Origin of the sequence: Salmonirosea aquatica (assembly GCF_009296315.1) — a bacterium.
Classification (GTDB): domain Bacteria; phylum Bacteroidota; class Bacteroidia; order Cytophagales; family Spirosomataceae; genus Salmonirosea; species Salmonirosea aquatica.
Genome location: NZ_WHLY01000002.1, coordinates 3,176,201 through 3,937,500, shown reverse-complemented (window position 1 = coordinate 3,937,500; position 761,300 = coordinate 3,176,201). Strand labels below are relative to the sequence as shown.

General features: G+C 51.4%; 579 protein-coding genes, 4 tRNA genes, 15 pseudogenes and 1 riboswitch (1 of these 599 cut by a window edge). Of the genes and pseudogenes, 287 read left to right on the top strand and 311 right to left on the bottom strand.

Translation table 11 applies throughout. The features are described 5' to 3' along the window. Positions 1 to 1,138 carry the beginning of a ribonucleoside-diphosphate reductase subunit alpha gene (locus tag GBK04_RS17395; protein WP_152766201.1) on the bottom strand. 1,322 nt of this gene lie to the left of the window's left edge, so 1,138 of the gene's 2,460 nt are visible here — the first part of the coding sequence; its start codon is at positions 1,136 to 1,138; the stop codon falls past the left edge of the window. A 628-nt stretch (positions 1,139 to 1,766) separates the two neighbouring features. Here GBK04_RS17395 and GBK04_RS17390 point away from each other — a divergent pair. The 6 genes from GBK04_RS17390 (at position 1,767) to hemC (ending at position 7,052) form a co-directional block, all read left to right on the top strand. After that, positions 1,767 to 2,012, top strand: a complete 246-nt coding sequence (locus GBK04_RS17390) for a type B 50S ribosomal protein L31 (RefSeq protein ID WP_152761823.1) — start codon at positions 1,767 to 1,769, stop codon at positions 2,010 to 2,012. A 170-nt stretch (positions 2,013 to 2,182) separates the two neighbouring features. Continuing rightward, positions 2,183 to 3,382 carry a putative sugar nucleotidyl transferase gene (locus GBK04_RS17385; RefSeq protein ID WP_152761821.1) on the top strand — a complete coding sequence of 400 codons (1,200 nt, stop codon included), beginning with the start codon at positions 2,183 to 2,185 and terminating at the stop codon, positions 3,380 to 3,382. Positions 3,383 to 3,442: 60 nt separating this feature from the next. Then, positions 3,443 to 4,570, top strand: a complete 1,128-nt coding sequence (locus GBK04_RS17380) for a DNA polymerase III subunit (protein WP_152761819.1) — start codon at positions 3,443 to 3,445, stop codon at positions 4,568 to 4,570. Next, a complete protein-coding gene (locus tag GBK04_RS17375) occupies positions 4,567 to 4,995 on the top strand; it encodes an ATP-dependent zinc protease family protein (RefSeq protein ID WP_152761817.1) in 429 nt (142 codons plus the stop codon). Before GBK04_RS17380 ends, GBK04_RS17375 begins: the two co-directional genes overlap by 4 nt. A 113-nt stretch (positions 4,996 to 5,108) precedes the next feature. Beyond that, entirely contained in the window at positions 5,109 to 6,011 is a 903-nt protein-coding gene (gene rimK / locus GBK04_RS17370) for a 30S ribosomal protein S6--L-glutamate ligase (RefSeq protein ID WP_152761815.1), read from the top strand. Positions 6,012 to 6,113: 102 nt separating this feature from the next. Beyond that, positions 6,114 to 7,052 (top strand): hydroxymethylbilane synthase, encoded by a 939-nt coding sequence (gene hemC, locus GBK04_RS17365; protein ID WP_152761813.1) that lies wholly within the window; start codon positions 6,114 to 6,116, stop codon positions 7,050 to 7,052. 20 nt (positions 7,053 to 7,072) lie between these two features. Here hemC and GBK04_RS17360 read toward each other — a convergent pair whose 3' ends face one another. Beyond that, the gene (locus tag GBK04_RS17360; RefSeq protein ID WP_152761811.1) at positions 7,073 to 7,582 is read right to left on the bottom strand and encodes a cupin domain-containing protein; all 510 of its coding nucleotides are present in this window, start codon (positions 7,580 to 7,582) and stop codon (positions 7,073 to 7,075) included. Positions 7,583 to 7,762: 180 nt separating this feature from the next. Here GBK04_RS17360 and GBK04_RS17355 point away from each other — a divergent pair, with 180 nt between their 5' ends. Then, on the top strand, positions 7,763 to 8,110 hold the full coding sequence (locus GBK04_RS17355; protein WP_152761809.1) for a Spy/CpxP family protein refolding chaperone: 348 nt from the start codon (positions 7,763 to 7,765) through the stop codon (positions 8,108 to 8,110). Between the two features lie 70 nt (positions 8,111 to 8,180). Here GBK04_RS17355 and GBK04_RS17350 read toward each other — a convergent pair whose 3' ends face one another. Next, the gene (locus GBK04_RS17350; protein WP_152761807.1) at positions 8,181 to 9,248 is read right to left on the bottom strand and encodes a branched-chain amino acid aminotransferase; all 1,068 of its coding nucleotides are present in this window, start codon (positions 9,246 to 9,248) and stop codon (positions 8,181 to 8,183) included. Positions 9,249 to 9,559: 311 nt separating this feature from the next. Between GBK04_RS17350 and ypfJ the strand changes: the two genes are divergently transcribed. Then, positions 9,560 to 10,408, top strand: a complete 849-nt coding sequence (ypfJ, locus tag GBK04_RS17345) for a KPN_02809 family neutral zinc metallopeptidase (RefSeq protein WP_152761805.1) — start codon at positions 9,560 to 9,562, stop codon at positions 10,406 to 10,408. A 27-nt stretch (positions 10,409 to 10,435) separates the two neighbouring features. Then, the gene (locus tag GBK04_RS17340) at positions 10,436 to 13,375 is read left to right on the top strand and encodes a DEAD/DEAH box helicase (protein WP_152761803.1); all 2,940 of its coding nucleotides are present in this window, start codon (positions 10,436 to 10,438) and stop codon (positions 13,373 to 13,375) included. 225 nt (positions 13,376 to 13,600) lie between these two features. Here the strand turns inward: GBK04_RS17340 and GBK04_RS17335 are convergent, their stop codons facing one another. From GBK04_RS17335 to GBK04_RS17285, 11 genes are all read right to left on the bottom strand, one after another. Then, positions 13,601 to 14,218, bottom strand: coding sequence for a Uma2 family endonuclease (locus GBK04_RS17335; RefSeq protein WP_152761801.1), 618 nt, complete (start codon positions 14,216 to 14,218; stop codon positions 13,601 to 13,603). Positions 14,219 to 14,393: 175 nt separating this feature from the next. Beyond that, positions 14,394 to 15,065, bottom strand: coding sequence for a YceI family protein (locus GBK04_RS17330; RefSeq protein WP_373331070.1), 672 nt, complete (start codon positions 15,063 to 15,065; stop codon positions 14,394 to 14,396). 299 nt (positions 15,066 to 15,364) lie between these two features. Beyond that, positions 15,365 to 17,470, bottom strand: a complete 2,106-nt coding sequence (locus tag GBK04_RS17325) for a sensor histidine kinase (protein ID WP_152761797.1) — start codon at positions 17,468 to 17,470, stop codon at positions 15,365 to 15,367. A gap of 2 nt (positions 17,471 to 17,472) precedes the next feature. Further along, complete coding sequence (locus GBK04_RS17320) at positions 17,473 to 18,687, bottom strand: hypothetical protein (protein WP_152761795.1); 1,215 nt, start codon at positions 18,685 to 18,687, stop codon at positions 17,473 to 17,475. Between the two features lie 3 nt (positions 18,688 to 18,690). Then, on the bottom strand, positions 18,691 to 19,806 hold the full coding sequence (locus tag GBK04_RS17315; protein WP_152761794.1) for a hypothetical protein: 1,116 nt from the start codon (positions 19,804 to 19,806) through the stop codon (positions 18,691 to 18,693). Positions 19,807 to 20,272: 466 nt separating this feature from the next. Then, positions 20,273 to 20,737: a nuclear transport factor 2 family protein gene (locus tag GBK04_RS17310; protein ID WP_152761792.1), complete on the bottom strand. Its 465-nt coding sequence runs from the start codon at positions 20,735 to 20,737 to the stop codon at positions 20,273 to 20,275. A gap of 30 nt (positions 20,738 to 20,767) precedes the next feature. Continuing rightward, positions 20,768 to 22,426: a sodium/sugar symporter gene (locus GBK04_RS17305; RefSeq protein WP_152761790.1), complete on the bottom strand. Its 1,659-nt coding sequence runs from the start codon at positions 22,424 to 22,426 to the stop codon at positions 20,768 to 20,770. Positions 22,427 to 22,590: 164 nt separating this feature from the next. After that, positions 22,591 to 23,142, bottom strand: a complete 552-nt coding sequence (locus GBK04_RS17300; RefSeq protein ID WP_373331069.1) for a fasciclin domain-containing protein — start codon at positions 23,140 to 23,142, stop codon at positions 22,591 to 22,593. Positions 23,143 to 23,383: 241 nt separating this feature from the next. After that, positions 23,384 to 24,145, bottom strand: a complete 762-nt coding sequence (locus GBK04_RS17295; protein WP_152761786.1) for an SDR family NAD(P)-dependent oxidoreductase — start codon at positions 24,143 to 24,145, stop codon at positions 23,384 to 23,386. 91 nt (positions 24,146 to 24,236) lie between these two features. Further along, the gene (locus GBK04_RS17290; RefSeq protein WP_152761784.1) at positions 24,237 to 24,629 is read right to left on the bottom strand and encodes a helix-turn-helix domain-containing protein; all 393 of its coding nucleotides are present in this window, start codon (positions 24,627 to 24,629) and stop codon (positions 24,237 to 24,239) included. A 113-nt stretch (positions 24,630 to 24,742) separates the two neighbouring features. Continuing rightward, positions 24,743 to 25,687: a hypothetical protein gene (locus GBK04_RS17285; RefSeq protein WP_152761782.1), complete on the bottom strand. Its 945-nt coding sequence runs from the start codon at positions 25,685 to 25,687 to the stop codon at positions 24,743 to 24,745. Positions 25,688 to 25,870: 183 nt separating this feature from the next. Between GBK04_RS17285 and GBK04_RS17280 the strand changes: the two genes are divergently transcribed. The 3 genes from GBK04_RS17280 (at position 25,871) to GBK04_RS17270 (ending at position 31,146) form a co-directional block, all read left to right on the top strand. Further along, the gene (locus GBK04_RS17280; RefSeq protein WP_152766199.1) at positions 25,871 to 27,961 is read left to right on the top strand and encodes a prolyl oligopeptidase family serine peptidase; all 2,091 of its coding nucleotides are present in this window, start codon (positions 25,871 to 25,873) and stop codon (positions 27,959 to 27,961) included. Positions 27,962 to 28,007: 46 nt separating this feature from the next. Next, a complete protein-coding gene (locus tag GBK04_RS17275) occupies positions 28,008 to 28,922 on the top strand; it encodes a bestrophin family protein (RefSeq protein ID WP_152761780.1) in 915 nt (304 codons plus the stop codon). Positions 28,923 to 29,088: 166 nt separating this feature from the next. Further along, on the top strand, positions 29,089 to 31,146 hold the full coding sequence (locus GBK04_RS17270) for a M13 family metallopeptidase (RefSeq protein WP_152761778.1): 2,058 nt from the start codon (positions 29,089 to 29,091) through the stop codon (positions 31,144 to 31,146). Positions 31,147 to 31,313: 167 nt separating this feature from the next. Here GBK04_RS17270 and GBK04_RS17265 read toward each other — a convergent pair whose 3' ends face one another. Both GBK04_RS17265 and GBK04_RS17260 read right to left on the bottom strand, forming a co-directional pair. Beyond that, the gene (locus tag GBK04_RS17265; RefSeq protein ID WP_152761776.1) at positions 31,314 to 31,883 is read right to left on the bottom strand and encodes a DUF2911 domain-containing protein; all 570 of its coding nucleotides are present in this window, start codon (positions 31,881 to 31,883) and stop codon (positions 31,314 to 31,316) included. 112 nt (positions 31,884 to 31,995) lie between these two features. Beyond that, positions 31,996 to 33,243, bottom strand: coding sequence for an MFS transporter (locus GBK04_RS17260; protein WP_373331464.1), 1,248 nt, complete (start codon positions 33,241 to 33,243; stop codon positions 31,996 to 31,998). 165 nt (positions 33,244 to 33,408) lie between these two features. Between GBK04_RS17260 and GBK04_RS17255 the strand changes: the two genes are divergently transcribed. Together GBK04_RS17255 and GBK04_RS17250 are read left to right on the top strand one after the other, a co-directional pair. Then, a complete protein-coding gene (locus GBK04_RS17255; protein ID WP_152761774.1) occupies positions 33,409 to 34,065 on the top strand; it encodes a DUF433 domain-containing protein in 657 nt (218 codons plus the stop codon). A 22-nt stretch (positions 34,066 to 34,087) separates the two neighbouring features. Beyond that, positions 34,088 to 34,294 (top strand): YwbE family protein, encoded by a 207-nt coding sequence (locus GBK04_RS17250; protein ID WP_152761772.1) that lies wholly within the window; start codon positions 34,088 to 34,090, stop codon positions 34,292 to 34,294. Positions 34,295 to 34,322: 28 nt separating this feature from the next. Here GBK04_RS17250 and GBK04_RS17245 read toward each other — a convergent pair whose 3' ends face one another. From GBK04_RS17245 to GBK04_RS17230, 5 genes are read right to left on the bottom strand one after another with little or no spacing between them, the layout of a single operon-like run. After that, positions 34,323 to 34,658, bottom strand: coding sequence for a HepT-like ribonuclease domain-containing protein (locus GBK04_RS17245; protein ID WP_152761770.1), 336 nt, complete (start codon positions 34,656 to 34,658; stop codon positions 34,323 to 34,325). Next, the gene (locus GBK04_RS17240) at positions 34,627 to 34,962 is read right to left on the bottom strand and encodes a nucleotidyltransferase family protein (RefSeq protein WP_152761768.1); all 336 of its coding nucleotides are present in this window, start codon (positions 34,960 to 34,962) and stop codon (positions 34,627 to 34,629) included. Before GBK04_RS17240 ends, GBK04_RS17245 begins: the two co-directional genes overlap by 32 nt. Before the next feature lie 55 nt (positions 34,963 to 35,017). Continuing rightward, positions 35,018 to 37,063 carry a M1 family aminopeptidase gene (locus GBK04_RS17235; protein WP_373331068.1) on the bottom strand — a complete coding sequence of 682 codons (2,046 nt, stop codon included), beginning with the start codon at positions 37,061 to 37,063 and terminating at the stop codon, positions 35,018 to 35,020. Beyond that, entirely contained in the window at positions 37,042 to 37,626 is a 585-nt protein-coding gene (locus GBK04_RS30730; RefSeq protein WP_373331067.1) for a gluzincin family metallopeptidase, read from the bottom strand. Before GBK04_RS30730 ends, GBK04_RS17235 begins: the two co-directional genes overlap by 22 nt. A gap of 30 nt (positions 37,627 to 37,656) precedes the next feature. Then, positions 37,657 to 38,925, bottom strand: coding sequence for a cation:proton antiporter (locus GBK04_RS17230; RefSeq protein WP_373331066.1), 1,269 nt, complete (start codon positions 38,923 to 38,925; stop codon positions 37,657 to 37,659). A 308-nt stretch (positions 38,926 to 39,233) separates the two neighbouring features. On the opposite strand from GBK04_RS17230, the gene GBK04_RS17225 reads away from it, so the two are divergent. After that, positions 39,234 to 40,553: a DUF6600 domain-containing protein gene (locus GBK04_RS17225; protein WP_152761764.1), complete on the top strand. Its 1,320-nt coding sequence runs from the start codon at positions 39,234 to 39,236 to the stop codon at positions 40,551 to 40,553. A gap of 102 nt (positions 40,554 to 40,655) precedes the next feature. Here GBK04_RS17225 and GBK04_RS17220 read toward each other — a convergent pair whose 3' ends face one another. From GBK04_RS17220 to GBK04_RS17210, 3 genes are all read right to left on the bottom strand, one after another. Next, on the bottom strand, positions 40,656 to 41,339 hold the full coding sequence (locus GBK04_RS17220) for an MCP four helix bundle domain-containing protein (protein ID WP_152761762.1): 684 nt from the start codon (positions 41,337 to 41,339) through the stop codon (positions 40,656 to 40,658). Between the two features lie 57 nt (positions 41,340 to 41,396). Further along, positions 41,397 to 41,867: a GAF domain-containing protein gene (locus GBK04_RS17215; RefSeq protein WP_152761760.1), complete on the bottom strand. Its 471-nt coding sequence runs from the start codon at positions 41,865 to 41,867 to the stop codon at positions 41,397 to 41,399. Between the two features lie 131 nt (positions 41,868 to 41,998). Then, complete coding sequence (locus GBK04_RS17210; RefSeq protein ID WP_152761758.1) at positions 41,999 to 43,282, bottom strand: amidohydrolase family protein; 1,284 nt, start codon at positions 43,280 to 43,282, stop codon at positions 41,999 to 42,001. 276 nt (positions 43,283 to 43,558) lie between these two features. On the opposite strand from GBK04_RS17210, the gene GBK04_RS17205 reads away from it, so the two are divergent. Further along, entirely contained in the window at positions 43,559 to 44,080 is a 522-nt protein-coding gene (locus GBK04_RS17205; protein ID WP_152761756.1) for a C40 family peptidase, read from the top strand. Between the two features lie 16 nt (positions 44,081 to 44,096). Here GBK04_RS17205 and GBK04_RS17200 read toward each other — a convergent pair whose 3' ends face one another. Then, positions 44,097 to 45,062: a hypothetical protein gene (locus GBK04_RS17200; RefSeq protein ID WP_152761754.1), complete on the bottom strand. Its 966-nt coding sequence runs from the start codon at positions 45,060 to 45,062 to the stop codon at positions 44,097 to 44,099. Between the two features lie 31 nt (positions 45,063 to 45,093). Continuing rightward, positions 45,094 to 46,656, bottom strand: coding sequence for a serine hydrolase (locus tag GBK04_RS17195; protein WP_152761752.1), 1,563 nt, complete (start codon positions 46,654 to 46,656; stop codon positions 45,094 to 45,096). 123 nt (positions 46,657 to 46,779) lie between these two features. On the opposite strand from GBK04_RS17195, the gene GBK04_RS17190 reads away from it, so the two are divergent. Further along, positions 46,780 to 47,331 (top strand): hypothetical protein, encoded by a 552-nt coding sequence (locus tag GBK04_RS17190; RefSeq protein WP_152761750.1) that lies wholly within the window; start codon positions 46,780 to 46,782, stop codon positions 47,329 to 47,331. 128 nt (positions 47,332 to 47,459) lie between these two features. Next, the gene (locus GBK04_RS17185; RefSeq protein ID WP_152761748.1) at positions 47,460 to 48,608 is read left to right on the top strand and encodes an alpha/beta hydrolase family protein; all 1,149 of its coding nucleotides are present in this window, start codon (positions 47,460 to 47,462) and stop codon (positions 48,606 to 48,608) included. Between the two features lies 1 nt (position 48,609). Here GBK04_RS17185 and GBK04_RS17180 read toward each other — a convergent pair whose 3' ends face one another. Then, a complete protein-coding gene (locus GBK04_RS17180) occupies positions 48,610 to 49,461 on the bottom strand; it encodes a DUF4349 domain-containing protein (protein WP_152761747.1) in 852 nt (283 codons plus the stop codon). Positions 49,462 to 49,595: 134 nt separating this feature from the next. Continuing rightward, positions 49,596 to 50,066, bottom strand: a complete 471-nt coding sequence (locus tag GBK04_RS17175) for a lipocalin family protein (RefSeq protein WP_152761745.1) — start codon at positions 50,064 to 50,066, stop codon at positions 49,596 to 49,598. Between the two features lie 159 nt (positions 50,067 to 50,225). On the opposite strand from GBK04_RS17175, the gene GBK04_RS17170 reads away from it, so the two are divergent. From GBK04_RS17170 to GBK04_RS17160, 3 genes are read left to right on the top strand one after another with little or no spacing between them, the layout of a single operon-like run. Beyond that, positions 50,226 to 52,742, top strand: coding sequence for a glycosyl hydrolase (locus tag GBK04_RS17170; protein WP_152761743.1), 2,517 nt, complete (start codon positions 50,226 to 50,228; stop codon positions 52,740 to 52,742). A 46-nt stretch (positions 52,743 to 52,788) separates the two neighbouring features. Beyond that, positions 52,789 to 53,688: a GIY-YIG nuclease family protein gene (locus GBK04_RS17165; protein WP_152761742.1), complete on the top strand. Its 900-nt coding sequence runs from the start codon at positions 52,789 to 52,791 to the stop codon at positions 53,686 to 53,688. Continuing rightward, positions 53,685 to 54,218: a GNAT family N-acetyltransferase gene (locus tag GBK04_RS17160; protein WP_152761740.1), complete on the top strand. Its 534-nt coding sequence runs from the start codon at positions 53,685 to 53,687 to the stop codon at positions 54,216 to 54,218. Before GBK04_RS17165 ends, GBK04_RS17160 begins: the two co-directional genes overlap by 4 nt. A gap of 62 nt (positions 54,219 to 54,280) precedes the next feature. Here GBK04_RS17160 and GBK04_RS17155 read toward each other — a convergent pair. Further along, positions 54,281 to 54,353: transfer RNA gene (locus GBK04_RS17155), tRNA-Thr, on the bottom strand. Between the two features lie 404 nt (positions 54,354 to 54,757). On the opposite strand from GBK04_RS17155, the gene thrA reads away from it, so the two are divergent. The 5 genes from thrA to GBK04_RS17130 all read left to right on the top strand — a co-directional run bounded on the left by thrA (position 54,758) and on the right by GBK04_RS17130 (position 60,822). After that, positions 54,758 to 57,214 carry a bifunctional aspartate kinase/homoserine dehydrogenase I gene (thrA, locus tag GBK04_RS17150; RefSeq protein ID WP_152761738.1) on the top strand — a complete coding sequence of 819 codons (2,457 nt, stop codon included), beginning with the start codon at positions 54,758 to 54,760 and terminating at the stop codon, positions 57,212 to 57,214. A 121-nt stretch (positions 57,215 to 57,335) separates the two neighbouring features. Then, on the top strand, positions 57,336 to 58,274 hold the full coding sequence (locus GBK04_RS17145; protein ID WP_152761736.1) for a homoserine kinase: 939 nt from the start codon (positions 57,336 to 57,338) through the stop codon (positions 58,272 to 58,274). A gap of 131 nt (positions 58,275 to 58,405) precedes the next feature. Then, a complete protein-coding gene (locus tag GBK04_RS17140) occupies positions 58,406 to 58,732 on the top strand; it encodes a HesB/IscA family protein (RefSeq protein ID WP_152766195.1) in 327 nt (108 codons plus the stop codon). A 262-nt stretch (positions 58,733 to 58,994) separates the two neighbouring features. Then, positions 58,995 to 59,900, top strand: a complete 906-nt coding sequence (locus GBK04_RS17135) for a nucleotidyltransferase family protein (RefSeq protein WP_152761734.1) — start codon at positions 58,995 to 58,997, stop codon at positions 59,898 to 59,900. Positions 59,901 to 59,910: 10 nt separating this feature from the next. Beyond that, positions 59,911 to 60,822 (top strand): DNA-3-methyladenine glycosylase family protein, encoded by a 912-nt coding sequence (locus GBK04_RS17130; RefSeq protein WP_373331065.1) that lies wholly within the window; start codon positions 59,911 to 59,913, stop codon positions 60,820 to 60,822. On the opposite strand, the gene GBK04_RS17125 is transcribed toward GBK04_RS17130, so the two are convergent. Continuing rightward, the gene (locus tag GBK04_RS17125; protein ID WP_152761732.1) at positions 60,819 to 61,178 is read right to left on the bottom strand and encodes a DUF6249 domain-containing protein; all 360 of its coding nucleotides are present in this window, start codon (positions 61,176 to 61,178) and stop codon (positions 60,819 to 60,821) included. The two genes, GBK04_RS17130 and GBK04_RS17125, sit on opposite strands and share 4 nt — an antisense overlap. A 141-nt stretch (positions 61,179 to 61,319) precedes the next feature. Here GBK04_RS17125 and GBK04_RS17120 point away from each other — a divergent pair, with 141 nt between their 5' ends. After that, positions 61,320 to 61,883, top strand: coding sequence for an RNA polymerase sigma factor (locus GBK04_RS17120; RefSeq protein ID WP_152761730.1), 564 nt, complete (start codon positions 61,320 to 61,322; stop codon positions 61,881 to 61,883). Between the two features lie 14 nt (positions 61,884 to 61,897). Beyond that, positions 61,898 to 62,320: a hypothetical protein gene (locus GBK04_RS17115; protein WP_152761728.1), complete on the top strand. Its 423-nt coding sequence runs from the start codon at positions 61,898 to 61,900 to the stop codon at positions 62,318 to 62,320. Positions 62,321 to 62,341: 21 nt separating this feature from the next. On the opposite strand, the gene GBK04_RS17110 is transcribed toward GBK04_RS17115, so the two are convergent. Next, complete coding sequence (locus tag GBK04_RS17110; RefSeq protein ID WP_152761726.1) at positions 62,342 to 63,019, bottom strand: SGNH/GDSL hydrolase family protein; 678 nt, start codon at positions 63,017 to 63,019, stop codon at positions 62,342 to 62,344. 327 nt (positions 63,020 to 63,346) lie between these two features. Between GBK04_RS17110 and GBK04_RS17105 the strand changes: the two genes are divergently transcribed. Continuing rightward, positions 63,347 to 65,617 (top strand): PAS domain-containing sensor histidine kinase, encoded by a 2,271-nt coding sequence (locus tag GBK04_RS17105; RefSeq protein WP_152761724.1) that lies wholly within the window; start codon positions 63,347 to 63,349, stop codon positions 65,615 to 65,617. 32 nt (positions 65,618 to 65,649) lie between these two features. Here GBK04_RS17105 and GBK04_RS17100 read toward each other — a convergent pair. From GBK04_RS17100 to GBK04_RS17085, 4 genes and pseudogenes are all read right to left on the bottom strand, one after another. Beyond that, a pseudogene (locus tag GBK04_RS17100) lies at positions 65,650 to 66,447 on the bottom strand (ABC transporter ATP-binding protein); the annotation flags it as partial. 73 nt (positions 66,448 to 66,520) lie between these two features. Continuing rightward, a complete protein-coding gene (gene modB, locus GBK04_RS17095; RefSeq protein WP_152761721.1) occupies positions 66,521 to 67,192 on the bottom strand; it encodes a molybdate ABC transporter permease subunit in 672 nt (223 codons plus the stop codon). Positions 67,193 to 67,317: 125 nt separating this feature from the next. Further along, positions 67,318 to 68,085, bottom strand: a complete 768-nt coding sequence (gene modA / locus GBK04_RS17090) for a molybdate ABC transporter substrate-binding protein (protein WP_152761719.1) — start codon at positions 68,083 to 68,085, stop codon at positions 67,318 to 67,320. Between the two features lie 76 nt (positions 68,086 to 68,161). Next, positions 68,162 to 69,250: an FAD-dependent oxidoreductase gene (locus GBK04_RS17085; RefSeq protein ID WP_373331064.1), complete on the bottom strand. Its 1,089-nt coding sequence runs from the start codon at positions 69,248 to 69,250 to the stop codon at positions 68,162 to 68,164. Positions 69,251 to 69,475: 225 nt separating this feature from the next. On the opposite strand from GBK04_RS17085, the gene GBK04_RS17080 reads away from it, so the two are divergent. The 3 genes from GBK04_RS17080 (at position 69,476) to GBK04_RS17070 (ending at position 71,772) form a co-directional block, all read left to right on the top strand. Further along, positions 69,476 to 69,952, top strand: a complete 477-nt coding sequence (locus GBK04_RS17080) for a Rid family hydrolase (RefSeq protein WP_152761717.1) — start codon at positions 69,476 to 69,478, stop codon at positions 69,950 to 69,952. A 112-nt stretch (positions 69,953 to 70,064) separates the two neighbouring features. Continuing rightward, positions 70,065 to 70,394: a DMT family protein gene (locus tag GBK04_RS17075; RefSeq protein WP_152761715.1), complete on the top strand. Its 330-nt coding sequence runs from the start codon at positions 70,065 to 70,067 to the stop codon at positions 70,392 to 70,394. A 100-nt stretch (positions 70,395 to 70,494) separates the two neighbouring features. After that, positions 70,495 to 71,772: an MFS transporter gene (locus GBK04_RS17070; RefSeq protein WP_152761713.1), complete on the top strand. Its 1,278-nt coding sequence runs from the start codon at positions 70,495 to 70,497 to the stop codon at positions 71,770 to 71,772. A gap of 89 nt (positions 71,773 to 71,861) precedes the next feature. Here GBK04_RS17070 and GBK04_RS17065 read toward each other — a convergent pair whose 3' ends face one another. Both GBK04_RS17065 and GBK04_RS17060 read right to left on the bottom strand, forming a co-directional pair. After that, the gene (locus tag GBK04_RS17065; RefSeq protein WP_373331063.1) at positions 71,862 to 72,341 is read right to left on the bottom strand and encodes a vitamin K epoxide reductase family protein; all 480 of its coding nucleotides are present in this window, start codon (positions 72,339 to 72,341) and stop codon (positions 71,862 to 71,864) included. An 89-nt stretch (positions 72,342 to 72,430) separates the two neighbouring features. After that, a complete protein-coding gene (locus GBK04_RS17060; RefSeq protein ID WP_152761711.1) occupies positions 72,431 to 74,644 on the bottom strand; it encodes a T9SS type A sorting domain-containing protein in 2,214 nt (737 codons plus the stop codon). Positions 74,645 to 74,794: 150 nt separating this feature from the next. Between GBK04_RS17060 and GBK04_RS17055 the strand changes: the two genes are divergently transcribed. Next, on the top strand, positions 74,795 to 76,096 hold the full coding sequence (locus tag GBK04_RS17055) for a UDP-N-acetylmuramoyl-tripeptide--D-alanyl-D-alanine ligase (RefSeq protein WP_152766191.1): 1,302 nt from the start codon (positions 74,795 to 74,797) through the stop codon (positions 76,094 to 76,096). An 81-nt stretch (positions 76,097 to 76,177) separates the two neighbouring features. Next, positions 76,178 to 76,477: a hypothetical protein gene (locus GBK04_RS17050; RefSeq protein ID WP_152761709.1), complete on the top strand. Its 300-nt coding sequence runs from the start codon at positions 76,178 to 76,180 to the stop codon at positions 76,475 to 76,477. 72 nt (positions 76,478 to 76,549) lie between these two features. Here GBK04_RS17050 and metK read toward each other — a convergent pair whose 3' ends face one another. The 4 genes and pseudogenes from metK to GBK04_RS17030 form a co-directional block, all read right to left on the bottom strand. Beyond that, positions 76,550 to 77,830 (bottom strand): methionine adenosyltransferase, encoded by a 1,281-nt coding sequence (metK, locus tag GBK04_RS17045; RefSeq protein WP_152761707.1) that lies wholly within the window; start codon positions 77,828 to 77,830, stop codon positions 76,550 to 76,552. A 433-nt stretch (positions 77,831 to 78,263) separates the two neighbouring features. Then, the gene (locus tag GBK04_RS17040) at positions 78,264 to 79,421 is read right to left on the bottom strand and encodes a lycopene cyclase family protein (protein ID WP_152761705.1); all 1,158 of its coding nucleotides are present in this window, start codon (positions 79,419 to 79,421) and stop codon (positions 78,264 to 78,266) included. A 150-nt stretch (positions 79,422 to 79,571) separates the two neighbouring features. Then, positions 79,572 to 80,449 (bottom strand): annotated as a pseudogene (gene lipA, locus GBK04_RS17035) (lipoyl synthase). Between the two features lie 132 nt (positions 80,450 to 80,581). Next, positions 80,582 to 81,340: a hypothetical protein gene (locus GBK04_RS17030; RefSeq protein WP_152761703.1), complete on the bottom strand. Its 759-nt coding sequence runs from the start codon at positions 81,338 to 81,340 to the stop codon at positions 80,582 to 80,584. Positions 81,341 to 81,469: 129 nt separating this feature from the next. Between GBK04_RS17030 and GBK04_RS17025 the strand changes: the two genes are divergently transcribed. Beyond that, positions 81,470 to 81,898 (top strand): OsmC family protein, encoded by a 429-nt coding sequence (locus GBK04_RS17025; RefSeq protein ID WP_152761701.1) that lies wholly within the window; start codon positions 81,470 to 81,472, stop codon positions 81,896 to 81,898. A 61-nt stretch (positions 81,899 to 81,959) separates the two neighbouring features. Here GBK04_RS17025 and ytxJ read toward each other — a convergent pair whose 3' ends face one another. Continuing rightward, entirely contained in the window at positions 81,960 to 82,313 is a 354-nt protein-coding gene (gene ytxJ, locus GBK04_RS17020) for a bacillithiol system redox-active protein YtxJ (protein ID WP_152761700.1), read from the bottom strand. A 194-nt stretch (positions 82,314 to 82,507) separates the two neighbouring features. Beyond that, positions 82,508 to 82,840: a phosphoribosylpyrophosphate synthetase gene (locus tag GBK04_RS17015; protein ID WP_152761698.1), complete on the bottom strand. Its 333-nt coding sequence runs from the start codon at positions 82,838 to 82,840 to the stop codon at positions 82,508 to 82,510. A 69-nt stretch (positions 82,841 to 82,909) separates the two neighbouring features. On the opposite strand from GBK04_RS17015, the gene GBK04_RS17010 reads away from it, so the two are divergent. After that, positions 82,910 to 84,193 (top strand): 3-deoxy-D-manno-octulosonic acid transferase, encoded by a 1,284-nt coding sequence (locus tag GBK04_RS17010; RefSeq protein WP_373331062.1) that lies wholly within the window; start codon positions 82,910 to 82,912, stop codon positions 84,191 to 84,193. Between the two features lie 24 nt (positions 84,194 to 84,217). Here GBK04_RS17010 and GBK04_RS17005 read toward each other — a convergent pair whose 3' ends face one another. Further along, positions 84,218 to 85,405 (bottom strand): ROK family protein, encoded by a 1,188-nt coding sequence (locus tag GBK04_RS17005; RefSeq protein WP_152761696.1) that lies wholly within the window; start codon positions 85,403 to 85,405, stop codon positions 84,218 to 84,220. A 270-nt stretch (positions 85,406 to 85,675) separates the two neighbouring features. Here GBK04_RS17005 and rsgA point away from each other — a divergent pair, with 270 nt between their 5' ends. Then, positions 85,676 to 86,605: a ribosome small subunit-dependent GTPase A gene (rsgA, locus tag GBK04_RS17000; RefSeq protein WP_373331061.1), complete on the top strand. Its 930-nt coding sequence runs from the start codon at positions 85,676 to 85,678 to the stop codon at positions 86,603 to 86,605. Between the two features lie 109 nt (positions 86,606 to 86,714). After that, on the top strand, positions 86,715 to 87,128 hold the full coding sequence (mce, locus tag GBK04_RS16995; protein ID WP_152761694.1) for a methylmalonyl-CoA epimerase: 414 nt from the start codon (positions 86,715 to 86,717) through the stop codon (positions 87,126 to 87,128). Positions 87,129 to 87,161: 33 nt separating this feature from the next. Here mce and tamL read toward each other — a convergent pair whose 3' ends face one another. The 3 genes from tamL to GBK04_RS16980 form a co-directional block, all read right to left on the bottom strand. Next, positions 87,162 to 89,510: a translocation and assembly module lipoprotein TamL gene (gene tamL / locus GBK04_RS16990; protein ID WP_152761692.1), complete on the bottom strand. Its 2,349-nt coding sequence runs from the start codon at positions 89,508 to 89,510 to the stop codon at positions 87,162 to 87,164. Next, positions 89,507 to 94,483, bottom strand: a complete 4,977-nt coding sequence (locus tag GBK04_RS16985) for a translocation/assembly module TamB domain-containing protein (protein WP_152761690.1) — start codon at positions 94,481 to 94,483, stop codon at positions 89,507 to 89,509. Before GBK04_RS16985 ends, tamL begins: the two co-directional genes overlap by 4 nt. 190 nt (positions 94,484 to 94,673) lie before the next feature. Then, the gene (locus GBK04_RS16980) at positions 94,674 to 95,405 is read right to left on the bottom strand and encodes a hypothetical protein (protein WP_152761688.1); all 732 of its coding nucleotides are present in this window, start codon (positions 95,403 to 95,405) and stop codon (positions 94,674 to 94,676) included. 238 nt (positions 95,406 to 95,643) lie between these two features. Here GBK04_RS16980 and GBK04_RS16975 point away from each other — a divergent pair, with 238 nt between their 5' ends. Continuing rightward, complete coding sequence (locus tag GBK04_RS16975; protein WP_152761686.1) at positions 95,644 to 97,017, top strand: cystathionine beta-synthase; 1,374 nt, start codon at positions 95,644 to 95,646, stop codon at positions 97,015 to 97,017. A 147-nt stretch (positions 97,018 to 97,164) separates the two neighbouring features. Here GBK04_RS16975 and GBK04_RS16970 read toward each other — a convergent pair whose 3' ends face one another. Beyond that, positions 97,165 to 99,585, bottom strand: coding sequence for a TonB-dependent receptor (locus tag GBK04_RS16970; RefSeq protein ID WP_373331060.1), 2,421 nt, complete (start codon positions 99,583 to 99,585; stop codon positions 97,165 to 97,167). Between the two features lie 319 nt (positions 99,586 to 99,904). Between GBK04_RS16970 and msrB the strand changes: the two genes are divergently transcribed. After that, positions 99,905 to 100,348, top strand: a complete 444-nt coding sequence (gene msrB, locus GBK04_RS16965) for a peptide-methionine (R)-S-oxide reductase MsrB (RefSeq protein ID WP_152761684.1) — start codon at positions 99,905 to 99,907, stop codon at positions 100,346 to 100,348. 121 nt (positions 100,349 to 100,469) lie between these two features. Here msrB and GBK04_RS16960 read toward each other — a convergent pair whose 3' ends face one another. The 3 genes from GBK04_RS16960 to GBK04_RS16950 all read right to left on the bottom strand — a co-directional run bounded on the left by GBK04_RS16960 (position 100,470) and on the right by GBK04_RS16950 (position 105,371). Further along, positions 100,470 to 101,708: a M43 family zinc metalloprotease gene (locus tag GBK04_RS16960; protein WP_152761682.1), complete on the bottom strand. Its 1,239-nt coding sequence runs from the start codon at positions 101,706 to 101,708 to the stop codon at positions 100,470 to 100,472. A gap of 191 nt (positions 101,709 to 101,899) precedes the next feature. Continuing rightward, a complete protein-coding gene (locus GBK04_RS16955; RefSeq protein WP_373331059.1) occupies positions 101,900 to 103,489 on the bottom strand; it encodes an amino acid permease in 1,590 nt (529 codons plus the stop codon). A 457-nt stretch (positions 103,490 to 103,946) separates the two neighbouring features. Continuing rightward, entirely contained in the window at positions 103,947 to 105,371 is a 1,425-nt protein-coding gene (locus GBK04_RS16950) for a hypothetical protein (protein ID WP_152761681.1), read from the bottom strand. 306 nt (positions 105,372 to 105,677) lie between these two features. On the opposite strand from GBK04_RS16950, the gene uvrA (GBK04_RS16945) reads away from it, so the two are divergent. The 3 genes from uvrA (GBK04_RS16945) (at position 105,678) to GBK04_RS16935 (ending at position 110,403) form a co-directional block, all read left to right on the top strand. Continuing rightward, complete coding sequence (gene uvrA, locus GBK04_RS16945) at positions 105,678 to 108,518, top strand: excinuclease ABC subunit UvrA (RefSeq protein ID WP_152761679.1); 2,841 nt, start codon at positions 105,678 to 105,680, stop codon at positions 108,516 to 108,518. A gap of 93 nt (positions 108,519 to 108,611) precedes the next feature. Then, entirely contained in the window at positions 108,612 to 109,940 is a 1,329-nt protein-coding gene (locus GBK04_RS16940) for a hypothetical protein (protein ID WP_152761677.1), read from the top strand. 112 nt (positions 109,941 to 110,052) lie between these two features. Further along, a complete protein-coding gene (locus GBK04_RS16935; protein ID WP_152761675.1) occupies positions 110,053 to 110,403 on the top strand; it encodes a helix-turn-helix domain-containing protein in 351 nt (116 codons plus the stop codon). A 33-nt stretch (positions 110,404 to 110,436) separates the two neighbouring features. Here the strand turns inward: GBK04_RS16935 and GBK04_RS16930 are convergent, their stop codons facing one another. The 4 genes from GBK04_RS16930 to GBK04_RS16915 form a co-directional block, all read right to left on the bottom strand. After that, positions 110,437 to 110,670 (bottom strand): DUF433 domain-containing protein, encoded by a 234-nt coding sequence (locus tag GBK04_RS16930; protein ID WP_152761673.1) that lies wholly within the window; start codon positions 110,668 to 110,670, stop codon positions 110,437 to 110,439. A 168-nt stretch (positions 110,671 to 110,838) separates the two neighbouring features. Further along, a complete protein-coding gene (locus GBK04_RS16925; RefSeq protein WP_152761671.1) occupies positions 110,839 to 112,026 on the bottom strand; it encodes a class I SAM-dependent methyltransferase in 1,188 nt (395 codons plus the stop codon). A gap of 123 nt (positions 112,027 to 112,149) precedes the next feature. Beyond that, positions 112,150 to 112,923 (bottom strand): LytR/AlgR family response regulator transcription factor, encoded by a 774-nt coding sequence (locus tag GBK04_RS16920; RefSeq protein WP_152761669.1) that lies wholly within the window; start codon positions 112,921 to 112,923, stop codon positions 112,150 to 112,152. Beyond that, on the bottom strand, positions 112,920 to 113,993 hold the full coding sequence (locus GBK04_RS16915; RefSeq protein ID WP_152761667.1) for a sensor histidine kinase: 1,074 nt from the start codon (positions 113,991 to 113,993) through the stop codon (positions 112,920 to 112,922). The genes GBK04_RS16920 and GBK04_RS16915 overlap by 4 nt, the downstream gene beginning before the upstream one ends. Positions 113,994 to 114,363: 370 nt before the next feature. Between GBK04_RS16915 and GBK04_RS16910 the strand changes: the two genes are divergently transcribed. Next, positions 114,364 to 116,928 carry a TonB-dependent receptor gene (locus GBK04_RS16910; RefSeq protein ID WP_152761665.1) on the top strand — a complete coding sequence of 855 codons (2,565 nt, stop codon included), beginning with the start codon at positions 114,364 to 114,366 and terminating at the stop codon, positions 116,926 to 116,928. A gap of 145 nt (positions 116,929 to 117,073) precedes the next feature. Beyond that, a complete protein-coding gene (locus tag GBK04_RS16905) occupies positions 117,074 to 118,360 on the top strand; it encodes a hypothetical protein (RefSeq protein WP_152761663.1) in 1,287 nt (428 codons plus the stop codon). 107 nt (positions 118,361 to 118,467) lie between these two features. On the opposite strand, the gene GBK04_RS16900 is transcribed toward GBK04_RS16905, so the two are convergent. The 6 genes from GBK04_RS16900 to GBK04_RS16875 all read right to left on the bottom strand — a co-directional run bounded on the left by GBK04_RS16900 (position 118,468) and on the right by GBK04_RS16875 (position 126,872). Then, positions 118,468 to 119,505 (bottom strand): DUF4249 domain-containing protein, encoded by a 1,038-nt coding sequence (locus tag GBK04_RS16900; RefSeq protein ID WP_373331463.1) that lies wholly within the window; start codon positions 119,503 to 119,505, stop codon positions 118,468 to 118,470. A gap of 189 nt (positions 119,506 to 119,694) precedes the next feature. Beyond that, positions 119,695 to 120,735 (bottom strand): hypothetical protein, encoded by a 1,041-nt coding sequence (locus GBK04_RS16895; protein ID WP_152761659.1) that lies wholly within the window; start codon positions 120,733 to 120,735, stop codon positions 119,695 to 119,697. Next, positions 120,678 to 122,099, bottom strand: a complete 1,422-nt coding sequence (locus GBK04_RS16890) for a hypothetical protein (protein ID WP_152761657.1) — start codon at positions 122,097 to 122,099, stop codon at positions 120,678 to 120,680. The genes GBK04_RS16895 and GBK04_RS16890 overlap by 58 nt, the downstream gene beginning before the upstream one ends. Positions 122,100 to 122,180: 81 nt before the next feature. Continuing rightward, positions 122,181 to 123,269, bottom strand: coding sequence for a DUF4249 domain-containing protein (locus GBK04_RS16885; protein WP_373331462.1), 1,089 nt, complete (start codon positions 123,267 to 123,269; stop codon positions 122,181 to 122,183). 115 nt (positions 123,270 to 123,384) lie between these two features. Continuing rightward, on the bottom strand, positions 123,385 to 126,138 hold the full coding sequence (locus GBK04_RS16880) for a TonB-dependent receptor (RefSeq protein WP_152761653.1): 2,754 nt from the start codon (positions 126,136 to 126,138) through the stop codon (positions 123,385 to 123,387). Next, on the bottom strand, positions 126,135 to 126,872 hold the full coding sequence (locus GBK04_RS16875) for a hypothetical protein (RefSeq protein WP_152761651.1): 738 nt from the start codon (positions 126,870 to 126,872) through the stop codon (positions 126,135 to 126,137). The genes GBK04_RS16880 and GBK04_RS16875 overlap by 4 nt, the downstream gene beginning before the upstream one ends. Before the next feature lie 239 nt (positions 126,873 to 127,111). Between GBK04_RS16875 and GBK04_RS16870 the strand changes: the two genes are divergently transcribed. After that, positions 127,112 to 127,339 (top strand): hypothetical protein, encoded by a 228-nt coding sequence (locus tag GBK04_RS16870; protein ID WP_152761649.1) that lies wholly within the window; start codon positions 127,112 to 127,114, stop codon positions 127,337 to 127,339. 82 nt (positions 127,340 to 127,421) lie between these two features. Here GBK04_RS16870 and GBK04_RS16865 read toward each other — a convergent pair. The 4 genes from GBK04_RS16865 to GBK04_RS16850 form a co-directional block, all read right to left on the bottom strand. Continuing rightward, a tRNA-Asn gene (locus tag GBK04_RS16865) sits at positions 127,422 to 127,495 on the bottom strand. 131 nt (positions 127,496 to 127,626) lie between these two features. Then, complete coding sequence (locus GBK04_RS16860; RefSeq protein ID WP_152761647.1) at positions 127,627 to 127,908, bottom strand: hypothetical protein; 282 nt, start codon at positions 127,906 to 127,908, stop codon at positions 127,627 to 127,629. Positions 127,909 to 127,963: 55 nt separating this feature from the next. Next, a complete protein-coding gene (gene rsmG / locus GBK04_RS16855) occupies positions 127,964 to 128,596 on the bottom strand; it encodes a 16S rRNA (guanine(527)-N(7))-methyltransferase RsmG (RefSeq protein WP_152761645.1) in 633 nt (210 codons plus the stop codon). 148 nt (positions 128,597 to 128,744) lie between these two features. Then, complete coding sequence (locus GBK04_RS16850) at positions 128,745 to 129,944, bottom strand: glycosyltransferase (RefSeq protein ID WP_152761643.1); 1,200 nt, start codon at positions 129,942 to 129,944, stop codon at positions 128,745 to 128,747. 46 nt (positions 129,945 to 129,990) lie between these two features. On the opposite strand from GBK04_RS16850, the gene tgt reads away from it, so the two are divergent. The 19 genes from tgt (at position 129,991) to GBK04_RS16760 (ending at position 149,907) form a co-directional block, all read left to right on the top strand. Beyond that, the gene (tgt, locus tag GBK04_RS16845; protein WP_152761641.1) at positions 129,991 to 131,124 is read left to right on the top strand and encodes a tRNA guanosine(34) transglycosylase Tgt; all 1,134 of its coding nucleotides are present in this window, start codon (positions 129,991 to 129,993) and stop codon (positions 131,122 to 131,124) included. A 201-nt stretch (positions 131,125 to 131,325) separates the two neighbouring features. Beyond that, the gene (locus tag GBK04_RS16840) at positions 131,326 to 132,807 is read left to right on the top strand and encodes an OmpA family protein (protein ID WP_152761639.1); all 1,482 of its coding nucleotides are present in this window, start codon (positions 131,326 to 131,328) and stop codon (positions 132,805 to 132,807) included. Between the two features lie 208 nt (positions 132,808 to 133,015). Further along, complete coding sequence (locus GBK04_RS30725) at positions 133,016 to 133,312, top strand: NAD(P)-binding protein (protein WP_373331058.1); 297 nt, start codon at positions 133,016 to 133,018, stop codon at positions 133,310 to 133,312. Then, positions 133,309 to 134,136, top strand: coding sequence for a UDP-galactopyranose/dTDP-fucopyranose mutase family protein (locus GBK04_RS16835; protein ID WP_373331057.1), 828 nt, complete (start codon positions 133,309 to 133,311; stop codon positions 134,134 to 134,136). The genes GBK04_RS30725 and GBK04_RS16835 overlap by 4 nt, the downstream gene beginning before the upstream one ends. Continuing rightward, positions 134,133 to 134,888, top strand: a complete 756-nt coding sequence (locus GBK04_RS16830) for a polysaccharide biosynthesis/export family protein (RefSeq protein ID WP_152761637.1) — start codon at positions 134,133 to 134,135, stop codon at positions 134,886 to 134,888. The genes GBK04_RS16835 and GBK04_RS16830 overlap by 4 nt, the downstream gene beginning before the upstream one ends. Beyond that, positions 134,889 to 135,650, top strand: a complete 762-nt coding sequence (locus GBK04_RS16825) for a tyrosine-protein phosphatase (protein WP_152761635.1) — start codon at positions 134,889 to 134,891, stop codon at positions 135,648 to 135,650. Beyond that, entirely contained in the window at positions 135,631 to 138,075 is a 2,445-nt protein-coding gene (locus GBK04_RS16820) for a GumC family protein (protein WP_152761633.1), read from the top strand. Before GBK04_RS16825 ends, GBK04_RS16820 begins: the two co-directional genes overlap by 20 nt. Positions 138,076 to 138,143: 68 nt before the next feature. Beyond that, positions 138,144 to 139,016, top strand: coding sequence for an N-acetylneuraminate synthase family protein (locus tag GBK04_RS16815; RefSeq protein WP_152761631.1), 873 nt, complete (start codon positions 138,144 to 138,146; stop codon positions 139,014 to 139,016). Further along, positions 139,013 to 139,744 carry an acylneuraminate cytidylyltransferase family protein gene (locus tag GBK04_RS16810; protein WP_152761629.1) on the top strand — a complete coding sequence of 244 codons (732 nt, stop codon included), beginning with the start codon at positions 139,013 to 139,015 and terminating at the stop codon, positions 139,742 to 139,744. Before GBK04_RS16815 ends, GBK04_RS16810 begins: the two co-directional genes overlap by 4 nt. Continuing rightward, on the top strand, positions 139,741 to 140,706 hold the full coding sequence (locus GBK04_RS16805) for a Gfo/Idh/MocA family protein (protein ID WP_152761627.1): 966 nt from the start codon (positions 139,741 to 139,743) through the stop codon (positions 140,704 to 140,706). The genes GBK04_RS16810 and GBK04_RS16805 overlap by 4 nt, the downstream gene beginning before the upstream one ends. Positions 140,707 to 140,728: 22 nt before the next feature. Beyond that, positions 140,729 to 141,568, top strand: a complete 840-nt coding sequence (locus GBK04_RS16800) for an SDR family oxidoreductase (RefSeq protein WP_152761624.1) — start codon at positions 140,729 to 140,731, stop codon at positions 141,566 to 141,568. Continuing rightward, positions 141,562 to 142,041, top strand: coding sequence for a 3-deoxy-D-glycero-D-galacto-nonulopyranosonate 9-phosphatase (locus GBK04_RS16795; protein WP_152766183.1), 480 nt, complete (start codon positions 141,562 to 141,564; stop codon positions 142,039 to 142,041). Before GBK04_RS16800 ends, GBK04_RS16795 begins: the two co-directional genes overlap by 7 nt. A gap of 1 nt (position 142,042) precedes the next feature. Continuing rightward, a complete protein-coding gene (locus GBK04_RS16790; protein WP_152761622.1) occupies positions 142,043 to 143,803 on the top strand; it encodes a hypothetical protein in 1,761 nt (586 codons plus the stop codon). Beyond that, entirely contained in the window at positions 143,800 to 144,651 is an 852-nt protein-coding gene (locus tag GBK04_RS16785) for an ABC transporter permease (protein WP_152761620.1), read from the top strand. Before GBK04_RS16790 ends, GBK04_RS16785 begins: the two co-directional genes overlap by 4 nt. Positions 144,652 to 144,688: 37 nt before the next feature. Continuing rightward, on the top strand, positions 144,689 to 145,966 hold the full coding sequence (locus tag GBK04_RS16780; RefSeq protein ID WP_152761618.1) for an ABC transporter ATP-binding protein: 1,278 nt from the start codon (positions 144,689 to 144,691) through the stop codon (positions 145,964 to 145,966). Positions 145,967 to 145,991: 25 nt separating this feature from the next. Beyond that, positions 145,992 to 146,744, top strand: coding sequence for a DUF268 domain-containing protein (locus tag GBK04_RS16775; RefSeq protein WP_152761616.1), 753 nt, complete (start codon positions 145,992 to 145,994; stop codon positions 146,742 to 146,744). Further along, entirely contained in the window at positions 146,719 to 147,630 is a 912-nt protein-coding gene (locus GBK04_RS16770) for an alpha-1,2-fucosyltransferase (protein WP_152761614.1), read from the top strand. The genes GBK04_RS16775 and GBK04_RS16770 overlap by 26 nt, the downstream gene beginning before the upstream one ends. A 193-nt stretch (positions 147,631 to 147,823) precedes the next feature. Next, positions 147,824 to 148,270, top strand: a complete 447-nt coding sequence (locus tag GBK04_RS16765) for a sulfatase-like hydrolase/transferase (protein WP_373331056.1) — start codon at positions 147,824 to 147,826, stop codon at positions 148,268 to 148,270. Positions 148,271 to 148,713: 443 nt separating this feature from the next. Continuing rightward, a complete protein-coding gene (locus tag GBK04_RS16760) occupies positions 148,714 to 149,907 on the top strand; it encodes a hypothetical protein (RefSeq protein WP_152761610.1) in 1,194 nt (397 codons plus the stop codon). A 97-nt stretch (positions 149,908 to 150,004) separates the two neighbouring features. On the opposite strand, the gene GBK04_RS16755 is transcribed toward GBK04_RS16760, so the two are convergent. The 7 genes from GBK04_RS16755 to GBK04_RS16725 form a co-directional block, all read right to left on the bottom strand. After that, the gene (locus GBK04_RS16755; protein WP_152761608.1) at positions 150,005 to 150,742 is read right to left on the bottom strand and encodes a hypothetical protein; all 738 of its coding nucleotides are present in this window, start codon (positions 150,740 to 150,742) and stop codon (positions 150,005 to 150,007) included. A gap of 20 nt (positions 150,743 to 150,762) precedes the next feature. Then, positions 150,763 to 152,037, bottom strand: coding sequence for an acyltransferase family protein (locus GBK04_RS16750; protein ID WP_152761606.1), 1,275 nt, complete (start codon positions 152,035 to 152,037; stop codon positions 150,763 to 150,765). Between the two features lie 54 nt (positions 152,038 to 152,091). After that, a complete protein-coding gene (locus GBK04_RS16745) occupies positions 152,092 to 152,805 on the bottom strand; it encodes a response regulator transcription factor (protein ID WP_152761604.1) in 714 nt (237 codons plus the stop codon). Then, positions 152,777 to 154,456 (bottom strand): sensor histidine kinase, encoded by a 1,680-nt coding sequence (locus GBK04_RS16740; protein WP_152761602.1) that lies wholly within the window; start codon positions 154,454 to 154,456, stop codon positions 152,777 to 152,779. Before GBK04_RS16740 ends, GBK04_RS16745 begins: the two co-directional genes overlap by 29 nt. Positions 154,457 to 154,503: 47 nt before the next feature. Then, positions 154,504 to 155,238: a GLPGLI family protein gene (locus tag GBK04_RS16735; RefSeq protein ID WP_152761600.1), complete on the bottom strand. Its 735-nt coding sequence runs from the start codon at positions 155,236 to 155,238 to the stop codon at positions 154,504 to 154,506. A gap of 67 nt (positions 155,239 to 155,305) precedes the next feature. Next, a complete protein-coding gene (locus GBK04_RS16730; protein ID WP_152761598.1) occupies positions 155,306 to 156,325 on the bottom strand; it encodes an outer membrane beta-barrel protein in 1,020 nt (339 codons plus the stop codon). Then, positions 156,322 to 158,115 carry a carboxypeptidase regulatory-like domain-containing protein gene (locus GBK04_RS16725; protein ID WP_152761596.1) on the bottom strand — a complete coding sequence of 598 codons (1,794 nt, stop codon included), beginning with the start codon at positions 158,113 to 158,115 and terminating at the stop codon, positions 156,322 to 156,324. Before GBK04_RS16725 ends, GBK04_RS16730 begins: the two co-directional genes overlap by 4 nt. Positions 158,116 to 158,406: 291 nt before the next feature. Here GBK04_RS16725 and GBK04_RS16720 point away from each other — a divergent pair, with 291 nt between their 5' ends. After that, positions 158,407 to 159,321, top strand: a complete 915-nt coding sequence (locus GBK04_RS16720; RefSeq protein ID WP_152761594.1) for an NADP-dependent oxidoreductase — start codon at positions 158,407 to 158,409, stop codon at positions 159,319 to 159,321. A 16-nt stretch (positions 159,322 to 159,337) separates the two neighbouring features. Here the strand turns inward: GBK04_RS16720 and GBK04_RS16715 are convergent, their stop codons facing one another. Both GBK04_RS16715 and GBK04_RS16710 read right to left on the bottom strand, forming a co-directional pair. Continuing rightward, the gene (locus GBK04_RS16715) at positions 159,338 to 160,567 is read right to left on the bottom strand and encodes an S-adenosylmethionine:tRNA ribosyltransferase-isomerase (protein WP_152761592.1); all 1,230 of its coding nucleotides are present in this window, start codon (positions 160,565 to 160,567) and stop codon (positions 159,338 to 159,340) included. 12 nt (positions 160,568 to 160,579) lie between these two features. Then, positions 160,580 to 161,014, bottom strand: a complete 435-nt coding sequence (locus tag GBK04_RS16710; RefSeq protein WP_373331055.1) for a hypothetical protein — start codon at positions 161,012 to 161,014, stop codon at positions 160,580 to 160,582. A 313-nt stretch (positions 161,015 to 161,327) separates the two neighbouring features. On the opposite strand from GBK04_RS16710, the gene GBK04_RS16705 reads away from it, so the two are divergent. The 3 genes from GBK04_RS16705 to GBK04_RS16695 all read left to right on the top strand — a co-directional run bounded on the left by GBK04_RS16705 (position 161,328) and on the right by GBK04_RS16695 (position 162,731). Next, positions 161,328 to 161,876 (top strand): cob(I)yrinic acid a,c-diamide adenosyltransferase, encoded by a 549-nt coding sequence (locus GBK04_RS16705; RefSeq protein WP_152761590.1) that lies wholly within the window; start codon positions 161,328 to 161,330, stop codon positions 161,874 to 161,876. A gap of 106 nt (positions 161,877 to 161,982) precedes the next feature. Beyond that, the gene (locus GBK04_RS16700; protein ID WP_152761588.1) at positions 161,983 to 162,195 is read left to right on the top strand and encodes a PLDc N-terminal domain-containing protein; all 213 of its coding nucleotides are present in this window, start codon (positions 161,983 to 161,985) and stop codon (positions 162,193 to 162,195) included. 53 nt (positions 162,196 to 162,248) lie between these two features. Continuing rightward, on the top strand, positions 162,249 to 162,731 hold the full coding sequence (locus tag GBK04_RS16695) for a YehS family protein (protein ID WP_152761586.1): 483 nt from the start codon (positions 162,249 to 162,251) through the stop codon (positions 162,729 to 162,731). Positions 162,732 to 162,789: 58 nt separating this feature from the next. Here GBK04_RS16695 and GBK04_RS16690 read toward each other — a convergent pair whose 3' ends face one another. After that, positions 162,790 to 165,600 (bottom strand): M16 family metallopeptidase, encoded by a 2,811-nt coding sequence (locus GBK04_RS16690; protein WP_152761584.1) that lies wholly within the window; start codon positions 165,598 to 165,600, stop codon positions 162,790 to 162,792. A gap of 81 nt (positions 165,601 to 165,681) precedes the next feature. Beyond that, positions 165,682 to 167,904 (bottom strand): FUSC family protein, encoded by a 2,223-nt coding sequence (locus GBK04_RS16685; RefSeq protein WP_152761582.1) that lies wholly within the window; start codon positions 167,902 to 167,904, stop codon positions 165,682 to 165,684. 224 nt (positions 167,905 to 168,128) lie between these two features. Here GBK04_RS16685 and GBK04_RS16680 point away from each other — a divergent pair, with 224 nt between their 5' ends. The 3 genes from GBK04_RS16680 (at position 168,129) to GBK04_RS16670 (ending at position 171,916) form a co-directional block, all read left to right on the top strand. Further along, positions 168,129 to 169,553 carry an alpha-L-fucosidase gene (locus tag GBK04_RS16680; RefSeq protein WP_152761580.1) on the top strand — a complete coding sequence of 475 codons (1,425 nt, stop codon included), beginning with the start codon at positions 168,129 to 168,131 and terminating at the stop codon, positions 169,551 to 169,553. Between the two features lie 86 nt (positions 169,554 to 169,639). Continuing rightward, on the top strand, positions 169,640 to 171,103 hold the full coding sequence (locus tag GBK04_RS16675; protein ID WP_152761578.1) for an alpha-L-fucosidase: 1,464 nt from the start codon (positions 169,640 to 169,642) through the stop codon (positions 171,101 to 171,103). Between the two features lie 72 nt (positions 171,104 to 171,175). Then, positions 171,176 to 171,916: a DUF3800 domain-containing protein gene (locus GBK04_RS16670; protein WP_152761576.1), complete on the top strand. Its 741-nt coding sequence runs from the start codon at positions 171,176 to 171,178 to the stop codon at positions 171,914 to 171,916. A gap of 213 nt (positions 171,917 to 172,129) precedes the next feature. On the opposite strand, the gene GBK04_RS16665 is transcribed toward GBK04_RS16670, so the two are convergent. Further along, entirely contained in the window at positions 172,130 to 173,176 is a 1,047-nt protein-coding gene (locus GBK04_RS16665; RefSeq protein ID WP_152761574.1) for a 2Fe-2S iron-sulfur cluster-binding protein, read from the bottom strand. 133 nt (positions 173,177 to 173,309) lie between these two features. On the opposite strand from GBK04_RS16665, the gene GBK04_RS16660 reads away from it, so the two are divergent. The 11 genes from GBK04_RS16660 (at position 173,310) to GBK04_RS16610 (ending at position 188,401) form a co-directional block, all read left to right on the top strand. Continuing rightward, complete coding sequence (locus tag GBK04_RS16660) at positions 173,310 to 173,900, top strand: RNA polymerase sigma-70 factor (protein ID WP_373331054.1); 591 nt, start codon at positions 173,310 to 173,312, stop codon at positions 173,898 to 173,900. 100 nt (positions 173,901 to 174,000) lie between these two features. Continuing rightward, positions 174,001 to 175,023, top strand: coding sequence for a FecR family protein (locus GBK04_RS16655; RefSeq protein ID WP_152761571.1), 1,023 nt, complete (start codon positions 174,001 to 174,003; stop codon positions 175,021 to 175,023). A gap of 240 nt (positions 175,024 to 175,263) precedes the next feature. Then, on the top strand, positions 175,264 to 178,578 hold the full coding sequence (locus tag GBK04_RS16650) for a TonB-dependent receptor (RefSeq protein WP_373331053.1): 3,315 nt from the start codon (positions 175,264 to 175,266) through the stop codon (positions 178,576 to 178,578). Between the two features lie 32 nt (positions 178,579 to 178,610). After that, the gene (locus tag GBK04_RS16645; RefSeq protein ID WP_152761568.1) at positions 178,611 to 180,134 is read left to right on the top strand and encodes a RagB/SusD family nutrient uptake outer membrane protein; all 1,524 of its coding nucleotides are present in this window, start codon (positions 178,611 to 178,613) and stop codon (positions 180,132 to 180,134) included. A 262-nt stretch (positions 180,135 to 180,396) separates the two neighbouring features. Then, positions 180,397 to 181,341: a sugar phosphate isomerase/epimerase family protein gene (locus GBK04_RS16640; RefSeq protein WP_152761566.1), complete on the top strand. Its 945-nt coding sequence runs from the start codon at positions 180,397 to 180,399 to the stop codon at positions 181,339 to 181,341. A 107-nt stretch (positions 181,342 to 181,448) separates the two neighbouring features. Next, a complete protein-coding gene (locus GBK04_RS16635) occupies positions 181,449 to 182,855 on the top strand; it encodes a BNR-4 repeat-containing protein (RefSeq protein WP_152761564.1) in 1,407 nt (468 codons plus the stop codon). Positions 182,856 to 183,141: 286 nt separating this feature from the next. Next, positions 183,142 to 183,810: a hypothetical protein gene (locus tag GBK04_RS16630; protein ID WP_152761562.1), complete on the top strand. Its 669-nt coding sequence runs from the start codon at positions 183,142 to 183,144 to the stop codon at positions 183,808 to 183,810. Between the two features lie 381 nt (positions 183,811 to 184,191). Further along, positions 184,192 to 184,977 carry a helix-turn-helix domain-containing protein gene (locus tag GBK04_RS16625; protein WP_152761560.1) on the top strand — a complete coding sequence of 262 codons (786 nt, stop codon included), beginning with the start codon at positions 184,192 to 184,194 and terminating at the stop codon, positions 184,975 to 184,977. Between the two features lie 91 nt (positions 184,978 to 185,068). Continuing rightward, positions 185,069 to 185,545: a YybH family protein gene (locus GBK04_RS16620; RefSeq protein WP_373331052.1), complete on the top strand. Its 477-nt coding sequence runs from the start codon at positions 185,069 to 185,071 to the stop codon at positions 185,543 to 185,545. Positions 185,546 to 185,974: 429 nt separating this feature from the next. After that, positions 185,975 to 186,817 (top strand): endonuclease/exonuclease/phosphatase family protein, encoded by an 843-nt coding sequence (locus GBK04_RS16615; protein ID WP_152761556.1) that lies wholly within the window; start codon positions 185,975 to 185,977, stop codon positions 186,815 to 186,817. A gap of 102 nt (positions 186,818 to 186,919) precedes the next feature. Continuing rightward, positions 186,920 to 188,401: a xylulokinase gene (locus GBK04_RS16610; protein WP_152761554.1), complete on the top strand. Its 1,482-nt coding sequence runs from the start codon at positions 186,920 to 186,922 to the stop codon at positions 188,399 to 188,401. A gap of 212 nt (positions 188,402 to 188,613) precedes the next feature. Here GBK04_RS16610 and GBK04_RS16605 read toward each other — a convergent pair whose 3' ends face one another. Beyond that, positions 188,614 to 189,222: a hypothetical protein gene (locus GBK04_RS16605; RefSeq protein WP_373331051.1), complete on the bottom strand. Its 609-nt coding sequence runs from the start codon at positions 189,220 to 189,222 to the stop codon at positions 188,614 to 188,616. A gap of 102 nt (positions 189,223 to 189,324) precedes the next feature. Here GBK04_RS16605 and prfA point away from each other — a divergent pair, with 102 nt between their 5' ends. Beyond that, the gene (prfA, locus tag GBK04_RS16600; RefSeq protein ID WP_152761552.1) at positions 189,325 to 190,398 is read left to right on the top strand and encodes a peptide chain release factor 1; all 1,074 of its coding nucleotides are present in this window, start codon (positions 189,325 to 189,327) and stop codon (positions 190,396 to 190,398) included. Positions 190,399 to 190,739: 341 nt separating this feature from the next. Here prfA and GBK04_RS16595 read toward each other — a convergent pair whose 3' ends face one another. From GBK04_RS16595 to GBK04_RS16575, 6 genes are all read right to left on the bottom strand, one after another. Further along, positions 190,740 to 191,519 carry a response regulator gene (locus tag GBK04_RS16595; protein WP_152761550.1) on the bottom strand — a complete coding sequence of 260 codons (780 nt, stop codon included), beginning with the start codon at positions 191,517 to 191,519 and terminating at the stop codon, positions 190,740 to 190,742. A 95-nt stretch (positions 191,520 to 191,614) separates the two neighbouring features. Next, positions 191,615 to 193,411, bottom strand: coding sequence for a tetratricopeptide repeat-containing sensor histidine kinase (locus tag GBK04_RS16590; protein ID WP_152761548.1), 1,797 nt, complete (start codon positions 193,409 to 193,411; stop codon positions 191,615 to 191,617). Between the two features lie 106 nt (positions 193,412 to 193,517). Next, positions 193,518 to 194,084, bottom strand: a complete 567-nt coding sequence (locus GBK04_RS16585; RefSeq protein WP_152761546.1) for a thioredoxin family protein — start codon at positions 194,082 to 194,084, stop codon at positions 193,518 to 193,520. A gap of 225 nt (positions 194,085 to 194,309) precedes the next feature. After that, positions 194,310 to 196,358, bottom strand: coding sequence for a hypothetical protein (locus GBK04_RS30720; RefSeq protein WP_373331050.1), 2,049 nt, complete (start codon positions 196,356 to 196,358; stop codon positions 194,310 to 194,312). 2 nt (positions 196,359 to 196,360) lie between these two features. Continuing rightward, positions 196,361 to 197,482: a WD40/YVTN/BNR-like repeat-containing protein gene (locus GBK04_RS30715; RefSeq protein WP_373331049.1), complete on the bottom strand. Its 1,122-nt coding sequence runs from the start codon at positions 197,480 to 197,482 to the stop codon at positions 196,361 to 196,363. A gap of 133 nt (positions 197,483 to 197,615) precedes the next feature. Further along, positions 197,616 to 198,542: a bifunctional helix-turn-helix transcriptional regulator/GNAT family N-acetyltransferase gene (locus GBK04_RS16575; RefSeq protein WP_373331048.1), complete on the bottom strand. Its 927-nt coding sequence runs from the start codon at positions 198,540 to 198,542 to the stop codon at positions 197,616 to 197,618. Positions 198,543 to 198,703: 161 nt separating this feature from the next. Here GBK04_RS16575 and GBK04_RS16570 point away from each other — a divergent pair, with 161 nt between their 5' ends. Then, positions 198,704 to 199,078 (top strand): glyoxalase superfamily protein, encoded by a 375-nt coding sequence (locus GBK04_RS16570; protein ID WP_152761542.1) that lies wholly within the window; start codon positions 198,704 to 198,706, stop codon positions 199,076 to 199,078. Between the two features lie 9 nt (positions 199,079 to 199,087). Here the strand turns inward: GBK04_RS16570 and GBK04_RS16565 are convergent, their stop codons facing one another. Then, a complete protein-coding gene (locus GBK04_RS16565) occupies positions 199,088 to 200,302 on the bottom strand; it encodes a TlpA family protein disulfide reductase (protein ID WP_373331047.1) in 1,215 nt (404 codons plus the stop codon). A 366-nt stretch (positions 200,303 to 200,668) separates the two neighbouring features. Then, positions 200,669 to 201,577, bottom strand: coding sequence for a DMT family transporter (locus GBK04_RS16560; protein ID WP_373331046.1), 909 nt, complete (start codon positions 201,575 to 201,577; stop codon positions 200,669 to 200,671). A gap of 165 nt (positions 201,578 to 201,742) precedes the next feature. Further along, positions 201,743 to 201,954, top strand: a riboswitch (cobalamin riboswitch). A 122-nt stretch (positions 201,955 to 202,076) separates the two neighbouring features. On the opposite strand from GBK04_RS16560, the gene GBK04_RS16555 reads away from it, so the two are divergent. Together GBK04_RS16555 and GBK04_RS16550 are read left to right on the top strand one after the other, a co-directional pair. Continuing rightward, entirely contained in the window at positions 202,077 to 203,954 is a 1,878-nt protein-coding gene (locus GBK04_RS16555) for a TonB-dependent receptor plug domain-containing protein (RefSeq protein ID WP_373331045.1), read from the top strand. Continuing rightward, the gene (locus tag GBK04_RS16550; RefSeq protein WP_152761536.1) at positions 203,951 to 205,036 is read left to right on the top strand and encodes a YncE family protein; all 1,086 of its coding nucleotides are present in this window, start codon (positions 203,951 to 203,953) and stop codon (positions 205,034 to 205,036) included. The genes GBK04_RS16555 and GBK04_RS16550 overlap by 4 nt, the downstream gene beginning before the upstream one ends. Before the next feature lie 134 nt (positions 205,037 to 205,170). Here the strand turns inward: GBK04_RS16550 and GBK04_RS16545 are convergent, their stop codons facing one another. The 4 genes from GBK04_RS16545 to GBK04_RS16530 form a co-directional block, all read right to left on the bottom strand. Further along, complete coding sequence (locus GBK04_RS16545; RefSeq protein ID WP_152761534.1) at positions 205,171 to 205,905, bottom strand: tetratricopeptide repeat protein; 735 nt, start codon at positions 205,903 to 205,905, stop codon at positions 205,171 to 205,173. 77 nt (positions 205,906 to 205,982) lie between these two features. Then, on the bottom strand, positions 205,983 to 207,314 hold the full coding sequence (locus GBK04_RS16540; protein WP_152761532.1) for a DEAD/DEAH box helicase: 1,332 nt from the start codon (positions 207,312 to 207,314) through the stop codon (positions 205,983 to 205,985). A 110-nt stretch (positions 207,315 to 207,424) separates the two neighbouring features. Beyond that, positions 207,425 to 207,649, bottom strand: a complete 225-nt coding sequence (locus GBK04_RS16535; protein ID WP_152761530.1) for a helix-turn-helix domain-containing protein — start codon at positions 207,647 to 207,649, stop codon at positions 207,425 to 207,427. Positions 207,650 to 207,651: 2 nt separating this feature from the next. Continuing rightward, on the bottom strand, positions 207,652 to 208,170 hold the full coding sequence (locus GBK04_RS16530) for a DUF2975 domain-containing protein (RefSeq protein WP_152761528.1): 519 nt from the start codon (positions 208,168 to 208,170) through the stop codon (positions 207,652 to 207,654). A gap of 238 nt (positions 208,171 to 208,408) precedes the next feature. Here GBK04_RS16530 and GBK04_RS16525 point away from each other — a divergent pair, with 238 nt between their 5' ends. The 3 genes from GBK04_RS16525 to GBK04_RS16515 all read left to right on the top strand — a co-directional run bounded on the left by GBK04_RS16525 (position 208,409) and on the right by GBK04_RS16515 (position 211,133). After that, positions 208,409 to 208,903 (top strand): RNA polymerase sigma factor, encoded by a 495-nt coding sequence (locus GBK04_RS16525; RefSeq protein ID WP_152761526.1) that lies wholly within the window; start codon positions 208,409 to 208,411, stop codon positions 208,901 to 208,903. A 12-nt stretch (positions 208,904 to 208,915) separates the two neighbouring features. Next, positions 208,916 to 209,518, top strand: coding sequence for a hypothetical protein (locus GBK04_RS16520; RefSeq protein ID WP_152761524.1), 603 nt, complete (start codon positions 208,916 to 208,918; stop codon positions 209,516 to 209,518). A 61-nt stretch (positions 209,519 to 209,579) separates the two neighbouring features. Next, positions 209,580 to 211,133 carry a serine hydrolase domain-containing protein gene (locus tag GBK04_RS16515; RefSeq protein WP_373331044.1) on the top strand — a complete coding sequence of 518 codons (1,554 nt, stop codon included), beginning with the start codon at positions 209,580 to 209,582 and terminating at the stop codon, positions 211,131 to 211,133. A gap of 9 nt (positions 211,134 to 211,142) precedes the next feature. Here the strand turns inward: GBK04_RS16515 and GBK04_RS16510 are convergent, their stop codons facing one another. Further along, the gene (locus GBK04_RS16510; RefSeq protein WP_373331043.1) at positions 211,143 to 213,440 is read right to left on the bottom strand and encodes a glycosyl hydrolase family 95 catalytic domain-containing protein; all 2,298 of its coding nucleotides are present in this window, start codon (positions 213,438 to 213,440) and stop codon (positions 211,143 to 211,145) included. 186 nt (positions 213,441 to 213,626) lie between these two features. Between GBK04_RS16510 and GBK04_RS16505 the strand changes: the two genes are divergently transcribed. Next, a complete protein-coding gene (locus tag GBK04_RS16505; RefSeq protein WP_152761520.1) occupies positions 213,627 to 215,054 on the top strand; it encodes an L-serine ammonia-lyase in 1,428 nt (475 codons plus the stop codon). 58 nt (positions 215,055 to 215,112) lie between these two features. Continuing rightward, positions 215,113 to 215,460 carry a TfoX/Sxy family protein gene (locus GBK04_RS16500; RefSeq protein ID WP_152761518.1) on the top strand — a complete coding sequence of 116 codons (348 nt, stop codon included), beginning with the start codon at positions 215,113 to 215,115 and terminating at the stop codon, positions 215,458 to 215,460. A 127-nt stretch (positions 215,461 to 215,587) separates the two neighbouring features. Here GBK04_RS16500 and GBK04_RS16495 read toward each other — a convergent pair whose 3' ends face one another. The 10 genes from GBK04_RS16495 to pdhA form a co-directional block, all read right to left on the bottom strand. Beyond that, on the bottom strand, positions 215,588 to 217,981 hold the full coding sequence (locus GBK04_RS16495; protein ID WP_152761516.1) for a penicillin acylase family protein: 2,394 nt from the start codon (positions 217,979 to 217,981) through the stop codon (positions 215,588 to 215,590). Positions 217,982 to 218,021: 40 nt separating this feature from the next. Further along, complete coding sequence (locus tag GBK04_RS16490; protein WP_152761514.1) at positions 218,022 to 219,137, bottom strand: glycosyltransferase; 1,116 nt, start codon at positions 219,135 to 219,137, stop codon at positions 218,022 to 218,024. A 26-nt stretch (positions 219,138 to 219,163) separates the two neighbouring features. Further along, positions 219,164 to 220,174 (bottom strand): glycosyltransferase family 2 protein, encoded by a 1,011-nt coding sequence (locus GBK04_RS16485; RefSeq protein WP_152761512.1) that lies wholly within the window; start codon positions 220,172 to 220,174, stop codon positions 219,164 to 219,166. An 89-nt stretch (positions 220,175 to 220,263) separates the two neighbouring features. After that, entirely contained in the window at positions 220,264 to 221,124 is an 861-nt protein-coding gene (locus tag GBK04_RS16480; RefSeq protein WP_152761510.1) for a ThuA domain-containing protein, read from the bottom strand. Positions 221,125 to 221,237: 113 nt separating this feature from the next. Then, entirely contained in the window at positions 221,238 to 222,512 is a 1,275-nt protein-coding gene (serS, locus tag GBK04_RS16475) for a serine--tRNA ligase (protein WP_152761508.1), read from the bottom strand. Between the two features lie 36 nt (positions 222,513 to 222,548). Further along, on the bottom strand, positions 222,549 to 223,907 hold the full coding sequence (locus GBK04_RS16470; protein ID WP_152761506.1) for an aspartate kinase: 1,359 nt from the start codon (positions 223,905 to 223,907) through the stop codon (positions 222,549 to 222,551). Positions 223,908 to 224,023: 116 nt separating this feature from the next. Beyond that, positions 224,024 to 224,278, bottom strand: a complete 255-nt coding sequence (locus GBK04_RS16465) for a CBU_0592 family membrane protein (protein ID WP_152761504.1) — start codon at positions 224,276 to 224,278, stop codon at positions 224,024 to 224,026. Between the two features lie 12 nt (positions 224,279 to 224,290). Next, complete coding sequence (gene ribH / locus GBK04_RS16460) at positions 224,291 to 224,770, bottom strand: 6,7-dimethyl-8-ribityllumazine synthase (protein ID WP_152761502.1); 480 nt, start codon at positions 224,768 to 224,770, stop codon at positions 224,291 to 224,293. Positions 224,771 to 224,911: 141 nt separating this feature from the next. Beyond that, on the bottom strand, positions 224,912 to 225,613 hold the full coding sequence (locus GBK04_RS16455) for a tetratricopeptide repeat protein (RefSeq protein WP_152761500.1): 702 nt from the start codon (positions 225,611 to 225,613) through the stop codon (positions 224,912 to 224,914). Positions 225,614 to 225,837: 224 nt separating this feature from the next. After that, on the bottom strand, positions 225,838 to 226,893 hold the full coding sequence (pdhA, locus tag GBK04_RS16450; RefSeq protein ID WP_152761498.1) for a pyruvate dehydrogenase (acetyl-transferring) E1 component subunit alpha: 1,056 nt from the start codon (positions 226,891 to 226,893) through the stop codon (positions 225,838 to 225,840). 176 nt (positions 226,894 to 227,069) lie between these two features. On the opposite strand from pdhA, the gene recF reads away from it, so the two are divergent. The 4 genes from recF (at position 227,070) to GBK04_RS16430 (ending at position 231,706) form a co-directional block, all read left to right on the top strand. Beyond that, positions 227,070 to 228,158, top strand: a complete 1,089-nt coding sequence (gene recF, locus GBK04_RS16445) for a DNA replication/repair protein RecF (protein WP_152761496.1) — start codon at positions 227,070 to 227,072, stop codon at positions 228,156 to 228,158. 210 nt (positions 228,159 to 228,368) lie between these two features. Then, positions 228,369 to 228,737 (top strand): BlaI/MecI/CopY family transcriptional regulator, encoded by a 369-nt coding sequence (locus GBK04_RS16440; protein ID WP_373331461.1) that lies wholly within the window; start codon positions 228,369 to 228,371, stop codon positions 228,735 to 228,737. Positions 228,738 to 228,739: 2 nt separating this feature from the next. Further along, the gene (locus tag GBK04_RS16435; protein ID WP_152761492.1) at positions 228,740 to 230,692 is read left to right on the top strand and encodes a M56 family metallopeptidase; all 1,953 of its coding nucleotides are present in this window, start codon (positions 228,740 to 228,742) and stop codon (positions 230,690 to 230,692) included. Between the two features lie 255 nt (positions 230,693 to 230,947). Then, complete coding sequence (locus tag GBK04_RS16430) at positions 230,948 to 231,706, top strand: hypothetical protein (protein WP_152761490.1); 759 nt, start codon at positions 230,948 to 230,950, stop codon at positions 231,704 to 231,706. Positions 231,707 to 231,732: 26 nt separating this feature from the next. Here GBK04_RS16430 and GBK04_RS16425 read toward each other — a convergent pair whose 3' ends face one another. The 3 genes from GBK04_RS16425 to GBK04_RS16415 all read right to left on the bottom strand — a co-directional run bounded on the left by GBK04_RS16425 (position 231,733) and on the right by GBK04_RS16415 (position 234,754). Then, positions 231,733 to 232,827, bottom strand: a complete 1,095-nt coding sequence (locus tag GBK04_RS16425) for a 2Fe-2S iron-sulfur cluster-binding protein (protein ID WP_152761488.1) — start codon at positions 232,825 to 232,827, stop codon at positions 231,733 to 231,735. A gap of 226 nt (positions 232,828 to 233,053) precedes the next feature. After that, positions 233,054 to 234,271 carry a pyridoxal phosphate-dependent aminotransferase gene (locus GBK04_RS16420; protein WP_152761486.1) on the bottom strand — a complete coding sequence of 406 codons (1,218 nt, stop codon included), beginning with the start codon at positions 234,269 to 234,271 and terminating at the stop codon, positions 233,054 to 233,056. Positions 234,272 to 234,412: 141 nt separating this feature from the next. Next, a complete protein-coding gene (locus tag GBK04_RS16415) occupies positions 234,413 to 234,754 on the bottom strand; it encodes an avidin-fold protein (protein ID WP_152761484.1) in 342 nt (113 codons plus the stop codon). 196 nt (positions 234,755 to 234,950) lie between these two features. Between GBK04_RS16415 and GBK04_RS16410 the strand changes: the two genes are divergently transcribed. Then, positions 234,951 to 235,613, top strand: a complete 663-nt coding sequence (locus tag GBK04_RS16410) for a transposase (protein ID WP_152761482.1) — start codon at positions 234,951 to 234,953, stop codon at positions 235,611 to 235,613. 54 nt (positions 235,614 to 235,667) lie between these two features. Here GBK04_RS16410 and GBK04_RS16405 read toward each other — a convergent pair whose 3' ends face one another. Beyond that, positions 235,668 to 236,891 carry an NADP-dependent isocitrate dehydrogenase gene (locus GBK04_RS16405; RefSeq protein ID WP_152761480.1) on the bottom strand — a complete coding sequence of 408 codons (1,224 nt, stop codon included), beginning with the start codon at positions 236,889 to 236,891 and terminating at the stop codon, positions 235,668 to 235,670. Positions 236,892 to 237,123: 232 nt separating this feature from the next. Here GBK04_RS16405 and GBK04_RS16400 point away from each other — a divergent pair, with 232 nt between their 5' ends. Beyond that, on the top strand, positions 237,124 to 238,818 hold the full coding sequence (locus tag GBK04_RS16400; protein WP_152761478.1) for an amidohydrolase: 1,695 nt from the start codon (positions 237,124 to 237,126) through the stop codon (positions 238,816 to 238,818). A gap of 53 nt (positions 238,819 to 238,871) precedes the next feature. Here the strand turns inward: GBK04_RS16400 and GBK04_RS16395 are convergent, their stop codons facing one another. Beyond that, complete coding sequence (locus GBK04_RS16395; RefSeq protein WP_152761476.1) at positions 238,872 to 239,621, bottom strand: DUF6503 family protein; 750 nt, start codon at positions 239,619 to 239,621, stop codon at positions 238,872 to 238,874. 138 nt (positions 239,622 to 239,759) lie between these two features. On the opposite strand from GBK04_RS16395, the gene GBK04_RS16390 reads away from it, so the two are divergent. Then, positions 239,760 to 242,147: a glycoside hydrolase family 95 protein gene (locus GBK04_RS16390; protein ID WP_373331042.1), complete on the top strand. Its 2,388-nt coding sequence runs from the start codon at positions 239,760 to 239,762 to the stop codon at positions 242,145 to 242,147. A gap of 345 nt (positions 242,148 to 242,492) precedes the next feature. Here the strand turns inward: GBK04_RS16390 and GBK04_RS16380 are convergent, their stop codons facing one another. After that, a complete protein-coding gene (locus GBK04_RS16380) occupies positions 242,493 to 242,711 on the bottom strand; it encodes a hypothetical protein (protein WP_152761472.1) in 219 nt (72 codons plus the stop codon). Positions 242,712 to 242,786: 75 nt separating this feature from the next. Here GBK04_RS16380 and GBK04_RS16375 point away from each other — a divergent pair, with 75 nt between their 5' ends. From GBK04_RS16375 to GBK04_RS16365, 3 genes are all read left to right on the top strand, one after another. After that, entirely contained in the window at positions 242,787 to 243,545 is a 759-nt protein-coding gene (locus GBK04_RS16375) for an HpcH/HpaI aldolase family protein (RefSeq protein ID WP_152761471.1), read from the top strand. A 52-nt stretch (positions 243,546 to 243,597) separates the two neighbouring features. Then, on the top strand, positions 243,598 to 244,914 hold the full coding sequence (locus tag GBK04_RS16370; RefSeq protein WP_373331041.1) for a M16 family metallopeptidase: 1,317 nt from the start codon (positions 243,598 to 243,600) through the stop codon (positions 244,912 to 244,914). Positions 244,915 to 244,986: 72 nt separating this feature from the next. Beyond that, positions 244,987 to 246,363, top strand: a complete 1,377-nt coding sequence (locus GBK04_RS16365) for a M16 family metallopeptidase (RefSeq protein ID WP_152761467.1) — start codon at positions 244,987 to 244,989, stop codon at positions 246,361 to 246,363. 100 nt (positions 246,364 to 246,463) lie between these two features. On the opposite strand, the gene GBK04_RS16360 is transcribed toward GBK04_RS16365, so the two are convergent. From GBK04_RS16360 to ilvD, 15 genes and pseudogenes are all read right to left on the bottom strand, one after another. After that, on the bottom strand, positions 246,464 to 246,937 hold the full coding sequence (locus GBK04_RS16360) for a hypothetical protein (RefSeq protein ID WP_152761465.1): 474 nt from the start codon (positions 246,935 to 246,937) through the stop codon (positions 246,464 to 246,466). A 92-nt stretch (positions 246,938 to 247,029) separates the two neighbouring features. Beyond that, entirely contained in the window at positions 247,030 to 248,184 is a 1,155-nt protein-coding gene (locus GBK04_RS16355) for a 2-isopropylmalate synthase (RefSeq protein ID WP_152761463.1), read from the bottom strand. A gap of 311 nt (positions 248,185 to 248,495) precedes the next feature. Further along, positions 248,496 to 249,566 (bottom strand): 3-isopropylmalate dehydrogenase, encoded by a 1,071-nt coding sequence (gene leuB, locus GBK04_RS16350; protein WP_152761461.1) that lies wholly within the window; start codon positions 249,564 to 249,566, stop codon positions 248,496 to 248,498. 94 nt (positions 249,567 to 249,660) lie between these two features. Next, positions 249,661 to 251,223, bottom strand: coding sequence for a hydroxymethylglutaryl-CoA lyase-like TIM-barrel protein (locus tag GBK04_RS16345; RefSeq protein ID WP_373331040.1), 1,563 nt, complete (start codon positions 251,221 to 251,223; stop codon positions 249,661 to 249,663). 93 nt (positions 251,224 to 251,316) lie between these two features. Next, positions 251,317 to 251,913, bottom strand: a complete 597-nt coding sequence (gene leuD, locus GBK04_RS16340; RefSeq protein WP_152761459.1) for a 3-isopropylmalate dehydratase small subunit — start codon at positions 251,911 to 251,913, stop codon at positions 251,317 to 251,319. Positions 251,914 to 251,944: 31 nt separating this feature from the next. Next, entirely contained in the window at positions 251,945 to 253,339 is a 1,395-nt protein-coding gene (gene leuC / locus GBK04_RS16335) for a 3-isopropylmalate dehydratase large subunit (RefSeq protein WP_152761457.1), read from the bottom strand. Further along, the gene (locus GBK04_RS16330; protein WP_152761455.1) at positions 253,332 to 253,694 is read right to left on the bottom strand and encodes a HepT-like ribonuclease domain-containing protein; all 363 of its coding nucleotides are present in this window, start codon (positions 253,692 to 253,694) and stop codon (positions 253,332 to 253,334) included. The genes leuC and GBK04_RS16330 overlap by 8 nt, the downstream gene beginning before the upstream one ends. Further along, positions 253,675 to 254,001, bottom strand: coding sequence for a nucleotidyltransferase family protein (locus GBK04_RS16325; RefSeq protein WP_152761453.1), 327 nt, complete (start codon positions 253,999 to 254,001; stop codon positions 253,675 to 253,677). Before GBK04_RS16325 ends, GBK04_RS16330 begins: the two co-directional genes overlap by 20 nt. Before the next feature lie 87 nt (positions 254,002 to 254,088). Continuing rightward, a complete protein-coding gene (locus GBK04_RS16320; RefSeq protein ID WP_152761451.1) occupies positions 254,089 to 254,943 on the bottom strand; it encodes an AraC family transcriptional regulator in 855 nt (284 codons plus the stop codon). Between the two features lie 61 nt (positions 254,944 to 255,004). Then, positions 255,005 to 256,276 (bottom strand): threonine ammonia-lyase IlvA, encoded by a 1,272-nt coding sequence (ilvA, locus tag GBK04_RS16315; protein WP_152761449.1) that lies wholly within the window; start codon positions 256,274 to 256,276, stop codon positions 255,005 to 255,007. Positions 256,277 to 256,360: 84 nt separating this feature from the next. Beyond that, entirely contained in the window at positions 256,361 to 257,407 is a 1,047-nt protein-coding gene (gene ilvC / locus GBK04_RS16310) for a ketol-acid reductoisomerase (RefSeq protein WP_152761447.1), read from the bottom strand. A gap of 63 nt (positions 257,408 to 257,470) precedes the next feature. Beyond that, complete coding sequence (locus tag GBK04_RS16305) at positions 257,471 to 258,187, bottom strand: class I SAM-dependent methyltransferase (RefSeq protein ID WP_373331039.1); 717 nt, start codon at positions 258,185 to 258,187, stop codon at positions 257,471 to 257,473. 217 nt (positions 258,188 to 258,404) lie between these two features. Further along, positions 258,405 to 258,938 carry an acetolactate synthase small subunit gene (gene ilvN, locus GBK04_RS16300; protein ID WP_152761443.1) on the bottom strand — a complete coding sequence of 178 codons (534 nt, stop codon included), beginning with the start codon at positions 258,936 to 258,938 and terminating at the stop codon, positions 258,405 to 258,407. 95 nt (positions 258,939 to 259,033) lie between these two features. Continuing rightward, the gene (gene ilvB / locus GBK04_RS16295) at positions 259,034 to 260,770 is read right to left on the bottom strand and encodes a biosynthetic-type acetolactate synthase large subunit (RefSeq protein WP_373331460.1); all 1,737 of its coding nucleotides are present in this window, start codon (positions 260,768 to 260,770) and stop codon (positions 259,034 to 259,036) included. 55 nt (positions 260,771 to 260,825) lie between these two features. Continuing rightward, positions 260,826 to 262,522, bottom strand: a pseudogene (ilvD, locus tag GBK04_RS16290) (dihydroxy-acid dehydratase). Positions 262,523 to 262,888: 366 nt separating this feature from the next. On the opposite strand from ilvD, the gene murQ reads away from it, so the two are divergent. After that, positions 262,889 to 263,701 (top strand): N-acetylmuramic acid 6-phosphate etherase, encoded by an 813-nt coding sequence (gene murQ, locus GBK04_RS16285; protein WP_152761439.1) that lies wholly within the window; start codon positions 262,889 to 262,891, stop codon positions 263,699 to 263,701. 77 nt (positions 263,702 to 263,778) lie between these two features. Then, the gene (locus tag GBK04_RS16280; RefSeq protein WP_152761437.1) at positions 263,779 to 264,810 is read left to right on the top strand and encodes a quinone oxidoreductase family protein; all 1,032 of its coding nucleotides are present in this window, start codon (positions 263,779 to 263,781) and stop codon (positions 264,808 to 264,810) included. Between the two features lie 127 nt (positions 264,811 to 264,937). Here GBK04_RS16280 and GBK04_RS16275 read toward each other — a convergent pair whose 3' ends face one another. The 4 genes and pseudogenes from GBK04_RS16275 to GBK04_RS16260 all read right to left on the bottom strand — a co-directional run bounded on the left by GBK04_RS16275 (position 264,938) and on the right by GBK04_RS16260 (position 268,474). After that, positions 264,938 to 265,237, bottom strand: coding sequence for a Dabb family protein (locus GBK04_RS16275; RefSeq protein ID WP_152761436.1), 300 nt, complete (start codon positions 265,235 to 265,237; stop codon positions 264,938 to 264,940). Between the two features lie 50 nt (positions 265,238 to 265,287). After that, positions 265,288 to 266,007 carry an SGNH/GDSL hydrolase family protein gene (locus GBK04_RS16270; RefSeq protein ID WP_373331038.1) on the bottom strand — a complete coding sequence of 240 codons (720 nt, stop codon included), beginning with the start codon at positions 266,005 to 266,007 and terminating at the stop codon, positions 265,288 to 265,290. Then, positions 266,004 to 267,037: pseudogene (locus tag GBK04_RS16265) on the bottom strand (sensor histidine kinase). The gene GBK04_RS16270 and the pseudogene GBK04_RS16265 overlap by 4 nt, the downstream one beginning before the upstream one ends. Before the next feature lie 159 nt (positions 267,038 to 267,196). Beyond that, positions 267,197 to 268,474: a Glu/Leu/Phe/Val family dehydrogenase gene (locus tag GBK04_RS16260; protein ID WP_373331037.1), complete on the bottom strand. Its 1,278-nt coding sequence runs from the start codon at positions 268,472 to 268,474 to the stop codon at positions 267,197 to 267,199. A gap of 342 nt (positions 268,475 to 268,816) precedes the next feature. Here GBK04_RS16260 and GBK04_RS16255 point away from each other — a divergent pair, with 342 nt between their 5' ends. Further along, positions 268,817 to 269,206 (top strand): TraR/DksA family transcriptional regulator, encoded by a 390-nt coding sequence (locus tag GBK04_RS16255; RefSeq protein ID WP_152761434.1) that lies wholly within the window; start codon positions 268,817 to 268,819, stop codon positions 269,204 to 269,206. 224 nt (positions 269,207 to 269,430) lie between these two features. On the opposite strand, the gene GBK04_RS16250 is transcribed toward GBK04_RS16255, so the two are convergent. The 10 genes from GBK04_RS16250 to GBK04_RS16205 all read right to left on the bottom strand — a co-directional run bounded on the left by GBK04_RS16250 (position 269,431) and on the right by GBK04_RS16205 (position 278,438). After that, positions 269,431 to 269,787 carry a bleomycin resistance protein gene (locus GBK04_RS16250; RefSeq protein ID WP_152761432.1) on the bottom strand — a complete coding sequence of 119 codons (357 nt, stop codon included), beginning with the start codon at positions 269,785 to 269,787 and terminating at the stop codon, positions 269,431 to 269,433. Positions 269,788 to 269,833: 46 nt separating this feature from the next. Beyond that, on the bottom strand, positions 269,834 to 270,481 hold the full coding sequence (locus GBK04_RS16245; protein WP_152761430.1) for a hypothetical protein: 648 nt from the start codon (positions 270,479 to 270,481) through the stop codon (positions 269,834 to 269,836). A gap of 58 nt (positions 270,482 to 270,539) precedes the next feature. Further along, entirely contained in the window at positions 270,540 to 271,121 is a 582-nt protein-coding gene (locus GBK04_RS16240) for a Crp/Fnr family transcriptional regulator (protein WP_152761428.1), read from the bottom strand. Between the two features lie 55 nt (positions 271,122 to 271,176). After that, complete coding sequence (locus GBK04_RS16235) at positions 271,177 to 272,172, bottom strand: FAD:protein FMN transferase (protein WP_152761426.1); 996 nt, start codon at positions 272,170 to 272,172, stop codon at positions 271,177 to 271,179. Then, a complete protein-coding gene (gene nqrF, locus GBK04_RS16230) occupies positions 272,169 to 273,473 on the bottom strand; it encodes an NADH:ubiquinone reductase (Na(+)-transporting) subunit F (protein WP_152761424.1) in 1,305 nt (434 codons plus the stop codon). Before nqrF ends, GBK04_RS16235 begins: the two co-directional genes overlap by 4 nt. Before the next feature lie 93 nt (positions 273,474 to 273,566). Beyond that, complete coding sequence (nqrE, locus tag GBK04_RS16225; RefSeq protein WP_152761422.1) at positions 273,567 to 274,181, bottom strand: NADH:ubiquinone reductase (Na(+)-transporting) subunit E; 615 nt, start codon at positions 274,179 to 274,181, stop codon at positions 273,567 to 273,569. 177 nt (positions 274,182 to 274,358) lie between these two features. Continuing rightward, complete coding sequence (locus GBK04_RS16220; protein WP_152761420.1) at positions 274,359 to 275,042, bottom strand: NADH:ubiquinone reductase (Na(+)-transporting) subunit D; 684 nt, start codon at positions 275,040 to 275,042, stop codon at positions 274,359 to 274,361. A 70-nt stretch (positions 275,043 to 275,112) separates the two neighbouring features. Continuing rightward, the gene (nqrC, locus tag GBK04_RS16215) at positions 275,113 to 275,832 is read right to left on the bottom strand and encodes an NADH:ubiquinone reductase (Na(+)-transporting) subunit C (RefSeq protein WP_373331036.1); all 720 of its coding nucleotides are present in this window, start codon (positions 275,830 to 275,832) and stop codon (positions 275,113 to 275,115) included. After that, the gene (locus GBK04_RS16210; RefSeq protein ID WP_373331459.1) at positions 275,825 to 276,880 is read right to left on the bottom strand and encodes an NADH:ubiquinone reductase (Na(+)-transporting) subunit B; all 1,056 of its coding nucleotides are present in this window, start codon (positions 276,878 to 276,880) and stop codon (positions 275,825 to 275,827) included. The genes nqrC and GBK04_RS16210 overlap by 8 nt, the downstream gene beginning before the upstream one ends. A gap of 193 nt (positions 276,881 to 277,073) precedes the next feature. After that, positions 277,074 to 278,438 carry a Na(+)-translocating NADH-quinone reductase subunit A gene (locus GBK04_RS16205; RefSeq protein WP_152761418.1) on the bottom strand — a complete coding sequence of 455 codons (1,365 nt, stop codon included), beginning with the start codon at positions 278,436 to 278,438 and terminating at the stop codon, positions 277,074 to 277,076. A gap of 369 nt (positions 278,439 to 278,807) precedes the next feature. On the opposite strand from GBK04_RS16205, the gene GBK04_RS16200 reads away from it, so the two are divergent. The 25 genes from GBK04_RS16200 to GBK04_RS16090 all read left to right on the top strand — a co-directional run bounded on the left by GBK04_RS16200 (position 278,808) and on the right by GBK04_RS16090 (position 320,285). Next, on the top strand, positions 278,808 to 279,218 hold the full coding sequence (locus GBK04_RS16200) for a hypothetical protein (RefSeq protein WP_373331035.1): 411 nt from the start codon (positions 278,808 to 278,810) through the stop codon (positions 279,216 to 279,218). Beyond that, complete coding sequence (locus GBK04_RS16195; protein ID WP_152761416.1) at positions 279,215 to 279,700, top strand: hypothetical protein; 486 nt, start codon at positions 279,215 to 279,217, stop codon at positions 279,698 to 279,700. Before GBK04_RS16200 ends, GBK04_RS16195 begins: the two co-directional genes overlap by 4 nt. Positions 279,701 to 279,734: 34 nt before the next feature. Beyond that, positions 279,735 to 280,637 carry a winged helix-turn-helix domain-containing protein gene (locus GBK04_RS16190; protein ID WP_152761414.1) on the top strand — a complete coding sequence of 301 codons (903 nt, stop codon included), beginning with the start codon at positions 279,735 to 279,737 and terminating at the stop codon, positions 280,635 to 280,637. 390 nt (positions 280,638 to 281,027) lie between these two features. Next, positions 281,028 to 283,460: an ABC transporter permease gene (locus GBK04_RS16185; protein ID WP_152761412.1), complete on the top strand. Its 2,433-nt coding sequence runs from the start codon at positions 281,028 to 281,030 to the stop codon at positions 283,458 to 283,460. Positions 283,461 to 283,520: 60 nt separating this feature from the next. Beyond that, complete coding sequence (locus GBK04_RS16180; RefSeq protein ID WP_152761410.1) at positions 283,521 to 285,902, top strand: ABC transporter permease; 2,382 nt, start codon at positions 283,521 to 283,523, stop codon at positions 285,900 to 285,902. Between the two features lie 31 nt (positions 285,903 to 285,933). After that, positions 285,934 to 288,324 carry an ABC transporter permease gene (locus GBK04_RS16175; RefSeq protein ID WP_152761408.1) on the top strand — a complete coding sequence of 797 codons (2,391 nt, stop codon included), beginning with the start codon at positions 285,934 to 285,936 and terminating at the stop codon, positions 288,322 to 288,324. A gap of 43 nt (positions 288,325 to 288,367) precedes the next feature. Then, a complete protein-coding gene (locus GBK04_RS16170) occupies positions 288,368 to 290,761 on the top strand; it encodes an ABC transporter permease (protein ID WP_152761407.1) in 2,394 nt (797 codons plus the stop codon). A gap of 267 nt (positions 290,762 to 291,028) precedes the next feature. Then, the gene (locus tag GBK04_RS30710; RefSeq protein ID WP_373331034.1) at positions 291,029 to 291,193 is read left to right on the top strand and encodes a hypothetical protein; all 165 of its coding nucleotides are present in this window, start codon (positions 291,029 to 291,031) and stop codon (positions 291,191 to 291,193) included. Positions 291,194 to 291,325: 132 nt separating this feature from the next. Next, positions 291,326 to 291,844 (top strand): hypothetical protein, encoded by a 519-nt coding sequence (locus tag GBK04_RS16165; protein ID WP_152761405.1) that lies wholly within the window; start codon positions 291,326 to 291,328, stop codon positions 291,842 to 291,844. 51 nt (positions 291,845 to 291,895) lie between these two features. Continuing rightward, on the top strand, positions 291,896 to 294,310 hold the full coding sequence (locus tag GBK04_RS16160) for an ABC transporter permease (RefSeq protein ID WP_152761403.1): 2,415 nt from the start codon (positions 291,896 to 291,898) through the stop codon (positions 294,308 to 294,310). Between the two features lie 81 nt (positions 294,311 to 294,391). Then, positions 294,392 to 296,770 carry an ABC transporter permease gene (locus tag GBK04_RS16155; protein ID WP_152761400.1) on the top strand — a complete coding sequence of 793 codons (2,379 nt, stop codon included), beginning with the start codon at positions 294,392 to 294,394 and terminating at the stop codon, positions 296,768 to 296,770. A 60-nt stretch (positions 296,771 to 296,830) separates the two neighbouring features. Further along, positions 296,831 to 299,206 (top strand): ABC transporter permease, encoded by a 2,376-nt coding sequence (locus tag GBK04_RS16150; RefSeq protein WP_152761398.1) that lies wholly within the window; start codon positions 296,831 to 296,833, stop codon positions 299,204 to 299,206. A gap of 191 nt (positions 299,207 to 299,397) precedes the next feature. Continuing rightward, positions 299,398 to 301,905: a DUF5916 domain-containing protein gene (locus GBK04_RS16145; RefSeq protein WP_152761396.1), complete on the top strand. Its 2,508-nt coding sequence runs from the start codon at positions 299,398 to 299,400 to the stop codon at positions 301,903 to 301,905. A 312-nt stretch (positions 301,906 to 302,217) separates the two neighbouring features. Continuing rightward, positions 302,218 to 302,826 carry an RNA polymerase sigma factor gene (locus tag GBK04_RS16140; protein ID WP_152761394.1) on the top strand — a complete coding sequence of 203 codons (609 nt, stop codon included), beginning with the start codon at positions 302,218 to 302,220 and terminating at the stop codon, positions 302,824 to 302,826. 128 nt (positions 302,827 to 302,954) lie between these two features. Continuing rightward, positions 302,955 to 304,058 (top strand): FecR family protein, encoded by a 1,104-nt coding sequence (locus tag GBK04_RS16135; protein WP_152761392.1) that lies wholly within the window; start codon positions 302,955 to 302,957, stop codon positions 304,056 to 304,058. Between the two features lie 213 nt (positions 304,059 to 304,271). Continuing rightward, entirely contained in the window at positions 304,272 to 307,442 is a 3,171-nt protein-coding gene (locus GBK04_RS16130; RefSeq protein WP_373331033.1) for a SusC/RagA family TonB-linked outer membrane protein, read from the top strand. After that, positions 307,442 to 307,603 carry a hypothetical protein gene (locus GBK04_RS30705; RefSeq protein ID WP_373331032.1) on the top strand — a complete coding sequence of 54 codons (162 nt, stop codon included), beginning with the start codon at positions 307,442 to 307,444 and terminating at the stop codon, positions 307,601 to 307,603. Before GBK04_RS16130 ends, GBK04_RS30705 begins: the two co-directional genes overlap by 1 nt. Positions 307,604 to 307,621: 18 nt before the next feature. After that, a complete protein-coding gene (locus GBK04_RS16125) occupies positions 307,622 to 309,481 on the top strand; it encodes a RagB/SusD family nutrient uptake outer membrane protein (RefSeq protein WP_152761390.1) in 1,860 nt (619 codons plus the stop codon). An 82-nt stretch (positions 309,482 to 309,563) separates the two neighbouring features. Then, entirely contained in the window at positions 309,564 to 311,936 is a 2,373-nt protein-coding gene (locus GBK04_RS16120; protein WP_152761388.1) for a GH92 family glycosyl hydrolase, read from the top strand. A 6-nt stretch (positions 311,937 to 311,942) separates the two neighbouring features. Next, the gene (locus GBK04_RS16115) at positions 311,943 to 313,655 is read left to right on the top strand and encodes a hypothetical protein (RefSeq protein ID WP_152761386.1); all 1,713 of its coding nucleotides are present in this window, start codon (positions 311,943 to 311,945) and stop codon (positions 313,653 to 313,655) included. A 56-nt stretch (positions 313,656 to 313,711) separates the two neighbouring features. Then, positions 313,712 to 314,458 carry a DUF1961 family protein gene (locus GBK04_RS16110; RefSeq protein WP_152761384.1) on the top strand — a complete coding sequence of 249 codons (747 nt, stop codon included), beginning with the start codon at positions 313,712 to 313,714 and terminating at the stop codon, positions 314,456 to 314,458. Positions 314,459 to 314,676: 218 nt separating this feature from the next. Beyond that, a complete protein-coding gene (locus GBK04_RS16105; protein ID WP_152761382.1) occupies positions 314,677 to 315,777 on the top strand; it encodes a DUF4962 domain-containing protein in 1,101 nt (366 codons plus the stop codon). Continuing rightward, complete coding sequence (locus GBK04_RS16100; RefSeq protein WP_152761380.1) at positions 315,774 to 317,201, top strand: DUF4962 domain-containing protein; 1,428 nt, start codon at positions 315,774 to 315,776, stop codon at positions 317,199 to 317,201. The genes GBK04_RS16105 and GBK04_RS16100 overlap by 4 nt, the downstream gene beginning before the upstream one ends. A gap of 5 nt (positions 317,202 to 317,206) precedes the next feature. Further along, entirely contained in the window at positions 317,207 to 318,643 is a 1,437-nt protein-coding gene (locus GBK04_RS16095; RefSeq protein ID WP_373331031.1) for a sulfatase, read from the top strand. Positions 318,644 to 318,761: 118 nt separating this feature from the next. Next, positions 318,762 to 320,285: a sulfatase family protein gene (locus tag GBK04_RS16090; protein WP_152761376.1), complete on the top strand. Its 1,524-nt coding sequence runs from the start codon at positions 318,762 to 318,764 to the stop codon at positions 320,283 to 320,285. A gap of 47 nt (positions 320,286 to 320,332) precedes the next feature. Here the strand turns inward: GBK04_RS16090 and GBK04_RS16085 are convergent, their stop codons facing one another. Continuing rightward, positions 320,333 to 320,701, bottom strand: a complete 369-nt coding sequence (locus tag GBK04_RS16085; protein ID WP_152761374.1) for an MmcQ/YjbR family DNA-binding protein — start codon at positions 320,699 to 320,701, stop codon at positions 320,333 to 320,335. 61 nt (positions 320,702 to 320,762) lie between these two features. Between GBK04_RS16085 and GBK04_RS16080 the strand changes: the two genes are divergently transcribed. After that, entirely contained in the window at positions 320,763 to 321,914 is a 1,152-nt protein-coding gene (locus GBK04_RS16080) for an ATP-binding protein (RefSeq protein WP_152761372.1), read from the top strand. Positions 321,915 to 321,957: 43 nt separating this feature from the next. On the opposite strand, the gene GBK04_RS16075 is transcribed toward GBK04_RS16080, so the two are convergent. Beyond that, positions 321,958 to 322,512: a cupin domain-containing protein gene (locus GBK04_RS16075; RefSeq protein WP_152761370.1), complete on the bottom strand. Its 555-nt coding sequence runs from the start codon at positions 322,510 to 322,512 to the stop codon at positions 321,958 to 321,960. Between the two features lie 187 nt (positions 322,513 to 322,699). After that, a complete protein-coding gene (locus GBK04_RS16070; protein ID WP_152761368.1) occupies positions 322,700 to 325,072 on the bottom strand; it encodes an ABC transporter permease in 2,373 nt (790 codons plus the stop codon). 42 nt (positions 325,073 to 325,114) lie between these two features. Here GBK04_RS16070 and GBK04_RS16065 point away from each other — a divergent pair, with 42 nt between their 5' ends. Then, entirely contained in the window at positions 325,115 to 325,312 is a 198-nt protein-coding gene (locus GBK04_RS16065) for a DUF8507 family protein (protein WP_152761366.1), read from the top strand. Continuing rightward, positions 325,305 to 325,733: a putative toxin-antitoxin system toxin component, PIN family gene (locus tag GBK04_RS16060; RefSeq protein ID WP_152761364.1), complete on the top strand. Its 429-nt coding sequence runs from the start codon at positions 325,305 to 325,307 to the stop codon at positions 325,731 to 325,733. The genes GBK04_RS16065 and GBK04_RS16060 overlap by 8 nt, the downstream gene beginning before the upstream one ends. Here GBK04_RS16060 and GBK04_RS16055 read toward each other — a convergent pair. The 8 genes from GBK04_RS16055 to GBK04_RS16020 all read right to left on the bottom strand — a co-directional run bounded on the left by GBK04_RS16055 (position 325,719) and on the right by GBK04_RS16020 (position 345,596). Then, on the bottom strand, positions 325,719 to 328,175 hold the full coding sequence (locus GBK04_RS16055) for an ABC transporter permease (protein ID WP_152761362.1): 2,457 nt from the start codon (positions 328,173 to 328,175) through the stop codon (positions 325,719 to 325,721). The two genes, GBK04_RS16060 and GBK04_RS16055, sit on opposite strands and share 15 nt — an antisense overlap. A gap of 74 nt (positions 328,176 to 328,249) precedes the next feature. Then, the gene (locus tag GBK04_RS16050) at positions 328,250 to 330,685 is read right to left on the bottom strand and encodes an ABC transporter permease (protein WP_152761360.1); all 2,436 of its coding nucleotides are present in this window, start codon (positions 330,683 to 330,685) and stop codon (positions 328,250 to 328,252) included. Between the two features lie 20 nt (positions 330,686 to 330,705). After that, entirely contained in the window at positions 330,706 to 333,150 is a 2,445-nt protein-coding gene (locus GBK04_RS16045) for an ABC transporter permease (RefSeq protein ID WP_152761358.1), read from the bottom strand. Between the two features lie 21 nt (positions 333,151 to 333,171). Next, positions 333,172 to 335,574, bottom strand: a complete 2,403-nt coding sequence (locus GBK04_RS16040; protein ID WP_152761356.1) for an ABC transporter permease — start codon at positions 335,572 to 335,574, stop codon at positions 333,172 to 333,174. Positions 335,575 to 335,630: 56 nt separating this feature from the next. After that, positions 335,631 to 338,003, bottom strand: coding sequence for an ABC transporter permease (locus tag GBK04_RS16035; protein WP_152761354.1), 2,373 nt, complete (start codon positions 338,001 to 338,003; stop codon positions 335,631 to 335,633). A 67-nt stretch (positions 338,004 to 338,070) separates the two neighbouring features. Then, positions 338,071 to 340,503, bottom strand: a complete 2,433-nt coding sequence (locus tag GBK04_RS16030; RefSeq protein ID WP_152761352.1) for an ABC transporter permease — start codon at positions 340,501 to 340,503, stop codon at positions 338,071 to 338,073. A 122-nt stretch (positions 340,504 to 340,625) separates the two neighbouring features. Next, positions 340,626 to 343,007 (bottom strand): ABC transporter permease, encoded by a 2,382-nt coding sequence (locus GBK04_RS16025; RefSeq protein WP_152761350.1) that lies wholly within the window; start codon positions 343,005 to 343,007, stop codon positions 340,626 to 340,628. A 111-nt stretch (positions 343,008 to 343,118) separates the two neighbouring features. Beyond that, positions 343,119 to 345,596 carry an ABC transporter permease gene (locus GBK04_RS16020; protein WP_152761348.1) on the bottom strand — a complete coding sequence of 826 codons (2,478 nt, stop codon included), beginning with the start codon at positions 345,594 to 345,596 and terminating at the stop codon, positions 343,119 to 343,121. A 219-nt stretch (positions 345,597 to 345,815) separates the two neighbouring features. Between GBK04_RS16020 and GBK04_RS16015 the strand changes: the two genes are divergently transcribed. The 8 genes from GBK04_RS16015 (at position 345,816) to GBK04_RS15980 (ending at position 352,751) form a co-directional block, all read left to right on the top strand. Further along, positions 345,816 to 346,670 carry a LytR/AlgR family response regulator transcription factor gene (locus GBK04_RS16015; protein ID WP_152761346.1) on the top strand — a complete coding sequence of 285 codons (855 nt, stop codon included), beginning with the start codon at positions 345,816 to 345,818 and terminating at the stop codon, positions 346,668 to 346,670. A gap of 179 nt (positions 346,671 to 346,849) precedes the next feature. Beyond that, on the top strand, positions 346,850 to 347,437 hold the full coding sequence (locus tag GBK04_RS16010; protein WP_152761344.1) for a hypothetical protein: 588 nt from the start codon (positions 346,850 to 346,852) through the stop codon (positions 347,435 to 347,437). 24 nt (positions 347,438 to 347,461) lie between these two features. Beyond that, entirely contained in the window at positions 347,462 to 348,604 is a 1,143-nt protein-coding gene (locus GBK04_RS16005) for a serine hydrolase domain-containing protein (protein WP_152761342.1), read from the top strand. 166 nt (positions 348,605 to 348,770) lie between these two features. Beyond that, on the top strand, positions 348,771 to 349,817 hold the full coding sequence (locus GBK04_RS16000; protein ID WP_373331030.1) for an SGNH/GDSL hydrolase family protein: 1,047 nt from the start codon (positions 348,771 to 348,773) through the stop codon (positions 349,815 to 349,817). Positions 349,818 to 349,918: 101 nt separating this feature from the next. Beyond that, positions 349,919 to 350,827 carry an alpha/beta hydrolase gene (locus GBK04_RS15995; protein ID WP_152761340.1) on the top strand — a complete coding sequence of 303 codons (909 nt, stop codon included), beginning with the start codon at positions 349,919 to 349,921 and terminating at the stop codon, positions 350,825 to 350,827. Positions 350,828 to 350,972: 145 nt separating this feature from the next. Further along, complete coding sequence (locus GBK04_RS15990; protein ID WP_373331029.1) at positions 350,973 to 351,392, top strand: hypothetical protein; 420 nt, start codon at positions 350,973 to 350,975, stop codon at positions 351,390 to 351,392. Between the two features lie 46 nt (positions 351,393 to 351,438). Next, positions 351,439 to 352,011 (top strand): putative glycolipid-binding domain-containing protein, encoded by a 573-nt coding sequence (locus tag GBK04_RS15985; protein WP_152761336.1) that lies wholly within the window; start codon positions 351,439 to 351,441, stop codon positions 352,009 to 352,011. A 146-nt stretch (positions 352,012 to 352,157) separates the two neighbouring features. Then, a complete protein-coding gene (locus GBK04_RS15980; protein ID WP_152761334.1) occupies positions 352,158 to 352,751 on the top strand; it encodes a dihydrofolate reductase family protein in 594 nt (197 codons plus the stop codon). A 439-nt stretch (positions 352,752 to 353,190) separates the two neighbouring features. Here the strand turns inward: GBK04_RS15980 and GBK04_RS15975 are convergent. Next, positions 353,191 to 354,077, bottom strand: a pseudogene (locus GBK04_RS15975) (dienelactone hydrolase family protein). Between the two features lie 479 nt (positions 354,078 to 354,556). Between GBK04_RS15975 and GBK04_RS15970 the strand changes: the two are divergent. Continuing rightward, positions 354,557 to 355,579 (top strand): phytanoyl-CoA dioxygenase family protein, encoded by a 1,023-nt coding sequence (locus GBK04_RS15970; protein WP_152761332.1) that lies wholly within the window; start codon positions 354,557 to 354,559, stop codon positions 355,577 to 355,579. 2 nt (positions 355,580 to 355,581) lie between these two features. Here GBK04_RS15970 and GBK04_RS15965 read toward each other — a convergent pair whose 3' ends face one another. Together GBK04_RS15965 and GBK04_RS15960 are read right to left on the bottom strand one after the other, a co-directional pair. After that, positions 355,582 to 358,440 (bottom strand): PVC-type heme-binding CxxCH protein, encoded by a 2,859-nt coding sequence (locus GBK04_RS15965; RefSeq protein ID WP_152761330.1) that lies wholly within the window; start codon positions 358,438 to 358,440, stop codon positions 355,582 to 355,584. Between the two features lie 32 nt (positions 358,441 to 358,472). Beyond that, the gene (locus tag GBK04_RS15960; protein ID WP_373331028.1) at positions 358,473 to 359,330 is read right to left on the bottom strand and encodes a sugar phosphate isomerase/epimerase family protein; all 858 of its coding nucleotides are present in this window, start codon (positions 359,328 to 359,330) and stop codon (positions 358,473 to 358,475) included. 198 nt (positions 359,331 to 359,528) lie between these two features. On the opposite strand from GBK04_RS15960, the gene GBK04_RS15955 reads away from it, so the two are divergent. The 7 genes from GBK04_RS15955 to GBK04_RS15925 all read left to right on the top strand — a co-directional run bounded on the left by GBK04_RS15955 (position 359,529) and on the right by GBK04_RS15925 (position 368,751). Beyond that, positions 359,529 to 360,413, top strand: coding sequence for an alpha/beta fold hydrolase (locus GBK04_RS15955; protein WP_152761328.1), 885 nt, complete (start codon positions 359,529 to 359,531; stop codon positions 360,411 to 360,413). Positions 360,414 to 360,457: 44 nt separating this feature from the next. Continuing rightward, positions 360,458 to 360,970 carry a hypothetical protein gene (locus tag GBK04_RS15950; protein WP_152761327.1) on the top strand — a complete coding sequence of 171 codons (513 nt, stop codon included), beginning with the start codon at positions 360,458 to 360,460 and terminating at the stop codon, positions 360,968 to 360,970. A gap of 321 nt (positions 360,971 to 361,291) precedes the next feature. Further along, positions 361,292 to 363,814: a hypothetical protein gene (locus GBK04_RS15945; protein WP_152761325.1), complete on the top strand. Its 2,523-nt coding sequence runs from the start codon at positions 361,292 to 361,294 to the stop codon at positions 363,812 to 363,814. A 34-nt stretch (positions 363,815 to 363,848) separates the two neighbouring features. After that, positions 363,849 to 364,187 carry a hypothetical protein gene (locus GBK04_RS15940; protein WP_152761323.1) on the top strand — a complete coding sequence of 113 codons (339 nt, stop codon included), beginning with the start codon at positions 363,849 to 363,851 and terminating at the stop codon, positions 364,185 to 364,187. 302 nt (positions 364,188 to 364,489) lie between these two features. Continuing rightward, complete coding sequence (cmoA, locus tag GBK04_RS15935) at positions 364,490 to 365,236, top strand: carboxy-S-adenosyl-L-methionine synthase CmoA (protein ID WP_152761321.1); 747 nt, start codon at positions 364,490 to 364,492, stop codon at positions 365,234 to 365,236. Then, positions 365,233 to 365,961: a methyltransferase family protein gene (locus GBK04_RS15930; RefSeq protein WP_373331027.1), complete on the top strand. Its 729-nt coding sequence runs from the start codon at positions 365,233 to 365,235 to the stop codon at positions 365,959 to 365,961. Before cmoA ends, GBK04_RS15930 begins: the two co-directional genes overlap by 4 nt. Positions 365,962 to 366,234: 273 nt before the next feature. Continuing rightward, positions 366,235 to 368,751: a DUF5686 and carboxypeptidase-like regulatory domain-containing protein gene (locus tag GBK04_RS15925; protein ID WP_152761319.1), complete on the top strand. Its 2,517-nt coding sequence runs from the start codon at positions 366,235 to 366,237 to the stop codon at positions 368,749 to 368,751. Positions 368,752 to 368,838: 87 nt separating this feature from the next. On the opposite strand, the gene GBK04_RS15920 is transcribed toward GBK04_RS15925, so the two are convergent. From GBK04_RS15920 to GBK04_RS15890, 7 genes and pseudogenes are all read right to left on the bottom strand, one after another. Continuing rightward, a complete protein-coding gene (locus GBK04_RS15920; RefSeq protein WP_152761317.1) occupies positions 368,839 to 370,347 on the bottom strand; it encodes a DUF1501 domain-containing protein in 1,509 nt (502 codons plus the stop codon). A gap of 7 nt (positions 370,348 to 370,354) precedes the next feature. Further along, on the bottom strand, positions 370,355 to 373,579 hold the full coding sequence (locus GBK04_RS15915; protein ID WP_152761315.1) for a DUF1553 domain-containing protein: 3,225 nt from the start codon (positions 373,577 to 373,579) through the stop codon (positions 370,355 to 370,357). A gap of 69 nt (positions 373,580 to 373,648) precedes the next feature. Next, the gene (locus GBK04_RS15910) at positions 373,649 to 373,951 is read right to left on the bottom strand and encodes a hypothetical protein (RefSeq protein ID WP_152761313.1); all 303 of its coding nucleotides are present in this window, start codon (positions 373,949 to 373,951) and stop codon (positions 373,649 to 373,651) included. A 278-nt stretch (positions 373,952 to 374,229) separates the two neighbouring features. Next, the gene (locus GBK04_RS15905) at positions 374,230 to 374,976 is read right to left on the bottom strand and encodes an SDR family NAD(P)-dependent oxidoreductase (protein ID WP_152761312.1); all 747 of its coding nucleotides are present in this window, start codon (positions 374,974 to 374,976) and stop codon (positions 374,230 to 374,232) included. An 83-nt stretch (positions 374,977 to 375,059) separates the two neighbouring features. Then, complete coding sequence (locus tag GBK04_RS15900) at positions 375,060 to 377,150, bottom strand: PKD domain-containing protein (protein ID WP_152761310.1); 2,091 nt, start codon at positions 377,148 to 377,150, stop codon at positions 375,060 to 375,062. 12 nt (positions 377,151 to 377,162) lie between these two features. Then, a complete protein-coding gene (locus GBK04_RS15895; protein ID WP_152761308.1) occupies positions 377,163 to 377,543 on the bottom strand; it encodes a hypothetical protein in 381 nt (126 codons plus the stop codon). A gap of 55 nt (positions 377,544 to 377,598) precedes the next feature. Next, positions 377,599 to 381,062, bottom strand: a pseudogene (locus GBK04_RS15890) (ThuA domain-containing protein). Between the two features lie 233 nt (positions 381,063 to 381,295). Here GBK04_RS15890 and GBK04_RS15885 point away from each other — a divergent pair. Next, complete coding sequence (locus tag GBK04_RS15885) at positions 381,296 to 382,021, top strand: NrtR DNA-binding winged helix domain-containing protein (protein WP_152766155.1); 726 nt, start codon at positions 381,296 to 381,298, stop codon at positions 382,019 to 382,021. Positions 382,022 to 382,051: 30 nt separating this feature from the next. Here GBK04_RS15885 and GBK04_RS15880 read toward each other — a convergent pair whose 3' ends face one another. From GBK04_RS15880 to GBK04_RS15850, 8 genes are all read right to left on the bottom strand, one after another. Continuing rightward, complete coding sequence (locus GBK04_RS15880) at positions 382,052 to 384,469, bottom strand: ABC transporter permease (protein ID WP_152761306.1); 2,418 nt, start codon at positions 384,467 to 384,469, stop codon at positions 382,052 to 382,054. Positions 384,470 to 384,498: 29 nt separating this feature from the next. Then, on the bottom strand, positions 384,499 to 386,244 hold the full coding sequence (locus GBK04_RS15875; RefSeq protein ID WP_373331026.1) for an FtsX-like permease family protein: 1,746 nt from the start codon (positions 386,242 to 386,244) through the stop codon (positions 384,499 to 384,501). Further along, complete coding sequence (locus GBK04_RS30700; RefSeq protein ID WP_373331025.1) at positions 386,241 to 386,885, bottom strand: ABC transporter permease; 645 nt, start codon at positions 386,883 to 386,885, stop codon at positions 386,241 to 386,243. Before GBK04_RS30700 ends, GBK04_RS15875 begins: the two co-directional genes overlap by 4 nt. A gap of 121 nt (positions 386,886 to 387,006) precedes the next feature. Continuing rightward, the gene (locus tag GBK04_RS15870; protein WP_152761304.1) at positions 387,007 to 387,294 is read right to left on the bottom strand and encodes a hypothetical protein; all 288 of its coding nucleotides are present in this window, start codon (positions 387,292 to 387,294) and stop codon (positions 387,007 to 387,009) included. 97 nt (positions 387,295 to 387,391) lie between these two features. Beyond that, a complete protein-coding gene (locus GBK04_RS15865; protein ID WP_152761302.1) occupies positions 387,392 to 389,833 on the bottom strand; it encodes an ABC transporter permease in 2,442 nt (813 codons plus the stop codon). 311 nt (positions 389,834 to 390,144) lie between these two features. Next, entirely contained in the window at positions 390,145 to 392,508 is a 2,364-nt protein-coding gene (locus tag GBK04_RS15860) for an ABC transporter permease (RefSeq protein ID WP_152761300.1), read from the bottom strand. 45 nt (positions 392,509 to 392,553) lie between these two features. Continuing rightward, on the bottom strand, positions 392,554 to 395,004 hold the full coding sequence (locus GBK04_RS15855) for an ABC transporter permease (RefSeq protein ID WP_152761298.1): 2,451 nt from the start codon (positions 395,002 to 395,004) through the stop codon (positions 392,554 to 392,556). Positions 395,005 to 395,049: 45 nt separating this feature from the next. Further along, the gene (locus GBK04_RS15850) at positions 395,050 to 397,404 is read right to left on the bottom strand and encodes an ABC transporter permease (RefSeq protein WP_152761296.1); all 2,355 of its coding nucleotides are present in this window, start codon (positions 397,402 to 397,404) and stop codon (positions 395,050 to 395,052) included. A gap of 45 nt (positions 397,405 to 397,449) precedes the next feature. Here GBK04_RS15850 and GBK04_RS15845 point away from each other — a divergent pair, with 45 nt between their 5' ends. Then, a complete protein-coding gene (locus tag GBK04_RS15845) occupies positions 397,450 to 397,944 on the top strand; it encodes a Uma2 family endonuclease (protein ID WP_373331024.1) in 495 nt (164 codons plus the stop codon). Positions 397,945 to 397,969: 25 nt separating this feature from the next. Here GBK04_RS15845 and GBK04_RS15840 read toward each other — a convergent pair whose 3' ends face one another. From GBK04_RS15840 to GBK04_RS15780, 14 genes are all read right to left on the bottom strand, one after another. Then, on the bottom strand, positions 397,970 to 400,375 hold the full coding sequence (locus GBK04_RS15840) for an ABC transporter permease (protein WP_152761292.1): 2,406 nt from the start codon (positions 400,373 to 400,375) through the stop codon (positions 397,970 to 397,972). 129 nt (positions 400,376 to 400,504) lie between these two features. Then, positions 400,505 to 402,934 carry an ABC transporter permease gene (locus GBK04_RS15835; RefSeq protein ID WP_152761290.1) on the bottom strand — a complete coding sequence of 810 codons (2,430 nt, stop codon included), beginning with the start codon at positions 402,932 to 402,934 and terminating at the stop codon, positions 400,505 to 400,507. Positions 402,935 to 403,014: 80 nt separating this feature from the next. Next, entirely contained in the window at positions 403,015 to 405,447 is a 2,433-nt protein-coding gene (locus GBK04_RS15830) for an ABC transporter permease (RefSeq protein WP_152761288.1), read from the bottom strand. A gap of 75 nt (positions 405,448 to 405,522) precedes the next feature. Next, complete coding sequence (locus GBK04_RS15825) at positions 405,523 to 407,904, bottom strand: ABC transporter permease (RefSeq protein WP_152761286.1); 2,382 nt, start codon at positions 407,902 to 407,904, stop codon at positions 405,523 to 405,525. A 60-nt stretch (positions 407,905 to 407,964) separates the two neighbouring features. Further along, positions 407,965 to 410,394 (bottom strand): ABC transporter permease, encoded by a 2,430-nt coding sequence (locus GBK04_RS15820; protein WP_152761284.1) that lies wholly within the window; start codon positions 410,392 to 410,394, stop codon positions 407,965 to 407,967. Positions 410,395 to 410,436: 42 nt separating this feature from the next. Further along, complete coding sequence (locus tag GBK04_RS30695) at positions 410,437 to 411,282, bottom strand: ABC transporter permease (RefSeq protein WP_373331023.1); 846 nt, start codon at positions 411,280 to 411,282, stop codon at positions 410,437 to 410,439. Next, positions 411,279 to 412,832: an ABC transporter permease gene (locus GBK04_RS30690; protein ID WP_373331022.1), complete on the bottom strand. Its 1,554-nt coding sequence runs from the start codon at positions 412,830 to 412,832 to the stop codon at positions 411,279 to 411,281. The genes GBK04_RS30695 and GBK04_RS30690 overlap by 4 nt, the downstream gene beginning before the upstream one ends. A 23-nt stretch (positions 412,833 to 412,855) precedes the next feature. Next, the gene (locus tag GBK04_RS15810) at positions 412,856 to 415,306 is read right to left on the bottom strand and encodes an ABC transporter permease (protein WP_152761282.1); all 2,451 of its coding nucleotides are present in this window, start codon (positions 415,304 to 415,306) and stop codon (positions 412,856 to 412,858) included. Positions 415,307 to 415,531: 225 nt separating this feature from the next. Then, a complete protein-coding gene (locus tag GBK04_RS15805; protein WP_152761280.1) occupies positions 415,532 to 417,919 on the bottom strand; it encodes an ABC transporter permease in 2,388 nt (795 codons plus the stop codon). A 59-nt stretch (positions 417,920 to 417,978) separates the two neighbouring features. After that, on the bottom strand, positions 417,979 to 420,381 hold the full coding sequence (locus tag GBK04_RS15800) for an ABC transporter permease (RefSeq protein ID WP_152761278.1): 2,403 nt from the start codon (positions 420,379 to 420,381) through the stop codon (positions 417,979 to 417,981). 56 nt (positions 420,382 to 420,437) lie between these two features. Further along, the gene (locus GBK04_RS15795) at positions 420,438 to 422,810 is read right to left on the bottom strand and encodes an ABC transporter permease (RefSeq protein WP_152761276.1); all 2,373 of its coding nucleotides are present in this window, start codon (positions 422,808 to 422,810) and stop codon (positions 420,438 to 420,440) included. Positions 422,811 to 422,840: 30 nt separating this feature from the next. Then, on the bottom strand, positions 422,841 to 423,215 hold the full coding sequence (locus tag GBK04_RS15790) for a hypothetical protein (RefSeq protein WP_152761274.1): 375 nt from the start codon (positions 423,213 to 423,215) through the stop codon (positions 422,841 to 422,843). Between the two features lie 16 nt (positions 423,216 to 423,231). Beyond that, positions 423,232 to 425,682, bottom strand: a complete 2,451-nt coding sequence (locus GBK04_RS15785; RefSeq protein WP_152761272.1) for an ABC transporter permease — start codon at positions 425,680 to 425,682, stop codon at positions 423,232 to 423,234. 131 nt (positions 425,683 to 425,813) lie between these two features. Then, on the bottom strand, positions 425,814 to 428,216 hold the full coding sequence (locus GBK04_RS15780; RefSeq protein ID WP_152761270.1) for an ABC transporter permease: 2,403 nt from the start codon (positions 428,214 to 428,216) through the stop codon (positions 425,814 to 425,816). 362 nt (positions 428,217 to 428,578) lie between these two features. Here GBK04_RS15780 and GBK04_RS15775 point away from each other — a divergent pair, with 362 nt between their 5' ends. From GBK04_RS15775 to GBK04_RS15750, 6 genes are all read left to right on the top strand, one after another. Then, on the top strand, positions 428,579 to 429,334 hold the full coding sequence (locus GBK04_RS15775; protein WP_152761268.1) for a hypothetical protein: 756 nt from the start codon (positions 428,579 to 428,581) through the stop codon (positions 429,332 to 429,334). A gap of 30 nt (positions 429,335 to 429,364) precedes the next feature. Beyond that, complete coding sequence (locus tag GBK04_RS15770) at positions 429,365 to 430,132, top strand: hypothetical protein (RefSeq protein WP_152761266.1); 768 nt, start codon at positions 429,365 to 429,367, stop codon at positions 430,130 to 430,132. A gap of 102 nt (positions 430,133 to 430,234) precedes the next feature. Then, a complete protein-coding gene (locus GBK04_RS15765; protein ID WP_152761264.1) occupies positions 430,235 to 431,089 on the top strand; it encodes a hypothetical protein in 855 nt (284 codons plus the stop codon). A 64-nt stretch (positions 431,090 to 431,153) separates the two neighbouring features. Continuing rightward, entirely contained in the window at positions 431,154 to 431,738 is a 585-nt protein-coding gene (locus tag GBK04_RS15760) for an RNA polymerase sigma factor (protein WP_152761262.1), read from the top strand. Next, positions 431,725 to 432,954 (top strand): hypothetical protein, encoded by a 1,230-nt coding sequence (locus tag GBK04_RS15755; RefSeq protein WP_152761260.1) that lies wholly within the window; start codon positions 431,725 to 431,727, stop codon positions 432,952 to 432,954. The genes GBK04_RS15760 and GBK04_RS15755 overlap by 14 nt, the downstream gene beginning before the upstream one ends. 36 nt (positions 432,955 to 432,990) lie before the next feature. Then, positions 432,991 to 434,196 (top strand): hypothetical protein, encoded by a 1,206-nt coding sequence (locus GBK04_RS15750; protein ID WP_152761258.1) that lies wholly within the window; start codon positions 432,991 to 432,993, stop codon positions 434,194 to 434,196. Positions 434,197 to 434,264: 68 nt separating this feature from the next. Here GBK04_RS15750 and GBK04_RS30685 read toward each other — a convergent pair whose 3' ends face one another. Next, a complete protein-coding gene (locus GBK04_RS30685) occupies positions 434,265 to 435,431 on the bottom strand; it encodes an ABC transporter permease (protein WP_373331021.1) in 1,167 nt (388 codons plus the stop codon). 17 nt (positions 435,432 to 435,448) lie between these two features. Further along, entirely contained in the window at positions 435,449 to 436,672 is a 1,224-nt protein-coding gene (locus tag GBK04_RS30680; RefSeq protein ID WP_373331020.1) for an ABC transporter permease, read from the bottom strand. Between the two features lie 213 nt (positions 436,673 to 436,885). Between GBK04_RS30680 and GBK04_RS15740 the strand changes: the two genes are divergently transcribed. Further along, a complete protein-coding gene (locus GBK04_RS15740) occupies positions 436,886 to 437,260 on the top strand; it encodes a Crp/Fnr family transcriptional regulator (RefSeq protein WP_373331019.1) in 375 nt (124 codons plus the stop codon). Positions 437,261 to 437,318: 58 nt separating this feature from the next. Here the strand turns inward: GBK04_RS15740 and GBK04_RS15735 are convergent, their stop codons facing one another. The 5 genes from GBK04_RS15735 to GBK04_RS15715 form a co-directional block, all read right to left on the bottom strand. Then, complete coding sequence (locus GBK04_RS15735) at positions 437,319 to 439,733, bottom strand: ABC transporter permease (protein WP_152761254.1); 2,415 nt, start codon at positions 439,731 to 439,733, stop codon at positions 437,319 to 437,321. A gap of 13 nt (positions 439,734 to 439,746) precedes the next feature. Next, a complete protein-coding gene (locus tag GBK04_RS15730) occupies positions 439,747 to 442,179 on the bottom strand; it encodes an ABC transporter permease (RefSeq protein WP_152761252.1) in 2,433 nt (810 codons plus the stop codon). 225 nt (positions 442,180 to 442,404) lie between these two features. Further along, positions 442,405 to 443,823: a hypothetical protein gene (locus GBK04_RS15725; protein ID WP_152761250.1), complete on the bottom strand. Its 1,419-nt coding sequence runs from the start codon at positions 443,821 to 443,823 to the stop codon at positions 442,405 to 442,407. Positions 443,824 to 443,861: 38 nt separating this feature from the next. Next, positions 443,862 to 444,527 carry a hypothetical protein gene (locus tag GBK04_RS15720; RefSeq protein WP_152761248.1) on the bottom strand — a complete coding sequence of 222 codons (666 nt, stop codon included), beginning with the start codon at positions 444,525 to 444,527 and terminating at the stop codon, positions 443,862 to 443,864. A 148-nt stretch (positions 444,528 to 444,675) separates the two neighbouring features. Beyond that, complete coding sequence (locus GBK04_RS15715; RefSeq protein ID WP_152761246.1) at positions 444,676 to 445,332, bottom strand: hypothetical protein; 657 nt, start codon at positions 445,330 to 445,332, stop codon at positions 444,676 to 444,678. A 258-nt stretch (positions 445,333 to 445,590) separates the two neighbouring features. Here GBK04_RS15715 and GBK04_RS15710 point away from each other — a divergent pair, with 258 nt between their 5' ends. Then, entirely contained in the window at positions 445,591 to 446,910 is a 1,320-nt protein-coding gene (locus GBK04_RS15710; protein ID WP_152761244.1) for a hypothetical protein, read from the top strand. 106 nt (positions 446,911 to 447,016) lie between these two features. On the opposite strand, the gene GBK04_RS15705 is transcribed toward GBK04_RS15710, so the two are convergent. Then, positions 447,017 to 449,449 (bottom strand): TonB-dependent receptor, encoded by a 2,433-nt coding sequence (locus tag GBK04_RS15705; protein ID WP_152761242.1) that lies wholly within the window; start codon positions 449,447 to 449,449, stop codon positions 447,017 to 447,019. Positions 449,450 to 449,603: 154 nt separating this feature from the next. Then, positions 449,604 to 449,948: a DUF6249 domain-containing protein gene (locus GBK04_RS15700; RefSeq protein WP_373331018.1), complete on the bottom strand. Its 345-nt coding sequence runs from the start codon at positions 449,946 to 449,948 to the stop codon at positions 449,604 to 449,606. A gap of 157 nt (positions 449,949 to 450,105) precedes the next feature. Between GBK04_RS15700 and GBK04_RS15695 the strand changes: the two genes are divergently transcribed. Both GBK04_RS15695 and GBK04_RS15690 read left to right on the top strand, forming a co-directional pair. After that, positions 450,106 to 450,648, top strand: coding sequence for an RNA polymerase sigma factor (locus tag GBK04_RS15695; RefSeq protein ID WP_152761240.1), 543 nt, complete (start codon positions 450,106 to 450,108; stop codon positions 450,646 to 450,648). Between the two features lie 33 nt (positions 450,649 to 450,681). Next, entirely contained in the window at positions 450,682 to 451,182 is a 501-nt protein-coding gene (locus GBK04_RS15690) for a hypothetical protein (protein ID WP_152761238.1), read from the top strand. Positions 451,183 to 451,202: 20 nt separating this feature from the next. Here the strand turns inward: GBK04_RS15690 and GBK04_RS15685 are convergent, their stop codons facing one another. The 4 genes from GBK04_RS15685 to GBK04_RS15670 form a co-directional block, all read right to left on the bottom strand. Then, a complete protein-coding gene (locus GBK04_RS15685; protein ID WP_152761236.1) occupies positions 451,203 to 453,629 on the bottom strand; it encodes an ABC transporter permease in 2,427 nt (808 codons plus the stop codon). A gap of 44 nt (positions 453,630 to 453,673) precedes the next feature. Beyond that, complete coding sequence (locus GBK04_RS15680) at positions 453,674 to 456,016, bottom strand: ABC transporter permease (protein WP_373331017.1); 2,343 nt, start codon at positions 456,014 to 456,016, stop codon at positions 453,674 to 453,676. A gap of 193 nt (positions 456,017 to 456,209) precedes the next feature. Next, the gene (locus tag GBK04_RS15675; protein WP_152761232.1) at positions 456,210 to 456,887 is read right to left on the bottom strand and encodes an ABC transporter ATP-binding protein; all 678 of its coding nucleotides are present in this window, start codon (positions 456,885 to 456,887) and stop codon (positions 456,210 to 456,212) included. Positions 456,888 to 456,975: 88 nt separating this feature from the next. Next, positions 456,976 to 458,223, bottom strand: coding sequence for an efflux RND transporter periplasmic adaptor subunit (locus GBK04_RS15670; RefSeq protein ID WP_152766152.1), 1,248 nt, complete (start codon positions 458,221 to 458,223; stop codon positions 456,976 to 456,978). A 468-nt stretch (positions 458,224 to 458,691) separates the two neighbouring features. On the opposite strand from GBK04_RS15670, the gene GBK04_RS15665 reads away from it, so the two are divergent. From GBK04_RS15665 to GBK04_RS15640, 6 genes are all read left to right on the top strand, one after another. Beyond that, positions 458,692 to 460,038, top strand: a complete 1,347-nt coding sequence (locus GBK04_RS15665; RefSeq protein ID WP_152761230.1) for a sigma-54-dependent transcriptional regulator — start codon at positions 458,692 to 458,694, stop codon at positions 460,036 to 460,038. A 125-nt stretch (positions 460,039 to 460,163) separates the two neighbouring features. Continuing rightward, a complete protein-coding gene (locus GBK04_RS15660; RefSeq protein WP_152761228.1) occupies positions 460,164 to 461,498 on the top strand; it encodes a sensor histidine kinase in 1,335 nt (444 codons plus the stop codon). A 55-nt stretch (positions 461,499 to 461,553) separates the two neighbouring features. After that, positions 461,554 to 461,778, top strand: a complete 225-nt coding sequence (locus GBK04_RS15655; RefSeq protein ID WP_152761227.1) for a hypothetical protein — start codon at positions 461,554 to 461,556, stop codon at positions 461,776 to 461,778. Next, positions 461,757 to 462,149 carry a type II toxin-antitoxin system VapC family toxin gene (locus tag GBK04_RS15650; protein ID WP_152761226.1) on the top strand — a complete coding sequence of 131 codons (393 nt, stop codon included), beginning with the start codon at positions 461,757 to 461,759 and terminating at the stop codon, positions 462,147 to 462,149. The genes GBK04_RS15655 and GBK04_RS15650 overlap by 22 nt, the downstream gene beginning before the upstream one ends. A 67-nt stretch (positions 462,150 to 462,216) precedes the next feature. Then, positions 462,217 to 462,630 carry a hypothetical protein gene (locus GBK04_RS15645; RefSeq protein ID WP_152761225.1) on the top strand — a complete coding sequence of 138 codons (414 nt, stop codon included), beginning with the start codon at positions 462,217 to 462,219 and terminating at the stop codon, positions 462,628 to 462,630. Between the two features lie 12 nt (positions 462,631 to 462,642). Further along, positions 462,643 to 463,095, top strand: a complete 453-nt coding sequence (locus GBK04_RS15640; protein ID WP_152761223.1) for a hypothetical protein — start codon at positions 462,643 to 462,645, stop codon at positions 463,093 to 463,095. 36 nt (positions 463,096 to 463,131) lie between these two features. On the opposite strand, the gene GBK04_RS15635 is transcribed toward GBK04_RS15640, so the two are convergent. Further along, positions 463,132 to 464,490: a M28 family metallopeptidase gene (locus tag GBK04_RS15635; RefSeq protein ID WP_152761221.1), complete on the bottom strand. Its 1,359-nt coding sequence runs from the start codon at positions 464,488 to 464,490 to the stop codon at positions 463,132 to 463,134. A 322-nt stretch (positions 464,491 to 464,812) separates the two neighbouring features. On the opposite strand from GBK04_RS15635, the gene GBK04_RS15630 reads away from it, so the two are divergent. From GBK04_RS15630 to GBK04_RS15620, 3 genes are all read left to right on the top strand, one after another. After that, on the top strand, positions 464,813 to 465,664 hold the full coding sequence (locus tag GBK04_RS15630; RefSeq protein WP_373331016.1) for a TraB/GumN family protein: 852 nt from the start codon (positions 464,813 to 464,815) through the stop codon (positions 465,662 to 465,664). Positions 465,665 to 465,801: 137 nt separating this feature from the next. Continuing rightward, complete coding sequence (locus tag GBK04_RS15625) at positions 465,802 to 467,226, top strand: Glu/Leu/Phe/Val family dehydrogenase (RefSeq protein ID WP_152761217.1); 1,425 nt, start codon at positions 465,802 to 465,804, stop codon at positions 467,224 to 467,226. 79 nt (positions 467,227 to 467,305) lie between these two features. After that, entirely contained in the window at positions 467,306 to 467,920 is a 615-nt protein-coding gene (locus GBK04_RS15620; RefSeq protein ID WP_152761215.1) for a DUF2721 domain-containing protein, read from the top strand. A 76-nt stretch (positions 467,921 to 467,996) separates the two neighbouring features. Here GBK04_RS15620 and GBK04_RS15615 read toward each other — a convergent pair whose 3' ends face one another. The 3 genes from GBK04_RS15615 to GBK04_RS15605 are packed head-to-tail and all read right to left on the bottom strand — an operon-like array spanning position 467,997 to position 472,563. Further along, entirely contained in the window at positions 467,997 to 469,994 is a 1,998-nt protein-coding gene (locus GBK04_RS15615; protein WP_152761213.1) for a plastocyanin/azurin family copper-binding protein, read from the bottom strand. A gap of 38 nt (positions 469,995 to 470,032) precedes the next feature. Continuing rightward, entirely contained in the window at positions 470,033 to 471,751 is a 1,719-nt protein-coding gene (locus GBK04_RS15610) for a PA14 domain-containing protein (protein ID WP_152761211.1), read from the bottom strand. Between the two features lie 38 nt (positions 471,752 to 471,789). Continuing rightward, positions 471,790 to 472,563 carry an NIPSNAP family protein gene (locus tag GBK04_RS15605; protein WP_152761209.1) on the bottom strand — a complete coding sequence of 258 codons (774 nt, stop codon included), beginning with the start codon at positions 472,561 to 472,563 and terminating at the stop codon, positions 471,790 to 471,792. Positions 472,564 to 473,147: 584 nt separating this feature from the next. On the opposite strand from GBK04_RS15605, the gene GBK04_RS15600 reads away from it, so the two are divergent. Next, a complete protein-coding gene (locus GBK04_RS15600) occupies positions 473,148 to 473,381 on the top strand; it encodes an acyl carrier protein (protein WP_152761207.1) in 234 nt (77 codons plus the stop codon). Between the two features lie 52 nt (positions 473,382 to 473,433). Here the strand turns inward: GBK04_RS15600 and GBK04_RS15595 are convergent, their stop codons facing one another. Further along, positions 473,434 to 473,892, bottom strand: coding sequence for a Rid family detoxifying hydrolase (locus tag GBK04_RS15595; RefSeq protein WP_152761205.1), 459 nt, complete (start codon positions 473,890 to 473,892; stop codon positions 473,434 to 473,436). Positions 473,893 to 474,091: 199 nt separating this feature from the next. Here GBK04_RS15595 and gcvT point away from each other — a divergent pair, with 199 nt between their 5' ends. The 8 genes from gcvT to GBK04_RS15555 all read left to right on the top strand — a co-directional run bounded on the left by gcvT (position 474,092) and on the right by GBK04_RS15555 (position 482,122). After that, on the top strand, positions 474,092 to 475,168 hold the full coding sequence (gcvT, locus tag GBK04_RS15590) for a glycine cleavage system aminomethyltransferase GcvT (RefSeq protein WP_152761203.1): 1,077 nt from the start codon (positions 474,092 to 474,094) through the stop codon (positions 475,166 to 475,168). Between the two features lie 128 nt (positions 475,169 to 475,296). After that, entirely contained in the window at positions 475,297 to 476,007 is a 711-nt protein-coding gene (locus tag GBK04_RS15585; protein ID WP_152761201.1) for a 2-phosphosulfolactate phosphatase, read from the top strand. Between the two features lie 129 nt (positions 476,008 to 476,136). Further along, positions 476,137 to 478,023, top strand: a complete 1,887-nt coding sequence (locus tag GBK04_RS15580) for a hypothetical protein (protein ID WP_152761199.1) — start codon at positions 476,137 to 476,139, stop codon at positions 478,021 to 478,023. A 66-nt stretch (positions 478,024 to 478,089) separates the two neighbouring features. After that, positions 478,090 to 478,656 carry a Crp/Fnr family transcriptional regulator gene (locus GBK04_RS15575; protein ID WP_152761197.1) on the top strand — a complete coding sequence of 189 codons (567 nt, stop codon included), beginning with the start codon at positions 478,090 to 478,092 and terminating at the stop codon, positions 478,654 to 478,656. A 9-nt stretch (positions 478,657 to 478,665) separates the two neighbouring features. Further along, on the top strand, positions 478,666 to 479,088 hold the full coding sequence (locus tag GBK04_RS15570; RefSeq protein ID WP_152761195.1) for a secondary thiamine-phosphate synthase enzyme YjbQ: 423 nt from the start codon (positions 478,666 to 478,668) through the stop codon (positions 479,086 to 479,088). Continuing rightward, on the top strand, positions 479,085 to 480,902 hold the full coding sequence (locus tag GBK04_RS15565; RefSeq protein ID WP_152761193.1) for a PorZ beta-propeller-like domain-containing protein: 1,818 nt from the start codon (positions 479,085 to 479,087) through the stop codon (positions 480,900 to 480,902). The genes GBK04_RS15570 and GBK04_RS15565 overlap by 4 nt, the downstream gene beginning before the upstream one ends. 114 nt (positions 480,903 to 481,016) lie before the next feature. Next, complete coding sequence (locus tag GBK04_RS15560) at positions 481,017 to 481,640, top strand: uridine kinase family protein (protein ID WP_152761191.1); 624 nt, start codon at positions 481,017 to 481,019, stop codon at positions 481,638 to 481,640. Between the two features lie 98 nt (positions 481,641 to 481,738). Beyond that, positions 481,739 to 482,122, top strand: a complete 384-nt coding sequence (locus GBK04_RS15555) for a hypothetical protein (protein ID WP_373331015.1) — start codon at positions 481,739 to 481,741, stop codon at positions 482,120 to 482,122. 88 nt (positions 482,123 to 482,210) lie between these two features. Here GBK04_RS15555 and GBK04_RS15550 read toward each other — a convergent pair whose 3' ends face one another. Then, entirely contained in the window at positions 482,211 to 483,014 is an 804-nt protein-coding gene (locus tag GBK04_RS15550; protein ID WP_152761189.1) for a DUF2490 domain-containing protein, read from the bottom strand. 307 nt (positions 483,015 to 483,321) lie between these two features. Between GBK04_RS15550 and GBK04_RS15545 the strand changes: the two genes are divergently transcribed. Beyond that, entirely contained in the window at positions 483,322 to 484,542 is a 1,221-nt protein-coding gene (locus tag GBK04_RS15545; protein WP_152761187.1) for a putative porin, read from the top strand. A 21-nt stretch (positions 484,543 to 484,563) separates the two neighbouring features. On the opposite strand, the gene moaA is transcribed toward GBK04_RS15545, so the two are convergent. The 5 genes from moaA to GBK04_RS15520 form a co-directional block, all read right to left on the bottom strand. Further along, complete coding sequence (gene moaA / locus GBK04_RS15540) at positions 484,564 to 485,541, bottom strand: GTP 3',8-cyclase MoaA (RefSeq protein ID WP_373331458.1); 978 nt, start codon at positions 485,539 to 485,541, stop codon at positions 484,564 to 484,566. 89 nt (positions 485,542 to 485,630) lie between these two features. Then, a complete protein-coding gene (gene moaCB, locus GBK04_RS15535; RefSeq protein WP_373331457.1) occupies positions 485,631 to 486,647 on the bottom strand; it encodes a bifunctional molybdenum cofactor biosynthesis protein MoaC/MoaB in 1,017 nt (338 codons plus the stop codon). A gap of 66 nt (positions 486,648 to 486,713) precedes the next feature. Next, positions 486,714 to 487,145 carry a molybdenum cofactor biosynthesis protein MoaE gene (locus GBK04_RS15530; RefSeq protein ID WP_152761183.1) on the bottom strand — a complete coding sequence of 144 codons (432 nt, stop codon included), beginning with the start codon at positions 487,143 to 487,145 and terminating at the stop codon, positions 486,714 to 486,716. A 53-nt stretch (positions 487,146 to 487,198) separates the two neighbouring features. Then, positions 487,199 to 487,438: a MoaD/ThiS family protein gene (locus GBK04_RS15525; protein ID WP_152761181.1), complete on the bottom strand. Its 240-nt coding sequence runs from the start codon at positions 487,436 to 487,438 to the stop codon at positions 487,199 to 487,201. A gap of 10 nt (positions 487,439 to 487,448) precedes the next feature. Further along, the gene (locus GBK04_RS15520; protein WP_152761179.1) at positions 487,449 to 488,681 is read right to left on the bottom strand and encodes a molybdopterin molybdotransferase MoeA; all 1,233 of its coding nucleotides are present in this window, start codon (positions 488,679 to 488,681) and stop codon (positions 487,449 to 487,451) included. Positions 488,682 to 488,795: 114 nt separating this feature from the next. Between GBK04_RS15520 and moeB the strand changes: the two genes are divergently transcribed. From moeB to GBK04_RS15505, 3 genes are all read left to right on the top strand, one after another. Next, positions 488,796 to 489,884: a molybdopterin-synthase adenylyltransferase MoeB gene (gene moeB, locus GBK04_RS15515; protein ID WP_152761177.1), complete on the top strand. Its 1,089-nt coding sequence runs from the start codon at positions 488,796 to 488,798 to the stop codon at positions 489,882 to 489,884. A 93-nt stretch (positions 489,885 to 489,977) separates the two neighbouring features. Next, the gene (locus GBK04_RS15510; protein WP_152761175.1) at positions 489,978 to 491,096 is read left to right on the top strand and encodes an XdhC family protein; all 1,119 of its coding nucleotides are present in this window, start codon (positions 489,978 to 489,980) and stop codon (positions 491,094 to 491,096) included. Between the two features lie 463 nt (positions 491,097 to 491,559). Continuing rightward, complete coding sequence (locus GBK04_RS15505; RefSeq protein ID WP_152761173.1) at positions 491,560 to 492,354, top strand: lytic transglycosylase domain-containing protein; 795 nt, start codon at positions 491,560 to 491,562, stop codon at positions 492,352 to 492,354. 96 nt (positions 492,355 to 492,450) lie between these two features. Here GBK04_RS15505 and GBK04_RS15500 read toward each other — a convergent pair whose 3' ends face one another. Beyond that, positions 492,451 to 495,633 (bottom strand): S41 family peptidase, encoded by a 3,183-nt coding sequence (locus GBK04_RS15500; protein WP_152761171.1) that lies wholly within the window; start codon positions 495,631 to 495,633, stop codon positions 492,451 to 492,453. 92 nt (positions 495,634 to 495,725) lie between these two features. Between GBK04_RS15500 and GBK04_RS15495 the strand changes: the two are divergent. The 3 genes and pseudogenes from GBK04_RS15495 to GBK04_RS15485 all read left to right on the top strand — a co-directional run bounded on the left by GBK04_RS15495 (position 495,726) and on the right by GBK04_RS15485 (position 498,373). Beyond that, positions 495,726 to 496,195, top strand: a pseudogene (locus GBK04_RS15495) (peptidylprolyl isomerase). 124 nt (positions 496,196 to 496,319) lie between these two features. Further along, on the top strand, positions 496,320 to 496,913 hold the full coding sequence (locus GBK04_RS15490; RefSeq protein ID WP_152761169.1) for a Uma2 family endonuclease: 594 nt from the start codon (positions 496,320 to 496,322) through the stop codon (positions 496,911 to 496,913). Positions 496,914 to 497,059: 146 nt separating this feature from the next. Continuing rightward, complete coding sequence (locus tag GBK04_RS15485; RefSeq protein ID WP_152761167.1) at positions 497,060 to 498,373, top strand: Fic family protein; 1,314 nt, start codon at positions 497,060 to 497,062, stop codon at positions 498,371 to 498,373. Between the two features lie 25 nt (positions 498,374 to 498,398). On the opposite strand, the gene GBK04_RS15480 is transcribed toward GBK04_RS15485, so the two are convergent. Further along, positions 498,399 to 499,721 carry an Nramp family divalent metal transporter gene (locus tag GBK04_RS15480; RefSeq protein ID WP_152761165.1) on the bottom strand — a complete coding sequence of 441 codons (1,323 nt, stop codon included), beginning with the start codon at positions 499,719 to 499,721 and terminating at the stop codon, positions 498,399 to 498,401. A 160-nt stretch (positions 499,722 to 499,881) separates the two neighbouring features. On the opposite strand from GBK04_RS15480, the gene GBK04_RS15475 reads away from it, so the two are divergent. Beyond that, positions 499,882 to 499,954: transfer RNA gene (locus tag GBK04_RS15475), tRNA-Gly, on the top strand. Positions 499,955 to 500,068: 114 nt separating this feature from the next. Here the strand turns inward: GBK04_RS15475 and GBK04_RS15470 are convergent. The 4 genes and pseudogenes from GBK04_RS15470 to GBK04_RS15460 all read right to left on the bottom strand — a co-directional run bounded on the left by GBK04_RS15470 (position 500,069) and on the right by GBK04_RS15460 (position 503,711). Continuing rightward, a complete protein-coding gene (locus tag GBK04_RS15470) occupies positions 500,069 to 501,340 on the bottom strand; it encodes an MptA/MptB family glycosyltransferase (RefSeq protein ID WP_152761163.1) in 1,272 nt (423 codons plus the stop codon). A 55-nt stretch (positions 501,341 to 501,395) separates the two neighbouring features. Next, positions 501,396 to 502,397, bottom strand: a complete 1,002-nt coding sequence (locus tag GBK04_RS15465; RefSeq protein WP_373331014.1) for a glycosyltransferase family 2 protein — start codon at positions 502,395 to 502,397, stop codon at positions 501,396 to 501,398. 20 nt (positions 502,398 to 502,417) lie between these two features. Next, on the bottom strand, positions 502,418 to 502,885 hold the full coding sequence (locus GBK04_RS30675; protein WP_373331013.1) for a glycosyltransferase: 468 nt from the start codon (positions 502,883 to 502,885) through the stop codon (positions 502,418 to 502,420). A gap of 146 nt (positions 502,886 to 503,031) precedes the next feature. Then, positions 503,032 to 503,711, bottom strand: a pseudogene (locus GBK04_RS15460) (glycosyltransferase family 2 protein). A 172-nt stretch (positions 503,712 to 503,883) separates the two neighbouring features. Between GBK04_RS15460 and GBK04_RS15455 the strand changes: the two are divergent. Beyond that, a complete protein-coding gene (locus GBK04_RS15455) occupies positions 503,884 to 504,687 on the top strand; it encodes a Rossmann-like and DUF2520 domain-containing protein (RefSeq protein ID WP_152761161.1) in 804 nt (267 codons plus the stop codon). Positions 504,688 to 504,725: 38 nt separating this feature from the next. On the opposite strand, the gene GBK04_RS15450 is transcribed toward GBK04_RS15455, so the two are convergent. Continuing rightward, the gene (locus GBK04_RS15450) at positions 504,726 to 505,943 is read right to left on the bottom strand and encodes an AGE family epimerase/isomerase (RefSeq protein WP_152761159.1); all 1,218 of its coding nucleotides are present in this window, start codon (positions 505,941 to 505,943) and stop codon (positions 504,726 to 504,728) included. A 92-nt stretch (positions 505,944 to 506,035) separates the two neighbouring features. Between GBK04_RS15450 and GBK04_RS15445 the strand changes: the two genes are divergently transcribed. Together GBK04_RS15445 and GBK04_RS15440 are read left to right on the top strand one after the other, a co-directional pair. Beyond that, the gene (locus GBK04_RS15445; RefSeq protein WP_152761157.1) at positions 506,036 to 506,572 is read left to right on the top strand and encodes a KdsC family phosphatase; all 537 of its coding nucleotides are present in this window, start codon (positions 506,036 to 506,038) and stop codon (positions 506,570 to 506,572) included. Between the two features lie 91 nt (positions 506,573 to 506,663). Further along, positions 506,664 to 507,911, top strand: a complete 1,248-nt coding sequence (locus GBK04_RS15440; RefSeq protein ID WP_152761155.1) for a metallophosphoesterase family protein — start codon at positions 506,664 to 506,666, stop codon at positions 507,909 to 507,911. Positions 507,912 to 508,051: 140 nt separating this feature from the next. Here the strand turns inward: GBK04_RS15440 and GBK04_RS15435 are convergent. After that, positions 508,052 to 511,100, bottom strand: a pseudogene (locus GBK04_RS15435) (carboxypeptidase-like regulatory domain-containing protein). A 483-nt stretch (positions 511,101 to 511,583) separates the two neighbouring features. On the opposite strand from GBK04_RS15435, the gene GBK04_RS15430 reads away from it, so the two are divergent. Beyond that, positions 511,584 to 512,651: a mannose-1-phosphate guanylyltransferase gene (locus GBK04_RS15430; RefSeq protein WP_152761153.1), complete on the top strand. Its 1,068-nt coding sequence runs from the start codon at positions 511,584 to 511,586 to the stop codon at positions 512,649 to 512,651. Here the strand turns inward: GBK04_RS15430 and thiL are convergent. Both thiL and GBK04_RS15420 read right to left on the bottom strand, forming a co-directional pair. Next, a complete protein-coding gene (gene thiL / locus GBK04_RS15425) occupies positions 512,648 to 513,676 on the bottom strand; it encodes a thiamine-phosphate kinase (protein ID WP_152761151.1) in 1,029 nt (342 codons plus the stop codon). The two genes, GBK04_RS15430 and thiL, sit on opposite strands and share 4 nt — an antisense overlap. 146 nt (positions 513,677 to 513,822) lie before the next feature. Then, a complete protein-coding gene (locus tag GBK04_RS15420) occupies positions 513,823 to 514,269 on the bottom strand; it encodes a hypothetical protein (protein ID WP_152761150.1) in 447 nt (148 codons plus the stop codon). A 161-nt stretch (positions 514,270 to 514,430) separates the two neighbouring features. On the opposite strand from GBK04_RS15420, the gene GBK04_RS15415 reads away from it, so the two are divergent. Both GBK04_RS15415 and GBK04_RS15410 read left to right on the top strand, forming a co-directional pair. Then, a complete protein-coding gene (locus GBK04_RS15415) occupies positions 514,431 to 514,661 on the top strand; it encodes a cytochrome b5 domain-containing protein (RefSeq protein ID WP_152761148.1) in 231 nt (76 codons plus the stop codon). Position 514,662: 1 nt separating this feature from the next. Further along, positions 514,663 to 515,511: an N-acetylglucosamine kinase gene (locus GBK04_RS15410; RefSeq protein ID WP_152761146.1), complete on the top strand. Its 849-nt coding sequence runs from the start codon at positions 514,663 to 514,665 to the stop codon at positions 515,509 to 515,511. Between the two features lie 18 nt (positions 515,512 to 515,529). Here the strand turns inward: GBK04_RS15410 and GBK04_RS15405 are convergent, their stop codons facing one another. Together GBK04_RS15405 and GBK04_RS15400 are read right to left on the bottom strand one after the other, a co-directional pair. Next, the gene (locus GBK04_RS15405) at positions 515,530 to 520,848 is read right to left on the bottom strand and encodes a putative Ig domain-containing protein (RefSeq protein WP_373331456.1); all 5,319 of its coding nucleotides are present in this window, start codon (positions 520,846 to 520,848) and stop codon (positions 515,530 to 515,532) included. Beyond that, positions 520,788 to 523,238, bottom strand: coding sequence for a putative Ig domain-containing protein (locus tag GBK04_RS15400; protein WP_152761142.1), 2,451 nt, complete (start codon positions 523,236 to 523,238; stop codon positions 520,788 to 520,790). Before GBK04_RS15400 ends, GBK04_RS15405 begins: the two co-directional genes overlap by 61 nt. 189 nt (positions 523,239 to 523,427) lie before the next feature. Between GBK04_RS15400 and GBK04_RS15395 the strand changes: the two genes are divergently transcribed. The 4 genes from GBK04_RS15395 to GBK04_RS15380 all read left to right on the top strand — a co-directional run bounded on the left by GBK04_RS15395 (position 523,428) and on the right by GBK04_RS15380 (position 526,635). Continuing rightward, positions 523,428 to 524,552, top strand: a complete 1,125-nt coding sequence (locus GBK04_RS15395) for an acyltransferase family protein (protein ID WP_373331012.1) — start codon at positions 523,428 to 523,430, stop codon at positions 524,550 to 524,552. A 59-nt stretch (positions 524,553 to 524,611) separates the two neighbouring features. Beyond that, positions 524,612 to 525,598 carry an SGNH/GDSL hydrolase family protein gene (locus GBK04_RS15390; RefSeq protein WP_152761138.1) on the top strand — a complete coding sequence of 329 codons (987 nt, stop codon included), beginning with the start codon at positions 524,612 to 524,614 and terminating at the stop codon, positions 525,596 to 525,598. A gap of 100 nt (positions 525,599 to 525,698) precedes the next feature. Then, a tRNA-Pro gene (locus tag GBK04_RS15385) sits at positions 525,699 to 525,772 on the top strand. Positions 525,773 to 526,302: 530 nt separating this feature from the next. Next, positions 526,303 to 526,635, top strand: a complete 333-nt coding sequence (locus tag GBK04_RS15380) for a hypothetical protein (RefSeq protein WP_152761136.1) — start codon at positions 526,303 to 526,305, stop codon at positions 526,633 to 526,635. Between the two features lie 79 nt (positions 526,636 to 526,714). On the opposite strand, the gene GBK04_RS15375 is transcribed toward GBK04_RS15380, so the two are convergent. From GBK04_RS15375 to folK, 3 genes are all read right to left on the bottom strand, one after another. Next, positions 526,715 to 527,899 carry an AIR synthase related protein gene (locus GBK04_RS15375; RefSeq protein ID WP_373331011.1) on the bottom strand — a complete coding sequence of 395 codons (1,185 nt, stop codon included), beginning with the start codon at positions 527,897 to 527,899 and terminating at the stop codon, positions 526,715 to 526,717. A gap of 80 nt (positions 527,900 to 527,979) precedes the next feature. After that, the gene (locus GBK04_RS15370) at positions 527,980 to 528,960 is read right to left on the bottom strand and encodes a Gfo/Idh/MocA family protein (RefSeq protein ID WP_373331010.1); all 981 of its coding nucleotides are present in this window, start codon (positions 528,958 to 528,960) and stop codon (positions 527,980 to 527,982) included. A 55-nt stretch (positions 528,961 to 529,015) separates the two neighbouring features. Beyond that, complete coding sequence (gene folK / locus GBK04_RS15365) at positions 529,016 to 529,510, bottom strand: 2-amino-4-hydroxy-6-hydroxymethyldihydropteridine diphosphokinase (RefSeq protein ID WP_152761132.1); 495 nt, start codon at positions 529,508 to 529,510, stop codon at positions 529,016 to 529,018. 249 nt (positions 529,511 to 529,759) lie between these two features. Here folK and recQ point away from each other — a divergent pair, with 249 nt between their 5' ends. The 3 genes and pseudogenes from recQ to GBK04_RS31555 all read left to right on the top strand — a co-directional run bounded on the left by recQ (position 529,760) and on the right by GBK04_RS31555 (position 534,036). Then, positions 529,760 to 531,904, top strand: coding sequence for a DNA helicase RecQ (recQ, locus tag GBK04_RS15360; protein ID WP_152761130.1), 2,145 nt, complete (start codon positions 529,760 to 529,762; stop codon positions 531,902 to 531,904). An 84-nt stretch (positions 531,905 to 531,988) separates the two neighbouring features. After that, a pseudogene (locus GBK04_RS31560) lies at positions 531,989 to 533,239 on the top strand (FAD-dependent oxidoreductase); the annotation flags it as partial. 116 nt (positions 533,240 to 533,355) lie between these two features. Further along, positions 533,356 to 534,036, top strand: a complete 681-nt coding sequence (locus tag GBK04_RS31555) for an FAD-dependent oxidoreductase (RefSeq protein WP_444544418.1) — start codon at positions 533,356 to 533,358, stop codon at positions 534,034 to 534,036. Here the strand turns inward: GBK04_RS31555 and GBK04_RS15350 are convergent. Then, entirely contained in the window at positions 534,016 to 534,444 is a 429-nt protein-coding gene (locus GBK04_RS15350) for a group III truncated hemoglobin (RefSeq protein WP_373331009.1), read from the bottom strand. The two genes, GBK04_RS31555 and GBK04_RS15350, sit on opposite strands and share 21 nt — an antisense overlap. A 172-nt stretch (positions 534,445 to 534,616) precedes the next feature. Between GBK04_RS15350 and argB the strand changes: the two genes are divergently transcribed. From argB to GBK04_RS15320, 6 genes are all read left to right on the top strand, one after another. Beyond that, a complete protein-coding gene (gene argB / locus GBK04_RS15345; protein WP_152761128.1) occupies positions 534,617 to 535,396 on the top strand; it encodes an acetylglutamate kinase in 780 nt (259 codons plus the stop codon). A 188-nt stretch (positions 535,397 to 535,584) separates the two neighbouring features. Beyond that, positions 535,585 to 536,928, top strand: a complete 1,344-nt coding sequence (locus GBK04_RS15340) for a cytochrome c (protein ID WP_152761126.1) — start codon at positions 535,585 to 535,587, stop codon at positions 536,926 to 536,928. A gap of 75 nt (positions 536,929 to 537,003) precedes the next feature. After that, on the top strand, positions 537,004 to 540,423 hold the full coding sequence (locus tag GBK04_RS15335; protein ID WP_152761124.1) for a CRTAC1 family protein: 3,420 nt from the start codon (positions 537,004 to 537,006) through the stop codon (positions 540,421 to 540,423). A 3-nt stretch (positions 540,424 to 540,426) separates the two neighbouring features. Then, positions 540,427 to 541,743: a vanadium-dependent haloperoxidase gene (locus GBK04_RS15330; RefSeq protein WP_152761123.1), complete on the top strand. Its 1,317-nt coding sequence runs from the start codon at positions 540,427 to 540,429 to the stop codon at positions 541,741 to 541,743. A gap of 315 nt (positions 541,744 to 542,058) precedes the next feature. Further along, positions 542,059 to 545,376, top strand: coding sequence for a SusC/RagA family TonB-linked outer membrane protein (locus GBK04_RS15325; protein WP_373331008.1), 3,318 nt, complete (start codon positions 542,059 to 542,061; stop codon positions 545,374 to 545,376). Between the two features lie 39 nt (positions 545,377 to 545,415). Continuing rightward, entirely contained in the window at positions 545,416 to 547,116 is a 1,701-nt protein-coding gene (locus GBK04_RS15320; protein ID WP_152761121.1) for a SusD/RagB family nutrient-binding outer membrane lipoprotein, read from the top strand. 140 nt (positions 547,117 to 547,256) lie between these two features. Here GBK04_RS15320 and GBK04_RS15315 read toward each other — a convergent pair whose 3' ends face one another. The 3 genes from GBK04_RS15315 to GBK04_RS15305 form a co-directional block, all read right to left on the bottom strand. After that, complete coding sequence (locus tag GBK04_RS15315) at positions 547,257 to 548,786, bottom strand: FG-GAP repeat domain-containing protein (protein ID WP_152761119.1); 1,530 nt, start codon at positions 548,784 to 548,786, stop codon at positions 547,257 to 547,259. Then, entirely contained in the window at positions 548,783 to 550,120 is a 1,338-nt protein-coding gene (argH, locus tag GBK04_RS15310) for an argininosuccinate lyase (protein WP_152761117.1), read from the bottom strand. The genes GBK04_RS15315 and argH overlap by 4 nt, the downstream gene beginning before the upstream one ends. Before the next feature lie 90 nt (positions 550,121 to 550,210). Continuing rightward, positions 550,211 to 550,720 carry a DUF421 domain-containing protein gene (locus GBK04_RS15305; RefSeq protein WP_152761115.1) on the bottom strand — a complete coding sequence of 170 codons (510 nt, stop codon included), beginning with the start codon at positions 550,718 to 550,720 and terminating at the stop codon, positions 550,211 to 550,213. A 618-nt stretch (positions 550,721 to 551,338) separates the two neighbouring features. Here GBK04_RS15305 and GBK04_RS15300 point away from each other — a divergent pair. Continuing rightward, positions 551,339 to 551,761: a DsrE family protein gene (locus tag GBK04_RS15300; protein ID WP_373331007.1), complete on the top strand. Its 423-nt coding sequence runs from the start codon at positions 551,339 to 551,341 to the stop codon at positions 551,759 to 551,761. A gap of 36 nt (positions 551,762 to 551,797) precedes the next feature. Then, positions 551,798 to 552,703: a DUF1338 domain-containing protein gene (locus GBK04_RS15295; RefSeq protein WP_152761111.1), complete on the top strand. Its 906-nt coding sequence runs from the start codon at positions 551,798 to 551,800 to the stop codon at positions 552,701 to 552,703. A gap of 24 nt (positions 552,704 to 552,727) precedes the next feature. On the opposite strand, the gene GBK04_RS15290 is transcribed toward GBK04_RS15295, so the two are convergent. After that, positions 552,728 to 554,674: an SGNH/GDSL hydrolase family protein gene (locus tag GBK04_RS15290; protein WP_152761109.1), complete on the bottom strand. Its 1,947-nt coding sequence runs from the start codon at positions 554,672 to 554,674 to the stop codon at positions 552,728 to 552,730. 28 nt (positions 554,675 to 554,702) lie between these two features. Next, a complete protein-coding gene (locus GBK04_RS15285; RefSeq protein WP_152761107.1) occupies positions 554,703 to 555,824 on the bottom strand; it encodes a Fic family protein in 1,122 nt (373 codons plus the stop codon). 168 nt (positions 555,825 to 555,992) lie between these two features. Here GBK04_RS15285 and GBK04_RS15280 point away from each other — a divergent pair, with 168 nt between their 5' ends. Together GBK04_RS15280 and GBK04_RS15275 are read left to right on the top strand one after the other, a co-directional pair. Next, on the top strand, positions 555,993 to 557,354 hold the full coding sequence (locus GBK04_RS15280) for a M24 family metallopeptidase (protein WP_152761105.1): 1,362 nt from the start codon (positions 555,993 to 555,995) through the stop codon (positions 557,352 to 557,354). 57 nt (positions 557,355 to 557,411) lie between these two features. Continuing rightward, complete coding sequence (locus GBK04_RS15275) at positions 557,412 to 558,476, top strand: hypothetical protein (protein ID WP_373331006.1); 1,065 nt, start codon at positions 557,412 to 557,414, stop codon at positions 558,474 to 558,476. A 186-nt stretch (positions 558,477 to 558,662) separates the two neighbouring features. Here the strand turns inward: GBK04_RS15275 and GBK04_RS15270 are convergent, their stop codons facing one another. From GBK04_RS15270 to katG, 4 genes are all read right to left on the bottom strand, one after another. Continuing rightward, a complete protein-coding gene (locus GBK04_RS15270; RefSeq protein WP_152761103.1) occupies positions 558,663 to 559,592 on the bottom strand; it encodes a 5'-nucleotidase in 930 nt (309 codons plus the stop codon). A 146-nt stretch (positions 559,593 to 559,738) separates the two neighbouring features. After that, a complete protein-coding gene (locus GBK04_RS30670; RefSeq protein ID WP_373331005.1) occupies positions 559,739 to 559,942 on the bottom strand; it encodes a PDDEXK nuclease domain-containing protein in 204 nt (67 codons plus the stop codon). Next, on the bottom strand, positions 559,923 to 560,723 hold the full coding sequence (locus GBK04_RS15265; RefSeq protein ID WP_373331004.1) for a PDDEXK nuclease domain-containing protein: 801 nt from the start codon (positions 560,721 to 560,723) through the stop codon (positions 559,923 to 559,925). The genes GBK04_RS30670 and GBK04_RS15265 overlap by 20 nt, the downstream gene beginning before the upstream one ends. Before the next feature lie 239 nt (positions 560,724 to 560,962). Further along, on the bottom strand, positions 560,963 to 563,227 hold the full coding sequence (katG, locus tag GBK04_RS15260) for a catalase/peroxidase HPI (protein WP_152761101.1): 2,265 nt from the start codon (positions 563,225 to 563,227) through the stop codon (positions 560,963 to 560,965). A gap of 347 nt (positions 563,228 to 563,574) precedes the next feature. Between katG and GBK04_RS15255 the strand changes: the two genes are divergently transcribed. Both GBK04_RS15255 and GBK04_RS15250 read left to right on the top strand, forming a co-directional pair. Beyond that, a complete protein-coding gene (locus GBK04_RS15255; RefSeq protein WP_152761099.1) occupies positions 563,575 to 565,137 on the top strand; it encodes a hypothetical protein in 1,563 nt (520 codons plus the stop codon). Positions 565,138 to 565,218: 81 nt separating this feature from the next. Continuing rightward, entirely contained in the window at positions 565,219 to 567,465 is a 2,247-nt protein-coding gene (locus GBK04_RS15250) for an alpha-L-rhamnosidase-related protein (RefSeq protein WP_152761097.1), read from the top strand. Positions 567,466 to 567,518: 53 nt separating this feature from the next. On the opposite strand, the gene GBK04_RS15245 is transcribed toward GBK04_RS15250, so the two are convergent. Further along, a complete protein-coding gene (locus tag GBK04_RS15245; protein WP_152761095.1) occupies positions 567,519 to 568,214 on the bottom strand; it encodes a DUF3592 domain-containing protein in 696 nt (231 codons plus the stop codon). 251 nt (positions 568,215 to 568,465) lie between these two features. Between GBK04_RS15245 and GBK04_RS15240 the strand changes: the two genes are divergently transcribed. Beyond that, complete coding sequence (locus GBK04_RS15240) at positions 568,466 to 569,740, top strand: Gfo/Idh/MocA family oxidoreductase (protein WP_152761093.1); 1,275 nt, start codon at positions 568,466 to 568,468, stop codon at positions 569,738 to 569,740. Positions 569,741 to 569,816: 76 nt separating this feature from the next. Further along, positions 569,817 to 573,254, top strand: a complete 3,438-nt coding sequence (locus GBK04_RS15235; RefSeq protein WP_152761091.1) for a 3-keto-alpha-glucoside-1,2-lyase-like domain-containing protein — start codon at positions 569,817 to 569,819, stop codon at positions 573,252 to 573,254. Positions 573,255 to 573,314: 60 nt separating this feature from the next. On the opposite strand, the gene GBK04_RS15230 is transcribed toward GBK04_RS15235, so the two are convergent. The 5 genes from GBK04_RS15230 to GBK04_RS15210 form a co-directional block, all read right to left on the bottom strand. Beyond that, positions 573,315 to 574,193: an NAD(P)-dependent oxidoreductase gene (locus GBK04_RS15230; RefSeq protein WP_152761088.1), complete on the bottom strand. Its 879-nt coding sequence runs from the start codon at positions 574,191 to 574,193 to the stop codon at positions 573,315 to 573,317. Positions 574,194 to 574,252: 59 nt separating this feature from the next. Next, positions 574,253 to 575,866: an acyl-CoA carboxylase subunit beta gene (locus tag GBK04_RS15225; RefSeq protein WP_152761086.1), complete on the bottom strand. Its 1,614-nt coding sequence runs from the start codon at positions 575,864 to 575,866 to the stop codon at positions 574,253 to 574,255. Between the two features lie 117 nt (positions 575,867 to 575,983). Beyond that, positions 575,984 to 576,589 carry a Uma2 family endonuclease gene (locus GBK04_RS15220; protein ID WP_152761084.1) on the bottom strand — a complete coding sequence of 202 codons (606 nt, stop codon included), beginning with the start codon at positions 576,587 to 576,589 and terminating at the stop codon, positions 575,984 to 575,986. A gap of 128 nt (positions 576,590 to 576,717) precedes the next feature. Beyond that, positions 576,718 to 577,719, bottom strand: coding sequence for an MlaD family protein (locus GBK04_RS15215; protein WP_152761082.1), 1,002 nt, complete (start codon positions 577,717 to 577,719; stop codon positions 576,718 to 576,720). Between the two features lie 50 nt (positions 577,720 to 577,769). Further along, positions 577,770 to 578,570 carry an N-acetylmuramoyl-L-alanine amidase family protein gene (locus tag GBK04_RS15210; RefSeq protein ID WP_152761081.1) on the bottom strand — a complete coding sequence of 267 codons (801 nt, stop codon included), beginning with the start codon at positions 578,568 to 578,570 and terminating at the stop codon, positions 577,770 to 577,772. Positions 578,571 to 578,649: 79 nt separating this feature from the next. Here GBK04_RS15210 and GBK04_RS15205 point away from each other — a divergent pair, with 79 nt between their 5' ends. Next, entirely contained in the window at positions 578,650 to 581,523 is a 2,874-nt protein-coding gene (locus GBK04_RS15205; protein ID WP_152761078.1) for a putative LPS assembly protein LptD, read from the top strand. Between the two features lie 176 nt (positions 581,524 to 581,699). On the opposite strand, the gene GBK04_RS15200 is transcribed toward GBK04_RS15205, so the two are convergent. Then, entirely contained in the window at positions 581,700 to 583,319 is a 1,620-nt protein-coding gene (locus GBK04_RS15200) for a sodium:solute symporter family transporter (protein WP_152761077.1), read from the bottom strand. Positions 583,320 to 583,424: 105 nt separating this feature from the next. Further along, positions 583,425 to 584,222 (bottom strand): hypothetical protein, encoded by a 798-nt coding sequence (locus GBK04_RS15195; RefSeq protein ID WP_152761076.1) that lies wholly within the window; start codon positions 584,220 to 584,222, stop codon positions 583,425 to 583,427. A gap of 150 nt (positions 584,223 to 584,372) precedes the next feature. On the opposite strand from GBK04_RS15195, the gene GBK04_RS15190 reads away from it, so the two are divergent. Beyond that, on the top strand, positions 584,373 to 585,338 hold the full coding sequence (locus GBK04_RS15190) for an NAD(P)/FAD-dependent oxidoreductase (protein ID WP_152761075.1): 966 nt from the start codon (positions 584,373 to 584,375) through the stop codon (positions 585,336 to 585,338). Between the two features lie 6 nt (positions 585,339 to 585,344). Here the strand turns inward: GBK04_RS15190 and GBK04_RS15185 are convergent, their stop codons facing one another. Next, a complete protein-coding gene (locus GBK04_RS15185; RefSeq protein WP_152761074.1) occupies positions 585,345 to 586,469 on the bottom strand; it encodes a PepSY-associated TM helix domain-containing protein in 1,125 nt (374 codons plus the stop codon). A gap of 137 nt (positions 586,470 to 586,606) precedes the next feature. Beyond that, a complete protein-coding gene (locus GBK04_RS15180; RefSeq protein ID WP_152761073.1) occupies positions 586,607 to 588,592 on the bottom strand; it encodes a glycoside hydrolase family 97 protein in 1,986 nt (661 codons plus the stop codon). A gap of 134 nt (positions 588,593 to 588,726) precedes the next feature. Between GBK04_RS15180 and GBK04_RS30665 the strand changes: the two genes are divergently transcribed. Next, entirely contained in the window at positions 588,727 to 588,894 is a 168-nt protein-coding gene (locus GBK04_RS30665; protein WP_373331003.1) for a hypothetical protein, read from the top strand. After that, entirely contained in the window at positions 588,872 to 589,378 is a 507-nt protein-coding gene (locus tag GBK04_RS15175) for a DUF6169 family protein (RefSeq protein ID WP_152761072.1), read from the top strand. The genes GBK04_RS30665 and GBK04_RS15175 overlap by 23 nt, the downstream gene beginning before the upstream one ends. 46 nt (positions 589,379 to 589,424) lie before the next feature. On the opposite strand, the gene GBK04_RS15170 is transcribed toward GBK04_RS15175, so the two are convergent. The 5 genes from GBK04_RS15170 to GBK04_RS15150 all read right to left on the bottom strand — a co-directional run bounded on the left by GBK04_RS15170 (position 589,425) and on the right by GBK04_RS15150 (position 595,262). Next, positions 589,425 to 592,286, bottom strand: a complete 2,862-nt coding sequence (locus GBK04_RS15170; protein ID WP_373331002.1) for a TIR domain-containing protein — start codon at positions 592,284 to 592,286, stop codon at positions 589,425 to 589,427. 71 nt (positions 592,287 to 592,357) lie between these two features. Further along, positions 592,358 to 593,095, bottom strand: coding sequence for a formylglycine-generating enzyme family protein (locus tag GBK04_RS15165; protein ID WP_152761069.1), 738 nt, complete (start codon positions 593,093 to 593,095; stop codon positions 592,358 to 592,360). A 222-nt stretch (positions 593,096 to 593,317) separates the two neighbouring features. Continuing rightward, positions 593,318 to 593,830 carry a GNAT family N-acetyltransferase gene (locus GBK04_RS15160; RefSeq protein ID WP_152761067.1) on the bottom strand — a complete coding sequence of 171 codons (513 nt, stop codon included), beginning with the start codon at positions 593,828 to 593,830 and terminating at the stop codon, positions 593,318 to 593,320. Positions 593,831 to 593,904: 74 nt separating this feature from the next. Continuing rightward, on the bottom strand, positions 593,905 to 594,627 hold the full coding sequence (locus GBK04_RS15155; protein WP_152761065.1) for a lysophospholipid acyltransferase family protein: 723 nt from the start codon (positions 594,625 to 594,627) through the stop codon (positions 593,905 to 593,907). A gap of 5 nt (positions 594,628 to 594,632) precedes the next feature. Further along, entirely contained in the window at positions 594,633 to 595,262 is a 630-nt protein-coding gene (locus tag GBK04_RS15150; RefSeq protein ID WP_152761063.1) for an ABC transporter ATP-binding protein, read from the bottom strand. 160 nt (positions 595,263 to 595,422) lie between these two features. Here GBK04_RS15150 and GBK04_RS15145 point away from each other — a divergent pair, with 160 nt between their 5' ends. The 6 genes from GBK04_RS15145 (at position 595,423) to GBK04_RS15120 (ending at position 602,267) form a co-directional block, all read left to right on the top strand. Beyond that, the gene (locus GBK04_RS15145; protein WP_152761061.1) at positions 595,423 to 596,580 is read left to right on the top strand and encodes a C40 family peptidase; all 1,158 of its coding nucleotides are present in this window, start codon (positions 595,423 to 595,425) and stop codon (positions 596,578 to 596,580) included. 195 nt (positions 596,581 to 596,775) lie between these two features. Then, positions 596,776 to 597,795: a DUF6089 family protein gene (locus tag GBK04_RS15140; RefSeq protein ID WP_373331001.1), complete on the top strand. Its 1,020-nt coding sequence runs from the start codon at positions 596,776 to 596,778 to the stop codon at positions 597,793 to 597,795. Continuing rightward, positions 597,777 to 598,535, top strand: coding sequence for a type IX secretion system protein PorG (porG, locus tag GBK04_RS15135; protein WP_373331000.1), 759 nt, complete (start codon positions 597,777 to 597,779; stop codon positions 598,533 to 598,535). The genes GBK04_RS15140 and porG overlap by 19 nt, the downstream gene beginning before the upstream one ends. Before the next feature lie 16 nt (positions 598,536 to 598,551). Then, positions 598,552 to 599,097 carry a DUF2911 domain-containing protein gene (locus tag GBK04_RS15130; protein ID WP_152761057.1) on the top strand — a complete coding sequence of 182 codons (546 nt, stop codon included), beginning with the start codon at positions 598,552 to 598,554 and terminating at the stop codon, positions 599,095 to 599,097. Between the two features lie 46 nt (positions 599,098 to 599,143). Beyond that, positions 599,144 to 600,055, top strand: a complete 912-nt coding sequence (locus GBK04_RS15125) for a trypsin-like peptidase domain-containing protein (RefSeq protein ID WP_152761055.1) — start codon at positions 599,144 to 599,146, stop codon at positions 600,053 to 600,055. A gap of 103 nt (positions 600,056 to 600,158) precedes the next feature. Then, positions 600,159 to 602,267, top strand: a complete 2,109-nt coding sequence (locus tag GBK04_RS15120; protein ID WP_373330999.1) for a protein-disulfide reductase DsbD family protein — start codon at positions 600,159 to 600,161, stop codon at positions 602,265 to 602,267. An 86-nt stretch (positions 602,268 to 602,353) separates the two neighbouring features. Here the strand turns inward: GBK04_RS15120 and GBK04_RS15115 are convergent, their stop codons facing one another. From GBK04_RS15115 to GBK04_RS15105, 3 genes are all read right to left on the bottom strand, one after another. After that, complete coding sequence (locus GBK04_RS15115; RefSeq protein WP_152761053.1) at positions 602,354 to 603,823, bottom strand: M48 family metalloprotease; 1,470 nt, start codon at positions 603,821 to 603,823, stop codon at positions 602,354 to 602,356. 106 nt (positions 603,824 to 603,929) lie between these two features. Further along, entirely contained in the window at positions 603,930 to 605,159 is a 1,230-nt protein-coding gene (locus GBK04_RS15110) for a serine hydrolase domain-containing protein (protein ID WP_152761051.1), read from the bottom strand. A 90-nt stretch (positions 605,160 to 605,249) separates the two neighbouring features. Next, positions 605,250 to 605,939: a porin family protein gene (locus GBK04_RS15105; RefSeq protein ID WP_373330998.1), complete on the bottom strand. Its 690-nt coding sequence runs from the start codon at positions 605,937 to 605,939 to the stop codon at positions 605,250 to 605,252. A gap of 231 nt (positions 605,940 to 606,170) precedes the next feature. Here GBK04_RS15105 and GBK04_RS15100 point away from each other — a divergent pair, with 231 nt between their 5' ends. Beyond that, the gene (locus GBK04_RS15100) at positions 606,171 to 607,001 is read left to right on the top strand and encodes a lysophospholipid acyltransferase family protein (protein WP_152761047.1); all 831 of its coding nucleotides are present in this window, start codon (positions 606,171 to 606,173) and stop codon (positions 606,999 to 607,001) included. A gap of 153 nt (positions 607,002 to 607,154) precedes the next feature. After that, positions 607,155 to 609,506, top strand: coding sequence for a transglycosylase domain-containing protein (locus GBK04_RS15095; protein WP_373330997.1), 2,352 nt, complete (start codon positions 607,155 to 607,157; stop codon positions 609,504 to 609,506). Positions 609,507 to 609,593: 87 nt separating this feature from the next. Here GBK04_RS15095 and GBK04_RS15090 read toward each other — a convergent pair whose 3' ends face one another. Then, the gene (locus tag GBK04_RS15090) at positions 609,594 to 610,787 is read right to left on the bottom strand and encodes a MutS-related protein (RefSeq protein ID WP_373330996.1); all 1,194 of its coding nucleotides are present in this window, start codon (positions 610,785 to 610,787) and stop codon (positions 609,594 to 609,596) included. Positions 610,788 to 611,157: 370 nt separating this feature from the next. On the opposite strand from GBK04_RS15090, the gene GBK04_RS15085 reads away from it, so the two are divergent. From GBK04_RS15085 to GBK04_RS15070, 4 genes and pseudogenes are all read left to right on the top strand, one after another. Next, positions 611,158 to 611,619, top strand: coding sequence for a (2Fe-2S)-binding protein (locus GBK04_RS15085; RefSeq protein ID WP_152761043.1), 462 nt, complete (start codon positions 611,158 to 611,160; stop codon positions 611,617 to 611,619). A 3-nt stretch (positions 611,620 to 611,622) separates the two neighbouring features. After that, positions 611,623 to 613,775 (top strand): annotated as a pseudogene (locus tag GBK04_RS15080) (molybdopterin cofactor-binding domain-containing protein). Further along, positions 613,738 to 614,073: a DUF8507 family protein gene (locus tag GBK04_RS31600; protein WP_505952487.1), complete on the top strand. Its 336-nt coding sequence runs from the start codon at positions 613,738 to 613,740 to the stop codon at positions 614,071 to 614,073. Before GBK04_RS15080 ends, GBK04_RS31600 begins: the two are co-directional and overlap by 38 nt. 273 nt (positions 614,074 to 614,346) lie before the next feature. Continuing rightward, positions 614,347 to 614,853 carry a GNAT family N-acetyltransferase gene (locus GBK04_RS15070; protein ID WP_152761038.1) on the top strand — a complete coding sequence of 169 codons (507 nt, stop codon included), beginning with the start codon at positions 614,347 to 614,349 and terminating at the stop codon, positions 614,851 to 614,853. A 62-nt stretch (positions 614,854 to 614,915) separates the two neighbouring features. On the opposite strand, the gene GBK04_RS15065 is transcribed toward GBK04_RS15070, so the two are convergent. Then, positions 614,916 to 615,890 (bottom strand): GlxA family transcriptional regulator, encoded by a 975-nt coding sequence (locus GBK04_RS15065; RefSeq protein WP_152761036.1) that lies wholly within the window; start codon positions 615,888 to 615,890, stop codon positions 614,916 to 614,918. Between the two features lie 131 nt (positions 615,891 to 616,021). Between GBK04_RS15065 and GBK04_RS15060 the strand changes: the two genes are divergently transcribed. From GBK04_RS15060 to GBK04_RS15040, 5 genes are all read left to right on the top strand, one after another. After that, a complete protein-coding gene (locus GBK04_RS15060; RefSeq protein ID WP_152761034.1) occupies positions 616,022 to 616,477 on the top strand; it encodes an SRPBCC family protein in 456 nt (151 codons plus the stop codon). Between the two features lie 17 nt (positions 616,478 to 616,494). Further along, entirely contained in the window at positions 616,495 to 617,112 is a 618-nt protein-coding gene (locus GBK04_RS15055; RefSeq protein ID WP_373330995.1) for an SRPBCC family protein, read from the top strand. 297 nt (positions 617,113 to 617,409) lie between these two features. Then, positions 617,410 to 618,390 carry an NAD(P)H-quinone oxidoreductase gene (locus GBK04_RS15050; protein WP_152761032.1) on the top strand — a complete coding sequence of 327 codons (981 nt, stop codon included), beginning with the start codon at positions 617,410 to 617,412 and terminating at the stop codon, positions 618,388 to 618,390. Positions 618,391 to 618,509: 119 nt separating this feature from the next. Beyond that, on the top strand, positions 618,510 to 619,697 hold the full coding sequence (locus tag GBK04_RS15045) for a M20 metallopeptidase family protein (protein WP_152761030.1): 1,188 nt from the start codon (positions 618,510 to 618,512) through the stop codon (positions 619,695 to 619,697). 1 nt (position 619,698) lies between these two features. Next, positions 619,699 to 620,589 carry a peptidase associated/transthyretin-like domain-containing protein gene (locus GBK04_RS15040; protein ID WP_152761028.1) on the top strand — a complete coding sequence of 297 codons (891 nt, stop codon included), beginning with the start codon at positions 619,699 to 619,701 and terminating at the stop codon, positions 620,587 to 620,589. A gap of 16 nt (positions 620,590 to 620,605) precedes the next feature. Here GBK04_RS15040 and GBK04_RS15035 read toward each other — a convergent pair whose 3' ends face one another. From GBK04_RS15035 to GBK04_RS15025, 3 genes are all read right to left on the bottom strand, one after another. Then, complete coding sequence (locus tag GBK04_RS15035; protein ID WP_152761026.1) at positions 620,606 to 623,623, bottom strand: S8 family peptidase; 3,018 nt, start codon at positions 623,621 to 623,623, stop codon at positions 620,606 to 620,608. 220 nt (positions 623,624 to 623,843) lie between these two features. Then, positions 623,844 to 624,632: a polyprenol monophosphomannose synthase gene (locus tag GBK04_RS15030; RefSeq protein WP_373330994.1), complete on the bottom strand. Its 789-nt coding sequence runs from the start codon at positions 624,630 to 624,632 to the stop codon at positions 623,844 to 623,846. 39 nt (positions 624,633 to 624,671) lie between these two features. Continuing rightward, positions 624,672 to 625,037: a DUF4296 domain-containing protein gene (locus GBK04_RS15025; protein WP_152761022.1), complete on the bottom strand. Its 366-nt coding sequence runs from the start codon at positions 625,035 to 625,037 to the stop codon at positions 624,672 to 624,674. Positions 625,038 to 625,171: 134 nt separating this feature from the next. On the opposite strand from GBK04_RS15025, the gene GBK04_RS15020 reads away from it, so the two are divergent. From GBK04_RS15020 to rnhB, 4 genes are all read left to right on the top strand, one after another. Next, positions 625,172 to 626,059 carry a DUF58 domain-containing protein gene (locus GBK04_RS15020; RefSeq protein ID WP_152761020.1) on the top strand — a complete coding sequence of 296 codons (888 nt, stop codon included), beginning with the start codon at positions 625,172 to 625,174 and terminating at the stop codon, positions 626,057 to 626,059. A 118-nt stretch (positions 626,060 to 626,177) separates the two neighbouring features. After that, complete coding sequence (locus tag GBK04_RS15015; RefSeq protein ID WP_152761018.1) at positions 626,178 to 627,131, top strand: hypothetical protein; 954 nt, start codon at positions 626,178 to 626,180, stop codon at positions 627,129 to 627,131. Positions 627,132 to 627,135: 4 nt separating this feature from the next. Next, on the top strand, positions 627,136 to 628,155 hold the full coding sequence (locus tag GBK04_RS15010) for a vWA domain-containing protein (protein WP_152761016.1): 1,020 nt from the start codon (positions 627,136 to 627,138) through the stop codon (positions 628,153 to 628,155). Continuing rightward, complete coding sequence (gene rnhB, locus GBK04_RS15005; protein ID WP_152761014.1) at positions 628,155 to 628,733, top strand: ribonuclease HII; 579 nt, start codon at positions 628,155 to 628,157, stop codon at positions 628,731 to 628,733. Before GBK04_RS15010 ends, rnhB begins: the two co-directional genes overlap by 1 nt. A gap of 3 nt (positions 628,734 to 628,736) precedes the next feature. On the opposite strand, the gene GBK04_RS15000 is transcribed toward rnhB, so the two are convergent. The 6 genes from GBK04_RS15000 to rpmH form a co-directional block, all read right to left on the bottom strand. Next, positions 628,737 to 629,210, bottom strand: coding sequence for a DUF1440 domain-containing protein (locus tag GBK04_RS15000; RefSeq protein ID WP_152761012.1), 474 nt, complete (start codon positions 629,208 to 629,210; stop codon positions 628,737 to 628,739). 169 nt (positions 629,211 to 629,379) lie between these two features. Further along, positions 629,380 to 629,892 (bottom strand): DUF2480 family protein, encoded by a 513-nt coding sequence (locus GBK04_RS14995; protein ID WP_152761010.1) that lies wholly within the window; start codon positions 629,890 to 629,892, stop codon positions 629,380 to 629,382. 64 nt (positions 629,893 to 629,956) lie between these two features. After that, positions 629,957 to 630,646 carry a tRNA (adenosine(37)-N6)-threonylcarbamoyltransferase complex dimerization subunit type 1 TsaB gene (tsaB, locus tag GBK04_RS14990; protein ID WP_152761008.1) on the bottom strand — a complete coding sequence of 230 codons (690 nt, stop codon included), beginning with the start codon at positions 630,644 to 630,646 and terminating at the stop codon, positions 629,957 to 629,959. Between the two features lie 48 nt (positions 630,647 to 630,694). Further along, positions 630,695 to 632,350, bottom strand: coding sequence for a S41 family peptidase (locus tag GBK04_RS14985; protein ID WP_152761006.1), 1,656 nt, complete (start codon positions 632,348 to 632,350; stop codon positions 630,695 to 630,697). Positions 632,351 to 632,387: 37 nt separating this feature from the next. Then, the gene (locus GBK04_RS14980; protein WP_152761004.1) at positions 632,388 to 632,837 is read right to left on the bottom strand and encodes a ribonuclease P protein component; all 450 of its coding nucleotides are present in this window, start codon (positions 632,835 to 632,837) and stop codon (positions 632,388 to 632,390) included. An 81-nt stretch (positions 632,838 to 632,918) separates the two neighbouring features. Further along, positions 632,919 to 633,077 (bottom strand): 50S ribosomal protein L34, encoded by a 159-nt coding sequence (gene rpmH, locus GBK04_RS14975; RefSeq protein WP_152761002.1) that lies wholly within the window; start codon positions 633,075 to 633,077, stop codon positions 632,919 to 632,921. A 321-nt stretch (positions 633,078 to 633,398) separates the two neighbouring features. On the opposite strand from rpmH, the gene GBK04_RS14970 reads away from it, so the two are divergent. The 5 genes from GBK04_RS14970 (at position 633,399) to GBK04_RS14950 (ending at position 639,922) form a co-directional block, all read left to right on the top strand. Further along, positions 633,399 to 634,112 (top strand): alpha/beta hydrolase, encoded by a 714-nt coding sequence (locus GBK04_RS14970; RefSeq protein ID WP_152761000.1) that lies wholly within the window; start codon positions 633,399 to 633,401, stop codon positions 634,110 to 634,112. Between the two features lie 180 nt (positions 634,113 to 634,292). Next, positions 634,293 to 637,157: an excinuclease ABC subunit UvrA gene (gene uvrA / locus GBK04_RS14965; protein WP_152760998.1), complete on the top strand. Its 2,865-nt coding sequence runs from the start codon at positions 634,293 to 634,295 to the stop codon at positions 637,155 to 637,157. Between the two features lie 112 nt (positions 637,158 to 637,269). Further along, positions 637,270 to 638,106, top strand: coding sequence for a fumarylacetoacetate hydrolase family protein (locus GBK04_RS14960; RefSeq protein WP_152760996.1), 837 nt, complete (start codon positions 637,270 to 637,272; stop codon positions 638,104 to 638,106). A gap of 114 nt (positions 638,107 to 638,220) precedes the next feature. Continuing rightward, positions 638,221 to 638,439 carry a DUF433 domain-containing protein gene (locus tag GBK04_RS14955; protein ID WP_152760994.1) on the top strand — a complete coding sequence of 73 codons (219 nt, stop codon included), beginning with the start codon at positions 638,221 to 638,223 and terminating at the stop codon, positions 638,437 to 638,439. A 34-nt stretch (positions 638,440 to 638,473) separates the two neighbouring features. After that, positions 638,474 to 639,922: an ATP-binding protein gene (locus GBK04_RS14950; RefSeq protein WP_373330993.1), complete on the top strand. Its 1,449-nt coding sequence runs from the start codon at positions 638,474 to 638,476 to the stop codon at positions 639,920 to 639,922. A 175-nt stretch (positions 639,923 to 640,097) separates the two neighbouring features. Here the strand turns inward: GBK04_RS14950 and nagB are convergent, their stop codons facing one another. Then, positions 640,098 to 642,047, bottom strand: a complete 1,950-nt coding sequence (gene nagB, locus GBK04_RS14945) for a glucosamine-6-phosphate deaminase (protein WP_152766121.1) — start codon at positions 642,045 to 642,047, stop codon at positions 640,098 to 640,100. A 359-nt stretch (positions 642,048 to 642,406) separates the two neighbouring features. On the opposite strand from nagB, the pseudogene glyA reads away from it, so the two are divergent. Continuing rightward, positions 642,407 to 643,695, top strand: a pseudogene (gene glyA, locus GBK04_RS14940) (serine hydroxymethyltransferase). Between the two features lie 146 nt (positions 643,696 to 643,841). Then, positions 643,842 to 644,741 (top strand): twin-arginine translocase subunit TatC, encoded by a 900-nt coding sequence (gene tatC, locus GBK04_RS14935; protein WP_152760992.1) that lies wholly within the window; start codon positions 643,842 to 643,844, stop codon positions 644,739 to 644,741. Positions 644,742 to 644,785: 44 nt separating this feature from the next. Here tatC and GBK04_RS14930 read toward each other — a convergent pair whose 3' ends face one another. The 3 genes and pseudogenes from GBK04_RS14930 to GBK04_RS14920 form a co-directional block, all read right to left on the bottom strand. After that, on the bottom strand, positions 644,786 to 645,853 hold the full coding sequence (locus tag GBK04_RS14930) for an aminotransferase class I/II-fold pyridoxal phosphate-dependent enzyme (protein ID WP_152760990.1): 1,068 nt from the start codon (positions 645,851 to 645,853) through the stop codon (positions 644,786 to 644,788). Between the two features lie 3 nt (positions 645,854 to 645,856). Further along, positions 645,857 to 646,870, bottom strand: coding sequence for a dipeptide epimerase (locus GBK04_RS14925; RefSeq protein WP_152760988.1), 1,014 nt, complete (start codon positions 646,868 to 646,870; stop codon positions 645,857 to 645,859). 98 nt (positions 646,871 to 646,968) lie between these two features. Next, positions 646,969 to 647,843: pseudogene (locus GBK04_RS14920) on the bottom strand (NAD kinase). Between the two features lie 312 nt (positions 647,844 to 648,155). Between GBK04_RS14920 and GBK04_RS14915 the strand changes: the two are divergent. Next, on the top strand, positions 648,156 to 649,271 hold the full coding sequence (locus GBK04_RS14915) for an alkene reductase (protein WP_152760986.1): 1,116 nt from the start codon (positions 648,156 to 648,158) through the stop codon (positions 649,269 to 649,271). A gap of 83 nt (positions 649,272 to 649,354) precedes the next feature. On the opposite strand, the gene GBK04_RS14910 is transcribed toward GBK04_RS14915, so the two are convergent. The 4 genes from GBK04_RS14910 to GBK04_RS14895 all read right to left on the bottom strand — a co-directional run bounded on the left by GBK04_RS14910 (position 649,355) and on the right by GBK04_RS14895 (position 653,427). Then, a complete protein-coding gene (locus tag GBK04_RS14910) occupies positions 649,355 to 650,698 on the bottom strand; it encodes a Gfo/Idh/MocA family protein (protein WP_152760984.1) in 1,344 nt (447 codons plus the stop codon). A gap of 118 nt (positions 650,699 to 650,816) precedes the next feature. Further along, entirely contained in the window at positions 650,817 to 651,698 is an 882-nt protein-coding gene (locus GBK04_RS14905) for a sugar phosphate isomerase/epimerase family protein (protein ID WP_152760982.1), read from the bottom strand. A 155-nt stretch (positions 651,699 to 651,853) separates the two neighbouring features. Further along, the gene (locus GBK04_RS14900) at positions 651,854 to 652,525 is read right to left on the bottom strand and encodes a CBS domain-containing protein (protein ID WP_152760980.1); all 672 of its coding nucleotides are present in this window, start codon (positions 652,523 to 652,525) and stop codon (positions 651,854 to 651,856) included. Between the two features lie 128 nt (positions 652,526 to 652,653). After that, entirely contained in the window at positions 652,654 to 653,427 is a 774-nt protein-coding gene (locus tag GBK04_RS14895) for an alpha/beta fold hydrolase (protein WP_152760978.1), read from the bottom strand. Positions 653,428 to 653,685: 258 nt separating this feature from the next. Between GBK04_RS14895 and GBK04_RS14890 the strand changes: the two genes are divergently transcribed. After that, positions 653,686 to 654,933, top strand: a complete 1,248-nt coding sequence (locus tag GBK04_RS14890; RefSeq protein ID WP_152760976.1) for an NAD(P)/FAD-dependent oxidoreductase — start codon at positions 653,686 to 653,688, stop codon at positions 654,931 to 654,933. Positions 654,934 to 654,936: 3 nt separating this feature from the next. Here GBK04_RS14890 and GBK04_RS14885 read toward each other — a convergent pair whose 3' ends face one another. The 9 genes from GBK04_RS14885 to GBK04_RS14845 all read right to left on the bottom strand — a co-directional run bounded on the left by GBK04_RS14885 (position 654,937) and on the right by GBK04_RS14845 (position 664,144). Continuing rightward, the gene (locus GBK04_RS14885) at positions 654,937 to 655,263 is read right to left on the bottom strand and encodes a LytR/AlgR family response regulator transcription factor (protein WP_152760974.1); all 327 of its coding nucleotides are present in this window, start codon (positions 655,261 to 655,263) and stop codon (positions 654,937 to 654,939) included. A gap of 179 nt (positions 655,264 to 655,442) precedes the next feature. Then, positions 655,443 to 657,575, bottom strand: coding sequence for a 3-hydroxyacyl-CoA dehydrogenase NAD-binding domain-containing protein (locus GBK04_RS14880; RefSeq protein ID WP_152760972.1), 2,133 nt, complete (start codon positions 657,573 to 657,575; stop codon positions 655,443 to 655,445). Between the two features lie 19 nt (positions 657,576 to 657,594). After that, a complete protein-coding gene (locus tag GBK04_RS14875) occupies positions 657,595 to 657,978 on the bottom strand; it encodes a hypothetical protein (protein ID WP_152760970.1) in 384 nt (127 codons plus the stop codon). Positions 657,979 to 658,128: 150 nt separating this feature from the next. Continuing rightward, positions 658,129 to 659,337 (bottom strand): acetyl-CoA C-acetyltransferase, encoded by a 1,209-nt coding sequence (locus tag GBK04_RS14870; protein ID WP_152760968.1) that lies wholly within the window; start codon positions 659,335 to 659,337, stop codon positions 658,129 to 658,131. A 113-nt stretch (positions 659,338 to 659,450) separates the two neighbouring features. Further along, positions 659,451 to 661,409, bottom strand: a complete 1,959-nt coding sequence (locus GBK04_RS14865) for a polysaccharide biosynthesis protein (protein WP_152760966.1) — start codon at positions 661,407 to 661,409, stop codon at positions 659,451 to 659,453. Positions 661,410 to 661,644: 235 nt separating this feature from the next. After that, complete coding sequence (locus tag GBK04_RS14860; protein ID WP_152760964.1) at positions 661,645 to 662,562, bottom strand: TIGR01777 family oxidoreductase; 918 nt, start codon at positions 662,560 to 662,562, stop codon at positions 661,645 to 661,647. An 87-nt stretch (positions 662,563 to 662,649) separates the two neighbouring features. Continuing rightward, on the bottom strand, positions 662,650 to 663,543 hold the full coding sequence (locus tag GBK04_RS14855) for an alpha/beta hydrolase (RefSeq protein WP_373330992.1): 894 nt from the start codon (positions 663,541 to 663,543) through the stop codon (positions 662,650 to 662,652). 51 nt (positions 663,544 to 663,594) lie between these two features. Further along, positions 663,595 to 663,933: a type II toxin-antitoxin system RelE/ParE family toxin gene (locus tag GBK04_RS14850; protein ID WP_152760960.1), complete on the bottom strand. Its 339-nt coding sequence runs from the start codon at positions 663,931 to 663,933 to the stop codon at positions 663,595 to 663,597. Further along, complete coding sequence (locus GBK04_RS14845) at positions 663,923 to 664,144, bottom strand: hypothetical protein (protein WP_152760958.1); 222 nt, start codon at positions 664,142 to 664,144, stop codon at positions 663,923 to 663,925. Before GBK04_RS14845 ends, GBK04_RS14850 begins: the two co-directional genes overlap by 11 nt. Positions 664,145 to 664,251: 107 nt before the next feature. On the opposite strand from GBK04_RS14845, the gene uvrB reads away from it, so the two are divergent. The 8 genes and pseudogenes from uvrB (at position 664,252) to GBK04_RS14805 (ending at position 672,793) form a co-directional block, all read left to right on the top strand. Beyond that, positions 664,252 to 666,276 (top strand): excinuclease ABC subunit UvrB, encoded by a 2,025-nt coding sequence (gene uvrB / locus GBK04_RS14840; RefSeq protein WP_152760956.1) that lies wholly within the window; start codon positions 664,252 to 664,254, stop codon positions 666,274 to 666,276. Positions 666,277 to 666,353: 77 nt separating this feature from the next. After that, the gene (locus GBK04_RS14835) at positions 666,354 to 666,578 is read left to right on the top strand and encodes a DUF433 domain-containing protein (protein ID WP_152760954.1); all 225 of its coding nucleotides are present in this window, start codon (positions 666,354 to 666,356) and stop codon (positions 666,576 to 666,578) included. A gap of 73 nt (positions 666,579 to 666,651) precedes the next feature. Continuing rightward, on the top strand, positions 666,652 to 667,857 hold the full coding sequence (locus GBK04_RS14830) for an esterase/lipase family protein (protein WP_152760952.1): 1,206 nt from the start codon (positions 666,652 to 666,654) through the stop codon (positions 667,855 to 667,857). A 190-nt stretch (positions 667,858 to 668,047) separates the two neighbouring features. Next, positions 668,048 to 668,332, top strand: coding sequence for a nucleotidyltransferase family protein (locus GBK04_RS14825; protein WP_152760950.1), 285 nt, complete (start codon positions 668,048 to 668,050; stop codon positions 668,330 to 668,332). A gap of 97 nt (positions 668,333 to 668,429) precedes the next feature. Then, positions 668,430 to 669,166, top strand: a pseudogene (locus GBK04_RS14820) (3-keto-disaccharide hydrolase). A 170-nt stretch (positions 669,167 to 669,336) separates the two neighbouring features. Then, positions 669,337 to 670,131 carry an SDR family NAD(P)-dependent oxidoreductase gene (locus tag GBK04_RS14815; RefSeq protein ID WP_152760948.1) on the top strand — a complete coding sequence of 265 codons (795 nt, stop codon included), beginning with the start codon at positions 669,337 to 669,339 and terminating at the stop codon, positions 670,129 to 670,131. Positions 670,132 to 670,329: 198 nt separating this feature from the next. Further along, the gene (locus GBK04_RS14810; protein WP_152760946.1) at positions 670,330 to 670,980 is read left to right on the top strand and encodes a hypothetical protein; all 651 of its coding nucleotides are present in this window, start codon (positions 670,330 to 670,332) and stop codon (positions 670,978 to 670,980) included. Positions 670,981 to 671,197: 217 nt separating this feature from the next. Continuing rightward, positions 671,198 to 672,793 carry an arylsulfatase gene (locus GBK04_RS14805; RefSeq protein ID WP_152760945.1) on the top strand — a complete coding sequence of 532 codons (1,596 nt, stop codon included), beginning with the start codon at positions 671,198 to 671,200 and terminating at the stop codon, positions 672,791 to 672,793. A 13-nt stretch (positions 672,794 to 672,806) separates the two neighbouring features. Here GBK04_RS14805 and GBK04_RS14800 read toward each other — a convergent pair whose 3' ends face one another. Continuing rightward, positions 672,807 to 673,487: a hypothetical protein gene (locus GBK04_RS14800; RefSeq protein ID WP_152760943.1), complete on the bottom strand. Its 681-nt coding sequence runs from the start codon at positions 673,485 to 673,487 to the stop codon at positions 672,807 to 672,809. An 88-nt stretch (positions 673,488 to 673,575) separates the two neighbouring features. Here GBK04_RS14800 and GBK04_RS14795 point away from each other — a divergent pair, with 88 nt between their 5' ends. From GBK04_RS14795 to GBK04_RS14785, 3 genes are all read left to right on the top strand, one after another. After that, positions 673,576 to 674,085 (top strand): GNAT family N-acetyltransferase, encoded by a 510-nt coding sequence (locus GBK04_RS14795; RefSeq protein ID WP_152760941.1) that lies wholly within the window; start codon positions 673,576 to 673,578, stop codon positions 674,083 to 674,085. Continuing rightward, positions 674,082 to 674,504, top strand: coding sequence for an alternative ribosome rescue aminoacyl-tRNA hydrolase ArfB (gene arfB / locus GBK04_RS14790; protein WP_152760939.1), 423 nt, complete (start codon positions 674,082 to 674,084; stop codon positions 674,502 to 674,504). The genes GBK04_RS14795 and arfB overlap by 4 nt, the downstream gene beginning before the upstream one ends. 69 nt (positions 674,505 to 674,573) lie before the next feature. Next, entirely contained in the window at positions 674,574 to 675,842 is a 1,269-nt protein-coding gene (locus GBK04_RS14785) for an MFS transporter (RefSeq protein ID WP_152760937.1), read from the top strand. Positions 675,843 to 675,871: 29 nt separating this feature from the next. Here GBK04_RS14785 and GBK04_RS14780 read toward each other — a convergent pair whose 3' ends face one another. The 4 genes from GBK04_RS14780 to GBK04_RS14765 all read right to left on the bottom strand — a co-directional run bounded on the left by GBK04_RS14780 (position 675,872) and on the right by GBK04_RS14765 (position 680,292). Beyond that, positions 675,872 to 676,195 (bottom strand): type II toxin-antitoxin system PemK/MazF family toxin, encoded by a 324-nt coding sequence (locus tag GBK04_RS14780; protein ID WP_152760935.1) that lies wholly within the window; start codon positions 676,193 to 676,195, stop codon positions 675,872 to 675,874. Then, positions 676,186 to 676,431 carry an AbrB/MazE/SpoVT family DNA-binding domain-containing protein gene (locus GBK04_RS14775; RefSeq protein WP_152760933.1) on the bottom strand — a complete coding sequence of 82 codons (246 nt, stop codon included), beginning with the start codon at positions 676,429 to 676,431 and terminating at the stop codon, positions 676,186 to 676,188. The genes GBK04_RS14780 and GBK04_RS14775 overlap by 10 nt, the downstream gene beginning before the upstream one ends. Positions 676,432 to 676,541: 110 nt before the next feature. Continuing rightward, positions 676,542 to 679,475, bottom strand: a complete 2,934-nt coding sequence (locus GBK04_RS14770; RefSeq protein ID WP_152760931.1) for an FAD-binding and (Fe-S)-binding domain-containing protein — start codon at positions 679,473 to 679,475, stop codon at positions 676,542 to 676,544. A gap of 67 nt (positions 679,476 to 679,542) precedes the next feature. Then, the gene (locus GBK04_RS14765; protein ID WP_152760929.1) at positions 679,543 to 680,292 is read right to left on the bottom strand and encodes a DeoR/GlpR family DNA-binding transcription regulator; all 750 of its coding nucleotides are present in this window, start codon (positions 680,290 to 680,292) and stop codon (positions 679,543 to 679,545) included. Positions 680,293 to 680,589: 297 nt separating this feature from the next. Here GBK04_RS14765 and GBK04_RS14760 point away from each other — a divergent pair, with 297 nt between their 5' ends. From GBK04_RS14760 to GBK04_RS14745, 5 genes are all read left to right on the top strand, one after another. Next, on the top strand, positions 680,590 to 683,631 hold the full coding sequence (locus GBK04_RS14760; protein WP_152760927.1) for a SusC/RagA family TonB-linked outer membrane protein: 3,042 nt from the start codon (positions 680,590 to 680,592) through the stop codon (positions 683,629 to 683,631). Between the two features lie 44 nt (positions 683,632 to 683,675). Next, the gene (locus GBK04_RS30660; RefSeq protein WP_373330991.1) at positions 683,676 to 684,500 is read left to right on the top strand and encodes a RagB/SusD family nutrient uptake outer membrane protein; all 825 of its coding nucleotides are present in this window, start codon (positions 683,676 to 683,678) and stop codon (positions 684,498 to 684,500) included. Between the two features lie 2 nt (positions 684,501 to 684,502). Then, complete coding sequence (locus tag GBK04_RS30655; protein ID WP_373330990.1) at positions 684,503 to 685,144, top strand: RagB/SusD family nutrient uptake outer membrane protein; 642 nt, start codon at positions 684,503 to 684,505, stop codon at positions 685,142 to 685,144. A 199-nt stretch (positions 685,145 to 685,343) separates the two neighbouring features. After that, entirely contained in the window at positions 685,344 to 688,685 is a 3,342-nt protein-coding gene (locus tag GBK04_RS14750) for a VCBS repeat-containing protein (protein WP_152760925.1), read from the top strand. A 125-nt stretch (positions 688,686 to 688,810) separates the two neighbouring features. Further along, complete coding sequence (locus tag GBK04_RS14745) at positions 688,811 to 692,203, top strand: VCBS repeat-containing protein (RefSeq protein ID WP_152760923.1); 3,393 nt, start codon at positions 688,811 to 688,813, stop codon at positions 692,201 to 692,203. A gap of 9 nt (positions 692,204 to 692,212) precedes the next feature. On the opposite strand, the gene GBK04_RS14740 is transcribed toward GBK04_RS14745, so the two are convergent. The 3 genes from GBK04_RS14740 to purH all read right to left on the bottom strand — a co-directional run bounded on the left by GBK04_RS14740 (position 692,213) and on the right by purH (position 695,748). Beyond that, positions 692,213 to 692,665: a DUF3299 domain-containing protein gene (locus GBK04_RS14740; RefSeq protein WP_152760921.1), complete on the bottom strand. Its 453-nt coding sequence runs from the start codon at positions 692,663 to 692,665 to the stop codon at positions 692,213 to 692,215. Between the two features lie 116 nt (positions 692,666 to 692,781). Next, entirely contained in the window at positions 692,782 to 694,026 is a 1,245-nt protein-coding gene (locus GBK04_RS14735) for an ABC transporter permease (RefSeq protein WP_152760919.1), read from the bottom strand. A 186-nt stretch (positions 694,027 to 694,212) separates the two neighbouring features. Further along, positions 694,213 to 695,748 (bottom strand): bifunctional phosphoribosylaminoimidazolecarboxamide formyltransferase/IMP cyclohydrolase, encoded by a 1,536-nt coding sequence (gene purH / locus GBK04_RS14730; protein WP_152760917.1) that lies wholly within the window; start codon positions 695,746 to 695,748, stop codon positions 694,213 to 694,215. Positions 695,749 to 695,932: 184 nt separating this feature from the next. Between purH and GBK04_RS14725 the strand changes: the two genes are divergently transcribed. After that, positions 695,933 to 697,321: a cytochrome P450 gene (locus GBK04_RS14725; RefSeq protein WP_152760915.1), complete on the top strand. Its 1,389-nt coding sequence runs from the start codon at positions 695,933 to 695,935 to the stop codon at positions 697,319 to 697,321. Positions 697,322 to 697,407: 86 nt separating this feature from the next. Here the strand turns inward: GBK04_RS14725 and mnmH are convergent, their stop codons facing one another. Both mnmH and GBK04_RS14715 read right to left on the bottom strand, forming a co-directional pair. Beyond that, on the bottom strand, positions 697,408 to 698,430 hold the full coding sequence (gene mnmH, locus GBK04_RS14720) for a tRNA 2-selenouridine(34) synthase MnmH (protein WP_152760913.1): 1,023 nt from the start codon (positions 698,428 to 698,430) through the stop codon (positions 697,408 to 697,410). Between the two features lie 120 nt (positions 698,431 to 698,550). Then, positions 698,551 to 699,273 (bottom strand): pyridoxine 5'-phosphate synthase, encoded by a 723-nt coding sequence (locus GBK04_RS14715; protein WP_152760911.1) that lies wholly within the window; start codon positions 699,271 to 699,273, stop codon positions 698,551 to 698,553. A 172-nt stretch (positions 699,274 to 699,445) separates the two neighbouring features. On the opposite strand from GBK04_RS14715, the gene GBK04_RS14710 reads away from it, so the two are divergent. The 7 genes from GBK04_RS14710 to nadB all read left to right on the top strand — a co-directional run bounded on the left by GBK04_RS14710 (position 699,446) and on the right by nadB (position 706,483). Next, on the top strand, positions 699,446 to 699,898 hold the full coding sequence (locus GBK04_RS14710) for a GatB/YqeY domain-containing protein (RefSeq protein ID WP_152760909.1): 453 nt from the start codon (positions 699,446 to 699,448) through the stop codon (positions 699,896 to 699,898). A gap of 70 nt (positions 699,899 to 699,968) precedes the next feature. Continuing rightward, positions 699,969 to 700,502 (top strand): CvpA family protein, encoded by a 534-nt coding sequence (locus GBK04_RS14705; RefSeq protein ID WP_373330989.1) that lies wholly within the window; start codon positions 699,969 to 699,971, stop codon positions 700,500 to 700,502. 12 nt (positions 700,503 to 700,514) lie between these two features. Further along, the gene (gene rlmN / locus GBK04_RS14700; RefSeq protein ID WP_152760907.1) at positions 700,515 to 701,555 is read left to right on the top strand and encodes a dual-specificity RNA methyltransferase RlmN; all 1,041 of its coding nucleotides are present in this window, start codon (positions 700,515 to 700,517) and stop codon (positions 701,553 to 701,555) included. 107 nt (positions 701,556 to 701,662) lie between these two features. After that, positions 701,663 to 703,084, top strand: a complete 1,422-nt coding sequence (locus GBK04_RS14695; protein WP_152760905.1) for an inorganic phosphate transporter — start codon at positions 701,663 to 701,665, stop codon at positions 703,082 to 703,084. Positions 703,085 to 703,251: 167 nt separating this feature from the next. Beyond that, positions 703,252 to 704,247 carry a quinolinate synthase NadA gene (gene nadA / locus GBK04_RS14690; protein WP_152760903.1) on the top strand — a complete coding sequence of 332 codons (996 nt, stop codon included), beginning with the start codon at positions 703,252 to 703,254 and terminating at the stop codon, positions 704,245 to 704,247. Positions 704,248 to 704,321: 74 nt separating this feature from the next. Continuing rightward, the gene (locus GBK04_RS14685) at positions 704,322 to 704,765 is read left to right on the top strand and encodes a hypothetical protein (RefSeq protein ID WP_152760901.1); all 444 of its coding nucleotides are present in this window, start codon (positions 704,322 to 704,324) and stop codon (positions 704,763 to 704,765) included. A gap of 110 nt (positions 704,766 to 704,875) precedes the next feature. Next, a complete protein-coding gene (gene nadB / locus GBK04_RS14680; protein WP_152760899.1) occupies positions 704,876 to 706,483 on the top strand; it encodes an L-aspartate oxidase in 1,608 nt (535 codons plus the stop codon). Positions 706,484 to 706,543: 60 nt separating this feature from the next. Here nadB and GBK04_RS14675 read toward each other — a convergent pair whose 3' ends face one another. The 7 genes from GBK04_RS14675 to GBK04_RS14645 form a co-directional block, all read right to left on the bottom strand. Next, positions 706,544 to 707,905, bottom strand: a complete 1,362-nt coding sequence (locus tag GBK04_RS14675) for a vanadium-dependent haloperoxidase (protein ID WP_152760897.1) — start codon at positions 707,903 to 707,905, stop codon at positions 706,544 to 706,546. Between the two features lie 167 nt (positions 707,906 to 708,072). Beyond that, entirely contained in the window at positions 708,073 to 708,612 is a 540-nt protein-coding gene (locus GBK04_RS14670; RefSeq protein WP_152760895.1) for a hypothetical protein, read from the bottom strand. A 98-nt stretch (positions 708,613 to 708,710) separates the two neighbouring features. Continuing rightward, complete coding sequence (locus tag GBK04_RS14665) at positions 708,711 to 709,664, bottom strand: N-acetylornithine carbamoyltransferase (protein ID WP_152760893.1); 954 nt, start codon at positions 709,662 to 709,664, stop codon at positions 708,711 to 708,713. Positions 709,665 to 709,723: 59 nt separating this feature from the next. Continuing rightward, positions 709,724 to 710,860: an aspartate aminotransferase family protein gene (locus GBK04_RS14660; protein WP_152760891.1), complete on the bottom strand. Its 1,137-nt coding sequence runs from the start codon at positions 710,858 to 710,860 to the stop codon at positions 709,724 to 709,726. A 91-nt stretch (positions 710,861 to 710,951) separates the two neighbouring features. Continuing rightward, a complete protein-coding gene (gene argC, locus GBK04_RS14655; RefSeq protein ID WP_152760889.1) occupies positions 710,952 to 711,938 on the bottom strand; it encodes an N-acetyl-gamma-glutamyl-phosphate reductase in 987 nt (328 codons plus the stop codon). Next, positions 711,935 to 713,143, bottom strand: a complete 1,209-nt coding sequence (gene argG, locus GBK04_RS14650) for an argininosuccinate synthase (RefSeq protein WP_152760887.1) — start codon at positions 713,141 to 713,143, stop codon at positions 711,935 to 711,937. The genes argC and argG overlap by 4 nt, the downstream gene beginning before the upstream one ends. Positions 713,144 to 713,355: 212 nt before the next feature. Beyond that, positions 713,356 to 714,054, bottom strand: coding sequence for a GNAT family N-acetyltransferase (locus tag GBK04_RS14645; RefSeq protein WP_152760885.1), 699 nt, complete (start codon positions 714,052 to 714,054; stop codon positions 713,356 to 713,358). Between the two features lie 487 nt (positions 714,055 to 714,541). On the opposite strand from GBK04_RS14645, the gene aat reads away from it, so the two are divergent. The 4 genes and pseudogenes from aat (at position 714,542) to GBK04_RS14625 (ending at position 718,872) form a co-directional block, all read left to right on the top strand. Then, a complete protein-coding gene (gene aat, locus GBK04_RS14640; RefSeq protein ID WP_152760883.1) occupies positions 714,542 to 715,165 on the top strand; it encodes a leucyl/phenylalanyl-tRNA--protein transferase in 624 nt (207 codons plus the stop codon). A gap of 200 nt (positions 715,166 to 715,365) precedes the next feature. Next, a complete protein-coding gene (gene proB / locus GBK04_RS14635) occupies positions 715,366 to 716,403 on the top strand; it encodes a glutamate 5-kinase (RefSeq protein WP_152760881.1) in 1,038 nt (345 codons plus the stop codon). 57 nt (positions 716,404 to 716,460) lie between these two features. After that, positions 716,461 to 717,735, top strand: coding sequence for a glutamate-5-semialdehyde dehydrogenase (locus tag GBK04_RS14630; protein WP_152766117.1), 1,275 nt, complete (start codon positions 716,461 to 716,463; stop codon positions 717,733 to 717,735). 52 nt (positions 717,736 to 717,787) lie between these two features. Next, positions 717,788 to 718,872: pseudogene (locus GBK04_RS14625) on the top strand (M20 family metallo-hydrolase). Position 718,873: 1 nt separating this feature from the next. Here the strand turns inward: GBK04_RS14625 and GBK04_RS14620 are convergent. Together GBK04_RS14620 and GBK04_RS14615 are read right to left on the bottom strand one after the other, a co-directional pair. Next, the gene (locus tag GBK04_RS14620; RefSeq protein WP_152760879.1) at positions 718,874 to 719,722 is read right to left on the bottom strand and encodes a PorV/PorQ family protein; all 849 of its coding nucleotides are present in this window, start codon (positions 719,720 to 719,722) and stop codon (positions 718,874 to 718,876) included. 4 nt (positions 719,723 to 719,726) lie between these two features. Continuing rightward, complete coding sequence (locus GBK04_RS14615; protein WP_152760877.1) at positions 719,727 to 720,866, bottom strand: DUF8457 domain-containing protein; 1,140 nt, start codon at positions 720,864 to 720,866, stop codon at positions 719,727 to 719,729. Between the two features lie 105 nt (positions 720,867 to 720,971). Here GBK04_RS14615 and GBK04_RS14610 point away from each other — a divergent pair, with 105 nt between their 5' ends. Then, on the top strand, positions 720,972 to 721,571 hold the full coding sequence (locus tag GBK04_RS14610; RefSeq protein ID WP_152760875.1) for a thymidine kinase: 600 nt from the start codon (positions 720,972 to 720,974) through the stop codon (positions 721,569 to 721,571). A gap of 3 nt (positions 721,572 to 721,574) precedes the next feature. On the opposite strand, the gene GBK04_RS14605 is transcribed toward GBK04_RS14610, so the two are convergent. The 3 genes from GBK04_RS14605 to GBK04_RS14595 all read right to left on the bottom strand — a co-directional run bounded on the left by GBK04_RS14605 (position 721,575) and on the right by GBK04_RS14595 (position 725,634). Further along, on the bottom strand, positions 721,575 to 722,018 hold the full coding sequence (locus GBK04_RS14605) for a hypothetical protein (RefSeq protein ID WP_152760873.1): 444 nt from the start codon (positions 722,016 to 722,018) through the stop codon (positions 721,575 to 721,577). Positions 722,019 to 722,221: 203 nt separating this feature from the next. Continuing rightward, positions 722,222 to 724,399: a S9 family peptidase gene (locus GBK04_RS14600; RefSeq protein ID WP_152760871.1), complete on the bottom strand. Its 2,178-nt coding sequence runs from the start codon at positions 724,397 to 724,399 to the stop codon at positions 722,222 to 722,224. A 140-nt stretch (positions 724,400 to 724,539) separates the two neighbouring features. Next, complete coding sequence (locus GBK04_RS14595) at positions 724,540 to 725,634, bottom strand: chorismate mutase (protein WP_152760869.1); 1,095 nt, start codon at positions 725,632 to 725,634, stop codon at positions 724,540 to 724,542. Between the two features lie 260 nt (positions 725,635 to 725,894). On the opposite strand from GBK04_RS14595, the gene GBK04_RS14590 reads away from it, so the two are divergent. Both GBK04_RS14590 and GBK04_RS14585 read left to right on the top strand, forming a co-directional pair. Continuing rightward, a complete protein-coding gene (locus GBK04_RS14590) occupies positions 725,895 to 727,088 on the top strand; it encodes a proline dehydrogenase family protein (protein WP_373331455.1) in 1,194 nt (397 codons plus the stop codon). Between the two features lie 106 nt (positions 727,089 to 727,194). After that, positions 727,195 to 727,983 carry a lipoprotein signal peptidase gene (locus tag GBK04_RS14585; protein WP_152760867.1) on the top strand — a complete coding sequence of 263 codons (789 nt, stop codon included), beginning with the start codon at positions 727,195 to 727,197 and terminating at the stop codon, positions 727,981 to 727,983. Between the two features lie 63 nt (positions 727,984 to 728,046). Here GBK04_RS14585 and GBK04_RS14580 read toward each other — a convergent pair whose 3' ends face one another. From GBK04_RS14580 to GBK04_RS14535, 11 genes are all read right to left on the bottom strand, one after another. Then, positions 728,047 to 729,138, bottom strand: a complete 1,092-nt coding sequence (locus GBK04_RS14580) for a hypothetical protein (protein ID WP_373330988.1) — start codon at positions 729,136 to 729,138, stop codon at positions 728,047 to 728,049. 92 nt (positions 729,139 to 729,230) lie between these two features. Further along, on the bottom strand, positions 729,231 to 729,638 hold the full coding sequence (locus GBK04_RS30650) for a hypothetical protein (protein ID WP_373330987.1): 408 nt from the start codon (positions 729,636 to 729,638) through the stop codon (positions 729,231 to 729,233). A gap of 303 nt (positions 729,639 to 729,941) precedes the next feature. After that, on the bottom strand, positions 729,942 to 730,556 hold the full coding sequence (locus tag GBK04_RS14575) for an OmpH/Skp family outer membrane protein (RefSeq protein ID WP_152760865.1): 615 nt from the start codon (positions 730,554 to 730,556) through the stop codon (positions 729,942 to 729,944). A 56-nt stretch (positions 730,557 to 730,612) separates the two neighbouring features. Beyond that, positions 730,613 to 731,233 carry an OmpH/Skp family outer membrane protein gene (locus GBK04_RS14570; RefSeq protein ID WP_373330986.1) on the bottom strand — a complete coding sequence of 207 codons (621 nt, stop codon included), beginning with the start codon at positions 731,231 to 731,233 and terminating at the stop codon, positions 730,613 to 730,615. A 10-nt stretch (positions 731,234 to 731,243) separates the two neighbouring features. Next, positions 731,244 to 731,846 carry an OmpH/Skp family outer membrane protein gene (locus GBK04_RS14565; protein WP_152760863.1) on the bottom strand — a complete coding sequence of 201 codons (603 nt, stop codon included), beginning with the start codon at positions 731,844 to 731,846 and terminating at the stop codon, positions 731,244 to 731,246. 49 nt (positions 731,847 to 731,895) lie between these two features. Further along, positions 731,896 to 734,490 carry an outer membrane protein assembly factor BamA gene (bamA, locus tag GBK04_RS14560; protein WP_373330985.1) on the bottom strand — a complete coding sequence of 865 codons (2,595 nt, stop codon included), beginning with the start codon at positions 734,488 to 734,490 and terminating at the stop codon, positions 731,896 to 731,898. Positions 734,491 to 734,506: 16 nt separating this feature from the next. After that, the gene (uppS, locus tag GBK04_RS14555) at positions 734,507 to 735,253 is read right to left on the bottom strand and encodes an undecaprenyl pyrophosphate synthase (protein WP_152760859.1); all 747 of its coding nucleotides are present in this window, start codon (positions 735,251 to 735,253) and stop codon (positions 734,507 to 734,509) included. A 197-nt stretch (positions 735,254 to 735,450) separates the two neighbouring features. Further along, positions 735,451 to 736,230, bottom strand: a complete 780-nt coding sequence (locus GBK04_RS14550) for a LytR/AlgR family response regulator transcription factor (RefSeq protein WP_152760857.1) — start codon at positions 736,228 to 736,230, stop codon at positions 735,451 to 735,453. 12 nt (positions 736,231 to 736,242) lie between these two features. Further along, positions 736,243 to 737,712, bottom strand: coding sequence for a histidine kinase (locus GBK04_RS14545; protein ID WP_152760855.1), 1,470 nt, complete (start codon positions 737,710 to 737,712; stop codon positions 736,243 to 736,245). Between the two features lie 35 nt (positions 737,713 to 737,747). Then, a complete protein-coding gene (locus GBK04_RS14540) occupies positions 737,748 to 738,404 on the bottom strand; it encodes a hypothetical protein (RefSeq protein ID WP_152760853.1) in 657 nt (218 codons plus the stop codon). 133 nt (positions 738,405 to 738,537) lie between these two features. Continuing rightward, positions 738,538 to 740,700, bottom strand: a complete 2,163-nt coding sequence (locus tag GBK04_RS14535) for a TonB-dependent receptor (RefSeq protein WP_152760851.1) — start codon at positions 740,698 to 740,700, stop codon at positions 738,538 to 738,540. A 367-nt stretch (positions 740,701 to 741,067) separates the two neighbouring features. On the opposite strand from GBK04_RS14535, the gene GBK04_RS14530 reads away from it, so the two are divergent. The 5 genes from GBK04_RS14530 to GBK04_RS14510 all read left to right on the top strand — a co-directional run bounded on the left by GBK04_RS14530 (position 741,068) and on the right by GBK04_RS14510 (position 747,416). Then, positions 741,068 to 744,049, top strand: coding sequence for a SusC/RagA family TonB-linked outer membrane protein (locus tag GBK04_RS14530; protein WP_152760849.1), 2,982 nt, complete (start codon positions 741,068 to 741,070; stop codon positions 744,047 to 744,049). Between the two features lie 12 nt (positions 744,050 to 744,061). After that, positions 744,062 to 745,747, top strand: a complete 1,686-nt coding sequence (locus GBK04_RS14525; RefSeq protein ID WP_152760847.1) for a RagB/SusD family nutrient uptake outer membrane protein — start codon at positions 744,062 to 744,064, stop codon at positions 745,745 to 745,747. 170 nt (positions 745,748 to 745,917) lie between these two features. Continuing rightward, the gene (locus GBK04_RS14520; RefSeq protein WP_152760845.1) at positions 745,918 to 746,154 is read left to right on the top strand and encodes an antitoxin; all 237 of its coding nucleotides are present in this window, start codon (positions 745,918 to 745,920) and stop codon (positions 746,152 to 746,154) included. Further along, entirely contained in the window at positions 746,154 to 746,552 is a 399-nt protein-coding gene (gene vapC / locus GBK04_RS14515; protein WP_152760843.1) for a type II toxin-antitoxin system tRNA(fMet)-specific endonuclease VapC, read from the top strand. Before GBK04_RS14520 ends, vapC begins: the two co-directional genes overlap by 1 nt. A 24-nt stretch (positions 746,553 to 746,576) precedes the next feature. After that, positions 746,577 to 747,416: a 1,4-dihydroxy-2-naphthoyl-CoA synthase gene (locus GBK04_RS14510; protein ID WP_152760841.1), complete on the top strand. Its 840-nt coding sequence runs from the start codon at positions 746,577 to 746,579 to the stop codon at positions 747,414 to 747,416. A gap of 39 nt (positions 747,417 to 747,455) precedes the next feature. Here GBK04_RS14510 and deoC read toward each other — a convergent pair whose 3' ends face one another. Both deoC and GBK04_RS14500 read right to left on the bottom strand, forming a co-directional pair. Beyond that, a complete protein-coding gene (gene deoC / locus GBK04_RS14505) occupies positions 747,456 to 748,214 on the bottom strand; it encodes a deoxyribose-phosphate aldolase (protein WP_152760839.1) in 759 nt (252 codons plus the stop codon). A 101-nt stretch (positions 748,215 to 748,315) separates the two neighbouring features. Beyond that, a complete protein-coding gene (locus tag GBK04_RS14500; protein ID WP_152760837.1) occupies positions 748,316 to 749,023 on the bottom strand; it encodes a GntR family transcriptional regulator in 708 nt (235 codons plus the stop codon). A gap of 282 nt (positions 749,024 to 749,305) precedes the next feature. On the opposite strand from GBK04_RS14500, the gene GBK04_RS14495 reads away from it, so the two are divergent. The 3 genes from GBK04_RS14495 to GBK04_RS14485 all read left to right on the top strand — a co-directional run bounded on the left by GBK04_RS14495 (position 749,306) and on the right by GBK04_RS14485 (position 757,467). Then, on the top strand, positions 749,306 to 752,407 hold the full coding sequence (locus tag GBK04_RS14495) for a SusC/RagA family TonB-linked outer membrane protein (RefSeq protein WP_152760835.1): 3,102 nt from the start codon (positions 749,306 to 749,308) through the stop codon (positions 752,405 to 752,407). 28 nt (positions 752,408 to 752,435) lie between these two features. After that, a complete protein-coding gene (locus tag GBK04_RS14490; RefSeq protein ID WP_152760833.1) occupies positions 752,436 to 753,977 on the top strand; it encodes a RagB/SusD family nutrient uptake outer membrane protein in 1,542 nt (513 codons plus the stop codon). A 115-nt stretch (positions 753,978 to 754,092) separates the two neighbouring features. Continuing rightward, entirely contained in the window at positions 754,093 to 757,467 is a 3,375-nt protein-coding gene (locus tag GBK04_RS14485) for a VCBS repeat-containing protein (RefSeq protein ID WP_152760831.1), read from the top strand. On the opposite strand, the gene GBK04_RS14480 is transcribed toward GBK04_RS14485, so the two are convergent. Then, a complete protein-coding gene (locus GBK04_RS14480; protein WP_152760829.1) occupies positions 757,464 to 760,490 on the bottom strand; it encodes a ligand-binding sensor domain-containing protein in 3,027 nt (1,008 codons plus the stop codon). The two genes, GBK04_RS14485 and GBK04_RS14480, sit on opposite strands and share 4 nt — an antisense overlap. Positions 760,491 to 760,596: 106 nt before the next feature. After that, the gene (locus GBK04_RS14475) at positions 760,597 to 761,175 is read right to left on the bottom strand and encodes a 3-keto-disaccharide hydrolase (protein WP_152766112.1); all 579 of its coding nucleotides are present in this window, start codon (positions 761,173 to 761,175) and stop codon (positions 760,597 to 760,599) included. Positions 761,176 to 761,300: the final 125 nt, after the last annotated feature.

The following is a 761,300-nucleotide window of genomic DNA, read 5'->3' as shown; positions in this document are numbered from 1 at the left end:
CTTTTCCCTCACGCTCGTACTGCTCATACAGTTTTTCGAATTCCTCGCTATGGGTATCCGAAAGGCCAGGGCACTCATGTGGACAGAACAGCGACCAGGTGTCATTCTCCTCGACGCGCTTCATGAACAGATCAGGAATCCACATGGCATAGAATAGATCGCGCGCGCGTTGCTCTTCTTTGCCATGGTTCTTTTTGAGATCCAGGAAGTCGAAAATGTCGGCATGCCAGGGCTCCATATAAATGGCAAAAGATCCCTTACGCTTTCCACCTCCCTGATCTACGTAGCGGGCCGTGTCGTTGAATACACGAAGCATGGGTACAATGCCGTTGGAGGTACCATTGGTACCTTTAATGTAGCTACCCGTGGCACGGACATCATGAATGCTAAGGCCAATGCCACCCGCCGATTGCGAAATGAGCGCGCACTGCTTCAGGGTATCATAGATACCATTGATGCTATCCTCTTTCATTGTAAGCAGGAAGCAGGACGACATCTGCGGCTTGGGGGTACCTGCGTTAAATAAGGTAGGAGTAGCGTGGGTAAACCATTTTTCTGAGAGCAGATTGTAGGTTTCTACCGCGGCCTGCACGTCTTCCTGATGAATACCGATGGCTACCCGCATCAGCATGTGCTGAGGACGCTCGGCGATTTTTCCGTCTAGTTTCAGCAAGTAAGATTTCTCAAGAGTCTTGTAGCCAAAATAGTCGTAGCCGTAGTCGCGATCATAGATAATGGTCGAGTCGAGCAGAGCGGCATTGCGGCGGATGACATCGTACACCTCTTTGGATATCAGGGAAGCATTTTCACCCGTTTTAGGATCTTCGTAGACATACAGCCGCTTCATGGTGGCCGAAAACGACTTCAGAGTGTTCTTATGCAGATTGGAAATGGCTACCCGGGCCGCCAGAATAGCGTAGTCGGGATGCTTGGTAGTCATAGAGGCAGCCGTTTCGGCGGCCAGATTGTCCAGTTCAGCGGTTGTGACACCGTCGTAGATACCTGATACGACTTTCTTAGCTACCTCAATAGGCTGAATGTAGTTGGGATCGAGGCCGTAGCTCAGTTTTTCGATCCGGGCGGTGATTTTATCGAACTTTACGGACTCTCTCCGGCCGTCGCGCTTGATTACGTACATGGGCATGGGCTGCTTGTTTTATTGTTTAACGTTTTGGTTTTAGTACTGCGGTGGATGGGTAGTCGGGGAGGGTATTTTTGGTCAAAAATTTCCTGAAATAAGGGCTTTAGGCTGACAAAAACAACCTTCTTTTTTGCAGCGCTTTCAGCAGCCTATAAAAAATCTAATCCACTCGAATGTTACTGAATTGTTAAGATTCTTATTTCAAGAGTGTTATCTAAACGTGTCAGTTTTGAACTCTATCAGAATAATACTACAAATTTCTTTTCAGAAATAAACAGCATGTAGAAAACTAATAATCAATTAGTTATAATACCTATCTTATTAAGAATTCCCCATTGAAAAGCAAGTATTTTGTTAAATAATTAGCCAACGGAATGTCCCGGTTATTGCTTCGAAGACCTAGACAGACTTGTAGCCGGCCTAGCCACCGATTGTCTTATTACTACAAAATGCAGACCATTGGAGCCTATATGCAGAAAGCATAACATTGAGGCAGCAGGTCAAGGATAGGTACAAGCGAAATTATGAAAAATAACCATCTGAGTTTGGGAGATTCAGAATTAACTGCGTATTTTTGCAGTCCTTTTTGAAAAGCACGTAAACAACGTATTACTACCATATACCGATGAAAAAAGAGATTCATCCCAATTACAGAGAAGTGGTTTTCTGGGATCTTTCCAGCGACGACAAGTTTATAACCCGCTCTACTATTCAGACCAGTGAGACTATCGAGTGGGAAGATGGCAAGCAATATCCTGTCTATAAAGTGGAAGTTTCCTCCAAGTCACACCCTTTCTATACCGGAAAGAACGTACTGGTCGACACCGCCGGACGCGTGGACAAGTTCCGGAAGCGCTACGGAAGCAAATAATCCGCCCAAGGGTCGAAGGTTTAGCAATCAGGGCGTGCGCACCACATTTTGTGCTGCGATTGCCTTTGAGCAAACAAGGTAAGGCAGTTTCTTTGTCAGCAAAGGGACTGCCTTGTTTTTTGTGTGCTTCAAGAAAATAGCCGAAATTTGGCCGGAACATCAATCAGAGTATGTCTTCTGTCATTTTATTCGACGACCCTTCTGTTCGGGCGCAACTCTTGCCTTTTACCTTTACCCGACCGGTTGCGGAGATTCGTTGCGGAATCATGACCCTGGCCGAGAAATGGGAACAGTGGCTCACGTCTACTCCCTCCTACCTGACCCAAAGGTATCTGCAGCCACGCTACCCCCGGGCAGCTTCCGATGCGTACCTGTACATCGATGGCAGTCTCTGTCCCAATCAGGAACTGGTAGAGGCTTTGCTCGGACTTCCGACTGAGGCAGTACTCCGCAGCGCGAAGGACCGAAAAATACTGGCGGTACATACAACCTCGGCTAACTGGGTACCTGACGCCGATACGGAGTCGCTCACAGAGTATATTTTTGTGAGCGATTATCTTTCCATCCAACAGCTATGGGATATCTACGCCGAGAATGGAGCGCAAATCGTTGCTGATTACGACCGACTTACTGCGAATCGTAGGTCTGCTCCAATCGCAGACTCTTTCACTGTGTGCTACGCGGCCGAAAACATTTTCATAGAAGAAGGCGCTACCGTCCGGGCCGCTATTCTGAATGCCGAGGGCGGGCCCATTTATATCGGCCGGCAGGCCACAGTGAGCGAAGGGGCAACCATTCAGGGACCCTTTGCCATGGGTGAAGGGGCCGTGGTAGCACAGGGCGCTAAAATACGCCCCAATACTACGCTGGGCCCTTATTGTAAGGTAGGCGGAGAGGTAAACAATTCGGTACTATTTGGATATAGTAACAAGGCCCACGATGGGTACCTGGGCAACTCGGTGCTTGGCGAATGGTGTAATCTTGGCGCTAATACGAACAACTCCAACCTGAAGAACGACTACAGCCACGTAAAACTGTACAACTACGCTACTCAGCAACTGGAAGATACGGGCCTGACTTTCTGCGGACTTTTCATGGGTGACTACACCAAAGCAGGCATCAGCACTATGTTCAACACGGGTACGGTGGTGGGCGTCAATGTCAATGTCTTTGGCGCGGGCTTCCAGCCCAAGCATATTCCTTCCTTCACGTGGGGTGGCCAGGCGGATGGGTTTACTCCCTACCGCTTTGAAAAGGCAGTAGCCGTAATTCGAGAGACTATGGGTAGGCGACAGATCAATTTCGACAAGGAACAAGAAAACGTGCTGAGGGCTGTTTTTGAAGAGGGCGCACAGCGAATGGGTACCTAAGCTACAGCTTGATTCCACGCATTGCGGTGTTCCGGCATTCACTTTTTCACTGATTCACAATTGCTTTTTAACGAAATACCCGGCTTAGAAGAAGTAAAAACCACGCTGCGGCGGTCAGTCCGGCAGAGCCATGTAGCCCATGCCCTGCTATTCGACGGCCCGTGCGGAGGTGGCGGGCTGGCATTGGCGCTGGCGTTCGCCACCTATGTTAACTGCGAAAATCGCCAGGAACTGGACGCTTGCGGAGTATGTGCTTCGTGCGTGAAGATGAAAAAGCTCGTGCATCCGGATCTGCACAGTATTTTTCCATTACCGCGCTCACCCAAGGAAGGCGAAGATCTACTGGGCGAACTTACCCCCGTCTGGCGCGAATTTCTCCAAGAGCGATCTTATCGGACGCTACAGGAATGGTTGGTTTTTGTTAAAGCCACACAGAATCAGCAGGGGATTATCCCCATCCGGGAAGCGCGGGCCATCATTGGCAAGTTATCGCTCAAATCCTTTGAAGCCGAATACAAAATCATGATCGTGTGGCAGCCAGAATTATTAAATATACAGGCTGCCAACGCCCTGCTGAAAATTCTGGAAGAACCGCCCCAGAAGACGCTGTTCCTTCTCGTAACGGAGGAGTCCGACCGACTACTCACTACCATTCTTTCCCGCACCCAACGGCTGGCCGTACCTGCCTTTACAGATCAGGACGTCCGGGAATATTTACAGAACCATCACACTTTGGACGAAAGCCGGGCCCGGCGAATTGCCTACCTTTGTGATGGCAACCTGGCGGAAGCGAGCCGTTTGCTAGGAGATGATCAAGACGACCGTACCGAATGGTTTGCCGAATGGATGCGTTTCTGTTTCAGGCAGGATTTGATCGAGTTGGTCAAGCTGGCCGATACATTCGATGCCATGAGCAAGGACCGGCAAAAAGGTACCTTTGATTACGCCCTGCGCGTGTTCCGCGACATGCTGGTGTGGATGCAGGGGGCAGGCGAGCTGCTGAGGATCCCGGAAGATGAGCTTACTTTCGTGCAAAGATTTTCCAAAGCTATTCCGCCCGACTCGCTGGAAAGCATGATCCACGAAATCAATCAAGCCTACTACCATACCGAGCGAAATGTGCGGGCTAAAATGGTATTTCTCGATGTATCCCTCAGTATGGCCCGGCTATTTCAGAAACGCACATGAAAAAAACAGTTCCCCTGGTACCCCCCGAAAAAAAAATCATCGGAGCCACTACCACAGTCAACTTTCCTGAGCTGGACTGGCACGGGGTACCTGCCCGTGTGGACACAGGCGCGGCTACTTCGGCTTTCCACTGCTCACGGGTAAAACTCGTGGAGAAAGAGGGAAAAACGTTTCTCAGCTTCTGCCTGGACATGAAAAAAGAAAGTCCGAAGAAAGACATTCTGGTACGTGATTTTAAGGAAATCACCGTTAAAAATTCCTTCGGAAATTCAGAACGGCGGTATGTGATCAAAACTGTTGTTGAAGTAGCAGGCCGTAAAGTCAGCACCCAACTTTCGCTGGCCGATCGGTACAAGATGAGTTTCCCGGTACTGCTGGGCCGGCGTCTCCTGAAAGGACGGTTTGTCGTGGACGTATCGCTGTAGGTACCCCCAATCAGTCCGTATTTTAATACCACTCTTAAACAATCTACTACCAGTAAATCAACTTTAACATACGAAAGCCAGCGGCTGACCGCCCTTGGCCAAAAACCGATTTTATGAAAATAGCCGTCTTATCCGCCGACCCGACCCTATACTCGACGCAACGGTTGGTGGAAGCCATTGAGCAGCGTGGGCACGAGGCCGTGGTGATCAACCACACCCAGTGCTTCCTGCTGATCGAAGGCGAAGTACCTACCATTCGTTATAAGGGAAAAGCCATCACGGGCATCGACGCCATCATCCCCCGCATTGGCACGTCGGTGACTGCTTTCGGCTGTGCGGTGGTACGGCAGTTTGAACTTATGAAAGTATTCACAACCGTGAAATCCCAGGCCATCGGTCGCTCCCGCGACAAGCTGCGCAGTATGCAGATTCTGGCCAAAGCGGGGGTACATATCCCCAAGACGGTTTTTGCTAAAAATCCATCTCAGGTCAATGAGTTGATCAAAATCGTAAACGGGCCGCCCGTCATCATCAAATTGCTGGAAGGTACCCAGGGGGTAGGTGTCGTATTGGCCGAAACGACCAAAGCCGCCAAATCGACCATCGAAGCATTTTTTGGTCTGAAAGCCAATTTTTTGATTCAGGAATTCGTCGCAGAATCGAAGGGAGCGGATATCCGGGCGTTTGTAGTTGGCAACAAAGTGGTGGCCGCCATGCGTCGGCAGGGAGCCGAAGGCGACTTCCGTTCCAACCTGCACCGGGGCGGCGAAGGGCTGCCCATTACGCTTACGGCCGAAGAAGAACACGCAGCCCTGGCCGCAGCCCGCGCGCTGGGGGTACGGGTAGCGGGGGTTGACATGCTACAGTCCAACCGGGGACCGTTAATTATGGAGGTCAACTCGTCGCCGGGATTGCAGGGGATTGAAGCTACCACTAACATCGACATAGCGTCGCTCATTATCACCTACCTGGAAGAAAAAATCAAGGCCGACGAAGGTGATACGGTGGGCGTTTGATTCGTTGAAACCGGGTCGCCGGTGTGAGGGAGAGTGAAAGTTGATTCATAGTCAGTAAATAAACAGCAGCAAAAAGACATTAGCTGACAGCCTAATAAAAAAATGCACATCAAAATAGGTACCCGAGGGAGCAAACTGGCCTTGTGGCAGGCCTACTACGTAGAAAAATTATTGCAAGCTGGTGGGCTTTCTACCGAGATTATTATCATCGAAACCAAAGGTGATAAGATTCTGGACCGGGCTTTGTCAAAAATCGGCAGCAAGGGCGTTTTTACTGAAGAACTGGAAGAGCAACTGCGCAGCGGCGGCATCGATGTGGCGGTACACAGCGCCAAAGATTTGCAGTCCGATCTGGGTGAAGCCTTTGAAATTCTGGCCTTTACCGAACGCGAGCGGGTCAATGATGTATTGATCAGCCATAACACATCCCTCTCGCTAAGTCAGGAACAACCTTTTGTGATCGGTACCTCTTCGACCCGGCGGATTGCGTTACTCAGGCATTTCTATCCCCATCTGAAAACGGTAGACATGCGCGGAAATCTACAGACCCGTCTGCGCAAGCTGGAAGAGGGTCACTGCGACGCTCTGCTACTCGCCTACGCGGGGGTACATCGCATGGAGTACGATGATAAAATTGCGGAATTTCTCTCACTGGATGAGTTCACTCCGGCAGTAGGACAGGGCAGTGTGGCCATTGAGTGTGCCGTTTCACTGGATCCGGCTAAAAAGGAAATCATCGGCTCGCTGCTCAACCATGTAGAGACGGCCCTATGCCTGCGCACAGAGCGCGCTTTCCTCAACCGGCTGCAGGGAGGATGCAGCGTACCCGTATTTGGCCTCGCTACCCTGGTGGACGGAAAAATCAACATGATGGGCGGCGTAGTAAGCCTAGACGGCAGCGAGATGATCCGCCGATTGGTGCGTGAAGGTACCCCCAGGCATCCCGAACGTGTGGGCGTAGAACTGGCGGAGGAGCTGCTGGCCGCAGGCGCCGACCGGATTTTGGCTGAAATAAAAGCCCAGCAACCGAAGGTACCCTAACCTCAGCCCCTTCTATTTTCTTACCTTCCAAAATCATCCTGTACCCGCACGATGTCTTCTTCATCGGAGGGATTGGATTTATCGGTGTGCTGCCAGATTTCGGCTACTACCCCGAAGCCCTCGGTACCTACCAGACGGTGCCGTTCGCCGCATTGCAAATTTACGATATCGCCAATAGCCAGGGTTTGTACGTCCGTTTGTTCATCGGTGTCCGAAATGACTACTCCTGCCACTCCACCAATCAGCTTCCATATTTCAGCCCGACGGTGGTGGTACTGCCACGACAGACGCTGATTGGGCGCCACTACAAGAATCTTGGGGCTTAGTTTGTCGTACCCGGCAAAATCTTCGAGGGACAAATGCGGAAAAAATTCGGCGATAAACTGCGGAGCCTGACTTTCATCCAGGACAAAAAATCCGCCCCAGGGACGAGCGTGATCAGTACTGACTACGGTGAAGCCTTTTTCGTCCAGAAATTGCTGGACACTGGAAAATACATCGGATCGATCGGTCGAGACAGAGAGCTTCATAAAAAATGGCTTGGAAGGGGGTGGTTACTTGTTTGGGCAAAAATAGCCAACTAAATCATTTATCAGTCGGGTTGCAGGAAAATCATGCATTTAAAAATCAATTTCCTCAGTAAACCTTTCCCGCCGGAGCGCATCCAATGGCCTCAATACGTTCTTATCAATTACCTAACAAACGATCCCATGAAAAAGACAATTGGAATGATGGTACTCATGATGACGCTCTGTACTCTTTCTTTTGCCCAGAAACAACATGACAACTCCGAAAAACGGATGGAAACCCGCATGAAGCACATGAAAAAAGAGCTGAACCTGACCGACGAACAGGCCGCGCGGGTAAGCAAACTGATGCAGGAGCAAAGCAAGAAACAGCGGGCTCTGGCTGAAGAAATGAAGGCCAATCGGAAACAGTCCAAAGCGGAGCTGAAGAGCATCCTGACGCAGGAGCAATACATTCAGTTGCTGGAAAAGCAAGCGCAGCGGAATACAAAAACACGCCATCATCGGGTACGCCGGGCTGTACATGGATAATAAAAGAAGCCGGGGCTTTCAAATGGAAGCCCCGGCTCTTTTTATCAATACCTATTTCCTATTCTGAAACCTACACTTTCAGCGTCCAGCCAAAAATATCTTCTTCCTTGCCCGTACGGATATCCGTCAGGTAGCGGCTTACCCGCGCTACAAATGAATCGTCTTTCACCGCCGGGAGTTCATAATCGATTCCCTCGTAGCCGATTACCGCAAAAGGCGACACGACCACCGCAGTACCCGCGCCAAAGGCTGCTTCCAGGCGGCCTTCTTTCAGTGCCTGAATGACTTCCTTGATATCTACTTTGCGTTCCTCAACGACCATACCCCAGTGACGGGCAATCTCAACGATGCTTTTGCGGGTGATTCCGTTGAGAATCGTGTCGTTCACCGCAGGCGTCACCAGCTTGCCATCCATTACGAACATGACATTCATGGTACCTGATTCTTCTACGAATGTATGCTCTCTGGCATCGGTCCAGATCAACTGATCGTATCCCTGCTGCTGGGCCAGTTTGGTAGGGTACAGCGACGCGGCATAATTGCCCGCGCATTTGGCTGCACCTACTCCTCCTTCCGCCGCGCGGATGTACTGGGTTTCCACTTTAACTTTGGGCGGGTTGGCGTAGTACTTACCTACCGGGCAAGTGAATATGACAAAGTAATACGTATCAGAAGGACGTACCCCCAGGTAGGCATCGGTTGCGAACATATAGGGACGCACATATAAAGAGGTACCCGGCTGTGAAGGTACCCAATCGGCGTCCAGACGCAACAGTTCAGTCAGGCCGCTCATAAAAAGCTCTTCGGGAATGGTAGCCATGCACATCCGCTCAGCAGAATGGTTCATCCGCTTCCAGTTGTCAGTCGGACGGAACAACAGTACCTCACCCTCTTCGTTTTTGTAGGCTTTCATGCCTTCAAAAATCGCTTGTCCGTAGTGTAGGGCCGCCGTGACGGGGCTCAGCGACAAATCGCCGTACGGTACGATGCGGGCATCCTGCCACTCGCCGTCGCGGTACTCGGCAATAAACATGTGGTCGGAGATGTTCCGGCCGAAAACAAGGTTGTTAAAATCAACCTCCTGCAAGCGCGACTTCGTCGTCGGCTGAATGTCAATCTGTAAGGTATCGGCTGTCATGGTCTAGAAAAATTGTATGGGAGCGCAATTTAAATATTATTCATTATTTATTGTAAAATTTTCTTAGTACAACAATTAAATTATATTTACCCGCAGGCCGCTTCCATTAAGACGCGGCAATACTATTGATTTTTTTAAACCTAATTCATAAAAATAGGCCAATCGGGAATGATTTTTATAAAGTAAGGGCTGTACTTCATTCTGCGTACTTTGCAACGCAGAACCAGTAGAATTGGCTTTCTTTGAAATTTAAATAATACCTTAGTTCAGGTTTTTACAGGTAGTAAGTAACTCTAAAATCTCGACTCATTATGCGCTGGCAGGATTTACGAAGAAGTAGCAATGTAGATGACCGCCGCGGCATGTCCGGCGGTGGTAAGGTAGCCCTGGGCGGCATTGGAGCCGTCATCGTAGTAGTCCTTGGCCTTTTGACGGGACAGGACCCGGGAGAAATCCTTTCCAACCTACAAGGTACCCAGTCCGAACAGCAAGCCGGCGAACGTCCGGCGGGTCCGCGTCCTGACGACAAGATGGCCGATTTTGTGACGGCCGTTTTGGGTAGCACGGAAGATGTTTGGGGAAAAATCTATGCCGATAATGGTGCCCAATATCAGAATCCAAGCTTACAGATATTTGACAATGTTTCGCAAAGCGCATGCGGGGGCGCCTCGGCCGCGATGGGGCCCTTCTATTGCCCAGCCGATCAGCAAGTCTACATCGATCTGGAATTCTGCGACCAGTTGCGGGAACGTTTTCATGCGCCGGGCGAATTTGCGGTAGCTTATGTGGTAGCCCACGAGGTAGGTCATCACGTCCAAAATCTGATGGGCATTACCGACCAGGTACAGCAGCAACGCCGGCGGCTGAGCGAAACCGACTATAACAAGCTTTCGGTCCAACTGGAATTGCAGGCCGATTTTCTGGCGGGCGTGTGGGCCAACCGTGCCGATGAAATGCAGAATATTCTGGAACCCGGTGATATTGAAGCTGCCCTCACCGCGGCCAATGCCATCGGTGACGACAAGCTACAGAAACAATCGCAGGGCTACGTGGTACCCGATGCGTTTACGCATGGTACCTCCCAGCAACGGATGTACTGGTTCAAGAAAGGCTACCAGACCGGCGATCTGAATCAGGGACGAATCGAGGATATTCGGTAATTTCAGGCCTGGAATGTCCAAGTCTGCATGAACGAAGAGCACCTACCCTACCTGCCTTTCCGAAAATCCAATCCGCTCGACGGCCCGCTCCAAACCGGCCATGAAGCGCTACTGGCGAAGTACCTCGACGCCAAAAATCAGGCAAATTCTGACAATCCTTTTGTCAAGAGAATCGTCGTCGTCGGCAAGCACAGGTACTACGATCTTTTCAACGCGCAGTTGCTGGAAAGTCCGCTCGGCCCTGCCGGAGAACTACGCGGACCGTTCACGCCCATCAATCCGATGAACCTGGTGTGGACTACCCAACGCCCGGACGAGTTGAAATTTTACGCTGCCATCGCTCGTTTTCAGGGGGTTTATGACAAATCCCTGACCGATGCCGAAGGCCTTCGGGCGCTGATTGACAATCCGTTTCATTATGAATTTTACGTCCACGACAGTGGCGTTTCGGACAAAATAACGCCCCGGTCCCTGACGCCGATCCAACTGAGTAAACCTGAACTGGATTTCAAAATACATGTCAGTCTGGGCGAAACGCACTACCACGTACACAGCGAGCTGAAAGTCCAGGGTACCTTTTGCCCGATTTCCCGGCTTGTTATCCGCTTCGATCACTTTCTAATGTTGGATGATCAATGGTACCTGTGCCCGTCGGCGGAGATATTGGAAGCGGTAGAATACTTCAAGAAGCACAATAATTCCATCATTCTTACCCAAGACGACTTCCTTCAATTTCAGCAGGAAGTTTTGGCGGGGATGGAAACACACGTGACCGTAAAGCACACCTACCTCAAACCCGCCACCAAAGCGCAGCGGCGAAAAGCAGGCTTTGAGGTACCCCCGGAAAAACTGGTGTACCTGTCAGACCTGGGCAATTACGTGCTGATCAATCCGGTAATGAAATACGGCGAAGCAGAAATTCCTGTGCTGAGCAAGCGGCAAATCTATGCACTGGATAAGGCCGGCAATCCCTTCGGCATCGACCGCGACGCCCGGGCTGAGGATGAATTCGTGTCGTTGATTGTCCGACAGCATCCTGATTTCCCGGAACAGCTGGAGAATCCATTATTATACTTTTACCTGCACAAAAGCCGCTTTCTGGATGAGGAGTGGTTTCTGGATGTATTTGAGGAATGGGCTTTTCATGACATTACTGTCCTCGGCTTCAACGACCTGAAAGGAAATAAACTCAACGCTCACAAAGCTAAGGTCAATATTCAGGTCATTAGCGGCCTCAACTGGTTCAATGCGCTGATTGATGTGAAGTTTGGCAAGAAAAAAGCCTCGCTCAAACAACTACACAGGTCGGTCAAGAATAAGAATAAATTTGTGCAATTGGACGATGGTACCCTGGGCATAATCCCGGAAGAATGGCTGCACAAACTGGCCGACTACTTCAGTACCGGCGAGGTGGTGGACGAAGTAATCCAGATTTCCAAGATCAACTACCGCACTATTTCAGAATTGTACGATGCCTCCATGCTGGACGAAGCGGTACGGACAGAGGTACACCTGTATCAATCCTGCCTATCTGATTTTGAATCCATTACGCCCGCGCCTATTCCCGACGGACTACGGGCTACCCTGCGCCCTTACCAGCGGCAGGGGCTAAACTGGCTCAATTTCCTGAATGATTTCGGTTTTGGTGGTTGCCTCGCCGACGATATGGGCCTGGGCAAAACCGTACAGATTCTCGCCTTCATCCTGCTCCAACGCGAAAAAGTCGAGAAGAATACTAACCTGCTGGTGGTACCTACCTCGCTGATTCACAACTGGCAGGCTGAAATCGAAAAATTTGCGCCCAGTATTCGGGTACACGTGCTGCACGGGCCGAACCGCGCCCGCACGGCGGCCCGTTTTGACGACCACGAACTGATCATCACGACCTATGGTACCCTGCTGTCGGATATTATCTTTCTGAAAAAGTACCGGTTCAATTATATTTTCCTGGACGAGTCGCAGAATATCAAGAATATTTCCTCGCAGCGCTACAAGGCCGCCCGGCTGTTACAGGCCCGCAACCGGATCGCGATTTCAGGTACCCCCATCGAGAACAATACCTTCGATGTCTACGCGCAGCTGTCGTTTGCCTGTCCAGGTTTGCTGGGTACCCGCGCCTATTTCCGGCATACCTACGCCATTCCCATCGATCGTTTCAAGGAAAAGCGGACGGCGGAACGTCTACAAACGGTCATCAGTCCTTTTGTGCTGCGGCGTACCAAAAAAGAGGTAGCCCATGAGCTGCCTGAAAAAACCGAGGTGATTCTGTACTGCGAAATGGGCACCGAGCAGCGCAAGCTGTACGACTCCTATGAGCGGGAATTTCGTGACTATATTTCTTCGAATATGGAGGAGGAAATTCAGAAAAATGGCATGCACGTACTGCGGGGCATCACCAAACTCCGGCAAATCTGTAATTCGCCGCTGTTGATCGAAGATGAAAAGCTGTACGGCGACACCTCCATCAAAATAGATATGCTCATGGAGAAGCTGCGCGCCATTACGCCTAACCATAAGGTACTGGTGTTTTCGCAGTTTGTGTCCATGCTCGACCTCATCAAAAAGGAGCTTCACCGAGAGCATATCGCCTACGCCTACCTGACGGGAGGTACCCGCAACCGCCCCGAAGTAATCCGGCAGTTTCAGGAAGAGGAAGGTACTCGCGTCTTTTTGATCAGCCTAAAAGCGGGCGGCACCGGCCTCAACCTCACCGCCGCCGACTACGTGTTTTTAGTAGATCCCTGGTGGAACCCAGCCGTCGAAAACCAGGCCATCGACCGCAGCTACCGAATCGGTCAGCAAAAAAACGTCATCGCCGTGCGGCTGATTTGTCCCGATACGGTCGAGGAAAAAATTATGGTGATGCAGCAGAATAAGGCCAAGTTGGCCGGTGATTTGATTACGGAAGGGGATGGCTTTTTCCGGTCGTTGGGGAAGGAAGGGTTGTTGGGGCTGGTTGGAGGATAGTTGGGTGCCTTGTCAAGTCAAAGACTTTAAATATGGCAAACCACCAGTTTACTATTATTGATGGATGAATTAACTTATAAAGTACCGACCAGCGGGTTAATACCTCCGTAGAAATAATATTGTTTGTATATATGAATCCAGTAGGGGTAACAGCTAAACCAAACAACGAGTCATCTTTACGGCTTTATTCATCTACCAATAACTTCTGATTCTGCAAGTAGGCAATTATGCAAACGTCGACCCTTTTTCTACCAAATATTTTCCCACATTGAAAGTAATCCCTTCCAGAATTTCAACCTCTTTGTGCCAATCTTTTACTTGCCAGTCAGCTTGCGGGGTAGCCACGGTCACTTTTTTGGTTTTGGTCGTGATCCAAATTACCTTTTCGACCCCAAAATCGAGTAGTTTTTGGGTTTTGGTGAAAAGGTAGGTATCAGCCTCCATATCAAGTGGGTCGGCAGCGATGTCAACTTCGATCACTACCTTGGGCGGTACAGTCACATACTGCTCATTGATCGCGGAAATAGGTAGTGTTTCGTTGGTAAAAATGAGAATATCGCCCGCTAAATTATTCCGCTTGTCAAGGTGTAAACCCGATTCACTGGATAAGATGGTAAACTTTCCTTCATCCAATCGCGTGAAAAGTAGTCTTTGCAGGTAGGCGATGATTAAAGATTGTATACCGCTCGACCCCATGATTTCAGCAAAAGTTTTGGTACCTGACATAACTTCCCGGTAGTCCTTGTAGTGGATAGGCTGACCGTCGAGGTGTTCGTAGATCAGATAGGAGGGTACCTCCGCACGCGGTTTTGTGGTTCCAGTTTTGGATCGGGTCGCTAACATATCGCAATGTTTTCGGGTAAGACCAAATATAACATCTCTCCTGAATATTTCCGAGTGAAATACTTATCGTTTTAATGGCGACCACCCGGATTTGAAATCGAGTTCAGAATAAAAGGAAAAGCCCGGCTGCGCGCAGCCGGGCTTTCACAAGTAAAAGGTACCTCTACTTTCCCCATCAAATAGAAGCTTTATTAGCCACAATTTTCAGATCCAGCAGAAATGTATCTTCGATGATTTTGTCAGCGGCGGTGCCGATGATCGCGGCCCGGTACTTGATGTCATAATCCAGACGATTGACCATAAAATTGGCGGTTGCCTGAACGGCATCACCTGAAATAGTTACCACTGACGGAAAAGTCTGGGGCTTGGTGGTACCTTTGATCGTCAGATCGCCACCGATGGTATAGTTAGGCTCTCCAGCTTTGGCACCCTTAATGGGTTTGGCACTGGTGATTTTAAAAGTGGAGGTAGGGAATTTCTCCACCGAGAAAAAGTCTTCGGACCGCAAGTGATTAACCAACCGCTCATTGAAAGGATTGGATTCTCCCTTGTCTACATCCCGCAGCGATTTCATGTCGGCCACGAAGGTACCCCCCGTAAGTTTGCTTCCATCCACATTGAGCTGGCCATTGGCCATCTTGACAATCCCGATATGCTCACCGCCCACTTTCTTTGATTTCCAGCGTATCGAACTCTGGCTGGCATCCACCGCAAAGGTTGTGGCTTTGGTCACACCCGGGGCAAGGGTGAATTGTGCCTGGCTTTCGGCCTGGTCGGGAGCAGCATAAAATCCGCCGGTCAGGAGAAGGGCCGCCATCGCAGCGCCGATTAAAGTGTTGTTGTGCATTCGGGTACGGTTTGATTGATTGGAATTGAAAATTATTTTCTGAGTTATGTTGTGGCGGTGTTGCTGCCAACGACGGACAATGCTACAACAGGAAAATTCGATCCGCAAACCAAATCGACAATCGGCAAACATTATTCGACCGATTACTGATCCGGGTAGATAAGCAAGAAGTCAGATTGAAGGCCGTGCTGTACGGAAGGTGTAGGAATTTTCGCTAGTCAGAATGACAATCGTCTAGCCGCAAGGCCTTTTCTGCTTTGTAATTAAAAGAGCTGTCCGCTTATTTGTCCTTATTCCGTTCACTCAGCCAATGGAAGTACAATCACAAAGGTAGTACCTACCCCCTCGGTACTTTTCACTTCGATCGTCCCGCCGTGGCCTTTGGTGATAATATCATAACTCAGGGAAAGCCCCAGGCCGGTACCTTCACCCGGAGGCTTGGTCGTGAAAAATGGCTGGAAGATTTTAGCCCTCACTTCTTCGGCCATACCTGTACCGTTGTCCCGAATGCGGATAGATGCGCTTTCGCCCGTGCCACGACTACTGCTCACCCACAACGCAGGTGTGTAATCAGGATCAGACATTTGCTGCCGCTGCGCTAGTGAATAGAGGGCATTGCTGTACAGGTTCAACAGTACCCTGCCTATTTCGGAGCTCACCATGTTGATCTTGCCCAGCTCAGGATCGAATTCCGTATGGAGTTCGCATTGAAAATCGCTGTTTTTAGCCCGGATGCTCTGATAAGCCAGTCGCAGAAACTCGTCGGCCAGGGCATTCAGGTTGGTAAGCGTTTTATCGCCAGGAACCGTGCGGGCATGATCGAGCATGCCTTTTACAATGGCATCGGCCCGGCGTCCGTGGTGGTTGATTTTCTGCTCATTTTCGGTCAGGTCGTTGATGATCGCCCGGGCTTCCGACAGGTTTTCTTTTTCCAGTTCTTCAGTGAGTTCCCCGAATAATTCCAGGTTCACTTCCGAATAGTTGTTGACGAAGTTCAGCGGATTCTGAATTTCGTGGGCAATGCCTGCCGTAAGCTCACCCAGGCTGGCCAATTTTTCATTTTGCACGAGCTGTGCCTGAGTATTTTTGAGATGGTCGAGTGATTGCTGGAGTTGCACGGATTTGTGTTCAATCGCTTTGGTACGTTCGGCTACTTCCCGTTCCAGGGTTTCATTTTGGACCAGTAAAATGCGCTCGTTTTCTCGGGTTTTCTCCAGTAGCATTTGCTGGGCATCGGTCTTGGCTTTTTCGATATCCTGTCGTTCCCATTCAAACCGCCTGGATAACAGGTAGGCCAGGAAAAGTACTTCCAGGAAAATACCGATCGATACATGCGTTAGTTCGAAAAGGTAGGTGGGGCTACCTACCTGGATGTAGAACGCCTCGACAAAAATCAACAGCACAAAAAAGGTATACGAGAAAGCGTAATAATAGCCCGATCGGTTGCCCTTCCGGCCCGTTTGAATTCCCAGATATAATATGAAACCCAAATTAAAAAGCGAATGGATCGAATTTAAGGGTACTTCTACCATCAGGGGCAGGTACATGGACCATACGATGTACGAAACACAATAAGCCAATATTACTAGCGAAAATCGATACAGTCTGGGGGTGTATTTTTTAACTTCCAGAAACCGAATACCAAACCAGAAGGTAACAGCCGTACTGATGTTCGGAACCAACAGGAACCAATACAGCAGATCTATTTCGGGATAGAGGTAGAGAATGAACCCCTCCATGACACAGGCCACATCGAGGATGTAGAAAACAACGACGAAGACATAATGGAGGTAAATAGACCGACGCAGGGATAGGAAAAGGAACAGGTTGTTGATAATCACAAACAACAACACCCCAAAGTACATCCCGTACACGATAATCTGCTTATTGGATTTTACTTCAAAAGCCTGTTCCTTCCAGATGGACAAGGGCACGGGCTGGGAATAGGACACATACCGGAGGTAAACCGGCGTGGGGTAGGTAGGTAAGGTAAAAATCTGATAAAAATGCTTTACCCTTTTTTTATACAAATTGACCTGGTACCCTGATTTTTGAACATGCCATTTCCCTGACGGCTCCCGATAATACAGGTCGGCGACGGGCAGGTAGGGTTGGGCTACTTCCAGCAATAGGGTCTCCTGGGTTCGATTATCCACGTTGAACCGAACCCAGTGCACCGATTCGCTAAACCCAAAATTTAGAATGTCTTTGGTCGACCGGGTAAAGCGGGAAGCCAGCGAGTCTGAACTGACCTGGTCGATAGTCAGGACACCTTCTGGGTCTTCGTAATAAGATACCTGACGACCAATTCCGACAGACTCTTTGGTGCCGTCCCATACAATGGGCTGAGATTTTACCACAGAAAATCCAAGCACCAACGCCCACAGGATTATCCATTTTCTCATAATCAGTTGGTGTAGATTTCTAATGGCTCCGCTCGTACTTCCGAGTACTCATCGTGGGCAAATTGGGTGGGAATATTAAGTAAAAAGGCGCACAAAATCCACCAAACGGCGCAATAGGCCCCAAAGGGCAGATAGCCCAAGTACCCAACTAACGGCATTTCAAAGACGTGAAATTTAGTAATATAGGGAATGCTGTATACCCAGTGGGCGGGGGTGTACGCAGTGATGTTGGCCGGATCCAGGGGGTCGTGAATAGCGTTGAAGTAATTCCAGCATTCGAGCAAAAACCCGTAGATGACGTAGCAAAGCGAGTATTTCAGGAAAGGCGACCAGTTGCCGTCTTTTATGGGGGTGAGGGGCGTCCAGATGCCCAGGTTTTCGAGTACTACCGTGAAAACAATCAGGGGGGAAATCCAGAGAACGCCAAACATCACCTCGGGAAAAAAACTAATGGAGAACAGGCCCGTCAGCGCCACAATCAGGATGATGTTGCGGGTTCGTCGGGAGGTAGCTATTTTCGGCCCCTGGTCGTAGCGATGCCTGAAGGCGGGAAAGGTATTCATCAGGTTGTAAATCTCGAATACGGCGGGCATCAACCCAGAGGCGCCGATGATCGCATAAACCCCGAATTCGTCCTCAGGAACGATGTCGGCCTTGGGATAAAACCAGTTGTCGTCCACAAAAAAGTTGAGGTACTCGAACAGCAGCCAGCCTACGGTAGCCGCCGCTCCTATGCCAATTACTTCGTGTGGTGACTTGCTCAACAGGGAGTTTCGATTAGCTCGGATGTAGACCCAGCCATCCAGCATGAGAGTAAATCCCCAGAAGAGCGGGATGTAGGCCCAATTCAACAGCCATTTTGGCTCTTGAAACTTTCCGCAGGTCATAAATAACGTCAATCCCCAGACAACCAGCCCCACCCAAAACCAAATCGGGAGGGGTATTTTGGCGGAGGGTTGGGTGGGCGTAAATTTTACTTTTTTAAAACCATAGACCCGAGGGAACGCATACAGCACGACCACCGCTAGGAAAAAGGCGGCAGCCATAGAAAATGCCAGTACACTAAACCCGGCCTTGTCAGGGGCAGACAGGGCCGGAAAGTTGAAATAGTCTTTGGAAAAATTGCCCTCGTATTTTATCCAGGCACCTATGTAGGGCAAAAACAGCACCCCCAACACCGAGAGGAGTACGTAGTAAATTTGTTTTAGAGGTTTCATAGTTCAGGCAAGTCGAGGGTGAGATTCTTGTTTGATAAGGCCTTTCAGAGCATTCAGGTAAATCCGCAATAGCAAATCAAGTTTTAAAACCTCTGGAAATCCATTGAAAAAGATGCGGATCATCAGTAGTATACTTTTCAGGTTTTCTACCGTGAGGCTGAATACCTGAAAACACACATCGTTTCTAAGTTGCTTGTAGTAATAGGCAAGCCACTGCGCTTCATTGGCAAATTTGTCGCCATCCCAGCCCTTAAGGCCTACCGCCTGGCAGTAGATCGAAAAACGGTTTTGCCTGAATGTGCTACCTTTTTGGTCCGACATGTAATAATCTTTTAGAATTTCCGTCACGCGCTGACCATTGGCCGAGGATATGGCGTAATGCCGGGCAATCACGTAGGTATCTATATTCCCCAGCATATCGGAGCCAGGGGTTTCAAGGTCGATAGACTGTTGCTCTGCATGGCTACCGATGGGCTTGGAGTCATTTTTCAGATATTTGAACAGAAAGTCTCCGGACGAACTACCGATGTCACCCAGCCAGGTAGCTACATCGATGTTGGCATCCACATGAGGAACCAATCCATTCAGAAAGGACAGGAAAGAAGGTAACGGGCTAACGACCTGAGGAAAATTGGCGGCATCCAACCCCGCCAGGATATGGGCTACATCACAATAAAACCCATCGGGTAGCACTACCTCCTGATGGTCATTTTTGTAGATATCCGGCACCTTCCCCACCCGACTACTGCCGTACACGCGATCGTCCGCCCGGTAGGTGATGACCCTATGCCTGGGCTGATATTCGTTGTCCTTGTACCTTGGGATAGGCTTTGCATGCTTTATTGGTACATTGACATCGGCCGGATCGTCCACTACGGTTACCTGATAGCGGGTCTCGATGTGCGCGCGGGCGCGTACCAACTGGGTGTTCCAACCCCATTGGTCATAGAATATTTTTCGCAAGCGGGTGATCATCAGCACAGTGTTGTGCTGCTCTCCGGGATAGTAGTCTTCTTCTTCCTTGAGTAAATCCAGAAATTGGGTGAGCGTTAGTACATCTTGTGGGGCATGATTTGGTTCGGGAGACGTGACCAGGATTGGTTGGTACAATTTGTCCATTCGAGAGAGGTTTATAATTCAGTTGGGTTTACTCTGTTTTTCCTGATGGCAATTGGCCTTGACTCTCCCTCTGCCTGGCAATGTCCGTCACGTCAAATACCTGGATTTCAGGCAAATCAGCAGCAACTTTCATACAAACAAAGCTGCTGCTGCATTGGTATTCCTTGTATACGTTTCCAGAATGTTGGATGAATTACTTTACTTCCACCTTAGGCGGGACAGGTACCTACCCAGCTTGGGAGTGAAGATTGGAAAGAGACAGGAAATATAATTTCCTGTCAAAAGGTAGCCAAAAAGCAGGATACCTCCAACAAATGAACAATACAATCCAATACTGCTAAAAAATTGAATAAGAAGGATTTCTTAAAAACAGCCCAAAAAAGCGGCTGTATACGGGTTACTTAAAAACATACTCAGAATCAACCCCTTAGCGGCTTCATGCGTGCGGGATGACCGGGTTTGCAGTTTAAGGTACCTCACACCCTTCCTTCTCGATGGTATATGATAAGGCAGCGATGCGCCAACCCTCGTTAGTTTTGAGCAGTGTAAACACATCCACGCCGCAGTGCGAGAAGGTACCATTGACCCACAGATTGTAGGGAGCCCACACCTGGGCCATATTACCCTGTACCCGCACGTCCACGCCGTGGTCTTTCATCTCTTCTTTCACCACGGTACCGGGCCGAAAGGTAGCGGCAAAAGGTGATCGACTGGCGGTAACGGTCTGCCCGTCTTTTTCACGTACTGTATAGATCATGGCATGGGGTAAAAACAGACTACGAAAAGCCGCCGTATCTCCTTTTCCAATGGCATCCAGCAGATCTTGCGCTACCTGCAGCACTTCATTTTTGGAATCCTGCGCGTGAGCAGGCGAGGCTAAGGTACCTAAGCCGATGGCCAGGGGGATGATCCAACGTATTGCTTTTTTCATGTCATAATCGGTTTCCTGTCGTCTCTCATCTTACCACCAAATCCAATATATCAGACAAAACAACGCCACAACGCCCGCTGCGCCGTAGCGGAATGAGGGCGTAACCGAAAACCATTCGCGCTTGGATATAAAGGCTTTGGGACTGTCTTTACCGCCCGACTGCGCCAAACTGATGGCAATGTGCACCAGCGAACAAATCCAGAACACCACACCCATGCGGTTCAGGAAAGGAAAAGCCGGAAACTGATATTCGATGAAAGCTGACAAAGCTACGCTGAGAATGGCTGCCGTGAGAGCACCGTTGGCGGTGGCTTTTTTCCAGAAGAAACCCAGTAGGAAAATACTCAGGATACCTGGCGAGATATAGCCTGTGTACACCTGAATGTACTCGAATGCCTGCCCAAAGTTGCGCAGCAAAGGGCTCACCACCAGAGCAATTACAAAAGATACCACGATGGCGACGCGGCCGGTCCAGACGGTTTGTTTTTCGGACATACCGGGTTGGAAAAACTTCTTGTGGATGTCGAGCATATAAATCGTGGAAATACTGTTGGCTTTTCCGGCCAGGCTCGCCACGATGGCGGCAGTAAGCGCGGCGAAGGCCAGGCCTTTCAGGCCGGTAGGTAATAGGTTCAGAAGTACCGGGTAGGCATTGTCGGGTTTGACGATATTATTGTCGGTAATGCCGCCAATGATGGCGGGATCAGCATTCTCCTGGAATAACACGTAGGCAGCCAGACCGGGCAGTACCACGATCAGAGGCATGAACATTTTGAGCACCGAGGCGAACAGCAACCCGCTGCGGGCGGTTTTAAGATCGGCACCCAAAGCGCGCTGCGTGATGTACTGGTTGCAGCCGAAGTAGTTGAGGTTATTGACAAACTGTCCGCCGATGATGAACATCATCACGCCCGGCAATTGATTGTAAGCGTCGATGAAGCCGCCGCGCCCATCGTGGACACTGTACTCACCGGGCTTGAAAATCATGTGGAGATGGCTATCAGCTTTCTGAGCAATCATGCTTAATCCTTCAAAAACGCCCGCTCCCGTCCCGACCCGTTCTGAAAGTAAGCCGAGCGCGAGGTAAGTGGTAGCCAACCCTCCGAAAATAAGGCACACGACCTGAATGACATCCGTATAGCCGATCACTTTCATGCCCCCCAGCGTGATGACGATGGCGAACATCACCAAAAAGGTAGCGCAGGGCATGAAGCCAAATCCTGTCATCTTTTCCAGGCTCAACGCTCCCAGATAGATGATGGACGTCATATTGACGAAGATGTATAGGAACAGCCAGAATACCGCCATGATCGTGGCCAGCCGCGTGTCGTAGCGTTGCGACAAGAATTGCGGCATGGTAAAAATATTGTTCTTGAGGTACATGGGCAGAAAGTACACCGCCACGATCAGTAACGAAACCGCCCCAAGCAACTCATAGACCGAAATGGCGATTCCCAACTGAAAAGCCTGCCCACTCATACCGATGAACTGCTCAGCCGAAATATTGGAAGCGATGATGGACGCCCCGATGGCCCACCAGGTCAGCGAACCTTCGGCCAGGAAAAAATCTTTAGCGCTGTCGCCGTTCTGTTTGCCCTTGTGGGTGTACACCCAGTAGCCATAGGATGCCACAATGATGAAATAAACCAGAAAAATACCGTAATCGAGGGTCTGTAAACCGAGCGTCATAGAAGGTGGGTTGGTTAGGCTTTACGTATAAAGCAGCAGAGGTACCCTGGCTAATGCTTTCCCGGAAAAATAGGTACCTACTTTTCTGCTATACACCTCTGAAAAAAACAAAGGCCGACGCTTCCGCGCCGGCCTTTTCAACTTCACTTTCCTCAACCCAGTATTTACTCAGGCATTGCCACCGTATCGATTACGTGGATCACGCCATTGCTCTGGTACACATCCTTGATGGTCACAGTAGAGGTACCCCCCTTTTCGTCCATCAACATCAGTTTCTTTCCTTTCATCATGGCGGTCAGCGTGCCACCTTCTACCGTCGTGAAGGTAGCCTTACCGTTGCCTTCTTTGATGGCCGCCGCAATAGCGTTTGAATCCATCATACCCGATACCACGTGGTAGGTAAGGATTTTGGTAAGGGTGGCTTTGTTTTCGGGTTTCACCAGGGTTTCAACCGTACCGGCAGGCAGTTTTTCAAAGGCGGCATTGGTGGGCGCAAAGACCGTGAACGGTCCTTTGCCCTGCAGTGTTTCCACCAGTCCGGCGGCTTTCACCGCCGCTACCAGCGTGGTGTGATCCTTGGAATTAACGGCATTTTCAATGATGTTCTTGTTGGGATACATGGCGGCTCCACCTACATTTACCGTTTTCATGTTGCCCTGGGCGAAAGAAACGTTGGCGACAAAGATCGCGGCAATAACAAATGCTAATTTTTTCATAGTCAATTTCAGATTAATAATAGATTTGGTTTTTAGTATTGGTAAGTATGGTTCCACTTACGCCATCTTCTCTGGCCCGGATTGTATCTTAAATGAATATATTATTTACAAATAATTAAATGATTGACTATAAGATATTTACAACAAAAATATCTTATAAATAAAATACAGTAACCAAAAAAGCGGGGTACCCTACAGGGTACCCCACCAATTGGAATGAAAAAATGAGGCTGGGAACTGCCTATAGATTCATGCCCCCTGACACCTCTATACGCTGGGCGTTGATCCACCGGGCGTCGTCGGAACACAAGAAGGCAACTACGCCGCCGATGTCTTCAGGTACCCCCACCCGGCCCAGCGCAGTGACTGAGGCGATCTGGGCATTCAGCTGGGCGTTGTCGCGCACCCTACCGCCGCCAAAATCCGTTTCGATCGCCCCCGGGGCTACGATATTGGACCGAATGCCTCTTTCGCCCAGTTCCTTAGCCTGGTAGCGGGTCAGTGTTTCCATCGCACTTTTCATGGCACCATAGGCCGAAGAGCCGGGATTGGAGAAACGGGCCAAACCCGAAGATATGTTGATGATTCCTCCCCCATCGGCCAGCGTGGGCAACAGCTTTTGCGTCAGGAAAAACGGTCCCTTGAAATGAATATTCATGAGCATGTCAAACTGCTCTTCGGTCGTCGCCGCATAAGGAACATACAGCCCGACCCCGGCGTTGTTGACCAGAAAATCGATTTTACTGGCCCCGAATACCGTTTGGAGGGCTTGACCGACCTGCTCTATAAAAACCTCAAAACTACCTATATCCCCCACATCCAAAGGCAGGGCGGCGGCTTTTTGCCCGGTCGCTTCTATTTCCTGTACTACGGCTTCGGCTTCGTCTTTTTTACTGTGGTAGGTCAGCAGCACATCATGCCCTTTCTGAGCGATTCGCAAGGCCATGTCTTTTCCCAGCCCCCGGCTTCCGCCCGTGACCAATACTAGTTTGCTTTTTGTCATTACTACACGTGTTTAGTTTGTCAATGACACAAAGGTAGGTCGGTTGCCAGGGGTAGATATGGTGAGTAGCGCAGTTTAAATGGTGAGTAGTTCAGTTTTCGGCGTACTGTTTCATCAAATATTCCTCCCGGTATTGGCTGGGGGTTTGCCCGGCAAACCGCTTGAAAAACTTGGTAAAGTTGGACGGATCGTAGGTTAGCAGCGCGGCGATAGCCGCAATCGTCATCTCGTTTTGTTCCAGGAGCGCCTTGGCCACGTCGAGGATTTTTCTTTCAAAGAAATAGCAGGGCGATTTTCCGGTAGTCAGCTTGATGGTATTGCTCAAATGCCGGGGATGGATGTTCATGATGTCTGCCACATCCCGAATTTCAAACATGCGGTCGGTTCGGTTTTCGACGATGTCCAGTAAATGTTTGTCTATTTCTTTCAGAAAATCCGCCGTGATTTCGTGTTGCCGGGCGGCTATTTTTTTAGGTAAATTCATCGCGATCTTGGGTTAAAACCAACCATTGTGGTTAGGCGCGTCCAATCAGGACCTAACTATCCTAACACGAAAATCGGCAAACGGTTTCCCTAGGTACCCTGCTCGCTCTGGGGCTACTTTTTCTTTTTTTTCTGTCCGAACAATACCACAAAATCCACGTAAGGAATGGCGATGAAACCAACACCCGAAGCCGTAGGGACCAGCAGCGCCAGATCGACCGACATTTTCTCTCCGAAAAAGCGAAGACCACCCGATAGAACGGCACCCGTGTCACTGTTCTGGCTGGGAATGACAATCCAGTTTTCGGTTACGAAGCCCAGCTTGCGCCCTACCCGCGTCATGTAGCTCAGGTTGATCACCGGGCTAGACCCTATGTCGCTGTCCGAAAAGCCCCAGCCCAATCCTACGGAGCCATTTCGTTCGGCGTCGCCGAAGGTAAGGGTACCGTACCCAATCCCGGCCAGATCGGTTCCAAACCCATTTTTGCGGCTCACACCCGTTTGAGGGTCATATTCATAGCGCCGGTTAAAGACACCGATAGCGATCACGCCGAGACTGAATGTAACGTTGGATTGGGAGGGAAAACTGATTTTGGGCGTCAGGAAAACGACCTGCCAGTCGCGGAAAGTGGGATTCAGTACAAAGCCGCCGCCCATCGTGAAGTGGTCGGTTACCCCTACCGATACAGAATTGACAAAAACATAGGCGTTCTGATAATAACCCTCCCTTCGGCTCAATGGCAGTGCCGACGGAGCAAAGAAGTAGCGGGTACTGTGGGGATTGGGAAACCAGTATTGACCATTCCGGTAAAATCCATCCATGTTCTTTTCAACACGTTCGATCTTATCCGTTGTTACGGTCATTTCGCCCAAATTATCCGTCCTGATCCGTACACCTACCGGCGATTCCGAAAGCAGCAGTCCTCGCAGCTGCGTACCATCTTTCAGAAAAATGGTAGCATTGACCGGCTTAAAGGCGGTGGAATCGGCGTCCTGAGCCTGAGCAGAATAAGAAATTGTCCCGAAGAGAAGCAGGAAGAGAAAGAGTTGTGTTTTCATAGCGTGGTTTTGTTTGATAATAAATATAGGAGCAAAATAAGAAGAATGACACTATTTCAAACAATCAGGCTAAAAGCACGCACCCTTTGTACAATTCCCGGCCATTGTTTGTCATACAAACCAAGTGTACATTTGCTCATCACTTCAAATCCTGGCAAAAAGATGGATTATAAACTACTCGGCATGACCTTATTGACCGCCACACTGCTCCATCCCGACGGATCGGCGCAGACTATGACGTACCCCACCACCAAAAAAATAGACCACGTCGATACCTACCACGGTACCCAGGTACCTGACCCGTACCGCTGGCTCGAAGATGACCGCTCGGACGAAACGGCCGCCTGGGTGAAAGCCGAGAATGAAGTGACATTCGGTTATCTGAACAAAATTCCCTTCAAGCAAAAGATCTTCGACGATCTGGAAAAAGCCTACAACTACCCCAAGTACTCGGCGCCCCGCAAGAAAGGCGAGTACTTTTATTTCTATAAAAACGACGGGTTGCAAAATCAGTCGGTACTTTATAGACAAAAAGGGCTGCAAGGTACCCCCGAAGTGGTGCTCGATCCCAACAAACTCTCGGCCGACGGTACTACGCGATTGACGGTTTTCAGCTTGTCCAAAGACGGGAACTACGCGGTGTGTGGTTTTTCGCAGGGTGGCTCCGACTGGCAGGAGTACCAGGTAATGGATATGAAAACCCTGAAAATGATGCCCGATAAGCTGGAATGGGTGAAAGTCTCGGGCGCGGCCTGGCAGGGCGACGGCTTTTATTACAGTCGCTACCCCAAGCCCGAAGGCAGTGCGCTGGCCGCCAAAAATGAAAACCATCAGGTTTTTTACCATCAGGTAGGTACCCCTCAGAGCGACGACAAGCTGATCTACGAAGACCCCGCCAATCCGCAGCGGTTTCATACCGTCAGCACCACTGAAGACGAGCAATACGCCGCCCTCTACCTCAGCGACCGGGGCAAAGGCCTGGATGGCAACGGCCTATGGGTGATGAAAAAGGGGGAGGGTACCTTCACGCCCATTAAGGAAGAAATCACGGATTTTTCCTACGGGATTGTCGAAAACGTGGACGGCGGTTTCCTGATCGAAACCAACGAAAACGCGCCCAACGGCAAAGTGATGAAGTACCTTTCCCAACCCAAAACCTGGCAACCCTTCCTATCCGAAAAGCCTGAGCCGCTGCTCAATGCAGGTACCTCCGGCGGCAAACTCTTTGCGCTCTACTCCAAGGACGTGACCACGCGAGCGTATGTGTATGACATGAACGGTAAGCTGGAAAACGAAGTGAAGCTACCGGGCTTGGGTTCGGCGGGTGGCTTTGGGGGTGAGAAGGACGACCCATTTGTGTTTTATACCTACACCTCGTTCAATTATCCGCCCACGATCTTCCGTTACGACATCGCTACGAAGAAAAGTACCGTCTTCCGCGAGCCGGAGGTGAGCTTCAAACCCACTGATTACGAAACGAAGCAGGTATTCTACCCCAGTAAGGACGGCACCAAAATTCCGGCTTTTATCGTCTACAAAAAAGGCCTGAAACGGGATGGTACCAACCCGACGATTCTGTACGGCTACGGTGGGTTCAACATCAGCCTCGATCCGTCGTTCAGCGCGACGCGCATTCCATTTCTGGATCAGGGCGGGATTTTCGTGCAGGCCAATCTGCGCGGTGGCAGCGAGTACGGGGAGGCATGGCACGAACAGGGTATGAAGCTAAACAAGCAGAATGTGTTCGACGATTTTATTGCGGCGGCGGAGTACCTTATTAAAGAAAAGTACACCTCGCCCGAGTACCTGGCCGTGCAGGGTGGTTCTAACGGCGGGCTGCTGGTGGGCGCGGTCATCAACCAGCGGCCCGAGCTATTCAAGGTAGCCCTGCCCGCTGTAGGCGTGATGGACATGCTGCGTTTCCACAAATTTACCATCGGCTGGAACTGGATCGCTGATTACGGCAGCAGCGACAACGCCGACGAGTTTGCGTACCAGTATAAGTACTCGCCGCTCCACAATATTAAAGAAGGCGGCAAGTACCCCGCCACGCTCATCACTACCGCCGACCACGACGATCGCGTGGTACCCGCGCATTCGTTCAAATACGCCGCTACCTTACAGGAAAAAGCGGGAGCGTCGTCTACCAATCCATTATTGATCCGCATCGAAACTAACTCGGGCCACGGCGCCAGCAATACCAAGAAGGCCCTGGAAACCACGGCGGATTTGTACGCTTTTATGTTTAAAAATATGGGGCTGGTGTGGAAGTGACGCAATCCGGGCAGTATTACAGAAGAATAGGAGCAACGATAATCTTATGCTAATCTCAAAAAATGTAAGGATAGGCCGGATCATATCGGGAACGGGGCGTTATGCTATGTTCGATTTATTGATTTGTGTAGTGGCGTTTTTCCTTAACGAATATGTAGTAAGCCAGTACTTTGCATTTCCGGCGGTCATCCCTACCATCCTGGGTACCGCCCTTGCCTTTTTTGTCGGTTTTAACAACAATCAGTCCTACGACCGCTGGTGGGAAGCCCGGAAGATTTGGGGTGCGATCGTGAATGACTCCCGAACCTGGGCGCGCCAGGTCATTCACTACACCACGGCCTCAGAAAGTTTGTCCGAGCAGGAACTCCTTAATTTGAGGCATACCGCGGTTAAGCGGCACATTGCCTTCCTGTATGCTTTGAAGAAAAACTTGCGGAAATCAGACGTAAAAGAACATGGCAGGTACATTTCGCCAGAAGAGTTTGCCGAAGTGGAAAAAGCCGCAAACGTTCACAATGCTATACTTTCGTACCAATCCACGTTCATAGAAGACCTGTATCAAAGGGGAGCTATCGATGGTTTCCGATTCATGGAAATGAACCGGATGATTGTTAATTTTTGCGATGAAATGGGAAAATCCGAGCGCATCGCCAACACGGTGTTTCCCACGACTTACAACTACTACACCCGTTCTTTTATCTGGATTTTCATTATCAGTACTACCATGGTAACCGCCAATGCCATCGGCTATTGGTCTATTTTGTTCGGGGCGTTGGTTGGGTATGTTTTCCTTACTACCCATTCGGTAGGTCAGGCGCTGGTCAATCCATTCGAGCCACTACCCACCGGGGTACCGCTGGATCAGATCACCCGAACCATCGAGATCAATCTGCTGCAAATGCTGGGAGAAACCGATATTCCGGAACCTGTTCAAATAATCGACGGAGACTATATCCTCTGACCAGGTGTACTCTCGGCCCTATATTCTCAATTTCGCGCGAAAAAGCATGCTGTGATCCGTTCCAACAAGCTCAGCCATAACAAACATGGGGCACAGGCCGTTTAGATTATCCAAAAACATGCTATCATTGCACTAACAACAGTTACTGTATTAACTTAATCGAATAATGACCTGTAAAACAAAAGCCTTTCTACTCCTACTTGTTGGAATTGGATTTTTATCCACGGATTCCTTTGCTCAAAAGAAAGAAGTAAAACCCCTCACGCCCGAGAAGTTCATCGATCCCGCCAACATGGATCTGTCGGCCAAGCCGGGGGACGATTTTTATACTTACGCCAGCGGCAACTGGATCAAGAACAACCCTGTGCCGGCAAAAGAAACGCGCTGGGGTAGTTTCAACGTACTCCGCGACTTCAACATCGAGGCCGTACGCGGGCTGCTGGATGACGCCGCCACCAATAAAAACGCCCCGGCCGGTTCGGTGGAACGGCGGGTGAGCGATTTTTATAAGTCGGCGATGGACAGCGCCGCCATCGAAAAGCTGGGCTACACGCCCATCAAGGCTGACCTGCAAAAACTGAATGGCATCAACAGCAAGCAAGCCGCTATCGAGCAAATTGCCAAAGCCCGTACGATGGGCATGGGCAGCCCATTCTATGGCTTCTATGTAGGTCAGGATCGGAAGAACGTGGAGGTAATGGTACCCCAATTCTCGCAGGGAGGTACCACCCTACCCGACCGCGACTATTACCTGAAAGACGACGCCCGCAGTCAGAAAATACGGGCGGGTTACCGTGATTATATCGTAAAGCTATTCACGCTCACAGGTACCCCCGAAGCGCAGGCCAAATCCAACGCCGATGCGATCATGAAGTTGGAAACCGAACTGGCCCGGGCGCAGATGCCCCGCGTGGAGATGCGTGACCCGCAGAAGACCTACAACAAACTGTCGGTAGCCGAATTTTCTAAAAGTACCCCCCATTTCGACTGGCAGAAGATCATGCCCATGATGATGGTGAAGGGCGAGGATACCGTGCTGGTGAACAATCCGAAGTTTTTTGTGAAAGCCGATTCGCTCTTCAATGCTACGTCACTGCCCGATCTGAAGACCTACCTGACTTGGAATCTACTCAAATCGTCGGCCTCCTACCTGAGTTCTGATTTTGTGGATGCCAATTTTGCCTTCAACCAGGTACTGACCGGACAAAAGATACAGACGCCCCGCTGGCAACGGATGTCGCAACTGACCGACCGCACCATTGGTGAATTGCTGGGGCAGCTTTACGTGAAAAAGTACTTTACGCCCGCCGCCAAGCAGCGCATGGACGAGTTGATCAAGAATCTGGTGAAAGCCTACGAACAGCGCATCAAAGGGCTGGAATGGATGAGCGACGAAACCAAGGAAAAGGCCCTGGCCAAGCTCCACAACTTTACGCCCAAAATCGGCTACCCCGAGAAATGGCAGACCTATGAAGGCTTCGATATCAAGCCCACGACTTTCTACGCCAATGTGAAGAACGGCGATGCGTGGGACTATAAGGATATGGTAAACAAGCTGGGTAAGCCTGTTGATAAAACGCTGTGGGGCATGACGCCACCTACCGTGAACGCCTACTACAATCCCGTGCAGAACGAGATCGTGTTCCCCGCAGGAATTTTGCAATTCCCCTTCTTTGATCCCAACGCCGACGACGCGGTGAATTACGGCGGCATTGGCGCGGTGATCGGGCACGAGATTTCGCATGGTTTCGACGACAGCGGCAGTCAGTATGACAAGGATGGGTACCTCCGCAACTGGTGGACCGAGAACGATCGTAAGAAGTTCGTAAGCCTGGCCGACCGCCTCGTGGAGCAGTATAATAATTACACGGTACTTGACACCCTGCACGTCAACGGCCGCTTGACTCTGGGCGAGAACATTGGCGACCTGGGCGGGCTCAACGCCGCCTACACGGCCTTCAAAATGACTCCACAAGGAAAATCGAACGAGAAAATCGACGGCTTCACGCCCGACCAGCGCTTCTTTCTGGCCTGGGCGCAGGTATGGCGTACCAATATCCTGCCCGAAGCCGCTGCCCAGCAGGTACTGGTCGATCCGCACTCGCCCGGCGAGTGGCGCACCATCGGTCCGCTTATCAATATGGATGCCTGGTATCAGGCCTTCAACGTGAAGCCCGGCGACAAGCTATACGTCGCGCCGGAGAAGCGGATTTATTTGTGGTAATTCTTAGCTATTGGCTAATAGGTGTTGGTCGATAGCCTTTTTTGTAAGCAATTATCCAATAAAGCAACAGTTCCGGATTTAGAGCAAAGGGCAGCGTGGGCTTTGGCCCTTGCTGCCCTTTGCTCTAAAGGAAAACTATTGGCCAACCGCTAACGGCCATAGGCTTTTTAGAACTCCATAGGTACCTCCACCATAACATTGCCCCAGGCCATGCGCATGAGTACTTCTTTGCCATCGCCTTTGGCAAACTGGATCGCAAAATTCTCGACGGGTTCAGATATCTCCTTAAGAGGTGCGTTCACGCGTAATACATCGTATTTCGGGTCATAGCTGTACGCGCCCCATTGGTCCACATCGCTACTTAGAATAACGGTAAAATCCTGTTCGTTGGCTTGGCCCAGCAGGGCGTAGGTACCTGCTTTCACCTTCTTGCCCATGATCGTGGCATCTTCGTAGAACTTAATTTCAGAAGCCTCGTTAGCCCCTACACGCCACACTTTGCCGGTCGGAACGAGATCTCCCAATGCACGGCCCTTCAAAGCCGGGCGACTGTAAATGACGCGTACCTTGGCGGTTTCGCCCTTGATTTTGTCGGGTGCAAACTTACGATCGTGCGCGTAGTCGTCGGGGTAGTAGGCCATATCCATCGGGCTTTTGTCAAGGCCCCGGAAAGTTTGGGCCTGCACACTGGCGGTCAGAAGCACACAGAAGAAAAGGAGGAGTCCAGTTGTTTTCATGGTTATTTGGGTTTGTATATACGTTTACCGAAAATGGTCTTGCAAAATAGTGTGATAAAGTGAGATTTCAGGAAAATCAATGGAAAACCTTGGTCTGTTAACAGGCAACTTCTCAGCTTAGCCTCACCCCAAACAGATCCCGCGACCGGACATAAATCCACGAAACCACTCCCACCGTGACTACCCCACCCAGCAGCACCGAAGGTACCGTACCCAATAGTTTGGCACCCACGCCCGACTCGAAGGCCCCCAGCTCGTTGGATGAGCTCACAAAAATACCGTTAACCGCCGCCACACGACCCCGCATTTCGTCGGGCGGATAGATTTGCAGGATCGTTTGCCGGATGATGACGCTGACGCTATCGCACGAACCCGTCATGAACAGGGCAAAGCACGACAGCCAGAAATATTCCGACAAAGCAAATAGAATTGTGAAGATTCCAAAGCCCGCTACAGCCACCAGCATGTTGCGCCAGGCCGTGTGGGTGGGTGGATAGTACGCCATAAAAAACATCGTGAGCAGGGCGCCCACCGAAGGTGCGGCCCGCAGCAGCCCCAGCCCCTCGGGTCCTACGTGCAGAATGTCCTCGGCAAAAACGGGGAGAATAGCCACGACGCCCCCGAACAGCACTGAAAACAAATCGAGCGAAATGGCGTAAAAGACAATGCGGGTCTTGAACACAAAGCTTAGTCCCTCGCGCAGATTCTGCCAGATGGTACCAGGGTTGGTGGCTACCGGGATGGGCTTTTTGTCAATCATGGAGATCAAAAACAGGCAAACCACGAAGCAGCCGATTACGACCAGCAGTGTGTGGGTCAAGCCGATCAGGACGTACAGAAAACCCGCAATGCCCGGTCCCATGACCGAACCCGCCTGCCAGAACGAGCTACTCCACGTAGACGAATTGTGATAAATCGCCCGGGGCACCAGAAAAGGCTTCAATGACGAGGAAGACGGCGAATAAAAGCCTTTGGCCGCCCCAATCAGAAAAAAAACTGAATAGATCAGCGCCAGGCGACCGCGCAAAGTATAGTAATCAAAAAAGCCGGGCTGGAAAATCAAATAGAGGATGAAAGAAGCCAGAATAATGATCACCAGGCTGATACGAAGCACATTACGCTTATCGTAGCGGTCAGCGACGTACCCCCCGAACAGCGACACCAATACAAAGGGTACCACCTCGGCGAGGCCGATCAGTCCCAACGATAGCGGGTCGTGGGTGAGTTTGTACAATTCATAGCCCACGATGACCTCCTGAATCAGAAATCCTACCGTAAACAGGAAACTATTAGCGATAAAATACCGGAATTCATAGTAGCGCAGCGCGGCGTAAGGATCGTTGGGGTTGGGGTAGCCAATAGGTAAATGAAGATCGGTGTTTCTTAGTTTATCCCTAAAGGCATCTACTGCCCTGCCTACAAAGGTAAAGTCAAGGAATGGGATTTTCGTGAAAACTTTCGCTGGGCCATCGCTGGCTTGGCGTCCCCTCAATCCCTATCTTTACGATTACTAAAAACCGACTGTGTGAAAGCGAACAAGAATTCCAGACGACCAAACACGACCTATTCGGTCGAAGACATCGCCATTATTCTGGACCTACCCGAGGCTCAGGTTAAACAATGGATGCGGGAGTATAAAAAGGGCCAACTGGGTACAGGTGAGTCGGAAGGCGAACCCGATCTGGCGGCTGATTTTCATACGCTCATCGAGTTCTACACCTTTTACCAGTTGCGTGCGCAGGGTGTTTGGCCTTCCAAAATTAACAATGCGCGGGAAATTTTGGCCGATATGCTACATACGAATTATCCATTCGCCACGGCCAGCATCCTTACCGATGGAAAGAGTGTGTTCTATAACGCCGAGCTGGGCGAATTGATCAAAGCGGACCAGACGCTGCAACTGACGATTCAGCAGGTTGTGGAGCCTTTCTGCAAGCGCATTGAGTTCGGCGATGACTCCCTAGCCGCCAAACTTTACCCGCAGGGTCGCGAATCGGCCATTCAGATTGACCCTACCCGGCAGTCGGGCCGACCGGTGGTAGGTGACACAGAGGTACTGTCGCAGGCGGTGTTCGAGCTTTTCCTGCACGGCAATTCAATCTCCACGGTAGCTGAGCGCTTCAACATTACCACCAAGGAAGTGGAGGACGTGATTGTTTTTTACGAAAAGCAATCGGCCTGATACCTACCCATAACCTTACCACATGACTGAACGAACAGGGACTGAACGTAAAAATATCCATCCCGGACTGGAAGTTTCCATCGTCCTGAAACAGGATCAGCGCAGTGGTACCCTGACCGAAGGCGTGGTGAAAGACATCCTGACCAAATCACCTTTCCACCCGCACGGTATCAAGGTACGGCTGGAAACGGGCGAAGTAGGTCGCGTGAAAGTCATTCATGCAGAGTGAGGTACCGGCATCAACTTGAAACGATTTATTATTCAGCCAGTCTCTGTTCGATCTCTGCTTTAAGAATAGGCAAATGTCTTTTGACAATTGTCCAAACGATTGAATCATCGATGTTGTCGTAGGAGTGAATAAGCCGGTTCCTGAAATTCACCACCTGACGCGTGTGACTGAGTTCGACACCCGAATTTTCTCTCCGAAATTGGTTTACGGCTTCTCCAATGATTCCAAGCTGTCGCTCAACGGCACTTTTGGTTTTTAAATCAATCTGATAATCAGCAAAATTGGAAATATCGCTGATAAATTCGTCGATTAACTCTATCGCAAGTAGAATGTCAGCCAGGTACTTTCTTCCCCTTTCGTTCATAAATTAATCGTTTATTCTTCTCGATACTCTGTTGGAGTATGGGGTTTTTCAGGGGTTGCTCGGTTAGTAAATCAACTTTTCGAGAAAACAGTACTTCTAAATCATCCCACAAGTTCATCAGCTTTTCGCCCTTTTCGAGAGGGGGCATGGGCTCGAGTTCAACCCATAAGTCCACATCGCTTTTCTCATGATCGAAATGATCGGTATTGATCGAGCCAAAGGAATACAGCTTGTGGACACTATATTTTTCACAGAGGCGAGTTAATTCATCAAAATGCAGCTTAATTTCGGAAGGTAGTTCCATTTTACAAAAATCATGATTCCTTATTACCTAACACAAGATACGTGTTTTTCGTCAATCAGTTTACAATCCGCTCAGCCCGGAACAGGTTATCCGCCGCCTGCAGCAGCTTGGCTTTCAGGCGTGGGTTGTAGTCGGGATGCTGCTCCAGAAAATCGCGTACGACACGTTCTGCTTCCGGAGACTGGTACGAACCCAGCGTCGCGTTCAGCCAGGCCGACGGGAAAAAGATGTCGCCCGTACGCTGAATTTCCTCGAGCAAATCCAAACTTTCCCGCAGATACCTTTGCGAGGTAGCCGCCCGCAGCGGATGGTGAAGGTACCCTAGCGCCGCCGCTACCCACGCCTCCCGGTCGCGGTTTTTTTCCTCTTTCAGCGAAGCAAAAAAAGCATCACGTACCCCTACCTCCGCCGACAGCGCAGGTACCATAAAGCGCAGTCGTTTCTGGCGGTCGGGATTTTTGATCCGGGTCAATTGCTGTTCCAGAAGATCAGGTACGGGATAATCGCGCACGGCCAAAGCCAACGCCAATGACGTGTAGTCATCCTCAGTAAGCGTGACTCCAGTAGGCGCTTTTTGATCCTTCCAGATTTCGTAAAGCTGTTCCTGAGCTGATGTTCCCAGCGCGATGTTTTGGTACAGTTTGAACACAACTTTCTTTTTATTGGCATCCGAAATCTGATGCATGGTTTCCCAGATTTTCCCTTCCAGATATTCGCTCCATTCGGCGCGCCTGGTGGGAGAGAAAAACTGCCAGTAGATCGTAGAAAGCTGGTCAGTGATCAGATCGAGGTTCAGTTCCTCCGTCTCTTTTCCCAGCATTTTTACCAGCAGGTCGGCCAGCAAAGCGGGAGTAATCCCTGACTTCTTATTCAGCATATTCTCGTACAAACTGATATAGGCCGAAGCCCGCATCAGTGGACTCGATAAATCAGGTACCTTTCTCAATAAATCCTGATCCACAGGAAATAAGCCATAGCCCTGTCCCGACGAATTGAACAAAATATTCTTCGGCATGGGGGTACCCTCGACTTCCGCCAGTACTACCGTATCGGCATTCATATTCACGGTTATTTCCTCCGTATGGTCTTCGTAAAGCAGGGCAATTTCAAAATATTGCGGCCAAACGCGCTCCGTGCCGTCTTCTCCTTCCTGGGTTATGGTGAGTTTTTTAATTTTGTCGTCCTCAATTTTAATGTTATAACTAAATTCAGGTCGTCCCGTTTCGTTTACCCACACGCGGTTCCAGGCCGCCAGGTCGGCGGGCGTATGTGGGTCCAGAATGGCGATCAGCTCGGGCCAGGTGGCATTGCCGTAAGCGTATTTTTTCAAATACTCCCGCAACCCCTCGCGCAAGGCTTCGGGACCCATAAGGCGTTCAAGCTGGCGCATCATGATGGGCGCCTTGTGGTAAATGATAGGCCCGTACATGGTACCCGCCTGATTGAGGTTTTCGAGCGGCTGACCAATGGCGTTTGGCCCTTCGGTGCGGTCCACGCCGTAAGCCGCCGGGTAGTGTGAAAGCAAGAATTCCAGTTCGAAATTACTTTCGGGCTGGGTAGCTTTGGCTACCTTATCCGCCATAAAATTGGCGAATACCTCCTTCATCCAGACGTAGTTGAACCAGCGCATCGTCACCAGATCGCCAAACCACATATGGGCCGTTTCGTGCGAGAGCAGCTTGGTGCGGCCCAACTTTTGGTTCCGGGTAGCGCCTTTGTCCAGAAACAAACTCGCCGCCTTGTACTGAATGGCCCCCGCGTGCTCCATGCCCCCGTACTGGAAATCGGGAATGGCGGCGAAATCGAACTTCTGAAAGGGGTACCTGATCTGGGTGTACTCCTCCATAAAAGCCAGCGCCTGGGCGTGCGTGTCGAAAATGGGATCGAGGCTGAGGCGGATTTTGGACGTATCCGTTTCGCGGTGATATAGGGTCATTTCCCGTCCATTTCGGGTTTGCGCTACTTGCTCAAATTTTCCGGCTACGAACGAGAAGAGGTAGGTAGGGAGCAGGTCAGTGGGCTTGAAACGGTAGGTGCGGGAATTCAGAATCTGTTTTTTTACACTATCCGGCAGCGCACTCAGGGGGGATACACTTTCCAACCTCCCCTTTCATCCAGCGGGGCATTGCTTACCGCCTTCCACTCTGCCGGAACAGTTAATTCCAGTTGAAAGGTTGCTTTCAAATCGGGTTGGTCGAAGCAGGGAAAAATCGTCCGGGCGCGGTCGGGTACGAGCAGGGTATAAAGGTACTCCTCGTTGCGGTTCAGGGACAGATTTCCGGCGATGAATTCTAACTCCACCGTGTTTTTTCCCGCTTTCAGGTAGGTAGGTGCAATCAGAATGTGCTCTTTCTCAAACACAATAGGTACCTCTGCCTGATTTACAAAAATCCGCTTGATATGATCGCGCTGTTCCTTAAAATCGAGAGAAAGTGCGGTGGAGTTTTTCTTCCAGACAAACGAGATGCTTTCCCGGGCGGCAATGTCAGCCTCCTTTTTTTCCGGAATTGTGAATTCTAGCTGGTAGGCAATGTTGGTGAGTACTTGCCGGCGGTGACGCGCCAGTTGTTCAGAAACGCCTTCTACCAGAATGACGGGTTGGGTTGGCATTTGTCGGCAGGAGGTGTAAATCAGGATCAGAAAAAGGATAGGGATTTTTTTCAAGAGAATACAGATAAGGTTATGTTTTGCAATTTACGGTTCCCCGGTAGGCAAATCAACCTCTGCGGCGGGCGCCTGCGAAAACTTTTTCCCAATCTTATCCATGCTTAAAGCCGCCGTCGATCCGTGAACCAGTAATGAGATTAACACCGTGAAAGCCGTTAGTGCCCAGATTTCTTTGGTATAGGCAAAATCCGTCTTGCTCAGGGCAAAGGAAAGATAGAAAAACGATCCGATGCCCTTGATGCCAAAAAAAGAGATGGTCCAGCGCTGCAGGCGGTGCAAATCCGTGCCGAGCAGGGCCAGGTACCCCGTCAATGGCCTGACCAACAATACGAATACAAAACCCAGCACGACCATCTGTCCCGAGAGCGCGCCCAGCACCCCGCTGACCAGGCTACCACCAAAGAGGATGAGCACGATAGCCACCAGGATACGTTCGATCTGGTCAGTAAACGAATGGAGTTGCTTATGGAACTCGTGCTTCATTTCAAAGTTACGCAGCGTGACTGCCCCGACGAACACCGCCAGGAAGCCATAGGCATGAATCATTTCGGTGAAAGCGTAAATGACCAATGTGGCCGCTAAGGCCACAAAGCCGTTGTTCATCTCGAGAATGTTCTTTTGCTCCGACTTCCGAAACAGTACATAGGCCAATCCCCGTCCCAGCAGAAACCCCACCAGCGCACCTACCACAATCCGGTACGTCAAGTCAAACAGTACCCATTCGGTTAGGCTACCCTCATTCGTGAGGCTGATCTGTGCCACCGTAATCGCCAGCCAGGTGAAAGGAAACGCCAGACCGTCGTTGAGGCCTGCCTCGGCGGTAAGGGCGAACCGAACGTCGTCACGGGTATTCTCATGGGGTGGCCCTACCTGTACGTCTGCCGCCAGCACCGGGTCGGTGGGCGCCAGCACCGCCGCCAGAAGTAACGAAGAAGCGGGGTCAAAACCCAGGTAGTACCACGCCAAAAAAGCCATGGTACCTATGCTCAGCAGCATGGTGAAGCTAATTAGCCGGAAAGGAAGGCTCCAGTTCTTGACCGAGAAGGGACGGTCGATTTTCAGGCCCGACCCCATGAGTGAAATGATCACCACCAGTTCGGTAAGGTGAACGGTGTAGGCCTGCTTGCGGATGGGATCGGGCAGCGGCAGACTGTCGCCAAAAATGTAAAGAATCGCCCCGAACAGGACATAGATCAGTGAATACGAAATTTTGATTTTCTTGGAAATCCGGGGCATCCAGGCCATGCCCAGGGAAGCCACGCCAATAATCATTAATACAATCAGATAGGTGTCCATGCAAAGCATACAAAGTAGACCTGACAATCGGTAAAGAATCGTTCCTGTTGCTTTCTGGGGCAGATTATTCAATAGTCTGAAAATTATATAAGAAGCCGATAGGGGTAAGTGCTTTGTAGACTGTCTGATAGGTAAGCGGAATATCTGAGATAGGGATTGAATCTTTTGCCGACTTATCTTGTATACTTTTCAGGCCATGTTAGCGTTTTTCTGCTAAAAGCAAATAATCATCCGCTTTTAAACCTTTTTTATTCCAGCTTGTCCAATAACCGGCATCCAGTTCCCACGCATTCAAAAATTATATAGCCATGAAAAAATCACGCTTCCTTTATCTGTTCGCCTTCTTTGCGCTGAGCTCCTGGCTGGGTAATCCTGCCTCGGCTCAGCCGGGCGTGTCGGTATCTTTCCAAACTTTTTATAACGAGCTTTCGCCCTATGGGCGATGGACTTCCCACCCGCAGTACGGTTCCATCTGGACACCCTACAATGTCGATCGTGACTTCCAGCCCTACGCTACCAACGGGCAATGGATGATGACCGAATACGGCAACACCTGGGTGTCGGACTACGACTGGGGCTGGGCACCTTTCCACTACGGACGCTGGTTCTACGACGATTACTACGGCTGGGCCTGGGTACCTGACTACGAGTGGGGCCCCGCCTGGGTCGACTGGCGCTCGGGCGGCGGGTACTATGGCTGGGCACCGCTGTGGCCCGGTGTGCGGGTTGGGGTTTCGTTCAATATCCCCTTCAATTTCTGGGTTTTTGTACCCCAGCGCTATGTCTATCGCCCCCGGGTATTTGGCTTCTGCGTGTACGGCAACCGCTACCGGAACGTATACAATCAAACCACAATCATTAACAATTACTACCGCAACGACAACCGGGTGTATGCCTACGGACCACGCCGCAGCGAAATCGAGCAGGTGACCCGAGGCAGTGTGCCGGTGTATCGCGCCGACGAGATACGCGGCAGCCGCTATGCATCGAACCGCCAAAGCAACGACGGCTCCTACCGTGCCAATGGCAACAGCGAAAGCGGGCTTTACCGCCAGGATCGCGATAATAGTACGAGTACCTCGAACCGCAGTTCGCGACAATCCGCTGAAGCGGATAACGGAGGTACCTCCAATCGTACCTACGATGCGGGCACTTCCAGCCGGAGTCGGGGTAGCTATGAAGCAGCCAGTCCATCGGCCAGTTCCAGAAGCTATGAAAGTCCCGCCTCTTCATCCAGCCGCACCTATGAATCGGGAGAGCCATCAAGCCGTGCCCGGAGCAGTACTTCGTCACCCAGCTCGAGCCCTTACAGCGCTCCCGAAACGCGGTCAAGTGTAGAAAGCTCATCAAGTCGTGGCCGGAGTAGCGCTTCATCACCGAGTTCGAGCCCTTACAGCGCACCTGAAGCACGGTCGAGTAGCTCGTCGAGCCGTTCCCGTAGCATGGAGCAGGCACCGTCCCGCAGCAGTAGCAGGGAGTACTCACAGCCGAGCCGGAGTAGCAGCAGTCCTCGGATGGAAGCTCCGGCATCCCGGAGCCGCAGTTCAGAAGCCTCGCCACGCTCCAATTCGAGCAGCAGCAGAAGTAGCAGTTCATCCTCGTCCAACCGAAGCCGAGGGCCACGCTGATGACGAAAGTCTTATAAACCCACCTAACAAATCGAATTAGCAAATAATGCAGAAACTCCGGTCAGATTGGCCGGAGTTTCTTGTATTAGGGGGTACCTTTAATTAATTCAAATGGAATGGCTCCGATTTGCTATGGATCATTTTCGAGCTTCGGATCAGACCCAGTACCATCAGTCCAATCACAATCACCATCACGATCTGGATGGTGGACAGGAATACAAATTGCAGAACATCCCGGTGAGATTTTCGTAATAACTCCTTACCCACCGACGACTGAATCTGAGTGAGCTCCCGAAGTCGGGTCATTGTTTTCTGAAACAATACATTGCCCTGGTTTGCATGCAGGGCGAGGCCCGCCGACGGGTTGCCAGCTTTTCCCAGACTCACGATTTTCTGTTCCATCCGGGCATACTCGCTATGCCGGCTCTGGAAGGCCCGAAGGCTGACCAATTCATTTTTGACCAGATACGTTTTTTTAAATTCCCCCACCAGCGAATCGATCCGCTGGTTATGGGCGTGCAGCTGGCTGCTGACATTCTCCCAAGAATTTTCTTCCCGCGCCATAAACTGCTTTTCCATTAGCAACCGCTTTTGGTACAGGCTTTCCGTCAGATAGACAATGTCGGTGGTTGGAATCAGCCGATCGGCGTAAAGGGATGAAAAGGATTTGTCGATTCCTTCGATATTGCTTCGCGAAAGCAGAACGCTCACCAATACCAACACCATGATGCAACCGAGCAGGAGCGCGGCCTTCATTTTTTGCTGAATGACAAAAGTCCATTTCATAAAAAAGAATTACTCAAACGGACTTCCGGATGCCTGCCCAGGACCGTTTTGGTGGGATTACTGACTAAGAAGGCGGCTGATTTCTTGCCCAAGCTGCATCAAAGCGCTGATTTCGGTTTCGCTGAAGTCGTACGGAACGGGTTTGGCAATACCCAGGACGCCATACAATTCACCATCCAGGAGCATCGGTGCGGCGAGCGACCCTTCTACTTTGGTTTCCTTCGCCGACGGACGGGCCACCCCCGACTCGTCGGTCTGTAGATTGCACATTTCCACAGCTTCCCGGCGTTCGGCTGCAATGCCCGCCATGCCTTTGCCAATGGGAATCTGGGACATTTTGGGCAGTAAAAATTCGGGAATGCCCTGTTGCGCCCGTAGCATTAGCAGCTGGGTTTCTTGATCTAGGGTATGGATGGTGCCCGTGGTACAATCAAAAGCAGCGATGGTATCGGTGAGAATTTGCTGCCAATCGAGCGACGCAGCATCGGAGGGCAGGGCGTCTATAATGGATTCGGTTTGGGTAGCCATAGGTAGGTAATAGATTAATGATTCTGGATGTTAATTAAACTTCACGAATATCTACAAAAGTAACGGTCATCTTCTGCTGTCCGTATAGAAAAACGGGTTTGTAGTTTCAAAGAAGCCTCTACAAACCGAACCTACGGCTTGTCTGCTACTTTTTCTCCCCCGATATACACACTTTCCATTTTTCGTACGTTCCGGATGTCGACCAGCGGATCGGCATCCAGCACCAGGAAGTCAGCCCAATGGCCGGGCGACAAGGTACCTACATCTTTTAACCCCAGGTACTCGGCCGCATTTTTGCTGGCCGACACGATGATTTGCATCGGTGTGAGTCCTGCATCGGCCATCATCGTCATTTCCAGATGCTCAAAGTACCCCATGAAACGGGTCGGGATACCACTGTCGGTCCCGAATACGATGGGTACCCCGGCGTCGCTGAGGGTTTTCAAATTCGCCATTGCGGTAGGTAGCTGCTGCTTGTAGGTTTTGGCGCTCTTGCTGTTGCGCACCTGCGCCTGTCGGGCGGGGTCGAGCAGAGGCTGGATGGTCGTTTGGTCATACGCCCGCAGGAAGAAGGGATCGGTAAAAAAATCGGCCGTATCACCGTACACGTAGGTCGAAAGCTCGCGGGTAAAGGTAGGGCAGTAAGGTACCTTTTTCTCCTGAATTGATTTTATGAAAGCGCTATCCACGGGTAGGTCGCGGACGCTGTGGGCCAGCAGGTCGGTACCCGCGTCGAGTAGCTTTTTGGCGTCGTCGAGGTAGTACATGTGGGTGGCGATTTTGTAGCCCAGCTCATGCGAACGTTTGATTACCGCGCGGTATACTTCTTTGGTCATTTTGGGCGAAGTACCCAGGTTGTCATCCACCCGGATCTTCATGAAATCTACACCCATCGCGTGATTTTTGTCAATCACCTCCAGCGCCTCAGCGGGTGTATTGCCCGTAATTACCTCTCCGGCAATGAACATGCGGGCCCGTTGAGTCGCGGTGGTATCATTCACCGCCCGGAGGGGCACAGCGGCTTCTCTATCTCCACCCAGGCTCACGACGGTCGTGATGCCATAACGCGCGTACAACGCCAGATTGTCCTTGATCGTTTGGGCCGAATAATGCCCTCCCTCGATCCCCTGCACGTCGCCAACGTGACCGTGAGCATTGATAATACCAGGAATTATGGTTTTACCGGTCACGTCGTGACGAATCGCATGGGTTGGAATCGTAACATTCTGCTGGGTACCTACCGCCACTACCTTTCCATTTTGCAAGAGCAAAACACCATCGGGAATGGGGGTACCTCCGCTCCCATCGATGATCGTGGCGCCAGTGAAGGCCTGGTAGCCATCCGCTGAGCGCTGCTGGCTTTTGCAGGCCAGGGTACATAGGAAAAACAGGGGGAGAAATCGGAGCAGATGCATAGATGAATTGGACAAAAGGTACCTGAATCTGAAGCCTTGGTTTTGCTAGTGATAAAAGCCGGTTTGCCGCATTTCTAACGCTTATTTTCCCAAAGTGATTACTACAGATACGGATGAAAAAGCCGCCCTCTGGCCCATGGATCGACCGGGCAGCGGAACGTAACGCACCAGTATAGGGTTAGGAATAAGGAACATAGCCGAAAATCCGTGCCTGGCAGGCACGCTAAATTTTCTACTTATTCGCATCCGGCCTCGGCTGGACTAAACCTGAGAATCATGAAATATATCCTTTCAATCATAGGCCTGGGGCTACTGCTGACGGTAATCCATCAGGCCCGCCAAAACTTTACGACTCTGGACCCCCAGCCCTTTGAGACCTCCTTGGTTGCTGATCGAGGAACTCATACGATGGGCCAGGAACTGGTCGAATACGCTAAGTTATTTTATGGGGTACCTTACCGCTACGGATCGAGCGATCCCGAAAAAGGTTTTGATTGCTCCGGTTTTATCAGCCACGTCTACACGCATTTTGGCATCGAGGTACCCCGCTCTTCGGTCAACTTCACCGATGTAGGTACCCCCGTCGAGGTAGACAGTGCCGCTCCCGGCGATCTGGTGCTTTTTACGGGTACCGATCCCGAAAGTGGTACCGTAGGGCATATTGGCATTGTGGTCAAAAACGATCGTGACGGCTTGGAGTTCATTCATTCTACTTCCGGCAAGCAATACTCCGTGACGGTTACGCCCTTGGAAGGGTACTATGAAACCCGCTTTGTGAAGGTAATTCGGGTGATTTAGGACAAGTTTTTCTGGCTTAATTGGTCGGAATTTTCAGGGGAAGGTGTTTTTCATGATCAAATGTTTCGTAACGGTATTTGACAGAAAAATAATCTTTGTTTTTGCGTAAAGCAGAATCAATCGCAAAGGTATTTTTACTGTACCAACTGTCCTGCTGCATGGCGGAAACCGAAACATCTAACCCGCTCTTTTCAAAAAATTTGATCACATCGCCCGTATAATGCCGCTCTTCTGTTAAGCGATTTAGCACATCATACCGATACCAAATGGTTTCGGCTCCACCGGGCACAAAACCTCCTGGACGTTTATAGTCAAACCAAGTCAAAGCTAGTTTTCCGGTCGAATCATAGGCAAAGCGCTGGGAGAAATGATACACCGTATCAGGTGGGTAGGAAGGTACCTTCGTGATGTACAACCGATAGTGACGCCCGAGACGTCGAGTGCTATTCTTTTCCCAGCGGTCAACATCTGCTACGGTTGATGAATCTATATATTCAAAACCCCTCTCTTGTTTTGTTATCATGGTATCACCTTCGGTTGTATAATCGAGATAGCGTTTATAATAGTTTTCTTTGGGGTTCTTATCGCTATAGCTGCTGCTGTAGGTATGCGATTCAACTATCACACGATCTTTGGAATCATACGTCCTGCGCAGAGTGTCAACATCAATCCAGCCAAAGGGAGAGCTGTCACTATGGTAGTACCTAATCGTCCTGGTATTTTTCTCTCCTTCATAGCGATTCAGGGTCTTCACGCTGGTGCGGCCAAAGCGAAATACTTCCAGCGGACGATCCTGGTTATCGAAAAAAGCCGTTTCGACATGCTTCTCATTCATCCATTTTGTGCGGATGTAGGCAATTTGTGAATCGGGCGTTTCTACGCGTGGAATACCGGGATCGAGAGAATAATCTTTGGAGGAATGAGACGAGCAACCTGCCAACAATGCCAGGGTACCCAAACCTACCAAAAGTCTGCTTTTCATGGTGTGTTTTTAAAATCCGTTACAAAAGCTTCTACTGCACCTTCTTCGCGTTCAATTCATAAAACCAGAAATCATCATTGGGTACATCGAACTCGATGCCCGTTACCTTTTGGTTGTTGTCGGTCGTGAACTTGACGGTGCCAAATGAAAACCACGGGCGGGGCGTTTTCCACTCCATCTTGAAGGTATCGTAATGCCAGTGCGACAGCTTGGAGTTGAGCGTAGGGCTGTGTTCAAACTCAATTTCCAGCGCGCCGTTAACTTGCTTTACCGTCATGTCGCCGTACACATCGGTATGGTAGGTACCCTCGTAAGTACTCAAGGGTAGGCTGGGTTTGGTGTTCAAAAGGCGGCTGGCTTTCCGCTCGGCGATCCGGGTATCGCTGGCGTAGTTCTGATTGGTGCGGTCCAGGTCTTTCTGCGACCAGTCGGTTTCGGGGCGACCCAGAAACGCATCGAACGTGTAGTGCGCCAAGGCGTTGATGGGTGCTTTCAGGCCGTTAGTCAATACAACTACGCCCAGTTTCTGGTCGGGCAGCATGCTCACGGAGCTGATCATGCCGTCGTAGCCGCCCGTGTGGGACACTTTCAGGTGGCCCTGATAATCGCGCAATCCCCAGCCGAGGCCGTAACCCGAAAAAGCAGTACCCAGGTCATTGGGTTTGGTGCGATCCACGCCAAAACTGTTGTGCACCGTCCAGACCATATTCCGGGTACTGGCTGTAAGTAAGGTATCCTTTCCGTTGATACCATTATTGAGGTTAAAAATCATCCATTTGGTCAGATCATCCACGCAGGAAAACAACCCGCCCGTGGACGCAATTTCCTCCCAGCTGGTGTAGGGAATAGGTACATTGACCTTATTATCGGCCAGGGCGTGAGGCGTAGCCGCATTGCCCATTTTGGCCACCTGATCGGTATTGACCACGGTACGAGTCATACCCAGCGGGTCGAGGATGCGTTCTTTCACGTTCTGGTACCACGACTTGCCCGTGACGGTTTTGATGATTTCGCCCGCCGTAATAAACATCACATTGGAGTAGCCATAGCCCGCCCGAAATTCGTAGCCGGGAGGTAGGTACCTGACCCGCCGGATGATTTCTTCGGAGGTCAAGTCAGAATTATACCAAATAATATCGCCACTGAAGGTACCCAACCCCACGCGATGACTCAGAATATCGCGGATGGTGGCGTTCTCACCGGCATAAGTGTCGTACAGGGCAAAGTAGGGCAGGTACTTGCGCACTTTGTCGTCCCAGTTAAGCTTGCCTTCCTGCACCAGCATCCCGATGAGCGCCGAAGTAAAAGCCTTGGAATTGGACGCGATGGCGTACATCGTTTTGTCGTCCACCGGCGTCGAGGTACCCTGCTTGGCAACGCCGTACCCTTTCTCAAATACGACCTTGCCGTCTTTCACGATACCCACGGACATACCGGGTACCCCCCAGGTTTTTTGGGCCTTGGCAAAGTAGGCGTCAAGTTTTTTAAAATCGACCGATACCGGCTGCTGCGCGAAAGAATGGGTCGGCAGAATACAGACAATGACAAGACAGTAAATCAGGCTTTTTAGGAAAATGGATCGAGGAGTCTGCATGAGTGTTTTTTGAATAATTGCTATGGTAGTGACAGAAAAGTAAAGATGCTGGTTTGGAAGTCAATATAAAATAAAAATCGCTGAACTGAGCGTTATGGGAGAAGCACTTATCCGCACCGGCCTATGTTCCCAAAAGTGTTCATTTTGCTCTGCGCATTCTTTATGGCTACCCCCGGGCTGGCCCAAACCCGCTACACACCCGTAATTCGGGCGTATAGTTTTGAAGCTTTTGGGGCCAGTCCGGGAGTTCAGTTTGCCCTGGAAACGCCATTTCGCTACCGAAAAAGTTCATTTTTAAATATTCACGCCGGACTTGGTCTGTATGAGCAAGCGGCAAGTGTCAGCACGGCGCAGCATGCCTATTCTCTGGGTACCGGCTTGACGTACTGTTATTTGTTGAATCGCCGAAAAACAAGCTGTGATCCCCGACCTGAACAGCATCGGTGGGAATACTACCTCGAAACCGGTCTGGCGGGTACCCTATTTCCAGACCGCTACAGGCTACCCGATCGAAATAACCGGGTAGTTACGGTCGCCGCCCAACTGTTGGCGGGGCTACGTATCCACTATGTAGGCACCCGAAAAGTTCAAACCATCAAATTAAGGTACAGCCCTTTTCTGGCATCGGGTTTTCCACCCTGGGCCGGGATTGCTTACGGAATTGGATTGTGGTAGCATGCTGGAAACAAATATTTCGAGGGTAAAATTGGCCCGGAAAGAGTATTACTGCATCTAATTGGCCTTATGGAATTACCTGATTCTCGTCCAGCGTTTGTCCTTGTTTCCTTATTCTTTTATTGACCATGAAGCGTACTTCTACCCTTATATTCCTACTCCTTGGCTTTTTCGACAACCCGCTGTTTGCCCAGGTAGAACTTTGCCAGGGCGCCTACTTTACCGAAGCGCAGGGAAAGGAGTTTTTGAAGAACAATGAGGTTAAAACCCTAGCGGAATGGAAAAGTCGGGCGGACAAAATCCGGGCCAATATCCTGGAAGGAATGGACCTGTATCCGCTACCTGCTAAACCTACTTCCAAGCCCATCGTCCACAGTCGGCGGATCATGAATGGCTATACCGTGGAAAACATCGCCTTTGAAAGTATGCCGGGCATCTTTGTAACGGGCAATCTGTATCGCCCCACCGCTAAGCTGGCCTCCTACGCGGCCATCCTGTGCCCACATGGCCACGGCACCGACCCGCGCCTGGCCGAATACACCCAGATCCGCTCGGCGATGCTGGCGCGGATGGGGGCGATCGTGCTTACGACGGATATGATCGGCTACGGTGAATCCAAGCAGAGCGAACACAAAATCCCCAAAGCACTCAAACTCCAAACCATCAACAATATGCGAGCGCTGGACTTCCTGCTGGCGCAGCCGGGCGTCGATCCCGAGCGCGTGGGTGTCACGGGCGAGTCGGGCGGGGGTACCCAAACTTTTGTGCTCACGGCCCTCGACGAGCGTGTGAAGGTAGCCGTACCCTGCGTGATGGTGTCGGCGCATTTCTTCGGGGGTTGTACCTGCGAAAGCGGGATGCCGATTCATAAGAAGGGCGAGTTCCAGACCAATAACGTCGAGATAGCGGCTCTGGCCGCGCCGCGCCCGATGCTACTCATTTCTGACGGGGGCGACTGGACAGCCAACGTACCCAACGTGGAGTTTCCGCATATCCAGAAAATATATGCGCTGTACGATCAGAAAAACCGGGTGGAGAACGCTCATTTTGCCGACGAAAAGCACGATTACGGCCCCTCCAAGCGCAAGGCCATGTACCCTTTTATGGCCCGGTACCTGAAGCTGGATTTGACCAAAGTCACCGACAAGACCGGCACCATTGACGAGAGTCTGGTGAAGGCGCTTCCCCGTTCCGACCTGGAAGTTTTCAACGCCGCGCATCCGCGTCCGGCCTCGGCTGTGATGGGCGATGCCGCCGTGATGGGACTTTTGGAATAAATTACGCTTTGGCGACTTTTCTCCGTCGGTATCGCAGCAGCAGGAAAATAAAACCTGCTATAAGCAGCCAAAACGGCCACAGGCTTACCACCGCCACCAGAAATTCCAGCAGGTTGTTCCAGCCATCGGCCAGCCCTATCCCTAACTTTCCTAAAAAACCGAGTGAAGCGGGAGGCGTTTCGTAGTAAATAATCGTCAGCGTACTGAATGCGACCCGGTCTTTGAGGTACCTCAGCCGTCCTTCGATGGATTCAATGTCGGTGCGCAGGGTACCCATCTCGCGCTCGATGGCCAGCATTTCTTCTACCTTGGTGGCTTTTTGCAGGAGTTGCTGGTAGCGGGCTTCCAGTTCTTTTTTGGTTTTAATACGGGACTCTACATCCACGTACTCGGCCGTCACATCCTCGGCGCTGATATCCTTACTGCGCAGATTATCCACCTGGGTAGAGATGACAGTAAGAAATTCTTCAAATTTATCGGCCGGGATTTGAACTGTAGTACGGTATTCAATCTGATAATTCTGATCATTACTGCTTTCCAATACAATGAAACCTTTATATTCTGCCACGGATTTGGCAATGTAGGCCTGGGTTTCTTTGGCATCTTTCGTATCAAAACGGATTGTTCCATTCTTGATGATCTTTCGTTCCGTGGGTACCTTGGTTTCAGCAGGCTGCTGTAAATCCCTATCGGCTTCCTGTTCAGGGCTAATTAGCATTTCTTGAACCTTGGGGGGTGGAATCTGCATCAAATCGACTTGCGCCATTACTTCCTGATGATCCTGCTGCTCCTGGTTGCAGGAACAACCTAGGCCGCAGAGAACTGCAATGAGTATTCGAACGGTTGTTTTCATGATTTCTGAAATGATGAAGTGAAACAAATGAGAATCCTATGAAATCCTTGACAATATACAAGAATCTTTCATATAGATTCACAAATCAGCGCAGTGGTTGAAACAGATTGAAAATAAATTTTCCTGCACATCCTTTACTTCTGCGCAATGGCCTTCATCCGGGAAAGCAGGCCCAGTTCTGAAAGCTTTTCTTGAATCTCCTGCCGTACTTTTTCACTCAATTGCCCGTTGCGGGCCATCACATCGTAGCCCTCAGGGGTAAAAAGGGTTTTCTCAAAATGAATGATGGCCCAAGTACCCGCCGGATCGAGGTAAACGATATCCCATTTGCTTTTCAGCAAAGCCAGCAGACCATCGCCCCGCCATACAAACGACTCGTGACCGGCCCCGACAGGTACATCGAACCCGTTGATGCTTTTCGCTTTGTTATTTTTCAAATACCTTACTTCGTCTTTCAAACCCACCACCCCCTTTCTGCGCCTGATGGTGTAGGTGAAGGTTGGGTACTGCTTATCGCCTTTGAGCCACATCGGGAAGTCCGAAAAGTGAATGTACCAGGTACCTTCCAGGGCTTGGAGGTTCAGCGGAGAGTCAGATTGCGTCATGGGAATCGGTAATTTTAGGAGTGAAAGTACTGGCTGGATGCATCGGAGAAAGTCCATTCTGTCCTGTACCCGAAGCAATAGTATTATAAAAAAATCGGATAACAACCGTAGTATTGGTCGTCCTGCTTCTTACATACTGAAACAAGTACCCTATATCCCATGAAAAAACTACTTCTACTACTCCTTCTGTTGGCCGGTGTAGCCCATGCCCAAACTCCCTCCACGGCCAAACCCTGGACTTTCTGGTGGTGGATGGGCAGCGCCGCCAACGAGCGCGACATCACGGCCCAACTGGAAGGCTTTAAAAAAGCCGGACTGGGTGGTGTGCACATCAGCCCCATTTACGGGGTAAAAGGCTACGAGAAAGAGTTTGTGCCGTTCTTGTCCAAAGAATGGCTCCACTTGCTGGACTATACCGTGCTGGAAGGTAAGCGGCTGGGCTTGGGCGTGGACATGACCACGGGTACGGGCTGGCCCTTCGGTGGCCCTACCGTCACGCCCGAGATGGCCGCCAAAGCCATGACCGTGAAAGATGGGCAAATACAGGTAGCCCCTACCCGGCAAAAGGTAAAGCGCGCTGCGCCGGGCGGCGAGGGCTTTGTGCTCGACCCGTTTCACCCCACGGCTATGGGTACCTACCTGATGTGGTTCGACACGACGCTGAATACCATTGCCGACCGTCCGCGCGGCATGTACAACGACTCCTACGAAGCTTACGGAGCCAACTGGACCACCAACTTTCGGGAAGAATTCCGCAAGCGCCGGGGTTATGACCTGATGGACCAGCTGACTCTTCTGCAAGATACCACCGCCAACGTACCCGCTCAACTGGTACGCATCGACTACCTGCAAACCCTATCAGAACTACTGCGAGAGCGCTACACCCGGCCATGGACGCAGTGGAGCAAGAAGAACGGCTACGAAACCCGTTACCAGGCGCACGGCTCGCCCGGCAACCTGCTCGATCTGTACGACGAAGCCAGCATCCCCGAAACCGAGTCGTTCGGCACCAGCCGCTTTCCCATTCCCGGCCTGCGCATCGATCCTGATTATTCGATCCAGCAATTCGGCACGCCCAATCCGCTGGCGATGAAGTTTGCCTCGTCGGCGGCGCATTTTTCGGGCAAACCGCTGGTGAGTTCCGAAACAGGTACTTGGCTCGCCAATCACTTTAAAGTTTCGCTGTCGCAGGTAAAGCCGCAGATTGACGAATTATTTACGGCGGGTATCAACCATATTTTTTACCACGGTACCACCTACTCGCCACCCGCCGAGTCGTATCCGGGCTGGCTGTTTTATGCCTCCACTAATTTTGGTCCTACCTCGCACTTTGCCGAGCATTTTCCATTGCTGAACCGCTACGTGGAAAACTCGCAGAAACTCCTCCAAAACAGCCGTCCCGACAACGACATACTGGTGTACTTTCCCATCCATGACCTGTGGGCCGAACCGGGGCATTCGGGTGGAGGCATTCATTTGCTGGAAGTCCATCACGTCGATCGCTGGCTCCTCAAGCTACCCTTCGGCCAACTGAGCGAAAAGCTATGGCAGCGAGGCTATACCTTCGATTTTGTATCGGACGACCAGCTTACCCGCTTGAAAGTAGATAAAAATGGCGGTCTGAATTCGGGTAGTAGTACCTACAAAACCATCCTGATTCCGGCCAGTACCTACCTGCCTGCGGCAACCTTGGCGGAATTGCAACGACTAGCTAAGGCCGGAGCCAAAATCATTTTTGAGCAAAAGGTACCCTCGCAGGTAGCAGGCTTTGCCAACCACGCCCAGCGGCAGGCTGAATTTACCAAATCAGTGGACCAGCTTACGAAAAACAAAACCGTTACCGTAGCTTCCGACTGGGAAGGTACCCTGGCCGCGAACGGCGTCCGGCCCGAAGCCATGGCGGCCCAAGGACTGACCTTTATCCGAAAAACGTACGAGAATAAACCGCTATACTTTGTGGCGAATGTGGGAGATCAGTTTAGTTCCGGCTGGCTCACCACCGAGCGGGGCAGGTACTTCCAGCGCTATGATCCGATGACGGGCGAAGGTACCCCATTACCCACGCGACAACAAAATGGTAAGACGGAACTGTTCTTATCCCTGCTCCCCGGTCAATCCTGTTTTCTGAAATCGGTGGAAAAACCATCGACTGACGCAGTGGCCCATACGCCTACCCAGTCGCTACCGATCACAGGTACCTGGGATGTGACGTTCCTGAAAGGTATGCCTTCTCTACCCGAAAAGACGTCGGTGGCTACCCTGCAATCCTGGACTACCTTCTCCGATTCAGCGAGTTACTTTTCGGGAAAAGCCCGCTACTCGCTGTCGTTTGAGGTACCTGCCGAAGTAGCTTCCCGGAAAGAGTTGATCCTCGATCTGGGCGATGTACGGGAAGTGGCTTCGGTCACCATCAACGGAAAGCCTATCGGTGTAGCGTGGAGCATTCCGTTCCAGCTTAAGGTACCCCCAGGTACCTTGCAGCCCGAAAAAAACACGCTGGAAGTGGAGGTAACCAACCTGTCGGCCAACTACATGCGGCTCCGCGATGCGCAGGCTCCGGAATGGAAGAAGTTTTACGACGCCAATATCGTGGATATTACTTACAAGAAGCTCGATATCAGCAAGTGGGAGCCGATGCCTTCGGGACTGCTGGGGCCCGTGCGGCTCATGTACTAGCAGAACTACTTATCTCAAAAAATATCCTTCACCTACTTTTGAACAAATGAAATTCGGGAAGACAATCAAAATATTTCTCATAGACGGCGATCCTAACGGCCGCATGACATGCGAGCTATCTAATTGGACAGGAAAAGCTTACAAGATTCCCAGAATAAAAGTAAAGGATTGCGTTGATCGGCCCGATTTGATTAATACAGGCATTTATTTGCTTTTGGGTAGAGATGATGAAGGATATGAAAGAGTATATATTGGAGAAGCGGAAAACATTTTAAAGCGCCTAAATCAACATATTACTCAGAAAGACTTCTGGAATGAAGCAATCGTTTTTGTGAGCAAGGATGACAATCTGAACAAGGCCCACATAAAGTACCTGGAGAATAGGCTCTTTGAAATAGCTCATATTGCGAAAAGATATAAAATCGAGAATACCGTAACGCCTACCCAGTCTTCGATTTCAGAGTCTGATCGCGCCGAGATGGAAGAGTTTCTAGAGAATATCAAACTCCTGATTAATACCCTGGGACACAAAGTTTTTGAAGAAAAGCGGGAATACAAATCGAGGTTAAAGACTCTACAGGATATTTTTAATATAAATGCATCCAGGGGTGCCAATGCCCAGGGAGAGCCTACATCTGAGGGATTCGTCGTGTTTAAGGGTTCAAAAATTGCTACTACCACGGTTGCTTCCTTTCCGCCATACATGAGCAAGCTTAGACAACGCCTTGTTGATGAGGGCATTATTCAAATGAATGGAGGTGATTTGATATTAGTAGATGACTATATTTTCAATAGCGCATCCACAGCAGCTGCCCTTGTTATGGGCCGGAGTGCGAATGGGCTTGTGGAATGGAAATTACCCGGTGGAAAGACTTTAAAAAGTTATGAATCAGAAGACAAACTACTCACTTCAAATACAGTTTCAATAGAGACCTACGAACAATGACAACCTACTACTACCCCGAAGGTCTCGAAACCGACCGGCTCATTACCCGCTACCTTACCGAAGCTGATGTGCTGCTGTGGACCGAATTTTTCAAAGATCCGGAAGCCATTGAATTCTTTCCTGTCTACAAAAACATGACCCACGAAGCCAGCGCCATTGAGTGGATCGGGAGACAAACCACGCGCTACGTCAACCAACAGTACGGCATGCAAGCCTTGATCGAAAAGAAGACGGGTTCTCTGATCGGACAATGTGGGTTACTGGCCAAGGAAATCGACGGCATTCCTGAGCTTGAGGTAGGGTACAGTATCCTCAAAAAATACTGGGGCCGGGGCTATGCTGCCGAAGCTGCCCGGCTTTTCATCGACTACGCTTTCCAAAATAATTTGGTAGAATCGGTCATTTCCACGATCTCGCCCGGTAATATGAAATCCATCCGGGTTGCCGAAAAAAACGGGCTGGTGTTTGAGAAAATTTCCCCCTGGCAGGATATGCAGCTCTGCGTATACAGAGTATGGAAGCCGCTTTGAAAAAGTAATGAAACGAAACAAGCCCGCCGGATAATGATCCTCAGCGGGCTTGTTTTGTGATGAGCCTCCTACAAGACTTGAACTTGCGACCTACGCATTACGAATGCGTCGCTCTACCAGCTGAGCTAAGGAGGCGTATGTTTTTCCACCTGCACACTACGAATCCACCGCTCTATCGTGCGACGAACCGCAGCTGAGCTAAGGAGGAGTATGTTGTTTCCCCACCCTACGCATCACGAATGCGCCCCTCTATCGTGCGACGAACCGCAGCGCAGCTAAGGCGGCGGATGGGGTGCAAATATACGAATCAAAAAATTATTCAAAATAAAATCTTCGGCCAAATTGAGAGTACCCTGCGCACAATCACGCCAATTTTTAGGCTAAAGCCACGCAGCCGGAACGCCTTTTACTATATTTGCGCAATTTAAAGAAGAGTCGAGAGCGAAAGGCTGGTCATAGTTCAACGTACGAAGTACCCAATAATCGTATTTCCTGAAGCCTTCAACTTTCTTATCCGGTATTCCATATTTTCCTAATTGATGAAAGTTCTTAAGTTCGGCGGCACGTCGGTAGGTTCGGTTGACAGTATTAAGCAGGTCATCCAAATCCTGGAAAAAAGCATTTCAAAGGGCGAGCGCACCGCGGTGGTGTTCTCGGCCATGGGCGGAGCCACCAACCGACTGATCGAGATTGGCCGCATGGCTGCTGCGGGAAACCAGGAGTACTTTGAACTGCTGAAAGTGGTCGAAGAAAGGCACTTTGCCACCATTCGCGGGCTCATCAATGTCAAGCAGCAAAGCAGTACGTTTGCGGCCATCAAAGGTCTGTTCAACGAACTGGAAGACATCCTAAGGGGCGTGTCGCTGATTCGGGAACTGACCGACCGTACCCTGGACCTGATCATGAGTTTCGGCGAGCGGCTGTCAACCGTAATCATCACCGAAGCCCTCAAAAACAGGAATCTAAAGGCGGAATTCTGCGATGCGCGGCAGCTGGTACGTACCAACGCCCACTTTGGGATGGCCGAGGTAGACTTTCCGGTCACTAACCGGCTGATCCTCGAACACTTCGCCAAAACCTCCGCCTTGCAATGCATCACGGGTTTTATTGGCGCCACGCCCGAGGGCATCACCACGACGCTGGGGCGCGGCGGCTCGGACTACACGGCCTCCATTTTCGGAGCAGCCCTCGATGCGCAGGTGATCGAAATATGGTCGGATGTGGACGGTATGATGACTGCCGATCCGCGCAAGGTACCCAATGCGTTTACGATACCATCCATTTCGTACGCTGAGGCCATGGAACTGTCGCACTTTGGGGCCAAGGTTATTTACCCGCCCAGCCTTCAGCCTGCTTTTGCCAAAAGCATTCCGCTGAAAGTACTGAACACCTTCAACACCGATTTTGAGGGTACCCTCGTCAGCCGCGCCGCCAATTCCAAGGAATATGCTATTACGGGCATCTCATCCATCGACGACATGGCGCTGGTCAATATCCAGGGTAGCGGTATGATCGGTGTGGCGGGTATTTCGGCCCGGCTTTTCACGACTTTATCGGATAATAACATCAGCGTGATCCTCATCTCGCAGGCTTCGTCGGAACATTCGATCTGCTTCACCATCGACCCGCGCAACGCCGAACGCGCGCAGGTGGTTCTGGAAAAGGCCTTCGAGACCGAAATGGCTATGGGGGATATCGATAGTATCACCATTGAAAAAAACGTTTCGATCATCGCCATTGTGGGCGAGGGCATGCGGAAAAGCTCCGGGGTATCGGGCCGTTTGTTTTCAGTGTTGGGCAAAAACGGGATCAATATCATTGCCACGGCGCAGGGCTCCTCGGAGTTGAATATTTCGGTGGTTATTTCCAAGAATGACCTTTCCAAAGCCCTTAATGCCATTCACGGTGTTTTTTTTCTATCGGAAACCCGTTCACTGAATCTTTTCATCGTGGGCGTGGGTCTTATTGGGGGTACCCTACTGGAACAGGTGCGCAGCCAATCGGCCTTCTTGAGCGGAGAAAGGCTTTTGAAACTGAATATTGTCGGGCTTTCCAACACCCGGAAAATGTTGCTGGAACCCAGTGGCATCGCCCCCGACCACTGGCGCGACGAGTTGGATGCCCACGGGGTCAAAACCAGTATTCCGGCTTTTGTGCAGCGTATTATCGAGCTCAACCTACCTAACAGCGTATTTGTGGACTGTACCTCCGATAAGGATATCGTCAGGCACTATGGTACCTTGCTGGATGCCAGTATCTCGGTCGTGACGCCCAACAAGGTAGCCAATTCGGGCCGCTACGCCGAGTACCAGCGGCTTCAGCGTACCGCCTTACAGCGCGGCGTGAAGTTTCTTTATGAAACCAATGTAGGGGCGGGTCTACCCATCATCAACACAATTCAGGGCTTGATGGACAGCGGTGATAAATTCATCAAAATCGAGGCAATTCTGTCGGGTACCCTTTCGTATATCTTCAACACGTTCGGTCCGCAGGTACGCTTTGCCGATGTAGTGCGCGAAGCCAAGGCCAAGGGATACACCGAACCCGATCCACGCGACGACCTCAGCGGTACCGATGTGGCTCGCAAAATCCTGATCCTGGCGCGGGAGGTGGGGGTACCTATGGAGCCGGAAGAAGTGAAAATCACGCCGCTGTTGCCGGAAAACTGCTTGCAGGCTCCTACGGTCGAAGCGTTCTTTGCCGAACTGGAAAGCTCCAATGATTATTTCGAAAACCTGCTCAACGAAGCAGAGGCCCAACAGGGCGTACTGCGCTACATCGCCACGCTGGACAACAACCACGCTACAGTACAGCTTCGGGTGGTCGATGCCAGGCATCCGTTTTATAATCTCTCGGGCAGCGACAATATCGTATCGTTCACAACCGAACGGTATAAGGACCGGCCCCTGGTAGTAAAAGGCCCCGGAGCTGGTGCCGAAGTGACCGCCTCGGGCGTCTTTGCAGACATTATGAGTATTAGTAGTTATTTGGGATGAAGAAGTGGCAGAGTGGCAAAGGCATAGAGTGGCTTTTGCTTGATGAGCCAGGCGTTCTCACCCTCACTATTTTTTTACCACTTTGTACCTCAGTGCCTCTCTAGCTTTGCCACTTAAAAACATGAACTACATAAAAGCCTTCGCCCCCGCTACTGTCGCCAATGTGGCCTGCGGATTTGACATTTTCGGTTTCGCCGTGGACGAGCCGGGCGACGTGGTTGAGATCTACCGCCGCGACGAGCCGGGCATTGTGATCGCCGACATCACGGGCGACGAAGGCCGCCTGCCCCGTGACCCGCTCCGCAACGCCGTGACGGTCGTCATGCTGCGTTTGCTGGATCATCTCAAAATATTCGATTTCGGGTGTGAGGTAATTTTGCACAAGAATATGCCCCTGGGCAGTGGCATGGGCTCCAGCGCAGCCAGTGCGGTAGCGGGGATTTTCGCCCTTAACGAATTACTCGGCCAGCCGCTGACGCGCCAGCAATTGCTACCCTTTGCTATGGAAGGTGAGCGCATCGCCTGCGGGTCGGCTCACGCCGACAATGTAGGGCCTTCGCTCATGGGTGGTTTTCTGGTGATTCGCAGCTACCAGCCGCTGGATGTATTCCGCATTACAGTACCGGAGAATCTCTACTGTACCCTGGTCAATCCCGACATTGAGGTCAATACCAAGGACGCGCGCTTCATTCTGCGCAATGAGGTTTCTTTAAAAAATGCGATTTCACAAATGGGCAACGTCGCCGGTCTCATCGCTGGACTCATGCAGGAAGATTACGACCTGATCAGCCGCTCCATGGTGGACGTCATTGTGGAGCCCATCCGGGCCATTCTGATACCCGAATTCAACGAAGTGAAGCAGGCCGCCATCGCGCAGGGGGCGCTCGGTTGTAGTATTTCGGGAGCAGGGCCATCGATGTTCACCCTGAGCAAGGGCCGCGAAACTGCCGAGCGTGTAGGGAAAGCCATGCAGCAGAAATTTGCCGAAGCCGAAATCGACAGCAAAATATACGTGTCGGCCATCAATCGCGACGGGCCCAGGGTACTAGCTACCGCTTAAAAACGTAGCGAATCTTGTTTGATGACAAAGAGAACAGGCATATTCCGAACCGAAAACGATCACCCTGCTGGAGGATGAACTTTCCTTTTCCCAAAAAAGTTATTACTATTGAATCCCAATTGATGAAAAATATGGTAACGGTAACCGATAAAGCCAAAGAACGAATAGAAACACTGCGCCTTGAAGAAGGCCGCACCGATGAAAACCACATCCGCGTGGGTGTGGAAGGCGGCGGCTGCTCGGGCCTGATGTATAACCTCGAATTTGACACCAACACCCAACCTACGGATATGGTCTTTGAAGACAAGGGTATCCGGATTGTGGTGGATAAAAAAAGCATTCTGTACCTGGCAGGTACGGTGCTGGATTTCAGCGACGGACTCAATGGAAAAGGCTTTCAGTTCGTGAATCCCAACGCCACGCGTACCTGCGGATGCGGGGAGAGCTTCGCGGTATGATTTTGAAAGATAAGTTTTGATTAAGTGTGAATGATTAAAGCGTCGCGAGCTTCCACGCGGCGCTTTTTTTGTGTCCGACCGGGAAAGAATGCCGTTCGATTCGTGGAGCTGCACGCTCGGCGGTGTACGTAATCGCTTCCTCAAAAATTATGTTTTCGCGAAAATTTAGCGTTTTTTGTGGTTATAGCCCAAAATCAGCCTTTTCTATACTGGTGAAATCTATGCATTCAATTACTCATTCTCTCATCCAAAATTGACTTAAATGAAGCCTACTCTTTTAATTCTGGCGGCCGGTATCGGTAGCCGCTACGGCGGCGTCAAGCAGCTCGACCAGTTCGGCCCCCAGGGCCAGACCATCATAGATTATTCCTTGTACGACGCCATCCGCGGCGGCTTTGGCAAGGTCGTGTTTATTGTCCGCGATGAAATCAAAGACGACGTAGAAGCTACCTTTGCGGACCGGCTGCGGGGAAAAATCGATTACGACTTTGCCATTCAGGGTATCCAGTCGTACGTACCTGAGGAGTTGGGTACCGTCGAGCGGGCCAAGCCCTGGGGTACCGGCCACGCCACTTTGTGCGCCTGGCCCCAAACTGACGCCCCGTTCGCCGTCATCAACGCCGACGATTTTTACGGCCGGGAAGCCTTTGCCACGATGGCCAACTTCCTGACTACCGATACCGACGACACGCAGCACGCCATGATTGGGTATGAGCTCAAGCGTACCCTGTCCGAAAACGGCACGGTGTCGCGCGGGGTATGCATCGTGCGGTCCGATGGCAACTTGTCGTCCGTGGTCGAACGTACCAAGATTTTCCCTGATAAAGTAGGTAATATTTATTTTGAGGAAGACGACATCCTGACCGAGCTACCGCCTTTCACGCCCGTTTCGATGAATTTCTGGGGTTTCAAGCCCGCTGTATTTCCGCTCATTCAGAAGCAGTTTCAGAATTTTGCACGCGAAAACGCAAACAACCCCAAAGCTGAGTTCTATATTCCTACCATCGTGACGAACCTGATCTACCATCAGCTGGGGCAATGCCGTGTGTTCACGAGCCAGTCCGACTGGTTTGGCGTGACCTACCCTGAAGATAAGCCAACGGTACAGGCCGCTCTGAAAGCCCTGCACGACGCCGGCGAGTATCCGGCTGAATTATGGGCAAATTAATTGTGGATTAGTGGCTAAGATCCCGCCTGATTTCGCATTACCTATCCCGCCGCTATTCAGTTTTCGGGAATGTTTGTGGTTTCTGGATCGAAACTACGACGATATCATGCACCGGGTTACGGAGACTTCCGTAATCAAGCCCTTTCGGGTAGGTACCTCGGTGTCACTGCTGGAAATATCAGAGAAGTCTAATCATCTGATCGTGCAATTTCGGGGCGGTGATCTGGCCGATGAAGCGCTGCTTCGCGAACAGGTCACCGCCCTTTTTGATTTAGAAGCCGATCTCGCTCCCTTTTACGAACACCTGCGGACGGATTCTGATCTGGCTTTCATGGCTGACGACTACTACGGTCTCCGACTGATCGGCATTCCCGATCTGTTCGAGGCGCTGTGCTGGAGCATCATCGGGCAACAGATCAACCTCACGTTCGCCTACACGCTGAAACGTCGGCTGGTGGAACTGGTGGGCGAAAAAATCACCTACCAGGGTCATGTTTTCTACGGGTTTCCTACCCCCGAGCATATGGCCGCGCTTACGGTGGAGCAGTTGCGACTTTTGCAGTTTTCGGGCCGCAAGGCTGAGTACCTCATCGGTGTGGCTCGCGCCTTTGCAGCGGGCGAAATTTCTAAAGCACAATTGCTGGCCTTACCGACATCGGAAGCTATGGTACAGACGCTCACTTCCCTACGGGGTATCGGTGAGTGGACGGCCCACTACGCGCTGATGAAATCGCTGAAAATTCCGACCTCAGTACCCTATGGCGATGTGGGTCTTTACAATGCGCTCTTTACTCTAAAAGGACTTCCCAAACGGCCCAGCCGCGCCGAGCTGGCTTCGGTTTTTGATGCTTTCAAAGGGTGGGAAGCCTACCTTACCCTGTACCTGTGGCGAAGCCTGGCGGCTCCAAAGCCAAACGTTTAGTCGGCCTTCCTGTATAAGTACTTTATGATCAAAAAGTAGAGCAGGAACCCTAGACCCGCAACAATGGAAAGCAACCCAAAAATGATGGGGGCGTTATGGTCAAGGTTCAGGTCATTCACAATCATAAGTCCTGCACCTACACACACCAGTAGTATTCCGTATTTCAGGTTGGAATAGGCGTCGGGAGCGCTTGCGCTTTTTTGCAGAATCCACTGCTTTTCGGGTTCCAGATGCCCCAGTTCGACCATACGGGCCTTGATGCTGGATTCTTTGGCTACTCTCATGATCGTAACGATGCCCCAGAAGAGTAAGTAGGTAGTTCCAAGAGGAATCAGTATTCCAGCTAATGAGTTCATTTCTTTTCGTTTTTTTATAGTTAGAAATCGTTTGTCCCCATTGGACGCCGCCCTCTTTTGAAATGTTGCAGTTTTTTATTTTTTTACAGAAAATAATATTTCCTGCAACCCTGCGGCTCAGGTCTGCGTCGAACGGAAAACATGGTAGACGACGCAACACTTATCAGACGGATTCAGGCGGGCGACCGACACGCGTTCCAGTGGCTCATCAAGTCGCACGAGCGGCTCGTGTACGGAGTGGTGTGGAAAATCGTCAGGAATCAGGCCGACGCAGAGGATATCAGCCAGGAAGTTTTTTTGAAAGTACACGAAAAACTAGGTACCTTCCATCACGAATCCCGGCTCTCGACCTGGATTGCTAAAATTGCGTACAACCAGGCGTTGAGCCACCTAAGGAAACGCGATATTTTGCAGCATTCCGTGGATGTGGAAGATGAAGCATTTCGCGAGCGCATAACCGGCGAAGGTACCCTCCCCACCGAAAGTCTGGAAAACAAAGAATTGAAAAGAATAGTACACGATGCCATCGAGCAACTACCCCTACCTTACCGGACGCTCATCGACTTGTTCCATATTCAGGAGATGAGTTATGCCGAAATCGTGGAAATCAGCGGGTTCCCGGAAGGCACGGTAAAAAGCTACCTGTTTCGAGGACGAAAACTATTAAAAGATGCCATCCGCAGCCATAAGCATTTGATCGATTAGTAAGCAGAAACGACATGAAAAAGAATTGGTCTGATCAGGAATTACAGGATCTGTTTGAGAACGATCCCCAGGCTTTCGCCGACCTCGCCCGCACGAACCAGGAAGCGCAGATGTACGCCCTGCTTTTTGCTACTTTCCCAAAACTTGATGCCGTGCAGGTACCCTCTACACTCAGCGAACGGGTGCTTGCTCAACTCGAAGTACAAGAGGCGAAAGCTAAAAAGTGGCAAAATAGGCTACTGTGGGGGGGCATTGGGCTTACCATCCTGCTGGGCCTGACAATATCCTGGATGCTATCGCCCGAAATGGCAAAATCTTTTCAGGCAATCAGTGGCTACCTACCCTTCGTGGCGGCGGCAGTACTGGCGTTCTTTGGGTTAGAATTTTTGGATCAGAAATTGATTTGGGGCAAAGCGGAGGATGTGTTACTTGAATAAATTCCGCTTTAACCTAGTTCATCACTTCTTCAATAGCCCTTCCATCATTTTCTCGGCCACGAAGGTGTTGCCCGCTTCGGTCAGGTGCACGCGGTCGCTGGTCAGGATTCCTTTTTCTTCGTTTTTCGGATTGTTCTTTTCCAGGTACTCCTGAAAATCCTTCCGCAAATCCACGAGCGTCAGACCGTTCTTTTGGGCCAAATCCCGGATTTTGGCGGCGTACAGATTCAGGTCGCCGTCCTGCTCGTTGCTATAATCGGCCCGCTCGCCAATCACCGAAGGAGTACACAGAATCGGACGGATATTATTGTCTTTCAGCTTTTTAATAATGGCCTCGTAAAACTTTACGTACTTGTCCAGATCGGTGCCGGTGCCGTGGGTACGCTTGTGCCACACATCGTTAATTCCTACGTACACAAACACGACATCGGGCTTTTTGGCCAACACGTCATCCTCCATCCGCAGGTACAGGTCATAGATTTTGTTTCCTCCGATGCCTGCCCCGATCAGCTCATACTGGTCGCCCAGGCCTTTGTCCTGTAACATTTTGCGGAGCTGGGTGATGTAGCCTTTTTCACCTACCCCCGCCTGGGTGATGGAATCACCAAAAAATATCACCCGTAGGGGCTTATCCTGCTGCATGGCGAGTAGAGGAAGCACAAAAACAAAGAACCGGGCGTAACGCAAAAACTTTTTCATTGAGATCCAGAAAGTTTTGAAAATGTAAAAATCGGAATGTTCGCTACCAAAAGAATCGGTTTTCCCTATACTACCCATTTTTTTGGAACCCAGGCCCAGGTACCGCGTGCCAAATATTCCCGATTTATCGTAATTTCGTCCTTAGTGAGAAAACCGAGTCCATCTATATTTTCGGAAAAATCCTGCATCCATAGAGGAAAGGTACGTCAAAGGTTCCTTTCAAGAATAGGACGCCAATCGATTTATCAAGACAGTCCCCGACCTATATAAGCTAACATGCATTCTCTACGCCCTTAACCTTAGCCCTCCAAAGAGGTCACTGAACTAATGTCCGATTTTCCCCACTCCATTCTCCTAGAACAAATAAAGGCCATTCCCGAGGGGCTGTTGGTAGTGGATGCCAAAGGGAAAATCATCTCCTGCAACAAGGCCTATATCGACCTCTGGAACATGCCGCCGGCTATTGTCGAAGCGAAGGACGATGTGGCTGCGCTGAACTATGCCATGACGCAGGTCGAAGACGCCCAGGCTTTTTTTGACAGAGTGCAGGAATTGTACGCCTGCCAGACGCCCCGTTCGGTTAGGGATGTACTACATTTCAAGGATGGGCGAGCCATCCAACGCTTCGGAAAGTCGATCATTGGGAGCGATGGAATCAGCCACGGCTGGGCTATGTATTTCAGGGATATAACCGATCAATACAGAAACGAACAGGAATTACAGCGGCAAAAGAACCTTTACCGGGACGCCCTGGAAGGTACTTCAGATGCCTTTGTATCTTTTGATTTCGACTGGAACATCCTCTATATTAACGGAAAGGCCACTGCCTGGGGCAATTTACCGGCCGACGAGATCATCGGCACAAATCTGTGGGAGGCCTTTCCGCAGCTAGTGGGAACAGACCTTGCTTTGGTGTACCGTACCTGTATGGAAACCCGTCAGCCCCGGCATACGGAGTATTTCTCGGCTGCTGTCAATCGCTGGTACAGCGTTAAGGTTTCACCCATCAGTCAGGGACTATCGGTTTTTATTGCTGATATAACCGATACCAAAAAAGTTGAAAAAGAAAACCAGGAAAGGGAAGATCAGTTTCGTTTGATGGCTAATTCTATCCCGCAACTGGGCTGGATGGCCGATAGCGAGGGTTGGATTTACTGGTACAACGACCGCTGGTACGAGTACACAGGTACTACCCTGGATGAAATGAAAGGATGGGGATGGAAGCGAGTCCATCATCCCGACCACGTCGATCAGGTGGTGGCAGTAGCGGAAAAAGGTTGGAGAATGACCGAACCCTGGGAGCTGACCTTTCCGCTGCGCCGCCACGACGGTGAATACCGCTGGTTCCTTACCCGGATTTTTCCTGTCAAGGACGTCACGGGAGCGGTCACGCACTGGATAGGTACCAATACGGATATTCATGACCAGCTGGAATCCGAAAAAGTCCTCAAACGCAGCGAAGAACAGCTGAAGCAGCTCTCCGATTTTATGCCCCAGATTGTGTGGACCACCGATGACAAGGGGTACCATGATTTTTTCAATCAACGGTGGTATGAGTTCACCGGTCTGTCATTTGAGGAAACTAAGGATACGGGCTGGGCGCTGGTACTGCATCCTGACGACTTTGAGCCCACCTGGAAAAAATGGAGCCATTCTTTGCGGACCGGCGATCTGTACGAAACCGAATACCGCATGAAACGCGCCGATGGCGCGTACCGCTGGCTGTTGGCCCGTGCCATGCCCCTGCGCAACGAAAGCGGCGAGATAGTCCGGTGGTTTGGTACCTGCACCGACATTCACGACCAGAAAGTAGCATCCGACATCCTGGAACACAAAGTAGCCGAACGTACCCGGGACCTGCAGGAAGCCAACAGCTACCTGCACAGCATCAACGAGGAACTACGGCAGTTCAACTACATTGCCTCCCACGACCTGCAGGAACCGTTGCGGAAAATCATGATCTTCGCCGAACGCATCAGAGCGCAGGATTACGACCAATTGAGTGAGGGTTCGCGGAGCTTTCTGGAACGGATGTCCGTTTCGGCGGAGCGAATGTCGGTCTTATTGAAAGATCTGCTGGATTTCAGCAGCACGCAACGGGAAGAGCTTTTCATCCAGGTGAACCTGAACGATACGATCAAAGATATTGAGAACGACCTGGAATTATTGATTGCGCAAAAGTCGGCAGTGATTCAAAAAGAAGAACTACCTACCCTGAAAGCCATTCCCCTGCAAATGCACCAATTGTTCTATAATATGATCAATAATGCCCTAAAATTTACTTTACCCCATCAAAATCCCGTCATTCAAATTAAAGGTACCCTGGCGCTGCCTCAATTGGTCCAGGAATGGGCGTTAGCGCCGGACGCCAGGTACTTTCATCTCACTGTGACCGACAATGGTATCGGCTTTGAGCAGGAATTTGCTGACCGGATTTTTGTATTATTCAAACGGCTCCATAGCCAGAAAACCTTCCAGGGTACCGGTGTGGGACTGGCGTTGTGCAAAAAAGTAGTGGAAAACCATCATGGTCGGATTTGGGCCGAATCAGAACCTGACCGGGGGGCTACCTTTCACGTGGTTCTGCCCCTTCTGTGACTTAAATCCATTGTTTTAAACGATCAAGCCCTTCACCGTATCACCTCCACCACTGGTGCATCCACCGCGTAGCGCAGCAGAAACGAACAGCCGGGTTGTAGATCGACCGCCCGACCGGCTGGCAGCCGAAGCTTATGAATTCGCTGGTCTATGAGCGCCTGTACCAGCGCATTTTCACCTTCCAGGATACAGGTAAGAACTTCGCCGTACAGCACGGGACCGTCGGCCGTAGGATAGTCCGGAGCAAAAACCTGCGCGGGGGTACCCTGCCGCACTATTTTGCCTTCCTCAAGAGCGACTACATGGTCGCCCAGCCGGAAAATCTCGCCCAGATCATGCGTGACCAGTACCACCGTAAGCTGGTAGTGCTGCTGAAGCTTCAAAAGGTACCCCTGCAGTCGGTGCCGCATGGAACGGTCGAGGGCCGAGAGGGGCTCGTCGAGCAAAAGCAAGCGGGGCCGGGGTACCAGCGCCCGCGCCAAAGCCACGCGCTGTTGCTGTCCACCCGAAAGTTGATGGGGTTTTCGGTCCGCCAACTGTGTCAGTTCCATTTCCCGCAGTAGCTCCTCCACCCGTGTCGGGGCTTCGCCTTTTTCCAGGGCATAGGCCAGATTCTGCCGCACCGTGAGATGGGGGAAGAGTGCATAATCCTGAAAAACAAGGCCCGCTTTTCGCTGTTGGGGAGGCAGGAAAATAGACGTTGAAGTATCCAGCCAGACATCACTTCCAAAAGCAATACGACCGGCTTGTGGCTTGACCAAACCTGCCACCAGTCGCAGCAGGGTAGTCTTGCCCGCCCCCGATGGCCCCGTGAGTATTGTAATGGCCCCGGCTTCGATCCGCATCGACACATCGAGCGCCACTGCTCCGGTGGCGGTGCGCATCGAGTGCCGAAGCTGTAGATCAAGCGGAATAGCGGACACGGAGGCGGTGGTTAAGTAGATATACCAAGAGTAGTATGGCAAAGGTAATCACGAAAAGCACGAGTGCGTACTGGTTGGCAGCCGGATAATTAAGGGCCTCCACTTCATTGTAGATGGCTACCGAGGCTACCTTGGTAACGCCCGGAATATTGCCGCCGATCATCAATACTACGCCAAACTCACCCACGGTATGGGCAAAGGTAAGGACCAAAGCCGTCAGGATGGCCGACTTGCAATTGGGTAACAGGACTTTGAAAAAAGTAGTCCATGCACTTTTTCCCAACGTATAGGAAGCTTCTCGCAAAGATGGGGGCAACGCCTGCAAACCCGCCTGCAAAGGATAAACCATAAACGGCAAACTGTAAATGACCGAAGCCACCACCAGGCCCGGAAACGAAAACACGAGCCTAAGCCCCAGCACTTCTTCGATCCAGCCGCCAAAGGCATAGGAAGGACTGAATGCCAGCAGCAGATAGAATCCCAGTACTGACGGAGGTAATACAAGGGGCATTCCGATGACAGCTTCCACCAGTACCCTCCCCCGAAACTTACTGTACGCCAACCAATACGCGATTGGTAGCGCTACCCCAAACAAAATCAGGGTAGTGAGCGAAGCGAGCTTGAAGGTAAGAATCAGGGGTTCGGGGTTCAAAGTTGACAGTTGACAGTTGACAGTTGACAGTTGAGAAAAACCGGGCTTGCAGCTACCTTACTTTCATAATTGGAAAAAACTTTGCCGCTTTGTGCCTATGGGCCTTTGTCCCTCTTTTCAGCTACCTACTCCACGGAATAGCCGTATTGCTGGAAGATAGCGCGGGCTTTTTCGGAGTACAGGAAGTCATAAAATTGCTGACTCTTTTCGCGTTTGGGAGACGATTCGCTGTGTTTTAGCAATATAGCGGCCTGATCGATATGCGCGTAGGCGGTAGAATCCAGGGCAGTCCAGCGGCCTTTTCCTTTCATCTCGTGCGATAGGACGACGGACAAGGCTGTAAAGCCCACATCGGCCGCGCCGGTAGCGATGTACTGGGTGGTCTGGGCAATGCTTTCGCCAAATACCAGTTTGGAGTTCACTTGTTCGAAAAGACCGGCTTCTTTAAGTACCTCTACGGCTGCCCGTCCATACGGAGCTGTTTCGGGGTTGGCCAGGGCAATTTTCTTCACGCCAGCTTGCGTAAGCATCGTCAAATCGGGCGTAATGGTGGAGTCGCGCGTCCACAGTACTAGGGTACCCCTGGCATAAATTTTGGGCGGATTGTCGGCCCCGCCGTTAACGAAAATTTCCTGCGGATAGCGCGTATCCGCCGATACGAATACGTCGAAGGGGGCACCTTGTTGAATCTGCGTCGTCAACTTACCCGATGAACTCACGACGATATCCAGCTTGGTACCCGACTCGCGCTCAAAGGTTTTCTGCAACTCCTGCATCACAAACTGCACGTTGGCCGCTGTGGCCACCACCACCTTATCGTTGGGCTTGGAACAGCAGATCAGCCCTACCATGAAAAAAATCACTACCGTGATCCGTACTATCGGTTTGCCCATAAATGCCTACCCTTTCCTCAACATAGGTTATGAGGTAAAGGTAGTGAAGACACCGGGAATAAGAAAAAGAGGGTACCTAGCCGCGCATGTTTTTCATGACCTCCTGCAAAATGCCCACCACTTTTTCGGTTTGCTCCTTGCTGGGGGTAGTGTCCCAGTTGCCCACAATTCCATTGCTGCCCAGGTAGATTCCATCCTTGCGGGCAATGAAGTTGGCACCCTCCGTGCTGAGCTTGTACTGAATGTCGCTCTGGGGAATGAGGCAGGAAAGCTGCCCCGAAACCGGTATCAGTTCATCGTCGTTGAATATGGGCTTGGCGCCCAGGCCCATACAGTTGACCACCACCTTTTCGGGCAGGGCGTCGATATCTTCCAGCTTTTTGATTTCGTGGATTTTCACCTTCCCGCCAAACGCCAGAAAATCCTGCAGGTGATAATGCAGGTACGAAGGGATATTGAACATCAGATTCGAGCGACGCGTCACGAAATCCGCGGCAAAGGGATGCTCTTTTTTACCCAACCGTACTCGTTCCGGAATCAATCCCGGGATTTCATACACTTCTCCGCCCGCGCTATGTTCTGAGGCGGTAGGTACCTCATTCCGCACACTATACTCATCCGTCCAGCAGGCGATGTCGTTAAGGCCCAGCAAAAACTGGAACCGTCGAAAAGAGTAGCGGGTGGCGTCTTCCCAAACACCTCGGAACTCTGGCTTGGCCACCGCCGGATCACACACCCGCGAGGCCGGCGACCAGGTACCCGTAGCCAGGTTGCTGGTCACATTGGGGGGTACATCCTTCGTGTAGATCGTGACCTCACAGCCGCTTTCCTGCAACAGGCGAGCGGTGGCGATACCCACCGTGCCACAACCCAGCAACGCTATCTTTCGCTCGGGCGTAGCCATCACCAGGTTTCGGGCCATGTTGCCCGTTCCCCACGAAAGCGACCAGCCGCTACCCCCGTGCCCATAGTTGTGTACGATGGTTTTACTTCCCAGTTGTTCGGCTTCTATGCGCGGGCCCGAGGGGCGAAACGGGCGCAACCCGACGGTTTCCTTAACGATGCGATCCATCGAAAGACGGAGCTTGGGAATCTGGTGGTAGCCGCGATTGATGTAGAATTGCTTGTCGGCGTACTGCGGGCCGGGTGGTACAGGCAGTGACACCCGCCGACAGGGCCAGGCTACCCAGCCCGGCTTTCTGGAAAAAAATTCTGCGGTTCATGGGAGGAAAAAGAAATGTGCGCTCGCGAATGATTCTCCTTAAAAATAGGCACACAAAAAGTTGTCAACAAACAATATCCTGCATTAATTTATCATTTCGGAATAATATTTTATTAATAAGTTAATTTGTACAATTATTCATTTTTAAAATACTAATCTACCAAATCTATGCGTCTCCTCCTTACTTTTCTTTTTGTCTTGACTGGATTCCTTGCTCAGGCGCAAGTCGTGGAATTTTATGGATCTCCGGCTTCCGTCATTTCGTCGGGAGCCATTATTCCCGAAGGCAAAAAAATGCTGTGGACGAGTGGCTCTACCGGCAGCATAGCCGATAGCACAGCGCGGGCAGGTACCCGGGAGCAATTTGGCGATACCAAAACGCAGGCGTTGAGTATTCTGGCCAATTTTCAGAAAACGCTTACCGAAAAAGGGTTGAGCCTGAAAGATGTGCTCATGCTGCGGGTGTACCTGGCCCCCGACAAAAGCACGGGAAAGCATGACTATCAAGGCTGGTACGATGCCTACGCGCAGTATTTTGGCACGGCCACCAATCCTACCAAGCCCATTCGATCCACGATCGGCATCGCGGGCCTGGCCAACACGGATAAGTTTATTGAAATAGAACTGGTAGCGGTATATCCCTAGCTAGGTACCCCAAATAATGAGCAGGGAATTGACCAACGGGATTCTGGGATTTTAGCTAGATTTCGGACTTTTTCATCACGGTTTTCAACTCCTTATTTCGAGGTACCCTGCCATGCGTACGATCCTGCTCCTTTTCCTATCCAACCTGTTCATGACGACGGCTTGGTACTGGCACCTTAAGTACCGGGAAACTGACTTGTGGAAAGTCATTCTCATCAGTTGGCTCATCGCCTTGGTCGAGTACTGTCTGGCGGTACCTGCCAACCGGATCGGCTCGTACCAGTTCAATGCCTTTCAGCTGAAAACGATTCAGGAGGTGGTCAGCCTTGCGGTATTTGTGGGTTTTGCCGCCTTTTACCTCAAAGAGCCCATCCGCTGGAATTACCTAGTGGGGTTTGTGCTGATTGTGCTGGCGGTCTTTTTCATTTTCAAGAAATGGTAGCCCTGGGCGTGACGACCTCTCACGGCAAATAAGCGTTCGTTATTTCCCAAAATCCTGCTTATTTTTCCCAATCCATAATTCGTCTTCTTCTCCTCCCTCCATGCTCTACCGCTACCGCGTCCTGATTTTTCTTTTCTCACTTTCCATGATCACTTACCTCGACCGGGTGTGTATTTCGGTGGTAGGTAAGCGCATGAAGGACGACCTTAACCTGACCAATGAGCAGTTTGGATGGGTACTGGGGGCATTTTCGCTGGCCTACGCCCTTTTCGAGATGCCCACCGGTGCTTTGGGTGATCGCCTCGGACCTCGACGGGTACTGCTCCGCGTAGTGCTGTGGTGGTCGTTGTTCACGGCCCTGACAGGAGTAGCCTCGGGGCTCATCGCGCTCATTGTCATTCGGTTTCTGTTCGGCATGGGTGAAGCGGGTGCCTACCCCAATAGCTCGATCGTGATTGCCCGCTGGTTTCCGGCGGTCGAAACGGGCCGGGCGCAAGCCTTCATCTGGGGTGCCGGACGGTTGGGTGGTGCGTTGGCACCTCTTGTCATGGTACCCCTGGCCGCCAACGCGGGTTGGCGGGCGTCGTTCTGGGCGATGGGGCTGGTGGGGGTGGTGTGGGCAGCGGCCTGGTACTGGTGGTTCCGCGATTTTCCTAGAGAAAAGAAAGGTATCACCGAAAAAGAACTCACCTACATTCAGGAAAGTCGCCGGTTTCGTCCGCAAGCTCATGGTTTGGCATGGGGCGCGCTACTCCGCAGCCGTAACCTGTGGGCGCTGGTAATCATGTTCCATTTCTACATGTACGGAGCGTACTTCTTTTACAGCTGGATGCCCATCTATTTGCAGGAAGGCCGTCATTTTTCCGAATCTGAAATGCAGCTTTTTTCTACGCTGCCCTTCCTTTCGGGAGCCGTAGGGTGCTTCACGGGCGGCTTTCTGAGCGACTGGCTGGTCAAGCGGTATGGTCTGCGCATCGGCCGCGCCAGTGTGGGACTGGTGGGCATGGGGCTCTCAAGCGTGGTGATGTGGACTTCGGCTTTGACGAGCGATAACGTCACGGCGGCCTACCTACTTTCGGCCGGCATGTTGTTCAAGGATTTGACGCTACCCGTTTCTTTCGCGGTCTGTGTGGATATTGGCAAGAACCGCGCCGGCACGGTATCGGGTACCATGAACATGATTGGGCAGCTAGGCGGATTCTTTCTGGCAGTTTTCTTTGGTAAAATCGTAGACTGGGCAGGCGACTACAATTACCCACTCTACATCATAGGTACCCTACTCGGGATCAGCAGCTTGCTGTGGCTGGTGATCGATCCTACGGAAGAGCTGACGTGGAAGGTGGCTCCGGCCAATGACCCGGGACTGCTGGACGGGTAGGTATTGAATCAATGCGGTTCTTCCATGAAAATTTGCAATTCATGAATTGCAAATCCAAGCATCAAAATTGAAGCTAGATACTATTATTACTACCGCTTGCACCTATACAAATCGTACAAAGGTTTTAGGGCCGCAAAATTGATCATGGCACCCGCCACGCAGTACATGCATACCTTTTTCTGCACGGTGATCATCTTGTAGAGGTAATGCGCCCCGCCAAAGGCCTGGCCGAGTACGATTCCCCCCAACAGCAGATCGAAGAATTTGGTGTATTTACCTCCCCGGTTTCCAGCCGTAGCCACCAAAATCGTAGCGGCATACGCCATCAGGCTAATGGGCGCATCGGGAATTCCCAGAAGCTCGGCATCTTGGGACGAATTGACACGATCAGAATCAAATACCTTGGCGGGTAAGTCGGGCAAATGTTTGATATAACCCAGCTGGAATAGTGAAATCACGCTGAAATCGACGAGTCCGGCGGCGGCCAGAGCCGCGATCCGGCGACGGCTTACGACGGCCTTACTGTCGTCAGCGCGCATTTTGTCAATGACTGAAATATTTTGGGGCATAGGGCTTAAAAAATTTGAGTGAATCAGTACCTATCACTACTCAAACTTTAAATTGGTATGCCAGAAGAATTTATTAAGGTACCTCTCCCCTATTTTACCACAATTTTCTTTACTTCCTGTCGATCGGTATAGCGTACCCGCAACACATATAGTCCCGGAGTCCAGCGCGCCGTAGACAGCGTCTTTTCAGCATCGGCGGTGAGTGTGATATTTTCCTGCAAGATTTGTCCACTGATCGATATTATATCCAGCAATCCATTCAGCGGACTTCGCACATGCAGGTACCCCTCCGCCGGATTGGGGTAGACGATGAAAGTGGAATGCGGGACAGGTTCTACCGCAGTAATGGTAACGGGTAGCACATTCGTCAGCAGTCGTATGCCACCGCCATAGGTACCTACAGCTACGTCGGGCTTGCCGTCTCCCGTGTAGTCGGCGACGGTCGCCTGAAGGTAGGCCCCCAGCCTGGGCGCAGTAGCTCCGTTGCCAGCCTCCACCAGCAAACTATCGCGGCGACTCCACTGCCCCCAGGTACCGGTATGGAAAATCCGTACCATACCCGTTTGGTCGGCCGTGAGTAGGTCGGGCTGGCCGTCGAGGTTAATGTCCGCAACTGCCACACTGACGAAGCGGCCCGCAAAGTTGGTACCTACCCCGGCCAAGTTTTCGGTTTGAAGCTGGTAGGCGGGCTGTTTGGCCGTACCCGTGTTCAGGTAGTGTACGATATTACCTTGTGCCTTACCGACAAGTAAATCCAGATCGCCATCCTGATCGGTATCGTAAAAATAAGGGATATCACTTGCCTGTGCTCCAGGCAATGTAATAGTAATAGCCTCATTCACAGACAACTGAACGGCCTGGCCTCGAGCGGCGCGATTGGGTAGATAGCGGTATTCGATCCCCTGAAACGAGACACCTGAAAAACCCAAGTCAGGTACCCCATCACCGTTGAAGTCGGCCCATTGGGGCTTGATGTGAGTAAGCTGAAATGTTTCCGACAGTTTAAGGTACTCTTCGCCTACCCAGTCAAAACGGGGCGTTTTGGCATCGCCTGTATTTCTAAACAATTGTAAGCTACCCCGGAAACCCGTTTCGCCCCGAACGCCCCCCGTACCTACCAGCATATCCTGGTCGCCGTCACCGTCCACGTCAAAAAAGGCAGGAGCGGCATTTTCGCCAATGTCGATCATCTGATCCTGCAAAAAGTTTTTCTGCCTGAGCTCGAAGGTAGGATTGCTGTCCGTGCCGGCGTTGTGGTAGTACCAGGTGGATGCCTGGAAGTCCATCAGGTTGCCCTCATTGGCATACACATTGGGTGCCGCCAGCAAATCCTTTACGCCATCGAAGTCGACATCCTCGGAATAAACGGCCGGAAAAATGGTGAAATTAACGGGATTCTGAGCGGGATAATTCACATCGAAGCTCGTGAAATCAGCCACCCGGTTGGTACCCGTATTGACCAGCCGCGCCACGTTGTCGCAGGTGACGTGGCCCATGAGCATATCCTTTTTGCCGTCGCCGTTGAGGTCCTGGATCAGTATGGCGTTTCCGGCGTGCAGAATGCGGCCATTGGAGGTACCTCCACCCACGTTTTCGACCGCCCCGCAGTCGACTCCCAATTTAAAATCGTTGCAGTGTTCCTTGACGAAATTTCCCCAACACAGGCCGTTCCGGATGAATTCGAGACTATCGGGTACCCCATAGCGTTCCATGCTCATGTTCTGGTGCATTTCCACGAAATTCCCCAATATCTCGTAGGTGATGATATCCAGGTCGCCGTCGTTGTCTACGTCGGTCAGGGCGGGAATGTCCGTAGCTACTACCAATAAATTGATCGGTCCCGAAAAACCCACCGAGTTCAGTAGCGGTTTGAATAGCTTCCACGACCAGGTACTGCCATTCTGTATTTTTTTATACACTTTGACGCCCTGTGGCGTGTGGGTGAAGAGGTCTTTGCGTCCGTCTTTATCATAATCCACGAGCAGCATCCAGTTTTCCATCGGCGGAAAAAGGGCTTCGTAAGCCGGCGCGTGTCGGTAAGTTTTAGTAGCGGCGTTGCCCAGAAAAGTCGTGACCCGATTGGTGGTGCGGTCAAAGGCGACGAGGTCGTCGGTACCGTCTCCATCCAGGTCCATCGTCGAGAACTGCCCGGCGTTCAGGCCACCCGCCCAGGGGTTAAGCAGGTTTTTTCCCGCACGCGTGACAGTAGCGGTAGTATCCAGTCGGAACCAGGCCTGCTGGGCCACCGTTGAATTGGTAAGTAGGCTTAACCCCAGGAAGTATAGGTAGACAATGCGTTTCATTGAGGATAATTTCGCCTAATTTTGTTGGGGAAAGCGATTAAACCCGTATGGTTTTTGAAAACGGCCCGGCGCTCCGGTTGATGGGTTTTGGATTGCCCTACTTACCTAAACGCAAAGCCTCCGCCGATTGTCATAAAAAGATTAAAAATGATGGAAATAACACCCGAAGCACTCTATAAAATTTATTTGAGAAATCCTACTATCAGCACCGATACGCGGAAAATTGAAGCGGGAAGTCTGTTTTTTGCCCTAAAAGGAGAGAAATTCGATGGCAATGCCTTCGCCAAAAATGCCCTGGAAAATGGCGCATCCTACGCAGTAGTAGACGACCCCGCGGTAGTGGAAGACAAGCGGTTTCTGCTAGTTGAAGACGTACTTACTGCTCTGCAGAACCTGGCCAGACATCATCGCAGTACCTGGGAGATTCCGGTTATAGCCCTGACGGGCTCGAATGGAAAAACCACCACCAAGGAACTCATCGCGGCCGTATTGGCCAAGAAGTACCGTACCTACGCTACCCGGGGCAACCTCAACAACCATATTGGGGTACCCCTCACCATTCTGGCGGTAAATCCCCAACAGTACGACATGGTAGTGGTAGAAATGGGTGCCAACCATCAGGGGGAAATAGCCACACTGTGTACGATTGCCCAACCCACACACGGACTGATTACCAACATTGGCAAAGCGCATCTGGAAGGATTTGGCGGTCTGGCGGGGATCAAAAAAGGCAAGGGAGAATTGTATGCCTACCTGTCTAAGAAAAAGCGGGTTGTATTCGTCAACACGCAGAATGAGGTACTGATGGAAATGGTAAGCAAGAAACACTCGTTCGGCGAAATTGTATTCTACGGTTCCGAAAATTCGGCGGTGAATCCGACCTTACTCGAAGACGTACCCTTTGTGACGTACGAAAATCAGGAAAAGCAGGCCATTACCACCCACCTGCCCGGTCGGCACAATTTCGAGAATATCTGTGCGGCGTTGGCCATAGGCCATTACTTTGGGGTACCCGGCGACGACGCCCACCGGGCTATCTCGGAATACCAGCCCGACAACAACCGCTCGCAGGTATTCTACAAAGGGAGCAATACGATCACCCTCGATGCATATAACGCCAATCCCAGCTCGATGGAGGCGGCCATTGATCATTTGACCAAGAGCGTAGCTACCCGTAAAATGGTAATTCTGGGCGATATGCTCGAGCTGGGCCACGATGCCGAAGCCGAACACCGGGCGCTTGGCGAAATGCTGGCACAATGCAATTTTGATCTGGTAATCCTGACAGGGCCGCTTATGCAGCACGCTCTACCCGCGCTGCCCAAAGCCTACTATATCCCCGATAAATTTTCGCTGCACAACTGGCTCATGGATCATCCGCAGGACGATACCCATATTCTTATCAAAGGTTCGCGCGGCATGGGTCTGGAAAGCGTCGTGCAGTTTTTGTGAGGTAAATCTTAAAGAATAGCGTATTTTGGGAACGGTTCTACATGACCCTTCCTTTTTTTATTTCTAAACTCTACGACTTTTATGAAAAAAGAAATCACCCGTTTCGACGTGGGCTCCGTTGCCCTCATGGCCGGAACTGTCATGGCTGTGGTCAGCCTATTGTTCTGCCTTTTATTTTTCTCGGTGCTTTCTATGCCGTTCACCGGCAAGTCGTTAGGAGGCTACGAGCGCGGACTTGTTTTTGGAGGTGGTATCTTCTTTGTGATATTGGTACCTATTATATATGGCGTGGTAGGTATGATATCAGGTGCTTTATCTGCCGTTGTCTATAACTTCGTTGCGGGGCGCATTGGGGGTATAAAAATCTATATTCGCGAGTAAGGACGCATAAAAAAGGCCGGAGAATTGATCTACCGGCCTTTTTTGCAAATATCGAACGCTATACTATGACGCTTACAAGTCAAACGCTTCTTTGATCTTATCGACGTAATCTAGTTTCTCCCAGGTAAACAGTTCTACTTCTACCTCTTTTTCGGTACCATCGGCGCCTTTGAAGGTCTTCTTCACTACTTCATTGACCCGCCCCATGTGGCCATAGGCGGCCGTTTCGGAGTAAATAGGATTACGCAGTTTCAGACGCTCCTCGATGGCGTAGGGACGCATATCGAAGATTTCCTCGATTTTGCGGGCAATGGCCCCGTCGTTCAGATCCACTTTGGAGGTACCCTTGGTATCCACGAAAAGTCCGCAGGGCTTGGCTACCCCGATGGCGTACGAAACCTGCACCAGCACTTCGTCGCACAGGCCGGCAGCCACCATGTTTTTGGCGATGTGCCGCGTAGCGTAGGCCGCCGAGCGGTCTACTTTGGAAGGATCCTTGCCCGAGAAAGCACCACCACCATGGGCACCCTTGCCCCCGTAGGTATCCACAATAATCTTGCGGCCCGTCAGTCCCGTATCTCCGTGCGGTCCACCGATCACGAATTTGCCAGTAGGGTTGATGTAGTAGGTAATGTCGTCGGTAAATAGTTTCTGCAATTCCTCCGGCAGTGTGGCTTTTACCCGGGGAATGACAAAGGAAATAATATCGGACTTAATTTTCTCCAGCATATCCTGCTCGCTGGCAAAATCATCGTGCTGCGTCGACACCACAATGGTATCGATGCGCTGGGGTACGTTGTCGTCACCGTATTCGATCGTTACCTGCGATTTAGCGTCGGGCCGGAGGTAGGGGATCAGTTCGGGTTCGTTGTTGCGAATATGGGAAAGTTCTTTCAAAATGCTGTGCGCCATATCGAGCGCCAGCGGCATGTAGTTGCTGGTTTCGCGGGTAGCATAACCGAACATCATGCCCTGGTCACCGGCGCCCTGCGCGTTGGCCTTAGACTCAAAATCCTGACTTTCAGCCGCGCGATCTACGCCCTGGTTGATGTCGGCGCTCTGGTCGTGAATGGCGGATAAGATACCGCAGGAGTTGGCCTCGAACATATACTCGCTTTTGGTGTAGCCAATCTTGCGGATTACCTCCCGGGCAATTTTCTGCACATCCAGGTAGGTATTGGTTTTTACTTCACCAGCCAGCACTACCTGACCCGTAGTAACTAAGGTTTCGCAGGCCACCTTGCTACTGGGATCCCACGCCATGAAGTTGTCAATGAGGGCGTCCGAAATCTGATCGGCTACTTTGTCGGGGTGTCCTTCCGACACAGACTCCGAAGTGAATAAATAAGGCATAAATTAGTTGACAGTTGAAAATGGAAAGTGACTGGAACTGATACAGTGATACACTACATACTGGATTCGAACACTGGCTTTCAAAAGAAACCAGTTAGCTTGGGTCCAGAAAGTAAGGCGGGAGGATGAACTTTTTGGCTTTTAGAAAGAGAGGATGGCTACCATTCGGCTGCCAGTTCTTCCGTCAAACCCACATCGTTCCTGTACCACCGTGGTGTTCAGCCCGGTTGGCGCTTCCGCCGAAGCTTCTGGATGCAGATGCAAAATTGAATTTTTTTGAGAAATTAACCAAATTTTGAATCGTTGGCACTAGGCAAATAGATAACGGATTCATATAATCGCCTGTCAAACAACCAACTAGGCAAAACAAAATATTAATTTCGCAAGAAATAGCCGTACCTCTGTTTTCCTATTCTGTCCAATAGGATATAAGTCAGAACCGCTTCATCAGCGCATCAAACATTCCCAGGGTGAAAGCCCATAAAGGTACCGTAACCATAACCCGCAGATCGTCCAATAGCGAGGTATCTTCATCCATGAAAGCAAACAGCCGGGGCGTCGGATTACGCTGGTAGAGCCGGGTGAATATGTCCTTTCCCGAATGACGCTCTTTCAGCAGCACATTGAGCAACGTACTGTCGAGTAATCGTTTGAAGTTCTGCCGTATCGTCCGTTTGGGGTACAGTGGCTTCCCGGCCGTCAGTAGCTGGCTCACCAATTCCTGCGTGAAGCGTTGGGTACGGCTGAATGCGTAACCCGTGGAAGCCTTGACATAACCTCCCGAGGTACCGATCCGGATGACGTGATTCCGCTTGGAAGTTTTGGGGCGTTCATCAGTCATCGGAATCACACCAAACTCCTCATCCTCGATGTTAAAATCGGTAATTTTCAGGAAATCCCGTATATAGGTATGGAGTTCCCGACTGTATTCTTCGGGGAGCAGCAAGGTATCAGAAAAAACGGTGTATTCCACCAGCGCCCGGTTGGCAGAAATAGGTAAAACGTAGCCAAACCGTACTCCGATCCCCTCCTGCTCAACCCGGTAGTCCATCATGATAGGGCAGGTAGGATCAAAAGTGGCATTCGATGTGGTAATTTCCCAGCCCTTGAAATGCTGAAGGAGGTTATGCCGTTTCTCATTTTCGAGCGAAAGCGGCGTTATGCTGTCAAATACGTAGTCGGCAATGAACTGCCCGGAATCCGTAATCACAAATCCTCCGTCGGTTGTGTCGGTGAGGCGTTCGATGGTAGCAGTCAGAAAGGAGATGTTCGGATTAGAGGCAAGATCGGTGCGAACAAAATCATAGAAATCCAGTCCTTTGATCCATTTGTAAGTATACTCTCCCAAATCCAGTTTTTTCTCGAAACCGCCACCATAAAAATAAGCCTGTTGCCATTTGCGAAAGACTATGGCGTCGAAGGTACCCTGTCCCTCTTTTTCCCAAAAACACCAGGTTCTGTCATTTTTTTTCTTTTCGTCCTTCTCGATAATCAGGATACTCTTGTTGCGAAGTACTGACCGATTCATATAGTAGGCCAGGCTCAACCCGGCCAATCCGCCGCCCGCAATAATATAGTCGTAGCGTTTCATAGATGACCAATGGCTGGTGGATGGTGGCTATTGGCTTCCTGCAAACACTTGTGATCCATGGGATTAATCTACTGATTCAGAGAAAAAAAACCAAAAGCCCGCATCCTGTTACGGACATGGGCTTTCATTATAAAAAATCGAACCATCCACTCAGATAGGTACATTGACATGCCGCTCGGCGTGGTAGCTGGAGCGCACCAGCGGGCCTGATTCCACGTACTTCAAGCCCCGTTTCAGGCCTTCCTCACGGTACAGGTCGAACAGTTCGGGCGTGATCCACTCGATCACTTCATGGTGCATTTTGGTCGGCTGCAGGTACTGTCCGAGTGTCAGAATATCCAGACCATTCTCCACCAGATCGTCCATGGCCTTGAACACCTCTTCCCGGGTTTCTCCCAGTCCCAGCATGATGCCTGACTTTGTACGTTGACGGGCTTCCTTGGTACGGCGAATCTGTTCCAGGCTGCGGGCGTACTTAGCCTGCGGACGTACCCCCGGTATAGCCGTTCTACGGTTTCCATGTTGTGCGACACTACCTCCTGCCCGCCCTCGATCATACGCAGGAGAGCATCCCAGTTGTTTTTCACGTCGGGAATAAGCGTTTCAATCGTCGTGGCGGGGCTTTGCTCTTTCACTTGCCGTACCGTCTGGTACCATATTTCAGCTCCCCGGTCTTTCAGTTCATCGCGATTCACCGAAGTAATCACAGCATGCTTAACACCCATAAGCCGAATGGCTTCCGCTACACGCTTTGGTTCGTCGGTGTCATACTCATTGGGACGGCCGGTAGCTACGGCGCAGAAGCTACAACTCCGGGTACATACATTGCCCAGAATCATGAAGGTAGCCGTGCCGGCGCCCCAGCATTCGCCCATATTGGGACAGCTGCCGCTTTCGCATATCGTATGAAGTTTGTAGGTATCCACCAGTTGGCGTACCCGCAGGAAATCAGGACCGGCCGGCAGTTTTACGCGCAGCCAGTCGGGACGTTTTTTACGTTCGGAGGGTATTACAGGTAATTCTATCATAACAGAGCTATCGGCTTACAGGAATCAGCAGTCAGATTAAGGATGGCGATGCCACAATTCCTGCTTTCTATACTAACCACAAAAGTATTGAGAATGTAACAACTCAACCGCAAATCAGGGCCTTGACCTGATTTATTTCTTGTTACCAAAGTAAAGCGTCACGTACCCCGACGTGAAAAAACTACGGTTTTCAGCGGCGGGCATGATGATGATTTTCCGGGAGAATGCCTCGGCTAGAAAACCGATTTCTAGCCCCGTCATATTTTCACGAAAGGCGCTCAGCTCAAAGGTAAGGGCGGTTTTTAGGTGCAGTCCGGGGACGATTTTCACTTTATCAAAGCCCTGAAAAAAGCTACCCGAACCAATGATGAGCTCAGACTGAGCGTGCTTGATCGGATCATACGGCTCGGAAACAATTACGCCCGGACGAGTCTGAAACTGAACGATATAGGGTTTTTCCAAACCTATGGAGGGTCCTGCCGCCACAACGCCACTGATCGATATACCCTCGTCGGCATGACGGTTGAAGAACATAAGTTCACGGCCGTATTCGGGGCGGAGTACAAACAGATAATTCTGCTTGCCATAGGTAAAGCGCGAACCGGTCACGAAATTTTGGGAAGAGAGCTCCTTGGGGTGTTTGACATTGACTATCTCCAGAGCAAGGTAGCGGAACTGCTGCTTACCGAATAGGGTACCCGGCAGAGACTTGGAGTTCCGCAGGACAACCCCGCCCAAGATGCCTGAGTTGGTGTTGGTCGTAACGCCAATGGACGAAAGGGAGTTGTATTTTTCAATATCGGTATCCTGTTCCGTACGGCGTTGCGCCCAGGCCGGAGTGGTCAGTACGAACAGGAGCCCTGCCAGTAGCATGTAATCTTTACTTCTCATGATAAATTGGGGTGTTCCGAAAGCGTTCAGCAAGTGAAAATAGAGAATTTTATTCAATCGGATGTTCATTAACGTATCTCTTTAACGGTTTTTTATAAATTTATGTTCTTTTTTATTAACCACAATCCTATGCCAACTATAAAAACCGACTATTTAGGCGATTTACGTACCCAGGCTACGCACCTACAGTCTTCCACCCAAATTCTGACGGACGCACCTATCGATAACCAGGGTAAGGGAGAAGCCTTCTCTCCTACCGATCTGGTGGCGGGAGCCCTGGGAAGCTGCATGATGACGATCATGGGAATAGCCGCCCGCCGCGACGGCATCGACCTGAAAGGCTCGGAGATGGATATAACCAAGGGTATGTCCACTGATGCACCGCGCAGAATCTCGCGCATTGAAGTCCACTTAAACATGGTATCGGACACACCGCTTTCCCAGGAACAACAGGAACGCCTTGAGCGGGCCGCCTATACCTGCCCGGTAGCCCTTAGCCTCCACCCTGACATCGAGCAAGCAGTGTCCTTTTCGTGGGGCGTTGCCCAGGAAGCCTAAAAAAAGGGCCGGGTGAGGAAAGCTATTTTCCTCACCCGGCCCTTTTTTCTTTTTTCTGAATTTACTGGGCTTCGATACTTTCCAGTTGCTGGCTGATTTCGGCAAAGCTTATCTCGAAATGTGAAGCATCGTACACACATTCACCTTTCGATAGGAGCAGTACCTGGGGCGACTGATGAGGTACCCCAAATTCTGAGGCCACCCGGCCTGACAGGGTACGGTAGGCAATCAAATCGAGATAGTACGGTACCATATCACCGGCTTCTGCCTCATTCCAGCTTCTTTGTATACGGGCCAAAGCCGTGGAGCTGATTGAGCAGCGGGTACTGTGCTTAAAAATCATGACCGGATGTAGGTATGATTCTTGCCGGATAGTTTCCAGTTGTGCTTCATCCGTTAGGGGATTCCAATTCATATTTTGTTGATCTGTTAGTTTTTTTTTGTTTATCAGAAGGCTGGCCTACCATTTCTCAAAATGCCTCGAGCGGGAGGTACTGCTTTTTTCTTTGTTTCCTTTGGAAAAAGATAGCCTTGCCTTTTCCGGCCAATTCATCCAATAAACACATAAACATACAAACAGTTCACCGCAGCCTCTACCATACTATTGCATCACAGTTGCCGGGTATCCAGTTTTTGAATCATCTCAGCCGATAAAGTATCAGCATACACCCCGTATGCACTCACGAGATTGCCTTTCAAGCCACCCTTGGATTCGATGCCGTAAAGAATGGCGTTATCAGAAGGATTAGACGGTCCCTCAAACCGATGTACCTCCACAATTTCGAATTCGCTTGGGGACAGATGAATCACTTCTCCGTCGACACTACTTTGTAATCCATTGGAAACCATATTAAAATCATAGAGGTACCCCCGTTCTTTGAGGTCTTCCAGTGCCTCGGTCAGGGTTTCGAATCCGGCGGGTTCATTTGGTTGCGCTTTCATAGTTCCAGTTGTTTTGACTGCTGTTTAATAGTAGATTGACTAATTTTGTAAAAACTTTCCGTACGTTCCTTGTCTGCTTTCCTGTATAATATCTTCATTCGGGGCTTCGCCTTTTTCATGCGTCTGGCCTCTTTTTTCCATCCCAAAGCCCGTCAGTGGATAAATGGTCGCCACAACCTGATGGAACGTCTGCACACCGAATTGCCGGCTTTGATCGATGGGCGCCCGGTGGCGTGGTTTCATGCAGCTTCATTGGGCGAATTTGAGCAGGGGCGGCCGGTAATCGAAGCTTTCCGCAGTCGACATCCCGACTATTTTATTTTCTTAACTTTCTTTTCCCCCTCAGGGTATGAGGTACGAAAAAACTATGCCCAAGCCGATTACATTTCCTACCTACCCAACGATACACCCACCAACGCACGGCGTTTGGTGCAGTTGCTTCGGCCGCGTCTGGTCTTTTTTATCAAGTACGAATTCTGGTACAATTACCTCCACGCACTTCAACCTTCCGGGGCTATCATCCTTTCCTTTTCGACTTTATTCCTGCCTCACTATCTGTTTTTCAAGCCGTATGGTGGTTTCTACCGACAGCTTCTGAACTGCTTCGATCACATTCTGGTGCAGAATGAAGCATCCGCCGCCTTGCTTCGAGGCATTGGCTACGAAAAGGTAACCGTGGCCGGTGATACCCGTTTTGACCGGGTACAGCAAATCGCCGATAGTACCCGAACCCTACCCGAAATCGCGAGTTTCGTGCAGGATGGGCCTTGCCTGATCGTGGGTTCGGCCTGGGAAGCCGACCGGGCAGTTATCGTTCCGGCTCTCAATCAGCTAAAAACGCCCCTTAAAGTCATTATAGCGCCCCACGAAATTCAGGAAACGGAACTGGCCCGCTGGGAGCAGACACTGGCTGGAAAAACCCTGCGTTACTCAGCTTACCAGGCTGCCGGCTTTGCGGCCCATTCATCCCCAGCCGCTCAGTACCTGCTCATTGACAATGTAGGCATGTTATCGTCACTGTACCGCTACGGGCAGGTAGCTTACATCGGGGGCGGATTCGGCGCGGGACTTCACAATATCCTGGAAGCAGCGACTTTTGGCCTGCCTGTTCTGTTTGGAAATCGGAGTTTTTATAAATTTCAGGAGGCCGTCGATCTTGTGGCCCAGGGAGGCGCCTGGGCGGTGGCCGATACGAATGAATTTCAGCGAAAACTGGAAGATTTGCTAAAAGATCCCCTCCTACGTACCTCCCGGGGCCATGTGGGCCGTAGGTATGTGCAGGAGCATACCGGCGCGACCGAGGCCGTGATCCGGCGCGTAGAGCAACAGCTGGCCGAGCAAGACGTTAGCTAAATTCTTCTCCTACAAGGTACTCGATCAGATGGGCTTGTACCCCCACAGGCGTGCCTTACTGCCCAATTCGGATATTCGGATGGAGAGGGAGTTCTTGAAATCCGATAGACAATACTTTTGAATGGCCTGCTCTACCGGATTAGAAATAAAGGGGCCGGCTTCAGCCAGAATCCCCGTTACAATTACGATTTCGGGATTGAATAAATGGACCGCCGTAGCTATGCCTTTTCCCAGTTCCAGCCCCAGATTACTCAGCAGGTCGATGCAGAATTCGTCGCCGCTGTGGGCGGCCTTGATAATATGATGCGTGTCGAGGGATTCTCCATCCTGCAGCAGTTTAGGCAACATCGTTGCACGCCCCGTTTTCATCCCTTCTTTTGCCTGCCGGATGAGAGCCAAGCCCGACGTGATGGTATCGAGGCAGCCTATTTTACCACAATGGCATAATAGACCGTCCGGCTGCACCTGAATATGCCCTAGTTCGCCCGCAAAACCCGAAGCTCCGTTGAATACCTCTCCGTTAAGCAGTATCCCTAATCCTACCCCCCAGTCGATGTTGACGGTCAGCACGTGTTTCTTTCCACGGGCCAGCCCAAACCGATGTTCGCCCAAACTCGTGGCATGGGTATCGTTAATCAGTACGATCGGAAGCTGGAAATAGTCGCCCAGGTGTTCTGCCAACGATACTCCGGGTGAAGTCAGGTGCGGGTAGGTCTGGTTGGTACCTTTGGGAGCATTGATGAGTCCGGGCATGGATACACCTATACCCCATAGTTTTTCACGCCTTATATTTGAGACTTCCAGAAACTCATCCGTTTCTGCCAGCAGATTTTCCAGAAAATCCGGTGAATCTTCGAGTTTGAGGTTCACCTGCTTTTTAGCAATCAGGCCATTGGCCAGGTCGAAGGCTACCAGTTGGGTATCGTGGCGGTTTATGTCCAGAATAAGGGTGAAGTATTTCCGGGCATTCAGGCCATATAGTACGGGAGGACGCCCGGCGCGCGCCGGTCCGGTACCCGTTTCAGTGATCCATTCTTCCTTTATGAGGTCATTGACAATCCCCGTTGCCGATGGAATGCTGGCGTGGAACAGGCGGGCCATTTTATTGATGGAAGTCTGTCCTGATTGATAGAGTTCAAGGATCAGATTGCTTCTCAGGCGGTTTCTACGAATGTCAATGACTGAACTGACTTCTTCGGGAATAGAGGCCATAGTGGGTAAGGACGAGGATTTACTGATTTTCGGGTAGCGTAAAGATAAGGGAATTCGTTTTTTATTTTTAAAAATTATTAATAAACGGTCAAAGTGGAAGAAAGGAACCGTTTCCTGCTAAATATAGCGTGAAGAGAGCGATGTTTTCCTTTTTTCAAAAAATTAGCAAAATTACGGGGAGAAGTATACGGGTTTCGAAGTTTGTAAATGATCAATGATAAACTTATACTAACTTCGTAAGAAAGACAACAAACTAATCAACGAGACAATTTGGAACAGGGACTAGTGATGCGCTCCACCGGCTCGTGGTACGATGTGCGGGATCGCCGGGACGGGCACCTGTGGCAGTGCCGTCTGAAAGGCAAATTTAAGATTAAAGACTTGAAAGTCACCAATCCCATTGCGGTGGGCGACCATGTGGTTTTTGATGTGGAAGACAAAACAGAAAATACGGGCATTATCCTGGATATTCTTCCGCGGGAGAATTACCTGATCAGGCAATCAGTGCACAAAACTGCCCATGCACACCTGTTGGCCGCTAACGTGGATCAGGCGATCCTGGTGGTTACGCTGTTTTTTCCACGTACCTCGCTGGGCTTCATTGATCGTTTTCTGGTCACGGCCGAGTCGTTCCGCATTCCGGCGGTGCTGGTTTTTAACAAGCAGGATTTGCTGAGTGAGGACATGCTCGACTTCCAGCAGGAACTGATGGAGCTATATGAAAGCCTGGGTTATCGCTGTCTGGTCACTACGGCGGTCACGAACGAAGGTCTGGACCAGGTACGTGCGTTATTGGAAGGCAAAGTGTCGGTACTGTCGGGCCATTCGGGGGTAGGAAAATCGTCACTAATCAATGCCATCACACCTACCCTGGATCTTCGCACGAAGGAGGTTTCGACCTTTGCCAATAAAGGGGTACACACGACAACTTTTGCCGAGATGTTTGAGTTGGGACCGGATACCTACCTGGTCGATTCGCCGGGCATAAAAGAGCTGGGACTGGCAGAAACCGATCCTAGCGAAATCAGTCACTATTTTCCAGAAATGCGGGATTTACTGAATCAATGTCGCTACCACAACTGCCTGCATATTAACGAACCCGGCTGCGCCGTAAAGGAAGCCGTGCAGGAAGGTACCATCGCCATGAGCCGGTTTGACAGCTACCTCAGTATGGTGGGCGGGCAGGATAATCGGCGTTAAATTTTGGAGTGTGCGAGTCGTCTCGCTACAAACGGCTGTTAGAATTAATCATCTAGATTTCCTGGTTCCTCTACTTGTGGATTTCAAATACATAAACCCATAGACTCTTTTGCTAACCAACGTCGAACATATCGGAATTGCCGTCAAAAACCTTGCTGCGTCGGATGCGCTTTTTACCCAGCTTTTTAAGGTACCCCCCTACAAACACGAGGAGGTACCTGCTGAGGGCGTGACTACCTCCTTTTTCCAGATCAACCAAACCAAAATCGAACTGCTGGAAGCTACCCGGGACGACAGCCCGATTACTCGCTTCCTGGAAAAGAAGGGCGAGGGAATTCACCACATTGCGTTTGAGGTGGACGATATTGTGGCCGAAATGGAACGGTTAAAAAGCGAAGGTTTTATTCTTCTGAATGAAACTCCCAAACCCGGTGCTGATAACAAACTGGTGTGCTTCCTGCATCCGAAAGGTACCCATGGTGTGCTGGTGGAATTATGTCAAACCATGGAGAATGGACACTAGGCAGTAGATAAGGATAATCCTGGAAATGTCCACTCAAAAAGGATAAGCCACGGCGATATTCAACACCAGGTTCTCCTGCCGCCAGTCTTTGCTGCGAAGGTTAATATCTTTGAATACCCATGGACTGCGCGGGGTATCCAGTGCTTGGTACCAAGGCTTACGGAAAGGAGTAGCCAGGTCGACACGGAAGACCAGAAATGAAAAGTCGAGCCGCAGCCCCAAGCCTCCACCGATGGCGATCTGCTTGTAGAAATCGTTGGTAAACTGAGCTTCGGGACCGTAGTCTTCAGTATTTCGGTAGGTCCACACATTGCCTGCGTCCACAAAGAGCGCTCCGTTGATGAGCTGGGTGAATTTGATTCGTAGTTCAGAATTAAATTCCAGTCGAATATCTCCATAGGAGCTGTTGCCGAAAATGGATTCTTCTGAGTTATAATTTCCCGGTCCCAGAGTCCGCGCCCGGAAAGCCCGGATACCCGTGCTACCGCCCGCAAAATACTGTTTGAATTGGGGTAGCATGATGGAATTACCATAGGGAATTCCCAACCCGCCTATAAAGCGACTAGCCAAACGTAGTGAACTTGAAAGGTCACGGTAATAACGTACTTCTCCGTCAAATCGAGTAAATTGTTCAAAAAACACCCCGAACAATTCTCCGTCATTTCCGCCTAATGTCTCGTCAAAGAGGTGTGCTACATTGCCGGCCAGATTGATACCTCCACTCAAGAGAAATTGATCGCGGGCGAATGGCCCTGGGGTAGGTTTATAGGAAATTGTATACTGACTTTCAAGCAGCAGACGATCATTTAGAATCTGCAAAAACCGAAGTTGGTCGCGCGGGTTGGGACTCTTCAAAACAGTATCGACAAATGCCTCACTGATATTTCGGGGCTTAATGAGATTAATTCCGAAGGGGGTCAGAGTATGTTCCACTTCGGTATTGCGGCGCCAAGAGTAGCCACCCGATGCACGTAATGATGTTTGCGTATAAAGACCGCCCTGCGTCAGGGTTTCGTAGCCAGTTGTCAAAACAGTGCGGGGTAAGGCCTGATTCGTGGCCGGATTTACCCGATAAAAAGGAATAATAAAGCGGGGAAACGATAGCTCGCCCTGTACATTGAACCGCAGAAAATTGTTGATATTGGAAGGTTGGTTTCCACGTTTACCACCGATTTGCCAGTCCACCCCGGCATTAGCGCTGAGCCGCAGCAGCTCGGCGGCCCGGAAGATATTACGATTACTCCACGAAATATCGAGCTGGGTACCTGCCAGGTTATTGGATTTAGTCAGGCCACTCAGCTCGGTTCGCAGCGATTTCCTTTTGGAAGGCGTCAGGTAATAGTAGGCGTTCAGCATGGCCGAGTCGGAACGGGGCACGAGCTCAAAGCGGTTTTTTACAAACTTAAAGTTGTTAAGGTTGATCAGCCGTGACAGCGATACGTCGTGCAGGGCGCTATTATAGCGGCTACCCTTCGTGAAGCCGATGGCATCGTCGAAAATACGGGCCTTGTAGTTGTGCTGCGGATCTACGACATTGAGGCCGCGTACCTGCCGCGCCTGGGCAGGCATGGTATCCGGTGAGAGCGCGTTATAGTCGGCATACACGTATATGTCGTTGATGTAATACTGCTTTAGCGCGAGCTGGGACGTGTTGGGTTTCAGGGAAATAAAAATATTGACAGAATGATCACGCTCCGTGGTATCTACCTCGGCGATCAGATAATCAGGATTGAAATAATAGTATCCCTTTTCCTTTAGAAAGCGGTCGATTCGCTGCCGCTCACCGCTGATCACGTCCAGCCGGTAGGGATCGCCATCCCGGATCAGGGTACCCCGGCCCGCATCCTTGGCGGCCCGAAAATCCTTGTTGAACTGCAGCGCGGTATCGCTGATGGCGTAGTTCATTTTGTAGATGTAGTAGCGGGGCTTTACGTACGCCTCATACTCGGCCACGGCCGTCCGCTTCTTATCATTTTCCACGATCTCTCCCGAAGACGTTGACCGAAAGTACCCCTGGTTGTTCATATAGGCCGTGAGTACTTCGGTATTGGCCGTCACTACGCGCTGACTGGCGAGCACAGGAGGCTCACCAAATTTTTTGCGAAACCAGTTTTTGAACCCTTTTTCCTTGCGCGGCTCACCCACCAGGTAGTATAACCATACCTTGAAAGGAAAGCCAAAAATTGTAGCGTTAGGCTTGGGGCGCAACATTCCTTCCAGCTGGTCTTCCAGGCTACCTACATCTTTCCGTGCCGCCGAATCGGGTACTACCTTCACCTTTGCTCCCACCAACAGGCTTTCACCGGCCGGTACATATTTCGATACCGAACACCCGCCCGCTAATAGTCCCAGCAAGACAAAAACTAAAATCGTTACTCTCATTCTATATTCTTTTGAAACAATTCCCGGAAGGTATCGTAATCCAGTGTCACAATAAAGCTCACTCCGGTTTCGATGATAAAGCCCTGTAGTACCGCCTGGTACTGGTTTTTACGGTAGGCGCGTACCATGTACCGGCCATCTCTGGAAAGAGCGTAGTTAACGGCCAGGTTGTCGAATACCTGGTTCGACGAAGCCGCATTGGTATTGCTGTTTTCCAGTTCAAAATTACGTCCTACGGATACCGTCAGGCGGTCATTCAGGAAAGCCTTGCTCAAACCTACATTCAGGTCGGTACGGGCGTTGCCGCCTTCGGCCTGAGAATTCAAGTTAAAGTTTAGGTTGACCCCCTTAACAAGATCCGAAGCCAGCAAATTCAGCTGATCAGTCAGTAGTTGGCTCACGCTCTGCCGGGCAATGCCCTCTGCGTTGAGGCCCGACGAAGAACTGCCGGAAGACTGGTCGGTAAGAAATTTGTTAAGTACCAGCAAGGCAAACACCTGCTTATTGAGTTCGGCGGGATTGTTGCGCAAATTGGCCAGTCCGCTACTTTGCTCGATACTTCGGGCATCATCGCTGTTCATGGTACTGGAGGCTACGATGTCGAACGTAACGGCGGGGTTGGTCAGGCTACCGTTGATTTTAAGCTGTACGTCCAGAGGTACCTTACCCAGAGCCTGGTCTTTTCCCGTGGCGGGAGCTCCCAGGGCCGTGATGTCGGCCCGTACAGTGTAGATGGCCGTAATGTCTACTTCGGCGGCCATGGGATCACCCGTCCACAGGATGGTACTCCCCTTCTGGATAGTAAATTGTTTTTTGAGTACCTCGAAGGTCAGGTCATACGAACCTTCCGTCAATTCGTATAGCCCCAGCAGGTACAACTGCCCGTTAGGCGCAATCCCTGTGTTGAGTTGAGCGTTGCCCTTGACCTTGATATTGTCGCCGTTCAGTTCATCGATTACGATCGTAAACTGCGACTTATCGTCGGCTTCGATGTTCAATGATAGTTCAGAGGCAAAATCAACCACCATGTTGGTGTTGATTTTTGCGGAGTCGGGCTCTTCCTCGGCAATGGCAGCGCTCATGTCCACAAACTCTACAACTCCTTCGGCGGATTCCGCACCGCTGGCGTCATTGGGCAAAATAACGGTGATGTCACTTCCCGACTTTATTTTAACGGTACCATCAATGATCGATTCCGCGCCTTTTCCCTTTACGTTCAGCGCCATATCGATGACGCCTTTACCATAGAAAAAGTCGTTGTCTTTCCGGCTGGCATTAAGCACAGTGAAATCATCCGCCCGCACTTTAAGATCATAACCTACATCGGGAAGGGTAGCGATAGATACATTGCCGTCCACCACCAGACTCTGGTTCAGCGAATCCAGCATAGTGAAATTGTTGAACGCAATCGTCTGACCGTTGAAGCCAACTGTCTGGCCGTCGATCCGGTAGCGGGCACCCAACTGTTTCACCTGGAAAGACACACTGTCAAATTTCATTTCACCGTTGAGCCGGGGGCTGTCTGTGCTACCCTGTATGTCCAGCTGACCCGTGATCCCCCCCCGTGCTCCGCGTAACTCTCCAAAGCTGAACGCTTCGATGGTTTTGGCACTCAGTTTCCGTAAATCCAGCTTAAAATCCAGAGCATTCTCTCCTTCTGTCACATAGTCGCCGGTAATGACCGCGTCATTCAGATCACTTTCCAGCCGTACATCCATGCTGATCCGGTTGGCATTTTCATTGGTAGCCTTGATCGTCAGATCGCCAACCGGAATTTTGGTAACCGCCAGATTTTTTAGCACCAAATCACCCGTAAAAGCGGGCGTTTCCATATAGTCTTTCAGAACAATATCACCGTTTAGCCTCCCATTGGCCAAGGTAGAGTCCTGTGTAACCAAGGCAATGAATTGCCCGATGCCTAAGCTATCTAATTTGATATTCAATGGGCCGTTGGGCTGTTCCGTAAGCGAATTGATCGCCAGGCTTTGTCCCTGTCGGCTGATGCCGAAATCACGCGCGAGCAGGCCAGCCGAACCATATTGGATGTAGCCGGTCGAGTCGGCCTGCCAAGGCTTGTAATCGAGCAGTAGCTTGTCGCGCAGATAAACCCGGTAGGCCGAGTCGGCCACAGCATACCGTACCCCGGCCGCTACCGTGTGGCGTACCTCATCGACCGAATCTTTGACCATCAGATTAATCAGGGCGTTGTTATTCGTTATCGTACCGCCCAGTGAGGCTTTCTGCACCCGGAAGCCTTCCGTTTCTATTTTCTGCACACTAGCCGCGTAGGTAGCCTGGGTACCATTGCCCGACATCACCAGCTGAGCTTTTTCGGTACGAATGGTATCATATTCCAGCAGGGGTACACTGACCGCCACTTTCATAGTGGTGTCCTGGCCGCTATCCAACTGAGCCGAAAAGTTCACTGGATCCATGCGGGTCAGGCCCGGAGCAAAAGCCTGGATGAAAGGATGGTTGGCAACCTGAGCATCCAGTTTCATGGCGTAGGGCCCCTCGATGGGCTGGTAGGTCACCTCAGGAATAGTGAAGTATTTGTTCAACTCGGTAAGCACCACATCGCCCAGCCGGGCATAATCGTAGGTACCTGATAGGTGGGCCGTCATGAACGGAGCCGTTATGGTGGCATCCTTGGTGGCTCCATCCGCAGTGAGTCGCACATTCAGGCTATCCAATCGCACGGGATCGCCATCCTGAGTCAGAACCAGATTCCGGATCGCTACCGTTCCCAACGGATTGGCCGGATCGGTAGAGGTCAGGTTGGCGTCTATATTTCCTTGGATGCTCAGATTATCCTCGTAAAGATTGAGGGCCTTGAGGTCGAGTTTCTGAATATCCGCCGTGGCATCCACCGTAGGATATTCGCCGTTCAGATTAGCTTTGGCCGTCAGATTGAGATTGATGTTGCTATCGGTAATTCCAGCGACGAAATCAGCCAGCCCCTTGTCAAGGGTACCGTTCAGCTTAAGGTTGTTATAGGTATATCCTTTCACCGAAGCACTCTGTACGACCCCGTTGAGCCGAGCCTGCATGGTCGTGGGTGAGTACCCCCGCCCGTCGATGTCGGTCATCAGCGTTATTTTTCCCAGCTCTTCCGGGGGCTGTTTCAGAAACCGGCCCATGTCGAATTCCTGAAAGCTCAGCTGGCCGTTGTAGGTGATATTGACTGAGTCGGTGGCATTCTTCACATTACCCGCAAAAGCCCCATTGCCCAACGAAGTATTAATTTGCGCGTCCAGCGTTATATCGTCCATTCCGCCCCGTACCTTGCCCGTAATGGCGATCTTTTCAGGTAGTTCAACGGAAGTGGGAAGCGCACTATCGGGCAGAATTTTCATCAAATCCTGCCGGGTGGTAGCCATTTCATCGATTGAGAGATTCACCGCCAGCTTGTCGGCGTCGGGCAAACCGCTGATGCGCCCACTGGTTCGCAGTACGGTACCTTCCAGCGTGCTGAATGTAGCTTTAGATATAACCAGATTATCGACTGTACCCGTAATCAGGGCGTCACCTTTGAGCAAGCCGTTGGGATTTTTATCGAAGGGCGGCGTGTCTTTCAGATCGGGCACCAGCAGTAATACATCACTGAAAGCCAGTTGGCTATTATTCAGCCGTACCCTGACCTGCACTTTCCCAATGTCATTGCTCAGCTGATCCTGATTCTGATAATTCAACACCAGTTCGTCGCGCAGCAGTGTGGAGGGTGTTTTGAGGTACATGTTGCGCAGGTAGGTCTGCTTTTCAGCATAGGCAAAATCTGCCTTAGCCTGCTGTACCACGAAGCCGCTCTGCTCTTGAAATGCCGCCCGATCCAGGCTACCCGAAATTGTCGGATCGCTGAACACAAAATTGTTCAAATCAGCCGTCAGATTGCTTACGCTCAGGTGCGCAAAATCCATCCCTTTGGGCTGTTTTGGCGTATTGAAATCATCGTATTTCAGGTCGTTGTCCGTAAGCTTGATGCTTCCTACCTTAATGTTCCAGCCGAGTGGAGACGTAACATCCGCAGCACCCGGAGCCGGACTGGCGTTTTCGCGAGTACCCTTCTGTGCCATCTTGGCCTGTTCTACAAAAGCGCTCGTATTATCCAGAACCACGTTCCTGACCACCACCTGTTGATTTTCGAGGTAGGTCTGGTTCACGTGCCCGGCCAGCCTCCCCAGGTTCACGCCCGCTTTAAGTCCCGAAATATCATCTTTGAAATTAAAGATAAGGTCCTGTACATTGAGGTCACCCAATTGCACATCCAGCGTGTCACCCGGATTTTTTGGAGCAACCGGTTTGCCCTCGGGCCCATCGGGATCGACGACGGTTTCTACCAACGCCTCGTACAGCCGCAAGTCGGCACGGGTACCTTGCAAAGCGACGTTGGTCGGATGATACTGCGAACGTGTGGGGTTGAATTTGGAGAAAAGCACCCGGGCGTTAGAAACATTAGCGTCGGCATCCATGCCGATAACCGCATCCTTGTAGGTAACATGTACGCGTTTGAGCAGGAATTCATCAAGACGCATTTCAATGGACGAAGCTGTGGTGTCTACCGGCGTGGTATCGCTGCTGGCAAAGGCATCGGCTATAAATTGAAAATTGAAGGTTGTGTCGGGCAAAACGCGATTGACTTTCAAGCGGATGCCTTCCAGCTCTACCTGGTTGATACCAATATTACCCCGAATCAAACTAAACATATCCAGGTTTACATACAGCCGGTCGCCTGCCACCAACGTATCGCCCGACCTATCCTCAATATATACCCCTTCCAGCGCCACCCAGTCGGGTACATCCAGCCGGATGGCCTGGATGTCGACGCGGGTTTTGAGTTTCTTACGTAAGAAGGAAGTAGCCTGTTTGGTAAGGAAGTTTTGTCCGGCATTGGTTTTCAGGGTCCAGAAAACAATGCCAACCAGTAGAAAGATTACCAGAAAGATGATAGCCAGAACGGTTATTGCTTTCCTCATATAAAACTGTTGTCAAGAAACGGTATGTGGATTAGGGCCAAAAAGTACGGACTTTGATCGGTTTTGAACTCAAGGTAGGGAGTACTCCGTTTCGGGTGTTGAATAAGATCAGATATGGTAAAATGGCTAGTCGCGCAAGAAAATATCCCGTTACCTACGCGACTAGCCTGGTTCGTCTTGCCCGGCGGCATTACCGCTGGAAATATTCAGGACTTATGGTTTCGTTTACGGCTAGCTCGGAGCTAATGGTCGTCTTGGAATTGTCCTTACTGCTGGTTTCTACCAACGTAGCGGGGTACATGAGTCCGTAAGCCGATTTCTTGTATTCGCTGTAGTCGGTCGTGGTCACCACGCCGTCGAGGGTCTGTTTCTCGCGCACCAGCAGGCCGGTTGCAGCATCGAAATAGAGGTTGTACTTCACACCTTTCCCCTGCAACTCCACCTGGTTGACGGGTTTGCCATCCAATTTCTCAGTTCCTACAAAGGTAGCCACCAGTGCCCGGTCCTTATAATTGACGAAGGGTACCAGCAGATCGTACATTTCCAGGCGCATGGCGCTCTGCTCACTCTGGCTAAGGTCTTTCACCTGGTACTTGGTGGTTTTATCGCTGCCACCAATGGGTATCTTCAGCCAGCCTTCGTTGCCTTTCACACCATAGATAAAACTCCGCTTCATAATGATTTTGGATTTACTCATTGCCTGCTCGGGCATCGAAACGTAAATTTCAGCATCATAATCGGCAGCCGAACCTGAGTTGTAGGAACGCTTGAGCGTGTAGTTTTTGACATTTTTCCACAGGTTTTCGCCACCGGTGGCGTTATAATACTTGGCAAACACAGAATCAACGGTCATCTTGCCCTGGCCGAAAGACAGTGCGGTGCTGGCCAGCAGGACGGTTGATAACATGACGATTTTTTTCATGGTATTTTTCATAGGGTTTATTAAGGTAGTGATGGCAGAACGGGTAGTCTGCCGGAATTTATTTACCTCTAATAGACAAAAAACGAGGCGTAGGGTTTAAAATTTCCTATCTAAGGGCGTATGGCTTTTTCTTACAAAAATTGTTCCACGGTCAGGGTCCATCCCGCATCAAAAGGTCATTCAGGGAGCTTTACAGAATAAATCAACTATTTTTACAAAAACTTCTTCATCAAGAACTATGCAGTACTACAATTCCATCATAGACACCATCGGCAACACGCCCCTGGTTCGGCTCAACCGCATCAACAAAGGCGTGAAGGGTACCCTCCTGGTTAAGGTAGAGTATTTCAACCCCGGCAATTCCGTGAAGGACCGCATGGCGGTGCGTATGGTAGAAGACGCCGAACGCGACGGGCGCCTCCGCCCCGGGGGTACCATCATCGAGGGCACGAGTGGCAATACGGGCATGGGCCTGGCTCTGGCGGCTATTGCCAAAGGATACAAATGTATTTTTACGATGGCCGATAAGCAGTCCCTGGAAAAAATCGACATTCTGCGCGCCGTGGGGGCTGAGGTGGTGGTGTGCCCTACCAATGTAGCGCCTGAAGACCCGCGCAGCTACTACTCCATCGCCCGACGATTAAACCAGGAAATACCCAATTCGTTTTATCCTAACCAGTACGACAATCCATCCAATTCTGTGGCACACTACGAAACCACCGGACCGGAAATCTGGCGACAGACTGAGGGCGAAATTACGCATTTTGCCGTGGGGGTAGGTACAGGTGGTACCGCGAGCGGCACGAGCAGGTACCTTAAGGAACAGAATAGCAACATTGTGACCGTAGGCATTGATACCTATGGCTCGGTGTTCAAGAAGTACAAGGAAACGGGCGAATTTGACGAGAAAGAAGTGTTCCCCTACCTGACCGAAGGCATCGGTGAGGATATCCTGCCCGCCAATGTGGACTTTGCCATGATCGACTATTTTGTAAAAGTCACCGATAAGGATGCGGCCCTGATGACGCGGCGGCTGGCGCGGGAAGAAGGACTGTTTGTGGGGTGGAGCTGCGGCTCGGCGGTACATGGCGCGCTGGAATATGCCCGCGAGCACCTGACCGATACCGACGTAATGGTGATCATTCTGCCCGACCACGGTACCCGCTATCTTGGCAAGATCTACAACGACACCTGGATGAAAGACCACGGCTTCCTGGAAAGAACCTTCGCCACGGCCCGCGACATCGTACACCGGAAAAATGGACAGGGTACCCTACTGACCGTTTCTACAGATTCCAGGGTAGCCGATGCGATCCGGGTACTTAACCGGGAAGGCATTTCCCAGATCCCGGTAACAGACTCGAAAGGCGAGGTGGTCGGTAGCCTTACGGACTCAGTAATTTTGCATCGCCTGATCGAAGAACCGGAAGTACGCCAGCTAAGTGTAGAAGAAGTGATGGATAAACCCTTCAAATTCGTGGCCCTTGACAGTACCGTAGACACGCTTTCGTCCCTGATCGACCGCGAAAACAAAGCGCTGCTGGTGCGGGACGAAACCAACGCGGTACATATCATCACCCAGGCTGACCTGTTGGCAGCTATGACAGTGTAGTTAAAAAGCAATGAGCTATTTTGCCCTCGTAATTCCAGGGGTGGGGAATATATATAAAAGCGAAGCCGGCTCATCATGAGCCGGCTTCGCTTTTATTTTGCAAGTTGAAGGCGAATAACTACAAATGGCCTTCATTCGGCACTGCTGTTAGCCTTCTTCTCCGCCAGTAGCTGCAATCCGGCCGAAACGGTAGTGGAATGTCACGCCTGCGAAGCGATTGGTACGCTGCCATAGCGAGTTCTGCGTGTAGGTCTCCGTATTAAGTTTGGATTTATAAATTCGGGATAGGAACAGGTCCTGCACACTCACCGAGAGCGTGGCTTTGCGGTCGAAAAAGTCGCGCCGCAGACCCATGTTGGCCACAAAAACACCAGGACGGGTACCCTGGGCAATGGCGCGGGGGCCGTCGTAAGTGACGTAGGCGGACGCACGAAGCGACAGGGGCAAATCCAGAAAAGCATTAAGATTGCCGGAATAGCTCCAGATCCTGTTATCGATATGGGCGACCAGCGACACTACTTCACTACGGAATACCCGTCCGCTGGCATTTAATTTCAGTTTCTCACCAATTTTTTTGGAAAAATCAGTCTCGAAACCGTAGGATAGTTCACGTCCCACGTTGTCGTAGCGCTGATAGGAGATACCCGCCGCATCGATGGTACGGATGCGGGTGATGGCGTTGTTGGAATAGTCCACGAACAACGCCGGGCCCCAGCCGCCCTGCTCTACGTAGTGAGAATAGCCTACCTCGGCCTTATGCACGTATTCGGGCTTGAGGTTGGGATTGCCCGAGCGGATGTTGCGCGGGTCGGAAATATCGGTAAACGGGTTAAGTGCGTCTGAGCTCGGACGTTGTACCCGACGGCTGTAATTGACCTTGACCTGCGTTTCTTCATCCAGCTTGCGGGTAACGGCAAAGGAGGGTACCAGATAAAAGAAATGCGTGGAAAACGCCTGATCCCGGCTAATCTGGTCGATTTTCTGCGTGGCGTCCGTCAGGCGCAGTCCGGCCCGAATGCCCCAGAGGTCGCTCTTTTGGGTAAAGGATGTGTAGCCCGTGTGGGTATATTCTTCGAAGCCAAAGACATTGCTCACGCTTTCATTAAACAGAAAACTTTCCTGCTCCTGGTCGAACGTATAGAAAGCGTTATCGTCGTGGCTGCGGCGCATCCGGGTTTTGGCGCCCACTTCCAGCGTAGAGGTCGGGGTAATAGGCCAGGTATAGTCCGCGTCCAGTACCGCTTCGTGGCGGTTGTTATCGCGCAGGTTGCGCTGGCGACGTACCAAATTAGGAAAGTCGCTCCGCTGATCAAACTCAGATTCGCCATCCGAAACACCATTCGAATAATTGGCCGAGATCGTAAATACCTGTCGTTCTTTTGCGAAAAGTTTACGATAATCCAGGTTGACGTTGATGTTATCGTTGAAAGTAGTACCCTTCGAGAAGCGGTCGAATTGTTCCAGTAAGGTACCCTCATCCGAAAGCGTCTGATTGGTATTTTCCGATTTGTCGACGTCCTTGTTGTGTGAGTAGTTCACCGTGAGCCCAATACTGCTTTTTTCGGTAAAATCGTAGTTGATCCCTACGCGCCCGAAAAGATCCATATCCCCGTTGCTGCCCGTTTCGCGCTGTGAGTAGTAGGTCGTGGTATCACCCAGAAAATTCTGACGGTCCAGGGTACGGCGGTAGTACCAGATCTGATTGCGGACGCTGCCTGAAGCGCGCACGGCCCATTTGTTGGTTTTATAACTCAGGTACGCTGAGCCATTGTTGTTGTTCCGGGTACCGAGGGTACCCCGCAAGCTGCCGCTGGTACCTACAATTTTGGTTTTTTTGGTGATGATATCAATCACGCCCGATGCGCCTTCACCTTCGTATTTGGCCGAGGGGGTGGTCATGACTTCAATGCGTTCGATGAGTTCGGCGGGAAAGGACTGGAGCACTGTGGCCACGTCGTTGCCGTACAGCGTCGAGGGTTTGCCGTCGATCAACACCACCACGCTGCCCTTCCCGCGTACCATAGGGTTGCCGTTTTCGTCCAGCGATACCGAGGGTACCTTTTCCAGCAACTCGCTGACATTGTTGCTGGTAGCCAGCAGGTCTTTTCCGATGTTGACGATTTTCTTATCTATATCCGAAACGACCATGGTTTTCTCAGCCCTGACTACGACTTCGTTGAGGTTTTGCACGGAAGAAGCCAGGCGAATCACCCCTAAATCGGTAGTAGTGGCTTCGGTAGGCATGCTGACATTGGGAAGGTAACGTGTATCGTATCCCAAAATGGTGATCCGCACGAGGTAGGTACCTGGCTGCACATTCTTGAGCAGGAACACGCCATTTTCGTCAGCCGTAACGCCATTCAAAACCGACGAATCAGGGCGCGCCAGAGCGATAGTAGCAAAGCCCACCGGGCTATCGTTGGTAGCATCCACTACTTTGCCAATGATGTCTCCCCGGTCGGCCATACTTTTGGAAATCCCCGGCGCGGCTTGTTGCGCCACGGCGTTGGGAAACACTCCACCCATCAGACACGCCAGGCATGCGGCCAGGCAAAAATTATTTCTCACTGTTTTTGTATTTTTTTACCTCAATTATTCAACCCACTTTTTGAGTCCTACTCTACCGGCAAGGTTACAACAAGTAAATATTCTTGATTTACAGCCCCTTGGGGGTAATTCATAGGAAAGACAAGTATACTCTTTTTTTACCTAAGTTGTCTTAAAAATGGTATAAAAATAAGATGATTGGCACTATTTCCAGATGAATTTTTACTTTAAAAATAAATGATCAGGGAAGCTGTCTGACTTTTGTATACAGCCCGTTTCTCAACTCTTTGGGACCATTTTTGGTTAATCATACCAGATAACCATTAAAACAGACCAACCGATGAATTGGAACGATGTAATACACTATGCCAAGGAGGGCAATCCCACGCCCCCGAAACGCGTGGAAAAGCCGGAAGCCGAGTGGAAACAGCAACTTTCACCCGAAGAGTACCATGTGATCCGGCAGAAGGGTACCGAGCGGGCTTTTACAGGCGAATACTGCGAACGCCATGAACCCGGCCTGTATGCCTGCCGGGCCTGTGGTACCCCTCTTTTCGACTCGACGGTGAAGTTCGAGTCAGGTACGGGCTGGCCGAGTTTTTCTGAACCCGTAGAGCAGGATGTCATTCAGTATGACCTGGACACCAGCTACGGCATGCAGCGCGTGGAAGTCATGTGCAATGTCTGCGACGGTCACCTGGGGCACGTATTCCCCGACGGACCACCGCCCTCAGGTCTGCGATTCTGCATCAACTCGGCCTCGATCAAGAAGGTGGAAGAGTAGGCAGTGAGGAGTGATGAATGATGAATGATTTGATTTAACCAAATATAAACCCGGCCGGAATAGTAGCTTGCTTATGTAGTAGAAAGGATTTGGAATTGCTCTCATCCTTCATCACTCATCATTAAAAACTTTCTTTGGCGCAGATGACGGGCGGTACAAACTGGTAATCGTCCGGTTTTTTGACATAGTTGTCCTCCGCATTCTGGCGGGTGCGGGATTCATTATTGGGGGAAGGAAGCCAGAGACCGTAGTTGAGCGTATGCTGGATGCGGTCGCGCTGGTTGCGGGTGAAGGAGTTTTCGTAACCCAGGTAGTAATCCATGATATTGGTACTGACGTAGCTGCTGCCGTCGCAGGCATTGCGCCGCTGCCGTAGAGTGCGGTAATTGTCCATGTACAAAGCCCGGTCGTAGTAAGGCGTATCGGCGCAGTAATCCGGGTCAGTGGTACTGCACGACTTGGACTCGTCGCCATTGCCATCAAAGACATGATTGAGCCCCAGCACGTGTCCGGCTTCGTGTGCCAGGGTACTGGAACGGGTATCGCTTACATCAATTTGGTTGAGGTAAATTCCGTAAGGTAGGTCGGGGGAGGTACGGCTGGCCGATATCACCCGTGCACCTGCCAACGGACGGGTTACGGGTAGGTTATACGCAAATCCGCTCAGACTCTCCTCCTTAGCAATCGCGTACACCCACACATTCAGAAAACGGTTAGGATTCCAGTAGTTATTCCAGGCTTCGTCGACAGCCTGCCGGGAGGTGAAAGTCTGGCGTGACGACGACACCGCATCGAGTCCTTTGACCGCAAGCGACAGCCCGGTAGGATTGGTTTCGGCGGCGTAAAACTCGATGAAATTATCCACCGCATTCTCATCTTTGGCCCCGCTGTATGGATTCCACCGGTTGCGGTAGGCATCCGTCATCCCTTTGACCAACCGATCTATCTGGGTCTGTGTAAGGGTAGAATTGACGGCATGGAACACCACCGGAATTCTGACGCGCGTATAAGGCAGCACCGTCACGCTCACCGCGTTGCTGGTGCGGTTGCCGATTTTGACTTCAATCGTATAGGTACCCACCTGCGTGGCATTGAACGACGTTGCACCATCCGGCTGCTGGTTGATCACAAATCGATACGCATTTTCCGGCACGGTCACCGTCTGGCCGGCCCGGTCAGTCACTACTACCAGGCTCCGCAGGTCCACCTGGTCCCCAATCAGAATTTCCGGACTAGTCGGTGTTTCCAGACGCAACGAATAGGTAGCGTCGAGCTGGTAGTCGCTGACACCCTTGTCCAGTGGTGTACAGGCCGCAAGTAGGGTCATACTAAGTAGCGCGGCAAAGAGTGCTTTTTTCATAGAAGACAGGAATAGCAAACGTTTTTTCCGTAGGGTACTACGGAAAATTAAAACGGAAGAAGCCGAATTTCCGTATGTACTTTTTTTGCCATTTGGCCGGGGCACAGGTTGCCTGTAGCACAAGCGGGCGGGGGTACCTGAATAGTAGGTACCCCCGCCCGCTTGCGAAATAGATTCTATGTGTCTGTCTTTTACTGGGCCAGTTTGCTTTTCTTATACCCGTAGGTAAAATAAATAACCAGACCGATCACCAGCCAGATCACGAAAATCAGCCAGTTGGACGAGCCTAGTTCGGTCATCAGGTACAGGTTAGTCAGGATACCCATGACGGGCAGAATGGAAAAATTGTACTTGTAGCTCATTCCTGCTAGAATGATCCAGGTAATCCAGAATATGATGGTTAGAATCTTGTGTTCAACAATATAGCCGAATGAGGCCGTGCGCCATTCGGTAAGTACCTCTTGCCCATAGATGAACAGCAGTACAATGGCCACGATCAGCCCCAGCCCCACCAGGTACTTGCCGTTGAGGTAGGGTACCCTGAACTTCGACTGCGCCGAAATCCCCGAATAATCGAGGTACAGTACCCCGCCGCACACCAGAATGAAGGCAAAGAAGGTACCCACGCTGGTGAGATCCACGAAAAAATCCATCTTGAAAAACAAAGCCGGAATCCCTACGACCAATCCCGTAATGATGGTGGCGAAGGAAGGCGTGTGGTACTTGGGGTGAATTTTAGAAAAACGCTTCCACAACAATCCGTCGCGGCTCATGGTCATCCAGATCCGGGGCTGACCGAGTTGGTACACCAGCAGGGCGCTCGTGATGGCTATGACCGAGCTCACCGAGATAATACCGGCCATGAAGTTCATGTCGATACGCTGAAACACAAAGGCCAGCGGATCGTTAACATTCAGTTCTTTATAGTTGACCATGCCCGTGAGCACCAGCGTAATCAACACGTACAGTACTGTGCAAATCAGCAGGGTATAAATCATTGCTTTGGGCATATCGCGCTGCGGGTCTTTACATTCCTCGGCCGTAGTGGAAATGGAATCGAACCCGATGAAGGCAAAAAATACGGCCGCTACCCCGCTGAGCACCCCTTTGGGGCCATTGGGTGCAAACGGTATCCAGTTTTCGGGTTGCACGTAGAAAGCTCCCACGGATATCACCAACAATACCACTCCCACCTTCAGCACCACCATGATGTTACTGGCTGTGCGCGATTCGCGAATACCGATATATACCAGCGCCGTCACCAGCAGCGTGATGATGCCGGCGGGCAAATTGAAAATAACGCGCATATCCCCGATCATCGGGGCACTTTGGTAGGCCAGAGCGGCTCTCTGCTCCGCTACCGTGAGGGCGGCGGCGCCTACTTCCTGCAACCGAGCAAAACCTTCGGCCGCCGTGGCCGGGTTGGTGGAGAGGTACCCTGGAAACGTGATGCCGAACCCGGCCAGCATACTCACAAAGTACTCCGACCACGAAATAGCCACCACCATATTGGAAACGCCGTATTCTAATATGAGCGCCCAGCCGATGATCCAGGCAAACAACTCCCCAAAGGCTACGTAGGCATACGTATAGGCGCTGCCCGACACGGGTACTGTACTGGCAAACTGCGCGTAGGACAGCGCCGTAAACACGCAGGCAATGGCCGTAAACACGAAAAGCAGCGAAACTGCCGGGCCGCCGTTGAAGCTAGCCAGGCCGATGGTACTGAAAATACCGGCCCCGATGATGGCCGCAATACCCAGCGAAACCAGGTCGCGCACGCCCAGGGTTTTGACGAGGCCCCCGACTCCATGTCGGCCTGATGGGCGTCGCCCAGGATTTGTGCTACTGTTTTTTTACGGAAGAGAGAAGAGTTCCTGGCCATGCAGAGAAGGGGTTTGACTGATGGGTATTTTGAAAGCAGGGGCTAAAATAGCGATTATCCGTTAGGTTAAAAGAATTAGTCGCTGATTTATGGAACCAAGGTACCCCGGCCACATTATTCTTTCAAACACAAGAGACCCGCGGGCCTACCCTTGGAAACAGTAAGGTACCCCCTTCCGAAAAATTTGCTGGTAGTCGTTGGGCATCAGTGGCAAATAAAAATTCCTGGAATAACCGAGTGATTATTCCAGGAATAAAAGGGATGATGTTGGACGACAAATATATCCTTAGGTACCTTCAGACTTCTGAAAGGTAGCTGATACTACCTTACTGTTATGCAGTTCACATCACACATCAATGGATGGTAATCAGAGTCCAAAAAGGTACTGACTTCGGATCTTCGGGGTACACCAGCCTGGCCTCGTAACTGCCGGGTGCCATACTAGTCGGAATCATGTATTCTCCGTAATACAACTGAACTGTGCCGTCGGCGTAGCAACCGTCGGCGCGGGTTTTGGCTTTGAGTATTACGCTGCGCTGTCCGTTTTTGAGTTCCAGATCGGGCAGTTTCTTATTTGGGTCGAAGCTAGCGTAGAAGCCACCCAGGATGGCTGGAAATGGGTCCACATACATGGCTTGTCCTTTCTGAAAGGTTAGATTTCTGGGCGTGGCCTCCCGCAAAGCACGCGACGGACAATCGAGGGACTCGGCTAATATTTTTCTAATACCTTTTGTGTTCGCGGCATTTGAGACGTTAAAAATAAATGACTTGACAAGCGATTCTCCTTCATACAGGCTTATCAAATAAGATCCGTCAGCCGTCTCGGACGGTAGCACAAAACTGAGCATAGAAGGATTTTTATAATTCGCAGCTAGCCACATACTGGGGTGGAAATCACTTTCAACTTTTATGCGGTAGTTAAGATCTGACAGAAAATAGCCTCCGTCTAGCAATATTTCCCGATTTAATGGTAATGCCTGAAATAGGCTATTAAGCTCATAAGGAGCGGCAATTGGGGTAGCCCTGACCAATTTTTTTCGAATAGGAGATACAAATTTCTTTTCACCGTATTCCAATTCCAGCGCGTACTCTGAGGCCAAATTAAGCGGCGTGGTATTCTCAAGAAAGAAGGTGCGGACGGGCACGCCGTACATACCCTGAACTGGCCTGCCGCTTCCAAGGTCGATGAGCTTTGATGTAAGCCGTTTGGTACTTCCCGGCTTTTCGGGTATGGTACCCACGCCCGAGTTCAGTTCAAGTGAGGCCTGCACCGAACTATACGGCTCAGCACGAGACGGATGAAGCATCAAGTCAGAAGTAAGAGAAGCATTTAGCGGGCCTGTGCATTCCACATAGATCATGTATGTTTTCCCGACACGCTTATCTTGGCTAAGCACCATAAAAGTAGTCGGCGAGTTCCCTCTGAAATGACTGAGCTCTATTCGATTGGCGGTGATAAGTTTGTGCCAAGAATTAAGCTCAAGTGTCGCGCCCTCATACAATTCAAAATCGAGAAAAAGGGTGTCTTTCGTAAAAGTCGCTGGTAAGGTTATCGCTATTGTTCTCTCCACCGTATCGAAAGCCACCTCAGTCGCGCCCTCGACCTTGACATTTTTGAGCCAACCCAGGTTTTTGACAGAATCTACCTTAGAAGTTCCTTCGATTTTGGCAACCTCATCCAAATCTTCCATCTTACCAACAGCGTCGACATCAGGCTTTTTACAAGTGAAGAGCAGAAAAGTAAAACCAAGACAGGTCAGATAAAGGATATTTTTCATAATGGTGGAAAATTTTGAGTTGAATTTCAAACCGACTATCCCAAACCCAGTCTGGTATATTTTCTGATCTATGCCTGAATCATCAGGCTTGCTAAATTTACAATAAAACTGGTAACAAATCCAAAAGGGCCTGGCTACATAATCTTGCTTCACTTGCAATCAAAACAGTCCTTTACTCAAAGTCATGTTCATAATTAGCAAAGGTAGGGTTTGCCGATCGAATGAAAGAATGTCCTTAATCTACCCGAACCTAACCCCGTTTTTTCGGGTTACTACCAGGATAACCTAACCAGCCGAATTCCTCTTTTGAAACCACAGCATCTTCCCGACCCGACGGGCTACGACCACATCGATGTACAGGGCGCCCGCGAGCATAATCTTAAAAATATCGACGTATCCATTCCCCGCAATCAACTGGTAGTCGTGACGGGCATCAGCGGCAGCGGCAAGTCGTCGTTGGCTTTCGATACGATTTACGCCGAAGGACAGCGGCGCTACATGGAGAGCTTCTCGTCCTACGCGCGCGGCTTCATCGGCGAAATGGAGCGACCCGACGTGGACAAAATCAGCGGCCTGTCGCCCGTCATCAGCATCGAGCAGAAGACTACCTCCCGCAACCCCCGCTCCACGGTAGGTACCGTCACTGAGATCTATGACTTCCTGCGCCTGCTGTACGCGCGGGCGGGTGAGGCGTTCAGCTACGTAACGGGTCGCCGCATGGTGAAGCAGTCGCAGGACCAGATCATCGACCAGTTACTGAACCAGTTTGAAGGACAAAAAACGACCCTGCTGGCTCCCACCGTGAAGGGCCGCAAGGGCCATTATCGTGAGCTGTTCGTACAAATTGCCCGGCTAGGGTACACCAAGGTACGGGTCGATGGTGAAGTGATGGACATCGAGCCGAAGATGCAGCTGGACCGCTACAAGGTACACGATATCGAGATCGTGGTCGACCGCATCGTGCCCAAGGCCGAGGACCGCTACCGGCTCAGTCAGTCGGTGGCTACGGCGCTGAAGCAGGGCAAAGGGGCGATGATGGTGATGGACGCCAAGGACGAAGCGCAGTACTTTTCCCAAAACCTCATGGACCCTGAGTCGGGCATCAGCTACGACGATCCGGCGCCCAATTCCTTTTCGTTCAACTCGCCCTACGGCTGGTGCCCTACCTGCCAGGGGCTGGGCGTAGTGGAAGAAATCACCGAAGAATCCGTCATTCCCGACCGCTCGCTGAGCATCAGCCGGGGTGGGATCGCCCCCATGGGCGAGTACCGCGAAGCCTGGATTTTCAAGCAATTGGAGGTTTTGTTAAAAAAACACAAGGTCAGCCTCAGTACCCCGCTCGAAAAATTCCCGCCCGAAGCCATCGAACTAGTGCTCTACGGCACCGACGAACCCGTGCCGGTACCTTCCAAGAAGTATCCCGGTACCAAATGGGACACCAAGTTCGACGGCATCATCAATTTTCTGAAACGCCAGCAGGAAAACGGCACCGACAAGATTCACGATTGGCTCAAAGACTTCATGGTGATCCGCACCTGTCCCGAATGCCAGGGCGGACGGCTGCGGCAGGAGTCGCTGCACTTCAAAATCGATAACCGTAACATCGCCGAACTGGCCGAAATGGACATCCGCGAACTGGCCGACACGCTGAACGGCATCGAAGATCGGCTGGAAGATCGCCAGAAAGTCATCGCCCACGAAGTATTGAAAGAAATCCGCAAGCGGGTCGGTTTTTTGCTGGATGTGGGGCTGGACTATCTCACCCTGAACCGCGCCCTGCGTACCCTCTCCGGCGGTGAGGCGCAGCGCATCCGCCTGGCCACGCAGATCGGTACCCAACTGACGGGGGTACTCTACATCATGGACGAGCCGAGCATCGGCCTGCATCAGCGCGACAATGTGCGGCTGATTAATTCATTAAAAAACCTCCGTGACCTGGGCAACACCGTGCTGGTCGTAGAGCACGACAAGGACATGATGCTGGCCTCGGACTATATCGTGGACATCGGTCCCGGTGCCGGACGCCACGGCGGCAATATCGTGGGGCAGGGTACCCCGGACGAATTCCTGAAAAACGGCTCCACCACCGCCGACTACCTCAGCGGTCGGCAGGGCATCGAGGTACCCGAAAAACGCCGTAAAGGCAATGGCCACAAACTCGTTTTGAAAAACTGTACGGGTCACAACCTCAAAAATGTCACGCTCAAAATTCCGCTGGGTACCTTGACTTGTGTGACGGGCGTGAGTGGCAGCGGCAAGTCGTCGTTGATCCATGAAACGCTGTTCCCGCTGCTCAACCAGCATTTTTACCGATCTCGCCGCGAACCTTTAGAACATAAGTCCATCGAAGGGCTGGAACATCTGGATAAAGTAATCGAGGTAGATCAGTCGCCGATTGGCCGCACGCCGCGTTCCAATCCGGCTACCTACACCAACCTATTCACCGACATCCGCGCGCTCTACGCCGAACTCCCTGAATCCAAAATCCGGGGTTACAAGCCAGGGCGGTTCAGCTTCAATGTGAAAGGCGGGCGCTGCGAAGACTGCGAAGGAGCGGGTATGAAGAAGATCGAGATGGATTTCCTGCCCGATGTGCATATCAACTGCGAAACCTGCAAGGGAAAGCGCTTCAACCGCGAGACACTCGAGGTACGTTTCAAGGGAAAATCCGTGGCCGACGTGCTGGACATGACGGTAGAATCGGCGCTGGAATTCTTCGAAAATCAGCCGCGCATCCTACGCAAGGTTCAGACGCTGAACGACGTCGGCCTGGGGTACATCACCCTTGGCCAGCACGCCACCACGCTCTCGGGCGGCGAAGCCCAGCGCGTGAAGCTATCCGAAGAACTCTCCAAGCGCGACACCGGCAAAACGCTCTATATTCTGGACGAACCTACCACGGGCCTGCATTTCCAGGACATCCGCCATCTGCTGGCCGTGCTGCAAAAACTCGTAGATAAGGGCAACACCGTCCTCATCATCGAGCATAACATGGACGTCATCAAAGTAGCCGATTACGTCGTGGACCTCGGTCCCGAAGGCGGCGGACTCGGCGGCCAAATCATCGCCGAAGGTACCCCTGAGAAGGTAGCCAAAGTGAAGGGTAGCTATACAGGGCACTTTTTGAAGACGGAGCTGGCGGGGTAGCTTTAGGTTTGACAAGTTTTGAAACTTGTTCTGTGAGTAGACATCGGTTGACAATCGGCAGCAGCAAAAGGAATCACCAATAATAATGGGATCATGGATCAAGTAAATCTAAATTACGAAGACAATGAAAGTCGAAAGTTGAATAGAGAAGAGGATACTTTTGGAATATCTAAAATTTCACAGGTGGAAAATGATATGGCTAAGTGGACATTAGCCCATATGTGCAAAATTTTTTATGAGACATTCATAGAATATAGTCCTATTACGAGGGATGAAAGAGAACAATACTTTCAAGAGAACAACTCTCATCCCAATATTCATATTTTAAAAAATATTCTTGTTCCACTGAATGTTTATGTGATAGATAGAAATCAAAAAAAAGCAATCCTTCCCTTTGGTTTTTTGGAAGATAATGATTTCATTATTGATGAACATATTATTAGTCAAAGTACAATATACTATACTCGAAGTGAGTTCCAAAGGGACAATTTTTATTCTTTTAGCAATGCTATAAAAGGTCTCGATTTAAATAACGATGATGCTTCTCAGGTTTTTTTTATTATATTATGTGACTTATTATCAGCAAGAATTCAAGTATTTAAAAAGAACAAAACTCATCATGAAATACCAGATCTACTTGATAATCAATCTTCTTTAAATATTAACTTTTTGAAATGTTTTATTGATTTTGATAAATTGACAGATATACAGTTACATGATATTTATGAACAAGAGTATTTTTTTGAGCATTATACAGATTATAAAATATGGTGTGAATTAGATGGCCTTATTGAAAAAATATTTTCGATACAACATACAGAAATAGTCAATAATGTAGCAAATGATCTAACAAAAAAACCTCACGAAAAATTTGAATATATTTCTTCAAAAATCTTTAAATTATCTTCCAGTAAAGCTAAGCAACTTCGACTAGGAAGAACTAATAATTTGCAATACCTTGATTATGAGCTAGAAATTTTTCAGAGAGCTATCGAGCATTCAAAAAATTTAATACAATTTCAAAAACTAATACAAATGGACGAAAATCAAACAAACAATTTTTATGGTTTAGTAGGGCAATTCAATACCCATTCTACGATAAAAAACGCGAATGTAGATATGAGGTCTTCTAATCGTGAGACGAGCATAAATGAAATCAAGACTATTTTAGAAGAGCTTAAACAAGCAAATATTGATAATAAAGATTGGCAGGAGGCTTTGGTGAAATGTATTTCAGAATTTCATGAATATGAATCTTTAAATTCAGTTACAGATAAACAAGTTGTTTCAACTCGCTTGAATACATTATTTGTAAATTTAAAAGAGATAAGAGACAAATTTGAATTGATAACTTTTCCCATTGAGGTTTACTCTAAGATAGATGTAATTTTAGGTCTTTGGCATACCCTCCCATCTGCTTAAAAAAATATAGAATTTCTAATCGAGAGCTTTCGGTGTAGAGAAATGCGCTTAGTGCCTGTTTACTGGCAAATTGTCTATGCCGCAAACCAATAAAAAATGTTCAAGCCTACAAATGGATAATCTGCACAACGAGAAGCATTACAAAATGGCTCTGAGCCGGGTGTGGGAATTAATGGAAAATTCCAATAAAACGTATACAGAAGAGCAAGAAATGGATATGCTGGTCACTCTGGTGGAAGCTTACGAGGAAGTCCACATACCCATGCAGCCGAGCGATCCCATTGCTTTTTTAAAATATAAAATGGAGCAGGATGATCTCAAACAACTTGACCTTATTCCCTTTATCGGCGACAAGACCAAAGTATCCAAAGTATTGAACTATAAGCAAGAGCTCACCGTAGCCATGATCCGAAACCTAAGCAAAGGGCTGCATATCCCGATCAATTTTTTGATTCCTGCCTGAAAGCAGCCGAAATGTTATCGTCGAATAACAACTTCATATCCCTGAGATCAGTATTTTGGTACTTTCTTCCCGATTCGCCGCAAAGGCAAGCGTGGCCAAAACGTCCTCTCGGGCGAGTGAAGGAAAATCCTCAACAATTTCTTCGGTACTCATGCCACTAGCCAGCCAACCGAGCACATCCTGCACCGTGATGCGGGTACCCTTGATGCAGGGCTTCCCAAATCGAATTTCGGGATTGATACTGATTCGTTCCTGAATTTCTTTCATTTGATTTTCTTTTATTCAAAGGTACGTATTTCCTGAGCATTCGGGAAGTCGAAAACGTACTCAAGGAAAGCCCGGCCCCAGCGGCAAAATTATCGCCGAAGATTCCCCCGAGAAGGTAGCCAAGGTGAAGGGTAATCATACGGGGTACTTTATTCTATCCGTCGACATTCATGTCAAGCCCAGCAACACTTCCAGCTGATGGTACCCTACTCCAAAATACATCTTGGAAGCCTGTATTTTTTCCATGATCGCAGCCTGATCAGGGGTACCTTTCGTCCGTTTTTCGCCCACGATCAATACATTTTTGGGCGTGTGTGCATCGGAGACGAACTCAAAAATTTTGGTGGCGTAGCCGTGGTATTCCAGGAGCAGCGACCGGATGCCGTCGGTGACCATTTCGGCCTGGCGTTCCAGAAAAATGCCGTGCTTCATCAAAAAATCCAGTTCGTTTTTGACCCGGTGCTTCTCCATTTCACGACGGATCTGTTTGTGGCAACAAGGCGCGACCACGATCAGATCGGCGTCGGCGGTGATACCCTGATAGATGGCCTCATCGGTAGCCGTGTCGCAAGCGTGCAGGGCAATGAGGACGTTGATCTGTTCCTGTGGAGCGTAATTTTCGATGGTACCTTCTTCAAAATGCAACCCGTCGAAGCCGGATTTTTGGGCGATACCATTGCATAAATCCACCAAATCTTTCCGAAACTCCACACCCGTGACCTGCGCGGGTTTGCCAAGCACATTGTTCAAATAATCATAGAGTGCAAAGGTAAGGTACCCCTTGCCCGCACCCATGTCCACGATGTTTGTCTGCGGGCGCTCCGGTAGTTCTTTGAGCAGAGAGCTCAGGATTTCGATGTAATGATTGATCTGTCGGTACTTGTCCTGGGCGTTTTTATACACTTTTCCCTGTGCATCGGTGATGCCCAGCTCGGTGAGGTAAGTCTTTCCCTGGGCTTCGATTTTCCGCTGCTTCGGTTTGTCGTGTTCCAACGAGGGAAGTTCAGCCAGGGTAGGTTTGTCTATTTTCAGACTAAATCCGTCGTTCGGAGCATACTGGATTCTGACATCATGCCGAAGGGTAAACAACTGCGCCGACCGGAACCCGTGTTCCGTCAGCAGGGCACCTAGCTCGGTGATCGCGTCGTCCGGGAAATGGTTTTTGGTGATGTCCCGCGTTCGGTAGCGGTACAGAAACGAAATTTTCTCCTTCCGCTTGACAAGGACCTTTTTAAGGTAGAGGTTTTTTAGATCGGACTCTTCGCCCTGATAATCGCCAAAACTGGCTTTGATGAAAGTATTATCGGTGATACTGGCTCGGATGAAGCGGATGAATTGGGAGGTTTCGGCGGACATGGTAACGTAGAGGCTGGATTTTGGAAAAGTGAGTTTGTGAGATAATCGGGATAAGTTACGAGTGAAAACACCCACAACGGCACCAGCATTAACACATTCCTCTTCCGAAAGGTGCTTACTACCCTAGGTCCACCGGCTCACGTACTCCGAAAACGTGTCTTTGTACTGATCACTGACCGGGATGGTCGTATCACCGATCTGGATGCTGGTACGGGTGATGGCCTCTATCCGTTCTAGGTTCACGATGTAGGAGCGGTGCACGCGCATGAAGCGGTGCGCAGGGAGTTTTTCTTCCAGGCTTTTCAGGCTGGTCAGCGAAAGCAGGGGACGGGTTTCGGTCCGGAGGTGCACCTTTACGTAGTCTTTCAGGCCCTCGATGTAGAGGATGTCGCTGTACGCGACCCGGACCAGCTGGTACTCTACTTTCAGAAACAGGTATTCTTCGGGCGGTACGACAGGTGCAGGCGGCGCTTCGGCCACGGGAGCCAGACCACCCTGCTCCGCTTTCCGCACCAGATCAAAATAGGTACTGGCTTTGGTAGCAGCCCGGAGGAATTCTTCGTAGTTGAATGGTTTGAGCAGATAATCCAGCGCATCCACGCGAAAGCCTTCGAGCGCAAAATGGTTGAAAGCCGTGGTGAATACAATGCGCGGGGCGGCGGTATTCGATCCCGCCGATTTGTCCAGTACCCGCGCCAGTTCAATACCCGTCAGGTCGGGCATCTGGATATCCAGAAACAGCACGTCCACCGGCTGCTCGTGCAATCCCTGTAAGGCTTCCACCGCGCTGGAATACCGCCCGACGAGTTTCAGGAAAGGTGTTTTTTCAATAAAGGCACACACCAGCCCCAAAGCCAAAGGCTCGTCGTCGACGGCTATACAGCGTAGTGTGTTCATACGGCATCGAGTTCGAGGTGTACCTTGTATTCTTTTTCAGTCTGGTTTTCTTTCACATCCAGCTCGTAACGGCCGGGGTAGAGCAGGTCGAGGCGGCGGCGGGTATTGACCAGACCGATGCCGTTGCTTTCTTCCAGATTGGTCGATTTCTTGTCGGTAAAAAGCGTGTTGCATACCTCCACATGGATTTTGGCGCCCTCCTGGCGGATAATGATCTCGATGCGGCTGGGCTGGGTAGCGCTCACGCCATGCTTGAAGGCGTTTTCGATGAAAGGCAAGAACAACATGGGCGCGATGGGTACGTCGTGCATGGGCTCAGGCGGCGTCAACTGCACCGTCACTTTATCGGTAAGGCGCAGCTGCATGAGCTTGATGTAATCCTGCGCGAAGGCGATTTCCTGGCTTAGTTGCACCGTACCCTGCTGCGATTCGTACAGCACATAACGCATCATACGCGACAGCTTGTGCAGGGCTTCACGGGACGCTTCTACGTCAATTACCGTCAGGGCGTAGATGTTGTTGAGGGTGTTGAAGAAAAAGTGCGGATTAATCTGCGCTTTCAGGAATGAGAGTTCGGAGTCGATTCTGGCGCGTTCCAGCTTTTCGCGGAGTTCGGCATCGTGCTGCCACTTCTGCACGGCTGCCACGCTGGTACTGATGCCAATGACCATCAGCGCGGTGAGTAGTGAGAAATAGTCCAGGGAATCTTCCCGCCGCATGATTCCCGAATTGCGGACCGCTTTGAAGGCATTTTCCATGCTTTCGCGCAGGTTGACCCATATTTCCACCTGCTGGATCGAAAACGAAACCAGTAATACGGCACAGATATTCAATATGACAAACAGGCTGGTGCGGTTGAGGAAGAGGTACCGGGGTATCCAGACGCGGTAATTAATGTAGAAAACGGCCAGCAGCAGGCCGAATAGGACCGCCTGCTTGAACCAGAATTGCGTAGGTATGGTAATACGCCAAGTGAGCGGCTGCCACAGTAACAGGATCGACCCCAGCAGAGCCCACACCATGACGTGTACCAGCCACGGCATATACTTACGGTTTGAGAACGATTCCATAGTTGAGTACAATTTAGATGAGTTCGGGTGAGCTAAACGAACAGGCCCCAGCTTTATTGGGACCGATTGACTTGACAAGACTACATAGTACTTTCCAAAGAAGATATGATTAATAGATCAATGACCCCAGTATACAGACAGGCCGCGGATTTCTCTCTACGAAAATCAGCCAGGACCAACCTGAGCCGAATTGGATATTTCTATCGATAAAAAAAAGCAATTGGTCTATGCTTGTCGGCCGTTTGTCAAGTTTGGTACTTTTCCTGGCAACAAAGGCTGTTACTTTGATGTAGTAAGGGCAGTTCAACCCGAACGAATCATCTTTTGTATTTTTCTATTTTTTCCATTTTTACCCGTTAGCATAATCGCCATGAATAAGATTTGCACACTAATCACATTTTTAACCTTGGGTCTGGGTGCTTCGGCGTTCGCCCAGTTTCCTACGGGAGGCGGTCGTCCCCAGCCCGAGACCACGGCCATTCCCGGTACAGTCGATAATTCGGCCCGGGGCAACGGCAAAATCAGCGGTACTCTCATCGACTCCGTATCCAAGCAGCCCGTTGAATTCGCCTCCATCTCCCTCGTCGAAATCAAAACCAATCAGCCCGTGGATGGTACCACCACCGACGACAAGGGCAAATTCACCATCAAGAATATTGCCGATGGCGACTACAAGTTATTAATTTCTTTTATTGGCTACAAAGGCAAGCAGATACCCAATATTACTATTGGCCACCGCACAAACCTAGAATTGGACAATGTGGTGCTGGTACCTGACGTAGTGCAGCTTGACGCCGTGACTGTGACAGGCCAAACCGAACTCATTGAAGAACGTGTGGACCGACTGGTCTATAATGCCGAAAAAGACATCGCCAGCCGGGGCGGCGACGCCACCGAAGTAATGCGCAAGGTACCTATGCTGAGCGTGGATCTGGACGGTAACGTGTCGTTGCGGGGTAGCTCCAACGTGAAAGTGCTGATCAACAACAAGCCCTCTACAATCCTGGCCACCAGCGTGGCCGACGCCCTGAAGCAGATTCCTGCCGACATGATCAAGTCCGTGGAGGTAATCACTTCGCCTTCGGCCAAGTACGACGCCGAGGGTACCGCCGGAATCATCAACATCATTACCAAGAAGAACACTTTACAGGGCGCCACGCTCAACTTTGATACGGGCGTCGGCAACCGGGGTGCCAATCTAGGTCTGCGGGGTAGCTACCGCACGGGCAAGATGGGCTTCAACCTGGGCGGCTTCGGCCGGATCGGCTACAACGTGATCGGGAAAGGAGAAAACATTCAGGAAGGTACCAAAAACGGGATTCCCTTCTCGGTACGTCAGAGCACCGACTCGCGCAACAACTACTCATTTGGTTCGTATAACCTGGGCTGGGACTATGATATCACGGACAAGTCGTTCATTACGGCCAGTGTCCGGTACGGTACCCGCAATTCGAAAAATACGCAGGGTATCTCGACCCGGAATTCATTCGGCAATACCCCCGCTACCACTTCCTTCCGGGATGTGAACGTGAAAGATTTGTCCGGAACGGTGGATGTAAACGTGGACTACACACGTCAGCTGAAAAAACCGCAACAGGAATTCAGTATTCTGACGCAGTTCAGCCGCAATAACCGCACGAACAATTTCGACGCCGATCTGTTCGACTCTGCCACTTCATCCACCTTGCTGGGCCAGGAAGGCAACCGCAACGGCAGCTTCAATCAGGAAAGCACCGTGCAGCTCGACTACACCTCCCCCATCAAGAAAAACCAGCTTATCGAATTTGGGGGTAAAGGTATTTTCCGTGAGGTGAACAGTGATTTCACCTACTACAGCAACGTGACCCAGCCCCGGCAGGCCAACAGCCTCGACTACGGCCAGAACGTTGCCGCTACCTACCTCTCCTATACTTACTCGACCAAGAACAAATATACGTTCAAGGTAGGGAGCCGTTATGAGTACACCACTATCGACGCCACGCAGGGCGAAGGCAAACTGGCCATTCCTAACTATGGCAACCTGGTACCGAGTGTGAATATCTCCAAAACGCTGAAAGGCGGACGCACGATCAAGCTGGCGTACAACCGCCGTTTGCAGCGTCCCGGCATTCAGTTTTTGAACCCCAACATCAACGCCTCCAATCCCCAAAACATCACGGTGGGTAACCCCAATCTGTCGCCCGAACTGACCGATCAGTTCGAGGCCAGTACGAGCTGGTTCAAGAAGTCAGTGTACCTCAACATGTCAGTTTTCGGCCGTAATACCAACAACTCCATCGAGAGTGTACGTACCACCGACGAGCGTGGTGTAATTACGACAAGCTACGGCAACATCGGGCAAAAGCAGAACTACGGTATGAACCTGTTCGGGAACGTCACGCTGTTCTCGATCTGGCAACTGGGCGGTGGCTTCGACGGCTATTATGCCTACCTGTCCAACAACTCCAGCAACGCCGCGCTGGGCACCAGCAATTCGGGCGTGGTGGTGTCGGGCCGGGTGTTCACCAACCTGACCTTCAAAAATGGCTGGGGCTTCCAGGGCTTCGGCTTCATGCGGGGCCGCGATGTGCAGCTACAAGGTACCCAGACGGGATTCCGTATGTACAGCTTGGGAGTAAAGAAAGATTTCAGCAACAAACGCGGCAGCGTGGGTCTGGGCATGGAAAACTTCCTGCAGAAATCGTTCCGTCAGGAAACCATTCTCAAGACACCTACCTTCACCCAGACCAACGTCAACAACCTGTATAACCGGGGCTTCCGGGTAAACTTCTCTTACAAGCTGGGTAAAATGAGCTTCGACGATCAGCAACCGCGTCGCCGCCGCAAGAGCGTCAACAACGACGACCTGAAAGGCGATGGTGGTGGCGATAATAATGGAGCACAGCAAGCCGCTCCAGCCGCGGGCGGTGGAAGGCCACAAGGCGGAAACAAGTAATTTTTCAACTCCGAATCCTTATAGCACGGGTACCCCAGCAGCGGGTACCCGTGCTTTTTTGTGGTGGGGTACCCTATAAAACGGACAAGGTTTTTTGCAATCGCCAAACTCTCATATCTCATAATTCTTATCTCATATCTGAATAATGGATCGTCGTGATTTTATCCGAAGCAGTGTAGCTGGTGGCATAGGGCTGGCCTCCTTTTCGCAAAATTGGTTTGTACCTGCCGCTGAATTTCCGGTCGAGCGAATTACGGATGGTGAGCATTTCCATTGGTTTGGCTACTACGACAAATGGCAGATCGACCCTACCGGCCGCTATGCCCTGGGCATGCGGGTACCTTTCGAGGGCCGTACCCCCGAAGCGAAAGATACGATCGAGATTGGCCTGATCGATTTGCAGGATAACAACAAGTGGCGCAAGCTAGGTACCTCGAATACCTGGGGCTGGCAGCAGGGCTGTATGTTACAATGGTTGCCCGGCTCCAACGAGGAGGTGATCTGGAACGATACCGTCAGCCCTGACGGCTGGGGAACTACCTGGGGAAGCCGCATTGTCAATATCAAGACTGGTCGGGAGCGCCTTCTGCCAAAACCCATCTATGCCCTGGCGCCCAACGGCGAATTTGCGGTAGGCACCGAGTTCAACCGTATTCAGAACCTGCGGCCCGGTTACGGGTACGCAGGTCGGCCCGATCCCTACGAGAAGGAGAAAGCTCCGGCGGAAATCGGGATTTATAGGATTAATCTAAAAACGGGAAAGAGTAATCTGCTGGTGTCGCTGGCCGAAATGGCCGCCCTACCCCATCTGGGCGAATCTGTCACCGATTACTGGCACTGGTTCAACCACCTGCTGATCAGTCCTGATAATAAACGGATGCTGTTTCTCAACCGTTGGCGGCACAAGGTACAGGAGCAAGACGGGGTACCTACCACGGATTTTATCACCCGCATGGTGACGATGGACACCGAAACAGGCCAAAACCGCTACGTCATCGACCCTTCCGGCAACACGTCCCACATCATCTGGGACGGCCCCCGGCACATCCTCGGCTGGACCAAGCCCATCGGCAAGGAGTGGGGTTTCTGGCTGATGGAAGACAAAACCCAAAATTGTGTACACATTGGTGCCGAGGCCATGCCCGTCAACGGCCACAACACCTACGTACCCCACACCAACAATAAATGGGTCCTGAACGATACCTACCCTGACGCTAACCGTCTCCAGACGCTCTATCTCTACCACATTCCCACTGACCGTCGGGTGGTATTAGGCAAGTTTCTGTCGCCGCCGCAGTATAAGGGCGAGTTTCGCTGTGACCTGCATCCGCGCATCAACCAGCAGGGTACTCGTGTCTTTTTCGACTCCACCCACGAGAAGCTCGGGCGGCAGATATATAGCATCGATATTGAAAAGGTTGTGAAAGGATAGCTGATCCTGCGCTCCGGCAGCAGGTTCATCGTGGAAAATAGTCAAACCTCAATCTGATATATACCTTCGGACGAATTGCGAAAAAAATTGAATATACAGGCGCTCATCTACTTCCAAAAAGAGGGCATCTGGTTGGTTCCGCCCCGTAGACGGCAATCGCTGCAGGTAGGGGTACCCATGATGTACAGAGGTACCGGGGAATTTCCTTCGTAGTATTCCGACAGGATAAGATCGGGCGATTCAAGTATTTCGCGGGCAGTCAGCGTGTCGGTGGGCTCACAGGCCGGATTGGGGCGACCCAGGTACTCCGTAACGAACAGGCGCTGCTCCTGGCGGTTGGAGGCGCTGAAGTACCCGAACACCAGCTCCCCCGCATCACCCACCGAGCGGATGTTGCCCGTCACCTCGGCCGGCTGCGGGTCGAACAGGCTGCCCGTCCGCTCGGTCGTCTTCGACAGCGCGTTCCAGTACTCGTACTCCTGCTGCGTCAGCGCGTACTGCCTCACCAAAATGCTGTACCGCGACTGGAGCTTGCCGCTGGCCGAGGGCACGAAGGTCACCCCCTGGTCGCGGATGATGTCCTTACTGAGCTTGACCGACGTGCCCAGCACGATCGTGGTGGGGCTGGCGCTGCTCCAGCACGTGTTGATGCTCTGTTCGCGGTAAACCACATCTTTTCCCACCAGTTCGTAGACCGAGTACAGGGGCATGGAGTACTGCCAGGTCTCCTCGTAGCTCCACCGGTAGAAGCGCGTCCTGTCCTGTGGGTCGTGCGTGTTGACGTAGATTTGCACCCCCTCGCCCGCCCCCCTGACCCTGTAGGTGAGGCTGTCGATGGGCGGGTTTTTCACCACCGGCACGTAGGCCGACAGGTACTCCCTGCCGCCGCTGGTCCTGATGCGCAGCCGGTACTTTTCGCTGTCCCTGAACGTCGTAGGTGCCAGATCATACACTCCCGGGACGGCTTCGGCAAATGCAAAGGAACTTCCCTTGTCGCCCTCCACAGTGAGCTTGGCGCGTGATTCGGGCTGGGGGCCACCCTTCTCGTAGATGTTCTGGGTGCGGCTTAGCTTGATCTGGCTGCCGGCGCCGGGGGTGGTGTTCAGCGAGCCGTCGACGACCAGGTAGTGCTCGGCGTCGGTGATCTCGGGGGGGCGAAGGGCTCGACGCAGGCCTTCAGCGCCAGGACCGCCACCAGCAGGACCGCTATGTAATGTATTTTGTTTCTCACTATTCTGCCAAACTATTGATTATTAGAGCCTTTATATATACGATTTGAAACAGTATTCTTCATTTTCTTCCCATGCTTATTGTCTCACAGTTTCTATCCTCGCCTACTGCCTCACCCCCGGCTTTACCTCGAATGTAGTTTCCTTACTCCCCACCGTGCCATCGGAAGTAATGCCCTGCACCACTATCCGATAGGTACCTGTCTGGTCGGAGGTATAAAAGTCGAGGCTGGTTTTACCCTGCGCGTCGGTGGTGAGGGTAGGTGACCAATGGAGCAGATTGCGAAAATCGGGCAGACGGCTGTCACGGTTAGTGGCGTCATAACGCGGGGCGTAGAATTCTTTTTTGGATTGGGCAAACTGGTAGGAAAATACCAGTGCGCGCGGGTCGAGCTCGAAGCCGGCCAAATCGCCCTTGTAAGTAGTATAGCTGACAATCCCGGAGAACGAGCGGTGGCCCAGGTAATACAAGCCATCCACTACTTCCAGTTTCTTTACTTTCAGGGGATCGAATGCCATGATTTTGTCCGTGTCGAATACGGGTACCCCATCGAGCAGAATGAGCGGGTCGTCCTTAAAAATGCCCTGCGGAGTGATGTTGTCGACTACCCGAAAATGGAACTTGCCCTGCTGCCGCCGTACAAACACCCCCGGCACATACTCACGCATTACTTCCTCCATGGTAGGAAATCGGGTGAAGGCATCCAGGAAATATTTTTCGTCGGGTTGGCCAAAGAAAGCCAGGCTATCCACACCCACCGCCATGGAAGCGATGGGTGGCCGAGTAGTAAAGGCATTGAGGGTCTGCATATTGATGCTGCGTGTCAGCAGTTGGTCCGCATTTTCGCGACGTAACGCGTACTGTGGCCATCGTCGTGCCGAAACCTGGTCGGAGTACGGACTGCTGATCTCGACCCGGTGGGTACTATCGTGCCGGCTATCGGTCTGTACAATGATATCCTGATTATCGAACATTTTGTTGATCTCGAACCGGATATTTCCCAGCGAGTCGCTTTGGGCCACAAACAGTTTGGCATGCAGGCTGGGAGCGGCCAAGAAGGTACTGACATTCGCAGCGGGTTGTCCGGTCAGTATATTGAGTACTTTTCCCTTGATAAAATGTCCCCCGTGTTCTGGCAGGTACATCGGCTTGGGGGGGTATCCATTTCTTCCCAGCGGAACCGGCTCCATCCGTGCGTGAGCATCACCAGATCCAGCGCTTCGGCGGCTTTAGCGTCTGTTTGCCGAAAATAGGATGCCGGCGATTCTACCGTTCCTTTCAAATCGGAGGTAAGCAACAGGTAGCTATCGATGGTAGGCTGGTCGGAAACGGGTAAGGAGTCGAGTAAAAAGACCGATGTGGAAAGGGTAACAGGTGCCGCTCCCGTGACCTGCGCGGTCAGGTCGAGGTGGACTTTTTCGCGGGTCGTGTACTCACGTTTGTCCGGCAGGGCTGTAATTTCCACCGATCGGGCTGGCCGCTTGAAATACAACCGCTCACCAACGGGGCGCGCATTCTGGTCGAAAATCGTGAAGTGGGTGATGCCGTCGCCCAGCGTACCTTTGTCCACTAAAAATTCAGCTTTTCCATTCTGCAAGGTACCCCTGTCAGTATGCGCAGCCCCCAGCCCGGTATGGGCTAACAGGTATAGTCCGTCGGGAGCATTGTTTCCCGTCCTCGCGAGTACGGTTATCTTTAGCTTTTGTTCGCCAGAATCTTGTACCTGTATGGCGTAGCCTTGTTTTTGGGCAGCAGGCAGCGGATAAGTAGCCGTTTTTCCCGCCGCATCCTGGATGACAGCCCGATACTTACCCTCGTCTGCAGGCTTGAACACAAAGCTACCCATTCCGAAACGCACCGGCTGGAAGCGTAGCAAGGTATCATTTTGTTGATCGATCAGTGCACCCTTGAAATCGATTCCCTTTCCGTTAGAATCCACTGCCCGGAAAGCCACGCGGTTTTCCAATTGACCAACCAGCGCCCCACCCTCCGGAAAAAACTGTACGTCGTAGGCGGGAGTTTGCTGGCTGGCCACCGGCTGGGACATACCGGCCACAAAGGGATTGAGAACCGTAATGGGGGCTTCGAAGTAGTAGTCCGGGCTAAAATTTTTCATCCAGTTGGTGTAGCCACGCACCGTGTAGGTACCACTGGAGAGCGTAGCCGGCAGCAGCAGGTTACCTTCCCCCTGCCCGTCAGTCAGGGCTATTTTGGTTTGGGCTACCGGGTTGCCTTCTTTATCCAGAACATCCAGGTACCCTACCTTGCTCACATCGAGGGCATGGTGTGAGGTACCCTCTACGCAGTAGGCTTTGAACCACAGGGTTTCACCTACTACATAGAGCGGACGATCCAGATGAACAAAGATTTTTTCCTGTAAGGTCCGGTTCACATAGTCGGAATAGGATTTTTGAATCCGTTCCTGTGGCTGTCCTTGTCCCAGCGTAAGCAGGGGTAGGATGATGAGCAAAACAGCCTGCCCGATTTCGATTTTGATACGTTTTTTCATGCGTTCAACGCGGAAGGATTGGGTACCTTTAAATAAAAAAATAGCAAAACTGAATTTCCGGCAGGGAGTTGTATTCCTACCTCATTTCCAGAAAAGCGGTTTTTGGATCGTTCCTCCCCGCAGGCGACAGTCCGTACAGTTCACCGCTCCCATAATGTATTGCGGGATAAAAGAACCCTCGGAATAATATTCGGTCAAAATCAGATCCAGCGATTCAAGTATTTCGCGGGCGGTCAGCGTGTCGGTGGGCTCACAGGCCGGATTGGGGCGGCCCAGGTACTCCGTAACGAACAGGCGCTGCTCCTGGCGGTTGGAGGCGCTGAAGTACCCGAACACCAGCTCCCCCGCGTCACCCACCGAGCGGATGTTGCCCGTCACCTCGGCCGGCTGCGGGTCGAACAGGCTGCCCGTCCGCTCGGTCGTCTTCGACAGCGCGTTCCAGTACTCGTACTCCTGCTGCGTCAGCGCGTACTGCCTCACCAAAATGCTGTACCGCGACTGGAGCTTGCCGCTGGCCGAGGGCACGAAGGTCACCCCCTGGTCGCGGATGATGTCCTTACTGAGCTTGACCGACGTGCCCAGCACGATCGTGGTGGGGTTGGCGCTGCTCCAGCACGTGTTGATATCCTGATTTCGGAAGACGACTTCTTTTCCCACCAGTTCGTAAGCCGAGTACAGGGGCATGGAGTACTGCCAGGTCTCCTCGTAGCTCCACCGGTAGAAGCGCGTCCTGTCCTGTGGGTCGTGCGTGTTGACGTAGATTTGCACCCCCTCGCCCGCCCCCCTGACCCTGTAGGTGAGGCTGTCGATGGGCGGGTTTCTCACCACCGGCACGTAGGCCGACAGGTACTCTCTGCCGCCGCTGGTTTTGATGCGCAGCCGGTACTTTTCGCTGTCCCTGAACGTCGTAGGCGCCAGATCATACACTCCCGGGACGGCTTCGGCAAATGCAAAGGAACTCCCCTTGTCGCCCTCCACAGTGAGCTTGGCCCGCGATTCGGGCTGCGGGGCGCCCTTCTCGTAGATGTTCTGGGTGCGGCTTAGCCTGATCTGGCTGCTGGCGCCGGGGGTGGTGTTCAGCGAGCCGTCGACGACCAGGTAGTGCTCGGCGCCGGTGATCTCGGGGGGGGCGAAGGGCTCGACGCAGGCCTTCAGCGCCAGGACCGCCACCAGCAGGACCGCTATGTAATGTATTTTGTTTCTCACCGCTCTGCTGAATCGTTGATAAAGTATTGACCGAATGAATCAAGGTACCGGCTGTAAATCCCAATACCTCTTTCCCTGCCTAAAACCTAAAATTATAGGTTATTGTCGGAATCGGCTGTCCGAAAATCGAGAGTTTGTAGCCATTCACTACGCCTCCCCGCGTTTGGAAATAGACCGACGAGGGGTTTTTGCGTCCCAGCAAATTATACACGGCCACCGTCCAGGAACTGTGGGCCAGTTTTTTGATCTTATGGTTTCCCTCGATGTTCATGGACATATCGACACGATAATAGTCCGGAATACGGTACTGGTTGCGGGCGGCGTAATAAATCCGTTGTGCGCCTTCGATGGTGTACTTGCCGATAGGGGGCGTATAGGGCCGTCCCGTACTGTATGTAAAATTGAACGATACGCTGAACCGATGGCTGAGCCGGTAGTTGGTGATAGCCGTAAAATCGTGGGGCTTGTCGTAATTGCTGGGATAATAGTTACCGTCGTTGGGCGCATCGGGTGAGGTACGGTCGAGCGCCCGCAGCAACGAGCGCGAGTAGGTGTACCCTACCCAACCGTTTAGTTTTCCCGTCATTTTTCTGAGCATCAATTCAATTCCGTACGCTTTGCCCCGCGTGCTAATGACCGCAGCCTCAATGCGGGGGTTCATGATAAGTGAGTCGCCACCCTTATAATCCAGGAAATTGCGGATATTCTTGTAGTACCCCTCCACAGATAGTTCAATCTGATTGCCACGCAGGTTACGGTATAGTCCTACGGCGATCTGATCGCCCAACTGGGGTTTGATGTAGCCGTCACTCAGTTTCCAAATGTCGGTCGGCGACGCAACCATGGTGTTAGAAAGCAGGTGAATGTACTGGCGCAGAGTATTGTAGCTCACTTTCAACGACAAATCGCCCGTCAGCATCCTACGAACCGAAATCCGGTATTCAGGCCCGCCATACGTCTTGATGAATTTTCCCGCCGCGTAGCTTTGCGTACCGGCCTCATACAACTTGTCGATGGGCTGGCCCGGCAGATACTGATTGACGGTTTTGGGGCCCAAATAATTGAACACCGAAAACCGCAGCCCGGCCGTAATGAGCAGCCTGGGATTCACCTCGAAGCGGTCTTCGATGTACACGGCACTTTCCTGGCCCTGTTCCGCCTCCAGCTTGTCGGGCAGAATCAGCGATTCGCTGCTCCGGGGTTGGAAGGTACCGGGCGAGAGGCCGTAGCGAATGGTACTCAGCCCAAAATCAAGCGTGTGCCGGGCATCGAGCAGATAACTGAATTCGGCTTTCGCGCTAGCCTGTTTTATCCCGAATTTGAGATCGAAGGCATTGAGGGGTACCTGTATGCTGGCCACGGCGTACTGGTAGCTGGTGTAGGCAGCCGTGAAGGTACCATACAGCTTGGCATTGAAGGTATGTTTCCATTTGAGCGAAGCCAGCTGATTCTGATAAGCATAAATCGTATCGCCGAAGAGACGGAAACGATCCCGGCTGAGGTACCCTGTCACATATACGCTATTCTTTTCGTTGATTTCGTGGCTGATGTGGGCATTCACATCGTAAAAAGAAGCCGTACTCTTGTTGTACTCGCCCGTATCCAGCCGCTTCAACAACCAGTTGGAATACGTGGAGCGGCCACCAATGATGAAGGATGATTTATCCTTGACGATTGGCCCTTCCAGCGACAGACGGCCGGTGATAAGCCCGATGCCGCCCGAGCCTACGAATTTTTTCTTGTTGCCATCACGGCTGCTGATGTCCAGTACCGACGACAATCGTCCCCCCAGGCGTGCCGGAATCGAGCTTTTGTACAACTCCACGTCTTTCAGAATGTCGGGATTAAAGGCCGAGAAGAAACCGAACAGGTGCGAGGGATTGTACACTGTAGCGTCATTGAACAGAATTAGATTCTGGTCGGCCGAGCCACCGCGCACGTTCAAACCCACGCTGCTTTCACCCACGGATTTGACACCCGGCAAAGTCATCACGGTACGTAACAGGTCGGTTTCGCCCATGACGGTGGGTACCTGTTTGAGCGTTTTGATGGAAAGTTTCACCTGTCCCATCTGCGAACTCGCCACATTGGCATCCTGCCCGGCTTTGATCGCTACTTCTTTCAAAGCCGTCACGCTTTCAAGCACCTCGATATCCAGCTTGCCGTCGGAGTAGAGCATGATTTGTCGGAAAGTTTCGCGCATACCGATGCTTCTGACTCTCAGACGCTGACGCCCCCGGGGAATGCTGAGTGAATAATAGCCAAACACATCGGTTGTGACGCCGATCTGGGGAGAATCGATGAATACCGCCGCGCCGATGACCGGCTCGCCCGTAACGGCGTTTCGCACAAAGCCTGATACCGTGGAATTGCCGGGAGTAACGCGGACCTTCCGGGGGCCTACTTCGTATAGTTTGTTCTCCGCAGTAGCCAGTAATTTCTCCTGCTCATCACCGGGTGGCGCGTACGCAATGGCCTCCTGATTGGAGGCTTCGGTAGGGAGTTGAGTAATAATGGCCGTACCTTTAGTAACAAACACCCGGTTTTGAGAGTCGATGGCGTAGGTGTACTCGGTATCTTTGAACACCTGCGCCAGCACCGTGCGCAAGGGTTGGTTCTGTACCTGCAGATAGATCTGAAGATTATCGAGTTTGGCGGCATCGTAGTAGAAGTAATAGTCCGTCTGCCCCTCAATGGTTTTTACAAAATCCTTGAATTTGACGTCGTTGAATTGACCATTAATCAACGGCTCCGTCCTGTTCTGCCCCATGGCCGGGTACCCCGCCAGCCAACACACTGCCAGTATAACAATCAGCTCGTAAATTTTTTTCATGGCTTGGTCAGTTCATCGTAATAAGTAGCAAGACCCAGAATTGCGGCCTCCCGGTTTTCACGGAAGCTCAGCTTTTGCTCCCGCAAATATTTTTTCAAAGGTCTTTTCTGGTCTTCCAGATAGCCCAGTACTGATTTTTTGGTATGGACGGGATGGTATGTCCCTGCCTGATAAAGGTAAAATAAGTTTTTTTCCGGGAACCTGATAATGACTCTCCTTTCGCTAAGATCCTGTTGCCGCTCCTTGGTGCGACGGGCCACTAGTTTTGTTTTTCCATCATAGAGTTGGTCATAGAAGCCGGTACGCAGGCCTTCAACTCGTCCGGTGTCGGCCTCCACCCTAAGAAAGGTATGCTCCGGTATTGTGAAGTAGCGTACTTTTGGGCTCTGTAAGGCCACGTTTCCAAAACTCTGCTTGTACCGAACCACGAGCTGATCTTTCACGATATCATACAATATCGGCACATCGCGGAACAACTGTCCATCGTAGAAAACTGAACCCATTGTCCAGTTTTCGGACAGGTAAAACTGGTGATCGTCGGCTGGGCTGTCGTAGATATAGTACTGCGGACCATTATACAAATGCTGCGATTCAACGGTGGCCGAGTCGTACAGGGATAGAGCAGCCTGAACTCCCGGCGCGATTGAGGCAAGGTCCCTTGGATTCGTGACCTGACCTAAAACGCTGGTCACCAGACATAAAAGCAGGTAGAAAAGGACTGAAAACACTTTCATGCCGGAGCGTAAATCTGAATTAAGTAAACAAAGTTAACCTGATTGCGAAAATACTACATTCCGGTTTATAATCCCCGTACTTTGTCAAGCATAATTTTGTGGCAATCAGGCATTATTCTTCCGGGCTGTAGGGAAGTCAGATGCCGATAACCGGCTGGTACAGAATTTGTAGCTTAGATGCAAATTTCAACAGGGTAGGTTCCTGTTGGGCTCATCATCCTCAATCAAGCAATTCTACGATGGAAAATCAACAGCATAAAGACGAAGAAACCCAGAAGATCCTCGACGATGTCGCCGCCACCGGCCGTAATTCTAATGATGACTTTAACGAAGGAGAGGTAGACGATTATGGAATCGACAAGAGCCAGCCCGATGCCGACGACGAACTGGAAGAACGGGATATCCTCAAAGGAGGTGCAGGTACCCAAAGCGGAGACCGGAATAGGAATGATGATTTTGCCGAGTGAAAAATAATACTGTATAGACCAAAATAATATTACAAAAAAAGCCTGATAATCGTTTGATTATCAGGCTTTTAACTTTTAGTTGCTCCCGAAGCTGGGCTCGAACCAGCGACCCTCTGATTAACAGTCAGATGCTCTAACCGACTGAGCTATTCGGGAGTGTATATTGACGCACGCAAGGTGCGGGAAACAATCAGGAGAACTTACCAGGTCAGCGGCATTTCCCTCAATTGTGGGTGCAAATGTAAGGCCTTCGAAAAAACCACGCAAGTATACATGGTAATTTTTTATTAGGACTGTACCTTCTCTAACAGTAACTCCTTGACTTTCCGAGCGTCGCCCTTCGTAAAATTATTCATGATGATTTCAGCCCGCATGCGGGGAATGATCCGGATGGTGGCAAAGAATACCCCCGAGTCGATCTCTACACCGGAAATATCATTATAGAAGACGAAATTGTCCGTGCTCTTAAGGGCTTTGCGTACCTTAAAAGTGACGCCCTTTTCGCCGAAGGTGATTTCATCGGGAAACATGGGGTTCATCAGGCCGCTAGCTTTGAATCGTTGATTCATGGGTCGTTTGTGTTCAGTTAGTTGATTTTAGGGAGACTGGGCAGTTTGTGAGGGCCTACCGACTTGGCAAAGGTACGTAAAGCACTTTCTTGGTTTCAAAAAATTCTTCCTGGAAGTAATCCGCCAGATCAAAGGTGTCAACCCGCTTGCCGTATTCCTGGATTTCGTCAGTCAGGTCACCCCCTTTCAAGCACAGAACACCATTTTTGAGTTCATGGAAAGAATTGGGACTAATACCGTGCCGCACCCAGTCCATGAAGGGTGCCAGCCGCGTCACAGCGCGGCTTACAACAAACTCATAGGCGGCCCGTTCTACGTGTTCGGCCCGGGCTTTTTCGGCTACGACATTGGCCAATTGCAGAGCATCGGTCACCTCCTGTACTACTTTGATTTTCTTGCCAATGCTGTCGATCAAGTGGAAATGCGCCTGCGGAAATAAAATCGCGAGCGGAATCCCCGGGAATCCACCACCCGTACCTACATCCAGCACCGTAGTACCCGGCTTGAACTGGACCACCTGCGCAATCCCCAGCGAATGCAGTACATGCCGTTCGTACAGGGTAGCAATGTCCTTTCGCGAAATGACATTGATTTGAGCATTCCAGAAACCATACAACTCTTCTAATTGGGCAAATTGCCCGCGCTGTCGTTCAGTAAGATTTGGGAAGTATTTGAGTAGTATATCCATAAAAACTGCATTCTGGGTTCAGGTTCTTTTTTCTGAATCCTTAATTTCTAATAAAGCAGGCAAAGTGAAGCGATGCTTTTTAATAAGGTACCCTCAATAAAAAACACGCAGGGGTTTGAACTCAAAAAATCGAATTGAGCAGGTACCTTCATCGCCAAAGTACCTTCTTCTTACGTGATAATATCAATCCGCTCATGCCGACATAATAAATAAAGAATGCTATATCCATACCAATGAAACTCAACCAGTTCACAGTGCGGTCGAGCCGACTGTTGATGCCGCCCAATACAATTAACTGCACCAGCCAGCGCAGGGCGAACACCGCACCCAGGATTTGCAGGAGCAACGTATCGTGGCTGAACAGCCCCCATAACAAGGTGGCAATGCCGACAAACCAGGTACCTGTATGCGAACCCGAAAGCAGGCCCAGCCGTAGCTTGTTGCCGCGCTGGTAGTAATTGCCCACCGACAAATGTCTTCTCTTCTGCCGCAGCCAATCACTCCACGTTGTTTTGGGAATGGAGTATACGAAGGATTCCGGATCGAGATTGATGCTGGTATTGGTGCGGGTAGCGGCTTGGTTCATAAAAAGATCGTCATCGCCTCCCAGGATGTGTTTATGTTGGTAAAATCCCTTATGCTCGAAAAAGAGCCGGGTGCGGTACATCAGATTCCGACCCACCCCCATGTAAGGCCAACCCGCCCGAGCCAGCGAAAGATACTGAATGGCGGTATAAAATGTTTCACACCGAATGAACCAGTTGAGCAAGCCCTTTTCCTTATAATAGGGCGAAAAGCCCAGCACAATCTCCTTGTCCGGACCGAGCTGCCCTACCATGCTCGCAATCCAATCGGTGCCTATAGGACGGCAATCGGCATCGGTCATTAGCGCCAAGGGGTACCTGGCGTGTTTCATGCCTACAGTAAGGGCGTATTTTTTGGCCGTAATGTGGGGGAATTCCTTGTCGATCCGGATGAAGCGTACGTGTCGCCATTGATCGGCATGCTCCTTCAGAAAATCCTCCGTCCCGTCCTGGGAGCGGTCGTCAAGCACCACGATCTCGAACAGAGGGTACTCCTGCGCATTGAGCAGCGGTAGCAGTTCCCGTAGGTTTTCCAGTTCATTCCAAGCGCACACCAGCACCGAAACTCCCTCCGGAGCGCCCGCGTAAGCAGCGGTAGGAGGATCATGTCGCATTAACTTTGAAAATACAAACAGGTAGTAAAAAAGTTGAATGAAAACGAATATTCCAAGAAGGGCTAGTAGAATTTCGGTCACGCAGGAGGAGGGATAAAAGCTGGATTTTTTGGCAAATATACGTCCCTTGTCAGGAATGTTCACGGACATAGCCGTATTTTTGCGGCCCGATCTTCCGGCGTAAGCAGCATAACGAATGAAGTTTTTTCTTGAAAATAGCGATGTCCACTCCCAGGCCCGCGCAGGCCGTATCGAAACCGCCCACGGTTCTATTCAGACGCCCATCTTTATGCCCGTCGGCACGGCGGGTACGGTCAAGGCCGTGCACCAGCGCGAGTTGCGTGACGACATCAAGGCACAGATCATCCTGGGCAATACTTACCATCTTTACCTGCGTCCGGGGCTGGATATTATCCAGCAAGCGGGCGGACTTCACCGTTTCAACGGCTGGGAATATCCGATTTTGACCGATAGCGGCGGTTATCAGGTCTATTCTCTCGCGGGTACCGGGCGTAAAATCAACGATAAAGGTGTAGAATTTAAGTCCCACATTGACGGCTCTCTCCACACTTTTACTCCGGAAGGAGTTATGGATATTCAGCGGCTGATTGGCGCTGATATCATCATGGCTTTTGATGAATGTACCCCCTACCCCTGCGACTATACCTATGCCCGTACCTCCATGGAACTTACTCACCGCTGGTTGCAGCGGTGTTGCACGCGCTTCGACACCACGGAAGGGCTCTATGGTTACGAGCAGTCCCTTTTCCCAATAGTACAAGGCAGTGTCTATAAAGATCTTAGGCAAAAGTCGGCCGAAACGATCGCCTCCTTCGGGCGTGAGGGTAATGCCATCGGGGGTCTATCAGTAGGAGAGCCAGCCGAAATAATGTATGAGCTAACCGAGACTGTCTGTGCCATTCTGCCCCATGACAAGCCACGTTATCTGATGGGAGTAGGTACGCCAGCCAATATTCTGGAGTGCATTTCGCTGGGAGTGGACATGTTCGATTGTGTCATGCCTACACGCAATGCCCGCAATGGTATGCTTTTTACAACAGAAGGCATACTGAATATCCGGAATGAAAAGTGGAGGGACGATTTCAGCCCGATCGACGAAAGCTTGGGTGGGTATGTAAGTAGCGTTTACTCGAAAGCGTACCTGCGCCATCTAATAAAATCCAATGAAATGCTGGGGGCCCAAATTGCGAGTGTTCACAACCTCACTTTTTACCTCTGGCTGGTAGCCGAAGCCCGTCAGAAAATCATAACCGGAGAGTTTAGAGCGTGGAAGGAAGCAATGGTAAAAAAAGTAATGCAGCGGCTTTGAATGTTTATAATCCAAGACGTTTTTAGTTTTTTTTTTTCATATTGCACCACATATAATCTAATTTTAGGAATCAATTATTGTTGGTTAACTCGTTTTGTTACCCTACTTTTGTTGCAGACTAGTACCAACGGCAGGCCTGAAAGAAAAGGTTGTAACTTTTAGAAGAATCCTTGTTCATCAAATAACGTTAATTTGTATAGTATGAAAAAAGTATCCCTGTTGATCGGCTCGCTCCTTTTGGGATCTATGCTGTTTGCTCCGCTCAGAGCACAGCAACTTAGTTATCCGCAAATGTTTGAGTCACCTCCTAATTCCCCCGACTACAATCCCAAGGCCTCTTACGAGGGGCCCTATAAGCTCAATACGTGGTCAATAGCCGCTCATTTCGGGCCAACGCAGTTTTTTGGTGACTTGAGGGAATATGATTTTTTTCCGGTGACCGGGAACACCAACGATACCCATAGCGAGTGGGGTACTTTTCAAGGCGGTCTGACCCTTAACAAGCAGCTTTCTTATCTATTTGGCCTGCGGGGGGATGTGTCGCTGGGTAATCTGACGGGGATGAAGCGCCGGAATTATTTCCGGTACTTCAAAGGTAACTATGTGGATGCTTCTATTTCCGGAACCCTTAATCTGAAAGGATTATTGCTAGGTCCTACCAAGATGAAGCACTGGAAAATCGATGCTTACGCCGGATTTGGTATGGTATGGTATGATGCCACTGCTTACGAACTAGGATCGGGTCGCGAACTCCGCAGTACCGATGGTACTACCAATGACTGGATGATCCCCATAGGTCTTACAGTAAATTATGAACTTACCAAGCGGCTGGATTTGGGTCTGGATTTCCGCGTGAATAATACCAACTCCGATTTTATTGATGCCACTTATGGCGGCGACTATTCTCGCAGCCCCAACGACGGCTTCAATATCAGCCAGCTTCCCACGGCACGTAAAGGCAATTCGGCTCTGGATAAATATGGTTACGGCTCGATCATGCTGACTTACAAACTGGGCAAAAATCCGTTGCGTGTAAGTAAAGTTGATGGCAAATACACCTACGACCCCGAGCAAGGAGGCTATTACCACCTCCGGTATACCGATCCCCGGTTGCTGATAAAGCCGCCAAAAATCCTGACGATGGAAGAAATGGATTCGGTGGCCAAAGCCAACCGCCCGCCAGATATCGATCCCAAGCTGTTACTGGATAGCGATGGTGATGGCGTTTCAGACTTCTTTGATAAAGAGCCTAACTCTCCCGCTGGCAGCGTCGTAGATGGTAGCGGTCGTGTTATCGACTTTGACTCCTACGTGAAAAATGCGCTGGCCAATGGAGCTCTGTGCGCTGAGATATTCGCCAACGTTATGTTCGATACGGACAAAAACGAGATTAAACCTGAGTACCGCGATATGCTGAATAATGTGGCTGCTCTGATGAACCGCTCAGGTTGCCGCCTGCAACTTGCCGGTCACGCCGACCGCCGCGCCTCAGATCGCTACAATATGGCACTGTCACGCCGCCGGGTTGAAGCTGTACGGAACTATCTGCTGAATGAGGCAGGCCTGAAAGACCAAAGCAAGATTATTGTCGATTACTTCGGGTCGTTCAAACCGATAGCTGACGGTGCAACCCGCGAAGGGCTGATGAAGAATCGCCGGGTTGAGTTGCGCTTGCTTCCCTAGGTCATCGCAAAACAAACCGATTTTGAAAAGGCTCTCCTTAGGGGGAGCCTTTTTTCATCCTGATTCATTAGTTTTACGCCGTAAAGAAAACTATATCCCAATCCGGTCAGCCGGTTAACCATTAAACAAAACGTTATAACTCATCCCTGTACAATTCGATAACGATCTAATATTGGATAGCCTGTACAAATGAGCCGTTACTAAGGCCATGAAAGAATATGATTATTTGATAGTAGGTGCGGGCTTATGGGGATGCGTATTCGCTCACGAAGCCACCAAGCGTGGAAAGCGTTGTTTGGTAGTGGACCGCCGACCACATACCGGAGGGAACACTTATTGCGAGTCCATTGAAGGAATCAATGTTCATGCCTATGGCGCCCATATTTTCCATACCAATGATAAGGACATTTGGGAGTACGTCAATTCCTTCGTGGAATTCAACCGCTACACCAATTCACCGGTGGCCAACTACAGGGGGAATTATACAATCTTCCTTTTAACATGAATACGTTCTACCAGTTATGGGGCGTTACCACTCCCGACCAGGCCAAAGCCAAGATCGAGGAGCAGGTTCGGGAAGCAGGCATCACCGAGCCTGCCAACCTCGAAGAACAAGCTATTTCGCTGGTCGGTACGGACATGTATAAAAAGCTCATTAAAGAATATACCGAAAAACAATGGGGACGTAAAGCCACCGACCTACCCGCCTTCATCATCAAGCGATTGCCGGTTCGTTTCACCTTTGACAACAATTATTTTAACGACCGATATCAGGGGATTCCCATGGGGGGCTACAATAAACTCACTGAGGGTCTGTTAGAAGGCGTGGAAGTGCAGCTTAATGTGGATTTTATGCAGGAACGTACTGCCTTGACCGAACGCGCTGAAACTGTGGTCTATACCGGAAAAATTGATGAGTTTTATGATTTCCGTTTCGGAGCGCTGGAGTACCGCAGCCTGCGGTTCGAGCACGAGGTGAGGGATACACCCAATTTTCAGGGTAACGCCGTTGTGAATTACACCGATGCCGAAACCCCATTTACACGGATTATCGAGCATAAGCATTTCGAATTTGGTACCCAACCTAAAACGGTTACCACCCGTGAATACCCGCAGGAATGGACGACTGGCTCTGAACCTTATTATCCTATCAACGATGCCAAGAATGACGCAATTCTGCGCCAATATAAAGCAATGGCTGAACAGGAGAAAAATGTTATTTTCGGAGGACGCCTGGCAGAATATCGCTACTACGATATGCATCAGGTGATCGGTTCGGCGTTAAAGAAGGTGCGAGTCCATTTCGGAGAAGAAAATAGAGTTGAATGAAAAGAAGGGCTACTATAGTACTTTTTTTACTGGTAGTAATACTGGCTGTAAGCGGGTGTCGCACCCAGCAAAAAGTTGCGACTATTTCAACCCAAAACCTGACTCCCACCGAATCAGTGGTTAATAAAGGGGCTTATGTGCTTAAACAAGGCGACAAACTTGAAATCCGCAACATGAATTGGTCGTCAGAATTATTTCCTGATCCCAATCAGCTGTCGGGTTCGGCAGGCGGAGGGTTTTCTGTTTCGGTGCGCTCGGACGGCAGTATAATTCTGCCTGAGGTAGGCCGGCTGTATGTAGTGGGGTTTACCCGGCAGACACTAGCCGACACCTTGTCAGTACTCTATAGGGACATTGTACGAAACCCTCTGTTTGAGATTGAGGTAACCAACTTGCAGGTCAAAGTGCTTGGTTCGGTCAATGCGCAAGGCATCGTTCCGTTGGAAAAAGAATACAATTCGCTAGGGGAAATCATTGCAAAATCCGGTGGGATTAAATTTAGCGAAGCGAGCAATACGATTCAGATTATCAGGGGTGGAGGTACCCAGCAGCAGATTATTGAGTATGAATTTGCAGATTTGGGCAATCCCCTGATCATGAATCAAAACATCTATGACAATGACATTATATACGTTCCCCCTTCCCGAGGGTCTCTTAGAGGAATTAGATTTCAGCGCGCATTGGTTTTTGCTCAACCTGTCCTAACGGCACTTAATCTAACCCTCATCATTCTAAATTTCATAAATCGCTGAATGCCCCTATCCTATTCCGACGCTACAACTAACGATACATCGGCCTACCTGGCTAGGCTGGGTTGTGATCTACATGTACACGTTTTGTCTGGAATTGACGATGGGGCTCCCTCACTGGACGAAAGTCTAGCCATTATAGAAGCGCATTATAGAGCGGGCTACCGCAGAATTATTGCCACCCCTCATATTCGCTCCGACTTTTTCCCCAATACCAGACACACCATTCATGAAGCCTGGGTTACTCTGAATGAGATAGTTTGTAAACGCTGGCCTGACTTATCGTTAACTTATGCCGCCGAGCATTTCGCCGATGATTATTTGATGTTGATGCTGGAAGAAGAACTGCTGCTTCCACTTTCCGGCCGATATGTGTTGATTGAAACTTCCATGCGCGATGAACACCCCTACTTTGTCGATATTGTGCGGGCCCTCATCGACAAAGGCTGGCAGCCCGTGCTGGCTCATCCCGAACGCTACCGCCCCTGGCATGCAAAACCCAAACGTTATGCCGAAATGCGAGAAATGGGGCTTATTTTTCAGATCAATCTACTGTCGTTGGGCGGGCAGTATGGCTCCGTAGAAAAAAGTATGGCTGAGCGGCTTATCCGGCAAGGCTGGGCGGGAGCGGTAGGTACTGATCTGCATCGGGCTAACCAGTACCCCTATCTGCAAAAGGCCGCGCGAACTCCAGAGTTCGAGATGTTATGCGATCTGCCGCTGCTGAATTATACCATTAATACGCATGAAGAGAGAAACCGATAGCGCCCTCTTTGAACAACTGCTGGGAAATTCCGAGGCCATCGATTTTCAAAAACTACTCAAGGTTTTTGTAAGCCGATGGTGGTGGATCGTGATTTCCCTCGTATTAGCGGGTATACTTTGCTTTCTGTATCTCAAATTAGTGACTCCCCAATACATCGGTACTGTTACACTCAAATACAATGAGAAGCAGTCGGAACTGGATGAACTGGGTGGAGCTAAACCTACCTTTATTTTCAGTTCAGGCAGTCAGGATTACCTTACTGAGAAATTCAATGTCAGATCTCCGGAAGTAGTACGCAATACGCTTGTCAAAATGCATAATCCGTTCACCTTCTACCGATTAAAGGATTTGCGAGAGGTCGATATATATCCTAGCCGCCCCCTTGAATTAGAAGTGCTAAGCTACGATTCAGCAGTATATCGGCATGGTACGTTTATAATCGATGAGGACCTGACCCTAAGCTACCAAACGGGTACCACTGTCTCCCGGCCGTTAAAAATCATTAACCAAGCTGTAGTGACCATGGAGGGACTTGTGTTTCGTATAAACGCGATCAATACCCAGCCTGGCTATAGCTTCAAGTTTACATTCAATGATCCTGTCCGTCTGGTCAATGGTTTTGTGGGGCGCATTGATATGGAAGAAACAGAGGACGCCATGCCTGTGATGGACCTCACATTTCGCCACCACAACGAAGAATTCACTAAAGATTTCCTGGTCAATCTGGTGGAAGCTTACCGTGAGTTTGATCTTAAGCAAAAACAGCAATCCTCTGATTTGACCATCAATTTTATCAAGGAGCAGGGTAGCATCTACTCAACTCAACTTAAGCAAGCCGCACGGGAGCTGGAACTCTTCAAACAGAAAAATCAACTAATGGATGTAGGTACTTCTGCCATTGAAATCACATCAAAAGTGCGTGAGTTGGAGCAGAAGAAAAACGAACTCGAAATCCAGAAAGCCTATATTAATATGCTGGAGGCTAATATGGGCAAAACTTTCGAAACCGTCAATTACCTTTCGGTAGGGCTCGACGGTACCACCGATGGAATTTTGGTGGGATTGCTGGAAGGGTTTAACGAGCTGATTGCTCAGCGCAAGCAACTGCTTGTTAAGTTTAGCCCAAACTCCGCTGCAGTGAAAAACCTGGATGAACAACTTATTAAATACCGCAGTCAGATCCTGGACAATATTCAACTTCAGAATCAGAAAAACAGCCGAACCATCAATATACTGAACGACAATCTGGCGGCTCTGAAGGGACGTTTCAGCCAAATTCCGGCTTTGGAGAAAAATTACATCTACTTACAGAGTGATTTTGAGGTTAATAAGAATATCTACTCCCTTTTGTTAAATAAAGAAATAGAGTCTTCTATTGTCAAAGCGGGTATGCTACCCTCCTTCAGTGTTATCACGCAGTACGATACCGACAAAGTCTCGCCCCAAAACTGGCGAATCATCTTATTAGCCTTATTTGGAGGGTTGACCCTGGGATTTGGATCGGTATTGTTGACCCGCTATCTCAATAATACCTTTACGGATCTGGATAGCGTAGATCAGCATCCACGCGCAAAGTTGCTCGGAATTGTTCATCACTTCAATGAGAAAACAACTACCACCGGTGAAGATCTTTCCCGCTTTCTTAGTGATCGGACTGTTTTTACAGAGTCATTGAGTGCATTGCGTACCCGGTTAAGCTTTGCCAAATCTTCGCTTGAGCCCACCCCTGGTACCAGGGGGAAGCTAGTGTTGGTTACCTCTGAGAAATCCGGCGAAGGTAAATCATTCGTTACCATTAATGTGGCGCTCTCGTTCACCAAGATTGGCAAGAAAGTCATCGTCATCGGGGCCGATTTGAGAAAGTCCCGCATCCATCTCTTTTTCAATCCGAGACTAACGGCAGGATTGAGTGAATACTTACAAAATCCGGAGGATGTGAACGAAGTGATCCATTCTTCCAAAATAAAAAACTTGGATTATATTCCTGCCGGGGCTCCTCCTTTCAATCCGGGAGAACTCCTCCAGAGACCTCCTATGGAAGACCTGCTGGAGTATTGTCTGGCGAACTACGACTATGTACTGCTGGATACGGCTCCGGTAGGATTGGTAGCCGACAACATCCCCCTGCTACGCCGCAGCGACCATATCCTGTTCATTGTTCGTTGGCTCTATTCCAGTCCCCAGTCGTATCGTCTGGCGGGCCAACTGGCCGACGAATACGAATTGGCGGAAGTAAAGGTCGTGGTGAATGACTTCTATCCCGACAATTTACACAGTAACATTAGTTCGGGAAGTTACCAGAGTTCGGGGTATAGTAGCTATCAGTACGGCTATGCTTATCAGGATAGTGGGTATTTATCCACACCCAAAAGTGGGTGGCGAAAATGGGTGGGAAAAGTTTTCAAGTCTGGACAAAATGGATAAGCCAATTTTAGATTTTTCTATATTATATTTTCAAGCGGCCAACAGCCAATTGACATCAGCTATCTAAAATGTATAATACAGCACCAAGGGTCATTTCAGAAATCGGCTGCAACCACATGGGGCAGTTTGAGATTGCCAAGGAATTGATCCTGCTTTCGAAAGAGTGTAAGGCCAACTACGCCAAATTCCAGAAACGTAACTCCCGCGAACTCCTTACATCCGACCAATACGACGCTCCGCATCCGGTACCCTACAACGCCTACGGGGCTACCTACGGGGCCCACCGGGAGTTTCTGGAGTTCAGCCAACAGCAACACGCGGAACTGAAAGCGTACGCCGAATCAGTCGGCATCGGGTACGCCACCTCGGTATGGGATATTACCTCGGCCCAGGAAATCATCGAACTGAACCCCGATTTCATCAAGGTACCTTCCGCTTGTAACAATCACTTCGAGATGCTCCGCCTCCTGCGCGATACTTACCGAGGCGACGTGCACGTTTCCACAGGTATGACCAAACTCGACGAAATTGAGCAGATTGTGGCTTTTTTTGAGGAAACCGGACAGGCCCGCGAACGGTTGGTTGTGTACAACTGCACCTCAGGGTACCCTGTGCCGTTTAAGGATATCTGCTTGCTCGAAATCCTGCGTATCCAGCAGACCTACGGCGACCGAATCAAGGAGATTGGTTTTTCGGGACACCACCTGGGCATCGCGGTAGACATAGCCGCCTACACGCTAGGGGCGGTATGGATCGAGCGCCATTTCACCAAAGACCGCACCTGGCGCGGCACCGACCACGCCGCTTCGCTGGAGGTACCCGGCTTGCAAAAGTTAGTGCGCGATCTGGATCATACCTACGAAGCACTCACCTACAAACCTTCCGAGATTCTGGAAATTGAGCGAGTACAGCGCGAAAAACTAAAATACCGGGCCCATTGAGCAATGTACTGGCCATCGTTCCGGCCCGGGGCGGAAGTAAAGGGTTGCCGGGCAAAAATACCCTGCCGCTGGCCGGGCATCCGCTCATTGCGTATAGTATCAAAGCTGCGTTGGATTCGCCGGGCATCACGCGGGTGATCGTTTCCACAGATTCGACCGAAATCGCCGACACAGCCCGACAATACGGAGCGGAGGTACCTTTTATTCGACCAGATGAGTATGCGCAGGACCACAGCCTGGACATTGATGTATTTGCCCACGCCCTGAAGTGGCTTCGGCAACACGAAAACTATACACCCGACCTGGTGGTGCAGCTGCGTCCTACCTCTCCCGTTCGCTATGTATACGATATTGAAAACTGCATTCAGAAACTCAGCGAACGTCCCGAAGCGGACAGCCTGCGTGTGGTGACTCAGGCTTTTCATACGCCCTACAAAATGTGGCGGCTAGAGTCAGGGCAGGGATACCTGAACCCCTTGCTAACTTTGGAAGGTACCCCCGATCCCTACAACCAGCCCCGGCAGTCGCTGCCGACGGTCTACTGGCAAATCGGTACCCTGGATGTTATCCGTCCGCGCGCTATTCTGGAAAAAGACTCCATGTCGGGCCAGGGAATTCTGCCCTATATAGTGAGCCAGGAACAGGCCATCGACATTGATGACTTATACAGTTTTCAGAAAGCCGAAGCCTACATTGCCACGCATGATTGTGTCAAATTCCAGCCATGATTCCAAACGATAGTCCAATTTTAGTTTTTGGGGCGGGCTCCATCGGGGAGCGACATTTGGGTATTTTGCAAAAGCTGGGGTACCCTAACCTGTGGGTATATCGCCAGCGAAACCTGCCTCTGCGTTCGGTGGACGCCACCAGTTTGAGAATTGTAACAGACCTGGCCGAATTGGACAAAATTCCGTTCGTGGCAGCCATCGTATGTACCCCTACGGCGCAGCACTTGTCTCAGGCACTTTGGTGCGTGCAGCGTCAGATTCCAGTTTTGATCGAAAAGCCCCTCTCGCACACGCTGGAAAGTCTGGAAGAATTGAGGGAAGCTTTGGTAATAAGGCCGGTGCTCATTCAGGTAGCCTACATGCTGCGCTATCACCCTTTTTTCCAAAAAGTGAAAGCGTTGATTGAAAAAGAAGAGTTAGGCAATTTATTGAGCATGCAAACCTACTGGGGTGAGTACCTACCCGACTGGCATCCGTGGGAAGACTACCGCCAGTCGTATGCCGCCCGCCAGGAACTGGGCGGCGGCGTAGCTCTTACGCTAAGCCATGATCTCGACCTGGTCAACTGGCTGGCCGGGAATCCGATCACGAACTGGAATACGCTGAAAAACCATCGTTCGTCTCTGGAAATCGATGTGGAATCTGGAGCAGATGTATCGCTGGCCTACGAAAATGGCATTACCGCGCACTGCCACCTCAATTTTCACGAACGCCTGCCGCGCCGCTGGTATCGGTTTGCATTTGAGCAGGGGTCCGTAGAAATTGATTATTTAAAAGCAACCTACTCATTAGTACAGCCCGGCCAGGAAGCGGTTAGGCACACGTTAGATAACTTTGACCGCAACCAGCTCTTCGAAGATCAAACCAGGGATTTTTTCCAAAAGGTAAATAAAGGTAGTTTTGCAACGACCTCCTTACGTACGCTGGAAGAATCCCAAGTCCTCCTGAGGATTTGCACGTAAATCTATATTCCTATAATCAGTAATGCCACAAGCCGCAGCCATTCATCCGTCCCTCTCCGTAGCCAACAAGGTAATCCTACTCACGGGAGCCTACGGATTGATCGGAAAAACCTTATCCCACGCTTTTCTGCAACAGGGTGCTCACGTAGTACTGGCCGATCGGGACGAAACAAAAAAAGCCCCTGTGCAAGCCGAACTAGCCCCGAGGTACCCCCATGAGCAGTTTTTGTGCCACGAGCTTGACATCACGAACGAAGAGAGCTGTGCCGCGGTGGTACGGGTCGCGGTGGAGAAATTCGGCAAAATAGATGTACTCATCAATAATGCTGCTATCGATGCCAAGTTCGACAAAGAGCATTCCGACGATATAAATCCCAGTCGCTTTGAGCACTACCCCAGCGACTTGCTCAAACAATCCCTAGAAGTGAACCTAACGGGTACTGTTGTGATGACGCAGTACGCCTGCCGCCAGATGCTGATGCAGGGAAGTGGAAACATCATCAACGTGGCATCCACCTACTCAGTAGTAGCACCCAACCAGAATCTGTACGATTTTGGCGAGGGCGTCAAGCAGTTCAAACCTATTGACTACATCGCTTCCAAGTCGTTCATTCCCAACTTCACACGTTATGTGGCTACCTTCTACGCCCATGAGGGTATCCGCTGCAACGCCATCGTACCGCACGGCATTTTCAACAATCACGGCGAAGCGTTTCTGGCCAATTTTGCTAACCTTTCGCCTCTGGGCCGGATGTGCAATCGTGAAGAACTCATCGGACCGTTCACGTTTCTGGCCTCAGACGCGTCGAGCTACATGACGGGTTCGGTACTCACCGTAGATGGAGGATGGACCGCATGGTAACGATCAAACTTTTCCTGACCGACGTCGACGGCGTACTGACCGACGGCGGCATGTACTATACCGAGAGCGGTGATGAATTTAAGAAATTCAACACCCGCGACGGCATGGCCTTTGAACTGTTGCGCAAAGCCGGGATCAAAACGGGTATCGTTACCTCTGAAAACACAAAAATTGTAGCCCGACGGGCGGTAAAAATTAAAGCCGACTATTTGTATCAAGGACAGCGCGATGGCGGCAAACTGGCCGCAGCGGAGGAAATCTGCGAGAAAGAATCCATTTCACTCAGTGAGGTAGCCTATATCGGTGACGACCTGAACTGCATCAGTCTGTTAGAAAAAGTAGGCTTGGCGGCCTGCCCGGCTGATGCCGTGGACGCGGTAAAGGCGGTACCTGGAATCGTGATGCTTTACAAAAAAGGAGGAGAAGGTTGCGTGCGGGAATTTGTGGATAGGATAGTGAAAAGCCAGTACTGATATGGGGTTAGATCAAAATGTTTTAAAAGCACCTAACCACTATTCAACCTGGCTTTCACTGGGTCTTACCCTGTTCCCGATGTTAGCCTATTCGATTTATCTTTGGACTAATACCGCCAACCTACCCTACGCGGATGACATTCCTGCGATTCTAAAAGCCATTACTGACTACCTGTCGGGCCGAAATTCGCTTCTTGAGGTACTTTTCAGGCGGCATAATGAGCACCCCATTCTATTGGCCAGGCTAATGGCTATTACTCAGGTTCTCCTGATCGGGGAAGTCAATTTCAAGACCCTGGCTTTGATCGGTAGCTGCTCGCTCATAGGCATTGCTTTCCTGCTTTGGCGGGTCAGTGGAATCAACCGTTCTCAACTCATCTATTTTGCGCCGGTCTGTTTCATTCTGTTCCAAGCCCAACTTGTATCCGCTTCAATTTGGACCATGGTGGTTTGGTCCAATATCATGGTTATTTTCACCGCTTTCCTCTCACTATGGTGGTTGACCCTGCCCGGGAAACGATTTATTTGGCTAGCAGCTACCCTGCTATTCGCCACCGTGTTTATTAATGGTAACGGTCTATTGCTAATTCCTGCCGGGCTTGTAGTATTGTATCTAAGTCGGAGCGGCACTGAACACTGGGTTTTATGGAGCTTAGTATCAATGATAGCTCTATTCTTCTATAGCCAAACCGGAGAACCTATATCCTTCCCTCAGCTGTCGCTTACTTTCTTCATCGCCACGCTTATAAATTGGATGGCTTTTATAGGAGCCTACTTCTCATTGGTGGCTCATACCATGGATTATATTTCCATTGGGATGGGTTTTCTAATCGGAGGGGTATTGCTCTCCTATGTCATACTTGCCTTTGCTTTAAGGGCTCGACCCTCATTATCATATAACTGGATGAATCCCAATCCCGTACTTTGCGGCATAATCACGTTTGTATTACTAACCGCCCTTTCGGTGGCACTGCTGCGGAATGAGGGCTTTGATGTCACCCAGATGCTGTATGGCCGCTATCGGCAGTACTCAGTGACTGCCACATGCTTGGGCTATCTTGTTATATTGTCATTCATTAAAACACGGTACGCAACTCTCGGTTGGCTTTTCCCCGTCGTGCTCATTTTTACGGCTTTTTGGAATATGGCTGCTTATATCAGGTATGAGAGGTTTGTTTCATTCTACTCACGCGACCTTCAAGCATCCATGTATAGCATGTTTTACAACGATGTTGCTCTCCTGCATACACCCTGGTATGATCGCAACAATTTTACGCCCTTTTTCAAAGAAGCCGTCCGAAAGGGGTATTATAGTCCACCTTTATCTAAATTTCCTACTCCCAGGCAAATCCTAAAAGCAATTGGCACCCAAGAAGACGGCCCCGTTTCGATTAATGAAAAACGTCTTACCGGAGAGGAGAATCTATTCGGCTGCCATAAAAAATTGATTTTGGATAACTATGGCTACGATCATCCCCAACCAACCTCTACTGGAGATTTTGGCAAGGAACTTTATCTGGCATTTTATCAAAAAGACATTGTGCATCTGGTTGCTGCCTCTACGGTAACTCCGCTGTTTCAGAAAAATGAAAACGTAAACTGGCAAGCCCAACTGCCCCTTTGCCGCCTGCGACCCGGTTCTTACAGAGTAAGTTCGCTGTCCATCGATCATGGAAGAATCAGAGCCCATCGCATTCCCTATGAATTGATCATTCCCCAACATGCGACTTTAGAAAAACTGGAAAATCCACAAATCCGATGAGCGAAGAAACCCAATGGGACCTCGAAATCGTACCTACCTCGGGGCTTTTCGAATTAAACTGGCGCGAGCTATGGCAGTACCGTGATCTAATTGCCCTCTTTGTGCGCCGCGATATTGTGGCCACCTACAAGCAGACCATTCTCGGTCCGATCTGGTTTTTCGTCCAACCTATACTCACCACGCTTACTTATGTAGTAATTTTTGGAAATGTGGCGGGCATTTCTACGGGCGGCATCCCTAAAATCCTTTTTTATCTAGCCGGCGTCACGCTCTGGAATTACTTTCAGGAATGTTTGGTGAAAACATCCGATACTTTTATTTTGAATCAAAACTTATTCGGAAAAGTGTATTTCCCCCGTCTAGCAGCGCCTATTTCCATTGTCATCTCTAACCTGTTCAAGTTTTTCATCCAGTTATCCCTATTCTTGTGCATATGGTTATATTATATCGCACAGTCGGAAGGCGGGGTAAAACCCAATGATACTATACTGCTTTTTCCAATATATATCTTGCTTATGTCGGGCTTGGGCTTCAGCTTCGGGGTGCTCATTTCGTCGCTTACCACCAAGTACCGCGATTTGCGCTTTCTGATTCAGTTTGGAATCCAGTTGCTGATGTACGGAACGCCTATCGTCTATCCATTGTCGATTGCACCCGAGAAATATCGCTGGCTCTTACTCGCCAATCCCATTACGAGTGTAGTAGAAGCATTTAAATACTCGTTTCTGGGAGAAGGCTACTTCTCGTGGGGAGGACTGGGGTATAGCTTCGGATTTATGGTCATCTGTTTGTTATTGAGCATTCTGGTATTCAACCGCGTAGAAAAGACTTTCATGGATACTGTTTAGAAAAGTAAAAGTTGATGGCTGACAATAACTTTGAAAAATGGCAGAAATAGCAATACAAGTTGAAAACCTTTCAAAGCTTTACCAGTTAGGTGAAATCTCGACAGGTACCCTAAGCCGTGACCTGCAGCGCTGGTGGGCAGGTGTGCGCGGCCAAGAAGATCCTTTTCAAAAAATAGGTCAGGCCAACGACCGTTCCATCAAGGGCACAAGCGACTTCGTATGGGCTTTGCAGGACATTTCCTTCGAAGCAAAGCAGGGTGAAATCCTGGGTATCATCGGACGCAACGGAGCGGGCAAGTCCACACTGCTCAAGATCCTCTCGCGCGTGACCAAACCCACCACTGGGCGCATTCGGGTGCGGGGGCGCATGGCCTCGCTGCTGGAAGTAGGTACGGGCTTTCATCCCGAACTGACGGGGCGCGAAAACATATTTCTCAATGGAGCCATTATGGGCATGAGGAAAGACGAAATCCGCCGGAAGCTCGACGAAATTGTGGACTTTGCTGGTGTGGAACGGTATCTCGATACGCCCGTAAAGCGCTACTCATCGGGTATGTATGTACGTCTGGCCTTCGCTGTGGCCGCCCATCTCGAACCTGAAATTCTGGTAGTAGATGAAGTATTGGCTGTCGGTGACGCCGAGTTTCAGAAAAAATGCCTTGGAAAAATGAAGGATGTCAGCAAGAACGACGGGCGTACTGTGCTATTTGTGAGTCATAATATGGAGGCGGTGCAAAATCTGTGCAATCGTGGGCTTCTACTGTCGCAAGGAAAAATGATAGCCAGCGGAAATCTGGGAACCGTAGTGGATCGCTATCTATCGGGTGGAGCTTTGTCAGAGGCACGATTTGAGTTCGCCCCCCCCGATCCAAATGAAGAACTACCCGGCTTTGCCAGAGGACTCGTTGTGGAAGATCTGGATGGAAATCCATTATCGGAAGTACCGCTTTGGGACTACTGGCAGGTTAGAATCACATTTCGGCTCGATAGAGACGTACCACATTTCGTCATTGGGTTGGGAATGCTCTCTCAACTCGGGTTACCGCTCCAGACCTCATGGAGCCAACCGATCGATTTGTCTATCGGTGAGTATGAGGCAATTTTTTCAAACAACGATCTTAATTACTCATCCGGAGTTTATTATTTTGCGGTGGGTTTGTCTTCTTATTTGCGCACGTTCCAGTACCTCAATCAAAAAGCTTACATTCACATTTCTGAAATCCCAAACCTTAAAAATGCTAAACAAGTTATCAACTCAAAAAGTGGGTTATTGCTGAACCAGAAAAGTGTTCAATTGAAACAGCTGGCTATTTGAGCTGAAAGCAAGTTATCCAATTTCTATGCCACTTTTTTTAAATAAAGTTATCCGAAAGTATTGGTACTCAAAGCACAAGCTGCCTGATTGGTTTTACAAAGATTTCGGGAATCTAGTCAATCAGCAACGCGATACTCAATCACGTTTCACGCTTTCCCAGACAGATTTCTATCCCTGTTTGGCCGACCGAACCAATACAACCCCAATCGATCGGCATTATATATATCATCCGGCCTGGGCCGCGCGTATTATTGCCCTTACTTCTCCCACCCTCCACATCGATATCTCTTCAACAATCCATTTTAGTACAATACTGTCGGCATTTGTTCAAACTGAGTTTTATGATTATAGACCTGCCGAGTTGGAGCTAGATAACTTCCTTTCGGATAGAGCCGATCTCACTAGCCTATTTTTTACTAATGATTCAGTGCAATCACTTTCCTGTATGCATACAGTGGAACATGTGGGGCTAGGTCGTTATGGCGATCCAATTGATTATAATGGGGATATAAAAGCCATGTACGAACTAGCGCGGGTGCTTGCACCCGGCGGCTGTTTATTATTTGTGATACCTGTTGGGTATGAAAGTAAGATATTATTTAATGCGCACCGAATATATACTGCTGCCTCTGTTGCTGAACGTTTTAAGAGCCTAGGGCTGAAACTGGTCGAGTTTTCATACATTCCAGAGAATAATGGTAGAATGGTCAGTAGCGACATTCAAAGCTTTGTGACTACTGATAAATACGGCTGTGGTTGCTTTTGGTTTACCAAGTAAACATGATCATCGTAAAATTACAGGGGGGTTAGGAAATCAGTTGTTTCAATATGCCACTGCTCGCGCTGTGGCGCATCATCATGAGACTTCAGTAGCCTTTGATTTGCATTCGTTCCAAAACCACACCATTGATCCGGACACTACTCCTCGCGCCTATGAATTAGCGGCCTTGGGCATCAGTGCAGTACAGCCTTCACTGTTTGATGGCCTAGCGCTGGGTATACGCGCAGTTCCTTACCAGAGCAGATTGCAAAAGCTTGTTCGCAGGTGGAGACGTATCACCGAATACCGGGAAATACATATGGGCTATGACCCAGCTATTTTAAAAAAAACTACTGCTAACACCTATTTAATTGGCTATTTCCAATCGGAGCTTTATTTTGAAAATATTCAGAGTATACTACGTAAGGAGTTAAAGTTTATTTCTAATCCTGATTCCGATCTGACTGGGTTTCCTAACAGCTCCAACCCTGTAAGCTTGCACATTCGGCGTGGTGATTATGTTACAAATGCGAGGGCAAGGCAGTTGCATGGTCTATGCTCGCTGGATTACTATCAAAAAGCTGCCACCTACCTAGCAAACCGACTTGGAGAGATTCACCTATTTGTTTTTTCTGATGATCAGGCATGGGCACGGAAAAACTTATCTTTGCCCTACCCTATTACCTTTGTAGAAAAGCACGAGGGTCGGAACAGCTTCTATGATATGTACTTGATGAGTCAATGTAAGCATCACATTATTGCCAATAGCAGTTTTAGCTGGTGGGGAGCATGGCTTAATCCGTCTCATAATAAGATCGTAGTAGCTCCTAGCCGCTGGCTGGCCCATGAGGTGCAAGCAAATGAGTCCGCAGACCGAATTCCACTTGGGTGGGTACGGATTTGATAGGATCCTATTATATAAAGAATTCAAGCAGCTGAATGTGGGCTTACTGATCCTGCGTGACCTCGAGCCTCGCACGAAGAGAATCCCCGCCTGGGAAACTGGCGGGGATTTTTATTTGGGTATAAAATCAAAAGCACGCCTTTCTTTTTGCAAAAACTTTTCTTTAATAAAAATCTTTCCCAGCCTCATACTTGTGTTTTTCTTTTCTCTGGCAGCACTAGCCCAAGCTCCGCCACCCAAGAAGCTTAGTGACGCACCGCCCGGAGAGACGAACCCCAACATTATCTACATCATGGCCGATGACTTGGGATACTTTGACCTGGGCAGCTACCGGTCCCCTGGCGCGAGCAATCCCTACAATGAAACACCACATCTGGATTCGCTGGAGCGGCACGGGCTGCGCTTCACGCAGGCCTACGCGGCCAGTCCGGTGTGTTCGCCCTCGCGGGCGGCGATTTTGACGGGTCGCCACCCGGCGCGTTACGGCCTCACCAACTTCATCGCGGGCAACCGCACTGATCCCACCTCACCCGTGAATCCCTGCGGGAGGACCTCAGCGAAAGCAAGAACCTGTCGGCTTCGATGCCGAGAAAAAAGCAGGAAATGGCCACTCAGTGGAAAGCCTGGCAGCAGCAGGTGAAGGCCAATATGCCAGCGAAGAAATAGGGAAGCAAGGGAGTACCTTAAAATTTCGGTCTGATTTTGTGTATATTTCAGACATAAAAATATTGACGTTCCATGTACTTGATCTTTTAAATCGGGACGATCGCGAGATTGCTATGCTGGTAGCTTACCAGTTTACGACTAAGGAAAACCTTGGCTTGGAAAAGCCACCGAAGCATTAAGCCTGGTATGATCCAGCTTATAGTTTCAGCTAACTTTTTTATTTATAGTGATTTTTCTTTTCAATTACCAACCTTGGTTTTGAAAGAGCAGTATACAATCGCTCGGCCTCCCATAAAGGCCTTGCAAAGCTACACCGGAACTTATGATAGCAGGATTAGGCACATTTAAGGGCAGGGATGACAGACCTCTGGATTGGCAATCATTCACAAACCTACCCTCAGACATTATACATACACTATGTTGGAAAATCTGGTACAGGCCATCGAGGGCAGCTGTGGCAAACAGACAGGAAAATTTATCAGTAGACCGCATCTATCTTTTCGGCTGGCCTGTCTGTGCACAGTACTTGTCATAGTCACAGGAGGGGATGCCCTCATCAGTGTTTGGTCCGGATATGCCAAGTTAGCCGAATCAGCTACATGGCAATTTCTACAAAAGCAGATTGCCTCTCCCCTAAGTGCGCTTTCTGAATACGGTCTTTTTCACCATACCTCCAAGATGTACTACCGGCTGTTTCCGGTTTACTTGGGAAAATTATGCTGGGGTTGCTCTTTAAGAAAACTGATGTACTTCCTAATAGGCTTGGAATATCTGGCTGGCTTTTTGTTTTTTTATTTCACTTTCAAGGCATTAAAACCCTATTGTGAAAACCATATAGCCCTTACCTGGCTATTGGTAGGAATGGCTTTTACTTTTCTGGGGAAAATCTTTTTTTGGGATACTTACGCGTATTTTGATGCTTTTGCCCTGCTTTTCCTGCTGATGAGCATGAAAAGTAATAACCCGTTCCTTATTTTCTCGTATATATGCCTGGCGTTATGGACAGATGAGAGATCATTCGTTGCTTCCATTTTAGTGGGGGTGTGGTGGTTTTTAGATACTAGTTCTTCGCTCCATCCCAAGACTTTTTTTCGCACCCCCCTGTGGCCGCTGATTCCTCAACAGTGGGCTATATTTCTCGCCGTGACTGTCACTATCTCTTTGCGTTGGGTTTTGTCACTCCAATTCAACCGCCCTTCCGTTGCAAGCCTTGCGCAAACACTGGCCGAAGTGAAGTTTGTACTCATACAGCAACGCCTGGTCGAACTGGTACCATTCGTTACCGTTGCCAGCTTTGAAAGCTATTGGATTTACATCATCGGTACTCTCGCAATACTTTGGTTATATCGGGAACGGTGGGGCTTTATCCTTTACCTAATGGCACTCGGAGCTTCCCTTGGAATTTCTTTCCTGGTGTATGATATGACTCGTAGCCTCATGTATGCTTTTCCTGCCATTTTTATCGGTATAAGAATCTTGGCAAGGGAACTTTCACCCGAAGCTTTTCAAAGAATGACCTTGTATGTGATGTTGACAGCCGTCCTCTTCCCCACTTACTATTTATCCCACTACATGTGGCCATTTTTTCTTCGGATTCTGAGATTTGAGTGATGAATCGGGAGAGTACACGGCTGAATTCCGGGTACTCCTTGGCTGGTCCATACCAGGAAGCGCTGAATTACACTTTCCTTAGATGATTTATTGACTTTTACCGTTTCTCCTCAAATTCCGGTTTTCTGGCGTTGATGCGCACATAGCTGCCCGCGGCGGATGCGTTGTGCCCGAAGCCGCAGTCATAGGCACCGTCGAGGTAGTCCACCCGAACCGTATTTTCCCCGAACGTGAACAGGAGCTTACACTTCCCGAAATCATCGTTTTCATATACGGCTTTATTGCTTTTCAGAGCAAGAGTGGTTTTTTCTAGGGTGGCTATGTTATAGGCTGGTCCACCCGTCACGGCGCTCACGGCGATCGTGATTTTGGTGGGACTCGCCTGCACGACCTTCAATTCACCCGAGCCTTCCTCTTTTCCAAAAGCGTAGTAATAGGTCCCCGTCAGGTTGGGTAACAACTTGGCGGGAACCGAGGTTTTGGCAGTTTCCTTTAAAGCGACGGTAAAGTCTTTGGCATCGCGTTGGGGGGCGCTCCAGGTACCCGTCCAGCCGGTGCCCTTGGGTTCGAGGGAATATAGGCCAGTCACCTCGCCGTTGCGCATCAGTTCGTGCAGGAATAGGTTGCCTGCCGTCAGGCTGCCTACTACTGTGATCGGGATGCCTTTTTTCTTATACACCACCGTCCCAAAAAGAGCCTCTCCATCCTGCGTCAGGGTCAGGATAATCGGGATTTTGGTATTGATGGTACCTTCGTAGGTACGTTGGGTGAGCGATTGGGCCAATAGGCTTGACGTGAAAAGCCAGAAGCTGAGCAATACAAGTAAACGGTACATGGACATGAATCAGGAAGAAATTATACTTTGAAAATCATTCTTTTTCGGTAAAAAACCGACAGAATCACCAACCAGATGGCCAGGTAAATCAAGGCTCCGGCCAGGGAAGCGACCTTGGGTTCGGAAAAGTACGGAGCGATCTGGTAAGTATATAGATAGCTTTGCAGACCAATCGGATCGTGGGCCGGGTCGATCGGGTGGGGTACTTTGATGCCATTCAGTGCGCGGGGAATAATGCCTGAAAAGTAAAACACTACCATCGGATTGACGCCGAATATCAGAAAAGGCACGATCCAGCCTTTTGTCCATTGTTTGTAATCAATCACCAAATAGAGCCCCGCCAGCAGTACCAGCGCGATACCCGCCGCATAGAGTACATACGAGCTGGTCCAGAGGGCTTTGTTGATGGGAAAAATAACATTCCAGAGCAGACCCAGCCCTATGCCAGTCATCCCGATCATTAGCATGTACCATACTTTTTTCTCCTTAGTTAAAGTACTCCTCAACAAGGTACCCGTCAGCAGCCCGGCGATACCGGTGCCAATGGCTGGCAGGGTACTCAGGATACCTTCCGGATCCCAGGTTTTGGACGTAACCCATAAATGATTGGGCAGCAACGCGTAATCCAACCACGCTGCCAGGTTGGTACCTTTCGCTACATTAGCCGCACCTACTTCTGGCACAGGAACGAGGGTCATTAAAGCCCAGTACAGTAATAGAATGACAATCCCTACCATTGCCTGTACAGAAGTTGAAGTAGTGAGGTAGAGCAAAGAAACGACCAGGTACACCACAGCAATGCGTTGGAGTACCCCGGGAATGCGGACATTGGCATAGTCTTCAAATCCACCAAAGGCCAGTATTAGCATCAACACAAAAATCCCTAGTGCCACATAGAGTTGCCGCTGCCGAGCATATTCACCGAACAGTGCTACCACTACCAAGGCCGTAATAAAGAGCCGAACGATCAACAGAGAGCTACCTTCCAGACCCAACAGGTGGATTTTGGAAAAGAAATTCAGGAACAAACCCAGGCAGAAAATCCTTAGGAAACGAGTCAGTATTTTTTGCCAGGTGACACGGTCCAAAACTTTTCGGGGGGTAGCTAGTACTGTGGTGATGCCCACAATGAACAGGAACGTGGGAAACACCAGATCGGTGGGGGTGCAACCATGCCACTCGGCGTGCAGAAAGGGCGCGTACACGCTGCCCCAATCGCCGGGATTGTTCACGATGGTCATCAGCATGATCGTGAGTCCGCGCAGTACATCGAGCGAGAGCAAGCGATCTTTCATGGGGCAGGGAGGAGGTAAAATCAAGTGCTAAGGTACACCTGATTTTATAAAAACCTAAGAGGGAGAGAAGGCTTCCACGCCTTTGAAAAGGTACCCTACCCCCTTCAGCGTCATAATCTCCAGAGTGGGATCGTCCCGGAAGTAATCGCGCAGACGGGTGATGTACACATCCAGGTTTCGTGAATTGAAGAAGGAGTCGTCGCCCCACACCCGCAGCAGAATGTCCCGCCGCTGTACTTTGAAATTCCGGTTTTCGACCAGAATACTCAGCAATTCCGTCTCGCGATGCGAAAGTTTGCGTACCTCCCCGCTCCGGTGCAGCTCATATTGCTGCGGAAAAAACGTATAACTGCCCAGCTGTATCCGCTCCATTTCCTGCGGAGCGCGCTGCCCGTTGGGCTGTGCCATCCGGTAGAGATTCCGGATCCGAACGATGAGTTCCTCCATACTGAAAGGTTTTCGGATGTAGTCATTTCCACCCGATTCGAACCCTTTCAAAACGTCTTCGGTCTGGGTTTTGGCCGTCAGGAATAGCAATGGAATGGCCGGATTACGGGCGCGGATTTCCCTGGCCAGCTCGTAGCCGTCGCGGTGCGGGAGCATCACATCCAGCAGGCACAGGTCGGGCCGGACGCTTTCGTACCGGGCCATCACTTCGGCCCCGTCGGCCACCATGCACACCTCAAAGTCGCGGCTTTCGAGGCTTTCCTTCACAATTTTGCCCAAAAAAGGCTCGTCCTCAACGTACAGTAGTTTGATGCGGGTCATGGGTCGGAGGTACAGAATACGATGAAACCTGACTCGGGGTCAGCGGTAAAAAAAGCATAAAGCGACTACCCTGCTCCAGTTCACTTTCTACTTCAATGCGCCCGCGGTGCGCTTTCAACACGCTGGCTGCATAGCTGAGGCCAAGGCCGTAGCCTTTGACGTCATGCGTATTGCCGGTAGGTACCCGAAAGAATTTTTCGAAAATTTTATGGCGGTAGGCCTCGGAAATTCCCATTCCCCGGTCGGCCACTTCCAGCCGCAGGTACCCGGACTGCCTGCCTAGCCGGACGGTTATTTCTGGAGCGCCTTGGCTATATTTCAGAGCGTTGTCCAGCAGATTGTAAAGCACATGGGTCAGGTGCACCCGATCGGCCGTCAGGCAAAACTCTTCTCCGTCCCGCTCATATCGGTACTGTGCCCCGTACTTTTCAAACTGAGGCTTCATAGTATGCAGTACCTGCTGTACCAGCTGATCCATATCCAGTTGCTCGGGTGAAAGCGTCAGACTATGCTGCTCCTGTTGCGCGATTTTCAGCACTTTGTCCACCAGCATGGCCAGGCGATCCAGTTCGGTTTTAGATACGGCCAGGTACTCCCTGATTTTCTCCGGATCGCGGGCGGCACCAAAATTTTGCAAAGCTTCCAGGGCTACGCTCACCGTGGCGATGGGCGTTTTGAGTTCGTGGGTGACGTTGCTGATAAAATCATTTTTCAGTGCCATCAATCGTTGCTGGCGTTGCATAGTACGGTAAATGACCGCAAAGGCCAGGGCCGTGATAGCCAGCAGGAATACTGAAACCAGGATTTGCGGCATAACCTTGCGGAACAGATAGGACCTGTATTCGGCCAGGCTCGCCGAATACTTCGATCCCATGGGCATGCTGCTGCTGGTCATGACGGACAAGCTCGGCAAAGTACCGGCAAGACTATCGGCAGAAGGACCAGGACTGCGCCGAACGGTGAAGGGTAGGTTAAGGTTGGCTTTCTGCAACCGTTGCGCATAACCGGTCCGCAGGTCGCCGAGTTTCAGGGAATCATTGCCCAGCCGGATCACGAACCGGTGGCCGGGCGGTGAAGTCGTGACCGAGGAGTCTTCCCGTTGCGAGAGAATCCGGCTCTGAATCGGCTTCAAAACCCCGACCATCATTTGTTTTACCGAATCCAACTTGTCGGTAGAGGCCATGATCCGGACTTCTATATTGGTATATCCTGCCGAATCGCGTACGAAAACCCGCCGGGCCGGAAGGGTACCCGTCAGCGAATCACCCGAGCTATCACGCGACTTAAAGATTTTCATTTCCCGGGCCTGTAGGTCGGAAAAGGCTTCATGGAAATCGGTCGGCGCGGCAGTTCTTCTTTTGAAAAATAATAGCGTATCACTCTTTTGAGGTACCGTCCCCCGTTTTTTCAATGATGATCCTTTTTTCTCTTCGACCTTCTGCTCCCGAAAGGATACTGATACCTTTTGCTGGAGCACAGAGTCTTCCAGGGCCTGAACGGTCGATTGAAACAACAGGAAGGCTTCTTTTTGCAGCAGATTTTTCTGTTCGAAGTATTCTTTACGCAGCCAGAAGGCCTGAAAAGCCGCCAGCAATACGAGACTGGCGGCCATCAGAACAGCGGGTACTATTCTCCTGCGGGAATTTTTCATCTGCTACGCAAAACCAAACAAACCGCTACTCAGCGGACTCCTGAAAGCTAATTCCTAAATATACGCACTCCTCCAATACCGCCCGCTTCCTTCATATAATCGTCACGGATTTTATTGAATTCCGTCTCCGTCACCTTTTTTCCCCCCGAGGGTACCTTCAGATCGCCGTCTTCCAGTTTTTTAAAAGTTAGGTTGGCCGCCGTATAAATCATTTCGCCTTCATTCATATCCAATTCCAGAATCAGCCCCGGCAAGCCGCCGTAACCCGCCGGACCGCTGGGTACCGGGATAGCATCGGCAAACCACGCTACGAAGCTCTGCTTCCGCTCGGGGTTCGCGTAGGTAGCCTGCATGCAGTCGTAGCCGTTTATCTTCTTCGACTCGCCGGTGAGCTTCCAGGGAATTTGCCGTAATTCGTCCTGAATCAGGAATTTCTGTCCGGCCAGCTCACGCAGTTCCACGTTTTTTTTCTGATCAAAATTACGATATACTTCGCTCAAGGGTACCCTGATCACCATCCGTACCGTATTGCCTCCCGCGTCAGTGGCTTCCTCGTTGGCATCGTTGACGGCCACCGCTTTATACAATGATTCTCCTCCCCGGAAAGCCAGTTGCATTTTGTTAATGCGGAATTCAGGTACCATGGCCTTCATGGATTCGTCGGGCAGCCGCCGGTGCATGTTGATTTTCTGGTCATAGCCTACAATCCCTTCGTTCTGCTGCGCTACGGCGTTGCCTAGGTAGCTTAGGGCAATTAGGAAACCTAGCATTGTCTTTTTCATAGTTCTTTCTTGTTTTAGGAAAAATTCAGTTCATTATGTGTTTAAATATGAATCAATTCACTCAAAATCAGCCTCCCCGTAGTATGCGAATGCCGCCGCTTTGTGGGGGCCGCTGAATTCCCAGCGAATAGGTAAAGCTGAGCAGGAAGTACCGTTGCAGCGAGAGTGTCCGCTCATCCTGCACGAAGTTGGCCTGGGCCACGCGGTTGATGACCACATTGCGATTGAGCAAATCCACCGCCGAGAGCTTCACTTCGCCCCGCTTGTTTTTCAGGAACGACTTCGCCACCGACGCATTCCAGAGGGGTACCTTCTGGCTGAAATCCGAATCAGGAAAATTGTAAACCGCATAGTCGAGTGTAGAACTGAGTCTGACGATTTTGCCCAGTTGCCAGTTGGCTTCCACATCGTAGTTCTGGTTGGTAAAGCGCTGGTTCAGACCGGTATTGAGCGAGTAGGCCGTCTGGTTGTAGGTCAGGCGGGCGCTGGCCGAAATATCGAATACTTCCTTGTAGCGGTACTCCATCCGCAGGGTACTCCGGCTTACGAGGCGGCGGGTCTGGTTGTCGGTACCGTTGACGGGCGTGATGGAGCGGTTGTACAGCAGGTTGGTACTTACATTCACGCGGGTACTGATGGGCTTGATCCGAAAACCCTTCGACACGTCGCCCGTAACCGTATAGTCGTTCCGCACATTTACGGGGCGGAAGGTACGCACCAGCCGCTCGTCGATCTGCTGGCTGTCGGTGATGCGGTTGGCTGTGTAGGTAAAATTCAGGTACCCGAACAGATTGCTGAACCGCAGTTGGTTGAAGTCAAAAAACTGCATCGTCAACCGGTGGTTGTACTCGGGCCGTAGGTTGGGGTTTCCTTCGTAAATATTGAGTGGATCGCTGTTGTCCACCACGGGCGAAAGCTGCTGGATAGACGGCTCGCGTACATCGGTGTCGTAGGTCAGATTGAGGTTGCGGGTCGTGGAAAAATTATACTGGAAGCGGCCATTCGGCAAGGCGTTCAGAAAGCTGCGGTCGATATCCACATCGCGCAGTGTCAGTTCGCCCCGAAGCACCGACTGCTGCACGCTCATACCCAGCGAAGCATTGTATTTCTGCTGGCTGGCCCGCAGATTGAAACCCCGCGCTGGTACGTAAAGTCGTTGCGGTACGCGTTGCTCAACTGACTGTTCAGACGGCGGGTTGGTCCTTCGCCAGTAAGATCATATACCTTGCGATCCAGGTTGTTCAGGGTTTTCTGCCAGGCATAGTTCAGCTCAAGGTACCTGCGGTTGCCCAGAGGCTCGGTATAGGAAAGCGTGGCTCCGAAATTCTGCTGGTCGTTGGTCTGCTCATTGACCTGCCGCAGACTATCCACCCGCACGGGTTCGGTACCGCATTCGAAAAAGCGGTTGGTAGCCCGCAGGGTACCCTCCCGATCGCTCTGATCCAGCCCAAAGGTGAGATTGGACGAAATCGTACGGCCTTTTTTGGCAAAGCGGTGGCGCAGCAACAGGTCGGAGTTCAGGCGGATACCGTCGCTCTGCGAAGTACTGGTGCGGGTACCTTCGTTTTCCAGTTGTCCGTTGGCCCCGAACGCCCGGCTTTCGCCCAGTACCGAGGCGCTGTTGCGGCGGTAGTCGAAGCGGTTGGTCCAGCGAAAAGAATTCAGCGAATCAATCTTCTGGTCGAGCACCAGATTGCCTCGGTGGGTTATGTTGCCGGTATGCTGATTGGTATTCTGAATACTCCCGATGGTACCGGCTGGCAGGAACGACTGGCGGTTGGCAATACGGTCGATGTCCTGACCCAGCTGATTGTAGAAGTAGCTGCCATTCACCTCCGTTTTGGGCCTAATCTGATTGTTGAAGTTCACGCCCCCGGCCCAGTTGGTAAGGTACCCATTGGTACGTCCGCCAAAATTCAGGGGTATGGCCGCATCCTCGTCGCTGTTGATCTGAACGCGCACGCCCCCCTGCCCCGACATCATGCGCTGCGAAGCGCCGGTAAAGTTGAGGTAGTCGTCCATGGAAAATCCCTGCTGGTTCACATTATTTCCCATTCCCAAAAACGAAAGCTGCTTGGTTTTGGAAAAGCGGTTAACATTTCCCCGCAGTGCGTAGCGGCTGTCGGGGCCACCGCCGCCCGTCAGGTTGCCGAACGTCATGTTTTTCTTTTCCTCTTTCAGGGTGAGGTTGATGGCTTTTTCGCGTTGCCCGTCGTCAATGCCCGTAAACTGCGCCTGGTCCGATTTCCGATCCAGTACCTGTACCTTGTCGATGGCGTCGGCGGGTAGGTTGCGGGTGGCTATCTTGGGATCACGACCAAAGAACTCTTTGCCGTCCACCGTAACGCGCTGCACTTGCTGGCCCTGCGCCCGCACGGTACCGTCGCGGTCGACCTCCACGCCCGGCAGGCGTTTCAACAGGTCTTCCACCACGGCGTTGGGCTGTACCTTGAAAGAGCCGGCGTTGTACTCGATGGTGTCCTGCTTGATCTGCACCGGAGCACGCTCGCCCCGGATCACCACCTCATCCAGGTCTTTCGGAATGGGCAACAGCGTCAAGGTACCCAGGTCCAGCGTTTCATTGGGCTGTTTGGAAACGGGCTGACGGTATTTCTGCAAGCCTACATAGGTAATTTGCAGCAGGTACCCCTCGTTGGCAACATTTTTAAATTCAAAACCTCCGCTGCCCTGCGAGCGGGCAAAAGAAACCAGAGAAGAATCGCGCCCGCTCAGAAGCATAACGGTAGCGCCGTCGAGGGCGTGCTGGGCGGAGTCTACTACCGTACCTCGAATATTAACTTGGGTTGGATTCTGGGCGAGAGTCGGAGGGGCAAACCAGCAGAGGAACAAGGGTAAAAGAAGGGAAACATTTTTCATGGCTGATAGTACTTTTTCATCAAGTCGAATACCCGACCTCACAAAAGTACCCTGGCCTCCGCAGGAAGCAGGTTAATGATCCTTGCATTAAGGTTAATTAAGGTTAATGCAGAAATTTGAATTTCAAGGCTGCCCTGCCTACTGATACAACGGCTGGTTCGGGCAGGATTTTCAGAAAGTGCATTTTCGACCCATGAATTTTCCGGCGCTCTTTTCTGTTTTTCCAGTGCTTTGGGCAGGTACCCTACCTCGCCCGTATAAACTCATTTTTAAATAACATTCCCCGACTACATGAAAAGCCAAGCAATACAAATCAAAGAAAAAGGTACCCTGGACAATCTGGAACTTGTGACCCTGGAGGTACCTACCCTGGAATCCCACGACATTTTGGTGAAAGTAAAGGCCGCGGGCGTGAATCCGGTAGATTTCAAAGGCGTTTTGAACGGGATTTTTAAAATGCCCTATACCGTGGGTAGCGATATCGCGGGCATCGTGGAGCAGGTCGGCGCCGAAGTCAAAAACTTCGAGGTAGGTCAGGAAGTAATCGGCTCGTTAGAATGGGCAAAGCAGGGCGCTTATGCCGAATACGTGGTTACGGAGGAACGCTATTTAGCCCGAAAACCCGATAACCTGAGCTTTACCGAAGCCGCCGCCGTACCCCTCGTGGCCCTCACAGCTTGGCAGGCGTTATTTGATCATCTCAATATTCAGGCTGGAGAAAAAGTACTGATTCAGGCCGCTGCGGGTGGTGTAGGTACCATGGCCGTACAACTCGCCAAGTGGAAGGGTGCCTATGTGGTGGCCTTGGCCTCTCCCAAAAACGCCTCATTTCTGACCGAATTGGGAGCCGACGAGGTAGTCGATTACAAAAGAGACGACTTGACGGAAACCATTCAGGATGTGGACGCGGCTTTTGATAGCATGGCTACTTCCGCACAGCTTTTCAAAATGTTGAAAAAAGGGGGCCGCTACGTATCCATCACCGCCAAGCCCTCGCAGGAACTGGCCGAAAGCTACGGGGTTTCGGCGACCAACTTCCTGTTTCATTCAGATGCGGCGCAGCTGTCGCAACTCGTGGCGTTGATCGAGGAAGGAAAAATCAAGGTTTTTCTGGATAAGACCTTCCCGCTGGCGGAGGCCAAAGCCGCCCTGGAATATCAGAAACAAGGTCATTCCCGGGGCAAAAATGTTTTATTAGTAGACTGACGGGGTTCCGAAATTCTCAATCATTGCGCCACAGGAGCGAAGAATCGCCATAACTCAGGAAGCGGTATTCGTGGGCGAGGGCTTGTTGGTATATTTTTTTCCAATCCTCGCCCACGAAAGCCGCCACCAGCAGAATGAGCGTGGAGCCGGGCTGGTGGAAATTGGTAATCAACCCTTTGCAAAGCCGAAAGGTGTAGCCGGGAAAAATGAATATTTCGGTTTCGCCCGTTATTTCGCTGAGGTTTTGCTTTTCCATGAAATGCAGCACAGCTTCCAGGGATCTCCGGGCGGAAGGTACCTCGGATTCCGGAATCGAATAAGGATACAGTTTCTCGATCCAGAATTCGGTGCTTTCCTCCCGGAGCAATTTCACCCCGTACCAGTACAAGCTTTCCAGTGACCGCAGCGAGGTGGTACCTACGGGAATAATGTGATCTATTTTTTGAATCAAATGCTCGATAAGCGTCCGCGTGTACACCACCTGTTCGCTGTGCATGCGATGCTCGGTAATGGTCTCGACCTTAATGGGTTGAAAAGTACCCGCCCCCACGTGCAGCGTCAGAAAAGCGCGCTGGGTACCCTTGTCGGCAAGTTGCTGCAATACCGAATCGGTAAAATGCAGCCCGGCCGTAGGCGCGGCTACGGCACCTTCCTGCCGGGCGTAGACGGTCTGGTAGTTTTGCTGGTCCTGCGCTTCGGTAACCCGCCGGAGGTAGGGCGGCAGGGGTATCTCGCCCAGCGCCAGTACGATATCCAAAAAAGAAGCATCACCATCCCAGGCCAACGTCACCCGGTTCTGCTCGTAATCTGCATAAGTAGCTTGCAGGGTGGTAGGTTTGCCTTGTATAGAAATCACGCGGGTCAGTACTTCGGCCGCTTTCCAACGTTTCTTATTCCCGATCATACAAGCCCAGGTACTTGGGCCGGTCACCAGCATGGCGTCGTTGATGATGCGGGTAGGTACCTCGGGGTGTAAAAGCAGAATCTCGATGGTAGCGCCGGTAGCTTTTTGAAAATATACCCGCGCCGGAATTACCTTGGTGTCGTTGAACACCAGCAGACTATCCGCCGGAAGTTGATCGGCCAGTTGCCGGAAATGTAAGTGCTCGATGGTACCCTTTTTATACACCAGCAGTCGGGACGCATCTCGCGGCGACAATGGGTAACGGGCGATGCGCTCGTCGGGTAGCTCGTAGGTATAGTCGCTGAGTCGGATCGAATTAGCCAGGGATAGGGAATCAGGCATGGGGAAAAGAACTTAATCCAGCGAAATTTCCGGTACCGGGGCGCGGAGCAGACGAAGGGGCAGCGACACAAAAATCAGGATCAGCATGCCTAAGCCCAGATAGAACAACCAGGCGAACGAGAACACATCCTGGGAAAACTGGTTGCTGTTGAGGGTCGCTAGGGCGAACAAACTCAGGGCCACGATGGTGTTGATGGCCGCCACCAGGCAGTAGAGCCAGTTGGTCAGGTGCTCGTTTAGTTCCTCCCGATGCTCGGCCCAGGCCCGGCGGTTGGGAATGGGCAGCAGCGACACGGGTACCTTATCGATCGACCGGGCCATGGCCGCAATCACGACATTGTTGAACACGATCAGCCCCATGGCAATGTAAAAAATCGTATCCTTCTCCAGATAGTTTTCGGCCATTCCAGACGATGCAAAACCTACCGCCACCAGGTCGGGCAGCAAAGAATACGTCCAGGCGAGCCCCCTACCACGAGCAGAACCGAAAACCAGCGCCAGATTTTTATGCTAAATGTTGTTACTTTCACTTCATTAAATTAAAATGGAAACGGGGTGGCTCACGCGATTGAAAGCAGAGGGTTGCTATTCTGTTTCAATTCAAACCGTTATACCCACCTTCTCTTGTACTACTTCCTTTGTCTGAATGCCTGGAAAAATATAAATATCCACATCAAGCGCGTCAAAGCGGAATTTTTTGGCAAAATTAAGCCCGAAGCCTCCTAAAACCTAACGGCTACCTGCCTATTACCGTAAACCTATGAAGATATATACCAAAACCGGCGACCAGGGTACCACCTCGCTCGTGAACGGTACCCGCCTTAGCAAGGCCCACATCCGCATCGACGCCTACGGGACGGTGGACGAACTCAATGCCTACATCGGCTTGCTGCGCGACCAGCCCGTGAACGCGACCCGGCGCGATGTGTTGAAAGAAATCCAGGATCGCCTGTTTACCATCGGCTCGCACCTGGCTTCCGAGCCCGACAAGACCCGCAAAAAACTCCCCGACCTGCACGAAGCCGACAGTACCTTGCTGGAAAATGAAATGGACGCCATGGATGCTACCCTACCCCCCTTGCGGGCTTTCGTGCTGCCGGGCGGTCACGAATCGGTATCGTTCGGCCACGTGGCGCGGACGGTCTGCCGCCGGGCCGAGCGGGCGGTGATACACCTGCACGAGCACGAACCCGTGGAAGAGCAGGTGATCCGGTACCTCAACCGCCTCTCGGACTACCTCTTCATGCTCTGCCGCACCATGACGCAGGAATTGGGCGTAGAGGAAGTGACCTGGAAGCCGAGGGTTTGAGAAGTGTAATCCTGCTTGATCCAGTGAGTTTGGTGAGAAGTTAAATTCTCGCTATTTTTCGTCCAATGACCATCATATACCTGATTAATCTTTAAAATGCGACATTATGCAATTGGCTATCCTGCTTTTTATAACGTGGCTGTGGTTGGGTTTTCTTTTGGGAACCATAGTATTACCGGTTATTGCGCTGGTCGATATTTTAAAGCATAACTTTACCGGCTCCGATAAAATCATTTGGGTATTGATCGTCTTATTCCTCCCTTTTGTTGGTTCGATCCTGTACTTCGTAATTGGTTCAAAACAAAAAACAATTGAGTAAATGCAGACCTCGATCCAGAAGGGGCAAGATTTTTTTGTAGAAAAAGACACAGAATGAATAACAACGATACCCTACGCCGCCTCCGCTTTGCCTTCGATCTCGACGATCACAGCATGATGACGCTATTTAAAAAAGGGGGATACGAGGCGACCCGCGCCGAAGTCAGCAATTGGCTGAAGAAAGACGAGGACCCCGATTTTCAGGTACTGAAAGATGTGATGCTGGCGACTTTCCTCAACGGTTTCATCGTGGAGAAACGCGGCAAAAAGGACGGTCAGGACCCGATCGCGGAAAAACGGATGAACAACAACCTGGTACTGCGCAAACTGAAAATCGCGCTCAGCATGGATGATACCGACATGCTGGATACCTTCGCGTTGGTGGGTTTTCACATAAGTAAGCACGAGATCAGCGCTTTTTTCCGCAACCCCACTAACTCGCATTACCGCGCCTGCAAAGATCAGATCCTGCGTAACTTTTTGGTGGGACTGCAAATGAAGTACCGCCCAGGTCCCGGTGAAGATTCGGCGGAATAAAAAAGCGAAAGCTCCGCCCAAACGCGGAGCCTTCATAAATTCAGGAAAAGCCTAGAACTTACTTCTTCTCCGGCATCATAACTACCTTGATGAAGTTTTCGTCGTTGAAGTACTTCTGCGCGGCGGCTTTGGTACTGGCCACAGTCACTTCTTTCAGGTGCTTTTCTTCGTCGAACACCTCGTTCAGATCCTCATCTATGAAAAGGCTGGTGTCGATGTAGCTGAGCCAGAATGGGTTTGTTTTCATATCCACCTGCGTTTTGCGGCGGGTTTCGGCCACGAACTTCTCGATATCTTTGGCTTCGGCGCCGTTCTTTTTCAGCTTATCCACTTCCTCCATCGTACGCTTCACGAGCTTGTCCACGTTCTCGGGTGCACAGCCAAACTGAATCACGTAGCGATAATGCCCCGAGGGTACCTTGTCCGTTTTGTCCGACACGCTCACGCCATACACACCGCTTTCCTCCTCCCGCAACGATTCGATCAGTTTGATCTGCAACACTTCCTGCAAGGCTTCGATCTGCACGTTGTTTTCGGGATTATATTCGTACTCGCCGCTATACACCATCGTCACGCGGCTTTTGGGTTCGAGGCCCTTATAAATCGTTTTCTCGATGCGTCCTTTTGGCGGAAAAATGTTCGGATGATCATACGTATCATCGCGGTCGGTGGAAGGTAGCCCACCAATGTACTTCTCAATCAAGGGTTTGATTTCATCCACCTTGAACGCCCCCACGAACGTAAATACGAAATCGGAAGCATCCTTAAAGCGATCTTTGTAGATTTCGAGCGCCCGATCCAGATTCACCTTGTCTACGCGCTCGGGCGTCATGGGACGGCGGCGTGGGTCGTTGCTGGTCAGCACGGCCGTCAGCGTATCTGAGTATACCTTCTCGGGCGTCGGAGTTTTCATCATGTTCTCCAGGTAGGCCCGCTGATTGGTCAGAATACCCTGCACCACGGCTGCGTCCTTACGGGGCGCGGTGAAATAGGCGTACACCAGTTGCAGGGCCGTTTCCAGATCCTGCGGATTCGTGCTACCCGTGATGCCTTCGGTCAGCTCGCTGAGGTACGGATTCACACTCACGGTTTTTCCGGCCAGGTACTTCTGCAGCTGCGTTTGGCTGTAGGTACCTACCCCACCCGAACTTACCAGATAACTCGCGAAAGCATCCGTTTCGAGATCTTTGGGAAACAATGAGGTACCCCCTTTACCCGTGGCCTCAAACAGGATTTGATCGTTTTTGAAATCGGTTGGTTTCAGCAGTACCTTCACGCCATTGCCGAGGGTCAGTTCAGTGATGCCCAATTTTTCGTCCAGCTTCTTCTCCGATACCACCTTAGTACCTTTGGGCTCGGCGGGCAGCAACGGCGTATCCACGGCATCGTCCACGTAGGCGGTCACGTCTTTACCCGCCGAGGCGAGCAATTCTTTTACCTTGGCCTCGGTAGGTAGCTGGTCTTTGGCTTTTTCAGGGCCCAGAATCACCACCGCTCGGTTCTTGTCGGTGATGAATTGCCCGGCCAGCTTGTTGATTTCTTCCAGTTTGATGCCGTCCAGTTCTTTTTTGACAAAATCGGCATAAAACTCGATGCCCGTTGCGGCTCCCTCATTCAGGAAATTATCGATGTACTCCTGCACGTAGTTGTCCGAGCGCGTTTTGTCTTTTTCCTTTAAACTCCGCTCTATGCCGTTCAACAGCGATTTTTTGGCCCGATCCAGTTCCGATTCGGTAAAACCGAACTTCTGTACCCGGCTATTTTCGGTGAGCAGCGCCGTCAGCGCGCGCTCTACGCCTTCAGTGCTTTTGGCCAGCGCCACCGACGTGTAGGCGTCCAAATCGCCCAGAAACCCGCCGTAGCTACCCGTGCCGAACAGGAAGGGCGGATCGGCCTGTTGGGTAAGTTCCTGCATCCGGTTGCCCATCATTCCATTGAAAAGGCCGTAGGTCAGGTTGGTGCGGGCATCTTTCAGCGTTTTCTCCTTAAACTCGGGCTGCTTGTAAAAAACCTGGATCACATTCTGCGCCTGCTCGGGATCGGTGACGATGGCCACGTTGGTGGCACCATCCAGCGGAATCGTGTACTCGGTCCTTTTCTTCGGGCTTTTGGGCATCGGAATGCTGCCGAATTTATCTTTGATGATTTTCTCCACTTCGGCAGGATCAAAATCACCTACCGCGATCACGGCCATCAAATCGGGACGGTACCAGTCCTGATAAAACTGCTTGAGTACCTCGGGTTTGAAATTTTTCAGGATATCATCCTTACCAATCGGCAGGCGGTCGGCATACCGGGAGTTGTTCAGGATCATCTTGAAGTACTTGTCCCGCATCCGCTGCTGCGCGCCCCGGCCCGAGCGCGACTCTTCCAGCACCACGCCGCGTTCTTTGTCGATTTCGTCGGTGGCGAGCAGGGCCCCGTGCGCCCAGTCGTCGAGTACCTGCAGGCCTTTTTCGAGCAAACCCGCCGAGTCGGTGGGAATGGGCAGCATGTATACCGTCTCGTCAAAACCGGTGTAGGCGTTCAGGTCGGCCCCGAAGCGGACGCCCGTTTTCTGCAGGAAATCCACGAGCTCGTTCTTGGGAAAATTGGTGGTACCGTTGAAGCTCATGTGTTCCATGAAGTGCGCCAGTCCCTGCTGCTCGTCGTTTTCGAGAATAGAACCAGCCTTCACGACCAGTCTGAGTTCGGCGCGGTCTTTGGGTTCGGCATTCTTGCGGATGTAATAGGTAAGGCCATTGCTCAGTTGACCTTTTTTAACGTTAGGGTCAAAGGGAATGGGTTTCGAAAGGTCGGTTTGCGCCAGGACCGGCGTGGCGAACACCAGCAGGAACAACCCGACTTTTGTGGATAGTGAAAATTTCATGAATTCGTAAGTTAAGTTGGACAGGATATTTAAACGAAGAACGTAGTTAGTATATTGAAAAGCAAATCCTGGCCGGGCTACTTATTTTGCAGATCTGGCATCAGGCGTCAATTGCATCATTCGTCGCAGTTTATGCGTGATTTCCATCAGTTCAAAGGCACTTTCCACCCAAAACAAATCGTGTACCCTGGAAAGGTACCTTTCGCTGTTTTCGAGCAAAAGCTGGTCAATTTCCCGACGCCGGATGGCTAATTCGCCGTATGCGTTCTGCTCTATTTCATCTTGCTCTGTCTCAGTCCTCTCCTCATTCCCAATCAGCGAATCGACGCCCTGCAAGGCTTCCTGCAGGTACCCCTTCACGCGGCTATCACCCCACCGATAATCAGGGCATCTTTTCAGAAACGACCCCAGGCTGAGCAAAAGCGAAAGCTGGGTATAAATCAGCAGGGAAATCCGCTGAATGGTGGTCAGTACCTCCGTTTGTCCCGGCGATTCGATTTGGGCCAGTCGGTAGGAGTTCAGGAGGTCGTCCATTTTCAGGAATGCCTCTTTGCGGGCCAGTTTGTAGTTGGTGAGAGCCAGAGCATCGGCATCGACCTGGTCCAGCACATTTTTCAGCAGCGAACGGTCGGCCCGTAGGGACTCCTTCACCACCGTAGGTAGGTTTTGCACTTCCCAGTAAGGAAATACAAACCGGATCGATAGCCAGCACAAGCCCGCGGCCAGCACCGTATCCAGCAGGCGGTAAAAGGCAGCATCCATGAATTCCAGGTGCAGGTAGCTATAAAAAAAGAGGACGAACAGGGTAAAAAAACAGCTCGTAACCGCATACTGACGTTTGACAAATGAAAACGCAAAAAACTGTGACCCCAAAAAGATCGCCATACTCGCCAGGGTACCCGGCTGAAAAACGTAAAAGAGCCCCAGTCCCACCAAAACGCCCACCACAGTACCGTACACACGGTGGGCAAGCCGTTCTTTGGACAGGCTGAAGCCGGGTTTCAGAATGACCAGTACGGTCAAAAGCGCCCAGCTAGGGTACTCAAAGCCCAGGCCTACGGCCAGATAGTAGGCTCCTACGGCCGTAAGCGCCATGCGCAGCGCGTACCGAAAAAAGCCAGATTTGAACGAAAGATGGCTGCGCAGATAGTCCCAGCCGATGGTATCGCGGATCGCAAATTGCCGGATACGATCCGTAGCCAGGTCGAGCCGAGCGCTCCGGCGTGCCATCACATCGCGCATGTTGCGCAGCAGCAGGAGTTGTTGCTCGAAATACCGCTGCAGCCGGCGCAGTTGCCGGTACTCTTCCGCCGACTCCTGGCCCGAGGGCGTCCGCGCCTTCATGCCGTTCAGATACTCGGTCAATTGCTGTAGGGTACCTTCGGCATTTTCATCCTGCATCGGCTCGGCCAACGTCCGGTCCTCGTGCGCAATCTGTCTTTCCAGCTGCCGCAGCTGCGACACGACGTACTCGTTCAAAGTCCGGAGGAGCGGTACAGCGCCTTCCTCTTCGGCATGGTCGGGTACGGCCTGTAACGACCAGGCTGAAGCTGTCGCCAGCTCGATCAAATCCACCAGATTAGCCAGGAAATAGGTAGCCCTTCCCATGAAGGTTTCGGGATTGGTGATGTTCATGGGCTCACGCAGCAGCACTTCCCGGATTTGCTGATGCGATTCCACCACATCGGCCTGCCTGCGCGACAATACCAGCAGAGTTTCGGTACGTGAAACGTCCGGATCGAACAGAGCCGCCTGTCCGGCAAAGTAGTCGGCCGTAAGCCGCAGGCACTCCTGTAGCCGCCGGCGAAGTTGCCGCGGTCGCTGCAAAGGATGCAGCAGCAGCGCGTATAAAGTGTACCAGGCCGACCCCAGCAACAGGTAGCCCGCCTTGGGCAAGGCCGCGGCCCAGGTCGGGATGGTGTTGGCCATGCTCAGCCCGATCATCACCGACAGATTGAGCAACAGGGCTACGATGCTGAAATTGGAGCTGAAAGGCGATAGAAAATTCAGGATGAAAAGTGTCACGAACAACAGGATTCCGTTCAGGACAGGAAAGTCTTTCACCTGCGTGAATACCAGAAATATCAAAGCCGATAACAGGCCCGACAGCACCATAAAACCCAGTTTTTTAGGTAGGGCAATAGGAATATCGATGCCAAAAACGAAGGTAGAGCCCAATAACATAAAGATACCCAGCTCGTTGTACCCTAGTCCTGTCGCCACGAGCAGGGGCAAAGCCGCCCCAACCAGAAATCGGAAAGCGGACTCGGTATCTTCGGAGGTAATGTATTCCTTGAGCGTCATCGTAATTTTTATAAATGCAAGCACTTGATTCCAGGATGCAATGTCGGCCCTTAGCTATCTATAAAGGTACCTTGAACAATTCGTATTGGCTGGCAGCAACAGGCCTTATCGTAACTTCATCCGATAATCGTCTTCTTTCCAGCTATTTTTTGATATACTTGCCCTATATTTAAATTATTTTAATAATACCCGCTTCACGCACTGTGCAGCCTTTACGACGACCTATGAAAAAAGGACTTATTTTTCTGAATCTGATTACACTATTTTCCACTACACAGGCGCAGCAACACGCCGAACAGGACCATTCCAAATACGTTCCGCCCACCGATGAAAAGGTACAAGCCAAGCTAAGCCAGTGGCAGGATGTCAAGTTTGGCCTGCTGATGCACTGGGGTACCTATAGTCAGTGGGGCATCGTAGAGTCCTGGTCGCTGTGTCCTGAGGATGAAGGCTGGTGTGTGCGCCGCGGTCCGCATTCCCATGATTGGTTCGAATACAAAAAAGCCTACGAGAACCTGCAAACGACTTTTAACCCCACCCGCTTCAATCCCGAAAAATGGGCGCAGGCGGCCAAAAGTGCGGGTATGAAGTACGTCGTGTTCACTACCAAGCATCACGACGGCTTCTGTATGTTCGACACCAAGCAAACCGACTACAAAATCACTAGTTCCAAATCGCCTTTTGCCAGCAACCCGCGCAGCAATGTCACGAAGGAAATCCTGGCGGCTTTCCGGCAGCAGGGCTTCATGACGGGTACCTACTTCTCCAAACCCGACTGGAACGTGGATTCCTACTGGTGGCCCTACTTTCCGCCCAAAGATCGCAATTCATCCTATGACCCCAAGAAGTACCCCGAGCTCTGGAAGAAATTTCAGGATTTTACTTACAATCAGATCGAGGAACTCATGACCGGCTACGGCTCGGTGGACATCCTGTGGCTCGACGGTGGCTGGGTGCGGCCGTACAGCACCATCGACCCGAACATCAGCTGGCAGAAGGCCATTCCTTACGAGCAGGATATCGACATGGCGCGCATTGCCAAAATGGCCCGCCGCCACCAGCCCGGCCTGTTGGTCGTGGACCGCACCGTGACGGGCGAATTCGAGAACTACGTGACGCCGGAGCAGCAGATTCCCGATCAATACATGCCCATTCCGTGGGAATCGTGCATGACGATGGGTAGTTCGTGGTCGTACGTACCCAAGGAAAACTTCAAATCGGCCCGGCAACTGGTACATACCTTAGTCGATATTGTGGCCAAGGGAGGCAATTTACTGCTCAACATCGCGCCCGGCCCCGACGGCGAGTGGCACGACGAAGCGTACACGCGTCTGGCGGAAATAGGTACCTGGATGGATATGAATAGTGAGTCAATCTACGAAACCCGCCCGCTGGCACCGTATCGCCGGGGCAAATGGGCCTATACCCAGAAAGGCAAGTCTACCTACGCGACCTACCTGGCCGAAACGGGTGAATCGCTCCCCGGCCGTCTTAAGCCCGAGGGCGTCGATCTGCCCGCTGGTGCTCGGGTGAAGCTGCTGGGGAACGAGAAGAATCTAGCAGTCAAGGACGGTTTCATCGAGGTACCTGCCCGAGCGATTCAGACCGCAGGCCATCAGTATGCCTACGTCTTTCGCATCGATTCGTAGTTTTTCTGAAAGGTACCCTAAAAAGTACCTCGGAAATAATCTTTATATTTACCTGTTTCCTACGTTCCGACCGACCAACAACTCCAATGAAGAAAATTTTAATCGTAGTATTACTAGTAGCCAGTCAAACGCTTTGGGCACAGGTACCCCCCAAACCCTACGGACCCCTACCCTCGCCACGCCAGTTGGCATGGCACGAAGTAGAACAGTACGGACTAATCCATTTTACCCCTACTACATTTGAAAATAAAGAATGGGGCTACGGCGACGCTGACCCGAAGATTTTCAACCCCAAAGAATTCGATGCCGAACAGATCGTGCAAGCCGCTAAGGCGGGCGGCCTGCGGGGCATTATTTTCGTAGCTAAGCACCATGATGGTTTCTGTCTGTGGCCCACAAATACGACCGATTATAATATTACCAAAAGTCCTTTCCGCGATGGAAAAGGCGATATGGTGAAGGAAGTGGCCGACGCCGCCCGTAAGTACGGCCTGAAATTTGGTGTATACTGCTCGCCCTGGGACCGCAACAATGCCGCCTACGGTACCCCGGAGTACCTCGCCATCTACCGCGAGCAACTCCGCGAATTGTACACCAATTACGGTCCCTTGTTCATGTCGTGGCACGATGGAGCCAACGGCGGCGACGGCTACTACGGTGGCGCGCGCGAAAAACGCTCGATTGATAACACAACCTACTACCAGTGGGACGAAACCTGGACCAACCTGACCCGCAAGCTACAGCCCGGTGCCAACATTTTCAGCGATATCGGTTGGGACGTGCGTTGGGTAGGCAATGAAAAAGGTACGGCCGCCGAAACACACTGGGCTACCTTTACGCCCCAGCCGCCCAAGGGTGTCAACGAGGCCGTTCCCGGCCAGGCCAATTATGAGGATAGTCCCACGGGGATGCGTGACGGCAAGTTCTGGATTCCGGCCGAGTGCGACGTACCCCTGCGCAAGGGCTGGTTTTATCATCCCGATCAACAGCCTAAGTCGCCCGACGAGCTTTTTGATTTGTACCTGAAAAGTGTAGGCCGGGGTGCCGCCCTCGATCTGGGCCTGGCTCCCGATACGCGCGGCCTGCTGAGCGACGCCGATGTAGCTTCCCTAAAAACCTTTGGCGACCGCCTGCAAAAAACCTACGCCGTCAATCTGGCGCGGCCCGCCTATATCCGGGCCATCAATGTGCGGGGCTATAATTCGATCTATGGTACCAAGAATCTGGTGGATAATAACCCGGATACCTACTGGACCACCGATGAAGATTTTAAGAAATCGGAATTCACCGTTGAATTTTCCCAGCCCACGGACTTCGATCTGATCAGTATCCGGGAAAACATCAAATTCGGCCAGCGCGTGGAAGAATTTGCCGTGGATAGCTGGGAAAACGATGCCTGGAAAGAAATACATAAAGGTACCAGCATCGGTGCACGGCGTCTGATCAAATTCGATGCGCCTGTCACTACGACCAAGCTACGGGTACGGTTCACCAAAACGCCCGAAGTGGTGGTGCTGAGTGAGTTAGGGGTTTATAAGGTAGCGGAGTGATAAAGTTGTTGATTTCTCAAAGGAATTACCTCTAAATCTTACTTCAAAAGGACATCCTACCTAAACTTCTGCATGAATTATATTTTATTCCTTGATGAAAGCGGTGACCACGGACTTGCTAAGATTGATTCTGGTTTCCCCGTTTTTGTGCTCTGTGGGGTAATGTTCTCAGAAGAAAATTACACTCGTTTCAAATCTTCTATAAACCTTGTTAAGGAAGCGTTTTGGGCAGATAAGAAGGTTATACTACATTCAAGAGACATCCGAAAATGTGAGAAGGAGTTTCAAATTCTTCTTGACTACGATACTAAAGCCCGATTCTACTCTGAGCTAAACACTATTATGATAGAGCAAGATTATCGGATCATTGCTGCGGCTATTGATAAGCAGGCTCACATTAAGAAATATGGACGATTGGCTACTGGTCCATATGAGATAGCCTTATCTTTTATTATTGAACGGGCTATATTTTACCTCGATAGCATTTACGCAAACAGTAAGACACTTTCAATTGTAATCGAGAAAAGAGGGAAAAGGGAAGATGAAGCACTCAAATCGCATTTTTTGAAACTCAGAAGCCTAGGCACTTATTACGTGACTCCTGAGCGACTTGCTTCTTACGAGGTAGAAATCGAATTTAAGGATAAGAAAGACAACATAAATGGTCTTCAATTATCTGACTTGGTAGCCTATCCAATCGCAAGGTATGTAATGGATAAAGAGAGGGCTAATCCCGCTTTCGACGTAATTGTTCCTAAATTTTACACCAAAGCAGGGAAATGGCAAGGCGTTGGACTAAAAATATTCCCCTAAAAACAAATGAGTTAACTAGATAGTCTAGTTAACTCATTTGCCGACCGGGGACACCCCAATCCATTACAAATGTAATAGGTGACCTTGTAATATACAAATGATATACAAAAAATATATGTATAATATAAATGTATCACACCTCATACGTAAGGCTAATAACCTAGGTTAGTAGTACAAGCAGTTCAACAATTATACAAATCAGCCTTTCAACAACTACACCACCTCCACCACCACACCCTCACTCTCCACATAGGCCGTGCAGGTTAGCACCCAGCCCTGCGCCAAATCGCGATCGGTCAGCACATCGTTGATACTCATCCGTACGGTACCCGACCGGCAGAGGGCCGCGCAGGTGGCGCAGCGGCCGCCCCGGCAACTGTACGGAATCGGGATACCCTGCTCGAGGCCGGCTTGCAGAATGGTGGTGTAGGCAGGTACCTCCAGCGCATAGGTTTTTGATCGGAAAGTAAGTTGGATCGTGTGTGGCTCCGAATGCTTCGGTGGCGGCGGGGCGGGGTCTATTACGAAATTCTCTTTACGAATCTGATCGTCTTCAAAACCCATAAACCGAAGCGTAATCTCGGTCGTGCGCATCAATTCAAAGGGCCCGCATAAGAAAAAACGCGCCCGCTCGGCCGGGAAATGAAGGTACCTCCCAATCATGCGCTCCAACCGGAAATTGTTGATCCGGCCCCGCGTTCCCAGCCAGTCATCGGTCGGCTGACTCAGCACATGGACGATTTCCAGCCGATCAGGGTACCCCCGCTGCCACTCCGCCAACTGCCTGCCAAATATGATGCTCCGCTCCCGGCGACTGGCGTAAAGCAGCGTCACGCGGCTTTCGGGTTCGTTGGTCAGTACGTACTTAAGAATAGAAAACAAAGGGGTGATTCCGCTTCCTGCGCCAATCAATACCACATCGCGGGGCTGGCCTTCCGCAGGTTCCAGCACAAACCTACCCGCGGGCGGCAGGGCAGTGAGCCGGGTACCCACCTCCACGTGATCGTGCCAGTAACGGGATATTTCGCCATTCGTCACGCGCTTGATGGTAACGGCCGGAAACTCATCCACACCCGGTGTCGAGCTCATGGAGTACGAGCGACGTACCTCGTGTCCCTGGACATGCAGCAGAAAGGTAAGAAACTGGCCGGGTTCGTAGGATAAGGCCCCGCCCTCAGCCAGTTCGAGCACGAAGGTACGGGTATCGGAAGTTTCGGAAATAATGTTCCTGATGCGGAGGGAGAGCACATTTTCTTGCATGGGTACTATTTTTAATGGGCAATTTCATAACTTTAACGTACCGGCAACCAATCGCTTGCCTGCTGCCAGTCCGTGGGCTATTGGAGTAAAAATAGGGATTACCGGCATCCTTTTCAGGAGTTTCGACAAAAGAGTGGACCAATCGTATAAGAACTACACCGACAATGAGCTACTTCGTCTTATGCGCGAGCATGATGATGATAGGGCCTTTGATGCGTTGTATGGCCGCTATGTTCATACATTGCTCCATACGGCAGTGCGAAAAACCGGCGACAGCGCCGCTGCTCAAGATCTTGTGCAGGAGTTGTTTGTCAAATTCTGGCTCAACCGCCACACCTGTACCATTCATAAAACCGTAGCGGCTTATTTCAACGGGATGCTCCGGAACCTGATTATTACCCACTACCACCAGGAGCAGGCGCGGCAACCGACCGCCCTGGAATACGCCACGCAGCTTTCCGATAACATCACCGGTGAGCAAATCCAGTTCGACACGCTCAACGATCTGTACGAGCAATCGCTTCAGAAACTGCCTGAAAAATGTCGGGAGGTATTCGTTTTGAGCCGCAAAGGCTATAGTCAGAAAGAAATTGCCCGTTCGCTGGCGATTTCTGAAAAAACCGTCGAGGCTCACATTGGGAAGGCGCTCCGGATTCTGCGAATCGAGATGAAAGACTACATTGTTTTTGCCCTAATAACCAGCACCTTGGGCTCGCTCCTCTGATTTTTTTGTAAAATTTTCATTTCCGGATAAGGGATTTTGCCGCTATCTACAGACAGTAGTATATAGGTTGTACTTATCCGGGGGTTTATTAAACAAAAAAATGAAGGGAAAAGCTTTACCTGCCGATTTGCTCAAAAGGTACCTCACAAATACCTGCACCGAAGCGGAGCGGCGGGTGGTGGACGAATGGTACCTCCGGCTCGACCGGGAGCAGGAAGCTGCCCCTTTTTCCATCGATGAACACGCATTACTGCAACGCATTCGGGCGGACATAGCCCACACGTTGCCACCGCGTGAGGAGGCTCCTGTTGTTCCACTGAACAGACGGCGGTGGCTGTATCTGAGCGGGATTGCGGCAAGCCTGCTTCTGTTGCTGGGCGTAGGGTACCTTGCCTGGAATCGGCCGGCAACGGATTCGTCCTCCGCTGCGACATCGGGTACCCCGGACTGGACTGTTCATACCAACACCACCAAAAAAATCGAGCGCTACCTTTTTCCGGATCAGAGTGTAGTGTGGCTTCAGCCGGGCGCGCGGCTCTCTCATCCCGCTGCTTTTGCGCCCGCCCCCCATCGTGAAGTACGCTTTGCCGGAGAGGGATTCTTTGAGGTGGTCCGCGATACCCTGCATCCCTTCATTATTTATAGCGGCGCGCTCAAAACCCAGGTACTGGGTACGAGTTTCAATGTACGGGCCTACGAAAACGACTCCTCCTATCATGTATCGGTGCTAACCGGTAGCGTGGCCGTAAGCGCCCCGGCTTCTCCGACACACGATGAGGAGGTACTGGTACTAAAAACCAACGAGCAGGCCACCTACCAAAATGCCACCAGGAGCCTAACCCTTGAAACGGCTGCTGCGAAACCCGAAATAAAGCAAGCCTGGCGACCGGCATCCCTGGTGTTCAACGATACACCTTTGTCGGAAGCTGCGGCACAACTGCAAAAAGCGTTTCAGATACACATTGAACTGGCCAACCCGGCCCTCAATACCTGTCGGCTCACGGTCGATTTCAACAAGCAGCGACTGCCCGAAATTCTCAATATGATCAATACTTTGCTGGGGAGTACCTACGAGTTGGAAGGCGATACGATTCGTATTTTCGGCGATGGGTGTTCCGACTGATCCATGACAAAATCCTTAAACTCGCTATATGAATAAATAAAGATAATGCCAGTGCAGAGATGGTTAGCAAAAAAAATCGGAGATGCTACCAACATCCCCGATCCGAATGGCTAACTGTTGTTCCCCGGGTGAATTCGCCGGCCAGCGTAGCCCGGAAAACCTATTTCTAACCTTTAACCAATTCATTCTAAAAGTATGAAGAAACATCTGTATTCCAAACGTGGAGTCTTATTCACAATCATGAGAATTACCTTTTGTCAGCTGTTGTGTGTAAGTTTTATGTCGGCCATGGCGTACGCCCATACTGCGCCGGCGCAGGAACTCCTTGACCGGGGCGTCACCCTCAGTCTATCCAAAGCTACGCTTCGGGAGGCCCTCTCCCAGCTTGCGAACACCACGCAGGTCAAATTTGCGTATAGTCGCGATGTCATCCGGCTTTCCCAGCCGGTGGACATAAGCGCTCGGAAAGAACCTCTGTCTTCGGTACTGGACAGGCTGCTGCTACCGCTGCATATCGAATACCGGGTAGTAGACGACCAGATTCTGCTGTCGAAGTCGAAACGCCTGGCGATCAATACGCCCCGGCGCCTATTGGGTACTCGCCTTTCGGAGCGCGTGCAGCCGCTGGACGTTACAGTGACGGGTACCGTCACCGGAGCCGACAACAATCAGCCCCTCCCCGGTGTGAGTGTGGTGGTGAAAGGTACCAGTCTGGGTACCACCACCAATACTTCCGGGGTATACCAGCTGACCGTGCCCGGCCCCGGTTCCGTGCTGGTATTTAGTTTTGTGGGGTACCTCTCACGCGAAATCACGGTGGGCAACCGCCAGCAGCTTGACGTAAGTCTGGATGCAGACATCAAAGCATTGAGCGAGGTGGTCGTGGTAGGCTACGGTACGGTCAAGAAAAGTGACATCACAGGTTCGGTGTCGTCGGTGAGTGCGGAGGAAATGACCGCTTACCCGGCTACGGGGGCCGTGCAGGCTTTGCAGGGCCGGGCTGCCGGGGTACAGATTCAGGCCAACAACGGAGAACCCGGCGCGGCCTACAAGGTCAGGATCCGGGGGGGTACTTCGATCAACGCCAGCAGCGACCCCATCTACGTGGTGGACGGCTTCGTGGGCGGGGCCATTCCCCCTCCCGAAGACATCGAATCGCTGGAAGTACTCAAGGATGCGTCGGCCACGGCCATCTACGGTTCGCGGGGTGCCAACGGGGTCATCATGATCACCACCAAGCGGGGAAAATCCGGTAAGCCACGGATCGAACTCAATACGTCTATTTCGAGCCAAAACGAAATCAATCGGCTGGATTTGTTGAATGCCACCCAATTTGTCGATTACATTAAAGAGGCGCGGCCTACCTACACGTCGCCGGGAGCCAGCACCGACTGGCAAGACCAGATTTTCAGAACGGGCGGCATCCAGAACCACCAGCTTTCCATTTCGGGCGGCAGCGACGCCGTCAGCTACTACCTGTCCGGTGCCTTGTACGACCAAAAAGGCGTCATTCTGAACTCGGGCTTCAAGCGGTTTTCCGTCACCAGCAACGTGGAGGTGAAAGCCAATAGTAAGCTCAGGATCGGTCTCAACCTGTTTGCGCAGCGCAGTTCCAAGCAGCAGGCCTACACCCAGGAAGGTTCCGGGGGCCTGACGCCGGGTGTAGTGGCGGCGGCCTTCAAATTCGAACCCGATCAGACGATCCGCGATCCGCAAACGGGCCGCTTCACCGTTTCCCGCGTCAACGACCCAACCGACAATCCCTATGCCGTAGCCACCCAGCTACAGAATGAATCGGTGAACGACCGGGTTCAGGGCAACCTTTTCGCGGAATACGAAATCATCGACCATCTTAAGTTCCGCACTACTCTGGGAGCCACGACCAACAGCGGGCGGGCGGGGTACTTCGCTCCCACGACCCTCAATTCCGGACGCTCAGTTGGGGGGGAGGCGTCGGTCAGCGGTTCTAAAAGCACACAGTTGCTGAACGAAAACTACCTGACCTATTCCCGGATATTCGGCGGGATTCACGACCTCACCCTATTGGGGGGCTATTCCTACCAAAGCTCGTCGAGCGAAAGCTGGAGCGGCACCGGACAGTCGTTCATCACCGACGCCGTGTCGTACTGGAACCTGGACGGCTCGGCGGTGTGGCAAAGCCCCACTTCCGGCCTCACCGAGTCACAGATCAAGTCGTTTTACGCGCGCCTGAATTACTCCCTGCTGGACCGGTACCTGTTCACGGCCAATATCCGCCGCGACGGTTCGTCTAACTTCAGCCGGAACCATAAGTTCGCCACTTTTCCATCGGGCGCATTTGCCTGGAAAATGTCCAACGAACCCTTCATGCAAAACAGCAACCTCATCAGCCAGTGGAAGTGGCGGGTCAGCTACGGGTTGACGGGCAACCAGGCCATTTCGCCCTACCAAACCCTGGCGCGCTTCTCCAATGTATTCACCGTCATTGACGGGGTACCGGTCAACGCCGTGCGGCCCACCACCGTGGCCAACAACGACCTGACTTGGGAAACCACCGCTCAGTTTGACGTGGGGACGGACATCAGCCTTTTCAAAAACCGGATCAATCTGGTGCTGGACTACTACCGGATGGTCACCCGTGACCTGCTTTTCAGCGTTCAGTTGCCCCAATACTCGGGGTATGCCACCCAATTGCAGAACATCGGTTCGGTGGAAAACAAGGGATTTGAATTAACGCTCAACACCCGCAATCTGGTGGGTGACCTGAAATGGACCACGGACGTCAACTTCTCCATGAACCGTAACAAGGTACTCGCGCTGCCGGGCGGCACCGACCTGGAATACAGCGCCGCCCCCGGCCACCTGGTGGGGCTGGGCAACACCCATGTGTTGCGGGAAGGCTATCCGGTGGGTAGTTTCTTTGGCTGGATATACGACGGTGTGTACCAGGAAGGGGATACTTACCTGCCTGGTGGAGGTTTTGAACAGGCCGCCGGGGGCGAGAGGTTCCGGGATATCAACGAAGATGGTACCCTCAATAGCAACGACCGTGCTATCATTGGGAATCCCAATCCGGACTTCATCTGGGGACTCAATAACGAATTGAACTACAAGGGGTTTGATTTGAATTTGTTCTTTCAGGGCTCCCAGGGGAACGATATCCTGAGTTATTCGCTCATGGAACTCAACCTGCTGTCGGGCAACAACAACGCCACTACGGAGGCCCTCAACCGCTGGACTCCCACCAATACGAATACCGATGTTCCCAAAGCCTTTGCCGGCCGTTCCCGCCGGGTATCGACCCGCTGGATTTATGACGGCAGTTACGTGCGCCTGAAAAACCTGGCTCTGGGCTACAACTTCCCAACCTCCGTGATCAAGAAACTGGGCATGACCAAGCTGCGCCTTTACGCCAGCGCCCAGAATATACTGACTTTTACCAAATACCCGGGATATGATCCGGAGGTCAACTACGCTTCGTCGGGTGCCACCGATAGCAACCGCAACCTGGGCCTTGATTACGGTAGCTATCCTAATGCCAAATCTTATACCGTAGGCTTGAATATTGGCTTTTAATAATCTGATAAACAGAAAAAATAGCATATACTATGAAAAATCGTGCAGTAAAATATTTCTTAATTTCCCTGGTGGGTACCCTCTTTCTGGGTTGCACCGATCTGGAAGAGGACCCCGTCGGTATCCTGGCGCCGGAATCTCTTTTCAAAACGCCAAAAGATGTACAAACGGCCATTTTCGGGGCCTATGGCTGGATCGCCAGCGAGCGGTTGTATGGTCGGCAATTCGTCACGGCCCTGCTGTTGCGCGGCGACATGGCCGACATCGGCGACCGGGGTACCCCGGCTGAACGGCAGCAGGTCAACGACTTCAACATGGATGATAACAACAACATGGTACGGCAATTCTGGCCCTACTGGTATCAGACGATCAGCGCGGTCAACGCGGCTATTTCGGGAGCAGAAGGCTTGGGATTGCCTGAAAACGAAGGCAATCCCCTGATTGCCGAAGCCCGCTTCGTCCGGGCCTTTTCCTACTATCATCTGGTTCGGACATTCGGCGATATTCCCTACCTCGATCGCTTTATAACGGACCCCACTTCGGTGAAGGATATTTCCAAGACGTCCGCTGCCACCGTTTACCAGAACATCATCGCCGATCTCCAATTCGCCAAGCAGTGGCTGCCCGACCAGCAGCCCAACAGCGTGCGGAGTCGGCCTTCCAAAGGGACGGCGGCCGCTTACCTGGCCTCGGTGTACCTGACGCTGGCCGATTACCAGAAATCCTATGCCGAAGCCAAATTCGTCATCGACAATGAGGCAAAGTTCGGGTACGGTTTGGTCGCTGATTTTCAGGATCTTTTCCGGGCCCCTGAGCCCAACAACTTGAAAGAGCACCTGTTTGCCATTGATTTCCTGGGACAGCAGAACGGCGGCGGCGGAGCTAACGACGATATCATGCCCCCCATGACGGGCGTTCGGGGTGCCGACGCGCCCCGCAGCGGCTGGAGCGTGGCGGTACCGTCGATGGCTGTCTACAATACCTGGGATTCCCGCGACTACCGCAAGCAGGTGAGCTTTACGGATTCAATTTTGATCAAGGGAATCCTACAGCCCTATACCGTATTCGACAATACCAAGCGCCCTCATATTGCCAAGTACGCCCGCTACGCGGGTAATTCCAATACCGAAGGGCGCTACTCCGACCATAACTACGCCGCCATGCGCTACGCTGAGGTACTGTTGATTGCCGCCGAGGCGTTGACCGAAGTGAATGGCGGTCCCAATGCGGAAGCCATTGGCTATATAAATCAGATCCGGAGTCGGGCCCGGAATTGGGCGGGAAAGCAAACCAGTTTCCCCGAGGACGTGAACTCTGGATTGAGCAAAGATGCCTTTATCAATCTGGTGCTGGAGGAAAGACGACTCGAACTGGCTTTCGAATACAAGCGCTGGTACGACATCAAGCGGCGTAAATTGGGGCAAGCCGCCTTCACAGGTCCCAACTCTCTGGAACCGCATCCTAACTTCGATCCCAACCGGGACTATTTGATGCCCCTACCGAGGATTGAATTGCAGGTGAATCCTAACCTTGGTCCGCAGAACCCCGGCTATTGAGTCTTCAAAGTACCAATGCCCCGCTTGTTTTTATCCAAAGCGGGGCATTGGTGTTTAAAATAAATACGAGATTTGCCGCGCTCAAAAGCTCCCGACCCGTCCGGCATGAATGCACCTGCTGGTCCTTTCCTAAATGATTTCAGGTACCCTAAATTTCAGCGTAGGGGTTGGCCGGGGTACTTACTCGTCTTGGAGCAAGAGGCCTGAGTCCAAAGGTACCCCCTCTGTCAATCCTTCCCAGCTTATTCAACCTAGCCCTGCCATGCAAAACAATCCTTCCAGGCGTGACTTTATCCAGAAAGCAGCTCTCACCGCGGGTGCGCTGCCCTTTTTGTCCTTTTCTGATACCTCTGCCTCATCAGTGGCTGCCCTACCGCCCATTATTGTTTTTTCCAAGCACCTGCAATTTCTGGATTACCAGGAAATGGCCGAAAAAGCAAAGGAAATTGGCTTCGATGGCATCGATCTGACCGTCAGGCCGGGCGGGCACGTGCTGCCCGAGCGCGTAAAAACCGACCTGCCCAAAGCCGTGGAAGCGATCAAAAAAGCGGGTCTGCAACCCCTGATGATGACTACCGCGGTGGAAGACGCCCAAGGTACCGACGAAGTGGTACTGCGCACCGCCGCCGAACAGGGCATCAAGTACTACCGCATGAACTGGTACAAGTACAACGAAAATGAATCCATGCCCGCTTCACTCGAAAAGTTTCAGAAGCAGGTAGCTGCCCTGAGTCAGCTCAACAGCAAGCTGGGGCTGATCGGCTGTTACCAGAATCATGCCGGCAAACTCATCGGCGCGTCGGTCTGGGAGTTGTATCAGCTATTGCAAAAAGCCAACACCGAATACATGGGCCTGCAATACGACATCCGCCACGCCACCGTGGAGGGCGGTATGTCGTGGGAAAATGGGTTACGTCTTCTACATTCTTATATTAAAGTACTGGCCATCAAGGATTTTGTGTGGGCGCAGGAAAAAGGAAAGTACGTAGTGAAAAACGTTCCGCTGGGTGAGGGTATGGTCGATTTTACTATCTACTTCCAACTGTTGAAAAAGTATGGCGTGCAGGTACCCATCTCGATGCACTATGAGTACGACCTGGGCGGAGCCGAGCACGGCTCCAAAACACCTTCGGTGGATAAGCAGGTAATCTACGACGCCATGAAGCGCGATTTGAAAAAAGTAAAAGAGTTGTGGACGCAGGCGTAAGTAGCGCGGGCCTGATTCACTCCGCACCAAAAAGCCGACCACTTTTGCAAAAAAATAAATCCAGCCATTCCAATTCACAAGAAGTTTAAATTCACAAGAAGTTTAAAATGAAATTCCTGCTTACCAGCTTCCTGTTTCTATTCAGTGTGGGAATCACCTTTTCCCAGAATACAGAAACCCAACCCAGCCGTAACAACCAGCAAGCCGACGGCTACAAGGGAATTTGGTTCACGCTGGGGCAATTCTCCGAGTACGGCGACAAGTACTCGGGCGGTTTGGGTACCTACACCGCCAAGCATATTCCGCTGGCTATCTACGCGCCGAAGGTGAACAAAACCTTCTTCGTGTACGGAGGTACCACCGGCGAGCAGGACCGCTACCTGCTGTGTATGATTGGCAGCTACGACCATAAAAAAAAGACGGTTTCGCGCCCTACGGTAGTGTACGACAAAAAAGGCGTGGACGATCCGCACGACAACCCCAGCCTCGCCATGGACGACCAGGGGTACCTTTGGGTATTCGTGAGTGGCCGCAACACCAGTCGCCCCGGTTTCAAGTACCGCAGCAAGCAGCCGTACAGCATCGACGGTTTCGATCAGATCACTCAGGAAATCATGACCTACCCCCAGCCGAAGTACATTCCGGGCAAGGGTTTCCTGCACCTGTTTACCAAGTACACCGGTGTGCGGGAGCTGTACTTTGAAACCAGCCCCGACGGCGTCACCTGGACCGAAGACCGGAAACTGGCGGACATGAAACGCCCCGAAGACAAAAATAGCGGCCACTACCAGGTCAGCGGGCAATTGGGCGACAAGGTCGTTACTTTCTTCAACTGGCATCCCAACGGCGACGTGGACAAACGGACCAACCTATACTACCTGCAAACTACCGATATGGGTAAAACCTGGACGACGGCGGACGGCAAAGAAATAGCCGTTCCCGTAACCGATGTAGCCTCGCCGACGCTGGTAAAGGAGTTTTTCAGCCAGGGACAAAACGTGTACGTCAAGGATGTGAATTTTGATGAGCAAGGGTACCCCATCGCCCTGTACCTATCCGGCCCTGGTCATCAGCCCGGCCCCAAAAATGGCCTGCGCCAGTGGGCGATAGCGCATTGGAATGGCACCGCCTGGGAAAACCACCCCGTAACGACCTCCGACCACAACTACGACATGGGTAGTTTGTTTGTAAAAGGGAATACCTGGATGGTAGTAGCGCCCACCGAAAACACGCCCCAACCCTGGGGCGGCGGCGGCGAAGTAGTACAATGGAAAAGTACCGACCAGGGCAAAACCTGGACGCGTGCCAAACAAATTACCCACAACAGCCCCCGCAACCACAACTACATCCGGAAAGTGGTGGATGGCCACGATCCTTTCTTCTACTTCTGGGCCGACGGCGATCCCGGCAAACTCAGCCCCTCACACATGTACTTTGGCGATAGCAAGGGTACCGTATGGGAATTGCCCTACACGATGACGAAAGAGACGGCTAAGCCGAAGGAGGTAAAGTAAATGGCCTTTCAAAACCAGATTGCAGTCCTTCCGCGAGGGGTACCCAAACTACCTACCGTACGATAATATTTCGCGCCTGTTTGATGTAAGGAAGCGGTGAAGGGAGTAATTTGTACCTAGCTTACATTTATTGAGTGTATAGCTTGTGTGGTTTTTTGGATATATACTGCCATAGAAGTATCGTGAAATATTTATAAAGTACAAATAAATACAAAAAGTACTGCAAAACTTGCGTATATACAGGAGTTAGCGGTCAGTTTAACGAGCGACACGCCACAGACAGAAAATGATAGTAGAATTGATACCAGTAATAGAAATTGGATATAACAACCAGGACGTACCGACACCTGAAAAATTTCCGTACTGGGAGTATCCTGAATTGTGGGACAAATATAAAAGCGACAGTTATAATAAAGCAGGCTTTATTGACGATTTGAAACCCTATTTGAAAGGTTCATCTTTTTACCGTCTTTCTGAAGTTACTGACAACAATTTAAAGAAACTTATATCTGACCATACACAAGAACTTAGAGACGGAAAATACGAAAGAGAACAAGCAAGTGCATTATTCGGTGGTTACGTTCTTCGTATTGACGGACAAGACAAATACTTCCCCCAATGTTGCGGAGACCTTGCTGACCTTCAATATTGGGAAAACCTTGGGAATGGAAAAGAAAAAGGATTTTATGCCGGACACCCAGAGCCAGAAGTTAAAATTCAAGGAGACAAAATAACTTTTGACTTTACAGTTGGCGAATTTGACGAACACTTTGCCCCGACACCAAGTGAAAACGTAGTTCAGTTTGACATTGCTTCGTTAAGGAAGGCAATTGAAATTGTAAAAACTGAACTAGACAAGTTTGAACAACGACTTGAAAAGATTAATCAAGACGAAAAACTAAATATTGACAACATTGGTAGACTTTTAATTTGGGACAATGCGAATTACCAATAAAGAAAACCGAACCACTAACATCGTATTGGCAACAGTAGGGCTGACAGTTGTGCCCCCCGCTAACCCCGATTTGCAATCAGGGTTGCGTCCACTTCCCGTTTGTAACACGAGCCGCGCATGAGGGCATTCGCGTTAAAAACGCGAGAAGATAGCATCCCAGCGGGGAACCGTCCCGATTACAAATCGAGACGAGTGCAAGGTTGCTTTGAGATTCTGATGGAAAGAAGCGTTTGAGCATGAGGGCAGTCTCAGACTGCCTACTATGTATGGTACGCAGTCTCCCTTCGGAAGACTACGCACAACAAGATATAAGAGTTGCCTGCTAAATACAGACCGGGACAAATTAACAAATAGTATTGATTTGATTTTTAAAACATAAAGATGTACCAGCTACTTAAAAAAACGCCGCACCCGGCTCTGAAACAGTTGGTTAGAGAATACTGGTATTTGTTCACATCGATAGGTAATCCAAACCCGCTTTCTAACACTCCAACCCCAGAGGAAGCCATTTATTTTTATCCAAAAAACAAACCTGCAGTATTTTTAGACGGAGAATTCAGCAAAACACCTGATACGGTTATCATTCGTCAACAAACCGAAAGGGTCGATATGCTTATTCCAAATGATTATTTGATGTTCAAAATCATTTTTAAAACGGGTGGCTTTCATCGTTTATTTGATATTCCGTTATCGGTGTTTTCCAACGGGCATGTTGAAACGGTTTGTGTCTTGGGAAACTCTATCAAAGAATTAAATGAGCAAATAATCAATTCAACAAGTTTTGAAGAAATGGTTTTATATGCTGAAAAGTATTTGATGAATAAGGTTTCTAATCTCAGGATAAAGCAACAGCCTATCGATTTTGTAATCAACCAGGCTCATTTATATCAATATTCGCTGGACCAATTAGCTTCTGATGCTTGTTTGAGCAACCGCCAATTTGAAAGGAATTTTCTTGCCAGAACCGGAGTAACCCCCAAAATGTACCAAAGGATTTTGAAGTTTAACCAGGCTATGAAGTTAAAAAAAGAAGAATCCAATCAAACCTGGACTAACATTACCCATTCAGTTGGCTATTTTGATCAAATGCATTTGTTGCGGGATTTTAAGCAATTTACAAACACCGTTCCTACCACATTTGACTTTGACAATGCCATCATTTATTAAAGAATGTCGATTTTTTACTAGGCTACAATTCGTTCCCCGTCGCACCTTTACACGATAAATAATTTAGCCAACGTGGGAACGTATGCAAAATATGATGAAAAAACTTATTAGCTCTATGCTTTTTGTAGGCATTGCTACAATTAGTCAAGCTCAAACCACTGCGAAAGCCCAGGCCGACGAAGCCGCTGTTCGCAAGATAGAAGAACTTAGCGTGATAGCGATGAATACACAGGATACGCTTTTTATGCATCAATATGTTTCGCCCGACTATGTGGTAATGAACCCAAATCAAAAAATTCATGGGTTTGAGGGGCTTATAGAGCTTTTGGCCCTGTGGAAAAAAAGCAATGCAGCGATGAAAGGAACACCTCCGCACATTGAACACGTTATCGATAAAATAACCATCAACCAGGATATTGCAATTGTAATGGGACAGGATGTACCTGATGCAACAGCCACCACGCCTGACGGCAAGCCGTTGAACAAAAGAGCTTATACCAATATTTACAGACGATATAAAAAATCGTGGCAATTAATAGCACGACAAAACAGTACTATTTGTCAGTAGACAACAAGCACAGCAGCCAACATGGGTTTTGTAGTAGTGGGGCTTGACGAACAAAGGCTCAACTTCATTTTTCCAATTTGGTTTTGTTGCCAGGTTCGGCTGACGGAATTCTATTGCCCCTCCATCGCCAAGCCCTGAACCCGCTAACCCCGATTACAAATTGGGGTTAGCATCTACTTCATGTTACTAACGCGAGCCACGCATGAGGGCATACGCACGGTCGGCCGTTGTCGTTACAAATGTGGGAAAATAGTATCCCAGCGAGGAACCGTCTCTATCATAAATTGGTACGAGCGCGAGAAAACTGCCCATTCCGGTCATGACGTACCCTGCTTCTCGCAACTTCAAACAAATTTAACACCCTCATCCCGCCCAAATTCCCTTACTTTGCAGGAGTCAGTTTAAGTACTTCAACCTCTAAACTCTTTCATGAAAACCAGTATTGTATTCCTGTTCCTAAGCCTCTGCGTCATGCAGGGTACCTTTTCTCAAAGTAATACGCCCATCAACGTAGCCACCTACAACCTCCGCTACAATACCCCCAACGATGGCGTGAATGCCTGGCCCAACCGCAAGGAAATGGTGAAGTCGCTGATTCAGTTTCACGAGTTTGATCTCTTTGGTACCCAGGAAGCCCTGCGCGGGCAGCTGGACGATGTGGCCGAACTGAAAGAGTTTGCGTTTCTGGGCAAGGGCCGCGACGATGGCAAGCAGGCAGGCGAGCACTCGGCGATTTTTTACCGCAAAGACCGCTTCAAGGTACTTGATTCCGGCGATTTCTGGCTGAGCGAAACCCCCGACGTACCCGGCAAGGGCTGGGATGCTGTCTGCTGCAACCGGATTTGTTCCTGGGCCAAGTTTCAGGATTTGAAAACGAAGAAGCAGTTTTACTTATTCAGCGTCCACTTCGACCATCAGGGCGTGAAGGCCCGGCAGGAATCCGGCAAATTAATGGTAAAGAAAATCAAAGAAATTGCCAAAAGTACCCCCGCCATTTGCGTGGGTGACTTCAACTCCACGCCCGAAACGGAACAGATCAAAGCCATGCAAACCCTGCTACAGGATGCCCACAATGTGACCAAGCAGCCGCCTTACGGCCCAGAGGGTACCTTCAATAGCTTCAAGTTTGACGCCCCGATGAACAATCGCATCGACTACATTTTTGTGAGCAAAGACTTTGATGTCTTGAAATACGGCGTTTTGACCGACGCCAAAGAGCAAAGGTACCCCTCAGATCATCAACCTGTGATAGCGAAGGTGATCTTGAGGTAAGCGGACAGGCAGCCTTTTGGGTCGGAGTGGCTCCTTTCTCCCGCCATTTGCATTGTCGCGCTGCCCCATTGTACCTTTGTGTCTTCCTTAATCCTTACCCTTATGTATTTCCTTGGATTTGATGTGGGCAGTTCATCTGTGAAAGCCTGCCTGCTGGCCGCCGATACGGGCCAGGTTGTAGCTTCGGCTTTTTTTCCCGAAACCGAAATGCCGATGGACGCCCCGCAGCCCGGCTACGCCGAGCAGCAGCCCGAGCAGTGGTGGCAAAACGCCTGCCTGGCTTCCCGGGCCGTCATGCAGAAAGCCGGAATCGCCCCTGCCGATGTAAAAGCCATCGGGATTTCGTACCAGATGCACGGCCTGGTGGTGGTGGATAAAGAAATGAATGTACTGCGGCCGGCCATCATCTGGTGCGACAGCCGGGCCGTTGCCGTGGGCAATGCCGCCCTGGAAGCCATGGGACCCGAAGTGGCTCTGCCGCACTTGCTGAATTCGCCCGGCAATTTTACGGCTTCCAAGCTGGCGTGGGTCAAGCAGAACGAACCGGCGGTATACGCCAAAGTTCATAAATTCATGCTACCCGGCGACTATCTGGCCGCTCGCATGACGAATGAAGTAGCTACTACGCCTTCGGGTTTGTCGGAAGGGATTTTCTGGGATTTTCTGGACGAGCAACCCGCTGGCTTCCTGCTGGATTACTTCGGTTTTGACGCTGACCTGCTCCCCCAGGTGTTTCCTACCTTTGGTGATCAGGGGGAGCTCACGACTCAGGCCGCCGAAGCCCTGGGCCTGGCGCAAGGTACCCCCGTCACGTACCGGGCGGGAGATCAGCCCAACAACGCTTTCTCGCTCAATGTACTCGAACCGGGCGAAGTCGCCGCCACGGCAGGTACCTCGGGCGTAGTCTACGGCGTGAGCGACCAGTCCAAATTCGACGTGGAGTCGCGCGTGAATACCTTCCTGCACGTCAACCACGTGCTGGGTACCCCCCGCTACGGGGTGCTGCTGTGCGTCAATGGTACGGGTATTGTCAATAGCTGGCTGCGGAACACCATCCTGCAACGGCGTATGTCCTACGCCGATATGAACGACCTGGCCGCCCAGGCCCCTATTGGTTCCGACGGACTCCTGTGTCTGCCCTTCGGCAACGGAGCCGAGCGGATGCTCTGCAATGCCGATCCCGGTGCCAATTTTGAAGGTTTGCAATTCAACCGCCACGGCCTGAGCCACCTGGTTCGGGCTTCGCAGGAAGGCATCGTCTTTGCCTTATACTACGGCATGCAGCTCATGGAAACGCTGGGCGTGTCGCTCAAAAATATTCGCGCTGGTGAGGCGAATATGTTCCTGAGTCCTATTTTCCGTGAAACCTTCGCCAGCATCTCGGGCGCGACGGTGGAGCTATACAACACCGATGGTGCCCAGGGCGCGGCCCGCGGCGCGGGCATGGGGCTGGGCTATTACAAAAACCGGGAAGAGACGTTTGTGGGGCTGACGGCTACGCATACCATCGAACCGGATACCGCGCAGGCCGAACGGTACCAGCAGGCCTACGGGCGTTGGAAGGATTCACTGAGAGTTGGGTAGTTTGTGTTTTGTGTTTTGTGTTTTGTGTTTTGTGTTTTGTGTTTTGTGTTTTGTGTTTTGTGTAAAGGAAACTTGAATTCTTACATATCCTACTGGTAATCAGTCACCTGATTTCAAATAAATCAAAAAACAATTCAACAATTCAACAATTCAACAATTCAACAATTCAACAATTCAACAATTCAACAAAAAACAATCTTCCCCTGCTTCACCTACTTGGCATTCATTTTCCGGATCACTGCCTTCCGGTCAAAAAGTACCCGCCATACGGCGAAGGTCACCTGCTGGTCTTTGAAGCACGTTTTACAAATCAGACTCTCCAGAGGAACCGGGGCAGTGTAGAGGAGCAGCGTGTCGTTCAGCTTCTGAACATTATCGGATTGGGGTAGGTTGTTTTCGGCGTTGTACAGGTAGGCATCCAGCAGTTCGCGCTCTTTGGGAGCCAGGCTCTGGTTTTTTACATCAGCCGGTCCCATCAGCTGGATTTTGACTCCATAGGCACGGTCCATCGCTGCGATGAGGGGTACCTTTTGTGAATCCTGACACAAAGCGGTGGCTTGTTGCGGATTACGGCCCAGTTCTTTTTCGAGTGCTTTCCGGGCTTCGGCTACCAATTCCTTTCCCCATTCGTCTACCGTAGCAATCAGCTGCGGGTTGGTTACGCGCTTGATTTCCGCCGCATTCATTTCCTGTTTGAGGGCTGCGGTCTGCTGGATCCGGTTGTCGGTATTACAACCTGCCAGCAGGAGTGTCGTAAGGAGAAGCAGGGCCGTGGATTGGGTCATAGTCGTGAACGAAGTCAAGTTTTTCTGTAGCATCATGCGGATTTTGATTAAACAACACGAGCCCTGACGCGTTGGTTTACCAAATCGCCGTGACGCTAAATTACGTATCTTTGCGTCCCCCAATGCAACAAATATACCATGCAGGATAAATTAGAAGCTTTAAAGGAGCGCTTTCACGAGGTAGGGCAGCAGATCATTCAGCCCGAGGTGGTCATGGACGCGCAGCGTTATTCCAAACTCAGCAAAGAGTACAAAGACCTGGAGCGGATCGTGACGCAGTACGACGCCTACCAGAAACTCCTCAAAGACATCGCCGGAGCCAAGGAACTCATCACCACCGAGAAGGACGAAGAGATGCGCGAAATGGCCAAGGAAGAACTCAACGAACTGCAACCGCAGAAAGAGGTGCTGGAAAAGGCCATCAAGGAAATGCTGATTCCCAAAGATCCGAACGACAGCCGCAATAGTATTCTGGAAGTACGGGCGGGTACCGGAGGCGATGAAGCGGCCATTTTTGCGGGCGACCTCTTCCGCATGTACCAGCGGTTTTGCGAGAAAATGAACTGGCGGCTGTCCATCCTGGATTTCACCGAAGGTACCAACGGCGGCTATAAGGAAATTGTGGCCAAAGTAGAGGGCGAGGACGTGTATGGCAAGCTTAAGTTCGAGTCGGGCGTGCACCGCGTGCAGCGGGTACCTGCCACCGAATCACAAGGCCGCGTGCATACTTCGGCCGCCACGGTAGCCGTACTGCCCGAGGCCGAAGAGGTGGATGTAGAAATCAACATGAACGATGTGCGCGTGGATACCTTCAACTCCTCGGGTGCGGGTGGACAATCGGTGAACACGACCTACTCGGCCGTGCGGCTCACACACATTCCGTCGGGGTTGGTGGTGAGTTGCCAGGATGAGCGTTCGCAGCTCAAAAACAAAGCCAAGGCCCTGGAAGTGTTGCGCGCACGCCTTTACGAAATAGAACTCAAAAAGCACAACGACGCCATCAGTTCGCAGCGGCTATCGATGGTCGGCACCGGCGACCGCTCCGACAAGATCCGTACCTACAACTACCCCCAGAGCCGCGTGACCGACCACCGGATCGGCTACACGGTCTATAACCTACCTACCGTGATGGAAGGTGAGATTGGCGATTTTATTGAGCAACTCCGCATTGCTGAAAACGCCGAACGGATGCAGGAAGGAGAAACGGCTTAGGAATTCAAGGGGGTACCTTGGGGTAAAATAAAATGGCGGAGAAGACTGATCGCTTTTCCGCCATTTTCACTTAGTACCTCCTACGCTTTTCGAGGTAAGAGTAATAGTGCATGGTGTGGAACAATTTGGAGGAGGGGAGGTAATGCTACGAAAAACAGATAGAGTGTGTATAGTGCAAAGTCGGTAATATGCTTGATGAGCCAACGGGGGTTTTCAGCCGGCTCGCCCTACTGAATGCTATTAATGCCCGAACTTAGGGGAAAAGCGTAAACACTTCTCACAATAAGTGTCTAATGGAGCTACCCGGCTGGTAGAAAACCTAAAATGGGGGGTAAACGTAGTTACCGAAAGTCAAAATAGCGCAGAAAGGATTCCTTATAATTTCGTCCCAAGGGAATATCAAACTCCCCTACCCGAACTTCATAATCGTTGAATGAGTCGACACGGTCGAGATTCACGGCAAAGGAACGGTGCGTACGGACCAGGCGGGGCATGGCCAGGCGCTCCAAAATCGCGCTCAGCGACTGCCGGATGGCTAGTTTCTGCTGGCTGGCCTGAATCACCGTATGATTGTTGTCCGCCTCCATGTACAGAATATCACTCAGCGTGATTTTTATAAAGCGGTAGTTGCTTTTGACAAAAATATGATCGTCGACCCGTAGAATGGAGTCACGCGTTGGGCTTTCGCGGCTTTCTAACGTTGGGCCTCGGCTGTAGTCACCCGTTTCGGCCGCGGGCGTGAGACTGCGTAGCGCAAAATTATTGATGGCCATTTCAATGGAAATGCGCAGACTTGTCAGATTGTAGGGTTTGGGAATATAGGCGGCCGGATAGGTACTTTTAGCACGCTCGATGGTATCGCGGTCAGAAAGCGCAGTCATGTAGATGACCGGCACGGGCCGCACGGCAATCAGGCGCTGCACGGTTTCGATGCCATCCCAATCGCCCTTGATGTTGATGTCGCAAATCAGCAGGTCGACGGGCTCCTGATGAAAGATTTCCAGGGCATGGCGCCCATTGTTAGCCGTTCCTACCACTTCGTATCCTTCGTTTTCCAGGGTTTCACTCATCTCCATTGCCAGAATGGCTTCATCTTCAACAAGCAAAATACGAATGGACATACACTGGCTTTTTGGGAGATTGACTAAGTGCTAGGGCCGTGAAAGAACTATGCCAGGCATACAGGCATTTTCATCATCATCGGAACAAAGGTTCGTTAAGCCACTTTCCGAAGCGCCTGCTCGTCGATGTGCAGTTTGTAACAGGTACCATTGTCCGTGCATATCTGGTACTCGCCGCCGGTTTGTTCACTCAGATTCTTGATGAGTCGTTTCCCAAACGAACCTCCTTTTTGCTTCCACTGCAATTCGTTGATTCCCGGACCATTGTCTTTGATTTCCAGCGTAACCCCTTGCTTTCCGGTAAGCGATACGGAAAGCATCGGAATCTGCACGTGCTGATAGGCATATTTGAACGAATTGGTAAGCAGCTCATTCAGGATCAGACCGACCGGAATCGCCAGATCCACATCCAGTTCCTCCTGTTCAATATCGATCCTTAGGTCAAAATTGTCCAGCGAGTACCCATAGGCCAGCATCAGGTTTTCGGTCAGATCCACGACATACTCCCGCATGTTGATCGAAGTAAGCCGGTCGTCGGTCTGGTAGAGGCGTTGGTGGATGAGCGACATGGCTTCGACGCGCTGCTGCCCTTCGCGCACCGCCTTGGCCGCCGACTGATCTTCGATGCGGTTGGACTGTAGCTTGAGTAGGCTCGACACGATAGCCAGGTTGTTTTTCACCCGGTGGTGCAGTTCTCTCATCAGCAGTTTCAGTTGCTCCGATTGCGCACTAATAGTTGCCCGACTGCGTCGCAAGCGAAGGTACTGCCACACCAACCCAATCAGAAGTGCCGCCATACCCGCCACAAAAATTGCCAGAATCAAAAGCTGCTGCTGCTTGGCCTGGTTATCGTCGCCGAGTTCTTCAATTTTTTCTTCTTTCTGCCGGGTGGCAAACTGCGTTTCAAGGCGGGCGATTTCCCGTTTTTTCTCAAGATCGGTCAGACTGTCGCCGTATTGCTCGGCCAGCTTGAAATGCTCGTAGGCCGGTTTGTAATCGTTCAGGGCGGCATACATTTCATGGAAATTCGTGTGAATTTCTTGTAAGATGCTGAATTCATTCAGCGACTTATCGGCCTGTACCATTTCGAGGGCTTTGGTATTCACCTCTAATGCTTCGGCGTACTTATCTAATTTCATAAACCCTTTGCCCAGATTCATGTACACATGCACGAGATAATAGTCGTTTTTTGTGCGAACAGCGTAGGCCTCCACTTCTTTTAACCGCGCGACAGATTCCTTGAAACGTCCCATCTTACGAAGAACGATCGACGAGTTAAAATTCGCCGTTTGAACCGATTGCTCTTCTCCGGCTTTTTCATAAGTCGCGCGCGCCAGGTTAATGTATTTGAGCGATTTGGGCTGATCGCCTTTTTCGCCGTAGATGTTCGAAAGTTCGTTGTAACAGTCACCCAGCATCCCGAGGGGCAGCGTAGGATTTTCCTGAAAAATGCCCAGCGCCTGCAAGGCGTATTTCTCGGCCAGTTGAAATTCGTCTTCGTTGAAATAGACCTGTTCCAGGCGCGTGAGGGCGTCTACCTGCATCTTGGGGTTCTTAAGCTTCTTGAACCCCTCGTAGGCTTTCTGCAGGTGCCGGATAGCGGATGGATTATCCTCGCGGGCCTGCTCGATGATGCCGGCATCGCGCAGAAGTCGGGCCTGCACAAACTCGGACTTCAGCTTACTATTGCTTTTTCGGGCCTGCGACAGCAGGTAATCGGCGGCGGCAAAATCTCGTTTCTCTACGGCGTTGTCAACCGCTAATTTACCGATAGCCAATGCCCGTACCGAATCATTCGGGAGACGGGCCACAGTATCAGGTACCTGGGCCGGGGCAGTTGAGTAGGTTGCAAAGAGCAGTAGGTACCCCAGAAATGGGGAAAGTTTATTCATAAAGATAATGTCAATTAGCAGAAGACAATTTGAACAGACAAAAATACATGATTTTTCCCCTTATCAAAGTCGCAAAGAATTGAAAATATAACGATAGGTTACTTTTTTATTCACTTCCGAACTGCTGCGGATAGGTCTCTGTCTTGAATTTCTCGAATGGAACACTTTTGTAAAAATCCCCCCCGAAGAACGTGATGATCTCAAGGAATTCTTTGGCTTTCAGATAGCCGGGGAGGGGCTGGATCATTTGCAGTTTTTCGTCCAGAAAAACCGTGCTGGGGTAGCTGAGTTTGTTTTGTAAAAGGCTGGCTGCGAACTCGTGCACACCACCGTTGCCCTGCGGCACGAACTTGAATTTCTGTCCTCCCAGCGTTACTTCCTCGCGCTGTTCGGCGTTGAACTTCACGGGGTAGTAATTTTTGTTGATATACTCCACTACCTTAGGATCGGTGTAGGTTTCACGATCCATGACTTTGCACCAGCCACACCAGTCGGTGTACACATCGATGAGTATCTTACGCGGCTGATTCTGATTCAGAGCAAAAGCCTGTTCTACGGTCAGCCACTCGATTTTGGCAGGTTTCACCCGGGGTACCACCGTTTCAGAACGTAAAGCGGTGAAGATAAAGATCAAGGTGATGGCCAGAACGGCACCGACGAATAAGCGTATCATACGGGTACTGGAAGCTAGAAAGTAGAATTTACAGAAAAGTGAAAAAGCGCAGCGTGTGGTTTTCGGCGGCGTTTCTTCCTAATTTGAAACGATGAATTTACGAAAAAGTAGCCATTGCCCTGATCCAAAGGGTAAAAATTCTGTTGACTTCATAACGAAATCATCTTCTAAAACGTACCAGGGTACCCTGACAATCTCCAATAGCCGTTCTCGCTCGCCATCAGCTCAGGGCTTGATATAGACTGCTGGCAATTGCTTCGCTTTGTAATCGGCGTTGAATTTGGCCACATCCTCATGCACGATTTTCTGCATGGCGGCTTTATGGATCTGCCACTCAGCCAGTAATTCGCGCAGTCGGTCCTCTACCCCCGCGGTAGGCCGTGGATCGTGGGTACTGGCGCGTCCGCGTAGGTCCAGCAGGCCGGCGTTGAGCCGATTGGGGAAGTTGATGACATCCTGAAAAGTCTGCTGTTTGGGGGTAATCAGGTTATCTTCCCAGTCCGTGATTTTTTTCACCAAATCCTTTCCCTGCCCCAGCCACTGATTCATGGTTGTATCGCTCTTCCAGGTCGCCCGCAGGGCCTCGATTTGTTGCTTTGCGTTCCGCATCGTGTTCACGGCTTCGTGAATTTCGCGCACGGCGTCCTCGGTTTGAGTCAGGATTTTTTGCTGGGCTTCGAAGTCGGCCATCGTGGCATCCAGACGCGGATCGGGCAGGATGACGGCCGTGGTCATAGAGGTGTCTTTGTCGGTGGTCAGTTTCAAAGTGTAGGTACCCGGCCCCACCAGGCTGCCCCGGTAGTCGCCGTTGACAAAGACTTTATTGACGCCCGGCAACGCTTCGCGGCGCATATCCCACGCCAGGCGATTGAGGCCTTTTTTGCTCGGTAATAGCAGTTTCGGCGCGGGTCCGCCGTCGTATTTCTCGTAGGTCTTGTCTTTCTGATTGGTGTAAGTTCGAATTATTTTTCCGGTGGCATCCATCACGTCGAGCGTTACGGTAGCGCTGTCCAGATTCTCTGGCAAAAAATAGCTTACCGTCACACCAGTCGGTGGGTTCTGACCATAGCCAGGGACGGGTTGGGAGGAGGAAGGCGCATCCAGTCGGATGGCTTTGGCAGGCATGATCAGCCGGGCTTTGGCCTCGGTACCCAGGGGCGTCTGTACCTGCTGGTACGGACTCAGATCATCCAGAATCCAGAACGCCCGACCCGACGTGGCAGCAATGAGGTCGTTGTCGCGAATGAACAGGTCGTTGATGGGAGTCAGGGGCAGGTTCAGTTGCAGGGGTGCCCAATTTTCTCCTCCGTCGTACGAAAGGTACATGCCCAGTTCGGTACCTCCGTACAGTAGGCCTTTGCGCGTGGGGTCCTCGCGTACCGTACGTACGTAACTCTCGGGCGCTACGCCCTGCACGATTTTCTTCCAGGATTTACCATAATCCTTGGTCACGAACACGTAGGAGGCGAAGTCGTTGAAACGGTATTTGGTAGCTACTACGTAAGCCGTGGCCGCATCGTGCGGCGATACCTCAATGCAGTTGATCAGGCACTCACCCAAATCGGGCGGCGTGACGTTCTGCCAGCTTTGGCCGTCATTCTGCGTCACGTGTACGAGGCCGCAGTCGCTGCCGGTCCACACTACCCCGTAGCGGTGGGGCGAAGTAGCGATGTAGGCCAGTGTATTGTACACTTCGCCGCCCGCGCCCTCGTTGGTAAAAGGCCCACCACCGGCCTCCTGTTTGGTGGTGTCGTTACGGGTGAGGTCAGGACTGATCACGTCCCAGCTATGGCCCTGATCTTTGGTCCGCAGCACCACATTGGCTCCGTGGTATACGACCGACGGGATTTGGGGCGAAGCCACGATGGGCGCATTCCAGTTAAAGCGGTACTTCTGCTCCTTGGGTACCTCAGCCAGGCCGATGGTCGGATAAGCCATGATGTCTTTTTCCTCCCCCGTCTTCTTGTCCAGTACCGAAATATTCCCTTGGTATGATCCTCCGTAAATCAGCTCGGGCCGGTCAGGATCAAAGGCTATGAAAGCGCTCTCACCGCCCGGCCCCGCCGACCAGTCCTTCCACCCTACCCCCGCAATGTTGGTGCGGCTGGCAATCATGACCGAAGTATTGTCCTGCTGACCGCCGTAGACCCAATAGGGAAACTGCCGGTCGGCAATGACGCGGTAGAATTGCGCCGTAGGCTGGTTCTCCTGGGTACTCCACGACTCGCCCCCGTTGAAGGTGATATTGGCTCCGCCATCGTTGGAGTTAATCATATTCAGGGGGTTGGTGGGATTGATCCACAGCGAATGGTTGTCGCCGTGGGGGTACCCATGGGCTTGAAAGTCCTGCCGCCGTCACTGGATTTCAGCACGGGCGCGTTGATGCAGTACACCACATCGGCATTCTGCGGATCAGCTTCAATCTCAATGTAGTACCAGGCGCGGGCCACTGTTACGCGGGCGTTGGAGGTTTGGGTCCAGGTTTTGCCGGCATCATCGGAGCGATAAATCCCGCCTTTTTCTCCCTCGGCCTCGATGTTGGCGTAGACGCGCTCAGGATTGGCAGGTGATACCGACACGGCCACCTTGCCCATTGTTTTGGGCAAGCCTTTCGTGAGCTTGGTCCAGGTGTCACCCCCATCGGTGGATTTGTACAACGCCGAACCCTGGCCCCCGCTCACGACTTTCCAGGGAAGGCGGCGATGATCCCACATACCGGCGTAGAGGATGCGCGGATTAGTGGCGTCCATACTCAGATCGGCGCAGCCAGTGTTTTCATCAACATACAGTATTTTCTGCCACGACTTGCCACCGTCCGCCGAGCGGTAGATGCCGCGCTCGGCGGTGGCCCCGTAGGCAGCGCCCTGCACGGCGACATACACCAGGTCGGGATTTTGAGGATGAATGCGCACCGCCGCGATATGCCGTGAGGCGGGCAGGCCGAGGTGCTTCCAGGTCTTGCCCGCATCCGTGGACTTATAGACTCCGTCACCATGGGAGGTCATCACACCCCGGATCGGATGCTCGCCCATGCCTACATACATGACATTGGGATCGGAAGCCGCTACGGCAATGGCTCCCACCGAACTGGTTTTCAGCTGCCCGTCGGTGATGTTTTTCCAACTCAGCCCTGCATCTTCGGTTTTCCACACGCCTCCGCCCACGCTACCCATATAGTACAGCATGGGATTGCCGGGTACCCCCACGGAAGCTACACTCCTGCCTCCCCGGAAGGGGCCGATGTTGCGCCATTTCATGCCCAGGTACAGGCTGTCGGCGGACATCGGCGTCACGGTGGCGGCGGGTGCTTCGGATGTTTTAACTTTCCTTGCGCGTTGGGCAAAAGCGGTGGTAAGAAGGAGTACGGCGAAAAGAGTAAGGGCGTAGTGTTTTTGCATGGATCGGGTAGTCAGGTTAAGTTGGCGAAAGCAAGTTAAATAATTCGGCGCAATATGCCGTATCAAGCCCACCGGCCTAGCTGGAGCATAAACCTAATTCCGTCTGCCTACCTACCCCCCTCTCGCTACCACGCTACAGTATCAATTCATACTTTTGCTCCGTAAGTACCTTACCGAAAGCGTTTGAGGGCATTTCCTCGACCAGCTTGAAACCGGCTCTTTTGTACAGACTGGCGGCGGTGAATAGTTCGTGCGTGGTCCAGAGGTAGGAAGATAGGTACCCCTTTTCGCGCAGGAAATCCATGTATAGCTGCATCAGTTTTTTTCCTAAACCAACGCCACGGTACTCCGGAGAGAGAAAAAAATAGCGGAGTTGAGCGGCGTTTCCCCGAGCCATCAACAGTAGAAAACCCACCCGGCGACCTAAATGCTCGCAAACCCACACCCGGCTTCTATCGGGGTCGTAGCGTTCGTAGAACTCGGCCATTCCTTTGGCCACGTAAGTTTCGAAGTTGATACCGTACTGGTATTCTTTCTGGTAAAGTTCGCCATGTGCCATGATGACGAACCCCACATCGCCGGGGCGCAGATCCGTACGGATGACGATATCTTCCAGGGTTATCGGTTGGGCTCTTTGCGTATCCAGCAGTCGTTCCGTTTTTTGCAGGATAGTCCCTAATTCGTGCTTCGCGTCTTCGGTCAGATGACCGATGCGCTCGGCAACCTGCTGCTCCGACTTTTCGTTGATGTGCCGGAAAATCTTCTCACCCTTTGCCGACAGGGACAGGATTCTCACCCGTTTATCTTGGACGGAAGGTACTTTCAGGAGTAGTTTCTCCTTTTCGAATTTCTTCAAAATACGGCTAAGGTACCCCTTGTCAATGCTAAGGGTAGCCACGAGTTGGTTGGACGTGGTACCTTCATTCTTGGCCAGTTCATAAAGAATGCGTGACTCGGAAAGAGAAAGCGGGCTGTCTAGAATCTGGTTGTTCAGCAGCCCCAGGAAATTGGTGTAGAAGCGGCTGAAGGACCTGACCTGCTGGGTTACGGGTAAAGCCATGATGAATCGGAGTTGAACAGTTTTTTCGAAAAAAAGAAAATATAGTTGACAAAAGCAACTATATTTTCCAGAAGCAATCCGACTTGGCAGATTTACCCGCATCTTTTGCTATTTTTGATCAATCAAACCGCCAAGATGCAACCTCTTTTAGGACTCAACCCATGTCTTTCCAAATTCAACGTACCATTCCGCTGCTCCGCGTTTTTGACGAAGCCAAGGCCTACGAATTCTATATCGACTGGTTGGGTTTTACTGTAGACTGGACGCACCGCTTCGAGCCAGGTACCCCCCTTTACATGCAAATCACCCAAGGTACCCTCACGCTACACCTCACCGAGCACCACGGCGACTGCACGCCGGGAGCCAAGGTATTCGTAGCCTGTACAGGTCTGGCTGAATTTCACACCGAACTGATCGGCAAGAAGTACAAGTACAACCGTCCGGGGCTGGAGAAGGCTTTCTGGAATGCGCTGACGATGGAAGTCAACGATCCGTTTGGGAACAAACTGCTGTTCAGTGAGGCACTGACAGAATGAGCCGCTTTTTTACAAATCACTGTAATCTTTCACAAAACTCACCCAATCGACATTGAACGGTACGGTAACATATTTCCCCTGGGGCGTTATCAAAACCTTGGTAGGGTACCCTTGCACGGTGTACGTTTTCTGAATTTTGTTATCAGACATCGCGACGGGAAACGAATACTTCTTCTGCTCCATGTAGGTCAAAACCTTTTGCTCCGTATCGTTACAAGCTACTGTCAGCAAAGAAATTTTCCCGGGATTTTTTACGACCGTAGAATCGTAGAATTTTTGCATGTCCGGATGTTCTTTGCGGCAGGGAGCGCACCAGGTACCCCAGAAATCGACGAGTACCCACTTTCCATTCAGATTTTCAGTTGAAAACACTGCCTTGTCGAGCAGAGCAAGCGAAATGGGCGGGGCTATTTTGGCACTACTATTGATTGCCTCCTGCCAGTATTGACCAAAATCCTTTCCCGTTGCGTGATGATCTTCGTAGTATTGCCGTAATTGCATTTTGTGGTCGGGATTGTCCAATGCCATTTTGCGGAGTGTAGACAAAACCTGATTTTTATCTTCAACTTGATTCGTTAAAAAGTCCAGATAATCATCCTGGAAAGAATCCTTTTGTGCCCCGGAAAGCGCAAAAATCATATCGTAAAAATAGGCGGCTTGACGGTTTTTGTCGATCAGATCCGGACTATAGTCGAACGCGTTTTTCAAAAAAATTTCCTTTTGACTAGCCTCCGAAGTTGCCTTGGCTTTCAGATAATTCACATACGCATAAAGGTACCTGTAGTAAGCTCTTTGATCCAGTTCCAGGCGGGAAGAAGAATCCGTGGCCGTGATTTGATTTTTTTTAAGATTGGTTTCAATGGAGGCAAAAAGTTTTGTCGACAAGGGCTTCAAAGCTTCTTTTTCGGCGATGAGTTGGTAGATCATCAGTCCGTAACGATCCATCCGATTCTTTTTATAGGGCAAGGATCCGGGTTTTTGCGCTAAAAACTCATTAACGAGGCTTGTCAGAAGCACGTTGTCGTCCTGGTGCTTCTGCACTTCGGTCCACAGAAATACGGGTTTCACAGTTCCGCGAAGGCGCTCGTTGGTGTCCGCTACCATTTTCGCCAGAAGTTCCTGATGTAATGCTTTGCGAATCTCTTGGGCTTTGACTTTATCAGAATCTGCTTCATTTTGCTGATCGCCCGGAATAAAATCTTGAGCAAACGAATTATGGATCAAATCACCAAGAAGCGGTTGGTACCGTGCATTTGATGCCAGTTTTCGGACAAAAAAAAGTGCAGAATCAGCATTGAAAGATTCTTGACCGGTAAAATGCTGGAATTTATTAAAGTAATCAGACGGTGATTCCAAGGGCCGAGTAGGCGTCTGCGCGGTGGCAAGAACAAAGAAAAACAGGCAGGGAAGTAGGCTAACTGACTTTTTCATAAAGTAGAACTGGTTTAGGATATAGTACCGTATTAGATCTGATCGGCAGGCAAGGAAGCGCTCTAAACAAAAATAACGAAAATATATCGATGAAGCACCAAAAGCCGGGCCTAAGGTTGGCTCCAAAACATTCGCCAATTCCTACTATACGCCTATACGCTACGCACGCCACGACACCAGTACCCCGCCGCCAATAATCAGCGCCATGCCAATCAGCGTGAGCATACCGGGGAACGGGTCGCCGAGCCACAGGCCCAGCAGACCGGCAAAAATAATATTGGAGTACCCCACCGAGGCCACGCGGCCGGCTTTATCGAACGTGAAGGCCACGGTCAGGAAGTACTGTCCCAGCATGGCGATAATGCCCAGCCCCAGAAATCCTAGCCAATGAGTCAAGGTCACGGGCCAGACGAAATGCCCGATCAGGAATTCGTAGCCATCAATGGCCAGGTACTCACCGGCCAGCATGGAAACGATGGGCATCAGAATGCCCGACAACATGAACGACAGAATAATGGCCCGCGTGTCGTAATAGGTACTCAACTGCCGGATGGACAGGTAGGCAATGGCCGTAAACAGCGCGTTGCTGAGGCCGATGGCGTGATGACCAAGTGGGGCAGTGAGATCGGGGCGGAAGACAAACAGTATACCCGCAAAACCCACGAACACCGCCAGCCATTCGCGCCTACTGAGCGTTTCGCCTACAAATAGCCAGGAAAGCACGGCCAGAAAAATGGGGTAGCTGTACTGGTACGTAGTGGCCGCGCCCAGCCCGAGAGTCTGAACGGCGTAGAAGAACAGGTAGAGCGACAGGGTACCGATCACGCCCCGGAAAATGAGCAGGAAGGGGCGCCCTCCCGTCTGCTGCAAGGGTCGGTTGAGCAGACTGACCAGCACAAAAACGACCCCTACCAGATTGCGAAAAAACACCAGCTCCACGGTGTCGAAGTCGCGGCCGAGCCACTTAGCCATGGCACCTACGGTACCGAAACATACCACGGCGGCCAGCATGAAGAGGATACCCTTTTGGGAAACGGGAGGTAGTTCGGAAGTGGCGGTATTGCTCAAAAGATCGTATCTTGAAATAAATAGCCTTCAACCAAAGGTAGTTAATGAATTGAAAGTTGAGAGACGGAACGGAGGGTACGAATCGCGCAAAGATTATACATTGCTCATTTCTAATGAATTAGCTAATTTTCAATTTTTAATTCTCCGTTTTTAATTAACTTACCTACCTTTGCCCAAGTTTTCGGTGCCTCATGCTCTTTCGTAGGAGTTTTTAAGGCTTAAAAGGGAATCCCGTGTGAAACGGGAACTGTCCCCGCAACTGTAAGTCTCATAATATCAGCTGGTTCGATTCCACTCGCCACTGCTTCCTTCCGGGAGCGGGAAGGCCCGGAACCCGCGAGACGAGTCAGGAGACCTGCCGAAGATGATCCGCTGTTGTGGCTTTCGGAGGAAAAGCCGTAGTAGCGTTGCGACAATCGCTTTATTTATACTTTTTGTTTTCATGTGGTCACGAGCGGTTAGACGGGCATTTCTCCCGTACCTCATTCTCGTTTTAGTCTTGCACACCGCGGCCTTTGCGCAGCGGGACAGTATCGTGCTGGCTCCCGTAACCGTTGTGGGTTTCGCCCCCGAGCGTTTCATGGCGGGCCTGAAAATCCAGCGCATCGATTCGGCCACGCTCCAGCAATTCCGCTTCCAGAACATCAGCGATCTACTGGCTTTCCATACGCCTTTGGCCTTCAAGAACTACGGGCCCAGCCAGCTCAACACCGTTTCGTTCCGGGGTACCTCAGCCCAGCATACGGCCGTGCTATGGAATGGCCTGAATATCAATCAACCCAATCTGGGACAAACTGATTTTTCGACCCTACCCGTGGCGGGCTTCGATCGTTTATCGGTACAGTACGGCTCCTCAGCCAGTGTGGTCGGCACCGATGCCGTGGGTGGAAGCATTCTGCTGGAAAGCAGCAGCCTACAACCCGTAGGCCTGAAAGTACTTTTGGGCAGACGGCAGGGTAGCTTCGGTAATCAACAGACGCAAGCTGGGGCCAGCTACGGCACCCACATCAAGGAAACGCTACGCTTGTCGGGCAAAACGCTATACTACGACGGGCGCATGAACAACCGCTACCCGTACGCTCAGCGGCAGGGGTACTTTGTAGAGCCCGCCAACGCCGAGCAGCGGGGGCTCGTGCAGGATTTGACACTGGCGGGTAGAAAAGGCAGACAATTGTCGGCGCATCTGTGGTTCACCGACAATAAAAGTACCATCGCTCCCGAAAATCCCGATGCCCGGCAGCTCACCCGCACCCAATCCCGGCGCGCGATGCTTCAGTATCAAACCAACACCTGGACCTGGCGTACCGCCTGGACCCGCGACCTGATTGACTTTGGGGGAGGAGACTATCAAACTATGGAACATACGGGCACCGACCGCTTTTTGACCCGGCTGGAAAAGGAATTGGAGTTTCCATTGGGCACCTCCGGAGCCAGACTAAACCTGCGCGTGGGCGGCGAAGTAGCCCACTACCGCACGCAGGTGGATGGCTACACAGAGCCTATCATCACCGAAAACCGGGCAGACTTATTTGTGTTGAGCCGCTGGCAGATCATACCGCGCTGGCTGGTGTCCGCTACGGTCCGGCAGGCCTTCGTGACCCGCTTCAGCCCTCCTCTTACCCCTTCGCTGGGCACCGAATACCGCCTGATTGACCAATCGGCTTACAAACTTACCGCCAAAGGCTCCCTGGGTCGGAGCTACCGGGTACCTACCCTCAACGAACGCTATTGGAAAACGTTGGGCAATCCCGACATTCGTCCCGAAAGCGGATTCAATAAAGAAGTGGGTCTGGAAACTACGTGGCAGCCTACAAAAGAACAGCAAATCATTGCTTCGCTGACGGCCTACCACAACCGAGTGGACGACTGGACTTACTGGAATCCCGACCGCAACTACCGGGTCGAAAACCTGCAGCTGGTGATAGCTCGTGGCCTGGAAGCTCTAATGCAGTGGCAGGCTACCCAGGCGCCCTGGAAAACCGGCGCTACCCTGGGGTACGCCCTCAATCGCTCCTCGCAGGAACGGGTCTACAATGCCTATGCCACCGATGAGGTGGGGAAGCAATTGGTGTACGTACCCCTACACCAGGGTACCCTTAGCACGTATGTCCAACGCGGATCAAGCCGCCTGACAGCTCAGGTACGTGGCGTAACCCGGAGTTTTTATACTTTTGATAATTCAAGGTACTTACCCGGCTATGTACTGGCCAACCTACTGGCCGAAAGCACCTGGCAGCGGGGTCATTGGCAGGCGAATGTACAGGCTCAGGTGAACAATATCTTTGACATTTTATACTTAAATGTGAAGCGGAACGCCATGCCGGGCCGCAGTTTTTCGTTGAATCTTTTACTTATCTATAATTCTGAATCAAAATGAGAGGACAGTTTCTTAAAGTGTTGGGCGGTTTGGCGCTGGTGGGGTTTCTTAATGCATGCCGTGAAAAAGACCCTACTCCCGAAGTGTACGAGCTGGGTGTCATTGTCAAGAACGCCGGCAACTACTTCGACAATAACGGTAGCATTTCCTTCTTACGTCGCGAAAAGACCGTAGCCGAAAACGACCTGTTTTTTAAGGAAAATGGGCGCTCGTTCAAGGGAAGTGTGCAGGATTACGCCGAGATAGGCGGGCATTCCCTCGTACTGGTAGATAACAGCACGGCCGGGCTGGACAATGTAGAGATTATCAATTTCGGTACCTGGAAATCGGAAGCAACCCTAGGTTCGCCCGACATCGAGAACCCCCGCTCGGTAGTGGGCATAAGCCCTACCAAGGCTTATGTATCGTGCTGGGGAGCTACGGGGTCCTATCCCGATTTCTTCGTAAATCCCGGCTATGTCGCGGTCATAGACCTGAATACTTTCAAAGTCATCAAGAAAATTCCCACGCCCAGTGGTGCCGAGCGCATGGTGAAAGTAGGCGATGATGTATACGTAGGCAATGCGAACAAGAGCAAAGACCTGCTGGTGATCGATGCTACCACTGATGCCGTGAAAGGTAATGTGACAATTGGCAACCTTCCCGAACCGATTGCCCTGGATGCCAACGGCAAATTGTGGGTGAAAACCGACTTTTCGGTCGTCAGGCTCAATCCCCGGACTTTCGCCATCGAGGCTACCTTGCCCGTAGGCAGTGATCCCCTCCGGACTCCCTCTAATTTTGCCATCGCGCCCGATGGTCAGGGGTTTTATTTTGTCTACTCCTACTACGATCCTACCTCCAATGCTAACAAAGGAGAAACGTATTATTTCAGCATCAACGATACCAAAATCAACACGACCAAACCTTTCGTGAATCGTATTTTTTCTGGCCTGGGCGTAGATCCGCTCCAGTTATTGATCTACGGAGCCGTAACCCCCTCCTACAAACAGGCGGGCTACGTAGTACGCTACCGCACCGATGGCTCGCTGGTCGATTCGATCAAGGTGGACATTGCGCCCTCGGGCTTTATGTTCAAATAGGAGTAGTTAAAATTAATAGCCCCTTCTTTCTTGAGCCTTTTGATGCCAAAGAAAGAAGGGGCTTTATTGTTCTAAGCCAGGGCCAAAGTCCCAGGCCATTGAACTCAGCACCTGGCCAATTGTAAACTGTTCCCTTACTTAAAAAACCCTTCGGGATCGGGGAGTTTGGTGCGCAGGAGGTTTACAAACTCGAAATCAACCTGCGGAAAATTGAGCCTACGTCCGGTATGCAGGGCTTCCCAGGCTTTGGGATAGTCGGCGCGGTAGTACTCGACCGTAGCCAGATTGAAGAAAGTCAGCGAGTAAGTAGAGTCCAGCGAAGCGGCGTGCTTCAATATCCGGTAGGATTCCTCCAAATCCTCCGGTTTAGCCGTTTGGGTATAGTTCCGTAATTCTATGGTCGAAAGATCCACCATGAGTGGCACGTTGTTGGGTGCCAACTCCACGCCCCGACGCAAAATGCTGGCGGCTTCTTCCAGCTGGTTCTTCTGGTAGCTTACGACGCCGAGTCCCCAGTAGGCATCCACGTTTTTTTCATTGAGCAGATAGGCCAGGTTGAAACGGTAGGCTGCGGTATCAAGTTGACCTTCCTGGACGTACTCCCACGCGCGGGCAGCAAAGAAATTGCTCGCTTCCTCGCGGTTGGTGAACATCTTGTCGCAATCGCTCAAAAACCGGATTTCCTTATCAATTTGCTCGGAGGTCTTACGTTGTTCGCCAAAAAACGGTATCGTTTCGCGTTCGGCGAGAGTTAGGGTACGTGCTCCGTTGGTATCCAGCGAGCGGGTCGCACTAGCATATTGTAACGTTTGCGACCAACTGATGGCGGGTATCAGCAACAGGCAGGATAATCGAACTAAAAACTTCATAGTGAGGTCGAACCAGGGTCTTTTGAAAAAGCAGGAAAGTCGTACAAAATGAAACGCGACCGTACATGAATTATTGTCTAACGACGGGTACGGCGTTTGGCGGGATTTTTCTTACGTGCATCGCGTTTGGGCGGCGAAAAAGTGCGGGGCGGTTTCTTCTTTTCATGAAATGCACCCTGAAACGTAGGATCTTCGTGGCGGCGCTGCTGGTCGATCTCACGCAGATGGTCCTGGTTCTCGACAAAAGGTGTCGACACCACGTCCAGTCCCTCAGGCAAGCGCTTGCGGGGGATTTCCTGCCGGATCAACCCTTCGATGTTTTTGATATGGTACTCGTCGGGCGGCGTCAGAAAGGTGATCGCCTCCCCGGTATGATTGGCCCGGCCGGTGCGCCCGATGCGATGGACGTAATCTTCGTAAATAAGCGGCACGTCGAAATTGATCACATGGCTTACTTCCGTCACATCGATACCGCGCGAAGCCACATCCGTGGCCACCAGCACGCGCACACTACCTTCTTTGAAGGCTTCCATGGCGTTGATGCGGGTATTTTGTCCCTTGTTGGCATGAATCACCCGGATATCTTCTTCTCCGACTACCTTCCGCAGCAGGAATTTATACACATTGTCGGCGTTCTCCTTGCTGCGCGTAAAAATCAACACGCGGTTCAGTTCTTCGGACTTGGTCAACAGCCATTCTAATAAATGGATTTTGGTCAAGAAGTTAGGTACCTCATACAGCGACTGCGTCACCATTTCGGCGGTGGTAGCCTGTGGTGTCACTTCTACGCGCATCGGGAATTCCAGAAATTCGTGCGAGAATTTTTCCACTTTTTCCTGAAAGGTAGCCGAGAAAAGCAAGTTCTGCCGCTTGCGCGGAATCACTTCCAGAATCCGCCGGATCTGTGGCATAAAGCCCATGTCCAGCATTTTGTCGGCCTCGTCGAGTACCATCGTCTGGATCTGCTTCAACGTAATCTCCCCTTTCAGGTAAATATCCAGAAACCGCTGTGGGGTACTGACCAGAATATCCACGCCCTGCCGCACGGCCTCGATCTGAGACTTGGGACCAATACCCCCGTACAGCGCCACGATACGAATATCGGTATGGCTACTTAGTTCCGTAGCTGCTTTCGCGATCTGCATCACCAGTTCGCGCGTGGGTGCCAGAATCAGCGCCCGCGGATGCTCGCCCTGCGCGTATTTCACCTTCATCAGTAGTGGCAATACGAAGGCTGCCGTTTTGCCGGTACCCGTCTGAGCAATGCCTAGTACATCGTGGCCCGCCATGGCCAGTGGAATGGCCTGCTGCTGAATGGGGGTAGGTTCGGTATAGCCCGCATCCTCGATGGCATTGAGTAGCTGGCGGTTGAGTTTGAACGGCTCGAATAAGTTGGGTTGGGTTTCCATTCCGCAAAGGTACGCTTTGACGGTCGGCAGTCGGCTATCGGCTATCGGCTTTTTTCAAATACTTGATAAACAAAGCCTTGCTAGGCAGGGTACCCTAGGCGAAAATCGGGCTAGGCCTCGGTATCCAGGGGTTCGGAAACGTACTCGAGCAGGTCGCCCGGCTGACAATCCAGCGCCGTGCATATTGCTTCCAGCGTCGAAAACCGGATGGCCTTGGCTTTGCCGGTTTTCAGAATGGACAGGTTGGCCATGGTGATGTCCACTTTCTCGGCCAGTTCGGTCAGGGACATTTTACGCCGCGCCATCATCACATCTACATTGACTACAATCGGCATGGCTAGATCGTTAACTCGTTTTCCTGCTGTAATTCGACTCCCCGCTTAAAAATCTGCCCGATGATGTAGACGATCCCCGCGTTGAGCAGGTACACGCCATCGGCATCAAAACCAGTCAGGGCGAAATCAAAGCTTTCTACAAACTCGTTAGTACCTGTCAGGCTCTTTTGCGGGAAATGTATATAGTTTTTTCCGATGAAGCTGACGATCCAGATGGACAGCAGCAGGTACCCTGTACTGATGAGTCGATGAGCCGTCAACATTGTAAACGGATTTTTCAGGTTAATTTCAGTCAGGATGTCCTTGACTTTTTCCCACACCTGCACGTGGAGAATCGAGATAGCCCACAGCAACGAAACAATTCCTAGAGCCGACCAAAAATGATGGGATTGAAAATCGTTTTCACCTCTGAGGCGGCTCAGGACAAAACTGACCGGAAGCATAACCGATTGGACAATGGCGCCGACGTACACGATCCAAGCACCCACGCGCAGAAGTGGCAAGATTTGTTCTGTTTTCATGGTAAGTAGTTATTTTGTTCGCTACAAATGTATTTTATATTTATTGAAAAACAATAAATAATTACCAAAAAACAATTATTTATTGTCAATTATCAATATATAGTTCATGTTAAAAGAAACGATAGCCGACGTCGATTTCGAAAGAGGTACCTCAAAAAATCTCGCAAAACTGTGACATTTGGTTAGCCGCTGCGAATAATGAGACAAACAAGCACTGGAAACGATACCGGATAAAGCGTTGGATGATTCAGGAACACAGGAACGGTTCATTACCTACCTCGACGGGTATAAGAAACTCATCGTCAAAGTAGCGGGCGCCTACTGCTCTGACCCCGAAGACCGGAAGGATTTAATTCAGGAAATCAGTCTGCAGCTCTGGAAAGCCTACCCCAACTACGACGCCCGCGTCGCCCTTTCGACCTGGACGTACCGCATTGCGCTCAATGTTTCGATCTCGTTTCTGCGGAAAGAAACCTCCCGAAAGCAGCGCGAGGAGCGGTACCACCGGGAGCGGGATATTCTGGAATGGCATAACCCCCTGTTGGACGAAAGGCTCGAGCAACTTTACAGGATCATCGACCAGCTAAAACCTCTCGATAAAGCGATCATCATCCTAAGTCTGGAAGGATGCAAAAACACCGAAATCGCGGAGGTAATGGGTTTGTCGCCAAGTAATGTATCATCCAGGTTGCACCGGATCAGGGAGCAGCTAAAATCATTTGTCACAACTTAAAATACCAAAGAAATGGACTTTCAGGAATTGAGTACCTTATGGAACAGTAACGATCAGGAAATCAGCCAACAGATTGAGATAAAGCAGAAACTGGTGAAAGAAGCAAGCATGCGCCAGGTGAGGGTACATCTGGCTGAAATCAAGTGGACCAGTTATTTCGAACTAGCCGTCAACTTACTATTTGTGCAATTCATGGGTAGGTACCTGGTGGATAATTTCTCCGAAATGAAGTTTTTCGTGCCGGGCCTGCTGCTGTTTGCCCTGACCGCCGTCAGTCTGATTTTCAGTACCTACAAACTCACACTTTACTACGGAATTCAGGCGGGATTCTCAGTGGTGCAAACCCAACGCAAGGTAGCCCGGCTAAGGTACCTCGAGCTGCTCGGCACCAATCTGCTTTACGTGGCCATCCCACTTTTCTACGCGCCCTTTATGATCGTCATCGCCAAAGTCGTAGCCGGCTACGACCTCTACCGGCACAGCGCCTGGCTGGCCTACGGTACCCTAGGAAGTATGGTTGTTGCTCTGGTGGTGGTGTACCTACTGAAAAAATTTCCGAGTAAGCGATTGCAGGAAGCGCAATCTTTTCTGGCCGAACTGAAAGAAGCGGAATAGCCTGAGGTACTTACGCCAACTCTCGCTATCTTCGGAAGCAGAAATAAAACATTCCGAAACGGTGAAAAAAGTACCCCTCTTCTCAGCCTTGCTTGTGACCACGATCCTTGTAGCCCCCGACCTCGTTGCGCCCGCTCGTGCGCAGTCGTACCAACCGCCTGTTTTCACCGATGCGGCCCGCCTGAAAAAAATCGAGGCCGCCCTGCCCACCCTCGACAAACTCTACCACGACTACGCCGAAAAGAACCATTTTCCCGGCTTCACCTACGGGCTGGTGGTGGACGGAAAGCTCGTCCATACGGGTAGCATGGGATATACCGATGTGGAAAAAAAGACGCCCGCCACCCCCCAGTCGCTATTCAGGGTAGCATCCATGAGCAAGAGTTTCACGGCGATGGCGATTCTTCAACTGCGCGACGCAGGTAAACTCAGCCTCGACGACCGCGCCGACCGATACATCCCCGAGCTGAAAAACGCCAAACTACTCACGGCGGACTCGCCACCCATCACGCTACGCCACCTGCTTACCCACGCAGCCGGATTTCCGGAAGACAATCCTTGGGGCGACCGCCAGCTGGACGTCAGCCACGAGGAGTTTGTTAAATTCCTGCAAAATCCGCTTTCGTTTTCCAATGCGCCCGGCGTGGCTTACGAGTACAGCAACCTGGGCTTCGCGCTGCTGGGCAACATCATCGAAAAAGTATCAGGGAAAACCTACCAGCAGTACATCAACGAAAACATCCTGACGCCACTCGGCATGACGCACACGAAGTGGGAATACGCCGAGGTACCCGCCGCCCAACTCGCCCACGGCTACCGCTGGCGCGAAGGTACCTGGACAGAGGTACCCCTCCTTCACGATGGTGTTTACGGCGCGATGGGCGGTTTGATTTCTTCCATCGAGGATTATGCCAGGTACGTAACCTACCACATGGCGGCCTGGCCCGTGCGCGATGGAGCCGACAACGGTCCGCTGAAACGCAGCTCGCTGCGGGAGATGCACCATCCCTGGAATTTCAGCGGGATGAATCCCAATTTCACCTACCCCGGTGGCCGGGTCTGCGGCACTGTTTCGGCCTATGCCTACGGACTGGGCTGGATGCGTGATTGTGAAGGACGCGAATACGTAAGTCACAGCGGGGGTCTGCCGGGTTTTGGCAGCAACTGGCGGTTTCTGCCCGAGTACGGCATCGGCGTGGTGTGCTTCGCGAATCTTACCTACGCGCCTACCACGCCCATCAACCTGCAGGTACTCGATACACTCATCATACAGGCCAAACTCAAACCGCGGCAGCTCCCCGCTTCGGCTATTCTGAAACAGCGGCAGCAGGAATTGAGCCAACTCCTGCCCGCCTGGAAAGACGCCGAAAGCAGTGGGCTTTTCGCAGATAATTTCTTTGATGATTACTCCCTGGACGCTCTGAAACAGGAAACAAACAGCCTGTTTGAGAAAGTGGGTAGGATTGTAAAAACGCACGAAATCGTACCCGAAAATCAGCTACGGGGTACCTATCTGCTGGAAGGTGAAAAGGGAAACCTGAGAATATTCTTTACCCTGACCCCCGAAAACCAGCCCCTGATCCAGGCGTTCCAAATCAGGGAAGAGGTGCGGTAAAGGAAGTTGTCAGCGGGCAAGTAAGGTAAGGGTGCCTCCCGGCTGGCAGCTAAGCTCGATAAAGTCCGGTTCAGCGGCGGTAATTTCGATTTGGCTCGCAGACTTCACTTTCCACTGTTCATAGGGTACCTTCAAGCGGGTAGTACCTCCTTTCTCTGAAAGTATCGAAATTTCGGAAAGTTGTCCATTTTTCCTTTTGGCACTGACCAGAAACGCTCCCTCAGCCCGCAGGTTTTCAAAGGAAGCTTCCGTCCAGTCAGCCGGAATGGCGGGCATGACGTCGATAAACCCGGCGTAGCTTTGAAGCAACATTTCCTGCAACCCGGCGGCGAAAGCGAAGTTACCTTCTAGGGTAAAGGGGCGGTAGGTAAACTTCGACAAACCCGACTTGGTTTGGTCGCCGTTGACGTGAAAACTATTGGGCAGGCAAAAGGCCCGGGCGAAGGTACCCAGGGCGTTGGCCGCACCTTCCCCGTCTTTGGCCCGTGCTTTCACACTACCCAGCCAGGCGTAGGAGTATCCGCACCACCAATCGGGGCCGATGGCGTCCAGTTGCCGGATCGTATTGGTGATAATTGCCTGCGCTGCTTCGCCATCTTCCCACTTGATCAATCCCAACGGATGAATGGCCATCAGATGGGAAAAATGCCGGTGTGATTCGTTGTAGGGCAGCGAAGGCGCAAACATCAATTCCTTATTATCGGTCAGGGCAAAGTCTCCGAATTCTGCGCCCAGCTGGTTCCAATGATCCGCCTCGGTGGACTTGCCCAGCACGCTGGCCATTTCGGTTCCCGCTTTCAGGGTAAACTTCATCAGGGCGAGGTCGTAATTGGTATTTTCAGGGAACCAGGCTTCCAGACTATTATTCCGAATTTCGGGGCTGGAGCTAATGGGTAGCTGCCGCTTTCCCTTGTCGTCGAGGATCGTGATATTCTGGATAAAGGTACATACGTCTTTGACCCAGGGGTAGGCCCGTTCCCGCAAAAAATCAATATCCCCGCTGTACTTCCATTGCAAATAATAGTGCTGCGCCAGCCAGGACGATACCGTGGGAGAAAGCGAGTACTGAATCCAGCCGCCCATTTCGGTGCCATCGAGGGTCGTAACACCCGGTACCGCAAGACCATCCACCCCAAAATACAGTTTGGTGTAGCGTTTGTAGTTTTCCTTATTTTCATCAAGATGGTCGAGGTACCCTAGGGCTTCTTCCAGATGATTGCCGCTGTACGAAGGCCAGTAGCTCAGTTGCGTGTTGAGGTCATGGTGAAAGTCGCCCTTCCAGGGCGGAATGCGGCCGTTATCCGCCGTCCAGACGGCCTGTAACGAAATGGGTGGCGCACCGCGTCGGGCCGCCGAGCCAAACTTGTATTGTTCAAGGTACCATTGCTTTTCAAGAAGTTCATCGGGTACCTTAATCGCCGATTTTGACCAGAACGCCTCCCACCAGTGGACATGGCTGGCGAAGTTTTTGGCAAAGCTACTTTTGACGGCGGCATCGACAAGTTGCTCAGCTTTGGGTTGAGGAGCGTGGTCGGGGTAGTGCGAAGAAATACTCCACATACCTTCCAGGGTACCTTTTTTTGTTTCTTTCCAGCGCACCGCAATTTCGTAGATAAAGCCGTTATACCCTTCCTGACGGTATACAATAGCGTTCTTCTTTTTATCAATGGTACCCTGCTGATAGTTAAGTCTTGCCAAATCATCGCCTACCAATGAATTCACTTCTCCACTCTTCGCCAGGGTACCCTGGTATTTGGGAGCGATTAGCTCGGGGACGATCGCGTTGCTGGCATTCGTAAAGCGAAACCATCCCATCGGCTCGGTGGCATGGACGAAGGTTTCAAGGCTCATACCCGTATCCCACTGAACGATACAGAGTGCTTTGGCTACATCCAACCGCACGGATTTCACCTTCCCAGCTTCCTCCAAATCAAATTCAAGGGCCCCGGCCGGAATTTTGGAGGGCGCGGGTTCGCGGTCGTAAGGAGCGTCGAAATACTGCTGTACGGGTTTGTAGTCCTTCTTTTTGACCTGCTCCTGTACCCACTGATAGCTAAATTCGTCCCGGTGCAGCCCTTTCATCGGGCGCATATCCCAGATGTCGGCGCGGTCGAGCGAAAACCGGAGTTTGTCATTTTTTTGCCACACCAGACTGCCCACCGTACCATTACCCAGCGGAACGCCTTCGTCCCAGCTTCGAGCCAGAGAATCGAACCGCAGATCGTGTTTGGGTAAAGGTTGGGCTACGAGGGAATCAGTCGCCCAAAAGCTGACGCAAACGAATAGGTACCTCAAGGATATTTTCATTATTCGTATCATTCGGGCGAGAACGGGTATGTATTTCATTTTTGATAAAGCAAAAATAGCACGCACTTTACCCCCGGCAGCTATGGGTAAAAACTGACGGTAAGGCACATACGGGTAGGGGCTTAAAAAGCGTTGGGTTACCACGGTCGCCATCCTGTCAATAAAAAATTCCCGCTACCTTTGACCATGAAAGAAGAACGCATTTCGGTTTTTGACATTTTCAAGATCGGCATCGGCCCGTCGAGTTCGCACACGCTGGGGCCGTGGCGGGCGGCGCAGCTGTTCCTGGGAGTATTGGAAAATAGGCTGGGTTTTGAGCGGGTACAGTCGGTGCAAGTTCATCTTTACGGCTCGTTGGCCAAAACCGGCAAAGGCCATGGCACCGACCTGGCCCTGATTCTCGGCCTGGCAGGCTACGATCCCATCACAATGGCAACGAACACCATCGACCCGATTCTGGCGGACATCACCAGCCACGAAACCATACTTCTGGCCGGCCAGGTACCCCTTTCATTTAATCCCAAAAAAGACCTCGTTTTTCACCGCGATGAATCCTTACCCTTCCACCCCAATGGCCTGACCTTTGTGGCCAACGACGGTATGGAGAATGAGGTGCGCGAAACCTACTTTTCCATCGGCGGTGGCTTTGTGGTGCAGGAAGATTTTACAGAAAACACCAACCAGGAAATGGCCCGGCTCCCCTACCCCATCGACACCGCCGCCGACCTGCTCCGCTGGCATCACGAAACGGCGAAGCCAATCTGGGAAATTGTGCTGGAAAACGAAAAAGTCTGGCGCGACGAAGCCGACGTGCGCGCCGGGCTCATGAACATCTGGTCGGTAATGCAGGAAAGTATTTTTTCGGGTTGCCGCACGGGCGGTCACCTACCCGGTGGCTTAAATGTGAAACGCCGCGCGGGGGAGCTACACCAAAAATTGCTCAAAGGGCAGGACTATGTCCACTACGCCGAATGGCTTACCCTGGTGCGGGCGGGGGGTAACAGTTTCCAGCACACCCTCGACTGGGTGAGTTGTTTCGCACTGGCCGTCAATGAGCAGAACGCCGCGTTCGGTCGAGTGGTTACTGCGCCCACCAACGGTTCGGCGGGAGTCATTCCGGCCGTAATCCAGTACTTCCTTACTTTTTGCAATGGTACCCCCGAAGATGTGTTCCGTTTCCTGCTTACCGCGGGCGAAATCGGGAGCATTTTCAAGAAAGGCGCTACGCTCTCGGCGGCGATGGGCGGCTGCCAGGCCGAAATCGGCGTGTCGGCCGCCATGGCCGCGGCGGGCCTGACGGAGGTATCCGGCGGAACGGTGGGGCAATGCCTGATGGCGGCCGAAATCGCGATGGAACATCACTTGGGCATGACTTGCGACCCGGTGGGCGGACTGGTGCAGATTCCCTGCATCGAGCGCAATACGATGGGAGCCATCAAGGCCATTACCGCCTCCCAACTTGCTTTGCAGAGTGATCCCGAAACCGCGCGGGTAACGCTGGACGACGTGGTGTCGACTATGTGGGAAACCGCCCTGAACATGAATCACCGCTACAAGGAAACCTCCGAAGGCGGACTGGCGCTACGCATTCCGATCAGCCTGAGTGAGTGTTGAAAGGGCGTGTCAAGGTACCCCCAATTTTTCGTAAATTACTCGTCAAAAAACGATTCCAATGGCCTACAACGAGCAACTTGCCGATCGAATCCGCGAAAGGTTTGCAGACCTACCCCAGGTGGAGGAGAAAAAAATGATGGGTGGCTGGACGGTGATGTACAATGGAAAAATGTGCGTCGGGATTATCAAAGACGATCTCATGTGCCGCATCGATCCCGCTTTGTACGAAACCCTACTTGAAAAAGAGGGCTGCCATCCCATGGAGTTTACGGGAAGGCCCCTGAAAGGCTACGTGCTGGTGGATGAACTGGCCCTAAAAACCCAAAAGGATTTTGACTACTGGATTGATCTGGCTCTGGATTTCAACAAAAAAGCCAAGGCTTCAAAAAAGAGGCCGAGAAAATAGCACCCCTTGCCGTAAAGCTGATTTTGAACGATCCGGGTTCTTTTTTGAATGGAAAAAGTTGGTTTAGCACCCGTATTGGTTTTTCCTGGCTAAATCGGAACGGTAGGTACCCTGTCCATTTTTACCGTTACTTTTCCGGCGTAAGTGTCCAGGTACGATCCGCAACCGCCTTGATTTTGTCCTTTGAAAAATAGATTGGAAAGTACTCATCCTTCGCCCAGCGTTCATACAGATCGCCATAGTGTGGATCGTCGGGATTGCCCGATTGCCCGGGAGCATTGATACCCAGTGTCTTGTCCCAGCTTTCGGTATCCATCAGTATCCGGAATGAGGCCCCATGGGTTTGATTAGGACTGTTGCCGGTACTGTTTACGGTTTCACCGTAGCCGCCGCGGGGTAGGGGGTCAAAATCAATTCGTTTCCGCATTTCTTCACTGACCAATGCACTCAGGGGGTGCCTGATGGCAATATGTTTATTGGCGACCTGCCCATACTGCCACTTATCTTGGTCACGGCCCAGGCGTTGGGAAAGTATCGTCAGGGTTTCCCGAAATGTAGTTTGCAGGAGTTCGTCTCGGATTTTGACGGGTGCCTTGCCAAAATCTGCCGATGGGATAATCAGATCGTCTAAAAGTAATTTGGTAGAAAGCCTTTTCAGGTAAGGTCGGGCAGCTTCGGGTACCACGTGGGTGTACACCGCTTCCCGGAGCCTGTTTTCCCATTCGGCATAAATAGCCGCCGGTATGGACTCGGGCTCCAATTGGTAATTCCAGTTTTTCAGCCGCTCGATGGCTTCTTTTTCCTCCTTATTGTCGAATTCCAGCCGCGTGAGCATGGGTACCAATGAACGGGCGGGGACCGATAGGTAGTCGGTTTGAAGCTGGGTGAAGTCAAACAGATTGAACCGTTTGCCCGAACCCAGTACCTCTGCGATCCGCTGGGCGCGGTAGGGCGTGGCCCATTCCCAGCCGATGGCATTGCGGTAAGGAAAATCCGGTGAAATAAGGTTGTTGTTCGCCGTGGCAATGAAACCTTCTTTCGGATCGCTACTATGGGGGAGTTGCTTGATGGGAAGGTACCCCGCCCACTCGAAACGGCCGTCGCCCGGCACAGGTACCAAGCCCGACCAATTAGGGCGAATGGGAGCCAAGCCGACCGCCTGCCAGCCAATGTGTCCGGTGCGTTCGGCCCAGATCATGTTCTCACCCGGCAGACGGCTGTACGAGCAGGCCTCCCGAAACTCGTCCCAATTTCGAGCCTGATTCATGCGCAGACTGGCCAAATAAGGAGAGCTACCCACCTCCAGCCATCCGGCGCGAACGGCATAGGCTTTGTTTTTACCCCTATCTTCAAATACCACCGGGCCATGCCGGGTATATTTTAGCTGAACCACCTGCGTGGGTTGTCCCTTGACTCTCACTGAGTCGGTCAGGATGCGCATGTTTACCCATTGTCCTTTGTAACGGTACTGATTGGGATTGGCTGGGTTGGTTTCGTACACGTACAGATCTTCGTTGTCGGTTTCAAAAACCGTCAATCCCCAGGCACCGTAGTCGTTATGTCCGATGGATACGCCGGGGAGTGAGGGTTCGCCCGCGCCGACTACGTTCCAGCCGGGAGCATTGAGATGAATCATGTACCGGAGCGAAGGCCCGGCGATGACCCGGTGCGGATCATTGGCCAGCATTGGAAAGCCACTTTGTGCCAATGAACCATCAATAACCCAATTGTTAGAGCCTACGTACTGTTTCTCGACAGCATACCACTCCTGAAAATCAAACTCCTCTTTTCGGTATATCTGCCCGCTGCGCTTGTCCCCGGATTCGAACCGGACGGGGCTGCGGTGCGCGGTGTAGAGTTCCAGAATATCCTGCATCAGCGCCTCGCCATCTACCCCTTTTTCGAGAGTTAGTCTGGGCTCCGTAGCAGCCTGGCGGGTCGGATGAAACCAGTTGAGCTCCCGCGTTTTTTCTTCGCCCATCAGATGTACTTCCCGGCCGAAATTCAACTCATCGATCACATTGGCCACAAGTCCCTGATGCCGGCTCACCACAATTTCCGGCGTCCAGTAGCCGGGAAGGGTATTCAGGGTTTTGAACTCGAAGGGCAAGTGCGCCGGATCTGCCCGGAGCTCGACCACCTTGGCGTTAATTCCCTCGACATAAGCGTTGAGAATGGCTTTGCCGTGAGGATGATAATGGGCCATTTCCTGTTCCATATCGCCCCGGTACCTGAATAGCTTCGTACCGATGTCCCGCTTTATTTCTGAGGGACCCATCAGTTCGGCTACGGTACCCGTAGCCTGCCGCCGCCACATCTCCAGCTGAAAGGGCCGATCGGAGGCCGCCACGTACCCCTGGGTAAAGAAAAGATCGTGCTCGTTTTGGGCGTAGATGTGTGAAACACCCCACTGATCGCGGAAAACCTCTACGGTTTTTTGCAGGCCTTTGACCGTTATCGTCTGGCCGAAGCAAGCCTGAAGCGGGATCAGAAAAAGAAGAAAAATTCCGGAACGGCGCATGGAATAGTTTATGAAAGCAAAGCGAATGCCCCTGCCGTTTCTACCCTATGCGGTCAATGATTTCGGACCAGCTGCGATAACCATTTTCCACGTTAAACCGACTGGCCCGCTCTTTGCTTTTGGCAGAATCCGTCGCAATGCGGCCATCCATGATTTCACGCATGGCGTTCACCATCTGTTTGACACTAATATCATCAGTTACTATTCCCATGCCCTCTCTGACAAATTCCGAAACGCCACCGGAAGGGAAGGAAACTATGGGTTTGCCCAGTAGTGCGGCTTCGATCATGACCAGGGGAAAGGGGTCTTGCCTTGATGTTAGCAAGAAACCGTTGCCCACATTGAGGTAGTTGCCGTAATCTTCTTTCTGCTTTCCCACCAAATGAATTCGGGTTTTCGACTTTGTGTTGCGGCATCGCTGCTCGGTATAGTACACCAGACCATCGTCGATCCGGCCTCCTACCCACACCAGATGCACAGAAGGGTCGTCAAGCTCTTCGGCCAGGTCGGGTAACATGTCAAAGCCCTTACGCTCCGAGGTCATGCCCGATCCTATCCATACATAGTCCGATTCAGCAATACCTAATTCTCGGCGTATCTGCGCCGTTCGTTCGGGATTGCCCGACAGCTTGGCCGGGTCAATGAATTCATACAGTAATTCCACATTTTTTCCTCCGGCCTGCCGGATGGCCTCACACGTCACCTCCGAGCAGCCGATCAGGGTGTGCGAGTAGGTGATGATGTCCTTCATATCTGACCCGTTTAAGTAAATGTAGGTCAGGGGAAGTTCGTGAAAATGGGTAACCAGTTTTATGGAAAATTCTTTGGCAATCGTCACTGTTTCGGGTAGCATGGTAGTGTTCACGTACCACAAATCGGCCTTGAAGTCCCGGGCTATCCTCCGCAGGGCGTTCAGAGTAGGGTTATGGCCCAAATGAAATTGTACTTTTTGGAAGATGCTGAATATCCTGGGTACAATGAACACAGGAATGTCGGCCGGAAACTCGCTGAGTAATTCGCCCCGGGCAAAACTCACGATCCCGACGTCGAAGCGGCTACGGTCGATGTTTTGCAGAATGTACAGGAGCATCATCTCCGAACCCGTTCGGGTGGCAAAGGGAGTGAAGAACAGGATACGTTTCTTGGAGGGTTTCATGGCAGAAGAGTTGTGTGGATAGGGTACTAATTTTCGGAGTCAGTCAGCAAATCTATATTATCGGCGGGATCTATTTTGTACAGGCTTTTCTTCAGGAATAGGGTTTTCCAGAAATATTTAAACAGAACGCGGGTTTTCTGCAGGAAAATCCGCTGGGTACCCATCTTTGAAAAAGGGTTGCCCGATTCTTTAACATTCAACGTCATCCGCCAAATCAGAATCACCGGAATCATGACTAAATAATTGACTATCAAGGTTAAGTAAGCAAGAACGCCATATTGTTTCCTGACCCAGAGAAAATTAGAAACCTGCATCTGCGTACTGAATCGGTTGATCCAAGAGATATTGGTCCGGCGGAATGGATTCTTGTTTTCCAAGTGAATATACCTGCAATCATCAAAAATGCAAAGCTTACCCAACTTACCCAGCCGTCCCGACCATTCCACATCTTCACCGTACATGAAAAAATCCTCACTGAATCCCCCGGTACGCTCATAGCCCTCGCGCCTTACGAACACGAAGGCCCCGACCAGCCAGTCGTACTGGTTGGGGTCGGCGTACCGGGGTTCGGGGTATAGGGTCTCCATGACCCGATCGACTAACCGGCTGGGTGGTAAGATGAAAAATGTGCGACGAAAGTCGTTGAAGCTCTGGTAAAAAGGCATTGGGCTTCCGTCTGCATACTGCTGCAGCGCTCCACAAGCTACGATGTCGGTTCGCTGATTAAGTCGCTCGAAGCAACGACCGATTATGTTATCTGTCAGGAGAGTATCCGCATTTAACAGCAAGAAATACTTTCCTTTGGCCACGGACATACCCCGGTTATTAGCCCGGCCAAAACCAGCATTATAGTCCATATCGATCCATTGCACTGCGGGGAATAAACTACGAATTTGCTCTCCGTCACAGTGTTCGGGATCGTTATCGACTACGATCAGCTCGAATGTAACACCGGTAGTGTGGGCGTAGATGGAGTTCAGGCAATTGATTAAGAGTTGGGGAGTCTTGTAGTTTATAATAATGATGGATACGTCCATATACCGGTCAAAGGCGCGAAGTTAGAAAGGCAAAAATAGGCAATATCCCGAAAGGACGGCACGCAGGCCAGGATTATTGAGCCACCGTACTAGGGCATCGCTGATGCATCGTCGAACTTCCCGGCCCATTCGATAGCCTTGACGATATGCAGCAGGGAAAGAGGCTCTTCAAAGGTCTCGGCGGTGTGGCCCATGCCTGTGTAAAACACCCGCCCCTGCCCTATCTGATTGACCCACGAGATAGGATGATCCTTGCCCATGCCTTTGGTTTCGCCCACATCATAGCTGTTTTCGTCGAGCGAAAGGAGTACCTGTATACCCGCTACGCCCCGTACACTGCGCTTGTAGTTGTACCATTCATCGGCCCGCCGGAAATTATCGGGCAAGTGCACCGTGGCAGGATGCGTTTTGATCTCCGTCACGACGGTTGCTATGGGCGTATGTGGAAAAATGCTGTGATCCCGGAAGTGGGTACCCAGCAGGCGGTCGTACCAATCCCACTCGTATTCGGTATCGGCCGCCGAGTGGATGCCTACATACCCCCCACCCTGGGTTACGAATTTTTCAAAAGCGGCCTGCTGCTCAGGCGTGAGCACATCGCCCGTGGTACAGTGAAACACGACTACTTTGAAGCGGGACAGGTAGTCGTCGTTGAAGAAGGCGCCATTTTCGGTAGTCACTACATCCCAGCCTTTTTTGGGCGCGATTTCCTTATACTTGGCCGGCCCCGCCAGAATGGAATCCTCGTGCCTAAAACCGTTGGTTTTGGTAAAAACCAAGACACCTTTAGGCCCAATGGAACCCGGATCGGCCGGCCGCTCGGTATCGAATACAGGATGTTGCCAGGGGAGTTTGCGGGTAAGGTACATTGCGTACACATAGAAGCCGCCCAGGGCAACAAGCGCAATTCCGGCCACAATGGCCAGGGCCTTGAATAGTTTGCGTAGCATGAGGGTTAAAGGGTTTGGGTAAGCAGCGAGCTATTGGTTTTTCCTACTATAAGTCCCGGCGGCCAGATGCTTACTCAACGTCCTACTCCCCTATTTCCTCACTCTTCTGTCGATCAACCAATTGTCTCAAACCCGCAGTAAGGAACCAGTACTTCTGGAATCCGAATGCTACCGCCGGCCTGCTGGTTGTTTTCCAGCAATGCCGCCAGAATTCTCGGCAAGGCCAGCGCCGAACCGTTCAGGGTATGCAGCAGCTGGGTTTTCCCTTCGGTTTTGTAGCGCAGCTTCAGGCGATTGGCCTGGTAGGTTTCGAAATTGGATACAGAGCTACATTCGAGCCAGCGCTCCTGCGCGGCCGACCACACCTCAAAATCGTAGGTCAGAGCCGAGGTGAAGCCCATGTCGCCGCCACACAGGCGCAGAATGCGGTAGGGTAGGTTGAGCTTTTCCAGTAGCCCCTGCACATGCGCCACCATTTCGTCCAGGGCCGCATACGACTCTTCGGGTTTCCGGATCTGCACGAGCTCGACTTTATCAAACTGATGCAGGCGATTCAGCCCGCGCACGTGCGCGCCCCAGCTACCCGCTTCGCGCCGGAAACAGGGCGTGTGACCGGTATTTTTTACGGGTAGGTCGCTTTCCTGCAAAATCACATCGCGGTACAGGTTCGTGATGGGTACCTCAGCGGTAGGTATCAGGTACAGATCATCGGCCGTGGCGTGGTACATCTGTCCCTCTTTGTCGGGAAGTTGCCCGGTGCCATAACCCGAATCCGCATTAACTAACAGTGGGGGCTGAATTTCGAGGTACCCTGCTTCGGTGGCTTCATTTAGAAAAAACGAAATCATGGCCCGTTGCAGCCGTGCTCCTTTCCCTTTGTACACCGGAAAACCTGCGCCACTGATTTTGTTGCCTAGTTCAAAATCTATGATGTCCAGTTTTTTGGTCAACTCCCAGTGTGGCTGAGCTCCCTCGGGCAGAGTAGGTTTTTCACCCTTTTCCAGTACCGTTACGTTTTCTTCGGGCGTGCGGCCTACAGGTACGCTTTCGTGGGGTAGGTTGGGCAGCTTGACTAGTTCATCGTGCAACTCGGCCTCGACTCTTTTGAGTTGTTCATCCAGTTCTTTGGAACGTTCCTTCAAGCTGGCCGTTTCGGCTTTGGCGACTTCGGCCTCCTGCTTTTTGCCCTGTTTCATCAGGCCGCCGATTTCCTTCGCCATAGCGTTGGATTGCGTAAGTACCTGATCCAGTTCCTGCTGCGTTTCGCGGCGCAGGCGATCCAGTTTTATAATCAGTTCCACAGCGGTTTCGGCGTCGCGGAAGTACTTTTTATTAAGTCCGGCGATTGTCAGTTCCTTATTATCGCGGATGAAGGTGGTCTGTAGCATGAGGCTTGGTCAATAGAAATGTAAAAAGTGCGCGTTTCAGGGAGCCGTAAAAATATCCTTCATAGCATCCTCATAATAAAACAATCGCTCGTTCAGGGCATTCAAGGCTTGTTCTTTCAAACTGGAATGAATCAGAATCGAAAGGTTATGTTCCGAGGCACCGTAGGAAATCATCCGCAACGGAATATTTTTCAAGGCATCCAGTACCTTGATAGCCACGCCCTCCTTATCGGCACTGAAATTACCCACGATGCACACGATGGTTTGGTCGCGGTCGTGCTCTTCCAGGTCGGCGATCTCCCGCAGTTCGGCGGTAATGGCATCCAGGTGTTCGCTGTTATCAATCGTCACCGAAACCGAAACTTCAGACGTGGTCACCATGTCCACCGGCGTTTTGTATTTTTCAAAAATTTCGAACACACGTCGTAAAAAACCGTAGGCATTCAGCATACGCGTCGAGTGTACGTAAATAGCCGTGATGTTGTCCTTGGCCGCAATGGCCTTGATCTCGCGGTCGGTACTACTGGTGGCGATTAGGGTACCCGGCGCATCAGGCTGCATGGTGTTTTTCAGACGCACAGGTACCCCGCGCATTTTGGCAGGCGTGATGGTGCTGGGGTGCAGGATCTTGGCCCCAAAGTACGCCAGCTCCGCTGCTTCCTCAAACGTCAACTGCCGGATTGGGAAGGTACGTTTGACGATGCGGGGATCATTGTTGTGCATCCCGTCAATATCCGTCCAAATCTGTATTTCCTCAGCCCGAATGGCACCGCCGATCAGCGAAGCCGTATAGTCCGACCCGCCCCGCTTAAGGTTGTCTACCTCGCCACGTGGATTGCGACAGATGAATCCCTGGGTGATAATCAGTTGCCTTTCGGGATGTTGTCCCAGAATCGTAGTCAGTCGTTCTTCTATTACCGCCAACTCGGGTTCGCCTTCGGCATCGATGCGCATGAATTCCAGAGCGGGCAGCAGGATGGAATTCTCACCCTGCTCGGCCAGATAGGCCTCGAACATCTGCGTACTGAGCAATTCGCCCTCAGCCACCAGCTCCTTATCTTGCTTGCTGGTGAAGGGTTTGATATTGACCAAAGACCGGATGAACGAAAATTCCTTTTCTACGATTTCTTTTCCCTGCGCCAGCCCTGCTTCGGTCGAGTAAAGTTCCTGAATGAAGGTGTCGTAATGATCCCGCAGCGCCTTGATTTTCTCCACCGCTTCGGCGTCCTGGTTGGCTTTTGCCGATTCACCAATGGAAAGCAGGGCGTTGGTCGTACCGGACAGCGCCGAAAGCACCACGATTTTGCGCGAATCGGTAGATGTAATCAGTTGGCGAATAGAATGCATGCGCTCGGGTTTTCCGACCGAGGTACCACCAAATTTCCAGACTTGCATTTTTATTTTATTGACAATTGATAGTTGAAAATTATACTACGTAGAAAATGTCCGTTATCCTTACTTTTCGAAATCGCTTCCTGACAAGACGGTAACAGGATTTGAATGATTTTTTGTTAGGAAAAAACCTTCCTGCGGTTTCTGGCAATGCCCCACAGGCCAATTACCACCCAGATTATATTGACAGCCGCCGACGGATAGGCACCTACATACAAGGTATTGAGCACCAAACTAAAACTGCCCAGAATATTGCCCCATAAGTAGAAAGGAGCATCCGACCGCAAACGTCCGCTGATGCTGAGGGCATAGGCGGCCACGATCAGTATTGATCCAATCCATCCAATGGCGTCGTACCAGAATTTTTCGTCCATAGCGAAAGTAGACTACACTAATTTTAACATCTTGATGGCCGTCATGGCCGCTTCATCCCCCTTATTTCCATGTTTGCCGCCCGCCCGGTCCAAGGCCTGCTCCTGGGTGTTGGGCGTGAGTACCCCGAAAACAACCGGCTTGTGGCATTCCAGGCTCACCTGCGTCAGCCCCTGCGCCACGGCATGGTTGATATAGTCGTTGTGCTTGGTTTCTCCCTGAATTACGCAGCCCAGGGCAATCACGGCATCCACGTTTTGCTTGCGGGCAAATACCTGGGCACCAAAACTCAATTCATAGCTACCCGGAACGTTGGCACGGATGATATTTTCGGGCTTTGCTCCGTAATCCACTAATGTTTGGTAGGCTCCATCAAAGAGCTTTTCCGTCACTTCATGGTTCCACTCAGCCACGACAATGGCAAAGGTACGTCCGCTGATGTCGGGTAGATCATTGGTAGAAAATTCACTGAGGTTTTTGTCGGTACTTGACATAAAAAGGATTCTGGATGTAAGACTTTGGATTCTCTATTCAGTAATAAGCCCTTAAAAATTTCACAGGCGATGGCTTATAAAAAAAAGGATAAAACCGGTGTCGGCTTTATCCTTTTCAGAGCTACGTGTGCTGGTTGCCCATTACTCGCCGACTTGCCCTTCCAGAAGCCCCTTGTATTTTTTGGCGTTGGTTACTTCCGCCGAAAGGGGGTACTCTTCGATAATCTTATTGTAAGAAGCCAACGCGTCCTTCGGTTGATTAGCCTTCTCCTGCGCTATGCCCAACTTCATGAGGTAGATAGGCGTGAAGAACTCATTCGATTTATAGTCCGCGGCTTTTTTATAGTAACTTACGGCTTCGGCAGGCTGATTTTTTTCCATGTAGGCATCGCCCAGAAGCGCATCGGCGCGGCCCTGCATCAATAAATCCGACGAAGAGAAGGCTTTCAGGCGCTCGATGGCCTGATCGAACTGCCCCTGTTTCATCAGAGCAATACCTGCGTACAAGTCAGCCAGATTGGCGGCGTCTGTTCCGGTGTACCCATCGGCAATCGCCAGCAAGCCTTCATTTCCACCGCTCCCGTTGAGAGCCCGGCGCAATGAATCCGCTTCAAAGTCATACACCGCATTGGAAAGGGCTACCTGGGCGCTGCTTTCCTGACTGTCGATATACAGGCGGTACCCTGCGAAGGCCGCCACCGCTACCACGATAGCTACGCCTACACCAATAATTATCTTCTGGTTCCGGCGGAAGAAAGTTTCCGCCTTGTTAATCTGCCCCGCCAGCGCTTCCGGACTTTCAATGATTTCCAGCCCGGAATTGGCCGTGTTTTTCTTGCTCATGCGTATTAAATCATTTTTGGAACGCAAAGGTAGGAGAAAATTTGTTTAAAAGTTGAAGGGTTGCAGGGTTTAATTTAACTATTAAGGTGTTTTATCACAATCAGCCCTAGGGTGTTAGGCCTTTGAAAACACGTAGCAACCAAATTGATCAGGAAACGACGAGGTAATCAAACACCAAAATCTAAACTTTCCAACGCTTAAACATTTCAGCCCCGAAATGAAACCTACTCCATAATAAACGGATAGTCCTCTTGGGCGTACACATCGGTGTAGGCCTCCTTGGGATCAGGGAAAGCCGATTCTTCGGCAAACTGTACCGCTTCGGCTACAGTTTCCTTGATCTTCTTATCCAGGTCGGCGAGTTCTTCTTCTGTGGCAAGTTTGTTCTTAAGAATGGTATCCTTCACCTGCTCGATCGGATCGCGCATCTTGTATTCCTCAACTTCCTCTTTGGTGCGGTACTTCTGCGGATCCGACATGGAGTGCCCCCGGTAGCGGTAGGTACGGAATTCAAGGTAGGTAGGTCCTTCGCCCTTGCGTGCACGCTCGGCGGCACGGCTCACGGCTTCATGGATGGCCTCCACATTCATGCCGTCTACGGGCTCCGAAGGAATGTCGTAGGCTTCGCCCAAAGTATAGAGTTCGGTCACGTTGGAGCTGCGGCCTACGGAGGTACCCATGGCGTAGCCATTGTTTTCAACCACAAAAATCACGGGCAGTTTCCAGGTCATGGCCATGTTCAAGGCTTCGTGAAAAGCACCCTGCCGTACGGCTCCATCACCAAAAAAGCAGATGCACACGTTGCTGGTCTCGTTGTATTTTTCGGCAAAGGCGATGCCCGCTCCGAGCGGAATCTGAGCGCCCACGATCCCGTGGCCGCCCATGAAGTTACGCTCCTTATCAAAGATGTGCATCGAGCCGCCCTTGCCCTTGGTGGTGCCGGTTTCTTTGCCGTACAGTTCCGCCATGATGGCGTTCGGGCTGGTACCTAGCGCCAGCGGCATGCCGTGGTCGCGGTAAGCGGTGATGTACTTATCGTCGGGAGTGAGTGCCGTAGCCGTGCCCGATGAGCAAGCTTCCTGGCCAATGTAAAGGTGGCAGAACCCCCGGATTTTCTGCTGGCCGTACAGCTGCCCGGCCTTTTCCTCAAAGCGGCGCTGCAGTAACATGTTTTCGTACCAGAACATATATTGTTCCTTGGGGTACTGCAACTTTGGGGCAGACTCTTTCTTAGCAGTTTCCTTCTTAGCGGGTTCTTTCTTCTCTTTTACGGTAGCCATACGGGTATAGATCTGAGATATAAATTATGAGATATGGGATAAAGTGCCGGAGCTATTGATAACTTTCACTTAGGAACTTTACATCTTTGTATTTGTTGGATTAGAACCCCGGTTCGGGCGTTTATTCCTCCGAACGAACTGCGAAATTAAGCATAAACTCCCTAACAAAGAAGTGCATGTGGCTCGAAAAACTCCACCTTACGAATTTTAAAAGCTATGAGGAAGGGAGTTTTACGTTTGGCGAACGCGTGAATTGTCTGGTGGGCGAGAACGGTAGCGGAAAAACCAACCTGCTGGATGCCCTCTATTTTCTGGCCCTGACCAAGAGTGCCTTCCACAATCAGGATGCCCTGAGCATTCGGCACGATGCCGATTTCTTCGTGCTTGATGGGGTCTTCCACCAGCAGAACGAACGCATCCAGATCACCTGCAGCCTACAGCGCGGGCAACGCAAGGTACTTATGTCGGACAAGAAACCTTACGAGCGGTTGAGCGACCACATCGGACGTTTCCCGGTGGTGCTCATCGCCCCTGACGACACCTACCTGGTACGCGAAGGCAGCGAGGAACGGCGACGCTTTTTCGATGGGGTACTTTCACAACTCGACCCGCACTATCTGGAAGATTTCCTGCAATATAACCGCATTCTCACCCAGCGCAACGGACTTCTGAAGCTCTTCGCCGAGCGCAACTACCTTGATGAAGACCTGCTCGAAACCTATAACGATCCCCTGATTGATCTTGGCATCCGCATCCACGCCCGGCGCTCGGCCTTTATGGATCGGTTCGTGCCCCTCTTTCAGAAGTATTACGCTTTTCTGAGTAATGAGAAAGAAACCGTCGCCGTGATTTACGAAAGCGAAGTGGCCACCGACGATTTTCCCGCCGAATTCCGCAAGCACCGCTCCCGCGACCTGCATGCGCAACGTACCGTGAAGGGTATCCACAAGGACGACTACGTATTTGAAATCGATGGGGTAGTCTTGAAAAAATTTGGCTCGCAAGGCCAGCAGAAGTCGTTTGTGATTGCTCTCAAACTGGCCCAGTACGAACTCCTGGCCGCAGAGAAAGAAACTCAACCCATCCTGCTCCTCGATGATATCTTTGACAAGCTCGACGACAAGCGCATCCAAAAACTCATCGAACTCATCGACGACGGCTCCCTTGGCCAAGTCTTTATCACCGATGCTCGTCCCGAGCGTTCGCGCCGTATTCTGGAAGCAGTAAAAGCCGAGGTACGTTTTTTTGAAATCGGTAATCAGTAGAGGTTTTCTTCATTAAGCACTCATTATCAAACTTTTGCCAAATATTTTAAAACTTAAAAGGTAGTTCACCGATTCCTTATGAGCTCATCTACGAAAAAAATCGTAGTTAATATTTGCATCTACGAATTATTTCGTACACTTTTGTTACGAAGATCTTCGTAGAAACTTATATTCATCAAAATAATTCCCTACCAGGTACCCTAACCCATGATAAAGCCCACCGACTCCGAACTAGAAATCCTGGCCTATCTATGGCAGAATGGCCAGAGTACCGTCCGGCAGGTACACGACCACCTGGCTCAAACCAAAGAGGCGGGCTATACGACCACGCTGAAATTGATGCAAATTATGCACGAGAAGGGGTTGCTAAGCCGCATTGAAGAAGGTCGATCCCACGTGTACACGGCTCAGGTAAACGAAGAAGAAACACAGCAGTCGTTGCTGGGCCGTTTCGTCGAAACTACGTTCCGGGGCTCGGCGGCCCGGCTGGTGATGCAGGCCCTGGGCAACCACGAGACCTCCGCTGAAGAACTGGACGAAATCCGTACCCTACTGAACAACCTCGAAAACAACCGTTAGCCATGAAAAATCTCCTTGACCTCATTCCTTCCCCGCAGGTGTCGGCCCTCGGCTGGACTTTGCTGCATTCCGTTTGGCAGGCTGCTTTGTTATGTACGATAGCCGCGCTGGGTTTTTACCTGCTGCGCTCCCACTCGGCCCAGTCCCGCTACACGCTCGGCGTGACGATGCTGGGTACCCAAATTCTGGCGTCCGTGGCTACCTACCTATACTACCTACCTGCTACCATAGAAAAAACGGCAGTTTCGGCGCTGGTACCCTACACAGCAGGGGGTACCCTGGCTGGTCTTAATAGCTCGGTCGCACCTTTGCCTACCTTGCTAAGAATCCAACTGTGGTTGGCTGCGCACTTGAACGAACTGGTCGTCTGCTGGTTCATTGGGGTAGGTATTTTGCTGCTACGCTTTGCGGGCGGATGGTTTTATCTGGAAAGGCTCCGCTTCGTTTCAAGACCCGTCAAAAATGCGGTCTGGCACACACGGTTTGGCGTATTGGTGGCCAAGCTGAATATTGGCCGTTCGGTGGAGCTGCGCGAAACGGCCCGCATCGTTACGCCTATGGTGGTAGGAGTTTTGCAGCCCGTAGTACTGGTTCCGATTGGACTTATGACCGGCCTTTCCGTAAAAGAAGTGGAAGCCGTTCTGGCGCATGAGCTTGCCCACATTCGCCGACACGATTATTTCGTCAATCTGGTGCAATCATTCGTGGAAGTGGTGTATTTTTTTCATCCGGCACTCTGGTGGTTATCCGACCGCATTCGCACCGAGCGCGAGCATTGCTGCGACGACCTGGCGATGGCCGTGTGTGACGACCGCCTGTCGCTAGCCCACGCTCTGGTAAGGGTAGCTGAGTTCCGGCACGAATCTTCCCTCGTGGTAGCTTTTGCGGCCAACAAGCCCCTGTTGCTGCGCCGGGTACGTCGGGTTTTGGGTGTAGCCGAACCTGCTGGGCGGCGGTTGTCGGGGTATTTGCCTATGGCTATTGTGCTGCTTTCCTTATTGGTCGGTGCATCGGTCTATGCTTTTCAGAAGGGTGATATCAAGAAGAAGAAAGAACAAACCGACAAAATCACAAAACATAATGGGGACACTGAAGTGTCTGTCGTCGCTCCTGTGAAAAACGCAACCATAGCGGATACCGTTATTGAAAAAGAGATCGCTGTGATGGTAGAAGAGCCACTTGAAGTTCCTATGGACCTAGAGATTGAGGAGTCGATAGCTATTTACTCGAATGATTCTACCCAGAAAAAGATGGCTGAATTTCACGCCAGGATGCAGGAATATCAGCAACAGATGCAGCCTTATCACAAAGAAATACAGGCTCTGCAACAGCAATTGCAACCTCTGCACCAGCGGATGGCCGAATTGCAGTTGAAAACCGAAAAAGAGCAGTTCGAGGTAGAGCGTTTTCAGCGGGAGCAGGAAAAAATCGAGTGGAAAAAGCAGAACGCGCAGGAAGCCCGGCAGAAGCTGATGGAAAAGCGATCGGCGGTAATGTATCCCAAGAATGGCCAGGCAAAACCGGCCCCCGCCGATATGGAGAAACAACTGGCTGATATCGAGGCGCAAATCAAAGCAAAGGAGCAGGAAATTACCAGCCTGAATGAGCAGATCGCCCAAAGCCGCAAACAGATGAATGAAGCAGAAAAGCCGCTGAATAATCTGAATGCGGAAATGGAGAAACTCAACCAGGAGACGGAGGTATTTGACCAAAAAATGGAGGCGATTAGTGGAAAGATGGAAATAATTGGTCGAAAAATGGAATTGGAAGCCCAAAAAATAAACAGTCTACTCCCGCCACCGCCACCCGTGGAGCGGCCCGCCAAAGTAAAAGGGGTAGGTAAAGTAGCCCCAACGCCTCCACCCGCTGCCCGATCACCCAAAGCCCCCGCAGCCGTGCAGGGAAAAGTAGCGCCTGCTCCGGCGGCGGCACCCGTACCACCGAAGAAAAAGTAGCGCTTTTTCTTTGGTAAAAGTGAAACCGCCACCTACCTCAGAATTTGAAATTCTGAGGTAGGTGGCGGTTTTTATTGTTAAGAACACATGGATTGATGAATCCGATTACTAGGCGGCGCTGTCAGGTGAATGCCCCGCTTTACCCGATGGCTAATCAATTTATGTTGAATAGCAAAAAATACGCTTGCTTTACCACAAAGTCTGGCATTACGTCCTAATCAACCTACCTCTTCACTCCTACCTCAATCGGTACTTATGAAAAAAACCTTTATTTCGATTATTATGGTGGTTAGCACTACCCTGGCTTTTTCCTGCGGTGGCGGTGCTGAAAGCGTCAGCACTGACTCAGATACCCCGACAACGGAAACCCTATCCCCGGCCAGCTCATCGGGCCAGGGCGATTGCATCCTTTCCTACCAGCGCAAGCTGGACGAGCTGCTACCCCTGGAAGTGATCAAAAAGCATTATTCCGAAGAAATGCCCGATGCTAAAATGAAATACGATAAAAGCGCGCCCGAGCGCAAGGCCAATACCGACAAGTACGTCCACTCCTGGAAAAGCGACCGTACCCGTACGATGAAGATGGGAAATTCGACGATGGAGATTCCGCTTCAGAACGAAATAGGCGTGATGTGGGTAGGTAGTGATTTGTTTATGATCAATAAAAAAGCCACACCCCTCGAGAATTTCAAGGCATTTTACCGAAACCCCACCCAAGAGGAACTGGATCAGGCTTTCAAAGTAGCCGAAGCGCGGTTAAAAAACGACCCTAACTATTCGAAAGAACAGGCCGAGGCAGCCGCAGACATGGCCAAGGGCATGAGCACCACGGACAAGTTTGAAGATGTGCCGGGAATCGGGAACGCCGCATCTTTTAACAAAAAAGACAATTACCTCACGGTGCTGGTCGGCGCGACGACGTTTCAGGTCATCGCTAGTGTGAGCAAAGACAAAGATGTGAATCTGGAGCTGGCCAAGAAACTAGCCAAAGAGGTACTGGCCAAGTGCGAATAAACGAATCCATTCGCACCTGATTTTTATCACTCCACTTCCAGCACTACATCGTCGCTCATGGGGTGGGCCACACAGGTCAGAATGAAGCCCGCTTCAAGCTCTGCTTTGGATAGTGCATCCTCTTCGTCCAGATGCACCTTGCCCGACACGCAGCGTCCCATGCAGGCCGTGCACATCCCCGCCTGGCAGGAGTAAGGTAGGTCGATGTCCAGATCCAGCGCCGCTTCCAGCACAGTCTGGTGGGGCTCTACCCGAAACTTGTACTCGCTGCCTTCGTAGAGTACCGTGACTTCGTAACCTTTGGGCGAATCGTCGCCTGGCGAATCAGCACCGCTTTCTGAGGGTACCTCGGTCACGTCACCGTGGGCTTTGGCAGTGGTGGCGGTAAGGAAACTTTCTTTGTGAACGCGCTCAGCGGGTACGGCCAGAATGTCCAGCGCCCGTTTGGCCTCTTCCATCATGTCGTCGGGGCCACAGAGGTAGTAATCGGTCCTGGCGGGAGGTGGCTTGGGTAGCCCTTCCATTATTTTCAGAATCTGGGATTTATTCAAACGCCCGCTTTCGCCCGCCCACGCCGCGGAAGGCTGACTCAGGGTATAAACCAACCGGAACCGTTCACCGTATTTGGCTTTCAGAGTATCCAGCTGGTTCTTGAAAATAATACTGTTCTCATTCCGATTGCCGTAGAGTAGATACACCTCGCTCTCGGGCTCCACCATCAGCACCGACTTCGCAATGGAAATCAGCGGCGTAATGCCGCTTCCAGCCCCAATTAATACAACGCTACGTTTTTGGTCTGCGTCGAGTTCGGGAACGAAGTGCCCCAGCGGCTCCATGACTTCCAGTACGTCACCTTCCTTTACCGTCGAGGTAAGGTACTCCGACGCGAAACCACCCGGGAGCCGCTTTACCGTAACGGCCAGCGATACATCGGTGTAGGGCGAACTCGACATGGAGTAGGAACGGCGGATTTTGGTATCGCCCTGAGGCAGGAGCAGCGTCAGAAATTGTCCCGGCTTGTATTTGATTACTTCGTTGAAAGGGTGCCAAAAATGGATGGTAACGGCATCGGGCGTTTCGTGTATGACCTCTTTTACCTTTAAAAAATAATATTTGCTCATTCTAAAATTTGAACCGACGATCGGCGATTTTGGGCTAACGTACCGGTTGGTACCAATAGGAGATTTGCTTCTGTTTTTACTTCTCTATAACAGAAGCAGAAACCGCAAAGTTTGATTCGTTCTGCGGCGTCTCACTTTATTTCTCACCAAAGACAAGGCCCCGCAGCGAACTCTTGCGGGGCCTTGGCATCAGGAATGGTCTACTGTTTAGGCTCGTATGCTACCGCTATTTTAGGGTAGCTACCGCCTCCTTAATCCGCTGCACGGCTTCGGTCAGAGCTTCATCAGAGGCCGCAGTAGAAATCCGAATGCAATTAGGTGCTCCGAATCCTGACCCGGCTACGGTGGATACGTACGAATTGTTGAGCAACCACAGCGAGAAATCGTCCGAATCCTTGATAAGATTCTTGCCGTCGGATTTTCCGAAATAGTAGCTCACATCCGGAAAGGCATAGAAAGCTCCCTGGGGTACATTGACTTTGAAGCCCGGAATTTCTTTTAAAAGCCCTACCACCAAATCACGGCGACGAGCGTAGGCTTCGGCCATTTCTCTGGTAGGCTCCAGGGTACCATTGAAGGCCGCTACGGCCGCCTTCTGCGCGATGGAATTGGTACCAGACGTTACCTGACCCTGCAATTTCTCCACACCTTCGGCGATCCACTTGGCGGCTCCGATAAAGCCGATCCGCCAGCCGGTCATGGCGAAGCCCTTGGCTACGCCGTTGACGGTAATGACGCGGTCTTTCAGCGCCGGAATAGACCCCATGCTGAAATGGCCTTCGTCCGTAAAATTGATATATTCATAAATCTCGTCAGCCAGCACGTAAATATTTTCATGTTTCTCGATGACCGCCGCCAAAGCCCGCAGTTCGGCCTCCGAGTACACCGACCCCGTCGGGTTGTTGGGCGAGGCGTACATTACGATCTTGGTGCGGGGCGTGATGGCCGCCTCGAGTTGTTCGGGAGTCACCTTGAAGTCATTCTCGAAGGTACCATCCACGATCACCGATTTGCCTTCGGCCAGTTTTACCATTTCCGAGTAGCTTACCCAGTACGGTGCAAAAATCAGTACCTCGTCGCCGGGATTGACCAGTACCTGAATGACATTGGCCAGGGAATGCTTGGCGCCCGTAGATACCACGATATTCTCGGGTTTCCAGTCTATGTTGTTGTCGCGTTTCAGTTTGTCGGCAATGGCTTTGCGCAGGTCGGGGTACCCTGCCACCGGCGAGTAGCCGTGGAAACCATCGTCGATGGCTTTCTTGGCAGCCTCACAAATGTGGGCGGGAGTCTTGAAATCGGGTTCACCAACGCTCAGGCTGATGACTTTGTGGCCTTCGGCGGCCAATTCACGGGCTTTCTTGGTCATCGCCAGGGTCGAAGATTCTTCGAGGGCATTGATGCGGTCGGCCAACAACTGGGTTTGCTCTGCTACTGCGGACATTGCAATAAAAAATTAAGTTAATTGAAACGGTATCAACAAATTGCCCGCAAAGGTAAGATTTTGATATGAGTTATGAGATATGAATTATAAGATTTTTGAGTTCAAGGTACCCCTATGTGTACCGTAATTACTTGGCTGGGGTTACCGGATCTCTTCAATAACAGACTGCCCTTGCGAACAATCACCGGACGTCCAGCGCCAGGTTTCGTGCAGTCGAATCCGCCCATCGGACAATATTTCGGGCTTCGACTGGCAGGTACCCGTCATCAGTTCACCCTGCTCGTTAACCTGATGGTAGCGCATATCGATGTTCCCCGCTTCGTCGACCAGTCCGATCAGGTGGCCTTTTTTTATTTTTCCGCCAGCATATTCAGAAGTAAGCAGGGTGCCTTCCTGCTGGTACAGGAAAATCGTTTCCGCCGAAGTTTCGCCGTTTTCAGTATTCTGGACCGGGCGGAAGCGTTTGTTGTGGTAGTTAATCATGGTCAGAAGGAATAGTGCGACCCCATAGGGTTGGCTTGTACACTATAAGGAAATTTGATAGTCGTTTGGATACATTGAATAGATTGAGAATTAACGCACTGATCCGCCGAGGATGTAGCGCATTGGCTGGTTTCCATTAGATTTGACAACTTTTAAAAAGTTGTCAAATCTCAAATCCTATACCTCAAAAGTATGTATGGCTAAAACCGAGCATTATTTCGTCGAATTCGAAGATGAGTGTTTCTACCATATCTATAACCGGACGATCGACAGCGGGAAGCTTTTCGCCCATGAAGGCAACTTTGAGTTTTTTTTGAAAAGATTGGACGGGTATCTGAGTGGCTTTGTTGAGGTATACGCTTTTTGCCTGCTGAGCAACCATTTCCACCTGCTCATCAAGGTATCGTCAGAAGAAGCCTTACGGAAGAATTTGGCTTCTTTCGAAGAAATTAACTCTGGGAAAATTCTTGCCCTGAAAAAGGGAGAACCATCCCAAAAGACGGTTCACGAAATTGTCAGTCACCAGTTCAAGAAATTCTTCCAGTCGTACGCGATGGCCTACAATAAGCAGCAGGACCGGGTCGGAACCTTATTTCAAACTCCTTTCAAGCGGGTAAAAATTGACAATGACCTATACCTTACCAGTATCATAAAGTACATTCATACCAATCCCCGGAAACATGGCGTCGAAGCGGATTTCAGAACGTACCGATGGAGTTCATATTCAAGAATACTGTTGGAAAAGCCGACTAAACTGCGAAAAGAGGAAGTCCTGGAATGGTTCGGGGGAAGAAAACCGTTCGTCAATGCTCATGAAGGAGATTTCGATCTACCCAATGGCTGGGGATTGGAGGAGTGAGAAAAAGATTTGACAACTTTTTTATTAAAGTTGTCAAATCTCAGCAACATATCGCTACGCCAAAGCCGCTTTCAGGTTTTCATCGATGGCATCGAGGAACTCCTCCGTATTCAGGTAGTGGTCCTTCGTCAGGCTGTCGCCGTGTACGATCAGGGCGAGGTCTTTCGTCATCTTGCCGCTTTCCACGGTGTCGATACATACTTTTTCCAGCGTATCGGCGAAGTTGATCAACTCCTGATTGTCGTCCAGCTTGCCCCGGAAGGCCAGACCGCGCGTCCAGGCGAATATCGAGGCAATGGGGTTGGTAGAGGTAGGACGACCTTTCTGATGCTCGCGGTAGTGGCGGGTCACGGTACCGTGGGCCGCTTCGGCTTCCATGGTACCCCCGTCGGGCGTCACCAGTACCGAAGTCATCAGGCCCAGCGAACCGAAGCCCTGCGCTACGGAATCAGACTGTACGTCACCGTCATAATTCTTGCAGGCCCATACAAACTTACCGCTCCATTTCAGCGCGGAGGCTACCATATCGTCGATCAGGCGGTGCTCGTACACGATGCCGGCCTCGGCGAATTTGTCTTTGAATTCAGTATCGAACACTTCCTGGAAAATATCTTTGAAGCGACCGTCGTATTTTTTCAGAATCGTATTCTTGGTCGACAGGTACACCGGCCAGCCTTTCTGCAAGCCCATGTTCATACAAGCCCGCGCAAAACCTTTGATGGAGTCGTCGAGGTTGTACATGCCCATGGCCACGCCACCGCCGGGGAAGTTGAACACGTCGAATTCCTGCACGGTACCATCCTCGCCTTCAAATTTCATGGTGAGTTTTCCCTTGCCGGGTACCACAAAATCGGTAGCCCGGTACTGATCGCCGAACGCATGACGACCCACGATGATCGGGTCGGTCCAGGTCGTGACCAGGCGGGGTACGTTGCTCATCACGATCGGCTCGCGGAACACGGTACCATCCAGAATGTTCCGGATCGTGCCGTTGGGCGAGCGCCACATCTGCTTCAGGCCAAATTCTTCCACGCGGGCTTCGTCGGGGGTAATCGTGGCGCATTTGATACCTACCCCGTACTCTTTAATGGCGTTGGCGGCGTCGATGGTCACCTGATCATTGGTTTCGTCGCGGTACTCGATACCGAGGTCATAATATTTTATATCGACATCCAGATAGGGAAGAATCAGTTTGTCCTTGATGAATTTCCAGATAATGCGGGTCATTTCATCACCGTCGAGTTCGACGACCGGATTGGCAACTTTAATTTTGCTCATGCTCGTAGATTTTGATTTAGGGGTAAAAGCTAACTACTATTCGTAAAAAACACCGCGCAAAAGTACAAAAGTCAGTTGACAATGGACAGTTGGCGGTTGACAGTTTTGTATTTTTCTGTCAACCAAGTAGTTATTTTCAGGAATTGTCGGTTTCCAATTTGCTTTTCAAAATTAAACTCGCAATTTCATTGGCTCGAATCTTAACCTAAAACTTTTACAGTTAACACTTCGCATGAAAAAAACACTACTCCCGCTGCTGTGGGCAATGTTGGCTCTGACCACTCCGCTCGCGACCGCCCAGTCCAAACGCAACGCCTCCAAAACTCCCGCCGATCCTGCTGAAAAATTGAAGCAGGAAGTGGCCCTGAGCGTAGAACAGAACGCTAAGCTCGGCCAGGAAATCAACGACATGCTATTCAGCTTTTCCGAACTAGGCTTTCAGGAAGAAGAGTCAGCGAAGTACCTGACCACACTTTTGGAAAAAGAAGGTTTCACGATTCAGCGCGGCATCGCCAGTATGCCCACCGCATGGATCGCCACCTGGGGTAGCGGCAAGCCGGTGATCGCCCTGGGCTCCGACGTGGACTGTATTCCCAAAGCCAGCCAGAAACCCGGTGTGGCCTACCACGATCCGCTGGTGGAAGGTGCACCCGGTCACGGTGAAGGGCATAATTCGGGCCAGGCACTAAACATCATTTCGGCCCTGGCCGTCAAGAAAATCATGGAGCGCGACAAAATTCCCGGTACCCTGATGCTGTGGCCCGGTGTGGCCGAGGAATTGGTAGGTGCCAAAGCCTACTTCGTGCGCGATGGCTACTTCAAAGACGTGGATGCCTGTATCTTCACGCACGTCAGCAACAACCTGAGCGTCAGCTACGGCGATGCGGGCAACAACGGCCTGATATCGGTCAAATTCATGTTTGAGGGGCAAGCCGCCCATGCCGCTGGCGCACCCTGGCGCGGCAAGAGTGCGCTGGATGCCGTGGAGCTGATGAATGTAGGCTGGAACTTCCGCCGCGAGCACCTTGAACTGACGCAACGCTCACACTATGTCATTCCCGATGGCGGCGACCAGCCCAATGTGGTACCCTCCAAAGCGTCGGTCTGGTACTATTTCCGTGACCGCAGCTATCCCAAAATCAAGAAACTCTACGATGTGGGCATGAAAATGGCCGAGGGGGCCTCCCTGATGACCGATACCAAGTTCACCTACGAAGTGCTGGGTTCGGCCTGGCCGGGACATTTCAACCAGCCCATCGCCGAAACCATGTACCAGAACATCAAAAAGGTGGGCCTACCTACCTGGGACGAAAACGATCAGTTGCTGGCCAAGGCTGCTCAGATCGAAATCGAGGCCAGCAAAATTGAGGGATTAGCTACCAAACTGGACACCATCGGCTTACCCGCCGATATGCCCGTAGCGTCGATGGGCGGGCAAATCATGCGCTCGATGGGCGGCGGCTCCGACGACATCGCGGATATTTCGTGGGCGCTGCCCACGGTGGTACTACGCTACCCTTCCAATATTCCTAACCTACCCGGCCACCACTGGTCCAACGCCATTTCGATGGCTACGCCGATTGCCCACAAGGGTATCGTAGCCGGCGCCAAAGCCGAGGCTATGACCCTGATCGATATGTTCACGAAGCCGGAGGTACTCAAGAAAGCCTGGGCCTACTACCGCGACGAACAGACCAAAGACCTGCAATACACGCCGCTCGTTGGTCCGAAGGATTTTCCGGCCACCTACCTCAATAAAGAAATCATGGCTGAATTCAAGCCTTCATTGGAGAAGTTTTACTACCAGCCCGCGAAGTACAAGACGTACCTGGAGCAACTAGGTATCACCTACCCTACCATCAACGACACGCAGCGGGCTAAGATCAAAGAACTAGAAGCGAAAGAATTGGAGGCTAAGGGAAAGTAATATTCATTCCAACGCTGACAGCGATCCAAACGCTGTCAGCGTTGTTCTTTAAGTCAACGTACCTTGAAGTTTTTATTCTCGATGCGCGAGAATTCCGTCAACTTTCCAGACTGGTACAAACTATCCAGCGAAAGCAGGTTTTCATCCGTCACGGCTAATGTTGAATCGGTGGGCGCGAAATTGATGTAGTCCTGCACCAGAATGCCCCCGACGCGCTGCGGATTGTAGGCTTCACGGAACCGCATCCCGGTTTCGTTGACGTGATAGAGGTAGGACACGAAATCCATCGAGCCGTCCTCCTTGTCGAAATAGTACACAAACACGTCGTCGTGGTCTTTGCCGCCGCCTTCCTGGGTAAAGAACACTTTTATTTTGTCGTAGGCTTTACCTTTGATCGTCACTTCACCGATGTACTCTTTCTGTACTGCGGCATCCCGCAACGGCGCGGGAAGGAGCAGAAAATACGCCACCGAGTTGACCGAGTACTTGTACTTGTCCATCGTGGTATCCGGCACACTCACTTTTTGTCCATTGATGGTTCGGTAGGCTTCAGCGTTAGTCAGGATGTCGCGGATTTCGGCTCCGGTCGAATCCATTTGGATGCGTTCATACCGAAAATCACCGCCGTTTTTTTGCACGATGTAATGCTTGTCTCTGAAATCGAATTCCAGATTGACTTTATCGTAGGCCGCACCACCGTGGTAGTCGATGGCTTTATCGACAATGGTTTGCGCCGGATCATCGGGCTGGCAGGAAAGAAGGATAACAGAAAAAACAGACAGGAGCAGCGTAGAATTGCGCATAAAATTGGGGAAGAGGATTAAGTTTTGGGTAAATTACTCTTTCGATAGCTAAACTGATAATGTCGGCTGCAAAGTTCACCCACCTGCAAAATGAAAATACGCCCTTTATTACTCCTCTTTTTCAGCATTTCCCAAGCAATGCAAGCCCAAGAACTTCAACTCTGGTACGACCGTCCCGCTGCCGCCTGGGAAGAGGCCCTGCCCGTGGGCAACGGACGGCTGGGAGCCATGATTTGGGGAAAAGTGGACGAAGAACTGATCCAACTCAACGAAACTACCCTCTGGACAGGTGGCCCCGCCAATCTGAATCCCAACCCGCAGGCGGCCTCGTACCTGCCCCAAATCAGGAAAGCGCTCTTCGCCGAAGACTACGCCAAAGCCCACGACCTGACCAAAAAGTTGCAGGGATTGTATACGGAATCCTACGCGCCATTGGGGGATTTGGTATTGAAAATGAAATCTAATGGTGAAGTCAGCAAGTACCGTCGCGAACTCGATATCTCCAATGCCCTGGCTACTACCACCTACACCCAGAATGGCGTGGAGTACCGTCGGGAAATCTTCGCTTCCGCGCCCGATCAGATTATCGTCATTCACTTGACGGCCAGCAAGAAAGGTACCCTGAGCTTCGACCTGGAAACCAAGAGCCTGATCCATTTTACCAATACCGCCGAATCCGCCACCGAAATCGCGATGCGGGGAAAAGCGCCCGCCCACGCCGACCCCAATTATGTGAATTACAATGCCGAACCGGTCATCTACGAAGATTCGACGGGTTGCCGTGGCATGCGGTACGACCTACGGGTTAAAGCTATTTATAAAGGAGGCGAAATCACAGCCGATAAGTTGGGCATGCACGTGCAGAATGCCGATGAAGTCACGCTTTTCGTATCGGCAGCCACGAGTTTCAACGGCTTCGACAAATGCCCCGACAGCGAGGGAAAAGATGAGGTAGCTTTGGCTACCGAATATCTGGAAAAGGCGATTGAAAAACCCTACGAAGCCATAAAACAGGCGCATAAGGACGATTACAAACGTTTCTTCGACCGCGTATCGCTGCAATTGAACGACGGTCAGGGCAGCCAACTACCCACCGATCAGCGTTTGAAAGCCTATACTACCGGGGCTAAAGATCCGGCTTTTGAAGCCCTGTACTTTCAGTATGGAAGATACTTGCTGATTTCCTGCTCGCGCCAGGGGACGCCCGCCGCCAATTTGCAGGGAATCTGGAACGACAAGCTGCGTCCGCCGTGGAGTAGCAACTACACGATCAACATCAACACCCAAATGAACTACTGGCCCGCCGAGGTCACCAATCTTTCGGAGATGCACGAGCCTTTGCTCGATTTCATCGAAACCCTGGCGGTTACGGGCCGCAAAACGGCAAAGAATTTCTACGGAGCCAACGGCTGGGTGGCGCACCACAACAGCGACATCTGGGCTACGTCCAATCCCGTCGGTGATTTGGGTAAGGGCGACCCGCAGTGGGCCAACTGGTCGATGGCTTCGGCCTGGCTGAGCCAGCATTTGTACGAGCATTACCGCTTTACGCGGGACATAGGGTACCTGCAAAAAACCGCCTACCCGATCATGAAAGACGCCGCCGCTTTCTGTCTGGACTGGCTGATCGAAAATAAGGACGGACAACTCGTAACGGCTCCTTCTACTACTCCCGAAAATAACTTCATCGGACCCGACGGCAAGCCACACGACGTATCCATTGCCACCCCGATGGATATGAGCATCATCTGGGATTTGTTCATCAATGTCATCGAAGCCTCCGAAGTACTAGAAACAGATGATGACTTTCGGAAAATGCTTATTGCAAAACGGGCCAAACTCTTTCCTTTACAGATTGGCAAAAAGGGAAACTTGCAGGAATGGTATAAGGATTTTGAAGAGCAGGACCCGCTGCACCGGCACGTGTCGCATTTGTTCGGGTTGCACCCGGGACGGCAGATTTCGCCGATCACGACGCCCGCTTTGGCCAAAGCCGCCGAAAAAACGCTGGAAATGCGGGGTGATGGCGGTACGGGCTGGAGTAAAGCCTGGAAGATCAATTTCTGGGCGCGCCTGCTCGACGGTGACCACGCTTACAAACTTCTGCGCGAACTGCTGACCTATGTCGGTACCAGCAAAACAACCATGCAGGGCGGAGGTACCTACGCCAACCTTTTCTGCGCTCACCCGCCCTTCCAAATCGACGGCAACTTCGGCGGCATTGCGGGCATGGCCGAAATGCTGATCCAAAGCCATCTGCAAGACATTCAACTGCTGCCCGCTCTGCCTTCGGCCTGGGCACAAGGTACCGTAAAAGGACTCCGCGCGCGCGGCGACTTTGAGATTGATATGGCTTGGGAAGATGGAAAGCTGAGTACCGCCACCGTACGTTCCGAAGCGGGCGGTACTTGTCGGATTCGTACCTCAACGCCCGTTAGGGTCACGGGGACGCTCTTTCAGCGGGAGGGGAATACGCTGGTTTTCGAAACGGAGGCAGGGAAGGCGTATCGGTTGGTGGGGGAGTAGTTCATAAAATCTACCCCAACCTATTCGGGAATTTCATTCAATAAATTTTCCAAAGTACTATTCGGAATGTCCGACTGCTCGGACTTATCATAATAGAAACCAGATAAACCGTTTCTGCAACAACTTTAACACAGGTGATTACCCGTGCACCACCTCGGCTGCCTTTTCCTTTGGAGCGAATGCCGAGCCGGATTTTGTAAAATCCATTTTTGAGAGCTGTACCCATGAATGGATTTTTTTCGATTTCGTTGATTAGCTCATTGATTTCCTCTTTTAATGAGGGAAACTACTTTTTAAGTCTTTTAGCTTCCCGCTCAAAATGTATAATGGTATCGACCTTATAGCTCATAGTTCTTTCAAAAACTCACGAGCAGGCCGACTTTTCACCTTACCTTGCTCCACCAGCCGCATTTCCTTCACGCCTGCCCGGATGTTTTCGATCACCTGCTCGTCGGTGTCTTCGTCTAATTCCGTTTCCCGAATAGTTACGAATGAAAAATGCTGAATTAAATCTCTGAAAAATTTGAGCTTTTTGTCCTGTACTTCTAAAACCAGCGTTGCCATGATGCAGTAATTTTGAATGTTGAACAAAAATACGCAACCTTACCTGCTCATCCAAACGCCAATTTCTTCCAAAACATGCCCTCCAACCCTCTCCTAACCCGCTGGCAACAAGGCCGCACCACAATCAATGGCTGGCTTTGTATTCCCACTTCCTGGACCGCCGAAGTCATGGCGCACGCAGGTTTCGATTCGCTGACTATTGATGCGCAGCACGGCCTGGCCACGGACTTGACCGCGATTCTGCCGATGCTGCAGGCCATTGCTACTACCGATACCGTGCCGCTGGTACGCGTGGCCTGGAACGATCCGGCCCAGCACATGCGAATGCTCGACGCCGGAGCGCAGGGCATCATCTGTCCGATGCTCAATACCCGCACCGAAACCGAAGCCTTCGTGCAGGCTTGCCGCTACCCGCCGCAGGGCTACCGCAGCATCGGGCCGCTGCGGGCGTCTTTGGGTGACGAAGCCGGGTACCTCGGCAAGGCCAACGATGAAGTACTTACGATGGCGATGATCGAAACGGCAGATGGCTATAAAAATCTGGCTGACATTGCCCAAACGCCCACGCTGGATGCGTTGTATGTGGGTACCTGGGACCTTTGCATGACGATGGGCCTGGAAAAAATGGCGGATTTCGACGATCCCGTGCTGTTGGGAATGCTGGATAATATTCTGAACGTAGCGGCTAAAAACAATCTGCTGGCCGCTATTCACTGCGGTACGCCGGAAAATGCCATCAAGATGCGGGAAATGGGCTTTCGGATGGTGACGCCGCTGACGGATACTTTCTCGTTGCAGCAGGCCGTTGGGGAAGGATTGCGGAAACTTCGGTAGTGAGTTATAAGTTCAGTATTTTTGTAGAAACAAATTTCCCTCCCTAATGACTATGCGAAAAACAATAGCGGGCTTTATGCTAGGGCTGATCGGCTTCGCGGCCTTCGCCCAAAACACACCCGACGACGTCAAGACCTTCACCCTACCCAATGGTATGAAGTTCCTGGTGCTGGAAGACCATTCCATTCCTACGGCGAACATGTATTTTTTCTGGAAAGTAGGCGCGCGAAACGAGGTGCACGGTATCACGGGCCTATCCCATTTTTTTGAACATATGATGTTCAACGGAGCCAAGAAATACGGTCCCAAGCAATTTGACCGCGTGATGGAGGCTAATGGAGGCTCCAACAACGCCTACACCACCGAAAACGTGACGGTCTATACCGACTGGTTTCAGAAGGATGCCCTCGAAACGATGTTCCAACTGGAAGCCGACCGCATCGCCGACCTCAGCATCGATTCTACGATGGTACAAAGCGAGCGCGGCGTGGTACTTTCGGAGCGCAGCACGGGTCTGGAAAACAGCAACTACCGCACCATTAGCGAATTGGTCAAAGGTGTAGCTTTTCAGGAACACCCCTATATGTTTCCGGTGATCGGCTTCGAGTCGGATATCAAAAGCTGGACGCAGCAGGATCTGGAAAATTATTTCAAAACCTATTACTCCCCCAACAACGCTACGGTAGTTGTGGTCGGCGACATCACGCTGGCGCAGGTCAAAAAACTGGCCGACCAGTATATGGCCCCCATTCCCGCGCGCGGCCTGCCGCCCAAGGTGCGGACGGTGGAGCCGGAGCAAAATGGCGAACGTCGGGTGACGACTTATAAGGACATCACGACGCCCAATATTCTGCTGGCCTACCACACGCCCGAAACCAGCCACGAAGACTACTACGCACTGGATCTGCTCAACAATCTGCTTACGTCGGGCAATTCGTCGCGGCTCACGAAGGCACTGGTGATGGATACCACGCTGGCGAGTCAGGTGTTCAGTTTTATGGGCGACGGTTTCGACCCGAACCTGTTTTATATCTACGGCGTGGCGGGCAACGGCGTATCGGCGCAGGAGTTGGAAAAAGCCATTGAGGCGCAGATCGACGACCTCATCCAGAATGAAGTGAGCGACCGGGAATTGCAGAAGGTGAAAAACCAGAAATTGATGGAGTTTTACCGTACCATCGAAACCATCAACGGCAAGGCTAACAGCCTGGGTACTTACGAGGTATTCTTTGGCGATTACCGCAAACTATACGACGCTCCCAAGCTCTACGAAAAAGTAACCCCAGCCGACATCAAGCGCGTAGCCGCGAAGTACTTTACCGAAAGAAACCGGACGGTGGGGTACCTGTTGCCAGAGAAAAGCCAATAAAACAATGGATACCCGAGCAAGGGTACTTTCTGTCACTCATTATTTGAATCAAAATCAGTCGTCAACTACCCCATGAAAAATATACTGATTGCCTTCCTGATCCTGGTTGTCTTTACGGCCCGGGCTCAGAACAATTTTAAAGTACCGCCTTACGAGAAATTCAAGCTTAAAAATGGCCTGACCGTCTATCTGATGGAACAGCACGAAGTACCCCTGACTTATGTGTCGGCGGTATTCGACGCGGGTTCGATACAGGATAACGACCGCTACGGTTTGGCGAGCATGACCGCCGACGCCCTGCTTTTTGGCACCAAAAAATACACCAAAGAAGAAATCGAAGAAGCCACCGACTACGTGGGCGCGCGCCTCAACAGCGGCGCGGGCAAGGAAAGCGCGCAGGTCAATATGTCGTTCGCGGTGAAGGATGCCGACAAAATGTTCGATGTTTTACAGGGAGTATTGATGAATCCTACCTTCGATGCCACTGAGTTCGAGAAACACAAGCAACGCGCCCTGTTGCAACTCACCCAGCAGAAGGAAAGCCCCCGCGCGGTGATTGGGAATTATTTCAACAAGCTGGTTTTCGACCAGCATCCTTACGCCAATCCAACGGACGGTACCCCCGCAACTCTTGCTAAAATTGGAGTGGACGACGTTAAGAATTTTTACAAAACCTACTATACCACCGACCATGCGGCCATTGCCATCGTGGGTGATTTCAAGACTGCCGACATGAAAAAACGGATCACGTCGCTTTTGGGCGATTGGAAAACCGCCGAAGGCAGAATGATCAAGCGCGTGGTACCTGACCTGACTTTTGATAAAAGCCGCGTGCTGCTCGTCAACAAGGGCGACGCCCGCGAAACTACCTTTCTGATCGGCGGCAAAGGCGTGGCCTACGATAATCCCGACTACGTGCCGATTATGGTAGTCAACACGATTTTGGGTGGACGCTTTACCTCCTGGCTCAACGACGCGCTGCGCGTCAACTCGGGCCTCACCTACGGCGCGGGCAGTCGCTTTGGCCGCTACAAGCAGGGGGGTACTTTCTACATCAGTACTTTCACCAAAAACTCCACCACCGTCCCCGCCATCGACATGGCTTTGCAGGTACTTGATAGCTTACACCGCACGGGCCTGAATGAGGAGATTCTGGCCTCGGCCAAGGCTTACGTGAAGGGCGACTTTCCGCCCAACTACGAATCGGCGGGCGCGTTGGCGGGCTTGCTGACGGATATGTTTACGTACGGCTTCGACGAAAACTACATCAACACTTTCCAGAGTAAAGTGGACGGTCTGACGGTGGCGCAGGCCAACGACATCATCGCGAAGTACTTTCCAAAAGACAAACTTCAATTCGTGCTGGTCGGCAAGGCCGACGAAATCCGCGATCAGGTGAAGAAGTACGGAGCGATTACAGAGAAGGAGATCAAAGACGAGGGATTTTAGGAATGATGAAGGTTTTATTCTCCCTCTCAACAAAAAGGTACCCCAACTCTAACAAATCGGGGTACCTTTTTAAGGCTTCAAAAATTTGCGCCACTGCACTTTACACAAAAGCTTCCATTTTCATTTCTTCCAAGGTAGGTAGCTTAATTTTTGCCAAAAGCTGCTCTTCCAGCAAATCCGCCCAGGTATTAATATACAGTACTACATCGTCCCGAAAATTATGCCGCAGGTACCTCTTCTCTTTTGGGAGGCGTTCCAATATCCGGCGATCGGTCAACCTTTCCAAATGCTGTAGATCGGCGGTTTCCAGCCCGGAGTTGAGCATATCGGCGATTAGCAAATCCATGGGTAGTCCGCTCGTGGGACAATAATCGTTCAACTGCTCGTGCCAGTCGCCACGTCCTACCGCCAAAGCATTTTGGTGAATCTCGGCTTTGCTGAGCGTCGTGAGTTCCTGCGCCAGATTGCCACAGTTGCAGCTTCCCATATGGCCCCACTGATAGGGTGCGCCTTTCTGAAGCTTGGCAGCCGTGCGGCGCAAAGCTCCGATCAGAGTAAGGTTTGGTTGTGCCATCTTTTTTGTCGATAAGGAGTTGTAGTAAAAAGCTGTTAGCCGCAAGCCAGCTGCTTTTTTAGAATACTTCCTGTGCCACCAAAATGTTTGACTCAGGCAGCCACTGTGGCTTTGGCCAGATCAACCAGGTCTTTGTCATTTACTTCTTTTTTGACATCGGCTACTTCCAGAAAACGGGCATACAGGTCGTTCAGCGTTTCCTGTTCGAAGACGAAACCCAATAATTCAAGGCGGTGCTTCAGCGCATGACGACCACTGCGGGCCGTAAGCACGATGTCCGACTTATCCACGCCTACATCCTGCGGATTCATAATCTCGTAGTTGAGCGAATGCTTCAGAAAACCGTCCTGATGAATTCCTGAAGAGTGAGCAAAGGCATTGCGACCCACAATGGCTTTATTGGCCTGCACCGGCATCCGCATCATTTTGGACACGAGCTGGCTCGTGGGGTAAATTTTCGTGGAGTCGATGCCTGTCTCCAGCCCCAGTTCCTTATGTACCTGTAGGGCCATGACCACTTCTTCCAGCGAGGTATTGCCCGCCCGCTCACCGATGCCGTTCATCGTTACCTCTACCTGCCGGGCTCCTTCGCGGATACCGGAGAGCGAATTGGCCGTAGCCAGGCCCAGGTCGTTGTGACAGTGGATCGAAATCGTCGCCTTATGTACGTTCTTTACGTTTTCAAAAATATAGCGAATCTTCCCCCCATACTCTTCGGGCAGACAATAGCCCGTCGTATCCGGTATATTCACGACTGTAGCTCCTGCCCCAATCACGGCCTCCACGAGCTGCGCCAGAAATACCAGGTCGGCCCGGCCGGCGTCTTCACAATAGAATTCCACATCTTCCACGCGCTTGCGGGCATACTTGGTAGCGTCGATGGCCCGCTCAATGATTTTTTCGCGGGTCGTATTGAATTTGTGCTGAATGTGGATGTCAGACGATCCGATTCCGGTATGAATCCGACCCCGTTTGGCATATTTCAGCGCATCAGCCGCGGCATCGATATCGCCCTGAACCGCACGGGACAGAGCGCAGATCGTGGGCGCTTGTACGGCTTTGGAAATCTCGACTACCGAACGGAAATCGCCCGGGCTTGATACGGGAAATCCAGCTTCGATCACATCTACGCCCAGTAGTTCCAGCTGCTTCGCCACCACGATTTTTTCTTCGGTAGTCAATTGGCAGCCGGGTACTTGTTCGCCGTCGCGCAGAGTAGTGTCAAAGATGTAGACTCGCTGACTCATTATAGGGGAAGTTTAATAAATGGTTGAATTACGAAATTACTACTTTTCACGAAATTATAACGAAAAACCCTTTCTCGGTTTGAGAAAGGGTCCGTGCGTTTTAAAAACCATACCTTTCTCGCTAGCTACGAAGCAATTAGCAGGTTTAGGCTTTGCTGGTTTAATATTGCGTTTTGCATTTTTCTTAGGTAGTGCGAAATTTCGCCAACTGCGATTTTCTTCTGCAAAGTAAAAGGAAGATTTCAATTCTACAAATCTTATTTTCCAAAACTTCTGAAAATGGTGCAGCTCAGTATATAACCTTACTGGTATCAAAGGTATTTCAACAAAGCTTCTCCCGTTGCCTCGGTACCCCGAATCATATCGGAAGGCGTGCTAGCATCGGCAATATCACGGGTTCTTATCCCGGATTTGAGTACCTGATCTACCGCGTTGATTACCGCTTCCGCTTCTTCTTTTAATCCGAAAGAAATATCAAGCAATAATGCCGCCGAGAGTACGGAAGCCATCGGATTGGCTACACCTTTGCCCGTGATGTCGTGGGCCGAACCATGGATGGGCTCGTATACACCGGTACCGTCGCCAATGGATGCGGATGCCAGCATCCCCATGGAACCCGCGATCTGGCTGGCCTCGTCGGTCAGGATATCCCCAAACAGGTTGGCCGTAACCACTACATCGAACCGACGCGGGTCTTTGATCAGCAGCATAGCGGCCGAATCCACAAACTGGTGCTCAACCTGCACCTCGGGGTACTCATGAGCTACCCGCTGCACTACCTCGCGCCATAGGCGACTGGTTTCAAGTACGTTGGCTTTGTCTACCGACATCAGTTTCTTGCCGCGCGTCATAGCGGCATCAAAGGCTTTACGAGCAATGCGCTCAACTTCATACACGCTATATTGCGCTATGTCATAAGCGGTTTTGCCATCGTCTTTACGGCCTTTTTCACCAAAGTAAATATCGCCGGTGAGTTCGCGAAAAAACAGAATATCCGATCCTTTCAGAATTTCGGGCTTGATGGAAGAGGCTGACAGCAGTTCGTCAAATAACTTGATTGGGCGCAGGTTAGCATACAAACCCAACTCTTTCCGCATTTTCAGTAAACCCTGCTCGGGACGTACCTTCGCGCTGGGATCATTGTCATATTTGGGATGGCCCACGGCTCCAAAAAGTACCGCATCAGATGCCCGCATTTTTTCGAGGGTTTCGTCGGGCAGTGGATTCCCCGTAGCTTCAATAGCCACGTGCCCAATCAGAGCTTCGTCGTAAGTGAACTCGTGGTTGAACTTCTCCGCAATCCGCTCCAGTACTTTCTTACCAACTGCCGTTACTTCTTGTCCGATGCCATCACCAGGCACTACCAGGATATGTTTTTTCATACAATTCAATCGCGCCCCATTTTTTTAAGCGGGCGCAGGGGTTTTAGATTTTAGTTAAAATGGATAGTATTTTTTCATAGTTGCTTCAACCTTTTCAGACCGTTAGTTCGACTTCGCTGGGCAAGGCTTTGATTAGCCGGGATTCTCCCAATAGGTTCAGCATTTTCTGAGTAGCCTTGATCGCCGACACCGTTTGGTCCGAATCGAGTCCGCGGGTTTTAACATCCTTGCCACCAATATTCCAGGTAATGATGGTTTCGCACAAAGCATCCGTTTTACCGCCAGGTGGTATACGTACCGCGTAGTCGGTCAGCACAGGAAGCTCAGTATCCAGCTGATCGTATATTTTCTTCAGCGCATTCATGAAGGCATCGTACTGACCATCGCCCTGGGCACTTTCTTCAAAAATCTTGTCGCAAATACGTACCTGCAGGGTAGCGGAAGGCTTGAGATTCTTGGAATGGGTCAACACGTAATTCAAAACTGTCACTCTTTCCTCTATGGCATCACTATCCAGCACATCGGATATGATGTAGGGTAGGTCTTCCGGAGTCACGACCTCCTTACGGTCACCCAGTTCAATGATGCGTTGGGTCACTTTTTTCAGTTCCTCTTCACCCAGTGTGATGCCTAGTTCACGCAGGTTATTCTCGATGTTGGCTTTCCCTGAGGTTTTGCCCAGCGCATAGAGCCGCTGCCGGCCAAAGCGCTCGGGCATCAGCTTACTGAAGTACAGGTTGTTTTTCTTATCACCATCGGCATGAATACCCGCCGTTTGGGTAAACACATTCTCGCCCACAATGGGTTTGTTAGCCGGAATCCGGATGCCCGAGAAAGTTTCGACAATCTTACTTACGGTATATAGGGACTCCTCCACTACGGACGTTTTGACTTCCGGCATGAAATCATTCAGCACCGCAATGGTGCTGGCGAGGGGTGCATTGCCCGCCCGCTCGCCCATACCGTTCACGGTCAGGTGCAAGCCGTGCGCTCCTGCTTTGACGGCTTCCAGCGTATTGGCGATGCTGAGATCGTAGTCATTGTGCCCATGGAAGTCAAAATGATGATCCGGGTAACGATCCACGATGGATTTTACGAACGTGTATGATTCGCTTGGCGTAAGTACCCCCAGCGTATCCGGCAGCATGATGCGACGGATGGGAAGCGCAGTCAGAAAATCCAGAGCTTCGAAAACATAGTCCGGGGAGTTTCGCATGCCATTGCTCCAGTCTTCCAAATATACGTTGACCGCAATTCCTACGGCTTCGGCCTGCTCGACCACCCGCCTGATTTCTTCGAAATGCTGCGCCGGAGTTTTCCGTAGCTGGTATTTCAGGTGATTGAGCGAGCCTTTAGTAAGTAGGTTCATTACCCTGGCACCTCCTTTCAGCATCCAGTTGATGGATGTGTCGCCATCTACAAACGTCAGCACTTCGATCCGATCCAGATAACCGTGTTGCGCTGCCCAGTCCGTGATTTTTTTCACCGCCTGAAATTCTCCCTCCGATACTCGGGCGGAGGCTACTTCCAGACGGTCTACTTTTACTTCCTGCAATAACAGCTGCGCAATGGTTAGCTTTTCGGAGGCCGAAAACGACACGCCGCTGGTCTGCTCCCCGTCGCGCAGGGTTGTATCCATTATTTCGATATATCTCATAGTGAGGCTCTCGGCGGTCAGCAATCAGCAGTCAGCTTTTCATTTCCAGACCCACAAAAGGCCGGTAGCTAACGGCCGAAAGCCGATGGCCATTCAGTACATACTTTTCTCAGCATACGCACCAATCTCCTCTTTCATGGCCCGCAGATAATCAATGTCATCGAAGCCATTCATGAGGTTGTGCTTTTTATAGCCGTTAATAGCGAAAGATTCCTGTTCGCCCGTAGCGAGGATTGTGATGGTCTGGTCCGCCAGGTTGACTTCCAGTTCGGTTTTAGGGTCTTGTTCGATCGTCTGGAAAATCTTGTCCAGAAACTCCGGCGTCACCTGCACGGGCAATAGGCCGACATTGATGGAATTGTTCTTGAAAATGTCAGCAAAAAAGCTCGACACCACGCAGCGGAAGCCATAGTCGTAGATGGCCCAGGCAGCGTGCTCACGGCTGGATCCGCTGCCGAAGTTACGACCCGCTACCAGAATTTTTCCTGAGTAGGTAGGGTTGTTGAGGACAAAATCGGCTTTTGGACTGTCGTCATTATTATAGCGCCAGTCGCGAAACAAGTTATCGCCAAAGCCTTTACGCTCCGTGGCTTTCAGGAAGCGCGCAGGGATGATCTGGTCGGTGTCCACATTTTCCAAAGGCATTGGAACAGCGGAGGATTGGAGGATAGTGAATTTATCGTAAGCCATGGTTTTGTTTTTTAACCGCTAAATTAAGTTCTTAAAGAAACTGACGGGGATCCGAGACGACACCCGTCACCGCTGCTGCTGCTGCCACGAATGGGCTCGCCAACAAGGTACGCGCGCCGGGTCCCTGACGGCCTTCAAAGTTACGGTTGGAGGTACTTACGGCATACTTACCGGCAGGTACCTTATCGTCGTTCATAGCCAAGCAAGCCGAGCAACCGGGTTGGCGCAGCTCAAAGCCTGCTTCGGTCAGCACGTCCAGGATGCCTTCATCTTTAATTTGCGACTCCACCACGTGCGAGCCAGGTACCAACCACGCCGTGACGTTATCCGCTTTCTTACGTCCTTTCACGATGGAAGCAAAGGCCCGGAAGTCTTCGATGCGTCCATTGGTGCAGCTTCCCAGGAACACAAAATCAATCGGTTTGCCTAGCATGCTTTCTTCTTCGGCGAAACCCATGTAGCTCAGCGATTTGGCGTAAGAAGCTCCGCCTTCCACTTCTGCCGCCGAGGGGATAGACTGGCTGATGCCCGTTCCCATGCCCGGATTGGTACCATAGGTGATTTGCGGTTCAATATCGGCGGCATCATAAGTGTATTCCAGGTCAAATTCGGCGTCTTCGTCGGTTTTGAGAGTCTTCCAGTACTCCACCGCTTTATCCCAGGCCTCACCCTTAGGCGATTGGTCGCGGCCTTTGAGGTAGGCAAAGGTTTTTTCGTCAGGAGCAATCATTCCGCCCCGCGCGCCCATCTCTATGCTCATGTTACAGACCGTCATGCGGCCTTCCATGCTCATGTCTTCGAATACTTCGCCGGCATACTCTACAAAGTATCCCGTGGCACCACTGGCCGAAATTTGGGAAATAATATACAACACTACATCCTTGGGCAGCACCCCTTTGCCGAGCTTACCATTGATCGTGATCCGCATTTTCTTGGGCTTGGGCTGCATGATGCACTGCGAGGCCAGCACCATTTCCACTTCCGAGGTACCTATGCCAAAGGCAATGGCTCCGAACGCTCCGTGCGTAGAGGTATGCGAGTCGCCGCACACGATGGTCATACCTGGCTGCGTGATACCATTCTCGGGCCCGATTACATGGACGATTCCGTTTTTGGCATGGCCCAGGCCCCAGTGCGAGATGCCGTATTTGGCCGTATTGGTTTCCAGGGCGTGCAACTGGTTGGCCGACAGCGGATCCGCTACGGGCAAGTGCTGGTTGATGGTAGGTGTATTGTGGTCGGCAGTGGCGAAGGTACGTTCTGGAAACAGTACATCGGCACCCCGGCTTTCCAGTCCGTTAAACGCCACGGGACTGGTTACTTCGTGAATGAAGTGACGGTCGATGAAGAACACATCAGGGCCGTCTTCGATCTTGCGAACGACGTGGGCATCCCACACTTTGTCGAAAAGGGTTTGCTTACTCATTGTTTTTCAGTTTACTTTTTTCTTTTTCTATAATGCTATCAATCCAAATTTTCGCAAAGGGAATCTCATCTTCCAGAATATTCCATAGTATCTCAAAATCGACACCCCAGTATTGATGTATCAGCACATCTCTCAATCCAGCTAGCCCTTTCCAATCTATTTCGGAATTATCGATTCGGACTTCATCGGGAATTTTCTTGGAGGCCTCACCGATAATTTCCAAACTTCGGACAAACGCGCGATTCAGTACTTCATTTTCGACCAATGCTTCATAAGTCAAGTTTTCAGAATGCTTGACCAGAAAATTCATTTCGTCACGAATGTGCTCAAGGAACTCAATCAGCGATGGCGACATACTCGATTTCTTTGACTACTTCTTTTTTGACAAAATCGGCCAGTCCCATCCAGGTAACCAACTGTATTTTGCGGTGTATCAGGGCTTGCAGATAGTAATTCAAATGAACCATGTTTTTGAATGTCTTTTTACCCGCCTGAAATTCAACCAGGAGGTCCACGTCGCTACTGTCATTCTGTTCGTCTCTCACGAAGGATCCGAACAGGCCGATGCGAGCCGCACCAAATGCCTTGATATTCGACTGATGCTGAATGAGCAAATCGAATAGCTGTTTTTTGTTGTCAACGGGCTGATGCTGAACGCTCATTATTTTCCGTATTAATGACTTCACAAATGTCTGACTTTCCTGCCGAACCCCTATAACGTAAAACGCCCAAAGAATAGTGATTTTAGTTCATGAGGTGCCCTTGGGCGTAAAACCGTATTTGTCCTTGTAGCTTTTAATAAAGTGCGATACGCTTTCGTAGCCAATCTCGCTACTAATTTCGGATACATTCATTTTCGTAGTACGAAGCAGAAGATCAGCGTGTTCCAGTCTTTTTTGTTTGATCCACAGCGCGGGAGACGTGTGGAACTCTTCCTGAAAATCGCGCTTAAAGGCCGACAAGCTACGGCCCGAAAGCCGGGCTAGTTCGTTGAGGGTTAGGGGTTTGAGGGAGTAGCTATTCATCAGAAAGCGCAGATCGGCTTTTTGCCCTTTGTGGATGCTGAGCAGGATTGCCTGCAAATTGCCGGAGGTATCGATTTCCAACAGATGCAGCAGAAGTTCCTGAAATTTGAGCCGGAGAAAATGCGTTTTCAGACTGGATTGGGAACGAAAGTACGGTAGCACCGATCCGACGAACTGTGAGAAATTCTCGGAAGAATGTAAATGCAGAATCGGAGATTGCAGCGAGGTACCTTCCCCCTCAGACCTACCTTCAAACAACTCGCCGTGCAGGCCTACAAATTCTTTCAGCAATTTTTCATCAAAGAAAAAAACCAAACTCTTGTACGCTGCATGGATAGATTCCGACATCAGGTAAAAACCCCGCTGAATAAACAGGATATCGCCTTTCTGTACATGCACTTCCTGCGTCGGACTGCTGAATTTTTTCTCGCCTTCCAGTACCACAATTACGGCATGTTCTTCAAAAAACACCTCATACCGCGAAGGGTACACTTCGTTGCGATAGGCCACAAACGTCATGTCCTGAATTTTCAGGGACTCGAATTCCTGGCTGCTTATGTCGGAGGGTACCCTTAACAAGTTAATTGAAAGTGGAAAGTGGAGAATTAAGATTAGAAACCATTTTCAATTCTCTATTGATTTAAACCAAATATTGAAACAAATCCGGCTGGTCGTTGAGGTACTCATAGGCGATGCGGCCTTCGTCCATGCGCCGAAGCAGCGGAGCAAAATCCTCCCGACTTTTCAGCTCGAGGCCAATCAGAGCCGGACCCTGCTCGCGGTTGGTTTTCTTGGTGTACTCGAAGCGGGTAATGTCTACGTCGGAACCCAGCACATCCACGAAATCGCGGAAAGCACCCGCGCGTTGCGGGAAGCGAATGATGAAGTAGTGTTTCAGCCCTTCGTACAGCAGCGAACGTTCCTTGATTTCCTCGGTGCGCGTAATGTCGTTGTTGCCGCCGCCGATCAGGGCTACTACATTTTTACCTTTGATTTCATCCTTGATAAAATCCAGCGCGGCAACAGTCAACGCCCCGGCGGGTTCGGCCACGATGGCCTCTTCGTTGTAGAGTTGCAGGATGGTTGAGCAGACCTTGCCTTCGGGTACCAGGATAATCCGATCCAGGTTTTGCCGGCAAATTTCGAAGGTAATGTCTCCGGCACGGCGCACGGCGGCCCCGTCTACAAATTTATCGATCTTATCCAGCGTGAGCACGTGGTTTTCTTCAATGGCACGCTGCATGGTAGGTGAGCCGAGCGGCTCCACGCCAATGAGTTTGGTTTTGGGAGAAAGCTGTTTGAAAACCGTAGAAACGCCCGAAGCCAGGCCGCCGCCACCAATGGCCATCAGCAGGTAGTCGATCTTGAAATCGGCGTCCTTGAATATCTCCAGCCCAACGGTACCCTGCCCTTCCATAACCTGCACATCGTCGAACGGATGCACGAAAGTAGCTTCGTGCGTGGCTTGATACTGCATGGCTGCGTGGTAGGCATCGTCATAAGTATCGCCCACGAGCTGGATGGTCACCCATTCTTTCCCGAACATACCTACCTGCTTGATTTTCTGGGCGGGTGTGGTGGTTGGCATGAATATGACGCCCTGCACGCCCATTTTTCGGCAGGCGTAGGCTACGCCCTGCGCGTGGTTTCCAGCGCTGGCGCACACGACGCCCTTACTCAATACTTCGGGCGAAAGATTCGCCATTTTATTATAAGCCCCACGGATTTTATACGAACGCACAATCTGCAAATCTTCCCGTTTGAGGTAGATATTGGCCCCATAATGCTCAGAAAGGTGTAGGTTCTGCATCAGGGGCGTATGCGCAGCGACATTCCGCAGCCGCTCGGCAGCCAAGAAAATCGCGTCGAGAGTAGGTACGTTTGGGAGGTTGTCGCTGGGATTGGCTTCCATCAAAAGAAGAATGAGTGAATGATTGGACAAACGCAAAGTTATCCGATCATTCACTCATTCTATCATTCTACCATTCAAAATTGCTTATCCCCGCTCAGGACGCAATCCGCGCACGGTGCTGCCCGCCTGCCACATTTCTGATTCGCGCAGCTCGGCCAACTCCTCTTCCAGCTTCACGCGGTAGTCCGACTGGGAGTTGCGGGAGATCGAAATTTCGGCTTGTTCGCCGGATTTCACTGAGTTGTACAATTGCTCAAATACTGGCTTGGTGGCATCACGGAAAGGCTTCCACCAGTCGAGTGCACCGCGCTGGGCAGTGGTCGAGCAGTTGGCATACATCCAGTCCATACCATTTTCGGCCACGAGCGGCATCAGTGATTGGGTTAGTTCTTCCACTGTTTCGTTAAAAGCTTCGGAAGGCGAGTGGCCATTAGCCCGGAGCACTTCATACTGGGCAGCAAATATTCCCTGAATGGCGCCCATCAAGGTACCCCGTTCACCGGTAAGGTCGGAGGTTACCTCGCGGTAAAAGTCCGTTTCGAACAGGTACCCAGAACCTACCCCAATACCCATGGCGATGCATTTGGTGCGGGCATTGCCCGTAGCATCCTGGAATACGGCAAACGAAGAATTGAGCCCTTTGCCTTCCACAAACATGCGGCGCAACGAGGTACCCGACCCTTTGGGTGCAACCAGGAATACATCCACATCGGCAGGAGGTACGATCCCTGTTTTGTCCTTATAGGTGATTCCGAATCCGTGCGAGAAGTACAGTGATTTGCCGGGGGTCAGTGCTTTTTTTACCGTAGGCCAAAGTTCGATTTGGGCAGCGTCAGAAAGCAGGTAGCAGATAATTGTTCCTTTTTCGAGGGCTTCCTCGATTTCAAAAAGCGTCTCGCCCGGTACCCAGCCGTCGGCTACGGCCTTGTCCCACGACTTGCCTCCCTTACGCTGGCCAACGATCACGTTGAAGCCATTGTCGCGCATGTTCAAGCTTTGGCCAGGGCCTTGTACACCATAGCCAATTACCGCGATGGTTTCATCATTCAATACTTCACGGGCTTTTTCAAGGGGAAACTCCTCGCGGGTCACTACTTCTTCTTCAACTCCGCCAAAATTTAACTTTGCCATTGGGTAAACGTTTTTTTAGTTATGATCTGAGAAATAAAATTATTAAGTATCCAGAAGGCTGCCTTACTTCCTTTCACAAATCAGCAAGACCGACTTTCCAAGATTATAATACAATAGTGGGTCGAGCTTTTTCGACACGGGCACAATGAAATTGTTCCAAAACAGTATCTGTTTCTCTGTGGGATATGTCTGCTTCAGGAAAAGTTTATTCGCCAGCGAAAGACTCAACCCAAAGGAATCCAGGTACTTATGCATCACGATTTTTGCATTTTCAGGCACAATATCTAGCAGCATTTTCTTATTGTAGCGCCTGTAATGCCCGATGGCTTTGTCAAAGGGGCTCATCAGAAAATTATGCGCCGGAACCAACACGACCAGATGCCCGCCAGGTTTCAGGTACTTCATAGCCAGCTCCAATTCTTTCCGATCGTCTTCGATGTGCTCGATCACATCGATGTAAATAAGTGAATCAAACCGTGCCTGGGGATCATACTCGGCAAGGTACCTTGTCTCGACTATGACCTTGTCCGCATTGCGAGTGGCACTTGCAAGGGAGGGCTTTATCTGACTGGCCAGGCGTTCATCGGGTTCCAGGCAAATCCATTGATCGAGTTTGTCCATTTTTGAAATAAGCAAATGGGTAGTGCCTCCCAACCCAGCCCCTACTTCCAGTACTTTGCTACCCAAATACGGAACCACCTGACTGGCCCAATAATCCTTCCAATTGTCGGCCAACGCAAATAGCCCTAACTCATTCCCGATATATTGAGTATTTTTCACCAATATGAGTTTTTGTCTACTGAATACTTTTTCGCAAATCAACTGAAAACTTACTAGAAAGCATTCCGACAAGGATTCACGAATGGATTAACAGATCAATACAATTAAATACAATCTGCTACTAATCAAGAGTTTGATAATATTTTTAGGTTAACAATAATAATGTCAAAATATTTAACCCATAAATGTACCCTATCGCCAAACCAGGAAAATGGTTTTACAAATAGTAATCCCATTGGGCTTCGGGCAGGTACTCTACCAGGCTCCTGGGCGATTTGCTGACGGCCACCCGCCCGGAACGCACAAACTCGAGAATCCCATGAGGTTTGATGTAATTGAAAAATTCAAAGATTTCTTCCTCAGTCCCGGTTTTTTCAATCACCACATAGTCCAGGCCCCAGTACACAACCCAGGCCTTGTAAACCTTATTGATGGTTTCGATTTCCAGTCGTTTGGCACCTTCGGGGGTAGGTACCTTGAATAGTGCGATCTCATTGTAGGCGATTTCATCGTTGAGGTAGCCAAATACGGCCAGTACCTCCACGACTTTACGGATTTGGCGCACCATTTTCTCCACTTTCTCGCGCGAGTCCTCCTTAATCACGATAGTGAAGCGCGACACGCCCTTGCGCTCGGTTTCTGACACGGTTAGACTTTCGATATTCACCCGGCGGCGGGTGAATATGATCGTGATCTTATTCAGCAGGCCGATGGAATTCTCGGTAAAAACACAAATGGTGTATGAGGTCATAGGTCGATGATAGAATGATTGATCCAGTGATTGAGGGAGTTATTTTTTCGTAGAAACCGAAAACTTTTACTCAATCACTCATTCAAAATTCATAATTATTTCAGTCGTATCTCGGAAACACAGGCTCCGGATGCTACCATCGGGAACACGTTCTCTTCTTTTTCCACGATTACTTCCAGCAGGTAGGGTTTGTCAGACTGCAACATTTTATCTAGCGAATCGCTGAGATTCTCCCGCTGATCGCAGGTATGCCCGGCAATGCCGAACCCCTTGGCGATGGTGATAAAGTCAGGATTCTGCAATTCCACGAATGAGTAGCGTTTCTCAAAAAACAACTGCTGCCACTGCCGTACCATGCCCAGGTAGTTGTTGTTCAGGATGATCGCTTTGACAGGCAAACCGCTCTGGGCAATCGTACCGAGTTCCTGTAGAGTCATCTGGAAGCAGCCGTCGCCGATAATGGCTACCACTTCGCGGGAGGGATCACCCACTTTGGCTCCGAAAGCCGCTGGCAGTGCGTAGCCCATGGTACCCAATCCCCCGGAAGTAATAAAGGAATTGTTGCGCTTGAACTCGTAATAACGCGCCGTTACCATTTGGTGCTGTCCTACGTCGGCTACGATAACCGCTTCTCCTTTGGTCTTATCAGAAAGCATCCGCACTACTTCGGCCATTTTGATTTTTTCAGTCGTAGCTGCGAGTTCAGGAGTCGTGATACAGTCCTTTTCCTCCGCGTCGAGGGCCTTGAAACGATTCAGCCATTCTTGGTGGCTGTTCGGGGTAAGTAGGGGCATCAGCATTTTGAGAGCTTCCTTGGCATCACCTACCACGGGCGCGTCGGCTTTCACGATTTTGTCAATTTCAGCCGGATCAATCTCGATGTGGACGATTTTGGCCTGCTTGGCATAACGCGTGGCGTCGCCCGTCACACGGTCGTCGAAGCGTAGTCCGATTCCGATCAGCACGTCACATTCGTTGGTAAGACGGTTGGTACTGTAGTTCCCGTGCATTCCCAGCCAGCCCGCATACAAGGGGTGGTTTACGGGCACCGACGACAGTCCTAACAAGGTAGAAGCACAGGGAATGCCCGTTTTTTCTACCAGTTCGATCAGTTCCTGCTCCGCACCGGCCAGTTTGACTCCGTGCCCGAACAGCAGGAACGGACGTTTGGCCTGGTTGATGAGGGTAGCTGCTTTTTCAACCTGCTCTTGCTTGGGTACCAGGCGGGGACGGTACCCCAACAGTTTTTCACAGAATTTATAGACGAATGGCTTCGTCATCATTTCTGACTGCGCATTCTTGGTAATGTCAATGAGTACGGGTCCCGGACGGCCCGATTTGGCGATGTAGAAAGCCTTGGCCATGATCTCCGGTACTTCGTCGGCCGAGGTAATCTGGTAGTTCCATTTGGTGATGGGCATCGTGACGCCGATGACGTCCGTCTCCTGAAAGGCATCGGTACCCAACAGATGCTTGGCTACCTGCCCTACTACGCACACCAGGGGCGTAGAGTCAATGATGGCATCCGCCACGGCAGTCACTAGATTGGTGGCACCCGGCCCTGATGTCACCAGACACACGCCCACTTGGCCTGAGATGCGGGCAAAGCCTTCGGCAGCGTGCCCGGCTCCCTGCTCGTGGCGTACCAGAATATGATTAATTTCTTCCTGATAATCATAAATGGCATCGTACACGGGCATGATGGCCCCGCCGGGATAGCCAAAAATGGTTTTCACACCTTCCGCAATCAGGGAGCGGATAACGGCGTGGGAGCCGTTCATCAGTTTCAGCGCGTCGGTTTTCAATTCTGGCTCGATGCTTTCCAGGATCATCGAATTAGCTTCATTTTTTCCCATGACCTTCACGTATTAATAAGGTTGTTGATCTTTACATTTCGTCGGTTACGCAGCCTTCGCTGGCCGATTTTACATGGCGGATGTATTTTCCCAGAATGCCCTTGGTAAACCGGGGCTGGGGTTGAACCCATTGGTTTTTCCGGGCAGCCATCTCTTCGTCAGAAATATGTACTTTCAGTTCGCGGGTACTGGCATCGATTGTGATTCTGTCGCCATCTTTCACAAGGGCAATGGGACCGCCTTCGTAGGCTTCGGGCGTGATATGGCCCACTACAAATCCATGGGTACCTCCCGAAAAACGGCCGTCGGTAATGAGTGCAATCTTGTCGCCGAGGCCCGCGCCCATAACCGCCGAGGTAGGTTTCAGCATCTCGGACATACCCGGTCCGCCCTTGGGCCCCGAATTACGGATTACGACTACATGGCCTTCCCGGATTTCACCTTTCTCTAGCATGTCGATAATTTCCGACTCGTGTTCGCAAATTTTGGCATCACCTTCGAAGTATAGCCCCTCTTTCCCTGTAATCTTAGCTACGGAACCCATGGGAGCCAGATTTCCGTACAGGATTTGAATATGTCCCGTAGATTTAATGGGATTGGAAAGAGGGAAAATGATTTTCTGGGTTTCAAAGTTCAGGTCCGGAGCTTCCGCCAGATTCTCGGCAACGGTTTTACCCGTCACGGTCATACAATCGCCATGAATGAGTCCTTCATCATACAAATATTTCGTAATGGCAGGTACCCCGCCAATTGCCAGAATATCCTCCATATAATATTTGCCGCTGGGTTTCAGATCTGCAATAAAAGGTGTGCGGTCGCTAATAGTCTGGATGTCATCCAGCGTCAGAGGTATTCCCGCCGAACGGGCGATGGCCAGATAGTGCAGGGCTGCGTTGGTAGACCCCCCAGCGCCATCACTACCGTGAGCGCATTTTCCAGCGATTGACGCGAAATAATTTCTTTCGGGGTTATTTCGCGTTCCAGCAGTACCTTCATGGCAGCCCCGATTTTCTTGCACTCTTCCTGTTTACCTTCGTGCGTGGCGGGGTAGCTGCTACTGAACGGCAAGCTCAAACCCATAGCTTCGATGGAGGCCGCCATGGTGTTGGCGGTGTACATTCCGCCACAGGCACCGGGACCGGGGATGGAGTTCTGGATCACGCCCTTGTAGTCTTCATCGGAAATATTCCCGGCAAACTTCTTTCCTAACGCCTCAAAGGCAGACACAATATCGAGTTTCTGTCCCTTGTAGTGTCCCGAGCGGATGGTACCCCCGTAGACCATGATCGCCGGCCGTTCCAGCCGCGCCATGGCCATAATAGCCCCCGGCATATTCTTGTCGCAACCCACCACGGTGATTACGCCGTCGTACCATTGGGCGGCGACGACCGTTTCGATCGAATCGGCAATCAGGTCACGGCTGGGTAGCGAGTAGCGCATGCCGTCGTTGCCATTGGTCATGCCATCCGACACCCCGATGGTGTTGAAAATTAGCCCTACCATGTCATGGGCCTGAACACCCTGCTTTACATACACCGAAAGTCCATTCAGGTGCATGTTACATGGATTACCCTCGTAGCCCGTGCTGGCGATGCCAATCTGGGGCTTGTCCATATCCTTTTCTTTCAATCCAAGACCATAAAGCATAGCTTGAGCGGCAGGATTGGTAACTTCCTGAGTAAGGGTACGGGAGTATTTGTTTAGGTTTTGGGTTTCGGTGGTAGGCATCTGGTTATGGAGAGCGAGTTTATTTCAAAAAAGATACGGTAAAAAAAAAGCCTTACTCAGTGATCATGTGAGTGAGGCGTTAGGGCTGGCAAACCAATTCCACTCACATCCTATTGGATGCTGACGAGTAGAATGACTAGGTGGACTGCCTGATTCATAAAATCAATTTAAAAGAAATTCTCTGTTAGTGAAATTTCGCTGGATGCGTAATTCCTTCACAAATAAGAAAGGTATCTTTTTATTTTCCAAACATTTTTTCACTTTTTACGTGTTTAAAAAAGAGTTTAGAGGTTTCACTACCTTTGTTCGGTACATAATAACCGAAATAGCTATTTATAACTATAAATAATACCATTCTTCGTATTTATGCTTACTACTGAAACCACCTCAGGCTACGATCATCTGGAACGCATGAGTGTGCACGAACTACTGGTCAATATAAATCGGGAAGATCAAACCGTTCCCCTGGCTGTTGAACGATCTATCCCGCAGATCGAGCAATTGGTGGAGCAGATTGTCAGGCGTATGAAGCAAGGCGGGCGGCTTTTTTATATTGGTGCCGGTACGAGTGGACGGCTGGGGGTGGTAGATGCCTCAGAATGTCCGCCTACCTTCGGCGTTCCCTTTGACATGGTGATCGGGATCATGGCCGGGGGCGATTCAGCTATCCGGAGGGCCGTTGAGTTTGCGGAGGACGACGCTAGTCAAGCCTGGAAAGACTTGGAAGAATACCATATTACAAATCTTGACTCGCTGGTCGGTATAGCTGCTTCGGGCCGTACGCCCTATGTCATCGGGGGTCTGCGGGAGGCTCGGAGCGCGGGGATTCTGACCGGCTGTATTGTGTGTAACGAAGGCTCGGCCGTGGCGCAGGCAGCGGAGTTTCCGGTGGAAGTCGTGGTAGGCCCCGAATTTGTGACCGGTAGTACTCGTATGAAGTCAGGTACTGCCCAAAAACTGGTCTTGAATATGATTTCCACCTCTGTGATGATTCGACTGGGCCGGGTGAAGGGCAATAAAATGGTGGATATGCAGATGACCAACCACAAACTGGTGGAGCGGGCCATCCGAATGGTTACGGAAGAATTGAACATTCCACGCGAAGAAGCCGAAGCCCTGCTCGACGCCTACGGCAGTGTGCGCGGAGCCATTGAAGCAGGAAGCAAAAGTGATAAGTAAGGCTAGATTTTTTTCAATAAGAATGCTCCCACAGGCTTCACAAAGCCTGTTTATAAGTAAATCCTAAAACCTACCCTATGCAAGCTGCTGTTTTAGAAAAAGTCAATGAACCCCTGGTATTTAAGGATGTCGAAAGACCCGATCCTGGTAAAGGCGAGGTACTGGTTCGCCTCCATGCGGCCTCGCTAAACCATCGTGATGTCTGGATTCAAAAAGGACTTTATCCCAACATCAAGACACCCATCATTCTGGGCTCCGATGGCGCGGGCGTGATTGTCCAAGGAGGAGAGGGCGTAAGCGACTACTGGATAGGAAAGGAAGTAATCATCAATCCTTCGCATCATTGGGGCGATAATCCGGATTTCTACGGCAGCGATTATACTATTCTGGGTTTGCCCGAGAACGGTACTTTTGCCGAGTACATCAAAGTGGACCTTCATTATCTGATGCATAAGCCCGCACACTTATCTTTCGCACAGGCAGCCTGCCTGCCTTTATCGGCTTTGTCGGCCTGGCGGGCTCTGATGACACGCGGTGGCTTCAAACCCGGTAACCGAGCGTCGAACCGCCGGGTGCTGGTGACCGGAGCGGGCGGCGGTGTGGCTTTATTCGTAATTCAGTTTGCCGTTGCGGCGGGTGCGGAAGTATGGGTTACCTCTGGCTCCGACCATAAAATCCGCAAAGCCATTAACCTGGGTGTAAAGGGCGGAGTCAACTACAAAGAACCTACCTGGCACCGTGATCTTCTGGTCAAGGCCCATGCTCCCAAATCGGGCTATTTCGACACCATCATCGACGGAGCCGGAGGCAGCGGATTTGCACGTTTGATCGATGTCGCCGCCCCTGGTGCCACGCTATGCTTTTATGGGGGCACGGCGGGGAACATTACCGACATAGTGCCAGCCAAGGTGTTCTTCAAGCAATTGAATATTCACGGTACTACCATGGGGACGGAAGCAGAATTTGAAGCCATGATCCGTTTTGTCGAAGAACATAGAATCGTCCCCATCGTGGATGAGATATTCCGACTGAGTAACGCCGAAGCCGCCCTGCGCCACATGGACAGCGGTGAGCAGTTCGGGAAAATTGTGCTGAAGATAGCAGATTAAGAATTTAGCTATTTGACGCTGGACTTTTGGCTACAATAAAACAGGGGCATGGATTTAGACTCCATGCCCCTGTTTTGTTCAAAGGTACCCTTAGGAAGGCTGTTGCACGGCGAACCTTTCGTACCTTTTACGATACCGCATCGTACACCTGCACGCGGTCCCACAGGGAACTGCAGGCGTCGATGAACTTGTGATGGTCAGGGTGATCCTGATAGATATCCTGCGTGGCTTTGTCCGGGAAGATGAACGTGATGGAAAAGTCGTAGGTATGATCGATAACGGGCCTACGGGTTGAGGCAGGGGTACCTACGTAGGCCGTCTGAATCTCGGCGATGGTAGCCAGTTCCTTGAGCCCCTCGTGCAGAGCCTGCCGGGCTTCATCGTTGTCCTTCTCTTTAAGCCAAAAAAATACAGTATGTACAAACATGCGTTGAATGGAGAATAGTTTGAAAAATAGATAAAGAAGGTACGTCGGCTTTATTTACTCAAAAGTCCCTTCACCTTCGGCAGCGCTTCCATGGCCCAAAGGCCGTACATTTTGCCCGAAAAGTGCAGTCCATCCGACGCGAACATACTGGGATCGCCCAGGCCAGTGCGGGAAAGGGGGGTAATGTCGATGTAAAGAATGCCGGCTTTGTCGCACTCTTCCTTCGCCACGGCATTGAAGGCGTCGATTTCGCGGGCTACCTTGCCGCGGTCGCTACCCGCGCCGAACGGCGATACGCCCCAGTCAGGGATAGACAGCACAAACACCCGCTCCTTGCGCCCCGCAGCATATGCGATGCTGGTTTCCAGCAGACTACGGAACTCAGTGCGGAATCGCTCAATACTCTGGCCACGGTATTGGTTGTTAACACCAATCAACAGTGAAACCAGTTCGTAGTTCTTCTCCTTACGGGCCGCCTGTATACCGTCCATCAGTTCGGCGGTGGTCCAGCCCGTGCGGGCGATGATGTCGGGCGGGGCTACGGCAATCCCATCCTTGCGCAGCATTTCGGCCAATTGCACCGACCAGCGGTCGGCTTCGGGCACACTTTCGCCAATGGTATAGGAGTCGCCCAGAGAAAGGAAAGGTACCCCCTTGGTAGAGTCGGCACCCATGACGGGATCAGGGGCGGGCGGCAGGGAGGTCTCTTTATCAGATACACAGGCCAGGCAGCAAAGGGCCAGTCCTGTAATGAGTGTGGTCAGGTTCATTCGGCTTTATCAAGTTTAAACGAAAAGGTGGTACCCTTGTCCAGCTTGGACATAACGGCTATCTTAGAACCGTGGCCGTTGAGGATATGTTTCACAATGGCCAGTCCCAGCCCGGTACCGCCGCGTTCTTTTGAGCGGCTTTTCTCCACCCGGTAGAATCGCTCGAAGATGCGGGCAAGGTGTTCGGGTGGAATCCCCGGCCCATTGTCACGTACCGAAATGCCGTAGTGCTTCTTGTCCTCGTCGAAATGGATGATGACTTTTCCGCCCTCATTGTTGTATTTGATTGCATTTTCAATCAAATTGATCATTACCTGCTCCATGCGTTGGGCGTCGGCTTTCACCCATACTTCGGTGAGCTTATCGGGCTTGATCTTGAAGGTGACCTTCCGGTCCTGCGCAATTTTTTCCAGCCGATCCAATATATCCTCCACCATCAGGCGGAGATTCACGCGCTCCATATTCATCTTGATGGCTCCGGTTTCCATTTGCGAAAGCGTCACAAGATCCTGCACCAGGGCGTCGAGGCCATCGAGGCTCTTGGCGGCTTTTTTCAGAAACCGATCCCGTACTTTCTCATCGTCGACTGCTCCGTCGATCAGCGTATGGATAAAGCCCTGGGCGGCAAAAATGGGAGTTTTGAGTTCGTGCGACACATCGGCCAGAAACTCGCGCCGGAACTGCTCCAGCTTCCGAAGCTCTTCAATTTCCTTCTGCTTTTTGGCTACATAAACAAAAATCTCGTCGTTCAGACGCTTCAAGGGATTGTTCTCCCGGATGAGGGCCTTGCGGGAGATATTGAAATCTTTGAGTTTGAGTTTATTGATCGTGCGGTACATCTTGTTTACCTCACGATACACAATGATTTCAATAGTGTACAGGACCAGGAAAAATGCTCCTGCGAAGCCCGATACCCCACCACGAATAGCATGCTGGTCGTAACACCCTCTACGAACGTAAGAAACGACGTGGTGATGGCCGCAATCAGAAAAGCAAGAATAAACGCGATGACGCGGGGACTCAGAGACACTATTTTTTAGTTGACAGTTGACAATGGAGAGTAGGTGGTTTTTCGCCAAACAATAGACCGTTTGACCCAAAATGACCCGACTCATATTCAGCAAAGTTAGCTTATTCAGGAATTTTGATGGCTACTTTTTACCCGGACCTCTGTCAACTGTCAACTATCCTAAAATCCTCCCCGGAATTTATACGTGCTGGCGACTTTGTCGATGGCTACGATATAGGCGGCAATACGCAACGATACACCGTATTGCTGCGAAGTCTTGTATACTTTGTTGAAGGCGTCTTTCATGATGCGGTCACTGCGGCGGTTGATGCGCTCCAACGTCCATTTATAGCCAATACGATTCTGTACCCACTCAAAGTAGGATACCGTCACGCCGCCGGCATTGGCCAGAATATCCGGCACCACCATAATACCCTTATCGTTGATAATATCGTCGGCCATCGCCGAGGTAGGTCCATTGGCTCCTTCCACAATCATCTTGGCCCGAATGGAACCCGCGTTACGCATGGTGATGACATCTTCCGTAGCCGCCGGAACCAGCACATCCACGGGGAGCGAAAGCAGTTCCTCACTCGAAATAGGTTCAGCACCGCCGAAGCCTTCCAACTGTCCACCATTATGGTCGCGGTACGCCATCGCGGCCTCGATGTCTATCCCGGCTTCATTGTAGTAAGCCCCCGACAAATCGCTGATTGCCTGGATTTTTACGCCACGCTCACGCAAAAGTGAAGCGGCATTGGCTCCTACGTTCCCAAATCCCTGCACAGCGGCAGTCGATTTGTAGGGATTGAGCCTGAGCTTGTCCATAGCTGCCAGAGCCGATACAGTCACACCGCGTCCGGTGGCCTCGGTGCGTCCCAGCGACCCTCCCAGCACGATGGGCTTACCCGTCACAACGGCCTGTACGGTCATGCCTTTCGACTTGGAGTACTCATCCATCAGCCACGCCATTTCGCGTTGGCCCGTTCCCATATCGGGCGCGGGAATGTCTTGATCTGGCCCGAACACGTCGAGCATCGCGGTGGTGTAGGCGCGTACGAGACGCTCTATTTCGCCCGCCGACATCTGGCGCGGGTTACAGGCTACGCCGCCCTTGGCACCTCCGTAGGGAATGTCCACGACGGCGCATTTCCAGGTCATCCAGGCCGCCAGAGCCCGTACCTCATCGAGGTTGACGCCCGGATCGAAGCGTATGCCTCCTTTGCTGGGGCCCAGAATTGTGGAATGCACCACGCGATAGCCTTCAAAGGTGCGGATTTCGCCACTATCCATGGTCACGGGCAGCCCCACGATTACCTGCTTACGCGGAATTTTCAGGATATGGTACATTTCATCCGAAATGCCCAGTAGTTGTACAGCTTTATCGAAGCGCTGCATCATGGATTCCAGCGGATTCTCCTTGTCTTTAATTGGAGCGGGCTCCAGGTACGTTGTCATTATTCAAAGAGTTAATTGTCTGAATTTTAGTAAGTTGATGAATTATTTATGTACATACTGCAAACTTACGCCTTTTGAAACGATAAAAACAAAAATCTATTTTTTCTTGAAATTATTTCATTTTTATCGTATGCGTAGAATCTATTTTACCGCGCCAAAAGTGCCGAAGGTTCGTCGCACCAATACCGGCAATCCAAAATTATAATTCGTGTTTGGGGCTAAAATAAAAATGGATAGGAGCGTTTTATTTTATATAAAGGAAACCGTTTGGATAAACTGTAAGTAATAACCCTTAATTTTGCGGAAAAAACACAGACACTACTTCATAACCACTTAACCTGTATGGCAAAGCAAGACGAAAAGACCCGGTATTCAGACGAGGAGCTTAGGGAATTCGAGGAGTTGATCCGTGGAAAACTGGACAATACGATGAACGAGCTGAATTACATCAAAGGTACCCTGAGCAAGAAAAACGACAGTGGCACCGACATTACGGGAGGTACCTCTAAGGCTCTGGAAGATGGAGCCGATGCCAGCGAACGCGAAAACCTCAGCCAGTTGGCCGCCCGCATGCAAAAGTACGCCACCCAGCTTGAGAACGCCCTGGTACGCATCAAGAATGGTACCTATGGGGTTTGTATTGACACCGGGAAGCTGATTCCCAAGGAGCGCCTGCGGGTGGTACCCCACACCCAGCAGACCATCGAGGCCAAACTGAAACGAATCAGCTAACCCAAGCATCCGAAGGCGTATGACCTACCTCTATTTAAATCAATCACCAGCAAGGGTACTTCCAAAAGGTACCCTTCTTTTTTGCTACAAACCCCTGCTTCAATTCCGCACTGATACTAAACGACCCGCTTATCTTTGCCGTTTCGGGGCATTACTCGACGGATTCAGGTAGGCTACTATCTTTCGCTTGGTGTTGAGTTCATGCGGCTATCCCTACGTACCTGTCAGATGTTTTGTCCGAACGTCAGCAGGTTGTTATCAGGATCTAGTAAAGAAAATTCCTTTTGTCCCCAGGGTTTGGTTTGCAAGTGCCCGTTGGGATGGATACTTACCTTTTTGTCCAACAACGCCTGGTACCATGTGTCGATGGCATTCGTCCGAATGTAGACTTGTCCATAATTTTCTTTGGGGTCAAGATCCCGGAATTCGAAAAAATGGATCTGGATTTTATCTTTTTTTACCATCAGGTACCCCTCATAATCGGCACTACCCAATTCTTCAAATCCTAATTGGCTCAAATAGTAGTCACGCGTAATGGCTTTGTCACGCATCGGTAGTTTAGGATTGATGTCGGTTAACATATCACATTAGTTAGTTCAGGTTCAAAACTCATTTTTTCACTGGGTTCTACTCTTTTCTTACCGTCCTCGAGCGGATCATGGCAACTCCTACCAGCGCTATCCACACGACGCTTCCCAATACAAACAGCCGGAATCCTTGAAGGCTTACAAAATCATAGCCTGCCGTTATTAAGATTCCAGCCACCAGGGTAAGGCTTAGTCCAAGGTACCCTATCGCTTGATGTAATTTACTGGTAAGTAGCGCGGTCACCGACCAGAACAGAATAGCCAGCCACATGGCGCCCAAAAGTATGTAATCAAAGGCATGATTGAGCGCGAAATTGTACCGCACCATGATTTTGACGGTGGCTAATGTTTCGGGGGACGCTTCCTGATAATCTTGCAAAAAAAAGGGCAGGGCTAGCCCATTGGTGGCCGCCGCTCCCAGGGCAGCTACCAGTCCGAACGACATGACCGAAAAAGCAGTGAGCGAAAGAAAATGCTCGGTGCCCAGCCTGCGGGTGAGCCCCAGAAAGCCGACGAAGCTGAACGGAATGGATAAAAGGGCGAGTGAGTGGGAAACAATAATGATTTTCTGAATCTTGATGAGATGTTTCAGGTCACCACCCGCCGGATGCAGGATCATGGTCGCTATCATTAAAAACGAACCCGCCAGTAGCGCAATCCCGGCGTTTTTCTCAAAGCGGTGGCTCATTTGTTTATGACTAAGTTTCGGGCAAAAGTAGCCGAGTCGTCCGAAAGCACAGCTTGATTCAAATCAAGAAATCAGGTGAGCGGGCCAGTTTCTTTCGGACCCGACTGAGCGTTTCGGGTGTGATTCCCAGATAAGAAGCGATGTGTTTGAGTGGAAATCGCTGAAGCAATTGAGGCTTGGTCTGGAGAAGCTTCCGGTATTTGGTTTCGGGTGTCAGGTTGGCGGTGCGGTTTTCAGAACTTTCCAGCGCTGATTCCAGCAGATGCCCCAGCCTGAAAAAAGTACTGGATTCTCCGATAAGTGCATGTAGGTCATACACATTCAGTTCGAATACTTCCGAATTCTCCGCCGCCTGAATCAGCGCACGGGAAGGTTTCTGCGAAGTGAAGCTTTGGTAATCGAACATCCAATCGTTTTCGATGAACAGATTGAGATTGATCTCATCGATTTCGTTCATTACCTGGTAGTGTCGAAAGCTACCCCGGTTGACAAAGTACACAGCCCGACAAACCTGGCCCTCGCGCAGCAAATAGCCACCTCTTGCCAGGGGAATGACTTTCAGCCTACCGACAAGCAAAGCCAGTTCGGCGTCGGTAAAGTACCCCAGATTTTGTACGGAGCTTCGGATCGATTCGAACATTTTTTGCTAATGGCGAAGAAAAGTGCCGGCCTTTGACTTCGTAGGGTACCCTACCCTACTCCACTGCTTCCGTCCTAAATCCCTCGGACTGGTACACGGTCAGTTTCCCATTTTCTGCTGACGAGATACCATAGATTTCCAGGCCTTTTTGCTTTGCCAACGGAATCGCTTTTTCCAGGCCCATCACCAAAAAAGCGGTGGCATAGGCATCGGCAGTCATGCAGTCGGGCGCCAGAACGGAAATACTGAGCAGCGGATGGGTAATCGGAAAACCCGTATGCGGGTCGATGGCGTGGCTGAAGCGCTGGCCGTTGCGCTCCACAAACTTGCGGTAGCTACCCGAGGTGGCCAACGACTGCCCATCAAGGGATACGACGGCCTGCAGCGGGCGATCCACTGCCAAATTGTCCACAGGTTTATCAATACCGATGCGCCAGATTTTGCCGCGCTCATTGAGGCCCTGGGTACGTACTTCACCACCTACTTCCACCAGGTAGTTTTTAATTCCCCTGGCTTTGAAAAAATCTGCGAGCACATCCACCGTATAGCCTTGGGCGATAGCGTTGAAATCAATTTGAATCTGAGGATTTTCCTTGATGAGTCTTCCCTCCTGTAACCGGACCTTGTCGTAGCCAACCAGTTGCCGCAAACGAGCTACCTGTTCAGAATCAGGCGGTGGCAGGTTTTTCTTGTAGCTAAATCCCCAGCTCTTCACCAGCGGCCCCACGGTGCAATCGAAGTAGCCGCCGGTTTGATCAGATACCTCCCACGCTTTGCGGAATACCCTGGTAAAATGTGCGTCGGCACGCACCCCCGGATCGTTCACGTTCAGCAAGGAAATAATTGAGGTACTATCCCAGAGGGACATACTGCGGTCTATCACCTGGAAGATGCTGTCTACCGGGGCCGAGAAATCCCGGGCGGCAGTATCTTCATACACGATCCGGAAGGTGGTACCCTGGGCATTGCCCTGGAGCTGGGTGTAGGCCGGGCGCGATTTCTGGCAACTCACAAAGCCCAGCAACACCAAACCCACCAGGTACCTCATCATCCGCCAAAATCGTCAAAGGCTACCTGCTCGGAGGGTATTCCCCAGTCGTCAGCCATCTTAATGACCGATTGGTTCATCATAGGCGGGCCGCAGAAATACACTTCGAGGTCTTCGGGGGCGGGATGCTTTTTCAGGAATTCATTGATTACTACGTTGTGTACGAACCCTTTGAAGCCATCGCCATTGGGATCGTCGATATCCTTTTTGAGCGTCCAGTTGTCTTCTGGCATCGGGTTATCGAGTGCGATGACGAATTTGAAGTTGGGAAAGTCTTTTTCAATCTGCCGGAATTCATCCACGTAGAAAAGCTCCTTTTTGGTACGCCCCCCGTAGAAAAACGTGACCTTCCGCTTGGTTTTTTCGGTATAGAACAAATGGAAAAGATGCGACCGCATGGGCGCCATCCCGGCACCCCCGCCTATGTAGAGCATTTCGCGCTCGGAATCCTTGATAAAAAACTCCCCGTAAGGACCCGAAATCGTGACTTTATCCCCCGGTTTCAGGCTGAAAATATACGACGAAGCAATACCCGGATTTACGTCGGCCCAACCGTTTTTGGCTCGGTCGAAGGTAGGAGTAGCAATGCGGACCGTCAATTTGACGATGTTTCCTTCAGCAGGGTGATTGGCCATCGAATAGGCTCGGAATACTTCTTCCTCGTTGACCATTGTCAATGGCCACAAGTTGAACTTGTCCCAATCCTCCTGAAATTTGTCGGGGCGGTCATGGTAGGCGGGATGGGCCGTAATGTCCATGTCTTCGTATTTCACTACTGTTTCAGGAATATCGATTTGAATGTACCCCCCGGCCTTGAAATCCAGCGTTTCGCCCTCGGGTAATCTTACCTCAAACTCCTTGATGAACGTGGCCACGTTATAGTTGGACACCACGGTGCATTCCAGTTTCTTAATGCCGAACACCTCTTCGGGGATCCGGATTTTCATATCCTCCTTCACCTTCACCTGGCAGGCCAGCCGCATGTGTTCGCGTACCTGACGGCGGTTGAGGTGGTTGGTTTCGGTGGGCAACACTTCTCCCCCGCCCTCGTACACCATGCAGGTACACATGGCGCAGGTACCCCCGCCCCCGCAGGCCGAGGCCAGAAACAGTTTATTGTCAGCCAGGGTGGACAGCAGCGAGCCACCAGGCTTCACGATCAGCGGCTCGTCCTCTTCGCCATTGATCGTAATTTTTACATCGCCCTGCGGCAAGAGCCGGTCTTTGGCGGTCAGAATCAGAAAGGCCAGCAATAATACGATCAGGATAAAGACTACAACGCTGGCAGCAAGTACGGGAACCATATTTTGAATGATGAATGATGAGTGATGAATGAGAGAATTGCTTCCGCGAATTCACATCAATCGTTGACCTTTTTCCGTTCGCCCTTTATCCCGTTACAGCTTTATTCCTGAAAAACTCAAAAACGCCAGACCCATCAGGGCGGTGATGAACATGGCGATACCCAGTCCCTGCAAAGGAGCGGGGACGTTGGAATAGCGTAACCGCTCGCGGATACCGGCCAGCAGGACGATAGCCAGGAAAAAGCCAATGCCCGAGCCAAAGGAAAAAACGGCAGTTTCGGCAAAATTATATTCACGCTCCTGCATGAACAGCGACGTACCCAGAATGGAGCAGTTGACCGTAATGAGCGGCAGAAATATGCCCAGCGACGTGTATAACGCCGGTAGGAACTTCTCAATGACCATTTCCACCAGTTGTACGGCCCCGGCAATGGTAGAGATAAAGAGGATAAAGGCCAGGAAAGTCAGGTCCACACTCGCCAGCGACGGGTGAATCCAGGTCAGGGCACCTTCCTCCAGCATGTAAGTCAGAATGAAGTAATTGAGCGGCGTGGTGAGTACCATGACGAAGACTACCGCCAGCCCTAGTCCGAAGGCCGTTTTTATTTTTTTGGATACCGCCAGAAACGAACACATTCCCAGAAAAAACGCAAAGATTACGTTCTCGACGAAAATGGCTTTGATGAATAGGTTTAGTAGGTGTTGCATGGGAGTTCAGGAGTTTTTTAAGGCACAGAGGCACAAAGTAAAAAATGTGGTTTGACAGGATTCCTAAGTACAGAATCCGAAAAGTAGTTTGCACTTGTAAAGCTTATTTCAGACTACAATTGTCTTTGAAATACAGAAATACTTTGTGCCTTTGCTACTTTGCCCCTTTGTACCTTATTACGATACATTAACTAATTCTTCTTTCCGGCTTCGCTGCCACCAGATATACAGTCCAATGATGAACAGAGCCGCGGGAGGGAGCACCATCAGGCCATTGTTGACGTAGCCGTGGTCGTAGGCCCACTGAGGTACCAGCTTATAGCCCAGAATTGATCCCGCGCCAAAGAACTCCCGGAACACCGCCACCATCACCAGAATGAGCCCGTAGCCCAGTCCGTTGCCGATGCCGTCCAGGAACGACGGCCAGGGCTTCTGGGCCAGGGCAAAGGCTTCGAGCCGCCCCATGATAATGCAGTTGGTAATGATGAGCCCCACGAAAACCGCCAGTTTTTTACTGACATCGTAGACGTAGGCTTTCAGCAACTGATCCACGATCGTCACCAGCATGGCCACGATGATGAGCTGCACGATGATCCTGATCCTGGTGGGGATGGATTTACGGATGAGCGAAATGATCAGGTTGGAAAAGGCCGTCACGAACATCACACCCAGCGCCATAATCAGGGCAGGCTTGACCTGCACCGTTACGGCCAGCGCCGAACAGATGCCCAGTACCTGTACTGTGATGGGATTGGTATCGTCCAGCGGATCGCGCAGGGTTTGAAGATTCTTTTTGGAAAAAAGGGCCTCTTTTTTTTGCTTTACTATAGGAGGCGCGTCGGTGATGGTAGGTGCTGCCATATTTTTTAGAATTTATGAATTTATTGTTCAGGAGTGCATGAGCGGACTTATAAGCTCACCTACTCACCACTCATTTCAAAGCTACCTGCTTCTTATTGCCAATTTTCTCAAAATACGAAACATAGGGCGCAATACAGTTCTTCAGCATGGCATCGGTGCCGTTGGAGGTGATGGTACCCCCCGAAATCGCATCCACCCGGTGTTCATTACCCAGCGGGCTTTTATAGGTGGTTTTCCACACATTGACCGAAACAAATTTGCCATCGTCCATGATTTTCTTGCCTTCGAACTGATTCTGGAATGGCGCTTCTGCAATCTCAGCTCCCAGGCCGGGCGTTTCGCCTTTGTGATCGAAGTAGGCACCATACACCGTATTGAAGTCATCCGCCAGCGAAACATATCCCCAGATTGGCCCCCAGAGTCCTGTGCCCCGCAGTGGAATAATGTAGTACTTCTTGCCTCCTTCGCCCGTATAGATATAAAGTGGAAGCTTGCGCTCAGCAGGCTCCTTGTTGATTTGATTCTTGAGATCAATCTGCACGGGTTTCTCCTCCAGCACTTCGCCCGCTGTATTCACCACCCGCTCCTCGATAGCGGTCTCGTACGTCTCGTTAATTCTGGCCCGGTCGGTATAGTCAAGGCGCACCGCCTTCAGGATGTTCGAGCGGGTATCTAGGGCAAGGTTTTCGTCCTGCATGGGTTTGAGCCCTTCGGCGGCGACCGCCAGGACTACGGCGGTCAGGATGGATAACACAGCCGCGTAAACTAAGGTATATTGGTTGCTATGCACGTCTTAGTCGGGTTTTAATGTGGCGTTCAACGACCATATGGTCAATCAAAGGTGCAAAAACGTTCATCAGCAGGATGCTGAGCATGACTCCTTCGGGATACGCAGGGTTAAACACCCGGAGGACGACGGTGAAGGCTCCGATCAGGATGCCGTAAATCCATTTGCCGGTTTCGGTATGGGCGGCGCTGACGGGATCGGTGGCCATGTAAACGGCTCCGAAGGCAAAGCTACCGAGAAGCAAATGATAATAAGCGGGTGTGTGCATAGCATGGGTAGGTATATCGGCAGGAGCTACCAGATTCAGGAATAGTCCCATACCGAGTAAGCCGATACAACAGGCCGTCATGATTTTCCAGCTTCCTACCCCCGTGGCAATCAGGATGAAGGCGCCGATCAGGATGGCAAAGACGCTGGTTTCACCAATCGAGCCTTGCTCAAAACCCCAAAACATATTGGAAACCGAACTCATATTGGTGTAGTTGGTATCAAACGCCACCAGGTTAGTCGCCCCTGACCAGGCATCCACCAACGCGTGGCCAGGCTCAGGCGAAAGATCGGTCCAGATGTCGCCCGTCATGTAGGCCGGGAAGGCAAAGAACAGAAAGGCGCGGGCCAGCAGGGCGGGATTCATGAAATTCATGCCCGTACCTCCAAAAATCTCTTTGCCCAGAATTACACAGAAAACCGCGGCAAGAGCCACCATCCATAGCGGAACCGTGACGGGCAAAGTCAGGGGAATCAGCATCCCCGTGACCAGGTACCCTTCGTTGACCTGATGCCCCTTGGCCACTGCGAAGGCAAATTCCACACCCAAGCCCACGGCGTAGGATACCACCACGATGGGCATAACCCGTACGAAACCGAACACAAAGTTTTCCCAGAAACCTACCTCCATACCATAAGCCAGATAATGCTGGTAGCCTACGTTCCACATCCCAAAGAGCAGGGTAGGTATCAACGCGATGACCACGGTGAACATGGTACGCTTGAGATCCATGGCGTCACGTATATGGACGCCATTTTCGGTGGTGTGGCCCGGCACAAACAGGAATGTCGCGAGGGCATCAAAAGCCGGATGGAGTTTTTCGTACTTCCCCCCTTCTTAAAATGAGGTTCCAGGCTCTCGACTAGGTTTCTAATTGGTTTCACAGACTCTTGTTTATGGATTTTCGATATTTGAGGTTCGACGTTCGAGCTATGAGGGGAATATATCGACCCTCATGGGTCTAAAGTCAGGTTGCTCAACCTTCCAGCCGAACTAGCTCCAGCCCTTCGGATATGATACGCTGCACTTCTATTTTGGAGGTACAAACGAATTCACAGAGGGCAAAGTCTTCTTCCGAAACTTCGTAAATGCCCAACTGCTCCATACGTTCAATGTCACGAGCCAGAATGGATTTTAAAAGAACCACGGGCATGATGTTCATGGGAAGCACTTGGTCGTATTGCCCGGTCATTACAAACGCCCGCTCCTCGCCGTGCATATTGGTATCGAGCTGGTAGTTGCGCTTGGGAAAAAGCCACGAAAAGAAAGTACGGGAAAGGCTCAGTTTCTTAATACCCGGCGTAAGCCAACCCAGAAACTCGGGCTCGTCACCTTCCGGGATTACGGTAATCTGATTGGTATAATGGGACAGGAAATCATCGGCTGAGGATGTGGTACCCGTCAATACATTGCCCTGAATGATCCGGGCCGTATCGGCTTTGGTCCGGGTATTCAGAATGGACGCCAGCGTCTGCCCGGTCACAGCCCTGAAATACTGCGGTGCCTTCACGCTACTGCCCGTGAGGGCTACTACGCGGTCGGCGCGGTAGCGGCCTTCGCGAAACAGCCGTCCGATGATGATGACGTCCTGCGGATGCACGTACCATACGATATCTCCTTTTTTGATCGGGTCGAGATGATGGATCTGGATACCGACATTACCCGCCGGGTGCGGGCCCTGAACAGGATGAATATGCTCATGGGGTACCTGCTTGAAATCACTTTCGGTGAGGTCTTTTCCGGACGCTTTTCCCCGAACGCCAATGTGCAGATTGCCCACCGACAGTTGGTTCAGAACGGCGAGGCCCGTTTGGAAATTTTCTTTCTCAAAATCTACGATATATCCTAAATCAGGCGCCAGCGGCGCGGTATCGAAGCAGGAAACAAAAATAGACTTGGGGGTATCTTCGGGATTGGCTATCAGAGAGAAAGGGCGCTGACGGATATAGTTCCAGCACCCTCCTTCGAGCAGTCGGTTGATGATGTTTTCTCGGGAAAGTATTAGCGGGTCAGCGGGCTCATGCTGCACGTACCTTCGCTCTCCGCGGTCGGGTATGAGCCTGACTTCCATTATCCGCCGTTTTGAACCCCGAACCACCTCCGCCACTTCGCCGGAAACCGAAGAAACGAACTTGATCTGTGGATTATTCTTGTCGAAGAAAAGGGGCTGTCCGGCCAGAATTTCATCTCCTTCGCCGACCATGAGTTTAGGAACAAGGCCCGGAAAATCCGGCGGCTTGATGGCTACAACCTCGGAAACGGGCAGATCGGATGTGGTGAATTCGGCTTCGCCAACGAGCTTGATGTCGTAGCCTTTGTGAAGAGTAATTGGTTTAGCCATCGTACTATCAAATCCCTTAAAAGTACAAACCAAAGGATTTATGCGACTTTTCCTACTGATTGCGCCAAAATAATTTTCGTTTTTTTAAAAACTCACCCAAATAATTTGATACTAGGCAGTTGACTGCTCTTTTTTCAAAAAATTCTGAAAGCCTTACAGGGTACCTCAAGGTACCTTATCTGTGAATAGCCACGTCGCTTCCTACGTCCTACAAAAGTTCTTAAAGGCGAATCGCGTGCGCTTACAAGTCTGAAAAGCAACAAATTACCAACTTTTACATTTCCTTTACATTCTTTTACGGTCAATTTTCTACATTGGGAAAAAGAGCCAATAGCTTTGAGTATTCTTTCATTCTAAACGAATACATCCATGAAAAAACGAACTAGGTTTCTTTTGCTCGGTATGTGCAGTTTGTTAGCGGGCTTGTGTTTTGCACAGGATTCTTTTCAGCACTGCACCGCCGCTTTTCTTGATAAGGACATAGTGGTTGACGAGTACAGTCCCAAAGGTACCTGTGTGTTGCCCGCAACCGCCATCGGCGAGCTAACCGTGCAGACTGTGGAACTGTCGGCCACGGCCAGCAAACCCACAGGAGCCATCCCCTTCAAACTGGCGATCCGGGACGGAAAGACCCATACGCTGACACTATTTTCCAACGCTGATTATACCGGCATTGCCATCCAAAGCGTACTGGCGAAATGCCGGAAGGGCGACCGCCTGGTGCTGCTCACCCTCAACAAACAATATGCATTGCCTCACAACGAAATCCTGATCCAATGAAAAATCTATCGAGTCTCTCAAAATTAGTGGGTATTCTGCTGCTGGTGGGTACCCTTGGCGTGTTCCAAAGCAGTTTTACCTGGAAGGAAACAACTGACGATCTTTCCGTCAATCGGGTACTGTTCAATGGCGCCCCTTTATATACATCCACCATGTTGCTGGATGCCAGAGGTGTACTAGCCTTGGTGGAGGGTACCTTAGCGAACGACAATGCTAAAAAAATCCCGTTCCAGGTTTATGTCAAGCGCGGGGACGTCGTGATCGCCCAGGCATCCTCCGTCAACAGCCGCCTGGTAAATGAAATCGAAGTCGGGAGGCTGCTGATGGGTGCCCAGAAAGGCGATGAGCTGATCATCGAACCTATTGAGCCGAACAAGGGACAGGCCCGGCGGGTAATCAAACTGGCTGGCTACACCCTGTATCAATGGTTCCCGATTATCCGGGGATTTCCTATTACCCAGGGCTCCGGAAACGGTTGCTAGGTACAGTGGATTGTTTTTTGGTAACTTTGGTATTATGAAAAAAGTAGGGGTAGGTATGGTCCTGCTGCTGGTGGGGCTGCTGTTCACACAATTTGCGAGGTCGGTTTCGGCAGAAAAAGAAACCTATGGGACGGGTTTTGCCCGCAAGGCCAACCTGGCTCTGCGCCGCACGGCCCACACACTGCTGAGGCAACAGGGCGACTCCACTTCGCGCATTGCTCCTGTGCAGCAAATCAACGACCGTACCTTTTCCATCCGTTTGGAACAATCCTTTGCCTATGATGGTATCCCTACCCTGCTGCAGGAGTCGCTGGAGCTATACAAAATAGGTACCCCTTATGACGTGGCCGTGCTGGACTGCACCAACGGCGAAGTGCAGCTGGGCTACACTTTTTATGACCTGAAATCGCCCGAGGGCGTGGCGTGCAGCGGTCGCGTGCAGGATAAAGGCTGCCATACCCTGCAAGTGACGTTCAGCGCCCCACCCGCGGCAACCCCCGTAGCAGCCAGCAACTGGTGGGCGGGCGCTTTAGGATTCCTGCTGGCGGGCCTTATGGGCCTGGTGTGGTACCGGGTAGCCCGTGCCAGGGTACCTGTCGAAGTGAGGGAAGCCGAATCAACCCAGGACAGTGACCTTAAGCTGGGACAAACGCATTTTTTTGTGACCGATCAGTCCCTCACCGTAGCGGGCAAAAGGCATAACCTCACTTATCGGGAAGCCAAACTTCTGCGGCTCTTTGCCATGCATCCCAACCAACTGCTCGAACGAGAATTTATCCTTAAATCCGTATGGGAAGATGAGGGTATCATTGTGGGCAGGAGCGTAGATGTATTCGTATCGCGGCTACGCAAGCTCCTGCACAATGACCCTACCTTACGCATCGCCTCGGTGCACGGTGTAGGGTACCGTCTGGAGGTACATTCCAAAATCACCTAACCTGCATAAAACCTTATCTTCTATGTCCGCTAACGACCGTAAAACGTCCGTTAGCGGACATTTTTGTTTCCTACTTTATCATAACTTGCTGATAATAAGCATTAATATTTTTTGGCATAGCTTTTTCAAACACTCAACGAGTGCTGCCGAAGGGGGTTCAATTCTATTAGCCATGATTGATCATTCCTCTAAAACTGTGTTTTGGGCGTAAGGGTTGGCCAAGGTAGGTACCGCCTGGCTGCGGGAAACTTTTTCCCTGAAAACGCGAGACATGAAGTACCCGGCGGGACTATAGTGCGATGGGCCCTATCCTTAGTATCGGACACCTCCCTAAACGTCGCCAGCAAGCCCTATGTATGACCATTTCCTATTTCTTAATCTAAGAGAGCCATGCTACGTAACAACCTGAAAATTGCCTACCGAAACCTCGCCCGACACCGGAGTTTCACCCTACTGAACACTCTGGGTCTGAGTGTGGGCGTAGCGGCCGCCTTACTGTTATTTATGGTGGTGCGTTACGAACTGAGTTTCGACACCTTCCATGCGAATTACGAACGAATTTACCGGGTGGTGCGTCAGGAGACCTACCCCGATGGCAGTGGCGAAGTGACACCCGGAAACCCGCTGCCCGTGGCGGCGGCTCTAAAAACGGATATCCCACAGTTTGAAAAGGTGGTACCCGTCTTTGGCACGCTGGACCCGCAGGTAACGGTGCTGGGCAGCGATCCCGATTCGCGCGATCTTTCAACCAAATTCATCGAAGACAACGAGGGGTTGATGGTAGGGCCCGAATTCTTCCAACTATTTAATTATCAGTGGCTCGAAGGTACCCCCGATGTACTGGCCCAGCCCAATGTGGTGGTTCTATCGCGCAAATTTGCGAACAAGTACTTTAAGGATTACCAGCAAGCCGTAGGAAAGTACCTGCGGATCAACAACACGACGACCATGCAGGTAGGCGGGGTACTGGAAGACGCGCCGGCCAACACCGACTTTCCCCTGAATATTGTCTTATCCTATGAATCCAAGCGCGCCAAGCCGGAGTTATTCGGCTTCGGCGATTTTGAAAACTGGGGAAGTACCAGCAGCAGTGATCAGATTTTTGTGCTGCTACCCGAGAAGTATTCAGTCGCTTCAGCCAACGCCCTACTCGAAAAATTCTCGCACAAGCACTACGACAGTCGAAAAGAGAAAGACAAAAAAACGCACTCGTTGAGCCCGTTCGCGGATGTACACCATAACACCGAACTGGACAACTATAAAGACCGGGCGGTACCCCGCGAGCGCATCCGGAACATTGCCATAGTAGGTACCCTGATCCTGCTTATGGCCTGCATCAATTTCATCAATATTTACTCGGCTCTGGCCACCAAGCGCGCCAAAGAAGTTGGCGTTCGCAAGGTGCTGGGCAGCCAGAAAAGCCAATTGGTCGCGCAGTTCCTGACCGAAACGTTTCTGGTGGTGCTGGGTTCGGTGGCTGTCGGATTTGGCTTAGCCTATGCAGCTATTCCATTGCTCGAAAAAATGTTCGACGTACCGACCGATCCCTCCTTGTACGTCACGCCCGAACTGTGCCTGTGGCTACTGGGTGGGCTGCTGGCACTCACCCTGCTGGCGGGCATGTACCCGGCTTTGGTACTGTCGTCGTTCTCACCACTGGAGGTGTTCCGCAAGAAAGTTTCGCGCGGCTGGATGGGCGGCCTGACGCTGCGCCAAAGCCTGATCGTATTTCAGTTTGCGGCAGCACTGGTACTGATCATTGGTACAGTCATCAACCTGCGCCAAATGGAGTACATCAACCAGCTCGACCTGGGTTTTGTGAAAGAAGGCGTCTATACCCTCAATATGGATACCGAGTATGGCACTCGCAATGAGGCTCTGCGCAATGAACTGCTACAGATTCCCGAAGTTGAGACCATCTCTTACGCTTCGGACCCACCTTCCTCAACGAACAACTGGGCCAGCAATTTTTCCTTCACGAATATGTCCGAAGACGAGGATTTTCAGGTTTCGATGAAAATGGCCGACGGCGATTATTTCAAAGCCTACGGCATGGAATTCGTAGCGGGCGGTCCTTACGCGGTGGGCGATACTAACACCAAATTTGTGGTCAATGAGCGGCTTCTGAAAAAGCTGGGTGTGAAAGATCCGGCTTCCGTCATCGGCCACAAGCTACGCATGGGCAACTGGGAGCCCGCCCCCATCGTGGGCGTCATCAAGGATTTCCATACCCATTCGGCCAAAGAAGAAACGGACCCCATCCTCATTACCCATGTTCCCAAGTTTTATTGGTCGGGGGCGGTGAAGCTGCAATCGCAAAATCTGCCCAATACAATTGAAAAAGTGAAAACGGCCTATGAGAAAATCTTCCCGGAGGTACCTTTCACCGGAAAATTCTACGAAGAAAGTATCGAAAATTTCTATCAGGCCGAACGACAAACCGGACTACTGTACCGCACTTTTGCGGGCCTGACGGTATTCATCGCCTGCCTGGGCCTGTTTGGCCTGGCCGCCTTTACCGCCGAACAGCGTACCAAGGAAATCGGGGTACGTAAGGTACTGGGAGCCTCTGTGGCGAGCATCACGGCGCTGCTCTCCAAAGATTTCCTCAAACTCGTCGGCATTGCAATCATCATCGCCTCGCCCATAGCTTACTACCTCATGAAATCCTGGATGGAGGGGTTCCAGTACCGGATCGGCATCGAGTGGTGGGTGTTTGTGCTGGCGGCGGTGCTAGCCCTGGCGGTGGCTTTTCTTACGGTAAGTTTCCAGGCGATAAAAGCGGCGCTGATGAACCCGGTGAAGAGCCTGAGGTCGGAATGAAAAAAAAAGCCGGTAGCCATTAGCCCATAGCTATTGGCTTAAAATTTAATAACATATTCTATGCTTCGCAACTATCTGAAAATCGCCTTCCGCAACCTGACCCGCCATAAGGGGTACTCTTTCATTAACATCGGCGGACTGGCCGTGGGCATGGCCGTGGCGATGCTGATCGGGCTGTGGATGTACGATGAACTATCTTTCAATAAAAATTTTCAGAACTACGACCGCATCGTGCAGGTGATGCAGCATATAACTCAGAACGAGAAAAAGGAAACGCAGGGAATCAATCCGTATCTCTTGGGGCCGGAAATCCGAGCGCACTATGGAGACGATTTTACCTACGTACTACAATCATCTCAGAGCCACAAGCTCCTGGCCCATGGCGACAAGCGGTTTATCAAGTCGGGCAGGTACTTTGAACCCCAGGTGACTGATATGCTGTCGCTGAAAATGCTGGAAGGTACGAGGGCCGGATTGAAGGAACCTTACTCCATTCTGTTGTCGGAGTCGGTGGCCAAAACGTATTTTGGCGAAGAAAGCGCGCTGGACAAAACCCTGCGCATGGACGACAAGACCGATCTTAAAGTGACGGGGGTCTATGCCGACATGCCTATCAATTCCAGCTTTCGTGACTTAGGCTACCTGCTTTCCTGGGATCTGTATTTGATCGAAAACCAATGGATTAAAGAACTCGAAGACCCCTGGCGTCCCAACTTTACCGAAACATATGCTCAATTGACCGAACAGGCCGATTTGAAGAAGGTCTCGGCTAAAATAAAGGACGTGAAACTCAATAAGGTAGATGCCTCGCGGAAGAAACTAAAACCCGAGGTGTTTCTGCACCCCATGAGCAAATGGCACTTATACGCCAAGTTTGACAACGGCATCAACGTAGGAGGGCGCATCGAATACGTTTGGCTATTTGGCGTTATCGGTGTCTTTGTACTGCTGCTGGCCTGTATCAATTTCATGAATTTGAGCACGGCCCGTTCCGAGAAACGGGCGCGGGAAGTCGGCATCCGCAAGGCAGTGGGTTCGGTACGAAGCCAGCTTATCGTTCAGTTTTTCAGCGAGTCACTATTGGTCGTAGCTTTTGCCGGTGCGCTTTCCATTTTGCTGATGGTACTTACCCTTCCCTTTTTCAATGAACTGGCCGACAAATCCATTAGTGTCCCTTGGCCAAATCCGGTATTCTGGTTGTCCATAGTTGGGTTCAGCCTACTCACCGGGTTGATTGCGGGTAGCTACCCGGCCCTGTACCTCTCTTCTTTCAAACCGCTCACGGTACTTAAGGGAATCTTCCGGGTGGGGCGTTTCGCTACCGTTCCGCGCAAAGTACTGGTGGTATTACAGTTCACAGTATCCATTGCCCTCATTATCGGAACCATCATGGTTTTCCGGCAGATTCAATACGCAAAAGATCGCCCGGTCGGCTACGAGCGCGACGGACTCATCACTATTTTCAACAATCAGGAAACGCAGGACAACTTCGAAGCAATTACGAACGAATTAGAAAGCAAGAATACGGTCGCCGGAATAGCACAAGCCAGCGCGCCCCCTACCGACGTGTGGAGTACCAGTACGGGTTTTAGTTGGCGCGGTAAAGACCCTAGTCTGGCGGTCGACCTTCCCAACAACTCCGTCTCGCACGACTACGGAAAAACCGTCGGCTGGCAGTTTGCCGAGGGCCGGGATTTTTCCCGCGCTTTCCCGACCGATTCATCGGCCATCATATTGAATAAAGCGGCGGCAAAATTCATGGGTTTTGGGGATAAAGCCGTGGGTGAAATTATCTACGATGACGGTGAGCCGTGTCGGGTCATCGGCGTCATCGAGGATATGGTGGTGCAGTCGCCCTACGAACCCGTCAGGGCGGCAGTCTATCATCTTGCGGATGGGTGGAGTAGTATCGTGGTTTTGAAACTCAATTCTGATAAAGGAATCAGTACCGCTTTGGCAGAGGTCAAGTCGGTATTTACCAAGTACAGCCCTACCGTACCCTATGAACATCATTTTGTGAGCGACGACTACGCTCAGAAATTCGGTGACGAGGAGCGCATCGGCAAACTGGCTTCATTCTTCGCCATCCTGGCCATTTTTATTTCCTGCCTCGGCTTGTTCGGTTTAGCCTCTTTTGTGGCCGAGCAGCGCACCAAGGAAATCGGCGTTCGTAAAGTACTGGGTGCGAGCGTCGCTAGCCTCTGGAGACTACTATCCAAAGATTTTGTGCTCCTGGTACTCATAGCCCTGCTGATCGCCGCGCCGGTGGCGTGGTACTTCCTGAACGGATGGCTGCAGAAGTACACCTACCGTACCGAACTGTCGTGGTGGATTTTCGCGGCGGCGGGCGCGGGGGCGTTGGCCATCACTCTGCTGACGGTAAGCTTCCAGGCGGTGAAGGCCGCGCTGATGAATCCGGTGAAGAGCCTGAGATCTGAGTAAGAACAACCTTAAAAACAAACATAGCACAATCATGCTCCGTAATTATTTCAAAACCTCCCTCCGCAACCTCAAGCGCAACAAAACCTACGCGGCCATCAACATCGTGGGCCTGGCACTGGGCATGGCCTGCGGGCTGCTTGTTTTCATGCTGGTCAAGTACCACCTGAGCATTGATAATTTCCATACGGATTCCGACCGTATCTACCGCATCGTCACCGAGCAGCACCGCGATGTGATTTCCTATACGGTAGGGGTACCTAGCCCGCTGGGCAAGGCCTTCCGGGACGATTACGATTATGCCGAAAAAGTGGCCCGCATCGTAACCGAGGACGACATGACCATAACGGTGAAAGATGGAAATGAAATTGAGCTTTTCAGAGAAGAAGGTGGCGTGGCTATTGTGGAACCTGAGTACTTCGACATTTTCAACTTCCCCTTGCTACAGGGAGACATGAAGACCGCCCTGGTTGAGCCCAATACTGCCATCATCACAGAGCGCCTGGCCAAAAAATACTTTGGCGACGAAAACCCAATCAATAAAACCTTCCGGTTCGGTGATAAAATAAATGCCAAAATCACGGGTATCCTCAAAGATTTTCCTAAAAACACCGACCAGAAAACGGAGATTTTCGTGTCGTACCCCACGCTGAAACAATACGACGAATGGCTGGCGAGCGACGACGCCTGGGGCGGTATTCGAAGCGGCATGAATTGCTACGTGCGGCTGCGCCCAGAGGTATCCGCAGCCCAGGTCGAAAAGGTTTTTCCGGCCTACGTGACTAAGTACCGTCCTACCAGTAGCAACGTCCATCACTATAAGCTTCAGCCTTTGGACAATGTCCATTATAATGCCGACTACAGCGGGCCCATGCCGAAGCGTAACCTGTGGGTACTGTCGTTCATCGGCATTTTCCTGATCGTGACCGCCTGTGTCAACTTCGTCAATCTGGCCACAGCGCAGGCGCTCAACCGTGCCAAAGAGGTAGGTATGCGAAAAGTATTGGGGGGAGTGCGCAAACAGTTATTCTGGCAGTTTATCGCCCAGACGGCTGTGATTACCGTACTGGCATTGTTGTTGGCGGTACTGCTCACCTGGATGGTACTTCCTTACGTCAATACCTGGTTCAGCTCTGAAGTCAGTTTCAATATTCTGAACGACTGGCAGCTGCTATTATTTATTCCCGGGCTGGTGCTACTGGTGACTTTCCTGGCGGGCTCGTACCCTGGCCTGATTCTAGCGGGTTTTCAGCCCGTGGTGGCCCTAAAAGGCAAACTGTCGCAGCAGCACATCGGAGGCTTCAACACGCGCCGGGCGCTGATCGTGACCCAGTTTGCGCTTTCTCAGGCGCTGGTGATCGGGATGATTGTCATCGCACGACAGATGAGCTACTCTACGAATTCGGATCTGGGTTTTGATAAAGACGCGGTGGTCACGGTACCGATCGCCGCCAAATACGAGAAGGGAAAAGCAATGAAAGGCGAGCTGGAACAATTGGCCGGGATCGAATCGGTTACCATGTGCTTTGCTACACCGGCCTCTAACAACACGAACTGGACTACCACGCCTTACTTTGACAACGATCCTAAGGAACAGGAATTCAGGGTATCGGTGAAAGCCGCGGACGCCGACTACCTTGAAACCTTTGGCCTGGAGCTTGTGGCGGGACGGAACATTTTTCCTGCCGACTCGGCCCGGGAGATGATCGTCAATGAAGCTTTCGCACGGAAGCTGAATCTGAAATCGCCCGAGGAGTTGATCGGCAAAATTCTGACAGTAAGCGACAAGAAGAACACGGGACCGATTGTGGGGGTAGTCAAGGACTTCCATAACTTATCTTTTCATGAAGAAATTACCCCGATCGCGATATTCACGACTCCCGATCTTTACAATTCTTATGCCATAAAAATGAAGACCGGGAATATCACCGCCACCATGGCCGCGATCGAAAAAACCTGGAAGGAAAGCCATCCCGGCCAACTCTACACCTATGAATTTCTGGACGACGATATCGCCTCTTTCTACGAAACCGAGACACTGATGCTGAAATTGATTCAGACATTCTCGCTACTGGCACTGTTCATTGGCTGTCTGGGGCTGTACGGGCTGGTGTCATTCATGGCTACACAAAAAACCAAGGAAATCGGCATTCGCAAGGTACTGGGCAGCAGCGTCGGCCAAATCCTCTGGATATTCGGAAAGGAATTCGTCCGGCTAATTGTGATTGCCTTTATCATCGCCGCCCCACTGGCGTGGTGGCTGATGAACAGCTGGCTGGCTGATTTCGAATTCAAGGTACCCATCGGTGCCGGGATTTTCGTCTGGGCCTTGATGGGTACCTTCATCGTTGCTTTCGCTACGGTGAGTTTTCAGGCGGTGAAGGCCTCGTTGATGAATCCGGTGAAGTCATTAAGGAGCGAGTAAAAAAATAACATCGGCTTTGACATAAAATCTAACTACCCAAACCATGCTCAAAAATCACTTTAAAATTGCCTGGCGAAACTTGTTGAAAAATGGGCTATTCTCGTCGCTCAACCTGCTGGGGTTGTCGGTGGGCGTTGCCATCTTCATGTACCTCTTCCTGTATACCCAAGAAGAACTTTCCTTCGATACCTACCACAAAAATTCCGGGGAAATATATCGTGTAGGACTAACGGCCATCTTCGATGGAAAAAGTAGTGATTGGGCCTCGGTACCTAACAATATTGGCCCTACCATGACGGAAGAAATTCCCGAAATCAAGGCGTATGCCCGCTTGCTCTACCATTCCTTTGGCAAAACGGCCTTTGTGAACAGCCAACAGGACAAATTCGCCGAGCGTAAACTGTACTGGTCGGACCCGGGCCTATTCACTCTTTTTGATATTCCGCTGGTGTACGGCAATCCCAAAACAGCCCTCGACGCCCCGAATAAAATCATGCTCAGCCGTAGTACGGCCCGCAAGTACTTCGGCGATACCGACCCGGTGGGCAAGCCCCTCAATGTGGATCATGACTATAACGTAACCGTTAGCGCGGTGTACGAAGATTTCCCGCAAAACTCTACCCTCGACCCCGATCTGATCGGCTCGTTTTCGACCATCAAATGGGCCAATGAAGGCCAGCATTGGAGCAATGCCAGCTACGAAACCTATTTTTTGCTGAACCAAAATGCTTCCATGAAGACCGTGGAAACGAAAATCAATCAGGTACTGGACAAGAACGTCGAAAAAGAGAACCAATGGTTCCGGTTCTGGCTACAGCCTTTGACCGACGTGCACCTGCATTCGACCAAAATTTCAAATGCCAGCACCACGCGGGTAGGCGATAGTCAGCAGGTCAATATCCTGATCGTGCTGGCGCTTGGCATTTTGCTCATTGCCTGCATCAACTACATGAATCTGGCTACGGCGCAGTCGCAGAAGCGGCGTAAAGAGGTGGGCATAAACAAAGTGGTAGGGGCTACACAGACCACGCTGATCACCCGGTTTTACGTCGAGGCTTTTATTATGGTTTTCGTGGCTGTACTGGTGGGTTTTGCGTTGCTTTTCGGGCTCTTGCCGCTGTTCAATTCCATCGCCGATAAGGAAATTTCGTTCGGCAGTTTGTTCAGCGTTCCCGTATTCACCAGCATTGGCGCGGCCATTGTGGTACTTTCGCTGGTGGCGGGTTCGTATCCGGCGCTGATGCTGTCGTCATTTTCGCCCCTGAGCCTGTTCAATCGCGGGGGCCAAAACAGCCTTTCTACGGCCTGGGTCCGCAAAGGCTTGGTGGTCGCGCAGTTTACGGCCTCCATTATTCTGATGATTGCCACCTTTGTGTTTTATCGTCAGTTGCAGTTTGTGCAGGAAAACGATCTGGGCTACGAGGCCGAGCGGGTTATGGCTATTTCGACACAGGGTGCCGAAAGTTCGGAGCAGATCAATAGCCTGATGAACCAATTCAAAGGGTTGAGTTTTGTGAGTGATATCGCACGGGCGCAGTCCTACCCCGGCGCAAGTGCCAGCGGACGGACATTGTCCAAAGATGGATCCACCGAAGAAGGAGCGGCGATTCAGACCAACCGTGCTACTCCGGAAATTCTGAAAACGCTAGGCATCAAACTCCTGGCAGGTACCACTCTACCCGAAAAAACCTCCGACCAAGACACGACGGTGCAGGTGGTGGTGAACAAAACCGCCGTTGATTTCCTGGGCCTCACGCCCGAAGAAGCCGTTGGCAAAACCGCCTATAATTTGTTCGGATACAATCGTGCCACCATTGTGGGTGTCATGGAAGATTTTCACTTCGATACGTTTCACCGGCCCATCGGCGCCTACGCTTTCCACAACAGCAATTCGGAAGGACGCAACAATTTACTGGTACGGTTCCGGGGTGGCAAGTTGTCCGACAACGTAGCCACCTTGGAAAGAGAATTCAAAAAAGCCATTCCCAATTCGGCTTTCGATTTCAAGTTCCTGGATGATGTAGTAGCGACCTTGTATGCCTCCGAGCAACGCACGGCCCGGATCGTACTGTTCTTTTCCATTACGGCCATTCTGATCGCCTGCCTGGGATTATTCGGCCTGGCGGCATTCACCGCCGAGCAGCGCACCAAGGAAATCGGCGTCAGGAAGGTACTGGGAGCCAGCGTGGCGGGCATTACGGCCTTGCTCTCCAAAGACTTCCTCAAACTGGTTTTGGTAGCCTTGGTGATTGCCACGCCTGTGGCCTGGTACTTTCTCAACGGCTGGCTCGAAAGCTATGCTTATCATATAGCCATGCCCTGGTGGGTTTTCGGGATGGCTGGTTTGTTGTCAGTCATAGTGGCTTTTTTAACGGTAAGTTACCAATCGATTAAAGCCGCCGTAGTAAACCCGGTGAAGTCACTGCGGAGTGAATGACCGTTGACCCTTTTCCCGAACAACTTCGGTAACAAACTATTTTGGTGCTATCGGCCCAGTAGACCGGCACGGGTTATCGGCTGTTCGCTAATGCGTTCAAGCTGTCCGATTTTGAACGATTTTTGAATAGAAAAATATTTAATATTCTGACTATCAAAGCTTAAAAATTTTGGCATGGCTTTTTAAATAGTACCAAAGGCAAAATGCCGGGAGGAAAGAGGGTACCCTATATCTCCGCTTCCCGCTCCAGAAACCACTGCCCTGGCCATGTTCACGAACTACCTCAAAATTGCCTTTCGCAACCTGCACAACCGATCGTGGTCGATGCAGCGATTTTCTATTGCCCTGGATCAGGCAATCGGACAAAAGCTCAATGCGGTTCTTGAAGGTACCCCCCAGTCCTTTGAGATGGCTGCAGGGTTTTGCCTATGAGATCGACATCGAAAGGTGGTTCTTTGTGCGTGGCATTGGGTATCGCGCTACTAACAGTGCGTTGCCAGGCCATGAAGGCCGCGCTGATGAATCCTGTCAAATTCCTGAGAACCGAATAGAAACCGAAAACCTATGAAAACACTAAACACACTCTTTCTTCTATTGATGGGCCTTGCATCAGTAGCCCAGCGGTCATCGTACCACCAGGAAATCGATGACGACGGCAAACGCCTGACGATCCGGATCGATCGTCAGGCAAACGGCAAGACCTATTATTACTCCAATACCTACGACGTGCGGGGCATGAGCGAAGCCGACAAGGACGCCCTGGTGAGCCGCGTACTGGCCGCAGAGAAAGCGGAGGGAGGTAAAGCCTATACGGCCGCCGCCCCACTAGAGAGTCCGGCCGCAGCACCACAGCCACCGGTGGCTGTGGTGGTAGCGTCGACCGAACCGGTAGCACCCTTCAAAAAAACAATCGAGGAAGATACCGTTGCCCATCGCATCAAAGTCATTTACGAGTACATGCGCAACGGAGAAGAGCATAGTTTTGAGATCACCATCGACAAAGAGGGACGAACCGAAAAAGAGATTCAGAAACGGATCGAAGAAGCGGAGGAAAGCATCGGGTTCACGCCTAAAAGCAGCTAAAAACCGACTTTCCTGATTCCTGGTCATAAGCCAGATCAAAACCTGCCTGCCATGTTAAAAAATTATCTCAAAATAGCATTGCGCAACATCCGGCGCGAAAAAGTACTGTCGTCTATCAATTTCCTGGGTTTGTCGGTGGCTTTCATAGCGGCTATTCTGATGTTCCTGACGGCTCAGTTTGAATTGTCGTTCGATGATTTTCAAGCCAATAAAGACCGGATTTACAAACTTTACTTCAAGGTCAGCCGGCCCGAAAAAGTAGATTATGGGGCAGCCATGCCCATCCCGATGCAGCCTTCGATCAAAGCGGAGTTTCCCGCTGAAGTAAAGCACGCCACGCGTCGTTTGGATGGAGGAATGCTGGTGCGCATTGGCGACAAATCCTTTGAATCGGATGTCAACTATGTCGATCCTGATTACCTGTACATGTTCTCGTTCGAACTGCTCGCCGGTAGCCGGGAAACCGCACTAAATCAACTGGACAATATCGTTCTGCGGGAGAAACAGGCTAAATCATTTTTTGGCGATGTAAATCCGATCGGAAAAACCCTGATGGCCGATATAGGTCGGGGTATGCAGCCCTTTACCGTAGCGGGCATTCTGGCCGATGCTCCGGACAATTCGACCATTGAAGGAGATTGTCTGATTCGCTTCGAGGCATTTCCCGAGTACCAGGAAAATAAAGACCGCTGGACCTCCAAAAATCATGATGTCTACATTCAGTTGGCCGAAGGTGTGGATTATCTTGATTTTGAGCGTCGTTTGATGCCTTTTACAGCTAAGTACTACCAAAAAGACATCGACTTTGCCCATAAAGCGGGCTTCCAGGGTGACGAGCGCGGTGAGGTGATCAGCACACGACTGTTGCCTTTTGCCGACGAGCATTTTAATAAAATGGTGGGCAGCCATTCCATCGACCCCTACATTCCTTACCTGTTGCTAGGTATTGCCCTGCTGGTAATTTTGATTGCCAGCATCAACTTCATCAACCTATCCATTGCCCGGTCTTTGGGTCGTGCCAAAGAGGTAGGCATGCGCAAGGCCTTAGGGGCACTGCGCGCACAGGTCGTAGGACAGTTTTGGGGTGAGGCTTTACTCATCAGTTTGGGGGCGCTGGTTGTGGGGCTGGCGGGTGCATATGCCTTGATGCCCGAGTACAACGCCCTCATGAATGGGGAAATAAAAATCGTGCAATTGCTACGGCCTGAGGTACTTGCTACCCTGCTACTGACTTTTATCCTTGTTACCGCACTAGCGGGCGGGTACCCTGCCTGGATCGTTTCCCGTTTCAATACGGTAGAGGTGCTAAAAGGGAAAGTCAAATCGGGGATCGTAAGCGGCGGCATCCGTAACTCACTCATCATCGTCCAGTTTGTCATTTCGGTAGGGCTGATTGCCTGTACCCTGGTGGTATGGAGCCAGATTAATTACCTGCGTAATAAGCCCCTCGGCTTCGACCGGGAGCAGGTGGTAAGTATCCCGATCGGCAACGGCATCGATGGCTATCGATTGCTCAATCACTTTCGCAACGAACTATCCGGTCAGACCAGCATTGTAAGCATTACCGGTGCTGATAATAATCTCGGTTCCGGCCGGGACAACAGCGGGTTCAAGTCCGTCTTCGGTTTTGATATGGAAGGCAAAAACTACCAGACCAATGGCCTGAATGTGGATTTCGACTACGTGGAAACATTGGGCCTCGACCTGGTCGCAGGCCGCAGCTTTAACCGTCAGTTTTCTACCGACAGCACCAGCGCCTGTATTATTAATGAAACGATGGCCCGGCAGCTCGGCGGTGGAAAAAACTTGATTGGAAAAACAGTGGCTATCGATGGCGGCAAGACAATCATCGGTATCGTGCGCGACTACCACTTCGAGTCGTTGCATCGCAAAGTGGAGTCCATGACGCTGTTCTTTAACAAGCCTTTTGGTATCTACTACCTATTCGTAAAAATCAATGGCAACCCCGCACAGGCCATGCAACTGCTCGAACGCACGTACCTTTCGTTTGCTCCAAAATCTGAATTTCTGGGCTCTTTTCTGGATGAAAATACCAGCAGGCAATACAAAAAGGAAGAGCGTATTGCAAAAGTATTCATGACGGCGGCGGGATTAGCGATTCTGCTGTGCTGCGTAGGTCTGTTTGCCATCGCACTCATGGTGATTCGCAACCGTACGAAGGAAATCGGCATCCGTAAGGTACTAGGCGCAGATGTCAGTTCGCTGGTGGGATTACTGAGTAAGGATTTTCTAAAGCTGGTATTAATCGCCATCGTGATGGCAGTACCCTTAGCCTGGTATACCATGGATGCCTGGCTATCCGACTTTCCCTACCGGGTACCTGTAGCGTGGTGGAGCATGGCAGCGGCGGGTGCAGGAGCATTGCTTATCGCATTGGCTACGGTGAGTATTCACGCCGTACGGGCCGCTCTTCGAAATCCAGTGACCTCATTGCGAAGCGAATAAGGGGAGGGATTCCCCCCATTCCCGGCTAAGGGATGTACTTTCTGTCTGTATTCTTCGAAAACCTACTAATTCGGACCCACTATGCTACAAAACTACCTGAAAATTGCCGTCCGTAACCTCGTCAAGAACCGGACGTACTCCTTCATCAACATCGCTGGTTTGTCGGTAGGGCTGGCTACCTGCCTCATCATTACGCTGTATGTGCTGGATGTTCTCAGTTTCGATACCAACCAGCCCCAAGCCGACCGGATCGGACTTTTCCAGCAGTTTCCCAACTCTTCTTCGAGCGGTTCCACGTTTAGTCCATTGCTTCGTAGACAAGCGGGTATTGAAGCAGTCACGCAGGTTTCCCCCCGGCGGGCCCTGGTATCGCGGCGCGACCTGGCGGCTTACGAGAGTCGCTTTTGCCTGGTGGATACCAATCTGACCAAAATATTTGCATTCCCGATGGTGGAAGGGAGCATGAAAGAAGCTCTGGCTCTGCCCAGGCAGATCGTGATTTCAGAACGTATGGCCGCCAAGTACTTTGGCAATTCGTCGCCCATCGGGCAGGCACTCGATACTTTTATCCCACAGAAAGTCACATTTACGGTGTCGGGGGTCATGAAAAACACACCCGAAAACACCCACCTACCCATTGATTTCATTGCGTCCAATCAGAATGAGAGATCCCTGTCCGATGAGAACAACGGCTCCTACTGGGATTTTGTCGGCATGACTTATTTTCTGATGAGTCCGGGGACTACTTTCGAGCAGATCGGCAAACAATTACCCAATGTCCTCAAAGCAACCAACGACCCCAACGGAACGGCCTGGAAACTGGACGTGATTCCGCTGCGCGACATTTACCTCCGCCACCGGATGGACGAACGGGTGCGGGCCACCAATGCCATCGAGTTCGTGCGCATTTTCTCGGCCGTGGCCTTATGCATTTTGTTACTGGCGTGCTTCAACTACCTGAACCTTTCGTCGGCGCGATCGACACTGCGGGCACGGGAGGTAGGTGTGCGCAAAGCGATGGGCGCAGAGCGTGCGCAGCTGATCAGGCAATTCATGGGTGAGTCGTTTATTTTTACGCTGATCGCCACCCTGGTTGCACTCCTGCTGGCGCAGGTAGCCCTACCCTTTTTCAACGACTTTGCTGATAAGAATCTGACGCTCGCACCCTTGCTCACCCCCTCAAAACTGGGCTTGCTGGTTGGCTTCGTGGCACTGACGAGTCTGCTCACCGGGATGTACCCCGCTTTCGTTTTGTCGAATTTCAATCCGGTCAGGGTACTTAAAAACTACCTTTTACCCAATAGCGGCCGGGCGTATGTGCGCCGGGGACTAGTCGTGGTTCAGTTTGCGATTTCAATCGTGATGCTGGTGGCTACCCTTGTGATCATGAATCAGCTTAGGTACATACAAACCAGGGATCTGGGTTACGATCGTGAGCAGGTACTTACGCTCGACCTGCCTGCCCTGGCGCCCGAAAATCTAAAATCTGCTTTTCAGAGCGAATTGAGGCAGTTGGCCGGCGTGGAAGATATGACGCGGGTGTCGCTGCTGCCCGGCAGCGGAATGACGATCAATAAATTATCTCCTCAGTCAGTCACCGGACCACAGGATGACGTAGCGATCGGGCAGTTGTACGTCGACAGTCATTTCCAGTCGGTCTTCGGAATCAAGCTAGCGGAGGGACGTTTCTTCCAAAGTGATAACACGGCCGATCAGAGCAATTTTGTGGTCAACCGAACGGCCGTGGAAAAATATGGCTGGAAGCTGGGCCAGACCATCGGCTACATGTCCTACCAATACAACGCCGACGGGAGCTATGCCGAAGTACCGGTCAATGGTCAGATCATCGGAGTCGTAGAAGACTTCAACCAGATGGATCTGAAAAGCAAAATCATGCCGATGATGCTTCTCGACAACGTCACCTGGGGTCCGTTGGCGCTCAAAATGCAGGGCGGCGACCTGGCTGCCACCGTACCTTTATTGAAGAAAGCCTGGCAGAAACAATTCCCCAACTACCCCTTTGAATATAGCTTTCTCGACGAAGCTTTTGACAAAACCTACCGTAAGGAAATCCAGACCTCGCGGGTATTTGGCTTATTTGCCGGCTTGTCCATTTTTATTTCCTGCCTCGGTTTACTGGGCCTCATCGCTTTCACCGCCGAGCAACGGACCAGGGAAATCGGCATCCGGAAAGTGATGGGCGCTTCGGTTTCCAGCATCGTGGGCTTACTGTCCCGTGACTTCCTGAAACTAGTATTGATTGCCCTCGTTGTGGCCGCGCCCATCGCCTGGTACGGGGTAGATACCTGGTTGCAGGATTTTGCCTACCGCATCGAAGTACCCGTATGGGCATTCTTGTTGGCGGGTGCCATGTCTTTGCTGGTGGCTTTCCTCACCATGAGTTACCAGGCCGTCAAGGCGGCCTCGGCAAACCCGGTGAAGAGTCTTAGGTCGGAATGAACCAAAAAGCCAACGGCCATTGGCTGATAGCTATTGGCTTAAAATTCACTATCGTATTCTATGCTCCGCAATTATTTAAAAATCACACTACGCAATCTCATCCGAAGTAAGACGTACTCCATCATCAACATCGGCGGACTGACGCTCGGAATCGTCGTGTGTTTTTTTGCGCTGCTGTACGTACGTTTTGAACTGAGTTACGATACCTTTAACGAGAAAGCAGACCGGATCTACCGGCTGGTGACCGATGTGGAAACCTCCAACGGGATCGAATACCAAAGTACCCCCGGCGCGCTGGCGCCCGCCCTGCAAGGTACCTTTCCGGAAGTGGAAGGTGCTACGCGGGTTTTTCTGGACTACCTGATTCTGCAAAAAGAGCAGGATGAGGCGCGGGAAGAAAAAATCGCCTATGCCGACTCTTCCCTGTTTTCCATTTTTACGCTACCCTTGATTAGCGGTAATCCCGCCACAATTCTGAATGCTCCCTACCAGGTAGTGCTGTCTGAAACGGCCGCACGTACCTACTTTGGCACGGCCGATCCCCTAGGAAAAGTACTGCTGGTGAACGGAAAAGATCCCGCCACGGTAACCGGCATTATGAAGGATATGCCACAAAATTCCCATTTCCGGGTGGAAGTACTGGTTTCGATGGCGACGCTGGGTAGTAGCTGGCAAACCAACTGGAAGCGTTATTTTTTCTATACCTACCTGCTGTTGCCCGAGCACTGCGACACCCAGGCGTTGAGTGCCCGCATGACCGATTTCGTCCGGCAGCATTACGACCAAAGTCAGTCGAAACAAACCCTATCGCTCGAGCCATTGACCGACGTTTACCTTCATGGTCAAGCCCGAGGATCGCGCACGGGAAGTTCGACGCATGGGAATATGGGAGAGATCTATATTTTTTCGCTGGTGGCGGCATTCGTGCTTTTCATTGCCAGCTTCAATTTCATCAATCTGACTACGGCCTTTGCCACCTGTCGCATGAAGGAAGTAGGTGTTCGCAAGGTACTGGGAGCCGAACGGCAGCAGCTGGTAGGGCAGTTTCTGATGGACGCCGGCCTGATCACACTCATTGCCTTTGTACTAGCCGTAGTATTCTGTGTGCTGTTACTACCTTCTTTCAATGATTTGGCGGGAAAAATAGTGACTACGGGGGTTTTCGCTACCGGGCGTTATCTGGCCTGGCTTTTCGGGATCGCCGTTACAATCGGTTTGGTTTCGGGCCTGTACCCGGCGCTTTTTCTGTCGGGCTTTCGTCCGCTTGTCGGCCTGCAGGGTACCTCTCCCCGACAAAACGGACCTACCCTCCGCCAGGTGTTGGTCGTGGCTCAGTTTACCGTTTCTGCCATCCTGATCATTTCGACTCTGGTAGTCTATTCTCAGCTCCACCATATGCGGAATTATGATTTGGGCTTTCAGAATGATCATAAAGTCGTGGTTGATTTCCAGTTCGATGGCGGGATCATAGCGCATAGCACCACCATTAAGCAACAGCTTTCCCGCCTGGCGAATGTCAGTGAAGTAAGTATGTCGTCGAGCATTCCGGGACGCGCCAACCATACCTATCCGACGCAGCTGGAAAATCAGAGCCGGGAAATGCAAACTTTGGAATCGGATGTCTATTTTGTGGATCATGATTTTCTCAGGCAATACCAGATCGAACTTGCCGCTGGCCGGGCTTTATCGCCGCAACTGGCTTCCGACTCAACCCAGGCGATATTGATTAACGAAACCGCCGCAAGGAGCCTGGGTTACGCAAATCCTGCCGACGCCCTGGGCAAACGTTTCGAACAACTGAATCGCCGGGGTACCATCGTGGGTGTAATCCGGGATTTTCATTTTCAATCCCTTCAGGATGAAATACGCCCCCTTACCCTGCGGATATCTCCTAGCTTTCTTACCTTTATGACCTTCACTATTTCTCCTGAAAACACGCAGGAGACCGTAGCGGATTTGCAGCGCGAATGGCAAAAACTAGTACCTGAAGTACCCTTCGTTTCCTTCTTTGCGGATCATGCCTACAACGAACAGTATGTCAGGGAAGAGCGGTTCGGCAAACTGTTCCTGTACCTGGCGGCGGTAGCGATCCTGATTTCCTGCATGGGGCTATTCGGCTTATCCGTGTTCAATACCGAAAGCCGTACGCGGGAAATCGGCGTCCGGAAAGTACTTGGCGCGTCGGTGGTCAGTATCGTCACCTTGCTTTCCAAAGATTTTCTGAAACTGGTAGTACTGGCCATTTTGGTAGCCAGCCCCATCGCCTGGTACGGAATGAGCCGGTGGCTACAGACCTTCGCCTACAAGATCAGTATCGAATGGTGGGTTTTCGCCCTGTCGGGGCTACTGGCCGTGGGAATTGCCCTGCTTACGGTGAGTTCACAAGCCATTAAAGCGGCTTTAATGAACCCGGTAAAATCGCTGCGGAGCGAATAACGTAGGTACCTGATTTTTTTGCTACATGCAACCTTTACCAGAAACAACCCATCCTTGGAAAAGCTGAACCGGATCGAAGATTAAGAAAAGTTAAAAAGCACCGCTTAACACTTTTTAACTAGTCCCTGATGAAGCTTTGATCTAGTTTTGACCTGTTAGCCGCCACCCCGATACAATACTTCCTTTTAGCCATGATCAGGAAATTTTTCCTCTCTCTCCTTTCTTTTGCCCTTTCCCTGCTCAGCGGTACTTCCGCGACCAGTCAGATCATTCCCAAAACGCTGGAAGCAAAACGTACCAGCCAACGCGTCGTCATTGACGGAAAGCTGAATGAGGCTGCCTGGCAGGACGCCGCCAAAGCGGACGACTACATCGAGTTCCGGCCCGTCATCGGCCGGAAAGAAGCCTACGAGAACCGCACCGAATCCTTCCTAATGTACAGCGACGACGGCCTGTACTTCGGGGGTACCTGCTACGAACGGAATGTGGATAGTATCGCCAGAGAACTGGTGGGCCGCGATGGCTTCGGTACCAACGATTATATCGGGCTGATTCTGGATACTTACCACGACAATCTCAACGGCTTCGAGTACTTCGTGACTCCTCTGAACGAACAGTGGGACGCCAAAATGACCTCGAATCAGAATAGCGACAACGGAGGGGAGGATTTTAGCTGGAATGCCGTGTGGCAGAGCGCCGTCGTGATGCACGACAAAGGCTGGACGTTCGAGATGTTTATTCCCTATTCAGCCATCCGGTTCAGTAAGGATAAAGTGCAGGATTGGGGCCTGAATATTACGCGCCGACGCCGCAAAACCGAGCAACAGTACACCTGGAGTGCCATCGACCCGAACGTCAATGGCTTTCTGACCCAGGAAGGTACCTGGCAAGGAATCACAGACATCAAGCCGCCGCTGCGGTTGCAGCTATCGCCTTATTTTTCGGTGTATGCCAATCATTTTCCGGTCAATCAGGCCGGACAAAAAAACTGGACGAATCAGGTTTCGGGCGGACTGGATCTGAAACTCGGCCTGAACCAGGCCTTTACGCTGGATGCGACCCTGATTCCCGATTTCGGCCAGGTACAGAGCGACAACCAGGTACTGAATCTGACGCCATTTGAGGTGAAGTTCAACGAAAACCGTACCTTCTTTACCGAAGGTACCGAGCTGTTTGGCAAAGGAAACTTGTTTTATTCCCGCCGCATCGGTGGAGCGCCGATTCACGCCGGCGGGGCATATGACGATCTGAAAGCGGGCGAAAAAGTAGTTAAAAATCCTACCGAATCGAAGCTCATCAATGCCTCCAAAATCTCGGGCCGCACCAAAGGTGGCCTGGGCGTAGGTTTGCTAAACGCCATTACGCGTCCACAGTACGCTGTGATTGAAAATTCGGAGACCGGCGAGAGTCGGCAGTACGAAACGGACCCTACCACCAACTACAATATTTTCGTGCTGGATCAGACCCTCAAAAACAATTCCAGCGTCAGCTTTATTAATACGTCGGTACTGCGTGGAGGTACCGACTATAACGCCAACGTGACGGCGGGGCTGTTCAGCATCAACAACAAGAAAAACAACTACAATCTATCGGGCCAGGCGGCCATCAGTCACCTCGACTACAAGGAAAGTGGAACTGAAAACCGCACGGGGTACAGCCACTCGCTGAGCGCGGGAAAAACCTCCGGCCGGTTTACTTTTAACCTTTCGCAGCAACTGACCGATACTAAGTTCACCAGCAACGATCTGGGGTACTTTACCAATAACAACTTCCTGGATCACAGCCTGTACGTAGGGTATCGCTACACCGAACCCAAGGGCTGGTACAACCGCTTGTTTTACAATTTTAACGCCTCGCTCAGCCGGTTATATGCACCCATCGGGAATCTGGAAAGCAAATTTCAGCAGGCCAATATGCAGGTCAATATTAACGCTCAGACGAAGAAATTACACTGGTTGGGATTGTACCTTAATTACCGCCCCGCTCAGAACGATTTCTATGAGCCGCGTCAACTGGGACAAGTATTCCGGCGCAACCAGAGCGTGGCGTTCGGCGGATGGATCGAGACCAACTCCGCTAAGAAGTACTCCCTAAGTATGGAAGCCTACGAGCGCGTTTTTCTGGATTTTTATGATCTCAACGGGTTGGATTTGTTCGTAAGCCAGCAGTACCGTTTTAGCAGCAAGTTTTCCGTGCGGCATACCGTCAACCTGCAGCCGCGCCCCCGGGGACTGGGCTACACGTCGATGGATGAAGCGGGCAATCCGGTGTTTGCGCTGCGCAATGTAAAAACCGTGGATAACACGCTGTTTCTGAAATATAGCTTCACCAATCGCATGGGCCTCACCTTCCGCGCCCGGCACTACGCCAGTGTGGTACACAACAAGCAGTACTTCTCGCTGAATGATAACGGCAGTCTGCGCTCCAAGCCCGGCTTTGAAGGTACCAACCGCAACGTGAACTACTTCAACGTCGACATGGTGTACACCTGGCAGTTTGCGCCTGGTAGCTTCCTGAATGTGGTCTGGAAAAACGCCACCTACCACAATTCCGACCTGATCGACGTACACTACTTTCAGAACCTGCACAACACCCTACAGGCCGATCAGAACAACAATGTTTCTCTCAAAGTGATCTATTTTCTGGACTACCTGCGGGTTAAGAGCTGGATGCAAACTACCCGGAAAGGAGAAGCATAATCCAGATTTTTCAGGGTAAACACGCATACCGGTCGTCTTTTGTAGTTGAGTATGGGAGTGATATCATACCTGGCAAGCGTATGTACACTTCCCTCTCATGCCACACTCCACCCAGGGTTTCTCCTACACATAGTAGAACCGCCACTATTTCTCACAAAAAGTTATTTTGCTTTAAATGGTACCATATCAAGACTAAATTAGACTTGTCTGTGGCGGTTTTGTAGAAATATGCGTAGCTTTATTGCACAAGGTAACTCTTTCGGCGTAATCAGAGACCTTTGAAAACCAGTACCTGCATCAATTCGTTGAGCGTTGAGAAAAAACTACATCCGACCCGATGAGAACGAGCGTTTCGTGATCCTGTGGCAACGTTCGGTTGCGGGGGATAAGGAGGCTTTTTGCCAGCTGGTGGAAGCCCACTACAAGGTACTTTTCAACTATGGGGCTACCTTTACTTCGGACCGCGAGCTTATCAAAGATACCCTGCAGGATCTCTTCATCCATCTTTGGGAAAAGCGGGAAACCCTCCGTATTCAGTACCTGACCGTATACCTGCTACGGTCGATCCGCAACAATCTGTTCCAATCCTTTCGGGGAAATCCATTTGGACCCGTGGCCATCGATCAGGAAATACACGACCGGGCCGACGAGTTTACGATTGAAAACGCACTGATTTTCCAGGAAGCCGTCTCTGAGAAAAACCAGAAGATCAGTAAGGCCATTGCCACCCTACCCCGACGGCAAAAAGAGGTCATTTTTTTAAAATTCTACCAGGGCCTCGACAACGAACAGATTGCCGATCTGATGCAGGTAAACCGGCAATCGGTCGCGAACCTGCTTCACAAAGCCATTCTGCACCTGCGCGTTACTTTCGATCAGGTCTTTCTTCTGCTGACCGCGATGTTCTGCGACTTGGTCTGATAGTAATCTTATGATTTTCAGATACTTACTAGCATCCATATCTTTTTTTGATAAAAACTTTTCCAATAAGGAGTATTGGAAAGCGGCTTCTACATCTTTCCCTATGAAAACGTAGTCCAATTTTTTCTATGCTCGATTATAGAAATTTCAGTCCCGAAGAGTTTGCCACCGATCCCTCATTCCGGAACTGGCAGCTGAAAGGCCGGGAGGAAGATACCCGGTTCTGGACAGAATGGATGGCCCAAAACCCGGATAAGAAAAAGGATATCAATAGTGCCGTGAAACTCCTGGAAGCCGTACTCGAGTCGTTCGACCAGATTACCGAAACGGAAATCAGCCACGAAATGCATCGAATGGCCGAACGGCTCGACGAACTACCCACTACCCGGTCGCGCGTAAAAAGCCATCGGCTGGGAAGTACCGCCCGATGGCTGTCAGCTGCCGGGGTACTGCTGGGGTTGGTGAGCCTGGGGTGGTGGCTATCGCGAAATATTCAGCCCGTTTCGGCTCCACTTACGTATGAAGTCCTGATCGACCATTCTCCTGTAGCCCTGACTGAGATTGTCAATGATGCACCATCGGTCCAGCGCCTGACCTTACCCGATGGGAGTACCGTTGTCTTACAGCCGGGCGCAAAGCTCAGCTACGAACCCGAATTCAGTGGTGCGCAGCGGGAAGTGTACCTGTCGGGAGAAGCGTTTTTTGATGTAGCTAAAAATCCCGAAAGACCTTTCCTGGTGTTTGCTGAACAGTTGGTAACGAAGGTACTGGGAACGAGTTTTACCGTAAAAGCCAATCCGGGAGAGGATCAGATTCAGGTACTGGTAAAAACGGGACGCGTAGCGGTGTACACTAATCTGGACGGAAAGACGACCGCAGTACCTACCCCGACCAATGAGCTGGTATTAACCCCAAACCAGCAAATGGTTTTCAGAGTCCGGGACAACCACTTTGCGCGCAGCCTGGTGGAAACTCCCGAGCTGCTCACCGCAGCCGAGAAACAGCCGAACTTTATCTTCAAAGGTACCCCCATCAAGGAAGTATTCGAAACACTCGAAAAAGCCTACGGCATCGAACTGGTTTTTGACGAAGACGTCATGCGGAATTGCTACCTGACCGGGTCATTCACCGACGAAACCCTCTTTGAAAAACTAGACTTAATCACCCGAACGCTCAATGCCTCCTACGAGCAGGTCAATGGGCAGATCCTGATCAAAAGCCGAGGGTGCTAACGTTGCCTAACCACTTTCCCTCACTATAAACATTTGCCTATGAATGACCCTCCGATTGACAGAAATGAAGCCTCTATAAAAAAGGAAGCCAGCCATGCGCCAACATCGCTGACTTCCGAGAACACTCCCAAAAGCGAATTCTGACGACGCAACTCCGCCTGAGCGGATTCAGGAGTTTTTTGCCAAATTTTTCACCTGACAAACCGTAAAATTATGTCAAAACGCCTACACAATCACCAAGCTTTACAGAAAATCATGCGCATCAGTCTGTATCAAGCGATCCTGGCCCTGTGCTTCGTGAGCCTCACCCAGGCGCATGAGGTCACGGCCCAACAAGTGCTCGAACAACGCGTTACGCTCCAGCTTAACAACCTGGGAATTGTTCAGATCCTGGACAAGATCGAAAAGGTAACGGACGTGCGATTCATGTACAATCCCCAGATATTACCCTCCGGTCAGCGCTTTACCCTGAAATTCGAGGATGAATCCCTCTACAACATACTCAATACCGTACTTACGCCCATGCAGGTATCGTACGAAGTAGTGAACCGGAGGATTCTGTTGAAACGTAAAAACGCCCAATCCAACAGTACCCCTACCCTTCCCATTGAGGCTATTGCCCCGAAACGCATGGTACAGGGCACGGTAGTCGACGAAAAAAATGCCCCTCTGCCGGGTGTGAGCGTGGTGGTCAAAAACACGCAGCGTGGAACCAGTACCGATGCCAATGGGGCCTTTGAAGTAGACGTACCCAACGATCAGGCCGTACTCGTGTTCAGTTTTGTGGGGTACGCCAGACAGGAGATTACCGTAGGTAGCCAAATTACGGTTTCCATCCAGATGGCACCCGACGAAAATGCGCTCAACGAGGTGGTGGTAGTAGGGTATGGTACCGTAGAAAAAAGCGACCTGACCGGAGCCGTGGGATCTATTCAGACGCGCGACATCGTACGGGCTAATCCGGTGATGGCCTCCAAAGCTTTGCAGGGACAGGTAGCCGGCCTGACCGTCACCAAGCAGAACAACCGGCCCGGTGTAGGGTACAGCATTACCATTCGGGGCGAAAACACCATCAACAACTCCACCGAGCCGCTCGTGGTGATCGACGGGCTAATGGGCGGCAATATCAATAACCTGAATCCCAACGATATCCAGTCGATGGATATCCTGAAAGATGCCTCTTCGACGGCCATCTATGGGTCGCGGGGAGCCAATGGGGTCATTATCATTACCACTAAAAAAGGACTTTCGGGTAAGCCGAGGATCAGCTACGACAGCTACGTGGGCGTGAAAATTCCCTCGCATATTCCCAAGCTGATGACCAGCGAGCAGTTTTACAAGGTGACCTACACGGATCGTCTGCTCGAAGGCCTGACCGGAGCTACCTTTACCGCCGCCGAACTGGCTAATATTGAAGCCGGCAAAACCGCCGATTGGGCCGACCTGATTACCGATCCCGGTGTGCAGACGAGTCAGAACATCAGCGTGACGGGCGGTACCGAAAAAACTACCTACCGATTTTCGGGTGGTTTTCTGAACGAAGACGGCAACGTAAAGTACACCGGCTACAAGCGGTACAATCTCAACGCCGGGCTGGATAGCAAGCTGGGCGAACACTTTAAGGTAGGTTTTACGGCGTATTTGACCTACTCGAATCAGAATCTGGGCTCGCGCGAGTCGCTGCGGAATGCTTACCGGGCCCGCCCCACCGGAACGGTATATTTCGATGACCTGGCCAATCCTTCCGAGAACTCCGACTTTGATATCGATGGTTATGCTTTCTGGATGGGCATCAACGACAAGCAGGTACCTAACCCATTGTCGGACATTAAGCCGGAGTACTCCAAGCTGCAAACCACGGCCTCGACCATCATGAGCAACACCTACGTGGAGTACATGCCGATCAAAGGCCTCAGTATCCGCTCGTCTTTATCGGCCATTTACAACACCGAACGGGTGGGTGATTTCCGGGGTACCTGGACCAAGTCTCAGATTGGCAAAAAACCCCGGGCACAGTACGATAACAGCACTCTGGGCAGCTACACGCTGGATAATATCCTGAACTACGAGGTAGGTACCGGCGCCCACAAGGTACATTTTACCGGATTGCAGAGCGCGTTCTATCAGCGCAATGAAGCGTATCAGGTTGCGGTAATCGATCTGCCCTACGATTCGGACTGGTACGCGCTGAACACCGGGACGATTAATGGCGTTTCGAGTTCGCTGGTGGAGCGTTCGATCCTGTCGTTCATGGGCCGGTTGAACTACTCCTTCAAAGACAGGTACCTGCTCACGCTGACGGGCCGCTCCGACGGTGCTTCGCAGCTATCCGAAGGCAACAAGTGGGCGTTTTTCCCATCGGTGGCTTTTGCCTGGCGACTGATCGAGGAGCCCTTTATCAATGATCTGAATTTGTTTTCGAACCTCAAACTGCGCGTAAGCTACGGGCAGGTAGGTAACGCAGGTGTCAATCCGTACAGTACACAAGCGGGGCTGCTCAACACCGGCTACGACTTCGACGGCACAGCGGCCTACGGGTTTGCTCCGGCCAACCTGGCCAACAAGGATTTACGCTGGGAGCGGAGTAAGGAGCTGAATTTCGGTCTGGACTTCGGATTTTTTAATAACCGACTTTCCAGTTCCATTGAAGTTTACAACCGGAAAACGGTCGACCTGATTCTGAACCAGAAACTACCCACGGCCTCCGGCTTTTCCCAGGTTACGTCCAACGTAGGTCAAATTGAAAACAAGGGTATCGAGCTTTCGCTGAATACCGTCAATGTTTCTACCAACGCATTCAGCTGGAATACTTCCCTGACTTTTACCCGCAACCGGAACAAAATTCTGGAACTTTACGGCGACGGGCAGACGGTGGACAAGGGCAATAAACTATTCGTAGGGTACCCGGTGAAGTCCAACTTCGACTATGAGTTCGACGGTATCTGGCAGACTTCCGAGAAAGACCTGGCCACCAAGTACAAGCAGGTACCCGGCTCGGTGAAGGTAGTTGATCAGAACAACGACGGAGTCATTTCGTCGACCGATGCCATCGACGACCGGGTAGTTTTGGGATCGCAACTACCCAATTTTCTGGTCGGGTTGACCAATCGGTTGAAGTACAAGAACTTCGACCTTTCGTTTTTGCTCTACTACCGCAACGGCACGCAGTACTATAACGGTACGTTGTCGGGTACCTTCGGAGAGATCGGTGGTACCCGCTACAACAAACTGGCCGAGCTGGATTACTGGCGCAGCGACAACCCTTCCAACACCTACTTTGGGGTAGTGGCTTCCAATCCCTACCGCAATGCCATCAACTATCAGGATGCCAGCTTTCTGCGTCTGTCGGATGTGACCATGGGCTATACTTTGCCCCGGGGTTAATGGATAAATGGAAATTATCGGCGGCCCGGGTTTACGCCCAGGTCATAAATCCCGTTATCCTGACCAAGTACACAGGCTTCGATCCCGAGTTCAACTCCAATATCTATCAGGACGATGTACCCTCTATGACGGTTACGCTCGGAGTCAACATTAGTTTCTAAAATATTAAACTGATCCCTATGAAAAAGATAGTATTCAAGCCCCATAGTTTCTGGATAGCCGCTCTTCTCGTTTTCGTTCAAACCAGCTGTAAAGATGATTTTCTGGTCGAAAAACCGGTTTCAACCCTGACTACCGATTCTTACTACAAAACCGAAGCGGGTTTTGAAGATCTCGTGAAGTCGTGCTACCCGCTGCTGCGCAACATCCATCAGAACAGGGTGCTGGTGCTGAATGGTACCGATATATTTGCTTCCCAAACCGGCTGGAATCCCGCGGCCAACGGTACCATCACCCAGCCCGGTGTATACGATGTATACGATGCCCGGTTCAACGCCGGCCTGGGTGAATTACAAAGCCTGTGGCAACAACTGTACGCCGAAATAGCCCGGACCAACACGGTCATTTCCCGTGCTCCGGGGATTACGACCATGGCGGCGGCGCTTAAAGATGCCCGGGTGTCGGAAGCCAAATTCCTGCGGGCGTTGAGCATGTTCTATGCCGTGCAGCATTGGGGCGATATCCCCATGCCTTTGGAGGAAGTCACCAGCCCCGGCAAGGATTTTCCCAGGGTACCTTCGGCCACGGTATATAAGCAGATCATTACCGACCTGACGGAATGCGAAACCAAACTTCCGGTAACGGCCACCAACTACGGTCGGGTTACGAAGGGTGCCGCTCAGTTTCTGCTGGCCCGCGTGTACCTTACCCGCGGCTGGAACTTTAATAATGCCCTGGGCGGCTCAAACGCTGATTTTGACATGGCGCTGCAATACGCTGACAAAATCATCGATGCCTATCCGTTGGCCGCCAACTACAACGATTTGTTTCCCAAGCGGTCTGAAAATCCTCTGAAACAGTACACGGGCGCGCAGAATGATAAAAATGCGGAAATCGTATTTTCGGTGCAGTACAATTCAGACGTACTTACCAACAAAACGGATCCCGCCTTTACGCAGGATGCCGCGGGAGGGAATGACCTGCACTCCAAATTCGGAGCGAGCGGCGAAGGCTTGCCCGGTACCAAGGGCCGGACGCCCGACTATAACCGCTGCCTGAGCGTGCATAACCCCACGGCGGCTATTTACCGGATGTTCGATCCTGCTATCGACCTGCGCTACGATCATAATTTTGTGGAGGTAGGGTACGCTTTGCAGGCGGTCAACAATTTCAAACCGCTCCCGATCACCAACCCGAGCCTGACGATCAACATTGCGCAGGGCGATACCGTGCTGTACTGCCGTCCGTGGAATAGTCCGGCAACTACCCTGGCGCAGCGCGGGGTGGATTTGGGCGGAACCAAAAAGTACGCTGTGGTCAATACCAATGAATTTGGCGGAGGGTACCCCATCATCAACTCCGGCTTTCAAGTTTCCCAGCCCATGATGTGGAAATTCTGGCAGCCCGGCATTCCTTACGGCGATGCCTTTGGTACTTTCAATGAAATCGTCTTCCGCTCGGCCGAAGCCTACCTGATTGCCGCCGAGGCCATCGTGAAAGGTGCCAAAGGCGGCAAGCTAGGTAGCGCCGATGTGTATTACAACCGCGTGCTCGACCGCGCGCTGGGTGCCAAGAAAGGCGCCGACCCGCTGCGGGCCGCGGCACCCGAAGATCAGACTTCTTTGGCCACGACTTCGTACCGCGCTACGCCGGGTAATGTTACCATTGATATGATTCTGGACGAAAAAGCCCGTGAATTCATGGGAGAATACAGCCGTTGGTTTGATTTGAAAAGAACCGGCAAACTGGTGGAGCGGGTCAAGAAATATAATCCCTGGAAAACCGGTCAGTCGATTTCGGATATACATTACTTACGCCCCATTCCCCAGAGCGAAATTGATTTGTCTTTTCCTAAAATGAGCCAAAATCCGGGCTATTAACCCACGTCAACCAAAAGGTCTGCTTTTTTTCAAAGGGCAGACCTTTTTTTATCTTGGCGTTTTATAACCTGACTTTTTACCAATGCTTTACAAAAAAGCCTACGTACTTGCGCTCGCCGGACTGCTGGTAGCTTCCTCTTCTTTTCGTGAAAAACCCGTCCCCGCCAAAACTGATCCCGTCGATCTGGTGGAACCATTGGTAGATTCGGCCAATTCGCGCTGGTTCTTTTTCAGCTCAGCCACCCGGCCGTTTGGCATGGTCAACCTCAGCCCCGACATGGCCCTGAACGGTGCCTGGAACTCGGGCTACCGCTACAACCAAGATTCCATCAAATGTTTCAGCCACGTGCACGCCTGGCAGATGTCGGGCATTCCGGTGCTGCCTACTACGGGTACCTTCAGGGGGCACCTCGGCCCGGATGCCTACGGCTCGCGCTATTCGCACAAAACCGAACTCGCGAAAGCCGGGTACCACAAGGTAGTTCTGGACGACTATCAAATTACCGCCGAACTGACGGCCACCACCCGCGTGGGTTTTCATAAGTACACCTACCCGCAGGCGGATCAAAGCCATATTCTGTTTGACTTTGCAACGATACTGGGCAACTCGGAGCAGCAGAAAGGCACTATTCACAAAGTAAGTACCACCGAGCTGGAAGGCTATACCGTGATGGCTCCTACCTCCCGCCGTCCCAAACCTTTCACGGTATACTTTGTGGCAGTTTTTGATAAACCCTTTGAAAAATTCGGCGGCTGGAAGGAGGGTAAGCTCGTTACAGTTGAAGATAAAATCGAAGGCGAGAAAACCGGAGCTTACGTCAGCTTTCCGACCAAAAAAGGCGAAGTCCGCCAAATGAAGGTGGCTATTTCGTACGTAAGCACCGAGCAGGCCCGCCTCAACCTGACCACCGAGCTACCTCACTGGAACTTTGACAGAGTCCGCACCGAAGCCCGCGCCGACTGGAATAATTGGCTGGGACGCATGGAAATCGAAGGAGGTACTTTAACCGAGCAAAGGCGTTTCTATACCGATCTCTGGCATGCCCTCCAAGGAAGGCGCATCGTGAGCGATGTCAACGGTAAGTACCTCGACATGACCGGCCCGGAGCGACGCATCGGGCAGATTCCGCTCGGCCCCGACGGCAAACCTAAATTCAACCACCACAATTCCGATTCCTTCTGGGGGGCCCAATGGTCGCTCAATATCCTGTGGCATTTGGTGTACCCCGAAGTATCCGAGTCTTTCGTCAACTCCATGCTGCTGATGTACGACGACGGCGGACTGATTCCGCGTGGCCCTTCCGGGGGTAACTATACGTACGTCATGACGGGTGCTTCCTCCACGCCCTTTATTGTGAGTGCCTGGCTGAAAGGCATTCGCGGCTTCGACATCGACAAAGCCTACGAGGGCATGCGCAAAAATCATTTTCCGGGTGGCATGATGAGCAAAGCCGGTTACGAACACAACACCTTCAAGGGCGGAGGTATCGAAGCCTACATGGAGCGGGGCTACGTACCCCATCCGCTGTACAAGCGTCGGTATGGTGGCCATCAGGACGGCTCGGCCCAAACGCTGGAATATGCCTACCAGGATTTCGCGCTCGGACAACTGGCCCACCAACTCGGTAAAAAGGACGATTACGCACTCTTCACAAAAAGGGCCGAAAACTATAAAAATATCTGGCATCCCGAACTGGGCTGGATGTGGGTGCGCGACACGACCGGAAAGTGGACCGAGCCGGTGGACATTCTGCGCTACGATCACGGCTGGGAGGAAGGTAACGCCGCGCAGTACACCTGGTTTGTACCGCATGATGTCAAAGGTTTGGCAAATCTGATGGGAGGGCGCGAGGCGCTTGTTGCCAAACTAAACGATTCCTTTGAAAAAGCGGAAAAGCATGATTTTGTTTCCGGCAAATCGCACGACCAGGAAACCCTGGAAGAACTGCGGCGTGTGTACATCAATTACGGCAATCAGCCCTGCATGGAAACACCCTGGTTGTTCAACTACGTGGGCGCTCCCTGGCTTACTCAGCACTGGACCCGGCAAATTATCGACAAAGTATACAGCGGTATTTCGCCCCAGGAAGGATACAGCGGCGACGAAGATCAGGGCCTGATGGGATCGTTGGCGGTGTTGCTGAAAACGGGCCTTTTCTCGACCAACGGGGGTACCTCCGGGAAGCCGTTCTACGAAATATCGAGTCCGTTATTTTCTAAAATCACCATTCATCTCAACGCCCGCTACTATCCGGGCAAAACCTTTACCATCCAAACGCAGGGCACAGGAAGGTACATTCAATCGGCTAAGCTAAATGGCAGCGCCCTCGACCGCCCCTGGATGTGGCACGAAACAGTAGCCCAAGGGGGAACGCTGACTTTACAAATGGGTACCACTCCCAACAAGAGCTGGGGTACCCGTCCGCAGGATGCACCTCCTTCAATATCTGAATAAAATCCTATGAAACGAAGAGAATTTGTCCAATACAGTGTGGCTGGCCTTTGTGCCGTCCCTAGGTTATCCTCCATGGCTTTCCGCTCACCAGTGCAAGCCGGCAAGAAACCCGACTGGCTACTGACGCTTATACAAACCAATGATTCCCAACTGGAAAGGCTCCGCGAATACCGGGTACCTGACCCCCAAAGTCCGGCTTACGGTGGCTATGTGGACGGGGCCGAAATCCCCAATCCGCATTCGACGGTAGGCTTCATCCGCACGGCAGGCTGCGCGCTGGCCACGCCCGAAAGCAAGTTCTACCGCTCGGAAGCCATTGCCAAAGAAATGGAGGAAGCCCTGAGGTACCTGCTGAAAATCCAGCATTCCGATGGTACCATCGACCTGCTTTCCACTAATTTTCACTCCACACCCGATACAGGCTTTGTGGTCAAATGGCTGGTGCCGGTGTACACCATTATCCGCCGGGAAGACGCCACCCGATACGCCGCTCAGCTGGAACTCCTGAAAAGCTTTCTGCAAAAGGCGGGCGAAACGCTGATCGTCGGTGGAATCCATACGCCCAACCACCGTTGGGTGGTATCGGCCGCACTGACCAAGCTGAACGAGGTATGGCCCGACCCGCGCTACATGGCCCGGATCAATGAATGGCTGGGCGAACACATCGACATGGATGCTGACGGACAGTACGACGAAAAAAGTACCCTCATCTATTCACCGCTGACTAACCGGGTGCTCATCACCATTGCCAAAGGCATGAACAAGTCCGAACTGTTGGAGTACGTCCGGCGCAATCTGACCATGACGGCCTACTACGTCCACCCCAACGGCGAGGTAGCCACCGATGCCTCGGGACGACAGGACAAAGCCGCCGTAGGTACCCTGGAAGGCTACTACTACCCCTACCGTTTTATGGCTCTGCATGACAGGAATGGCGCTTTTTCGGCCCAATGCAAAAGCATAGAGGCCACGGTTCTGGAAAAGGCGTACTCGCAGTTGTCATACTTTCTGGAGGATCCTTCGCTGTGGCAGGAGTTGCCCTCCCCTACCTCCCTACCCGTGCAGTACGCCAAAGCCTTTCCGGCCTCGGGCCTGGTGCGCATCCGGCGGGGCAATTGGGACGCGACCGTCATCTCCCAAAATCCGACTTTCCTGACATTTCATAAAGGCCGCGCGGTGTTGCAGGGCATTCGGTTTTCGGCTTCGTTTTTTGGAAAAGGACAGTTTCAGGGTACCGAGATCCGGCAGGAAGGGAAAGACTACGTCATGGAGCAAAAACTCGACGGCCCCTACTACCAACCCTATCCGAAAGATTCCATCTCACCGGATGGCGACTGGAACAAAATGCCCCGAAGCAACCGGAAACAGAGCGAAGTACAGCACCTGACCTCGACCGTGCGGATTCGGGAAATAAGCGACGGAGTGGAATGCGACATCGAAATCACGGGTACGGATGGCGTTCCGGTTTCGGTAGAGCTTATTTTCCGGGAAGGCGGCTCGTTCAAAAATGTAATACCCGTCACCTCCGAAAAAGACACTTACCTACTCAAAACAGCCGAGGTAGGTACCTATACTTTACAGAACAACACACTGACGTTCGGACCGGGACTGGCTCAGCACAAGGGTATCCAACTACGTGGTGCGCTGCCCCGCATGAGTAGTCCTACGGTATACCTGACAGGTTTTACCCCCTTCCGGCATACGCTTCGGCTTTCCTGATCTATACTATATACACACGATCATATATTCTGCGGCTTTCCTGCTATACACACACGATGAAAAACCGGTATTCAGACACCTTAACGTACTTGCTCATGCTGCCGGTGCTACTTATTGGTAGAAGAGGAAACGGACAGTCTGTGAATGCCTATCCGAAGGGTACTTTGGTGTATGAAAACACCTTTTCATCCCCCGAATCGGTGAAAGGCTGGGTGATGGAAGGGCCAGGAACGGTACAGGTACAGGACGGATGGATGGAATTGTATTCTGAAAACAAAGAGTACCATCACGTCTACTGGTGTCCCGAAGACTTCCCGGCCAATTTCGTAGCCGAGTGGGATGCCCAGAACCTGGATAAGGACGGTGGGTTAATCATCCTATTTTTCTCCACCCAAGGGATACACGGCGAGGGCATTTTTGATCCTTCGCTTCCCAAACGCGACGGCACCTTTGCGCACTACACCAAATCGGCCCTCGACTGCTACCATATCTCCTACTACACCGATAATCCCGAAAACACCGAGCGAGAACTGGCGCATCTGCGTAAGAACAAAGGTTTCAACCTGGTGTACCAGGGCCCCGAAGGCATTCCCAAAGATTCCGAAGCCATTCACCACCTGACTTTGACCAAAGACGAGGGCCACATCCAACTCTTCATCGACGACCGTAAAGTCATAGACTGGACCGACGATGGAAAAACGTACGGTAAAGTCCTGGGCAAAGGCAAAATGGGCTTTCGCCAGATGAAATGGTCCCACTTCCGATACCGGAATTTTAAAGTGTGGGAGTTGGGGAAGGAGTGAGGTTAGAATAGAATTACACTCAAAGTAACTGCATACCTAACGGGAGGGAGATGCAAAAATATTTCAGCATTCTCATAAGCCGACCTGAAATAAATGACCAGTGTGCGGCTGGTTAGCGCAGGGGCATTTATTTCCAGAGGCGTTGAGAGTGCGGGGCCGCCCGGCCGTGAGGGCAAACGTTTACCCTGCTTACCAAGTGGAAGTAAGTCAAAATAACTATGGATAAATCAGTTAAATGGATGGTGGTATTGGCCTTTCTGGGAGCACCCCCTCTCCTCGCCCAACACCTCCCCGCGCCCTTCCACCGCCACCAAACCTACCCCATCCCTTCCGGTGGAATAGCCGTTGACTTTAACCCTACTGCCCTGCGCTGGCCGTTTGAAAAGGGCAAAAATGTCCAGTATGACGTACGCCTGTCGCAGGATTCGACTTTCCGAAAAGAACCCGTGTACCGGCAGGAAAAAACCGAGTGGGCGATGTACAACCCTCACCAGAAATTAGGTACCGGTACCTGGTACTGGCAATATCGCAAAACGGGGGGTACCTGGTCGAAACGAATCCATTTCAACGTAACGAGTCAGGCACTACCGCTGGTTTCGCCGCCGCCTACTGCCTTGCTGGCCGCAGTGCCGAAAGACCATCCCCGTCTGCTAGCGCACGGTGCGGAAATCACCCAGCTACGGAATCGCCCAAAGAATGAGGATATCGAGGCTATCCTGGCCGAAGCGGAAGAAGCCTTGAAGCAGCCCCTTCCCAGAGAAGACGAAGGCATAGCCGGGAATCTGATAGGTGATGAGCAGAAAAACAAACAACTCATCAAACTGGCCAGTCTGTATTTGGGGAACCGCGTGTATTACAACGTTTCCAGTCTTTGCCAGGCGTATATCCTGACCCGTGATGAGCGTTTCGCCGAAAAAGCCCTGGCCATTGGGCGCACGATTGCGCCCTGGGACCCCGACAAGGTGACGCGACTGAGCGACTTTGGCGACGCCCGGTTTATGCTGTCGCTGGCGCTAATTTACGATACTTTGTATGATCGGCTGACACCCGAAGAAAAAGCAAGTTTCCGGAAGGGAGTACGTCTTCGCGCCGAAGATTTTTATCAAGACTGGAAAAATAACATCGAAGTACGGGTACTGAGCGCGCACGTCTGGCAGCACATTCTGCACTATTTTTTCCAGACCGCATTGATCATGCACGGCGACGAGCCCGCTGCCGCTACCTGGCTCAGCTACGCCTATGAGCTATTCCTGGCGCGCTCGCCCATTCTCGGGGGCTGGACGGGGGCTGGGTCAACGGCGCGTCCTACTTCCGCATGAATATGGAAACGCTGCTCGACATTCCAATTTTCATTAAAAAATACACGGGCTTCGATTTTATCAACGCCCATCCCTGGTACCAGAAACAGATTGACTGGATGGTGTACGGGATGCCACCCGGCTCGGCCGCCGATGGCTTTGGCGACAACAACGAAACCATCCACAGTCCGGGCATCGAGTACGTAGCTTTTGCAACGGAAATAGCCAAGCTCACGCAGTACCCGATGGCGGCCTGGTACGCAACCCGATGCCGGGAATACGAATCGGTAGACTTATCCCAAAAAAACATCCTGCGGTGGTTCCGACTCACCAAAACGGCCGGTTTACCCCTACCGGAATTCGAACCAAAGCCATTGCCGATGGCGCAGCTATTCAGCGAAACCGGGGTGGTAGCCCTGCACACGAATCCCATGCAGACCGAGAAAGATCTGATGGTTTCCATGCGGTCGAGTCCGTTTGGATCGTACGGCCACATGATTGCCGACCAGAACACCTTCAATATTCTGTACGGCGGGGAGAAAACCTTCTACCGGACAGGCTACAAAATCGACATGAACGACCCGCACCGGCTAGGCTGGAACAAACATACCAAAGGCAATAATGGTATCCTGATCGATGACGAAGGACAACCGTTCAGCACCGAAGCTTTCGGAATGCTGACGCGCTTCGTGCAGGGCAAGCGGCTGGCCTACGCTAAAGGCGACGCCACTAATGCCTACCAAAGCGACGAAACCCAAGAAAACTATGGCCTCAAAAAATTTGATCGGCACCTGTTGCTCCTGAAGCCGGGCATCGTGGTCGTGTACGACGAGCTAGAAGCCGAAAAACCGGTCAACTGGTCGTGGCTGATCCACAGCATGAAACCTACCCAATTGGACACCATTCAGAACCGGTTCAGCTCACATTTCGAAAAGTCCGAAGGTACCGGTAGGTTGTGGAGCAGCCAGCCGGTAACCTGGGCGGTGGCCGATACGTTCGAAATTCCAGCCGTCAATGTCATCGGTAAAGTAGATGAAGAAGGTGAGGAAATCGCTTACGAAAACACTCAATGGCATCTCAAAGCGACCAGTAAAAAGTCTAACCATATCAAATTCCTCTCCATAGTAGAAGTAGGTGAGGGTACCTTACCAACAATAATCCATTCCACCGGCCCGGATGGGTGGGTGACGGTGCAGGTAGGTGACTGGCAAATCAAAGCGCAATTAGGATCAGCAGCACCGGCTGAACTGGGCGTCACCGAAGCCCGTGAAAGTACAGCCTTCACAATTAGCGGGTCCTCCATCGACCTGAAAGGAAAAACCTACCAAGGTACCCTGCCGTCGAGTACCAAACTGGCAGAATGGCACGAGGGAAAACCCCGCTTCGTAGAAACGGCCGATGAATGGCCGGCTTCGGTACAGCAGGTACTTTTACAAAACAAATAAGGTCTATGAATCCTAAAAGCACACGCCTTTTACTCCTCCTGGCCCTGGGTTTAGTAGTAGGAAGTAGCCATCGCCCGGCCCATTTGCCCCAGGCTACGCCGCCTAACATCATTTTCATCCTCACCGACGACCAGGGCTGGACTTCGCTGTCGTCGCCCATGGACACGGGGGTACCTGAGTCCGCCAGCGACTACTACGAAACCCCCAACATCGACCGACTGGCCCGAGCCGGCATGCGGTTTACGCGAGGGTACGCTCCGGCCGCCATTTGCTCGCCGACCCGCCGCAGCATTCAGTTTGGACAAACGCCCATCCGGCAGGGGGATGAAGAGTTCCCCGCGCGTTACCGGCCCGGCGGCCAAGCGCCGCGTTCCATTCCGCAGGTACTCAAAGCCATTGATCCCCGGTACCGGGCGGCTCACCTGGGCAAGTGGGACTTCCGGGCCGAACTAGTACCCGAACAAGTAGGCTATGATCTGAGCGACGGCGACACCCGTAATGGCAACGGAAATCTGGTACAGGTGAAAGGCGACAAGTGGGATGAACACTACCTCACCGAAGACCCTAAGAAAATCAATACGCTGACGGAGCGCGCCATTGCATTCATGCAAAAACAGACCTCCGCCCAGGTACCTTTCTACCTGCAGCTTTCGCACTATGCCACCCACGTGAATATGGAAACCAAACAGGCTACTCTCGATCATTTCTCTAAAAAAAAGGCAGGGAAGCGGCATTCCAATCCGGCCTGGGCGGGGATGCTGTTTGACCTAGATACGGGCATTGGTGAGATTCTGGACGAGGTAGAGAAGCTGGGCATTGCAGACCATACTTACATTTTTCTGATGGCCGACAACGGCGCCGTCGAGTTTTTGCCCCCCGTCAAAAACCGGCTCGATCACCCCTCGAAATTCAAAGAACCCATGCGCAACTATCCGCTGCGGGGTGGCAAGTGGGTACTGTACGAAGGGGGAATCCGGGTACCTTTCATGGTCATGGGACCCGGCATCAAGGCCGGAAGTCAGTGTGAGGTACCCGTCATTGGCTGGGATTTGCTCCCCACTTTCGCCGAACTCGCCGGAGGTACCCCCATGCCGGAAAAAGGTCGTGATGGCGGTAGTTTTGTGGCTTTACTCAAAAATGCGGGCCAGGGTCCCGTCAACCGCCCTGTCCAGGACTTTTACTTCCACCGCTACAACGCGGGGTACCCACATTCGGCTATTATTTCGGGCAATGACAAGCTGGTTCATTTCTGGAAAACGGGCAAAACCGAATTATACGATCTGGAAAACGATAAAGGCGAATTAGTGGATTTGTCGACCAGGAATCCCGCCAAAGCCAAAGCACTGGATGCCCGGCTTCTGAACTACATCAAACAGCATAACCCTGGTTTGCTGACTGCCTACACCAAGAAGTCTCAGCCAAAAGAAAAACCGGAGGATTGAGTTTCGTCAGAAATAGCGGGTATTTTTTGTAGTAAACCGTATTTTCTCTGCGAAATCCAGCGACAAATTCGCTCTGCGCTTGCTGCGGTTAAAAAATAAAACCATCTTACTCCTCTTTATGAAAAACATAATTCCAATCCTGTTTATCGGTTTCCTTACCCTAGCTTGCTCCAAACCCCAATCGGCTACCGATCGCCCGCCCAATATCGTCTATATCCTTGCCGACGACCTGGGTTATGGCGATATTGCGGCTTTTAATCCCAAAGGGAAAATTAAAACTCCCAACATAGACCGGCTGGCCACCGAGGGAATGCGTTTCATGGATGCGCACTCGCCTTCATCGGTATGTACCCCCACGCGCTACGCGCTCATGACGGGCCGCTATCCCTGGCGCAGCCGCCTGCCCGTGGGCGTCCTGCGCGGGTACAGCCGCAGCCTCATCGAACAGGACCGACTGACGGTACCTGCGCTCTTGAAAAAAGCGGGCTACCAGACCGGCATGGTAGGCAAGTGGCACCTGGGCGTCGACTGGATTTCGAAGCCGGAATTCGCCGCGTTGGAAAATCAACCGCTGTACGGGATTAAAGAAGAGATGAACCCCGATCACATTGACTTTACCAAGGTACCCCAGCACGGCCCTACGACCCTGGGATTTGATTATACGTTTTTCCTGCCCGCCTCGCTGGATATGCCGCCCTATGTGTACCTCGAAAACGATAAACTCACCGAGCTACCCACCGCCCGTACCGAAGGCAACAGCCTCAATTCGGGTTATACCGGGCCTTTCTGGCGGGAAGGAGCCATGGCACCTTCCTTCGATTTCTTTGGCGTGCTGCCTACCTTCGTCAACAAAGCCAATGATTTCCTGAAAAAACAAACCACCGAAAAGCCGTTCTTCCTGTACCTGGCTCTGACGGCTCCGCACACGCCCTGGATGCCGACCGACGACTACCGGGACCAATCGGCGGCGGGCGAGTACGGCGATTTTGTGCAGATGGTGGATGCCAAAGTAGGTCGCGTCCTGCGCACCCTCGATAGCCTGGGGATGAGTGAAAATACCGTGGTTTTCTTTGCCAGCGACAACGGTCCGTTCTGGCGTCCGGCGTTCAGTGAGCGGTTTGGCCATAAAGCGGCGGGCGAACTGCGCGGCATGAAGGGCGATGCCTACGAAGGCGGACACCGGATTCCGTTTATTGTGCGCTGGCCCGGCCGGGTCAAGGCCAATACCGTAAGCCATGCCACCACTACGCTGGCTAATCTGCTGGCTACGTGCGCGGACATCCTGGGGGTACCTTTTCCGGATACCAGCGTCGAGGACAGCTACAGCATCCTGCCCGTGCTGGAAGGCAAGGCCAGCACCGTACCTCAGCAACCCGCCGTGGTACACAGTGCCTCCAACGGTTTTTTCGCCATTCGGCAAGGCCCCTGGAAACTGATCGAGGGGCTGGGTTCGGGCGGATTTACCGAGCCTAAGGTAATCCAACCTACCCCCGGACAGCCCGCCGGCCAACTCTATAATCTGGAAAATGACCTATCCGAAACGGAGAATGTATACCAAAGGTACCCTGACAAGGTAAAGGAACTGACCGAACTCTTAAACCAAATCCGGGAAAGCAAAGCCCGGAAAACAACTCAGCCCTAGAATTGGAGCAGGTTTTCGTGGAAATGCCACGATCGATAAATCATTTTTTACGACTCTTCGTCCTCCGAATCCTTCCTTTGCGCGCGGATCGCATCGGCCAGTTTGGCCGGAGCTACTTCGCAGTAAGCCGCTGCAAGGGCATCCGTCAGCATTTCTTCGGGTACCCGCGTCAGGTCGATCTGCGTCCAACCCTGTTTGCCCCATTTGTTGGGTACCGCGTAGACGATCGTCGGATCATAAATTGTGAAAAGATCCTGATCCTGTGCGGATAGCTTGAGGGTAGCCCGCTGCTGTGGCGCATTCAGGGTAGCAAAGATTTTTTTACCCACCCGAAACGATGTTTTGTCAAAATGAGGTTGCTCCGTGGTTTCGGGAAACGAGAGGGCTATTTGACGAACGTAGTCGGGAGTAGGCATTACTGTATGGAATTATAGTATCATCCCTGCAAATTTAAAAAATAATTTTAAATTTGCAGGGATGATACAGCGGTTATTAGAAAACAAATTAGGCCTTTCACTGGAACAGTTTCCGGTAACGGGAATCATTGGTCCCCGGCAGGTTGGTAAAACAACGCTAGTCCGTCAATTACAGACTGACAAGGATTTGGTTTATTTGGATTTGGAAAGGAATTCGGACCTGAATAAGCTGCAAGCCCCCGAATTATTCCTCACGCAGGTAGCCGACAAAACGGTAGTTCTGGACGAAGTCCAGCATCTGCCCGAACTATTTCCGCTCCTGCGCTCTCTGGTCGATGACGACCGGCGGGCGGGTCGGTTCGTAATTCTCGGGTCGGCTTCGCCGCCGCTACTGCGGCAGAGTTCGGAAAGTTTGGCGGGACGCATCAACTACCTGGAAATGTTTCCGCTTAACTTACTGGAAGTCGAACATCAGCTCACCTGGCAACAGTTGTGGCTGCATGGCGGTTTTCCGGAGCCTGCCCTATCGGGCAAACCCACTTTCGTCCAAAGCTGGTACCGAAACTTCATCCAAAGTTACGTCCAGCGTGATCTACCGCTCTACGGCTTGCCTGCCGATCCGAAAACGACCCGACAATTGTTGCAAATGATTGCCTCGGTCCATGGCGGCCTATTGAACTACAGTATGTTTGCTAAATCGCTCGACCTTTCGGTTCCGACCATAAAGACCTACCTCAGTTTTCTGAACAATGCTTTCCTGACGACGCAGATCGCGCCCTGGCATACCAACCTAAAAAAACGCCTGGTCAAATCGCCGAAACTGTACATCCGTGACTCAGGTATGCTACACTATTTAACTGGAATCAATGATTTTGAGAGTCTTATGGGAAACGTCCGGGTAGGCAATTCCTGGGAAGGTTTCGTCATCGGTCAAATCGCGTCGATACTGGAATCAGACGATGAATTGTACCATTACCGAACCCAGGATGGAGCCGAGATAGACCTGCTCGTTCGGCGGAACGACCGCTGGCTGCTGGCCGCTGAAATCAAGCTTACCAATTCGCCAACCCTCACCAAAGGTACCCACCTGGCTATGCAGGATTTAGGCATAGATCACTTGCACGTCATCACGCCCAGTGCCGACACCTACCCGATTGCTGAAAAAATTACGGTTATAAGCTTAGGAAGTGTGTTGGAAAAATTGAAGGGGTAGGACAATCTACGGGTTTTAATACAGACTCGAATTAGTTCCGTATTTACTCTACCTTCATCGGCGGCCCCACGACCTTCATGTCGTGCTCGGCAAAAATGCTGGCTACCTCGGCAGGGGTAGGTTCATGGTCCAGCGCGGCCATTGCCACAAAAAATTCTTCCAGCTTTCCTGCAGGTTGCATGATGACCGTCATGCGGCCGCGCTCCGCAATCTGTACCCAGGCGTGGGGTACGTTGCGGGGCAGAAAAATAGTGTCGCCCGTTTTTAGCTCGTGTTTCGTTTCCCCTACTTGAAAATGGTATTCGCCGTCGAGGATATAGAATATTTCGTCCTGATTAGGATGGACATGCAGAGGAACCCCGCGTTTGGGCGACAGACTGGTTTGTTCAAAAATAGCCAAATCGCCGTTGGTATCCTTGCCTGATACTTTTACATCCAGAATATTCTGGTTAACTCCTTTCAGTTGGATGTGTCCGTGGTACCTACCCTCGCCTGCTTTGGCTACAATGCCCTGATCAGAACGAATCGAACGACTGAAAAGTGAATGGGAGGCCACAAGGGTACCTAGCGCGGAAAGGAAAAATCGCTTTCTTTTCATGACCATCCAGAATTTTGAAATTGGGGAAATCGGACCGGTGAACTGGGTATAAAGTTATCTAAACGAATGGTTGGATTTTTAAAAACTTAGTGAGTGGCAACAATGAAAGCGGGTTCAAATCGCTATCAGGTACTTTCTGAATGGGAGGCAGTTGCTGTCGAATGTTTACACCTGACATAGGGCCGGTTCACTCCGACCTAAGACTTTCCACCGGATTCATCAATGCCGCCTTCACGCTCTGAAAACTCACCGTCAGCAGCGCGACGACCACCGCCAGCACACCGGCCAGCACGAAAATAGCCCAAGACAATTCGATGCGGTAGGCGAAGGTACTTAGCCATTGGTCAGCGGCCCACCAGGCCAGCGGTGAAACTACCACCAGAGCGATAAGCACCAGGCGCACGAAATCGGTGGACAGCAGCCGCACGATGCCCAGTACCGACGCGCCAAGTACTTTGCGGACACCAATTTCCCGGGTACGCTGCTCGGCGGTGAAGGCCGTGAGTCCGAATAAGCCCAGGCACGAAATCACGATAGCCAGGATGCCGAAGTAGTTGACCAGGGTACCTACCTGCTGTTCGGATTGGTATAATTGTTCGTAGGCTTCATCCACAAAATGGTAGTTGAACGGATAGCTGGGATTCAATTTCCTGTTGATCTGTTCCAGCGAGGCGAGGGCCGAAGGTACCTGTCCGGCGCGGGTTTTCACCAGCAGGTAGCGGGTGTTTTCGGGATAGAAGGAAATCACCAGCGGTGCGATGGTCTGGTGCATCGAATTGAGGTGGAAATCTTTCATCAGGCCCACCACATGGCCTTTGCCCCGATTGAAAGTAATTTCCTGACCCACCGGTTCGCTCATTCCCATGAGTTTGGCGGCAGTTTCGTTGATGAGGTAATTCGCCGAATCCGCCGGACTGTTGGCCCGGAAATCACGTCCGGCGATCAATTCGATGTTCATGGTGCGGATAAAATCGCTGCTGACATTCATGGTCGAGACTTCCACCAGTCGTTTGGGTTCTTTGCCCGGCCAGCTCAGGTCGGTCGTGCTGTTTCGCACATTGACGGGCAGTTGGCTCGTCAGGGTAGCCGACGCAACGGCGGGCTGGCGCATGGTTTCCTGCCGCAACAGATCACTTTTTTCAAACTGCTCGAAGGTACCTTCCAGCGGAATGTACAGGACATTCTCGCGATCCAGACCCAGGTGGGTGGTTCGCAGATAGCGCATTTGCGAGCCGACAGTTAGCATGCCCACGATCAGAAAAACGGAAAGCGAAAATTGAAATACGACCAGCGATCGCCGGAATAGGGCCGGGCCCGTACCAACCTTCGTGAAGCCCTTTAAAATACGAATGGGCCGCAGAGCCGACAAAAACAAAGCAGGGTAGCTGCCCGACAGCAAGCCCGTAACCAACACCAGCTCAACTACCAGCAACCAGAGTGAAGGATTGGTGAGATCCAGGACTATGTGTTTATCAAACAGCTGATTAAAGGCGGGGAGAGCGGACCAAACCATCGTCAACGCCAGCAGCGCGGCCAGCAAACTCATCAGCATCGACTCACCCAAAAACTGCCCGATCAGCGACGCCCGGCCGGCACCCATCACCTTCCTTATGCCAACTTCCCGGGCCCGTACCGACGACCGCGCCGTGGCCAGATTCATGAAATTGACACAGGCGATAAGCAGGATAAATAACGCCACGATCGAGAAAATACGCACGTATTCGATGCGCCCGCCCGCTGCTTTGCCGTCTTTATAGTCGGAGTACAAGTGCATGTCCGTCATCGGGTGCAGCACGGGTACCTCGCCATTGTCGAATTTAGCATACCGCCGGAAAATGTCCTTCATGCTGGCGGCCGCGTGGTCGGCAGTAGCGGTGGGCAAAAGCCGCGCGTACATAATCACCGAATTCCAGCCCCATTCGCTCATGTAGGGTTGTTCGATATTCTTAAAATTAGCCAGCCAGTCGAACTGTAGCGTTGAGTTGGCGGGTAGATCTTCAAGCACCGCCCCGACCGTATAGAGTTTATCGTCGTCGAGTTGCAGCGTTTGCCCCGAAGCCGACTGGTTGGGAAAGTACTTTTCGGCGAGTTTACGCGAAATAACAATCTGGTCGGGTTGAGCCAGGGCTACTTTCGGATCGCCCGAGAGCGCAGGTAGAGGGAAGACCTCAAAAAACTCCGCCGAAACGAAGGTACCCCGTTCTTTGGCCGCTTTTTCTGGGCCCGCTGTACCGATGGCTTTCACCAGACTTTCGCTGCCGCCGTTTGTTTTTGTGACTGCCGCCACATCGGGAATGTCGCGGGCGATGGCTTCCTGCAAGGGAACAGGTACATACTGCGCCGTTTCTACCGCGCCGCCGTTAAAGGCGTAGTTGACGCGAATATTATACACATCTTCCACGCCCGGCAGAAAGCGGTCATAACTGACCTCGTCGCGTACCCACAACCCGATCATCAGCGCGCAGGCCATGCCCAGCGATAAGCCAAAAATATTGATTCCCGCAAAGAGTCGCTGTTTGAGCAGACTGCGGAGGGCGATTTTGAGATAGCTTGTGAGCATGGTTTTTTATTTTTGTTATATTTGGAAAAAGACGAGCCGAAAATGGAAAATCAAAAGTTAAGTTCGCTACAACTGGATTTGCTGAAAGTTTATTCTTTTCAGCCTAGTGACGAAGATCTGCTGGCGGTACGGCGGCTGCTGGCCAACTACTTCTCTGACAAACTCGTCGATAAGATCGGCCAGTCAGTAGAGAAAAATCAAATCAGCGAAGCCGACCTTGACCGCTGGCTGAATGAGTAAGCTACGGCTCGTGCTGGACACGAATGTCTTCATGGTTTCGCTGGCCCCGCAGTACAAGTACCATTGGATTTATCAAAGCCTGCTGGCCGGGCGTTTTGAACTGGCAATTTCCAACGATATACTCTCCGAATATGCTGAACAAATCGTGCTTCGTTATGGGCTTGACCGCACTGACGCCACGCTCGATTATTTACTTTTTCTGCCCAATATTATTCAAATTAATCCTTCATTTTTTTGGCAACTGATTACAAATGATCGCGACGATAACAAGTTTATCGATTGTTATTTGGCGGGTCAATCCGATCATATTATTAGTAACGACCGCCACTTTCGTGGCTTGACTACCGATGGGTTTCCGCCTGTTTCCGTCCTGACCTACGAGGAGTTTGAACTTCAGTACAAGGCTCTACTCACTTCGTAAACTCTCCACCGGATTCATCAACGCCGCTTTCACACTCTGGTACCCTACCGTAATGAGCGCAATGGTAACCGCCGTCAACCCCGCCAACGCGAATACCCACCACGAGATATTGACATGGTAGGCGAAGTCGGCCAGCCATTGGTCCATGAAGTACCAGGCGATGGGACTGGCGATGACTAATGCGACCAAAACCAACAGCACGAAATCCTTGGACAACATGCCGACGATGCCGGCAATGCTCGCCCCCAGTACCTTGCGGACGCCGATTTCCTTGGTGCGCTGGAAAGCCGTGAGCGTGGCAAGACCGAATAGTCCCAAACAGCTAATCAAAATGGCGATGCCCGTGGACAGGTTGATGATCTGGGTCATCCGGCGTTCGGATTCATAGTACTGCGCGATCATGTCGTCGTAGAACTTGTACTCGAAGGGCGCATCGGGGTAGGTGCTTTTCCAAAGTTCTTCCATTTTCTGGATACCGGCCTGCCAGTCAGAGGGTTTGTTGGAGGCCAGCTTTACGTTGAAATTGCCGGTTCCGTCTTTCTCAGTCATCATGGCCAGCGGGTCGATTTTTTGGGTGAAGGTAGCGGTATGGAAATCTTCCACTACGCCGACAATGGGAATCGACAGGTGGTTGTTTTGCTCTACTAAGTACTTCCCAACCGCATCCTGCGGGCTCTTGAAGCCGAATTCGCGCACGGCCGTTTCGTTGATTACGTACTCCCGCACGGTGTCGCTGGGGAGCAGATTGCGTCCGGCGAGTAGCTTAATGTTATAGGTACCCAGCAAATCCGTATCGACGTATTTTCGGTACACGTTAAGCTCGATTTCCTTTTGAGCACCTTTGTAAATAATGCCGCCGCTGGAATAATTCTGGTTGAAGGGCGGATTCCCCAGGCTTACGCTAACTACTTGCGGCAGGCGTTTGAGTTCGTCTTTCAGCGCAAATTGTTTTTTGCCATATGCTTCGCTTTGCAGCAATCGGTAGGGTACCTGAAAAGTCAGCACGGCTTCCCGATCGAAACCCAAATCTTTTTCCATCGTATAGCGCATCTGCTGGTTCATGATGATAGCCCCAATCACGAAGGCCTGCGCAATCACGAACTGAAAAACAATCAGGCTTTTGCGTAAAGAGAAATTGTTTCTGCCGATTTGCAGACTGACTTGTCCGCGCAAAACCTGCGTGGGTTGAAAGCGGGTGATCAATAAACTAGGGTACCAACCCGCCAGCGCGCTGACCAACACGACGAGCAGCACCATGAAAAGCAGGGTTTGGCCGATATTGGGATATAGGTCCAACTCTTTGGGGAAAAGATCGCCGAAGCTGGTCCGGAACATGATCGTCCAGACGAACGCCAAACCGCAGGCCAACACAGTAACCATAAAAGTTTCGCCCAGAAAATGCCCGATCAGGCGGCTGCGCGAGCTACCCAGGGTTTTGCGGATACCGATTTCGCGGGCGCGCTGGGGTACCTGCGCCGTAGTGAGATTGACGTAGTTGATGACCGCCAGAGCCAATAGGAATACCGCCAGGCCCATGAGCGCCAGCAAAATATTTTTATTTACGGTGCGCAAGCGTCCCGCGTAATTGGGAGCAAAGTGCACTTCCGACAGGGGAAGCAAACTGTGCTTCCGGGTGAAATTAGCGCCCCAATTTTTCATCGCTTCTTGCGAATTCTTCTGCGAAAGCGCATTGATATTTTTATTCAATTTGGCTACATCGGTTTTTTCGCCGAGTAGCAGATATATCTGATCGGACGAGTTGACGCCACCCCACGCTTCGGTGTACGCTTTGGCATTCTCCCCTTTTTGAAAGGTAGAAAGCGACAAAAATTCGTGTCCCGTGAACGAAGTGGCGCGCTCCAAATCGGCCACCACACCCGTCACCTCTATCGCCACCGTATCACGGTACAGTATCGTTTTGCCCAGCATCTGCTCCGGCGTCAGACCCGGGAAGTACTTCTCGGCGCGGGAAAGCGTTAGTACGGCTTCGTTGGGCTGCGCGAGCGCCTTCGCGGGCGATCCGGCCAGCCAGTGGTAGGGTACCAGCTTGAAGTAATCCGTCGTGGTAGCCTGTACTTGTTCTATATCCGTAAAATCAAGCGATTTGCCCGACGGCTGGGGTACCTTTAGGTTCATAATCCATTGGTCATAAAGCCCTGCTACAGTTTCTACGCCTCCCATTTGTTTGCGGATAGCCTCGGCCAGCGGCTTTGGTGCACCCGCATTGCCGCTTTCCTTCCCATCGAAGGTGAAATCCGACACGACTTTATAAATCCGGTCGCGGTGAGGCTGTTCGGCGTCGAAGCTGAACTCGTAGCTGACCAGTTGAAAAATCATCCAGCAAGCCGCCAGACCAATCGATAGGCCCAGCACGTTGAGCGCCGTGAACAGGCGGTTGCGCCACAGGTTACGAAAAGCGAGTTTGAGGTAGTTGGATAGCATGGAATAGGTTGTTAGATTTTGTGTCAATAACTATTTCTGGTAGTGTCGGGTGGAAACACCCGATACAAACTGGTTCACTCTGACCGTAGCGACTCCACCGGATTCATCAAAGCGGCTTTGATGCTCTGAAAACTCACCGTCAGCAGCGCGATCCCTATCGCCAGCATGCCCGCCAAGGCAAACACCCACCATTCGAGGTCGATTTTGTAAGCGAAATCCGCCAGCCACTGGTTCATGGCGTACCAGGCGACGGGGGTGGCAATCAGAATAGCGATGAGTACGAGTTTCAGGAAATCTTTGGAAAGCAGGGCGACAATGCTGGTGACACTCGCGCCCAGTACCTTGCGGATGCCGATTTCTTTCACGCGCTGCTGGATCACGTAAATAGCCAAACCCAGCAATCCCATGCAGGCGATGAAGATAGCGAGCAAAGAAAACAGGCCGAAGATCCGTTCAGAAACCTGTTCGGTCTGATACAGCCGGTTCCAGTCAGCATCCAGAAACGAATAGTGGAAGGGCTGATCGGGCAGGTACCTTTTCCAGAGAGCTTCAGTTTGGGCGATGGCCGCCTGAGGATTCGGAGCGCTGATCCGCATGACGATTTGGTTGTTAAAACCATTGAATACCTTGTCGTGCAGAATGAAGAGGGGCGTAATACGCTGGTGCAGCGAAGCAAAATGAAAGTTTTTGGCCACTCCGATTACCGTGTAAGTCACTTCGGCTTCGCCTGCTCCGAAAGTATCAGGACTTTTGACCTGTTTGCCGACGGGATCGGTAAGACCCAATTCGCGGACAGCCTCCTCGTTCAGAATTATCGACAGTGAATCGTTGAAATCGCGAGAAAAAGAGCGTCCCGCTAGCATGCTCATTCCCATACTGGCCAGGTAGTCATCATCAATTACCATCGCCCGACCCGTGACGGTTTCGGTTTGGTCGGGCTTGCGGAAGGTAATGCCGAAAAAATTCTGCGCATCTGGGGTCGAGCTGGTACCCCCTACCTGCTTCACGCCGGCCAGCTGGCTCGCTTCTTCTTTGAAAGCCCTCGTCTTATTGTCCAGAAATCCCGCGCCCTGAATGGTGATGACCGCTTCTTTGGTAAAGCCCAGTTCTTTGGTCTGGATATAGTGCATTTGCCGGAATACCACCAGGGTACATACAATTAACGCGACCGAGATGGCAAACTGAAAAACCACCAGCCCGTTGCGGAGCAGGTACCCCTGTCGGGTAGCCGAGAACTTGCCCTTCAATACCTTGATCGGCTCAAAGGCCGCCAGTACGCCCGCCGGGTAGCTACCCGCCAGCAAACCAATGCCTCCCGCCAGCAATAACGAAGCGGGTAGGCGCCACCCTAGTAAAAAGTCCAGGGAAAGTTGTTTGCCTGCCAAATTATTAAAAAATGGCAGCAGACTTGCCACAAGTACCAAGGCTACAACAAAGCTAAACAAACTCAATAGTACTGACTCCGTAAGGAATTGCGCCGCCAATTGGCTTTTCGTGGAGCCTAAGGCTTTACGGATTCCTACTTCCTTGGCTCGCTCGGCCGAACGGGCGGTAGCCAGGTTCATAAAATTAATCGCGGCGATTAGAAGGACAAATACGGCAATAAGTGAAAAAACTGTCACGAGAGTCTGGCTGCCGTTGGTACCTAGTTCCTGCTCAAGGTGAGAATTCAGGTGAATGCCGGTTAGGGGTTGAAGGAAATAAAAGTAGCCATTGCCCGCTTTCAAGTACTCTTTGAATGATACCCCAAAATTGCGCTGTACCTGCCCGGCGGCGTATTTTTCGACCAGCGCCGGAAATTGCGCCTGCACGGTTTCCGGTTGCACGTTGGGTTTGAGCAGTAAGTAAGTACTTGCCGAAAAACTGATAAAATTCTCAGGACGGGCCACATCCGGTGGAGCCACGGTCGATTGCAGAAAATCAAAGGTAAAGTGGGAATTGGGAGGTAGGTCGGCACACACACCCGTCACTTCCAGCTTCGGGCCGTGCACCATCTCGATCACCTTGCCCAGCGGATTGGCCTCTCCAAACAGCCGATGAGCCGTTTGCTGGGTCAGTACCACCGTGTTGGGCCGGTTGAGTACCTGATCGCGGTTCCCTCGGATGAGCGCCGTTTGAAACACCCGAAAGAAGCTGGAGTCCGCCGCCATCACGTTACGTTCTTCAAAAGTCTGCCCCTGGTACTTGAACACCACCGGTGCGTTGCCATTGAAGGCAAACAGCCGCACAACCTCCTCCACGCCCGGAATGTCCCGCTTCAGCACCGAGGCGTACGAATCCGGGATGATGGCGTACTTCGCCACGCGGTCGGGATATTTCCGTTCCAGCGCCACGCGGTAAATCCGCTCGCCGTCGGGCCAGTGGCGGTCGTAGCTGCGTTCGTCGACGACGTACATCACGATCAAAATGCAGCAGGCCATGCCGATGGACAGCCCGATGATGTTGATGGCGGTATTCATCTTGTTTTTCAACAAATTCCGCCGGGCGATTTTAAGGTAGTTTGTGAGCATAGTATGTTCTTAGCTTTTGTTTATTCACTCCGCAAACTCTTAACCGGATTTGCCAACGCTGCCCGCACGCTCTGAAAACTCACTGTCAGCAGCGCGATCCCCACGGCTAGCAAGCCCGCCAAGGCGAAAACCCACCATGAAATATCGATTTTATAAGCAAAATCCTGTAACCAGAATTGCATGGCGTACCAGGCGATGGGAGTGGCCATGACAATGGCAATAAGTACTAGTTTTAGAAAATCTTTGGACAGCAGGGTGACGATGCTGCTCACACTTGCCCCCAGTACCTTGCGCACGCCGATTTCCTTGGTGCGCTGCTGCGCTGCAAATGCAGCCAGACCAAAGAGCCCCAGGCAGGAAATAAAGATTGATATGATCGTGAAAGTATTGACGATTCGGGAAGTCCGGGCGTCCGATTGGTAGTTCCTCTGGAAATCATCGTCCAGGAAACTGTACTCGAAGGGTAGATTCGGATTCAGCTTTGCCCAGGTTTTCTCCATTAGAGAAAGAACGCTGCTTACCTCGGTCGTATTTACATGTACCACGGCATAATTGAACCAGGGACTAAGGTTCAACATAAAAGCGTAAGGTTCAATGGGCTTGTGCAAATCTTCGTAGTGAAAATCTTTCAGTACGCCCACTATCTCGTAGGGAATGGTACTTCCTTGCCAATCAAAGTTGAGCTTTTGTCCGACGGCTGTTTCCAGTGGAATGGCAAACTTCCGCAGTGTGGCCTCATTCACAACGATCCGGTTGTTCGTATCGGCAGGAAACTCTCTCGAAAACATTCTTCCGGCGGCGAGTTCAAAATCCATCGTTTGCATGAATTCAGGCGATACACGGTTGGTATTGACCTGCCGCCGAATGTCATTGACCGACTGGTCGGCTCGGTACAGGCTCCTAGTCGTTTGGTTGGTGATGCCGGGATAATAGTCGGTTCCCGCTACTCCGGTAATTCGGCTGTTTTGCACTAATTCATTTCTGAGGGTTGAATAGTCATTTCCGTGGAGGGGAATAATGATTTGCTGGTCTTTATTGAAACCCAGGGGCTGATCGCGCAGGAAATTCATCTGCTGGTAAATCACTACTGTAGCTACGACCAGCCCGACGGAAATCATGAATTGGAACACCACCAGCGTTTTCCTCAGACCCACCGCAGAAGCCGAATTCACGAACCTGCCTTTCAGTACATCCAACGGGTTGAACACAGACAAATAGAACGCAGGGTAGCTCCCAGCTAATAATCCTGTAATGAGGGCCAATGCTACAAAGCATATAACATTCCACGGAGACAGCAATTCATTAATTTGCAAAGTTTTGTCGGTCAATTGATTAAATACGGGTAAGAATAAAACGGTTAGGATCACGGCTACTGAAAGAGATACCAAAGTCAGCACCATCGACTCTCCCAGAAACTGCCCGATCAGGCCCCGCTTCCCGGCTCCCAACACTTTGCGCATCCCTACCTCCGCCGCCCGTTTTATCGAACGGGCCGTGGATAAATTCATGAAATTGATACAGGCAATAAGTAAGGTAAAGAGCGCAATCGAACCCAGGATGTACAGGTACTTCGTGCTGCTGGTGGCCGTCACGATCGTGTCGGTCTTTTGGTACAAGTGAAGGTCCTTCACGGGTGTCAGGAAAATCCGCTTGTCAAAGCCCTCCTCCTGCAAACTTTTACGTACATACTTGTCCATGAAGGCCGCCAGTTTCCGATTGAATTTTTGGGCGTCGGATTTGGGCTGTAACCTGACGTAGGTGTAATACATATTGTTGCCTGTGTAAGTAACCGGCTGCTCTCGAATAAACTCCGCCACCCAACCGGCTGAGAGCGGAAGAAAAAAACGGGCGTCGATGTGCGATCGGCTGCTTTCGTCCCGGTAAACCCCTGTGACTTTGAAGCTTTTTCCGAATCCGGCCGTGCCACCTACCTTAATGGTTTTGTTCAGAGCCGAGGCATCGCCGAACAATTTGCGAGCGACTTCCTCCGAAAGCACCACCGATTGCGGATTTTGAAGGGCCGCACGTTGATCACCTTCCAGAAAGGTGTAAGAAAATACGTCGAAAAAAGTAGAATCAACCTGGTAGCCCTTGGTTTCGTAGAATGAAATTTCGGACTTGCCAGGCTCCTCCGCGGTCAGCAAAGTCTTATCCTCGATCACGTTTACCCAAAGCCGGGTAGCTTGTGCAATCTCAGGATATTCTGCCTTAATCGCCTGGGCGTAAGGCGCCGACAATTTGGGGAATTCCTCCCGTCCCCCGGCGGCAGAGATAGCTTCGCTGTTAACCAGGTACAAGTCATTGGCATACTGATGATGCCGATCAAAAGAAATTTCGCTGTGGATGTACATAGCCAGCAGCATACAACAGCCTAATCCTACCGAAAGTCCAATGACATTGAGTCCCGAGAAGAGCTTGTTACGCAGGAGATTCCGCCACGCGATCTTAAAATAGTTCTGGATCATGGTTTTTTATTACGCTTATAATTATTCGCTCCGCAGCGACTCTACCGGATTCATCAACGCCGCCCGCACACTCTGGTACCCTACCGTAATGAGCGCGATCCCCACGGCTAGCAAGCCCGCCAACGCGAACACCCACCACGAAATATCGACATGGTAGGCGAAGTCAGTCAGCCATTGGTCCATGAAGTACCAGGCGATGGGACTAGCGATGACCAAGGCAATAAGTACCAGTTTTAGAAAATCTTTGGACAGTAAAGCCATGATGCTGCTCACGCTGGCGCCCAGTACCTTGCGGATACCAATTTCTTTGGTACGTTGCTGCGCGGTGAAGGTGGCCAAGCCGAAAAGTCCCAGGCAGGAAATTAGAATGGCCAAAACCGAAAAGGCCACCGTGAGTTGGCCCGTGCGTTCTTCGCTACGAAATTTATAGTCGTATTCCTCATCTACAAAAGTGTAGTCGAATGGACTATCGGGGAGGTGTTTTTTCAGCACCGTTTCAATCACCGCCAGGGATTGGTGCGGGCTTTGCCGGGAATCGAGCCGCAGAGTCACAAACTTCCCGATGCGGGGCCCGATGAAGAAAATCGCCGGTTCGACGGGTTCGTAGGGTGAGTCCATTACCATATCCTCAATGACGCCCAGCACCCGGAATTTCAAGTCGAAGTCTTCGCCTTTCCAGGTGACGGTTTCACCGACCGGATCGGCAAACCCCATAAACCGGGCAGCGGTTTGATTGATGACCAGTCCCATGGAGTCGGAAGCAAACTGCCGGGAAAAGTCGCGCCCCGCCTTAAACTGCCAGCCTACCGTTCGTCCAAACTCATGGGAGACCGCCGTAGTGGTAAAGTTGGTTTGCAGGTCGGAAGACTTGCCCGTCCAGCCAAAGCCACCGTTTTTTGAGCGCGTTTCGGTAGTGGGGCTGGCTGATTCTGCCAACTCGGTTACGCTGCTCGTGGCCAGCAACTCCTGTCGAATCGCCTCACGGTGTGGTGCATAGCGGGGCGAGTTGGGCATCAGGGTAATTAGCCCGTTGCGATCAAAACCCAGAGGGCGGTTTTTGGCGTGGCGAATTTGTTGAAAAATTACGGCCGTTCCAATAATGAGGATAATCGAGACCGTAAACTGCAACACTACCAGAATCTGCCTGGGGGCAAGCAACCCGCGCCTTGACCGCATCGAAGCACCTCCGCCTGTAAGTACCTTGACCGGCTGGAAGGACGATAAATAAAGAGCCGGATAACTACCCGCCAAAATTCCCGTCAGCAAGGTGAAGCCGATGCCGGTCAGCCAAAAATACAGATTGGTCCATGGAATGCTGATGCTTTTACTGGCTACCTGATTGAACAAAGGCATGACCAGAAAAGCCAGCAGAACGGCCAGCACGTACGCCAGGCCCGCTACCAGCAACGATTCGCCCAAAAACTGACCTACCAACTGGCCTCGCTTCGAGCCAACGGCCTTCCGAATGCCTACTTCCTTTGCCCGGTTGAAGGAGCGGGCGGTACTCAGGTTGACGAAATTGATGCAGGCCAGTAACAATACAAAAAAACCGATACTGCCAAACAGCCACAAAAACTGAATGCCGCCACCCGTACTTACCCCATTTTCAAATTCTGAAAACAGATGCCAGCGGCGCATCGGATGCAGGAATAGTTCAGGTTTTGTGGTTGACCCGTCTTGATTCTTTTCAGACAGAATTGGTTTGATTTTTTCAGAAACGTCGGCAACATTAGCGGTCGGGATTGTTTCAACAAAAATTTCAAACGAGGTATTGGACCAGCTGTCTTTGGCCTCTGCAATCCAGCCCGTCGAAACGGCGTACAGGTCCCAGGGAGCGATAAACCGTACTTCTGCGAAACTGCTGTTGGCGGGCAGATCTTCGTACACACCCGTGACGCTGACCGTTATGGCGTTGTCTATCATAAGTACTTTACCCAGCGGCGGCTCGTCACCGAAAAGTGCCTCGGCGGTCGATTCGGAAAGCAGGATGGAGGCCGGGTCTTTTAAGCCATTCCGGCTACCTTGTTTCATCCGCAATGACAGCATATCCGGGGCCTCAGGGCTCATGAATTTTCCGAATTTTGCAAAAACCTGATTTCCATGCGCCAGGCTGTGCTTGCTTCCCCACCAAGCCAATACTACCCGCTTGAATTCGCTGCCGTAGGTAGTTCGGAGCTCGGTCGCCAGGGGAATCGGTACCGACGGAGCCGTGGTGACTTCGCCATTGACCGTCTGGTTGCGCATGACCTGCGCAATGTGCGAAGCGTTTTCGTGATATCGGTCGAATGTCAACTCATCATGAATCCACAAACCAACGAGTATAGCCACCATTAGGCCAAGGGACAATCCTCCCACGTTGATAAAAGAATAGAGCTTGTTCTTAATCAGGTTACGCCAGGCGAGTTTGAGGTAGTTGGGAAGCATGATATAGGTTGTTAGATTTTAAGCCAATAGTTGCCGGCTAGTGGCGACTGGCTATTCTATTCTGCTTTAAGGCTCTTCGCCGGATCGGCCACGGCTGCCTTGATGGCCTGAAAACTGACGGTCAGGATAGCGATGAGCAGGGAGATAACTCCGGCTCCGACAAATACCCACGGGCTGATATCGATGCGATATTTATAATCTTCCAGCCATTTGTTCATTAGATAAATGGCTATTGGAGAGGCGATTATGAAGGAAATAAGGATCAGCTTCAGGAAATCCTTTGAGAGCAACACCGAAATGCTCGTGATACTCGCTCCCAAGACTTTCCGAATCCCGATTTCCTTGATGCGGTTGGCAGCCATGTAAGCCGAAAGTCCGAATAAACCCAGGCAGGAAATCAGAATCGTCAGCCCCGCAAACAACGAGGCCAAAGTACCAGTACGTTGGGTATTTTCGAATTTTTTCTCGTAGGCATCGTCGACAAAATGATACTCAAAGGGGTAGGCCGGATTGTATTCTGCCAATACTTCCTCCACAATTTTCAACGCATCGGCGGTCGATTTGGCCGGATTCAACTTGACGTGCATCATGTTAAACCAGCTCGCAGGTCCCATAATCAGCATGGGACCGATGGGCTCATAGGGAGAATTGATGATAAAATCCTTTACAATTCCCACGATCTGCAAATCACGTCCATCCCCCTTGACGATTTGTCCTATCGGGTCTTTTAAACGCATTTTCTTAACGGCGGTTTCATTCAATAAAACAGCGTTAGAGTCTGAAGGGTACGTGTAAATATCGATGTCGCGGCCAGCAACCAACGAGGTACCGATGGCTTTGGTAAAGTCTGCATCCGAACTGAATCGTCCAAAATCCATTTTTTTATCTGCTTCAGTACTTCCCGGCCACGAAAAGCCCCAGCTATCGCTCCATTGCTCTGTAATCGGGCTCATGGATTTTGTGACGGCTACGGCTCCCCCTTTTTCTACCAGAGCCTGTCTGATGGCTCTGAAATGTTTGTCCAGTTCACCCTGCAAACCGATATAAATAAGACTTTCCTTATTATACCCCATTTCCCGGTCCTGCGCGTACTTTATCTGCTGCCGGATGATGAGCGTAGAAATGATGAGTAAAATCGCGAAAGTAAACTGGGTCACTACCAGCACTTTCCGGGGGTCCAGCGCCTTTCCGATGGGTCTTCCTTTTCCTTTCAGTACCTTGACGGGTTGAAAAGAAGAAAGAAAAAAAGAAGGGTAGCTGCCCGCTATTATTCCCGTAAAAAGGATGAAACCGATCAGTTGAAGATAAAAAAACGGATCTGCAAAATTCAGGTACAGGTGCTTATCCACCAACTTGTTAAAGGCAGGAATACTGATCTGGACCATTAAAACCGCCAATAGCCCCGCAAACAAGGCCAACAAAACGCTTTCGCCGATAAACTGCAAAATCAGGGAGGATTTCAGCGCCCCGACCACTTTTCGTATGCCCACTTCTTTGGCCCGCTTTTCGCTGCGGGCCGTACTCAGGTTCATGAAATTAATGCAGGCGATCAGCAGAATAAAGGCAGCGATGATTCCGAATAGCCGGACAGTGACGATTCTGCCCTCCACTAATTGGCCGTTTTCGCTCTTCCCATACAGGTACGTCTGGCTTAGCGGATAGGCAAATACTTCGGTCGTAGAGCCATCCTGATCCTTACCTTTGGTATGGTCGATGGTAATGGTCCGTACCTTCCCGTTGAAGCGGTCGACCGTGGTGTTCTTTTTCAGCAGGACATAGGTGTTCACTGAGTTATTTCCCCACCATTCATCGTCCCATCCCAGCTTTTTGAAATAAGCCCAGGGCAGGTAATATTCCGCCTGAAAACGGGTGTCGTTTCGTGGATTTTCCAAAACGCCCGTTACGGTAAAATTGTCTTTGTTATCGATCCTGATGGTCTTACCGATGGCTTCTTCCTTCCCAAAAAAACTTTCAGCTAGTTCTTCCGTGATGACAATGTTATAGGGATCATCGAGGGCCGTGGACGCATTGCCGAACTTCATGGGCAAATCAAAGACTTCCAGAAACGTGGAGTCTACAAAGGCCCCGCTTTTCTGAAATTTCTTCTCATCCAGGGTTAATAGAAAATTCGACCCGGACAAGCGCACGGCATCTTCTACTTCGGGATAATCCTTTTTTAGAAAAGAAGCCATGATCTTGGGCGTATTATTCCAGGCCCATTTTTCTCCGCTGAATGTATCCCGATTGTACATCAAATACAATCGGTCCGATTTGGCATAGTTTCGGTCGAAACTCATTTCGTTCTGAATCCAGAGTATAATCAGGATAGCCGCCGCCATCCCCACCGCCAGACCGATGATGTTCAACAGTGTAAAAGATTTGCTTTTTACAAGATTTCGCCACGCGATTTTCAGATAGTTTTTGAGCATACGAGATATAGATAATAATTCGATTGGGTTTCAGGAAGTAGGCAAAAACCACTTTCTAGTGCTTCTGTTACTCAGACCGTAAACTCTTCACCGGATTCGCCACTGCCGCTTTTACGCTTTGAAAACTCACCGTTAGCAACGCGATGCCCACGGCCAGGACTCCCGCCAACGCGAACACCCACCAGCCGATGTCGATTTTGTAGGCAAAATCCTGCAACCAGAAATGCATGGCGTACCAGGCAATGGGTGAAGCGATGACGATGGCGATGGCGACTAATTTCAGGAAATCTTTGGAAAGCAATGCTACAACACTGGTCACAGAAGCACCCAGTACCTTACGGACACCAATTTCCTTGGTACGCTGCTCGGCCGTGAAGGTGGCCAGTCCGAACAGCCCCAGACAGGCGACGAAGATCGTCAGGCCCGCGAAAAGACCGAGGATTTGGCCCGTTTTCTGTTCGGCGCGGTAGGTGGCGTTGAAGTTTTCTTCCAAAAACGAATACTCGAGGGGTTCGTCCACCACCAGGGTCTTCCATTGTTTTTCTACCGAAGCAATAAGAGCGGGCAGATCGCGGGTCTTTACTTTGGCCAGGATCGCGCCGCCGTTATTGCCCAGCGTCATCATCAGCGGTGTGATGCGCTCGTGCAGCGATTTGAAATTGAAGTCTTTCACTACGCCGATGACGTGGTAGGTGGTTTTGGTACCCTCATTGTTAGGCCGGGTTACGGTATGGTCGATGGCGTCGTTCCCCCAGCCCATTTCCCGGGCTGCCGTTTCGTTCAGGATAATAGCCGAAGAATCGGTACCGAACTCTGGCGAAAAATTCCGGCCGGCGGCCATAGTCATACCCAGCGTCGGAATGTAGTTCTCGTCCACATCGTAGCGAATGCCCTTCGTGAATTCCTTGTCCCTGTCGTCGCCGTAGACCGTAAAATTATTGTTGAACGAAGGCCCGGCGGGAACATAGCCCGAAACGGTCACGTCCACGACCCGTGAATCCTGCAAAAGTTGCTTTTTAAACAGTTGCTCGTTTTGTCCCAGGCGGTAGGTACCCTGCAAGACAAGTACCTGATCTTTGTCGTAACCCAGCTTGACATTTTGAATAAATTTCAGTTGCTGATACACCACCGTCGTGCCCACGATGAGGATGATGGAAATGCAAAACTGCACCACCACCAGGGTACCCCGCAAGCCGATGCTTCGACGCCCCCGGGAAAGATTGAGATGGGTTCCTCCTTTCAACACAGAAATGGGTTTGAAGGAAGAGAGGAAAAATGCCGGATAGCTACCCGCCAGAATCCCCACGACCAGACCCAAAAGCAACAAACCGGGCAATAGCCAAGGTACTTTAACGAAGTTTAGCGTCAGGTTTTTGTCGGCGAGATCATTAAAAAACGGCAAAGCCAGCCATACCAAAACAACCGCGAGTACCAGGGCTACGGCGGTCAGCAGCAGGGATTCGAGCAAAAACTGACCGATCAGGGTACCTTTTACCGAACCCATGACTTTGCGGATGCCCACTTCCCGCGCCCGCTTCGATGCCCCGGCGGTGCTGAGATTCATGAAATTGATGCAGGCGATCAACAGCATGAACAGCGCAATAGCACCGAAGATATAGACGTAACGCACATCACCGGACGGCCCCAGATCGTAAGCAAAATCAGAATGCAGGTGAATGTCGGTCAGTGGCTGAAGCTGCAAACCCAGCTCATTGCCCTGCTCGCGAAATTGGGCGTAGTTCATGCCGAAGGCCTGCTTGATTTCCGGCCCCATGTACTTTTCCACCACCTGCGGGAGTTTGGCCTGTAATTTTCGGTAGTCGTAGCCATCGGGCAGCAGCAGGTAGGTGTAAAATTCCGACTGCATCCAGGAATTTACCTGGGCTTCGGCCAGGCCCGCCATCGAAATCAGGAAGTCGAAATGAAAATGCGAATGGGTCGGCATATCGGCCATCACGCCCGTCACTTCAAGTACTTCGTCGTAATTTTTGGTTTTGAGAATTTTACCGACCGGGTCTTCGTTGCCAAAGTACTTTTGGGCCATTTTCTCCGAAATAACCAGGGTATTCGGTCGAAGCAAAGCCGTTTTGGCACTACCCTTCACCAGGGGAAAAGTGAACACCCGCAGGAAGTTGGAATCTACAAAGGCCACGCCGTATTCTTTGAATACCTTGTCGTCTTTGGCCAGCTTAAAGGCTATGGCCTGCCGCAGTCGCGTGGCTTCCAGCACTTCGGGGTACTCGCGCTGTAAGGTTTTGGCCGTGGGCGGCATGACGGTAGCTTCGTTGATCTTGTTGCCGCTCATGTTGGCCTTGAACGTGACCCGTACGATGCGGTCGGCTTTCTCGTGGAAGCGGTCGAAGCTCAGCTCGTCCAGCACAAACAGGCCGATGATCATGCAGGTAGCCAGTCCAAAAGACAGTCCGACAATATTGATGGCCGAAAAAGCCTTGCTGCGCAAGAGGTTCCGGTAGGCGATTTTGAGGTAATTTTTTAGCATGGCTCTTCTTTTGGTTTGGTTTTCGGGGCTAAAAGGATAAAGGCAAATGGTTAAAGGCACATCAAAAGGGAATCAGAGAATACCGTTTGATATGCTGTCGGGTGGAAACACCCGACATAGCTTCACTCGCTGCGCAACGACTTCACCGGATTCATTAAAGCGGCTTTCACGGCCTGGAAACTCACCGTCAGCACTACGATTAAAGTAGCCACAAGCAGGGTGAGCAAGAACACGCCCCCTCCGATGGATACGCGATACTCATAATCCGTCAGCCATTCTTCCATGGCGTACCAGCCAATGGGTGTAGCGACGGCAAACGCTATGAACATCAAGGCCATAAACTCTTTGGTGAGTAGTTGAACGACACTTCCCACCGTGGCACCCAGTACCTTGCGGATGCCGATTTCCTTAGTTCGCTGCTGGGCGGTGTGGGCGGCCAGGCCGAACAAGCCCAGGCAGGCTATAAAAATAGTCAGCCCGGTGAACAGGCCGGTCAATGATCCGATCCGTTGCTCCTCGGCAAATTTTGCGTTGTACGAATCATCCACAAAAGTGTATTCAAACGGAGAGCCAGGATTACGCTTTTTGAATATCTGTTCCACGGCTGCCAGATTTTCTGTCGTGGCATTCCGGGAGTCAAGCCTCAGGGTAACCCATTGATGTGGCAAAGAACCGCTTGGTCCTTCGATTATTACCGGCTTAATGGCTTGGTAGGGCGAATCAAAAATGAAATCCTGGACGACACCCACTACATGCCAGTCCTGGTCCTGGAAGTGTACCGTAGTACCGATGGGTACCTCCATACGCATGGTTTTCACAGCGGTTTCGTTCAGCAGGATCGCCGTGGAATCGGAAGGGTACTTGCCCACATCGATGTCCCGGCCGGCCAGCAGCCGGGCTCCCGTGGTTTTCAGGAAATCTGCATCCGTCCCAAACAGGTCAAACTCGATATCCTTATCTTTTTTGGTACTGCCGGGCCAGGCCACCCCCCATTGGCGGGTATTAAGTCCGGTAATGGGGCCCAGTGATTTGGTCATAGAGACCACGGCCCCGTTGCTCAGCAGTTCCTGCCTCAAGGTACCATAATGCTTTTCCAGATCGCCCCCCAAAGTCGTATAGATCAAATTGCTCTGATCATATCCCCGCTCCCGGCTTTGGGCGTACCTGACCTGCTGCCTGATTATGAGAGTGGAAATAATCAGGACAATGGCAAAGGTGAATTGTAGCACCACCAATCCCTTGCGGGGCGAAAAAACCGACCTGGCCTCCCGGTACGCACCCTTCATTACTTTCACGGGCTGAAAGGAGGACAGAAAGAAGGCCGGGTAGCTCCCCGCCAGCAGCCCCGTAAACAGCACAAAGCCAACAGCCACGACCCAGAAGTACCCCGACCCGATATCCAGCGTAAGTTGCTTGGCCGTTAAATTATTGAAGGCGGGCAGACTAGCCCAAACGAGCAATCCGGCCAGGAGGCCGGAGATAAAAGTCAGTAAGACCGACTCGCTGATGAACTGAATCACCAGGGAGAATTTCTGCGCACCGGCTACCTTGCGGATGCCCACTTCTTTGGCCCGCTTCTCGCTTCGGGCCGTACTCAGATTGACAAAATTGACGCAGGCGATCAATAGGATAAAAGCGGCAATGATCCCAAACAAACGTACTGTGGCGATCCGGCCCTCCACCAACTTTCCGTTTTCTATTTTTGAATACAAATGCCACTTGCTGGCCGGATGCAGGAAAATTGCCCGCTGCGAAACATCGTCCAGTACTCCTTTCAGATGAGCCGCGGTCACGTACCTGATTTTCGCATTGACGCGATCGACCTGCGCGTCTTCCCGCAACAGCACGTAGGTTACGTAGTTGTTGGAAGTCCACTCGTCCGATCCCCAACCCAGTGCCTGGAAGTAAGACCAGGGCAAAAAATATTCGGCATCAGCAAATTGTGTGTTGTTGGGCAAATCTTCCAGGATACCACTTATGGAGAAATTGTCCCGATGCTCGACCTGTATGGTTTTTCCGATCGCATCGGTGGTACCATACAGCTTCATGGCCAGCGATCGGGTAATAACAATGCCGTTATTTTGGGAAAGGGAATAGTCGGCGCTGCCGCTGAGGAAAGGAAAATCGAATAAATGGAAAAACGTAGAGTCGGCAAAAGCGCCGTGGATGTTCAGATGCTTCTCATTGGCGGACAAGAGCAGCGTGGGCGAAATGTACCGTGCGGTATTTTCAATATCGGGGTAGTTTGCTTTCAGTTCCGGCGCCAAAGGGATAGGGGTACTTCCCCAAACCGTGGGTTCGCCACTGAACACATCCTGATTGTACACCTGAAACAGCCGGTCGGTTTTGGGGTAAAATCGATCGTAAGTCAGCTCGCTCTGTACCCAAAGAAAAATGAGCACGGAAGCGGCCATGCCCACGGCCAAACCGACCCCATTGATGAAGGTGTATTCTTTGGCCCGGATCAGATTCCGCCAGGCAATTTTCAGGTAGTTGGAGATCATGGCTTATTTTTGGGTTAAAAGATAAAAGGGGAGCGGTCAATGGCAGGTCAAAAGGAAGTCAGAGAATACCATTTAACCGTTTGGCGTTGACCGTTAACCGAAAGCAAAATATCACTCACTCCGCAGCGACTTCACCGGATCCATCAGGGCGGCTTTGATACTTTGAAAACTCACGGTCAGCAACGCGATGGCGACTGCCAGACCACCCGCCCCGGCGAAGTACCACCATTCCAGGTCGATTTTATAGGTAAAGTCCGCCAGCCATGCATTCATGGCGTACCAGGCAACAGGCGTAGCGATGACAATGGCCGCGATGACGAGTTTAAGAAAATCCGAGGAGAGCAGCGATACGATACTGGCCACACTGGCTCCCAGCACCTTACGCACGCCGATCTCCTTAATGCGGCTTTCGGCGGTATAAGCGGCCAGCGCGAACAGGCCCAGACAACCGATGAACAACGCCAGGCCCGTCAGGATACTCAGTACGGAACCCATCCGGGCTTCGGAACGGTAAAGGCGGGCAAAGGTAGCATCCAGAAAATCATACTCGAAAGGTACCTCCGGCACAGCCTTATCCCAGAGGGCGGCGGCTTTCTCGACGGCCTGTTTCTCACTACCGGGACGCACCCGCAAGGCGATGTACGAGGCCCAGGTTTGGTAGGTTTTGGACGCTTCGTGGAAAAGCGCCATGGGTTCGATGGCCGTGCGCACCGACGCATCATTAAAATCGCGCATGACGCCGACTACCTGAAAACGCTGATTGGCATTGCCCGGATAACGCAGCCATTTTCCGATTGGATCTTTCCAGCCAATGGCCTTGACGGCAGTCTCGTTCAGGATTACCGATGCCGAATCGCTGACCGAATGGGGGCGGAAGTTCCGTCCCGCCAGGATTTCGATGCCCAGGGTAGGCACAAAATCGGCGTCGGTCAGGAATGAACCCATGGGCAGGCTGGAAACAACGGCATTCTTTTGGTCGCCTTGTTCGGGTTCATAAAAGTCGCCAAAGCTACCCAGCGATGGCAAAAAAGTAGAATGCGTAGCATCCAGCGCTTCGGGTAGGTTGGCCAGTTGCTGCCGGAAAGCCTCCCGCGCCGAGGGCGACGTGAAGTGGCGCGCATTCTCGATCACCAGCACATGCTCGCGATTCAGGCCCGGCGTTTGTTTTTGGGCAAATTCCAATTGCTGAAATACGACAAACGAGCCCAGCATCAGGACGATGGAAACTGCAAACTGAAACACGACGAGTCCGCTCCGTACCGATACCAATCCGCCCCGGCTTCTTCGCCCGGCGGATTTGAACATCTCGATGGCCTTGAATCGCGACAAATAAAAGGCCGGATAAAGTCCACCGAGCAAGCCCGTTACAAGGGGCAGCAGTACCACAAACCCCATACTTTCCGTTGAAAAGAGGTCGCCGGGCAGTAGCGCGAGTCCCGTCAGATTGTTATAAAAGGGCAGCATCACACTCGCCAGCAAGGCAGCCAAAAACATGGCACCCCCACTCAGCAGCACTGACTCGACCAGAAACTGCGCAACCAACGCGCTCCGCTGCGAACCGAGGGCCTTACGTACCCCTACCTCCTGCGAACGTTTCATGGAGCGCGCGGTAGATAAATTCATGAAATTAACGCAGGCCAGCAGCAAAATCAGACCACCAATGATCGCAAACATCCCCACCTGCTCACCGTCGCCGAGCGTGGTCAGTCGCGAGGTAAGTCCGGTGTAGCCCAAATGCAGCTTTTCCAGGGGCAAGAGTTTTACATCGAGACGGTCGCCATTGTCAAGGTTTTTGGTCAAATCCTGCCCGATCCGGGCGTAGGCGGCGGGTGCATAGGTACGTACCATGGCCGGGAACTTCTTTTCCAAAGTAGCCAGTGCTTGCTCGGTGACGGGCTGCCGCAGCCGCACCCAGGTATCGACCTGCAACCAAATCCAACTCCACGAAAAACGCTCCACTACCGAAAAATTGGTCATGGAAGCCAGAAAGCCGAACTGTACCGTAGAGTTAGTGGGTAGGTCCCGCACGATTCCCGTTACCTGGTAGGGGTTGTCGTTCAGTTTTAACGACTGGCCCAAGGCGGTTTGTTCGCCAAAATACTTCCGCGCCATACTCTCGGTCAGCACCACGCTGCCGGGTTTGTCGAGGGCCGTGCGGGGATCGCCCGCTACCATCGGAAAACCGAACAATTCCAGAAAAGCCGTGTCGGCGGCCATCGCGTTGTTATATTCATTGAAAGTCAGGGGCTCTTTGCCATTCATAGCTTCCCGCTGCACCACCACGCTACCCAAATTGAAGGTACGGGCGGCCATTTCGATCTCGGGAAAATCCTCGACCAGCCTCGCCCCCACGGGCGGCGGCGTGTTGGTGGTAAAAGCTTCCTGGTCGCCCATTTTGATATCGAAGGCTACCGCGCAGACGCGATCGGCATAAGGCAGGAAAGTATCGAAACTTCTTTCGTGAATAACGTAAAGTCCAATGAGCCAGCAAGCCGCCAGGCCCACCGCCAGGCCCGTGACATTCACCAGCGAAAAAAAAGGTTGCCGCCGGAAGTGGCGAAGGGCGATTTTGAGGTAGTTGGTTAGCATGGGCGTATCGGGAATGATCCAGTGATTTTGCTTATGAAATAATTATACCAAAAACTATAAGTCTTATGAATCAGATACTTACAAGCAAGTTATCCTGAAAACTGTCCGCTATCGGACGATGACTGGTCACAGGCGGACAGGAAAAAATCAGCGACACATCAAAATTTCCTTGTCAAAGAATGCAGTTGCTTTGTAAGTTTATTGGCTATTTACCCCTCTATGCAGTATCCCGACACCTGGCCGCGTCTGGTAGGCATCCCGATTTGGGCCTTCTTTTTTCGCTTCATTGGCGATATCACGCCGCTAGGACAGCTACTTAGTAGTCCTCAGTTCTATCTGGATGTGCTGGTGGTGATGGGTGTCACCGCGCTGCTTTGGGAGGCCAACCGCTTCCTCATCCGCTATCTCGATCGCCGGTATTCGTGGGCTACTCAGGCATTCCAGCGGCTTTTCGTACAGGGAGGTATTGCCTTTGGCAGCACCGCCCTGATTATCGCCCTGTTCAGCTTTGTGTATAATGATCTGGTACTGCACCGTTCGGCGCAGATCACCCTCAGCATTGTGATTGCCAACGACGTACCCATTGGGCTGATGTTCATCCTGATCTTGCACATGGGCTACACTATGTACTGGCTGCTGAACTACCATCGCACCAGCGTAGCCGGGCTCAAGCTACGGATTGCCGAACTCGAAGGTACTTCTCAGATTGCACCGCCGGCTCCCGAAAAGCAGGGTACCAAGATCCTACTGGTCAATCAGGGAAAAGGCTATGTCCCATTGATGACCGAGCAGGTCGCGTATATCTTTGTCACGAACGAAACCAGCATTGTCAAGACGCACGACAACCAATCGTTCACGATCGACGCTACCCTTGAGCAGCTTATTGAGCGGTTGCCGGCCAGTGATTTCTTTCGGATCAGCCGTCAGTTCATCGCCAGCCGCAGCGCCATTCGCAAAGTGGAGAACGACGGTTCGGGCCGGGCGTTACTGACGCTGCATCCCAAACCCGCCGAAGAGGTAGCGGTGAGTCGGCGTCGGGTAGCGGAGTTCCGCCAATGGCTGAGCGAATCCTGAGCAGAGGTACCTTGATTCAATCATTTTTAGCCAATCCTGAAGGTACCTCATCCTACCATTCAAGGTCGGTACCTCACCACTCACCGCTTTTTGCAGGCCACTGAGCCGTCCCCAATTTTAAGCACCTTGTGGCTGACGTTACTTTTGCGCCCAATTAGTAAACTCAAAAACAAGTACTTATGAAAAAATCAATTCCACTCCTCTTCCTGGCCGGGAGTCTGAGTGTCCAGCTTTCGCTGGCTCAGGTACCCCGCCCCGACCGAGCGCCTTCGGGTCCTCCGCTGACCATCTCTGTTTTCTCGGAATCCATCAGTCTGCCTACTTTGGCCCACCTGCAGAAAGGCGGAATCGGGATCAAGGTAGGCACCGAACTGTACTACCGCAACCGACCGGGCTCGCAGACGTTTCAGAGCATCAATCTGGGGTACTATCATCATCCCGGCGTTCAAAGCGGACTCTTTGCTAGTACCGAAGTAGGCTACCGCAAGTACTTTGGGGCGGTGTACGCCGAGGCAAGCCTGGGCATGGGTACCCTGCTGTTGCACCCGGTGGCGCCTTCTTACGAGCGGTCCAGCCCGGATTTCCCGAAGGCCGCAGCTTACCAGTTCAAACTGATGCCTTCCGCCAGACTGGGAGCCGGGTATCGCTTCCGGAATCGTACTTCGGTATTTACCCGTTACGAGCTGTTTGGCGAAATGCCGTTCAGTCAAATTCTCTTACCCCACCAAGCACTGCATGTAGGGGCCAGGGTACCCTTTCTCAATTAATTGATCCAGTATCTATTTATAGCCATGAAAACAACTTATTTCCGGTTCGCGCTGGCCACTTTGTGCCTGGCGCTGACTGCCTGTGAATCCACCGACATTCCCCAGCCCACCCTTGATGCCGCTCCTGACTTTTCGGAACACGCGCAGCACGCCACGTATCAGAAAGCCGTGGAAGATTACGCCGGCACGAACCGAATTCCGGGAGCCGTGCTAGCGATTAAAAAAGAAAATGCACCGCTCTGGATCGGTGCCACGGGGTACTCCAACCTGGAACACCACACCACCATGCAAGTCAATACGCCATTCAGGGCGGGAAGCATCGCCAAAACGTTTGTGGCGACCGCCGTAATGCTGTTGAAAGATGAAGGCAAGTTCGGACTCGATGACAAGCTCGCCGACCTGCTACCCGCCAGCAAAGGACAGATTCCCCAGGCCGAACAAATCACCCTGCGCCAGCTTCTGGCCCATACCAGTGGAATCTTCGACCCGACCAATGACGACACGCAGTACCAGCTGGATCTTGTAAATAATCCCGCCCGGCGCGGTGCCATGACGCCCGATGAAGTACTGAGAAGGTACGTATACGGCCGTTCGTTACTCTTCGAGCCGGGGGAACGATTTAGTTATTCCAATTCCAACTATATGCTCATTGGAAGAATCATTGAACAGCAGACGGGAAAATCGCTGCAAACGGTACTGGATGAACAAATCATTCAGCCTTTGGGGCTAACAGGTACCTACCTCGAAAAGCGCGACGACCGTAACGTGGCCCGGGGATATGCCGATTTTTACGCCAATGACAAATTGATGGACGTCACGGCGCTGGACCGCGCCGAAGCCGACGGTGGAGCGTACGGTGGGCTTATTTCGACGGCAGCGGATCTGTTCCGGTTCAGCGAGGCGCTTTTTGGTGAAAAACTCGTCGGCCCCGCTGCGTTACAGGAAATGCTGACCCCCTACCCCGTCCGGCAGGGTACCACCACCTACGGCCTGGGCGTGGACCAGTGGGAGTCAGAAATACTGGGAACAGGCTATGGGAACAACGGTACCCTCGCGGGTACCGAAGCCAACGTCTTTTATTTTCCTCAGAAAAAGGCCACGTTCGTGCTGATGGCCAACTTCGGCAGCGGTACCCGCAAGGGCTTTCTGGACAGCCTGCTCGACTGATGGTGTTTTTGTGGAAGGGAGAATTGGCCTCCCCTTTCCACAAAAATCAAGGTTTCTTTCCTTGTAAGGTACCCTAAGACGGGCATTTGATGAGGAGGCCGAAGAGTTTCTGGAATGGTTTTTTTGAAGAGATGCCCAACACAAAACCATACTCTTTCAGAAAGAAATGATTGATAACCAGATTCCTGATTCGCACACTGAAAATCCGGCGAACCTGCTAAGCCGCAGGCGCTTTTTTTACCAATCCGGACTTGCGGTTTTTACCACAGCCTTTTTAGCATCCTGTGGTAAAATGGCAGACGATGTACTTCCCGAAACCGAGACTCCTGAACCCGACAAAGAAGTAGTGCCGGACCGGGATAAAACCCTGGCCTTTTTCGGGGATAGCCTGACCATCGGCGCGGGAGGTACTGCTCCGTATGGCAATATGGTTGGGGCTGCTCTGGCCAGCCGGCCCGTGGTGAGTGATGGGATTGTGGGGCAGGGAGCGGCCAGCATTGCCGTCAGGCAGGGAGGTACCCCACTGAAAATAACCGTGGAAGGCAACAAACTGGATAGCATCAAGCCGATCAAGATTACCAAACTGAGCAATCAGTTTCTGTCTACCCCTTCCCGCAATGAAGAATACAGCCGAAAGGGTACCATCCTCGGGGTGCGTTGTACCATCCGGCGGATACCCAGTGGGGCCGACGGCGAAATGTATACGATCACACCGGATACGGTGAGCACGATCGATATTCCGGCCGATTCGGAGTTTGTGCTGGAAGATGCGGCCAAGCTCAAAACCGCCACGCAGGTCCTGTGGTACGGCCGGAACAACATCGGAAAACCGGGTGCCGAAGAAGAAATCCTGTCGTCGCTGGAAAGCTCGATCGCCTACATCACCGCGCCCGCCCGATACGTCGTGCTGGGGGTACTTACCGAGGCAGACGAGAACAAAGGTTCTGAGAATTACAACCAGGTCATCGCGATCAACGAAAAGCTGGCGGCCAAATACGGCGACAAATACGTGAAAATGACTCCGCCGACCGACGCAGAAATGGCTGCGATCAGCTACAAGCCGACACCCGAAGACCTGACCGATCTGGAAAACCTCAATTTCCCGAGGGGCATGCGGGCCGACATCACTTCTGACGACATCCACCTGAATGACAAGGGGTACCAGATTGTCGCCAACCGGGTGATCGAAAAGCTGAAGGCGCTCAAGTACTAGCGCCTGCCTCTTCATTGGTAGTTTACAAAGGGTAAGTCATACGTAAAGAAAGCAGGGCAAGCTGGTGAGTATACCAAAAAAGCTCCCTGCTTTCTTTACGTATGACAAAACTCAATCTTTCCCTCGTTCTTCTGTTGCTGGCTGGCAGCGTTAAAGCGCAGCAGATTATCCCGTTGTATACGGGTACCATTCCCAACGCGACCTCCTACACGATGCAGGAAATTGCCACCGAAAAAGACGGTAGGGTAGTTTGGTACCGTAAGGTGTCAAAACCTACCCTCACGATTTTTCTGCCCGCGAAAGAGAAGGCCAGCGGAGCGGGCGTGATCCTTTTTCCAGGCGGTGGCTATTCGGGAGAAAGCTACGAGGCAGAGGGTGTTCGCATTGCCGAAACGTTTATCGCTCATGGTGTCGCCGCCTTTGTGGTCAAGTACCGGCTGCCCAGCGACTCGATCATGGTCGATAAAAGCATTGGCCCCCTGCAGGATGCCCAGCGGGCTATCCAGGTAGTACGGGAGCGGGCCGCCGAATGGAACCTCTCTCCGGACAAAATCGGGATTATGGGCTTTTCGGCAGGTGGGCATCTGGCCGCCACGGCCGGTACCCATTTCAACGAGCCGGTAATCGGGAATCCAAATGCGACCGATCTGAGGCCCGATTTCATGATTCTGGTGTATCCGGTCATTTCGATGACCGAAGTACCCGCCCACAAAGGATCGAGAGCGAATCTGCTGGGGGAGAATCCTACGGCGGCCCAAATCGAACGGTTTTCCAACGAGCTGCACGTCACGATCCAAACCCCACCTACCTACCTGACGCACGCGGGCGATGATACCGTGGTGGACGTGGACAATAGTATCGCGTTTTACGAAGCCCTCCGGCATCACAAGGTACCCGCCGAGATGCACCTTTATCCCAACGGCAACCATGGGTTTGTGCTGAAACTACCTACCGAAGAATGGATGGTACCTCTGTTTACCTGGATGAAGGGGAATGGTTGGGTGAAGTAGGGTACTGTTAGTGGTTTGGTAATTAGTTAGACTATATTTAAGAAAATATTCACGCAATCAATTCTAAAAAATGGGCCACTACAAAGCAAACTCCACGAACTCCAGAAATTTCAGTCTGACAACAGAAAACACTAAAATTGGAGAATTGAAGTACACGACCTGGTATTCGTTTAAGGCTGAAATACAGTTGGCCGACTACTCGACCTATCAACTGGAACCCAAAGGGTTTTGGGATCAAAAAATTGAATTAAGAAGAGAAGAAGAAACCCTATTGGAATTCAAAATGGGTTGGAAAGGAATTGTTATTGAAACCAACTTCAATGGACGTGAGAAAAATTATCTGTTGAAACTGAAAGGGTTACTGAGCAGTAGATTTATACTGATTGATTCCGAAGAAAATGAGGTTCTGGCAGTTGACACTGATTTCAAGTGGAGTAAATTGAATTTTGAATACAACATTGAAACTACCATAGAATTCGACACTGTGAAAAACAAGGACCTCATGCTGTTGACTATTCTGCACTGTATAAACTATTATCTGACCGTTATCAATGGTGCTGCTTAAACGAAATACCTGAACCGCTAATACATTAGTAGTAGTTATAATACTTATGCAGACGAATCTTCTTTGGACTGGGCTCGAATACTATTCTTTAGAGAATTGTTTAGTGAGCACTTCAGAGGTTGGGTCAGAAATCACATCAACTGTTATTGGGCAGTACAATAAGAAAATCTACCGAGTCGAATATCTTATTAAAACAAACCTCCATTGGGAAACAGTATATTTTGAAATAAATAGCCGTCATAGCGATCAAACCCAGGTCATAATAATGGAGGGGAATGGCAAGGGTAGTTGGTCAACCAACGGTCAGCGAATAGAGCAGTTCGAAGGATGCATTGATATTGATATTCCACTGACACCGTTCACGAACACTTTGCCGATCAACCGACTTCAATTAAGGCCAAAAGAGGCGCAGGAAATTCAGGTGATTTATCTCGATCTTTTAGAACACCAGATAAAGCCGGTTCGCCAACGATATATTCGACTTTCGAACCAAGAGTATCATTATGAGAACGTTCCAAATGATTTCGAAGCAGTTATTCAGGTAGACGAGTTGGGCTTGGTGATTAATTATCCATCTCTTTTTACGAGAACAGCCACCTTGCGGACAAACTACCGCTGACACAGTTCCCCAAAATACAGGCGGAAATATAAGTGATGAGCAGGGTAAATCTACCTGTCGCAATCAGCCACTACCATTGTCGCCTTCACACTGCATTGCATTCCTATTTGTTGAGGAGATTTGTATCGTACTAAAACAGCAATAGGATGAGAAAAATAATTGTTTTGTCGATGATCACCCTGGATGGGGTGCTGCAGGGACCGGGTGGACCGGAGGAAGATCCATCGGGCGGTTTCAACTATGGCGGCTGGGTGGCACCATATAGTGACGAAGTGGGGGATAAGGTCATGGAAAAACTCCTGAAACCGGCCGATCTTCTTTTGGGCCGGAAGACCTTTCAGATTTGGGAAAACTACTGGCCCAAACACGCAGACTTTTGGCCGAGCATCAATGAGGTCACAAAATACGTCATGTCCACGACGGTAGAAAAGTCAGATTGGAACGCCTGCGTTTTCCTCAACAGCCTGTCCGATATTGAAAAATTAAAGGCTTCGGATGGCTCAGACATTCAAGTGTGGGGCAGCGGTGAGCTGGCTCAACTACTCTTCAAGAATGATCTGGTCGACGACCTTTGGCTCATGATTCATCCGTTGACGCTTGGTGAAGGGAAAAAGTTATTTGACAAGGGTGCCATTCCGGCCGCCTTCACCTTAACAGAGAGTGTCGTTACCTCAACCGGCGTACTTATGGCCCATTACGAACGAGCCGGAGAAGTCAAAACAGGGACTGTTGGAGCTTAATCCGGGAGGCTGTATACTATTGATGGATGAATAAAGTCGTAAAGAAAGTACCCCGGCGGGGTCATCAGTAAAAGAAAGAAAGGACATCGACCCCTTTGGGGTGCCAAGCTTAACTATTTCAACTGTTGCTATTAACTGTCGACCGCGCGGCGGACCGTGCCTCCGGCGTAAAAGCCTGGACCTTTACATTCTAATTCACTATCAATAAGCTGAGGGCTGCCCTAATAAATACCCGTTATTTGTTCACAGGGAATTTTTCCTGGCACACATCGTTGGCCATGGATGCAAAATGCTTTTGTTTTTGATGAACAAACCACCACCCCGCGGATTTATTTTTCTGGTATAACCGGGGAAAATCCGCGGGTTTTTATGGTTTGCTTACTATCAGCCCACCGTTTACACGGACATAGTAAGCCAAGTAAGCTGCTGTTCAGAACAGCTAGGCCAGATTCTCCTTAAAGAAATCGATCGTCCTTTTCCAGGCGAGTTCGGCGGCTGCCTTATCATAGCGCGGGGTGGTATCATTGTGAAAACCATGGTTGACTCCGGCGTACATATAGGCCTGATAGGGCTTGTCGTTCTTTTTTAAAGCTGCCTCGTAGGCGGGCCAGCCCTCGTTTACGCGGGTATCCAGTTCGGCGTAATGCAACAGCAGGGGGGCCTGTATCTTAGGAACGTCCTCGAGCGGAGGCTGTCCTCCATAGAAAGGTACCGAAGCCGCCAGGTCCGGCAGGCGCACGGCCATCAGATTGCAAATACCCCCTCCGAAACAAAAACCCACTACCCCGACCTTGCCATTACATTCTTTGCTGTTTTTCAGGTACCCGTAAGCCGCGATGAAATCCTCCAGCATTTCGTCGCGGTTCCGCTTACTTTGCATGGTACGTCCTTCATCGTCATTGCCGGGGTACCCACCCAGGGGTGTCAGGGCATCGGGGGCAATGGAAATGAATCCGGCCAGGGCAACCCGCCGGCCCACGTCCTCAATGTAGGGATTCAATCCGCGATTTTCATGCACTACCACCACACCGCCCAGGGGTTTGCTGGCATCGGCGGGCTTCGAGAGCAAAGCCTTGATCGCCCCGCCTCCTTTGGGCGATTGGTAGGTGATATATTCCGATTTAATACGCGGATCATCCGGTTTTACCTGGATGTTCCCCTGGTAGTTGGGCATAAGGAAGCTCATTAGCGAGGCTACTGTTATGCCCCTACCGCATAAGCGGACAGTTTTTGGGCGAACTCCCGCCGGTCGAGTCGGTCGTGGGCGTAGTCGTCGTATAGGTCAAATACCTCCTGCCGGATATCTTCTTTCTTGATCTCGTTCATAGTATTGGCGGTTAAAGGTTAAAAAATCCATTAAAAGGTACCCAACGGCATTTCACATGCATCGGATAGGTAAGAAAGGGGTATAAGCTTGAGCGTAATGCAATATTACCCAAATATTGCTGTGCTTGCCGATGTGTTTCTATGGGTTTGGGAAATAATTAGACCAGTGGGTTCATTACTCCGATGAATGGTTAAAGTATAGTGAAGCCCAGGAGACGCTTTTCAACAGAAGTGCTGTTAGCGCAACACCCCCAAGTGAAGTACTGCCTGTGAAGGTGAGTCTGAAATTTTTCGGTGTTGAATATACCACTTAATGGGTACCCTATGGCAATTGGGGTACCTTACCCGACAAATTTATTAAACGGTCCCCAAACTTCTTTGAATCAATTGCCATGTACATTCGAAACCAATATATTTGGGTCTGGATGTGGCCTTTGGTTTGAATCCATCTTCTCACCTTTAAAAATAAGAATAACCGTATGGGTTTACTCGCACAATTGAAAAACAAGGCTCTGACTGTCAAGGAACAACTTCGGCCTACCACGGATTTTGATCCTGCCACCCTACCCTGGATCGACCTTCCAGAGGCCGATATTGCCACCTTTGTGAAGAACTTCAAACCCCGCTTCCCGCTTACGTTCAATTTGGAAGAAAAACTGCATTTCTGGCAAAAAAACGGCTACGTGATTCTGGAGAACGTGATTCCTCAGGAATTGTTAGATGCCTACTGGGAAGATGTGGAGGAGTTGATTGAGCACCCCGAGAAATACAAATTGATGACGCGCATCGACCTGCCCAAGTTTGAGCCCATTCAGGAGCGGCTGATCAAGGATTTTCCCAAAGAAGACCTGAAAGGAAAGTACGTCAAACTGAATGATTTTCATCAGTTGTCGGAAACGGGCAAAAATCTGATGACGCATCCGGCCATTGTCAATTTTCTGGAAGCGATCTTCCAGCAACAGGTAGTGGTGATGCAAAGTCTGACTTTCATGTTCGGCAGCCAGCAGCCCTCGCATCAGGATTTCCCCTGGGTGACGGCCAAAATTGCGAGCCACCTAGCGGCAGCCTGGATTCCGCTTGAGGACATCACTGCCGATTCGGGACCTTTGTACTACTACGTGGGTTCCCATAAACTGCCCAAATTCAATTTTGGCAACGGTATCCTGTCCAATCAGCGTTCGTCCCGGTCACCCCTGGAATTTGCCGACTACCTGGACAAGAATTGCGCGGCGCAGGGGTACCCCCGTGAAACGCTGTTGATCAAGCGGGGCGATGTGCTGATCTGGCATGCCGCGCTGGCCCATGGCGGAGGCACTATTACCAATCCGGACAGTACCCGTAAATCCTACGTATGCCATTATTCTACGGAACAGGCCTTGCCTTTTCACCGGTACAATCCCTTCGCTACGCCGGTTGTCCAGGAGTACCACGGAGTACACATCTATAAGCATCCCGAGTTTGGAGATCAGGAAAATATCCTGAAGGCCAAGCCTGTTTCTTAAAATCAAAAACTCAGCAGGTACCCCGTCAGGTCGGCCAGGCTTTGCTCGTCCAGCCCCAGGGAGGTAGGCTCGGGCATGAGTGAGGTAGGTAGTTTTTCGCGGCTTTTGATTTGGTCTGCTTTGATGGCGTGCCGTTGTCCGGCGGCGTCTTTTAACACTACGGTGGGGCCGTCGCTGAGCAGAAAACCAAAGTAGGTTTCTCCTTTTTTCGTAGTAACCGTGTAGGCTTCGTAACCGAATACAATACTGGCCGACGGGTTGACGATGGCGTCCAGCAGCGTCATTTTGTCGAATTTCTGGTGGATCATGGTCAGGTCGGGGCCGATGTCCGCGCCCTGTTCGCCGTGGCGGTGGCAGGTGGCGCAGTTGGTTTCAAATACGCTCTTTCCATGGCTGACGTCGGCTTTCATACGGGCCACAAAATCCATTTTCAGTTCTTTTCCCTGACGGGCGAAAAATTGACTGGCCATCACCCGGACGTTCTGATCAGGATTTTTGAACAATTGCTCGCTGACAACCGTAGCGATGGTACCCGGCAATTGCCCTTGCGATTTCAGGTCGATCAGCATATTGCCGCCGCTGGCATTGTCGGCCATCGAGCGGGCGGCCTCAATCCGTTGCGGCTCGGGCAGTGATTTGTCGGTCACCTTCTGTTTCAGTTCCAGCATTCGTTTGTATTCGGGCGATAGTACCTGAGCCGTGGCAGTTTCCCAATCCATCAGGTTGGCCCAATCGTTGGTTTTCCGGAAATTAACCCACCACAAGGCCGTCGAAGAAACATCGGGCAAGTGCGATTTGGATAAAGCAATCATCGCTTCCGCGGCTTTCCGGTCGTTGATGAACGCCAGCGCAGTGAGCGCCTTGCGGCGTTCGGCGGGGGGTACCTTCTCCGAAGCAGCCCGGATTTTCAAATCATCGATAGCTTGCACAGGATGCAGTCGCCAGGTGAGGTTGGCCCGTTGGGGCGACCACTGCACCGGATCGGCCGGGTAGGTACCTTTGACCAAAGCGTACACGTCCGTTTCTTTGCCATCGGCAGCAGTACCAAGGGCTTCCAACAGCCAGGGATCCTGCCCGTCATACCTTTTGATGAGGTTTTGAATGCTTACCTTGGCTTCTGCATGAGGCACATCCCGCAGCGCGATACCCACCTCCCGGCGCACGGCGGCATCAGGGTCTTGTGCCATTTTCACCAGGTAGGGCGAAGGATCGGAGGCCGCGCGCAAGGCCCGAAAGGCCGTCAGGCGTACGGTGGCATCGGGTGAGTCCAGCATTTTTTCAACCGCATTTTTTCCTTTATCCCCCAACTGCGCCAGCAGCCAGATCGCCCGCGCCCGGTGGTAAGGATTTTCGGCGGTGAGCATAGTTTGAACCTCTTCCAACACACCATCCCCTTTCTTTTTCAACCCCTCAAAGCCCAACGCGCGTACGTTGACCGCCGGATTTTTCAACGCCTGGACGAGCCCTTCCGTGGTAGTCAGGTTCAGCGTAGGCGCGGTGAGTTTTTTCCCTTTGGGCGTGATGCGGTAGATACGGCCGTAGCCTTTCTTGTCCTGCATGGCGTGGCCGCCCACAATGGGATCGTACCAGTCGGCAATGTACAGAGCGCCGTCCGGTCCCACCGCCACATCCGAAGGACGAAACCACTTGCGGGTGTCGGTATCGGTCTCAAACCACTCATAGCGTTCCGAGGCCTGAGGGAATGAACTGATAAGATCTTTACGGTTCAGCGTAAAACCGGCACCTTGTTTTTCGGGCTGATAGGCAAAAATAACGTTGCGTCCGGCCTCGCAACTCAGCAAGGTACCCCGGTATTTTTCCCCCAATTCATCACCTTCGTAGAACACAATGCCGGTGGGCGAACCCGCGCCGGTGTTGTCCCCGGCGGGCATGACGCCCGGATCGTCCTGGTGCCAATGGGCTTCAAACATGGTTTGGCCGGGGCGACGGTCGGCTTGCCAGAAGCGGGTACCATCAGCAGCAAAGTACCCGGCGTTGCCATTTTCGGGCAAAAAGGAGACCCGGCAGGTGATCACCTGGTCGTCGTTATCGTTTTGCCACATATTGCCGTAGCTGTCCAGGCACACCTCATAGCTGTTTCGGAAATTGTGCCCCATCACTTTTAGCCCGGTCCCGTCGGGATTGATGCGCAACGCCAGCCCTCCTACCCACACGCGCCCATCGTCCGATTTCCGGTTGCCTTCATTTTTGTCGTTGTAGGGGGTACCTCCGGTATACAGGCTGCCGCTGCGAAGCGTCCAGCCGTCCTGATCGGCTACGGTGTGTGGCCCCGCATTGCCCGTGTTGAAGTACCAGCGGCCATCGGGGCCCGTCACCAGTGAGTGGAGCGAATGATCGTGGTCGAAACCGCCGAAACCCGTAAGGAATATTTCCCGTTTGTCGGGTTTGTCATCGCCGTCAAGATCCGTATATATTATCAAATTGGGGGCGCACGAAACAATCACTTTATTGCCAATCACTGCAATGCCTAGGGGTGCCGTAAGCAGCGTGTCCTCCACGTACACTTTGGACGACTCGGCCCGGCCGTCCCCATCCTTGTCTTCCAGAATCATGACCCGGTCGCCCTTTTGCTCGTGGGACAGGCGTTCTTCGGGCTTGGTCTTGAAGCTCCGGTAATTGACCGCTTCGGTAATCCATACACGACCCCGGGCGTCAATGTCCATGTTGGTAGGATTGTAAAACAACGGAGCTTCGGCCCAAAGTGTGGCTTCCAGATCATCGGGAACATAGAGCCGGGAATTTTCGTCACCCGGTCCAAGCAGACTGACCGCCGATAGAGTCAGGAGCAAAATGCTTCCCAGAATTGGTGTACCGTACCGGAAAAATGTGTTGACTTTCATAGAACAGGGAAATGATTTTAGCGGAACAAGCCCTAAGAAAAAGGAAAGATAGTCTCCAGATACCGTCGATTGTGTTGGTAGCATTCCACGACGTCTGCCCCCTGGGGCGTGGCCCCTTCAATCTGCATCCAGCCCTGGTAGCCGACTTTTTTCAGAAGCATAGCTACGCGGGGCCAGTCGATGGTACCCTCCCCCAGTCGGAAGCCGTTCTCCTTCATGTGCAATTCACAGATGAGATCTTTGCCCAAAAGGGGTATTTCCTCGTAAATATCGTGTCCGGCGTCGGCCGAATTGCGGGAATCGTAGTAGACCTTGATTGCTTTGGAACCCACTGCGTCGATGATTTTCAAATGATCCCGCGCGCTCAGATACGACTCAATGCCCAGGGTTATTTTCTGCCGTTCGGCATGGGGAGCCACGCGCTTCAGGCGTTCGATCACTTCTTTCTGTCCGGCGGGGTCGTCGCGCAGCTCACCGTTGCCAAAGAAAGCCAGCAAGATCACCGACGCCCCCAACGCTTTGGCGGCATCCACACTTTTCCATACCCACTCCTCGGTACGGGCCTCTGACTTGTAAGGTACGCGGTTCAGCTCGCCAATAGCCAGGCCTGCGATCTTGATTCCGGTACGGGTCGACGCCTCACGGATGGCATTCAGGGTTTCAGGATTAGAAAGGCCGGCTTCATCCTTATTGGTGTTATAGCTTACCTGAAGTCCCTGTAAGCCGATTTTGCGGGCGATATCAAATGTCTGGGGATTCAAGCGAGGGCCAATCGACCAGTCACACGCTCCCAGTCGGAAGCGGGGCTTGGGACGGCCCAGATACTCCCATCCGATTCCGGCTCCCAGTATGGCAGCCGATCTTTTCAATACCTCGCGACGATTCAACATGATCAGGCAACAGGTTCAGAATATGATACTTGTTCTAGGCTCAAAAGGATCGAATCGGGTAATCCCTACCTCTATTGTTGAAAAGTTTTCTTACGTATATTATTCATCACCCCAGGGTCGGCGCAGGGTTTCTTTTGTGGCATGACCTTTTAGCATTTCTACTGTAAGTCACTTATTCATCATCAAACTGAAACAACTATGAATTTCATCAAAGTAGGCACCGATACCGCCGGACACGACATCGAACTTTTTTACCAGGACCTGGGTCAGGGTGACCCTGTAGTCCTCATCCACGGTTGGCCGCTGAACAGCGCCATGTGGGACTATCAGCTGGCCGAATTACCTAAGCATAACCTCCGCGTGATCGCCTATGACCGCCGGGGATTTGGCAAGTCGTCAAAACCTTGGGACGGCTACGATTATGATACTTTGGCCGATGACCTCAAAGCCGTACTGGACACCCTGGACCTTGAGAATGTTACGCTGGTAGGCATGTCCATGGGAGGCGGAGAAGTAGCCCGCTACATGGGACGCCACGGAGGTGCCCGTGTTGCCAAGGTAGCCTTCATCAGTTCTGTTACCCCCTACATGCTCAAAACCGACGACAATCCAGATGGTGTAGATCAGAGTGTTTTTGACGATATTATGGAAAACCTCAAAAAAGACCGTGCAGGTTTCCTGCAGGATTTTGGCAAGCAATTCTATGGCGTCAACATGCTCAACCATCCTGTGAGCCAGGGCCATCTGGATGGCGATTTCATGCGGGCATACAAGGCTTCGCATAAAGCGACACTCGACTGTGCCGAAGCCTTCGCCATGACGGATTTCCGGCAGGATTTGACCAAAATCAACGTTCCCACGCTGATCATCCACGGTAGCGGCGACAAGACCGTTCCCATTGAAGCCTCAGGTGAACGGACAGCCGAAGCGCTTCCAGACGCGGAATATATCGTGTACGACGGTGCCCCGCATGGCTTGTTTTACACCGAGAAAGACCGTCTGAATGAGGATCTGATTGCTTTCGCACAGCACTCAGTCGGAAGTACCAATCCGGCATTTGAACGGGCTTCCACTATCTATTGAGTACCATAATTTATTCCATACTGTTAACCTATTTTCGAAAAAACATGAAACGTTCCATCATTTTAGCGGCTCTGGCTGCAATCACGACCCTGGGCGTACAGGCACAGTCCACCACGCCCCAAACCAATGCTCCGGCAACCACCCAGACCCAGCCAGGCAACACGGCCAATCTCCCTTACTCGGGTCTGGCCACCTACAATGTGCTGGACCCCAATCGGGTACCTCAGAACGTGAAGACATCGTTCGGTACTGACTACCAGGGCATCAACGGTGCCAAGTGGGAAAGTAACAACGATGTGTACCGCAGTACATTCATGCAAAACGGCAAGAACATGTCGGTCCTTTATGACAAGAATGGAAAGATGCGGGAAACCCGCACGGCCATGCAAATGAGCGACCTGCCTGCTTCCGTAAGGACTTCCCTTCAGGGTAAGGAAGCCAACCTACCCTACGAAGTCAAGGTGGGTAACAACACCTATTACACAGCTACGGTGGGTGGCAAGCCATCGTATTACGATGCCAATGGGAAAGCGGTGACGATGCCGAAAATGAAATAGACATCGCTTGCTCAAAGGCAAACCATTAATCAAAACACCCGGAAAATCCGGGTGTTTTTTTTTGAGGTACCCTCACTGTTATTCTATACCCTGATCTTCTAGGTGAGTTTTGTACAATTAAAAGTTTGAGCTAGGTTAAAATATGATTTGATGAAAGAACTGTATTATTTTTTAAGGGTACTACCCAAAGGAATACTTTTTTAACTTTTTAAAACAAAAGGTTCTAGGTCCGGTAATTCGCTGGGCCAGGGCTATTTTTCGTAACCAATGGGAAACTTATTTCCCATTCGGCAATCATCAACACATAAAACCCACTTTTTTATGAAGACAACTTATAAACGTATTAAACAATCCCTTTTTATCTCGCTGGCGCTGTGTGCTTTGGTTCCGGCAGCCGTTGCGCAGGTCAAGGGAATCAGTTACTCAATCTCGCCAGTGGGCGAATACGTAAACTGGGAGAATAACACGGGTATTAGCAACGGGTTCATGGCCGGAGGCCATCTTGGTTTTGGATTTGGAGAATTCGTTGAATTGCGGGGTACCTACCTGCAGTCGCTGGACATGAAGCGCAATTTCGGGCCCCTCGAGCTGAAGGAATTACAGGGAGTGGAACTGACGCAACCAGACATCGACGTCACGCGTTGGGGTGGTGACCTGAAACTCAACCTGAGCCGTGGTGGCGTGGTACCTTTTCTGACGGCCGGTACGGGCGTCCAGACTTTCAAATCTGATAGCCTGGCCACCTATAAAAACATTTACGTCTCCCTGGGGGCGGGCCTTCAATTTGTCGTGGCCGACCGCTACACTTTGGGCATTCAGGCCGTCAATACTTCTTTCAACGACTCACCGGTCCGTAACCTGACCACGGCCGACGAGCGGGCTGCGTATGGATTGGCAGTCGCTGATTACAATAACGAACTTTTGAAAAACTGGTCGGTACGTGCTTCATTGAGTTTCTACCTGGGAGGAAGACGTCCCGGCGAGTTGACGGAAACCGATAAAGCCTACCTAAACAATTTTTCGGGGGGATTCAGTCTTCCGATTGAAATCACGGCGGGACAGCTCGATTTCGATAAGACGCTTCCCTATGCCAACACTAAATTCGTCGGCGCTGCCACGGGCTTCAACTTCGGACCCTATGTAGGCTTGCGAGGCTTCTACTGGCGGGCTATGGAGGATGACTATTTCTCCACGTTCGACAAACTGGCCGTTTACGGCGGTGAGGGCAAGTTCAAGCTGGCCAATGGGCAAGGGCTCACCCCGAGTATCAATGTAGGGGGTGGGGTGATCGACGCTTTGAAAGGCTATACGGTGGATGGAACGGAGCTGGATGAAAAAAACCGTCCTTTCGTATCCGGCGGCCTGGGACTGGATATCCCGTTCGGCCGTGCTTTCAAACTGACCGCCTATGGCAAAGCCCTGCTTACTTCCAATGATCCGCTGGAAAATGCGGCGAATCCTGATGAACTGGCCACGAGCTGGGCCTACGGACTGAGTGCCAACCTGATTCTTGGCAACGGGGTAAAAAACATACAGACTCAAAAGGAAGAGTCCTACGATGAGGTAGTCAAGAACAGCATGACGCGAGAGAAAAACCGGGCCAGGGACTTGAAAGAAGAGTATGAGGACCGTATCGATCAGCTAAACGACGGGATCAGGGAAGCTCGTGACGACGGCAACCGCCGCCTGGCCAATGATCTGGAGGACGACCGGGAGGCGCTGCGCGTAGCCGTGGATCGTATTGAAGAAACCCTGAAGCAGGAAGAGAAAGCCAATGAAGAGGCCAACCGCAAAGACGATCCGCTATTGATGAAGATGAAACCCACGGATTTTGCAAAAAAAATAGACGGTATCAAGGAAGAGGTTCCCGGTATCCGTCGCGTGTACGCTGGCAACGATTCGGATCGTGACCGCGGCACTACCGATCGGAGGCGTGATTCAGAATCGGGAGTTGACGCCAGGACGCTTCGGGCCTTAGAAGATCGTTTGCAGTCGATTGAGGACAAACTGGACGATATTCAGAAGCAGAACAATGATTTCCGTCGGAACCAGCCAACCTACCGCAACGACGGCTCCAGAACCGATGCCAGTTTTAACGACCGTAGCAACACCGGAAATACCAGGGGAGATCGGAATGGGGCTTATGATCCTCAGGCAAATGATCAACCCATGGAAATGCTGAAAGCAGAAAGGCAGAAAAGCGAGGAACTCAGAGCGGCATACGAAAAGCGGATCGAGAAACTGGAGGCGGAAGTGAAAAATGCCCGCCAATCGGGAAATGTGCAGATCGAGGAAGATTTGAACGCGGAGCTTAAGTCCATGCAGGAAGGGATTCTGAAGATCCAGGATGCTCAACAACGGGAGAATGAGGCGAACCGCGATGCCTACCAGCTTAACGATCCCGCCCGGATACGAATGAATCCTGAAGCGTTCCGGTCAGAAATCAACGCTGTGGAGCGCACGAACGATCGCTACCGGGAGCAGATAGAACGCTCGTTGCGGAATTATCAACGACAGAACCAGCGTCAGATCAATACCCTGCGTGATGATCGGGACGCCTACCGCCGGGAAATGGAAAACGAAATGGATCAGTTGCGGCAGGAACTCCGGGAACTCAAGTACAACCGCGCCGGTAGCGGTACGAACGCTGGTGCGCAGTCCCCGACAGACTTGTCCCGTATCGAAGCCCTGGATAATCCTGGGGGTAGCGCCATGAGTACGGGGGGACCATCTCCCCGACCAATCTCGGGCAGCGCTCGGCGGAGCAGTTGGCGTACGAAAGCGAGAATACCGCTCAAACCGGTTTTTTCAACCGTTTCAACTATGATGGCTCCTCGGCCCTAGCCGGCGTGAACCTGGGGGGGCGACTACATTCAATGTGGGGTTACGCAACCATTACCGCTACAAAACCACCAATCTGTACGCTATGCCGGAAGCGTTTTTCGGTTTTGGCAGCGGGAGTTCGTTCGGGCTTTTTGTCAACGGTATCTACACCCTTAAGCTCAGAAGTAGGGAGGATTTCCTGCCCTACGCAGGACTTGGGCTAGGAATCATGAAAATCGGCGAAAGTGAGGTCAATAATACCAAACTGGGTTTCAACATCGTGCTGGGAGCTAATCTGTTCAAGATTGCCAACGGGCGTTTCTACGTGGATATGTCGGCGCGTAACCTGTTCAAGTACACCCAGCTGGCGGCAGGGTACCGGCTGCCTTTCTAAGTACCCTCCAAGGTGCGAGGGAATAGGGAGGTAGGTGAGCTTATGCCTACACGGTCAAAAAGGCGCGGGACATCCCGCGCCTTTTGCTTATCCCTCCCCTGGAAATTCTACGACCGTTATAAATCTGGGGGTTGAGGACAGTTTTGCAACGCCTCAAACCAGTAGTTTTTCGGCCAACTAGGCATTTTAAAGGGAGTCTGAGTGGTCCCATGAGGTAGAATTGCGGGTAGGGTCTTATCTTTGCTCTCCAATACGGGGCTCTCGGATGAATGACAGCCCGAAAACCTTACGATTAATTCAAGATGAGCGACACAAATTCTGCGGAACAGGATCAGGTATTTAAAGAAGAAATCAATCGGGTTTCCGATTTCAAATTCGGTGCTCAGGTTGTCAATGTATTCGATGACATGGTCAACCGTTCGGTACCCTTCTATGGGGAAATTCAACGGATGATGGCCGAACTGGCCGCTGACCACGTCCAGCCGGGTACCAGCGTCTATGACTTGGGCTGCTCCACCGGCGCTACCTTCCGGGCGTTGGATGGTTTTATTCCCCAGGACATCACCTTTGTGGGAATTGACGATTCGGAGGAAATGATCAACAAATGTGACCTGAAGCTGAAGGCTATGGACATGAAGCGGCCCTACCAACTCATCGTGGGCGACATTCACAAGCAGCTGTCCATCGACAATGCTTCGGTCGTCATCCTATCCCTGACCTTGCAGTTTGTGCGTCCGCTGTATCGGCAGCAACTATTGAAAAACATCTACGAGGGACTGAATCAAGGTGGAGTTCTGATCCTGATCGAAAAGGTACTAACGGAAAACAGCCTGTTCAACCGCGATTTTATCAAGCACTATTACAACTACAAGCGTCGGAACGGCTATAGCGACCTCGAAATATCCCAAAAAAGGGAGGCTTTGGAAAATGTCCTGATACCTTACAAACTGTCAGAAAATGTGACCTTGCTGGAGGATTCCGGCTTCCGGCACTGCGAAGTGTTTTTCAAATGGTATAACTTTTCGGGGCTCATCGCCACTAAGCAATGATGGTTTCTATCGGGAATTTCTTTTTTCGCTACCGCAACAATCTGTTCATCGTCCTCTACCTGTTGCTGTTCGCTCCGTCGCCCGAGTTGTTTACGCAGGCCCGGTTCGGCGACCGCTACTACCTGATTCCGCTCATTGCGGGCCTACTGATTACCGTCCTGGGCGAGCTGATCCGGGGATTGACCATCGGGCTAGCCTACATCATCCGGGGCGGGAAGGACAAGAAAGTATACGCCGAGCGGCTCGTTACCGAAGGAATCTTCAGCCACGGCCGTAATCCGCTCTACGTAGGAAACATCCTGATGTTGGTGGGCGTGGGCATCCTGTCCAATTCTTTGATTTACGTAGCCATTGTCATTCCGCTATTCCTGTTCATCTATCAGGCCATTGTGTTGGCCGAAGAGAACTTTTTGCGCAATAAGTTCGGAGCCGTCTTCGACCAGTACTGCCAGCAGGTGAACCGCTGGTGGATCCGTCTGAGCGGCCTGGGGGCTACCCTCGGCAGTATGCGTTTCAACTACAAGCGCTGGCTCCTGAAGGAATATAACACCCTGCTCGTATGGCTATTGGGGATTGCGGCGCTGCTACTCTACAAGTACCCGGTCCTGCCGCCCACCGTTAATCGTTGGGTAGTTTTTGGAGCCGTAGTGCTAGGCCTGGGTTTGGTGTACGGGTATGTCCGGTACCTTAAGAAATCCGGCCGGATGACTGAAGACATGGCCTGAACAGGTCTGCCGATGAGATGGCCTCCTGGCACTAGTTCTGGAGAATGTGGGTAGAGCATTCCGGCTTTCAAATAAATTCTTTTTCCTACTGCCTTAGTCAGGTACCGGGCATGAATAGTTTTCTACGAAAAAGACTGGCGAATGAAAGGAAAAAATAGGAGTTTTCCTGGGTTTGGTATGGTCTTTTTACAGCCTGAACCAATTACCTGAGTTGGATGTTGACCCGTTGCCGGACAACACTGTCCCGGTAATTGTCTTCAGCTAGGGGTACCCATGAATACATTCGTTTTGGTGCGATGGATTGGATTTTTTGGTTGGCTCCTGCTAACCGGATTCGCCACGGCCCAAACGACCTACCGCATCAGCGGCCACATCACCGACAGCACCACCCGGCAGGGTATCCCGTTCGTCAGTGTGGCCATCCGGGGCACCAGTTCAGGCGCTACTTCGGATTTTGAAGGAAACTATGTGATTGTGACCAGCCGTCCCGGCGATTCGTTGCTAGTTACGAGCCTCGGGTACGCAACCCGAACCTACCCGCTCACGCAGGAGACGGACCAGACCATCGATATAGTGCTGGTACCTACCTCCAACTTGCTCCAGGAGGTGAAGGTATACGCCAAGGGCGGCGATCCCGCCTATCCCCTTATCCGGGAAGCCGTCAAACGCCGCGACCAGTTCGATCCCAGTCAGTTGACCGCCTATCAGTTTGACAGCTACGCCAAAACCGAGGCTTACCTCGACGAATTCACCGGAGAAACCCGCCGTCCCGGACTGGTAAATAGGAATCTGGCCAAACTACCCGCCCTCGTGGGAGACGACGGCAAGCCCGTGGTACCCGTGTTCGTGTCGGAAACTTACTCCGAATATTACTACCGCTCCAATCCCGCCAAAATCAAGGAACACGTCCTGAAGAGCCGGGCGATCGGGGTCGGTATCAGCGATGGCGGCCTCACCGCCCAATTTACGGGTGCTTCCTTCCAGCAATATAATTTTTACGGGAATTATGTCAGCCTGTTGCGCAAAGACCTGCCTTCACCCCTGGGACAATATTGGGAAGCTTCCTACGCCTACCGCCTCATCGACACGGTTTCTGTGGGGGGTATCCAGTGCTACCAGATCGACTTCGAGCCCAGGCAGATTAAGGATCTGGCTTTCAACGGGACTGTCTGGATCGATACCACGCGCCTGGGTCTGCTCAAGATCGAAGCCAACATCGACCGCCGGGCGAACATCAATTTTGTCGAAGCCCTCCGGTTGGAGCAGTACTGGGAGGATGTCGAAACCAGTGGCCCGGACCGCCCCGTGCGCCTCCCCGTGCTCACACAACTCCTCATCGACTCGGACCGTCCCCTGCCTAATGCACCGGGCGTGGTAGTGCGTTTTTATCTCGTGGCCCAGAATCTGAAAGTCAACGAGCCCCTGGAACCCGGCTTTTACGAACCCGCCCTGGAACTGGCCGAAAATTACCGGCAAAGTACCCCAGACTACTGGAAGGAGGTACGTCCCCAGGGGTTGAGCCGGGAGGAGCTGCGGGTGTTCGAAGTTGTGGACTCCGTTCGCAACACGCCCGTGATGAAAACCGTGGGCAAGGTCATTAATCTGCTCAACGGGGGGTACCTGCCCTTCGGTAGCTCGGGACTGGAACTGGGGCCACTTATCTACAGCTATGCCAACAACGACGTGGAAGGTCACCGATTGCGGCTGGGATTACACACCAACGTGGATTTCAGCCGTCGCTGGATCCTGCACGGGTACGGAGCGTACGGTACCCTCGACAGGCGATTCAAATACGGAGGTGGCGTAGAGTTTGTGGCCGGGAAAAAGCCCTGGACAGTCATCGGCCTCGACCACAGTTACGATCTTGAGCAGCTGGGATTCAGTAGTAAACTGATCGGCAGCAACTTTCTCTGGGGGGCCTTCAGCCGGTTCGGAGAGCTCAGCCGTCCCTACTTCCAGCAACATACCCGCACCTACATCCGGCGGGAGCTGGGGGGTGGGTTCACCCAGACCGTTGGCCTGGATACCCGTACCTTTGATCCGAAATTCCCCTTCGCCTACCAAATGCCCGGAGACCCCGATGCCACCTACCGGAGCCGGTACCGGACCAGTGAGCTTACACTGGAAACCCGCTTCGCCCCCGGAGAAATCATGGTACAGGACGACAACTTCCGCTACGGCATCCCAGGCAGTAATCAACCTACCCTTGTTTTTCGGTATGAGTTGGGAACCAAGGCCTTGAACGGTGATTTTAATTACCACCGTTTCCAGTTGGGGATCGAGCACTCGTTCCGGCTGGGGATATTGGGTCGGACCTCCTATAACATCAACCTGGGCTATACCCCTTCCACCCTACCCTATTCGCTGCTTTTTATTCCCAAGGGCAATCCATCCCTGATCTATTCCAGCAGTGGCTACAATCTGATGAGCCGCTTTGAATTTGCCAACGACCATTACGCCGGACTCATGTTCGAACACAATTTCCAGGGTCTGCTTTTTAACCGCATTCCAGCCATCAAACGGTTGAAATGGCGTTTTGTGGTGACGGGTAAGGCGCTGGCGGGCGGGGTGAGCCCGGCCAACGCCCGGCTGACGCCTTCCACCGGCGAAATGGGGCAACCCCTTTTGGGCTTCCAGTCATTAGGCCGAATCCCCTATGTGGAAGTAGGCTACGGAATTGATAATATCCTGAAGGTGATCCGGGTGGACGCCATCCACCGGCTTACGCACCGCGACAGTCCGGATGCCATCAACTTCGGCATCAAAGTTTCTTCCGGGCTGAGTTTCTAATTCGCCCAAAACCTATTTTCCGTTGAACTCTTAAAAAGTAAAGGACTTACCCAGGCTTTTACAAATAGGACGGATGTAAAAGCCCTTTTAAGCCAGGATTCCTTGCACTACCTTGCCCTGCACATCGGTCAGACGGTAACGCCGACCTTGGAATTTGAAAGTAAGGCGCTCATGGTCAACGCCAAGCAAATGAAGCAGAGTAGCCTGAAAATCGTGGACATGCACCGGATTCTGGGTGATGTTGTAGCTAAAATCATCAGTTTCGCCGTAGGAGAAGCCCCGCTTGACTCCTGCGCCGGCCATCCACATGGTAAAGCAGCGCGGGTGGTGGTCGCGGCCGTAATCGGTCGCGGTCAGTTTACCCTGCGAATACACGGTACGACCAAATTCGCCCCCCCAGATTACCAGGGTATCGTCCAGCATCCCGCGTTGTTTCAGATCCATGACCAGGGCCGCGGTAGGTTGGTCGATTTTTTTGCACTGTCCCGGGATACCCCCCGGTAAGCCTCCGTGGTGGTCCCAGCCCTGATGGTAGAGCTGGACGAACTTTACATCCTTTTCCAACAGCTTGCGCGCCAAAAGGCAATTAGCCGCATAGGTACCGGCATCCCGGCTGTCGGGCCCGTAAAGCTCAAAGACGGAGTCAGGTTCACCGCGGGTATCCATCACTTCGGGTACCGAGGTTTGCATCCGGAATGCCATTTCGTATTGGGCCATGCGGGCTTCCACCTCAGGATCGCCGAGGGCTTCGTTTTGCAGTTGATTCAGCTGCTTCAGGTACCCCAGCATTTCCTGGCGGTCGGTTCCGTCGTACCCTTCGGGATTGTTGAGGAAAAGCACCGGATCGGGACCCGAGCGAAACTGGACTCCCTGGTGTTCGGTGGGTAGGAAGCCATTCCCCCACAAGCGGGCGTACAAGGGCTGTCCACTGGCATTTTTTGAGACCAGCGCAATGAAGGTGGGTAGGTTCTGATTCAGCGATCCCAGGCCATAACTCACCCACGAGCCAATAGAAGGCCGACCGGGTAGCTGACTGCCGGTCTGGAAAAAGGTAATGGCAGGATCATGGTTGATGGCCTCGGTATAAAGCGATTTGACAATACAAAGCTCATCCACTACCCGGGCGGAGTGGGGCAGCAACTCGCTCACCCAGGTACGGGACTCCCCGTATTGGTTAAAGGAAAAGACAGAAGGAGCAATAGGCAGGCTGCTTTGGTTGGCGCTCATGCCGGTAAGCCGTTGCCCTTGCCGAACCGAGTCGGGCAGATCCTGGCCGAACATAGGAGCCAGTTTAGGCTTGTAGTCGAAGGTCTCGAATTGCGAGGGGCCGCCGCTCATGAAGAGGTATACCACCCGTTTGGCCTTTGGGGCAAAATGAGGCAAGGCCTGCAACAAGGCTTCCTGCGAGTCTTCTGAGAGACCGGGAGTTCCGGAAGCCGCACTGCCGAAGGGTTTTCCGGCTCCGAACAGGGTACCAGCCGCCAGGGCACCTAAACCCAGGGATGTCTTGGTCAGAAAGTGACGGCGGTCCAATTTTTCGTTTAACTTATGGAATTCCGGAGTGTAGAGCCGGAACTCGTCAGGATGGTATCCCATGGCGTTTTCAGCGTTTGGTGAGGGTGGCATCGGAATTCATGATGGTACTGGCCACTACTGTGTTGGCCGCAACCCGGGCGGCTTCCAGGGACGGATCGACCCGGTACTGTCCGGTCGTCAGCCAGCCCCGGGCTTTGGCAGGATTTTTTCGGAAGCGTTCGATTTCGGTGGCTTGCAGGCGCAGTAGCAGTGCCACTTCCTGAGGAGTAGGTTGCCGTCCCGTCAGTTTCCGGTAGGTTCTGACCAGGGCGGACCGGTTGTCTTCACCTTTGCTCATGACTTCCCCCAGTACGCGGGCGGCTTCGACAAAAGTAGGATCATTGAGCGTAACCAGGGCCTGCAGGGGTGTGTTGGTTTTCTGACGACGCACGGTACAAAAACTGCGGGAGGGCGCATCGAATGTACCCAACGTAGGATTGGGTACGGACCGCTTAATTAGTACATACAGGCTTCGCTTGTACACTTGTGCCCCCGTATCGGGCACGTAGGTAGCGCCATTGATACGCCACAGGCCATCGGGCTGGTAGGGTTTTATGCTACTGCCGCCCACCTGTAGGTTTATCAGGCCACTGGCTGCCAGGGCATTGTCCCGTAACATTTCGGCGGTCAAACGGCTGGTTGGGCCCCGAGCCAGCAGGCGGTTGTTCGGATCACGCTCATACAGGGCTTTTGGGGTACGGGACGACTGACGATAGGTGGCTGAAGTAACGAGGGTACGGATGAGTTGTTTCACATTCCAGCCCGACTCCTGAAAGGAAACAGCCAGCCAATCTAAAAGTTTGGGATGGGAGGGCATCTCACCCTGATTCCCAAAATCCTCGGAAGTTCTGACCAAGCCCGTTCCAAAAAACATCTGCCAGTACCGGTTCACCGCCACCCTGGCCGTCAGGGGATTGTCGGGGTGCGTAAGCCACCGGGCTAGACCGTACCGGTTTTTAGGATAGTCTTTGGGAAACGGAAAAATTCGCTCGGGGGTAGCTGGAGACACCCGTTCGCCCGGGGCATCGTAACTACCCCGTTCCAGCACGTAGGTAGGGCGGAATTGCATGGCTTCGCGCATCACCATCAGCTCCCGCACCGGTTCGGTACTATCGGCCAGCATTGTGCGGGTTTCGGTGAGTTCCTGCCTCGCCTTTCGCGTGGGTAGGTGCACGGCCGAGAAATAATACGCCCGCAGCGCCTCCCGTTCGATTTGCGTGAGTTGTGAGACGGTTTTGGCACCGATCGCCTTCCAGTCGGTTTTCTGTGCCAGGATGGCGGCCTCGTAGGGTGTCAGAGTGCGGTTGTATACCACAATATCATCGATCGCTCCGTTCTTGAGACCGTAGCCCCTCCACCAGCCGCCAATCTGTAGCCCGGGCTGGGGGCTTACCCGCTTTTCGTCGAACAGGATATCCTTGTCCAGGTGATCCATAGTGGTACGCATGGGCATTTCCCGACCGTCCAGGTATAGTTTCAATCCCGCTGCTCTACCGGAACCGTCGTTGGTCATTGTCAGCTGGATCCATCGGTCTCGGGGTACCGTTCGGCGGCTAATTTTAGAAATGGCATTAGCCGGAGCCACGTGGGCCATGGACATCTCCAGCCGACCATCCTTGAGGTACACGTGGTAGCCTCGGAAATTGTAGAGGCGCTCTGCCAGACTTTTGTGAAAAATCACTCCTTCCTGCATTTCTTTGGGAATTCGGACCCATAGCCCAACACTGAACGGCTCGGATTTGCGGAAAATCCCTACCCGGTCCAGATCCAGCCAGGCATCGCCATTCAGCAATAGCCCTACGCCCTGGTGTCCGGTGGTCCACACTTCCTTTTCCCGAACGCCGCCCGCCAGCGTGGTGTAGGCCAGGTCCTTAGGATTGACTTCATTGCGCAGTGAATTTCCTTCAAAGGCATAGTGGGCTACCAGTCCATCTCCGGGAAGGGTCTGTCGGGCCAATCCGGCATAGGAATGGCTGGAGAGCCATTGTTCGAAATCCGATTCCCCCCTTTCCTGCTCGGTCCGTAGCGTTTCGGTCTGCGCGGCAATTTGAGTGTTCAGATATTCCAGGAGCTTCTGTTGCCGGGGCGTAGGCAGCAACAGCGTGGGCGATGGCATGGCATCATCCCACGAAATCTGACCGGCTTCTGCCACGTTGTTGAAAAAAGCGCTGAGCTGGTAATAGTTCTTTTGGGATATAGGGTCGTACTTATGGTCGTGGCACTTGGCGCACCCTACCGACAGACCCAGAAAGGCATCGCCGAGCGTGTTGGTACGGTCCAGGACGTATTCGGTCTGAAACTCCTTTTCGATGATGCCTCCTTCCATATTTTGGGGATGATTGCGGTTGAAGGCCGTGGCGATTCGCATTTCCCGGTTGGCTTGGGACAACAGGTCGCCCGCAAGCTGCCAATGGATGAACCTGTCGTAGGGCTGGTTCCGGTTGAAAGCCCGGATAACCCAATCCCGATAGGGAGACATATCCCGTAGCCGGTCCACGGTATATCCATGGGAATCGGCGAAGCGGGCCACATCCAGCCAATCCGTCGCCATCCGTTCGCCGTAGTGGGGTGACTTGAGCAGCCGATCCACTACCTTTTCATAGGCATCTGCACTTTTGTCCGCCAAGAAAGTGTCGATCTCGGCCAGCGTAGGAGGAAGACCCGTCAGGTCAAACGTAACGCGGCGGATCAGGGTTTCCCGGTCGGCTTCGGGAGCAGGCCGTAGGTCCAGAGAGGCTAGCCGGGCCGCAACGAAACGGTCGACGGGATTTTTTCCCCAGTCCCGCATGACCTCAGTTGGAATTGCGGGACGTACCGGTTTCTGAAACGCCCAATGAGGCTGGTACTCCGCTCCGTTCTCGATCCATTTAATCAAGATAGCTTTCTCATAGGCCGTCAGGCTCAGGTGGGATTCGGGACCAGGCATCATGACCTTGGGATCAGTGGAGATGATGCGCCGGAAAACCTCACTACCCCGCAGGTTGCCAGGCTTAATGGCCACTTGGCCGGGTGATTCAGGCAAGGCACCGTACGCGTGTGCTGCTACATCCAGTCGAAGTCCCGCCTTTTGTTTTTTCTGGTCTGGGCCGTGGCAGGCAAAGCATTTATCGGAAAGAATCGGCTTTACATCCCGGTTATAATCCACCGCATCGGGTACCTGATCCATCGCTGCACTGACGTCTTCTGGCAAAGCAGGGCGACAGGAAAATACCATAAAAGCGGCAGTCAGTAGCTGGAATATCCTGATGAGCATATAGTTATGACGCTATTTCGATAATATAAACCCGATCTGTACCAGAAAATACTGATGGAAGCAACGTTCTCAGTCTTTTGGGGGCATTTGCTGATTGAGTTTGTCCTGAAGCTGCTGATTTTCGAATACGTAGCGCTGCAATTGTCCCTTCAGGTATGCATTTTCGGAAAGCAGGGCAGAAATCATTTTATCCGTTTCATCGTAGGGTAACACTTCTTCCGAGTTTTTGGCCTGATTGGCGTATCCCCGGCAGGTAGACGAGCAGTACTTGGCCGTGGAGCGGCTGGCGAAATAGACTGTGCCACACCATAGGCAGGTTTTCTCGAATACCTTGGCGTTGTACTTGAAGTCTGAGCGATCTAGTTTTGGCATAGCGGGCATAAATTGATAAGCTACGGCAAGATAATCAGCCTGTCTTTAGCCATGAACTTAAAGGCTAATAAAAAGCTACCTTAAGATTCAGGAAGAACTTATTGATAGTATCTGCTTTCAGCTCCACTCCATTGCTTGCTTCCAAAGCCTTGTCGACACTCATCCTGAAATAGGCTGTTCACGTTACCAATGCACGAATAGTTGTACCTCGGGTGCAGCCCGCTGCTTGAATTTCTCCCTGCTTCGCTCGACTCTAATGAAGGCGCCACTACTATACGCTATTTTGTCAATTCAGCCGGAAAATGAATACCCGTTAGCTGCTCGCAAACCGTAAGGATCTCTTCCTGCAATGAAACATCGCTGGCTGCGGGGGCAAACGACTTTTCTTTTTGATGGAAAAAGTACCGGCCGCTCACCAGCGCTTCAGCCTCATCGCTGGTGGCCAGCCAGGTTTGCGTCCGGTAGCCTTTTTCCAGACTGTCGGGCGCACCTACCCCGCCCATTTTGGTAGGTACCCATCCCGGATTGACGGCATTGGCGTACACGTTGGGCCACAAGCGAGCCACGGCCTGGCTTAGCATAAGTACCTGCAGCTTGGAGTCGGAATAGCTGATTGCGCTTAAGTCAGTACTTAATTGTTTTAACCTGGCCTGTCCGCCTGTGTGCATTCCCGAAGTCAGATAAACCAACCGCTTGGGCGGATGAATCAGGCTGGTCAGAATGTAGGGTGCCAGCGTATTGACCGCCGCAATCAATTCGCCGGGAGCCCGATAAACTCCCGCATTATGAATCACGGCGTCGAACTTTCCCAAAGTATTGACATCCGCCGCTAATTGCTTCGTTTCTTCTGTATTGGACAAATCCGCCGTTAGTACCGTTTCGGCTCCGGGTACCTGGTTCATTGCGTCCTGCCCTCTCGCCTTGTTGCGGGCGTGCAACACTACCTGATGCCCTTCGCTCACCAATTGCTGAGCGGCCAACTGTCCCAGCCCGTCTGCCGATCCGGTAATGAATATTCGCGCCATGTTAACTGTAATTGTTTCAACATTCCTTTCAGGATGCGATTACCTTTTCCGGCTTAACCCACAATCCCTGATTTTTTACCAATCTACTCTACAACTACCCGCACACGATCCAAGTTCTGGATGCGGGCGTGGGGTGACTTGGTATCGCCGTTCCGTTGTGAAACCACCCGCAGGCTGACGAAATACGTTCCCGGTTTTTTATAGGTGTGCATGGCGCTTAAAGACAGTGAACTTTTCGTTCCATCAACTTCGGATTTTTCACTAAAGGTACCTTCCCCTTCAAAGTCCCATTCGGCGGCTACCACCTTGCCCGTGTGGGGCGGCACCTCGACAACGGCGGTAAAAGTAACGGGCTTACCGACTTTGACGTCGGCCCGTTTGTTACCATTGACTTTCAGCGTGACTACGGGTTGAATTCCTTTACGTTCGGCCGCGGTGGCGGGTACCATCACCTGCCCATCCTCGATGGTGTAGCTTGTGGTGGCCGGAGGAGCAATTCCTTTTTCCACCCAGGTACTCAGGTCACGTAGCGCTTGCTGGAGTACCCCAAGGTAGCTAATAGTTCGGGTGGGGTCTTCCTGTTTGGTAAGGTCGCCGTGCAGGGCGTGGTCGGTGTACCAGAGCCGGAAATGGCTGTCGGTACTATCGCCCAGATACCTCTTCACCTGCGACCGGTACCAGTCGCCCTGCCATGGAAAGGCCTCCCGATCCCATAGGGACGAGAGAAGAATCATTTTGCCTTTGAAGCGGCCCATTGGAACAGCACCGGCAGCGCCTCGGGTAAACATGGGTCCGAGCAGCATAGCACGCTGGGGATAGATTGGCTGGCCCGCCGCATCACGAAACTGATCCCAGGCGTGGTATTCCGGGCCGGGTACCTGGTGTCGGTGGTAGGTTTGGGCCGCCAGAAAATTGGAATTACCCACCCGCACTTCGTCGCCCGGCTTGATCAGCATGAGCACGGTAGGGTCGGCAGGGCCAAGGATCACTTTATTTCCCTCAATTTTGGTCAACTGCAACTGCTTCCCGGCTGCGGCCCCGCTGGTAATGACGAGGTCGCCCCCCAGAAAATCGACGTCGGGCAGGACGTCCGCCAGCTGGAATGCCACGGGCATTGCGCCTTCCACTCCGCCCATGCTTTTCCAGGCCAGGTCGGCCGTACCCCTTTCCTGCGCGGAGGCCTCCTCTACCAATCCTAGCTGAACGGCCTGGCTGGCCGATATGCCGGTTTTGATGGTACTTACCTGCTGGATGCGGGCCTTTTGAAGGGAGACCGGAGGGTTGGCTCCCAGATAGCCGGGCGAATTCCAGAAATCATCGGTAAAGTACTTTTGATCGGCCCTAGCCATGCCCTGATAGACCGCCACGAAGCCGTGAACGCCCATTGTTTTATAGCCAAACCACGACTGAGGCGGAAAACCCATTTTGGTAACTTCACGCAACGCGGCTTTCTCTTCGTCGTTCAGCCCGGCATACATATCCCCGCTTCCGCCCGGCTCTACGGCATCGATGATTTGGGGCATTTTGTCTTTTAACATCCGCATGGCGTGCATCCTGACGGAAAATACATTGGGAATGGCCATCGGCGAACCCACCACATAGGGCACGACTCCATCCCACACGCCTTCGGTATTTTCGATTCCGCCGATGGTGCGGTAAGCGCCGCCGCTCCCGCCGAAAGCGTAGCCATACGTCCGGTGGGGGCCGTACATTTGGGCTGCTATTTCCCGAGAGTATTGGGCCGAGGCCGCATTGGCCCGGTAGGCACCAATTGTGGGGTCGTTGCTACCTGGCCGGGCAAAATCCAGTTTCCCTCCGCCGTTGGTTTCGATAAAGTACGCGCCGCTGCTAATGGAGAATCCAATCTTGTCTTCTTCGCCCGAGGCTCCCTGCGACAGATTTTCATTGTCGGGAAATGGGGTGATGTACTGAAAAAAGCGGCCCTGATATTGTTCTTTGGAGGGAAAGTAAAAGGAAAAACGGGTTTCGGTTCCTTTAAAGCCGCCGTGTACGTAGCGATGGCGCACGGGTGCATCGCGCCATTCGTCCACATCGATATAAGGTTTACTGAACAGAGTGTCTCCTGACAGCCTGGCTTGGCCGATGGTTTTATTCACCCTCAATACCAATGAAAGGGCGAAAAGCAAGAATAGGAAAAACGGGTGCTTTTTCATGAGTTCGGGGGCTTATTCCTTGACCCGCTTGGCCTTCGTCTCAAAGCTGTCCATCAGCACGCCTTTCAGATTGTCATCATCCACTTTCGTGAGGTTAATCGCGATTTCGCCCGCCTGAGAAGAGTCAAAATAAATGGATAGCTTATCGGCACTTTCTTCCACTTTTGTGATCGGAAATTTTACGTTTGGATCGGTTGGGCTAGAGAGTTCACCGGTTAGCTTACCTTCTTTGCGAACCAAATCGGTCACCAGGGTTACGTCACCGTTGGGGGTACCCGATACCAGGATTTCCCATTTTCCGGCAAAGAAGTCGGCGGGCGTGGTCGTTTGTGAAATTCCACGCAAGGCTACACCTGCGAAAAGAACGAAGAAAAGGATACTTACTTTTTTCATTGTTGTAATTGGTTAAAAGTGAAATGGAAAGGTTAGATTAAACATGGACTCGTTGTTATTTACCTACGGAACTCAGTACCACTTCTGCGCCCATAACGACCATCAGACTGCCGGAAGCCTCCGTAGGATTGACAAACACCAGGTACACATCGTGGGGTTTGTTGTCGAAAGGAACGGGCAGTTTCACCGGAATCGTCAGTTGGGAAGGTGTGAAGTCCATTTTTTCTGATGCTTCAAGAAATTGGGACTCACCCAGCAGTTTGCCGGTAGGTGTGTTCAGATGGAGCTCCACTTTGCCACCTTTAGCGTTGAGTTGAGGTTTGGGAGCAGAAGCCAGCACGCGAATTTCTGAGATACCCGTCAGATCCATGTTGTTGATTTCCATGTACGCCCCGGATTTCGACGGGATAGCCAGATTATTTCCCCCAAAAGACATTTTATTGACGTTGTCGTAGGTGTCGAAACTGTGCGCATCCATTTTGGCATTGCGTAATACAAGTACCTGCTCGGATTTCAGAGAGGGTAGCCCATTGGCACCTTTGTCCTCATACGAAGCCCGTACTATGTACACTCCTTTGCCCTTATCACCCTCAGGCAGTTTGGCTACATAACTGCCCTGTACGGGTAGCGAACTACCAGCGGCCGCTTTGCCCGATACACTTAGGATGTATTTGACCATTTCGGCGGCATCGGCGGTCGAGAGCTGCGGGTGGGCCGCCATGGCGGTTTCTCCCCATACCCCGCCCCTCCGGCGATTACTTTTTTCGTCAATCGCTCCAGGGCCGTCCCATCCCCTTTGTACTTGTTGGATACGTCCGCATAGGCCGGGCCGATGGACTTTTTCGCAAGGCTGTGGCAGGCCATACAATCGCTGGCTTCGATGAGTTTCTTACCCGTCACATACAGGGCACTGGCATCGGCGGTCCGGTGGCCCTGCGCAATAGCGACCTGATCGTAGCCTTCCGCGAGGTAGTCGATATTTACGGCCACCCGTTCAGGGTCGATTCCCGAGGTGGCGCCCGACTTGCCCAGGGTACCATCTTCCTTATCACTTACCTTTACGTTGTAGAGGAAGGGCTTGTCAGCTACGAAAAAGGACTTATTGCTGGCGGGAATATCCAGGCTCAGTATAGGCGGCTCGTTGCCAACCGTGATGTCCATCGACTGCGAAGCGATCCCACCCTTGCCGTCATCCACGGTCAAAGTAGCTTGGTAGATTCCTGTTTTGGCAAGGGTCAGGGCGGCTTCTGGCGTAGCTATGTCTTTGGCAAAACCGTTTTTGGAAGTAATCTTCCAGGAATAGGACAACACATCGCCGTCGGCGTCAGAGGTACCCTTGGCGCTCAGTTTTAGGTCGAGTGGAGCCGAGCCCCCCAACTTGCTGGCCGCTACCTGAAGCTGCGGCTTGCGGTTGCCCCCGTTGTATTCGATCCGGATCAGGCGGGCATCGTCGTTGGCCGTAAACCAGCCCGAGCCGTATTCCAGCATATACAGATCCCCATCCGCCGCAAACTCCATATCCATCGGGTTGCTGAATTTGTAGCTGGGCATGAATCGCTCCATAGCCTCGTAATTACCTTCCTTATCCATCGTCACGGCCATAATCCAGCCGCGCATCCAATCGTAGGTCAGGATTTTACCCTCATAATACTTGGGGAAAGCCCGGGGCGCATTTTTGAAATCTTCGGCATAGTACACGGGCCCGGCCATGGCGTTGCGCCCACCGGCTCCCACCAATGGAAACTCGGGAGAGGCATCGTAAGGGTACCAGATGAATGCTTTCTGGGCCGGGGGAAGTACTTTCAGGCCCGTGTTATTGGGAGAGTTATTAGTGGGCGCATTCACATCCCACTTTTCACCGGATTTTTCGGCGGCGAAGTCATATTTATTGTAAGCTTTATTGTCGCCCACAAAGTGCGGCCAGCCGAAGTTGCCTGCCTTACGCGCTTGTCCTACCTCGTCGTGACCGGCAGGACCGCGGTTGGGATTGGGTTTGGCAGCATCCGGGCCCACTTCGCCCCAATACACATAGCCGGTCTTCTGATCGACCGAAATCCGGAAGGGATTGCGGTGGCCCATCGTGTAAATCTCGGGGCGAGTCTGAGGGGTACCTTTGGCGAACAGATTACCCTCTGGAATCGTATAGGTACCATTAGCCTGGGGAGTGATGCGGATAATTTTACCGCGCAGGTCGTTGGTATTGGCTGAGGATTTCTGAGCATCCCAGGGGCCGCGGCCTTCGCGCTCATCGCTGGGGCTATATCCATCCGAGCCGTGCGGATTGGTGTTGTCGCCCGTGGAGAGGTACAGGTTTCCGGCGCGATCCCAGGCAATGGATCCACCCGTATGGCAGCATTCTTCGCGCTGGGTAGGTACGTAGAGCAGTATTTTTTTCGAGGCCATGTCGAGTGCGTCGCCTTTCAGTTCAAAGCGGGCCAGGACGTTTTTGGATTCATTGGGCTCAGAATAGTAGAGATAAATCCAGTGGTTCTGCGCAAAATTGGGATCTTTGTTAAGACCCAAAAGACCATCTTCGCCCATCGATTCTTTTCCTTCCTTGTTTACATATTTTGTGCTCACCGGCAGGGTAGCGATCGTTTTCAGCTCCTTGGTCTCGGTGTTGTAAAGGCGTATTTCCCCTTTGCGCTGAATAAACAGGATACGTCCGTCGCCGAGCACGCTCAGTTCCATGGGTTCGTCCAGCTTCTCGGCCAGAATGGCTTTGGTAAAACGATTTTCTTCGGGACGGGCTTTGGAAAAATCCAATGGTTTGGGCGCATCGCCCCCCGTGGTGTAGTGAATTCCCGCCCACAAGTGATTCAGGAACAGCGGCTCAGAGAAAGTCTCATCGGTATGGCCCATGGCCGTATAGAACGATCGTCCACCGTCAAATTCCTGGTACCAGCTAATGGGATGGAACTCAGGATTCTTGCCACCGGTATAGCTTTTCTCGTCGATTTTGACAACGACGTTGATCTTGGGCGAAATATTCTTGAAACTATAGAACTCATCGCTTCGCTCAAATTCACCGGGCATGCCCTGGGTGGCCCAGTGGTCTTTCTGCGTAACGATGAACTTCCCTTTCTGAACATTATTGGGCATCGGGTGATCCAGAAAATACGCGCCTGCCAGTTGACCGTACCAGGGCCATTCGTACTCGGTATCGGTAGCGGAGTGGATACCCACATAGCCACCGCCCGCCTGAATGTACCGCTCAAAGGCACTTTGTTGCTCGTTGTTCAGGATATCACCGGTTGTGTTCAGAAACAGGACCGTATTGTATTTTCTCAGGTTCAGTTCGTTGAATTGCGCGGCGTCTTCGGTAAAGCTCACGTCAAAGCCTTTCTCCTGACCCATCTTAGCCAGGGCCTTTTTGCCTGCGGCAATGGATTCATGCCGGAAAGCCGCCGTTTTGCTGAAAACCAGAACATTGATTTCTGGAGTCTGGGCCGGAGAGGTGTAAGCTAGCAGCCATAATCCCAATAGTAATGCGCTAATCTTAAATACATTCTGTTTCATAGGTACCTGTATTTGTTGCTTGATTGATGACAAAAGTATATGAATTATTTTTATTGTCTATTTATTAGACAATAAAAATTTTGAAACTCTATATTTGCATAGTCCTATGATCCTTCCTGTATTTTCTAGTAAAGAATTGGCGGAATGTTTTTTTGATCGGACAACTTCCCTTATTCTGGTGGGAAGAAGCCTTACCTTTAAATCTGAGTAGTTCAGTGGAAAATCAAAACAACATGCACCATCCCAGCGAAAAAGACTATATCCATCAACTTTCGATTGATTGCGTCATATTGGGCTATCAGGACAGACAGCTCAAAGTACTGGTACCCAAACTCGATTTTCGGGGTGATTTCTGGGCGTTGCCTTCGGGGTTTATTTTGCAGGAGGAAAGCATTGACGAGGCCGCCCGCCGGATTCTGGAGGAGCGGACCGGCATCCGAGACATCTACCTGGATCAATTCCGGGCATTTGGACCAACCGATCGAACCAACCGGGCTTTTTTGGAGCGCATGATGCGCTTGAATGAGGAGAAGTTTGGCGAAGAACTATTCAATCGCAAAGAGTTCGACTGGATTACCCGACGGTTCATTTCGATCGGGTATTATGCCCTGGTGGATATGAATAAAGTTGTCCCCAGGAAAAACGATATAGACGAATCCATCGCCTGGTACAACATCAGGAATCTGCCGCCCATGATCATGGACCACAACGAGATCGTGGGGAAAGCGCTCGAGACGCTACGCCTGAATCTGGATGAAAAATTAATTGGGTTTAACCTTCTGCCCGAAACCTTCACGATGCGGGAAGTACAGGAGCTCTACGAGGCTATTTTTGACAAGCCTTTTGCCCGCAATAATTTCCAGAAAAAAATCCTTGACTTGAATGTGCTGGAACGGCTGGAGAAGAAATTTACGGGTGCCGCCAACAAAGCACCCTACCTGTATCGGCTTGCCCGGTAGAGTTCGCCCCATCGAATAGCTCAGGGTACCCTACTCGCTCCGCAATGACTTCACCGGATTCATCAGCGCGGCCTTGATGGCCTGATAACTTACCGTGAACAGGGCAATCACCAGGGTTACCAATCCGGCGGCGGCGAACATCCACCACTGCATCGCTATGCTGAACGCGAAGTGGTCCAGCCACTGATTCATGAGAAAGAAAGCAATGGGCGAAGCGATGAAAATAGCTACGATAACCAGCCCAAGAAAGTCTTTGGCCAATAAAGCCGTAACACTCGATACCGAGGCTCCAAGTACCTTTCGGATTCCGATTTCTTTGGTACGCTGCGCGGTAACAAAAGAAGATAGCCCCAGCAGCCCTAGGCACGACACCAGGATGGCCAGGATCGTAAAAAAGCCAAACACCTGCCCGAAACGCTCGTCAGCGCGATACTGCTGATCGTATTTCTCGTTTAGAAATACATACTCAAAGGGCTCGTTGGGAAAGTACTCCGACCACGCCTGCCGAGCGGCCTCAACGGCTTTGCTGCTACCACTGGCCTCCACTTTGAGAGAAATAGAACCGTTTACACCGGAGTCGAGCCGCAGCACGAGCGGCTCGTAAGCATCCCGCAGCGACTGTTGGTGGAAATCGTCCACTACGCCCACGATCGTGAGGATATCGCCCCAGAAATTGATCTTTTTGCCCAGTGCTTCCTCAGGTACCCGGAACCCCAGCTGCCGGATGCCCGTCCGATTGAACACCACAGCGTTCTGCTCGCCCAGGTCTTTGTTGAAGTTGCGCCCCGCGATGATTTTCAACCCAAATGACGAAATGAAATCGTAGTCCATCATGATCACGCGGTACTGCTTGCCGTTGGTTTCCGGTGCGTTTTCTAACCGGATGCCGCCCGCGTTGAAATCCACTTTTTCGCCTGGAATGCTACTCGATACCGTAACGCTTTTTATGGCGGATTGCTGCAGAACTGTTTCTTTGAATGACTTGGTACGCGAGGCACGGGTTGAATCGTTAGTCGGCGGACTCAGTACGAGGGTTTGGTCTATGTCCATGCCCAGCGCCTGGCTGCGCATGTACTGAACCTGGCGAAAAACCGTGATGGTACCCACCAGCAAAAAGATAGAGGCCGAAAACTGCACGACGACCAGCGTCTTCCGCAGGAAGGTACCCTGTCCGCCGCCCGAAATTCCGGCTTTAAGCACCTGGGTCGGTTTAAATCCCGACAACACAAAGGCCGGATAAGCTCCCGAAAGTAGGGTACCTACGCCAAACATTATTCCCAGGCCCAGCCAAAACTGGGAAGTTCCGATCAGCGAATAAGTAAGATGCTGGTCGGTGAATGCATTGAACAGGGGTAGGCCAGCCGCCACGATTACACAGGCAGCCAGCACCGACACGAAGTTGAGTAGTGCGGATTCAACCAGAAACTGTCCGATAAGCTGGCTTCGAAAAGATCCCACCGCTTTGCGCACACCTACCTCCCGCGCCCGGCGAATGGCGCGGGCCGTAGCCAGATTGATGTAGTTGACCCAGGCGATCAGGATGATAAACAACGCCACCCCCAGCAGAATGTACACCGCAACCCCGTCCCCGTTCGGTCCCGCCTCCATCATGTAGTTGGAGTAGAGGTGGATGTCGACCAGGGGTTGTAAAGCGAAAGCTACCCCAAAACTGCCCTTGACGGTTTCGGGTTGTTCCTTGGCCACAAAGGCCGGAAACTTAGCTTCCAGTTTTTGTGGATCGGTACCTTCCTTCACCAGCAGGTACGTGAGGCAGCCATCCCAGTTCCAGGCATTGTCAAAATTCTGGTCGGGGTTGTTCTCTGGATTGACCAGACGCTGAAAAGTATCGAACGATATCAGGTAGTCGGTCTTGAGATGTGTATTTTCGGGAAAATCCTGATACACCCCCGTCACCTTCACAAGGTACTGCCGATTGACCCGAATCGATTGTCCCAATGGATTGGTGTTGCCAAACAGCCGCCTGGCCAGCGACTCAGACAAAACCACCGTGTAGGGCTCGGCCAGGGCGGTTTGGGCGTTTCCACTCACCAGCGGATAAGAAAACAGGGTAAAAAAGGCTTTACTGGCGTAGGCTCCTTTTTCAATCTTGAATTTGGTATTGTTTACTTCAAGTTCCTGGCGGCTTCGCATGTACACCCGCACGAATTCTTCCACCTCCGGAAACGCATCCTTCATATGGTTACCGACGGCAAAAGGGCCGCCCGCCCACTCGGTGGAGAGTACCCCTTTTTCAAACCGCTCCGTTTTCACCCGGTAGATACGGTCGGCTTTGTCCTGAAAGCGGTCGTAGCTTCGCTCAAAGGCTACGTATTGCAAAATGAGCAAAGTAGCTGCCATGCCGATAGCCAATCCCGAAATGTTGATCAGCGAAAAGTGGCTGTCGCGCAGCAGATTCCGGAAGGCGATTTTAAGATAGTTGGAGAGCATGGAATACGTTTAGCTAGTGGCTTTTTTGTTCATTCTGACCTGAGACTCTTCACCGGGTTGGTCAGGGCGGCTTTGGTACTTTGGTAGGCTACCGTTCCCCAGCAGATGACCAGGGTAGCCAGACAGGCCACCACAAATACCCAGACATTGATGTCAGTTTTATAGGGAAAATCTTCCAGCCATTTGTACATCGAGTACCAGGCCACCGGAATGGCAATCGGAAACGAGATCAGGACCAGCTTGGTAAAGTCCATGGACAACAACGTTACAATGCTACCTACCGACGCGCCCAGTACCTTACGTACGCCGATTTCCTTCACCCGCTGCTCGGTGGTGAATGTAGCCAAACCAAACAAACCCAGGCAGGCGATGAAGATGGTCATAGCCGAAAAGGCCGTAAAGATCCGACCCCGCAGTTCGTCGGCTTCATAGGCCGACTCAAAATCCTGATCCAGGAAGCGGTACTCAAACAAGCGGTCGGGGTAGATTTCGCGCCATTTCTGACCAATGAAGGCAACCGTTTTTTCTATGTCCTTGGGCTGGATTTTGATATGAAGTACTGCGTTGTTAGGTCGGTACAGGATCACCAGCGGCTCGATGGGATTGTAGAGCGACTGCTGGTGAAAATCCTTCACCACGCCTACCACCTGGGCAGTGGGGGGAGCGGGCTGTCCTTCGGGCGGCAGCCCGCCGAGCAGTACTTTCTTACCCAATGGCTTTTTCCAACCCATCCGCTCTACTACGGCCTGGTTAATCAACACACCGTTGGTGGTATCACCCGGAATATCCGCCGAAAAACCGCGTCCCTCCACAACCTTCATACCCATGGTAGCCAAATAATCATGGTCGATACCCAGGGGCTTGAAGCCCATGTCCTTGAGCCCTTCGTTGGTTTCCACCGCAAAAATATTCCGTCCGCCCATGTTGCTGGTAGGTGATGAGGCCGTGGCCACGCTGCGCACGTTTGGGTTGGCCAACAGAGCTTCCCGCAGGGCGCCGTAGCGGGCACGGGGTTGGCGGTCCTGGTAGTTGATAGTCAGCACTTGCTCGCGGTTGTACCCCATGTCGGCTTTTCGCATGAAATTGAGCTGCTGATAGACGATCCAGGTACAGATGAGCATACTCAGCGAGATGGCAAACTGCACCACCACCAGGGCTTTCCGAAAGAAATTACCGCCCCGGGCGTTGAATGAACCTTTGAGGACCGAAGCGGGCTCAAAAGCCGAAAGATAGAAGGCCGGATAGCTACCACTGATGATGCCCGTAAATAGCACTACTCCCAGGGCGATCAGCAAAAACCGCGGCTTGATCAGCTCCTGATACTGAATCTCCTTGCCCGACACGGTATTGAAAAATGGCAGTACCAGTACTACCAGCAGTATACTGGCCAGCAAGGCCAGCAACGTCATCAGTACCGACTCGGTCATAAACTGCCCTACCAAGCGATTCCGTACCGCACCCATTACTTTCCGAAGCCCTACCTCTTTGGCACGTCGGGCCGAGCGCGCCGTAGCCAGGTTCATGTAGTTGATACTGGCGATCAGCAGCATAAAAAAAGCCACGGCCCCAAAGGTGTATACGTAGCCAATATCGCCGTTGGTTTCTCCCTCCATTTTGGAGTGCAGGTGGACGCTGGTGATGGGCTGCAATTCGTAGGTTACCTTGATACCCATTTTCTTGAAAATAGGCCCAATGTACTTCTCATACACCTCCGGAAACTTGCTTTCCAGTCTTCGGGTATCAAAGTTTTTGGGCAATTGCAGATAGCTCGTCACGAAGAATCCCCCCAGGAGTCTGTCAGTCCGCGCTCAAACTGACCTTTGGAAAGCAGGGCATTGAATGTAAAGTGGGAGTTGCGGGGTACGTCTTCCATCACGCCCGTCACTTTATAGAAAGTCGTATCATTGGTCTGCAGCGACTCACCCAGCGCGGGCCGGGAGCCAAAGAATTTCTGCGCCGTTTTTTGGGTCAGCACAATGCTACCGGGCTGATTCAGGGCCGTTTTAGGATCGCCTTCCAGAAGCTTATAACTGAATACCTCGAAAACCGTGGAATCAGCGGAGTAGATGTCCTCCTCGTAGAAGCGATTTTCTCCCCGCCGGAACATCACCCGGCCGTACGGAACAAAACGAACGTAATTCTCAATGAAAGGATAGTCCCGCTTCAAGGTCTCCACCAGTGGCGGCTGCGTGACGTTCCAACCAAAAGCCTTATCAGGTTCGCGGATTTTCGATACGACCCGGTAGATCTGATCGGCTTTGGTATGGTAACGGTCGTAGCTGAGTTCGTCCGTCACGTACAATAGCAGCAGCATTCCGCAGGTGACGCCAAGGGTAAGTCCCAGCACGTTGATCAGGCTGTAAAAGGTATCCTTCTGCAGATTTCGGAGGGCTATTTTGAAATAGTTTTTGATCATGGGTTGGTCAGGTAGCAGGTAAAAAGTGATTTGCCATCAGCTCGTAGTTTTTTCTTTCGACAGCACGGCTTCCTCCCCGGCCAAGGGGCGCCAGGCAGCAGACTTTTCTCCGACTCCTCTATTATGCCATGGCTCCGCGCAGAAGTCGACGGCTTTCCTCCTTCACGAATGTGATGGGCACAAAATCGTCGGTTGGGGCCCCGATGTAGTAGACCGTCCAATCGGGATCGTGATGGGCCAGCATCTCACTGATACAGTCGGCACGGTGGGCCAGCGGGTTGCTACAGTCCTGCCAGTAAAATAACTCCACGCGGTAGTGCAGCTGCTGTCTCATGCCGTTGATGGTAACCTCCACTTCAATCTCCTGCTTCCCTGGAAGCGGAGGGATGGGTATAGCGATATGGCTCATGGGATTTGAGTAATTAAGGGTTAAAAATCAATCTAACGGACTGACCCCGGCAGTAGTTGGAAAACTGCCGGGGTACCAATAGCTCAACCAAAGAAAATTATTCGCTTCTCAACGACTTCACCGGATTGGTCAGGGCAGCCTTTGCACTCTGGAAACTCACCGTCAGCAGCGCAATACCTACCGCAATTATACCTGCCAACACAAACACCCACCACTCGATGTCGATCTTATAAGCAAAATCCTGCAGCCACTGATTCATGGCGTACCAGGTAAGCGGCGTAGCAATGACGATGGCGGCGAGGACCAGCTTGACGAAATCCCGCGAGAGCAATGCCACAATGCTGCCTACACTCGCCCCGAGTACCTTGCGGACACCAATTTCCCTGATACGTTGCTGCGCCTCAAAGGCCGTCAGGCCAAAAAGCCCCAGGCAGGAAATGATGATGGAAATCAGTGTAAAAACATTGACAATGCGGGCCGTGCGGGCGTCAGCATCGTAGTTTTTCTGGAAATCCTCGTTTAGGAAACTGTACCTGAAAGGTTCATCAGGAACCAGCGCTTTCCACTTGGACTCAATAAAAGGCAACACCTTACTCGCGTCCGCTGTATTGACATGGGCAATAAGGTAGTTATAGTCATTGCCGGGTTCCAGTAGGAAAGCGTAGGGTTCGATGACCTGATGCAAATCGGCAAAGTGAAAATCCTTGACCACCCCCACGATTTCAAAGGTACGGGAGTTGTTGGCTAGCTTTTGACCAATGGCTTTTTCCAGGGGAATGGCGAATTTGCGAAGAGTCGCCTCGTTGACCACAATCGTTTGGTTGGCCGTGTCGCCCATGAATTCTTTGGAAAGCAACCGCCCCGCCACTGCTTTGAAGCCCATCATTTCCATGAATTCGGGTGATACCCAATTGGTCTTGGTAATTGCCACTTCGTCCACCGATTGTTCGGGACGATGCAACCCCATGTCGCTGGGATTCAGGATACCAGGATAATAGCCTGTTCCCGCCGCGCCGGTAACCTGACTGCTCTGCAATAGCTCGTTGCGAAGCGCCTGATACGCACTACGCGAACGATCGCTACGAAGTGGAAGTACAATCTGCTGATCCTTGTTAAAACCCAAAGGTTGATCACGCATAAACTTCATTTGTCCCTGGATTACGATAGTCGCCACCACCAGTCCGATCGAAATCACGAACTGGAACACCACCAGCCCGCGCCGCAGCAACGTAGCCGAAACCGAGTTGACGAACTTCCCTTTGAGTACATCCAACGGATTGAACACCGACAGATAGAAAGCCGGATAGCTACCCGCCACCAGCCCCGTCAGCAGGGCCAATCCCAGAAAGGCAGCGATGATTTTGGGTTGTAACAGATCAGAAAAATCAAGCACTTTACCCGATAACTGATCGAAAGCAGGTAACAGCAACACCACCAGCACGATGGCTACCAGCAATGCCAGCATAGTCAGTACCATCGATTCGCCCAAAAACTGGCCGATCAGACTGCTCTGCTGTGCACCCATCACTTTGCGCATCCCCACCTCCGCAGCTCGCTTGACCGAGCGGGCGGTAGCCAGATTCATGAAATTGATGCAAGCCAGGAGCAGGGTGAACAGCGCAATGGAACCCAGCACGTAGAGGTAGGTAACGCTACTGGTAGGTGTGAGGATGGCGTCTACCTTGTCGAAAAGGTGAATGTCTTTGACCGAAAGCAGCGCCATCTTTTTATCCGCTCCCGCAAGTTTGAGATCCTTGCGGGCATATTTTTCAACGAAGGAAGGAAGTTTGTTTTCAAACTTAGCAGCGTCGGTACCCGGCTGCATACGCAGGTAGGTATAGAACATATTGTTGTTGCTGAAATCCTGCTTCTGCTCGCGTAGAAACCCGCCCACCCAGCCGGCCTGAAGGGACAGAAAGTAGGGCGCATCGATGTGTGAGCGGCGGCTTTCGTCGCGGTAGACGCCCGTGACCTGGAAATTTTCATTGGTACCTGCTACCCCCCCGATCTGGATCGTCTTGTTCAGGGCGGGGACGTTGCCAAAGAGTTTTTGAGCCAGGGCCTCTGAAAGAACCACCGAATGGGCATCGTCCAGCGCCGTACGGGCGTCACCTTCCAGGAACTGGTAGGTAAAGACATCGAAAAAAGTAGAGTCTACCTGATAACCCGACCTCTCATTGAACGCTTTTATCGTTTTGTTGGCATCTTTTACCCGCAACAGCGTTTCTTTTTCCAGGAAATTCTGCCAGACGCGCGTGACCTGTACTACCTCGGGAAATTCTGCCTTCATGGCTTGCGCGTAGGGTGAGGGCGCGCGAGGGTTGTCCATCAACTCGCCGTTGTAGGTATTTTCGCTGCGAAGCAGATAGATGTCGTTGGCAAATTCGTGGTACCTGTCGAACGACAGTTCGCTGTTGATGTACAGCAGCAGCAGCATGCAGCAGGCCATGCCCACTGACAGACCAAAGACGTTGATGGAAGAAAACAGCTTGCTCTTGCGCAAATTCCGCCAGGCAATTTTGAGGTAAGTTCGGTTCATGGCTCGTAGATATCTTGGTATTCAGGAAGGAGAGGGTACCTCCCGGCGACAGCAGCAAACAGTACAGCGAGTCGTTAGGATTTATCCTCCAACAGGTTGGATAATAAACGTATGCCAAAATTCATACAAACTGATTGCGAACGCTTTACAAAATAGCCTACTAAAAAAAATGTCCGTTTTCGGACATTTATGTACGCCAGTGGACATTGAAAGGTAGGCTGAATGATTGCGAGAGATCGGTCTGGGAATAATCAAAGATTCCAGAAAGGTTTTAAAACCCAACCTACCCTATCCGCCTACACGAGCCATACTCATTCGCTCCGCAGACTTTCCACCGGATTCATCAGCGCGGCCCTGGTGGTGTAATACCCGATGGAACTTAGGGCTACCAACAGTACAAGCCCCATCGAAAGGGTCATCAAGCCATAGTTGAGCCCGGCGTGAAACGTAAACAAACTCACGAAGAAAACGCCCGATATGTACCCCACTGGCAGAGCAATCAGGCCCGCGATCAGTAATAGTTTCAGGAAACTCCACGACAGCGTTCTGACTACCTCCATCACCGAAGCCCCCATGACTTTTCGAATCCCGATTTCTTTGTAGCGCTTCTCTGTGCTGTACGTCACCATACCCAGCAGGCCCAGCACCGCAATCACCCAGATGACGATGGAGGCCATACCCATCATTTTCATATCCTCGGCGGGATAGTAGCGGTCGTATAGCTCCTGCTCGTACCACGAATAGCCCATTTCCTGGTAGGGGTAGTGCTGCTTCCAGATCGCCTGGACCTGCGCCAGAAAGGCATCCTGTGAAATAGGGTCGGTTGTCTTGACCGAGAGTAGCCGGAACTGGCTGGGATTGTACCGGAACACCAACGGCTCAATGGCGTACTGGTAGTTGTAATGGCAGAAATTCCTAACCACGCCTACCACCTGCAAGTCGGGTTCGTTGTTCAGAAAAATGGACTTGCCAATGGCCTCCCGGGGGGTACCTAAGCGCAGCTTTTCAACTGCCTTCTCATTGATCACTACAAAGTGGCCGGCCGAGTCGGACGTGGTAGCGGGCAGGTTCTCGCCCGCCAGGAACTGCAACTTCATGTTTTCTACAAAACCCGCATCCACTGCGTAATAGTAGGTGCTGGTATTCTCATCCTCCTTGTGGGATTTGATTGCGTACTCGGCCGCGACACCGCCAAAAGCCAGGGAGGTCAGGCCGATCTGCTCGACCTGCTTGTTCATGGAAATTTCATCGCGCAACAGCTGGTAATTATTATCCGCCAGCGATACATTGAAAATGCCCTTCCGGTTGAAGTTCTCGTTTTCGGTAGCCATGTAATTGAACTGATTGTACATGTGGCCGATCTGGAAAATAAAGCCAATCGTAACTACAAACTGAACGACGATCAGTACTTTTCGAAAGTTGATCCTACCCAGAGCAGCCGGAACCAGGGTACCTTTCAGTACCTGCACGGGTTGAAAACCCGACAGAATCCAGGCAGGCAACATACCCGCGACGAATCCGAGGAATACGGCAAACAGCACAAAAGCCAGCCAGATGGACATCTGATTGTCGACCTCCCACGTGACCCACTGCACATGGATGAACTGCCGCATCAGGGACAGGCACCCAAGGCCCACTACCAGCGCCAGGAGGGCGATCACGATCGCTTCGCAGATGAACTGCAGAATCAACTGCCGACGCACGGCCCCCATCACCTTCCGAACCCCTACCTCTCTGGAGCGGCTCAGTGAGCGGGCCAGCGTCAGGTTGGTGTAGTTGAATCCCGCCAGCAACAGAATCATCAGCGGAATCGCAAAATTGAAGTAAATATCCTGCATCGAATCCACGTAGGGATTGTTGCGGAGTTCGGCCCGGCTCGGAGAAATTTCGGACAGCGCCTGTTTGTGAAACCGGTTCGATTTTTTGGCCGAAGCGAGCGTCGGATTGATCTTTCGGGCAACCTCTCCGATGGCTTGTTCCAGGGCTTCCGGACGAGCCCCGGGGTTCAGCCTGACAAAGGTGTGTGCCTTGTAATCGCCCCAGGACTGCGCTTTGCGGGCATCAGGATTGTGCTGATCGTAGGTAGCCAATGACACCATCACGTCGCTTCGAAACTGCGTTTGTTTCTTGTAGGGCTTCAGTACCCCCGAAATGGTGAGCATCCCGTAGGTAGGATGCTCCAGCGTCTTCCCGACGGGGTTCACATCCCCAAAAAACCTTTCTGCCGCCTCGTGGCTCAGCACCAGGCTGTTCGGCTCCACGGGCAGGGTACCTTTCGCCAAGGGAAACCCGAATATTTTGAAAAAATCGGGCTCCACGTAGAGACAATTGACCCGGAGGGTTTTGAGCTGATTGCTCAGCTCCCAGCCAAAGTCCCGCACCACTTTGGCGGATATTTCCACGCAGGCGTAGTTGTTTTCCAGTTGTTCAGCGAGCAGGTAGGGCGATGAAGCGTACGGAATCACCCCGCCGTCGCGGGCTACCTCGTCGGTAATGATTCGGTAAATCCGGTCGGAGTTGGGGTGAAAGTTGTCCGTTTCGAAAGCCCCCTGCAGTTGTAACAGCGCCAGCAACGCAAACGGAATGGCGAGCCCCAAACCCAGAATATTGACCAGAGAAAACAGCTTGTTTTTCCAAAGGGTACGCAGCGCGATTTTGAGGTAGTTCTTGAGCATCGTATAGGAGGCTGGTTTTTGAGCCAATAGCTATCGGCCTTTTGTTCATTCAGATCTAAGACTTTTCACCGGATTCATCAGCGCGGCTCTCACCGACTGAAAACTCACCGTCAGCAGCGCAATGCCTGCCGCCATACCTCCTGCCAAGATAAACACCCACCAACTGATGTCGATTTTATAGGCAAAATCCGCTAACCATTCATGCATGGTGTACCAGGCAACGGGCGACGCGATGACGATGGCAATCAGGACAAGTTTGAGAAAATCCTTCGAAAGAAGCACCACGACACTGGCCACACTCGCCCCCAGTACTTTTCGAATACCGATTTCTTTGGTGCGTTGCCGGGTAGTGAATTCTACTAAACCGAACAAGCCCAGGCAGGAAATAAAAATGGCCAGACCGGAAAAAAGTCCCAGGAGTTGGCTCTGCGTTTCCTGTGAGTCATAGTGAGCATCCAGGGTGTCGTCCAGAAACGAATACTCGAAAGGGCGTTCCGGAAAGTGTGACTCCCATTGCTTTTTCAGATGCTCCAGCGTGGCAGGGGTACCCTGAGCCGAAACCTTCACGGCGAACACGGTGAAGCGGGGTACATTGATGTCGATGATGAGCGGTTCAAGGGGCGTATCGAGCGGATTGAAATGAAAATCCCGCACCACGCCAATGATAAAACCTTTTTTGCCGCCTTCCCCACCCCGCTGAATCGGACGACCAACCGCCGATTCGGCATCAGGGTACCCCAGGGATTTAACGGCTGATTCGTTCAGAATAAAAGCTTCCAGATGGTCAGTGCCGGTTTCCTTGGAAAAATCGCGCCCGGCTATCACTGGAATACCGAGGGTCAGCAGGAAGTCATAGTCGGCTGACATCCAGGACACGAATATATTATCCTGTTCGGTCTTGCCCTCGGGTACCACCAGCGAACGCACGTACCCGCTACCCGGCAGAGCCGACGCGGCCGTTATGCCCTGCACACTCCCGGATTGACCGACTGCCTCCTCGAAGGTATTCATGCGCTGCCGGAAGGTCCCGTCGATGCCCTGGGGCAAATTGGCCGAAGCACCACTACCGAACAGCGGGAGGGTGATGATCTGCTCTTTTTGAAAACCCAGGGGTTTGTTGAGCAGATAGGTGCGTTGTTGAAAAAGCACCAGGGTAGCTACGACCAGGATCAGCGCCACCGCAAACTGGGCTACCACCAGAACCTGGCGTAAACCTGTACTCCTACCCATACGTCCGGCCATCCCTTTCAGCGCCTGAACGGGCTGGAAGCGAGTGATGAAGAAAGCGGGGTAGGTACCCGCCAGCACGGCCGTTGCCACCAGCAGACCGACACTGATTGCAATCAGCTCTGGTTGCAGGAAATCCGTTACTGTAAAATGTCTACCCGTAAATTTAGTCAGGAAGGGTAATAAAACGGCTACGAAGGGCCCGGCCATTGCAAAGGCTAGCGCCGTCATCACAAGTGCTTCGCCCAGAAACTGGGCGACGAGATGACTACGCACCGCGCCCATCGCCTTGCGCAAGCCTACCTCCCTGATCCGGCGAAGCGAGTAGGCCGTCGATAAATTGATAAAATTGAAACACGCAATCAGCATGGTGAGCAGGGCAATCAGGGCCAGTACCTTCACATGGCTGATGTTTCCGGTGCTGGTGGGGTCGGACAAATCGGCCGAGTACAGATGAATATCATGCAAAGGCTGTAGGGTCAGGCGCACGTGCTTCACCACCCGCTCGTCGTTGCTCAGCCGAATCACACCCGGTAGTTGACTTTCGATCGCCCCCACCGGGGTACCCTGTGTTAGCCTCACGAAAGTTTGCGTGGAATTGTAAAGCCAGTCGCGGCGTAAAAAATCAGCAGTACCCTCGGGTTCAACCGAAAAGAGCGTTTCGAAATGAATCAGGAAATCGGCTTTCAGATCGGTGGTCGCGGGAGGATCCGCAAAAACTCCGGTTACGGTCAAATCCACGCGATCTTCATAACGGATCACCTCGCCCAGGGCATTTCCGTCTCCGAAATATTTACGCCGCGCTGATTCCGAAAGGACGACCGATGCCGGAGCTTTTAGTACGCCAATTGGATTGCCCTCTACCAAAGGCTGAGTAAATACCTGAAAGAAGGCAGAATCAACAAAAATCACATCACGTTCCTGAAAGAGTTGGGGCGGTGTCTTGGGTAGGGCTACTTTCATGCTCCCACTCCTCCGGAACAGGCGCGTGGTCGCTTCCACGCCCGCCACCTGCCGGGCTACCGCCGGGCCCACCGGAATAGATACATAAGCAGCCTCGTGTTCTTCTTCAAAAGAATTGATCTGGTTGATACGGTACACCTGGTCGCTATCTTTCCAAAACCGGTCAAAATTCAGCTCGGTAAGCACGAAAAGCCCGATCAGAATACACACACCCATTCCCAGGGCCAAGCTCATTACATTGACCAGGCTGTATGACCAGTGTTTCCACACATTTCGCCAGGCGATTTTGAGGTAGTTCGTAAGCATCGTATAGGTGATTGGTTTTAAGTCAATAGCTATCGGCCTTTTTGTTCATTCGCTCCGTAAACTCTTCACCGGATTCATCAGCGCGGCTCTCACCGACTGAAACGAAACCGTCAACAAGGCGACCGCCAGCGCCAGCACCCCTGAGAGGATAAAAATCCACCAGGGAATCTCGATCCGGTAGGCATAGTTCTGCAGCCAGTCGTGCAGGAAATACCAGGCCACGGGAGCAGCCAGTAGGGATGCGATGCCGATCAGGTACACGTACTCTTTGGAAAGCATCAGGACAATGCTGGACACATCCGCGCCCAGTACCTTGCGGACGCCGATTTCCTTGGTACGGCGCTCGGCGGTGTAGGCCGCCAGGCCGAACAAGCCAAGGCAGGAAATAAAAATAGTGAGTAAGGCAAAAGCATTGATCAGATTTCCGATTCGCTCTTCGCTGGCGAACTTCCGATCATATTCTTCATCGACAAACTTGTGGGCGAAAGGATAAGCCGGGGCTAATTTTTCATAAATGGCCTTGGTACCTGCCAGGGCTTCCCGCGTGTTTACCCCTTCCCGGAACCTGATGTTCAAGGTGTACAGATGTTTCTGATCGAAGAAAACCCCAGTAGGTCGTACGTTCTCGTAGGGGGAATCCATCAGTACGTCGTCGATCACCCCGATCACATGGTACGTTTTTCCCCAGTGCTCGATGTTTACCCCCAGCGGCTCGCTCAGATTCATGGCTTTCACCGCCGATTCGTTCAGCAATACGGCCGAGCTATCGGTGGCAAAATCACGCGAAAAGCTACGTCCCGATTTCAACTTGATCCCAAATGTTTCCACATAGTCGTAGTCCGAACTGACGGTCACCAATGTCGTATTTTTGTCGCCATCGTAGCGCACCCCATTCGTATTCCAAATCTCGGTCATCGGGGCCAGGGTACCCGTTACCGAACTGACAAACCCCGAGTTCAGGAGTTCGTTTCGGAGTACCTCCTCTTTTTGCCTGAGTTGGTCGGGAAATTCGGCCATGATAAGGTTGGATCGATCATAGCCTACCGTACGATCTTTCGTGTAGCGCAGCTGCCTGCCGATAACCAATACACTGATAATAAGCAGAATGGAAATAGTAAACTGCAAACCTACCATCACTTTCCGGGGAACGCCCGCGCTTTTTCCAATCTGTATTACATTTTTCAAGGCCCGCACGGGCTGGAAGGAAGACAGATACAAGGCCGGGTACAGCCCCGCCGCCATGCCCGTAAGCAAGGTAATGCCCAGGCCGATCAGCCAGGCTACGGGCTGGGTATAAGGCAGTGAAATCTCCTTGTCGGTCAGCTGGTTGAACCAGGGAAGCAAAAGCACTACCAACAAAACGGCCAAAGCAAAACCCAGGAATGCCAGCAAATTCGACTCCCCCAGAAAACGCGCTACCAATCGCCCGCGCGATGAGCCGACGGCTTTGCGAACACCTACCTCCCTGGCCCGCTTTTCTGATCGGGCGGTGCTCAGGTTCATGAAATTGATGCAGGCAATGAGCAGTACGAAACCCGCCACCCATAGGAATATGCGGACGTAGTCGATCATTCCGCCCGTAATTTTGCCATTCTCAAACTTATCACGCAACCGCCAGTCCGGCATGGCGTGGAGCATGAGGGTTTGCTTTACCGTTTCGTCGTTGGCGGTCAGAAATGGCGCGATCTTCGCCACTACCCGCTCCGCCGTGACCTTAGGTTTTAATTCTATAAAAGTCCTGACGACATTGTTGCCCCAGTTGTCATCCAGGGTTTTGTAAAAATCATCCATAATCGGATAAAGACTGTAGGGCAAAACGCAATCGAATTTTAAGGTAGAATTGGCCGGCATGTCGGCCAGCACGCCCGTCACTTTAACGTCGATCAGGTTATTGAAGCTGACGATTTTACCGAGCGGATTCTCTTCTCCAAACAACGAAGTAGCTGTTTTCTGACTCAACACAATCGACCTGGGATCGGACAAAGCCGTAGCAGGGGTACCTTGGCTGAGTGAAAATGTAAACATTTTCAGGAAGTCCGGATCTACCAGAAGCACATCCTGATAGATTTTCTTATCGGCGGCGGCGAGCAGTCGCTCGGCAGGATGTGTGACGCGGCTGGCGCGGGCAATGTCGGGGTAGGTTTGCTTCAGCCCTTCGGCCAGGGGGTAGGGTGTATTCTTATTGGTCACGATGGTTCCGTCTCGTTCCGAATTGCGTCCTACTTGATAAATCGTCTTGTAGTTTTCGTGGAATTGATCGTACGTCAATTCATCGTATGTCCACAGGGCGGCCAGAATACTACACGCCATACCCAGGGCCAGCCCGGCGGTATTAAGGAATGTATACCCCTTATTTTTCCAAAGACTGCGGAAGGCGATTTTAAGCGAATTGGCGAACATGGCGTTTGAATTTTGTTATATTTGTTAGAAACTATACCCGGAAAAATGATGGAACCATCAGTCGAAACCGTACCCGTCCAAGAACTTTCACCTTACGAACTCGAAAGAGGGAAACCCATGCCTACACTTGTTCACGGAGCTATTCAAGCCAATCTGATTGTTCATATTGCGGTAAGCTATCCCAATCAGTACCGAATTGCCAGCGAGGTTGCTCTGGATACACACCCCTTCGGAAGTACCCCTGATTTGGTACTGTATCCGGCAAGTGAGCTGGATTACAAAAATGATCCTTCCCGCCGGACCGATGCTCCTTTGTTGGTCGTTGAGATCCAATCCCCCTCCCAAAGCACCAAAGATATGGTCAGTAAGCTGGAGCCCTATTTTTATTTTGGTGTAAAATCCTGTTGGATTGTGGTACCTGACCTTCAGGCGATTCTGGTATATGACAATCCTTTCCACTATACCTTTTTTCATGGGCATGAAAAACTTCGCGACGTGACCATGAATATCGAGTTGAATCTTCGGGAGGTTTTTAAATAGGTACCCCTACCCGATTCTAGCCAGCTTACTCCGACCGAAGCGACTTCACCGGATTCATCAAAGCGGCTTTCACACTCTGAAAACTTACCGTCAGCAACGCAATCAGCACCGTCATTCCACCCGCAAGCACAAAAACCCACCAATGGATATCGGTACGGTAGGCAAAGCCCGTGAGCCAGGTGTGCATGGCGTACCAGGCAATGGGCGAGGCAATCACCAACGCCACAACCACCAGTTTCATAAAATCTTTGGAAAAGAGCGCCACCAGACTCGCCTCCGAAGCACCCAGTACCTTACGGATGCCGATTTCTTTGGTACGTTGCTCCGCCATGAACATCGACAGCCCGAACAATCCCAGGCAGGAAATCAGGATGGCTACGCCCGCAAAAATGCTAAACAGCGATTGCTGGGTATTCTCACGGGCATAGAGACGATCAAAACGCTCATCCAGAAACTGGTATTCAAAAGGACGCTCCGGGAAGAAGCGCTTCCAGACGGCTTCTACACGTTGTACACCGGCAGGAATATTGCCTTCCAGAGGTACCGAGATCCAGTTGAGCTGACGTGGGGTCAGGACCATAGCAATGGCTGATACTTCCTGGTGCAGCGACTCGAAGTGGTAGTCCTTCGTCACGCCGATCACCTGCCCGTTGGCGGGACCGTATTCAAAAGGTTTGCCAATGGCCTGCTCGGGCGTCCAGCCCAGCAGACGTGCCGCCGTTTCGTTCAGTACTATCATGGCCGTATCGGTGGCATATTCGCGGGAAAAATTGCGCCCGGCTGCCATCCCGATCTGATACGTCGGAATGAAATCATAGTCCACCCGCAGAGCCCGCAGATTGATGTTGATCGGTGCCATGCTATCGCCGCTCATGGTGCGGCCATTGTACGAGTCGAGCAGCCGTCCCGACGGAATCCGCGACGAGCGGCCCATGTCTCGTACGACTCCGGTCTGGATGAGTTGTTGCTTGAACGCTTCGTAATTGGTGGTCGAGTCGCCCGCGTCACCCAGCAGCAGTACCTGGTCCTTTGCGTAGCCGAGGCGGTAATTCTGAATGTACTTCATTTGATTGTATACTACCATCGTACTGATGATCAGGGCAATGGCGATGGCAAACTGCGCCACCACCAGTACCTGCCGTAGCTTTCCGGTGCGCATGGCGGAAGCGATCTGTCCTTTCAACACCCCGAGTGGCCGGAAGGAAGTCAGGAAAAAAGCCGGATAACTTCCCGCCACCAGACCTGTCAGCAAGGTAATACTTACCAAAATGGTCAGAAAGACGGGGTCGAGTACCTGCTGAAAAGACAGTTGCTTTTGGGTGAAGTCGTTAAGCGCGGGCAAACAAAGTACCACGAGCAGCACGGCAATTCCCAGCGCAAGCGTCACCAGCAGCAGTGATTCGCTCAGAAACTGCCCGATGAGTTGGCTACGCACGGCCCCCACCACTTTGCGCATACCTACCTCCTTAGCCCGCCCCGCCGAACGAGCCGTGGCCAGGTTCATGTAGTTGATGCAGGCGATCAGCAGAATAAAAAGACCAATAGCCGAAAAAAGGTAGATGTAGCTGATGTCGCCCGTGGGTTCCACCTCCGAATCGGTGTGCGAGTACAGATGAATGTCAGTCAGTTTTTGCAGATTCAACACCGACCACGTTGAGGGCATCCGGCCTTCCTGAGGCGGTACGTGCTTGTCCTGAAACGCCGGAAACGCCTTCTCCAGCCGTTGCGGGTCGGTACCTTCGGCCAGCAACAGGTAGGTATTGAAAGAATTATTTCCCCAATTGGAACGCAACCCCTCGGCGCCGTACACCCGCGGATCGTTCAGCGACGAAAACGAAACCAGGAAATTGGGATGAAAATGCGACTGCGCGGGCAGCGGCTCGTACACCCCCGTTACGGTCAGGTCGAACTGGTTTTCGAGGCGGACCGTCTTACCGATCGGATTTTCTTGACCAAAGTATTTCTCGGCCATCGGGCGGGAGAACAGGATGGAGGCCGGGTTGGTCAGCGCATTGGCAGGATTGCCGCTGACCAGGTCAAAACTGAATACTTTGAACAAGTTATCTTCGGCAAAGTACATATCCTGCTCATCGAATTGGTGCTCACCGTACCGCAACAGACCATTCGTTTCGAGGGTACGTACTACCTCTTCGGCTTCCGGAAAATCCTGCTCAATGAGGGGGCCGAAGGGTGGCGCGGCCTGCGCCAGTCGCAGTGAAGGTACCCCATCTGATGACAAGAAGGTACGGGTGACACGGTACACCCGATCGGCATGGGCATTATAGCGATCATAGGCCAGCTCGTCCTTGACATACAGGGCGATCAGAAGAAAACAAGCCAGCCCAACGGCCACGCCAACAATGTTGATGGCCCCAAATGCTTTGTGTTTGGTCAGGTTGCGCCAAGCGATTTTGAGATAGTTCGTAAGCATGATTATTTTTGGGTTAAAAGGTTAAGGGTGAACGATCAATGGCTTACAAGAGGAAATCCAAAAACACAGGTTCCCCATTCACCTTTAAACCTTTCACCTTGTGTTTAGGTGTTTCCACTCGACATGACATTACTCGCTCCTTAGCGACTTCACCGGATTCATCAGGGCGGTAGCAATGGTTTTCCCACTGATCGAAACGATCACCAGCACAAATACCAGCGCGGCGGGCGCTGCAAAGAGCCACCAGCTCAGCGCAATGTGCGAGGCGTAGTTGGCCAGCCAGTTCTCGACCAGAAAGTAGGTGATCGGGATGCCGATGACCACGGCCATCAGCACTGTTTTCATAAAGTCCTGCGACAGCAAAACCATCAGGTTGGTAGTACTGGCACCGATCACTTTGCGGATGCCGATTTCCTTGGTACGTTTCGAGACGGTGAAGGTCGCCAGGCCGAACAGACCCAGACAGGAAATCAGAATCGCGAAGCCCGTCAGAGCGCTGAATACCTGCTGAAAGCGGTCGTCGGCTTTGTACTGCTTGTCGTATTCGCTATCCAGGAAAAAGTAGCTGAACGGAGAATAGGGGAAATTGGATTTGTACACTTTTTTCAAGGTCGCGAGCTGCTCACTGGCATTGCCTCCCGAAAACTTCACACTGGCAAATGAATCGAAGTTGGGCGAATAGAAATGGATCATGGGGATATAAGCGGCCTTGGGCGATTCGTAATGGTAGTTTTTGAGTACCCCACGGATGGTCCATTGCCTGCCCCAGAAACTCAGTTCACGGCCTACCGCTTCCTGCGGCGTAGGAATTCCCCACAGCCGCAGGGCCTCTTCATTGACCAGTACCTCATCCCGTTTGGTGGTGTCCGAAAAAACGGGCCAGGAGGTGGCATCGTAGTTTTTTCCCGCCAGTAGCTTGATGCCCATCAGGTCTACGAAAGAACTGTCAATATTGGTCAGATAGAAATTATAGGAGTTTTTCTCGGCGGCATCGGACAGGTTGATTCCCGTCGTGGTACTCATTTGGGTGATTCCCATGCCCGGCACGGTACCCGAAAGCGAAACGGCCTCTACCTGCGACTGCGCCAGTAGCGCCTGCCGGAAGGTACCGTATTCTTTCTGCGCATCATTGCCTACAGGCGCCTTCACCACCAGGGTGCGGTCCACATTCACCCCCAGGTTCTGGTTCCGCAGGAAATGGACCTGCCGGTAGACGGTGAAAGTCTGCACCAGCAAAACGATGGTGATGGTGAACTGAAAAACCACCAGCGCCTTCCGAAGTACCACGCCCTGAGTGGAGCGCGAGAAGGTACCCTTGAGTACCCTGACCGGCTCGAAGGAAGACAATACGAACGCCGGGTACAAGCCGGAAAGCACAATGCTCAGCAGCAGAAACGCTCCCAGACTTTGCCAGAAAAACAGATCGCCGAAGACCGGAAAGTCCACGGGTAGTCCGGCTACTTCGAGGAACAAGGGACGGACCAGGCCGACCAGGATCACGGCAAAAAGTCCAGCCGCGAGATTCATGAGTACCGTTTCGGTAAAAATCTGGGTTCGGATCTGGGTTTGCGTCGAGCCAACCACTTTCCTCATCCCGATTTCGCGGGCGCGGTCGAGGGCCTTGGAAGTTGTGAGGTTTACGTAGTTGACGAAGGCGCTGATTAGCACCAGAAACGCTACTCCCAGCAGGAAGAATACCGATTTGGCGTCGCCGTTGGGTTCGGTCTCAAAGGTTTTGTGGGAATAGAGGTGGATGTCGCCGATTTTTTGTCCGATCACCTGTTCGTTTTTTATTTTCTTTTCATTTTCCAGACGCTTACTGAAAGCCGCCAGTGACTTCGTGAATTGCCCATAATCCACGTTTTCGGCCAGTTCGAGGTAGGTAAGGGTATTGTTGCCGTTCCAATTATCTTCTTTTTCGCCAAAATCCGAAAGCATGGTCGGGTACGAAAAAAGCATGTCAAATTTCAGGTGCGTATTGGCCGGGCTATCAGGTACCACCCCCACTATTTCCAACACCACTGCTCCTTCTGATTTGGGCAATTTTATGGTCCTACCCAGCACGTCCAGCGTGTTGAAGTACTTCAGGGCCATGGTTTCCGTCAGGACCGCCTGTCGGGTTTTGGTCATAATGCCTTTCTTATCTCCCCGAACCAGGGGGTAGTTGAAAAGGGAAAAGAAGGAAGAATCCACCGCGAAGACTTTCTCCATCAAATAATAGTTTTCCCCGATCTGCACTGTCACACTGGGTTCGCCAAAAGGATAAGCACGGGTATAGTTGACCACTTCGGGCATTTCGCGCAGGGCGGTGGGTCCCAGCGGCGGGTAGCTCTCCGTATCCTGCGCATTCACCGATCCTCCGTTCATGTAGTCGATCGTGAGCCGGACGACGCGGTCGGCCAGTGGGTGGGTGTTCTCGTAACTCAGCTCGAAGCGCACGTACTGGATAATCAATAGGGCCACGGCCAGGCCCGTAGCCAGGCCCACGAGGTTGATCGCAGTGAAGGTTTTGTCTTTCTTAAAAATACGAAGGGCGATTTTTACGTAGCTGCTTAACATGGCTTTCTTAGGTTTTTGGTTTAGTACTATTTGAAAAAATCGGTGGCGAGGTACCTTGCTCTCTCCCCATTCGCTTTTAATTACTCTGATCGCAAACTCTTCACCGGATTCATAAGCGCGGTGGCAATGGTTTTACCACTGATCGAAACGATCACCAGCACAAATACCAGCGCGGCCGGCGCGGCGAAAAGCCACCAACTCAGCGCAATATGCGATGCGTAGTTGGCCAGCCAGTTCTCGACCAGAAAGTAGGTGATCGGGATGCCGATGACCACGGCCATCAGCACCGTTTTCATAAAATCCTTCGACAGCAGAATCATCAGGTTGGTAGTACTGGCACCGATCACTTTGCGGATGCCGATTTCCTTGGTACGTTTCGAGACGGTGAAGGTCGCCAGGCCGAACAGACCCAGACAGGAAATCAGAATCGCGAAGCCCGTCAGAGCGCTGAATACCTGCTGAAAGCGGTCGTCGGCTTTGTACTGCTTGTCGTATTCGCTATCCAGGAAAAAGTAGCTGAACGGAGAATAGGGGAAATTGGATTTGTACACTTTTTTCAAGGTCGCGAGCTGCTCACTGGCATTGCCTCCCGAAAACTTCACACTGGCAAATGAATCGAAGTTGGGCGAATAGAAATGGATCATGGGGATATAAGCGGCCTTGGGCGATTCGTAATGGTAGTTTTTGAGTACCCCACGGATGGTCCATTGCCTGCCCCAGAAACTCAGTTCACGGCCTACCGCTTCCTGCGGCGTAGGAATTCCCCACAGCCGCAGGGCCTCTTCATTGACCAGTACCTCATCCCGTTTGGTGGTGTCCGAAAAAACGGGCCAGGAGGTGGCATCGTAGTTTTTTCCCGCCAGTAGCTTGATGCCCATCAGGTCTACGAAAGAACTGTCAATATTGGTCAGATAGAAATTATAGGAGTTTTTCTCGGCGGCATCGGACAGGTTGATGCTCGTTGTGGTACTCAACTGGGTGATTCCCAGGCCCGGTACGGTACCCGAAAGCGACACCGCCTCGACCTGCGACTGCGCCAGCAAGGCCTGCCGGAAGGTACCGTACTCTTTCTGCGCAGTATTACCCACGGGCGCTTTCACCACCAGAGTACGCTCCACATTCACACCCAGGTTTTGATCCCGTAGAAAATGGACCTGCCGGTAAACGGTGAACGTTTGCACCAGCAAAACGATGGTGATGGTAAACTGAAAAACCACCAGCGCCTTGCGAAGTACCACGCCCTGAGTGGAGCGCGAGAAGGTACCCTTAAGTACCCTGACCGGCTCGAAGGAGGAGAGCACGAAAGCTGGGTACAAGCCGGAAACCACAATACTTAGCAACAGAAACGCTCCCAGACTTTGCCAGAAAAACAGATCCCCAAAAACCGGAAAATCCTCAGGCAATCCGGCTACTTCGAGGAACAACGGGCGGACCAGGCCGATCAGGGCCACGGCAAGAAGTCCTGCCGCGAGATTCATGAGCACCGTTTCGGTAAAAATCTGGGTTCGGATCTGGGTTTGGGTCGAGCCGACTACCTTGCGCATCCCGATTTCGCGGGCGCGGTCCAGAGCCTTGGAGGTCGTGAGATTGACGTAGTTGACGAAGGCGCTGATCAAAACCAGAAAGGCCACGCCCAGCAGAAAGAACACCGATTTAGCGTCGCCGTTGGGTTCGGTTTCGAAGTTTTTGTGAGAATAGAGGTGAATGTCGCTGATTTTTTGGCCAATGACCCGCCTGTTTTTTATGATTTCGTCCTTGATCATGCGCTCATTGAACGCTACCAGCGATTTTGTAAAAGCATCGTAGTCGGCATTTTCGGCCAGTTCCAGGTAGGTGAGGGTATTGTTCCCGTTCCAGTTATCCTCCGTTTCACCCATGTCCGAAAGCATGGTCGGGTAGGAGAAAAGCATATCGAATTTTAGATGCGTATTGGCCGGGCTGTCCGGTACCACTCCCACAACCTCCAGCACCAGGGCACCTCCATCTGGCTTCGGAATTTTTACAGTTTTACCCAATACATCCAGCGTGTTGAAGTACTTTGTAGCCATGCTTTCCGTCAGAACGACCTGCCGGGTTTTGGTCATGATCCCTTTCCTGTTTCCCCGAATCAAAGGGTAATTGAACATGGAAAAGAAGGAGGAATCGACGGCGAAGACTTTCTCGACCAGGTAGAAATTTTCGCCAATCTGTATAGTTATATTGGGTTCCCCAAAAGGATAGGCGCGGGTGTAGTTAACTACCTCAGGCATTTCACGCATGGCTTTGGGCCCTACCGGCGGATTGGTCTCGGTATCCTGCGCATCCACCGTGTTGCCGTTCATAAAGTCCATCGTGAGGCGCACGATGCGGTCGGCCAGCGGGTGGGTGTTTTCGTAACTCAGCTCAAAGCGCACGTACTGGATAATCAGCAAAGCCACGGCAAGGCCCGTGGCAAGGCCCACGAGATTAATGGCCGAGAATGTCTTATCTTTTTTAAAGATTCGGAGGGCGATTTTTACGTAGCTGCTTAGCATGGCTTTCTTTGGTAGATGGTTTAGAAATATTCAAAAAAGGAGGTCATGGGGTACCCTATCCCCTACTACTTTTGGTCACTCTGATCGCAAACTCTTCACCGGGTTCATCAGTGCGGCTTTGATGGATTGAAAACTGATCGTGATCAAGGCAATACCGCTGGAAAAGCCTGCTGCCAGCAGAAATATCCACGCGCTTACATCCACTTTAAAGGCAAAATCAGCCAGCCATTGGTGCATGAAATAGTAGGCTACCGGGCTGGCCACAACGCTGGCGATCACTACGAGTTGCAGGAAATCCTTCGACAGCATGGCCGTGATGCTCATCACCGACGCTCCCAGTACCTTTCGGATGCCGATTTCCTTGGTGCGCTGCTCGGTGGAAAACAGGGCCAGGCCAAACAGCCCCAGGCAGGACAGAAAAATGGAAAGCAGGGCAAAAGTCACAGTGAGTTGGGAGGCCAGTTCTTCGCGTTGGTAGAACCGGGCAATTTCCTCGTCGTAGAAGCTGTGTTCGAAGACGTTTTCAGGGAACTGACTTTGCCATATCTTGCTAACCTTTTGCAAAGTGGAAGCCTGCAGACGATTCAATCGGAGGGCCGCGTGGCGGTAGAGCCGCTGCGTGGAGAAAACCACGGTAGGCTCGATGCCCGAATACAAATCGGCATTGTTGAAATCAGAAAGTACCCCCACAATGGTACCCGTTTTTCCGATGTCACCTACCAGGAGCTTTCGATTGAGGGCTTCCTGCGACGATTTCAGTCCCAGGTCTTTCACCAGCTTTTCATTCACCAGTAGCTCTTTCAAAGTGTCGGAAGGGGCTATATTCCGGCCCGCCACCAGCTTGAGGCCGTACGTTTCCAGATAGTGATTGTCTGCGATTTTTGAGCGGGCCACAAACTTTTCCCAGTCCCGGTTTTCAAACTTGATGCTACCCCCGCTACCGATCTGTGAGGAAGGAGGCGTTCGGAAAAACGATACGGTTTCCACCTCTGGTAGTTGGTTGAATTCGCGCGCCAGCGCGGCCAGTTGGCGGTTTTCGGTATTCGGAAGGCTGACATGCAGAATCAGATCTTTCTGCATACCCATATCCTTCTCGCGGATGTACCGGAGTTGGAGGATAATCACCGTAGCTACCGCAATCAGCACGAAGGATATACTGAATTGCGCAATGACCAGGCCTTTCCTTACGGAAAACCAACTTCGGTCGGTAGGCAAACTGACTCCCTTGATGGCCCGCAACGGATTGAAGTTTGAAATGACCGAAGCGGGATAAAGCCCCGCCAGTAACGTGACCAGCAGGAAAAGCAGTCCGATGAACAGGAGGAAGGTGGAGCTGAATACCTTCAGATCGGGGATGCCTATGTTCATCCATTCCCGAAGCAGGGACGTGGTGGGGTAGGCAATCAGCAGGGCCAGTACACAGGCACACAAGGTATACAAAGCAGTTTCCTGGATAAAAAACCAGAAAATCTGCCGCTGCGAAACGCCTAATATTTTCTGTACTCCTACCTCCTTGCTCCTTTTGAGTGATTGTGCCGTGGTGAGGTTGATGAAGTTGAAACAGGCAATGAAAATCAGCAGCAGCCCTACCGTGGCCAGCATCACGATTGTACTGTACTTGATTTTTCCGCCGTAGTCGAGATCAAAATGCACCTCCGAAAGCGGCTGCAAATGGTACCAGAAAACATTTCCGATTTCGCCGTAGTATTTTTTGGCAAAGGCGGGCATCTGCTTTTCGAAGGCCGCCTGATCCTGCGCCGAGTGGAGCGTAATATAGGTCTCGCGGTTAGCGTCGATCCAGCCCCAGTCTTCGTAGCCGTAGTTTGGTACGAGGGTCTTGATCGTAGGGAGCGAAATAAAAACCTCGGTTCGCTGATCGGTCTCCTCGGGTAGGTCTTTCAATAAACCCGCCACCAGCAGATTTTCCTGATTGTCGATGGTAAGGTACTTTCCCATCGGATTTTCTGACCCGAAGTACTTCCGGGCATACTTCTCCGTCAAAACCACCTGATTAGGCGCATCCAGGGACGACGGCTTACCGGAAATCCATTCGTAGTCAAAGATCTCAAACCAGTCTGAATTGGTAAACCCGGCGGCTTCTTTTTCCAGAAAACGCTCCTTTTTTTGTCGCTGATCAACCGCCAGGGTTACTTCCTTATGGGCCAGGTAGGTTGTATTTTCTACGGAGCTGAATTCCTTTTTCAGGGTCTGGTGCAGGATAAAGGCCGATCCCTTTTCTTTTTCAACAGAGCCGTCGTCCAGATGCAGATCCACAACTACCCGGTAAGTACGGTCAAAAAGATGATGGTACCGATCAATCCCCAGATGGTAGGTAACCAACTGGAATACGATGATGGCTCCCGCTATCCCAATGGCCAGTCCCATGAGGTTGATCCCGGCATACACCTTGTTTTTCACAAAAGTTCGCCAGGCTATTTTGAGATAGTTGGTGATCATAGTATACGTGGTTGGTTTTTGGGGCAATAGCTATCGGCTAATAGCTATTGCCCTTTTAATTCATTCGCTCCGCAATGACTTTACCGGATTCATCAGCGCGGCCTTGATTGACTGGAAACTAACGGTCAGCAGGGCTATACCGGCCGCTAGTGCGCCGGCCAGCACGAACATCCACCATTGGATGTCAATTCGGTAAGCAAAGTTGCTCAGCCAGGCATCCATACCGTACCAGGCGATGGGCGACGCTACCAGGATGGCTACTCCCACCAATTTGAGGAAATCCAACGAAAGCATGGTGACAATGTTGCCAACCGACGCCCCCAGCACCTTGCGTACGCCGATCTCCTTGGTACGGCGTTCCGCCGTGTAGGCGGCCAGTCCGAACAACCCCAGACAGCCAATCAGGATTGACAGCAGTGCGAAGGTGATGAAGATGCTCCCCACCCGCGCCTCCGCGCGGTAGGTGGCATCGAAGTCATCGTTCATGAAGCGGTACTCGAAGGGCTGCCCGGGGGCCATCTGCTTCCAGAGCTGCCCGGCACGCTCAACCGTCCCCTGCGCCTCCCGGCTGGTCAGGCGCAGCGCCAGCATTCCCGAACTTTTGCCCAGCACCAAGTTGAGAGCTCCGATGTTTTTGCGAAGGGACTCGTAATGAAAATTTTTGATGACGCCGATGATGGTGTATACCCGCTGGCTCGAAGCATCGGGGTTGATCAGCGTAGCGATCCGTTTGCCGATCGGGTCCTGATAGCCCAGCAGGCGGGCTGCTTCCTCATTGATCAGAATAGCCGACGAATCCGAAGGGAATTCCCGACTGAAAGCACGTCCTTTTAGCAGCTTAATTCCCAGTGTATTCACATACTCATAGTCAACGCGCCAACTTTGCATGCCTACACTTTTTTCCTGTATCGACTGTCCTTCGGGATAGAAGGGGTTATCGGTGCGGGAAGACGGAGTAGGCATGAAGCCCGATACCGTGGCATTCTCGACACCGGGCTTTTTCAGCATCTCTTGACGGAAGGCCTCGGTCTGGGTACCCAGCGCATAGGCATTGTCGATAAGCAGTACCTGCTCCTTATCGTAGCCCAGGGTTTTGGTCTGGATGTAGTTGAGTTGCCGGTAGATGATCATCGTCCCGATGATCAGCATCACTGATATGACAAACTGGAACACCACGAGGGTGTTACGCAGATATCCTCCCTTGCCCTCGGTGGCCAGGGTACCCTTGAGTACCCTAATAGCCTTGAAACCTGACAGGAAGAAAGCCGGATAGCTTCCGGCCAGCAGACCTACCACGCCCCCCGTCAGCAATAGTGCCCCCCAGAATATCCCGTTCTCCACGGGAACGTGCATCTGCTTGCCCGACAGGTCGTTGAAAAAAGGCATTGCTACAAAAGCGATGAGCAGAGCCAGCCCCAGCGAGATGTACCCCAGCAGTAAGGATTCGGTCAGGAACTGCGCCACCAGCGACGAACGCTCCGATCCCAGCGCCTTGCGAACACCCACCTCACGGGCCCGGTTGGCCGAGCGGGCTGTGGCCAGATTCATGAAATTGACGCAGGCGATCAACAGCAGGAATAACGCCACCACTGAAAAAATATATACGTACTGGATATTACCGTTGACGCTGATTTCGGCCAGGCGGTCGGAGTACAGGTGAATGTCCCGGACGGGTATCAGCGAGTAGCGCAGGTAGTTGCCGGATTTTTCCAGATCCTCCATGGTGGCGCCCATGATGGATTTCACCCAGGGCGCGGTATATTTTTCCAGCAGGGTATCGAAGTTCTTCTCAAACTGAAGGGCATCCGTCCCTTCCCGCAACCGCAGGTAGGTAACGAAGTTGTGGCTCCCCCAGCTGTTCTCCCGGCTCTCTTCTCTGGATGCCATCGACAGCAGCATGTTCAGGTCACTCAGGTGGGAGTTGGCGGGCAGATTCTCCATCACACCCGTCACACGGTAGGTCAGTTCGTTGTCGAGCAGCAGGGTTTTGCCCAAGGGACTCTCTGCCCCGAAATACTTTGCGGCATCCCGCTCGGACAAGACCAGGGTATTGGGCTCAGTGAGCGCCGTAGCCGGGTTCCCCTCGACGAGGGGAATAGAAAACACCGAGAAGAAAGTGGAATCCGCGAACACCACCTGGTCCTCTTTCAGATTTTCGGCCTGCTCGTTACGACGGACCAGGTAGCTGCCGTTTTCGCGTAGCCGGGCCACGGCTTCTACCTGGGGGTAGTCTTTTTTGAGCGTGAAGGCCATGGGATCGGGTGCCACGGCCAGCCTCATTTCAGGCCCGCCAAATTTCAGGTCGGCATTGATCCGGTAGATTCGGTCAACGTTTTCATAAGGCTGGTCGTAGCTCAGCTCATCTACGACGTACAGCGTAATGAGCAGGCAACTGGCCAGTCCCAGCGACAGACCGAAGATATTCAGGAAGGAATAGAAGGAATGCTTGCGGAGGTTCCGCCAGGCGATTTTGAGGTAGTTCCGGATCATGGTCAGGTATTTTTTAAGGGTTGTGGAGAAGCTCTCGATTCATTATTCCGATCGAAGGCTCTTCACCGGATTCATCAATGCCGCTTTGATACTTTGGAAACTCACCGTCAACTGGGCGACAACTATGGCCAATAGCCCCGCCACCACAAACATCCAGGCGTCGATGTCGATGCGGTAGGCGAAGTCCTGCAGCCATGAACTTACTGCCAGCCAGGCGATTGGCGTAGCAATGAGGATAGCCAAAATCACCAGTTTAAGAAAGTCTCTTGACAGCAGCCCGACGATGCCGGCCACCGACGCCCCCAGTACCTTGCGTACCCCAATTTCCTTCACCCGTCGCTCGGCCGAATAGGTCGCCAATCCAAACAGTCCGAGAGCCGAGATGAATACGGCCAACCCTGCCAGAATGCCCACGATTTCGCTGACCTGGCCATCGGCCCGGTAAAGGTCTGCAAAGTGCTCATCGAGGAAAGTATAAGCAAAGGTCTGCTCGGGTACCTGCCCGTTCCAGATACGCTTGATGGCCGCAATGGCCTGTTTGGAATCCTTACCTTTGATTCGGATCGACATTTCCGCATAGCCCCAATCTTTCTGATTGAACAGGCATAGGGTTTCGATCTTGTGGTGGAGTGAATTGAAATTGAAATCCTTCGCAATGCCGACAATGGTACCCAGCGAATCAAACCCCCCAAAGGCAAACGACTTTCCAACCAATGAGGCGATCTGCTGCGTAGGCTGATCCTTCACCAATTCTTTAGCCAGTGATTCATTGATGATGTAGGTCCGGCCATTGTCGGCCGCATTGTCCTGAAAATTGCGCCCGGCCACCAGCTTTATTTTGTAAAGCGTAAGGTAGTCAGGATCCACCACCACCTGCGAAGAAGTCAATTCTCTGAGGGGCCTTCTCCTTGAAAGATCACCCCGGTCTGGTGAAAATTGTTGCCTAGTCGCTGGTGCGAACCCGACACGGCCTCGATCATCGAATTAGACAAAAGCTCTTTTTTCAGGGATTCGTACTTAGGCCCCGATTTGGCATCGAGCGGAACGATCACGACCTGATCGGTCTGGAAGCCCGGATCTTTGTCCTGCATGAAGTGCAACTGTTTCAGAGCAAATCCGGTACCGATGATCAGGAATATCGCGCAGCTGAACTGTGCTACCACTAAGGCGTTGCGGAAGGTACCTTTGCCCGTACGGATCGAGCCCTTTAAAACCTTGGCGGCCTCAAACGACGACAGGTACGCCGCCGGGTACAGGCCCGAAAACACACCAATGAGTACCGTACCCGCCAGCACTGTGAGCAATAATTTGGGATCGGTAAAAATGGCAAAATCCAAGCTACGGTCGCTCATGCGGTTGAGGTAGGGCAGCGTGAGTTTCACCAAGCCCACGGCCAGCACCAAGGCGGTAAATGCCAGTAGTACCGATTCGCCGACAAACTGCCCGGCGAGCTGGAAGCGCTGCGCCCCGACCGACTTGCGAATACCTACCTCCTTGGCCCGGCCCGTCGAGCGTGCGGTAGACAGGTTCATGAAGTTGACGCAGGCAATCACCAGCACGATGAGGGCGATGATCGAGAAAATGTAGGTATAGCTGCGGTCGAATTTCTGGAAATTCACATAGTCGTGCGTGATGTCGGTCGAGTTGGCGTGCACCTCAGCCAGTGGTTGCAGAAACAACTCGTAGAACTTCATATTTTCTCCCATGTGTTTTTCGAGAAAGGCCGGAAATTTCTTTTCCAGGGCGGCGAGGTCGGTACCCTGTTCCAATTCAAGGTAGGTCACCAGCCAGTTTCCTCCCCAGTTATTCATATGATTGGGGGTGGTAACCGTGCTGAACGAAAAAAGCGCATCGAATTGCAGATGTGAATTGGGCGGTAAATCAGCCAAAATTCCGGTCACTTTAAAAGTCAGCGTGTCGCGGCCATAGTAGGCGACCGTCTGCCCGAGTGGATCGGTAGTACCGAAGATAGTCGCCGCGCTCTTCTGTGTTAGTACCATCGTGTTGGGCTCGCTCAGTACGCTGGATTTTTCGCCTTTGAGCAAAGGAAAATCGAACATATCCAGGAAGTTGGCATCCGTCCACAGAATACCGGGCAGTTCTACCTTTTTCTGATTATAAGCCAGGATCACGTTTTTCTGGTCGTCGATCCTGACAAAATTCTTTACTTCCGGGTACTCTTCTTTCAGCGTCGGACCCATCGGGTACATCGACAGCGCGACTTTCTGCGGCGCCACCATTCCCTCGAACTTCTGCACTTCGTCGAGCCGGTAGAGGTTTTTGGTATGTATCTTGTCATAGCCATTCTCGTAGTTTACAAATAGCATGATGACGATACAGGCCGACAGCCCCACCGCCAGACCCACGATATTGATACCTGAGTACAGCTTGCTGTGCAGCAGATTCCGCCAGGCGATTTTGAGGTAGTTGCGTAGCATAGAAGAGGTTGTTGGTTTTTTGTTTATTCTGATCTAAGGCTTTTTACCGGATTCATCAGCGCGGCCTTTACGGCCTGGAAAGAGACGGTCAGTAAGGCTATGGAGGCTGTAAGAAGCCCCGCCGCCGGAAATGCCCACCACGGAATGGCTATCCGGTAGGAGAAACCATCCAGCCATTGGGCCATGAAGTACCAGGCAATGGGACTGGCGATGATCAGGGCCAGCCCTACCAGCCAGATAAAACTCCGGGCGAGCATCAGTACTACACTCCTCACACTCGCCCCCAGTACCTTCCGAATGCCGATCTCTCTTGTTCTTTGCTGGGCAACCAGGGTGATGAGTCCATACAGCCCCAGGCAGGAGATGAGGATAGCCAGCATGGCAAAATAGCTGACCAATGTACTGCGCCGTTGCTCACGGTCGTAAATCTGGGCCAGATCGCGATCCAGAAATTCGTAATCAAAGCTTTTTTCAGGAAAAAAGGTATCCCACTCCTTCTGGACAGCCTGTAGCGTAGCATCCAGCTGCTGGGGTTGCAACTTCATCGAGACCAGCATGAGCTGGGGTTGCTCTATGGTAAGCACGAGGCTGGCTATGGGTTCGTAGAGCGATTGGTGGTGGAAGTCCTTAAGTACCCCGACCACCCGACCGGTTTTTCCTTCCAGATTAAGTGATTTGCCCAGAGCGGCTTCCGGCGATGACCAGCCGAACTCTTTCACTGCGGTTTCGTTGACCAGGAAAGCCTCGGTCTTGTCGGTAGGGTACTGCTCGGAAAAGGTTCGTCCTGCCCGCAGAGCCAAACCATAGGTGTCCGTGAAATTGTAATCAACAGCCAGCACAGAAACAAATAAATTGTCCTCGGCCGTATGTCCTTCGGGTACCACGTTGCGCCGTACGCTGCCATTGCCCAGGGCCTGATTCGAGAAGGTAACCGCCTGCACTTTGGGGTTCTGGAGGAGTACCTGCCGGAAAGTACTCAGGCGGCGGTAGCTGCTGTCGGTTGGGGGCGCAAAAATATTGGTGATTTTAGGATTCCGGACCGAGGCCGTGATGATGAAATCTCGATTAAAACCCAGCGGCTGGCTCCGTAGGAAATCCAATTGCATCGCCATGATGAGGGTACCTGCAATAAGCGCGATGGAAGTCACAAACTGAACGCCCAGCAGCATTTGCCGCACAAGCCCTCCCTGAGCCGTACCCGCCAGAAAGTTACCTTTCAAAATGGTTACCGGCTTGAAACCCGCTACCACAAAAGCTGGATACAGGCCTGAAAGCAGTCCTGCCACCAGAGCCGTGCCAACAAAGGCCAACATCAACCAACCGTCGTTCAGAAAATAGGCCATCGTCAGATCCTTGTCGGTCAGGCTGTTCATGGTCGGAAGCAGCAGCCCGATCAGAAGCAGCGAAAAGAGCAGGGCCAGTCCGCTCAGCAACAGCGATTCGCCCAGAAACTGAATAATCAGTTGCCCCTTAAGGCTGCCAAGTACCTTACGAATACCCACTTCCCGGGCTCGTCGAAGCGAACGGGCCGTGGACAGATTCACAAAGTTGATACAGGCAATCAGCAGAGTGAGACCGGCGATGCCCAGAAAAACATACAGTATGGTCAGGCTACCCACGGGCTCGGGCGTATTTTCGGCCTCGGTGCCCAAGTAAAAATCCTTCATGGGTTCCAGGCGGTACTCGATGCCGTCGGCTACCTGCGCATCGGCATGGGCCTTGATGAATTGTGGAAAGCGAGCGTTGACTGTTTCCGGCGAGCGGCCGGGCCGTAAAAGCACATAGGTGGTCGAGTGGGAAATAACCCAGTTATTAGGCAGATTCTCACGGGCGCTTTCACTTTCGGTGGCGTACATGGTCTCATAGTTGGCCAGAAGCCCGGCATGAATGTGGGAGTTGTCCGGATAATCCCGCACCACGCCCGTGACTTTCAAAGGGTACCGGCCCTCGCAGGTAATCACTTGGTTCAGGGGATTATCCTCTCCAAAATAACGTCGGGCGACTTCTTCGCTTATAATAACCGAGAACCTATCCCGCAGGGCATTTTGCGGGTTACCCTGGATAAACTCGAAGGAAAAAATATCCAGAATGGCAGGATCGGCAAAAAAGAAATCTCGCTCGTCATACTTCATAGGGGTACTTTCTCCTGATTTTTTTACCTCAATCGTGGCCGGATTGCGAAACATCCGGGCAGAAGACTCAATCTCGGAGAAGTTCTCGGCCAGCAGGGGCGACACGGGCGGTGGCGTGAGCGCGAGTGGCCGGTCCAGGCCGGCGAAGCGCGGCACGTAGGTGATGCGGTAGATACGATCGAACCGCTGCTGAAACTGATCGTAGCTCAGTTCGTGTCGTACAAACAACATGATCAAAAAACAGCAAGTCAATCCTACCGTCAGCCCGGTTATATTGATAAACGAGAAAGCCTTGCTTCTCGACAAATTACGGAGGGAAATTTTGAGATAGTTGCGTAGCATAGGGCATTGGTTTTTTCTTGGAAAATGATCAAGTAATCAGAAAAAACAGGGAGTCGGGCAATTCAGGTAAAAAGGTATACCAACAAAAATTTATTCTGATTATCAAGATATTACGAACAAACAAGGTACACAAATGTCCGTAATCGGACGCTTTACGGCCAATTACGGACACTGCTTCATCAGTACAACCTATTACTTCCAGCCGTGGAGTTACCACCCTGACATTTATTCACTCCGCAAGCTCTTCACCGGATTCATTAGGGCCGCTTTAACACTTTGAAACCCGACCGTCAGGGTAGCAATCGAAACAGCCAGCAGGGCTGCCATTACAAAATACCATCCGGAAATTTCGATACGGTAGGGAAAGTCATTCAGCCACAAGCCAATGGCATAGTAAGAAACCGGTATGGCAATGATAATCGAGATCAATACCAGCTTGATGAAATCAGTGGATAAAAGCGTGACGATGCGAACCATGGATGCACCCATCACCTTTCTGATTCCCACTTCCTTAACCCGGCTTTCGGCATTGAAAGTAGCCAGTCCAAACAGACCGATGCAGGAAACGAAAATGGACAAAATTGCAGCCAGCGTAATGACCTGCTTCCACTTCCCCTCCTTTTCATACCTTTTGGCATTGGTAATATCTTCAAACGCATACTCAAAGGGTAACAGTGGTACGTGCTTGCGGAATATCTTTTCTATGGTCCGTATCGTAGCCGGGATATCGTCGGGGGCTACTTTGACGAAAATTTTCCCTAAGCCGTAGTTGGGGTCCTGAGTCAGCAGCAACGGTTTTATTTTTTCTTTCAACGAGGCATAATGGTAGTCACGGATCACGCCGATCACCTGAAGTTTCTGATTTTTCCATTCGAAATTCACCTCTTTTCCGATAGGATCTTTCCAGCCAGCTTCCTTGACAAAAGCTTCGTTGACAATTACCGACTGGATCGGATCGGAAGGAAAATCTCTGGAAAAATTACGGCCGTATTCTAGGGGAATTTGCAGGGTAGGCAGGAAGTTGTCATCCACACCAATGTAGCCGAAGTCCAGGGTACGTCCCCCGTCGATCTTTGCACCTGTTCCGTTGTAATTGCCATTGAAAGCCGCTACGGCTTCAATGCCGGCCGTGTTTTCCAGCTCCTGCTTTACCACATCAAGTACCTGACGCCCGGCACCGCCACGCCCCAGGCTAAAACTCATTAGGTTTTCATCATTATAGCCTAGGTCCTTGTTGGTCAGGAATTCAAATTGCGCATAAATGGCAAATGTACCGATCACCAGGCCTACTGATAAGGCAAACTGAAACACCACCAATCCCCGCGTGAGGTAATTCCGGCTGGTGAATCTGACCCGGTTGTACAGGGTTTGGGCCGGACTAAAACCGGACAATACAAGCGCAGGATAAAACCCGGCCAGGAATCCTGTGAAGAGGAATAGGCCCAGGTAGGCCGAAATCAGATCGATGTCCAGCAGGTACGAAAGCGCCAGCTGTTTATTGGCCAGCTCATTAAAGGTAGGCAGTACGAATTGAGCTAAGGCAATGGCGAGAACAAAGGCAATGAAAGCAACCAGAAACGACTCACCCAGAAACTGGATTACCAGTTGCCTGCGCAGGCTTCCGACCACCTTTCTGACCCCAATCTCCCTGGCGCGCTTTAAAGATCGGGCTACCGTCAGGTTCACAAAATTGATGCAGGCAATCAGCAGAATAAACAAGGCGATTCCTGACAATATGTAGGAGTATATGGGGCTGCTGCCATGTCCCAGGCCATTGCGCACCTCACTCAGCTCACTATCCATGTGAACTTGCAGGAACGGCTGTAGATCAAAATAAAACTTCTGATTGAAATCCTTGATCTTGCTGATTTCGAAGGCAGACTTACTAGCAAACACCTGGTTGATTTTTGGCACTACAGCCTGGTAATTGGCGTTCTTATTGAGCAAGACAAAGGTGTTCATATAGAATCCCAGCCATTCGTTGTCCGTCCAGCCCATCGATTCCTGAAAGGTAAAAGGGAGTACCGCATCAAACTGCACGGATGAATTTTCGGGGCAGTTTCGGGCGACACCCGAAACGGTAAATGCCTGAAAGTTATCCCCGATTTTCAAATCCAGGGTACGGCCTACTACCTCGGTGGTATTGAAATATTTCTGAGCGGTCTGCTCGGTCAATACAATCGAATGAATATCCGCCAGCACTGTTCCAGGACTTCCGGAAAGCAATGGCATTGTGAATACCTCGAAAAAATTAGGATCGGCGAAGAGTATGGGCTGGTTAATCAGCTCATTATTCTTTTTTACGACAAACGTGCTACTCTGCGTCCGCACGATCGCCTCTATTTCCGGAATTTCCTGCTTAAAAGTCGGGCCGTGTATGGCATTCGTACTGCCAATAGTTCGGGATTCTTTTTCATCAGAGATCGTCACTTTCACGCGGTACAGTTGATCTTTATTCTCCTCAAAACGGTCAAAGCTAACCTCGTCTTTGGTATACAGGACAATCAACATACAGCAGGTCAGACCAATCGAGAGCCCGGCAATATTGATCAGTGAGAAGCCCTTATTTCTGGCAAGGTTACGCCAGGCGATTTTCATATAGTTACGAATCATGGCTTGCTTGATTTTGATGTGCAAAAAGATAAAATACCTCGTCAAAAATATAGGATTACCTACTCTGATCTGAGACTCTTCACCGGATTCATTAGCGCGGCTTTGATTGCCTGAAAACTGACCGTCAGCAGGGTGATGGCCAATGCTCCCACACCCGCCGCCACAAAAATCCACCACGATAACTCGGTGCGATAGGTGTACTTTTGCAGCCAGTCGTCCATAAAGTACCCCGCCAGTGGCGTGGCGAGTAGCAAGGAAATAAGTACCAGCATTACGAAGTCCTTGGACAACAGTCGCCATAAACTCGCTACGCTCGCACCCAGTACTTTACGGATGCCGACCTCCTTGGTGCGCTGCTCGGCCATGAAAGAGGTCAGCCCGAATAGGCCCAGGCAACTGATCAGAATAGCGAGTATTGTGAAGACGCCTGACAACTTGCCGATGCGCTCTTCGGAGGCGAATTTGGCGGCGTATTCTTCGTCCACAAACTGGTACTCGAAAGGTAGGTCGGGGAAGTTTTTCTTGTAAATACTTTCAATGGTGGCAATGGATTTGCTAGCGCTTTGGTCGGGATTAAGCCGGAGATTATAGTAGCTGGCCATACCACCCTTATCAAGAACGTACATCGACTGCTTCACGGGTTCGTAGGGGGAGGTCGTAATCATGTCGTCGACCACGCCGATAACCGTTGCTGGAGGTGTATGGTTTTCCTTATTATCGTCTCGAAGGATAGTACCGACTGGGTTTTTCAGGCCCATATACTTTACGGCGGTCTTGTTCAGAATTACGGCGTTGGAGTCAGAAGCAAAGTCGCGCGAGAAGTCACGTCCGGCGATAATTTTCAGGCCAAGTGACTTGACATAGTCGTACGAAACCGCTGTTAAAGCCAGATCTTCCTGAAACCCTTCGGGCTTCCCTTCCCACGTAAATCCCGAAGTATTAGAATAAATCTGCGTCGTGGGGCTGCTAGCCGAGGACATCTCGACTACGGCATCCGAATTGAGGAATTCGCGGCGCATGAAATCGTATTTTCCCTCAAAGTCGAACTGTGTCAGCGGGATTTGGATCAGCCCCGCGCGGTCATAACCAATGGGGCGGTTCTTGGAATACTGGATTTGCCGGAACACCATGGTGGTGCCGATCATGAGGGCTACCGAAATAGTGAACTGCATCACCACCAATACTTTCCGGGGCAGCTCGGCATAACGACCCACGCGGAAAGTACCTTTAAGTACTTTCACGGGTTGGAACGAAGAAAGGTACAAAGCGGGATAGCTGCCGGAAAGCAGGGCCGTAAACAGGATGAACAATAGCGACGCGCCCCAGAAATGACCGTTTGCCCAAGCAAATTCAATTTTCTTGTCGGCCAAAGCATTAAAGGAGGGCAAAGCGACCAGCACCAAAATCATCGCCACGGCGAACGCCAATCCCACAACCATGAATGACTCGCTCAAAAACTGACTTACTAACTGCGAACGCACCGAACCGATCGACTTGCGGATACCCACCTCCTTGGCGCGTTTCTCTGAGCGGGCAGTACTGAGATTCATGAAGTTGATGCAAGCCAACAGTAGCACGAATACGCTGATGATTCCAAACAGCCAGACGTTCTCGATACGCCCCCCCGTCTGCACGCCCTCCTCGAAGTTAGATCGCAGATGCCAGTCGTTCATCGGATGTAGAAATATTGCGGGCTTAAACGGAATAAAGTCTTTAGGAGCGTTTTTCGATTTGACATCCCTGATTTTAGCTGAAACCTGCGCCATCGTACTGTTGTCAGCAATTTGGGCAAACATCTGAAATGAATTATTCCCCCAATTATCGACCGAGTTCTTGACCCAGTCCGTATTGGTTACGTACTGTTCCCAAGGGGCGATGTAAGTCGTAGCATTAAATTCGCTATTGACTGGAATATCAGCGTACACGCCCGTTACTTTAAAATAATATTTGTTATTGAACTTCACGACTTTACCCATGGCGTTTTCGTTGCCGAAAAGGGCTTGGGCCGTGGATGCTGCCAGCAGAATAGAGTTGGGGTCTTTCAAGCCATCCTTTCGTCCCGAGAGCATTTCCAACCCTAGCATCTTAGGGGCGGCTTGCTGCATGAAGTTACCTTCCTTCACCAGTTTCTTTTCACCGTAGGCCAGAATACTCCGAAACCGCCAGGAACTCATCACGATATACTTGAAGTTCTCGTCGTAGTCGTTGCGTAACGCCATTTCTAGTGGGCGGGGAATGGCGGGCCCGGTGCTAATTTTTCCGTTGAAAGTCTGGCTTTGATACACCTGCGCGATGCGGTCGTGGTTTTTGTGATAGTGATCATAGGTAAGTTCATCCCAGACCCACAGCCCGATGAGCATCGCCACGGCCATGCCGATAGCCAGACCTCCGATGTTGATGAAAGAGTACCCCTTATTGCGAGTCAGGTTGCGGAAGGCGATTTTGAGGTAGTTACGAAGCATGGCTGTTTTTGGGTTATATTATTTAAGGATGAAGATAGCAGGGTACCTTATGTTTTTCATTCACTCCTTAACGACTTCACCGGATTCATCAGCGCCGCCTTGATGGCTTGAAAACTAACCGTGAACAACGCAACACCCACGGCCAGCCCGCCCGCCAGGGCAAACATCCACCAACCGATACTGATCTTGTAGGGAAAATCCCGCAGCCATTCGTTCATGACGTACCAGGCGATGGGCGAGGCAATGACCAGCGCCACCACCACCAGATTCAGAAAATCCCGGGAGAGCAGGGTCACCAAACTAGCTACGCTGGCACCTAGTACTTTGCGGATGCCGATTTCTTTGGTGCGGGTTTCGGCCGTGAAGGCGGCTAAGCCAAACAGTCCCATGCAGGCAATAAAAACCGCGAAAGAAGTAAAGACCGTAAACATGGTTGACATCCGGATTTCGGTCTTGAAAGTCTCGTTAAAAGCATCGTCCAGAAAGTAATACTCGAAGGGCTTTTCCTGGTCGTACTTCTTGAAAATCCGGCCGATGGCCGCTACTTTTTCCTGCATGTCGGCTTTCGGATCGAGACGGACATACAGCACTCCCCTACCTCCCAATGCCTTCACGATATTGGTGGTATCGTTTGCCACAAAGAGCCCCATGGCCTTGATTTCGCTTTGGATCGAAGAGAAATGAAAATCCTTCAGAATACCCGCTATCTTACTTCCCTGTACGACCTCCTGACCGATCGGATCGCCCTGGATGCCCAGCTCTTTTAAGGCGGTTTCGTTCAGAACCACGTAGTTCTGGTTTTTCCACTGTGCGGCATTGGGTTTGGTTTTCCAATTCAGGCCCAGGATTTCGGTAAAGTTATGATCCACACTATAGGTGACGAGGGGTACCTGTTGCTTGGTAGTGAAGTTATTTAGAAAAAACATATTGTACCCTTTGAAAAGTCCGGCGTTGGTTACCGCCACATTCTGGACACCCGCCTGGTCCCGGATCTCGTTGCGTAAAGGGAAATAATTATCGGCTACGGTCGAGGATAATGGAATACTCAGTACCTGGTCTTTGTAAAGTCCCAGTTTTTTGTTTTGCATGTAAGACAACTGATTCTTCACCACCAGGCTACAGACAATCAGCACGATGGAAACGGTAAACTGTAACACCATGAAAAACCGTCTCACGCCGGCGCTGCTTTGACCACCCGCCAACCGGCCCCGAAGTACCTCCAGGGGAGCAAACCCGGACAGTACCAGCGCGGGGTAGCTTCCGGCAACCAATGCACTTAGCACCAGCAGCCCAATAAGGTACCCTAGAAATGCAGGAGAGAAAAGAAAGGAGGAATCGATCCGTAGATTAAGCAGGTTGTAAAAGGGCTGCCGTAAAAGCTGCACCAGCACGAACGCCAGCGCGAACGCAATGGAACACAGCAGCACGGATTCTACGTAGAACTGCCTGACCAGTCCGCCACGATTGGCCCCGACTACTTTGCGTACCCCTACTTCTTTGGCCCGCAGCGTGGCCCGCGCCGTGGTGAGGCTCATGTAATTGAACAGGGCCAGGAGTAGAATAAGTACCGCTACGCCCGTAAAAATGTAGATTAGCTTGGTATTGCCGGAGTCATTGAAATTATTGCCCAAATGAATGGTCGTCAGGCCTTCCAGGTGGTAGTCGGCGTCCTCGGCAAATGCACCCGTTTTTTTGCCTTCGCGCTTGATATTTTTCTCCACTACGGCTACCGACTGTTCCGAATCCAGCAATAGGTAGGTGTTGAATATGCCTGCCTTCTCCCACTCCATATTGTTATTTTCACTGAGTTGGGGATAGGTCAGCGCCGAGGCGACGAAGTCAAAATCGAACGATGAATTGGACGGCGGATTTTCGGCGACCCCGATAATCTGTAGGGGGTACCTTCCTTCGTACGTCAGGCTTTTCCCTACCGGATTTTCGTCCCCAAAGTACTTTTGGGCGGCGCGTTCCGAAATGACCATCGTAAAGGGCTGATCCAGACTTGCCGCACTTCCCTCCTTGATTTTGAAGGAAAATACCTTAAAAAAGGAAGGATCGGTAAACACAAAATTCTGCTCATAAAAGGCTTCCTCGCCCCGGGCAGGATTTTTCATCACAACCTTATCCACGGCGGCTTTCATCCGCACGAATCCCTCAACCTGGGAATTATATTTTTCAAGAGCTGGACCTAGTTTGGCCGAGAAAGAATTCATCTGCAAGTCCTGATCCCCCATTTTGATTTTGGCCAAAATCCGGTAGATCCTGGCGTGGTTCTCATGAAACTTATCATAGCTGAACTCGTGCATCACAAACATGAGAATCAGTACCGACACCGCCATACCCATTGCCAGACCAACAATGTTGATGAGTGAGTACGTCCTGTTTTTAATCAGGTTTCGGAAGGCGATTTTGAGGTAGTTGGTGAGCATAGTATTTGAAGGTCAGGGTGCTGTAATAGTTCAGTGAATAGCATCTGTGAGGTCAGGAAAAAGCGGGCTTCGCCTTTTCTGAAAGCGCACGATCAGAAACGTCATGATCAGGATAACAAACCCGAAGCCCAGCCCGATCAGCCACAGAATATCTTTGAAAGGAAGAGGCACACCGACGGCAGCGAAGACCCGGTATTTAAGGATTTTCTTTTGCAGGCCATTCATGCCTGCCACATCAAAAGCCTGGTCAAAATGGATTCTTTGTCCATTCCGGTCGCCGTCTATTTGAATGGACAGCGTACCGCCGTCGTCGGAAATCCGGGTTCGTATTTTGTTTGTGTCAGCCTGTTGGGCCAGCGCCTGGGCACCGATGCACAGCAACAGGCCAATGAGCATAACTTTCATGGGTATCGGGGTTTATTTATTCACTTCGTAAACTTTTCACCGGGTTCATCAGCGCGGCTTTCACACTCTGAAAGCTCACCGTCAGCAGCGCAATGCCTACGGCCAATCCGCCCGCCAGGGCGAACATCCACCATTCGATAGCAATCTTGTATTCGAATTTTTGCAGCCATTGATTCATGATGTACCAGGCCAGGGGCGAGCTCAGTACCAGAGCGATCACGACGAGACGGATAAAATCGGTAGAGAACAAGCCAAAGATGTGGGCCGCCGAAGCGCCCAGCGCTTTACGCACCCCGATTTCTTTGGTGCGCGATTCAGCCATGAAGGCCACGACCCCATAAAGACCCAGGCAGCCAATGAAAATGGCAACGCCCGCCAGCAGCTGCAGCAAAGAATACATCCGCTCTTCGCTTTTGTAAAAATTCGCCAGCGTCTCGTCCAGAAATTCGTAGGAAAAAACGAATTCGGGGTAGGTGGCCGTCCAGGCAGTTTCGACTTTTTTAAGAATCTGGCGGACGGTTTCGGTACCTCCCTTTTCTGTCGAAAGTTTAATGGCCATGGTCCGGTAGTTGCCCCGTTCAGTCGTCAGGACGCTTGGAACCACCTCATCGCGCAACGAAAACATGTTGAAGTCCTTCACTACGCCCACAATGGGCTTTTTCACATTTCCTCCGGCCACCGTCATCATTTTCCCAATGACTTGCTCGGGTTTCTGAAAGCCCAGTCGTTTCATGAATGTTTCGTTGATGACCAGCTCACGAATGGTGTCAGCGGGTAGGTACATGCGTCCCGCCAGTAGCTTCAGACCATAGGTACGCACGTAGGCGGTGTCGGCCGGGCGCATCAGAACGCCATAATCAGGATCTTTGTCTTCATTTTCGAAGTGAAAACCCGTGGTCCAATTGCTCATAGAGGCGGGGGTAGTCATGCCGAAACTAATGGCCTCTATACCCGGTACGTTAGTGAGCTGGGCGCGCAGATTCTCCAATTGGCCCGGTTCGTTCTGCGGTACCGTAACGGTTATGATCGCATCGCGGTTGAAGCCCAGATCCACCGACCGGAAGTATTTCATCTGGCTGTAGGCCACGATGGTACCGATGATCAGCAGTTGGGAAATGGCAAATTGCCCCACGATCAGCCCCCGCCGGAGTGTGAAGTACCGGTTGGTACCCGATGACAGGATTTTGCCTTTCAGCGCCAGAATGGGCTGGTACCCCGACAGAACCAGCGCGGGATAAAAGCCAGCCAGCAGGGTAGTCAGCAGCCCCAGCATCAGAAGAAAAGCGAGTGCCATCGGGCTGAATAACGTCACAGCACCCGGTTTGATATTCAACAATTCGCCCACGTAAGGGAGAGATAACTGCGCGACCAATAATGCCAGAACCACCGCAACTGTGGTTAACACGCTCGTTTCACCCAAAAATTGACGCACCAGTTGCGCGCGGGTACTTCCCAATACTTTACGGACGCCTACCTCCCGGGATCGGCGGATGGCCTGGGCCGTAGCCAGATTGATGAAGTTGATACAGGCCGTCACCAGAATAAACAGGCCGATCAGTACCATGGACCAGATCATTTCGATGCTGATGCTGCGTTGGGCAAAATTCGAGGTATTGGTGGCGAAATGAATATCAGTAAGCGGCTGCAGGACGTACCGCAGTTTTTGGGCATCCTCCGGCCTATGGTATTTATTGACAAAGCCAACCAACTGCTTTTCCATTCGGGCTGCTGGCGTCTCCGCCCCAGGCTCCGAAGTGGGTAGCATTAGGTAAATTTGGGCTCCACTATAGGTCGACTGCCAATCGTCGGGAGGAGAACTGTTGCCATACGCCAGAATGGAAGCATGGGACAAGAAAACGTCAAAAGGCAGACTAGTGGTAGGTAGGGGAGATTGAACAATTCCCGTCACCACAAAATCCATCCGATTCTCCAGCCGGATGGTTTTGCCCATCGGGTCGGTATCGCCAAAGTATTTGCGGGCGATTTGATCGGAAAGTACCACCGTGTTAGGATTGGCCAGGGCCGTTTGCGGGCTGCCTTTTTCCCAGGTATAATCGAACAGATTAAAGTACTCCGGCTCGGCAAACGTGATGACGCCATCGTTCTCCTGAAACCGTTTGGTGTCGGTACCCGCCTGATCGCTCACCGACACTACCGCCGATTTAATCCGGCTGACCATCGTGAGCTGGTCTTTCAATTCCGGGAAATCATTGCGGAGGGCGGCCAGGGCCGGAAATGTTATTCCGGGATTCGGCTTGCTCTCAGGATCTGATTTGTCTACACCCAGCATGCGGTAGATGCGGTCGGCATTGGCATTGTGCCGGTCGAAACTCAATTCGTAGCGGACCGCCATGAACAGCAGTAAGCAACAAGCCAGCCCCAGGGTCAGGCCGGACACATTGATAAGTGAATAGCTCCAGTTGCGCTTCAGGGCGCGGAGAGAGGTAATGAAATAGCTTTTAAGCATGAGTTTCAATGGTTTTTAGACCGTGGCCGATGTGCTATAATCGTTACTATTTTGGTGCGGTCGGGTGTTTCCACCCGACCGACGTTAGGATTAGGTGATGTCAGGTGTTTTCACCTGACAAATAGGGCGACTTACTCGCTCCTGAGTGATTTTACCGGGTTCATCAGCGCCGCCTTAATGGCCTGAAAGCTCACCGTCAGCAGTGTAATGGCCAACGCTCCCACTCCCGCCAGGGCAAAAATCCACCAGGCCAGGTCGGTGCGATAGGTGTACTTCTGCAGCCAGCCGTCCATGAAATACCAGGCCAGTGGGGAAGCGATGAGCAAAGCGATGATTACCAGCGTCACAAAGTCTTTGGAAAGCAGTCGCCACAAACTGGTTACACTGGCACCCAGCACTTTACGTACCCCAATTTCCTTGGTACGCTGCTCAGCCATGAAAGAGGCCAGCCCGAACAGGCCCAGGCAGCTGATCAGAATAGCCAGTCCGGTGAAGACGCCCGCGAGCTTACCAACCCGCTCTTCGGAAGAGAATTTGGCGGCGTACTCTTCATCCACAAATTTGTATTCGAAGGGTAGGTCGGGAAAGTTTTTCTTATAAATCTGCTCGATGGTAGCCACGCTTTCACTGGCGCTTTGGTTGGGATTGAGCCGGAGGTTGTAATAACTGGCATTGCCGTACTTATCAAACACGTACATCGACTGCTTCACAGGTTCGTAGGGCGACTGCATGATCATGTCGTCGATTACACCAATGACGGTCCGAGGCGGGGCCGGATCTTCCTCATCGTCGTCGCGAATGATAGCCCCAATGGGTTCTTTGAGGCCCATATACTTTACGGCTGTCTTGTTAAGAATCACTGCATTGGAGTCAGTAGCGAACTCGCGCGAGAAGTCGCGCCCCGCAATGATTTTTAGCCCCAGCGATTTGACATATTCGGGCGAAACCTCCGTCCAGGCCAGATCTTCCTGAAAACCTTCGGGCTTACCTTCCCAGAGAAACCCGGAACGGTTGGAGAAAACGGCAGTAGTCGGACTGCTGGAGGAGGACATTTCTACTACTGCGCCCGATTTGAGGAATTCCTGGCGTATGAAGTCGTACTTACCATCAAAAGAACCGCTACTCAAAGGGATCTGAATGAGTCCTTTACGGTCATAGCCAATGGGACGGTTCTTTGAGTACTGTATTTGCTGAAACACGATGATGGTACCAATAATCAGAGCCACCGAAACGGTAAATTGAACGACCACCAGCACCTTACGGGGTAGCGCCGCGAAGCGCCCTACCCGGAAGGTACCTTTCAGTACTTTTACCGGCTGAAATGAGGAGAGGTACAGGGCGGGATAACTGCCGGAAAGCAAACCGGTAAAAAAGACAAACAGCAGGATAGCTCCCCAGAAATAACCGTTCGTCCAGGGGAATTCAATCTTTTTATCCGCCAATGTATTGAAAGACGGGAGGGTAATCAGCACCAGAAGCATGGCCAGAAAAAACGCCAGCCCTACTACCATAAACGACTCGCTCAGAAACTGGCTGATCAGCTGCGTTCTTACTGAACCCACCGACTTACGGATACCCACTTCTTTGGCGCGTTTCTCGGAACGTGCCGTGCTGAGGTTCATGAAATTAATACAGGCCAGCAACAGCACGAAAGCGCCGATGATCCCGAACAGCCAGACGTTTTCGATGCGTCCGCCCGTTTGTATACCATCCTCAAAACGCGACTTCAGGTGCCAGTCCTGCATGGGGAGCAGAAATATGACCGGCTTGTGCTGGGTTATGTCCTTATCGTCAATTTTCATTTTCACATCCCTGATCTGCGCCGACACCTTTTCCATCGTCGTGTTATCGGCGATCTGCACGAACATTTGAAAGGAATTGTTGCCCCATTGGTCAGCCGCATTCTTGATCCATTCCGTGTTGGTAGTTTGATGTTCCCAGGGTACAATAAAAGAGGTAGTAGTCAGTGTGTTGTTAGGCGGAATATCGGCGTATACCCCCGTTACCTTCAAATTGTACTGGTTGTCCATTTTCACGATTTTACCCATGGGATCTTCTTTCCCAAATAGTGCCTCGGCGGTAGAGGAGGCCAGTAAAATCGAGTTGATATCTTTCAAGCCGTCTTTTTGGCCTGAAAGCATCTCGAGGCCCAACATTTCGGGTGCCCCTGCCTGCATGAAGTTGCCTTGTTTGGCCAGCTTGGTTTCGCCATACGTCAGGATTTTCCGGAAATTCCAGCTACTCATGACAATATGCTTGAAATTATCGGCGTAGTCGTTACGCAGCGCCATTTCGAGTGGCCTCGGAATAGCTTGGCCCGTACCAATTTTTCCGTTAAAAGTTTGGCTTTGGTACACCTGCGCAATCCGGCTGTAATTCTTGTGGTATTGATCGTAAGAAAGTTCGTCGTTCATCCACAATCCAATCATGATCGCCACGGCCATGCCTACGGCCAGCCCAGTGATGTTGATGAAGGAGTACCCCTTATTTTTGGCGAGATTACGGTAAGCGATTTTTAGATAGTTTCTGAGCATGGCTACTTTTTTCGAGAGGTTGGTTAATGACTGGCAGGGCTTTCCAATTCGGATATTTTCCTATTGAAAATATTCCCCAGGGTCAGTGGTGAATAATTGTACCAGCCCTTTAATCGACAATATATTGTATTGAATTTCAATGCATTATAAGAATATTAAAACAACAAAAGTGTCCGAAATCGGACACTTTTGTTCGGTAATGGACTTATTCTGTGCGGACTGGATTGATCCGCTCCCGCCGTAGGTTTGGGCTTATGAGTTTCGACAATTCTTTGCATTTTTCTGAGCTATTGCAACGTTTCAGCCCGCTTCCTGTGTCTTAGCCAATAACTACCTGTGTTGAGTATCCTGTCAGCTGCACCATGAAGAATATTCGTCAAATTGTTGCTTATTGTTTAGTATGTATCATTCTGGGAGCAGTTTCCTGTAAAAAGAAAGAAATTACGGTGAAGGAGCCTGTGGATCAGGAGCAGGATCCCGATTCGGTAGGCACCCGGATTGATTCCACGCAGGTTTTTGCCGCACTGACGTCCCGTGAACGATACTGGTGTCTAGAAAAAATTACTCGTACCGTAGGAGAGAAGACGGAGGATATATCAGAGGATACCTCCTTTTTCACCCGACCCCAAATTTGGTACGCACATGCCAATGCCTACCAGTTTTTCAATGGAGCGGATGGCAGACTCCTGTTCGAATCTCCGCAAGAAAAAGTGATACAGGAACTTAGCAACTACACGTATTCTGCTGGAGTTTCTGGCAATCGTCCATATGGAACAGCTGAGCTTATCATACGGGAAGCCTTTATTTACTTCGGCCCCTTTCATGGAAAGTGGAATTGGGATGCAGCCAAACAGACCGTTTCAGTTCAACTTCCTACTGAATCCGATCTATTTTGGAAAGCTGATAAAGGCTACCTGGACCGTGATATGTTTCCCCGATACAAGAACCTGGCAGAAGCACAGAGCGCTGCAAAACCGGAAAGGATACGAATTGTTTTGGAGGAAAAAGAGGAAGCTCAGGGCCAAGTGACGTATGCGTATACGTTGCGGGCCGCCTGGATCATCAGAAGGGAGGCAGGAACACCCAGGGAATTATCGAAATATATCGTAATTTATTAACGCCTACATAGAAAAAAATATCAAGTAATTATGTATAAGAATACGTATAAAATAATATTCTTATTAAGCGTATTTCTAATTTCAGTATCATTAATCTTTTGCAAGAAAAAAGAAATAAACACGAAGGACTTAATCGATAAAACAGAAACATCTGAAATAGTACAAACACCTATTGACTCGTCACGAATAATGGAAGCTTTGACTGCTCCAGGGCGATATTGGATTCTTGAAAGCATTGCGATAAAAAAAGCAGATTCAGAAAAGGAGATTTCAGAGGATACTGCTTATTTCGACCGAACAGAAATTTGGCGGATTCATGCTTATGCTTATCAGTTTGGTAATAGTAATCAATCTAGTCCAACCCGATTTATAGCAGCTTACACCCAAGTAAAGCCCGCCGATGCATTCGAGGGAGGCGATTATTCGAAAGGACTGTACGGCAAGCGACCTTACGGCGTGGCAGAATTAGCTCTTTATGTTGCCTTCCCACAGGTCAACAAGAGTCATACATGGCAATGGAATGAGTCGGACGTCAGTCTTCAACTCGACCCTAGCGTATTTTTATCAGATAGATTCAGTAAAAAGGCTTTCTTAGATACTGGTAAGTTACCTCTATACAAAAGCGCATCAGAAGCAAGGAATGCTGGCAAACCTGAGATCATTAGATTTATTTCAGAAATAGACGACAAAAAAATAGGAACGACAACTTTATATTACTATCTAAGGTCAGCCTGGATTATTGAAAGTAAGGGTGATTTAAACAATCGATATGCGCCAAACTACTTAGTACTTTATTGAAAATTTTCAATAAAACCCTTTATGAAATTATCTTCTATTTATTGCTTCTGTTTATTAATACTCACTGTGATAGCTTGCAATAGCCTCAATGATCTTCAACCCATGACGGAAGATCAGATTCCCGTTGCGGCTATTGAAAATTTGAAAAGTAAGTTTCCCAATGCTCAGGAGATCATTTATAAGACCGTCGAAGACAAACTTTGGGAAGCGACCTTCGTGGAAAACGGAAAAAACTATTACTCTGCGCTGGATACTAATGGCGTATTAGTTTCCTACGTATTGCTCAATACGGTGCCGTCGGGTACTTTTTCGAGCATTCTGGAAAAAGTCTCACTGCCGAAAGGAGAATTTTCAAATTTCAGAGAAAATACCTCCGTCTCCATCTCCAACAATGCGCAGGAATTATCGGCGAAGTATACGCTCGATTCCACGGCCTACCTTTTCTCCTGGTTTCCTCTAGACGCTTCCCGCAAGAAGTACGTGGTTCAGATGCGTTACTTTTCCAAGTTCGATTACACTACCAACCTGGTCAGCAATCTGCCGGTGAGAGCCCAGAACATCATTAAAGACAATGCCCTGATCCACAAAAACGCCCGGATTTTCGTCAATGAGGCCAACGAGAAAACGTATGAAAGCCTGGAGCATGATGCCGCTAATAATCAACTGGATTATATATTCGATCATCGGGGTAACAGCATTTATTCATCGAGAAACTTTCAGGGTACCTACGCCAAGACTGCTGAATTCCCGCAGTTCGCTCAGGATTATATGGCTGCCCATGCACAGCAGTTCACTAATTTTCCAATTCAGTCGGGCGTCAAATTTGAAGAGTCCGGTCAGGTAGGGTACCGCTTCATTCTATACCGGGCCTATCCGTTTCTGGAAACCTATTATCTTTATTTTAACAATTCGGGTACCCTGACCTATTTGACTTACGAAGCGCTTGTTACTCCGTAAGTGTTTGAACAACGGCTTGATATATAATGATCGATAAAAGTTTTTGACCCTATACAGTACCCGGATGTCCTTACTCCGCCCAAAAAAATACGAAACACTGGAAGAGCTGGTGCGGGCTTGCCAACGGCAGGAGGGCAGGGCGCAGACGGTACTCTACGAACGGTACAAGTCGCGATTGCTTGGGAGTTGCCTTCGCTACGCCAAAACCAGGGCCGAAGCGGAGGATATTTTTCAGGAAGCTTTTGTCAAAGTCTTCAGGAATCTGCCCGAATTAAAAGAAGAAAGTGCTATCGACGGATGGGTGAAGTCCATTGTAATCCGTACGGCCATCAACTACTACTACCGCACCACCAAGGCTCAGGAAACGCACATTTCGTTGGATGAATGCAACACCGATCTTGAATCGGAAGAATATGTAAGAATCATAGACCAAATCAATATTAATGTGTTGCTGGAAATTATTCAGCAATTACCCGATGGCTACCGGATGGTAGTGAATCTGCACATGATCGATGGGTACCCCCATACCGAAATCGCCAGGATGCTCGACATTTCGGAAGGTACCTCCAGGTCGCAATACATGCGGGGCAGAAATTTACTTTTGAAGAAATTACAGGAACACGGAATTACGCAATATGAAAACTCCTGATGATGAACTGAATACCCTTGTGAGCGACGCCCTGCGGCGAAAGTTCGAACACTTTGAAAGCCAGCCTGATCCGAGGCTGGAAATGAGCGTATTCGAGAAATTGCGCGAATTGGGTCAATCCGATACGACCCGACATCTCATGGCCGTAGCCCTGCTCATAACGTTCGTCCTGTCGGCAAACATTACGGGCCAATCTGTTTCTAAACCTGGTGCGAATAAAATGGCTGTAAATGTGCCGCGTGGTAATTCGAATGCTAATCTGGTACCCCCTCAGAAAAAAACATTCCCTGCCGCCCTTTCTCCGGAAATAAATTCTGCACCCCTGGCCCGGCATTCAGCGCAAACGAATAACCCTGCAACGAAGAGCGACAGGACTGGGCTAGCAGAAAATTCGGGACAAGAAAAAACAAAACCAGAAATGCCTGATTCGCCACAGCAATCTGGTAGTGTTCAGGTAGCCCTTGGGCCAGCAAATGAAACACAAGATCCTGCCTATATCCACACCATTCAAACCATCCCTCCTCGTCCTTTTTCCCATGCGATCCCGGCGAGCGGTCTAGAAATACTGCCTGATCCTGGAGCGTATGAAAACATGCCCCAGCCAGAAATCGGAAAGGAAAATGCCTGGCGCTTGCTTGTCTCGCTGACTCCCACGAACACATTCCAAACCCTGACCGTCAACCCTCACTCCGATATGGTCTATCAGAATTTTCGATTCCCGGCTCCGGTCTCCTCGCACAGTTTGGGCTACAAAGTGAGCGCCGGGCTGGAAAAGAAGGGCTTTCAGTTCCTGTTCACCTATGGGCAATTACGTCAGTCAGTGAGATATGAAATCGCGACGGACGAGTTCCAGGTAGAGCAAGCCACCGCTCACGACTACCGTGTGGTACGCCACGGCACTCCCGTAGAAGATCGTAATACATTCAAGCTTGCGGGCTTGGCGATCAAAAAACACACAGTTCTGCGCTCGGGCCCTTTCCGCCATTATTTCGGTGATTTGGGTGTTGAAGTCAACCATGAACTGACGCACGGCCAGAGTGCCGCGTGGGTGAATCTGGGCCTCGGTAAGCAACTTGCCCTGGACAACCGTACCCTCCTGACCGTGGGTCCGTATCTGGAGTACGGCTTCTCAAAATTCACGATGCCCGTGAATAATTTCCAAATTCAACCTTATCAGATCGGCATTTCGATCGGAATTAGTTATTCCCGACGCTAGTTTTATTTTTTGGACCATCCCAGCATCTCTCTTCCCATGTTGGCTGCCAGACCGAAATTTTCAGGTTCTTTGACCTACCCACGCCTCAGCAGGGTACTCTGTTCATGGCGGGGAAGGCTGGGAACGGCCCTTTTATTGTTCTTTCTGGTCTTCCTTACTACCTATCCCAAATATATAGAGATTCTACTGGACCCATCTCCCGCCCTGACCAACAAGTATTTCTTCAACAAAATAGAGCATCCCCTCATGCCAGCGCAACTGGCTGCCGGTACCCACGGCGCCAAGTCTGCTTTCCGACTAACGGTACCCTTGCTGGCCAAAGTACTTCACCTTAGTTCGGCAAGAAACGGGCAGGGCATCATAGTACTGTATTTGTTACAATCCTTGTTACTGCTTCCCTTTCTGATTCTTTTGATGCGCATATTCCAGCGATTTTCAAATGACCGCTCGACCTTGCTGCTTACCCTTTCTTTCGCAACCATATACGTGGGCAAGTCATTTTTCTGGGATTATGACTTTTGGTTCGATGGATACGCGTACTTTTTTCTTGCGCTTGGAATGGCCCTTCGAACCAGATCAGGCATTTTCTGCGCATTGCAATTGGCTTGCTGGACGGACGAACGGGCGGTGGTATCTCTGTATTCAATCTATCTTTTCCACCTTTTACAAGAGTCCGATTTTAAACTCATCGGTATTCGTCAGTATTTCAACCGGCCTTTTTTTAGCAAATCCTCCAGCATCGTTATCTTAGTAGCACTCACCTACCTGCTGGGCAGATTATCCCTGGCACATCTGTTTGATCTCCGTACTCCGTTCGGTGAGGAAGCTGGGGTTAGCTTCGCGCTTGTTCCCTATCAGTTAAAACATCGGCTTATTGGGATCTTTCTGGCCTTCGAAGGCTTGTGGGTGCCCATACTGGCGACCCTATTCGTTTTACAACAAAAAAAAGAATATATCCTGTTTGGGCAGTTTTCTGCCATCCTCATGGTTCATATACTCGTTGCTTATAGCGTATTCGACATTACCAGGAGCATGGGGTACGCCTTTCCCCTTTTGGTAATCTCCGGGATTCTCATGGTGAAGCACTTGGCGGAAGCGTCCAGCCGGCTATCGCTTCTAACGGCTTTATTGTGTATCATCATCCCTACGCAGTACCTCATCTATTATCCCCGTCAAATCCCGTGGACGCTTTTCTCCTATCCAGAAATTAAAGCCCTGATGATGTCTTTCTATCACGTATGATCTTCCCTTCCGCACGATACGGTCGGGCTTCTGCTATAATGCCGAAGCAATCCCGCTTGCCCTTACATTCACTCACTCCTCAATGACTTCACCGGATCCGTCAGCGCGGTTTTAGCTACCTGCAAACCGATCAGTATAGCCGTCACAAAGGCCAGCCCTGCCCCGACCTGCACGAAAGGTACCCAGGTGATGGGCGTATGGTAGGCATAACCGGCCAGCCAGTCCGAGAGGAGCCAATACGCCAACGGGCACGCTACCAGGTTGGCGATGAGCAGTATCCAGACATATTCGCGCAGAAACAAACCAACGATACCGGCAACCGAAGCACCTAATACTTTCCGGATTCCTACCTCCTTGGTACGCCGGGAAACGGTTAAGGAAACCAGGCCAACGACCCCCAGTAGTACGATCAACAAAGATACCGCCATAGCTACGTAGGAGGCTTTTTCCATTTGCAATTCGGTTTTGTATAATTTCTCCAGCGTCTGGTCCAGGAAGGCGTACTCGAGCGGGGCGTCGGGAAAAAGCTCGTGCCATTTTTTTTCGATTTCCGCAAGAGCGGGACGTACATTCCCGGATGTAATCCGAAAGGAGAAGTAGCGGTAGAGCGGGACATTCTGAATGTGCCCGATGAGTATGGGTTCGATGCTCTTGTGCATTGTACCGAAATGAAAATTCCTGATTACGCCCAGTACCCGAAACGGAAGCGGGCTACCCTGTATCCGTACCATTTTGTTGACCGCCACCTCGGGTGTTACAAATCCCATCGCCCTGGCCGCCGACTCGTTCAATACAATTCCATTCGCATCCTGCTCCCTGGCATCAGGCCGAAAGTACCTTCCGCTCAGGACGTCGATCTGGTACGTTTTGGCAAAATTCGCATCGGTGGTGAGGGTAGTCATATTGACGGCCCGGGTACTGTCCTGTTCGGGTAGGTACACCCGCGTATTCAATCCGGCATTTCCGTTGGGAATTTCAAAGGACAGGCTGGCTGAGCCGATGCCGGGCAGGCGGGCGAATTGCTCACGGGCATCCTCCATGCGGTCGACGCCCTCGGGCGACCAGGTGCGCGGGAGAGATGACACGGTCAGAAGAGCCTCTTTTTTGAAACCCAGATCCGCATTGAAAAAGTAAGAAATTTGTCGAGAAACGAAGATGGCTCCCACAAAAACCAGCACTGCCATCGTAAACTGCACCGTCACCAGTCCCCGCCGGAACCACCGCCCTTCCGCCACCGACCGTTCTTTTCCCTTTAAAGAGTCGACTGATGAGTAGGCCGAAAGATATAGTGCGGGGTACCCCCCGCCAATAAACCCACCGAAAGTACCATAGCCAACGTCAGCCCCATGTAGGTACCAGGCAAGTCCCCCAAGGATGGAATCGTTTTCCCCACAACCTCGCTGAACACCGGGCGAAAGAGAGCGTATAAACCCACCGAAAGCCCGGTAGCTATGAGCATCAACACCAGGGCCTCCAGCAGGAATTGCGTAGCCAGCTGTCGGCGTAGACCGCCCAATGCCTTGCGGACGCCGATTTCCCGCAATCGGGTGGAAGCACTGCCCAGCGACAAATTGACAAAATTGATGGCGGCCATCAGCAAAATGAAGATTGCCACCCATCCCAGCGTATGGATCATCCGGCGCACCAAGCCATTATTGCTTTTCAAATAATAGTCGGTCAGCGGAGTCAGGTAGGCAATCAGATTTTTCTGGGTGTCGGGCGGAGCATTCGTAGCGATGAGTTGGGCGAGAGGTTTTGCCAGGTCCGAAGGCAGTACACCCGGTTGTAATTCCACGTAGGTAGGGATGTAGACGTTTGTCCAATCGGTCAAGTTTCCCCCAAAGTAAGGTAAAGCGCCCGGAGCCATAAAAACCTCGGCGGCCTCCGCCAATAGTTGCGTCACGGAATTAGGGGAAGGCCGCTCCAAAACTCCAGTAACGACAAACTGTTGCTTTCCTGACTGCGGGGTTTCCAAAGTAAGCGACTGATTCAGTACATCCGTCCTACCAAAGAACTTACGGGCGATGGTTTCGGTGATGACAAGGCTATTCGGTTGGGTCAGGGCGGTACGCGGGTCGCCGTGCAGGAGCTTAAAACCATACATAGTCAGCAGACTCGAATCACCGATCTGAATAGACTCCCGGAAATGGTTATTGTCATGACTTATGGTAGCACTGACGCCGTAAAATGCGTATGCGTCGGCTACTAGCGTGGGGTACTGCATTTTCAAAGCCTGCCCGAAAGGAGCCAGTGTCGTGAAGTCCAGTCCCATGTTTTCCTGCTTCCACTTACTTTGCACGATGTACTGCTGTCCGGCATTGCGCAATTGTCGGTTTACCTGAAACTCACTCCACACATAACTACCTATCAGCATGCCCAATGCAATACCCACCGCCAGGCCGATGATATTCAGGGCCGAAAAAAACTTGCTCCGTAGAAGGGCGCAGTAGGCGATTTTGAGGTAATTGTTCAGCATGTGACTTTCACTTTTTTGGATACAAATCTTTTCCCATTCGCCCAGAAAGGACAGGCCTCGCACAACCGATTGCCGCTGCAAATTATAAAAGACGCACGACAGGGGTCAGTTAAAAAACCTTAAATGAAAAGTACCTCCTTATTTTCTCACACTATGTTACCTTGCCATGATCGCTCCCGGACCGAGGGGCGGGTTCTCCATAACTTTTGCTCCATGATCGATCCCTTAACTCAGGGTGCTACCCGACTCCGCGGGCCAGTCCATCAGTTTGCCCAAATCACCGACGAAGAGTGGTCAAGGCTGGCGCCTCATCTATTCCTCAAAACCTTTAAGAAGCAGGAGAACTTCGTGCGGGAAGGTGTAGTAGCCAGCGAGGTGGGATTGGTAGTGGAAGGGGCATTCCGCCAGTTTTATAACAAGGATGGCGAAGAGCGTACCACCGACTTTTTCTTTGAAGACCAACTGGTAGGTGCTTACATGAGTTGCGTGACGGGAAAGCCTTCGCCGGTAACGATCGAGGCGTTGAGCGAGGCCATGGAACTAGCCGAATCCCGTACGGTATACGGGAAGGTGATTTTAGTGTCTTAGTTTTTTTAGTAGTAATGAAGAGTGGTGACGTTCGCGCAGCACTGCCTCATCCATGTTCCTATTCAGACCTGAGACTTTTCACCGGATTCATCAGCGCGGCCTTGATACTCTGATAACTTACCGTGAGCAGCGCGATACATACGGCCAGCCCACCTGCCAGCGCAAAAACCCACCAACTGATTTCTATTTTGTAGGCAAAATCTGCTAACCATGCATTCATGGCGTACCAGGCAATGGGTGAGGCGATGACTATGGCAATCAAGACGAGTTTGAGGAAATCTTTTGATAATAGCGCGACGATACCTACCACACTAGCGCCCATCACTTTGCGCACGCCGATTTCCTTGGTGCGCTTTTCAATAACGAAAGCCGAAAGGGCAAATAGCCCAAGGCTGGCGATAATGACAGCCAGCAAGGCAAATGCAGTAAATAGTTGCTGAGTGCGTTGCTCACTGGCATAAAAAGTCTTAAACTGATCGTCCAGAAAATGATATTCCAATGGACCATTAGGATTAAAGGTCTCCCATTGGTTTTTCAAATCGGCCAAAAAACCAGCTACATCCGTCGTTTTAATTTTGATAAGAATACCACCGGCATTTCTCCCCATCATCAGCATGAGCGGAGCCACTTTTTGCTTTACCGACACGTAGTTAAAATCCTTAACCACGCCAATGACCTTGTATTCATGGTTCCCTGACCGGACAATGGTTTTACCGATCGGATCGGTATTCTTCCAACCTAATTCACGAACAGCTGACTTATTAATAAGTACCCCAGCAAGTGAATCCGTCGGGAAGTCTCTGGAGAAATTACGGCCCTGTACGATTGGTATACCTAATGTGCTGAGATAATCATAGTCAATATGAAAGATATTAGTATGGATTTCGACACCATTCGATGTTTCATTTCTAGGATATATCTGTGTGCCATCCATCATAATTCCGCCTGGAGCATAGCGCGACAGACTCGCGGAAACAACCTGACTATTCCGCAAAAGTTGCTCCTTGAAGGCAAGCTGCTTGTCACCTAATAAACGGGTATCGGGCAGCGCGATGACCTGATCTTTATCATACCCTAATTTCTTATTCTGCATAAAATGCAGTTGCTTATACACAATGAGAGTAGCAATCAGCAGGATAGTTGAAACAGAAAACTGAAACACAATCAATCCACTATGTAAGGATTTTTTCTGTGATCCTTCGCTGAAGAATGAGCCTTTCAGGGTTTTAATAATGCTGAACGAGGACAGAAAAAACGCCGGATAAATTCCCGCAATTATTCCAGACAACAAGCTAATCAGAAATAGTACCAGAATAACCTGATAGCTTAGAAGAAATGAAAAGTCAATGGTTTTGTTCGCGACCTGATTGAAGGACGGTAATAGAAAGAATGTTAGGCCATAGGCACATACCATGGCTAATAATGTAAGCAATACTGATTCCGCCAAAAACTGGAAAATCAGCTGCTTCCTGATCGACCCCATTACTTTCCGAATACCTACTTCTCTGGAACGCTTAGCTCCCAGTGCAGTCGATAGATTGGTGAAGTTGATGCAGGCTAACAGTAGGATAAACAGCGCTAATGCCGAGAAAATATAAACGTACTGTATATCACCATTCGGCTCCAGTTCGTATTTTGTATTTGAATACAAATGGATGTCCGTAAGGGGCTGTAATGAAAATCGAAATGTGTTTATTGATTTCTGTGCTTCTGCCATACTAATTCCCATGTCGCGTTGCACTTCCGGTACTACGTATTTGGCAACGAGTTGTGGGAATTTTGCTTCCAGTTTTTTCGGATCAGCCTGATCCACTAATTCTACGTATGTAAAAAAACCTACGTTACTCCAGGTTGGATTGGTCATATGCCAGGTCGAAAAGCTCAAAAAGGCATCGATGTGAAAATGCGAATTATCAGGTACCTTGTCGATAACCCCTGTGACCATATAGGCCGTCCGTTGTGTACCTACCGCCAATGATTTTCCAATAGGATCTTCACTGCCAAAATATTTTTGGGCAAAATCTTTTGAGACAACAATACTATTGGGGGAAATCAGGGCCGTTGCGGCATCACCTTTAATGAGTGGAATTGAAAACAGTTGCAGGAAATTGGAATCTGCAAAAGCAAGGTGCGCTTCTTTAAACTGATTTTCTTTGTATTGGACATAATCGATAGCTGGCGAAAGCCTTGTTGATGTTTTTACTTCTGGAAAGGCCCGTTGGATGCCCTCGCCGACAGCCGCATCCACATGGGGATAGACGGCCACATCGCCATTGCCAACAACAGATAAATTCAAGCGATAAATATTCCTGGCATTAGCAGGGTAGTTATCATAATTCAATTCGCTATAAACAAACACGGCAATTAGCATAAAACTGGCAATACCTACGGCTAATCCGAAAATGTTTATTAGCGAAAATATTTTATTGGCGAGTAGGTTTCGCCAGGCGATTTTGAAATAGTTTCTGAACATAATTGTAAGTTGTCTATTCTGACCGTAAACTTTTTACCGGATTCATCAGGGCAGCCTTTATACTCTGATAGCTCACCGTGAGCCACGCGATCAACAGCGCCGCAACGCCGACGCTTACGAATACCCAGACGTTTATTTCGATGCGGGAAGTATAATTGTCGAGCCACTTCTGCATCCCAAACCAGGCCATCGGCACGGCGATGAGCAGCGCTATCAGTACCAGTTTGAGAAAATCCCTTGAGAGCAGCATCACGACCGACGCAACCGTGGCTCCCATTACCTTGCGGATACCAATCTCTTTGGTACGCTGCTCGATGACCAGCAGAGCCACCGCAAAAAGTCCCAGGCACGATAACAGAATCGTGATACCTGAAGCCATGACAAAAATCTGAGTGAGCCGCTCTTCATTCTGAAACCATTCGTCGATATTTTCATCCAGGAACGAAGCCATGAATTCGGCTTCGGGTGCTACCTCCCGCCAGATTTTCTCCAGCTTGCTCATGGCACCCGACAAACTTTGATCTGAGACTCTGACGAAGACGTAGTTGATCGCCTCCGAATGAGACAGGTGCATGGTGATGGGCATCCGCTCCTGCGTGACCGAGTACAGGTAAAAGTCGGGTACCAAGCCAATGATCTGATAGCGAGTGCCGGAAGTGTCGGTTTCGAAGTACTTGCCCACCGGGTCCGTTTCACCAATTTTTTTGGCCATACTTTCGGTAATAATCACCCGGTTGGTGGAGTCCGTCGGAAAAGCCGGATCGAACTCCCGGCCTCCGAGCAACTTGATACCCAAGGTTTTGAGATAATCATAATCCACCAACAGCCAATCGGTCGATACTTCTCGCTCTTTGTACGTAAATCCCAACGATACCCGCGAAGTCACGTTGTCCTTGCCCTTCCCCAGATTAATCCCACTGCCCGTCACCGATACCACCGACGGATCATCAGCCAGACGGTTGCGCATCCGCTGCAGTACCTGGCGACCATCGGCCCGGTTGCCGATGGGTATACTGATGACCTGTTCTTTCTCAAATCCCAGCGGGAGTTGACGTAGAAAGCGTAGCTGTTGCACCGCGATGACCGTACAGCAAATTAGTAAGCACGAAATGGCAAACTGACTAACAATAAGAGAATTACGCAAACCACCGGGACGCTTTAACGAAAGTTTGCCTTTCAAAACCAAGACTGGATTATACCCGGCCATTTTTATAGCAGGGTACCCCCCTGCGATAAACGTCACCAATAAAAATACGCTCAGCATGAGCAGAATGAACCCTTTCTGCATTAGAACAATATCAAAAAGATTCACTTGGGCATCGAAGGTGGCATTGAACAGCGATACTAGCTGGAAGGCCAGCAACACGCCTCCTACAAAGCCCAGGAAACACAACAGCACCGACTCGCCCCAAATCTGGACAAAAAGTTGTTTTTTAGTCGCGCCGACCGATTTGCGGACTCCAACTTCGCGCATCCGGGTAAAGGAGCGGGCCATGTTCAGGTTAATGAAGTTGATGCAGGCAATCAGCAGAATGAACAAACCGATGCCAATAATGGCAAACACTGCCGCGAATGGAGTACCTTTTCCACCTGACAATTCCTTGCCGAAATGCACATCGGCCATGTTCTGCAGGCGTATGGCAAAAATATCTCCCAGCTCGTCGGGTTTAGCGCCCTGGGTTTTCAGTTTGCTGATATTATCCGGGTAGTACTTTTTTGCAAATTGACGCAGCTGATTTTCAAAGGCCTGCTCACTGATGGCAGGGGCCAACTTGATGTACGAGGTACCTGAATACGCATCCCATTTGTCTTTGAAAGCATGGTAGCTATTTGTACTTTCAATCCGGATCAAGGCATCGAAGTGGATCGAAGAATTATCGGGCACATCCCGGCAAATCCCCGTGACCTGGTAGGTACGCTGATCCCGGCCACCGCCTAGTTGCAATTGTTTGCCGATGGGTTCGGCATCACCAAATATCGACCGGGCCATATCTTCAGTAATGACTATGCCATTCAGATCCCGCAGGGCCGTTTGCCGACTGCCCTTGACAAGAGGAAATGTGAATACATTCAGAAAACCCGAGTCCACACCTACCACCATTTTGTCGAGGCTCTTTTCCTGATGGGTTACCAAACTTTTGGTTCCGCTCCAAATCCGGGTTACAGCAGCCAGATCCTTTGAAAATTCGGCCTGAAGCGCCGGAACCAAAGGCAGGGACGTAGCCTTCGAACGGTCCGTTTTCTCGGCATTGTTCGTGACAGAATAGAGCTGAAAAATCCGGTCAGAATCTTCGTGAAAATCATCGAAGGTCAGCTGCCGGTACGCGGTAAGAAACAAAAAGACGCAGACACAGAAGGCCACCGAAAGGCCGAATACATTGATGGCGGCGTACCCTTTGCTTTTCCAAAGGGTACGCAGGGCGATTTTGAAGTAGTTTTTAATCATGGCTAATAGGAAAAAACGACACGTTGGCTGTGTATGAACATTGCTTTGAAAATTGCATGCCAAACAAAACTAGTATTGACAATCAAGCTATTACACACACTCACCAACTAAAAATGTCCGCAAACGAACAGAATACGATCGTTTGCGGACACCCGAAGGCAGCTCAAAATGAATCAGTCCATCTCGCCAGGAAACTACCTTGTGATTCCCGGCATCACACCCTGGTCATTCGGCTCGCTTCAACTCCACGATCTGCTTGCCTTCGTTATAAACGATCAATTTGTCAGCGGAACTGCCAGTACCCACAAACTCAAATTCCAGGCTAAAATTGCTTGAAAAAAAACGGGTTTCGGACATCGGGTAGAGTAATGTATGGATCACGAACACACCTTCACTGGATAGCCAGAGCCCTCCACTTTCTTTTGTTAGTATCAGACTGCCGCCCGTGGGCATAGGCATCGCATAAGTTCCCATGTAGGCGTCTAGTACCTTTGCAGGGATTTTTACATAGCGGGAATCGAAAGTAGGGTCGGGAATTACTTCGATGTCAGTCGTATTTTCAAAACGAGCCATCGCGCCCCAGCCCCAGGCGGCATCATTGGCGATACCGATGAGCAGTGTATTATCACCCTCTTTCAAAGGTAGCACGAAGGATGTATTCTCAACGGAAATACGTCCACCAGGCGGCTTCTCGGTCGGACTGCCCTGCAAGTTCTTATCCAGATAGGCCATTTGTCCGTTCAAAAAAACCCAGACATCATTGACAAACCCCAGTTCCATTTTTTTCTGCTGAGCCCGGGCCGATTTTACCTTTAATTTCAGCCACACGATGCTCCTCGTTTCGTTCTTGCCAAAGGTACGGATCAGGTTCACCAAGCCTCGACGTTCGGTAGCGAGCGTTCGCCATTTGGTGTCAGGATTAGGCAGAAGATCAAAGCTGAAATCCACTTTTTCGGGAATCGCAATCGGGTCACTTACCGCCCAATTACGGATATAGCGTGGATCGTTGGCCGTTGGGTCCATTCCCGGCAAAGACGACAGATTTCCGGTTACGTCAGGCTCCACCACCAGATTCCTCACTACCATATCGCCCTCGAATCCAAGGGTACCCCGCTCAGTGTTACCCGCCAAATGCTCCACTTCCAGGGTAGGTTTACCCGTGCTGTTGATATACATCCGCATCTGGGCATCCGAAATCACCAGTTTGATATGATTCCATTCGTTCTTGGCAAACGCTGCATTCGACTGGTACTCAACGTAGGTGTCCCACATCAGCACCCCGTCCAGGTAAGGCGCGTACTGCACGCCTTCGGTTGCCAGGGAATCACCCGCTCGCCCCATCCGCAGGTAAAAGCACTCGGTTTCTTTGGCATTCTGATAGCGAAAATAAAAGGTCATCATGTTGTTGGGTTTCACATCGAATTCGATGGTACCGCTTTTGAAATCGAGTCCCTTGGCTACTACCTTCCCGGCGTCGGGGTTAATGTGCATGTGTGAAACGCCTTGCTCCTGCGAGAAGGTAACTTTATCGGGCTTAAATTCCCATTGTTCGGCGGTTAGGGATACCTCACTTGTTTTACTTTTCTGGGAGAAAATCGGACCTTGCATCAGGCAAAACCCAAGAATTAAAATGACGTTTTTCATGGCTTTTTGAATTTATTAAACTGTGTTTGATAGAATGGTTATTGGGCTGGTACACTCAGATTCCTGAAACTTCCTTTTGAACCATTTCCTACCCAGAGGCCAATCGTGCCGGATGTCGTTTTCGCAAGTCGCCCTACCTCCATCAGGACTTGGCCGGACTTCGTTTCTTTTACGATTACCTTCTCTGGACTGATGGTCAGATTGACCGAAAACCAGTCATCGGGCGACGGCGGATTCAGGAATTCCCGTTCATAAACGCCCTCGTGTTGCTCTCTCAGTTTGCTCCAGCCGAAATCAGGATGGCAGATATATTGGATGCTGTGTTCCCGCCTGATTTTTTCATCCGACTTGAAGTTGAAAGGCCTGAAATAAACCGCCTCGTAGGTTGAATCATTCTTGACATTGAAGGCAATTCCGACAAAGCTGCCGCCCGGCTTGTTTTCTCCCCGCAGCTCAACCTGAAGGGTACCCTCCCACATTTGCACCGTTTGGACAACAGCCATTCCATCTCCATCCCGCGCATCGAGCGATAGGGTACCTTTTTCTGTTTTTTCCTGAGCATCCAACTGCCGGTTCACTAGTTTGACAGCGTGCTGATCCAGTTTGATTTTTTTGTTTTTAGTAATTTTTTCATCGGAATCCATTTTGTTTTGTGAAACGGCTTGTACACCCACCAGACAGAGCGACAGGATTAGAATGCGCATGAACATACCTTTGATGATTTGATTTTAACTAAACAAATTGAGCAGATCGGTACCTTTTGCCAAAAGTGCACAAAGGGTGGTGAGAACTCGGTCGAAGCGTAATTCCGTATCGTTTGAACCCTCTTAGTTAGCAGTAGCAGGGCCTACCTCAATTCTTCTTTGTGATTTTTAAATTGGAATAATAAGCATCAGTACTACCACCGACCCACAGGGCTATACTGCCAGAAGTATTTTTATTAAGCATTTCACTCACGATTAGGGTTGGTTGGCTTTGGTTAGCCACGTAAAGTTTGGCTGTTCTACTTTCAACCACAATTCTTAGCTTTATCCATTCATCAGGCACTACATCGACATAGGTTTCGTATTTTTCAGGGAACTTCTCCCTTAGCGTTGGAAAGTGGAAATCCGGTAAAGCGAAGTATTGTACCGTATGGTTTCGTTGTACCTGGTTTTCGGCCCGACCATTGGTAGCTCTCAGATAAATGCAATCCAATGCGGAATTGTCCTCTGACAAATGAAATGCCATTCCAGCAAAACCCCTATTCTCTGGATGTGCATCGATAGCTCTATTCGATGCCATTTCAAATTCGATGACACCATCCTCAAAATCAGAGTTGGGTATTTTTACAATAGCCAGCTTACTACCTACTATTGCGTTCACTTTCAAGGCGTTCTTACCTTTAAATTTCACTTTTGATATCTTTGTATTATAGGATATCAGGTCATTTACCTTTGAAAGTTCTATTCTCTGACCAAAAACAAGAGAGGTGAATAAAAAATAAAATAGGAGTGTTAGAGATTTCATTTTTAGTTTAACTAGTTAGGTAAAACGGTTTCTAAATCTGCTCTCAGGCTGGCAATCAAACGGATTCAGCCAGTGGAACTTGATTTGCTTCCAAAGGCACTTTCTTTTGCCAAAAGTGCACATAGGTCACTAAGAAGCTTGTTCACTGTCAGTTCAAGTTGGATTCAAACGCGTTCAAGGGCTTGAATCCACGTCGTTCCGGTCGCAATTTTTAGTAGATTAGTAGCTTATTTGACCGCTTAGATCCCAGGCCAAAACATGGAATTTGACAAATCTGTATGGGTACGTTGCCGCACGCTGATAGAAGAGAAGCTGGGTTGGGGCGATGGCCGGCAATGGACAAATGCCGACTTTGAACTGCTCGGCGAAAAGATACGCGACGAAACGGGCGTGAGCCTGAGCACAAGTACCCTGAAACGACTTTGGGGACGGGTCAGGTACGACAGTACCCCCCAGGTAGCGACGTTGAACGCTCTGGCGCGCTTCGCGGGGTACGGTACCTTTCGGGAGCTGGCAGAGGTACATGAAAAAGCAGAATCGAAGTCGGCGGCAGCATTGGCACATCCGAAAAGTCCGGCAGTTCCCGGGCAGCCAAGTCGGGAAAGCGGGCGCGCTCAACGCCAGTTTTCAAAGAGTGCCATGTGGTCAATCGGACTGGTGATGGGTATCAGCATTTCGCTTTTCCTGGCTTTTTCACTGAGTCAAAAGCAAAAAAATGCCCCGCTTGCTACCGCGCACTATTCGTTCAGCAGCCGTCCGGTAACAACGGGCCTTCCCAATTCGGTGGTTTTTACATTCGATGTTTCCCAGGCAAAAACCGATTGCCTTTTTGTTCAGCAAACCTGGGACGACAGCAAGCGATTCAGGATCAGAAAGAACCAGCAGCAGGCGACTTCGATTTATTATTATCCCGGCTTTTTTACCGCCAAACTCACGGTGGACAGTACCGTAGTGAGTCAGCACCAACTGTTCATCAAGACCGACGGCTGGCTACCCCTGGTAGAACAAGAGCCCGTTCCGGTCTATTTCAAACCCGAGGAAAGTACCCGGAATGGCGTGTTCGGGCTTACCGACCGACAACTGATGAGTCACAACATTACCATGCAGCCCAAGGTACCCCACGTACTCTACTTCTACATGAAGGATTTTGGCGATCTTTCCAGCGATAACTTCATATTGGAAACCAGCGTGAAAAACACGTTCTCTACCGGAAGCGGCGCCTGTCAGCAAAGTCAGGTCGCGGTACATTGTGAAAACGGCCTTTTCGTTGTTCCGCTGTCTGTGCCCGGTTGTACCTCGGCCCTGAATGCCCTGATTCCCGGAAAACTCATACAAGGCAGCAAGACCGACCTTTCGAAGTTTGGCGTCGATTTTGCTCGATGGGCCGAGCTACGAATTGCGGTCAAAAACAAAAACGTCGTGATTTATCTGAACGAAAAACCCGTCCTGAAAACCGCCTTTTCGATGAACGCCGGTAAAGTGATCGGGGTCGGATACAGCTTTCAGGGTACCGGCCTGGTAGACTATGTACGTTTGAGCGATGGAAAAGGCAAGGTAGCTTTGGCAGAAGAGTTTTGATAAAAACGTCTAGCCGGGAATTTAGAAAAGCAAAATGTACCCTACCCAAGTTAGTTCCGAACGCAACGAATTCACCTGCGAATGTGACTCATGAACCTACCTTGGTTTAGCCACCCGTCTGCACGTCATCGTTGCGGATGCCTCTTTTGTTTCTTTTGATTTCTTCTTTCAGTTTGCCGAATTTATAATTCAGGCTCAGGTGGAAAGAACGGAAATAGTCGCGCCGATCGTTAGTTTGCAAGAAATTAGGGCCAAAACTTTCGCGGTGATCTTTCCTGAATTTGGTAAAAGGATTATTGAAAGCCGCCGCTATGGAAAGCTTCTCTTTGACCAAATCTTTATTGATGCTGATCGAAGTACCTACCATAGTGTTCGAGGTCCCCTGAAGATTCACATTAGGTCCGTTGGCATTGAGGTTGGCCGTTATCCGCCACTCTTTCTCAAATCGGTAGCCAGTCGATACATTGACCGAGTACATCAATCCCTGGTTGGTCTGCCGGGTACCATTGACTACCCCCTCCACTTTTCCGTGGGCGGCGCGGGCGTTGACACTCGCGTTCCAGCGCTTGGTGAAGGGGTAGTTGATATTCATATTTCCTGTCAATAGGCGCGCTCGGCCCGTGTTTTCGTAAGTGACGCGGGTAATATCGGAAGCAGGGTCAAGAACGGAAACCTGAAAGATCAAATCCTGAAAAAGCGTAGCGCCGATTCCCAGGCTCACGGAGCCTTTGGCCGACTTGTTGTATCCCAATTGAAAATCGTTTACCAAGGCAGGACGAAGACCGGGATTGCCGGTTCTTTCAAAAAGAGGATTCGATCGATCGACGAAAGGGTTGAGTTGATAGATGCCCGGGCGCTGGATTCGCTGCGAAAAACCCAGGTTCATTCCCACGTCTTTCCTGAATTTCCGATTGATTGATACCGAAGGTATTACGTTGAAATAATGCTGCTTCGCCTCCGATTGGGTCGATATGAAATCAGCCCGCATAACGGTTTGTTCGATCCTTGCTCCCGCTTTGATACCCCACTTCTTGAAAGTGTACTGATAGGAATTGTAAGCACCGTAGACATTCTGTGTGTTGTCGTACTGATTGCTAAAATCGGGCCGAGGTTCAAAAACACCTTTATCGGGATTGTAGGAGCGGTATTGAAAATCGCTTTCATTGTCGCGCAGAATGGCCTTTACTCCCGCTTCGACCGTAAGCTTCCTGACGGGATACACAAAATCGATTTGGGCAGTCTGCTCCGAAAAATTCTGCAGATTGGTCTGCTGGTAGTCTGGCAAGTCGTAGTTAAGGGTGTTGGTCAGCTGCAACGCGTCGTTCTGCTCATTTCCAAACTTTAAAAAACGATACGAAAACGTGAGCAGTTGGTTCTTGTTTCGCTTAAAACCTCGTTGATAGTTCAGCGATGCATCTATGCCGTCGCCGGTACCTCCCCGGTCATCGGCCAGGTCGTAACGCTGCAAAATTTCGGAGGTACTTCTCAGAATAGAATTCTGATGCGCCCCTCCGCTCGACTTGCTGCCGTTGAGGTTCACCTGTCCCGAAATCAGGTTCAGGCTGTCCAGCTCATAGCTCACTTCGTAACCCAGGTACCCACTCCGGTTTTTGTTCAGGGTAGTGTTGGTCTGAGTCAGGTAGGTAGGTTGGGCCGACAGCGTGGTCCTGTTGGCCCAACTACTCACCTCGGGGGTATTGTAAATACTCGCCCCGAAGAGGGCCGTCATGCCGAGTTTTCCTTGCTTGAACGACACCGTTCCCCCTACGCCCGGCCCGCCTACGGGAAAGCGTTCACTCACGTTGACAGAACCCCGGTAGCCATTGTCGAGCTTTTTTCTGGTAACGATATTGATAATACCCGCCAGGCCTTCCGCATCGTATTTGGCAGGAGGAGAAGTAATGACTTCGATCCGCTCAATGGACGATGCCGGCATGCTGCGGAGAATTTCCTTGTAGTTGCGCTCGACCATACTGGACGGTTTGCCATCCACCAGAATCCGAAAATCCGTGTTGCCCTTCATATACAAAGTGTTGTCGGCGTCCAGTGAAAGCAAAGGTACCTTGCGCATCATTTCGAGTACACTGTACACTTTACTTTCGGGATCGGCCTGAAGATCGTACGTGATGCGGTCTATTTCCTGGGTTACAATCGGTTTGGCGGCCGTCACCAGTACCTCTTTTAAAGCTACCGTTTCGGGACTAAGGAGTATAGTCCCCAGCCGGATCGTTCTTTGGGCGTCGTCGGTGGCATTAACAGGTATCTTTCTGTTTTTATAGCCGACACCTGATAGTACCAGCGTATAGTTTCCGGCCTCAGGGTACCCTATTGAAAAAGATCCATCGGCTGCGGTGTAGACCACGTTGACCGGTGTATTGGCCTTATTCAGAAGCTGCACCGTGATAAGATCGAGGGGGTTTTGACTGGCCGAATCGGCGACGATCCCCGATACAGTGTCCGTACCTGGTACCGACTGCGCAAGTACCTGATTGAAGCATAACAAAAAAATTAAGACAACGAGTAAGTACCTGGTTTTCATGAGTTTTATTTTTATGGCTATCAGATTTATGAGACAAATAGATTCCGGGAAGAGATTTTTTCTCTTCTGCAAACTGGATTAGAAAATGCGAATTGGATAGAAGTTAGCCGGTAGAAAAAGAGAGAGTCCGGCTAGGAAGGAAATGGCATGAAAGTTATTTTTCCAACCTGCGTTCGATGATAAAATTGAGAATCAGACTGATTCCTCCGAACAGGAATACCATGGCTAATAGGGACATGCCCATGCTCAGGCTGTACCAGCGATTGAGTGCTGATGCAACGATGATTCCGATGGCGATCCCTACGAACAGCATACCGAATTTCAGCGTGGGAGAAAGCGATTTACGGGTGGAGTCAAGTAACGAAGCATCCACTTTTCGTTCGATCATGGCCATACGTTCTTTGTAGCGGGTCATCATGAACACGTACACGATTCCGAATATTCCTGCGAAAGCGCTGACCGAGATTATAATATGTTTCAGATCATCCATGTCATTCATAGGTAGTAAAAATTAAGTCCGTAGAGTATACCCCATAAGACGGGCCGTTGGGATGCGGGGTTACAGATTCCGGAAAAAAATAAAAAACCTTCCCGACTGTAACCTTGCACAGAAATATCCGGTCTAAACAGGGAGAACGCATTCCCACGCAACCACAATGCAGCCATCCGAGGAGCAGGTATACATTGATAAAGTCAAAAAAGGAGACTCTGCTGCCTATAGGTACCTTGTCGATAAATACCAGGATATGGCGTACACGATTGCCTTACGGATCATGCGGCAGGCCGAAGACGCCGAAGATGCCGCGCAGGAAGGTTTCGTGAAAGCGTATCAGCAGCTTCATTCGTTTGAAGGCAAATCGAAATTCTCTACCTGGCTGTACACCATCATTTACCGGACTTGTCTTTCGAAACTACAGAAGCAACGGATACCTGCTTATCCCATGGAAGAGGGAATCGATGATACCGACGATACAGTACCACCGTTGGATATTCTTGAGACAATGGAAAAGCAAACGTACATCCGCGAGGCCATTGGCAGACTACCCTCAATCGATGGGGTACTTATAACACTCTACTACCTTAATGAAAATTCCATTCGGGAAATGGCAGAAATCACGGGCTTGTCAGAATCGAATATTAAAGTAAAATTATTCCGGGCAAGAAAAACACTGGAACAACAATTACGGTTTTTGTTATGAAAACCGGATCGTACCTGCACAACCCATTAGCGTATGAAAAACGATAGGGAAGACACCTTTAAAAAACTTATGCAGCATGCTGCCCCAGAGCGCCCCTCTGCGGATTTTACCGAAAGTACCATGAGACTGGTACAGGCGGAGGCCCGGCAGGCGGCAGCCAACGAAACAGCCGTGCAGGTGCTGCTCGGACATCCGGGTTTGGTAGAGCACCCTTCCCCGGATTTTAGCCGTCGCATTATGGGTGAGGTAGAGGTGCTTCATGCCACAAAAGTAGCACCGATCATCCCCCGGCGAACCTGGTACCTGATTGCTGCCTCGGTGGTACTTTTGCTTGTCGGTTGCTCCCTGCTCGCTACTCCGGCAACTACTCAATCCGCCCAATCCGGCATGGATATTCTGCTGATGAGTATCACGACCCAACTCGAAATAGTCCCTATTTTCTACCCACTCACCATCATTGCGCTCAGCCTACTGATGCTGGCGGATTACTACCTGCGTCAGCGAATTGAAACAAGACTTACGGTCATGAAGTGAAATCATTTCGGGGTTAACAGTCACTCGCTACGCAGCGACTTCACCGGATTCATCAGCGCCGCCTTTATGCTCTGAAAACTCACCGTAAGCAGCGCGATGCCCACGGCCAGCCCGCCCGCCAAAGCAAAGTACCACCACTCTATGTCGATTTTGTAGGCAAAATCCGACAGCCACGTCCGCATGGCATACCAGGCAATGGGCGAAGCAATGACGATGGCTATTAGAACGAGTTTCATGAAATCTTGGGAAAGCAACGCGACGATACTCGCCACGCTCGCGCCAAGTACCTTGCGGATGCCGATTTCTTTGGTGCGTTGCTCGGTCGAGAGCGTTACCATACCCAGTAAACCTACGCACGAAATCAGAATACTAAGACCGGAGAAAACCAAGGTGAATTGCAAAGCCTTCTTATCTTGTCTATAAAGCTGATCGAATTCCTGATCCATGAATGCGTATTTGAAAGGCGTACCAAGAAAACGTTCTTCGAAGGAGGATAGAATCACTCCCAAAGCATTAGTTACCTGCCCCGGTTGCGTTTCGATCAGGAAAGAGGAGCAGTTCGGGGCATTAGCGCGGAGGACGACAGGAGCAATTTTCTCATGCATGTTTTGATGGTAGAAATCCTTTACCACACCAATGACTACGCCATCATCGAACCGTTTTCCCACGACGGGTGGAGTCAGACCAAATCGCTTCACAGCCGTTTCGTTCAGTACGGTATTTTCTTTATCCGAGCTTATCTGAGGATCGAACCAACGCCCTTCGACAAATTCAAACTTCATAATTTTATTCAAATCTTCGTCCGCTCCAAAATCAACGTACTCTGGATGAAAGTCAGGAGCACGGCCATCCCAGTCTACCCCTCCTGAGGTAAAATGACCGTTGTTTATGATTGTCTCCGTATTCAGGCGAACAACGTGGCGAATAGACGATTGGGATTGCAGTTCTTTTTTCAGAGACTGTACACGAGATTTTAGTTTCTCACCGTAAGCTACCGATTCCTCAAAACTGGAAATGGTGATCCGCTCCCTCGGTACTTGCACCGTGAGCAACTGGCTACTAGTATAGCCTTTGTGTTGCTGTTGCATAAAGGTGAATTGCCAATATACAATGACGGTACCTACGATCATCACCACAGCCATACTAAACTGTCCGACGGTCAGAATTTGTCGGAAAGAGGAGGGCTTTATCTGTAAAAAACCAATCCCCTGGAACATGTTCAGCGGGTTGATTGAGGAGATAAGTAAAGCCGGATAGATGCTGATGAGCAGTAACATCACGAGCCAACATCCCAGTAATAGCGCACCAGTGTATGGCTCTAATGGATTGAACAGAAAGTTTTGTTCTGTAAAAGCGTTGAAAGACGGAAGACTGGTAAGAACAATAACCATAGCTACTCCCAAAGCCAAAAGGCTGACCAGCACGCACTCGGCGATAATCTGAAAAAACAGTTGGCGACGGCTGGCCCCGGCGATTTTTCTCATACCGATTTCCTTAGATCGCATCCCAGTGCGGGCAATAGCCAAATTGACATAATTAACGCAAGCTGCTGCCAGCAACAAGAAGGCTAGCACCGCAAATATCTCTACCGTACTGCGCTCGCCATGCGGAAAAACCGATCTTGCAATATTGTTGGTAAAATGAAGGTCCAAGAGCGGTAGCATGGTGGCACTCATCGTACCCATCCAGCTCTCTTTCGGGCGGTTAGCCGCGTAAAGCTGGTCGATCTTTCCGGCAGTAGCTTTTGGGTTGGTGTCCGGATGTAGCTGCACAATAGTATAGTGCGTATTATATCGCCAGTTATCCGCTTCCTTGAGTCTCTCCTCGGAGTTCAATTGGGAGGCTATCGGAAACAGAATATCGAATTGGAAACTCGAATGTAACGGATTGTCCTTGATCACGCCCCGCACGATAAAATCCGTGGAATCCATTCGTATGGTTCTGTCCATGACATCCACCCTGCCAAACATTTTTTTAGCTTTCGATTCAGTTAGAATCACGCTGTACGGATGTTGGTAAAAATCAGTAGAGCTCCCAAACTCAAATTTGTAGTGAAGCAACTCAAACCACTGTTTTCCCACATAGGCAACGTAATCCTCTGTAAATGCCTGATCGTCGACGTACAGGCTAATCATTCCTCCGGACGAACGGGTTAACTGACTCATTTCTTCTACTTCCGGAAAACGCTGCGCGATCGTTTTGCCCAAAGGATAGGGGCTACTCAATGTGATCCAGCTTTCGTCATTGTTTGACCGTTGCTCGTTTCTTATTAAGTATATCCGCTCAGCATTGGGCACATCCCGATCAAAGCGCAATTCATTCTGCACCCACATCATAATCAGCAAGGCCGCGCTGATCGCTACCGACAGGCTTCCGATGTTGATTAGGCTGTACAGCTTTTGCTGTCTCAGATTCCGCCAGGCGATTTTGAGGTAGTTAGCTAACATATCTTGAGGTTTTGAATAGAATTATTCTACTATTAAAATAGCAATTACTCGCTGCGCAACGACTTCACCGGATTCATCAATGCCGCCTTCACGCTTTGGAAACTTACTGTTAATAGTGCAATACCCACGGCCCGCCCGCCCGCCAAAGCAAATACCCACCAACTTATGTCGATTTTATAGGCAAAATCCGATAGCCATTCGTTCATGGCATACCAGGCGATGGGCGAAGCTATGACCATGGCAATCAATACAAGTTTGAGAAAATCCTTGGAAAGTAGCGTAACGATGCTGACTACACTTGCTCCAAGTACCTTGCGGACGCCGATTTCTTTAGTACGGGTTTCGGCGGTGAAGGTGGCGAGGCCGAAGAGGCCGAGGCAGGAAATAAAGAGTGTCAGTCCTGTAAACCATTTTGCTAGTGTACTAACCTGACGCTCGCTACGGTACATCGAATCGTAGCTCTGATCCAGAAATGAGAAATTCAGCGGAAAACCTGGGTTTAGCTTCTGGTAGATTTGTTCCATTGCTCTTAAGGTACCCGGGATATTTCGCCCATCGAGGCGGGCAAAAAGGAGATGCGTTTCCAGCGGCTGGCACCGGATGATTAGTGGCTCGATACGGGAATGAACAGTAGTCAGGTGAAAATTTTTGACAACTCCGATTACCGATCCGGAAATGCCATCTACCGTAATCGGATGACCCACCGGATTTTTAAAACCGAACTGCTTTACGGCTTCTTCGTTGAGTAAAACATTGGCCGAATCGGTGCCAAAGGAATGCGAAAAGTCCCGTCCGGCTTTAAGTTGAATACCCATCGTGGCGAGCAGGTCTTCATCTCCATTCAGAACACCAGTCAAGGCTCGTGCGCTGGAAGTTTGACCAGGCCAGTCGGGGTAGGTGGCCCTGGCAACGCCTAAAAAATCGGTGTTCGCTCTGGTGAGGTTTTGTACGCCAGGTGTTTGGGCGAACGCTTCCAGGATGGGTTCAATAGTAGCAATGTCAATATTTCCTGTGCTGAAATACACTACATTGTCTTTCTGATAACCGAGGTTAATATTTTGAATAAACTGAATTTGTCGATAAATCACGATCGTCCCAGCCAGAAGTAGAATGGAACAAACAAATTGCACGACTACCAGAGATTCACGCAACCGAATCGTATTTTGACTCTGCTTATCGCGTATACCTTTCAGCACCCGTGCTGGTTGAAAAGACGACATGACAAAAGCCGGATACAGACCTGCCGATAGTCCCAATAGTGCCAGAATTGCCCCATAGGCTACGTAGTAGCGTGGATCGTGCCAATCGATGGAAATAAGTAATTCGGCGGGTGCGCCAGAGTTGTTTTTTTCGAAAAGCTCGTTGTAAAAAGGGAGCGCCGTTAAAACCAGTCCGATAGCTACTATACCCGCTATCCCCGTTAGCACAAAGGACTCGCTCAGGAACTGGCCAACCAATGTACCCCGACTTGCTCCGGCTACCTTACGGACTCCCACCTCTTTGGCTCGCTGAGTAGCCCGGGCGGTAGAAAGATTCACAAAATTGATTCCCGCGATTAGTATAATGAATCCTGCGACCAGGGCAAAAAGCCAAACGTAAACAATCCGTCCATTGCCGCTGTATTTTCCGTTTTTGAAGTTAGAGCGGAGGTACCAATCGTTGAGTGACTGAAGAAAGTAGGTGCGGTTTTTCAAGGTAGGTAGTTGCCGCTGGACTATTCGCTGAAGCTGCGTCTGAACCGCGGCCGGGCTGGCTTCTGGGGCCAGCAGTGTGAACAGCTGGATATTATTTTCTCCCCAGTTTGTCGATTGCAGTTCTTCGGTTCGAAAGGGACGCAGGTACCCGAAATTAAGCGATGAATTGGGAGGAATATCGGCGATCACGCCAACTATCCGGTAGGTTTCGGCCCGCTCCAATTGAATCTGTTTTCCAATCGGATTCGTATCGCCGAAATACTTACGAGCCAACCGCTGGGTCAGCAGCAGTGTGTTAGGTTCGGTGAGCGCCGTCGCGGGGTCACCTTCCAGAAGCTCGAAGCTAAATATCTTCAGAAAATCGGGTTCGGCAGCTCGTCCCTCCTCTATTATCGATTTTTCGCCGAAGGAAAACAGAGACCGCTCTCCCCACGAATAACGCGTTGCCCGTTCGACTCCAGGTACCTTGGCTTTTATTTCCTCCGCCATAGGCATCGGCACCGCATCATAGGTCTGCGTTTCATTCGAGGGAGACGATAGGTTCAGCATGATCCGGTATATCCGGTCGTGTCGGGCATGAAACTGGTCATGGCTGACTTCGTAATTCACCCAAAGCAAAATCAACACCGAACTCGCAAGCCCCACAGCCAACCCGGCCATGTTCAACAGTGAGTAGTTTCTATGTCGCAGCAAATTCCGCCAAGCGATTTTGAGATAGTTTGTCCACATAAAAAAATACAATCGTGGTTTACATTTTTTACTCAAAATCCAGACTTGGTTAAGGACGGGATAACGGCTAAACGGCCTTTCTGACATACCTCTGAGGTTGTCTATGTCCGTTAACCGTTATCCATTAACCTTTTAACCCTAAAAACCGCGTCAAAAGCTAAATATGTACCTTCTCGGTCACGACTTTCCCGTCAAACAGATTCACCGTGCGGTGGGCAAAACCGGCATCATAGGGTGAGTGCGTCACCATAATGATGGTGGTACCCGCTTCATTGAGTTGTTTTAATAGATTCATTACCTCTTCACCATTCTTGGAGTCGAGGTTACCCGTCGGCTCATCCGCCAGAATGATCTTGGGGGTAGCTACCACGGCCCGGGCAATGGCCGTGCGCTGCTGCTGACCACCGGAAAGCTGCTGCGGAAAGTGGTTGCGACGGTGCATCATGCTCATGCGCTCAAGGGCTGCCTCTACGCGCTGCTTGCGCTCATCGGCAGGAGTCTGTAGGTAGAGCAACGGCAGTTCCACGTTTTCATAGACCGTCAGCTCGTCGATCAGGTTGAAGCTCTGGAACACAAAACCAATATTTCCCTTCCGGATCTGCGCCCGCTGCCGCTCCGACATATTGGCTACCTCGGTTTCGTAAAATTTGTAGGAGCCTTCGCTCGGATTGTCCAAAAGCCCGAGGATATTCAAAAGCGTGGATTTACCACAACCCGAAGGGCCCATAATGGCTACAAACTCGCCGTCCTTAATTTCCAGGTCGATGCCGTTCAGGGCGGTGGTTTCCACTTCCTCGGTGGAAAATACTTTTTGGAGGTTTTTTATGTCAAGCATAGTTTTTAGGTATTTGGGATTTGTTTATCGTTGTTTTTATGAACCGCAAAGGCTTTGGTATTTACGTTTTTTCCTTGTGTCTCTGCCGTTAAAATTCCAGCACTTCGTTATCACCAAAGTTTTCGTAGGAACTGGTGATGACCTTTTCACCGGGCTTCAGACCTTCGAGAACCTCGTAGTATTCAGGATTCTTCCGGCCCAGGGTTATGTTTCGTTTTGTAGCACGGTTGCCACTTTCATCCACGACATACACCCAGTTGCCGCCCGTGTCGGAGAAGAAACCACCGACGGGAAGTAGGGTAGCCTTGGAGGGCTGACCGAGTTGAAGGCGAATAGGTGCCGACTGACCGCGCTTGATGCGCTCGGGGGCCCCTTTGGTAAAGCGCATATCGACTTCAAAGCGACCGCTCCGGACTTCGGGATAGATTTTTACGATTTCCAGACCGTAAGGCTGCCCGTCGAAATCCATGCTACCCGCCAGGCCCACGAAAATCCGGGAAATGTAGTGTTCGTCTACATCCACGCGCATCTTGAATCCGTCGAGGTCGTCGATTTGCCCGATGTTCTGACCCTGATTGATGTTGGAACCTACCTCGACGTTCATGGAGGATAGCAGGCCGCGCACGGGTGCTTTTACCACCAGGTTATCCAGCGTCTGCCGCCAGAGCGCCACGTTTTTCTGCGTGTTAGCGAGGGTACCTTCCAATTGCGAAATCTGCATTTTGGCGTTTTCTTCCTGGTATTTTTGTGATTCAACTTCAATATCGCGTTGCTGGACCAGTTTTTCGTAGTCACGCTTGGTCTTGAGGTAGTCCGCTTCGGGAATGACTTTGTCCCGGAAAAGTTGCTCGTTGCGAAGGTGGGCATCTTTGGCCTGAGCAATCTGGAAATCCAGTTCACTCAGTGCTTTTTGTAGATTAAAGCGTTCGACGCGAAGGCGTTGACGGGTATTTTGCAAATCGTTTACCAGACGGCTGGCCTCCGTTTCCGATTGCAGGAAGTTGAGTTTCAGGCTCTGGTTTTCGAGTTTCAGCAGTACCTCGCCCTCTTTGACCATGTTGCCGCCTTCCACCATTTTCTGAGTGACATAGCCGCCCACGATGGCGTCGAGCTGAATGGTTTTCAACGGTTGCACCACGCCCGTCACCACAATGAATTCGTCGAATTCGCCCTGGCTTACCGTCGATATTGTCACTTTATCCTGCTCCACGTTCAGTTTGGAGCGTTTATCGGCCCAAATCAATTGGTACAGTATGAAGGATACCAACAGCACACCCGCTACGAGGTAGCCTATGCGCCGGGTATTCCAGAATTTCTTTTTCTTGTTACGGTCCATGCCCGCTTGTCCGAGATTGGAGTCGGGTTTGGTAAGTGGTGTCCCTAATGGAGATGATTTCAGATCAGTAGCCATTTATTGTAGTGGATCATTGATAGTTGAAAATGCTTTTGCTGCTATATACTTTTTGTATTTGCCAAGGTATGTCCAATCCCTGTGCCAGAGGACAAGACATAATGTAAATTGCTGATTTTCAACCAAAAATACAATCATTGCGCTTTGATTATTGTTCATTATCGAACACTTTTGTTCGGCAATGGACAGTGTACTTTCCAGTGTCCTTTTCTAACTCTTTCTTTGTTAATACCTTAGCAAATCGTGATTTGAGCGGCATATTTATTGAAGCATGCCTGCCTGAACCGGGCAGACGCGGAGAGCATGTAAACCTTTCTGCCGACTTCGCGTAAATCTTACGAACTTTACGCCGGGCCGCCGGTGCGGTTCAGCTTTCGACTAAAAAAGATCCAAATGCAACTCTCCGAAGCCAAACTGCTCATTGTCGACGATGACGTTGATGTACTGAGCGCCGCCAAGCTGCTCCTCAAACGACACCTCAAACACGTGGACATTGAGAAGAATCCCGAAAAAATCCCATTTCTTATCAATAACGGCAATTACGACATTGTGCTGCTTGATATGAATTTTACCCGCGATGTGAGCAGCGGCCGCGAAGGTTTCCAATGGCTCGACCGCATCCTGGATCTTTCTCCAAAAATGACCGTCATTATGGTGACGGCCTATGGGGACGTGGAGATGGCGGTACGGGCCATCAAAGCTGGTGCCACGGATTTCGTACTGAAACCCTGGGAGAATGACAAGCTACTGGCTACGCTGGAAAAAGCGATGGACAGCCGCAAGGCCGAAGGTGATACCGAAGACACCTTGCCTTCCAAAGCACCACAATCCAACCTTATCGCCCAGAGTACCTCCATGCAGATGGTACTTGAAACCGCCGAGCGCGTGGCCCCAACGGATGCCAATGTACTCATTTTGGGAGAGAATGGTACGGGCAAAACCCAACTGGCCAGGCACATCCATGAAAGATCGCTCCGGACCCAGAAACCATTCGTATGCGTGGATTTGGGAGCTTTGAGCGAAAATCTGTTTGAAAGTGAACTGTTCGGTCATGTCAAGGGAGCCTTCACGGATGCTCGAGACGACCGCGCCGGGCGTTTTGAAGAAGCGCAGGGGGGTACCATTTTTCTGGACGAAATCGGGAACCTACCCCTGGCTCTGCAAGCGAAGCTCCTAACGGTGATTCAGGAAAGACGGGTGACGCGGGTAGGCTCCAACCGCCCGGTGGCCGTGGATGTACGGTTGATCTGCGCCACCAACCGCGACATCGACGATATGGTGGCCAACCGGAGTTTCCGGCAGGATTTGCTGTACCGCATCAACACCATCGAACTGGAACTACCTCCCCTGCGCGAGCGCCCCGACGACATTGCACCACTGGCGGAATTTTATTTGAAACAGTTCAGAAAAAAATACAACCGCCCGGTAACCTCCATAAGCAGTGCGCTTATTAAAAAAATGCAACAGTATACCTGGCCCGGAAATATCCGCGAATTGCAGCACGCCGTCGAACGGGCCGTGATTCTGGCCCAGGAAAAAGTGCTGCAGCCCGACGATCTATTTTTGAAGAACGCCGGTTCTGAGCCTGCCGCTGCCACGGCTTTCGATCTGGAAGACATGGAAAAAAACATGATCGTAAAAGCCCTGAAACGCTACAATGGCAACATCACCGATGCCGCCCGCGAACTGGGGTTGAGCAGAGCGGCCTTGTACCGGCGGCTGGAGAAGTATGGATTGTAAAAGAGTGGCAGAGGCACAAAGTGGTACTTTTCAAAAGAACAAACGCACCTATCGAAAAACAATTCAACACTGCGACGGCCCGCGCCGAACGTTTAAACAATTCAACAAAAAACATAAAACAATAATTGAAACATTTCTCTATCGGACTTCTTTGGCGGGTACTGCTGCTGGTATTAGCCGGGCTGGGATTGGGGTACCTCCTGTCGCAGCCAGTACCCAACGGCATGCTGGTCATGATGATGATGATCCTCGTTTTCTTCCTGGGAAACGGGCTGTACCGCTACGTGACGTCTTTCAACCGTAAGTTTGTACGCTTCCTGGAATCGGTGCGGTATTCCGATTTCACCATTAAGTTCCGCTCCGACAACGCCATGGGCGATACCTTCCAGGAGCTTAACCAGCAATTTAACGAAGTACTGATGGCCTTTCGACAGGCCCGCGCCGAAAAGGAAGCCAACTTGCATTACCTCAATACCATCGTGCAGCACATCGGTACCGGCCTGATCACCTTCGATGCTGATGGCAAGGTAAATCTGGTCAACAGTGCCGCGCTACGGATGCTGGAAATTTACCGGCTCCGCCAACTGAGCGATCTGGAAGAAACCCACCCACGCCTCTACGATTTACTTTCACAACTCGAGACCGGCGTGCGGGAGCTCTACCAAACGCCCAACGACCAGCCACTGGCGATCCAGGCAACGGCCATTCAGATGCGCGGTTCTTGGGTGCGCATCGTGGCGCTGCAGAATATCGGCACTGAGCTGCAACAAAAAGAAGTGGAAGCCTGGCAGAACCTGACCCGGGTACTGCGCCACGAAATCATGAACTCCATGACGCCCATCGTGTCGCTGGTAGGTACCATGCGGCTGATTGTCGATGAGGATATCGAAAAAACCACCACCAACCAGGAGGCTGTTGAGGATTTGAAGGAAGCACTCCAAACGCTGGAAAAGCGCAGCCAGGGCATGATGAAGTTCGTGAACGCCTACCGCGATTTTACCACCCTACCCAAACCCAACATGCGGACGATTCCGGTACAAGAGCTCATCCAGGAAGTACTCCAGCTATTACAGGCTGACCTGACGGCCGCCGGGGTACTTTGGAAATCGGAAGTATTGCCGGAGAATCTGGTGTTAGTCGGTGATGCCGACCAACTGCAGCAGGTACTCATCAACCTGATCAAAAACGCTCTGGAGGCCGTCCGTGAGCAGGCCCATCGACTCATCGACATCCAGGCTTTCCTGACCGACAATCAGAAGGTATCCATCAGTATCCGGGACAATGGCTACGGCATCGAACCCGAAGCGCTGGAAAAAATCTTCATTCCATTTTACACCACCAAGAAAACCGGCTCGGGCATTGGACTGAGCCTGTCGAGGCAAATTCTCCAGCAGCATAACGGCAATCTGGTCGTCAGCTCGGAAGTAGGTAATGGAACGGTTTTTTCGTTAATTTTGTGATACTTAGAGAGATCCGAGAGTTGGTAATACCGCGCTTATTATAAATCTGAAAGTCATGGACGTACAGTATGTTTCCGATTCCCAGGGAAAAACCACCTCAGTTATAATCCCGATCGAGGATTGGAATAAAATTAAAGACCGGTACGAAGAAGTGAAGAAGGTAGAAAAGTCAAAGAAAAAGCCTTCGGATTTTAGGGGGGCTATTTCCTCAGAAACAGCTGAACAGTTGAGGGAATATACTAAAAAAGCGAGAGCAGAATGGGACAGAGACATCCCATAGATTCCAATGCGGTTATTGATTATATTGAAGATAAACTACCTGTCAAGTCTGCTTTGGCATTGGATAGAATTTTAGACAGCAATTTGAATACCTCCATTGTCGTGCGAATTGAAGTACTTGGCTTCAACGGTTTAGTACCTCAAATGCAAAAACTCAAAGAATTCCTTGACTTGGCGACAACCTACTATATTGACGACGATATCGCAGTCAAAACCATCGAGTTGCGCAAAACTTATCAGAAGCTAAAATTAGGCGATGCCATTATTGCCGCTACTGCTTTGGTACACGATCTTACAATCATCACCCGAAATACCAAAGATTTTAAGAATATCGAGGGCATTGACTGCATGAATCCGCACAAAATGGGGTAATATTTTTCTGTTTTGACCTTCCAACCCTTTTGCCTTCCCTTGGGTCTTGAATAAAAAACGGACGACCATGAAACACTTTACGCTGCTTTTGGGGATTGGCCTGATATTCTTTTCCTGCCAATCCGACCGGATTGGCCCAAAGCCTGTCGAGAAAGTTATCAAGTACAAGGAGTCCATCGAATTGCCAAACGGTGAACTGACATTTGCCGGAGTGGAAGACGGCCGTTGTCCTCAAGAGCTTTTATGCATCTGGGGCGGAAGTGTTGTAATTGACCTAGGGCTCAGATCAGCCAAATACGAAAAGACATTAAAGCTCATTTTGGGACAAGGGAGTGAGCTTCAGAAAGCTCAGGTCAGTTTGGACGGAACAACGTATTTAATAGAATTTATCGAAGTCGTCAGCCCTACCTATCGAAGTTCTGAGAATCCCGTTCCGAAAGAAAAGTACATTGTCAAACTAAAAATCCAAACAATACCTTAATTCACATCAGCCATGAAATATACCACCTTACTATTGGGAGCTAGCCTATTGCTTATCTCCTGTAAATCTGATTCCATTACTGCCCAAGCCGTCGAAAAAACAATCCGCTACCACGAAACGGTCAGCCTGACATCTGACAATCCTACTACGCTGACTTTTGCCGAAGTAGCGGATAGCCGTTGTCCCGAAGGTGCCACCTGCGTGTGGGCCGGCAATGCAATCGTGGACCTGGATATAAAAGCCGCCGCTACTGCGGAGCCCCAGCGCATCCAGATGTGCCTGGGTGATTGTAATTCACTTTATCCCAAGACCGGCTTCCGAGAAACCGACACCGCTACGGTCAATGTTGATCAGGCAAAGTACAGACTTATCCTGACGGAAATTGCCCCCTACCCTCGCCTGTCGGGCGCAAATCCTTCCAAGGAAGCCTATACGATAAAACTGAAAATCGAAGAAGATCAATAGCAGAAAACGGCTCAATTCTAGGTGAAGGTACCCTACTCAACGCATACCAGGCTTGGGAATTACGGGCAAACCTTCGTTGCCATCTTCGCTGACGGCCTGCACTGCAAAGAAGTAGTTGTCTTTGGAATAGGGTAGCTCGGCACCTAGCTTGTCGGTAAAAATTTTCTTTTGCCAGGTAGGCCAGTGCGTCTCACGCATCAAAATATAGTACCCCTTCACCTTACCCGTTTTAGGCGCCTGCCAGTAGAGCTTAGTCGTATTTGACAGGCTGCGTACGTCCATCGTGACATTTTGGGGCTGCATGGGCGATTTGGCCAGGTTACTCAGGTTGGCCAGGTTCATGGCCGTATTCTTGCGCAGGTACTCGAAGTCCATGTGCTCGACTTTATCGCCGTATTCAATGCCGTTTTCAGTACGCAAGTCCTGGTGTTGGTGCTGGAAATTCTCATTCATTTCGGTAATCCTGACTGCCGCAAATCCCCGGTTGACGTAGGGTGTATGGTCACCGCCGCGCAGGTAACGGTCGTTGCGGTATATCATCCGTACTTCCAGCTGATCGACGTAGCGCTCACCTACCTCCTTCACGTAGCGGGCCAGGGTCCGGGCTTTGCCGTCATTTTCCAGTCCGTATTGCCGTACCGAAGCAGCCGTTTTGTCGGTTTCAAAACCCGAAAGTCCTTCACTGAATATCCGTACGATGGTGTTGTCGATGATGTGCGTATCATGGCTGTTATTAGAGCCCATGATGTCGTTGTTGAGCAGGGCTTCCAGGTTCCACTTTTCGTCCACGGCCCGTTGGGCCAGATGATCCGCGCCCAGCAGGCCTTGCTCTTCGCCGCATACCGTCACGAAAATAATCGTGGCGGGGAAAGCCTGCTTACTCATCACCCGTACCAGTTCGATGACCGCTGCCGTACCGGAGCCATCGTCGTTGGCTCCGGGCGCGTCGTCGGTACTGTTCATGACGTTACTCACGCGGCTGTCCATGTGCCCGCTGACCAGAAAAATGCGATCATCCGCCGGATCGGTACCTTTGAGCGTCGCCATGACGTTGCCCATTTCCACCGCTTTATCCACGCGGCGGCCATCGGGCTGGAGCGTCCAGGTGTCGATGGTAGCCGTCAGCCGTCCACTGGACTGCTTGCCGTATTCCTGGAACTTGCTCAGAATCCACTCCCGGGCAGGTACAATACCCCGCTTGCCCTGCGTACCGCTCAGGGTTTGGCGCGTCCCGAAACTTACGAGTTTTTCTACATGAGCTTTGAGGCTATCGGCTGACACCTGTTCGACCATCTGGGCAATAGCCGGGTCGCGCTGGACGATGGTCTGAGCCAAGGAAGGCAGGAAAGAAGAAAGAAAGAAGGAGAAAAAAATTGAGTAAAGAATCCTTTTCATAGAAAACGGGTGCTGGTTTTGGGGTTAAAAGGCTAATATAGGTCAAAAACACAATCCCTTGCTTAGACTGTGTGCTTTTTGTCGAACGAATAGATGTTCTGTCAACAAATTCAGTAATTCTCCTGTCCGCCCACACCCCCGTCACGTAATGCTTTCGATTTACCTGTATTGACTGCCTAGAAAAGTAGTCAGGGCCATTTTGCAGCTTTTGTCCTCGTATACTCTGTTTTTCAACGGGTACCTTCATAAGCTCTAAGGGTGAAAGATTGTGATCCGTCTCAATTCATGAAAAATTGCTATGGTTAAATATGTTGCTTGTTTTTTGTTGCTACTACAACCCCTTTTCGGGGTAGGGCAGGATCGGCCCGGAACGCTACTTTGGGAGGTAAGCAAGCCGGGGGTACCCCATACCTCCTACCTGTTCGGTACCTTTCATGAAGTCAATGCTACCTTTTTTTCCTCGCTGCCAAATGCCGTTGAGAAACTGGATCAATCGGAAATATTGTACGTCGAAGAGAAAAGGAGTGATGCCCAGAACGTGGCTGGCGCCAATAATCTGACTTTCTGGACGCGTGAACAATGGGAAGGTACCCTGAATCCCGACCAAGAAAAAGTATTTGCTTCTTTTGTGGAAAAAGCAGAAGATCCGACCTACTATACCTACCCTCCCCTGCTACTGACCAGCGCGCTGGCGCGTATCTATATTCAAAATTTTTGCGACACCCTCAATCGACAATCGGGCGAGCTTATGGATCACTTCATCGAAAAAATGGGGCATTTCCGGAACAAACAGGTACTTTCCCTCGACCGATCCCACATGGATATCTTGGCAGAAGGCGCAAAAAGCCGGGATTCGATCCAGAATGCAGGCTATGCAAAAGCCGTGATCGAACTGATGGACAAGATGCTGAAAGACGACGCCACCGACTGTGAGATTGTCCAGCACTACACGAGTTTTCAGATTGACTACCAGCTCGATGCTCCCATCAAAACCGCGAGCGACGCCTACCAGCTACACCAACGGAACGACGCCTGGATGGTGACACTTGATCAGGCTTTCCGCGAGCATCCGTGTTTTGTGGCCGTGGGGTACGGGCATTTGCGTTTTAAAGAAGGACTCATCGGGCAATTACGCGCTTTGGGGTACCTTGTAAAGCCCCTTCCGGTCCGTTAGACCTTGGCTCCGGGGTAGAAAATCCACTCCGTTCACCCGCATTTCTTCACAAAAGGTAGAACTATTCGGCGTAGTTTTTTCATATTTGTCAGAGGAGGTCCGATTGGTCCTCGCTTACACTTCAAACCCTGGAAATTATGTCAGATCACCTGGAAGAAGGAAAAAAATTCCTCGACACCGTCATGCACTATTACGACAAAGCCGCGCAGCATACCGGCCTGTCGAGCGGTTTGATCGAGCGCATCCGTCATTGCAACAGTACCTATAAAGTCATTTTTCCCGTAGAAGTAGATGGCGAAATTCATAACATCGAGGGAATTCGTGTTCAGCACAGCAATCACAAACTACCCACCAAAGGCGGCATTCGGTACAGTACGGAGGTATCGGAAGATGAAGTAAAAGCCCTCGCCACGCTCATGACGTTCAAATGTGCGGTCGTGAACGTACCCTTCGGCGGGGCCAAGGGCGGTGTCAAAATCGACCCGCGTCAGTCGTCTCCCGAGATGCTGGAAAAAGTCACGCGCCGCTTCGCCGCCGAGCTCATCAAGAAAAACCTGATCGGCCCGGCGGTGGATGTACCTGCCCCCGACTACGGTACGGGCGGGCGCGAAATGGGCTGGATCGCCGACACCTACATGACCTTCAAATTTGGCGATACCAACGCGCAGGGCTGCGTGACGGGCAAGCCCGTGGGCATCGGCGGCATACGCGGGCGCACGGAGGCTACGGGCCTGGGCGTTTTCTTCGGCCTGCGCGAGTTTTTCAAATTCGAAGACGATGTAAAAAAACTGGGGCTCACGACGGGTCTGAAAGACAAAACCGTGATTATTCAGGGCTTTGGTAATGTGGGTTTTCATACTGCCAAGTTCCTGCACGAAGAGGGCGCAAAAATCATTGGCATCGCCGAATATGACGGGGGCGTCTATAATGAAAATGGTATCAACATCGGTGCTCTGGACGAGCACCGGAAAGCCACCAAGTCCGTCACGAAGTTTCCCGGCGCGACCGACATCGCCGACTCGCGGTCGATGCTCAACATGCCCTGTGATATTCTGATACCTGCCGCGCTCGAAAATCAGATCAACGAGGAGAACGCCAATTCCATCAAGGCCAAAGTGATCGCCGAAGCAGCCAATGGTCCCGTCACGATGCAGGCCGAGGAAATTTTGCTTTCCAAGGGTATCGTCATCATTCCCGACCTCTACCTTAATGCCGGCGGTGTGACAGTTTCGTACTTCGAATGGCTCAAGAATATCTCCAATGTGCGTTTCGGACGCATGGGCAAGCGGGCTGATGAAAAGAGTTTTGAAAAGATAATCGGCTCGGTGGAAACGCTTACCGGCAAAAAGCTGGATGCCGAAAACCGGGCCGACATCACGCACGGTTCCGACGAAGAGGATATCGTGCGCTCGGGCCTGGAAGATACCATGATTGATGCCTACCACGAAATGCGCAACGCGCTCGTAGCCAAACCCGAACTGGGCGATCTGCGCACGGCGGCTTTCTACGTATCCATTCAGAAAATCGCCCTCAGCTATCAGATGTTGGGCATTTTTCCATGAAATAACTTTTGGAAGAAAGGGGTACCTTGGGCTTTGGAGGCCGCTGGTACCCCTTCCTGCCTGCAATCATCGGAGGCATATGAACCTGAGTGATTTCATAACCATTACCAAACTTTCGCAAACACTGACGATCCTTTCGTCGATGATCGCGCCGGTGGTGCTCATCCTGGCCTGTGGTTCGCTGATTACCATCACCTCGCAACGCCTGAATCTGGTCGTCGAACGGTGCCGGTTCCTGATTGATGAGTTGAAGGAAATGGTACAAAAATCTGAAACACCTACCGACACAGCGACCAGTGAAACGCAACTGCTACTGTTCCTGATGGACAAGGCCTCTCACCGTACCCGGCTGCTGCAACGAGCGCTCACTACGCTGTATCTTTCATTGGGAACGTTCATCGCGACCAGCCTGAGCCTGGGGATTCTGGACGTGATCAATTCGCGACGTACCTGGCTTCCCGTTTTGTTGAGCATACTCGGTGCGCTCATGCTGTTTTATACCAGCGTACTCCTGATCAGCGAATCCCGACTGGCGCGGCAGGCCATCAACCGTGAATTGGATGAGGCCCTGCATTACTTCAAAACCAATCTGGAAGGATTGTCGGGGCGGAAAAAGCGGAGATGGTGGCGGCGGAAGGCACGTGAAAATCCAATAAAGAAAACCGCTGAGGCAGTGCCATCCACCGAGTCATAGCATCTTGCAATATCAAAAATTAGGGGGTACTTTTCTTAGAAAAAAGTACCCCCTAATTAAATTACTTAAACCCTCCCTACTTCACTACCTTCAATTTTCCCTGCATTAATGTATAGTGGCCGGGGAAGGTACATACGTACTGGTAATCACCCGCTTTGGCGGGAGCCACAAAATAGAGGGCCTCGCTGCTTTCGGGCTGCATAAGTGCGGTATGGTACAGTACGTTGGGCGAGTCAGGGATGTAGTTCATTTCCGCGCCTTTAAGTCCCAGATTCAGAGCGGCTTCTCCCACCGAATTGGCCATGCCGGGTTTGGTGATGACGCAGTTGTGCAGCATGTCGTCGTTGTTGTTGAATACCAGCTTCACCTTACTACCCGCTTTGACCTGAATCTCCGCCAGGTCGAATTTCAGGCCCGGCTTGGTACCCAGCGTGACGACCTGGTCGGGGCCATTGGTCCAGCTGGCGGGTTGAGTCGTCACACGCTTGGTCGAGTTAGCAACGGGCATCGCTTCGGTAGCGGTGTGCTGACTATGATCCATTCCCGACATCGTATTCTTGCTGCTGGCCGTAAACTGCGACGCGTCGGCTTTTCCACCCGGTGCGATTTCATTCAGGGTATAGTACCCTACATTGTGCAAAAGCGACAAACCTTCTTTCGATTTCAAGCCTTCGGCTTTCACTTCGTGGATGTACCCCTTGCGCAGTTTGGTTTCGTCCACCACCAACCGGGCGCTCAGGCCGTCGGCAGCCACTACGATGCCCTTGATCGCCAAAGGTTCGGCGTTGATGATCGGACTACCGTAGGTGTGGTGGTACTTGTAGGTAAAGCTGTTAAGACTGTACGAAGCAGGATCACCCGCTGTGGCGGGATCTACGGGCAAAGTGAAGGTCAGTTCGAAGCCGTCCGGTTTGGAGCGGATGGTTTTGATTTCAAAAGGTGTCTGCCCCGTCCACACGACCCGCTGAATGCCGAAGGGTTCCTTGCCCGTAGCCGACCAGCCCCGGGCGGTCTGACCTACGAACAGCGAGCCGTCCAGGCCCCATACCAACCGGATCAGGCCCGATTCAAATTTTTCGCGGAACGGAAAGGAAGCTCCCTGCCACACGCCATTCACTTTCTCCATGTCCACGCGCATAATTTTGCTGTGGCCCTGATCGCCGACAAACATCTGCCCGGCAAATGGTCCGAAGGCCCCGCCGGTAGTATCTTCTTTAAAATCGGACGTCGAGATACCCATCAGCGTGTGTGGAAACCATACGGCTGGCGGCTTAATGCCGGGGGTACGTTGGGCTACGTCGTAGAGCGGTTCGCCGGTGTCGGGTACATCTTCGGGGCGCAGCTTTACGGGTGAACCGTCTTCATTGCTCCACCGCAGTCCGGCAGGGTTGCCGGCAAAATCACCCTTCTCCAAGTGTGTCATGCGACCCGAACCTACCCAGTCGCCCTGGTTTTCGGTATAGAAAATATCACCTTTGAACTCGCCAAAACCCGCCGGAGAGCGCAGTCCTGTAGCCCAGGGGGTCAGTTTTCCGTCTTCACCCAATTTGAGCATCCAGCCCCGCCATTTCGACTGGCTGGCACCCTTACCGATCCAGTCCAGATTGAGCGTAATAATCATCTCACCATTGGAAAGGGGTACCGGACCGTAGGAGTACTGGTGGTAGTTGCCCGACAGCGGCCAGCGCGCGAACGAATCATACACATCGGCCACGCCATCATTGTCGGTATCCACCAGTTTGGTGACCTCACCCCGTTGGGTGATCAGGAAATGATCGCCCCGATAGAGCAGGCCCAGTGGTTCGTGCAGACCATGCGCAAAGCGGCTGAAGGTAGGTCGCCCGTTGCCTTTCATGTAAGGATTGCCGATCATCCACACCTCACCGCGCCGGGTAGAGGCCGCCAGGCGACCATCAGGCAGCACGGCCAGTCCGCCCACTTCCATCTGAATATCCTGCGGAATCGGCATCGTGATGATCCGGTAATAATCATCCTCGGTCATGGGACGGTTCTGGGCAAAGCCGAGTGTCGCAACCGTCAGAAACCCTATCAGGTTAACTAGGTACTTTTTCATTTTATATAATTGGTTTTCAAATACGTCAATCTCAAAACTCACCAAAACATCGTGTAACTCACCGTCCCGCTCACGGGAAGCAGCAGTTCCTGCCGACCCGCCGAAGTGCGTTGCATGACCTTGGCCTTGCCATCAACCCGAACGTAATACCGGTTGTCGATCTTGTACAATCCTTTTTCAACCAGCGTGATGTTTTCACCCGTACCCAGCAACGCGTACAAATTCGGCACCGCCGCCCCGGCTACGGCGATGGTACGGGTGAGGCCCGCGGCATTGGCGGCAATCTGGTCGGTCAAGGTAGCGGGGCCGAACGCGTAACGCAGCGTAGGGGTACCTTGTGCATCGAGGCGGTAACCCAGATAGTTCAGATTGGAGGAGTCGGGCCATGCGGTAGCTTCATTCGACAAAACGGCATAGCTGCTTTGCCCGGAAACGGGTACGGTCAAACCCGCCGTTTCCAGAAGCTGCGGCTCGCCGCGCTCGTACCACATTTCGGTGACGTCGGCAAACTGCCCCCGCCAGGTTTGGAGCAAGGCCGCCCGGTTGAGATCCATCGTATAATGCCAGCCCGCCGGACTACCCACCGACAGGGCATGGGTACGTTTGCCTTTTTCGTCTTGATAATGGATAAATGAGCGAATCATCTCAGGCCGTCCTTCGGGCGTCACGCTTATGTAAGGCTTGGGATCGGGCACCGGCAACGACGACAAGGTAGTCAAATCATAAGGACGTACCCCGGCCGTGGACACACTCAGTCCCAGAGCCGGAGCCCGCCAGGGAAAGCGGGAGTAACGCAGCGTAAACCGGTGTTTACCCTTATCCAGCATTACCTGCCCCGTATGGGTATCTTGCGAGGTACTTTCACCCACAGCCAGTACCTCCTTACCATCCACAGTCAGTTGCGCTACCGGCCCCGACTGGGCTATTGTGAAAATATACTCACCTGCCTCGTCGGCCTGCATTTCTCCTTCAAAAATCAGGTGAAACTCCCGCATACCGTTACCCAGCTCCTGGGTGATGGCGGCGGTTTTGACCTCCCGTTCCACTTTTACGGGATTTTTGGTATCCCACGCATCGGTGAATAATTTATACGACAGGTTCCCGACGGACAAAGGCTTACGGTTAGCCAGCGATTGGTACCCCATGTTCCGAAAAGCCACGGTACCTTTGGTTATTTCCAGGGCAAGGGGCTGGCCTTGGGTCAGTGGCTTAGTCAGAGGCAGGTACTCACCCTGCTGTATGATCACGCCATTCAGCATTACTGAGTTCAAACGTGCCGTGCCGGGTTCAGTGGCAGTCGAAGCGTCATAGGCCAGCTCCAGAGTCTGCCATAGCCCCGCGGCCTTGGTAGCATTCTGGAGCGGAAACAAACCGGCATAGCCGCTCGTGGTGGCACCTGGCTCGTTGACGGAACTTCCTTCAGCCAGCAGCACCCGAGAGCCACCAGGCAGAACGACCTGGGCTTGCGCGCCTAGCGAAAGCATGAAATCAAAGCGCAGGCGCAAATCCTGCATCGTGGCCCGGGTTTTCAGCGTCTGACCCGCCGAGCCAATGAGTACGCCGCTACCGCTACGCTCGGGGTTGACAGACCCACTTGTAGGGTTGACCATCAGTCCCGAGGACAGTTTCCAGCCCGAAGAAGGTGATTCAAAAGCACTCAGGTCATTCAGAGAAATGGGGGTGTAGTTTCCGGCCGTCTGAGCCTGGGCAGTGCCCAGCAGCAGGGAAAGCAAACCACTATATCGTAGGAATTTCATTGGAACAGGTTATTAAATGAGATAGTCCGTGAAGCGGATCAACGGATGGGTGAAAAATCGGTGGCCCGAAGGTAGGTAGATTCTACGCGTTCTACGATCTTGCCATTGCGTTCGGAGTAGTCCCGCGCCTTAATCCAATCCGGATCGGCCCGGAAGGCTTCGAACTTTGCCTTGGCCGCTTCCATATTGGGGTACGCCAGCATGTAGATCAGCTCGTTGTCGATTTCATCGGGAAGCCAGTAATTCAGGTTGGTAATGCCTTGCTTGGCAAAAAGCGCCGTGGTATGGTTACGAAACCGCGCCAGCAAATCCGGTAATTTACCCGGATTGGTATGGTAAATCCGAAGCTCATACACCCGATCGTCGGCGGGGCCGGTCACTTTCATGGGAAAGGAAAAGTCAGTTTCGTGCATGAAAATTTTGTCAACCTTCGACACGATCTTGCCATCCTTCTCCGAATCCGACGCTACCTTCTTCCATTCGGGATCGCTGCCAAACGCCTTCCAGGCGGCCTCGCGGGCGGCCATGTCGGGATACGAAAGTACGTACACCAGCTTGTTGTCGGTATTGTCGATCGGCAACCAGTACCCTACGTTGGTCATGCCGTGCTTTTCAAAAATACGGGTGGTATGATTGCGAAAACGTGTCAGGAGCGCATCGAGACGGCCCGGCTCACAGTAATAAATACGCATTTCGTAGAGCCGCCCGCTAGGTTCAGCTCCGGGCATAACATTGATAGCTTCGGCCTTTGTGTTGATTGCCATTGTGAAGCCTGCGATCAGCAGCAGCAGTAAACCTGGTTTTAGATTCATCGTAAATTATGGGATTAAGATCAGAAGTAGGTACCCCCACCAGATTAAAAAGCAATAAACGAGGTTATTTAATCAAAAGTATTCCGAAATATTATCGCTCCCGGTTTATCTGCTGATCGGATGAGCGGCCCAGGCTGGGAAAAATTCACCATTTGAGGTACCCCAACGAACCTAAGGTACCTTAGAACCCGTAATCGTGTCGGGCAACTACCCACAAGGTACCCTTCAGATAGGTTAGTCCGCCCGACCTGGGACGCTTTCCAACCATTTCCGATGAAATCGTATCTCTTTATGGAATAGAAGCTTTTCAAAGATCTACTCCGTTTTTCCTAAGGTTGGTCAAGATCTGGGCATCGTTCGTCATTTTTCATATCGAATATTGTAATAAACCCATTTGATTTGTCGCTGCAAAGCAAGCAAACTTCGCATGGCTCAAATGCAACTTTTTGGTAGTCAATGCTGTACAAAATATTTTAGAAAAATGGAACATTTTGCACTTTTAAATGGTACTATCCTTAAAAAAATTACGTTTTAAAAAAATAAATTCCTCCGGTATTTGTAATCCATAGAAATCCAATAAGACCATGAAACAGCGCATTATCTCTATTCTGAATAACTTTGGCGTAGAAGCAACCGCCATCACCGACGACGCTCATTTTATCAAGGACCTGGGTTTTGACAGCCTCGACCTCGTGGATATGATGATGCAGTTGGAACAGGAGTTTTCTATTGCCATCCCCGATGAAGACTACGCCCGCATCACGTCCATCCGTAGTTTGATGGAGTACCTGCAGGAGCAGCAGTCGGTACCTGCCTGAGAATAGTTCTATTCGTGGGTAGCAAAAATAAGGCGGCCGATACTCGGCCGCCTTATTTTTTTCGCTTGCGGAAAGGTACCACGGCCACCACGGCGATTTCGATCGCCCCGCCAGCCGGAATCGCATCGACTCCCACCGTGGTACGCGCCGGGAAATCACGGGTAAAATACGATGCGTATAGGTCATTCACTTTTTCGAACTGCGCCAGATTTTTCATAAAAATTGTCGTGTTCACCACGTGGGTCATATCCATGCCGTGCGCGGCCAGGATCGCCTTGATGTTCTCCATGATTTGCGGTACCTCTTTTTCTAGCCCTCCCTCCACCAATTTGCGGGTAGCCGGGTCCAGCCCCACCTGCCCCGCCACAAACAGCAGTCCCTGAGCCACCACCCCCTGGCTGTACGGCCCTACCGGCTGAGGCGCGCCGTCGGTGCGGATAATTTGTTTCTGGGCGAACGCCGAAAGTCCGGTACATAGTAAAAAAGCAAGAAGTAAAAGTATTCTTTTCATGAAAACTGGATTGAGGTTGATTTTGGGAAAAAGGTAGCAAATTTTTCTTGAAACTGCCTTTTCCGCAGGGTACCCTCGGGCGCTACGGCTCAAATCTGGCGGCAAAGCGCTAGCCTTTGGCCGTCTTTTCCTACTTTTGCGCGGCAATACCATTCACGTCTCGGGCCAACGGCATACCTGATAAACTATATTCGAACTCATGAAAACGATCCCTCTTCACGACGTACACGTCGGACTAGGTGCCAAAATGGTACCCTTCGCCGGTTTTGAAATGCCAGTCCGTTATTCGTCCGACCTCGAAGAACATCATACAGTCCGGAATGGCGTCGGTGTTTTTGACGTGTCGCACATGGGCGAGTTTGTGGTCAGGGGACCGGGAGCTTTGGCGCTGATTCAGAAGGTGTCGGCCAACGACGCTTCGGTGCTTACCGATGGTAAGGTACAGTACAGCTACCTACCCAATGCCACTGGCGGCGTCGTGGACGACCTGCTGGTATACCGCTACAACGCAAACGAGTATTACCTGGTAGTGAACGCTTCCAACATTGAAAAGGATTGGGACTGGATCGTGAGCCACAACACCGAAGGCGCTGAAATGGAAAACATTTCCGATCGCCTGTGTCTGCTGGCGGTGCAGGGTCCGTTGGCCACGGCTACCTTGCAGAAGCTGACGGAGATCGATCTGTCGGCTCTGGAATACTATACATTCACTACGGGTACCCTGGCGGACATTGACGATGTGCTTATTTCGGCCACGGGCTACACCGGAGCGGGTGGCTTCGAGGTGTATGTATGGGCCAAAGACGCCGAAGCGATGTGGAAAGCCATTTTCGAAGCCGGCGCTGAGTTTGGCATCAAGCCCGTCGGCCTGGGCGCGCGCGACACACTGCGGCTGGAAAAAGGGTACTGCCTGTATGGCAACGACATTGACGATACCACTTCACCGCTGGAAGCCGGCCTGGGCTGGGTGACAAAATTTACCAAAGACTTTATCAACTCCACCGCTTTGAAAGCGCAGAAAGAACGGGGTTTGTCCCGCAAATTGGTGGGGTTTGAACTCCTGGAAAAGGGTATCCCGCGCGGGCATTACGAACTATGCACCGCCGACGGCGCGAAAATCGGGGAAGTTACCTCAGGTACCATTTCACCTACCCTGCAAAAAGGCATCGGCATGGGCTACGTACCCACCGCTTACGCCAAACCCGGCACTGAAATATTTGTAAAAGTACGCGATCGGCTTCTCAAGGCACAAGTCGTAAAAATGCCCTTTGTTTGATTTTAAGAGTACAGTAGCACAATGGCACAACAGTACAAAAAGAGTCCCATACACTGTTGTAGTCCTGAACTCCTGTACTTCCCTATTCCTGAACTTCTGTACTCATTCACTCATTCACTCATTAGAACTTGAAACAACTTGACGTTTGTCTTACGCCTGATTTACTGCACCTGCACAAGCTGGAAAACTCCATCGTAGTGGTAGCAGACGTATTCCGGGCCACTTCCTGCATGGTCACCGGCCTGGCCTATGGCGTAAAAAGTATTACGCCCGTGGCCACGGTTGAAGAGTGTAAGGCGTTGCAGGAGAAGGGATACCTGGCCGCCGCCGAGCGGGACGCCATGAAAGTAGAAGGCTTCGATCTGGACAATTCTCCGTTCAGTTATATGTCGGAAAAGGTCATCGGGGCGCATATCGCCATGACCACCACCAACGGTACCCTGTCGATTGCCAAAGCGAAAACTACGGCAGTAAAAGTAATGGTAGGAGCCTTCCTGAACCTGGGTGCCCTGGTGAACCAGCTGCGCTCGGAACAGTACGACGTGCTGGTGTTATGTGCAGGCTGGAAAGGACGTCCCAATCTGGAAGACACCCTTTTTGCGGGCGCTCTCGCCGAGGCGCTCAAGGATCAGTTCATACTGGTGGAAGACGGAGCGCTCATGGCACAACGGCTGTATATGCAGGGCCGGGACAACCTGCCGGGCTTCGTGGCCAACTCTTCGCACGTACGCCGTTTGCAGCGTCTGGGTATTCAGAAAGACATCACCTACTCATTACAATCTGACCTTTATGACGTGGTACCCATCCTGAGGGGCAATCAGTTGGTGGCATTGCACTGAGGGTACCAGGCCTGCGAGATCTTACTCAAAAAACCGGTTCTTTTCCTTACTTTTAAATTAAAAAAGGGCCTTTGCTTACAAATCCACCGGTTCTTTTCGTTTCAGAAGTCAGAATCCTTCCCGAGTCCTATGGGTAAAATTTTTTCAATTGTCATTTTTTCCGGAATACTCCTGCATCTCTTCGGGACGGCGCATGCCCAGGTAGTGCCCACCGCACCGCAGAATGATACTACCCTGGCGGCTCCCGCTCAGGGGCGCAATGTCGTCACACCCCTGCAGATCAATAATCTGCCCATTATTGAATCAGATACCAATTCGGGACAGTTTGGTAAACCGATGACGAACACGACCCAGGTGTCGGCTATTATGACGGGCGATGTATCGTACCTTTCGGTATGTCCGGGCAGTTCCATCCGTGTGCCTTTTACAGCTCAGGGACCTTTCAATGCCGACAACCTCTTTTTGGTGCAGCTTCTGGATGCCTCGGGCAAGTTTGTCGTGATTTCAGAAAATGCCCAGAACGGCCCTATTCAGGCTATCATTCCTCCAAACAAGACGGGCGGGCATCTGTACCGCATTCGCGTCGTGTCCACCAGCCCCGCTATTCTGGGCAGCGAAATTCCCATTCGCCTGCTCCCTACGGCGGGCGGGCGGCTCGAGACGGCGGACGGCTCCACCTCATCGCGCATTATGCCGGGTCAAGAGGCCCAGCTGCGGGTAAATTTTAGCGGGGCAGCTCCCTGGTCGTTTCAGTTATCCGACAGCACTACCGTGGGCCAGACGCTTACCAACCCGTACTATTTTTCAGTTAAGCCCGAAAAAATCCAGACCTACACGCTCACGGGTGTATCCAACGCCTGCGGCAGCGGTACTGTGTCGGGCAACGTGATCGTCAATGTTGATGCCAATCCCGAACCCCGGCTGGCTCTGAAAGATGCGGACAAAGGCTACCGGGTATGTACCAGCACCCCCTTCCAGGTTTCGTTCAGTGCGACGGGTGCCTACAAGGCGGGCAATAATTTCCTGGTTCAGATCACCGACCGGAACGGGGAGTTCCAGACTATTTCGCCTGCCGATACGGTAGGGCCCATTCTGGCCAAGGTACCCATCGGAACACCTACCGGCGATTATCTACTGCGGGTGGTTTCGTCGTCGCCCCAGCTCATCAGCGACAGTACGCGCATTACCATTGCCGCGCCCACGCAGGCCTTCCTGCAAAGTGACACTATCAAGCTCAAAGAAGGGGGTAATGCCGAGCTGACCGTCCGCTTTCAGGGGGGCGGCCCGTGGTTTGTGCTGCTTTCCGATGGTACCTACGAGAACAATATCCTGACTTCTCCCTACCCGGTGAAGGTTAGTCCCTACAACACCACGGCCTACCGGATCACCTCGGCGGGTGGGCTGTGCGGTGTGGGTAGCTTCTCAGGTACCGCGCACGTGTCGGTAGATGTGCCCCCCTCTACGATCGTAATGGAAAAGCCTTCCCAGACCATGATCTGTGCCGGGGGTGAAATCAGTATTCCGTTCACCACGACCGGCCGGTTTTATGCGGCCAACAAATTCGTGGTCCAGATCGCCGACAGCCTGGGTCGCTTCATCGATATGCCCACGACAGGAAAGGAAAGTCCGCTTAAAGTTAAAATCACACCTTCCTACCAGCGGGACACCATCACTTCCCATCGCATCCGCATTGTGGCCACCGCACCGGGGGTAGCCAGCGAAACGCAGGAGATTAAAGTGGTGGCTCCCGACATGGCCGTAGGTGAGGTATCGGGGCGTAGTGCCATTGTGGGGGGAGGTTCTACGCGCATCCGGCTGAAATTCAAGAACGGTTTGCCGCCCTGGTCGTTTACGCTGTCGGACGGCAGTTCCGTGCAAGGAACTTTCCTGAACCCGTACTTGATTACAGTATCACCGACCGCCACGACCGAATTTACTATTAGTTCCTTGAAGAACGCCTGCGGCACGGGCACCAGTCGGGGATTTGCCATAGTGACTGTCGATAGTAAGCCCTGAGATATACTTTAAAATTATTCACACTACCCTGCAACATCGAACCACTTTGGTGAGTTTTGATACATTATGGAGCTACTGAAAAACTTCTTGGGACAATACGTTTCGTTGTCCCAGGCCCAATTTGACACACTGGAAGCCTCGCTGCGTGAAATGGAACTAGGCGCGGGAGACTACTTATTGCGGGAAGGCAACATTTGCCGTACCATTTGCTTTGTGAGGGAGGGTACCCTGCGCGTGCTTCATTTCGACCAGGATGGAGAAGTGACCCGTTATTTCATTCCCAAAGGCAACATAGCTGTACTTCCCGACAGCTTCCGCTACCAGGCCCCGGCCAACGAAAACATCCAGGCCGTCACCGATTGCCGCCTGCTGGTACTTCGCTATGAAGACCTCATCAAGATGTACGATCAGATTCCGGTCTGGACCCGGCTAGTGCAAAAATTGCACGAGGAAGTATTGCAGCAGCGCACGCTGGGCCGAACCCTGGGCTCGCGGGATGCGCGTTCGCGCCTACAGCTTTTCAATGAAGAATATCCCGGACTGATCGATGAAATCCCGACTAAAATCCTGGCTTCTTTCCTTCGCATCAGCCCCCTGGAGCTGAACCGGATACGTGGTGAACTGACCCAATGATCCGAAGCCATGCAGGTATTTCAGCGTGAATTCAGACTCCCCCCCTACCCCCGGGGCTTTCATTTGATTACCGACCGGGTCGAACGTGAAATCTCCGAACTGCGCCACATCAAAGCCGGAATCCTGCATGTTTTTATTCAACACACATCGGCCAGCCTGACGATCAACGAGGATGCCGACCCCACGGTACGGCAGGATTTTGAAAGTCATTTCAACCAGGCAGTTCCTGAAAACGCCCCCTACTACCGCCACAATTACGAAGGGAGCGACGACATGCCCGCGCACCTGAAAGCATCCCTGCTGGGTAGTTCGGTGAGCCTGCCCATTACCAACGGTCGTCTGAATCTGGGTACCTGGCAGGGAATATACCTCTGCGAGCACCGCGACCGGGCGACGGGCCGCAGCCTGGTGCTAACTGCGTATGGGATATGAGAAAATGGAGATCGCTACTTTTCGTTTGTCTATCCTACTATCCTGCCCTTGCTCAGGAGGTGCCTTTAGGAGGTTGGCAGACGCATTTCAGCTATCTTTCGGCCTTGCGTGTGGAGCAGGTGCAGGACCGTTTTTTCTGCGCTACCTACAACGGACTGTTCAGCTACCAACCCCAAAACGACAGTACGGTGCTTTATTCCAAAATCAACGGCCTGCACGACACAGGCATCAGCAGCCTGGCCTTCGAGCCGGACAGTCGCCAGCTGTTGTTGAGTTACCGGAATGGCAATCTGGATTTGGTGCAGCTGGATGAAAACACAGAATTCCAATCCATTACCGAGTGGCCGTTACTACGCGATGCCCCTTCTCTGCCCGATGATCGGCGCAGTTACCAACTGATTTTTAGGAAAAAGCTAGCCTACCTAAGTACCTTTTTCGGTATCGTAGTGCTTGATCCCTCCCGCCTCGAGGTGCGCGAAACCTACCAGAATATTGGCCCGGGTGGCTCCGAAACTGCGGTTTTTGGGATCAGTTTCACGCAGGACAGCCTCTATGCTCATACCTCACAGGGCATTTTGCGCACTTCGTTGAGTGACAATGTCAATCGGCAGTTTTACGGAAACTGGCAAAGGGTACCTGCCTCTTTTACAGCCACTTCGATTGCCGTATTGCAGGAAAAGCTCTACGCCGGAGTAGCGGGTCAGGGTATTTTTCGAAAAAATAACGCGGGTTGGCAACTCGTCTACCCGGCCACGAGTCAGCGGGTTTCGCTCCGGGTGAGCCAGGACCGCATTGTGGCCGCGCTGGACAATCGCGTCGTAACCCTCAGTCCGCAGGATCAGGCTACGGGTTTTCGCGATCCGCTGCTGGTGGCCACTCAGGAAGCCATTTTGGACGCCGCCAACAATCTGTGGGTGGCCGATCGGCAGACCGGACTAATCAGTAATTTTTCGGGAAGCTACCGTTCGCTAAGTCCCCCGACGGGCGATACTACGATTGCCACGCGGACTGATTCGATAATCGTTGACCGCAACGGATTCCAGTGGATTCGTTTGCCCGGTACCTTGGGGGGCGGAATTCTGGTGAAAAATCCGGCCACGCAGCAACAAAGGTACCTTACTGCTTCGCCCAACAACGGCGGCTTACCCTCCTCCCAGGTCAACAGTCTTTCGCTGGATCGCAATGGACTGGTGTGGTTCGCGGCGGATCGGGGCGTGGGTTATTTTGTGCCCGAGGGCGTGCTGTCCGTCGGGGCTGTTAACGCGGTACTTCCCATATTCGGTCAGCGCCGGCTTTTGAGCAACGAATACAACACCGCGATTGTGAGCGAACCGGGCGACCGCAAATGGGTTGGTACCCGAAACGGCCTGTACCTGTTCAGTCCCGACGGCACCCGGCTGGTTCGGCAGTTCGACGCCGCGAACAGCCCCCTGCCATCGGACCAGATTTTAGCCCTAAAATTTGACGAAACCAGCGGACGGCTGTACATTGATACCCCGAATGGCCTGGTATCGTACCGCTCCGATGCTTCGGCTCCGGCGGCAGATTTACAAACGATTACCATTTTCCCGAATCCGGTACGGCCCGGCTACTCAGGTATGGTGGGGATCAAAGGGTTGGTGAATGAAACGGTAGTAAAAATTACGGACCTGGCGGGAAGGCTCGTTTTCGAAACCCGTTCGGAGGGCGGAACGGCCTCCTGGAACCTGCTGGATTATACCGGACGGCGCGCACGGGGCGGTGTTTATCTGGTGTTGACTATAGCCCCCGACGGCACAGAAAGCAGGGCCGGAAAACTGGCGATTGTAGAGTAGAGAATGTAAAAATAGCGCAACTATCGTATCCAGAAATCAGCGCACAGAAATTCAATTTAAAGGTACTTACTAAAAGCCAGCAGCCATTGGCCAACCGCTATCGGCTATTATCCAATGAATCATTCTACCAAACCCTTCATCGTGGGCATCACGGGAGGAAGTGCTTCCGGCAAAACTTTTTTCATGAAAAACCTGCTCGCCTCGTTCTCCGAGGACGAGATTTGCCGCATTTCGCAGGATAATTACTACCGCCCGATCCACGAAATCCCGAAGGATGCCAATGGCGTGGAGAATTTCGACCTACCCGAAACGATCGATCACCATCTGTTTGCGCAGCATATCGCCGAACTTCGTCAGGGAAAGGTAGTACGGCAAAAAGAGTACACCTTCAACAATCCGTTGCTGGACCCTAAAACGCTCGTATTCACCCCTACCCCGATCATCGTAGTGGAAGGAATTTTCGTATTCTACTTCCCCGAGGTAGCCCAACTGATCGACCTGAAAGTTTTTGTGGATGCCAAGGAACATATCAAAATAAAACGCCGTATCATTCGTGACAACAGCGAGCGCGGCTACGACCTCGACGATGTGCTCTACCGCTGGGAAAATCACGTGGCCCCTACCTACGACAAGTACATCAAGCCCCTGCGCTCGGAAGCCGATGTCATCATCAATAACCATCACAAATTCGACCGTGGCCTGGAGGTGCTGGTGGAGTACCTGAAGACGAAAGTGTGAAGTGCTTTACTACCACAAAAAGCATGGTTTGAGGAGGCCTTTGATGTGAAAATCGATTATTTTTCTGAAAACATTCACTTAAACCTTTTCAGAAAATCATGAAAAATGCCCTTGCTATCTTTGCCTTTCTCCTGCTCATCGGTGGATTCTTTGCCTTCAAACCTGCTCCGAAGGCCGTTCGTTATGACTACTCCCAAATGACGACCATCGAGTCGGTGGTACCTGGCGGTTTAGGCCGCTCGCGGATGCTTATCAACGAAAAAGGGGGAAACAAGGACGAAATAGACATGAAGAATTTCTTCAGCCTGGGTGGCATCAATTTTGGCAACATCAACAACAACGAGCAGCTCATCCTGGAAAAAATATCCCAAATGAATGCCAACGGCTGGGAGCTCTACAACATTACGCCCGGGGTCGTAAGTCCGAGCGCCAACAGTACAGGTATTTTCATCACAAGGTACCTTTTTCGAAAAGAGAAGTGAGTTGGCCGGTCCTGCCAAAAGTATGGACGTGACGAATAGCCGTCCATACTTTTGGCGGGGTACCTGATTATGAAAAGGATAGGAATGCTTAATTGATATGTCGGGAGAACGGATTTTGGAATAACACATCGAACGCCAGGTAAGATACGGGCTCGAAATGGCCGCCGCTCTTGAACTGCTCCATCACCCCCACATCCAGCGTTACGTCCGACTGCCTGAAAACGTGTCGAAAATACAACGCCAGGCGATCTTCCGTAAAATGGTACGTCGACCAGGTGTGATGGTGATCCAAAGGTACCTTCGACCGGTACTCATCCAGCGCGGTCAGTATTTCATTGGCTCCGATGATGAAATTGGCTTTATGGTCGTCAAGGGGTAAGCTGACCTGGCCCTTCAGCCGGAAACGAAGCTCCAGCGGACGAGAGGCGGCTTCCCAGGATGGCGCATAAAACGTGCGCACCTCGGGCCGGAATGAATACGTGGCCGCCAGTTTGCCCAGGCTTCGTTTGTAATATAGCCTGGCATAGTACCGGAGTTCGAAACGCTGGGAAGGATCTTCTGCTTCGTAGGGCTCGTCTTCACTATATAGATTCTGGACGCGGAAACTTTGGGCTAAGGACGCCTGCCATTGGGTGCTGAGCTTGTATTGGAACTCCTGATTGTAGACCCCTATCCCCGGTTTTTGCAGAGGCGCCCAATGGGTAGGGTCACCCAGGCGGCCTAGCCCGCCGTAAGCGATTAACGTTATTTTTTTTCCTAAGGCCTGGCTAAAACCGACGGCCCCCCAGGCTACGGCCCGGGTACCATCCAGACCGGGAGGAGAAAGTTGAGCGAAAAGGGAAAGCGGGGCCAGGATACAGCCCAGAACGGCAGCATTCTTGATGTACTTCATTTCTTTAACGATCAAATATTCAAGGTGTCAGAATCATAAAAGTAAGGCAAATTGCTTTCTGGTGTCAACGTACCTTCTGCATTTCTGATTGCGCCTTCTACAGCCAGCTTCCTCGCCGGAGTGTATTCATAAGGGCATCAGGGGTAAAATTCCTACCTTTGAAAGGCGGAGAAGCCCAAGCTTTTCCAGCTTAACACAACTTAACTATACTTTTTAATTCATGGCCAAGCGCATTCTGACATGCTCTGTTTTGGCAGTTTGTTGTTTTCTAATGAGGGGTGTTCCGGATAGTCGAGCCCAACTCATCATGGACGACATGACCGACACGACGCATTACAGCCGGGGACTACTCTCGCTCTACGAAAAATTCAACCGCCTGCGCATCAGCGGGTACCTGCAGCCCCAATTCCAGGCAGCTCAGTCCAAGGGAGCGCCGAGTTTTAACGGGGGTGATTTCCCCGCTGCCGTTAACAACCGTTTTTCACTTCGCCGGGGGCGACTGCGACTCGACTACACGCACGTCAACGCCGAGGGGTTGCCCACGGTGTTCTTCGTGTACCAGTTCGATGGCACCGAGCGGGGCTTCTTTACCCGCGATTTTTTCGGGCAGGTATTCGAAAACAAGTGGAGTGTACTCAACCTGACGGCGGGTATTTTCCCGCGTCCCTTTGGCTTTGAGGTAAATCTGGGCTCGGGCGACCGCGAATCGCCCGAACGGGGCCGCATGTCGCAGTTGTTGATGCGTACCGAGCGCGACGTGGGAGCCATGGTTTCGTTTCATCCGCAGCGTAAAGCCCATCCGCTCTCTTTCCTGAAAGTGGACGTGGGCGTATTCAACGGCCCCGGCCTTTCGGGTACCACCGACTTCGATAGCTATAAGGATCTGATCAGCCGGATATCCGTAAAGCGGCTCCCGGTAGCCCCCTCGGTGCAGCTTTCGGCCGGCGCTTCGCTGCTCTACGGAGGAATGCAGCAATTCACCAAAGAGATTTACCGGATGAAAGAGGGAGGGTACGTGGCCGATATTGCCGACGACAATCATGGACAAATCGCGCCCCGGCGCTACTTTGGAGGAGATGTGCAGGTTGTGATCAAAAATCCGCTGGGCACGACTGAACTCCGGGCCGAGTACATCGGGGGTACCCAAACCTCCACCCGCACCACGTCCGAAACCCCTTTTACCATTCCTATGCTGAATGGCACCTCCGCTCCGCTTTACATCCGGCCATTTGATGGGGCGTATTTTTATTTCCTGCATTCGCTCAAAAATCCCAAGCACCAGTTCGGACTCAAGTACGACTGGTACGATCCCAACCGCGAGGTAACCGGGGCCGACCTCGACGCCGATTATACGGGGGCCGATGTGGCTTTCCAGACTTTGGGATTGGGATACAACTATTACATCAGCGCCAACCTTCGCCTGTTGCTCTGGTATGAAGTAGTCAGGAATGAGAAAACGGCGCTGGAAGGGTACCAAAATGATTTGCAGGATGACGTGCTTACCTGCCGCCTGCAATTCAGGTTCTAAGCAGGGGTACCTTAGGGTACCCTACCCCCCGATCGCGATCATCGAGCGGTTGGTTTCGTACTCGGCCTTAGCGCCTTTGTCGGTAAAGTCGCTGTGACCGCCGTGAGCGAAGTGTTTGGCTTGAAAGTGGCTGTAAATAAGGGGCTTCACGTCCTCACCCTGGCGCATGGCCTTCAATAGATCTACCTCGGTCGTATCGAAAAGGCAATTTTTGAGCTTACCGTCGGCGGTAATCCGGATGCGGTTGCAGCCCGCGCAGAAGTGGTTGGTAATGGTACTAATGATACCGAAGGTACCCTGCCCGTCCTGAATGCGGAAGCAGCGGGCCGTATCATTAGCTTCACCAGCGAGGGCTTCGAATTCAAATTGCCCGCCGATGGTATCCAGTAGCGTTTGGTAAGGTACCATGCGCGAAAAATCCCACTGATTGCCATTGAAGGGCATAAACTCAATGAAGCGCACGTGCAGATTAGGCTGATTTCGGGTGAGTTCCACGAAGTCGTTGACTTCCTCCACGTTCAGGTCGCGCATGACCACCATGTTGAGTTTCACGCTGAACCCTTCGGCCAGCAGCAGGTGAATATTATCCAGCGTTTTTTTGAAATGATCGCGCCGGGTAATCGTCTTGAAACGCTCTTCCTGCAAGGTATCCAGACTGATATTCAGTGAACGGACGCCCGCTTTTTTCAAGGTACCCATGTACTGCTCCACAAACACCGCATTGGTCGTCAGCGTCAGCGAAACGGGTAGTTCGCCCAGCGATTCGATGATCTGCCCCACGTCTTTACGCACCAGCGGCTCACCGCCCGTCAGGCGGATTTTCTGTACGCCCATGTCCACAAATATACCGGCCAGCGTGCGGATTTCCGCCGCCGACATCAGCCAGGCCGAGGGCATGAACTGCATGTCTTCCTGCGGCATGCAGTAGTTGCAGCGCAAGTTACACTTGTCCGTCAGCGAAATGCGGAGGTAGTTGTGAACGCGACCGAATTTGTCGATTATGTGAGTTGGGGAGTCTATAAGTCTATGAGTTTATGAGTTGGTAAGTACCTAATGTTCAAAGTCATAAAGTGCCGAATTGGGGTGGTTTAGTCGATAGTCCCACTTTGTGCCTGTGTGCCTGTGGCCTTTTTTACCTCCAAATCGTGCTTTTGTCCCTGCATAACGCCAAACACGTGCAATACGTGCGGAAAGAGGGCATCCATGTATTCAGTAACGCCGCCGGTGCTACCCGGCATGGTAATCACGAGGGCATCCCCAACTAGCCCCGCCACCGCCCGCGACAGCAGCGAGGTAGGTACCCTCTCCTGTCCGTAACTACGGGCCGCTTCGGCAATACCGGGAATGGGCCGGTCCAGTAGTTCTTCTACGGCTTCGGGCGTAACGTCGCGCGGCGAAAGACCCGTACCACCCGTCAGCAGGATTAGCTGATAATCGAGCGCAACCAGGCTCTTTATCTTTTCCTGAATCCGGCTTTTCTCATCGGGGATAATGCTGTAATCACTGACTTCGATGGCAAAAGGTTGCAACTTGTCAATAATCTTCCGGCCCGATTTGTCCTCACCCAATCCTTTGGCAATACTATCCGAACAGACAATCACGGCGGTTTTTAGTTCGGGCATGTTAGCCTTGCGGTCGCTTTTGCCGCCTTTCTTTTCCAGCAGTTTGATATGATGAATCTCAACCCCCTTGTCGATGGGCTTCAGCATGTCGTACATCGTCAGCGCCACCACCGACGCGCCGTGCATGGCTTCTACTTCAACCCCCGTTTTGTAGATCGTCTTAACCGTCATCTCAATCACGATGCTTAGCTCTTCGGTGCGGTAGGCAATGCCCGTGTACTCAATGGGTAGCGGATGACAATCGGGCAGCAGGTCAGGCGTCTTCTTCACCGCCAGCAGCCCGGCGGCCTTGGCCATTTCGAACACATCGCCCTTAGGTACCCTGCGTTCCTGAATGGCTGCGATGGTTTCTGGCTTGCTCACCTGCACCACGGCCTGGGCGGTGGCAATGCGTAGTGTATTGGTTTTATGGGTAATGTCAACCATGCTTTTGCTGTTGGCTGTTAGCTGATGGCTGTTGGCTTTTTGCCGCCTAAACCACACACCTGCCTGCTCGTGAATATTGAAATTGCTCGTAATAAAAAACAAAACCTGCCGACGCCGCTGGCTCTACTGATTTTCCTTCCAGACAAAATCGCCTTGCGCGCCAATTAGTTCTTTGCCAAAAATCGGAACTTTCGCCTTGATTTCCTCCACCAGAAATTCCAGGGCTTCAAAGGTAGCCCGGCGATGCGGCGACGACACGAACACGAACAGACTGATTTCGCCCGTAGGTACCAGCCCCAGGCTATGGTAGATATGGAGGCAGGTGAGTTCATATTTTTCGAAAGCCGCTTCGCGGATTTGATGAAAAACACCTTCGGCCATTTCGGGGTAGGCCGAGTACTCGATGCCCGTTACCACGCCGCCTTCTTTGGCATCAGCCCGAATCTGTCCCATAAACATGGAATGCGCCCCGATGGTGGTTTTGGACTGATGCTTGGCCAGCGACTCAGCCACGAATTGCGGACTGATGGGGCCATCGACGAATACTTTTTTCATAGTAAAATTTGAATGAGTGAATTTTGACGGGTTCGCCCGGGCCAAAATCAGATTCAACCGCCCGCGAAAGGCGGCAATAAGGCTACCTCCGCTAGTGGGGGAATCGGAAAAGCCTCATCAGCGATCTGCTGGTTCACAGCGATCTGAAACTTACGATCGCGCAGGACGGGGTACCTTTCCAGGAGTTGATGCTTCAATTCACCCACGGTTAGTGGATCCAGAGAATGCCAGGTTTCGACGGGATTCCCGATGGATTCGGCAATCATGCCAAAATATAAAATGGATAGAGTCATAGTAAGGTACTCAACAAAAAAACGGCAATAAATGTGCCTCCACCAGATCGCCGGGTTGTACGGAGTTTTGAGTGGATGGCAAATAAATAAGCGCATTGGCCATGGCAAACGACCGTAAAACAAACGATTCCTGGCCTTCCAGCGGAGTGACAGTGGTGGTGGTAGCGGTAGCTTTCAAAAATTCGTCGCGCTCTCCTTTGAACGAAAAAGCGTGCGTAATCGGTAGTTTCAGTTTAGGCAAAAAACAGTCCTTCCGTCCCGACATCAGGCGCAGAGCGGGTAGCACGTACTGATAATAGCACACTAGAGTAGCCGCCGGATTGCCCGGCAAGGCAAAGATAAAAGTATCGTCGTTGCGCCCGAAGAACAGGGGCTTACCAGGCCGCTGCCGGACTTTATAAAAGACGGTCTCTACCCCGATTTCCTCCAGCGAGGTACCCACGTAATCATAATCACCTACCGATACACCGCCCGTGGAAAGTACCACGTCGTTCTCTTCGGCCAGTTCGCGCAGGGCCGCTACGGTGGCGGGGGCATCGTCGGCCACGTACCGAATCATGATGTCGGTGATACCCTCGGCGCGCAGCACTGCCGCCAGCATGGCCGAGCTCGACTCGTAGATTTGTCCGAAACGAAGGGTACCCTCGCCGCCCGACGGTACGCCGCCCGACGACGCTCCGTCAGGTTGTACTAATTCGTCGCCCGTGACCAGAATCCCGACGCTGGGTTTGCGGTATACCTTCACAGTCGTGATATTCAGGCCCGCCAGGAAACCGACTGAGCCGGGCGTGAGGTAGGTACCTTTGGGCAAAGCTACATCGCCCTTTTTAATTTGCTGACCCACCGAGCGCACGTTTTCATTTTCTATTACCGGGTACAGTTCGATCGTGGCCATGTCGCCCGCCCGCCTTACTTTTTCGCGCATCACCACGGCCGTGGCACCATCGGGTACGGGCGCGCCCGTCAGGATATGTACCGCCGTGCCGCGCTCCAGCACCAGGGGTACCTCCGTACCCGCCCGCGACTCGGCCACAACCGGGAGGGCGGTATTGGCCTGGGTTATGTCGGCATGGTGCACGGCGTAGCCATCCATGGACGACTGCCGGAAAGGCGGTAGAGCCAGCGGAGCGAGCAGGTCATCGGCCAGTACATGACCTACGGCTTCCCCGAGGGGCATGAACTCGGCATAGAGTACCGGAATTGTGGCTAGGATGTGGGATTTGGCTTCCTGGACGCTGATCATCGGATAGTAATTTAAGGCAGCACAAACTTCCAAAAGACAAAACGCGTTAGTAGAATGTTCCCCGGAAGGCATTTTCAAATATACGCATTCTCACCATAGCTCCACCGAATCTCCATGTTTTCACCCGCCGAACAAAGCTACTACCAGCGCCAATTGTCCCTACCCGAACTGGGCCCGCAAGGCCAGCAAAAACTCCGCGATGCGCGCGTGCTGGTCGTGGGAGCAGGAGGCCTGGGTTGCCCGGCACTTACCTACCTGGCGGCCGCGGGGGTGGGTACCATCGGAATCGCGGATTTCGATCGGGTGGAAGTCAGCAACCTGCACCGGCAGATTTTGTTTACCGTAGCGGATGTCGGGCGACTCAAAGCCGAGGTAGCAGCGGAGCGATTGCATCTCTTGAATCCATATAGTAAAATGATTACCTACCTGGAAGGCCTGAACCGAGGAAACGCCCTTGACATCGTGGGTGAGTATGATTTGGTCGTGGATGGTTCGGACAACTTTCCGACGAGGTACCTTGTGAATGATGCCTGTGTATTGCTGGACAAGCCGCTGGTTTTTGGTTCTATTTATAAATTCGAGGGGCAGGTCAGTGTGTTCAACTATCAAAGGGGACCTACTTACCGCTGCCTCTATCCTACTCCTCCCAACGAAGGCGAGGTACCTAACTGCGCCGAAATCGGGGTACTGGGCGTATTGCCCGGTATCGTGGGCTCGCTACAAGCAGTGGAGGCAATCAAAATCATCACCGGTTTGGGCGAGGTACTTTCGGGAAAGATCCTACTTTACGACGCATTGCGTGCTTCCTTTCAGACGTTCCGCTTCACACCCCGGCCCGAATCCCGGAACTTTACCTCCTTACAGCAAGATTACGGTACCACCTGTACTCTTCCAGCGGTGGGTTTGGAAGAAATCGAATTCGAAGCACTGGAACAAATTTTACAACAACTAACGCCACCGATACTGATCGATGTGCGCGAACCCGTAGAGTTTGAGCGCTTCAACGTGGGAGGTACCAACTGGCCGCTGAGAACATTGTCACAACGGCTTTCCGAACTCCAGGGCCTAACCGATGTGATCCTCTGCTGCCAGTCGGGCGTTCGCAGCCGCAAGGCGTACGAACTTCTTTCGACGGCCCTGCCTACCCACCGTTTCCGGCACCTGAAAGGAGGCGTCGGCAGGATTGAATTGACGAGTTTATGAGTACAGGAGTAGGAAAAAGTACAGGAGTACAAAAATTAAGTAGTGTCCTAGGTACTTTTGTACTGAACACTTCTGTACTAGCAAACTAAAAAAATGAAAGAAATAAAAGCCATCCTGAAAACCTACCAAAACCTCGACCACATCGACACCCGCGCTGCCTTGGCCACGGTGGTGCGGGTAGAGGGTTCATCGTATCGTCGCACCGGAGCACGGATGCTGGTCATGGACAATGGTACCTGGGTCGGAGGAATCAGCGGTGGCTGTCTGGAAGGTGACGCCCTCAAACGGGCGCGGCTGGCCATTGCCAAAACGCAGGCCAGTTTGGTCACTTACGATACAACTGAAGACGATGCTCACCAGATTGGCGTGGGGCTGGGGTGCAACGGCATTATCGACGTATTGCTGGCACCCATCGATCCGGACGATCCCAACAATCCGGTGGCTGTGCTGGAAGATGTCGTTACCGACCGCCGCCAGACGAATGTACTACTGACTCTTATAAAACTGGACGGCGAACTGAACGGCCTGCGTGCCGGAAACATCATTCGGTATGAGAACCGGCAAAGCTTACTTGCCCTGGGCTCTGAAACTCTGATCGATGCTACTGAGAAAGCGATACAGCAAGTGATTGAAGAAAATAAGTCCTCCGCTTTAACCTTTGAATTGAGCGAAGGGGGTACCCTGGGGTTGTTTGCGGAGTTTCTACCACCCGAGCTTCACGTAATTCTGATGGGGCATCAGTATGATATTTTCCCGTTGGCCAAGGTGATCAAAGAAGCGGGCTGGCGGGCCACGGTGGTGGCTAATGCGCAGAAAATCCACCGTGACGTGGCAGCACTGGTCAATGCAGTCGTAGATCCGGAAGATTTCACGACCGCTATGGTCGACGAATATACCGCCGCCATTCTGATGTCGCACGATTATAAGACCGACAAGCGTAACCTACCGCAGGTACTGCCCACGGCCGCGCCCTACATCGGGATGCTGGGTCCCCGGGTACGGGCAGAAAGGATGATTAGCGAATTGACCGAAGAGGGTACCTTGTTTTCCGAACGCGACCAGCAGCGCATTTTTGCTCCCGTTGGTCTGGATATAGGAGCTATTTCACCCGAGGAAATAGCCTTATCTATCGCCGCCGAAATCCGGGCGGTATTCTCCAAACGCCAGGGTGGTTTGCTGCGTAACCGTCCTTCCACCATTCATGCCCGATGAAATTTTCCTGTCCGATTGCTCCTACCGTTCACTAAGTTTTTAGGATTTCCTCCTTCTATTCAATCACTATATAATACAATTTATATAGTTTTACTTTCGTTGTACTCCTCAAACCAGGCACACAAATTCGTTTTTTTTACGTGATTTAAAAAAAAATAGCCTCAAAGCAATAGACTTCAGACTTCTACTCATCCTCCTTATTTTGCCAATTCCGGCAATTCTCAGCTAAAAAGCCTGTTTTCGTTTCCTCCTTCAAATCATTCTTTGGCTCAAAACCCAGATTATAGAATATAATAATTTGTACTTTATCAATATTGCGCTTAACTATTTATCTACTATAAGTACCATATAGCGGATACATTAATGCCTGTCAATCAGTTTTTTATCGAATGGTAAAACTTTTTTTATTCTATTACGTTATCTTTGTCCATTAGTAAATTATGTAGAACGAACCTGATTATGTATGATACGATTCATATCGTTGATAGTATCGGTCATGTCGCTCGGAGTATTTACCATCAACAGAACACCCGCTCCCACGACACCTACCGAAGTAGTTTCGGAAGTGATCGAAAAAGATGATTTTGACACCAATATCCTTCACGTGCAGTTCTGTGGCGACACCCTGCCCCTGCACCAGTCAACAGTAGCCAAACGGTATCAGAAAGCCGTCCAATTCTATGACCATCCTTCCTTCCAGCGCTCCCGGGCGAATACGAAGAAGAAGATGAAGCAAATCGAGAATATCCTGAAAAGCCACGGGATTCCGTCCGACTTCAAATACATCCCCTACATCGAAAGTGCCATGAATGCCGGCGCGGTTTCGCCTAAGGGCGCAGCGGGTTACTGGCAGTTCATGCCCGCTACCGCGCAGGGGCTGGGCTTGGTTGTGAACGATCAGATCGACGAACGCAAGGATCTGGTAAAATCGACCAAAGCCGCGGCTAAGTACCTGAAATGGCTCTACCGCGAACTGGGCAACTGGACGCTGGTAGCCGCCGCCTACAACGCTGGCCCCAACAAAATTATCCAGCGCATGGATCAGCAGGACAAGGACAGCTATTTTGCCCTGCATCTGAACGGCGAAACCTCCAAGTACGTGTATCGGTTGGTAGCCGTGAAGGAATGGATCAACCAGCCCGAGCGAAGCCTGGAATGGAGTAAGGTGGAAACGATCTCCAAAGTCGCGTCCTACCTCAAGCGTAAGCGCGATGCCGCCGATGTGGCACAAGCGCTCCTGATCGCCAGCGCGAGGTGAAGAAGCCGTAGGTTATAAGCTTTAGGCAATAGGCTGTACGTTTAGGCAAAGAGCTTTCCAGCTTCTTGTCAGTAGCATACAGCCTATTGCTTAAGACTATTTCAACTCCTGCATGATTTCGGCGATGGCCCGGTCGAGTTGAGGGTCTTGCCCGTTGAGTCGATCGACGAAAGTCTGCTTGACGTAAATGTCGGGTTTGACGCCTTCCCTCTCGATATCCTTACCGTCCAATGTGTAGCACCCCCATGAGGGTAGCCGGAAGAATGAGCCGTCCACCAGCCCTTTGCCCGAGGTAAAGATAATCCAACGGTAAGTTTCGGTGCCGATTACTTTGCCCAGCTTCAGGGCCTTGAAACCCGTAGCGGTCATTTCGGCGTCGGAGAGCGACTGCTCGTTCATAAGCAGTACGATGGGCTTGGCCGCTACCCCGAAATTGGGCTGCGGGGTAAATTCTCCGCCACGGTACTTCCATTTCAGGTAGGGTTTCTGGGAAAGGAACTGCAAAACCAGGTCGTGGACATTGCCGCCGGTATTGTAGCGCAAATCCAGAATCAGCGCGTCCTTACGGTACCAGTCGCGGGTCATGTCTTTGACAAAATTTTCATATTCACCCATACCCATGTTTTTCATGTGCACGTAGGCGATGCGCTGCTTGCTCTTTTCGTCCACGTATTGCTGGTTCCAGTCCTGCCATTCGTCGTATAGATTGCCACTGAGCGAACCCTGCGGATGTACCCTTACCACATAGCTGGTATCGGCTCCGGCCCGACGAAAAGTCAGCGTCATTTCCTTATCGCGGGAAGGCTTGGTAAAATAGTAATCACGGTTTTGGGTAGTGTCTACGGCCTCGCCGTTCACGTGGGTAAGCAGGTCGTGGGGCTGAACGTACTTTTTGGTTTTATCCAGCGCACTTCGTTTGACCACCCGGGCCACCCGGTAGGGACTTTGGGGATCAAACAGGATACCCGGCTCCATGGTGGCGTTTTTATAAAAAACCTTTTCTTCGTCGCCATTGCTGTAAAAGCCTAAGTGCGAGGCGTTCAATTCGCCTAGCATATCGTTGAACAGCGTACGGAAGTCTTCCCGGTCCGTCAGGTAGGGTAGGTACTTCGCATAGCTGTCGCGCAGGGCCTGCCAGTTGGCGCCATGGAAATCTTCGCTGTAAAAGTTCTCCTCCACACCCGCCCAGGCCTCGTAATACATCTGCCGGAACTCATCTTTCAGATTCCGACGGAAGGTATAGCTCATGTCGATGGGTTCGATCTTGCCCGATTCCAGGTTGAGCTTTTTGATTGTCCCGCCCGCCAGCAGGTAGCACGATTTGTCGGCCTGAGCTATTTCGTACGAAAAAACCTTATCGGCCAATTTCTCAGTTTTGGGTTCCTCGAAAGGTTCCAGCGTGGTACGCCACAGCGCCGGGGTACCTTCGGCGTGGTTTGAAATATAAAACAGGTATGTCTTTTCATCTTTCTGAACAATCGTCAGACCATCCTGGGCACCGAATTCGGGTCCGATGTTTTCGATTCGTTCCATGATGTTCAGCGTGTCCAGATCCATCGCCACGAAGGGCTTCTCCTCATCTTTCTTTTTGTCAGGGGTACCTTTCGACTTTCCTTTCCCTTTTTTATCGCCCTTCTTCTCCTCCCCTTCTTTCTTCTCATCCTCCTTTTTCTCAAACAATTCCTCAAACTTCTCGCCGCGGAAGGGCTCGTCCAGTTTGGTCAGTGGCAGCCGATACAGCTTGGTTTTGTCGGACCCGAACGGATAATTGGGCCGCAGCAAATCCGACACCAAATACAGGTACTTCCCGTCCGGCGACCATACCGGTTCGCCCTCGGAGACACCCGATTGGGTCAGGTTGATTTTCTTTTTGGTTTTCAGGTTGTACAGGAAAATGTCCCGCTCAAAATCGCGGTGCGCCGTGAAAGCCAGGTACTCGCCATTGGGCGAAAAACTGGGTACATCGTTCTGGAAAGCCCATAATTCTTCCCGAACCAGTGTTTCACTTTTCATGGTCTTGAGGTCCATCAGCCTTACTTCGTTCCGCCCGCTGAGGTAGGCCGCCTGCGTACGTTTGTCGTTCAGTACCAGATGACGGTTGCCCTGCAGGTCGGTGGTCAGTTGCTTTTCGGTACCCTTGCCATCGGCCGTTTGGGTGAACCAGTTTGCGTAGCCATTCACCGTCTGGCTGTACAGCAGCGTCAGGCTGTCGGCCAGCCATTTCACTTCCAGCACGCGCTCGTCGGGCCGGGTGTTCAGTTGCTGGATGTACTTGCCTTCCTTGTCCGACACAAACAAGGTACCTCGTGATACGAAGGCCAGCTTCTTGTTGTCGGGCGCTACGTCGAAGGTCGAGATTTCGCCTTTTATGTTAAAATCCTGCAACTTGGGCAGCGTCCGGTTCTGCGGAAGTACCAGCTGTACGGGGGCGGATTGTTTCGTGGCCACATCATACTGCCAGAGTTGGTACCCTTTCTCAAACACAATTTTCCGCCCGTCGGCACTCACCTGCGGGTGTTTGATGGATTCAGAAAACGAGGTAAGCGCCGTTTTGTTCCCGTCCTTCATGGCATAAAGATTGTACTGCCCGTTGGCTTCGTCCGACACGAAATATACGTTGCCGGCGCGGTCCAGGGTAGCCCACATGTCTTTGCCGGGATAGTCGGTCAGGCGTTTGTACTCTTTCGTTTTGGGGTTGTAATACTGGATGTCCGGGTTAAACTCTCCTTTATAGCCCTTCCGCATCGCCTGGTTGTCGCTTTCCCAGGTATCGTTGAAATACAGGTTTCCGTTGGGAGCCTCGGCCACACTGTGGATACGGTTGAAGTAATGCCCGAACACCCGCTGCGGGGTACCTCCCGTCAGGGCCACCGTGAAAGTAGTCCCACCGTTCTGCTGACCCGACTTAAAATAAATGGTTTTGGAATCCCACGACCAGCTTTCCACCAGATCGTAGCTGCTGTGGAACGTCAGCTGACGGATTGGGCCGCCGGCCAGTGGCATCACGTACACATCGGGATTCCCCCCTTCGGTAGCCGAAAAGGCCAGCCACTGCCCGTCGGGTGACACGCGCGGATTGGTTTCGGCGCCCTGCATGGCGGTGAGGCGGGTAGCATTGCCGCCATTGACATCCACTTTCCACAAGTCTGATTCGTAGCTGAACAGGATGGCACTGCCATCGGGCGTAAGGGTGGGATATGACGCGAAATAGACGTCGGAAGTTTGGGCATACCCTGTCAGAGCGAGCAGGAAGCCGCACAGTAAGAAAAACGTTTTCATGGCCGGAGGCGGGTTGTTAAATGGTTCGACCTCTAAATTAGGGATTCCATTTTAAAACCCGCACGGCCCGTCGTACCTTTGTAGCTTAATTTATGGTTTTACCTACAATTCAGGATATGACAAAGGCAGAAATGGTCACCGAAAAGGGGACAATGCAGATTGAATTCTACGACGACGACGCACCGAATACGGTAAAGAATTTTGTGGATCTGTCGAAAAAAGGTTTCTACGATGGACTTACCTTCCACCGCGTGATCCCGAATTTCATGATTCAAGGCGGCGATCCCGAAGGTACCGGGCGCGGTGGCCCTGGCTACAAAATCGATTGCGAACTCAAGGGCGAAAAGCAATACCACGACCGGGGGTACTTTCGATGGCCCACGCGGGCCGCAACACCGGCGGTTCGCAGTTTTTCATTTGCCACAGCCGCGACAACACCGCCCACCTCGACCGAAACCACACCTGCTTCGGCAAGGTGGTGGAAGGCGTAGAAGTAGTGGATGCGATCCGGCAGGGCGACAAGATTCTGAAAATTACAGTGCAGGAAGAGGAGGAGGCATAAGATAAATGCTCTTGTTCACAGCAGGCCGCCCGGACATAGTTTCGGGCGGCCTGTTTTTTGAGCGGATGTAGGGGAATATGCTATGAATTAAAACCGTAAATTTGAACAAACAATCACTTGCATCATGGCTTTGATCACCGAACTCTCCCAACTCGATTTGAATGGTACGTATTCCTACGCCGACTACCTCAAATGGCAGTTTCAGGAACGTGTAGAGTTATTACGGGGAAAAATATTCAAGATGAGCCCGGCTCCGAGCGTACGCCATCAGCGGGTGGCGGCTAACTTGTTTTTGGCAATGGGAAACCGACTTAGCGGTAATTCGTGCCAGTTTTTTTTCGCCCCTTTCGACGTACGGCTTTACAATCGCAAAAAATCCCAGAAAGCCAGTCAGGAAATAGTTACTGTGGTACAGCCCGATCTTTGCGTAATATGCGACGCCTCTAAACTCGACGAGCAGGGTTGCAACGGTGCACCCGACCTGGTGGTCGAAATCCTGTCGCCCGGCAATACCAAGCGCGAGATGAAGGATAAATTTGAACTTTACGAAGAAGCGGGCGTCCGGGAATACTGGCTTGTGCATCCGTTGGACGAGTCCGTGCAAATCTACTTCCTCAACGAAGCCGAATGCTACATCGGCCTGCAACCCGCCACGGAGATCGCGAAGTCAGCGATTTTCCCGGATCTGAACGTGGATTTGGTGGAGGTTTTTCGGTGAGGATTTTACGTTGCAAGGAAGAGGGCCTACCTTAACTACTCAAAATAGGTACCCTCACTTTTTAAAAAATCTATAATTCATTTTTTTGCTTAAGGGCTGTGCAACACAGCTCATAGAAAAAGCTACCAACACCAATTAAAAAAATTATGGAGCCGCTGGAAAAAGCCTTTGCCTTAAAAAAGGAATTGGATTCTTTGAGGCCTCTGAACAGAGAACAGGAACAGCGAATTATGCAAAAATTTCGCTTAGACTGGAATTTTCATTCCAACAACCTGGAAGGCAATACCCTGACCTATGGTGAAACAAAGGCGTTACTTCTATTCGGTATCACAGCACAGGGTAAACCTCTGAAAGATCATTTGGAGATAGAGGGGCATAATGAAGCCATTGAATGGGTAATAGAACGTGTGAGCGGTGAGTATCCTCTAACAGAGAGTTTTATTCGGGAATTACATCAACTCTTATTGAAAGAACCCTATTGGGTCGATGCCATGACACCTGAGGGGGCTCCCACTAAAAAGAAAGTGGAGATAGGGAAATACAAAAGTTTGCCCAACCATGTGCTGACAGTCACCGGCGAAATGTTCTATTTCGCTTCGCCCGAAGAAACACCCGCTAAGATGGATGATTTAATGCAATGGTACCGGGAAAAAGCTTCAGCAAAAAATGTAAACCCTATACTACTGGCGGCAGAGTTTCATTATAGGTTCATTCGCATTCATCCTTTTGATGATGGCAACGGCCGTACCGTCCGTATCCTGATGAACTTTATCTTGATGAAGTATGGCTTTCCGCCAGTAATCATCAAGACCCAGGATAAAAGCAACTACCTATCGGCTCTACGCCAGGCGGATAGTGGCATCATCGAGCCTTTCATAACTTACATTACCAATAATCTGATTCATTCCCTGGAACTGATGATTCGGGGTGCAAAGGGAGAAAGTATTGAAGAGCCGGATGACTTTGACAAAGAACTGGCACTGCTCGAAAAAAGATTAAATCAGGGTACCCAGGAAGTAGAGAAAACGGCAGAATTAATTCATACTTTATACGATAATTCGATAGTGCCGCTGTTTTATAAGTTTGCCGAAGAAGGAAAGAAGTTTGAAAAGTTTTATGTACAATCTAAATTATATATTATTTCAAATGATCATACATCTGACAACTTTCCTAGCGCAATATTGGCTATTAAAAGTAAAATAACTCAGGATACTACTAAGTTTGGCGTGTTTTATGGGTATCAGGCATTTGTCCATTCAGTTTATGGAAATTTTAATCACAATGCCGTAGTAGATGTTATGCTTGGGCCAACTAGCTATTTTGCTTTGTTGAATGGCAAACCAGCAAATCTGGAAAAGCGATACGACGAACAACTTACTGAGGAAGAAATTAATAATCTAGTAAGGTCAGAAATGAAGAGACATAAGGAATTTATTGAGCAAAAATTGGCAAAAAAATAGTATTTTCAGAGCTTGCTACACCCCCTCACATCACCTGCCAAACCCCATACCCACTCACCACCAGAATCGAAGCAACGCTCAGCCAGAAAAACACGTCGTACAGCCGCGAGGGCGTGAGAGCTTTGGGGAGTTCGCGGTAGCGGTACACCCACGCCACCCACACGATCAGGATCAACAGCACCGAAGTCGCAATGCCGCCCAGAATCACCATCATCACCGGAGCCTGGAAGAACAGGAAAAACAGGCACCAGGCAAAAGGGAAAATCCACGAAAAAATCGCGATGGAACGCCGCCGCTCCTCCACGGTACCGTACTTCAGCCAGCCCAACTGCCCAAAGGCATCGCCATAGACCCGCGCCCAACTCGCCGTGGCCGTGAAAAGGGTGGAGTACAGAGCGGTGAAGGCACCTACCAGGAACAGCGTTTCGGCCCATGGGCCTAGTGTTTCGGTAAAAATGCGCGAGAGTACCCCGATCATCCGGTAGCCTTCGGGTACCTCGCCGCTGCGGTGCAATACCGCTGCACCCAATAGATAAAAAGCCGCCGTCACCACGGTGTAGACCATCATCGAAAGCAGGGCATCGAGGTACATGACGTTGATCCAGCCCTTGGCGCGCTCGGCCCAGGCAGGGGTACCATCGTTGGGACCGGCGTAGGCCGCATAACCTTTTTCGATGCACCAGTAGTTGTAGTACATGATTTCGTCGCCGCCCACACCCGTAATGCCAAACGCCCCGAAAGCCACGGCGACGGCCTCGGGCGGGAGCCGGAAACTTAGCCCGTCCTGAATATCTTCCCAGTGAATCGCAAAAGGGGTACCTTGTAACAATCCTACCGACACCAGCACCACCGAGGAGAAAAGCACGATCATCACCAGCGAGCCTTTTTCGATAGGCGCGTAGTAGCCCCGGTACACTAGCAGCGCGGTAATCAAGGCCGAAAGCAACGCCCACACATTGACCGATATGGCCGGAAAAGCCATATTGAGCACGATGGCTACCCCGCCTACAATACCCCCTACCTGCAGGAGTTTCAGCCCTTGCAGCGAGAGCCATAGCCAGATGCTCCAGTGCGCCCGTCCCCACTTACGGCCTGGCAACCGATTGAAGTTGTGCATTGTGAAGGTACCCGTGTAAATGGCATTCTTACCAAACTCCAATTGCAGGGCTACTTTTACCAGACAACTCACAATAATAACCCAGAAAGTCACGAAACCCGCTTTGGCACCCAGTGTTGTAGTAGCGATCAATTCGCCGGAGCCGACGATGGCCGCCGACATGATGAAGCCGGGGCCCAGGTATTTCAATTGCCCGGCTATAGTCCGGGGCGGGTCGAGTTGTTGCTGCATGTGAGGAAAAGGATTTGCAGGCAAAAGGTACCCCTTGCGGAATATTACTGTTTGCGCTATATTTGAAGCCCGTTTCGTTTTATAAAATCGCGGAAGTAGCTCGGTTACGGTTCGGCGCTTCGACGGTTCGGCGTCCCGATAGAGCGGATAATTAACAAATGCGGAAGTAGCTCAGTTGGTAGAGCGGCAGCTTCCCAAGCTGCAGGTCGCGAGTTCGAGACTCGTCTTCCGCTCACATGAAATCACGGCAGCTTCTCAGGCCGCAGGTCGCGACGGGGCGGGAGGCGCTCCTCCGTGCCGTTCGAACCTCGTCTTCCGCTCAGAAAAGCAATAACAGGCCTGGCTCGTTATTGCTTTTTTTGTTGCTTACTACTTGATATTTTCTCCCTCACTTCCCAGACCATCCAGCCGCCTACCGCCAGGTACTCCAGCGCTACGATCCACAGATTTTCGTGATAAGGTACCTGCCCATAAGCCACGTAGGTAAGCGGAAGTACCACCGACCAAACCAGCGGAAACTTAAACCGTGAAAGCGCACTCAGCGCGATGAGTGGTACCACGTACCACGGATGCACCGTCGTGGCGCACAGCAGGTAGGCGGTTAGCGCAAAGAGCCAGCGCTCGGGCAGAGAAAGCTTTATTCGCCGGGACCAGGAGAAAAAGAGAATGAGCGATACGGCCACCAAAGCCAGGAACGGCCCGATGGTGGCAATGGGATTGTAGCCCAGAATGAGCGTTCCGAACTCCCGCAGCAGGTAGTACCAACTGGCGTTAAACTCGAAGCGGCGAAAGTAAAGATCCAGACTCGCCGAAAGGTTTTCAACGATTATGGGATCGAAAAAAAACAGGAACGGCAGCAGGAACACCCCGCCCACCACGGAAAAGTAGAGCAGACTTTTTCTCCAATTCGCTTGGTCGATTAAAGCCGGGAGAAAAATCAGTGGCAGCAACTTCACCCCCGCCGCCAGCCCGAGGAAGGTGGCCGAAGGGAAATCTTTTTGTTTTTTATAAAGATATAAACCTGCCAGCAGAAAGCAGATCGTCAGCCCTTCGTAATGAATATTAGCGGTGAGCTCGACGATCACCAGCGGATTGAGAGCATATAGCAGTACGCCCCGCTTGGTAGCGGCTTCGTCTTTCCCCGTCAGATTCAACAGGCGGTACAGCCACCAGCAGGTACCTAACTCACCCAGTACAATGGGAAGCCGTAGCCAGAAAGCGGTCGCCAGTTCGTTCAGGCCGCCCCATGTAGTCGACAACACAAACCAGCCTTGCAGCAGCGGCGGATAAACGGTGTAATAATGGGGCGAATTGAGTTTTTGGAAAAGGGCTTCCGTCAGTCCGGCCTGTGTGGCGATATCGGTAGCAAGGATTTCGGAGGGTAGGTACAGAAACGGATTGTAGCCATGCGCCAGCAACCTGCCGTCCCAGATGAAGCGGTAAATATCGTCGGAAAGCGTGGGCAGGGTACCTAGTCCGATAAGCCGGAAAGCAAAAGCAGCAACAAGCAGAAGCTTGAAATGTGAATCACATTTGAAATAAAGGGAAACTCCATACAGCACAAACAGTGCTCCCCACAAGCTGAGCAAGGTGACGGTTTCGTTACGGGCCGTGTGCATCAGGAAGTAGTACCCTATCCCCGACAGCCCTACGCCTAAGCCCCACCCCAGCCCTTCATGGCTTTACCAGCGAATGCCGCACCGACCAGTAGGCAATGAAACCAAAACCCAGCACCAGTACCATATGGAAAGCAAGCGCGCTGTAATTGCGCGTCGCCAGCCCCAGCCCGATTCCTCCCAAAAAGTAGAGCACCAGCCCCCATTCCACCCAAGTGAGTGGCGGTACGCGGCGGACGCGGTAGGCATTGGATTGCCAGCGCTCACCACGCCGATTGACGTTGAATTTGGGCGTACGGACAAAGGGTGTTTTGCGGCCCAGGTACCCCTCGATGACCGCCACCGCATTGTGTAGCGACAAGCCCAGCATGATGGCCAGAAAGGTAGGAAAGGTAATGACAAACTCCCAAAAGGTACCCCCGCGCCGCCGAAAAGCCGTCCAGTAAAACATACCCATGATAATCAGGCTCAACTGAAAGAATGTCAGCCAACCCCAACCCAGCCGAAGCGCCAGCATGGGTACACTCAGTAGTGCGGTGAGCAAGGTAGCGACGAAGATGGAACTGTTAAGCAAATGAAAGGAGGCGTATAGCTTGGTGGCCAGGGAAAGATTCGACGCGCGCCAGACATTGCCCAGATTTTTACGGGCGCACTCAGCGGCACCCTTGGTCCAGCGGTACTGCTGCGACTTCACGGCAGGTACGGTCACAGGGAGTTCGGCGGGCGATACCAGTCCTTCCAGATATACGAACCGCCAGCCGCGCTGCTGCGCGCGGTAACTGAGGTCGAGGTCTTCGGTGAGCGTATCGGCCGACCAGCCGCCCGCGTCAACAATGGTACCCTTGCGCCAGATGCCCGCCGTGCCGTTGAAATTGATGAAATGTCCGCCCGCCGAACGACCTACCTGCTCGATGCTGAAGTGCGCATCCAGCCCAAAGGCCTGCATGCGGGTAATGAGCGAATAGTCTTCGTTCAAGTGTCCCCAGCGTGATTGTACTACCCCTACCCTGGGATCGGAAAAATGGGGAATCGTGGCTTTGAGAAATTCAGGCTTCGGCACAAAATCGGCATCAAAAATAGCTACGAATTCCCCCGAGCCACAGTAAGTCCATGAGCCAGCGCTCCGGCTTTGAAACCTGTGCGGTCGGAGCGGCGGATGTGGCGGATGTCAAAGCCCTGTGCCCGATACTCGGCTACCCGGCGGGCGATAATGTCTACGGTGTCGTCCGTGGAGTCGTCGAGGAGCTGGATTTCCAGGTTTGCTTTGGGATAATCGAAAGTCACGACGGCCGCCATCAACCGCTCGATCACGTAGCGCTCGTTATAAACCGGCAACTGCACCGTCACCACCGGCCATGCTGTGGGCGCAGCCAGCGCATCATGCGCTGCTTTCACCTCCCGCTGATTGGAACTTTGTGCACTTGCCCCTTTGCGCCTTTGTGCCTTAAAATAAGCCCACACCAACCCTACCTGCGACAAACTGTATGCGAAAATGAACAGCATGGCGAGAAGAAACGGAATCAGGACGAGGTATTGCAGAAAGGTCAAGGAAGTGAACGTGTTGTTGGCGGTCGGCTTAAAATTACTTAAAAAACACGCCGGACCATGATTTGTTGAATGCTACGTACTCTACCGTAGTTCAGTTGCTCAAAAGCAGGAACATTCCGTTCCCATATGTCCTGACAACCTAAACGTTACCGGTACTTAAAGATCCACGATAGAATCTTGTATCCTGCTAAAACCGTGCCCTTTACCGTACCCGACACCTTGGAATGGCCGATGCGCCTGCGGTAGGTAACGGGTACCTCACCCACGGCCATGCCCATTTTGGCGGCTTTGAGTTGCATTTCCACCGTCCAGCCGTAGGTAGTATCCTGCATGTTCATGGCCAAAAGTTTGTCGAACCGGATGGCCCGGAAAGGACCGAGATCAGAATAAGTGACGCCGTAAAAACGCTTGATGAGGGTAGTGGCCAGCCAGTTGCCAAATACCTGCTGCGGGGTCATGGAGCCGGGCTCGCGATTTCCCAACGCCCGCGAGCCAATCACCATATCGAGATTATTTTCCAGGAGGTACCCCACGATTTTGGTTAATTCGCCGGGATAGTCCGAATAATCGGCATCCACAAATACCAATATTTTGGGGGGGTAGGTTTGTTCCTAAGGTACTCGATTCCTTTCAGGCAGGCATACCCGTAGCCCTGTCGGGGTTCGTCGAGTACGGTGGCTCCCGCTTGTTGAGCATTCAGGCGGGTATCGTCGCGGGAATTATTATTGACCACCACAATCTCCCGAACCATATCGGGGAGGTCGCGCACTACGTTCCCCACGGAATTTTCCTCGTTGAATGCGGGAATAACTACATCGATTGATATATCTTGCAAAAGGGTGTTGATTATCGGCAGGCGGCCGGGCGGCGTACCGCTTTTGGCTTTCGGCGCAGATTAGAGGTGAGAAACAGCTACCTTTCAGGAGTGCAAAAGTAGCGAAATAAGGTACTTTCCCATTCACCCATTCAATCTATCAAAATTCATTCCTAGATTTCTCATGAAAATATCGTTTATCGGGGCCGGGAATGTGGCCTGGCACCTGGCGCAGGCTTTCGAAGCCGCCGGACATCTCATATGTGAGGTATACAGTCGCGACCCGCAGCATGCCCGCCAGCTGACGAGCCTGCTGTACGATGCCGCCATTCAGCCCGATCTGAATTTTTCGGAAAGTGTGGCGGACCTGATTCTGATAGCCGCTTCCGACGATGCCCTGGAAAGCATTATCGAGCGGGTCGTTCTGCCTGCTAACGTGATGCTGGCTAATGCGTCGGGTAGTCGGTCTTTGGCCGATTTGCAGCATTTGGTTGAGGTACACAGCGACGTACCCGTACGCACAGGGGTACTTTATCCTTTGCAAACCTTCACGAAGGAAGTGAGCCTGGATTATTCCGAAATTCCCTTTTGCATCGAAGCTACCGACGACGAAACCGAAGCGAGCCTGATCAAGCTGGCCCAAACGGTAAGCAGCTGTGTTCAACTTGGCGACTCCGAAGAACGCCGCAACCTGCACATTGCGGCGGTGTTTGCCTGTAATTTTACCAACCACCTTCTATCCATTGCCCACGATTTGCTTGAGCTGGAAAAACTCTCTTTCGATCTGCTCAAACCCCTCATCCGCGAAACCACCCATAAAGCCTTGCAAAGCAAAGACCCCGCCACCATGCAAACGGGCCCCGCCCGGCGGTCGGACTGGGCCACCACCAGCCGCCACCTGGAATACCTGCAGGAGCTCAACCCCGAATGGGCCGCGATCTACCGGCTTATGACGGAAGATATCCGGGAGCGACACTTTGAAGAGTAACAATATCCAGGAGCCGAGATATTTCGGTTTGTTACTTACTAAACGACCTTCCTGCTTCGCTTTGGCGATGCGTCTGATTTGGCTATGATTTCCAGCAGGTCGGCTATATTCGCCAGATTTCGTACCATGGCATAAAATCCCTTTTCGGGAGTAATTTTATGCCGGATGAAAGGTACCCCTTCACGCGTAAGTTCACCGAACCATCCCCCGTGCGTCTTGTCAGGAAATTTTTCCCACACGTATTCATGGGTTTTTTCAAAGGTGGCTAGGAAAATCGGGTTGGCGGATAGCACGTGTGCTTTCAATAGGGTTTGCAGGGCTTCCAGATGTACCCAGGCCAATTTGTGGTTCCAGCGGGGTTGAAGCGGGTGTAAGCTTTTAATATCCATTTGATAAAAAAAACCGCCGCTCGACGAATCACCCGCGGGCGCTTCGTCCCAGGCGGCTTGCAAAGTCAGTTCCGTCAGGTCAAGCATCTGGTTCAGTAGCCTGCGGTTGCGGGTTCGGTCGGCAATATCCATCATGAAGCCCGCCATTTCAAATACCCGTCCCGGCACCAGCATCCTTCCTTCCGGGCAGTCCCAAAAATGACCTTCCGGGGTGACGTTTTCCAGCACGATGTCGGTTCGCTTATCGTAAAAATCACTGATAAATTCTTCCAGGTAACTTTCCAGCGTTTTCTGGTACCACTTCTTATCGGCGTGGGTTTCCGATTGTAGCAGGGCGTGGCCAATCAGTGCAAATTCCTCCAGGCTCTTGAAACCCCTTCCGGTTATTATTTCTTTTTGTTTTTTTATACTGGAATCCCGCTTTTTCAGCAGTTTGACGAGCGTCTTTTGGGCGATTTCCGCGTACGATATTTCCTCCGTCGCCTGGGCGATTTGCCCCAAAGCCAACGCCATATATAAGTCAGGGAAGGCATTGGGCGCGCCAACGAGTGGAGTACCCCGGCGATCGAGCTGTCCGTACCAGGTACCTTTGGCATCGCGGCCTTTTTCCAATAAAAAATCAACCGTTTGTTGCGCCAGTCCGAGCCATTCCTTATTAGGACCGAAGCGATTGTGGGCCATGGCAAACGCCCACGCCACCTGTGCCTGTAATGCGACGGGTTTGTCGGTAGAAATGATCCCTCCCGTCTCGTCTACTGCTTCAAAAACACCGCCGTACATGGGATCGAACGCGTGCTTTTGCCAGAAAGGTAGCACGTTCTGCATCAGTTCGTCGCGGTACTGTTGGGCCAGTTGCTGAATATCCATGGGTACCCGTCTGTCGGGGTTGGAGGATTTTTGAAAGTAGGATAAAAATCAAAAATAGCGTTAATTTCGTGTTGTACCCAAACCCCAATCCTATGGATTCCACATTGACCGCACGCTTCCAGCGCATCAAATCCTTCATCTTCGACATTGACGGCGTCATGACCGACGGCCGTGTGCTGGCGCTCGAAAGCGGTGAGCAGCCCCGCTCATTTCACGTGCGCGACGGTTACGGCATCAATCGCGCCATCCGAATGGGCTACCGGGTGGCCATCATTTCGGCCCAAAATCAGGTAGGAGTACGCAAGCGGTTGGAATATTTGGGCGTCAGGGATATTTTCATCGGCTCGTCGCCCGACGGCAAGCTGGCGATTTATGAAAAATATCTGGCCGACAACGACCTCAATGAAGACGAAGTGGTATTTATGGGCGATGACATCCCCGATTACGAAGTGATGGCGCGTACTGCCGTGCTGGGGGCCTGTCCGGCCGATTCGGCGGAGGAAATCCTCGCCATTGCCGACTACGTATCGCCCGTCAACGGCGGCTTTGGGGCCGTGCGTGACCTGATCGAGCAGGTGATGAAAGCCCAAGGTACCTGGATGGCGTGGATTAACGTGGGCAAGGAATGAATCGGCAGTTGGTCATCCCCTGCTTCTGCCGGACGATCCTTTACAGTTTTTAATTTTTAAGTAAAATAAGGCCGACGGCCAATAGCCAATAATGAAAATCCTCCACACCGCCGACTGGCACATTGGCAAGAAACTGGACCATTATCCCCGCCTGGACGAGCAGAAGCTGGTGCTGGACGAAATCTGCGAAATAGCCGACCGCGAAGCCGTAGACTGCGTGGTGATTGCGGGTGATCTGTTCGATAATTTCAGTCCTTCATCCGAAGCCACCGAGCTACTGTACAGTACCTTGCATTGTCTGTCAGCCAATGGCAAGCGCGCCATCATCGCCATTGCGGGCAATCATGATTCGCCTGAGCGCATCGAGGTACCCGACGCCATGGCGCGGGCCTGTGGGATTATTTTCGTGGGTTTTCCCAATGCGGAAGTCAAGCCTTTCCGCACGCAGGCCGGAGTGGAGGTGGTGAAAGTGGCAAAAGGATTCGTAGAAATTAAGCTACCCAAAGCCGATTTTCCCCTGCGTCTTCTACTCACGCCCTACGCCAACGAGCAGAGGCTGAAAACTTTTTTGGGCCTCGACGATACCGAAGAAGCCCTGCGGACCCACCTCCAGAATCACTGGCAACACCTAGCCGAAGGGTACCTCGACAATGCGGGCTTCAATATGCTTTTGACGCACCTGTACATGATGCGCAAAGGCGGCGAAATGCCCGAGGAGCCCGAGGACGAGCGGCCCATCCTCAACATCGGTGGCGCGCAGGTGGTCTATTCCGAGAACATTCCCGCCCAAATCCACTACACGGCCCTTGGCCACCTGCACCGCTACCAGGTAGTCGATAAGGTACCTTGCCCGGTGGTATATTCCAGCAGTCCGCTTGGGTACAGTTTCTCGGAGTCCAACCAGACCAAGTATGTGGTATTGATCGAAGCCGAAGCCGGAAAATTGGTCGGGTACCGGCCCATTGAACTCCAACAGGGCAAGAAGCTGCACCGGGGGAAGTTTGAGCATGTCGACGATGCCCTGACCTGGCTGGAAGAACACCGCGACGACCTGGTGCAAATCACGATGGTGACCGAAACCTACCTCGAGTCGGCCGATAAGAAACGGTTGCTCGATGCCCACCCGGCGCTGATGGCGATCATACCGGAAATCAGAACCAAAGAGGCCAAGGCCGAAGCCGCCGAACGCCTCCGCCTCGACCCCGACAAGCTTTCCATCGAGGAGCTTTTTATCGACTATTTCAAGAATAGCAAGCTGGGCGATGGGCAGGTACCCGGCGAGTCGCTACTGGATTTGTTCCGCGAAGTACGGGCACTGGACGATGCTGAGGAAAGTTGAGTCACAGCGCTGGTTTTGCCTATTCCTGAATTAAGGTACCTTCGAACTGCTACAAAAAATCCGGCTCGCCCATTCGGATATGGGTGAGCCGGGTTCACTTTAATTTATACTTACCTTCGATAGCTCTTACCTTTACTTCATCAATTCGACAATTGATCAAATGTAACTGATACATAGTACATCGAGCCGATGGCCGCGCTGCCGAAGGCCTGTACGTAAGGTTTGCCACCCAGATTGGTACCCCCGACTTTCACGATGGATTTGATTGTCGGTAGCTTGAAGCTCACCTGCGCATCGAGGTTATTGATGGCCTTCACCGTGGTGTTGCCAAACAAAGGTACCGTGGCGGTGGTGGGCTGTACAAAGCCCGACTCCCACACGAAAGCATCCTGGTGACGGAACGACACATTGAAACCGATCGGGTTGGCCGTGCTAATGCGGCGTCCAAATTTGAGGTTATAGCGGTTTTTTGGCGTATTGAAGCCCGCATACTGCTGCTCGGGCGTAGTTACAAACCGATTCAGTTCGTTGTTAGCCATGTTGGCCCCGATAAAGAATCCTTTTGCCAGTGAATAGTCGGCGCTGATGGCAAAGCCCTGCACATTGATTTTTTCGTTGGTATTGGCTGGCCGCGCGTACGCAATACGCGTACTGGCACTACCTACTCCCGACTCGATGGGCAAGCCCGGGGCCGCCGGGGCCGTGGGTACCAGAATGACGGTGTTGCCAATGAAATTGGTATACTGGCTGAAATAGTAGTAGGCGTCCACGAAAAGTTTCCGGGCAATAATGCCTTTGTAGCCGATTTCGTACGAGGCAATGCGCTCCGGTTTTAGGGTAGGAGCCTGGTACTTGGGAATGGCTGCGAGTGCGAACGCAGGCAGAACCTGTGCGGTTACGATTGGGGTATTGACGGCCAGGGCACCAGGCAGCTTGGCTGCTACGCCTTGCTCAACGGCCCCGGCAATGGCTTGTGGATCGTTAGGGATTAGCCCCGCTGCCACCGCGTCATTCACCGCCGCCATAACGCTGGCCCTAACCTGTTGGGTGATGGCTTCAACAGCGTAAGCCTGCGCCTGTGATTGTATAGCAGGCTTAGCGGCATACAGAGCGATTACGGCAGGATCCAGATTTTGGCGCAGAATCCCATTTTGCAGATTATAGCGGCTATTGAATTCCGACAAGCCACCGATCAACAGAGCATTGGGCGTTACGAGGTCGATGTACTGGTTTTGAGTGGTAGGAATCCGGAAGCCCGACTGGTAGGAAAGCCGGACGTTGTGGCTGCCAAAGGTCGTTACGGCCGATACCCGGGGCGTAAACTGGCCGTCGAAATTCTGGTTTTTATCGTATCGCAACGAACCGGTCAATTTCAGGTGGTTCTGAAATATAGATTTACTGGCCTGAGCGAAGGCGCCGTACTCGGTAATGCCGATCGTCCCGTCGCGACCGTCCTTGGTGTCGGCAAAGAGGGTACCTTCGGAGCGCAACTGGTAATGGCGTACGTTGGCTCCCACAAGCAGGTCGATGACTTTAATCTCATTCTTGAAATTATATACGCCCTCCGCGTGGTAGAGGTTGGTTTTGTCCAGAAAATTGCCGCCGCCCTGCGAGATGGGCGTGTTCCGCCATTTGTCAAGTGAGGTGTTAAAGGTTTCGGAGCCGGGCATGGGCATTCCCTGATCCGCCACGGCACGGGCCGCTGCGTAGGCCTGGTCCTCAGGTACCCCCTGCCCGCGTGCCGCAGCAAACGCCCCGGCGTACTGGCCAAACCACGCCACATGGGGCTTGAATTCATTGAGCATGGCGATACCCACCAAGCCCGACAGGTACGAATCCCCGGAACGTTCCTGCGTGGTGTAGGCGCGTATCGTAAAATTATCGGCGCGTAGTTCCAGCTTGGCCTGCGTCAGGTTGAAGTTCCGGAGCGAGTAAACGGCCCGTACCCGTGTACACTGTGGTACCATAGCCATAATTTACCTGCCCTATGGCCTCGATTTTATCATTGATGCGGTAGTGCAGTGCCATATTGGCTTTGAATGACTTGTTATTATAATCCACCAAATCCCTTTCCTGATAGCCCGTCCTGCTTACATTGACATTGGGTAAAAGGTCAAGAGCGGCGGCCGGAAGCAATTTGGCCGTAACCAGCGCCTGACCTACCGTCCTTAGATTGGCCTGTACTTCATCGCCATAGATGTTCTGCCCATCGTAGTCACTGTTGACGCCCGCACCGCGCGTACCGTCCTGCACGCCGCCCACGTTAAGGTTGGTGTAGTCGGTAGCCTGCCAGTCCTTCGCCTGAATGTAGGACAGATTGACCTTGAAGGCGAACTTATTATTAAAAGCCTTGGCATACCGGATGGTGGCGTCATAAAAGGGTGTCACTTTTTCATCGCGATTGCTGGCGCTCATCACGCCCGTCTTCACTACCGCGCTTATCCCCTGGTACAGGAAGGGGCTTTTGCTATTCATCAGGATCAGGCCGTTGATGGCATTGGGGCCATACAGCGCCGAGGCTGCTCCCGGCAGTACATCCACACTTTCCAGGTCCAGTTCCGGAATACCCACAATATTGTCGAGTGGGAAGTTGAGACCCGGCGCGGCGTTATCCATGCCGTCGATCAATTGTACCGTGCGGGGGTTGCCCGTTGCGCCGAAGCCTCGCATGTTGATGGACTTGAAAAGCAGGCCCTGCGTGGTGAGGTCGATGCCCTTCAGGTTGCCCAGTGCGTCGTAGAAGCTGGCGGCGGGCGTATTACGGATATCCCGAATGTCCATCCGCTCGACCGCTACGGGCGACTGCAAAACGCTCTCCTCTACCCGCGAAGCCGACACGATGACTTCCTGTCCGAGAATGGCCTGTTCGTTTAAGCTTACGGCTATATTCGTTTGGTTACCACTCACAGCTACTTCCTGCGTTTCGTAACCTACTGATGTGACCACCAGTGTGAACGGCGGATTGGTGGTAGTGGTTAGCTCAAAGTTTCCACCGATATCGGTAATCGTTCCTATTACCTTACCTTTTACCTGAATACTGACTCCCACCAAGCCGTCTTTAGTAGCCGCGTCCGTTACCTTGCCTGCTACTTTTGTGGTTCCATCCTGCCCGAAAGCCAGGCAAGTGGTCAGGGCAACGAACAAGCCTGTGAACAGACCTGCCACCCTGTTTGTAAATCCTTTTCTCATATCATTTCTCCTTTAAAAGTTTGTTGTCTTTTTGAATGTAATATTAGAGATAAGTAATATTTATGTGCTATTTTTTCTTTACATTATTAAATAAAATTAAAGCCCTACATTGCATCTTGTTGAGGATGAATTACTTCGTATTGTATCGCTTCCAAAAGACGAAATGAGCTGATTGATGGTTGGGTTGCAGAACCACGATCTAGACAAATCTCCCTATCCCTCCATTCAAATACAACTGGCGTTTTGTAACAGGTACGGTTCGGTTTATCTGAGGTAGGTATCGGTCACGAATGGTCATCCTATACCTTGAGCGAACGGGATGGTGGCAGGTTCAAATGACGTTCTCCTTTCCAATTGAGATTTATAATTTTCGGGACTGAGCTAGGTGCGCCAATCGGAATTGAGACCTTTTTAAGAAAAGATTAGTTACGGAAAAATGCTAGCTTTGTCTTTATACGTGTTTTATCATACATCTTCCCCTTCATGCAAAATACCTATGTAATTATCATGGCTGGCGGCGTTGGAACCCGCTTTTGGCCTTTTAGCCGTACTACCTACCCCAAGCAGTTTCATGATGTGCTGGGTACGGGGCGGTCTTTACTTCAGCAAACCGTTGACCGCTTCGACGGAATTTGCCCCCCTGAGAACATTTTCATCGTCACCAGCAGCGAATACCGGGATTTGGTCAAGCAGCAGCTCCCTCACCTGGACGACGATCAGATTTTGCTGGAGCCCTACCGGCGCAATACGGCCCCGTGCATTGCCTATGCCTGTTACAAAATCGCCGCGCGCGATCCCGAGGCCAATATTGTGGTAGCACCCGCCGATCATATCATCCTTAAGGAAGATGTATTCCGGGATACCATCCGGGTTGCCTTGGGCGCTACCCGGATGGACGACATCCTGGTCACACTGGGCATCCAGCCCACGCGGCCTGACACGGGCTATGGCTACATCCAGTACATCCCCGATAAGATGACGGTGAAGAAAGTGAAGACTTTCACCGAAAAACCCCACCACGAGCTGGCCGTCCAGTTTCTGGAAAGCGGAGATTTTGTGTGGAATGCCGGCATTTTTGTCTGGAATGTACAGGCCTTGAAAAAAGCCGTAAGAAAATACATGCCCGAGGTAGCCGAATTGTTTGAAGAAGGCACCGAGCACTACTTCACCGCCGAGGAAGCCGCCTTTATTGGTAAGACCTACTCACACTGCGGAAGTGTTTCGATTGATAACGGTATTATGGAAAAAGCCGACAACGTGCATGTTGTATTGAGTAGCTTCGGTTGGTCGGATCTGGGTACCTGGAAATCGCTGTATGAAATTTCCGAAAAAGATGAAAACCAGAATGTCGCGGAGGGTACCCTGCTGCTGCACGACACCAGCGACTGCATCATCAAAACCCCGAAAGACCAATTGGTGGTAGTGAATGGGTTGCACGGATTCATTGTGGCCCAATACGACGGGGTCCTGCTGATCTGCCGTAAGGATGACGAGCAAAAGGTAAAGGAACTGGTGGCCGAGGCCAAGGAAATCGACGTGCGGTATAGTTAAAAGTGGTTCCAGCCCTGGGCGGTGATCGGTATGTGGTTGCCCCCCTTGGTGGCCAGCTTAGCGCCGGCAGCCTGATCGGTCAGGTACCCTATTACACTGATTTTCGGATTGTTTTTAACCTTGTCGTAGTCGTCTTGGCGAATGGTAAACAGCAGTTCGTAATCCTCGCCACCGTTCAGGGCGGCCGTAATAGGGCTCAGATTCAGTTCTGTAGCGGCCAGGTAGGTCTGCTCGTCGATGGGTAGGTTTTCTTCGAACACCAGCGCGCCCACACTTGACTGTGAACACAGGTGCAGTAGATCAGAAGCCAGTCCGTCCGAAACGTCGAGCATGGCGGTAGGTACCACACCGGCCTCTTCCAGCTCAAAGATGACATCCATGCGCGCCTCAGGTTTCAACTGGCGCTGGATCACGTAATCATGACCTTCCAGTTGGGGCTGCATACCCGGATTGGCCAGGAAAACCTGTTTTTCCCGTTCCAGAATCTGTAGCCCCAGGTACGCTCCACCCAGGTCGCCTGTGACGCACAGCAGGTCATTGGGCCGGCCCGTGTTGCGGTATACGATTTTGTCTTTGGCTACTTTTCCAAATACACTCACGGAAATCAACAGCCCCGACCGCGAGGACGACAGGTCTCCACCTACCAGGTCCACGCGAAAATCGGCACAGGCCGCTTTGATACCAGCGTAGAGTTCCTCCACGGCTTCCACCGAAAAGCGGTTACTCACGGCCAGACTTACCGTCACCTGCCCGGGTACCCCATTCATGGCAGCTATATCCGATATATTTACAGCAATCGACTTATAACCCAGGTGTTTGAGGGGTACGAAGGTCAAATCAAAATGGACGCCTTCCAGTAGCAGGTCCGTACTCAGCAAGCCATATTCTGCCTCCAGGTCGATGACGGCGGCATCGTCGCCGATACCCGTAATGGAATCAGGCCGGGTATTCTCAAAGGCTTCGCTCAAACGGCCAATCAGGCCGAATTCTCCCAGGGAAGCTATCTCAGTACGTTGTTCGGGCATTTTTATTGGGGCAAAGTAGAAAGTAGTACAAAGGTACCAAAAAAGCACAGAAGCCGACTCAGGGATGAATCGGCTTCTGTATATTTTTCGTTTAAAAATTTATATAAAACTCTGACAATCAATATCTTGAAATCAATATTCGCTGATCAAGGATTCGAGAGCGTGTACTGATTGATGGTATTGCCTGTTTTTACACTGGACGTAGTACGGGTCAGGGTCATCATCGTATCGTCGAACGACGTAATGTCGAACTCAATGGTACCGTTGGTACCTGTGGGCTGGGGATTTAGATTTTTAAGAATCAATTTGTTATCCCCGTTCAATTCCCATTGGCCAGTGAAGGTACTACCGTCGAATTCAGTATAAGTTACGGATCCCGAGCTATTGAAAACCAGTTTGAAGTTAGCATAACCTGGTTTCGCGTTACTGGCTCCGCCCACGGTGTACACGACGGTACTGCCTTCCCGTACCGTTGAGGCCGACCAAGACTTGGCGATGCGCTCCGAGAGGGGTGGCGGATCTTTCTTGCAGCCAACGGTGAGCAATCCTATGGCCATAACCAGGCTCCAGATAACAGGTTGAAATTTTTTCATCTCCTCAAAACGGTTTATTTTTCCCCAAAAGAACGAATTTTTCACGTTGTTTTATATTCCCACGGATACGTTTATAGCAAACCCAATCACAATTTCTACATTTACCCTTACATTTTCAAAGGTTTTTACCGAAAAGAAACCAACCCCACTCCGGCCACTCTATGAAAGAATACACTCGTGCACAGCTGGCACTACGAAACGGCCAGGACCGGGAAGAAATCTGGTGTGCTTTTGAGGGAAATATCTATGATGTTTCGGCTTCGCGGCTGTGGCGCGAGGGCAAACACTATGATCATTGGGCCGGTCAGGATCTGACCCACGAACTGCCCGACGCCCCGCATACGGCGCGGGTTTTTGAACGGTTTACCATTATCGGAAAATTAAAGAATTAGTATGATCCTTCTGGCCGACAGTGGCTCCACTAAAACCGACTGGCTGCTCCTCGGCCCTGAAATCATCCGCTTTCAATCGGCGGGCTTTAATCCCTTTTACCAGACACAGGAAGTGATTGCCGAAATACTGCGCAGGGAAGTACTTTCCCACACTGAATCCCACCGAGTGGAACAGATTTACTTTTACGGGGCAGGTTGCGCCGACGCGACCACCAGCCTACCCGTAACGAATGCCCTGACGGCGCTTTTCCCCACAGCCGGCACCATTGAGGTACATAGCGATCTGCTGGCTGCTGCCCGTGCACTATGTGGGCGCGCAGCGGGTATTGCCTGCATACTGGGAACGGGAGCCAACAACGGCCTATATAACGGCGAAAAAATCACTCATAACATCGGATCGCTGGGCTTTTGGCTGGGCGACGAGGGAAGCGGCGGGTACCTGGGCAAGCAGTTGGTGATAAAGTACCTGCACAATGAATTGCCCTCCGGTCTGCATGAGGCATTCAGAGCAAGTTTTCCGGATGTCTCACGCTTCATCGTCCTTGAACGGGCCTATCGGCAGCCCTTCCCCAACCGCTATTTTGCCTCGTTTTCACCTTTCTTGAGCCAACATCTGGCCGAACCCTTTGTTCGTGGTCTCGTGGGCGATGCATTCCGGGCCTTTCTGGCTACGTATGTCTGCAAGCATCCGAATGCATCGGAGTTGCCCGTTCACTTCACGGGTTCGGTGGCCTATCATTTTCGGGAAATCCTGGCGGAGGTACTTATTGAGAAAAACCTCCGCCTGGGTACCATACAAAGAAGCCCCATGCCGGGGCTTCTTCAATTTCATCAGAATGCGTCTTACTGACGAAGGTACCTCGTCGGGTCAATTCTGCGGGGCTTTCACAATCCGCATCGTTTTCTGCTTTCCATCCTCCCCGGTAACTTTCAATAGGTACACGCCCGGCAGGGTGATTGTCTCCGACAAGTCTACTACCAGCAGCGCCTGATCCATCGTCCAATTTGAGGCGGGCAAAGGCAGAATTTTCCCCTCGCTTGACAGCACCTCGACGGCGTGAAGTTTCGGGTACCCCTGCGGGGCCGTCTGTACTTTCACCCGGTCCACAAACGGCGAAGGATATGGTTTCCACAGTTCTATTTCGGAGAAAACTTCCGACTCAATTACCCCTAATCGTCCCGGACTGTTGGTTGTTTTAGTGATTGTGAACTGGATGGACCGGCTTGCCACTAGTGTAGTACTTCGGTACCCGAGTATATTGAGGGTATAAGTACCGGCCAGCGCAGGAAAACTACCACTATCCCCAAACAACCCGAAAGGTGCGGATTCATCCGTGGTATACTGTACCATGGGGCTGGTAATGATAAAGGTAACCGAGGTAATGTTGGCGTTGCTTTCCACAAATAGGTTCAAAGCGGGAGGTAGGGTATCCAATGCCATCCGATCCACATTCGCCACCGGACGAATCAATTTTCTGTTTCCCTGTTGCATCTGATACAGCAACACCCGCAGTTCGGCCTTTTCCACTTTTAGGATAAATGTAGTCTCGAGGGTACCCCCCTTGTTGTCCTTTGCAACCACTTTGATAGTATATTTTCCCTCCGTAAACGGATTCCCGGACAGTTTCGACCCATTGGCCGTAATGCCCGGCGGCAGCGTCGAGGCATAATTGATGGAAGTGATGCTACCCTGCTCGTCCTTGAAATAACTCTTGACATCAAAGGTGAAAACCTGGCCAACAATAGCGACCACATCGGGAATAGGCTCGACGGTCGGGCGGACGGTGGAGTCTTTGATAGTAATCTTAAAAGTAGTCTGTACGGCTGCCCCTTTGTCGTCATAAGCCCTCACGCTCACGGTGTATTGGCCCGCCCGGCTGGGTCGGCCGCTGATCGTATCGCCCTGGGCTGTCACCCCAGAGGGCAAGCCTGAGAATTCGACGCGAATAATCCTACCATCGAGGTCCACAAAGGTACCCCCCGGAATCACGAATCGATACGAGGTATTGATGTCAGCTTCCTGATCGCTGATGGGCTTGGCTACCAGTGGGGGCCGGTTGCCCAGCACACTTAACTTGAAAGTAAGCTGCACGGAAGCACCATTGTTGTCAAAAGCCCTGACACTTACAGTAAACTCTCCCATCTGGGCAGCCCGGCCACTGATCGTATCACCCTGGGCGGTTATGCCGGGCGGCAGCCCACTTATTTCCAGACGGACAATGCTACCGTCGGGATCGACAAACGTACCGGCTGGAATGACAAAGCGATACACGGTACTACTGTCGATCACCTGATTAGTAATGGGGCGATTGACCAAAGGAGCACGGTTGCCCAACACGATGAGCTTGAAGGTAAGCTGCACGGATGACTGCTTATTGTCAAAGGCCTTCACCGTCAGGATATATTCACCCGCCTGGGTAGGCCGCCCGCTCAGGGTGTCGCCCCGAGCCGTGAGGCCCGGAGGCAAGCCACTCATTTCATAACGCACGATGCTGCCGTCAGGATCGGTGAAGGTACCTGCCGGAATAATAAACCGGTAGTCGGCGCTGCTTTCGGCCAATTGGTCGCCGATCTGCTTTGCCACCACGGGCGGGCGGTTGTTCTCTATGACATTGATATTGAAAGTCAACTGGACCATAGCATCGCTGTTGTCCGTCGCAATGACAATGATCGGGTTTTCCCGGACTTTCACAGGTACCCCCGAAAGAGTCAACCCCCGGTTGGTGATGCCTTCGGGAAGTCCTATGAAAGCGACGGAAACAATGGTTCCATCCGGATCCTGAAAGATATTCTCCGGCAGGGTATAATTGAATGGCTTGTTTACTTCAGCGACCTGGTCGGGAACCGATCCATTGACAACCGGTGGCAGATTATCCGCCGACACAACAAACCGGAAAGTCGTTTCGGCCGTCGCTCCCCCATTGTCGGTCACCCGGACATTGACCGTGTACTCTCCTTTTTTGGTGGGGGTACCTGAAATAAGGGTACCGTCCCCTACCAGGCCATCGGGCAGGGAAGTGATAGTAAAAGAGGTCAAAAAGCCGTCAGGATCCACAAAGGTACTATCCGGTAAACGATACGCGTAAGACTTTCCAACCTTAGCAAAAAGGGCACCTGGTGGTTTGGCCAGTACGGGCGGCAGATTCTTCTGACCCTCTCCTACCATTACCACAAAGTGTAGCACCTGTTGACTGATTAAGGTACCCTGCAGCCCCGCCTCCGTGTATGATTTTACTGTCAGCGTATATTTGCCTTCCAGGAGAATAACGCCTCCATTGTCGCCAAAAACTCCATAGGGTGTGCTGCTATCCTCACTGGTTGTAGAAATTGGCCCCGATAAATTGAATGAGTAGCTCCCTATTGTACCAGTCCGGGGCGAAACCATCAGGTTCACAGTCTGGCTGACTTCTTCCCCTCTCAGCGTATCCCCTTCTAAAATATCGCGCACAAATCTCCGGGTCAGAAAATTACCTGCTTTGAATAGACTGATAATGTTATCCTGCTGGACCGCCTGTACGGTCAGTTTGAATGAAGTGGATACTTTGGCGCCTTCCCCATCGCTGGCTGTCACTGTTACGGTGAATACGCCTGCCGCGGTAGGTACGCCTGATAAACGCCAGCCTGAGGCCGTCACCCCCGCGGGCAGGCCTGCGAAGCTGATGCCTGCGATCGGGCCTTCGGGATCGGTAAAAGTTTCTTTGGACACCTCATAGGCGAAAGCCACACCTATCGTACCCGACTGGTCTGGGATGCTACGAGAAACCACAGGGGGCTGATTTGCAGCCGATAATATAGTCAGCTTAAAAGATGTGGAGACCTGAGCGCCGACGTTGTCTGAGGCCGTGACTTTGACCGTGTATACGCCCACCGACGTGGGCGCACCCGACAAGCGCCAACCTGAGGCGGTCACACCTGCCGGTAGCCCTGCGAAGCTGATGCCTGCGATCGAGCCATCAGGGTCACTGAATGTTTCTTTGGACACTTCATAGGCGAAGGCCACACCTACTGTCCCCGACTGGTCGGGTATGCTACGCGCGACGACTGGCGGTTTGTTATTGCCGCCGCCAGGTAAGATCGTCATCTTCAGGGTCGTGGAGACCTTCGCGCCGGCGTTGTCGGTGGCCGTCACCGCCACGCTGAACACTCCCGACGCCGTGGGAACGCCCGACAGCCGCCAGCCCGAGGCGGTCACCCCGCCCGGCAGCCCCGCGAAGCTCACGCCCGCGATCGTGCCGTCGGGGTCGGTGAAAGTTTCTTTGGGTACCTCATAGGCGAAGGCTACATCTACGTGTCCCGTCTGGTCGGGGATGCCCCGAGACACCACCGGCGGCTTATTGTCGCCGGGGCCGGCGGTGGCCACCGCCAGCTTGAACTGCGTCGAGACGCTGGCCCCGGCGTTGTCGGTGGCCGTCACCGTCACGCTGAACACGCCCGCCGACGTGGGCACGCCCGACACGCGCCAGCCCGAGGCCGTGATGCCGCCCGGCAGGCCCGCGAAGCTGATGGCTGCGATCGTGCCGTCGGGGTCGGTGAAGGCGCCCCCCTCCACCTCGTAGGCGAAGGCCGCCCCCACCGTGCCCGCTTGGTCGGGGATGCCGCGAGACACCACAGGCGGCCTGTTGTCGCCACCCCCGGCCGACTGGACCGTCAACTTGAACTGCGTGGAGACCTTCAGGTCGCGGTTGTCGCGCGCCGTCACCGTCACGGTGAACACGCCCGCTGCCGTGGGCACGCCCGACACGCGCCAGTCCGTCTGGCTGACGCCCCCCGGCAGGCCCGCCACGGCGATGTCGATGATCGGTCCGTCGGGGTCGACGAAGGTCTCCTTGGAAATCTCGTAGGAGAAGGCCGCCCCCACCGTGGCCGTCTGGTCGGGGATCGTGCGGCGCACCTCGGGGTACTGGTTGCCCCCCGACTCGGCCGCCTGCACCGTCAGCTTCAGTGTCGTGGAGACCTTGGCCCCGGCGTTGTCGGTGGCCGTCACCGTCACGCTGAACACCCCCGCCGATGTGGGCACCCCCGACAGCCGCCAGCCCGAGGCGGTCACCCCGCCCGGCAGGCCCGCGAAGCCGAGGCCCGCGATCGTGCCGTCGGGATCGGTGAAGGTGCCCCCGTCCACCTCGTAGGCGAAGGCCACGCCCACACGCCCCGTCTGGTCGGGGATGCCCCGAGACACCACCGGCGGCTTATTGTCGCCGGGGCCGGCGGTGGCCACCGCCAGCTTGAACTGCGTCGAGACGCTGGCCCCGGCGTTGTCGGTGGCCGTCACCGTCACGCTGAACACGCCCGCCGACGTGGGCACGCCCGACACGCGCCAGCCCGAGGCCGTGATGCCGCCCGGCAGGCCCGCGAAGCTGATGGCTGCGATCGTGCCGTCGGGGTCGGTGAAGGCGCCCCCCTCCACCTCGTAGGCGAAGGCCGCCCCCACCGTGCCCGCTTGGTCGGGGATGCCGCGAGACACCACAGGCGGCCTGTTGTCGCCACCCCCGGCCGACTGGACCGTCAACTTGAACTGCGTGGAGACCTTCAGGTCGCGGTTGTCGCGCGCCGTCACCGTCACGGTGAACACGCCCGCTGCCGTGGGCACGCCCGACACGCGCCAGTCCGTCTGGCTGACGCCCCCCGGCAGGCCCGCCACGGCGATGTCGATGATCGGTCCGTCGGGGTCGACGAAGGTCTCCTTGGAAATCTCGTAGGAGAAGGCCGCCCCCACCGTGGCCGTCTGGTCGGGGATCGTGCGGCGCACCTCGGGGTACTGGTTGCCCCCCGACTCGGCCGCCTGCACCGTCAGCTTCAGTGTCGTGGAGACCTTGGCCCCGGCGTTGTCGGTGGCCGTCACCGTCACGCTGAACACCCCCGCCGATGTGGGCACCCCCGACAGCCGCCAGCCCGAGGCGGTCACCCCGCCCGGCAGGCCCGCGAAGCCGAGGCCCGCGATCGTGCCGTCGGGGTCGGTGAAGGTGCCCCCGTCCACCTCGTAGGCGAAGGCCACGCCCACACGCCCCGTCTGGTCGGGGATGCCCCGAGACACCACCGGCGGCTTATTGTCGCCGGGGCCGGCGGTGGCCACCGCCAGCTTGAACTGCGTCGAGACGCTGGCCCCGGCGTTGTCGGTGGCCGTCACCGTCACGCTGAACACGCCCGCCGACGTGGGCACGCCCGACACGCGCCAGCCCGAGGCCGTGATGCCGCCCGGCAGGCCCGCGAAGCTGATGGCTGCGATCGTGCCGTCGGGGTCGGTGAAGGCGCCCCCTCCACCTCGTAGGCGAAGGCCGCCCCCACCGTGCCCGCTTGGTCGGGGATGCCGCGAGACACCACAGGTGGCTGGTTAGCTTCTCCTTCTAATACTGTAAGTTTAAATTGTGCTGCAACCTGGGCTCCCTGGTTATCACGCGCTGTAATGGTAACCGTAAACACGCCACTCTGTAAGGGTTTTCCCGTAATCGCCCAACCCGATATACCAATACCAGCTGGTAGTCCATCCGCTACTATACCCGTGATGTATCCATCGGGGTCCGAGAAGGTCGCCTCTGGAATGTAATACTGGAAATCCTTTCCTACCTTAGCCCCTTGATCTGAAAGCGGTATGTCTACAACAGGTGGTCTATTTTCACCCGTTCTTTCACTGAGTAAATCTTCAACCAGAATTACCTGAATAGGCTGGTTGGTTTTAGTATATTCATTTCGCCACTGACCCTGCACTCTACCCGTACCCATTCGGATAGCTTCTGAAAGCGTGTAGCTTACAATCTGAGTAGGCTGGATGTCAGGAACTGGCGTACTTAACCACTTAGCAGCGGTTTGCTGGATTAAGCTTTCGATATACGGGTAGCGAGAGCTGTTATCGAACCCGAAAATATTGACCCAATTTGCTCCATGTTCAAAAGATTGATTAACTTGTTGGGGCCATTCGGGAGCCGTTTCCGGTGAAATGAATTCAAATTCATTTCCAATAATTTTCCCTGGTAGATTCGTCCGTAACAAATCCATAGCAAAACGGTGTGGATAGCTGGGCCCATCATTTACTTTTAGCCCGTCTACGTCTTCACTAAGATCTTTAAACCCTAAAGTCCCTCTCAAAATACTAAGTGCATCGTAGCAGCTACCCATATCCAGATAAAATCTATAGGTAGGATCAACTTCTCTAACGGTACTTCTGAATTTTTTGATTATCTTCTTCAAAGCTGAATGTCGGAAAAGATACCAGTCTATTCCTATATTACCGTAATATGCACTCCATGTATCACCTTTAGTATAGGGAGGCTGAATATCTGCAAAATGTGAATAATCTGAATTCCAAGCCTTGTTTAGATTGCTCAACGTTATGTATTTCATCTCGACCCATTCGCGAAAAGCTATTTTAGAGTAAAAAGAGAAGTCAAATGATTGCAACTCGTTTTTCCCCGTAGCTGGATTATTAGCATCTACGCTGTACCCAATTTCAAAGGCATTTGTAGTGGTTGCCGTCACGGTAACAATTTGACCTGCCTGTAGCCGAGGACGAAAATGCTCCATAACATCACGAAGGAAATTATTGGCCTCTTCTACAGCACTATTTGCTGAAAAACTAAACCCATTAACTAATCTATGGCGAATTCCTTCGCCTGATATAGGCTTTGTGTTTTCGGGCCACCAGCCACCATCACTGTCATCATGGCGCGCCAGCCATACTCTAAGCATTAATTTACAACCCAATCTCTCGGCTAGAGCAGCTTCTTTATCCAATTGGCTCCAATCTGCCGCAGCTCCTCTTGCAGAAATCACATGATCCCAATTGACATTCAACAAAAAGGAATTGACTCCTGCCGCAGCCGCTTTCTCCATTACAGGCAGATAATAATCCCCATTTTCAACGTTCGGAATCCCAAAACTCAGGTACCGCTGGAAAGACTTTGTGGAAACACCTATGTCTGCCAAGATTCTGTTAGCGATTTCTTCCATACCCTTATCACCAGGATGGGCGGCGACTCCGGGATCTTCAAACAAACCGTAAGCCATATTTGACGGATTATCAGACAAATCTGTCAAATTCACAAGCGGTAGATTACGTTCAAACGCAATACTCTGAACCATGGCATTGAACTTCTCATGGTTTTTCCAAAAACTATTGGTGAGTACAATTTTTGAATTTGGGGTTGCTATACCGTCTATCAGACGTTGATAACTTTGACGCAATCCTTTCGACTCTACGTCTTCATCTTTTATGTTCTCTCCGATTCGGATGATAATCAGATCGGCACCGAAGTTTTTATATCCTTCAAGCAGATTATAGTCGTAGGTGTTCCAGTTTTGCTCAAATGGAACACCCCATAACAATTGATAGGATGCGTCAGGAACTTTGCTTCGTATTCCGGCCATTACTCTGTGCATATAGTCTTTTTCGGCGCTACTTGCCGCCATACCCCAATTCCCTTCCCATCCTACTGATGGATTTGGCCCATGCGATGAAATACTATTTCCCACGAACAGCACCCTCTGGAAGGCTTGTCCACAAACATTTGAGATCGTTAGAATTGAAAGTATTCCCAAGGAGAATACACAATTCTTCCATTTACTCCGTAGTAATTCTTTTTGCATTTTAACAGGAAGTGAAGGTTACTTTTTAGATAAGTGAACTAGTACTTTAATATTTTGACAACACCGGGTAAAAAGTTTGAATAAGCGGACTTTCCCTTAGAAAGCCCTTTCTGAGGGGAGAGGGGGATATATCGAATAACAAAAATGCCACAATCTGTAACCATTTTTTATACCCAATTGACAATTACCATGCCAAAAAATACTCCTCTTAAAAATAGACTTTTTATACCTCTTGGGAATACAAGCAGAGAGCAGGAGGCCAATAACTTTGATTTTATGCGCTTTTTGGGCGCTTGCTTGGTGATCTATGGGCATGCTTATCCCTTATCAGGTAGGGGTACCTTCGACCATATTCAGCTTTGGACTAGGGGAATCTTTCCGACTGCTCACATGGGAGTAGCTATTTTTTTTGTAATTAGTGGTTTCTTAATTTCCCAGAGCATATCCCGGAGCCCCTCCGCCTTGAACTTTCTTTGGAAAAGGGCAGTCCGGATATTTCCCGGACTCTTTGTGGCGGCTCTGGTAACTGTGTTTGTCCTGGGAGCCATGGTCACATCCTTACCGCTGGGCGAGTATTTTACCTTAAGCGAAACTTACAGATACCTGCTTGTTACAAAGCTGTATCCTCCCTATCCTGACACACTTCCAGGAGTTTTCAACACCTCAGAGAACCATACTGTAAACGGCTCACTATGGACACTGGCCTATGAGTTCACCTGCTATTTTGCTCTCTTAGCAGTCAATTTGCTGTTTCCTGCCAAGTTCAGAAAGCAGATAATCCTCACATGTTTCATAGTTACCTGGCTGAGTTATCCATTTTGGGTCGAGCCGCTTTCGGGATCGTCCTTTCAGATTCCCCTTTTCCACCTCAGGCTTTTCAACCTTGTGGACTTTGGCATGTATTTTGTTGCGGGCTGCGTCGCCTTCCACTATCGGCAGTACATCCTTTACAAAGGATATCTCGCACTTTCTTTTTTCTCCTTCTGGATTGGCACCTATCTGTTAGCTGAATCTTCCCCCTCCATCCCCCTTTCCTGCGTGGTATGGGCCAGATACCTAGCCATTCCCTACCTAGTGTTATATCTCTCATTTATTAGAGGCCACTTAAACGGGTTCGGACGCTTTGGTGATTTATCGTATGGATTGTATATTTATGCCTTTCCAATCCAAAGGATAGTGGTCTCCGTACTTGGAGCGACCGCCCCCATTGGCCCGATTATTCTTTTGTCCTTCCTATGCGTTCTGCCGTTCGCCTGGCTGTCGTGGAATTTTGTAGAAAAACCGTGCTTAAGATTAAAAGGAATAGTGGCATGAAAAGACGTATATTCAGGAGCCTACCTGGGATAATTGCGCTTTCAATAGTATTATTATCCTTGTCCTGTACAGATAATAAAGTAGTAGACATACCGCCTTCTGTTGATGCAGATACACTTAGCAGTTGCGGATGTGGCCAGGAAGTACCCATTGAAAATCCTGGAGAAAACACAGGAAATCCCAGCCCAGAGCCGCCTCTGCCCCAAACGAACAAATCGCTTCCAGCTCCAGCCTTCTCTGTACGAAGGAGCGATACGCCCATTGTAGGAGACAATCTGCCTTACGGTACCTACCTGCTTCTGCAGGTGGATTCTCTTCCGGCATATTCCTACTTCGAGTATTCGTGGGATGGAGGAAAACACTGGATCAAAGGTGACTCCATTATGCTGTGTCAATCAGGCACAGTCAGCGCGAGAATCCATAGCTCTAACACTGTTTCACAGACCGTAAAGACGTCTTTTACTCTGTATTATAAGAGGGTACTGATCGTGGGAAATAGCATTACCGGTCATGGGCCGGCTCCGGAGATTGGCTGGTACGGAGATTGGGGTATGGCTGCCTCCAAGCCAGACAGTGATTATGTGCATATTCTTTCGTTGGATCTGAAAAGCAGATACAATGCTTCCCAGATCAAAACTCTGTACGGGGTACCCTTCGAGCAAAACTACAAAACCTACGATTTCAGTCAGTTGGGTGAAAGCATAGGTTTCAGGCCCGACCTAATCATCATGCGCATTGCTGAAAACGGCAACACTACAGACGGGAAGGTATTCAAAGAAAAATATGATCGATTGATAAAAACCTTGCGAAGCGATACGAACGCCAAAGTGATTTGCACCACCAGTTTTTGGCCAGGTCGGGAATCGCTGGTCGAGGATATCAAGGCTGTGGCGGCGACTAATAGATACGATCTTGTTGATATAGGAAGCTTTTTTTATGACAAAACCTATACCGCTGCCGGCCTCTTTAAAGACGCAGGCGTAGCCAATCATCCTGGCGACAAAGGGATGCGGGCGATCTATCAATCTATTGCCAGTAAACTATGAGGTTTTGGTCCATTCCTTTTAGAAGTTTTCCTAAATATTGCTAGACCTCTATTGACATCAACTATTTTTCTCCCTACTTTTGCCCTCCCAAACACATCATCGGGATGTGGCGCAGCCCGGTAGCGCACACGCCTGGGGGGCGTGGGGTCGCAGGTTCAAATCCTGTCATCCCGACTAATTTGAAGCCTGATAGTCTCGCGATTATCAGGCTTTTTTTGCTATCAAGGTGGGATGTTTCCAAACCATACTTCAGGTTACCTGACTTCCTCAGCCTGATAGGTGCTAGAAGCCACGGGTGAGCCGATGAGTCGCAAAAAAGCCAGTTGCAGCAGTTCAAATCCTGTCATATCCGATATTTTAAAATCCTGATAGTCATAAGACTATCAGGATTTCATCAACCTATATTGGAAATCTATACGAGGTGTGAGATAATTTTTTTGTAGTTTCCGTCAGCCTACAAAACCTGTTTCCCCGCATCGGGTACATCTGGTCAGATAAAGGTACCCTCCTCACCTTTTTTATAATGCTCATGAGCGCTTTTACCCCGTAAAATTATGGATTAGGCTACGGCCTAAGGGGAAGAGTAAGACAATGTGGATATAATTTTAGACTTGTTCAGGAAAATTGACTATCCCCTTGTTTGAGCGCTTTGGTAACCGTATCTTTCTTTGAACTTATCCTCTCTATGAAATTACTTAAGCGTTATGAAAAAGTCGAATATTTTCGCATATGCGGAACTTGAAAAGCTGGTCGGTAACCTGCTCCATGCCAAATCCAATCTGAAAGAACACATCGTTGCGCAGGCCGCTTATTTTCACATTATCGATTCGCGTTACTTTTCTGATGAACTGGCTCCCATTTGGGACGAAATCCGCACCAAGCTGGGGTACTCTTCTACCCAAGCGCTGAAAGGGCAGCAATTTTTGAAAAATAATATGCTTGAAGCCATGAAAAAGGTATCTGAGGAGGAATGTCGGGAAATCATCAAGCAGATCAACCAAGTATTTGAAGGGGTAAAGAACGAGTTTAATAGTTAGTAGATGAGCTGCCTCGGGAGCTCAGATAAGGAGGAAGCATAGCCTTTTTTTCACCCGAGCCGCCCTTGTAGGATTGGCATCAGTATACAAACTCCCCATATTCCGACCGAATCGTCACCTGCTTCTTCTCCGCAGCTTCCACCCGGCCTACTATCTGCGCGGCTATCCCGAATGACTCGGATAGCTCAATGACGCGGGCGGCATACGCCTTGGGCAGATAGATTTCCAGTCGATGGCCCATATTGAAGACCTTATACATTTCCTGCCAGCTCGTCCCACTTTCGGATTGGATTAGTTTGAACAAAGGGGGTACCTCAAACAGGTTGTCTTTAATAATATGCAGATCTTCAATAAAATGCAGGATTTTGGTTTGTGCACCGCCGCTGCAATGTACCATGCCATGAATCTGGCCGCGGAGTTCGTCCAGCAGAGCCTTGGCAACGGGGGCGTAGGTGCGGGTAGGCGATAGAATCAACTGTCCGACATTCAGGGGGGTACCTTCCACGGTATCCAGCAGGTTCTTACTGCCGCTGTATACCAGATCCTGGCTTACCTCCGGGTCATAACTTTCGGGATAGCGGGCAGCGAGGTACCTGGCGAGTACATCGTGCCGGGCGGAGGTAAGACCATTGCTGCCCATGCCCCCGTTGTATTCTTTCTCATACTTCGCTTGTCCGTACGACGCCAGTCCCACAATTACATCGCCTGCCTGAATGTGGGCGTTATCGATAACATCCGCACGTTTCATGCGGGCAATGACGGTGCTATTGACAGTAATGGTACGCACTAGATCGCCCACATCGGCGGTTTCGCCGCCAGTACTGTATATTTCCACACCAAATCCGCGCAGCATTTCCAGCACTTCCTCCGTGCCGTTGATTACCTCGGCAATGACTTCTCCGGGAATCCGGTTTTTGTTGCGGTCGATGGTGGACGACAGCAGCATGGGCCCCGTGGCACCCACGCACAGCAGGTCATCGGTGTTCATTACTACGGCATCCTGCGCTATACCGCGCCACACCGATACATCGCCCGTTTCTTTCCAATGGAGGTAGGCAAGTGAGGTCTTGGTACCCGCCCCATCGGCGTGCATGATGGTACAGTACTCGGGATCGCCCGCCAGGATATCAGGTACTATTTTGCAAAAGGCTTTGGGAAAAATTCCTTTGTCGAGGTTTGCAATGGCTTTGTGTACATCTTCCTTGGAAGCTGAAACGCCCCGTTGTAAGTACCGATCAGAAGTAGTCAATTTTGAATGAGTCATTGAGTGAATGAGCAAAAAGGGAATGTAAAGAACCGAAAAATCATTCTATCATTCAATCATTCTATCAATCTATCATTAGCTCACGCCTTGTATTCCAGTCCTATTTCACCACGTACCCGATCCAAAAGACTCATCAGATTAAGGCTATCCTGATGCGACCAGTCGGGGTTTTCGGTAAGTCCGGCGCGCAGGGCGTGGCCTACCGATTCGATTTCGTAGTGGTAGCCGTGGGCTTCGCGCACAAACTCAAAGTGTTCTGGCTCCTGCTCGGTCAGTTCCAGCGTAAGGGCTTGACTGTTATGCCAGCGGCTGTGTACCCTGATGCAACCCAGCTCTCCATATACAATGGCTTCGCAGTCGGTGCGGGCCAAAAGGGTACAATCCAGAAAAGCAAAAGCTTCCGAATCGTAGGTGAGTACCATACCGGTGGAGACATCCACCTCGGTATCGCTGAATATCGCCGAAGCTTTCACCTGGGCAGGCATTCCTAGTATGGCATACGACCAGAACAAAGGATAAATGCCGATATCCAGCAAGGCCCCGCCGCCTAGTTCCTTGTTGAAAAGCCGCTTGCGGGGATCTTGAATTGCCTTAAAACCAAAATCGGCCCGCACGCCCAGTACCTTCCCGATGGTACCTGCACGGATCAGTTCCAATGTTTTAAGAGTTGTGGGCATAAACCGGCTCCACAAGGCTTCCATTAAAAATAATTTCTTTTCCCGGGCCCGGCTTACCATCTCCTCCACCTGCCCCAGGTTCATACCAAAGGGCTTTTCACAAAGTACCGCCAGGCCCGCGTTGAGGCAGAGCAGGGTATGGGCGTGGTGGCCTACATGGGGTGAGGCAATGTACACGATGTCTAGCTCGGGGCAGTCGGCCAGCCCGGCATAGGTACCGTAGGCGTAGGGAGCATCGTATTCTTTGGCAAATTCCTGTGCCCGTTCCAGGTCACGGGAGGCGACGGCCATGAGTTTGGCGCTCTCCACGCGGGCCAGATCCTGAGCGAATTTGTGGGCGATGTGGCCCGGAGCAAGTATGCCCCAACGGATTGGATTGTTCAATTCTGAATAATTAATTGAGTTAATAATAGAATGATTGAATGGAAAATTATTCTGTTCAATCATTCAAAATTACTTTAACTACCGCTTCCCCATCCTTGCACAAGTCCAGCAACTCGGCGTTCGTTTTGTTCAAAACCGGATGCCTGAAGTCTGGGGCAATTTCGACCAGGGGTACCATTGTAAACCGACGCTCGTGCAGACGGGGATGGGGTACCGTCAGGCGGGGCGTATCCATGACGCTACTACCAAAATACAGAATATCGATGTCCAGATGGCGTGCACCCCAGCGTTCATAGCGCACCCGCCCGGCCTCATGTTCGATCTCCAGGATAATCCTCAGCACCTCTTCAGGTGCGAGACTGGTTTCTACTTCCAGCACCTGATTCAGGAAGGCGGGCTGTTCGATCCCGCCCCAGGGAGCCGTTTCGTACAGGGCCGAAGCCCGGAGCAGACGGCCGATGCGCGCGCCGATCTGGTCAACCGCATTTTGCATCAACCTCGCACGGTCGCCCAGATTAGAGCCTAAAAGTAGGTAAATAGTGGTCAACATCGTTCTGCTATTGATTCAATCAGGTGGGAATTTAAGTAGCGAATGCGTAGTTTTGATGATGAACTTTTGGCCGATGGCCGCTGATTCTTTTTATCTGAAACATACGGTCGGGCCGCAAATCGGATAGATACTAAAAATAGAATTTGTGCTTTTTTACTGCAAATATCGCTTGTGAACCTGTACTTCTTACAAGAAGCCATTTACCCCAAGCTGACAGCCAATAGCTTACCAATAAACGAATTTCTTTCCATGCCCCTTACTAAAGAACAAGCCCTCAAAGAATATTTCGGGTACGATTCCTTCAGGCCCCAGCAGGCCGAAATCATCGACACCGTGCTGCGGGGCGAAGATTGCCTGGTACTGATGCCTACGGGCGGCGGCAAGTCGGTGTGCTATCAGGTACCCGCACTGTTGCAGGAAGGGCTCACTGTCGTAATTTCACCCCTGATCGCCCTGATGAAAGACCAGGTGGAAGCCCTGCGTGCCAACGGCATCGAGGCCGCCTACCTCAATTCGAGCCTGAGTAGCAGTGAGCAGGATTCGGTGTTCTGGAAGGCCAAATTGGGAGAATTGAAACTCCTGTACGTAGCACCCGAGAGACTTTTTTCGGGCAATACGATGGAGCATTTCAAACAGTGGAACGTGCGGTTGTTTGCTGTAGACGAAGCACACTGTATTTCGTCCTGGGGCCACGATTTCCGGCCTGAGTACCGTCAGCTTTCTTCCCTCAAAGATCATTTTCCCGGCATCCCCGTCATTGCCCTCACCGCCACGGCCGACCGCGTAACGCGGCGCGACATTCTCGGGCAGTTGGGTGTTAAGTCCGCACCTACGTTCGTGGCCAGTTTCGACCGGCCTAACCTGAGTTTGACGGTACTCCCCTCGCGCAAGCGACTACCCCAGATCGAACAGTTCCTGAAAAAACACCCCAACCAGCCGGGCATTATTTACTGCCTGAGCCGAAAAACCACCGAAACTGTGGCGGCTTCGCTTCAGAGCCGCGATTTCCGCGCCGAATGCTACCACGCCGGACTGCCCGCCGCCCAGCGCTCGCGGGTGCAGGAGCGGTTTCTCAACGACGACATTCAGATCATCGTGGCCACGATCGCTTTTGGCATGGGCATCGACAAATCCAACGTGCGCTGGGTGATTCACTACAACCTACCCCCCAACGTCGAGAGCTTTTATCAGGAAATCGGCCGGGCGGGCCGCGACGGAGCTCCCGCCGATACGGTGCTTTTTTATGGCTATCAGGACATCATCATGCGGCAGGACATGATCATGAACTCCGAGCAGTCGGCAGAGCAAAAAGAACTTTTGCAGGCCAAGCTCAACCGTATGAAGCAATACGCCGAAGCCGACCTGTGCCGCCGCCGCATCCTGCTTAGCTACTTCAACGAGGCCGTGGAAAAAGACTGCGGCAACTGCGATGTGTGCCAGAATCCCCGTACCCGCTTCGACGGTACCTTGCTGGCTCAGAAAGCCCTCTCAGGCATTGCCCGTACGGGAGAGCGCGTGGCGATGGGTATGCTCATCGACATTCTGCGCGGCAGCCGCAACCGGGCCGTCCTCGACCGGGGCTACGACCGACTCCCTACCTTTGGTGTGGGCCGTGACCAGCGCGGCGACGAATGGGCCGAGTACCTGAGCCAGATGCTCAACTCGGGCGTAATGGACATCGCTTACGACGAAGCCCATTCCTTTAAACTTAATGCCCTGAGTTGGCAGATTTTGAAAGAGGGCAAAAAAATCGAACTCGTGAAATTCATTCCTTTGGCTGAGCGCAAAGCCCGCGAGGAAGAACTGATCCCGAAAGAAAAACCCAAACAGGAAATTATCCGCGATGCGCTGTTTGAACAGCTGCGGCTTTTGCGTAAGCAAATGGCCGACGCCCTGAACGTACCTCCCTACGTGATTTTTTCTGACAAAACGATCGCCGAGATGGCGCAGAAACGTCCTGTTTCAGAAGCCCAGATGCTGGATGTGTCGGGGGTAGGTGCCGAAAAGTACCGCCGCTACGGTGAGGCTTTTGTGCAGGAAATCGTAAAGTTTGCCAAAGAAAACACCAAACCGGGTACCCGTGTCGTGAAAGGCATGACCTACCTTATGACCCACGAACTGTACGAAAAGGGATTCACCCTTGATGACATCGCGCAGCAGCGTGGCCTGACTACCTCCACCGTAGTAGCGCACCTGGTCAAGCTCCGCGATGAGGGGCACGACATCCAACTTCGCCCATTGATTTCGGATCGCACCTATACCGAGGTACTGGCCGCCGCCGACGAAATGAACTTTAAGCCCGGGGAACCACTCGCGCCTCTATTCGAGCTCCTGGGCGAGCGCATCGAGTACGGTATGATCCGGCTGGCTCTGGCGATTCGGGAGGGAGCATGAGTTTTGGCTTTTTGATAAATCGGGCGACGCAAGCCGTTTGCAAAATCCCTTTTCTTTAAGAATCCAAACCGAAAATCACTTGCCATGAAATGCCTTTCCCGCTTGACGGTGCTCATTTTCCTTGTCTGCCTGGCCGTATCCGAGCTCTGGGCCCAAAAGTCCTACGACATCTGCGTCTATGGAGGTACCTCAGCGGGAGTTATCGCGGCCTATACTGCCAAAATGCAGGGAAAATCGGTACTGCTCGTCGAGCCCACCAAACGGCTGGGTGGCCTGAGTTCGGGCGGACTGGGCCAGACCGACATTGGCAACAAGTATGCCATCACGGGAGTAGCGCGGGACTTTTACCGCCGGATCGGCCAACATTACGGCAAGTTTGAACAGTGGACTTTTGAGCCGCACGTAGCCCTGAATCTCTTTAATGAGTACATCGACAGGGCAAAGGTCGAGGTATGGTACGACTATCGGCTTTTTTCGGTAAAAAATCAGAAAGGAGCGATTCAGGAAATCGTGGTGGAAAATGCCATCTATCCCGAACCCAAAACCAACCGCACCATCCGCGCCAAAGTGTATATCGACTGCACCTACGAAGGCGACCTGATGGCCAAAGCGGGCATCAGCTACACCGTGGGCCGCGAGGATAATGAGCGTTATGGCGAAACTTGGAATGGAGTGCAACTCCTCGATAAGCATCAGTTCCCCAAGGGTATCAGCCCCTATAAAATCCCGGAGGAACCTAGGAGCGGTTTATTGTGGGGCATTAGTGAAGATTCTCTTCATCCCACCGGCAGTGGCGACAGTAGTGTGCAGGCCTACAACTTCCGGCTCTGCCTGACCAATGACCCCGCCAATCGCATTCCCATTACCCGGCCGGCGCGCTATGACTCCACCAAATACGAACTATTACTGCGGCAGATCGCCCTCGAAAAGCCTGAGCACATCAACTGGGGCGTGATGCACATTGCCGATATGCCCAACCACAAGACCGATATCAACAACAAAGGCGGCCTGTCGACTGACATGATCGGGATGAATTTTGCCTATCCTGAAGCTGACTACGACACCCGGCAAAAGATCATTCAGGAACACGTGGACTACACCAAGGGCTTCCTGTACTTCGTGGGCCACGACCCCCGCATGCCCGAACATCTGCGAAACCAAATGCTGGCATGGGGGTACCCTAAGGACGAATACGTGGATAATGGCCACTTTACACCGCAACTCTACGTGCGCGAGGCCCGCCGCATGGTAGGTGAATATGTCATGACGCAGAAAAACTGCGAAGGTGATGAAGTGGCCCCGGACGGCATTGCGCTGGCGGCATATACTATGGATTCGCACAACTGCCAGCGACTGATGGTCAGAAATCCTGAAACTGGAAAAATGATGGTGCAGAATGAAGGCGATGTACAGGTAGGGGCCTTCCACCCTACCCGATCAGCTATCGTTCCTTGGTACCCAGGCGCACCGAATGTACCAATCTACTGGTGCCGGTATGTCTTTCAGCTTCTCATATTGCTTATGGCTCGATCCGCATGGAACCCGTTTTCATGGCCCTCGGTCAGGCAGCGACCACGGCTGCTGTACTGGCCGTGGATAATAATGTGGCGGTGCAGGAGATTGACGTACCGCTACTACAAAACCAACTAAAAAACGATCCGCTGGCCGATGGCACTACGCCCGAAATTCTGCTCGACAACGACGTGACACCCGCCGCAATCACCCTAACCGGCAACTGGCGGCAGGAAAAAGGCGGCGGAAAATATGCACTGTCGCAACTGGTGGATAATTCGAAAGGTACCCAACCTAGGTCGGTGCGGTTTACCCCAGAGGTAACCAAAGCCGGGAAGTATACCGTCTACATCTTTAATCCCTATCCCGGTGGTGGAGGCGGAAATCCGGCGCAGTATGACGGAAAAACCACCGGCAAAGCCAGCCGTACGAACCTGAAAATAAAAGCCGGAAAGACAATCGAGTCGGTGGAGTTAAACACCCAAACCCAGGTAAACGAATGGATCGAGGCCGGGACCTACCTTTTTCCGGCAGGATCCGACAGCTACCTCGAAATTTCCAACGCTGGTGCCGACGGCTCCGTGGTAGCCGATGCCGTGCTACTGGTGCCGGTGCAGTAGCGAGGAAAGGGTACCTGCGTTGATTTGCCCGATGCGGTGTTCCATCACCGCCGCAATGTTAACGGCCCGCATTTTCACCTCCGTAGCTTTTTCTCCTTCAAATAGTTCGTCGACAGTAGCATAGAAAAGGGCCAGCCAGGCATCAAAGTACTCAGGGCAAAAGGGGTAGGTTTCATTCAATTTAAAGTGTGGTGGCATAGGTCGGCTCCGGTAGGTACCCGTACCGAAGAGAATTCCTTCCCAAAAATCGTACATCTTGGGTAGGTGCGTATCCCAGTTCACATCGGCTATTTCGTTGAAAATTACGCCGATCGTGGCATCGTTGCGTACTTTGTCATAAAAAGTATTGACGAGATTTTCTACGTCAGCGCGGGTCGTGATATCGGGGAGCATCGTATTTTGCAGCATTTGTTTCTGGGTACCTAACAGCGCTATTAACCTTTTTCGTTCTATAGTCCGACATGACTTTGGTCATTGTCACCCATACTTTTTTTGTAAAAGTCTGCTTTCTTTACTTTTGTCCCCCCAACAACAATCTCTCTATTTCTGACTCCTCCATTTAGAGCCTCTATCCCGAACTATGAATTTAATACTTGTAAAAATAGGGGGTAATATCATCGACAACCCCGATGCCTGCGCGGCCTTTCTGCAGGCATTTGCCCAGCTACCTACCCCCAAAATCCTCGTCCACGGCGGCGGTAAAATCGCCACGCAGACCGCCGCCCAACTCGGCATTGAAACCAACATGGTGGAAGGCCGCCGGATTACAGACCGCCCTATGCTGGATGTGGTGACCATGGTGTACGGCGGATTGGTGAATAAAAATCTGGTAGCCCAACTGCAAGCCAACGGCTGTAACGCCATCGGTCTCACAGGGGCGGATGGCGGTATCATCCGTTCGGTGAAGCGCCCGGTCAAAACGATCGACTATGGTTTTGTGGGCGACATAGAAGAAGTGAACGCCTCACAATTGCAAAGCCTGCTGAATAGTGGCCTGGTACCCGTGATCGCTCCACTGACGTACAGCCGCGAAGGCCTGTTGCTGAACACCAATGCCGACACCATGGCCTCGGCCACGGCCGTGGCTCTGGCAAGTACCTACTCCGTCAATCTGGTGTATTGTTTCGAAAAAAAGGGCGTCCTCTCCGACCCGGACGACGATGAAGCCGTAATCGATAAGTTGAACCCTGCCACCTATTTAGAATACAAAAGTACGGGCGTTATCAACAAGGGTATGATCCCGAAGCTAGACAACGCCTTTGCAGCCCTGAAATCGGGGGTAGATAGGGTCACGATCTGTCATGCCAACGACCTACTGAATGCCGCTATCGGGGATGCTGGTACAGTGCTTACTGCATAACAAAAGCTTTTATCGCCGCTATAAGGACAAGGGAGAGTCATCCCAAAAAGACCCTTTGGACGACTAAATATCGTTTGTTTCAGAGAAGTATTTAGCAGGAAGTAGGAGCCGCCGACCTACTCAATTAGTGATACTTATTAAATTTTTTTAAATTTGATCAATGTATCGATCTGCTCCTTTGTCGTAAAATGATTTTTAATAAAGTAAAAGCTTCTATTCTCTGGCTGGTCGTAGTTTACCTGGGTGTGAGCGAGGGATTTTCTCAGTCCGTGACTTTCTACAAGGATGTGCAGCCCATCGTCCACGCCAATTGCGCGGTCTGCCACCGTCCGGGCGAGGCGGCGCCGTTTTCACTCATTACCTACGAGGACGTTTCGAAGCGCGCCAAATTCATCCGCAAGGTAGTCAGTATCCGCTACATGCCGCCCTGGAAAGCCGACGACCACTACGTCGATTTTGCCAACAATCGCTCCCTGAGCGAGCAGGAAATCGCCACGATCGTGGCTTGGATCGATGCCGGAACGCCCAAAGGGAAAGAAGACAAAAAAGCCGAAAAAGCCCTGCTGGAACGCACCAATGCCGGCACCGCCTACGCCCGCAAGCCCGACCTGACACTGAAAATGTCGGAGGCTTTCGTTCAGAAAGGCGACGGAAAAGAGCGATTCATGATGTTCAAGGTACCTTTTGAACTACCGAAAGGTGCCAATGTAGAGGCCATTGAATTTACCTCCAACAACAAGAAAATTATCCACCACGCCAACTACGCCATCCATCCGGTGGAAGATACCGCGATCAACCTGTACAATACCGTCAATGTCGTGGATCTGAACGGCGAATCGGCCAGCCAATACTATCAGTGGGTGAAATACAAGAAGGAAATGGCCTACTACGGCGGCTGGATTCCGGGCGCTACCTACGAAACCTACCCTGCAGACATGGGTTGGGAAATGCCCCGCCGGGGCGTCATGCTGCTGACGGTACATTATGGTCCTTCGGCCCTGGACGCCGAAAGCATCAATGGCGTCAATTTCTTTTTTAAAGATACCCCCATCGAGCGGAAAGTGAAGGTGATTAGCCTGGGTTCGGGCGGGATTGGGGAGAAGGATATCACGCCCCCCTTCATGATTTTTGCGAATGAGGTCAAATCCTTCACCCTCAAAGTAGCCAATAACCAGCCCGACGTATCGTTATTATACGCCTGGCCCCACATGCATCAGTTGGGCAAGTCGTTCAAAGCGTATGCCACTCAGGCCAGCGGCGACACCATTCCGCTGGTACGCATTCCGGCCTGGGACTTCCGCTGGCAGGAGATTTACCGCTACCCGAAGCCGGTATTGCTACCCAAAGGAGCAGTGGTGCATATCGAAGGTACCTACGATAATACCGCCGATAATCCCATGAACCCTCATAATCCGCCCCAGCTGGTACTTTCGGACGGCAATATGCGCAGCGACCAGGAGATGATGACGCTGATTTTGATGTACGTCGAGCGAAAACCCGGCGACGATACGCTAACGTTTGACTGGGAGTGAGTCAGTGGGTAGTTACCGTTATCAGCTCTTCCATCAGCCTGTTACCTGGCTACTACCTCTTTAAAACACTACTGTATGGTCAATATTCTACAAACTTTTTTTTGCAAAAAGGAGCATTTTGTTCTGCTTTTTCTAGCCTTACTGGCTTGGCAGGAAACAATAGCGCAAACACTTTTTACCCGACTTCCTGCTGAATCAACGGGCATTGATTTTGTGAATAAAATCGAAGAAGATGACTCCCTGCACATTTTTCGCTACGAATACCTGTACAACGGCAACGGGGTAGGCGTCGGAGATTTCGACAACAATGGCTGGCCGGATCTGTTTGTTTCCGGCAACACGGTACCCCATAAATTGTATCTGAATCGCTCAGCCAAAACGGCGGGTACCATCCGGTTTGAAGACGTGAGCCGCGCGGCTGGCGTGGAAGGCAACGGCACCTGGGGTACGGGCGTGAGCGTGGCCGATGTCAATGGCGATGGGCGGCTGGATGTGTACGTCTGTCACTCGGGCTTTTTCCGGGAGAAAGCGCAGCTGGCCAACGAGCTTTTCATCAATCAGGGTGTGAAGAATGGGGTACCTATATTTCAAGAGATGGCGAAAGAAATGGGATTGGACGTACCGGGTACCCTATCGACGCAGGCGGCTTTTTTCGACTACGACCGCGACGGCGACCTGGATATGTTCCTGCTGAATCATTCTAACCACACAGTCAATCCGTTCCTGAACACCCGCGAAATTAGAGCTACGCCTAATCCCTACTTCGGCAATCGCCTGTTCCGCAACGATAGCAAGAAAGGTACCCCCCACTTTACGGACGTAACCAAAAAAGCGGGTATCATCAACAATGCCCTGAATTTCGGCCTGAGCGTTACCGTGGCTGATATTAACCAGGACGGCTGGCCCGACCTTTATACCAGCAGCGACTATACCGAGGTAGACTGCTACTATGTTAATAATCGCGACGGTACTTTCACCGAATCACTGCGGCAGTCGTTTGCCCATATATCCAAGTTCTCAATGGGCGCCGACATCGGTGATTTTAATAACGACGGCCGCCCCGACGTGCTGACCCTCGACATGCTGCCCGAAGACAACCACCGGCAGAAACTGCTGAAAGGCCCCGACATGTACGACCAGTACCATCTCCTGCTCGACAGCGGCTACTACCACCAGCAGATGCGCAATATGCTGCACCTGAACATGGGAACGGATGCCAAGGATCAGGTGCGATTCAGTGAGATAGGTCAACTGGCGGGTATCTCGAACACCGATTGGAGCTGGGCGGGACTCCTGGCCGACTTCGACAACGACGGCTGGAAAGACATCCTGATCACCAACGGCTATTTGCGGGATTTCACCAATATGGATTTCCTGAAATACACCGTGGCCGAGGCCCAATTGCAGCAAGCCGCCAAAGGCAATCTCAATTTTCAGACCTACGGCCTAGTGCAGAAAATGCCCTCCAACAAGCTTACCAACTATTTGTTCCGAAACCGGAATGGCGACGAAGCGAAAAACATAGGGTTTGAGAATGTTTCCCAACAATGGGGCTTGACCGAAGCTACCGTATCCAACGCCGCCACCTACGCCGATTTTGACCGGGATGGTGACCTGGACTTGGTGATTTCCAACATCAACGACCCCATCTTTATTTATCAAAATAATGCCCCCAGGAAAAACTACCTGACCCTGCGGCTGGAAGGCAATCAGCCCAACACCCAGGCTCTGGGCGCAAAAGTATGGCTGTATTCCGGCGGCCGGCAGCAGTATAAGGAACTCTACCCCGTGCGGGGGTACCAGTCGTCTGTTACTACCGATTTGCATTTTGGGCTGGGAGAAAATTCAGCTGTGGACTCTGTGGTAATAGCCTGGCCTTTGGGGGAGCGTACCGTTTTACCCATTCCCGCAACAAATCAATTGCTGGTTGTAAAAGAACCTTCGTCGGGAGGTACTTTGGCGGGATATAATGAGCCCAAAAGCAAACAACCTACCCTGTTCGAACAGATTTCTCCGAAAGAAACGGGACTTGATTTCATTCATCAGGAAAATGATTTTGTCGATTTCAAAGTCGAGGTACTTCTCCCTTACCAGCTCTCGCGCATGGGCCCGGCGCTGGCGCGGGGCGATGTCAACGGCGATGGCCGGGAAGACCTGTTTTTTGGCGGAGCGGCTAACCAGTTCGGGGTACTTTATCAGCAAACCGCCGACGGGAAATTTGCCGCCGCCCCCGCCCAACCCTGGCGGCAGCACGTAACTTCCGAAGCCGTAGCCGCGCATTTTTTCGATGCCGACGGCGATGGCGATCTGGATTTGTACATCGTGAGTGGGGGAAACGAGTACGAGGATCAGTCACTCGAATACCAAGACCACCTGTACCTCAATCAGGGCGGGGGTACCCTGGCCTTTGCCGGTAACGCGTTGCCCGTCATGCTCAGCCCTACACAATGCATCGCCAGCGCCGACGTGGACGGCGACGGGGATTTGGATTTATTTGTCGGGGGCCGGGCGGTGCCGGGTTCTTTCCCCGAAGCGGCCCGCAGCTACCTGCTGCGTAACGACAGCCAACCCGGTCAGGTACTTTTCACGGATGTGACAGCGGAATGGAACGCGAATCTGCTCCGGCCGGGTATGATCACGGCAGTAGTCTTAGAAGATCTGGATGGCGATGGACGGAAGGATTTAGCCCTGGCGGGCGACTGGATGGGCATAAGGCTTTTTCAAAATCGGAGTAACAGTTTTATCGAGGTACCTGCCAAAGCGCTGCAAAACACCGAAGGAATGTGGGCCTCGCTCACCGCCGCCGATCTGGATAGCGACGGCGACCTTGATTTAATAGCGGGCAATTGCGGGCTGAACAATCAGTTCCATACATCAGTCGACAAGCCCATGACGCTATACTACGACGATTTTGACAAGAACGGACTGGTCGATCCCATCATCAGCTACTACGTGGGCGACAAAAGCTACCCTATGTTCTCGCGCGACGAGATGCTGGACCAGATGGTACCCTTACGGCGCAAGTATCTTTCCTACGAATCGTACGCCGATGCCACCGTGGAAGATGTGTTTGGTAAAGCCAACGTCGAGAAATCAAAAAAACTGGTTTGTACGCAGCTGGCGAGCGTGATTCTGGAAAATAAAGGTAGCCTTACTTTCGCGCTCCATGAACTACCGCAGGCCGCCCAGGTATCCCGCATCGGGGGCATCGTCGTGGACGACGTCGATCTTGATGGCAGAAAAGATTTGATCGTCGCCGGCAACTTTTCGCCCTACCGCGTACAGCTGGGGCCCAGCGATGCGTCATTCGGTTTGTTTCTGAAACAGAAAAGTCCGCTGCAATTCGAGCCGGTAGGTCCTGAGCAATCGGGGCTATGGGCCGATGGCGACGTGCGCGCCCTGACTACCGTGAATGTGGGGGCACAAAAGTGGCTCATACTGGGGCGCAACGATAGTGCAACGCTGGTTTTCCGAATTAATCAGCCCAAAAAATAAGCCATGCGATTCCTTCCGACCCTATTTCTCATATTATTATGCTTTCCTGCTGCCGCCCAAAGAAGTACCGGCGGCACCGGTGGGGTACCTTCTACCGAGTTGTTTCACCGCGCCCAGAAAAACCTCACCCGCACCATCGTTCACGATATTTTCTCGCCTCCGGTAGCCAGCCGGGTGTATGTATACGCCAATGTGGCGGCCTACGAAGTCCTGGTGCGCAACCATAAGCAATACAAGAGTCTGTACGGGCAGATACCCGGCGTACCCGATCTTGCCCGCATACCTACCCCTGGCCAGATCAACTACCCCCTGGCCGCGCTCTACGCTTTGTTCCAGACGGGCGGAAAAATGGTTTTTTCCGAACCCCTGCTTCAGGATAGCGCGGCGGTCATTCTGCAAGAAATGCACGAAACCGATCCTGCTGTGTATCAGAACTCCCTCCGTTTCGGGCAGGCCGTGAGCGACAGCATACTCCGATGGGCGGCGCAGGATCACTACCCCGAAACCCGGCGGCGGCGGCGTTACACGTATAGCAAGGCACCCGGCAAGTGGGTACCTACCCCGCCGGGGTACTTCGACGCCGTCGAGCCCTATTGGAACCAGATCAGGCCGATGGTGATGGATTCGGCGCAGCAATTCAAGCCCGCCCCTCCGCCTGCTTTCAGCACCAATAAGGAAAGCGAATTCATGAAACAGGCTTACGAGGTATACGACCGAACGCGGCAGATGCCACCCGAACATACCCTGATTGCCAGCTACTGGGATTGTAATCCGTTTTATCTCAATACGCAGGGACACCTCAATTTTGCCACCAAAAAGCTCTCACCGGGCGGGCATTGGATGTCCATAGCCGGGCAGGCCGCCGCTACGGCGAACCTGGACTGGCCCGCTACCGCCGGGGCATACCTGCTGACTTCCATTGCCCTGTTCGATGGTTTCATCAGTTGCTGGGACGAAAAATATCGCAGCCAGTTGATCCGGCCCGAAACAGTGATTAACACCTACATCGACGAGAAATGGCGCCCCCTGCTCCAAACACCTCCTTTCCCTGAGTACACCAGTGGGCATAGCGTCATTTCCACGGCATCGGCGACGGTACTAGCCGACTATTTTGGAAAAGACTTTACGTTTATTGACAATACGGAGGTAGAATACGGCCTGCCCGAGCGCCGTTTTACTTCTTTTAGGCAGGCCTGTGACGAAGCCGCTATCAGTCGGTTGTATGGAGGTATCCACTACCGGGCGGCCATCGAAGAGGGTCAGATTCAGGGTGAGAAGGTAGGACAGCTGGTATTGGATAAGATTCGGCTCCGTCCTTGAATTCTCAGATAGGTGTTTGTTGTAAAACCTGCAAAACTCCTTGACTTGCTCCCTGATTTTATTTAAATTTCATTCCCAGTACCTCCCCGACAGACTTAAGTGAAGCCTTATAAGGCACTATTTATTAAATTTTTTTAATAAATTACGATTCCATCCTAAGAATAGTTTATATCTTTGAAACAAATTACTCTTTTTTTTAGTACTCTTTGAACTATGCAGTATTACTAAAAAGTTAAGCTTGTATTATTTTAATCACTTATTCAACCAAATTAAACACCTGCTATGCGACTAAAATTTACGTGTTTAAACCGTGTTTTGACCCTACTTTTCGTGCTGGCAAGCATCACGATGGGTATGGCTCAGACCAAGGCCGTAACGGGCACGGTTCAGGATGAGGCGGGCAATGGGTTGCCCGGTGTTTCTTTCCTCGTGAAAGGAACCAACAATGGCGGTGCCACCGACGCGAATGGTAATTTCCGGGTCAATATCAGCACCGATAACGCTGTCCTCGTATTTTCTTCCATCGGTTTTCTGGGTAAAGAGGTACCCGTAGGTAACGCCAGTGTACTTACTGTTACGCTTACCGAAGACACCAAGCTGCTCAATGAAGTAGTGGTGACCGGTTTCGGTATGACGCAGGAAGCCCGCAAACTTTCTTTTTCTGTACAAAGTGTAGAAGGTCAGGATCTGACTCGTACCAATAACGCTAACGTGGTAAACGCCCTGCAAGGTAAAGTAGCCGGAGTAATGATCAACCAAGGTACAGGCGGACCGATGTCTTCTTCGCGCATCCGTATTCGGGGTAATGCTTCGCTAAGCCCTAACTCCCAACCTCTGTTTGTCGTAGATGGCGTACTGATTCGTCCCGGCACAACGGGCGCCGACTCATGGGGTGCAGGCCAGGACTTTGGTAACATCATGAAAAATATTAACCCTGATAACATCGAGTCTATGACTGTGCTCAAAGGCTCAGCGGCCAGTGCGTTGTACGGCTCGGAAGCCTTGAACGGGGTGGTGGTAGTACAAACCAAAAAAGGACGGTCGGACAAGGGTATCGGCGTTACCTACAACCATACTTCTTCTTTTGAAACCGCCTACCGGTTCCTGGATTTACAGAACCAGTACGGAGCCGGCTTGGACCCTACGTTTACGGTGGGAGCCGATGGGGTACCCGAAGTGGACCGCAATAACTGGCCTTATTCGTTCGGTCCCAAATTTGAAGGACAGCAGGTCCGTGACCTGGATGGCCGTATGATCGAATGGAAAGCCAATGACCCGTTGAGCTTCTTCCAGACAGGGAAATACATTAACAACAATGTGGCCGTAGAAGGCGGCAATGAACGCAGTACCTTCCGGGCTTCGTTCTCCAATTTGAAGAATACGTCCATTATGCCCGCGGGTACCGAACTGAAGCGGAATAACTTCAACATCCGGGGTACGCAGAAGATAGGTAAAATCTTTAATCTGGACGTGAGCGCCGACTACACAGACAATGACATGGTGAACCCCATTCGTCAGGGTGGTAATTACAACCCCGTCTTCCGGTTCGTGTATTACCGTCCGCGCTCGCTGGACATCGATTACTGGATGAATAACTATCTCGATCCTGTTGCAGGAGGACGCCGTCAGGGAGCCAACGATCCCTATAGTATCACCCAATTCATGTTCGAGACGTTCCAGTATCAGCAAATGCGTAATGAGAAAGTGTTCCGTAGCAACATTGACCTGAACGGTACCATTACGCCCTGGCTGAGCTTTTTGTTACGCGGTAATGTCCAGACTGAACTCTATACCGGTAATAATATGAACCGGGGTCCCAATGCGAACTTTACGGGTGGCGAATACGGTGAGTACACCGAAAACAAGAGCCAGTCTCGTTTTCAGGGGATCGTGATGTTCAACCACCAGTTTGGAGACGATTTTAACCTCAGTTTCAATGTGGGAGGCGAAACCAACCGCTTGAATGGAGGCCGATACTTCCGGGCAGCTACCAATGGCGGCCTAAGGGTACCTGATGTATTTACATTAGCAAATACACAGAATACGCTCAACTATAGCAATAGCCTGACCCCTTCCCGCCGGATCGACGCCTTGTACGCCTATGGTGATGTGACATTCAAGGACGCCTTGACACTCAATTTCAGCTACCGGAATGACTGGTCATCTACCCTGACCTACGCCGATGGCAGTGGTGATTACTCCTATTCATATCCAGCCGTAGGTCTGGCCTGGATCGCGACCGAGTCAATCTCCAACCTGCCCACGTGGTTGTCATTCGGCAAGTTGCGGGCCAGCTTTGGATACACTGGAGGCGATACTGATGCCTGGAATACCAACTCGACAGGAAATTACGGCCCCTTAGGTACCTATACGCAAGCCGATGGTAGCCAGGTCAACCTCTCGGGCTTCCGGGACAACACCCTACCCAATTACGGCCTGAAAAACCGTCTGGCCCGTGAAGTGGAAGTAGGTGCCGATATTCGTTTCTTTAGCGGTCGCCTGGGCTTTGATTTCACTTATTATAACAAGCTGACGCGCAACGAAATCCTGAGCCTTTCCACAACACCCGAATCAGGAGTAAACAGCAAAATTGTTAATGCGGGTAAAATCCAGAACAAAGGCATCGAGCTTTTGATCAATGCTACGCCTGTGAAAGCTGGTAAGTTTGAATGGAATACCAGTCTGAATTTCACCCGTAACCGCAACAAGGTACTAGAACTAGTAGAAGGTACAGACACCTACCAGCTGAGCCTGGGCTTCGGAGCTGACATCCAGTCAGTGGCCCGTGTTGGGAAAGACTATGGTACCCTCATTACGTCCTACGCCTATGCTACCTATCAGGCCAAGGATGCCAATGGCAATCCCATTGATAATCCTGCCAACGGACAGAAGGTCATTGGTGCCGCCAGTGGTACTACGGGGGGCTATCCTTCGTACCTGCGTAGCGGTTCGTACGGCCAGGGTGCCAAAGAACTAGGTACCATGATGGAAAACTTCCTGGCCAGCAATATCAACTCGTTCCGTTTTGGTGACTTTTCAGCTAATATCCAGCTGGACGGCAAATTTGGCGGCCTGATGGCTTCGGCTACGCACCAGTATGGTTCGTCTAACGGAAACTTCAAGAACAGTCTGTTTGGCCGTGACACCGAAAATGGGGGTATTACGTTTACGGATGAACAGGGTAATGTGCGCAACGACGGTATCATTCCTGAAGGCGTACTGGCCGATGGCTATAGCGTAAAAGTAGCGGATCAGACGATCGACTTGGGCGGTATGAGCTACGCTGAGGCCGTAGAAAAAGGCTACCTGAAGCCAATCCCCGCTTATGCTTACTATGAAAACCTAACGCAGTGGGGCTCAGGTATCCGTGAGTATTCCGTTTTTGAAAATTCGTGGGTATCGCTTCGCGAGGTATCAGTGGGCTATAACGTACCCGCCTCGTTGCTGGCCAAAGCCAAAGTGCAATCGATGCGGGTAAGCCTCGTGGGTCGTAACCTGATCTACCTGTACCGTACGGCGAAGGATGGCATCAACCCCGAAGGATTGTACAGCAACCGGGCGGGCGAATTTATGGAATACGGCGGTCTGCCCTTTACCCGCAACCTGGGGGTTTCTGTCAGCATTGGCCTGTAATCCCGATTTAACTCATTCATATATCAAATCAGAAGCAACATGAAATTCTTAAAATATAAAATTTTGCTGCTGGCTACCGCGGGATTCCTGGTGACTTCCTGCGATAAGCAGGACTTCGTGGATGTGAATACCAATCCCGACGCGCTTTCGGCGATTCCTCCCCAGAATCAGTTCCTCAATGCCACTATAGCCATTCACGGCCAAGACTTCGAAGCCTTTTACGACCTTTACCGTCGCATTATGCCCTGGCTTCAGTACACCACCGGGCTGAATGGTAATCAGGGAGCTTTTACGCAAACCTTCGACAATTTTTCCCAGCGGTACGGGCGGCTTTATAGCGGTGTCGGCGATCGGCTTTACGATCTGGAAAAGCTGGTTGAAAATATGCCTGCCGAAGAGCAGCCCCGGTATACGAACATGATTCGCATCGCCCGGATTCTGAAGGCTTACTATACGTTCTACGTATCAGATATCTACGGAGCCATTCCTTATTCGGAAGCATTTCAGGGCCGTTATGGGGGTACCTTGCAACCCGGCTACGACACCCAGCAGGAAATATTTGCCCAACTGGATAGTGAGATAAAAGAAGCCGTTGCTACGCTTAAAACCAACCCAACTGTTCCACAGATAAGTCTGGGATCATACGATCAGTACTATGGCGGCAACGCGCAGAGCTGGGTTAAGGCCGGCAATGCCCTGCGACTGAAAATCGCAATGCGTCAGATTAAAGTAAACGCCAGCACGGCACAGACCATTATCAAGGAAGTACTGGCGATGCCCGCCGCCGACCTAATGGCCTCCAATGCCGATGGATGGGTGTTCAAAGCCAATGCTGCTTTTACCGGCGGAGGAAACTGGGACCCTACAACCCTGCGTGCGCCTAAGCCCATCGTGGACTTTATGTGGCAGACTAAGGACCCCCGCATCGACGCGTTCTTTACGCCTAATTCTTACTCACAAGCCAACATCGATTTGCTGATTGCGGCCAATCGTCTACCCTCAGGTACCAAAGCACCGGAGCGGCGCTACGTGGGCAGCTTCACCAATCCCGATCAGGTGAAACTACCCGCCATTACGCAGCAATACTATACGCCTCGTTCCATCACGGCCAATGGCCAGCAATTGACCATCGATACGTTATCGTACATTCAGCCGCGTCTGTTCAGCGCTACCATCGCCGATGCTAATGGCAACGCCGGTACGGGCTTCTCGTATCTGCCGGTCATTACGTTCTCCGACTTCGCTTTCATGCGGGCTGAGGCTGCTGCGCGGGGTATCACCGCCGAAAGCGCTAAAACCTGGTACGAAATGGGCGTTACGAGTTCGATCAACTGGTACGATATGGTTGCTCAGGGCGCTCAGCTCACCAATTACACCCCGGTAACCCAGGCAGAAATTGATGCCTATCTGGCCCGGCCCGAAGTAGCCTTCGATGCCAGTAAAGCACTGAACCAGATCGCCAGCCAGGCCTATCTGCATTTCCTAAAGCAACCCACCGAAGGCTGGGCCAACTGGAAGCGGACGGGCATTCCCAATGACAATTCCGTGGTTCCTATGCCTACGCTCACCAACAACGGAGCCACGCTGATCATTCCGCGTCGGGCGCCCATTGGTCTGGTGAATCCGAGTGATCCCAACTTTACCAACAAGCAGGCAGCCTACGATGCCATGCTGGCCCTGCCCGGCTTTGGCCGCGACCTGCAGGACGCCACAGGTCGTGTGTGGTGGGACCAACCCTAAGGATATTGGTTAATTTGATTGTTGTTAATTAAAAAACAGGGCCGGATATCCGGCCCTGTTTTTTATGCAAAAGTATTTTACTGCTTCCTGTATTGAACAGCGAATTTGCCAGAAAACCACCGACTATTAGATTGTCGAAATCAGCGCAATGTATTTTCCAGAACAAGTACTCCCTTATTCTCCGTTTTCCAGCGTTCGAGCAGAGATTTTGGGGTAGGTGTAATCGCCAGATAAAAGGACCCCAGCAATAAATCTAGGTCGCCGTCCTGATCTACGTCGGCGGCATCCATGGTGAGCCAGCGCCCTTGGTTCGGGTCAGCGAAGGTTCGGGGGGTGAAATGGTTATTCCCGGTATTTTCCAAATACACAAAACTCCGCACTGGATCGAGACTAAAATCCGGGAAGAACGCAATGGCGGCAATATCGAGATCACCGTCCTGATCGAAATCGCGGGCCATGGCCTGCGTGGCGCCGTCGAGCGGAAAGAAGTATTCTTCCTCAAATTTATCCTTTCCCTTGTTGATGAAAATCCGTACCCCGTGGTAGGGTTTCAAGGTATAGGTCTTATCGCCGTTATCACCGTTTGCGTAGAGGATGTCCAACTTACCATCCTGGTTAAAATCCGCCAGCTCAAAGGTACCTGAGCCATACGAAGGCGGGAAACGCAACAGGATTTTCTTGGCAAAATTGCCCTTACCTCCATTGAGGTACACCGCGATCTGCTCGTCGCCCTGCGCCCAGAGTACCCACAGGTCCGAGCGTCCATCACCATCGTAGTCTTCCCAGTACGTCATGCGGGCGCCGGGGCGGGTTTCTACCACATGCCTGGTCATGGAATCCGTCGCAGTAGCGGCATACCACGCCAGTTTACCCGTATAATTACCGTATTCACAAATTATCACATCTTCGCGGCCATCCTCATCCACATCGGCGTAGGTAGCTTGAACGGGTCTCTGCAACTCCGCAATGACACGCTTGCCCCGCCAGTTCCCGTTTGCCTTCCGGATCGAAACCAGGGTACCCTTCGCCTCGTCGTTGGGGTCCATGTAGCCCATGCTCAGCAGGTTCCAGCTACTTCCTTCCCGAGACTTAAAGTCCGAAAAAGGGCTTTCGAAATTGAACAGGGAGTCGATCACCCGCAGCTTATTATCCATGACATACATGGCTCCCGATCGGTGGCTGGTCCAGACCTGACGGCTGTACGGATCGTAGCGAACCGCCGTGACCGTGGCTGTAACAGGACTCAGGGTATGCCTCAATCGAAAGTTTTTCAAGGGCTGAAGCGTGTCACGATTAGGTCGCGGCAAGGTTTCAGGCGCATTTTGGGCGTAATAGTCCACTATACTTGCCCATTCCTCTTCGCTGACTACTGGTACCTTGGGGAAAACGCCCAGTTCTTCGGTGCGTAGTTGCTGCTCAAAGTTTTGAAAAATGGCAGAATCGTCTTTCGCAACGTGCACGCCCATCCAGGAAGCCATGTAGGGCAGCGCCCCTTCTACCCAGGTTTTTTTGTCGAGCAGGGAGGGCTCGGGAAACACATGGCAACCCGCACAGTACTGCCGGGCCAGCACCTCGCCTTTGGGTTTCTGCCCGGTCCCGCACGACCAGTACGTCAGGGTACCTACCGCCAGGAGGGTACCTCCCAGCCAGATTTTCCTGAAATGAATCACGCTTCGAGTAAGTTTTGAAAAGCCGTTTCTACCTGATCAAACTCAAAACGCGCCAGTTCGTTTGCCATACGCTGATTTATTTCCGCAAGATTGAGGTTGCCGATGCTGCCTTCGTGGATGTGTTTGAGGTTGCGGGGCGGTTGGTAGGTACCTTCACCAATTTCCCTACCTACCTGCCGGTAGGCATCGCGGAAAGGTACCCCCTGCATCACCAGCTCATTGACACGCTCCACGCTGAACAGCAGATCGTAGCGGGCTTCATCCAGCAGATTGGTTTTTACTTCCATATTCTCCAGCATGAACGTGGCCACATCCAGACAATCCAGAATTTCGTCGAAAGCAGGCATCAGGATTTCCTTCAAAAGTTGCATATCGCGGTGGTAGCCCGAGGGTAGGTTGCTCAAGACCAATGTCACTTCCATCGGTAGGGCTTTCAGGCGGTTGGTTTTGGCCCGCAGGAGTTCGGCCACGTCGGGGTTTTTCTTGTGTGGCATGATGCTGCTACCCGTCGTCAGAGCGTCAGGCAGTACGATGAAGCCGAAATTCTGGCTATTGTACAGGCACACATCCATCGCCAGCCGCGACACCGTAGCCGCCAGCGAGGCGAGGGCCGTCAGAGCGGCCTGCTCGGTACGGCCGCGGCTCATTTGGGCATATACCACATTATGATGCATACCTTCGAAGCCCAGCAGTTTGGTGGTCAGGATACGGTTGAGCGGAAACGACGAGCCGTAGCCCGCGCCTGAGCCCAGCGGATTGCGGTTGGCGAGCCGGTAGGCCGCATTCAATTGGACCACATCATCGATGAGTCCCTCGGCGTAGGCTCCAAACCACAGGCCAAAAGACGACGGCATGGCGATCTGCAAGTGCGTGTAGCCGGGCAACAGATCGTCTTTGTGCTGCTCAGCCCGGGCGTTCAATGCTTTGAATAGTTTTTCGGTGGCTTCCACAGTCCGCTTCAAACGGTCACGGACATAGAGTTTCAAGTCCACCAGTACCTGGTCATTGCGCGAGCGACCGCTATGGATTTTCTTGCCGGTATCACCCAGCTTGCGCGTCAGAAGGAGTTCAACCTGCGAGTGCACGTCTTCCACGCCTTCTTCTATTTCGAATTCTCCGGCCTGAACCTTTTGATAAATGGCCTTGAGTTCTGTTTTCAGTTCGGCCAGTTCGTCAGCAGTGAGCAAGGCGATGGACTCGAGCATGATCGCATGGGCAAGGTTGCCCAATACATCGAACTCGGCCAGATGTGCGTCCAGTTCGCGGTCGCGCCCAACGGTGAAGCGTTCAATTTTTTCGGAGGTAATGGTATTTTCTTTTTGCCAGAGTTTCAAGAGTAGCTCAATTTTGATTGGAAGCCAAAGTTCGCAAGGTTTTAGGGAATATCCGAAAAAGGTACCTGATACGGACCGATGCAATTGGCTTTAGGTACTTTTTATGAGGGGTTTGTGCTTCCGTCGTTTGTGACTTGACTTGTGGGTAAACTTATGCGACATTATGCTCACATTGCCATCGGTTTCCAGAACGGCCAAATCTACTTTTTTGATAGAATCAACGCCATGCTCACGGGCAGCGGCCTCCAGTTCGGGCTCCGTAATCTGGGCTTTTTCAAGGTTCTTGTATTGCAGGGTACCTTTGTAAATCAAAGTGATGGATTCGCCTTCTACCAGTTTTTGCAGCTTCCCGTGACGGAACAGGATTTTCTTCAAAATGATATTCACCACGAATAAAGCCGCCGCGGCCAGAAGTCCCCCGATAAAATCATGCAGGCTTCCTACCATGGCGTTTTGCAGGGCATTGCTGATGAGGAGGATAAACACCAAATCCAATACAGACAGTTGTGTGAGTTCCCGGCGCCCTGAAAGCCGCAAAGAAACGACCAACAGCAGATATACTGCTATGGTTTGACCGATTACGCTCACATACTGGCTCATATGATTCTTCTGAGGATTGTAATTTGTACCGGGGCTTTATGGAATGTGCGAAAAATGAAAGACCAGGGTACGGTAACAGATTGGCCCATTATTCACCGATCACTTCGCCATAAATTTCAGCTATTTTCACCTATTAATGCTGGGGCCATAGCTCAGAAAACTTCGTTTCTACGTTTTTTAACAATTATACACACAGCCGCTTGTTATCCTCCGGCATTTCAAAAAGCATCACATGGGCTAATGTACCGATAATTTCCCGGCCCGCCGCTAAGACTTTTTCCCGTTTTCAGTCAACCGGATCCGTTTTGACCGCTTATCCCGTTCATTCTTGAATGCGCGGGCCAGCTCCCTCATTTTCATCCGATCCAGCATATTTGAATTTCACAATTCTTGTAACTCCCCTGGTAGATCCCACCCACTGGAAAGGAGACCACTTATTAGGGGATCCGCTATGCTACCCGAGATCAAGGGATTTATGAGCTGGGGGTAGGCAGGACAGGCATTCTGAACTGATTGCATTCATTTCAAAACCACCCCCATTGCATGTTCCGTAACTTTCCATTACTTGCATATGCTTTCCAAATAGGTGATCTTACTATCAACCCAAATAACCAGGCTATGCAGAAGTCATTCGCTCTCCTTTTCTTATTCGCAGCCTTTTTCCTAACCGGAAAACCCGCCCAGGCCCAAGGTACCCCCTATCGGCTGGTAATCGATATGGTGAGTGCCGACACCAGCGACCACGCGGTCATCCTCCGACAGATTCGTAATCTTTGGAAGGAACTACCCGGCACGCAGGTTGAAATCGTCATGCACGGCAAAGCGCTCACGATGGTACAGAAAGATCAGGCGGTGATGGGTGATAAAATCGCGGCTCTGCAAAAAGAAGGCGTGGTGTTTGCGGTCTGCCGCAATACGATGAAACGCTACAACCTCGCCGAAAAGGATTTCATCCCCGCTGCTACGTTCGTACCCGCTGCCATCGCTGAACTGGTAAAAAAACAGCAGGAAGGCTGGAGCTACCTCAAGGCCGGGCATTGAGGTTTAGTATAGATAGGTACCTGAATAAACAAACCCATGAACACTCCAATCACTCCACTCGATACCGTCATGCACGGCCTCATGAGCCGCTATCAGGAACGGGTACCTGATGTCATGGCCATCATCCAGGCCATGATTTCCGAAGGGATGATCGACAAGCCAGAGGATATCGAAAACGACCACATTGCCTTTCGAACGCTAGGTGTACCGCATCTGGGTATTGCCTCGTTTGAGAAGATATTCCTGCACTACGGCTACCGAAAGCGCGACTACTACCATTTCGAAGGCAAAAAACTGGACGCGTACTGGTTCAGTCCACCCGAGCCGCACTACCCGCGTATTTTCGTGAGCGAGCTGCGAGTCGGGGATTTGTCGGAAGAAGCTCAGCGTATCATCCATAGCTACACCCGGGAAGTCACAAGCGATCCGGTAGACAGCCTGGATCTTGATAACGGGGCCGAAGTAGATGCTTTTTTGCACCAGCCTTTGTGGCGTACCCCTACCCTCAGCGACTACCAGACGTTGTTGAAAGAAAGCGAATACGCCGCCTGGGTAATCTACAACCGCTATTACCTCAATCACTTCACCATCAGTGTGCACAACTTACCCGCAGGTTTCAATACCGTAGCCGAGTTCAATGCGTTTCTGGAAAGGCACGGTTTCAAACTCAACGACTCGGGTGGCAAAATCAAGGAAAGTCCCGACGGTGGCCTGCTGCAAAGCTCGACCGTGGCCCAAATGATCGAAGCAGAGTTTGACGAAGGAAGAAAACACACCATTTCAGGCTCGTACGTAGAGTTTGCCGAGCGAAGGGTACTGCCCGAATTCGCCGACCTGCCCGCCGATCAGATACAACACAAGCACCGCCGCGACGGATTCGAAGCCGGGAATGCCGACAAGATTTTTGAAAGTACCTACACGACGCAGACGGGGAAAAATTAAAAAAGCGATTAGCTAATCGCTTTTTCACTCATTCACCAGAAAATACACAATCCGGCAGGCGCTCCCCCTACTCTCCGGATTTTTGGTATCTGTGATCGTCACTTTTAGCGTATGCTTGCCGGGTTTGAGGGTGTCGGCCAGCATCAGGTACCACGGCAGGTGCAGCTGGGTACTCCACCGTGTAAACAGATCGAGCGTCTGGGCTTTTTTTCCGTCGATCCGGTACGACAAAGTACCCGCATCGGGACCGGAAACGATGGCAATGCCCACGCCGCGCCCGGTAAAATTCAACTCAAAAGAATCGCCGATATTCTCCCCGACCAGCATGGGTACCTTCACGAAACCGGCCCGTGTGGCTAGCGGCCTGTCTGGCTCCCAGACGGGATCGATCTTGAAGCCTTTGGTAGGTACGGCCTCTTCCAGAGCCACATAGTGCGCTTTACTATACGAAAACGCGTCCATCGGCGCGGGCAAGGCGTTGGGTTCCGGCAATTTGGTTAAATCCGTTTTTTCAAGTAGTTCCCGGATCGACTGGTAGTAGAGTTCCTGTCCGAAGGGAGAAGGGTGCAGATCCTTAAAGTCGTATTTCCAGGTAAGCTCTCCCGCCGCAATCCGGTCGTGGATTTCCTGCGCAAGATTGATGAATGCGGCCCCATAGTGCTCAGCTACTTCTCGATGAACGGCTACTTCCACGGGTTCTTTGCCTTGATCGTAATCATCGTTTTTGAACGGCTCCGCGAAAGCCATCAGGACCACACTCATAGCCGGATTGGCTGCGTAAGCCTGCCGCATGATACCGTCCAGCGCCCGGGTTTGCGCCTCCCGACTGAATCCGTTGCCGCGGTCATTGACGGCACTTTCGACAAAAAGCAAGTCGGGGGTACCCTGCGCGAGTACGTCGCGGCCGAAGCGGAACGCGTGGGGGGTACTTCCCAGCGACGGAATTCCGGCGGCGATGAAAGCGAATTTGGTATCGGGAAAACGCTCCCGCAAGTACTGTTCCGTCTTGTTGCGCCAGCCCGGATTGTGCGTAATCGACCCACCCAGGAAGGCTACGGTACCTACCTTTTTATTTTGAAATTTTGACAACGCCGCGCCCACTCCCCGGTTGGGTTCCAGGTACGTATCCCGGCTAAGTACCTTCTGCACCGGATAGCTGCGTTCCTGAATAAAATTCGCCCAGCGTTCGGGATGCTCGATGGGGAAATGGTGGCCTTCGAGCATTTGCTCGCCCCGGCTCATGGAATACTCACTCGCCGGGCCGCCCAGTTTCATGTAGTTTTCGATCAACGGAAACGTATTTTCGTCGGAAGGTACCAGCTTATCCTGCAAGCTAATCACGTGCAGCACCGGAATTTTGAAAGCGGCCATTCCGGCCAGATCGTTGAGCGGAATATCCCTGAAATCTTTGGCCGTCTCCTCAGTCAGGCCGTAAAGATCCAGCCAGCGTTGCCAGTCTTCGGGCGAGCCTTTACTTTTGCCCTTGCCACCCGGCCAGCTTTTGGGGTCGCATACGGGTGCCTCGGCGTAGATACAGCTAACCTTGCTCGGGTTGCGCTTGGCCCAACCATACACGTACAGTCCACCCCGGCTTACCCCTTCGAGGGCTACTTTGGGTGCAAAGTCTTTCTTCGTGGTCAGGTAGTCGTAAAACTGATCCCACAGGCGCATGGCTTTGGGATGCCCGAACAAATCGTTGGTATTGATATAAGCCACGTGAAAACCGCGACTGAGCAAAATGCTGTCCATTTCGGTGTGCCACGTAGGAAAATGCGCCCGCCACACCCACGGATTACCGGGCAACGCCTGCTTGGGCTTTACGTACCAGGCCGTGGTACTTTCAAAGGGGAAATCTACTTTTTCGAATCCCTTCCAGGTGGAGGTGGTTTCGGGAGATTGGGCGAAGGTAGTTTGTGAAAACAACAGCCCGAAAGCTATTAGAATAAGCGCATTGAGATTTCTTTTTTTCATGAAAACATTTCGTTAGGATTTGAGGGGGCTATTCCGGTAAGTTTTTACTTGTAGAGATTACGGAGAAAGTACTACCCTGCTCTGCTTTCAGGAATAGGGTTAGAAGAGGCTCGTTGATGTAGTAATTGCTCCTGCCCATCTTCCGCTTAGTCACCAAACCTTTTTCAGTTAGCAAATCGAGATATCGGGTGGCGGTCAGGCGTGATACCTGCAAATCATCCATCACAAATTCAATTTTGGTGTAGGGATGCCGAAACAAATTATTGAGCAAATCCTGACTATACAGTTTGGGGAGTTTCGTTTTTAACTCCTCTTTGTAGTGCTGCATCAGATCGCGTACCGTCTGTACCAGTACTATGGATTCCTTGGCAGTTTGTTCTATCCCTTCCAGCATATAGAGTATCCAACCCTCCCATTCTTGAGTATCCCGCACTGCCTGCAATCTTCTATAGTATTCGCCTTTACTCTTTATTATGTATCGGCTGAGGTATAACGTCGGCAGGTTCAACAAATCCTTTATTATCAAATACATAATATTCAAGATTCTGCCAGTTCGTCCATTGCCGTCATAGAAAGGGTGGATACTTTCGAACTGGTAATGTACCAATGCCATCTTGACCAAAGGGTCGGCATCCAGCATAGAGTCGTCATTGATGAAAGCCTCCAGATTACTCATCAGTCGCATAATATCCTCTTGATCCTGCGGAGGTGTATATACCACTTCACCAGTCTGTTGATTGCGTAGCGTTGTGCCTGGTAAACGGCGGAATCCTGCCTGATTTTGTTCCAATTCTTCCTGCACCGTCAAAATATGTCGCAGGGTCAATATCTTGTTTTGTCTAATCAAAGCAAAACCCTTTTTCAGAGCACTGGCATAGTGTTGCACCTCCTTGGCAGACTGGCTTTCCGATACATCAGCAAAAAGTTCTGCCTTGAATAAATCATCATGGGTAGTAATAATATTTTCAACCGCCGAGCTGTCTTTGGCCTCCTGAAGTACCAGCGTGTTGATCAGGATAGATTCGTTTGGAATTGTACTCGCTATTCCCTTCAGCTCTGCCAGATACCGATGAGCCGCCGCAGCTTTCCTTAACACGGCATGGGTTTCTACCTCAACCGTTGGGGGCAAAAAAGAAAGCGTGAAGGGCATAGAAGATAATTTATGCAATTGAATATATATACAAAGTACCCTTTTACTATGTATATACTTCTAGACATGTATAGAAAAAGCAGGTTTTCTATACATGTGGTTTACAAAAGCACTTAAATCAAACCAAATCCTTATTTTTAGATTCCAATCTTAACCAGACTCCTGTAAATGCGTTCATTCTCTACTTTTCCTCTGCTCACATTTCTGCTTTTATTCCTGAGCCTTCCTTCCTTTTCCCAAACCATCCCCACCATCCTGAACGAGCGCGAGCGCGCCGAAACTGTGGATGCCATTCTGGAAGATCGCTTCGAGAATCTGCTGCCACAGCTCATGCGCCGCGAGGGCGTGGATATGTGGGTGATTATTTCGCGGGAGTACAACGAAGACCCCGTCATGAAAACCATGCTGCCCAGTACCTGGCTGTCGGCGCGGCGGCGGACGATTATGGTATTTTATGATCCGGGCGAAGGCAAGCCGCTCGACAAACTGGCCATTGCCCGCTACGATGTAGGTACTTTGCTGAAAGGCGAGTGGGACATCAGTTCCAACCCCGATCAGTGGGATGCGCTGGTCAAGGTGATTCAGCAAAAGAATCCGAAGCAGATTGCGCTCAACTACTCCAAAAACTACGCCCACGCCGACGGGCTCACCTACACCGAGCAGCAAGAGTTCATGAACAAACTACCCAAGCCGTTTCAGGCGCGGGTGACTTCGGCCGACCGCCTCGCGGTAGCCTGGCTCGAAACCCGAACCGAGAAAGAAATGGTCATTTACCCCATGATCTGCCGCATTTCGCACCAGATTATTCAGGAGGCTTTTTCGGAAAAGGTGATTCAGCCGGGCGTGACGACGACCGACGATGTGGTATGGTACCTGCGGCAGCGCGTGACGGATTTGGGGCTGGATACGTGGTTTCACCCGACGGTGGACATCCAACGCGCCGACGCCACCAATTTCGATCACCTGCGTACTTTTTCCAAGCGGCCCGGCCAGCAGGTGATTATGCCCGGCGATCTGCTGCATACCGATTTTGGGATTACCTACCTACGCCTTAACACCGATCAGCAGCAAATCGCCTACGTCCTGAAACCCGGCGAGACGGAGGTACCCGACTACCTCAAAAAGGCCTTCCGTCAGGGGAATCGTTTGCAGGAAATTCTGACCGAACAGTTTACAGCGGGAAAATCCGGCAATCAGATTCTGCTCGATGCCCTGGCCCAATCCGAAAAGGAAGGCATCAACGGCAGCATTTATACGCACCCCATCGGCGTGCATGGCCACGCGGCCGGACCTACCATCGGTATGTGGGACGCGCAGGGCGGCGTAAAAGGCCCCGGCGACTACCCGCTCTTTCCCAACACGGCCTACTCCATCGAGTTGAACGCCGCCGTGAAAATCGACGAGTGGAACAAAACCATCCGCATCATGCTGGAAGAAGACGGGTACTTTGATAAAAATGGCTTCCGTTACATCGACGGGCGGGAGACGGAAATCTATACAGTACCGCGCAAGATTGAGTATGTGCGGTAATTTTGAAATTCCAGCTTGACAAGAAATCAAATGACAAATCGAAAAAGTGGTCTGATTATGAAGCTCCTGGTATTCACTTCACTAATAGTAGTGAGCCAGACTACCTATACGTTCGGGCAGAAGAACAATTTGGCCAATCGGTATGTGGATGCCTACAAGCAGTACCTGGGTGCGACCTGTCCGTTGGAAAAAGATGCGATAAAGCACTTTGTCTATTTTGGCCGTGAACGGCAGGCTATCCGCGATCATTCCTTTTTGAAGATTGCCCGATTCGAGGGAGCCCAGATCATGTACGCGTGGCGGGAGCTGGAGCCGGAGAAGGACAAGTACGATTTTACGATCGTCCGGGAAGATTATGAGTACCTCAAAGCCCACGGGAAGAAATTATTTATCCAGTTTCAGGATGCGACCTTTTCGCCCCAGTACAAAGCAATACCCGCCTACCTGCTTGCTGCGGAATACGACGGAGGGACGGTAACTCAGCTCGACGACAACGGCAAGGTGGAAGGATGGGTGGCGAAGCGCTGGAATCCCGAAGTACAAAAACGGTTTGCCCAATTGATGGCGGCTTTGGGTAAGGAGTTTGACGGAAAAATAGAAGGGATCAACCTGCAGGAAACGGCCATCGGAGTAACGGCGAAAGTCGATGCAAGTTTCACTCCTGAGAAGTATGTGCAAGGATTGAAAGCAAACATGCTATCCCTCAAAAATGCTTTTCCCAAATCAACAACAATGCAATACGCCAATTTCATGCCCGGCGAATGGTTGCCCTATGACGACAAGGGGTACCTGCGCGCGCTCTATGCCTACGGCGAGCAGATTGGGGTGGGCCTGGGTGGCCCCGACCTGATGTACACCCGCAAAGGAAACCTCAACCATACCGTGGCAATGATGCACGAGTTTGATTATAAGGTACCTATCGGCATTGCCATTCAGGATGGGAACTATGTAGGTACCACCGGAAGCGACAAGGTAGTAGCCAAAAGAAAAAACCTTGTATCAGTTCTGCACGCCTTTGCCAGGGACTTTCTGAAAGTGGACTATATGTTTTGGGTGGATCAGGAACCCTATTTTAGCGAGGATGTGGTACCTTGCTTTGCGCCGGGGGAAGGGGGAAAATAACAGTCAAAGTATTTGGTTTGCAGCAGGTTGTAGAAAATTGACGTTGGTACCTATCTCTGCTAGTTTTCATCACATTGACGGTTGATAGGCAAATGACTGACTAGAGGGCTGAGGGGTAGTAGTCATTCGGCAGAGCCTAGTGCCTGTTGGGGGAAGTTGATATAATATTAACTCGTAGTTAAAGAATTATTTCTTGTCTAACAATTTGAGAGGTGAATTGCTAATATAAGGCACTTTACCAGAGGGGACAATCAGGCTAGCAGACTTAAGATGTGTTTCTTGATCATCAAAGAAAATATGAGCACCAAAAGCACTTAGTACTTTATCTTTTGACAGACCACCCATAAAGTAGGCTTCATCTACGTATACCCCCCATTTACGAAGCGTTCGAATCACGCGCATATGTGAAGGTGCATTGCGGGCTGTAACAATTGCTATTCTTAACGGGGACATTTCAATTCCAGAAGGAAATTTTTCTTGAATTTTGGAAAGTTTGATTAGAAGTTTAGCAAACGGCCCCTCGGCCAAAGGATCGTCTTCATGTTCTGCTTCATATTTATGAAAGGCATCCATTCCTTCGGTTTTATACCTGTGTTCTGATTCATCTGAAAAAATAACCGCATCTGCATCAAAAGCTATTTTTACTCGATTATCACTAGGGTTAAATTCTTGTGGAGGCGCGTATATTATTGCTGCTGCGCACACCTTTGAATCAATTACTGTCTGGACATCACTTTCATCCTTCGACAAGAATAAATCTACTTGAAATGCATCAATATATGGAGCCAGCGGTTCACCCCCTGACAGAGCTACCCTTGTAATATCTAATCCCAATTGTTTTATCGTATTTAGTACTCGAACACCTGTTTCTGGGCTGTTTCGAGACATAACAATAACTTCTACAATTCTTTGACTAGCCTGTGTATTTAGCTGCAACAGACTCTGTACTAGATAAAAAGCAGTACCTGGTTCCAATGGAACATCTTCGTGGTCGAGTTGGTATTTTCTAAAACCAGCAATCCCTTCGCTCTCAAATACACTATTCTCTTCTTCTAGATTAAACAAAGATCTTGTTGAAACACCAATTACTAAGGTTTGAGATAAATCGAGGGGCATAATGATGTAAAAATATTGAGTTATAAATAAAATGTACACATTCCGTTTTCCTTAAATTGAGGGGTATGTGATTAATAAATTCTCCCTGCTATCGCTAGTTTGCAACTGGTAATCTAATGCAATTCAAATTTGCAACTATCTATTAATCAACCAATCCCCTTCAACTCTTCCTCGATTTCCTCTACCGTCGGCAGGCTGCTTTTCAGTTCATCGGGTAGTATTTCCGTAAATTGAAACTCACTTACACCCATAGGTTTGTTGAGGTCGCGCAGGGCAAACTCGGCCTCCACGTTGTTTTTATCCCGGCAGAGCAGGATGCCAATCGTTGGCTTATCGTCTGGTTCTTTCACTAAGGTATCCACCGCCGACAGGTAAAACCGGGTCGCCGGAGCGATTGAGTTTACCGGCGTATTCGGGAATGAACCTGGTATTTTTCAGCTCGATGACCACGTGGCATTTCAGCTTGGTGTGGTAAAAGAGTAAGTCGAGGTAATAATCATTGCCAGCCACTTCCAGATGGTATTGCTGGCCGAGAAATGCAAAGCCTTTGCCCAGTTCCAGCAGAAACTTCATGACGTGCGAAACCAGTTGATTTTCGATATCCCGCTCCTTGTACGGCGCAGACATGGTCATGAAGTCAAAGATGTACGGATCTTTGAGAGTTTGCTCGGCCAACTCGGATTGGGGTGTAGGGAGGGTATGTTTGAAATTTGTGATCGCTTTGCCCTGTCGTTCGTAGAGTCGGGATTTGATCTGCAAGGCCAGTACATCCCGGCTCCAGTTGTTTTCCAGCGTTTGTTGCAGATAGAAATTCGCCTCTTTAATATCACGCGATTTGCTGATAATTAATATATTATGCCCCCAAGGAATTTGGGCAACAGGCTGTTGGCTAAATTCGGCAACAGGCTGTTGCCGAATTTGAGGACTGTGAAAAAGATAAAATTGCCGCGCATACTTCAAGTTGCGAACGGACAGACCATTCATTTCAGGAAACTCAGATTTCAGGTCTTTGGACAGTACGTCCAAGAATTGACTTCCATAACCCGTATGCCTTTCCTCGATCATTTTTCCCAGCTCCCAGTAGAATTCAATCAGGGCGGAATTGACCGCTATGGCGGCTTTCAGCTGCACGGAGCGGATTTTGGCTTTCAGTTCAATCAGCCAGGATTTGTATTCGGGGTCGGATAAGTTTATGGAAATTAGCTAGGTAGGAGCAAGATAGGTAGGAAATCTGTAAACCGGGAGGTAAATCGAAAGCCCGAGCAATTAACTTTCAAAGTTCAAGACGGCAATAGATCAAAAAAAGAGGTAGTCCGTTGCCAGACTACCTCTTCTCAATAAATGGCTACGTTGCGCCGAAAGGCGCTGGATCAGGCCAGGTCGAAACGGCCCAGGTTCATCACCTTAGCCCACACCGCCACAAAATCCTGCACGAATTTCTCCTGCGAATCTCCACATCCGTATACCTCGGCGATGGCCCGCAGTTCGGAGTTAGAGCCGAAAATCAGATCCACCCGGGTACCCGTCCACTTGGGTTCGCCTGTTTTGCGATCACTGCCCACGAATACATTCTGCGCGTCCGAAGTCGCCCGCCAGGTAGTACCCAGATCGAGCAGGTTGACGAAGTAGTCGTTGGTGAGTGTTTCGGGACGCTGGGTGAAAACGCCGTGCTTCGAGTGATCGAAGTTCGTGTTCAATACCCGCATACCCCCTACGAGTACCGTCATCTGGGGTGCAGTCAGCGTCAGGAGCTGGGCTTTGTCAACCAGCATGTCCTCGGCCGAAGACTTATGCTTGGGGTTGAGGTAGTTGCGGAATCCGTCAGCGGCGGGTTCCATGGCATCAAACGATTGCACATCGGTTTGTTCCTGCGATGCATCGGTGCGGCCCGGTGTGAAGGGTACCTTCACCTCGTGTCCGGCGTTTTTCGCTGCCTGCTCGACGCCAGCACAGCCACCCAGCACGATAAGGTCGGCCAGCGAAACCTGTTTTCCTTCCGACTGAGCACCGTTGAACTCATTCCGGATACCTTCCAGCTTTTCCAGCACGCTGGCCAGTTGGGCCGGGTCGTTGACCTCCCAGTCTTTCTGAGGTGCCAGACGAACACGGGCGCCATTGGTACCCCCGCGTTTGTCAGAATCACGGTAGGTAGAAGCCGACGCCCAGGCCGTGGACACCAGTTGGGATACCGGCAGGCCGGAATCAAGAATCTTAGCTTTCAGGGCGGCGATATCTTCGTCGTTGATCAGCTCATGCGTAACGGCTGGTACCGGATCTTGCCAGATCAGTTCTTCGGCAGGTACCTCCGGGCCAAGATAACGCTCCTTGGGGCCCATGTCGCGGTGGGTCAGCTTGAACCAGGCACGGGCGAATGCGTCAGCGAACTCTTCCGGATTTTCGTGGAAATGTCTAGAAATTTTCTCGTAGGCGGGGTCTACCCGCAAAGCGAGGTCGGTGGTAAGCATAAACGGAGCATGGCTTACGGACGAATCGTGGGCATCGGGTACGGTACCATCCCCGGCACCATCCTTGGGTTTCCACTGATGCGCCCCGCCCGGACTCTTTGTCAACTCCCACTCGAAACCGAACAGATGGTCGAAGAATCCATTGCCCCACTGGGTGGGCGTGGTGGTCCAGGCGCCTTCAAGACCACTGGTGATCGTGTGCGCGCCATGCCCGCCACCGAAGGTATTCCGCCAGCCCTGGCTTTGCTCCTCAATGGTGGCACCGGCAGGTTCTGAACTTACGTACTTGCTGGGATCGGCGGCACCATGCGTTTTGCCAAAGGTATGTCCGCCCGCAATGAGCGCGACGGTTTCGTAATCGTTCATCGCCATCCGGCCGAAAGTCTCCCGAATGTGATGCGCGGCGGCAAGCGGATCGGGGTTGCCACCGGGACCTTCGGGATTGACGTAGATAAGCCCCATGTGCGAGGCACCAAGCGGATGCTCAAGCTCACCATCACGCCCATTAGGAAAACGCACATCGTCTCCCAACCACTCCGTCTCCGAGCCCCAGTACACATCTTCCTCCGGCTCCCACATATCGACACGTCCGCCCCCAAACCCGAAGGTCTTCAGGCCCATAGACTCAAGGGCACAGTTGCCGGTAAGCACCATCAGGTCGGCCCAGGATAGTTTCCGGCCATATTTCTGCTTGATGGGCCACAACAGCAGGCGGGCCTTGTCAAGGTTGGCGTTGTCGGGCCAGCTGTTGAGCGGCGCAAAACGCAGCATGCCGGCACCGGCGCCACCCCGGCCATCGCCGATGCGATAGGTACCCGCGCTATGCCAGGCCATGCGGATAAAGAAAGGCCCGTAGTGACCGTAGTCGGCCGGCCACCAGTCCTGCGACGTGGTCATTACATCAAAGATATCCTGTTTCACCGCCGCCAGATCAAGCGTCTTGAACTCTTCGGCGTAGTTGAACCCCTCATCCATCGGATTGGACAAAGAAGAGTGCTGGCGAAGAATATTCAGTTTCAATTGTTTGGGCCACCAGTCGCGGTTTCTGGTGCCGCCGCCCGCACTCTTATTAAGTGCGCCGCTCGTAAACGGGCATTTGCCGACGGTGTTGACTTTACTGTCATCATTGACATCCCATACATGGGTGTGAGGACTTCCGTTATTTGCCATATTGGGTTTATTTTAGTTATTCTACTGGGACAAATTTATCATTATCTTTTCAATAGTTTTTATTTATATTTTTTATATACTGATAGACAAAACCAATTGAATTAGTAGGGTACGGGTTTACAACGGAATGCAAAAAACACTGCACGCGATCGGAAACACTTGAACACCGAACTGCTAAAAGGTTGGCGATAAACGCATGTTTTTAAGTCCTGGGGCAAGCTGTACCTTTGACTGGTCAGTCACAATTCTAAAGTTCATGCGTCAAAGTTGGACCGAATACTGTATTCCGTTTCCGGTAAAAGCAGTCAACCTATCGTCCTCTTAGTACATTTCAGGTACCACCACGAATGAATATCCCCCGCCCTTTCCTCGTAATCTTACTCTTCCTGGCCCCAAACTTTGGATCCTACGGTCAACCTGCTCCGGATGCCATCCATTTTGTGCGGCAGGGCGTTCGTCGGTTGATCTTTGATCAGGATCAGGCTATTCCGCTGGCCGCCTTGAAACCCGGCGAAATCGTCGGTATCGCCTCCATGTACCCTACCAGCCATTACCTCAGCGCGCAGGCCGATGTTCTGGCTAGTGAAAACAAACTCGTCATCAACTCCCGGCAGGAAACCCGGACCAGTATCTGGTTTGGGGGCTTCAACCCTTTTGCCACCTACACGCTGGACCTGGCTTCTACCTCAGGCGAGGGCGAGGTAGGTTTTGAATTCACGGATGCGGGTCGCAGGGAGCAGGTTTACGTGACGGTTGGTTTTAAAGCTGGAGCCATGATTGCGGCCAGACTCCGGATAGTCAGGGAAGCCGCCGTGGTAGCCGACGAGTCCATTGCCACCCACCTCACCGGCACCGAAAAGCTGGAGGGCAGGCTCATTCTGCAGATGCTGGGCAGCGGACTGGTGCTGTACCGGCAGGACAAAGGTTTACCCGTGGCCATCGGACAGAGTGATTTCAACCGGTACCTCGATCTCCGAAAAAAAGAATACATTCACGCTTTTCAGTCAAAACTATTCGTGCAACTCAAAGACGGGCAAGTAGTTATCAATGCGGTCGAATCGGTTTTAAGTACAGGCAACGGGCTGGCGGATATCCGCGCGATCACGTACGAAAACGGCGATCCGTATCTGGATCAGGGAAGACTCTGGTACACGATGTCCATCCGTGGGAGGGCCCTACCCCACCACATCCAGGGTGTCTTCAGTCTGAACCCTACGGTATTCGATTTAAAAATGGAAGGTATCATCGTGTTCGACCGCCAGGACGGCATTCTCCGGAATGAAGTGGCGTCGCACCTGTTCTACGATCGTACCGTCCGCACCTGGCGGGGACTTACTACCGGTTTCAGTGCCTATGCCAATCCGGACAAAGAAAAGAAACAGCTATTGGCCGTCGAGAGCAAGCGCGATCCCCGCTTTGGCTTCTCGGTCATGAATGCCGTGCCGTTTGGCATGGTAGGGGATATCGAAGATCCGCACGTGCTGTTCGATTCGACGGCCCAAAAATGGCGCATGCTGACCTGCGAAAACCAGAACGGCTACAAAGCCATTGTGCTGGAATCGGATTATTGGGACAGAGGTTACACCCGGATCGCCGGCCCGGTGAATCACAACTCGACAGGTACCTCCATCCAGAAAATAGGCGATAAACGGTATTGTTTTTCGGGCAGTTCGGAGCGCGAAATCTTTATCTACACCTACCCTGACCTGCAACCGGCCGGTACCTTGAAAATGGATTTGCCGCCCTGGGATGCCACTGCGGGTACGCGGGTATGGCCCAATGTGGTGCAGCTACCCGAAGGGTACCCTTTCCGGTATGTGGCTTTGATGATGGACCGGTATAACTATCCCGGCCTCCAAGGTCCACACTGGACGTACGGGGCGGTATACCTATACCACGGATATGACTGAGGATTGGGTAAGGCCTTGCCTCCCTTATCTTTACTAATTCAGGACAATTATGTTTATTCACCAGGCACTCGAACCCGACGCATGAAAAGCACTTTTCTCCCGCTTGCCTTTTTTCTGTCATTCTCCCTGGCTACGGCGCAGTCGCCCGCACCCAACCAGCTCCGCACCGACCTGCTCGAGCATACGGATCGAGTCTGGAAAAACGGTTTTTTGACCAACTTCACACTCGAAGAAGCCGCCACTGCACGCTTTCCATTTCAGACCGCCGACCTACGGAGCAACCGGCCCTATTTCAGCTGGATACTTACCGACACCAGTCGACAGATTAGTCAGACGGCCTACCAGCTGCTCGTTGCCAGCACGCAGGAAAAGGCCAGCGCCAACCAGGGCGATGTATGGGATTCGGGCAAGGTAAGCGGTAGCCAGCAAATGAATATCCGCTGTGGGGTACCCCTCGATACCAACCGGATCTACTACTGGAAGGTAAAAACTTGGGATAACAAAGCCCAGGAAAGCGCCTGGTCCGCCCCGAAAGTATTCCGAACGGCCAGGCAACTTTCAGACTACGCCACAGCCTACTATCCGCTGGTAAAATCAGAAGACAAACCCGCCCAACAGCGCCGCCTTAGCAACCAAAGTATGTTGTACGACTTCGGAAAAGACCTGTTTGGCCAACTGTACCTGACCGCCTACAGTCCGTCAGGCGGCGATACATTGCTTGTGCACGTGGGTGAACATGTTACCGCCGATGGCCACGTGCATACCAAGCCCGGGGGTACCCTTCGCTACCGGCTGATCCGCCTGCCGCTGCGACAGGGAGAACATACCTACGCCGTACAGTTTACCTCCGACAAGCGCAATACGGGTCCTAAGGCTATCTTCATGCCTGACTACATCGGCGAAGTACTGCCCTTCCGTTACGTAGAACTGGTGGTACCTTCGGGACAGGTGCGCGTTCAGAATGTCACCCGACACGGCGTTTTTTATCCCTTCAACGAAGCTGCTACTACATTCACCAGTTCGGATACTACCCTGAACCAGATTTGGGATTTGAGCAAGTACTCCATTAAGGCTACCTCTTTCACGGGTTATTACGTGGACGGTGACCGCGAGCGAATACCTTACGAAGCTGACGCGCTCATCAACCAACTGTCGCACTATGCTGTGGATACGGAGTTCAACATGGCCAAGCGCTCGCTCGACTATCTGATTTACCACGCCACCTGGCCTACTGAGTGGTCGCTACAGAATCTGCAGGTAGCCTACTACGACTACCTCTATTCGGGCGACATCCGGGCGGTGGGTACCCTGTATGATGAATTGAAACCCAAGCTACTGCTGGCTCTGGCCCGAAACGACGGGCTGATCAGCACCCGAACGGGTAAGCAAACGGCCGAGTTCAAGAAGTCCATCCACTATGGTACCTTCGACGGTAAAGAAGACCTGAAAGATATCACCGACTGGCCCCAACCCAGTGAGATCGACGGCTTTGAGTTTAAGAAGTACAACGCCATCGTCAATGCTTTTCATTACAAAGCCCTGCTGGCTATGGAGCAAATTGCCCGGGATTTGGGCAAACAGGACGATGCCGCTTTCTACCAGAAACGCGCGCAACAGGTCAGAACGGCTTTCCAGGGTACCTTCATCGATACTAAAGCCGGATTAATCCGCGATGGCGAAGGTACCGACCATGCTTCGTTGCACGCCAATATGTTTGCGCTGGCGTTCGGGCTGGTACCCGAAAAGTACCACGCCAGTGTCCTGGCCCACATCCGCAGCAAAGGGATGGCCACCAGCGTGTACGGATCACAGTTTTTGCTGGATGCGCTCTACAATGCTCACGAAAGCAAGTACGCCTTGTCGTTGCTTACTTCTACGGATTTGCGCAGCTGGTACAACATGATCCGCACCGGTTCTACCCTCACCACCGAAGCCTGGGATACAAGCTTTAAGGCCAATCAGGACTGGAACCATGCCTGGGGAGCCGCGCCAGCTAACCTGATTGTCCGGAAACTGATGGGTGTGGAGCCCCTGACACCCGCCTTTGGTACGATTCAGATCAAGCCTCAGCCCGATACGCTCCGCCAGGCTTCCCTGGACTACACCACGCTGCGCGGAATGGTGAAGGTACGGTTTGAGAATACGCCGGAAAGGTTTGAACTCCATACCACCCTGCCTGCCAACACTACGGGCGTAGTGTACCTACCTCGTAAAAATGCCAGAAGTACGGTGTACCAGGATGGCAAGTCTATTAAGGCTACCGCCGACGGAGCCTTTTGGAAAATAGAGTCCGTGCCATCGGGTACCTATACGTGGGAAGTTCGGTGAGGAATGGGAGGGTAAATTAAGCTATCATGTAATTTTCAGCGGTTTATTGTTTTTCAGGCTTCTTCGGGCAGGAAAGACACATCCACGTAGTACCTGCTTTTGGGATTCAGAGGGTCGATCCATACCGGAATGAGCCGATTGGTCAGGAATGATGCCGGATTATACGAGACCTTTTCACTGTCGAAGAGGTACATTTTCCCATCTGTGGGATTATGCCACTCGGTTCTAACAAAAAATTCCGTTTTTGACTTGGTGGTGTGCATTTCCACCCGACCGGGTAGCTCAATCATCCGTCCGGTCTGGGGTAGCTCGCGTCGCATTTTAGCCCGGTGCATCGCAGCATAAACGGTACCTGCCCCAATGAATAAAAACATTGCACCGAGTCCCCCGAAAACGGCAATCACACCCCACATTTCCCAGAATCCGACGATAACCGCCGTCCAGGGCTTTCCGGGCTCATAGCGAACCTGCACTGGTTCGCCTACCTCATAAGAGGCCGGACTGGAACCGATTTGGGAGGTAAAAGTCTGTTGCTTCCCCGCATCATCCCGGTATTCAACCACCGGGTAGTAGGTCCGCCCGCTTTTAGAGGAAGAACCCGATTCAAGCTCCCGTACTACCCCGTCAGCTACTATAGAGCGAGCCAGAAATTTCTGTTTACCTATGAAAAGGTATATTCCAATACCTAAGGCCACCGCCCCAACCAGAGTGAGAATGATGGCGGTATTTCTTTCCGATTTCTTTTTCATAGGGTTCTGCTCGGGTTTAGATCGATGCAGAAAAATACTGAAAATCAGGGAAACCAGCAGAACAAACTGAGTAAAAGGCGTATATAACCTTGCCAGATCACCCTGCCTTACTTTGAACCGGAAATAGGGTTTTCGGTCGGTAAAAACCAGGCCTGAATTCCTTACCTTATAAAATCAAAACCTATTTCTTTAAATTATTTAATAAATTTAGAATTGATTCAATCCTTGTCCTGATTTTCACCCCTACCTCAATGACAGAAAATACAAAAACCACCGCCTCGCGGCGAAGTTTCATAAAAGGCTCGCTGGCCACGCTGGCTACAGTTTCCATTGTGCCCCGGCACGTATTGGGCAAAGGCTTCCTGGCTCCTAGCGACATACTGACCAAGGCTATTGTGGGCGTGGGCGGCATGGGCCGCGGACATATTCCCTACGCAGGTACCAAAGTGGTGGCCCTATGCGATGTGGACAAAAACCACTTGCAACAGGCCGTCAAGCTGGTGGGACAGCCTGTCAAAACGTTCTCGGATTACCGGGAGCTAATTCAACTACCCGAGGTTGATATTGTGCACGTAGCCACGCCCCCGCACTGGCATGGCATCATTGCCGCCGATGCCGCCCGGGCGGGAAAGGATGTGTGGTGTGAAAAACCCATGACGCGCACCATCGGCGAGGGCAAGCGGCTGGTGGAGGCGGTCCAGCAACATGGCCGGATTTTCCGTCTGAATACCTGGTTTCGGTTCGAATCTAATTTCTACGGTATGAAAACCACCGTAAAGCCCATCAAGAAATTAGTGGAAAGCGGTATGCTGGGTTGGCCGCTTAAGGTGACCGTGGGCAAGCACACCGGCTTCGACTGGAAGTTTTATTGGGTAGGCCGGACCAATAATACTCCCGAACCAATCCCCGCCGAACTGGACTACGATATGTGGCTCGGCCCTGCTCCCTACAAGCCCTACAACCCGCACCGCGTCCATCAGACTTTCCGGGGTTATTGGGATTACGACGGCGGCGGACTGGGCGATATGGGCCAACACTACCTCGATCCGATTCAGTATTTTCTGGGTAAAGACTATACCAGTCCGGTTACCGTGGAAGTGGATGCGCCGCAGCAGCACACCGAAGCCGTGGGTACCTGGCGGCGCATTACGTATACGTATGCCGATGGCTGCCAGATTGTACTGGACGGCGAAGGCAAGGACGAAAACGTGGCCTACATCGAAGGGCCCAAAGGGAAGTTATACCCTGGTTTCCGTTCGGACATTTCCGATCTGGACAAAAAACTGGCTGCTTTCCCTGATCCCGAACCCCAGGTGACGGACTTTGTCGATGCAGTCAAAAACCGGAAGAAATTTGCGTTGAACGAAGAGAACGGGCACCGCTCCTGTACCCTGGTCAACATGGGACTAGCCGCTCTGAGGTTGGGACGCTCCCTGAAATATGATCCTGATAAGCAGGTATTTATTGACGACGAAGGCGCCAATCGGCTCATCGACCAACCCATGCGCGGCCCCTGGACTATCTGATCCCATCGGGCTGACAATCTTTTTTACCACGTTCAACCAGCACCCCTATAAGCCATCGGGGCTATATTCCATAAAAATGAAAAGCATACTTTATTCATTCCTTCTCCTGTGCCTGTGTGTACCTCACGCCTGGTCACAAGCCGACACGGAGGCTAAAATAACGGCTATTCTGGCCAAACTACCCGCTACCAATGCCGACCGGCTGTCTAAAGCCATGGAGGAAATTGCGGCGCTGGGCAAGCCGGGGTTGGTAAATATCGCTACCAAACTGACGCCGCCGGGTAAAGGCGATAACACCAAAACCGAGTACGCCCTGGGAGGATTCAGCTATGCCGCTACCCAAAGTGGCCGCGAAGCCTGGCGTACAATGGCTGCCGCAGCCTACGCCGAAGCACTGACCAGGGTACCTGATGCCTACAATAAGATGTTCTTGATTTATCAGCTACAAACCGTAGGCAAAGACGAGTCCGTACCCGTGCTGGCGGGGTACCTCAATGATGAAAATCTTTCGGGTCCTGCTTCCCGGGCCCTGGCCCGGATCGGCACCCCGGCGGCGGGTGAGGCTCTTTTACAGGCTTTACCCAAAGCCAGTGACGCCAATAAGGGGTACCTCATCGAAGCATTGGGCATGGCAAAATACCAGCAGGCCGCTGCCGCTCTTGAAAAAACCGCTGCCAGCGATAATCGGAATATCAGAAAAGTGAGCCTGTATGCGCTCTCCGAACTGGCCGTTCCCAGCTCAGCCAAAGTACTGGCTTCTGCGGCCCAAAGTACCTCCTACACTTACGACGAAGCCGACGCCACGGCGGTATATCTGAAATACCTGGCGCATCTGGCAGGAAATGGCTCAGCACCCCTGGCTGAAAAGGCAGCCCTCGACTTACTCAAACCTGCCATTCCCACGGCCACACGCTCGTCGGCACTGAAAGTCTATTCGGATAGCCGCGGACAGGCGGGGGTACCTATACTGGTGCAAGCCATGAATAGCGATGATGCCGAATACCGCGCCGCCGCCCTCAAACTGGCCCAGCCGTATGTCGACAAAGGTACCTCACCGTGGGTAGCCGCACTTAAAAAAGCCAAACCGGAGGTGCAAGCCGAAATCATCAGCATGCTGGGCCGTGCGGGCGCGACTAGTGCCTTGCCTACAATTGTGAAGTATTTAAGTTCGAAAAACAGTCAGGTTAAACAAGCGGCTATCTGGACTACCGGAAAACTAGGGGGTACCTCCGCCATCACAAGCCTGCTGCCCGTACTAAAAACGGGATCTGCCCAGGACATCGAAACGGTAAAAAATACGCTGCTAACGCTCCCGGCGAAGGGATTGACGGATCAACTGGCCGATGCCCTACCCCAGTTGCCTACTGGCGCTCAGCCTGCCGTCATTGAGGTACTGGCCGCCAGGAAGGCTTCCGATAAGCTCGCGGTGGTCTCTCCCTTTCTGAAAAGTACCGATACAACGGTTAGCTCGGCAGCTTTTAAGGCTTTAAAATCCTTATCTACTTCCAATGACCTACCCCAGCTGTTCGCCTTACTCAACACTGTACCCGCAGCACAGTCAATCTCCGAAGTGCAAAAGGCTATCAGCGAAAGCATTCAGACAACGGGCGATGCCGCAGCGCAAAGTGAACAGGTACTCAACCAGATGGGAGCGGCTCCAGCGGCTAAGCGTCCGTATTACCTGGCCGTACTGTCCACGATTGGAGGTACCCGGGCTCTGAACTCGGTGGTAGCGGCCTACACGACCGGCGATCAGCAGACTAAAAAAGCTGCCATCGCTGCGCTTTCCAATTGGACTGATGCCCGTGCCGCGCCCGAATTACTTGCTATCAGCCAAAAAACGAAAGATGCGGATGAGTTGAATGCCGCCCTCACGGGATATGTAGCCACCGTGGGGAAATCGGCCCAAACGCCGGTCAATAAGGTAATCATGCTGCGAAATGCGCTGGATGTAGCCACTACTTCCGCGCAGAAGGAAACGATTCTAAATGAGCTTTCGAAATACAAAACCTTCAATGCACTGCTGGTAGCCGGGAAGTACCTGGACGAGGCACCCGTACAACAGGCCGCAGCCAAGGCAGTAGCCAGCATTGCCCTGGCCAATCCCGAATTTTACGGCTCTGAAATCCGTACTCTACTGACAAAAGCCTCGTCACTATTGATCGGTCAGGGAAGTGAGTATCAGCAGCAGGCCATCCAAAAGCACCTGGCCGACATGCCCAAGGGCGAAGGCTTTGTGGCTATTTTCAACGGAAAAGACCTCACGGGTTGGAAGGGATTGGTGGAAAACCCGACCAAGCGCAGCAAAATGCATCCAGACACGCTGGCCGCCAAACAGAAAATAGCTGACGCCGAAGCCCAAAAGGGTTGGTACGCCAAAGATGGCGACCTCATCTTTACGGGTCATGGCAATAATCTGGCGACCACAAAGCAGTACGGTGATTTTGAGATGTACGTGGATTGGAAAATCGAGCCAAACGGCGATGCGGGAATTTACCTGCGGGGTACCCCGCAGGTGCAGATCTGGGATACTTCTCGTGTCGATGTAGGCGCTCAGGTAGGGTCGGGCGGCTTGTATAATAACCAGAAGAACCCCAGCAAACCCACCCAACTGGCCGACAACGCCATCGGCGACTGGAATACCTTCCACATCACGATGGTGGGCGATCGCGTATCGGTGGATCTGAACGGCGTGAACGTGGTAAATAACGTGACCCTTGAAAACTACTGGGATCGTAATCTGCCCATTTTTGCCAAAGAGCAGATCGAGCTGCAGGCTCATGGTACCCTGGTGGCTTACCGAGACATCTACGTACGCGAAATTCCCCGCCCGGAACCTTACCAACTGACCGCCGAGGAAAAAAACGCGGGCTATAAGGTACTGTTCGACGGAACCAACCTATTCGAGTGGGTGGGCAACAAAACGGATTATTTCATCGAAAATGGCGACCTGGTCATTGATCCCACCCGGGGTGGACAAGGCAATCTTTACACCAAAGATGAGTACAGCGACTTCGTGTACCGCTTCGAGTTCCAACTTACGCCGGGGGCCAACAACGGCCTGGGCATCCGCACTCCGCTGGAAGGTGACGCGGCCTACGTAGGTACCGAAATTCAGATTCTGGATAATGACGCCGATATCTACAAAAATCTGCAACCCTATCAATACCACGGCTCGGCTTACGGTATTATACCCGCCAAGCGGGGGTACCTTAAGCCGGTAGGCGAATGGAACTCCGAGGAAGTATATGTGAAAGGGTCAAAAATACGGGTAACCCTGAATGGTACCGTGATTCTGGACGGCGACCTGGCCGAAGCCAGCAAAAACGGCACGGCTGACCACAAAGAACACCCTGGCCTGAGCCGTACCTCGGGCCACATCGGCTACCTGGGCCACGGCAACCCGCTCCGCTTCCGGAACATCCGGGTGCTCGATCTTTCCAAAGTTGAGGAAGCTCCAGCCCCGGCGGCCAGCGTTGAAACCGGGAAGAAAAAATCGAAGCGAAAGAAATAAGCAGATGACAAGCCGGATGTCGGATTTAAAAAAATCCGACACCTGGTTTGCGCCTTTTTTTTACAATCCTGCATCATCCGATACCCCCTGCGCGAGCGCCGTCCAGTCCAGGTTGTCCCGGCCTTTGGCAATGGCCGACAGCAGGCGGTCGCGGAGCAGGTTGGCCAGCGGCATGGGTACCTGCACATCCGAGGATGCTTCCAGTACCAGATTTAAGTCTTTCAGTCCTAAAGGCAACTTGAATCCCACCGTTTCGTAGTTGTTTTGGTGGATCATCCGTCCATAGCCCTGGAAAATTGGCGTAGCAAAGAGCGTTTGGGTAAACATATCGTACATCGCCTGCCGGGGTACCCCGCTTTTTTCACCCATCGTGAAGGCTTCGGCCATCATTTCCATGCTGGCGGCAATCATAAAATTCCCGGCCAGCTTCACCACGTTGGCAGCTCCTACCTCATCACCAAAATCAAAAAATCCTTTGACCGAGGGAGCGATAATGGGTCTGGCCCGTTCCTTCGCTTTTGCTTCGCCCGACACGCACAGATTCCCAATACGGGCCGTTACGGCTTCGGGACGGGCGAATATCGGAGCAGCCACATAACCCACCCCGTACCACTCGTGCATTTCGGCCAGGCGACGCGCCGTAGCGGGAGCAATGGTGCTCATGGAAATATGCAGACCGCCTTCACCTAATTTTTCCAGAACTTCTTTCGTAACGGTTTCCTTTACGGCAGCATCGTTGGCCAATACAGATACAATTACCCCGCCCGGTGTGACGGCATCTTTGGGACTATCGGCCTCGCTGGCACCCTGGTCCAGCAGCGACTGAGCTTTGCCGGGAGTACGGTTCCAGACCGTGACTTCATGACCATCCTGAATAAGATTAGCGGCAATGGGGGTACCTAGGGTACCCAGACCCATGAAGGCAATTTTTTCGGACATAATGGATAGGTTGGTTTGGTTTGAATCTGATTGAATCCGTAGCAGGGTTAACAAGTAAACTATACTTGAATAGCCCCTACATTAAAGCGTTGCGTAATCGGAGCCTGATTGGCTGCTTCTATACCCAGCGAAATGATGCGCCGGGTTTCGCGCGGATCAATGATGCCATCCACCCACAGGCGGGCGGCGGCGTAGTAAGGTGAAAGTTGTTCATTATAGCGATCTGTAATTTCTTTCAACAGCTCTTGCTCGGCCTCGGGAGTTATTTCTTTTCCTTTGGCTTTAAGCGAAGCCGATTCAATTTGTACCAGCGTTTTGGCGGCGGCAGCGCCACTCATCACGGCCATCTGGGCGGTGGGCCAGGCGTAGATCAGGCGCGGGTCGTAGGCCTTGCCACACATGGCGTAGTTGCCAGCACCGTAGGAATTACCCACAATGAATGTAAATTTTGGCACGACCGAGTTGGCTACGGCGTTCACCATTTTGGCACCGTCCTTGATGATGCCTCCCTGCTCGGCGCGGCTGCCGACCATGAAGCCCGTCACATCGTGAAAAAACAGTAAAGGGATTTTCTTCTGGTTGCAATTCATGATAAAACGGGCGGCTTTGTCGGCGGCCTCACCGTAAATCACACCGCCCATCTGCATCTCCCCTTTGCCGGACTTGACCATTTTGCGCTGATTGGCTACGATCCCTACCGCCCAGCCCTCTACCCGGGCGTAAGCACAGAGCAACGTTTTGCCGTAGTCGGGCTTATACTCTTCCAGTTCCGAATCGTCCACGATGCATTCCAAAAGCTGGGTCATGTCATAGGGTCGGAAGCGGTCGGCCGGTAAAATTTCAAAGATTTCATCCGGCTGGCGTTTCGGAAGTACCGCCTCAACACGGCTGAAACCAGCGTTTTCGGGAGCGCCCAGTTTACTCATACTCCGCCGGATGGCGTCCAGGCAGCTTTTATCGTCGGGGTACTTGTTGTCGGTCACTCCCGAAATTTCGCAATGCATCGTGGCACCACCCAGGGTTTCGGCATCTACTTCCTCGCCTACTGACGACTTGACCAAGTATGGCCCGGCCAGAAATACCGATCCGGTACCTTCTACAATCAGCGCCTCGTCGGACATGATAGGTAGGTAGGCCCCGCCCGCCACGCAGCTACCCATGATGGCAGCAATTTGGGGTATGCCCAGGGCCGACATGTGGGCGTTGTTCCGAAAAACACGTCCGAAATGCTCCTTATCGGCAAATACCTCGGCTTGCATGGGCAGGTACACGCCAGCGCTGTCGACCAGATAGATAATCGGCAGATGGTTTTCCATCGCTACTTCCTGAGCCCGGAGGTTTTTCTTGGCCGTGATAGGAAACCATGCTCCGGCTTTCACCGTGGCATCGTTGGCCACCACCACGCACAGCCGTCCCGCAACGTACCCGATGCCCACCACGACGCCACCCGCGGGACAGCCGCCTTCATCTTCGTACATCCCCTCCCCGGCAAAAGCTCCGATTTCCAGGAAATACGAGTTTTCATCGAGCAGGTAATGCACCCGTTCGCGGGCGGTGAGTTTGCCCTTATTATGCTGGCTTTCAATCTTTTTTATGCCTCCGCCCAGTTGTACGGTAGCATAGCGGACATTGTAATCGTCAAGAAGTTCGGTCAAAGAAGCGGGCTCAGTCATGGGGTTGATGAAGTAGTTTTTTGAGAAATCGGTGGATGCGTATTTCCATCAAAAATAAAAAGTCGCCCGCCCGTAAGCAAACGACTTTTGAAAGTGATCCTTTTAAGCCAGGTTGAACTACTCCAACTCAATCCCCTCTTCGGCCAGGTACTTCCCAATATTAAAAAATTTAGCGTCCAGCAATTCAATGTCCTGATTCCAGTCTTTGGTAAGCCAGTCTTTACCGGGCTCGGCCACGATCACCTTACGGCTGATGGTAAAAATCCAGATGACCCGCTGCACTCCAAAATCCAGTAATTTTTGAGTTTTCAGGTGGACGTAATCGAAAGCACCTTCCTCAGAATAATCGATGTTGGTATCTACCTCGACCACTGCTTTCGGGGGCACGTCGGCATAGTGAACATTGATTTTTTTAATAGTTAGGGTACTGCGTTCAAAAAGGGCTAGGTCACCCGCCAGATTGTTTCGCTTGTCGATGTGGAGACCAATTTCACTTCCTAAGAAGTAATACTGCTTTTCGTCAAGATTCCTGTATACAAATCGAAACAAAAAACTAACGATAAAGCTCTGTAATGTGCTGCTTCCCATAACGTCATCCAGAGTTTGCTCCCCGGCTAGTACTTTTTTAAAATTAGGGTAATAGAAGGGCCTACCGTCGATGGTTTCCTTAACCAGGGCGGTGGGAATTGGGGAAGCAGGCTTAGTTAATTCGTGAACATGCATGGCGGTGAGTACTTAGTACAAGATACAAGGTACCTAGTTCATGTGACAAAATACAGCGTTTTGAAAGAATAGTTGACGCTTAGTTTCTCAGCTAAGAGCCGTTGGATTGGCCCGAAAAACTTTGCACTTTAGTTACTGTCAGGAATCGAGTCTGCTTTGGGCTTTCTGAATTCCAGCGTCGTATCCACCGGCGATTCGGTCGGACCTTTGTCCTTCTTGCCGAAAATGGAGACATTTACGTACCGCTTGGGGTGCTCACGCAGATTGGCCAACAACTGGTTCATGCTGATGATCGTGTAGTTCAGGTTGTTGTAGAGCTTGTCATCGTTGAGCAGTTTGCTGGCGGTACCCTCTCCTGATCCGACAGAAGCGACCAGTTGCTCCATTTGGCCCACCAGCTGATTGGCCCGGTTGACGGTTTCGCCCAGGCGGAGTGCTTTCAATGAGTCGGCAAAGCTGTCCGCTTTGGCCAGTAGGGGCCCTACTTGCTTTTCGGTTTCAACCAGTGATCCCGACAGCTGGCTGAGGTTGGTAATCAGGGCCGATAGATCCTTTTGATTCCGTTCCAGTGTGTTACGCAGCACCGTTCCGGTTTGGTCGTAGTTGCGCAGCACCTGATTGAGGATTGCGCCCGTTTCCCGGAAACCCTGTGTAACCGCATTGAGGTTACGTACCAGTGAATCGGCTTTATCCATGACGGGCAGCGTTTTGGCCTGTAGAAGCGCAGAAATCCCTGCTTCTTTCAGGCCCTGCAATGTGTCGCCGTTTTCCAATTGTGCTCCGGTCGGGCTTATTTGCAGTCGAATGGCTTTATCCCCCAGCAGTCCCCCATCGGCCAGAACCGCCTGGGTACCTTGCCGGAGTATGATGTCGTTCCTGACTTCCATTGCCACCAGCAGCTGGTTGTTGCGGTCCTGCTGGATTTTGATGCTTTGAACACGACCTACCGATAATCCGTTCAGGGTCACCGGATTGGAGGAAGTCAATCCGTCGACATTATCATACACGACGAAGTAAGTATTGGTGCGGGAAAAGAGGTCAGATCCTTTGAGGAAATTAAAGCCGAAATAGAGCATTGCCACCGTAATAATGGATAGAATCCCTACTTTCAACTCCTTGGAAACTTTCATGGATAGAAATCGTGATGAAGAAATCGTTCGTTTTTTCTACGAAAATACCACTAATATCGTTCCATGTCCTTACGGTATTGTTTAAACGCACTAAAAACGGCCTGGGCTACTTCGTCCTGTCCGTCGCTTGAGTTGAGGTACGCTTCTTCGGTAGGATTGCTCAAAAAGCCTGTCTCCACCAGTACGCTAGGCATGTTGGTACGCCAGAGCACCAGAAATCCGGCCTGTTTCACGCCCCGGCTCTTCCGTTCCGAGAGGGTTCTGAACTGCCGCTCGACCTGCCCGGCAAACCGTAAACTGCTACTGAGGAAGGCACTTTGGTAATTGGCCAGCATGATGTGGGATAGTGGAGAGGTAGGATCGTAGCCCTTGTACTTTTCCTTGTAGTCTTTCTCCTTCAGAATAACCGAGTTTTCCCGTTTGGCTACTTCCAGGTTTCCCGCCGATTTGTGAAGCCCCATCACGTAGGTCTCGGTGCCCAGCGCCCGGCTCGAGCTAGGGCTTGAATTGCAATGAATGGAGATGAACAGATCGGCCCGGTTGCGGTTGGCGTAGGCCGAGCGCTCGTCCAGCTCCACAAAAACATCGGAGGTACGGGTATAGAGTACCTTCACTTCGGGCATTTCGGCTTTGATTTTCTTGCCCAGCGCCAGGGCGATTTTGAGGGTGGTGCGGGATTCGCGGGCGGTTTTGCCTCGGGTACCTGAGTCGTGGCCGCCGTGGCCCGCGTCGATGACGACCACATCGACAAGTCCGGGGTTATTTTCTGATACGGGTTCTTGTTGAAAAGCAAAGGCCAGGCTTGCTGCCAGACAACCCGCTGCACCTGCGATTTTAAGAACTTTTAACATTATTTTTGGGTTCGTGCGTTACTCCATAGTGGTTTCTCCACTAATTTTGACATCCTTATTATTTGCAAAAATAGTCTATTTGTTACAACTGAAAAAAAATCGGTTTAGTATATGGCTGTGCTTCTGGGCATTTCTGCTCGGGGGATGCGTAACCACACAGCAACAATCGGGCCGATCAGCCCGCCAAGCCCGCAGTGTGGCAAAGGCGGATACCCTGGCCGCGATTCAGCCCGCTATTGCCCCCGATTCAGTTGCTTCCGACACCCTTACTCCAACCGATACTACGGCCCTGCGCAATGGTATCAGCGTCGCCCTGAACGATTCCTTGAGCATGGTCCGTGACTCGCTTCTGCGCGACTCGCTGGCCAAAGAAAGCGACCTGCAATCGACGGTCGAGTACCAATCCCAGGACTCCACTATTATGGATGTGGATGGCAAGCAGGTACACCTGTACGGCGACGCCGAGGTGAAGTACGGTACCATCCAGCTCAAAGCCGACTACATCCGTATCGACTGGACTACGAATGAGATTTTTGCCAAGGGTACCTACGACTCCACCACCAAGAAAACCATCGGCGACCCCATCTTTCAGGATGGCCCCGAAAGCTACAATACCCGCGAACTGCGCTACAACTACAAAACTAAGAAGGGCTTCATCCGTGAGATAATAACCCAGCAGGGCGAGGGTAACATCCGGGGCGATCAGGTCAAAAAGGACGACGAAGGGAATCTGTACATCAAGGGGGCTATCTACACGACCTGCAACCTCACCCATCCGCACTTTTATATCAATGCCCCCAAGATCAAGCTGATCGATAACAAACAGGTCGTGTCGGGGCCTTTTAATCTGGTGATTGCCGATGTACCCCTACCCGTGGGTCTGCCGTTCGGTTTCTTTCCTTTTCCCAAGAAAAAAGAGATCGGCACTTCCGGAATTATCTTCCCAGCCTATGGCGAAGAGCCCAACGGACGTGGCTTTTTTCTGCGTGACGGGGGCTACTACTTTGCTGTCAGTGAACGCTTCAACGCAACCGTAACCGGGCAAATCTACTCCACCGGTAGCTGGGGGCTGGGCGTCAGCTCGGTTTATACCAAGCGTTACCGCTACAACGGTAACGTGGCCCTGCGCTTCAACCGTAACAAATCAGGCGATGAGATTGACAAATTACTCAATCGACCGGGTCGCAATGATTTTAGCGTCATCTGGTCGCACGCGCCGGTCCCGCGGGGTAACTCCACGTTCTCGGCCAACGTGAACGTGACCAGCAATAGCTTCAACCAGTACAATGCGCTGGACAATCAGCGCTATATTTCCAATGTGGCCAGTTCGTCGGTGCAGTACAACCGTACCTTCGGGCAGTATGCCCGCGCCGGGGCGAGCCTGCGGGTCAACCAGAACTTCGGCCAGGTGGTACCTTCTACAGGACGCCGCGAAGGTGGGAAAACGGATGTCTCGACGCAGTTTAACTTCGGCATCAACCAGATCGCCCCCTTTGCTCTCAATGGCGGAAAGGGTCGCTGGTACGAGAGTTTTCGCCTGGGCCTGGACTTTAACGGCGATTATAGCGTCAATAACTCTCTTTCGGCCATCGATACCAGCTATTCAAGGCTAGGTTTTGTCGTGGTCAATTCTATTGATAGCAGCCGGGTGAGCGGCGAGCAGGTGATCGATTTTAACTTCGGCAACCTACCTACCCTACTGCGCGACGCTCAGTTTACGGGACGCTATTCGCTGCCGATTTCACTGCCCAATTTCAAGCTCCTGCGCTTCGTCAATTTTACGCCCAGCTTGTCCTTACAGGGTGAAGTATTCACCAAGCAGTACCGGTACAACTATGTAGGCAACAACCAGATTCGGATCGATACGCTCAACCAGTTCGGCAGCGAGTACAGCTATTCGTTCGGAGCCGGTATGAACACGCGTTTTTATGGTACCTTTCAGATCCAGGGCCGTCGGTTGGAAGCGATCCGCCACACGGTGATTCCGGCGATTTCGTTCAGCTACACGCCTGATTTTTCGGGAGACAACTTCGGTTTTTATCAACAGGTCAGGATCAATGAGGCGGGAGATACGCGCTTTCTGTCGCGCTACCGGGGCATTGGTAGCACCAGCAGCAATGGCAAAGCCTCGGGCGTGATTTCGTATAGTCTCAACAACTCGTTTGAGATGAAACTGCGGTCGAAAAGCGATACCGCCGACCAGCAGTTTGAGAAAGTGATGCTGCTGGACAACCTCAGTTTCGGGGGTAGCTACAACCTGATTGCCGACTCGCTGAAACTGTCGAACATTGCCATCAATGCCAACACGCAGATCGCCCGGAACCTGAACATGAACTTCAATCTGACGCTCGATCCCTATGCCTATGTGCTCGATCCGCGAAGCGCCAGCAATACGGCAGGCATCAAGATCAACGAGTTCGCGATCAAGCGCGGGCAGGGACTGGCGCGCCTGCAAAACCTGAATTTTGCGTTCAGCACCAATTTCAATCCCAAGAAAAAAGATCCCAAGACGAAGCCGGTACCCCCGAACCCACAGAATCCGCAGGCTACCCCCGAACAGCTGGAATTCATCCAGCGCAACCCCGACCTGTACGTGGATTTCGATATTCCCTGGAATATTTCGCTCAGCTACAACTTCGGACTGAGCCGGTTTGGCTTGCAAAAGGCCAGCCTCGTCCAGACCGTCAACGCCACGGGTGACCTGAGCCTGACGCCCAAGTGGAAAATCAGCCTACAGACGGGCTTCGACTTCCAGGCGCTCAGCCCGTCCATCACTACGGTGTCGCTCTACCGCGACCTGCACTGCTGGGATATGTCGTTCAACTGGACGCCCTTTGCCGGCAGCCAGTTCCGGGCCAGCAACTATTCTTTCACGCTCAAAGCCAAGTCGTCCATCCTGCAGGATTTGAAACTAACCCGCCGCCGCTCCTTCTACGATCAGAGCGGGTACTGATGCAGTTGTGGGACGGTCGGCAGACCCTTCTGCGGAATGCCACTTTTGCCTTCCGTTACTCGGGGGTACCTTCCTTACTTAAACTACTAATCCAGACAAAATTAAAAGCCTCCGCCCTGCTCGAGATTTGGAAACCTTGAGCAGGGCGGAGGCTTTCAAAAGGTACCTTAGGTACTCTACCAGAAGTACGTGTACAGGAACGTAATGGTAGCAATTACGACCAGAGCACCAATCGTGAACGAGCGGTGCGTCCTGAACATCGAGGCATCAATGGCAAGCCCTTTGTTCTGAGTGGGAGCCACAAAGCCGAGTACGACCATCACCACCACGCAGATCAAGAATACGACGCCCATGCGATCGAGGAAAGGTACGGTTTCCCAGCCGGAGAAGGGCGGAAAACCATTGTGCATACATAAGGCGATCAGGAAGCCGCCCACGATGGCGAACAGCGCTCCGGCGGAGTTGGTACGCTTCCAGAAAAAGCCCATGGCAAAGGCAGCGAATATACCGGGCGAAAGCAAGCCTGTCATTTCCTGAATGAACTGAAAACCACCTTTCTTGTCAATCCCCATGAAGGGAGCCACGACGATAGCCAGTACCATGGCGACGATCACCACCACGCGGCCCGTACGAACCAGCTGCGCTTCGGTTTTATCCTTGCCGATATAGTTCTTGAAAATGTCGAGCGTAAAAATCGTGGAGATACTGTTGGCTTTACCGGCCAATGAAGCCACTACCGCCGCCGTCAGGGCCGCAAATGACAGACCTTTCAGACCCACGGGTAACAGGTTCAGCAGCACAGGGTAGGCTTTGTCGGGCAGCAGTACGCCATCAGGACCCAGCATTTCGGTCTGGAACATTCCCCGGCTATACAGCGAGTAAGCCGCGATCCCCGGCAGTACCACGATCACGGGCATGAGCAGCTTCAAGAAAGCGGCGAAAAGAATACCGTTCCGGGCGGTCTTGAGGTCGGCCCCAAGCGCGCGCTGCGTAATGTACTGGTTGCATCCCCAATAATTTAGGTTCACGATCCACATCCCGCCGATCAGGACCGTAAGGCCGGGCAGCTGCGAGTAGAAGGGATTGCCTTTTTGAAAAATCATGTGGAAATGGTCGTCGTGGTTCTGGGTCATGGCCCTGAATCCGTCCAGCATTCCTTGCCGTCCCGCGTCGTCCGACACCAGATTGAGGGCCAGGTAGGTAGTGGCCAATCCGCCCAGCACCAGAAAAAACACCTGAATTACGTCGGTATAGCCGATTACCTTCATCCCCCCCAGCGTAATGATGATGGCAAAAATCGCCAGCGCCCACATACAGAAGTCGAAATCGAGCCCGGAAATACCAGAAACGGCCAGTGCGCCCAGGTAAAGGATCGAGGTCAGGTTGACCAGTATGTACAGCGCCAGCCAGAAAATAGCCATGATCAGGCTCACGCTCTTATTATACCGCTGCTCAAGAAACTGCGGCATGGTAAAGATGCGGTTTTTGAGGTAGATAGGCATAAAAAACACGGCTACGATGATCAGCGTGGCGGCGGCCATCCACTCGTAGGTCGATATGGCCAGCCCCATCGAAAAGCCATTGCCCGACATACCGATGAACTGCTCGGCGGAAATATTGGAAGCAATCAGTGAGGCTCCGATGGCCCACCAGGTAAGCGATCCTTCGGCCAGGAAAAAGTCGGTGGTGGAAGCCGCGGCGGATTTCTTACGGTTGTAAATCCAGTACCCGTAGCCCGCTACGATCAGGAAGTAAAAGAAAAAAACAACGTAATCCAGCGTTTGTAATTGTTGCATCGTCAGGCAGGGTTAAATGTGGTAGCAGAAGGTTGATTTTTTACGTGAAGGCGAAAGTACGTTTTTTGTGAAAATAATGCACGATTTTACGTTAATCCTACAAAATCAGCGTAAAGGGTAGGACGAAGACGGCGGTACATGACGCTGGATTTCCCCGGCTTTTCTCATGCGTTCGTAGGTGCTGGTGAACTCGCCGCCCCGGGCTACGGCGTCCAGAAGTACCCGCACATTCCTGGGGTTGGTCAGCATCAGCCAGTAGGCTACTTCCATCCCGGCGGTCATGTAGGCGAGCATGACGTGCCGCTGGTTACCCCCGAAGAATCCCTTCATCGAGCTCAGGTCATCCAGTTCCAGCACTTCCTGGGCCCCGTGCGTGAGGTACATCCATTCGTCCTTATAACTGAGGTACCGGGGCAGAGGATCGGTTTCCGGCACAAAACGGCGGTCCAGCATCAGGGCCAGGCCTTCATTGAACCACTGCGGAATCTGGGTCGTGGCTCTCCACCAGCCCAGGCGGCTGAACAATTCATCATGACACATTTCGTGGCTGATCACATCTTCATTGAGCCCGTACGGATTCAGAATGATGTACGAATCGCCCCAGGGGGTACCCAGGCTGCAACCTGCACCTTCGCTACTGTGGCAGTACTTCTGGTACTCGTCAGGATTGCTGCACAGAATGAGCGTAGCCTCGCCCATGGATTTTCCCCAGAACGCCACCACTCTGCTGCGCGCTTTCCGGATCGAGGCGTACATTTGCTGCCGCTGGGACTGGTCGATTCCGTCGCTCACGTACAGGTTTTCGCTTACTTTTTCAAAATCGGAATAGGCAATGGTCTGACAATAAAAAATGTGGGAATACAGAAAAAAATAGCTTGTGACGGCCAGTAATATCCCTATCATCAGGAATCTCAGAACCTTATAAAATCGGAAAAGGAAGGAGGAGTTATTTTTCAACAATGCCCGCTATTTCTTGTTGAAGGTAAAAGTAAGGGGTAGCTGCCGGCTGTCGGCTATCGGCTGCTGGCTTTTTTTTCCATCAAAACACCACGCATGAATTCTTGCATCATCATCGGGGCGGGTATGGCCGGGCTTACCGCCGCCCGCGAGCTGACCAACTATGGTTGGGAGGTGACTATTCTGGACAAAGGCCGGGGCGTTGGCGGGCGCATGGCCACACGGCGAATCGACCACACCCGCGCCGACCACGGGGCCCAGTACTTTTCGGTGCGCACACCCGAATTCCGGCAACTCCTGGATCAACTTACCGCTGAGGGCATTGCCGAAGCCTGGGATTTGTCAGAAGCGGGCATCGAGTACCCACGGTATTTTGGCGCCCAGGGCATGAGTACCATACCCAAATACCTGGCTCAGGGATTGAACATTGCGTTGCAGGAACGCGCTATATTGATTGAGGGCGATGAAGCCAGTTGCCGGGTCACGACCGAGTCCGGGAACACCTTCCGCGCCGATGCACTCCTGCTAACCATTCCGGCCCCTCAGGCTCTGACCCTCTTGGGAGACAGCGACCTCAACCTACCCGAAGCCGAACAAGGGGCCTTGCAAGCGATCACGTACCAGCCTTGCCTGGCGGTCATCGCCCTGTTGAATCAGCCCAGCCGCATTCCGGCCCCGGGTATGCAAATATTGGAAACGGGCGGTATAGAAAAAGTGATTGACAATCAGCAAAAAGGCATTGCACCCGAACAAGCGACCGTGACAATCCACGCTACGCCCGCTTTCAGCGTCGAACATCTGGAAGGTGATTTGCGGGCAGCCGGACAAAAACTACTGGATCAGCTCACGGAGTGGGTACCCGCCGAAAGTGTGACGGAGTACCAGGTACACCGCTGGCGGTACAGCCTCGCCGAGGTACGTCACCCGGAGGGGTACCTTGAGGTACCTATGCCCTTTCCTACGTTGCTGGGTGGCGATGGCTTTGGCATGGGGAATGTTGAGGGGGCGTTTCAGTCGGGCCGGCAGATGGCTCGGGCTTTGATCGAAGGCACGAATACCTAGACCAGCCTACGCCATCCGTACCGCCTTGGCTTTCTTCTTGGGAAACTTGCGTTTTTCCCACCAGATCACAAACCCCGTGACGGTCATGGTACCCAGGCCAATGCCACCCAGGCCGTAGAGTAGCTGAGTGAATATTCCACCATAATGCCCGAAGTGGATTTGCTCGACCGTCGCTTCGGCGTTGGCCTCGAAGTCACGATCCTCGGCATGTTCTATTTTCACTACCTCGCCATTGGCGGGGTTTATTTCTACCGAAGAGGTGTATAATCCCAGCAGACGATTGCTTTCGGGACGCGTACCGGCGATGACGACGTTACCATCGGCGGCACGGGGGTACCTGATTTGGGCGGGCGTAAAATTAGGGATCGCTTTTTCGGCAATCTGCAAACTACTGGCCAGCGAAAGCCGGGTATAATCAGGCGCAACGGATTCAGCTGGGGTACCTTCGGGCCGGGCCGCAGCCGGTGGCGGGCCATCGAACATCCGCTCCACTTTCTCCCAGTGCATGAAGCTTCCCGTAACCCCCATCAGCAACAGGAAAAGGAAACTTAACACACCCACCAGTTTGTGCAAATCGGAGTTGGCAAGGTAGGTGTTGCGGTTACGCACGCCAATCTTAAATACTGACAAAAGCGACGCACGGTAGTACCATACGCCCGTCAATACCAGCAGAACCAGCGCAATGCCCACTACCAGCAGAATCGCGTGACCTGTTGCTCCCAGCGTGAGGTGTTCGTGGACGTGTAGTATCTGCTTCATCAATGTCTCGTTGGGTTCGCGCTGCCCCAGCACTGCGCCAGTCGCGGGGTCTTGGTACACCCACCAGTTTTTGCCATCCTGCCGGAGCTGCGTCATCGGCGCACGGTCGGATGCGTCGGGGTATAAAATGGTATTGTTAAGCGAGGCATCGGGATACTTCTGAACCAACGCCGTCACCAACTGATCGGCCGAAAGGCGCGGCCCTTCGGCGCTTACCTTGACCATTTCGGCATTGGTGGCGGTATCTATTTCGTCATTGAAAAGCAGGAGGGTACCCGTACTACTCAGCATCAGAATAAACAGGCCGGCGATCAACCCGCACCATTTGTGAACAGCATAGACAAGGTTGTCGAGGTCGGAAGCTTTGGCCATGTATTTTATAGAAAATTGATTTTTAGCAGATCGAAAGCGCAAAAATAGAGAATGAAATCACTTGTCAAAGGTTTCACGCTCTATTTCTTAGAATCTTTCTAAATAATTAGTGGTACGTACAGAAAATATGGCTCTTCTTACTCCATAACCTTCACAAAATGAACGACCTGCCCACCACCCGCTGCCAAATTGGCTTCGATGGAATCGGTAGCGGTTACGGTACGTTCCGTTTTGTCCAGCTGGTTTGGATGGGTAGCCACGTCTTTCGCATCGGCGTATAGCGTCGCGCGGTACTTGCCCTGTCCCAGAAAAGTAAGCGGAATCGTGATTTTACGCGCTTTGGTGTTATTGATCGTACCCATGTACCATTCTGTACCTTTTCGCCGGGCGGTCGTTACGTGTTCACCCACTTCCGCCAGGGGTACCTTGGTTTCGTCCCAGGTGGTGGGTATTTTTTGTAAAAAATCGAAACCGGGCTGTTTCAGATACGCCTCGGGGTAGTCGGCCACCATGGCCAGGTAACTCTCGAGTACCACGTACATCGCCAGCATGTGGGCGCGCGTACCGGCCATCAGTGGGCGGGTAAACTGCGTGTGGAACTGCGCCGGAGGTACCGCCCGAAAGCCGCCGAGGTGGTAGTCGGTGGGCCCGGCCAGTACCCGCGTGAACGGCATGTCGATGTCGTGGTCGGGACTCAGGCCCTGCGGATTCCACTTGTTCACTTCGTAGTTGTAGGTACCCTCGCGGGTTAGTTCATTCGGGAAGGTACGGCTCAGACCGGTGGGTTTGAACGAGCCGTGAAATTGGATGAACAATTTGTGCCGGGCGGCGGCCTGCAGAATTTCTTCCTGAATATTGACCATTTCCTGGTCGTCACGGTCCATGAAATCCACCATCATGCCCTTGATGCCCCATTTCTCAAACTGCGTGAAGGCGTCTTCCAGTTGTTGGTACAGCGCCTGCCAGTGAATCCAGACGTGAATTCCCACGCCCCGCTGCTTGGCGTAGTCGCATACCTGCTGCATGTCCAGCGTAGCCACGGTGCGCGTCACGTCGGTGTTGGGACCCACCATGCCGTAGCCCGCCGCATCGCTGATGTACCACGGAAAACCGCCGTAACCGATCACGGAATGGTAGTCGATGCCGTTGTCGGCGCAGAAGTCGATGTAGTATTTATTGGTTTCGAAATTGATACCCGGTGCGAAAGTCGTGTCGGGGATGATGTCGCCGTTCCACCAGTGGAAGGACGTTTTACCCGGCTTCAGCCACGAAAAATCCTGTTTGATTTTCGAGTCGGCCAGGGCCGTAATCATGTTGGACTCCATCAGCTCGCCGATGCGGTCGCTGATCATCATCACCCGCCACGGACTTTTATGGGGTAGGTTGGCTTTGACTTTGATTTCGTTTTGCCCCGGCAACGGCGACAGTTGTGTGACAAGGTACCCCTCTTTTTTCTTTAGGTACATGCCCGCGTAGTTACGCAGATTGGCTTCGGTGATCGCCAGGTACGTTTTATTCGGATACTCGAACAGCGCGGGCATATCCATCAGCGTGTCGTTTTTGACTTCGCTGAGGGGCATTTTTTGGTAGTAATGCTCGTGCGAACTGGTGTAGGTACCCAGCAACATGGCGCGGATTTTGGGATTGCCTTTGATGTTGAAGGTACTCCGCTCCTCCGTCATTTCGTAGGAAGCCCAGTTGCTCTGCGGCGGAAATTCGTAGCGAAACGCCACGCCTTCGTTGAACACCCGCACCACCAGATCGACCTGCCGCCCCGCGCCCGACCGTTCCATGAGCGGAATGGAAATGGCCTTGCTATAACTGAATACGTACTTCGTTTTGCCGACTACCAGATCGTAGTTTTCCTCGGCGTTCCAGTAGGTAGGGGTACCCATCCGGAGTTTTTCGCCAAAGGTACCCCCCTCCTTGAAATCCAGCCCCAAAGTCGATTCGCCGATGAGTTCGGTGCCTTTGTACTGCACTTTGTAGGTAGGTACGTCGCGGATCAGGTTGAACGAAAACGTAATGTTTCCGTTGGGGGATTTGAGCTGAATTTCCTTTTGGGCGTGGACAAGGGTGTGGGAAATGAAAAGGAGAAAGAGTAGAGATTTTGAAAATTGCATAGGGAAGCGATTGTACAGAGATAGGCTTGATTGAACGGCCAAAGATAGCCATTCGCTATGGCAAGACACAACCCACTTGCCTTCTTCCGCTTTATCGTGAACAATTCGTAACTTAGGGCAAAAATGCAATAATCATGGAAACGAAGACCAAATCCATCAGCGGCATCGAGTTTGTCCGTCATTTGATGAACGTCAAAGAACAGGCTCAGCGCGAGGCAGAGGAGAAATACCAGAATGATCCCGAGCTACGGTCGGTTATTGATGAACTGAAAAAAGTCAATGGAAAGCGAAAAGTCGAGTAGTGCTTATCAATATGTCGCCGTAGGTGGGGACTGCAACTCCTATTTTTTCACGACAATTACTGACATAGTTTACGAAATTAAGTTCGTTCCCTCCTCCGAATACTTTAACGCTTACATGGATTTGGGCGCGGAAGTGTTTGAGATGACCATCTCGATTGCCGACAATCCGACTGGTGGACGCCTTACCGCTGATGAGCGGGTAGCGCCTACTATATTTGCCATTTTTGAAGATTTCTTCCTGATCCAGCGGCACGTTATCGTGTTCATCTGCGATTCTACGGATGGAAGGGGCAAAGCACGGCACCGTAAATTCGGCCATTGGTTTCATGACCAAAATCCCAGCACCGATATCCTGGCCAAATTCGATCGTTTCGTTGTGGACGGCAGCCACCGCATTTATCTTTCGATGATTCTGAGCCGCCTGCATCCGAACGCCAGCCGGATTGTAGAGATATTTATGTGGATGGGAGAAGAGGGGAAGTAAGGTAGACACTTGGGGAAATGCATGAATATGGGTTTTATTAAAACGCCTACTCTTCATTCACAAATGCCTTCGCTCTGAATCCTTTCACGACATTTAGCCACAACATATCGCGTTCCTCACGAGTCGAGGAGCGGAATATTGGCATATTCTTATCATTTTTCTCCTCAAAAAGGCTGATTTCTTTTCCTTTTAAAACACCATTCTGTACACCTAGCATCGACTCAGTCCAATCGCAGGGGCGAACTACAATGGGAACCACCGTTTTTCCCATTTCCAAAGCACGGGGCACTTCGGTTTTCATGATATAGCCCGTGTTCAGGAAGTCAACGCTGATGAGGCAGACCATAATGTCGCACTCGTCGATTTTGCGCTTCAATTCCGAATCCCATTCTCCTCCCAGTGACAACTGACGGTCGTCGAAAGTAGATACCTTATTTTCGTGAATCAGTGTGACCAGATGCTTTTTCAATTCATCCTTATACAGTTCATCATGCTGGGAATAAGAAATAAAGATTTTTTTCATAGTGATTTTTTCATTTGGTAGATACAATTTGAAATCGCCCCGGCGGTACACGTAATTATCGTAAAACACAAGATAGCTTTCTCTTTGGTTTTCAAAGGTACCCTTATACCCACTTTCAGCTATTCTGGCTTTCGCTCCGTCCAGTACGTTAAAAGGAATATACTCCCCATTCGGGGCCATCACCAACTTGGTGTACTCATAGTACTTGATGGTCTTCTCAATATTCTTTATGATGTCCTGCACAAACACATCCTCTACCTGTTCTTTGGCGTAGCGGCTCAATGTGATCGTGGGTTTGGATACCTCATCTTTGCTATTTTCGCTGGGTAGTGGGAGTTGAAATTCAAGCAAGAGGAATCGTTTGGTGGTTTCCTTTTCGTTGTACAACACCACTTTGTTTTTCCACATCACGTATTTCCAACCTGCCTCGGGCAGCACTTGTGGAGGAGAATCTGCCGGGCTCCCAACTTCCACAACTTCTTCGGATTGTTGAGATTGTAGCAGGAAATCATAACAACTTCCGATAAGCTCCGCCAGAATATTACTATGAAAGTAATTCTCAAAAGAGTACTTGACCATTGGAGCATCAAAGCCGCCCAGAAAGAGAGCATCGACGCTCTTTGGTACCAACGGTTTAAGGTATTGAGGCACCACGTAACGGTCTGGTTGATCCTTCACTACAAAGATAATTTTGTGGTGCAGCATAAAACCTAGCATATAATTTAGGTGCATTTTTGCCTTTTCTGGAAGCCAGATTTCAGCATCATATCGTTGGAAGTACCCTCCTTTTTCGTTTCTCAGCACGTTAATGTTTAGGATACTGTACATCCATTTTGTAAATATGTTGAGGTCAATAATCAGGTAATCTGTGAGTTCTGTGCGGAATGGCACTTCCTCATTAGCGTCATCATCTTGAAATTCACCTAAGTAATGGCAAGTTATCGAATAGGCGAGAAAGGTAAAAACCTCGCTAACTTCATAAGGATAGAGAAATATCTTTTCCTTTTCCGTAAGCTCATCAACACGCATCATTACCTCGCTATTCTTTTTTTGCGCTTCGATTGCGTTTTCTAGATCGACATATAGTTTGGCGCGTTTACGTTTGATACGATGCTTGCTAATTAATTGCTCAATCGATCGCTTTTCTTTTTCGCGCTGTGTTTTTCTACCTTCTTTGAGACATACGCCTAGAAAGTCGTCTACTCCATAAATTTCTATTAGTTTCTTGTTGTTGAGAGGGCGGATTTCTCCCCTTTTTCCATTATGTACATTCTGGTTGTGGACCATATATAGATTCAACGCATCCCCTTTCCAGCCCTTTTCTATATTCTCCTCCGTAGCATTATAGTCCATGAAGTATTTTACTGCCCCCAGCCAGTAGTCGATAGGATAAATGTCATCCAATTCTCCCACATCCTTGTTATGAATTCTTTCAAAAGCATCGGGCTGACCATTTCCCCATAGCAGCAGGTAAATCGCGGCTTTACTAAAAAGCGAGAAATGTACGCTGTGATAGTAGTCTTGCCCCCCAAAATCAATACTAATCACTTTTGTAGGGTCAGCATAGTCTTCATCCTGAAAATCCCAAGCTTGGATATTGACCCCATGAGTACTGCCTCGGTCGGCATTTTCCTCGCCCGTAAGTAAGTCGGCTAGTGAGGTTTTGCCAACCTGTGTGTTACCTAAAAAAATTAGTCGAGTAGTATAGATTTCTTTTGCATCATATCTGTTCAGCTTTTTCAGATATTTTTTCAGTTCCTCTCGACGCTGTTCGTCCGTAAACTTTTTGTCCAGTAAAATTCCAGTAATGAACTCATCGAAGCCATTTCCATGCGCCAGCAAATAAAAATCATCTCTTGCTTCAGCCAGCGCAGTAGGTAAGGCAATAAGTTTGTTATTAAAGACATCCAAAAAGCGCAGCTTTTCGACTGAGCCCGTCAACGGTAATTCAGTTAAGATGTTGTTGGCGACTTCCAACTGAATAAGGTTGGGAAGTGCCTTAGGCAGAATCAGCTTTGACAAAGCACAGTCCCTCAACACTACTTTTTCGAGTTGAGAACAGCCCGATAGATCGGTGGTGATCAAAGACTTGTTTCCCCGCGCATCTAAAAACTTCAAGGATGGAAGTACATTATCTATAAAATCAAGCCGGGTGAGGCTATTCCGGGCGATGTGAAGTATCTCTAGGGCAGATGTATCATTGCTCTGGAGCAGTTCCCTCAGTTCGTCATCGGTAAGTTCTGTATCAGCTAGGTGCAGCCCTAAGAGTTGTTCATTTTCATTAAGGCTATAGCGGATTACTCCACTGCTAACACGTAACTCAGCGAGTCGTTCAGGAGGTATAAACGGGGTTGCCACAAAACGAGGAGGAAGGCGTAGAAGCATAGGATTAGGCATAATTGACTCGCCTTCGGCAAGGATAAAGGGTAAAAGAATAAAAGGAAAAAGGGTAACTTTTAGTACCGGAATAGCCGAAACCCCAAGTCGTACTTCCGGTCGTCAGGTAGAACCCTGAGACGGATCAGCACCCGGGAGTTGTAATCACTGCCATTCCAAGACCCGCCACGAACCGCAGGGGTAAACTTTCCGGTTACATATTTTTCCTTGGTTTTTTCAAAGTAGTCTTTATTTATTATTTCGATGTACAGATCGGCGCACCATTCCCATACGTTTCCGTTCATGTCGTGCAAGCCCATGAGATTGGATTCTTTGAGGCCCACGGGCTGGGTTTGCCTATGGCTGTTATCAGCATACCAACCCACTTCGTCAAGTACGTGGCTACTGCTAAAATCACCATAATTATGACGCTCGACAGAGGCAACGCTCTTTGTTTCCCAGGCGTGGTTACGGGCGCAGTACTCCCACATCACTTCGGTCGGGAGGTGAAATTGCAGGTCGTCGTCGTAATGATCCTTGGTTTTCTCATTTAGAGTTTCTAAAAATTCATTTGCTTTATCCCAACTCACCTGCTCCACAGGGCGGTGCTTTCCTTTAAAATGGGAAGGGTTTTCTTTCATTACCTTTTCATAGAGCTGCTGCGTCACGGGGTACTTACCCGCATAGAAGCCGCTTTCAAAAGGTCCGTTCGGGGGTACCTCCAATTTGTTCTGGAATAAGAAAGGAGTAGTGGGCGGTTCAATCCAGATAAGTTCGGTGTAGGATAGATCAAAAAGGCTTTCGATGTTTTCAGGCATAGCAGGAAGCGGCTAGTCGTTTTTCATATTGAGGTACTTTTCACCTACCTCCTTCTCTTATCTCTTGAAGCTGTGCCAAGATAGTGAATTCTACCATTCCACGCGATATAATAGAGGGGTATGAGAGCCGACATGTTTATTTTACCCCCTATAAATCGACACGTTATGGGTTCATGTCGATTTGATCGACATATGGCTTGGGAAGGATATTTTTCAGTCACATTACTCCAACCCCTTCCGCATCACCACAAACTCCAAATCCATCTTCGGTTCCCCAAAGCGCGGATCATTCATCGGAAAAGGACGCGTTTCACCCGTGAGCGCGAAGCCGCGTCGCTCGTACCAGGCGATGAGTTCGGCGCGTTGGGAAATTACGGTCATTTCTACGGCCTGGCAGCCGAGGGAGTGGGCGTAGGTTTCGGCTTCCTGCAGGAGTTTCCTGCCGATGCCCTGAGCCTGGATTTCGGGCGAAACGGTCAGCATGCCGAGGTACATCAGGTCGCCTTTCTGTTCGAGGTAGACACAGCCGATGAGTGCATCGGTGGTTTCGTCGCGGTGAAGCAGGATAGCCGTGTTGGGCTGGGCGATGGTTTCGGCCAGGCTGGTTTCGCTGGTACGGATGCCGCCGAGCAGGTCGGCTTCGGTGGTCCAGCCTTTGCGGGAGCTATCGCCCCGGTAGGCGCTGTTGATGAGCTGGGTCAGCTCGGATAGGTCGGTGGAGGTAGCTTTTTTCAATTTTGAATGCGTGAGGGGTGCGCCCCCGCGGTGAGTGAATTGATCAGGAGTGGAAAGTTAATCCAAGTCAGTACTTATAGCAAACTCGCTTGTACAATTGCTGCCCACTGCCGCATCAGGTCGGGTACATCTTCCGGGCGCAGGCCTACGGTACTGATTGGCTCATGCACAATGGCGCGTACCACGCCCGGCCGCATGCGGATGGGTGTGGTGTCGGGGAGTAGCCGATAGTTGGTGTGCAGCGAAACGGGAACGAGGGGTATCTGCTGCTGGATGGCCATGATGAACGCGCCCTTCTGCAAAGGCAGGTGCAGTTGTGGCGGGTTCTGGGTCAGGATGCCGCCTTCGGGAAACACCATCACGCTACGGCCCGAAGCGAGGGTTTTCAGGGATTTATTCAGCGAATAAGCCCGACTGTGGCCTTTATCCCGATTGACCTGGATGTGCAGTTTAGTGAACATATAGCCGAACAGGGGTACCTTCTTCACGCCATGCTTGCCCACAAACGCGAAGTAATTATCCAGAATCACCCCCATCGTGGCGATGTCGAGGTAGGAAAAATGATTGGCACAAAACACATAGGTACCCCGCCGCGCGGGCCGAAAGCGATACTCTACCCGGAAGCGAATGCCCACCCAGGGGAAGAACAGTTTTCCCCAAAGCCGATTTACTGCATGGGCGTAGGGCTTCCAGGCTTCTTTTTGCAAGAAAAGGTAGGTGAACGGAAACAGCAACAAAAACAGCGTGACGAACCAGAAAACACACCAGACGGTATACAACAGCAAAAGAAAGCGCATAGCTCCTACCCTAGATTCACGCGATTGGAAAATTCATCCTTCAGGCGTTGGTCGTGCGTGACGACGATCAGGCTGGCGCCGATGGACTGGGACTGTTCTTTCAGAAGGGCTACTACCTTGCGGCAGTTGGTGTCGTCGAGGCTGGCGGTGGGCTCGTCGGCCAGAATCACCGCCGGTTCATTCATCAGCGACCGGGCAATGCTGGCCCGATGCTGCTCACCCTGGCTCAACTGGTGCGGCTTTTTGAACAAATGCTCGCCAAAGCCCAGTTGATCGGCCAGGTAAGCTGCTTTGTCCTTATCCTGTTTTTTATTACCCAAGTAGTTGGCCAGTAGAATATTGTCCAGTACCGTCAGCGAACTCACAAAATGCGCCCGCTGGTAGATGATCCCCAACTCCTGCGCCCGCACGCGGGCCTTTTGGCTGGCGGAAAGGGTACGCAATGCCTGCCCGTTCAACATGATTTCGCCGGACTCGGGTTGTAGTAGCAGGGCTAACAAATGCAACAAAGTAGTTTTGCCACTGCCCGATTGCCCCAGAATGAGCAGGGTGTCGCGGTCGTCGCAACGCAGGTCGGGGAAAGCGAATTTTTTGAGCGGGGAATACGAAAACGTGAGATCGTGGCTGGCGAACATGGAACAGCAAGTAAACTTTTCCGGTAAAAATAGCGAAATTTCGGCGCAGAGCGGTAATTTTTGCCGCTACAAAGCGCGGGAGATAAGGTACCCTTCGTTAATAGGACGAACCCGTCCCGTAACCTTTACTCCGCGAGCCGGGATCAAAAATCAAACAAACATGAAAGCCATTGTTTTACTTTGCGTGCTGATTCTGAGCGCTGGTACCGTCAGTGCCCAATCCCCGACCGCCATGCAGAACACCATCGAAAAAGTACGCCGCCAGTATGCCTCCGACGGCCGGGTGGCCGTTTTTCAGATTGAAGCCGACGCCCAGGGTACCCTTAAGGGCAAAACAAATATACCGGAGGCTAAGGCCGCCCTATTGGAAAAACTTAAAAACGAAGGTACCTCCTACACGGACAGCATTCAGAGCCTGCCCGCTGAGGTATTGGGCGAACAAACCTATGGCGTGGTGACGATCTCGGTGGCCAACATCCGCTCTCAGCCCCGCGACGCCGCCGAACTGGCCACTCAGGCGCTGCTGGGAATGCCGCTACAGGTACTCGACAAAGACCGGGGCTGGTACCTGGTACAAACGCCCGACCACTACATCGCCTGGGTGGATTGGGGCGGACTGCAACGCATGACCTTGACAGAATTCGAAGCCTGGGAAGCAGCCGACAAGATCATGGTACTCGCGCCTTACACTTTTTCCTATGAAAAACCCGATGCCCAGGGACAGACGGTTTCGGATCTGGTGGCGGGCGACCGGCTGAATCTGCTGGAAGAGACAACGGAGTTCTATCACGTACAGTACCCCGATGGACGCTACGCCTACGTGGCCAAAACCGACGCCCAGCCCTACCAGAAATGGCTGGAATCCCTGGCTATTTCCGAAGAAAAACTGGTAAACACCGCCAAACGCATGATGGGCCTCCCCTACCTGTGGGGCGGCACGTCGTACAAGGGGGTGGATTGCAGCGGCTTTACCAAAACCATCTACTACCTCAACGGTTGGGAGCTACCGCGCGACGCCTCCCAGCAGGTGAATACAGGCGAACTGATCGATACGGCCGATGATTTCTCGAACCTGCGGCCCGGCGATCTGCTATTTTTCGGCACCAGAGCCAGTGACCTGACCCGTGAGAAAGTGACGCACGTGGGCATGTGGATCGGGAACGACGAATTTATCCATGCCTCAGGGAAAGTCCGGATAAGTAGTATGAACGCCGAGGCACCCAACTTTGATGCCTATGAGAAAAACCGTTTTCTGCGCGCCAAGCGCCTGCTGGGCAATGCGCAGGGCATCCAACGGTTAAAGCCGGAGTTCAACTGACAGGCGATGCCGGGGCTTCAAAAGGTATTTTCCAAAAACACTATGGTACCTTTTTTGGTAGAATAGCGGGGGTACCTCTGGGCACAATTTACCGGGCAAGGGCAAATAAAGTTTTGATAAAAACGTTCATTTGAAGAAATACCCCGAACAAAACCATCAACTAGTATAATTTTGCCGGAAAGCGGCACATGGCGTATGAATACTTTTTTTGAAAAAAACCGCGGGCTGGGCATACGGGGAGCGATGCTGGCTACGCTCATGCTGTGGGGGAGCGAAGGAGCCATGGCCCAGTTCAGAAGCAGTAATTTTGTTCCCTATTCGAGTGTTTCCGTAGGCATAGGTACCTCAAGCTACTATGGCGACATGGCCGCCTATAGCCGCCCTTTTGCTTCCACATTCGGTATGCTCCGCTGGAGCGCTACGGCCAACTACACCCGGCATTTCACGCCCCGCTTCGGAGCCAGGGCGTCATTTACCTGGGCACGTATTACGGGTGATGACTTCAAAATGCAGAGTGGTGATAACGGGGTACCTGCCCTTTTTGCCCGTAACCTGCATTTCAGAAACGACCTGAAAGAATTTGCCCTGACGGGAATTTTCAAAATCATTCCCGATAGCCGCAGCTATGACCGCCGTCCGCAGTTCAGTCCGTACCTTTTTGCGGGGATAGCTGCCGTAGCGCACAATCCGGTAGCGCGGGTTCCTGACCTGGATGGCGACCGTTGGGTAAAGCTACAGCCATTGGGTACCGAAGGACAGGGTAGCCCCGGCTACGACAAGCCCTATTCGCTGGTTCAATTCGCGGTTCCGTTGGGTCTGGGCTTCCGTTATAAAATAAATGCCCGCTTCGATGTAGGCGCTGAACTAGGCTTTCGCTTTACTTCGACGGACTATCTCGACGACGTGTCGAAATACTATCCTGATCCCAATGTCCTGAAGGATGATCTGGCCCGTGCCATGTCTAATCGCTCGGCGGAGCCTACGGCGGCCCGCAAGGGAGGTGACCGTACGGCAGGACTGCAGAAGTTTCTGGCCGAACGCTACCAGATTACCGACCCAAGCGTCGATCCTTTTGTGGCCATCCAGCAGACCGATTATGCCAGCCCCGGAACGGCAAGAGGTACCCATCCCGGACGCAATGACACCTACATGACGGGAACCATCCATGTGACGTATATTCTGGGCAGCCCCATCAAATGTCCTCCGCTGAAATGAGTGGGCATTTGTTAAGTGGACAGAGGACAGAGGACAGTGGACAGTTTTTGCATGGGCGGAGTTACCTGCCGTATGGCATTCGATTCTGTTTAATTCTTTTTGTACTCCTGCTCATGGGCAGGGTAGGTGCTGCCCAGAAAATAGAAATCGGCGCAAGCGCCGGGGCTTTCAACTACAAGGGTGATATTGCCACGAGCTTCAATCCCCGCTTTCTGCGTCCGGGCGGAAGCTTGTTTTTTCGCTACAACGTGAGTCGTTCGGTAACCTTCCGGGCCGAAATGCTCATGGGCAGTATTACGGCCAATGATGCCTATAGCAAAGACCCTTTCCAGAAAGTCCGTAACCTTTCCTTCCGCACGAAGCTATCGGAAGCCAGTCTGGTTACCGAATATAATTTTCTCAACTACCAGGATCGGCGCTTTGCGCTCAACTGGACACCCTACGTTTTTGCGGGAATAGGTTATAACCGTTTTAGCCCTAATGTCCGTACTTCCGATTATCCCACCAAAGGCTGGGTGATTCCCTACGGCGTGGGCGTGAAATACCAGATCAACCGCCCCTGGAACATTGGGCTGGAATTTGGTACCCGCAAAACTTTCACCGACTTTTTGGACAACCTGGGCGGACCACCTATCTCAACGAATAAGTTGGATCAGGGCGATCCTTCTACCAAGGATACCTACTATTACATCGGTTTTTCGGTTAGCTATACCTTTTACCGAATCACTTGTCCCGAATAGTACCCCCCTAAGGCGTATGAATAAAAAAATTCTACTCGTAAGCGGTATCGGTGTACTGACGCTAGCCGCGTTATTCATTGGTTACCGACAATACACCAAATCGTTCAGCCCTGAGGCCGTTGCCGAGTACCAGCAGGGCGGACTGAACGTACGCGTGCAGTACTGTCGCCCCGCCCGCAAAGGCCGCCTTATTTTTGGACGGGAGCAGGACAATGCCCTGGTACCCTACGACCGGGTATGGCGGACGGGTGCCAACGAGGCCACGCTCATTACTTTTGCAGAAAATGTGCGGGTGGCCAACACTCCCATCGAGGCGGGTACCTACTCGCTGTGGACCATCCCCGGCCAGGCTCAATGGCAAGTGGTACTCAATGAAGAAACCGGCCAATGGGGCACTCAGTACAATGACGGCCTGGATGTGGCCCGCATTGAGGTACCCATCCGCGTGCATCCCAAGACCGTAGAAAACTTTAAGATATATTTTGAGGACCAGCCCGACGGCGCCGATATGATTCTGAGCTGGGCCCATACCGAAGCCGTCGTTCCAATCCGCCCTGACTAAGCAACCTGCCTCTCCTCCTGATTACTATTCCTTCCCTCCGTACCCCATGTTCGTTAAGGCTTTTGAAAAAGTAGATCAATTCACCCGTCCCATTCATTTTATTGCGCGCTATTACGGGGGCGATGAAATCGTACCCGGTTCGGCCACGTTGTTTTTTGTGAATGAAACGGGCGCTGCGGTCACCTGCCGTCACGTGGCCGAACAAGTTTTGAAAGGCGATGCGTATTACGCCCATTTCCTGAAATTCAAAGCAGAGTTGCGCCGCTTCGAAAAAGATAAAAACCACGCGCTACACCGGCGGCGGCTCGAGGACCAATACAAGATCACCAAGGAAACTACTATCCGCCTGCGTTCCAATTTCGTCAATGCCGTGGCGGGTTTCAGCAGTCTGACTACGCATCTGCATCCGACGCAAGACCTGGCTATCATCGAGTTTGAAGGATTTTCGACCCGGCACTACCAGAGCCATGCGTATTTTTTGCGCGATAGCCGCCAAATCCGGCCGGGACGCTCGTTGTGCCGTCTGGGGTACCCCTTTCCCGAATTCACCAACTACCGCTACAACAAAGAACTTGACGATATAGAATGGACGTCCGAAGGCCGCTTCGATACCCCAAGTTTCCCGATCGATGGGATTGTGACCCGCCAGATCGGCGATCCTACCACCAACCAGGTCGTGGGCCTGGAACTCAGTACCCCCGGCTTGCGTGGGCAAAGCGGGGGGCCACTTTTCGATACCAATGGCATCGTGTACGGCATGCAGAGTGCCACCCGGCACCTGCATCTGGGTTTTGACCAGATCAACCGGGAGGTAACCATCGACGGCAAAAAACAGCGGGTTTCCAACTATCCGTTTTTGAATGTCGGCCAGTGCGTGCACGTGGACATCATAAAAAATTTTCTTCGTGAGAAAAATGTGAAGTTTTACGAAACCGATCCCGGCGAACTTGTTGCCTAACACCAGTCGGTGATCGAATTATTTTTTCACTGAATTGTTTCTTATTCATACCCATCAGGGCGTTCTCTAAAAAAGTACCCTGAATTTGTTTTTCCAAACACGCATGAAAACCCACTCAATGCTACGGATCACCGCGGCGGTTGGCGCCCTCGTCCTCTTTCTGAACTTCCCTGCCCTCGCCCAGGTACAGCGCCACGCCACCTGGACGCAATCATTCTCCAAATCGGAAGTGAAGGTAGGTGAAACGGTGGATCTGATTTTTAAAGCCACCATCGATCCCGGCTGGTACCTCTACTCCTCCGATTTTGCCGCCGATCTGGGACCTACCCTCACCGAAATCACCCTCACACCCGATGCTTCCTTTGAAAAAGTAGGAAAACTGAAACCCATCAATCCCAAAAAGAAATTCGAAGAAGTTTGGCAGGGTGACGTGACCTATTTTACGGGCAAAGCCGAGTTCCGCCAGACCGTACGCATTCTGAAACAAAACCCGGTCATCAAGGCCGCCGCGAATTACCAGACTTGTTCGGAAATATCGGGGTTGTGTGTATTGGGTGATAATAATTTCGTCTTTACGGGCTTGAAGGTAGGTCCGGCCGACCAGGAGGAAAAACCCAAAACCGAAACCGCAGCAACGTCGCCCGCCACGGACGAAACTTTCGCCGAGGCCGTGCAGGAATCCCTGATTGACTCGGCTACGTCTTCAGGTACCGAGGGGGAAACTTCCGTAGACACCACAAACCGAGCTACCCTTTCTTCCACCAAAATCGGCTTGACGGGTGAGGAAGGAACGGCCGATAATTCTCTGTGGGCCTTCGCCATCGCCGCCTTTCTGGCGGGATTGGTGGCGTTACTGACTCCCTGCGTGTTTCCGATTATCCCGATGACGGTGAGTTTTTTCACCAAACAAAAAGGCGGGAAAACCAAAGCGTTGGTTTATGGCTTGTCCATTATCCTCATCTACACACTAATAGGTACCATTGTGTCACGCATTAATGGTCCGGCCTTTGCCAATTTCCTCAGCACGCACTGGCTGCCCAACCTGCTCTTTTTTGCCATATTCTTTTTGTTTGGCCTTTCGTTTTTGGGATTATTTGAAATCGTACTTCCCAGTTCTCTGGTCAACAAAATGGACGAGAAAGCCGATCAGGGGGGGTACCTTGGTGTCTTCTTCATGGCTTTTACACTGGTGCTGGTTTCGTTTTCCTGCACGGGTCCTATCGTAGGTAGCCTGCTGGTAGCCTCGGCGGGGGGCGAGGTGCTGAAACCCATCGTGGGCATGGTGGCGTTTTCGTCGGCTTTTGCCATTCCGTTCACGCTGTTTGCGCTCTTTCCGCAGTGGCTCAAAAGCCTGCCTAAGTCGGGCGGCTGGCTCAATACGGTCAAGGTAGTGCTGGGCTTTCTGGAACTGGCGCTCGCGCTCAAATTCCTTAGCATTGCCGACCAGGTGTACCACTGGCGGCTGCTGGACCGGGAGATTTTCCTGGCCTTCTGGATCGTGATTTTCGGCATGCTGGGGTCGTACCTTTTGGGCAAAATCCGCACCCCGCACGACTCGCCGACGGAGGTCGTGAGCGTACCCCGCATTTTGCTGGCCATAGCTACTTTCACCTTTGTCGTATACATGATTCCGGGCATGTGGGGCGCGCCGCTCAAAGCGCTTGCGGGGTACCTACCCCCGCAGGCTACCCACGATTTCGATTTGAACCGCCGCGCCATCGGTACGGCGGCGGTTTCTACGCTGGGCGAAACGCCCAAGTACAATGATCTGTTTGACCTACCCCACGAGCTGGAAGGATTCTTCGACTACGAGCAGGCCCTGGCCTACGCCAAAAAAGTAAACAAGCCCGTTTTTATTGATTTTACGGGGCACGGCTGCGTCAATTGTCGCGAAATGGAAGCCCGCGTATGGTCGGACCCGGCGGTATTGCAGCACCTGCGTAATGATTTCGTGATCGCGGCCCTGTATGTGGATGATAAAACCGAATTGCCTGAAAGTGCCTGGTATACCTCGCCCTATGACCAACGGATCAAGAAAACCATCGGTGCGCAGAACGCCGATCTGCAAATCACGAAATTCAACAACAACGCCCAGCCGCACTATGTTTTGTTGAGTCCCGATGGCAATCTGCTGGTACCTCCCAAAAACTACGATCTCGATCCCGGGCATTTTGTGGCCTTTCTGGAGAGTGGAAAAGCAAAGATGCAGTAGAGAGCTTCATCAGCACGAACTAAAAGGGACTGGCCTCAGGCCAGTCCCTTTTTTATAACCCAAGCAAAATGAAAAATCGATTGTCCTTATTGGCCCAGCGTCTTGATCAGCATGCCTTTGGTTACAGGATCTTTTAACTCCATTCCGTTCAGGATCGACAAATCTTTCATCTTGTCCGAAGGCATCTTGTAATCCTGCAAGGCACTCTGCAAGGTACCGTCGCGCTGTACCGTTTTGATCTGGATACGCTCGGGCTGCCGATTAAGCTTGTCACGATCGGTCAGACTGCGGAAGCCCTCGGCCACATTCTTGAAATCAGAGAGGTACTTGCTGAATGTAGCCATATAACTCATGCCGTGGATCGCATAAATATTACCTCCGTACTGGATAAACCACGTGATTACCTGTACGGTATTCTCGGCAGTTTGCTGCTGCTGGGGTTGGCCTTGCTGCTGTTGTTGGGGAGCCTGACGCGAAGCCACCACGAGGGCTGGGTTGCCATTGATGGTCGTTTTCTGGTTCTCGGTGGCCTCCAATCCCATGCCTTTTAAAGTAGCCTGCGCGGCCTCTTCCAGCGAATTCCCCTGGGCCAAGGTGAAAATCATCACCGCTTTGCCATCTTTGGGAGCCATCTGAAACTGGCTGGGCGAGTTTTCGGACTGCCAGTTCCTGGGAACCGGAAACTGGAATTTCAAGACAGGATGGTAGAACATATTGTTTTCTACAAAACCCTGCTTGGGGTCTTCTCCGTAGATGATCCCATCGATGCGGCGGAGGTACTCGTTACGATCTACCTCGTAATTTCCCGGGTTCTTTTGCTGGTATTCAGTGGCCAGAGCATCCACTTTTTTCTGCCGGTTGCCCGGATCAGGGTGGGTCGACTGGAAGGTGGGGATAATCTGACCGCTTTGTTCACTGATCTTTTTCAGCGTACCAAAAAAGTCCGCCATCTGGTGGGCATCGTAGCCGATTTTACTGGAGTACCCTACCCCAATCTCGTCGGACTCGGTTTCGTGGGCCCGGCTGTAACTGAGCATCAGGGAACCGACTCCCTGCTGAATAACCTCACCCAACTCCGGCAGGGCGATGGTACCCGCAATTGCTCCCAGTTGACCGAACAATTGACTAGTTTGTTGTCGGGCGGAATGGCGGGCGGTGATGTGGCCAATTTCGTGGCCGAGTACCCCGGCAAATTCGGCTTCGTTGTTGAAATGCGCCATGATGCCCCGCGTAAAATACACGTAGCCCCCAGGTACCGCGAAGGCATTCACCACCGGCGAATCCACGATAAAAAACTGGTAGGGCAGGTCGGGACGGTGCGAAATAGCGGCCATCGCTTTACCTTTTTCATTGATGAAGGCCTGCAGATTTTTGTTTTCATACAGTCCCATCGAAGCCACGATCGAGGGATGTGACTCTTGTCCAATGGCGATTTCCTGCTCCTTGGACATCAGGATAATCTCCCGTTTGCCCGTTACGGGATTTCGTGAGCAACCGTAGAAAGACGATATTCCCACAATCAGGAAAACGTAGTGAAACAGTCTGTTTATTCTCATTATTGCATGATGTTTAGGTTAAAAATTAAGGGAACGTAGCACTGTAAACGTCTCGGCTTTGGTATCAAATAATTGTGCCACGCCCCTGCCAAGCCCTGGTTTTGTTTCACTCCAAACTATCCAGCAATCTTTTCACCACACCATCCATCGCTTTGCTGTCGAGCCAGCGTACTACCATCACCAGTTCATGCTCGGGGTCCACATAAACCAGGTTGGTACCGTTGCCGATATGGACAAAGGCTGATACGGAGGCACTCGGGAGGTAGGTATGGTCGGGATTCAGGAAAAAATTCATATAGCCGTAGGTCGGCTGCGCCGGGGTAGGTGTGGTAGCCTGCCTGATCCAGTTTTCTGAAATCAGTTGCTGTCCGTTCCATTGGCCCTTGTGCATCGTCAGCAGGCCAAAGCGAGCCATGTCATAAGCATTGATGAACATGCCGCCGCCCCAGTGACCACCGCCGCTCACCGCTTGCACGGCCTGTCCGTCCAGCACGATCCATGAATTGCGGTAGCCCGCCCAACGCCAGGTGTTGGAAGCGCCGATCGGGTCCATGATGTGCTCGCGCAGCACCTGCGGCAAGGGACGCCGCCACACACTCGTGGCCGCGAGGGCCAGGGCGTTCACCCGCACATCATTGTACTCGTACACGCTACCGGGCTTATTGCGGGGGCGGGTCTGCCATTCACTGGCATTGGCCGAAGGACGGTCGGCCCATTCCGGCTTGCCCCACAAGGTACCTTCCCAGTCGCTCGTCTGGCGTAACATCACGTCCCAGGTCAGTGTGCGGTTGTGAGGCGTATCGAAGGGCCGTAGCAGTTCGGGGGTACCAAATTGCTCGGCGGGGCGGTTGACTTGCGCCGGATTATAGAGTTCGATGGGTGGCACATACGCCGCCACGGTATCCTGCACATTACGAATCAGTCCCCGGTCCACGGCAAGGCCCACTACCGTGGACAGAAAACTCTTGGTCACGCTATGGGCCATGTCGGGACGGGTGGGCTCGCCCCATTCGGCCACCAGGTACCCCCGCCGCACGATAAGCCCGCTCGGTTCGCCGCGCGTTTCGAACGGACCGATGCCTTCGCCGAAGGGTTCTTTCCCAAAACTCTGCGCCTGCGAAATTTCCATGTTGCGCGGAGCCTTGGTTTCGTTGGCGCGGGCAAAGGCAATGACCTCCTGAATCCTGGTCGCACTCATTCCTGCCTCCGCCGGACTTTTATGTTGCCATTCCTGACGATCCGGGAAATACGGAGCGGTCGTTTCAGTTTTCTTTTTTTGGGAAAAACCCTGGAACGAAATAATGATTGCAAGGAAAAAGATCGGAAACTTACACATTTAGACCGGGCTTATAGGGGTGATTGACCCCGAAATATAAACAGAAAAAGCCGTCGGCCCTCACGAGTCGCCGACGGCTCCGTATTTCCATCAAAACGGAATCTTGTAGCCCAGCGATACGCTTACGCCCTGGTTGCGGACATTGGCCCGGACAATGGGTACGTCAATCAGGCGGGTGATACCCTGTTGGTAACGTCCCTCGATCATGATTTCCCCGGCTCCGGCTTTCAGGCTCAGACCCGCTCCGGCAATCCCGCTCAACTCAAAGCGATTGTAACCCAGCGATTCCAGGGGTACATTGGTGCGGATCGGCCGGAATTCGATCACAGCCTGCGGACGCGTGACCAACTGCGCATCGATGGCGTAGCCGACCGACGGCCCGGCGATGAGGTACACTTTGGCGAGTTCGTTCCCGGCGGCTAATTTGAGTAAGAGCGGTGCCTCCGCGTAATCGACGCGGTAGGCTGATTTCACGCCCAGGTTGATGGGCAGCTTGCCCACATTGATTTTCGTCCCTTCCCGCATCAGGAAGCCTTTTTGCTGGTACACTAACTCAGGTCGGATGGATATGCCGTTGGTGAGTTCGCGCTCCGCAAAAACGGCGGCGCTGATACCGGGCGACCAGTGAAAATCAGGTGTGAAGCTGGTAATCAGTTCGGGCTGGGTGACGGTACCCATGTAGCCGCCGCCACGTACCCCAATAGACCACTGCGCGGCGGCCATACCGGCAGAAACTAATACCAAAAGCAGGGAAAGCAGGAGCGGGCGATTCGTTTTCATGTCGTTTGAATTTTTGTAGAATGAAGATTTGGAGTTCATGGGACTGGGCGTTCAACTGCGCAATCTTGGGTTAGAGAAGATGCTCCGGGAGGAGTTTAAGTCCTTTTTGGGTCCTTAACAATCGTTAACAAATGAGGAGAATGCCCGTTGCGGGCGACTTTTGACCTAAAAGATTGTAAACTTGCAGAAGGTACCCCGCAATGACGTTCCGGTCGTAGCGTTGATGTAAGCATGATCAAACCCAAGACTACATACAGCGTACTGCCCCGATGGCTGGACAGGCTCGATTTCCTGGGGCTGTTCGAGAAAGACCCGTTTGGGAATCTGCTGATCGTGCGGCGGCTGGCGATCATACTCATTGGCTGGTTCACCTACTACCGCTACACGGCGGTAAACAAAATCCGCATCAGGGGTACCGAGCACTTGCTCAACCTACCCGACCACGGCGTGCTGTTCCTGTCGAACCACCAGACCTACTTCGCCGATGTCATTGCTTTTTACCACATTTTCTGCGCCGTCAAGTGGGGCTATAAGGATACCATCTCGCCACCCTTCTATCTGTTTTCACCCCGGGTGCGTAATTACTACGTGGCTGCTTCCGAAACCATGAAAGAGGGCGGTATCTTGCCCCGGCTGTTCAGCATCGGTGGGGCTATCACCGTGGAGCGCTCATGGCGCGCGCAGGGCGAAAACGTGAAGCGTAATCTGGACAACTCCGCTCAGGATAAAATCGGGATGGGACTCGACCACGGCTGGGTCGTGAGTTTTCCGCAGGGTACCACCAAGCCCTACGCCCCCGTGCGCAAGGGTACGGCCTATCTCATCAAGGAGCATCAACCCATCGTGGTCCCCGTGGTCATCAACGGTTTCCGCCGGGCGTTCGACAAAAAGGGGCTACGTTTCAAAAAGCGTAACACTACCCTCACGGTGCAGTTCAAGCCGCCCATGCATTTTCTGCCCAACGAATCGGTCGAGAGCATGGTGGCGCGGGTCACAACGGCCATCGAACAAGATATTCCGAAGGAGCGAATGACCTGGCTGGGTGAGGAAGGACTGGGGTAATATGGGGAATTGCCGTGTCCGGTGCAGATTTAATATTCCATGTTAAATTTGCGCCAACAAGATCGAGAGATCGAACTGCTTTCCTGATCTCTACAAGAATTTCCCGCGGCACACGTTTTTTAGGCAATACAAACTCAACTTCACCTTAGTTTTTTGAGAAATTTTATAAAAAGAATCTGGCAAAAGGCCAATCAATCCCGACGCGGGCGCATTTTTCGGCTACTCCTTTTCTTCGCAGGCTTCTTCACCGCCTTCATCACCCTGTCGGGAATCGCGTTCTATTTGTTCGTCATTATGGGCTTCTTCGGTGATATGCCGTCGCGCAAGGAACTGAAAGACAAGCGCAACGACACCGCTTCCGAGGTATATTCGGCCGACAGTGTGCTGCTGGGTAGGTACTTCCTCTACGACCGCACCAACATCACCTACCAGGACATTGATACCACGGTTATCAAAGCGCTCGTAGCCACCGAGGACGCGCGTTTTTACAAGCACGGCGGGGTGGATTTCCGCAGTCTGGCGCGGGTTTTGGTCAAAAGTATTTTATTACAGAAGGAAAGTTCGGGCGGTGGAAGTACCCTCACCCAGCAGCTGGCCAAGAATCTGTACCCGCGCCGTGACTATCTTTTTCTGGAAATGCCCATCAACAAAGTCCGCGAGATGGTCATTGCGCGGCGGCTGGAAGCAGTATACACCAAGCCGGAGATTCTGGAACTGTACCTCAACACCGTCTCCTTCGGGGGTACCATCTTCGGAGTGGAGCGGGCAGCGCGGTATTTCTTCAACACTCCAGCCAAAAAACTCAAACAGGAACAGGCGGCCGTGCTGGTGGGTATGTTGAAAGCCACCACCTCGTATAATCCCCGCAGCCATCCCGAACGTGCCAAAAAACGGCGCAATGTAGTGCTGGCCCAAATGGCCAAGTATGGATACCTGACGCCCGAAAAAGCCACCGCCTTGCAAAAGCTGGATCTGGGTTTGAAAAAGGAAAAAGTCGCCGCCAAAGAACAAGAAGAAAACCTGGCCCCGTACTTTCGCGAGCAACTCCGGGTGGAACTGGCCGAATGGTGTACCCACCAAAGCAAACCCAACGGCGATCCGTACAACCTCTACACCGATGGTCTGAAAATATACACCACGCTGGACTCCAGAATGCAGCGCGAAGCCGAGCGGGCCGTGAGCCGACGCATGGCCACGCTGCAAAAGCAATTCGATGCCCACTGGCAGGGCCGCAACCCCTGGGGGCAGGATCAGACCGTACTCGCCAACGCCATGCGGCAGTCAGTTCGCTATAAGCGCATGCAGGCGGCGGGCGCTTCGGAAGAAGAAATCAAAAAGGCTTTCGAGAAGCGGGTACCCATGACCGTTTACGGCTGGAATGGTTCCGTGCGGCGCACCATGAGTCCAATGGATTCACTGGCCTACTACATGAAATTCCTGAACACTGGTATGGTAGCGATGGAGCCCGCGACGGGCTTCGTGCGGGCGTGGGTAGGTGGAATCAATCACAGCCTTTTCAAGTACGATCACGTCACTTCCAAACGGCAGGTAGGGTCTACATTCAAGCCCATCGTGTATGCAGCAGCGCTGGAAAAAGGAATCCGTCCCTGTGATTATATTGAGAACAAACTGACTACCTACGAGCAGTACGAGGGCTGGTCGCCGCAAAACGCCGACAACCAGTACGGTGGGCGCTACTCGCTGGAAGGCGCTTTGTCCAATTCGGTCAATACCGTTTCGGCGCAGTTGATCATGAAGGTAGGGGTACCTTACACCATCCGGCTGGCCCGCGCGCTGGGCATTGAAAGCGACTTGCCGCCCGTACCGTCCCTGGCGCTGGGTACGGCGGATTTGTCGTTACTGGAAATGGTGGGAGCCTATACGGCCTTTGCCAATCAGGGACGCATCAGCCAACCGATCTACGTCACCAAAATCGTGGACCGTACCGGAAAGGTACTCCGCGAGAACAACTCGGAACCCCATAAAAAAGTGCTTTCGGCCGACAACGCCGCCACCATGCTGCACATGATGCAGGCGGTAGTGAACGAGGGCAGCGCGGCACGATTACGCTCCACTTTCGGTCTGTCACTGGACATTGCCGGAAAAACCGGTACCACCCAGAATCAGACCGACGGTTGGTTTATCGGCATCACGCCGGGCCTGGTGACGGGCGTGTGGGTAGGGGGCGAAAGCCCGCTGGTACGCTTTCGCTCGCTGGACTTGGGTCAGGGTGCACGCACGGCGATGCCCATCTGGGGTGAGTTTACGTCCCGCCTGGTTCGCTCAGGGTACTATTCTAAAAAGCCGCCCTTCGAGCCGCTTTCAGAAAGCCTGCAAAGCCGCCTCGACTGCGTACCGTACCTAGAGGACGAACCTACCTTCTTTGAGAAAATCGTGGACGCCCTGCCCTTCAATATTCCTACGAAAGAAGAACGGCAGGAAAGGAAACAAAGCCGGAAGGAACGCCGGGCGGAAAGACGAGCCGAGCGCAAACGGGATAACTAACAAATAGAAGGGAGGAAGTACGGCGGAAAATTTCCTTACTTTTTCGGCGAGATCAGATTTTTTTTGTTGAAGATCAAGGTGCTATTTTCAAATTTGTTGCAAACAAGAAAGTACCTCCGTTTGATTCAAGAGCAGTAAGCCGGTTTGTTCTTCGGTAATGCCTATCTCTATTTGGTGTGTGAACGCAAGCTCCCCTTCCAGTACGTTGGTTTTGAAGCAATTAAATTGCACGCTTGTATTCTTTTCATAAGGAGCTCCCAATTGGACGAGATGGGAGGAAATCAAAAACAGGCTACCCGATTGCCGGACAAGGATATCAATCACCTGGCGGGCGCACATGAAGGCATCCTGTGGATTGGTCCCTCTAAACAGCTCATCGGCCAGCAAAAATACCCTTTGTCCATTCGCTATGGCCTGAGCTACCTCTTTAATCCGAATGAGTTCGGTATAAAAATGACTATACCCCAGATCCAGGCTATCGCTCAAATGAATGCTTGTCATCAGACGATCGAAGAAACTGAGAGTAGCTGTCCGGGCCGGCACGGGCAGTCCTAGGTGAGCCAGATAAAGTACTAGTCCGCAGGCTTTTAGGAAGGTAGTTTTTCCACTCATATTTCCTCCCGTCAGCAGCGTCAGCCGTTGGGGAAAGGCCAGGGAGAAGTCGTTTCCGACAGCCACCTCCTCACTGAGCACGGGATGTTTCATATCAGTGACGCTGAAAGTTGGTTCCGGGGTTTGAACAAACGACGGGTAGGCCCAACGAGCTGTCTGCAAAAAGCGAGCGATGCCACAAAACGCATCGAGCTGATAAAAAACGGCCAGCACTGCTTTGACCTGATTTACATACTTCTGCCTCAAAAAGAAATCCACTTCTATCATCGAAATTCGGTTGAGCTTAGCCGTCAGTGTCGGCTGGGCGTGGTCGAAAAAGTCTCGTAGTACCTTTGCGTGTTGTTGCAATTCATGGGGCAACTGATCGGAGTCACGCCACCAGGCTGTCTTTTCGCCAATCGACCCCAGTACTTTTTGCAAGGCGGTAGTACCTGACAGCAGTCTGTAAAAATCATGCGTACTAAACCACTGGTACCATAGGGACAACCGGTAACGATTGAACCAGGTTTTTGCCGCATTCCAGGCCAAGTTGCTATCCAGATGGTTGTGGGCCGCGGTTAAGTAGCTCTTTGGAATCTCAAACTCTATCTCGGTTAGGTTGGCAGAAATGTATTGAAGTAGTTTTTGGCGCTGCTGAATTTCCGGTAGGGTACCTAAAGGTGTGCTCAAAAGCTGCTTTATATGGTCTTTACCCGAGTGCGTATATGCTCGATTGAGTAAGTCTAAAACACTGCGTTCGCCCACCTCCCGTGGTAGAATTTGAAGTTCGTGCAGAGTGTGGGCGGCAAGGGCTTTCACAAGTCGGTGTTTTTACAAACTTAAGCTAATGCCCGGTGTGGCGTCTGTTAAAATTTCTTAAAGGCGAGTTTGGACAGTGTATTCTTCGATCTGGTCGAAACTTACATGTGCAAGGTTTTTGGCTGCTGTAGGTACTTTCAAAGGTTTTCAGCTGGAAGAGAGAACGATAGATAAAAAACCAAATTTCGATTCCCAACAAAAATCAGTAATTTAGCCCAAAACTAAACCAACTAATACCATCATGGCCCAATACAACCTGAAAATCAACGGCCAAACCTATAAAGCGGATGTGGAGCCGGATACGCCGCTACTGTGGGTTTTGCGCGATAATCTCGGACTGGTCGGTACCAAATACGGCTGCGGCATTGCCCAGTGCGGTGCCTGCACCGTCCATGTCAATGACGCCGCCACCCGTTCCTGCGTACTGCCCGTGTCGGCAGTCGGCGATTCCAAGGTCACGACCATCGAAGGGCTTTCCGAAAAAGGCGACCATCCCGTACAACTGGCCTGGGACGAAGTGGACGTGGCCCAGTGCGGCTACTGCCAGGCGGGACAGATTATGACTGCCGCCGCGCTTTTGAAGCGGACCGCCAAGCCGACCGACCAGCAAATCGAAAACGCGATGAACGGCAATTTGTGCCGTTGTGGTACCTACCACCGCATCCGGGAAGCCGTGAAAGTAGCCTCAACCAAAACCAACTAAGCCATGTCGATTTCAACCAATACGAACAGACGCGATTTCATGAAAGTGGCGGCCGCCGCGGGCGGTGGCGTGCTGCTGGGCTTTAATTGGATTAACGCGCAGGCCAAACCTACCGTGCTCGATGCCACTGCCGAAGCAGCGGCTCCCACCATCGAGTTCAATAGCTACCTGTCCATAGCGCCCGACGGGAAAATCACCATTTTCTCGCCCAATCCCGAGGTAGGGCAGGGCATCAAAACGGCCTTCCCGATTGTAGTGGCCGAGGAACTGGACGTGGATTGGAAGCAGGTACACGTAGCGCAGGCTCCGCTGGATACCGTCAAATTTCAGCGGCAGGTAGCGGGCGGTAGCGGTTCCATTCCCCACTCGTGGAAGCGGCTGCGGCAGGCTGGTGCCACGGCCCGCCAGCTCTTTATCAATGCCGCCGCCCAGCGCTGGGGCGTGTCGCCGGAGGAGTGTACGACCGAAAATGGTACAGTACTGCACAAGAATTCCAAAAAGAAACTGACCTATGGCGAACTGGCCGTAGAAGCCTCCAAGTTGACCGCGCCTGCCGATGTACCTCTGAAAGATCCGAAGGATTTCAAATTGATTGGTACGTCCATCCGAAATGTAGACAATAAGGATATTATTACGGGCAAGCCCCTGTTCGGCCTCGATTTTTACCGCGACGGTATGCTGACTGCCGTCGTGACGCGCCCCGCCGCATTCGGCATGAAGCTGAAATCGGTGGATGCGGCCGCCGCGAAGGCCATGCCCGGCATTGTGGACGTCGTGACGTTTGACAATAGTGTTGCCGTGGTAGGTAAGTCTACCTGGCAGGTATTGAAAGCCCGTAAGGCTTTGAAAATCGATTATGAAAAGGAGGCGACCCTCGAAAGTACCACCGACCACGACCGGATTTTCGATGAGCTGCTCAACTCGGATAATAACACTGTGCGCCGGAAGGACGGCGATGTGGAAACGGCATTTAAGAATGCGGCCAAGGTAGTCAAGAGCGAGTACCAGTGTCCGTTCCTTCCGCACAACCCGATGGAGCCGATGAACTTCTTCGCGCACGTCCGTCCCGACGGCGCCGAACTGATCGGTCCTACCCAAACGCCGGAGCGCGCGCGCGGTGAAGCGGCTAAGTTCCTGAACCTACCTCCCGAGAAAGTGACTGTGGACATGACCCGCATGGGCGGTGGCTTTGGCCGCCGTCTGGCCGCTGACTTTGTCATGGAAGCCGTGAAAGTATCGGCTTTGGTAAAAGCACCCGTAAAGCTACTCTGGACCCGCGAGGATGACATGACAGGCGGCGACTACCGTCCGGCCGTGAAGTACCGCTTCGAAGCGGCGCTCGACGACAAAGGCAACATGATCGGCTACAAACTACGCGGTGCGGGCATCAACGCGGGCAATCCGACGCGGGAGACGAACTTCCCTTCCGGGGCTGTGGACAATCTCCTGATCGATTCCTCCGAACACAAGTCAGCCATTACGACGGGTCCTTGGCGCGCGCCGATTACCAACTTCCTGGCTTACGCCGAGCAGTCGTTTCTGGACGAGGTTGCGCAGGCCGCCGGGAAAGATCCGATTCAGTTCCGACTGGAATTGTTGGAAAAAGCCAAAACCAAGCCGGCCGGGGATGTGAAGTACGATGTGGATCGCATGATCGCCGTGACCAAACTGGCCGCCGAGAAATCGAACTGGGGCAAAGACAAATCCAAGAATCAGGGTTTCAGCCTCTACTACTCGCACCTATCGTACGTGGCGCAGGTAGGTGAGGTAGAAATGGTCAAAGGCAAGCCCGAGTTGACCAAAATCATCGCGGCGGTAGACTGCGGCGTGGTGATCAACCAAAGCGGCGCCCGGCAGCAGGTGATGGGTGGTGTCGTGGACGGCATAGGTCACGCCATGTACGGTAGCCTGACCTTCAAAGACGGGGTACCCGACCAAAGCAATTTTAACAAGTACCGCATCATCCGTATGCAGGAGATTCCCGAAGTGGAGGTACATTTCGTGGACAACGGCATCGACCCCACCGGCCTTGGCGAACCCGCCCTCCCCCCACGGGTGGCGCAGTCGCCAACGCTTTCTTCAAAGCCACCGGCAAGCGATTGTATAAGCAGCCGTTCAATGAGGTTTGGGAAGGTAAAGCGAAGGTGGAGAGTTGAGGATTTTCTTAGTCAGATAGTGAAGGCCCGGTTCTTTTTCGAATCGGGCCTTTTTTGTTATCTTGCTTTAAAACTGAAAAGTATCATCAGTATGATAAAAAATTCGAGGCTCAACCCCATTCAGGAAAGCCTGTTGCGATTGTTCGACCGTGGTATGTCCGAAGAAGAAATATTGACTCTGAGAAACGTAATAGTGAAGCATTACTCTGAGCTGCTAAAGACGGAGGTCGAATGGGTTGTGGGAGAGAAAGGCTATACGCAGGAGGATTTTGACAGGATGCTCAATAACGATGCCTAATAACTGTAATGATAGATACCAACTGATTGCTAGTCATGCTAATCCCGGTCTGCGATCGGGCGTTGGATCACCTCTCGTTTATAACGCGAACTGAGAAATAGGAATTGAGTAAGTATGGCTAATGCAAATCCACTTTATTTATAAATATTGCTTAGATGAAAGCCTTACGCTATTTCTTCGCTTCCAGCAACGGCACCACCTAAACCAAGGTACCTATCCAGTATACCGAGCGCCGTTTGTAAATTCCAATCGACTATCCTTTTATTTAGCGATATGAGTGATATCATACTACGACAGGCCGATGAGCGGGACGCCGCTGCTTTGCTTGACATTATAAATTATGAAATCAGAAACTCGACAGTAGTATATGATTACACAGAAAGGACATTAGACTATCAACTTGACTGGCTACGAAAAAAACGAACGGATGGAATGCCCGTTTTTGTGGCTGAACAAGAAAAGGAAGTACTAGGCTTTTCTACATTTGGTGTTTTTCGTCCTTGGGACGCCTACCAATTCAGCATTGAGCATTCAATATACATAGCGGCCAAAGCGAGAGGCAAAGGAATGGGGAAGCTCCTAATGAACGAAATGATCAAAACCGCGAAGGATATGGGTTTTCACACCATGATAGCGGGCGTAGATTCGGGCAATGAGAAAAGCTATGCTTTCCACAAGCAATTTGGATTCGTTGAAGTAGGAAGGTTCAGTCAGATTGGCTATAAATTCGATCGTTGGCTTGACCTTATATTCATGCAGTTGTTTTTGGATACAATATAATCGCAAGTTTGTAGCTAGAAACCCGCGATTATGCTTGGCCTATTAGAACAGAGTTTTCTGAATCAATGCCCCTTGTTATATTTGGCCCGGTAGTCTAATGGAGAAATTCCGGTAATTTTACTAAACACATTCCTGAAAGCCTTGGGGTCGTTGTAGCCCACATCATACATCACCTCTTTTACGGTCTTCCTGCTATTCTCCAGTGATTTCTTGGCAGCCTCAATCTTAAGCCGTTGCGTGTATTCTGAAGGCGTGTTCCCAGTTGCCTTGATGAACCTCCGGTCAAAAGTCCTTCGACTCACGGCGAATTTTGAAGATAATTCTTCTACCAATATCTTATCGTCCAAGCTGTGCTCAAGAAACTCCTGAGCTTCCTTTACCATGTCGTCCTCGTGCAGCTTTTGTCCGGTGAAAATGGCAAATTCAGACTGCTGATTGCGCTTGATCTCGATCTGAAACACTTTCGCACAAAAAATAGCGGTTTCCCGGTTGTAATACTTCTCCACCAGATAGATCAGAAGATTTAGGAAGGAGTAGGCTCCGCCATTGGTGTAAATTCCGTTTTCATCCGTAATGAGTTCATCCGCCTGTAAGTTCACCTCAGGGAACATGGCTCTGAATTCATCCGCAGCGGCCCAATGCGTGGAACAGCTTTTACCATCCAAAATCCCTGCGGTGGCCAATAAAAATGCACCCGTGCAAATACTGGCAATTTCGACTCCTGCCCTGTATTGCTTTTGAAGCCAGGGTATCAAGGCGTTGTTTTCCTTCATGGCCAGCTCAAAGTTGTGATTCAGGGAGGGGATGATAATCAGATCGGTACGTTGTATCGCTGTGATATCCTTGTGCGGGTTCACTGTGAAAAGGCCTTCGTAGAAGTCAATCTTATCTGTTGTGCCTGCCAGCTCAATCCTGAATACAGGTTCCTTACCCGATTGTTCAAAATATTCATTTGCCCGGTTAAAAATCTTGTAAGGGCCTACGATACTGCTCAGATTGTTCTGTCCCTGCGGCACGACGATGGTAAGATGTTTCATGTCAAGTGTTTTTGGATTTTGACAAAGATAGAGGTAAGCCCTGTCCGAATCAACCCTTATATATGTCTAAATAACACCCTAATAAAGCAGTATTTGGACATTACTTTTGTAAAAAACAAAATGAGACATCTATGAAAACGCAAGAAATCACGGAAAGCACAGCGACGGAAAGTTTTGAATACAGCTTTGAATCATCCAAATCTCCCGAGGAAGTATTCCAGGTACTCATGGAAATTGACCAATGGTGGTCCGGGCTGCATGGAGAAACCATCGCAGGAGAATCACAGAAACTAAACGATGAATTTGCATTCAGGGCAGGTAAGGGAGCACACTATTCTAAACAAAAGCTGATTGAGTTTTTACCCAATAAGCGCATAGGGTGGCAAGTATTAGAAAGCAATTTGTCTTTTCTGAAAGATAGCAGCGAATGGACAGACACAAAAATCGGTTTCGATATTTCTGAGAAAGAGCATGGTACCCTAGTGACGTTTACCCACGAGGGGCTGGTACCCCAGTTTGAGTGCTATACCAGTTGTGCAGGGGCCTGGACAAAATACATGGAGAACCTGGAAGAAAAACTGACATAAATCCAAAAGTCATAAAGATGAAACTCACCATTACGCTGCCCCTGGTGGTAGTGGGTTTACTACCCTTTACAGGGAATAATTATCCGAAAACATCAAGGGCCGACTTAATCGCCATTAAGGAAATAATATTAAAACAGAACGATATGACTACGCAAGATTATAGTACCAGCATTTTGGTGAATAAAAGCTCGGAAGAAGTATACCAGGCCATTAATAATGTTCGTGGATGGTGGTCGGAAGAAATCGAGGGGCCTACCGATGAGCTGAATAAAGAGTGGTTTTATCACTATAAAGATATACATCTCTGCAAGATGAAAGTGGTGGAACTGGTACCTAATAAAAAAGTGGTTTGGAAAGTGATGGAAAACAAGTTCAGCTTCATCAAAGACAAGGAAGAGTGGGTGGGTAACCGAATTATTTTTGATATTTCCAAAGAGGGCACTGCAACCAAATTAACTTTTACCCAGGAGGGACTTACGTCTTTTGATGAATGCTTTGACGTGTGTAGAGATGGATGGAATAATTATGTAAATAATAGCCTCTACAAACTTATTACTACGGGCAAAGGCGAGCCCAATCCTAAAGAGGGAGAGGGATTCAACAAAGAACTTGCGGATAAATGGAAGTTGAATTAAATAGCAGAAACAATAGCCGTTAACATTTTTCAAATGAGAAAGCGTTTCAGGTAGGTACCTGAAACGCTTTTTTGTAAACTATCTATAGAAAGTATAGTTTATTGACCTTATCAGCTCATAAAAGAATCGTAAGCTACTAAGCTAAATTCACCCAAATTACTTCTGTCAGTAAACGAAAATTGTATTTTCTAGCCCCCGCCTCTTCGTCTAAGGAATGATTTTTGAAGCATGAGGTGTCAATAAATCGACTATATTCAGCCTCTTCTTATTCATTAACCATTCATCACGAACTAAAAAATGCTAGCCATCCAAATAAAACAACCTGGCTCTGCCGACGAATTGATTCTCGCTCCTTTTCCTACCCCCAAGCCGGAAGCTGACGAAATCCGCGTCCGGGTTCATGCTACGGCCCTCAACCGCGCCGACATTATGCAGCGCGAGGGCAAATACCCACCGCCCGAAGGGGCAAGCCTGATCATGGGCCTGGAGATAGCAGGCGAGGTAGAGTCCGTCGGCGACAACGTAACGCGTTGGGAAATCGGCGACAAGGTATTCGGTCTGTTGCCGGGCGGGGGTTACGCCGAATTCGCCGTCATGCATCAGGATATGGCCATGCCCGTACCCAACGAATGGGAATTCACGGACGCCGCCGCGGTACCGGAAGTATTCCTGACGGCCTTTCAGGCGATGCATTGGGTAGGTCAATTGAAAGCGGGCGAAACGGTACTGCTCCACGCCGGAGCCAGTGGCGTGGGTACCGCCGCTATTCAATTAGCGCAACTGATGGGGGCGGAGGTAATTGTCACGGCGTCGTCAGGCAAGCACGAGCTATGTCTGGAATTAGGTGCGAAACACGCGATCGATTACCGCAAAGGCCCATTCCTGGAAGAATTGAAGGAATTGACCCACGGCAAAGGGGTCAATCTTATCGTAGATCCCATAGGCGGTGACTACTTCGACCAGAACATTCAGGCGCTGCAACGGGATGGCAGGTTGGTGATGCTGGCCGTGATGGCGGGCGGCAAGACTTCGGCCAACATCGGTCCTATCGTGTTCAAACGCCTGCAAATCCTGGGTACCACCCTGCGCTCCCGCAGCCGCGAATACCAGATCGAGCTCACCCGTGGTTTTATGGACTTCGCTTATGAGGCACTGGTTAATAAAACCATCCGGCCCATCGTGGATGAAGTATTTTCGTGGCACGATGTCGCCAAAGCCCACCGCTACATGGAAGCCAACCTCAGCGCGGGGAAAGTTGTGTTGCAGATAAAAGAATGAGAGAGAAAGTACGGAAGGGACAGAGTACAGGAGTACCTAAGTTGAAAAGCTTCTTCTTTTGTACTCCTGTACTTTTATACTTTGTACCTTTGCCCCTTTACACCCAATGCCATTGACTCATGCTCAATAAAATAAAAGCCCTCAGCAAAGACTACACCGCCGACGCGGTAGCCACCCGTCGTCATCTGCACATGAATCCGGAGTTGTCGTTCAATGAACACAAGACGGCCCGCTTCGTGGCGGATCAGCTCAAAGCGTTGGGCCTGGAACCGCAGGAAGGCGTGGCCGATACCGGCGTGGTGGCGTTGATTGAGGGCCGCAATCCCGAGAGCCGTGTGGTAGGTCTGCGGGCCGACATGGACGCCTTACCCATTCAGGAAGCCAATGAGGTACCCTACCGGTCGAAGGTACCCGGCGTGATGCACGCCTGCGGGCACGATGTGCACACGTCGTCGCTGCTGGGTACCGCTCGTATTCTGATGCAATTGCGTGATGAATTTGAGGGTACCGTGAAGCTCGTCTTTCAGCCCGCCGAGGAAAAAGCACCGGGTGGTGCTTCGCTGATGATCAAGGACGGCGTACTCGAAAACCCTCGCCCCGCCGGGATGTTCGGGCAGCACGTTGCTACCAACGTACCCGTGGGTAAAATCGGTTTTCGGGAAGGTATGTACATGGCTAGTACCGACGAACTATACCTGACCGTAAAGGGTAAAGGTGGCCACGGCGCCATGCCCGACCAACTGATCGATCCCGTGCTGATTGCCTCGCACATTGTCGTATCCTTGCAGCAGATCATCAGCCGCAACCGTAAACCCGCCAATCCATCGGTACTCTCGTTCGGACGCTTCATTGCCGACGGTGTAACCAATGTGATTCCCAATGAGGTAAAAATACAGGGTACCTGGCGCTGCATGGACGAGGAATGGCGCGCCGACGGACTCCGCCGTATGATCAAAATGGCCGAGGGCATCGCCGAAGCGATGGGGGGGAGTTGTGAATTCGAGGTAGTGAAGGGGTACCCTTTCCTGAAAAATCACCCCGAACTGACGCGCCGCACCAAGGCCGCCGCCATCGAATACATGGGCGCCGAAAATGTGGTGGATCTGGATTTGTGGATGGCGGGTGAAGACTTTGCCTTTTACTCCCAGGTAGTCGATTCCTGTTTTTACCGGCTGGGTACCCGCAATGAAGCGCGCGGCATCGTGTCGGGGGTACATACCCCTACCTTCGATATTGACGAAAGTGCGCTGGAAATCGGTCCTGGTCTGATGAGTTGGCTGGCCATTCAGGAACTGAACCAGCGCTAGGGTGAGAGTTATCGGGATACTATTTTGTTGGCTAAGTGGAACGCTTACTGCGTGGTCGCAGACTTCGGTTACGGGAAAAGTCGTCAACGCGCTGACCGACGAACCCGTCCCGTATGTGATCGTCACGGACGCCAGCCGCAAACTAGGCGTTCGCACCGACACCAGTGGCCTGTTCCGCTACCCGCATCCGGTGGATATGCTGGTGCTCTCCGCGCCGGGCTATAAGACGACCCGCGTCGGTACTTCCGATATTGATTCCTTAGCTATCAGGCTGGAGGAAAATCTTCTGATCATGCAGGACATTCCCTTCTCGATGAATCGTCCGCCTACAATGGTACGGGCGGGTACCTTACGAAAACATTCGCAGGGCCGGATTACCCTATGCGACTCCACATCGCAAATCGAGCACGCCCTGTATGTACCCAATGACGAAAAACAGACGGCAGTCCTCAGCAAGGTTTCTTTCTATGTACTTGGAGCCGGGCGGCCGCGCACGCCGTTCCGAATCCGTATCTACCAAAATCAAAATGGAAAACCGGGCAGTGACCTATTGGACGAAAGTGTCATCGTGCACCCGAAGTGGTGGAAGCGCTGGAAGGAAATCAAGGTAGGTCGATACAATATCGTGGTACCCCGCGAGGGATTTTTCGTAGCGATGGAATGGTTGAATACCCCCGAAAGCCGCTACACCGACCGCATGAAAATGACCGATGGTACCCTACGCACCAGCGAATGTTTCGGACAGGTACTGGGCCTGACCGACGAATTCAAAAATTGCCGCTGGTGGAGCCGCACCAACGGCGGCGCGTGGTTCCAGATGAACTGCGGAGCCGCCTCGGCAAAAAAAATCTATAATCCGATGATTCGCGTGGAGTGGCTGCGGTACCGATGAGGTACCCTACCCGGAATCAATGTTTTACAAAATGTTCCGTAAAAACCTGCTCGCCAACCGTAATCTTGATCAGGTAATTCCCCAGGGGTAGGGTACGCACATTGAAATCGGTTTTGAGGTACCCTCCTTCAGGAAGCAAGGGCTGTGATACTATAGCTTGTCCCTGTATCGTGAGCACCGCCGCGGAGGAGACTTGCCCGTAACCTAACTGATGAACAGCAACTGTCAGCATTTCGTGGGTTGGATTTGGATAAAGAATTACCATCCGGCTGGAATCCACTGAGGGTACCAAGCCGGTAATGATTGGCGTAGTATCGGGGGTACCTCCCCACAAAAGTACCGTGGCCGACTCGGCCCTACAACCCTGATTCTGAATGGCTACCTGATACGCGCCACCTTGCGTGACCGTCAGGAGGGGAGCGGTTTCGTGGGTCATCAGGACTGCGTTACGATACCATTCATAATAGTTACCAAGCTCATAGTTGGCTTTCAACACTACACTGGCTCCCGGCGGAATCTGGGTCGTGGCGGGGGGAATAATGTCCGCCGCCACGTTTACCTGCTGCACCACCACATCCGTGGATCGTACCCGACACCCACCATTACGCACCTCCACCGCGTAGCGGCCCGGCTTTACGGCCTGAAGTGTAGCACTGGTAGCCCCTGACAACAGGGTGTTATTGTAAAACCAGGAATACGTGTAGGCCTTCTCTTGGGGTGCTTTTAGCAACGCTGCCTTCCCGTTGCAAATAATGGCGCTTACCGCCGGGTCCAGGTCGGCCTTAACCGGAGTTACCTCGACCCGCGTGGCGGCCGATACCACCGCGCAGCCGCGCTGACCAATCCGGACCTGGTACATCCCGCTTTCCGTAGCCTGATGACGGGGATTGGTAGCGCCTGCCACAGGAGTACCATCACGCAACCACTGGTAGGTGTAGCCGGGGCCCGTGTTGGCCGACAGTTCCATTCCCCGACTATCGCACACCAGGATCTCGCCTTTCTGGGTAATATCGGCAAACACATCGGACGACTGTACTTTAACGGTCTTCGAGGTAGCGGTACATCCTGCCGTGCTGGCCCGCACCTCGTAGGCACCCGGCCGGTTCACTTCCAATGAACGGTCGGTACCTTTCTTGATTACGTTGCCGTCCAGCAGCCATTCATAGATGTAGCTATTGCCGGCGTTGGCCCATAACGTCAGGGTCTGGCCGGGACATAGGGTGGTATCCGTTCCGGGCGTAATGGCCGCGGTCTGTCCGCAGTCAGGCTTCTCTAGGCCACTCGCTATGAGGGCAAAAGGCTGGCGGCCATTTTTAAGAATGTTTTTATGCGAAACTGTCAGGGTATACGTCCGGCCTTTCAAAGGATTGCCGATGTAGATTTGCTCGACATTATCCCGAAAATTGTTACCCTTCCGGGCTGGTTGGGCAGGTGCCGCCGGGTCAAGTACCCAGGGCTGGTAGCTGTTAAAACCCTCCGCCATGGAAGCATCCAGATCATTGACGAGTTTGGGCGTCGTACTATTCACCGTAGTGCTGCTGGGGATAGTGGGAAGCGCCTCCGGGTCGGTCCAGCAAATGGTTACGACCAATGGCTCGCTGCCGAGGGCCACGAACTTTTGGGTGAAGATACCCCCCTGCTGAAGTACTTGCTCGGTCAGCAAGTGTTTTCCCTCGTCGTTCAGGATCACCCGCGCGGCTTTCTCCGTATTCAGCAGTCCCCAGCCGTACTCATAGCTGGGGTCGGTTTTACCCTCAGGCTTACCGGCCGTATGCAGGGCCAGCCCTTTGAGCGTCGAAGACAGCATGAAGGTGTTGGTCCGCTGCCGATATAATTCCTGCAATAGCAACAGCGAGCCCGACACGTTGGCGCTGGCCATGGAGGTACCCGTGAGCACGCCGTAAGCATCGGTATCGGTGCCCACACTGGACAGTACCTGGGTACCTACCCCTAGCAGATCGGGCTTGATGCGCCCGTCGTCGGTGGGCCCCCAGCCGCTGTAAGGCGTCATCCGGAACGTCTGGCCCTGGAGGTCGGCCGCGCCGACGGTCAGTACATTCTTGGCATTGGCCTCGCCCGGAATAATGTCGTAACCGTCGTTCCGGCTGCGGGGCAGGGTACTTTGTACATCGGTATTTTTCAGATAATACTTCGTGCCCAGTGGTGGTCCGTTTTCTATCCGCTTGTTATCGGCCGACCGCACCATAAGAAAATACGGAAAATTAGCGGTAATGCGGTCTACCTCGCTGACCGCCTCGTCGTAGAAGCCGAAGCGGTAATCCTGCGTCTCACTGATGGCGGGGGTACCCCACCACTCCCACTTTTCGTCGTTGGAGTTGCCCGGTCGGCTCGTGTCCAGTAGCCAGCCCGCTACGGGCCCGTAGGCATGGTTAGAAATAAGCAAGTTGGGGGCCTGCTGGACAATTTCGCTCAGGTCATTATCAAAGTTCCAGGCCAGTAATTCCGCGCCAAAAGCCATGCCTTTTGCCAAAGGATATATACCTTGTGCTATCAGAATACCGGCCATGTGCGTAGCGTGGTCGTTGGCTATAGCCCCGGCCTGAGCATCCGCCTGTTTTATTCTTCCGCTCAGCTCACGGTGATCTGCCCGCACATTCCCACCATCCCACAGTGCCATTTTGCCCTTCATTTCCGGACTGCTCCCGCTCAGTTTCAGGCTTAGCCCGCCCCCATCATACAGGGCCGCCGTATGCGTTCCGGTGGCCAGGGGAGTAGTGTGCGTGGTGTAGTATACAGGCTGACCCAGGGCATCGGTACGCTGCAGAGCCAGCGAGCGTCCTGAACCAAGCTCAATCCGGAGCGGCCACTTCTGAAGGCGCGCCTTTTGAAGGGTATTCTGATATTGCCTGAGGTAAAAATCAGTTAGAGCCGCTGTGGTAGGGTCGAGACGATTCTGATCTGTTTTTAATATTGCCTGAGCCCATACAGACGGGGAAATCCGCACGATTAGCACAAGTGCTAGAAGAAGGGTATACCGACAATTTTTCCGGTAGGGGGTAAATGCTTTTTTCATCAACAAAATTCTTCCTGACACGGGGTTCTGTGAACTGATCGTGTGGTCTAGTGTGTGTAGATTCAGACAAGGTAGTAGCAAAAACCATACCGCTCAGTGCTTTTCCTTAACCCATTCGGTAGGTTTTTCGTAAAGGCCTGAATCCTGGAATAAAGATAAGGGAAATGAGGTGTCGTTGTGCCCGTGCAATCCAGTAAATACCGATCGATGGAAGGATTATTTAAAAGGTATCCGAAACAGAAGAATTTGGCACAGTCGGTGAAGCTACCGGAGGAGTGGTACGCATGTAGCGTTTGAATAGACTACCTATCTTAAGGCCGATGACTCCGAAAATGGCCTCTTTAAAAATGCCAGCTGACATTTTTGATTCGCCCAAGGTACGGTCCGTAAAGATGATGGGTACCTCCGTAATGCTGAAACCGTACTTCCAGGCATCGAATTTCATTTCAATCTGAAAGGCATAACCCACAAACTTGATATGGTCCAGAGGCAGGGTTTCAAGTACTGAACGGTGGTAACAAATGAAGCCCGCCGTGGGATCCATAATCGACATTCCGGTAATAAACCGCACATAATGGCCCGCAAAATAGGACATCAGTACACGTTTCATGGGCCAGTTGACCACGTTGACGCCCCGGATGTACCTTGAGCCGATCGCGATATCATGGCCTTCCCCGGCACAGGCCTCATGCAAGCGCACCAGGTCTTCGGGATTATGGGAGAAATCGGCATCCATTTCAAAAACATAGGAGTACCCCCGCTGCAAGGCCCATTTGAATCCGTGAATATATGCCGTTCCCAGACCAAGTTTCCCTTTCCTCTCCTGCAGGTGGAGTTGCTGTGGAAACTCCACCTGCAGCTCTTTTACTTTGAGGGCCGTTCCGTCCGGAGAACCGTCGTCCACAATGAGCAGGTGAAAATCCTTGGGCAAACTGAACACCTTTCGGACGATCGCCTCTACATTTTCTATTTCGTTATAGGTAGGAATGATAACAACGGAATCAGTCACGGTGTCAGTTCGGCTTATATGGGATCTCAAAATCAGCTATTATAGCTTTATCTGTTTCTTCTTCTCACGTATTTCCAGGTTTTTCTCGACTTGATCGTAAATCTCGGTCAGATAGGCCGGGTGCGAGGTGTAAAAAGAATAGCTTTTCCTGTAAAGTAAGGTATCTACTTTATATTTTTTCCAGATTTTCTTCTGCAACTCACCGTACACCATGACCGAAGAATCCAGGGAGCGTAGCTGCATGTTCGTTACCTGGGCCTCGGCCACATGGATGTCCGCCAGAATTTTCGCCATCTTATCTTGCGGAATCAAATCGCCTGGCGGTTTTTCATCCCCGCTGCAGGCCAGCAGAATCAGGAGAAAGCCGGGGATCAGCAAAGATCGAAAAAATAGGTTTCTCGGCATGGCTCGGGCAAATTGTCTATATTTGTCTTGATAAGGGTAACGCTGCAAAGGTCGTAAATCTTTCAAATCAATCACCCTTCCATTACTTATTCCATCACTAAATCCCGTGCGGGTACCTCCCGGCCAGCCGATTCATGTTCCAGGATTTCCTCACCAAACTCCGGCAGTATGAAATACGCATCCGAAAGGCGGTCAATAGCGAGCGGCACGGCAATTTTCATTCCGTGTTTAAAGGGTCGGGCCTCGAATTCGATGATCTGCGCCTGTACCAGTACGGCGACGATGTGCGGGCTATCGACTGGAACACCTCGGCCAAAGGCCACGGTACCTACATCAAGATTTTTAAAGAAGAAAAAGAGCAAACCGTCTTTTTCATGGTCGATGTGAGTGCATCCCAACAGGTAGGCGACCCCAGTCGCCTCAAAATCGACACGACCAAGGAAATTTGCGGCGTGCTGGCCCTGTCGGCGATTCAGGAGGCTAGTCGGGTGGGACTACTTTGTTTTTCGGATCAGAAAGAACGTTACATTCATCCATCCGATGGTCTCAAGCACGGCTATAATTTTATTTCAGAATTGTTCAAACTGGCACCCGGTTCACCCCGAACCAATATTTCAGAAGCGATTCTGCTTACGTTGAACGTACTCAAACGGCGCAGCCTGATCTTCCTGATTTCCGATTTTATCGACACTGACTATGAACATAACCTGAAAGCTCTGGCCCGCAAGCATGACCTGATCGTGATTCATGTGCACGACCAGCGTGAAACCAACCTGCCGCGATTAGGGATTATACCCATTTATGATGCCGAGAAGCAGGCCCGGGTGTGGGTCAATACATCATCGGCACAGTACCGCACCGACATGTGGTCGCAGTTTCAGAAACGACGGGAGACGCTTGAGCGCCTGTGCCGGCAAAATAAGGCCGACTACCTTTCGCTGGATGCCGGCGAAGACTATGTTCCGGCACTCATTCGTCTGTTTCGAGTGCGGCGCTACGTCTACAACGGGGGACGCTCCTGAGAATATAGCTTGAATAATGAAAATAAACCGGGTACCCTGATAAGCTTTGAATGGCTCGCGATTCCGTTGCCTACGAGCCAAAATCGGGAGATCCGAATACCGAAAAACTGTATCTGATTTGTCCATCCGTTGTATATACCGCTTCTGTTTCCTGATTTTCGGGCTACTCGGATGGATGGCCTGGATACCTGGCTTTGTCTGGGCCCAGTCCTCTGTCCCCAAGCCCGTGGGTCGATTCCTGTCAGACACCATCGAGGTAGGTAAGCCTTTTTCGTACGCTTTCAGTTATCTACATGATTCGGAAATGGACGTTTTTTTTCCGGATTCCTCCTTTGATTTCTCTCCTTTCACCTTTGTGGACCAGGAGTACTTCACCACCCGAACCGACTCGCTGGGCAGTTTGGATAGTACGGTCTACCGTCTGATGAGCTTCGAGGTGGCGGCTGTTCAGGCCATCCGCCTGCCCGTATATGTGCTGGCAGTCCGCGATTGTACCGCAGTGTTCGCCGAAACTGACACTATTGCCTTACGTTCTACCCTACCTGTAAGCACCCGGCTGGATACCCTAAGCCTGCGCCCCGAAACTGAGGTAGCCCTGCTGCGGCGGCAGTTTAATTATCCTGTATTCATGGCTTTTATCGTGTCGGCCGGCCTGCTATTCTTGGCGATATACTGGCTTTTTGGGCGCGGAATCATCCGACAATGGCGTATTTTCCAATTGCAGCGGCGCCACCGCGACTTCATCCGTACCTTTGCACGCCTCAATCGTACGGCTCGCGAGCGTGATAGCACCGAGGAGGCCGAAAAAGCTGTGGTGGTTTGGAAAGACTACCTGGAGGAAATTGAAAAGAAACCTTTTGCCACTTACACGACCCGGGAAATAGTGGACAACATTCCGGACGATGCCCTGGAAGAGGCACTAAAAACCATGGACCGGATAATTTACGGACAAGTGAAATCAAAAAAAATGGAAACATCCCTGCAGGTACTCAGAAATGTGGCCCAGCGAATCTACCAGCGACAGCGGACGGAAATCGTACGGGCCGGTAAGCGGGAACTACTGGACGAATAAAGTTATGGATGAATGGTTTTCGTTGCACTGGTTCGGATGGGATGCCTTACGGGCCTTTCAGTGGGCGCATCCCTCTTTTTTGTATGCCATTCCTGCCATTCTGATTGCATTCTGGCTCAGGAATGCTTTCCACCGGAAGGCCCGGCAATTTCTGGTTATTCCCTACGAGGCTACAAAAATCGGAAGCGGATGGCCCACCCGACTGCGCTACGTGCAGCCCGTCTGTGCCGGCCTGGCGCTGATGTGCATCCTGATGGCCCTGGCCCGTCCTCAGATCGTCAATGCCCGTACTGACCGATTTTCTGAGGGAATCGACATCATGCTACTGCTGGACGTGTCCGACTCCATGCTCGAAAGAGACTTGGCCCCCGATCGCCTCACAGCGGCCAAGCGGGTGGCACGGAACTTTATCAGAGGGCGTTTGCAGGACCGCATCGGGATTATCATATTCGCAGGTGAAGCCTATTCTCTATGTCCGCTCACGACGGATTACAACCTGCTGTATGGCTTTCTAAACGATATCCGGCCGGATATGATCCGCACGGCGGGTACCGCCATCGGCAGTGCGCTGGCCGTTGGCGTGAACCGGATGCGCGATTCGAAAAGTCAAAGCAAGGTAGCTATTCTGATTAGCGACGGCGACAATACCTCGGGCAACCTGGACCCAATCACGGCCGCCCGCCTGGCCAAGGCTTTCGGCGTGCGCATTTATACCATTGCTGTGGGTAGTACCCGGCCACAAGTCAAAAAAGATACGTTGAATGTCGCTGCGGCCCAGGTGGATGAGAGCGAATTACAGAACATTGCCGCTGCGGCCGACGGAAAGTATTTTCGGGCGGGCGATAACAACACGCTGGGCAATGTATTTGGCCAGATCAATACCCTCGAAAAAGTAAAGTTTAGGAATGTCACCTCCCGGGAGGTGAAGGACTACTACCGGGTGTATCTCTACTGGGCCATAACACTGCTGCTCATGGCCTTAGCGACCAAGAGTACTTTTATGAGCAATATTCTGGAAGACTGATGCTGAAATCCTACCATACCAAGGGCGTCATTGAAGCGGGCCTCGACGAGGTGGGCCGGGGCTGCCTGGCGGGGCCAGTCGTGGCGGCCGCGGTGATCCTGCCCCCTGATTACACTCACTCCCTGCTGACCGATTCGAAGCAGTTGACCAGAGACCAGCGTAATCAATTGAAAATCGAGATCGAACGGGATGCCCTGGCGTGGTCGATCGCGGAAGCTTCGTGCACCGAAATCGACGAGATCAATATTCTGCAAGCCAGTTTCCTGGCCATGCACCGAGCGGTAGCTACCTTGCCTCTTGAACCGGAACACTTACTGATAGACGGAAATCGCTTTGTACCCTACCCTACCTTACCGCATACCTGCGTTACCAAGGGCGATTCGCTTTTTCTTTCGATTGCCGCTGCTTCGGTACTGGCCAAAACCTATCGCGATGATCTGATGGCGCAGCTTGCCGAAGAATTTCCCCACTATGGTTGGGATACCAACGTAGGGTACCCCACCATCCATCACCGGCGGGCCCTCAACGAAAAAGGTCCGACGGTTCACCACCGCCGGACCTTCCGCCTGAGCTATTAGCTATTATTTCGTATCCAGCCAACCGCGTACCTGACGCCGCGTGAATTCAACCACTACTCCGTATATGAGATGGCCGGCAAATTCGCTGGTGGCGAATTTCAGGGGCTGCTTCAATGGCCAGGGTTCGGTATTCATCATCGGTAGCACCGAGCCATGCGTGACGCCGTACAGGGCGGTACCCAACATACTTCCCAATCCTTTCTGAGCTTGGGGAAGTACCTCGATGGCACCGCCATACAAAGCGCCGATACCCGTACCGAAGACCCAATGTATGGATTGCTCTACGACCGGTTTTTCAGCTTTGGTAAGATCCTCCCCCACTGCTTCCTCCTTAACGCGGTCCGCGAGTACTACGGGGGGTGAATCCCGGTTGGCAGGACGGGCGGGGAGTACTTCCTCCCACACCGTTTTGATGGCGGTACCTACCAGTCCGGCCACGGCGCCCGCCAGAATACCTTTCCAGATATTTTGATTCATGAGTAATGCTTTTGAAAGTTGTCTGACATTGTGTTTCAAATTTCATACCAACTTCAAAAAAGCGTGCCGCAATGGAATTGTGGCAATTCCATTGCGGCAGTTCTTGGTTTGGAGTTCAGAGTTTCCTGGTATTCGAAACCAAACAACTCGGAACACTAGACAGGAATTCCTATGCCCGTGGTCGCTTGTAGAGGGGTACGGTACTACACGGCTCACCGAACATCAGGCTCTGCACCACGGGTTTCAGCAGACGGGTGATTTCCACGTAGGCCGAGGTAGGTACGGGATGTTTGCTGCATCCTTTCACCACCACCCGCGCATCCCGGAAATTCTCTATATTAATCCGACTGATTGCGTCATAGAATAGCTTATTTTCCAGTGCCGTCAGATCGCCAAATACTATCGCGTGCGCATGGGGTTCCAGTTTGATGGCAAGTAGCATATACGCCCAAGTAGGTACGATGGCATCTTCGCTACAGATAATAGCCACGTTCTTATCCTGATAGGTACTCCAATCGTGGTTTTTCAGGAATTCCCGAAAGTCCTTTTCGCGCAGAATCAGGCCCTGAAACAGGTTGTCTTTTAGATCGTACACTACCCGCTCGCCAGGATGGTAGTACTCTTCCAGATCGAGCGAAACCAGGCTGCTGTTGGCTACTTTATTGATAATTTCATTTTCCATGAGAAATACTGATTGGGGGTCGGAGCGGTAGCCACGGCGCTATTCACTTTTTGACCTTTGTACTCTAAACCACCTTTTTCCTCGGGGTAGTTCCCATAAAATCCTTGAGGTAGTACGGCTCGAAGGAAGCCAGATCCTCAAACCGTCCGGCGGCGTAGGCTTTTGAAGCCAGCATTCCTACGGTACGGGCCGAAGGTTCGATCAGTTGGTTGGGAAAATGGGCGTTGGGATGGGTACCTAACAGCGGGCGGGATTTGGCGGCACCATCCCCAAAAAACACGACGGGAGATTCCTGCAATAGGTCCGCAAACGAGTTTTCATCCAGAATGACGGCCCGGGTAGGCTGTACAGTTTCAAGATAGGTATCGTACACGGCCGCAAAAACCTCCATGCGCCGGGCGTCGATCATGGGGCAGAAAAGGTACCCCTGCGGATAATACGCGGTGATTTGGGCCGTCATGGCGGCCAGCGTTTCGATCGCAATCAGCGTTTTGTCCAATGCGTAGCACAATCCTTTGGCGGTGGAAACGCTCACGCGTAAGCCCGTGTACGAACCGGGACCTTTGGCCACAGCCACCGCGTCGAGGTCAGTCAGGGCGTACCCGGCATGCTCTACGGCGTTCTTCATCAATGTAGTAAGCATGGACGAAGAGGAACGGTCCGTGAGCAGATCGTAGGAAGCCGCGAGCTGTCCGTCGGCGTGCACCGCCACCGAACAGCCGCGCGTTGAAGTGTCGATACTGAGAATGAGCATGAAAGGCCATTGGCCATCAGCTATCAGCCAATGGCTTTTGAAGATATTTTATTTTTTCGCTTTCAGCAACTCGTTGTAGCGGTCCATGTCTTTGTAAAGCGCCAGAGCGGCCTTCATTTCGGGATCGTTGTTGAACGAGGCTTCCTTCATGCCTTTTTCCAGGTAGTAGTGCTTGACGATTTCTTCCTGCAAAAGGGCTTTTATTTCGTCTTTATGGATTTGCAGGTCGTTGTCTTTACTATGCGAAAGTTTGGTTTTCAAGGCCTTCAACTGATCCTCGATGGTACCGATGGATTTTTCCTTTTTGGCTGACGCTTCCAGCTCGTTCAGGTCTTTTTCCACCTGCGTCGTGTAGCCATACTCCTTGTCACCCAACCACTTGACAAAATCCTGGTACTCGGCATCGGTCACGGCAAACTCCCGAGCGGGCTTGATGGTCGCGTGTTCGGCATGGTACTTTACGGCGTAGTCAAAGAGCAACCGTTTGCGCGCCAGCGACATGGCCAGTGGCGAGTAGGTTTCCTTTTCAGTCAGGATGTCGGGAAGTACCCCGCCTCCATCGTACACCACGCGACCCGCACGGGTTGTAAAAGCCGTCTGCAGCGAATCAGGTACCTTACCCACGCTGCCGTCCTCGTTGCGGTGGCTGTAATCAATCGCCTGGATGCAACGGCCACTCGGAATGTAGTACTTGGCCGTGGTGATTTTCATTTTGGTATTGTACGAAAGATCGCGGGTGGTCTGTACCAGCCCTTTCCCATAGGTACGTTGCCCGATCAGCACGCCCCGGTCGTAATCCTGAATCACGCCCGCCACAATTTCCGCCGCCGAGGCACTGTGGTTGTTGGCCAGTACCACTACGGGAATCTCGGTATCCAGCGCCGGATTATACGCCTCATAGGTTTTATTCCATTCGGTCACTTTTCCTTTGGTCGAAACGATTTCTTCTCCTTTGGGAATGAACACGTTGGAAATTTCAATGGCCATGTTCAGCAAGCCACCCGGATTCTCGCGCACATCCAGTACCAGTTTTTTCATTCCCTTACCTTTCAATTCCTGGAAGGCATTGCGCACTTCGCGCGAAGCGGTAGCCGTGAAGTCTTTCAAATCGATGTACCCGACTTCATCGTTGATCATACCGTAGTAGGGTACGTTAGTTACCTTCACCACATCACGACTCACAGGAATTTCCAAAGGTTTCGGAGCGCCGTAGCGTTTGATCGTCAGCTTGACGGTCGAGTTAGTCTGGCCGCGCAAAAGCTTACCGGGATCAGAATCATCAAGGGTCGAAAGGTCGATGCCATCGATTTTTAGGATTTCGTCGCCGAGTTGCAATCCTGCTTTCTGAGCGGGTGTATCCTCGTAAACCATCATAATGATGTGCTTATTTTCCAACGAACTCACCAGCGCCCCGATGCCGTTATACTTGCCGGTGGTCATGGTCATGTAATCCTCAATGTCGTCCTCGGCGTAGTACACCGTGTAGGGATCGAGGTTTTTCAACATGCCATCGATGCTGGTTTTGATAAGCTTATTAGGATTCACCTCATCGACATAATAAGCGTTGAGTTCCTTGAAGAGCGTGGCATAGATGTCGAGGTTGCGGGCAATCTCGAACAAGCGGTCGTCCTGCTTGAAAGAGATGAAGGCGAGACCCGCCACCACCGGAACGGCAAGCCAAAAAGAACGTAGGTGCTTTTTCATAAAACAGTAGGTTGATGGGGAAGCTATAAGCTGACGGCTAGTTGGGTTTGGCCATTTGGCGCAATACCTTAATCATGGCTTTCTCAATAACGTCGTAAGTACTTATTTCTTTTGCAAGATACAAAAAAGCGATGGAGGTCGGGTAAGGTACCTCAGGATTCTGCAAGAGGATCGGCTTGTGCAGACGATACGCTTCGCGGCAGCGGCGGCGGATAAGGTTGCGGTCTACGGCGCGCTTGAAGTTACGCTTGGAAACGGAGAAGAGTACCTGCGGCAGTGGAGAAGGTACCCCTTGGTAGGTGTCTGAGGTCTCTGACAATATCGAATCATCGAACGTCGAGTGTCGGGCTTCAGACGTCCCTTCAAAGTACAGTACCCGGAATGGGAAGAGGTAGAAGGTCTGGACTTCCTTGCTACCACGCTTAAAAAGCCGGTCGATTATCGACCGGCTTCGCAATTTTTCGTCTTTTTTGAAAGTCTGCTTCAAACTTCTGGTAGTAAAAAAGCTTGTGAACAATATGCCCCAAGCGATCCAACCACGCCAGCCTGCCGACTTACCAAAGTTGTATTACTGCTTGTGACGCTTCTCGTCGGACACAGTCAGTTTCCAGCGGCCCTTGGCCCGGCGACGCTTGATCACATTCCGACCGTTGGCCGTAGACATGCGATCCATGAATCCGTGCTTGTTGCGGCGCTTGCGCTTGGAAGGTTGGTAGGTACGTTTCATCTCAGTATCAAAATTATAGCTCTAAAAATTTCGTCGGTTCACGATTTGGGTTGGCAAAGGTAAGGAATTTTTGAAAAGGATGCCAAACGGAACGTGATATTTCTGGGGTACTTACTAACACAGAAATATCAGAACGGCAAATTTAACTTTTATTAATTCAGCACCTGCCCGCAAACGCCTTAGTTTTGACTTCATTTAATTCTTGATAGAGTGTCCGGAAAAAGTATAAAGTCCTTGTGGCTTTGGATAGGGCTTTCAGTGACCCTGCTGTGCTATGTAGGCGTTTACCTGTTTCTTTATGCTACCAAGGACCAGCAGACCATGCGGTATCGGTCAACATCGTTACCGAGTGATTTCAAATACAATTTTCCCCAAGAAACCGAAGAACTGAACATTCAAACGCCACGAGCCGGGAGGCTGAATACCTTGCTTTTCAAGGCATCCAAATCAAAAGGAGTGGTTTGCTTCTGGAAAGGCAACGGGGGTACCTTAGCCAATTGGGGAGGCATAGCTCCTACCTTTCTTCAATTCGGTTATGACGTGCTAGTGACCGATTATCGGCAACATGGAAAAAGCAAAGGAAACATCAGTCTGACCAATTTCTACAGCGATGCCCAAACGGTTTATGACTCTTTGAAGCGTCGCTATCGAGAATCCAATATTATCGTTTGTGGCTATTCATTAGGTGGCCGGGTGGCGGCTCATCTGGCTTCTACCAACCGACCCAAATTCACCATTCTGATCGATCCGGCTTCTGCCGGTGGTGACTTTAGCGACCGATTTACGGATTTTCTATACTACCCATTCCCCTCGGTGAACGGTTTTGTCTTTCCCACCCAGGAAGATGTACAAAAAGCGCCAAGTCCCGTTGTCGTCGTCAGTACAGACAACCCAAACAGTACTGCTTACAAATTAAAATCCTTGTTAGATTCCAACGATACGTTTCTAGCCATAACAGGATCAACCCACGAAACCATTTTAACCCACCCCCAAACGACGCAACTAATCAAGAAGCTACTCTGCGTCTCTCACTAGGATTAGGTACCTCCTTAAAGTGCAGTCAGGCGGAAACCCCTGACTGCACGCCGAAAAGCTCCAAACCCCTTATTTTCCTTCTGCCTCGGGCAAACTAAAGGAACATTTTTTGGGTTAAAGTCAGGATAGGCCTGCGCGGCGCGGCCATCCTTAACCCAAGCCCGGCAAAGCAGTCAACGCATGACAAACCAACCCGAAGTTTCTACCGAAGAAATTCCTTTTGAAGACCTCGATCCCCGCCGCTATATCCTGATCAAAGGCGCGCGGGTCCACAACCTTAAAAATATCGACGTAGCCATTCCCCGCAACAAACTGGTGGTGGTCACGGGGCTTTCCGGCTCCGGCAAATCGTCGCTGGCCTTCGATACGCTTTTTGCGGAGGGGCAGCGCATGTACGTCGAGAGCCTGAGCAGCTACGCCCGGCAGTTTCTGGGCCGCATGGAAAAACCCGAGGTGGAGTACATCCGGGGCGTGTCGCCTGCCATTGCCATCGAGCAGAAGGTCAACACCCGTAACCCGCGCTCGACGGTAGGTACCAGTACCGAAATTTACGATTATCTCAAACTGCTCTTCGCCCGTATCGGCATCACCTACTCGCCTGTGTCGGGTGAGATCGTGCGCAAGGATACCGTCACCGATGTAGTGGATTACATACTTTCGCACGACGAAGGTACCCGGGTGTACATCATGGCGCCGCTGCTGGTGCGGCCGGGACGTACCTTGCCGGAGGAACTCAATATTCTGCTTTCCAAGGGCTACAACCGCATTGTGCGCGGCGGTGAAACCCAATTCATCGAAGAAGTACTCGAAAGCGAAGCACTCGCCGAGATTTCCGAGGCCGAGGAATTGTTCATCCTCATCGACCGCGCCGCCGTGCAGCACGACGACGAAGACACGCAATACCGCCTTTCCGATTCGGTGCAGACGGCGTTTTTCGAAGGCGAAGGTACCTGTACCGTCGAAATTGTGGGTGGCGAGAAGCGGGTATTTTCGGATAAATTTGAGCTGGATGGCATTCTATTCGAGGAGCCGAGCGTCAATCTGTTCAGTTTCAACAATCCCTACGGAGCCTGCAAGCGGTGCGAGGGCTTCGGCAAGGTACTGGGCATCGATCCCGACCTGGTGATTCCCGATAAAAGCCTTTCGGTGTTCGAGGGAGCCGTAGCTCCCTGGCGAACGGAGAAAATGAGCGAATGGCTCAAGCCACTCCTGCGCAACGGCATCCGCTTCGATTTTCCGATTCACCGTCCGTATAAGGATTTGAGTAAAGCGGAAAAAGACCTGCTCTGGACCGGCAACAGCTACTTCCGCGGCCTGGATGCTTTTTTCCAGGAAGTCGAAAGGCAAACGCATAAAATTCAGTACCGCGTGATGCTCTCGCGGTACCGGGGCCGCACGACTTGTCCCGACTGCCGGGGCTCGCGGCTGCGGAAAGATGCCGCCTACGTAAAAATCGGCGGCGCTTCCATAACGGATCTGGTATTGCAATCCATTAACGATGCGCTGGATTTTTTCAAAAACCTTGAACTCGACGAGAACGACCAACAGATTGCCCGGCGCATCCTGACCGAAATCAATAACCGCCTGGAATACATGGTACGGGTAGGCTTGGGGTACCTTACGCTCAATCGCCTGACCAATTCGCTGTCGGGTGGTGAATTCCAACGGATCAAACTGGCCACCTCGCTCGGGAGCGCGCTGGTGGGTTCCATGTACATTCTGGACGAGCCCAGCATCGGTCTGCACCCCCGCGACACGCAGCGGCTGGTGGGTGTACTCGAATCGCTGCGCGACCTGGGCAATACGGTCATTGTGGTCGAGCATGAGGAAGAGGTGATGCACGCCGCCGATCAGATCATCGACATTGGGCCCGAAGCGGGCACGGGCGGCGGGCAATTGGTTTTTCAGGGCGACTGGGACACCATCAAAGCGTACGGAGAAGCCGCCCGGGAAACGACCAGCGCCCATTCCTACACGCTGGATTTCCTGCTGGGCGACGATTCTATTCCGGTACCCACCTTTCGTCGGAAATTCACGCATTTTCTGGAAATCAAAGGCGCACGGGAAAATAATCTCAAAGACGTACAGGTCAAATTTCCCCTGGGTACCCTGACTGTGGTGACGGGCGTGAGCGGTTCGGGCAAATCGACGCTGGTGCGTAAACTGCTGTACCCCGCCCTGATGCGCAGCAAAGGCGAGTACGGCGAGGACGTGGGTAAATTTGACGAACTGAGCGGTAGCCTCGATCGCGTGGAGGCCGTAGAAATGATTGACCAGAATCCGATTGGCAAGTCATCGCGCTCCAATCCCGTCACCTATATTAAAGCCTATGACTACATTCGTCAGATGATGGCCGACTTACCTTTGGCGAAAGCGCGGGGTTACAAGCCCTCGCACTTTTCGTTCAATGTGGATGGCGGTCGCTGTGAAGTGTGCCAGGGCGAAGGTCAGGTCAAAATCGAGATGCAGTTCATGGCCGATATTTACCTCACCTGCGAGGGTTGCGACGGCCGCCGGTTCAAGCAGGAGATTCTGGAAGTCAAATACCATGATAAGGACGTGGCTGATATTCTGGATATGACCGTGGACGACGCTATCGCTTTTTTCAAAGGCAACGAGGACCGGCTGGTCGAAAAGCTGCAACCCTTGCAGGATGTGGGGCTGGGCTATGTGACGCTGGGGCAGTCGTCCAACACGCTGTCGGGCGGGGAGGCACAGCGGGTCAAGCTGGCTTCGTTTCTGGGAAAAGGAAATTCCAACAAAGGCAAAACGCTCTTCATCTTCGACGAACCGACCACCGGACTGCATTTTCATGATATCAAGAAACTGTTGGCGGCCATCAACGCGCTGGTCGATCAGGGCGATAGCGTGATCATCATCGAACACAACATGGAAGTCATCAAAAGCGCCGACTGGATCATCGACCTGGGTCCCGACGGCGGCGATGGCGGCGGCTACATCACCTTTACAGGTACCCCCGAAGAAATGGTACATCTGGAAGGAAACCACACGGCGGATTATCTGAAGGGGAAGATTAGTTTATAAAGGTACAGAGGGACAAAGGAGCAAAGGCACAAAGTGGCATCTTCGATAATGAGTAGAGAAACCAGATTTATCGCTTGACCTAAAAAACAAAAAACAAAAAACAGCCCCTTCCATGAAACTCTACCGCACGCTGCACGGCATCCTGCTGGAAAAAGAAGACCAATACTATCGCCTCCACGAATCCGACTGGGATACCGTCGTGAACCGCGACGATCTGTACGATTGGCTCGTGACCCAAACCGAAAGTTTGCTTTTGCTCCCTTTCAACGATAGCTCGCCCATGCCCGAGGTAGTCGCGCCCATTGGTACGCAGGAGGTGTGGGCGTCGGGTGTGACCTACTTCCGCAGCCGCGAGGCGCGTATGGAGGAGTCGGAGAAAGCCGGAGGCGGTAGTTTTTACGACCGCGTCTATTCCGCCGAACGCCCCGAATTATTCTTCAAAGCCAACGCCTGGCGCGTCGTGGGCGATTCGGGCGAGGTACGCATCCGCAAGGATTCGGGCTGGGATGTACCCGAACCCGAACTGACGCTGTTTGCTACTTCGTCGGGTAAACTGGTGGGCTACACCATCGGCAACGACATGAGTTCGCGCAGCATCGAGGGCGAGAATCCGCTGTACCTACCCCAGGCGAAATCGTACCGGGGCAGTGCCGCCCTGGGCCCCTGCCTGTACGTACCGGCCGAGCCGCTTTCGCCCGAAAGCGAAATCAGCATCGCCATCATCCGCGGTGGTGAAGAAATATTTGGCAATACGGTGCAGCTCAACCAAATGAAACGCAAGCCCGAAGAATTGCTGGGGTACCTGTTCCGGGAGTTGGATTTTCCGCAAGGTGCCTACCTCATGACGGGCACGGGTATCATTCCTCCTTCGGAGTTTACGCTGCAATCGGGCGATAAAATCTATATAACCATCGAGCCCATAGGTACCCTCGTGACTACGGTAGCGTGAGGTATCCTCTTGCCACGTGTGGTGTCAGGTGTTTCCCCCTGACACCACACAAGTCTGACTGCATTTTTTATCAAGTATTTACGTATGTTTGTTAAGTAGCTATTCCCCAATACCATGAGTGTTCTACTGGACAGAATTACTATAAATCCCAAAATTTGCCATGGCAAGCCCATCATTCGCAATAAGCGGTATCCCGTAGAATTGATTTTGGATTTGCTGTCAGCGGGTAGTACGCATGGGGAAATTCTGGCGGATTATCCGGCACTCGAAGAAGAGGACATTCTGGCGTGCCTGGCCTATGCCACCAAACTATCCAGAGTTGTTTCCACCTGACGCCACGGCTAAAATATTGAAGTAGAAAAACTTTATGATGAACAGAGGCCAATTGATTGAGCTTATAGAAGAATTAGTAAAACAACCTAACGAAAGTGAATGGGTAGAATTCAAACTCAATTTCCATTCTCCTGAGGAGATTGGAGAAAGGCTTTCAGCTTTGTCAAATGGTGCTTGCATTCATAATCAACCATTTGGTTACCTAGTTTTTGGAGTAGAAGATAAAACCCATGTTGTAAAGGGAACTACATTTAAAGCCAAATCTCACAAAAAAGGAGGTGAAGATCTAGAACATTGGTTAGCTAATCGCCTTAACCCAAGAATTGATTTTATAGTTTATGAATTTGATTACGATGCGCAAATCCATATCTCAATCTACGTGATCCCAGCCACTAGAAATCGTCCCGTTGATTTTTTGAATATTTCATACATTCGAGTAGGTTCCATTACTAGGAAACTGACCGAATTCCCAGAAAAAGAGGCTAAAATTTGGAGAAAAGAAACAGTTTCTTTTGAGAAGGAAATAGCAAAAGATAATCTAACTTCTTCCGACATAGTAAAATTTCTTAGCACAGAAGCATATTTCGACTTACTACAAATCCCCTACCCCTCTAACCAGCAAGGAGTTATTGATAAGTTTGTAGAAGAAGGATTAGTAGTAAGAAAATCAGGATATGCCATTACCAAACTTGCAGCCATTCTGTTTGCTAAGAATTTGGGCGACTTCGAAAATGTGGAAAGGAAATCCATCAGAGTAATTGTATACAAAGGAAAGAATAAAGTAGAAACCGAGAGAGAACAAACTGGAATAAGGGGATACGCTTTGGGATTCGGAGGTTTGGTCGATTGGGTTAATAGTAAACTACCTGCCAATGAAGAGATTGGAAAGGCCCTTCGAAAAGATACTCGGATGTATCCAGAGATAGCTGTTCGTGAACTCATTGCTAATGCATTAGTACATCAGGATTTTTCTGTCAAAGGATTTCCGATGATTGAGATATTTACAGATCGCATTGAAATTTCAAACTCAGGTACACCTCTTGTGACGCCAGAAAGATTTATTGATGCCTATATATCAAGAAATGAAAAGCTTGCAGATTTAATGAGACGATTGGGCTTTTGTGAGGAGAAAGGGAGTGGATTAGACAAAGTGATATTTTATAACGAGTTATACCAACTTCCTCCAATCAACATCATTGTTTCTGAAAATCGAACAAGGATTACTTTATTCAGTTATAAGTCTCTGAACGATTTAGATAAAAAGGAAAAAATCAGAGCTTGTTATCAACATGCCTGTCTCAAATATGTCTCCAATGAGAAAATGACTAACCAATCTCTAAGAGATAGGTTTAAAATAGAGGATCATAATTATTCAATTGCATCAAGGATTATTCGAGATACAATTGAAGCAGAATTAGTTAAGGAAGATGATCCAGACAATAAATCAAGGAAATATGCCAGCTATATACCTTATTGGGCCTAGTTCTTTATGTGATGGTCATGTGATTCTTACCATGTATATAGAATCTAACTAATTGGTTATTAGCCAAGTGTTATGTGATCGTCATGTGATCGGCCTATTTTAAGGAAACTAAATCCGCAGCGTAGCGAGCCGCCCTGATTGGGGCGGTTCGCTTGCCTAGTAGGTTGGACCTTTCCTAAAACCGCCACCGCACAAAGGCTTCCATGGCCTCATACTCGGCCAGGCCGAGTTGGTCGTACAGTTGGGCAGTACCCTGATTGCGTTCCTCGGCGCGCTGCCAGAACTCCCGCGAATCGTCGCCCTGGAACACTACACCGTCTTTCTGGGACTGGTGCTTAAAAATTCCCATCCGTTTCTTGAATACCTGGTCGGGACTCATCGGCACGGCCATTTCTATTTCGTGAATATCCCACTCGGCCCAGGCACCGCGGTACAGCCAGACCCAGCAATCCTTCATGAAATTCTTGTGCTTCAACCGCCCGATGGCGGCTTCGATGGCATCCCAGCAAACCTTGTGGGTACCATGTGGATCGGCAAAATCGCCGGCGGCGTAGATTTGCTCGGGCTTTACTTCCTGAATCAGTTTTTCGATAATCCGAATATCCTCTTCGCCAATGGGTTTCTTCTGCACGGTACCGGATTCGTAGAACGGCATGTCCAGAAAATGTACCTGCGCATCGGGTACCCCCACGAAGCGGCAAGTAGCCTTGGCTTCGCCCCGGCGGATGAGGCCCTTCACATGGCGCACTTCCGGCGTATCGACCTCGCTGTCTTTCTTGGTTTTCAGGAATTCCTTCGCATCATGGAAAATTTTGTTGGTAATGGTGGTGTTCGCAATCGAGAAGCGCTCGTTGAAATCCACCACAAAATCAATAAAGCGCAGGGCTTCGTCGTCTGCTACGGCAATATTGCCCGAGGTCTGATACGCTACATGTACCTCGTGTCCCTGATCGACCAAACGCTGGAAGGTACCCCCCATGGAAATAATATCGTCGTCGGGGTGGGGACTGAAAATAATCACTTTCTTGCGGGCAGGGTCTTTCCGCTCGGGCCGGTTGGTGTCGTCGGCGTTGGGTTTTCCGCCCGGCCAGCCCGTGATCGTATGCTGTAATTGATTGAAAATGTCGATGTTGATCTCATAACCTGCCCCCGACTGCGCCAGTAGGTCACTCATCCCGTTGTCATTGTAGTCTTTGTCCGTGAGTTTCAGGATTGGCTTGCCAAGATGCTGCGAAAGGTAGGTCACCGCCTTCTTGATCATCTGATTGTCCCACACCACCGAATCTACCGCCCAGGGAGTTTTCATCCGGGTCAGTTCCGAGGCAGCCCGCTCGTCGATGACAAAGGTAACATTTGGGTGCGCCTGTAGGTAAGAGGCCGGATTTCGTTCGGTCACCGGACCTTCCACCGCCCCTCGGATCACGCTGGCTTTGCGCTCGCCCCAGGCCAGCAGCACGATCCGCTTGGCATTCAGGATGGGTGCGATCCCCAGGGTAATGGCTTTGCGGGGTACCTGAGCCAGTCCACCGAATTCCATGGCCGCTGCCGCCCGCGTGGAGTGGTCGAGGGCGATGAGGCGGGTACGGGCGTTAATGAGCGATCCGGGTTCATTGAAGCCCACGTGCCCGTTGCCCCCAATACCCAACAGCTGGAAATCGAGGCCACCAGCGGCCGCAATCTTGGCCTCATAGGCACGGCTATGCTCCTGAATTTGCGAAACCGGAATGGTACCATCGGGGAGAAGGTAGTTTCCCTCAGGAATATCCACCAGATCGAACAACTGCTCCTTCATGAACCGGTGATAGCTGTAGATCGAATCCGGCTCCATCGGGTAGTATTCGTCCAGATTGAAAGAAACCACATTCCGGAAGCTCAACCCTTCCTCGCGGTGCATCCGCACCAGTTCGGCATACACCGTTTTGGGCGATGATCCCGTGGCCAGTCCCAGCACGCAGGGCTTATTTTCCTTTTGCTTTTCCCGGATCAGATCGGCAATCTCACGGGCAACGGCCGTTGAGGCCGCCTTGGAATCCGCATAGATGTGGGTCGGGATTTTTTCGTAGGTGATGGGCTGTCCGATACTCCCGGTGCCATGCGCTACTGACTCGTTGTCGGCAGCCTGCATGAGGATTGCTTCCGGGCTTAGAGTTTGGGGATCCATAAAGTAAGGGTATGAGGAGTTAAAGGAATCGGGTTTATTTTTTTTACAAAATTACACGGTATTCGGCTTATTATTAATTTTTTTTAAAATATTGACGAATCAAACGTCGCATCCGGCGGCATTAGAGCTCCGCCAAAAGCGTCATAACGCTAAGATAATCAATAGGACGGAGGAATAAAGATTCTGAACCACGTTTCATTAGTCCTTTTTTGGGCTTATTTTTGGGGCAAAATTTCAGTACTATCCCGATAGGGTACCCGAAGGCCTCTATCCGCGGTACGAATTCTCCTTTCTAATAATTCATATCTCATAAATACCTACAAATGTCAACCCTAACGACTATTGCCCGTGACACGCAGGTGTTCGATCTCATTCAGCAGGAATTGCACCGTCAGGAATCGGGTATCGAACTGATCGCTTCCGAAAACTTTACGTCCAAGCAGGTGATGGAAGCCGCCGGAAGCGTCCTGACCAACAAATACGCGGAAGGCCTTCCCGGCAAGCGCTACTACGGGGGCTGCGAAGTGGTGGACGAAATTGAGCAAATCGCCATCGACCGGGTGAAAGAGTTGTTCGGAGCTACCTGGGCCAACGTACAGCCGCATTCCGGCGCGCAGGCCAACACGGCGGTTTTTCTGGCCTGCCTTAATCCGGGCGACAAAATCATGGGTTTCAATCTGGCGCACGGCGGTCACCTGACGCACGGTTCGCCCGTGAACATTTCGGGCAAGTACTTCCAGCCGGTTTTCTACGGCGTAGAACCTGATAGTGGATTGATCGACTGGGACAAGGTAGAGGAAACCGCCGTGCGTGAACGGCCCAAGCTGCTGATTTGCGGTGCCTCGGCTTATAGCCGCGACTGGGATTATGTACGTCTGCGGGCCATTGCCGACCAGATAGGGGCGCTGCTGATGGCCGATATTTCGCACCCCGCGGGCCTGATCGCCAAGGGACTGCTTAACGACCCGATGGAGCATTGCCACATCGTAACCACCACTACGCATAAAACCTTGCGCGGGCCCCGGGGGGGCTGATCATGCTGCGCAACGATTTCGAGAATCCGTTCGGGATCACTACCCAAAAGGGAAACCTGCGCACGATGTCCTCATTGCTGGATTCGGGCGTGTTTCCGGGTACGCAGGGCGGACCGCTGGAGCATATCATTGCGGCCAAGGCCATCGCATTCGGGGAAGCCCTGAGCGAAGAATACTATAACTACGCCGTGCAGGTGAAAGAAAACGCCCAGGCCATGGCGAAGGCTTTTGTCGACCGTGGCTATTCCATTATTTCGGGAGGTACGGACAATCACCTGATGCTGATTGACCTGCGTTCGAAGGATTTGAGCGGCAAACTGGCTGAGAACACGCTGATCAAAGCCGACATCACCATCAATAAAAACATGGTACCCTTCGACGACAAATCGCCCATGGTGACCTCGGGTATGCGCGTGGGTACCGCCGCCATGACCACCCGTGGACTGGTAGAGAGCGATATGGCGCGCATCGTGGAACTGATCGACGAAGTACTCATGAACCATGATAACGAGGCCAAAATAGCAGCTGTGAAGCAGGAGGTAAATCGCTGGATGGAGCAGGTACCTCTGTATCGTTAAAAGCCATTCGCTCACGATCATTGGCTAACAGCATTTTATGATTCGATACAAAAAAGGCAGTCGTTCGTATATACAGCGGCTGCTTTTTTAGCTTTTGTGCGTAATTTCACCGATCAAAAATTTTAAAGAAACCGAATACCCTTGCAATGGCATTAGACCAGGAGTTTGAAGAAGAATCAGAAGAAGGAGTAGAAATGAGTTTTCTGGAGCATCTCGAAGAGCTCCGCTGGAATATTCTCCGCGCCATAGGCGCTATTTTAGTTTTCACAATATTAGGCTGGATATACGTCAATGAAATCTACCACTATATCGTAATAGCCCCCGCCAAGACCGATTTCTGGACCTACCGAATGATGTGTAAGTTGGGAAAAGCGGTAGGTGCCGATGGACTTTGTATTGATAAAATCGATTTTGAGTTGCAGGCGCTGGGGGTAGGTGAGCAATTTTCGATGGCCCTCACTTCTTCGGTCATTGTCGGTTTGGTCTTCGCATTTCCCTACGCTTTCTGGGAAATCTGGCGTTTTATCAGACCGGGTCTAAAAAAATACGAGCGCCGCGCTGCGCGTGGGGCGGTTTTCTACGTGACTTTCCTCTTTTTCTCAGGCGTGTTATTTGGCTACTACGTCGTTACCCCGCTAGCCCTCAACTTCCTGGCCAATTTCAAACTCGACGAATCGATCATCAATGAATTCAGCATTAGTTCGTACATCGGTATGGTGGCGACACTGACATTGGCCTGCGGGCTGGCTTTTCAGCTACCGATTGTCGTGTTTGTACTGTCGCGTGTGGGCATTCTGACGCCCTCGCTGATGCGCGAGTACCGACGCCATGCAATAATCGTGATCCTGATTGCGGCCGCGATCATAACGCCTTCGGCTGATATCTACAGTCAGATCCTCGTAGCCATGCCCTTGACCCTGCTTTATGAGGTCAGCATTATCGTATCGGGACGGGTGCAGAAAGCCAAAGCCCGCGAAGAAGCACGGCTGGCCAAAGCCTATGAACAAAGGACAGGAACGCCCGGCAACGAATCAGAAAATGAATAAGTGATCGAATAGAAGATCAGGTACTTACTGTATCTGTAACCCGATCAGAATTGAAGCAAGACCTCGGCCAAACGGTCGAGGTCTTGCTTTTGGTGGCGGGCTGTTATCACAAGCCGGGTCACGGGTTCGTCGGTAGGCTGCGGATAGGCAAAACAGGAAGTCAGGATACCCGCCTGATACAAGAACGAGTACAGATCAGCCCTGCGGCTGCAATAAGCCGGGTAGGCCTCCACTGAGCTAAACAGGCCGGATGGCGGCACTTTTTCTGAGAAATAAGCCAGGTTAGCCAGAAGTGCTCCGTGTGCTTTCTGGTAGACTTTGGCGGAAAGATTCCTCCGCAATGCATAGAAATAAGCCGGCGCCGCCGGTGAACTTCCCGCAAACCAAGGCGTCTGGCGCAACTCCTCGATGGTACCCATACTTCCAAAAATAACTCCACCCGGTATGCCCAGAGCCTTGTTCAGCGAAGAGGTTACGATGGAACGTATGGTATTCGTTTGAGGTAGCTGCGAAAATATACCCTGTCCGTCCAGTCCCAGTACGCCAAGGCTATGCGAATCGTCCACGATAAGCCAGATAGGTCGATTGTCGGGCAAACCGTGCAATAACGTCAGGTCATAGGCATCTACCCAGGGCGAACCAATGGAATCGGTACATACCACATGGGTTTCTTCTGTATCACTTTCCTCTATTTGCCGGATGGTATCCCCTACCCAATCGGCCCAGGTACCGTTCGTAGGAACGTAGTTCTTACCCCATAAGGCGGGATGTACGCGGGGTGCATAGTGGAAGCGGGCCGAAAGCTTCTCCATGGCCTTCATTACTAGTTGCCCGGCCCACATGCCGGAAGAAACCGCCAGGGCAGCCGGAGCCTGGACATAGGCCGCCAGTGCCTCTTCGGCCTCCTCATAGACTGCCAGCCGCAGGGTATTGTTGCGCGAACTGCCGAAGTGGGTACCGTAGGTTCGGATGCCTTCGATCAGAAAAGCCTGAAATTGTTCGTCATGTCCCATACCGAGGTAGTCCGTGCCACTAAACCACAGAAATTCACGTCCATCGTCCAGGATGACCGTCCGGTCAGGTAGGGAATGCGTAAGGAATGTTTCTGTCATAAGCTACTGTTTGAGTTGGGCCCCGGTACCGTTTTCAGCAGCGTAGATTATCTTTCCATAGTCAAATGTAACGCCCGCCGCCGGATCGTTGGCAATGAGCAGGGTACCATCCATATCTACGTAGTCGAGCAGGGGCAGCAGTTGTGCGATGGCCGAAATGCCTACGCTGCTTTCGTTCATACAGCCCACCATGGTTTTGAGGCCCAGTTTACGCGCACGGGCAACCATGCGCCGGGCGGGTGTGAGGCCGCCGCATTTGGTAAGCTTGATATTGATTCCGTGGAAAAGGCCCGCGCAGGCATCCACGTCGCTTTCGATGATACAGCTTTCATCAGCGATCACCGGCAGCGCACTTTCGGCAAATACCCGTTCCATGCCCGTTTTGTCGTGGGCGGGCAGGGGCTGCTCGATAAACTCCACGCCCAAAGCTTTCAATTCGGGCGCGTAGGCGATCGTCTGTTCGGTAGTCCAGGCGCAGTTGGCATCTACCCGGAACGGAGCCTCCGTATGCTGGCGCAGTTTCCGGACGATGGCCAGGTCATCCGCCGTTCCCAGCTTGATTTTGTACAGCGGCCAGGGAAATTCGCGCATTTTCTCAACCATCTTTTCTACAGGCGCTATGCCGATGGTGTAGTCGGTAATGGGATTGTTCCCCACGGAAAGCCCCCACACTTCGTACAGTTTTTTACCCTGCCGTTTGGCAAAAAGATCATGAGCGGCTTCATCGAGCGCGCACTGGGCAAAAGGATTCTCTTTCAGAAATGGATGCGTCATTTCCCAAAGTACCTCGGGGGTACCCCATTCAGCGCCTTCCACAAGCTTGCGCACATTTTCAAGAGCGGCCTTCATGCCTTCGATCGAAATGCCGTAGTACTTATTGGAGGTAGCTTCCCCGTACCCGCATAAGGTACCTTCCCGCAATTCCACGATCAGGGTAGGTTGCACATCGCGCGAATCGTGCGCGATGGTGAACGTATGCTTTAGCCGCAGGTCGAATGTGTGGTAGTGTAAGGTCATTTTAGTTTCGGACGTTTGATAGGTGACCTTCGACCATGGGCTCTATTGTAAATTTCGAAAGTCGAGCGTCAGGTATTGAAAGTATTTTTGCTGAAAATTCAGTTGCGCATATCCAGCCCCCACGACAATTTATTGCGGAGGGTGTTGAAGAAATTGTCGTCCAGCATTTTGATAAGCCGCGCGGTGAACGGTGCCTTGCGGACGGTGATTTTGACCGAAGAATCCACCACCTGAGAGCGGGAATCCAGCGACACCATGAAACTGTTGCTCCGGCTTTTGACCTCGAAGCTGAGTACCGCCGTATCTTCAACCACCAGGGGACGCACATTCAGATTGTGCGGGCTTACGGGCGTGAGGATGAAATTCTGCGCATTGGGTACCAGTACCGGCCCGCCACAACTCAGCGAGTAGCCCGTCGAACCCGTGGGTGTGGACATGATCAGGCCATCGGCCCAGTAGGAGTTGAGAAACTCGCCGTTGAGGTAGGAATGCACCGTAATCATCGAAGACGTATCCGTTTTGGTGATGGTGAAGTCATTCAGGCCAAAATTCAGTCCGTCAAAAATATCCAGATCCGCTTCCATGACCAGCATCGAGCGTTCGTCGATGCGGTACCTACCCCGTTCCAAAGCTTCAATCATGTCGGGAATGCGTTCGGGGGTACCGTAGCCAGAAAGCCCAGCCGTCCTACATTGATACCGATCACGGCAATTTGCCGCGCTCCCACCAGCGAAACCGCTTCGAGTAAGGTACCATCACCACCCAGACTTACGATCAGGCGCGCATCGAACAGATCGTCCGCTGAGGTATATATTTTTTGAGAATAGTGCTGTACCTGTATGGAATCCAGGAAGTTCCGGAAAGGCGCATAGAGCTGTATTTCGATGCGGCGATCCCGTAATTCGTCGAGCATGGCCTGAATGAACGGGCGGGCTGATTCCGTGAAGGAACGTCCGTGAACGGCTATTTTCATGCGTCGAGTTGAGGTTGAAGCGTTGGTTCGGAGGCGAAAGATAAAGCGACTAAGGCGGATTTTCAAACGAATCAAGTCGGTTTACGTTTTGCCCAAGGTACCTTAAAACCCACCTGTGGCCTTGAATTACAAAGATTTGGCTCTTCGCAACAACCCAATGTTCTTCCCTAGCATAGTCCGTAGAATCATTTTACATTGATATACCTGGGAACAAACCCGATCCAGGCACAGTTATCAGTAGGTACATTAATAGTAAATACATATATTTTAAAATAGGGAATGTACCCTTATTTTCCACTAACGAACCAAAACATGAGCAGCCAACAACCTCTTTTGCAAGAATACAAATCCAACCATCTGAAATTGAAAAACCGGGTCGTGATGGCACCCATGACCCGTAGCCGGGCCGACAATCCCGAGAAAAAACCTACCGCCGATCTACAGGGCGAATATTACGCCCAGCGGGCCAGCGCGGGACTGATCATCACCGAAGGGTCTCAGGTTTCGGAACAAGCCGTGGGGTACATCAACACGCCGGGCATTCACAGCGCCGCCCAGGTAGCAGGCTGGAAGCAGGTAACCCAGAAAGTACACGCAGCAGGTGGTAAAATTTTCATCCAGTTGTGGCATGTAGGCCGTATTTCGCACCCTGATTTTCACGAGGGCAACCTGCCTGTGGCTCCTTCGGCGATCAATCCGAATGCCAAATCATTTACCCCGCAGGGATTTAAGGATACAGTGACACCCAAGGAGATGACTTTGGAAGACATCGAAACCACTATCCGGGACTTCGCCACGGCAGCCAAAAATGCCGTTGAAGCGGGCTTCGACGGCGTGGAGATTCATGCTTCGAACGGGTACCTGTTTCACCAGTTTTTTAATGGTACCTCCAACCACCGCACCGACGCGTACGGTGGCAGCATTGAAAACCGGGCGCGGTTTCTGTTCGATGTCCTGGATGCGATAAAGCAGGAGGTTCCCGAGGTAAAAATCGGCGTACGGATAAATCCTTCCTTGCATGGTACCTCTGGCATGACGATGGATGAAGAAACCATCCCGACCTTCGATTACATGATCAACAAACTAAACGGGTACGACCTGGCGTACCTACACTTGTCTGAACCCTTTACCGACGTGTCGGATATACCCTTTGCCCTAACGGAAATAGCCAAGCACTTCCGGCCTTTGTACCAGGGTACCCTGATGATCAACGCCGGTTTCGATCAGGAAAAAGGAAATGCGGTTATCGAACGGGGTGACGCCGATCTGGTGTCTTTTGGTAAGTTCTATATTTCCAATCCTGATCTGGTGGAGCGTTTTGCCGAAGATCTACCCCTGGCCGAATGGGACCAGTCTACTTTTTACACGCCGGGTGAAAAAGGCTATCTGGATTATCCCGTAGCTTCCGAAACTGTGCATGCCGATTAGTGAGGATGAATTGACAAAGAAAAGGCCCGGAAAAGTTATTTTCCGGGCCTTTTTTAATTTTACAAATATTAGTCTGATCGCTTTTACAATTTGGGCTCCCAGCCGGGCTGATACTCACGGTCCCAGTATTTCATGGCTTTCTTGTCCATGATCTTGCCATTCTTGGAATCCACGTCCAGTGCCTGCCCCGTGCGGGAAGCGATGTTGGCCAGGTGACACATGTGCACACTTTTGGCTCCCTCAGCAATCGGCGAATTCTGCTTGGCGGTACCCCGCACGGCATCGAAGAAATTGACGACGTGCAGCGTGGTCATATCGCCGCCGCCACCCAGGGCGGTACCGGCTTCGTTGCCCTTGGATTGATTGCTACGAATCATTTTGCCCGAGCGATCGTACAATTTATAGCCGCCACGATCCACATACACATTGCCCTCGGTACCAAAAATCAGGGTACCCCGGTCGCTGCCATAGGTATTGTAGCCATTGCGGCTTTGACCCTGCCACTGGATAATTTTATTGCCGGGAAAGCGGAAGGTAGCTTCCATGGTATCGTACATTTCCCAGCCATCGTTGGGGAAATAGCGTTTTTCGGCTTCTACCATTACATGCTCGGGATAATCACCCTGCAAGGCCCAGCGGGCTACGTCCAGTTCGTGGGTACCATTATTGCCCGACTCGGCGGTACCGTAGTTCCAGCCGTACCAGTGCCAGTTGTAGTCCCAGGTGTCGCTGGTGTAGTCGCGGTGTGGGGCCGGGCCTTGCCATAGTTCCCAATCCAACCCATCGGGTACGGGTGCTTTCTTTTGCACAGGTACCTCACCACGCGCGCTGGCGTAGAAAGCGATGGCTTTGTAAGGTGTGCCGATGGCACCATTATGAATTTCCTTGATGATTTCCTGCGATTCGGGCGCGGAGCGCTGCTGGTTGCCCATCTGAATCACCTTGTTGTATTTCTTCTGGAATTCCACCAGCAACTCGCCCTCGCGGGGATTGTGACTGCATGGCTTTTCTACGTACACGTGCTTGCCTGCCTTCACGGCCATCCAGGTACCGGGCGCGTGCCAGTGGTCGGGCGTGGCGTTGAAGAGCACATCTACTTTCGGATCTTCGATGACCTTTCGAATGTCGTTTTCGAGTTTTGGGGTGTAGTCGATGTACTTGGAGAATTTCTTGACCGCCGCTTCGCGCTGGCTTTTCATCACGTCGCACAGGTACACCAGTTCTACATTGCTGCTTTTCAGTCCAATAGGCTGGTAGTAAGCGCCCAACCGACGTCCCAGGCCCGCAATACCGATATGAATACGGTCGTTAGCTCCGATAATTTTGGCATAGCTTCGGGCCGACATTCCCCTGGTGGTACCCGCCAGCGTCACACCGGCAGTTCCGAGGGCAATTTTCTTGATAAAATTTCTTCTTGAATCAGTCATCTTTGGATTTGAAGTTTAAAGTTTATGAGCGGAGCATGGGGTCCGACATGAGGAATAAACGAATTCAGAATCAAAAGTCACATTTCGCGTACTCTCGACTCCCCGATTTATGACCTCCTTAACTTTTACGGCTGGCATCCAGAACACCCCGGAAGTACCCTACCGACTCGGCAATGCCCGCTAGCGGATCTTTCATGTCTTTTTCGTATTCAAGGGCGCACACCCCGCTGTATTTGACCTTACGCAAGGTTTTTACCAGCTCGGGGATATCAATGACTCCGCGGCCCAATTCGTTGGTCTTGCCATCGTGGGTAGCGGAAGTGACGTTCTTCAGGTGCATATCGAAGATACGCTTGTGGTACTTCTGAAAATCGGCGATAGGATCGTCACCATAGCGCATATCATGGCCGATGTCGAAGCACAAGCCGACGCGCGGATCCAAATCTTTGATATAACTATGTACGGTCACGGCGTTGGGATATATCTTGTCGCCCGGCCCGTGGTTGTGGATGGCGTAACGGATGTTGTATTCCTTGACCTTCTTCTCTACGTAAGGTAGGTCGGACACTTCGGGAATGCCGACGATAAGGTCCACCCCCACACGCTTGGCGTAGTCGAAAGCCTGGTCGATGGCCTCCTGGGTTTTCATGTAGATCGGCCCAACCCCATAGCCTGTCACGCCCGATTCTTTCAATTTTGCATGAAAGGCCGCAATTTCTTCCGCCGTGCTTTTCATGGGCAGGTGAAAATCTTTGATGCAGAGATACTTGACATCTACCTTGCGCATCATTTCCAAAGCCGGATCCAGCTTAAAATTCACAAACGTGTATCCTGCCAGCCCCAGCCGGAACGGCTCGCCAGCCTCATCGGCAGGCACCGGTGGTAGAATTCTGCCCCAACCCAGAGGTATGATTTTATCCCAGGCCATCGCAGAGCCCGCCCAGGAAAGGGCCAGGGTACCCAGCGCTGCTTTTTTGAAAAATGTTCGACGTGTCGTCATGGAGGTTTTAGTAATTAGACTTCAAAGTTAATTCCCTACCTATTCAGACGAAAAAGCCGAAACTTACCCCTAGGTTACTCAAAAGTTGGGAAATAATAAGGGGCTCCGGCAAGGTAACCCGACCGCAGTGTGTGCCACAAACAGGAAGAATCAGGCTAGGTAGCCAGGTAGCGCATGAGCATATCCAGCCGTTCCTGGTCGATGCTCTCTACGGGATCGTTGGCATGGGCCTCCTCGATGGCATAGCCGAAGCGTTCGAGGGTAGCTACGATGGGATTGATATTGGTACGGTTGAGTTTGAGCGTCAGACGCGCATCATCGGGGTTTTCGTAGGTAGCCGTAGAAGCGTAGTAGCTGCTGATGACCTTGGTACCATTGGATTCGATGAGGCGGCTTACCTCCGAAAGGGAATAATCCCGCTCCGCGATTTTGAGTACCAGCACTGCCCCCTTTTCCTGAACACCCAACACATCGGCAAAGCGCTCGAGGAGCTCACTTACCAGAATGGTACCCGACAGCAAGCCGTCTTCACCCACAATTGGTACCACCTTCAGGCCATATTGGTTGATGAGCCGCAGCAACTCGTACACATGCTGGTCTTCGGTGGCGTACACATCCTGATGCTGACGGATCATATCGGTCAACGACAGCGTATCGTCGGCGGCATCGAGCAGAATGGCTTCCGACACAATGCCTTTGTACACGTCATCATCCGCTACGACCAGCTGCTGCGTATGGTAATCGTTCATCCAATCCAGCGCCGTGCTTACAGAATCGGTAAGCTTTAGCGTGGGCAGCATGGGATTGATTAAAGTAGCAGCAAGCATAGAAAAAAGAGTTTGGTCTTTTGCGAAAACTAAATAAAAACTGAATCACTATCAAATAACCAAGGAAAGTTTTCGCAAAACCGAAAAAAAAGGCCGTACACGGCCCAACAGTCAGTCACTTCATTGTGTCATGCAGGTTCTAATAACGTATGTTTCGCCAGAAATTGTTCAAGAATCGCGTTGAACTTCTGGGGATGCTCCATCATAGGGGCATGGCAGCACTTGTCCACAAAGTGTAATTCCGAACCCGCAATAAGGCGATTGAACTCATGACCGACGTAGGGCGGCGTAATGGTATCGTTCAATCCCCACACCAGCAGCGTAGGTACCTTGATGCGGTGGAGTTCTTTGGCCAGATTATGCCGTTGGGCCGACTTCGCGATGCCTACAATGCTCATGCATTTGGGAATGCTGGAGGTGGTTTCGAACACTTCATCGATCAATTCCTTGGTAGCCACCTTGGGGTCATAGAAGGTGTAAGCCACCCGCTCGGCGATGTATGCGTAGCTACCCCGCTTGGGAAAAGAGCCGCCCATCGAGTTCTCGAACAGTCCCGAACTACCCGTCAGGATCAGCCGCTGGACATTTTCAGGATTCTTGAGCGTATAAAGCAACCCGATGTGCCCACCAAGGGAATTGCCCAGTACGGTCAGATTCCTGAGTCCCTTGAAGGCCAGGAAATTTTCCAGAAATTCGAGCAGGGCTTCCAAGCCCGCTTTACGGGGGGGTAACTCATAGATGGGCAATACAGGAATCAGAACGCGATAGCGGTTTGAGAAGCCATCGATCACACCGTCCCAATTGCTCAGGGCACCGAACAGTCCGTGCAGCAACAGCATATTTTCTCCCTGTCCTTCGTCGATGTACCGGAATCCGCCTTCCTCGTGTACCTGGTATTTCATTTTTTCAAAAAGGTTAACCGTTCACTCAAACCAATAGAATAGTGATGGGTTCAATGGCCGTAAATGCAGAAAGCATTCGCTATTATAGGCAAAAATGACGCACGTTGTACAGAAATATATCTATTTTTCGAGAACCCGATGCGTGATTGCGTGCAAATCTAGGATTTTTTCCAGCAAAGCGGAATCGTTATTGGTAAATAAATCATAAACTCTTTCTTGTAAATTTTATACTATATTCAAACATTAAAGTCAATAAACATGGAAACGTCCTATCCGATTATAATCATTGGTGGCGGGGTGGCGGGCCTTGCCTGTGCTCGCTATTTGCATCAGGCCGGAGTCGTCCCCCGGGTTCTGGAAGCTTCCGATGCGGTCGGGGGGCGTGTGCGCACCGATGTGCTCGATGGTTTCCGGCTGGACCGGGGCTTTCAGATTCTGCTCACAGCCTATCCCGAAGCCCGACGTTTGCTTCACTACGACGCCCTGAATTTGCAGGCTTTCCGCTCGGGCGCGATGATTCGGCAGGATAATGGTTTCACTGAGATGCCCAATCCCCTGAGAGAGCCGCTCACGGTCTTTAAAGCGCTCACCGCCTCCGTGGGTACCTTAGGTGATAAACTGCGGCTGGTGGAGCTTATGCGGGAGGTGAACACCGTAGCCCGGGCGGAAGATTTTTTCCGGGATCAGGATACCACTACGCTGGCCTATCTACAGAACTACGGCTGGAGTCCGCAGATGATTGCCACATTCTTTGAGCCTTTTTTCGGGGGCGTATTTCTGGAAAACGATTTAATCACGTCCAGTAATTTTTTTCGTTTTGTTTTCAAACAATTCTACAACGGCGAAGCCGTGCTACCCGCCAAAGGCATGCAGGCCATTCCTGAGCAGTTGGCGGCCGGTTTGCCCGCAGGTACCCTGCGGCTGAACAGTCCGGTGGCCGCGCTGGAAGGGCAAACGATCCTACTGAAAAACGGAGAGACGATCCGCGCTGAGACTGTTGTGCTTGCCACTGATGCTGCTACTGCCGATCGCCTGCTGGGAGCCTCCCAAAAAAGGCAATACAACGTGACTACCTGCACCTACTTTGCAGCTAACCGATCGCCCTCAACCAAAAAAATGCTGATCCTGAATCCCAACCGACTTTCCGTGGTACATCATTTGTGTGTTCCGAGCGATGTGGCTTTCGGCTACGCCCCCGATGGGCAAAGTCTGATTTCGGTCAGCACGCAAGGCCTCGACCTGGCCGATGATGCAAAGCTGGCCGCCGATATTCGGCTGGAGTTGGGGAAGTGGTTTGGGGATGAAGTAAAAGACTGGCGGCATTTGCGTACCTATCACCTTCCTCAGGCCCTGGTTCGCTACGAGGCCGGAAGTACGCCGGAGTCGTTGCAACTGGCCCCTGGCCTGTACCGCTGCGGCGATTACACAGCTTATCCGTCTCTGAACGCCGCCCTACAAACGGGCCGGGAAGTTGCCGAAATGATTATTGGCGTCCAGCAACCGTAAAACCTAGTCGGTAAAACGTACTTTTAATTCCGGCCAACGCCGCCGTGATACGGACACTTCGGCACCATCATTGAGGATAGCCAAGTGTCTTTCGGCATCCAGATCCTGTAAAAATTCCAGATTGATGATACAGCCTTTGTGGACGCGAAAAAAGCTTTCGGGAAAAATGGTTTCGTAAATGCCCAGGCTGCGCGAGGAAAGAAATTGCGTTCCGTCGGAAAGTGTTAAAACCGTATAATTGCCCTTCCCGTCCAGGCGCATGACGTCCTGCACGGGAAAAGGCAAGTGGTGTTTGAAGTGGAGATGAGGGAGAGGTAAGGTGGTGGTCATCTCGTATGAGCGTGTAAACGGTATGGTGCTTACATATTGCAAATGTAGGCAGATCCAAAAGGTATTGACAATACCGCAAATCCAGTATTTTCGCCTAAGGTACCCGGGGGCCGGTGAATGGGCATCCTGCCTGTTTCTATCGTGCTATATGTGAAGACGGGCGAGACGCCCGTACCACATTATTTCTGTGCCCGCAGCGCCTCCGTCGGTCTGAACCGCTCACCGTAAGCATCGGCCATCCGGTCACATTCCCGCACAAACTCCTGAGCCCCTACATAATCCACAAATGACAGGGTACCCCCCGTGTAGGCCGGGAAACCCCAGGCCAGAATAGAACCCAGATCCGCGTCAAGCCGGGTACGGATGACGCCTTCCTCGAAGCACCGCACGGCTTCCAGAGTCTGACGATAGAGCAGCCTTTTTTTCACTTCTTCAACATCCGGCTGCGGATCGGCCAAAGGAAACAGCTCCGTCAGACCAGGCCAGGGGTACTTCGTGGCTCCTTCGGGATAGTCGTAAAATCCTGCTTTGGCTTTCTTGCCCATCCGCCCCATTTCCACAAATTTCTTACTGACCTGATAACTGGTATCGGCTTCGGTGAGCGCTCCGTCGGCAATAGACTGGGCGGCGATTTTATAGACCAGATCCAACGCCACCTCATCGGTGACGGCTAAGGGTCCCACGGGCATTCCGGCCAGTTTGGCCGCGTTTTCGATCAGTACGGGATCTACGCCATCTTTGAGCAGTTCCATACCTTCGGACGAATAGGTGATGAAGCAACGGGAAGTATAAAAACCCCGCGAATCGTTGACGACAATGGGTGTCTTGCGGATTTTGCGCACATAGTCGATTGCCACAGCCAATGCGTAGTCGGAGGTTTTTTCACCTACGATTAGCTCCACCAGCATCATTTTGTCCACCGGGGAAAAGAAATGAATCCCAATGAAATTTTCGGGTTTTCCGGCTAAAGCCGCCAGGCCGGTGATGGGTAGCGTGGAGGTATTGGAGCCAAAAACGCCGCCCTCGGCCAGCATCGGCTCGGCTTCGCCGATTACCTGCGCCTTCACCTCCCTGTTTTCGAAAACGGCTTCAATGATTAGTTCGCAACCTTGCAAATCAGCAGCTTGGGCGGTAGGCTTTATTAAACTCAGAATCGCTTCGGCTTTTGCTTCGTTGAGGGTACCCCTGGTGATGGCTTTATCTAAAAGTTTTCTGGAATACTCTTTTCCCTTTTCGGCGGCTTCAGTGCTTATGTCTTTCAGAATCACTTCAATCCCTGCCATCGCCGACACGTAGGCGATACCCGCGCCCATCAGGCCAGCACCCAGGATACCCAATTTCTTGACTTCCGTTTTCTCAACAGCTTGCGGACGACTGGCACCTTTGTTGGCACTACCCAGCCCTAGGAACATGGTCCGAATCAGGTTTCCGGCTTCTTTGGACCGGGCTACCTTGACAAAATACCGTGCTTCGATGGCAATGGCACGATCCAGATTGACCTGCAAGCCCTCGTACACGCAGGAAAGAATGGCCAGCGGAGCAGGGTAATTGCCCCGCGTTTTTTCCATCACCATCGCTGTACCGATTGCAAAGGCCTGCACACCGGCTGGCCCTTGTACATTGCCGCCGGGTACCTTGAAGTTATCACGCGCTTCGATCCTGCCCGTCTTTTTGTTGATCTGATCCCAAGGTTTTATTGGCGAAGGATTGGCTAAAATCCAGTCCCTAGCCGCCTGCATCATTTCCTGGGGGGTACCTATCACTTCATCCACCATCCCCAGTTCCAAAGCCTGCCGGGGCGACACATCCTTTCCTTCCAGCATCAGCGGCAGGGCAGTCTGAATACCAATCATCCGGGGCAGGCGTTGGGTACCCCCGCCGCCCGGCAATAGGCCCAGTTTTACTTCGGGCAGTCCGATTTTAGTCTTTGGATTGTCGAGCGCTATGCGGTGATGGCAAGCCAGGCATACTTCGTAGCCACCACCCAGCACGGTACCATTGATCGCGGCGACCAGGGGCTTACCGTTGGTTTCCATGCGGCGAAACAGCCGGTTCAACTGCATAGAAACCTCCAACATTTCCTTTGGGTCCCGCTCCTGATTGCGCAGGATCATTTTGAGATCAGCTCCGGCGATGAATTCCGGCTTGGCCGAGGTCACGATAATACCTTTGACTTTCGGATCATCGAAGGCCTGCTGCAATGCCGTTTCAAAGGCCGGGATGGACGCATCATTCAGGACGTTCATCGGAGAAGAGGTCATATTCCAGGTAATGACCCCGATGTTTTGTTCTTGCTTGTATTCTATTTCCATGATAGATGAATTCTGGACTTTAAGGTTCTAGATGGTTGAGATTTCGGGTAGTTCCAACCGTGTTTTTTTCAGCCAATTCCCGTTTAGCATCCTTCTTGACGATCTCGAAGTACATTTCCTGTAACAATTCGTTTTTCCTGCGAAGTGCTTCCAATTCGACTTCCATAGTTGAATTAATAGGAGCAGACACCATCTCTTTCTTTTCCCCGACTATCAGCCAAGTAATATCAAAGTTTTCGAACTCCTTCATGAAGTCATGCATTAGGTCTACGCTGGGCATGGTACCACGCTTAAACATAGAGTAAAAAAATTGCGCGGACTTGTTCACACGGGGAGCTACCTTGCGAATTCCACCATGCTGGTCAATGAAGGATTTGAACCGTTCTAAGATTTTTTCTTTCATTTTCTATACATAAATATGATAACCAAGTTCGTCAAATGAATATAATAGTTAATATTCATTTGTACGAAATGTATAAAAAATGAGACAAATAATGCAAACTGATGAAGATATTTGTACTTCTGTGTGTTTCCACTTGATATATCCTGCCACCTACTTTACCCGCTCAAAGATGGTGGCGATGCCCATGCCGCCACCAATGCAGAGGGTAGCCAACCCAATGGATTTATCGGTTCGCTCCATTTCGTCGAGCAGGGTAGCCGAAATAATGGCACCCGTGGCGCCCAGTGGGTGCCCTAACGCAATAGATCCGCCATTGACGTTGACTTTATGGTGATCCACGCCCAATTGCTCCATGTAGTAAAGGGGAATGGCAGCAAAAGCTTCATTAACTTCAAACAGGTCGATGTCTGTGATGTTCATACCCGCTCGTTTCAGTGCTTTCTGGGTAGCGGGCACGGGGCCGGTCAGCATGATGGTAGGTTCGGTGCCAATAACCGCGAAGGCTCTGATTCTGGCACGGGGTTTCAGCCCCAGTTGTTCGCCAATGGCTTGGCTGCCAATCAAAAGTCCCGCTGCGCCATCCACGATTTGCGACGAATTACCCGCATGATGGACATGGTTGATCTGTGGGATGGCGGGGTACTTCATCAGAGCCAGGGCATCCAGGCCCATTTTGCCAATTCCTTCAAATGCAGGTTTCAATTTACCCAGCGACTCTACGGTGGTCTCCGGACGTACCCCTTCGTCCTGATCGAGCAGCAGGGTACCCAGCTCGTCCTCGATTGCCACCAGCGAGCGCTGGAAACGGTGAGCCCGTTGGGCTTCGGTTGCCCGGCGGTATGATTCCGCCGCATAGGTGTCTACATCCAGGCGGGAGTAGTTGTACTTCGTAGCGATCAGATCTGCCGAAATACCTTGGGGTACAATCTTGTGTTCGGCTACAATCTGCGGATTCATCCCCAGGGCGCCGCCGTCCGACCCCATTGCCACACGTGACATGGATTCCACGCCTCCAGCGACGATCAAATCTACCTGACCCGACATGATGTAGGCAGCAGCCATGTTCATGGCTTCCAGCCCCGATGAGCAGAAGCGATTCAGCTGTACCCCTGCCACGCTTTCGGCATAGCCAGCGCTGATAGCTGCCGTACGGGCTATATCCGCGCCCTGCTCACCGATGGGCGTCACACAGCCCATAATCACATCGTCCACCAGGCGGGTATCTAGGTCATTCCGATCGCGCAGTTTTTCAAGCACCGTTGTGAGCAACTGGACCGGCTGTGTAGTATGCAGCGATCCGTCCGACTTGCCGCGGCCCCGGGGGGTGCGCACTGCGTCGTAAATATAGGCTTCGGCCATGGCTGAGGATTAGGTTAGGAGTAGAAATAGAATTTGCCAATGGTATGCAAGCATACCATTGGCAAATTTAAGCCGAATCACAGGAAATCACAAGCAGGGCGCTGGTTGTTACCTTACATAGGATCTGAAAAGTCTTCCTGCAGATGATCCAGTTTTTCGAACTCAGAATTATTGCTGATGTACTCAGGAATGATCGTTTTCATCAGCGACACCATCGCGTCGCGGTCACCGCCGGGAAGAATATTTTTTAATTCCCTGATCGTCTCGTGCACGCCTTCGTAGGCTACGTCGGGCAGGCGGGCGATGAGTATTTTGGAGTGATGGGTAGGCAGGTGGGATTCATTATTCCGCAATAATTCTTCGTAGAGCTTCTCACCAGGTCGGAGGCCTGTATAGATGATCCGGATGTCACGGTCTACGACCAGCCCCGAAAGCTGAACCATTCGGCGGGCCAGGTCCACAATCTTAATCGGTTCACCCATATCGAACACAAACACGTCCCCTCCCTGCCCCATGGCCCCGGCTTCCAGCACCAGTTGGCAAGCCTCCGGAATGGTCATGAAAAAACGGATAACCTCCGGGTGAGTTACCGTGATGGGTCCTCCTGCCTGGATTTGCTTCCTGAAAAGGGGTACCACCGACCCATTGGAACCCAATACGTTACCAAATCGGGTAATTACGAAATCAGTAGTGTTGGCCAGATATGAGTTCAGGCTCTGGACATACATCTCAGCCAGTCGCTTCGACGCCCCCATGACATTGGTAGGATTTACCGCTTTGTCAGTCGAAACGAACACAAATTTTTCCACTCGCTGCCGAACAGACAAATCAGCCACCGTCTTGGTACCCAGCACGTTGGTTTTGATTGCTTCGTAGGGGTATTTCTCCATCATGGGCACATGCTTGTAGGCGGCGGCATGGAACACGATCTGGGGCTGATGTAACGTGAACACTCGTTCCATACGCGCGGCATCGGTCACGTTGGCGATCATAGACACCAGTTCTACGTTCTCTATACGTTCGGCGTATACATTCCTCAGTTCAAATTCAAGATCATAGAGTCCGGATTCCGACTGGTCCAACATCAGCAGTTTCTTGGGGGCATAGTGAACAAGTTGACGGGCGATTTCGCTGCCAATGGAACCGGCCGCTCCCGTAATGGCTACCACTTTACCGACCACCTGATTTCTGACATTGGCGCTGTCCAGCTTGATAGGTTCCCGTTCGAGGAGGTCTTCAATCCGGATTTTTCTAATCTGTCCACTGCTCAGGGTACCTTCCAGCCATTCGTTGGCCGAGGGTACCACCTTCACGACGATATTTCGCTGCAGGAAAAACTCCAGAATATCTTTCTTGCGTTTGGTGCCGATGCTTTGAATAGCTAAAACAACCTCAAGGTTGGAGGCATCCTTACTTCCGTATTTTTCATATGCGCTTTCGCGGTCCAGTACCCGCACACCGGCCATCGATTTCCCATTTAGAGTGGGATTATCATCAATGAAGCATAGAATGTTATGGATTTTATGGGGGTCGTTCAACAGGACGTTCCGGGTGAGGATTCCCAGCGAACCCGCCCCATAAATGATGGTATCCTGAGGCAATGTACGTGGACTTTTACTAGCAATATCCTGGTACATGGATTTGACAAAAAACCGGCTGGCAATCATCAGGAAAAGGCAGATGAAATACTCGATCAGCAGTACGGAAACCGGAATGTAAAGAATGATGCGATCGAGAAAATAGGCGGCAGCGGCAGAAGCCAAGATGACCGTGAGGCTGCTGAGTGAAACGGTGCGGAATATGAGCCACATATCTTCCAGACTCGTGTGGCGTACTATACCATGATAGGATCGGAAGCCTAAAAAGTACCCCCATCGCACCAGCAGCAACACCAGAACGTAATACCGGTACACCGGCCAGTTGATCTCCGAGACATCGAAGTTGAAACGCAGCACACTGGCCGCCAGGAAAGAAAACAGGACAATGGTCAGATCGATAGCCAGGATCAGACGGCGCGAAACAAAGCGATGATGATAACTATCAAGGACACTCCTGAAAATTCTCTCAATCATACTCAAATCAATTCATCCGGATGATGTAGGGATCGGCCGGATAGCTAGTATTTTGTGGATCTCATTTTCATACAACAAGGGGTGGTGTTTTAGCTGTACCCCAAGAGATTATAAAAACCAATACGCTAACTTACGCTAATTATTTCAATTGCGTGGCAACCGGCCTGGGCATTGTTTAAATGGATACTCGCAAGCGCTGAGTCACCTACCCGGCTGCTAATTTGTCTAATGCAATTTATTTTTTCAAGAGCAAATCATGCAAAGCCTCTTTCAAGTCCGGAAATTGGTACTTGAAATCCGTCGTCCGCAGGCGGGCATTCTCCACGTAGCTACTGCCCAGCACTACTTCGGCCATTTCGCCAAAAGCAAAATCCAGGGCAAACTCAGGTACCCTGGGAATCCACTGCGGGCGATCCAGTACTTCACAAATGAGCCTGGTGAGTTCGGCGTTGGTCACTGGCGGGCTGGCCACGCCATTGTACACACCCTCCCAGTTTTCATTTTCCAGCGCTTCGATGTACAGGCGGCACATATCGTCGATATGTATCCAGGACATCCATTGGGTACCGTCGCCGAGCGGTGCCCCAAATCCGTAGCGGGCGGGGGCGGCAATGCGAGGCAGGGCGCCGTCCTTATCGCTCAGTACTACGCCCGTGCGGAGCTTCACAGTGCGCACGCCCAGTTCATGCACGCACTCGGCGGCTTCTTCCCACTTTTTTGTCACCTCGGCCAGGAAATCGGAGCCGGGCGGCGATTGCTCGGTATGTTTTACGTTACCCGTGTCGGCACCGTAATATCCCACAGCCGAGGAAGATACGAAAGCCTTAGGGCGCTGGCCCTGCGCTTTCATAATGTGGGCCAGCAGTTCGATGCTTTCGGTGCGGCTTTCTATAATCACCTTTTTGCGCTCATCGGTCCATCGCTCATCGGCAATGCCCGCCCCGGCCAGGTGTACCAGGTAATCCATGCTGTCCAGGGCGCGCGGATCGACGGCCTCTTTTTTGATATCCCAATGATACACCGACACATCGGGGTAGCTTTTATCCTCAGAACGACTCAGGTACGCCACGCGGTAGTCACGTTCAAGCAGCATTTCGGTCAGTCGGCGGCCAATCAGGCCCGTACCTCCGGTAATCAACACGGTTTTTTTCATTTTTTCAAGTAGTTGGCTGACAGTCGGCAGCTATTGGCCTTTTTTATCATTTCCGATGAAAGAGCAATGGATTTGTTCTCGGAGGAATCAGTGAATGATTTTGCTTCGATCAATCCCTTTCGCTTTTCCACCCTTTTCCATAAACTCTGTAATTTCAGGATAAAGATTGTTCCAGGGGGAAAAAAACTGCACGATCATCGGGACGTGCTTCTTGCCTTTAAGTACCTGATAGCGGGGATTAGGAACAAATTTCCGATAATCGCCCATAAATGCTTCGGTACTTTTCTCGATGGATTCATAGGTATCACCGCCCCGGTAGATTAGCATCGGGGGCATATTTTCCCGCAGGTAATACCTGGGCGAGGCTTTTTTCCAGATTTTGGGATCGTTGGTAAAAGTCTTTATGTAGGTATTATCGGCGTCGTACTTCTTCTCCAAAAGGTAGTTGTACATATCTAGCCCAGCGGCGTCGACAAGTACCAGGCCCGTCGTAGGATTATTCATCGAAAGGGCTTCAAAGTACTTATCATCCAGCCCGATGAGCGCGGCCAGATGTCCGCCCGCCGAATGGCCTGACAAATACAAACGGCTGGTATCACCGCCGTACTTTTCGATATTTTCCATCGTCCATTGTACCGCTTTGGCCGAGGCTTTGGCCATGTCGTCGTAATTCGCCGCCGGACTCAGGGGGTAGTCGATGATGACCGTGACGATACCCTTCCGGGCAAAATTTCGACCCATGGGCCAGTACTGCGATTTTCTGCCCGAATTCCAATTGCCGCCATGAATAAAAACCAGCACCGGACGCGGCGATTTGACTTTACGCGGTGCGTACACATCGAGTTTTTGTTCGGGAAGTTGGGAGGTACCCTGCTGGTAGGTCAGGTTGGCGGTTTTCCTAACGGCGCAACTGGTTATGGAGAAAGCCCAGCACGATAGGGCAGCGAAGCGAAAGAGGAGGGTAGTTAGTTTGTTGATCAAAAGGTTAGTGGATTTGTTGTGTAGTGGTATAAGCAACGACTAATAACTACATCACCCAAATAATCGTTTGACGATTTTTACTAAAACTTTTTTATCGATACTGCTTTCTTCAGACTTATCGAATATAGTAACGAGATAAATATCTATCCCATCTTCCCTTTCATCTATCAGGTAGGTCACGACTCTAAAACCGCCGCTTTTGCCGCCACCTTTGCTGCGACTCGCCAACCTGATTTTATAGAGTCCTGAACCCAGGGAAACGCCGAGTGTTGGATTTGCTTTCAGTTTAGCAATTAAGTCATCAACTTCCTGTTCAAGAGACGAAAATTTCTTCAAAAATCGTTTGTACTTTCTTTCAAAAACAGGGATGGCTCTGACTTTATTCGCCATTTCGCATGTCTCTTTTGATTTCTTCAAAAGTCCGAACCGGAATTCTGCCTTCTTTCATAGCGAGTACTTCCTCCAATCCCTGCTCAATCTCCGCCATCAAAGTATTAGTGGATTCTGGTTCGTCTTCGCTTATTATCAAAGCTTTGAGTTCCTTGCGTATCTTCTTAGGAAGTACCTTATACTGCTCATAAAGTATTCTTGCCGTGTCCATAGTCAACTTTTTTCGTGCGATCAAAGATAATAAAAATCATTCCTTTTCCCCCGAACCAAACCCGCCGGAATAGGTGTTATGCTTGGTACGCTTTTTCCCAAACCTTCATGAATTTCGAACTGACTTCCGAATACGTTCCTACCGGTGACCAGCCTCAGGCCATCGAACAACTCGTGCAGGGCCTGCGCGACGGCGAACGTGCCCAAACGTTGCTCGGCGTGACTGGCTCCGGCAAAACCTTTACCGTCGCCAACGTCATCCAGCAGATCAACCGCCCGACGCTGGTACTCAGCCATAATAAAACGCTCGCCGCTCAGCTCTACGGCGAATTCAAGCAGTTTTTTCCTAACAATGCCGTCGAGTACTTCATCAGCTATTACGACTACTACCAGCCCGAGGCGTTCATTGCCACCACAGGTACTTATATCGAGAAAGACCTGATGATCAATCAGGAAATCGACAAGCTTCGGTTGTCCACGGTGTCGTCGTTGATGAGCGGACGCCGTGACATCGTTGTCATTGCGTCGGTATCGTGCATCTACGGCGCGGGCAATCCCAATGAATACAAGAAAAGTATTTTGCGCGTGGGTGTGGGACAAATTACCAGTCGCAATCAGTTCCTGTTCAGATTAGTAGAAATCCTGTATAGCCGGACGGAGGTGGAATTTTCGCGGGGTACTTTCCGGGTCAAAGGCGACACGGTGGATATTTATCCCGGCTACGCAGATTTTGCTTACCGCATTATTTTCTTCGGCGACGAGATTGAAGAAATCCAGCGCATCGAGCCCAATTCGGGCAAGAAGATTTCCAGTGAAAAGAAAATCGCCATTTTTCCGGCCAACCTCTTCGTTACGGGCCGCGACGTACTGATGGATTCTATCAAACAAATCCAGGACGACCTTACGGCGCAGATCAGGTACTTTGCTGGGGAAGGTCGCCTGCTGGAAGCTGAGCGCATCAAGGAACGCACCGAATTTGACATGGAAATGATGCGTGAACTGGGGTACTGCTCGGGCATCGAGAACTATTCAAGGTACTTCGACCGCCGCCTGCCGGGTCAGCGGCCTTTCTGTTTGCTGGACTATTTCCCCGAGGATTTCCTGATGGTCGTAGACGAGAGTCACGTGACTATGCCGCAGATCAGGGCGATGTGGGGCGGCGACCGCTCCCGCAAGGAATCGTTGGTGGAATATGGCTTTCGGCTGCCCTCGGCGATGGACAATCGCCCGCTGACTTTTCAGGAATTCGCCGATCTTACGCCCCAAACCCTTTTCGTAAGTGCGACCCCCGCCGACTACGAACTCCGCCTGACCGATGGGGTAGTTGTAGAACAAATCATCCGCCCTACCGGACTCTTGGACCCCGAAATCGACGTGCGGCCCAGCCTCAACCAGATCGATGATCTGCTTTCTGAAATCGACACGCGCATCAAGCGCGGCGAGCGTGTGCTGGTAACTACCCTGACCAAACGCATGGCCGAGGAAATGAGCAAGTACCTCGACCGCGTCGGCGTGAAGGGCAGGTACATTCACTCGGATGTGAAAACGTTGGATCGAGTCGAAATTCTGCGCGAACTGCGGCTGGGTGTGTTTGACGTGCTGGTGGGCGTGAACCTGCTGCGTGAGGGACTTGACCTACCCGAGGTGTCGCTCGTGGCGATCATGGACGCTGATAAAGAGGGTTTCCTGCGCGACATCCGCTCGCTGATCCAGACGATCGGCCGCGCCGCCCGGAACGAAAACGGCAAGGTACTTATGTACGCCGACCGCATCACGGGCTCAATGCGCTCTGCTATTGACGAAACCAACCGACGCCGCGCCATCCAGATGGCCTACAACGAGGAACACGGCATCACGCCAAAAACAATTCTGAAATCACGCGAAGCCATCATGGAGCAAACGTCCATCGCCGATTCCAAGGTGAAGAAGATGTACGTGGAGCCCGACGAAATCCGCATTGCCGCTGACCCCGTGGTACAGTACATGGGCAAGGGCGATCTTCAGAAGCTCATCGCCGAAACCCAGCGCAAAATGGAAGCCGCCGCGAAGGATCTGGACTTTCTGGAAGCGGCTAGATACCGGGATGAGTTGGTGCAGTTGAAGGAGCGGCTGAAGGGGGAGAAGGTAGGGTAGAAATATGTGAGAATAATTCGATATTTTTGGAAATGAGTAGCTGGCCCTTGCCTTATCAGTGATTTAATAATCAGAGCATGGACGGACGCATCATCAACATCGACCCCGAGATTCTGGGAGGCACACCCGTATTTGCCGGAACACGGGTGCCCATCAAGAATTTATTCGACTACCTTGAAACCGGAGAAACGATAGATTATTTTTTGGACGACTTCGAAGGGGTAAGCCGGGAACAAGTAGTGAAGGTTCTGGAAATGTATTTAATCGGATCACGTTGCAAACGCGAGTCCATGAAACCCTGATTTACAATCAGGGTTAGCGGGGTTTACTCGCTAAAAAATTTAAAATATATTCTTTAACATTTACTAAAAATAAGTGAAATTAATAAAAAATTTATTTATCATGATTTGTAACCTTGTATTTTTATCAAGGTGCACTGATCGGGCCAAAGAAGAATATTCGCCATCTTCATTTTTTAAGCAAAATACAGCTAAACAAAATGAGGGTCTAATCGTATTTGTACATGGAATCTTTGGTGATGCAAAAGACACTTGGACTAACGAACAAACAGGAGCATATTTTCCAGAATTAGTTAGTAATGATTCTGTTTTTGCTGGATATGACATTTTTACATATGGTTTTGCAAGTCCAAAGTTAAATATTGCCTTAACTATCGATGAACTTGGTGAAGATCTCCGGAGTACATTTGATGATCAAAACTTTTCTAGATACAGTAAAATAGTACTTGTATGTCATAGTATGGGTGGATTAGTTTCACGTTCTTTTTTAATTAAGTATAGAGAGAAATGGGCTCACAAAATAAAACTTATTTACTATTTCTCCACACCTGGAAGTGGTAGCCAAATTGCGAGTTTGGCACGATCATTCTCAAAAAACGAGCAACTAGAAAACTTACAAATAGAGAATGGCGATAGGTATCTGGCTAATCAATCCAGAGCATGGTATGCTGTACAGAGTTTGATAGATATTCCTGCATATTGTGCATATGAGAAGCAGGCAACCTCAATATCTAAGATTGTTGAATTTTCTAGTGCGTCTTCAATCTGTAACCGTCCGCTAGATCCAATAAATGAGAATCATATAAATATTGTTAAGCCCAAAGATATTAGAGCTAAGTCATATATAGTTTTTCGAAATGCATTCAAGGCTACTATCTCTAATAACGCTATAAACGAGGTCAAATCAAATCCCGAACCTAAAAAAAATGGAAATGCTTCTAAGAGTAGTACTTATCAATTAAGAGATGTTAATGATAGACCTTTAAATGTTGGCGACTTTTATTCATTTGATGCTATTGTAAATGGTCATGTACCAGAAACACAAAGAAATTTTTACTTAATAGCAAAAATAAACAAAAATGACGATTGTATATTCACCTACAGTACAGCAGAAAATGAGCCAGGATGGGCTATCAGCACCCATGTTCTTGTGGGTCAACGAACGAAAACTGTTATTCGTCGGAAGATTGAGCCACAATGGTTGAAAACCCACTATCCTGAACAATATAGAATTTTGATGAATAAGGCAATGCTTTACGGCTTAGTTCAAGATGGTGAGTAAAAACCCTAGCTCGTCGTAGTCTTCTACCGATAGCACAGTTCTTCGTAGTCTTCCGCGCCGTTGTGCGTAGTCTGAAAGACTGCGTACTAAAAATAAAAAGCCGCCGGGCAGGCGTCCCTGTTTTAACGGCCCGAAGCACAACATCATCTTTAATAGCAGTTCTTTTGTTGTTGATACACTCCTTACAAAGATGGAAATAGAGCAAATCAAAACTCAGGTAGTTCCTATTCTTCGCCGCCACCATATTTCAAGAGCTGGTTTGTTTGGTTCCGTAGTCACGGGCCACGCCGACGAACAGAGCGATATTGACATTCTCGTTCAGTTGGGCAGAAAAATGGGGCTGCTGGAATTTGTAAGTATAAAGTACGAGTTGGAGGATGTTTTACACAAAAACGTCGATCTGGTCGAATACCGGGCTATAAAACCAGCCTTAAAAAGCCGGATTTTATCCGAAGCAGTAAGGATATATGGGTAAGCAGAAGAATCAAGCACGACCCTGCCAGGGGTAAAGAGTAGTATTTTAGAAAGAACACCTTAAAGGTACTTACTCACCTTACAATCCAGAATAAAGTATGAATAATCGGTTGAAGTACCTTTTCACCATTTTGGGAATAGCGACGTATCTGTTGACCTCGTGTAATAGTAAAGATAAAGAGGACGTACCTAATCAACTGACGTCCCAGGAAAAGGAAGACGGCTGGCAATTGCTTTTTGATGGTACTTCTTTGAAAGGCTGGCATTTGTATAATCAGGGTGAAGTACCTTCCGCCTGGACGGTGCAAAACGGCGAACTGTATTGCCAACCTATTTTTGACACGACTGCGCATGGCGATTTAGTATCGGATCAGGTGTTTAAGAATTACGAGCTTGCCTTCGAGTGGAAAATATCCGAGGGGGCAACAGCGGGGTTTTTATCAATGTACTTGAGCGGCAAGACATGCCAACGACCTGGTCTTCCGGGCCTGAATACCAACTACTGGATAAAGCCCACCCGGACTACGAGATGAGTCCCGCCAAAAGACCCGGTACGATATTTAATTTTTATCCCCCCATAAATCCGGTCGAGCCCAAGCCTGCCGGTGAATGGAATCAGTCCCGCATCAAACAGGTTGACGGGAAAATTGAATTTTATCTGAATGGCGTTTTGACGGCGCAGGAGGATCTCAATTCCGACCATTGGCAAGAGGCGGTGGCTAACAGCGGATTCAAAACGTTTCCCGAGTTTGGCAAGCACATTCAGGGACACATCGCGCTACAGGATTGGTCCAAAGGGATCTCGTTCCGGAACGTGAAAATTAAAACGCTGTGAGCGCATAGTTCATCGTAATCTTCCGTGAGTTGTCTCAGGCCAGCCCCGAAACCTGATTCTATCCGTACGACCTTCCTTCGTAAACTTCCAGAAAACGCCAGCTACTTACCAGAACTCCATTTTTTTCTACCTTTGAAAACTTCAATTACCCCAAATAACAGCTAGAAAAAATGGATTTAAAACTTGACGATAAACTGGTATTCATAAGCGGTTCGACCGCCGGAATCGGTTTTGCGATCGCCCAGCGGTTTTTACAGGAAGGTGCCCAGGTCGTTATCAATGGAAGAACGAACGACGGAGTAGATGAAGCGGTAAAGGAATTGCAGTCCCTGGTAGAGGGCGCAAAAATAAAGGGCATTGCCGCCGATTTTTCAAAAGTTGAGGAGGTCAATCAGTTAATAAAGGAGCTACCGGAAGTCGATATTCTAATAAACAATGCGGGCATTTTTGAGCCGAAACCTTTTGCCGATATTCCCGATGAAGACTGGTTTCGGTTTTTTGAAGTCAATGTCATGAGCGGCATTCGCCTGGCCCGGCACTATTTCCCTAGAATGCTGCAAAAGAACTGGGGACGGATTATTTTCATTTCCAGCGAATCGGCCGTGTTTATTCCCGACGAAATGATCCACTACGGCATGACCAAAACCGCGCAGATTGCGGTCAGCCGCGGTTTGGCCGAATTGACTAAAGGTACCAACGTAACGGTCAACGCTATTTTGCCCGGTCCGACAAAATCGAAAGGAGTGGGTACTTTCCTGGAAGATTTATCCAAGGCAGGGGGCAAGTCGATCGAAGCAGTAGAAGAGGACTTTTTCGAAAATATGCGCCCGACCTCGCTCCTCCAGCGTTTCGCAAGTGTGCAGGAAATTGCCGATACTACGGTGTACTTTTCCAGCCCGTTGGCGTCGGCTACCAACGGTGCTTCTATCCGGGTAGAAGGCGGGTTGATTAGGTCCATTTTATAAGGTTTGCCGAAGCATTAGTCCGCCGCCAATTATTCAATGTGGCAATTCAATGAAATATCGCGTAATCGTAGGATGGGTACGTTACGTCAACCCGATATTTACAAATTCAGATTTCCCTTAACCGGGTTGGCCTTACATTGGGTAAGTTTGCAAACCGAGTTGTTGACCAGTAGAAAAAAGAAACGCCATCCATTTTTCATGCTACATCTTAAGCTTGCCCCGCTAGGCATCGTGCTCATGCTGTTGGGGAGTGCCTGCCAGGGCCCTGCGGAAAATAAAAATACAGGTACCCCTGAAGTCAGCGTTCCATCCGCTGATTCTGTAAGCACCGCCCCGGCGAGGGATACGGGCGACTCATACAGCCAAAAAAGTCCAAACCCTGATTGGCTGCTAAAGGCCGGAAAAGGTGCCGGGCAAACCCAGCTCCAGGCTACCTCCGAATCGGTGGTTGAACGACTGGGACCTCCCGATGATGGCGATGCGGCCATGATGCACGCCGTGATGGTGTGGTACGCCGACAGCACCTTAAAAACGGGTCATTCACTGGCTATTTTTACTGCGCGCGACCCCGGCAATGACCCGGCCGCGCGCATCACTGAAATCAGGGTAAACTCACCGCGCTTTGAGACCAGCGAAGGGATCAGGGTAGGTACCCCACTGGCGGATATAGTGAAGCGGTTCCAAATACAGAAGGTAAAGGAATATAACGAAAAGGGGAGGTCATACACTCTTTACGACGATAAGGCGGCGGGCATCGCCTTCGAGATCGACGCAGAGGATCGTTGCCAGGCCGTAATCATCCACATCGCGGGTAAGCCGTTTGTCGGTTCCTACCTTACTTTTCCGTAGCATTACCTACCCTCTTCGTCGTAGTCCTGCGAAGGGAAGTCACGTATCGAAAATGAAAAGCCATTCGGATTATTTTGGAAAGCTTTGAGGTACCTTTTGAGGAAGCACGACCCGGCTCACCTTACTTGATCCAAGTTGATAAACTGGTGTTGCTGTTCAGGCAGGACATCGTTGCTTTTAGCCTTCCAAATTCGTAGTCGTTACCAATAGCTTAACCATGAACAGACGATTTATCGGACTCCTACTAATTTCAGTTTTCCTTTCGATTCTGCTGGCTTCGAACCATGAAAAAAATGTTACTCAGTCTAATAAGCCCAATATCATTCTAATCTATGCGGATGATTTGGGGATTGGGTTATTGGGCCACGAAGGGCAGAAAATCATAAAAACACCCCATATCGATCAGCTGGCTCGTGAAGGAATTCGTTTTCGGCGGGCGTACTCCAACATGCTGTGCGCCCCGGCCCGCGCTTCGCTGCTTACGGGCTTCCACGATTGTCACGCAAATGGATTCCAAGTAACCGACGGGGGTACCTATACATATGCCAATGCCGATGAATCTGCCTATGGAAAAATTAGCAGGATGATCGAGAACGCCCTATCGCCGGTTCCAGCCGGGCAGGTGTTTTTGGGAGAGGTGGCTAAACGTGCAGGCTATATCACCGCTCAATTTGGTAAGCTGGAATGGGGTTTTTCCACGACGGATCAACAAATGAAGCGGCATGGCTGGGATCATTATTTCGGCTACCTGGATCACGTACGAGCGCACGGATTTTACCCTCCGTTTCTATTTCAGGATGGGGTTCTGAAAGAAATAACAGGAAATACGCGGATGAATTCCGGTAAATCCGGCGAGCCTGAAACCGAGGCAAACTTCAAAGAACGTTGGAATAGAGAGGGTAAGGAGGTGTATTCGCAAACCATCTTTATGGATAGTATTCTCCACTTCATCGACGCGCATAAAGAACAGCCATTTTTCCTGTATTTCCCCACGCAGCTCCCCCACGGGCCAGTATCCATTCCGGCAGTTCATCCTGATTTTATCAACGACAGCCGCCTGACCCAAATCGAAAAGGAATATGCCTCGATGGTAAAAATGCTGGACGACCATGTGGGGCAAATCGTCCAGAAACTGCAAGACTTACACATCGACGACAATACCATCGTTATTTTTGCCGCCGACAACGGACATGAAATCTATTACAGTCAGGCGGGAAGGGTACTTAAGCCTTATACCAACATGAAAACGGGCCAACGTTTCGATGATTACAAAAGCAAATTTTACAGTGATCTGGGCGGTGATGTTTTCAACGGCAATGGCGGCCGGGCGGGCTTGAAGAGAAGCAATCATGAAGGCGGAATCAGGGTACCCCTGATTATCAAATGGCCTCAGCACATACAAAAAGGAAGGGTCAGCGAACGGCTGGTAGCTAATTACGATATCTTACCTACCCTTGCTGAAATCGTTGGCTTTTCCGGAGCTTTCGATACCGACGGTATTTCTTTTTACAAGGAACTACTCGGTCAGAAAGGTACCCGTGAACATTCCTTTATTGTATATTCTTCTTTTGTTGGCCCTACCCTACTTACCAACGATGGCTGGAAAATAAGGAGCTTTCTTGAAAAAGATGCGTTTGAATTGTACCATTTGCCGGACGATTTCCGGGAAGAAAAAGATTTGGCAGAAAAGTATCCTGAAAGGCTAAAAACCCTTAAAATTGAGCTTCTTAAAGCCTGCGATGGGGATTTTAGAAATGGCTTATATAGCACGAGCAATCAGATACCCATTGCTACGATAACAGATAAAAAATAAAGTTGAACCGTTTCTATTTCTGATCGCCCTGCCAAACCACCATCGGTTTCCAATCGCCCACGGGCACAAAGCGCGCGAAAAGCTCCTCGCTGTACCAGCCGCGCTGGCGGGTACGCTGCACGATTTCCCGGTGGCCGGGCTGTTGGTAAGCATACCGTTTAACAGCATCGACACTCTCCCAGATACTCACCGTAGCCTGTTCCACGAGAGGTACCTCGCCGATGCCCAGCGCCAGAAGTACCCCTTCGGAATTACGGAGTGAAGCCTGCGCCCGGGGTACGTGCCGCCAGAAATCCAGTAGTTTGGCCGTCTTGATTTTGGCACGGGTCAGCACGACGAGCGGACCAAGGTACCCTTTCCCTATCTCCTCAGAAACTACGAAAGGCTCCATGCCGTCCCATTGTCCATGGGACTGAGTGGGAAGCATTTTCAGGGTTTGATACGCCAGAGCCTGAGAAGCATATTCCTGAAACATTGGTGAGGCGAAGAATTCATCGGCACTTTCGGCGCTTTCCCAAGTAGCCAGGAAAGTATATTGTTGAAAATCAGGCACGATCCCAAAGCCGTTGTGCCCGGTTCCCAGCATTTTGTAGAAAGTAGCGCCTTGGAGGGGCTGTAACACTTTCCGCCCCATCTGTCCAAATGCCCACCACGCCTTGTTTTTTGGAAAACGAAAGATCGTGAACGTAGTCATAGCTTGTCCTGATTCGATGGATTGAAGGAGCCGGTTGGTTGGTAAGAAAGCGAAAAGTCCGGTACTTTGTTGTCGAATTCTGAAATTTATGGAAGCAACCTTACCTACCCCTACTTTTACCATCCGCCGCGCCGCGCCAGCTGATGCACCTGTCCTGGCGAAGCACCGTTGTGAGATGTGGCTCGCGATGAACGATCTTCTTCCGGAGGGCTACGCAGCCATGTACGAGCAGTGTGTGGAGTATTTCGAAGAGGCCGTCCGGGACGAGTCCTACCTGGGCTGGCTGGTCGCAATCGAATCGGGCGAAGTAGTGGCGGGCGGCGGTTTGTTGCTGCGCCGGATTGCCCCCTACCCAATGGCCAACGGTCTGACCTGTCCTTCCGAAAAGCAGGCCCATATCCTCAATATGTTCACCGAAGTAGGGTACCGCCGCTACGGACTGGCCAACCTGCTGATGAAGACCCTTTTGCGCTGGTGTGAAGAGCAGGGGGTAGGATCGGTTACGCTGAATGCTTCGGAAGCCGGCAAGCCGCTTTACGAAAAGCTGGGGTTTGCGGAAGTGAAGAATTTTATGAAATGGAACGGAAAAATGCCATGATACACGAACTTAAAATCAACCCCGAAGAACTTCATCCGGAAGTAGTGTTCCAAACCGCCCGTAGTGGCGGTAAAGGGGGGCAGAATGTCAATAAAGTAGAAACCAAAGTAGAACTGCGCTTCGATATCCCCAATTCACAGGTACTTCGCGACGAGCAGAAGGATTTTCTATTGAAGAAACTCGCTAACAAACTCACCAACGAAGGCGTGTTAATTCTCTACCACCAAACAGAGCGCAGCCAGCTAGCCAACAAGGAAAAGGTAGTAAGGAAGTTTGACCGCATGATTCAGGAAGCCTTTGTGGTACCGCGCAGGCGCCGCGCTACCCGCCCTACCCTGGGGTCGGTACTACGGCGGGTAAAAGCCAAAAAGCAACGCTCAGAAACAAAAAAGATGCGCCGAAAGCCCCCGAGAGAGTAAGTAGGTACAGGCGGTAGGCTTTTTCTGGCTTGGGCTTCAAAAACTAAACCATCTCCCTCGTTTTTCTCCATGCAAACCTCTACCCTCCCCCAGAAAACTACGTCTCAGCACCTATTCAGCTTGCCCGTCATTGTGGCGGCCTTGGGGTACTTCGTGGACATTTATGATTTACAGCTCTTTGGCATCGTGCGCATTCCCAGTCTGCTGAGTCTCGGACTCACACCTGATGAGGCTGATGCCGTCGGCATCACCATTCTGGATTACCAGATGATCGGCCTGTTGCTCGGCGGGCTATTCTGGGGTATGCTGGGCGACAAGAAGGGACGGCTTTCTGTATTGTTCGGCTCTATCATCACCTACTCATTAGCCAATATCGCCTGCGGCTTTATTCCCCACCTCAATTTTGTGGATAAAGTCGAGGCCTATAAATGGCTGCGGTTCGTGGCGGGGCTGGGCCTGGCGGGTGAGCTGGGAGCGGGCATCACACTGGTATCCGAGATTCTTCCCAAAAATCTGCGCGCCATAGGTACCTCGCTGGTGGCGGGGATAGGTCTGGCCGGGGCGGTGGTAGGTACCTTCACGGTGCGGCTAGCGGGCGACTGGACCATCGCCTATTTCATCGGCGGTGGGCTGGGTATCCTGCTGCTGCTGCTACGGGTAGGGGTGATTGAATCGGGCATGTTCAAAGGCATCACGCAGGACAAGTCCATTTCCAAAGGAAACTTTCTGGCGTTTTTTACCGACCGAAAGCGGTTCGCTAAGTATATGAAATGCATCGGGATGGGGCTACCTACCTGGTTCAGTATCGGTATCCTGGCCTACCAAAGCAATCAGTTCGGGGTAGCCATGGGCATCGCCGAACCTGTAGAACCCGCACTGGCCATCATGTGGGGGTACATTGGCGTGTCCCTTGGCGACTTGGCAAGCGGATTCATCAGCCAGGGATTGCATTCACGCAAAAAAGCTATCGCGCTGATGATGGCGTTTGCGTTAGCTGGGGTACTTCTGTTTTTGTTCGCAGGATTCAAATCGCCCGACGCGCTGTATGCGCTCTGTTGCTGGCTGGGGTTGGGTACCGGCTACTGGGCCATGTTCGTAACGGTGGCCGCCGAGCAATTCGGCACCAATCTGCGGGCTACAGCCGCCACCACCATCCCCAACTTCGTGCGGGGTGCCCTGGTACCCATGAATCTGCTGTTTGTGTATCTCAAGCCCTCCTTCGGCGTAATCATGGCGGGTTTCCTGGTGGGGGCTGTGGCCTACTCGATTGGGTTCTATTCTACACTCACGATTCCCGAAACGCATGGGAAAGATTTGGATTTTGTGGAGGATGTTTGAGGAAAGGGACAGAGTAGAAGAGGTTTAACTCAATCAACGAATATCTCTTTCAAAGTTGCCTTGCATTTCTGTATTTCACCCTTGCTGAGTTTACCAAATACTTTAAGAATCCGCGCCTTATCTACCGTTCTGATCTGATCGAGGGCCACCATGCCCATAGTATTATTATGCTTGACCAGTATGCGCGAAGGATACTCTTTTGAGTTGGTGGTCATGGGGGCAATAACTATTGTTTTGAGGTACTTATTCATTTCATTTGGCGAAACAATGACACAAGGGCGAGTCTTTTTAATTTCGTGGCCAACGGTCGGATCAAGATTGACCAAGACAATAGCGTACTGTTTTAATTCCATTCCTCAAAGCTTTCATCCTCAAAGACCTCGTCGATAAGCAAACTATCGTCACCGGCAGCGTGCATTTCCTTAAAGGCTGCTTCCCAGCCCTCCCTGGGTTTTGCGATCGGCTTCAAAATGATCTGCTCCTCCTCGAGAATTAACTCGACTTGATCCTTGATGTTGTATTTCTCTAAAATGGTCTTGCTCAATCGAAGACCTTTAGAATTTCCGATTTTGATGATTTGTGCTTCCATAATTCTATTTTGTAATTACAAAGTAATTACAAAAATGCTGGATTAAAAAGTTCATACAAGAACATTCATCCCATTTAATCTGTGGTCACTATAAAACTCACTCGGGTAATTTAAAGCATGGCTTCCCACAACACCTCCGCCGGATGCAGCGCCTTCCTTCCCGTGCCGTCGTGAATCTGGTGTCGGCAGCTGGTACCTGGCGCAGCAATGATGACTTCTTCGGGTTGTTGGCGCACGGCGGGGAAAAGTACCAGTTCTCCGATTTGCATAGAGAGGTCGTAGTGTTCGGCTTCGTAGCCGAAGCTACCGGCCATGCCACAACAACCGCTGGGAATGAGTTGGACGGTGTAGTTTTCGGGTAACGAAAGCATTTTCTTGGTAGGTACCAGGCTGGCGATGGCCTTTTGCTGGCAGTGGCCGTGGAGTTTGATCGTCCGCTTTTCTTTGGTAAAAAGGTTGGAGGAGATTTTCTTCAAATCAATTTCCCGCGCGATAAATTCGTCAAATTGCAGCGCATTCTGAGCCAAAGCTTTGGCATCTTCCAGTAGGTATTCGCTGACCAAATCGGGGTACTCGTCGCGGAAGGTGAGGATAGCCGACGGCTCGATGCCGATTAATGGCGTATCGTGTGAAATAAGGTTTCTTAAAGCTTTGACATTCTGCTCGGCGATTTTTTTCGCATCCTTTAAAAGCCCTTTGGAAAGCTGTGGGCGTCCGCTGGGGGCATGGTCGGGAATAAGTACCTCGTAGCCCAGTTTCTGTAACACCTGAATGGCTTTTTTGCCAATTTCCACGTCGTTGTAGTTCGTGAATTCATCGCAGAAAAGGTACACCTTCTTCTCCGAGGAAGTCTTGGGCTGTTTCTTGAACCACCCTTTCAACGTTTCACCGTGCAGCAGTGGCATCGTCCGGTCGGGATGGAAGCCCACAACGCGGTTGGCGATGCGGCGCAGTGGCGCATTCTTGAAAATCAAATTATAAGCCCAGGGTACGTAGCTGGCAATTCCTGTCATTTTAGAAAAATTCCCCACTAGCCACGAGCGCAGGGGTACCCCGTGCACGTCGTGGTACTGTTGCAGGAATTCCATTTTTAGCTTGGCCACGTCCACATTGCTGGGGCATTCACCCTTGCAACCTTTGCAGGCCAGGCATAAATCATATACCTCTTTGATTTCCTGATGATCGAAACGGTTGTCCTTGGGCGAGCGCGTCAGCATTTCGCGCAGAATATTGGCGCGGGCGCGGGTGGTTTCTTTTTCGTTGCGGGTCGCCATGTAGCTGGGACACATGGTACCCCCGCTGAGCTGAGTCTTGCGGCAATCGCCCGAGCCGTTGCACTGCTCGGCATGTTGCAGAATGGTCTGGTTTTCGAACCGGAAGTAAGTCTTGAATTCGGGTGTTTGCTGATCGGCCTCGTACCGAAGGTAGGTATCCATTGGCGGAGTATCCACCACTTTGCCCGGATTGAAAATCGTCTGCGGGTCCCAGGCTTTTTTTATTTCCTTAAACAATCCATAATTGTGCTCCCCGACCATTTTCGGAATAAACTCCCCGCGGAGCCGGCCATCGCCGTGCTCGCCCGATAGCGAGCCGTCGTATTTCTTGACGAGCGCGGCAATTTCCTCCGCAATCATTCGGAATTGCTGGTGCCCCTCGCGGGTCTTCAGATTAATGATAGGGCGCAAATGCAGCTCACCCGAACCAGCATGCGCGTAGTGTACCGCCGACATGTTGTGCTTGTGCAAAATCGCATTGAAATCCCGGATATAATCGGGTTGGTCAAGTACATCTACGGCCGTATCCTCGATCACAGCCACGGCCTTGTCGTCACCCGGAATATTCCCGAGCAGACCCAGGCCCGCCTTACGCAGCGTCCAGATTTTTTTGGTATCCTCGCCAAACAGTAGCGGAAAGTGAAAGCCCAGTCCCACAGCCCGCAATTCGACTTCCAGTTCGGCCGCCAGCTTTTCCACTTCCGGCTGGGTTTCGCGGGAAAGGTCCACCACCAGGATAGCCGGGTAGGTACCATCTTCTTTTTCTTTGACAAAAAAGGCATTCTTCCTCTGCTCCACATTACTGGCGGCGCATTCCAGCACGTAGCTGTCGATGAGCTCAATGGCCTGGGGCTTGTATTTTAGCGCGATAATGGTAGCGCGGAGGGTTTCATCAATGGTGTTGAAATGCGCACAAAGTAGGCCCTGCGTTTTGGGCGGCAGGGGAATCAGTCCGAGCTTTATTTCGGTTAACAGGCATAGGGTACCTTCGGAGCCGGCGATGAGGCGGCACATGTTGAAGGCCGGGCCATCGGGCGTAAAAGGAGCACAATCCAGCAACATATCCAGCGCGTAGCCCGTGTTACGCCGCTCGATGGATTTCTTGGGAAAGTTTTTTCGGATTTCGGCCTGATTGGGGGGGTCAGAAAGAATTTCAAACGTTTTTCGGTAAATCTTCCCCTGTAATCCCGGGTTTGCGGCCAGTTTTTCTAGGTCGTCTTCCGCCGTAAATACCGCTTCGGAGCCATCGGACAGCAGCGCTTTCACTTCCAGCAGATGCTCACGCGTAGAACCATATACGACGGAATTGGAACCGCAGGAATTGTTCCCCACCATCCCACCGATCATGGCGCGGTTGGCCGTAGAAGTTTCGGGACCAAAATACAGGCCATAGGGCTTCAGGGCCATGTTCAGCTCGTCGCGCACCACGCCCGGCTGCACCCGTACCCAGCGTTCCTCCGGATTTATTTCCAGAATTTTGTTGAAGTGCTTCGAAACGTCTACTACCAGGCCACTTCCCACCACCTGACCGGCCAGCGAGGTACCTGCCGTGCGGGGAATGAGCGAAACGCCCGCCTCACGGGCAAAACGAATGAGCCGGACAAGATCGTCCGGGGTACGTGGAATGGCTACGGCCAGGGGCATTTCGCGGTAGGCCGAGGCATCGGTAGCGTATAGAGTGCGGAGGGTAGAGTCGCGGAAAAGGTCCCCGTCGAGTTGCCGGGCCAGCGAATCCAGGGTAGGTACTACGTCGGAAGCGGGTACTGTCATTACAAAATCACCTAGGGCTTAAATGTTCGCAAAGATAGCCAACAGCCCAGGCATGCCCGCGAAGTTTTCAGATAAATTCCAGTTCGTGCAGGGGCCATTCGCCTGTTTTAGGAACAATATCGCTCGTACTGTAAATGAGTTTGTCGATGTCCTCAAAGGCGCAGATCTTGTAAGCTTCCACGGTATTGATTTTTTCCATGGTCACACACACGACCGTTTCGCCGGAAATTGCCATCATCTGCCGCTTCAGCTGCGCCTCCTCGTAGTGCCGGATGGTAAGCCCCGAGGTAGGATGGATGCCCACGACGCCCATAAAATACAGGTCGGCTTTGAAATGGCGTAGTTGCTCGGTGGTTTCGCTGCCCATTGTTATCTGGTACCTTTTATGAAAGGTACCCCCCAGCAGGATCACCTCCACTTTGGGGTGGCCCACCAGGGCATTGGCTAACGGGGGACTGTTGGTAATCACAGTCAGCTCGAGGTTATGGGGCATTTGCTCGGCGATATACAGATTGGTGGTACCCCCATCCATGAGCACGATCTGGCCATTGACAAAGAGCGTCCGCGCCTTTTGGGCGATCAGCGATATTTCGGCGTTGGGGATGCCCATCGCCTGCCGCACGCGCATGGGAAGGTACGAATTGGCGATGGCACCTCCGTGTACTTTTTTCAGTAGCCCACGTTCTTCCAGTTCAATGACATCCCGGCGGATGCTGTCGTATGATACGTCCAGTTCCCGGCTGAGAGCCACGAGAGAAACGCGATTATCGGTACCTAACTTATCCAAAATCCAAAGCTGACGCTCGTCTTTTAACATAGCGGAGGGAATCTTGCTAATTTTATGCTGAATTGTGCAAACTTTTTTTGTCAACTACCCGCAAATATGCATACATTTGCAGACAATTGAAATATTTTACTAAAATATGGCACTAGAATACGTAAGAAAGTAAATTTCCCAAAGAGTCACACATTACGTAGGCTCGTTTTTGATATGTATATTTTTTGTACGTAATTGCCATTCTTATGGAATAAGTAAACAATTTCTTCTCTTAATACATTTACTCAGTACTGTTTCCGAATACAACATCCAATTTAAAATTTAACCAATCAATCTATGATGAACTATTCCTACAAAATGAACCGTGTTGGCGTTCATGTGGGCAGTATCCGCCTCTGGCATACGGCACTTGCGCTCTTTCTGGCGGTAAGTACTGCGCTGGCTCAGGATGTCACAGTCACCGGTCGAGTTACCGATGGAAGCGGAAGTGGCCTACCAGGTGTTACCGTAAAAGTAAAAGGTAGCAACCAGGGTACCAATTCCGACATGGAGGGCAACTACACCATAACAGCCAGCCCCACCGCTACTCTGGTATTCAGTTTCATTGGCTTTGCCAGCCAGGAAATTCCGGTCGGCAACCAATCCACGATCAACGTTACTATGTCGGACGACATAAAAGCCCTAGAAGAAGTGGTGGTCGTGGGCTATGGTACTGCAAAGCGCAAGGACGTAACGGGTTCGGTGCAGTCGGTAACCTCCAAAGACTTCAACGCGGGTGTGAACCCCAATCCGCTTCAGGCCATTCAGGGCCGGGTGGCGGGTCTGGTCATTACGCAACCCAACGGCGATCCTAACACCAGCCCTACCGTACGTTTACGTGGCTATACCTCCCTGGCAGGCGGTAGCGACCCCTTGTACGTAGTGGATGGAATTATCGGGGTACCCATCAACACGATTTCCCCTTCCGACATTGAGTCTATGGACGTGTTGAAGGATGCATCAGCGTCAGCTATCTACGGCTCGCGGGCGGCCAATGGCGTAATCATCATTACCACCAAGCGTGGCAAATCGGGCCGGGCGACCGTTACTTTCAATAACTACATTGGCACTGATGTCATTTCCAAGCGGCTTGATCTGCTGGATGGCCCCGGCTACGTAGCCGAAGTAAAACGCATCAAGGGCGATGCTTCGCTGGACGATAATCAGCGGTTCCCCAAAACGGCCAGTGGTGGCTACTACAACACTGACTGGTGGGACGAAATTTCGCGGACAGGCATCACCAACAGCCACGATCTGTCCGTTTCCGGCGGCGCACCCACTTTCTCGTACCGCGGGTCTCTCAACTACATCGACCGCCAGGGCGTTATCAAGAATACAGGCTTTGACCGCTTGACCGGCCGGATTAACATTGATCAGAAAGCCCTCGACAACCGTCTGAATATTCAGTACAGCCTATCGTATACCAATACTAATTCTGACTATACGGACGGGGGTATTCTGGCGAATGCCACTTTATTCCTACCTACCCTTCCGGTCAGAAATGCAGATGGCGGCTATTATGAAGTACCCGGCGCGTTCGACCTGAACAACCCTGTGGCCATGCTGGAAAATGAGACGTTCAACAATGTGAAAAAGACTCTGGTAGGTGGTATCAACTTAAAGTATGAAATATTGGATGGCCTTACTCTAGGCGTAAACGGTGCGCTCAAAAACGATCAGGATGTTACGAGCCGTGCCCGGAACGGTTCCATCAAGGCTTTCCAAATCACCAACGGCGAAGCTTCGCGCAACCTGTATCAGACTAACGACAAGCTGCTAGAGCTTACCGCCAATTATATCAAGGGCTTCGGCGAAAAAGGCAGCAATTTTTCGCTGCTGGGGGGCTACTCTTATCAGGACATCATCAATGACGGCTTCGGTGCCAATAATTCACAGTTTGTAGCTACCGGACTAGGCTATAACAACCTGGGACTGGGAGCCGGATCGTTGATTCTGCCCAAGAGCTCCTACAGCAGTTCTTACAAGAACCGAACGACCCTGGCTTCTTTCTTCGGACGGGGTACCCTGAATTTCAATGAGAAGTATAACCTGACAGCAACGATACGTTACGACGGTAGTTCCAAGTTTGGTAAAAACAACAAATGGGGTCTGTTCCCCTCCGTGGCGGGTGGATGGACGATCTCGGACGAATCGTTTTTTCCAAAATCCAATGCATTCAACTACCTGAAGCTGCGGGCCAGCTGGGGCAAAACGGGTAACTCCGAGGGCGTAGGTCCTTACCAGTCGCTGCAGCTGTATGGCCAGACTTCGGCTTATTATGACGGAGGTATCAACAACTTCCTGCCTGGCTATGCCATTACCCAAAACACCAATCCGAACCTGAAATGGGAAGTAGTGACGCAGGCTAACCTGGGTCTGGACTTCCAGTTTGTCAACGGCCGCTTCTCGGGTTCTATCGATGTATTCGACAAGGAAACCAGCGACATGCTGTACCGGTATTCGGTACCTGCCGATGGAGTGAAGTACTTCACCAACTCCATCTACGCCAACGTAGGTACCATGAGCAACAAAGGGGTCGAGATTTCACTGGGTGGTGATATTATCGATAGCGACGACTTCGTCTGGAACAGCCGGGTGATCGGTTCCTTTATCCGCAATGAAATTGTGAACCTGAAGAGCGATGAATTCGATTCGGGTATCGTTCGTTTCAATCCCTTCGGCGGACGGGGGCTTTCGGATGTATTTGCCTCCATTCTGACGCCCGGCTTGCCTCTGGGTACCTTCAACAATGTGGGTAAATTCGTAGGGTTCGACGAAAATGGCCAGATGCTGCTGCAAGGCAAGGATGGTGCACCCGTGACGGACCCCGCCAATGCGCAGCTGGGTTTCGAAGACAATCCCCAGCCTTTCCTGACTGCGGCCTGGGTCAACAGCTTTACGTATAAGAACTTCGACCTGAACTTCCAGTTACGGGGTGTGTTTGGCAATAGCATCCTGAACAACATCCGCTCCAACTTGTCGATTCCCGGCTCGATTCTGGAAACGAACATGCTAAAAAGCGTTAGTGAACTTCCGGTGGGCTTTAGTACCAACGCCCTGTCGAGCTATTGGCTGGAGGACGCAACCTACGTGCGGCTCGACAACTGGCAGATCGGCTACAACCTGTCGTTCGAAAGCAAGTACATCACCAACGCCCGGCTCTATCTGGGTGGTAATAACCTGTTCATCCTGACCAAGTACCGCGGGGTCGATCCCGAACTGGAAGTGAAAGGTGATTTGCCCGGTAATTCGCAGCGCCCCAACAGCCTGGGTCTGGACGCCACAGGTATCTATCCCAAGACCCGTACCTTTCAGTTGGGTGTGAACCTAACGTTCTGATCCTGACACGAGAAAATATCGTACTTATTAAAAAATCACTCATTATGAAATTCAATTTAAAATATACCCTGTTCGTAGCGGCAGGTCTTCTGGCGGCACAGTCGTGTACGAACCTGGAAGAAACGCCCTACGATGTAATTCCCACCAGCGAATTCGGCGGTACGCCCGACCAACAGGCCGCTCTGCTGGGGCCCCTGTACAGTTCGCTGGGTGAGTACTTCGACCGCTATGCTGCCCTGAATACGGTCACCGACGAGCAGGTGATCCCTACCCGCGGTGGTGACTGGAAGGACGGTGATGCCTGGAAACGTCTGCAGCAGCATAGCTGGCAGGTTTCGACGGATGATGGAACGTTTAACGGCTTATGGACTTGGTGCTACAACAGTATCACGTCAATCAACCAGCAGTTGGGCAATATCACTGATCCGGGTACCCTGGCTGAATTGAAGACGTTGCGGGCGTTTTACCACTATGTGGCGCTGGACCATTTCCGTAATATCATCATTGCTGACAAAATCGGTGGTGATAGCCCTACCCAACGTCCACCCGCCGAAACATTTGCGTGGATCGAAAAAGAAGTGAAAGAAGCGTATCCCAATCTGAGCGAAGATGTAGGAGGCAAGTTTTACGGACGTATCAACAAGTACGTTGCGGATATGCTGCTGGCCAAACTGTACATGAATGCTGAGGTGTATACGGGTACCGCACGGTGGGCCGACGCCAAGGCCGAATGTGATATCGTCATCTCGTCCGGAAAATACTCACTGGAAGCCAATCTGTTCAATAACTTTACGACCAACAACGTCGGCTCCAAGGAAAATATATTTGTGGTACCTTTCGACGCCTCCAAGCGGGGGGGTTCAACATGAATATGCGGACCTTACACTACCTGAGCCAGCTGACTTACAACTTGCCCCAGGCTCCCTGGAATGGCTACTGCACGATGACCGAATTTTATAATTCGTTTGCTGACTCGGATCTCCGCAAGAATATGTGGATCGTAGGCCAGCAGTACACCGCGGGAGGAGCGCCTATTTTTGACGATACTCAACCGATGATTTTCACGCCCGAAATACCGGCCTTCGAAATGCCCGCGGGTCCGGTGGCGCGTCTGGCAGGCGCAAGAAGCAAGAAATACCAGATTCAGAGCAACGGTGCGAATAACGACCAAGACAATGACTTTGTAATTTTCCGCCTGGGTGATACGTACCTGTTGCGGGCCGAGGCCAACCTGCGCCTGGGTAATACCGCCGATGCCATCAAGGATGTTAACATCATTCGGGCACGGTCCAGCGCCACACCGGTCACGTCGCTCACGCTGGATAACTTGCTGGCTGAAAGGGGCTGGGAAATGGCCTGGGAATATACTCGCCGTCAGGATCTGATCCGTTTCGGACAATTCAACAAAGCGTGGCAATTCAAAGATGCCTCACCGGCTTTCCGGAATATTTTCCCGATACCCGCTACGCAGCTGGCGCTCAATCCGAATCTTAAGCAGAATCCGGGATACTGAAAAACGGGTTAACTGGCTAGTGGTCAGTAGTCAAGGGAGTAGGCTCGTCATAGGCCTACTCCCTTCTCTTTTCGGTGCCTCAATTAAGTGGTCTTCCAATACGTTTTTTAACTATACTACAACAATTCCAGAGTGAGTGGCCGTGAAACTCTGTGTCCCAAAAATTGCTTGTCGCCTATGGCCAAAGCTAGTTCACAAAATGAATAAAGGAATCAAAATTTGGAGTTGGATTGCCCTGGCCTTTGCTTTATCCGGTTGTTCCAAGGCTCCGGACGATGCACCTACCCTGTTTGAGGACCTGCCTGCCTCGGTTACAGGTATCGATTTTCAAAACACCCTCACCAACAGCGAGGAATTCAATATCTTCAATTACCGGAATTTTTACAACGGGGGTGGGGTAGCCATTGGCGATATCAACAATGACAACCTACCCGACCTGTACGTGATTGCCAATCAGGGGCCCAATAAGCTCTACCTGAACCGGGGCGACTTTAAATTCGAGGACATTACCGAACAGGCGGGCGTAGCAGGTACCAAATCATGGAGCACCGGGGCTACCTTTACCGATGTGAACGGCGACGGGCTGCTCGACCTGTACGTCTGTAACGCCGGGCGGTCGGCCGAGCGGAGCAACGAGCTTTTTATCAATCAAGGTACGGGCAGCAATGGCCTGCCCGTTTTCCGGGAAAGCGCCCAGGCGTACGGGCTGGCCGAAGAGGGCTACTCGATCCACGCTGCTTTTTTCGATTACGACCGGGATGGCGATCTAGACATGTTTCTGCTCAACAATAGCTTCACGCCCGTGGGGCAACTGGCCTACGCCAATCTGCGCGCCCAGCGCGACAAGGACGGCGGGCACAAATTATTCCGAAACGATGGCGGGCACTTTACCGATGTGAGCGAAGCGGCGGGTATCTACGGCAGCATTATCGGCTTCGGACTGGGCATCACCATTGGCGATGTCAATAATGACAACTGGCTCGATATCTACATTTCCAACGATTTCTACGAGCATGACTACCTGTATATCAACGACAGGAAAGGCTCATTTACCGAATCGCTGCAAACCGCCATGGGCCATACGAGCCTTTCTTCGATGGGCGCCGACATTGCCGATATCAACAATGACGGCAAGCTGGATATCTACGTCACGGACATGCTTCCCGCCACCGACCGCCGGCTGAAGTTAACGTCCACCTTCGAGGGGCATGACCTGATGAAACTGAAAGAGGCGCGGGATTTTCACTACCAGTACATGCAAAATTCCCTGCAGTTGAATCAGTCGGGTGCGCCGGACGGGAAGACCTGGTTCAGCGAAATAGCCCGCTTCACGGGTACCCATGCTACCGACTGGAGCTGGGGTGCCCTGATTTTCGACATGGACTCCGACGGCGAGAAGGATATTTTTGTGGCCAATGCCATCAACCGGGATTTGACCAACCAGGATTTCATGGCTTTTCTGGCCGATCCGGCCAACATTGCCGAAGCCAGCCGTACCCGCAAATTCGATTACCGGAAGTTTATCGACAATATGCCCTCGGAACCATTGGCCAATTACGCTTTCAAGAATAATGGCAATCTATCCTTTGCCAATAAAGCTGAAGAATGGGGCCTAGGTACCCCCTCCTTTTCCAACGGGGCCGCCTATGGAGACCTGGACAACGATGGCGATTTGGATTTGGTGGTCAACAACGTCAACAGTCCGCTGTCGGTGTATCGAAATGCTTCCAATGAGCGGCCCGATTTTCACTACCTCAAATTCCGACTGATCGGCGGGGCACAAAACCGCAACGCGATTGGCACCAAAGTCTATCTCCATCAGGGTACCCGCACCCAGATGTTACAGCAAATGCCCAATCGCGGTTTCGAATCCTCTGTGGATCTGAGGCTGGTGTTTGGGCTAGGTAAAAATCCTGCGGTCGATTCCGTAACCGTATTGTGGCCCAATGACCGTCAGCAGGTACTCCGGGGCCTACGGGCCGACTCGACCTATGTATTGAATCAGGAGGCTGCCACCCAGCCCTGGCTACCGGCCAGCAGCCGGAGCCAGGAGCTGTTCAAGGACATCACGGCATCCAGCGGACTCGATTTCGTGCATCGCGAGTCCGATTATGTCGATTATAACAAGAACCCCCTGCTGAAGCAGATGTACTCCCGCCTGGGACCGGCAATGGCCCTGGGCGATGCCAACGGGGACGGCCTGGACGATGTGTACTTGGGTGGAGCCATCGGGCAGGGTGGGAAGCTTTATGTCCAGAAAAAAGACGGAAGCTTTGCGGACCGCACCCCAGAAATCCTAAAACAGGAAACGGATGTGGAGGCCTCGGACGCCGTATTTTTTGATGCCGATAACGATGGAGATCAGGATTTGCTGGTCGTATCGGGTAGCAACGAATTCCGCGACAACGATCCTACCCTGGTGCCCCGCCTGTACCTCAACGACGGCAAGGGTACCTTTACCCGTAGTGCGACCTTTCCAAACCTGGCTATCAATGCCGCTTGCGTGGCTGTCGCCGACTACGACAAAGATGGCGACGTAGACGTATTCATTGGCTCTCGACTCAAATCGGGCCAATACGGCATTGATCCGCCCAGTTATCTCCTGACCAACGACGGTACCGGGTCTTTTAAGAATTTCACCCGGCGGTACATTCCGCAAATCGAGCAACTCGGCATGGTCACAGATGCCTGCTGGGCCGATCTCGATGGCGATACCTACCCGGAATTGGTCGTAGTAGGCGACTGGATGCCGATTACCATTTTCAAGAATAAGCGCCAAAAACTCGAACTGCAAGCGTCGGAAATAATTAAAAATGAGCAAGGGCAGCCGATGAAAACCAATGGCTGGTGGAATACCGTGGAAGCGGTGGACATTGATCAGGATGGTGATCTTGACATTGTTGCCGGAAACCTGGGCTTGAATTCGAGTCTGAAAGCCACTCAGCAGACGCCCGTCGAGCTATATGTGAAGGATTTTGATCATAATGGGCAAATGAAACAAATCATCACCTGTCCCGACGAAAGTGGGGTACCCTACCCCATGCTCATGAAACCCGATCTGCTGCGAGCCATGCCTTCTTTGAAGAAGAAATTTGTCCTCAACAAAGAGTACGCCGGCAAAACGCTGAACGAAATACTCAGCCCGGAGCAGTTGGAAGGAGCGGTCCATAAAAAAGTCTTTACGGGAGAGTCGGCCATTCTGCGGAATGACTCCCGGGCGGCGGCGTTCACGTTCCTGCCTTTGCCCCGGCAGGCGCAACTCTCCCCCATCTACGCCATTCTTCCCTTCGACTACGACCACGACGGCCGCATGGACCTGGCCATTGCGGGAAACAATTACGACGTACTGCCCGAACTCGGCCGGTATGACGCCCTCCGCGGCCTTATTCTCCACAGTGGTAGCCAGGGATTTGAGGTGAAAGCGCCCACCGAAACCGGCCTGTGGGCCAACGACCAGGTACGGGCCATGAAGCGGCTGAGGCAGGGGCAGATTGTGCTGGGCACCAACAACAGTAAGGTGCAGGTGTACCGGGCCAAGTAGAGGCTGGATGGTGGATTTAATAAAAAATCTAAATCTACGGCAAGCACATCTCCAAAAAATTGATTACAAGTCATTTAAAAATAAATTCTAGAATCCAACATCCAGAATCTAGTTTCCAATATTCCATGAATCCAATAAAATTAATCAGTATACTATTCCTCTTTTTCGGCATCCAGGCTTGCCATACGGATGAGAAAGATCATGAAAAAGCTCTTTTTGAAGTGAAAGACTCCACCAGTACGGGTGTGGGTTTTGTCAATCGGGTAGTGGGTAATCAAAAAATCAACTTGCTGGATTACCTGTACTTCTACAACGGCGGCGGGGTAGCCGCCGGGGACATCAATAATGACGGTCTCACGGATGTGTACTTTGTTTCCAATCAGGGAAAAAATAAACTCTATCTCAACAAAGGAGGCTTCAAATTCGAGGATATTACTGATCAGGCAGGCGTGGAAGGCTTTTCTGACTGGCAGACCGGCGTTACGATGGCTGACGTGAACGGCGACGGACTGCTGGATATTTACGTGTCGGCCGTGGGAAATTTTCGGGGAATGGAAGGAGCCAATGAGCTCTACATCAATAACGGAGATCTGACTTTCACGGAGAAAGCCGCCGAATATGGCCTCGACTTCACCGGTTTTTCGACCCAAGCCGTATTTTTCGATTACGACCGCGACGGCGACCTGGACTGCTATCTGCTCAACCATGCTGTGCACACTTCCCGCAGTTACGACCGGGTGACGGCCCGTAACCTGCGTGATAACCAAGCCGGTGATCATCTATACGAAAGTCAGTTGAGTGATACCAAGGTACCCCCCACCTCCCCCGTCAAATTCAAGGATGTAAGCGAAAAGGCTGGCATTTTTGGTGCCGCGATGGGCTACGGCCTGGGCGTAGCCGTGGGCGACCTGAATAACGACGGCTGGGACGACATCTACGTATCCAACGATTTTCATGAGGACGACTACTGCTATATCAACAATGGCAACGGTACCTTCACCAACAAGAGCCGTGAGCTGTTTCGCTACACCAGCCGCTACTCCATGGGCAACGATCTGGCCGATGTCAACAACGATGGGTACCCCGACCTGATGACGCTGGATATGTACCCCGAAGATGAAACCATTGAGAAGTCATCCGTTGGAGAAGATTCATTCGACATTTTTCTATACAAATTATCGTACGGCTATATGCCACAATTGAGCCGTAATTGTTTGCAAATCAACCAGTCGGGCCAGGGGTTTATGGAGATAGGGGCCATGGCCGGCGTGGCCGCCACCGACTGGAGCTGGTCGCCGCTGCTGGCCGACTATGACAACGACGGCATCAAGGATCTGTTCGTAAGCAATGGCATTGCCCATCGGCCCAACAACCTTGACTACGCCAAGTACGCCGCCGACGACTCCCTGCGCTACGCGCCCGAGACATCGTACGATCTTGACAAGCGTGCCATGAGCATGATGCCGCCGGGGAAAGTACATAACTACCTTTTCAAGGGCAGTAAGGGGCTGGTTTTCCAAAACAAGTCCGAAGCATGGGGCTTCGGTGCACCCACGATTTCCAATGGGGCGGCCTACGCGGATTTTGATAACGACGGCGACCTCGATCTGGTGACCAACAATCTCAATGAGCCTTCGGTCTTTTATCAGAACCAGACCAGCCCAGTTGCTGAATCGGACAGCGCTTCTTCCGGGTACCTGCGGGTGAAACTGGAAGGGTACCCCGGCAATACTTCGGCTTTGGGAGCCAAGGTGGTTCTCAAGCAGGGTACCTCGATCCAATTACAGCAGTTGTCCACCACGCGGGGCTTCGAGTCGAGCAGTGAACCCATTGCGCACTTTGGCCTGGGGAATGAAACGACTATCGATAGCGTGTTGATTGTCTGGCCTAACCAGGCTGTGCAGATACTGACGGGCGTCAAAGCCAACCAACGGCTGGTGGTAAAGTACGAAGGTACCTACCCGGCGGTGCCCGATGTGGCGGCGCGGATCGTCAGCCAACCCGATCCGAAGCTTTTCGATGATGTCACGGCATCCAACCCGATTCCCTACCGCCACGAGGAAAACCTGTATTACGATTTTTACCGCGAAAGCCTGATGCCTTTCCTGGTTTCGACCGAAGGGCCCAAAGTAGCCGTGGCCGATGTCAACGGCGATGGGCGTGAGGATTTTTATGTTGGCGGAGCCAAGTGGCAAATCGGCTCACTTTTTATCCAGGATATCCACGGTAGGTTTACCAAAAGTCTGCAACCGGATTTCCGAACGGACTCGACTTTTGAAGATACGGACGCCGTGTTTTTCGATGCCAATGGCGATGGGCACCCCGATCTATACGTGGTATCGGGCGGAAATGAATTTTACGAAAAAATGCCCGAGCAGTTCGACCGCCTGTACCTCAATGACGGCCAGGGCAATTTCAAACGCGTACCCAACGCCCTGCCGCCCATGTATGACAACAAATCGTGCGTGCGGCCTTTTGATGTGGACAACGACGGCGACCTGGATTTGTTCGTCGGGGGTAGGGTCGTGGCGTTTGGGTACGGGGATGTACCTCGCTCCTACCTGCTGATCAACGACGGCAAGGGCCATTTTGCGGATAAAACGGAACAATTGGCCCCTCAACTCCGCCAAGCAGGCATGGTCACCGATGCCGTATGGGCAGATATCGACGGCGACCGGGTGAAGGATCTGGTGGTGGTGGGCGACTGGATGCCTGTGACGGTATTCCTGAATAAAAGCGGTAAGCTTTCCGCCGATCAATCCGAAAAATACAATACACCTACCGGCTTGTGGCAGTGCGTGGTGGCCGCCGACTTTGATGGCGACGGCGATATGGATCTTGTTGCGGGTAATCTGGGCGTTAATACCAAATTTCGGAAAACAGCCGAGTCTGGCCTGACGATGTGGGTGAAGGATTTTGACGGCAATAAGGGAATGGAACAAGTACTGGCCTACGGCGCTGACGACCGCTGGTACCCGGTATCCTCCAAAGATGAGCTCGGAAAACGCATTCCCACGATCATCAACAAACGCTTCCCGGACTACAAATCCTTTGCCGGAAAAACCATCGACGAAATCTTCAAGCCTGAAGAATTACGGGATGCCCGAAAACTGGAAGTCCGAAAATTTGAGTCAGTCTATCTGGAAAACCGGGATGGAGGATTTGTCAGCCACGATCTACCCTGGCAGGCGCAGGTTTCTAAGCTCTTCACACTGGCGGCCGCCGATGTCAACGGCGATGGCCTGCCCGATCTGCTGGGGGGCGGGAACTACATAGGCGTGAGTCCCTTCCAGGGGCGCTACGATTCGAGTTACGGGCTGGTGCTGCTGAACCGGGGGAAAGGTACCTTTCAGGCCCAGTCGCCGGTTGACGCGGGTTTCCGGCTGGATGGCGAGATTCGGGATATGAAACGGATCACGATTGCCGGGGTACCTACCTGGGTTATCGCGCGCAATAAAGGCTCACTGATCTTTCTAAAACCGCTCCAAGGTACCCCCATGCCGGTGGCCCGGCGGTAAGGGGGTACCCTATTCCGCTATCTCGGCGCCTTCCAGCACGTAATTCATCTGATAGATATCGTCGGCATTTAGGATCAGGGTACCTTTGAAGGTGAGCCGTTCGTCGGTCTTGAACTTGCGGGGATCTTTCTTAAACTTCAGGGCCATCACCGATTCCGGCCCCGCCCCGCCGCAGAAGAAACACGCGCTGTACGGAAAGGCCGACAGTACGTACATATTAGCGTCGAGATCGATAGGCAGAATGTAGCCCGTGATACTAACCTCCTTGCCTTTCAGTTTCTGCACCGCCGGCCCGAAGGTAGGGTACAGCATATACACCGATTCGTCGGGGTACCATTTTTTCTTGAAAGTCACGTCGCGTAGGGTTTCCCACGTAAGTTTTACGGGAACAGCCGCGGGCGTGAACGACAAAATAGAAGTAGCAAAAAGACCCAGGATCAAGGTACGCGAATATTTCCTCATAGTATTTGGATGAATCAGGATTGAGTTTTTACGTAATTCCTTTACGGAACGTACACTACAAATGATTGTTTTAACAAAAATAAATCAAATCCCATTCAAAAAGCAAGTACCCCAGCCTAGTCTTCGGCCAGCGTGCGGGAGATATTCAGCCGATATACCCCCAGCGAGGGCAAGGCAGCGGCCAGTACGCCAATGAGCAAGGCAGCGCCCAACAGGTACCCTTCTTCGGGCAAAAATCCAAACTGACCGAGCGAATAATGCAGATCCTGCTCGGCCGCCCGACTGAACAGCCACAGCCCGATGCGGCTCAACAAAATACCCGAAACATACCCTAATAGAGCCAAAAACAATCCTTCCAGCAACAACAGCAAAAACAGTCGCGTCCGGGTGGCGCCCATCGAAAGCATCAGGGCCATTTCGTACTTCCGGTCTTTGAGCGAATTGTATAGGAAGACAAACACGCTGGCGCCGGCAATGAGCATGATCACCAGCGCCAGCGCGCGGAGCGTGTCGATGCCCACGCCGAGCAATGAAAACAGTCGGTTGATCTCGATGCTGGGCAGAGCCGCCTGCATGGACGTGTTGGCGTTGATCTGCCGGGGAAGCGCCACTAGCCCCATGGGACTACGAAACTCAATGAGCGCGCTGGTAACTTCCTTTTCGTCGGCGGCTACGGGTGCGAATTCCGGGTCATGTACCTCGTGGGCGGGATCATTCGGTTTGGTTCCGGCCGGGGGTACCTCGGCGTGCTCGTGGATGGCCCACACGCTGCTGAGGTCGGTCAGGATGAGCTGATCCACCACCGAGCCGTTGGGCTCGAAAACGCCGACGATCCGGTACTTGGTCTGTCCGTGGGCATCGCCTGCTTCATCGAGTCCGTGGGCGCTGGCGAAGGTATCACCTACCTTCAGGCCCGAGGCTTCGGCCACCTTGCTGCCAAGCGTTGCTTCCAGGGTGGTGGCAAATAATTTTCCTTCGGCCAGTTTTGCCTCAAAATGTTCAACGTAGCGCGGCGTGGTACCCACGATCCGAAAGCCCCGGTAGTTGTCGCCCATCGAAAGCGGAATTACCGTTTTGACAAACGGATTCATTTTGAGCTTGTTGACTTCTGCCAGAGGTACATTGCCCGTGGGAGCGTCGATCTGGTAAATGCTCGATAGAATCAGTTGCAGCGGGCTACCTTTGGCTCCCACCACCATGTCGATGCCCCGAAGATTGCGCCTGAACTGGGCATCGAGCTGCTGGTTCAATAAGAGCAACAGCGAGATTATGCCAATACCCAATGTCAGTAACAATCCACTGAGGAAGCTGCTCAGCTTCTTTTCCCGCAGATTGGCCCAACTGATTTTCAGTAAGTTCATGGAGTATTAAGTAGCTGTTAGCTTATAGCTGCTGGTCAGTGGCTTTTTAAAAAACTGATTTACAGAGTACTTTAAATAAATTCAAGGCAAACTACTTCTTCGTTCTCACATAGAATAGCACTATTTCACTTTGTGCCTCTGTGCCTTTTTCTGGTACGCCAGCCCGGTCCTTTGTCCCTCTTAAACTCAATGCTTGAAATGCCGCACTCCGGTTGTGACCATCGCCACGCCATTGGCGTCGCAGTAGGCAATGGAATCTTTATCGCGGATGGACCCACCGGGTTGCACGACCGCCGTAATACCCGCTTCTTTCGCGATTTCAACACAGTCCGGGAACGGGAAGAAAGCATCCGAAGCCATCACAGCGCCGTTCAGGTCGAAGCCAAACGCGGCCGCCTTGTCTATGGCCTGGCGCAGGGCATCCACTCGGGAAGTCTGGCCGGTACCGCTGGCGAGTAGTTGGTTTTCCTTGGCCAGTACGATGGTGTTGGACTTGGTATGCTTGCACACTTTCAGCGCAAATTCCAGCGATTTCAGTTCCGCTTCGGTGGGTGCTTTTTCGGTCACGGTAGTCATTTGCTCCGCTGTTTCCGTCACATTATCTTTATCCTGAGCAAGTACCCCATTAAGAATTGTTTTGAACATTTCGCCAGGCAGCGTGAGCGGCTTACGCTTGAGTAGAATCCGGTTTTTCTTGGATTGCAGAATCTGGAGCGCCTCCTCGCTGTACGCCGGGGCAATCAGGATTTCCATGAAGAGCTTGTTCAGTTCTTCGGCGGTTTCGGCATCCACGTTGGTATTGGTGATTACCACGCCGCCAAAAGCCGATACCGGATCGCAGGCCAGCGCGTTGAGATAGGCATCCTTCGCCGTAGCGGCCGAGGCAATACCACAGGCATTGGTATGCTTGATGATGGCAAAGGTAGGTCCGGCATTCAGGAATTCATCGATCAAACCCACGCAGGCATCCACATCCACCAGATTGTTGTAGGATAGCTCTTTGCCGTGCAATTTGACAAACATGGCGTCCAGATCACCGTAGAAGGTAGCATTCTGGTGAGGATTCTCGCCGTAACGAAGGGTTTGGGAAGGTAGGTCTTCAAAGTGCCGGATATTCTCTTCCTTACTGGAATCGCCTTTTACAAACCACTGGTTGATGGCCGTATCGTAATGCGACGATACCCCGAAGGCGGCCGCGGCATATTCGCGCCGGTCGCTTTCATCCGTGCTGCCCTCTTTTTGGGTGAGCAGTTTGAGGGTACCTGCGTACTGGTCGCGCGAGGAAACAATCAGGGTGTCCTTGAAATTTTTGGCCGCTGCCCGAATCAGGGAGATTCCCCCGATGTCGATCTTTTCAATAATGTCGGCTGCACTGGCCCCGGAAGCTACAGTATCCTCAAAGGGATACAGATCCACCACGACCATGTCGAGGGCCGGAATGTTGAACTGTTCGGCTTGTGCCACGTCGCCTGCGTGGTCACGGCGGTAGAGAATACCCCCAAAAACGACCGGATGCAACGTTTTGACACGCCCGCCAAAGATGGAAGGGTACCCCGTCAGGCTTTCCACAGCGGTAACCGGAAGCCCTAATTCCTCGAGGTAGGTCTGGGTACCTCCCGTCGAGTAGAGTTTCACATCATTCTGGTGCAGCAGCCGTACGAGTGGCTCCAGACCTTCTTTGGAGTATACAGAAATGAGGGCGGATTTGATTTTCTTGGACATTTTTTTGGCTTTAGGCCGTAAGCAATAAGCTATTGGCTATTCGTTAGGTAATAAAAAAGATGTTGTCCAGGTTAAGCAGATACCTGAATTTGAAGCTCAATCAGCGTACCTTATAGCGTAACACTTTTGGACAGCGGCTTCATCAAGTTTCAAATATAAAGCAAACCGAACAATTTAGTCCCCTATGGCTACCTCAATCGTTCCTACTCTCACTACTGTCCCACACCACCGGGGGTGGCCTTTGGTAGGAAGCACCTACCCCTTTATCAGCGATCCGTTGGGTTTTATGCTGCGCCTACAGGAGCAATACGAACGGCTCGCGACCGTGAAGGTACTAGGCCGTACGCTGAACATTGTCCAGACCGCTGAGGACGCGAAGTACATCTTGCAGGAGAATAACCGTAACTACCACAAGAGCGAGGCCTACCGGATTCTGGCGATTTTTCTGGGCAATGGGCTGCTGACCAGCGAAGAGGATTTCTGGCGACGGCAGCGCAAGCTGGCGCAACCGGCCTTTTACAAACAACGCCTGGCCCTGATGACCGACATGATGGCGTGGGAAACCGAACTATTGGTGGCCGATTGGAAAACCCACGATCCAACCCAGCCGCGCGACATCAGTAAAGACATGCTGGGGCTCACCCTGAATATCGTAACCAAAGCCTTATTCAGTACCGATGTGGGCGATCGGGTAGCGGGCATTTCCGATGCGCTCAATGGCATTATGCATTTTGCCGACAACACGCTGAAAAGTTTTATTCGTGTTCCGCTGAAGTACCCTACTCCGGGGAATGTGCAGTTTTTGCGCGCCGTCCAAAAAGTAGAAGAAGTGATTTATGGTATTATCAATGGCCGTCGTGAGCAGTGGAAGCAAGACCCTGACCTGCGCTACGACGACCTGCTGGATATGCTGATGCGCACGCGCGACGAAGAAACGGGCGAAACCATGTCGGACGGCCAGCTCCGCGATGAGGTGACCACCATTTTCATGGCAGGCCACGAAACTACGGCCAATGCCCTTTCATGGGCGTTGTACCTACTGGCAAGGTACCCCGAGGTAGCCCACAAAATCCGCGAAGAAAGCACGGAAGTACTCGCACAAAAAGACAAATCGACTTTTGAAAAAGCCCGGGAATTACGCTATACGCTGCAAGTGGTACAGGAAGTAATGCGGCTCTACCCGCCCGCCTGGGTCATTAGCCGGCGCTCACTGGCCGAAGATCAAATCGGCCCCTACGCTTTCCCGACCGATTCGTATTTTTTGATCAGCCCCTATACGCTGCACCGCCGGCCCGAATACTGGCAGGAGCCTGAGGCATTTAATCCTGATCGTTTCACCGAAGGAAACGCCAAAGACCGCCCGACATACGCCTACCTACCCTTCGGCGGCGGACCGAGGCTATGTATCGGCAACAACTTTGCCCTGCTCGAAATGCAACTGGTACTGGCCATTCTGCTGCGTGATTTTGAGGTCAGCCTGCTTTCGCCTGATCAGGTAGTGGAACCAGAGCCAATGGTGACTCTACGGCCGAAAGGAAGTGTTACGTTGAAATTAAAAAAGGTAAAGGGCTAACTATGAAAGGTCAACGGCCTTACAAATTTCAAGCAAAACCTGGAAATCAAGAGAACGAGTTTCTTTGATACCTAAAAATTAGCCTTTTACGGCTCATCCTTAACTACAAGGGCCAATTGTTCTGCCAATTCTGCCGGATTGTCCTCGGACGTTTTCAACGTGTGAAGTACCTTTCTATCCCCGATGCCGTGCTGGTACGCTTTGTCATAGTAGGTTAGGGTGATGTCGGCTACGGTAGCGAAGTCTTTTTGATCGAGGGCGGCGATGGCCGCTTTATGGTGCTGGCCGCCCAGTCTTTTCTGAATACGGTGGGTAGCTTCATGCAACAGGTTTATATCGAAACAGGCGTACTCCCGCACCAGCCGTTCAATGCGGGTAGCTTTATCCATGTCTACTAGCACTAGCGGCGCACGCCGCATTTGTGTCCAGACAGCCGCTGGAATCAGGCAATGGCCCACGGATCGGCTCTCGTCCTCGATCCAGACGCGGCGGGTAGGGTCAAGTTGTCGCCACCGGGCGTAGATTTCGTTTTCAAAGTGCTCAGAACTGGGCTGGGGTAGTTGGCCGATGGCTCCATACGATGAGCCTTTGTGATTCGCTAAACCTTCCAGATCAATGATTTGCTCGCCCAGTTCGCGGAGTTTGTGCAGGATTTCGGTTTTGCCGCTACCCGTTTTGCCACCCAGGATCACTACATTTTGGGGAGTTTCCAGCCCTGCCAACGTCTCATTCCGAAAAGCCTTGTAGCCACCTACCAGCGTGCTGACTTTCATGCCGGCGGTTTCGAGCAACCAGCCAAATGAACCACTGCGCATGCCCCCACGCCAGCAGTGTACCAGGATTTCCTTATCGGGCGCCAGTACCTTTGACTGACGCACAAAGTCAGCCATCTTTGGCCCCACCAGTTCCAACCCCAACAGCAATGCCTCTTCCTGACCGATTTGCTTGTAGAGGGTACCTACCCTTGCCCTTTCCTCATTGCTAAAAAGCGGAATGTTAACCGCCCCCGGAATATGTCCCTGCGCAAATTCGCCCGGCGACCGTACGTCCACGACCGGCAGCGTTTCGGCTTTTTGCAGGAAGGCGGAGACGGGGATTGGGGTAGGCATTTTTATGGATAAGGAAAAATGGAGGAAAAAGAATGAATGGGAGAAAGATTAAAGGCTGAGAAGAGGTACCTATGCGGGTATACACTCAATCACTCATTCTATCATCGTACGGGCGACCCGTCAAAATTGATCTAGCTCCCGCAGGTACATTTGAATCGTATTTTCCAGGCCGTAATAAAGCGCATCAGCAATCAGGGCGTGGCCGATAGAAACCTCGTCGAGCCAAGGGATGCTTTTTTGTAAAAATCGCAGGTTGTCCAGACTCAGATCGTGGCCGGCGTTCAGGCCCAAACCTACCCGGCGGGCTGCTTCGGCGGCTTTCACGAAGGGAGCCACGGCTTTTTTTTGGTTTTTAAAGTAATGCTCGGCGTAGGGTTCGGTATAAAGCTCCACGCGGTCGGCTCCGCAGGCTTTGGCGCCCTCTACCATGCGCTCGTCGGCATCGACAAACACCGACACCCGGATACCCGCTTCTTTAAATTCGGCAATCAGGTCGGTGAGCCGGTCCTTGTGGGTGATGGTATCCCAGCCCGCATTGGAGGTAATGGCTCCGAGGGCGTCCGGCACCAATGTCACCTGGGCAGGCTGGTTGGCCAATACCAGATCCACAAACTTCCGTTCAGAGGGATTGCCTTCGATATTGAATTCCGTCGTTACTACTTTTTTCAAATCATAGACATCCTGATAGCGAATGTGCCGTTCGTCCGGCCGTGGATGTACCGTGATACCCTGAGCACCGAAGCGCTCGCAATCGAGCGCTACCTTGACTACGTTGGGATTATCACCGCCGCGTGAGTTGCGGAGGGTAGCTATTTTGTTAATATTAACGCTAAGTCGGGTCATGGATTAGGGCCAATGGATTGATGGAGGAGTATTCGTATCTTTGTGGCAAAGTTACCCTTTCCGAACGTATGTTTTTAGAGAATTGTTCGGGTAGGTACCTTATGAATATTTAGCCGTAATCCGGGCAGGTGGGCGATGCGTCGCTCGGCCTATACCACATTTAATTACAATTATGTCACTAAAAAGTAGAGTTGAATCGGATATCAAAGACGCCATGCGGGCCAAAGATCAGGACAAATTGCGCGCTTTGCGGGCCATCAAATCACTGATTCTTTTGGAAGAAACCAGTAGCAGCAGCACGGGCGAACTGACGGAGGATGCCGAACTTAAGCTTTTGACCAAAGCCGCCAAGCAGCGCCGCGAATCGTCGGAAATTTACCAGGCTCAGGGGCGTGAGGACTTGTGGTCGAAAGAAGAAGCCGAGTTGGCCGTGATCGAACAATTCATGCCGCGGCAGTTGACCGAAGACGAAATAAAATTCCGGCTCGAAGACATCATCGCCCGCGTGGGGGCGTCCGGCCCTCAGGACATGGGCAAAGTGATGGGCGTAGCTACCAAGGAACTAGCCGGCCAGGCCGATGGCCGCACGGTTTCCACCCTGGTGAAGAGTTTGTTGGCAAAATAACACCTCACCCCTTGTCCCCTCTCTTTCCAGGGCAGGGGGTACCGTTCATAGAAGCGGGGAGCTATTTTCTGTGAAACTACTTGACTTATTACTTTTGATTCCGTTGTTGTGGGGCGCAGTAAACGGCTACCGCAAAGGCTTGCTCGTCGAGATTGTGGGCATTGTGGCCTTTGTGGTGGCTATGGTGGTGGGCTTCAAGTTTCTGGGGTTAGGGATGGAAATTCTGGAGCCGCACGTCGGGCATACGGTGGCGCGGCGAATCCTGCCCTTCATTGGCTTTTCGGTCATCTTTTTTCCGACCGTCTTCCTACTGAATCAATTCGGCTACTCGATCCGCCGCTCGTTGAAGTACTCGCTCCTGGGTACCTTCGACAGCCTGGCCGGCGCTGCGGTGGGGCTGTTCACCTGGGTCTTTGGAGCGAGCGTTTTTTTCTGGTTGCTGAGTACCATGGGGGTCGATATTCCCGCGCACCGGACCGAGGGAACGTACCTGTACCCGTATGTTGTTCCCATTGCGCCCATCGTCATCACCAAGGCGGTTGAATGGCTGCCTGCGGGCAGCGAGCTGATCCGTGACTGGAAGCAGGAATATTTAGATAAGTAAGCGAGCAGACTCATGAATTCTATAAAAACAGACATACGGAAACTTTCGCCGGACCAACTCAAATCCTGGCTGGCAGCGCATAAGGAACCGGGCTTCCGGGCCAAGCAGATTCATGAGTGGCTCTGGAAAAAATCAGCGCGCTCCTTTGCCGAAATGACCAACCTATCGCTTCCGTTGCGGGAGTTGCTCGACGAAAATTTTGCCATTTACGCCCTCACCACCGACAAGCAACAGCATAGTAACGACGGTACCGTCAAGTCGGCCTTCCGGTTGCACGATGCCCACCTGGTAGAGGGTGTGCTGATTCCGGCCACTGACCGCATGACGGCCTGCGTGAGCAGTCAGGTAGGCTGTTCGCTCACGTGTACCTTCTGCGCGACGGGTTATATGGATCGCAAGCGGAATCTGGAAGCGGGTGAAATTTATGATCAGGTGGTAGAGATTGCCCGGCAGGCTACGGCCAAATTTCAGGCACCGCTGACCAACATCGTGTACATGGGCATGGGCGAGCCTTTACTCAACTACGCCAACGTACTGCAATCCATCGAGCATATTACCTCGCCGCAGGGCCTGGGTATGTCGCCCAAGCGCATCACCGTTTCCACGGCGGGGATTGCCAAGATGATCAAAAAACTGGGCGACGATGAGGTACGTTTCCGGCTGGCCCTCTCGCTGCACGCGGCCAACGACGAAAAGCGCAACCGCATCATGCCCATCAACGAATCCAATTCGCTGGACAATCTGGCCGAGGCGCTCAATTATTTTTATCAAAAAACCGGAAACCGCATCACGTTCGAGTACATTGTGTTCAATAATTTCAATGACTCCTTACAAGATGCTAAAGAACTGTGGGAATTTACCAAGAGGGTACCTGCCCGCGTGAACATCATTGAGTACAATCCCATCGCCGAAGCCGATTTCCGAAATACAGAAGCCGATAAACTGGATAAATTCGCGGCCTACCTCGAAGACCGGGGTGTTACAGTGAGTGTGCGACGCAGCCGCGGAAAAGATATAGACGCGGCCTGCGGGCAGTTGGCCAATAAGGAATAATCAGCCGGTTAACAATTTCTTAACATACCGTGCCATCAAAATTTCCGTACTTTTGCGGCATTAAATTTTAGCCAATGGGCTAATTTGCACCCACTTACTCACTTCCTATGTTTGGTTTAGAAACCGACATTTTCCTCTTACTGGCCTTCTGCTTATTCGCCGCCTGTGCTTTTGAATTTGTCAACGGATTTCACGATACAGCCAACGCAGTAGCGACGGTCATTTATACTAACTCGCTCAAACCCAATACCGCCGTCGTGTGGTCGGGCTTTTGTAATTTTCTGGGCGTATTTTTCGGCGGCATCGCCGTTGCCATGGGCATTTTAAACTTGTTGCCTACGGAACTGCTCATCGACCAGAATGTATATCACAGTATTGCGATGGTACTGGCCTTGCTGTTCAGCGCGATTGTCTGGAACCTGGGTACCTGGTACTTCGGGCTTCCGAGTTCCAGTTCGCACACACTGATTGGCTCTATTCTGGGCGTAGGACTGGCTTTTACCTTTATGCCGGAAAATACCAGCGGCACGGGGGTCAACACCGCTAAGGCTACCGAAATTTTCATCTCACTTTTTACGTCCCCACTTTTTGGCTTCTCGTTGGCCATTGTGTTGATGTTTATTCTGAGAAGGTCGCTAGACAAACCTTTACGAAACCTTGTGTTCAGTGAACCCAAGAAAAACCAGCCGCCCCCTGCCTGGATTCGCGGTATTTTGATAACGACGTGTACCCTGGTAAGTTTTTTCCATGGCTCCAACGACGGGCAAAAGGGGGTGGGCCTGATTATGCTGATTCTAATTGGCATTACCCCTACCTACTTTGCCCTCGACAACAGTAAGAATCCTCTTCTGATGCGGGAAAATCTTACTCAAATCGAAACCATCGTCAATCGAGTCAACCCTACGCTGCTTTCCGCCAGGGATCGAGCTGAACTGGTTGTCACAAAACGCGAAATCGCCTCTCTAAAAACGCAGATCAGCAAACCTCTTGTCGATAATACGTTGCCCGAAGGCGAACGCCTGAATGCCCGGCGCTCAGTCCTTCTGATTAGCCGTAATATCAAGGATTTGCTTAACAGCCGGACCGCTAACCTCAGCCTGGCCGACGCCAATGTTCTTGAGAAGCAGATCGGAGAGGAACAGGGGCTTCGCCGCTTTACCGACTATGCCCCTGATTGGGTAATTTTGATGATTTCCCTTTCCCTGGGTCTGGGTACTATGGTGGGCTGGAAACGCATCGTGGTCACTATTGGCGAGAAAATCGGTAAGCAACACCTCACCTACGCCCAGGGAGCCTCGGCGGAATTGGTCGCGGCCAGTACCATCGGCGTTTCTTCCTGGCTGGGACTTCCGGTCAGTACCACCCACGTACTGTCGTCGGGTATTGCCGGGAGCATGGTAGCCAGCAAAGGGATCAAGAATTTGCAGGGTGGGACAGTCCGCAATATCGCCATCGCCTGGGTGCTTACGCTGCCCGTCACCATGATCCTGTCAGGTACCCTATATACCTTCTTCCGGTGGATCTTTTGATTTTCATTAAATAATACACCCTTACTACCTACCCGACTGCCGCCGTCACGCTCTTTATTCCGAGCGTGACGGCTTTCTCTTTTTGGTACGCTTTTGTCAAGATTTTGGGAATATTTGTACCTTGGAACGTTATTAAGTAAAAAGGTACGAATATTGAACATCAACCCATGACCGATATACTTGAACAGGTTTCCCGTTTTGGCTATGTGAACGAGGCCGTAGCCGACGATATGGATCTGGTGGCTGAAATAAACCGGCTGAAAAAAGAAAAGAACGCGGTGATTCTGGCTCACTATTATGTGGACGGCGCCATTCAGGATCTGGCCGATTACATCGGCGACAGCTTAGGCCTTTCACAGCAGGCCGCTGCTACCGAAGCTGACATGATCGTGTTTTGCGGTGTGCATTTTATGGGTGAAACCGCCAAGGTACTGAGTCCCAACAAAAAAGTGGTGATTCCCGACCTAAACGCGGGCTGTTCGCTGGCCGACTCGGCTCCGGCGGATAAATTCGCCGAATTCAAGGCAAGGTACCCTGATCACATCGTGATCAGCTACATCAACTGTTCCGCCGAAATCAAGGCTCTGACGGATATTGTCTGCACCTCCTCGAATGCGCTGCATATTGTGAACAGTCTGCCCAAGGATCAAAAAATCATCTTCGCTCCTGATGCCAACCTGGGCCGCTACGTGGCGCAGAAAACCGGACGAGACATGGTACTTTGGGACGGAGCCTGCATCGTGCATATCGATATCTCACGCGAGAAATTGCAAAAACTACGGGCTGATAATCCTGATGCGCTACTGATCGCCCATCCCGAATGTAAGGAAGATATTCTGCTTCAGGCTGACTTTGTAAGTTCCACGACCGGACTGTTGAAATTCGTGCAAAACGATGTGAACGAAAAATTCATCGTAGCTACCGAAGCAGGTATCCTACATAAAATGAAGCAGTCGGTACCGCATAAAAAACTAATTCCGGCACCCGCCACCGACAACAATACCTGCGCCTGTTCGGAATGCCCGTACATGAAAATGAACACGCTGGAAAAAGTGTACAATGCGCTGCTTTACGAGCAGCCTGAGATTATCGTACCTGAAAACATCCGCGTGAAAGCCTACGAATCGGTGGCGAGGATGCTGGAACTGAGTAAAGGGATTTGAGGCATTCAAAACCTGTGCGTATTTGTATTTCGAAACCGTTTGGGTTTACAATCAGCACGAAACATCTGTGCTGTTTGCTGGTACTTACAGGTTTGTCCTGCCACCGACCCGCCGACGACGTACAGGAAGCACAAAAGCGTTTACTAGCCGCCGACCGTTGGCACATCGAGCAGATCGCGATGGATGAGGTCCCGGTATTCAAAGCAGGAAAGCACCTACCCCACATCAGCGGCGTGCGGTTCGACCGCCACATGGATTGGGTGAAGTTTTATCCCGATGGAGGTTTCGAAGGACACATGACGGGCGACGACACTACGCAGCATTACCAGTGGAAGGTCTATGTACCCCAAAACGTGATCGCCCTGCGTGACTCGGCCACGGGAACCGGAGGCTGGAACATTTATCCGCGCAACGTTTACGAAGGTACCTTCGAAATGGAAACCCGTAGTACCGTATACGATCCGCCCAGGGTAACGAAGCTAACCTTACGCTTTACCAATAATTCTACTATTGAATGATAGAAGGGGTAAATGATGAGATAAAATCTTTATGCGTTTACTCTAGCATTCATTGCCGGGCGGGTACGCCGGAGCAAAACCGTTAAACTATCTTTCCACCATTCGTTTCTATGGCTCAATTCGATTTTCTTGTAATAGGCTCCGGAATTGCCGGACTCAGCTATGCGGCCAAGTTAGCCCGACATTTTGAAGGCAATGAAGCGGTTTCCATCGCCGTCATTACCAAGGTACAGGCCGACGAAACCAACACCAAATACGCTCAGGGAGGCATTGCGGCAGTATGGGCTGAGGGCGATACCTTCGAGAAGCACATCGACGATACGATGGACGCCGGCGATGGGATCAACAAGCGGAATATCGTCGAGATTGTCGTTACCGAGGGGCCGGAACGTATTCAGGAATTGATCGACTACGGTACCCGGTTCGACAAAGAAAGCGACGGAGACTACGATCTGGCCAAGGAGGGAGGCCATTCCGATCACCGGATTTTGCATTTCAAGGACATCACGGGCTACGAAATCGAGCGCGCCCTGCTTGAGGAAGTCAAACGTCATAAGAACATCCAGATTTTCACCCACTACTATGCCGTCGAACTCATCACTCAACACCATTTGGGCGAAACGGTATACCGCTATCGGGAGGACATCAAGTGCTTTGGCGCGTACGTGCTGGATTTGAAGACCGGAGCGGTAGAAAAATTCCTCGCCAAGACGACCCTGGTAGCCACGGGCGGTATCGGGAATATCTACCAAAGTACCACCAACCCTACCATCGCTACGGGCGACGGCATTGCCATGGCCTACCGCTCCAAGGGCATTTGTGACAACATGGAATTTATCCAGTTCCATCCCACCAGCCTTTTTCAGCCGGGCAAAAAACCTTCCTTCCTGATCTCGGAAGCGGTACGTGGCTTCGGAGGTATCCTGAAACACGCCGACGGCAGTACCTTCATGGAGTTTTATGATGACCGACTCTCGTTGGCTCCACGCGACATCGTGGCCCGCGCCATCGACTCCGAGATGAAAACCCACGGGGTGGAGCATGTCTATCTGGATGTACGCCATCTGGACTATGAAAAATTCCTCGAACATTTCCCCAATATCAATCAGTATTGCCTCAACATCGGGATTGATGTACGGCGGGATATGATCCCGGTAGTACCTGCGCAACATTATATGTGCGGGGGCATCAAGGTCGATGAGTGGGGGAAAACGAATATTCAGTTCCTGTATGCGGCGGGCGAGTGTTCCGCTACAGGCTTGCATGGAGCCAATCGATTGGCTTCCAACTCGTTGCTGGAAGCGGCCGTTTTTGGCCACCGCGCCTATCTCGATACCGTCGAGCACTACGAAAAAGCCGTCATTCCGGAAGGCATCCCCGAATGGGACGACTCGGGTACCACCCATCCCGAGGAGCAGGTACTCGTAACTGAAATGACCCGCGAACTGAACAGCATCATGTCCAACTACGTAGGTATTGTCCGCACCAACCGACGCATGAAGCGAGCCTACGACCGCCTGCAGCTGTTGCACGAAGAGCACGAGCAACTCTACCGTGAATCGAAAGTCTCGGTGGCGATTTGTGAACTACGGAACATGATTACGGTATCTTACCTGGTGCTGAAAATGGCCATGGCCCGGCGTGAGAATGTCGGACTGCACTACAACCTGGACAATATCAAACCCGAAAAAGCTACGGCTGTCATGCCCTTGATATAACCCAAACAAAAAGGCCTGACTCTCACGAATCAGGCCTTTCTGTTGCAGTTTACCACCCTTTTAGCGAGAGGCTACCTGCTCTTTTCTATCCTTTCGGGTCTGAGCCTTTTTCCAAACCCATTTGCCTACCGTCTCGCCCAGGTGGGTACCTTCCTCCACGCCATCGCGGTAGTGGATTCCGCCGTACATACGGCTGTACGAGGCATTCCAATAAGCTTCCTCGAATGACTTGAACGACTTCACACCATGGCCGTACTTTTTCTCGGTCGTGTCCGTAAACGCCACATTATTCCCCAACAGATTGGTCAATATGGTACCACAAGCCGCCGAAACAGAGCTGTGGCCACTTACATACTCGGGGAAAGGGGGCGTTTCCAGATACGGACGCCACTCGGGATCCCAGCCGTTGTTGATGACCGTTTCGGGCCGAATGCGCACGCTTTTGTACTTTTCATCCCAACACGAAACAAAGGCATCGAACATGGCCAGAGAACCCAACGTATAGGCCTCGGTCGTTTGCATCAAATCCAGATTTTTGTCTCTAGCCACGGTGCGGGTAATGGCTAGCCAGTGGCCCGGCGGGGTCATCTTTTTATTGGCAAACATCACATGGCCTACCACATTGGTTACGAAGGCATTGTCATCCCAGAAATAAGCCGTAGTACGTTGTTCCTCGGTGAGGTTTTTGCCTGTATCATATACCTCATAAGTCAATTTCATAAAGGGGCTGTTCTTACTCAAATCGTACTTAGCCGGCGGCGGACAAACAAACTGACGCACCGAATCAAGGGTAAAAGGACGCACCGTATTCCACATTGGTTCGCAGGCATCGGCGTAAGCAGGCGGGGTAGGTACCCAGGTACCTGGTTCGTTGGTTACGGTATAGCGAAATCCTCTGATTTGCTTATAATTGTCTTTTCCCGAATACTTAATAATATGGTTGGCAACGGCCTCGCCATAAGCAGTCGAGCGTTCGATCACATCGTCGGGAATGCCCATCGCCTCGTATTTCTTGAAGAAATCTTTTTCGTAGGTATCCCACATATCACCGGAAAAGGTGAGCGTCCTGCCCACAATGGTAAAGGCTTTGGCGCTAGCCAGCGGAAAGCAGTACTCCTTACCCGGTTCGGGTTGGGGGGTAGGTTCAAAGCCGTTGAGTTGCCCGCTTAAGGAACGGTACTCTGGATGCCCCGGTACCAGGGCTTCGTAAGCCGCCAGGTTTGAGTAAGCGTAAATACGGCTAGCTACGGGTGGCTTGAAAATATCGTGAATGACTACATCAGTCAGTTGTTCGCCAAGGTCGTGGATCATTTCTGGATCAGAGGCACTTTTATTATATACCTCAGGCGTTGTAGTCTGGCGGCAACTCGACGCGAAAGTAGTGGCGGCAAGCAATGCCACCAGGAAAGAAAATTTTTTCATCTGGTCTGTTTTTTTGAAAAATCGGCTATTCTGACCCATTTTCTTAAAATAGGTCCGTAATCAGCCCGATTAATGATTTACTTAGTGAAAGTAGCAATCCGTTCATGGCCAACGCATTCGTATACGTCAGGATCATTGACACCGATTGGTACTTGAAATAAAACAAATCAGACAAGATCGGGTGGTGGAGTAGCCGGGGACAGGTCATAAGCCGACCAGTTCACGGGATAACTGGAAAGCATGGAGGTACCTTCCATCAATTCCCACAGGTAGAACGTAACCCGGCGCTGTGTGGAAAGGTAGTGCTTGATGGCGGTTGAGAATACTTTTGTGCTTTTTTCGAGCGGATTGCCCGACTTATTTACATTGTGGCCAAATTCCTGTTGAATACGTTCGGCCAGGGCGAAGAATTGCTCCCGCGCGCTGAAATTCGCCTGCATTACCGTATAGAGAGAATCGTTTTCGTAGCGTTGCTCGACGATATTGTAAAAATCGCCCTCGTAATGTACCAAGCCCTCGGGGGCATCATTGTTCCAGGTAGTACCGTAAGGAATGGCAAAAGGTACCTTCAGTACGATACGTTCTTCACTGAGTACGCCAGAATTAGGGGTATTGTAAAAGGCCTCAAGACACCATACCGACACCGTCTGACCCAGCATGTGGATCAGGAGCAAAAAGAAAAATGCGGTGGCGGCAATTTGTTTCAAATCAGGGCTTAAGGTCAGGAATCGGGCGGTAAATATACCTTATTTCCAAACGTTTCGCAAGGCGAACGGGTTCATCGCCTGGGTCAGCGACTCGTATATTACTCCTGCATCCCGAGCAAAATCTCTTTCAAGACCGCCTGTGCGGCCCATTCGCGGTTGGCCGCCTGCTCGATAACCAGCGCACGAGGACTGTCTAATACGGCATCGGTCACTTTGACATTGCGACGCACGGGCAGACAGTGCATGAATTTACCGTTGTCGGTACGCGCCATTTTTTCCTCGGTCATCATCCAAGCCGGATCGTTGACAAGCACCTGACCGTAGCTGGTGTACGAAGACCAGTTCTTTCCATACACGAAATCCGCGCCTTCAAGCGCTTTATTCTGATCATGAAGTACCTCCGCTTTCCCCAGAAATTCAGGAGCCAGATCGTAACCTTCGGGATGCGTCACGACCAATTCAACGTCCATGCCATTCATCCATTCGCAGAATGAATTGGCTACCGCCTGGGGCAGTGCTTTGAAATGCGGCAGCCACGTAAGTACCACTTTGGGGCGGGCTTTGACCTTGAATTCTTCAATGGTAATGCAGTCGGCCAGCGATTGCAGCGGGTGGCGCGTAGCCGATTCGAGATTTACAATGGGTACCCCTGCGTACTTCCTGAACTGCTGAAAAACCAATTCAGAATAGTCGGCGTCACGATCTTGCAATTTGGCAAACGAGCGAACCCCGATGATATCACAATACTGACCTATGACCGCCGCCGCTTCTTTCACGTGTTCGGCATTGGCTCCATTCATGACTACCCCCTCTTCCATCTCCAGGCCCCAGCTATCCTGGCTCACGTTCAATACAATCACGTTCATACCCAGATTCTGGGCAGCCTTCTGGGTGCTGAGTCGGGTTCGCAGGCTGGAATTGAAGAAAAGCAAACCGATGGTTTTGTTCTCGCCGAGTTGTTTGTCGGCAAAGGGATTGCGTTTGGCTACGATGCCACCCGTTATGAGTTGATTGAGGTCGGGTACGTCCTGAGGCGATATAAAATGGTTCATCCGGTTGGGTATTTGCTTCCCGAAAGTTCAGAATTTTCGGGAAGCCAGTGAGGGTTGGGTTAGTTTGGTACTTGCGAAATCTCTACTTCCAGTGCTTTCAGAAAAGCGTCGGCTTCTTCGGTACCGATGGCCAGCGAAGGAAGCAAACGAATGGTATTGGCCCCTGCCACGCCCGTGAATAACTTGTGCTCGAAGAGCAGTTTATTCCGCAAGTCTTTTACCGGGAAATCATATTCGATCCCAATCATCAGTCCGCGTCCGCGTAACTCCTTGTAGCCACCCACCCGCCGGATACCCTCCATGAAGTATTCGCCCATGCGGGCGGCATTCTCGATAAGGTTTTCGCTTTTCATGATATCCAGCACCGCTACCCCTGCCGCGCAGGCCAGGTGGTTACCTCCAAACGTTGTTCCCAGCATCCCGTAGCTTGCCTTGAACTTGGGGGAAATAAGTACCCCCCCAATCGGGAAGCCATTGCCCATACCCTTAGCCATTGTCATCAGGTCGGGGTCAATGCCGCTGAATTGGTGCGAGAAGAACTTCCCGGTACGTCCGAACCCGCATTGGACGCTATCCAGGATCAGTACGGCCCCGGTTTCGTCGCACCTGCGGCGCAGGGTTTGCAGAAATTCATCCGTCGCCACGTGGATGCCCCCTACCCCCTGAATGCCTTCCACAATCACCGCGCACACTTCATCGGTGATGCCGGTTTCGGCGGCTTCTATGTCGTTGTAGGGTAGGAACGTAACGTGCTGATTGTAATTGACCGGCGCCACGATGGCTGGATTGTCCGTAACGGCGACGGCCCCAGCTGTCCGGCCATGAAAGGCTTTGTTGAAAGCGATTACTTTTGTGCGACCATTATGGAACGAAGCGAGTTTTAAGGCGTTCTCGTTGGCTTCGGCGCCCGAGTTGCACAGAAAAAGCCGATAGTCAGGGTACCCCGAGAGTTCACCCAGTTTCTCAGCCAGTTCTTCCTGTAGACTGATCCGCACCGAGTTGGAGTAAAAACTGATGGCATTCATTTGCTTGGTGAGCATTTCCACGTAATACGGATGACAATGCCCAACCGAAATTACCGCGTGCCCACCGTACAGGTCCGTATATTTGGTACCGTTCTGATCCCAGAGGTAGCTACCCCGCGCTTTGACAGGCTCTATGTCATATAGGGGATAAACATCAAATAGATGCGTCATGAGTTCTAACTTTTTGCTGCTGGCTACTAGCCGATAGTTTTTTTGATAAATAATTTCTAAATGGAATCTAAAACAGACAGGTATCAGCTTTTTAATAAGCCGGCGCTTTCAGCCTTAATCCCGAATCCTCAGGTAAGCCAAAAAGCAGGTTCATATTCTGTACTGCTTGTCCCGATGCGCCCTTGGTCAGGTTGTCGATGATGCTTGTGATCAGTAGCTGCCCCTCGTGCTTTTCCAAATGAATAAAACACTTATTGGTGTTGACCACTTGCTTCAAGTCGATAGCTGGAATGCTAATGTGCGTAAATGGATGCGCTCCGTAATAACTTTCGTATAAGTCGATTGCCTCTTCCAGCGACCCTCCGTAGGGTGTATATACATTGGCCATGATGCCGCGTGTGAAATCGCCCCGATAAGGAATAAAATTTATTTTTTGCCCAAAATCGGCCTGCAATTTCGTCACGCTCATTTTTATTTCGGTCAAATGCTGGTGCGTGAAGGCCTTGTAAATCGAAGCGTTATTATTGCGCCACGAAAAATGCGTGGTCGCACTCAACGACTGCCCGGCACCTGTACTACCCGTAACGGCACTGACGTGTACATCGTCTTTCAGCAGTCCGGCCTGTGCCAGGGGTAGCAAAGCCAGCTCGATACTCGTCGCAAAGCAGCCAGGGTTAGCGATTCTGCTAGCTTTCCTGATTCTGTCTTTTTGCAGCTCTGGCAGACCGTACACAAAGCTTGCTGATTCGTCGCGGAAGTCGGTACTTAGGTCAATGATTTTCACCGCATCAGGTACCTCATTGGTTTCCAGAAATTTTTTGGATTCACCGTGTCCCGAACATAAGAAAATCACGTGCAGCGATTCGCTAGTGAGTAAAGTCTGCGTTTCCTCGCCCGAAAACATCAGGTCCGTATCGCCCAGCAAATCAGTATGCGTGGCGTACACCGGTCTACCCGCCTGACTTTTGCTGTGGGCAAAGGCGATGTTTGCATTCGGATGATTTAACAGAATACGGATCAGTTCGCCACCCGTATAGCCGGCTGCCCCAATAATACCTACGTTAATTGTGTCTGTCATTTCTTCTCTGCTAACTCACTCACTTTCTGATAAATCATAGCCTGATTCGAGGCTACCTTTGAGAAACCCCGCACATCGTCACCCGTCCAGGCATTGTTCATTTCACCGTAGCTGCCAAACACGGGCGACATCAGATCATAAGGCGACTCAATGCCTTCTACGTAAAAACGGTACGGAGCTAGTTGTACCCCCACTCTACCCGTCACGTGGCTTTGGGTATCGGTCAAAAAGGTTTCGATATTGCGCATAACAGGCTCCACGAACTGTCCCTTGTGCAGCAGGCTACCGTACCAGTTGGCGAGTTGCTCTTTCCAATAGAGTTGCTGCTCAGTCAGTACGTGTTTTTCCAGCGTATGGTGGGCTTTGATAATAATCAGCGGTGCAGCGGCTTCAAAACCTACCCTACCCTTGATGCCGATAATGGTATCGCCCACATGAATATCGCGACCGATACCGAAGGGCTGGGCGATTTCGGCCAGTTTTTGAATAGCCTGTACGGGGGTTACGCTGCGTTCACCGTTCAGTCCCACCAACTCGCCCTTTTCGAACTCCAGCGTGATCGTTTCGGGTTCGGTTTTGGCTACCTGGGTGGGCCAGGCGCTTTCGGGCAGGTACTTTTGGGAAGTCAGCGTTTCCCGGCCGCCCACCGAGGTACCCCACAACCCTTTGTTAATGCTGTATTCGGCTTTTTTCCAATCTCGCTCCACACCTTTTTTGGTCAGGTACTCGATTTCGGCTTCGCGCGATAGTTTCAGGTCACGAATAGGGGTAATCACCTCGGCCTCGGGCATGATAATACGGAAAGCCATGTCGAACCGTACCTGGTCGTTGCCCGCCCCGGTACTCCCGTGGGCAATGGCCGAGGCGCCAATTTCCTTCGCGTATTCCGCTACGGCTACGGCCTGGAAAATTCGCTCGGCACTCACTGATAGTGGGTAGGTGTTGTTTTTGAGAATATTGCCAAATATGAGGTACTTGATGCAATCAGTGTAGTATTCCGTAGTTTTCACAACCGTCGTGTGTTGCCTGACGCCCAATGCATAGGCATTGGCTTCGATGCTCTTGAGTTCCGCATCAGAAAACCCGCCCGTATCCACCAGGACCGAATAAACTTCGTACCCCTGGTCCTCGGCCAGGTACTTCACACAAAACGAGGTGTCCAGTCCACCGCTGAACGCTAATACTACTTTTGGTTTTTGGGACATTGGTTATTTTTGAGCTTATGGCCGGTAGTTGCTGGCTACTGACATTGGGGATTGATTTGATTGGCAATTGAATGCAAGGTACTTTCACCTACAAACTTAATGCATTCTGATGATTCGGGCTATTGCAAACAAAAACCCCGCTCCGGTTCTTTACAGAAATACCGAGCGGGGTCCTGGCTATTTGGAGCATGTTCCGGTAGAACAGCGTTTTGCTATACCAGCATCGCGTCGGGGCTTTTCTTTTGGGTACGATCATTCCTTCGTAGCAGAATCCGCTGCTTGATCCGCATCCAACGCTCATAAAGCTTGGACTCTTTCAGGAAGTTCCAACCTTCGTCTTTCGTATGCTTCTTAGCCTCCTCGTGGTTGTACATCATACCCGTACACAGGCAGTTTTTACGGTTGGTACGAGTCAGGACGTCGTAATTGACACAACTGGCGCAACCCTTCCAGAAAGCATCGTCCGCCGGAAGCTCACTGAACGTTACGGGTTCATAGCCGAGGTCAGAATTGATTTTCATTACCGCCAGACTGGTCGTGATGCCAATGATCTTGGCATTTGGGTACTTCTTGCGGGATAGCTCAAAAGCCTTGGCCTTGATGGCTTTGGCAATACCACTGTTGCGAAAATCGGGGTGCACGATCAGGCCCGAATTGGCTACGAACTTACCGTGTTCCCAGGTTTCGATATAGCAGAAGCCCACCCATTCGCCTGCTTTGGTGGTGGCGATAATGGCTTTACCTTCTATCATCTTCTCCATCAGATAAACCGCCGAGCGTTTGGCGATACCCGTCCCCCGCTTTTTGGCGCTTTCCTCCATTTCGGCGCAAATCGTTTCAGCGTAGTGTAGATGGTCTTCGTTGGCAATCTGAACAAGGAAAGGACTCTCTGAAATTCCGTTATTTTTCATGGTTTGGTGCTGAATTGGCTCCTTCTGCGCATAGCTTGGGAGAAATCACATCAGTCTGAGATGAGTTTCTGAAATAAATAAACTAGGAAAAAAGGGCAGAAAAAACTTTGCCACGTAGGCAAAAGAAGATTAGATGGTCCAGACGGACCTAAATCGGAAGGGGGTAGTATGAAAGAAAGTATGGATCACTTTGCTATTCAAGAGTTGGTTCCGGAGCGCCGGTTCGTGTTAAAAACGATACAAATTTTGTGAAAATTATGCATCTACTCCAACTAAACTGCAAATATATTTTTTCCGTTCCCTTTTTTTGTTGATAATTCGTAAATCAAGATAGCAATAAATTAGCTGTTAAATGAAGATTATGTTTTATGTTTTATTAAAAAGTCTAAACATAATCCTTTGGTAATCAAATTTTTACCAAATAACATTATGGACTTATCGAGGAAAATGATAATTTTGAAAGCCCAACCCTAAGCGGCAACACTTCATGAATCAACTGACTGCTGACGATCTTATCTACGGCTATATTAATGGTATATTTCCCATGGCCGATGCCGACGGCTCGCTGTACTGGTATTCGCCAGATCCTCGTGCCGTTATCCCCATCGACTCCTACCGTCCTGCCAAATCCCTGCGGCCCATACTGAACAAAAACCTTTTCGAGATTCGGATCAACCGGAATTTTGAGGGCGTTATGCGGCAGTGTGCCGCACCCAGGATTCAGGAGGAAGGTACCTGGATTTCGGAAGATATCATCAGGGCCTATACTCAGTTGCATGACCTCGGCATGGCCCATAGTATCGAAGCCTATCAGGAAGGAGAGTTAGTTGGCGGCTTGTATGGGGTAGCAATCGGAGCGGCTTTTTTCGGCGAATCCATGTTTCACCAGGTAAGCAATGCCTCTAAGGTAGCCTTCCACACCCTGATGGGGCTTCTCCGGGAACGGAACTTCAAACTCCTCGATACCCAGTTTATCAATGACAATGTGCGTCGGTTTGGGGCAATCGAAATTCCCAAAGCGGAATACCTCGCACGTTTGCGGCAGGCTATTTCTATGAAGACTCGCTTCACCGAACCTGACCTGGAGTACCTGTTCCAACGCGTAGCCTAGGTACCTCTTCCCTAATTCGTTGGTAATGGATTTTTAAGCTCCGGTTGTACAGACTATTACCCTGCTGCACCAAGACCCACCACTGGTGGGTTTTCCGGGCCAATCTGCCCCATCTCCTGGCAGACGGGCAAGAACCCGGGGTTATAGTAAAGAGGAATTATCTATTTTTGGGGAATTTTTACGTCCTTAATTCCCCCGCAATGGCAGGCGTCAAGCCCATTCTGGTCATAAAATTCGGTACTGCTTCCATTACCCGCCCCTCCGGAGAACCGGATCATACCATTATTTCGGAAATAGCCCGGCAAGTAGCGAGTCTGCATACATCTTACCGCATCATACTGGTTTCGTCAGGAGCAGTGGGAGCCGGGAAAGCGTATATTCAGGAGTACCGGGGTAACATCACGCAGCGCAAAGCCGCAGCAGCGGTCGGGAATCCTCTGCTTATCGGTTTGTATGCCCGGTACTTTTTGCCCTATCGAATTCCCATAGCCCAAAGCCTTTGTGAGCGCCAACACTTTGCCAACCGGCATCAATTTCTACAATTGAAAAGTACCTACGAAGAACTCTGGACAAGCGGCATTATCCCCATCGTAAATGAAAACGATGTAGTAAGCGATCGCGAGTTAAAGTTTTCGGACAATGATGAACTGGCCACGCTGATTGCCACGGGTTTTGGCGCCCAAACCCTCATGCTTTGCACTTCGGTAGGGGGTTTACTGGACGAAAATGGACGCATAGTGCGAGAAGTGGCCGATGTCAGTGAGGTCTTTAAGTGGGTACGCACCGAAAAATCGGATTTGGGTTTGGGAGGAATGGCCTCTAAACTGACCTTCACCAAGCTTGCTACCCGAATGGGTATCCGGGTGGTCATTTTCGGCATAAACGAACCTGATGGGATCGTAAAGGCGTTACAACTCGAAACGGGTACCGTCTTTCAGCCTCAGCCTTCCACCTTATCGGCCCGCAGGCGCTGGCTGGGCAGTGGCGGCTTGGTGGCAGGACAACTTCGCATTGACGACGGAGCCGTACGGGCCCTGCAGAAACGGAAAAGTCTACTGGCAGTCGGTATTCTGGAAGTGCGGGGCGACTTTGAAGCCGGCGAGTTGGTAGAGGTTTTCGACCCTTCGGGTGACATGGTGGCGGTGGCGCGTTCGCGTGAAACCTCCCAAGCCATTGTGGGTAATTTGAAAACGGTAAATTTTGAAGTGGCGAATGCCAGTGATATCGTGTTATTTTAATTTTATATGATTATGGTTTTGGATTCCGGGATAGAGAATAAGGTACCTCCTACAACAATGGACGAAAACGGGCAGGAAGCTCCTACCACGATTATCCCTATGCTGAAAGCAGCTCAGCAGGCAGCGGGAGGAGTGCGAAATTTACCAGATCCCGTCAAGTCATCCCTGCTAAACAACCTGGCCGATCGGATCCTGACGCAGAAAGAACTGATCCTGGCTCAGAACCAGCAGGACCTCGACCGGATGGATGATGCCGATCCGAAAAAAGATCGTTTGCTGTTGAACAATAATCGTATCGAAGCTTTGGCCCAAAGTCTGCGCGAGATAGCCCTCCTGCCCGATCCTACCGGGCAGGTACTCCTCGAGCGCACGCTGGAGCAGGGCTTACAGATGCAGAAAATCGCCGTGCCTCTGGGCGTGGTTGGTGTAATTTACGAATCCCGACCTAACGTGACGCTCGACGTAGCCGCTTTATGTCTGCGCTCGGGCAACGCCTGCGTACTGAAAGGAGGTAAGGAAGCGGCCCATTCCAATGCTTGCCTGGTAGATATTATTCACGAATCGCTGGCCGAATTCGCTATCCCTGCCGAAGCCGTCACGCTGCTTCCGACCGACCGCAAATTCGTGAATGAACTATTGACTGCCACGCGCTTTGTGGACATCATCATTCCGCGTGGCTCGGAATCGCTGATTCAGTTTGTGCGGAAAAATTCGCTGGTACCTACCATCGAAACCGGAGCCGGCGTGTGCCATACTTATGTGGAGAAATCAGCGGATTTGGCTAAGGCCCGGGCTATTGTTGTTAACGCCAAGGTATCTCGTCCTTCGGTTTGTAATTCGTTGGATACCATTCTGGTGGATCGCGCGGTTGCCGGGGAGTTTTTACCAACCCTAACCGAACAACTTAATGCTTACAATGTGGAAATTTTCGCCGACAAAACGGCTTATCCCATTCTGAAGGCCGCGGGGTACCCTCATCTGCAAGAAGCTCAGCCGGAAGATTTCGGACGGGAATTCCTGGATTACAAATGCTCCATAAGGGTAGTGGAAGGCTTACCGGAAGCGCTGGCGCACATTCAGGAATTTTCTTCCCGGCACTCCGAAGCCATCGTATCGCAGGATACCCAGGTCATTGAAACGTTCCTCAATGAAGTAGATGCCGCTGCGGTGTACGCCAACGCTTCTACCCGCTTCACCGATGGGGGGGTGTTCGCATTGGGTGCTGAAATTGGTATTTCCACCCAGAAACTACACGCGCGTGGTCCCTTCGCCCTGGAAAAACTCGTCACCGAAAAATGGGTCATACGTGGCAATGGGCAGGTACGGGGATAACCGCCTTTTTTGTATCTTTGATTGAATGCATTGCGAACGATACCCCCTTTTTATGACTTCATCGCTTGAAAAAAATCAGCTTCTTACATTAACCCAGGAAGCCACCAAACTACTGAAAAACCTCATTGCTACTCCATCCTACAGCCGCGAAGAAGCGGGTACGGCTCTCCAAATAGAATATTTTTTACAAAAAAAAGACATCCCTTTTCACCGAAAGAAAAACAACATCTGGGCACTCAATCAACATTTTGACGCTTCCAAACCTACCCTTTTATTAAACTCCCACCACGACACCGTCAAGCCCAATAAATCCTGGACCCTTGATCCTTTTGAGCCGTTAGTGCGTGACAACAAACTCTACGGCCTGGGCAGTAACGACGCGGGTGGTTGCCTGGTTTCGCTGATCGCTACGTTCTGTTATTTCTACGACCGGAGCGATATGGCATACAATATCGCTCTGGTCGCATCCGCCGAAGAGGAAATTTCGGGCAAGGAAGGTCTGGAAATCGTGGTACCCGAACTCCCCCCATCGAATTTGCCATTGTGGGCGAACCTACCGAAATGCACTTGGCTGTGGCCGAGAAGGGATTGCTGGTGCTGGACTGCACGGCGCGAGGAAAATCGGGCCATGCGGCGCGGGATGAAGGTGATAACGCGCTGTACAAAGCGATTAGGGACATCCAATGGATTACAGGTTATCGTTTCCCCAAAGTGTCACCTACGCTGGGTCCAATCAAAATGTCGGTAACGATGATCAACGCTGGCACTCAGCACAATGTAGTACCCGACACTTGTACCTTTACGGTCGACGTGCGGGTGACAGATCAGTACACGCTCGAAGAAATTCTGGAAGAAGTGGAAAAAAATATCCAGTCCGATGTAGATGCGCGTTCCGTCCGGCTGCGTCCGTCCAGCATTCCTACAGAACATCCCATTGTACAGGCGGGCCTGCGGCTGGGACGCAATACTTACGGCTCCCCTACTACATCGGATCAGGCCTTACTGGATTGTCCTTCCCTGAAAATGGGCCCCGGGCATTCAGAACGCTCGCACACGGCGGACGAATTTATCTACCTTCACGAAATCGAGGCTGGTATTGCGCAGTACGTGAAGATGCTGGAGGAAGTCTTGCGCTAGTTCATAAATCCTTCTTTCCTACCTCCTCTTTCTTCCAGGCATAAGCTAATGTAAAATGATGCGACCACCCCAATTGCGGATGGCTTGAAGCGGCGTAGTCTACGGCAAAGGTACCCCCTACAAAACCAAGACCGAAATGATTAGTATAGGGTTTGGAAGCGATTCCGGTTCGCACATAAAGATTGGGGATGATCTCATACTCCAATCCGGCCCGGAGTGAGGCCGCGTAGTCGGTGTTCTTTACGAATTCAGCGCTGAGGCGAAGCGATTCTATGGGAATATAGGAGAGGCCTGTTTTCAAAACAGTAGGCAACTTCTCGGAGCCCTCACCGGAAAAGGTACCCTGCGCCAGGTTGTAAACATGAGCTCCCAAGTAGACCGTTGAACTAAGCTGTGCGATTCCGCCCATTTCCACAACCAGCGCCTTTTTACTGAGCGATAGCGAAGGCGCATTGACCGCAATTTGCCGGTAATTGATTTTCAAACCCAGGCTGATCCGGTTGATGCGGTGTGCCACCCCCAGCCCGAAGGAAAGCTCATTATAGAGCTTGTCGCCGAATCGTTGCATTGAAAATCCGGTCGCCAGTTCGTCACGAATGGGTACGACGATACCAAAAGCGAGGGTATTGACACCGTCGAAGCCGTAGTAGGAATGGTAGGAAGAGAAAACAGACGCTTCGTGCTGCGTGGCTAAGCCTGCTATGTTGTTGATCAATGCATAGCGGTCCGACTGGGCCACTACGGCATTGGCCATGGCCCAAGCCCGGGCACCGATAGGGAAATCATCCTGATTGGGCAGGGCCAGGCTGGGAAACGCAATCACCAAGAAGAGCACCCGGCACCACAACATGCGGTCAGTTGAACTTGCGCTTCACGAGCGCCATCAAATCATTAACGGCATCGCTATTCATATCCCAGAAATATTTGGAGGCAAATTTGTTGGTCATCAGTTCTCGGGCTTCCTCAAAACTCCTGGCTTGTTCAAGTTCGCGGATAGCCTCGTCGAACGAATCGCTGTTTTTATTGAACAGTTGATTGACGAACATAAACCGTTGTCCCAGTGCAATACTACCCAGGATATTGTCCACTTTGAGAGGCACACTACCATAATTGGCTTCTTCGGAACGCGTGGGAATGTCGACTTTGAAACGACTGTTCAAGGAATTAACTCCCGTAGAGGTAGGAATCGGAGCATTGCGTTGCTCTCTGAATTCGGCAATTGCCGGTTCGGGTACAGGTGACGACGGCCGGGCCCCTGGCATAGGCTGGGAAGTATCGGCCAAAGCAGCGTCGAAGAATGAACCGCTTGGCCTGGCTCCGGTAGAATCTTTGGGAGGGGTAGTAAAATCCGCAGCACGGGTATCACCTGGAAAAATCACCTGTACGTTGAGGGGAATTACTGACGAAAACTGTTCGATATACGGAGTTCTGTCATCGAGTAAGCTACCGCTTTCCAACATCTTGGAGAGCCAGGTGAGCGCCTGATTCACGTACACATATTCTGAACCGCTATCGGTTAAACGCAACGCCAGGTTCCTGGCTACCCCGGCGTGGATGTGGGTATATTTGGCTATTCTCTGCGCCCCCTCCTTATCAAATACAAAATTGGGAAACTCACGGAGTTTACGTTCAAAATAGTCGGCAGGCCCAAACAACAACATCAAGGCATCTTCGGTAGACTCTAGCAGCAAGGGGTGGAAATCCTCCTGTTTAATGGCAATATTACGCGAGACAGTATTCATGAATTCCTGTAGCGCATTTTTTACGTCCTCTTTCTCAAAATCAAAGTAGGGACTGCGAAATGCCTGTGCATCGGCTTTCCACTGATCGAATATACGACTGATAATACCCAAATTAACCTGTCGGATGGGTGTCAATGCCAGGATTTCCTGTCCGTTGATCGTAGCCTTACTGGCATAAAAATCCGCGAGAACTTGGGAGGTGAAGTCGGCCGCGTATTGCTTTAGAGCCGCATGGTTGATTGTGCCGGACATAAATAAATCGGGGATTTGAGGGAGGCTTGGTATGAGAAAATATGTTTGTTTTGTAAAAGTAATGAAAATCAACCGCTCGCTTAGCCGCCACAATATACCAATACAATGTTTATTGAACCCTCACGCAAAAAGGAAATTCTACATCCACGTACGGGCTGGATCGAGGTGATTTGTGGTTCGATGTTTTCGGGCAAAACCGAAGAACTGATTCGCCGACTCAATCGGGCGAAGATAGCCCGGCAAGCGGTGGAAATTTTTAAACCCGCATTGGATAAACGTTACCATCAGGAAGACATTGTTTCGCACAACGAGAATTCAATTCGCTCTACCCCCGTCCAGACGGCCAATGAAATTCTGCTTTTAGCCGGAAACTGTGAGGTAGTTGGGCTCGATGAGGTGCAGTTTTTCGATACATCCATTCTGGATGTGTGCAACTCACTAGCCGACAAAGGAAAAAGAGTCATTGTGGCCGGACTTGATATGGATTTCCAGGGCAAGCCCTTCGGTTGCATGCCCCAACTGATGAGTATAGCCGAATACGTGACTAAGGTTCACGCCATCTGCGTAATCTGTGGTGATGTAGCCTCACATTCTTACCGGATTTCGCCCTCTCAGGAGCGGGTACTACTGGGCGAAACCGACATATACGAAGCTCGCTGCCGCCGTTGCTTCAATTTGGGGGAGAAGGTAGACCGGAATTTTTGAGCACTAGGCTACATCTTTTATTTTGAAGGTGTTGTTATTGACCGACACTTCATCACCCGCTTTCTTGTCTTTCATGGCTTCATAAATCGGAGCCGAAGTAGATATCCCCTTGATTTTCTTACCATCACTTTCAAAATCTCCGCTGATTCCGACCAGAAAAGTCAATTTATCCGTCACAACAAGCGCACCTGGCTTTACCGAATCGAACGTCGATTGAAAATCAATACGATTGAAAAGTGCCGCAGATTCTTCCAGAAAATCAAAGTGGTCCTGCATGTCCTGCATCTCGTTCAGCATTTCCTGCTGATTCGACTCGTAGGTTTCGGCCTGATTATCGTCGGCATTGCGACCCGCCGCCTCGCGGAGCCGCCGCATGTCTTCTTGGGTGGTGTCTAATTTTTCGTTCAGATTCTGCTTGCAGGCAGCTACTATTTTTTGCTTATCCATGATACTATTAAATAAGTGGGTTTTGAATGAGTGATGTGTTAATAGTAGTGGAAAGACGTCACTACCTACCATCAAATTGAATTTTCGTTTTACTAAAAAAATTACTCCAGCAGAATGCTCTCAATTCAATATCACCTTTAGTAAAACCGACATTTGAATCAAGCAAGCATTTAAAATATTGAAATTCAGTCGATTACAGATTATTAATTATTGGCTGATTTTCCTACGTACCGCTCAAAAAATTCGTAGATCCGTAAGATTCGATCTATGCGTTGGCGAGGGTTTCCACTCCGGCTCAACTCATGCGTGGCCCCGGGCATGCGGACATACTCTACGTCTTTTCCCAGAATTTTGAGACTTTTGTAGAGCAATTCACTCTGGATGACCCCAGTACGCAGGTCATTCTCGCCGTGCTTGATCAGTAGGGGTGTGTTGATGTTTTGAACAAAACTCTGAGGCGAATTGTCCCGCATGGAAGCCGCCGCTTCTTTTTCCCACGGGTAGCCGCCGAAGTACCCTGGCACCAACCTCCAGGCGTTACCCTCTCCCATGAAAGTCGTGAGTTCGTATACTCCCCGCTGGGCAAACGCTGCTTTGAAACGGTCGTCATGACCTACAATCCAGGCAGTAAGGTACCCTGCATACGACCCGCCCGTGATCACCTGACGCGCGGTGTCCACCCAGGCTTCTTTGGCGGCTTCGGTGGCAGCGGCCAGCACGTCCTCAGCAGGCCCGGTACCCCAGTCACGGTAGTTGGCCTTCATAAAATCCACACCGTAGCCGCCCGAACCGCGTGGATTGGCATACACGATACCGTACCCCTGCGAACAGAAGAATTGGAATTCGTGCCACATGGAGGCTTCTCCCGGGCCCCACATAGCGGTAGGACCTCCATGCATCTCCAGTACCAGGGGGTACTTTTTCCCGGCTTCTAAAAAAGTAGGCTTCATAATCCAGTACTCGATCGTCTGGCCTGCCGAGTTCTTGAGCGTGTGTTTTTCGGGAAAACTCAACGCCCGGTTATTAACCCAGCCGGTATTGTGATGGCTAAGCTGTCGCTCATTTTTAAAAGACAAATCAGCCCGGTATAATTCCGATGGATTGGCGACTTCAGTTTTGGCATAAAGCACTTCTTTTCCAGAAACCGCAAAGTCCGTTACACCAAATAAATAATCAGTCAATTGATTCACCTGACCCGATGGCATTTCCATCCGAAAAGCCGGAGCGCCACCGTTGGAAGAGGCCGAGAAGTACAGTGCCTTACTGTCCTTCGACCACACGAGATTACCCGCAGAGCGGTCAAAGTTAGACAACACCGGTTTTTTCAAATCAGCCATGTCCAGGATACCCACATGCCCCAGGTCGAGTAATCCCGAGCGCGTCGGAGCCAAAGAAGTAATGAAAGCCAGGTACTTGCCATCGGGCGCAAAACTAGGCTGGTTGAATGTACGCTCAGGATCGGAAAGTAAAGTAAACCACCCGCTACCATCAGCATTGATGCGTACGATGCGATTGCGTAGTGAACGGTCGGGATGCTGAAGGCTGTCGCCCTGCGTGATAAACACGATCTTCCCGTCCGGTGTCCATTCTGCCTGACCATAATTGTAGTAGCCCCGCGTAATGTTTCGCGCCATGGCACCAGGCCGTGCTTCAATGGTGTACAGGTGTGTGAAGTTTAGTTCGGGCTGCGTAGTGGATTCAGCCTGAAAGTTCAGGCGGTTGATGACCTTGGCTTTTTTGTCATCCGCATCCTTTTGCAAAAAAGCCCGGATTTCTGCCAGCGTGCCATCAGGATCGGGCTTGACCCCATTGGGGGCTCTCACGAATGAATTATCATCGAAGCCCGGTTTCTCCAAAGACCAGGCAGGAAGTTCTTTGCGAGGATTGATGGTTGAATCTTTCATCACGTCACCCATACTCAATGCAGTGGAAAAAAGAATGGTTTTCCCATCGGGCGACCAACGTGGTCCGCCCGCCCCGTAGTTCAGATTGGTCAATTGCCAGGCCTCGCCCCCACTGAGAGGCAGAATGAATATCTGATTCTGTTCTTTGACTGTACGTACAAATGCAATTTTACTACCATCCGGCGACCAGGCGGGCTGGCTGGCACTTTCAAAGCCATAGGTCAGGGCGCGCGGTTCTGTTTTGTTTTCCAGATCGAACAGATAGAGATGTGTCCTATACTCATACTCGAACTTCGCATCGGGCACAGCTTCCGTCGTGGTGAGGGTATACACAGCCTGTTTGCCCGAGGGCGAAATACTGATCGTACCTACCTGCGCAATGCGGGTCAGGTCCGTAGCTTTTACTTTTTCTTTAGACTGAGCATACACAGAACCGATGAATGTCACACAGCAAAAAAGAATGGAAAAGTGCTTCATGAGGAAAGGAAGTTTTATTACTTATGCGAAATATAGTAAAAGTACGGTACAGCTCCTCCAATAACTGTTAAGTGCAGTTGGCTCAAAAAAAGAGGCTACCTCTATGGTAGCCTCTTCAACGTCAATAGTTCAATAAATTTTCAAGCACTCACTTGGTTCATTACTTCCGTTTGCTTGCGGATAGATTCCATATGTACCAGTTTGAAAAGCTCGTCTACCAGATTGGGAAACAGATTCAGGCTCTTCCCCCAGTCGGCCCGGGTATTCAGGATTTCACGGAAACGATCAACTTGGTAAGCCGCCACGTTGTTGTCACGCTTGTACTCGGCCAGTTTTTCCACCAACGACATACGGGCCGCCAGCGTTTCCAATAATTCACGATCCAGGTTATCCAGTTTGCTCCGGATTATTTCCAGCTGAGTCTGATACTCATCACCATACGACTCTTTGCGTACATGGAGTTCGTGCAACATTTCGCTGAGGGCAGCCGGGGTCAACTGTTGGGCAGCATCAGACCAAGCCTTATCGGGATCGCGGTGCGATTCGATGATCAGGCCGTCGTAGTTAAGATCCAGCGCGCGCTGGGCTAACTCGAAAAGGTATGCACGCTTGCCAGCCATGTGGCTGGGATCACCGATAACCGGGAGTTGGGGAAAAAGAGTTTTGAGTTCGATTGCGATAGGCCACATCGGCGAATTACGGAATTTCGTTTCCTGTGCATTCGAAAAACCCCGGTGAATGGCGCCCAGCTTGCGGACACCTGCCTGGTTGAGGCGCTCTAAAGCACCGATCCACAATTGCAGATCAGGATTTACGGGATTTTTGACCAGTACGGGTACATCGACCCCTTTGAGGGCATCGGCCAGCTCCTGTACGTTGAATGGATTCACCGTCGTACGGGCCCCTACCCAAAGAATGTCCACGCCATATTTCAACGCCAGTTCAATGTGCTGCGGGTTAGCTACCTCAACGGCTACAGGTAGTCCCGTTTCCTTCTTAACAGTTTGCAACCAGGGTAGGGCCGCTTCGCCCATCCCCTCAAAACTCCCGGGACGCGTACGCGGTTTCCAGACACCCGCCCGGATTACATGCGCAAAACCCTCGTTTTTGATCTGCATGGCAGACTCAAGCATTTGTTCCTCAGTTTCGGCACTGCATGGCCCGGCAATTACCAAGGGTTTACCGTCGGTATTAATCCAGCTACTCAGGGGCAGGATATCTAACGAAGCATTCATAGTCAACAACTTAACCTTATAAAAAAAATAAATACGACTCTACTATTTCATTTACTGTCATGGAGATAGACAGACTTTGTGTACTTTTGTTGCCCAAACAATTAATGGGAAGTTAATAATTAGCACAAATCTACAAAAAGTCATACAAATCAGGTTTCTTCCAACGTTCTGTTACTAGTGAGATTTACCTGTTTTCATTTCGTTTACACAAACAAAACGAATAGATTTACCCCATAAACAACCTAGTATTAATAGCCTTGATAACACAACAAGCCGTTTCTCCGGCCCTATTTGAAGATACCTCCGTCGCTTTTGCCTCCAAATCCGATTCGCAGCTTCGTAAAACCTTCTGGCTATTTGCCATGATGAATCGGGCAGGACTTGTAAATGTAGGCACTTTTTTTATAAAGTTAGCTTTACGATTGCATTTGCCAATAAAAAAACTCCTCCGCAATACCATTTATGAGCAATTCTGCGGTGGAGAATCGATTCGCGAATGCGAAACAACCATCCAGCATTTGGCGAGTTCGGGCATCGGAACAATTCTGGATTACTCCATCGAGGGGGAAGACGATGAGGCTGTCTTTGAAGCCACCACGGTCGAACTCCTGCGGACTATTGATCGCGCGGCTTCGTCGAATGATATTCCGTTTACGGTCTTCAAAGTATCGGGTCTTGCTTCGAATGATCTTCTTGAAAAAGTGCAAAGAAAGGAATCGCTGTCTGAGGATGAGCAAAAAGCCTACGACCGGGTGGTAGAACGAGTCGAAAGATTGTGCAGTCAGGCACATCTGCGCTCCGTACGGATTTTTTTCGATGCTGAAGAAAGTTGGATTCAGGATGTCATCGATACGTTGGCCTATACTATGATGGCCCGCTACAATGGCCGTCGGGCTATTGTTTTCAACACCTACCAGTTTTACCGACACGAAACACTCGAGGCCTACAAAAATGCTTTTTTACAAGCGCGTGAAGAACATTATATTCTGGGTGGCAAGCTGGTTCGGGGCGCGTACATGGAAAAAGAGCGCATCCGGGCACGGGAGAACAATTACCGCAGTCCCATTCATACATCCAAAGCAGCCACCGACCGGGACTTCAATGCCGCTATCGATTTTTCGATTGAGCATCTCGATTCACTGGAAATTTGTCTGGGTACCCACAATGAAGAAAGCTGCCTGTACTGTGCCAACAAAATGACCAAGCTAGGTCTGAAACATAATGATCCGCGGGTGTGGTTTGCCCAACTCCTGGGAATGAGCGACAACATTTCCTATAACCTGGCAAAGCAAGAATTCCATGTGGCCAAATATGTACCCTATGGCCCTATCGATACTGTAATGCCCTACCTTTTTCGGCGGGCTCAGGAAAACAAGTCCATCGCAGGCCAAAGCAGCCGGGAATTCCTACTGGTGAAGCGTGAAATGAAACGTCGAAAGTTAGGGACGGTGTAAGGCCCGAAAAAAGGTTTATTTTTGCGCTCTATTACATACAGCCTTGTAAGCAACAAGGATAAGGAGCGCAGCAGGCCGTAACTCGGCTCTATAACTCAGGTAAGGAATGACTCAGTCCAGAAATCCCATTAAATACCTTCTTTTCAGCCTTTTGCTGGTCGGAATTGATCAGGCCTCCAAAATGCTGGTGCACCACTATATGGAACCCGGCTTTTCCGGGCAGATTGCCCTGATCGGAGACTGGCTTAAGCTGCACTATGTACTCAATCCTGGCATGGCGTTTGGTATGCAGCTCGGCCACGAATACGGAAAACTCTTTCTTACACTCTTTCGGCTAGTAGCTATGGGCGCCATTGCCTGGTACCTGGTCAGCCTGGCCAGGCGCGGTGCTGCCCCGGGCTTACTCTGGGCACTGGCCATGATTCTGGCGGGTGCAGTCGGTAATGTGATCGACAGTACATTTTACGGTGTACTCATAGGCAACGCCCCTTACGGATCGGCTACTCCCTGGTTTCACGGGCAAGTGATCGATATGATCTTTGTGGATTTTTGGGAGGGGTTCGTTCCGGACTGGGTACCCGTGTGGGGAGGGCAGTATTACTCTACGCCTATTTTCAACATTGCCGATGCCTGCATCTTTGTAGGGGTTTGCACAATTCTGGTTTTTCAGAGTACCTTCTTTACCCATAACTCAAGTGGTGAAGTAGTAGCCGATGTGGAAGAAAGTACTTCCGGAACGGAAGACGTATCAGCATCCTCTACTGAATCTTCCCCAACGGCCGATGATACTGCTTATTTTGCAGAGAACCCGGAAATGGACGAGGAGACCATACTCCCGGCCCCTGACTCACTGCTTCCCGATGCCAAAAAGGAGGACGACAGGCGTGATAACTGATTGGAATTCGTTTTCTGCCTTAGGACCTACCCTCTTCTCAGGCCTCTAGTTTTTTTGATCGGTCTACTGTGCTTCTTCCAGCGGGGTAAAATCCTTGAAGGTGCGCTTGAGCGCCTTGTCGGTAGCTTCTTTTTTGTTCTCCCAATTGGCATCCAATTCAAGCGCTACGAGCCCTCTTAGATTCATCAATGCTCGGAATTCGTCGAGTTTACGGATAAAATCATTCGTGCGGCGGGCAGACTTAAGAGAATATTCACGGGCGAAAATATCACCCTTATTCTGCAACTCACTTTTTTTCTCCATCACGTAGTTGAAACGGTCCAGCAAATCTTTTGTGGAGCGGCCGATTACTTCGGTAGCCTCCAGGGTACCTATTGTCATTACCGAGGTACCCCCCACAGTCGTAATACCCGTTTTCAGATTAGGATTCTTGGGGCCGGCGATTACAGGAGCAAGGCCGGTCGTAGCTCCCAGTGAAGCATTTAATACCGAGCGGTTTTTCTTGCCTTTTTTGGCACGACGGTACCCTTTTTTGAGTTCTTCTTCTTTTTCTTTCATCTGCTCCAGCAACCCCCACGCATTGACAAGTCCCCCCCGATATAGGCTGTAATTGTACGCATCAAGTTCTGCTTCATTGACGGCATTTTCGATGACAAAATGAATCTTACGCTCTTCGCGGTTTTGAGCTTTATCCAGCACGTAAAATACCACATCAAAAGCCAGGGAATCGAACGGGTCTTTGACAAAATCATAGCTGGGTGTCCAGATGAACTCGTACTGGTTGGGGGTATTTTTAATCAGAGCGTTTTGAGGTACATCGCGATTGTCCGAAATAAACCCGAACATCGCAATATCGTCGTCGCCATTGGGATCAGCCAGGAAAAACTTAATGTTAATCACACTGTTCTCTTTCCTCTTGATCCGACTGATCTTGGGTACTACGCTTAGTTCAGGAGGTAGGTCCATCTGCGTCGCTTCCAGTTTGACACGCCCTTTGGTTCGGGCTTTAGCGGGCTGATCTTCCACATAAAACTCAATGTACCGGGCGCCTTTCTTCAGAAAATTGAATTGCGTGAGCGACGGTTGCCAGGTAATTTCCCCACTCGACGACAAACGCATTCCTTCGGGCATCTGCTCAGCCACGGGTGCGAACACAAACGGATCGCTATCGGGATCACGTACAGCATTCGCATCGATCTGGTAGGTATTCTGCGTGTTGTACTGGACGTAAAAAGGACGGAGTTCATCTACTTCGGGGGGCGGTTCACATGAATGATTTTGAAGGCTACTTGCTGCGTGGTGCTTTCACCAGCTCTATTGTAGGCTTCAAATACCACCGGTAGAGTACGTAAGGTATTGATCCGATCGGCCAGATCATAAGCAGGGGTCCAGGCAAAACGGCCCAGAGAGTCAAAAAGCATCTCTTTTTGCTTGCCCTCTTTGATTGAGAAATAAACCGTATCCCGCTTTCCTCCCTGGGCTGCCAGCTGGAACGTCAGCTCATATCCCTCTTCTACAATATTCCAATTAGGCTCGGTAGGTAGTATGATTTTCAGGGGACGAGACTCCGAAAGGGTATCCTGAGCAAAAAGGGAATTTGTGATTATTCCAAGGAAAGCAACGAACAGAACGGTAAGTCTATTTATTAAACGCATGGATTTCAATCTATATGAACAACACTACGGGGAATTCTCTGCATTAAACGCAAATTTAGCAAATACCGTATGGCTTTTAGTAGGGATATTGGCCGTTTTTGAAACAACATTCTCTGATGCTTACCTTTTTTCTTGCCTGATTTATAATTTTCCAAGAAGCCCCTAAGAGAGCCAATTTGTACTCTTTCAAGTAAAGCAGCCTCCATACCTTCGTGTATCCCTCACCTTTTTCATACCCTTTTCCCAACAAAAAAGCGAGACAGAATGCCTCGCTTTTTTGTTGGGAAGGAATCCCGGAATTATTTACTTCTTGGGAGGCGTCGTGGCCGCGGGCTTAGTGGCGGCAGGGGCCGGAGCTTCGGTAGCCTTAGGATCTACGCCCATTTGCTTCAAGACCATGTCCGTAACATTATTGTCTTCTGAACCAATATAAAGCAAAATTGGGGTTGTATTCAAACCCGCATCCGAATTCACGATGTAACGGTAGTTATTAGCCTCGCCCACAGCATTGATTGCTGTATTAATTTTGAGTAATACAGGTTCAACCAATTGCTGATACTTAGTCTGCAATGAAGCCTCAGAGTTACGTTGCAATTCCTGAATAGAGGTTTGCAAACCCTGCAATTCTTTCTCTTTATCGGCACGAATTACATCGGCCATATTGGAAGCATTTTTGTTATAGTTGTCCAGTTTCTCTTGGAATTCCTTCTGTTTATCTTGTAAAGCTTTGTCAAGCTGCGCTCCAGTAATTGATAATTCATCCGTAATTTTCTTGGCTTCGGGAAGCTGACGAAGAATAAAATCAACATTGGTATAGCCTATCTTAGTAGGTGGTACCCCAGAAGAAGTAGTCTGCGCAGTAAGGGGAGCACAGGCTATAGTAAAGATAGCTATCAGGGCGATTAATTGCTTTTTCATGAATTGAATTTAATTTATATCGTCAAGCGTTTCTTTTTACTACGCGTCAAACTCACTTACTTTTTAGGAGGTGCAGTACTCGCTTTTGATGGTGTCGCAACGGGAGTTTCGGTAGTTACTTCTTTGGGAGGATCTACACCTAGTTGCTTAAATATTAAATTTGACACATTGTCCTCTTCCGAACCTACATAGAGCAGAATCGGAGTCGTGTTTGGGCCAGCATCTGAATTGAGAATATAAAGATAGTTGTTTTGTTTCCCCACTACTTTAATTGCTTCATTGACTTTATCCATCAAAGGCTTCATCAATTGCTGGTACTTGTTTTGCAGGGAAGTCTCCGAATTGCGTTGTAACTCCTGAATCGAGTTCTGCATAGTTTGGAGTTCTTTTTCCTTATCGGTGCGCAGCACGTCAGCCATACTGCCGGCATTTTTGTTATAGTTATCGAGCTTTTCCTGGAACTCCTTGTACTTGTCCTGTAATGCCTTATCGAGCTGGGATCTAGTGATTGAAAGCTCATTTTCGATTTTTTTATAATCAGGATGATTTTCTACAATAAATTCCACATTGGTATAGCCAATTTTAACGGGAGTCGTGGCTGAGGCAGTCGTCTGGGCGAGCAGAGGGGTACAGGCCAGCGCGAAAACCATCATCATGGCAATTACTTGTTTTTTCATCAGTACGTGTTTATTTAGGTTTTTTGGTTATACTATTTTGATTGATTGGATTGGTACTCGTTGGGTCAGAGGGTACTGCTGATGCGGCAGCGGCGGGCTTCGTTTCAATACCCAGGTCTTCCATGACATAATCCGTATAGTCGTGCTTGGGATTGGTATATACCAGGACAATACCACTGGATTTATCAAACAGGAAATCGAGCCTACGCTGGTCACAAACTTTTTCGAGCGACCTTTGCACACGTTCCATCACGGGTTTCATGAGTTCTTTCTTTTTCTCAAACATCATGCCGTCCATGCCAAAGACCCTGTCGTTGTACTCACGGGCTTCGAGCTCTTTTTCTTTGATTTCGTTCTGCCGCTTGCGTTTAAGCTCGTCCGTTAAAAGTACCTCTTCGGCCATGTAGGTTCTTTGCAAACGATCTATTTCCACAAATTTTTCCTGAATCTCCTTAGCCCAGCGTTCCGAGAACTGATCCATCTCCCTGACAGCCTTCTGGTATTCAGGCATTTTGCTAGTAATGTATTCCATATCTACATACCCAAACTTCTGAGCTTGCGCATGGAACGCCAAAACGGACGACAAAAGTACTAAAAATACGATCTTCTTCATGCTAAGCCTTTGCTTTTTTGCATTTTATAACGAAGCAGGTCTATTGATATTATCGTATCTGCTGCCCGATCGTGAAGTGGAACTGCCCGCCGCTGCGCACACTGGAACCTTGTATTTTGTCAAATCCATAACCCCAGTCGATGCCCAGCAAGCCAAAGGCAGGCATAAAAATACGGGCACCGGCGCCGGCCGAACGTTTGATGTCGAAGGGATTGAAATCCCGGTATGAGCCCCAGTTGTTACCTCCTTCGAGGAAGCTGAGCAAGAATATAGTCGCCTGCGGATTGAGGGATACCGGATAGCGCAACTCCATGACGTACTTATTATACACGACCCCACCACCGCCTAGCAGCTGCCCGCTGGGGTCCAGGGGACCTACCTTGCGGTCGCCATAGCCTCGCAGACCGATGATATCCTGATCGGCCAGGGCGAAAGAACCTTGGCCGGCCAGCCCGGAGCCCCCCACAATAAAGCGCCCGAAGGGGCTCATCCCCACCTTGTCACCGTAACTACCCAGGAATCCCATGTGGGCACGGGCACTCAGCACTAGCTTGCCCGTAATGGTAGCGTACCAACTGGCATCGAACATCCACTTGTGGTACTCGACCAGTTTGAACTTATCCTGCGCATCGGTAAAATTGTTCTTACGAAACACTGAATAGGGGGGCGTGAAGGTAGCGGCCAACGAGATGGACGACCCACCGCGCGGGTACTGAAAATCGGTGAGGGTATTGCGCGACAGAGTCGTGTTGAACGTAACATTGTACGACTTGCCGTTGCTGTACCCGATACGGAAAAAGTCGAGGCTATCCAGTCGGTACTGTTGCAACGAGAGTGAATGGCTCAGCACCATAAACCGATCAGGTACCTTCAGGCGACGGCCGAGCGAAAACGTGATGCCGTTGTTATAGTACGAACCATAAAAAGTCTGCTTGCTACCGCTGGGACGGGTATAAATATCGTAAGGGTTCGAGATCCGGTACACTGTGCGGGTCAACGCAACGCCGAAATTGATGGGTTTTTTACCGCCCAGCCACGGCTCGCTAAACGACAGTGAGTAGGTCTGGTACTGACGTCCATTGGCCTGAAAACGCACCGAAAGCTTCTGTCCATCGCCCGAGGGCAACGGTCGCCAGGTGGAGCGGTTGGGTATATTACGGAGCGAAAAATTATTGAATACCAGACCCAGAGTACCCACGAAGCCGATATAGCCACCCCATCCGCCCGAAAGTTCGATCTGGTCGGAGGGTTTTTCTTCTACCGTGTATTCAATATCCACCGTACCGTCGGCCTGGTTTGGTATGGGATTGATCTTGATCTTTTCGGGATCGAAGTACCCCATCTGCGCCAGCTGGCGATTGGTGTTAATCAGCTCGGTCTTACTGAATTTCTGGCCCGGCAACGTAAATAGCTCGCGCAGTACCACGCGGTCGCTGGTCTTGGTGTTGCCATTCAGGATAATGCGGTTAATGGTCGCCTGCTTACCTTCCCGAATGCGTATTTCGATATCGATGGAATCTTTCAAAATGGAAGTTTCAACCGGTGTAGCGCTGAAATACAGATAGCCGTCGTCCATGTACAGAGAGCTGACATCGCCACCTGGAATACCATTTATTTTTTTGTCCAGTTCTTCAGGATTGTATACATCGCCTTTGGCCAAGCCTAGAATCGTGTTAAGTTGCTCGGTCGAATGCAGGTAGTTGCCCGTCCAACTGATAGAACGGTAGTAGTACTTGGGTCCTTCGTCAATTTTTATAACGATGCCGATACTTTCTTCGCCCCCATTTCTGATGCTATCGTACTCAATGGTAGCATCTCTATAGCCGTTTTTGCGGTAATAAGCGATCAGTTTTTCTTTGTCCTCGTCGTAAGTCTTGGGAATGTATTTGGAGGGAGTGAACAAGTGCCACAGTTTTTTCTCCTTAGTCTTTTTCAGCTTGCGCTTCAATGTGGCATCGCTGATGGCTTCGTTGCCGATGATTTCTATTTCGTCGATCTTGACTTTATTCCCTTTGTTGACCGTGAAGTTGAGTGTGGCCTGCCCGCGTGTGGTGTCCGGAATTTGTACGGCCTTCACGGTGGTGTTGTAAAAGCCTTTGTCCATGAAATGCTTTTTGATCAGCAATTGGGTGTTTTTAATCACGGTAGGGGTAATCACGCGCCCTTTGATCAGTTTCACCTTATCGTTTAGAGTTTCACGCTCACCCTTACGGAGCCCCGAAAAAGTAACCTTGTACAAGCGGGGCCGCTCTTTGATATGGATATTAAGCCAGATTTTGCCGTCTTCTATTTTCGTGTAGAGAATCTCTACATCATCGAGGGTACCAAAATCCATCATACGCTTGATGGACGAAGAAATGGCTGGGCCTGGTACGCGAATTTTATCGCCTACCTTCAACCCCGAAATGGACACCATAGAGTTGGGATCCAGGAATTGGGTACCTGAAACCGTCACTTCCACAATCTCATATTCTTTCGGCTCGGCATAATCGAGCACAGGTGTCTGCTTTTCAGCAGGTTTGGTGACGCCACTTCCCAGACCAATGCGCTGGGCGTGCCCAGACAGGGAACATACCAGCACGAAGGCCAGGATTTTTCCCAGCGTACTTGTACTCAATCGGGTAAATATTTTCATATTCCTCATAGCTTAATTAAATGCTTTACTCCCCTACTTTGATCTGTTCGCTGGTTTTGCCAAACCGCCGCTCCCGCTGTTGATACGATAAGATTCCTTCGTACAGATGCGTCCGACGGAAATCGGGCCAGTAAACCTCATCATAAATGTACAATTCGGCGTAGGCCAATTGCCATAAAAGGAAGTTACTGATCCGATGATCGCCACCGGTGCGAAGCATTAAATCGACATCCGGGCGGCCTTGGGTAGCCAGGCGTTCGTTCAATAGACCCTCCGTGATGTCTTCGGGTTGTAATGTGCCCGCCTTTATTTCGCGGGCCAGTTGCTGGGTTGCCTGAATAATGTCCCACTTCCCGCTATATCCCAGCGCCAGGATCAAATTCAGACCCGTATTGTGTCGGGTTTGTCCTACGGCTTCGGCCAATTGGTTGCGGCACTTATCGGGTAGGCTGTTCAAGTCCCCGATCGAATCCAGCCGTACATTATTCTTTTGCAAGGTAGGAAGTTCATCCCGAATGGTTTGTACGAGCAACTCCATCAGCGCCTGCACTTCCAATCGGGGCCGGGCCCAGTTTTCGGTAGAAAAGGCATAGAGGGTGAGGTACCCTACCCCCAGTTCGGCGCAGCCCTCGGTCACTTCCCGAACGGCCTTTATGGCATTTCTATGGCCAAAAACGCGCGCGGCTCCCTGTTTCTGCGCCCATCGGCCGTTGCCGTCCATGATAACGGCAATGTGTTTCGGCAGATTGCTTGGGTCGATGAGTTCTTTCATTCCGCAGGCCTGTATTTTAACTTTTTTTAACAGAAAATGGGATACGGGCTGCCAGTCTGCCTGGGCAAAATAGCCCAAAAAATAGCCTAAACACTTGCACGCTAAGCTATTGACCACCACCCGTTCCGCCAAACCGGGGCGCAATTTAGGAATAACTAAGACCTCTTCAAAATCAATGGCTTGGGTAATTTCCAGGATCAGATATCCAAGAGCAGACGGATGGCCTCACCATAGGTAGTGCCGCTGTGCAGGGAAGTGGCCTTACGGTCGCGCATGACCAGGATGTATTTCCCGTTGAAGTAACGCTGGATTTCGCTGATTTGGTGTGTGTTGATGATCGCCGAACGGCTGATGCGGGTAAAATGAGCAGGCAGTTTTTCTTCCAGAGTAGTGAGGGTATGGTTGACAAGATACTGCTGACTATCAAGTGTGTTAAGGAAAACATACTTGTCCTCGGCTTCAAAATGCGACACATCGGCAAGCGGAATCAACAGGATTCGGTCGCCCGATTTAACCGACAGGGCATGTATCTCCTGCCGGGGCTGCATTTTTTCCAGCAGCCGCATCAGGTTATCCGAATACAGGTAACGTCCTCCTTCCGCCTGAGTTGTCTCGACCCGTTCGCGCACTTTTGCGATGGTTTTCTGCAATCGTTCGTTCTCGATGGGCTTCAGCAAGTAATCCACGGAGTTTTCTTCAAAGGCCCGGATGGCATATTGGTCGTAGGCCGTAGCAAAAACCACCATCGGCATCATACTCACTTTGGCCAGCATTTCGAAGCCGTTCAGGAGGGGCATTTCAATATCCAGAAAAATCAGATCAGGTTTATGTTTTTCGACCAATTCCAGGCCTTCGGCCCCATTGTGGCCTTCGGCAATGATCTCAAAGGTATCAGCGAAGTCGCCCAGCAACCGGCGGAGGCGGTTGAGAGCCAATTGCTCGTCGTCGATCAATACGGTACGCAGGGGAAGTTTCATTTTTTCTTTTCACTAGACTGTTGCCCCAACGGGATTGGACAACCGTTCTTTTTTTACCTTAATACATACGTGCTTAGCCGGCTGGTTGTGCATTTCGACCGATGCTTCCTCCTGATACAGCAGGTGGAGCTTGTCCTGAATACTGCGCAGACCGTACCCTGACGAGCCTCCTTCCCTAAAAGCGGGGCCATTGTCCTGTACGCAAAGGTACAGCCATTTGCCTTCTTCATAAATATGAATACGGATTTTGCCTTCCTCAGGTAGCTTACTGATGCCGTGTTTGATGGCATTTTCGACGATGGGTTGTAATAGAAATTTCGGCATCATCAGATTTTTGAGCGTGGGTTCATCAACCTGTACCGTAAAATTCAGCCGATCCCCAAAGCGTACCTGCTCGATCTGTAGGTAGGTGTCCACCATTTCCAGCTCGTTCTCGATAGTATCAAAGTACTCGTCGTCGGTACGGCCCGTGGTATAGCGAAAAAGTTTTGAAAGAAGTACCGTCATCTCCTCGGCCTTGTCGGGGTTTTCGTGAACAAGGCTGGCGATGCTGTTGAGGGAATTGTAGAGAAAATGCGGGTTGATTTTGGCTTGCAGGGCACTAAGTTCGGCGCGGGTTTTCAGTTTTTCCAGATTCAGAAGCTGGTATTCCTGCTCGGTAATCTTGCGGGACAGCTGACGCCCCTGGCGGGTAAGGTAGTAGAAAAGATTGGCTACCAGCGTGGGGCCTATCGTGTAGAAATACCAGGGAGCCGTGCGCATCGAAGTGCCATATTCTTCAGGATGATTGGCTATTTGCGAGAAGAAAGTCCGTCCCCAGACAGAATAAAGCATCGTGGCGAACATCAGGTACCCACACACGATGAGCAGGGAGAGGATGGCATGCCGATGCCATCCTCTACTGAACTGCCTGTCAAGCCAGGGTGTGAGCCAGTAGGTGAGCAGCACCGTCAGCAGGCCTGACAAAATGTTGTTCACCACCACATACTGGTTCACCCGCATCATGAGCGGATCGGAAGCGGTAGTGATCAAATTGGTAAAGTACACAATCCCACTGACTCCATACACAAATACCGCCCCGAAAAACATGGCCAACACCATTCCCAGCCAGCTCTGGCTTTGGATGAGCGCCACCAAATTCAGGTCGCTCCACTGGAAGGAGGTACCTTTGTTGGAAAAGCTCATGTTGATGCCGTTCAGATTGGCCCCTGTCATGTCGGTGTCTTCCAGATTGCTGTAGCTGAAATCGGCGTTGGTCAGGTCGGCGTTGCGGAAGGAAGCCCGCGAGAGATTGGATGCCCGTATCCGGGCATCGCGTAGGGTAGCTCCGTCAAAATTGGCCTCATTGAGGTTGGAAAAACTCAGGTCGGCACCCGTCAAATCCATCCCTTTGAAATCGAATCCTTTCAGCGATGAAGCCCGCATCCTGATCGGAACGGGCTTCCCGCTCCGTAGTTCTTCGATGATGTGTTGTTTCTCCATAATTGCCGTTAGCTATACGCCGACCGCGTTGAACCTTACTTACTGGCTTCACCCAACATGTAGCCTGCCTGCCCCTCTCCCCAGGACGGATGCAACGGGCTTTGCGGTTTGAAGGTAGCAAATTTTTCCATTGCTTTTTCCAGAACGGGTCGGGCCGCTTTTTTACCTCCCCCAAATTGCTCGGGCGTGTATAACAGACTGGTACCTTCCAGCACATAGATGCGTGGATTGTTGGCGTCCATTGTTTTAGCCTTGGCCAGGCTTGCCGCAAAGAGTGGGCCTTCGGTCTGCCAGCGCATTTGCGGATCAGAGGCCAGGCGTACCTGATGAATTTGGGCATCCAGTACCATCAGTTCAGAATTTTCTCCGGCAATGGCGATCGCTTCTTTCAACAGGACTTCCGCTTTGTCGGCCAATTGGTCTTTCTCTGTGACGTTGTTCCCCATAAAGGCCAGCGAACTGTACGCGTAAGCGGCGTAGTACCGGGGCAACCATTCTTTCGGTTCGGCGGAGGCGATGCGTTCGAAGCGGTTGGCCAGCGCCAGCCACTCATCCCGGACGGGTTCTTTGTTCTGGCTTTTATCGAAGTCTGTCAGCGCGGCGGTCATAGCGGCCGTGTACTTCTCACTCTGTGCAAAAAGCAGATTTGCAGAGAAAAATAGGGCGAGGGAAATTGTCAGGATCTTTTTCATTGGTTTGGTTAGAGATTAGGTGAAACATTATTTCTTGAAACACAAAAGAGCAAGGGCACTGGAATGGCAGTAAAGACAGAGTCATCGAAATAGGAAGAACACTTTGTGCCTATGGGCCTTTACCCCTTTCACCTCACACATCATTTTTACCTACTACTGCCTTCTTCGACAGCATGATTTGCATCCCGACGAAGAAGCTACGGTAGCTCTGCGGTCCGACAGCGTACCGGGTTTGACCATCGGGTGTGTAGCGATAGGTGAAGATGTTACGGGTGTTCAGGATATTATCTACGGCCAGATAAACTACCGTAAAATTTCTCTTGATCGTCATGATTTTGCTGGCCGAGAAGCTCAGGTTGTGTACGGGTGGCGTGCGATCGGAGAGGAAGCGTTCATTATTGGGGTTGTAATAGGGGCGTCCACTCGTGTACGAATAGGTAAAACTCGCGCTTGTAGTAATCTTTTCGAACCAGCGTTTGGTAATCAGGCTGGCGTTGTGGTTAGACACAAAGGTAGGTGTAGCCAGTTTTTCAAATTGCTGGAACAACCGCCTAGTATCTACATAGCTGTACGTCACCCAATAGTCGAAATTCTTGATCGACTTCTGATCGCGCCAGAATACATCGAAGCCCTGCGCGTAGCCGTGGCCGCCGTTGGTGGTTTGCCCCCAGGGAAAGCGGTAGGGATTGGCATCATAGGGTAGGTTGGTGAATTCCCGAACAAGATGAGCGTAGTTCTTGTAAAATCCCTCAATCCGAAAGGTTCGCTTGTCCTTGATGCGCTGATAATTCAGAATCAAATGGTCGGCACGTTCAAAATTTAGGTCCGTATTGAGATAGAGGTAGCGGTAATCGGGATTTTGGTAAAACTGCCCCGCCGCCAGTGACACCTGGCTGTACTCGCCCGTTTTGTAGGCAAACGACAAACGCGGTGCGAGGTTGAAGCGATTGAGCAAAGAGGAGTACTCGGTCCGCACGCCCGCGCGCCCAGCCAGCTTCCTCGATAGATAAACCTCACCTTCGGCAAAGGCTGCCGTGTAGGTATCATGTAGCGCGTAGCTTTGATCGTTGTAAGCAGTCTGCAAATTGATGCGATGAATTTCGGTACCGAAAAGCAGGGTATTGTTTTTTTCAAATACGCGAGTCAGTACGGCCCGGCCCTGAATACGTTCATCGGAACCACCGAAATTCGCGCCGTCAAAGGTCGTCTCGTCACGGTTATGACTGTACGAAAAGCCACTATTGAGCAGCCATTTCCCGTCTGCGAAGCGATCGGTGTAGGTAATCGTGGTGAAGGCGTTGCGGTTGTGCAGCCGAATGCCCGTACGGGTGTCGTCATCCAGCGGGGCCTGCGTCACCATACCCAAGTGGCTATCCGAATACATCCCGTAGGTTTTGAGCAGGCCGGTTTTGGACGTTTTAAGGCGATAGGTAATCGACGAACCCGTAAACTCCGGCGCTCGGGTCCACTCGACATTCTGTTTTACCAAAGCAAACAGCGGTTTCAGGTTACCGTAGTACCCTACCACCGACAGCGACTGCTTTTCGTTGGCTACATCGTAATTCAACCCCGCGCTAGCCATATTCAGGCTCACTCCCAAGCCGTTGTTGGAGGTTTGGTCGGTGGTATTCAACAAGAGTACCGACGACAGCGCCTGTCCGTACTGCGCCGAGTACCCGCCCGTGCTGAACGCAGTACCTTTGAACATGAATGGGTTGAAGCGTCCACGTTGCTGCACATCAGGCAAGGAACTGAAAAACGGGTTCTGCACGATCATGCCGTCAATGACCACTTTGGTTTCCTGGCCCGAGCCGCCGCGCACGAAAAGTCCCGCCTGCTCGCCCACCCGCTGTGCACCCGGCAGCAGTTGCATCACGCCCGTGATGTCGGCGGCGGCCCCAGCGGTAGTCACGATATCGAGCGGCTTAAGCATCGTCATCCGCTTTTCGTCCGAAGCCTCAAACGATCCCGCCGTAATCACCACGGTGTTGAGCTCGCTCGCCGCTTCTTCCAGCTTTATGGCGAAGGTATGGGACTTTCCCTGCAGAAATATCCGCTGCTCGGATGGCTCGTATCCGACGTAACTGACCAAGAGCGTAGCGGTATCTTTCTCGAAGGTGTTGAATTCAAATTTTCCCAGGGTGTCGGTGGTCGCTCCGTCGTAGGTACCTTTTAACAGTACGTTGGCACCGGGCAGGCTACGTCCTTGGCGATCGGTAACCTGGCCCCGCAGGAGCGTTTGGGCCGATAACGAGGTACCCTGGAGAAGAACAAGAACTAGTAAAAGATTTTTCATGGCCAATGGATGTTTTGAAATCCTGATGCTACAAAACTATCTAGTCGTCCGTCTCTATGCATTCCGTTTGTGATGAAGCACAGGAATTAGCGGATGGAATACGATGATTCGGGAGTGAAGCAAAGAAAACCAGTCTCCTTTCTGGCTGTAAGCTAGCGAACGACCAAATCCGATTACACAAAATTGATATGAGCCTGAAACGTGCAATTTTTTCTTATATAAATGGTATTTTTGTTCATGAAGGGTATATTACTGGAACCGGCTTGTTTTTCATTATTTTATTAACAATTTTTAAAAAGCGCCCACGCCTTTCTTAAAATTCTCATTTTTGCAGTTTATTCTTTTAGCACTCTAAAAACCAGTTTCTATGAAGCACTTTTCCTTTTTTCCTCCCCCACTTAAAAGCTTACTCGGCCTGGCTCTCGCGCTGCTGTGGGCAGCACAGGTCCAGGCACAAACTACCGTCACAGGCCGGGTAACCGACGCCACCACCCAGGATGCGCTCGTGGGATGTAGTGTGGTAGTAAAAGGTACCCAACGTGGTACCAACACCGATGCCAACGGCAACTACACGATTACGACCACCGACGCCAATTCAGTGTTGGTGTTTGGCTTTATTGGCTTCGAAAAGCAGGAGGTACCTGTCAATGGGCGCAGCACGATCAATGTAGAGCTAAAATCGGAAGCTTCGGACCTGAGCCAGGTGGTAGTCATTGGTTATGGTACCACCACCAAGAAAGACATGACGGGCTCGGTCAAATCGTTGCAGAGTACCGAATTCAACAAGGGAATCATCAATTCACCGGAGCAACTTTTGCAGGGAAAAGTAGCGGGGGTGAATGTTACCTCGGCCAGCGGCGAGCCCGGCGGATCACAATCCATCACGATCCGCGGACCGGGCGGCGTGCGGACAGGTAGTACGCCGCTGTTCGTACTGGATGGCCTGGCGCTGGACAATTCCGGCACGGGCGGAGCCACGAACCCCCTGACGTTCCTCAACCCCCAGGACATCGAGTCTATCGACGTACTTAAGGATGCCTCGGCTACGGCCATCTACGGTTCGCGGGGTGCCAATGGTGTAATACTGATCACCACCAAAAAAGGTAAGGCAGGTGTCTCGAGCCTGACTTTCTCGACCAGTCTGGGCATTTCGAATCTGGCGCGTCCGCTGGCGGTTTACTCCGCCGACGAGTACCGCAAGCAAGTACCCGCCGTAGGGGGTACCCTGGAAGACCTGGGCGCCAATACCGATTGGCAGAAGGAAATCACCCGCACGGCCTATACCCAAAACCACAACCTGTCGTTCGGCGGCGGAGCCGATAAGCTGTCTTATTACGCTTCACTGGGCGTACAGAATCAGCAAGGTATCCTGAAAAAAAGCGACTTGAAACGCTATACGGGCCGTATCAACGTAACCCAGAAATTTCTGCCCGATGATCGCCTGAGCGTGGACGTAAACTTAAACGCCTCCTACGTCAACAACAACCGCCCGCCCATCGGCAGTATGATCGGCGGTGCCATTTCGTCCAATCCTACCTACCCTGCCTATAAGGACGGTAAGCTCTTCCAGACGCAGAATGGAAATAACCCGCTGATTCCCTTGGGTCTGGAAAAAGACATCACGACCACCAACCGTGTAGTAGCTAACATCACGCCTTCGTTCAGGATTATCGAAGGGCTGGTCTATAAGTTGAATTTCGGGGTGGATAACTCCAACTCGGTGCGTGACTTGCAGTCACTGGCCAATGCCATACCGCAGCAGGATGGACGGCTTGAAACGATCAACGCAGTCAACCGGAACACCCTGATCGAGAACTACGTGACTTACACGCTGAATAAAGAAAATCACAGCTTCACAGGGTTGGTGGGCCACTCGTACCAGAAGTTTTTTATCCAAAGCCGTAGTTCGAGCGTCAACAAATTCCCGATTTCCAGTATCGAACCCATTTATAACCCCGGCCTGGGCCAGGAATTGACTTTCGCCCAGAATCGTCCGACGGGCTTTGCCACCGAAAATGAATTGCAGTCCTTTTTCGGGCGCGTCAATTATCAATTCAAAGACAAATACCTGCTGACGGCCACTGTGCGGGCCGACGGTTCGTCCAAGTTCGGAGCCAACAATAAGTACGGGGTTTTCCCGTCGGCATCGGTAGGCTGGCGGCTTTCGGAAGAAGAGTTCATGAAATCGTCGCCTTTCAACGACCTGAAATTACGGGCGGGTTACGGCCAGACGGGCAACCAGGAAATTCCTTCCAAAATCACGCAGGCCTTATTCACGTCGCAGGTTTCCGGTACCACCAGCTACCCGCTGAACGACACGGACCCGTATGTGCCGGGGACATCCTACACCCGACTAGCCAACCCCAATATTCAATGGGAGGTTTCCAAACAAACGGATGTGGGGCTTGATTTTGCGCTGTTCAGCAACGCGCTGTCGGGTAGCATCGACTATTTCAACAAAGTCTCGAATAATATCCTGCTCGAAGTGATCCCCGCCGATCCCGTGCAACCCGCCAACACGTTCTGGACCAACGTGCCGGACATGACGATCACGAACCGCGGCCTGGAACTAGACCTGAACTACCGCTACACAGCGGGCAACGGCCTGCGGGCCAATATCGGCGGCAACATTACTTTTATCAGCAACAACGTCGAAGGTTCGCCCTACTCGGTCATTCCTTCCGGGTCGGCGCAGGGTTCAGGTCTGACTTCGGCCACGATCAACGGCTACATCAACGGGCAGCCGATCGGTACCTTCTACCTGAAAGAATTCACGGGTTTCGATGATAAAGGCATCAGTACCTTCCGCGACACCGATGGCGACGGCATCGTCACCGACAAAGACCGTGTGACTCTAGGTACTGCGCTTCCCACCCGGCAATACAACATCAATGGAGGCGTATCGCACAAAGGCTTCGATTTGTCCTTCAATTTCAATGGCGTGACGGGCAACAAGGTGTACGACAACACGGCCAACTCTTATTTTTACAAAAATAAATTGTCTAAGGGCCAGAATGTGATCCCCGAGGCCATCGAAGCGACTGAGGAATCCATCAACAATTCAGCGCCGGTTTCGTCGAGGTACCTTAAGAGCGGGGCGTATTTCCGGCTGAACAATATGTCGCTGGGCTACTCATTTAACACCAAGTCCCTGGGCATCGACCGCTGGATTTCAGGTATCCGGCTTTCGGCTACGGGTCAGAATCTGTTCCTGATCACGAAGTACAACGGCTACGATCCCGAAGTCAACAACGACCGCCAGATCAACGGAGTCTCTTCCTACGGCGTGGACTACCTCAGCTACCCCAAGGCCAAGACGTTTGTATTCGGACTTAATGTGACGTTTTAACAAAAAAGAATCATGAATAAGAAACTATATAGCACCCTTGCTTTCGCGAGCTTTTTGGTTTTCTTCGGTTGTACCAACCTGGAAGAGAACATTCTGGACGAAACCTCGGCCAGCGGACTTTCGGACCGGCAGGCGGCTGATGGCATTCTGGTACCTGCCTACGCCCTGCTACCCAATATTTTCACGCACACCAATTATTTTGCTTTACAGGAAATTTCCACCGACGAGGCCATCCTACCTTACCGGGGCGGCACCGATTGGGGCGATAACGGCATTTACCTGGCCATGCACCAGCATACCTACACCAGCACCGATCCGAATATCCGCAACACCTGGAACCTGATTCTGCAAGGCGTTTCGCGGACGATCACGGCGCTCAACGCGCTGCCGACCCTGAATGACCCTATCACCAAAACCTACCTCGCCGAAGCTCGTGGGCTGCGGGCCTACTACTCCATGCTGACGCTGGATATGTGGGGGCTGGTGTTTGTGAAAGACGATCTAGGTACCAATTCCAAAATTTTGCGCGGAGAAGAGGCCGTCGAATTTATTAAGAACGAACTGCTGGCCGTCGAACCCGACGTGCAGGCTAACGTAGGGCCGGGTCGAATTTCCAAAGGCGCGGTCTGGGGCTTGCTGGCGCGGCTGTACCTAAATGCCGCCGTGTATCGCGATCCTTATGGTACCCCGGCGTTCAAACCGGAAGAAATGGACAAAGTGGTAGAATACTGCGACAAGATCGTTTCGTCGGGGCAGTACAGCCTGGCGAACGAGTACTTCTCCATCTTCGATATGGACAACCACACCAACAAGGAGCTAGTATTTGCCGTGGACCAGCGGGCCGACCTGAACGGCCACAACCGTATGTCGTACTTCTCGCTCTCAGGCGATCAGTTTCCGTTACCTGCCTACCCCGCGGCTAATGGTACCGACGGACCCGGCATTACGTCCGATTTTTATCAGACCTGGGCCAAGGCTTACGGCTCCCAGGACCCGTCGATAGACCCGCGTTTCTACAAACAGAACCTTTCCATCTATTCCAATCCCGCCGATTCGTGCGTAGCAGCGGACAATTTCAACATCAACCGGGGTATTCTGCGCGGCCAGCAGTACGGTCTGTTGCGTGTCAATGGAGCCTTTTTGAAATGTCCCGACGGCAAAATGAAAGTAGGCAAGCTGTTTCACGATACGCGTAACAAACCTACCCTGGCGGTGAATTTTACGGAAAAAATCGATTTTACCGTGGAAGGAAGCAACTACAATACGGGGTATCGGGTAGAGAAGTACGAGTTCAGCAAGAAGTCGACGAGCGGGCGTAACTTCGGCGAGGCCGACCTCATCATCGTGCGCCTGGCGGATGCCTACCTGATGCGGGCCGAAGCCAAACTGCGCAAAGGCGGTGGAGAAGCGGCCGCTCTGGCCGACGTGAATACCGTCCGTGCCGCCCGCACCGCACGGGGTACCCCACCCCCAGCCCTGACGACCATGAATCTGGATCTGCTGTACCGCGAGCGGGGTTTTGAGTTTTACTGGGAAATGCTCCGCCGTACCGATATGATCCGCTTCGGCAAGTACGAAGACAGCTGGACGGAAAAATCCAACAAAGACCCGAAGAAGCGTATTTTCCCGATCCCCCAAACCGCTATCGACGGCGCTTCCAACCTACCGGGGTACCTTAAGCAGAACGACAGCTATTAGCCGAATGATCGGGTAATGAAGGTACGTTGCGATTTCAGTTTTCGAATGAAAACTGAAATCGCAACGTACCTTTTTGTTTATTCCACCTGATTAGTTTGCATGGTATTTTAATGATCAAGTACTGTCTGGAAAAATAATTATAAATTTGAAGAAAAAAGCGATTAGCGATTATGGCGTTTGAGACTACAGACATTCTCGAAAGTGCGGGTTACCAATCCCTTAAAATTCCCGAAGATTTCAAAATCGATGACGACAAGGTATATATCAAGAAAGTGGGCAATGCTTTGTTTGTAATCCCTTTCCATAAGCCTTGGGAAAATCTTGAGAATAGCGTTAGCGAATTCACTCGCGACTTCATGGACGATAGAGGACAGCCTGCTGTTCAGCAGAGGGAAAACTTCGATTGATGGAATACATGCTCGATACCAACATCTGCATTTATATTATCAAGAAAAAGCCGCTTCAAGTTTTTGAAAAATTTCGACAGCTACCACTCGGGAGCGTCGGATTATCATCGATTACTTTAGCCGAATTGGTTTTTGGGGTACATAAAAGTTCTCAACCAGAAAAAAACCAGTCGGCACTTTTTCAGTTTTTGCTTCCCCTTGAAATAGTTGACTTTGGAAGCAATGCTGCGATGGCTTATGGTGAAATAAGATTCGATTTAGAGAGGAAAGGTACACCTATTGGATCATTAGATACCTTAATTGCTGCCCATGCGAAAAGCTTAGGAATAACGCTGGTAACCAATAATGAAAAAGAATTCAATCGGGTTGAAGGATTGAAAATCGAGAATTGGGTGTAAAATAAAAAGCTGACTCTGACGAAAATGCAAGTTCCTGACTGGCAAACCGCCAAAGAATACGAAGATATTACCTACCGGAAGTATAACGGGGTAGCTCGCATCGCCTTCAACCGCCCTGATGTGCGCAATGCGTTCCGGCCCGGCACTGTGTTTGAACTACTGGATGCCTTCGAAGACGCCCGCAATGATGGTACCATCGGTGTGGTGCTGCTTTCGGGCGAAGGCCCGGCCAAAGACGGCGTGTACTCGTTTTGTTCGGGCGGCGACCAGCGCTTCCGCGACAAAGCGGGCTACAAAGGCAACGATGGCCTCGACCGCCTGAATATTCTGGAAGTACAGCGGCAAATTCGCTTCATGACTAAGCCCGTCATTGCCGTGGTACCGGGCTGGGCCGTGGGCGGCGGGCACAGCCTGCACGTAGTATGCGACCTGACATTGGCCAGCAAGGAACACGCTATTTTCAAGCAAACCGATGCCAACGTGGCCAGTTACGACGCGGGCTACGGCTCAGCCTACCTGGCCCGGCAAATCGGACAGAAGCGGGCGCGCGAAATTTTCTTTCTGGGCCGTAGTTACTCGGCGCAGGAAGCCTTTGACATGGGCATGGTCAATGCGGTGGTACCGCACGACGAACTTGAGGCCACTGCCTATCAATGGGCGCAGGAGATTCTGGAGAAAAGTCCGATGGCAATCCGCATGCTGAAATTCGCCTTCAATCTGGTGGACGACGGCATGGTGGGGCAGCAGATATTTGCCGGCGAAGCTACCCGTCTCGGCTACATGACCGACGAAGCGCGCGAAGGCCGCGATGCATTCTTAGAAAAAAGAAAACCCGATTTCGACCAGTTTCCGAAGCATTCATGATCTTACCCGTGCTACGGTTTAAAATTGTGGCACGGGTAATCAGTAACCCGGTGTGTCGTCCGTTGCAAGGGTACCCTGCGTAAAATCGTTGGTATAGCGGCGTTTTGCCTCTTCGATTATCGCCACCGTAGCCGTGGCCCCGACGCGGGTCACTCCCCACTCACGGACTTTCAGTAAATCGTCCAGGGTACGTACCCCTCCGGCTGCTTTCACTTGTACACTTGGCGCACTGTGGTGACGCATCAGCTTCAGGTCATGTTCGGTGGCACCCAGGTACCCATAGCGACTGTCCTCGCCTTTGACAAACCCATAACCCGTGGAAGTTTTAACGAAGTCGGCACCCAGCTCGCTGCAAATTTCACACAGGCGGATTTTATGGGTATCCTCAGTCAAATAATCATTCTCAAAAATCACTTTCACAAGTCCACCATGGGCATGGGTAGCTTCGGTCACGGCTTTGATCTCGTCGCGTACATAGTCCCAGTCCTCTTGCAATACTTTCCCGATGTTCACTACCATGTCGATTTCAGTGGCACCGTCGCGGCAAGCCTGTAGGGTCTCGGCTACTTTAATACCCACAGCGCTATTCCCGTGTGGAAAACCAATGACGGTACCTACCCGTACCTCCGAATCGCGCAGCCATTCCACAGCCTCTGCCACGGCATAGGGCTTGATGCATACGGAAGCCACGTTGTACTGTCGGGAAATGTCACAGCCCTTCCGGAGTTCGGCGTCGGTCATCGTGGGGTGCAACAACGAATGGTCGATCATTTTGGCAAGTTCATGGACGAGGTTCATAGTTTTGGAATGGGGTTAAAGGGTAATGGTCAATGGTAAAAGGAACTTGGCGAAGCAGAAAGGACCGTTTCGCCCTTAACTGTTAACCATTGACCCTCTCTTTACTGATAATTACTGATGGTGTACTTCTCGGTATTGCAATAGATAAGGCTGTATACCTGATAATTAGGAACATTGGTATGATAGCGGCGGTAAATCTGCACGAGCGGCGTTAGGGGTTTTACATTGAAATGTTGCGCAATCCTTTCATCCGCTCCAACGGCACGGATATCCTGTTCGAAGCTGACAATATCAATATGATAACGTACACTGAGTGTCTTAAAAAGTGAACCATCCAAAAGGCCCTGTTGGCAGAAACCTTCGATACCCACATTGGGCAGGTAGCTGTATTCGAGCATGACGGGATCCTGGTCCACAAAGCGCACCCTTTCGAAAGTGACACAACCCACCGCCTCTTCCTGGCGTGCCAGTTTATAAAAAAACCGCTCCGGCCAGACCACTGCTTCGGGTAGCCGCAGCATCATGGTTGTGGCCTGGTACTCGGTTCCCACCACTTCCGAAAAGCCTTTGAACGAGAGCAAACCCAGCGACTTACGGGTGGCACTGACGACGCTGCCTTTACCTTTTATCTTCTTGATATAGCCTTCGTTGGCAAGTTCCATCAAGGCCCGGCGCACAGTCATGCGGGCAATCTTGTGGCTTGCGCTCAGATCGTTTTCCGAAGGCAACAGGTCCCCCTCTTTAAAACGCCCTACCTGAATCTGGCTTTTCAACAGAGCGTACAATTTTTGGTAGTGGGCGGTTTCCATCGTAAGGATGCATTTGTATTTAGTTACGCTAAGATATCGGCAGATCTTGTATACACAAGACCCTACGTGTAAAAATTCAACTTTTACCGCCAAATCACCTTCCGCGTATCTGTAAAAAAGACCTCTATGGGCTCTGAAACAACACTTTATATTTTAAAAAAATTTAATTGTAAAAAAGACAAGTAAAGTCCAATACCTCGCTGCTTTCGATTTATGTATCTGCATATATTACAGTAAACTATTCCTATTATTCAATTTTACCTTTAATGCAAACCATTACTTATGATGAAAACACTTACTTATTTCCGGCATGGGCTGCTAGGGCTCCTCATGCTGATCAGCCTGGTCACGTACAGCCAGGATCGAACCGTTAGCGGTACTATCACCGACGACTCAGCTACCCCCCTTCCCGGGGTAAGTGTGGTGGCAAAAGGCACGAAGCTGGGTACGACCACCAACACCCAGGGCGAGTACTCGCTCAATGTACCCAATAACGCCAATGTCTTGGTTTTTAGCTATATTGGCTATAAGACCATTGAAGTCGCCATTAACAATCAGTCCAGTATCAGTCTGAAACTGGAAGCTACCGAAGAGGCATTGGGCGAATTGGTGGTGGTGGGCTACGGTACCCAGAAAAAATCTTCCCTGACGGGAGCGGTGTCATCCGTTACACCCAAAGATTTGAAAGCCCTGCCCGTAGTGAGCGTGACGCAGGCCTTGCAGGGAAGGGTACCCGGAGTATCCGTGACCAACAACAGCAGCCCGGGTACCGAACCCGTGGTGCGGGTCCGCGGGGTAGGTTCAATCAGCCTGAATCCCAACCCGTTATATGTGATCGACGGGGTACCTGCGGGCGGTCTCAATAACATTGACCCCAAGGACATTGAATCGCTGGAAGTCCTGAAAGATGCCAGTGCAGCGGCCATTTATGGCTCGCGGGCAGCCAACGGCGTTATCCTCATTACGACCAAGAAAGGTACCCCCGGCAAACTGAATATCAATGTGGACTCGTACGTAGGTACCCAGTCGGCCTGGCGCACGCTGGACCTCCTCAACCGTGACCAGTACATCCAGTATGGCAGCGCGCTGCTGACCGCTTCGGGGCAGCCGGTTCCCGGCCGTTTTGCCGCCCTCAACACACCCGTGTACGAAGGTGCCCCTACCACGTTCGCCCAGACGGATACCGATTGGCAGGGAGCTATGTTTCGGAACGCCCCCATCACTGACAACCAGTTGTCAGTATCGGGAGGTACGGCTACCTCCCGTTTTTACACCTCGGTAGGGTACTTCGACCAGAAGGGGATTTTGCCCTACACCAATTACAACCGGTATAGCTTCCGCATCAACTCCGACCATAAGATAAAGAAATTCCTGACCATCGGGCAGACGCTGATGGCCGCTACCGATAGCCGGACGGCCGAGCAGGATGGTGGCGGGCGCAGCCTGGTGATGAACATCATGCGCATGGTACCTTACTGGCCCGAGCGTGACCCGACCAAACTCGGGGGCTTCAGCACCACCGCCCAGGGCCTCGACGCCACCGACCCCGAGAATCCATTGCGTGTCGCTGAGCAAGAACAGCAGTTCCGGGTCAATAACGCCTTCAAGCTGATCGGTACCATCTTTGCCGAGATACGCTTCACCGACTGGCTGCGGTACAAATTCACCGCCGGAACGGACTTTTCTACCACGCGTTACAATGGTTTCCTACCCATCTACAACGACGGGAATCGTTCCCGGGCCAACGCAACAGTGGAGGAAAACCGCAACCAGAATTTCTCGACGGTATTCACCAATGCCCTTACCTTCGAAAAAACCTTCGGCAAGCACTATGTCAATGTGCTGGGTGTAGCTGAGCAGCAGAACTCAAGGTACTTCGGCCTCAGTGCCTCGGGCGTAAGACCCGACAACAACATTCAGGTCATTCAGGGCGTCTCCAACCCCAATGGTTCTTCATCTCGCTCCGAAAATTCCCTGATATCCTACGTAGGCCGCCTGAATTACGAATTTGCCGGTAAGTACCTGCTGGGCGCTTCCGTCCGGCGGGACGGCTCTTCCAAGTTTGCTCCCGGCCGCAAATGGGGTACCTTCCCGGCTGTATCGGCGGGCTGGCGGATCAGCGAGGAGAATTTCATGAAGTCGGTGAATCTGGTTTCAGAATTGAAACTGCGGGGAAGCATCGGCCAAACGGGCTACAACTCCATCGGCGACTACGAATGGCAACCCCTCGTGCAGGCTAACAACACGATCTATCCGTTTGGCAACAACAAGCAACTGGGCTCCTACTTCAATAAGCTGGGTAACAGTGATCTGAGCTGGGAGGTCACGACAATGACCAACGTGGGGCTGGACGTCTCTCTGTTAAACAACAAAATCAATCTTTCATCCGAATATTACGTACGCCAAACCGACGGGCTGCTCCTGAGTGTACCTCTATCCACTTCGATCGGCTACTCGGAAAGTCCTCTGGCTAACGTGGGTAGCATGAAAAACCATGGTTTTGAACTTACCGCCGGCTACGCGCACTCGGGCCGCGATTTCAACTGGAACCTGACGGGTACGTTCGACGTAACGCGCAATAAGGTATTGAGCCTGGCGACGCCTTCGGCCACCATCTATGCGGGCCAAAATGGTGATTTCGGTGGCTTTGACATCACGCGCACCGAAGCCGGACACCCCATTCAGTCGTTCTACGGCTGGGTGGTGGACGGAATCTTCCAGAGTGAGGAAGAGGTGAAATCCGCTAATGCCCTGGCCGGACCAGGAGGGTACTACCAAAATGAGACAACCACGGCGGGAGATATTCGTTTCCGCGACCTGAACGGCGATGGCAAGATCGATCCCAACGACCGTACCTATCTGGGCAGCTACATCCCCAAATTTTCCTACGGCTTGAACTGGACCGGAAACTATAAGAATTTCGATTTTACAGTGTACTTCCAGGGTGTGCAAGGCAATAAAGTGTATAACGGCACGAAGGTGATTGGGCAGGGTATGCTGCGTCTTTTCAATGCCACGACCGACGTGCTGGATGCCTGGACACCTCAGAACACCGACACGGATGTGCCGCGTGCGGTAAGTGGCGATCCGAACCAGAACTCCCGTACCTCCGACCGCTTCCTGGAAGACGGCTCCTACCTGCGCCTCAAGAATCTGAGCATTGGGTACACCATCCCAACGGCTACCCTCACCAAGTTGACCAATAATGTGGTGAGCCGGGTGCGCATTTACGTATCGAGCAGCAATTTGTTGACCTTCACAAAGTATACGGGATATGATCCCGAGGTATCGTCGAAGTACGGCAACCTGCTCACCAACGGCATCGACTACGGCCAGTATCCCCAGGCCCGCACCCTGATGGTGGGTGTGAACCTGGGCTTTTGATCAATCACTCATTAAACAATACCTCAAAATGAAAAAAGTATTAGTATTAGCTGGCTTCATGGCGCTTGCCACTGCGATCAGTTGCAACGAAGACTCCCTGAACAAAGTCAATCCCAACGGAGTGACCTTCGATACCTACTTCAACAACGAAGCCGAACTCACGGCGGGAGTGAACTCCATCTATGCGCTGATCCAGTCCAATAGTCTGGTGTCGCGGGAGTGGTTTTTCACGAACGACCTCCGGGGCGATGAAATGGCTTCCGGCGGCGGACAGCTTGAAACGCCCCGCAACCAGTTGCTCATCGGTGTGCATGACACGGGCAATAGCCTGGTCAATGCCCAGTGGACGGGCTGGTACCGTACCATCCACCGCGCCAACGTGGTGATCGAAAAAGGTCCTTCCGTAAAGTCCATTCCCGACGCTATTCGCAATCGCCTGGTGGGTGAGGCCAAGTTCCTGCGGGCCTGGGCTTACTACGAACTGGGCAGCCTGTTTGGCGGGGTACCTATCTATACGGAATTTGTAAAGTCTGTGGATGGCGCGAAGGGGCGCGCGACCCAGAAAGAAGTGTACGATCAGGCCATTGCCGATTTGAAAGCCGCCGAACCAAGCCTACCCGCCACCTACCCGGCTACCGAATTGGGGCGGGCTACCAAAGCGGCCGCGCAGACCCTACTGGCCCGGGTGTACCTGCAAATGGGCGACTACGCCAGCGCTAAAACCGAATTACAGAAAGTAGTAGCGTCGGGCCTGTACAAAATCGTGGATAATTACCTGGACCTGACCAATGAAGAAGGCGAGTTCAACGCAGAATCCATCCTGGAAGTCGTGTACGCGCCCTCGGGTGGGGCCTACAACTGGGGCGGCGATAGCGATGGTACAGCCCTACAGGAAGAAACGGTACGGACGCAGGAGTATTCGGCCATTGGGTGGCGCAATGTGATTCCCTCTGACAAAATACTGAACTCCTACGAGATGAAGTACAAAGGCGATGCTAAGGACGATCCCCGCTATGATATGTCCTATTGGAAAACGGGAGACAAATTCAATGAAGGCAAAAACACCATGACCGAAGACATCGTACAAGGTAATTCGTCGACCGTAAACGGGGTGAAGCAAAAGGTAAGCTGGCGCAAATATTCCGTGCTGTACAAGTCGGCTGAAGGCTTCGTCCAGAGCGGTATCAACATGCGCATCATGCGCTACGCCGACGTGCTGCTCATGCTGGCCGAGTGCGAGAACGAAGCGGGCAATCAGGCGGCGGCCATTAGTTTGATGAACCAGGTACGGGCCCGCAAGTCAGTGGATATGCCTCCTTTTCCTACCAAAAACTATCCGGTGAGCAACAAAGCCGAGGTACTGGCGGCTATCATGCATGAGCGCTATGTGGAGCTGGCCGCTGAGCAGGTACGTAATTTCGATATTCTTCGCTGGCGGAAAAACGGTAAGTTCACGACTGATCCGCTTTCTTATTTCCAGAAAGGCAAACACGAACTGCTGCCCATTCCCCAGAGCGAGATCGACAACAACCCTAACCTGGATCAGAAGGACCAGAACCCTGGTTATTGATATAAAAAATAAGTATGTAAAAAACTCCCGCTGCCTTTTTTGACGGCGGGAGTTTTCCTTATTTCAAATCCGCGATTATTCCACGTTCCGTCAGGTTTCAGTTCTCCGGTTACCTATGTTAAATGTGCACGTAAAATTTCTGGTCACAGTGCTTACAGCCTGTCTGGTTGGCTGTCGGAATGAGCCTGCTACCCTGTTTAAAAAAATAGATGCGGACGATTCGGGAGTACATTTTATTAACAAAATCACCCCTAATGATTCCCTGAACGCCTTTACCCTCACTAATTTTTATAATGGCGGCGGCGTAGGAGTGGGCGACTTCAACCACGACTCCCTACCCGACCTGTTCTTTGCGGCCAATCAGGTGAGTTCGCGGTTGTACATCAATGAAGGGAACCGCAGCGGTGAATCATTCACGTTCCGGGACGTGACCGAAGCAGCGGGCGTTACTACCAACCGCTGGTGCACGGGTGTATCGGTGGTGGATATCAATCAGGATGGCTGGGACGACATCTACATCAGCGTGGCCAAAACGCCGGTTTCCGACCTTTCGCGTAATCTGCTTTTCATCAATCAAAAAACTAAAACACCTACTTTTAAAGAAGAAGCCGAAAGTTACGGCCTGGCCTTTGAGGGCTTCACCACCCAAACCGCTTTCTTCGATTACGACCTTGACGGCGATCTGGATGCTTTTTTACTCAATACCGCCCCCGACCTGCAAAACCCCAACAACCTGCGGCCCGCTATTAACAATGGTACCTACCCTTCGACCGATCGGCTCTTTGAAAATGTAGGAAAAAACGCCGCCGGGCAAATCACTTTCCATGATGTGTCACAGCGGTTGGGTATCCGGTACGAAGGCCTGGGGCTGGGCGTGGTAGTCTCAGATTTTAACGACGACGGGTACCCCGATGTATACTGCTCCAACGATTTCATCAGCAGCGACATTCTGTACCTGAATAATCAGGATGGTACCTTTAGCAATGTCATCAGTACCGCCACTGCGCACACCAGCCTGTACGGTATGGGTGTGGACGCCGCCGACCTCACCAACGACGGCAAGACCGATATCTTGCAAATGGACATGCTTCCCGAGGACAATTTCCGGCAGAAACAGATGCTGGCCGGGCAGGACTACGATCGCAAGGAAATGAGCATTTCGCCCCGCTACCAGTACCAGATGCAGTACATGCGCAACAATTTACAGCTCAATGTGGGCAATGATCCCGCCACGGGCGTACCGGAGTTCAGCGAAATGGGGCTGCTCGCGGGTATAGCCCGCACCGATTGGAGCTGGGCCACGCTCTTGGTCGACCTCGACAACGACGGCCGCAAGGATGTGTTCATCACCAATGGCTATCGCAAAAACATCACCGACCGCGACTTCATCACCTACGCCGAAGAATATAGCTTCTTCGGCTCGGACGAAGCCCGGATGAAGAAACGGGATGAAATGCTGAACAAGGTACCCGAAATAAAGCTCAGGAATTACGCGTATCGCAATGTGGCCGACTATGCATTCAAAAACGTATCTGCAGCCTGGGGCCTCGATGAATCGTCCTACGCCAATGGTGCGGCCTGGGCGGATCTGGACCGGGACGGAGATCTGGACCTAATCGTGAACAACATCGATTCGGAGGCCTCGATTTTTCAGAACCGGAGCAACGAAAACCCGGATCAACATTACCTGACTTTCAAACCCCTGGGCCCTGCCACTAACCCCAGCGGCCTGGGCGTGAAGGTGACGATTTGGGTAAAAGGGCAACCGCAGAAAGTAGAAAACTATGTGGTCCGTGGCTATGCCTCGTCGGTCGAACCCGTGCTCCATTTTGGTTTAGGCCAAGGTACCCTGGTCGATTCGGTACTGATTCAATGGCCGGGTGGCTCCGCCGAGAAGCTGTATAGGCTGCGGTCCGATCAAACCGTTCTTATAAACTATCAGAAGGCCCGGCCTTACTCCCAAGCTGACACGCAGGAAAGACCCATTTTTACGCACGTTGCTCCGCCGGGCATCGACTACCAGCACCAGGAGTCCGACTTCGTGGATTTCAAACAAACCGCCACGCTGCACAAAATGCTTTCCCGCAGTGGCTTTCCCATCGTGGTGGGCGATGTGAATGGCGACGGCCTGGACGATTTTTTCGTCGGCGGTTCGTACCGGGGTAGTGCCTCCCGCCTTTACGTGCAGAAGCCGGGCGGAGATTTCCGGGGGGTACCCTTTCCTGATTCCACCGACCATGAAACGACTGGCGCCACATTTCTGGACGCCGATGGTGATGGCGATCAGGATTTGTTTGTGGTATATGGCGGTAACGAGCGCCCCCTGACCTCCGAAGGGGCCTACCAGCCCACGCTTTTTTTGAATGACGGAAAAGGAAAATTCACCAAGGTACCTCCCGCTAGTATTCCTAAAATGGCAGTCAGCGCGTCGTCGGTCGTGGCTTTCGACTACGACCAGGATGGAGATCAGGACCTGTTCGTGGCCGGCCGTCAGGTACCGGGCCGTTACCCGCTGCCTGCCCGCAGCTATCTGCTACGCAATGACTCGAAGGGTACCTTCACGGACGTATCTGCTCAGGCAGGTCGGGCGGTTTTTGAGCCCGGCCTGGTATGTGATGTACTGACCGCCAATCTGAATGGTGACGCTTACCCCGACTTGGTCATGGTGGGTGAGTGGATGCCCATCCGTATGTTTGTCAACGATAAGGGGCGAGGCTTCCTGCCCTACGCCACCGCCCAACTCGCACAGACCGAAGGCTGGTGGAATTGCCTGGCGGCGGCCGACCTGGACGGCGACGGCGATACGGATTTCATAGTGGGCAACGAAGGACTCAATACATTTTACAGTGCCTCACCCACCCGACCGATCAGTCTGGTTGGTAAAGATTTCAACGGCGACGGTACCTTCGATCCTGTTATGGGGTACTATCTGGGTGAAAAGCTGTACCCGGCCCCTCCCCGCGACGCCCTGAATCAGCAGATCATTCAATTCCGCAAGAAATACCAGAGCTACGGCCTCTACGCTAAGGCAACATACCAGGACCTCTTTTCGGATGACGAGTTAAAAGGTGCCTTCCGAGCGGAAGCTTTTACGCTGCAGAGTACCCTATTGGTCAATGAAGGAAACGGGAAATTCATTGTAAAAGCCTTGCCCCGACTCGCCCAACAAGCGCCCGTTTTCGGAATCGTACCTTTTGATTTTAACCACGACGGACATATGGATGTGGTGCTGAGTGGAAATTTCTTTCCCAACGAGGTACACATGGGACGGCAGGATGCCTCGCGTGGCCTGCTGCTCCTTGGGGATGGCCGGGGGAATTTTAAAGCAGCCTCAGCCGCCCAGAGCGGTCTGAATTTGACGGGCGACGCCCGTACCTCCCGCCTGCTTCATACGCCGAAGGGGCTACTGCTGCTCACGGCCATTAATTCGCAGGGCGTCAAGGTCAACCGCCTGGTCAGTGACGAGGATGTGCCGGTAGGGGTACCCTAGCTGTCAGTCGGCAGATCAAGAGTCACCTCCAGTCCTGCGCCCGGCTTCGAGAACCATTCTATTTTTCCACCCAGCACCGAAACCCTGGATTCGATGTTCTGAATCCCCAGCCCTTTGGCGGCCTTGGTGTAAGAAAAGCCCTGGCCATTGTCGGAATAAAAGAACGACAGCATCTGGCCCGATGGAACCACTGAGATAGTAATTTCCGTAGCGTTGGCGTGCTTGAGCGTATTATTGAGCAATTCCTGCGTAATTCGATACAGACCTGTTTCCAGCGCTTTGGAAAGTTGGTCCGAAAGCTTCCGGCATTCAAATGTCACGTGTACCTGGTCCGTGGCGTTAATCCGGTCCACGAGTTCTTCGACGGCCGCCGCATAGCCATACTGCTCCAGGGTTCGGGGACTGAGTTCTCGCAGCAGGCGGCGGATATCCACCAGCGAAATGTGGATAATGTCGAGCACTTCCTTCTTTAACCGGTCGGCTTCGGCGCTCTCCTTCAGGTAGCGCGTCAGGGACGACACGTACAGTTTCAGGGTAGCTAGTCGTGAGCCCACCTCGTCGTGCAGATCCTGGGCGATGTTTTTGCGTTCCTGTTCCTGCGCATCCAGCGCAATTTTCAGGCGCAGTTTCTGTCGCCGGTTAATACTTCTCAAACGCCCCTGCGCCATCGCGAAGGTACCTGCCACAATAACGATCAGGTACAAAGCCGAAAACCACCAGGTACGCCAGAAAGGCGGAGTTATAGTCAGGTTGAGCACCCGCTCCGTATCGTTCCACACGCCGTCCCGATTAGCCGATTTCACCTTGAACACATACCGACCCGGCGCCAGGTTGGCATACCGTACGTAAGTGCGGTCACCGGCCTGTACCCAGTCATGATCCTGACCCTGAAGGAGGTACTTGTAGGAATTCTTGCCATTGCTGTAAAAATCAATGGAGGCGAATTCCAGCGAAAACGTATTCTGGCTTTGCGGCAGCGTCACGTAGTCCATTTCGTCCACATTGCGGCTCGACTGGTACGGCTCTTCGTTGACTTTGAAGTTAAAAAAATGGATCCGGGGCTGGTAGGAGAGCGTTCGGAACTGGCGCGGATAAAAATAGTTCAGGCCTTTTACACCGCCGAAAAAACACTCACCCGATGATGCCTGAAAAAATGCGTTTCCATTGAATTCATAGCCCTGCAGCCCATCCGTAAGGTCAAAATTACGGATGTGGCCCGTTTTGGTATCCAAGCTGGAAATGCCGTGGTTGGTACTCATGAACACATTGCCATCCGGAGCAACGGTGACCCCGTACATGTACGAATTGGCCAGTCCGTCCCGCTCGTCGTACAGGCGGTAGGTACGCGCAGTACGGTCGAAAGCCAGAAGTCCTTTTTCTGTGGCAATCCAAAGCCGACCGCGCGTGGTATCTTCGCGGATGGCGTTGATATTATAATCCTTGAACCCTTCAAATGTCTTTTGCCAGCGCTTCCCATGCAATCGGTAGCCATACAGGCGGTCGAAGTACGAGCCCAGCCACAGGGTACCCTGTCTGTCCAGGAAAGTGGCATAAATATTCTGATCGGTATGGTAAGGTACCCGGCTAAACGTGCGCCGGTCGGGATCGAACACCCACATACCCAGCGACGTACCTACCAGCAGAGTGTGATCGGGGAGTTCAAGGATGTTGCGGGTATAGAGGCGCGTGTCGGGGTCATGGTTGTAGAGGAAAGTCTGGAATTTTTTGGTGGCAGCATCGAACCGCATAATACCGCCAAAGGTACCCACCCACATCTGCTGCTTACTGTCGCGGAAGATGTATTTCAGAATATTGTCCTCGTTGGTAAAATACCGTTCTTCCACGAGTTCTTTCTGCCGGTCAAATACGTCCAATCCTCCCTCGGTACCCAGCCAGAGTCGCCCCTGGGCATCCTCGGCCATGCAGCGGATAGAAAGGTCGCTCAGATTGCGGGCGGGATGGATTGGGTTGGACTGGCCAAAGTATCCGAACATCGAAGCATTGGGAACGATCTTCACCAGCCCGTCGGGATCGGAATTGGCCCATATGATTCCCGAATTATCGACGTATACGCGGTAGAACTCGTAGTTCTCGAAGCTTTCGGGAGAATTGTCGTGGTAGTGTACCTCCCGGAACGTGTGCCGCTTTTTGTCAAAAATCCACAACCCGTTGCGTTGGGTACCGATCCAGATCTGCCCGAGGTAATCTTCCGCCAAACTGAACACCACACCTAATGTGCGGCTGCCGGACGTCCAATCAAAAAGCTGGTGTTGCTTCTGCCGGTAGTCGAACCGGATCAGCCCCCGATCGCTGCCCAGCCAGGCAATCCCCTCCTTATCCACCGCTAATGAATATACATTGCAGGGTTCACCGTATTCGTTCTGAGGTGTGTTGGTAAAGTACTGGTGGTAGGTTTGCTCTTTTATCGAGAAGCGGACAATCCCTTTCGGGTACAGCATCCAGATATCCCCGGCCGGGGTACAAGTCGTCCAGTCCACAAAATCGAAGTTGCGGTTGATGTAGGCGTACTTGCCCACCCGCCGCAATTTCCGGGTTTTAAAATTATACACCAGCAAGCCCTCCCCCTCCGATGAGAACCAGATTTCGCGGTCGGTAGCATAAAAAGGCGATGCCCGGCGTTTGCGTGAAGAAGTACGGATCAGGGAGAAACGATCGGTGGCCCGGTCGTAGCGATTCAATCCCTGTTCGGTACCCACCCAGATATTCCCCTCCTTATCTTCCACAATACCGGCCACGTTGACGCCCCGGAGCGAATGGGGATTGCGGACATCGGGCTTGTATACCCGGAAGCGGTGGCCGTCGTAGCGGTTTACCCCATCCTGCGTGCCTAGCCACAGAAAGCCCCGCGAATCGGTGAGCATGTGGTAGGGTGAGCTTTGAGACAGTCCGTCCTTTACCGTCAGATGCTGGATCTGCATGGGTTGGCCCAACAGCCTTATCCCCAACAAACAGCATCCAACCAGCCCAATACGCCGCACATAGCCACAAAGGAGGGTTGTCATTGGACAGTGTAAGTATAAATCAATTCTTTGTTATTGATCTACATCTCCCTGTTTTCAGGTAGCGAGGATCGGTATTTCGCCATCAGAACAGTTAATTGCTTCTGGTCTACAATTCCGTCAGCATGATTTTGCGCCAGCGTACCTTGATGCCACCGCCATCGTGGATCTGCAAAGCGATGGCTCCTTCGCCCGCCGCAATTTTGTCGTCCTCAAAATCGACCATCGCGTGGCCATTGAGCCAAGTCTGTACGTGGCCGCCCTCGACCCGGATGCGCATCGTATTCCATTCGCCCATTTTGAGGTACCCCTCCTCGGCGTCGGGAATCTGCTTGAGCCAGCCGCGTCCGTACGACTCATACACGCCACCTGAATCGTGATTGGGGGGAGCCACTTCCACCTGCCAGCCGCTTACTTTGGTACCTTCAAAGGTCGAGCGGAAGAAAACCCCGCTGTTGCCGTTGGATTCCTGCTTGAATTCCAGCGTCAGGTCGAAGTTTTTGTAAAATTTTTCGGTGGCTAGGTACCCATACGCTTTGTCGGGACCGCTCTCACACACCAAGTCGCCGTTGTCGACGTACCATTTTTCGGTACCCTTGATATCCCAGCCATTCAGGTTTTTACCATTGAATAGTTTGATGGCTTTCTTGGCCGAGGGTACCTCGGGCGAATTCACCGGCCGAACCATAGCCGCTACGGTAATAAAACAGACCAGAGCTACGGCAAACAGGCGCACAATTTGTGTTTTTAACTGCATACGTTTATTTATTGGATTAGGAAAACAAAGCGTGGGAATACGTTACACTACTCCTG

Coding starts and splice junctions, on each gene's coding strand:
- GBK04_RS14895 (WP_152760978.1), bottom strand. CDS start 653,427: ATGAAATACCAGGTACACGAGGAAGGCGGATTCCGGTACATCGACGAA.
- GBK04_RS16435 (WP_152761492.1), top strand. CDS start 228,740: ATGAAAAATCTCCTTGACCTCATTCCTTCCCCGCAGGTGTCGGCCCTC.
- GBK04_RS16940 (WP_152761677.1), top strand. CDS start 108,612: ATGGATCAAGTAAATCTAAATTACGAAGACAATGAAAGTCGAAAGTTG.
- GBK04_RS16160 (WP_152761403.1), top strand. CDS start 291,896: ATGTTAAAAAATTATCTCAAAATAGCATTGCGCAACATCCGGCGCGAA.
- GBK04_RS15100 (WP_152761047.1), top strand. CDS start 606,171: ATGATCAAACCCAAGACTACATACAGCGTACTGCCCCGATGGCTGGAC.
- GBK04_RS17125 (WP_152761732.1), bottom strand. CDS start 61,178: ATGAACTCATTAGCTGGAATACTGATTCCTCTTGGAACTACCTACTTA.
- GBK04_RS16405 (WP_152761480.1), bottom strand. CDS start 236,891: ATGAGCAAAATTAAAGTTGCCAATCCGGTCGTCGAACTCGACGGTGAT.
- GBK04_RS14695 (WP_152760905.1), top strand. CDS start 701,663: ATGTTTGGTTTAGAAACCGACATTTTCCTCTTACTGGCCTTCTGCTTA.
- GBK04_RS16825 (WP_152761635.1), top strand. CDS start 134,889: ATGCCCCTATCCTATTCCGACGCTACAACTAACGATACATCGGCCTAC.
- GBK04_RS15300 (WP_373331007.1), top strand. CDS start 551,339: ATGCAGAAGTCATTCGCTCTCCTTTTCTTATTCGCAGCCTTTTTCCTA.
- GBK04_RS16590 (WP_152761548.1), bottom strand. CDS start 193,411: ATGAATAAACTTTCCCCATTTCTGGGGTACCTACTGCTCTTTGCAACC.
- GBK04_RS14870 (WP_152760968.1), bottom strand. CDS start 659,337: ATGGCCGAAGCCTATATTTACGACGCAGTGCGCACCCCCCGGGGCCGC.
- GBK04_RS17140 (WP_152766195.1), top strand. CDS start 58,406: ATGGTAACGGTAACCGATAAAGCCAAAGAACGAATAGAAACACTGCGC.
- GBK04_RS15775 (WP_152761268.1), top strand. CDS start 428,579: ATGAAGAATATTCGTCAAATTGTTGCTTATTGTTTAGTATGTATCATT.
- GBK04_RS30715 (WP_373331049.1), bottom strand. CDS start 197,482: ATGCAAAAACACTACGCCCTTACTCTTTTCGCCGTACTCCTTCTTACC.
- GBK04_RS14835 (WP_152760954.1), top strand. CDS start 666,354: ATGGACGGACGCATCATCAACATCGACCCCGAGATTCTGGGAGGCACA.
- GBK04_RS15010 (WP_152761016.1), top strand. CDS start 627,136: ATGGATGAATGGTTTTCGTTGCACTGGTTCGGATGGGATGCCTTACGG.
- GBK04_RS16830 (WP_152761637.1), top strand. CDS start 134,133: ATGAAAAGAAGGGCTACTATAGTACTTTTTTTACTGGTAGTAATACTG.
- GBK04_RS15555 (WP_373331015.1), top strand. CDS start 481,739: ATGAAAAATGCCCTTGCTATCTTTGCCTTTCTCCTGCTCATCGGTGGA.
- GBK04_RS16545 (WP_152761534.1), bottom strand. CDS start 205,905: ATGAAGTTTTTAGTTCGATTATCCTGCCTGTTGCTGATACCCGCCATC.
- tsaB (WP_152761008.1), bottom strand. CDS start 630,646: ATGCTCATTCTCAGTATCGACACTTCAACGCGCGGCTGTTCGGTGGCG.
- GBK04_RS16000 (WP_373331030.1), top strand. CDS start 348,771: ATGATTGATAACCAGATTCCTGATTCGCACACTGAAAATCCGGCGAAC.
- GBK04_RS16395 (WP_152761476.1), bottom strand. CDS start 239,621: ATGCGCAATTCTACGCTGCTCCTGTCTGTTTTTTCTGTTATCCTTCTT.
- GBK04_RS16690 (WP_152761584.1), bottom strand. CDS start 165,600: ATGAAATTTTCACTATCCACAAAAGTCGGGTTGTTCCTGCTGGTGTTC.
- GBK04_RS15685 (WP_152761236.1), bottom strand. CDS start 453,629: ATGTTAGCTAACTACCTCAAAATCGCCTGGCGGAATCTGAGACAGCAA.
- GBK04_RS16205 (WP_152761418.1), bottom strand. CDS start 278,438: ATGGCTAAACCAATTACTCTTCACAAAGGCTACGACATCAAGCTCGTT.
- GBK04_RS16235 (WP_152761426.1), bottom strand. CDS start 272,172: ATGATGAGGTACCTGGTGGGTTTGGTGTTGCTGGGCTTTGTGAGTTGC.
- GBK04_RS17300 (WP_373331069.1), bottom strand. CDS start 23,142: ATGAAAAAATTAGCATTTGTTATTGCCGCGATCTTTGTCGCCAACGTT.
- GBK04_RS16495 (WP_152761516.1), bottom strand. CDS start 217,981: ATGCGCCGTTCCGGAATTTTTCTTCTTTTTCTGATCCCGCTTCAGGCT.
- cmoA (WP_152761321.1), top strand. CDS start 364,490: ATGAGCGACACAAATTCTGCGGAACAGGATCAGGTATTTAAAGAAGAA.
- GBK04_RS15770 (WP_152761266.1), top strand. CDS start 429,365: ATGTATAAGAATACGTATAAAATAATATTCTTATTAAGCGTATTTCTA.
- GBK04_RS14605 (WP_152760873.1), bottom strand. CDS start 722,018: ATGGATAAGCAAAAAATAGTAGCTGCCTGCAAGCAGAATCTGAACGAA.
- GBK04_RS16110 (WP_152761384.1), top strand. CDS start 313,712: ATGAAAAACCGGTATTCAGACACCTTAACGTACTTGCTCATGCTGCCG.
- GBK04_RS15155 (WP_152761065.1), bottom strand. CDS start 594,627: ATGCGCTTTCTTTTGCTGTTGTATACCGTCTGGTGTGTTTTCTGGTTC.
- GBK04_RS16725 (WP_152761596.1), bottom strand. CDS start 158,115: ATGAAAAATGTTTCCCTTCTTTTACCCTTGTTCCTCTGCTGGTTTGCC.
- ribH (WP_152761502.1), bottom strand. CDS start 224,770: ATGTCAAGTACCGACAAAAACCTCAGTGAATTTTCTACCAATGATCTA.
- GBK04_RS17210 (WP_152761758.1), bottom strand. CDS start 43,282: ATGCATCTGCTCCGATTTCTCCCCCTGTTTTTCCTATGTACCCTGGCC.
- GBK04_RS16935 (WP_152761675.1), top strand. CDS start 110,053: ATGGATAATCTGCACAACGAGAAGCATTACAAAATGGCTCTGAGCCGG.
- arfB (WP_152760939.1), top strand. CDS start 674,082: ATGATACACGAACTTAAAATCAACCCCGAAGAACTTCATCCGGAAGTA.
- GBK04_RS17075 (WP_152761715.1), top strand. CDS start 70,065: ATGCGTACGATCCTGCTCCTTTTCCTATCCAACCTGTTCATGACGACG.
- GBK04_RS16400 (WP_152761478.1), top strand. CDS start 237,124: ATGAAAAAAACACTACTCCCGCTGCTGTGGGCAATGTTGGCTCTGACC.
- GBK04_RS14495 (WP_152760835.1), top strand. CDS start 749,306: ATGATGAAAACACTTACTTATTTCCGGCATGGGCTGCTAGGGCTCCTC.
- GBK04_RS17330 (WP_373331070.1), bottom strand. CDS start 15,065: ATGCACAACAACACTTTAATCGGCGCTGCGATGGCGGCCCTTCTCCTG.
- GBK04_RS15950 (WP_152761327.1), top strand. CDS start 360,458: ATGAAACGTTCCATCATTTTAGCGGCTCTGGCTGCAATCACGACCCTG.
- GBK04_RS16195 (WP_152761416.1), top strand. CDS start 279,215: ATGAAAAATCTATCGAGTCTCTCAAAATTAGTGGGTATTCTGCTGCTG.
- GBK04_RS15995 (WP_152761340.1), top strand. CDS start 349,919: ATGACAAAACTCAATCTTTCCCTCGTTCTTCTGTTGCTGGCTGGCAGC.
- GBK04_RS15185 (WP_152761074.1), bottom strand. CDS start 586,469: ATGGCCAAAGCTTCCGACCTCGACAACCTTGTCTATGCTGTTCACAAA.
- GBK04_RS15955 (WP_152761328.1), top strand. CDS start 359,529: ATGAATTTCATCAAAGTAGGCACCGATACCGCCGGACACGACATCGAA.
- GBK04_RS16420 (WP_152761486.1), bottom strand. CDS start 234,271: ATGTCCGCAGTAGCAGAGCAAACCCAGTTGTTGGCCGACCGCATCAAT.
- GBK04_RS16500 (WP_152761518.1), top strand. CDS start 215,113: ATGGCCTACAACGAGCAACTTGCCGATCGAATCCGCGAAAGGTTTGCA.
- GBK04_RS15340 (WP_152761126.1), top strand. CDS start 535,585: ATGATTTTTAATAAAGTAAAAGCTTCTATTCTCTGGCTGGTCGTAGTT.
- GBK04_RS15655 (WP_152761227.1), top strand. CDS start 461,554: ATGGACGTACAGTATGTTTCCGATTCCCAGGGAAAAACCACCTCAGTT.
- GBK04_RS15125 (WP_152761055.1), top strand. CDS start 599,144: ATGTTCGTTAAGGCTTTTGAAAAAGTAGATCAATTCACCCGTCCCATT.
- GBK04_RS14735 (WP_152760919.1), bottom strand. CDS start 694,026: ATGAACTTACTGAAAATCAGTTGGGCCAATCTGCGGGAAAAGAAGCTG.
- GBK04_RS15485 (WP_152761167.1), top strand. CDS start 497,060: ATGGAGCCGCTGGAAAAAGCCTTTGCCTTAAAAAAGGAATTGGATTCT.
- GBK04_RS16800 (WP_152761624.1), top strand. CDS start 140,729: ATGCCACAAGCCGCAGCCATTCATCCGTCCCTCTCCGTAGCCAACAAG.
- GBK04_RS17115 (WP_152761728.1), top strand. CDS start 61,898: ATGAAAAAGAATTGGTCTGATCAGGAATTACAGGATCTGTTTGAGAAC.
- pdhA (WP_152761498.1), bottom strand. CDS start 226,893: ATGGCTACCGTAAAAGAGAAGAAAGAACCCGCTAAGAAGGAAACTGCT.
- GBK04_RS14810 (WP_152760946.1), top strand. CDS start 670,330: ATGCTACATCTTAAGCTTGCCCCGCTAGGCATCGTGCTCATGCTGTTG.
- GBK04_RS17325 (WP_152761797.1), bottom strand. CDS start 17,470: ATGAGAAAATGGATAATCCTGTGGGCGTTGGTGCTTGGATTTTCTGTG.
- GBK04_RS16075 (WP_152761370.1), bottom strand. CDS start 322,512: ATGAAAAGAAAGCGATTTTTCCTTTCCGCGCTAGGTACCCTTGTGGCC.
- GBK04_RS16010 (WP_152761344.1), top strand. CDS start 346,850: ATGAAAAAATCAATTCCACTCCTCTTCCTGGCCGGGAGTCTGAGTGTC.
- GBK04_RS30705 (WP_373331032.1), top strand. CDS start 307,442: ATGGATAAATGGAAATTATCGGCGGCCCGGGTTTACGCCCAGGTCATA.
- GBK04_RS15835 (WP_152761290.1), bottom strand. CDS start 402,934: ATGTTAAGCAGCTACGTAAAAATCGCCCTTCGTATTTTTAAGAAAGAC.
- GBK04_RS16355 (WP_152761463.1), bottom strand. CDS start 248,184: ATGAGTCAGCGAGTCTACATCTTTGACACTACTCTGCGCGACGGCGAA.
- GBK04_RS14905 (WP_152760982.1), bottom strand. CDS start 651,698: ATGACGACACGTCGAACATTTTTCAAAAAAGCAGCGCTGGGTACCCTG.
- GBK04_RS17275 (WP_152761780.1), top strand. CDS start 28,008: ATGCTAATCTCAAAAAATGTAAGGATAGGCCGGATCATATCGGGAACG.
- GBK04_RS16345 (WP_373331040.1), bottom strand. CDS start 251,223: ATGAGATATATCGAAATAATGGATACAACCCTGCGCGACGGGGAGCAG.
- GBK04_RS16735 (WP_152761600.1), bottom strand. CDS start 155,238: ATGAAAAAGACAATGCTAGGTTTCCTAATTGCCCTAAGCTACCTAGGC.
- GBK04_RS15750 (WP_152761258.1), top strand. CDS start 432,991: ATGTTGGCTGCCAGACCGAAATTTTCAGGTTCTTTGACCTACCCACGC.
- leuC (WP_152761457.1), bottom strand. CDS start 253,339: ATGAGTAAGCAAACCCTTTTCGACAAAGTGTGGGATGCCCACGTCGTT.
- GBK04_RS16730 (WP_152761598.1), bottom strand. CDS start 156,325: ATGAGCGTGCAGCAGTCGGTGCTTCGGGGCGAACTGACACTGCGCGAT.
- GBK04_RS16915 (WP_152761667.1), bottom strand. CDS start 113,993: ATGGAATCGTTCTCAAACCGTAAGTATATGCCGTGGCTGGTACACGTC.
- GBK04_RS15245 (WP_152761095.1), bottom strand. CDS start 568,214: ATGAAAAAGAAATCGGAAAGAAATACCGCCATCATTCTCACTCTGGTT.
- GBK04_RS16470 (WP_152761506.1), bottom strand. CDS start 223,907: ATGCAAGTCTGGAAATTTGGTGGTACCTCGGTCGGAAAACCCGAGCGC.
- GBK04_RS14550 (WP_152760857.1), bottom strand. CDS start 736,230: ATGAAACTTCCCCTGCGTACCGTATTGATCGACGACGAGCAATTGGCT.
- GBK04_RS17290 (WP_152761784.1), bottom strand. CDS start 24,629: ATGAATTTACCTAAAAAAATAGCCGCCCGGCAACACGAAATCACGGCG.
- GBK04_RS14485 (WP_152760831.1), top strand. CDS start 754,093: ATGTTAAATGTGCACGTAAAATTTCTGGTCACAGTGCTTACAGCCTGT.
- GBK04_RS15730 (WP_152761252.1), bottom strand. CDS start 442,179: ATGATTAAAAACTACTTCAAAATCGCCCTGCGTACCCTTTGGAAAAGC.
- GBK04_RS15050 (WP_152761032.1), top strand. CDS start 617,410: ATGCTAGCCATCCAAATAAAACAACCTGGCTCTGCCGACGAATTGATT.
- GBK04_RS16115 (WP_152761386.1), top strand. CDS start 311,943: ATGAAACGAAGAGAATTTGTCCAATACAGTGTGGCTGGCCTTTGTGCC.
- ytxJ (WP_152761700.1), bottom strand. CDS start 82,313: ATGAATTGGAATCCCCTAACGGATGAAGCACAACTGGAAACTATCCGG.
- GBK04_RS16480 (WP_152761510.1), bottom strand. CDS start 221,124: ATGCTACGCAAACTATTCAAGGCCCTGGCCATTGTGGCCGGAATTGCG.
- GBK04_RS15965 (WP_152761330.1), bottom strand. CDS start 358,440: ATGAAAGTCAACACATTTTTCCGGTACGGTACACCAATTCTGGGAAGC.
- GBK04_RS15755 (WP_152761260.1), top strand. CDS start 431,725: ATGAAAACTCCTGATGATGAACTGAATACCCTTGTGAGCGACGCCCTG.
- GBK04_RS16905 (WP_152761663.1), top strand. CDS start 117,074: ATGGATCGTCGTGATTTTATCCGAAGCAGTGTAGCTGGTGGCATAGGG.
- GBK04_RS17315 (WP_152761794.1), bottom strand. CDS start 19,806: ATGGACAAATTGTACCAACCAATCCTGGTCACGTCTCCCGAACCAAAT.
- deoC (WP_152760839.1), bottom strand. CDS start 748,214: ATGAACCTCGTCCATGAACTTGCCAAAATGATCGACCATTCGTTGTTG.
- GBK04_RS30700 (WP_373331025.1), bottom strand. CDS start 386,885: ATGATCAAAAACTATTTCAAAATAGCCCTCCGAAATCTGCAGAAGGAT.
- GBK04_RS14775 (WP_152760933.1), bottom strand. CDS start 676,431: ATGGAAGCACAAATCATCAAAATCGGAAATTCTAAAGGTCTTCGATTG.
- GBK04_RS15440 (WP_152761155.1), top strand. CDS start 506,664: ATGAAAATCCTCCACACCGCCGACTGGCACATTGGCAAGAAACTGGAC.
- GBK04_RS15320 (WP_152761121.1), top strand. CDS start 545,416: ATGAAATTCTTAAAATATAAAATTTTGCTGCTGGCTACCGCGGGATTC.
- GBK04_RS14570 (WP_373330986.1), bottom strand. CDS start 731,233: ATGAAAAAACAAGTAATTGCCATGATGATGGTTTTCGCGCTGGCCTGT.
- GBK04_RS16585 (WP_152761546.1), bottom strand. CDS start 194,084: ATGATACGCTTATTCGTCGGTGCCGTTCTGGCCATCACCTTGATCTTT.
- GBK04_RS16540 (WP_152761532.1), bottom strand. CDS start 207,314: ATGGAAACCCAACCCAACTTATTCGAGCCGTTCAAACTCAACCGCCAG.
- GBK04_RS15180 (WP_152761073.1), bottom strand. CDS start 588,592: ATGCAATTTTCAAAATCTCTACTCTTTCTCCTTTTCATTTCCCACACC.
- GBK04_RS16875 (WP_152761651.1), bottom strand. CDS start 126,872: ATGAAAGTGTTTTCAGTCCTTTTCTACCTGCTTTTATGTCTGGTGACC.
- GBK04_RS16200 (WP_373331035.1), top strand. CDS start 278,808: ATGAAAAAACGAACTAGGTTTCTTTTGCTCGGTATGTGCAGTTTGTTA.
- GBK04_RS16270 (WP_373331038.1), bottom strand. CDS start 266,007: ATGAACCTGACCACACTCATTACAGGACTGGCCCTTTGCTGCCTGGCC.
- GBK04_RS15695 (WP_152761240.1), top strand. CDS start 450,106: ATGCAGCCATCCGAGGAGCAGGTATACATTGATAAAGTCAAAAAAGGA.
- GBK04_RS14825 (WP_152760950.1), top strand. CDS start 668,048: ATGGAAATAGAGCAAATCAAAACTCAGGTAGTTCCTATTCTTCGCCGC.
- GBK04_RS16820 (WP_152761633.1), top strand. CDS start 135,631: ATGAAGAGAGAAACCGATAGCGCCCTCTTTGAACAACTGCTGGGAAAT.
- recF (WP_152761496.1), top strand. CDS start 227,070: ATGTGGCTCGAAAAACTCCACCTTACGAATTTTAAAAGCTATGAGGAA.
- GBK04_RS16925 (WP_152761671.1), bottom strand. CDS start 112,026: ATGTCCGCCGAAACCTCCCAATTCATCCGCTTCATCCGAGCCAGTATC.
- GBK04_RS16425 (WP_152761488.1), bottom strand. CDS start 232,827: ATGAGCAAATATTATTTTTTAAAGGTAAAAGAGGTCATACACGAAACG.
- GBK04_RS16850 (WP_152761643.1), bottom strand. CDS start 129,944: ATGTCCGTGAACATTCCTGACAAGGGACGTATATTTGCCAAAAAATCC.
- GBK04_RS15295 (WP_152761111.1), top strand. CDS start 551,798: ATGAACACTCCAATCACTCCACTCGATACCGTCATGCACGGCCTCATG.
- GBK04_RS15545 (WP_152761187.1), top strand. CDS start 483,322: ATGGACGACATGACCGACACGACGCATTACAGCCGGGGACTACTCTCG.
- GBK04_RS15395 (WP_373331012.1), top strand. CDS start 523,428: ATGCCAAAAAATACTCCTCTTAAAAATAGACTTTTTATACCTCTTGGG.
- GBK04_RS16635 (WP_152761564.1), top strand. CDS start 181,449: ATGAAATTCCTGCTTACCAGCTTCCTGTTTCTATTCAGTGTGGGAATC.
- GBK04_RS14795 (WP_152760941.1), top strand. CDS start 673,576: ATGGAAGCAACCTTACCTACCCCTACTTTTACCATCCGCCGCGCCGCG.
- nadB (WP_152760899.1), top strand. CDS start 704,876: ATGGCTCAATTCGATTTTCTTGTAATAGGCTCCGGAATTGCCGGACTC.
- GBK04_RS16135 (WP_152761392.1), top strand. CDS start 302,955: ATGCTCGATTATAGAAATTTCAGTCCCGAAGAGTTTGCCACCGATCCC.
- GBK04_RS14885 (WP_152760974.1), bottom strand. CDS start 655,263: ATGACCACCACCTTACCTCTCCCTCATCTCCACTTCAAACACCACTTG.
- GBK04_RS30655 (WP_373330990.1), top strand. CDS start 684,503: ATGCGGACCTTACACTACCTGAGCCAGCTGACTTACAACTTGCCCCAG.
- GBK04_RS30680 (WP_373331020.1), bottom strand. CDS start 436,672: ATGCTGAACAATTACCTCAAAATCGCCTACTGCGCCCTTCTACGGAGC.
- GBK04_RS15470 (WP_152761163.1), bottom strand. CDS start 501,340: ATGCACACGGCCCGTAACGAAACCGTCACCTTGCTCAGCTTGTGGGGA.
- GBK04_RS14815 (WP_152760948.1), top strand. CDS start 669,337: ATGGATTTAAAACTTGACGATAAACTGGTATTCATAAGCGGTTCGACC.
- GBK04_RS31600 (WP_505952487.1), top strand. CDS start 613,738: ATGAGGTTTGGGAAGGTAAAGCGAAGGTGGAGAGTTGAGGATTTTCTT.
- GBK04_RS14915 (WP_152760986.1), top strand. CDS start 648,156: ATGAGCAGCCAACAACCTCTTTTGCAAGAATACAAATCCAACCATCTG.
- GBK04_RS16050 (WP_152761360.1), bottom strand. CDS start 330,685: ATGCTCACAAACTACCTTAAAATCGCCCGGCGGAATTTGTTGAAAAAC.
- uppS (WP_152760859.1), bottom strand. CDS start 735,253: ATGAAAGAACTCATCGACCCAAGCAATCTGCCGAAACACATTGCCGTT.
- GBK04_RS16125 (WP_152761390.1), top strand. CDS start 307,622: ATGAAAAAGATAGTATTCAAGCCCCATAGTTTCTGGATAGCCGCTCTT.
- GBK04_RS17040 (WP_152761705.1), bottom strand. CDS start 79,421: ATGAAACGCTACGACTATATTATTGCGGGCGGCGGATTGGCCGGGTTG.
- GBK04_RS15045 (WP_152761030.1), top strand. CDS start 618,510: ATGCTCAATAAAATAAAAGCCCTCAGCAAAGACTACACCGCCGACGCG.
- GBK04_RS15570 (WP_152761195.1), top strand. CDS start 478,666: ATGCAGGTATTTCAGCGTGAATTCAGACTCCCCCCCTACCCCCGGGGC.
- GBK04_RS16840 (WP_152761639.1), top strand. CDS start 131,326: ATGAAAAAAGTATCCCTGTTGATCGGCTCGCTCCTTTTGGGATCTATG.
- GBK04_RS15790 (WP_152761274.1), bottom strand. CDS start 423,215: ATGAAAGTTATGCTCATTGGCCTGTTGCTGTGCATCGGTGCCCAGGCG.
- GBK04_RS15120 (WP_373330999.1), top strand. CDS start 600,159: ATGAAAACCCACTCAATGCTACGGATCACCGCGGCGGTTGGCGCCCTC.
- GBK04_RS30725 (WP_373331058.1), top strand. CDS start 133,016: ATGAAAGAATATGATTATTTGATAGTAGGTGCGGGCTTATGGGGATGC.
- GBK04_RS15945 (WP_152761325.1), top strand. CDS start 361,292: ATGAAGACAACTTATAAACGTATTAAACAATCCCTTTTTATCTCGCTG.
- GBK04_RS16700 (WP_152761588.1), top strand. CDS start 161,983: ATGCAATTGGCTATCCTGCTTTTTATAACGTGGCTGTGGTTGGGTTTT.
- thiL (WP_152761151.1), bottom strand. CDS start 513,676: ATGCCCGAACAACGTACTGAGATAGCTTCCCTGGGAGAATTCGGCCTG.
- GBK04_RS16390 (WP_373331042.1), top strand. CDS start 239,760: ATGCAAGCCCAAGAACTTCAACTCTGGTACGACCGTCCCGCTGCCGCC.
- GBK04_RS16910 (WP_152761665.1), top strand. CDS start 114,364: ATGAATAAGATTTGCACACTAATCACATTTTTAACCTTGGGTCTGGGT.
- GBK04_RS17185 (WP_152761748.1), top strand. CDS start 47,460: ATGAAGCGTACTTCTACCCTTATATTCCTACTCCTTGGCTTTTTCGAC.
- GBK04_RS15375 (WP_373331011.1), bottom strand. CDS start 527,899: ATGACTCATTCAAAATTGACTACTTCTGATCGGTACTTACAACGGGGC.
- GBK04_RS15520 (WP_152761179.1), bottom strand. CDS start 488,681: ATGATCAGCGTCCAGGAAGCCAAATCCCACATCCTAGCCACAATTCCG.
- GBK04_RS15505 (WP_152761173.1), top strand. CDS start 491,560: ATGATACGATTCATATCGTTGATAGTATCGGTCATGTCGCTCGGAGTA.
- katG (WP_152761101.1), bottom strand. CDS start 563,227: ATGGCAAATAACGGAAGTCCTCACACCCATGTATGGGATGTCAATGAT.
- GBK04_RS16615 (WP_152761556.1), top strand. CDS start 185,975: ATGAAAACCAGTATTGTATTCCTGTTCCTAAGCCTCTGCGTCATGCAG.
- GBK04_RS17070 (WP_152761713.1), top strand. CDS start 70,495: ATGCTCTACCGCTACCGCGTCCTGATTTTTCTTTTCTCACTTTCCATG.
- GBK04_RS16415 (WP_152761484.1), bottom strand. CDS start 234,754: ATGATTAACTACCACAACAAACGCTTCCGCCCGGTCCAGAATACTGAA.
- GBK04_RS16570 (WP_152761542.1), top strand. CDS start 198,704: ATGTCTTTCCAAATTCAACGTACCATTCCGCTGCTCCGCGTTTTTGAC.
- vapC (WP_152760843.1), top strand. CDS start 746,154: ATGGAATACATGCTCGATACCAACATCTGCATTTATATTATCAAGAAA.
- GBK04_RS16130 (WP_373331033.1), top strand. CDS start 304,272: ATGTCAAAACGCCTACACAATCACCAAGCTTTACAGAAAATCATGCGC.
- GBK04_RS15715 (WP_152761246.1), bottom strand. CDS start 445,332: ATGAAATCTCTAACACTCCTATTTTATTTTTTATTCACCTCTCTTGTT.
- GBK04_RS17305 (WP_152761790.1), bottom strand. CDS start 22,426: ATGACGCTCGGTTTACAGACCCTCGATTACGGTATTTTTCTGGTTTAT.
- GBK04_RS16080 (WP_152761372.1), top strand. CDS start 320,763: ATGATACAGCGGTTATTAGAAAACAAATTAGGCCTTTCACTGGAACAG.
- GBK04_RS16740 (WP_152761602.1), bottom strand. CDS start 154,456: ATGAAAAATTCCCGCAGGAGAATAGTACCCGCTGTTCTGATGGCCGCC.
- thrA (WP_152761738.1), top strand. CDS start 54,758: ATGAAAGTTCTTAAGTTCGGCGGCACGTCGGTAGGTTCGGTTGACAGT.
- argG (WP_152760887.1), bottom strand. CDS start 713,143: ATGTCCCAAAAACCAAAAGTAGTATTAGCGTTCAGCGGTGGACTGGAC.
- GBK04_RS16895 (WP_152761659.1), bottom strand. CDS start 120,735: ATGTACCTGCCAGAACACGGGGGACATTTTATCAAGGGAAAAGTACTC.
- GBK04_RS16985 (WP_152761690.1), bottom strand. CDS start 94,483: ATGAGGAAAGCAATAACCGTTCTGGCTATCATCTTTCTGGTAATCTTT.
- GBK04_RS15915 (WP_152761315.1), bottom strand. CDS start 373,579: ATGCTCATCAGGATATTCCAGCTACTGACTGCCGCTTTTATGGTATTT.
- leuD (WP_152761459.1), bottom strand. CDS start 251,913: ATGGCTTACGATAAATTCACTATCCTCCAATCCTCCGCTGTTCCAATG.
- GBK04_RS16005 (WP_152761342.1), top strand. CDS start 347,462: ATGAAAACAACTTATTTCCGGTTCGCGCTGGCCACTTTGTGCCTGGCG.
- ilvN (WP_152761443.1), bottom strand. CDS start 258,938: ATGACCTCATACACCATTTGTGTTTTTACCGAGAATTCCATCGGCCTG.
- GBK04_RS30690 (WP_373331022.1), bottom strand. CDS start 412,832: ATGCTACGCAACTACCTCAAAATCGCCTGGCGGAATCTGCTGCACAGC.
- ilvC (WP_152761447.1), bottom strand. CDS start 257,407: ATGGCAAAGTTAAATTTTGGCGGAGTTGAAGAAGAAGTAGTGACCCGC.
- GBK04_RS15645 (WP_152761225.1), top strand. CDS start 462,217: ATGAAACACTTTACGCTGCTTTTGGGGATTGGCCTGATATTCTTTTCC.
- GBK04_RS14475 (WP_152766112.1), bottom strand. CDS start 761,175: ATGGTTCGGCCGGTGAATTCGCCCGAGGTACCCTCGGCCAAGAAAGCC.
- GBK04_RS14660 (WP_152760891.1), bottom strand. CDS start 710,860: ATGACGCATCTATTTGATGTTTATCCCCTATATGACATAGAGCCTGTC.
- GBK04_RS17230 (WP_373331066.1), bottom strand. CDS start 38,925: ATGGACACCTATCTGATTGTATTAATGATTATTGGCGTGGCTTCCCTG.
- gcvT (WP_152761203.1), top strand. CDS start 474,092: ATGAAAACGATCCCTCTTCACGACGTACACGTCGGACTAGGTGCCAAA.
- GBK04_RS15305 (WP_152761115.1), bottom strand. CDS start 550,720: ATGAGCCAGTATGTGAGCGTAATCGGTCAAACCATAGCAGTATATCTG.
- GBK04_RS15760 (WP_152761262.1), top strand. CDS start 431,154: ATGTCCTTACTCCGCCCAAAAAAATACGAAACACTGGAAGAGCTGGTG.
- GBK04_RS16695 (WP_152761586.1), top strand. CDS start 162,249: ATGAATAACAACGATACCCTACGCCGCCTCCGCTTTGCCTTCGATCTC.
- GBK04_RS16060 (WP_152761364.1), top strand. CDS start 325,305: ATGAGTAAGCTACGGCTCGTGCTGGACACGAATGTCTTCATGGTTTCG.
- aat (WP_152760883.1), top strand. CDS start 714,542: ATGAATCAACTGACTGCTGACGATCTTATCTACGGCTATATTAATGGT.
- GBK04_RS16760 (WP_152761610.1), top strand. CDS start 148,714: ATGTTGGAAAATCTGGTACAGGCCATCGAGGGCAGCTGTGGCAAACAG.
- proB (WP_152760881.1), top strand. CDS start 715,366: ATGGCAGGCGTCAAGCCCATTCTGGTCATAAAATTCGGTACTGCTTCC.
- GBK04_RS15200 (WP_152761077.1), bottom strand. CDS start 583,319: ATGCAACAATTACAAACGCTGGATTACGTTGTTTTTTTCTTTTACTTC.
- GBK04_RS15810 (WP_152761282.1), bottom strand. CDS start 415,306: ATGCTACGCAACTATCTCAAAATTTCCCTCCGTAATTTGTCGAGAAGC.
- GBK04_RS17225 (WP_152761764.1), top strand. CDS start 39,234: ATGAAAAAATCACGCTTCCTTTATCTGTTCGCCTTCTTTGCGCTGAGC.
- GBK04_RS14520 (WP_152760845.1), top strand. CDS start 745,918: ATGGCGTTTGAGACTACAGACATTCTCGAAAGTGCGGGTTACCAATCC.
- GBK04_RS15895 (WP_152761308.1), bottom strand. CDS start 377,543: ATGAAAAAAGTAAGTATCCTTTTCTTCGTTCTTTTCGCAGGTGTAGCC.
- GBK04_RS30650 (WP_373330987.1), bottom strand. CDS start 729,638: ATGCGTTTAATAAATAGACTTACCGTTCTGTTCGTTGCTTTCCTTGGA.
- GBK04_RS15240 (WP_152761093.1), top strand. CDS start 568,466: ATGACAGAAAATACAAAAACCACCGCCTCGCGGCGAAGTTTCATAAAA.
- GBK04_RS16155 (WP_152761400.1), top strand. CDS start 294,392: ATGCTACAAAACTACCTGAAAATTGCCGTCCGTAACCTCGTCAAGAAC.
- GBK04_RS15420 (WP_152761150.1), bottom strand. CDS start 514,269: ATGAAAAAATTTCAACCTGTTATCTGGAGCCTGGTTATGGCCATAGGA.
- GBK04_RS17390 (WP_152761823.1), top strand. CDS start 1,767: ATGAAAAAAGAGATTCATCCCAATTACAGAGAAGTGGTTTTCTGGGAT.
- GBK04_RS16100 (WP_152761380.1), top strand. CDS start 315,774: ATGAATATGGAAACGCTGCTCGACATTCCAATTTTCATTAAAAAATAC.
- GBK04_RS15635 (WP_152761221.1), bottom strand. CDS start 464,490: ATGAAAAGGATTCTTTACTCAATTTTTTTCTCCTTCTTTCTTTCTTCT.
- modA (WP_152761719.1), bottom strand. CDS start 68,085: ATGGGCAAACCGATAGTACGGATCACGGTAGTGATTTTTTTCATGGTA.
- GBK04_RS16015 (WP_152761346.1), top strand. CDS start 345,816: ATGCAGTATCCCGACACCTGGCCGCGTCTGGTAGGCATCCCGATTTGG.
- GBK04_RS14725 (WP_152760915.1), top strand. CDS start 695,933: ATGGCTACCTCAATCGTTCCTACTCTCACTACTGTCCCACACCACCGG.
- GBK04_RS15985 (WP_152761336.1), top strand. CDS start 351,439: ATGCAGACGAATCTTCTTTGGACTGGGCTCGAATACTATTCTTTAGAG.
- GBK04_RS17310 (WP_152761792.1), bottom strand. CDS start 20,737: ATGAAAAAAGCAATACGTTGGATCATCCCCCTGGCCATCGGCTTAGGT.
- GBK04_RS15720 (WP_152761248.1), bottom strand. CDS start 444,527: ATGCGCATTCTAATCCTGTCGCTCTGTCTGGTGGGTGTACAAGCCGTT.
- GBK04_RS15885 (WP_152766155.1), top strand. CDS start 381,296: ATGCACCATCCCAGCGAAAAAGACTATATCCATCAACTTTCGATTGAT.
- GBK04_RS15165 (WP_152761069.1), bottom strand. CDS start 593,095: ATGCCTGAAAACATCGAAAGCCTTTTTGATCTATCCTACACCGAACTT.
- GBK04_RS14860 (WP_152760964.1), bottom strand. CDS start 662,562: ATGAAAAAAACCGTGTTGATTACCGGAGGTACGGGCCTGATTGGCCGC.
- GBK04_RS17180 (WP_152761747.1), bottom strand. CDS start 49,461: ATGAAAACAACCGTTCGAATACTCATTGCAGTTCTCTGCGGCCTAGGT.
- GBK04_RS15085 (WP_152761043.1), top strand. CDS start 611,158: ATGGCCCAATACAACCTGAAAATCAACGGCCAAACCTATAAAGCGGAT.
- GBK04_RS15285 (WP_152761107.1), bottom strand. CDS start 555,824: ATGCCCTTCACGCTTTCTTTTTTGCCCCCAACGGTTGAGGTAGAAACC.
- GBK04_RS16750 (WP_152761606.1), bottom strand. CDS start 152,037: ATGAAAGATCGCTTGCTCTCGCTCGATGTACTGCGCGGACTCACGATC.
- GBK04_RS15625 (WP_152761217.1), top strand. CDS start 465,802: ATGTCAGATCACCTGGAAGAAGGAAAAAAATTCCTCGACACCGTCATG.
- GBK04_RS16650 (WP_373331053.1), top strand. CDS start 175,264: ATGAGAATTACCTTTTGTCAGCTGTTGTGTGTAAGTTTTATGTCGGCC.
- GBK04_RS14540 (WP_152760853.1), bottom strand. CDS start 738,404: ATGAAAAAGATCCTGACAATTTCCCTCGCCCTATTTTTCTCTGCAAAT.
- GBK04_RS15480 (WP_152761165.1), bottom strand. CDS start 499,721: ATGCAGCAACAACTCGACCCGCCCCGGACTATAGCCGGGCAATTGAAA.
- GBK04_RS15920 (WP_152761317.1), bottom strand. CDS start 370,347: ATGGGATACCATCCTGACGAGTTCCGGCTCTACACTCCGGAATTCCAT.
- GBK04_RS16120 (WP_152761388.1), top strand. CDS start 309,564: ATGCTTTACAAAAAAGCCTACGTACTTGCGCTCGCCGGACTGCTGGTA.
- GBK04_RS16325 (WP_152761453.1), bottom strand. CDS start 254,001: ATGAGCGTTCAGCATCAGCCCGTTGACAACAAAAAACAGCTATTCGAT.
- GBK04_RS15230 (WP_152761088.1), bottom strand. CDS start 574,193: ATGTCCGAAAAAATTGCCTTCATGGGTCTGGGTACCCTAGGTACCCCC.
- GBK04_RS16720 (WP_152761594.1), top strand. CDS start 158,407: ATGAAAAGCCAAGCAATACAAATCAAAGAAAAAGGTACCCTGGACAAT.
- GBK04_RS14575 (WP_152760865.1), bottom strand. CDS start 730,556: ATGAAAAAGCAATTAATCGCCCTGATAGCTATCTTTACTATAGCCTGT.
- leuB (WP_152761461.1), bottom strand. CDS start 249,566: ATGAAAAAACATATCCTGGTAGTGCCTGGTGATGGCATCGGACAAGAA.
- GBK04_RS14985 (WP_152761006.1), bottom strand. CDS start 632,350: ATGAAAAAGCACCTACGTTCTTTTTGGCTTGCCGTTCCGGTGGTGGCG.
- GBK04_RS16630 (WP_152761562.1), top strand. CDS start 183,142: ATGATAGTAGAATTGATACCAGTAATAGAAATTGGATATAACAACCAG.
- GBK04_RS16870 (WP_152761649.1), top strand. CDS start 127,112: ATGGAAAATCAACAGCATAAAGACGAAGAAACCCAGAAGATCCTCGAC.
- GBK04_RS16625 (WP_152761560.1), top strand. CDS start 184,192: ATGTACCAGCTACTTAAAAAAACGCCGCACCCGGCTCTGAAACAGTTG.
- GBK04_RS30710 (WP_373331034.1), top strand. CDS start 291,029: ATGTTCACGAACTACCTCAAAATTGCCTTTCGCAACCTGCACAACCGA.
- GBK04_RS15800 (WP_152761278.1), bottom strand. CDS start 420,381: ATGCTTCGTAACTACCTCAAAATCGCCTTCCGCAACCTGACTCGCAAT.
- GBK04_RS17240 (WP_152761768.1), bottom strand. CDS start 34,962: ATGGAACTACCTTCCGAAATTAAGCTGCATTTTGATGAATTAACTCGC.
- mnmH (WP_152760913.1), bottom strand. CDS start 698,430: ATGCCTACCCCAATCCCCGTCTCCGCCTTCCTGCAAAAAGCCGAAACG.
- GBK04_RS16030 (WP_152761352.1), bottom strand. CDS start 340,503: ATGCTAAAAAATTACCTCAAAATCGCCTACCGGAACCTCTTGCGCAGC.
- GBK04_RS15490 (WP_152761169.1), top strand. CDS start 496,320: ATGGCTTTGATCACCGAACTCTCCCAACTCGATTTGAATGGTACGTAT.
- GBK04_RS15605 (WP_152761209.1), bottom strand. CDS start 472,563: ATGAATCTAAAACCAGGTTTACTGCTGCTGCTGATCGCAGGCTTCACA.
- GBK04_RS17285 (WP_152761782.1), bottom strand. CDS start 25,687: ATGAAAACACAACTCTTTCTCTTCCTGCTTCTCTTCGGGACAATTTCT.
- GBK04_RS14480 (WP_152760829.1), bottom strand. CDS start 760,490: ATGACAACCCTCCTTTGTGGCTATGTGCGGCGTATTGGGCTGGTTGGA.
- GBK04_RS15690 (WP_152761238.1), top strand. CDS start 450,682: ATGAAAAACGATAGGGAAGACACCTTTAAAAAACTTATGCAGCATGCT.
- GBK04_RS16455 (WP_152761500.1), bottom strand. CDS start 225,613: ATGAGCAAGAAAAACACGGCCAATTCCGGGCTGGAAATCATTGAAAGT.
- nqrE (WP_152761422.1), bottom strand. CDS start 274,181: ATGCAACACCTACTAAACCTATTCATCAAAGCCATTTTCGTCGAGAAC.
- GBK04_RS16610 (WP_152761554.1), top strand. CDS start 186,920: ATGTATTTCCTTGGATTTGATGTGGGCAGTTCATCTGTGAAAGCCTGC.
- GBK04_RS15380 (WP_152761136.1), top strand. CDS start 526,303: ATGAAAAAGTCGAATATTTTCGCATATGCGGAACTTGAAAAGCTGGTC.
- GBK04_RS16065 (WP_152761366.1), top strand. CDS start 325,115: ATGGAAAATCAAAAGTTAAGTTCGCTACAACTGGATTTGCTGAAAGTT.
- nagB (WP_152766121.1), bottom strand. CDS start 642,047: ATGCAGGCTGCCGACAACGAGTCAGTAGCGCATGGCACCGGGAGTATC.
- GBK04_RS15845 (WP_373331024.1), top strand. CDS start 397,450: ATGATGGAACCATCAGTCGAAACCGTACCCGTCCAAGAACTTTCACCT.
- GBK04_RS15255 (WP_152761099.1), top strand. CDS start 563,575: ATGAATATCCCCCGCCCTTTCCTCGTAATCTTACTCTTCCTGGCCCCA.
- GBK04_RS16835 (WP_373331057.1), top strand. CDS start 133,309: ATGAATACGTTCTACCAGTTATGGGGCGTTACCACTCCCGACCAGGCC.
- GBK04_RS15575 (WP_152761197.1), top strand. CDS start 478,090: ATGGAGCTACTGAAAAACTTCTTGGGACAATACGTTTCGTTGTCCCAG.
- GBK04_RS15580 (WP_152761199.1), top strand. CDS start 476,137: ATGGGTAAAATTTTTTCAATTGTCATTTTTTCCGGAATACTCCTGCAT.
- GBK04_RS15905 (WP_152761312.1), bottom strand. CDS start 374,976: ATGGCGCGAATATTCATTACCGGATCGGCAGACGGGCTGGGACAGTTG.
- GBK04_RS15270 (WP_152761103.1), bottom strand. CDS start 559,592: ATGCCCCTCGATTTATCTCAAACCTTAGTAATTGGTGTTTCAACAAGA.
- GBK04_RS17250 (WP_152761772.1), top strand. CDS start 34,088: ATGACTGAACGAACAGGGACTGAACGTAAAAATATCCATCCCGGACTG.
- GBK04_RS14545 (WP_152760855.1), bottom strand. CDS start 737,712: ATGGAGAAACAACACATCATCGAAGAACTACGGAGCGGGAAGCCCGTT.
- GBK04_RS15115 (WP_152761053.1), bottom strand. CDS start 603,823: ATGAGAATAAACAGACTGTTTCACTACGTTTTCCTGATTGTGGGAATA.
- GBK04_RS14780 (WP_152760935.1), bottom strand. CDS start 676,195: ATGGAATTAAAACAGTACGCTATTGTCTTGGTCAATCTTGATCCGACC.
- GBK04_RS16035 (WP_152761354.1), bottom strand. CDS start 338,003: ATGCTCAAAAACTATCTGAAAATCGCGTGGCGAAATCTTGTAAAAAGC.
- nqrF (WP_152761424.1), bottom strand. CDS start 273,473: ATGGTTCCCGTACTTGCTGCCAGCGTTGTAGTCTTTATCCTGATCGTA.
- GBK04_RS14875 (WP_152760970.1), bottom strand. CDS start 657,978: ATGAAAGAAAAAATCTTAGAACGGTTCAAATCCTTCATTGACCAGCAT.
- GBK04_RS16805 (WP_152761627.1), top strand. CDS start 139,741: ATGATTCCAAACGATAGTCCAATTTTAGTTTTTGGGGCGGGCTCCATC.
- GBK04_RS16975 (WP_152761686.1), top strand. CDS start 95,644: ATGCAGTACTACAATTCCATCATAGACACCATCGGCAACACGCCCCTG.
- GBK04_RS14615 (WP_152760877.1), bottom strand. CDS start 720,866: ATGTCCGGCACAATCAACCATGCGGCTCTAAAGCAATACGCGGCCGAC.
- GBK04_RS30720 (WP_373331050.1), bottom strand. CDS start 196,358: ATGATTAACTCCAACGATGGCGGAGCCAATATCACCTTCAACGGGGGC.
- GBK04_RS14710 (WP_152760909.1), top strand. CDS start 699,446: ATGTCACTAAAAAGTAGAGTTGAATCGGATATCAAAGACGCCATGCGG.
- rlmN (WP_152760907.1), top strand. CDS start 700,515: ATGAATTCTATAAAAACAGACATACGGAAACTTTCGCCGGACCAACTC.
- GBK04_RS16145 (WP_152761396.1), top strand. CDS start 299,398: ATGATCAGGAAATTTTTCCTCTCTCTCCTTTCTTTTGCCCTTTCCCTG.
- GBK04_RS15140 (WP_373331001.1), top strand. CDS start 596,776: ATGAATACTTTTTTTGAAAAAAACCGCGGGCTGGGCATACGGGGAGCG.
- rnhB (WP_152761014.1), top strand. CDS start 628,155: ATGCTGAAATCCTACCATACCAAGGGCGTCATTGAAGCGGGCCTCGAC.
- GBK04_RS14805 (WP_152760945.1), top strand. CDS start 671,198: ATGAACAGACGATTTATCGGACTCCTACTAATTTCAGTTTTCCTTTCG.
- ilvA (WP_152761449.1), bottom strand. CDS start 256,276: ATGGAAGCCAATCCCAGCGACAACCTCCCAAACGTACCTACTCTCGAC.
- GBK04_RS16780 (WP_152761618.1), top strand. CDS start 144,689: ATGGCAGAAATAGCAATACAAGTTGAAAACCTTTCAAAGCTTTACCAG.
- GBK04_RS17340 (WP_152761803.1), top strand. CDS start 10,436: ATGAACGAAGAGCACCTACCCTACCTGCCTTTCCGAAAATCCAATCCG.
- GBK04_RS15530 (WP_152761183.1), bottom strand. CDS start 487,145: ATGAAAAAAGTATTCGTCGATGGCCCCATCAGTCCGCAATTCGTGGCT.
- GBK04_RS15195 (WP_152761076.1), bottom strand. CDS start 584,222: ATGATAGGGATATTACTGGCCGTCACAAGCTATTTTTTTCTGTATTCC.
- GBK04_RS15725 (WP_152761250.1), bottom strand. CDS start 443,823: ATGAAAAACGTCATTTTAATTCTTGGGTTTTGCCTGATGCAAGGTCCG.
- GBK04_RS15710 (WP_152761244.1), top strand. CDS start 445,591: ATGGAATTTGACAAATCTGTATGGGTACGTTGCCGCACGCTGATAGAA.
- GBK04_RS15170 (WP_373331002.1), bottom strand. CDS start 592,286: ATGCTTCTACGCCTTCCTCCTCGTTTTGTGGCAACCCCGTTTATACCT.
- GBK04_RS14745 (WP_152760923.1), top strand. CDS start 688,811: ATGAATCCAATAAAATTAATCAGTATACTATTCCTCTTTTTCGGCATC.
- GBK04_RS16745 (WP_152761604.1), bottom strand. CDS start 152,805: ATGACCCGCATCAAACTACTGTACGTTGAGGACGAGCCTTTTTTGGGC.
- porG (WP_373331000.1), top strand. CDS start 597,777: ATGTCCTCCGCTGAAATGAGTGGGCATTTGTTAAGTGGACAGAGGACA.
- GBK04_RS15500 (WP_152761171.1), bottom strand. CDS start 495,633: ATGAAAACGTTTTTCTTACTGTGCGGCTTCCTGCTCGCTCTGACAGGG.
- hemC (WP_152761813.1), top strand. CDS start 6,114: ATGCACATCAAAATAGGTACCCGAGGGAGCAAACTGGCCTTGTGGCAG.
- folK (WP_152761132.1), bottom strand. CDS start 529,510: ATGTTGACCACTATTTACCTACTTTTAGGCTCTAATCTGGGCGACCGT.
- GBK04_RS14565 (WP_152760863.1), bottom strand. CDS start 731,846: ATGAAGAAGATCGTATTTTTAGTACTTTTGTCGTCCGTTTTGGCGTTC.
- GBK04_RS15675 (WP_152761232.1), bottom strand. CDS start 456,887: ATGCTTGACATAAAAAACCTCCAAAAAGTATTTTCCACCGAGGAAGTG.
- GBK04_RS15565 (WP_152761193.1), top strand. CDS start 479,085: ATGAGAAAATGGAGATCGCTACTTTTCGTTTGTCTATCCTACTATCCT.
- GBK04_RS15640 (WP_152761223.1), top strand. CDS start 462,643: ATGAAATATACCACCTTACTATTGGGAGCTAGCCTATTGCTTATCTCC.
- GBK04_RS17170 (WP_152761743.1), top strand. CDS start 50,226: ATGAAAAAACTACTTCTACTACTCCTTCTGTTGGCCGGTGTAGCCCAT.
- GBK04_RS15035 (WP_152761026.1), bottom strand. CDS start 623,623: ATGAAAAAAGCATTTACCCCCTACCGGAAAAATTGTCGGTATACCCTT.
- GBK04_RS15830 (WP_152761288.1), bottom strand. CDS start 405,447: ATGCTAAGCAGCTACGTAAAAATCGCCCTCCGAATCTTTAAAAAAGAT.
- GBK04_RS14960 (WP_152760996.1), top strand. CDS start 637,270: ATGAAACTCTACCGCACGCTGCACGGCATCCTGCTGGAAAAAGAAGAC.
- GBK04_RS15455 (WP_152761161.1), top strand. CDS start 503,884: ATGAAAATATCGTTTATCGGGGCCGGGAATGTGGCCTGGCACCTGGCG.
- GBK04_RS14645 (WP_152760885.1), bottom strand. CDS start 714,054: ATGAAAAATAACGGAATTTCAGAGAGTCCTTTCCTTGTTCAGATTGCC.
- GBK04_RS16755 (WP_152761608.1), bottom strand. CDS start 150,742: ATGTACCGTTTACTTGTATTGCTCAGCTTCTGGCTTTTCACGTCAAGC.
- GBK04_RS15910 (WP_152761313.1), bottom strand. CDS start 373,951: ATGCCAAAACTAGATCGCTCAGACTTCAAGTACAACGCCAAGGTATTC.
- GBK04_RS16795 (WP_152766183.1), top strand. CDS start 141,562: ATGGTAACGATCAAACTTTTCCTGACCGACGTCGACGGCGTACTGACC.
- GBK04_RS15930 (WP_373331027.1), top strand. CDS start 365,233: ATGATGGTTTCTATCGGGAATTTCTTTTTTCGCTACCGCAACAATCTG.
- recQ (WP_152761130.1), top strand. CDS start 529,760: ATGCCCCTTACTAAAGAACAAGCCCTCAAAGAATATTTCGGGTACGAT.
- GBK04_RS16930 (WP_152761673.1), bottom strand. CDS start 110,670: ATGAAAGAAATTCAGGAACGAATCAGTATCAATCCCGAAATTCGATTT.
- GBK04_RS16070 (WP_152761368.1), bottom strand. CDS start 325,072: ATGCTCACAAGCTATCTCAAAATCGCCCTCCGCAGTCTGCTCAAACAG.
- GBK04_RS15785 (WP_152761272.1), bottom strand. CDS start 425,682: ATGCTTAAAAGCTATTTCATTACCTCTCTCCGCGCCCTGAAGCGCAAC.
- GBK04_RS15825 (WP_152761286.1), bottom strand. CDS start 407,904: ATGATCACCAACTATCTCAAAATAGCCTGGCGAACTTTTGTGAAAAAC.
- GBK04_RS16665 (WP_152761574.1), bottom strand. CDS start 173,176: ATGCAAGAAAATGTGCTCTCCCTCCGCATCAGGAACATTATTTCCGAA.
- GBK04_RS15665 (WP_152761230.1), top strand. CDS start 458,692: ATGCAACTCTCCGAAGCCAAACTGCTCATTGTCGACGATGACGTTGAT.
- ypfJ (WP_152761805.1), top strand. CDS start 9,560: ATGCGCTGGCAGGATTTACGAAGAAGTAGCAATGTAGATGACCGCCGC.
- GBK04_RS17120 (WP_152761730.1), top strand. CDS start 61,320: ATGGTAGACGACGCAACACTTATCAGACGGATTCAGGCGGGCGACCGA.
- GBK04_RS15870 (WP_152761304.1), bottom strand. CDS start 387,294: ATGAGCCATATCGCTATACCCATCCCTCCGCTTCCAGGGAAGCAGGAG.
- GBK04_RS16530 (WP_152761528.1), bottom strand. CDS start 208,170: ATGAAAACAGAACAAATCTTGCCACTTCTGCGCGTGGGTGCTTGGATC.
- GBK04_RS14800 (WP_152760943.1), bottom strand. CDS start 673,487: ATGACTACGTTCACGATCTTTCGTTTTCCAAAAAACAAGGCGTGGTGG.
- GBK04_RS15110 (WP_152761051.1), bottom strand. CDS start 605,159: ATGTGTAAGTTTCCGATCTTTTTCCTTGCAATCATTATTTCGTTCCAG.
- GBK04_RS16090 (WP_152761376.1), top strand. CDS start 318,762: ATGAAAAACATAATTCCAATCCTGTTTATCGGTTTCCTTACCCTAGCT.
- GBK04_RS16240 (WP_152761428.1), bottom strand. CDS start 271,121: ATGTTCGAATCGATCCGAAGCTCCGTACAAAATCTGGGGTACTTTACC.
- msrB (WP_152761684.1), top strand. CDS start 99,905: ATGAATTGGAACGATGTAATACACTATGCCAAGGAGGGCAATCCCACG.
- GBK04_RS15445 (WP_152761157.1), top strand. CDS start 506,036: ATGGATTCCACATTGACCGCACGCTTCCAGCGCATCAAATCCTTCATC.
- GBK04_RS16360 (WP_152761465.1), bottom strand. CDS start 246,937: ATGGCACAACCAAACCTTACTCTGATCGGAGCTTTGCGCCGCACGGCT.
- bamA (WP_373330985.1), bottom strand. CDS start 734,490: ATGAGGAATATGAAAATATTTACCCGATTGAGTACAAGTACGCTGGGA.
- GBK04_RS15560 (WP_152761191.1), top strand. CDS start 481,017: ATGAATCATTCTACCAAACCCTTCATCGTGGGCATCACGGGAGGAAGT.
- GBK04_RS17065 (WP_373331063.1), bottom strand. CDS start 72,341: ATGCCCCAAAATATTTCAGTCATTGACAAAATGCGCGCTGACGACAGT.
- nadA (WP_152760903.1), top strand. CDS start 703,252: ATGACCGATATACTTGAACAGGTTTCCCGTTTTGGCTATGTGAACGAG.
- GBK04_RS16185 (WP_152761412.1), top strand. CDS start 281,028: ATGCTACGTAACAACCTGAAAATTGCCTACCGAAACCTCGCCCGACAC.
- GBK04_RS15350 (WP_373331009.1), bottom strand. CDS start 534,444: ATGCTGCAAAATACGATGCTCCCCGATATCACGACCCGCGCTGACGTA.
- GBK04_RS15765 (WP_152761264.1), top strand. CDS start 430,235: ATGACGGAAGATCAGATTCCCGTTGCGGCTATTGAAAATTTGAAAAGT.
- GBK04_RS17270 (WP_152761778.1), top strand. CDS start 29,089: ATGACCTGTAAAACAAAAGCCTTTCTACTCCTACTTGTTGGAATTGGA.
- GBK04_RS16620 (WP_373331052.1), top strand. CDS start 185,069: ATGATGAAAAAACTTATTAGCTCTATGCTTTTTGTAGGCATTGCTACA.
- GBK04_RS16485 (WP_152761512.1), bottom strand. CDS start 220,174: ATGGACGTATCCATCATTATTATAAACTACAAGACTCCCCAACTCTTA.
- GBK04_RS15980 (WP_152761334.1), top strand. CDS start 352,158: ATGAGAAAAATAATTGTTTTGTCGATGATCACCCTGGATGGGGTGCTG.
- GBK04_RS15330 (WP_152761123.1), top strand. CDS start 540,427: ATGCGATTCCTTCCGACCCTATTTCTCATATTATTATGCTTTCCTGCT.
- GBK04_RS15970 (WP_152761332.1), top strand. CDS start 354,557: ATGGGTTTACTCGCACAATTGAAAAACAAGGCTCTGACTGTCAAGGAA.
- GBK04_RS16380 (WP_152761472.1), bottom strand. CDS start 242,711: ATGGCAACGCTGGTTTTAGAAGTACAGGACAAAAAGCTCAAATTTTTC.
- GBK04_RS14585 (WP_152760867.1), top strand. CDS start 727,195: ATGACTCAGTCCAGAAATCCCATTAAATACCTTCTTTTCAGCCTTTTG.
- GBK04_RS30665 (WP_373331003.1), top strand. CDS start 588,727: ATGGAAACGAAGACCAAATCCATCAGCGGCATCGAGTTTGTCCGTCAT.
- GBK04_RS14665 (WP_152760893.1), bottom strand. CDS start 709,664: ATGAACCATTTTATATCGCCTCAGGACGTACCCGACCTCAATCAACTC.
- GBK04_RS17080 (WP_152761717.1), top strand. CDS start 69,476: ATGCGTCTCCTCCTTACTTTTCTTTTTGTCTTGACTGGATTCCTTGCT.
- GBK04_RS14995 (WP_152761010.1), bottom strand. CDS start 629,892: ATGGAAAATGAAATTATCAATAAAGTAGCCAACAGCAGCCTGGTTTCG.
- GBK04_RS15780 (WP_152761270.1), bottom strand. CDS start 428,216: ATGCTCAGAAACTATCTAAAAATCGCTTACCGTAATCTCGCCAAAAAT.
- GBK04_RS15595 (WP_152761205.1), bottom strand. CDS start 473,892: ATGAAAAGAATACTTTTACTTCTTGCTTTTTTACTATGTACCGGACTT.
- GBK04_RS16465 (WP_152761504.1), bottom strand. CDS start 224,278: ATGGACGAAAAATTCTGGTACGACGCCATTGGATGGATTGGATCAATA.
- GBK04_RS17320 (WP_152761795.1), bottom strand. CDS start 18,687: ATGAAACCTCTAAAACAAATTTACTACGTACTCCTCTCGGTGTTGGGG.
- GBK04_RS14675 (WP_152760897.1), bottom strand. CDS start 707,905: ATGAAAAAATTTTCTTTCCTGGTGGCATTGCTTGCCGCCACTACTTTC.
- GBK04_RS17005 (WP_152761696.1), bottom strand. CDS start 85,405: ATGGCCTCTATTCCCGAAGAAGTCAGTTCAGTCATTGACATTCGTAGA.
- GBK04_RS14750 (WP_152760925.1), top strand. CDS start 685,344: ATGAATAAAGGAATCAAAATTTGGAGTTGGATTGCCCTGGCCTTTGCT.
- GBK04_RS16675 (WP_152761578.1), top strand. CDS start 169,640: ATGAAGAAAATTTTAATCGTAGTATTACTAGTAGCCAGTCAAACGCTT.
- GBK04_RS17110 (WP_152761726.1), bottom strand. CDS start 63,019: ATGAAAAAGTTTTTGCGTTACGCCCGGTTCTTTGTTTTTGTGCTTCCT.
- GBK04_RS16595 (WP_152761550.1), bottom strand. CDS start 191,519: ATGTCCATTCGTATTTTGCTTGTTGAAGATGAAGCCATTCTGGCAATG.
- GBK04_RS14865 (WP_152760966.1), bottom strand. CDS start 661,409: ATGATTGAGAGAATTTTCAGGAGTGTCCTTGATAGTTATCATCATCGC.
- GBK04_RS15060 (WP_152761034.1), top strand. CDS start 616,022: ATGAAAACGCAAGAAATCACGGAAAGCACAGCGACGGAAAGTTTTGAA.
- GBK04_RS16430 (WP_152761490.1), top strand. CDS start 230,948: ATGAAAAAAACCTTTATTTCGATTATTATGGTGGTTAGCACTACCCTG.
- uvrB (WP_152760956.1), top strand. CDS start 664,252: ATGAATTTCGAACTGACTTCCGAATACGTTCCTACCGGTGACCAGCCT.
- GBK04_RS15670 (WP_152766152.1), bottom strand. CDS start 458,223: ATGGACCGTAACAAGAAAAAGAAATTCTGGAATACCCGGCGCATAGGC.
- GBK04_RS17175 (WP_152761745.1), bottom strand. CDS start 50,066: ATGACGCAATCTGACTCTCCGCTGAACCTCCAAGCCCTGGAAGGTACC.
- rimK (WP_152761815.1), top strand. CDS start 5,109: ATGAAAATAGCCGTCTTATCCGCCGACCCGACCCTATACTCGACGCAA.
- GBK04_RS15145 (WP_152761061.1), top strand. CDS start 595,423: ATGAAAGCCATTGTTTTACTTTGCGTGCTGATTCTGAGCGCTGGTACC.
- GBK04_RS15805 (WP_152761280.1), bottom strand. CDS start 417,919: ATGATTCGTAACTATATGAAAATCGCCTGGCGTAACCTTGCCAGAAAT.
- GBK04_RS16645 (WP_152761568.1), top strand. CDS start 178,611: ATGAAAAATCGTGCAGTAAAATATTTCTTAATTTCCCTGGTGGGTACC.
- tgt (WP_152761641.1), top strand. CDS start 129,991: ATGAAGTTTTTTCTTGAAAATAGCGATGTCCACTCCCAGGCCCGCGCA.
- GBK04_RS15070 (WP_152761038.1), top strand. CDS start 614,347: ATGAGTGATATCATACTACGACAGGCCGATGAGCGGGACGCCGCTGCT.
- GBK04_RS16775 (WP_152761616.1), top strand. CDS start 145,992: ATGCCACTTTTTTTAAATAAAGTTATCCGAAAGTATTGGTACTCAAAG.
- GBK04_RS14630 (WP_152766117.1), top strand. CDS start 716,461: ATGGACGAAAACGGGCAGGAAGCTCCTACCACGATTATCCCTATGCTG.
- GBK04_RS16790 (WP_152761622.1), top strand. CDS start 142,043: ATGGGGTTAGATCAAAATGTTTTAAAAGCACCTAACCACTATTCAACC.
- GBK04_RS15280 (WP_152761105.1), top strand. CDS start 555,993: ATGCGTTCATTCTCTACTTTTCCTCTGCTCACATTTCTGCTTTTATTC.
- GBK04_RS15275 (WP_373331006.1), top strand. CDS start 557,412: ATGAAGCTCCTGGTATTCACTTCACTAATAGTAGTGAGCCAGACTACC.
- GBK04_RS14740 (WP_152760921.1), bottom strand. CDS start 692,665: ATGAGGAAATATTCGCGTACCTTGATCCTGGGTCTTTTTGCTACTTCT.
- GBK04_RS17215 (WP_152761760.1), bottom strand. CDS start 41,867: ATGGCTACCCAAACCGAATCCATTATAGACGCCCTGCCCTCCGATGCT.
- GBK04_RS15190 (WP_152761075.1), top strand. CDS start 584,373: ATGAATTCTTGCATCATCATCGGGGCGGGTATGGCCGGGCTTACCGCC.
- GBK04_RS15735 (WP_152761254.1), bottom strand. CDS start 439,733: ATGTTCAGAAACTATTTCAAAATCGCCTGGCGAAACCTACTCGCCAAT.
- GBK04_RS16175 (WP_152761408.1), top strand. CDS start 285,934: ATGCTCCGTAATTATTTCAAAACCTCCCTCCGCAACCTCAAGCGCAAC.
- GBK04_RS15650 (WP_152761226.1), top strand. CDS start 461,757: ATGGGACAGAGACATCCCATAGATTCCAATGCGGTTATTGATTATATT.
- GBK04_RS15615 (WP_152761213.1), bottom strand. CDS start 469,994: ATGAAAAAGTACCTAGTTAACCTGATAGGGTTTCTGACGGTTGCGACA.
- GBK04_RS17220 (WP_152761762.1), bottom strand. CDS start 41,339: ATGAAATGGACTTTTGTCATTCAGCAAAAAATGAAGGCCGCGCTCCTG.
- GBK04_RS15415 (WP_152761148.1), top strand. CDS start 514,431: ATGAAAGAATACACTCGTGCACAGCTGGCACTACGAAACGGCCAGGAC.
- GBK04_RS15235 (WP_152761091.1), top strand. CDS start 569,817: ATGAAAAGCATACTTTATTCATTCCTTCTCCTGTGCCTGTGTGTACCT.
- GBK04_RS15820 (WP_152761284.1), bottom strand. CDS start 410,394: ATGATCCGGAACTACCTCAAAATCGCCTGGCGGAACCTCCGCAAGCAT.
- serS (WP_152761508.1), bottom strand. CDS start 222,512: ATGCTACAGACCACCTTCATCCGCGATAATAAGGAACTGACAATCGCC.
- GBK04_RS15855 (WP_152761298.1), bottom strand. CDS start 395,004: ATGCTTACGAACTACCTCAAAATCGCCTGGCGAAATGTGTGGAAACAC.
- GBK04_RS15510 (WP_152761175.1), top strand. CDS start 489,978: ATGAAAGAAATAAAAGCCATCCTGAAAACCTACCAAAACCTCGACCAC.
- GBK04_RS15865 (WP_152761302.1), bottom strand. CDS start 389,833: ATGAACCGAACTTACCTCAAAATTGCCTGGCGGAATTTGCGCAAGAGC.
- GBK04_RS14910 (WP_152760984.1), bottom strand. CDS start 650,698: ATGACTGATTCAAGAAGAAATTTTATCAAGAAAATTGCCCTCGGAACT.
- GBK04_RS14930 (WP_152760990.1), bottom strand. CDS start 645,853: ATGACAGAAACATTCCTTACGCATTCCCTACCTGACCGGACGGTCATC.
- GBK04_RS15900 (WP_152761310.1), bottom strand. CDS start 377,150: ATGAAAAAGCACCCGTTTTTCCTATTCTTGCTTTTCGCCCTTTCATTG.
- GBK04_RS17295 (WP_152761786.1), bottom strand. CDS start 24,145: ATGACAAAAAGCAAACTAGTATTGGTCACGGGCGGAAGCCGGGGGCTG.
- GBK04_RS14715 (WP_152760911.1), bottom strand. CDS start 699,273: ATGACCCGACTTAGCGTTAATATTAACAAAATAGCTACCCTCCGCAAC.
- GBK04_RS15105 (WP_373330998.1), bottom strand. CDS start 605,939: ATGAAAACGAATCGCCCGCTCCTGCTTTCCCTGCTTTTGGTATTAGTT.
- GBK04_RS16490 (WP_152761514.1), bottom strand. CDS start 219,137: ATGAAACCCTCCAAGAAACGTATCCTGTTCTTCACTCCCTTTGCCACC.
- GBK04_RS17060 (WP_152761711.1), bottom strand. CDS start 74,644: ATGAAACGCATTGTCTACCTATACTTCCTGGGGTTAAGCCTACTTACC.
- GBK04_RS15250 (WP_152761097.1), top strand. CDS start 565,219: ATGAAAAGCACTTTTCTCCCGCTTGCCTTTTTTCTGTCATTCTCCCTG.
- GBK04_RS14530 (WP_152760849.1), top strand. CDS start 741,068: ATGAAGCACTTTTCCTTTTTTCCTCCCCCACTTAAAAGCTTACTCGGC.
- GBK04_RS16165 (WP_152761405.1), top strand. CDS start 291,326: ATGAAAACACTAAACACACTCTTTCTTCTATTGATGGGCCTTGCATCA.
- GBK04_RS15400 (WP_152761142.1), bottom strand. CDS start 523,238: ATGCAAAAAGAATTACTACGGAGTAAATGGAAGAATTGTGTATTCTCC.
- GBK04_RS17360 (WP_152761811.1), bottom strand. CDS start 7,582: ATGAAGCTCTCTGTCTCGACCGATCGATCCGATGTATTTTCCAGTGTC.
- GBK04_RS16150 (WP_152761398.1), top strand. CDS start 296,831: ATGCTCCGCAATTATTTAAAAATCACACTACGCAATCTCATCCGAAGT.
- GBK04_RS15705 (WP_152761242.1), bottom strand. CDS start 449,449: ATGAAAACCAGGTACTTACTCGTTGTCTTAATTTTTTTGTTATGCTTC.
- GBK04_RS15130 (WP_152761057.1), top strand. CDS start 598,552: ATGAATAAAAAAATTCTACTCGTAAGCGGTATCGGTGTACTGACGCTA.
- GBK04_RS15055 (WP_373330995.1), top strand. CDS start 616,495: ATGAAACTCACCATTACGCTGCCCCTGGTGGTAGTGGGTTTACTACCC.
- GBK04_RS15525 (WP_152761181.1), bottom strand. CDS start 487,438: ATGACTCTATCCATTTTATATTTTGGCATGATTGCCGAATCCATCGGG.
- argB (WP_152761128.1), top strand. CDS start 534,617: ATGAATTTAATACTTGTAAAAATAGGGGGTAATATCATCGACAACCCC.
- GBK04_RS15450 (WP_152761159.1), bottom strand. CDS start 505,943: ATGGATATTCAGCAACTGGCCCAACAGTACCGCGACGAACTGATGCAG.
- tatC (WP_152760992.1), top strand. CDS start 643,842: ATGGCATTAGACCAGGAGTTTGAAGAAGAATCAGAAGAAGGAGTAGAA.
- uvrA (WP_152760998.1), top strand. CDS start 634,293: ATGACAAACCAACCCGAAGTTTCTACCGAAGAAATTCCTTTTGAAGAC.
- GBK04_RS14950 (WP_373330993.1), top strand. CDS start 638,474: ATGATGAACAGAGGCCAATTGATTGAGCTTATAGAAGAATTAGTAAAA.
- GBK04_RS16785 (WP_152761620.1), top strand. CDS start 143,800: ATGAGCGAAGAAACCCAATGGGACCTCGAAATCGTACCTACCTCGGGG.
- argC (WP_152760889.1), bottom strand. CDS start 711,938: ATGACAGACACAATTAACGTAGGTATTATTGGGGCAGCCGGCTATACG.
- GBK04_RS16245 (WP_152761430.1), bottom strand. CDS start 270,481: ATGAGCCACCGCTTTGAGAAAAACGCCGGGATTGCGCTACTGGCGGGT.
- GBK04_RS16190 (WP_152761414.1), top strand. CDS start 279,735: ATGAAAAAAGTAGGGGTAGGTATGGTCCTGCTGCTGGTGGGGCTGCTG.
- GBK04_RS14535 (WP_152760851.1), bottom strand. CDS start 740,700: ATGAAAAATCTTTTACTAGTTCTTGTTCTTCTCCAGGGTACCTCGTTA.
- GBK04_RS16260 (WP_373331037.1), bottom strand. CDS start 268,474: ATGACAACGTACCTGGAGCCCGCTCCAATTAAAGACAAGGAGAATCCG.
- GBK04_RS16520 (WP_152761524.1), top strand. CDS start 208,916: ATGGACTTTCAGGAATTGAGTACCTTATGGAACAGTAACGATCAGGAA.
- GBK04_RS14970 (WP_152761000.1), top strand. CDS start 633,399: ATGCGGTATCGGTCAACATCGTTACCGAGTGATTTCAAATACAATTTT.
- prfA (WP_152761552.1), top strand. CDS start 189,325: ATGCAGGATAAATTAGAAGCTTTAAAGGAGCGCTTTCACGAGGTAGGG.
- GBK04_RS17335 (WP_152761801.1), bottom strand. CDS start 14,218: ATGTTAGCGACCCGATCCAAAACTGGAACCACAAAACCGCGTGCGGAG.
- GBK04_RS17015 (WP_152761698.1), bottom strand. CDS start 82,840: ATGAAAGCGCAACCAAATGAACCCGCCGGATTCGAAACCCTGACCGAG.
- GBK04_RS16055 (WP_152761362.1), bottom strand. CDS start 328,175: ATGCTATCCAACTACCTCAAACTCGCTTTTCGTAACCTGTGGCGCAAC.
- GBK04_RS14890 (WP_152760976.1), top strand. CDS start 653,686: ATGGAAACGTCCTATCCGATTATAATCATTGGTGGCGGGGTGGCGGGC.
- GBK04_RS16085 (WP_152761374.1), bottom strand. CDS start 320,701: ATGCCTACTCCCGACTACGTTCGTCAAATAGCCCTCTCGTTTCCCGAA.
- GBK04_RS15020 (WP_152761020.1), top strand. CDS start 625,172: ATGTTCCAGGATTTCCTCACCAAACTCCGGCAGTATGAAATACGCATC.
- GBK04_RS16045 (WP_152761358.1), bottom strand. CDS start 333,150: ATGATCCAGAACTATTTTAAGATCGCGTGGCGGAATCTCCTGCGTAAC.
- GBK04_RS14610 (WP_152760875.1), top strand. CDS start 720,972: ATGTTTATTGAACCCTCACGCAAAAAGGAAATTCTACATCCACGTACG.
- GBK04_RS14880 (WP_152760972.1), bottom strand. CDS start 657,575: ATGGAAATAGAATACAAGCAAGAACAAAACATCGGGGTCATTACCTGG.
- rpmH (WP_152761002.1), bottom strand. CDS start 633,077: ATGAAACGTACCTACCAACCTTCCAAGCGCAAGCGCCGCAACAAGCAC.
- GBK04_RS16815 (WP_152761631.1), top strand. CDS start 138,144: ATGTATAATACAGCACCAAGGGTCATTTCAGAAATCGGCTGCAACCAC.
- GBK04_RS16880 (WP_152761653.1), bottom strand. CDS start 126,138: ATGAAAAAAATTTACGAGCTGATTGTTATACTGGCAGTGTGTTGGCTG.
- GBK04_RS16510 (WP_373331043.1), bottom strand. CDS start 213,440: ATGAAAATATCCTTGAGGTACCTATTCGTTTGCGTCAGCTTTTGGGCG.
- GBK04_RS14765 (WP_152760929.1), bottom strand. CDS start 680,292: ATGTTAAAAGACGAGCGTCAGCTTTGGATTTTGGATAAGTTAGGTACC.
- GBK04_RS16980 (WP_152761688.1), bottom strand. CDS start 95,405: ATGAAAAAAATCGTCATGTTATCAACCGTCCTGCTGGCCAGCACCGCA.
- GBK04_RS15600 (WP_152761207.1), top strand. CDS start 473,148: ATGAAACAGCGCATTATCTCTATTCTGAATAACTTTGGCGTAGAAGCA.
- GBK04_RS16220 (WP_152761420.1), bottom strand. CDS start 275,042: ATGGCAGCACCTACCATCACCGACGCGCCTCCTATAGTAAAGCAAAAA.
- GBK04_RS17375 (WP_152761817.1), top strand. CDS start 4,567: ATGAAAAAAACAGTTCCCCTGGTACCCCCCGAAAAAAAAATCATCGGA.
- GBK04_RS14845 (WP_152760958.1), bottom strand. CDS start 664,144: ATGGACACGGCAAGAATACTTTATGAGCAGTATAAGGTACTTCCTAAG.
- GBK04_RS17135 (WP_152761734.1), top strand. CDS start 58,995: ATGAAGCCTACTCTTTTAATTCTGGCGGCCGGTATCGGTAGCCGCTAC.
- GBK04_RS16550 (WP_152761536.1), top strand. CDS start 203,951: ATGAGAGGACAGTTTCTTAAAGTGTTGGGCGGTTTGGCGCTGGTGGGG.
- GBK04_RS17385 (WP_152761821.1), top strand. CDS start 2,183: ATGTCTTCTGTCATTTTATTCGACGACCCTTCTGTTCGGGCGCAACTC.
- GBK04_RS16890 (WP_152761657.1), bottom strand. CDS start 122,099: ATGAAAAAACGTATCAAAATCGAAATCGGGCAGGCTGTTTTGCTCATC.
- GBK04_RS17025 (WP_152761701.1), top strand. CDS start 81,470: ATGCCAACTATAAAAACCGACTATTTAGGCGATTTACGTACCCAGGCT.
- murQ (WP_152761439.1), top strand. CDS start 262,889: ATGCTTACTACTGAAACCACCTCAGGCTACGATCATCTGGAACGCATG.
- GBK04_RS16250 (WP_152761432.1), bottom strand. CDS start 269,787: ATGTTAACCGACATCAATCCTAAACTACCGATGCGTGACAAAGCCATT.
- GBK04_RS15290 (WP_152761109.1), bottom strand. CDS start 554,674: ATGAAAAAAAGAAATCTCAATGCGCTTATTCTAATAGCTTTCGGGCTG.
- GBK04_RS15210 (WP_152761081.1), bottom strand. CDS start 578,570: ATGTTAAAAGTTCTTAAAATCGCAGGTGCAGCGGGTTGTCTGGCAGCA.
- GBK04_RS16605 (WP_373331051.1), bottom strand. CDS start 189,222: ATGATGCTACAGAAAAACTTGACTTCGTTCACGACTATGACCCAATCC.
- GBK04_RS14595 (WP_152760869.1), bottom strand. CDS start 725,634: ATGAATGCTTCGTTAGATATCCTGCCCCTGAGTAGCTGGATTAATACC.
- GBK04_RS16715 (WP_152761592.1), bottom strand. CDS start 160,567: ATGCCTGATTCCCTATCCCTGGCTAATTCGATCCGACTCAGCGACTAT.
- GBK04_RS16370 (WP_373331041.1), top strand. CDS start 243,598: ATGCGAAAAACAATAGCGGGCTTTATGCTAGGGCTGATCGGCTTCGCG.
- GBK04_RS15220 (WP_152761084.1), bottom strand. CDS start 576,589: ATGCATGTTCACGAATTAACTAAGCCTGCTTCCCCAATTCCCACCGCC.
- GBK04_RS16180 (WP_152761410.1), top strand. CDS start 283,521: ATGCTTCGCAACTATCTGAAAATCGCCTTCCGCAACCTGACCCGCCAT.
- GBK04_RS16640 (WP_152761566.1), top strand. CDS start 180,397: ATGCAAAACAATCCTTCCAGGCGTGACTTTATCCAGAAAGCAGCTCTC.
- GBK04_RS14500 (WP_152760837.1), bottom strand. CDS start 749,023: ATGGAAACCGCCCACTACCAAAAATTGTACGCTCTGTTGAAAAGCCAG.
- GBK04_RS15840 (WP_152761292.1), bottom strand. CDS start 400,375: ATGCTTACGAACTATCTCAAAATCGCTTGGCGCAACCTGACCAAACAC.
- GBK04_RS16040 (WP_152761356.1), bottom strand. CDS start 335,574: ATGCTTCCCAACTACCTCAAACTCGCCTGGCGTAACCTGATTAAGAAC.
- purH (WP_152760917.1), bottom strand. CDS start 695,748: ATGTCCAAGAAAATCAAATCCGCCCTCATTTCTGTATACTCCAAAGAA.
- GBK04_RS15215 (WP_152761082.1), bottom strand. CDS start 577,719: ATGAAAGTTTCCAAGGAGTTGAAAGTAGGGATTCTATCCATTATTACG.
- GBK04_RS17350 (WP_152761807.1), bottom strand. CDS start 9,248: ATGACAGCCGATACCTTACAGATTGACATTCAGCCGACGACGAAGTCG.
- GBK04_RS15410 (WP_152761146.1), top strand. CDS start 514,663: ATGATCCTTCTGGCCGACAGTGGCTCCACTAAAACCGACTGGCTGCTC.
- GBK04_RS17145 (WP_152761736.1), top strand. CDS start 57,336: ATGAACTACATAAAAGCCTTCGCCCCCGCTACTGTCGCCAATGTGGCC.
- GBK04_RS16920 (WP_152761669.1), bottom strand. CDS start 112,923: ATGAACACACTACGCTGTATAGCCGTCGACGACGAGCCTTTGGCTTTG.
- GBK04_RS15550 (WP_152761189.1), bottom strand. CDS start 483,014: ATGAAGTACATCAAGAATGCTGCCGTTCTGGGCTGTATCCTGGCCCCG.
- GBK04_RS14900 (WP_152760980.1), bottom strand. CDS start 652,525: ATGCTTGCTGCTACTTTAATCAATCCCATGCTGCCCACGCTAAAGCTT.
- GBK04_RS15740 (WP_373331019.1), top strand. CDS start 436,886: ATGATCGATCCCTTAACTCAGGGTGCTACCCGACTCCGCGGGCCAGTC.
- GBK04_RS17245 (WP_152761770.1), bottom strand. CDS start 34,658: ATGAACGAAAGGGGAAGAAAGTACCTGGCTGACATTCTACTTGCGATA.
- GBK04_RS15795 (WP_152761276.1), bottom strand. CDS start 422,810: ATGCTCACCAACTACCTCAAAATCGCCTTCCGAAACCTGATTAAAAAC.
- rsmG (WP_152761645.1), bottom strand. CDS start 128,596: ATGGATATACTACTCAAATACTTCCCAAATCTTACTGAACGACAGCGC.
- GBK04_RS16535 (WP_152761530.1), bottom strand. CDS start 207,649: ATGCCGATTGTAGTCAATGTAGATGTGATGATGGCGCGGCGTAAAATG.
- GBK04_RS15960 (WP_373331028.1), bottom strand. CDS start 359,330: ATGTTGAATCGTCGCGAGGTATTGAAAAGATCGGCTGCCATACTGGGA.
- GBK04_RS15860 (WP_152761300.1), bottom strand. CDS start 392,508: ATGCTCAAGAACTACCTCAAAATCGCGCTGCGTACCCTTTGGAAAAAC.
- GBK04_RS16280 (WP_152761437.1), top strand. CDS start 263,779: ATGCAAGCTGCTGTTTTAGAAAAAGTCAATGAACCCCTGGTATTTAAG.
- GBK04_RS14955 (WP_152760994.1), top strand. CDS start 638,221: ATGAGTGTTCTACTGGACAGAATTACTATAAATCCCAAAATTTGCCAT.
- GBK04_RS16680 (WP_152761580.1), top strand. CDS start 168,129: ATGAAAAAAGGACTTATTTTTCTGAATCTGATTACACTATTTTCCACT.
- GBK04_RS16105 (WP_152761382.1), top strand. CDS start 314,677: ATGGATAAATCAGTTAAATGGATGGTGGTATTGGCCTTTCTGGGAGCA.
- GBK04_RS16670 (WP_152761576.1), top strand. CDS start 171,176: ATGAATTATATTTTATTCCTTGATGAAAGCGGTGACCACGGACTTGCT.
- GBK04_RS17280 (WP_152766199.1), top strand. CDS start 25,871: ATGACCTTATTGACCGCCACACTGCTCCATCCCGACGGATCGGCGCAG.
- GBK04_RS15850 (WP_152761296.1), bottom strand. CDS start 397,404: ATGTTCGCCAATTCGCTTAAAATCGCCTTCCGCAGTCTTTGGAAAAAT.
- GBK04_RS16505 (WP_152761520.1), top strand. CDS start 213,627: ATGAAAGAAGAACGCATTTCGGTTTTTGACATTTTCAAGATCGGCATC.
- GBK04_RS14760 (WP_152760927.1), top strand. CDS start 680,590: ATGATGAACTATTCCTACAAAATGAACCGTGTTGGCGTTCATGTGGGC.
- GBK04_RS14770 (WP_152760931.1), bottom strand. CDS start 679,475: ATGACAGTACCCGCTTCCGACGTAGTACCTACCCTGGATTCGCTGGCC.
- moeB (WP_152761177.1), top strand. CDS start 488,796: ATGTTTTCACCCGCCGAACAAAGCTACTACCAGCGCCAATTGTCCCTA.
- GBK04_RS16025 (WP_152761350.1), bottom strand. CDS start 343,007: ATGATCTCCAACTACCTGAAAATTGCCTGGCGGAATCTGATCCGGGCC.
- GBK04_RS16950 (WP_152761681.1), bottom strand. CDS start 105,371: ATGAAAAATATCCTTTATCTGACCTGTCTTGGTTTTACTTTTCTGCTC.
- GBK04_RS17050 (WP_152761709.1), top strand. CDS start 76,178: ATGAAAAAAGAAATCACCCGTTTCGACGTGGGCTCCGTTGCCCTCATG.
- GBK04_RS17265 (WP_152761776.1), bottom strand. CDS start 31,883: ATGAAAACAACTGGACTCCTCCTTTTCTTCTGTGTGCTTCTGACCGCC.
- GBK04_RS15225 (WP_152761086.1), bottom strand. CDS start 575,866: ATGACTGAGCCCGCTTCTTTGACCGAACTTCTTGACGATTACAATGTC.
- GBK04_RS15880 (WP_152761306.1), bottom strand. CDS start 384,469: ATGCTCTCCAACTATCTTAAAATCGCCTTCCGGAATCTGCTGCGCGAC.
- GBK04_RS15430 (WP_152761153.1), top strand. CDS start 511,584: ATGCAAAATACCTATGTAATTATCATGGCTGGCGGCGTTGGAACCCGC.
- GBK04_RS14525 (WP_152760847.1), top strand. CDS start 744,062: ATGAATAAGAAACTATATAGCACCCTTGCTTTCGCGAGCTTTTTGGTT.
- GBK04_RS16685 (WP_152761582.1), bottom strand. CDS start 167,904: ATGACGCTCAAGGAATACATTACCTCCGAAGATACCGAGTCCGCTTTC.
- GBK04_RS16655 (WP_152761571.1), top strand. CDS start 174,001: ATGAAGGGAAAAGCTTTACCTGCCGATTTGCTCAAAAGGTACCTCACA.
- GBK04_RS16575 (WP_373331048.1), bottom strand. CDS start 198,542: ATGGCTTTACCCGTAACCCAGCAGGTCAGGTCCTTCAGCCGCTTCTAC.
- GBK04_RS16365 (WP_152761467.1), top strand. CDS start 244,987: ATGAAAAATATACTGATTGCCTTCCTGATCCTGGTTGTCTTTACGGCC.
- GBK04_RS16020 (WP_152761348.1), bottom strand. CDS start 345,596: ATGCTAACCAACTACCTCAAAATCGCCCTTCGCCACTTCCGGCGGCAA.
- GBK04_RS17030 (WP_152761703.1), bottom strand. CDS start 81,340: ATGAGAAGTAAAGATTACATGCTACTGGCAGGGCTCCTGTTCGTACTG.
- GBK04_RS16095 (WP_373331031.1), top strand. CDS start 317,207: ATGAATCCTAAAAGCACACGCCTTTTACTCCTCCTGGCCCTGGGTTTA.
- GBK04_RS15700 (WP_373331018.1), bottom strand. CDS start 449,948: ATGAATGACATGGATGATCTGAAACATATTATAATCTCGGTCAGCGCT.
- GBK04_RS17165 (WP_152761742.1), top strand. CDS start 52,789: ATGAAATTCGGGAAGACAATCAAAATATTTCTCATAGACGGCGATCCT.
- GBK04_RS14850 (WP_152760960.1), bottom strand. CDS start 663,933: ATGGCGAATAAAGTCAGAGCCATCCCTGTTTTTGAAAGAAAGTACAAA.
- metK (WP_152761707.1), bottom strand. CDS start 77,830: ATGCCTTATTTATTCACTTCGGAGTCTGTGTCGGAAGGACACCCCGAC.
- GBK04_RS15000 (WP_152761012.1), bottom strand. CDS start 629,210: ATGAATCAAAATATCTGGAAAGGTATTCTGGCGGGCGCCGTGGCCGGA.
- GBK04_RS16275 (WP_152761436.1), bottom strand. CDS start 265,237: ATGTTTGTACATACTGTATTTTTTTGGCTTAAAGAGAAGGACAACGAT.
- GBK04_RS14600 (WP_152760871.1), bottom strand. CDS start 724,399: ATGAAGCACTTTTCCATTCTTTTTTGCTGTGTGACATTCATCGGTTCT.
- GBK04_RS14620 (WP_152760879.1), bottom strand. CDS start 719,722: ATGTTGTGGTGCCGGGTGCTCTTCTTGGTGATTGCGTTTCCCAGCCTG.
- GBK04_RS15025 (WP_152761022.1), bottom strand. CDS start 625,037: ATGCCGAGAAACCTATTTTTTCGATCTTTGCTGATCCCCGGCTTTCTC.
- GBK04_RS14925 (WP_152760988.1), bottom strand. CDS start 646,870: ATGACCTTACACTACCACACATTCGACCTGCGGCTAAAGCATACGTTC.
- GBK04_RS30660 (WP_373330991.1), top strand. CDS start 683,676: ATGAAATTCAATTTAAAATATACCCTGTTCGTAGCGGCAGGTCTTCTG.
- GBK04_RS17205 (WP_152761756.1), top strand. CDS start 43,559: ATGAAATATATCCTTTCAATCATAGGCCTGGGGCTACTGCTGACGGTA.
- GBK04_RS14490 (WP_152760833.1), top strand. CDS start 752,436: ATGAAAAAAGTATTAGTATTAGCTGGCTTCATGGCGCTTGCCACTGCG.
- GBK04_RS15150 (WP_152761063.1), bottom strand. CDS start 595,262: ATGTTCGCCAGCCACGATCTCACGTTTTCGTATTCCCCGCTCAAAAAA.
- GBK04_RS17200 (WP_152761754.1), bottom strand. CDS start 45,062: ATGAAAAGCAGACTTTTGGTAGGTTTGGGTACCCTGGCATTGTTGGCA.
- GBK04_RS17355 (WP_152761809.1), top strand. CDS start 7,763: ATGAAAAAGACAATTGGAATGATGGTACTCATGATGACGCTCTGTACT.
- GBK04_RS17055 (WP_152766191.1), top strand. CDS start 74,795: ATGGAAATAACACCCGAAGCACTCTATAAAATTTATTTGAGAAATCCT.
- GBK04_RS16960 (WP_152761682.1), bottom strand. CDS start 101,708: ATGAAAAAAGCACTCTTTGCCGCGCTACTTAGTATGACCCTACTTGCG.
- GBK04_RS16330 (WP_152761455.1), bottom strand. CDS start 253,694: ATGTCGCCATCGCTGATTGAGTTCCTTGAGCACATTCGTGACGAAATG.
- GBK04_RS14785 (WP_152760937.1), top strand. CDS start 674,574: ATGCAAACCTCTACCCTCCCCCAGAAAACTACGTCTCAGCACCTATTC.
- GBK04_RS15175 (WP_152761072.1), top strand. CDS start 588,872: ATGGAAAGCGAAAAGTCGAGTAGTGCTTATCAATATGTCGCCGTAGGT.
- GBK04_RS15925 (WP_152761319.1), top strand. CDS start 366,235: ATGAATACATTCGTTTTGGTGCGATGGATTGGATTTTTTGGTTGGCTC.
- GBK04_RS16170 (WP_152761407.1), top strand. CDS start 288,368: ATGCTCAAAAATCACTTTAAAATTGCCTGGCGAAACTTGTTGAAAAAT.
- GBK04_RS16255 (WP_152761434.1), top strand. CDS start 268,817: ATGGCAAAGCAAGACGAAAAGACCCGGTATTCAGACGAGGAGCTTAGG.
- GBK04_RS17195 (WP_152761752.1), bottom strand. CDS start 46,656: ATGCAGACTCCTCGATCCATTTTCCTAAAAAGCCTGATTTACTGTCTT.
- GBK04_RS15065 (WP_152761036.1), bottom strand. CDS start 615,890: ATGAAACATCTTACCATCGTCGTGCCGCAGGGACAGAACAATCTGAGC.
- GBK04_RS14510 (WP_152760841.1), top strand. CDS start 746,577: ATGCAAGTTCCTGACTGGCAAACCGCCAAAGAATACGAAGATATTACC.
- GBK04_RS16860 (WP_152761647.1), bottom strand. CDS start 127,908: ATGAATCAACGATTCAAAGCTAGCGGCCTGATGAACCCCATGTTTCCC.
- GBK04_RS15335 (WP_152761124.1), top strand. CDS start 537,004: ATGGTCAATATTCTACAAACTTTTTTTTGCAAAAAGGAGCATTTTGTT.
- tamL (WP_152761692.1), bottom strand. CDS start 89,510: ATGAGAGTAACGATTTTAGTTTTTGTCTTGCTGGGACTATTAGCGGGC.
- GBK04_RS16705 (WP_152761590.1), top strand. CDS start 161,328: ATGAAGATATATACCAAAACCGGCGACCAGGGTACCACCTCGCTCGTG.
- GBK04_RS16410 (WP_152761482.1), top strand. CDS start 234,951: ATGGCTAAAACCGAGCATTATTTCGTCGAATTCGAAGATGAGTGTTTC.
- GBK04_RS17160 (WP_152761740.1), top strand. CDS start 53,685: ATGACAACCTACTACTACCCCGAAGGTCTCGAAACCGACCGGCTCATT.
- GBK04_RS17190 (WP_152761750.1), top strand. CDS start 46,780: ATGTTCCCAAAAGTGTTCATTTTGCTCTGCGCATTCTTTATGGCTACC.
- GBK04_RS16375 (WP_152761471.1), top strand. CDS start 242,787: ATGCCCTCCAACCCTCTCCTAACCCGCTGGCAACAAGGCCGCACCACA.
- ilvB (WP_373331460.1), bottom strand. CDS start 260,770: ATGATCCTGGAAAGCATCGAGCCAGAATTGAAAACCGACGCGCTGAAA.
- GBK04_RS17105 (WP_152761724.1), top strand. CDS start 63,347: ATGTCCGATTTTCCCCACTCCATTCTCCTAGAACAAATAAAGGCCATT.
- GBK04_RS15610 (WP_152761211.1), bottom strand. CDS start 471,751: ATGAAATTCCTACGATATAGTGGTTTGCTTTCCCTGCTGCTGGGCACT.
- GBK04_RS15620 (WP_152761215.1), top strand. CDS start 467,306: ATGAACCTGAGTGATTTCATAACCATTACCAAACTTTCGCAAACACTG.